Raw genomic sequence first — 709,795 nt, forward strand, 5'->3', positions numbered from 1 at the left:
CCGGTGATTTGTTCCGCCTTCGGAACCGACGTGTGGTGATATCCACAGCCCTCGATGCGCGTGACGGTGTGCGCTCCACTATCGGTAAGTCCTTGGGACGCCTTCCCTCCGACGATTCCCACCTTGATATCAGCTAGGCTGACGGGGCTGGAAAAGTACTTAGCCGTAAGTTCGCCGGTTGGTACCAAGTCTCCGTCCGCGTCCGTCGTTGTTCCGGTGAAATCAATGCTTATCTTTTGTATCCAGGGCTTTTTGTTCGTGTCGGTTTTCATCGTGAATGAATCCTCGACGTCCGCCCCATGGTCGCAAGCGCCGAAGTTGGCGCTAGTCTTTGGCCGATAAGGCATGATGGCCAGTTGTGGCTTGTTGTGAGCAACACTGCTCCAATCTGGATCTGATTGCTGAACGACATGGGTCAATTCATGGGCAATCAAGCGTCGTCCTTCGCGCGTCTCCGGTATGAACCGACCCGTACCGAACACTATGTTCTGACCAACTGTGTAGGCATGGGCGTTCACCTCCAGCGCCGATTGCTCGGCGGCTCCGCCCAAATGCACTCTTACTCGTGAAAAGTCGTGGCCGAAGCGTTGCTCCATGTCCTGCCGTAACGCGGGCTCCAGTGGCCTGCCGGGACTCGCGAGGACTTGATCGACGCTGGCAGGCGCAACCTCCATTTGCCCCGAAGGTCTCCCGGTAAAACGCTGGATACGCAGGGGCGTAGCAGCAGCCGCAGGGTGTACCGGCATCGCCATCACCCGATCGGCGATCCGGTCCGCTTCCAGCTCTAATGGGTCGTTACTCGCACCTACCGAGAGCTTGCGCTGCAACGCGCGTGATTGGCACTCGTCGCACATTTCCCCCAGTGGAGATTTCGAGGAGCCGCAGGCGCATTTGCGCTGGAGCAGTCCGTCGGCGACGGACACGGCCGAAGCTTTGGGCTTGGCGGGTGCGGTTTGAAGGGCTGCGGCGGCGCTCATCGCCCGGTCTCCCGCGCAATACCCCGAGCTAACTGCGCCCCCACTGTCACCGGTTTCGCCTCCGGTTCGATGCGAACTCCGCCTATCTTGAGCCGCGGTAAATTTCCTCGGGCCACGAAATGCGCCGCGGCATTCGGTTCGGCGAGGAGAAGACGGTTCAATTCCTCGCGCAAGCCCTCGGCAATGGCGTGTCGGTCCTCGTGCCGAAATCCTTTCAGCACCAGCCGATCGATATGCACTACGACACGCTTCATACCCACCCCCGCGTTTCCACGTCCGTCAGGGGCCGCTCGCGCTTGGCGGCTTCGTCGTAGGCGGCGCGCAACAGGTGCGGCATGCGTACCGGTTCCGCGGCTTCGGCGGCGAAAAAGGCAGCGTTGAGGGCGATGTTCCGGATGTTGCCGCCGGCGACGTGGAGCCGGGCGAGCTTGGCGGGGTCGAGCCCCTCGGTCGGGGTGGCGGCGGGAAAGATGCCGCGCCAGATGGCTTCGCGCTCCGCGGCGTCCGGGAAGGGAAACTGGACGACGAAGCGCAGCCGGCGCTGGAAGGCCGTGTCCAGGGCCGCCTTCTGGTTGGTGGTCAGGATGGCGAGGCCGCGATAGGCCTCCATGCGCTGGAGGAGATAACTCACCTCGATATTGGCGTAACGGTCGTGGCTGTCCTTGACCTCGCTGCGCTTGCCGAACAGCGCGTCGGCCTCGTCGAACAGGAGGATGGCGCCGCTGTCCTCGGCGGCGTCGAATACCCGCCTGAGATTCTTCTCGGTTTCGCCGATGTACTTGCTGACCACCGAGGACAGGTCGATGCGGTACAGGTCCAGGTGCAGCTCGTTGGCCAGCACTTCGGCGGCCATGGTCTTGCCGGTGCCGCTCTCGCCGGCGAACAGGGCCGAGATGCCTAGCCCGCGCGCGCCCTTGCCGGAAAAGCCCCAGTCCTCGTAGACCTTGAGCCGGTGCCTCACATGGGCGGCCATCTGGCGCAGCGTGGCTTTTTGCGGCTCGGGCAGTATCAGATCGTCCCAGGTGGCGGCGGAGTCCAGCCGCTGTGCCAAATCATCGAGCCGGGTTCGGCCCAGGGTCCGGCAGGCTCGCCAGAGTTCTGCGTCGGGATGGGAGCTCGCGGCCAAGGTCGCGCGCAAGGCCGCGCCGGTGTTCGAAATCGTCTCGGCGCCCAATCGGAACTGGCCGGCAACCCCCTCCAGCGCGCCGTTGAGCCGGGAGGCGGCTGTCCCCAGCGCCGCCTCCCACAGCCGTTTCTGCTCCCTGGCGTCGGGTTTGTTGACAAGGAACCGCAGGTTCGCCCGGTGCACGGCCAAGGGTTCGGGGGCGGAGAGGAACACCAGGCTGCCGAGCCGTTCAGCCAGCCGAACCGCCGTCCCTTGGGCCGTTTCTTCCCGGCCGCAGTCGATCAGCAGCGCGGCTTCCAGCAACACCGCCTCCCGCTGCCACAACACGGCCAGCGAATCCAGTTCGTGGACGGCGGCGGGAATGTCTCCGGCCCGCAGCACGCAAAGCTGCAAGCCCATCGTCGAGGCGACCCGAGCCGCCACGTCCTGCCGTCCCGAGGCGTCATCCCCTGCCAGTTGCACAATCGGCCAGGATTCGCGTCCTTCGAAGGCTTCCAGCACCGCTTCGGCGGCCTTGAGTTGAGATTCAGCCATCGTCCGGGCAGGCGGACGCGGCTGCAACAGCGGTTGCAGCCGAACATCGAGATAATTCACCCCGGCGAGATAGTGCAGGACCCGCTCGTCCATCTTCAGGCGGGCGGCGCTGAGTCCGGCGTTCTCGTCCACCTCGATCAGCCGCCAGCGGCGCAGCGGGCGGGCCGGCGTGAGCGCGCTCCAATGGGCGTCTTCCAGGACGGCGAGCGCCAGGCCGAAAGTGACATGCGTCCTGGAAGGCTGACCCTGGGCAGCCGCGCAACGGGCGGCCAGTTCGCTGTCCATCTCCGCCCCGGCGCAGAGGAGGATCAGGTCGCGCTCGAAGGAACTGAGCCCGAACCTCTCGGCCAGATTGTCGATGGCGGCGGGCGCGGGCATCGCGGCCCTTGCATTATCCAAAGCGGCCGGATCATCGCTCCCGTGCCCGTCGAGCCGCGCCTTCAGGCGGGCGAATTCCGCCGTCAGCAGGCGCTGGTTACCGGCGGTCCAGTCGTGTTCGAACTCCCGGGCGTTCATGTGATGGTAATCCGGCGATCGAGGAACACCGGCGGTTTGACCGCGCGGTCGATGATCGGGCTGTCTATCCCGTCGATCCGGAGCCGTGCCAAATGGGAACCGACCGGTGCATCCTCGATCACGAAATTGAGTGCGGTAACCGGCGGAACGTAAGCCACCGGAGCGAACTCCTGCTGGCCCAGCACCAGAACGGCCCGCTGTCCGGCGCGCAAGGCGGGATGGAAATTCAGCGTGAAACTGGCGGTTCCGTTGCCGTCGCGGACCACGTTCATGGGCAAGCCGGTGATGTCGGGAGCCAGCGTAAGGGCGAGCCGGTTGGTCTCGCGCGGCTCGGTCTCGCCGGGGCGGACCACCCGCGCGCCGACACGCCAGACCCCGACCGGAAAGCTGGCCGCCTGCGCCGCGGGGATGGAAAACCGAATCAGCGCGGCGCCCCCCGTTCCCATGGCAGCGATGCTCTGCTCCACCTCGAAACGATCGTTGCTGAGCAACACCGTGCGCCCGGTGCCGTCGAGATGGTGGCCTTCGAGATCGATGGTCTCGCCCAGCCGCGCCACGGGCTGACCGTCGGACGGCTTGACCGCTTCCAGCATCGGCAGCGGCGGCACCAGGCCGGGTTCCACCACCACGCCGCGGTCGCGTTGGGTGACCGGATCGATCGGGCCGCGGGAGAGTACCGGGAGGGGCGAACGGACGGGCTGGTCCGCCTCGATCAGCACCACGCTCGCCAGATAGGCGGCGGTGGGCCGGTAGTGGCTCTGGATCGCGGTCCAGAGCTTGGACATTTCCTCGGTATTGAGGTACGCGGGGGTGATCTTGATCTGTTCGATCTGGTCCGCGAGGCCCGACTCGGCCAACGCGCGCTGCAGCGGTGTGCCGGGCGGCGGCGAGGGAGTCAGGGCGTTACGGATAGCCTGGCGGGCGAGCACCGGGGTTTCGTGCAGGAATTGCATGGCGTAGCCAAGCAAGATCTCGGCGTGCAAGTCGCCGCTGCTGTAGGCCGAAATGAGATAGTGCAGGTCGAGGGCGAGCGGCGGGTTGGAGAGGCGATGCCGACCCGAGGGGTCGCGCGAGGGCAGGCCCTCGTTGCGCCAGCCGGTGTTGGGCGTGACCTGGTGCAGGAACAGGTTGAGCTGGGAGGCTTCGCTGCCGTTGGGCGGCACCACCCGGTCGGGCGGGCCGACGCTCACCGACACCGAACTGCCGATGACGCCGGCCACGTTCTGATTGATCAGGCCGTCGTTGAGCAGGTCGCGCAACACGGCGGTGACTCCGGCGATGGCGAGCGCGCTGCTCATGGGCGCTCTCCCCGCCGCCGCGCCAGGTATTCTTCCAGGGTCATCGGCTTGGCCGACGGCGGCGTCCGGCGCTTGGACGGAGGCGCTTCGTGCACCGCGGTGACCTCGATCCGGCCTATGGTCACGTGCACCTCGGTGGATTCCCCGGCCCGGCTTGCCGAGGCGGCGCCCCGTGAGGAATCCGGCGGCCGATTCCCCGCATTCCATGCCGGCGAATGCATGGCCCGTTGCGGAGGAAGAAGCGGCTCGACCATGTGTGCCAGGCCATGGACATTGACTCGTCCTTCGCGATCGGCGGAATCGCCCTCGATCATCCTGCGGGACCCGCGAGGCATGAGGTCTGCCACAGATTCAGCAGACGATTCTTCAAGGCTTTCTGCACCCATAAAGCCCGCTTGTCCCGTCTCGGCTGTGAACGGCGGCGGCCCGATGCTCGCTCTCGGTGCTTCCGGAACGACCGCCGCATGGTCGGTAACGCGTGCTTCGAAAGCGGGCTTGTCCGGTACGTTCTCCGGAACATCGAGCCGCCGCACCGGGTCCTCTACGGTCCACTGGCGGGCAGACCGGCTGTCGCCGGGAACCGAGTTCGGCAGAACGGCTTCCGGCAACTCCGGTTCGATCAGGGTGGGCGGCGGCGCATAGGGCAGCCGCGCGGCGGAATGGACGCTTTGCGTAAGGCCCATGGCCCGTCCGACGAGACGCTGCACGAATCCGCTCATGATGCGTCCACCATTTCGAGATAGATCGCGCGCCGCTCGGGCGAGAGCGCCAGAATCTCGGGTTCGGTCCAACCGTAGGCGCGGGCGAGACGATGAACTTCGGTCAGCAGCGCGCGGGCACGGGCCTCGATTTCCTCCCAGAGCAGCGCGCCGATGTCGAGGCCCGCCACCCACCGGTGTCCGCAAGCGTCGCAGGCCAGCTCCAGGGCGATGTCGGCCATCGGGTCCAGCGCTTCCAATCCAGCCTCGACAGTGGCCCGCAGATCCGCGTCTTCGGTCCAGGCCGTATTCCCGCCGTCGACCCGGCAGCGGTCGAGAAACTTCCGGCTCGCCGTCTCCACGTCGTGTTCCCCCGCCACCGCTGCAAGATCGCGGCTCGAAGGCGCGCGAAAACGGAAACCGGCGACCTCCAGCTCGGAACGCCCGTCGCCCTGCCCCGTGCCGGCGAGCAATTGCCGGCTATCGAGCGCGAACTCCAGCCGTTCGCCGCAGCGCTCGCAGTCCAGGTACGCCTCGATGCGGGGCCCGAAGCTGGCCTCGCGTAGGCCCAGCAACGCGGCGTTGATCACACCCAAGGGGAGATCGGGGAGGCGGGAGGACGGAAGGTCCGGACGGGCGAAACCGCCCAGCAACAGCGCCCGATCGATCGGGTGCCGCGTCCGGCCGCGCTCCCACAGCGCCAAGAGTTCCGCTTCGCTCGGAGCCCGCATGAGCTTCAATCCGGTTCGGTGAAGCTAGTCTCGGCGGGCTCGGTCACGTCGTAATCGCGCTCCCAGCCCTCGTTCTCGAGCTTGATGGTCTGGATCGCCACGGCGTTGGCATTGGCGTCGAGATCGGGCAGCGCCTGGTACTCGGACACCCAGCAGCGGAACACCTTGTAGGCCAGCGCGAGTTGCCCGGCCTCGTTGTAGACCTCGATGATGATGTCCTTGCGGAAATCCTTCAGCGAGACCTCGGCGCCCAGGCCGGAGCCGAAGTTCCACACCTTGTTCGCCCATTTCTCGAATTCGGTATCGTGGGTGACGCCCCGTTCGAGCGTGATGGCCTCGAACTTGGTGCGACCGGGAGACTTGCGCGAGGTGGAAGGGTCGCCGCCTTCGCGGTGTTCGACCATCTCGGTGGAGCGCTTGAGAGCGCCCACCTTGGAGATGCCGGCGACGTAGCGGCCGTCCCATTTCACGCGGAATTTGAAGTTCTTGTACGGATCGAAACGCTGAGCGTTCACGGAAAACTGCGCCATCTTGAATTCTCCCCGGTTAAGCCTGAATCTGTCCGGCCAACTGCTGGATGCGGATCACCACGAATTCGGCGGGCTTGAGCGGAGCGAAGCCCACCAGGATGTTCACGATGCCCAAATTGATATCGTTCTGCGTGGTGGTTTCGCGGTCGCACTTGACCAGATACGCTTCCCTGGGACTCTGGCCCTGGAAAGCACCCTGGCGGAACAGGTTCTGCATGAACGCGCCCACGTTGAGCCGGATCTGCGCCCAGAGGGGCTCATCGTTGGGCTCGAACACCACCCACTGGGTGCCGCGGTAAAGACTTTCCTCGAGGAAGAGCGCCATACGCCGCACCGGCAGGTATTTCCATTCCGAAGCGAGCAGATCGGCCCCGACCAGGGTGCGGGCACCCCACACGACCTTGCCGGCGACCGGAAAGCTGCGCAGGCAGTTGAGGCCCAGGGGATTCAAGCGCCCGTTCTCGCCGTCGGTGAGGGTGTAGGTGAACTCCTGGACGCCGGAGAACGACGCTTCCAGGCCGGCCGGCGCTTTCCACACGCCGCGCTGGGCGTCGGTCCGCGCCATGATCCCGGCCACTGCGCCGCACGGGGCGAAGCTGCCTAGGCGATTCTCGTTGAGGGGGTCCGGCATTCGGAGCCGCGGGAAATACATGACCGCGTTGCGGGCGTCGTCGTTGCCGATGGTTCCGCGGACCCCGTTCACCCCGGTCTCGGCCGTGGCGACCGCCGTGCTCGGATTCGCGGTCCAGGCCGCGGGCGGGTCGACGATCAGCATCGCCCGGCGGTCCTGGCAGTAACTTGCCGCGGCGGCCCAGGTCGCGTTGTCGACATCCGGCCACGACGCACCGGTGCCGGCCGGCGGCGTATCCCGCTCCGTTCCCAGAGGCGGAATGCAGAGCAGGTTGAACAGGTCGACCGGCTCCAGGGCATGGATCCCGGTGCGTTGATTCGGATCGCCGGTGATTTGCCCGTCGACCAGCGGGTCTCCGTCGTCGGTGGCGTTGCCCACCGCCGCTTGCGTGGCGTCGGTGGGGCTTTCGCCGTCCGGCGCGGAAGTACGCACCCTCACGAAACTCGATTCCTGGGCGAGAACGGTATCGACGAAGCGCGGATCCGTGACCTTGCCCGACACATTGCGGAAACGCTCGGAGGCGATCACCCGTGTGCCGCCGGGGCGGTCGAGCTGCTCGACGGTCAGGTTGAACAGGGCCGTGTCGCCCGGATCGCGGGTTTCGTGATCCACCGTAGCGCGCAGGGCGCCGCCCCAGGTGCCTGGGCTGGAGGCTTCCAACACCAGGTTGCCGCTTGCCGTGACCAGGGTGATGGTCGCGGTGCTGGCCGCCACGTCGCCGTTGAAGACCCGCACGATGATCGCATCGCTCCCGCCGTGCTGGAAGAAATGACTGACCGCGTAACTCATAGGGCTGGCCTGCCACAGCCCGCCGAAGAGGCGGGTGTACTCGGCGAAGCTCTGGATGCGAACGGCTTGGTTCACGGGGCCTTGCAACGCCCTTCCGATGAAGGCGGTAATGGAGGTGGCCACGCCCGTGATGGTTCGAACGCCGCTGGGCACTTCTTCGATATAGACACCGGGATAGGTAAGAGCAACGGGCATGGCGATCTCTCCGTATCGACTGGTTGGTTAAGAACGGGGACCTGCATCCCCGGCCGTCATATCAAGGCGTGGCATCCCGCGCGACGAGGATCTCGACGCTGGCGGGCTTGTCGGAGCTGCTATTGGTGAATTTCATTTGGCGTGGCGCCACGCCGAACAAGGCGACGCCGCCACCGGAGAAGATTTGGGGACTGTCCAGTGTCAGAGAGGAGGAATCGGTGGTCCCGTCACTGACCTTGAAGCTCAGATGCGTACCGTAAGCGGAAGACTTGATCACCAGAAGGTGAATGGCGCTGCTTCCCCCCGGTTGCAGGTCGATGACCTTATCGCTGTCGCCCGGCTGGATCGAAACCTCGATCCGGTCGGTTGCCTCGATCTCCTGAGGCGGGCGGGAAAGAGTCACCGCCGCGCTGCCACTGACCTGTATCGTGAGCGACCAACTCAGAGTTGCCATGAGCTTTCTCCTTTTTTATTTGAGCGTCATGAGCCTTTCCCGAGCGGTAATACGCCTCTTGAGGACCCTTTGTCAAGGCCGAGAGACATCCGTCGATATCTTGAGACGGAATACGAGATTTACGCAGTCGTAACCATCACGGCAGCCGGACATGGCGTACCGGGTGACGGGAGAACAGGCGGGCCATCAAAGCGCCAAAGCCTGACCGACTTTCCATGCCCCCGTCTTCCAAGCCTCTCGATCGGCTATCGTTCCAGAATGAGCTCGGCTAGCTTCGTACCCAGCACTCTCGATCGAATCTTTCCGAACGCCGTATCGCGGCCGGTCGATGTGTCGTCCTCGAACGGCGAAAAGCCGCAATCATCGGTCGTTCCCAGTTGATCGAGCGAAAGGTATTCTGCGGCCTTCAACACGCGATCGCGCACCGCCTCCGGCGTCTCGACCTCCGGATTGAGCACGTCGATCACGCCGACGAAAATCCTCTGCCCCGGCCGCACATGCCGCCGAAGCGCGGCGAGCGCGCGGTCGGACTGTTTTTCGCTGGCCAGCTGAACGTAAAAATTGTCGGCCTTGAGCTCGAGCAAACTCGGCAAGAGTTCGGCATAGTCCACGTCCGCACTGTGGGTCGAGTCGCGGTCGCCGCCGGGGCAGGTATGGACGCCGATGCGCCGCCGCTCCTCGGGAGTGAAATGATCGAGCACGCGGTTGTTCAAAGCGATGAATTCCCGAAGCAACCGCTTCGAGGGATCGAGCTTGACCGCGAGCCGACCCTCCGTGAAATCGATCTGCACGCGATGGGCTCCCGCCTCGAGACAACCCCGGATATCCCGGGCGGCTTCCCGGACGAGGTCGTCGAGGAAAGCTTCCCGAGGATAACCCTCGATCCCGTCGGGCGGATAGATCAGACTGAGCGCCGAAGCCGAAATGACGGCCTGCTTCACGGGCAATGAGGTCAGGCGTTGGGCAGCCCGGAGGTATTGGTCGGCGTACGTCGCGTAGCGAAACGGCCCCGCCGTCAACCGCGGCAACTGGCGCGTATGGCCATCGGCAAACGTAATGACCGCGCCGTCCGGGGCGATGTTGGGAAGGCCCTGTAGCGGATAAGTGGCAAAGCTCGGCTTGGTTTGCTCGCCATCCGTAACGACTGGCGACCCGGTATCTTCGAAGCGGCGGAGGGTATCGCGCAGAGCCTCCTCGGACACCGTCGCCAGCCGCTCCGAGGAAGCCCGGCCGGCACGAAATTCCCGCAATAACGCTAAAAGCTCCGGAGGACGGGGGATGCTGCCGATCGGTTCAGTTGGAATCGTCATGGTATTCTCCGCAAGGTAACGAGATGGAGGGGTTCACTTTCGGCCGCAAAATATCCGTATCGGGGTTCATGCCGAGCGGCCGTTCTGTCGGATGCTCCCGGACACGGCGCCATAGGTGGCGACAAGAAAAGGCACCGCATACGTCAAAATCGCCTGCGTCAAATTCCAGGGCGACGCGCCCAGGAGAGCCTCGGGTTGGTTGATAAGATTCAAGAGCGTGCCGACGACCAGGGTAACCCGCAGCGAGCGAGGATAAACTCCGCCCGTCAGCGCCAACCGGTGACAGGCCATCACTTTCGTCCTGTAACGGAATAACATGTCAACCCAAAAAGCCTTGTTTGCTCGCATTCCTGAAGCTCATCAATATCTATATTTAATTAAAATTCATTAATATAAAACCAATCTTGGATGGAAACCTTATAACTCGGCTCCATCCGATGCGTCAACAGAATCTTCCGTAAACGTCAAATATAGAGATGTAATGGTTATGCGCCTCCCTCCGCGCGACCAGCGCGACATGCTGAAGATCGGCGAGTTAGCCGAAGACCTGGGAACCACGCCCAGAACTATCCGTCTGTACGAAGAACTGGGCCTGATCGCGCCCGAACGGACCCGTGGCGGGACCCGGCTTTACCGCAAGAAAGACGTCAAACGCATGGCGATCGTCCTCCGGCTTGCCCGCTTGGGGATGGAATTGAGCGATGTGCAGCGGCTCGCTTGCGTTCGCGAGCAATGCGGCTCCGGGGCGGAAGCCGTATCGAAGGTATTGCCGCTCCTGGATGAACTGCGGGGATGGATTGATTCGACCCGGAGCGAGCTGGAATTGGTGGAACGCGATCTTGAACGGGCTGAGATGCTGATTCGCCAATGCAGCCGATGCCCGAATCGGCCCAATCGCCTGGATTGCCCGCAATGTCCCGTCGACCGGGATGTCGATTTGACGGATCTCGCCCGTCTTATTTGGGATCCGACCAGTCCCTGATCCGGAAGGCCTATCCGGCTATGCCGCAGGACCGGCATTGCCCAAGCGGGCGATGCGTTCAATGTCACCGGCCCATCACGGGCTACCCGGATATCGCCGTCGGAAAATTCGAGCAGCAGGCCGCGAGGCCGTAACCCATCGCGCGACCTCGGATCGGTGGGTTACGCGGAGCCTGTCGCGAGCGGAGCCGAGGGGCTATCCCACCATCGATGGGTTTCGCTTCGCTCTACCCATCCTACGATGAATGTCCATTCGAATGTCGAATGGAGTTAGCCGCCACCACGATTCAACGCGGCGACTCGTGCAGAGACGGCCTGGCTTACGGAACCGCGGCTTCCGAGATCGCGGCGTCGGCCGAAGCGGCGGCGGCCAGCGGCAGATACACCACGAACTCGCTGCCCCGTCCCGATCCCTCGCTGTGGACCTCGACCCGGCCGCCGTGCAGCTCGACCAGGCGGCGTACCAGGGCCAGCCCGATTCCCAGCCCCCCTTGAGACCGGTCGAGGGTACGGTCGACCTGGGTGAAAAGATCGAACACGTGGGGCAACATCCCGGCCGAAATACCGACGCCAGTGTCGCGGACGCGGACGACGGCCTCGTTGCCCATGTGCGCCGCCGTGAGATGAATGTGTCCGCCGGCAGGCGTGTACTTGGTGGCATTGTTGAGCAGATTGGCGAAAATCTGGGCAATCCGCACCGGGTCCGCATCGAGAAGCAAGGGTTCCGGCGGGAGGGAAACGCTCAGATCGTGGTCGTTTGCCTGGATGAGCGGCTGATTGGTTTCAACGGCATGACCGATGACAACCGCCAGATCGACTCGTTCCTTCTTGAGCTCGATCTTGCCGCGGGTGATGCGGGACACTTCCAGGAGATCGTCCACCAGCCGGACCAAATGGTTCACCTGGCGCTCCATCATCGTGAGCATGGCACGAGTGCGTTCGTTGGCCACAGCTTCGGCGTCGGATCTTTGCAGCACGTACAGGGCATTGCGGATCGGGGCCAGCGGATTTCTCAGCTCGTGCGCCAGCATCGCCAGGAACTCGTCCTTCTGGCGGTCGGCAGCGCGCAAGGCTTCCTCCATGTGGTGGCGCTCGGTCATGTCGGTTACCAGCGCCACCAGGTGCGCCGGCACATCCGCCGATTCGCGCAGCAGCGAAACGAACTTGCGCACCCAGACCGTTTGGCCGTCCTTGCGCAGGTAGCGGTTTTCCATTTCGAAGTAAGGAAGTTCCTCTTCCCGCAGGCGGCGGAGCGCGGAAAAATTGGCGGCACAGTCGTCGGGATGCACCAGGTCGGGCAAAACCAGGTGGCCGAGTTCCTCCTGGGTATAGCCGAGCAGAGTGCAAAATGCGGGATTGCACTTCAGAACATGTCCCTCTTCGTCGGTGATGGCGATGCCGGTCCCCGCATGCTCGAAGATGGCGCGGAAGCGCTGCTCGCTGGCGCGGAGGGCCTCGTCGGCGCGCTTGCGCTCGGTGATGTCGTTGAAAAGAATCGCCACTTTTCGTTCCTCCGGCGCGCCGATCCGAAAGGCGTAAACATCGTAATAACGGTGGAGCTGCGCCGCGCGGTTCTCGAAACGCATCGGCTCGCCCGTCAAGGCGATCCGGCCGTAAATCTCGAACCAGTGTTCCTCGTGCAGAGGGGCGATTTCCCGCATCCGTCTGCCGGCCGCGTTGGGAATTCCCGTCTGGCGTTCAAATGCCGGATTGACGGTCAGGAACCGGTAATCCACGGGTTTTTCGTTTTCATCGAACAACACTTCGATGGTACAAAACCCCTGGTCTATGGACTCGAACAGGGCTCGGTATTTCTCTTCCGACTCGCGCACCGCGTTCTCGGCCACCTTGCGGTCGGTGATGTCCTCGGTAAAAAGGATTATCCCGCCGATGGCGCCATCCGCCCCGCGCCACGGCCGCACCTCCCAACGCTGCCATTGGACGGTTCCATTGGTTCGGACGAAGTGGTCTTCGTCGGCGGTAACGACTTCGCCGGCCAGTGCGCGGCGATGGGCGTTTCTCCAGCGCTCGGGAATCTCGGGGAAGACGTCGTAATGGGAACGGCCCCGCACCTCGCCTTCGAGACTGTAATCGTCCAGCCAACGGCGGCTGACGGCGAGATAACGCATTTCACGGTCGAACATGGCTACCGCCGCGGGCGCATATTCGATAAACAGCCGTAGCCGCTCCTCGTTCTCGCGTGCCTCCGCCGTACGTTCGAGCACGCGGGCTTCGAGCTCGCCGTAGGCGCGCTCTAAACTGAACAGCGCCTGCCGGTGTTGCCGGGTAAGGGCGGCGACCACGAGCGCCGAGAAGGCGACGATGACCAAGAACATCTGTACCAGCCACTGCCGCTCATCGGGAGCGAAGTCGGGATTTGCGAACAGCCCGAGCCCGCCCGCCGTGTAGCGCACCGCCATGACCGTCAGGATGGCCATGGTCAGCGCCATTCCGAAAATTTCGAAGCGCAGCGTGGCCCACAGCAGGGGCAGCATGATGATGTAGCCGTACGGAAATCGGCCGGTGAAGACGAGGTGGACAATAGCGACGAACACGGCGATCATCGTCCCGGCTTCAACCCAGCGAGCGACTTGGATGTCCCGCCATTTCCATCGAGCCTGAAAGACCTCCAGGACCAGGGGAGCCACGATCAGGACGCCCACGCCGTCGCCGACCCACCAGAGCGGCCAAACCCAGGTGAACGCCTGCCACCCGAGCGCGGCCAAGATCGCGGCACCCAACGTCGCGCTGAGGACGGGGCTCAACAACGCGCCGAAGAGGATCAGCACCAGCACCTCCCGCAACCCGCGCAACTGAAACGGCGCGCCGCACCAGCCGCGCACCAGGCTTGCGCCGACCAGTGCTTCGAGCGTATTGCCCAAATAGATGGAAAGAGCGGCGGAAAGCGGAATGTGGAACAGCCACAGGTCGCCGGCCGCTTCGGCGGGCAATCCGGCCAATATCCACCAAGGCCAATGGCGTTTCTCGCTCAACAACAGCACCGCAAGATAGAGACCGCTCGGCGGCCACAAGGTTACGCCCGATCCGGGCAGCAGCGTCAGCCAATGGCCGAGCCAGGAACCCAGCAGGTAGGCGGCGGGGAATAAGGCAAGGTGAAGGAATTTTGGGCGGGGCGACTCGAACACGGCTTTACCAGGGTCGTAATTACGGGGCAGGCAGGCAGATGGACCGATCGATTTCGGCGGAGTGGAAGACCGATCTTCCCCGCGTCACGCCCTGGATATCCAGGCGTTTGCCAGGCTCAACGGGCGCACCGGCAGGAGTTGTAGTCTCATCCTAATGTACAGAAAGGGTATTCCGTTTGAATCAACGCATTTTCGCATTTGGTTCGAAGCGAAGGAAGGGTCAACGGCTCGCGGTAACGGAACCGACAGGCGAGTGCACGGCCACCCGGCCGGGCAAAGACGTCTTTGGAGGTCGCGGATCGAAGCCTCAAACGCGCCATGGGAGTGCGGCCTCTTTATGGCGTTTCGATTGTTTCGGTTGAGCCGACAAATTACCGGCTGGACGGGGCCGTTTCCTCTTGGCCCAGTCCGCCTAAAAATCCTTGACTCGAAAATTCGGCTTTTGGATCATCGACGAGCTACCGTCCCCAATCTGTTCATACCATTGCGTTTTTCATGCCCGTCAGGGCGGCAAATGCGCGATTGCTGCAATCGGAGGACACGAAGATGCCGCAAGATCCGTCATTGGTCCCGCGCCCCTCGGAGCAGCACGCCGCCTGGCAAAGAGCGCTGCACGGCGGCGATCTTTCGCGATTGGAACAGCTTGCTCTCAACGACGATCCGGCCGCCGCGCTGTTCGAGCTCGAAACCTACGTCAACGGGATCTACCGGGCCAGTCAGCATCCGCTATCCAACCGTCCGCTGCCCGATATCCGCTCCGAAGTGCGTCTGGTACTGCCTTACATCGAGGAGATCCGGACCCGGCTCGGATGGCGCATTCGGGAGTTCGATCTCGGGCTGCTGCGCCTGATTCGCCGATCGAGCGCGCTGTCGCCGGTGTTGGGAGCCGGAGTCTCGATGGGCGCCGGTGCGCCGTCCTGGTCGGATCTGGTGCTCTTGATGCTGGAGGAAACGCTCGACAAGGGCCTGGAATTCCATGAATCCGTGCCCGCCGCCGACAATCCTCCTCAAGCTCCGATCGAATTCCTTCCCGACGGCACCGTGCGCACCGGCGGGAGCGGCACCTGGCGCTTTGAGCAACGGGTCAGCGAAGTGAGGCGCTTTACGCCGGAGCAGGAGCAAATCGCACGAAAGATCTTCGCCGAGGTGAAGGCCAAAGGCCCTTCCACCGATGTCGAGACCCTAATGCAGGGGGCGCAAGTGTGTTACGACCTTTGCGGTCAACATCTGTTTCGCCTGCTCACCAGGATTCTCTATACGCGCGCGAAAGAGCCCGGCGAGACCCACCGGGCCATCGCCGAACTGGCGCATGCGCAGGAGGTGCCGGTGCGCGGTCCCGGCCTGTTTCCGGGCTGGGGCTCGATCATTACCTACAACTTCGATGTCCTCATGTCCGAAGCGCTCGCCGAACAGAAGATCCCGCATGCGGCCTGGGCCATGAAAGGCGATGAGCTTCGAGGCGACCCCGACGAACTGGCCCGCAACAGCCGGTGGCACCAACCGGTCTTTCATCTGCACGGCTACACGCCCAGACGCATTTTTTTGATAACGGACGTCCGCTTTGTCTTTTCGACGTCCCAGTACCTGACGGTGTACAAAGGTCCGCGATCCAGGATTCTGGAGACGGTTTATCGGGGATTTCTGGCCAATCCGGTACATATCGCGCTCTATATCGGTTGTTCGTTCACCGATGACGCGATGAACGACCTGCTTCGGGAAGTCATCGCGGAATACCCGGGCCGCTACCACTACGCGCTCCTGAAGTGGCCGCACGACAGACAGGGGAAGGAACCGGCCCCGGACGAGATCGAGGCGGAATCGGCCAAATACCTCGAATTCGGCGTGCGTCCGGTATGGTTCGACGATTTCAAGGAATTGCCGGGTTTGATCCGGCACTTGCAGTGATGATGGCTTCGGTAACGAGCGTACATGCCGGTGCCGTGTGCGCCCTTGCTGAATGATCATGCGCGCTCGTTGCCGGCGATCAACACACCCAATCGCAGGCGTTTCGGCGCGCATGAAAGCGTGCGGGCATTTCCGATCTTCGCATTCGTGGTCTTCGTCAGGAGGCCGCTTCGCGTTTTTTCCAAGATCATCAATCGCTCAGCTTCGGGCGGGTCGCGCCGACATCAGCCGTTTTCGGAAACAGTGCGCTGCTCGATAAGAGCGCGATCAGCGTCACCGGCAGCTAACTCTCGGCGGGAAATGCGGGTAATAATAAGCCGTCCCGGTCAAGGCCAAAGGTCGTCTTGGTCCATCGACCGGTCGAACCCGACGGAATTGCGTAGAAAGCGATGAATAACGTTACTTCATTGATTCGATTGATCAACAACGGGCTCTCGACCCAAGTGATGCTTAACGACGGCGGCATGATCTCCGGGTTTTGGCCGCACGACATCATCGCGCGGGGAAATGTAGAGGCTGGGGTTGTCGTGGTAAGGGGGATGGTTTGCGTTGACTGTCAGCCGCCGCAGGACCGCGTCATTCCGCTATGCGACATCGGCGGCGTGTTCAGCGAGCGGCCACGACAAACCTTCATGGCTGACCCGGCGTTTTTCCTGCGCAACCCGGTACCGAGGGGATGGACGACGATTCACACCTTGCTTCCGAGTACCGTCGCCGCGCGCTGAGAAGAACCGGATCAGGCCGGCATCTCCCGAACAATCCAGTGGTTTATGTTGAGCTCTCTCTTAGCAGGGAGGGGAGCGACAATGCGCACGGGCACATTAAAGGCAAGATTATGGCTTCGTTAGTAAAACATATCGCTTCGATTGAACTGGCGCCCGCCAAAACTATGGGACTCAACGACCTGGGCGTTCCCATCGACGAGACGACGCAGGTGAAAAAGGGAAAATTGCAGGAGTTCCTGCAAACCCTCGACACCGACGCCGTTGCCCGTCGTTACCAGAATGTCCGTGTCACCGCGGTCAAGACGACCGAAGCGGGCCGCCTGTTTTCCAAGTTATTCATCCAGTTCGAAGTGTTCGGTGACGATTGGAGCAGCCGTGGCGACAACACCGGGGTCGAATACGTGCTCTACCGAGGGGACAAGGTTTTGCACCACATCCATCAGGGGAGGATCTTCCTACCGTATTGCCGCAGCTGGTATGAAAACCAGTACGAGCACACCATTCCCAACGAGGTATTCGACGAAGTCACGCGCATCGAATTTGTCGCCAATGCCGATGAAATGCAGCCTGGCTGACAGGAAAGACGAAGCCCGCGCGCTTGCGGCGGCAGAGAAGCAGGCTCACGCCAACATAACGCGGGCGCCGGGCTCCCTGCCCTGTGCTTAAGGTGCGTCCGAAAACAATGTTCCGATTCGTATATCTGGTGTAGGGTGGGTTAGGCGCGCACTCCCACGAAGCATTCGGCAGTCACGGAACTCTTCGCGCGCCGTAACCCACCGGTTGCGCGGCCTTGGTCGGTGGGCTACGGCGCGCGGAAACACCAAAGGAACTTTGCAGGTGTCGTGCGATACGCGCCTAATTCCATTCGGCATTCGAGTGAACATTACGTAGGGTGGGTTAGCGGAGCGTAACCCACCGATTCGAGGTCGCTCGGTGGGTTACGGCCGCGCGGCCTAACCCACCCTACTACGAAATCGTTTTCGGATAGAACAGAATGTTATCGGCGACCAAGTCCGTAACGATCAACTGCCGTTTCCGGTGTCACCGGAGGCGGTTTACTTTTTCCTCGCGATAGCTTCAGCCAATTGATCCGCCGCGGCGGTGATTGCGGCGGCGCGCCGGTGCATTAGAGCCAGCATCTCGTTCAGCAAGACTTGAGGATCGTCCTCTACCACGCTTTCGCCCACCAGCCAGCAGGCCAGTGCCGGTTCGTCCCGGCCCAAGGCCCGAGCAGTGTCCCGCTGCCAATCGCTGCCGAACAGAAACCGCGCCGCATTGCGAAAAAGGTCCCGTTCGGACGCATCGGGATCGAATACGCGCGTGGCGGAATCGCCCGTCGACGGGTTTGGCGCATCCGCACGTGCGTCGAGTGGCGGCTCCTTTTGAGCGGGCGGAGCAGGCTCTCTGAACTCCTCGTGAGTGGCCTCGGCCAGGCGCGAGATTTCAGGCAACACCGAACGTATCAGCTCGGCGCCGGCCAGGGGCACCTTCCAGTGGCGTTTCTCGGGAACCCATTGCACCTTCGGAACCCAGCGCAGCATCCGGTGCAGCGTGTCGCTATAGCCCGCCTTGATGATGATGCCATCATCGGTAACTTGTACCCACGGGTTCGGCGGTAAGGGGTTGGCCGCCAGGGCGGCGCGCGCTTGGTTTTCGTCAGTCATAAATTCGGTACGGAGACTTGGCCTCGACAATCAAGTGAAGCGAATAAGGTAACGCAGCCTGTCAACCTGGAAACGGCAGTTCAACCTGCTCGAGTGTGCGGCTGGCCAGGTTCTTTTGTTCGAACAAACCCGCCACAAGTGTGGAGAATTGTCGACTAAATTACAAGGTTATTTGTGTGGAAATTCGCTGCGTTGCAGTATTCCGCAGCCATCGGCGAGGCCGGAGCGGCGATAAAATTCGTTCATTCGCCCGCTCGTAGTGCCTTATTTTTCCGTCCCGCAACGGCAAACTCGACTGACCGCTCCCGCCCTAATCACACCGAAAACATCTGCCTCACGCACTCAGACCACGGTTTGGCGCGACAACTGCTTAGTTATTCAAAAAGGCCCGAATCGTCCCGTTTGCCGGAATGTGCTTCGTCCATACGGTGTCGATGTGACGGCCTTCGCAAGGGTATCGATGAGGATTGACAGATTGCGGGGTGTGCGATGATCGAGATTTCTGCGGCCGACGGCCACGTATTTTCCGCTTATCGGACCGAGCCGCCGGACGCGCCCAAGGGTGCGGTGGTGGTGCTTCACGAGGTGTTTGGCGTCAACCGGCACATTCGGACGGTGACCGACGCATTCGCGGCGAAGGGTTATATGGCCATCGCGCCAAGCCTCTTCGATCGGGTAAAAAAAGATGTCGAGTTGAGCTATGACGACGCCGGTGTTGCCGAGGGTCTGGATCTCGCGCGGCAGGTAGGACTGACGAACGCCATCGCCGACATTCAGGCGGCGGTCGATGCCGTCGCCAGTGCCGGCAAGGTGGCTATCGTCGGCTACGATTGGGGCGGCTACCTGGCTTACCACGCGGCCAACATGGTGAAGGGGCTGGCTTGCGCCAGCATCTATTACGCCTGCGGGGTGACCCAGGATTTGTACGGAAAGCGGAAGATTCAGACGCAGCTGCATTTCGGGTCTCTCGATCCGTATATCCCTTTCGAGCTGGTCGTTCAATTCCGTTCCGCCAGACCGGACGTCAGCGTTTACGATTATCCGGCGGGACATAGCTTCAACTGTGAAGAGCGCGATACTTACGACGCTTCGGCGGCCCAGAAGGCATTCGAGCGTACCTTGACGCTGATTTCCCACAACTTGGAAGGCCCGCCTCCCGTCACCCTGAAGAACGCGGGAAGCTACGCCTCGGCGAAAGTCGAGAAGAAGAAAAAGCAGGCTTCGGACGACCTCGGACCGCCGCTGTAACGGGAAAGGTACGAAATCCCGAGCAGTTTCGGCGTCTTGAGTTCGGAGCCCGCCGAGAGTTTGAGAAAGAGTCGGAGTGGTTATGACGGTCATCGAGCGCAATTTCGGGAAGAGAACACGCCAGACGATAAGGCGCTTCGGGGAGCTCTTGTGCCTGGATGCCCTGCATGAAGCCAATATCAAGGCTAATCCGGTGCCTTACCTCGAGCGGGCGAGCGAACGCATCTTTCAATTGGAACGGGCTTTATTCGAAGCCGCCCAGGCCGTCGCGCCACCGGCGGAAGTCTCTCCGTCAGGCGAGTGGGTTCAAGTCGACAAAGCGGAGTACGAACGCCTACTGCGCTGCCGCGACATCGTCGAAAAAGCGCTCGCCGAGCATGCGAGGGATGAGGAGTTTTAATCATCGGGCGCGGCCCGGTGCTCGATTTTTGGAGACTTTTGTTATGGCCATGAATCTTAGATCGTTTTTCAACGGCCCCGAGTGGGCGGAAATCGGCATTCCCGACTGGTTTAAGGGACGAGCGGAGGCTTTGATCGCCCAGCTCGGCGACGACAATCCCGATGTCCAGGTATTCAAGGACATTCTTGCCGCCGGGCGGATCGGGCAGGAGGCCGTGATGCGTGCGGATAAGCTGGCCGGAACGACCAAGAACGCCGATGTCTTTCTCCTCGCCGTCGACATCGCGACCCATGGATTTACCGTATTGCAGGTGATCGCACAGATGGTTCCCCTGCGCCGGAAAGCAGCCTAGGGGCTTTCCGATCACGTACGCCGGAGCCCGGCCGCCCCCGTGCTGCCTGCCGGCAAGCCCACCGGTACGTGCTCATTCCTCCTGTGACTGGGAGTTGCGTACCGCCGGGGTGGCGGGAAACCGGGAGAGGTCGCGCCAAAGCGGTCAGGACATCCCCTGCCCCACGAACTGATCGGCCGGATAAAACAGAATGCAGCCGGGCGCTCAGCCCGAAACCGCGGCCTTGTCCCGAGCGTCGAGTTCCGCGCGGATCTTATCCATGTCCAGCGCCCGGACATGCTCGATCACTTTTTCCAGCGAACTGGCGGGCAATGCGCCGGATTCGCGAACCACCACGATCCTGTCTCGCAACACCATCAGCGTCGGCACCGAGCGGATATCGAATCCTTGCGACAGCTGGCGTTGTTGATCCGTATCGATCTTGCCGAAAAACAAATCGGGGTGTTTTTCGGAGGCGGCTTCGAAAACCGGCGCAAAGGCGCGGCACGGGCCGCACCAGGTTGCCCAGAAATCCAGAACGACGATGGGATGGGTTTCGATCAGCTGCTGAAAGGTGTCGTCGGTGACTTCGATAATGGCCATGACTCAAATATCAGGGTTGTTGGGGTGGAGAAAGAGGTCGGCGCAGGTTCGCTGCACCGATGGCGAAAGCTAGCCGGTGATGTCCACCTGCACCATGCCGTTCTGCAGGCGCATGGGATATTCCTTCATCTGCCATCCGGCAGGTTGCAGAGACTTGCCGCAGCGACCGTCGAACACCCATCCATGCGCGATGCAATAAAGAATTCTGCCGTTGAAATCGCCCTGCCCCAGGGAAACGCCTTCATGCGGACAACGCGCTTCATAGGCTTTCGGCTCTCCGCCGTCCGGCCACATGATGACGATCTCTTTGTCGCCCACCTTGCAGGGCACCAACTCCCCTTCGCCGATCAGGCTTTGTTTGCAAACGTCTTCATAGGCCATAAAGGGTCTCCGGATGATTCAAACCAGGCCGGGGTCGATGGAAATGCGCCATTTTCGGTTCAGACAGGACCATGCCTGCAACGACACCGTAGGAGCGGCCTCTTTGCACGGTATCCAGATTTTTTGTGGCACGTATGTATTGGAAGCGATAAACATGCCATCGGTTTGCAACGGCAATTTCTCAATGATTTCAGGACGATCGTCCCTCGATGCAATGTCCGGAACTGGACAAACCCGACAAACCTGATCGCTGTTTTCCGAAATCGGCAGAGCCTTACGACTATCTTCTTGAATGATGCGGCGCCTTACTCCCGCCTGGCACGCATGCAGGGTGACGAAAAAAGAGGCCGGCAGGACGGTCGGGAGTTTGGCCGAACGATAGGCCTCTCATTCAGAAAGCAGAACAGTGATAAAGTTGGTCGTAGTGCGTAGGCAGGGCTTCGCTCGGAGAATTTCCTGAACTTGGCCTGTCCGCGCGGCCTCCTTGACTGGGCATCAAACCGGCACATCGGTGAATCGAGATGAACGCGAGCGATGTTTTTGGGTTTGCGGACGCATTGGGTCCCGCCAGGATCATTCACGTTTATGAACCCTCCGCAGGGTTGAAAGGCATTCTGGTCGTAGACAATGTTGCGAGGGGTCCGGCCATCGGGGGATTGAGGATGGCGCCCGATGTCAGCGTGGCGGAATGCTTTCGTCTCGCCCGGGCGATGACGTTCAAAAACGCGGCCGCCGGTTTGCCTCATGGCGGCGCCAAGTCCGTCATTTTCGGCGATCCCAAAATGCCGGGACCGGATAAGGAAAGACTCATCCGCGCTTTCGCCTCGAGTTTGAGAAACGAGAGGGATTATATTTTCGCGCCCGACATGGGTACCGATGAAAACTGCATGGCCTGGGTGAAAGACGAAATAGGCCGTGCCGCGGGTTTGCCCAGCGATCTGGGCGGCATTCCGCTGGATGAAGTCGGCGCAACCGGCTGGGGGATTTATCAGGCCACGGAAATTGCGGCGCGCTACTGCAATATGAAGATCGACGGCGCCCGAGTCGTGATCCAGGGGTTTGGCGCCGTCGGCCGGCACTCGGCGCGCTTTCTGGCGCAAGCCGGGGCAGTCTTGGTCGGCGCATCCGATAGTCGGGGCGCCGTTTACAATCCTCGCGGCCTGGATGTCTCGGCTCTGATGGAACTGAAAAAGACGGGAAAGAGCGTTTCCGACGTTACGGCCGGGGAGAAACGGGACCGGGACGCCGTGATCGACATGGAATGCGATATCTGGATTCCCGCCGCACGGCCGGATGTGATCAACGCGGCGAACGCATCGCGTCTCAACACCAAACTGATTGTCGAGGGGGCCAACATCCCCGTCACCCCCGAAGCCGAAAAATTCCTGCACGAGCACGACGTGCTCTGCGTTCCGGATTTCATCGCCAATGCGGGCGGCGTGATATGCGCTGCCCTGGAATATCGCGGCGTCACTCAAGCGATGGTATTTTCGTCGATTGGGGAAAAAGTGCGAAGCAATACGGAGCAGGTCTTGGAGGCCGTCAGTACCAAAGCCATTCTTCCGCGGCACGCCGCTTTGGAGCTCGCCGAGCAACGGGTCAAAAAAGCCATATCTTACCGGCGCTGGTCTTTATTTTCCTCGGCGGATGATAATCCTAGAAGCGGCAGTTGACCGCTTCGATGCACCAGAAACGCCCGATGAATCCTGAACGCTCGGTCTGGTATCAGTCTCACCTGGTGGGTGAAACCGCTACGCACCCGATTGCACGACGGGCGGGCCGCCTGGCGGCGTTGCTCCTTCTAACAGGGGCCGACCCTGCCGCGTCGTCGCGCCTGGCCAGTCGACCCACCCGCCGCACACTCGAGTGCGTCCAACTGCCGTTTCTAGGATAATAGCCGTAGGATGTGGTGAACGAAGTGAACCGCATCGTTCGAGCGACCTCGGATCGGCGGGTTACGCTGCGCTAACCCGCCCTACAATAAATATTCATTTGAATACCGAATGGAATTACTTCACCCAAAGGCGCTTTCCGGCCGCCGCTCAGAACAGCAGCGATGGCCAGGAGCGGGTAGTCCAAGTTTGGTTCGTTTTTCGCTGACCCAGCTTCAGCCCTTGACCCTGGATTTCAAATGCTCCGCAAGGCGCCTCATGGCCGACGAACTGTCATCGGGCGCAAGGCGAACATTGATGATGCTTGGCGTGGCGCGGTCTGCGAGCGATTTGACGAGCGCCTCCTCAAACGCTTCCTCATCGGGCGCATCGTATCCGTTCAGCGGACCGAAAAGCTCGCCCAGCCGGTCGAAACGCCAACAGCCGATGTCGTTGAAAGGCCCGTCGAGGATGAACCGTTCGGTGCTGTAACCGCAATTGTTGAAAACCACCACGATGGGAGCCAGGCCGAAGCGTACGTGCGTCGAAAGCTCGGTGCCGGTCATTTGAAACGCGCCGTCTCCGACCAGGATGAGCGCACGATGATCCGGACGGGCGATTTGCGCGCCGAGCGCGGCGGGCACCGCAAAGCCCATCGTGGTATAGAAAGCGGAGGACAAGAACTCGCTCCGCTCGTAGACCTGTAGGTCGATCGCGGCAAACAGGCAATCGCCCACGTCGCAGACCACGATCATGTCGGAGGTAAGCGCCCGATTCAGCCGTTCGATCAAACGGGCGATCGTCATCGGCCGGTTCGGTTCGGGAAACCCGCTCGCTTCAGGCACGGCGGGCGCCGCCGGGAAGGTTTCGCTCCGAGCTTTCACCGAGCGCGCCAAGGACATGACGAAATCCGACAGGGTGACGCGGGGATAGCGGTGATAGCGGATCACGACTTCGTTTTGAGCCGCGCGCACGATGCGATGGGGATCGAGACGCGCGGTGTAGATGCCGGTATCGATGTCGTTCAAGGTGACGCCCAGCATCAGCAGCAAATCGGATTGTTCCACCATGTAACGCGCGTTCTCCGAACTCATCGCGCCTTCATAGACGCCGAGATAGGCCGGGTGCCGCTCGGCAATCACCGACTTGCCGGTCAAAGTGGCCGCCACCGGCAAGCGTGCCCGTTCGACCAGTTCGACCAGAGCGTCCTGAAGTCCGCGTCGATGCAGTTCGAGGCCCGCCAGAATCGTCGGCGATACCGACTTCGTCATGAGCTCCGCGGTCTCGGCGACCGCTTCCGATAAGGCGGCTCCATCGCTCGAAGGCTCTTCGAGCGGCTCTTCCGGCACCGAATAGCCTTCAGCCATGACCAGATCGCGCGGGAGCTCGATGTAAACCGGTTTGCACGACCGGCGGGCGGTCGCGATGGCGCGGTCGATTTGACGAAAGGCGATGACCGGGTCATCGAGCACGACCGTGGCGCAGGTGATGCGATCGAAAATCTCGCGCTGAAACGTGAAGGGGCCGAAGCGGTGATGAATCAGTGGATCTTCTCGCTGTTCGCGCACGCCCGGAGCACCGCTGATGACGACCACCGGCGAGGACTCCGCATGGGCACCGGCGACCGCGTTGACCGTATTCAGCGCTCCCACGCCGTAAGTCACCGCCAGCGCGCCTATGCCCTGGCAGCGAGCATAGCCGTCCGCGGCAAAGGCGGCGGTGTCCTCCCGCGTGGTGCCGATGTGCTGGATCGGGCTTTTGACCATCAAATCGTAGAAGCCGAGCACATAATCGCCGGGAACGCCGAAGATATGTTTGACACCGGCATCGTATAGACGCTTGAGGAGGTATTGTCCGATAGAATCCGATTTTGCAGTGCTCATGACGATTTCTCCGGTACTTTCAAATTTGACTGTTTTGGCCGCTTCCGATTGCGTATCCGTAAGTCCATCATCGTTTCCGGGCCAGCCTCGGCCGGCCGATCCACCACCGGTTGACTCCCCACAACACGATGCCGACGCCCAGCAGCGCGAGCGAGATCGCGTAGTCGCTGGCCGGCCGTCCGGATAGTACCGGTAGAGCCAGATAGCCGCAGAAAATCGCGCCAAGCACGGGCGTTCCAGGCGGCGCCCGGAAGTGCGCATGCTCGACTTTCTCCCGGCGCAGCACCAGACAGGCGATATTGACCCCGGTGAAAACGCACAGCAAGAGCAGGGCCGTGGTGCCGCCGAGCTTCCTCACGCCATCCTCGCCAGCCGTAACGACCAGCGCGACCGCAATCGCGGTGGTGAACAGGATCGACACCCATGGCGTGCGCCGGGTCGGATGCACGGCGCCGAACACCGGCGGCAGAATCCGTTCGTTCGCCATGCCGTACAGCAGCCGGCTGGCCATCATCATGTTGATCAGGGCCGAGTTGATCACCGCAATCAGGCCGATGCCGGCAAATACCTTCAGCGGAAACGCCGGCGCACCCACGGCGACCACCTTCAAAAGCGCATCGGATCTGGCGGCCGAAAGCGTCTCGGCCGGAATCAGCAGCGAAGCGGTAAGCGCCACCAGCTCATAAATCAGGGCCGCGGCAATCAGCCCCGATAGCAGCGACCGCGGGAAAATCCGCGCGGGGTCCCGGCACTCCTCCGCCATGTTTACCGCGTCCTCGAATCCGACCATGGCAAAGAAGGCCAAGGAAGTGGCCGCCGAAATCGAGAGCAGCAGGTTTCGGTCCTCGGTGTCGAATTCGAGGAGCCGGCTAGGCTCGCCTTGACCGCTCCCCGCCGCGTACACGCCTATGGCGATGACGATCACAAGGCCCGATATTTCGACGCCGGTCAGTACCATATTGATCTTCACCGACTCGGCCACCCCTCGAAAGTTGATCAGCCCGAGAACGAGGAGAAAACCGACCGCCACCGGCAGCACCGGCCAGGGAGCGAACGGCTGGAGGTAGGTAGCGGCGAATGCGCGAGCCGCCGCCCCGGCGGCCGTAATGCCCGAACTCATCACGGCGAAGGCGACCAGGAAGGTCAGGAACGGGATTTTAAACGCCCGCTGGGTGTACAAGGCCGCGCCGGCCGCGCGGGGATATTTGCCGACCAGCTCCAAGTAGCTGAACGCGGTGAGGAACGCGACTCCGAACGCTACGAGAAATGGCAGCCACAGCGCTCCCCCGATCTGGCCGGCCACGCTGCCGACGAGGGCGTAGATGCCGGTGCCGAGCACATCGCCGATCACGAAGAAGAACAGCAGCTTGGGACCTATCGCCCGCTTCAGCGCCGGCCGGCTCTCAACCGTGCGCTCGCCGGTCTCGCTCATCTCGTCGTCTCGCCATAGCGGACCCCGGCACAAAACAGCACCCGAGAATGTGTTTCGGCGATGCTCCGATCGTTCCCTTGCGGCACTGGGTGCTCCGAGGCAGTAATCCGCATTTCTCACGGATAGAGTGTGCATTAAGAACCGAAAACCGGGAAACTTGTTTTACCATGCTCGTTATCAGGTTATTGCTAAAATTCCATTTAACAAAGGCGCAGGTTGAAATGCAGTAAACTTATCCGCCACCTTAAAAACGCAGTCCTCGTGATCCCCTCGACGGTCCAATCGAAGCTCGTTGCCGCACTTCAGCACAAACGAATGATACTGGCTCGCGTGCTGACGCTCGTCGTGATGTTGAGCGTCGGCGGAGTCGGGGAATATATGGTACGGCTGGAACGACAAAACGCCGAACGCGAGCAGCGCAGCCAGGTCATCAGCGAAGTCGGCCAACTCAGAGCCGCGCTGGAAAGCGAGCTTAACGCCACGCTGTTTCTGACGCAGGGCATGATCGCCTATGTCACCACACGCTCGACCCTCGAACCCGAGGTGATCGAACCGATGCTCAAAACGCTCTACGAGTACGGACGGCATGTCCGCAACATCGGACTTGCGCCCGGCAATCGCCTGACCTACATCTATCCGCTCGAGGGTAACGACAAGGCGCTTGGACTCTACTTCCCGGATGTGAAGGAGCAGTGGCCCGCCGTCGAGCGAGCCATCCGCGAACGCAAACCGCGACTCGCCGGCCCAACCCAATTGAAGCAGGGCGGCGTGGGCCTGATCTACCGGATTCCGGTATTCCTCGGCGCCCAGGGAGACTATTGGGGGCTGCTCAGCATGGTGATCGATATCGAAAGCCTGTATGCGCACGTCGGCGTAGCGCCCAATGTACGGGGATTACAGCTTGCCTTGCGAGGCAGGGACGGCACCGGTTCGGAAGGAGAAACCTTCCTGGGCGACGACTCGTTATTCGATACCGATGCCATTATCGCCGAGGTCATTACACCGGGCGGAACCTGGGAACTGGCAGCGCGGCCCGACCGTGGCTGGGGCCGAGGCGGCCACTTCGGCTGGCTGCGCGGCGGCTTCTGGCTAGTCGGAATCCTGTTGGGGGGCGCCTTGCATCAAGTGCTGCTCTTCGCCGTCCGACGCGAACAACTCTCGGAGCAGCTGCGAGAACGTACGATCGAACTCGAACAAAGCCATGCCATGCTCATCGCGGAAGTCGACGAACGCAAGCGTCTCGAAGAAGAACTGCGCCACTTCGCGTTTTATGATGCTTTGACGCGGCTGCCCAATCGCCGTTTGTTGCTGGATCGCCTTCATCAGGCGCAGCTCGCGAGCGCGCGCCAAAGATCCCATGTTGCCGTGATGTTTCTCGACCTGAACAATTTCAAGGAGCTCAACGACAATCACGGCCACGATATCGGCGACCAACTCTTGATGGATGTCGCCCGACGCCTGCAAAGCACTGTCCGGGAAAGCGACACGGTCGCGCGTCTCGGCGGCGATGAATTCATAGTGATGCTGGAGGGACTCGGCCCGGAGGCGGAAAAAGCGCGGAATTACGCCGCCGCCCTTGCCGACGATATCCGCAATGTGCTGGGTCAAGAATACGTCCTGGGCGATATCCGGCACCAATGTTCGGCAAGCATCGGCGTCAAGCTGTTCCTGGGCACTAACGAAGACCCCGACCAGATTCTCAAGGATGCCGATATGGAAATGTACCGAGTCAAACAGCGTTCCGGCAGGGTGGCTTGGGGCTGAATGTAAACGATCGATGACGGTAAGACACACTGTCGGCAAAGGATTGCCGACCTACGCCCCTATGGCGCGGAGGTCGTAGGGTGGGTTAGGCGCACTATACCGCCGATCGATGCCGAACACTGCGCTTCACGTGCGCCGTAACCCACCATAGTAGGTCGGAAATCCCTTTCCGACACACGGTCGGCAAAGGATTGCCGACCTACCATCCTGGAGCAGTTTCCGTTCGTCGCTCAATCGCGGGCTAAAGCCTGCTCCCACAGGCCGTAAACCAATCCGACAACCACCCTATAATCCGGCAGAAACGGCATGGCAGTTGGCACATGGCCTCCCTATCGGCTTATTGGATGATTTCATGGCGAAAGGAAGACGCGTCTTCCAAAGGTTCGATATGGGTCACGATGAGGAGATTCGGAATGACCTCGCGGATATCGGACTCGATGCGCTCCAGGAGTTCGTGTCCCTCCTGGACCGTCATCGCGCCGGGTACGAGCACATGCAGGGTGATCAGCCGCTGGGTGCCGGCGACGCGGGCGCGGAGGTCGTGGAACTGGATGCCTTGCCGCCGGTAGTTGTCGAGAATGCGTTCGATGCGATGGCGTTCCTCGGGAGGTATGGCGGCGCCGAGCAGCCCGGAAAGCGAGCGCAGTATGAGCTGGGTGCCCGAGACCACGATATTGAGGGCCGCCAGAAGCGCGATGGCCGGGTCCAGCCATTGCCACCCGGTCAATGCGATTCCGCCCAGCCCTGCCAGTACGGCGCCGGTGGTCCAGACGTCGGTCATCAAATGCTTGCCGTCGGCCTCGAGCGTGATCGATCCGGACCGGCGTCCCGCCCGCAGCAGCACCCTGGCCACCGCCAGATTGACCAGCGCTGCCGCCACCGAAACCAGCATGCCCAGATTGATCGCCGCCAGCGCCTGAGGATGCATCAGGCGATCCCAGGCCGCCCAGGCAATGCCGGCGGCCGCCACGACAATCAGCGCGCCCTCGAAACCGCTGGAGAAATATTCGGCTTTACCGTGCCCGAACGGATGGTTCTCGTCGGCCGGTCGCGCGGCCAGCGTGAGGACGACCAAGGCCGCCGCGGCTCCGAACAGGTTCACCAGGGATTCGGCCGCATCGGACAGAAGCGCCACGGAACCGGTCACGAGATAGGCGACCGTCTTTAAGGCGATCGTCACGAGGGCCGCGAAGATCGATAGCCAGGCATAGCGGGTGAGCGGGGCCTCCGGCGATCGCGAAGCGGTTACTTCATTCCGACCATCCTCAGCGGCGCGACGAAAATAGCCGGCGAGAAAATTACCCGCCGCCCGGACGAGACGCCTCGCCGCATAGTACAGAACCATGGGGCCGGCGACGGATAACAGCCCGCCGAACATGGCGATCAGCCAGTCGTCCCGGTGTAAGGGTTGCAGACTCAAACGCGCGGCCAGCCAAGGCGTCTGCACCAGAACCAGCGACGATCCGACGGTCGCAACGACCATCAGCCAGGCGGTCTTCGTCCGCAAACGGCTCAGAACGGCAGTGGCCGCCGCACTGGCGCAGGTCAGCGCCACCATCGCCATGGCGCGCGCATGTTCGACACTGCCGCCCGGCAGAAGGCTGCGGTCGTAGGTCCACAAGATCAGCGCAGTGATCAGAGCTCCGATCGTGGCGATCAGGAACCACTCCCCACCCGAGAAAAATCGCGCCTCCCGGCGCTTCGGCACCAGCCGTAGCGGCCCGCGCGCCGGCAGTTCCTGAAACACCAAAAGCGCCGTCGGGTGGATGAGCGTCTCCAGCCAGACAATATGTACGGGCAAGTACAGGATGGGATGCCCGATCAGCGGAATGAAGGTGGCCGTAATGACCAAGGGAATGTGGATCAGCAGCAGATATTGGAAGCTGAGCTGGAGATTGCGGAATAGCTGCCGCCCCTCGGCGATGGCCCGCACGATGGTGCCGAAATTGTCGTTGAGCAGGACGATGGAAGCGATTTCCCGTGCGCTACGGGTACCGCGCTCACCCATGGCGATGCCGATATCGGCAGCCTGAAGCGCCGGAACGTCGTTCACGCCGTCGCCGGTGACGGCCACGATCTCGCCTTCCGCCTTCAATGCCCGCACCAGGGCCAGCTTCTGGGTAGGCAGGGCGCGCGCCACCACGTCGACATCCGGACGAAGAGAGGCACCATCATCGAGACGGCGGACCAGTTCGTCGCCCAGAACGATGCCGCCCTTCATCCCGATCTGCCGCGCCACGCCGCCCGCGGTCGCCGGGTGATCGCCGGTGACCATCACCACGCGGATGCCGGCGGCGCGGCATTCCCGCACCGATTCGATCACGCCGTCCCGGATCGGGTCCTCGAAAGCCAGCAATCCCAGGAACCGGCCGCCGCGGTCCGGTTCGCCGCCGCTCCAGGCGCCATCCAGATGCCAGCATGCGCAAGCGAGCACCTTGTGGCCTTCGGCGGCCAGGCGGTCGACCCGCGACGCCCAATCGGTCCGTTCCACCTCGCTAAGGTTTACCAGCGCCAGCAAGACTTCAGGAGCCCCCTTGCTGGCCACGTGTATCCTGTCGCCGATCCGCACCACCACGGTTTCGCGGCGGCGCTGCTCGGTGTAGGGATAGGTCTCGAGCACGACATCGGCAGCGGCCGAAATCGCACGTTTCTGAACGCGTTCGAGGATCGCCGTATCCATGGGATCGCCGGATTCCGCACGGGACGCAAACGCCGCCCATCGGAGCAGTTCATCTTCGGAAACGTCCGCGCCGGGGGCCAGATGTTCGAGCCGAAGACGGCCCTCGGTAATCGTGCCGGTCTTGTCGGAACAGATGCAGGTGATGCGACCGATGTTCTCCACCGATACGCCGCGCCGGACCAGCGCCTTCCGCCGCGCCAGCCGATACACGCCGACGCCCAGAAACAGGGTGAATACCACCGGAAACTCTTCGGGAAGAGCCGCCACCGCGAGGGTCGCCGCGCTGACCAGGGCGTCCACCCAGCCGTGGCCTTGATGCAGCCGCACGCCGGCCAGAATCAGGCAAAGCACTCCGGCAGCCGCGATCAAGAGCGTCACCAGGTTGGAAATGGCGGTCTGCAACGGCGTGCGCTCCCGTTCGCCGGCGGCCGCGGCACGGACGATCTCGCCGTAAAGCGTTTGCCCGCCCGTATACACTACAGTCATTTCCGCCTGGCCGGTCAACAGGCGGGTACCGGCGAATCCCCAATGCACATCGTCGATCCAGGCTGATTCGTCGAATCGCAGCGGCATTGCTCTGAGAGCGTGCTTCGGCACCGGATACGCTTCTCCGGTCAGAGACGATTCATCCGCCTGCAATTGCTCCCCGACGGAGATCAACCCGTCGGCCGGAAAAGCCTCGCCGGTCTCGATCCGCACCCGGTCGCCGGGAACCAGCTCGGAAGCGGAGATTTCCAATAGCGCACCGTCACGGACGACACGGGCGGTCTGAGCAAGCTGCCGGCCGAGTCCTTCAGTCGATACCTGTGTCCGGCGATGCAGAAAGGCATCCATGCCCAGCAACGGCAGAATGGCCGCCATTAGCGTCATCGCCTCGGCATAACTGCCGAGCACGGCATAAATGAGACCGGTTCCGACCAGGAACCAGATCATGGGGTCCTTGAGCGTATCGCGCGCCAGTTCCAGCCACGGACTGCCGGCGATTTCGAGAATGTCGTTCCGGCCATATCGTTTTCTGCGTTCGGCGATATCGATAGAGGACAGTCCGCGTGGGTCATGCGGAAGATCCTTCATTCGTACAGCGGGAATATCGCGACGCATGGCGGTGACGGTCTCTTTGGAAGGAAGCGGCCGGCCGAACCGGGCATTCTGGATAGTTGGCCCCGTATTATCGGCGTCGATGCCGCCGAATGTCACCGTTGCCGTCGCGACACAAGACCTGGATGGTTCTCCGCGTGCAAATAGCGTCGGAACTTGGCGGTTCGCGGGGAACTCCGCGATGCTGTCCGTTTCCAAATAGAAACATCGGCGTTACTTGATAAGGAATCGAGACATCAGGATGCAAAGAGGAATCACTTTAGTCTCGCCGCGCGAATCCGCATTCGCGGGTGTACAGAATCCACCGCCCTACCAGTCCGAATCGGAGACCTCAAGCTAAGCCGTACGCCATGGAAAGCTCATTCCAACCCGGTGCGGTAGTCGTCAGCAGAGACGGTTTACCGGGTTTTGTCGATCCCGCATTCCTTCCCGTCAACGAACAGGCCGTAGTGCAAGTGCAATTCGAGCGCGGCGAACGGCTGGTGATCCCCGTGAACGTCCTCGATCGGCAGGAAGACGGAACCTATGTTCTGCCCATGACCTTGGCCGAAGCCATGACCACTTGGCGGGACCCGTCGGAAAGCGGCGAAACGCTGACCATTCCCGTAGCGGAGGAACGACTGGTACGGCAAATCCGCAAAATCGAAACCGGGCGGGTGCGCATCACCAAACGCATTTCTACCCGGGTCGAAGAGGTCGATGATCCACTAATCCAGGAAACGCTTCATGTCGAGCGGGTCGCCGTAAACCGTCCTATCGATGAGCCGGTGCCCGCCCGGCATGAAGGCGACACGCTGATCATTCCCGTATTCGAAGAAACCCTGGTAGTGCGGAAGCAGCTGATTCTGAAGGAAGAGCTGCACGTGACCCGACGCAAAACGGAATCGCACCGGCCGCAACAAGTGACCCTGCGGCGCGAGGAAGTGTCGGTCGAGCGGGTTCCTCCGGAGAGACAGACGACGGACCTTGAACAGCCTGGAGTCTCAAACTGAGATGCCTCAATGTTTTTGATCGTATTTTTTAACGTTCGGACGAGGAGAAAGCCATGATTAACACAGTGGTTGGATTACTGGATAACCGATCGGAAGCCGAAAAAGTCGTGCACGACCTCGAGCGTGAAGGCTTCGGCCGAGATCACATTCATGTCATGACCAGCGATGTCGAATACGAGCGCGAGCTAGGCGCAGCCGGTGGAGCCCAGAAGGAATCCGGCCTCCGCTTCGTCCTTTCCAAGCTCGGGCTGCTGGAAGAGCGCCGGCATGAAATCGGGCTTCCTGCGGAGGACATCCGTTATTACTCTGAAGGCGTACGCCGCGGCGGCCTCCTGGTCACCGTCGAAACCGACGAAAGCCACGCCGACCGTGCTGCAGAGATTCTGGAGGAACACGGCGCGGTGAATATCGAGGAGCGCGCGGGTCAATGGCAGCAGACCGACATGACACAACAGCCGACCATGGGCAAAGCGGGCACTACTACAGAACCTATGCGTACCGCCGAGGAAGCGAAAATCCCGGTCGTCGAGGAAGAGCTGAAAGTGGGCAAGCGCGCCGTCAAGCGTGGCGGAGTCCGCGTCTATACCCATGTCAAGGAGCGGCCGGTTGACGAAGACATCACTCTGCGCGAAGAGCACGTCAACGTCGAACGCCACCGGGTCGACCGTCCCGTGTCGGACGCAGACATGGCAGCCTTCAAGGAAGGCACCATCGAGCTCACCGAAACGGGGGAAGAAGCTGTAGCCTCCAAGGAAGCACGGGTGGTTGAAGAAGTCACCGTCAGCAAAGGCGTGACGGAACATATCGAGACCATCCACGATACGCTGCGCCGGACCGAAGTCGACGTGGAAGAATTCGGCAGAGGCGCAGCCGAAACACCGTCCGGCTTCGAGCGTTTCGATGCCGATTTTCGCCAGCACTATTCGACCCATTTCGGCAATCAGGGACAGCCTTATGATCGGTACCTGCCCGCCTACCGCTTCGGCCACGCGCTGGGTAGCGATCCCGCCTACTCCGGCAAGGACTGGGCAGCGCTGGAACCGGATGTCCGGCGTGTGTGGGAGAAAAAACAGCCGAGCAGCAAATGGGACCAGATGAAAAACGCGATCCACTATGCTTGGGAACGCGCGCGGGGTCATCGCTGAATGCATCCGGCTCGCCTAACCCTTTAGGAATTTCCTGAGAAAGCCCTCTCCCCTCTGGATGGCGTCGCGAAAGCGCCTCCTCCACTGGGGAGAGCACAGCTGCCCGGTCAGCCTGGAATCCCTTCCCAATCGCAAACGGTCGCTTTAGTCGCGACCCTTCCAATCGCAAACGGTCGCTTTAGTCGCGACCCTTCCAATCGCAAACGGTCGCTTTAGTCGCGACCCTTCCAATCGCAAACGGTGTCTCCGGGAACACCAAGGCGACGATTTCCGACACAAAGCCCGTCGGCAAAGGGTTACCGACCTACGACTGTAGCACCCTGTAGGTCGGGAATCCTTTCCCGACGCCACGTCCCGGCCGAGCGTCTTCGTCGGCAAAGGATTGCCGACCTACGCTCTCCCCTCCTGGAACGAATCCGTACACCGGGATGGAAAACGCTCTAAGTACATTCAGGGAATGTCTTGCGGCATAGGCAACCTGCAGGACAACCCCGCCAATCAAGCCAATCTGTCGAGATTCCGCAAATATTTGCGGAATGTACTTAGCAACAGGTCGACCATGCTCGGTCAACGACCTGCCCCGGCGGCCGTTAACGAGAATGAGCGCGTGATGATCCGGACGTGGATCCTGCTCGCTATTGGAGCCGGACATCCGCCCGCCGCACCTCGACCAGATTGTCCGAGAACGTCGGCGCATGACCGAAGTTGCAGTAGGCGGCCGAACTGATCACATTGACCGAGCCGTCGCTGCGATTGCGGCTCCGCCAGTATCCGAGAGTCGCGACCACCACGCCCGGCGGGGTATCCTCGGTAACCCGCGCGTCGGCTTCGAATTCGCCGCGGTCGTTGAATACCTTCACATTATCCCCTTCGCGAATGCCGCGCGGTTCGGCGTCGGCCGGGTTGATGAGCACGAATTGCTCGCCCTGGGCGCGAATCTTGTGCTCTTCGTTCGCGTAACAGGAGTTCAAAAAGCCGTGGCTTTTGGGCGAAAGGATATTCAGCGGAAACCGTTTCGCCCGCTCGGGATCGCTCTCCGGCCGCTCGCGGCAGGGCACGTAATCGGGCAAGTCGTCGATCGGTTCCGCGCCTTGGCCGCTTTCGTACATCTGCCGGAAAACGGCGCCGACGAAATTGCCCTGCGCGGCGCCCGAGGCCTTGAACTCGCACTTTCCCGAGGGCGTCGGGAAGTTGCCCTCGGCGTGCGGCGCCGAGGTTTCCGGTTTGCCGCCTCGGATATGGGCGTAACCGCGCCGCTCCAGATAAGCCAGGTCGATGTCCCGAAGCTGCGGCGCATTCCAGTCGACGTAGTGTTCGATCATCTCGCGATCGCTGCGCGTGAACTGTTCGTCGTCGAATCCCATGACTTTTGCCAGGCGCCGGAACAATTCGGTGTTGGGTACGGCTTCGCCCGAGGCCGGGACGGCTTTCTGGTTGAGGGTCAAATAGAGGTGGCCCCAGGACCACATGATGTCGTCCATTTCCCCCGCCATCGCGGCGGGCAGGACCAAATCCGCGTAGGCGGCGGTGTCGGTGATGAAGTGCTCGCTGACCACCGTGAACAAATCCTCGCGCTTCAGGCCCTCGACGATCCTGTTGGTTTCCGGCGCCTGCGACACCGGGTTGGCGTTGTAGACCATCAGGGACTTGACCGGCGGCGCGAGCGGCATGCGCCCTGTCAGCGCGTCGCCCAGCTTCAGGATGTTGATCACGCGGGTCCCCGGCTTGATCCATTCCGGCCGGCACACCCGATCCCAGTGAATCGGAAATTCCCAGACCGGCATCTGCAGCAAGCCGCCGCCCACGTGTCGCCAGGCCCCGGTCAAGGCCGGCAGACAGCACACCGCGCGGATCGTTTGCCCGCCTCCGTGATGACGCTCCAGCGCGACGCCTATGCGAATCGCCGCGGGCTGGGTCGTGGCATATTCGCGGCTCAACTTCCGGATGTCGTCGGCGGGAATGCCGGTGATTTCGGCTGCGTACTCGGGCGTGTAGCGCGCCGCCCTCTCCTTCAGATCCTCGAATCCGATCGTGTATTGGGCGATATAGTCGCGATCCAGCAAATCTTCGGCAATGATCTGATGAATCATCGCCATGGCCAGCGCGCCGTCGGTGCCGGGCTTCGGGGCCAGATGCCAGTCGGCCTGCTTGGCGGTGCGGGATTTGTAGGCGTCGATCACCACCACCTTGGCGCCGTTTTTCTGCGCCTCGTGGACGATATGCCAGTGATGCAGGTTGGTGCTGACCGAATTGCAGGCCCAGATGACGATGTATTTCGACTTGGCGAAGCTTTCCGGATCAACGCCGCCGGTGGGGCCGACCGTGAGCAGCCAGGCGGTGGACGAACCGCTCGCGCAGAACGTTTTTTCCAGCACGCTCGCGCCCAGCTTGTTGAAAAACGCATCGCCGACGGTCAGGCCCTGAAGAGTGCCCTGGTTGCCCAGGTAGTTGTAGGGAAGAATCGCTTCCGCGCCGTACTCGTCGATGATGGCAGTCCAGCGGGTCTTGATCTCGTCCAGCGCCTCGTCCCAGGAAATCCGCTCGAACCGGCGCGAGCCTTTCGGCCCCACGCGGCGCGAGGGATACAGCACGCGCTCCGGATTGTAGTGATGGTCGTGGAAATCCTTGAGCTTGGTGCAAAGGCCGCCCCGCGTTAGCGGATGATCGGGATTGCCGCGCACATTGACCAGCCGGTCGTTTTCGACTTCGTAGAGCATCGCGCAGGTGTCCGGGCAATCGTGCGGACACGCGCCGAATACGGTTTTCTTCTCGCTGGCAGCTGCCATTTCTTCTCCTCCGGTCAATCGTTTTTATACAAATTTCAATCAAGATGACGCATGGGAATCGTCATACTCGATGTCCGTCGCGTACACATCGTAAGCCTTGCTGTATTCCATGACCCGAGCCACCTCCGCGATGAAATCTTCGCCGTACCCGGCCCGGCGCAGCAGGTGAAATCCGACTTCCATGCCCGAACTGATGCCGCCGCCGGTAACGATCCGTCCGGCGTCGACCACCCGCGCCCGGCTGATGCGGCAGGCCGGGGCCAGCTCGGCCAGGCGGTCGATGGGCACTTTGCCCGACGGGGATTGTTCCACGCGATCGGGCTCCTTGCGGTTGGTCGCCGCTTTTCCGTCCAACAGCCCCATCTTGGCGTAAATCCAGGAACCGGTGCATACCGAAACCAGCAGGGTTCTCTCGGGCAAGCCGCGGATGAACTCGTGCAGATGCCCGTTGTTGATTTCCTGCCGCGTGCCGAAACCGCCCGGGATCAGGAAGGCGTCCATGTCGGGCCGGTCCGCAAAGGAATAGTTGGGCAGCACCGTAAAGCCGGCCTGCGCCTGCACCGGACGCAAGGACTCGGCGATGAAGAAAGCCTCCAGCTCGGGATCGAATCGCCGGGCGACCGAGAATACGCCATAGGGCGCTGCGAAGTCGACGATTTCCAGATCCTTGCAGATGTAAATGCCTAATCGGAAACCGGGTTTAAACGTGTAACTCATGGTCGTTTCCTTGTGCTGGTCGAGGAGCAATCCGCCATGTAGACAGATCTGTCTACAGCATTGATGAGACAGACCATTCTGTCAATAATCCCGTAAACGCTTTCAAAACCTCTTATGACTCAAGACGCCACGCCTATTACGTCCTCGGCACGCGACCGCATCCTGGAAACCGCGCAACGGCTGTTCTACCAATACGGCATCCGCGCCGTGGGCGTCGATCGCATCATCGCCGAATCGGGCGTCGCCAAGATGTCGTTCTACCGCCACTTCCCGTCCAAAAAAGACCTGGTGATCGCGTTTCTCGAACGGCGCCATCGATTCTGGATGGATTGGTTTACCCGGCGCGTGCGGGAATTGGCCGAATCCCAAACTTCGCCAGGCCTCGGCATCATCGCGGATGCCCTGAAGGAATGGTTCTCGGATCCCGACTTCCGAGGCTGTGCGTTCATCAATACGGTCGCGGAACTGAGCGAGGATTCGGCGGAAGAACGCCGGATCGCGGCGGATCACAAGCGGGAACTGCGGGATTTCGTCCGAACGATGATCCCGGAGCGGCCGGGACGCTCGGCAAACGACGCGGCGGAACTGGCTCTGCTGATCATCGACGGCGCCATCGTGCGCGCCCAAATGACGGGCAATGCTGAAGTGGCTGAGGAAGCGCGCACCTTGCTCGAATTTTTGGATGGGGAACCGTTCGGATCAACCGCTTAGAACCTACTCGAGCGCCGGAATCGGGTAGGCGACGGCTAGGGAAGAGACACCGCGGAAAACCGAGCGGCGACCGAGGCGTCCAAAGAGACCATTGGTCAGCCCTCCGAGTGCTGGCTTCAAGAGAAGCGCGACGATTGGCGGTATCCTGGTTCAGGCGTCCGAATGCCGTCCACCGCTATGCCAGACCGGAGGATGCAAAGTCCCTCCCTCGGTGGAAAAGGGTTAGTAGGTGCGGAATCGGTTTCCGACATAATCGATCTATCGGCCACGGCTTGTCGACCTATGGCGACATTACAGGTTACAGTTTTGCACGGTATCCCGGTTATCGGCGGCGCAACGATCGCCGTTGACATGAGAGCCGCCGTCGGCGATGTCGTTGCCACCGGCACCGTCCACGACATTCAGCATATCGTCCCCCTCTCCGCCCCGAAGGATATCGTTGCCTGAACCGCCGCTGGCCCGGTCTCGACCGGGGCCGCCCTCGAGCAGGTCATCGCCCGCGCCGCCCCAGAGGATATCGTTGTCCTCGCCGCCACTGAGCTTATCGTTACCCGTGCCCCCACGGAGCGTGTCGTTGCCGTCGCCGCCGCAGATCAGGTCATCGCCGCCGCGGCCGTCGATCACGTCGTGGCCGGCCAGGCCGACGATGACGTCGTTGCCCGGCGTTCCCCGCAAGACATCATTGCCCGCAGTGCCGACAATCGTCGCCGGCATGCCGAAGCACACGGGCGTCGTCGGCCGGCTGACAAAGAGCACGGCCTGACCCTGACCAGGATTGCCGTCCACGCTTTGGTTCCAGGCACCGATCAGGAGGTCGGTTTTGCCGTCGCCGTTGACATCCCCCGCGCTCGCCAGTACCTGACCGAAGTGGGCATCATCCTTGGGCGTCGGATGGTCGAGGGTGTGCAGCAAGATGCCATCGGCCCCGCTGAAGATGAAGGCCTGCCCCTGATGGGCATTGCCGCCCACGGTTTGCCTGGGCGCTCCAACCAGGAGGTCGGATTTGCTATCGCCGTTCACATCGCCCGCGCCGGCCACGGCCGAACCGAAGTGAGCACCTTCCTGAGGCAGGGGAGTATCGAGGGTCTGAAGGAGGGTCCCATCGGCCCCGCTGAAGACAAAGGCCCGTCCCTGGTACTCGTTGCCACCCACGTCTTGCAGGTAAGCTCCCACCAGAAAGTCGGGGGTGCCATCGCCGTTCACATCGCCCGCGCCGGCCACAGCATCACCGAAGTGCGCACTTTCCTGGACTATCGGGTCATCGAGGGTGTGCAGCAGGGTGCCATCGATCCCACTCAGGACAAAGGCCCGGCCTTGGCCGCGATTGCCGGCTACAGTTTGCCCGGACGCTCCCACCAGGAGGTCGGGAACCCCGTCGCCGTTCACATCGCCCGCGCCGGCCACGGCCGAACCGAAGTGAGCACCTTCCTGAGGCAGGGGAGTATCGAGGGTCTGAAGGAGGGTCCCATCGGCCCCGCTGAAGACAAAGGCCCGTCCCTGGCCGAAATTGCCCCCCAAATCTTGCGAGGATGCCCCCACCAGGAGGTCGGAAATCCCATCGCGGTTGACATCCCCCGCACCGGCCACGGCATCGCCAAAGTAGGCGTCGTCCTGAGGCGTCGGGTTATCGAGGGTGTACACCAAGGCCCCATCGGCACCGCTGAAAATATAGGCTTGGCCCTGGTCAGCGTGGCTGCCCACATCCTGGAAGGGCGCCCCCACCAGGAGGTCGGGAATCCCGTCGCGGTTGACATCCCCAGCCCTAGCCATGGCTCGACCAAAATAGGCGACAGCCTGGGGTGTCGGGTTATTGAGAATGTGCAACAGACTGCCGTCGGCCCCGCTGAAGACAAACGCCCGGCCTTGGGCATAGTTGCCATCCGCGTTTTGCCAGGACGCCCCCACCAGGAGATCGGGAATCCCATCGCGGTTGACATCCCCCGCACCGGCCACGGCGTCGCCAAAGTAGGCGTCGTTCTGGGGCGTCGGGTTATCCAGAATAAGGGGCACATAGGGAGACTCGGCGTTAGCCGACGCCAGCCAAAATCCGACCAGGACTCCGAGACCGCGCTTCAGGACCATAAGCTGGATTCGGGCACTCAAGGCCTCGCTTGAGAGCCGCCAACGGGCCGGTCCGTTTTCCACGCTTTTCATACGAGTTACTCCCTATCTCTATGGGTATCATCGAACGAAGGCCGCGGTTTTTTTTGCGTTTTTACCGGGCATCGGTGAGTGTGCGAAATTAATGCCATCCGTGGGCGGTTGGGTCGGATCAATGGAATCCGGATTTGGCCGTCAGGCGAGGAATGCGGAGTTGGATCAATGTCACATTCGGAATGAACTTCTCTGTTCGCCGGATAGTCGCACCGCACTTGTCCTTGCAACTGCTGCCTTCAAGAAGCTTGCTTCGTCACATGCAACGACTTGCGGTTCGCGGAATTCGTATTGACACCATGGCGACCGAGCTGTTAGCGTGAAGCCATGAATCGACGGCAGCCCTCCATCCCTCCTCTTCTGGCTCTTACCCCGAGCCTCGGTCTGCTGCTGCCCCGCGCGGGCAAATAACTCACCTCATTTTTTCCTTCGATCGACTGAACACCCTTCACGGGATAACTGCGTCCGTACGACGCCTTTTCCTGGAGTACGACCATGAACCACCTGACGCCCGCCCTACCCCTGCTTCGACTTCAACCCGGTTGCCTGGCCTTGCGCTCGCGGCAGCCCGGCAGCCTTTCCGTCGCCGCAATGGACACTCATCGCATCCGACGAAAACCCAGGAGTCACCGATCATGTTGAAGCAGCCGAACACCAAATACCGTTCCTTTCCCAAGGTCCGACTCGCGGACCGCACCTGGCCCGACCGGGTCGTCACCCAAGCTCCCATCTGGATGAGCACCGATCTTCGCGACGGCAATCAGGCGCTGTTCGAGCCCATGAACGCCGAGCGCAAGATGCGCCTGTTCAAGAGGCTGGTGGATATAGGCTTCAAGGAAATCGAGGTCGCCTTCCCTTCCGCCTCGCAGACCGAATTCGACTTCGTCAGGACTCTGATCGAAGGCGGACACGTCCCCGCCGACGTCACCATAGAGGTGCTCACTCAGGCCCGCGAACACCTGATCCGTCGCACCATGGAATCGCTCTACGGCGCCCGCCGGGCCATCGTCCACGTCTACAACGCGACCGCCCGGCCGTTCCGGGAAGTCGTTTTCGGCATGAGCCCCGACGAAGTCATCGCGATGGCGGTTTCCAGCGTGAAGCTGGTTCGGGAACTCGCGCAGGCGCATCCGGGCACCGAATGGGTGCTCGAATACAGCCCGGAAGCCTTTACCGGCACCGAACTCGAGTTCGCCCGCGACATCTGCGACGCGGTAGTGGAGGCCTGGGGCGCGACTCCGGAGCGCAAGGTCATCATCAACCTGCCGGCGACGGTGGAGATGGCGACACCCAATGTCTACGCCGACCAGATCGAATGGATGCACCGGAATCTGGCGCGGCGCGAATGCGTCGTTCTGAGCGTCCATCCCCACAACGACCGGGGCACCGCGGTCGCCGCAGCGGAACTTGCGGTCATGGCCGGGGCCGATCGTGTCGAGGGTTGTCTGTTCGGCAACGGCGAGCGGACCGGCAACGTGGACTTGGTGACTTTGGCACTCAATCTGTACACCCAGGGCATCGATCCGGGCCTCGATTTTTCGAACATCAACGAGATCGCGCGGACCGTGGAAGACTGCATCCGCTTGCCGATCCATCCGCGCCACCCTTACGTGGGCGATCTGGTATTCACGGCCTTTTCCGGCTCGCATCAGGATGCGATCAAAAAGGGCCTGGCCCATCAGCGGCCCGATACATTCTGGGAAGTGCCTTACCTCCCCATAGACCCGGCCGATTTGGGCCGTTCCTACGACGCCATCATCCGCGTCAACAGCCAGTCGGGGAAAGGCGGCATCGCCTACCTGCTCGAGTCGGCCTATGGACTGGTGCTGCCTCGCCGGCTACAGGTCGAATTCAGCGGCATGGTGCAACGGCATGCCGACGCCACCGGCGCCGAAGTCATGCCGGACGAGCTTTGGCGAATGTTCTCCGAAGAATATCTGGGACCGGCAACGACCATCCGCTATCTCGAGCATCATCTGTTCGAGCATGGAGCGGTTCAGGGAATTCGCCTGATGCTGGAGACGAACGGCCGGCGGATCACGCTGACCGGCGAAGGCAACGGTCCCATCGATGCCGTGGCTCACGCCTTCGGGGGAATGGTGCGGGTGCAATCCTATGAAGAACGTTCCATGGGACAAGGAGCCGACGCCAGAGCCGCCGCCTTCGTCGAAGTCGCGATCGACGGCATTCCCGGCATCCGCTATGGCGCCGGCATAAACGCCAACATCGTCACGGCGTCGGTGCTGGCGATCGTCAGCGCCCTGAACCGCGGCCTCAACGGCATCGAACCCGAGGCACGGGAAGAGGTTGTCGCCATTTTGGAAAAGTCCGTGCGACAGGTCGCTTGATTCGCCGGGAAGCGGAATGAGATGAACGGCGTTTGTCGGACGAGAGCAAAGTCCAGGGACGGACTTTGCCAAAAAGAGGCTACACGGACGAATCAGCGCGTTGTCTGGCTGGCTCATGCGCTGCGTGCCCGTGTTTCCGTCCATTGGAAGACTTCCATGACGGGACTGCGCTCGGCACGCCAAATTGAAAATCGGTGTACGGACCGATGCGCCATCACTGTTCTTTCAAGCACCGCCGCTTGCATCGCGGCTTGTTGCGATGCCGGATCAACCGAGCCGGACGTAATATCCAGATCTCCTTCCACTCGATCGAGCGCGCTGTCGTCCAGCCTTGACGATGCAATACCCGTTTCTTGCCGGGACGGCTTATCCAAGGCACGAAACTCGGATTGACCATAGGCACTGGTTATGGATGAGAGCACAAGCGATAACAGACCACCCCGTGTGAATGATTTTTTCATCCGGCTCTTCATGATTTTCTGATCGAGGTAAAAAAGCGGGGGAGCGCATGACCGCTCCCCCGCCTGGTTCTCCGGCCCTCATCAGCATTCGATAGGGGCCCGAGGCTTCTCGTTATTTACCGCCAATGCTCTGCTGCGTGACCGACACGATAGTCTGATCGGCGCCGCCCTTACTAAAAAGGGCTAGATTGACCGCAGTTATCGTGGTTACGGCTATGTTCTGGTTAACGTTACCAGCGTTGACCTTACCACCGTTATCTTTCTTAAACGGTATCAAAGTCCCGCCTTCGACGGCAGAGAGTTGCCCTTCGGTCATCGGTTTTAAGCTGGACACCTTGCCCAACGCACGGAAGTCGTTATCTGCCATTGCAGGCCCGGCAACCATAACCGATGACAATACAGCCGCTAATGCATAAGACTTCATAATGGAACTCCTTCTCTCATGATCCAATAATTATGATGACGACGATTTGATCCCAGAGAAATCAAAGTATGCCGATTTTTTACGGAACCCTATCCAACCGGGCTCCGTAACCGAGCTGGCCCGGATTTTACGGACACTAATTCGAACTCCTTTTGCTCATCGTCCAAGTTTTCGATGGCCGCTTGATACGAGAGTTCAACGAAATTCTACGTACGCCGCTTGACGCAGCCGTTGCCCATCCGACTCGCGGCCGTCAGCTTACTGCACGCTTTCAGCCACCTGAGGAAGCTCTGAACAGTGGATTCCGTTCATGCCCCTTCGACAGGCTCAGGAGAGCGTTCGACAAGCCTGTCCTGAGCCGAGCCGAAGGGCCTGTCCTGGGCCCTTCGACAAGCTCAGGACAGGCCTGTCGAAGAACTTAGAGCGTTTTTCATCCCGGTGTACGGCTTCGTGTCGGGCGGGAAGAACGTAGGTCGGCAATCCCTTGCCGACTTATCGGCTCGGCAAAGGATTGCCGACCTACCTATCGGGCGCTCTGACACCGAATCGGAAAATGCGCTCATCAGAGCTTCCCTGACAGGCGTGACTGTAATCCGGCCGCCCCGATCGGAATAAGGCGGCCTTGGCTTTAATAGCGGAACACTGCGGGCTGGAACCGGATGCCGTCATCCGAAGCACCGACGACCGCTCGTCGCAGCGGCGCGTGCTGAAAGGCGTTGTTCGCGGCCAACGGGAAGGATTGTTCGGAGTGCCCTTCTTCGTCTACGGTCCGCACCGCTACTGGGGCAATGACCGTCTCGAGTGGTTGTGGCAATGGCGTATCGCCGATCTTGAACCGTTTGCGCAGCTGAACGCCGATCCGCGGGTGGCGGAAACGTTTCAACGCCCGGCGCTTCCCTCCAACCATCCGCTCCGTGAGCACTGTTTGTATCGCCTGCCCAAAGCGCGATGGGAATGCCCTCCCCGATTTGGAGGAGGGCGCAAAGTGCGCCGGTCTTGCCGATAAAAGCCAGACCTTTTACGGCATGCGGTGGTTTTCACTTGGGGCTCCGACAAATTTACGGATTGCAGTTTTGGAAAGAATTCTTCGAATTGCCCGCGCATAAGTCCCGACCGGCGCCACCGTCGATTCGATCATTGCCCGGACCGCCGAAAATGGCGTCGTTGCCCGCGTCGCCCCGAAGCGTATCGTTGCCGCCGGCACCCGAAATCGCGTCGTTTCCACCACCGCCGCCGACGATATCGTCACCCGCACCGCCACGAAGCCGGTCGTTACCCTCGCCACCACAAATCAGATCATCCCCGCCACGGCCGTCGATCGTGTCGTTGCCGCCCAAGCCGGAAATGACATCGTCGCCCGACGTGCCGCGCAACGCATCGGGGCCATCCGTTCCCTCGATCGCTCCGGCGGGTGGGGAGCCAGCGCACGGGTCCGTTGCCGAGGCTACGGCTATCCCTGACGGCTGGACAATGTGGGGATCGGTAATCGAAGTCAGCAAGACGCCGGTGCGCGCGTCATACACCTTGACATCATTGGCATAGTATTCCGAGACGTACAATTTCCCCTTGTAGGGATGCAGCGCGATCTGATCCCATCCGATCGATGCGAACGTACTGGAAACCGGAATTGAAAACAGATGCTCGGCGCCGAGTACCGCGGTAACTGCGTTATACGCAAAGACGTCGACGAGACCCTCGAAGCCGCTTCTGGCAAAGACCCGGCGTCCTGCGAAATCCACCAGGCCGGAAACGCCCTGTATACCGGATAACGGTCGTGTGTCGACCTGTTTTAGCCCGGGGATCGTGAACGACTTAATTTCAGCAGGAAAGCCATTAAGGACAAGGCCCGACGTGCCACCCGGAGCGCAAAAGACATTGTTGGGTTCATCGGAACCGAGAGACAGGCCCTCGCCCGTATCCCTCAACAGGCCCGCGCCATCGATGGTGAGGCGGCGCACCCTCCTGTCCGTATACGATACGGCCAGCACCGAGCCATCGCTGCAGACTTCGATCGAACTGGTATCAGAGCCCACGAACAAGGTATGGATCTCGGTCTGGCTGGCGATGTCGACGACCGAGATCGGTTGAGGATCAATGGAATCGCACACCAGCAGGAACTTGCCGTCCGGGCTGATCGCGAGCTCCTCGCCATGATTGGAAATGGGAATCGGGTTTGGGCCTTCGGCAAGTCGGGGTGGCAACGCGGTCAAATCGATGACGAAGACCTCGCTGTTGAAATTGGTCACAAAGCCCCGAGTCTGATCCGGCGTAATAACAACGTCACCGATACTGAAACCTGGGATTGTCGTTACCGAGCCCAACACTGTATCGGTGTCGGCATCGAATACCGTAACTGATCGTGTAGCATCATCCGCTACCATGCCGAGAGTCCTCGCGAAGAGCGAGGGGGCCTGTAAGGCCAGGACAAGAATAACGCCATTGAGCACCGTCGCCGGGCCAATCCTTGTCCCGTAATCGCTATCCATACGACTTCATCCCTGCAGGTGTGATTGAAAGGCGGTCTGCAAAATCCATTGAAGAAAAGGTGCATAATCTTGGACACACTCAGGATCGGACCATTCGTATCGGATCCAAGAATTAACGTGAAGCGCCGTATGCGCATCAGTCGGTCGACACGGACCGGACCCATCCAATTTCCACCCTTCGTTCGAGGTACCAAGAACTATGAGTTCGTCCATCACCCGGAGAAAATTTATGCTTGCCGCGTCGTCACTCGGGCCTCTCATCCTGACCAACCCACTTTACGTCTTCGCCAAGACCGGCCGTGGTGACTCGGAAGTATCTCGCCCACGCAATGAGGCAGAGCGACGACCGCGATCGGGTGACGAGCGGAAGCCTCGCATCCTGGTCTTCGACGTCATCAGACGATGCTGGATCTGAATGCGCTTCGGCCGCAATTCGAGCATGCGTTCGGCAACGGCGCCGCGCTGGACGAGTGGTTTTCGCTTCTTTTGCAATACTCGATGGTTGTGTCCCTGACCGACGCGTACTCCGACTTCGGATCGATCGGCAAAGCGACGCTGGACATGCTGGCTGACACCAAGGGAATCAAGCTCTCCGCCGAGGACAAGAAGCGTATTCTGCAAGGCATACTGACGCTCCCGCCCCACCCGGACATGGTCGACAGTTTGGAACGCTTGCGCGCCGCGGGCTTCCGAATGGTCACGCTGACCAATTCGAGCCCAGCGGCCGTCAAGGCACAGCTGGAAAACGCCCGGCTCACCGAGTATTTCGAGGAGTCCATCTCGGTGGACTCCATACACCGTTTCAAGCCCGATTTGCAGGTCTATCGGAGCGCAGCCGAGCATCTCAGTGCCAAGCCGAACAAACTACGGCTCATCGCCGCGCATGCCTGGGACGTGTTCGGCGCGATGCAGGCGGGATGGCACGCCGCGTTTGTCGCGCGACAGGGAATCCCCCTGTTCCCGCTGGCTCAGAAACCGGATATCGTAGCCTCCGACATGAAAGGCGTGACCGACGCGCTCCTGCGGTAAGGTCTTGCTCTACGAGCAGCTGGCACCATCACCGTTGCTCCCCTACCGAACAACCCTATCGAGGACACAGAATGATTACCGGCGGCTGCCTGTGCGGCACGATCAGATATGAAATGGATAACCCGCTTCAGTTCGCGCGTAACTGCCACTGCGCCATGTGCCGAAAATCTACCGGCGCAGCCTTCGCGACCTGGGGCTATGTCGAAGTCCAAAATTTTCGGTGGGTCCAGGGGGAGGAGTTCTTGGGACACTACCCGTCGTCTCCCGAGATCACGCGAACTTTCTGCGAGGTGTGCGGTTCGACCCTGCAGTTTCTTGCCATGCGGGCTTCGGCGGCAGCTTTCGGTTTGGCATTGGGCACGGTCGACAGCGATCCCGGCTGCAAACCCATGCGTCATGTGATGGTCGGTTCCAAGGCGCCATGGTTTGACATCACCGATCATTTGCCGCAATCCATGCTGGCTGCGCCGGATGACTAATTAGCCGGCATTCCGTGCTCCGACCTAAAAAGGACATACCACAGTACGTCCGTTCTAAACCAGGCAGTTCGACGCCCTCAGGAGAATCCAGCTTCATGAACACCTATCTGGTCTTCTCGTCGTCTTATACTTTCTGCTGAGTGTTCATGTCTCCGGGCGTCAGGGGGCTAGCAAAACGCTCATCGGCATGGATGCCGATCCGTCGAGCCCCCTCAACAAGGCCATTCGCGCGCATGGCAATGCCGCGGAGTACGTGCCCCTGTTGATCGTTCTTTTTCTTTACTTCAATACCGTTGGCGCCGGCGCATGGGTCGAGTGGACGGTAGTCGCCCTCACCCTCTGCCGAGTGCTTCATGCGGCGGGCATGCTGATGTCCGCCGATCTCAACCGGCCCCATCCGCTTCGCATCATCGGAGCCTTGGGTACTTACCTCGGCGGTTTCGCCCTCGGAATCGCTCTCTTGCTTAGCACAGCATCGTGAAAGAAATGAAAATAGCCATCATCGGAATCGGCGGGGTGGGCGGGTATTACGGCGGCAAGCTGGCCCGGTTTTACGCGGCTGGAAATGATCCCGAGATCGTGTTCGTCGCCAGGGGCGAGAACTTGAGGGCGATCCAGGCTCACGGCCTTCGTCTGACTACCGAAAACGAAAGCTTTACCTCGCGGCCTCACGTGGCCACCGACGATCCGTCCGAGCTTGGGGTCTTCGATTTAGTCCTGTTTTGCGTCAAGTCCTACGATCTCGAATCCAGCGCGCATTCCCTCAAAGGCAATGTCGACGAACGGACCACGATCATCACGCTGCTCAACGGCGTCGACAACGCCGAACGCTTGAAAGCGATTCTCCCCGAAGCGCGCATTTGCAACGGTTGCGTCTACATCGGCGCCCGCCTCGCTGCCCCAGGCGTAGTCCACCAGGCCGGAGGATCGTGCAAACTGTTTTTCGGCCCGGAGAGCGCAACAGCCGGAGATTTCGAAGCGATCGAAGCGCTCCTGCGGAAAGCGGACATCAAGGCCGAGTACCGGCGGGACATCGACGCCGTGGTCTGGGAAAAATATCTGTTCGTTTCGCCTTTCGCGAGCGCGACGGCCTATTTCGACAAAACTCTCGGCGAACTCATGGACGACGACGAAAGCAAGGCGGTCCTGATCGGACTATACGACGAACTCGAATGCGTCGCCGGGGCGAAAAACGTTCGTCTGCCGCCCGACATCCGGGAGCTCTCGCTGGGCAAGGCCGCATCGTTTCCCCATGGTGCGAAATCGTCCATGCACATGGACTTCGAAAAAGGCGGGCGGACCGAATTGGAAACGATGACGGGAGCCGTGGTCGGAATGGCGCGCCAGTACGGAATTCCCGCGCCGCTCCACGAACAGGTCTATCGCGCCTTGTCGGCGCGTGCGGAACGGTTCGTCCAGAAAAGCGAACCGGCGTGAATGCGCTTCAGCTCATAGGATGCGCTGAGGTACGACAAATCGGCAGGGCGAGGCGCAACGCGACGAGCGGGCAGGCCAGGGACGGGCTGCCCCGGACTCGCGAGCGAAGCGGGACAGCGTAGCGTGGCGAGGCCAATTTGCACGGCGGAGCCGCCCACAGGGTGCCGGATAGGGAGGTCCGGCATGAACCGCATCGATCGCGAACAATGCCTGTCCTGAGCCCAGTCGAAGGGCCTATCCTGAGCGCGGTCGAAGGGGGCTTCCCTTCGTTCAGCGCATCCTGTGAGCTAGTAAATAGGCAGAAATACGTCAGTAACAGCCTCGCCTTCCGACACATCCGGAAAGAACCGGATTCGTTGCAAGAACATCGGAAAATCTCTCGGTTCTTCTCCGCTTTGCGGCAACCATTCGGAATAAAGGTATCGGATGGCATCTCGAAGGGTGTCATCGGAGCCGATGTGCCGCAACACCGCGCATCTGCCTCCGGGAATGGTTTTGCTCACTATTCGGACTTCGTTGTTGGCGAGGTCGTGAACGGTTGCTGCACATATGTCGATACGATAATCCTGAGGGGCGATTTCTGCCGGGTCGTTGTAGAGAATGTTGAATGTGGCACTAACCTTTGGCGAGAGATGATTATGCTTTCGCCATTCGATGAATTTCCGTATTGAGTTACCGATCAGTTGTGGGTCGCCACGATGTTCAAGCGCGGCGACCTTGGTTTCATTGAAGGTGACGATTTTGACCTGCTCGCCGTTCGTTATCGATTTCATGTGATTGCTCCTTAGTTCGCTCAATCGTTGATAGGTCGCGTACCAAGGATTCCACTGCGGCTGACGCCTGAATTCGGAAGGTGACTGCCCGATGCTCTTTTTGAATGCGCGAGAGAACGACTCTGGCCCTTTGTAGCCACTGGCCAAAGCTATGTCGATGACTTGGCGGTGGCTGCGAAATGCTAGCTGATAAGAGGCTCGTTTCAAGCGACAAAGTTGAACATACTCGTATACACCGATCCCGAAGAGTTCAGAGAACTGCCGGTGGAAATGATATTTCGAGAAGGCCGCAACACCGCTGAGTATTTCCACGGAAAGTTCGTCCTCCAGGTGGTTATCAATGTATTCAAGCACCTTCCGGAACCGAGCGTGGACCTTCGCTGTGTTAGTGTTCAAAGAAACGTCTCCTTGGCGTTCAGGAGACTATCGTTCCAAGAACGAAGGGGCATAACAGATCTTGCGGAGCTAACGTTTTTGTTGACACATAATCGGGATAGGGCGATGCCTTACGGCACCGCTCCTCCCACACCACCGGGCATACGGGTCAGGTACCACGGCGGTTCGATGAATAACGGCCATCTCATGCTGCCAGCTCCGGCAGCCCCAGGTTAAGGAAGGTACGGCGCGGTAAGGCCAGCGTCAAAGCGGGCGTCTTGCTAAGCCGCCAGGGGCCATGCGCCGATTTACTGGTGTTCCAGGCTTCCCGGACGCTGACCCCGCATCTTCTCAGTTCGCGGTAACCCGCTCTTCCCCATTGCTTCCACTGATAGTAGCCGTAGGCGAATCCGGTTATCGAGCCGTTGTCGGCAAAGGGTTGCCGACCTACAACATCTGTAATCGCCGATGTCAGTCAGGGGCCGGCAAAAACCGGGGACGACACCTTGGGCAAAGTCACCTTCACCAGCAAGCCGCCGCCCGGTCGGTCGGCCAGGGCAATTTCGCCGCCGTGGCGGCGCACGACCATGCGGGCGATGGTGAGCCCCAGCCCGGTGCCGCCGGTTTTGCGGCTGCGCGAGGCTTCCAGGCGGAAGAACGGGACGAAAACCCGATCCCTCATCGCGTCGGGAATTCCGGGTCCGCGGTCGCCGATGGTGATCTCGATGCAGTCGCCGCTATCGATCAGCACCACGTCCGCTGCTCGCCCGTAGGTCAGGGCATTGTCGATGAGGTTGGCGAAGGCGCGGCGCAGCGACACCGGGCGGCCCGAATATTTCAGATGCAAGGGGCCTTCGCAGGAAACAGGCTTTCCGGCGTCGGCGAAATCGTCGCATAGGCTTTGCAGCAGTACCGACAGATCGAGAACGGTCGGAGGTTCCGCCGCCGAATCGTCGCGGGCGAAGGACAAGCTCGCTGTCAGCATCGATTCCATCTCGTCCAGGTCGGCGGCCGCTTTCCGGCGTTGAGCGGGGTCTACTATCAATTCCGTGCGGAATCTCAGCCGGGTCAGTGCGGTTCTCACATCGTGGGAAATGGCGCCCAGCATTAAAGTACGGTCTTCGATCAGGCGGCGGATGCGGTTTTGCATGTCGTTGAAAGCCGCCGCGGCCTGGCGGATTTCGCTGGGGCCGGTCTCGCTCATGGGCGGGACATCCACATTGGCGCCGAGCCGTTGCGCGGCAAGGGCGAACCGGGCCAGTGGAGCGGTCACCTTGCGCGCGGCCCATAGCCCCAACGCCATGATGCCGAATAATGACACGCCGATTGCCAGCACCAGCCGCAAGGTCGAAAGCGCGCCGACACGCTCGGTTGCCATCGAGAACTGCACCCAGGTGCCATCCGACAGCGCCACCCAAACGTGCAGAGGGCCCGGTGCCGGCATCATCCAGTCCAATGCCGGCCGCTGCGCGCCGGCCGGATACCCGGCCTCGACCCGCTCTAGCCCGTAAGACTCCGAAAGAACGCGGACATCGCGCGCCAGATGGTGGGTCATCGCGTCTTGAGCCATGGCGGGCGGCGTTTCTCCGGGCCGCCAGGCAACCGACAGGCCCGGTTCGCTCAAGGCGGGAATCAAGGCCGGCCGGGAATCGGGGGACACCCGATTCAGCACCGAGGCGACGACGGCGGTACGGTGCAGGTTTCGGAAAGTCTCGTTCCATCCCTTGCCGTGGAACAGATCCAGCATGAAGATCGACAGGCTTGCCAACATGGTGAGAGCAAGCCCAGCGACGAGCAGCCCAACGATCCTGCCGGCGATGCTGTCGGGCCAGAGTCTCATTGGGTCTCACTTCTCGCGAAGGACACGGGGCACGAACAAATAACCGCCGCCGCGCACGGTCTTGATCAGCGTCGGGTCGTTGGGATCGGCCTCGATCTTGCGGCGCAGCCGGCTCAGCTGTACGTCGATGCTGCGGTCGTACGGGCCGGCGACGCGCCCTTTGGTCAAGTCCAGCAATTGGTCGCGGCTCAAGACGCGTTGCGGATGTTCCGCGAAGGCCGCCAAGAGATCGAACTCGCCGCTCGTCAGCGGCATCAGCACGCCCTCCGGTGAATGCAGTTCCCGCTTGGCGAGGTCGAGCCGCCAGCCGTCGAAGACCAATGTCTTGGCTCCGTCGGACGCATGGCTCGGCGCTCCACCGGTACGCCGCAGCACCGCCTTGATGCGGGCCAGGAGTTCGCGCGGGCTGAACGGCTTCACGACATAATCGTCGGCACCCATTTCCAGTCCGACGATGCGGTCGGTCTCCTCGGCGAGCGCGGTGAGCATGATCACCGGCAGATTCGACGTCGCCCGCAGCCGGCGGCAGAGCGCGAGGCCGTCGTCGCCCGGCAACATCAAATCCAGCACCACCAGATCGAAACGCGCGACATCCATGGCTCTCGCCATGGCGTGTCCATCCGCCGCCGCATCCACTCGATAACCATGCCGTGCGAGAAACCCGGACAACAATTGGCGGAGTTCGCGGTCGTCGTCTACGATCAGAATACGCGGAGACTTCGACATGGGCGGATTGTCAGACATCCTTCACAACATTCCAGAAAAACTTTGTAACTTTCGGTAACAGATGGCGCAAATGAAATCGGCCGTTACAAATCTGCCACTCGGCGAAACCGTTCCGTAACCGATCGGGATTATCGTGTTATCCAACTCAAATGGAGAGGTCCCAAGCAATGAACGCCCCGTCTCGACCCGAGAATTCCGCTACCCCAAAACGGCTGCTGAAGCCGACCGCATGGATCGTTTACCTGGTCATCGGTTTCGAAATCCTGTTCATGATCAGTCCGGCCGCCCTCTATTTTTACTCCTTGTACGGGCCGGCCTTGAATGTTCTCAACCGTTGGGAAGCCACGGCCTGGCTGACCCAGTTCTTTCTGCCCCATATTTCGACGACCCGGAGTCCGGTTCTCAACGCGCTGCCCTGGATCGGCGGGGTCTTCGCAGTGATCGGAGCGGCATGGTTCCTGGCCTCGGCGGGCCAGCTCTATTGGAACAAGTTCCGCCAAAAAGGACTGGTCACGACGGGCCTGTATGCCTTCAGCCGCCACCCGCAATATACCGCGCTGGCGCTGCTTGGACTGGGCACCCTGCTGATGTGGCCGCGCTTTCTCGTCTTGATCGCATACGTGGCGATGCTGTTCATGTATCGCTATCTCGCCGCCCTGGAAGAGCGGCGCTGCGAAGCGGAGTTCGGCCAAGCCTACCGGGATTACCAAGCCCGCACCCCGCCGATTCTGCCTTTCATTCCGCATTCCGCGGATCGCGGCGGACATCCCCGGATCGGACTCGGTGCATTGGGCGCCGTCGCGAGCATCATCGCTGCGTTGCTCATCGGATTCGGTTTGCGGGAATATACGCTATCGGAAATCACGGCGGTTTACCCAAACCGCGCCGCCGTGTTGTCGCCTGCTCCGCTCAGCGAGGAGGAACTGCTCGCGGCCTATCGTACCGCACTCAAGAACTCAGAGGTTCCGCAGCTGCTGGCGCGCTTTGGCGCGGATCCGCTGGTGGTCCATGTGGTACCTCGGGATTGGCACCTGGCCGACTTGCCGATCGACCTCGAGCCGGGGCGAGGAGGCCACCACACGCCGGCGAACTTCGACAGACGTTACTACAAGATCCTGTTCAGCCAAGCGCGCATCCATGAGAAGCGCGCGGCCGGGAAGGACATCGTTCGATCGGCCTATGGTGTCGATTCGTTGCTGTTGGTCGAAGTCGACATCGCCGCCGGCAAGGTTACCGCCATCGAAACGCCCCCTGCCCACGTCGTGTGGGGCGATATTCCGACCCCTTTGTTTTAATCACGGAGATTCGTTATGAGGTTGCATCGTCTTGCAAGGTTCGTTGTCACGGCTGCGCTTGCGGCTATCGCGTCCGCTTGCGCCGACAAATCCTTGGTCGGCACGGCAGGAAACGGCGACATTGCGACAGTCAATGTGTCCGGAGCAAGACAAGACATATCGGCCTCACATCCAAGCCTGTTCGACCTCTACGTCTCGGGAGACGGCAATACCGTTCGGGTGCCTTCCGGGAGCGCCATCAGGACATTGTGGGTTAGCGGAGTCAATCACAGGATTACCGTTTTATCCGGTGCGACCGTGCAATCCATCCAGATATCCGGAGTCGGAACGTCCATACGTCTGCCCGAGAACATCCATGTCGCCGTGAGCAGCAGCGGGGTGGCTGGCCGGGTTGTCGATGACACTGATGGTACGGGGCTCGACGATTAGCCTCCGCGCATTTGGAAAGAGGGAGGGGACCGGCAAACATCACGCACGCACTGAAAAAGAACCATTTTGGATAATCTGAACCCATTTCGCGAAGGAGATAGAGATGACCGTTAAACCGATTCCCGACGGCTTTCATACCGTGACGCCTTTTGTAGTCGTGGAAGGCGTCCCCCGGCTGATCGAATTCCTCAAGACCGCATTCGGAGCCATCGAGTGCATCAGAATTCATGACGCCGAGGGGCGCGTCATGCATGCCGAGGTCAAAATCGGAGATTCGATCGTGATGATGGGCGAGGCGATGGAACGACGTCCTTGTATACCGGCACTGCTTCATCTCTATGTACCCGACACGGATGCGACCTATCGCGCGGCACTGGATGCCGGTGCGACGTCGTTCATGGCACCGGGCGATCAGTTCTGGGGCGACCGTATGGCAGGCGTCCAAGACCCGGCCGGCAACCACTGGCTGATAGCGACCCATGTGGAGGATGTCGAGCCATCCGAGATCGCCCGGCGGGCGCTGGCTTTCAAGAAGGAATGAAACGACGACCTACCAAGGCAGTTGCCACTGTGGAATTCATACCTTTGGCGAAGGCACCGACCCCTCGGGCCGCGCCATGGCGGCCATCAATGCCCGCTGTCTCGAAGGCATCGATTGGTCACGAGTTTCGACCAAGCACTTCGACGGGCGCAGCCTCTGACCGTGTCGTCCGGCGAGGAGCGACAGCGATCAGGCAGACCGCTTTTAAAATGCAAGGAACCATTCATGACACGCGACGAGCAATCCATACGCGAATTGATAACGACCTGGCATCGCGCTACCGCATCCGGCCAGGTGTCCGAGATTCTGCCCCTCATGTCGGAAGACGTCGTTTTCCTGGTCGCAGGGCAAGCTCCGATGTGCGGCCGGCAGGCATTCGAACAAGGCTTTCGCAACGTGCTGCAAACCCACCGCCTGCATGTCGAGGGCGAGATTCGGGAGATCGAGATCTCGGAAAATTGGGCTTATTGCTGGAGCTGCCTATCGGTTACCGTGACGCCCCGAAACGGGGGGGTTCCGGTACAGCGGACCGGCGACACGCTAACCATTCTCCGCAAGGGAGCTGATGGGGCTTGGAGGGTTTTTCGCGACGCCAACCTGCTGGCCGTCGCGGCGTCCGAGAAGACCGATGATGCTTAACCCGGCGTGGCTCGGAAAACATGAACGTAAAAGAGCGGCCTTGTCCTTGTGGCGGCGCTCACTCCGGTTCGGCGCGTATTTCTACATCGTGCCCAGTTGGTTCATATGCTCTGTGCCGCAAATCGAGTCCAGATGACCGTAAGCGTGATGAACCCGGCAAAAAATGCGGCAAACCGGACCGGCACGTAATTAAAGCCGATATGGATAACCGCATGGGCATAGCGCGTTGCCACGAAAATCCAGGCCAAAGCAACCTGCACATTGTCGAACTTGCCGGTCGTCAACATGAACAAACAGACAACATAGAAAAGGACGGGGAGTTCCAGGAGGTTCATATACGCTCTGGCAGGACGTTCAATCCATTCGGCGGGCACTGGCGCAGTCGACGCATAAGTCCGGAAGTAACGCTCCGATGCCGTGCCACGGATGAATGCAAGGTTTCTGTATACGACCATCAGTACCGTCACCATGGCTGTAAGGCCGGCAAGCGCAACAACTGGCTTAATCAACATGCCGGGATTCAGGTGGACATCCGCAGTAGCGGGCGTCATCCGAATAGCCGCCACCAGCATCGCAACGAATAGTGCGACGATAATGCCGACCATAATGTATGTTCTAACCAGTGTATCCGTGGGGATTTTCTCAACTGTCCAATCAGTCTGAAGGTGTCCGTGCCGTTTGGAAGGGCTGGTCATAGTGTCTCTCCTTGCTGCGGGTCGGGATAGTTTCGGGGCGCATCGCTCCACGCTTCGAGGCGCCCCAAGCTTAAATACTTGTATTATGCAAGCGCTGTACTTTCGCACATGGCATTGCCTTTGCCAAGTGCCGGCTTGGCTCGGGAGACGGTTCAGGCCAAGTGCTCGGCTTCCCAGCGTTCCAGCTTCTCCAGAACTTTCCTGACAAATTCGTCGCGGTTCCCCTCCAACTGACCGGCGACGTCGGGCGGAATCTTGGCAGTGCCCACATGCTCATCGGACCATTTGACGATTTCGATCATGACATGGATCAGCGCCTTGCCGGATGGCGTCAGGTAGTACAGCTTGCGGGTCTTGCTTTCCGGGTGCGCGACGGATTTGATCAGGCCGGCCTGAACCAGGCGGCGAAGCCGGTCGGCCAGGATATTGGTGGAAATTCCTTCGAAGGAATTGAGGAGATCTTTGTATTCGTGCAGGTTGCGGAACATCAGGTCGCGGACGATCAAGAGCGTCCATCGATCACCGATAAGGTCCAGGGCATGGGCCAGCGGACAGGGCGAGCTGTCGCTATGGCATAACAGTTTGGGCAAGACAAATCTCCAGAACAACGCTTGCGTTACGCAAGCGTTTGCAGTAGTTTCTAAAATGCTTTTGATAAACAAGTATTTTAAGCTTTGGAGGAATTCCATGACGAAAAAGTTTCTGTTGGCCGTGCTGGCTTATGTCGCCCTCTCGTTCGCCATCGGCGCCCCCTGGCACTTCATTCTGTTCAAGGATGTGTACCACGAGTTGGGCATATACAACCGTGCCGAACCGATCATCCCCCTCGGTCTACTTTCGATGTTCGTCCAGGGCGCGATCATCGCCCTGCTGTACCCGTACTTCGGCTGCGAAAAGACACCGATTCGCTCAGGGCTGGCTTTCGGCGGCCTCATGGGCTTGTTCCTGTTCAGCGTGTCGACCTTGGCGAACGCGGCGAAAATTCAGGTCTCTTCCATCGAACTCTGGCTGACGGTTCAGAGCACCTTTCACCTGATCCAATTCGCCGCCGCGGGGGCAGCTATCGGCTGGATATACGGCAGCGACTTCAAACATGCCGGTCGATCCCAAGCTCCGGTGCGAGCCGCCGGTACCGTCCGATAATGCTGAACCGGACTTTTGGAGGAACTGATCATGGCTTGCGATCCGGGCTTGTCGCAGCGCTTGGAGGAAATGCTCGCCGAGCGTGCCGGCTTCCAGGCTAGGAAAATGTTCGGCGGCATTGGCTGGCTGCTGCACGGCAACATGTGTGTCGGCATTTATCGATCATGGCTGATCGTCCGGGTGGGCGAACATACGGCCCGCCGGCTTTTCGAGGAAACCCATGTCAAACCGATGGATATCACCGGAAAGCCCATGAAAGGCTGGGCCATGATCTCCGACGAAGGGCTGGCGGAAGATCGTCAACTTCAGCATTATGTCGACTTGGCTATCGAATTCGTTACCAGCCTGCCCCCAAAAAATCCGTGATGGTGATATGAACCGTCCGCATCGATCCGGAGGACCAATCCCCATGAAACCGTCCGACTACTGCATCTTCGACACCCCGCTCGGTCCTTGCGGAATCGCCTGGCGCAACGGCTGGACCAAAGGCGCCCCGCCGGCAGTGACTTCGTTTCAGCTTCCCGACCACACGGCGCAAGCGACGGAAGCGAGGCTCGCACGGGAATCCGGCGCGCGCCCGGCTAGCGCTCCGCCGCCCGCGATCGCGGCCATTATCGAGCGAATTCGCAGGCACTTCGAGGGAGAGGCCGAGGATTTTCGGGACATCGATGTCGACCTCGACGGCGTGGGACCCTTTGCACGGGAAGTGTATGAAGCCGCTCGTGCCATTCCGGCCGGGCGAACCATGACATACGGCGAGATCGCGGAAGCCCTGGCGCGCCCCGGTGCGGCGAGGGCCGTCGGCCAGGCTCTGGGGAAAAACCCGATCCCCCTGATCATCCCCTGCCACCGGGTACTGGCGGCCGGCGGCAAGCCCGGCGGATTTTCGGCGCCGGGCGGACTGGCGACCAAATCCCGGATGCTGGCCGCCGAAGGAGTCGCTTGGGCTCTGCCGCCGACACTCAAGTCGGCACAAGATCTCCGGCGTGCGGCGGCGCGCCTTAAAGCCCTCGATCCCCGCCTGGTCGATTGCTTGTCCCGGCCCATCGCATTCAAGCCGAATGCCGAACACTCTCCCTATGCGGCGCTGCTAAGCGCGATCGTTTACCAACAACTGACGCCCAAGGCGGCAGCCACCATCCTGAACCGGGTGAAGGGACTTTATCCGGGGACGACGATTCCGGAACCCGGCGAACTCCTGAACACCCCCGACGAGGCTTTGCGGGAGGCGGGCCTGTCGAAAGCGAAAACCGCCGCGCTGAAGGATCTGGCGGCCAAGACTCTGGACGGTACCGTACCGACGGCAAGGGCCATCGTTGCGCTGCACGACGACGAGATCGTGCGACGGCTGATCTCGATTCGAGGCGTGGGGCGGTGGACGGTGGAGATGCTGCTCATCTTCAATCTTGGCCGGACGGACGTCTTTCCGGTCGACGACTACGCGCTCCGAAAAGGTATCGCGAGAGTCTACGGGATGCCGGAAGTCCCCTCCCCCAGCCAGCTCATTTCTCTGGGGGAGCGTTGGCGGCCCTATCGCACGGTGGCCTCGCTTTACCTCTGGAATGTCGTCAATGCCGAAGTCTTTTGAACGAGAGTAAACCTATGATGGATGGCAACCGCCAAGTCACCCTGTTTCATGCCCCCAATACCCGTTCTCTCGGCACCCTAACCCTGCTCGAGGAACTCGGCGCCGATTACCGGCTGCACGTGTTTAACCTGAAAACGGGCGAGCAGCGCAAGCCCGACTATCTCGCCATCAATCCCATGGGCAAGGTACCCGCCCTGCTGCATGGCGATGCCCTGGTCACCGAGCAGGTGGCAATCTTCATCTACCTCGCCGACCTCTATCCGGAGGCGGGACTCGCGCCCGCCGTCGGCGATCCCCTGCGAGGACCTTATCTACGCTGGCTGGTGTTCTACGGTTCCTGTTTCGAACCGGCCATGGTGGACAAAGGCTTGGAGCGTGAGGCCGCTCCGCGGTCGACCTCCCCGTACGGCGATTACGACACTATGTTAAAAACGCTGACCGATCAGCTCGCAAAGGGGCCTTACATTCTGGGCGAGAGGTTCACCGCCGCGGATGTGCTTTGGGGCATCGCCTTCGCCTGGAGTACAGCGTTCAAGCTCGTGCCGGAATCGCCGACGATCAAGACCTACATCGACCGCATCAATACCCGCCCAGCGGTGGCGCGAGCCAGAGCCAAGGATGCCGAGCTCGCCGCGGCTCAGGGTTAGGGCCTCTTTTCGCTTTTGTATCAAAGGGATCCATAAATGATTCGGCTTTCGTTGCAGAGGCGTGGCTTGATGCTTCTGTCGGCTGCCACCGTTCTTTTTTCTTCCGCTGCCCCTGCTCAGGAGAAAAATGAGAGCCCCAAGGAACCGGAGCTCAGTTATGAGACCTTCGACCAGCGCCCTGGCAGCGGCTGGCGCAAAATCGCCGATCAGGGAAAGTATCTGGAAGCCGCCAAGCTGATCGACCGGTACGAAAAAGAAGCCAAGGTCCTTGAGGAGTGGCAGCGCGTGAACCTGCGGTTCCATGCGGGTCAGCTCTATGCAGCGGCCGAAGAGAAAGACGAGGCGCTCGCCCGCTTTAGGGCCGCTTTGTACGAAAATGAACCGGCCGAGTCACCGATCCGGTGGAACGCTTATGTCCGGGCGACAATCGCCTTTCTGGAACGAAACCGCGAGAAACTGGCCGAACTCCGGGAAGAGATCGCCAAAGGGCCAAGACTTCAAGGTGCCGTACCGAACCTCGACGTCGTCGATCGCTTGATCACATGCTTCGACGAGCCTTATTCGGTTGCATATGGCGGAAAAACAAAAGCGTGCAAGTGACCCATCCGCGAAAGCCGACGAAAGGATTCAGCGGGCACACGCTCGCTCATGCCGAACCTTGACCTCACGAAGCGAGTATCTGTACTCGGCTTACTCGTACGTTTGATATAGGGCGGTCCGGCGGCATCGCAGCGCTCTGCGCTGAAGCCACGGTCGCTTCTCTGCGTTTTCGGAAAGCGCCGGAAAAATTTTTCCCGATTTCACGATCAAGTGTCGAATCGGCGCTTCCCCGAACGACTATCCAGCGCCTACAGCCTTTTCATCACGATATGGAGGAAGCCATGAAATACCTGTGCCTGGTTTACAGCGAGGAAGAAAAGCTGCACAGCCTCCCCGAAAGTCCGAAAGATGCCGAATGCCTGGCCTACGCCAATTCGCTCCGCGAGAGCGGGCATCTGCTTGGCGGAGAACCCCTGGAATCGGTTCAGACCGCCACGACCGTACGGGTCCGCGGCGGCAAGGTGTCGGTCACCGATGGCCCATTTGCCGAAACGAAAGAACAACTGGCCGGGTTCTACCTGATCGATGCACGGGATCTCAACGAGGCTATCCAGATCGCCGCGAAGATCCCGCCGGCGCGCGTGGGCAGCATCGAGGTGCGTCCGATCCGGGAGTTGAAGCCGTAGGACGAATACGGTCCATCCCGCCCGTGAAATTCAACAAAAGAGAAAGCCATGAAATATCTGTGTCTGGCGTACGAAGCGGAAGAAAAACTTAACGCTTTGTCCGCAAGCGAGTGGGATGCCCTGCGGCGCGAGACGCTCGCCTATGTCGAGGAGCTTCGCGAAAGCGGCCACCTGATCGTCACTCACGCCCTCAAGAGCGTTCGAACCGCCGCGACGGTACGGGTTCGGAGCGGCGGACTATCGGTGACGGACGGTCCTTTCGCCGAAACCAAGGAGCAACTGGGCGGTTTCTTTCTGATCGAAGCCGCCGATCTGAACGAGGCGGTCCGGATCGCATCGAGGTGGCCGTCGGCGCGCCTTGGCAGCATCGAGGTCCGCCCCATCGAGCCAGTGCTGAACGTGGAAAGCCGCTACGGCGGAGCCCCGTGACGCCGCCCGACGCGAATACCATGCGATCGCAGAGAGAGGTCACCATGAATCACCCTATTTATCTACCGAAAATCGTATCCAAGGCCGAGTGGCTCGCCGCACGCGAGGAACTGCTCATCAAGGAAAAAGAACTCACCCGGGCGCGTGACGCGCTGAATGCCGAACGCCGCCGGCTGCCGATGGTGAAGATCGACAAGGCTTATGTCTTCGAAGGACCGGACGGCCAGTTGAATCTGCCCGATTTGTTCGAGGGCCGCCGCCAGCTCATCGTCTACCATTTCATGTTCGACCCAAATCGGGACGAGGGTTGCGTCGGCTGTTCATGGGTGGTCGACAGCATGGGCCACCCCGCCCATCTTCACGCCCGCGACACCTCGCGGGTCCTCGTCTCCCGCGCGCCGCTGGCCAAGATCGAGCCGTTCAGGAAACGCATGGGCTGGGACGTGCCCTGGTATTCCTCTTTCGGAAGCGACTTCAACCGGGACTTCGGCGTCACCACCGAGCAGGGCGAAACGTTCGGCGTGAGCGTCTTCCTCCGCGAGGGAGGAAACATCTTTCAAACCTACTTCACGGCCGGACGTGGCGCCGAGTACCTCGGCAGTCATTGGAGCTACCTCGACTTGACACCCCTCGGCCGGCAGGAGGATTGGGAAGACTCTCCGGACGGATGGCCGCAAACTCCACCGTATGGATGGTGGCGCCACCATGACAAATACGCTGGGTGAAAGGGAGCTCATGTACCCCCCACTTCGGTGAAGCCCGACTCAACCCATCCATCTACGGGAGAAAAGCCATGAAAACTGAAACGACCGAAACCGAGATCCGAAACCTGGTGGACAGCTGGCTGAAAGCCGTGCTGGACGGAAACATGGACGCAATCGTTTCCCACTACGCCCCGGACATCCTCGCATTCGATGCCGTATCGCAATTGCAATTCAGGGGCGTGGACGCGTACCGAAAGCACTGGGAAGCCTGCCTTGCCCTGTGTCCCGGCCCGATGGTTTTCGAGATTCACGACCCGGAAATCTCGGCAGGCGATGACGCGGCCTTCTGCCACGCCCTCATCCGGTGCGGGGGAGCCGGAGACAACGGCGAGGAAAAAGCCGGATGGATGCGCATGACCGCCTGCTACCGCAGGCTGAACGGACAATGGAAGATCGTGCACGAGCATTTTTCGGCGCCCTTCGACATCGAGAGCGGCCGCGCCTTGCTCGACCTCACGCCGTAACACAGCCATGAGAAAACTGCTCCGGTCGACGGTAACGTCCCTGGACCGCTCCATGGCCGGGCCTAACGGGTGCTGGACTGGCATGCCGAGGGAGAGGACTTCGGTGATGTCGATTTCGCGGTTCTTCATTCGACCACCTAGCGGCAGTTGGGCGTTTTCCATCTGTTCGCCGAAAACCAACCTATAAGGATCCACCACCATGGCAACCGAAACCATCCAAGCCTACGACGAAGCCCAGATTAGACAACTCATCGCCGATCAGATGGATGCCGTCTGCGCCAAGGACGTGGGCCGAATCATGTCCCGCTACGCGCCTGATGTCGTTTTCTACGATTGCAAACCTCCGTTCCAAACCAAAGGCGCAGAGGACTACCGCCGTATTTGGGAAGAGTGCTTGCCGTGCTTCCCGGACTCTTTCGCCATGGAAACGCGGGACCTCGACATCTTCGTAAGTGGAGACCTGGCGCTCGCCCACTGGCTGTTCCGCTTCACCGGGGAAGAAAAGGACCATCCGGCAATGCAAACCTGGATGCGGCTCACGGCCGGCTATGAGCGGAAAAAGGGCAGCTGGCGGATCGTGCACGAGCATTGCTCCCTCCCCTTCGATCCGCCTACCGGCAAAGCCGTATTCACGCTCGACCTTTAGCCCGATCCCATGACGACAGCCGCCCCGTTCGATCTTGGATGACGACTGTTTTTTTCATCAATCGATAAGAGGAGAAAAAATCCATATGACCGATTCCACCCCGACAAGCGCTGCCGACCGTGAAATTGTCAGCTCGCGAGTGTTCGATGCACCGCGCGAGCGCTTGTTGAAGGCGTGGCGCGATCCCACCCAATTGGCCGCGTGGTGGGGGCCTAAGGGTTTTACCAACACTTTTCACGAATTCGACCTGCGGCCGGGCGGCGTCTGGCGTTTCGTCATGCACGGTCCCGACGGGGTCGATTATCCGAACGAGAGCGTCTTTCTCGAGGTCGTCGAGCCCGAGCGCATTGTGTTCCAGCATGTGTCAGGTCCGCGATTTCAGATGACGGTCACCTTCACGGAGGAGGCCGGAGGAACCCGGCTCGAATGGCGGATGCTCTTCGAAAGCGCCGCGGAATGCGACAAGGTCCGGGCGGTGTGCGTCGAAGCGAACGAACAGAATTTCGACCGCCTTCAGGCACAACTGGCGAAGCTGGCCCCGTAGGCGTCTTAATACCTCAACCGAGAAAAGGAGATACCATGCATATCCAACCCTATTTGTTCTTCGAAGGCCGCTGCGAGGAGGCGCTCGATTTCTACCGCCGCGCGCTCGGCGCCGAAGTAATGATGCTGATGCGTTTCAAGGAAAGCCCTGAGCCCCATCAGTGCCCGCTCCCGCCCGGAGCCGAGGAAAAAGTCATGCATTCGAGCTTCCGTATCGGCGAGAGTACGGTGCATGCTTCCGACGGTTTCTGCCAAGGGCAGCCGAACTTCCAGGGCATTTCGCTATCGCTCTCGGCGCCGAACGAAGCGGAGGCCGATCGCCTGTTCGCCGCGCTGGCCGAAGGCGGACAGGTGCAGATGCCGTTGGGCAAAACCTTCTTTTCGCCGTGCTTCGGCATGGTCACCGACCGCTTCGGCGTGGCGTGGATGATCATCGTAGAGAGTGCGGAATAGAGCCAACCCAGGAGCTCGGCTTCCGCCGGTCCGGGCCGTCCGGAAGCCGAGCTCCTTAATCGAAACTGAACAGGACAAACGCCCATGCGATTCATGATCATCGTCAAAGCCACCAAAGACTCCGAGGCGGGCGTCATGCCGACCGAGGACCTCATTGCCGAGATGGCGGCATACCACGAGGAACTGGCAAAAGCCGGCGCACTGATCGATGGCTCCGGGCTCCAGCCGAGCGCGAAGGGTTGGCGCATCGAGTACTCCGGCGAGAAGCGTTCGGTGGTGGACGGACCCTTTGCCGAAACCAAGGAGTTGATCGCCGGCTACACCATTATCCGGGTGAAATCCAAGGAAGAGGCGTTGGAATGGACCAGGCGCTTCCCCAATCCAGCCGGTGACGGCAGGGAAGGCGAGATCGAGGTCCGCCAGTTGTTCGAGCTGGACGACTTCGAACCGGGTGAAGCGATCGAACGCTGTCGCAAACTCGGGATCGGTACGGAGAACTAGCCGCGTATCGTCTCCCGCCGGGTCCCTGACAGTCCCTTCTTGCGTCCGACACCGCACTGGAAAAATCGATGTTCAAGAACATTGCCGTCGTAGCTACCCTTCTGATCGCCGCGGTCCTCATCTATGCCGCGACCAGACCCAACACTTTCCGCGTCCAGCGCTCGACCAGCATCAACGCGCCGCCGGAAAACATCTTCTTGTTTATTAACGACTTGCGCAAGATGAACGAGTGGTCGCCATTCGAAAAAAAGGACCCGGCGATGAAACGGACTTATACCGGCGCGGCCGACGGCAAGGGCGCGGCGTACGAATGGGACGGCAACACGGATATCGGCCAGGGACGCCTCGAGATCACGGAGTCGTTTCCCCCATCCAAGATCACCATGAAACTCGACTTCATCAAGCCTTTCGAAGCCCACAACATCGTCGAGTTCACGCTACAACCGCAGGGCGACGTCACCCGGACCACCTGGTCCATGCAAGGCCCCAGCCCTTACATTTCAAAACTCATAGGACTCTTCATCAGCATGGACAAGATGATCGGCAAGGACTTCGAGGCCGGCCTCGCCAGCTTGAAAGCCATCGCGGAAAAGTAAATGTTGCGCAGAGCCGCCGTCCCGGTTGCTTCGTCGACGCGGCGGAGTACGTCTTGAATAGGAAAACGTGATGAAGTATCTGTGTTTGATTTGTGCCGAAACGGTGATGGAGCAAATGCCCGAAGCCGATGCGGAGAAGCACCTGGAAGAGTACCGCGAGTTTACCGACGGTATCCGGAAGAGCGGTCATTTCGTCGGGTGCAATCGGCTGCTTCCGCCCGCTGCCGCGACCACGATCCGGGTGCGGAACGGCAAAGTCTCGGCGACCGATGGACCCTACGCGGAAACCAAGGAGCAGCTCGGCGGTTACTACGTCATCGAAGCCAAGGATATTGATGAGGCGATCGAGGTCGCCTCGATGATTCCCGGGGCCAAGATCGGATGCGTCGAGATACGGCCCATCGCGGAGGATTCCAAGACGCTGAGCGCGCTTGGCTTTGTCGGGCTGACCACAGGAGACGGTACGGCGTGACGGACTCCCGCCAAGTTCGGCGCCGGTACCACGCCCCTAACGTCGATGGGCGGTGTGCGAGTTTCGTTGTATAGACAACATCAGAGGATGATCACGGTCATTTGGGATACTTGGCTGAAACCCGGTACGGAACGAGAAGGGCTCCGGCTGACGCGCCAAGTGTGGTCGGACATGCGAAGCTTCGACGGTTACATCTCGCATCAGATTTTCATCGATCAGGATGATCCGGGACATATCATCGCTCTCGCCAACTGGCGAAATCGGGCGGATACGGACGCCGTCCGGGAAAAATACAAGGACTCCGAGATGATCCGCCAGCTCACCCCGCTCCTCGCCCGCCCCCGGAAAGATGGATGACTTGCGAAGATCAGGCGTCGTGAACAAAGCCGCCCCTGTACCAGACCGGCAACCGAGCTTGGATTGTCGGGCGGTCCAAGGCGAACACCCGTAAGCACGACTTTTACCCGTGTAATATTGACATTAGTTTTTACCCGGATAAAATTGACTTCGTTATTTTCAAACGAGGTCGCCTTATGAACACTAATCCACAACCGACATGGATCGCGTTTGCAGGAGCCAAACGCATCGCGCTGGGTCCGCCCCGTGACGTGGCCGCGAAGGTGAAGTCTTTCGTCGATACGGATAGCCAAGACATCGTCTTGATCTTCGACGCCGTCACCAGCGCGCCCGTAGAGCTGGACCTCCGCGGCTCCGTGTCCGCGGTTCTCGATCGGCTGTCGCACGCGCAGGGCAACCAGACCGAGCCGGTCGCGGACACCTCGGCGAGCGCACCGCGAACCGCCGGACGACCGAAGCTCGGTGTCACGGCCCGCGAAGTCACCTTGCTGCCCAGGCATTGGGAGTGGCTGACCTCCCAGCCCGGAGGCGCCTCCGTGGCGTTGCGAAAGCTCGTCGAACAGGCCATGCGCGCGAACAGACAGGACGATCAAGTCCGTCAGGCGCGAGAAGCCGCGTATCGATTCATGAATGCGATGGCCGGAAACGAGCCCGGCTTCGAAGAAGCCATACGGGCCTTGTTTGCCGGCGATCAAGACCGATTACATCAGGCTGTCGCGAAGTGGCCCGCCGACGTACGACAACATACGCTCGCCTTGACGGAAACGGCTGCCGTTACGCGTCCCAAGCCTGAGACGGCGCCGGCGGATTGAGTTCGCCCGGCGTCGGCTCGCCACTTTCTAGGCGCGAGATATCCATCAAGCGATATAACAGGCGCTTGGAAACCGATGCCAGCGGTTCGCACGGAGCGCTGGGTCGCCCATGTCGTGAGTGATCTTTTACTTGGAAGGAGCAAGGAGATGACGGTTAAAGCGATCCCCGACGGATACCACAGCGTGACATCGTACCTGGGCATCAAGGGTGCGGCCGAGGCCATCGAATTTTACAAACGGGCATTCGGCGCGGTGGAGCTTTTTCGTCTGGTGGCGCCCGGCGGCGAAATCGGACACGCCGAGATCAGGATCGGCGACTCGACCGTCATGCTGGCCGATTCGTGCGAAGCGAGTCCGTTACGCAGCCCGCAAGCGCTGGGCGGCTCGTCGGTCGGCCTCCATGTGTACGTGGAAGACGTGGATACTCTGTTCGCCCGCGCCGTCGACGCCGGAGCGAAAGCCGTCAGGCCGGTGCAAGACCAATTTTACGGCGACCGCACCGGCACGCTGGAAGATCCTTTTGGGCACGTCTGGTTTCTCGCGACCCGCAAGGAAGAGCTTACCCCAGAGGAAATCAATAGGCGTGCCGAGGCAATGTTCAAGCAAAGCGACGCCTAAAGCGACAGATGTCGTCGTCAAACGAGAACGCTGCTGAACGGGTGCGCGTGACGGTAGACGCCATCTACCGTTCCGATTCGCGCCGCGTGTTCGCTACCCTGGTGCGTTTGCTCGGCGACTTCGATCTCGCCGAAGAAGCGCTGCACGATGCCTTTCGGGCGGCGCTGGAGCAATGGCCGCAGGAAGGCATGCCAGCCAATCCGCGGGCTTGGCTGGTATCCACCGGCCGCTTCAAGGCCATCGACAACCTGCGCCGGCGTGCACGGTTCGTCGACTTGCCGCCGGATGCCGCCGAACGGCTCGGCACCGATGATCCGGAGGGACGGGACCCCGCGGATATCGGGAACGGCGGGGCATCGCTGATGGCGCTCGCCGAACGGGTAGCGGACGGGCTCGGCGATCCGGCGGCATGGGACGACGAGAGCGTCGAAGACGACCGGCTGCGGCTGATTTTCACCTGCTGCCATCCTGCCTTGTCGCCGGACGCGCAGGTCGCGCTCACGCTGCGCGAGGTGTGCGGCCTCACCACCGAAGAAATTGCTCGCGCTTTCCTCACCGCCCCGTCCACACTGGCTCAACGTATCGTGCGCGCCAAGGCGAAAATCCGCGACGCCCGCATTCCCTATCAGGTGCCGACACGCGAAGATCTGCCGGAGCGCTTGGACGCCGTGCTGCGTGTTGTTTATCTGGTGTTCAACGAGGGCTACTCCGCCTCGCTGGGCGGCTCGCTGACAAGACACGATCTCTCGGAGGAAGCGATCCGTCTCGGGCGGTTGCTGATCGAACTGCTGCCCGAACCCGAAGCGCAGGGGCTCCTGGCGCTGATGCTGCTGCACGAATCGCGCCGTGCCGCGCGCACCTCGCCCGGCGGCGAACTGATACTGCTGGACGAGCAGGACCGCGCGCTTTGGAACCGGGACCAGATTGCGCAAGGGCTGGCGCTGGTGGAACGGGCGCTGTCGTCGCGACGGTTCGGCCCGTACACGCTGCAGGCGGCGATCGCGGCCGTGCATGCCGAAGCGCCGAGCGCCGGCGAGACCGACTGGGCGCAGATCGTCGGGCTATATAACGTGCTGTTGCGAATCGAGCCGTCGCCGGTGGTGGAACTGAACCGCGCCGTGGCGGTGGCGATGTACGACGGGCCCGAGGCAGGCCTCACGCTCGTGGACGGCATTCTCGCCCGAGGCGATTTAGAGGACTACCACCTGGCGCATGCGGCTCGCGCCGACCTGTGCCGCCGGCTGGAACGAACGGCGGAAGCCCGCGCCGCTTACGAGCGGGCGCTTAGCCTGACACGGCAGGAACCGGAGCGGCGGTTTCTCGAACGGCGGCTGAACGAGCTTTTGGATTGAAACGGCCGGTACTTATGGAAGAACATCGCGAGTTGCGTAGGAATCGGAAAGAGCCCCTGGCCGTGCCATCATTCGCGTCCTCGATAGCCTCGCTAGGCTTCAATCGCCCCGAGCATTATCATGTTCCTCCGGATCGTTATTAATCAGGCCCGTAAATACCCTCCTGGTATTTCGGGCCGCCGCCCAGGCCGGTACACGCCCGGCCTGGGCTCACGCGGCTTGTCGCCGCGCCGGGGCATCCCTGCCCCGGATTAACCCGGCCTATATTTATAGGCTGGGTTAATAACACATGCCGCTTACAGTCGGTCATGACGGTCCGCAATATCGGCATTCTTTTTCATGAGACGGAAACCATGCTCTACCGCGGTAGTTGCCATTGCGAAGCGGTCCAATTCGAGGTCGAGGCCCCCGAGCGCGTTGTCTGCCAGGACTGCAATTGCTCGATTTGCTCCAAGTCCGGCTTCCTGCACCTCATCGTCCCCAAATCGCAATTCAGGCTGATAAAGGGTGAGGAGAACCTCGTTGTCTACACCTTCAACACTGGCGTCGCCAAGCACCTGTTCTGCAAGACCTGCGGCATAAAGCCCTTCTATATCCCTAGATCGAACCCGGACGGCTACGACGTGAACGTCCGCTGCCTGAGTCCGAAGCCCAAGGAACTGGTCATCGAGCCCTTCGACGGCCAAAACTGGGAATCCCATGCGCACGCGCTGGCGCATCTCAGCCGGGAAGCTTGATCGTCCGCGCCGGTAATGCCGAACGAAGCCGGAGCCGATTCTCCTCTGGGAGGCTGCTCATGAAGGTGCGCCCCGCGGCATCCTCGGATTGTGAACGGCTGATCCGCCTTTTCCGGCAACTGGGCTACGTTATCGACGTCGGCGAACTTCGGGCGAGACTCCTCGCCTATGACGGATCGGATTCTGATCTGGCGCTGGTGGGCGAAATCGGCGCGGAGGTGGTCGGAACGATCGTTCTGCACGTCGTTAGTCCGCTCCACGAAATCGGAAAATGGGGACGCATTTCCGCTCTCGTGGTCGACCAAAGCATGCGACGACGAGGCATAGGCGCCGAATTGCTGCGCGCAGCGGACGACTTCTTCATCGGGCGGGGATGCACCCGGGTCGAGTTGACCAGCAGCGACCTGCGCACAGACGCCCACCGCTTCTACATGGCGAACGGGTACGAAAACCGGTCGAAACACTTCGTAAAACATTATCCGAACGCCTGACCGGCGAGCCGCCCTAACGGGCATGAGCGTTTTTCGGCTCACGACGATGCTTCCGTTGGCGGACTCCATGTCTCTCGATCCCGCAAAAGCTCCGTCCCGCGCGGCAATATTCGGGATCAAGTCGGGCCGAGCGAGCCGATTCCGCCGCCTTCTACATTGTTAAATGACATTGAAGGCATCAGAGGCCGAATGCAGACTTCCGCAGTTACCGATGATCTCGGGATTGTGCACGACTCATGTCGAACAAGGAGGAAAGGGCATGCCAGCTTTCATCTTCAGCTCAACGCTTTGCCAATATCTACGGGTCTTATTGCCGCTAGCTTCCGCCTTGGCGGCCGAATCTGCCGAGGCGACGGTTTTTACCGTAGGCGGAAGCGCCGATAAAAGCACGGCTTGCACTCTGGCCGATGCCATTACGGCGGCGATATTCAATACCCGGACCGGCGGCTGTCCCGCGGGCTCCGAAGACGACACCATCGAACTCACCGGCGACGTCGTCCTGACGGAAGCATTGCCCGTGGTGGCGAGCGACTGCCGTTACTACCCGGATCCCTGTGTTCAAACGCGCATAACGATAGACGGCAACGGCCATTCGATTACACTCTCGGACGCCCCGAATACGCCCGTCTTCGATCTGCTATCGCTCCGTGTGGCATGCGGCGATGGCTTTTATTCGGTACCGCCCAGCGTCATGCTGTACAACGTAACGCTTCAACAGGGCAAAACCGGAATTTCTCCGATAAGCGATACCACGGGCTTGGAGTGTCCGCCAATGCTGGTTCTCACGAATACTCGCGTTTTCGGTAATCGCGGAGACGGCATTTCGGCGCGTTTTGCATCGATGCAGATCGCGAACAGCCCGATCGCCGACGATGGCGGCCGGGGCATCAAGGGCCATGGCGGCGGCATTGACCCCACCCGCCTTCGCGCCACCCTCGGTGAGCGGCACCGTTGAAACGGCCTGGAACACCATGAGTTACCGCTCCGATTATCCTGGAAACGGCAGTTGGGCGTGCTCGAGTGCACGTAGCGGCTTCACCCAAGCGGTGAAATCGGTAGGAGGGACGACGGTCAGAATCCATGAGGCGTTTCTACTCCATCCAAGCGGTCAACTGCCGTTTCTAGGATTATCTCCGCCGAGGCGGGGTTTGCGTGGCATGAAGCGGTGCGCCGGACCGGCTGCAGGAAGACTCCAAGGAATCGTCTTGCGGCACCACGTTGGCCGTGATGATTTCCTGCGCCCTGAGTTCCGCGGAGGCAAGCTCGTCTCTGAAAATATCGGTTTCATACGCCGGAGCGGTAACTTCCGCTAGCGAGGTGTCCAGCGGCCGGCCGGGTTCATCGATATGGATGGACGTCACCGTGGACAATCCGGGGCGGATGGGCCGTTTCAGGATCTCGTCCTTGCGCAGGGCGATGCGCACCGGCACCCGCTGGACGATGTGGATGAAATTGCCGGTCGCATTGTCCGGCGGCAACAGGGCGAACACGCTGCCGGTGCCGGGCACCAGGCCTTCGACCGTGCCGTGATAGACACGGCGCCGTCCGTACAGATCGACGATCACCTCGGCCGACTGGCCGGGCCGCACTTTGCGCAGCTCGGTCTCCCGGAGGTTCGCCTCCACCCAGAGATGGTCCAGCGGCACCACCATGAGCAGCGGATCTCCGGGATGGACCCGATCCCCGACCTGAGCTTTGCGTTTCGCCACATAACCCGAAACGGGCGCCCGGATGCGCTGTCGGACGAAATCGAGGTAAGCGTTGACGAAGCGGTGCTTGGCGGCCTCCACTTCGGGGTGTTCGGTGCGACTGGTTCCCCCGACCCGCGCCTCGATGGACTGGAGTTCCGCGCCGACCTCCCGCAGTTCCGCTTCGAGGGCCGTCATCTGATCCTCGGCGTTTTGCAGGACTTGCTCCGAAACCGAACCGCTGGGAAACGCCTGACGGAAGCGAATGACGTCGTGGCGCACCCGGGCGAGCTGGGCCGAGCGCGCGTCCAGTTTCTGGCAGAGTTGCTGGCGCGTCGCGAACAGCGCGCCGATCCCGCGCACGGTCCGCCCCAGGTCACCCTCGCTTTGCCCCAGGGCGGCATGGGCGCGGTGTTCGTCGAGCCGGACCAGCAGGTCGCCCTTGTTCACGAACTGGGTTTCCTCGGCCAGGACCTGGGTGACGATGCCGGTCGCATCCGCTTCGACCGGAATCAGATTGCCGGCGACGAAGGCATTGTCGGTCTCGACCCGGAAACGGCCATGCACCCACCAGTAGATGGCCGCGGCCAGAGCGCACGCGAGCACGGCCAGCGCCACCAGCAAAAGACGACGGTTGCGCCGCGCGCGGATCGCCTTCGGATGAATCTTCATAGATGCCTGTTCGAGTTTTTGGAATTATTTTGAATCGAGTGGAAGAGACTGTCTTTGGGCTCGACAGAATAGCGCCTAGGCTTGGTCCATGTTTCGGCAGGAGCCCTCTCAATCTGAAATCGGTCGGAGGCGGGTGTCGTCGAGACCGTTGGCGTATCCGCCGCCCAATGCCTCGATGAGATCGGTCATGGCAACGAGCTGATCGGTTTCCAGGGTCTTGAGCGTGAATTCCTGATCCAGAACGGAATGCCGGCGCGCCAGCATCGTCCGGCGATCGTCCAGGCCGCTGCGAAGCCGCTCTTGAGCCAGATCGAGGGCTTCCCGCTGCGAAGCCAGCAGGCGGTTGTGCGCTTCGACGATGGCCCGGGTGTCGCGCCAACTGCTGAGACTGTCGGCGACTTCCTGCACCGCTTGCAGCAGGGTCTTGTTGTAGAGCTCCACGGCTTCGTCGTATTCCGCCCTTTGCACCGACAGCTGGCCGCGCAGCCGCCCGCCTTCGAAGATGGGGAGCCTGAGGCCAGGCGCGACGCCATAGGCGAAGCTGTTACCCGAAAAAAGGATATTGGCGAGGGAGCTCGCACCCTTGGTCATGCGAAGGGCGTTCAAGCCGACGAACGCGGTCAAATCGACCGTCGGGTAAAAACTGGCTCTGGCTACCTTGATCCGTTGCGCCGCCGCCTCGGCCCGGTGCAGTGCGGCAGCGAGGTCCGGACGGTGGGCGAGCAGTTCCAGCGGAAGCTTTGTGGGCAGCGGAATTTTTTCGGGCAGCGTCACGCTGCGATTAAACAGGTGCTGTGTCGCATCAGGACCGCGGCCGATCAAGCGGGCAAGCAAGTTCCGCTGCAAGTCCAGGTAGTCGCGGGTAATGGCTCGGCGCTTGCCGGTCGCTTCCAGCTCGGATTCGGCCTGTTTGACCGGATCCGCGGAGTCCAGCCCCAGCTCGTAACGCGTTTCGGCCAGTTGGAGCAAATTACGCCGCAATTCCACCATGTCATCAGCGAGATCGAGCTGCTGCCGCAGCGCGACCCCTCGGAAGTAACACCTCGCTATCGCGGCGGTCAATTGCAGCCTGACTTCGGCCTGTTCCGCGTCTTCGGCTGCCGCTTCGCCCAGAGCCGCTTCCAATGCCGCCCGATTTTTTCCCCAGAAATCGAATTCGTAGCGGAGGCTCAAGGGATTGATCAACGCCGAGACGGTATGCGCTCCCCTAAGGGCGACATTGAAGCTGTACTCGGAAAACCGCGCCGTTGCGACCTCCGCCTCCGCATCCAGGAACGGCAGCAGTCTCGCCCCCTCCACGCGGGCAAAGCCTTCCGCCTCGCGCAGCCGGGCGGCAGCGACCTTGAGACCTGGGTTATCCTTGAGCGCCATGTCCATCAGGTGGTTCAGCTCGGAGCTGCCGAACTGCCGCCACCAGCTCTCCTGTGGCCACGAATTCCGTACCCCCAGAAGCTCACCGTCGCGGGCTTCGGACAGTTTCTGGGTAATGCCCGGGGCGTCGGCAAATTCGGCACGCTGCCCGCCGGACGGAATCCAGGCGCAGCCTGCGATCAGAAACAGGACGCTAAGACCAGCAATCAGGCGACGATAGGCAGATCGGCGATTCATGGTTGCTCCATCAGTTCCTCGGCCTTGGTTTCCCTCAGGTCCTCCGCCGGACTCGGACGCAGCGGCCTGTGAGTGGGATGGGCCAGCCACACCAGCCCGGCCAGCCCGAGAAAGAGATATCCCGCCATCAAGAAGGCATCGTTGACCGCCAGAATGGCGGCCTGCTGTCTGATGAGGGCCAGAAGCTTGCCCTGTACGATGCCGGGATCGAGGCCGGCAGTCTCCAGACGCGACGAGAGCCGCGGCAGCAAGTCCAGCGACGGAAACCGGCGCCCCCCGAATTGATCGGCCAGATGAAGCTGATGAAAGGGGCTGCGCCGAAACAGCATGACGCCCTGCAAGGTAATGCCGAGCGCACCCGCGGCGATTCTCAGCGCTGCTGCCTCTTCCGCGGCGCGCATCATTTGGCTCGGCGTCAGCCCGTGAAGGGCGATGGCGGTCAGCGGCGTGAAGAACGAACCCAGAAAAAAGCCGAGGAGCAGCATGGGCCAAACGATCTGATCGAACGATCCCGGATCGTCGAAGAGCCCGATCCAGGACAGGGTGAACGCCAAGCCCAGCAGGTTGAGGCAGGCGAACACCCGCGCATCGACGCCCTTGATAAGCTCGTGCATGACGGCGATCGCCGGCGCCGCCAAAAAGATCATCACCAGGAACAAGAGGCCGGCAAGAAATGACGAGTATCCCAGCAGCAATTGGAGCTGGACGATGAACAGCGACAGCAGTCCCTGGATCGCCAAGAAACCTAGGACAAGGCAAATGATGCCAATCGTGAAGTTGCGATGGGTAAACAGCCGGATGTCCATCGCAGGGTGCCGCTCTCCCAGTTCCCAGATGACGAAACAAGGCAGCGCTACGACAACGGCGATCAGTACGCCGCGCAGAAAGGGCGAATCGAACCAGTCGAAATCGTTGCCCATATTCAGAATGGTTTGCACGCCGCCGAAGATCAGAGCCAACAGGATAAAGCCGGCGAAATCGAAACGGGTGTAGCGCCGCTGGAATCCCCGCCCATAAAGTAATGAACCGGTTACGCCGGCAATGGCCAGGGCGACGGGGATGTTGAGATAAAACAGATAACGCCACCCGATTTCGTCGGCCAGCCAGCCGCCGATGGGAAATCCGATCGTAAACGGCATCAGGGTGAACAACCCCCATATCCCAAGCCCCACCGATTTGAGCCGAGCGGGATACTCTTTCAGCAACAGGGCTTGTCCGATTGGCAGCGTAACGCCGCCGGCAAAGCCGAGAACGATGCGCGCCGGCAGGAACAGCCGCAAAGTTTCGCTGATGGCGCAGAAATAAGAGGCCGCTGCATAGATCACAAAGGCCGTAGCGAACAAGCGGTAATCGCCGAAACGCCCGGACAGCCAGCGGGCGATGGGAAACGCCAAGGCCAGGGCGATCATGAAATCGGTCTGGGCCCAGGTGCCGAGGCTCGGCACTACCCCTCCCAGGTCGCCCGCGACATGCGGCATCAGCGCGATATAAGAGCCGGCGTTGAAGAGCACGACCATGTGCCCCAAGCCGAGCGCGATGTTAAACAGAGTGAAGCGCCAGCCGCGAAGGCGTCTGGGGAAGAAAACGGTCACCTAATCGACGCCTTGACCGCAGTCAGCCGGGCGGCGCAGCGGCCATCGGCCGGCGCCGCCTTTTCCAGAGGGCAGGCGATGAGCATGAAGCGCAGCCGCCCTTGTCATTCGGAGCGACTGCTCGCCATAGCCGCCGAAGCGGCTTCGATGCTCTGCTGATCGGACCGGGCTTGCCGCGGCGCCGGCAGCCCCAAGTCGGCCAAGCCGCGGCGAACGAGCTTCGCGCCGACATCGGTCACGAGCTGCTTGAACTTTTCCGCTTCGTGGTCGAGAAGATTGGGTGCCGCTCCGGCCACCGGATACGCATCGGCATCGGCTCTTCCGATGACGTGCCCGGTGGCGGGGTCAATCAGCTTGACCAGCACCTGCAAGGGCGTCTGCGACTCGAAAATCCTGTAGGTCCCGATTCCCACCTCCAGCACGGCATCCACCCGCTCTTTGGCGTGGGACCGATAATCGACGGACGAGGTGTCGCCGTTGTACCACTGCCGGATGGCGTTATGCCAGTAGGCGAGATTTGCGGTGCGGTTGCCGGGGGCGATCGGCAACGGGTAGTACTGCTCGGCGGAAACGGCTTTGAATCCCCCGGCGGTCAACATCTCGGCCGCTTCCCGCGCCAACACCAGCGTGGGGGCCCAGTTCTCCGCCAGCGAGGCGACCGGAGCCAGCTCAGGATTGTCTGCCACGGACGCGATTCGCGGGAGAGACGGTTCCGGCACGATATCATTGTGGCTTACCAGTCCGGCGATCAGTACTCCGCCGGGATTCCGGTAAATCTTCCTTTCCAGAAACAGATCGTAAGGAACGGTATCGTTTTGCCGATAAATGGGCAGCCGGGATTCGATGAGGTCCGGCATTACTTCGAGGGGCGGCGGTTCCACCGGAATCACGAGGATCGACTGCAAGCTGCCCGACCGGTCGGCAGGCGGCTTGATCGGAGGAGCGAGACAAGCGTTCAGTGCAACCAGCAAAAACAGCAACAAGCTATAACGTTTCATATTTGGGAGGTACCCCAGTCCCATGGAATCCAGTGCGAGATAAAGAACCCGGACATCGCTTCGAACAAGCTATTCGTCGCTTTCCGACGTAGACATGTCCGATGCGCCGGGCACCCGTGCCCCATCCTTAGCAACCCTAATGCCACAACGCAGGTGATTGAATTCAAAAAACATTTCAAAGAAACACCGGCCAATGTCGTCATAATGACATCGACTCGACAACAAACAACAACCCGGCCTGACCTTCAACCCTCCAACAAAGCTTCGAATCCATTAATCAGGCCCGTAAATACCCTTCTGGTATTTCGGGCCGCCGCCCAGGCCCGGCACACGCCCGGCCTGGGCTTACGCGGCTTGTCGCCGCGCCTGGGCATCCCTGCCCCGGATTAACCCGGCCTAATTTAGAGGCAGGGTTAATAACCGTGCATTCGGAAATAACGCGCCAATTGCCACAAGAACTCATTGCTGTCACTATGACAGCACTGTGGTTAATTCGACTACGCCTCTATGGGAATGTTCGACTACGAACCTTTGAAATATGAACGAACGCTCGAAGATAAGAACGACCGAGAGCGCGATTCGCGAAGCGGTCTTGAGCCTGACGGCGAATCTTTCGATGAAAGAGCGCCTCGAGGGATTTCTCGAAATTTTCGCCAAAGTCACGGGAAATCACGCTTGCGCCCTGTTGCGCTTCCAAGACGGGGTACTCGTGCCCGTGGCGACGCGGGGCCTTTCGCCCGAGGTCATGGGACGCCAATTCGCCCCGGAGCAACATCCCCGGCTGGCGGCGATCCTCGGTTCGAGAACACCGATCCGATTCGAGGCCGACGACCCTAGGCCCGATCCTTACGATTCGCTATTGCTGAATGATGCCGGAGGCCGATTGCCCGTCCATTCCTGTATCGGCTGTAGCCTTTATAACGAGAACACCCTGCTCGGAGTGCTCTCGGCGGATGCGTTAAAACCCGGCGTATTCGACGGCATAGACGACCACATATTCCAGACCTTTGCCGCCATCGCGACGGTGGCGCTGCGTCACGAATCCTTTATCAGTGCGCTCGAAAGATTGGCTAGACACCGCGAACTGGTGACCAGCGAACTGGTCAACGAGGCCCTACAGCGCCGCGGGCAGATACTCGGCGACAGCCCCGCGCTGCAGGAACTGAGGCGCAACATCGGTATCGTAGCCCGATCCGATCTGACGGTCCTGGTGATGGGAGAAACCGGGGTGGGCAAGGAGGTGGTCGCTCGCGTCATACACGCGCAATCGCTGCGGGCCGACCAACCCCTGGTGTACGTGAACTGCGCCGCGCTGCCGGAGTCCTTGGCCGAAAGCGAACTGTTCGGACATGTCCGCGGCGCGTTCACCGGCGCCCATACCGATCGGGCCGGCAAATTCGAGTTGGCGGAGGGAGGCACTTTGTTTCTGGACGAAGTCGGCGAACTGCCCCTGGCTATCCAAGCGAAGCTGCTGCGTGCCCTGCAATTCGGCGAGATCCAGCGGCTCGGCTCGGACAAGAGCCACCGGGCCGACGTCCGCATCATCGCCGCAACCAATCGGCAGCTCGACGAAGAGGTGAAGGCGGGGCGGTTCCGAGCCGACCTCTATCATCGGCTCAGCGTGTACCCTTTGAACGTACCGCCGCTGCGGGAACGGCTCACGGATATTGCACCGCTGGCCGGATATTTCCTGGATCAGGCGCGGACGCGCCTGGGCTTGGACCGCGCCAACCTGGCGCCCGCGACCATCGAAGCCCTGAGGGCCTATTCATGGCCCGGCAACGTACGGGAACTCGAGCACGTCGTTCTCCGCGCCGCTCTGCGCGCCTCGGCGGACCGGGGACGTTCGTTGACCTTGCAACCCGAAGATTTGGACATCGGCTCTGAAATCCACTGGAGCGTGGATGCCAAGACCGGCTTGGCGTTCGGAACGAACCCGGTATCGCTTGCACGCGCGGTGGACGATTTTCAGCGGCAGTTGATCCTCAAGACGCTGGACGAATGTCGTTTCAATTGGTCGGAAACGGCTCGCCGCCTGGGACTGGACCGGGGCAATCTGCATCGCCTTGCCAGGCGCCTCGGACTAAAGCCGATCAGCCGCATGGCTTGACGCCGCGGCATTTCTTATCGTCGTTTCCGTTGGCGCGTATGGATTGATTGCAGGCGCCTTATTCCAAATCGCTTTCCGAGGAATTCATTCTTGTAGGATGGGTAGAGCGAAGCGAAACCCATCGAGCGACCTTGAATCGGTGGGTTACGCGGAGCCTGTCCCGAGCGGAGCCGAGGGGCCCGTCCTGAGCCTGTCGAAGGGCTAACCCACCCTACGATGAGTGTTCACTCGAATGCCGAATGAAATTATGAGTGGGAGCGGGCTTTAACCCGCGATCGAACGACGAAAAAAGCCGGACAACGTCCGGCTTGAGCTTAGGAAAGCAACCATAGTCTCAGGCGGTTGATCACTACGTTGCCAAAAAGTTTAGCCGGGACCAGGTCGCCGGAGAATCGTGAGGATCGCGACCGGAAATAAGGCCTTGTTCGCCTCGGAGCGGCAGCCACACGACGAACTCGGTGCCTCGTCCTTCGCCCTCGCTGGAAACCTCCACTTTCCCGCCATGCATTTCGATCAAGCGTCGCACCACGGAAAGCCCTATCCCCAGGCCGCCTTGCGTGCGGTCCAATGTCCTCGGCCCTTGAGTAAACAGATCGAAAATGTGGGGCAAAAGCTCGGGAGGTATGCCGATTCCCTCGTCCTTGACGTGCACGGCCGCTTGGCCCGATTCGATCTCCACCGAGAGCCAAATCCGCCCCTCCTCGTTACTGTATTTTGCGGCATTGTTGAGAATATTGGCCAAGGCTTGGGTTAGGCGCACCTCATCACCGTCCAGATCGAGATCGAGCGGCCCCGATTCGACGATGAGCTTGAGCCGACGGGCCTTGATCAGCGGCAAATTGACTTCGATCGCCCGAACGATTATGGCAGCGAGATTGAGCGGGGCCGGGCGAAGCGCAATCGTCCCTCGGGTAATCCTGGATACGTCGAGCAAGTCGTCGATCATTCGGGACAACTGAGCCGCCTGGCGGTCCACCACCTCCCGTGCCCACTCCGCCCTTGGCTCTTGCAAGTCCAAGCGGCGCAACACTTCGACCGCGTTACGGATGGATGCCAACGGATTGCGCAATTCATGAGCCAGCATCGCGAGAAATTCGTCTTTTCGCGACTGAACCGAAATGGCGTCTTCGGCGGATATCGAATCGTCAATGTCCATGAGTTGGACGCTACAATCGGATGGCAACATAACACTCGGTCCATTTTGGTCCTTGAAAACATCTTTGCCGTATCGCGCGGATACCGAGCGACCCGGCAAATCCCATTGCTGCTCTGGATGCGCGAGAGCCTTGCAGAGCAGCACGAATAAATCGGCGAAACCAACCGTATCGCGAGCAAACGGTAGACTCGATCAGGTCTCGTACCGGTTTTCGCAAAAGCGGCGGGCAATTACGCCGAACAGATGCTGGACCAAAGTGCGAGACCTCACTTATCCCGGTCATCGAAATTCGGATATAACCGAGCCTCGTTCTGCTGCTCGCGGTCGTACTCCAGTTGGCAATCGATGCAGCGTACCGCGCGGGGATTGGCCGCAAGGCGCTCCAAAGGAATAGGAGCCTCGCAATCGAGACAAACCACCAGCCCCCGTTCGGGGTCGGTAATTTGTTGTTCGTTCTCGGCCAATGACGCCTTCAGGCGTTGCAACGCTTCGGCTCGCGTACATTCTTCAACGATCTGAGCAATATCGATATAGTCCATGTCGGCAGCCTCCTTAGCATGAGGGAAATTTCCGCCTGGAACCGTATCAGCAAGGCACATCAGGCGACCTAACCCCTTCGAGAAAGTCGCCGCTTATTCAGTTCCCGCTACCGTATTGGTACTTAATGGTGTCGAGTAAGTCGAGCCGACGGTATAGGTTTGTACACCTATGGAAGCATACTTATGTTATGCCGCGAATTGATGCGGGTATCTTCTTGTACGCACAATTTGGTAGCTGATCGGGACTCCGAACGAGACACGAGCGACGGAAACCATCTCAAGGAAGAACCCTATGAAAACCCTCAGCATTGCCGCTGCCGCCGCAGCGGTTTCGATTTTGTCGGGCGTCGTCGCCGCTAAGCCGGCCGTTCCGTCGAGCATCTCGTTCGGTGCAAAGTACCCGACATCCTTTGACGTTGACTCGCATTTTTCCTTCACGGAAACCGACCGCTGCATCGTCAGACAAAGGACATTCGAACAGGGGGAGCCGGTGATAAAGGCCGTTTCGGAATGTGAAAAGCCGATCATTATGGTCTTCTGCATTCTTACGGTGGAGGACGGCTGGTCTTGCTGTTCAAATGCCGAATATCCCGGTCAACCGCTGATGGGCCGCGGTGACTATCATGCCCTCGGCAGCCGCGATCTGGTTGAATCGGAACCTCGTAACAGTTTTGCTGTCGGTTGCGTACCGACCAAGGTCGGCCCTGCCCTACGAACCTTGAATCCGCTAAGCCTGGGGTCCGTCCCGGACGATCCATGCTATTTAGCGATACACGGACTCGATCAAGCCTTGCTTCAAACTCCACAAGGCGACCCACATGAAATCTTGAAGACGCTCGGCTTTACCGCAATGGCCCGGCCGCTTCGGCCATTCACGCTATCGGCAAAACCGTTCGCCTATCTCCGTAAGACTATGCCTGGCAAGACGGGATAGCCAATGCTCCACTTGAAATGAGGGTGCCGCCGAAAGCGACACCCGATGCGACCCGAGGAAAGATCACCTTCTGAGCAGCCGTGAGCCGTTGAAAGCGGCAGGGATAGTTGCGGCGCCCCCGGAGGAATCGGCAATAGCGTCTTCGAGGTGGAAATGACAATGCGCCAGTCCGCATTTACGTAGCCGGCTATTCGACTGGTTCGTTCTGCTCGAACTTCGAAAACTCATCCGGATCCAATTGGCCATCCTGATTCCTGTCCATTTCGCGCCAACGCTCCATTAACTTGCTGTCGGAGCGACCTTCGCTTTCGGAAATCAGGCCGTCGCGGTTCTCGTCCAGCTTTTTGAAACGCTCGCTCTTGATTTCCCGTTCGACCTCGACCTGATGCTTGGTCGCCGGTATGTCCTTTTCGATCTGCTGGCCGGACGGGCGCTGGGCCGGCGGCTCGGCCGGCTGGTTGGTAATGTCCAGGGATCTTTCAGTCGCTTCATCCGGGTTGGGAGTTCCCGGAACTCGCTGTTGCTCAGCCGCTGCCCAGGATGAACCCAGCAGTGCGAGCACGGTGATGATGATTGATGTTTTCATGACAGACCTCCGTATCCACAATGAATATTCAATGCTTTGAAGCAGTAATCGGAGGATTTCCGCTCATAATGATTAGGACCCGCCTATCCCTGCGCGGTTCTGAAACGAAGTCGCCGGTATAAATCGCGATAGCTGAATGGACCCCAAAAAACGCCGGAGCCGGACGCAAACGAGCTCAATGCGCCGCTCCGGAAGTACTTGTGACGGGATGCGTTGGAAAAGCAGTGATCGTCACCACGACGCCGGATGACAATCCAGAGATTTGAGTACAAGGGTGGGACTCTGTTGGCTCTTGCCGACGGCCTTGTCCCGATACATGGCTTGATCGGCTGCCCTCAGCAATTCGGCGGTGGTCGAGCCGTCTTCAGGATAGACGGCGATGCCCACGCTAGCGCCTAAGACCGGCATCAACTTATTGGTTCCATTGACGTCCACGGACGGTTGGAAAAACGCTTTCTTGATTTTCCTGGCCACGGATTCCGCACCGGAACGGTCTCCGATATTCTGCAGAAGCACTACGAATTCGTCTCCTCCCAATCGGCCTACGGTATCCGTTTCCCGAACGGAATGCTGAAAAATGCGGGCGGCGCGTTGCAAGACCTTGTCCCCGGTCTGATGCCCGTAATAGTCGTTGACCTGTTTAAATCCGTCCAAATCGAGGTAAAGCACTGCCACCTTCCGCCTCGACCGGTGAGCTTCGGCCAGCGATTGATCCAACCGATCCATGAATAACTGACGATTGGGCAGTCCGGTCAACGGATCGAAATTGGCCAACAAAAATAGCCTGTTGCCCTCCTCGAGTTTACGTTTTTCATAGCGGTCATAGATTCTGGCAACACTGAAAAACATGAGGAGACATGCCAAGGATCCCACAAAAATCAGGTTCAGCCGGTTCCAATCAAGATTCGCCCACCCCAATTGTTGTTCGATTTCGAGAGATAAGTGTTTCTCCGGCTCTCCGAAAGAGCTGCGAAAAAGCAGCTTGGGAAACAAGCTGGATTCGAGGGGCGTTGCCGGCGAAGCCTGCTTATGAATCAACTTGTCACCCGGATTTGCTCCAGCGTGCACCGACTCGAACAGGGTGAGCGCCAACGCAACGGAATCGGAAGGGAGATGGAAAAGAGCCTTCACCCTGCATATCACTACGGCGAAACTTACGCCGCCTGTTAAACTTACCGGCTCCACGAGCGCATAACCCCAATCGCCGTTATTGAGCAGGAACGAGCGACTGGCGGCAATTTCTCCGGACCTCAGAGCGCGCTGAAAGGCGTTTCCGAGTACCGATACCAAATCGACATCGGTCTCCGACAAGGGTCGCGTCTCATCGGCGTCCGGCGCAATGGAATTCGGAGCATACAAGAACGGTTTGCCCACAGCCGCAACTCGAATCAGGCGATTCCTACGATCGGAAAAAAGATGTACCGAAGAAGCGACACCCTCATGAAGCCTTAAGGCAACGAATTCTTCCAAAGTCTCCTTGTCGAACTTCGGAACGGTGCCCATGAAGTAGATGCCGGCATCCTGGTCCGAGATCAGGCGCGCGTAGGTAGTGATCTTCTCCTGATTTATGGGCTCCTCGGTCTTGAGGAATGCCGCCAGTCCATGTGTCGCATCAACATAGCGACGCGTTTGCGAAACCAATTGCGTTTGAATCAGGGCGGACGTCTCGGAAAACCGCTGGGTTTCCCGCTGAATGTCGAGAAAAACGGCGAACGCCAATCCCGCAGCGGCGATCAATATCCAGCATATCGTCAACAAGGCGTAGAAGGAAAACCGCTTGACGATCAGTTCGATTATCCCCTTTTGCAACAACGCCGCGGCCTGCATAGCCTTTATGCTACTATTCGCTGCCGGCTGCCCGACTTCAAGGATTCCCGGATTGCCACCGGAATGGCGATCCAGCTCGAAGGGGATGTACGATTCTGCATCTCTACGAATCCATGATTGCAAAAGATTTTGGAAGAGGAGATACATGTTTAAACCCAGACTCGACGTATTCCTTGCTTGCCCGATTCATACCAGCGCTCTCATCGCGAACTTTTTGGTTCTGCTGTTCTTGCCCCTGGTACGCCCACCGATCACCCTGTCCATGCTGCTAGTCGCGCTACTGGTCTACCTCTCGATGTTCTTTGGCGCCAAATCGGCGGCTAACGAAACCCAGAGACTCTTGTCGTTGAGTAACGACGATAAACCAAGCGTTCACTGAACGGTCATCCTGCTATCTCGCCGGTCGAAACTGTTCGACGTTCAGCTTACATGCGGACGGCGCGAGATAATGTGATTTAGTACCAACTTCCGGAAAAACCGCTCGTTAATGATTAATGCAAAAACCATGCACAAGCCAAATGTTTCGAGCGCCGCAGTTGATGTTTCATCCGCTGCGACGAACTCCGCATAAGGCGGGGACGCGCGTCGAAGACTCCGATTGAGTCGCCTTTGTGACTCCGAAGCACAACTCACCCGGCTTGCTGCGCCGCCTGGCGGCGCTCGTTTACGACATGGTCGTGCTGGTTGCGGTACTCTTCGCCGCAACGGTCCTCCTGCTGCCGCTTCATCACGGAGAAGCCTTTCAACCGAACCACGGGCTGTATAGCGCATATCTATTGACGGTCAGCTTCGCGTTTGTCGGGTGGTTCTGGACCCATGGCGGACAAACTCTCGGAATGCGTTCCTGGAAAATTCGCCTGTGCACGACAGCCGACACTTCCATCTCCTGGGGCCAGGCTTCGATTCGCTTCTTCTGCGGCTTGATATCCTTCGGCTGCCTAGGCCTCGGCTATCTCTGGGTTTTGTTCGATTCGCAAGGCCGTAGCTGGCACGATCTCGCGTCCCGGAGCAAAATCGTTTGGCAAGATTTAGAGCCTTCAGAGAAAACAGGGATGAATTAAGCGTCTAAGGCAAGAACAATGTCGGATGTCGCGGCGAAATCGGGCATCCAGCTTGCCCCCGCCGCTCATCCCGGCACAACGATCTCGCAAAACGCAGCGGAGATGTCTCATGCAGGACCGCGCCGATGTATTCGAAAACCCCGTGTCACGGGAGGTCTGGAATTGGAAATACCGTCTCACGGACGAAGCGAGCCGCGACTTTGGCGTAAGGGATACCTGGCGGCGTGTAGCGCGAGCCCTGGCCAGCGCCGAGCCCGAAAATTCCGCCCATTGGGAACGCGCTTTTTTTGAAGCCTTGGAAGACTTCCGGTTCTTGCCGGGCGGGCGAATTCTGGCCGGAGCCGGCAGCCGACACGATGTCACGCTGTTCAACTGTTTCGTAATGGGCACTATTGAAGATTCCATGGAAGGCATCTTCTCGGCTCTCAAGGAAGCGGCGCTCACCATGCAGCAAGGAGGCGGCATCGGTTACGACTTTTCCACCCTGCGCCCGTCCGGCATCCCCGCCCACCGCTGCGGTGGCGTCGCCTCCGGCCCGGTATCTTTTATGCGCATTTGGGACAGCATGTGTGCCACGGTTCTTTCGACCGGTGCCCGACGTGGTGCCATGATGGGTACATTGCGCTGCGATCATCCGGACATCGAAACCTTTGTCGGTGCCAAACGAACCCTCGGCGAGCTACGGAATTTCAATCTTTCCGTACTGATCACGGATGATTTCATGGACGCGCTGAAGCGTGATCGGGATTGGCCGCTGGTATTTCCCGTCAATCCCGAGGGAACCCCTGCCGGTACCGGACAGATCGTTCTGAGACGCTGGTCCCATACCGACACCCCTGTTCCCTGCCGCATCGTTCGAGTGATCAGAGCCCGCGACCTGTGGAATGCCATCATGCGGTCCACCTATGAACATGCCGAACCGGGCGTTCTGTTCATCGACCGCATCAATCGGGAAAACAATCTTTGGTATTGCGAACACATATCGGCCACCAATCCTTGCGGCGAAATCCCCTTGCCCCCTTACGGCGCTTGTGATTTGGGCTCCATCAATCTCACCCGCTTCGTATCGCGGCCGTTCGAGGATCACGCCGCTCTGGATTTCGCGGGCATCGAACGGATTACCGCCGTGGCTGTGCGCATGCTGGACAACGTCATCAATGTCAGCCGGTTTCCCTTGCCGCAACAGCGGAATGAAGCGCTCGATAAACGGTGTATCGGTCTGGGAATTACCGGGCTGGCGGACGCCCTGATAATGTTGGGTGTGCGCTACGACGACGAACAGGCGTGTCAGCTTGCCGACAAAATCATGCGAACCGTGTGTCTCGCGGCATATCGGACGTCGATCGAACTGGCGAGCGAAAAGGGTTCTTTCCCCTGTTTGGATCGCGACAAATACCTACAGAGTCCATTTGTTCGGGCCTTGCCGCGCACCATCAGAAAAGGCATTTCCGGACACGGCATTCGGAACAGCCATCTGCTGGCGGTCGCGCCCACCGGCTCCATTAGTCTGCTCGCGAACAACGTGTCCAACGGGCTCGAACCGGCATTTGCCGAGCGCTATCAACGACGCGTCCTAACTCCCGAAGGTCTTCAGAACTACGACATCGAAAACTATGCGGTCCGGTTGTGGAAGCTCGAATGTTCGAAGCACACGCTGCCGCCGGCTTTTGTCACCACCTTCGAATTGTCGCCGCTCGCACATTTACGTATGCAGGTCGCAATCCAACGTTCGGTGGACAACGCCATTTCGAAAACGGTCTACCTGCCCGAGAACTTTCCTTTCTCCGATATGGAGTCACTGTACCGCCAGGCCTACGACATGGGACTAAAGGGTTGTACCACTTATCGGCCCAATCCCATTACCGGAGTCGTGATCAGCCCGACGGAGCCCATGACGGATTCCGCTATCTGCTGCGAACAGAACGATTAGCCCGTGACGCCGCCGGCACATGTCGCTCTGTCACGACACTCGGATATAAAACAGGCGCGGAACTGAGAAAGGGGTTTTGGCGGGAACCGGGACACCGGCGGGGCGTAAGAAGCGATTAAATCTCGTTACGCCCCGGACCGTCGTGTGGTTAAACGATTAGAGGGCGGTGGACGAAATTTTATGGTTCTTGATTTCGCCACGCTGCATGCGGACGTGCTCCTCGAGCTGACGCTTTGCGGCATCGAACGCGTCGCGTAACGCGACGTACACATCCTCATGTGCCTGCTTGTCGTGATGGTCGCGGCTGACCACGATCTGCTTCTGAGGAACGCTCAAATCGATTCTGACTTTATAGAGATTACCCTGGTGCTGATGATGATGCTCCGCCTCGACGGCGACTCTACAGCTGATGATGTGATCACAGAATTGCTCCAGTTTTGCGGCTTTCTCCCGAATGCGGGTTTCAACGGCGTCGGAATGAGGAATGCCTCGAAACGTAATCTCTAGTGGTACTTGCATAGGTCTTTCCCATTAAGTGTCAAGTCTGTAAGTAGTCCAAAAAGTCTCCACCGAAGCCCTGGTCCAGCGCATGCTGTCCGGCTCGTCCAAATTTCCGGCTTCTGCTTGGTGGTTCGGTCCATTGGTTGTTGTGTTGTGACCCTGTAAGGCTTGGGTCGATGGGGCCGAATATGCGCTCAGCCCCTTATTTCCGTGCCGCTCCGGGCACATGATATACAACCCGAAGTCGCCCTGTCGACTTGCGCCCCGCCGCATATTCACGCGAAAGCTTATTCATAAGACTCGTGCGCTCGAAAACGGTTGCCGGCCGATTTGCCACGGGAACCGGTGTTCGATTACGAGGCGTTCGTTCGCCAGAACTCGCGCAGCGCCGTCAAGACCTCGTCTAGGTCCGCCTCGGTATGATCCGCGGAAACCTGAAACCGGATTTCTTCGTCGCCGCGGGGCACTACCGGATAAACGATCCCGGTCGCCAGAATGCCCCGCTCGCGCAGATGAAGGACCATGCTCCGGGTCCTTTCGGTATCCCTGAGCATCAAAGGGACGACCGGATGCGCGCCGGGAAGCGTCTCGAATCCCGAATCCGTTAGAGCTTGCCGGAACTTGGCCGTCAAGTCCCGCAGCCGCGCGAGCCGCTGCTGCCCCTCGGAACCGCTCACGATTTCCACGGCTCTCGCGCCGGCGGCCGCTTCGCCCGGCGTGATCGGGTTCGAATAGATGTAGAGCGGGGCTTTTTCGCGCAAAAAATCGACCAGCAGCGAACTGCCGACGACATACCCCCCGTTGACGCCGAAAGCCTTTCCCAAGGTACCGATCAAAATATCCGCCGGCCCGCACTCCGCATACTCCTCGGTGCCTCGGCCGGTTTGCCCGAAAGCGCCGACGCCATGGGAGTCGTCGACTACGACGAACACCCCTTCGGCAAATTTTTCATCATAGGTCTCGGCCAGCGCAAGCAGTTCCTTTAGGGGGGCATGATCGCCGCGCATGCTGAAGATGCCGTCGGTCACGATGATTCCCCGCCGGCACGACTCGGCCGCCTGCCGTAAAAACGTCTCGGCCTGATCGAGGTTCAAATGCTCGTAAACGAACTTCTCCTTCGGCCGGGCCAGACGGATCGCATTGATGATGCAGTTGTGGTTCAACTCGTCGCTAATCACCGCAGTCTCGAGGCCTATCAGGGTCGGCAAAACGCCCATCACCGCCGCGTAAGCCGAGCTGAACAGCATTGCCGCCTGGCGGCCGTGGAACTCGGCCAGACGCTGTTCCAGCCGCACATGCGGCTCGTAGGTGCCGCTGATGAAGCGCACGGCTCCGGGACCCGCACCGTAATTCCGGACGCCTTCCTCCTCCGCCCTCATCACGTCCGCGTGATGCGCGAGCCCAAGATAGCCGTTGGAGTTCATGCGGAGAAACGGATGGTCTCCCTCTCCTTTCAGCAGATAACGGATGCCGTGCCCGTCCCTCGGCGGCAGAACGCCGGTAATGATCGTTTCCCGGCTCTTGCGCACGCCGGACCGGTCCAGCTGCGCCAGCTCTTGCTTCAACAAAGCCTCCATTCGGTCCATGGCCATAGTTCACCTCGTCGCTCAATAATTGATTCCGGAAACGGCAATCGGACGCGAATCAAAGCCGGGATAGCCGGGCTCCATGGAGCTTTTCCAATCCGTTCAGGCAGTCCGCTGCCGTCCCTATGCAGATACACCCTGCAATTTTGCGCGAATCTTTTCGAGCATGTCGCTCGTCATACGCGTTATGTCGTAATGTGGCGTCCAGCCCCACTCCGTCCGTGCCGCGCTGTCGTCCAGGGATTGGGGCCAGGAGTCGGCAATCGCCTGACGCACCGGGTCCACCTCATAGTCGATCGCAAATTCCGGAATATGTTTCCGAATCTCGGCAGCCAATTCGCCAGGGGTAAAACTCATGGCGGTCACATTGAATGCATTGCGGTGTTTCAGCCCGGCGGCGTCGGCTTCCATCAGCATCATCATGGCTCGAACGGCATCGGGCATGTACATCATGTCGAGACGCGTGTCGGCCCGGAGAAAACAGGTGTAATGACGATAGCGGATCGCTTGGTAGAAGATTTCCACCGCGTAATCGGTGGTTCCGCCGCCGGGCGGAGTCCGATAGGAAATGATCCCCGGCAGGCGCAGGCCTCGGGTATCGACGCCGAACCGGCGAAAATAGTAGTCGCAGAGCAATTCGCCGGTAAGCTTGGTGATGCCGTAAATCGTCGTCGGACGCTGGATGGTGTCTTGAGGCGTGTCTTCGCGCGGCGTGGTCGGTCCGAAAGCGCCGATCGAACTCGGAAAGAATACGGCGCATCGGTACTGGCGGGCGACTTCCAGCATACGATACAAACCGCCCATATTGACGTTCCAGGCCACCTGGGGCCGATCTTCGGCTACGGCGGAAAGAAGTGCCGCCAGATGATAAATGGTCTCGATCCGGTAACGGCGCACCACGTCCTGAATCTGGCGCAACTGGGTACAGTCGAGATGCTCGAACAGGCTATCGCTTTCGCCCGCGCCGGCGGGGGGCATGCGAATATCGGCCGCCACCACGAGGCCGTCTCCGTATCGGGTCCGCAACGCCGGAATCAGCTCCGAACCGATTTGGCCGAGCGCGCCGGTCACCAAAATTCGACCTTGTGTACCCATCGTATTCTCCTTCCCCTCGCGGAGCTCCGGATCAGCAGAAAGCCAGCGGTTTCCGAGAGATCGATAGGCCAAGGTTAAATCTCGCCGATGACCGGGTCAATGCAACGGGGATGACGGCGCTGATGTTACTGCTCAGAACCCGTATGAGCCTTGACAATAGGTTTCGGGAACCACAAGCTGGGTCACTGGTCAGCACTCGTGCCCGGAGGTATTCACCATGACCAAAAAAGAAGAAAAGGCCTATTCCCAGGAAGAAATCGAAGAGCGCCTGAAGCAGGAGCTTCCGCATTGGTATTACGAAAACGGCTGGATACGCCGAAAATTCCGAACCCACAGCTGGAAAGCCACCCTGATGGTGGTGAATACGGTCGGACATCTCGCGGAGGCCGCCTGGCATCATCCCGATCTGACCGTGTCTTATGCGTTCGTCATCGTCAAGCTGATGACTCACACGGCAAAAGGCGTAACGGACAAGGATTTCGCTCTGGCGAAAAAGATCGAGGAGGTCGTGCAATGGCAGCCTGGCGCAAAAACCGGCGGCATCCTGGAAGGCACACCGGACGATCCGCGCTTCAGGTATCTCAAGTACGACTGAGCGACTCGAGCAACTGCTGCGCTTCCTTTTGCAGCTTCGGACGAAGGAACAGCAGTTTCCATCGGCTGCCGCCGCACTTTCGCCACAGCACCACCGAGCGGATACCGGCCAGCAAGAGCGCACGGATTCTGTTGCCATTCTCCGGATCGGACAGATACATCTGCTCGCCCGCCACCATCACCCGCGGCTTCAGTTGGCTGACGGTCTGATGATAGGTTTCGGCAAGCGTTGCGAGCACTTCCTCATCCAGAACACCCCGCTCTTCGGCAATGGCGGCGGCTTTTTCCATGCCTGCACGAATGGCCTCGAGCATGCGGGGCTGCTTCATCAGCTTGCGCTCGAGAAAAATAAGCGTCGAGGCGTAGCGCGCCTGCTCCGGATCCACGACATCGGGACCGCCCAACTGTTTTTCGATTTGCCTGAGCCCCGTCATAACGCAGTGGAGACCGCCGTAAACATCCACCACGTCCCCCGAGTCGATCTTGAGCACGCTGCCGATGCTGGCCGCCATGTCCTCGCGATCGGCCGTTCCCCGCTTGGCGATGTGCTGCACGAGGTAAACCGCCTGGGACAGGCCGGCCAAAGCGATCACTTGATTGCGTAAAGTTTTTGTCATCACAGACTGCAACGAATGGCGAAAAATGACAGACCCATTCTCCGCGAGGGATTATTGGTCGCGCCGATTGTATTTCACCGCGTTTCCCTTGGCCAATTCGACAGGATACTTTTCAGCGTTCTTCCGCATCTTTTCCTGCACGGCCTCCTCCAAATCGATACTCATGAGGTCGGCCAGCCGCAGCAGATAAATCAGAACGTCGGCGATCTCCTCCCGCACTGCGCGATAATCTTCGGGATTTTCGGCCAGACGATGCGATTCATCATCCTTAAGCCATTGAAAACGCTCCAGCAGTTCCGCCGCCTCCACGGAAAGCGCAATCGCGAGATTTTTCGGACTGTGGAATTGGTCCCAGTCTCTGTCACGGGCAAACTCTCGTAGAGCCTGTTGTATCGCTGCAATGTTCATGGAAAGCTCTGTTAGCGTATTTTTTTATTGAGGCGGATTAAGCGAAAATAGTTAACACGAACATGGCAAGAGAATGAATACAACAAGCTCTGGACGAACTCCGTGTGATTTCGTTCAATGTTTGTAAACAATCGCTCGTGAAGGTGTAAAAAAAATGGAAAGTCTTATTCAGAACCTGCAACGCACGATTCGCGCCTTGGAAACCCTGAGCGAAAAAAAGCTGCCCGAAGCCGATCAGGTGGACGAACTGCTTGATCAACTGTTTCAGCAGAAAATCGACCTTGTCAATATCACCATCAGCAGCTCGTCACCGGTCTACCAGCAGGCGGTTCAGGCCATGAACCAAGCGGCGGCTCGGGTCGAAAGAGCCGTCAAGGAGCCGTCCCGCATAGGCGATGCCGTTCCGGTCGTGTACGATGCGGTGGGCAAGCTGGCCAAGCTTTTGAATCATGTGATGCCTTGACGCGAATGCAGCCCACGCCACCGGGCCAGCGCTTTCCCTTTCCGCCGCTGAAGGCGGCCGGAGACGCGGCGCTCGCGTCAGAATCCATTCCCCTCGGCCACCTCCGTTGTCCGCCCATCGATTCAGAGACCTATCGAAGGTTGGAAAGGCGGGTAGGGCGCTGCCACCTCAACCAAAGACTGGGCATAGAGCATGATTTCGAGGCTCGCGTGTTCGGCCAGGGACGCACTTTATTCCATATCGAAAATTGGTATTCCGTTCATGGCTTGATGCGCCATATCCTGCGACTCTTGTGGCTGCACAACCGAGGCCGCGAAAATGCCCGAACCATCCAAATCCGTCATAACGAGATCAAGCTCGAACGGCTCCCGCGGGCGTTCGACGGTTTTACTCTGCTGCACATTACCGATCTTCATCTGGACATCTCGGAGGATATTCCCGACACGCTCATCGACGCCGTAAACCGGGTCGATGGCTACGACATCTGCGTTCTGACCGGCGATTTTCGTGCACAAACCTATGGTCCGTACGAACCGACGCTGACGGCCATGCAAAAGGTTCGTCCGTTTCTGAAGGGGCCGGTCTACGGCGTCCTGGGCAATCATGACACCATCCGCATGTCGCCTGGGCTGGAAAACCTGGGAATCCACATGCTGTTGAACGAGTCTATCGCCCTAACTCGCGGCGATGCGACCATCTATCTCGCCGGCATCGACGACCCTCACTACTACCGCGCCGACAACATCGAGAAAGCCACCGATCAAATTCCACAGGAGTCGGTTTCCATTCTGCTTTCGCACTCGCCGGAGATGTATCGGCACGCGGCCTATGCCAATTTCGACGTGATGCTGAGCGGCCACACGCACGGCGGCCAGATTTGCCTGCCCGGAGGCATTCCCATCATTCTCAACGCAAACGCCCCTAGAGCGTTCTGCAACGGACCATGGCGTTACCACTCCTTGCAGGGTTACACATCAGCCGGCAGCGGTGTCAGCATCGTGGATGTGCGTTTGAACTGCCCGCCCGAGATAACCCTGCATCAGTTGCGCTCGACCTAGTAGGGCTGCTCGCGTATCCGGAGCTGGAAAAGGATACGCGAGACCACGAGTTCCATGAATGTAAAGCCGGCGACGAGACCGGCCACATGGATAAGCTCCAAACCCAGCTCGACACGCACGGCAAGTAAAGGGAACAAAGACTCCGGAATTTGATCCAGTCCTAATGCCATGCCACTGGCCGGAACACCAAGACGCCTCTTGATGAAGCTGGAAAAGAGATCGCCCAGCATCGCCGTGGCGCCGATGCAAAGACCCAGCTCGAAGGGAAATCCTACCCCCGCGGCGGCCAGTCCGGTAACCGGAATCGCAGCAATGAACCCTCTCCAGGTCTTGGACGAGCCAAACAGCGGCCGCCGGTCGACGAAATGCGCGCCGCCGTCTATAGGCCATGCCAAACGCTCGCCCAGTCCCTTGTTGATCAGTATGGGAACGCCGTTAGCGGCCATTAGCAGGAATAGAAGTTTAAGAGTCAGCATTGTCACCGTAATCGGCCGCCCAAAACCGGTACCGCAATTCGAGAATGTCGCCGCTTCAGCTCAAGAGCACTGCCACCAGGCCGGTTATGAAAATGCCGTCGAAAGTGCCGGCGCCTCCGATGGATGCAATCGGAGCCGCCATTCGGCGAATATCCTTCAGGCGCAAGAGATCGGCACCGATCAAGACCCCCAACGATCCCGAGATATAGGCGAGAGGAGCCCGATATTCCTCTCCCAGGAAAATGGCGGCCAGAGCCGCCGCGAGCGGAGCGACCAAGACCGGCATGCCGATGCCGACGCCCGGAATGGGCCGGCTCATGAAGTAGCTGACCGAAGCGACAAAAGCCGTAGCCGCAATAATTTGCAAAGGCGGAACACTGTAGCTGTTGACCAGGTACAGCGAGAACAGCACCGGCACCAAACAGCCGCCCACGTTTACCGCGACTTGAGTGCGGCCGGTAAAAGGCACCGGCGGCCGGCGCAGCAAGCCGTATCCTATTCTTTCAATCGGCGGTGGCGCGGCGGATACCCGCAGCGTAAACAAAGGCAGATTGATGGCGCTGCCGAGCAAGGAGGTAATCAACAGCGTCAGCGCCGATTCCGGATTCAAACCGAGTTTCTGGAAAGTTAGGGTAATCAGCCCCAGCTTGATACTGAAGATAATCCACAGCAGCAAGCCCAAAAAGAACAAAAAGTAGAGAGGTGAAAACGGTGATCGCATCAGCGCTGGTCCAGCCCATAAAAAAGGCCGTGGGGCATGTCCCACGGCCCCTCATGGGTTATTCGACTTTAATGCTTTTACGCTTGGAGGTGGCCACCTTGGGAATGGTCAACTCGAGCACGCCATCTTTGAAATTCGCCTTGACCTTATCCCCTTCCACCGGGCAAGGCAGGCGGATGGTCCGCTGAAATTCGCCCCGACTCAGCTCGCGCCGGTAGAACTGGCCTTTTTCCTCCTCTTCCTCGCGTCGGGTCGTGGCCCGAATGCTGAGTGTATTGTCCTGCAGCGAGACATCGAGGTTTTCCTTGCTGACCCCCGGCAACTCCGCACGGACCAGCAACTCCGGTTCGCGGTCGATCACATCCACTCTAGGCACGCGCCCGCCGAAGACGGACTCTCTTTCCGGCCAGCCCCGTCCAAAAAAGAACGGTTGCATCCAGTTGCGCCGCACCTCGTCGAACCATTGCTCGAGCTCGTCCAAGGGGCTTAGGAATTGCCCCGCTTGCGGCTGCGTCACTTCTTTGCCGGTGGACTTTTTGGTCTGACTCTCTCGCTTGTCGGTCATAGCATTTCCTCCTTTATAAACGCAAACTTGGATTCACATATCAGGCACGCTAGAGAGAACAAAGCCGGACATGCCGGTTTCTGAAATAAGACCGTTAACGACATTTTTCAACGGCTTTGCGACGAGCTGCTGCCTTCCATAGGTCGTGCAACATTCGACAACAACCCATGTCAAAGTGTTGCAAGAGAAAGCCGTATCGGCAACATGGCGTGGGGTTCGCAAGATGTCCCCTTCGGTTTTCTTTTCCCCTTCTTCAACTGTCGGCGCTTCAAAACACCATTTTTGCATCGCCCTTTCTTATTCGCTACTCTAGCTTACCGGATAAACAACCGCTATCTTTTGATGGAAATTCTCATATTGGTCTTTCTTTTTCTGTTGAATGGCGTATTCGCCATGTCGGAAATGGCCATAGTCTCCGCCCGGAAAATCCGCCTGCAACAGTCCGCCCAAGAAGGCCATTTCGGCGCTAAAGCCGCCCTCCAGTTAGCCAACGAACCTTCTCATTTCCTTTCCACGATTCAGGTCGGCATCACCTTGATCGGGATTCTCATGGGCGCTTTCGGTGAAGCCGCCATTTCCGGCGAACTAGCCGAATATCTCGAACAGTTTCCGGAAATTGCGCCTTACAGCCGCGGTCTATCGCTGGCCGTGGTGGTCATCGGGATTACTTACTTTTCTCTGATCATCGGCGAGCTGGTTCCGAAGCGGCTAGCGCTGCAAAAGCCGGAGAAAATCGCCATGGTTATCGCCCGGCCGATGAATTTCATTTCGCTGGTGGCGTATCCTCTGGTCAAGATTCTGAGCCTATCGACCGACTTCATTCTGCGGCTGTTTAGAGCGCGACAGCCCGAGGAGCCGCTGATCACCGAAAAGGAAATCAGGATCATGATCGATCAGGGCACCGCAGCCGGCGTGTTCGATAAATCCGAACAGGAGATGGTTTCGAACGTCCTGCGCCTGGATGTGCTTCGCGTCGGGGCGATCATGACGCCTCGGATGGATATCTATTACCTGGACATCAAGGATTCATTCGAGGAAAACCGCCGAAAGATCATCGACAGCCCCTATTCGAGAATCCCCGTCTGCAAAGACGGGCTCGACAACGTCATAGGATTCGTCCAGGCCAAGGATCTGCTGACCAAAGCCCTCCTCGGCGATTCCATCGACCTGGGCCGACTGATCAAAACGCCACGCTACGTGCCGAAATCCCTCAATCCCATGCAACTGTTGGAGGAGTTCAAGCGCTCGAAAACGCCCATGGCTTTAGTCGTGGACGAATACGGCGAAGTCGCCGGACTGGTCACGCTCAAGGATGTGATGGAAGCCATCGTGGGCGACATTCCTATGGCTGAAGGGGAAGAAGAACCGGAAGCCATTCAGCGAAACGACGGCTCCTGGCTTTTGGACGGAATGCTGAGCACCGCGAAATTCAAGCAGATCTTCGACTTGGAGGAACTACCCGACGAGGCCACGGGCAATTTCCATACGATAGGCGGCTTCGTCATGCTGCAGCTCGGTCACGTTCCGCGCGCGGCCGATCATTTCGAATGGAATCACCTTCGTTTCGAAGTGGTCGACATGGACAAGAATCGAGTGGACAAGCTGTTGGTTTCGCCGATCGATTTCGGCTAACAAGGCTTGAGACGACGGAGAAACTCGACGTAGCCCTAAACTTGGCTTGATCAGCGTGACTCGTTCTTCGTGATGCCGCAGCGTTCGCACCGATAAACGGTAATCAGCTTGCCCTGCTTGACGTCAAAGGGCTTTTCCCGCACCACTATCCATTTGTGAAAACCGCTCCGGCACAATGTCTTGCCGGCGTGCTTTTCCGAGGCCTTCGGCCGCCGGAAATTAACGACATCGCCCATGGATCGAACTCCTCAACTCAGGAAAAAATGGTTCTGAAAGTCAAATTAATGCGTTCGGTCTTAGGCTCCCGCGCTTTCGGCACGGAATGTCGCCACCCATGCTGCAAACGCCCGCCCATGAGCAGCAGGCTGCCGTGGGTCAAGACGATTTCCAAGGTTTCTCCGGTCTTGTTGTGGCGAAGCCTGAACAGCCGTTCGGCGCCAAAACTCAAAGAGGCGATGAACGGGTTCGATCCGAGCTCTTTCTCCTTGTCGGCATGCCAGCCCATCGAGTCCCGGCCGTCTCGATAGAGATTGCCGAGCACGCTGTTGAACCGCCGCCCGCAAAACCTTTCAACGCGGTCCTTCAGCATCGACAAGGTTTCGTTCCAAGGCAGCGGTTCATGGCTCACGCCGGAGTAGCGGTAAGCCGCGCCCGCGTCCCCGTACCAGCACACCAACCGCGGTACCCTCACCCGCCTGCCGAAAACCGTGATGTCTTCTTCCTGCCAAGCCAACTCCCGCCGCAAAAGGATATGAAGCGCATCCGCTTCCGGGCGAGAAACGAAATCTTCGACGAAATACAATTCGCCGTCCCGAGGCGCGAGATTAACCGTGGGCCATTGGGCCGGTGAGCCTGGCTGACGCAAACCGAACAACCCCGTTCAAAGACCCGCGCTATCCATCCGTTCCACCAAACGCTGCAGACCATCGGAAATCAGAACGGTGTACACGGCGCTCTCTTCGATGGCGTTCAGGGCGGGCGGCAATTGCTGCAATTGTCCCCGTAACCGCTCCCGCATGACAGCGAGCGTCTCCTGTGCACCGACGCGCTTGCCTTTGGCCATTACCTGGCGAAGCAGCGGTTCGCCTTCGATCTGAGACTCGCTTTCCTCGGCCATCACATCGTGCAGCATGTGGCCTTCATCGTCGTAACGGCGGTACACCTGCTTGCGCCCAGGCCAATTCTCCTTGCCTTTCGATCGCTTGCGTCTGGGACGCCCCGCATATTCCTGCAACTTGTAAGCGCAGTTCAAGTACGGCATATCCTGGGATGTCGTCAAACGCGTTCCGACTCCGAATCCATCGATAGGAGCGCCTGCCTCGAGCATCCTAAAGAGTTCGTGCTCGTCCAGATCGCCGCTGGCGAAAATGCTGCACTCCGTGAGCCCGCCCTCATCCAGAATCGACCGTACCCCCTTAGCCAGTTCCGCCATATCGCCGCTGTCTAAACGCACCCCTTTTATGGGGATGTTTCTTTCGGCCAGCCTGGGAGCCAAAGTAACCACTTTTCGGGCGGCTTCCAGCGTGTCGTAGGTATCGATCAGAAGCAGCACGTTGCCCGGCAGGCTTTCCGCAAACCGCTCGAATGCTTCGACCTCGTCGTCATGCGCCATGATGTAGGAATGGGCCATGGTGCCGTAAACCGGAATGTCGAATAATTTTCCGGCCAGAACATTCGACGTACCGTCGAAACCGGCCAGATAAGCGGCTCGGGCGGCCATCAGACCGGCCTCGGCGCCGTGGGCGCGGCGCAGTCCGAAATCCACCAAAAGCTTTCCCGGCGCGGCGAGCGCCGATCTAGCCGCTTTCGAAGCGATCATGGTCTGGAGCTGAACGATATTGATCAAACGGGTCTCGATGATCTGGGCCTCGGCAATCGGCGCCGTTACCCGAACGATCGGCTCGTTCTGAAAAAGGACCGTTCCTTCCGGGATGGCATAAACATCCCCGGTGAAGCGAAGCTTGGACAAATGGTCGATAAACTCGGGCGTAAAGTAATCCAAAGTACCGAGCCACTCGCACTCCTCGTCGGAAAACTCGAAGTCTTCCAGGAATTCGACAAGCTGTTCCAGCCCGGCGGCAATCAGAAAATTTCGGTTCGGCGGAATCTTCCGTACGAACAGTTCGAAGGTCGCGGTGCCGGACATGCCCTCCCGATGATAGGCCTGCAGCATGGTAAGCTGATAAAGATCGGTAAGGAGCGCGGCGTGTTGTGTTTTCATGCTGTAATCCGGTCCTGCGATATCAGACGGGCGTCCGAGACAAAGTCGGCGATTATTAACGGCCTTAAAAACTACGCGGAATTTTTTGGCTGTTCGGAGTCACAAATAAATAATGTCTAGCGATATCGAATCATCGAGCGATCGGACATCGGCTGTCAAACGGACTATTGCTTCAAATGCCGTTCGAGCCGGTATTGAATGTCTGGTTCGCTCCAACGCCAAGACTTATAATTCTTGGGCGTCCGGACATGGCATCAAGTTCAAAGCCTGCTTTAGAAGCGGCATTGCCCTGTTTGAACTTCGGCGCAATCCACCGGCTTTTAGTTCAGACGATGTCGCACTGGCGAGATCACAATCGCGGCTGGCCCGCGAATCCGTGTCGAAAATCACAGATTTCACAGATTGAGTATGACCAATGGCTAAAATTGTCTTGAAGGTAACGGGCATGAAGTGCGGCGGCTGCGAAAATCAGGTCCAGGACGCCGTTAAATCCTGTGTCGGCGTTTCATCAGCCAAGGCTTCCCACACGGCCAGCACGGTCGAAATCGATTACGACGAAACAAGAACCGACCTGGCCTCGGTTAAGCAGGCAATCACCGAAAAAGGCTTCACGGTCGGCTGAAAGTTCCGTCACGCGAGCTTTTGCGCCAGGCGGTACTTTCCTCCGTTAGGATGAGCAATCCGTTCGGCTTTGCAGGGACCGTAGCCGCGTCCACAAATCCAGCACACGATAGGAAAAATGTTTGCCGACTCGTAATGGTATTCGGAGCAGTGCCGATGGATAGAATGGAATGGCGAATCGCGCCGTATCCCTGTCTAATGTCTGAGAGGTTTTCAAGTAGGGAGATGCTTATCGGCCTTCGTGCCGCGGCTCGATGCTCAACTATAAAAAGGGTATTCACATGAAAACGCCTGCGCATATCGCCGTTACGGGAGCGGCGGGGCAAATTAGTTATGCATTGCTGTTTCGGCTGATTGCAGGGGACTTGCTGGGCGACGATCAACCCATCGTATTGCATTTGCTCGAGATTCCGGAGGCCATCGTCGGATTGGACGGCGTAAGGATGGAACTCATCGATTGCGCCCCGCCCTTACTCCACGATGTGATCGTATCCGATGATCCTTATGTGGCGTTCGAAAATGCCGATCTCGCCTTCTTGATCGGCGCGAAACCGCGGGGGCCCGGCATGGAGCGCAAGGATCTCTTGAGGGTGAATGCGGACATCTTCGCCATCCAGGGCCGGGCGCTCAATGCCGCCGCCAAACGCAGCGTCAAAACGCTGGTGGTCGGCAATCCCGCCAACACCAATGCCTTGATCACCCAGCACAATGCCCCCGATCTTCCGCCGGAAAATTTTTCCGCCATGACCCGGCTCGACCACAATCGGGCGGTAAGCCAGTTAGCCCTGCATTGCGGTTGCTCGGTGAGCGATATTCGGAAAGTGATCATCTGGGGCAATCATTCGACCACGCAGTACCCGGACTTGCATCATGCACTGGTTCAGGGAAAGCCGGCGCTCGACAGGGTCGAATGGGATTGGTACGAAAAGGAGTTCATTCCGACCGTACAGAACCGTGGCGCGGTGGTGATTCAAACACGCGGAAAATCGAGTGCCGCTTCCGCCGCCAACGCAGCGCTAGACCATATGCGGAATTGGCTGTTCGGCACGCCGACTGGGGACTGGACCAGTATGACTATCCTCAGCGACGGCAGTTACGGTATCGCACCGGGCCTCATGTTTTCCTACCCGGTCGAAATTGGGGACGCACAGTACCGGATCGTACAAAATTTGGAAACCGGCGAGTTCAGCCGGGAGAAACTCAAGATAACCGAAGCCGAGCTGTTGGCCGAACGCGAAGCGGTGCGGCATCTCCTCCGTTGAACGCGGGCGGCGGCGCAGTGTCGGCCGCCGCGTCCCGGATAAAAAGTCAGTTTTTTACCAGCAGCAATTCCAGCAACGCCTTTTGCGAATGCAAGCGGTTCTCGGCCTCGTCCCAGACCACGCTTTGCGGGCCTTCCAGCACTTCGGCGCTGACCTCCTCGCCGCGATGGGCCGGGAGACAATGCATGAATAGCGCCTCCGAAGCCGCCAGTTCCATCAGAGTCGAATCGACTTGGTAGCCTTGGAAGGCATTCCTGCGCTGCGCCTGTTCGGATTCCTGCCCCATGCTTGCCCAAACATCCGTCACCACCAAATCCGCTCCGCGCGCTGCGTCCGACGGATCGCTCAGCAGTTCCACGCGATCGCCGGCCCATTCGATCAATGCCGATTCCGGCTCGTAACCTGCGGGGCAAGCAATCCGGAGCTTGAAATCGAGCAATCCTGCCGCGTGAATATAGGTCTGGCACATATTGTTGCCGTCGCCGATCCAGGCCACCGTCTTGCCGGCAATGTCGCCGCGGTGCTCGAAATAGGTCTGCATGTCGGCGAGCAGCTGACACGGATGGAATCTATCCGTGAGACCGTTGATGACCGGCACCCGCGAATAGGCCGCGAAAGTTTCCACCGTTTCGTGGGCATGGGTACGCAGCATGACCCCATCGACCATGCGCGAAACGACGCGGGCGGAGTCTTCGATGGGTTCGCCCCGTCCCAACTGGGTATCCCGCGGCGACAGAAAGATCGCGGCACCGCCGAACTGCACCATGCCGACCTCGAACGACAATCGGGTGCGGGTGGAGGACTTCTCGAACATCATCCCGAGCACTTTGTTTCTCAGCGGCTCGTATGGGCTCTTCATGTGCTTGAGCTCGATGGCCCGTCGGATGAGCGCGCGGAACTCCTCGCTGCTCAAATCCAAAAGAGTAATCAAATGACGTGGTTTCATACGCGTTCTCCGACCCCATGGGCCGTGTAGTCGGCGACCAGAGCAGAGATCCCTTCGATTAACAGCTTCTCTTCATCGTCGTTCAAAACGAACGGCGGCAACAAGCGTATCGTTCGGTCCGCCGTAACATTGATCAAAAACCCGCGGCTCAGCGCCTGAGCGACCAGATCGATGCAAGGGGTATCGAGCTCGATGCCGATCATCAGCCCTTTCCCGCGGATATCCACGACACGAGGATTGCCGGCCAGCTTGTCGCGAATCCCGATCAACAAACGCTCGCCGAGTTCTCCCGCACGCTCCACCAAGCGGTTTTCGGAGATCGTCCGCAATACGGCCAGTGCGGCGCTACATGCCAGGGGATTGCCGCCGAAGGTGGACGCGTGCTTGCCGGCGTTCAACATGTCCGCCGCAATTCCTCTGGCGAGGCAGGCACCGATCGGTACGCCGTTGCCCAAGGCTTTGGCCAGGGTCATGACATCGGGCATGATGCCGTGGTGCTGGAAGGCGAACCATTTGCCGGTCCGGCCGATACCGGTCTGGACCTCGTCCAGCATCAAGAGCCAACCGCGCTGATCGCAGATGCGGCGAAGGCCGGGCAGGAAATCGTCAGCCGGAACGCGTACGCCGCCCTCGCCCTGCACCGGTTCCACCAGGACCGCCACGACATTGGGGTTGGCCACGGCCTCGACAGCCGCGACGCTGCCGTACGGCACTCGCACGAAGCCTTCGACCAGGGGTTCGAAACCCTCCTGCACCTTGGGATTGCCGGTGGCGCTCAAGGTCGCGAGCGTGCGGCCGTGAAAGCTGCCCTCCATGACGATCACGGCGGGCCGATCGATGCCGCGATGATGCCCGTAACGGCGGGCGATCTTGATGGCCGCTTCGTTCGCCTCGGCGCCGGAATTGCAGAAAAAGGCGTTATCCAGTCCGCTCAGGCGGCACAGTTCGCCGGCGAGCTCTTCTTGCAGCTCGATGCGGTAAATGTTCGAAGTGTGCAGCAATTTGCCCGCCTGTTCGCAGATCGCACGGGAAACGGCTGGATGGGCATGACCCAGGCTGCATACTGCCACCCCTGAAATGGCGTCCAGATAGCGCTTGCCCTCCGTGTCCCAAAGCCATGCACCCTCGCCCCGGTCGAACGTTATCGGCAACCGGGCATAAGTCGGCATTACCTGACTGGTCATCACTCGTCTTCCCCAAAATAAAAAGGCAGTCGCAAGACTGCCCCAAAAAGAAGGGAAACATTATAGTGAAAAAATGCTTAGGTACAAGCACTTGGAGGCTTGAAGGCCGGATACCGGCAACGACTCGGCAGCTTGGCGCCGGTTACCCGAAGTTCTCGGCTTTTTGCAGGATGATCCCTCAATTCCGGCGTCATCTCTTCGATACTGGCTCGACTTTTTTGCAGGATCAGCTGTCTTAACGAATAGCGGGTCAAGACCTGCCAAGCATCGACAGCAAGATGTCCATCACCAGTAAGGAGATTCGGCTATGGGAGATCGACCGTTTTTGACCGACGTCAAAACGTTAAGAGAACGCGCAAGGCAGCACATCGAGCAGGGCGCGGTGACTCCGGGATACAAGGCCGACCGAGAGGTTGTGATCCGACTGCTCAACGAAGCACTGGCCACGGAAATCGTATGCGTGCTCCGTTACAAGCGCCACTATTTCATGGCGACCGGCATCAATGCGCAAAGCGTCGCCCAAGAGTTCCTGGAGCACGCCAACGAGGAACAGATGCACGCGGACAGCATTGCCCAACGCATCGTGCAGTTGGGCGGAGAGCCCGATTTGGCGCCGGAAGGATTGCAATCGAAAAGCCATTCCGAATACGTGGAGGGCGAGTCGCTGATCGATATGATCAAGGAGGATCTGATAGCCGAGCGTATCGCGATCGACAGCTACCGAGAGATCATCGAGTATCTCGGGAATAACGATCCCACCACCCGCAACCTTATGGAAGGCGTCCTGGCCAAAGAAGAGGAACATGCCGAGGATCTGGTCAGCCTCTTACAGGAGCTCGGACAGTAAACCGATGAGTGTCGGCAGGAATTAACGCGCGGCGGATCATCAAACCCTGACTGTTCGAAAATAGGCTCAGACTTCCGCCAGATTGCCCTTTTCCTCGAGCCAAACCTTGCGATCGGCGGCGCGCTTCTTGGCCAGGAGCATATCCAGGCGCTCGTCGGTCGCTTGCTGCTCTTCCAGGGTCAGCTGAACCAGCCGCCGGGTGTCGGGATTCATCGTGGTTTCGCGGAGCTGCGACGGATTCATCTCGCCCAAGCCTTTGAAGCGCTGGACGTTAATCTTGCCCCTGATCTTTTCCGCCTCGATCCGGTCGAGCACGCCCTTTTTTTCCGCTTCGTCCAGGGCGTAATAAACGTTCTTGCCCACGTCGATCCGGTACAAGGGCGGCATGGCGACGAAGACGTGCCCAGCCGAAACTAAAGGTCGGAAATGACGGACGAACAGCGCGCACAGCAAGGTTGCGATGTGGTTGCCGTCGGAATCGGCGTCCGCCAGCACGCAGATCTTGCCGTAACGCAGCCCGCTCAGATCGGCGGAACCCGGCTCTACGCCGATCGCCACGCTGATGTCGTGCACCTCCTGAGACGCGAGCACGCCGCCGGAATCCACTTCCCAAGTGTTGAGAATCTTGCCGCGCAAGGGCATCACCGCCTGGTATTCCTTGTCCCGCGCCTGTTTCGCGGAACCGCCGGCGGAATCGCCCTCCACCAGGAACAACTCGGTCAGCTGCATGTCCTGGGAACTGCAATCGGCGAGTTTGCCAGGAAGAGCAGGCCCCGCCGTGATTTTCTTGCGGGTCACTTGGCGGCTGGCCTTGAGCCGCTTTTGGGCGCTCTCGATCACCAGTTCGGCAATGCGCTCGCCGATGGCGGGATGCTGGTTGAGCCACAGGCTGAACGCATCCTTAACCACCCCGGACACGAACGCCGCGCATTCGCGGGAACTGAGCCGTTCCTTAGTCTGGCCGGAAAACTGAGGCTCCTGCATCTTGACCGAAAGCACGTAATGGCAGCGCTCCCAGACGTCTTCCGGCGCGATCTTGATGCCGCGCGGCAGAAGATTACGGAATTCGCAGAATTCCCGCACCGCCTCGGTCAGTCCGGTACGCAGCCCGTTGACGTGGGTGCCTCCTTGGGGCGTCGGCACCAGATTAACGTAGCTCTCCGTGACCGGCTCGCCTGCTTCGGGCGTCCAGAGCACCGCCCAGTCGGCGGCCTCCTGATGGCCTTCGAGATTGCCGACGAAGGGTTCTTCCGGAACGCACTCGTTCGATCCGATGCGGTCCAGCAGATACTGTGGAAGTCCGTTCTCGTAGTGCCATACTTCCTCTTCGTTGGCCTGTTCGTCCTTGAGAGTGATTTTGAGCCCCGGACACAGCACCGCCTTGGCGCGAAGCAAGGCTTTCAGGCGCGGAACGGCGATGCGCGGCGTATCGAAATAGCGGGCTTCGGGCCAGAACCGGACCGTGCTGCCGGAATCGCGCTTGGCGGTAGTTCCGATTTCGCGCAGCTCGGAGGTTTTTTCACCTTGGGCGAAACTCATCGCATAGATTTTCCCGCCCCGGCGCACTTCGACTTCGAGCCGGTCGGACAATGCATTCACGACCGAAACGCCGACCCCGTGCAGTCCCCCGGAGAAGCGGTAATTCTTGTTCGAAAACTTTCCGCCCGCGTGCAGCTTGGTCAGGATCACCTCCACCCCGGATACGCCGAGTTCCGGGTGAATATCCACCGGCATGCCGCGGCCGTCATCCCGGACCTCCACCCCGCCGTCAGCCAGCAGCCGCACTTCGATGGATTTCGCATAACCCGCCAAGGCTTCGTCGACGCTGTTGTCGACCACTTCCTGGACCAGGTGATTCGGGCGCGCGGTATCGGTGTACATGCCCGGCCGCTTGCGCACCGGGTCTAGTCCCGAAAGAACTTCAATGGATGAGGCGTCGTAAGTTTCGTTCATGGAAAATTAAATTGCCTATTACGATTCTTAAGAGTAACGGCAACGGCCATCAATCTGTGGCAATCAAAATAGAGATGGAGTCCGTTGCCTCAGAGCTGATAGTTGGGATCTTGGGAAAAACGAGATTCATCATCAGCTGAATAAGGACTTGGCGACGAGGGAATCAAACGTTGATTGAAATCTTGGAGAGGGTTTTCAAGCATAGCCAGCAGAAAATCTATCCCGAACTGCAAAAATCGCTCGTATGTTTCCTCGAAGTGGATTCGATAGGAATTATCTTTTCCCTCCAAAATTTGCTTCCAACCTAATATGTCATATCGCGCCAAGGAGCTTCCAAGAAATAGGGTTAACACATCGAGGAGAAACGCTGTCGTGGGCAAGCCGCGATATTTATGGAACCCATGCCACTGACGCACCGCTTTCAGGCGCGTCCCGAACTCGAAGTTCGCGAGTTCATCTAAAGTGATTTTGGTAATTGGCCTTCCCAATTCATTCTTTCCGAAATTCGCCAGCAGTTCTCCCGAGGCCACATGGGCAACCGGTTGGCAAGAATAGGTTACCAAGGGAGAGAAACAGTTTGGCTGTCCCGTAAACAGAAAACAGGTTGTTGAGACTCTCGGAAACAATCCAGCTTTCGCAATAGTGAGCTGAGTATTCCGGACATCACCAGCCCTATGATTACAGGTCAGCCCATGGCTCCGGCTGTCACACTCCCACTCGAGAAACGCTCGACTATACACACCACAGAGATGAGCACAGGAGTAATAAAGCAGGATTGGTTTAATCAGCGGATCAGCACGCTCCCCTATTTCGGCAAAGTTAAGGGCAGCATCGACTCTTAGCGCTTGCTCCTCAGCGAAAGATGCGCTGACAGCCGTGCGAAGCTTTGGTCTTGGTCCTGGAGAGCCAAGTGCCTTGTGACGAGCATAGTAATGTGCAACCTCTTCAGGAAATCGAGTAGCGGGCAACGCCCAGCAGCGACTTCCTGTCGCGCTATGCAATTTAGCCAAACCTGCGGAGAGGACAGCTTGAGCAGAATTCGGCAAACGGAGCAATCTGCGCCGCTTGATGATTAATGGCTTAGCTTTCTGATCGTATAAATGAAGCACTTCTAGAGCGCCACGCCCCTAAGCTCCGCTTACATCGCCTCCAAAATCGCCCGCTTCACCGAATCCAAAGTTGCATCTACCGTCACCGGCTTGGCCGTGCACTGGGAGATGGCCGTGTCGGGGTCCTTGAGGCCGTTGCCGGTGAGGGTGCAGACGATGGTGCTGCCCTCGGGAATGCGGCCGGACTTGATGTCGTGCAGCGCGCCTGCCAGGGAAGTGGCCGAGGCCGGTTCGCAGAAGATGCCTTCCTTTTCCGCCAAAAGTCTCTGCGCCGCCAGGATTTCCTCGTCGGTAAAAGGCGCGAACCAGCCGTCCGATTCCTTCTGCGCTCGCCAGGCGCCGTCCCACGACTGCGGATGACCGATGCGAATGGCGGTAGCAACGGTTTCGGGATGATCCACGAACTCGCCGCTGACGAAGGGCGCGGCGCCCGCGGCCTGATAGCCGCACATGATCGGCCGTTTGTCGGTGACCGGCGCGTGGGTTTCGGTGCCGAGAGCGTATTCGCTGTAGCCCTTCCAATAAGCCGTGATATTGCCGGCGTTGCCGACCGGCAGGCAGTGATAATCCGGAGCGCGGCCGAGAGTATCGACGATTTCGAAAGCAGCCGTTTTCTGCCCTTCGATGCGATACGGATTGATCGAGTTCACGATGGTCACCGGCGCATGGTCCGCGATCTCCTTGACCAACTGCATTCCGGCGTCGAAATTGCCGTTAATCTGAATGACCTCGGCGCCGTAGATCATGGCCTGGGCCAGCTTGCCCATGGCGATCTTGCCTTCGGGGATCAGCACGAAAGCGGTGATGCCGGCACGCGCGGCGTACGCGGCCGCAGCGGCCGAGGTATTGCCGGTGGAGGCGCAGATGATGGCCCGGCTGCCCTCGTGCACGGCCTGGGTCACGGCCATGGTCATGCCGCGGTCCTTGAACGAGCCGGTAGGATTCAAGCCTTCGAACTTGACGTAAATATCCACATCCTTGCCGATCAGCGTCGGGATGTTGACCAACTGGATCAGCGGCGTGTTGCCCTCGCACAGGCTAATGGGCCGGGTGTCCGGGGTTACCGGCAGGCGGTCGCGGTATTTTTCGATAAGACCGGTATAGCGGGTCGAATATGCCATGATGAGTCTCTAAGCGATTTGTTTAAAAACTTGATTATTTTGCTCGATCGCACCAGTAACCGGGCTCGCGATGCAGGTGGGCAATAGCCACAATCAGGATTTCGTGGTCCAAGAGCTGATAAATCATGCCGTAGGGAAAACGCTTCGTCCGATAACGCCGGGTGTTTTCGCTAAAGCGGTGCCAAGCATGAGGAAACCGTTTGACATTCTCGATGGCTTCGCGAATTTCCGACAAAAACTGAATACCTAAGCCGGGCAGTTGCGATTCATAGTATTCCACGGCTTCGTCCAATTCCTTCTGTGCCGGAGCGAGAAACCGGACATTCATTTAACGGAATACTTCGCCATCACATCTTCCATCGAGACGGATTCCATTTTTCCGGAGCGATAGTCTTCCAGACGCCTTTCTGCCTCTTCGGCCCACAATTTATCGATGGCCTCATCCGGCTGGTCAAGACTATTTAAGACTCGTTCGATCAACTCGATTCGTTCGCCGGGGGGCAGAGCCAATGCCTGCTTGATTAAATCGTTTGTCGCTGACATATCATTTTCCTCTGGCGCAGTTGCGATATCGCCTGTCATAGATAGAGAAGCATCACGAAGTTCATAGTTCGTCGATCTGAGGCGAGCAAGAGTATCTTCCGCAATGTTCAGTTTCCCTCGCCTAAATTAGGCTGACATATGCTGCACCCCCCCCCCTACGAGATTTCGGAAAGAAACAGTTCCTTCAATTCTTTAGTCAAAGATGGCTGAACGTTATTTGGTGGCCCGTAAAAATGCTGCTTCTCGGCATCTAAATCAAAATTAGCTGGCGGTTTGCCACCGCGTCGCTCATCCCAACGCTGCCCATAATCATCCCACCCGTACAAATACGTCCATCCTCTTTCATCGTGCGGATATGGATTACCTTCATGTGGCTTCTCGAAAATCTCAAACATCTTGTGTTTCCGTCCGAGGAGATATGCCTCTCGAATTTCCCATTGGGTTGGGTTGGGTTGCGTTTATATCGGAGTGCCATTGGGTAATACCTCGAATTGGAATGTTACCCCAGTGTTTCCAACCGAATCCGCTTCACCGGTCCGTTTATGACGGACAGCGCCTCGATCTCCCGAATGGCGCCGTTCAGCTTCCGCTCCTGAACCTTCTGCGTCAGCATGATGACGGGCAGATGACTTTCGCCGTTCGGCGGCTCTTTCTGGATAATCGCTTCAATACTGATATTGTGGTTGGCCAGAATACGCGTCACGTCGGCCAGAACGCCGGGCTTGTCCTCGGCGCTGAGGCGGAGATAGTATGCCGTTTCGACATCTTCGATGGGCAGAATGGGAATGTCGGAAATCGCCTCGGGCTGAAAGGCCAGATGCGGCACCCGGTTCTCGGGATCGGAGGTCAATGTGCGCACCACATCGATGATGTCCGCCACGACCGACGAGGCCGTGGGCTCGGCCCCGGCGCCCGCGCCGTAGAACAGGGTCGGGCCCACTGCGTCACCCTTGACCAGAACGGCGTTCATGACGCCGTTGACGTTGGCGATCAAGCGCCGCTCGGGAATCAAGGTGGGATGCACCCGCAGCTCGATGCCTTTTTCGGCGCGACGGGCGATGCCGAGCAGTTTGATGCGATATCCCAAGGCTTCCGCGTAGGCCACATCAAGCGCCGTGATGCTGCTGATGCCCTCGGTCCAGACCTTGTCGAACTGGAGAGGAATGCCGAAGGCGATGGAGGCCAGGATCGTCAGCTTGTGGGCGGCATCGATGCCCTCCACGTCGAAGGTCGGATCGGATTCGGCATAACCCAGCGCTTGCGCCTCCTTAAGCACATCCTGAAAATCCCGCCCCTTTTCGCGCATCTCGGTCAGGATGAAATTGCAGGTGCCGTTGATGATCCCGGCCAGCCACTCCACCTTGTTGCCCGAAAGCCCTTCCCGCACCGCCTTGATGATGGGAATCCCACCGGCCACGGCCGCTTCGAAAGCCACCATCAGCCCTTTTTCGCTGGCCTTGGCGAAGATCTCGTTGCCGTGGAGGGCGATGAGCATCTTGTTGGCGGTGACCACGTGCTTGCCGGCGTCCAGCGCTCGCATTACCAGATCTTTCGCCGGGTCGAGACCGCCGATCAGTTCCACGACGATGTCTACCTCGGGATCAGTAACGACTTCGTACGGGTCCGTAGTCAATCGGATGCCGGCAGTGTCGCAAATCCGGGAACGGTTGAGGTCTCGAGCCGCCACGACGCTAATGTGGATTTCCCGGCCGGCTCGGCGCGTAATTTCGCCGGCGTTCCGCTTGAGGACCTTGACCGTGCCGCCCCCGACCGTGCCCAAACCGAGCAAACCGATATTTACGGGTTTCAAGACGCTCTCCTGTGTAGCAACAAAAATGCCGAAATTATACCGAGTTATCCTTGCGCATCATATGTCGTATTCCTCGGATCGCCTGGCGGGTGCGGTGTTCGTTCTCGATCAGGCTGAAGCGGACGTGATCGTCCCCGTACTCGCCGAAACCGACGCCGGGAGACACCGCCACCTGGGCCTCCAGCAGCAGTTTCTTGGCGAACTCGAGGGAACCCAGATGCCGGTACTGCTCCGGAATGGGCACCCAAACGAACATGGTGCCTTTGGGTTTTTGGACCGTCCAGCCGATGTTGTCCAGCCCTGCGCACAAGACGTCGCGGCGTACGCGGTAGGTTTCCCGGATCTCGGCGACGCAGTCCTGAGGCCCCTCCAGGGCGGCGATCGCGGCCACCTGGATCGGTGTGAACGTGCCGTAGTCGAGATAGGACTTGATGCGCCCCAAAGCCGCGACCAGTTCGCGGTTGCCGCACATGAAGCCCACCCGCCAGCCGGGCATGTTGTAGCTCTTGGAGAGCGTGAAGAACTCGACGGCGATGTCGGTGGCTCCGGGCACCTGCAGGATGGAAGGCGCGGCATATCCGTCGAACACCAGGTCCGCGTAGGCGATGTCGTGCACGACCCAGATTTTGTATTCCCGAGCCAGCTCGACGACCTTTTCGAAGAACTCCAATTCCACGCATTGGGTGGTCGGATTGCCGGGGAAGTTCAGAATCAGCATCTTGGGCTTGGGCCACGAGGTCTTGATGGCTTTTTCCAATTCATCGAAGAAATCCACGCCCGGCACCAGCGGCACGTGGCGCACATCAGCCCCCGCCAAAACGCAGCCGTAAGGATGGATGGGATAAGCCGGATTCGGGACCAGCACCGCATCGCCCGGCCCCAGGGTGGCGAACATCAGATGGGCCAGGCCCTCTTTCGAACCGATGGTGACGATCGCCTGGGAGTCGGGATCGAGATCCACGCCGAAACGGCGCCGATACCATCCGCAGATGGCTTTGCGAAGACGGGGAATGCCTTTGGAAACGGAATATCGGTGGGCGGTTCCTTTCTGCGCCACCTCTACCAGTTTGTCGACGATATGCTGCGGCGTGGGCCGGTCGGGATTACCCATGCCGAAGTCGATGATATCGACACCCTGGGCGCGCTCCTTGGCCTTGAGTTCGTTAACGATATTGAAAACGTAGGGGGGCAGGCGCTTGATACGTTGAAATTCTTCCATCCAGGACTCTTTGCGTAGGGGGTATTTTTTAAGCGGAATGCGTAGGCGCGTGGCCAAACAACTTAAAGTACCGATGCGCTTTTAGACTGTCAACGGCGCTTTGGGCCTGACAGGCTAGCCGAATGCGGCCAGCCGTGGGAAACTGCGCCTGCATCGCGATCTAACTTTACGCCATCCATGAAACCCCAGCTCCCCGTTGTCTTGTGCTTGTCGGGACACGACCCCACCGGCGGCGCCGGCATTCAGGCCGATATCGAGACCGTTTCCCGATTCGGCTGTTATCCCTGTTCGGTGCTGACTGCTTTAACCGTTCAAGACACGCATAACGTCCGCAAGATCTTGCCGCAAAGGTCCGGGGAATTTCTGGAGCAAGCGCGCACGGTGCTTCTGGATCTGCCCGTCGATGCCGTCAAGATCGGTCTTCTGGGAAGCGTCGACATCGTTTATGCAGTAGACGAGCTACTCAAGACCGCTGGCGGCATTCCGGTCGTTTTGGACCCGATTCTGGCGGCGGGAGGCGGAACAAACCTGGCAAACGAGGCGCTGATCGAAGCGCTAATAGAGACGCTGATTCCACGAGCGACGGTGCTGACGCCGAATTCGCCCGAGGCCAGAAAATTGACGGGAATGGAGGATCTGGACGATTGCGCCCGCGCGCTCCTCGCACTCGGTTGCCCGAATGTCTTGCTGACGGGGACCCATGAAGGGGATGACGAAGTCATCAATCGCCTTTACCGCAGCTCCGGCAAGACAACTTACCGTTGGCCGCGCTTGCCGGGAAGCTATCACGGCTCGGGCTGCACCCTGGCATCCGCCGTCGCCGCCTTGCTAGCCCGAGGCCGGGACATCGAGTCCGCTGCGTCGGAGGCTCAGGATTTTACTTGGCAAGCTTTGAATAACGGATTTCGGCTGGGCGGCGGACAACTGCTCCCCAATCGGCGTTATTCCGCGCCGTGAGGAGAGTCGTTTCGCACTGCGTCACTCGGTAGGTCGGGAATCCTTTCCCGACGTTAACAGCGCGCTTGTCGGCAAGGGATTGCCGACTTACGACTTTATTAACCCGGCCTATAAATATAGGCCGGGTTAATCCGGGGCAGGGATGCCCCGGCGCGGCGACAAGCCGCGTGAGCCCAGGCCGGGCGTGTACCGGCCTGGGCAGCGGCCCGAAATACCAGGAGGGTATTTACGGGCCTGATTAATAATCACCCCGCGACTTGAATGCGGTCTACCACATCGTGCACGCCGGGGACGTACCACGCGTCGAGCACCGCCAGGCGCCTCTCTTCATCGCTGGCGAGATATCCTTCCAGCGTTACCGTTCCCTGCTCGGCCGTGATATGGATCTGCGGCTGATGAACCAGAGGGTCTTTTTCGAGCACCATGAGCACGGCATCTGCCAGCTCGCCATCGGTTTCCTGCTCGGGAGGGACGACGTGCAGCAAGTTGACGACCGATTCGCAGCCGGCCGCCCACCACGCGAGCACCTCTGCGAAGCGGCGATGAGACAGGCTGAGCACGGTGCCCGACAACGTGACGGTTCCATCCTGCACCTCGATCTCGATGCGCTGCTCGCCCCAGTCGCCTTCGCTGCGATCGGGCCATTCGCTGCGACCGACACGAATCGTGTCGAGCCGGTCGCTTTCGCGCACATAGAGGCCGCATTCCCGGAAAACCGGCTCCTGCTGCAATAGGTTAATGATCTCGTCGCGCAACCCGCCCTCCCTCTCGGAGGGAGGCACGGCGACACGCAATCGATCCACGACCGGTGAATTGTCCGCATGGCGATACGCAGCGGCGTGCGCAATCCGTTTTGCCGCGATGTCGCCGACCATACCCTCCAAGACTATGGCACCGTCCTCGACATCGACACGGATTGGATAGTCGTGCAGATTGACCCGGGTGTCATGTTCCAGGTCGGCCAATATGGCCTTGATTCGATCAGCATGCGGATTGGTCGGCATATCGCCCTCCTTAACTCCGAATTGCGCGGGCGCTGTTCGATGAAACAGACGAATCTTTCCTAACCCACAACATGGTGTTTTCCCTCCACGGCCACCGAACTCGCCTGAGGCCCCTGCTCGCCCATTTCTTCAACGAAACGGACGGTATCGCCGATGCCCAATTTGTCGAAATCGCCTTGCACCACGCTGTTCCGATGGAAATAAATCAGGCGCCCGTCCGGTGTCTCGATCATCCCATAATCGCCCTCCGGGTTGATTTGGGCAATGCTTCCATGCGGCATAACCTCGTGGGCCTTGATGTCCTGCCGAACGCGCCGGGCGTAATCCTCCAATTGCCGGCGGGCGGCGTCGAAGGCATCGCGGATCGCCACGTAAGCATCCTCGTGCGCATGATCTTTGCCGGGATCGCGGCTGACCACCAGTTCATCGCCCGGCACGGTGATATCGATTCTGACATGGTAGGTATTGCCTTGCCGGTGGTGGCGATGAAGTGCTTCGACCATCACCCGGCAGGACATGATATGCTCGAAAAACTGATCCAGTTTCTCGGCGCGGTCGTGAACGGCTTTTTCCATCGCCTCGGATGGCTCCATATTTCGAAAAGAAATTTGTAACGGCAGTTGCATGCTCTCGCTCCTCAATCCGATCCAGAACTGTAGTTATCCACAGATTCGGCGGAAAAGCATGACGTAAAAGCCCGTACCCCTTGCGCCTCCATGAGGCAGCCCGGAAACCGCCGGTCGGCGATACTTCGCCACACCGACAATCGCGGATCGCGGGGACCTCAACGTGACCAATTCACCCGAAGGAGATACTCCTCCTCCTGATAGGAAAAATCGAGATCGCCCTTGTAGGCGTGCTGGACGGCTTGCCCGGCCGCCCTGGCGAGTTGGGGATTGGTGAATGTCACCAGCATGCCGCCGTTCTGTTCCTCGACGGCCATGATGCGTTTCAGCGGGTGTTCGGCCTTCTCCCTTTCCTCCACATTACGGATGAGATGCAGAATCTCATCTTTGTGTTGAGCCAAAAACTCGCCCGCCAAAGTCAGAAATCCGGCCGGACATTTGTCATGGATACGATGACAGGCGGGACAAAGCGACTCGTTCGCGCCAGCAGGCGCGTCCGACCATTGCCACCGGCCGTCGTGATAAACCGCTCGGCATTCCGGACAAACCGTAGGTTCCGGCAATTTTTGCCGTATTTTATAGGTGTCGTGCTCATGCTCACGGATCAGACGATCTTGGCGATCTCCGTGGTATAGGTTGGGTGGTTGAGTCATGACGGAATCTCCCTGCTTGGATATGTCGCCCGCAAACCTGATGCGAAGTATTTCTTCCCACGCTTGAAATCGACGGCGAATCATCGGGCCATTCGGCTTCGATTACAGATTGAAGAATATGCCTCTCGAACAGGCGCAGCAATACTCGATCGGACACGAGTGCGGCATTTAAATTCACAGATCCTATATTTCACGGGCGAAGGCCACGGACATCGTTTTTGCTCGTTCCCGCCGCGATTTCAGGCGAAAATAGCCGCACTACCTTAGACATTTGAATCGCTACAATCGTGAACCTTCGTATCGCTATCGCTCAACTCGACTTTCTGGTCGGCGACCTTCGAGGCAATGCAAGCCGCGTGCTGCACACCGCCAGCGAGGCCCGCGACCGGCTTCGCGCTCATGCCGTGGTTTTCCCCGAACTGGCCCTGGCGGGCTATCCGCCCGAAGACCTGATCCTGCGCCGCGATTTCATGGCGCAGGCCGAGCGCATCCTCGAAGAAATAGCGGGGCAAGTGCACGGCATCGACGTCATCGTGGGTTTTCCGGAGAACCGAACCGGGATGCCTTACAACAGCGCCGCCGTGCTGCGGGACGGCAAGATTCACGCGATCTACCGCAAGCATGCCCTGCCCAATTACGGTGTGTTCGACGAGAAACGTTATTTTCTGCCCGGATCCGAACCCTGCGTGTTCGACTTACAGGGTGTGCCGGTGGGGATTACCATTTGCGAGGATCTTTGGTTGCCCGGTGCGGTGGAGCAAGCCGCGCAAGCCGGCGCCAAGCTGATCCTGAACATCAATGCTTCGCCCTATCACGCCAATAAAATCAAGGAACGAGAGGCAGTCGCCCGCGAGCGCATCGCAGTGACCGATGTCCCTCTGGTTTATGTCAACTTGATCGGCGGGCAGGACGAACTGGTCTTCGACGGCGCGTCATTCGTGATGAACCGGGAAGGAACCGTGACCTTCCGCGCGCCGGAGTTTGAGGAAGCGCTGTTACCCGTCGACTTTGCCTGCGGAGACGCGGTGGAGCCGATTGCCGACGGCGTTACCGAACCGTTGACCGAGATCGAAAGCATCTACAAGGCTCTCGTTACCGGCATCCGCGATTATGTCGGCAAAAACCGTTTCCAAGGCGCGGTGCTCGGATTGTCCGGCGGCATCGACTCGGCCTTGACCTTGGCTCTCGCCACGGACGCTTTGGGAGGCGATAAAGTCGAAAGCGTTTTGATGCCGTCGCGTTACACCGCGGCGATGAGCATCGAGGATGCCCGCTTGGAAGCCGAGGCCCTGGGCTGCCGCTATCACATCATTCCCATCGAACCGGCCTTCGATGCCTTTCTCGGTATGCTCGAGGAGAGCTTTGCCGGCTTGCCGCCCGACACTACCGAGGAAAACATCCAGGCGCGTTGCCGGGGCGTCATTCTCATGGCGTTTTCCAACAAGAAAAGGAAAATCCTCCTCACGACCGGCAACAAAAGCGAAATGAGCGTGGGCTACGCCACGCTGTACGGCGATATGGCCGGCGGATTCGCGCCGTTGAAGGATGTCCCCAAGCTTTTGGTGTACCGCTTGGCGGAATACCGCAACAGCCTCTCGCCGGTCATTCCGCAACGGGTGATCGAGCGTCCGCCCTCCGCCGAACTCAAGCCCGACCAAAGGGACGAGGACTCGCTGCCGCCCTATTCGATTTTGGATCCGATCCTCGAAATGTACGTGGAGCACGACAAATCGGTGGACGAAATCATCGCCGCCGGATTTCCCGAGCACGAAGTCAAGCGGGTGGCGAAGATGGTGGACAGCAACGAATACAAGCGTCGCCAGGCCCCGCCCGGCGTCAAGATCACGCGCCGCGCCTTCGGCCGGGATCGGCGGTATCCGATCACATGCGGATATGGGCGATAGGGAAACAATCGGACGAACGACAGTTACGACCCGAACGACATTTTCGATTGTGCTAAGGCAAAAAAAGAAGGCAGAACAAAGTGCTTGGGGGGGGATGGGGGTGTTCTGCCTTCTGGGGAAGTCTTACAGCGGTCCGGCTTACGGCCCGCTTACCACTTACGGTCGGAGGAAAACTCTCGAACGCTTGCTATCGGCTGACATCGCTGATGTTTTCTTCGGTCCGGAATATTTCCTTGCGCCTATGCCCGGCACGAAGATCCGCCTTGCGTCCTTATAAGTCACCTCCGCGAAAATCACTTACATCAACACGTCTCAATCGGTGCCGTCGTCTCATTCGCGAACTTGGGCTTCTCCCGCCTTCGTCGTTCGCAATCACTCCTCGACAGGCGAAAAAAAAGAAACATCCCTATTTCAACTCGCATCCCATCGATCGACTCCTTTCCACTAGGGCGGATATCACCGTTCCATGACCGCCATTCCAATCAGATTCGGAACATTCCGACTCCGTTCAGAAGGTTCCGAATCACTCACGTCGGACGGAACATCCAATCCCGTCGGGACCACCCTGTCCCTGGCGACATCCTCACTCCTTTCGCCACATCCTAACTTCCTAGCGGAAACTCCTGTCTCCGGCTCGGTGCCGTGTCGTGGTTTTCACCTCCGACGACGGTTGCTCTCGAGTGGTTGCTATTAAACCGTGGTTAACTTTCACCGAGAATACGGATGAATTCGTACGTGATTTCGCACAAAGAGGAAGTTCACTTTCGAAAAGCCACGGCACGACCGATTCGGAAGCCGGTGGATTCCGGCAAAGTGCGCTGCCGCCAGAAAGGCGTCCGCCGCGATATGGCGGCAGCGCGGTTCAAGTGGGCGAATCACTTTGGGTTACGCCGAAGCGGTTCCTAAATGACGTCGACCAATCATGATCAGGCCGGACAAAGCAGACCCCAGTAGCCAGACCGAGGCTGGCACCGGAATCGGCGCGACAGCGCCGCCTGGACTTACGTCAATCCTCAAGCTGCCGAAGTCTTTCTCGATCCAGGCAAAACCGTCCGCAGGCGCATAAGCCGCAAGAATGTCTTTTATCGTCAGCTCGATTTCGACAGCGTCAGCGGCCACAGAGTTACTGGCAGTCAAGTCCCAAGGGCCTCCGTTGGTGCCGTCGTCAGCTCCGAACGCGGAGAATGTCTCGGCCTGTGTATCGCCGATGGATTGATGGGTTTCCGGATCTACAATCCGCAGAGATGAGAAAGCCGATACCCAGGAGCCGTCTCCGGTTACTTGATAAACGCCATTCTGACTCCAGCTCACGTCGGTAATCGTCTGATCAGGTATAACCGGTTTAACCGTGGCTCTGATTGTGAATCCGGCAATTTCGGTATCGACCTGACCAATACCATTGCCATTGCCATTGTCGGCCTGACCAGCACCGACAGATAGCGCGTCGAATGTCAACGGGCCAGGATTGAAGTTAAGACTGACGCCGGTGTCGTCCCGAACGACTTCCGGGTCTCCAAGTGCGCCTAGATCACCCTCCACCAGCGTGAAGTCGATGATATCGCTCGTCCACGTCTGTGCATGGGCAGGCGCCCACGCCAATCCCAGCGACAGCACGGCAGCTGGCGGGATGAATGTCTTTAGCTTAAACATAGTGCCTCCAACACTTTTTTCCCTAAACGCCACCCGATTTGTAAAGCGGACCGCAACGTTTCCGTTACGCCGCCAAACCGGATAACAGCCACTTTCCCTTGGCAACTCTGGACGCCTCGTGTCCGGCAGGAGGGTGACTACCCACCATGACGGCACCGTGGCTTGCCACTCAAGCTCCGAAGGCTATCGACATCATCGCTCAATCCTTTCTCGGCCGAGAGCGAGGAGAGTCGCGCCCGCGGCTATGCGTCACAGAGCAGCTAGGTTGTTGACACAAATCGGCAGGAACCGACTGTGATCCACAAAAAAACGGGCCCTCTCGCCCATAGCGAAGAGAACCCGCTTTCTCAGGATAACGCCCCACCAGAGGTGGGTTTCGCAATCGAAACGACCGGCTGGACCGAATCGATTGCCAACGAAAATCATGATCGCCGAGCTCCGCTTGTTGGCATGCATTTCCGGAATTACCCCTTTTCGGAACTGTCCCACTAACGTTCATGAACGGACCGGTAAGCAGCCAAATAAGCGAATCCAAGAAATTACATTTAAACGCCTATACCCCCTCTCCGAAAATACGCGCAAACTCGTAAGTATCTTGTCACGAGACCGTCACATTATCGAAAAACAAGCAGCCGTCCGCCGAGCCTCAGTCGGGCCTCAGCGTCGCCAGCAACGCGCTCAAAATTTCAGGGTCGACCGGTTTCACCAAGTGATGATCGAAACCCGCGGCCTTCGAACGGGCGCGATCGTCCGCCTGGCCGTAGCCCGTAACGGCGATCATCAGCGCCTTTTGCAATCCCGGTAACCCTCGCATTTGCTTCGCGACTTCATAACCGTCCATTCCCGGCAATCCGATATCGAGCAGCACTGCCTCCGGCTGGAACTCCGCGGCGACCGCGAGAGCGCCAGGGCCATCGAAGGCGGTACGCACGTCGTGTCCGTCCAGGCTAAGCAGCAATGCCATGCTTTCCGCGGAATCGACGTTATCGTCGACCACCAGAACCCGAACGCCAGCCAAACTCGATGCGGATTCGCCGCCTGCCGACCCCGAACCTTCATGAGTCGGCGCAGCCGCCATCCGCGGCAAATGCACAATGAACTCGGCACCGCTGCCGGACCCCGCGCTTTGTGCTAACACTCTCCCCCCGTGCATTTCTATCAGCCGCCGCACCAGTGCCAGCCCGAGCCCAAGCCCGCCCTGGGAACGATCGAGCGAACGGCTGCCCTGGGTAAACAACTCGAATATATTCGGCAAAAGTTCGACGGGAATTCCCATGCCATTGTCGCGCACCCGTACCAACACTTCGTCCGCAGAGCTTTCGACGATCAGATCGATACACCCGCCGGCATCCGTGTACTTGGCCGCGTTATTCAGTAGATTGGCGATCACCTGAACAAGCCGCGTCAGATCGCCTTCGACTTGCACCGGCTCCTGCGGCAAATCAACGGTCAGCTTGTGCCGGCGGGACTTGATCAACGGCAGGCTGGTTTCGACCGCCCGATCGATTACGGCCGAGATTTCGACCGCCGTCTTTTTCAACACGATGGTACCGCGGGTAATGCGGGAAATATCCAGCAGATCGTCGAGCAAACGGCTCATCTGGATCACCTGCCGGCCGATCACGTCACGCGTCCATTTCAGCTCGGGGTCGGTCAGTCCCAATTGGCGCAACACCTGCACGGCATTCCGGATCGGCGCCAGCGGATTCCGTAGTTCATGGGCCAGCATGGCGACGAACTCGTCCTTCAAGCGGTCGGCCTCGCGCAAGGCCTGTTCCGCCTTTCGGTGATCGGTCACGTCGATTGCCATGGAGGCAAGGAATGGCCTTCGATCGGGCAAACGCATGGGAGCCGACCCATAAAACAGCCAGCGCCGCGGCTCGCCTTTCTTGGTCCACACCGTAATCTCCTCGGGCTCCGCAATCGAGCCTTCGGTAAACCGCCGATGTGTTTCCGCCAGAATGCTGTCCACCGCTTCCTCGGGAATCCGTCGCCCCTTCAGAAACCAGGCTCGCGCATCGGGAATGTCCTCATGGGTCCACCCCGTCAATTCGGTGACCGCACAACTGATTTCGAGGATCTGGCCGTCCATGGCGTGGACGAAAATCGGGATCGGCGCCTGTTCGACCACCCGGCGGAAACGCTCTTCGCTCTCGCGAAGAGCTTCTTCGGCCTGCATGCGTTCGGTTATATCGCGCACGATACCCAGTATTGCCGGACGCCGATTGAAATGTATGCGGCGCGCGCAAAGTTCGACGCAGATGCGTCGTCCGTCCCGGTGCAGGAACGCCGCCTCGCGACGCCAGGGAGACTCAAGTCCCTCGGAGCCGCTCTGTATGAATAGTTCGCTCCACGATTCGAAATCTTCGGACGCGATCACCGATCGAAACGACAAGCCGATACAGTCCTCGCCCGTATAACCCAGCAAGGCCGACAACGCGGGATTCGCGAAGACGAAACGGCCGTCGTGAGCCACGAATACGCCGTCATCGAGAGAATCGAGCAGCGTCTTGTATTTCGCCTCGCTTTCCGATAGCGCCTGGGCGGCCTCCCGGCGCACGTTTCTGAGCTCGATATGGGTCGCTACACAGGCCAGTAGCTGGCGCGCGGAGAGGGGCTTGATCAGATAATCGTCCACGCCGGCGTTCAATTCTTCGCTACAGGTTTTTTCCTCCGAGCGCGCCGCGGTCAGAATCACCGGGATGTGGTGAATCTTGGCGTTGCCCTTCAATGCGTGCAAAAGCACGGGACCGTCACGCTGCAGGGTCCTGAGGTCGGCCAACACCAGGTCGGGAGGATCACTCAGAACGGCATCAAGCGCTGCCGTGCCGTTGGTTACGACCAGGACCTCGTAGCGATCGCCCAAAAATCGCTGGAAATAACTGCGCATCTCGGCGCTGCCCTCGACGATGAGCAGACGGGCATGCCGCTTGTGCCGTCCGCCCCTCCGGACAACTGTGGGCACCGAAACGCTGTCCGTGCTTTGCTGGCGAAAACTAGACTTCGGGACTATGGCAGCAGCGCTATTGTTGGATAAGCGCCGCGAAGTGCTGAATGAATCGCGGGAGGGCGGGGTAGGATTGTTCTTACGAAACACCCGGAGGTGGTCGCTGAAGCCCTTGCCCGCAGCGGCCGATCTTCCTGCGGCAATTTGGTCATCCTTCTCCATGCTGGTCATCCTGTCGTGTTTATGAGCTGGCGAACCATACTCGAAACCATAAATTCTACCCGAAACGGTGTCCATTCCAAGGGTTCCGAGCATGCATAATCCTCTTATTCGATTGCTTTTACCGCAATTCGGCTGAGCGAATCAAGCCTCCCCAAAAATCGAGCCGCTTGTTAGCCATCCTCGGCGATATCCGACTTCAACACGTCGAATTCATCGAACGCGATATTCAGACTAAGTGCCAAGTTGAGAATGCTGGCAAGGGTGGTGCTGGCAAAGATGCACAGCATGATGGCAATCTGATATTTCACCGCCAGCCACGGTTCGCTGCCGCCCAGGATCTGGCCGGTCATCATGCCGGGCAGCGATACCAGCCCCAAAGTCGCCATGCTGGCCAGGGTCGGGTTGATCGCCGCTTTGACGGCTTCGCGAAAATAGGGCCGTACCGCCTCCCAGCGGGTGGCGCCGAGCAGCAGATAAGTCTGGTACTCGTTTTCGTTTTTCTTGAGTGCGGTATAGAAGCGCTCCAGTCCGATGACATTTCCCTGCAGGCAATTGCCGAGAATCATGCCTGCGAGGGGAACCAGATAGCGCGCGTCGTAATAGAGCGGCGGCCGTATCACCAAAAACAACAAATACGCCGTGGAAAACAGGACGCTGGCGGTCACCGCCGCGAAAGTGGCGGCGAAGAAGTAACGCCGCTTCAAGCCGGCGCGCTTCAGAATCGACCAATCGGCTACTACCAGCATCACCAGAACCCAAAGGCCGTTCAGCCAGGGATTATTGAGCGTGAACAATGTCTTCAGATAAACGCCCACCAAGGCCAATTGAAGGCTCATGCGGAGGATGCCGGTCGCGATCGCCCCGCTCAAGCCCAGTCCGATCAGTCCGAGCAGCAGCCACGGCAACAGCACGACGCCGTAAAGCACCGTCATTTGCGGCAGGGCGATATCAAGCGTTTCCATCGCGACGCGTACGGATCAGGCGCCCGCCGTCCAGTTCCAAAACCACATCGCAGCGCGTGTCCCAGTCGGGATCATGGGCCACGGAGAGCACGGTGAAACCGGGATCGCCGAATACGTCCAGCACCGTCCGCTTGCTTTCGGCATCCAGGGCGCTGGTCACCTCGTCCAGGAGATAGAGATTTTTCCCCAGCAACAAGGCACGCGCGATGGCGATGCGCTGCTTTTCGCCGCCTGAAACGCGGCGGCATTCCTGCTCCAGAATATCCGGGGACAGGTGAAGACGCGCCAGCGCATCGATCAACCGACGCTCGGACGGTTTATTTTCCCGATGCGTCTCGAATTGAAACGGCAACATCAAGGCTTCGCGTACCGTTTCGGCGCCGAGGATCGGCTCTTGCCCGATATAGGCTGCGCGGCGCCGGATGATTCGCACGGCCGACGGATCGAGCGGCTCATCGTCGAACAGAATTCTTCCCCCGGCCAGCGGATAAAGTCCCAACAAGGTCTTGAGCACCGTGCTCTTGCCCGAGCCCGATCTGCCGCGGAGCACGGCCTTTTCACCCGCGCCCAGCGTGAAGCTGAGATCGGTCAGGATCGGCTTGCCGCGTACCGATACCGAGACCCGGTCGAAGCGGATCAGCGTTGCGTTCGCCGTCCGGCCATCGACCGGTTCATGTACCCGGTTACCGGGCGGCATCGCCCACGAACGGATTGGTGCCGCGCTCGTCGCCGAAGGTGGACGCGGGACCGTGGCCCGGAATGAAAACGATATCGTCGCCCAAGGGAAAAAGCCGCTCGCGGATGGACCGCACCAGCGTGCCGTAATCGCCCCCGGGAAAGTCTGTCCGCCCGATGGAGCCTTTGAACAGCACATCCCCGACAATGGCGAGACGTTCGCCGGAGTGGAAAAAGACCACGTGGCCGGGCGTATGACCGGGGCAATGTATCACTTCGAGGGTTTGATGCCCGAACTCCACCGTATCGCCGTCCTCCAGCCAGCGGTCGGGGGTGAAGGTGGCTGCCGGCGGAAAACCGAACATCTCGCATTGCTTCGGCAAAAGATCGATCCAGAACCGGTCTTCCTTCTGCGGGCCTTCGATCGGAATTCCGAGCTGCCCGGCCAAAGCCGCCGTGCCGCCCACATGGTCCACATGGGCGTGAGTGAGCAAAATCTTGACCAGCGTCACGCCGGCATCTTCGACCGTCTTGAGGATTCGATCGAGATCGCCGCCCGGATCGACCACGGCGCCTTCCATGGTTTCCTCGCACCAGAGGAGCGAGCAGTTTTGCTGAAATGCCGTGACGGGGATGACAGTTGCTTTCATGTCGAAGTCGGGAATTTGAGTTCAAGGGAAGATGATACCGGAAGAAAGCAAACGTACGGACCTGTCATCAGGCGAGAACGGTCGCCGTCCTTCGCCCAGGTTCAGAGTCGTAGGTCGGCGATCCTTTGCCGACGTGCCGGATTTGCCGGGAAAGGGTCGCCGATCTCCAAACTTCGGCCGGGTTCGGCCCCCTGTGTCGGCAAAGGATTGCCGACCTACAAGTTGTCGACGAATCCGTAAGGCTAAGGCTCGATCTCCATCAAGACCTCGTTGGGATTCACCCGGTCGCCTTTCTTGACGTGAATCGCGGCGACCGTGCCGCCGACGGGGGCCTGGATTTCCGCTTCCATCTTCATCGCCTCGGTGACCAGAACGCCCTGCCCCGCGCTCACCTTGTCCCCCGGCTGCACCAGGATATCGACGATATTGCCCGGCATCGCGGTCACCACATCGCCCGGTTTGCCCGGCACGGGACGCCCGCTTGGCGTGACGCTCCGCCGGTAGCCGCTCAGCACCTCGAGATCCACTTCCTGAGGCACGCCGTCCAAGGTGATGTAGAACCTCCGGTGGTGCGGATCGTTGAAATTGGCGCCGGTGATGTGGACATCGTATGCCTCGCCGTGAACGAACACCTTGAACTCGGTGGGCACGTCGCCGCGCTCCGCCGGCTGGGACGGCGCCTCCGGCGGAGCCAAAGGCTCCGGCTGGAGCCGGCCTTCGCGCCGCTCCTGAAGGAATTTCCGGGCGACCTCCGGAAACATCGCATAGATCATCAGATCGGTCTCGCTCTCCGCCAGATCGCCGATCTCCGCGCGCAAGTTGTCCAGTTCCGGCGGCAGAAGGTCCGCGGGGCGGCATTCGACCGGTTGCTCGCGGCCGATGGCGCGGCGCTGGAGGTCCGGATCGACCGGTGCCGGCGGGCGGCCGTAACCGCCCTGGAGATAACGTTTGACCTCGTTGGTAATGGACTTGTAGCGCTCGCCGGTGACCACGTTCAGCACCGCCTGAGTGCCGACGATTTGCGAGGTCGGTGTCACCAGGGGCGGATAGCCGAGGTCGCGGCGCACCCGCGGGATTTCGTCGAAAACGTCGAGGATGCGGTCGAGCGCGCCCTGCTCCTCCAACTGCTTGGCGAGGTTCGACATCATCCCGCCCGGCACCTGGTTGATCTGAACGCGGGTATCGACGCCGGTGAATTCGCTCTCGAACCGGCGGTATTTTTTTCGGATCTCGGCGAAATAGGCGGCGATGTCCTGCAACAGTTCCAGATCCAGGCCGGTGTCGTGGCGGGTGCCGCGCAAGGCGACCACCATACTCTCTGTCGGAGGATGGCTGGTGCCGCCGGCGAAGGACGAAATGGCCGTGTCGATGTGGGTGCAGCCGTGCTCAACCGCCTTGAGTTCGCACATTTCGGCCAGCCCTGAGGTGGCGTGGGAATGGAGATGCAGCGGCACGCTCAGGCTGGCCGAGAGCGCCGAAACCAGCTCCGCCGTGGCCATGGGCGTCAGGAGTCCCGCCATGTCCTTGATGGCGATGCTGTCGGCGCCCATCCGGACCAGGGCCTGGGCCTGCTCCACGTAAAGGTCGACGGTGTGGACCGGGCTCAGGGTATAACAGATGGCGGCCTGGGCGTGCTTGCCCGCCTCCTTCACCGCCCGGATGGCGGTCTCCAGATTGCGGAGGTCGTTGAGCGCGTCGAAGATGCGGAATACGTCGATGCCTTCCTTCGCCGCAAGCCGGACGAACTCCCGCACCACGTCGTCGGAATAATGCCGGTAGCCCAAAAGATTCTGACCGCGCAGCAGCATCTGCAAGCGGGTATGGGGCAAGGCGTGGCGGAGCTTCTTCAGCCGTTCCCACGGATCTTCCTTCAAAAACCGCATGCAGGCGTCGAAGGTGGCGCCGCCCCAGACTTCCAGCGACCAATAGCCGACCCGGTCCAGCTTGTCGCAGATGGGCAGCATGTCCTCGGTGCGAAGGCGCGTCGCGATCAAGGACTGATGGGCGTCGCGCAATACGGTGTCGGTGATGTAGACCTTGCTCATGATGGTTTCAAAGCCCCACGTGGGCGGCGATGGCGGCCGCGACGGCCAAAGCCGCGTCGTCGTGGCTGCGTTTCAGTGAATAATTCAGGAGTTCGGGATGATCCTGCAGAAATCCGGTGTCGAAGCGCCCGGCGATGAAATCGGGATGATCGAGGATTTCCCGGTAGAACGGCATCGTAGTCCTCACCCCGCTGATGGCCATATCGCCGAGCACCCGACGGCCGCGGGCCAGCACTTCAGTCCAGGTGCGGCCGCGCACGATGACCTTGGCGCACAGCGAATCGTAATAGGGTGGGATTTCGTAACCGGTATAAATGGCGGTGTCGATGCGGACGCCGGGACCGCCGGGCGCGTAATAACGCGTGATGCGGCCGTAGCTCGGCAGAAAATCGTTTTTCGGGTCTTCGGCGTTGACTCGGAATTGCATGGCATAGCCGGCGACCTTCACGTCTTCCTGGCGGAAAGGCAAAGGTTCGCCGCTGGCGATGCGGATTTGCTTCTGCACGATATCGAAACCGGTGATTTCCTCGGTAATGGTGTGCTCCACCTGCACTCGCGTGTTCATCTCCATGAAATAAAATTCGCCCTGCTCTGTGAGCAAAAATTCCACCGTCCCGGCGTTCCGGTAATTCGCGGCGCGGGCGGCGCGCACCCCGAGCTGGCCCACGTACTCCCGCTGTTCCGGCGTGAGCTGGGGCGAGGGCGCGATTTCGATGAGCTTCTGATTGCGGCGCTGAATCGAGCAGTCGCGCTCGTACAGATGGACCACGTTGCCGTGGTGATCGCCCAGCACCTGCACCTCGATATGGCGGGGCCGCTCGATGCACTTTTCCAGAAACACTTCGGCGTTGCCGAACGCCTTGGTGGCCTCGGAAATGACCCTTTCGTAATTCTGGCGGAGCTCTTGGGGCGTATCGCAGCGCCGGATGCCGCGCCCGCCGCCGCCCGAAGTCGCCTTGAGCATGACCGGATAACCGATGCGTTCGGCTTCCTTCAGCGCCCGATCGAGACTGTCGACGTTGCCCTCGCTGCCCGGCGTTACCGGCACGCCGGCGCGGATCATGGTCTCGCGGGCCACGGTTTTGTCGCCCATGCGCCGGATGGTGTCGGCGTCCGGACCGATGAAAACAATGCCGCGCGCCGCGCAGGCGGCGGCCAGTTCCGGGTTTTCCGACAGAAAGCCGTAGCCCGGATGCACGGCGTCGCAGCCGGTTTCCACGGCCAGGTTGACGATGCGGTGGGGATTCAGATAGCCGGCCAGTTCTTCCGAACCGATGCAGTAGGCTTCGTCCGCTTTTTTCACGTGGAGCGCGAAACGGTCGGCCTCGGAAAAAATGGCCACCGAGCGAATATCCATTTCGGCGCAGGCGCGAATGATGCGCACCGCGATTTCGCCGCGGTTGGCGATGAGAATTTTCCGAATCATGTGGTTTCTCGTAGATCGGAACCGATTTATCCGAATGGAGAAATCCTATTCTACAGAAACCGAATGCCAAGACCAGCTGGGCAATGCCTTGTTTTTATTATGGAAATCATAAGAATTTCGAATGCACGAGCGGGGAAGAAGATTTCCGAGACTCGTTCGAGCGGATACGGAAAACCATCGCCCCGCACCGCAAGCCGACCACCGCCGTCGATTCAGCCAACATTCCTTAAAGTGCCATCCGGCCGTATCGGGAGAGAATCGGCCGGCATCATTTGCATGGTCGGTTGCCGCCGCCCGGATCGCCCATGAGCAGGTACAGCACCCGGTCGTCGCCGCGGCGGCCGGCGCTGTAGTCCGCCAGAGCGGTCTCCAATTCCCCGTTGGGTCCCGCCGAAACGAGCCGTGCATTGCCCGGCAGCCACACATCACCGCTGTCGCCGCAGACGCCGTTGCGGTTCAGATCGTCGCAGGGGATCTGGAGCAGGATCGGATTTCTGCAATAGCGCTCGGCGTCCGAATTCGTGCATTCGGGCGCATGGCGTCCGAATCCGTCGAGAACGCCCGTGTCGCCGTTGGCCAAACCGTTGATGAAACGGCTGCTGTCGCAGCTCGCGTCGGAGAAGCTGCAATGGGCCTTGCGGACGTCGATCCGTACGCCATCCGTCAGGTACGGGCCGCGCCAGCCGCGCCCGCTCGCAGGATCGAAGGTCCGAAGATGCGGCGGCAATGACGCCGGGTCGAACAGGTCGCGGATCGAGCGCGGGATCTCGCCGACGTCGGCACGGTATCCCCCAAGGCCGGCCCGTCCGCCCAGAATCGCCGTGCGGATGGCGCCCAGGCTGGCGTCGGTGACAGCGCATTCGGCCGCGAAATCGTCGCCGCGCACGAGCGACATCACCACGCCTATCGATACCGAGACGATGACCAGTACGGCCGCGCGCTCGGCCAGAGTCATCCGGCGGCGCGCCTTGAAAAAGCGGTGTAGCGGTTGGTTCGACGCGATCATGTGCGGTTTACTTGGTTGGTCGGATCAGCACCGGCGAGACTTTGATAACAGAAAGCGTGCCATTGGTTTAAACGATTGATTTGCCGCACTCGGTTTGATGAGCACGGCGAGTCCGGTTCGTGCGCCCTGGACAAAACGCCCGGTGGCACACGGGAAATAGCACAGAGCACCGGGGCGAATGGCGCACATCTCGCGCGCAGGGTACGAAAGTAGATCGGAAATCGCTTTCAAACGCAAACGGCTGCCGCCGTCGCAACGCTTCCGGGTACTACGGTTTCGTCGGCAAATGATACCAATCTGCGACAGCTGACTCGCGTCTATATTTTTTCGGCGCAGGAACCCGCCATGAAGGCTGCTTTCCAACCCATGCAGAACACCCCTGCTGCGACAAACGCTTCAGCGCTTCGTCAACGCTCTGGCGAATCGCCGACCGACCGCGGTATTTGCCACATCCGCCCCCGTGCCGGCCGCAAGATTTGGTTCTGGGCTGCATCGCCTTAGCCGTAACTCGTGGCGGAAATTCAAGCATCTACCAAATCTTGCCTTCCTTAAGTCGCCAAAAGTGAGCGATATCCCTCACAAAAGCGAGGCATTTACCACACACTACAGCGCCAAAATTGGGGAAATAATCCTTAAACATTTGATAATACGATAATGTTTTAATGTGGTGCAGTCTTTGCCATAACGCTCCGCGTCGGCGCCCGCCGTCCGATTCTCTTGTGTGTACTTAGATGAGGTTATGCGTGAAAAAGACTGTGTTTAACGAACGATTGACGAAGGCGCTGACCGGCGCCCTGTCATTTTCCTGCGCGATCTCGGCATTCGCCGCCGACAAGACGGAAAGCCAAAGCGGCGATGCCGTGCGACTCGAAAAAATTCTCGTGACCGAATCGTGGACACCGAATTTCAAGTCGCTGAACACCAGCGAACTGACCGGCAAGACCATAGCCAGGAAGCAGTCTTACACCAGCGATACCGCTGCGCTTTTCGACGACGTGCCGGGATTCAGCCGCTATGGTTCGGGCGGATTATCCAGTCTCCCGGTGATTCACGGCCTCAACGACGACCGGGTCAAGGTACAGATCAACGGCATGTCAATCACCTCCGCCTGTGCCAACCACATGAATCCGCCCCTGTCCTATATCGATTTGCGCAACGTGGAACAGGCGACGGTCGTGGCGGGCATCACGCCGGTCAGTCTCGGCGGCGACAGCCTCGGCGGAACCATCATCCTCGATTCCATCACTCCCCGTTTCGCCACGGCCGAGGAAGGGGCGATATTCGGGGGCAGTATTTCCTCGTTCTATCGCACCAACGGCGAAGCCTTCGGCGGCAGCGTGACGCTCAACGCGGCGGGCGAGCACATGGCCTTGTCCTATACCGGTTCCCACACCGAGAGCGACAACTACAAGGCGGGCGGCGGCTTCGAGGTCAAATCCAGCCAGTACGAGGCTCAGAACCACTCGATGACCCTGGCGCTCGGCAACGACGATCATCTGCTCGTCGTCAACGCCGGGCAGCAGAACATTCCGCGCCAGGGCTTTCCCAATGCCCGCATGGACATGGTCGACAACGACAGCACCTTCGGCAATGTCCGGTACAAGGGGAAATTCGGCTGGGGCGATCTGGAAACCCGGTTTTACTACGAGCACACCGAGCACGAGATGAACTTCCTGGAGGACAAAAGGCCCGGCGACATGCCCATGAAGACGAAAGGCAACAATCTCGGTTACCAGATCAAGGCGGAAATACCGCTATCGGATCGAGATACCCTGCGCATCGGCAACGAATATCATAGCAACGAACTGGACGACTGGTGGCCGCCGGTCGCCGGCAGCATGATGATGGAACCCGACATCTTCTGGAACGTCCGCAACGGCGAACGCGACCGCATCGGCACATTTGCCGAATGGGACGCCCGCTGGAGCGAGGAATGGAGTTCGCTGCTCGGACTGCGCCACGATCACGTGAGCATGAATGCCGACACCGTGCAGCCTTACTCCTCGACGTCGATGATGCAGCGCGCCGACCAGCGGGCGGCCGGCACCTTCAACGCCAGAAGCCGCGACCGTACCGACGACAACTTCGACGTGACCGCCCTGGTGCGCTACACGCCGAACGACACCAGCCATTTCGAAGCGGGCTACGCGCGCAAGAATCGCTCCCCTAACCTTTATGAACGTTATGCCTGGGGTTTGGGCAGCATGGCCATGTACATGAACGGCTGGTTCGGCGACGGCAACGGCTATGTCGGCGACCCGGATCTGGAGCCGGAAGTAGCGCATACCATAAGCGCCACGTTCGGTTGGCATGACGCGCAGCAACAGGAATGGGACGTCAGGATCACGCCTTATTACACCTATGTCGAAGATTACATCGACGCGGACCGCTGTCCGGTGACCGCCGGCACGCCGTGCACGGCGGCCAATCTGGCGGCGACCGACGGCTTCGTGTTCCTCAAGTTCGCCAACCATGACGCTCAACTCTACGGCGTCGATTTCTCCGGCAAGGCGCTCCTGGGCGACACTCGCTTCGGACGGTTCACCGGCAGGGGGGTGCTGGGCTATGTCCGCGGCGAAAATTTGGACACCGGCGACAACCTCTATCACATGATGCCGGTCAACGGCAAACTGACCGTCGACCACCAGTGGGGCGGCTGGAACAACGCCGTCGAACTCCAATTGGTGGCGTCCAAAACCGATGTGGCGGACGTCAGGAACGAACTCAAGACGGGCGGCTACGCTTTGGTCAACCTGCGCACCGGCTACGAATGGAAGCATGTCCGCATCGACGCCGGCCTCGACAACCTGCTCGACAAGAACTACGACTTGCCTCTGGGCGGCGCCTATCTCGGTGCGCGCCCGTTTGTCTATGGCACCGCCCTGCCCGGCATGGGGCGCTCGGCTTACGTGGGGGTGACCCTGACGTTCTGACGAGCGCGTCCCGGAGCGGCTTCCAAGGCCGGCGGAATTTCGTGCGATGCCTTGAGCGTTTTTCACCACAGTATAGCGGGGTGAAACGGGAACTCGGCACACACACCCCCGGAATGCAGGCCAAAATAAGCTGGTAGGTCGGCCATCCTTTGCCGACAATGATGTCGGGAAGGGATTCCCGACCTACTGGGCGGCGCTACGCCAGACCGAACAATGTCCTAAAACGAAATTCTGACGCCGGCCTCGACGATATGACTGGACACGGCCTGCTGGCCTAATCGCGTCTCATAGCGCAGAAAAGCGGCGTTGCCGCCGGGCAAGGTGGCGGCCAATGATCCGCCCAGATTGAAATAATCGCGGTCCGGAGCCGAGTTGGAGATGGAGAAGCTGCCGGTGCCGGGGGCCGCGTCCGCGAAACGGACGCGGAGGTCGCGCGAACCGTTCTGGTACTGGTGTTCCCACTCGAAGCGAATCGACGGCGTCAGCACCGCCCAAGGCAGGCTGAACGACCGGCCTATCTGCGCGCCCAGATCCGTGGTCAGGGAATGATCGTCCTGGCTGCCGAAGGCCAGGCCCAGGCCGCCGCCGCCTTTTTCCTGGTAGGCGTCGATCTGGAGCTTGGCATACTCCATGCGGAGGTACGGGTTCAGGTTCCATTCGCTGATCGCGAAATCCTTGCCGAAACTGACGGCGAAGCCGTACTGATTGCCTTCCGGATTGCTGCGCGCCCGCGACGAGAATCCGGTATAGCGGATATTGCGCTTCATGTCGTAATCGTGGCGGGTGAAATTTCCTATCCAATCCACGTAGAAATCCGCCGGCAGGTAATAACTGCCGTAGAAGGAGCCGTGGTAGGAATCGGTGTCCATCGCGCCGGAATCCTGGCTGAAGACGGCGGAGGTGCCGTCGTAGCCGAACGCGAGGCCCAGGATCAGCTGATCGGTCAGCCGGTAATCGGCACCCAGGGTAAGGCCGCCGGTCGTGAACCGGTAGCCCCGCTCCTCGCCGGTAGAGTCCCTGTCGCCGCCGTTGAACCGGCCCTGCACGAAAAACCCGAAGGGACTGTCCCGCAACGGATCGTCCGGTCCGTCGCCCGCCGCACCGCCCGATTCCTTCCCGAGCGCACGCGCGAGCTGGGCGTAAGAAATGTTTCGGCCGTCGATATTCATGGCCAGGTCGAGACCGCCGCCGCCGTGCCGCAGCATGGTCAAACGCTGCTTCAGGTTGGCCATGCGCCCGGTGCCTATGCGCAGCGGCATGCTGGTTTGGGAAGCCACCTGCTCGGGGGTGATCTGGCTCAAGGCGGCGATCTTCTCGGCGTCGGTCAATCCGGAGCCCAACAGATCCGAACAGCGCAGCGCCAGTTCGCCGGTGGCTCCGTCACAGGCCCCTACCAGGGCATTGGCCACGGAGCGCTGGTTTTCGGTGAGTCCGGGAAGCTCGCTGAGCGGCGTTGGGGTCGGTGCCGGAGTGGGCGTGGTTGGCACAGGCGTGATGGTGATGGTGACGGAACTGGTCGGAAACTGGGCTGCGGCGCAGGGGCCTTCCGACGAACTGTCGTTACAAGTCAAGCTGAGTGTGAATGTCCGCTCGGAAGCCAGACTCGGGTTGTTCGCGATGGGAATCGTGATGGTCTGGGTTTGCGTCAATGGTCCTTGTTCGCGATCGAAGCTCGTCTGCCCGCTCACCCCGGTATAGTCCGCCGGAGCCGTCGCGGTACCGTCGATCGTTATCCAGGTTACATCAAGAGTACCGAATACGTCAGTCTCACTCGGACCTCGCGAATAGGTGAGCGTGATGTCCACCGACCCGGCGTCCGCGGGCACCGAAGGCGCCGTTGGACTGACCGTGACGGTATCGGCCAGTGCCAGGTGTTGGTATCCGCCCAGGGCAATCGCGAGCGCCGCCATCGACCATCGTAAAGGGGTGATGAAAAAAAGAAGGAACCGTGTAAAACATGATTCTTCCCCACGGGAGCCCCCACCCCGATATTCGCCTGCGGACAGGCCATGGATAACCCTATTCATGAGATGCACCTGGTGATGAGTTCGAACAATCGATTTGCCCGAATTATTTATTGTTCGTAATCCGCCGCCCCCGGAAGCCCACTTCGGGCATGCAGATAATACCGCAACGGATCGGCGTGGGCGCACATGAGTGTGCTTCAGCGTCCCCTGCGCTTTACTCAGGCCTCTGCGCCCCCCTGGGCGATCGCGTCCGATTCCTGCGAGGCGTCCAGCTTGTAGCCGTAACCCCGAACCGTCTTGAGAAGCTTATGGTCGTAATTCTCATCGATCTTGCGCCGCAACTGGCGGACGTACACGTCGACCACATTGGTCATGGGATCGGCGCTGTAACCCCAAACCTGCTCCAGAATCCGCGTTCGGCTCAAAACCTTGCCGGGAGCCTTCATGAAACTCTCGAGCAGCGCGAACTCCTTGGGCGTCAGATCGATCACCTGATTGCCGCGCCGAACCTCATGGGTCTCCTGGTTCAGCACCAGATCGGCGATGCGGAGTTCCCTGGCCTCGCTCTTGATCCCTACTCCGCGCCGCCGCATCAGCGCTTCGATGCGTGCGAGCAATTCTTCGAACGAGAAGGGCTTGGTCATATAGTCGTCCGCTCCGGAGCGGAGGCCGGTCACCTTGTCCTGCACCGTATCCATGGCCGTCAGCATGAGTATGGGCGTGTCGACGTGATCGGCGCGCAGGCGCTCGCACACTTCGAGACCGGTAAGATCGGGCAGCTTTCGATCCAGGATGATCAACCGATAGGCCGTCGTGTTTCCCAGCGCGATGCCGTCCCGTCCGGTACGGGCGACATCCACCGCATACCCCTCGGCCTTCAACCCTCGTCTGACGAATTCGACGATACGCTCGTCGTCTTCCACCAGCAGAATATCCAAGGTCTTGTTACCTCTCCCAAAAAAAACGTTTTATTAGACATTTTGCGCATTCCGTTGGAGCAGGCTCTAGCCCGCGATTCCGAACGGCTGCCCATCGCGGGCTAGGTAGGATGGGCAAAGCGTAGCGTGCCCATCGAAACGTCTTCGTCGGCAAAGGATTGCCGACCTACTAGCCTCGGGCGCTACATCGCGACGAAATCAGCTCTAAAGCCCGTTCCCACAAAACGCCGGCCTTCGAGCTATGCGGCCGATTCTCGGACGTAGTCGAAATCGTCGGCGCTCGCATCGACAGCGCTGTCTTTCAAATCAACTTGCGGCAATGTTACTGCAAATGTCGTTCCCGCTTCTTCGCTGCTGTCCGCCGAAATCTCCCCGCCGTGCGCGGCCACGATGGCTTTTGCGACCGGAAGCCCGAGGCCGGTGCCGTCGTCGCTGGAACGGCGGGCGTTCGTGCTGCGGTAGTAACGGTCGAAGATCATCTTGAGGTCCTGGGCGGGAATGCCTATGCCGTGATCGATGACGCGCAGAAGCGCTTCCGTTCCGTCGCCCTCCAGATCGATGATGATCCGGCCGCCGGCATGCGAATACCGGCAAGCATTGTCCCCGAGAACGAAAATGATCTGTCGAAGCCGCTGTTTGTCGCCGCGGACCCACACCGGCGTATCCGTTACGTTCAGCGTCACCTCGATCGATTTCTCCTGCGCCAGCACACGTATATCCTCGGCCGCATTGACGACCAGTTCGACGAGATCGAGGGTTTCCCACTCGAACTGTAGGTTCGCGGTTTCGGCCCTGGCGAGGAACAACAGATCGTTGACCAGCTTACCCAATTGCAGCGACAGTTCGAGAATGCGCTGCAAGGATTCCTTGTACTCCTCGGCATCCTTGTTCCTCCCCCGAAGCGTCACTTCGGCCTCGCCGCGGATCACCGTAATCGGGGTGCGCAGTTCGTGACTGATATCGGCGAAGAACTGCCTCCGCGCATGATCCATGCGTTGCAGCTCGCCGTTGAGGTGGTTCAGCTCGAGCGTCCGCTCCGCCACCTTTTGTTCCAGCACAGTGCGCGCCTCGCCGAGCTTCCGCTGCTGGACTTCCAGCTCTTGCGCCATTTGATTGAAGTGCTTGGCGAGATAACCGAATTCGTCCCGGCTATCGATGGGAATGCGATAAGGGAGATTGCCGGCCGCGATTTCGTCGGTGCCTCGCATCAGGGCCTCGATCGGCCTTCGGATGCTTCTGAAAAGCATGGCGCCCGCGGCGATGCTGAAAACCACCGAGACGATGGCCGTGCTGATGGAAATCCAGCTGGAAAGCCCGATCAGCCCCATCAATCGCTCTCTCGCCACCAGGGCCCGCTCACGCTCGCGATTGATCGCATCATCGATCAGCGGGTCGAATTTGCGGTCGATGTCTTCCTCCAGAACTTCCGACAGCAGCAATAACGCCGCTTCGCGCCGACCCTCCTGCCGCAGGCGGTCGACCTGGTCGAACCGATTCATGCCGGCTTCGAGCGAGGCGCTCAGACGGGCGATGCTGTCCAGTTCGCTCTGACGGGTCTGCCAGACCTCGATATCGCTGGCGGCGTCCAGGTCGGTTGCCGCGGCTTTCCGCAGGCGTTCTACCGCATCGTGCAGACGCTGGCGGGACATCTCGACATCAGCCGCCGTGCCTTGCTGATCGACCAGGAGCAGATCCATGCGTTGCTTAAAATAGCGATAAGCTTCCCGGTAGAGCTGCTGATAGCGGTCGAACGCCTCGTAAGCCGACTGGCTGCGGGACGAATACAGGGCGATTTTGTGAGACCCCCAGTACAGCGTAAAGCCGAGCACGAAGACAAAACACAGAGAGATGGCGACAACCATCGCCAATCTGATACGCAACATGAGCTATCCCACCGAAGGATGAGGCCGATCGAATCCGGATTTCGTTTCGCCCGTTTTCATCAGCCAATAAGCGACAACAGCCGTTTTATTTGTCGGGGGATAGTAATACGAAAAGCGCCGAATGCCGAATTCGGGCGCATTTGTCGGAAAAGAATTGCCGACCAGCGAATGGATTCCTTTCCACAATACAAGTGCAGAATTCCGCCTCGTGTTCGAGGCTTATTCCTGTGGCAGTTCCTTGAATTTGTCGAGGGGCTTGTAATCCGGGGTCGCCACCAGCCCGGAGCTGGTGGCCGATGATGCTGTCCTTCACAGCCTCGAGATTGCCGCCGGCGACACCGGAATTCCGGGCCAGGTCGCGCAAACGAGGGTGAGGAGATCGAATTCCGGCAGGAGGTCCGCGTCGGCGGAACCGGGCGAGGGAATCCAGTAGGCCAGCCGGGCGTCGGCGCCGTGGGCGCTGTCCGCCATTTCGACCGATGGCCCGACCACCTTGTCGATCAGCGCCAGCAGCCGGCTCACAGCACCACCTGGAAGGGCTTTCGCGTGGGCTAGCCGGCATTGCACCGAAACGGCATATAGAGCCTACATATAGCGACAGCAGCAATAGGATGGGCTGAGCTTGCGAAGCCCATCGATCGCGAACGATGCCTGTCCTGAGCCCGGTCGAAGGGCCTGTCCTGAGCGAGTCGAAGGGCGCTTCCCGATGGTCAGCGCATCCTATGGACCTGCGCCCTGCCGGGGTCGTTCAGTGAAACGAAAAGAGCCGAAGCCGAACAATAAACCTTGACCCGGAAACGTGATTGACATTTCGCTCGACCCAGCGATATCGTCTTTTTGAAGAAAAACGACGTTTCAAGTTTCTATTCGCCTCTACTGACGGGATGCCGCGGCGATATACTGCGGCCAACCGGCACCCCATGCCTGGGGCGATAGCTGTTCTAAGTCTCGCGGGCTTCCGCACTCCCAAGGAAGGGAAAACCATGAAAATACTGTCTCCGACTGGCACGATGGCGCTCATCCTCCTTTGCGCAACCGTTATGAGTGCCGTAGTAACTCCCGCCAGAGCGCAACCACTGGCAGGTAAGGATACATGTGGCGCCGATGTGAATACCCCTCCATCCACCATCGACCTTGCAACTCAAGGTCACCGAATACGTAATGCCATCCTTTGCCTTATTAATGCCGAACGCACCAGCCGCGGGCTGGCGGCGTTGTCCGCGAACTCAAAATTGGCGAGCGCCGCCGATGGACACGTGCAACGGGCCGTGACCCTGAAATGGTGGGGTGAGAGCGATCCGCACGTCGACCCGCAGGTTGATGTCGTACCGGGGACCAATCCTCCAATTCCACTGGGACGCAACGAAGCGATCGCGGCACGCATAAACCGCGCGGGATACTGTCCGGAAGGCGCTACCTTCGTGAGCGAGATCGCCAAAGATGGCGCGGGCACCAACGTGACCGAATGTCCGCCTGGCGCCTGCTCGACGCCACTCTTTGCCGTCCACTGGTGGATGAATATAAGCACGGCCGGTCACAGGGAGGCAATTCTAAATCCGGCGATCAAGGAGATTGGCGTCGGCGTCCGTGGGGACGTGGCGAATAAGGATCCGGCGCAGAACGCGCAGAGTGAAAAAGGGGCCTATGTCGTGAATTTCGGAGCGTGTCCCTACATAGTGCAGCCTCCACCTCCACCCCCGCCTGACGGGCAAACGAGAGTTGAAGTTACCTTTACAAAAATGCACGTCAATGACTGCCCGGAAGCTGGCATATGCGATTGGAAACTTACCTGTCGACTTGGTAACCAGCAGGAAACAGAATTCTTTACCATGGTGGAGATCAATACCGGTAAAGATAGAGACATTAAACGCATGCTAGCTCAGGATGGAGTTCTGCCGGTTTCTGTTACATGTACAGTTAAGGAGCGCGATGGTCCGTTCCTTTTCTTCGATGACCCCGTATGGGAACACGTCGGCACTAGCACTGCTTCTATTCAGGTATCTGGAAAACATGACATTCGGATAAATCAAAATAGCGATGAAGGCGATGTCACGGTGCATTTGGATGTGAAACAGCTCGGCTCGACAGCGGGTGGTTTGACACAGCAACCCTCCCCGCCGCCAGTTCCAATAGGCTGTCATATCCCAGAGGGTAGCGCTCCGACCTGTGGCTATATGAGCATTGTATGCAATGCCCCATTACCCATGGCCGATGAGATGGTTGTTATGGCAGGTAGCGGTTTTACAACAGAGGTGTATCGAGTCGTCTCTGACATTGGCCTCATCAACGCCGAGTATGGGGGCGAAGGAAATGCCGTGCTGGCAGTATGTGCGAAAAACAGCAGAGGGATGAGTTGCGGTGAGGGTTTCTTTGCCACGCTGGGACCTACAATCTGTCCCTATTCGCCGCCACCCCCAACCTGTCCGCACGGACAGTTTATATGCCCTTCCCGCGGCGGAGTCTGCAAACCGATCACCGACTGCCCCCCTCTTTTATAACATTCACAGGGGGTACACACGACGGGCAAGGCTTTTCGCTCTTTTCGGTTACACGGGAGCGGAACCGGCTGAGCTCGGACGAAGATCGGCGGCGCGAAAGCACTGGAGGCCTTGAAGAGAAGATTGACCGAGGAAACCGATCCTGACGTCAAGGCGACCATTTCCAAGGCACTTCCCTGAAGCCACAAAACCAGCCATCGAGAGCATAGGGAAAGGGGCCAAGCTCGATTAATGGCAGTGATGCCTAAACTCGGCGCTGGAGAGGGACGCCGCAAAAAACGCGCGTCCCACAGCTTGAGTCGTCAGCCATAACGAGCAAAACGGGTCAGCCCGCGTAGGGCGCATTAGCATTAGCGTAATGCGCCGAATACAATACCTCCTACGGCGGAATACGCGAGTACGCTATTCCGCTCTACAGTCCTTAGGCTGGCCGCCTCGCGCGGCATCCGGTTACTTACATCGTTAGCCATCATTGACTCGTGATCGAACCTGTCCAGTCCTGCGTTTACTGTGGTGTCGCCGTGAGCGTCACAGCCGATCACGTCCCACCCAAGGCCTTCTTCCCACGGCCGCGGCCCAGCAACCTGAAAACAGTGCCCGCTTGTTTTGCCTGCAACAACGCAGCGGGCCGCGACGAAGAGTACTTCTTGGCAGCACTTATGTTCTCGGACGCGGGCGTAACGGAACCGGGAAAGAAACTTTGGAACCAGAAGCTCCAGCGCATGTACGCAAAGAACTTGGGCCTTCGTAGACATATCGGTAGCGCCCTTCAAGCTGTACAACTCACAACGCCTGCGGGCATTCATTTGGGTCGTCGGATGGCGCTCAGCATTCAAGAACCACGCCTCGAAGCTGTAGCCACCAAGATTGTGCGAGGACTGCACTTCCTCGAAACAGGCTCAGCCGCCCCAGCCGACTGGGACGTCATGTGCCTCTTCGTCCGAGAACGTCGTCATGTGGAGGCGGTCGCCCAGTACAACCATATGCTGAATCCCGGCGTGCATTCGTGGCCACAGATCTTTCAGTATCGTCGCGGAGCTGTCCCTGGTCAGCCGTTGAAGTCGATGTGGCTTCTGTGGTTCTGGCGCACCCATATCTTCTGGATCACAACCCAGCCAGGTTCTTCGGATGCATCGAATGACGGCTAACCCTCCCGTCGAGCGGATGGCTTCTGGCAAACTGGCGCTCATGTCGAAAGTTGGACGTCATAATGAGGACCGTAGGCTGGGTTGTAGCGATAGCGAAAACCCAGCGAATCCACATGTCAAAGAGCTGGGTTTCGTTCCTCAACCCAGCCTACGGCACTCCCCGCCGAGGAGCGGGCAAGCTGCACGGCATGTCCGACCTGTTTGCTACCTGCTGAGCCTCAAGGCCTGCACCGCATCCATAGCTTTAGAAGACTGCAATCAACGCAATTTCAGGATCAGATTAGTTGCCACTATCCGGCGGATTGGGCTGGACCGATAGAGCCGGACGTTACCATGGGGGAGCGAGATTAAACTTACAGGGCAACACGGCTACCGACTACCCGCTGTACGAGGGCTAATTGTCCCGTCATTAGCCCTCTGTTACGCCTTATTGAAGCAGGTTCTGAAGATCCCTGACAGCCTCACCATAGCGCGTATTGTGACCTTTAACTATCGCCTTCGCCAGCAGGTCTAAGTCAACGTCTGCCATTCTACGTGGCGAGGAAGCGCCCGGCGCATGCTCATAGTTAAAGACAATCACGTCTATAAACACCGGTCGCCGGAGCTGCTTGCCTCCAAGCATCTTAATCAGCGCTCCGGTAATTGCGGGATAAGGTGTAAAGCTGGGGTTGCTAAGCCAATCCCTTAGATCCGCTTCCGGGACGCTGAAATCGACCCCAGCCAAGCGCAATGCATGCATAGCGTCGATTTTTATGGGTACTGCCTGCAGCTGCTCTGCAGATAATGGTTGTTGGATAACGCCCAGCGGTTCGATAGTGAAGTTTATTGTGACCTTGCCTTCAGAATTATCCATTTGCATTGTTCCTGGCCCCGCCGCGCCAAAAGTCCTGGTCACGGTACCTACAACTTCCCAAACATCGGGATCAAAAATGCCGCGATCGAACTCGCGGACCTGGCAAGTGACAGTCACGGGCAGTCCGCTCTCGTGGATAAGTGTGCGGTTTACGTCGATAGTCCCACCTGTATCCTTCTCCACCATTCCCACTAACTCTGTATCCGCCTCATTGCCAATGCCACAGTGAAGCTTCCAATCACAGGCGCCGCCTTCGCGACAGTCATCGATCTTCATATTGTTGACGGTGACGTGGACCTTGCGCGTGACTATGCCTTCGGATGGGAAGGGCATACCTTCTTGCCGCAGACTCCACTGCTGCACATTTAGACCCTCACACTTCGAGAGCATCATCTCAAAGAAGAATTCGAAAGTAGGTAAACAAAATCCGCCGCCTCCCACTTCTGGAAATTCGCAGCCGGGGTCAACGACTGCAACGTCTAAACCCCAGCCCGTCGGCGGCTTGCCAACGCGCGTAGCGTGGGTCAGGCATTTATTGGGGTCCACTCCGACAGGCCGTAAGCGGCTATCAAACGGGAAAGCCCATTTCTGTGCTGCGTTGTCATTGCAGACGCTTACAGAGACGCCCATGCCGGTTCGAACAGGGCCATTCAAATCGAAACACAACTGCGGAGCCGAGCGGTGCATCACAAGACGCGACGTGCCGGGGTCGAACCGAAAATCCTGCGCAGCAGAGCTGTTGCAATCCATCAACGATAACAATCCTCCCTGAATCGATCCCTCAACGCACTTACCCGGAAAGGCCGGGGAGGTGATCGGCTCAGCCCAGGCAACCCGCGCGCCGACCGTCATTATCGCGCTGAGTAGCGACATCGCTATGGATCGACTCAACATCGGCAAATTGTGTCGCGATAGATTGATTTCGACTGCGAGACACCGAGTCGTGCTTGTCCTAGATACTTTGTGCACCATAACAACCTCCCCTGTCCACTGTTGAGTTCCCATGATGGGCGTGAGCGGTATTAGGTGTCAACGGCGCCGCCCGCCCGCCTGCCAGGCACTTCTCCCCGCCTGGAAGGAAAAACGGGTCATTTAAAAAACGGGGCAGGCTTTGGCTTTTTGATATTTAGCGTGGCGGATACGGTCACTTACGGAAAGCGTAGCGCTCCCGATTGGGGGAATCGAAACTGGGCGATCCGCAGGGGCGAGTTAAAAGAAGGCTTTGAGGACCAGCGAGAGGACCCCGGCCAGCAGTACGCCCATCATCCACTTGAGCACGGCCAAATCAGTGCGAATGGGGGCCAGGGCGGTTTCCAGATCGGTCTTGGTAACCGATTGGGTGTGGGTGTCGGCGGTTATAGTGGTCATTCAACTCAAGAGATGTCTGACCTGAGAAATATTCCTGCCGGACTTGCGGCGGCTGCGCGAGAGTAGCCTCGGAACCGAAATGGCGTCAATGCCGCGCTTTACTTTCCCACGATGGCATATACCGCCGACCGGCTCAGGCCGTACCGGGCCATCAGCTCTTTCACATTCCGCCCGTTCCATTCGGTCAGGATGCGGGCGTTTCCTTCCTCCCGCGTGAGCGGTGCCTCGGCCGGCTTGTGGGTCAGCCTCGATTCGACGGTCGCGGCGGATCTCAACGGCTTTGTGCACGTCGACGGAGAAGGCGACGGCGGCGATGATCTCGGTGCGGAGTTCCTTGGGCGAGAGCATGGGCTACTCCGGGATGTAGGGCCGTAGGCTGGGTTGCAGCGATAGCAAAAACCCAGCGAATCCACATGTCAAAGAGCTGGGTTTCGTTCCTCAACCCAGCCTACGGCACTGGCTGGAGAAGTGGACTTAGAGCCTATCCCAGTAGGTGCCCAAAACCCTTCGACAGGCCTGTCCTGAGCGGAGTCGAAGGGCTCAGGGCGAACGGCCTACTGGGATAGGCTCGTAGCCGGGGCCCGGCGCGCGGATGAGTTTTTGCACATCGCCTTTTTCGATTCTCCTTCGAACGGTTGATATAGCTCACCGACAGGCGCGGCAATGCGCCGATCATCTCTCTGATGGGTTATAGTCTACGGATCACGGTGGTCGACGGCCAGCCGGTGCCGGAATGCGACTGACCGGCGCTACCGAACTCCGCCCTCAAAGGGGTGAGGAGCCAAAACACAAGCGGGCATCGCGCTACTTCGGTTCCATCGGCACCATCCGCGAAACCGCCGCATCCCAGATCCGGTCCGGCATCAAGCCGTGCAGCAGGGACATCAGCTTGGAAGGCGCGCCGACGTGATAGCGGGTGTCCGGCTTCGGGCTTGTCGCCGCCTCGACGATGACCTCGGCAACCTCCCGGGCCGTCAGCACCCCCGTCCTGCCGAACCTGAGCATTTCCCGCGTGGTCTCGGCAAGGTTCTGTTTGAACACTCGGTAGGGACTGTCCGCTCCCGTGTCGGGAATGGTGCTGATCGCCGCTTCGGCGAACCGGGTCGCGACGGGTCCTGGCTGGACGTCCACCACATCGATGCCGAAGGTGCTCGCCTCCATGCGCAGGGTTTCGTTGATCGCCTCCACCGCGTGTTTTGTCGCATGGTAGAAACCGGCACCCGGCTGGGTGATTTCGCCGGCGACGGAGCTGACATTGATGATGCGGCCCCTGCCCGCGCGGCGCATTCCCGGCAGTACCAGCTGGCACATACGGACGAGGCCGAAAACATTGACCTCGAATTGCCGCCGCACGGCATCCATGGGCACCTCTTCGACAGGCCCGTACTGCCCGTATCCCGCATTGTTCACCAGTACATCGAGGCGTCCGTGAGCGCTCTCGACGGTTTTTACGGCATTTTGCATCGAAGCTTCGTCGGTCACGTCGAGCTGAACCGTGTCGCAGCCCTTCGCTTTCAACTCCTCGATATCGGCGACCCGGCGCGCGGTCGCGACGGTCATGAATCCGGCTGCCTTAAGAGCCAGGGCGGCCGCCCGCCCGATGCCCGAGGACGTGCCGGTTATCAAGGCGACGGATTGATTTTCCGAGGCGGGATTGATTGGTGTATCGGCCATGACGCGTTCCTCCTGGCTAACCCGAAACGATAAGAGGTTTCGAGATTAGACAGAATTGATCTTCGGGCTTCCCCCGGATTTCGTCGAAACCTTCGCCGCGATGGCCTGGACGGTCGTCGTCGTGAACCGTTCCACAGAGTCTCAAGCCAGCACCGGCAGCCACACCGAGAACTCGCTCCCCTTCCCCGGTCCTTCGCTGTAGGCCTCGATTCGCCCCTGGTGCAACTCCACCAGGTTCTTGACGATGGCCAGACCTAGCCCCAGCCCGCCCTGAGCGCGATCGAGGGTTCTCTCGGACTGAGTGAAGATATCGAAAACATGGGATAACAGCGATTCCGCCATGCCTTCCCCGTTATCCTTTACTCGGATTAGAGCTTCTTCGCGCTCCCGAGTCACAGTCAGCCAAATGGTCCCTCCCGTGGGCGTGTATTTGGCGGCGTTGTTCAGCAGATTGGAGATCAGTTGCGCCAGACGCGCTCCGTCCCCCATGAGCCGAATGGGAACATTCGGGACCGAAACGATCAATTCGTGCTGACGCGACTGAATCAAGGGCCGGGTGCTTTCCAAGGCCTGATCGACTACCGCTGCGAGCTCGATCGGTTCCTTCCGGATGGTGATCTTGCCCTGCTCGATCCGAGAGATATCGAGGAGATCCTCTACCAGGCGAGCCAAATGCCCGGTCTGACGGTCGATAACCTGCTGAACCGTTTGAAGCTTCGGATCCGATACGTTCATTTTTTTCATGATTTGCGCAGCATTCTTGATCGGCGCCAGCGGATTCCGAAGTTCATGGCCGAGCATGGCCAGGAATTCGTTCTTGCGCCTGTCGGCTGCCTTCAGCGCATTCTCGATCCGCTTCCGTTCGGCGAGCGCAACTTCCAGCTCGCGCACGCGTTTCGCCAGTTCCTGCTTCTGCCGGTAGAGCTGCATGAAGACGGCGACTTTGCTCGACAGGATGTGCGGGTCCAGCGGCTTGAACAGGAAATCCACGGCCCCCGAGTCGTAACCCTTGAATACGCGGGCATGGTCGTGAATGCCGGCGGTGACGAAAATGATGGGGACCTCGCGGGTGCGCTCGGTTCCTCGCATCAATTCGGCCAGCTCGAACCCGTCCATTCCCGGCATCTGCACATCGACGAGCGCCAGCGCCACCTCGTGCACGAGCAGAAGATCCAATGCCTCCTCGCCGGAACGCGCGCATAGCAGATCGGCCTCATGCCCGCTTAAAAGGCCCGCCAGCGCCACGAGATTCTCCTCGCGATCATCGACCAACAGGATTTTCGGTTTAGCGGTCATGATTTTCCTTACGCTCGGTTGCTTCACCGCACCCCGCCGACCGGAGCAGATATGCGCGAATGCCCGCGGCCGGCAGCACGCGGGCATGCTTGCACAGGGCAATGGCGGCGTTCGGCATGACCGGAATCGAGGCGTCTTCCGGAGCCTGGACGATGGCGAGCCCGCCTGCGTCCTCGATGGCCTTGAGACCGCTCGCACCGTCGGCATTGGCGCCGGAGAGCAGGACTCCGATCAGCCGCGCGCCGAAGACATCGGCCGCGGATTCGAACAGAACATCGATGGAGGGTAAACTGAAATTTACCGGCTCGTCTACCGAGAAGGCAAAAACCACCTCCCGATCGATCAGCAGGTGGTAGTCGGCCGGAGCAACATAGATCATCGAACCTGAGACCGGTTCCTTGTCCAGTGGTTCCCGTACCGGGCGGCCGGCCTTGGCCGCGACAACTTCGGGCAGCACGCTGGGCTTGTGCCGCGGCAAATGCAGAACGATAACGATGGGTACGGTGAAATCGTCGGGCAAATCGGCGAGCAGAGTCGAGAGCGCTTCCAGCGCCCCGGCGGAACCGCCCACCACGATCGCCTCCGCTGTGGCCGGCATCGTCCATGATTCCATATCGTGTTTCATTCCTTCTGATAGATTCTTTCGGCGCCCGCGAACTCGCTGAATTCCGCAGCGTGATCCGAGAACCGCAGCGTCTCCTTGGCCCCCAGGGCCAAAAATCCCTTCCGGCACAGCGAATCCCGAAACAGCCCTATCGCCCGGTCCTGCAACGCGCGGTCGAAGTAGATGAGGACGTTGCGGCAGGTGACGAGCTGAACCTCGGCGAAAACATTATCGGTCGCGAGGCTGTGGTCGGAAAACAAGATGTTCCTGCGCAGAGCCTTGTCGAACACGGCCGAACCGTAGGCCGCGGTGTAATAATCGGAGAGCGACGTACGTCCGCCCGCAGCCTGGTAGGCTTCGCTGAACCCGGCAACCCGATCCAGATCGTAGATGCCCGCCTTGGCCTTCCGCAGCGCTTCCGGATTGATGTCCGTCGCATAAATCAGGCTTCGATCGAGCAGATCCTCCTCTTTCAGCAGGATGGCGAGGGAATAAACCTCTTCGCCGGTGCTGCAACCCGCGACCCAAATCTTCAGGGACGGATAAGTTTGCAGAAAAGGGACCACTTTTTCGCGCAGAGCCAGATAAAACGCGGGATCGCGAAACATCTCGCTCACTATGATGGTGAGAAACGACAAAAGCTCCGGAAAGACGCCGGGTTCGTGCAGGATTCGCTCCTGCAGCCCCGACAGCGATCGACAGCCGAACCGCTGCATCGCCTGGAAAAGCCGGCGCTTCAGCGAAGCCGGCGAATAATGGCGAAAGTCATAGTGAAACCTGAGGTAAATCGCCTCGAGGATTAACTTGAGCTCCGTGTCGAAAGTGTCGTCGTGCAAAGCATCCTCTACTTGGGGATCCAGACCTTGATGAGCGAAACCAGCTTATCGATATCGATGGGCTTCGCGATGTAATCGTTGGCGCCCGCTTGAAGGCATATCGCGCGGTCGTCGGGCATCGCCTTTGCGGTGAGCGCGATGATCGGGAGATTTTTCCATTCCGGGCGCTTGCGGATCTCCCGCGTCGCGGTGAGGCCGTCCATCTCGGGCATCATGATGTCCATGAGAACCAGATCCACCGCGGCATCGGGCTCCTGCACGGAACGCTCGAGGACCTCGAGCGCTTCCTTGCCGTTGCGGGCGATGCGCACCTTGGCGCCTTTCGGCTCGAGCACGCTGGAAATCGCGAAGATATTGCGCACGTCGTCCTCCACCACCAGGATGTTGCGGCCTTCGAGCGCTTCCTCGCGGTTGCGCAGCTCGCGCAGAATCTCCTGATGCTCGCGGGGAAGCTGGGCTTCGACCTGGTGGAGAAAGAGCGTCACCTCGTCCAGCAAGCGCTCGGGCGATCGCGCGCCCTTGACGATGATGGTGCTGGCATAGCGGCGCAGCCGGCTTTCCTCATCCCGCGTCAGCGTCCGCCCGGTGTAAACGATGACCGGAGGGAACGAGAAGGCCTCGCCGGAAGCCATTTTGTCGAGCAGATCGTAACCCGAGATATCCGGCAGGCTGAGGTCGAGGACCACGCAGTCGAAGGTGGAGTCCTTCAGCTGGCTCAGCGCCTCGCTGCCGGTCCCGACCGAAACGACCTCGACCCCCTCGGTGCGGAGGAGCCGCTCTATGCTCTCGCGCTGGGCCACGACGTCCTCGACCACCAAAACGCGGCGGACGTTCTGTTCCAGCTTCCGCTCCAGCTTGCGGAAAGCGCTCACCAGCTGCTCGCGCATGACCGGCTTGAGCGCGTACCCGACCGCGCCCATTTCGAGGGCTTGCTGGGTATAGTCGGAAATCGAGATGACGTGCACCGGGATATGGCGGGTCGCGGCATGGCCCTTGAGGCTCTCGAGCACGCTGAGCCCCGAATGGTCCGGAAGGTGGATATCGAGAATGATCGCGCTGGGCAGGAATTGCTCCGCGAGCGCGAGGCCCTCGCCGGCACTCGCCGCGATCAGGCACTGGAAACGCATTTCGTGCGCGAGATCGCGCAAGATGCCGGCAAACGCCCGGTCGTCCTCGATGATCAGAATGCTCCGATCGCCCGGCGCGAGACGCTCGCGGTCGTCCTGCGCCGGCTCTCCGGTCGGGTCCGCGGAGACTCTTTCCACGCTCGGTGCGGAACGCTCGGCCGCCGGACGGGCCTTAGCCAGGAAAATTACCTCCGCTTCGGGAGGCCGTTCCTCGCCGGCTTGCTGTGCGAATTCGGTAGGCAGCACGAGCGTAAAGGTGCTCCCTTTACCGGGAACGCTCTCCACCGAGATTTCGCCGCCCAATCGGTGTGCGAGTTCCCTTGAAATCGTCAAACCCAACCCGGTGCCCCCGTGCCTGCGCTGGGTACTCCCGTCGGCTTGGCGGAATGCCTCGAATATGGCGTCCTGGTGCTCGGAGGGAATGCCGATGCCGGTGTCGCGGACGGCAAAGCTGATCCGGTCAGGTCCGACCTGCGCCACGCGCAGGCCGACCTCGCCCGCCTCGGTGAACTTGCAGGCGTTAGAGAGCAGGTTTCTCAGAATCTGCTGGAGGCGGAGCGGATCGCTGATGATCACCCTTGCCGTCCCGGGCTCTATGCGAGCTTCGAATGCGAGCATCTTCTGCGAAGCCACCGGTTGAAAGCTTCGCTGGAGCGTCTCTACCAAGGTCTCGAGCTGAACCGGCTCCGGCCGTATCTCCATGCGGCCCGCCTCGATCCGGGAGAGATCGAGAATATCGTTGATCAGGTCGAGCAGGTCGTTGCCCGACGAGTAGATGATCGATGCGTACTTGACCTGCTCCGGGGTCAGATTGCCGTCCCTGTTGTCGGCGAGGAGCTTGGCCAGAATGAGCGCGCTGTTGAGCGGGGTGCGCAGCTCATGGCTCATGTTCGCCAGGAATTCCGACTTGTATTGGTTGGCTCGGGCGAGATCCTCCGAACGCTTCATCAGCTCCGCCCGAGCTCGCGACAGGTCGTCGCGCTGTTCCTCGAGTCGGGTGTTGATCTCGGTCAGCTCCTCGTTCTGCGCTTCCAGGCGAGCCTCCGACTCGGACAGCGCCTTGCTCTGGCTCTCGAGCTCCTCGTTGGCCACTTTCAGCTCTTCCTTTTGCCTCTGCAGTTCGTCGGCCTGCCGCTGCGTTTTCCGGAGGAGGTCCTCGAGCCGGGTGCGGTACAGGGATGAGCGAATCGCGCTGGCCATCGACTCGGTCATCGTGCTGAGGAGATCCATGTCCGAGATGCCCACCGGATGGATGAAACCGAGCTCGACCACCGCCTTGACCTTGCCGTCGATGACCGCCGGCATCACCACGAGATGCCCGGGGTCTGCTCCCCCTAGCGCCGACGAAACCCGGAGATACCCGTCGGGCAGGTCGTCGAAACGCAAAACCCGCTGGTCCTTGACCGCCTGGCCGACCAGTCCTTCACCCGGCGCGATGCGTTCGGGACAGCTCAAGTCCGCTCCGACGGCGTACGTCGCCATGCGACGAAACTCGCCGCCGCTCTGCTCGGCCGCGTAGAGAACGCCGACCGGCACATCGAGGTACTCGCAGAGAAAACGCAGAATATTGTCGCAGAGAACCGGCAGTGTCTGCTCTCCCTGCATGCGGATGCCCAAATCCCGCTGACCGGAACGAATCCAATCATCCTCCCTGAGCCTGAGTTTTATGAGAATACTTTGTCGGGCGATCACCGCCACCACCCAGATCGCCAGTGTACCGAGGGTTCTGTTCAACCACGGTATGGTCGGCAAGGGATCTATGGAAGGCGGGGAGAGAAACCGGCCGGCGACGATCAAGACCGTTGCGACGACGGCTACGACGATCGGCATCCGCGGACGCCAGACATAGAGGCTGAAAGCAAGCGGGAGAAAGTAGACGGCCCATGCAGCGATGCCGAGCGGGGTCATGATATCGGTCACGAAGCCGAATGCGACACCGAGCACGATGGCGGCATCGGCCACCGGGGTGCGCTGCTTCTCGAACCGTATCATCGCGCGGCTCTCGGCTTTCGAGAAACGACGCGCTGAATCTTGCCGATGGCAAACATGGAAATTTCGAGCGACACGGTAGTGTTTCCGGAGACGAATGGGAAATTTGATCGGTGCGACACCTTTCACCGAAAGGGTGCGTTTCAGCTAAGACGCTGTCAAGCGAATAAAAATCCGACATGCAGATGAAGAAGCCGAAAACGAAGGGATTCGACCGCCCAAACGGACGAGAGGCAGATCTACGGCGTAGTCTCGGAATGGGCATTTCCGTCCAAGACCGACCGGCGCGGCAGATGTCGACTCGAACTCGATCCGTCGCTATTCGATGACTTCCGCTTCTCGTCCGATCGAGCCCCGGAACCTTGTTTCCGGACCGCGTCAATCATCCGAAAACCGAGCAACAAGGCCAAGATCGCGGCATCGATCGCGGGCCTCGAAATATCTTTCTTGACCAGCCACCAGAAATGAACGACGCCGAGAATGGCGATCAGATAAACCAGGCGGTGCAGCACTCGCCAGCGCTTCCCGCCGAGACGGCGGATCATTCCGTCGGTCGAGGTGACGGCGAGAGGAATGAGCAGCAGGAAGGCAGTGAATCCCACGGTGACATAAGGCCGCTTGGCGATGTCCTTGACGATGCCGGGCCAGTCGAAGAACTGGTCCAGAACCAGGTAGGTGAGGAAATGAAGGCATCCGTAGAAAAAAGCGAACAGCCCCAGCATCCGCCGGAAACGCCCCAGCCAGGACAACCCGGAAAGCCGCCGGAGCGGCGTCACGGCCAAGGTGGCCAGCAGCAGGGTCAAGGTCCAGTACCCCGTGGTCCGGGTGATTTTCTCGATCGGATTCGCCCCCAACTGATCGAGCACGCCGTCGGCGATCAGCTTGAACAGGGGGATCGATAAGATCAGGAAGAGTCCTCGCTTGAGGGCGGCTATCGTCTTGGGATGGGGATTTCGAATATTCATGACGTCCAATTAAGAAAACCTGAGAAGCTTGGGTAGGTCGGGAATCCCTTCCAATCGCAAACGGTCGCTTTAGCCGCGACCCTTCCAATCGCAAACCGTCGCTTTAATCGCGACCCTTCCCGACGCCTTTGTCGGCAAAGAGCGATGTAGGGCGGGTTAGCGTACTCGCGTAACCCGCCTTACGAGGTTCATCGAACTTACGTAACGGACGTCGAAAAAAGCGGAGCATTGCGTACTTTTTCAACCAGTGGGGGGACAAACATTCCATCCCAAACCCAACATACCTTAAGGATGCTCTGATTAAGTCCTTCGACAGGCTCAGGACGAACGGTAACGTATTGATTCCATTCGTGGCGAGCCCTTCGGCTTCACTCAGGACAGGCCCTTCGACTGGGCTCAGGACAGGCTTGTCGAACGCTCTCCTGAGCCTGCCCTGAGCCTGTCGAAGGGCATGAACGGAATCCACGGGTTCAGAGCTTCCTTAAAAAAACTTACGCAAATCCATCCCCGCATATAACTGCGCCACCTGATCGCCATAACCGTTGAAAGGCAAGGTGGGACGCTTGAAGAATTCGCCGATGCGGCGTTCCTTGGCCTGGCTCCAGCGGGGGTGGTCGACCTCCGGATTCACGTTGGCGTAAAAGCCGTATTCCCTCGCGCCCGCCTTCATCCAGGTGGAGACCGGCTGCTTTTCCACGAAGCGGATGCGCACGATGGACTTGGCACTCTTGAAGCCATACTTCCAGGGCACCACCAGCCGTATCGGCGCGCCGTTCTGGTTGGGCAGGACCTCACCGTAAAGCCCCACCGCAAGGAGGGTCAAGGGGTGCATGGCCTCGTCCATGCGCAGCCCCTCGACATACGGCCAGTCCAGCACTGCCGAGCGCTGGCCGGGCATCTGCGCGGGGTCCAGCAAGGTCGTGAACTCCACGAATTTGGCGTTGCCGGTGGGTTCCACGCGCCTGATCAGTTCCGCCAGGGGAAAGCCCACCCAGGGCACCACCATGGACCAGGCTTCGACGCAGCGCAGCCGGTAGACGCGCTCTTCCAGCGGGGCCAGTTTCAGCAGCTCGTCGATATCGTAAGTCTTGGGCTTGCGGACTTCGCCCTCCACCGCCACCGTCCAGGGACGGGTTTTCAGGCTCCCGGCCAGTTTCGCGGGGGACTCCTTGTCGGTGCCGAATTCGTAGAAATTGTTGTAGCGGGTGATGTCCTCGTAAGGCGTTGTCTTGTCCGGGAGCACGTAATCGCTCTTTCGGACGTCGGGCAGCTTCTCACCGGCGGCGAGACCCGGCGGCAGTAGAGCCAGGGCCGAGGCTCCGGCCGCGAGTTGCAGGAACCGCCGCCGGCCGTAAAACAGCTCGCGCGGGGTGATTTCCGAGGGCCTGATATCGGAGGGTTTCTTGATCAGCATCGCGATTGACCTCTTGAACGGAATGGGCCTGAAAAAGCGCGTCCAGGCGTTTTTCGAGCTCCGGGATTATTTGATGAGAGCGGACGTTGACCTCGTAATCCAGCTCGCGCGTAACGGTTCATGTTTCCCCTCCCGATTCGGTCCGCGATTTCGTAGGGCGGGTTAGGCGCACACCGGAACCGGCTGACCACCGATCACTACGCTTCGCGTGCGCCGTAACCCGCCAAAGCAGAGCTACGTTCGGGGGCTTTCCAGGGAAAGCCGCATCAAAAGTCATCATATGCAACTGTCAGCCTCCGTCCTCGAAACCGGGGTACAGCGTCATGCCGCCGTCCACGTACAGGGTGGCGCCGGTAATATAGTCCGACTCGTCGGACGCCAGCCAGACCGCCGCCTTGGCGATGTCGCGGGTGTGTCCGACCCGTCCGTAGGGAATCAGCTCCAGCAGCCTGGCTTCCCGTTCCGGGGTCATCCAGGCGTCGTAGTTGATGCAGGTCTTGATGGCGCCCGGCGAAATGCCGTTGACCCGGATCTTGTGGACCGCCAGTTCCTGAGCCAGGGTTTTCATCAGCATCGCGACACCCCCTTTGGAGGCCGCGTAGTTGACGTGGCCGGCCCAGGGAATCACATCATGCACCGAGGACATGCAGATGATCTTGCCGGCCGAAACCGAGAGCTCCGGATTCACGCCCCGGCGGATAAACTCTCGCGCCGCCTCCCTCGCGCACAGAAACTGCCCGGTCAGGTTGACGCGGATCACCGTTTCCCAGTCGTCCAGGCTCATTTCGGTCAAGGGCGCGTCCCTCTGCAAGCCGGCGTTGTTCACCAGGATGTCCACGCCCCCGAAAGCTTCCAGAGCGGCGCCGAACATGGCCCGCACCTGTTCCTCTCGGCTCACGTCGGCCTCGACCGCGACGGCTTCGCCGCCGTTATCTCGGATGCGTTGCACCAGTGCCTCGGCCTTGTCCGGTTCGGTCACATAATCCACCACCACCCTGGCTCCGGCTTCGGCCAAACCCTCGACTATGGCCGCTCCGATGCCCGTGTTGCCGCCGGTGACGATGGCGCGCTGGCCTTCCAGCAGGCGCTTTTTCGTGTTCGCAGTCGAATTCATGGTTTTTCTCCCTATCAACGAACGTCTAGCTATTCGACAGCGTTACGGAACATCAGTCGCGGCGCGGCTCAGCGGAATAATGGCACCTAAAGTGGAAGAAACGACAGATGCGGAATTTTTCATGATCCTTAATAAAGGGTTTAAAAGTGCTTTCTGCGCGACACCGACTCGCGACATGTTTTTATAGCAACCCTCGCGCCATCGATAGCTCAGGACAAAAAAGGGTTAAATAACAAACTGTTATCGATGCCATGCGAGCAATGGCGAGAAACTGGCGAGCATTGGGGCCACTAATAGTTGCGGGCGGCCGCGGGTATTTGTGGGAGGGAGGTTGTAAGGCAATGCCATTTAGTGAAGATGGCTGACGTCACCCCGGCAAGGAAGGGTGGCTTCGGTGCTCCAATCGCAAACGGCCTGGCCGGGAGCGCCGGCCACGCCCTTCCCGAAGACACCGTTTGCGACTGGAATGCCGGGGTCCAGAAGCCATGGACGGCAGAAGCCTGTCACATCCGTGTGCTCTGGATTCAATGCTGGCTTGGCCTGTCCTGCCCGGCACCCTTCGGCCAGTTTCGTAGGGCGGGTTAGCGCAGCGTAACCCGCCTTTCGCGAAACCGAGACATCGGCCACACTTTCCCTATGCCCAACTACATCCGCGCCCATGTCCCCGGCGGTTCATACTTCTTTACCGTAGCGTTGCTGGAACGTCGCCGTCGCTTGCTGACCGACAACATCGACGCGTTACGCGAAGCCTTTCGTACCGTGCAAACTCAACGGCCGTTCCGGATCGAGGCCATCGTCATACTCCCCGATCATTTACATTGCCTTTGGACCTTGCCGCCGGACGATGTGGATTTTTCGACTCGCTGGCGCTTGATCAAATCGGCTTTCGCGCGCGCCATTGCGCCGGGGGAACGGCTATCGACCCGAAGGGAGATGAAACGCGAACGCGGCGTCTGGCAGCGGCGGTTTTGGGAACATGCCATCCGGGATCAAAGCGATTTCGACGCCCATCTCGACTACATCCACTACAACCCGGTCAAGCACGGCTGGGTACCGCGCGCCGCCGATTGGCCGCATTCGAGCTTTCACCGATTCGTTCGGTTGGGGCAGTATTCCTTGGACTGGGCGGCGCCGGTCGACATTCGGGCTTGGGATTTGGAATAAGGATCGAGTCTCGGAAGGCGGGTTACGCGAGTACGCTAACCCGCCCTACAAAACTTTATGTTTACTTATGTTCAGGAAAGCCACAAGGACGGGTTAGCGCAGCGTAACCCGCCTTCCGTACCCCCCGCTCAAACCTGCTTCGGCCGCCTTATCCCCAGCTTTTGCATCCGATAACGGAGCGTGCTGGGCGTAAGGCCCAATTTCGCGGCGGCGCCGGTCCTGCCTTCGATGATCCAGCGTGACTCCTCCAGGACCTTCAGCAGGTGGCCGCGCTCGACGGCCTCCAGCAGCAGTTCCGAAGCTTCCGTCTGCGGCGGGTCTGGAGAGGAATCGTCCAGCTTGAGGTCGATGTCGACCAGCGGCGTTTTCGCGAGCACGGCTGCCCGCTCGATGATGTTTTGCAGTTCCCGGACGTTGCCGGGCCAGGTATAGCGTTCCAGCGTCCGCAACGATTCCGGTGCGATGCCGGCAAGAGGCTTGCCGAGCTTGCGGGCGAATTGGCGGAGGAAATGATCAGCGAGGACCGCAATGTCCTCGCTCCGCTCCCGGAGCGGCGGTACCCGCAGGGGGAATACGTCCAGCCGGTAGTAAAGGTCGGCGCGGAATTCGCCGGCTTTGACCGCGTCCGCCAGATTGCGGTTGGTGGCGGCGATGACCCGGACGTCGACCCGTATCGTCTGTCCGCCGCCGACCCGCTCGAACTCCCGTTCCTGAAGCACCCGAAGCAATTTGGCCTGGGCCGGCAGACTCAGCTCGCCAACCTCGTCCAGGAACAGCGTGCCCCGGTCGGCCATTTCGAACCGCCCCTTGCGCTGCGCGGTCGCGCCGGTGAACGCGCCTTTCTCGTGGCCGAACAGCTCGCTTTCGATCAATTCGGCGGGCAACGCGGCGCAATTGAGCTTGACCAGAAGCCGGTCCTTGCGCGGGCTGAGATTGTGGATGGCATGGGCGATCCGCTCCTTGCCGGTGCCGGTTTCGCCTATGATGAGCACCGTGGAATCGGTGCCGGCCACCTGTTCGACATCGGAAAACAGGCTGCGCATCGCCGGCGATCCGCCGATCATTTCCTCGAAGCGGTACGGCGCGCTGATTTCTTCTTGCAGAAAAACGTTTTCGGTTTGCAGGCGATGGAGTTCCGCTTCGATCTTCCGGCGCTCGTCGACGTCCCGAAGTATGAAGGTGTAGTACCGCTTGCCGCCCAGTTCCAGGGGGGACAGGGTGGCCTCGATGGGAAACTCCTCCCGATTGGCGCGCAACGCGGTCAATCCCTCCGGCGCCCACACCGGTTGCGGTTTCGCGCTCTCTCCCGTGCTCTCCCGAAGATGGCGTTCCAGGAGGTTCCGGAAACCCTTGGACAGGAAACGGTCGAACGGCTGGCCCTGCGCCCAGCTCTTCGAGCATCCGAAAATCCGCTCGGCGGCGTTGTTGAACAAAGTGATGCGGCGGCTCTCATCGATGGTGACGATGGCGTCCATGGCCGAGGCCAGGATGGAACCCAGCCGCTCCTCGCTGCGCCTGAGCAGTTCTTCCGCCCGCATGCGCTCCAGCTCCGCCCCGGCCCGTGCGGCGAAGATTCTTAACACGGAAAGCTCGGACGGGTCTCCGCTCATGGGTTTGACGTCGATCAGGGCCAGATGGCCCATCACCTCGCCCGCCCTGTCCGCGAGCGGAATCGCGAGATAACTCTCGGCGCCGATGGCGGCCAGTTCCTCCCGGTGAGACGGAAAAAGATCCTGGACGCCCGCCTTGTAAAGGCGCATTTCTCCGGCCAAGACCGCTTCGCAGGGCGTGCCCGGCAGATCGTATTCGAAGTTTTCGAGAAACTCGCCGTCGGCCCAGAACGCGAGCGTTCCGACGCGGGTTTTCACCTCCGTAAACTCGGCCACGAACGCGTACTTGACGTCCAGGGCTTCGGCCAGATGGCGCACCAGCGAGCGCATGAAATCGTCGCCGGTAACCTCGGCGGTGCCTTCCGCGATGATCCTGAGGAGCTGATCGATATGCAGGTCGGTAGAGGTTCTGGACATGGATGGGAGCTGTTCGGCCTCCAGCCCGGTTTGGTTGAAATCACGTTTTCCAGAATACGCGGAATCTTCGTCCGAGCAAAAGCCTTCGAAGCCTGACCGTACATACCGGATCGAGAAGGCCCGGACGAACTTACGATATAGCGTGCATTGACGACATTTCGTAAAACACGTCGACGAACTCCTGCCGGACCCGAACTGAAACGTCATCCAATTCAATTACTTGCACACGCAGACCTTATTGGCATCGCTCTTGCGCCTAGTCTGCCGACCGCGCATCGACACGCTAGTTCGAGGAGCAGACCAAGACGGCAGAACGTGGAGACGGTCGTCCCACCGAGAGGCGTCTGTCGTTAAGCGGACTAGCAATTCATAAACACAAAAAGGAACAATGACAATGAACATTCAAACGCAACGCGCATTCTTTCTGCACGCCCTTAGCCTACTGGGCATGCTGGCGGCACTGTTCTCTCCGCTGCGGGCCACGGCGGCGGCATCTTACTCGCCAGGCATCTATGTCTTCGAATTGAACGGCAAGCCAGTCGCTTATCTCTCTTCGTTCGAAGGGAGCGAAGCCAGCGGACAGGTCATCTCGCAACCCGCCGGGCCGGCTCAGTTTCCGAACAAAGTCCTGGGAGAAACCCGGTACAAGGATTGGACGGTAAAGCTGGATATGGCTCCGGAAGGCGAGTTGCTCAACTGGGTCCAGGCCAGTCTGCATTCGAACTTCTATGCCGCTCATGCGGGGATCGTCATCCTCGATCTCCACGGAAACGAAATGCGGCGAGCCACCTTATTCAATGCCGTGATTTCGGAGATAAGCATTCCGGCGCTGGACAGGACCTCGCGGGAGAAGTTGCAACTCACGCTCAAGCTACGGCCCTCGTATGTCAAATGGCAAAAAGGCGGAGCGCGCTATGCGGGACTGGAGCGCGCCGTCAATCAGTCAAGAATGCTGAAGTCCAACTTCCGGTTGGAAATCGATGGGCTGGATATGTCCAGAGCCATCGGCGTCGGTGCTTTGACCGTCAAGAGAAAGCTCCAGGAGAGAGGCGAGTTTCGCGAGTATGAGTACGATTTTGCCGGCCGGGAAGTGTCGAACCTGAGCGTTGCCATGCCGGAAGCGGCTTCGGGCGGACTGATCGAGTGGCACCAGGACTTCGTCCTGAGCGGCAACTCGTCCGATTCGAAGGAACGCAAAGGAAGCATCACCTTGCTCGCTCCGGACCTGAGAACTCCCCTTCTGACCATCGGTCTCGACCATCTCGGCATCTATTCCCTCGATTACGGTCTTGGCGGGTCGGGCGGCGACTCGCGCCCGACGTTCAAGGCCGGGCTTTATGTCGAGGGGATTTCGTTCGACGGCGCCAAGCCCTGATCAACCGACGCCGCTCCGCCCTACCGAGCAGAAAGGAAAAAGAAATGATCGAATGTCGATATCTTGGCGATCCGGCGGTGGTCGAGGCCTTCGGGTTCATCGCAAGCAAACCGGCCCAACCCGCTTTCGCTTCCCGTTCCGAACCGGTCTTGGGGATCGAGGAACCGTTGCGGAGACCTGCCGGATCTATGGAGCACGAGCCGACTCGCGGAGTTCCCGATGGACCATCCCGGAATCCGGCCGGAACGGCGGACGAGCTTGAAACGCGTGCTCGCCTCCGGAAGACCGCGGGATTCGCGCACGCACATTGCAGGAACGAGTACGAAAGCTTCTTCGAATTCGGCTTGCCCGGAATGGTGATTCTCAGTCCTGCCCAAGGATGGGTGAAGGTCAATCGGGCGTTCTGCGAAATGCTCGGCTACTCCGAGGCAATGCTGAACGGCACGAGCTGGGTGGAAATCACCCATATCGATGACTTAGGCGATGACTTCGCGCATTTCGAACGTCTCTGGAACGGGGAAATCGACGCCGTCCGCTTCAAGAAACGGTTCGTCCACCGCAATGGACAGCTCGTTTATACCGACACCTCGGTGCGAGCCTTGCGGAACCCGCAGGGCGGCCTGCTGCGCTTCCTGGTCACGGTCTCGGACATCACGCAGGAGGTGGAACGCCGGCAGAACCTGGAACGCCTGGCTTATTACGATTATCTGACCCAATTGCCCAATCGCGCCCTGTTCGCGGACAGGCTTCGCATGAGCAGAACCCAGCGTTCCAAGCGCCAGCTCGCCGTTTGTTATCTCGATCTCGACGACTTCAAGATCATAAACGACACCTTCGGGCACGAAACCGGCGATCGACTGCTGGTGGAAGTCGCGCGGCGGCTCCGCGAGGAGCTGCGCGAAGGCGATACCGTGGCCCGGCTGGGCGGCGATGAATTCGCCCTGCTGCTGAACGACATCGGCGGCCCGGCGGATTGCCGCGAAACCGTGGCCCGCATCTTCGCCGCGCTGGCGAAGCCTTTCCCCGTTGTCGACGATGTCGTTCCAATTTCCGCGAGCATCGGGGTGACCCTGTTCGCCGGCGCGGGGGATGACGATGATGGCTTGCTGCGGCAGGCCGACCAAGCGCTTTACCTCGCGAAACGGGCGGGCCGGAATCAATGCTGGCTGTTCGACGGCGATTCGGCGGAGCGGCTCGATGTTTCCGGCGAAAGGGCAAGGAGGGAGTAAGGCAATGCTCTTAGAGCGGCTGTCGGATTGGTTTACGGCTCGTGGGAGCGGGCTTTAGCCCGCGATCGAGCGATTATCGCGGGCTAAAGCCCGCTCCCACACTAAGCGAGTAGGTCGGGAATCCCTTCCCGACAAAGGCCCTTACCAAGCCAACGTGTCGGCAAAGCATTGCCGACCTACGACCACAATGATTTTGGCCTGCATCAGTGTTGTAGGTCGGGAATCCCTTCCCGACAAAGGTTCTTACCAAGCCGACGTGTCGGCAAAGGATTGCCGACCTACGCCCGCAATGATTTCGGCCTGCATCAGGCCGTGGTCGAGTGCCGCGTGATGCCGAGCCGTTCCATCCGGGAACGGAGCGTGGTCGAAGGCATACCCAGGATCACGGCCGCGCCCTTTTCGCCGCTGATCCGCCAGCCTGTGGCCTCCAGCACCTTGAGGATATGCGCCCGCTCCACTTCTTCCAGGGTGGCAAGCCCGCCGCTCCGCGTTTCCGCGGCAGAACGCTCGACACAATCGATGGGAGCCAGTTCGCCGCCTTCGGACAGAATCACGGCTCTTTCGATGACGTGCTGCAGCTCGCGGATGTTGCCGGGCCAGGGATAGGCACAAAGCGCCGACAGTATCGGCTGCGGCACGGTCTCGATCCGCTTGCCGAGCAGGGCGGCGTACTTTTGGACGAAATGCCGGACCAGCAAGGGAATGTCGTCCGTCCTTTCCCGAAGCGGGGGCAGATGGATGGGAAACACGTTGAGCCGGTAATAAAGATCCGCCCGAAACTGATTCTCGCGGGACATCCGGCCGAGATCGCGGTTGGTGGCCGCGATGACGCGGACGTTGACCTTGATCGTCTGCGTGCCGCCCACCCGCTCGAATTCGCCCTCCTGCAACACCCGCAGCAGCTTGGCCTGAAGATCCAGGGGCAATTCCCCGATTTCGTCCAGGAACAGGGTGCCCCCGTCGGCCAGTTCGAAGCGCCCCTGCTTGCGCGACAGGGCTCCTGTAAAGGCCCCTTTCTCATGGCCGAACAACTCGCTCTCCGCAAGATTGGCCGGAATGGCCGCACAGTTCAGTTTGACCAGCACATTGGCTTTGCGGCTGCTGAGATTGTGGATCGCACGGGCGATGAGCTCCTTGCCGGTGCCGGTTTCGCCGGTGACCAGCACCGTGGAATCGGTCTCGGCCACCTGGTTGATGAGCGTCACAACCTGCTTCAGCGCCGCCGACCCGCCGATCAGTTCGCCCAGATTGTGGGCGGCCTTGATTTCTTCTTCCAGGTAAAGCTTGATGCCCTTGAGCTGCCGGCATTCCGCCTCCGCTTGCATGCGCCGCTGCCGCTCGCCGGAGTCGCGCAGAATCACGGTGAAAAGCTTTTCGTCGCCGGCTTCCACCCGCGATATCGAACCTTCGATCGGCACCTCCGCGCCGTCGCCCCGCAGAATGCCGACGCCTTCCGGCAGCCAGATCGCCTGGTCCGACGAGTGGTCCATGCAGTGGCCGAGATGCTCCTTGAGCGCGGGCGTCAGGAATCGCTCCAGGACTCCCCCCACCGCTTCGCTCTCCCGGCATTTCAACAGTTTTTCGGCCGCAGCATTGAAAAGGACGATCCGGCCTTCCGCATCCACCGTGATGATGGCGTCGAGCGCATAGGTCACGATCCGGGAAAGCCGTTCCCGGCTGGCCTGCAGCTCGCTTCGGAGCCGCGCCAGCGTCAAATGGGTATTGACCCGCGCCAGGACCTCCTCGTGCTGAAAGGGCTTGGTGATGTAATCGACGGCTCCGAGCCGCAAGCCCTGCAGCTTGTCGGCGGTATCGTCGAGGGCGGTCATGAACAGTACCGGGATGGATTCCGTCTTCGGAGATTCCTTGAGCTTGGCACAGGCGGCGAATCCGCTCATGCCCGGCATGAGCACGTCGAGCAGGATGAGATCGGGAACCACGCGCTCGGCCTGGAGGATGGCGCCGGCCCCGCTTTCCGCGATCGATACCTCGTATTGTGCCTCCGTCAGCAAATCGTACAACTCGGCGAGGTTCACCGGATTGTCGTCCACCATGAGAACCAGGGGTTTTCGTTCCGTGTTGCGGGTCATATCCGACAATTCCAACAGTTAAACGACAGGGCTGTAAGCATTTCGAGCCTCAGGCCGGCGGGTCCGGCTCGTCCAGGAACCGCTTCAAGGCGGGGAGCAGCCGGCCCATTTCGGATTTCAATACCTGAAAATCCGCCTTCGCATTCCCGAACTCGGCGGTGCGGCCGGCATTCTCGAGCCGTTGGGCGATCTCCGACACGGTGGCTGCGCAAAAACTCGCCGCCGAGCTCTTGAGCGTATGAGCGGCCCTCTCCAGGGTGGGTCCGTCGGCGCTTTCGATGGCCGCCTCGCATTGGTCCAGCAGATCATCGGATTGTCCGATGAAGATTTCGGCCATACTGCGCAGCAGAGGCCGCCGGTTGCGGACCCGGGCCAAGGCTTCGGAGAGATCGAACGGGGGTTGGTCGGACGACATGGCGGATGCCCTTTGAGTGTCGGAAGATGCCGGCTCCTCGTTCCAGCGTTCGACGGCCGCCAGCAATTCCGCCTCGCGTATGGGTTTGGATACATAAGCGTCCATGCCGGCCGCGAGGCAACGTTCCTTGTCGCCTTTGAGCGCGTGAGCCGTCATCGCCACGATGTAGGCATGGCGGCCGGTGTCCCGTTCCCGCTCCCGAATCGCGGCCGTGGCCTGCAAGCCGTCCATCACCGGCATTTGCACGTCCATCAGCACCGCGTCGAAGGATTCCCGCTCGAGCAAGCGCAAGGCTTCCTCGCCGTTGCCCGCCATCAGCACGGAATGCCCGCGGTCTTCCAGCAAGGCCTGCACCAGCCTCTGGTTGACCGGATTGTCCTCGGCCACCAGGATGCGCAGCCCGCGCTGCACGGCACGGAACGGCGATGCCGGCAACACTTCGGGCGTAACGGGCGCGGCTTCCGACTCGTCCAGGGCAGCCTGGATCGCCTCCATCAGCTCCGAATACTTGACCGGCTTTCGAAGGAAACGCGAAATGCCCAAGCGGCGGGAAAGTTCGAAGTCGCCGCCGCGGTCCGCCGAGGACAGCAGCATGATGGTGGTCAGGGCCGTGCTGGGCGTCGCCTTGATGTGGGCGGCCACCTCGAAACCGTCCATCTCGGGCATCATGGCGTCCAGCAGGATCAACCGGAACGGCGCCCCTTGCTCGTTGGCCCGCTGGATCTCCTGCAGCGCGGCTTTACCGGAATCGGCCTGTACCGGGCTCATTCCCCACTGCGTCAGCATCTCCATGAAAATGTAGCGGTTGACCGGATGATCATCCACCACCAGGACTTTGACCCCGTGCAGATCGAAGGACCTTTGCCGGGGGCCCGGCGCCGTTTCCGACGGTACTTTTAACGGAACCGTGAAATAAAAGGTGCTGCCGCGGCCTACTTCGCTTTCGAGGCCCATGTCCCCCCGCATCAGATTCACCAGGCGCGAGGAAATCGCCAATCCCAGCCCGGTTCCGCCGAACATGCGGGTGGAAGAGGCATCCGCCTGGGTAAACGCGTCGAAGATCACCGTTTGCTTGTCCGCTGGGATTCCGACACCGGTATCGCTCACCGAGAAGCGGGGACAGATGCTGTCGGCACAGCGGTCGCATCCGGACTCGACCCGCACCACGATCTCGCCCTGCGGCGTGAACTTGATGGCATTGCTCACCAGATTGATGAGAATCTGCCGCAAACGGCCGACGTCTCCGGAAACGATGTCGGGTATCTGGGGATCGATGAGATAAGTCAGCTCCAGGCCTTTGGCATGAGCCTGGGGCGCCAGCAGCTTCAGTGTGTCGCCCACGGCGTCGCGCAAATCGAACTGGATGCACTCGAGCTCCAGCTTTCGTGCCTCGATCTTCGAAAAATCGAGTATGTCGTTCAGCAGGCGCAGCAGGGATTCGGCGGATGAACTGGCCATGGTGAGATAGTCTTTCTGCTGCGGCGTGAGTTCGGTGCGCAAGGCCAGTTCCAGCATGCCGATGACGCCGTTCATGGGCGTGCGGATTTCATGGCTCATGTTGGCCAGGAATTCGCTTTTCGTCAGCGCCGCCTGAAGGGCCGCGTCGCGCGCATGAATGAGGCCCTGCCGCATCCGTTCGAGATTCTCCGCCAAGGCGGCCACCTCGGCGATTCCGGAACGGGTGCCGAACTCGGTGCCGTGGTCGCCGGCCGTGATCTGATCCGCCTCCCGCCGAAGAATTTCCAGCGGCCGAACCAGGCGCCTTCCCAACAAGGCCACGACGATCAGGGTCAGGCCCAGATAGGACGCCACCAGATAAATGCCGCGGCGGTAAAGGGACATGAGTTCCTGCCGGACCGGGGTTTCGTCGTAACCCAGACGCAAGACCGGCTGTCCGCCGGCATCGCCTTCGGTCAAAGGCACCGCGATGAAATAAATGCCGTCCTCATGCTGTCCGAAGAAGAAATCCTCGTTGAAAGGTTCTTGTGTGGCCAGCGGGATATTGGGCGGTATTATCCGGTCGCCCATCTGCACCTCGGCAAAAATCAGCCGGCCGTTCAACAGAAACTCGCCCATGAGCGCCGCGATTTCCGCCGTATCCCCCGTCGTCAGCCGAGAACCGATCAAATTGCCGAAAAGCAATGCATCTGAGCGCACTTGATTGACGAATTGCCGCTCGACACCGGGCTTGGCGATCAAATAAACCCCGAACAGCAACAGGGGCACCAGCATGATATGAACACCTACGATGGACAGCAGCAGGCGCCCGTTGAAGCTATGGAAGAAACGTTTCAATCGGCAGACCCCGCCCAAAGAGTGTTGATAGGTTTCAGCCCTCTGTACTGATCCAAATCCTTGGCCCACATGAACGTCACCGAATCCGGATGTTCCAGCAAGGCGGCGTTCAGGGTCTGTCTATCGTGAAAAGCCTGGGGCCTCTGGCCGCCGAGGCGGAATACGATCGCCAGGACCTGTTTCTCGTAGGCGTCGGAGGACATGAAGGTAACCTTCTGCAAAAATACTTCGAACAGCAGGGACTCGCTGACATTCAGCAGAGGTTTGATGGTCTTGCCGTTCTTCTCGACCGGTACGCCTAGATAAAGCTTCCGGGTCTCCTGCAGCGAAAGCTTGGGAATGTTCGACTGGGAACTTGCGGCGAGAACGAGTTCGCGCAAGCCGTCGGCCTCAATGGCCAGCGCGCTGGACGCGAGCGATAACAACAGGATCAGGAACGACAGCTTGGACATGGCTAGGGGAACACCGCGCTCCATTGGAGCCCCACCTGCCCGAAGGCGTCATCCCTCGTGTGCTCGCGCGAAAGCTCGAGTTTCAGAGCCATCTTGTAGGGCAGTTCGTAGCGTACGCCGCCCATGTATCGATCACGCACGAAGTTTCGAAAATGATCGAAGTACAAGTCGCCGTTATCGTTGAACGTGCCTTCAATCCGGCTGTACAAGGTCAGATCGTCGGCCACCCGCCATTCCGCCTGCCCGTAAAGGTTCAGCACGTCGGATTCGGGTTCCGAAGCGCCGCCCGTGAAATCGTTATGGATGTAAAAGGCCTCGCCCAGGAAGCCGAGATTCTCCGATCGCCAATTGGCAAAGACGCCCGCCACGATCTGATTGATTCGATCCACGCCGATCTGGCGGCCGGATATTTCGGTATAGCTGAAGGAAAAACCGATCTCGTCGGAACCGAAGCTCACCGGCTGATATCCGAGGCGCAAAGTCACGGCCGGGAGCCGCGTACCTTCCGGGTCCAGAACGTCGAACGCGTCCAGCCGCTTCTTCTCGAGGTCCGGACCCACGCCGGCATTCAGAACGTAATAGAGACTGGAATCCCCGAGTTCCCGAACCCCTTCGACGTAAAGCCCGGTGACATGCATCGGCAGCGGGCCGCCTGACGTTTCGTAAGTCATCACACCGGGGCGGGTGATGCTGGTCATCATGTAAGCCCCGTGATGAAAATGGATGTTCCAGTAACCGATGGGATTGTGAAACCGGCCCACCCAAAACGTGGTGTCCTGCCAGCGCCAGCCGAGCTGCAACCTCTGGACCTCCTGCGCGGAGCGGTCCACCAGCCACTCCAGCAGGAAACGGAACCGGCCTTGATCCAAGCCGTAGAAGAGATTCAGCCCCGGATTGATCCAATAGTTCTTCAGGCTGGAACCGTCTTGAAGATCGAAGCGATGGAGACTGGTGAGCTCGGGAAAGAGCAGCAGATCGCCGGGAAAGGCATCGGCAGAGGCCGTCTGCGGAGCCAAAACGCCGGATAGCACCCCGGCAAGAATCACTCGCCGAGAGCAAGCGTTGCCGTCAAAAGCTGAAAGAAAAGCTTTCCGAAAGAGTGTTCTGGTCCGACTCCGGATGCTGTGACGAACTGCCATCAGTGCCGTATTGCCTTTTAATTGTTCTTTTCCGACTGCGCGCCCGTGAAGGCAAGCCATGGACCTGCTACTCCGGACGTTTTCCCCCTAACAGTCTAAGAAGCCGTCTTCAAACTACTGCGGGCCAGGCTAACGGCCGTTTCGTCCGCGGGTCCCGCGGCTTCGGGTCGCCCTTTCGCGCCTTGTCCTGACATCGCTCGTGACGTTTGAAGACCGCTTCTTGCAGCAACCGGCCGTCACATGGACAAACACGGAAACGGGCGGTTGACCCGCCCGATTTTTGACCGCTCGACTTGGACCACTTGACAGTGGCAAAAGCGATAACTTTTCTTATCAACTGTATATGGTCGTATACACGGACACCCAAGGTCAATGATCGGCGGAATCCATATCCAAACAACTGCTTCCTGAAAGCTGCGCCGGAAAAACCGGGTCGATAAGACCTAACCCGTTCCACTCTACGAAGCTTAAACCCGCGCCCAGGGATTAATCCCCTCCGAACGGCACTGCCTAACCAACAAGAAAAGGTATATCGCGTCGAACACGATGAATCCCGCATACAAAAACGGCAGGAGAATCGACTCGGGGGCTTGGACATACTGCGCGGGAATCAGAACAATCGAACCGAACATCCGCGTCAGGACGATATAAACCGACTGGCCGCGCGTGCTTTCGCGGCGGGCCAACAGATACAGGTAGGTTATGGAAATCAGCAACTGATCTCCCCATCCCGTGTAGTTCCCATGAAAGTCCTTGAATTCCAGGGTAATCGCGATGACCCCGAAAAACGCCGTCACCAGCCCCAGGACGAAAGCCGGGATAAACCATTGCCTTGGAAACACAGCAGGAAACTCTTCCCGCCCGAACCGCAGATATTGATACACGATGGCCAGATCGATGAAAAACCAAGCGATATTCGCGTAATTCACCGGTGGCATATCCGGATAAACGAAACCGAAAATGAATTCGTAGGAGACGTTCACGCACATCGGTGCGAACGGCATGCCATACGTTTGATCCTTGAAGCCGCGGCGGATGATGAGGATATAGGCGGCAATCCATAGGGTCATCGATGCCGTGGCTGAAATCTGGAAAGTGAGTTCTTGTTGTGGCGTCATGGCTGGGTACCTTTGGAAGTGTCGGAGCCGTCGTTCACAGGCCTAGGGCCAACCCGCCCAAGACCAGGGGCAGCCACAGGAGGAATTCGGCATCCATCGCCGCATCGCCGGGATTGCCGTCGGCGGCTACCAGCTTTTGGCCATGATCGACGATTGCCCGGACATAGAGGTGAACCGGCGCCAATGCCAGCATCCAGGCCGGAATCCACTGCAGATGGACGGACACTGCCAATACCATGAGCGCAATGCCGTTCACCGCTTGAATAAGCTTGCTCGTCCTCGCCACGCCCAGCAGCAGGGGCAGGGTCTTGACGCCTTCCACCCGATCACGCGCCAGGTCTTTGAAATCGCAAAAGACGGTATTCACGAAGTCGGAAAGCATCATGTAAACGAAGAAAAACACGGTTTGGCGCAAATCCTGAGCATCGACGAAGCGGGAAGCGTAGAGCATCAAAAGGCCCCAGAAGAATGCCGTGTAAAAGGCCTTGATGCCTGGAATGTCTTTCAGTCGCCGATAGGGTAGAAGTTTGCCGGCCAGTGTCCCGAACAGTGAGGTTCCGTACAGGGCCACCGCCAAAGGAAAACAGAGGAGCAATAAAAACGCTTCCAGGCCGGAGAAAACCAAGGCTATGCCCGCGGCGGCTACGAATGCGGCCACGCCGAAGGCGGTAAACAGCGATTTTCTCGAAAGGGTCTTGGTGCGCGTCGACTCCAGGTTTCCATCCAGCCTGCCGACATCGGCGAGATGATCGATCAAATAACTGGAATACACACAGAGAAATGCGGACGAGACGAGAGGCAGCGAAATCTCGCCGGTATGGGCCAGGGACACCACCGACGTGACGCTGGCCGCGCCGAACGGCAGAACGAGGCCGAGATTGGCGGTATTTTCAAGAAACCTTCGGAAGCTGAACAACGGCTCCGGGTTCTCGGCAAATTTGGAGACTTGGTAAATCGACATAAATCCTCCCGAGTATTTTCATTTTTCGAAACGCCTGGCGTGTTGGGCTCGATGCGATCCGTGTGACCGTGAGCCCGGTGCCGAATACAAGGGAGGAATCATGCCAGCACGAATATTGTTCTATTTTTCAGTCACTTATCTGGCATATACAGCTATGGAAAGAAACCGGCACCGTTTGCCCAGCCGAACGGCATTTCCGGAAAAATGCCGTATCTCATTAAAAATCAAGGATTGTTAATGTGTTGGCCTCGACCAACACCCTGTTGGGGCGACTGCGCGGTAAAAGTCGGAGGACCGTCTTTCCGGGTCTCGGCATTCCAGATTCCGATGACATGCGGATCGATTTGTTCGCCTGCCCGCCTACCGCGCATCCGAATCTCTAGAGCGTTTTTCACCGCAGTTTAGCGGTGAGAATCGGGAACTTGGTAGGTCGGCAATCCTTTGCCGACAAAGCCCCTCACCGCCCCAATGTGTCGGCAACGGATTGCCGACCTTATATCTCGATTCTGGATTCCACAAGAGGCAGAATCTCCGACTGATCATCGGACCCAGACGCTGGGCAAGACGTTGCCGACCTTGGGCCTGAAGCCCGCGCCGTAGATCGTCCCCCAGCGTCCCTTCCTCGCCATAGAGTTCGAACGGTATCGTAGGGCTGCCTTGGGCAACACCCTGGATGGATAAGGCTGAACCCGGCAGGAGCGGTTTCGATCGGTCAGCACTTTGCCCCATCGTCAACGCAGACCAAGGAGACCCTATGACGTTCATCCCCATCGGTATCGACATCGCCAAAGCCAAGTTCGACGCCGCCGCGCTCCGCAATGGCAAGTACAAAACCAAGGTCTTCCAGAACACGCCCGAAGGGTTTAGGGCGTTCCTGGCCTGGCTGCAAGCCTTCCCAACGCCCCACGTATGCCTGGAGGCCACCGGCCGCTATGGTGAGGGCTTGGCCCTGTTTCTGGTCGACCACGGCCTCGCCGTCAGCGTGGTCAACCCCGCCCAAATCCACGCCTTCGGCCACGCCGAACTGAGCCGCACCAAGACCGATAAAAGCGATGCCAAGCGCATCGCCCGCTTCTGTCTCAGCCAACGGCCTCCGCTTTTTCAGCCGCCTCCGCCGGCCGTGCGCCCATTACAAGCCTTAGTGCGTCGGCTCGAGAGCCTCCTCGAGATGCGGCAGATGGAAAAAAACCGCCTGGACGGGGCCGACCCCACCGTACGCCCCTCCATCGAAGCCGTGCTCGCCACCCTCGACGCCGAGATCGCCGCTACCCAACAACGCATCCGCGAGCACATCGACCACGATCCGGACCTCCGCCAACGGCGTGACCTGCTCGACACCATCCCCGGTTTGGGCGACGCCACCATCCCGGTGCTGCTGGCCGCCCTGGGCGACGTTCACCGCTTCGAAAACGCGCGCAGCGTCGCCGCCTTTGCCGGCCTCTCGCCCAAAGAGCACCAGTCCGGGAAGTGGAAAGGCCACACCCGCCTGTCCAAGACCGGCGATGCCTTGCTCCGCAAGGCCCTTTACCTGCCGGCCATCGTCGCCCGGCGCCATAACCCACTGATCCGGGCCTTCTGCGAGCGCCTTAAAGCCCAAGGCAAGAACGGCAAACTCATCGTCGGTGCCGCCATGCGCAAGCTCCTCGTCCTGGCCTACGGCGTCCTTAAGTCCGGCCGACCGTTCGATCCCAATCATGGGCTTGCATCGTGATTTCTAAGACGGTATCTACTGCACCTTCGGGGCGCTACGCCAAACCAGAAAACGCTCTAGCTCCACGCTCTAGTGTTCACCCTTTCAATCCACTCGTGGCGATGCCCTGAATGAAAAGGCGCTGGAAGACCAGGAATATGATTAGTGTCGGAAGGGCGATGAGCACGGCGCCCGCCATCAGCATGGTCCATTCGACCCTGAATTCGTAGCGGAACATGGCGAGGCCGACCGGAAGGGTGAACCGGTCGCTGGTGGTGGTCACGACCAGCGGCCACAGGAATTCGTTCCAATTGCTCTGGAAGGTATAGATGCCCAGCGCCGCCAGCGCGGGCCGGGACGCCGGCAGTACCACCCGCCAAAACACTTGGAATCGGTTGCAGCCGTCGATGCGGGCCGCCTCTTCCAGCTGCTTGGGGATGGACTCGAAAAACTGCTTCATCAGGAAAATGCCGACCACCTGAACCATGGCCGGCGCGACCAGCGCGGTATAGGTATTGACCAGACCCAGGGCATTCAAGAGCATGAATTTGGGCACCAGGGTTACATGAGCGGGCACCATCAGCGTCGCCAGCAACAGGGCGAATAGGACGTTCCGCCCCGGAAAGCGCAAGCGGGCGAAGGCATAGCCCGCGAGGGCGTCGAAGAAAAGGTTCGCCAGCGTCACCGCCAACGCGACGCCGCCGCTGTTGAGCAGCCACCGGGCGAACGGAATTTCGGTCCAGAGCCGCCGATAATTCTGCAAGGTGAACTCGTCAGGAATGAGCTCGATCGGCCAACTGAAAACATCTCCCGGCGGTTGAAACGAGATGGACAGGGACCAAATAAAGGGGAGCGTGAAAATGCCGGTGGCCGCAAGCAAGAGCGCAAGGACGGCCGACCTCCGGATTGCGTTTCGAACGGTCCGAGATCTGTTCACGGCGCTTCCGGACGGACGATCTTCCGCTGCATCCGGGTGACGAGCAGTATGATCGCGAACAACACCACGGCGGCCGCCGCGGCATAGCCGAAGCGGAAATACCGGAAGGCGCTGTTATAGATGAAATAGCTGAGCGTGGTGGTGGCATTGACCGGCCCGCCCGCGCTCATCATGTAGATTTGATCGAACACCTGAAAGCTGCCGATGATCCCGAGGGTCACCACGAAAAACAGCGTGGGCTTGAGGCCCGGCACCGTGATGTGCCGGAAGCGCGCCCAGGGACTCGCGCCGTCGATCCGGGCGGCTTCATAGAGCGAAGCCGGGATACTCTGTAGCCCGGCCAGAAACGCCACCATGAAATACCCCGAGGTCGACCATACGTTGAGCGCCATGATTGCGCCGAGCGCATATTTGGGCGATCCGATCCAGTCCGGCCCGACGATTCCGAACCGCGACAGGACGTAATTGAGCAAACCCGGCTTCGAGTAGATCCACAGAAAGATGATGGACGTCACTACCGAGGAAGTGATGGCCGGGATGTAAAACGCCGCGCGAAAAAATCCACGGGCCGGAATGTTCTGGTTGACGGCGAGCGCCAGCAACAAGGCCAAGAGAGTCTGGGCCGGCACCACGCCCAGGACATAGACCGTGGTGTTGCGCAGAGCGGTGAAAAACAGCTCGTCGCCCGTCAATTCGACGAAATTCGCGACACCGAGGAAATGCTGTTCGGGCCGAAAAAGATTCCAGTCGAAAAATGCGACGACGAAGATGAAAACCAGGGGGCCGAACACGAACAGCGAAAGAACGACGAGTCCCGGCGACAGAAAGAAAAATGCGGCCCAAGCCTCGCGATGACGCTCGGGCATGTCAGCGGGGCGGCCCGGACCGGTTTTGCGCCTCATGGCCTCGGACATCGGCGTGAAACCGCCCTCCCCGTTCCACCCGGCGCTTCAAATCGTCCAGCGTCGGTTGAACGGCTGCGCCGGTGAGAAAGATGGCTTGCAGCGCGCTCTGAGTTTCGTCCAGGACTCGCTGATTCACCCGGAATTGCCAGATCCTCGCATGGTCTAGGCTTTGCAGAAAAACCCGCTTCAAGGGATCGCGCTCGATCTTCGATTCCAGCGCAATCGAGCGCCGGGCCGGCAGGCCGACATCGGATTTGACCCAGATGCGCCCGCCTTCGCGGCCGGTGAGATAACGAAGCAGCTGCCATGCTCGATCCGGGTTTCGGGTCCGCTTGGGGACGGCATAACCGGCCACGAACGCGACCGAAGCCGCCTTCTTTCCGGCGGGCAGCAAAGCCGCCCGATATGGGGTGCCTGCATGGGTCTCGTTCAGGAAATTCGCCGCCCAGAATCCCGAGATCGCCATGGCGACGCGGCGGCGGCCGAAAGCGTCCATGTTCCAGGCCGCTCCGACGTCGGAAGGCATGACGGCGATGCCGTCGGTCTTCATCCGCTGAAGGAAACCCAGCGCTTCCGCGAAGGCGGGTTCGCCGAAAGCGGCGCGGCCTTGCGCGTCGAGATATTCGCCCCGGTTCTGCCAGACGAAGGGCAGCGAATATTCGAGGTCCTCGGCATGGCTGTATCCGTACTGGTCGACGCTGCCGTCGCCGTCGGTATCGCGGGTGAGCCGCCGGGCGTACTCGGCGAATTCTTCCCAAGTCCTCGGAGGTTCCGCGAGCCCGGCTTCGTCGAACATCGCCGGGTTGAAATAAAGCGCCAGGGTCGAATAATCCTTGGGCAATCCGTACAACGCGCCGTTGGAACGAAACGCATCGAGCAGCATCGGCTCGAAGTCGTCCGGAAAAAAGCCGGGGTCACGGACAAGGAAACCGTCGAGCGGCAGCAAAACGTCATACTCGACCAGCAGCGGAATCCAGAAAGCCTCGATCATCACCACATCCGGCGCGGTCCCGGTGGCTAGCATGAGCAGCAGCTTGTCCATGTAATTGGCCGTGATCGGCTCGTACCGGACCGGAAGGCCGGGATGCCGTTGCTCGAAAGTGTCGATGAACGTCCGCGTCAGATTTTCTTCGATCGGCGATGCGATCCAGCCGGTCAGACGGATCGAATCGGAATCCGGCCGCCCGCAGCCGAAGAGAAATGCCGCGATGAATACAAGAGTCGCTCGTAAAGGCATGATGCGGCTCATCGACTCGACCCACCTCCCTTGCGAGTTGCAACATGGCCAGCACCCACATAGCTCTCTGACACAAGAATTCCGACAGCCGATAAATTTACGACCGCCGCCCGAATGTGAAGTTTTGCCCGGAGAAAAACTAATCGGCCCGGTCGGCCTGGGTAATCACCATGATCGGCCAATAGGTGTCGGTCGGATAACAATGCCAGAGCTGGGATTCTTCCACGAATTTGGCGAAGAGATTTCTTTCCGCATAAAGCGCCCCGTCGGCGACCCAAAAGCGAACAAACGGCCCGAACGATTCCGACGGATCGCCGGCAATATCCTCGAAATGGATCGATGCGCTATCCAGACAATCGTAGCGCGTGAAGTGCCGCTCCTGAACTTCCCAGAAATGGTTCCGGTATCTCGCCACGACGGATTTTTCCGGTCCTTGCCGGATGAAATTACCACCGACCCGGAATAAAGGCGCTGGGCCAAGCGTTATGGCGTATCCCGGGTCACTGCTTTCGAATACGAGTCGAATCATGCTCCTGCTCCCGAATGGACTTTACTTATAGGCATCCGAGGCTGGACAAAGTTGTCGCCGTACTTGCCGGCCCGCCGTGACAGTCAACCCGAAAGGCTTTCGGATTTGTTCACGGCTTCCCTAAACAGCGAATCGGTCTCGAGAGCCGGCGCTAAAGCCGGTAGATATACGATAAATTCGCTTCCCCTGCCGGGACCTTCGCTTTTGGCTTCGACCCAGCCGCCATGCAATTCGACGATTTTCTGCACGATGGTCAGGCCCAGCCCCAGGCCTCCTTGCGCGCGGTCCAAGGTGCGTTCGGCTTGCGTGAAAAGCTTGAAGAGCTTGGGCAACAAGTTTTTCGGAATACCTTCGCCGGTGTCGCGCACCGAAATAATCGCTTCGCCGTTTTTCCGAGCGGCCGTCACCCAGATCGTCCCGCCATCCGGCGTATACTTCGCGGCGTTGTTGAGCAGATTGCCCACGACTTGCGCCAGGCGTATGGCATCCCCGTCCAGCCGCAGAGGGGCCTCGGGCAGCGTGAGCTTGAGTTCGTGATGGCGGGCCTCGATCAGCGGGCGGGCGGTTTCGAGCGCCAGCTCGATCACTTTATCCACTTCGACCGTAGTCTTATGCAAGGTGATTTTGCCCTGGACGATGCGGGAAACATCGAGAAGATCGTCCACCAAGTGCGCCAGTTGGTTGACTTGCCGGTCGATGACGTCGCTCGCCCAGGCTAGCTTGGGATGGGGCAGACCGACCTTCTTCATCACCTTTACGGCGTTTCGAATCGGCGCCAAGGGATTCCGGAGCTCGTGCCCCAACATGGCCAGAAATTCGTCCTTGCGGCGGTCCGACTCGCGCAGCGCTTCTTCCGCTTGCTTGCGCTCCGTGATGTCCAGGAAGGCCCCGATACATTGGCGGACCGTCCCATCGGCATCCCGCGAAAAAACCGCATCGCGCGACAAGCACCATATCCAACGGCCGTCCGCGGTCTTGAAGCGGTATTCGATTTCCGAAACGTCGCCATCCGCGATGCGCGTAAGATTCTCCAGATGGGCGACGACTCGCGCCTGGTCGTCCGGGTGAAACAAGGCGAAAAACGCCGGCCCGGGCAGGGCCTTGAGATCATCGAGCGTATAGCCGGTGAGCCTCGTATACTGGGCGTTGATGAAGGTATCGGTACCGGTCTTTATGTCGTAGATGTAAAGACCGTTCAGGGAAGACATCAGCACCTTGCGGGCAAAGGTTTCGCCATCCTTCAGCTTTTGCTCGGTCTCCCAATGGTCGACGATTTCTCGCTTCAGCTCCTTCTCGCGATCGATCACCGCTTCGCGCGCCCGGGCCTCCGATTTTTTCAAGCGATCGAGCACCAGGCTGAGCAGCATTCCGACGCTGAACAGCAGGAGCAAACGCAGTCTTTCGGCGGTTTCAGCGATATCCAGCGAATAACTGGGCTCGACCAAGAAGTACATGCCGACAAAAGTACTCAGGGCAGTGGCAAGAAGCCCCGGACCGAGCCCCCCGCGCCAAGCCGCCGGCAGTACCGCAACCAAAAACAGCAGCAGCGGCGGAGATCCGGCGAAAACCGGATTGAAAAACGCCAGAATGAGCGATACGGCCAAGGTGCCGAGTACCGCTATGACGTAGCTGTTCAACAAAAACCGTTTGATTTGAGTGCGCTCCCTGTTGAAAGCACTCCTTGCCGGTAAGTAGAGTTACCTAAATTGACGAACCTCGATAAGACCCCAAAGTTAAAGTAGAAGTTTCATCACTCGGGCCGATTTGCCCCCTTCTGACCGAAGTAATTGCACCGTTCCCGAAAATCCCGGCGGCGAGGTCGGCATTGCGCCACCCATTCGGCAGCTAATCGCCGCTCGCAATCTGCCTGATCATGTAATGGACCGCATCTCGAACGGCGTCGTCGCTTAAATCGGAATGGGCGCCTTTTTCCGGCATGCCCAAAAAACCTTTGGTCGCATGATCCGTCAGCAGCGACGGCAATTCCAGGGTCCGCGATTCCCAGGCTTCGGAATCGTCCAGCATGGGGGCCCCGTCTCGGCCGGAATCATGGCACTCGGCACAGAAGGCGCTATACACATACTTGCCGCGGGCGTAATCCGAGGGGCGGGATGCCGTCTGCATAGACGTTTTCGTCTCGGATTCCGCGCAGCTTGCCAAGATCAGGGCGAAAAAGACGACAGTAATCGGGCGTTTTAATACCATGCGCATAAGAAATCAACCAAGGTAAGGCTAAGTTAAGAAAGCTCTGAACAAATCCGCGCGCCGAGCATAACGCGCCTGTCGGGGAACGGCTCCGCCTGATCGCGACCTACGAGAGCCACATCGCTACAACGAAAAGGCCAGCATCCCTTGGAGCCGGGCGAACCGGACGCACCAAGCGAAGTTTGCCCGCTCAGCGAACCTGTAAATTCACCATGGTGATGTCGTCCGCGAACTCGTTCTCCCCGCTGAAGGTCCGCAGCTCGCTCATCAGTTTTCGAATGGTCGCTTCCGGCGATTCCGAGCGGTCGGCGGCGAAGATGTTGCACAATCGCGAAATGCCGAAGAATTCTCCCTGTTCGTTCTGCGCCTCGATCACGCCGTCGGTGTAGAGCAGCAATCGGTCGCCCGCCTCCAGAATGAGGCTTTTTTCCTCGAAAAACACGTCCCGCTTGACGCCGAGGATCAGTCCTTCCGCGTCCAGTTCGCTAACGGTCCAATCCCGCTGCCTCCGCAACAAGGCGCGGTTGTGTCCGGCGTTGGCATAGCGCAGCAGGCGTTCTCCGAGATCGTATTTCAGATAGAACATCGTGATGAAAAGCTCGGCCGCACTCAAATCCTCGTAAAGGAGATGGTTGAGTGCCCGCAACACCTCGGCGGCGCTCTGCGGAGCCGGATTGTCCGGCGTCCTTCGGGTCTCGGCTTTCAAGGTGCTGCGCATTTCGGTCATGATGAGAGCGGCACCGACGCTATGGCCCGATACGTCGGCCACGACGATATCGGCATTTCCATCGTAATGGAAGTAATCGAAATAATCGCCGCCGACGTGGCTCGCCGGGACGCAGACCCCGGCGATCTCGGCCATCGGAAGCCGCAGCGGTCTTTTCGGCAGCAGCGAGAGCTGAATGTGCTTGGCGATTTCGAGTTCGTGCCGTTCCTCTTCCGCCCGCCGGCGCTCGGTCACATCGGTCTGAATGCCGATGTAGTGGGTGACGACACCCTGTCCATCCCGCACCGGCGACAGCAGCAGCTCATTCCAGAAGGGAGTTCCGTTCTTCCGGTAATTTCGCAACACGACCTCGCAACTGGTTCCTTGCCTCAATGCTTGGCGAATCGTCTCTTTAGCGGCTTCTTCGGTTTCCGGACCCTGCAATATCTTGAGGTTTCGTCCCAGCAACTCCTCGCGCGAATAGCCGGTAATCCGGCTCAACGCCGGGTTGACGTAAATATTCGGGTAATGCGGCTGCCGGGCGTCGGCGATCACGATACCGACACTCGCCGCTTCGATGGCTCGCTCGCGCAAGCGCAGGGTATCCTCGGCTCGCTTGCGCGCCGTAATATCCAGATCCATGCCGCGCCATTTGACGACCTGGCCCTCGTCGTCGAATATCGGGGCGCCGGTGGATTCGGTGAAAACCTCGTGTCCGTCCCGGTGGCGGTAATGATTGATGAGCCTGTAAAAACCCTCGTGAACGCGCTCGGTCGGCGGCAAGGTCTCGGCCCAGTGTTGCCGATCCTCGGGAGTCAGGAGATCCAGGTAGCGCTTGCCGATGATTTCTTCGGGCTTCAAGCCGAGGATGGTATAGACCGAGCCGCTGCTGTAAACGTAACGGCCTTCCGGGTCCTGCTCCCACAACCACTCGCCGACCATCTCCGCGACTTGCCGAAAGCGCTCTTCGCTCTCCTGCAACGCTTCCTTGGCGCGCTTCTGCTCGGTGATGTCCCGCTGGGTCGCAAGATAACGGGTGACCTTGCCGGAAGCATCGCGGATCGGGGTGATCGTTTCGAGCGCCCAATACAGTTCGCCCGATTTTTTCCGGTCTTGAATCTCTCCCTGCCACTCTTTGCCGGCCCGAATCGTTTCCCACAGCCGCCGGTAAACCCCCTGCGGCGTCTGGCCCGACTGCAACAGCCGCGGGTTCAGACCGATGACTTCGTCGGCGCTGTATCCGGTCAGGCGGCAAAAGGCCCGGTTCACAAAGGTGATGCGACCTTCGAGATCGGCAATCATGATCGCGTTCGGGCTTTGCTCCACCGCACCGGACAGAATCGACAGGTATTCCTCGTTCTTTTTTCGCCGAGTCAAATCGTGGGTGATGCCGACGAATAAGCGGCGATTCCCTTGCCGAAGCTCGCCGATGGAAAGATACATCGGGAAAACGCTGCCGTCCTTGCGCTGACCGGCGACTTCGCGGCCGGTACCGATAATCTTCTTGATGCCGGTCTTGCGGTAATTGGCGAGATAGCCGTCGTGCTCCTCGTGATAAGGCGAGGGCATGAGCCGGTTGACGTTCTCCCCGATCAGTTCCTCCCGTTTGTATCCGAACAATCGCTCGGCGGCCGGGTTGAGCAATTGAATAATCCCGACATCGTTAATGACGATGACGCCGTCGCTGATGGTGTCGAGTATCGCCCTGAGATTGGACTCCGTATCGAATACGCCGTCGCGCTTCTCGCACGGACCGATGCAGGTCAGGTGAAGAAGGTTCAGACGAACGCCGTCTTCCTTTAGAGGCGTGAGTCTATACCGGACACCAAATACCGTTCCGTCCTTGCGGCGGAACCGAGTCTCATTGGTATTGAAGAAACGCTCCTGCGCAACCGTCGTAGGCTTGCGATCCCAGCGGAGCGGCGTTGATTCCGCCGGCACTTCCAGTTCCGAAAACACGGATCGTCCCCGAAGCTCTTCTTCGGAATAGCCGAACAACTCCTCCGCTGCCCGATTCATGAAAACGACGTTGCCTGCCTCGTCGAGCATGCACACCGCGTCGTCGAAGCCGTCCAGCAAGGTTCGGGTAAACCGGTCTATCGACTTGAATCCGGACATCCCATCCGGAAACATCGATGCTGGATTGCTCTTTTTTTCCTTTGGCATATACCAACCTATTCAGACAAAACCATCTGTCCGTCCTGGATCTGAAATATAGCTAGCGATCAAATGACGCCAATCAGTGAATTCCCGCGTTCCATGTTGTCGGCGGCGATTTCGATGATTCGGAAAACCGCTCGAATTCCAGGCTGATAAGATAATTAGACCGGTCAACGCGGCTGATTGTGCTTTACCTACTTGGACCTATTATGACCGGTATGATTTCGAATCGAGAATTATCAATGACGGGATCGACTCCGCCTTAAATCGGCCGGAGACAACGCTGGGGACGGACATGAGGGCTGGGGTGAGTCGGCGCTCCATGCCGGGAGAACCTCGGTCACCCCTTCTTGCTTCGAGAAAGGCGGACCTTGACCAACGGTCCGCCGCGCTCCGACTTAATCTTTCAACTGAAAGACGGGACCATACTGCGTTTCGACGCCGAAGTCTTGCCACACGAAGGTAGGTTTCGTGATCGGTTGCGTAGGCAAGGGAAAGGTAATGACATCGACGAGGCCGGACGCGATACGGCCTAGAGTGTGCAACCCGCCTTTCAGAAACCCGCCGGAGAGCCCAAAAATGACGTTGGTTTCGTTCGTGGTATTGATCATGTTCTTGGGGAACTCGACCCATCCCATGGCCAGATTGCTCAGCCCCGAACCCAATTTCATGCCCACGTCATGACCGTAATTGTCCGAAGCCATCGACGCGGACGACATGACCAGCGCCGCCGTCGCCGAAAGGAAAATGGTTCTTATTGATCTCGACATGAGTGGCCCCTTGCTGGCAAACAGTGATTTTCACGACCATAGCAACGAGAAAGTTCTTTCACCTCGAAGCTTCGCTTCGATCTTCCCGTGTTCCATGAAGCGTAGGCAAAGGTCCGTGTTTTTTCAAATGACACGCTTGCCGTCTTTCTTCACCAGGGAAGTTCGCGCCCGCGAAAATCCAGGAACCGACCCGAGTCGCGGAGAGCGAAACCTTCGATCGTCCGCCGCATGCCTGCGACGCTTTCGGCCGGCGACGTCGGCGCGTTTGAACCGCCCATGTCGGTCTTCACCCAGCCGGGATGCAGAATCATCACACCTACCCCGCGGGGCTTGAGATCGATCGCAAGGCTCTTCATGGCGGCATTCAGCGCGGCCTTACTGGTGCGGTACATGATTGCGCCGCCGCTCGAGTTATCGGCCATGCTGCCCATGAGGCTGGTTATGGCGACCACCAACTTGCGCTCACTGCGCGAAACATGGGGAAGAAACGCCTCGGTCATCTTGACCGGCGCCTCCGCATTGATCTTCAGAACCCGCGCCCAAAGCTCGTAATCAAGCGCCCCAAGGACATTCCGGCCGGAGTCGCCGTAGATTCCGGCGTTATTGATCAACACGTCGATCGTTTCGGACGCCTGGGCGTGCGCCAGCGCATCGATCTGGTCGAAATTTCCGAGGTCCAACTGATGAATGGAAACCGACGGATGATGGATGGCCAAACCCTGCAAATCCGACGCTTGCTCGGGACGGCGGCAACACGCCAGAACTTTCCAGCCCGCATCAGCGTATTGCCTGCAAAATTCGAGACCGATGCCACGATTGGAACCGGTTACCAGTACAGTAGCCATGCTGATTTCTCCTTTAGAACCATTTCATTGATTGCCCTGGCGCACGACAGCGGCGCCGTCCGTCGGACCTTGTAAAATGTTTGACAAATCCTTAACTTCAGCATCATTCAACATATTCCACGCGGAGACCCTGATGCACACCGAAGAACGACGTCTGCTGACCGATTTCCTCGACCAGCTCAAGCAAATTAAAGTATCCAGCAAAGATCCGGAAGCCGACACTCTCATCAATCAGGCCACGGCACAACAACCCGATGCCGTTTATCTGCTCGTACAGAAAGCGCTGTTGCAGGAACGAGCGCTGAATGCCGCCAAGGCCCAAATCGAGCAACTGCAAAATCAGATCAATCAATTGCAGGTTAAAAGCTCCCAAGCGAGCGGTTTTCTGGGTGCGGACCCTTGGGGCACATCCCCCAACCGGCCAGCGTCCATGCCGCCTGCCGGTGGACCGCCGGCATCGCCCCATGCTACGAATATGGCCGGACAAAGCTCCGCCATGAGTTTCTTAGGTACGGCGGCAGCGACTGCGGCCGGAATCGCGGGCGGCGCGTTTCTGTTCCACGGCATCGAAAACCTTTTGCACCACGGTTCCGGCGGCGGATTCCTCGATTCGGCATCGACTTCTCCTGAAAACGTCGAAAACATCACCATCAACGAGTACTACAACGCTGACGAACCGGCTTCCGATTCCGGCTTCGACGACTCCGGCGATGGATTCGACGAATATGACGACGATGAATCGTTGGACGTGTAGCGCTCCCGGTTGAACGCACACAAGCGGACATCCTTGCACCGCCGATGATCGAACCGGTCGCGCTCGACGATTTCTTCGTTAACGTCTTCTCGGCCGCTACGATCATCCTCGCTGGCGCCTCTTATGCCGCGCTTTTAGCCTGGGGCAAGCTGACGCGCCGTCCCGGATTCTTGATTTTGGCCTATGTCAGCTACGGCGTTCTGGCCGTCTCGGTTTGGCTGTTGGCGGAAACATCCCATTTCGAAGGCTTTTGGCGCATCATCGCCGGCCTCATGCTGATCGGCTACTTCGCCGCGCCTCAGGCGATCTGGCGGCTATGCACGGTCACTCATGCCGGCGAACACTCCGAACACGATCGTCCGATCATCAACCAACAACAAGAGGGGGAACAATCGTGAACACCACGCCTCTATGGGCATCCGAAACGTTTTGGAAGAAAACCGCCATCTGGGTGACGGCGGTTTCGTTTCTGCTGCTGATCGTCCTGACCTTCGACTCGATGGCCAAGGTGTCGGCCGGCAGCACCGCGCGCGTACCCGCCTACAGCGTCATCAACAAGAAGATCGATTACCGTCTCAACGCCAAGCTGAACCGCTACGTACCGGTTGTCGAAAGCGATGCGCCTCTGTTCGGCAAGACCTTGAGCGACGAAGAGGCGGAAAAGCTCGTGACCCTCGGCAAGAAGACCTTTCAGGCGAAGAACTGCATCAACTGCCATACGATTCTGGGGAACGGCGCCTACTACGCGCCCGACCTGACCAAGTCCTGGCTGGATCCGAATTGGGTGGACGAAACCAACCGCGAGACGCTGATGCTGGCTTTCCTCCAGGACCCGGCCGGCAACGCCAGGTCGTACGGCACCGGGCGCAGGATGCCCGACCTCGGCATCACCGAAGACGAGGCCAGGGGACTGATCGCTTTTCTCAAATGGACCGCGGCCATCGACACCAACGGCTTTCCTCATAACTTCAAGACCCTATACGCACAGGAGAACCAATAATGAGCGTCGGAGTCCTTGACAGTCGAAATCTCAATGGCGGACAAAAGCTCGCGGTGAAATATTTTATTGTCGCGATGGTTCTTTTCGTGGCGCAAATCCTGTTCGGCCTGCTCGCCGCCGTTCAGTTCCTCGCTCCCGGCTTTCTGTTCGAAACCCTGGATTTCAGCGTGAACCGCATGCTCCACATCAACGCGATGATCGTGTGGATGCTGTACGGGTTCATCGGGGCCGTCTACTGGTTTCTCGAAGAAGAGAGCGGAGTCGAGATCGTCGGGCTCAAGCTCGGGGAGATCGCCTTCTGGGTGCTGACGGCCGCGGTCGGCGTCGTCGTGCTGGTGTATCTGTTCCTGCAAATCGGCGCGGGCGACGATACCACCCGGTGGCTGATCAACGAAGGGCGCGAATACATCGAGGCACCTCGGTGGGCGGATATCGGCATCGTCGCCGTCATGCTGGTGTTCTTCTACAACGTCGCGGGCACCTTTTCCAAGGGCCGCTGGTCCGGCGTCTCCGGCGTGCTCACACTCGATCTGGTCGCCCTGGTCGGTCTCTATCTGGCGGGGATGTTCTACACCACCAACGTGACCGTGGATCACTATTGGTGGTGGTGGGTGGTCCATCTCTGGGTGGAAGCGACCTGGGAGGTGCTGGTCGGCTGCATCATGGCCTGGAGCCTGATGAAGCTCCTGGGCGCCCGGCGCAAGATCGTCCAGACCTGGCTGTACATCGAGGTGGCGCTGATGTTCGGTTCGGGCATCCTGGGGCTGGGCCATCACTATTTCTGGATCGGCACCCCCGAGTACTGGTTCCCCATCGGCGGCTTCTTCTCCGCCCTGGAGCCGATTCCGCTGGTCGCCATGGTGGTGCACTCCATCTATGACGCCGGCGTCCACAAGTTCAAGAGCACCAATCATCCCGCGCTGGGCTGGGTGATCGCGCACACTTTCGGCAACTTCTTCGGCGCCGGCGTCTGGGGCTTCATGCACACCCTGCCGCAAATCAATCTCTACACCCACGGCACTCAATGGACGGCTTCCCACGGCCATTTGTCGTTCTTCGGGGCTTACGCCACGATCAATATCGCCTTCTTCTATCTCGCGGTACAACAGTGGCGCGGCAATGTGTGGATGGGCGCCAATCTCGCCGACAACGGCTGGAAGTGGAAATGGTCGATGGTCCTCTTGAATCTCGGCGTGGTCGGCATGACCGTGGCCCTGCTCATCGCCGGCTACGAGCAATCGTTCATCGAACGTGCTATCGAAGGCTCGACCTGGAGCGGTTATTTCGCCGCCCAGACCCACCCCTGGTTCACGCAGGCCATGTTTTGGCGGCTGATTTTCGGAATCGTCACCGCCGTCGGCCTGGTTCTGCTGATCTGGGATCTGGCGACCATCGGCGCTCGCGAAACCCGGCCCGCGCTGGTCATCGAACGGCCCGAAGAGCCGGGAATCAAGGCGGCTGTTGTGGAAACGGCGTAATTCCCGAGGGCATTCAAATGAACGTTCGCTGTAGGGCGGGTTAGCCCTTCGACAGGCTCAGGACAGGCCCTTCGACGAAACTCAGGACAGGCTCCGCGTAACCCGCCGGTGTGGGGTTCTTCGGTGGGTTACGGCCTTCCGGCCTAACCCGCCCTACGAGGCCCGCGAGACCGCCCGCTCGATCAAAGCCGCATCGGCCTCGCCGAACCCGCCGTCGATGAGACGCAGCATCGCTTTCTCGGCGGCCGGCGAAAACGCCCAGCAACGGCTCAGGGTTTGCAGCAGTTCGGCTAACTCGTCCCCGGCTGCGGACGACAGCGTTTCATGCGGCGCCTTCCCTTCCCGGCGCAAGATGCACTCGATCAGAATCGCGCCCAGGAAGCGCAGGCTGTGAATCACGTGGGTATTCATGTCGCTGATCAGGTAATCGAACTTCTCCGCAAAAACCTTATCGCCCAGATAGGGACTGAATAAACCCTGCCGAACCGTCTCCCGAAGCAACCCGAAAAATTTCCTCTGTCCGTCGTGGACATTGGGGTCGTGGAAGAACTTGAAGGCATGTTCGAGGTCGTGCACGAAAAAAGCGAAACCGTTCGGCTTCTTGAGAACCGGCCGCAAGAGCCGCGGATAATCGGCCACGACCGTGACCGGCCGCCGGCCCGTCGCCTGCATCTCAAGGACTTCTCCGGGCGGCGGAATCCGCTCGGTCAGCAGTAGGGGCCATTCGCCGCGCAACCACGCCGAGAGCGCCACCGAAGCATTCGGGATAAGACCGAAAAAGTGATAACGCTCGATCCGATCGACCAGCACCCGCTCCAATTCGCTTCCGGCCGATCGGTCGAAATCCGCCAGCCAACTTGATGCGTCCGGCCTCGGATCGCTCTTGACCTTGCGCGACGCGAAACGCGGTCCGTGCATCCCGATCTGCCAGATAAAGAAATACAGCGCCGCATAGGCGGCATCGCTCAAGCCCCCGGAACGCCAACGTGCGGTCAGTTCGGGAATTCGGACCAATCGGTCGGAGAAATTCTGCACTCGCGGTCTCGTGATATGCCAATTTGACCTTATTGTCGGCCAGACGCCTTTTTCGACAAAGGATTGTCAACCCACGCTTCTTGGATCAGCTCAGGGGAGAGCCGTGGCGAGACGAAAAACATATCGAAATGTCCGTGCTGAGCTTTCTGCCAAAAAGAGTAAGAAACATGGAAAAAACGAAAACAACTAAAACTAAGACATATTATGCCCTGGTGCATGGTAGCCCTGTTCGGCCGGGCCGAAGCGGCAAGGAGGAAAAGCCGCCTCCTCGCCCGCGATATCGCTCGCCGCCGCGACATCGAAGAAAGTCGCGCTGCGACTCGTGGGGCTGCACTCCACCAACGGCACCTTCGCCATCAAGGACAGCGCCGGAAACCTTAAATCCGTCACGATCTATGTTCAGGACGGGCGCGCCCTGCCGACCCCGAAAACCGTCACCAGCGTGGACATCTCTCCCGGTCAGCGCTTCGACGTGTTGACGACACTCCCCACCACCAGCGGAACCTGGTATCCGCAAGTCACTTACAAACGGCTGCGGGACAATTCTCCCTATGCCACCGTCTACGGGAAGATAACGTTTTAACAAATCTTCCTTCTCCGATTTATTCCAAATCGCTTTCAATAAGGAGCTCATTTTTGTAGGGTGGGTTAGGCCGTGAGGCCGTAACCCACCGAGCGACCTCGAATCGGTGGGTTACGCTGCGCTAACCCACCCTACGATTAAAGTTCTGGGGGAAACCGAGAGCCAATCGTCCGGGTCGTTGAGCCGAGAAACGCGCTATCCGTTACTGCAATAAAGCCACACTCTCGAAATAACGGCGCTTGATCGCCTGGGCGAGCTGATGCACGGCCATGGCGTAGTGGGTGCTGTGGTTGTAGCGGGTGATCACGTAGAAGTTTTGGTGACCAAGCCAGTATTCGTCGCCGGAGTCGGCGCTGAGGCGGAGCAAGCGCACCGTGGAATCGCGGCCTAAGGCGGCGACGGGTTGAATGCCGTAGCTCGTCAAAGCGGCCAGGGAATAGCGGGTATCGAACCCCGATTCGAGATTTCTGGCCATGGCGCTGCCCCGGGCGGCGGTCACCACCGGTTCGCCCGGCCGCCAGCCGTGGGCTGCGAAATAATTGGCGATGCTGCCGATTGCATCTACCGGATTCCACAAATCGCGGTGACCATCACCGTCGAAATCCACCGCCCATTGCAGAAAACTGCTGGGCATGAATTGGCCCAGACCCATCGCGCCGGCATAAGAGCCTACCGGATAGAACGGATCGACCCGTTCGTCCCGTGCCATCAACAGGAACTTTTCCAGTTCGGTCTTGAAATAGTCTCCCCGGCGCGGGTAATCGAACGATAACGTGGTCAGCGCATCGATCACCCGATGGTTGCCCACATTGGCGCCGTAAATCGTCTCCACTCCCATGATCCCGAGAATGTACTCGGGCGGCACGCCGTACAGCGCGCCGGCACGCTCCAACGCCGAAGCATGACGGCGCCAGAAGGCGGCCCCGCTGGAGATGTGCTTCTCGGTAAGAAACTTGGAGCGGTAGCGCGACCAGGCTCCGGGGCGCGGCTGTCCAACCGCATCGGCCTGTTTACCCAGGTAATCGAGCGTCCACTGTTTACGCTTGGCTTGCGAAAACACGCCGCTCAGATACTCGCGGGAAAATCCGTGCCGGCTGACCATGTATTCGATGAACTGTTGAAGCGCCGGGTAGCCGGCGTAATCCCCGGTGATCCGGAATGCCCGGTAATGACTGCCTCCGGATGAACTGCGGATCGAAGGGTAGGATGATTCGGGCCTACGCCGCGCAGCCGCGGAGGCTTGTGCGGACGAGTTCCGGGATAGCCGGGTCGGAGGAGAGACATTGGCCTTACCGATTTTTTTCGGCGACTTCGCGGGCGGCCGGCTAGCACAGCCGGCTACCAGAAGTGCCGCCAATAGCAATAGGACCAAGGGTTTCAGCTTTACGGTCATGGGCGTTTCGGAACGGGGAGGAGCACGGGTTGGAGGCTACATATCACACGTAGGATTACCTATTTGTCAACGGCCATGCACAAACAGTCTCTCGGCTTATTCTTGGCCGTGCTCCTCCCCGGCCGCCGAAGCGCAGCTTTCGCCGCTCGGAAACAAGGAAGCTCTGATTAAGTTTTTCGATGGGCTCAGGACAAGCCCTTCGACTCGGCTCAGGACAGGCTTGTCGAGTGCTCTCGTGAGCCTGTCGAAGGGACATGAACGGAATTCACTTATTCAGAGCTTCCTTAACTGTAGACGTTTGCGCTCTTCCCTCCGGGTGGATTGCGCTGGCCACTGCGCTCCCTGATTAGGCGACAAAAAAGCCGTTAATCGAAAACGATTAACGGCCTCGTAAAATGATTTGGATCGACGAACTGCCGATCCGTTATTTATTATTAACCCGGCCTATAAATATAGGCCGGGTTAATCCGGGGCAGGGATGCCCCGGCGCGGCGACAAGCCGCGTGAGCCCAGGCCGGGCGTGTACCGGGCCTGGGCGCCGGCCCGAAATACCAGGAGGGTATTTACGGGCCTGATTAATAATACCTAAACGCCGAAATTCTTCTCGACGAAATCCCAGTTGACCAGGTTCCAGAATGACTCGACGTATTTCGGACGGGCGTTGCGATAGTCGATGTAGTAGGCATGCTCCCAAACGTCGCAGGTGAGCAGCGGCGTTTGATTGCTCGTCATTGGGTTGCCGGCGTTGCTGGTGCTGACGATCGCGAGACTGCCGTCTGCGTTCTTCACCAGCCAAGCCCAGCCCGAACCGAATGTGCCGATGGCGCACTTGGTGAATTCTTCTTTGAACTTTTCGAACGAGCCGAACGATTGATTGATCGCGCCGGCCAATGCTCCGGCGGGTTCTCCGCCGCCGTTAGGTTTCAGGCAATTCCAATAGAACGTGTGATTCCAGACTTGAGCGGCGTTGTTGAAAATACCGCCCGAGGATTTCTTGATGATGTCTTCCAGGGACAGATTCTCGAATTCGGTCCCGCCGATCAGGTTATTGAGGTTGGTGACATACGTCTGATGATGTTTACCGTAATGGTATTCGAGAGTTTCTGCAGAGATATGCGGCTCCAACGCATTCTTGGCATAAGGTAACGGGGGAAGTTCATGAGTCATCAGATTCTCCTTTTGTCTATTGATAAAATCAGCACACCCAATCGTGTCGACGGGTGAAATTCCAACTTAAATAGTAGGGAATATAGTCTAACATCCGAAAGGCAACGCAAAAAGCATGTGAAGCATCGATCGACATGTCCGTCCTCTTTTCCTTTGACAAAAAAAAGAGCTTCCCATGAAGCTCTTTTTCGGAATACCTGATTCTCAGGTCGATTTCGGACCATCGCTGTTTTTACCTCTCAACAGGTGGATTGGCCATTCTCTTTAGACTTTAAATCTTGTGGTTACCGGTCCATTGCTGGACTTGCGCCTTCCAGCTTCCGTCCGCTTGACGTTTCAATACACTGTAAAGTACCCCGTCGTAGCGATACTTCATCACTTGCGACGGACCTTGCAGCGTCTTGATGTCGGACAACTTCGTCGTTGCGACGATGGTATCGTCCTTCTCGCCGCGCACATCGACGACATCCATCGCATAAACGCCTTTCTGAATCAGTGTTTGCCAAAACGCGCGGATTTCGCCGACACTTTTCGATACTGAACCGTTAGGCTGTACCAGCATTGCATTATCGGCATACAAAGACAGAATCTCGTCGACTTTGCCTTTGGCGAAAGCGGCATTCCACTTTGCAATACTGGACTCCGCAATTTGTCTAACATCTTCGGCTGCCTGGGACGCTCCCGTTCCCGAGGCGGCGAATAATGCGACTATCAGTCCTAAGCTACGTCTCATGTGACCACCTCCTGAGGCTAAAACTTTTTGCCCACGACTGTAGACTATAGAGCAACAAAGTTGGTTTACAATATCTAATAACCTTTACGAATTGTTTCCATAATTAAAATTATCAACTCGGATCACCATGGATAAATTGACTAGCATGTTGGTATTCACCAAGGTCGCGAAAGCCGGGAGTTTCGCTTCGGCTGCCAAAGAACTCGGACTGTCCCGAGCCATGGCGACCAAGCACGTGATGCAATTGGAAAACGGCCTCGGAATCAGGCTGTTGAACCGCACGACCCGAAACCTCAGCCTCACCGAGGTTGGAATGGTTTATCTGGAACGCTGCCTGCAGATTCTCGACGAAATGGAAGAAATGGAAATCGCCGTCACCCGGTTGCAAACGGAACCCCGCGGAACTCTCAAGGTGAATGCGACGCCGTTCTTCGGCGCGTACCATTTGGCACCGGCGATAGCCGCCTACATGGAGGCGTTTCCGGAGGTGAACGTCGAGCTGGTGCTGCAGGCGGGCTATATCGATTTGATCGAGGAAGGATTCGACCTTGCGATTCATCTCGACGAAATGCGCGATTCCAGTCTGATCGCCCGCAAGCTGGGCAGCTCTCAGCGTATCGTTTGCGGCTCGCCCCAGTACTTCAATAAGCACGGAATACCCAAGACGCCGGACGATCTCCGTAAGCACAACTGCTTGACCAACTCCAGCTTGCCGCCGCGCGACCAATGGCAGTTCAGCATACCCGGCGGCGAAACCACCGTGGTCAAGGTCACCGGCAACATGGAAGCAAATGTCGCAGATGCCTTGCGCATGGCCGCGATCAACGGTCTGGGCTTGGTGTTGCTGCCGACTTATATGGTCGGCCAGGACATCCGCAAAGGCAGACTGAACCCGGTGCTCACCGATTACGTACCGGCGCCCTTGGAGATTCATGCGGTTTACCCGCATCGCAAGCACTTGTCGGCCAAAGTTAGAACCTTCGTCGATTTCTTGAGCGAACGGTTTCATCCGAAACCCTACTGGGAAGACTGGGCGGATGCACAGGAATAAGCGCTGCATTCGGATCGCGGCTCTCGACCGAGACCGCATCACCTTCTTCCACGGCAGATATCGACGATGGCGCTTGAAATCGAACGTAAATTTTTGGTCCTAAACGACAGTTGGCGCAATTCGGTCAGGGATTCCGCCTATTTTCGTCAGGGGTATCTCAATAACGAAATCCATTGCTCGGTCCGGGTGAGGGTTTGCGGCGACCGGGCTTGGCTCAACATCAAGAGCGTTACCATAGGTACCCAGCGGCAGGAGTTCGAATACGAAATTCCGGCAAACGACGCTCACACCATGTTGAGCACCTTGAGCCGCAGGCCCCTAATCGAAAAAACCCGGTACTTCGTCGACGTGGGGCCCCATACATGGGAAATCGACGTTTTCGAGGGCGACAACACCGGCCTCGTGGTCGCGGAAATCGAACTGGGAAATCCGGACGAAACGTTCGAGAAACCCGGCTGGTTGGGTGAAGAAGTGACTTACGATCCGCGTTATTACAACACGAGTTTGTCGACGAACCCCTATAATAGCTGGCAAGATTAAGTCCAGCGGAGGAGCGTTCCTCCGTCGTTCTTCCGGACTCTCAACGGAAATTTGGCTTCCTGGCCGCCGGGGTCGGCAATATGACGACTTTTTTCTTCATCGTGCTGCTATTCGCCGTCTTGATCTTGGCGGCGACGTTCGTCGGGAGAAAATTGCCGAAAACCCATGTGGCCGCCAGCCGGATCCGCCTTAGCGCCCCGCCGAATAAGGTTTGGGACATCATCAATGATTTCGAATCTTACGCGACGTGGCGGCCGGGATTGCACCGTACCGAGCGCGGTCCCGATATCGACGGGCTGCCCAGCTGGTACGAAATCTGTTCCCAGCATAGCCGAGTACATTTTCGAGTAGTCGAACGTAAACTGCCTTCACGCCTCGTCACCAAAATCGTCGGCGACGACCTTCCCTTGAGCGGTACTTGGATTTACGAACTCGAAGAAGACGGCGACGGTACCGTTTTGACCATCACCGAGCAGGAAAACATCCATAATCCGCTACTTCGATTCTTCGACCGTTTTGTAATCTGTTATTACGGCGTCATGGATGTCTATCTGATTGCCCTGGCGATTAAGCTAGGCGACTCGGCCAGACCGCAACACCTCAGCCTCAAAATCGACGATTCGAGCATGACCGCCTGATCCGTCGGCATAAAGACGCGCCACGTGATTCGGAGACGGCTGTCGTGAGCGGATATCGATCACGCCGGCGACCTCATCGCTCGCCCAAAATAATCGAAGCGCCCTAGTTGACAGGACTTACAAGCCGGGCATAAAGTATTGACCCGATACCAAAAGCAGCGGCCGGGCGTTCCCGCATGCCCTGCTGCAGCCTGAAAAGTATCGATAGGGCCCCGTTTTCCGGGTTCCAAAACGGGCTTCTTCGTATTCTAAACGCAGAAACCGCAATGACCTTATACCTTTTATCGGCATCTGCGGCAACTCTGGCTTCTAACAACCCCTGGCCATTGAAGGCCAGCTTATAACCGGATTAGGGTGAAAAAAATGAATGTCGAGAACCAAGCAGTAAAGAAAGATTATTTCTGGATTTATGTCGCTCTCGCAACGATCGCGCTGGTCGGCGTCATCGCGATGGTGAAGTTGAGTGAAAACGACAAATACGACCCGATTCGCCAGCAACTGTCCGAAGAGGCGGCCCAAATGAATATCCGAGTTTTGAACTAATCGTCGCCTCGTATTACGAGACCACCATCAAGAGGTCACCTTCATGAGAACAAGAGCGTTAAGTTCCAAATTACTTTGCGTGTTGGCCGCCGTCTTCTTTTCCTGCGGCACGGCGTTTGCGGCCGAATATATAGAGCGAACCCTCATGGGAAATACGATACCGGCGCAAAAATGTGCCGTAAAGGACGAAGCCTCGCAAAAAGCTACCGATAAGTACACCATCGACAAATTCACAAGACGGTTCTGCGAAACGCAAGGCTACGGATGGTATGTTTCCGAAGCTAAAGACCAAGGGAAGCTGGTTTGCGAGGAATGCAGCGGCGATGCCTCCGGAGCAGGTAAATACAGATGCCACGTGGAGGATATCGTCGTAGCCTGTAAGCGCCTCAAACCGGGCTCGGTAGGGCTGTTTCCCGGAGAAGGTTAAAAAAGGTTAAAACCGATCGCCCCCGCTGAACTCGGCAGTCAAGCGAAAGCTGCCATCGGTTCAGCGGTTTCCGGCGATATGCCGCAATAATATCGCCAATATCGCCTGACGTTTGCCTTTACCCCCTCGTCGACGGCGATGACAAACACCTAGAATACTCGGGCAAAGGCTTCAAGCCGAGTTCCCAAGCCCATGCCCAAGCCCCTGGTCTGCCAGACAAAGCAAACTCTCCTTCTAACAAAAGCGAGACGAGAATGGCGCCAGGCGCGATCAACCGACCTGTTCGACGAACGTCCGACAACGGTTCGGCGCGTATCAGCCGAGAATTGACCGCTTTCCAGGGCGGATATTCTTCCATCACATCAACCCTTTACGCGTATTCGACGCATCACAGCGCAAGTTTTAATCTGTGGTGCCATTTTCCGTTAGAATTACGCGCCCATCGCTTCACCAATTTGCCTTAGTGTGCTGCCGCCCATGAATATCGTGCTGCTCGGCATCGTCGCCTACATCCTGGTCCAGCTGCTGATCGGCATGCTGGTGTCCAGACATATATCCAGCGAGGACGATTATCTTTTAGCCGGCCGTAGGCTTGGGCTTAAGCTAGGCACTTTCACGGTTTTCGCCACCTGGTTCGGGGCGGAAACCTGCATCGGGGCCGCCGGATCGATCTACCAGTCAGGACTTTCCGGCGGGTCTGCCGATCCTTTCGGCTATGCCGCTTGTCTCCTTCTGATGGGACTCTTTTTCGCGGTGCCCCTTTGGCGCAGAAAACTCACGACTTTGGCGGATTTGTTCCGAATCCGTTATTCCCCCAAAGTCGAGCGGCTGGCGGTGCTCATGCTCGCCCCGACGTCCATCATGTGGGCCGCGGCACAGATTCGTGCGTTCGGACAAGTCATTTCGGCCTCTTCCGATTTCGAGGTCGAAATCGCCATCACGATAGCGGCGACGGTGGTCATTATTTATACGGTTTACGGCGGTTTGTTCGCCGATGTCATCACCGACCTGATCCAGGGCATCGCGCTCATCGTCGGCCTTGCCGTTCTTTTTTACGCCGTAACCAAGGCCAACGGCGGCTTAGCAGAAAGTTTCGGTGCGATCGAGCCATCTCGACTCAGGCTGTTCGGCGGCGGCGAGAAACCACCGCTGGAAGTGATTGAAACTTGGGCGATACCGATCACCGGCTCATTGTTCGCTCAGGAGCTGTGCGCACGCATCCTGGCGAGCCGCTCCCATCATGTCGCCCGAGCGAGCTGTCTGGCGGGAGGCGGACTGTATCTGCTGGCCGGATCGATTCCGGTCTTTATCGGACTGCTCGGCGTTCACCTGCTGCCGGAACTCGAAAATCCGGAGCAGATCCTGCCGAGACTCGCGCAAGAGCACCTCTCCACTTTTGCCTACGTGCTGTTCGCCGGAGCCCTGATTTCCGCGATTCTCTCGACCGTGGACAGCGCCCTCCTCGCCGCCTCGGCTCTGGTTTCCCACAACCTCGTGATCCCTTTGGCGGGAAACGTATCCGAATCCGGCAAGGTCCGCATTGCCCGCACCGGCGTGTTGATCTTCGGTATCGTGGCCTATGTGTTGGCGCTCTACGCCGAAGGCGTGTATGCGCTTGTGGAAGAGGCGTCAGCCTTCGGCGGCGCACCGATTTTCGTCGTCATCCTGCTCGGCTTGTTCACTCGCATCGGCCAAGCCAAAAGCGCTGCCGCAGCGCTGGTCGTCGGCATGACCGTGTGGCTGATCGGCAGTTATGCGCTGGAGCTGGCGACCCCTTATCTGGCATCTCTGGCGGCCAGCTTAATAGCCTATCTTTCCGTGGCCGTTTGGGAAAATCGTACCTTGAATACGGCTGCTGAAGCCTCCACATGATGTGAAACCATGTTAGACCAACAACCCCCCACTCGATATAACCAATTCCTGAAGATCGCCACCTGGTTCGAAGGCGGCCTGATTCTCCTTGCCTACGTGATAGGCTGGGCGGTTTCGATCAATCCGTTGGCGCATATCGGATTCAGCCCGATGGCCTTGGTTTGGGGCATCGTGGGCACATTGCCCCTCTATTTGCTGTTTGCCCTGTCCTATAACCTGCCTTGGAGCGGCATGCGTGCGGTAAAGAACTTCTTGGTAGAAAAACTAGGGCCTTTTCTGAGCCGCTATCGCTGGCAAGAATTGCTGTACCTGGGCTTTTTGGCCGGCATTTCCGAAGAAATCCTGTTTCGCGGCCTGCTTCAGCCCTGGTTCGAACAAAACTGGGGATGGATAGGCGGCATCGCCTTCAGCAACTTGGTATTTGCCCTGGTGCATTGGGTCACGCCTCTTTATGCACTGCTTGCCGGACTTACCGGCGTTTATCTCGGGATCGCGCTCGATTTCGGCGGCGAACGCAATCTGGTCATCCCCATTCTCATCCATGCCATCTACGACTTCCTGGCTTTCATCGCCGTGGCACAGACCTACCGTCGGGAAAAAAGCCGGTCGTTCTGATCCGCTGGTTACTCGGGCCCATGTGTCGGCAAAGAATTGCCGACCTACGTCTGGCCGAGAATTCCCGCGCCGGCGTATCGCGGAAAGCGCACTAGGCCCGGCTATCGTGTATCGGCGCTTCGCGGTACTTGAGGGGTGCCCCCGAACGGTCGGACGAGACGGCCAGGATTTCGGCGATGATGGACAAGGCTACCTGTTCCGGCGTTTCCGCGCCGATGTCCAGGCCGACGGGACCGTGGAGGCGACCTAGTCGAGCTTCATCTAAGCTCAAACCGTCTTGGGCCAATTCTTCGAGCATCTTTTGAGTGCGCTTACGCGGACCGAGCATGCCGATATAAGACACTGGCGAATGCAACAAATGGGCGAGAATGGCCCGGTCGTGATGATAATTGTGATTCATTACCACCGCCGCGCCGGCTCCTTCGAGCGAAATCTCGTTCGCCACGGCGTCGGCCCGGCACAAACGCACCTCGTCCGCCATCGGAAAGCGCTCCCGTGCGGCATACGCGGGGCGGCCATCGACTACCGTGACATCCCAGCCTAGCCGTTTGGCCAGATCCGCCAAGGGAATCGCGTCATGGCCGGCACCGAAGATGATCAAAGCCAACGGCGGCCGGATCGCCTCGACGAAAATCTCGAGCTCGCCCGAACCGCTGCCGTAAGTTTTTAGTTCCGATCGGCCGCTGCTCAACACCATCCGTGCATCGTCGACGATTCGCTCGGCATACGGGCTTTGTCCAAGTTCTCCGCCGATGGCGTTATCCGCGCCGATCCATAGACGCTCACCCGATCGGTGACGAAGATCGCCTCCGCAGCCGACGACCACGGCCACCGCTAGCGATCGGCGTGATCCGAGACTATTTTCGACGGCCTGAAGATAGGCAGGAATCTCCCCTTGCAACAGCGGCTCGACCAGGACGCGGATCACGCCGTTGCAACCCAGCGCCAGCCCAAACACCAAATCCGCATCGGAGGTATGGTCGTAAGTAACAATGGCCGGCCGACCGGCCGCGGCAATGTCTTCGGAGCGGGCGCAGATATCGGCTTCCAGGCAGCCGCCGCTGATGCCGCCGACCATCGAGCCGTCTTCCAGAATCAGCAGGCGCGCGCCGGCACGCCGATAGGTGGAGCCTCTAGCTTCGATCACCGTTGCGAGGGCGCGCGGCTTCGTGCCGTCCTTGAGTGCGGACAGGATGTCCTGCAATTCCTTGCTTTGCGACATGGGGATTTCCCTTAAGCGGTTTTGAGATCGTGCTTGGACAAAGGCAGCGAGCGGACGCGTTTGCCCGTCGCGGCGAACAGCGCGTTGGCAACGGCCGGCGCCAGCGGCGGCACCCCGGGTTCGCCCACGCCGGACGGCGGCTCCCGGCTAGGTACGATGTGCACCTCGACCGCCGGCATCTCGTCGATCCGCAAGATCGGATAGTCGGTGAAATTGCTCTGCTCCACTTCGCCCTTGTTCAGAGTGATTTCCCCGTAGAGCGCCGCGGAAAGCGCCCAGACGATGCCGCTTTCCATTTGCGCCGCGATGGTGTCCGGGTTGACCACTTGGCCGCAATCGATGACACAGACGACCCGATGCACTCTGGGTTGTCCGCCCTCCACCGAAACCTCGGCGACTTGCGCCACATAGCTGCCGAACGAGGAATGCACGGCGATGCCGCGCCCGCGGCCTTTCGCGAGGGCCGAGCCCCAGCCGGCTTTCTTCGCCGCCAGTTCGAGGACGCCCCGATGCCGGGGATGCTTCGTCAGCAGTTCATACCGCAACCGGTACGGGTCCTTGCCGACGGCATGCGCGACTTCGTCGATGAAGCTTTCGACCACGAATGCGGTATGCGAATGACCCACCGAACGCCACCACAGCACCGGAATGTCGAGCTTGGGACTGTGCAGATCGACGCGGATGTTCGGAATCGCATAGGGCAGATCGGCCGCTCCTTCGACGGATGACACATCGACTCCGTCCCGCACCATTGCACCTTCGAACGGCGTCCCGATGGCGATGGATTGGCCGACGATGGTATGGGTCCAGGCGACCAGCCTGCCTTTCGCATCGAGGCCTGCGGTCAGCCGGTCGTGGAAGGCCGGGCGATAGTAGCCGCCCTTGATGTCGTCCTCGCGGGTCCAAACCACCTTGACCGGTTTCTTCACCGCCTTCGCGACGTGTACGGCCTCGCTGACGAAATCGGACTGCGGGTTTCCCCGCCGACCGAAACCGCCCCCGAGGAAAGTGGTGTGAAGCTCGACCTGTTCCGGCTTGAGCCCTGCGATGGTAGCCGCCCGGTTGCGGTCGGCTGTCTGGAACTGGGTGCCGGTCCAAATCTCGCAGCGGTCCTCGCGAAGATCCACCGTGCAGTTCAAGGGCTCCATGGGAGCGTGGGCCAGATAAGGCACTTCGTACTCGGCGCTGAACGGTTTGGCGATTTTGGCGAGAATGCCGGTTGCATCGCCTCTTTCCTTGGCCGGAAGCCCCGACATCCTGGCCAATCGGGCGAAATCCTCGCGAAGCTTCGCGGAAGAGAGATCGGCATTCGCCCCGCGATCCCACACGATCTCCAGAGCATCGCGTCCCTTCTTGGCCGACCAGAAATCCTTAGCCACCACGGCGATACCGGACGGAACCTGAACCACGTCCACCACGCCGGCAACGGCCTTGGATTTGGCGGCATCGAAGCTCTTCACTTCGGCGCCGAACACCGGCGGCCGCGCAATCAGGGCGGTCAACAGCCCCGGCAACTGCACGTCAATCCCGAATTGGGCCGTGCCGTTGGTCTTGGCCGGCGTATCGAGACGGCGGGTCGGCTTGCCGATCAGCTTGAACTGCTTGGGATCTTTAAGTTTAACTTGGGCCGGCATCGGCAGCTCGGCGGCCTTGGCGCTCAATGCACCGTAGGACAGGCGCCGCCGGGTCGGCGTATGGATGACATAGCCGTTCTCGGCACGACAGGAGTCCGGCTTGACCTTCCAGGTATCGGCGGCGGCCTGAATCAAAAGCGTCCGCCCGGCCGCACCCACCTTGCGGAGCTGCTCCCAGGAGGTCGCGACGCTCGTGCTGCCGCCCGTAGCCTGTATGTTCCAGACGGTATGGTTGTAAACCGGCGCAACCGGAGCGGCTTCGACCCTGACCTTGCTCCAGTAGGCCTCCAGCTCGTCGGCCACCAGCATCGCGAGGGAGGTGTAAACGCCCTGTCCCATTTCGGACTTGTTGATCAGGATCGTGACGGTTTCATCCTCGCCGATGCGGATGAAGGCATTGGGCGGATAAGTTTTGGCCGGATCTTCCGCCGCCATGGCGAACTTCATGGTGCGCGGCAGATAAAAGGCAATGACCAGGCTGCCTCCGAGCGCCGCGGACGATTTGAGGAATTGCCGGCGTCCCGGATTGGCGGGTTCGATGCTCATGGCTAAGCTCCTTTTGCCATATCCGCGGCCCGGCGTATCGCCTTGCGGATGCGTTGATAGGTTCCGCAGCGGCACAACATGCCGGACATCGCAGTGTCGATATCGGCATCGCCGGGATTGGGATTTTTTGCGAGCAGCGCAGCGGCCGCCATGATCTGGCCCGACTGGCAGTAGCCGCATTGCGGCACGTCCACTTCGATCCAGGCTTTCTGTACCGGATGATCGCCCTGTGCGGACAAGCCTTCGATGGTCGTCACCTGTTTGCCGTTCACGCTGGACACCGGGGTGATGCAGGCGCGAGCCTGTTCGCCGTCGACATGTACGGTACACGCGCCGCACACGGCCACGCCGCAGCCGTACTTGGTGCCGGTGAGCCCGAGATGATCCCGCAGAACCCAGAGCAAGGGGGTGTCTCCGGAAACGTCCACTTGATAACTTTTGCCGTTGACGTTCAGCGCGATCATGTGTTCCCTCCTCTGGCTATAATGGAAACCGCACTGGACATGCGGTTTAAGATGTCTATTCGGCAAAATGCCCGAGGCGCCCAACGATGTCAACCAACCCGAACCAGCCGGAAATCGGCCTGGTGCTGCTTGCCGCAGGAGGCTCCCGGCGTCTCGGCAAGCCCAAACAGCTGCTGCACCATCGCGGAGAAAGCCTCCTGCGCCGGGCGGCGAAGTCGGCCCTGGCCTCACGATGCTCGAAAATCGCAGTCATTCTTGGCGCTGACGCCGAGGCATGCGCCCACGAACTCGAAGAGCTTCAGCTGCTGACCGTTATCAATCCGGAATGGGAAGAAGGCATCGGCAGCTCGATCCGGATGGGAGTGACGGCGCTCAACAGCGCGGCGCCGGAGCTGGACGCGGTGCTTCTGGCTTTGTGCGATCAGGCTTTGATCGATTACCGCCATTTGAACGGCCTGGTCGAGGCTTTCTGCACATCCCGCCCGACTGTGGTCGCCTCCCGGTATGGCGATGCCTTCGGCGCACCGGCGGTGTTTCACCGTTCGCTTTTCGGCGATTTGGCTGGTCTTGCGGGCGATGAAGGCGCAAAGAAAATCATCGTGCGGCATCTTCGATCCACCCTATTCGTCGACTTGCCGGAAGCCGGCATTGATGTCGATACGGTCGAGGATTACGCACGCCTGACAGGTTCGCCGAGAAGCGGCTGAACGTTGCGCGCGCCTTGAACAGCGGACGGCGGCGAGTTGGAACGCCGGCGCAATCGGGCCCGAACGACTTCAGGACCTCTCCGGCTTGTAACCGATGTCCACGATCACGCATCGCAGCGGTCCCGTGGGCGCATTGACGATCACTTCGTCGTCGATGGCTTTCTTGAGCAGGGCTCTAGCCATGGGCGAATCGACGCTGATCCAGCCTTTCTGCGGATCGAATTCGTCGGGACCCACGATACGATACGTGGATTCCTCGCCATCGGCGTTCTCGAGTGTGACCCAGGCACCGAAAAAGACGCGCTCCCGGTCCGAGGGCAATTGGGCGACGACTTTAAGCTCCGGCAGCCGTTTCTGCAGGTAGCGGATGCGCCGGTCGATCTCTCTTAGTTCTTTTTTCCGGTAGATGTATTCGGCATTCTCCGACCGGTCACCTTCGGCGGCAGCGGCCGAAAGATGCTTGGTCACATCGGCGCGGCGCTCCCAAAGCCCCTTGAGTTCGGCCCGAAGCTTCTCCGCGCCTTCCGCAGTGATGTAAGGTGAGGATTTGGAGGATGGAGGCCGCCAGCGCGCCATGTCGATATACAGTGACTCTTTTTGTTTTGGCGGAGAAGTATATCAAGGCCGCTCGTCGATCACGTTCCGGATGAATTTTTCCTGTGCCTCGACGCTTTCCGCCAAACGGAACTGGACCAGAGCCCGCTGCAAGTTCTGCCCCGGCTGCTCGACCTTGAAATAGCGGTCGCCTTCCAAGTGGTCGGTCAGGAAACGTAAACCGAGCTCCAAGGGAAGCAGCCGAATCGCGTCGTACAAATAGTAGCGCTCGATGTCCGTCAAAAAAGCCCCGGTTTCGGCGAAATAAGTCCGGAGAATGGCACGGCAGACGTCGAGATCGAACGTCACTTTCGCGGAATCGTCCGCCGCTTCGCCCGATCGATTGCAGCAGGAGCGGAGGCAATCCCCCAAGTCGTAATGAACGAGTCCCGGCTTCACCGTGTCGAGATCGATCAGACTGGCGGCGCGTCCGCTCTGCGCGTCGAACAGCACGTTATTGAGCTTGGGATCGCCGTGGATGACTCTGAGGGGTAGCTTGGCCTCTTCCAGAACGGCAAAAACAGAGCGGCGGGCGTTCACGAAATCCAGGGCGAAACGAAGCTCCGCATTTTCCGAGGCCCCTACGCCATTGGCGACGACTCGATCGAAACGGGCGAGGTACCGGGGTGCGATGTGAAATCCAGGCAAGGTGTCGTGCAGCAAACAGGCATCGAGATCGCTGGTCAAGGCATGGAACCGACCCAGGGCATAACCCACATTTTCCGCCTGGGCGGAATCCTGCAAGGTGTTTTGGCTCCGTGTATCCGGAATGAAGCTGAGGGCGCGCCAAAAGTCGCCCTCATCGTCGACCCAGAAGCTTAAGCCGGCGCGGGTGGGCCGAATTTCGGGAAATCTCAGATCGCGGACGGCGTCGGTGCCGGCTTGACGTTCCGTAATATGGCTCAACAGAACCCGCAGGTTCTCCATGATCAACCGGGGCTCCGGGAAAACCCGACGGTTGATGCGTTGAAGAACGAATCGCCCCCCGCCAGGCGGTTCGGCGACAACCAGAAAAGTATCGTTGATCAGCCCTTCGCCCAAAGGCTCGACGCTCAGATGGCCGTCTTCGTCCACGAAATGGCGAGCAATGCGGTTTCCGATTTCGCTCAAGTCCATGATCGTTCGAACTTCTCCAAATGGCAAACGGTCCATTCCGCGGGCGCCTATGCTCTGCTCTGATCGTTATACACAAATACTCGCGAGACTCGAATCACGCCCTCAGACTCGTCATTCCGGCAGGGATGCCGGAATCTAGGGCCAGGGATGGTAGTTGGCCAGTCACCAAAAACTTCTCACGAACTGGCAGTCAAATTCGTCCACAAATCCCGCCACTCCGGATTACTCTGCTCGATTAAGCCCAGCTTTGCAACGCGGGGCCATCTCTTGATTTGCTTTTCCCGCAAGATGGCGCTTTCCATCTGCTCGTGGAGTTCGTACCAAACCAGATGGTGAACCTCGTATCGCTTCGTAAATCCCTCGATAAATCCATTCCGATGTTGGAAAACCCGTTTGATCAAATCCGAGGTCACTCCAACATAGAGTGTCCCGTTCCGCCGACTGGCGAGAATGTACACACAAGGTTGTTTATCGAGAGAGGTTCACGAGTTCATCGATAAATTTGTGGAGATCGGGGAGCTACCCTCCTTGGCACTGGATTCCGGCATCCCTGCCGGAATGACGGATTCGGAGGCATTATTCGAATCACGCAGACACTTGCGTATAAAGCTGAGAGCTCCGCTTGGGCGCTATGCCCGAGAAGCTCCGGCTTCTCGCAGCCGCATGCGAATCGAGACGCAGGAGCGTCTCGAAATAGGTTCCCAAACGGGAGTTTGGGAACCAGCGTAAAGCGGGATGCGGAAGTAGTAGATCGGGAATCCCTTCTCGACGCATCTGCTGCGACGGTCAGGGTACGGGTTTGCCCGAGGACAACCCCAGGCGTTCGCGGGTTTTTTCCTTCTGTTTCTCGCTCTTGCGGAGCAGCAGATACACCGCGCCGGCGCCGCCGTGCCACTTCTGCGCGCTGTGAAAAGCCATAATCTCGGGAAACATCGGCAGCCAACGCGTCAGATAGCTCTTCAGCAAGGGCTTCTGCTCCTTGTTACCGCGTCCCTTGCCGTGGCTGATCAGAGCCGATCGCACGTCGTGGCGCACGCAGTCACGGATGAATCGATAGACTTCGTGGCGCGCCTGCTCCACCGTCAGACCGTGCAAGTCCAACATGGCTTCGATCATGTAGCCACCCTGCTGCAGCTTGCGAAAGACGCCGTTTTGAATGCCGTCGCGTTTGAAACTGATGATGGCCTCGGGATGAACGAATTCGACGAACGCCGTCGGAAGCTGGTTTTCATCGAAGGCGGTACCGCGCTGGGCCGATTCGCGCCTGTAAAGCTGGCCGGGCGTGGGCGCCTCGCGATGGGTCAGAATGGCTCGGCCGGATTGATCGATGGGCCGCACATCGGCCATTTCTTGCTGAAATAATTTTAGGTCGTCGTCGGTCATATCTTTTACCTCGATCTAATGTCGAGTTCGTGCGACGGGTTTGACGATCGTTGTCATGATCGATGTTCGTTTCGATCCGAACTCGGTCCGCGCCGCCGGGTGAAATCCGCCGACGGGCAGCAGCCGTCGAAAGGCTTACGCTTAGAGCATAACAAACTTTACCGGTAGACACGGAAGATTCCCGATGCTATCGGCTGAAACCAAAGCCGGATTATGTCGACGGAAAACGGGATGATCTATGAACCGCAGTCGCCGAAAGTTTCTCTTACGCTACGGGATTGCCGGCCCGGGCCTGCTCGCCGCCCGCGAACCGTTTCGACAACTCTACGGGAAAGAGGTTTCTCCCATGGAACAGACTCCCCACAGAACCAAGCTTTTTTTGTGCGGCGACGTGATGACCGGACGGGGCATAGACCAGATCCTGCCGCAGCCCAGCGATCCCCAGCTCTACGAGCCCTATGTCAGGAACGCCAAGATTTACGTCAAGCTGGCGGAACGGCTCAATGGCCCCATCTCTCAACCCGCCGATTTCTCCTACGTTTGGGGCGATGCCCTCGCTGAACTCGAGCGTGCCGGACCGGATGTTCGCGTGATCAACCTCGAGACGGCGATCACTGCCAGCGACGAGTACTGGCCCGACAAAGGCATCAACTACCGGATGCATCCGGCCAACACCCCCTGCCTCACCGCTGCCCGGATCGATTGCTGCGTACTGGCCAACAATCATGTGCTCGACTGGGGCTATCAAGGGCTGGCCGACACTTTGGACACCTTGAAACAAGCCTCGCTGAAAACCGCGGGTGCCGGCCGAAACAGCCGGGAAGCGGAAGCCCCGGCGGTTCTGAATCTGGCCGGCAAGGGGCGTGTCCTGGTTTTCGGCTTCGGCTGCGATTCGAGCGGAATCCCGCCCGAATGGGGGGCGACGGACGACAAGCCCGGCGTGAATTGGCTGCCCGACCTGTCGTTGGGAAACGTGCAACGGCTTGCCGATCGAATAAGACGCATCAAACAGGAGCGGGACATCGTCGTGGCATCCATACACTGGGGCGGCAATTGGGGCTACGCGATTCCCGACGAGCAGCGACGTTTCGCGCATGCATTGATCGACGAAGCCGGCGTCGACGTGATCCACGGCCATTCGTCCCACCATCCCAAGGCCGTGGAGGTTTACCGGGACAAGCTCATCCTCTACGGCTGCGGCGATTTCATCAACGATTACGAGGGCATCGAAGGCTACGAATCCTTCCGGGGCGATTTGGCGCTGATGTATTTCCCGACCGTGAATCCCGCCGACGGAACACTGTCGGATCTCGAAATGGTCCCGCTGCACATGAGGCAGTTTCGCTTGAACCGACCTTCCGCGGATGACTTCCGCTGGATTCGGGACCGGCTCGACCGGGAAACCGACAAGTTCGGCGGAGCCGTGGAAACGCTCGATGAGCGGCGTTTGGTCCTGCGCTGGCGCTGATCGAGTAGTTTGAATCCGACTTGTCAATCTCATTGCCGCTAAGGTAACAGGCGTCGGTGCGGCGTCGCGCGCCGCACGAATCGAATCGCGGCAAAAACGTGGCCGACCGCGCGTCGTGGCTTCGCCTAAAATTGTTATGGCCGTTCGGATCGCCCGCTCTTTTCGGAACCTAGGATATTTATATATAGGCCATGTAAGATACGTCGCCGTAAGCGCGCATCGGAAAACAAATAGAAAAAAATGTTATTCAACTCGGTCGAATTCCTGTTTTTCTTTCTACCCGTCCTGCTGTTCGCTTTTTTCCGATTGGGGCGCCACAGTCGGCGACTCGCCGCCCTTTGGCTGACCGCCGGATCCCTGCTCTTCTATGGCTGGTGGAACCCGGCATATCTCGGCCTTCTGCTCGCCTCCATCGTTTTCAACTATCTGGTCGGCTACGCGATCGCACGCGGCAACGACATCGGCTCTATCCGCCGCAAGCGGTTTCTAACACTAGGGATAACGGTGGATCTCGCGTTGCTCGGGTACTACAAGTACGCGAATTTTTTCATCGATAGCGTCAATGCCGTCTTCGGCACTAGCCATGGCATTGCTGAAATCGTCCTACCTCTCGGCATTTCGTTTTTCACCTTCACCCAGATTGCCTTCCTCGTGGATGCCGCTCGAGGCGAAGCCAAGGAATTCGATTTCGTCCACTATAGTTTGTTCGTGACTTATTTCCCGCATCTGATCGCTGGTCCGGTATTGCATCATAAGGAAATGATGCCCCAGTTCGGCCAGGCATCGACGTATCGTTTCAGCCACGAGCACCTGACGGTCGGGCTGACGGTTTTTGCCATGGGCTTGTTCAAGAAAGTCGGCCTGGCCGATGGTGTCGCTCCCTATGTCTCGGCGGTATTCGACGCCGCCGAGAGAGGGGAGGTTCTCGGCCTCTTTCAAGCCTGGGGCGGTACGTTGGCGTACAGCTTACAGCTCTATTTCGATTTCTCGGGTTACTCCGATATGGCGATCGGGCTCTCATATATGATCGGCGTACGTCTGCCGATCAATTTCAATTCGCCCTATAAAGCGGTCAACATCGCCGACTTCTGGCGCCGCTGGCACATGACTCTGTCTCGGTTCCTGCGCGACTATCTCTACATTCCATTGGGCGGCAACAGAAAGGGACCGGTCCGCCGCTATGTCAATCTGATGACCACTATGTTACTGGGCGGACTTTGGCACGGCGCGGGCTGGACATTCGTCTTGTGGGGCGGTCTGCACGGCCTGTATCTGATTATTCATCAAGTTTGGCAGGCGCTCCGCGCTCGCTTGGGCCACGATCCCGCCCGCACCTCGATCGGCGGACGCATCCTGGGCGTGACCCTGACATTCCTGGCCGTTCTGTTGGGCTGGGTTTTCTTTCGTGCGCCGACTGTAGCCGGCGCGCTATCTATTCTGCACAGCATGGCCGGGTTGAACGGCGTCACTCTACCGGACGCCGTTGCGTTGCGCATTGGCCCGGTGGCGGCATGGCTCGGTGAATTGGGAATAGTGTTCACGCCCGGTGGAGGCCACGAGTTCCTCATGAATTTCGTTTGGCTCGCCGTACTCCTGCCAATCGTATTCCTGGCGCCCAATACCCAGCAGATCATGCAGCGTTTCAGGCCATTTTTGGACTATCACTCGAAGGCCGACGGTTCGCGCCTCGCTTGGTCGGCCGAATGGCGATGGGCGCTGGCGATGGCTTTTGTGCTGGCCTCCGGCTTATTGTCGCTGACCCGACCGAGCGAATTTCTTTATTTCCAGTTCTGAAAGTCTCGAACCGTTCATGAAGCGCTACCTCCAGTTTTGGCTGATCTTGACCGGGACGATGTTGTTGGCGGTGGCGGCATGCAACCTCGTGGCGGACCCCTATGGCTTGTTCCGATTGGTGGACGAACCTGGATTCAACCGCATTAAGCCCAGTGCAGGCGCTCATGGAACCATGGCCAAGGCTTACCAGGTCTTGCGTGTGCAGCCACGTGGCTTGATTCTCGGCAATTCGCGCGCGGAAGTCGGCTTCGATCCCGAATACGAGGCTTGGCCGGCGGACTCGCGTCCCGTATTCAATCTGGCTTTGCCGGGCACCGGTACCGAGACCACCATACGCTTTCTGCAACACGTTCTAGCCAATGACAATGCCGGCTCCAAAGTCGTACCCAAGGTAGTCGTTTGGGGTATCGACTTCATGGACTTTCTAATCGACGCCCGTACATCGCGCCGCATCGCCGTGACGAGCAAGGAAGGAAACCGCCTTCTGACCAACCTCGATGGCTCCCCGAATCCCACGCGAGCGCTACAGCAGGCACGTGATTATCTCGAGTCTACGCTTACGCTGGGCGCCTTCATCGACGCGATAGAGACGCTTGGCCACCAAGGAGATCCGTATGCGGTAGATTTGACTCCGCTGGGGTTCAACCCCATGCGCGACTACCTCAAGATTACAGCCGACGAGGGGTACTGGGCGGTATTCAGGCAACGAGATCTGGAGAACGTCAAGGCGTACCTGCGCCGCCCAAAAGACATTTTCGATGCCGACGGACATTCGTCACCTCGGCTGGACGATCTAAGACGGGTCCTTAGCCTGTGCCGACAACACGGCATCGCTCTACATCTGATCATTTACCCTTATCACTCTCATCTGATGGAAATCATCCGTATTACCGGGCATTGGCCGGCTTTCGAAGACTGGAAACGAGCGATTACGCATATCGTCGGGACGGAAGCAGGCAGGCGCGGCGAGCCGCCCGTTTTGCTTTGGGATTTCAGTGGGTTCGATGAACTGACCACGGAAGCCGTCCCCGGCAAGAATGACCGGCAAGCTAGGATGCACTGGTATTGGGAAGCAGGACACTTCAAACGAGAACTGGGCAATCTGATTTTGGATCGCATATTCACGCTCGCGGACGCCGGCGATCAATTCGGCACATTACTCCGGCCGGAAAATGTGGAGGCGCAAATTGCCTTGCTACGGATGCAGGAAGCGGAATACCGCAAAAGCCACCCACGGGATGTGGCGGAACTGGAGAGTATCGCCGAACAGATCAAATCCCGGCGACGAGACCTTAGAAATCATTAATGCTCCGGAAGTCCTCAGCCCTTCGTCGCGCCGGCAGCTAACCGGCGGGGGCGAGGCGGCTGCGGACCCGACGCCGTGTAAAACCAGGATTGAATCCGCCCCGCTCAGGTCCTCACGCCGCCTCCGCGCGGGAGGAACATCACGATGGAGACGCGCCGGTTTCTTGCCCTGCCCTCCGGCGTATCGTTGGCCTCACGCGGCCGGGTGTCGGCCAGGCCGACGGCACGCAAGCGCTCGGGCGAAATGCCGTGTGCGATCAAATAGCGGGTGACGGTGCTGGCCCGAGCTGTCGACAGCTCCCAATTGGACCGGAACTTCGCCGTGGCGATGGGACGGTCGTCGGTATGCCCCTCGACCTCGATCGTGCCGCCTTGAGCACCAAGCACGCTGGCCAGACGGTCCAGCACGCTCGCACCTTCGGGTTTAAGCTCGGCGCTGGCCGGGTCGAACAATATCGCGTCGTTAATCTCCAGGCGAACTTCCCCGCTGGCCGCCGAAATCTCGACCGAACCGCCGAGATCCGCGTCCGAGAACGCTTTGTCGAGGGATGCTGCCGCATTTAGCGCCATGTCGCCGGCTTCGGCTATCCAGCCTTTTTCGGGAGCCGCCGCAACCGGCTTGCTGGAAGGTCCGGCCACGTTTGACGTTTCCTCGGCCTTTTGCGCCGGAGGGGTTGCCTCGACAATCGCATCCTTATATTCGGGCTCGCGTCGGGATAACGCGGATACAGTCCGCGCCGCATCCGGATAAGCGGGGTAAACCTTGATCTCGGCTTCCGCTATAGGGTTCCTATCCTGGGCCGTCCGGATAGGCGGAGACGCTGGGGCCCGGTTCGTCGAAATGGTCTTCGATGCCTTGATGACCGCGGGAGAAACCGGAATCGAAGCCGCAACTTGTGTCGATTGCGTCGCTGTTTCGGGATGGGCGGTTTTCGCCTCCACCGTCAGCGCCTTTTGATAGGCGAACAGGAATACGAAAAACGAAAACAGCAAGGTCATCACGTCGAGATAGCTCAACAGCCAGCCGCTCTGCTCGGACGGCCGTTCGGCCGCCGCCGCTCGCCAAGGATCGGCCGTGGCGTCCCGCCGAGTCTCCGGACGCCGGGACTGGGTCATCGCCGATGCGTGATTCGATGACATTGGGACAACCCGCCGCTACGATTTGGCCACGCTGAGCGGGAGCGAATCAATCGGTTCGCTCGCCTCCGGGTGGTCGAAGAAGGCCTGCCAATAATCCCGGAACATCGCCGCATGACACCGGTCATGCAACATGAGCACCGATTCCATCTGCACGTATGCCCAAGCCAGGTTCTCGTTGGCGCGCCGTTCCAAGCGCGTTGCCAGGGGTTTCAACACCAGATTGGCCAATACCAGCCCGTACACCGTGGTCAGCATGGCGAAGCCCATGGACTCTCCGATCTGCTCCATGCGATTCGCGTCCAAACCGTACATCATCCCGATGAGGCCGAGCAGCGTTCCCAGCATGCCGAAGGCAGGCGCGAAAGCGCCCATGGTCCGGACGATCTGGATTTCGGCCTGATCGCGCTCTCGCTGCGCGCCGATTTTCCACTGGAGCATGCGCGTCAGGTCGGCCTGCGGCGTGCGATTGATCACCAACTCCGCGCCGGTTCGAAGCAGAGATTCCTGCAGCCGCCGGGCCGCCTGCTCGGCCGCGCGGACACTGCCGCGGCGATGCGCTTCCACGAGGTGCAAGAACACTTCCAAGTCTTCGCTGTCCATCGACGCCTTATTTGTTAGCTTGCTCCGCAGCCGGCGCAACAAATCGGTCACGCCGCGAAACGAATGGGCAAGCACCGTGGCGGCGAACGTTCCGACGACTACCAGAAAAAGGCCCGAAAGATTGAAATACCGGCCCGACGGGTCGGCCCACAAGAGAAGAACGAACAGGCCGAACAACCCCGACCCGATCAATACTTTTACGATAACGGCTTTCATGACGCTTCCGCTCGATTTTGGTTGTATCGGAAGCGTTTATGCAGGTTCCGTTCCTATCGGATATTCATTTTTAAATCAATAACATGATGAAATTTTCCGCCATTTCGTCGGATTTTTGACGCGCCAAAGAGGCGCCGGCTTGCCGGAACCGGCAATAGTTGCCGGCGACTTGATGACAGGATCGATTTGCAGCCTTACTCGACATTCGTAGTGAACGAAGCGCCGCCCGTCAAAGTCGAATCGCGTAAGGTGGCCGAAAAATGGAAACAGACGAATCAACCGCTCAAATCATCCCGTTTCCCGACCCGAAACGGTGGCCGGCGATTGCCCGAATTTATATCGATTACCTGACGCTGGGCGATCCCCGCGCGGCGTTTTTCTATCTGGAATACCAGTTGACCGCGATGAGCCTGCGGGAAATTCCGACCGCGCTCAAAAGCGAAATCGAACGCGAGTACAAAAGACGCGGCTTTCGGGGCCCGGTGTATTTCGGCAAGCCGTGGTAAATTCCGGGCTAGTCCTCTCGGGCCAGGCCCTTGATGATGTAACCCCCTGATTTTTCATCGTATTCCAACTTTAACAGCTTCCGCTCCTGGGCTTCTTCCAGCAGTTTTCCGAAGGTGCGGAAACCGTGATAGCTTTCGTTGAAACCGGGTTTTCGCCGTTTCAGCGCCTGCTTGACCATGGACCCCCACACCTTTTCTTCTTCCCCGCGCTCTTCCAGAAGATCCTCGACCGTCTCGAGCACCCAATCGACCGCTTGTTGCTTCTTGTCTTCCTCGGCTTTCTTTTCGCCTTCCGGACCCGGCTGGCGCGCCGTCTTGGCGGGCGCGCGCCTGGCCTTGGGCCTCGGCTTCGCGGCCTCGCGCACCAAATCGTCGTAAAAGATGAATTCGTCGCAATTGGCGATCAGCAAATCGGAGGTGGATTTCTTCACCCCGACGCCGATCACGACCTTGTTGTTCTCCCGCAACTTGCTGACCAGGGGTGAAAAATCGGAGTCGCCGCTGATGATCACGAAGGTGTCGACGTGCGACTTGGTGTAGCACAGGTCTAGCGCATCGACGACCATGCGGATGTCGGCGGAATTCTTGCCCGATTGGCGCACGTGCGGAATTTCGATCAGCTCGAAGGCCGCCTCGTGCATGCCGCCCTTGAATTCCTTGTAGCGGTCCCAGTCGCAATAGGCCTTCTTGACCACGATATTGCCCTTGAGAAGCAGCCGCTCCAGCACTTTCTGGACGTCGAAGGCAGCGTATTTGGCGTCGCGCACGCCGAGGGCTATGTTCTCGAAGTCGCAGAACAAGGCCATGATTTGAGTCTTAGGTGTGTGGGTCATAGATTGGTTTATGTAAATGGCCGGATTCGGGGACCTTGTTCAAAACGTCGGCCCAGCCGAGATTGTCCACGATGCGCCGAAAAGAATCATCCAGGGGCGCTTCCAAACGGAGCCTCTCGCCCGTATCGGGATGAGTGAATGCCAGACCGGTCGCGCACAGCAGCAATCGATGGCAGCCGAAATGACTCCTGAAAAAATTGTTGTGGCGCCCGTCGCCATGGCTGGTATCGCCTACAACCGGGTGAAAAATATGCTTCATGTGGCGCCGGATCTGGTGTTTCCGCCCGGTTTTAGGCGATACCCGCAGCAGCGAGTAGCGGGCCGTCGGGTAACGGCCGACCGCGAAAGGGAGTTCCGCAATCCCTAGCCTGCGGTAGCACGTTACCGCCGGCTGAGCCGGTTTATCCCGTTGCGCATTGGCGTCGGTGATCCGGTCTAGCTGTTCTTCCAGCGCATAATCGATAATGCCGGTTTCGTCCGCATAGCCGCGGACTACGGCGAGATAGGTCTTGTCGACGCCGCCGCCGGAGAATAATTCCGTCATCCGCCGGGCGGTATCCGCATCGAGCGCGAACACCAGTATGCCCGAGGTCGGCTTGTCCAGGCGATGGACCGGATACACCCGGCGGCCGAGCCGGTCGCGAACGATCTGCATGGCGTACCGGGTTTCGTGGCGATCGATCGCGCTCCGGTGGACGAGCAGGCCGGCGGGTTTGTTCACCGCCACGAGAGAGTCGTCTTGATAGAGGATTTCCATGCTTCGGCCGAGTCGCCTTAAAGGCCGCGGTTCACAAAGCGCGACACAAGGTCTGCCAAAGCGCTCAACGCAACGGCTCCGCCGTATAGCGCACCCGGAGACGGTGCGTCCCGCCCGGCTCGATCGTCACCACATCGTCCGCCGCGTTGGCGCTTTCCACGCACACCATGCGGAGATAACCGTCCTCGTCGAAATCGCCCAGCGCCTCGGCCCTCTCGGCCCAAGGATTCCACACCACCGTGGAGCGGCTGCCCCGGTTGGCGATGCGGATGCGGCGATTCAAGCCCGGATCCTCGATCACGCAATCAGCCGTGGATTCGAGATAAATCCGGTCGGTTTCCCCGGAAAAGGTCACGGGGCCCGACTGCTGTTTGCGTCGTCCCTCGTCCGTTTTGTCGATATAGGAACAGCCATCGAGGCCGTGTATCGAGATCCGACGAATGTCGCTGACCTGAAAATATGTGTGCAGAGCCTCGCCGATAGTGATCGGCGCAGGCCCGTCGTTATGCGTCACCAGTTCCATCTCCAGCGCCGTGCCTATGGTCATATAGAGTTCCAGCGGTGTCGAATGCGGCCATAGTGCGTAGGTCTCGTCGCTCCGGATGAGGCGAAAACCCAAGCGATTCGAACCGTCCTCCAGCGCCAGCACTTCGATCACTTCCCACGGCTGGGTGCGCGCGAAACCGTGAGCGGGAAAAGAGGATTCGCCGGGATGCGGCCCGAACCAAGGCCAACAGACCGGCACGCCGCCGCGGATCGATTCGCCCGGCCCGAACTTCGCCTTCGGCGACAGCCAAATGACCAGTTCCTCCTGATGCGGCGCCCAACTCATCAAATGAGCTCCCTGCAAGGCGATGCTCGCCATGGCGAGACCGTTGCTGATCTCCACCACACCCTGCCCGTTCGGACCTTCCTTGAAAACAACCTCGCCGGTGATGCCAAAGCGCTGGTCTAAGACGGAAATATCGTTCGGGTCCATAAATCCTCCTGTCAGGGTTGGGGTTGATTAAAGAGACTTAGCCATTAGACAAGTCGACGAGTTGGTGCGATGGGCGCCGGCTCACCGGGGGCAAACTTTATTGCAAAAGCGTGTCGCTGTTGCAACAGATGTCACATTTTTTCGCGAAGAATGGGGAGATGTAGGATGGGCAAAGGCCGACAAAAGGCTGTGCCTTTCAAGCTAAAATGAGCCTTCCGAATCAACCCACCCCATCGCCGACCCCATGAAAACACCCTTCTGGCGCGAAAAATCACTGGCCGAAATGAGCGAACAGGAATGGGAATCGCTGTGCGACGGATGCGGAAAATGCTGTCTGCACAAGATCGAGGACGAAGACACCGGCGAATTGTTCTTCACCAGCGTGGCGTGCCGGCTGCTCGACATCGGGGCTTGCCGCTGTACTCATTACCAAGAGCGCACGGTCTTGGTTCCGGAATGTCTGGACCTGCGCGCCGGCTTCACGCAATACCATTGGCTTCCGTCCACCTGCGCCTACCGGCTGCTGGCGGAAGGCAAAGACCTGCCTGCTTGGCATCACCTGGTTTGCGGCGACCGCGAAGCCGTGCACGACGCCGGGGTTTCCATACGCCGCTATGCAATACCGGAAGCCGAAGTAGAGTCCGTGGAAGATCACGTGATCGAATGGATGGATTGAAACCGGACTCCTCATCGAATCGTCACCCGTGAAAACGTTCACCCGCTATGAATCCGTCGACGAGGTGCTGCGCTGGCTGGACCGGCAGGTTTCCGCGTTGCCGCCGGAATCGGTCGCGGTGTCCGAAGCCTGCGGGCGCGTTCTCGCCGAAGCGGTGCAGTCGCCCATCGATGTACCTCCGTTCAACCGCGCCGCCATAGACGGTTATGCCGTACGCGGATTCGAAACCATCGGTGCGGGCGCCTACAGCCCGGTGATGCTGAAATTGCACGATACAGCAGTCGCCCTACAACCCGGAACGGCAGCGAGAGTCGTGGCAGGCGCGCCACTGCCGGACGGCGCGGATACGATCGTTCCGTTCCCGCTCGCCGAGGAGGCCGGCGGTTTCGTGAATATCGCGGCGGCGGTTGCGCCGGGCGAACACATCGTCCGCCGAGGCAAGGACATCGCCTGCGGCAGCCCGCTGCTGCCCGAAGGCAGGCTTTTGCGCGCCCAGGATCTGGCCTTGTTGGCCGCCTGCGGATCGGATCGGATAATCGTCGTTCGACGACCCAGGATAAGGCTCGTGACCACCGGCGACGATTTGGCGGTTCCGGAACAGCCTCCCAGTGCTCATCAGCATTTCGAGGCCGGCTCGTCGATGTTGAAAGCGCTCGTGGCGCGGGACGGGGGCGAAATCGCAGCTTGGATGCATGTAACCGACGATGCGATCGGGGAGGCGTTGCGCACGGATGAAATCGACGCGGTGCTGATCGCGGGAAGCAGCGGCGAAGGCTGGAACGACCGTGCCGCCGAAGCGCTGGAAACGGCCGGAGAGCTGGCCTGGCACGGCATCGCCCTGGAGCCGGGGCGCTCGACCGGCATCGGACGGATCGGAAACACCTTGGTGCTTCTTCTGCCGGGAGAACCGGTAGCCAGCTTCTGCGCCTATGATCTTTTCGCGGGCCGCGCCATACGGCGCCTGGGCGGCCGAAGCACGGCCTGGCCTTATCCGGCACGGCGGGTCGTCTTGACCAAGAAAATCAGCTCGGAACTCGGCAGCACCGACTATTGCCGGGTACGGCTGACGCCGAACGGCGCCGAACCCGTCGCCGTGGGCGGCAATACCCGCCTCTCGGCCCTTGCCGCTGCCGACGGATTTCTGCTGGTGCCCGAAGACTGCGAAGGCTATCCGGCGGGCACCGAAGTGACCGTATACCTTTATGACTCCCTCGATTCGGAACCAAACCATGTCCGATAACGACGACCTGCGGCGCGCGGCCCGCCAGGAGCAATTTCTGGACGTCATCGACCGCACGGAAGCGGCGGCGCGGTTTCATGCCCATCTCCGGCTGGAGCCGTCCAGCCGTGAAACCGTTCCGCTCGCCGATGCCTTGGGCCGGGTGCTGGCGCGCACCGTGAGCGCGCCCGTGGACGTGCCGGCCTTCGATCGCGCCAGCGTGGACGGCTTCGCGGTCCGGTCCGGGGATACTTACGGCGCGAGCGACGAAGTTCCGGCGGCGTTGTCCCTGAACCCGGAGGTGCTCGCGCCCGGCGTCGAACCGTCGATGGCCGTCACGTCCGGGACCGCCACCCCCATCGCGACAGGCGGCATGCTGCCGAGGGGCGCCGATGCGGTGGTGATGATCGAGCACACCGAATTGCTGGAAGATCGCCAGCCGCTCCGCATCGAAATCCGCAAACCCGCCCTGCCCGGCCAGTTCGTCGCTTTCGCCGGCACCGACGTCGCCAAAGGCGAAACCGTGATACGCGCCGGGCAATGGCTCACGTCGCGGGAGCTCGGGGTGTTGGCCGCCATCGGTCTGGACCGGGTGGACGTTTATCTCCGCCCGCGCGTCGCAATCATCTCCACCGGCAACGAAATCGTTCCGCCCGGCGAGCCGCTGCGCCCCGGCAAGGTCTACGACTCCAACGGCACGATACTCGCGGCGGCCGTGCGCGAACTCGGCGGCGAACCGGTGAGCCTCGGCGTGGTGCCGGATGACGAGTCGGCACTCGATAGCGCGTTGAGGCGGGGCTTGGAATGCGACATGGTGCTGCTCTCGGGCGGCACTTCGAAAGGCGCGGGCGACCTGTCCTACCGCGCCGTCAGCGCCTTGAAGAACCCCGGCATCGTGGCGCACGGGGTGGCGCTCAAACCCGGCAAGCCGATTTGCCTGGCCGTGACCGACGGCAAGCCTGTGGTGGTGCTGCCCGGCTTTCCCACCTCGGCGATCTTCAACTTCCACGAGTTCGTCGCTCCGGTATTGAGGCGCCTGGCGGGACTGCCCGCCGCGAGAACACGGTCGGTCGAAGCCACGCTGCCCATGCGGGTTACATCGGAGCGGGGACGCACCGAATACCTTTTGGTCAGCCTGATGCCGACCGACGACGGACTCGCGGCCTACCCAATGGGAAAAGGCTCCGGCGCGGTGACCGCTTTCAGCTTCGCGGACGGGTTCATCGCCATCGACCAGCGCACCGAACAGGTTCCGGCGGGCAGCGCAGTCTCGGTGCAACTGCTCGGCCAGGCGCTGGAACCCGCCGAACTGGTGTTCGTGGGCAGCCAGTGCGCGGGGCTGGATTATCTGTTGACGCTATTGCAGCAGCGGGCCTTAAGCGTCAAAGCCTTCTACGTCGGCAGCATGGGCGGCGCGGCGGCGGCCAAGCGGGGCGAATGCGACATCGCCGGGGTGCATCTCATGGACCCCGCGACCGGCGAATACAACCGCCACCTGCTGACGGCGGAACTCGAACTCGTCCCCGGCTACCGCCGCATGCAGGGCATCGTGTTCCGCAAGGACGACCCGCGGTTTGCCGGAAAACCGCTCGAAGCGGCGCTGGCCGCTGCGCGCGAGGATGCGAGCTGCCTCATGATCAACCGCAATGCCGGCAGCGGAACCCGCATCCTGATCGACCGCTTGCTCGAAGGCGGGCAGCCGCCCGGCTACCCCGTGCAACCCAAGTCGCACAACGCGGTGGCCGCCGCCGTGGCGCAAAGCCGCGCCGACTGGGGCGTCGCCATCGAAACGGTCGCCACCCAATACGGTCTCGGGTTCATACCCGTTCAGGACGAACATTACGATTTTCTGGTGCCGAAAAGCCATTTGGAAAAACCCGGTGTTCGCCGTTTTCGGGAGTTTCTCGGGGATGATCGGGTGAGGCAGGCGCTAGTCGATATGGGCTTTCGTTTATAGCCATAGCCCTTGGGTTACAATCCCTTTGGTTTATGCAGGTACAGTCCTGAATTTCTTACTCCAAGAAACGATTGAGACCCAATCATGGTAAAGGACGAATCGGATACGCAGAACATGATGACGGTTCCGGAAGTCGCGCGTTATCTGCGTCTCAAAGAACGCAAGATTTACGATCTGCTTGCCCAGAAACGCATTCCCTGCACGCGGGTCACGGGCAAGTGGCTGTTCCCGAAGGAGCAGATCGACATCTGGCTCAAGCAGAACAGCGAGTTCCAGGTACAGCCGGGCGCGGAAGTCCGCCCGCTGCCGCAGGTGGTGGTCGGCAGTCACGATCCGCTGCTGGAATGGGCACTGGGAGAGACCGGCTACCCCTTGGCCATGCAGATGAACGGCAGCACCGAGGGTTTGGAGCGGTTCGCCGCCGACGAAGGGGTGCTGTGCGGCATTCACCTGCTCGACCCGGCAAGCGACGAATACAACTTGCCGGCGGTCAAGGAACATCTGAAAGGCGCGGAAATCGTGGTTCTGCACTGGGCCTGGCGGGAGCAGGGACTGGTGCTCCCGGCCGGCAATCCGCTCGGCATCCGTGCCCTCTCCGATTTGGCCCGGACCCGCGCGCGGATCATCGAAAGACAGGAAGGCGCCGGCAGCCGTCTGCTCTTCCGGCACTTGCTCAAGCAGTCGGGGCTTTCGATCGAGAGTTTGAATCTCCTGCCCCAGCCGGCCCGCGGCCACGTCGACATCGGGCTTGCGGTCTGCAGCGGCCAGGCGGACGCCGGCATCGCGGTGCAGTCCGTGGCCCGGCAAATGAAACTGGAATTCCTGCCTCTGGCGCGGGAACGCTTCGACCTCGTCATCCGCCGGCGCGATTATTTCGAGCCGCCGTTCCAAACCCTGCTGAAATTCACCCGCGCCCCGGAATTCGCGGAAAAGGCCCAAAGCCTAGGCGGCTACGATATCGGGGCGCTGGGCGAAGTGCTGTACAACAGCCCGTGAACTGGCGGCTATCGCCCTATCCTGCGTAGCATGTTGCTCGTTTCCCGAGTCGTTCTACGGCTTCGGTCATTCGACAAAAAATCTAGCGAATGTCGGGAAGGGATTCGCGGCCTACAGGGTGCACGGTCGTAGGTCGGCAATCCCTTGCCGACGAAGACGCTCGGTAGGACCGTAACGTCGGGAAAGGATTCCCGACCTACAGGGTGCTCAGTCGTAGGTCGGCAATCCTTTGCCGACGAATCCGTTGGCCGGACGGCGGCGCCGGGAAAGAATTTCCGAGCCGCGGGCCCACGATCCGGAAAATTCGCGGATCGAATACGCCGCCATTATTCACACATACTCTTCATTTGAGCGAGCGATTGCGCCATCTGCTGCTCGCAGGTTTGGCGGGCCGCTCCCGTCGCGCCGGCGCACGCAATCTTCGGGTCCATCTGGAACATCTGCGCTTTCATCGCCTTGCAGGCTTCGCTGTTCTTGTCGAAGCTGATGGCCGGCTGCCCGCCGTTTCCCTTGCAGGGCCCTTCGTAGGTGTAGCGTGATGTCATGGCGAAAGAGCCTTCTGGGCTCTTCCCGGCGGCTTCGATCAAGAACGAACGCGGCCCCTCACGGGTTATGGTGCTGCGGTAGACGCCGCTTTCGCACGTGGCCTCGTAAACGGCGCGATTATCCTTGTTTTCGAGGATCTTGCCGCGGCATGTGCTCGGCCCCTGCTGCTGCTCACTCTTCTTGGCCATGTCCATGATGCTGTCCATGCACATCGACATGCTTTTGGGCATGGCGCTCACAGCCTCTCCGTCGCCTTCGCCGCCGTCGAACTTGAGAATCTCCATGCGCCATTGGCCTTTCTGGGCCGGCGCATCGCGAAATACTTTGGGCACTTCTTCCGCCGAGGCGGCGGATGCGCCGCCCGCAATCACCAGAATCCCCACCACACCGAACTTGCCGATCTTGTTCACAGACATCTCCAATTAGGGGTAATACTCAGGACACCGGCAGGCAACGGTGCCCGTTCCGGCGCCATGGAAGCTTAGCCGAGTTCTCGCCCGACTGCCGTGATCCGCCGATCGCTTTTGTTGGAAAACCGACATTCTTCCTGTTCGAAACCTGACATTCCTTTCGCCACCATAGCTATCCGACGCTCGCCGGCCGAACTACTTGTATCGATATTTATTAACGTATATAACGAAGCACAAACCGAACGATTAAGCCCAAGCGAAAACGCGTTTCCGCCGAATATTCAACAGCATAGGCACTAGGCCTCCGGCAGTTGCGGGACGCCAGCCGTTGCCGACCAATTCCCTCTCGTCGAGATGTTCGCCCCATTATTGGCCCTGTTTTTGCTCGATTATCGTTATAACTTTAAATAAATAACGAATTAACGTTCAAAGGGTTTTTCGGCTACGCAATGACGTGGACCGGAAGGGGGGAAACACCAATCAAAGAACCAGCCATCGCGATCGGAGACGGCTTGCAATGAGGCGTCGCAGCTTAACGGCCAAACAAATTGGGGAAACTTCTCATGACTATAAGAAAAAAAACAGCGCTCGCCGTCGCTTGTCACGGCTTACTCTTTAGCTCGCCTCACGGCGTGTCTGCGGCGACCATGGAAGAACGCATGCAGGCGATGGAACGGCGCCTCGTGGAAATGGAAACCCGCCTGGAACAATCGGAGAATGAAAACACGCAGCTTCGTAAACAAATCGCCGCAAAAACGCAGGAAACGAATCCGAAAAATCTCCCCGTTGCCACATCTGACGGCGAGGTAAAAGCGCTGAACGACAAAGTCGCCACGCTCGAGAAAAAAATCGAGCAGGATCGCAAGGTGACGGCGGAAGCGGCAAAGAATGCGCCCAAGGTCGAGATCGGCAACAAGGGCCTGGTCGTCAAATCCGCCGACGAGAACTATCGCCTGAGCCTCCGCGCCTATGCCCAGGCCGACGGCAATTTTTTCATGGACGATTCGACGGGCGATGCGATTCCGGACAAGTTTTCCATCCGCCGCGCCCGTCTGACCATCGACGGCACCTTCTTCAAATGGGCGGATTTCCGTTTCTCGCCGGATTTCGGCCAAGGCAATCTGCGCCTGTTCGACGCCTTCGCCGATTTGCACTATTTTCCGTACGCCAGCCTGATGGCGGGCAAATTCAGACCGCCCATCAACGGCCTGGAACGTCAGCAAGGCGCGCCCAATATCGCGTTCGTCGAGCGAGCACTGACCCAGAACCTCACGCCGGCACGCGATATCGGCGTAATGCTGCACGGCCAGATCCCCTACCCCGGCTATAAAACGCAGTACACGATCTTGCCGGTGTTCAAGGAGTTCTTCGGCTACGAACTCGGCGTCTTCAACGGCGCCCGCGACGGGGGTAACGTAGACAGCGAGCGGGACGACAACAAGGAGTTCGCCGGCCGTCTCATTTCGCATCCTTTCATGCACAGCGGCATCCCGGCTTTGGAAGGCCTGGGTATCAATCTTGCTGGCAGTTGGGGGCAACCGAGAGGACACAGCTTGAACCGGCTGACCTCGGCCGGACAGCAGGCTTTCCTGAATTACAACCCGAACGTCACCGCTTTCGGAGACGCCTACCGCATCACGCCCGGGGCTTATTGGTACTGGGGGTCGTTCGGGCTGCTGACCGAGTACGTGATTTCATCCCAGCGCCTCACCGACGGTACGAGAACCCGAACCGCGCGCCAGGACAACACCGCCTGGCAAGTGCAGACCTCGTATGTGCTGACCGGCGAAAGGAACTCGTTCTTCGGGATCAAGCCGGCCCGAAACTTCGATCCCTTCGCCGGCACCTGGGGCGCTTTCCAGATCGCCGCGCGATGGGGCGAGTTGGACGTGGACGACGACACTTTCAAGTACAACGGCGCTTTCGCCAACCCGTCCACCTCGGCCAGCAAAGCCACCGAGTGGGCGCTGGGCCTCAACTGGTATCTCAACCCCAATATCAAGTTGATGGCCGATTACGCCCAGACCTATTTCGACGGCGGCGCCGCGCGAGGCCGGGATCGTCCGACGGAAAAAGCCTTCCTGACCCGGTTTCAGTATCAGTTCTGATACAAGAGCCGAAAACCCGGATTTCTCGAAAAACCCGATCTGTTCAAACTGTGGAGAACTCAGCCATGCATCGCTTCTTATTGATCTTTTTGCTCCATCTGATAACCATAGGCCACACCGCTCAGGGCGCCGAGACAGGCAAGCTCACCATCGCCGCCGCGGCGGATCTCAAGTATGCAATGGACGAAATCGTGACATCCTTCAAAGACCGCCACCCGGAGGCGACGGTGGATCTCGTCACCGGTTCGTCCGGCAAGTTTTACGAACAAATCGTGCACGAAGCGCCTTTCGACATCTTCTTTTCGGCCGACATCAAGTTTCCGGAAAAGCTTAAAGAGCAGGGGCTGACGGCTTCCGAGGTCAGGATGTACGCCCGCGGCCGCATCGTGCTGTGGAGTGCACGGACCGACGCCAGCAAGATGACACTTAAGAACTTGGACAGTCCCCAAATCACCAGGATCGCCATCGCCAATCCCAAGCATGCCCCCTACGGCATGCGTGCGGAGGAGGCACTGAAGAAAGCCGGTCTGTGGTCGAAAGTGGAAAAGAAATTGGTGTTCGGCGAAAACGTGGCGCAGACCGCCCAGTTCGCCGAGACCGGCGCCGCCGATGTCGGCATCATCGCCCTGTCGCTGGCCGTGAGTCCCGCGCTGAAGGAGAAAGGCGGGTATTCGCTGGTTCCGGAGAATCTGCATTCCCCTCTGGATCAGGCCTACGTCGTCGTCAAGCGGGCCGAGAACAATCCATTGGCCGAGACGTTCGCCGAATTCGTCGCCGCCGAACCGGCGCGGGCGATCTTCCGTCGCTACGGCTTTGTTCTGCCGGGCGAAGCGGCGCCCGCGCTATGAGTCGGCACGCCGATCCGAATCTCACTGCGCCCGCGACGACGCGGCGCGGGGTATCCGCCTTCGGCGGCGGGGCGCTAATCGTTACCCTGGGCGGCCTGATCGGACTGGGAGGCGCGGAATTCCGCTTGCCGCTGCTCATCGGGACATTTCAATTCCCGGCCCTGGAAGCGGTCATCGTCAACAAGTTCGTCAGTCTGGCGTTGTCGGTGATCAAGATGTGGCGCGCTGGATAATCGCCATGTTCTCGCTTACCGTCGCGATGTTCGGCGGACACGGCGCTACCGAATCGGCTATCGGTGAACGTGTTTTTGTTTGACGATATTCAAAGGTCCTATGATGAAACACCCGTTCTTCGTACTTTCCATTTGCCTTTTGGCCACAGCGCCGCCGCTCGCGGCGCGGGACACTCTGACGGTGGCCGCCGCGGCGGGCATTCAGGCCAACTTTCCGGAACTGAAACAGGCTTTCGAGCAGGAATCCGGCATCGAGATCGAGCCGGTGTTCACGTCCTCGGGCAAGATCGCCGCCCAGGTCGAACAGGGCGCGCCCTTCGATGTCTTCGTTTCGGCGGATGTCAGTTATCCCGAGCATCTGTACAAATCCGGTTTGGCCGTCACGCCGCCCAGGGTCTACGTCTACGGGGCGCTGGTGGCGTGGACCCTCGGCGACGTCGCCTTCGACAAGGGCTTGACCGCGGTGCTCAAGGCGCCTGGCATCCGCAAAATCGCTCTCGCCAATCCGAAGGGCGCGCCTTATGGCCGGGCGGCCATGGAGGCTCTGCGCCACTATCGGTTGCTGTCCGCTCTCCAAGAGAAAATCGTTTACGGCGAGACCGTTCCCCAGGTCAACCAGTTCGTGCTGTCACAGGCGGCCGAGATCGGCTTGACCGCGAAGTCCACGGTGTTGACGGCGGCGCTGAAGGACCGGGGACACTGGATGGAAATTCCCGAGGAAGCCTATCGACCCATCGCCCAGGCCGCCGTCATTCTGAAGCACGGGGAGGAACATCGGCCCGCGGCGGCGAAACGCTTTTTCGACTTCCTGTTTTCTCGGACCGCACGGGACATCTTCGCCCGGCAAGGGTATCGGCTGCCGTGAACCGATTGCCGGGAATCATCGTTGCCGTCGCCAGCGAAGGGGATATTTCGCTGGTCGATGTCGCCGTGGGAGAAAACACGCTGACCGCGATGCTGGTGGAAACGGCGGAATCCGCTCCCTATCTCGAAGCGGGCAACGCCGTATCGGTCCTGTTCAAGGAAACGGAAGTTTCGCTCGGCAAAGACTTGAGCGGTCGCCTGAGCCTGCGCAACCGGCTACAGGGCGAAATCGCCGACATCCGCAAGGGCAAGCTATTGGCCGAGGTGACGCTCGATTGCGGAGGCCACCGCCTGGTGTCCGTTATCACTCGCCGGGCCGCCGAGCGGCTGGAATTGGCCGTGGGCGATCGCGTCGAGGCCTTGGTCAAGGCCAACGAGGTCATGCTGGGGGAACGCGCCGATGACCTATGATTGGCAACCCCTGATCCTCACTCTGAAGCTCGCCACGGTCACGACGGCGATATTGTTCCTCATCGGCGTGCCCCTGGCTTACTGGCTGGCTTTCGGCCGCTTTCGCCTGAAGGCGGCGGTGGAAGCCCTGGTCGCCATGCCCTTGGTCTTGCCGCCCTCGGTGCTCGGCTTTTATCTGCTCCTGGCTTTCAGCCCCAAAAACGCCTTCGGCCGTTTTCTGGACGAGACCTTCGGGCTGCGGCTCGTGTTCAGTTTCGAAGGACTAGTCGTCGCGTCCGTATTGTTCAGCCTGCCGTTCATGGTCCACCCGGTGCAGTCGGGTTTTCAGAACCTGCCGCGCAGCCTCACGGAGGCGGCCTACACGCTCGGCTTGTCGCGCTGGAAAACCCTGACGCGGATTCTGCTGCCCAACATCAAGCCCTCCCTGCTTGCCGGAGCCGTGATCAGTTTCGCCCATACCATCGGCGAATTCGGCGTGGTGCTGATGATGGGCGGCAGCATTCCGGGCGTGACCCGAGTGGCTTCCATCGCCATTTACGATGAGGTGGAATCGCTCAACTACGATGCGGCCAATTTTTATGCGTTCGTCTTGTTCGCCCTGAGCTTCTCCATACTGCTTGCGGTATTTTTCATCAACAAACGCGCATTGGGACCCCATTGATGCTGGAACTATCGCTGCGAAAAAACCTGCACACCGCGGAAGGGAACGTGACCCTGGACATCGAGCTCGAAGCCGAGACCGGACAGTTTCTCACCTTGTTCGGACGGTCGGGCGTCGGAAAAACCACTTGCCTTCGCTGCATCGCCGGGCTGACCGAGCCCGATCACGGCAGAATCGCCGTAGGCGGCGAGATCTGGTTCGACCGGACCAAGGGCATCGACATCCCGCCCCAGAAGCGCCGAGTCGGTTTCGTATTCCAGGACTATGCCCTTTTTCCGAATCTGAGCGTACGCGAGAATCTCCGCATCGCGCTGGGGGATCCCAAGGACGAACGCTATCTGGACGAACTCCTGGAGCTGATGGACATACGGGAACTGGAGCGGCGCCTCCCGACCACCCTGTCCGGGGGACAACAACAGCGGGTGGCGCTGGCCCGCGCCTTGGCCCGGAGACCCCGGCTCTTGCTGCTGGACGAGCCGCTTTCCGCCCTGGACGGTGAAACCCGCCAACGCCTTCAAAACGAAATTCTGCGGATACAGCGGCATTTCAGGATGACCACCCTGATGGTCAGCCACGACCTCGGCGAAGTTTACAGGCTGTCCGATCGGGTCATCGTCATCGAGGGCGGCCGAACGGTCGCCCGCGGACGCCCCGCCGAGGTTTTCAGCAATCGCCGGATCAGCGGAAAATTTCAGTTCACCGGCGAAGTGCTCGCGGTCGAGCCCAACGACGTCGTGTTCACGCTCTCGATCCTGATCGGCAACCGGGTGGTGCAAGTGATCGCCACGGCACAGGAAATGCAGGACATCCAAGTCGGCGACACGGTCATGCTGGTTTCCAAAGCCTTCAATCCGCTCGTGATGAAAGTGGATCGGAATCCCGGCCGCCTCTCCCCATCCCGTTCATGAAGAGCCAACAATCGATGACGAATCCGAATCACAAGATCGATCCGCCCGCCTTGGTCGAGGGCGAACTCCGACTGATCGGCGGCCTCAACGAACGTCTCTTTCGATTGCTCGCCGCCATCGGAAAAACAGGTTCCATCAACCGGGCAGCAAAAGATGTGGGCCTAAGTTACAAAGGCGCCTGGGAAATGGTGGAGCGGGCCAACAACCTGTCGCCGGAGCTTCTGGTTTCCACCGCCGTGGGCGGCCGCCACGGAGGGGGCACCAAGCTCACCGCCGTCGGCCGGGAGTTATTGGCGCTTTTTACCGGATTACAGGAAGAACACCGCCGCTTCCTGGATGCGAAAAACCGGCAACTGGCGGACAACCCGAACCTCATTTTCTTATTCAGGAGATTGAACGTGAAAGCAAGCGCGCGCAACCAGCTCTTCGGCAAAGTGACCGACATCCGTACCGGCGCGGTCACCGTGGAAGTATGCATAGGACTCAAGGGCGGAGAAACGATCGTGTCGGCCATCACCAAGGAATCGGCGGAATCGCTGGGCGTCAGGAACGGCGACGACGCGATGGCGCTGATCAAGGCCCCGCTGGTCATGATCGTCAAGGATTTCGGCGGATACCGCCTATCGGCGCGCAATCAGTTGAAAGGGACGGTCAAGCGCATTCAAAAGGGCGCGGTGAATTCCGAAGTGGTGATCGAACTGGCGGGCGGCGATTCGATCGCCGCCACCATCACCAACGAGAGCGTGGACTCGATGGGGCTGCGCGAGGGCGATGCGGCCCATGCCGTGTTCAAGGCCGGGTCGGTCATACTGGGAGTCGCGGACTGAGCCCGCGTAGGCCGGGATAAGCTTGTCCTGAGCCGAGACGAACGGCTCGATCCGGCCTAGTTCTTTTTCTACGGGTTCCCAAGCTTTCGGGCTTGGGAACCCGGTCTTGCAAGCTCTTGCTTGCTGTCGTTCGGGAAGCGGGGGCTTCCAGGGTAGCGTTCCCAATCCGGAGATTGGGGACGAGAGAAAATTCCGCTTGCAATTATTTTATATTTCTATAATCTTTGAACCATGGAAATCAAATCAGTCGTCACCGCCCTCGCAGCGCTCGCCCAGGAATCCCGCCTGGCCGTCTTCCGCCTGTTGGTGCAAACCGGGCCGGAAGGCTTGTCCGCCGGGAAGATCAGCGAGACGCTGGGCATTCCGCCCTCTTCGCTCTCCTTCCACATGAAGGAACTCGCCCACGCCGATCTCGTTTCGTCCCGGCAGGAAAGCCGCTACGTCATCTATTCGGCCAATTTCCGGACCATGAACGAGCTGCTCGGCTTTCTGACCGAAAACTGCTGCAGCGGCAAGCCCTGCAAGCCGACCGCCACATCCGATTGCGCCGGCATCGAGGAAACCCAGGCATGACCGACAAAACCTTTACCGTACTTTTCCTGTGCACCGGCAACTCGGCGCGCAGCATCATGGCGGAAGCCTTATTGAACCAAATTGGCCAGGGCCGTTTCCGCGCCTTCAGCGCGGGCAGTCACCCGGCGGGAACGGTCAACCCGTTTGCCCTGGAAAGGCTGGCAAAAGAAGGAATTCCCGCCACTGGCGCACGGAGCAAGCACTGGAACGAATTCGCGCAAGCCGACGCACCGGATTTGGATTTCGTCATCACCGTTTGCGATAACGCAGCGGGCGAAGTTTGCCCGGCCTGGCCCGGACAGCCGATCACGGCCCATTGGGGCGTGCCCGATCCCGCGGCGGTCACCGGTTCCGATGACGAAAAGCGCCTGGCTTTCGCGAAAGCCTTCGCCGTTCTTCATCGGCGCGTCACCTTGTTCGCGAGCCTTAATCCCGCGAGTTTGGAACGGCTCGCGCTGGAGCAAAAAGTCCGCGAGATCGGACGTGTCGATATACCGCAACATGGCGAATAGCCTTTTCACTTCCCACCTCATCACTTGCATAAGAGGAAATCCCATGAAAAAGCTCGAAATCTACGATCCCGCTCTATGCTGCAGCACGGGCGTGTGCGGGGTTGAGGTCGACCCCGTTCTCGCGCAATTCGCCGCCGATGTGCAGTGGCTGTCGGAACAAGGCGTCGAGGTCGCCCGCCATAACCTTTCCCAGGCCCCGCAAGCGTTCGCGGCGAATCCGGTCGTGAAGGCCTGGCTGGAGAAGGAAGGTAACGAATGCCTGCCTTTGCTTCTGGTGGACGGCCAAATCGGCAGCAAGGGCAGATATCCGGCCCGAGCGGAACTGGCGTCCCTGGCAGGACTGAACATCGAAACGCCTGCGCCCAACATTTATACGGACGCCGTCGCCGAACTCGTTGCGATCGGGGCCGCGATTGCCGCCAACTGCGAGCCCTGTTTCAAATATCACTTTCAGCAGGCGAAGAAGCTGGGGGTCTCGCGCGATGACATGATGCTCGCCGTGAAGACCGCCCAGAGCGTGAAGGAGACGCCCGCAAAGGCGATGTTGCAACTGGCGCACCGTTTTCTCGAAGAAGACCCGGTCGAGCTTCCAGTTGTGCAGAGTTGCTGCGGCTAAGGTGCCGCGATGACGAACGTGCGGTTCTTCGAACTGCTCCCGCGCTCCTGTTCTCATCGGCAAGGGCGACGCGGGCAAGACTATCCTCGCCGTCGGTGCAACAACGGGCACTGGCCGAGATGTCGGCAGAACCGCCGTTACGTGAAGTTGAATCCGCAAGAATGATGTCCGCGAAACCTGAGTAACCTATCGGAGCATTTGCCATGAAAAGATTCCATGTCCATATCGCCGTCGACGATCTCGAAAAGAACATCCGTTTCTACAGCGCCTTGTTCCAGACCGAGCCCAGCGTCCTGAAAGACGACTACGCCAAGTGGATGCTGGACGATCCCCGCATCAACTTCGCCATTTCCGCGCGGGGAAGCCGGCTCGGCCTGGATCACCTGGGGCTCCAGGTCGAATCCGGCGAGGAGCTGGAAGAGGTCAACCGCGGCCTGAGCGAAGCGGCCCTGCCGGTCGAGGCGCAAAAACAAGCCGCCTGCTGCTACGCCCAGTCCGACAAATACTGGACCGTCGATCCCCAAGGCATCGCCTGGGAGGCCTTTCACTCGCTGAGCAGCATACCGACCTTCGGCAAAGACACGGCCATACAGATCAAATCCGCCTCGAGCTGCTGCAGCCCTTCAAAATAAGGAATCCATCCGTGAACCCGCGTCCGCTGAACGTTCTCGTACTCTGCACCGGCAATTCCTGCCGCAGCATCCTGGGCGAAGCCCTGATCAACCGGCTGGGCGCGGGACGTTTTCGCGCTTTCAGCGCCGGCAGCCATCCGACCGGCCGGGTCAACCCGAACGCCCTGGCGACGCTGGCCCGCCACGGACTCCCGACCGAAGGCTATGCCAGCAAGTCCTGGGACGCACTCGAAGACACGCCGATCGACATCCTGATCACGGTCTGCGATTCGGCGGCGGGGGAAGCCTGCCCGGTTTACCTGGGATCGGCCGTTCGCGGGCACTGGGGCTTGCCGGACCCGGCCCACGTCACCGGCAGTCCCGAGACCATCGAAGCCGCTTTCGAAGCGACCTACACGGCCCTCGAAAAACGTATCCGCCGACTGCTGGCGCTGCCGGTGGAAAGGATCTCCCGGTCGGAACTGGCCGAGGCGCTCAACCGCATCGGAACGGAAACTCTTTGACCCGCTTGCGAAAGCTACCGCCATGAACAAACAGAAATTCCGAAATACAACCCGAAGCGTCCGTCCCTCTGATCGCGGGCCGGGCGAAAAAGCCAAAGGCATGAGCCTGTTCGACCGCTATCTGACGGTCTGGGTATTCCTCTGCATCGTCGCCGGCATAGGGCTGGGGCAACTTTTCCCCGCAGCGTTCCAAACCGTGGGACGGCTGGAAATGGCGAAGATCAATTTGCCGGTTGCGGTGCTGATCTGGCTGATGATCATCCCCATGCTGGTCAAGGTGGACCTCAAGGCGCTGAAAGGAGTCGTGAAGCACTGGCGCGGGGTGGGCGTGACCCTGTTCGTCAACTGGGGCGTGAAACCGTTTTCCATGGCGCTCCTGGGCTGGCTTTTCATTGGTCAGTTGTTCCGGCCCTGGCTGCCGGCGGATCAGATCGATTCCTACATCGCCGGGCTGATCCTCCTGGCCGCAGCGCCGTGCACGGCCATGGTGTTCGTCTGGAGTCATTTGTCGCGCGGCGAGCCCCATTACACCCTGTCCCAGGTGGCGCTCAACGACATCATCATGATTTTCGCCTTCGCGCCCATCGTCGGCTTGCTGTTGGGGCTGTCGGCGATCACCGTGCCCTGGGACACGCTGCTCCTGTCGGTGCTGCTGTACATCGTCGTACCCCTGATCCTGGCCAACCTCTTGCGTATGGCGGTTCTGCGCCACGGGGACGGATACGCCCGTCTGGACCGGCTGCTGAAAGTACTGCACCCTGTCTCGCTGACGGCGCTATTGGCCACCCTGGTGCTGCTGTTCGGTTTCCAGGGCGAGCAGATCCTGACTCAACCGATTGTGATCCTGCTCCTGGCCGTACCCATCCTGATCCAGGTGTTTTTCAACTCGGGACTGGCTTACCTCCTGAACCGGGCCGTACGCTCGCCCCATTGCGTGGCGGGTCCTTCGGCGCTGATCGGCGCCAGCAACTTCTTCGAGCTGGCCGTGGCCACCGCCATCGCCCTGTTCGGCTTCGAATCCGGCGCGGCACTCGCAACAGTGGTCGGCGTCTTGATCGAAGTGCCGGTGATGCTGCTCGCCGTCGGCGTGGTCAACCGCAGCCGCGCCTGGTACGAACGCCGCACGGGCGTGCCGGGCTACGAAGAATGCTGTCCGGCGCATCTGAAAACCGGGCATTGACGAATTGACTGGAGATCGTGTCATGCAAGGCCGTAATCGAAGACTTTGGGCATTTGCCGGGATCGTTCTCGCTCTTGGATTACCCACAGTGGTGCCGGCACAGACGGCAAGTCCGGAACGCGTGGAGGAAATCTCGAAACGCGGGGCCGAGGTCATGCCCTTCGACCTCAAGCAAACCCAGCACGTTTTTACCAAGACCGAAACGGGAGGGGTGCAGCAAGTCGTCGTCCGGGCCCCGGCCAATGCCGGGCAGATCAAACTCATCCGGCAGCACCTGACGAAGATTTCCGAGGAATTCGCCCGCGGCGATTTTTCCGATCCGGCGCGTATCCATGGTGAAAACATGCCGGGCCTCGCCGAGCTGAAAAACGCCCAACCGGGAACATTGCACGTGGAATACCGCGAACTCCCGAATGGAGCGGAGATCGTTTATTCATCCGGCGATCCCGCTCTGATCGCCGCCGTACACCGACGGTTCGACGCCCAGCTCGCCGAGCACGGCCCGGATGCCATGCCGGGACATCCTCACGGCACCATGCATCCCATGCATCCCATGCATGATAACTAGCGGGATTGCTGGGATTCCTTCGTCATCCCAGCCTACTTTCGATACATGGCATTTGTAGGTCGGCAATCCTTTGCCGACGATGCCATGCGCCGCCCTGGGATGTTCGGCAAGGCCTCCTGACCACATTGGCACCCCCTGTTCGCAGCATTCATAGGTCGGCAATCCTTTGCCGACAACTACGCTCGCAAGCCTGCTACGTCGGGAAAGGATTCCCGACCTACTTGGCGGCACAGGTTGGTATGTCGGCAACCCCTTGCCGACGATTCCACGTGCCGACTCCTTGTGTTCGGCAAGGATTACTGACCTACTCGGTGACGCCAGTTCGTAGATCGAGCGCCGGAACTGGCTATCGCCTTGTTCCGGCCTACCCAGCCACGCGTCACTATCTCGGACCAAGGGTGTTCTAACGGTGTTGCCGCCCCGTCGCGAGCGCTACAATCGGCCGTCCTGGCTCGGACATTAGCCCGTGAATACCTAACGCAACTCGCTGACTGGAGATTCGATCTCATGAACGCCACGAAAAAACGCATCCTCATCGTCGGCGGCGTGGCCGGCGGCGCCACTTGTGCGGCTCGGGCGCGCCGGCTGTGCGAAACCTGCGAGATCCTCGTGTTCGAACGCGGACCGCACGTGTCCTTCGCCAACTGCGGCCTGCCTTATTTCGTGGGCGACGTGATCGAATCGGAAGCCAAATTGCTGGTGGCAAGTCCGGAGCTCTTCAAGCACCGCTTCAACATCGACGTGCACACCGAAACCGAGGTCACCCGCATCGATAGGCAAGCCAAAACGATCGAGGTGCGCGATCTCAAGACGGGCGCGACGCGACAAGAACCTTACGACGCGCTGGTCCTCGCGACCGGCGCCAAGCCCGTCCGTCCGCCTCTGCCCGGCATCGACCTGCCCGGCATCCACGTGTTGCGCAATATTCCGGACAGCCGGAAGATCAAGGCAGCAACGGCCAGGGCCTCCCGCGCGCTGATCGTGGGCGGCGGATTCATAGGCCTCGAAATGGCCGAGAATCTGGTCGGACTGGGGCTCGAGGTCACCTTGCTGGAACTGGCCGACCAGGTGTTGCCGCCGCTCGACCCTGAAATGGCGGCCTATGCCGCCGAACGGCTGAAATCCCGCGGCGTCAGCCTCAGACTGGGCGAAGGCGTCGCGGCCTTCGACCAGCACCCGGAGCGCGGTTTGAACGTGCTTACATCCAAGGGCGACACCATCTCCGCCGATCTGGTCGTCCTCGGCATCGGCGTGCGCCCGGAATCGGGACTAGCGGCCGACGCCGGCTTGGAACTGGGCGCCCTGGGCGGCATCCGGGTCGATGAATACATGCGTACCAGCGATGCCGCCATCTGGGCCGTGGGCGATGTGATCGAAGTGAAAAACCGCGTCACCGGAGAATGGCAGCTCGTCCCGCTGGCCGGCCCCGCCAACCGGCAGGGGCGCGTGGCGGCCACCGCCATTCTTCATCATTTCGATCGCAGCAACAGTGCACCGCCTCCCCTGAGATTCGACGGCGTTCTCGGAACCGCCGTGTGCGAAGTGTTCGGACTCACCATCGCGTGTACCGGCGCCAACGAAAAGCTGCTTAGGCGAGCCGGCATGAATTACCAAAAGATCTACCTGCATCCCGGCCACCATGCGAGCTATTTTCCGGGCGCCAAGCCGATTCACATGAAACTGCTGTTCTCCGAGACCGACGGCAGGATTCTGGGCGCGCAAGCCGTGGGCGAGCTCGATGTGGCGCGGCGCATCGATGTCATCGCCACGGCCATGATGGAAGGAGCTTCGGTATTCGACCTGGAGGACCTGGAGCTCTGCTACGCCCCCCAGTTCGGCGCCGCCAAGGACCCCGTCAATCTGGCCGGCATGATCGCCGCCAACCATCTGCGCGGGGATTTCCCCCTGGCGGATTGGGAGGAACTGGCGACCACCTCTGCCCTGCTGGTGGACGTTCGAAGCGAAACCGAGTTTGCCGGAGGCCACATCCCGAACGCACGAAACCTGCCGCTCGAGACCCTGCGCGACAGGCTTCACGAACTGCCGCAGGACCGCGAAATCTGGCTGATCTGCGGCGTCGGACAACGCGCTTATTACGCCTTTCGGCTATTGGCGCAGAACCGCCTTCAGGTCAAGGTGCTTTCGGGTGGGATGCAGACCTACCGGGCTCGGATGCGGGCCGGTGATCGGTGGTAGTTGAGCACAGCCGTCCGCAAAGGCCAACCAAGGTCTCTTTTCAGATCGTAAGCATTCGATGAGAGCCCCGTATAGGCGCTTCATCGGCTTTTGGGTATCGCGGGGCCTGGGCGTGCAAAGTTATCCGCGTTTATCCGCCACTGGCAGCCCCCGACATACTTGGTGGACGGTGTTGGCGAAGAGGCCGCCATATTCAGCACCTCGGCGATGATTTCGGCCTGAAAATCCGTCAGGCCTGCCGGCGTTCGCGGGCGAGCAGCGCCGCCAGCAGCGGAGGCGCGATTCTTGGTATTTGTTGTCGATGGCCCGGGCAAGGCAAGCAGCGGTTTGGAGCGAGTTCCTAATTCTGCGCCAGGGACCGGATGATCGGACAAGGGGGTGGTCTCGCTCCTTCATCGCATTGATGCACCAGTTCTTTCAGGACATCGCGCATGGCGCGCAGATCAGCGAGCTTACGCTCGATCAGGGCTAGCTTACGCACGGCCAGTTCCCGCGTTTCAGAGCAGGCGCAGGCTTCATCGAGCCGAAGCAATACGGCGATTTCTTCCAGAGTGAATCCCAGCGCCTGCGCCCGCTTGATGAACCGGATCCGTTCGACCGCAGTCACGGGGTAGCGACGCGCTCCGTCCAGCGGTTTGTCGGGCTGATCCAACAACCCTCGCCGCTGATAATAGCGGACGGTTTCCACGTTCACTCCGGCTTGCTTGGCCAGGCGTCCAATGGTGAATGTCGGCGCCATCATGATCGCGGCCCCCACAGGATGATGGCCGCACCCACGAGACAAACAGTCGCCCCAATGATGTCCCAGTGATCGGGCCGATTGCCTTCGACCCACCAAAGCCACACGAGCGAAGCGGCGATGTACACGCCGCCATAGACCGCATAGGCTCGGCCCGCCGCATCGACTTCGACACGGGTCAACAACCAGGCGAACAGGCATAGGCTGACGATGCCGGCATTGAGCCACGGCCAAGGCTTGCCCAACCTCCAGACACTCCAGAAAGCAAAGCAGCCAGCGATTTCGAAGAAGGCAGCCAGGGTAAAAAACAGAGAAGTGGTCATCTCGTCAAAAAACCGCTTGATTCCGTACCATGGTACGGCATTTAGACTGAAGCCAACACTACCGGTTTGGAGATGCAAAATGTCCTCACTGAACGCAAAAAGCTCGCTGATGGTTGGTGCGCTGGCCGCAATCGGCGCCTCGCTGTGTTGTCTCGGCCCCTTGATCCTGCTCTCCTTGGGCATCGGCGGCGCCTGGATCAGCGGCTTAACCGCCTTGCAGCCTTTCCGCCCCCTTTTTGTGGCGGCTGCGCTGCTGTTCATCGCTCTGGCATTCCGCAAGCTTTACCTCACGCCTCAGGTCTGCGAACCCACCTCAGCCTGCCACGCCGCCTCGATCATCAAGCAACAGCGTCTGACCTTCTGGGTAGTCAGCTTGTTATCGCTCGGGCTCATGGCCGGACCATGGATCGCACCACTTTTCTACTGACTGAATAGGAGGACACAACGATGCGCCAGATCATCACGCTCGCGATCGCGTGGCTGCCACTGGTAACGTTTTCCGGGGAACCACACACTGTCGTGCTCGATGTGCAAAACATGAGTTGTGCGGTCTGCCCGATTACCGTCAGCAAGGCGTTGGAACAGGTACCGGGCGTAACAGACGCCAAAATCGATTTCGACCGGAAAACAGCTACGGTCACTTACGATCCGGATCGGACCGGCCCGGCCGCACTTACCAAGGCGACTACGGACGCCCGCTACCCATCGACTCTTCACCCCTAGGACGACCATGAGCACAGTCATTCTCGAATCCCTTCTCACATGTCCCGCATGCGGTTTTGCTAGGCTGGAAACCATGCCGACGGATGCTTGCCAGTTCTATTACGAATGCACCAACTGCAAGACGCTGCTGCGTCCCGAAGCCGGGGATTGCTGCGTGTTCTGTTCCTACGGATCGGTAAAATGCCCGCCGGTACAGGAACACCGCAAGCATGGGGGATGTTGCGGCTGAAGGAACATTTCGAGGGTCGTCATGCGGAGACTTAGAGCCTATCCCGGTAGATCCTCGAAACCCTTCGATAAGCTCAGGACGAGCGACGTACCGGGATAGGCTCTAAGCCAGGCTGATATATCAAGGAGCCCGAGACGGTTGCGGCTGCAACTTTCCTAGTATTGACTACCCGACATCCGGAGCGCACGCTCAGCGTTCTGAGAGTTAGCCCTCGGCGAATACTGTGGAAACGGGATTGCCAGTACCCAAGCGGGAGCCTTGGGAACCAGCAAACCAGCCCGCGGTGCCGATATGCGTTTTGGAGAAAAATAATGAACATATCGAACACGCTAATGCTATCCATCGCCTTGGCCGTTTGCGGTTTCGGCACGACGGCGGCAGACGAAGGAAAGGACGAGTCTGGAAAGGGAAACGACAGACATTACCTGGAGAACGACTGGAAGGAAAAACAATCACGGGAAGGCGGGAAGGACCGGCAGAAGGGAACGGACGGGTATTACTCGGAAAAGGAATGGAAGGAGAAACAACATCGGGGCTACAGGAAAGATTGGAGGGATGATAGGCATGACCCTTACTTCCACGAACACGGCTACACCCGCCTCGATATCCCGCCGGGGCATTATCCCCCTCCGGGCGAATGCCGCGTCTGGTATCCGGGCCGACCTGCCGGGCACCAGCCTCCTCCCGGCCAGTGCCATCGGTTGCGCGTCAAGGTTCCGCCGGGCGCCTGGCTCATCCGGCATCCGAGGGATAGGGCCGACCACGTCCACGTGATCGTCTATGACGACTATCACCCCGGCACCATCCGGGTCATCGGGGAGTTCGATATCGGTACGGGCATATTCGTGGACCTCGTCGTGGATAGATGAAGCCCGAAAGGGTGTTTCAGCGGACCGGCCGCAACGTCGCTAGACTCCGCTTGCGTGCGTCCGCCGAACATCAGTGCCGGAATGTTGAAAAATCCTTGGATCGAAAACTCAGCCTATGCACATTCAACGGATTAAACGTCCCAAAATGCTCGAAGCGATTTTTTTCACTTCGTCGGATAGCAATTCAACCGAGGAGCAAGCATGGCGTTTCTGATCGGAGCGGTTCTGGCCATTGTGATCGGCCTGTCGGCGACCTTGTTCGGCCTGGATCGTGATCGTGCGTTTTATCCCACGGTGATGATCGTCATCGCGTCGTACTATGTCCTCTTTGCGGTCGTGGGCGGTTCCATGAACGCATTGATTATTGAGCTCATCGTTGCCGCGGTGTTTTTTGGCGCCTCTATCGCCGGATTCAAGTACACCTTGTGGCTTATCGTTGCCGCCCTGCTCGCACACGGCATCTTTGATTTCGTCCATGGCCGGTTCATCGCAAACCCCGGAGTGCCGGCCTGGTGGCCTGCCTTCTGCCTCACGTATGACGTCGCTGCCGCGGCTTACCTCGGATGGCTGCTCACGCGTAAGCGAGTTCGGGCCGATGCCATCCCAGGAAGCGCATCGCAAATTTCAAATAACTAGGTTTTTGATCCGCCGACCCGGCAGCTTATCGGGCTGGCGAGTCAATCGACAGGGCGCTCGGGATAGAACTCTTGACCGGCTATTTGATCTCGCCGAGGAGTTCGAGATCAAAACCACAGGTACGGTCGCCCAATCCGCCGATGCAGCTTACCTCCACGGCTTGCGTGCGTCTTCGCGTTACGTGCTCCACGACCCCGGCGATCAGCCCTCCCTCAAAATGGCAGAGTGTACGCCCCACGGGTTGGAGACCGCTGCACGTGACGCATTCGTAGACATCGACATGAATCTTGTCCTCGGTCAGCAAGGGGACTTCGATGATTCCGATCTTGAGGGCCGCGCAGAGCCCGAGAAAGTCTTCGAGCTTGCCGATTCCAAGACCCATGCCCAGTTTTTTGCCGGCGTAATAGGCCATCGCCGAGGCACCCCTGCCGAGGATATCTTCGATCGCCACCAGTCTCAGCAGTCTGAAGAGCGCCACACCGGCATCATCCCCGAGGCTGGGACGCACGATGTTCAAGGCGTTGGCAATATCGACCGTGGGGTACCCGGCTTCAAGCACTTTCGCCGAGCCGGTAAATGGGGTTGTCGAATGCATGAATGATGGTCCTCTTCTACTTGATCGTTGCGTCAGAAGTGCAATAAAAACCGTAGAGACATAAGGCTCATTTACCCTCGCCCTGTGTCATGATCGGCCGCCCGGCGCCCCCGACCTCAGTGGTTTAGCTCAAGCATAGATGAAAATGCGAAATGCAAGGTCTAACGCCGTCCAGCCAGGAGAACACCCTATTGACGAAATTTGACATCAAGAGCTAGTTTGACCTAGCTTCATGATGCTGATGCTCGAGCCGATGGCGGTGCCAGCGGGCCTCGCCTGACAGACAACCGGATTGAGATGTTCGTCCGCCGGGAGACCGCCTTCATTTCGGAAGCCTCTACCGCCCCTCTCTTTGCTTCTCCAGGATCGGATGATTCGTCAATCCGTTCCCGAAAGCTCGGCTTCCATATAACCGTGACACCTCTATTCGTTTATAAGGAAACGCGATGAAAGTTGACGTTGGAAAATGGGCCGTTATTGTTCTTGTGATCGCCCTGGCCGCCGGTTGCTCGAGCATACGGGCGAGGACCGAGATACTCGAAAACGAGTGGGCGGTTTACCCCGGCGTTCGGCAAGACGCGAAAGAGATCGGCGAAATTTTCGGCGGCGAGCGTTCGGCATCCGCATGGCTCAACGGACTGGTGGCATCCGTCCTTATTTTCGATCTGCCTTTTTCGGCCGTCTTCGATACGTTTGTGCTTCCATACGACTGGCATCGCGTTCGCAACCCGGGCGCTTCCGAAGAAACCCGCGACTCGTCGACAGAATCACCGGCTCCCGAATCCGGGGAAATCGAAGAAGCGCGTTGATCTGAAATTCATGTTGTAAGGGATCTACTCATGATGACCGCATCTTGCATGGGAAGCTACGGAATGGCACCCGTGAGCGAGCAATATCGCTTGAATATTGCCCTGGTGGCCGAGGAAGGTGCGGGGCTCCGCGCCTTGAAGGCGCTAGACGAAAGCGGACACCGGGTTGCGATGGTGCTCACGTCGCCTCCGGACACGCGCAAATCGGCCTTGTGGTCGTACGCCGAAAGGCGCGGACATTGTCTCTTGCCCGCCTCGGCCGTCAAGGACGCCGCTCTCGCCGACATTTTCCGCAAAGAGAATGTGGACCTCCTGCTCAACGTCCACTCGCTGCACGTCGTAAATGGCTCGATCCTGGAGGCCCCCCGGATCGGCGCGTTCAACGTGCACCCGGGCCCCCTGCCCCGTTATGCCGGTCTCTACGCGCCGGGCTGGGCCATCCTCCGCAGCGAACACCGGTACGGCGTCACCGTTCATCGCATGTTCGCCGGCATCGATACCGGACCCATCGCCTATCAGACGCTCTTCGACCTGACCGAAAGCGACACCGCATTTTCGGTGGGCCTGCGCTGCGTGGAAGAGGGTCTCTCTCTCCTCTCCACTCTGGTCGCCGCGGCCGCCCTCGACCCGGCCTCCATTCCCCACATCGAGCAAGATCTCACGATGCGCGAATACTTCGGCAGGGTAATCCCCGAGGGCGGCACGCTGTCTTGGGATCGCCCCGCCGCCGACGTCGACCGCTTCGTCCGCGCCTTTTGCTATTTCCCCTTCCCGTCTCCGTGGGGAGCACCGAAGACGCGGGCCGGCACTCGGGAGATCGGGATCGTGAAAACCTCGCCCACCGGAGAGCCGAGCTCTGCGCCGCCGGGGACGATCGAGACGATGCCCGGAGGTGAAGTGTGGGCCGCGTGCGCGGACGCGTGGCTTCGGCTCGAGGTGATCACGGTCGACGGCCGGCGCGTCCCGCCGGCCACGGCGCTCTCCGCCGGCGATCGCCTGGGCGCCTGACGCCGGGGACGGCGAGGCTGTGCCCGTGAATTCCGATGCGCGCCCGGCGGCTTCGGTGCGGCGCCGAGGCCGACGTGACCCGATCGAATGGCGAGCGGCTTCGCGACACGGGATTCGAGCTGACAAAGAGCCCGCCCGACGCACCCGTTCCGATACCTTCTGTAGCCTGAAGGTTTACAATGGCGCGCCATAAAAACATTACGGGGCGAACGGCAGCTTGGGGAAAGCCTATGACATCCGGGCTTCCCTGACTGCGCGAAGCCCGGTTTAACGAGTGGCGGAAGCCAACGAGATCAAGCCTAGGGGGAATTCATGTCGGTCGACATTCTGCTGACCGTGGTCGCCACGGCCACCGTGCAGTCCATTTTCGGCGCAGGCGTCTTGCTGTTCGGCACGCCGATCCTGTTGCTGCTCGGTTACGAATTCGTGGACGTGCTTATCGTGCTGCTGCCGATTTCGATCGCCATCAATCTGTTGCAGATCGCGAAGCACCATGCCCACATCGATTTTACCTTTTACCGGAACGTGCTGTTTCTGACGCTGCCGCCCATCGCGCTCTTTCTGTTCCTGGTGACTCATACCCGGATCAACATCGGCGTGTTGATCGGATCGTTTCTGCTGCTCATCGCCTTGAAGGAATATTCGCCGACCGTGACCCGCGCCATCGACGCCCTGATGAAGTACGAAAAGGCTTACTTCGCGACCATGGGCGTTATACACGGGCTCAGCAATCTGGGCGGCTCGCTCCTCACGGCGCTGGTGCACCACAAGGACTATGCAAAGGATGTGGCCCGCGTCACCGTTGCGGCTTCCTACGCCACCTTTGCCGTGGCGCAAATCCTCACCTTGTGGCTGTTCAGCCGGTCGCAGATCGATGTGCCTTTTGCCGAAAATGCAATCTATCTGGTAGTCGGCGCTCTGGTTTTTCTGCTGACCGACGAAATGCTTTACACGCACATCGAGCAAGCCAGGTACCGCCGCATCTTCGCGGGTTTTCTGGCCATCGCCGGAATAGTGTTGATGATTCGAGCTTTGAGTTAGATATGATGAGCCAACTCTTCGCCATCGCCTTGGGCGGATCGCTCGGAGCCGTGACGCGTTACCTGGTCGCCACCGGCATCTACGCCTGGCTGGGTCGAGGCTTTCCTCACGGCACCCTGTTCGTGAACGTATCGGGCTCGTTTCTGATGGGATTCCTCACCGAACTGATGCTGCAACGATTTTCGCTGGCCGTCGAATACCGGGCGGCGATTCTGGTAGGGTTCCTGGGCGCCTACACGACCTTCTCGACCTTTGCCATCGAAACCTTGTACCTGTTCGAAGAAGGCAATCTCGCCAAAGCCGGATTGAATATTTTCTTGAGCGCCGTGTTGTGTCTCGCGGCAGTCTGGATCGGACTGGTACTGGGCCGGCAGATATTTGCCTCCGATCTCTATCCCTGGCTCGGGCACGGGTTTCCGTACGGCGGCCTGGCGCTCGCCCTGACGATCGCCTTTACCCTGGCCGCAGCGGCCGAATTCGTTTTTCTTTACTTCGATCTGTCTACCCTGTACCGGGCGATTGTCTTGATCAGTCTGCTCGGTGTGATGACCCTGGCGGCGACCTTGTGGCTCGCATTCCAATTGCCCGAAATTCGGGCGGAGTTTCAGGGTCTATTGAGCATCTTCGCCGTGAATGCCCTGCTCGGCGTTACGGCGGTCTGGTTGGGCACACTCACGGGAAACTGGTTATGGCACATCAGCAAGTCACCATAGCGCGGATTTATCTTAGGGAAGGCGAACATATCCTGTCCAAGCTCATGAAGTTCCTGCACGAAGAGGAACGGGTGGCCGGCGTCACCGTACTGCGGGGCATGACAGGATTCAGTCGAAACGGAAAAATCCGTACGGCCTCACTGGTCGACCTGTCCCTGGATTTGCCCCTGGTGATCGAGTTTTACGACGAACCGGATAGGGTGGAAACCGTGATCCAGGAACTGCTGCGGCGGATGGATTTATCCCATGTGGTCACATGGTCCGGAGTCCGCCACATGAAAGAGGAATAATCGGCCACTTCGGTCGTCAAGCATATTGGCGATCGGAGACTTAGAGTGTTTTTCAACCCGGTGTACGGATTCGTGTCGGGCGGGAAGAACGTAGGTCGGCAATCCCTTGCCGACTTATCGGCTCGGCAAAGGACTTTGTCGGAAGGGGCGTCCTGGCGCTCCCAGGACGGCCTTTTGCGATTGGAAGGGGGACTTTGGTGCTCCCAAAGTTCCCGTTTGCGATTGGAAGGGTCGCGACTAAAGCGACCGTTTGCGACTGGGAAGGGATTGCCGACCTACATATCGGGCTCCCTGATACCGGATCGGAAAATGCTCTAATTCGGTCTGTCCGGCCATAATGCCGGCGTCATGATGCTCGGCCTGGCTCGGATGGACGAATTATCGGTACGCGATGATTGTCCAAAAAAACGGGACCATTCAAAAAGGAGCGAACGATGAAACACCTGATAAGCATGCTGTTGCTAGCTAGCGCCGTCCTCTGGGTATCGCCGAGCATCCAAGCGGGCGAAGAGTTCTACGGCACCATTGAAAAGCGTCCCGAAGGCAAGGTCGGCACCTGGATGATAGGCGGTCGCGAGGTCGTGGTGACGGAAAAAACCAAGTTGGAGGAAGACGACGGCCCTCTGGTGGTTGGAGCGTGCGTGGAGGTCGAGTACGAGGGAGGCTCGGTCGAGGAGATTGAAACCGAAAAGCCGGGGAAGTGCCGAAAGTAACGGAACCCCTTTCATATGCCAATGGACTTGGAGAAACCTGAAGCCGGCCCTGCGAGAATTGGCCTTGAGCCGGGTTATGATCGGCCAGGGCGCGGCTTCAGTAGTTCCGACATTGGCAACGAGTCCCTGCCGAATCCGGCCACGCGGGATATAACCGCGCCCTAGCCGACCGGAAAGCTCGGCACTACCGCGTCGTTCAAGCTAGAGCATTTTCATACCTACGGGGACTCGCGAGTAGGTCGGGAATCCATTCCCGACGCAACGGGTTCGTCGGCAAAGGATTGCCGACCTACGAATGCTTGAAGTAATTCACCCGAGCCGAAGGCGCCAACGACTCCTGCCAGGCCTGTTTTGCCCTACGAGCGAGATGAAAACGCTCTAGCTCCTCATGGCTTGCCTGCGGAGGAATCCACTTTCGTTTCGGCCCTCGCCTTTTCGCGGGCCACGCGCGCGAGGGTCACGTATTTGCTGCGCAGTATCGCCAATTCCTCTTCTTCCAGCTCTTCCAAATCCAACAGCGTGTCATCGGCTTTTTCGATGGCACGGATGAGTTCGTCCAGTTTCACTTGGAGGGCTTCGGTATCCCGGTTCTGGGTGTGCTGAATCAGGAATACCATCAGGAACGTCACGATGGTGGTCGCCGTATTGATCACCAGCTGCCAGGTATCGCTGAATCCGAAGATCGGTCCGCTGACGACCCATACCAGGATCACGATCATTGCGATGTTGAAAGCCAAGGGCCGCCCCGACAAGCGAGAGAACAGTCTCGCGAACCGGTCGAACTTGGCGTTCCAGTAAGCGGTATTCTCGAGGTTCTTCTTAGCCCAGGCGGCGCATTTGACTAGAAAAGCAAGCATACGGATATACCAAGACATCGCGGCATTCCTCCAGATTTCGGATCTTTGTAGCTCATTGTTTTTAGATCGATCGGACCAAGCTTGAACACGACCGAGCGGCCCACTAGCCAGTGTAGGGTTTTGCCGCGTGGACAGCCAGAGGCGTTTTGAAAGAAATCAATCTCGGCGGCCGGCTTTGGTAAATCGGCCTGGATCCGGCAATAGAAGAAGAGAATTCGACTGAAACTACGCCGGCCGCCAGTCGGCGTTGATTTTGCCGTCGACAAGGCCGATGCGCCGGTCGGCGGCCGAAGCGAATTCAGCGTCGTGGGTCACGGCGACCACCGTCTTGCCCATTTGGTGAGCCAGATCGTGGAGAATCTGCCGCACCGTGGCACTCGATACCGAGTCGAGATTGCCGGTCGGCTCGTCGGCCAGAACGACCAGGGGATCGTTGGCCAGCGCGCGGGCGATGGCGACGCGCTGACGCTGCCCCCCCGAGAGCTGGTGCGGATGTTTCGCGCTCTGCTCGGCGACGCCCAGCCGAGCCAACAATTCCATGCCGCGCGAACGGATCGCGGCATCGCCGTGCTTGCCGAGCCGCCGCATCGGCAGCGTAACGTTGTCGAGCACCGAAAACTCGGCGAGCAGGAAATGGAACTGGAACACGAATCCCAGTTTCTCCAGCCGACGATTCGCCAACTCGTTCTCGCCGTACGCCGAAGTATCCTCGCCGTCCAGCCACACCCGCCCCGAGGTGGGAACGTCGAGCAGACCGAGCAGATAGAGCAGCGAGGACTTGCCGGAACCGGAAGGCCCCATGATGCAGACGAACTCGCCCCGCTCGATATCGAGGTTGATGTCCTCCACCAGGGTCACCGGAACTTCCCCGGCCAGCGTGCGCCCGAGATGCTCGGCTCGCAGGACCGCCGTCATGCTGCGCCCCGCAGAATCTCCACCGGATGCACGCGGCCCGCGCGGCGTGCCGGCAGATAGGCGGCGAGAATGCACGAGACGAGGGCGAAAGCGGTGGCGATGGCGAATTGTTCCGGTCCCCACCAGATCGGCATCTGCACTTTTTCCGTGATGCCGGGCGGCCTGAACTCGATGGTCGACAGCAGCTTCATGAGTCCGGCCCCCAGAACCAGGCCGAATATGCTGCCCACCACGCCGATGATGATCCCTTCGAGCAAAAAGATGAGGCGTACATCGCGGGCGTGAAAGCCGATGGATTTCAGGATCGCGATATCGCGGGTCTTTTCCATCACGATGGTCGACAGGGTGTTGTATATCCCGAAGGACGCCACGATGAGGATCGCCGACACCACGCTGTACATGATGATGTTGCGTACGATCAGCACGCTCAAGATGTCTTCGGAGGCTTCGATCCAGGACACCGATTTGTAGCCGGCGACCGCTTCGATGCGCTGGGCGGCATCGCGGGCCTCGTAGGGGTCGTCGAGCTGGATGATCAAGCGGTTAACCCGATTGGGCCGGTCGAACATCACTTGGGCGCGCTTCAGCAAGGTGAACGTCTGGGTCTCGTCGTAGTTCGCGTTGCCGGTGCGGAAGATGCCGACCACCTTCATCGGACGGCTGGCGCCGTTCGCGGCGACCACGTTCACGTTGCGGCCCAGGCCGAGATTGAATTTCTGCGCCAGCCCCGTGCCGACGACGATTCCGTTCGGATTGGCCGCGAGCGCGTCGATCGAGCCTTCGATCATCTTCTCCTCGAGCGTCGACACCGTCTTCATCTTGTCCGGCACCACGCCCGAGAGGGTGACGCTTTCCTCCCGGCCGGCGAATACGAGCACGGCCGAACCGACCAGTACCGGCGCGACCTTCAGCCCGGGCATGGACTCCACGAATTCGAGTTTTTCGCGATAACCGCGGATGCCGCGCGTTTCCGTCTGCGGCTTGACGTTGCTGATCCGGATCGCGCCGCCCGCCCAGCGCAGCTCCGCCGGCTGCGTCCGGGGCAAGCGGTATTCGTCGTAGACCGTGATGTGCGGGCTGTTGTCGATGAGACGCTTGATGAAGTCCTTCTCGGAACCGCGCATCAGGGACGACACCGCCAGGAAGAAGGCGACGCCGAGTATGACTCCGGTAAGCGAAACAAAAGTCTGGCGTGTGCGACCCGTAAGATGCGTGAGCGCCACCTGGAGCTGGATGCGCATCAGGACACCGGCACGGGAGATGACGAACGGATACGGGCGGCGCGTCCGTCGCGAAGGTTTTCCGAAGGCGTCTCGACGACTTGGGCCTCCGGAGACAGTCCCTCGACGATTTCGGTACGAACGGCGCCGGTTACGCCGGTCCGCACCGGCTGCTGGTGTAGCCTCCCGTCCTCAACCACCCAAATGGTGCCGTTCTGGACCGCGGTGGACGGTACCAGCAGGGCATTTTCCCGTTCGGAAACGATCAGGTTGGCGTCGACCGTCATGCCCACCTGCAACTTCTCCGGGTCGGCGAGCCGGATGCGAACCCGGTAGCTGCGTGCGATCGGGTCGCCCTTGGGCGTGATTTCGCTGACTTCGCCGTCGAGCACTTCGTCCGGCAGCGCGTCGGCGCGCAACACCGCCTTCTGCCCCACATGCACCCGCAAAATGTCTTCTTCGTCCACCTCGGCCGTGACCCGCAAAGGCGCGCAACAAGAGAGATAGAACAGGGCCTGTCCGGCGGGAATGAACTGGCCGATCTCGCCGTCGCGCCGGATGATCAGGCCGTCCGCGGGCGCCGTGAGAGTCATGAAATCACGCTGAGCCCGCGCGCGCTCCAGCGCCGCCTCGGCCGCTTCCAGATCGGAGCGCGCCCGGTCCAGTTCGACTTTGGCAATGACATTGCGGCGCACCAGTTCCTGCAAGCGCTGATACTGCGTGCGCGCGAACCGCACGCGGGCGGCCAGTTCCTCGACCGTGTTCCTCAAATCCGCGTCGTCGAGCCGAGCGAGTACCTGTCCCTTACGCACTTGACTCCCTTCATCGACGTTGAGTTCAACCAAATGGCCTGCCTGCCGCGCCGCGATCGGCAGCATGACCGTCGGTTCCACGGTGCCGGTCGCGTAAATCGCCTCCACCGCGGGCCCGCGAGTCGGCGTCACGACGGTGACCGTGACAGGACCTTCGCGCCACCAATAAATTCCGCCGGCGGCAGCGAGCACGCCGATGGCAAGAATCCAGATCCACTTTCTTTGCATTGTTCGGAAGGGGAGAATGACGGTCGTCGATGGTGGGTCTATTGCTGGTTAATTGTTATAGCAAGAAAGGCGGCCCGGTTCCGGGCCCTGTCGAGACTGCCAGACTCGCCCGCATCGGGTTCTTGTAGAGGAAACATGCTCCCATTTTAAACGACATCGAGATGACGAAGCGCGGTCGGCTTGTCGATGCTCCCGACGATCACCCGTGCCGCTTCGAGAACTTTCTGCGACTTCATCGGATTGCCGCATGAACCGACGAAACCTCGGCAGTCTAATCGAAATGAAAGCATTATGCGGATGAGCCAAGATATGATCAGTCTGATCTTCGAATCCGAGCAGCTAGCGAAAACCACCAAGCTTGCACCGGCGCCTTTCTTCCGAATCACCGGCAATTTCATCAGCCAAGGGCCCAACGGGACAGTGGTCGCCAAATTCAGCAATCACTTCTGGGATATGCAAGGCCAGCAGCACTTCACCCAGTACGCCTGCCATGACCGGACGTCGATCCATTTTGAGGATGCGCTGGCAAACACCTCGGAAAGCTTCGGCCCGTTCGATGAAATCTCCGTTGCCGATGGAGTGGTCTACGCCAATGGCCAACTCTTCGCCCGGTTCACCGAGGAAACACAACTCTGGCATTGTTACAAGACCGATACCTATTGGTTGAGCATGATCATCGCGTCGCCGCCCTCGCTGTAGATTGAGTCTTCCTGCAAGGGATTCGACGCCACTATTTCGCTGGGTCCGTTCCCTAACTTAAAGCTCTTTCCCGGGCACTCCATTCCTGAAACGAGGCATAGGCTATGGCGAGCAAGGTCGGACCCAGAAATATGCCGAGGAAGCCAAAGGCCATCACCCCGCCCAAAGTTCCGAGAAACACCAGGATGAATGGCAGATGACTCCCTTTGCCGATGAAATAGGGCTTAAGAAAATTATCGACGAGCCCCACCACTAGAAGTCCCCAGAGCACGAGAAAGACGGCCCACCCCGTCGAACCCTTTCCGAACAGCCAGATGGCCGCGGGTAACCAGATTAATGCGGGACCGACGGGAATCAAGGACAGAACGCACGCCAGCACGCCGAGCAACAGGACGCGGGGGATGCCCGCGATCCACAACCCGATACCAACCAAAATCCCCTGAATCAACGCGGTACCGATAACGCCGTAAACGACGCCTTTGATGGTGTCCCCCGCCACATGGAGTAATGCCGGCGCCCGTTGGCCGCCGACCCGGGTGAATAAGGGGGCCAGCCTTGTGGATAACGCGGCACCGTCCCGATACAAAAAGAACGCGATGAACACGCTGAGGCTTAAGTACAGGAGACTTTCTCCGAAGTTTGCCGCACTGCGCAACGCCCAATCTCGCAGGGGCATGAGGTACTTCAGCAACGCCTCGGTCAAGCGGGCGCCGCTCCCCGCCATCTCTTGCCAGTGGTCGTGCAGACGCGAACCCACAACCGGCAGCTTGGCTACCCACGCGGGTGGGGTCGGCGGTCCCTCACTGAGGAGTTGCCGTGCCATCTCCACGAGCGCGGTCACGTCTTCCGCCAAACTGGTGCCGAGGAGCGCCAAGGGGACAATCAAGACGGCTGCCACTATCAGGACCATCAGTCCACTGGCCAATCCTTTCCGGCCCGCGACGGCCGATTCGATCCTTTGATAAACCGGCCACGTGGAAAAGGCCAGGATGACCGACCACAGGATCGCCGAAAGGAACGGACGCAGCACGACGAAACAGCCCAGGATCAATACGAGGACTACGGCGAAGCCGGCCCACTGGTCGACACGGTTTTCGCTCAGCACGTCGTTTTCTCAGATCGACTGGAAATGCCCAATCACCACCCGCTTACTGTTCGTAACGAAAGTCAAACCACATCGTCACCCCGGCATGGAAGGGGCCGACTAAAGGCCCGTTTGCGATTGGGACTGCCGGGATCCAGGTTACAAGGATGTAGAGGGCCGGCCATCCTTGGCCTCTGGATTCCGGCACTCCCTGCCGGAATGACGGGTAATACTGGCATTGCTTTCTTCACTCACTGTAAAAGATAAGGAAAGGTCGAGCCCTGTCGTTCTCCAAAGCCCTTGGTAGTCTAAGAGGGTGTTTAGAAAGCGTCACGCGCGGCCCGAAGGCAAGCCTGTCCTGAGCTCCGTCGAAGGGTCCGTCCTGAGCTTGTCGAGGGGCTGCCCTCAGGCCGTGCAGTAGCTTCTCGCACACACGCTAAGCTAACCCACGACCTCTTTGGCTTCGGCATATCAAACTCAATCGTTATCACTCCAAGCGCTCGCATATCCGCGCGTTTCGCGTCAAGCCAAGGACTCGAACGCTGTCCAGGCTAGAGCATTTTCATACCGACTGTACGGGCATTCGCGAGTAGGTCGGCAATTCCTTCCCAATCGCAAACGGCGTCTTCGGGAAGGGGCTGGCCGGCGCTCCCGGCCAGGCCGTTTGCGATTGGAAGGGTCATCCCAGCGCTTCTGGGATGACCGTTTGCGATTGGAGCGTCGAAGCCGCACTTCCCGACAGTGCAGTTGGGCCAACGGCTTCGTCGGCAAAGGATTGCCGACCTACGAAGGCTTGAATCAATTTACCGTCGCCGAAGGCGCCAACGACTCCTGCCAGGCCTGTTTTGCCGTACGAGCGAGATGAAAACGGCCTAGGCTCTTGGGAGCGTATATCGGCGCAGTAGTCGGGCGAAGTCGCCCAAGGCCTCGATGCCGGTGTCTTCCGCCTGCCGGCACCAGTTCTCGAGCAATTGCACGCGGGCTTCATAATGGCTGGCGGATCGGATCCAGAGCTGTTTCAGGTCGTGTTTGGAACGGTAGATCGTCTCGAGCGTCCGGCTCAAGTTCAGCGCCTGTTTTAAGGTTTGGCAGGCCGCTTCATCGAGTTCGACGCCCTCCCGGACCAGAAGCGTTTTTACCTTATGCAGCAAAGGCCGGTGGGCGGAAGGAGCGGCCTTCCACTCGTGCCGCAGTACCGGGAGCACGACGCGACGCCCGTACAAAGCCAGGACATGATGGCGGTTGCGCATTACGGCCTGGACCGTGGCCGGGTTGATCGGTTTGGGAGCGCGCTCGAGGCGGATTCGAGGCGCCGTGCGGCGGATCTCGGCCAGCCGAAACCTTTGCAGCAGGCGGATGTAGACCCAGCCGATGTCCAATTCCCACCAGCGATGGGCGAGACGGGCCGAGGCCGGATACGCGTGGTGATTGTTATGCAATTCCTCGCCGCCGATGAGGAGCCCTAAGGGAAACAGGTTCGTGGAGGCGTCCGGGGTTTCGAAATTGCGATAGCCCCGGTAGTGGCCCAGGCCGTTGATCACGCCCGCCGCCCAAAAGGGAATCCAGAGCATTTGCACCGCCCACACCGTGATGCCATACAGGCCGAATAGCACGACATCGATGACGAACAGCAGGGCAACACCCCCGCCTCGATAGCGGCTGTAAAGGTTCCGTTCGATCCAGTCATTCGGGGTGCCATAGCCATAGTGGTCCAGCGTTTCGACGTGGCGGGCTTCGGCCCGGTATAACTCGGCGCCTTCCCACAGCACTTTCCGAATGCCGAAGACGCGGGGGCTGTGAGGGTCTTGCGGGCTTTCGCAATGGGCGTGGTGTTTGCGATGAATCGACACCCATTCCTTGGTGACTATACCGGTGGTCAGCCACAGCCAGAATCTGAAGAAATGGCTGACGACAGGATGGAGATTCAGAGCGCGATGCGCTTGGTGACGATGCAGGAAAATGGTCACACTGGCAATGGTGACGTGGGTCAGGCCCAGGGTAATGGCAATGAGTCCCCATCCGGGAATGTTGAGCAATCCATCAATCATCTATCCCTATCCTAAAAACGGGGGGAATAACATGTTTAGTCCTTCATCGAATTAGAGCGAGTACGACCGGGAAGGTTTTGCACCGTGTCGCCAGCGTGCGCAGGCGACTTTTTGACGTTGCCGGCACCTAATCCTTTCTGATCAGACGCAACAGAAGCAAGAAGGCTACGGCGCCAACCGTCGCGATAATCAAGCTCCCAAGCCTGCCGCCCCCGGCGGACAAACCCAGCACATCGAACAGAACACCGCCCAACACGGCACCGAACACCCCGACAATAATGTCTCCGATGGCGCCAAACCCGCCGCCTTTGACCAATTGCCCGCCAGCCAACCGGCCGCCAGGCCAATCAATACATACCACATCACTTCCATAGAGCCTCCCGTTTACCCGGGTCAATCGAGTTATTGATTTCCAGTCTGAACGTCCGTGGGGCCGAATGCTTTTTTAAGAACCAGATAGGTCGCCGACAATCCCAGGAGGATAGCTCCAATGCCTATGAGTAGGCCGGGCTCTGCATGTTTTAGGTCCAGGGTGATGAGTTTGTTGCCTAACGCGATGATGGCAACTTCCACCACGAAGGCCGGGTTGATGGAGCCCTGCACGAGATAGCTTTTGATGGACTTGAGGAGCTCCAAGCCGATGACCAGGATGAGAAAAAGGCTGAATGATTCGAATAAGCGATCGATCTCAACCAAGTAAAAAGAAGACTGGATAATGTTCTTGATGACGACCCGGCCGAGCTCGAGGGTTCCCAAAATCACGGAAATCAGCAGCAAGAAAACCAGCATGTAGACGATGTATTTTTCGGCACTATCAATGGTTCTTAGCACTCTCACGAGGTTTCCTCAGCGTCGTTCACCTTCTTCCGCCGTGGGTAGGCCGCCATCAATGCTTTGAGCTGGTCGAGGTCGACCGGCTTGACCAGGTGCCTATCGAATCCGGCGGCCCCGGATCGGTCGCGGTCTTCCTCCTGTCCATAGCCGGTCATCGCCACCAGCAGCGACTCCTCCAGTTCGGGCCGGACCCGCAGACGACGGGCTACCTCGTAGCCATCCAGCCCCGGCAAACCGATATCAAGCAGGACAATCTGCGGGAGAAACGTCTTCGCGGCTTCGAGAGCAGCGGGACCGTCGCATGCCACCTGCGTCTCGTGGCCCTCCAGCTGCAGCAGTAGAGCCGTACTCTCCGCCGTATCCACGTTGTCATCAACGACCAGAATACGGTAGCGCCCGAGGTGCGGTCCCTCGGTCGCTACCGTTTCCTCCGTATCGGCGGGGATGGCCGTATCCGGCAAAGCCGGCAGGCGCACCGTGAACTCGCTTCCCTTGCCGGTCCCTGCACTGCGTACGCTTATATGCCCCCCGTGCAATTCGACCAGGCGACGAACCAGCGTGAGCCCGATGCCGAGGCCGCCCTGGGTACGATCCAGGGATTTGTCGGCCTGCACGAAGAGGTTGAAAATCAAAGGCAGGAGTTCCTGGCTGATGCCGATGCCGGTGTCGGCGACCCTGAGCACCGCTTCCCGCCCTTCGAGTGTCAGGGTCAGGGTGATATGACCGCCGGACGGCGTGTATTTGACGGCGTTGCTCAGAAGATTCGAGACGATCTGCTGCAGTCGGGCCGGATCGCCTTCGACCGACAGGCCGTGCTCAGGCAGCGACGACTCGAGCCGGTGCTGACGCGCGTCGAGCTGAGCGCTCGCATCTTCGACCGCCAGCGCCACCAGGCGCGTCAGATCGACCGGCTGTTTCTGAAGAGCGATCACCCCACGGGTGATGCGGGACAGATCGAGCAGATCGTCGAGCAGCCTCGCCTCCAGGCGGAGCTGGCGATCCAGCACGGCCTGGGCTTTCTTCTCCGCCGCTTTGCCGGCGTCGCCGCGCCGCCAAATCTCGAGGGCGTTGCGGATGGGCGCCAGAGGATTGCGCAACTCGTGGGCGAGCATGGCCAGGAACTCGTCCTTGCGCCGATCGACCGTTTTGAGCGCATCCAGCGCCGCCCGTTGCTCGGTGATATCCTCGATCGCCAGGAGGATGCGCTCCTGATCGCTCCAGCGCAACACCTGCGCGTTGAGGCGCATGGTCCGCGGTCCGAGCTCGGGAAAGGTCTGGGTGACCTCCTTATCCTGGAAAGCGGCCTGGGCGGGCAAGACCTCTTCGAGAAGCCGGCGCAAGACGGGAATGTCCCATTGCCCATGGCCCAATTCGTAAAGCCGGACCTGCTCGGTCGCTTCGCGCGTGGCTTTGAAGTTCCGGTAGAAGGCGCAGTTCGCCTGCTGAATACGGAGATCGCCGTCGAGCACGAGTAGCGGCTGACGCATGGTTTCGACGACAGCCTGCGCGAAATCGCGCGCCTGCCGCATCTCGTCGTTCAGCACGTTGAGTTCGCGGTTGCGGGCGCGCAGTTCGTCGTTGCTCGATTGCAGCTCTTCCTGGGCGGTCTCGAGTTCCTCGTTGGTACTCTGGAACTCCTCGTTACTCGATAGCAGTTCCTCTTCCGTTGCCTTGAGTTCTTCCACCGTCGTCTCGTGTGCATCCAGCATGGCCCGAATGTAATCGCGGGCCGCTTCGAGATCCTGCGTAAGCCTCTGGATCTGGCGATCCTTTTCGCTTTCCGGCCGGAAACTTTCCGCGCGTTTCCCCGGACGCATTCGGCTCCGCAACGAACTCCAAAATTCCCCGACAATGGTTGCGCCTTGGTCCACTACCAGTGAGGCTTGCGCTTCAAAAAAAATCAGAAACCACGGGTTTTCCGCCCCGGCGATCCGAATCGGCATGACCTCGATATTTACCGACTCCGTATCGTTTGACCCCTCCACGCGCACGCCCTCCCGCCGTGTCGGAGCCCATTCCTTGCGCGCCTGCTCGATGGCGCTGCTGAGGTCGACGAGGAGGCCCGGCCGGGCCAGCTTCTGCAGCTTGAAAGTCGGAGGGCCGCTCGGATTCGCCAGATACGGACCGGTCTCGCCCCGGAACTGAAGCACGTTCATCTCCGAATCGCACAGGACGCCCGGCGGAACGTAGTGGGCCATGGCCAAGCGATCGGCTTCCCGTTGCAGGCGCTCCGCCTCCACGGGTTCGCTGGACAGAGCCAACTGTTTCGGGCGGGACCGGTCCGGCAACGCGGGATACTCCTCCAGCAACGCCAAGTGATTCTTCTGTCCGGGCAGGATCGCCTTGGAATAGATCTTGAGCCGCTTGTCGACGGAACTGAACAGCTCGGAGAAGGGGCCTATGGTTTCGGAGGGTCCCAGCACGAGGAATCCGCCCGGATTCAAGGCGTAATGGAACAGCGGAATCACCCGCTTCTGCAAAGCCGGCTCGAGATAGATCAACACGTTGCGGCAACTCACCAGATCCAGCCGCGAGAACGGAGGATCGCGGGCCACGTCGTGGCGGGCGAATACGCATAAATCGCGGATCGTGCGGGTGATTTGATAGTGGCCGCCGACCTTGACGAAGTAGCGCCGGAGCCGCTCGGCGGAGACGTGGCGGGCGATATTTTCCAGGTAAAGTCCGGTACGCGCCTTCTCGATGGCGGACTCGCTGAGATCGGTGCCGAAAATCTGAATCGGGGTTTGGGTCAGGCGCTCGCCCAAAAATTCCAGAAGGCAGATGGCGATGGAATAGACCTCCTCGCCGCTGGCGCAACCCGGGACCCAGATCCGCAGCGGAGCTTGAGATGGACGGCGTTCGAACAAGCGCGGAAAGACGGTTCGGCTCAACTCTTCGAACAACTCGGGATCGCGGAAGAAATCGGTCACCTGGACCAGCAGGTCCTGAAAGAGGGCCTGGGTTTCCGCCGTGTCGCTTTCCAACAAATTCAGGTACTCCGGCAGCGTATCCAGCCCGTGCAGGGCGAGGCGGCGCGCGAGTCGCCGCTGCACGGTACCGCGCTTATAGTGCGTGAAGTCCACGCCGGAGACGTTGCGGAGGCGACGAAAGAGCCGGTTGAGCGTTTCCTCGTCCGTGGGCGGAGGTTCGCCGGCGGAGGCGGTACTGTCTACCTTCAGGTATGGATGGCCGCCGAGGCGAGCGAGTTCGCGGGCAATCTCGCGCGGGGGCAGCACCCGATCGACCACGCCGAGATCTACCGCCGCCTTCGGCATGCCGTTGAATCTGGCCGAGCCTTGGTCCTGGGCATAGGTGATACCGCCGGAACCCTTGATCGCCTGCATCCCCAGCGCGCCGTCCGAGCCCGTGCCCGAGAGAATGACCCCGACCGCATTGGCCCCCTGCTCTTGCGCGAGGGAATAAAACAAGCGGTCGACGGGCATGGGCGGCACGGGAAGCCCGTTGCGGGCAGCGAGAGCCAGATGGCCCTGGACCAGGGTCATGACGGCATTGGGCGGGATGATATAGATGTGGTCGGGTTCGACCGCGAGCCCCTCCGTCGCCTCCTGGACCGGCAAGGCCGTTCTGGTCGAGAGGATCTGCGTCAGGACGCTTTCGTGGTGGGGGTCGAGGTGTTGGACCAACAGAAAAGCCATACCGCTGGTGGCGGGAAGGTCGGCCAGAAATTCCGACAATGCTTCCAGTCCGCCGGCGGAAGCTCCGATGCCTACAATGGGAAACGCCATCAAGCTGCATACTCCTGAGTAAGAAATTCTGTCTCGATATTCGACATTATCCGGTACGGCGATGTCCAAGTCCGATTAAAACAAAGGTCCACCTTGAGTGGCGAGCGAGGGCGTCCGCACGCCTGCCCGAATCTTTAATCTTTAACAGTACACTACATGGATTGGTCTGCACCTGCTTGAATTGCCGGCCGCTCAATTCCGGAATTTTTGCGTCACGATCAAGCCGTGAATGCCGCCGTCCATGATGCCGATACCAACACGCCCGAATTGCGGCCGTAAGATATTCGCGCGGTGGCCGGGCGAGTTCATCAAGCCGGCGTGCGCGATGTGAACGCTGGGGGCGAGAGCCAGGTTTTCGCCGGCGATCAGAAAACCGACATTCGATTCGCGCATTCGGTCGAACGGGCTTTTGCCTTCCGGAGTGTAATGAGAAAAATAACCGCGGGCGAACATGTCGGACGAATGTCTTCGCGCCACTTCGGTCAAGGCGGGATCGATCTTCAGCGGCGAAAGCCCTTCCGTGGCGCGCTCGCGGTTGACGAGTCCAAGCATTTGCTCCTCGAGCGCCGGTCTCGGCTGCGGGGCTCCGACCCTGAACGGCAACGAAATATGCTCGTCGGATTCCGGGTAAACCGGAAGCCGGCGGTTCAGCCCGTGGGTAAGCGCATCTTCGAAAATCGGCATCAGAGCCGTGGTCAGCCGTTCCACCAGAACCGCGAAGCGGTTCGCCGTCCCGCTTTCGCGGGCATCCTCGCGTAGATCGCCCGGCAGCGGGACCACGAACAACAAGGCGGCGGCGATGGCTGCCGTTATCAGCCCGTTGGCCAATCCCGGAAGCGTGCCGAACAGGTGATTGAAGAGCCGTCGGTGAATGCCATGCGGCAAGCGTTTGAGCAGCGCATTCCCGAGCAGCCCGATGGCCAAGCTGGTGAGCAGAACGATGAGAAGAAACGCGGCAGGCTGCTGCCACGTACTCGACAAACCGGTTTTCGAACCCAGTAAATCCGCCACCGGTCGATAAAAGAACCAGGCCGCAAGCAAGCTGCCCAGCCAGCGCAGAAGATTGAGAAAACCCAGGATGAAACCGCGCCGCCATCCACCCCAGACGGCGAACAGAATCAGCAGAAGAAGGAAGACGTCGATGACGTTGAAGGCCATGTCGATAATCCCGTTACCGGCCGATGCACTTTATTAGATGGCCGTGGTTGCGCATTTGCTTGTCGATGCGGTTCCTATCCCTGAATCGATCGAGCAGCCCCCGCCGCGGTTTGTCCGGCCGTTCTTCTCCGGGAAGGAACCCCGGTTCGCCCGGAAGGTCATTTTTCATAAGGGGCGAACTGCCGTTTCGCAGGGAAGTAGAGCGGAACGGCGAGCAATTCGGGAAAGGATCGCACGGAAGCCGGACAGCCGGCGGGAGATAGCAATGCGTACGAACAGCAACGGCAGTTTCGATGCACTGATTTCCGGGACGATCGTCGGTATTGCCACAACGCTCGCGGCGGCAGCGTGCGGCAAGGCCGAGCGTTCCGGCGCCGTGGCGCCTTTGAACGCCGTGAGTCACGTCACTTGGGGCGACCGGGCCGCCCGGCAGAACGATGTCAGTCTCAAATACACGGGCACCGGATTCGTGCTCAATCACGCCGCGGCCGTTCTGTGGGCGAGTCTCTACGAACGCTGGTTCGGACGAGCCGCCGAGTCGGGCGATGTCGCCAGAGCATTGACGGGCGGAGCGATAGTCGCTGGCCTTGCCTATCTGACGGATTATCATCTGGTCCCCGAGCGCCTGACGCCCGGATACGAGAAGCGCTTGTCGGGCAAGTCGCTGGCGACGGTTTTCGGCGCGTTGGCTTTGAGCCTGCCGCTGCGCGGATTGGTTCAGCATTTGAGACGCTAACCCTCGCTTCGAGAGAGCTTTTCGCCGCCTTGCCGGACGGAGCCGTTCACGGCGATGACCGTCATTCCGCTTCGACGTAGCCGGTCTGGATTCTCTGTTGCACATGCATTCCGTTCTTGGGCGGTTACCGATCCCTTATAATGCACGCCCCAACTATTTTTGAGCGGAATCATGTCCACAATCCCAGCTTGCCCCCAGTGCACTTTAGAAAACACCTACCCGGACGGCGACAATTATGTGTGCGCCGACTGCGGCTACGAATGGCCGATCGAGGAAACTACGGCCTCCGACGACGACGCGGATGCGGTCGTTAGAGACGCCAACGGCAATGTTCTGTCCGACGGCGACACGGTCGTGCTGATCAAGGATCTGAAAGTCAAAGGCTCGTCCATCACGCTCAAAATGGGCACCAAGGTGAAAAGCATCCGTTTGGTCGGCGGCGACCACGAAGTGGACTGCAAGCTGGACAACGGCAATTTCATGCTGAAGGCCTGCTTTTTGAAGAAGGTCTGATCAGTCGCTTTTGACCGATAGCGCTCTGATTCCAGATCCCTTTCAATCAGGCGTTCATTTTCGTAGGGTGGGTTAGGCGCACATCAGCACCAACCGACCGCCGATCACTGCGCTTCGCGTGCGCCGTAACCCGCCGAGCGACCTTCCATCGGCGGGTTACGCGGAGCCTGTCCTGAGCCTGTCGAAGGGCCTGTCCCGAGCGGAGACTAGGGGCTAACCCGCCATCGATGGGTTTCGCTTCGCTCTACCCATCCTACGATGAATGTTCACTCGAATGCCGAATGGAATTACGCTTTGGGTATGGTTTAGAGCGGTTGTCAGATTGATTTAGAGCGTTTTCCATCCCGGTGTACGGATTCGTTCCGGGAGGGGAGAACGTAGCTCGGCAATCCCTTGCCGACAAAGCCCTTCGCCGAGCCGATACGTCGGCAAGGGATTGCCGACCTACATATCCGAATCCCTTACACCGATTCGGAAAACGCTCTAAGACCTGTGGGAGCGGGCTTTAGCCCGCGATCGAGCGATTATCGCGGGCTAAAGCCCGCTCCCACACTAAGTACATTCCGTAAACTTTTACGGAATCTCGACAGATTAGTTTGATTGGCGGGTTTCTCCTGTAGTGGTGCGTATGCCGCAAGACTTCCCTGAATGTACTTAGAGCGTTTTCATCGCGCTCGTACGGCAAAACAGGCCTGCTGGAGTCGTTGGCGCCTTCGGCTCGGGTAGATCGACTCAAGCTTTCGTAGGTCGGCAATCCTTTGCCGACGAAGACGCTCGGCGGGACGTGTCGTCGGGAAAGGATTCCCGACCTACTCGCGAGTGCCCGTACAGTAGGTATGAAAATGCTCTAAGGCTTTCTGCAATCAATCCTTACATACGAATGGAAACCGCTGTATTTGTAGGCTGGGTCGAGGAACGAGACCCAGCTTTTTGATGGCCGCAAAATACTGGATTGCGCTGGGATTCCGCAAAGCTTCATCCTAGCCATTGGACTTCGGTCGTCATTCCGGCATGGAATACCGGAATCCAGAGGCCATGGATGGCATTGGCCTCGAATCGGCGGGTTACGCTCCGCTAACCCGCCCTACCTAATCTTCGCTCGAATGCCGAATGGAATGGCGCCGGGATTTCGCAAAGCTTCCACCCCGGCCTCCGTCCGAGCTCTATTGATTCCGGCTCTCGCTTACCGCAGCGGCGTTACTCGTCCAGTCGCCCGGAATTCCCGGTAGTCCTCGAGCACCTGGGCATGGTCGAAGACCAGAGGCTGCGGCAGTTCATCCGGCATGACCACGCTGCAATGCTTGGCATCGTCTGCGGCTATCGGTTCGCCGCTGGCCTCCGCGACGTACACGACGGTCACGGTATGGCCTCGAGGATCTCGCTTGGGGTCCGAATAAATCCCCAGCAGGGCAATCAGGCGAACCTCCAGCCCGGTTTCCTCTTGGGCTTCGCGCCTGGCAGCCTGTTCCACGGTTTCGCCGATATCGACGAAGCCGCCCGGAATAGCCCAGCCTTGAGGCGGAAAGGCACGTTCGATCAAGACAATGGGCCGGCCGGGCCGGTCGGTCAATTCGATGATAGCGTCGGCGGCAAGGGCGGGAGTCATCGGTCGCGGCATGGCGTTTTCCTGTCGTTCAAGCCTGATCCGATAGACACTTTATCAAATCCAAGTTCTGAGAAAAGTCGGGCGTGGCTTGGATGGTCCCCTTGGACAAGGTCAGTCCGGCGCGAACAGGTCCAACGTCACCGGACGCTGCGCGTTTTCCAGGACTGAAAAGCTGACGCCCAACAGGCGGACCTTGCGCCGGCCGGCTTCGGTGCGATTTAGGAGTTCCGCAAGGTGGGGCCGGACATCGCGGATGTCGCGAAAGGGCCGATCCAGGGTTCGGGCGCGGGTGACCAATTCGAAGTCGTCGTATTTGACTTTGACGGTGAGGCCACGAGCTTGTAGGCCGTGCCGGGCCAGTTTCTTCAGAACGCCTTCGGCGAGTCTGGCGAGGTGCTGGCACATTTCGGCCCGGTCCGAGAGGTCGGCGGGAAAGGTGGTTTCCGCGCCCCAGGATTTCCGCGGGCGGTTGGGGACGACCGGCCGCTCGTCGATGCCGCGGGCGATCCGGTAGTAGTGCTCGCCGGCCTTGCCGAACTGCCGTGTCAACGTGGCCAGCGCCAGGCGTTCGAGATCCCGGCCGCAACGAATGCCCAGCGCGAGCATTTTCGCTTCGGTGGCTTTGCCTATGCCGTGGAAGGCGCCGATGGGGAGCTCCGCGATAACGACCCTCCCCTGTTCCGGCGGAATCAGGCAAAGCCCGTCGGGCTTGTGGCGGTCGGAGGCGATCTTGGCGAGGAACTTGTTGTAGGAAACTCCCGCGGAGGCGGTGAGCTGGGTCGCTTCCCGGATGCGCCGCTTGATTTCCCCGGCTATTCGCGTGGCGGAACCTTGGAGAATCGGACTTGCCGTGACATCCAGATAGGCTTCGTCCAGGGAGATGGCTTCGACCAGGTTCGTGAAGTCGAGGAAGATGGCACGAATTTCCGCCGAGACCGCCCGGTACACGTCGAACCTCGGCCGAATGAACACTGCCTCGGGACACAGCCGGTAAGCCTTGGCCGCAGGCATGGCCGAGCGGATACCGAACACCCTCGCCTCGTAGCTGCACGTCGCCACCACTCCTCGCGAGTTCGGGGCGCCGCCGACCACCACGGGTTTGCCGCGCAATTCGGGAAAGTCCCGCTGCTCCACCGCCGCGTAGAAGGCATCCATGTCGATGTGGATGATCTTTCGTGGGCGTTGGGGCGGCGGAACTTGATCAGAGCCGTTCAAATAGGGTCACCGGGTCTCATTAGGGCTGCTGTCGGACTGCAATCTCGAACCGGCTGTCGCGGGCTAAGTACATTCATGAAACTTTTGCGGCATAGGAACCGATAATCGAGAGCACCAGCTGTGGAGAGCGGTTGTGACGGTCGAAGAACTCGCGGGCGGCTTGGAGCAAGGCGGCCACCGTCTCGAAGAGTTCGCAATGGGTCACTTCGCGGCGGAAATGGCGCCACAGCATCTCGATCGGGTTGAGCCAAGGGCTATAGGTCGGCAAGTACAGCAGGACCAGTCGCCCGGCGGCTCCGCGCACGACCGCTTCGATCTCGTCGTCTTGATGCGTGTCGGCATTGTCCCACGCGACGTAAATCGTCCCCGTGGGATGCTGGTCCACTATGGCTTGCAGCAGTTCGGCCACCTCCCGACGGCGCTTGTGTCGTTTGAATAAGACCACGGTTTCACCGGTATGGTAATTCACCGCTCCCAACCCATAGCGCTTCTTAGGCTGACCTGGGGTCGGAATCATAATTTGCTGGCCTACCGGGCTCCACAACGCCGTCAAGGTAGGCAGCCAACTGAGGTTAAACTCGTCGGCGTAGTAAAACACATCGCCCGGTTTCAAGTGATCACGGGTGTCTTCGACCGCTTTTTTTTCACCGCATAGTCTGGATCAGGGCTGCTGATCTTATGCTGCGGACGACTGAGCACAATCCCTTCGCGCTTCAAGGTTTGGCGCAGGGTTTCCAGAGCGATGCGAATCCCGGTTTGCTCGGCCAGGTAATCCACCAGCCGTTGCAGGGTCCATATGGAAAACGGCAGGTCCAAACTGCGCGGACGGCGCCGTACCGCCGCCACCAGGGCGGCCCGATACGCCGCCGTCACTTTGGCTTGCCGTCCCGCTCGCGGCGCATCTTTCAGCCCGTCCACGCCTTCGCTCTGATACCGTTTCAGCCACCGCACCACGGTGTCCTCGCTCTCCCGCACGATCCCCGCGATCTCCAGCGCTTTGAGACCCCGCTCGGCCGAGAGCAAGACCATCTGGGCACGAGTTCGGAGTCGTGGGTCCTTGGTCTTTCGATACAGGGTGTCTAACTCACTCTGTTGCGCTTTGCCCAACGGGGGGATCAGGATGGCTTTCATGCCACCAGTGTACGCCCTTTCCGCAGAACTTTATGGGATGTACTTAGAGCGTTTTTCATCCCGGTGTACGGATTCGTGTTCGGGCGGGAAGAACGTAGGTCGGCAATCCCTTGCCGACTTATCGGCTCGGCAAAGGACTTTGTGGGAAGGGGCGTCCTGGCGCTCCAATCGCAAACGGTCTGGCCGGGAGCGCCGGCCAGACCCTTCCCAGGACGGCCGTTTGCGATTGGAAGGGGGACTTTGGTGCTCCCAAAGTTCCCGTTTGCGATTGGAAGGTCGCGACTAAAGCGACGTTTGCGATTGGAAGGGTCGCGACTAAAGCGACCGTTTGCGATTGGGAAGGAATTGCCGACCTACTTACCCCCGAATTTCGACATGCTGCCTAGGCTCCAACTTCGACACGAATGTCCGAAAACTTGTCGTCGTAAAAGGCGATCCGGTCTTTCAGTTCACGATGCTCTTCGTAGGGGTCTTCGTAGGTCCAGACCGAATCCTCGAGTTTCGTTTCGCCGAGCTTCAGATCGAAGTAATGAGCGGTCCCCTTGAACGGGCACTCTGTCGTGGTATCCGAGCGTTCGAGCCGATCCAGCCTGACGTCGGAACGCGGGAAATAATAACGCGCAGGATGTCGGTCTTCGTCGACTTCGATCACGTCGCGCGAGTCGGCAATCACTTCGTTGTCGATTTTGACTTGCACTCTTTGACCGAGATGCTTTTCTTGCACTTTATGCTCTGGCCATTTTTGGTGTCCTGGCGATTTTTTCATGCTGACCTCCTGGCTTCTTGGCCATGATCGATGTCAAAGGCAGTCTCTACGGCCTGCATGCCTATCGGCCGCTGCCGTAGGGACGGGTGATGATCTCCAGAAGATGACCGTCCGGGTCTTCGAAATACACGCCGCGGCCGCCGTCGTTGCGATTGATCTGGCCCGGACGGTGCTGGCCGGGGTCGGCCCAGTATTCCAGCCCTCGCTCGCGGATGAGGCCGAAGATCCGATCGAAGTCGTCTTCGCCGATCAGAAAAGCGTAGTGCTGCCAGGCGATCTCGCCGTCGGTCTCGTAGAAATCGAGCGAAACGCCGTTGCTGAGCTCAACGACGAGGAAAGGTCCGAACGGTTTCGGCGCCGGCAGGCCGAGAATTTCGGTGAAGAACGTCGCCGACTTCCGCTTGTCCCGGCACGGGACGATGGTGTGATTGAGCTGTACGCTCATCTGCGATGCTCCCTGACGCCAAGTCTGTTAGCTTTGTGACCGAACGCAAGGTCAAGCAGTTCAACCCGGCTTCGCCGAATCACCGATCTCGCTGATCGGCAGTCGGACAACGAATTCGCTACCCTTTCCCCGGCCCTCGCTAAATGCTTGTATGGTGCCGCCGTGCATCGCCACCAGACTTTCGACCAGCGATAGGCCGATCCCCAAGCCCCCTTCGGTGCGGTCGAGAGTCCGGTCCACCTGATAAAAGAGATCGAACAGATGACACAACGCCGCCGGATCGATGCCGCGCCCGTTATCGCGGACCCGGATGGCGACCTCGTCGCCTTCGCGTTCGACGCTCAGCCGGATTTGCCCTCCCTCATCGGTGTACTTGGCGGCATTGTTGAGCAGATTCGAGACCACCTGCGCCAGCCGCACGAAGTCGCCTTCGACGTGGATAGTTTCCGAAGGCAGTTGCACGCGGAGTTCGTGCCGGCGCGCGTCGATCAGGGGACGGCTGGTTTCTACCGCGCGCTGCACGATATCGGCCACTACCAGCAATTCCCTGCGCAGTTCGATCTTGCCGCGGGTGATGCGGGATACGTCCAAGAGATCGTCCACCAGCCGGGCCAAATGCTCGACCTGCCGATCGATAACATCCCGCGTCCACTGAAGCTTGGGATCCTCCGTTCCCAATTTGCGCATGATTTGAACGGCGTTGCGGATCGGCGCCAGAGGGTTGCGGAGCTCGTGGGCCAGCATGGCGAGGAACTCGTCCTTCCGGCGGTCGGCCTCGCGTAACGCTTCCTCCGCGCGTTTGATCTCGGTAATGTCCTGGAGGATGCCGCGCAGAATGATGCCGCGGCCTTGGGAGCGCGGGTAAGCCGCGCCCCGGAAGTGTAAAGTTACGAAAATTCCGTCGGCACGAGTGCCCTGCAGTTCCAGGTCAAAAGCCGAATCGGCGGATGCGGTGTGCAGCACGTCGAGCACAGCTGCATGATCCTGAGGGTCGATGAACTGCAGCAATCCCTCAAGATTGCACGGAAAGTCGCTTAAGGGATCCACGGCAAAAATGCGGCGGATGTTTCCGTCGCACAAGAGCTTCTGATCCACCGGGTCCCACTGCCAGACGCAAATGGCGGCTAGCGCTTGGAGATCCCGAAGTTGCTCCTCGGACAGTTGCAACGCGACTCGCTGGCGGAATCGACGAATCAGGAACCAGGCATGATCCGCGATCGCCTGGAGGGATGCGAGATCCTCGTTATCGTAGTCGACTGTTTTGTTGCCGACACCGACCAGCAGCACCACGCGATCATCGTATACGACCGGCACCCCCAAATGGCGCACCAGATGGACATGACCTTCCGGATAGCCCTGCTTGCGACTGAGCCCCTGGTAATCGTTGTGAACGTAGGGCCTGCGATGGCGGGCGCAGTCGGCCCAAATACCGGCGGTGCTTATCGGGTAATGGCGTTGATATACCGCTTGGCACTGGCGAAGGGTTGCGGCCGACCAGGTTCCCAGTTCGATAGTCACCTGGTCTTCATTGACCAGATGGAAGTAGCCGACTTCACTGTCCGTCACTGCGACCGCCGCCTCGATAGCCGCGGAGTACAATCTAGGTTCGTCTGCGTCGAGAGCGTGGCGATATAAGTCCAGTAACGCGGATTTTGCCTTGTCGGGGATTGGGGCTAAGGGCGTATTAATCATTGATACGAAATCATGTCACAGTGAAACAAGGCAGGCTTGTAGCCTTTCTCACCATTCTGGCCCGATGGCAAGAACGAGAGGGATTAGGGGCGCATGACGCTCAACTTCACAGACGTAAACAAAACTTCGATTTAGGCCCGCGTGTAAACCTTATCACGCGATCGCGAAGAGGTCCCAAGGGTCGGTTGTATCGCGCTTTCGCCGCCCGGAAGGTTTATCGTGTTCCTTTAATCTGGAATCGAAACCGAACGCATCGGTATTTATTGATAACTGAATGGCAAGAACCCGCAAGTTCGACCATTTTTTTCGGACAATGTTTTCTTTTTTTCCTGCCCGTCAGAACTCGAAAGCCCAGCTTTCCCGGTCCAACTGGCGCTGCAGCACGATCCGGCGCGGCGGCTGGATCAATAAGGTCCAGGTTTGCTGATTGTTGCGGTACGGCTCCTTTACCGATTTGAAGGGTTGGGGATTCAGCACGGCCAGGCAGAAGCCACCGGGCGCGCGCACCGATTCGTAACGAATCAGGCCGATCCCGGCTTCCCGTGCCTGTTCCGCCAGCAGCTGCGTGCCGGCGTAATCGGAAGGATGCGTCCAGGTCTCCCGCTGGGACACCAGGGGCGGCTTCGAAAGATCGATAGCTTTATCGGCGGCGGCATGAAATTCGAACAGGGTCAGCTCGACGCTCGCCGGACGGCCTGACAGGCCTTCGCTGTCCAGCCAGAACCGCAACCGCCAGTAGCCGCATTCGGCTGTGGCCGTTCGGCGATCCTCGGCGCCGTAAAAAACGCCGGGGGCGGTGCGCCGGCGAAATCGCGAACCGCCCGGCAGCGGCCAATAGCGGAACGGCGTCGCCAGCAGCCAGTGCAAGCCTTGGACGTCAGCGGGCAGGCGCGGCTTGGCCTCGTCGAGGATGTCTTCCAGCAATGTCTGATCGTCCAGATTGCCCGAAGCGAGGTGCATGGTGGCGACCCGATGCTGCGCCTCGACTGCCCGCCAGCCGCTGCCCCGCCAGGGGCGTGGTTTAAACACGAGCACGGTGAGAATCCAAGTACTCACAGGCATGAATCAGGCCGTCGACCCGCTTGATGACCTCCAACGGCCGCTGTCCGTCGAAAGCGCGGTTGGCCGATTTCAGCCAGCTTCGGGCCAGTTCGTCGTCGCCGCCGACCAGCGATGACAGGGAACGATACAGGCGCACGAAATGGGCGGCCAGCTCCCAGGGTTTGCCGCCTTCCGGAAGAGCGTATCGGCCGTTCAACAGCCGGGACGCGGTCGGTTGGCTGGCGCCGATAATGCTTTTCAGATCGCTGGGCCCCAATCCCAGGCGGCGAGCGGCCTCGATCACTGCTCCGGTGAGGACGCGCGAGCGGTCTGTGGCGGGGGCTGAAGCTGGGTGTGTCATGGGGTCTTTCCTCGCTTGCTTGCCAACGTGTTTATTCTACTGAATAACCCTATCATAAAACACACCGTGTGAATATCCGTTAACAGCCGGATGCACGCCAGATCTACCGAGACGATTATTTCGTCGATCCATCACTCCTGATCCACTTTCTCGATGCGAAAAATATTCGGTTGGCGGACAATCCTAAGCTCGGCTCTCCGTTCCGAAGGTCGAACATGAAAGCAAGCGTGCGTAATCGGCCGGAAGGTGTGGTCAAACCTATACGAAAGGGCTTGATGAGTTTCGAAGTCGCGATCCAGCCGACGAGGACGTGAAAAAGACCGACCGCCCCAAACCGACATGAAGAAAAACACCCTCCTAGCTCAAGAAGGCCGGCATCCCGATGACTCGCTAGCCGCGTTCTTCGAACGGCAAACCCGGCGTCACGGATCTCGGGAAGCTGTTCGCTATAGGCCAAGATACCGCACCATTCGCTGGAGTTACGACATGCTCGGCGAGCGCGTGTTCGGATTGGCACAAACGCTGGCCGCACACGGCATCGGAACGGGCGATCGGGTCGCTCTCTGCGCGGAAAATTCGCCACACTGGGTTGCGGCCTTCTTCGCCATCCTGGCCCGCGGCGGCGTGGTGGTGCCTCTGAATCCGAAAAGCACTCCGGATCAGATCGACCGGATCAGCAAATCCGCCGAGCCTAAGCTGGCCCTGCTATCCCCCTCGCTCGCCTGGCCCGACGAGGCCGTGCCGTGCTTGCCGACGGCCGACTCGTCCTACTCGGCGAACGAAGCCGCGGCCATGCGGGACAAAGCCGTCTTCGAGAACTCCGGCGGGCTCGCCGAAATCATCTACACCTCGGGAACGACCGGCGATCCGAAAGGCGTCATGCTCTCTCACGGAAATCTCCTGGCCGATCTCGACGCCGTGATGAAAGCGGTGCCCTTGACGCCCGACGATCATATCCTCACCTTGCTCCCCTTGTTTCACGTGTTCGGTCAAATGACGAGCCTCCTGTGCTCGCTGTACAGCGGATGCTCGGTCACCTATATCGCCGCCCCGACGACCCGCGCCATTCGGGAAGCATTGACCTACACGCCGGCGACTCATCTGGTCGTGGTGCCCGAAGTGCTCAAGACCATGATGGATCGTCTGGAAAGCCGGCTGGGCCGAATCCCCGGTTTCCTCCGGCGCGCGCTGCGCGACCGCATCCGTTCCCGCATCTCCCGGACACTCCGGACCATCGTTTGCGGCGGCGCTCCGCTCGATCCGACGATCGAGGACAAATGGTGGAACCTGGGCTTCGAAGTCTTGCAGGGTTACGGACTCACCGAGACGAGCCCGGTCGTCAGTACCAACACCTCCACCGCCCATCGCGCGGGATCGGTCGGAAAGCCTCTGGACGGGGTCGAGGTCAGGTTGGCTCCGGACAACGAAATCCTGGTCCGAGGCCCGATCGTGATGCAGGGGTACTATCGGGATGCTCAACGCACCGAGGCCGTTCTGGACCACGGCTGGTTCAAGACCGACGATGCCGGACGCTTCGACGAGGACGGATTCCTGTACGTCTTCGGACGCAAGAAATACATGATCCTGGGGCCGAGCGGCGAAAACGTCTTTCCCGAGGATCTGGAAGCCGAACTGAGCCGGGTTCCCGGCGTCATCGACAGCGCCGTAGTGGGCTTGCCGAGGAACGGCCGGACCGTCGTTCATGCCGCGCTGCTCTGTGAGCCGAACCGAGCCGCCGGCGCCGTGGCCGAAGCCAACCGGCATTTGGCGCCGCACCAGCAAATCACGAGCTGGTCTGTTTGGCCCGAGCCCGATTTCCCGCGTTCGGTCACGCGCAAGGTTAAAAAAGAGGAAGTCATCAAAAGACTCGGCAGCGAACCGGCCGGCCGGCCGTCTCAAGGCGGGCGGATCACGCCGCTCAAGCGGCTCTTGGTCGAGGTGACGCAAACGGAGATCGGAGAAATCGACGATTCGACGCGGATCGTAGCCGACCTGAACCTGGATTCTCTGCTGCGAATCGAGCTGGTCTCGCGGATCGAGGACGAATTCGGGGTTTATATCGAGGAAATGCAGATCACGCCGGAACTCACGGTCGCCGATTTGGACGCGCTTGTGCAAGGCCAAAAGGGACGAATGCCCCAGTTGGGGCGTTATCCACGCTGGTCGAACTCGGCTTGGGCCGGCCGATTGCGGCCCGCGGTAAATCAGGTTGTCTTCCGCTGGTGGCTTTCGATCTTCTGCCGCTTGCGCATAAGCGGCGAGGAAAACCTGACGAATCTTCAGGGACCGGTGCTGTTCATGGCGAATCACCGCAGTTTTCTCGATCCGGTCATCGCGACCTGGACGATTCCAGAAGTTATTCGCTCGCGCCTCGGCATCGCGGCCGGCACCGAGGTTCTCTACGGCAAATACCCTTGGTTCGCGCCGCTGGCGGAACTCGCGTTCAATGCCTTCCCGTTTCCCACCGGAACCCACGAAAACATCCGGCCGGGGCTCGATTATATCGGCCGCATGCTCGACGACGGCTGGAACGTTCTGATTTTCCCCGAGGGAGGGCTGAATCGGTCCGAACGGCCGCTGCTCGATTTGAAGGGCGGCACCGGCGTGGTCGCCGTCGAAATGGGCGTCCCCGTCGTACCGCTCGTCATTCAAGGCACCGAGAAAATCCTCCCTCCCGACACCCTCGTGCCGAAGAGGCGGGATCAAGTGAGCGTCCGCTTCGGAAAGCCCTTGAATTTGGCAGGACAGGAATACGCCGACGCGACTGCGAGTATCGAATCGCATCTGCGACATTTACTTGAAGATCGGGAAAACCGCGAATCAGCTCGTCGTAGGCCGGAATAAGCGCAACGTTTCCGGCACCGGCTCCCGGCGATGAGTCCTTGTCCCCGACATCGTTTGACCCAAACCAAGATGTCGGGAAAGGATTCCCGACCTACCAGACGGCCCAGGCTCGTAGGTCGGCAATCCCTTGCCGACAAACCCGCTGGATCGCGGAAAGGCTCGCGAATAAAGCAGCCGTTTGCGAGCGGGCGCTACCGCAGACCAAAAATGCTCTATCCGAAGCACTGTCAGGTCTTTTTCTTGTGCCTGATCAGGCGCCGACGCTTTCGAACCTGGCGGGCGGAAAGAATGTTGCGTTTGCCCTTGAACGGATTCTCGCTGCTCCGGAACTCGAGCTTGATCGGCGTTCCCTGTATGTCCAAGGTATCCCGGAAGACGTTGATCAGGTAGCGTTTGTACGCCCCCGGCACTTCTTCCGTTTGATTGCCGTGGATCACGATGACCGGCGGATTCTGACCGCCCTGATGGGCGTATTTGAGCTTGATGCGCCGGCCGCGGACCAAGGGCGGCTGGTGCGCGACCAGGGCGTCCTGAAGGATTTTGGTTAGCCGCGAAGCGGACAAATCCCGCGTCGAAGCCTCGTAAATGGCTTCCACCGTATCCAGCAGATTGCCCACGCCCGTGCCGTGCAGTGCTGAGATGTAATGCTTTTCCGCGAAATCAAGGAACGGCAGTTTCAAATCGATCTGGCGCCGCACGTTGTCTTTCTGGTCCGGACTGAGCCCATCCCACTTGTTCAGGCCGATGATGAGCCCGCGGCCGATTTCCAGAACCATGCCCAGGAGATTGGCGTCCTGATCGGTCACGCCTTCGCGCGCATCGATCAGGAAAATCACGACATGGGCCGTTTCGATCGCTTGCAGGGCCTTGATGACGCTGAACTTTTCGATGGTTTCCGAGACCCGCCCGCGGCGGCGGATGCCGGCGGTATCGATCAGGGTATAGGCTTTGCCGTGACGCTCGAAGGGAATGTAGACGCTGTCCCGCGTCGTTCCGGGCTGATCGTAGACGACTACCCGCTCCTCTCCCAGAATGCGATTCACCAAGGTCGATTTGCCGACATTGGGACGCCCCACCACGGCGATGCGAATGCCGGGCGATTCTTCAGTCATTTCCGGCTCTTCCGGAGCCGGCAACTTGGCTTCCAGCTCGTCCAGCAGCGTATCGATTCCGATCGCATGGGACGCCGAGATGGGGTGGGGCTCACCGAGGCCGAGAGCGTAGAACTCGCCCGCCACGACCGCCAAATCCGCCCGGTCGATCTTGTTCACCACCAGAAGAACGGGCTTTCCGGTCTTGCGCAAGCGTTCGGCAATGGCTTCGTCGCCGGCATTGAGGCCGTGACGGGCGTCGACCAGCAGCAGGATCAGGTCCGCTTCCTCCAGCGCATAACTAACCTGGCGCATAGCCTGTTCGTCGATGCCGAGTTCGGTCTCGACGATACCGCCGGTGTCGACCACGAAATAGTCCTTTTGACCGCGCCTTACCCGGCCGTATTGCCGGTCTCGGGTCAAGCCAGGGAAATCCGCCACGAGCGCGTCGCGGGTCCGGGTCAGATAATTGAATAGGGTGGACTTGCCTACATTAGGGCGGCCCACCAGGGCGACCACGGGCAACATAAACTACTCCAATCGCAAACGGTCATCCGGGGAGCGCCCGGATGCCCCTTCCAATCGCAAACGGTCATCCGGGGAGCGCCCGGATGCCCCTTCCAATCGCAAACGGTCATCCGGGGAGTTCCCGGATGACCCTTCCACCGCGATGGCGGCCAAGGTGCCGCCGCTGGTATAAACGTAGATGACGTCGTCGAACACGACTGGCGTCGCCGCGATTGGGCTCTTGTCCACCCTGACCCGGCCCACCAAGCTGCCATCCTCCTGGGAAAGCAGATGGAGATAGCCCTCGAAATCACCGACCACGACATAGTCCTTGACCAAAGCTGGCGCCGTCAAACGCCGGAAGTGCAACTCGTCCTGTTTCCACAGATCAGCGCCGTTGCGCACGTCCAATTGCCAAACATCGCTGCTGGCGTCGGTTACGAACAGCGAGCGGCGGGCCGCCGCCATGCCGGTGTAAGAAGATAGTTCGGCCTGGCGCCAGAGCACGTCGCCGTCTTTTAACGATACGGCGGCCACGCCGCCTTGATAACCCGTCACGTAGATGGTGTCTCCTTTCACGATCGGATCGGAATCCATATCGACCAAACGCTCTATTTCGGAGCGACCGTGGGGCAACGCAATCGTCGCCTCCCATTCCGGTTTGCCGTCAGTCAAATTCAGGGCAATCAGCTTGCCGCTGCCATAACCGTCCAGCACGAAATCGTCTGCAATCGTCGGCGAACCACGGCTGCGAATCGAAAGTGCCGGTATCGTCCGGTCATGGTACCAGCGCGTCCCACCGGTATTTTCGTCGAGCGCGGTAATGCGCCCGTCGCTGCTCCGTATCACCACCGTGTCGCCTTCGACGCGCGGCAAGGCGAGAATCTCGCTGGACACGTTGGTTTTCCAAAGCACCGAACCGTCGCCGTCATTCAGCGCCACGATCTCGGCGTTGCTGGTGCCGAGTATGAGCTTGCCCTCACCCGCCACGGGTCCGGCGGAAACGGCCAGCTCAATATCCACGGACCACAGCTTGTCGCCGTTGAGACGGCTGCGCGCCTGAACTTCGCCCTTGCGGTCGGCCGCGAAAATCTTGTCTTCGGTGACGGCGGGAACCAGGTTCACATATTGCTCGGCATAACCTTTGCCGATATTGACATCCCAAAGCACCGTCATTTTGACCGCGGGCTCGAAATCTTTGAGCTCCGCGGGCGGGTCGGCATTATCCGAAGCTCCGAAGTACTCTCCTATACCGGAGGCTGCTTCTTTCAGTGGACCAAGTGCACTACAGCCGGTCAGCAGCAGACCGCACAAAAACAAGACCAGAAAACGGCGCATCAGGACCCGGCTGGTTTCGGCGCGGCCGGTAGATCGTTAAGCTTCAGCTCCAGCAGCGGGGAAGCTTCGCCGAATTCTTTCGCGGCTTCGTAAGCTCTACGGGCTTCGTCGGGCCGGTTGGCGGCCGCGTACAGATCGCCTTTGAGCTCTTGGTAAAGACCCGCAAACTTGCCCATCTGTTCCGCGGTCAACGGCTCCAAAAGGCTCAGTGCCGGACCGGTTTCTCCCGAAGCCAGCATCACCTGGGCGAGACGGAGCCTTGCGATATGCTTGAAGTTTTCGTCCTTGGTTTTTGCAAGCGTCTCTTCCAGAACGGCCTTCGCGCCAGGCAAATCATTGGAATCGACCTTGAGCTTGGCGAGCAGCAACCGGGCGTAATCGGCATAGGCGCTCGACGGGTACGTGGCGATGACCCGCTCGCCCAATTTGATCGCGGGTTCCGTTTGCTTGGTTTCCGACGCCTTCAGCATTTGCAGATAAAGATTGGAAGCCTGCTCGTTTTGGCTGCGCACATTGCCCTGCCACATGTTCCAGCCGATGATGAGCGCGACGCCCAGAAGAACACCGAGAATCAGCGATTGCCGATTTTCTTTCCACCACCGCTGGAGCGCTTCTAAACGCTCTTCTTCTGTCAAATACGTTTCCACTCGAACCTCGTCGCGTTAAATGAGTGCTTGCAAAAAGGGGATCAGCTCGGATTGCGAAAGGGTCGTCTGGCCGGCCTCGGTGCGTAAGTATTTGATGCCGATCAGCTGATCTCGCGCCTCATCTTCACCCATGATCAGCGCCAGTATTGCGCCGCTTTTGTCCGCCCGTTTGAATTGGCTCTTGAAACTGCCGCCGCCGCAATTCACCACCAGCCTCAAGTTCGGCAGGGCATCGCGCAAAGCCTCGGCCAGCACGGCGCCCTTGCGTTCGGCGTGTTCGCCCACGCGGATCAGATAAGCATGGGGCAGCGCCGCGGCATCCAGTTTTTCCGGGGATTCCAGGAGCTCGATCAGGCGTTCCATGCCGAGAGCGAATCCGGTTGCGGCGGAACCTTTTCCGCCCAATTGTTCGATCAGGCCGTCGTAACGTCCGCCGGCGCAAACCGTCCCCTGAGCGCCCAGTTCGTGGGTGACCCACTCGAAAACGGTGCGGCAATAATAATCGAGGCCGCGCACCAGCGTGGGATTCACGGAATAAGCAATACCGGCTTCGTCGAGAAGCTCCCTCAATCGCTGGAAATGAGCTTTGGATTCCCCGCCCAGTTCGTCCGTTAAAACCGGCGCCGCCTGGATCAGCTCGCGCATATCCGGATTCTTGCTGTCCAGAATGCGCAAGGGATTGGATTCCAGGCGCCTCTGGCTGTCTTCGTCGAGCTTCCCATAGTGCGCACGGAAGTAATCCACCAGCTTGGCGCGATAACCGTGCCGCTCTTCGGCCGTTCCCAGGGTATTGATTTGCAGTTCGAGCTTGTGCGCGATGCCGAGTTCCCGCCACAGCCTGGAGCTCAGCAAAATCAGCTCGGCATCGATGTCGGGGCTCGCCATGCCGTAAGCCTCGACACCCACTTGGTGGAACTGGCGATAGCGGCCCTTCTGCGGACGCTCGTGGCGGAACATGGGTCCCGCATACCACAGCCGGTTGATCTGATTGTGCAGCAGGCCGTGCTCCATGCACGCCCGCAGGCAGCCAGCGGTACCTTCCGGACGCAGCGTCAGGGAATCGCCGTTGCGATCCTCGAAGGTATACATTTCTTTCTCGACGATATCGGTGACTTCGCCGATCGAGCGCTTGAACAGTTCGGTCCTTTCCACCAACGGCAGACGGATTTCCTCATAGCCGTAGCTCGCCATGACACGGCGCACCACCGACTCGACATGCTGCCAGCGCGGCGTGCGATCGGGCAGTATGTCGTGCATGCCGCGAATCGCCTGAATCTTTTCCATAGTCGAAAGGGTTGTCGTGGGGTTATTTAAGAAGCGGGAGTCAGTCTACCGAAATGTAGCGCTTGGCCTGCACGGCTTCCTTGGTATTTGGAAATTTCGACCGCAGGGTTTTCGCATAGTCTCTGGCTGCATGGAAATTGCCGAGACCGGCTTCGGTCTCGACGCCGATCCAAAGCGATCTCGGATCCGGTTCCGCCACGGCGTGATAGCGCTCCAAAAACGCGCGCGCAGACATGCCCTGACCGGTTTCGCGGCTCAGCTCGGCCATCTCGATCAACGCCGGCGCAAAGCGGGGATCGTATTCCAGCGCCTGACGCAGATACTGCTCGGCTTCCCCATTTTGACCTGCCGACCGGGCGCAAATCCCGGCATTGGTGAGCGCGATCCAGGGCGAGTTATAGAGCTTCGAACCGATGACTTCCCGGAACTGGCTCATGGCTTCGGCGTACCGGCCCTGCCCGCACAAAAACCGGCCGTAGTTGTTGCGGACGCCGAAGTTTTCGGAATTCGCCGACAAGGCCTTCTTGAACTCGCGCTCGGCGTCGGCCGGCTGATCCAGCCGCTGATAGAGCACCGCCAGCGCGTTGTAGGCCTCGCTGTTTCGTCCGTCCAGTTCGGCGGCCTTGGTCAGATCCTGTAGGGCCACCTCGTAGTTGCCCGCTTCCATGTATTGGATGCCCTTTCGAACATAAATGTCGGATTGGCTGAGCGAGCCGTAGGGATCGTTAGGACGGGTATTGTGCGTCTTCGACGATCCACAGGCCGCGAGCGCCACACACACTATCGGACCGATCAAAACCCGGAATTTCATGACTGTACAACCTGTAAGCGGTGGTGCCTGCGCGTCCGGTCGTTCACCCGCCCCACCAGCTGGCCGCAGGCCGCGTCGATGTCGTCGCCGCGCGTTTTGCGGGTCGTGGCGATCAATCCGGCGGCGTGCAGCATGTCGCTGAACCGGCGTATGGTTTCCGGACCGGAGCACCGGTAATTGGAACCCGGAAACGGGTTGAACGGAATCAGGTTGACCTTGGATGGCACGTGACTCAAGAGGCGAATCAAGGCCCTGGCGTGCGCGGGCGTATCGTTGACGCCGTCAAGCATCACGTATTCGAAGGTCACTTTGCGGCGATTTTCCCGCCCGACATAGCGCTTGCAGGCTGCCAGAAGCTCCTTGATCGGGTACTTGCGGTTGATCGGCACCAATTCGTTGCGCAATTCGTCGTCCGGCGCGTGCAGGGAGACGGCGAGCGCGATATCGGACACTTCGGCCAGCCTGTCCAGAGCCGGAACGATGCCTGAGGTGCTGAGCGTCACCCGGCGCTTGGAGAGCCCGTAGGCGAAATCGTCCAGCATCAGGCTGGTGGCGGCGACAACATTGTTGAAGTTGAGGAGCGGCTCGCCCATGCCCATGAGGACCACGTTGGTCACCCGGCCTTCACCGAGTTCGCGCCGCGCCACCCAGAGCTGGCTGATGATCTCGGCGGCGCTCAGGTTGCGATTGAACCCCTGCCGCGCCGTGGAACAGAACGAGCATTCCAGAGCGCAACCCACTTGGGACGATACGCACAAGGTGCCGCGCCCGTCTTCGGGAATGAAGACGGTCTCGATGCGGTTTTGGTCATCCAGTTGCAGCAACCATTTGCAGGTGCCGTCCGATGATTTCTGCGCATAGGCGATCTCCGGCACGCGGATTTCGCAACGTTCGGCCAGCCGCGTCCGCAGCGACTTGCTCAAATTGGTCATCGCCGAGAAATCGGCGACGCCGCGCTGATGTATCCATTGCAGCAACTGCGTCGCACGAAAAGGTTTTTCCCCGATCTCGACGAAGTAGGCTTCCATCGCCTTCCGGTCTAGGCCGAGGAGATTCAGCTTTTCGCCGGAATTAACGGGTGCGGGGGCAGAGCTCATTCTCTTTGAAGAAAAATGCGATTTCCTGTGCCGCCGTATCCGGTCCGTCGGAACCATGCACCGCGTTTTCGTCGATGCTGACGGCAAAATCGGCACGGATGGTGCCGGGTGCGGCTTCCTTGGGATTGGTGGCGCCCATGATTTCGCGGTTCTTGGCGATGGCATTCTCGCCTTCCAGAACCTGCACCATCACGGGACCGGTGATCATGAAATTTACCAGATCGTTGAAGAACGGCCTTGCCTTGTGGACCGCATAAAATCCCTCCGCTTGCTCGCGGGAAAGATGCAGCATTTTAGCCGCGACGATTTTGAGCCCCGCTTTCTCGAAGCGGCTGTAAATTTCGCCGATCACGTTCTTGGCTACAGCGTCGGGTTTGATGATGGACAAGGTGCGTTCGACCGCCATTGGATCTCCTTGATTCGGATTCGCCGGTGTTGTGTAGTGAATGAAAACCGAGCGTTCTCGGCTTTCGGAAAAACGTTCGCCGCCCAGATACGGGCAGATAAAACATTGGGATTTTACTGGAAAATTGAGCCGATGATAAGAAATACCGGCCCTTGAACCCGTTTTCAAACGCCATGAGCAGCATCATGGCGTCGCACGGCAGATTGAAGCCGGCCTTTAGACCGCGAAACCTTCCCCGCAACCGCAGGTCGCCTTGACGTCGGGATTGTCGAAGCGAAACGCTCCGTTGATCCCCTCCCGGCGATAATCCACCCGAAGTTGAAGACTCAACTCGCCGGGCCAGAACTCCGGCCACCCTGGAAACTTATCATTATCATTCCCAAATCGACAGGAGAAAGGCGCAGGCTTTCGTTGTTTGACTTCCATGACCGCGCCAACGGAGTATCAACGGCGCGGGTGGGTTAGCAGAGCATAACCCGCTTTCAGAGATTCACCGACGCCCCCCGGCGCGATACGCGTCGCTGCTTCCCGCAGGGAGGTGGACTGATTCAAAATTAAAAGCAAATAACCAAAGTCTGACCCCTTCGCTCGTTCAGCGCATCATATGGCTCTGGATAAAAATCTAATTTAACGATCACCCTTTAACTGCTCAGACTTGCATTGTGCCTTGCCGCCTCTTCATCCGCGGGATCAACATAGTAATCGTCACAGGAGCGATAAGTCCTATTTCGGTTATCTTTAACGCGTCCGCCGAGCTGCGTGGCAATTTCAATCATCCATTTTAAAGTCTTCTCGTCGGAATTCTTTGTCATCAAATGACTTTTTGATAAAAATAGTTTTCCTGGAATATCCCCCATAGGGTCAAATACCAAAGTGCCTTTCTCCGCCCTGCTGCCTGTGTCACTTTCCTTGAGAGCAATATCGTTACGCGCTTTGGCTAACGCCTTTAGCTGGGCAAGCGATGGCGGTAAATAATAGAAAAGTTTCTTTCTGCCGAGTCACCACGGGCCATATCGTGTTTTTAGGCCCAGGACTATGAAAAATAAACCTTTCTTTACCGCCATTGCTTTATAAGGGGTGGTTATTTGAACGATTTTATGACACCTGCACCACTGTAAAGTCTATTGACATTGGTCAAGCCCTTACCACGCTCATATAACAGAGGAATTCCAAGACCATAATCAGCGCTATAATCCCTAACATGATTAGCCCATTGCCCTTTAGTCGTTAGGTCTGCCCAAAGCGCGGTAGGGCGCAATAGCGTACTCGCGTATTGCGCCGAATAGAGGCCGAATTCATGCGGCGGAATACGGGAGTACCCTATTCCGCCCTACGCAAGCTGGACGAGGAAGTCCAAAACTACCTATCCGCCCGCGCCGATTCCAAGGGAATCGCCTTATCGGAATTAATCAACAGTCTGCTGCGCAAGGATATCGAGTTGATCGAAACGGCTAAACAAGGACGGAATGAAAACGCCCGCGACAGCGGGCGTTTTTGGGCACCAGTGCAGTAGATGACCCTGCGGTGCCTGATGGCTAACGGGTCTCGCGAGGGTGTAAAAAGAACTGTGTAACTGGTTTATATAATCTGACAAAAAGGAAAATAAGAGATGACCAGTAACACAACCAAACAAGATGCCTTATTGGACGAATTGCTCAAAGGCTATACGAATCCGAAAGACATTCTGGGGGAACACGGCTTGCTCAAACAGCTGACCCAGCGTCTGGTGGAACGAGCGTTGGAAGCCGAAATGACGGCCCCTTTGGGGTATGCGCCGCATGCCCTGGAAGGGCGCGGCAGTGGCAACTCCCGCAACGGCAAGTCTGTGAAAACAATTCAGACCGAAACCGGGTCCTTGGCGATTGAGGTCCCGCGCGATCGCAACGGAGACTTCGAGCCGCAACTGGTTTCCAAGCGCCAACGCCGGCTCGAAGGATTTGATGAGAAGGTTCTGGCCCTCTATGCCCGGGGATTGTCGACCCGTGATATTCAGGGCCATCTGGAAGAACTGTATGGCGTGGAAGTCTCGCCGACGCTCATCTCCAATCGCAAACGGTCGCTTTAGTCGCGACCCTTCCAACGTCACCGAATCGGTGTTGGCGGACGTGAAGGCATGGCAGAGCCGGCCCTCGGCCTCGGTCTACCCGATCCTGTATTTCGATGCCCTGATCGTCAAATCGCGCGAAGCGGGACCGGTCAAGAACAAGGCGGTATATCTGGCCTTGGGCGTCAATCTGCAGGGCGAAAAGGAGTTGCTGGGCCTGTGGATTGCGGACACGGAAGGCGCCAAGTTCTGGCTGGCCGTCTTCACCGAGTTGAAAAACCGGGGGGTTCAGGATGGCTTTATCGCCTGTGTGGACGGGCTCAAGGGACTGCCGGAAGCCATCGAAGCAGTGTTTCCCAACACCCAGGTCCAACTGTGTATCGTCCATAAGGTGCGCCATAGCCTGCAGTATGTCACCTGGGAGGAGCGCAAGGCGGTCGCGAAAGATCTGCGGGCGATTTATGGGGCGGCGACCCTGACCGAGGCCGAAGCCGCCCTGGCGCGGTTTAGCGAAACCTGGGACGCGAAATACCCGGCCATCAGCCAAAGCTGGCGGGCGGATTGGGCGCGCTTGACCGTGTTCTTCGATTATCCCCCGGAGATCCGCAAAGTGCTGTACACCACCAACGCCGTCGAATCGCTCAACTTCAGCCTGCGTAAGCTGCTCAAGACCCGCGGCGCGTTTCCGAACGATGAAGCGATTCTGAAAGTCCTGTATCTGGGACTGCAGCGGATCGAGAAGAAATGGACCATGCCGATCCAGGATTGGAAACGGGCGTTGAACCACTTCGTGATCCTCTTTGGTGATCGAGTTACCCTATGAACTAACCCCAGTTACACAGTTAATTTGACACCCCGGTCTCGCACCCCCCTTCTTCATAGTTCCAGCGTCCGCCAGCATCTAGGCAGCCATCAATTTGCAACTGCTTCCGCAACCAAATGCCACCGGCTATCAACAGGATCAGAACTACAGCCAGGATGAGGATTTTCCTGAGTGGCATCACGACTCCATCAATAGTTCGCAGGTAACCCGTTAGGACGGAAAGGACTACAAACCAGGTCGCAGGACAGCGGTGAACTATTTCCTCCCGAACGGCCAGCCGTATTAGCTATCTGATCGGCTGCCGAGGCGCTTGCCGGATCCCCCTTGATATTCTGATCAAACCATTCACGGGTATCCGATATGGTGCAAGCTGTAGCCTCTCCGTACTTACCTCGACGTGTCGCTTCACAGTTTGCCTTGCAATGGAAGTACTTGTCCCCTCCGATCGTATTGGCATCGCGCATATCGCGATAGTTTCGAAGAAAATCGGAGGTCGCTTCCGGAGGCTGGAGCAACTTATCAACGAGTCGACCAATATCTTGAGCAATGCCTTACAAGCCCAAGGGGTCTACGTAGAGTAGCGGGTTATTCCCCACATAGGCATAGGTATTTAGACCACCCACGAGCCCGATCGGATCGCTCTCCAGATACCGCCCGAGGCTCGGATCGTAATCGCGGAAGACGTTGTAATGCAGCCCCGACTCGCCGTCGTAGTACTGGCCCGGGAAGCGCAGGTTGAGTGTGAGGGGCTGTTGATCGCCATCCGGGTCTTCCTCGGGGCGACCGACACCGAACGGGTCGGAGTCCCAAAACCAGCGCGGTAGGTATCAAGTCCCGGCTGTTTATAAACCTTTTTACGGAAAAGATGGGGATGGGATGTTTGCCAATTTTTCAGCCCGCGTAGGATGTGCCGACGAAGGAGGCGCATCGATCACAAACTCGAACGATGCGGTTCCTGCGTCACCGCATCCTACGCGAGCTTTGCTTATCCAGCTTATTGAGGGCAAACTGTCTTTATGGGTAGGCCATCTTTGTAAGCATAGTATTCGACGCAAGCTTTCTGATTTCTAATAACCTCGCGCTTACCAATATCACTACCATATATGACCTCGGCAATTGAGGTTGTCCCGTCTTGATTCCAGTCCATTTCTCGCCACGAGTATCCGTGCCTATAACTGGAAGATGCACGAGAAATAAGATATATGAGTAGAAATATAAAAACCACGCCAACAATTTTTGTCATGAGCTTTATCATCACCTTGCCCATGGAGCACTAGTCCCATCGCTTGATCGAGTAGCAGGATAATTCGTCGTTCCATTGGCCGCTTCGGAAGAAAGTAATCCATTACCAAGATCTACTGGTAAGACGTGGTTTCCATTTATGCCCAAAGTTGTTTCTCCATGTTTAAAAAAGTCATTTAACCCCGCTTCTCGAAGACATCGCTGCACAGGGGATGCACAGTTATTGGTTAGCGCATTATATCCACCTTGCGATCTCCGAAGGCACGCCTCAAATACTGCCTCCTTCTCAGGCGGCAACTTTAAATTTACTCGCGTGCCATCTCGAAAACCATTTTTGTCTACATACTCGGATGTAGGAAGATTGGTCATCCCGCTCGGACCAAAAGAATAAGTGGTGCCGTTAACATCGGCAGATGCATGACCGAACGACGAGCTGCCCCATCCAACCGGCTGCCAGATCGTTACACCGGCTTCTAATCCAAATGGATCAATCCAATTGACCGGATTATTCCCGACATAGGCATAGGTATTTAGACCACCCACGAGCCCGATCGGATCGCTCTCCAGATACCGCCCGAGGCTCGGATCGTAATCGCGGAAGTAGTTGTAGTGTAGCCCCGACTCGCCGTCGTAGTACTGGCCCGGGAAGCGCAGGTTGAGTGTGAGGGGCTGTTGATCGCCATCCGGGTCTTCCTCGGGGCGACCGCCCCCGAAAGGATCGGAGTCCCAAAACCAGGCTACGGTCTGATTTTGATCGGTCAGAAGCCTCGGCGCAGCAAGGTGGTCGGCCTGAACGAAATAGACGGCGGGTTCGCTTTGTGGTGGGGCGCCGCCGACACAGGTCGGGTAATCGCAACGCAAGACCAGCCGGCGCGCGTCGAGGACGGTAATCCAATGGTCGCGGTCGAGGTCGCGGGGGTCGCCGAGGCCAACCGGCTGGTTGCGGGCTTGAAGTAGGATGTCCACATCGCTCCGGTCGATGACCCCGTCGCGGTTGAAGTCCTGCTCGCGACCCTCGGGAGAGCGGATGAAGGCCAGCGGCAGATCGTCGAGATAGACAAATTCCCGCAGGGGCTGGCCTGCTTCGCCGCTTTCGGCAATGAGGTGCCCGGCCGCATCGTAGTGGTAGCCCGTAGTCTGGAAGGTGGTTTTTTGTACGCGCTGTCCCAAACCATTGTATCGGTAGGCGGCCCGGGGCAGGCTCTCCTGGTTGACCGTTGTGAGTCGGCCGTCCTCACGATAGCCGAATTGGTAGCTGCCCGCGCCGACCATGCGACCGGCTTCGTCATAAGCAAAGCTGCGGTTGTCCAGCCCCTCGGCCGCGAGCAGCCGATGAGTATCCAGGGCATAGCGGTATGCCGTCTGACCCGCGCTGCGGGTTTCGAGGAGGCGGTTGCCGACCTCGTCGTAACTCCAACCGCGACTGCCGTAGCGCCCATTGGCGCCGATCAGTCGGTCCAGGGCATCGTAGGTAAAATTCTGGTTGCGGCCCATGTCCAGCCAGTCCGTGATACCGACGATATTGTCTGCTTCGTCCAACGCGTAAGCGTGATGCTGCACCGTACCCACGGTTTGCTCGGTCAGGCGCCCGTCGGCATCGAAGCTGCGCGTCAGGATCAAACCGTTGCCGAAGGTGAGCTCCGCCAGAGGACCAAACGGCCGATAGCTGAGGCCGGTCGCTACCACCTCGGTCTGCCCCTGACTGGTACTCCGGACCTCCGTGATCCGTCCCGTGTTGTCCCGCGGATAACCGATCACCCGCCCAGACGGGTAGGTCAGGCTCACCAAACGGTCCGCGTCGTCGTAGCCGTAACGGGTGGTATACGACAGTCCATCGATCGTTACGGTTTGGGTCGTCAGCCGGCCACGAACGTCGTACTGGTAGGCGGTATCGCCAGCGCCGTCGGTCAGGCCGGTCAACCGGCCTAGCCCATGGGGTCCCTGGTCATAGCTATAGCTTACATCCGAGACCGTACCGGGATAGTCGATGCCCAAGAGCCGGTTGAGGGCATCGTAGCTGGAGATCGCCGTGGCACCGGTGGCATCTTGTCGGGTGAGCCGGTTGCCGGCGCTGTCGTAGCTATAGAGAACTGTGCCGGTGTTGGGGCTCGCTTCCTGGAGGAGATCGCCAAAGCCGTCATAGGTGTAGGTGGTGGTGAGATTCGAGGGATCGGTGACCGCGAGAAGATGATCCAAGGCATCGTAGCTGTACCCGGTGCTGCCGGCTAAGGGGTCAGTCTCTGAGACCCGGCGGTTCAAGGCATCGTAGGTGTAGTGAGTCACCCGGTTGAGGGGGTCGGTGACGCTGGTCCGGTTGCCGTTGGCGTCATAGGCGTAGGTGGTGGTCTGACCGGCGGCGCCGATGGATTGAGTAAGCTGCGAGAGGGTATCGTAGACCCACTGGTGTTGCCGGACCAGGGTGTTGGACGGATCGAATACCTCTTCTTTCGTCTTGTTGCCGGCGAGGTCGTAGGTGGTGTGGATGTTATTGCCTAAGGCGTCGGTGATATCGGTCCGCCGGTGGGCGGCGTCGTAGGTGTACTCAAGAAACGCGCCGTTAGGCGGCGTGACTTTGGTCAACTGGCCGACGCCGTCATACTCGAACGTCGTGCTCTTGCCGCCCACGGCGCGGTTGATCAGCCGGCCTCGAACGTCGTAGGCCAGATCGATGATGAGCCCATTGGGATCGGTGATGCGACCGACCCGGCCGTGGGCGTCGTAGGCGCCGTAGGTGGTGACGTGCCCCAGGGCATTGGTGACCGAAGTCAGGTTGCCCTGAACATCGTAGGTCAAGGTCGTCACGTCGCCGACATCGGTGCGGGGACCGTCGACGCTGGTGACTTGACCGAAGTCGTTATAAGTGTAGGTCCAGGTGCGGCTTTGGCCGCCCGCGGTAATGGTCTTGGTGAGGCGGTTGCCGTGGGCATCGTAGGCGAAAGTCGTGGTCCGCCCCGGCTCGGTGATCCGGGTCGGCAGCCGGAAAGCCGGGTGCCACTCGGTGGTGATCGTCCGGGCTTCGGGCGTCCCCACGGCTTCGGTGCGGCTGGTCTCGAGGTTGCGGGTCAGGTCGTATTGATAAGTGGTAGTGACTCCCTTGAAGTCGGTGCGGCTGACGACGTTGCCGTTGGCGTCATAGCTGGCCGAACTGGCTTGCTGACCGCAGCCGCTGCCGCAAGGCTGGGTCACACCGGTGCTGCGGGCGACGTTCAGAATGGTTTGGAACCCGTAGGTCCGGGCTGTTCCGAGCGGATCGGTCACGGTGCTGGAGCCGTCGGCCTGATAGGTCAGGGTCATTCTATCCGCGCCGCCGGCGTGTTCGGTGAGGATACCGCGGCCTTGTTCGTCGTAGGCGAAGGTCGCGAAACGTTCGCCGTTTTCGTCGATAATCCCGGTCAAGGCATAGGGGAACCGGATATCTTCGTAGGTGTACAACCGCTTCGGGTTGTCCGACAGGGTCTCGGGGGTGCTGTCCGGATACAGAACCGTACCGAGGCGTCCGAGCACATCATACTGATAGGTGTAGACGTTGCCGGCCGGGTCGGTCACGGTGCTCAGCCGATTTTGCGCGTCATACGCCAACAGCAATTGGCGGCCCGAAAGGCGATCGGTCACATGGGAAAGCCGCCCCAGGCCGTCGTAGGCCAAATCCTGGGCCAGCCCTTCTCGGCTGACGATCGCGGTCAATCGGCCGGTGACATCGTAGTATTCCGAAGTCTCGTCCTCGCCGAAGGAATAGCGCCAGCCCGTGATCGTGCCGGCCTCGCTGAGCGGGGCAAGGGTATCGGTGACACGGCGTCGGGCCGCCATTCGCTGCCGACCTTGGCAAAGCGATAGGCGCGGCCGGCCGAGAGCAGGCGGTGAACGGCTAGCCTCACGAGATCACCGGGATGCCGATGTATCGGTTCTTCCGATTGAAGAGAGAATCTTAGACGGCGAAACTTTCCCCGCAGCCGCAGGTCGCCTTGACGTTGGGATTGTCGAATCGAAACGCTTCGTTGATTCCTTCCCGGCGATAATCCACCTGAACGCCCGAGAGATAAGCCAGATCGCTGTCTCTCACGACGACTTTCACGCCGTGCTGTTCGAATACGGCATCGCCCTGCTCCACCGCATCGGCGTAATCGACTACATAGGCGAAACCGGTGCAGCCGGACTTTTTCACGCTCAGACGAAGCCCTACCCCTTTGCCGCGTTTTTGCAATTGCTTGGCGATTTGCTCCGCCGCTTTTTCAGTTAAGGTAATGGACATAATACGTAATCTCTGTCGGATCGCTGATTCAAAAAGCTTATAAACGCTCGGGGCATAATCTTTAAATGACCGGCATCACCGGTATCGCTCCCCGGCTCTCAGACGTGGGTATGCCCACGAGGTTTTTCAAGACCTCCAGAAAACGGTCGACTTCCGCCTCGGTGTTGCTCTTGCCGAAGCTTGCGCGTATCGCGCTCTTGGCAACTTCCGGCTCAACGCCCATGGCGATGAGCACGGGGCTCGGCTCGCCGGCGCCGCTGGCGCAAGCTGAACCGCTGGACACCGCGATGCCCTGCCGATCGAGGTTCATGACCAGGGCTTCGCCGTCGTAACCGTCGATGCCGAACTGCAAAGTATTGGGCAGCCGCTCCGCATGTTTGGCGAACAAGATCGCTCCGGGAATCGTCTCCAAACCGACCTCCAGCCGTTTGCGCAGACCGAGCAGCTGAGCGCGTCGTCCCTCCAATTCGGACAAAGCCAACTCCGCCGCTTTGCCGAAACCGACGATGGCCGCCACGTTTTCGGTGCCGCCGCGTAGGCCTTGCTCCTGTCCGCCACCATGCAGCAGGGGTTCTAGCATGACGGTTTTGTCGAGAATCAGCGCGCCCACGCCTTTGGGACCGTAAATCTTGTGCCCGGAAAGGGACATCAGATGAGCGCCTGAGGCTTTGAAATCGAGCGGAATCTTGCCCGCCGCCTGCACTGCGTCACAATGAAAAACGATGCCGCGCTCGCGGAACCAATTGGCGATGGACGCGATATTCTGAATCACGCCGGTTTCGTTGTTGGCCATCATGAGGGTGGCGAATCGAAGCTCGCCGGCCGGCAAAGATTCGATATACGACGCATCGGCCATACCATTCCCGTCCACAGGAATGGTTGCGACCCGCCAGCCTCTGGTCTTCAGGAACTCCAAAGGCTCCGAAACCGATGGATGCTCGGTAGCGCCCGCAGCGATCACGCCCGACTCGCGAGAAAAGGCCAAGCCTTTTAGCGCCAAATTATTCGCTTCGGTCCCGCCGCTGGTAAACACGACCTCGGACGGATGCGCGCCCACCAGGGCAGCGACCTGCTCCCTGGCCGTATCGACCGCGCCGCGGCAGACCCGCCCCATCCGGTAAAGACTCGACGGATTGCCGTAAAAGGCGCCCAGATAGGGCACCATCGCATCCAAGACCCGCTCATCCAGCGGGGTGGTCGCATTGTGATCGAAGTAGATCATTTCGTCAGAACGCTAAATATGCGTTTCCCGACGCAACAGCATATCGATGCCCTGAACGCCGGACGCCTGCTTGTCCTGACGCTCTGCTACCAAGCGCACGTTCTTGCGCTGCAAGACGTCTTGCAAGCTGATGGAGGCCAAATAGTCGCGAATCTGCTCGCTCAATCCCAGCCAAAGATCATGGGTGAGACAGGGCTGATTGTTCTGGCAGTTGGCTTTGCCGCCGCAGCGCGTCGAGTCGATGGTTTCGTCGACCGCGATAATGATTTCGGAGATATTGATCTGGCTGGCGTCGCGGCTCAATTGATAGCCGCCGCCCGGCCCTCGCACTCCTTCGACCATTCCGGCCCGACGCAAACGCGCGAACAACTGCTCCAGGTAGGACAACGAGATGTGCTGTCGTTTGGCGATATCGGTCAATGTCACCGGCCTTTTTTCGCTATGATAGGCCAGATCCAGCATGGCGGTGACGGCGTAGCGGCCTTTCGTCGTTAAGCGCACGGAATGACTCCCGGAAATTCACACTAAATACGTGGGAATTCAGGTTCACATATCCTAGAAAAATAGTCAATTATTAAGGCACCACAGGGTTTTTGCTGTCAAGATAACCGGCATCATGCATTCGCAATCCTGGCAATTTTGGATCGATCGCGGCGGAACCTTCACCGACATCGTCGCCCGCCGGTCGGACGGCCTCCTGTTGACCCACAAGCTCCTTTCGGAAAATCCGGACCGCTACCGCGACGCCGCCCTGCAAGGCATCCGCGACATTCTGGATCTGGCTCCCGATGCGACCCTGAAACAGGCCAACATCCAGGCCGTGCGGATGGGCACCACGGTGGGGACGAATGCGCTGCTGGAAAGGAAGGGCGAACCGACGGTCCTGGCGATCACGCGGGGCTTCGCCGACGCCCTCCGCATCGGCTATCAGAACCGGCCGGATATCTTCGCCCTGAATATCCGCCGCCCCGAACCGCTTTACCAAAAGGTCGCCGAAATCACCGGGCGTCACGACTCCCGCGGCTCGGAGCTGGAGCCGCTGGATCTCGGCGAAGCGGAACAACAATTGACCGGGGCCTACCGGGAAGGTTTCCGATCGATCGCCATCGTGCTCATGCACGCCTGGCGGACGCCCGATCACGAACTCGTACTGGAAAAGCTGGCCAAGGCAATCGGCTACACCCAGATTTCCCTCTCCCACCGCGTGAGTCCCGCCATGAAATTGATCGGGCGGGGCGACATCACGGTGGTGGATGCTTATCTGTCGCCGGTATTACGCCGTTATGTCGATCAAGTCGCCGCCGGCTTGGGCATCGGCCCAGCCCATGAAGTGCAACAAGATCACAAGCTCAAGTTGCTTTTCATGCAGTCCAACGGCGGACTGGCGGATGCCCACCGGTTCCAGGGCAAGGACAGCATTCTGTCGGGGCCCGCCGGCGGCATCGTCGGTGCGGTGGCGGTCTCCCGTCTCGCCGGCTTCGATCGTATCGTCACCTTCGACATGGGCGGCACGTCCACCGACGTGGCCCATTACGCCGGCGAATTCGAACGCAGCCAGGAAACCGAGATCGCCGGCATCCGGCTGCGGGCGCCCATCCTCAATATTCACACCGTCGCAGCGGGCGGCGGCTCGATCCTGCGTTTCGACGGACTTCGCTTCCGGGCCGGCCCCGATTCGGCCGGTGCCAATCCGGGCCCCGCCTGCTACCGGCGCGGCGGACCTCTGTGCGTGACCGACGCCAATGTGATGGTAGGAAAGATACGCCCGGAATTCTTTCCGAAAGTGTTCGGACCGACCGGCGATCAGCCTCTGGATACGGAAATCGTGCGGCGCAAATTCCGGGAACTGGCGGAAACCGTCCGGTCCGGCTCCGGGCAAACGCTCTCGCCCGAAGAAGTGGCGGAAGGCTTCATCGACGTGGCGGTGGAAAACATGGCCGCCGCGATCAAGAAGATCTCTGTGCAGCGCGGCCACGATCTGGCCGATTACGTCCTGTGCTGCTTCGGCGCGGCCGGCGGCCAGCACGCCTGCAAGGTCGCGGAACGGCTCGGCATCGCCAAGATTTTTCTGCATCCTCTGGCCGGCGTGTTGTCGGCTTACGGCATGGGCGTCGCCGATTACCGTGTCATCAAGGAACGCGCGATCGTGACCCTGTTGAACGATGCCGCCGCCACGGAACTTCGGACGGTGCTCGACGCCCTGGAAACCGAAGGACGCGCGGAGCTCTCCGCCCAGGACGTTCCGCCGGAACGGATCGTCGCGGCTCGCCTCGCCATGCTCCGGTACGAGGGCACCGATACCCTGTTTGCCGTCCCGTTCGGCGATTCGGCGGAAATGCGGGCGAGGTTCGAGGAACGGCACCGCCAGCGCTTCGGCTTCGTTTACCCCGACAAGGCTTTGCTGGTGGACACCGCGACCGTTGAGCTGGCCGGCTTGAACGAAACGGTCGAGGAACCGGTGTGCCCCTTGGAGCCCGACGCTTCTCTGGAACCGGTCGCGAAGGTCCGGATATATTCCGGCCGAAACCATCACGATACGCCGGTTTACCGGCGCGAGGACCTGAAGCCGGGCGTCCGGTTGCAGGGGCCCGCGATTCTGGTCGAACCCAATTCGACCACGATCATCGAACCCGGCTGGCAGGGCGAGATTACCGCCCGCAACCATCTCGTACTCAGAGCTGATGAACTAACCTACTGCGCGGCCCGAGACCGCACCTGCGATGCTCAACGTACCCCCTTGTACGCCTGCGCTTCTCGGCGCGGTCTCGAGCCGCTCGCGACGGTTATTTCACCAGCTCGCAACGCCACTTTATCCCCGCTAGAGGCGGACCAAACGGAACAGCGCGTCGATCCGGCGCGCCTCGAAATCTTCAACCGGCTGTTCATGTCGGTAGCCGAGGACATGGGCTATACGCTGCAAAACACCGCCCATTCGGTGAACATCAAGGAGCGCCTCGATTTCTCCTGTGCGCTGTTCGACGGAAAGGGCGGACTCGTCGCCAATGCGCCGCACATTCCGGTACATCTGGGTTCCATGGACGAGAGCGTCAAGGCGCTGATCGCGGGTCACGGGGACGAACTGCGACCGGGCGACGTTTGGCTCATCAATTCCCCCTATCACGGCGGTACGCATCTGCCGGACATTACGGTAATCACGCCCTTGTTCGACGACACGGGCGAATCGGTCCTTTTCTATCTCGCCTCGCGCGGTCATCACGCCGACGTGGGCGGCATCACGCCCGGTTCGATGCCGCCCCGCAGTACGTCCATCGATCAGGAAGGCGTTCTGAGCTCGGGTCTGAAGATCGTCGAAAACGGACACATACGCGAATCGGCCATCCGCGACTGGCTCAATGCAAAGCCTTATCCGGCCCGCGATCCCGACCGGAATCTGGCGGATCTCCGCGCCCAGATCGCCGCCAACGTGAAAGGCATGCAGGCGCTCCGCGGCATGCTCGAACGTTATTCGCTGGCGACGGTCCGGCGCTACATGGGGCATGTGCAGGACAACGCGGAAGAAGCGGTGCGGCGGGTCATCGCACGGCTTTCCGACGGCGAATTCGCGGTGACGATGGACTCGGGCGCGGTCATCCGCGTGGCGATCCGGGTCGATTCCGAAAACCGGCGGGCCTTCATCGATTTCACCGGGACCTCGCCGCAGCAGCCGGACAATCTGAACGCCCCTGCCGCCGTGTGCAAGGCGGCCGTCCTGTATGTGTTCCGCACCCTGGTGGACGACGATATTCCGCTGAACGCCGGCTGTCTGCGCCCGCTCGAAATCCGGATTCCCGAAGGCTCCCTGCTCAACCCCCATTATCCCGCGGCGGTCGCGGCCGGCAACGTGGAAACCTCGCAGCACATCGTCGATGCCTTGTACGGCGCGCTGGGCGTGCTGGCCGCTTCGCAGGGCACGATGAACAACTTCACCTTCGGCAACACGCGCTACCAATACTACGAAACCATCTGCGGCGGGGCCGGCGCCGGAGCCGGTTTCGACGGCGCGGACGCCGTGCACACCCATATGACCAATTCCCGCATCACCGATCCCGAAGTACTGGAGTGGCGGCTTCCGGTGCTGCTGGAAACCTTCGCCATCCGCCGGGGCAGCGGCGGCGAGGGCTTGCATAAGGGCGGCGACGGCGTGATCCGAAAGATCCGGTTTCTGCAACCGATGACCGCAGGAATCGTCTCCAGCCGCCGCCTGCAGCCGCCGTTCGGCCTCAACGGCGGAAACCCTGGCGCATGCGGACGAAACCTCGTGATCCGCGCCAATGGAGAGCAGGAAATTCTCGGGTCGCAGGCCGAAACCGACATGGACGCGGGCGACACGTTCGTCATCGAGACGCCCGGCGGCGGCGGATATGGAAGTTAGATTGTTCCGAATCCCATAGCCTCCTGGCCTCGGACAGCTGCTCGTTGACGGCCGTTTTCACGACTGTTTTGGACATCGAGGTGATCACTTGAAGAGCATTTGCGTATTCTGCGGTTCCAACCCCGGCAAGCGCCCCGAATACCGGATCGCTGCCGAAACCTTGGGCCGGCTGCTGGCCGAAAAAGGTTTGGAACTGGTGTATGGCGGCGGGACCGTGGGTCTCATGGGCATTCTGTCGAGTGCCTGCCTTGCGGCCGGAGGACGGGTGATCGGCATCATCCCGAAAGCTTTGATCGGCCGCGAGGTGGCAGGACGAATGGTGGAACACACCAGCCTTACCCGGCTGGAAGTGGTCGATTCGATGCACACCCGCAAAGCCCGCATGGCAGAAATCGCGGATGGCTTCATCGCGCTGCCCGGAGGTTTCGGAACCTTCGAGGAGCTGTTCGAAATCCTCACCTGGGCCCAACTTGGATTTCATCGTAAGCCGATCGGACTTCTCGATGCGGAAGGCTACTACGAACCTCTCCTGAGCTTGTGCGATCGGGCGCTTACGGAGGGCTTCATGAAACCCGAGAGCAGAAGGCGGCTGCTGGCCCATACCGACCCGGAGATGCTCCTTGAGGCCCTGGCCGCATACAGGTCCGAACCGGTCATCCCGTGGATTCGGGACGAGAGGCAGCTGTAATTCCATTCGGCATTCGAGTGAACATTCATCGTAGGATGGGTAGAGCGAAGCGAAACCCATCGATGGTGGGTTAGCCCCTAGTCTCCGCTCGGGACAGGCCCTTCGACAGGCCTGTCCTGAGCATCGTCGAAGGGCTCAGGACAGGCTCAGCGTAACCCACCGATTCGAGGTTGCCACACCTGAATTCAATTGAAAGCTACGCGCTGAGAAGCTCCAGAGCGTAATGGCTGCCCCGGTTCGTGGCGAGCCTCAGCCCTCAAGTGAAAGGCGCATGAAAGTGAAAGGGACAGGCAGTCAAGCGGCGACTTGCTCGTAAGAAAAGCTCGGGATATCCGCCCTCTCCTTCGCATGCTCGATGGTAATCCCACAAATATTCCCGTGCTGGTCTAAATCAAGCAGCGTGTTTTCGTCCAAGTCCCGCGTCTCCGAAACCTCGGCCGGCTTCAACTCGATATAAAGGGTGTCCGTGTCCTGAAAGTACGTAATCTTCATGGCTTGAACGTCCTATCGAAAAAAGCATTGTGCACGGTTTCCCCGTCCTCCAGCAAAATCACTCGCAAAAAGCGGCCGCCCATCTCCGAAATTGGCGCCCACCGGCGAACTCTGCCATCCTCCTGGATTACCTCTCTGACCGGATTTTCAATCACGTATTCAATCCATTCCAGCCGAATGGTACTTCGATCCGGGCGCTGGCGCATGGCTTGAAAATACTGGGTAAACTTCATTCAGCTACTCACAGCGATTCCTATACAAGATGAAGCTCGGTCGGAAACGATCACGCGGGCCATGGGGTATTAGCACAATAACCAAAGCCTGACACCTTCTATGGCGCGGATGGGGGTATTCCAGCGGAACCATGCCGTCTTCATCTGGCTCAGGATTGAGCAAGATCGACAACTCCTCCTTAAACTCCTCTATGTCCATCATCGGTAGGTCGCGAGTCTATAGGGCTAACGCGTCACATCAGCCGAACGAAAACCGCGCAGTGGTTTTTGGGTCGGCTGGATGTGATTGTTAGCAGGTTTCACACTACGCTCCTGAGGCTATTGTCATCAACTTCAAATTCCCGCAAAAACCGTGGGAGTGCTTCTGCATTTACAACAAATACAGTGCTTTCTTTTGCACTAGAAATCTCTCGATAGCCGCCAACAGCATAATGCTCGGGAACTTCATAATGTGACGCCAATTGTTTTCTAAAACGCAAATACGGAACCTCTTTGAAATTAGCATCTTGAATTTTCCCATCTGTGATGGATATTCTGGCCGGGTTAAACGAACAAACCTTCAACTTGGCTGTTGTTACGATTACGCCAAAATACATTCGAAATGCCTCCCTATCTTTCAGATGAAGTTCTTTTTCCTCATATGCAAATCCTTCAACCGATGAGACAACGTCAGCACCAACTCTTTCAAGCATTGGTTTGCTTTTTGGATCTTGACCGTCGACAACACAGTATTGTGATTGAGGTGTCGTTGGCTCTAAAGTTAGTTCCTTTAATCCAAAATATGTAAACCTATTATCGAAGTAGCGCAGCAGCCAAGACTTTGCATGGCGCCTTTGTAATTGCCTTTCATCTTCTATTAGGAAGATCCAAGATGTTTCCAAGACTCTTTTGGATTCAATTATTAATACTGAAGTGCCGTATTGATCTTCTAGAACTAAGTCAATAAAACCTGAACAACCATCTGTGGTATTTTTCCATGAGTGTTCAGAAAATATTACTTTCCACCCATGCGACCCACGTGTTTCGTTAATCAGGTGTTCTAATCCGATTTGTAGTGGGAATCCTGATCTGTTTACGGCCTCAGATAATTTATCGTCGTTCATGACTTATTACTGCTAACTAAAAGTCGACCTCAAATTCGATATCTAATCCGGAAATGGAAAATATCCAACGTCTTGCTTTGCGTCAAATGCGATATCTTATCCGAAAGGCCAAATAATCCGAATCTGGAGAAGGGATCGAGCTTTCGTTATTTTGCTTACGCCACGCACACGGCGTTCGTTTCCCACCGCGTTTTCATTTCGCCCAACAGTACGGTAGATCAAGAATCCCTTCCCGACACGGCTGCCGGCAAAGGATGGCTGACCTACGACTTTGCCGGAAACGCAGAGCCTGTCCTGAGCGAAGCCGAAGGGCTTATTCCGGCCTAGACATTTTCCGATTCGGTGTCAGAGAGCCCGATAGGTAGGTCGGCAATCCCTTCCCAATCGCAAACGGTCGCTTTAGTCGCGACCCTTCCGACAAACTCCTTTGCCGACCTACGTTCTTCCCGCCCGACACGAAGCCGTACATTGGGATGAAAAACGCTCTATGAGTCATATCGGCCTGTATTTTGACTTGTGAGGGGCAGTTTCCCATGGCGCGCCGCTATATAGCAGTGAAAAATGCTTAATTGCTCCGGCAGCTTAGTGGAATCATGCCAATGATAGCTGGTATGGGATGGGCTGAGCCTGCGCAGCCCATCGATCGCGAACGATGCCTGTCCTGAGCCCAGTCGAAGGGCCTGTCCTGAGCGAGTCGAAGGGCGCTTCCCGATGGTCGGCACATCCTACGGACTGCATTTGTCGAAAATCGCTCTTTGTGCCATAGCAATAACAGCCGTGTCTTGAGCGCGGCTGTCGCCGGAGCCCAGGCGGGCGAATTGATCCATGAATACGTCTTGGCAATGTGCAAGAATCTGAAGGTATCCGATCTCGCCGGGACCATACACATCTACCCGACCCTGGCGCAAATCAACCCCCGCCTGGCCGAGCAACGTCTCAAGGCTGGCCTGACCCCGACGGCAAAACGCTGGCTTAAATGCCTGTTTGGCTTGCGCGGCAACTAGTAGTACAGCCGCAGCTGTTCCCGCCGGTGGCGCCGATAATGGCAATCTCGAGCGCGGACTTCAGGCAGCAAAAACCCTACTCACTTCAGCGTCAGCACGAGCGTAACCCATTGAATCTACGATGATGAAAAAATCAAATCTGCGCGGATTCGAGCTGATAAGCTGGTTTAGATGATTTTTTCAACACAATCGGCCAAAAGCCGCCAGTCGCCAAATCTCCGTGGACGGTCGGTTCCTTTGGAAAAATCGGCCATTTTGCGGCAGCGACGTGAAGTGCGACGCATCCCCAGCATATCCGCAGAGTTACTGATTCGGTAACTAGGGCTAGATCATGGCGTCCGAGAAGGATGACCACACGTCCAGCGAAACAGCGGAGTGATGAGGCGCTAACCGATTCGTCCAAACTTTCGTTTTTCTGCTCTCCCGCTAAGCGGCCGTTCAATTTCAAATGGCGTTTCTGTGTACGGCCTGTTACAAGCATGTCAGGATTTTTTACAGAGCCCCAAAGATACAGAGGGAACCGCTGGGCGCGAGGCACTCTAAAGAGTTTTATTTCAAGGTCTTACGGTTAGTATTGGAGGCGATGGCCTAAATCCTGCTTGGCACTTCGAAGGTGCTAGGGGGTCGTTCCGAGGCGGTAGCGACGGTTTACCATCATGCTCACTCGTGAGCGCAGAATTAGGGAAAGTGAGACCAATGAAAACTCTGTGGATAATCGTTTGCCTAGTCGCTTCGTGCCTTGCCTGGGGAAGCGCGCATGCTCTACCGACGCTGCAGGTGACTAACGGCATATTGACCGGGGCCACCGGCGTCGAAGTCACCGTCAACAACGTGACCACGCTATACGATGTCACATTTCAGGGTGGGACCTGTGCCGGGTTGTTCAGCGGGTGCGATTCCAGCAACGATTTCGTGTTTAAGACGGAAGGGGAGGCATTGGCCGCCTCGCAAGCCTTATTGGACCAGGTCTTTTTGGACGGGGCCTTTGGCGCCTTCGATTCCGCCCCGGATACAACCGCGGGGTGCTCAGATTTCGTTCTTTGCATGGTGCTGACGCCCTATGATTTTGGGCTCACCGTAGGCGGGTTGGCCGATGTGGGTTTTGCACAAAATCTGTTTGGCCCGTTGGACGACGTTTCTGGTCTCCTGATTGTTTCCCCCTCGGACGACCTAACTTCCGAAAGCTTCATCTATGCCGTGTGGTCCCGCGTACCGACCAACAACGTCCCGGAGGCGCCGTCACTGGCGCTGGTGGGGGCGGGCATGATGGCCTATGCCGTTTTCCGCCGCCGGAGTTCGAGTCAGCGCAACCGCGCTCGGTAAGGTTCGACCAACAAGCTTCACACGCGCTGCGAGTCATCTGCGCGCGATATCCGAACCCCTGGCTGGGGCCGGGCGAGACAAGCGGGGAAGGTCGCGATTAAAGCGACGTTTGCGATTGATTCGACCAGTGCGCCGACCGCCGGGACTCGTCGCCACGATAGGTTCTTTTGGATGACCGGGATGCCATACAAGGGTTTCGTAAAAAAATCCGCCGCAACGCTGGATTTTTTGAACCTTTCTCGCTCGGAGGGAGAAATACCGATACGACGCGTCAGTGGGAGGTGCGGCGGGCGGTGTCATGGCTGGGCCGGATAGACCGGCAAGCGCTTCGAGATCAGGGCCATGAAAGGGATGATCGGCCATGGCTCCGTTCAGGTTCTTGTGAATGTACCGCCGGAGTTAGTCCGAGCGAAATCGGGAGGCGGGCCGAAACGATGATCCGGCACCGCATTTTGAGCCGAATCCCGATAAGAAGTTTCGGATGGAGCCGGATTAGGACGGGGCGTTCAATCCTTAACCCTAGTCCACCGAAATTTCATACGGCGTTATCGAGTGATCATCAAAAATAATTAAGGAGAAAACCATGGGTATGTCCAACCTCGGCCGGAAACAGCCGGTACCCGCACCAGAAGTGCTTGCATTGGATCAGCTACCGTTCCGAGCCCCCTCGGAGAGCGGTCTGTCGACCGAAGATGTCCGACCGCTCGCTCTTACCGCAAGCGCAGACATCACCACCCAGACGGTCACCGGAACGTTCACACCTTCCACCGGGGTTCTGACGGCACTCGGTGATGCATTCGACAACACGATCGAATTCAGCCGCAATGCGGCCGGAACCATTCTCATCAATGGCGGCGCCGTTCCGGTCGGGGGCGGTACCGCGACCGTCGCCAACACGAGCCTGATTCAGGGATTTGGGCTGGGCGGAAACGACACCATCACGCTCGACGAAACAAACGGTGCTTTGCCCCGCGCCAACCTTTTCGGCGGCACGGGAAACGACACGCTGACCGGCGGCTCGGGCGGCGACCAGCTCTTCGGGCAGGCGGGCGACGACGTCCTCTTCGGCAAAGGCGGCGTCGACTTTCTGTTCGGCGGTTCTGAAAACGATACGCTGACCGGCGGCGACGGCGATGACCAGATGTTCGGCGAGGCCGGCAACGACCGTATGATCTGGAATCCGGGCGATGACAGCGATCTGATGGAGGGCGGAACCGGCATCGACACCGCGGAAGTGAACGGCGGCAACGGCGCCGAGGTGTTTACGGCAACCGCCAACGGATCGCGCGTCCGTTTCGACCGCCTCGACCCGGCCCCTTTCGCACTCGATATCGGCACGACCGAGAATCTCGTCGTCAACATGAACGGCGGTAACGATACGTTTTCCGCAACCGGCAATCTAGCGAGCCTCATCCAGATCACTGTCGACGGCGGCGCCGGCGACGACACGATCCTGGGCAGCAACGGCGCCGACGTTCTCCTGGGCGGCGACGGCGACGACTTCATCGACGGCCAGCAGGGCAACGACGTCGCCTTCCTCGGCGCCGGCAACGACGTATTCCAGTGGGATCCGGGCGACGGCAGCGACACCGTCGAAGGCCAGGCCGGCTTCGACACGATGCTGTTCAACGGCAGCAACGTGGCCGAGAACATCGACGTTGCCGCCAACGGCGGCCGCGTGCGCTTCTTCCGCAACGTCGGCAGCATCACCATGGACCTGGACGACGTCGAGCGGATCGATTTCAGGGCGCTGGGCGGCGCGGACAACGTCGTGGTCAACGATCTGTCCGGCACGGACGTGACCGAAGTCAACATCGATCTCGCCGGAACGCTCGGCGGAGCGGCGGGCGATGGGCAGGCCGATACGGTGGTCACGAACGGCACGGGCGGCAACGACATCATCGACGTGTTCGGCGCCGGGACATCGGCGTCGGTGGTCGGACTGGCGGCGCAGGTTAACATCGCCAACAGCGAAGGCGCCAACGATTCGCTCGTCATCAACGGCGGGGCAGGCGACGACGGGATCACTGCGACCACCCTCCCGGCGGGCGTGATCAAGCTCGTGATCGACGGCGGCGCCGGCAACGACACGATCCTGGGCAGCCAGGGCGCCGACGTCCTCCTGGGTGGCGACGGTGACGACTTCATCGACGGCCAGCAGGGCAACGACGTCGCCTTGCTCGGCGCCGGCAACGACGTGTTCCAGTGGGATCCGGGCGACGGGAGCGACACCGTCGAAGGCCAGGCCGGCTTCGACACGATGCTGTTCAACGGCAGCAACGCGGCCGAGAACATCGACATCGCCGCCAACGGCGGCCGCGTGCACTTCTTCCGCAACGTCGGCAGCGTCACCATGGACCTGAACGACGTCGAACAGATCGATTTCAACGCGCTGGGCGGTGCCGACAACATCGTGATCGGCGATCTCAGCGGGACGGACGTCACTCAGATCAACATCGACCTGAGAGGCACCGGCGGGGGCGGCGACGGCGCGGCGGACACGGTCACGGTGAACGCCACGAATGGCGCCGACGTGTTCGGCGTCGCGGGCGATGCCGGCGGAATTACCGTCTTCGGTCTGCCGAGCCAGGTGAACATTTCCGGCCAGGAGGTTGCGAACGATCGGTTGACGCTCAATGGTCTTGGCGGGGATGACGTCATCGATGCTACCGGTCTGGAGGCTGGCGCAGTCCAACTGACGATGAACGGCGGCCTCGGCGCCGACGTTCTACTCGGCAGCGAAGGGGACGATCTGTTCAACGGCGGAGACGGCAACGACCTCGCAATCATGGGCGCGGGCGACGACACCTTCGTCTGGAATCCGGGCGACGACAACGACATCCTCGAAGGCCAGGCCGGCTTCGACACCATGCTGTTCAACGGCGCGAACGTCAGCGAAAACATCGATATCTCCGCCAACGGCGGCCGCGCGCGCTTCTTCCGCGACGTCGCCAACGTCACCATGGACCTGGACGACGTCGAGCGGATCGATTTCAGGGCGCTGGGCGGCGCCGACAACATCGTGGTCAACGATCTGTCCGGCACGGACGTGACCGAAGTCAACATCGATCTCGGCGCTTTCGGCGGCGGTAGCGACGGCCAGGCGGACACCATCTTCGTCAATGCGACCCAGGGGGACGACGTCATAATCGTCGTGGGCGATGGCAACGGAGTCTCCGTGCTGGGTCTTGCGGCCCGGATCAACATCACGAATTTCGACCCGACAATGGACCGCCTCGTGATCAACGGCCTCGCCGGCGATGACGTGATCGAGGCGTCGGGGTTGACGGTGGGCAGCATCCAGCTCACAGCCAATGGCGGCGATGACGACGACGTGCTGATCGGCGGTGACGGCAATGACGTGCTGCTCGGCGGCGCCGGCGACGACGTGCTGCTGGGTGGCGCCGGACTCGATGTGCTCGACGGCGGCACCGGGGACAACGTTGTGATCCAGAGCCTGGTGAGCGGTTCGACCACGGAGGGTGCCGGGATTGCCCCTCTGGGTATTCCGGAGATCAGCCTGGTGGGCGTAGGCGCGGAGCTGCAACAGAACGAGTTTCTGATCTAGCGGGTCTCCTCTGATCCGATATGGCGGTTCGCCTGCGAAAGCCCGGTTGCCCTGCCTTGCCGCCGAAGGCGCCGGGCAGGCGCAGCCGGCCTGATTCCGGTCAGAACACGAGCGCTCATGTTTCGGGAAGGAACGAATGCCCGATCCGCAAGGCCCGGCTTGAAGGCTGCCCGCTCTAATTTCATGCGGAGCGTTGAGGGTATCCGTTCAGCCTCTACTTAGGAATTCGAATGGGTACCCACCAACCGCAACCACAACACCAGGGTACATGGGTCCGGTCGGATCTGCGCCGGGCGCTGCAAACTTGCCGGACCTCCTTCTGGTCGGTAGGGTTCTTCAGTTTCTTCATCAACTTGCTGCTTCTGGTGCCGTCGATCTACATGCTGCAGGTCTACGATCGCGTGCTGAGCAGCGGCAGCGAGTCGACGCTCCTGATGCTGACGCTCATCGCGGTGTTCCTCTTCATCGTGATGGGCGGGCTGGAGTGGGTCCGTACCCAGATTCTGATCGTTACCAGCGCGCGTCTGGACAGTCTCCTGGGCGGGCGGGTTTTCGATGCGGTGTTCGCCCAGTCCCTCGCTTCCGGGGGCAGGATATCGTCCGCGCAGCCTTTGACCGACCTGCTACAAATCCGGCAGTTCCTAACCGGGCCGGGCCTCTTCGCGTTTTTTGACGCCCCCTGGTTTCCGGTTTATCTGGGGATGATGTTCCTGTTCCATCCGGTTTTCGGGGCAGTCGGCCTGATTTCGGCGTTCGTGCTGGCGGGCCTTGCTGTCTGGAACGAAGCGGCTACCCGCAAACACCTGCAGGAAGCCAACCGGCACGCCGTGGAGTCCAACCAGTTCACCCAGCGCAATCTGCGCAACGCGGAAGTGATCGAGGCCATGGGCATGCTGCCCCGGATGCGGACCCGCTGGCAGGACAAGCAGACCCTGTTGCTCGAGCTGCAAAGCCAGGCCAGTGCCAAGGGCGGCCTGATCGCCGCGCTGTCGAAGACTTACCGGCTGACCATCCAGTCGCTGATCCTTGGTCTCGGCGCCTATCTGGCCATCCACAGGGAGATCACACCGGGTTTGGTGATCGCGGGTTCCATACTGCTGGGCCGCGCCTTGGCGCCTCTGGACCTGATGATCAGCACCTGGCGGGGTTTTTCGCAGGCGCGGGCCGCTTACCAGCGGCTCGACGAACTGCTCAGCGCCGCCCCATACCGCGAACCGCCGATGCCGCTGCCCGCCCCGAGGGGTGAAATCCTCCTGGAAAGCGCCGTCGTCCAGCCGCCGGGCGCGTCCGCCCCGGTGCTCAAGGGCATCAGCCTTCGGATCGAACCGGGCACCGCACTGGGTGTGATCGGAGCCAGCGCCTCCGGCAAATCCACCCTGCTCCGCGCGATCCTGGGGCTTTATCCCGTAAGCCACGGGGCCATCCGGCTTGATGGCGCCGAAACCACCCAATGGGACCGGGAGGCGCTGGGCAACTACATCGGCTATCTGCCTCAGGACGTCGAACTTCTCGACGGCAGCATCGGCGAAAACATCGCGCGATTCGGCACCGTCGACCCCGACAGGGTAGTGGCGGCCGCCCGCGCCGCCGGTATCCACGACATGATCTTGCGGCTGCCGGAAGGCTACGACACCAAAATCCTCGGCCACGGCAATATCCTCTCCGCCGGACAGCAGCAGCGGCTGGGACTGGCCCGCGCCTTGTTCGGCGACCCGAAGCTGGTGATCCTGGACGAGCCCAATTCCAACCTGGATCAGGAGGGTGAAAATGCCTTGGTCGCCGCCCTGGCCGAACTGAAGCGCAAAGGGTGCACCGTGATCGTGGTCACCCATCGCAAGAGCCTCCTGAGCCAGGTGGACAAGATCGTTCTGCTGGCGGAAGGTCTGGTGGCCGTGTCGGGACCGCGCGACCAGGTTCTGGCGAGCTTGCAGAATTCGACGCCGCGGCCGGCCGGCGGCCTCCGCCCCGTCGCGGCCGCTCCCGTCCACAATCCGTCTTGATGGCCGTGACGACCTCAGCCCAGCCATCGCTGCTGACCGACGACCGCCGTTTCCGCCGGCTCGGGTTCCTCGTCGTTTTCGCCGTCTTCGGCGGCCTCGGCACCTGGGCGGCCGTCGCTCCCCTCAGCAGCGCAGCGCTGGCCCCGGGCGTCATCACCGTGGAAAACTACCGCAAGACGGTCCAGCATCTGGAAGGCGGCATCATCAAGACCATCCGGGTCCGCGACGGCGATTCGGTCGAAAAGGACCAGGTCTTGGCCACCCTCGACGACACCCAGCCGCGAGCCCAGCTCGAAGTCCTGCGCGGGCAGTATTACATCGCCGCGGCACGGGAAGCCCGCCTGATCGCGCAACGCGATGGCCTGAATGAGGTCCGCTATCCTCCCAATTTGCTCGTCCATGCAGACGATCCCCGGATCGATGACGCCATCCGCATACAGAACCACACTTTCACCGTCCGCAAGACGGCCCACGACGGCGAGATTTCCCTGTACCGGCGGCAGATCGAACAGCTCCGCGCCAAGCTCAAGGGTTTGCAGGCCCAAATCACCAGCCGTGATCGCCTGGTGAAGTCATTTCGGCACGAACTGGAGGATTTCGAGGCCCTTCTCAAGGAAGGCTACACCGAGAAGCAGAAAGTGCGGGAACTGGAGCGCAATCTGGCACAAAGCGAGGGCCAGCGCGGGGAATTGGCGTCTGAACTGGCAGCCACCGAACTACAGATCAGCGAGACCGAACTCAAGATCCTCCAGCTCCAGAAGGAGCTGCAGCGGGAGGTCGCGAAGGAACTGGGCGAGGTCCAGGCGGCCCTGTTCGAGTTGCGAGAAAAGATTCAGTCCCTGGAAAGCACAGTGGCGCGCACGGTCGTCAAGGCACCGGAGCCCGGCATGGTCCTGGGTCTGTCCGTGCACACCCTGGGGGGCGTCATCCAGCCGGGGGGAAAGATCCTGGACATTGTTCCGCAGGATGAGCGCTTGGTCGTGGAAGCCCGGCTGTCGCCTCAGGACATCGACCGTATCCAGCTCGGCCAGATGGCGGAAGTGCGGTTTACCGCCTTCAAATCCCGCGATACCCCAAAAATCGAGGGCAAGCTGATGGTTGTTTCCGCCGACCGTCTGGTGGACGAACAAACCCAGACTTCCTATTACCTGGCGCGGGTGGAAATCACGCCGGAAGGGCTTCAGGACCTGGCCCGCCAGAAACTGGACCTGGTGCCGGGCATGCCGGCCGAGGTCTTGATAAATACGGGCGAGCGCACCCTGTTCGAGTATCTGACCGACCCTTTCGTGAACACCGTCACCCGCTCCTTTATCGAAGATTGATCCATGACATTAGCCGGTTTCGGAAAGGGCCTCCTGTGCCTGGCGGTACTTGCTCTGCCTTCGGCCTCTTGCGCCGAGTCCCTGCTGGAGCTGTACCAGCGCACCCTGGAAACCAACCCCGTGCTGAAAAGCCGCGAATACTCGGTGGATCGAGCCAACGCCCAGAAAGACCAGGCATTCAGCAAATTGCTGCCGCAGATTTTCGCGGTCGGGAATTACTCTTACAACGATCTGCATCAACAGGCCGGACAAAGCTCGCTGAGCCTGAGCAGCTTGCCCGCAATCGATCAGCAATACAGCGGCCTGCGCGGAACGGTGCAGTTGCGCCAGGCCTTGTTTGACCTGGCCTCTTTCTATCGCTGGCAGAGCGCCGAAAATGTCATTTTGCAGTCGGAGCAGGAACTCGAGGCGGCGCGTATCGCTGTCGCGGGGGACCTGGTGGACCGGTATCTCAGGGCAGTCGAGGCTACCGACAACATCGCCTACGTGGCATCGGAAACAAAAGCCGTGGAAAGCCAGCTGAAAGGCCTGCAGCGGATGCACGAGCGGCAGATGGTGAAGGTGACCGATCTGTACGAGGTCGAGGCCTATTACCAAACGTTGGCCACCCGCGGGATCGAGGCGCGAAATGCCAAGGATGTGGCGCTGGAGAAACTGCGCGAGCTGGCCGGGGGTTCGGTGCGGGATGTCAACCCGGTCGGCCGGGAGCACTTTCCCCCCGTCCCGCGCGCTCCGGATGAATGGGTGCAGGAAGCGACCCGTAACAACCCGGCCCTGACCGCGCTACAACACGGCATCGACGCCACAGACAAACTGGTGACCAGCAGCCGGGCCGAGCATGCTCCGCTGCTTACCCTGCAGGTCTCCGAGACCTATGCGGACACCGGATTCGATAACCGTTCCCAGCCCCCTTACAACGTGTTCACCGCCGGCGTGCAGCTCACCGTCCCGATCTTCGAGGGCGGCCGGGTTCAGGCGGGGGTGAGGGATGCACAAGCCAGGCATCGGATCGCCCGGGAGCAGTTCGAGCAGAAGCGCCGAGAAATCGAACAGGAAACACGAACGGCATACCTGGATGCCATGGCCAGCTACTCGCGGATCGACTCCACCCGCCAGGAAGTGCGCGCGCAGGAGAAAGCCGCCGAGGCCCAGGAACGCGGCTATGAGCTCGGCGCTTCGACGATCGTCGACCTGCTCGAGGCCCGGCGCCGGCTGCTGAAGGCACGCGTCGAGCAGGCCAAGGCCCGCTACGACTACATCCGCGGGCTTGTTGGATTACAGGTCAGGGCCGGCAGTCTGTCCACGCCGTTCATGGAGGAGATCAACGGCTGGATGGCCGGGAAGTGATTCAGCGAGCGGGGCACGCGTTTGAAGAGCAGCGTCCAAAGGTGGCCTCCATTACCGCCAGTGGCGCCGTTGGCGGTTGTAGAAGATCTCGATCCATTCCGTGATGTCCGCGATGGTTTGTTGTCGCGTAGCAAACCGCCGGTGACGGACCCGTTCGTTCTTCAGCGTGCCCCAAAAGCTCTCCATAGGAGCATTTGGAGGCTTGAAACCGAACTGCTCCAGCAACGCCCGATAGGCATGGGCACAACACTGGCTCCCCTGACCGGAATGGTGAATCAGGCCTGGAGCGGCAATGCCGTTAAGTTAAGACGAATAACGTCACCCCGGCAGGGAAGGGGCCGACTAAAGGCCCGTTTGCGATTGGAATGCCGGGGTCCAGAAGCCATGGACGGCAGAGGCCTATCACTTCCTTGTGCACTGGATTCATGCCGCACAGTCCCTGTGCGGCACCCTACGGGCGCTTCGCGTGCAAATCGGCCTCGCCGCGCTACGCCGTCCCGCTTCGCTCGCGAGTCCTGGGCAGTCCTTCCCTGGCCTGCCCGCTCGCCGCATTGCGCCTCGCCCTGCCGATTTGTCCGGCACAAATTTGCCAGGAGCAAATTTGGACGTGCGGAGCACGGTCCGTAGGACGAACCCCAGGGATGGGGTGAGCAATCCCTGCCGGAATGACGGCTTAACTTATTAGTCAGGCCCGTAAATACCCTCCTGGTATTTCGGGCCGCCGCCCAGGCCGGTACACGCCCGGCCTGGGCTCACGCGGCTTGTCGCCGCGCCGGGGCATCCTTGCCCCGGATTAACCCGGCCTATATTTATAGGCCGGGTTAATAGTCAGGCCCGTAAATACCCTCCTGGTATTTCGGGCCGCCGCCCAGGCCGGTATACGCCCGGCCTGGGCTCACGCGGCTTGTCGCCGCGCCGGGGCATCCCTGCCCCGGATTAACCCGGCCTATATTTATAGGCCGGGTTAATAATGGCATTGCCTGGAGCGGGCCGCTTTGCCGACACCTCCCGCCACAAAGACTGGCTGACCAAGGCCGTCGTCATGCGTTCCCCGCGAGCGTAGCCCACGATCTCGCCGGTAAACAGGTCCTTGTGGCTGGCCCGGCACAGCCAGCCTTCCCCGGTCGGGGCCTGTAACGCCCGCTGCCGCAGGCGTTACACAAAATGGAATTAGGCCAATAGTCCGCCGATCAGATCTTTGTGAACTTCGGACTGCCGCCCCGTCTTGAGCCGGCTGGCGACCACGACGCTGCGCAGCTCGGCGAGAGCCCGATCGAAGTCGTCGTTCACGATGAGATAGTCGTACTCGCTGTAATGCGACATCTCCGAGATGGCATCGCGCATGCGGCGGGCGATGGTGTCAGGATCGTCCTGGCCGCGCGCCTTGAGCCGTTCTTCCAGGGTGCGGCGCGAGGGCGGCAGAATGAAGATGGAGATGCAGTTGGGCATCAAGTTCCGGATTTGCCGAGCGCCCTGCCAGTCGATTTCGAGCAGCACGTCCTGTCCTTCGGATAGGGCTTTTTCCACGGTTGCCCGAGCCGTGCCGTAATAGTTGTCGAACACCCTGGCGTGCTCCAGAAACCCGCCCGATTCGATCATCCCTTCGAATTCGGCATGATTCACGAAGAAATAATCCCGGCCGTGGACTTCTCCGGGACGCTGCGCTCGCGTGGTATGCGACACCGAAACCGTGAACCCCTCGAGGTTTTCCCGCAGTGCCCTGACCAAACTGGTTTTTCCCGCCCCGGACGGGGCTGAAACGATGAACAGCGTGCCGATACTCATGTGCCTTGAAATGATCCGGAGTGGTCTTAACGGTTGTCCGACGAATGGCGGTTTCCGACCCATGCCGCAGCAGGGGCCGAAAACCGTTAGCTTAGCATGTCATACCGTAGAGGTCGTGAGAATCAGCCGTCTACCGCAGCGTATAGAGAAAGCTGGCAAGATGGCGGGCATCCGCTTCGGTAACACCCGTGTTCGGCATGGCGGTCAGGGGATCGATAGCGGGCGGATCTTGAATCCAGCGCATCAGATTTTCCGGCGTGTTGGTCAGCACGCCGGCGATGTAGACGCGGCTCGCGATTCCGCTCAAAGGCGGCCCCACCAGACCGTTTGCGCCTTCGATTCCGGGGATGACATGGCAGGACCCGCAGCCGTACCGTGAAATGGCTTCCCTCCCCTGTGCGGGATCGCCGCCGGCTACCGATACCGCTGCGGGGTCCTCCTGGCGATCGCAGGCATTCAGAAGAAGAACTGCCGCAATCGCACAGGCTAATGCCGAGAGCTTATGACCGATTTCCATCCTGACCGTCCGTTTCGGCTGGAAAGGCGGGTTCCGATCCGGGGCACGCCATACTCGTCGAGTATGGCTTCGATCTCCTTGCTCCTGCGCTCGATGATGCGTTCCAGTTCTGTGCGTAACCGTTTATCGCCGTGCCTCACTCCCATCGCGATATCGAACACGAAGGGAAGAGACCGGTCGGCCGGCGGCGAGACGGGCACGACGGCGAGCGGAACCGCTTGGTTCTTGGCAAAGTAGCCCGCCAAAGGTCCCCATACGACGGCGATATCGATGTCGCCCGCCACTACCGCATCGATGATCCTGGCCGGCGGATTCTCCTTGGAGTAATCGCCGTAAACGGTGTAACCGACCACGTTATCGATGATCTTTCGGCTGGTCAGGGCATGGGCCGGCGGGGTGTTGGCGAAGTCGTCCCCGACCATCTGCACGCCGATCCTGACGTCGTGCAGCGTAGGATCGTTGAAGGAGCGGATGTTCAGCCCCGAGTCCAGGCGGTAAACGAACACGTAGCTGGACCGATAATACGGCGTCGTCGTCAGTGCGGGCCCGAAGTTGCTCGGGACGCCGAGAACCAGGTCGCAGCGATGGGATTTGAGCGTATTGCGGATAAAGCCGCGCCGCTGCGCCCACCAGGTGTACTCGACTTCGGCATTCAATTCGTGGGCGATGAGATCGCCGATCTTGTTTTCGAAGCCTTCCTGCCTCTGGTTGGAGAAGGGCAGATTATTGGGATCCGAGCAGATGCGGAGAGTACGCTTTGGAGAATGATCATCCACGACGGCTGACGCCATGCCCGGCCAAAACGCCGCAAGCAAGGCAAGCATCGAGAAGAACCCGGATCTACGGCAATGCGAAGACATACAGCATCCCACCCCGCGTCGTATACTCCGGTAAATCGGTCATCGCATTGATGAATCCCAACGCTCCGGTACCGTCACGAGAATCGAGCTCGCCGGCAACGATAGCCCCGGACCAACCGCCGACGCCGGACAGAGTCGCCACGTATTGCTTGCCGTCGGGCCCCCGGTAAGTCATTGGCTGGCTGATGATTCCGGAGCCGCACTTGAATTGCCACAATAACTCGCCGGTCCGGGCATTCACCGCCTTGAACCAGCCTTCCATGGTGCCGTAGAACGCCACGTCGCCCGCCGTCGCCAAAGCGCCGCTCCAGACCGGGAACTTCTCCCTGATCTTCCAGACCGCCTTGGCCGCAACGGGGTCCCAGGCGGTGAACTCGCCCCGGTGTCCGCCGGGACCCGCGTGCATCCGCACGTTGGCGCCGACATAGGGCGTGCCTGCGATATAGTTGGCTTCGACGCCCTCTTCGTCCATGCAGATATTCTGATGAGGAATGTAAAGCCAGCCGGTTTTCGGGGAATAGGCCGAGGGCTGCCAATCCTTCCCTCCTGGCGCTGCGGGACAAATATCGTGCACGACGGTGTTGAACCGGGGCCTTTTCTCATGCACTTCGATGGGGCGTCCGGTTTTCAAATCGACGCCCCTGGTCGTCGTGATATGCACGAAAGGCGTGGCCGACAGCACCTCGCCGGTGGTTCGGTCAAGGACGTACACGTAACCGTTCCGCTCGGGATGGACCAGAACTTTCCGGATCTGCCCGTTAATGGACAAGTCCAGCAGGACGTTTTCGTTAACGCCGTCGTAGTCGTACAGGTCGTGGGGACTCCACTGGTAAAACCAGCGCGCTTCGCCGGTGTCGGGATCGCGTGCGAAGACCCCAGCCGTCCACTTGTTGTCGCCTGGGCGCTGTTCCGGATTCCACGGCCCGGGATTGGCGGTACCGTGATAGATCAGATTCAAGGCAGGATCGTAGGAAATGAAGCCCCACACGGTGCCGCCGCCGATTTTCCAAGCCTCGGGCGGCCAGGTCGCAACGCCCAGATCCTCGCCACGGTCTTGGGGGTAAAACGGCTTGAACCTGGGGCCGATCAGCACGTCCTTGTCGGGGCCGGTGGAGTACGCTTTCCAGACCACGCGGCCGTTGCCGGCATCGAGCGCCGTAAGCCAGCCGCGCACGCCGAACTCGCCGCCGCTGTTGCCCACCAGCACTTTGTTCTTCACGATCAGCGGCGCCATCGTAATGGATTCGCCCAGATTGATATTGCCGATCCGCGCTTTCCAGATTTCGTTGCCGGTCTTGGCATCGACCGCCACGGTCTGCCCGTCGAGCGTGTTGAAGAAAATTCGTCCCTTCGAGTACGCCGCTCCTCGATTCACGACATCGCAGCAGGCCAACCCTTGAGCCGCGGACAGCGGCTTCGGCTCGTACTTCCATTTGAGAGGCGCGCCCGGACGGGTCAAATCCAGTGCGTAAAGAGTGTTCGGATAAGGGGTCACGATGTACATCGTGTTGTCGGCCACGATAGGCGCGGCTTCGTGGCCGCGTGACAGACCGGTCGAGAAGGTGAAGTTCAACCGCAGATCGTGGACGTTTTCGGCTTTGATCTGGTCGAGCGCGCTGAAACGGGTATTGGCGTAATCCTTGGCCGAAATAAGCCATTGCCCGTCTTCGTCGGACGCTTTTTGCAAAGCAGTGACCGGAGGCTCGGCTCTTTGGGTGTATGCCGCTCCGCCGAAAGGCAGAGACAACGGTAACGCGAAAAGAATTATCGGCAGGGGGAATCGGTAGGCGTACCGTTCATGAAAAGATGGTGAACATAGCCTCCGTGACGTTCGCATCAAGCCTCCTGCTGAGATAGCTTCTCCTTCTGCTCATGGGAGGTGGAGTCTTATCTTGAGACATACCTGATCGGCGAGCGTTCCAAAACTGAAACCTGGCTTACAAAAGCCAAGGCTTTCAGCTCGGCTCCGAACCGGAGCGGTTCAACCCGGCTCGTCTACGAAATGCCGCTTCGCTCTCTCCCTGTGCTCTCTTGACATCCAAGTCGGGAAAGCAACCCGCTTGGCGGGATATGATTCGCCGTAACCCGCTGCTGTCGTAAATCAACCGGATGATCCGCATCGGCGGAGCGCGGTCATTTTGCCCCTGTCGGGCGGCAATTGAGGGTTCAAGTCGGTTCATTTCCGTTGCTCCAACAGCGTTAAACGACACCACCGTAAATTCCGACAGCTTTCAATCGAATCTCCCACATCGATTCCATCTTGGCTTCGCATTCACTGTCTGTTTGATCGCGAAACAACCCGCCAGGTTTCCAAACGTCCCTTTACGGGGAAATCGCTCCTGCGGCATACCGGTACCGAACAGCGTCCAACATAAGAAGCCGAGGGTAAACCGCGCTACATAAACGCCTGGCCGATCGATTCGCCACGGTTCGTAATACTAAACCCTCAAGAATCTCCGCCCAATACCGCAATCACCCCAAGTTGACTACGGTTGCCAAAGCGGTTTGGACATCACTCGTCAGCGTCGTGAAACCGTTACGGAGCACCGAAACGAGAGGCCACCCGATAAGCTACTTTGGAATAGCGTTTAATGGATTCAAGCCTTTTTCGTAAGATGTAAGACCATCGGTGTCCTTAACTATTCCTATAAGCCGGAACAGCCGGAATCGGAAGCTGTAAAAACCCGGCTGAGATAATGCCCGGCCGGGTTATATCGCTATCCGTTCCGGATTGGTTGGTTATTTATTCTTGCCTTTGCCTCATGCCTCGCCCGCCCCTTCCCGCGCCGGCATCCTCGGTCAAACCCCGCAGTCCTTTTCTTTCTTCGCGCAATTCCCGGTACTGGTCTTGATATCGCTCACGCTCCTCCGGCATCATCAGCGGCTCACGCCTGCCTTCCATCTCGCCCGGACGCACACCCTCCCGCCCGACGCCCCTGTCCCGCGCACGTTCTTGAACCTCGCCTTGAAATTCTTGCTGAAAACTTTTTCGCTCCTGCCGAAGATCTTGATACCGCTCCCGATATTGCCCACCCGATGGTCTATCGAGCTTCCGTCCATTGCCGCCCCCTCTCTCCGCCCAGGCCTGGTTCACCGCTAACGTGGAAAATCCGATCAACAGCGCCAAAATAGCGTTCTTATGTTTCGTCATTCGCTTCCCCTACTGATAATCCTAGAAACGGCGGTTGGACGCGGCCAAGTGTGCGGCTGGCGGGCCGGCTGGCAAGGCGCGACGCCGCCGTGGGGCCGTCCCCCACAAGAAGGAGCAACGCCGCCAGGCGGCTCGCCCGCCGTGCAATCGGGTGCGTAGCGACTTCACCCGAGTGGTGAAATCGGTAGAAGGTAGGACGGTCAGAATTCATAGGGCTTTTCTACTCCATCTAAGCGGTCAACTGCCGTTTCTAGGATAATTGATCAATGACGGACATTCCGGATCGTCTTGTCGCTCGCTTCGATACGTTCGGCTACTATTGCTTGTGGCTCGCTTGCCCTAGCCCGCTCGCCAAGACCCAAGCCGACGTAGCGGCGGCAGAACCAGTTTAGCACTGCCCATCCGTGACGCTGATGACAATGAGGACGTGGCGGAAACATCGAAGCAAGGCGCACAGATTGCCTGCCGTCCGAGAACCGAATCCCGGCCATGCCGTCTTGAGATGGATGTCGATCCTTTGTTTGGCGCTGGACCTGTACCGTCCGGCCGCGGCTCAAATTCCCGGCGTTGCCGAGGAATCGGCTGGCCAAATCGGCGGAGTTCCCGTCTCGGTCTGGACCTATCCTAGCGATGGCCTGAAGGTCAAAGGCTTGCTGTTCCTGCCCTGCGCCAAAGACAAACTGCCGCTGATTCTCTTCAACCATGACGGCGTTTCGGGCATTTCCGTGGAACACATGCGGGCCAGTGCGCGTCTGGCGCAGGCGGGGTATGCCGTGTTCACCCCGTCCTATCGAGGCGAGGACGGATCGGAAGGAGACATCGAAGTAGCCGCCGGCGAAGTGCGGGATGTGCTGAATGCTCTGCCGCTGCTGGCCCAAGTACCCGGCGTCGACGGCCGGAAAGTGGCCATGGTCGGGGTCTCGCACGGCGCTCTGATCAGCGTGCTGGCAGCCGCGCGGCAGTCTGAGGTCGATGCCGTGGTCACGGCCGACGGGGTGATGGACATCTACGCCTGGTGGCGCCATCTTCAACAAAATGGAATCTCGGGCCGCGACGAACTGACCCGGCGAATCTACGGCGACGGCCCGGAGGACAAACCGCTGGCTTTCTCGACCCGCCACGCCCTGGCTCAAATCCCGAACTTGAAGGCGCCGGTGCTGATCCTCCAGGGCGGCCGGGACGACATCGTACCCGCCCAGCAGGCGATTACATTCAAGGCGAAATTGGACAGAGCCCGGCATCCGGCCAAATTGAAAATTTATCCCCGCTGCCGGCATGGCTTTCTGGTTTACACACCTCACCTGAAGAACGGCGCGGCACCGGCTGAACGCATCGAGACCGAGAAGGCGTGGCAAGATCTCTTGGGATTTCTCGAAAAGCATCTCAAGTCTTGAAATCCTCTTCGGAATTGCCGAAATAGCTCCGTAAACTGGGTTGGTAAACTCAGCTGTCAGAGCAGTTTCCGTTCGTATGTAAGGATTGATTGTAAATGGCCTTATTCCATTCGGCATTCGAGTGAACATTAATCGTAGGGTGGGTTAGCGAAGCGTAACCCACCGATTCGGGATCGCTCGGTGGGCTACGGCCTCGCGGCCTAACCCACCTACAAAAATTAATGCCTTATTGAAAGCGATTTGGAATTAGTGTGGGAGCGGGCTTTAGCCCGCGATAATCGCTCAATCGCGGGCTAAAGCCTGCTCCCACAAGCCCTAAACCAACTTGAAGTACGCAAAAAAATGCGGCTATTTATGGAGGAATTTTCGCCAAGTGAACGCCGGATTTCCCGACATCGGCTTGAGGTGTAGAAAAAAGAAACCCGGCCGAGGCCGGGCACTCAAGACTGCTTCTTGGTGATTCTTAGCGGAATCTTCCCCCAATTCCGTGCAGTCCCCTCCAGCTTAGCCGAAAATCGACTGTGTGCAAGACCTTCCCGCGTCCCCAATGCGGGAACATCCCGATACGTCATTCAATATTCTGCGTCTGTTCTCTCATTTGTTCGATCAGCACTTTCATCTCGACCGAGGCCTTGGTCGTTTCAGCATCGGCGGATTTCGAGCCTAGCGTGTTGGCTTCGCGGTTCATTTCCTGAAGCAGGAAATCGAGACGGCGGCCCACCGGCTCTTTCTGGCGCAAGGCCCGCAGCACTTCATCGACATGGGCATCGAGCCTATCCAGTTCCTCGTCGACATCCAATTTCTGTGCGAGGTAGACCATTTCCTGCTCCAGCCGCTCGGAATCCGGATTGGCGCAGACTTCGGCCAGCCGTGCCATGATCTTCTGCCGAATGGATTGGAGTACTTCCGGCATACGCGCCCGCACCGACGATACGTGTTCCCGCAGTTTGACGCAGCGTTCTTTCAACAAAGCCGCCAATTGGCGCCCCTCGTTTTCCCGTACGACTATGGCTTGCTTCAGCACGTCGGTCAAAAGGTCGAGAATTTCGGCGGCAAGTTGCTCTCGGTCGGCCTCGGGCTCGTGCAAGGCGCCCGGCCATTTCAAGACGTCCAGGGCACTGAAGCCGGCCAAGGGCCTATCGCTCAGATCGTCCACCTCCCGGGCGGTCGCCAACAGCTTGGTGACCAACTCACGGTTCATGCGGATGTCGGCGCCGCCTTCGACGCTTTTCTTATAGGACAAAATGCAATCCAAGCGCCCTCGGTTGATGAGCGCACCGACGCGGCTGCGGGCAGCAGGCTCCAAAAAGCGGAATGCATCCGGCAAACGCAGGGAAAGATCGAGGTAGCGGTGATTGACCGAGCGTACCTCCCAGGTGAAAAGCCAGTCCCGAATTTCTCGTTCGCCGCTGGCGAAAGCGGTCATGCTGCGGATCATGGAAAATCTTGCTTTATACTGAGTAAATTGAATCACGCATTTAAGTCTTCTGGCCTGTCCCGAATTTTGTCGGTTCGCCCTTTTTTCCGGAGGGGAGAGAACTGAAGTCGGTCCTGCGTAAAACCCTAATGCGAAAGAACGGAATATTAAGCTGAATCCTCCCATGCGGAAACTCTGGCCAGACTCTTCGGACAAGCCTCCGAAAGAGTTTTACTTTTTGAAGTCCGGAACGATCGTCGATCAATACATGATCGAGCGCCCTTTGGCCGGGGGCGGATTCAGTTCCGTCTACCTGGCGCGCCAGCTGGCCGACCAGCACCAGGTAGCCATCAAAGAGTACCTGCCGCGCCGCCTGGCGCATCGCACGCCGGAAAATCACGTGGTGCCGAACAGCGAAGAAACTCGCTCGATGTTCCTGCGCGGCCGGCGACTGTTTCTTGAAGAAGCCAAAGTTCTCACCAGGTTCAAACATCGCAACATCGTCGAGGTCTTGAACTTCTTTCAGGCCAACTCGACGGTCTACCTGGTAATGACCTTCGAATATGGAAAAATCCTGGGCGATTATCTGCTGAAAGAAAAGAAAAACGGTGTGAGCGATCAGTTCCTGCGCATGGTGTTTCCGGCGCTCCTCGATGGCCTCAGGACGATCCACCAAAACGGGCTGCTGCACCTCGACATCAAACCGCAGAACATTCTGATCCGTTCGGGCGGCGATCCTTTGCTGCTGGACTTCGGAGCCTCGCAGCCTTATCCGTACGAGGAAAACACGCGAATCGGCAAAGTCCTGACCAACGGCTTCTCTCCCATCGAACAATATCAGGACGACGGCGCCTTAGGCCCGTGGAGCGACATCTACGCCATAGGCGCAACCATGCGGATGTGCTTGGACGGCCTCCCGCCTCCCGCGGCTCCGATTCGCGCCGAACGCGATAGCCTCATCCCGGCGGTCAAAGCGTTCAAACGCCGCTATCCGCAAAATCTGCTGCAAGCCATCGATTTGGCCATGATCGTAGATCCCGCGCAACGTCCGCAGTCGATAGAAGAATTCTCGCGGCTCCTCTCCGCGGACAGCCGACCGGCCGAAAGTTGAACGGCCGGAGATCGACTCCGGGTCTCCATCGCTCCACCGTAAGATTCCCCCCCCTTCTTGGCCGCGCCTAAAGGTATTTAACTTTGCGGCAAAGGATTGTTCCTCTGCGGAAGATGGCATAATGTATGCCCGCCTTTCTGGAAAAGAAAAATCAGGAACAGTCATGATGAGTGCGAGCATCAACGAACGCAGGCAAAACACGAATCACATGATCGAGGAGCTTCTGGAGGAGAGGCGGCAAGTTTGGTCGCTGTACTGCACAATTGCGGGAATGAAGCCCTTTACGGTCGAGCAGCCCCTTCGGACGAAAGTCCAGGAGTTCTGCCAATTGCTCATCGATTACATATCGCTGGGGCATTTCGGGATTTACCAACGCATCATCGACGGAACCGAACGAAGGCGGAAAGTACTTGAACTGGCGGAAAACATTTACCCTCGCATCGCCGAAACCACCGATGCGGCGGTGGAGTTCAACGACAAGTACGAAACGCTGATCGGAGACGGGCTCAAAACCCATCTCGAGGATGATTTGTCCAAGCTCGGCGAGGAATTGGCGATGCGCATCGAACTTGAGGATCAACTGATTTCGAGCATGATCGCCTGATCAATGCACCGCAACGGGCGGAAGCACTCGTGAACTGGTCGCGACAGTGCCGCCCAAGCCTGAGGCACCATACGGCCGATGAACTATTGCACACACTGCGGAACATCGCTTCGAACGGGCATTCCCGAAGGCGATGACCGTCCGCGCCACATCTGCGACTCCTGCGGGACCATCCATTATCAGAACCCCAAGCTGATCGCCGGATGCATTCCTGTGTGGCAGGACCGGATACTGCTGTGCAAGCGCGCCATCGAACCGCGTCTCGGCTATTGGACACTGCCCGCGGGCTTCATGGAACTCGGCGAAACCTTGCCGGACGCCGCCCGCCGCGAAGCTCGCGAGGAAGCGAATATCGAGGTGGAGCTCGACTCGGTGTACACCATTTTCAGCCTTCCCCATATTTCGCAGGTGTACGTGTTCTTTCGTGCCCACATGCTGGAAGAACGCTACTCGGCCGGCTCGGAAACCTTGGAAGCGCGCCTGTTCAGGGAGGACGAGATCCCCTGGACCGAAATCTCCTTCGAAACGGTTTATCGCTCGCTGCGTCTATTTTTCGCCGATCGCAAGCAAGGCAGCTATGCATTCAGGCTGGAGACCATCACGCCGGATCAGCGCAGAATGCGGGGAGGTTAGAGCGTTTTCCGGTTTGACGCCGCGCCCCAAGGTACGGTAGGTCGACATTCCTTTCCCAATCGCAAACGGTCGCTTTAGAGCGTTTTTCATGCCGGTGTACGGCTTCGTATCGGGCGGGAAGAACGTAGGTCGGCAATCCTTTGCCGACGAAGTCCTTTGCCGAGCCGATAAGTCGGCGAGGGATTGCCGACCTACGCATTTCCCGATCCTCACCGCTAAACGGCGGAGAAAAACGCTCTAACCTCCCCGTTCGTCAACTCAGCGGCGAACGTAGGCCGGGATGACGAAGGAATCCCGGCAACCCCGCGACAATGCCGGGTTTCGTTCCTCACCCCAGCCTACATGCTGGGCGCCCTGAAACCGGAGAAGCCTTTTCAGGGCTTCCCTAACAGTGCACTCATCCGTTGCCCCATATCCGTAGGCGTATCGACGACGTCCACGCCCGCAGCCCGCAGGGCCGCCACTTTGCTCGTTCCCGTCCCTTTGCCGCCGGTGATGATCGCACCGGCATGACCCATGCGTTTTCCGGGCGGCGCAGTGAGACCGGCGATGTAACCGACTACCGGCTTCGTGACATGCGCCTTGATGTATTCGGCCGCTTCTTCCTCGGCGCTGCCGCCGATTTCGCCGACCAGAATGATGCCCTTGGTCTGATCGTCATTCTGAAACAAAGCCAAAAGATCGATGAAATCCAAGCCCTTGATGGGATCTCCGCCGATCCCGACGCAGGTGCTCTGACCGAGTCCCGCTTTGGTGGTTTGATGCACGGCTTCGTAAGTCAGGGTCCCGGATCGGGACACGATGCCCACCGAACCCTTTCGATGAATAAAACCGGGCATGATGCCGATCTTGCACTCGCCCGGCGTAATCACGCCGGGGCAGTTGGGGCCGATCAATGCGGTGTCGTAATGGGCCAGGGCCGCTTTGACCCGGAGCATGTGCAGCACGGGAATGCCCTCGGTGATGCAGACGATCACTTTTATACCCGCGTCGGCCGCTTCCAGGATGGCATCCGCCGCGAACGGCGGCGGCACGTAAATCATGCTGGCCGTGGCGCCCGTTTCGCGCACCGCCTGCTTGACCGTGTCGAACACCGGCAAATTCAAATGGGTTTGCCCGCCGCGCCCCGGTGTCACGCCGCCGACCAGCCGGGTGCCGTATTCCAGACACTGCTGAGAGTGGAAAGTGGCCTGCTTGCCGGTAAATCCCTGGCAAATGACCTTGGTGTTCTTGTCGACGAGTATGCTCATTGCGCAGCCTCCACAGCCTTTTTCGCCGCCTCGTCCAAATCCGACGCGGTTATCAGCGCCAAACCGGACTGCTCGAGCAAGCGCCGGCCCTCCTCGGCATTGGTTCCTTCGAGCCGAACGATCACCGGCACCTGAACGTGCACCTCTTTGACGGCCGAGATAATGCCTTCGGCGATCAGATTGCAGCGTACGATGCCGCCGAAAATATTCACCAAAACAGCTTTCACCTTCGCGTCGGACAAAATCAGTTTAAACGCCTCGGCGACTTTCTCCGCCGTGGTTCCGCCGCCCACATCCAGGAAATTGGCCGGCTCTCCCCCGTAAAGCTTGATGACGTCCAGCGTCGCCATCGCGAGTCCCGCCCCGTTCACCATACAACCGATATTCCCGTCCAACGTGACATAGCTAAGTCCATGCTGGCGGGCCGCAGACTCCTTGGGATCCTCTTGGGCCGGATCGCGGAGCTCAGCCAGATCGGTATGGGCGAACAAGGCGTTGTCGTCGATGTTGATCTTGGCGTCCAGCACCAGTAACGCACCGTCTTCCGTCACCACCAAGGGATTAATCTCGATTTGGCTCAAATCCTTGTCCAAAAACAGCCGATACATTCCGTTCATGATCTTGGTCAACGCGTTGACCTGGTCGCCCCGAAGCCCCAGGGCAAAGCCGATTTCCCGGCACTGGTAGGCCTGAAGTCCGGCGGCAGGATCGACCGTCAGACTCAGAATTTTCTCGGGGTGCTGCGCAGCCACCTCTTCGATATCCATTCCGCCGGCGCTGGATGCCAAAAACAGCACCCTGGCGCTGGATCTGTCCACCACCGCGCTCAGGTAAAGCTCCCGCGCAATCGGGCGGACTTCCTCGATCAGCACGGCATTCACGGGCAATCCGGCGCTGCCCGTCTGAGCGGTAACCAGACGCGACCCCAGCAATTGACCCGCCGAGGCCCCGACCGCATCGACGCTGCCGACCAGCTTGACGCCGCCCGCCTTGCCTCGCCCGCCGGCATGCACCTGGGCCTTCACCACCCACTGCCCGCCGCCCAAGGCGGTCGCAGCTTCGACCGCCTCTCGCTCCGAAAATGCCGGGGTGCCGCGGGGGACCGGCAAGCCGTAGGACGAAAACAAATGCTTCGCCTGATATTCATGTAGGTTCATTGGATACTCCGTTTAGCTCTCGCGCCGGGCATCAATCCTCAAATCGATGCTACTCTTAATGTCTACGGCTATTCTAATAGACCCGCTCCGAAACCGCACCGCAGCCATGTCGCAATGCCACGCACCGACCCCGAACTCGGGCGAGTCTCCGCTCCCCGTGAAACGATCGAGCGCAAGGTACCTGCAAACGGTTTTGCGGTGAACGACCCGGCACGAGGCTCTACGGCGCTCAACAGCTGCTACGGACAATGGACTTCGACAACAAGCAAATATCGCCCTGTCCGTTCTCCAAACATTACCGCATTCCTGAAAACCAAGCCTGGCAGTCGCTAACGGTTTATCTTCTATACCGTCTGACGCTGGGTAGCGTTTTGGTGTTCCTGTTTTTTCTGGGTGCGCTGCCGTCGTCGCTGGGTAAACACGACCCCGTGCTTTATGCAGCAGCCAGCAGCATCTATCTAGGATCTATTTTTTTCTCGGCTATTCCTCTGCTCCTGCGCCGCCCCGCCTTCCCGCTTCAAGCACAGCTGCACGTGCTCGCCGATCTAGTCTTGATCCCCAGTATCATGCACGCTTCGGGAGGCGTGGAGACCGGCGTCGGCGTATTGCTGGCTTTGTCGGTAGCGGCTGGCGGCATCCTGACCGGCGGTCGCTGCGCTTTGCTGCTGGCGGCGCTGGCCAGCGTGGCAGTCCTGGGAGAAGAAGTTTACGCCGATCTCTCCGGAGCGTTCGAAGCGGCCTACACTTACGCCGGCATGCTCGGGGCCTCGTTCTTCGGCATCGCGATTCTCGCCCTGGTGCTGGCGAGACGCGCGGAGCAGAGCGAAGCGATCGCGGCGCAACGCGGCGTCGACCTGGCCAATCTTCAGCAGCTCAACGAATTCATCATCCGCCACCTGCAGTCGGGCATTCTCGTCATCGATGAGCAGCATCGTATTTGGATGATGAACGATTCGGCCGCTCGGCTTCTCGGCATCTCTTCGACCGCCCGGTCCTTGGAAACCGCCTGTCCGGAGTTGGCCGAGCTGTTTTGGGATTGGCTGGACGATCCGATCCCCGGCACGGTGGGTCTCGGCTCTCGGGCAGGACAACCCTTGCAAGTTCGCTTCACCCGCTTAGGGCCTACATGGCCTCCGATTTACATGGCATTCCTGGAAGACAATGCCCTGTACAATCAGCGGGTACAGCAAAGCAAGCTGGCTTCGCTCGGCCGCCTCACCGCCAGCATCGCCCACGAGATTCGCAACCCCTTGACCGCCATCAGCCATGCCGCTCAGCTTCTGGCCGAGTGCTCGTCGCTGCAATCTCAAGACCGGCGCCTGATACAAATCGTTCTCGACCATACCGCGCGGGTTAACATCGTCATCGAGAATGTGCTTCAAATCTCGCGGCGAGGCCAATCGAAGCGAGAAATACTTCCCTTGGCGTCTAGTTTGAAAAAGTTTCTGCGCGACTACCGAATGGCGCAGGGAATACATGAAAAAGCCTTTCAACTCGATATCAAGATCGGCGATGCGCTGGTCACGGTCGACCCCAGCCATCTCAAACAGATTCTTGAAAATCTTTTTTCGAACGCGCTGAAATACGGCGAGCCGCAACGCGGGGCCATCCGGGTGCGCGTAAGGCGCCAACGGGGCGAACCATGCGTCGAAATCATCGATCATGCAGCGCCCATCGATAGTCAGACCGTTCAGCAAATGTTCGAGCCATTCTTCACCACCTCCGCCAGCGGCACCGGACTCGGGCTTTATATCGCGCGCGAGCTGGCGGAACTCAACCAGGCTAAACTGGAATATGAACCTGTCGCCGGCGGCGGTTGCTTCCGGCTCCGTTTGGCCGACGCAGAAAAAACCACAATCGAATTATGAACAGACCGTCCGCCCTGGTCGTCGATGACGAGCCCGCCATACGCGAATTGCTGGAGATCACGCTCGAGCGCATGGATATCGACGTGCAATCGGCCGGCGCATTGCGGCAGGCTCGAGAGCTCCTGCAAAACCGGCATTTCGATCTTTGCCTGACCGACATGCGTCTGCCCGACGGCGACGGCTTGGACCTGGTGGAATACATCCAGCTCAACCTTCCGGCACTGCCGGTGGCGGTCATCACCGCGCATGGCAATATGGAGTCGGCCATTCGCGCCTTGAAGAACGGCGCCTTCGACTTCGTCTCCAAGCCGCTGGATCTGCACATTCTTAGGAACCTCGTGAACACGGCGCTCAAGCTCGGTCAGCAAGAAGGCAGGGACCGCCGCTCCCGCCATATATTGCTCGGCGATTCGCAAGCGATGCGCGAAATCCGCTCCAAAATCACTAAGCTGGCACGCAATCAGGCGCCTATATTCATCAGCGGCGAATCGGGGACGGGTAAGGAATTGGTTGCGAGACTGATCCATGCCATGAGTCCGCGGTCCGAAAAGCCGTTCGTCGCGGTGAACTGCGGTGCGATACCGCACGACCTGATGGAAAGCGAATTTTTCGGCCACAGAAAAGGCAGCTTTACAGGAGCGGTCGGGGACAAGCAGGGCTTATTTCAAGCGGCTCACGGCGGCACGCTGTTTCTGGACGAAGTCGCCGACCTGCCGCTGTCGTTGCAGGTCAAATTGCTGCGCGCGATTCAGGAAAAATCGATTCGACCGCTGGGCGAACCTCGGGAAATTCCGGTAGACGTACGTATCGTCAGCGCAACTCACAAGAATCTCGCGGAGATGGTCCGAAACGGCGATTTCCGGCAGGATCTTTTTTACCGCATCAACGTGATCGAGATGCATGTTCCGCCCTTGCGCGAGCGCCGCAGCGATATTCCGGCCTTGATCGACCACATACTCGCAAAACTCACCTCCCCCGGAGATACCAAGGCCGAACTGAGCGCCGAAGCCTTGACCGCACTTATGAGCTATCCGTTTCCGGGCAACGTACGGGAGCTCGAAAATATTCTGGAACGGGCCGTCGCACTCTGCGACGGGCATCGCATTCTGGTCGAGGACTTGAACCTTCCGGAAGGGTCATCCGGGTGCTCCCCGGATGATCGTTTGCGATTGGAAGGGTCATCCGGGCGCTCCCCGGATGACCGTTTGCGATTGGAAGGGTCATCCGGGCGCTCCCTGGATGACCGTTTGCGATTGGAGATGATCGAAACGGCTTTTCCGACTGCGTCGGAGGAGAACCCCGTGAGGGAACACGGTCTGTCGCTGGAAAGCTATATGGACGAGATCGAAAAGCAGGCGATCATCAAGGCTCTCGAAAAAAACCGTTGGAACCGGACCGCGGCGGCGAAGCAGTTGGGCATCACGTTCCGCGCACTGCGCTATAAGTTGAAAAAGCTGGGACTGGACTGAGCAAATGCGGAAAACCGGTGAGGATGGACGGCCGAGATACACAACGGAGGCGAGTCAGCCGTCGCCCTGAACTAAAAAAATCTAAAGGGCTTACTCCATCGCCCAACGCCGTCAAGCCCGATATTTATCCAGAGTCTTGAGCTTATCCAGAGCGTCCTTGATCTTCCCGGCAACCGCGTCGTTCAGCTCCGTAGGCTTATAGACTCGATCCAGCAATCCTTCCGCGACCAGGGCTTCTTTGACCCATTTCTTGGCGAAACGATAATTTGTCGGCACTGGAGAGACTTCGCCCGTAGCCGGATTGCGCAACTGTCCGCCGCGCTCGGTTTGCGCGGCCTCTTCCTCGGCGGGCGCGGCCGTTTCGGCGACAGCAGGCGCGCCGGCGGCTTCCTCGGCTTTCGTTTCGGGCGCCGCTACCGGGGTTGGCGTGCTATCCGCGCGAGACACGGTCTTGAATACCTCGTAGATCACAAATACGACGAAGATCACCGTCAGACCGACCAGCAATTGCATCATGATCTTTCTCCTCCTCTTCTTGTAGTTTCTATCGACTCGCCAGCCGCCGCCTGAAGTTCCGAGCGTCACCGCGGTTGCGTGCGAGCCGACACACCATAGGCCGAAACGAATAAAACCGCAATATCTCTCTTGACTTTAGTCAACAATTTGCGCAAGAAATCCCCGAAACTCGCATTTTTTGTAAACGCCGATTTTGCCGCTAGCCGGTTCGTCCCGAACTTCTCGAAGGGCCTCGAGGGCTTGCCGGGACAGCTTCTAAGGCATCGCGTGAACGTGGGGGACAGGCCTGAGCGCCTTGTGCTCGAACTGCAAGCGATGAAGCTCCGCGTAATAGGATTGTCCGCGCAGCAATTGTTCGTGAGTGCCGCTTTCGATGATACGACCGTCCCGCATGACATAGATCCGGTCCGCATTCTGGATGGTGGACAGACGATGAGCGATGACCAAGGTGGTCCGGCCTTTCATCAATACCTCCAGCGCCTCCTGGACGTGCCGCTCGGACTCCGCATCCAGCGCGGAAGTCGCTTCATCGAGTATCAGGATGGGAGCATTCTTGAGGACGGCGCGCGCGATGGCGATACGCTGCCGTTGTCCGCCCGAGAGCACGATACCTTGCTGGCCGACGACGGTGTCGAAGCCTTGCGGCAGGTTTTCTATGAATTCCAGCGCATGGGCGGTCCTCGCCGCCTGCCGAATCTCCTCGAAACTCACCGACTCCCGGCAACCGTAAGCGATATTGCTGGCAACGCTGTCGTTGAACAAGGTAACTTCCTGCCCCACGTAAGCAATATGCCGGCGCAGACTCTCCAGGGTGAACTCCCGTATGTCCCGCCCGTCGAGGCGGATTTCGCCTTGAGTGGGCTCGTAAAGGCGAGGCAGCAAGCGTATCAGCGAGGTTTTGCCGCTGCCCGACTGTCCGACCAACGCAATGGTTTCGCCCGGCTTTACCGTCAACTCGATATTCTTCAGCGCGTAATCTCCGTCATCGTGATACGCAAGACCGACTTTCCGGAATTCGATATGTCCCTTTACCGCGTCGAGTTCTCGCGTACCGGTATCGTGTTCGCGCTCCTTGTCCAATAGCTCGAAGATGCTGTCCCCGGCGGCGATCCCCTTCTGCATGATGTTGAGGACCTGGGTGGCACGCTTGATCGGGCTCAGCATCATGGCCATCGCCGCAATGAAGGCGATCAGACTGCCGGGCGTGATGGTGTGGCGCACCGAATCCAGGGAGACCACGTACAAGATCGCCGCGAACCCGCTGACATAGATGAGCTGTATGAGCGAGCCGCTAACCGCGTCGGTGACGATCAGCTTCATTTGCCGCCGCTGGTTGCGTTCGTTTTCCTTGGCGAACTTTTCGGTTTCGTAGCCTTTCCCGTTGAACACCTTGACGATGCGCTGCGCATCGATCACTTCCTGCGCCACGTGGCCGACATTGCCCATGGACTCCTGAATACGCATGCTGATCTTGCGAAAACGCTTGCTGACCAGGCGAATGCTGATGCCGAGCACCGGGCCGACCACCATGAAGACCAGGGACAACAAGGCATTTTCGTAAACCATCAACAAAGTGAGACCGACGATGGTCAATCCGTCCTTGAACACCGCGACCACGCCCTTGGTCAAGGAATTCGCCACCTGCTCGGTGTTGTACAGCAGTTTGGCGAGCAACTGCCCCGACGAGGCGTGATCGTAATAGGCACAGGGAAGATTCAATAGCTGATCGAACAAATCCCGGCGGAGATCGGCGATCACCCGCCGTCCGACCCATCCGGAACAGTAATCCCCGGCGAACCCGGCGATACCACGGGCGATCGACAAACCCAGCAATATGAAAGGCGCTTGACGCAGAATCTCGGGGTCATTCTCGATGAAACTGCCGTCGATGAGCGGCTGAATCAGCTTGGCGAAAGCGGGTCCCAGCGAGGCATAGGCAATCATGGCCACTATTGAAGCCAGGAACATCTTCCAGTAGGGCAAAGCGTATTTGAGCAGCCGCCGATAGATGATCATTCCATCGGTGAGTGGCTTTCGGTCGGAGTGTTTTTCGCTCATGAGGTCGTGCAGGCTTAATAAAAGGCCGTCCTGATTTCTCAAGCGGCCTGTTCGACTTTGCTAAAATCGTGGTTTTTTCACACGGATAGAAATCATCCAATGGTCGCTGGAGTCATCGCTCCCCCGGTCCAGTATGCCAATTATACCGGCGTCACGGCTGCCTTGGCTTTCGCCTTTTTTGCCTGGCTGAGTCCGGCCGGCACCAATATCGCGTTAGCCGCGTTTTCGCTGGCATTTCTGTTGAATCCGTCGGCATGGCCGGTGTTTCGCCGCGATCCGATGTTCGGACTGTTTGCCGCTTTCGCGATTTATGTGGCCATCGGGGCTTATTTCGCGATCGACGAATTTCCCGAAACGCGCAAACTTCAGATCCGAGACGCCTCGAATTGGCTCAAATTGTTCGCCTTTCTGCCGCTGGCCTGGTGGCTGCGCGGCGACCTGCGGCGCATCCACTGGACGCTGATCCTGGCCACCGGGGGGCTCCTGATCGGCATGCTTTGGAAAGCCGATTGGTCGAACTTGTATCACATGACCGTCGCCGAAAGAACCGGATTCAAACTCCGAATCATCTTCAGCGGTCTGGTGTCGGCATCGGCAATTCTGGGACTCTTGATCTATACCCCGCGAATCTGGAGCACCCGCACGAGTCCCCTGAATGACCTATTTCGCCTCGCCTGTTGGCTGGCCGCCCTATATCTATCCAGTTTCATGCTGATTTCTTCCAAATCCCGCGGCGCCTGGCTTGCCGCACTCATAGCCGTTCCCAGCGCATTGGGTATCCATTATTTTTGGAAGACAAAAAGAACCGACCTTCAGCTCGGAAAGTCGGTTCCTTTCATGCTCCTCGCGCTGGGCGTGGTTGTGGGTCTGTTTGCCCTGAACCACGGCGAGATCCGGACCCGGATCGATCAGGAAAACGCGGTCGTTTCGTCGATTTTGCAGGGAGAAAACCAGCACTTGCCGCGCACGTCGATCGGCTATCGCCACGATATTCAGAAATTCGGATTGCAAAAATATTTGGAGCGGCCCTGGTTCGGCTGGGGCCCCGGCTCTACCGAGCATCTCGTCGAAATCAGCGGTCAACCCGAGCTGATCCATCCACAGGCGAAAGGAGCGGACTGGATGGACCACTTTCATAACACTTATCTGGAAATCCTGGTCCGCTTCGGCCTTTTGGGCGCACTGGTCTTGGCCGCAACGGTTCTTCTGGTGATGGCCAACGTATGGCGCAGCTATAAGACCGGGATTCTGCCGAAAGACCATTTCGCGTTTCTGGCCGGCTGCTTCATTCTCTTGGCCGTGTGGAGCCTGTTCGACTTCCGCATTCTGCACGGCGACTGCCGGGCCTATTGGATTTTACTGGCCGGGATCGCCTATAGCTTTGCCTGGCATCCCGATGCGGCCCGCCATGACTAGGCTACCCGTCGTTTATCTGGGCCGAAGCCGCCTGCAACGAAATCGCGCCAATCTGATCCAGACCCTGCAGATGATGGAGGCATTCCGCCAAGCGGGCGTCGACGCTACGCTGTATTTGCCGCCGTGGCCGGGTTCGCTGGACCTGGAAAGCCGGCTGCGCGATTTCGGCATCGAATCGTCCTTGGACATCCGTTCCAGCTGGCTGCTGAATCGGCGCTGGAACGCCCGCCCGTTCGTTCGGCTTTATGGCAGGCGACTTCGGAAGGCTCTTGGCGTTTACACCCGCTCCGTGCAAATCAGCGCCACATTGGCCGCTGCCGGAATACCGCATCAACTGGAAATCCACGAGGCGGAGCGCGAACTGATCGGCAAAGGGTATTTGGCCGGCATCGTGAAGCATCATCGGCAGGGACTCATCGGATGGCTCGTCCCCATCAGCCATGCCGCGGCAGACGTATTGATCCGGGCCGGGGCCGTCGCGGAGCGCGTGCTCGTCAGTCCGAGCGGGACCAAACTTTCCGCATTCGACCGGATTCCGGCCTTCGATCCCGACCGTCTCTCCGCCCCTCGCATCGTGTACCTCGGGCGCCTCAGCCGCGACCGAGGCCTCGACGTCTTCCAGGAAATCGCTGCAACGGAAATCGCCGACGTCACCTTGGTGGGCGAACAGGAAGATACGGTCCAAGCCTCGGGCAAGCTGCACGTCGTGCCTTTCGTGCCGCACCGGGACGTGCCGACCTGGTGGGAGCGCTCCGATTTGGTCCTGCTGCCCTACCAGCGAAGCCTTCCCCATGCCGATTCGATCAGCCCCATCAAGCTGTTCGAGGCGATGGCGGCGGGACGTCCGATCATCGTGAGCGATCTGCCCGCGATTCGGGAAATCGTCGATCACGAGAAAACCGCTCTGTTGGTCGAGCCGGCGGACACCGGAGGATGGATCGCGGCGATCAGGCGGCTGCAAAACGATCCGCAACTCGCCTGCCGTCTCGCGCAAGCGGCGAAGCAAAAGGCCCGAGAGTACAGCTGGGAGAAGCGCGCCGAGCGGATTGCCAAAGCGTGTGGCTGGATCTGACGACTTGACTGGCGCGTTTTCACTGCGGACGAAGGCGTCGGCAAAGGATTGCCGACCTACGCCAAATCGGAAAATCCTCTAGCCGCGTTCAGCAACCGTTTCCGTAACCTGCCGGTAAACCCGGTAATTGCCCTCCACCATGGCTTCGACCGAGAACCGTTCGAGAACCAAACGCCGCCCGGCCTGGCCCAGTTCACGGCGCCGCGTCGGATCGTCCAGCAGTTCGACGATAGCGGAAGCCAATGCGGCGCTGTCGCCGGGCTCGATCAGGCGGCCGTTGATGCCGTCCTTCACGATTTCGGGAATGCCGCCAGCCCGTGTTGCCACGATCGGAACCCCAGAGGCCGCAGCCTCCAGCAGCGAGACGCCGAGCCCCTCCATCCAGGCGGGATGGACCACCAGATCGAGACAAGGTATGACCCGCGCCATATCGGTTCGATAGCCGGCGAAAATTACGGTGTCATCGAGTCCGCGGGCACGAGCCGATGTCCGAAGTTCGGCCTCCACGGGGCCCTGCCCGAACAGCAAAACCCGCGTTTGGGGGTGACGAGCCAGGACCACGGGCAAGGCGTCGAATAACACCTCATGCCCCTTGCGGCCGATCAGCTGGGCGATCATGCCGATCGCCGTCTCGCCCTCCGCGAGGCCGAATTCCGAGCGAAACCAAGCCTTATCGCATTCCGGACGGTAGCGCTCGGTGTCGACCGCGCTCGGAACGCAGACCACCCGCTCGGCCGGCACGCCAGCTTCGATGAGCACCTCGCGTATGCCTTCCGATATGGTGACGATGGTCTCGAACAGCGGAAACTTGATGCGGGTGTCGACCCAGCGCGGCGGATTGTCCACTCGCCGGCTATGGATCATCGGAATGTTTTCCAGCCGTCCGGCCAAAGCGGCGAGAAGATCGCCGCGGCGGCTGTGGATGTGCAGCACGTCCGGTTTTTCGTTTCGAATCAGCCGCCGCAGCCGGCCGATAAAGCCGAGATCCGAGTCGCCCCGGAACGGAAGCGGTCGAATCTCGACGGCGGGATTTTGGATAGCCCCGACGATCTCGGCGCCCTCGCTGCATACCAGCACATGCTCTCCTGGAAACCGGCTCAGGCCATTGAGAAGGTAGGCCACCTGCCGGGCACCGCCGTATAGGTGCCGCCCCATTTCCACGTGCAGCACTTTCATGATCTTTTTTCCAGAAGCTCGATGGCAGCGCCGAACACCTTGTCCACGGTATGGAGACGCATGCAATCGAACGTCCCTCCGCAGGTCGGACGACGGCGGCAGGGCGAACATTCGAAGCGCTCGTAAAGCACTCTCGCCGTGGCCCGGCCCGTGTCCAAATAGGGCCGGGTGGAACCGAAGATCGCCACGGTCGGAGCGCCCAGAGCGATGCCGAGATGAGTCAATCCGGTATCGACGCCGATCGACAGCCTCGCTTTCTCGATGATCGCCGCGCACTGTCCCAGGCTCGTCCGGCCGGCCAAATTAATGAGGCCCGGCGTCTGCCTGGCGATGATTTCGGCACGCGCCTTGTCCGCCGGACCGCCCAGCATAACGACGGCGAGCCGGCGTTCGCCGGCCAGGCGGACCGACAGCTCCGCCCAGCGTTCGTCGAACCAATGCTTTTGAGGACGGGTAGTGAACGGGCAGATGACGGCATATGCTCCGGTCACGCCTGCCGATTCCAGCAGTTCTCTTGCCCCTTTTCGATCGTCTTCCGAAACGGCGATATCGAGTTCAAAAGTATCGGTCTGGCCGGTCAAGGTCTCGGCGAGCATCCTGTATTCCTTGCCGATGCGGAGATCATCCACGCGCCGGTCGATAACCTCCGTCATCAGAAACTGGCTGCCCTCGCGCGAACCGAGGCCGATGCGCCGCCGTCCGCCCGAAAGCCAAGCCCAGACGCCGCTCTTGAGCAAACCCTGGAGATCGATCACCCAGTCGAAGCGTTCGACTCGAAGCGATCGGATCAAATCGAAAGCTTCCCTGGCGAACGCACGGTAGCGGCGCTCCCGGCGCAACTGCCGCCAACGGCCCCTCGGCCACAAATAAACCTGGTCCAGATGCGGGTTATGGCGCAGGAGATCGGCGTTGGCGGATTCCGTCAGCCAGGCGATGCGGGCGTTCGGATACGCCTTGCGCAGCGCAGGAATCAGTCCCGAAGCCATGATGACATCGCCGATGGCGCTGAGCCGGATGATCAGGATGCGTTGCGGCGGAGAATCGATTTCCGGCATCAGTGTCAGTCGCCTCTGTCCGCCATGAGTCGCTGATAAAGCTCGAGGTACGCGCCGACCACCGCCTCGCGGCTGTACCGGCTTTGCAGAAATGCATGACCGGCTTCGCCGAGCATGTTTCTTTCGGTATCGGAAAGCGCGAGCGCCGCCCGGATTTGCGCCGCCAGTTCCGAGGGGTCGCCGCACGGCGCCAGGAGACCGGTTCTCCCCTCGTCGATCAGCTCCAGAGCGCCGTCGGTCGCCGTGCTGACCACCGGCAGGCGGTAATTCCAGGCTTCCAGGATGACGTTGCCCAAGGGCTCGTGGCGCGAGGGGCAGACGAACAGATCGGCGAAGGCGTAGAACGGGTCGGGTTGTTGCCAGCCCAACCAGCGGACGCGAGGGGTTAATCCGAGGCTATCGCTCAGCGTCTTCAGCCGATCGGCCGCGGGGCCGTTGCCGGCAACGAGCAGGATCAGCGGGCGTCCGTTCGCTTCGGCCGGAAGTTCGGCGAAGGCATGCAGCAAATCGTCGAAGCCCTTCTTGTCGATCAGGCGCCCCAAGGCGAATAACACGAGCGCGTCGCTTGGGATATTGTGTTTGTCGCGCAGCTCTTCGAGGTGTTGGCTCGAAAAAACGAAGGGCTCCGGTACGAAATTGCCGATGTGGAACACCCGTTCCGCGGGAAGACCGGACTTGACCAAATAGTCGCAGATGCCTCGCGTATTACCCACCCAGGCATGGGCGTGGCGATAATAGCCGTCGATCTTGTAGAAACCGCCCAGGCGGGCGATATGCACGGCCTTCGCCTTGGCAGGCAAACGGGTCAGGCGCGTCGCGCGCCCCATGTAGGTCTGGACGATGCACGGCTGTCGCCGGGCCACCAACTCGCGAATCCGCCAGACCGACCAGAGATCCCATTGATTGGCGAGCGGCAGGTGTACCTGCTCGATGGCGCTAGTCTTCAGGGCTTCTGCCACCGGACTGCCGGACCGGTTGACGGCGATCACCCGCTGCCCGGCTTCGTGCAGCGCGCCCAGCAAGCGCACGTAGAACTGGTCCGCACCGCCGAACTGTCGGCTGCCGAGAATATGCAGCGACGGATACATCTCAGCCGGTCAGATTGGAGGCCAGCGGCTCGTCGAACCGATAGCCGAACCGCTCGATGTCGGGCCGGTAATGATCCGCCACGAGTTGGGCCGTCACGTCGTTATAGTAATCCCGATAGTCCTTCCGGCGGTCGGTCGCCTTGCGGCTGTGGGGCAGTTTCGGGGTCTTGATGCCGATCCGCTTGCAGGCCGTTTCGAAGTCCTCGGCCAGGAATTCGTAGCGTCCGAGAAAATCGACGACGGTGTTGCCGTGCAAATCGATCACATAGTCGCTTTGCAGCTCCGTCGACATGTCGGCGTGATACTGCGGCGGGCGGGCCGGATCGAGCTTCCAGCGGAGAAACGCCTCGAAGCTGTCGATGTGGGTAATCAGCTGCGGCCGCTCGCGGCGGATGTGATGATAGGAACTCACCTGCAAATCCCAAGGGTTACGCACGAAGGCGAACTTGAACAAGCTCTCGAAGACCTCTCGCGGGAGCATTTCCTTGGCGGCGATGATCTTGGCGTGGCGCGGGAACTTGGCTCCGATCTTATGGCCGGTCATCCCGCTCAGCTTGCTGCAGAGAAACTGCGGAATCCGGTACGGATCGGTCCACTTTTGCCGCCAAAGCGAGTCGCGAATGCTGGTGCCGCCGGTTTTGGCGATGTGGACGAACAGGAAGTTGTATTTGAGGGAGAGCAACATGGATTCAAAAGAGTTGTGTCAAACCGGATGCAAAACCTTAGCGGAGCCGGAAGGCGTAAATCCCAGCACCTCCAGATAGCGAGCCGCGCTACGCTCCACCGTATACTCCGACGCTGCCTCGCGAAGCAACCGGTTCTCAAGCGGAAACTGCAAGGTGTTCAACATCGCATCGGCCAAGCGCTCCACGTCGCCTACCGGCACCAGCGGACCATAAAGGCCGTCCCGCAGAATCTCCCGCGGACCGCTGGGGCAGTCGGTGGACACCACCGGCGTTCCCAGGGCCAAGGCCTCGGTCAGCACATTGGGCGAACCTTCCCAGGCGGACGACAGCACGAACAGCGAACTCCGCGCCATGTAGGCATACGGATTCGCGACATGGCCGAGCAGCGCGACGGCATCGGCGATCCCCAGATCGGCAGCCAGCTTTTCCAGACTGGGGCGCAGCCGGCCTTCGCCGAGGATCACCAGCCGCGAATCGATGAAGGCCCGCACGCGGGCAAAAGCGCGGATCAAGGTCGAAAAGTCCTTTTGCCGCGTCAAGCGTCCGGCTCCCAGAATGACGGGAACGTCCGACGACGCGAACCAGGGGTGATCCACCGGCATGCGGCTCTTTTCCATCATCTCCGGGGTAATGACCGGGTTTCGGATCACCACGATCTTTTCCGGCGGCAATTTCGCGATCCGCCGCGTGTCCTCCGCGACGCCTTCGGACACGGCGACAATACGGTCCACCGCCGAGTACATTTCGCGCATCGGCCATTGGCGTGCCCAGCGGATCAGTGCCGGTTTGTTCGCCATGGCGGCCGAAAGATGAGTCCCGAGGCGGCCCACCAGACGAGTATCCGCTCGGCTCACGCGCTTGGCGAGCACCGCGGCGCGAATGGCTCTGTCTTTGGCGGCCAACAGGGCAAGCGGCCTTTCGGTCTTGAGATAGCGGACCAGTCCCGGCACCGCCAAGGCGGTGTGTCCAACGCCCAAGTCCAGAACCCGCAACCCCGAACCGTTCAGCCTTATGAGTTCGGGCGCGGGCTTGCGCAAGATGGCCAGGAGATCCACCGCCAACCCCTCCTGCGAGAACGCGGGCAACAGATTCATCACCATGCGCTCCACGCCGCCGGTGCCGGAAAACGAAATCAGTACCGCCAGACGCTGTGCACGACCCATTACCCCTCTCCTCTCAGCAGACCCAGAGCATTCAGATATTGCCGCGCGCTGTTGGTAACGGTGTAGGGCATCGTCGCCTCGTGCAACGCTTCGGGCGAGGTCGGACTATCCAGCATGTCGGCGATTTTCGCCGCGAGGGCCGATGAATCGCCGACCGGAACCAGCGGACCATAACGACCGTCTCCGAGCACTTCTTTGGGACCGCTCGGGCAGTCGGTCGATACCACCGATGTGCCGCAGGCCATGGCTTCGATCAATACGACCGGCATGCCTTCGCAAATCGACGTGAGAGCGAAAACCTTGGCCCGGCGCATGTAGGCATAAGGATTGACCAGGAATCCCGGCAGGTCGACATCGTCCGACACGCCCAGATGACGGGCGAGTTGCTGGAGCTTGTCGCGCTGCCGCCCCTCGCCGCCGATGATCAGACGGCAAGGACGGTCACGCCGCAGCTCCGCGAAAGCTTTCAGCAGGGTGGCGAAATCCTTGCGCGCGCACAATTCGCCGATGCCGAGTATCACCGGCGGCTCGCCCGGCGCGAACCAGGGATGATCCACCGTCGCTTCGGCCATCGCATCGAAACGGTCCGTGAGCACCGGGCTGGGCACCACGGTCACCGCCTTGAGCGGCAGCCCCGCTATCCTGGCCAGATCTTCCGCCGCGCCTTCGGAAGGCGTCAGGATGCAGTCGGCGTGGCGGTAGAACAGTCGGATCGAAGCCAACTGGCCATTTCGCGCCCACCAGCCGCGGCGCTCGAGATTCTTGGAGACCGTCGTGCCTATCCGCACCGCCACGCGGGTATCGACGCGAGCCAGCGCCCGTGCCGTCAAGGCGGTGCGGTTCACCTTGTCCTTGTCGCTCAATAGCACTTCGGGCCGGCTGCGGCGCAAATAACGGACTAACGCCGACAAAGCGGTGTTGACATGGGAAACGCCCAAGTCGATCGTCCGGACATTGTGCGGCAGATCGTCCCAATGAGGACCATGGCCTTTCACTCTAAGGAGATCGATCCGCAGACCCCATCGGGCAAACTCCGGGACCAGATTGCGCATGATCCGATCGACCCCGCTATGACCGGAAGTCGCCAGAAATAAAGCCAGATCTGTACGGCTCGAACTCATGGGCGGCTCAGCCCGAAAGATTCCAAATAGGCGCGACTGCTGTTTTCCAGAGTGTACGGCCGTACCGCCTCGCGCAAGAGCTCGGAAGGCGGTGGATTTTCCAGGGTCGCGGCCATCGCCTCCGCGAGAGCTTCGGCATCGCCCGGCGCGACGATCCGCCCGTAACGACCTTCAGCCAGAATCTCCCTAGGCCCGCTAGGACAATCCGTGGCCACAGCAGGTGTACCGACCGCCAGAGCCTCGATGAGCACGTTCGGACAACCCTCCCACAGCGACGACAGAACGAACAGCGATGCCCTGGCGAGAAAAGCGTAAGGATTGTCCACGAAGCCCGGCAGGTCGAAATCATCCTGAACGCCGAGCTCGGCCGCCAGGCTTTTCAGCTTTTCCGCTTGCCGGCCCTGCCCCAGGATCATCAAGCGGCAAACCCGATCTCGACGCAGCCGGGCGAACGCCTTCAGCAAGGTCGGGAAATCCTTGGCGCGCCCTAGCCGCCCCGCTCCCATGACGACCGGTGGACTGCCCGGCTTCAGCCAGGGATGATCCACCGGTTTATGGACAAAGTTCAGCAGATCCGGCGCTACAGTGGGATTGGGAAGCACGCTGATGCGTTCGAGCGGAATGTTCAGGAAAGCCGACAAATCGGCCGCCGCGTCGCGGGAATTGGCGATGATGCCGTCGCTTTGCGAGAACAGGCGCTGCTGTCTGCGCCGGAACAGCCACCGCGACCACCAAAACCGATGCTTGAGTTCGGTCCGGGCACCCAGCGAAGTACCGACGCGCAAGAAAAACCGTATGCCGGAATCCCGCAACTTTTTCTTGACCTTCAATGCGATGCGGTCGTCCCGCCCTTGGCCGGTCATGACGACAGCCGGCCTATTGGTCCGCAGGAACGCGAGCAGATCTTTTTCGAGCGCCAGGTCGCTCTGGCCATGGAGGGCCACCTGCTCGACTTCGGGGTTCAACCGGTCGGCGAAGACGGTATCGGCTTGGTTGACGATCAAAGCCGTTGGTACGCCGTGGGCGGAAAAACCATTGGCAAGGTGAACGAAGGTGCGCCCAACGCCGCCATTGCCGAAGCTGGGGATGAAAAGACAAACTCGAGGAGGCGTCACGAATCTAAGGACGTCAATTGAACCGTTCGAAATTTTTCATGAAGTCCCTAGTCTAGTGTAGAGCGAGCGGCATGCGGCCATCGGGCGAAACATTCCGCGCAGCCGATCACGCATCCTTATCGGCCAAAAAAGACAACTCGGTGTTCTTGGCGCATACGAGTCGGTGGAGCCGTTTCAACGCATAGCCCAAAATCACCGACGAAGCCAATGCCAAGGCGATGTATTCGGCGGCCTTGGCAAAATCGGTCTGGAGTAAGCCGGCGCCTATCAGACAGGCGGTAATCCCCATAGGCAAAAACCCGATAAAGCTTCCTATGAGAAAATCCAGATGACCGACATCCGTCATCCCCAAAAGTACATTATTGTAGAAGCCGTTCAGTGGAAGCTGTCGAATCAGCACCACGGCCAATACGCCGTTTTGCTTGATCTGCCGTGCCAATCGCTCAAACTGACGAACCTTCTTCAGTCCGTAGCCTACGCCGAATCGGCGGATGAGCAGAAGCGTCACGTATGAACCCAACACCGTCGCCAGTTGGCTCCACACCAGTCCCCAAGCAAAGCCGAACGCCAATCCGCCAAGAGAGCACAAAATCAGGCGAGGCGCCCCGATTGCTGTGAGCGCTACGCCGGCCGAGGTAAAAACCAAGGGCGCCGCCAAACCGTAACTCGCCAACTCGGCTTTGAGCATCAAGCCTTGATCCAGCCAGCTTTTCAGCGGGGTAAAATAAAACGTAACGCCCAAAGCCAGTACGGCCGCAACAGATGCGCCGCGGAGAACACCGCCCGTTCGCGTGGCACCCATCAAGCGCTTTGCATCGACCATCAAAAACCTATCAAGGGAAATCATCCATTCGACTGATCGTATTATATGTAACTAATACGTACAAAAACCATGACCAATTGTCCCGCTCGGGGCTGAAAAGGATTAATCGTGTATATCAGATGCGCCGCCTATCGCAACGGCCAGCGAATCGGAGACGTCAGCGTCGAAAACATCAGTGAACTGCTTGCGGAACCGGATACCTTCGTATGGGTTGGCTTGACCGAACCCGATCCGAACGAGTTGCTGCAACTCCAGGAAGAATTCGGCCTGCACGAACTCGCGGTGGAAGATGCCCGCTCCGCACATCAACGGCCGAAATTGGAAGAATACAAAGGATCATTGTTCGTGGTCTTGCACACTGTAGAGCTCCAGGACGGCAAGGTTCATTTCGGCGAAACGCATCTGTTCGTCGGCAAGCAATTTTTGATATCGATCCGTCACCAATCGTCGCTAGGCTACGGCCGTGCCCGAGTCCGTTGCGAGAGCATGCCGCAACTCCTGGCCAAAGGCTCCGGATTCGCGCTTTATGCAGTCCTCGACCTCATCGTCGATAACTTCATGCCGGTCGTCGAACATTACCAATCGCTGCTCGAAAAACTAGAAGAAGACATCTTTGAAAACCGCTTGCATCGCGATGCGATGGAACGCCTGTACGATCTCAAACGGTGCCTGCTGCGGCTGCGCAATGCCGCGATGCCTTTGCTGGACGTCTGCAATGCACTGATGCGGCTTCACCCCGATGTTGTCTCCAAGGAATTGCGCGTTTATTTCCGCGACGTACACGACCACGTGCACCGCATCATCCGCGCCACCGACACCATGCGTGAAACCCTGTCGGATGCCATGCAAGCAAACCTGGCGCTGATCACGGTCCGGCAGAATGAAGTCGTCAAACGCCTGGCCGGATGGGGCGCCATTTTGGCGTTGCCGACCATGGTGTTCAGCATGTACGGCATGAACTTCAAGTTCATGCCCGAGCTCGATTTCCGATTCGGCTATCCCGCCACTTTGGCGGGAACCTTGATCGGCTGCGTTTGGCTGTATAGACGCCTGAAACGCGCGGAGTGGCTGTAAGAGGGTGTGTGAGAAGCTACTGCGCGGCTCGATGGCCGCGTTGCGAAGGTGTAGCCGTAGGTCGGAAATCCTTTTCCGACGCCTTGGTCGGCAAGGGATTGCCGACCTACGACTTCTCACACCTCTTAAGAGCGCCCGCATCAGTTGCGCGTTTCTTTCCGATTCGGCTTGTATCCCTTTTTGAAGCGCAGCCGGTAGAGATCCACCAGCCAGCGGCCGAATCCGGCAGGCACCAGCGCCAGCCATAAGGGATCATAGCGGGTCAGCCTTCCCTGCTTGAGAAGACCGGCACCGGCATGAAAGGAAAAACGGATGAAATCGACCATGCTGCGCCGCCGTTGGCGGCGGCTGAGCCATGCCCGGTGCTCGGTTACGTCTTCCAGATAGTAAAGCTGGAATCCGCGCGGGTTGCGCATGCGCAGACGAAAACGGTCGGAAGACAGACCATCGGCCAGGTACTCCACCTGCTGGAAGGGTTCGTTGACACAACGAAAGACATAATGGTGCGAAATCCGTTTCCAGGTCAGCGAGGGCCGGATATGCCTTTCGCCGGCAAAGACCGGATACGGAAACCGGCGCGCGACATCGGTCCGAATCGCATGTTTTTTGTCGCCGCCCACGCCCAGGCGATAGCGCACGTCCAGAAAGCTTGCATCCAGCGGATTATGGGGATAAGGAATGGTCAGCGACCGCTTCCCGTCCATACTCTCCACCAGACCTTCGACACCGGCGAAACGTCCACGCTCACTTTCGGGGATGGACTCCCAATGACGCCGGATACGCTCCAAGGTATCGGGTAAGAGACGGTCGTCCGAGTCGAGATTGAAAAAAAGCCGCCCCCTGGCCAATTCCACGCCTTTGTTGTGAGCGGCGTGCTTGCCCTGATTGCTCTGTTTGACATAAATGACTGGGAATTCGACGCCCGCTTTCCAACGAGCCACGACGGCAGCAGTGTCATCGGTCGATCCGTCGTCGACGATGACGACCTCGAAGTTCCGATAGGTCTGGGCCTCGATGCTGGACAAAGCCCTAGTCAACAAGCCCGCGCGATTATAGGTGGGAATAAAGACGGTAAACATCGGCCTGTCCCTAACCATAGGGTCTCCGTAATTTCACGAACACGTTAATAATCAAGCCTTCAGGCCAAAACTCCGCTCGACGGCGTCGACGATACGCCAAAAATCCAGGACTTGGTGCTTCCGGATTTCGGCTCGTACTCGAAGCGCTTCCGGAAGGCGGCGCAGTGCGGCAAAAAAGCCTCTGACGTATACCAGATCGAGTCTTAGCAAGCGTCCGATCAACTGGAACAGATAGCCCGGCAAGAGATAGAGCATCAAGTCCTTCCCCGGCATATGTGTCCATTCGAGCAAGAATCGATTGCACACCCGCGTCTTTCTGACTCGATCGGCGGCCACGTTTTCCGAAATCGAACCTTTTTTTTCATGCACCACCCGACTCGCCGGCTCCAAGAGCGTTCGCCACCCGCGTTTCCAGGCGCGCAAACCCAAGTCGAAGTCTTCGGAATAGAACGGCTTGTAAAGCGGCAAATAGCCGCCCAGCGCCACAAACATCGATTTCCGCAGAGCGACGGAGCCTCCGGAGGCAAATAAGCTCTCCGTCGGCGCAGCGGACTTCAGGTCGTCGAAGCGCCAGCGCACCGACCTAAGCCGGCCCCGTTTTATTCGGAAACACCGCCACGAAACCGGGCTCACCCGTCCGTCCTCGTCCAGAACCAGGGGCGATACGGAGAAGACCTCGGCCTTTTCCAGATGCCGGATCAACGGCGCCATGAAGTCCTCCTGCGGCCGCACATCGGAATTCAGAAAAATCAGGAATTCCGCGTCGGCGGCATCGACCCCCGAATGGATCGCTTCGGCGAAACCGCGATTGGCTTCATGGACGACGACACGAACCGAAGGGAACTCGGTCCGGAGCATCTCGGCACTTCCGTCCACCGATCCGTCATCCACCACGATGATCGAGCAGGTGCCGGGATAAGCTGCGGCGGCCCGTATCACGGACGGCAGATTGCGGCGCAATAAATGCACTCCGTTGAAATTGGGAATAATCACGCCCACCGGCGGAAAATCAGGCTGAGCCATGAGAAGCTTTAAAAAAACGAAAACCGCCCCCCACAATCAAGCTCAACGGATAGAGCGTCGATCGGGAGAAAAAAGGCAGCGTAAGAAAGGCATGCGCAAAATGGACCGTCGTCACGACAATCAAAAGGACGCCTATCTGCCTGCGTGTATCATTATTGGCAGTCGCCGTATGCACCCAGAGCTTCGCGAAAAATAGCCCATAGCCGGCGATTACAACAATAAGCCCAATCAATCCGTGACTATACAGCAGTTCCAGCAAGAAATTGTGCGGAAAGGAGAAATCGACCACCGAATGAAAGCTGGAAACCCCCTGATAATCGCGGTAGAACTGCCCGAATCCATGCCCGAAAATCCATTCTCGAACCGAACTCGCCGACTGCATTTCGGCAGTCTCCGTCCAAATGGCCACCCGCTCTTCCTTGCGCAAATCACCGAAGAAATCGTCCATCCTGTCGTCGAATCCATAAATTCCCGATGCGTACAGCAAGCCGGGAATAATCAGCACCGCCGCGAACGTCATCCACCGGTACCTGACCGCCACGAACGGGACGATCGCCAGCGAGCCGGCCAGCAAAGCCAGAAAACCCGGCCTAGACTGGGTCTTCAACAGCAACAGCGCATCGCCGAGCAACGCCAAGATGAACAGCCACCGTTGTCCTCCGCCGTTCGCGATCGAAAAATAGAACAGGATCGGCAGCGTCAGCAAGCAGTACAGCGCCAAGAAATGAGGATTGGCGAACAGCCCGAACTTATCGGGAAAAATCGCAAAGCCGATCCACTGGGCGACAACGTAGAACGCAGCCAGCACGGCGATAATCGGCTTATGGGTCAATTGCCAGCGACTGCCGAATCGCTCGGGCAGCATCACCACACCGGCAACCGCCGCCACCGGCCAGGATAGATGCTCCAAAAAGCGAAAGTCGGTCTCGTTGGCGGACGCCATGAGATAGCCTTGTCCGGTCAGCAAAACAACGAGGGACAGCAAAGCGGCCATCGGCCGATCGATTGGGAAGCCGCTGCGGGACAACAGCGCCAGACAGATGACGACAGCGGCGCACAAGTACAGAAAAATCTTATGGATACCGAACCCGAGCAGGAGGGAGATTCCGAAGCCGTAAATCGAGGCGCTCAGAAGGCCGGCGAGAAAACTCGTGCCGACGCCTGGAAAACTTCTATTGCTTAAAGCCGTCGTCTCCATCACGACGGCCTACTTTTCCGTTAGGAGACGAGAGAGGGTTCCGTTGGGCAATTGTCCGGAGAGGACCTCGGGTTCGGAAAACCGGAAGCGGCTGATTGCCGCGAAGGGCACTGCATCCTGCATGGGAGTTCCGCGCATAAAAGTGGAAATGGAAGGCGATCGTATTACAAAGCTCCGACGCACGTCAAAGCGGCTTTTAAGGCTGGAACTTCACTACAATGCCTTCCTATAGAGGATCGATAACGAGCGACTGCATCGCCGGCTTCGCTTGAAAAGCGGGTACGGCACCCCAATCTATTGAGTCATCTCGATTAAGCAACATAAAGGCATTTTTCCAATGCGAATGGACAAACTGACCAGTAAATTCCAAGCAGCCCTGGCCGAAGCGCAGAGCCTGGCTTTGGGGCACGACCATCAGTTCATCGAGCCGATTCACGTCATGGCGGCGCTGCTCGATCAGGAAGGCGGCACCGTGCGGCCCCTGGTCTCGCAATGCGGCGTCAACGTCAATCAGCTCCGTACCTCTCTGGAAGAAGCGCTCCACCGCATCCCCCGCGTAGAAGGTATCGGCGGAGACGTACAGATCTCGAACGAACTGGGCCGGTTGTTGAACCTCACCGATAAGCTGGCGCAAAAACGCGGCGACACGTTCATCACCAGCGAAATCTTCGTGCTGGCGGCCATCGAAGACCGTGGCCAGCTCAGCGATTTGCTCAGGAAAGCGGGACTGGACCGGAACAAACTGGAGCAAGCCATCGAACAGATCCGGGGCGGCCAGAAGGCAGACGACGCCAACGTGGAAGAGCAACGCCAGGCGCTTCAGAAATTCACCATCGATCTGACCGCGCGCGCCGAACAGGGCAAGCTCGATCCGGTGATCGGGCGCGATGATGAAATCCGCCGCACCATCCAGGTTCTGCAGCGCCGCACCAAGAATAATCCGGTCTTGATCGGCGAGCCCGGCGTCGGCAAAACCGCCATTGTCGAAGGCCTGGCGCAGCGCATCGTCAACGGCGAAGTGCCGGAAGGCGTCAAAGGCAAGCGCCTGCTGGCTTTGGACATGGCCGCCCTGATCGCCGGCACCAAGTTCCGCGGCGAATTCGAGGAGCGGATGAAGGCGCTGCTGAACGATATCGCGAAACAGGAAGGCAGGATCATCCTCTTCATCGACGAGCTGCACACTCTGGTCGGCGCGGGGCGGGCTGAAGGTGCCATCGACGCCGGCAATATGCTGAAGCCCGCTTTGGCTCGGGGCGAGCTGCATTGCATAGGCGCCACGACCTTGGACGAATACCGTCAGTACATCGAAAAGGACGCGGCCTTGGAACGGAGGTTCCAGAAAGTGCTGGTGGACGAGCCCAGCGTCGAGGACACTATCGCGATTCTGCGCGGGCTCAAGGAAAAATACGAGGTACATCATGGCGTCACCATCACCGACCCCGCGATCGTGGCGGCGGCGACCCTGTCGCATCGCTATATCACCGACCGCAATCTGCCGGACAAGGCCATCGACCTGGTGGACGAGGCCGCCAGCCGCATCCGCATGGAAATCGATTCCAAACCGGAAGAAATGGACCGTCTGGATCGCCGCCTGATCCAGCTCAAGATCGAGCGCGAGGCCTTGAAGAAGGAAACCGACGAAGCCTCGCGAAAACGGCTGGAAACCCTGCAAGACCACATCTCCGAACTGGAACGGGAATACGCTGAACTGGAAGAGATCTGGAAATCCGAAAAGGCCGCGCTGCAAGGCACGGCCGCCATCAAGGAAAAGCTGGAACGGGCTCGGCTGGACCTGGACGCGGCACGGCGCAACGGCGATCTCGCCCGCATGTCGGAGCTGCAATACGGCGAGATTCCCAAGCTGCAAAAGGAGCTGGATCTCGCCACACAGGCCGAGATGCAGGAAACCAAGCTGATGCGCAACAAGGTCACCGACGAGGAAATCGCCGAAGTGGTCTCCAAGTGGACCGGCATTCCGGTATCGAAAATGCTCGAGGGTGAGCGGGAAAAGCTGCTCCACATGGAGGAAAACCTGGCCCGGCGAGTCGTGGGCCAACAGGAGGCCATCAAAGCGGTGTCGGATGCCATCCGCCGCTCACGCGCCGGTCTCGCCGATCCGCGCCGCCCCAACGGCTCCTTCCTGTTCCTGGGCCCGACCGGCGTGGGCAAAACCGAGCTGTGCAAAGCCTTGGCCGAGTTTCTGTTCGACACCGAGGAAGCCATGGTCCGGATCGACATGTCGGAATTCATGGAGAAGCACTCGGTGGCCCGCCTGATCGGGGCGCCGCCGGGTTATGTCGGTTACGAGGAAGGCGGCTATCTGACCGAGGCGGTGCGCCGCAGACCCTACTCGGTGATCCTGCTGGACGAGGTGGAAAAGGCCCACCCCGAGGTGTTCAACATACTGTTGCAAGTGCTCGACGACGGACGGCTCACCGACGGCCACGGCCGCACCGTGGACTTCCGCAACACCGTTATCGTGATGACCTCGAACCTGGGCTCCGACCGTATTCAGGAGCTGGCCGGCGAGGAGAATTATCAGCGGATGAAGGCGGCGGTCATGGAAGTGGTTACCCACTACTTCAGGCCGGAATTCATCAACCGTATCGATGAAGTGGTGGTCTTCCACCCGCTGATCAAAGAGCAGATCCGCGCCATCAGCCGCATCCAGATCGGCTACCTGCAAAACCGCCTGGCCGACCGCGATATCGCGCTCGAAGTCAGCGAAGCCGCGCTGGACAAACTCGGAGAGGCCGGGTTCGATCCGGTCTACGGCGCACGCCCGCTGAAGCGCGCCATTCAGCACCAACTCGAGAACCCCTTGGCGCAGGATATCCTGGCCGGCAAGATCGCCGCCGGCGATACCGTCAGCGCGGACGTGGAGGACGGAGAGATCGTCTTCCGCAAAGCGGCCTGAGCTGACTGCCCTCTAACTTCGGCACAGGGAAGTGCCGTCGCTTGCTCCGCTCGCATGATCGAGAACGGCGCTATCCGTCGTCGGGTTCTTGCGCCGGCTCATGTAGCCTGAGATTATATGATGCCGACCGGTGGGTTTTTAGGCCGCGGCCTCGATCCGCTCCTTGAAGCCATCGTAATCACCGCAACCCTATACAACAACCGGTGACAGGCATCCGACTTATGGATTCCAAGAATCCAACATCCTCGGCAGTTCCTAGACTTGTGAACCAGGAAGGACAACATATGGATATGCGCAAGGTACTGTGCTTCAATTTTTCGGCCGCTCGGAACGAATCGCTCGATCCCCTGCGGTCTCTCGAATGGACTATCTTTTCCACTGGCGATCTGAACGAGGCCAAGAATCTCATCGATCATCATCGTTTCAAGGTTGGAATGGTTTTCTTCGGTTCCGACCTGCCAAACGACTTATCCTCGATCAAGAATCTTTTCACCGCACGCCGCTCCATGGAATGGATCGGCTTGCTGGCGGCTGAGACCTTGAACAGACCGGACCTATGCGAGCTGATTTCTCGCTACTTTTACGATTATCACACCCTGCCTTTGGATACCGGGCGCCTGCAATTGACGCTCGGCCATGCTCTGGGCATGGCGGATATCTTGGAACGCACCGCAGCCTCCTCGATCCATAGAAATCGCGAGGAGCTGATCGGATGCAGCCCGGCAAGCCTCAGGCTGTTCCGAACCATCAAGAAAGTCGCCGCCATCGAGGCGCCGGTATTGATCATCGGCGAGAGCGGCACCGGAAAAGAATCGACCGCTCTCGCCATACATCGAGCCTCTACTCGATGCGACAACCCCTTTGTCAAGGTGAGCTGCGATGGATTGCCGCCGGAAGTCATTCGATCGGAGCTGTTCGGGCACGACAAAGAACGGCATGACCGCATCCACGAACCGGGCAAGAGCCGTCTGGAAGCTGCGGCGGGAGGCACGCTGCTCTTGGATGAAGTCGGCAATCTGACCGAAGACCTTCAAACCGAATTGCTCAACTTTCTCCGGGAAGGGACCACCCCGTCAGGTAGCGACACCGCGAAAACGCCGATCGACGTCCGGATCATCGCCACCGCTCAAACCGACCTGGAACAAACGGTAATGGACGGTCGCTTCCGGGACGATCTCTACCGGCGGCTCAAGGCTTTGACCGTAAACGTTCCGCCGCTGCGCGAGCGTCAGGACGATATCGAACTTCTCGCCAAGCACTATCTTCGCGTGTTCGCCAACGGCGACGGCGATTCCGCCCAAGGCTTTGAGCCCGAAGCATTGAAAGCGATGCGTCGTTACGAGTGGCCCGGCAATATTCGCGAGTTGATCAACCGGATCAAACGGGCCAAGGTCATGTGCGAAGGTCCTTTGATCAACTCGGCGGACCTGGGCTTGAACGACTTCCATCCGAGCTTTGGCAGAGTATTCGACCATCCTATGACCCTGGAAGAAGCCAAAGACCAAACCGAAAAGGAAATTATCCAGCTTACGCTGCAAGCCACGGAAAACAATATTTCTCGTGCGGCGCGGCAATTGGCGGTGTCGCGCATGACACTCTATCGTTTGATGTACAAACATCAGATCAGAAGCCATTGGGTCGGGGAAAATTTGGGAATCGCGGTCCAGGAATGAGCGTCCCACGATCCGCTTCATAGTGCAGCCCATATCGATTGGCCGATCGGATTCGGCCGATTCTATATCTCATCCAATTTGAGCCGGATCAGAGCGACGCCTCCACCAAGGGGCGTCGCGAAATCGATCGTAGCGTGCCCGAAACGCGCACTTGCGAACCGCCCATGAGAGTTGACGCGATGTTCAAGGTTGAGATCACTTGCATGACGCGGCAAGTTCAACATATCTCGACCACTCGCCAGATTTGACGGGATAAATGGGGGCTAATCCCCCACCGGTGAAATGCTGAACTCAAGAAGGTCGGTTTCTTGCCGTAGCCTATCGGCAAGCCGGCTGAAATGGACCAGATCGTAAGTGCGGATGACCATGCAGTACTCGAAGGCTTTGCCGCTGTCGACAAGACGGTAGCTCATGCCCGCGATGCGCGCCTTGTATTGAACGATCAACGCACAGACGGACGATTCATCGGGCGCCGAATCCCTCGAATACCGCAGCCTCAGCTGGGCGTATTGTTGGCTCGGTATCCAGTACTCGATCAATCGGAACAGAGCCAGAGTACCCAAGACCGCACCCGTAACCAGAATCGCGGGGTAATAGAAGCCTATGCCGTAAAGAATGCCGAGGGCGGCAGTCATCCAGATGGATGCGGCCGTGGTCAGGCCGCGGATGGTGAGCCTTTCCTTGAAGATCACCCCGGCCCCCAGAAAGCCGATGCCCGTCATGATGCCTTGGGCCATGCGCGTCGGATCGGTCTGAATCGTGTCCAGCGGAACACCCTTCAACCACAGCCTCTGGTAGCCGGTCAGCAACATCAGTAGCGCTGAAGCCAGACAGACCAGAGCATGCGTGCGAAATCCGGCCGGACGACCGTGAAAGGTACGTTCGAGTCCGATAAGGGCGCCGGCCGTCCATGCGCTCCCTAAACGGATCGCGATTTCGAGGTATTCGTCGCTCATAACGTCCTCCCTAGCGCAGCAATGCCGTTAAGTTAAGCCGTCATGCCGGCATCCAGGACACAAGGATGTGATTCAGCCCAATGCCCTCCGTGGCTTCTAGATTCCGACGAAGAATGACGAAGCAGGACCTGACTTAACGGCATTGCCCGGTGCAGGCCGGATTATTCGGGAATCAGCGTCAAATGATGTTTGGCCGCACCCGGCAGGAAAGGCAAAGCAACGCCTTTGAGCCAGGCTTGCTGCTGGTCGCGGTAATGCACCGAGAACGGGTGCCCGGATTGGCCGCCCGGCATATGGAGAATGCCGTCCTCGGGATGATTCGGCGACACCGCCATGCGCTCGCTGGCGCCGTGGCCGTCAAACAGCACTCGCACGCAGAAGCTGCCGCAGCCGCTCGCGGGCTCCTCGGGCATATCCAGAACCCAGCCGGCGAGTGTGAACGTCTGGCTGAACGGATGGCTCAAATGGACCCGGTTGATCTCACCCCATGCCAAATTCTCCAATCGGTCGACGCCGTTCCGCTGCTTGGCCTCTTCGGCACTGCGGCGGAGCGTCTCGATCAAAAAACTGCGCCAATCGGCATATTGCCGATCCGGCAGCGTTTCCGGAACCTGTTCCGTGAGCAGCGTACGAAGCGGCGTTTCCTGCTCGCGCCAGGCATAGGCGAAATTCGGATCGGCCGCCGCGCACCGACTCACCAGAGGAGCGAACACGGCTTTTGCGAGATTTCGCCGCCACTCGACCAATAGCCCTATACCGATGCTATCGGCATCGAGCCGGCCGTTCCAGCGTTCGATCGAGCGCTTCGCCTCCGCCAGAATTGCGTCTTCTGGCTCACCGTTCAGCACGGACAAGGCCAGGCGGCGATAGAACTCGTAAAACTCGCTGACCGTATCGAGCTGCAAGGCCAGCATATCCTGTTCCGAAACCCGAGGCATCCCCTTAAGCTTCTCGGCGATTCGGTAGGCACGGTAGCTGAAGGAGAAATTGTGGCCGATCACGTAAGGATATTCCTTGCCCAAAGTACGATTGTTGGCGGTTGCGAGAAACCCTTCGGCGGGATCGACGACCCGCGGCAGTTCTTCGGGCGGAATGAATCCGTCCCAGCGGGCGCTACCGTTTGCCCAGGAAACGCTGACGCTCCCGTCGAAGCCCACCCGCCTCGGGAAAAAGCCCATGTAAGTCCAGGCGATGTGCCCCGCATCGTCCGCCAGAACGACATTCTGGGGCGGCGCGCCGGCGCGGTTCACGACTGCCATGGCCTCATTCAGGGTTTTGACGCGGTCCATCCCCAGTAATCCCAGATTCACGGCTCGCGGGTCCAGCGCAGTCCAACGGACCGCCACAGGCTGGCCGAGCAGCGGCTCCGGTGCGAGCGGCCCCCAAACCGTGCTCTTCAGCTCGAGGGGCTCGGCACTGCCATCCTTAACGACTATGGTCTCGGTCCGGGTCTCGAACCGACGCCAGCCTTCCGGCGTCCGGTATCGGCCGGGATCGGCGGGATCCAGTTCGACCCGCACCAAATCCAGCAAATCGGCGTCTACATTGGTAAATCCCCAAACCACATGACGGTTGCTGCCGACTACGACCAGCGGCACTCCCGGCAGAGTGACACCCGACAAATCCACGTCTCCGTAGAGCAGCCGGGCACGATACCAAATATTCGGCACCGAAAGTCCCAAGTGCATGTCGTTGGCCACAATGGCGCGCCCGTCCTTGGTTTTGGTTCCGCCCACCGCCCAGTTGTTCGAACCGATGCTGGGCGCTTCCGGCTCGATGACGCTGCCGAGCTTCTGGTCTCCGACCTCCTCGATCAAGCTCGCGATCGATTTCACCGGAACCGGGCGCGCCGGCCGGTGCGAATCGCCACCGCCCAAGAGAACGGTAACGTAGGGATCGGTGTCGGGAGTCAGGAAAGCGGTCACCTCGGCAGGAAGGAGACGATCCATCAGCGTAAGGGTTCGCTCGTCCTTGTCATGTCCGTTCAACGTTTGAAACATACCCAGCGCGACCAGCATGCTGTCCTCCAGCCGCCAGGCATCGGGATGATAAGCCAGGACGCGGAACTCGAACGGCAAGGCCTTAGCCCGGGAGATGAACGCATTCACGCCATCCGTGTAGGCTTGCAAAACCTTGCGTTGATCCGCCGGCATCCGGTTCACAGCATCCTCGGCCGCGCGCTGAAACTGGTAAGCTCTTTGCCGTTTATCGAGGAGCAACGCTTTCGCGCCGAAAACTTCCGCCAATCGTCCGGCCGTCTTGCGCCTCATCAGGTCCATTTGGAAAAGCCGGTCGCGCGCATGGAGATACCCCAACACGCGGAATGCATCCTCCCGCGTTTCCACCCGCACCGACGGAATTCCGAACTCATCCGCTTCCACCTCGGCCTTTTCGGAGAGTCCTGGCAGCCCCGCCTCGCCGTCCATGACCGGCAGCGACTGGGCAATCCTGTCGATCTGATAAGCGGCGGGCGCAATGACGAACAACAACGCGAAACCGAACAAATATAAGAACCGTTTAGCATTCATGAGCGATTATCGTGACTTCTGTTATGGATCGCCGGTAAAAAGCGAGGGCAGTTGAATTCGGGTATACTGCCCCGATTTTCGAAGAGCGAGCAATACCATGAGACCGAGCGGACGCCAGCCGGATGAACTGCGAGAGATCGCATTGACCTGCAATTATACGAAACACGCGGAAGGCTCGGTGCTCGTCGAATTCGGCGATACCCGCGTGATCTGCACGGCCAGCATCGAAGAAAAAGTACCACCTTTCCTCAAAGGTAAGGGCAGCGGGTGGATTACAGCGGAATACGGCATGTTGCCGCGCTCCACGCATGAGCGGATGGGAAGGGAGGCAGCCAGAGGCAAACAGGGCGGCCGCACCATGGAAATCCAGCGGCTCATCGGACGTTCCCTGCGGGCGGCGCTGAACCTGGAAGCCCTTGGCGAGCGGACCATCACCATCGACTGCGACGTGATCCAAGCGGACGGCGGTACCCGAACGGCCTCGATTACCGGGGGCTATGTGGCCTTGTCCCTGGCCGTAGGCAATCTGATGAAACAAAGAAAGCTCCGGATCAATCCTATCCACGGCCAAATCGCTTCGGTGTCGGTCGGCATCTACAAGGGCGTGCCGGTGCTGGACTTGGACTACCGCGAGGACTGCGAGGCAGAGACCGACATGAACGTGGTCATGAACGAGGCCGGCGCCTATGTGGAGGTCCAAGGCACGGCGGAAGGTCATGCCTTCCGACGCGATGAACTCAACACCATGCTCGATTTGGCCGGCAAAGGAATCGCAGAATTATTGGCTCATCAGCGAGCCGCGCTCGAAAATTGCAAAGCCGGCTGAAGCCGGCTTTGCCTCAGACCATCCCGGAACGCCTTATAGCGGACGTCCAGCGGCCATGGCCGCCGGCACCTCCACCAGCTTGCCCGATCTTACGTCGTAGATGAAACCGTAGATCGGAATGTTCTTCGGCACCAGGGTGTGATTACGGATGCGTCTCACGTCCTCGGCAACGCTCTGTTCCTGATTCTTGATGGTCAGCCAGTTGATGTATTTGCCGTCGGTACACCCCGGCCCTTTACCCACATCGTGCCAACCGCTGGCGTCGATGGTCGCGGTTTCGAGGCTATTGCTCAGAAGATCGCCCATGATCTCATTGGTGAACAGTTCCATACCGCAATCGGTATGGTGAATCACGAACCATTCGCGGGTGCCGAGCAGCTTGTAGGAGATCACCAGGGAACGGATGGCGTCGTCGCTGGCCCGTCCGCCGGCATTGCGGATCACGTGGGCGTCGCCCTCGGTAAGACCGGCGTACTTGGCAGGATCGAGGCGCGCGTCCATACAGGTCAGGATCGCGAAATGCCGCCCCGGCGGCAAGGGAAGATGGCCCTTGTTGAAACTCGCCGCGTACGCTTGATTAGCGCTGAGCACTTCGTTCAAGATTTGGCTCATATCTTTTTCTCCTCTGAGATTGTTATTGTTTATGACGCCGCCTGCTCAAGCAGCAGCCGACGCACCGGCTGATACGCCCCCTTCCCGGAAAGCGATTCGGCCCGCCATCGTGAGACAAGCCGACGATGAAAAAAATCCTGCTCGCCAGCAATAACCCCGGAAAGGTCCGCGAAATCCAGGCCATATTAGCAAACGATGACATAGAGATCGTACCGCAATCCGCTTTCGGAGTCCCGGATATCGAGGAGGTCGGATTGACCTTTGTCGAGAATGCGATTCTGAAAGCTCGGCACGCCAGCCAGCTTTCCGGCCTGCCCGCCATAGCCGATGATTCGGGACTGGAAGTCAACGCCTTGGGCGGCGCGCCCGGCGTTTTCTCGGCCCGATATGCCGGCCCCGGCGCGAACGATGCCGAAAATAACGCCAAGCTGCTCCGCGAACTGGAGAATATTCCGGACGCCGAGCGGACCGCCCGATTTCGCTGCGTCATGGTTTTTCTGCGCCACGCGCAGGACCCGAGCCCATTGATCGGACAAGGCGTATGGGAAGGCATCATTCTGCGCGAACCGCGCGGCAAAGGAGGCTTCGGTTACGACCCGCTGTTTTTCGTGCTGGAAAAAAACTGCACCTCGGCCGAATTGTCCCCGGACGAAAAAAATCGCCTAAGCCACCGCGGCAAAGCTCTGCGGGAACTCGTGGCGCAAATGCGCGATTCAGCTAAATGAGCGTTCGGCCGATATTCCTACGGGACGATGGCGGGGCATTTCGATGAAACGGCCTCGGGGGAATGATCTTTATGAAATTCCTCGGTATAGGCATGCGCCGAAAAGATCAGCAGCACGCCGGCACTGATCATGGCGATTTGTTGAAATGCGGCACTGGCATTGGTGCGGTGGTGCAAACTGGGAATCAGGTCCGCAACCGCTACATAAATGAAACTCGATGCCGCCAAGGCGAGGAAATAAGGCAGCGCCTCGCGCAGATTTTCCAAGCTGTAATACGCCAGGACACCGCCCAGCAGAGTCGCCAAGCTGGACAGCAGATTGTAGAGCAAGGCCTTGGGACGGCTATAACCGCTTTTCAAAAGGATCGCGAAATCGCCCACTTCCTGGGGAATCTCATGGGCGAACACCGCCAGGCTCGTGACTATCCCCAAATGTACATCGGTAAGAAAAGCCGCGGCGATCAGCACGCCATCCACGAAATTGTGGATACCGTCGCCCAATACGATGAGAGTGCCGGCCGGCTGGTGAAAGTGGTCGTCCGTATGCGTCTCGCAGTCGCCGGCGTGGCAATGCCGCCAAAGCAGCAGTTTTTCCAACAAAAATAGCGCCAAGATTCCGAGAAGAACGGCGGCGAAGACGCTCTCCGACTGCTCCGTGCCGACCGTTTCGACAGCATGGGGCAAAAGATCCAGAAACGCCACGCTCAATAACGCGCCCAAGGCGAAGCTGATGCCGTGAGGGAGCACGCGGGGATGATGATGGTCGGGAATCATCAGGAACAGCGATGCCGCAAGGACGCTCAAAACGCCGCCGATCAAGGTAAAAATAATTATCCAGAGGAGAAGGTTCATGTCTTATTTAAACCTAGAAGCGGCGGTTGGACGTGCCCGAGTGTGCGGCAGGCGGACCGGATAGCAAGGCGCGACGACGCGGCGGGGTATTCTCCCGCGAGGAGGAGCAACGCCGCCAGCCGGTCCGCCTGCCGTGCAATCGGGTACGTAGCGGCGTCACCCAAACGGTGACGTAGGTAGAAGGTAGGGCAATAAGGATTCATGGAACTTTTCTAGTTATTTAAGCGGTCAACCGCTGTTTCTAGGTTTATTTATTCGCGCCAGATCAACGTAGCCATGCGGCCCGTCACGCGGTCGCGGCGATAGGAAAAAAAATCGTCGGCATTACCGAAAGTGCAAAAGCCCCCGCCGTAGATTGCCGAAATTCCGACATCGTTCAGTACGATACGTGCGAGGTGATAAAGATCCGCCAGCCATTTTGCGTTCTCCGTTTGGCAAAACGCGGCGGCGAATGCCGCTCTCTTGCGGACGAAGGTCTCCCGGACCTCATGACCTACCTCGAACGCGTCCGGACCGATTGCAGGCCCGAGCCACGCCAACAAATCATCGCCTTCAAGCGCTTCGACGGCGGCTTCGATGACGCCCGCCGCAAGCCCTTTCCAGCCGGCGTGCACCGCCGCGACCCGATCGCCTTCCTTCGAACACAGCAAAACGGGCAGGCAATCCGCCGTCATGACCGTGCAAACGATGCCGGTTTGGCATGTGAATGCGGCATCCGCGCTTCGATAGGTCGATACGTCGGCCCGAATGACGTGTTTTCCGTGCACTTGATTCAGCCACACGGGTTCCGCGGGCAGGCTCAAGGCCTCCCGCAGCCGATGCCGGTTTTCCGAGACCCGACTCGGCTCGTCCCCGACGTGAGCGCCGAGGTTGAGGCTCCGATATGGGCCTATGCTCACCCCGCCCCGGCGCAACGTGCTCGCCGCCCGGACGCCGGGCGGCACGGGCCACTCGGGTTCGATCCAGAATCGGCTCATGCCTGTTCTCTCAATGCCGCAAGCAGACCGGAGAAATCCGCAGGGAGTGGCGACTGCCACTCCGTGTACTCACCGGTTGCGGGGTGAATGATCCCGAGCTTTTCGGCATGCAAGGCCTGTCTTTTGAAATTTCGGATGACTGTGATCAGCTCTTCGCTCGCGCCGGCCGGTATCTTGAGCCGACCGCCGTACACCGGATCGCCGACCAGCGGATGATGGATATGGGCCATATGGACGCGAATCTGATGGGTACGCCCGGTTTCGAGCTTTACCCGAAGCAGGGTGTGGTGGGGGAAGCGCTCGGCGATGCGGTAATGAGTGACGGCAGGCTTGCCTTCCTCGCGGACGGCGAAGCGCTTCCGATCGGTGCGATGCCGGCCGATCGGCTCGTCCACTGTTCCGCCGGCGGTGATGGCACCCTGCACCAAGGCCAGGTATTCCCGATGCACGGTCCGAGTCTGGAGCTGCTCCACCAGCGATTTGTGCGCGGACAAGGTCTTGGCGGCCATCAACAATCCGCTGGTATCCTTGTCCAGCCTGTGAACGATACCGCAACGCGGAATACCGGCCAGCCCAGGGGCATGATGCAGCAAAGCATTTTGCAGAGTTCCGTCACGATGGCCGGCCGCCGGGTGCACGACCAGACCCGCGGGCTTGTCGATGATCAGGACCGCGTCGTCCTCGTAAAGGATCGCAAGTGGGATATCCTGGCTCTCGACGGCCGTGGTCTCCTCGACTTCAGCATGCAGGACCACCCGTTCGCCGCCCAGAATCCGGTGCTTCGGAGACAAAACGGCCCCATCGACTCGGGCAGCCCCGTTTTTGATCCAGCTTTGCAGACGATTTCTGGAAAAATCCGGAAACAGTTCGCTTAGAGCTTGATCCAGGCGACGGCCGGCTAGCGATGGAGGAATTTCGGCGGTAAGAACGCGGGTGGAATTCACTTCTATGGGATAGATAATTCAATGTATACTGCGAGCGTTAAGACTGCCGCTCCTATCATGTCGTCTTTTTTCACTTTTTTTCGGCCTGTGCGCTTCGTTCTTTGGCCGCTCGCCTTTGCCATACTGCTATTCGGCTGTTCTACCACTCGCGAAGAAAGGGATGAATACGCCGACTGGACCGCGGAGCAGTTTTACACCGAGGCCAAAAAGGCGCTGACGGAAAAACGTTACGAAAAAGCGGTGAAATTATACGAGAAACTGGAAGCTCGTTATCCGTTCGGCAAATATGCGACTCAGGCGCAACTCGACATCGCCTACGCTTACTACAAAAACGACGAGCCCGATTCCGCTCTTGCCGCCACCGACCGCTTCATCAAGCTCAATCCGACTCACCCGAACGTCGATTACGCCTATTACCTCAGGGGCTTGGTCAATTATAACCGAGGCATAAGCTTTGTTGATCGTTTTCTGCCGACGGACTCGTCGCAGCGTGACCCTGGATCGGCTCGCGATGCCTACAGAGAATTCGAAGAACTGATTGCCAAGTTCCCCAAGAGCCGCTATGTGGACGACGCCAAGCAACGTATGGTGTCGTTAAGAAACAATCTGGCCATGTACGAGGTTCACGTTGCCGACTTTTACATGCGACGTGGGGCCTATCTTGCGGCGGCCAGGCGCTGCGCCGAAATCATTCGCAACTATCAGCGTACTCCGGCCGTGCCCGTGGCTTTGCAGATCATGGAACAGGCCTACCGCAAGCTGGATATGAAGGAATTGGCCGACGATGCGGCTCGCGTCTACGCATTCAATTATGCCCAAGGCGTTCCCGGCCAGGCTAAAGATCTGGTTTACGAGCCGTCTGCCATGGAGCGCTTGTGGAACTTTCTCGGTTTGGAAAAATAGGCTTCCGCTTCGTTCGGTGGATAGGATGAGCTTCACAAGGATGAACACACCCTCCCCTAAAATTGAAAGCCAAAATATTCACGTATTGTGCGTTGGACACGCATCGTACGACCTCATCTTTTCCGTACCGCACCATCCTGAAGCGGACGAAAAAATCTTCGCCGAATCCCTGATGTCCTGCGGCGGCGGTCCGGCCGCGAACGCGGCCGTAACCGTAGCGCGTCTCGGCTATAACGCGGCTTTTGCCGGTTATTTGGGAAACGACCCCTATGGACAAATCCATTTCGAGGAATTGCAACGGGAGAACGTGTCTACCGATCTCATCGTCCGCGGCGCGTCGCCCACGCCATTGTCCGCAATCCTGATAAAACCGGACGGCAAGCGGGCTCTGGTCAATTACAAGGGCGCCAGGGCGCCTTTGCCGGCGGACAGCATCGATTTTTCGGACGTTACGCCGAAAGTCATCTTGTTTGACGGGCACGAGCCCGCCCTCTCCGAACCATTGTGTGCCTGGGCGAAGTCCAGAAACATTCCCACGGTCCTGGACGCCGGCTCTTTGCACAAGGGAACCGACGCGCTGATGTTCTCGGTGGACTTCCTGGTGTGCTCGGAAAAATTCGCGCGGCAATGGCTGGATGATGACGATCCGGCGCAGGCTTTGAATCGTTTGGCCGAACGCTCACCCGCAGTCGTCATAACCTTGGGCGAAAATGGGCTGATCTGGAAGAAGGGCGTCGAGTCGGGAAACCTCCCTGCATTTCCGGTAAAGGCCGTGGATACTACCGGAGCCGGCGATGCGTTTCACGGAGCATTCGCCGCCGCCCTTGCAAGCGGCCAAAATTGGCAGGATATCTTGCACTACGCCAGCGCCGCCGGCGCCCTTTGCTGTACCAAGGAGGGCGCGCGACCAGGCATTCCCGATCGGGAAACGGTCGAACTGTTCTTGAAAAATCAGAAACAATCACCGAGTTATTGACATCGGACAACTTCCCTTTGAAGCTTATGGAATCTCGGGATACGTTCAGCCTTTCTCCATTACCGGGTATGAATGGGTGTATAGGCCGCCAATTTGGCTCCGTAGAGGGAGTCGATCATCAGTTCTTGATCTTAGTGCCATTCGTTAAGCAGCTGATGTATTTAATAAGGAAATGGCACGAAGTGATGAACAGGTGTTTTCGATGAATATCTACGTCGGCAATTTGTCCTATCAAGTCACCAGCGAGGAATTGCGTGAAGCATTCGAACGCTTTGGCGAGGTTACCAGCGCGAACGTCGTGATGGATAAACTTACAGGTCGCTCCAAGGGCTTCGGCTTTGTAGAAATGTCGGATCGGGCTAGCGCTGAAGAGGCTATCAAGCAGCTAGATGGCGCCGATCTCAAGGGGCGTAATATCCGGGTAAACGAGGCACGCCCTCGCTCCGAAAGCCAGTCGAATTTTCCGCCTCGGCGCGCCCGGCACATTTGACGGCTAAAAACGCGCCGTCTCCACATTCCAACTCTTTGGAACACGAGACGGCGTTTTAGCCCCGTTGCGGGCCGATCGTCCTGCGCCGCTAAATGTGCCCAGGAATCAATTTATTATCAAACGCGCATGAGCTGCGCGGCTTCACGGATATTCAGTTAAGCCGCTCTACGAATCCGGCGTCGACTCTGCAACCACCCAGGTCCGGATAGTCGCGCAAATTCTGCAAATGATCGCGATAGACCGGATGCTGGAAAGCAATGCGTTTGACCTTTCCGCCGTCAAACTCGAACTCCAGGGCTCCGCCTTTAGCCAAAGGACTCCCGATTCTTGTCGCAAAAAGCATAATCGCCAAGTTTTTGAGCGGTCGCCCCTGCTCGAATGCAGGTCGGGCGCAGCTCAAGGCATCAATCTGAAGTGCCGAAAAAACCTGAGCCAATTGCGCCGAGGTTGCTACAATCCCGGCCCCCGGCACGGCCGGAACATTCAATATCTGTTCGAGACCGAAATCCGCGAGATGGTTTTGTAGCAATACGGTGCCCGTCCCCTTTTCGTCGGACGCAATTAAAGGAAACAATTGACGCTCGGCCACCGCAGGGTCGGAGTTCGTCATCGCCGCGGTGAGTTGGCGCTCCAGGGAGCGAATGGCAGCGAAATAACTTTCTTTCTCTTGGGTCTGTTGCAAGATTCCTCGCCAATCCTCCTCGGAATTGACCGACAACCCCATTTTTTTCATCGTCTCATAGTCTTCCGAGGCCAAGCATCCGCCGAAGCCCTTAGCCCGGTACTGCTGTAACTGGCTATTGGGAACAGTTCCGCTGAGAACTTGTTGCCCCGGCACGTTGTAGTTCCTCCAATCGGCGCTCTTATCCAAGAAGTAGTAAAGCACGGCATTGCGGTCGAATTTATTGAAGCCGAGATCTTTCATCACGACCTTGAGCTTCCGACAACTGCTCTCGACGTCCTTATAACTGTCCCAGTTCGGCTGAAGATTCGGGCGATCGGGATGATCCGCCTCGGCGATGTATTTCAACACGGTCCCATTCGCTGATCCCCCCTGCATTTTCGAGCGCCAAAGCTCTTCGAGAGAGAGATCTCTCGCATCCGGCAATCCGTCCGGATTGATCTTCATCAGGAGGGACGAGCGCAAGGCGCCATGGACCCTGACCTCGCCCAAAGCCTTTGCATCGGTGCCCAGGATTGCGACGGGACTGTCCGAAATCTCACGGATGACAAATCGGGTTTTATTGACGATGCCTCCCTGGTTGTTCAGCGTAATGGCCGCTGGGAGCGAATGTGTCTCACGCCTGCTTTGACTCCCTGAAGCATCTGCCTGCGTCATTTCCGCAGACCGATTCTCGTTATTCAGCATCCACCCCGAGGCAAGCTGCCCCACGAGGGCCACACCGGCTCCCGCTCCGGTGAGGGCCAGCACGCCACTCGCCGTGCCGACATCGCTCGCCAGCTTGGCGAAATCGACGTCGCTGTTCAAACTATTGACGAAACTGAAGTCGATTTGGGTGTCTTCGGCGGTATCGAGCCTCATCCAAGGCGTCAGATAAACTTTCTTGGCATTGAAGGTAAAGCTGCACTCTCCGGCCGCCGTCTGATAAACGAGCGCGGGCACTTCCTGGTAAAGCTTGAGCTTATCGTTTCTGATTTGGAATAAAAGTGCGGCCGAGGTACCGCCCTTCTGATAGCTTCTGCCGAAGTCCTGGCATGGCTGTCCGCGGCTTGCATCGCGCTCGAATTCGAATTCGGAAATCAGTTGAACATAGAAATCATCGCCCTGCACCGCAGACATGCCCGGCAAGGCGCGCAGTTCTGCCGATTCCGTCTCCGGATAATCGATGGAAACCTCCCGCGTTCCGGCACACCCCGAGAGGATTAACACTCCCGCGGCGGCGAATCGAGTCAAACTGGAACGGAGGAGCACAAGACGTCGCAAAGCGATCAGCCTTCGTTCGAATACGAAGGTTCGTGGAATTGTCGATTTTGGCATCTGTGTATATTGGCGCACACTACCGGCTTCGGTTAACGCCACCGGCCGAAAAACCGTAGTAATACGGGCGCGATCGCTAAAAGAAGATGAGGGTTAAGGCATGCGCTGCTTTAGAAAGAGTTGCGCTTCAGCATAGGACTATACCGTGTCATTGCCGGCATATCCAGCCGACGGCGGTCTATCGCAATGGGCGAGCCATCATGGACTTTGGTGCCTGACGTCTTTTCCCTTAATCTGAAAAACGACATACTCGGCAAGATTCTGCGCATGGGCGCCGACACGCTCCAAGGCCTTGACGGCCAACACCGTGTTGATCGCGAAACCGATGTTTCGGGAATCCTCCATGATATAAGTCATCAACCGCCTTAAGCTCGCCTCGAACTCATCCTCGAACGCGCGGTGATGGGCGATGATGTCTCGGGCCGCGTCTTCATCGGACCGGTCGAACGCATCCAAAGCTTTTTCCAGCGCATCGACCGCCATTTGCCCCATGACGTGCACATCGCGCAGCAGATGCTCGTTCGGGTCGCTGGTATCGTTTCCATAGATTTGCAGGGCGATGTTCGCAACCCTCATCGCTTCGTCGCCGATACGTTCCAAATCGGTAACGCCCTTCGACACCGCCATGATCATCCGAAGATCCCCGCCAACGGGGCAGCGGCGCGCAAGAACCTCCACAATAGTCCCATCGGTCTCCACTTCGAGAAGATCGAGCTCGTTCTCGCGCTGACCGATCTTGCTGGCCAACGCCATGTCTTTGGTCTTGATCGCCCGCAATGCATCCTTGAGCTGAGACAATGCCAACCCGCCCATTTCGACGATGCGGTAATGAAGCTGGCTCAACTCGCCGTCAAAGCGTTTGACGATGTGCCCTTCACCCTGAGTTGTCATCGCGTCTCCCATCTCGGTTCATGGCCGGATTCCGTTTCATCAACCGAAACGTCCGGTGATGTAATCCTCGGTCAACTGATGGCGGGGATTCGTAAAAATCTGCGCCGTTTCGCCCACTTCGATCAGCCGGCCGAGATGAAAATAGGCCGTCCGCTGCGAAACGCGCGCCGCCTGCTGCATGGAGTGCGTTACGATCGCGATCGTGTAATGCGAGCGAAGCTCGTCAATCAGTTGCTCGATCTTGGCCGTCGCGATCGGATCTAGCGCCGAGCACGGCTCATCCATCAGAATCACCTCGGGGTTGACCGCGATCGCCCTCGCGATGCAGAGCCTTTGCTGCTGTCCGCCCGACAGGCTGGTCCCCGGCTGATGCAAATAATCCTTGACCTCGTCCCAAAGGCCCGCGCGCCTCAAGGACGTCTCCACCACTTCTTCGAGCTCCGCCTTCGAGGAAACCAAACCATGAATCCGCGGTCCGTAGGCCACGTTCTCGAAAATAGACTTCGGAAACGGATTGGGTTTTTGGAACACCATGCCGACTTGAGCGCGTAACGGCACCACATCGAGCGAGCCGTCATAGATATCCTGACCGTCGAGTACGATTTGCCCCGTGACTCGGCACCCCGGGATGGTGTCGTTCATTCGGTTGAGACATCGGATAAAGGTCGACTTGCCGCATCCGGACGGCCCGATAAGCGCAATCACTTCATTGCGGCCGATATCGAGACCAACATCTTGAATGGCGTGCTTTTCACCGTAATAGACGTTTACGTTGCGGCATACGATGCGTGAATTCGGTGAAGTAATTTCACCGACCGTGTGTGAATATTCCCGGTTGAAGGAAGCTTCCGAAATTCTTTCGCGGACTTTCATTCGTGGCGGCTCTCTGTGCGATACCGACGTCTTAAATTCCATAAATGAATTCATACCTCGACCTATTATCTTTCCGACCGTTTGGTGAAAGCGCGTTCTTAGTGATTACCAGCGTCGCTCAAAGCGCTTGCGGATATAAACCGCCAAGCCGTTCATAAAAATCAAAAACACCAGCAAAACCATGATGGCCGCCGATGTACGCTCGACAAAGGCACGCTCCGGACTATCGGCCCAAAGATAGATTTGCACCGGAAGAACCGTCGAAGGCTCCATGATGCTTTGGGGGACGTCGACAATGAACGCCACCATACCGATCATGAGGAGCGGAGCGCTTTCACCCAGCGCACGCGCCATGCCGATAATAGCCCCCGTCATCATCCCGGGAACAGCCAATGGAAGAACGTGATGGAACACCATCTGCATCGGGGAAGCACCCACGCCCAGCGCAGCTTCCCGCACCGACGGCGGAACGGCCTTCAAAGCGGACCGTCCGGCAATGATGATAACGGGCAGGGTCATCAAGGTCAGCACCAAGCCGCCGACCAACGGCGACGATCGCGGCAGCCCGAAGAAGTTGATGAATACCGCAAGCCCGAGCAAACCGAATACGATCGATGGAACCGCCGCCAGATTATTGATATTGACCTCGATGAGATCGGTCCAACGATTCCGCGGCGCGAACTCTTCCAAATAAATCGCCGCGGCCATGCCGATCGGTAGCGAGAGACTGAGGGTTACCAAGAGCGTAAACAAAGACCCCATCACGGCGCCCCATATCCCCGCCAACTCCGGCTCCCGCGAGTCGCCCGACGTAAAGAAGGCCGTGTTGAACGATTTCTTGATACGGCCATCAGCCTCGAGCTTATCAATCCAGGCGATTTGATTATCTTTGATGCGTCGCTCGCCCTCCGCTCCGGTCCGTCCCAACTGCCCTTTCACAAGCATGTCGGTATCGTCGTCGGCGGAAATCCACACCTTCTGAGTCTTGCCGATGAGCTCCGGGTTGGCCAAAACAAGGTCGCGGAGATCGTAGGAAGCGCCTGCACTCAAGAGGCTATAAAGCGCTCTCTTTGCCTGGCGCTCCTTCACGTCGAGGAACATCGAGCTCAGAGCGTTTTTCAAAAGCCGGTCATAATCCGCTTCCATGAGAGCGGACGGGTCGCGTCTACCGTCAGGATCGATGAGTTGGGGATCGAAATAGACGTCCAGCGCGATCGACGTTTGTTGAAAAGCCGTATACCCCCTGGCGATGATGCTTCCGAATAGAAGGACCAAGAAACACAAACCGGCAACAATGGACAAGAGCCCATAAAGTCGGAAACGTTTCTCCGCCTGTCGCCGTTTTACCAGGCTAGCATGGACGACATCGATAGTCCGGTCGGAAGAAGAGCCCCCCGAAATCTCACAGATCTCATTCATACTGTTCCCGATACTTGCGCACGATATGCAGAGCGATGATGTTCAGCGCCAAGGTTGCCAAAAAGAGCACCAGTCCGAGAGCGAAAGCCGCCAAGGTTTTTGGACTGTCGAATTCCTGATCGCCAACCAGCAGGGTTACGATTTGGGTCGTGACGGTGGTGACAGCCGCCAGAGGATTAGCCGTGAGATTGGCCGTGAGCCCTGCCGCCATAACCACGATCATGGTTTCGCCAATGGCGCGTGACACCGCCAACAGAACACCACCCACTATGCCTGGAAGCGCCGCCGGTATGATCACCTGCCTAATCGTCTCGGATTGGGTCGCACCTAATGCATAAGCGCCGTCGCGAAGCGATTGAGGCACGGCGTTGATGAAGTCATCGGAAAGCGACGACACGAACGGAATAATCATGATGCCCATGACCAACCCCGCAGCCAGCGCGCTTTCAGACGATACGTCCAGACCGATCCGCGCACCCAAATCGCGAACGAACGGGGCAACCACCAGCGCCGCGAAGAAGCCATAAACAACGGTAGGTATACCGGCAAGAATTTCCAGAAGCGGCTTGGCCGTGGCACGGAACCTGGAACTAGCGTATTCCGATAGATAAATGGCCGACAGCAAACCGATCGGAACCGCCACCAGCATTGCAATCAAGGAGATCAACAGAGTGCCTACGAACAGAGGCACGGCGCCGAAAGCCCCGGAAGAACCGACTTGATCCTCCCGGATAGCCATCTGCGGGCTCCAATCCAAGCCGAACAAAAATTCGGTAATGGGTACTTCTTTAAAAAAGCGGATCGATTCGAAAAGAACCGATAAAACGATGCCGATCGTCGTAAAAACGGCAAGGGTCGAGCAAACGATCAGAAAAACCGTTATCGATTTTTCCACGTGGTTCCGGGCTCGATGTTCTTTGCTGATTCGTTGGCGAGCGTAGGCGGCTCCGGTGATAGCCACGAAAGTGGCCAATACGCTCAGTAAACGATTACTCGTATCCTTGAGCCTAAGATAGTGATTTGCCGCAGCCTCGACGGCTGGCTCGATCTCCCCTGCAACGGCGCCGCTTGCAACATTCCGAATATCGTTGACCAATAAGCCGATCCGATCCGGTGGGGCCGAGCTCAATTCTTCCGGGAGTGCCGAAACAACCAGTTGGATTACGATCGAATTTTCAAAGGCGGTCCATAAAAACAAGACCAATAACGCCGGAATTCCACACCAAAGCGCAGCATAATAGCCGTAATAACTCGGTAACGAGTGAAGACTCCTGACCGTTCCACCGGCCACTTGTAGAGACCGCCGGCGACCGATGTGGTAGGCGGCCGCACTTAGCAATACAAGCAGGAACAGAAGTGTGGATTTCTGCATTCTAAGGCAAGCCCTCGAAAAACAAGCGACCGGGATTGCAACCCGGTCGCTGAAATATCGCTTCTCGAATGACTTTCGTCACATCGAGTAGTTCTTCAAACTCTTTGCATTCTGTGCAACCTCCTTGCGCTCGCTATTAGGCAAAGGAATCAGACCTTTATCCGTCAGATAGCCTTCCTCCCCCATGGCTTTCTCGCTCGTAAACTCCGCGACATAAGCTTCGATTCCCGGAATCACGCCGACGTGGGCCTTTTTAACATAAAAGAACATCGGCCGGGAAACAGGATATTGTTGGGCCGAGATCGTGTCGTAATCCGGTGCGATTCCATCCATGGGAATGGCTGAAATTTTGTCGCCATTTTGGTCCAAGAAACTGAAACCGAATATACCTAAAGCTTTGGGGTTGGCATTCAGCTTTTGAACGATCAAATTGTCGTTTTCGCCCGCCTCGATGTACGCGCCGTCCTCCCTGACCGTTTGGCAAATTCCTTTATACTGTGCTTCGTCCTTTTCTTTCCAAGCCTTAATCCATTTGAAGGTCTGACAGCCGCCTTCCAGCGCCAACTCGGCAAAGGCGTCTCGTGTACCGGAAGTCGGCGGCGGCCCCAGCACTTCGATCTTGACATTCGGCAAAGCCGGATTGATTTGGTTCCAAGTCTTGTACGGATTATCTACCAGTTTGTCGCATTCTTGGCAGGATGGATCGGGCACTTTCTTGGCGAGCGCCAGAAACACTTCGCGGCGCGTCAACTCCATCGCCTCCGCTGACTTGGCGTGGGCCAACACAATCCCGTCATAACCGATTTTCACCTCGGTAATTTCTTTTACGCCGGCTTTCTGACAGGCGGCCAACTCGGCCTTTTTCATCGGACGTGACGCATTGGCGATATCGGGGTATTGAACGCCAACACCGCTGCAGAAAAGCTTAATGCCGCCGCCGGTTCCGGTCGACTCGATTTTTGGAGTCTTGAATTTGCCGCCTCTCCCGAATTGTTCCGCGACTACCGTCGCAAACGGATAAACAGTCGAAGAACCCACAATACTGATGTAATCGCGGGCTGCTTCGGCGTGTGCCTTAGCGCCGAACAGCGCCATCGAGATGACCGCTGCGAACCCCAAGAATTTATTTTTCACTAGATCCCCCATCGTAAACTGAATATCAACCACGGCTAGATTCCGGAAATCGCCTCACAGCAGGACATTTTTAACAAAGAATTGTTACCGTAATATTTCAATCCGCCATGGGTCCGAACGCCGTATTTAGATCTCATCAACCTACAAAAGTGTGCCCCAATCAACTCGAGGCCGAAAAACTATGGATTTGAAGTGGCCAGGTTTTGTGCCAGCTCGACTCGGTCCTCTACAGAAAGCGGTATTTCAGCCATACGTTCGACTTGGCGCAAACGAGGCAGAATGCCGATTTTATTGGCGAGCTGAATGCTCAAGCCCGGTCTAGCGTTAATTTCAAGCATCAATGGACCAAAATTCTTATCCAAAACAATATCGACACCGATAAACCCCAACTTGACCAAATCGTGACAGCGCGCCGTCAGCGCAAGAATTTCACTCCAATACGGAATTTCCAATCCGGCTAGCTTGCCTCCCGTATCCGGATGCTGATCAATGGGCGTTTCGCGCCAGACACCGGAAAACGTTCGCCCACTCGCCAAATCTATCCCGACCCCAATGGCACCCTGATGGAGATTCGCCTTGCCGTCGGATAATCGCGTCGGCAGCCGCATCATGGCCAACACCGGCACCCCTCGGAACACGATTGTTCGGATGTCCGGCACGCCCTGATAGCTGATCTGATCGAATATCGGGTCGAATTTGACCCGATATTCGATCAACGCCGAATCGGGCAACCCGCCCAGACTGTACATACCGCTCAAGATATTGGAAATGTGATGCCCCACTTCATCATCATTGGCCAAAGCGCCACTGGCTTTTCGATGGCGTCCGTTTTGGCGGCCGACGATGATCAGGATTCCCTCGCCACCGCTGCCGTGCGCCGGCTTGATGACGAAATCCTCATACGGCTCGACCATCTCCCTTAACTTCTCGATTTGATGTTCGATCTCGACGATTCCGTACAGTTTCGGCACGGCAATGCCAGCGCTCAAAGCAAGCGCTTTGGTTTTGGACTTGTCATCGACCAAGGGAAAATAGCGGCGGGGATTATACGGGAGAATGAAATCAGCATTGCGTTCGTTCATTCCCATAATTCCCTGGCCGCGCAGGCGCTCCCAAGGAAATCGAATGCTCCAAAATCCCATATGCCTATCGTCTCAGCGCCGCTCTGAAACGCCATAGCTCGGTCAGGCGATAACCGGTATAGCGTCCGAGCAACAAGGTCATAGCGAGTACCACCAAGAGGATTTCCGGGAACACAAACACGAGATGTCCGAGGGTTTTACTGCTCATAATGAGATAGGCAAGCGAAGCAACCAGCAGACTTCCCAGTCCTTGTTTCAGGGCTTCGGCAGGACCCGACTCTTCCCAAACCAGAGACATTCGTTCTATGGTCATCGCTAAAATCACCATCGGGAACAGGGCTATCGAAAGACCACGATCTATACCCAATTTGTGGCTAAATAAGCTGACCGTCGCCATCAGCAAGATAACGATGATCAGCACCGACGCCAAACGGGGAACCAATAGAAGCTTTAGATATTCCAGATAGAAGCGGATGAGGAGTCCCGACGCCACGAGTACGCAAAAAAGCATCACGCCCCATAAGAGTTCGGTCTCTCGAAAAGCCAACGCGATCAAAACCGGCATAAAGGTACCGAACGTTTTGATGCCGATGACATTGCGCAAGAACACGATAAAAAACGCGCCTACCGGCACCAAGAGCAGCACGCGATAGACGTTTTGAGTTTGTACCGGAAGGCTGAACAGAGAAAACTCCATGATGCGCGAACCCATCTGCCGCGCTCGCTGCTCGGCTACTAGGGTCATGTCCTGAGTATGTTTTCTCACCGAATATTCGACTTTGGCATGCTTGCCGCCCGTTACCTCGAGCACCGGAGAATCTCCCAAATGCCACACGACGGCTTCTTTGGGAAATCCGGTTTCACCCGTTTCCGGACCGAACGGCAGCCAACCGACACCGTCGAAGATTTCCAGCCAAGGCGTCAAGGCGCCGTGACTGATACCGTCCCTGAGAATCAGGACATGTGTCATTCGCGCCGGAACATCCGCGGCAGCCAGCAAATTTATGACTCGGCGAACCCAGTCTTCGGAACCCTGGATGTCCTGCCTGAGCAAAACGACGTTAGGATCGGGAGTCGGCGCATTAAGGCGCAACAACAGCTCACGGGCAAACGTAGCGGCATCGGCGGATTTGCTGCGCACCTCGTCCAGCAAGGCCCATGCGGCCGAACGCATCAACTCCGGAAACTCGGATGCCTGTACACTGGGTACCGAAGAGATTGCGGAAGGCAAGGTCGCCATCGGATCGCGGGCCAGATTAATGCGGTAATAAAGCACCTGATAACCTTTTACCCGCCGCACTGCCCATTCAGCGAAGCGCCGTGTCCCGTCATCCTCGGTCGTCAGGCCATAATTGCTGGATACGAAGTTCTCGTCGACGACCGTGTAACCAACAGGGGCGCGGGGAATGGAGAAATGCACCTTTACCGGCGTATCCCGCTTCGCCTTGAATTCGATGCGCGCCTCGACGGTCCACACTTCCGCCTGCTCTGTAGGCAGCAAAGGCAAACCGAGCCGGGTTACCTTGTACCAGCACAGCGAAACACCGATGGCCACCAAAACCAATGCCAGTATCTTAACGTGCAGGTTCCGCAAGAATTTATCCTACGTTAAGGGTGACAGTCGAACCGTGCGTCTATTTGCTTTTGTTTTGGTCAGACTCGCTAGACACACAAGGGTCGCTATCCGCTTTATACAAAAAGGTGTCCCCCGAGTCGACCAGCGCTACGTCTTTGAGAAAACTTCGGCCTAAAAGCACCGGGTAATTGAAATTGCTCCGATCGACAAGAGTGAACTCGGTTTCGTAATTTCTGCCATTCTTGCACAGCACCAGCTTCACGACGTCACGCTTGGTCGCGCGTGTCTTACGCTCCTTGATATAAACAGTCCGGACTAGAGGACGCTCAACCGTGATGGATTTATCGTCGTCGGTTCCGGTCAGCGTGAAACGTACCCATTCCTCACTATTTTTCGTAAAGTGCTCGATGTTGTCGGCATGCAAAGACGACGTTTTGGCGCCGGTATCCAGCTTCGCCGTTATGCGGATGTTCCATGGCTTGAGAAACACGGATTCCAGCCAGCCCATGACGGCTTTTTCGCGGACGGCCGACTGCGCCTCGGCAGCCAAAATCGCGATTGAGAGTGTCAACAAGAAGATCAAGGTGCCGAATCGCATCACGAAGCTATAGATTTGGAGCACTCGTCTACGCTAACGGGAATCGACGAGCGGCGGAACACGATTAAGGACGTGAGGCTGGTGGCGTCGGATAGCTGCCAACGGCGTAGAATGGCACGACCGCAGATACTCTTCACATTCACCACGCGGGGAACGACTTGCCGAAGCTGACTTCTCCGGCAAGTACAAGAAAGCAAAACTAATTTAGAATCGATCCAAACCGGGGAGTTGGATCAAGACTAATCTTCGACTATCGTCAAACCTTTTTTCTGGCTCGCGTAATAAGCGGAGATATCCTTCATATCTTCCTCTGACAGCCCTTCGGCGATGCCATTCATGATCGGATTTTTCCGGGCCCCGGATTTGTAATCCTGCAAAGATTTAATGAGATAGCTCTCATGCTGTCCGGCAAGACGCGGAAAGTTCGGATCGGTCGTATTGCCGTCTTCTCCATGGCATCCCCCACAGCTTTCCGCTTTCCCTTGCCCGACTGCCGGATTGCCGGTAACGGGCAATTTGACGTTTATTGCACGGAACCGCGATATATAAGCGGCGATGTCCTCTATATCTCGATCGCTCATGTTCGCCGCGTTTCCAAGCATGCTTCCGTGCTTACGCTGTCCGGAACGGTAAGCCTTAAGCGCTGAAACGACATAATCGGCGTGCTGCCCCCCGACGCGCGGCACATGATAGGTGGGATAGGCATTCGTGTACCCAGCCACCCCGTGACACCCTTCGCAAGTATAAAACTTCGTTTTTCCCGCTTCGGGATCTCCGGCCGCATTGACGCCCGGAACGATTAACGCACCAGCCAAACCTGCAGCCATCAGGCCCCACAAATTATTTGTTTTCATTCAATGTGCTCCAAGAATCTACGGACTTATCAAACTAGCGAAACAGGCGCCGCGATGAATTGCTCCCCCGCATAGACAGCAAAAACCCGGATTGAACCGGGCAGCATGTCGGGGACAACGAGGACCCCAAAGTTAAACGAATTATATTACCGATAAATCACTGTTTGACAATCGCTCGACAAAAAACGGCAAGCCGATTTTGAGAGATCGGCCCGCCGTTTGGATGCCGTCCTACATGCTCAGCGCTTGTTTCAAGGCTTCTTCTACGTCACCCGCATCGATCGTTGCTGCCGCTTCGACTTCCTCGCCCTCCGCGAGCTTCGCCCGGCGTTTGCGATCGAGATGGTAGGCCAATCCCGTTCCGGCGGGAATCAAGCGACCAACGATAACGTTTTCCTTCAGCCCGAGGAGCTTGTCGCTCAAACCGCGAATCGCGGCTTCCGTCAGCACACGAGTAGTCTCTTGGAAAGAGGCGGCGGAAATAAACGACTCGGTAGACAACGAGGCTTTTGTAATACCCAAGAGAACCGGCTCGTAGCACGCCGGAATCTTGCCTTCGGCCTCGGCCTTATCGTTCTCCTCCAGCACCCGCGCACGATCGGCTTGCTCACCCTTGAGGAAAATGGTGTCGCCGGGGTCCGTAATTTCAACCTTTCTCAGCATCTGGCGAATGATAACCTCGATGTGCTTATCGTTGATCTTCACGCCTTGCAGCCGGTAGACGTCCTGGATTTCCTTCACCAAATAAGATGCCAATTCGGCCACCCCACGAAGCCGGAGGATGTCGTGAGGCGTCAGATCGCCCTCGGCTATCGTTTCACCTTGTTCCACATGCTCGCCCTCGAACACCGTGATGTGACGCCATTTCGGGATGAGCACTTCATGCTGGTGGCCGTGGGCATCGGTAATAATGATGCGACGCTTGCCTTTCGTCTCCTTGCCGAAGCTGACGGTGCCGGTAGCCTCCGCCAAAATTGCCGGATCTTTCGTCTTACGGGCTTCGAAAAGATCGGCAACTCGAGGTAGACCACCGGTAATGTCGCGAGTCTTACTGGACTCTTGAGGAATCCTCGCCAAGACGTCACCGACCTGCACCAAATCGCCGTCGTGAATACCGATGATGGCACCGGCCGGCAGAAAATATTGGGCCGCGATTTCCGTAGAGGGAATCCGAATGTCGTTCCCTTGCTCATCGACCAGCTTGACCATCGGCCGCAAATCCTTGCCCGCGCCACCTCTCTGCTTGGGATCGATGACCACCATGGAGCTCAAGCCCGTCACTTCGTCCGATTGCTCGCGAACCGTGACGCCCTCAATGAAATCGACCAGCTTGGCGTAACCCTTAACTTCGGTAACAACCGGGTGGGTATGCGGATCCCAGTTCACCACGACCTGACCGGCCCTGACCGGACTGCCCTCGCGTACCGACAAAACGGCACCGTAAGGGATCTTGTAGCGCTCACGCTCACGGCCGTGTTCGTCGATCACGCTGACTTCACCCGACCGCGAGACGGCGACCAGGTTGCCGTCCTTGTTGACGACCGTCTTCAGATTAGTCAGCTTAATCGTACCCGCGGATTTCACTTCCACGTTGCTAATGGCTGCCGACCGGGATGCCGCACCGCCGATGTGGAAGGTGCGCATGGTCAGCTGGGTGCCGGGTTCGCCGATCGACTGAGCCGCGATAACCCCAATCGCCTCGCCGCTATTGACCTTGTGGCCACGCCCCAGATCGCGTCCGTAACACGTAGCGCAAACGCCGTAGCGGGTTCTGCAGCTGATGACCGACCGTACGCGCACGTTGTCGACGCTATGGGCTTCCAGCACATTCACGGCGTGTTCATCCAGGATCGAGCCGGCGGTCAGGATCAACTCCTGAGTGGACGGATCTCTGACGTCCTCGGCCAATGCCCGTCCGAGCACCCGCTCAGCCAGAGGCTCGACCACATCGCCGCCCTCGATCAAGGGCGCCATGAGCAAACCGTCATTGGTGCCGCAATCGTCTTCGGTGATGACCAAATCCTGGGCCACATCCACAAGCCGGCGCGTGAGATAACCCGAGTTCGCGGTCTTGAGCGCGGTATCAGCGAGACCTTTACGAGCGCCGTGAGTCGAGATGAAGTATTGAAGAACGTCCAATCCTTCCCGGAAGTTGGCGGTAATGGGCGTTTCGATGATCGACCCGTCCGGTTTCGCCATAAGGCCGCGCATACCGGACAACTGGCGAATCTGCGCCGCGGAACCACGGGCACCGGAATCGGCCATCATAAAGATCGAGTTGAAGGACTTCTGCTCGGCGGTTTGTCCATCGGGCATCTCGACTTTTTCCGTACCCAGTCCTTCCATCATAACCTTAGCGACTTGGTCGTTCGCATGCGACCAGATATCGACGACTTTGTTGTAGCGCTCGCCGTCGGTCACCAAACCCGAAGCATACTGATTCTGGATCTCCTTAACTTCCAGTTCTGCGGCCCGGATAATTTCTTCCTTCCGAGTCGGGATAGCCATGTCGTCGACACCGAAAGACATGCCGGCGCGGGTCGCGTGAGAAAAGCCCAGATACATCAACTGATCGGCAAAGACAACCGTGGCTTTGATGCCCAAAGTGCGATAGCAGTAGTTGATCAGTCTGGAGATCGCCTTCTTGGTCATATCCTGGTTGATCATCTCGAACGGGATTCCCTCCGGCACGATGGTCCAAATCAGCGCGCGCCCCACAATGGTTTCAACCCGCTTAAACGCGGTCGTTCTTTCGCCGTTCTCCCCGACAATGGTTTCATGGATCCGAACATGCACGCGGGCATGGAGATCGACTGACTTGGTTTGAAACGCTCGCTGAACTTCGGCCACGTCCGCGAAAAACATGCCGGTTCCCTTGGCATCGATTCTTTCGCGGCTCATGTAATAGAGCCCTAACACCACGTCCTGGGTAGGATTGATGATCGGCTCGCCGTTGGCCGGCGACAGAATGTTGTTCGTCGCCATCATCAGCGTGCGAGCTTCCAACTGCGCCTCCAGAGAAAGCGGAACGTGAACCGCCATCTGGTCGCCGTCGAAGTCGGCATTGAAGGCCGTGCAGACCAAGGGGTGCAACTGGATCGCCTTACCCTCGATCAGGATCGGCTCGAAAGCCTGGATGCCGAGCCTGTGCAGCGTAGGCGCACGGTTCAGCAAGACCGGATGCTCGCGGATCACCTCGTCGAGAATATCCCAAACTTCCGCGCTTTCTTTTTCCACCATTTTCTTGGCGGCCTTGATCGTGGTCGCAAGCCCGCGGAACTGAAGTTTGCTGAAGATGAACGGCTTGAACAATTCGAGAGCCATCTTCTTCGGCAAGCCGCACTGGTGCAACTTCAAGGTAGGACCGACAACGATCACCGAACGGCCGGAATAGTCCACGCGCTTTCCGAGCAGGTTCTGACGGAATCGCCCCTGCTTGCCTTTGATCATATCGGCTAGCGATTTGAGCGGCCGCTTGTTCGAGCCGGTTATGGCGCGTCCGCGACGGCCGTTATCGAGCAAGGCGTCGACAGCTTCCTGCAGCATGCGTTTTTCATTGCGCACGATGATGTCCGGCGCATTGAGATCCAACAGCCGCTTCAGGCGATTGTTGCGATTGATCACGCGGCGGTATAGGTCGTTCAAGTCCGAGGTGGCGAAACGGCCGCCATCGAGCGGAACCAGAGGACGCAATTCCGGCGGCAATACCGGCAAAACGGTCAGAATCATCCACTCGGGACGATTGTTGGACGAAATCAGCGATTCGATCGCCTTGAGGCGCTTGGTGTGTTTCTTGATCTTCGTTTCGGAATTGGTCGAATCGATCTCTTCCCGCAGCGTGGCTACTTCCGCGTTGAGATCCATGGTCTTCAGCATCTCATAGATCGCTTCGGCACCCATTTTCGCGACGAATTCATCGCCGTGCGTCTGTACCGCCTGCTGATATTCCTCTTCGGTCAAGAGCTGGCCGCGCGTGAGCGGGGTCATGCCATGATCGATAACGACATACGATTCGAAATAGAGCACCCGCTCGATTTCGCGCAGGGTCATGTCGAGCAGCAACGCGATTCGAGACGGCAGCGATTTGAGAAACCAGATATGCGCGACAGGGCTGGCCAGTTCGATATGGCCCATGCGCTCCCGACGGACTTTGGACAGAGTCACTTCGACGCCGCATTTTTCGCAAATGACGCCGCGATGCTTCAGGCGTTTGTATTTGCCGCAAAGACATTCGTAGTCGCTGACCGGGCCGAAAATTTTTGCGCAGAACAAACCGTCGCGTTCCGGCTTAAAAGTACGGTAGTTGATCGTTTCGGGCTTCTTCACTTCTCCGTAAGACCAGGACCGAATCATATCGGGCGAAGCAAGACTGATGCGGATGCTATCGAATTCTTCCGCCTGGTTTTGACGCTTTAAGAAGTTAATGAGATCTTTCACAGACGTTCTCCTAAATTCGGTTCTGCCGATCCGGACCTTTAGACGGTCCGGATCATGCGTCTAGCGTATTAGTCCTGTTCCAACTCGATGTTGATGCCCAGGGATCGAATCTCTTTGATCAACACGTTGAACGACTCGGGCATGGCCGCCTCCATGCGATGGTCACCATCGACTATGTTCTTGTAGATCTTGGTACGCCCGGTGACGTCGTCCGATTTGACCGTGAGCATTTCCTGAAGGGTATAGGCTGCGCCATAAGCTTCCAGCGCCCAGACTTCCATCTCCCCGAAGCGCTGACCGCCGAACTGGGCCTTGCCACCCAAAGGTTGCTGCGTAACCAGACTGTACGGTCCGGTGGAACGGGCATGCATCTTATCGTCGACCAGATGGTTAAGCTTGAGCATGTACATATAGCCGACGGTGACGGCCCGATCGAAGATTTCGCCGGTACGCCCGTCCGTTAGCCGCGTTTGACCGCTTTCCGGTAGATCCGCCAAGCGCAACATGGTCTTGATATCGTCCTCGGTGGCGCCGTCGAAAACCGGCGTAGCCATGGGCACCCCTCCCCTGAGGTTGGAGGCGAGTTCAAGAATCTCGTTATCGGACAACAGGTCTAAATCTTCGTTCTTGCCACTGCAGTTATAGACTTCCTTCAAGAACTGGCGCGTTTCCTCGATCTTGGCCTTGGCTTCCAGCATCTTGCCGATCTTGAGCCCCAACCCTTTGGCAGCCCAGCCAAGATGGGTTTCCAATACCTGACCGACATTCATACGCGAAGGCACGCCTAGCGGGTTGAGCACGATGTCAACTGGAGTTCCGTCCGCAAGATAAGGCATATCCTCGACGGGGACGATCTGAGAAATAACACCCTTGTTACCGTGGCGTCCCGCCATCTTGTCACCCGGCTGGATGCGACGCTTGACGGCCAGATAGACCTTGACCATCTTCAAGACCCCGGGCGGCAAATCATCGCCCATGGCGATCTTTTTCTTTTTTTCCTCCAGCCGCTTGTTCATTTCCTCGCGCTGCTGAGCGATCTGCTCGGCGATGGCTTCGAGTTGAACGTTCAAGTCTTCGTCTTGTAGGCGAATCTCCAGCCACTGGGACTGTTTGAGTCCCTCCAGATACTCGCGGGTGATTACCTCTCCGGAGCGCAGCCTGTTCGGGCCCGATTCGGCCAGCTTGCCCAGCAGCATCTGCTCCACACGCTGGTAAAAGTCCTTTTCGATGATCCGCAACTGGTCGTTCAGGTCCTTCTTGACCCGGTCGATTTCCGCCTGCTCGATCTGCTTCGCCCGATCGTCCTTTTTGACGCCGTCACGAGTGAACACTTGGACGTCAATGACAGTGCCGTCCATGCCGGAGGGCACGCGCAGAGATGTGTCTTTCACATCCGACGCCTTCTCGCCGAATATGGCCCGGAGCAGTTTTTCTTCAGGGGTCAGCTGGGTTTCGCCTTTGGGCGTGACCTTCCCCACCAGAATATCGCCCGCCTTTACCTCGGCCCCGATATAAACGATCCCGGACTCATCCAGCTTGGCCAGCGCGGCTTCGCCGACATTCGGAATATCGGCAGTGATTTCTTCCGGTCCGAGTTTAGTATCGCGAGCGACGCAAGTTTTTTCCTCGATATGGATGGTCGTGAAGCGGTCGTCCTGCACCACTCGTTCGGAAATCAGGATAGAGTCCTCGAAATTGCATCCATTCCAGGGCATGAACGCCACCAGAAGGTTCTGACCCAAGGCTAGTTCACCCATGTCGGTGGACGGTCCGTCTGCGAGGATGTCGCCCTTCGCGACGCTGTCACCCAGTTTTACTAGGGGCTTTTGATTGATACAGGTGTTCTGGTTCGACCGCGTGTACTTGGTCAGGTTGTAGATATCGACGCCCGGTACGCCTGCTTCGGTTTCGTCGTCGTTCACACGCACGACGATACGTCCGGCGTCCACGAACTCCACCGTCCCGCCACGCTTGGCGATAACCGTTACCCCGGAATCTCTGGCTACGATGCGCTCCATGCCCGTGCCGACCAAGGGCTTCTCGGTCCGCAGTGTCGGTACGGCCTGGCGCTGCATGTTGGATCCCATCAATGCCCGGTTGGCGTCGTCATGCTCCAGGAACGGGATCAGCGATGCCGCGACCGACACGATCTGGCGTGACGACACGTCCATGTAATTGATTTGATCGGCCGATGCAAGGGTAAACTCGTCTTTGTGCCGGCAAGAAACCAGGTCATCGATCAGTCGACCATTTTCATCCACCTTGGCGCTGGCCTGAGCAATGAAATACTTGCCCTCTTCAATCGCGGAAAGATATTCGATTTCGTCGGTGACGATGCCGTCGATCACCTTACGGTATGGCGTTTCGAGAAATCCGTATTCATTGGTACGCGCATAAACCGCCAATGAATTGATCAGACCGATATTGGGTCCTTCCGGCGTTTCGATGGGACAAACGCGCCCGTAGTGGGTCGTATGGACGTCTCGCACCTCGAAACCCGCACGCTCCCTAGCGAGGCCGCCCGGTCCCAAGGCCGAAACACGGCGCTTGTGGGTCACCTCGGACAACGGATTGTTCTGGTCCATGAACTGAGATAACTGGCTCGAGCCGAAGAACTCCTTGATCGATGCCGCGACCGGTTTGGCATTGATGATTTCCTGCGGCATCAGGTTCTCGGCATCCGCCAGGGACAGGCGCTCCTTGACGGCGCGCTCGACGCGGACCAGACCCAGCCGGAACTGATTCTCCACCATTTCGCCAACGGACCGTACACGGCGGTTGCCCAGATGGTCGATATCGTCGACCGTGCCTATGCCGTTACGAATATTGATGAGTTCCCTGAGGACATCAATTATGTCTTCTTTCGTCAGTACGCCCGGTCCGGTAATCTCCGAACGCCCGAGGCGGCGATTGAACTTCATCCGACCGACCGCCGACAGATCATAGCGGTCCGGGGAGAAGAAAAGATTGTCGAACAGCGTCTGCGCGGCTTCTTTGGCTGGCGGCTCACCGGGCCGCATCATGCGGTAGATTTCCACCAGCGCATCGAGCTGAGTCTCGGTCGTGTCGATCCGCATGGCGTTCGCCATGTACGGGCCGCGGTCGAGGTCGTTGATGTAAAGCGTGTCGATGGCCTCGATGCCGGCCGCAATGATGCGGCTCAATAGGTCCTCCGTGATCTCGTCGTTCACCTTGGCCACCAACTCTCCTGTACTCGGGACGATCACATTATGAGCGAGAATTTTGCCATAGAGGTAATCCCGCGGCACGTCCAATTGCTTCAGCCCCGCTTTATCCATCTGCCGGATGTGCCGAGCCGTGATCCGATGCCCCTTTTCTACAATCATCTGACCATCGGCCTTGATGTCGAAACTGGCGATGTCGCCACGCAAACGTTCGGGAATCAAATCAAGCAGAATGCCTTCTTTGATAAACGAGAAGCGATTGGTCTCGAAAAACAGTTTTATGATCTGCTCGTTATCGTAACCTAGGGCCCGCAAAAGAACTGTGGCGGGCAGCTTTCGCCGACGGTCTATTCGTACGTAGACACAGTCCTTGTGATCGAACTCGAAGTCCAGCCAGGATCCCCGATAGGGAATGATCCGCGCATTGAACAGAAGCTTCCCGGATGAGTGGGTTTTTCCGCGATCATGATCGAAGAACACGCCGGGCGAACGATGCAGCTGCGAGACAATCACGCGCTCCGTTCCATTGACAACGAAAGTCCCCGTGTCCGTCATCAGCGGGATTTCGCCCATGTAAATTTCCTGCTCTTTGATATCCTTCACGACCTTGGCACTGGCAGGCGCCTCACGGTCATAGATCACCAAACGCACCAGCACACGCAAGGGGGCCGCGTAATTCGCGCCCCGCTGCTGACATTCTTTGACATCGAACGTGGGCTCGCCCAAGGAGTAATTTACGTATTCGAGAATGGCATGCCCAGTATGGCTCTCGATCGGAAAAACTGATCTTAACGCGGCATGCAGACCCTCATCGACACGCTTGCTGGGAAGAACGTCAGCCTGCAGAAATCTCTTGTATGAATCGACTTGGGTTGCTAAAAGATAAGGGACTTCAAGTACGTCACGACGCTTGCCAAAGCTGTTACGAATGCGTTTTTTTTCGGTGAAAGAATAGGCCATAGTGGTTCCTTACCTTAAATGTTCAAACGAAATTACCACGATGTCTAAAAGGAAATTAGAAGACTCGGATGACCACTTGCGGATTAGAATTAGACATAGGACAGTAGAAGTAATTCGGCCGGGGACTCGATTGCACTGTACGCCTCAACTGCTCTCCGCTAGGACGAGCCATACACGTTTACGAAAGATCGTCGCAAGCGCCGAAAGGCCGGCAGCCATCAGCTGCCAGCCTTATAAAGGTCGACTTAGGTCAGACGGAGCAACAATTATTTAATTTCAACCGCAGCGCCGGCTTCGACCAATTGTTTCTTGATATCTTCGGCCTCTTGCTTGCTCACGCCTTCCTTGACCGTCGAAGGAACACCTTCGACCAGATCCTTAGCCTCCTTCAGACCCAAACCGGTGATCGCGCGAATCACTTTGATGACGTTCACTTTGTTATCGCCGAAGCCGGTCATAACAACATCGAACTCGGTCTTTTCTTCAGCCGCCGGTGCAGCCGATGCTGCCGGTGCCGCTACAGCTACCGCAGCCGCGGCGGAAACGCCGAATTTCTCTTCCATGGCGGAAATCAAATCCACTACTTCCATCACCGTCATGTTGGCAATGGTTTCTAAAATATCTTCTTTAGATACAGCCATCGAAATACTCCAAAATAAATCTTCTAACCTTGCTTACGCTGCCTGCTTTTGATCGCGCACCGCTGCCACCGTCCGAACCAGCTTGGCATGAGGCTCCGCCAGGGTTCTGACGAACTTCTCGATCGGCGCTTTCATTACGCCCATCAACATGGCCAAAGCTTGTTCTTTGTTCGGTAGCTTGGATAGCCGTTCGATCTCCGAGGCGCCATACAGCTTTCCACCCACAGCAACCAACTTCACTGCCAGTTTTTCATGCTGCTTCGAAAAGTCGTAGACCACGCGAGCCGCGGAACCTGGATCTTCAATCGAAAATGCCAAGATCAACGGCCCGACCAACCCTTCTTGCATGCACGCAAACTCGGTGCCTTCCACGGCCCGACGGGCGAGGGTGTTTTTGATAACCCTCAGATACACACCCGATTCGCGCGCAACCTTACGAAGGTTGGTCAGTTCAGAAACGGTTAACCCGCGATACTCTGCAGCTACTGCAGAGTGCGCTTGAGCGGCAATAGCAGCGACTTCTGCGACGACGGCTTTCTTGTCATCCAGTCTTAGCGCCACCTTTTACCTCCAATAGTAGTCTGAACAGTTGGGAACCATTCAGAGCCAAAAAACATCCAGAATCAGGATGCCCCTAAAAACGGCTCCTTTCACCGATCACGGATTCAGTACACCGTCTGCGCAGGCTTTATCGATTAAGCGCACCAGGCGCGCCTGCGGTCTTTGACGGTTACCGGCGGTGCCGGCAACCCAAAGTCTGTCTTACTTATGCCGCCAGACTACCATGATCGACCTGCAATCCAGGCCCCATGGTGGATGACACGGTAATTTTCTTCAGATAGACGCCCTTCGATGTGGAGGGCTTCGCCTTCTTAAGGTCGGATAGCAGCGCCTCGAGATTCTCCTTCAGCGCCACCGCCTCAAAGTTCACTTTGCCGATGGTGCAATGAATAATGCCTTTCTTGTCGGTTCGATAACGAACTTGTCCCGCCTTGGCGTTCTTGACCGCCCCTGCCACATCCGGAGTTACCGTGCCGACTTTGGGGTTGGGCATCAGGCCGCGCGGACCGAGAATCTGACCTAACTGCCCCACCACGCGCATTGCGTCCGGCGAAGCAATGACAACATCGAAATTGAGTTCACCTGCCTTGACTTGAGCGGCGAGGTCGTCCATACCGACGATATCCGCACCAGCCTCTCTCGCCGCGTCGGCGTTAGCGCCTTGCGCAAACACGGCGACACGAACGGATTTTCCGGTACCATGGGGCAGCACGGTCGCACCACGAACCGCCTGATCCGACTTTCTCGGGTCAACACCGAGATTTACGCTTACATCGACCGCCTCGACAAACTTGACTGTCGAAAGCTCTTTCAAGACAGCGAAGGCCTCGTCGGCAGCGTATATTTTTCCAGGCTGGAGCTTTTCTTTGATCGATTTAGCGCGCTTACTCAACCTCGCCATTACACACCCTCCACATTCAGGCCCATGCTACGCGCACTGCCCGCTATAGTACGGATCGCTGCATCCATATCGGCCGCAGTCAGGTCAGGCGATTTCAAGGTGGCGATTTCCGCCAACTGCTCGCGAGTAACGGTTCCCACTTTGTTTGTATTCGGGTTGCTGCTACCCTTAGCCAAACCGATCGCTTTTTTCAGCAAAACCGAGGCCGGAGGCGTTTTCGTGATGAATGTAAAGCTACGATCGCTATATACCGTGATAACAACGGGCAGAGGCAATCCCTTTTCGACACCTTGCGTGTGAGCATTGAATGCCTTGCAAAACTCCATGATATTTACACCGCGCTGGCCGAGCGCCGGCCCGACGGGAGGACTGGGATTTGCTTCACCGGCCTTGACCTGAAGCTTAATATATGCGGTTATTTTCTTTGCCATTATTTACTCCTGATGGGTGATAACGCTTTAAAGCTCCCCATGCCCGCAACATACTGCCTACGCTCGCCGCGGGAAATTATGAACAACAGTAGGATTATGCTTTTTCGACCTGACCGAAATCGAGCTCAACCGGCGTTGAACGCCCGAAAATCAAAACCGACACACGGAGTTTGTTTTTCTCGTAATTGACTTCTTCCACCACGCCATTGAAGTCCTTAAAAGGACCCTCAACTACTCGGACAACCTCACCAACCTCGAAAAGCACCTTTGGCTTTGGTTTCGTTGCGCCTTCTTCGACCCGACTCAAGATGGCCTCGGCCTCCCGATCCGAGATCGGCGCCGGCCGATCCGATGTTCCGCCGATAAAACCAAGAACTCGCGGAACCTCTTTAACGAGATGCCAGGTTTCGTCGTTTAGCTCCATCTGAACCAGAACGTATCCCGGAAAAAACTTGCGCTCGCTTTTCCTTTGCTGCCCCATACGCATCTCAACAACCTCTTCTGTAGGGACAAGAATCTTCCCAAAGAAGCGTTCCAAGCCCGACCGCTTAATTCGCTCTTCCAGAGAACGCTTTACTTGATTCTCGAAATTGGAGTACGCATGCACTACGTACCAACGCAATGCCATGCTATGCCCCCTGCCCGGTCAGTTGGCTAATTACCCAGAACAGGAACATATCTAGCAGCCACAGCATTAAGCCGACAAGGAAAACCAAGGCCATAACGATTAATGTTGCCTGCACCGTTTCTTGGCGCGTCGGCCACACCACCTTTCTAACCTCAACCCTCGCCTCTTTCAGAAAACCCCAAAAGCTCTTTCCGAGCGAGGTCGTTAAAATCATTGCAACCGAGGCTATCGACAAGCCGACGACACCGAGCACTCGGTACAATAAAGACTGCTGAGAGAAGTAGTAAAAACCGACTACTCCAGCAATCAACAAACCGATTGCGAGCACGAGCTTCGCCGTGTCGATGACCGAAGAACCTGACTCTGCTCGAGCAGCCATGAACACCCTAACCAAAATTAAAAGCGATTACTTTGCAGCAGAGATGGCAGGCCAGGAGGGACTCGAACCCCCAACCTGCGGTTTTGGAGACCGCTGCTCTGCCAATTGAGCTACTGACCTATATACCCTGCCGACTTGACAAGTCGCCCGCGCGGTAACGCGCAGAACCCGCGACTTCTACTCCAACACCTTGGACACGACACCGGCCCCGACGGTCCGGCCGCCTTCGCGTACCGCAAAGCGCAAGCCTTCCTCCATCGCGATCGGCGCGATCAATTTCACCGTGATCTTGACGTTGTCCCCCGGCATGACCATCTCCACCCCTTCCGGCAACTCCACCGCCCCCGTCACATCCGTCGTCCGGAAGTAGAACTGCGGCCGATAGCCATTGAAGAACGGGGTATGACGCCCACCCTCTTCCTTGGACAACACGTAAATCTCCGCTTCAAAATGGGTGTGCGGGGTAATCGTGTTCGGCGCCGCCAACACTTGACCACGCTCCACATCTTCCCGCTTGGTGCCGCGCAGCAACACCCCAACGTTATCGCCCGCCACCCCTTCGTCCAGGAGCTTCCGGAACATCTCGACACCGGTGCAGGTAGTCTTGGTGGTCTCACGCAGACCAACAATGGAAATCTCGTCCCCAACCTTGACCTTGCCGCGCTCGATCCGCCCCGTCACCACCGTGCCGCGCCCCGAAATCGAGAACACGTCTTCGATCGGCATCAGGAACGGCTTCTCAATGTCGCGCTTCGGCTCCGGAATATACGCATCGAGCGCATCCACCAGCTTCAAAATCGCCGGCACACCGATCTCGCCCTGATCCCCTTCCAGCGCCTTCAGCGCCGAGCCACGCACGATCGGAGTGTCGTCTCCGGGGAAATCGTACTTGGACAGCAGCTCGCGCACTTCCATCTCGACCAATTCGAGCAGCTCGGGATCATCCACCATATCGGCCTTGTTCAGAAAGACCACGATATAGGGCACCCCAACCTGACGCGCCAACAGGATGTGCTCACGGGTCTGCGGCATCGGACCATCCGCGGCCGAGCACACTAGAATGGCACCATCCATCTGCGCCGCACCGGTAATCATGTTCTTGACGTAGTCGGCGTGACCGGGGCAGTCGACGTGCGCATAGTGTCGCGTGGGGGATTCATATTCCACGTGCGCCGTCGCGATCGTAATGCCGCGCGCCCGCTCTTCCGGCGCCGCATCGATCTGATCGTATGCCTTGAATTCGCCACCAAAGCGCTCCGCACCCACCTTGGTCAGAGCCGCCGTCAGGGTCGTCTTGCCATGGTCAACGTGACCAATCGTCCCGACGTTCACATGCGGCTTTGTGCGCGTAAACTTTTCTTTGGACATCCGCCAATACCCCTTAATCTGATAACCGATACATTCAAACTGGAGCCCATAACCGGACTTGAACCGGTGACCTCTTCCTTACCAAGGAAGTGCTCTACCGACTGAGCTATATGGGCAAGAAACCTGACGCCCTTTTTTGCTGGAGCGGGTGATGGGAATCGAACCCACGCCATCAGCTTGGAAGGCTGAGGTTCTACCATTGAACTACACCCGCGCGCAAAATCCTAAATCTAATGGTGGAGGGGGAAGGATTCGAACCTTCGAAGGCAGAGCCGTCAGATTTACAGTCTGATCCCTTTGACCGCTCGGGAACCCCTCCAAGGGTTAAGATGTGAATTATTCGGCATTCGATTGTCGGTGTCAATATTCAAGACGCGCCAATTCTTGAATCGTTATGCAGACAGCTTGTTACAGCGCCGAGATCCCCCTGCAAGATCGCGGGAAACAGCTCGATCACTCGAGAAATTGCGCGATCTATTGATTCGCGCTCGTCACTACCCGGCTTGCCGAGCACATAAGGTACGACATCGTCGCGATTACCGGGGTGACCGATGCCAATGCGTATACGACAAAACCCAGCCGCCCCCAACTTATCGATTAGATCCCTCAAACCGTTATGCCCCCCGTGCCCACCGCCGCATTTCAGTCGAGCGACACCGGGAGCAAAATCGAGCTCATCGTGAGCCACCAATATCTGCTCGACACCGATCTTATAATATCGAGCCAGCGCCGCGACCGATTGCCCACTACGGTTCATGAACGTCATCGGCTTTAGGAGCAGAACGCTTTCGTCTTCGAGTTCCGGCGTCGCGACCAATCCCTCGAAACGCCGATCCTCCCTAAACGGAACGCCATACGAAGATGCGAGCTCATCCACAAACCAAAACCCGGCGTTATGCCGGGTTTTTTCATATTTGGTCGTCGGATTCCCTAAACCGACAACCAGCCGGAATCGAATAGACAAAAGCCCCTCCCGGCCATTTTGTCAGCAATGAACCAGCCTATTCAGCCGGACTCTCCGACGATTCAGCAACCTTCCCGGACTGAATCGCCGCGACCGGCAAATCGTGCTCCGGTCCATGAGCGAGAGCGAGAATTTCAACTCCTTCAGGCACCTTCAAATCCGAGAGATGGACCGACTGCCCCACATCAACATGCGCCAGATCAACCTCTATGTATTCGGGTAGCTGGTCCGGTGTACAAGCGACCTCCACGTCGACCAAGTTGTGGGTTACTACCCCGCCCTTTTTCACGCCAACCGAGATATCCTGATTGACGAAATGCAAAGGCACATGAACGCGAATCTTCTCTCCCCGGCTTACACGCTGAAAATCCATATGCATGATAATCGGCTTACTCGGATGCCTCTGCAAACCCTTCAGGATCGCCCGCTCCTCTCGGCCACCGACCTTAACAGTCAGAACATGGGAATAAACGGCCTCGCTCTCCAGACTCTTCACGACCTTATTGTGCTCCAGCACCAAGCCAATCGGGTCGGCGTTACCGCCGTACAAAACCGCCGGAACCTTGCCAGCCCGACGCAGCCGCCGCGCATCACCTTTACCGGTATTCGTTCTCAATTCAGCATCAAAGACAAAACTGCCTACCATCTTTCTCTCCAAAATACTCTTAGCAGTGAGTTAAAAAATTGGATCAATCTACATAAAGCGAACTGACCGACTCGCCGACCGCGATACGGCGTATCGTCTCCGCCAACATCTCAGCGACGCTCAACTGCCGGATCTTTTTACATTGCTGAGCATCCCGACGCAGCGGAATCGTATCCGTCACAACCAACTCATCGAGCACCGAATCTTCGATATTTTCTATCGCCCGCCCGGACAACACAGGGTGAGTACAATACGCCACTACTCGCCGCGCACCATGGTCCTTTAATGCGCCGGCCGCCCGGCACAAGGTTCCGGCCGTGTCCACCAGGTCATCGACCATGATACAGGTGCGCCCTTCGACATCGCCGATGATATTCATCACTTTAGCCTCATTCGGCCTCGGACGACGCTTGTCGATGATCGCCAAATCGGCATCGTCGAGACGTTTGGCCAATGCCCGCGCCCTTACCACCCCACCCACATCGGGGGAAACAACAATCAGATTCTGATATTTCTGCCGCCAAACATCGCCCAATAAAATTGGCGACGCGTAGACGTTATCCACAGGAACATCAAAAAAACCTTGAATCTGATCGGCATGGAGATCCACGGTCAACACCCGATCCGCTCCGGCCGCACAAATCATCTTGGCAACCAGCTTTGCCGTGATAGGAACGCGGGCCGACCTGATCCGTCGGTCTTGGCGCGCATAGCCGTAGTAAGGAATCACTGCCGTAATCACGGACGCCGACGACCGACGAAAAGCGTCGATCATGACTAGCAATTCCATGATATTTTCATTGATTGGCGCGCAGGTGGGCTGAATCAGAAAAACCTCCCGCCCACGGACATTTTCCTCGATCTCGACTGCTATTTCGCCGTCAATGAATCTTCCAATGGTTGCCATCCCCAAGCGCATGTTCAGCTTGCGTACAATGCCTTCGGCCAAGGCAGGATTGGCATTCCCGGAAAACACCATAAACGAGGCGTCTGTCATTCAAGACACTCCAAAGTCGAGACGTCGAGTCGAAATTACTATGGCTGGGGCGCCAGGATTCGAACCTGGGAATGCCGGGATCAAAACCCGGTGCCTTACCGCTTGGCTACGCCCCAATAATGTTGTTGACGGCCCTATTCAGACCAGCTTCAGCGCCTGATGGAGAGCCGACCGATTCCGTCCTCGCGCGACAAACACCGACCACTCGCTCTCTAATGTCATGGCCGCCGCCCGCGCATCAGCTTCATCAGAAAATGCGGCAAACACGCAGGCCCCGGTACCGGTAAGTCTGGCGGGCGCAAAACGCCCCAAACTGCTCAAGGCAACTCCAACTTCCGGGTAGAATTCCGAAACCACAGGCAAACAATGGTTTTCCTGCTGCCCCGCAAGAAAGTCCGCTATTTTGATCGGTTTGTTATTTCGTGTCAAACCGGGCGCCGAAAAAATTTGCGCGGTCGCCACATGGCAGCTAGGCACCACGACGACATACCAAGGCTCCGGCAGCTCCAATGGAGTCAACACCTCCCCAACCCCCTCGGCCCAGGTCGAACAACCATTGACAAAAACCGGAACGTCAGCGCCCAACTGCAGACCCAACACCATCAGATCCTGCAAAGACAAGCCTGTCCGCCATAAGGCATTCAACCCAAGCAGCGCTGTTGCGGCATCCGAGCTTCCGCCCCCAAGCCCACCTCCCATGGGCAGATTTTTCTCAATTTCAATCTCGACTCCGTATTCAACATCGGTTACGCGACGCAGGAGTTGCGCAGCCCTTACCGTGAGATCCTGCTCTTCCGGCACACCGGGGAGCGGGCTCAACAGCCGAATGCGGCCATCGGAGCGACGGCGCAGCGTAATCCAGTCGCAACGATCGATGAATTGAAATACGGTTTGGAGCAAGTGGTAACCATCGTCTCGCCGGCCCACTATTCTCAGCATTAGATTAAGCTTGGCCGGTGCTGGCAGACGAAGCACTTCCGCGTCCATCATGCACTACCCCTTAACACGCCAGCTATCCGCTATTAGTTTGAGCCTAACATCTGGCCCTTGAATCGCGATCTTCTGCGGCATAACCCGGCCCCCCACATTCATATAATTTTGGAACTGGAGCGTCCAACCCGATTGCCTAAACCCCAGCAAGGAACCGGACTCCCCATAAACAGGGGTATGCGTTTCGTTCGGATCGGGCAACCCCACAATCCAGTACCGCAAGCTCGACAATGGCACGGCAAACCCCAGCCGGTCCTTTAACATGGCATCGGGATCGCGGGACAACTCCGTAACCCCATCGCCTTCGTTAACGTAAATCAGGTCTTTTTGCAGAATGATAGAAACCATGCCCTGGCTAAAAGGCCCCGACACTCGCAAGCGATCCTGCTCCGCATCGTGCTCCCAGAACAGATTAGCCTGCCAGGCATCGTTCGCGGTTTGCACGCCAATCCGCCCCTCCAGCTGCCAGACTTTTAAGTCATAATTTTTCTCTTCGGCCTTTGGGGCTAGAGCAGGACGAGGCGGCTCCTTTTTGAAAACAGCGCAACCGGTCAGCGACGCGACCAACACAAAAACAAGGAATCTAAACAAAATTAGGCCTTTCTAACACCCGCTATTTGAAGGCTTCCCGATACTTGATCTTAATTTTTTTCATGTCCTCATGGCCTGGATCCTTCTTGAGCGCCTCTTTCCATATCTTTTTGGCTTCTTGATGTCGACCGGACTCCCACAACACCTCCCCCAAATGTGCCGCTATCTCAGGATCACTGACCGACTCATAAGCGCGCCGCAGATAATCGAGTGCCGAATCGTAGTTTCCCAAACGGTATTGCAGCCAACCGTAACTATCCAGGATAGCCGGATCATCTGGCTTCAGCTCTATTGCCCGATCGAGATACCGCTTTGCTTCATCCAATCGGTCGCCGCGATCGGCCAGGGTGTAACCCAAGGCATTAAGCGCGTTGGCATCGTCTGGATTCTTTTCCAATACTGCACGCAGGTCCGCCTCTAACACCTCGACACGGTCTAGCTGTTCGGCAACCAAAGCGCGGGAGTAAAGCAACTCCATCTGGCCCGGCATTTCTTCCAACGCCTCCGTCAGCAAATCAAACGCTGCCTCATAGTCCTTAGTTTTGGACAAGAGCTCTGCCTCCAGCAGGTAGAGCCGCAACGCCTCATTCGGAAATTCTTTGCGCACGTCAACTAAACGCTGCCGAGCGTCGGCCATACGGCCGAGATTAATCAACGCGGTAATTGAATTAACCTTAGCGTCGAATTCCAATGGCCCGGACCCAACTTTGTCGAACCGCTCCAGCGCATTTTGCAGGCGATTCTGGCGCGCTTCGATCAACCCCAAATAGAAATAGGCCTGTCCCCGCCACTTGGGTACGGTCGTTAGATCGGAAAACTCTTTCCTCGCCTTCTCGTCTTGCCCCGCCTCCATCAACAATGTCGCAAGGCCGAAACGCGCATCATGGTTATCCGGATCCTTCTCCAAAATACGAGTCAGCTCTTTCTCCGCCCCTCGAAAATCTCCAGCTTTCGCCAAAAATTGGGAATAGATCAGGCGCAAACGGACATTATTGGGATCGCTCCTCAGCGCCTTCTGAACCGTAGCCCTCGCCGCCTCGGAGTCACCCATCTGAGACATGACTTGGGCCTGCAATAGGCGAGCCCTATTCCAATCAGGGTGCAGAGCCAGCGCTTTTTCTGCTTCCTGCAGGGCTAACTGATACTCACCCCGGCTGCTGGCCAAAAGCGCATACGCGAAGTGAATCTCGGCCATACTCGGAAATTCTGTGACCAAGCGCTGCATTACTTTCGCCCCATCTTCCTTCGGAACCTCCGAATCCAGCCACTTGACCAATTCGATCAATGCATTTTCCAGGTCTACGTCGGGCAGGGTCAGTAGCGCCCTCAATTGATCCAGAGCCTTATCAGTTTGCCCGGCTTTCAGAAGCAACAAAGCCGCAACACGACGCGCCGAGGCATTTCCCGGATCTCGTTCGCTCCACAATGTAGCCGCTGTTAGAGCTTTTTCTGTATTCTTAAGATAGAGCCCGATTTGTGTTGCTCGCTCTGCAACCTGAGCATCTTGGGTAAGCTTGGCTGCTTCCAAATAATTGTTCAGAGCAATCTCGTACTGCCCGCGCTGGCCGGCCAATTCTGCCGACAATAACAAGTAGACGACTTCCGAATGCTGATTAAGCTCTTGGACATCTGCTTGACGGACCCCTTCCAAGGACTCGTCAGTATGAGGCCGCGATGGATTAATACCCGCGCATCCCGATAGCCCAATAGCACCGACACACGCCAAACAGACCAATCGTTTCAACACTGACGAAATTCCTAAGCCGAAGTTAATAAAAGAACCTTGGATAGTATTGACAACGCTTTTCTCCCTTCATCCGAAGCAGCATCGCGAAAATGTCCCGAGCTTTCGATTAAAGCGGGGTAGACTGACTTATAAGCCGGCGAGATTGTACGCTGTCCGTAACATGCAACAATAGACCCGAACCAACGGTATTTGGCTGCATTTGAGGTTTTTCTTAGAATTATATTTGGAAAGTCTCAGAAATTTGAGCTCATGAGCATTTTAACCTTAGGGTTGAATCACAACACAGCACCGATTTTGATCAGAGAACGCCTGGTCTTTCCGGCCGAACGAATCAAATGTGCCTTGCAGGATCTGATTCAATTACCCCAAATTGGCGAAGCCGCGATTCTATCCACGTGCAACCGAACGGAATTGTACTGTGGCGTCGAAACCGATGATCAAAACATTCTGATCGACTGGATCGCTCAAGAGCAGAGTCTTCAACGGGAAGATTTTCAACCGTATCTCTATGTCCACACCGACGGTGAGACGATCCGTCACATGTTTCGCGTCGCCTGCGGGTTGGATTCGATGATACTGGGAGAGCCGCAGATTCTCGGACAGATGAAATCGGCCTACCAAGCCGCAGCCGAAGCCGGAACTCTCGGCAAAACCTTGAGCAAACTGTTTCAGCACACCTTCACCGCCGCCAAGAAGGTACGAACCGACACCGCGATAGGTTCCAGCCCGGTTTCGGTTGCCTTTGCCGCGGTGCGCCTAGCACAACGAATTTTCGACGATCTTTCCGAACAGGCTGCCATACTGATCGGCGCCGGAGAAACGATCGAACTGACAGCCCGCCATCTGGCCGAAAGCAAAATCGGCCATCTGATAATCGCCAACCGCACCTACGACAAAGCACACACTTTGGCCACCCAGTTCAACGGGTTTGCCATCTCATTGGCCGAATTGCCGAAGCATTTGGCCAAGGCCGACATCGTCGTTTCATCCACCGCCAGCCAATTGCCGATTTTGGGTAAAGGCGGCGTCGAGAGCGCCCTCAAAGCCCGCAAGCATAAGCCGATGTTCATGGTGGATTTGGCCGTGCCTCGCGACATCGAACCGGAAGTCGCCCAACTGAGGGACGTTTATCTCTATACCGTCGACGACCTGCGGAACACCATCGAAGAAAACCTGAAATCGCGCCAGGAAGCAGCCAAGAAGGCCGAAGAAATTATCGACACCGAAGTGGAGCATTTTTTGGGCTGGTTGCGCGCTCAGGGTGCGACCTCCACCATCCGCGACTTCCGCAGCCACGCCGAAACGATCCGAGCCGAAGCCTTACATCGAGCAAAACAGGCATTACGATGCGGTAAATCTCCCGAAGAGGCGCTGGATCTTTTGGCGAATCTGCTCACCAATAAATTGATTCACATACCCAGCGTCCAAATCAAGCAAGCGGGCATCCATGAACGGCACGATCTGATTGCCGCCGCCCGAGAACTTTTTCAACTCAAAAACAGCTCTTCTTAATACGTGAAACCATCCATTCGCCAAAAACTCGATCATCTTGCCCAGCGATTCGAAGAAATTACCGCCCTCCTTGCCGAACCGTCGATTCAGAACGATCAAGACCGCTTCCGTGCCCTGAGCCGCGAGTACGCTCAACTCAATCCGTTGGTCGGCTGTTTCAACAAGTATCTCGGTGCAATCGAAGATCTTTCCTACGCGCAGAGTCTGCTCGACGACAGAGACCCGCAGGTGCGTAGCCTCGCCAAGGAAGAACTGGCCGATGCCGAGGGCAGAAAGGAAGCCTTGGAAAAGGAGCTGCAAATCCTTTTGCTGCCCAGGGATCCAAACGACGAACGCAATATCTTTCTGGAAATCCGGGCCGGCACCGGTGGTGCCGAGGCCGCACTGTTCTCCGGCGATTTATACCGCATGTACAGCCGCTATGCCGAGCAAAAGGGATGGAAGGCGGAGGTGATCAGCGAAAGCGAGGGCGAACACGGTGGCTACAAAGAAATCATCGTCCGCATCAGCGGTCAGGACGTTTATTCACGCCTCAAATTCGAGGCCGGCACCCATCGTGTACAACGCGTGCCGGAAACAGAGGCCCAGGGCCGTATTCACACTTCGGCCTGCACGGTCGCGGTACTGGCCGAGGCCGACGAAATCGACGTCGACATCAGCCCGGCCGATCTTAGAGTCGATACCTACCGCGCATCGGGCGCCGGCGGCCAGCACGTCAACCGGACCGATTCGGCGGTGCGCATTACCCATATACCCACCGGGATTGTCGTGGAATGCCAGGACGAGCGCTCTCAACACAAGAACCGCGCTCGCGCCATGTCTTTGCTGAAATCGCGCATCCTCTCCGCCGAACAGGAAAAACAGAGCGCCGAAATCGCCGCCTCACGTAAACTGCAAGTCGGCAGCGGCGACCGTTCGGAACGCATACGTACGTACAACTTTCCCCAGGGCCGACTCACCGACCATCGCATCAACCTGACTCTTTATCGGCTCGAAGCCATCATGGAGGGCGATCTCGACCCGGTAATCGATCCCTTGATCAATGAGCACCAAGCCGAATTGCTGGCGCAACTGGCCCAGGACTAATGCAATGAGTACTCCTCTTGCCTCACCGAGATCCAGCGGCATCACCATAGCGGCCGCGCTTCAGACCGCCAGAAGTCGCCTCGAAGGTTTGAGCGAAACGGCGCGGCTCGATGCGGAAATTTTGTTAGCCCGCGCATTAAACCGAGATCGATCGTATCTTCGCGCATGGCCGGAGCGAAAGCTTTCGCCCGATGTAGAAGACCGTTTTCACCATCTGATCGAGCGACGACAGTCCGGAACTCCGGTCGCGTACCTATTCGGCGAAAAGGAGTTCTGGTCTCGTACGTTTAGGGTTAGCCCCGACGTGCTCATCCCACGCCCCGAAACCGAGTTGCTGGTCGAATTGGCGCTGGCGGCCACTCCGGCATCCCAGACGGCCGATATTCTGGATCTGGGGACCGGCAGCGGCGCCATTGCCGTGACTCTCGCCGCAGAGCGCCCGGCAGCCCGCGTCACCGCAACGGATCTTAGCCCCGGCGCTTTGAACCTCGCGCAGGAAAATGCGGTTCTGCACGGCGTCCGCAACGTTCGCTTTCGACTGGGCGATTGGTTCGATGCGGTAGCAAGCGACGAGCAGTTCGATTTGATTGTCAGCAATCCGCCTTATGTCGCAGACGATGATCCGCATTTAAACCGAGGCGATGTGCGCTTCGAACCGAGTTTGGCACTAACAGGCGGACTACACGGACTGGATGCTTTCCGGATCATTGCTCGGGAAGCCTGCGATTACTTAAAACCGCATGGACAACTCATACTGGAACACGGTTTCGATCAGGCGGATTCTCTGGCTGACCTTCTGAACGAATTCGGTTACGCCGAAATCAGCCGCCATTCCGACCTTCAAGGTCACTTCCGCGTCACAACCGCACGGTGGGAACCGAGCAGCCGATCCTTTTCGGAATAAAAGCATGCACGATAAAGAAATTCATATCCCCCGCCCCTTAGTCAACCAACTGTTGCACTATGCCCAAACATCGCCGGAAGTTGAAGTCTGTGGTCTGATCGGAGCGAAAGACGGCACCCCAAGCCACTGTTATCCGGTCAAGAATGCGTCGACTACGCCCGACTGCCGGTTCCAGATGGAACCTCAGGACCAAATCGATGCCATGCGTAAAATGCGGGAGCGAGGAGAGGAACTGTTCGCGATCTTTCATTCGCATCCGGCCGCCCCAGCCGAGCCTTCCGCCATCGATCTCGAACAAGCGGCCTATCCCGATGCGGTATATATCATTATCTCCCTGAACACAAAGGGAGTTCTTGAAATGCGAGGTTTCCGGATCAATCAAGCGCGCCAAATCGAAGAAATCGCGTTGCTCCTGTAACGCTCACGGCGCAAAGTCGGCTAACGGGGCAGGCCTAGAGTTTCTTGCGATTTCGGAAAATCAGACCCCACGCTCATGACGAAACTCGTCACCTCCGAGATATCGAGAGCGGATTTGACTACCTTCGACTCGTGCACGATGACGGTGAACCCATTGGTCGGATTCGGCGAAGTGGGCACGTATAGAACATATCTGTCGCCCTCTCGGTTCGTGACGTAAGCCGGCAGCCACATCCCTTCCCTAGGATATTCCACATAAACGATTTCCCGCTTTTGCTCATCGGGCCTGCTGCGAAACATATCGACAATCTTTTTGGTCACCCGGTAAACCGTGTTTAGGAACGGAACTCGCTCTATCGCGAGATCGACTAGGGAAAGAACCAGGGAATGGCGCCGTTTGTTGACGGTGTGCCCGATGTAAGTCAGCAGGCCGAAAACGCCGGCGAACGCGAGAAAAGTTATGCCGTAATTGCCGACCGCCTCTTGCACGCCGAATACCGTACTCAGAATCAAATGGGCGAGAAATATGACGATCTGCGCCACTACGATGATTGGCAGTACCGCCAGAGTACCGATCAAGAAATTGTTCAAGACGATCTTGGCGAGGTGCTTGGCCTCAGCGAAATTACTCGGCGCCATGAGTTTTCTCCCTGAATGTCTAATTTGCCTTGTTAGACAATACGCCGCGCAACAATGATCACCAGGCCTCCTCATGCCTGAAGCGGCGGCTCCTTCACTGACTTGGCCCGACTTCGGTCCGGCTGTCGAACCACCCGCGCCGAATCATCCACTTCGCTGCTTCCAACACCGGGAGTATCGTGGCCGACGCGCCCAGCACTACCGCCCACTCGATTCGCGACAGGCCGAAAGTGCCGAATGCCTCCTGAAAGAACGGCACATAGATGATAGCGAGGAGCAACATCGCCTCCCAAGCGATCGCCAGATTCAGCCATTTGTTCGCGAACGGCCGACGAAACACGGAAAAACGGTCGGATCGAAAATTGTAGGCCTTGAAGAACTCGATCGAGACCAGCGTCGCGAAAGTCACCGTCATCGCCTTGGAAAGCTCGTTGCCGTTGTGTAACGCCCAGACAAAGACACTGAGATTGACCAGAGTCGACCAAATACCGCCGACCAGCATCAGCGAAACGACGGGAAAACTGAAAATCCCCTGCTTCGGGTCGCGCGGCTTCTGTTGCATCAAGGCTTTGTCCATCGGATCGACCGCCAACGCCAGAGCGGGAAGTCCATCGGTAGCCAAATTCACGTAAAGAATTTGCACCGCGCTTAAAGGCAGCGGCAACCCTGCCAGCGTAGCGCCCGCCATCAGGCCGATTTCACCGATGTTGGAAGACAACAGATACATCAGGTATTTCTTGATGTTGCTGAAAATCCCCCGCCCTTCCTCTACGGCGGCGACGATGGAGGCGAAATTGTCGTCGGTGAGCATCATTGCAGCGGCCTCCTTGGATACATCGGTGCCGGTGATGCCCATAGCCACTCCGATGTCGGCCTGTTTGAGAGCCGGAGCGTCGTTCACGCCGTCTCCGGTCATGGCGACGATGCGGCCTTGTTCTTGCAGAGTCCGGACGATGCGAATCTTATGCTCGGGAGCGACACGGGCGAAGACCTCGATTCGCCTGACCGCCTGCGCGAATTCTTCATCGCTCATCGCGTCCAGTTCGACGCCCGTAATCACTCGTCCGTGGTTCAAAATGCCCAGCTCGCGGGCAACCGCTCGGGCGGTGGCAGGATGGTCCCCCGTAATCATGATGACCTTAATGCCGGCCTTTTCGCAGGTGGCGATGGCGGACTTGGACTCGGAGCGAGGCGGGTCGATCATCCCGACCAGCCCCAGGAAACACATGTCTTTTTCAGCCGTTTCCAGAGACGTGTCTTCCTTTTGCGCCACTGCCAGAACACGAAGCGCCTCGCCGGCCAAGCGCTCGGCTTCGGCCTGTATCACGCCGCGGGCCGCATCGTCCAAAGGAGCCTCCCCCTCTGCGCTCAGCCAGCGATCGCTGGCGCTAAGAATGACCTCCAAGGCACCTTTGGAATAAGCTATCCGCCCGCCCTCGGCATTCTCATGGAGCGTCGTCATCCGCTTGGATTCCGAGGTAAAAGGAATCTCGCCCACGCGCGGAAACCGGCGGTCCAATTCGGAGGGTTTTAACCCGGCCTTGGCGGCAGCGACCACCAACGCGCCTTCCGTGGGATCGCCTTTAACCTGCCAGCGGCCCTCTTCAGTTCGATGCACGCCCGCATCGCTCGCCAGTGCCGCCGCTTGAAGCAGATTCAACACTGGAGGGGTAGGAGCGACTTCCCGAGCCTTGTGGAGAAACCGGCCCACCGGTTCGTAACCGGCACCGGTAACGCTGAACAAGTCTCCGCCGGTCCAAATCTTGCGGACGGTCATCTCGTCCTTGGTCAAGGTCCCGGTCTTGTCCGAACAAATAACGGACGTGCTGCCCAGGGTCTCGACGGCCGGCAGACGCCGGATGAGCGCGTGACGCCGGACCATCCGGCGAGCGCCGATGGCCAGAGAAATCGTCACCACGGCAGGCAGGGCTTCGGGCACCACGGCAACGGCCAGGGCAATGCCGAAGATCAGCATGTGCTCGAAGGATTCGCCGCGCCAAATACCGAGAGAAACGATAACAGCGACGATGAAAATGGCGGCGACGGCGAGCACGTTCCCGACTTTGTCCAGGCTCTTCTGCAGCGGCGTCTCGCGCTGTTCAGCCCCGCGCAAGAGCCCCACGATACGCCCGAATTCGGTTTCCATCCCGGTCGCGACGACAATGCCCTGGCCCCGCCCATAGGTCACGGCAGTGCCGGCAAACCCCATATTTTGGCGATCACCGATGGCTAGCCCAGGATCGTTCAGCGGCGCGGTACGCTTTTCCACCGGCGCCGATTCACCTGTTAGGGGCGCCTCGTCGATTTGAAGGTTTACGGCTTCGATCAGACGCAGATCGGCGGGAATGCGGTTGCCGGTCAGCAAACGGACAACGTCTCCGGGAACCAGATAGCGTGCGGGTATCTCCACGAACTTGCCGTCGCGCATCACGCTAGCCATCGGTGCCGCCATCTGCTGCAGGGCTTCCATCGCGCGTTCGGCGCGGTACTCCTGGAAAAATCCGAGCAATACGGCGAATAAAACGATCACCGCGATGACGATGGATTCGACGGTATGCCCCAAATAAGCCGAAAAGCCGATGGCGACCAGCAGAATAACGACCAGAACGCTTTTGAACTGCGACAGAAAAAGTCTGAACGCCGGGGCCCCCTTGCCCTGCTCGATCTCATTGAATCCATGCTTGGCGAGACGGTGATCCGCCTCCTCTTCGGTCAATCCGCTTGGACCGGATCTAACGGCCTCATAAATCTGTTCAACCGTCCTGGCATGCCAGGACGGTTGCTGCTCCGTTACATCGGCCAGATCGGGTTTTATCAGCTCGATCCGATTCAGACTATTCCACACGAACCGCCAATGGAAACCGATGCCGGCCAACACAGCAACATGGAACAACTCGTGGGGGCCTAACACCCCGCCGACGATAACCGGCCATCGCAAAAAGTCGAGAAGCGCTCCCGAGGTGTAAGCCAATGCGCTGAACAGCAGCGTTTTGACGAATGAAAAACCGTAACGGCGCCAAACAGCTATCCCGGACGCCAGCCCCAGCCAGCCTAACCCTAAATACAGCGTCAAACCGAGCGCTTCCGGGATGTCCTGGAAAAAGATGACCTTGAGGGTCAACCCCGTAATAGCCAATCCCCAAATCAAAAGCAAAAAGCCCCAGCGCCAAAGACCGGAGAAAAGAATGCAGTGGACAGGGGTGAAACTCCCGGCGATCAACAAAAAGATCGCGGCATGATCCAGCCGCTGCAATACCGCACGTCCTGCCCCGCCGACGGACAGCAGATGGAACACGCCGCTCATGGAGAGGAGAAAAATGCAGGTAAAAACGAACACCCCGACAGCCACTATGTGGCCGACGTTGCCCCTGGCCCGGCGAATCAAGAAAAACCCCAGAACGGCAAACACGCCTGCGGCCAGCAAATGCATGAGAGAGCTTACGGGATCGGCAAAACCAGGAATCGAATAAGTCTCCATAGCGGGATAGGGCGTCAAAACGGCCAATTGAAAGGGGCAGGGATCTTGCGCCGGCGATGGAGTGCGGCCAAGAAACGGGGCTTGGGCCGGCAAACGCGCGAACGGTCCCACCGCGCCGAAACATCTCGCTTCGGGCGGCACTTAGATTCGGGAAGTGATCGATGGGACCTTAAGGGCTTGCTGATCGCCGCGGTATGACGCAAGGCTACTGCAATTTTTTCTTTAGCAAATCGTTCAACTGCTGCGGATTGGCCTTGCCTTGGGTCGCCTTCATAGCCTGGCCGACGAAAAATCCGAACAGCTTGTCTTTACCGGCCTTGTACTGTGCCAACTGCTCCGGATTCGCCGCAATGATTTCATCGATGATTTTCTCGATCGCTCCGGTATCGGTGATTTGTTTCAGCCCCTGTTTTTCGATAATGGCGTCGGCGGTCTCGCCGGATTCCCAAAGCGCTTCGAAGACCTGCTTAGCCAGTTTTCCTGAGATCGTACTATCGGCGATGCGCCTGATGAGACCCGCGAGGCGAGGCGCTTCGATCGGACATTTCTCGATCTCTAGACCGGCCTTGTTGAGTGCACCGGACAAGTCGCCCATGACCCAGTTGGCACATAACTTGGGATCGCTGCCCGCCGACTCCCTGACCACGGCTTCGTAATAATCGGCAAGCTCCCGCGTGGCCGTCAGCACGGTCGCGTCGTAATCGTTCAGACCGTACTGGGACTTGAAACGGTCGCGCTTTTCGTCCGGCAACTCGGGCAACCCCTTGCGCACGTCTTCGACAAAATTGCTCGATATTTCCAAAGGCAGCAGATCGGGATCGGGAAAATAGCGGTAGTCGTTCGCTTCTTCCTTGCTGCGCATGGAGCGGGTTTCGTCCTTGTTGGCATCGTACAAACGGGTTTCCTGTACGACTTGTCCGCCGTTTTCGAGAATTTCGATCTGCCGCTCGATTTCGTAGTTGATGGCACGCTCCACGAAGCGGAACGAGTTCAGGTTCTTGATTTCGGCACGGGTACCGAATTTTTCCTGACCTTTAGGGCGAACCGACACGTTGGCGTCGCAACGGAACGATCCCTCCTGCATGTTGCCGTCGCAGATCTCCAAATATCGAACCAGGGCATGCAGCTTTTTCATGTAAACCACCGCCTCCTTCGCCGAGCGAAGATCCGGCTCGGACACGATTTCCAGCAGCGGCGTGCCGGCCCGGTTCAAGTCGATTCCGGTAAAGCCGTGAAAATCTTCATGCAAGGACTTGCCGGCGTCTTCTTCCAAATGGGCGCGCGTGATCCCAATGATTTTCTCGATGCCGTCCACGGAAATGTTCAAATGCCCCTGGCTTACGACCGGAAGATCGTATTGGCTGATTTGATAGCCCTTCGGCAAGTCGGGGTAGAAGTAGTTCTTGCGCGCGAATACCGAAAAAGGAGCCACGCGGGCGCCGATGGCGAGACCGAATTTGACCGCCATGCGCACCGCCTCGCCGTTCAAAACGGGCAATACGCCGGGCAAACCCAAATCCACCGTACAGGCCTGGGTGTTGGGCTCGGCGCCATAGGCCGTAGCCGCACCCGAAAAAATCTTGGATTTAGTAGCGAGCTGGGCGTGAATTTCCAACCCGATGACCGTTTCCCATTCCATACAAACCTCTTAAACGAAATCTTTCGGAGCCCGCCGGTGCCAATCGGTCGCTCGCTGATACCGATGCGCGACATTGAGCAAACGCTCCTCGGAAAAGTAATTGCCGATGATCTGCATGCCGACCGGCAAATTCTTGGAAAATCCGACCGGAACCGACATGCCGGGGAGACCGGCCAAATTTACGGCGATCGTATAGATGTCCGACAGGTACATCGCGATAGGGTCGGCGGTCTTCTCGCCGAAGCGGAATGCAGCGGACGGCGAGGTAGGCCCCATGATCACGTCGACATCCTCAAAGGCCCGTTTGAAATCGTCGCTGATCAAGCGTCGGACTTTTTGGGCTTTAAGGTAATAGGCATCGTAGTAACCCGCGGACAGCGCATAAGTGCCGATGAGAATGCGCCGCTTCACTTCCGCACCGAAACCTTCACCGCGAGAGCGCATGTACAGATCGTGCAAGTCTTTCGGATCCTTACAGCGATACCCGAAACGGACGCCGTCATAGCGGGCCAGGTTGGACGAACATTCGGCGGGTGCCACAACGTAATAAGCCGGTACCGACAACTTCATGTTGGGCAACGAAATCTCTTTCACGGTCGCGCCCAGCTTCCGATATTCGTCAATAGCGTCGTCAATCAGGCGCGCGATGTCCGAATCCAAGGCCTCATCGAAAAACTCTTTGGGCAGGCCGATCCTGAGCCCTTCCAAGCTGTTGTTGAGAGAGGCGGAATAATTCGGCACCGGCCTATCTACGCTAGTCGAGTCCTTTTCGTCGAACCCGGCCATGACTTGGAGCATGAGCGCGCAGTCTTCCGCGGTTCGGGCCATGGGACCACCTTGGTCGAGGCTGGACGCGAATGCGATCATTCCCCAGCGGGAAACCAAACCATAGGTGGGTTTCAAGCCAGTGATGCCGCAAAAAGACGCAGGCTGGCGAATCGATCCGCCAGTATCGGTACCGGTGGCCCCCGGAGTCAGACGGGCCGCCACCGATGCCGCCGAGCCGCCGGACGAACCGCCCGGAACCGCATCGGTGTCCCACGGATTTTTTACCGGTCCGAAATAGCTCGTTTCGTTGGATGACCCCATGGCAAACTCATCCATGTTGAGTTTGCCCAGCATGACCGTTCCGGCCTGCTTGAATCGCTCAACGACCGTGGCATCGTACGGGGCGATAAAATTATCGAGCATCTTCGAACCGCAACTCGTCTTCACGCCTTTGGTGCAGAAGATATCTTTCTGAGCGATGGGGACGCCGGTCAAGACACCGGCAGAACCCTGTGATATCGCCGCATCCGCCGCTGCAGACTGCGCTAGCGCCTGCTCTTCAGTGACGGTCACAAAGCAATTGAGTTGCGGATCGTAGAGCCGGATGCGTGCCAGAAAAGTCTGTGTCAATTCGATGCTGCTGAATTCTTTTTTTCTGAGTCCGTCAGCTAATTCGGCAATGGTTTTGTCGTGCATGAGATAGTTCCGAAATCCAGAATACGCGCGAAACGGCGGTAGCCCTCCGGCTTCGGCCGTTCCTATCGATCACTCGATAACCTTGGGCACCAGATAAAGCCCCGCTTCCACCAAGGGTGCATGGGCCTGGAATAACTCCCGCTGGTCGGTCTCGCTCACCGTATCCGGCCTCAAGCGCTGAGCCTGATCCAAAGGGTGAGCCATCGGAGTGACCTCCGAGGTATCCACGGTGCTCATTTCCTCGACAAAATCCAATATGCCTGTAAGATCTCGAGCATAAGCGGCCGCTTTTTCCGCATCAATGGCAAGCCGGGCAAGCCAAGCAATTTTGTAAACTTGGTCAATATTTAAGGACATATTTGCATCCGATGTTTCTTTCGGTCATATAATACCTGATATATGGCTTTTGTCGCTCCGGGCTATCCGTTGTAAAATCACGGCATTCACAAGGACTATATGCCTATGTTCTTCAGACACCTCCGAGGATTTTTCTCGAACGACTTGTCCATCGACCTTGGCACCGCAAACACCTTGATCTACATCCGTGGCCAAGGCATCGTGGTGAACGAGCCGTCAGTGGTGGCTATCCGCGAGGATCGCACCCGCGGACAGAAATCCATCGCGGCAGTCGGTTCGGCTGCAAAGTCGATGTTGGGGCGAACCCCCGGCAACATCACTGCCATCCGGCCTCTCAAGGACGGAGTGATCGCCGACTTCACCGTCACGGAGAAGATGCTCCAGTACTTCATCCACAAGGTACACAGGAACAAGCTTTTTCGGCCTAGCCCCAGGGTTTTGATCTGCGTACCGTGCGGTTCTACCCAAGTAGAACGACGGGCGATCAAGGAATCGGCGGCCGGAGCTGGGGCACGGGAGGTCTATCTCATCGAAGAGCCCATGGCGGCAGCCATCGGTGCCGGACTGCCGGTGCATGAAGCGCGCGGATCGATGGTCCTGGACATTGGCGGCGGAACATCCGAAGTAGCGGTAATCTCGCTGAACGGTATCGTCTACTCCGCCTCGGTGCGTATCGGTGGCGACCGCATGGACGAAGCCATTATGAATTACGTACGCCGGAACTATGGGACACTGATCGGAGAGTCCACCGCCGAACGGATCAAGTACGAAATCGGTACTGCCTATCCGGGTAGCGAGATCAAGGAAATTGAAGTCAAGGGACGCAACCTGGCGGAAGGCGTCCCGCGCAGCTTTGTCTTGAACAGCAACGAAATCCTCGAAGCGCTTCAGGAACCTTTACAGGGGATTATCGGAGCGGTAAAAGTGGCGCTGGAACAGACACCGCCCGAACTGGGTGCTGATGTCGCGGATCGGGGCATCGTTTTGACCGGCGGGGGCGCGTTGCTTAAGGACATGGACCGCCTGATCGCCGAAGAAACCGGACTTCCCGTTTTTATCGCGGAAGATCCGATGACCTGCGTTGCTCGCGGAGGTGGGCGAGTACTGGAACTGCTGGACGAAATTGGCGCGGCAGCATTCTCACTTGAATGAAGTCGGCCGGCTGCCGGCTCGCGTCGTTTTAAGAGGATTGGGATATCAAACGGCTGTTCACGCGAGGCTATTCACTCAATATCCGTCTATTGCTGTGTTTGGCGGCTGCCTTGGTCTTGCTCGCCGCCGAGCAACACGGCGTCTTTCATGCCGCGCGAACGCCTTTCGCGTCCGCGACCTACCCTTTACAGCAAATCGTTAGCTCGCCCGTACGTTTTGGACAGCACATTATAGAATCCGTATCTACATACGCGGGGCTGGTGGCGGAAAACCAAAAATTAAGGGAGGAGCAGCTCGTCCTCAAGACGAAGCTGTTGAAATTCGCCGCCTTGGAGCAGGAGAATATCCGGCTTCGCGGGCTTTTGGACACCTCTTATAAAGTTGGCGAGCAGGTATCGATAGCCGAGCTACTGTCCGTCAACCTCGTCCCCTACGAGCATATCGTCGTGGTAAACAAAGGTGCCCGATTCGGCGTTCATGCCGGCCAACCTGTGTTCGACGCGAACGGAGTCGTGGGGCAGGTGCTGCGAGTTGGGCCCTACAGCGCCGAAGTGATGCTGATTACTGACCCGAATCATGCCATTCCGGTACAGGTAAATCGGAACGGCCTTCGTACTCTTGCTTTGGGCACCGGACAAACCGATCGCCTGGCACTACCCTATCTTTCCAGCAATGCCGATATTCAGGTAGGCGACCTCCTCGTGACCTCGGGACTCGGAGGCGTTTTTCCCCATGGTTATCCCGTGGCGACGGTAACAGACGTCGCACCGCAAAAAACATCCTTTGCAAAAATCTCTGCCGCGCCGGTAGCCCAGCTCGACCGAAACCGCGAGCTGTTGTTGGTCTGGAGCGACTCGCGATCCATCCCGCGCATCCCTGCCGGTCAAGAGCAGCATTCAAACACTTTACCCCCTAATGGCGACCGTTAAATCGTCCTCGGCCGGACTGATGGTGGTACCGCTAAGCCTGGTATTTGCCATGACTTTGCGCATTCTGCCTTTACCTCACGAGCTATTCGTACTCAACCCTGATTGGACCGCTTTGTTCCTGATTTACTGGACGATTGCGATACCGGACCGTGTAGGGGTAGGCACGGCCTGGCTCACCGGACTTTTCGTCGACACCCTAACCGGCCGCATGTTAGGTCAGCATGCCCTGGCTTACTCCGTCATTGCCTATGTCAGTCTGCGATTGTATCGCCGACTGCGCCTTTACCCGCTCCCCCAGCAATCCCTCTGGATACTCCTGCTCCTGCTGATCAGCCAATTTCTGATCCTCTGGACGCAAAACATCAAAAACATGAGTGTCCTAAATTGGACATATTGGCTACCATCATTCACCGGCGCACTCGCCTGGCCGGCGGTTTTGATGACGCTACGGCGAATCAGGCGCCATTTCAGCATCTTCTAACGTTCGGCTATGCGGTAAGTGATCGCTATGAGCCGCCCCTTCGACCTCAAAGGCAAGTTTTACGAGAACCGACTGTTTCTCAACCGCATCGCCGCCAGCGTGCTATTCATGCTGCTGGCTACCGCGGGACTTGTAATTCGCCTGATTTATCTCCAGGTGATGGGGCACGAGCACTACACGACCTTATCGCGAGACAATCAGGTCAAGATATCTCCATTAGCGCCGTCCCGCGGCTTGATTCTCGACCGTAATGGCGAAGTTCTGGCAGACAATACGGCCACTTATAGTTTGGAAATCATTCCCGAGCAGGTTCCGGATCTGAACGCCACCTTAGCCGAACTCAAGAACCTGCTCAATCTGAGCGACGAAGATATAAGCCGATTCAAAGCTCAAAAAAGCCAACGAAAAAGTTTCGAAAGCGTACCCTTGCGCCTGGAATTGACAGAGGAAGAAATTGCCCGCTTCGCTGTCAAGATGCCTTATTTCCCCGGCGTCGAAATCCGAACTCGGTTCATGCGCAGTTACCCTTACGGCCATTTGACATCCCATGTCGTAGGCTACGTAGCTCGCATTAACGAAGCTGAGCTCCGATCACTGGATCCGGCACAATACCGCGGAACCTACCATATCGGAAAGAGCGGCATCGAAAAGGCCTACGAATCCGTTTTGCATGGCAAGACTGGCTACGAGGAATACGAGACCAACGTCCAGGGCCGCGCTATCCAGGTGCTGAACACCACTGATCCCGTAGCGGGAGCCGATCTTTATCTTTCGCTGGACATCCGATTGCAGAAAACCGCGTTCGATGCGCTCGGCGAGTATGACGGATCGGTGGTCGCCCTAGATCCTGCTACCGGCAGAGTATTGGTATTAGTTAGTAAACCAGGCTTCGATCCTAATCCGTTTATCCACGGCATCCGCAAAGAAGACTACGATATCCTTCAGAATGCACCGGAGCGGCCGCTATACGACCGGGCACTGCGGGGCGCGTATCCCCCGGGCTCGACGATTAAGCCGTTCGTGAGCTTGGCGGGTTTAAAAATCCTGGACATAAGTCCGGCAAGACGAGTGCTTTGCCCCGGTTATTACCGCCTTCCCAACGCGGACCACAAGTACCGGGACTGGCGCAAGCAAGGACACGGCTCAGTGGATCTCAAATCGGCCATCACCCAATCCTGCGACGTTTTCTTCTACGACCTCGCCCACCATATCGGCATCGACCAGCTACATGATTTCATGCAGCTATTCGGCTTCGGGGAGCGAACCGGAATCGATCTCGTCGGCGAAAAATCAGGCCTCTTTCCTTCGAAGGAATGGAAGAAAAAAAAGCGCAAGCAAGTATGGTATCCCGGCGAGACGGTCATCGCGGGCATTGGACAGGGCTATGTCCAAGTTACGCCTGTCCAACTAGCCAGAGCCACGGCGGTACTCGCCAGTCGAGGGCGAAACGTGGAACCTCGGGTCGTGGACACCATGAAAGCTCCGTACGAGATCCAAAACCCCTACCCTAAGAGCGGTGACGAATTTGTCGCCGATCTCAGACCCGAGCACTGGCGTACGGTGATTGATGCTATGGTCGATGTGGTCCATAGTCAACGGGGTACAGCCAAAGGAATAGCCCACGGGCTTTCATATACCGTCGCCGGCAAAACCGGGACCGCACAGGTGTTCACCGTGAGGCAAGACCAAGAATACAAGAACTTGAAGATTACCAAGGCTATGCGCGATCACGCCTGGTTCATAGCCTTCGCGCCGGCGGAAGCGCCTCGCATCGCGATCGCCGTACTTGCCGAAAACGGTGGGCATGGCGGGTCCGTCGCTGCCCCGATCGCCCGCGCCATCATGGATCAGTATCTACTGGAAAACCCATGAACATAGACCCCGTTCTCGCTCAACTCCGGATCACGCCGCCTCAGCACGTTTCGCCGCTGCAAAAGTTCCATATCGACGTGCCGCTGTTGGCCGGACTGGGAGGATTGTGCACTCTCGCCTTCATCATCCTTTATAGCTCCGGCGGCCAAGATATAAACGTACTCTTACGTCAGTCGGCGCGCCTCGGGCTGGCGATGGCCATCATGATCGCCATCGCGCAAATTCACCCGCGTCACTTCAAGTTTTATAGTCCGGTTCTTTATCTGCTCGGAGCACTGCTTCTGACAGCCGTTCTGGTGATGGGCAAGATAAGCATGGGCGCCCAACGCTGGCTAGACCTCGGAATCATTCGCTTTCAACCATCCGAACTGACCAAGTTGTCCACCCCCATGATGATCGCCTGGTATTTGTCCGGAAATACATCTCCGCTACGATTGAAGCAATTGGTTCTTGCCGGTGTATTGGTTCTGATTCCCACGGCGCTGATCGCCAAGCAGCCGGACCTCGGCACGGCTGTATTGGTAGCCAGCGCCGGCTCGGCCGTGGTGTTCCTCGCGGGAATCCCGTGGCGCTACATACTGGCCCTTGCAATTTTGGGTGGAAGCTTGCTACCTGTAGGCTGGCACTTTATGCACGGCTATCAGCGGGATCGGGTTTTGACATTCCTGAACCCGGAAGGGGACCCTTTAGGACGCGGTTATCACATTATTCAATCCAAAATCGCGATCGGTTCCGGCGGCATCTACGGCAAAGGATGGCTACACGGCACGCAGGCGCACCTGGAATTTCTGCCGGAGCGCTCCACCGATTTCATTTTTGCGGTGTTCGCCGAGGAGTTCGGATTGGTCGGCTGCTTGGGCCTTTTGGGGCTTTATTTGTTTGTTCTCGGGCGTTGTTTTTACATCGTGGTCCAGGCGCAGGACAACTATAGCCGACTCCTGGCCGGGGCGCTGACCGTGACTTTCTTTGTATATGTATTCGTCAACATCGGCATGGTGATCGGCATTCTCCCTGTGGTGGGAGTACCCCTGCCCTTGATCAGCTACGGCGGCACGTCAATGGTGACCCTGCTCGCCGGGTTCGGTATGCTAATGTCCGTCCAGACCCATCGTAAACTCCTGCCGAACGGATGATTATGAGATCCCTCAGTCTCATTTTGCTCATTGCTTCTCTTTATGGCTTTTCTTCACTCGGGAAGGCTGCGGAAAGTCTGCCGCAGCGACCGGACGTCCGAACTTTCATTCGGGATATGAGCCGCAAACATCACTTCAGCGCCTCAGAACTCAACAAGATATTCCAGGACGTGACCATCCAGGAAAAGATTCTCGAAGCCATGGCCAAACCATATGAAGCCAAGCCTTGGCATGTCTACCGCAAGCTGTTTCTCACCGAGAAACGCATACAAAGCGGGGTCGACTTCTGGGGCAAGAACGCTGCCGCTTTGAAGGCCACGGCCAGTAAATACGGCGTTCCCGCCGAGGTGATCGTCGCCATTATCGGAATCGAAACCAGCTACGGCCAGTCGCCGGGCAAGTACCGGGTGATCGACGCACTTTCAACTCTGGCCTTTGCCTATCCGAAACGGGCCGAGTTTTTCCGGCGCGAGTTAGAAGAGTTCCTGGTGTTATGCCGGGAAGAACACATGAATCCCGGCAGTCCCACGGGATCCTACGCGGGCGCGATGGGTATGCCGCAGTTCATGCCGAGCAGCTATCGGAGATATGCCGCCGATGGCGACGGCGATCAACGACGCGACATCTGGAACAATCCGGCCGACGCCATTGCCAGTGTCGCCCGTTATTTCTCCGTTCATGGATGGCAGTCGGGCGAGCCGGTAGCCTTCCCCGCTTCGGTGAACGGCGCTGTACACGAGCGGCTGGCAAACGGCAACCTAAAACCGAGCCGAACCTTGCAGGAATGGCTTTCGCTTGGCGTCATCGATTCCAGCGCGTCCTTGCCCGCCAACGTCAAGGCTGCTCTGGTCAAACTCGATGAAGAAACGGGGCCTGTCTATTGGCTGGGGCTTCACAATTTTTACGTCATCACCCGCTACAACCATAGCCCGCTATACGCGATGGCCGCCTACGAACTGAGTCGTGAATTGGTTTCTCGCCGTAGCGCCGGTAGTTCGTCCTGACCCAAAGACTCCAATGCCTTATCCGGCGGCCCCGGAACGCCGCATGCCCGTGTTACAATGCGGCGCCGATTTTTAACCTGACCGAAAGCAGAAAGCCGTGAAAATAAAATTACCCAGCTTGCTTTTCCTTTTCGCCTTGCTCGGATTTTACCGTCTCAGCCTCGCCGATCAGGTTTTGATCCCGGCGCCCCCCGAAATCGGCGCCAAGGCTTATATTCTGGCGGATTTCAACAGCGGACGCGTGCTCGCCGAGAGCAATGCGGATGAACGCCTCGAGCCTGCCAGCCTGACCAAGATCATGACCGCCTACGTGGTATTCCGGGAATTGGCCGCAGGCCATCTAAAACTGGATGACATGGTCATGGTGAGTGAAAAAGCCTGGCGCACCGAAGGATCGCGCATGTTCGCCCAGGTCGGCGCCCAGATTCCGGTCGAAATGCTGCTCAAGGGCATGATCGTTCAGTCCGGAAATGACGCTAGCGTGGCCTTGGCCGAACATATTGCCGGCGACGAAGCCGTGTTCGCTCAGATGATGAACCAACAGGCCGAACGGCTGGGTATGAAGAACACCCATTACAAGAACAGCATGGGCTTGCCGGATCCCGAGCATTATACGACCGCTCGCGATTTGGTTATTCTCACTCGTGCCATGATCGACGAATTCCCCGAGTTCTATAAATGGCACGCCATCAAGGAATTTGAATTCAACGGCATCAAGCAGCATAACCGCAACCGCCTATTATGGCGCGACCCGACCGTTGACGGCGTGAAAACCGGACATACCGAGGGCGCGGGATTCTGTTTGGTGACATCCGCGGTAAGAGAAGACATGAGACTGATCTCCGTAGTCTTGGGCACCAAAAGCGATAATGATCGAGCCAATGCCAACCAGGCTCTGCTCAATTACGGCTACCGTTTCTTCGAAACTCGGCCGATCTACAAAGCCAACGAAAAATTATCCGAAACCCGAGTGTGGAAGGGCGAAGACACCGAACTGGCTTTGGGTCTCAACCGTGATTTCTACGTCACGTTCCCGCGCGGCCAGTACCAAAATCTCAAAGCTGGCATAGAAGTCAACGGCATGGTCGTCGCTCCGGTGAAACAAGGCGACAAACTCGGCATGGTAAAAGTGACATTCAATGATCAGACCGTCGGCCAACAGGATCTGGTGGCCCTGAAAGTCGTCAACCAAGGCGGATTTTTCCGTCGAACGTTCGACCAAGCCCGATTGTTCTTCAAATAATTACGGGGAGCCGGCTTAAATGGCACAAAACGACTGCCTCGTCTATTTGAACGGGGACTATTTACCACCGAACAACGCCAAGGTATCCGTTTTGGACCGCGGCTTTCTATTCGGCGACGGCGTTTACGAAGTCATTCCCGTCTACGGGGGACGTCCGTTCCGGCTGGACGAACATTTGCGCCGGCTAGATAACAGCCTGCGCGGCATTCGGATGACGAATCCCCTTTCGGATAGTCAATGGGCGGACATATTCGACCGTCTTATTGCCGGGGCGCATGATCAATATCTCTATCTACAAGTCACGCGCGGAGTCGCGCCAAAACGGGACCATGCCATCCCGGCGGACGTCAATCCGACCGTATTCGTCATGTGCTCGCCTATCGCGCCTATTCCCACCAGCGGGGTATGCGCCGTCACCATGGACGATATCCGCTGGCAGTGGTGCCATATCAAAGCCATCACGCTGCTCGCTAATGTGCTGTTGCGGCAAGAGGCCGTGGATCGCGGCGCAGCGGAAGCCATCCTGGTCCGTGACGGATGGGTCACCGAAGGCGCCGCGAGCAATGTATTCGCGGTTGTCGACGGTATCCTGGTGACCCCCCCCAAGGGCAACGACCTCTTGCCTGGGATCACCCGCGATCTGGTGTTGGAACTGGCACTGGAAAACAACGTGCCTGCGGTCGAACAGCGCATCCGTTTGGATGATTTGAAGCGTGCTTCAGAAATTTGGCTGACCAGTTCGACCCGGGAGATTCTCCCCGTCATCGAACTCGATGGCGTACCCGTCGGCGGCGGTGAACCAGGGCCCCTTTGGTCGCGAATGCAAGCCATTTACCAAGCATATAAACAGAGGTTACGCACGGCATGAATACCGAAACTCCCGCTGCGCTGCTCCAGTTCCCTTGCGACTTTCCGATCAAGGCGTTCGGCCACAGCCGACCGGACTTCGACGGGTTGATTGCCGAAATTGTGCGCCGTCACGCTCCGAACCTAACCGAAGACGCCGTGACCGCTCGTCCCAGCCAAGGAGGGAGGTTCACGGCAGTCACCGTGACTATCCGGGCCGAAAGCAAAGCGCAACTGGATGCCATTTATCAGGATCTGACCCATTGCACCGAGGTCATCATGGCTCTGTGAGATGTAAAGCTACTACGCAACAGCCCGATGGCTGCGTTGCGCGGTGCTCGGACAGTCCGGGCAAGAGCCTGCCGCAACCTAATATTTAATATTTGAGAGGAATCTCGCCTTATGCAATAACCGATCTGCTCGACTTCGCCCACCTCGCATTGTCCTTCCGAACCCGCTTAGCAGCACCGACCGAGCGTTTCATGGCCGAACCGAATACCACTCCTCCCGAAGAAACACTCAAGCATCATCTGGAAGAGGTCATCACGCTCCTAAACAAACAGAAGCTCGAGGAGACCATTCTCCAACAGCGCGCGATGCCCCGCCACGACTTGGTGGAAACCCTGCTGCACAAGCGCCATCAGGCGGCACTGAAACAAAAGCTAGACCAACTCCATGCAGCAGACATCGCCTACATTCTTGAAGCGCTGCCTCTGGAACAGCGGCTGTTGGTCTGGAACCTGGTCAAGTCCGAACTCGACGGACAGATCCTGCTCGACGTGTCCGACGCCGTGCGCGAAACGCTCATTTCCGATATGGACACGGATGAGCTGTTATCCGCCACGGGACAGCTTGAAACGGACGAAATCGCCGATCTTGCACCGGACTTGCCGGAAGAAGTCTTGCAGGAACTTCTGGAGAAACTGAACGATCAGAACCGAAAACGTCTGCAATCGGTGCTGTCGCACGAAGAGGACACCGTGGCAGCCCTAATGGATTTCGGCATGGTCACGATACGGGAAGATATCAGCCTGGGCGTGGTGTTGCGCTATCTCAGACGTCGCGGCGATCTGCCCGAACACACCGACAAGCTGTTCGTGGTCGATGAGCACAATGTATTGAAGGGTGTGCTGCCTCTGAAACGCCTGCTCACCACCTCTCCCGAAAAGCCGGTCTCGGAAATCATGAGCAAGGACGTGGTGTCCTTTCATCTCGATGACGACGCCGAAGAGGCGGCCCGAGCCTTCGAGCGCTACGATCTCCTGTCGGCACCGGTGGTGGATCGCGAGGGAAAGCTGCAGGGGCGTATCGGCGTAGACGCCATCGTCGATTATATTCGCCGAAAATCGGACGAAGAGATGCTGTCCCAGGCCGGCCTGTTGGAAGAAGAGGACATTTTCTCCGGCGTCTGGAAAAGCGCACAAAACCGTTGGTTCTGGCTGGCAATCAATCTCGTCACGGCTTTCATCAGCACCCGGGTAATCGGCCTTTTCGAGGACACTATCGTCAAGGTGGTCGCTTTGGCTTCGCTCATGCCCATCGTCGCCGGCATCGGGGGCAACACAGGCAATCAAACCAGCATGATGATCGTCCGCTCCATCGCCCTCGGGGTGATCAATCCCTCGAATGTGAAGCGGCTGGTTTTCAAGGAACTGGCCATCGGTTTCCTCAACGGAGCAGTATGGGGTTCCGTGCTGGGCTTGATCGCCTATCTGCTTTACCGTGACGTCGAGCTCGGACTGGTCATGATGGGCGCCACCTTGCTAAATCTATTGGTGGCGGCGATCATGGGGATCGCCGTGCCTCTGGTGCGCGACCGGTTGGGGCTCGATCCCGCGGTCGGCACCAGCGTACTGCTGACTGCCATGACGGACGGCATGGGCTTTTTCATCTTTCTGGGTCTCGCGACACTGGTTCTCCTGTAACACCTCTCCCATGAGCGACACAACCGAAGTCCTGCACCTGCGCAATCTGGGCCTTACAGAGTACGAAACCACTTGGCGCGCCATGCAAGACTTCACCGAGCAGCGCGACGAGGACACGCCGGATGAGCTGTGGCTATTGGAACATCATCCGGTCTATACCCTAGGGCTGAATGGAGATGTCCGGCACATGATTCGAACGACGGACATTCCCGTAGTGAAAACCGACCGCGGCGGGCAGATCACCTACCACGGCCCCGGCCAACTGATCGCTTATGTGCTGGTCGATCTTCGACGGAAAAACCTGGGAATTAGGCGCTTGGTCAGCACCCTGGAAAACGCGGTGATCGGCCTGCTCAAGCAGTATGGCATCACGGCCGAGGCGCGGCGAGACGCACCCGGCGTCTACGTCGACGGACGTAAAATTGCGTCGCTAGGTCTGCGCGTGCGCAAAGGTTGTAGCTATCATGGTCTAAGTCTTAACGTGAGTTCGGATCTGTCGCCGTTTTCGGCCATCAACCCATGCGGCTATGCAGGTCTCGAAGTCACCAGTCTGACCGCGCTCGATGTGGCGATTCAACCCCACGAGGCGGCCGCTCCATTGACTGTGGAAATCATGCAAACTTTGAATTACGAGCGAGTGGTCCCTATCCGTGGCTGACAAAGATTCCTATTTGGCCCCCTCCAGGCTGAGCCCCGACACCCATCAACGCAAAGCCGACAAGCTGAAGCGTATCCCGATCAAGGTGATTCCAAACGAGTCCCCTTTGCGCAAGCCTGCCTGGATACGCGTCAAGGCGGCGAGCGGCGAGAGCGTGAATCGGATCAAGCAGATCCTGCGCGAACAGAATCTCCATACGGTCTGCGAAGAAGCCGCTTGCCCGAATCTGTCGGAGTGCTTTGGCCACGGCACGGCCACGTTCATGATCCTGGGCGATATCTGTACCCGCCGCTGCCCATTCTGCGACGTGGCCCATGGCCGTCCTTCGGAGCCGGACCCCAACGAACCCGAACACCTCGCGGAGGTCGTTCGGCAGCTAAGGCTCCGATACGTCGTCATCACCTCTGTAGACCGGGACGACCTTCGCGACGGCGGCGCCGGTCATTTCGCCGCCTGCATCCAAGCCGTCCGCCATCGGAATAAGGACATCAAAATCGAGATACTGGTGCCGGACTTTCGCGGCCGGATCGATGCCGCGCTCGATCGATTGGCAGCGACGCCCCCCGATGTCTTCAACCACAATCTCGAAACCGTACCACGCCTCTACCGACAAGCACGCCCCGGCGCGGATTACCATGTATCTCTCAACTTGCTGGCCCGCTTCAAGCAGATTCATCCGGAAGTGCCCACCAAGTCGGGATTGATGCTGGGCTTGGGCGAAACGCTCGATGAAGTGAAACAAGTCATGGCGGACTTGCGCGAACACGGCTGCGATATGCTGACCGTCGGCCAATACCTGCAACCGAGCCGCGACCACTTGCCGGTAGCCCGCTACGCGACGCCCGAGGAATTCGAACACCTCGCCGAAACCGGCCGAAATCTCGGCTTCTCCGCGGTCGCCAGCGCGCCGATGGTGCGCTCGTCCTATCATGCCGATCTGCAGGCATCTACTGTGCTGGAAGATTATTAAGCCGTAACCCGCTTCTTCCCGCAGCACCTTGGATATCGAGCGCCTCAAAAATGCCCTGCCGGAAACCCCGGCCTTCGTCTACGACGAAGCGCGGGTCATTCAAATGCTTGACCTCCTGGATCGAGTACGCGAAACCTCCGGCTTACGTGTCTTGTACTCGATCAAGGCATTTCCTTTCGCCGGGGCACTGCGCCTGATTCAGCCCAGAATCGACGGTTTTTCGGTCAGCTCTCTGTTCGAAGCCCGCCTGGCCTCCGGGATTGTCGAAACGAGCGGTCATCCGCCTCAGAAGCGCTCTCTGCACATCACCACGCCGGGCCTCAGAACAAACGAAATCGAGGAGGTCGCCGCACATTGCGATTTCATCAGCTTCAATTCTCTGGAACAGTTCGAACGGCTCGGACCGCACGTGGCCGGGCGGGCGAGCATCGGGCTGCGTGTCAATCCGCAGCTTTCGTTCCTCGCCGATGGCCGCTACGATCCTTGCCGGCCGTATTCGAAATTGGGCATTCCTGTCGATAATCTCGCCAGCATTCTGGATCGGAATCCGTCTTTAATGAGCGGTATTGCCGGACTCCATTTTCATACTTCGTTCGAATCGCGTTCCTTCGCTCCCCTGAAGGCGACTCTCGACCGGATCGAAGTCGCACTCGGCGGGCTTATGAACAGGCTCGAATGGATCAATCTGGGCGGCGGCTATCTCTTCGAAAATGGCGGTGATCTGGACGAATTATCCGAGTTGGTTACCGCTGTGAAACGGCGACGCGACGTCGAGATCTATTTCGAACCGGGCAAGGCCGTCGTCGGTCGCGCCGGTTATCTCGTCGCGAGCGTTGTCGACCGATTCGAGCGGGGCGGCAAATTCATTGCCGTCCTGGATACGGGCGTAAACCACCTTCCGGAGATCTTCGAATATCAGAAGGTCCCTCCGGTTGCTGAACATCGGCCGGATGGGGCATTCGAATGCCTGCTCGTCGGCAGCACCTGCCTCGCCGGCGATGTCTTCGGCGAATATCGATTTCGCGAACCCTTGAGAGTCGGCGACCGTGTGGTCTTTCCCGATGTCGGAGCTTACAGCCTGATCAAGGCCAACCGCTTCAACGGTTACGATTTGCCCGCGATTTTCGCATCCGATCGTTATGGCCGAGTCAAGGCAATGAAGCGTTTCGGGTACGAAGACTACCGAACCCAATGGATGGCCTCCGAACCCGATCTTGCCGCCAATCGCAGCCGAGACTAAATTTAAGGCAACTTCGCCAGCCCGAATCAAACACCCGGAGCCAACACATGGAGTCGGCTATCTATCAACTTTTCCGCAAACCCGTCATTTCGCAACTGCTCGCACTAGCCGCCGTCTCGGTTCTGCTCGCTGGATGCGCCGGGACACGGGAAGTCAAGCGGACGGTCCATTTTCCCGCTTCGAACGAAGTGGCACGTTACGCCCTCAGCTTGCAAGGAGCACCCTATCGCTACGGTGCCGAATCGCCGCGGGAAGGATTCGATTGCAGCGGCTTCGTCAAATACGTCTATGAAAAATACGGCGTTCGCCTGCCGCGAACCGCTTATCAAATGGCTGCTGCGACCCCGCGTGTCGACAGCAGGAACCGACAGCCCGGCGACTTGGTCTTCTTCAATACGACCGGACAGCCATTCTCCCATGTCGGGATTTATATCGGTAACGATACATTCGTACATTCCAGCAGCGTGAAAGGGAAAGTGATCGTCTCCAGTCTTGAACGTCCTTATTGGTTGGAGCGCTTTTTGGGCGTACGCAGACCTTACCGCCCGAACGGTGCGTCAGTCGCCGCTAGTGCCGAGAGACACGAACTTAATCATCACAGGGTAGGAAAGCCATGAAAGCGATCTTGATGACGCAACCGGGACTGCCGGATTTGCTCGAACTGCGGGATATCGAAGAACCAAGTATCACCGAGCCCAGCCAGATCAAAGTCCGGCTCAGGGCGGCCGGTGTCAATCCGGTCGACACCAAAATACGGCGAAATGGTCTTTTTTACCCAAATCCCTTACCGGCGGTGCTCGGCTGCGACGGTGCCGGAGAAGTGGTCGAAATCGGCGGAGCCGTGAGCCGATTCAACATCGGCGACTCGGTATGGTTTTGCCATGGCGGACTGGGCGGCGACCAGGGCAATTATGCCGAGTACACCGTGTTGGACGAGCGCTGGGCCGCTCCCATGCCGCAATCGCTCGATTTCGAACACGCCGCCGCAGCGCCCTTGGTATTGATTACCGCTTGGGGCGCCCTTTACGACCGCGGACGGCTACAAGCCGGCCAAACCGTTCTGATTCACGCCGCAGCGGGCGGCGTCGGTCATGTGGCGGTCCAACTGGCAAAACTCCGCGATGCGCGGGTGCTCGCCACCGTCGGTTCGGCGGAGAAAGCAGAGCTCGCCAAGAACTGGGGCGCGGATGCGGCGATCGATTACCGACAGGAAGACTTCGCACAGCGCGTAAACGAGCTGACCGACGGACAGGGCGCGGATCTGGTGATCGACACGGTCGGACCCGATGTGTTCAGACATAGCATCGACTGCACCGCCCATTTCGGCGATCTGGTCACGCTGCTGGACCCGGGCAACATCTCTTTGCAAGAAGCGCGGATGCGCAATCTCCGGATAGGCTTCGAGCTGATGCTGACCCCGATGCTGCGCAACCTGCATGAAGCCCGCGATCACCACGTGGAAATTCTGCAGCAATGCGGCGAATGGATAGACCAAGGCGTGTTGGACATTCATGTCAGCCAGGTATTGCCGCTGGAAAAAGCCGCCGCCGCTCACGCCCTGATCGAGACGGGGCATGCCACCGGGAAAATTGTCTTGAAGATATCGTAGGGCGGGTTAGCCCTGAGCGTAGCAGTAGCGAAGGCGAAGGGCGTAACCCGCCAAGACAAGATGGCTAATCCAGCTTTCTGACGCCGCTTTCGCTGCCGAGAAGAACGATGTCCGCGCCGCGCAAAGCGAAAAGGCCGACGGTCACGACACCGGGGATGTTGTTGATCTCCCGCTCCATCTCCACCGGATTCAGGATGTTCAGATTGTGCACATCGAGAATCTGGTTGCCGTTATCGGTGATATAGTTCTCGCGCCACTGCGGCTGCCCACCCAACTTTACGAGCTGACGGGCCACATAGCTCCGGGCCATAGGGATGACTTCCACGGGCAGCGGAAACTTGCCCAGGACATCCACACATTTGCTCTCGTCCACGATACAGACGAATTTACGACTGGCCGCCGCGATGATTTTTTCCCGGGTCAAGGCTCCGCCGCCGCCCTTGACCATCTGTTTGTGAGGATTGACCTCGTCGGCTCCATCGACGTACACCTCCAATGAGCCCACGGCATTTAAATCCAGAACCGGTATGCCGATTTTCTTGAGCTTAACGGTGCTCGTCTCCGAGCTCGATACGGCACCTTCGATATCCTGTTTGAAATCGGCCAGCAAATCGATGAAATGATTGACCGTCGATCCTGTGCCGATGCCTAGCACCGACACGCCCTTTACATAGTCTAGGGCGGCTTCCGCCACTTTCTTCTTAAGCTCGTCTTGGGTCATTTTCGTCGCTCCATCATGTGGTTACTTGAAAATTGCGGGATAATAGCGTGATCATGCCGGCGCTGTCATGCTTCATAGCGGTCCCGGCCGCGTTTCTCACTTGTATCTTTTAAGACTAAAAAATGATTCATAAGTATATCGAGCGCATCTTGCGCGCCCGAGTTTACGATGTTGCTTCGGAAACTCCCCTAGACTTCGCGCCGGGGCTGACGCGCCGCTTCGACAACTCGGTTTACATCAAGCGCGAAGACCTTCAGCCGGTCTTTTCCTTTAAACTTCGAGGCGCTTACAACAAGATCGTTTCACTGGATGATGCAGCAAAACGGGCCGGCGTAATCGCAGCCTCGGCCGGCAATCATGCTCAGGGCGTTGCGCTCTCGGCCCAGCGACTGGGCATCCGGGCGGTCATCGTGATGCCCTGCACCACGCCGGCCATCAAAGTGCGGGCGGTGCAGAATTTCGGGGCGGAAACCGTTTTGTTCGGCGATTCGTACGACGAAGCGTACGAGCACGCTATGAGTCTTGCCGAAGAGCAAAAATTGAGCTTCGTCCACCCCTATGACGATCCCGAGGTTATTGCCGGCCAAGGCACCATCGGCATGGAAATTCTGAGGCAGCACACGGGCGACATTCACGCCATCTTCATCCCGGTGGGGGGCGGCGGATTGATCGCGGGCGTGGCGACTTACGTGAAGTTTGTTCGCCCGGATATCAAGATCATCGGCGTCGAACCGGACGATGCGGATTGCTTGAATCGGGCGTTGAAGGCAAAACGCCGGGTCATCCTGAGACAAGTCGGACTGTTCGCCGATGGCGTCGCCGTGCGGCAAATCGGCAAGGAACCGTTCCACGTCGCACATCAATACGTGGATGACGTCGTTACGGTCGATACGGATGAGATCTGCGCGGCCATCAAAGATATCTTCGACGATACCCGATCGGTTGCCGAACCCGCGGGCGCTTTGGGTGTTGCGGGTTTGAAGAAATACGCATCGATGACCGGGGTGCGGAATCAGTGCCTGATCGCCATCGAAAGCGGGGCCAATATCAATTTCGACCGGCTGCGCCATGTGGCGGAGCGTGCCCAGGTTGGCGAACACCAGGAAATGCTCTTGGCGGTAACGATTCCGGAAAAGCCCGGCAGCTTTCTCGAATTTTGCCGCGTTCTAGGTCGGCGCAGCATTACCGAATTCAACTACCGCTATTTCGACGACAATGCCGCCCATATCTTCGCGGGCGTCGCGATCGCCAACGGCAGCCGGGACAGCGAGGAACTGATCGCACAACTGCGCGAACACGGCTTCACGGTTACCAATATGACCGGCAACGAATTGGCAGTGGAGCACATCCGCTACATGGTGGGAGGCCATGCACCGCGCCTGTTGGACGAAACCGTATACAGCTTCGAGTTTCCTGAACGCCCCGGCGCGCTTTTGAAATTTTTATCTTTTATGGGCGGACGTTGGAACATCAGCCTGTTCCATTACCGGAACCACGGTGCTGCATTCGGGCGGGTGCTGATGGGAATTCAGGTACCGAAGACGGAACGGCGAGCCTTCAAGGAATTTCTCGACGCCATCGGCTTCGCCTATCGGGAGGAGACGGACAACCCGGCGTATCGACTGTTCGCAGGCGGAAACGCGACCTCTTGATTTCCTTTGCTCCACCGCAACATGGTGGCAAGATCGAAAAGATAGCCCGAACGCTCCGTCATTTGTTCAGCTTTCGCGTCTTCACAGCAAAAGAAAGTTACATTAAACAGCTCTGCTCGCTGGGATTGGACAACCGTGTATTCGTACCCGAGCTTGAGAGCGTTGCGCGAACTGGTGCCGTTTCCCCAGAGTGCCTTCGCTTGGGTCGACGGAAATCTCAATTCGGTCGATTTCTATGTCGAATGGGAACTACCGGGCCGGGAGGTACCGGAAAAAATCTATTACTCCGAATTTCTTCACACCGACCGCATCGTCGAGGTATTTCACGATCCGGCGGATGTTCGGGGCTGCAGCCGGCCATTCGGCAGGAACGGGCGATCAGGCTTTCCAGAGCGATTACCTCAAGCACGATTTCTACCACCTGATTTCCCGTCCTGTCCAGACACAACAATGCTTTCGGGTACGGCTGAAGGAAGACGGCAAGCCGTGTCATATCCCGGCACAAAGGCTCCCGTGGGAGTATCTATTCCAGCGACAAAATATACGTCCACTGCGCCTCGGTAACCGGCATGACGGACAGCCGGTTGCCGCGGCGAACGAGCGCCAGACCGTCGAGTTCCGGCCGGTCTTTTAGTTCGCTTAACGTGATAGTGCGTTTGAGCTTGCGGACGAACTGCACATCCACCATAAACCACCGGGGATCATCCGGCTTGCTGCCGGGATCGTAATGCTTGTTATCAGCGTCAAAAGCGGTGAAATCCGGATAGGCTTCACGCGAAATTTTCGCGATGCCGACGATGCCCGGCGTATCGCAATTTGAATGGTAAAAAAACACCAGGTCCCCAACTTTCATTTCATTGCGCATCATATTTCGCGCCTGATAATTGCGCACGCCGTCCCAGTGCTCGATCTGATGAGGCCGTTTCTCCAGGTCGTCGATGCTGAACTCCGAAGGTTCGGATTTCATCAACCAGTAACGCATCTGTCTTCCCCCCGCGAAAAGTAATTTCTCAATAACGTTATTAACTACAGCATGTTAGCGGAAGTGGCCGTCTTAAAACATCCTGACGCGGCAGCAAAAACCCCATTGTTCACGCGAAAAAGAGATCTGTGGAAAATGGCTGCTGTAGTCCGCCAGCATGGTCCGACGCTGCTCGAATTTCCGTCCCAGCGGCCCGTCGAACATTGGGAGGCCGATACAGCGGGGACTCAACTGTTGGTCGAGCCGGTGGATAATGACTATGTTTGACGTAAAGAACGGAGGTAACTGATGTCCGCCGTAATTCAGGAATCGAGCCCGTATGAGCGCTTGCTGGCGCTGCCGGAAAATCTGGTCGGAGAAATCATCGGCCGAGAACTGTACACCCAGCCCGGCCGAGCCGGGCCTCATGCTTCAGTCGCCCCTGTGCTCGGGATCGATATCGGTTCAGCCTATCATCGCGGCCGGGGCGGTCCGGGCGGTTGGTGGATCATCGATGAGCCGGAATTCCATTTCGTCCGCGATACCGAAGTGCTGGTCCCCGATATCGCCGGTTGGCGCCGCGAGCGCATGTCGAGCTTGCCGGAAGACCATCGCTTCGAGGTGGTTCCGGACTGGGTGTGCGAAATCCTTTCGCCGACGCCCCAGAAAAAGGATAGGGTCACAAAAACGAGAGCTTACGCGCGCTACGGCGTAGCGTTTTTGTGGCTTGTTGATCCCCTGGCGCGGATTTCGGAAACCTATGCCTTGGCCGACGGGCAGTGGACCGTAACCGGCTTATACCAGGACCACGACGAAGTTTCCGCTGCACCCTTCGAGGCCGTCACGATCGCCCTCAGCGACCTGTGGGCCGGTTCCTGACCACCTCTTTTCGTCCCGCCTCCAGCGCGTCAGCCGCTGCCACATTGCACTTTATCTTAACGACAGAGGTCGTCGAACAGGTAATAAGCCTCTTCGGTAATCACGCCATTCAGCGGCACATCCCAAGGCTGCGCCGGTATTTGGTCCCATTTCTGGCATTCGAACGCCAGGCCGATGAGAATCGGCGTGCGCGGTTGATTTGCATTCTTAAGATAAGCGAACGTACGGTCGTAATAGCCGCCGCCCATACCGATGCGGTTACCGAAAAGATCGAAAGCCACCAGGGGAACGAACGCCATATCCAGCATCCACGGCTCAGTAATCGTATCTTCCCCGATAGACGGCTCGGGAATCCGAAATTTATTCGGAGTCAACGCCGTGCCCGGCCCGTAATGCCCGAACCATAGCGAACGCCGAGGCGACGAACGGAGAATCGGTAGGTAACACGCTTTGCCACATGCCCACAAGCTCTTGATAATAGCCTGGGTTTCGACCTCGCCGTCGTTATTGAGATAAGCCGCGACATGCTGGCCGCGTTCGGCAATCGGCGATGTAATGAAGCGTTCCGCGATGCGGAGACTTTTCTTACTAGCCAGTACGAACGGCATGCTTTGTCGAAGAGCTCGACTCTGGCGCCGGATATCCGCCGGAAGATTCATTCAGATAGATCGGATGAGACTGGCAAGTGCATATTCGCACATCCAGCAAGGGGAGTTCCTCTGGAACGAAGAGAAGTATTCCCCGCCTGCGCCGTAAACCGCTTTCGCCCTTGAACCGGAAGGTTCAGGTGGGAGCGTAGGAACGGCGAATTAGGCTTTCCGCTCGGAGCGGACTTGCGCACATCGCTCGTTCGATGGTTCCCGGGGTTTTAGATTAGGCTCAAGAAGTAACCCAGCTGCTTTCGCACGCCGCAGGGAATACGTGAATCAAATTCTACTAGGTCGACAAATTGATGCAATACGTATCAGCGCCGAAACAGCTTTAATCCGTATCCAAGGCTGCGTCTAGCCTTTCGTGCAGCGACGAAAAGCGATCCCGCAAATCCTGCGATAACAATTTGTTCTGCTGTTGCGCTTGTAATAGCTCATGCGCGATATTCAGCGCTGCCATCACGGCAATGCGTTCGGTGCCGATCACGCGGCCGGTACCGCGTATTTGACGCATTTTTTCATCCAAATAACGTGCTGCAATCAAAAGATCGTGCTGTTGGTCTTCAGGGCAGGAAATAGGATATTCCTTGCCGAGGATCTGAACTTTAATCGGCGGATTCATTTCGCTCATCATTCGTGTCCTATGGATTTCAGGCGGGAAATCATCGCTTCAACGCGACTCTTCGCCATCTCGGTTTTATCGGATAGTTGCACCCGCTCTCGCATCCATTCGTCTAACGTGGACTTCAGCACCTGATTTTCATCACGTAGCCTTTCGCACATGGCGGCCAGTGAATCGATCTTATTTTCCAATCGTACTAGCTCGGCATCCAAATCAAACATATCGGCTATCATGATTTTGGAGCCTTAAAGATGGGGTTAAACTTCGGTGCTAGCTTTCGATCCGGCTATTCGAAGTGTTAGCATAAAGAATTAGGGCAGGGTCGACAAGGCTGGAATGAGCAACGATTTATCCTATCAGAATGTCCAGGACGTCGTCCTGAACAACGACTCGGCGGCTAGCGCAGCCGAAGTGCATGGGGTGCTATCGGGATTGCTGTGCCTGAACAGCCAGACCGATTGCGATCAGTGGCTGGAAGCCGTTTTCGGCGAAAGCAGGACCAACCTTAACCCGGCGGAACATGCCTTGCTTTCGGCGCTGTGCGAGACGACTCGGCACCAATTGGACGATTTCGACTTTTCGTTCGAGTTGCTGCTGCCGGATGACACGCTCCCCCTGAGTGAGCGCGCCAATGCTTTGGGAGAATGGTGCCAAGGCTTCTTATACGGCCTCGGTTATCGATCGGATGGTGCCGACTGGCCGGGAGAAAGCACCGAAGTCCTCCACGACCTTCTGGAAATCTCCCGCCTGAGTCCGGATTCCGCCGGAGAGTCGGACGAAGTGGCTTATGCCGAGATCACGGAATATGTCCGCATCGGCGTACAGTTGATCCGTACCGAATTGCAACAGCAACCGCCCTCGCGACTTCACTGATATTGCAAACCTCATGCTTCAACCGAGCGAATTCAAACAGCGCCGCAAACAGCTAGCGCGCCGTATCAAGAAGAAAAGCGTAGCTCTGATCGCGAGTGCGTCTGCGAGCGTACGCAACCGGGATGTGGAATATCCGTATCGTCAAGACAGCGATTTTCATTATCTGACCGGATTCGACGAACCCGAAGCGGTGGCCGTCTTCGCCCCCGGCCGAAAACAAGGGGAGTACATTCTTTTTTGTCGCGAATTCGATCGTGAAAAAGCGATCTGGACCGGAAGGCATGCCGGGCTCGAGGGCGCTCGCAACGCATTCGGAGCGGACGAAGCATTCCCCATCGATGAACTGGACAAGATTTTGCCAAGCCTTCTGGAAAATCGCGAGAGGGTTTATTTCCCCGTCGGGCACGATCCGAAGATCGATCGTCTGGTGTTTTCCGCGGTAAACAACGTGCGGGCGAGAGTCCGTACCGGTGTACGTGCGCCGTTCGAATTCGTATCTCTGGAGCATCTGCTTCATGAGCAGCGCCTGATCAAAACGTCGCATGAAATCCAATTGATGCAGAAGGCCGCCGAGGTTTCGGTACGCGCTCATAAACGCGCGATGTCAGTCTGTAAACCGGGAAAGTACGAATATGAAATCGAAGCCGAGTTGCTCTACGAATTCACCCGGCATGGCATGCGAGCGCCTGCCTATCCTTGCATCGTCGCAGGAGGACACAACGCTTGCGTACTCCATTACACCGAAAACAAGGACGTACTGAAGGACGGCGACCTTCTTCTGATCGATGCCGGGGCAGAGTATGAAAACTATGCCGCTGACATCACCCGTACTTTTCCCATCAATGGAAGATTCAGCGAAAGTCAGCGACTCCTTTACGACTTGGTTCTGGAGGCCCAACTCGACGCTATCGAGCGGGTGCGTGTGGGCAACCGCTGGAATGAGCCGCATGACGCCGCCGTTCACACCTTGACCAAAGGGCTGGTCAAGCTGGGCTTGTTGGAAGGGCGTGTTTCGAAGCTGACCAAGGACGAAGCCTACAAGAAGTTCTATATGCATCGAACCGGCCACTGGCTGGGCATGGACGTGCATGATGTCGGGGAATACCGGAGCGATGGCGAATGGCGTTCGCTGGAGCCCGGAATGGTATTGACGGTGGAACCCGGCCTTTATGTCGCGCCGGACTGCCATGACGTAGATCCCAAATGGCGCGGCATCGGCATCCGAATCGAAGACGATGTTTTGGTCACCAAAGACGGTTGTGAAATCCTCACGGCCGGACTGCCCAAAACGGTAGCGGAAATCGAAGCATTCATGGCGAATCCCGAATGAACCACGATTTCGATCTATTGATCGTGGGCGGCGGACTGGTCGGAGGTAGTCTCGCTCTGGCCCTGCGGGACGCGCCGCTTCGCGTGGGAATCGTCGAAGCGCTGACGGAAACCCAACGACAGGCCCTGACGGCCGGCGATCGCGCCTTGGCCCTAGCGCGAGGCACGATCCAAATTCTCGACCGGCTCGGCGTATGGCAAGACGTGGCGCCCAAAGCCATGCCCATCCGTCATATCCATGTCTCCGATCGCGGCCGTTTCGGAAAAACGCGGCTGCATGCTCTTGAAAAAGGAGTCGACGCGCTGGGCCATGTCATCGTCGCCCGAACGCTGGAGGATCGCATTGCTCGGGAACTGCGCGGACTCGATGCGGAGCTGATATGCCCGGCGCGGGTCATCGGTCTCAAAGCAGGCCCGAATGGCGTGTGCGTCACCCTCAAGAAAGGCGAGGAGTGCCTCAATCTCACGGCCGCTCTAGTGGTTGCCGCCGACGGCGGAAATTCCACAGTGAGAAGGCTCCTGGGAATAGAACAAAACGTCCGGGACTATGGACAGACGGCGATCGTGACTGAAGTCAGCACGGAGGCAGATGTGAACTTCACGGCTTACGAGCGTTTCACGACCGCCGGCCCGTTGGCCCTGCTGCCCTTGGAGCGCAAAAAATGCTCGGTGGTCTGGACGATGAAGGATCAGGAGGCCGACGAACTCTTGAGTGAATCCGACGCGAACTTCACCGCAAACTTGCAGTCGGCATTCGGTTATTGGCTAGGGAAAATTCAACTGGCATCGCGACGGCAAGGTTTTCCGCTCAAGCTGATCCGGGCAGAGAAGATGGCGGACGACCGTGTCCTCTTGATCGGCAACGCGATGCATCAGGTTCACCCCGTTGCCGGTCAAGGCTTCAACTTAGGTCTCCGTGATGCGGCATCCCTGGCGGAGCGATTGCTCACCAAACTGGCGTTCAACGAAGATATCGGCGAAAAAGCGTTCCTCGATCGTTACGCCCGAGCCCGGCAGAGAGATCTGGCCAATACGATCCATTTTACCGACGGCCTGATACGGGCGTTCTGCACCGATTTTCCACCCTTCGCCTTGGCGCGTAATGCCGCCATGATCGCCCTGGATTGCTTCCCGCCGGCGAAGCGCTTGCTGGCTCGTCACGCGATGGGATATGGCTTTAGATTTTGAACGCTTGAATCACGCTATTCGAATTTTGGAAAAGAGCTATCCAATAGCCACTGCTTTTTTTCGACGTCAAAATGCCATTTTTGCTCGTCGGTCAGACTTTTTTCCACGAGCCGCTCATTATCGATATAGCGAATCTCGACGGTTTGCAGCACGATTGTCCCCTCGTTCTGCACCTTCCGGAATACTGAATCGTAGCCGGTAACTTTTATATTTTTGAGCGCCTTGAAATCAGGCGCCCGTTTCTGTTTGTCGGTCTGAAAATCCCAGGCTTTTTGGAAAGCTCCCCATCGAATAGCTGAACCATAGCTGTTCAGTGCCTCCTCCATTTTCATCACCCTCATGTCGTGGGCGCATGCTACAAGCGCAAAACTTAAACCGATCCATATTGTCCTGAAAACGCGATCTCGAGCCATAGAAGTACCCCAAATTAATAAATGATAAAAAGGCGCGAGGCAGGACTTTGACTTCGGCGTGACGCTGCGAGAGCTTTTGACATCAATGTTGCAGCGAGATTATATAATGTTCGCCCCCAATACTTTCGGAGATAAACAATGAAAATACTAGCCGGTCTTTTTCTGGCATTGCTTGCCGTCATTTACTTTCTGCCCGCGTTTATGTCGCGGTCCGACGAAATCAACGGGACCTCGCGGGAAGCGGTCTATAAATCGGCAATCCAAGTCAAACGCTACCTCAATACGGACGAACGCGTTTTGTTCGATACCGCCTTGGGAATTTTAGACAAAATCAAATCGGAAGAAGGACCGGATACCTTCGTCAACACCGTGGACGGAAAGACACCCGACGAAGTCATCGAAACGGCGAAGCAAGAGGTCAACACCAAGATCGCAGCCGGCCATCCCGATTTCAAGCAATACACCTCGTGGGACGATATGATTCAGAAGCTGACCAATGGTAATAGAAGGAAGCCGTCCGCGCGTCCCAATGCCTCTTCCGATCACTCCTTACGCGACTCCGAGCGTCCGGATCGTCCTCAATAAATCGGCTCAAAGATCGACCTCCACTCACAGTTTCGCTAGACACGGCTAGTCAATCGGTCTTACGCCACTCTTCAGTCAATCGGAGCGCCGTCCGGTAAACCGTTTCCCGACGCGCTCCGGTGATCTTTACGGTCAAGGACACTGCCGTCTTGACCGAACAGTCCTCGAGCAGAATCCGCAATACTCGTTCCTCATCCACGGTAAGCCCTTCCGTCCTGCCAAGATCGGGCGCGCCTTCCAGCACCAGGACGAATTCCCCTTTTTCCATATTCGGATCGCTTTCGAGGAGCGAGAGCGCCTCGCCGACCCGTGTATCCACTATCGTTTCGAATAGCTTGGTCAACTCTCGGGCAATGACCAATCGCCGATCAGACGGAAAAATCGCCGTGATGTCCGCTACACTTTCGAACACGCGATGACTGGATTCGTAAAAAATCAGCGTTCTCGAATCATTCCGCAGGGCCTCCAAACTAGCCTTGCGCGCCGACGATTTTCGCGGCAGAAATCCCTCGAAGGCAAAACGGTCGGCGGGAAGGCCGGACGCCGAAAGGGCTGCGATGAGAGCACACGGCCCCGGAATCGGAACGACGCGAATACCTGCGGCCCGAACCGCCCGCACCAGGGGAAATCCGGGATCGCTGATCAGCGGCGTTCCGGCATCCGAGATGAGGGCAATGGACTCGCCCCGCTGCAAGCGTTCGGCCAGCCGCACCGAAGCGACATCCTCGTTATGCTCGTGGAATGCCGCGGTCGGCGTGGAAATCCCGTAGTGGTCCAGAAGCGGCCGGCTGTGCCGGGTGTCTTCGCAAGCGATGAGATCGACTTGCTGCAGAACGTCGATGGCGCGGAACGTAATATCCCTTAGATTGCCGATGGGTGTCGCTACTAGGTATAGTATGCCGGGTTCTGTTTGCCTCACTATCAAACTCCTCGCTTTCTCGAACGGAATCCCGCCTATGTCTCTATTGATCCGCCTCTGTCTCGCTCTCCTCATACTGATGGCAGCCGCTTGCGCCCGCGACACCACCAGACGCGGAGCCATGGATGCGCGCGCCGCGCAGGCCGAAAGCCTGCTCCAGAGCGGCGACTCTGCAGGAGCGATGAGATTATTTCAGCAGCTCGCGGAAACGTCGGGCGATCCCGATTACTACCGGCTTCGAGCCGCCGATTCGGCTCTCCGGGCGGGCGATGGAAGAACGGCGAAACGGCTGGCCGATGCCGTCGCTCCCGACGAACTGGAGACCGTGGACCGGTACGATTACACGCTTCTGCAAAGCAGACTGGATCTCAACGTGGGCCGAGCACGGGAGGCCTTGGCCAAGCTCGATAACCTGCCCTCAGGGCGGCTGGAGCCGTCGCAAAAGGTGCATTATCACACACTGCGCGCTTCGGCTTATAACCAACTGGGCAACATGCTGGAAAGCGCCAGGGAGCGTGTCAGGCTCGGCCAACTTCTCACGCGTCCCGACGCTGTGCAGAAAAATAATGAGGCCATTTATGACGCGCTGAGCCGGATTCCCGAAAAAGTCCTGACCGCCATGCAACCTCCCCCGCCCGATATATTGGGCGGCTGGATGAATTTGACCCAGATCGTCAAGTCCACGCCTCCGGCCGGATTGAACACGGAATTGGCCAAGTGGCGGATTCGCTTTCCCGGACATCCCGCCGACGGGGCATTCCTGCAAGGGCTATTGAGCCAACGTCAAAGCCCGCCTCCGGGCCAGGCTCAAACGGGAACGACACCGCCTACGGCAGCCGCGCCCGGCTCCGGAGCGTTCATTGGCGTAATGCTGCCTCTGTCAGGTTCCTATGCTCCCGCTGCCCAGGCCCTGCGCACGGGCATGCTTGCCGCCTACTATGCGGATACCAATACCGCAAAGCCGCCTTTGCGGTTCGTCGACACCCAGTCGGGAGACATCTATCAGCTCTATCGGAAATTCGCCGATGGGGGCGCGAAAGTGATCGTCGGCCCCTTGATCAAGGACGACGTGGCCGTCTTGGCCAAAGCTGGGGATTTGCCCGTCCCCGTCCTAGGACTCAACCAAACGCCGGAGGTCAGCAATGACCGGGTCTATCAGTTCGGCCTCACCCCGGAGCACGAGGTCGAGCAAGCAGCCGGGAGCGCCTGGTTCGACGGTCGTCAGAGTGCACTGGTGCTGGCGCCGGCGAATCAGTTCGGCCAGCGCATGATCAAGCACTTTGCGGCCTATTGGAACCAGCTCGGGGGGAACATTCGTGCGATCAAGACCTATCCGTATCACGGCGAGGATTTCACCGCCTCGGTAAGAGAACTGATTTCCGCGGCACCTTCTGCCACGCATGCCCAGCTTTCCTTCCCGACCGTTCCGTCGGTCACCAAACAAGGCGCGGATTTCATCTTTCTCATCAGCGACGCCCGCGATGCTCATCTGATTCTGCCTCAAATCGCCTTTCACAATGGCGAGCATCTCCCGGTCTACGCTACTTCTCACGTGTACGGCGGCAGGGCCGACTCAGAAGCCGATCGAGATTTGAACGGACTGATTTTCTGCGACATTCCGTGGTTACTCGATCCGGCCGAAAGTGGTCCACTGTCCCATCAAGCGCTGAGCAAGCAGATTCAACAAACGCCGTCGGATTACGTGAGACTTGTCGCGCTGGGGATCGATGCTTACCGTTTGCTTCCGGAACTCGAACGATTCAAGACAGAACCGCAGTTTCGGTACACCGGCGCGACCGGCACGCTCTCGCTGGGCACCGGCAACCGCATTCAGCGCCAGCTCCATTGCGCCCAATTTGAAGACGGAGTTCCGCAACCACGGGGAATCGCACCGCTTCTGAAACCGGGCGATAGTGCTCCGGGGCTCCGGTAAAGGCGCTGAAATGACCACCCTTGGCCAGGCCAAAGGGCGTATCGCCGAGGAAGAAGCGCTGACTTTTTTGCAGACCCATGGCCTGCGGCTGATAGAGCGCAATTACCGCTGCCGATACGGTGAAATCGATCTGATTATGGAAGACGGGTGCGCCATCGTGTTTGTGGAGGTCCGCTATAGGGGAAGTATCCAGTTCGGCGGTGCACTGGAGAGCGTGGATCGGCGCAAGCAAGCAAAGCTGTTGGCAAGCGCCGCCCACTTTCTTCGGGAAAAGCGGATAGATCGGCCGGCTCGTTTCGATGTGGCGGCGCTGGCCCCCGCAAACGGCGGGCTTGCTGTAAAATGGGTGAAAGATGCTTTTCAGGCGACTTAACCGATTTTAAGGTTTTCGCTACGCAACCTTGATAGCAGGGCATGAATTTACAAGAACGAGTCTTTCGTCAATTCGAGACCAGCGTTGAAGCAAGCCGCGAATCGCTGGCCAGGCTCGGAGAGATCATCGAAATTGCCGGAGTCAGGCTGGCTCAGTGTTTACTCAGCGACGGCAAAATTCTTTGTTGCGGCAACGGCGGATCGGCAGCGCAAGCGCAGCATTTTTCTTCCGAGATGCTGAATCGCTTCGAGCGGGAGCGCCCCGGCCTGCCCGCTATCGCGCTCACTTGCGACACATCGACCTTGACCTCGATTGCCAACGATTATCGGTTCGACGACGTTTTCGCCAAGCAAATCAGAGCCTTGGGCCACAGCAACGATCTTCTCGTCGTCTACACCACCAGCGGCAATTCCTCCAGTATTTTGAGCGCGGTTACTGCCGCCCATGATCGGGACATGTCGGTGCTGGCCCTGAGCGGCCGGGACGGCGGAGCGCTGTCGCCCTTGCTGCTGGAAACCGATATCGAGATCCGCGTACCCTCGGAGACGACGGCCCGAATACAGGAAGTCCACCTGCTGATCACGCACTGCCTGTGCGATTTGATAGACCACCAATTGTTCGGGGACTGATTTCTTGGCTTTACCCAGCGCCTTTTTGAACCGGTTGGCGCAAATTTTCCCACCCGGCTCGCTTTACACGGACCCCGCCGATTGCTGGGCTTACGGCTACGACAACAGCCGCCGTCAAGCTCTGGCGGAAGCGGTCGTTTTCCCGACCAGCCACACCCAGACGGTCGAACTGGCCCGCTTGTGCAACGAGCATCGGGTGCCTTTGACCGCGCGCGGCCGCGGCACCGGCACGACCGGCGCGACAGTGCCTTTACGGGGTGGAGTTGTGGCTTCGTTCGAGCGGATGAACCAGATTGTGGAATTCTCGCCGGGCAACCGCTACATCGTCGTCGAACCGGGCCTGACCAATCAGGCGCTACAGGACTTTCTCAAACCGCACGGCTTCTTCTGGCCGCCCGACCCGACCAGCGCCGCCTTTTGCAGTGTAGGCGGGAATCTCGCCTACAATTCCGCCGGCCCACGCGCGGTGAAATACGGCACTCCCCGCGAAAACACCCTCGCCTTGCGAGCTGTGACCGGTTTGGGGACGGAGATCCGTACGGGCGTCTTCACCACCAAGGGCGTCGTCGGGTACGATCTGACCCGGCTGCTATTGGGCTCGGAGGGAACGCTTGCGCTGATTACCGAGGCGACGCTCAAGCTGACGCCGTTGCCCGAAGCCAAACGCACCATGCGGGCGATCTATGCCGATTTGGACCATGCTACGGAAGCCATCACCCGAATCATGGCTCAACCTGCGGTTCCTTGCGCCCTCGAATTCATCGATGGAAACGCAATCGAACTGATTCGCCGTTACTCTCGCGCCGACTTGCCGGAGCGCGCCGGTGCTTTACTAATGGTCGAAGTGGACGGATTTGCCGAGGGAATGGCGGTACAGATCGAGAGCGTGCGGCGCGCTGCTCAAAACGAGGGGCTTCTGGAGTTTCGCGTTGCGGCGACCGCCGATGAAGTCGAAGCCTTATGGCAAACGCGCAAGGCACTGTCGCCGGCGCTGCGGAAGGTCGCGCCGAAGAAAATCAACGAAGACGTGGTAGTGCCCGTCACCGAGTTGCCTTTGCTGATCGCCGGACTAAACGAGCTGTCGCAACGGTATGACTTGGCGATCGTCAACTTCGGCCATGCGGGAAACGGGAACATTCACGTCAACCTGCTGTTCGATCCCGCCAAACCCGGCGAAACCGAAAAGGCCCACGAATGCCTGGGGGAGATCTTTTCGCTGGTGCTGCGGCTGCGCGGTACCTTGTCCGGCGAGCACGGCGTCGGTCTCGAAAAGAGGGATTACGTTGACCGGGAAATCGACACCGGCGCCCTGGAATTGATGCGCGCCGTCAAACGTCAATTTGATCCGAACGGCATTTTGAATCCCGACAAAACCTTGCCTTTGGCCGACTGACTCGCAGAGCTCAGGCGGTAATCGAGATCCGCATCGACAAATCGGTTGCTCGAACATTCTTGGTCAGGGCACCGACCGAAATATAATCCACCCCGGTCTCGGCGATCTGCCGGATGGTATCCAGGGTCACGTTGCCGGATACCTCGAGCTTGGCACGACTTGCGGTTGTGGTAACCGCTTCCCGCATCATCGCAATCGTGAAATTATCCAGAAGAATCCGCTCGGCGCCGACCGCCAAGGCTTGCTTCAATTCATCGAGATTTTCCACTTCGACTTCGATCGGCACGTTAGCGCCCAGGGCTTTCGCGGCGTGCACGGCTTTTTCGATGGACCCGCAAGCCAGGATATGGTTTTCCTTGATCAAAATGCCGTCGTAGAGTCCCATCCGATGGTTATCACAGCCGCCGCAGCGGACGGCGTATTTCTGTGCCTTCCTGAGGCCGGGAATGGTCTTGCGAGTGTCGAGGACCTTCGCCTTGGTGCCGTCCACGGCTTTGGCATAAGCACGCGCCAAGGTCGCGGTGCCCGACAGAGTCTGTAGAAGATTGAGCGCCGAGCGTTCGCCGGTCAGGAGCGCTCGGGCGGGGCCGCGCATCGCGCACAGCTCGGCGCCCGCCTCGACTTGTTCGCCCTCCGTCACCAGCCAATCGATTTGAACCGAACCGCCGAGCCGGGCGAAAACGGCGGCGAACCAGGCCTGCCCGCACAGCACCATGGACTCGCGGGTGATCACGCGCGCTCTCGCCGTTGCGTGCTTCGGAACAATCGAAGCGGTCAAGTCGCCTGAACCGACATCCTCTTCCAAGAAACGGTCGATTTCGCTTAAATCCAACGGATACATCGTCACTTCCACCGCGTCGCGGTTATCGCCACAAGCCCTCACGCTTCAGCGCTTCGCGCAAGCGCTCGACCCGCCGGCGGTTGACGCCCAAATCCCAATAGCCGACCCGCGACGCGGAGCGAACGTGCATGAGGTGCTCCTCCGGAATAAGCTGGAATTCCACGTCGTCCACGAATCGGAAAAGACGGCTCGTGGCCTCGGCGCGGAGATACCATCGCTCGTTGTCCTCCTCGACAACCCGGGTGCGGGGTTCCGCCCCCAATACGCGCTTCAGGGCCGCCCAAACTTCGTCAGGCGCTATGTCCACGCGAAAGGGACTCGCGTAATGATCCTGATCCCGAGAGAGACTGGACACACAATTGGGACTATCCGGACAATCTGAAATTCTCGACGAAGCCATGGAACCTCCTCGACCCAGTGCTAACGCCGTCAAGGCGAACAGCACGACCTTAGCGAGCCACGCGCTGCGCATCCGGCAAGCTTCGGCTTGCGGCGACCGTGTCGATCGGTGCCGACATCGGCTTTCGCTTCTTCACATCTGCTGCGTAGAGTTTACGTTCTTCCGCGGACATCGGGACCAATCCCAGCTGAGCAAGATAGCCTTTCTCGCCCCACGCTTTGTCATTCGTAAACTCGGCGAGATATTGTTGCAGCCCCTTCACTTTGCCGACATGATCCGCCTTGAAATAGAGGAACAAGGGTCTGGCGATGGGGTAACGGTTTGCCGCAATGCTCTCGACACTCGGGACGGCTCCGTCGATACGAGCGGCATTCAGCCGATCGGTATTGCCCGCATATTGTTTGTACGACACAAACCCCAACAGCCCGGGGTTCTTGGCCAACATGGCCGCTATCGCATTTCCGCTTTCTTCGATATAGGCGCCATCGCTGCGGGCGGTGAAGCAGACTTCCTTATACTTGGCCTTCTGCGTTTCCTTCCAAGCGGCAATGAAGGGAAAACTCTCGCACCCAGCCTTCGAGACGGCCTCTTCGAACAATTCACGTATGCCGGAACCGATCGGCGGAGCGACGACTTCGATCTTCGTATCGGGCAGCGACGGATTGATGTCTTTCCAGGTCTTATAGGGATTCGGGACCAGCGTGTCGCAATTCTTGCATTTAGGATCAGGCACCTTTTTTCCTAAAGCCAAAAACAACTCTTTCCGGGTGATATCCAGCGCCGGCACCTTCTTGGAGTGCGCGAGCACTAGGCCGCTATATCCGATCTTTACCTCGACGATGTTCTTTATGCCGGATGCCTGACAGGCTTCGAATTCCGATTTTTTCATCGGCCTCGAAGCATTGACGATATCGGGAGATTCGCCGGTTTCGGGCTCGCAAAACAACTGAATTCCACCGCCGGTACTGTTCGACTCGACCCATGGCCGTTTGATCTTGCCGGACTTGCTGATTCGGTCGGCCACTGCATCGGCAAACGGCCTAACAACATTCGAGCCGTTAATATGCACAAAGCCGCGCATTTCGGCAGCGGATGCAGCCTGCATCATCAGAGGCGCTGCAAACAATGCAGCGAAAAAATTAACACGCTTATTCACAATTTACCTGCGGACGGGTTGCACGAGGAACGAACCAGCACAATAGCCTAGTTCCACGACATTTTAGTATTAAAACGAGCAGAAAAAACCCGCTCCGGGGAGCGGGTTTTTGATTGACGGCGGTTGCTATTAGGCAACCATGCCGCTTGATATTGCGGTGTATTTATTCACCCATAAAGACCAGCTGAACGCGGCGGTTCTGCTCGCGACCGGCTTCCGTGCTGTTGTCGGCGATCGGATAGTCCTCGCCGTAACCTTTCGCATACAGTCGGTTCTTCAAGCCTGCGGACTTCAGGTAATCTGCCACCGATTGAGCACGGCGCTGCGAAAGCTTCAGATTGTACTGAGAGCTTCCTTCGCTGCTGGCGTGTCCCTGGACTTCGATATCGCGCATTTCGTTTGAAGCAACGAGCTGCTCAACAACACCGTCCAGAATGCTTTTCGCGTTCTCGGTGAGCTCGTCCGAGTTATATTTGAAGTTGACGCCCTTAAGCTCGATTCTGATCGGACAGCCTTGGTCGTCGACTTTCGAGTCAGCCATGGTGCCGGGGCACTTGTCGTCGCAATCGTTCACGCCGTCACGGTCAGAGTCGCGGGCAGCACAATCGTCTGCGGGCGCGGGAGTAGGTTCTGCTTCTGCCACGGCTCTCGGTTTCTCGCCGAAGGGAACAACAAAGCCGAGATTGACGACCATGTCGTGGAAATCGTCTTCGTTCCGGTATACGCCGCCATTTCCTTCGTAGACGTAGCGATAACGGACATCGCCGCGGAGCAGGAAGTTGTCGTGCAACTCATAAGTCGCACCGACGCCAGCCTCGCCGATGAACGATGCGCCGCTTCTGCCGGCTGCGCTGGTATTCATGCCACCGGCGCCGATAACCGCATACGGCGAGAACACATCGCGCATGAAGTAATACTGCAGGTCCACGGTGCCGCCGGTAAGATCGCCGTTATAGCCCTTGCCATTCAGGTGTTGCCAAAAACCTCTGACCTCGGCATTGAAATATTCGTTGATGATCTTACCGATTCCCAAGCCAGCGCCCCAATCGTCTTTCGCATTACGGTCGCCGCCCGGATTGAAGTATGTGCCGAACGGGGCGACATACCACCGATCATCCATAAAATGCTCCTCGGCCTGCACTGCTGTCGCCGCGACGCTTGCTATGCCCAAAGCAATTAGAATTTTTTTCAACATATCCATCTCCCTGTAGTTGGAATACCAACAAGATTTGAAAACTTACAACAGGCACAATCTTAGTCGCGGATCAGCCGCGGCGCAACTGAATTGAAGGAAAATGCTCAATTCAATAGTTCGGCCCAACCTCAGGGTTGCCCTGTGCCAATCAATTTCTGTTCCTTTTTTGCAACATCCGGGGTAACCGGGATGTATCCGTAGCGGCTGGCAATTTGCTGACCTTCCGCCGACAGCACAAATCGGACGAAGTCCGCTTGCACACCCGCTAGCGGTCTATTCGGGCTCTTATTGACATATATATGGAGAAACCGCGTCAGCGGGTAAGCACCGCTAACGGCATTGCGCTCGCTCGGCGCAACAAAAGGCATATTCGCGTCTACCGCCAGCGGTACTGGCTTCACGGATACAGTTGTCGAGTCGCCTCGGCCGTAACCGATGGCATTCAAGGATTCACTCACGGCACCGGCGACCGATCCGGAATCGGGCCGCACCTGAACGAATTCACCCAGTGCGCCTCCGCACAGGACTTGCTCGCTAAAATAATCGTACACATCGTCGGCGGATCCGATCGCAAATACCTGTAACGGCCGGGTTCGCCATTCCCCGATCAAGCCCAACGCTCCCCAGGTCGCCAGGTACTGAGCACCTCGACACATCGGCGAACGCGAGAAAACTGAGCCGGCCTGGGCCAGCGTCATGCCTCGGATCGGATTATCCCGGTGTACGAAAATCGTTACCGCATCGAGAGCGACTCGAATCGGGGTTGGCTTGTAACCGAGTTTTCGCGAAAAACCATCGATTGCCTCGCGGTTCAGCCGATAGCCGACGTAAATCGCATCGCCGCGCGCCTCGTCGAATGCGCCCGGTGAAGCGAGCGAGCGGGCCGGGCGCAAGCGAAGCGTAGCCCCGGCATGATCTCGCTGAAACGCGCTGGTCCAATCCCGGATCAGCCTGCCGAGGTCACTCGCCCCGAGCTCGTCGCTGCCGGCATCCCCGCTGATGGTCTCCGCCCCTTCGGATGATCCGTAGACGGCACCGGCGCCTCCAGCCAAAAGCACCGCAGCGAGAAAGAGGTGAATTCCCTGCCGTATCAAACCCGAAAACCGACGGCTCGGCTGCCCACGCGAGCCGAGACGGACGGAACCGGCAACTCGTCTATCCGCTCTGGATATCACATTCTTTGCGCGAGCTTGGCATCGGTGCGGGAGTCGACCCGCACGATTCGATCTTCGGGGAAACTACAGCTGAAGCAACTGCCCCGCCCGAGCGTGCTCGCAATTTTGAGCTCTCCGCCGTGCCGGGACAGCGCATGCTTGACGATAGCCAATCCAAGCCCGGACCCGCCTTTATTCTTACATCCGTCAACGGCAACCCGGTAAAACCGTTCGGTAAGCCGCGGCAGATGGTGTTGCGCGATGCCCGGCCCGGTGTCCTCGACGTCCAGCCTAGCTCCCTTGCCCTCGCAGCGCCAACGCACGGTAACCCGGCCCGTGGCTGGCGTATATTTCACCGCATTGACGATCAGGTTTGAAAACGCGCTGCGCAATTCCTGCTCGGCGCCCAGCAAATGGGCGTCGGTTTCGAGGACCAGCTCGATGGCGGGGTGTTCGTCGGCCAAGAGCTTGACCTCGTCGCAAATGTCTTGCAGCATCGCCGGAACGTTTATCCGCTTTTGCACCGTCTGATGCGCCGCCGACTCCAATCGCGTCAGTGCAAGAAGGCCGTCGACCAAGCTTTCCATCCGGGCCGTCTGTTCCTCCATGCGCTGAAACACTTTCAGATGCGATTCCGGCAGAGATCCATCCACCTGGCCCAAGGTTTCAAGATAACCTTTCAAGACCGTCAGCGGCGTGCGCAGTTCGTGGGACACGTTCGCCACGAAATCGCTGCGCACGCGCTCCATAAATCGCAGTTGAGTCACATCCTGCGCGACCAGAAGGCGCAAATCTTCTCCATAAGGCACGATGCGAATTTCAAGCTGCATGTTTTCGGTGAGGGGCGATGGAATGCTGACCGTAGCACGATAATCGGCAGTCTGGAGGTATTGGCTGAGCTTCGGATGGCGCAGCAGATTGCCGATCTGCTGGCCGATATCGCCACGGCGCAGCCCCAGCAGGCGCTCGGCCGCTTCGTTGAACCAATCGATTTCATCCCGAGGCCCCAGCACCACGGTTGCATCCGGTAATGCCGCCGTCGCCGTGCGGAAACGCTCGAGCATCCGGATGAGCTGCTTTTTGCGACGCTTGTTGCGTCGCCTCAAGCGATAGATGAGGTAATAGATTTCTTCCCAGACGCCGTTGCCCTGAGGCGGCTGGCCGGATCTGCCGCTGCGCAGCCAAACCAGCAGCCGATTTGCATAAAAAAGCTGTCTCGCCAGATAGGCCAGCAGACAAAACCAGAGCACGACGGCGAAACTGTTCAGGACCTTACCGAGGAAAGTGCCAACTAACAGTGTTAAAAAGAGAAAGGAAAATTCCGATCGCCAGGGGCTCGACATGAATCAGGTTTGGTCAGGGGTTGTAAAAAAACCGTCGCGAGCGGTTCGAGTCCGCGCCGACAAATCGGCAGGAATGCCGATTTGCACGGCAGTTGCCGCCCACAGGGTGCCGGACACGGAGGTCCGGCGTGAAAAGCGCAGGCGTACAAAGGGGTACGTTGAGCATCGCAGGTGCGGACTCGAACCGCGCAGTAGGTTTTTCACAAGTTCTCAGAAAAACGGTATCCGAAACCGCGCACCGTCTGGATAACCTCCTCGCGGTCATGTTCGGCCAGGATCTTGCGCAGGCGGCGGATGTGGACATCGACGGTGCGTTCCTCGATGAATGAACTTCGTCCCCAAACCTGGTCGAGTAACTGGCTACGGCTGTAGACCTTGTCGGGATGGGTGAGGAAGAATTCCAATAATCGGTACTCAGTCGGACTCAGAATAACGTGGCTGTCGGCAATGCTAACCCTATGTTCGTCGACATCCAACGCGATCCCGCCAATCTCGATTCTTCCGCCCTTGCCGTACTTGTTGCTACGCCGAAGAACCGCCTTGATCCGCGCTATCAATTCGCGCGGCGAGAACGGTTTGGTGACATAATCGTCGGCCCCGACATCCAACCCCCGGATTTTATCTTCTTCCTCGCCGCGAGCGGTGATCATGATGATGGGAATTTCGCTATATTGTTTGTCTTTCTTGAGACGGCGAGCCCATTCGACGCCGCTCAAGCCGGGCAACATCCAGTCCAATAAAATCAGATCGGGAACCGACTCATTCAAGGCCGATTGCGCCTGGTGGGTATCCGCAACGGCCCTGACGGCGAACTCGGCCTGTTCCAGGACCAAACCAAGCATTTCACGAATCGCATCTTCATCTTCGACAACGAGCACGTTTATCACGGACATTCTCGATACTCACTCCTTCGGATAATCGTTCAATGTACGTTGCAAATGTGACCTTTCCGTGACATGTGTATCGGCAAAGCCACAACTGTCGAATCTCGCCATCATTATCTAATGATGCCTTAATGCTTCGCGTTAACGCCTTCAGCGAAACGGCAGTTCGCTCTTAGTCGAAAAATATCGTTGATCTCCACGCACAGCCGAACTGTTCCAGAATTGGGTAAGGCTGAGCAGCGCCAAGATGAAGAAGCTGATCAACACCCAGGCGGGCATACTGAGCCCGAGCAGCGTCCAATCGACTTTGGCGCAGTCTCCGGTCCCGTTCAGCATCGCCTTGAGGGTCTCGGTCAAGGGAAAATACTGGAACATGTATTCCAATCCCGGACCGCAGGCCGGCACTTCCTCCGGCGGCAAATGCTGCAGCCAGACATGCCGGGCCGAAACCGTTCCGCCCAGCACGGCCATGACGAACCCAAGAATCGCGTAGACCTTGACCCCAGTCCTCTTCGGATTATGCAGAACCGCAACCAGCATCACCAATGCGACGGCGAAAACCATGATGCGCTGGGACACACATAGCGGACAGGGCTCCAGCCCGCCGGAAAATTGGAAATAAAGAGCGGCCGCGAGCAGCCCCATGCAAAACAGAAAACCAACGAGAAAATAGAATCTGGGCTTGAAAACCATGTGAATTCCCGAAAATTAGAAAGCCTTCGACCACGAAGGGCGATTTTGGACGTCCATACGAATGTAGCGGTTGACTCAGTCTTCGAGCCGAAATCCGACCTTCAAGACCACTTGATAATGGGCGATTTTGCCGTTGGCAATCTGACCCCGCGTTTCGACAACTTGGAACCAGTCCAGGTTCTTGACCGTTTTCGATGCTTTTTCTATGGCATTTCGGGTGGCCTCGTCCGTTCCGTGCGGCGAAGTCCCGACGATTTCGATCAGTTTATAGACACGGTCCGTCATAGCCATCACTCCTTCAGGTAAGAAAATAAAGAGACATCACGAGGCGATGTGGCTCGTCTCCGGAAGGGGCGGCCTGTCGGGAACCGAAGAGCCGGATTCGTCCGCGGCGAGTTGCTCGCACCACAAATCATGATGCTGAATCGCCCAGCTCTTGTCGACTCTTCCGCGCACCATGCCTTCGAGTGCTCCTTCCGTCCCGATCGTGCCTATATAGATGTGTCCCAAGGCCCCCGCCATCAGAACCAAAGCGAAAACGACATGAATCAGATGCGACAGTTGCAATAGCCAACGTTCCTGGCCGAAATTGGGAAAATCCAGCAGCAAACCGCTTGCGCTCACCGCCAGCCCGCCGCTCGCCAAAAGCCAGAACCACATTTTTTCGCCGGCATTCATGCGTCCGGCGGACGGATGGCGATCGCCGACCATGCCTCCGAAGGCCCTGAGCCAGTCGATATCGATCCGGCTCGGAAGATTGTCCCTGACCCACGCGACAAACATGAGCAACAAACCGACGATGAACAAGGGGCCGATGAAGTTGTGCAGCAGCTTGGCAATCTCGGCGTAGACGGAAAAGGCCTTATGCCCCACGAGCGGAATCAGCAGCGCTCGACCATAGAGCAAACTCAAACCGGTAATCGCCAGAAAAATGAACAGCAGCGCCGCGTACCAATGCAGAACCCGCTCGGCGAGCGTCCAGCGCACCAGGGTTTCTCCGGATCGGGGCTGGCTGAGCTTTACCTGTCCGCGCCAGAGATAAAACGCTCCGAGCGCGAAAACCACAACTCCCAAGAGAACGCCGCCGTAGCTCGCTATGGGGCCGTTCCGGAGCCGCCGCCAATTCTGGCCGCCGCCCTGGATCAGAACGTTCGTCTCCTGTCCCTTGACCGCGGTGTAGCCCTGAACGCCTTCCCGCACCTGCCGCCAATAGTCGGATCTGGGATTCACCACCGATTCAGCCTTGTGCAGTTCGTGTCTCTCGCCTTCATGGGCTCGCAGCGTTCCAGAGATCGCCAGCAGAACCAGCATGAGCGCGAAAGCCGACAAAATCCGCCAAAACGACGCTTTTTGAACTTGAGTCATCATGCTAGCGGTCGCTCTGTACGGTCTTGAAGCGCAATCTCAACTGTTCCCGCCGGTAGCCCGCATCGCCCATGTGGCGGTCTTCCTTGCCTTTATATTCATGAGCCCGGTGCAGAGTCACGTCCGGATCTTCGTAACAGCCTTGCAGGATTGGAATGATCAGCAAGAACAGGCCAAGCCGTCTCATGCTGCCTACCCTTCCTTGTAAGCGGTCTCCCAGCCCCAGGGCTTGCCCTGCGGCTGGCGCTGCAAATCCGGATTGTCGTTGCCGGCGCGGCGAACCACCCGTTCGCGGAAGATGTCTGCCACCATGTCGGCGTCGCCCGCGAGCAGCGCCTTGGTGGAACACATTTCGGCGCAGAGGGGAAGCTTGCCCTCGGCTAGACGATTCCGGCCGTATTTCTTGAACTCTTCCTCGGAATGATCCTGTTCCGGACCGCCGGCGCAAAACGTGCACTTGTCCATCTTGCCGCGCGCGCCGAAAGCGCCGTCCTGCGGGTATTGCGGAGCACCGAACGGACAGGCGTAGAAGCAGTAGCCGCAACCGATGCACAGGTCCTTGTCGTGCAGCACGACGCCGTCCTCGGTGGTGTAAAAACAGTCCACCGGACAGACCGCCTGGCAAGGCGCATCGGAACAATGCATGCACGCGACGGAAATGGTTTTCTCTCCAGGCAATCCGTCGTCCAGCGTGATCACCCGCCGACGATTGACGCCCCAAGGGACTTCGTGCTCATTTTTACACGCGGTGACGCAGGCGTTGCATTCGATGCAGCGCTCTTCGTCGCAAAGAAACTTCATTCGGGCCATGGTTCAAATACGTTTGGAACAATTAAATCCGACAGTTCAAATGACCTTGAATCGCCCCTATCCTGGCAATGTGGTTAAGCCGTCAGCCGGCAGGGAATATCGGAATGACAGGCTTAGAATTCGGCCGCCAATAACATCCTGTTCTACTTGAAAACGATTGTAGGGTGAGTTAGGCGCGCTGCCACGAACCATTCCATGACAACGGGACTCTCTGCGCGCCGTAACCCACCGGTTCCGAGGCCTTGCGTGGTGGGTTACGGCGCGCGAAAGCACCACAGGAACTTTACTGGTTCCGTGCGATGCGCGCCTAACCCACCTTACAACACGAATCGGAACATTGTTTTCAGCCATACCCGCAACTTAAAGGCATTGACCTTTTACTTTACCCCTTCAAAACCCGTCCCGTCGGAGTCCTCACGTCCATAGCTCCGCCAACGAAAAAGTGATGGCGTCAAACGGCCGCATCGATACAGGGTCTTCGTCTTTCAGCGTAGCCAGCAGCACCCAAAAGCCCTCGCGCAACTCGAACGCTTCCAGGGTCCGCTCGAGCGGGTCGACCAGCCAGGCATGAGCCACGCCGTAGCGGGCGTACAAAGGCAGCTTGATGGCGCGATCTTTTTTCTCGGTGCCGGGCGAGAGGATTTCGCACACCCAATCGGGCACCACTTCGAAGCGATGGTCTCTCGGAATCTCCGGCATCCGCTCGCGCCGCCAGCCGGCCAGATCGGGCACGGCGACCTCGGTATCTCGGACGAAGTGGACCTCGGGTTCCGGAAGAATCTGCCAACGACCGGAGCCGCTTCGAGTTTTGCAAAAAGGAGGGACGAGTGAGCAGAGCAATCCACCCTTCACCAGATGCTGTGGGCCTGTGGGGCGGGTTTCGGTATACAACCGAGCGCCGAGCACTTCCCCGACCAGATTTTCCGGCAAGGCGAGCAGACATTCATACGACGTCGGCACAGCAGCGCTGTGACCCTGAGTCATGTCAATCTACTTCTGGTTTGGTCGGACGCTCCGAACGCTTGGCAATCTCGATTAAGAGGCGCAACGCTTCGTTTACGGCATCGGCATTTGGGAACGCCTCCGCTACATCAGGTTCCAAGCGAACCACGTCACCAAACGCTTTTCGTTTCGGCCCGAACCGTCTTACTCGTAAACTCTTCAGGTCGTACTCCGACCGAAGTTCATCGTTCAGTTCCGTATCCACCTTGCTCATACGCTTTTCGCTCCGCTTTGGTTGCCTCTCTCGCACTAATCAAGCGAATACTATCCTCTCGTTCCGTATAGGACACCAATAACAAACGCCCGTTTTGAGTTTCCCCCACGAGGATATAACGATGTTCGTCTTCGGAATGGTCTGGATCGTAAAAGTCGATAAATAAAGGATCGCTGAAAGCCGTGCAGGCTTCTTCAAATGAGACACCGTGCTTCGCTTTATTGGTGGCAGCTTTCTCTTCATCCCATTCAAACTTCATTTCTCAGTCACTAAATCCGGCTCTATCCGGCACAGCGAAACCTTGGTCTCCTGCATCGCCGTTACCGAATCGTAGCCGTAGGTGAACACGATGTTGCAGGATTCGCCCAGCACATACGGCGCGCTGCCTTCCGGGTATTTCGGCCGCAAGTCCTGCCCCTCGTAGTGCCCGCCGAAATGGAAAGGCATGAAGACGACGCCCGGTCGGACCCGCTCGGTGACGAAAGCCATGACTCTAATCCTTCCGCCTTCGGGGCCGGCGACCCACACCTGTTCGCCGTGCCGCACCCCGGCATTGTTGGCGTCGCGCGGGTTGATTTCGACAAACATCTCCTGCTGCAACTCTGCCAGCCAGGGATTGGAGCGGGTTTCGTCGCCGCCGCCCTCGTATTCGACCAAGCGTCCCGAAGTCATGATCAACGGAAAATCCTTGCTGAAATCCTGCTGCTGGATCGAGACGTAACGGGTGGGCAGACGCCAGTAGCGCTTGCGGTCCTGGTAGGTCGGGTATTTCTCCGCCAGATCGCGGCGCGGCGTGTACAAAGGCTCGCGATGGATCGGCACCGGATCGGGGAAGTTCCACACGATGCAGCGGGCCTTGGCATTGCCGTAAGGCGCACAGCCGTACTTGATCGCGACCCGGATGATGCCGCCTGAAGGATCGGTCTTCCAGTTCTTGCCCTCGGCCAGTTTCTTTTCCTGCTCGGTCAAATCCTTCCACCAGCCCAGTTTCTTCAGCAGCTCGGCGCTGAATTCGGGATAGCCGTCCCGGATATCCGCTCCCTTGTTCGAGGAGCCTTCCGCCAAAAGGTTCTTGCCCTGGTATTCCGTGCCGAAACGGGCGCGGAACGGCGAACCGCCCTCCGCCACCGTCTTGCTGGTGTCGTAGAGGATATGCGAACCGGGATGCTTCATTTCCGGCGTACCCCAGCACGGCCAGGGCAGGCCGTAATACTCGCCGTCACAAGGGCCGCCCTGCCCCTTCAAGGTCGTGGTGTGGAAAGTGTGCCAGTTCTCCTGATGGGCCTTGAGCCGCTCCGGGCTTTGGCCGGTATAACCCGCCGCCCAGGCGCCCCGGTTGATCTCCCGCAGGATGTCCTCGATCAGCGGCGTGTCGTTCTCGACTTGGATGTTCCTGGTCAACTCCTTTTCGAACCCGAACTTGCGGGCGAACTGGTACATGACCATGTGGTCCGGCCGCGACTCGAACAAGGGCTCGATGATCTGGCTGCGCCATTGAATCGACCGGTTGGACGAGGTCAAGGAACCGTAAGTCTCGAACTGGGTGCAGGCCGGAAGCAGGTAGACGTTGTCCGTGCGGTCGTGCATCACGGCGGTGACCGTCGGATACGGATCGATCACGGCCAAAACGTCCAGTTTTTCCATCGCGGCTTTCATCTCGGGGCCGCGCACCTGGCTGTTGGGCGCATGGCCCCAGAACACCATGGCCTTGATGGGATTCCGCTGCGAGATGTTCTCGCCCGCTTCCAATACGCCGTCGATCCAGCGGGAAACCGGGATGCCGTTGTTGAACATCGGTTTGATCTTCTTCCCCGCACCGTCGTCATACTCGCTTTGGTCGAAGCGGGCGGCGAGCCAGTCGAAATCGATGTCCCACACTTTCGCCCAGTGCCGCCAGGCATCCTCGCTCAAACCGTAATAAGCCGGCAGACTGTCGGCGTTCGGGCCTACGTCAGTCGCCCCTTGCACGTTATCGTGCCCGCGAAACACGTTGGTGCCGCCGCCTTCTAGCCCCATGTTGCCGAGCGCGAGCTGAAAGATGCAGTACGCGCGGGTATTGTTGTTGCCGATCGTGTGCTGCGTCCCGCCCATGCACCAGATGAAGGTGCCGGGCCGGTTTTGCGCCATGATCCGCGCGGCCTTATGAGCGAGTTCTTCCGGCACTCCGGTAACCCGCTCGACTTCTGCCGGCGTCCATTTCGCCACTTCCTTGCGGATTTCGTCCATCCCGAACACCCGCTGCTCGATGAACGTCTTGTCCTCCCAACCGTTTTGGAAAATGTGCCACAACAGGCCCCAAATGAACGGCACGTCGGTTCCGGGCCGAATGCGGATGTGCAAGTCGGCATGGGCGGCGGTGCGGGTGAAGCGCGGATCGACCACGATCAGCGGCGCGCCGCGCTCCTTGGCGCGGAAGATATGCTGCATCGACACCGGATGCGCCTCCGCCGGATTGCCGCCGATGATGAAAATCGACTTGGCGTTGTGGATGTCGTTGTAGGAATTGGTCATCGCCCCGTAGCCCCAGGTATTGGCGACGCCGGCGACCGTGGTCGAGTGGCAGATGCGGGCCTGGTGGTCGATATTGTTGGAGCCCCACAAGGCGGCGAATTTCCGAAAGAGATAAGCCTGCTCGTTGTTGTGCTTGGACGATCCGAGCCAATAGACGGAATCGGGACCGTATTGCTCGCGGATGGCAAGAAGTTTGTCGCCCAGCTCGTCTATGGCCCGATCCCAGCCGATGCGCTGCCACTTGCCGTCGACCAGCTTCATCGGATATTTGAGCCGTCGCTCGCCATGGCCGTGCTCCCGCACCGACGCCCCTTTCGCACAATGCGCCCCCAGGTTGAACGGATGGTCGAAAGCCGGCTCCTGGCCGATCCACACGCCGTTCCGCACCTCGGCAATGACCCCGCAGCCCACCGAGCAATGGGTGCAGACGCTTTTGACCTTCTTGATTTCCCCTGACGGCTGCGCGGGAGCGCCCGTCGCATCGACCTTTTTCATCATCGATAGAGGCACGGCTCCCACCAAAGCCGCGCCGCCCACGGAAAGTCCCGAGCGGCGCAGAAACTCGCGGCGGTCAATGCCGTGCCCCGAGGTTTGCGACTTGGAAGACGAATCGTTTTCGGAAGCGGGCCGCTTGAACAGTTTCATGATCGAATTTTAATTCTTAGAGGAAATTGGACGAAGCAAACCGGGCTCAAAACCGCGCTGCATCATAATAGGCGCGGACGTGCTCGGTCTCCCGATAGCCTTTTTTGGCGGAGTCGACCGCCGGTTTCCCAGGAGCCTCAATCTCCCCGCCGCAAGCGCTGCGCTGCGACACAAACGCACCAAACAGCCCCCCGACCAAAGCCGTCATTCTCCGAATGAAACTTCGCCGCGGTTTCGATGCGGGAATAGGGTTCGAATCGCTCATGAACAAGCCTCAAGGAAAGCTGTAAACAATTGTGCCAATTAAACAATCTGCGGCACACCGGGTCAAATTCCGAGCGTGCTTGTCAAGTATTTTCGCCGCTGTTGCAGACCGAATCCCGATTGATCTCGGTTCGACGAGGGCGATGTGAGGTTTCCGTCCAGCCTGCCGAAAAACGAATACAAGTTCCTCCCCCGTCCATTACCCTACGGTGGAAGATGAAAGTTTGCCGCCGACGAGTACGGACGTTCTGACATAACGCGATTCAATGTGTATCGTAATTTTAAGGAGTCTCGGAAAAAGCCCCTCCCTCAGGGAGCAACACCGTTAGGCTAAAGTCGTCATGCCGGCAGGGAAAGGTGGCTCCGGCGCTCCCGGAGACGCCGTTTGCGATTGGGCTGCCGGCATCCAGTGACAGGGATGTTAGCTCGCATGCCCTCCATGGTTTCTAGGTTCCGGCATTCCCTGCCGGAACGACGAAACGAAGCTTAAAGGTTGTAATTATTCTATACCTGCGGTACATGCCTGATTTATATCGCCATAAGGATCTCCCATGTCCAAGACTGCCAAAATTTTCATGAGTGGCAGAAGCCAGGCTGATCGCCTGCCGCTGGAGTTCCGCTTCGACTGCAAGGAGGTTTATATCGAGAAGCAGGGTGATAGCGTGATCCTACGCCCCAAACCGGATACTTTGGCCGATCAATGGCACGATTTCTTCGAGAGTAGCGAACCATTCCCCGATGATTTTCTTGCCGACCGCATGGATACGCCACCTCAAGAAAGAAAGTGGTTCGACGATGTGGATGCTTGATACGAATATTTGCAGCTACGTGCTGCGCAAGCACCCGGCATCGGTCTTGGAACGGTTTTATGCCACCAAGCTCGACGAGTTGTCGGTTTTGGCGGTGTAGCCGCGGAACTCCGTTACGGTGCGGCATGTTTAGGATCGGCAACGTTTGCCGCTCTGCTCGAACAGTGGCTGGACCTTTTGTCCATTGAGCCATGGCCGGAGGACGCTTCCAAAATTTACGCTCGCATCCGTCACGAATTGGAACGTCAGGGTACTCCGATAGGCAATATGGACTTGCTCATCGCTGCCCATGTACTGGCGACGGATGCCATACTGATAACCAATAATGGCCGGGAATTCGACCGCGTTCCAGGATTGAAATTAGAGAATTGGACTTAGGCTGATCGGGCCTGATTCCCGCTCTAAGAATCCGTCGCCGTGCCGAGGCCGTGGTAGGTCGGCTATCCTTTGCCGAGGCATCCGTTGAGTCGGGAAGGGAATTCTGAGTCGTACTTTCCTTCGATCGCTATACCATTTAGCATCGCTTATCTTACATAACAATAATCATGCGATTTAGAATATGTTTTAATGTATCGTTGTGTCATTGACACTTTTATACCATCCACCTCAAGGCATGAGTAAATTTATTGACCATTATGCCACCAATAATCAAAGCCGATCACGATCTTATTGAAAAGATAATTGGCATAAAGAATGTTATAAAAGAAGAGTACCGCGCTCAACATAGCCGACCTTGGATTATTGGCTTCTCGGGCGGTAAGGATTCCACACTCGTTTTACAACTAGTAGTAGAAAGTTTGCTTGAAATCCCCCGCTCAGAACGGAAGCGACCTTTGCATGTGATTGCGAACGATACTTTAGTCGAATCCCCAATCGTACAATCCTATGTTGATTCAATTCTTGAAATGTTAAAGCAGACTCTTTCGCAGCTGAGTCTTCCAATTGATATCGTCAAGACAACGCCAGATTTGGATCAAACATTTTGGGTAAATCTTATTGGCCGTGGATATCCAGCTCCCACGAGGTTGTTTCGTTGGTGTACTGATCGAATGAAAATTCGTCCGACAACTAACTATATTAAACAACAAGTTTCAGAGAGCGGAGAGGTAATCCTTCTGCTAGGCGTCCGACGGTCTGAATCGGCTGCCCGTGCAGCATCGGCAAAAAAGTATGACAACGGGGATCGATTAAATCGCCATAATGACATTCCTGGATGTTTAGTATTTCGACCTATTCTTGAACTTACTACCGATGAAGTTTGGGAGTATTTGGCGGAAACGGCGCCTCCTTGGGGAGGTGTACACCAAGCACTTATTGAGCTTTATCGAAATGCCGCTGGGGGGGACTGCCCAATCGTTATTGATCCAGACGCACAACCATCGTGTGGAAGTACTTCGATCCGCTTCGGCTGCTGGACTTGCACAGTCGTTGATAAAGACAAATCCTTTCGGAACTCCATGGAAAAAGGTTTTGAGAAACTTGAACCCATGGCTGACTTTCGTGATTGGCTTAAAGATTTTTGCTACAAGGATGACGCCAATCGTATGAAGCAACGCCGTAATGGGCAGGATGGTATTGGACCTCTAACTTTTCAAGCTCGAAAAACGATTCTAAACAAATTGATCGAATTACAGAAACAGGTTGGAGTACTATTGATTTCAAGTGGAGAAATCAAACGTATCAAGGAAATTTGGCGAACAGATACATCACAACAAGTCTTAAATCAGGCGAATCGATTACTGAAACTGCTGGGGGAAACCAATGGCAAATAGGAGATCACTACCACTATTAGATGATCTTAAAGCAAAGGCAATTCTTAAGCAGATATGCCAAGAACATGGAATTAGCCTTGATTTACTTAGAAACCTCATAGAGGTCCAGAGGGATAATCTCGGACGAGGTAGGCAATTTGGTATCTCTCAGGAATTTAGCGCCGTAATCAGCGACTTTATCGAGCAGCAAGAAGAGGCGGAAGATGCATCTTAAGGAAATACATGTGCGTAATTGGCGCAGTTACCGAAATGCTACTTTTTTATTCCCAAATCCGAATTCTCATCAGAACATTATTCTTGTTGGTGCACAAAATGGAACCGGCAAGACTTCATTATTAATGGCGCTATATTTAGGGCTTTTTGGGCGCGAAGCAATGAACCTTATCGAAGGAATCCGTCTACGTAGTGCTGATGACGAAAAAAGCCTGACATATAAGACCTTAATGGAACAGATCATACATCGTCCAGCGTTACGTCTAGATGAGCCTCACTGTTCCGTAGCAATTCGATTTGAGTCCTCGAATGGCGATTCAATCCTGGTACAACGGCGGTGGAATTTTAGCCGAGGCGGTAAGATACGTGATCTGAGTAGCCCTGATGGAGAAGAGGTACTTGCTGAGATTTATGGAAAACGGAAAGTATATCGCACGTGGCAGGATGCAAATGTAGAGCTTGGAGAACTAATTTTTCCTGTAAATGTAATGGGATGTTTCTTTTTCGATGGAGAACAGGCCCAGGAACGAGTTGAAGCAGCAGGCGGTAGTGCGTTGTTACATGCAGTTAATACTCTCTATGGTACTGGCATTCTGGATAAGCTTAGTGAGAGTCTTCTGACATTTATAAATAACTCGAGAGATCAATTACGTCGGGAAACTGGAAGCGTAAAAATAGACGAGCTCGATCAAAAGCGCGAAGAGCTTGATCAAGCTAAAGAGCTACTCAAGGAAATTGAAAATGAGCTTACCGCCAAGCAAAAAGAAAGAGAATCTGTGGATCTGGAACACCAAAGCTTGTTATCCGACTTACAGCAGTTGGTAGGCGATTCTGCTGCCGACATAGAAGAGTATGCTCGAGTACGCGGGGCGCTTGAGAGTGAATCTCTGGAAATCAAACAAGAGCTGATAAGGGGGTTATCCGCGATTGCTCTACCACTTGCGATGACGCGTTATGTCGAAAAAGTACGTTCAATTTTACGGGCAGAACAAATACGCGATCGATGGTTATTGCTAAAAGAAGAGGCAAGCGGTAAAGCAGCCCGAATTATCGATAGTGTTCTTCCTGAGAAGGGGGTAATTAGTGTCGAGCCACCTCTGGAGCAAGGCCAAATAAATCAGCTTCGTACTAAGCTAGAGAAGGCATTAGAAGCCCTCTGGAGTCCACCTCCTGATGGTTGTGCTGAAGCCTATACGTTTCATTTTTTAAAGGACGCAGACAGGGCGGCGGTACTTAGCAAGTTGAGTCGCTACCAAGTAGTCGGGGGGACTGGTCTTGTCGAAGCTGCCATCCGATTAGACAACGTTACCACTCGTCTGCGCGAAGTCCAACGCAAGCACGATAGAGTTAAAGAGATTGAGCCGCGACTTGCCTCCCTGAAAAAAGAAGTAACGAACACGCTAGATCATCTGCGTCAAATCGGAGATCAAATCACGGGCCTTGAACATCGTGAGAAGGGATTGCAGGAGCATATAAAAAATCTCAAGGCTGCTATCGGACAAATGGAGAAACGACGCGCAGTTGAGCGACCAGTTCTAGAAAAACTAGACATTGCTCATCGTGTACGCATCACAGTAGACGAGGCGAAGGAGGCACTTATTCCCCTATGTAAGGAATCGTTAGAACAACGGTGTACTGAGCATTTCCGGAATATGATTTCTGATGAATATCAAAATTTTGTAGTTCGCTTTGACTCTGAAAGTCAGCCAAAACTGGAGGGACCAGGAGGCTCAGTCATTTTTGTCTCAAGCTTATCAGGTGCGCAAAAACGTGCTTTCGGCCTTGCTTTTACGCTTGCTGTTGCGGATGTCTCCGGCCAGCAGGCCCCAATAGTCATAGATACTCCGGTCGGAAATATGGATTCCCAATATCGTGAGCGGGTTTTACGTTACGTAGCTCAAGCAGCTCCAGGGCAAGTAATTTTCTTGTCACATGACGAGGAAATATCTCCTTTTTATCGACAGCGATTAGAGCAAAAAATACTTAAGACATTTCTAGTTAATTTTGAGAAAGCTGAAGAAGGCAGCGGAGTTTCTACGTTAATAGAAAATACTTATTTTTGAGAATGAGTTTATGAGTGAATTTACACTAACGCGAATTGACCGTCTCCGCTATCGCCCCACCAGGGAGGCTGAAGAGTTTCTTGGTGATCTTCGTTCCTCTTTGATTCCTGGCGACAAAGCAACCGTGGCTAGACTCGCCATCGGGAGAAGTTTGGCCGAATTCGAGACTGGTGAAAACATTCAAATTCCAGATGGAACCGAAATGGGAAACGCTATTGAAGGCATCCATTTATTTGGCGATGACGCGGATATATGGGCCTGCCTTATAGCAGCGGCGGCAGAAATCTCACCGAAAGAACCAGCAGCATTTCGCTCTCTGGTCGAGGCACACTGGAATCGTGGAGCATTATTGCTAAAAACCGACTATGAAGATGTAAAAAAATCCGATATGGATTTCGTAATTAGGCTTGCTGGAATGCTGCCGGCAGGTGGAACTATTCCAGGAGACTTGAAAGTTCTAAAGGAAAAAGAGGGGCCGGTCTTGATTAAATTTGGCTCCGAGAGCATAGACCCAGTATCCGGCGAAGCTGTATTTTTTACCATTAATGCCCCCGGTATTTCGCCACACGTCGCCATACTTGGTAAGACACGATCCGGAAAAACGCGAACCGGTTTAGAAATCGGTAGACAGATAGTTGGATCGGCTGATCTACCCGTCTTATTGCTTGACCCAAAGGGTGAATTTGTAAAGAACGGTGAACTTGTATCCAGAACCGAATGGGGTGGTCAAACACTAGAGGCATTCTTCCCAGGCATTCGTCCCTTGGATGTGCCTAGAATGCCCGTGCCACTCGATTTCTTGTGGCGCCCCCCTGAAGTTAATGAAACTGAACTAGCGCAGCTTGCCATTGCCTTTCAAGATTCTTTTCAAAAGTGTATTCGCGTTAAGGGAGATATAAAGCTAGATTTGCTCAGACAAACTGTTTTGACATTATTACAAGGCCAGCGCATCTTAGACAATATTGAGAGTCTTAGAAGACCTATTACACTGGAAGCGATTCTCCATGGTTTCACAGAATTATCTGAACAAAATGGTCAATCTGTTGGAAGTATTGGTGCGAAATTAGGGGCTATAACCTCCCTTAATATGTTTGAGCCAAAAATGTCACCAGGAGAATTTTTCTCTGGGCGTTGGGTTGTCGGATTTGGAGCAGCAACTGATGAGCCAAAGCGTTTAGCAATATTTCTGATATTGGATGCACTCAATTCTTACTTTATGTCTCTTGGAGATAGCCGCTTGGACCAACATGGTAATCGTACGCTGCGACACATGCTAATTATCGATGAAGCAGTAGAGATCCTACGTTATCGTCACGGCGCATTAAGTTCTTTAGTACGAAAGTCAGCGTCGAAAGGAGGTATTGTCATGTTACTTTCTCAAAGTGCTGATGATTTCGATCAAGAGTCAGATGACTTTCTTGAACAAATGGGAACTGTTGGAGTGTTTGCCCTCAGCTCATCCACCGTAAAATGTTTGGACGGTGCATTTGGGCGTAAAATGCGAATCGAGGATTTTTCGGATAGAGTTCTCTCTGCGGGAACAGCGTTAGTTAAACGGCCAGGAGCAACCGCACAAAAGATATTAGCTTGGAAATAGATTTAACGAAGCAGTCTGTTGTTGGTCCAGTTTTATACTTTTTCTATAAATCTTTATGCCACCGCCAAAAAGTCATATCGCAGATATGATATGCGTGATTTATCTGAGATAATGTGCGATTTTGTAAGTTACCAACTAAATCTTTTGTTATGCGCGGTCGCCATCAATGGCGTTGGTTAATTAACAGCCGCTAAAGGGGAAGAGATGAGGCTGTCAGGATACCCTAATAGTAGTGTAGATTCGCTAAAACCTGAAAATGAAGCATTGCGGACAACGCTTTATTATGCGTTTGTCGTATTGATTTTTGGAGGGGGTGCCGGAGTCTGGTTACCTTGGGCAATGCCCGGCAAAACACTTGGGATGGATGTTCTGACTACTTATGTCATGGCTACGCTCTCGCCGATAGTCGCAGATCTCCTTTTAGACGTTGAGATCTACGGGAAAAACTTTTCCAAAATGGTAAGAATGCGGCTTGTTGCGCTTTGCGCGTTTGCGGCGATGCTTGCTATTATTGCGCTATTTCATGAAGCTGATGGTTATGGTCTAAAGCTAGGCATAGGCGCTGTTGTAATATCTATCCTCGTATGGTTTGAAGTTGCCACTAAATCTGAGCGATTCCGTCCAACAGGTATCCATGTGGGCTCTATAGGAGGAATTACGGCTGCTTTTGATCAGCTTGGTGGTGAAGGAATTCCAGATTAAGGAGGTTATACTAATGTCTTCTCCGTTAGTCTGTCCTGCAATTCGGGTGAAACAGCCGCTTGGAGAATTTTATGCTTTTTCTTTGAGCGCTCAGACGCTCAATAAAATTACCTATTCCCAACCGGCATCGTTTCGCAGTCAAATGGAACGCGAGGCATCAGAACACAAGGGCTATTCAATTTTCGGCACTCAGCGTCAGGAAAGCCGCAAACGCCTTGATGAGATAGCAGCATTTATTCAGACCTCAGAAGCAACATTTCCTAATGCTATCATTCTTGCAGCAAACTATGATGAGGACGGGAAATATGTTAATGACGAGAATCAACGTTGGCATATCGAGCTAGATAACGGTCATTGTCTATTGCATATACCAGCTCTAGATAGGCCATCCGCTTCGATTATTGATGGACAGCATCGTTTGCATGCATTTCAAATTCTTTCGGACGATGCGCTACACAGGGATATGGAATTGTTGTGTGTCGTCTATTTAGAACTACCGACGCCATTTCATGCCTATATATTCGCAACTATAAACTTTAATCAAAAAAAGGTGGATCGAAGCCTGGCATATGAGTTGTTTGGTTTTGATTTAGACGAAAGACCACCGGAAATGTGGCCACCTGAGACTTTAGCGGTTTATTTGGCACGAGTACTTAACACCGATAAGAGCTCCCCTTTGTACCGCTGCATCACTCCTGTTGCAGATTCTTCAGAGATCTTTGGTAAGGATTTAGATAACTCAATGCCACAGGTTCGTGTATCTATGGCTAGCATAGTCGATGGAATTCTTAGTTTAATATCTGGTAATCCAAAAGAAGATCGGTATCGAGTGCGCCATAGAGATAATAAAGATTTTGGCCGTTCATGTTTGCAGCCTAGTGGCAGTCATCCCCTAAGGGATTGGTATATTAAAGGAAATGATCGGGGCATATATGAGGTAATCACAAATTACTTTTCGGCTGTAAGTGGGACTGTCTGGCGAACGGTTGAGAAGGACTCCTACTTGCTAAAAACGGTTGGTGTTCAAGCCCTCTTTGATGTTCTAAGAATATTACTTACTAGACTTCCTTTAACACGTTCAACTTTTTCGAAAGAAAATCTTAAAGAACGTTTAAGGAGTTGCGAACATCTTGGTTCGAAGGAAGTTGCTTATCAAGCGTCTGGTATCGGTCGCAGTGCGATTCGTGATGACATATTGAAATTAATCGATTTTTCGTAAGATGTGTGTAGCTTCGCAAACATGCTCATGCTCCAAAGAAAGATCTGATTAACTCTCCATTCGGAAGAGTTGCCACTAAAGTGTGCTTTTGCCATTGGAAACCGGCGTCTATAGCACAAGGACGTGATCTAGTCCCGATGCCATCCGTGGCTTCTGGGTTCCGGGATTCCCTACCGGAACGACGATACGAAGCTTAACTCAAAGGCATTGAAGGTCGACTAACCCTCGGCCTAGTTGGGCATACTCCCATGGAATAGCACGCAGAGCCGCGCTACGAATCTGCCACTTCATCATTCAAAAACCCGCGGCACTCTCCTCGCTCCAACTAATCTCATTTCATACGCTTCCCCGGTCGGACGCTCCGAATAGCTGACATGCACCGGTTTATCCGGGCCGTAGTAGTACAGCCGGTCGTACGGAAGGATTGCCATGACCCACCGGGCGACTTCCGCCATATCCTCATCCCTTACCAGAAAATCCGCTGCCGCACCGAGCCGAGGGCAGATCGGCCTGCCTTTCCGGTTCAGTTCGTGGGCGGCGTGCTGGTCCAGTTCCGGGGCGATGCGGGCGGGGATTTGTTTTGCAAGCTCCGACGAGCAGAAGCCGTAGGTGAGTTCGATCATCCCGAAGTAGTCGATCACCGGGTCCAGAATGTTGACGGCGAGATCGTACAGCGCGGAATAGCTGTCGGGTTCCTTGGGACGATTGGGTAAACCGGTGCGGGCCAGGGTCTCGCCGCACTCAATCAATTGGCGGTAGGTGAAATAACGCCCGCAAGGGGCCTCCAAATCGGGAATGCTGCGGCTGCGGACGAGGCGCAAACCGTCGACGGTCCAGCGGGCGGCGTCCAGGCGAGCATGAAATTCCGCGGGGCTGAGACCGTAGCCGCTGAAGTCGACTACTCCCAGGTTTTCCAGCGCTTCGTCGAAAGCCAGCTGCTCGGCGTAATTGGGGAACTCTTCGTTGATGAAGCGTGATTTCCGATAGAGATAAGGCGGTTCGTACGGCTCGCCGTAATCGAAGATGTCGAGCTCCTGGGTGCGAAGGTTGATCTTCACCCGTTGCAGCATTCGCGGCAGCGGTTTGCCGGAAAAATCGTCGAAGCTCATCAGGGTGAGCTTGCCGGAACGGATATGAATCTTGATGAGATCGGCGCTGCTCACGTCGCCGTAGAGGAGAACGCCGCAACCGACATAGGCGCGCAGGATGGCGGGCAGTTGCACCACCAGCCGCGTGGGAAGTTGCAGCGATTCGCCTTCCTCCAGCCAGCCGATGCCTTGCTCGGCGGCTTCCCGGCAGGCTTGTTCGATGGTCTCCGGGCTGGCCGAGGCGAACAGGAGTTCCCGTCCGGACTCGAGAGCGGCCCGGTAGTCTCCGAAAAAGGCTTTGATGTCCTTTTGCAAGCGGGTTTCGAGATGGCGGTAGGGTTTCCGCTTTTCGAACTGCCACAAGGCAAAGTAGACGCGAAGGTCGTCGATGCGGGATCGCCGGGCCTGTTCCAGGATGGCATCGGCGTTTTCCTTGCGGGACTTGACGAAGCGCAAGGCCGCCGGCAGCGAGCCGAACTGGGCGGCGACGGCGCCCGAATGTGGAAACTCGCTGCGATCGGGGTCGCGGCCGAGCTTCAGGCAGCTTTCCCACAGCGAATCCAGGAGCTCGCGATGTTCTTCATACTTGGCTTCCGCCTTGCCGATTTTTGCCGGCTTTGCCGGGCGGGAGAGATGGGAGAGTCGCAGGATGTTCCGCCGATTCTCCAGCCGTCCGACCATGAAACGCTGCTCGGCGTCCTTGTCCTTGAAGACGTAAAAGATGCCGGGGCCGACCGGCAAAGGCTCTTCGTCCAATACTTCGGCGATGAAGGCGCGGAGTTCGCACTGGGTATAGTATTTCTGAAAGGTATTTCGCGAAGTCAGAATGCCGTCGCCGTAAGACGTGCCGCGCACGGCGTCCGGGTTGGCCAGCATGGCCGAAACCACCAGCAGTTCCTCCGCCAGCCGATAGGCGCCTTGCAGGGCTTCGACGCGCTCGCCCATGTCCTCGATGACGTTGATCACGAACCCCAGGTTGACGATATGGGCGTTCCGCCGGGTTTCCTCGGGCGCGTAATAGGGGTCCCAACCGGCGGCTTCGATGCCGTTTTCCCTGAGTCCGCGCACGTCATCCCCCCGTCCGCAGCCGTAGTCGAACACTGTTTTCGAACCGTCCAGAAAGCCGAACCGGGCGAGGGTTTGGATCGGCGCGGAGAATCCGTAGCGGGTGAGCGCAGTGAGGTGGCGGGCGATGCCGCCAATCCCCCCTAGCCCCCCTTTTCCAAAGGGGGGAATAGAGGTAAGGAGACCAGGGGAATCCGATTCGTCGTTGCCGATAGGTACCAGATCATGTCCGGCCACCCGATAACCGCGCTGCGCCAGCAGCATTTCCCAAGCTTGCTTGAAACCGATACGGCAGGGATCGTCGAACAGGCCGATTTGCTCGGCCGCTTCGGTCAAGGCTTCAAAGGTTTTCCGCTGCGGGTGATCCTTGGGCAGCAGCAGTTCCTTGCGATGCAGTATCGGCGGGTTGAGGGAGTTCTGGTAGGTGCGGAAGCGGACGGTGTGCTTTTCGAGGTCGATCGTCCAGTAGCGGCGGAGAACCGGAAAACCTTGCTCGAAAAATTCCGGATAATCGAGCAGCGAAACGCCGTTCTGCTCCCGGTTCAGCTTGACGACGTTGTAGTCCTCGCCCGGATGGATCTGAGCAACGTGGCCTGCGGCGTGAACCGCGTCGCGCGATTCCGGCTCCAATGTGTCCAGCAGGCTTACGTGGAAATAAACGTTCCGGGCGACGGATTTGCCGAACAGCGGCATGAAGCGAACTCCCAAGAAATAACGTGGCCCAATGCGGTTGGGCTGGAAAACGACCTATTCAGAACCAAGGCTACGGTGGTAATGTTCACGGTTCCAGCTTCTTGCGCTCGTCGCAAGGAACAAACACATGTCTCCATCGCCAGTCGCGAAAACCGAATTAATCCCAGTTGCCGAAATGCAGGAACATGATTCTTTCTTCAAGCGTTGGGCCAGAAACAAGCTGAGCGCTAAAGAGCATAACGAACCGGCCGAGCCACCGAAAGTCGTTCAAGATGGGCTGGCGGCGGGGTCGGAGAGCGAATTGTTCGACCTACAGGCCCTGCGCGAATTGTTTCGACGGCCGGAATTTGCCGTGCGCGACGGGCTGGACGACTACGACGGCGACTACACCGTTTTCGAGCCCCGCGGCGAACTCATGACCTCCGACATGCGATGGGCCCTGGAACGCGCCCAAGCGACCACGTCCGATACTGCCCGCTCCCCGGAATCGTCCCCTGCAACGGCAATGGCGGACAACGCTCCGAACAGCACCGACCAGGCGGAATCTTCAAGCTGATTTTTCTTCCCGAATGCCCCAATCACCCGACAGTTGCCGGCCGAATCCGCGGCAAGCATCCAAACAAGCAGCATCCGCTTACGAGACCGAACCGACTACATGGGTATCGTACCGGTCGAACGGACGCCTGCTGATCATCGGGGACAGCGATGCCGTTGTCCCGGTAACGGAACGCCTTCCGGCCATGCTGCGCCGCTTTGTCCTGTTTACCGATAGTCCGCCAGAGCCGCTGGCCGAGTCGTTGAAAAGCCGGGAAATTCCCTATTTGGAGCCGTGTGCGGACATAAACATCGAAGGCCATTTGGGGGCTTTTCGGGTGGAAACACGCTGTGGCGGGATACGCATCGATGCCCGAGTTGCGCTGCTGCCGCCGGAAACCGCTTTCGATCTGATCCTGGATCTGCAAAACCCACCGGCTATCGATCTGCCCGTCCCGCCGATCGGCTATTTCGCACCGGGCAGAGACGCGGAAAAGCGGGAACAGGCCCTGAATGCGCTGGCCGAAATGGTCGGCGAGTTCGACAAGCCCAAGTTTTTCGAATATAGGCCCGAACTCTGCGCTCACGGCGCGAGCCGCATCGAGGGCTGCAGATCATGTCTTGATGCCTGCGGAACCGGGGCTATCGAATCCCGCGGCGATCGCGTCTCGGTCGATCCCTATCGCTGCCAGGGCTGCGGCGAGTGCGCCACGGTTTGTCCCTCGGGAGCGATGAATTACCTGTATCCGCGCCGGATAGACAGTTTGAAGTGCTTGCGGCTGATGCTGGACGCTTTTTTCGAGGCGGGCGGCGACCGACCCGAACTCTTGTTGCACGACAGCAGCGCGGGCGCGACCTGGATAGCCGAGCACGAATCCGAACTGCCGGAGAATGTTCTGCCCTATGAGTTGGAAGCTCTGGGAGCGAGCGGCATGGACTTTTGGCTGTCCGCCTTGGCTTACGGCTTCGAGCGCGTGACTTTATTGGCGGCCGGAAAACTGACCGAGCCGACCCGGCGAGTTCTGGCCGAGCAAATCGGTTACGCCGGCGAAATCCTGTCCGGCATGGGTTATCCGTCCGATTCGATACGCCTGATTTGCGCGGAGGATTGGCCGAGTGCTCTTGAACCGCTCCCTGCTTCGCCATGCCGGACACACGCCCGTTTCGCCGCGGACGATGACAAGCGCACCGTCATCCGCCTCGCGATCGAGCATCTATACCGGCAAGCGCCGTCGCAGCCGGAATCGACAGTCCTGTCCGCCGGAGCGCCGTTCGGCGAGATTCGGGTGGATAAGGAAAAATGCACGCTGTGCCTCGCCTGCGTCTCGGTCTGCCCGGAACGCGCCTTGGCCGACGGACACGACGTCCCGCAACTCAAGTTTATCGAAGCCAATTGCGTCCAATGTGGATTGTGCGAGAAAGCCTGCCCGGAACACGCCATCTCGCTGGCGCCGCGTTATCTCTTCGATCAGCAGGAGGCGCGGCGTGTGCGCCTGCTGCATGAGGAGGCGGTATTCCGCTGCGTCGAGTGCGGAAAGCCCTTCGCGACCGCCGCCATGATCAAGACCATCACCCAGCGCTTGCAGCACCACCCGATGTTTCAGGGGCCGAATCTCCGTCGGCTTCTGATGTGCGACGACTGCCGGGTCAAGCCCCATTTCGAACACCTGTCGCAAAAACCATGAACGACACCACGCTCTCGCCCCTTCCGGAAGAGGATCTGTGGCGGGCGGAAACCTACGGCCTGCTGGCCCGGCTTCTGGCTGCCGCACCGGATAGGGAACTGCTGGAACGGATCGCCGCCATTCCATGCGAGGAGAGTCCCAACGACCCGCCGCTGGCGCGAGCCTGGAAACGGCTGGCGGCTGCCGCTCGCGATGCCGGCGAAATCGAGCTCGCCGAGGAATATCAAACGCTTTTCATAGGCCCGACCCGCGGCGAGTTGCTGCCCTATGCTTCCTGGTATCTCACCGGCTTTCTCATGGAAAAGCCTCTGGCCGCCTTGCGCGACGAGCTTCGGAGCTTAGGTTTAGAACGGCAGGCATCGGCGAAAGAACCCGAGGATCATGTCGCCGCGCTGTGCGAAGCGATGAGCCTTCTGATTATCGAGGCAGACGGACGCGAGGCGGATTTTTTCGCTAAACACTTGGCGCCTTGGATCATGCGCTTCTTCAGCGATCTGAAAGAGGCCCGGTCCGCTCGTTTCTATCGAGCCGTAGGCGAACTGGGAACGGCTTTTCTGAACATCGAACAACAGTATTTAGAGATGGCGCAGCCCAAAAAACCGATATGACACGACTCGTCCTTAGCCTGATTTTGACCGCTGGTTTGGTACTGCCCGTCTTCGCCCGCGAAGCTCCAACAGCCCGATGCCCTTCCGCCGACACCATCAGGCGCGAAATCCTCGAGGAACTAAAAGCCGTTCGTGCCAAGCCGAGATACTGCGGCCGGAAGCGATTTCGACCCGCCAAGCCGCTGCGGTGGAATCAAAAGCTGTTCGAAGCGGCGAAAAAACACGCCGAGGAGATGAGCCGCAACGACCGACTCTCGCACAGAGGCCGGGATGGACGAAAGGCGGGGGACCGCATTACCCGAGCCGGCTATGACTGGGAGGTTTATGGCGAAAACATCGCCCAGGGGCAGCGCACGGTGGGGGAAGTCATGCGGAGTTGGCTCGACAGCACCGGGCATTGTTCCGCCATCATGGAGGCTGATTTCGACGAAGTCGGTGTCGCCTGTGCGAGCAGCGGCGGCGGAGGCTCGCCTTATTGGGCGATGGTCTTGGCCGCTCCGCTGTCGAATTCCGGCCGGTAGAGCGTTTTCCGATTCAGTGTAAGGGATCCGGATATGTAGGTCGGCAATCCCTTGCCGACGTTTCGGCTCGGCAAAAGGAATGCCGACCTACGATCCGCGCATCCGGCGGAACTCGTCAATAGCCGCTGGTATTCTTTTCCACCCAGCGCTCGCCTTCGTCCAGGGTTTCCTTTTTCCAAAACGGCGCGCGGCTTTTCAGCTCTTCCATGATGTAGCGGCAGGCGTCGAAGGCCGCGCCGCGATGGGAGGACCACACCGCGACCAGCACGATGGGCCGATCGGGAAGTATCTCGCCTACACGGTGAATGACGAGCGCATCCAAAAAACGCCAGCGGGTCTGGGCTTCTTCGACGATTTTCTCGAGCTGCCGCTCGGTCATGCCGGGATAATGGTCGAGAAACATGTGCCGGACTGTCTCATTTTCGTTGAAGTCGCGCATGGTGCCGACGAATGAGCAGGTCGCACCGTATTTTCCGGTGTGGCCCAGTGTTTCCGTTTGATAGCGCTGTAGTTCCGCGTAAGGGTCGAATCCGGTCGGGCGCAGCTCGATCAGCACTTCAGCCCCCGGTCACCGGCGGGAAAAAAGCCACTTCGTCGCCGTCCTTGACCGGCGCGTCCGGATCGGCATAGTCCATATTCACCGCACAGAGGATACGATCCGGCAGATATTGGCCTTCGCTCACCGCTTTCCACACGTCGCTTACCGTATCGATGTCTTCCGCGGCAAGACTGTCGTCCACTCGCCCCATTTTTTCCCGGAGGCTTCCGAAATAACGCACTCTAATCGACATGCGATTTAATCTCTGTCTTCACCAAAAACCATCCAAGAGCCGCCATCGTGTTGCTGAGCGTAAAGAAAGTAGATCCCTAACAAAACACGCCGGTCTACGGCCGTTCGGCACATTCCGGCTGTTCCGCGTGCACGCTTTCCACGGGCATTCATTTTTACTTCGATCAAACGCGGAACTTTTTTATCCGGCGGAGCGATTAACGCGCGTAAAGACACGGTATGGCTCTCGCAGACCTGCCCGCACGCGCGGGTGATCTTGCCGGTGACCGAGCCAGACTGCGAACGCGGCCTTGGCGGAAAAGCGCTCGAAAGCGGCGTCGACCACGCCTTGCGCGACAAGTCCGCCGTACGAAGTATCGTCTGAAAAGATCGCCACCGATTTGACCAGGAGCAAATTCGCGGCATTCAAACGTCCGGCCAGCCAAGCCGCGAGGCTGTCCGAAGTGACCTCCCAAGATGCGGGAATGCCCGGATCGTTCATCAGGGACAAACCGGGCAGCCAAATCGTGGAGCGGCCGGATTCCACCAAAGTTCGAAGCGCAGGGACATCGCTCGCGATTCCGAGCTTCGGGCACAATCCGCTCAACATCAAACCGTATTGCCCCATGGCCAAGAGCGCCATGGCGTGAGCCGCCTCGTCGCCGAACGACCAGCGTTGCTGCGCCGACCGGACCTGGTCGGCGAAAGGCCCGCCTCCCGGCACGATGACGAGGTTCGCATCGGCCAAAGCATCCAGCCAGAACGGGAGAGTATCCGAGTCGGCCAGGCTGCCGCCCAGCTTAACGACCCATGTGATCGGCACCGGTCCTCTGGACTTGGAATTGCTCGAGCAGATGCAAGAGGGCGGTAGCTTTGTCGTAGCACTCCTGGTACTCCTGGTCCAGGACCGAATCGGCCACGATACCGCCGCCGGCCCAGAAGCGGATCGTACCGTCCGAGTGCACCAAGGTACGGATGGCGATGTTGCTGTCCATGTTGCCGTCGAAGCCGACATAGCCGATCGAGCCGCAATAGACGCCCCGCCGATGCGGTTCGAGCTCCTCGATAATTTCCATGGAACGAATCTTCGGCGCTCCCGTAATGGAACCACCGGGGAAACAGCCGCGCAAGAGATCCACGGCGCTATGTCCTTCGGACAATCGACCGCGGACTGTGCTCACCAAATGATGCACGGTAGCGTAGCTTTCGATCTCGAACAGACTAGGCACATGGACAGAGCCCGGCTCGCAGTTCTTGCCGATGTCGTTGCGCAGCAGATCCACGATCATCAGGTTTTCCGCGCGGTCCTTGACGCTGTCCCGAAGTTCCTGCGCCTTGGCGGCGTCCGCGTGCGGGTCCTGCGACCGAGGGCGGGTGCCCTTGATCGGCTTGGTTTCAACGATGCCGTTGGTCACTTTGAGAAAGCGCTCCGGCGAGGAACTCAGCACCTGAACCTGCGGGAAGTTGAGATAGGCGCTGAACGGCGCGGGATTGTAAGGCCGCAAAAGTTGGTAGGCCGCCCAGGGATGTCCTATGCAATAGGCCGAAAAGCGCTGCGCCAGATTGACCTGATAGCAGTCGCCCTCGCGAATGTAATGCTGAATGCGTCCGAAAGCCTTTGCATAATAGGCTCGGCTCATATTCGAGACGACGTCGCTGAGCAGATAGAAGTCGGCCTGCTGCCATCCGATGGTCTGGATTTGGCTGAAGGCCTGAACCAAGTGGGGCCAGCGTACCGCGAGGGCGGGATCGCGCCCTTGTGCGACCAGCCAGGTACGGCGCGCCCAGTGATCCACGACGACCGCCCAATCGTAGATGCCGACGACCATTTCCGGGATGTTCTCCGCATCCAGGGCCTTGTCGGGCAGTTTCTCCAGCCTCCTCGCCAGATCGTAGCCGAAGTATCCGATAGCGCCGCCGCAGAAAGGCAGGCCCGGAAGCTGCGGAGCCTTTTCGCCGAGATATTGCTTGACCAGGGTAAACGGGTCATCCGGCGACAGTGTGATAGAGCCCTGCGATCGAATCTCGGTGAGCGGCCCGCGCGTGACCAGCGTCGCGACGGGATCCGCCGCGATGATGTCGTAACGTCCCTGTCGGCTATGCGGAAACCCGCTATCCAGAAAAACCGCCCAGCGCCGCTCCGCCCAAGGCAGAAACAAAGCGGCGCTGTCCTCGAAATAAGGCAGCTCTTCGATTCTCGGCGTCATGTCCGCCCCACCTCCCGCAATGCCAGACAAGCTACGGCTGCGGCTGGGGCGCAATCCGAAGCGTGAAAATCGTTTTGCGACGTCAACATTGAAAACAGTTCGCTGAAGTCCTTATAAGGAAAACCCGATCGTGCCGCCAATTCTCGCACCAGAAATCGTCCCACGCCAGCACCGATCAAAGGCGCATCGTCGCCGATCAAGCCGCGCGAAAGCTGGCGATCCAGAGCCGAACGAAGCTTCGCGAGTTGCCGCTCGCGGAAGAACCGGGCCGCCTGCCGCCATTGCTTCAACGATGCCGACTCCGCATCCCGCCCGAACAAGCGAGCTAGACGCCGGGCGCTTCCCTGGACGGTTTTTTCGCCGCTATCGGCCGCCGGCATCTGATCGGCGTGCTCGGGCAATTCTCCGCACATCCGGTAGACGTCGGCAGTGGTCGCGAAATGTTCGGCCATGAGACCGATCCACTCGCCCTCGAAGGGCGCCCGATCAGCAAGTGCCATCGCCGGGGTACGGACTATCCCGGTATAAATCAGCTCATCGTAACGCATTCGTTCATAATCGGTATAGCCTCGGGTTTCGACCCGGTGGCCGCAAATCAACGCAATATCGGTGGTCGTGCTCCCGATATCCACGAACATGGCATCGCGCAGATTTTCCGCCACCCAGAGCGCGCTCGCCAGCCAGTTGGCCGAAGCGATTTTTGGAACACTTTCCGGGGTGATGGCATTGGCATCGAGAAACCCGTCGTGTCCGGCAAACACCTGCACCGAATTCTGCCGACAGCGCTGAATCATCGCTTCGACCAAGGCAATCACGCCTTGCTCCCGGTTTTCGAAAAAATCCACCAACTCGCCGGTCATGGTCATCGCATGGCGGCAGCCCGGTCTCGGCGAAATGGCTTCCAGGATTCGGCTCATGGCGCCATGCAGTCGATCCAAGCCCAGCCACAAGGGACAGGGCTCCTGAATGACCGCGACGATTTCGCCGGCGCCGTTCAACGCCGCCGCTTTGAGATGGGCTCCACCGATGTCCCAGCCGATCATTTCAATGCTCATTTCACGTCTCCAAACCAATCTCGACGGGCTTTGCCGATTCCGCGTCGAATTCGGGCAAGATTCCGCTCCGCCACAATTCCAGAACCAGCGCGGCCGGATTAATGCCTAAGGATTGCCGCAGCCCGGCGTAGGACGTGGTCAGTCGCGGATTGATCTCGAGCACCCTCGGCCCCTGTTCGCACTGCATCAAATCGACCCCGGCATAGCCCCATAACTCCGGCACGGCCTCCGCGATCCAATCAGCCAAGGCTCGATACGCGGCAAGACCCGACCGGATGGCGCCGACCTCGCAGCCGCGCAAGGCAAAACCGCCCCGCGACCTGACGATCCGTTGCCGGTTACAGCTCAGCAGCCGCGCTTTCCCGTGAGCAAACAGTGCGGACAGGCTAAGCGATTCGCCTTCGATCAAAGGCTGAACGACATACCGGGCAAGGTCGTCGGTTTCGGCCGCCCAAGTCTTCCAGACCCCCTCGGTTTCGATGATGCGGGCGCCTTCGCAACCAACGCCGTCGTCCGGTTTCACGACCCAAGGGAATGGCAGATGATTCGATTCGCTCAGAGCGTAGGTCGAAACGGCAGGCACGCCTTTATTTTCCAGGCGATTCACGGTTGCCAGCTTGCTCGCGGAAAGGCTGACGGCGTCGGACGGACTGGTCAACAGCGTCTTGCCGGCCACCTCGACCCGGCGGCAAAGATGTTCCAGAATTCCGCCTGTTTCAGGGGCAATCGGCCATACCGCGTCGCAACGCTCGATCTGATCCACAAGGTGGCACTCAAGCTCGTCTTTCCGATCGACAAAGACCCACGAGGCTCCGGAAAACTTCCGGCCCGAAAGGGGGAGCCGTGCATCCCTGAGCACGACCGTCCGGACATCCGGCAAGTCGGACAAATCCCTGAGGAGCGCCGTAAGCATCAACTCCCCTTCCTGCGCCAACGAGCGTGGAATCGCTTCGCCGAGCATCCCGCCGCCGGTAATATATTCGAAAACCAGTATCTTCATTCCTGCATCAAATGGACATCATCCCCGTCGTCGACATCATGGGCGGTGTCGCCGTGCACGCCAGGGAAGGCCGGCGCGAGCAATACCGTCCGCTGCAAAGCATGTTGTGTTCGACTCCCAAACCGGAGGCCGTCATACGCGGTTTGCTCAGCTTGTATCCGTTCAAAAGGGTCTATATCGCCGATCTCGATGCGCTCATGGGCAAAGACCCCCAAACTGATTTGGCGGTCGAGCTGGAGCACTGCTTTCCGAATGTCGAATTCTGGATGGATCGAGGACTGCCACGCCTCAGCGAATTGGAGTCTTTTCCAGTTAAAAAGCACGCCCGATCGGTCGTCGGCAGCGAATCGCTTTCCGAGGAATCTTTGCCGCTTCTGGCCCGTTCATATCCGGACTTCATCTTGTCGCTGGACTTTCTCAGCGACCGCTTGTTAGGGGCTGAGCAACTGCTGTACAGCCCGGAACTTTGGCCGGAAACCGTGATCTTGATGAGTCTCTCCCATGTGGGCAGTACGGCGGGTCCCGACTTCGACCGTTTGGCGTCGTTCAGACGCAAACATCCCCACCGACGCTTCATCGTAGCCGGCGGCGTGCGGGACGAACAAGATCTGATACGGCTTAAATCCATGGAAACGGCCGGCGTGTTGCTAGCCAGCGCCCTGCATTCCGGCACTATTGACTCGCGGCTGATCGGGCGTGTGATCGAGGATTCGGAGGAGGCGGTGACTTGAGGAAAGTCCGAGAATTCGTGACTTACGGACGAAAAAAAAACGTTGCCCCGGTGCCGGGGCAACGTTTTTTCGACAAGCGCGATTATTTGTGCGCTGCGAAGGGGTGCTCGATCTGACCCTTCTGAGCCACAACTTCGGCTGCCTTCGGCTCGCCGGCAACGGCGCGCTTGATCGCCAGCTTGGTGGCTTCGTAGTTGTAGTCCTGGATTTTCGCGTCGTCTTCAGCCAGCCAGTGGATGAATACGCCTACGCAGACGAAAATGTCGTCGGCTTCGTCGGCAGGAATGGTGCCGTCTTCGACGCAATCGGCCACAGCCATGGCAACGCCGCGCTGTGCAGGCCCGAACATCTGGGTAGCCTGCTTGCCGTTCTTGATGGTGACTTTGTTGAACATGACGGTATTCGGCTTGGCCATCAGGTTCGGCGCGACTACGGCCAACAAGCTGCTGAATCCGTCTTTGTTATTGGTGATGCAGTTGGCGAAAGCCGTCTCTGCGGCGCTGCCGCGCGGACCCATGATCAGGTCGATGTGGGCGATTTCGTTGCCGCCGCCGCACAGAGCCTCACCCACCAACATCTTATTGATTTTCCCCATTGCTAACTCCTCTTTGGTAAAAGAAAAAACTTTCGAAGTAACGACACTGCCATATCCTCCTCCCCAAGCGAAGCATAAAAAATCCCTGTTGTTGTGCCGACGTGCCTCTACGCTTCCAGAAAACAGCCCGTCTTTCGCTTGCGCTGGCCCAGCAACGCTTCCAGGCGCACGGCCAGCAAACACGCTACTGTGAGATCGGCCGTCGTACCCGGATTGATTCCGCCGGACTTGAACTCCGCATCCACTGCTCGGAGGAGCGGCATGACTTGTTCCGGTCTATCGGAAACGGATAACGCCTTATCGATCTGCGCCATTCGGCTGGCAACTATCCCTGTATATCGAGCGCCGAACTTACGCTCGATGTGGCTGTCGGGAATATGCTTGAGTAAGCCTACGAACACCGCCACTGCCGACCATTCTTTATCGCCCCACTGGGACAATTTCCTATGATAACGTGGAATCGCGAAATCAAAAACATCTGCAAAAGAATTAGTGTATTGATAAGCGATGCGATCACGATGTTCCGCAAAACGCATGGCTTCGAGCAAAGTTACCTCCGGCGCGTCGCGAACATCCTGATCCGGAGACTCGCCGAGGCCGCCCGGCTGCGCCAGCCGTATGGCCTTGTAAGTCCAGTCCGCGTCGGCTTGCGTCGTCGCACCGAGAACCCGCCGGAGCGCATCCCTGAGCGTTTCGCCTTCGCGAATCTCCTGAACCGCCTGAAACAGGGGCGCGGCCAGCAGGATGATGCCGAGATTGGTATTGCAGGGGACGACCTCGCGAGTCGCCCGAGTCGCGTGATAGATCTTCTCGCCCAGGGAAAGATCGGAGTCGCACAAGAAAGGCCCGCTGGCCGCGGCGCTACGCCGGAAGTCCTCCACGGTCATATCGTGCGCCTCGGAATAAATGCTGACGTTCCCCGGCTTGAAGGCGCGAAGCTCCGTCTCGCAGGCATCGAGGTAAGCGGACAATAAAGCGTCCCGTTGAACAGGCATCGGAACCGACGTCACCGAACCCGGATTTCCCCGTGAGGCTCGGGGTGACAAAGCGACAGGAAGTCGTCGACCAACAAATCGGCGATCGATACTTTACTGACGCTCTGCAAGCCCTTCCACGCCGGAATGCTGTTGACCTCGAGCACGCTGTACCGACCGTGGTGATCGCGGATGATGTCCACCCCCGCGTAGCCCATGTCCAAAACCTTTACCGCATCCTCCGCCAATCGGCACAGCAGCAGATCGTCGAGACGCACCGGCTCGCAGCGGGCGCCCTGAGCGACGTTGTTCAGCCAGCTCACACCGCATCGCCGCATGGCGGCCACCGCCTTGCCCCTGATGACGAATACGCGGAAGTCGTGGGGCTGTTCACCGCAACTCACGAAACGTTGTAGGTAGAAAACGCCGCTGCTATCGCTCAGCCCCGCCAGGTCCTCCGGCTTTTCATATCGCTGCAAGCCCTGTCCCTGGGAGCCGAACAAAGGTTTGGACACGAGCTGATGGCCCGCGCGCAACTCCCGCTCGGCCAGATCGAGTGCCTCTTCGCGGCTGCCCAGCACCCAGGTGGGCGGCGTCGGTATGCCGGCGCACTGCAACATGAAACTGGTCATGGCCTTGTCCACGGTGCGCTCGACCGCCCGACCGTCGTTGTATACCGGAATCCCGAGCAGCTTCAATGCGTGCAGCACGTCGAGGTAGAAAACGACCTGATCCAGCGACCCGCCCGGCACGCCACGCACGAAAACGCCGTCGGGAAGGCCGTCCTCGAAGCTCGGCAGGAGCACCGGCAAACCGCCGGACTCGAGATTCAGCCGGCAGGCAGTCAAGGACACATAGGAATAGCCATACCCTTTCGCTGCCAATGCCTCGCGAAGTCGTGCGCCGTGCCAGCCCGGATCGTCGGTGATGATCGCGATGCGGCCCAAATTATTCTCCGAAGGACCGTTCCAGGAGCGCTTCGTCGAGCTTGCCGGCATGGAAGCTGCGGCCGGACTCGACTGCCGTGACAATGACGCTGGCTGGGCTGAACAGCATCGGATCGACCTTGAAAAAATCGTACTTGTAATCCTTGAACACCTCGGCAAACGGCCTGCCGTAATCGCGGGAAACCGAACTCGGCAGTTCGTTGGCCAGCATTTCGGCCGCTTCGTCGCTGCCCTTCACGAACAGATGCACGGTACCGCCGAACAGAATGGCGTCGTTGGTGCGCCCCATGGCTTTGACGAAATTGGGATGAGGCGGCGGAACCGGAGCGGTTCCGGTGCCGTCGATGATGTTTCCCAGAGGAAAATGAAGCGAATGGGCCTTGTGCAGGGCGACCTCCAGTACGCGGCCGACGACCTGCATGCCGCCGGCGAGGCTGGAAGTGGGCGTCAGAATGACGTTGACCCCGCTCGTATCCACTTTGCAGGCCTTGGCGATTTTCTCGATCACCTCGACCGGAGGAACCTTGTCGACCTCCATCACGATGGCCGTCTCCTTGCCGTGGTCGCGATAGCCCAGTTCCTTATAAAGCTCTTCGACGGGCTCTTCGTTGCCGTCCTTGACCTTGGTCGCCATCGCACGCGCCGGGCCCGAACCGAGCGCGTAAAAGGCGCTTTTGCCCTCTCCGTGGGACAGGCTCCAGCCGGCATACTGGCTGCCCAGGCAGGAAATTACCGGATTCGTGGAATGGACGTTCACGGTCAGAGGCCAGCGACTGAAGGTTGAAGAGTGAGTAAGCGTGACGGTCCCAAGTCCACCCATGCAGATTTCCGCGATCAAGCGCCCCGCCTCCAGACCGCCCACCGCCTCGATACCGGCGTCGATGATGGTGCAGCCGTTTCCCAGCTTGTCGATCTTGAGCCGCAGCTTGTCGGCATTCGCGATCATGTACTTGACGATGGGAAGCGCGTGCGCGTTAACGCTGACAGTGTGTTGCATGGTTACCCTCTTGCCCGGTTCATTGAAGAAAAGGTGATTGTACTAGCCGTACAGTCGTTCGTGCAGCTCGGTTGTCCGCAGCTCGATCAAACGTTCAACGTCGGGACAGTCGGCCCCCTCCGCGCGAACGGTGCACACCGGTTGACCAACGTCGATCAGCGTGCGCGGCACCGGCGTATCCGTACACCAGTCCGGCCAACACATGGTTTCGGACACGTCGAGCTCCCGCGATGCGAAAAAAACCTTGAAGGCCCGGGTGACGCCGCCGGTGTCCGCAGCACCCGGAATTCCCCCTCGGCACGCCCGAATATGTTCGGCCAATAACCCGCGTGAAAAATCCTCATCGTACAAGGCCATGGTGGCACTCGGCCTAGGGTTGATTTCCAGAACCCGGCACACCTCGCCATCGAGCATGAAATCCAGGCTGTTCAGCCCCTTGAGCGGAACCGCTCGGATCAGGCGAGCGACGTACGCCTGCACCTGCTGCCGCTGCTCTAACGCAAGTTCCGCTCGATTGATGGCGCCGGCAAACAAAAACGGCTGATCGACATGACAATCAGCCGTCCACAGCGTGTTGAAACCGATGATCCGCGCATTTTCGCCGTTCGCCAGAAACAGGGCGGACATGGCCTTGCCGGGAAGCCTGCGCTGGTAATAGCCGCTCGAATCCGGTTCCGCTCGGGCACAAAAACGCACACCCTTGCCGCCTTCGCTACGAGCGGACTTCAACAGCCAGTTCTCCGGATCGGGCGGCCACGTTCGGCTGGATTCCGGGTAAGGAATATCGAGCTGCCGGAGCAGATCGAAGAAGGCATCTGGCGTTTTCAATAAACGGAGAATTTCCGGCGAATTGCCGTAGAGCGTCCGCCCTTGCGCAAGTCCTTCCAAAATGCCGGGATCGGCATCCAAACCGCTACTGTAAACCAGAGCGTATCCGAGCTCCGCCGGAGCAAGCCGCTCGGCGGCTCGCAAGACGCTTTCCCGCTCGAAACCTATGTCGGCGCCGTTGACGGCTTCGCAGCGCTCGGAACAGGCGCGTGTTTCCCGATCGGCGAAAAGATCGATCGAGACCGGCCGAATTCCGGCACGCGCCGCCGATTGCGCCAGCATTCTCGCCGAGCAGCCGATCAGCAGCAGGCGTTCCGATAGGTCGCGCAAACTTTCCAATGATCGCTCAATGGCTTCGCCGCCGACGCGCCGCGGCTATAAACGCAACGTCTTTTCGCGCGACGCATCCGTTCGCTCCAACATAACATCCGCGCCTTTGTTGCGGGGGGTGGCCAGCAGAAACCGGAGACCCGCCGTACCGGCGAACTGCCGCCGCGCCGCGGTGACCAGCGTTTCCCCGCGCGTCGTGTTCTCAACCAGGCAAAAACCGGTCGGCCCCCAGGAGCTCTGACCGATGCCGACGGCGCCCTGAGCTTCGAGAAAAGCCAAGGCCTTGGCGACGCCGGCGCTGGTGAAGCGTCCGCCCTGAGCAGGTGCGAAATAATCGCCCACCGAACGTTGCAACTCCGCGATCACCTCGCCGAAACCTCGGATGTCGCGCTCGACTAATGCGGGCAAGCCTTTCATGAGCAGCAAATGACAGAGATGCGCGGCTTCCTTGGCGGGAAAAACCGGCAAGGCGCGGAAAGCCTCGATCTCGTCCTTGCCGTGCAAGCCCAGATCCCGCTCGTCCAACACCAGAATGAGACGCCAGTCCGCGGGAAATTCCAGGCGAGCGACGACCGGCGGGATGACCGTGTTTTCGCCGCGCCCGCCGTCGACCACCAGGCCGCCCTGCTCGAATACGGCGATACCGATGCCGGAGCGTGCGCCCCGCTCGACAATGGGAGCGAGATTGCGCACCGACAGGTCGAGACCGTAAAGCCGGGACAGAGCCATACCTACGGCCAGTTCGAGCTGCGTGCCGGAGCCGAGTCCGATGTGCCCCGGTATGGCGTCCTCGATCCGAATCTCGACCGCGAAATCCTGCTCCAGCGCGGAGACGAACTTGCTGACGGCAGCGATGGCCCGATCCGCGCCGGGTCCGTGCGCGGTCAGCCGATCCGACGGCATCATGGATAGTCTTGTCGCGATTTCGTTGACACCGACGCCGATACTGCCGAAACGCCGCCCCAGGGACCCGCCCAGATCGAGAAAGCCCATGTGCAAACGCGCCGGAGCGATAACTCGCGCACGAAGCTTGTGGTGGGATGAGGAATTGACTGACATTGGCTAGAACGACTTCCGGAGAGCCGCGGATATTTCCGCTCGAGAAGTAACTGCAAAGGGACATGCTATTGCATGGTCTCCGGTTTGTCGACCTTGGAGCTTATGGAACCAGATCGATCACGCATGAACAGTGCGGGATTAACGCCGACATACGACAGCAATGCCTTTGATAACGGAATGGCATGGATTCTCACATAGAGTTCATAGAGGCGGCTGATTCAGCTCGGACGGAAGGGCGCTGCCGCCGGACAAGATAGGCCGGAAATTGCAGCTATACTTCCGGCTACTGAAAAAAGCAACTCTTCAGGAATAAGAACAACTTGCGGTGAGGACTTCGCTTGTACCGCGCCGCAGCTAGCGCACCTTTCACGAAGGTTAGCCATCGACCATCACTTCGGGGGAAAAGGAATGAGCCTATTTTTGAAAGGTCTGGGACTTGTCTCGGGTTTATTGGCTTGCGCCGCCTGCATCGCGGCTGATCCGCGGCCGGATGGCAATGAGACGACGAGCGGCAGGGCCGTCGAATCCGCGGCATCGTCGCACCAGGGTCTCGATTCCGGCCTGATTCTGAGAAGCTACGGAAAGTTGCCCATGGCCTTCGAGAAGAACCATGGCCAAGCCGACGATGCGGTCGACTTCGTCGCGCGGGGAGCCGGCTACCGAGTGTTATTGATGCATTCGGAAGCGGTCGTCGATTTGGCAGGTAGCCCACTCGAACCTGCACTCGACACACTCCGCATGCGCTTTGTCGGAGCACGCCGGGATGCCGCGGTAGCAGGCATCGACCCACTCCCCGGCAAGACCAGCTATTTCAGGGGCTCCGACTCTTCCAGGCATCTCAGCGGCATCGAAAGTTTTGCCCAGGTCCGCTATGCCGCAATCTATCCCGGCATCGACCTCATTTATTACGGTAACCAGCGGCACCTGGAATACGACCTGGTGGTCTCGCCGGGCGGCGATCCGGCACAGATCAGGATCGCTTTTGAAGGTCCCGAGCGTATCGAGATCGATGACGACGGAAATCTGGTGCTTCACACCGGAAGCAGGCAATTGACCTTTCAACGGCCGTTCGTCTACCAGCTTGCAGAAGGAGAGAAACGAGCGGTCGAAGGACAGTACGTCCGTATGGCAGAAAACCAAGTTGGCTTTAGTGTCGCCGCCTACGATACGCGAATGCCTCTGGTCATTGACCCGGTGCTGAGCTATTCGACCTACATCGGAGGAAGCTCGGACGACGCCGGCACTGCCATTGCCGTTGATGTAGCAGGCAACGCCTACGTTGCAGGGTATACGTATTCTTCCAACTTTCCGCTCAAGAATCCTTACGACCGGTCGTTGGGCAACAGCGATAGGGATGTCTTCGTTACCAAGATCGACCCGACGGGATCGGCCCTGGTGTATTCCACCTATCTGGGGGGACGAAACACCTTGGATTGGGCGACGGGTATCGCCGTCGACGAAGCCGGAAACGCTTACGTCACCGGCCGGACCACCGGCAGCGATTATCCCGTGACAAGCGGCGCCTACCAATCGGGCGTGACGGGCGGAGGCGCATTCGTCACCAAATTGAACGCAAGCGGCACCGGACTCGCGTATTCGACCTACGTTCTTGGTGCAACCGGCACCCGCATCGCCGTCGACGCCGCTGGCGCCGCTTACCTCACCGGCAGCGCCAAACCGGATTTCACGACGACTCCGGACGCCTTTCAGCCGACCAGCGACAACACGGGCGGCACCGACGCCTTTGTCGCCAAGCTCAATCCGAACGGCACCGGGATGGTTTACGCGACCTTTCTCGGCGGCAACGGCACCGATGCGGGCAAAGGCATCGCCGTCGACGTTAGCGGCGATGCTTATGTCGCGGGCTCGACGACGTCGGATAACTTTCCTACCGCGAATGCTTTGCAGGCAACGCGTCAGGGTAGACAGGACGGTTTCGTAACCAAGCTGAATGCCTCAGGCACGGCGCTCGCTTTCTCCACCTACCTCGGCGGTTCCATGGACGACTCGGCGAACGCCATCGCGGTCGATACCCAAGGCAGCGCCTACGTAGCGGGAGAAACCTACTCCAGCAACTTCCCCGTCAAGAACGCCTTTCAGCCCACCAAGTCCGGGTACCTTCTCACCAACTCGAGCCTGGGTAACGCGTTCGTCGCAAAGCTCTTGCCGGGGGGAGACGGATTCGCCTATGCGTCGTTTCTCGGGGGCGAAATCTGTACCCGCTATTGCTATTCGGTATTCAACGCCTTCCAGATACGCGGAGACGTCGCCTATGGCATAGCCATTGATGATGTGGGGCATGCGTATGTGACGGGACTTGCCAGCACGTACACATTTCCGCTGATCGATTCGCTTCAGCCCGGCAAACAACAGGACAGTGAAGATTCTCTTTTCGTATCGAAAATCGGCTTGGCCGGGAATGTCCTTCTTTACTCCGCGTTCGTCAGAACCGGCCCCACACCGGGAGGCGATGTGGATGACGGCCTGCCCTCCGGAGCCGGTAACGCGATTGCCGTCGACAGCACTGGCAACGCCTACGTAGCGACGGAAGACGCTGGCGGTTTTGAGACGACTACCGGCGCTTTTCAAACGGCGAACAAAGGTGGTGAGGATGCGGTCGTGTTCAAGCTCAGTGCGCCCTCGGTTGGGATGACTCTCAGCTCATCGGCGAACCCGGCAAGTTCGCGAACATCGACGACACTGACCGCGACTGTTTCCGACCCGAACCTGACCGGCAATGTCTTTTTCATGGACGGCTCGTCGCAATTGGGTAGCGCCCCTCTGAACGGCGGCTCCGCGACTCTCACGACGACGCTGTCGGCCGGGATCCACCGGCTCACCGCCGTGTTCCGCAGCAACCCAATCACCGCAGACTCGGCCTTGCTTCACCTGGTCGTCAATACGGGCCTCGTCTGCAACTGAAGCGATTGAACAGGAACGGGAGAAACCATGTCTCGCCTCATCTATCGTATGGTGTTCTGGCTCGCCGCTGCGGTGCCCCTGACGGCGGTCGCCGGCAAAAACATCGCCCCCACTGTCAGCCTCACCGCACCGCTCAATAGCGCGAGCTTCACTGCCCCGGCCACGATCACACTGTCGGCCACCGCCACCGACACCGACGGCAGCATTGCCAAGGTGGAGTTCTACCGCGGCGGTACCACCCTGATCGGCACGGCCACGGCCATCCCTTATACCGTGACCTGGTCCAACGCGCCGGCGGGAAGCTATTCGCTCACCGCCAAGGCCACCGATTCACGCGGCGCCTCGACAACCTCCGCGGCGGTGAGCATCACGGTAACTACCGCGCCGCCCAATCTCCCGCCCACGGCGAACCTCACCACTCCAGCCACCGGCGAGACTTTCACTGCCCCGGCCACTATCAACCTCAGCGCCAGCGTCACCGATGTTGACGGCAGCATCGCCAAGGTCGACTTCTACCAGGGGACGACGCTGATCGGCACGGCTACCGGCACGCCGTACACATACACGTGGTCCAATGTACCCGCAGCCAACTATACGCTTAGTGCCATAGCCACCGATAACCTGGGTGCTTCCGCTATCTCCGAGCCGGTCGTCATCACTGTCAACCGGCCGCCACTAGTGGCGCTTACTGCGCCGGCCAACTGCGGCGCATTCGACACCTCGACCGGCCTCGACCTGAACGCCGACGCCGTAGACCCCGACGGCCACGTGGTCCGGGTCGACTACTATGCGGATGACGTCCTCGTGGGCTCGGTCGACAACCCCTCATCTTATCTGGAGGCCGGCAACGCCTACTGGTTTCATTGGGCCGGCATGTCCGCCGGCACTTATACCCTCACTGCCCGTGCCATAGACAACCGCGGCGCGGTCGCGACCTCCGAACCGGTCATCCTCACCATCGCCCCGGCCAATCAGCCGCCATCGGTATACCTCACTGCCCCGGCGAATGGCGCGGTTTTCGGGACCACCGAACCAATCTCCGTCTCGGCGGAAGCCCAGGACAGCGACGGCAGTATCGCCAAGGTCGAGTTCTACCGTGGTACAACGCTCATCGGCACCGACACCGCGCCACCTTACGCTGCCATCTGGAGCGGCGCCAAATCGGCCGGGCAATATGCATTGTCGGCCCGCGCTACCGATAACCGCGGGGCGCTGACCGTATCGGCGGTCGTGTCCATTACCATCAGCGCCAACGTGCCGCCTACCGTAAGCCTCGCTTCCCCAGCCAACGGCGCGAGTTTCACCGCACCAGCCACGATTAATCTCGCAGCCAACGCCGCCGACTCCGACGGCAGCATTGCACAGGTCGAGTTTTTCAGCGGCTCGACCTGGCTTGCCACGGTCACCACTGCACCCTATGCCTACACTTGGTCCGATGTGCCTGCCGGGAGCTACTCCCTGACAGCAAAAGCCACGGACAACCTCGGCGCGACGGCTACTTCCGCGGCGGCAAGCATCACGGTAGCCGCCCCACCGCCCAACACCCCGCCCACGGTGAGCCTCACCAGCCCGGCGGCGGGCGCCAGCTTCCAGGCACCGGCGACGATCACTCTCAACGCCAGCGCCGCCGATGTTGACGGCAACATCGCCAAGGTCGACTTCTACCAGGGTACGACGATCCTAAGCACAGCCACCAGTGCACCTTACACGTTCAACTGGACCAATGTCGCTGCGGGCAGCTATACCCTTACCGCCGTGGCCACCGACAACCTGGGCGCAAGCACGACCTCGGCACCGGTGAGCATACTGGTGAATGCGCTCGGGCTCACTATCATGAGCCCCGCCGACGGCGCCACTGTTGCGGGAGATCACGTGACGGTGAGCGGCCGATTCCTCGCGCCCCTCCATTCCGGCATCAGCGTCAATGGCGTAGTAGCCACCCTTGTGGACGGTGATTTCTACGCCTATGACGTGCCGATTGCCACGGAGACTCAAACCCTCACCGCGACGTTAACGACGCTCGACGGACAGACGGTCAGCCAGTCGATCTCGGTCGCCGGCGCACCGGCGCCGGGCGTACTGATACATGCCGAGCCGCAGAGCGGCCTGTCGCCGCTCAAGGTGGATTTCAGCGTGACGAACAACACGGCGAGCCCGGTGCAGAAGGTGGAGGTCGATTGGGATGGAAACGGCACCATCGATTTCACCGCGAGCGTGAACTTCAACCTTACATATTCGACGCCGTGGACCTATCGGACGGCCGTCAAAGTGACATTGGAGGATGGTTCGGTCTTCACCCAGAGCTTCCCGATCGTGGTGCAGGATCCGGAGCAAATGGATCAAATGTTCCAGTCCCTGTGGACCGGCATGAACAGCGCCCTGATCGCCGGGGACAAGATAACGGCGCTGAACTATCTGAGTCCTCCGGCGCGAGCGAAGTACGGGCCGGTGTTCGATACGCTGGCACCAGACTTGCCGCAAATTTTCGCATCGTGCTCTATCCCGCGATCCGCCGTCATTTCTCCGGAGATGGGCGAGTACGTCATCAATCGCACCATCGACGGGGTCAACCAGGTGTTCTTCATCTATTTCCTGCGGGGAGAGGATGGCGTCTGGCGTTTGGATTCCATGTGAGGACTGGCCATGAAAAATTTCGTGCTTCCCATCTTGACTGTGCTGCTGTTGCCCCTGCAGGCCTGCGCGACGAAATACTCGGCGGAGCCTATTCAGGCGCGGGTGGTCGACGCCGAAACGAAACAGCCGCTAGAAGACGTGAACGTGGTGGCGAACTGGCAACTGGAAGGGGGCCTTGAAGGCGGCACCAACCTGGGACAGATGATGGTGATGGAAACCGTCACGGACAGTGCCGGGCAATTCAGTTTCCCGGCCTGGGGGCCGAAGGCGATACCGAGCGGATATCCGTTGGAGTACCAGAACGCCCGGTTGAAAGATATGGATCCCCAATTGCTGTTGTTCAAAAGCGGCTATAAGTATCTAGCCCTCTATAACCGCAAGACAGCGGAGCAAATGCGCGGCAAAGGGCCTTCTGTCAGAACATCCGACTGGAACGGTAAGACCATCGAGATGCGGAGGTTTACGGGGTTTAAATGGAATCTTGAGCAGTATGCGGGAGATCTTATCCATCTAAATGGCTTCTTGGAAGTAGTCGCAATTCTTAATCCCGTAGAGCTTCCTCGTGACCACTGCAAATGGAAAAAAATTCCGTTGATGATTTTAGCCACCTACAAGCAAAACGAAATTTTTAAGGCTGCAAATATTACCGTCCCATATTGGGGATTACCTTTGGAATTATATGACAGGCTGCTTTCAGACGAAAAATACTATGCCGAGCAAGGATGCGGGTCGGTAAAAGGATTTTTGGGGGGTATGAGAAATGGAGCTCAAATGGCGAATTTTTTTCGAACCGGCACACTAATGGCCTACATATCCTGGATGGGACTTTATGAAACTTGGGCTTGCTGCCCCTACGGGCAAGATTTCCTCGATGAATGAGATAGCAAAATGAGCAAGTTCCGATTCCTGTTACTGGCGTTCGTGCTGATTTCTTTGCTGGGCTGCGGCGCGCCTTTCTACATCGCCGACCCGATCGAGGCGCGGGTGGTGGATGCCGAGACGAATCAGCCACTGGAAGGCGCGAACGTGGTAGCGAACTGGCAATTGGTGGTCGGCAGCCTCGATGGTGAGCGTGATAGAGGCCAGCTCGAAGTAAAGGAAACCGTCACGGACCAGGCCGGCCGCTTCCACTTCGAAGGCTTCACTAAGCTCAATCCGATGCTGTACGAACTGCGCGATCAAGACCCTCGAATCATCATCTTCAAGCCGGGCTACGAGTGGAAGATGATCACAAACAACTATCCAGGGGCTGGGACGAAAACGCCAGGCATTCATCGCAAATCGTGGGTGAGCGGGCGAACTATAAAGTTAGCGAAAGCGGATCCCGTTGTTACTCACACAATGATCAAGATTTTCTACGGTGGATTGTATTCATATTTGGTAGATATTGTGGAAGATTGCGAGTGGAAAAAAATACCGCTCATGATCTTGGCCATGGATGCTGAAAAAAAACGCCTCAAGGCAATTGATCCACAGGCCGATATTGAAGTTTGGTCAATTGGTCTCCTTGATCAATATAAAGGAAGATGCGGATCGGCGGATGAGTTTTTCAAGGAGTATGCCAAATGACAATAAAATCGTTCTTCTTTATATTTATAGCCGCTATATTGGCATGGGTGATTCCGGCCTGTGGATACGAAGTAGGGACGCATACGACAATGGCAGCTTATGCGGCACAAGATTCAATTCTAAGCAAACTTTCGACGCTAAAACAGCTTGGGCTGAAAGGCGTAGACCTCTACGATGAGAGCCAAAAATTCCCTAATTCAGACACGTTGTTAGGCTTTGGCGTTAGCAACCTGATGACCATTAGCGCACTGATACAGCATGGTGCCGCTTTCGAAGACAATCGCCGCGATATCCAGGCGCTCTATCACTTTTTTAATCCAGTAAATGGGCAAGGCTTGACGGTGGACGGCTGGATGCCGGGTGCGCCCTCTCCGAATTGGGCGTTGGAGGATATCCAGGATTTCAGCACGGACCAGCCGTTTTCTTACAAGAAAGGGCGGCAGTATTTTTATGACGCGCTGACCAAGCCTGACAAGGCGGAGCGGGACAAGAACTGGGGCTTGACCTTCCAGACGCTGGGGCACGTTATCCACCATTTACAGGACATGGCCCAACCCCAGCATGTGCGCAACGAACCGCATTGCGATGGACTGATTTGCGCATTTCCCGGCTATTTCCTGGGCCTGTGGAATCCAAGCCTCTACGAGAAGTGGACGCTGAGAAATCCCCCGGCCAATATGTGGTTCACCACTTATGCTCCGGTATATTCCGCCGACGATACCGGCAATTTCACCACGCCGCGCCAGTTCTGGACAACTACTGAAGGAAACGGCACCGGGGGAAACGGCATCGCCGAATACACTAATCGAGGATTTTTTTCCTCCGGGACGCTTTTCAGCTCGGAGGCACTTCCTTCTCCGACATTGTCTTCCTTGATGAAGGGACAGCCCCTTGATGTCGTAACTGTGTGCGCAGAGGCCGAGGCGCAAGGGCGGCCTCCTTGCCCTCCCGCCATCTCGGGTGAGATTACCTTCTTTGCAAACACCGTCACAGATAGTCTCCGGCCCAGCGAAACCAGGGACAATCCACGGGCAGCGAGCTATTCGCTATTCGATCCAGAACTAGAAAAGAAAGGAGTGGCTCCTGTCTTTGCGCTGAACCGCTTTGACTTGGATTCTGCCCACGAGTTCCTCATCCCCCGCGCTGTCGCCTACTCCGCCGGCCTCATCAATTACTTCTTCCGGGGTAAGATGGAAATCTCCCTGCCCGACGAGGGCGTCTACGGCGTCGTGGATCACTCGGTCGAGAAAGCGAAGAACACGGACGGCTTCCGCAAGATCAAGCTTAAGTTGAGAAACGTCACGCCCGCCGTCACTGGAGTGGAACCCATGGGAGCGCCGGGCAAGCTCCAGGCCGTGGCCAAGTTTCACCGCAACAGCTGCTATCAGCCGGACCTGTCGGGGGAATACGGCGCCGAGGATGAAAATAATGCCAGGATTAACGACTGGAAACAGTGCCGCTCGAAGCAGGAAGATATCGTCGTCTCGGAGGAGACCGACGTGCCCGCCGGCATCAATGCCGACGCGCAGCCGGTTACGTTCCTCTTCCCGACTCCCATCCCCATCAACGCCACGGACCTCTACCTGCAAGTCGTCTATCGCGGCCCGTTAGGGCAGGAGGAAGACGCGGTGGCGGTCGCCACCAAGGACATCGCCGAACCCGACTTCCAAATCGGCAGTTACAATACCATGGAGCAATATTTATGGGGAGGGTTGCCTTTTGGGTTATACCCTTTCAAGCAGTACTATTGTGACCAGATCCTCAAGGTCGATTATGATACCTGCAAGTACCGGTATCGATTCTCCGCTTACTTTCGTTTTGTACCCCCGACGAATTTCGATCCCGCCAACCCGGTTGAGACGTATGCCGCGACGGCAGCGATCGAAGGCGTTCTGGTGAGCCGGTATGGACGGCTCGCGGTGCTGACCGACCCAGGGTCTTTTTCCGCCTATTGGATGAAAATCTTTCCGGAAGGGTATCCGGCAGGGTCCACTCCGGATCTCAGTTCAGAACCCTCTCTTCATACGTATACATACACTGCGACAATCAACCAACTCGATCCGGAAACCAATACTATGGATTCCACCCCGTACCGCGAGAAACGGGGAATCTATGGCGCTCAGGCTATATACGAAACATTAAGCGACACTAACCTCTCCGAACCCCCACCGCTAATAAACCCGCTCGATCCCGTGCCTGCGCGGGTAAATTATTGATCCATGCGGGATCCCATTCATGAAACCCGGACTCGAGCCGCCCCTGATTACCCTGGTGCTCGCGCTACTCCCGCTATTCCACGACGCTGCCGGACGTGAAAATCGCAAATCCGGAAAAGCATTTTGCCGAGAAAAGCAGGTCGAGAAGGAGTTCGAGGCGAAGCGGAAAGCCCTGTATACAATCCAGAATGCCCTGCAAACCCTCAAGAACACCCAGCCCAACCAATACGTTGCCGATTATCAAAATTATCTGAAGAGCTTGGAGCGGCTCGCGCACGGAAAACGGGGCCAAAAAGATAAAGGGGGCAGACCCCTTTGTAAATTCGCGCGCGAGTACTTCTACCAGGCGCTCACCTCGCCGCCGTTGCCGGACCGGGAGGACAACTGAAGCAAGCTGTTTCAGACTTCGGGCGGCATCCGGCAGCCCGCTTCCGTGTGAAGGAGCGCCCATGGAACTACCCGGCATCATTTTGTACTTATATCTTCTTCTCACCGCACTATCGCTGCCGGCGTGCGCCAAGACCTATTCGGCCAAGCCGATTACCGCGACCGTGGTCGACGCCGAGACCTGGGAGCCCTTGGAGGGCGTCAACGTGGTGGCGGACTGGGTACTGTACGACCCTGCGTGGCGAAGTACCGGAGAGTTGGAAATAATAGAAGCGGTCACGGACGAGCAAGGTCAGTTCCATATCCCCGGCTGGGGACCGAAAGCGGTTCCCAGCCACTTGCCGTATGGCACGAGACTGGGAAACGAGGATCCAGCGCTGCAATTCTTCAAGGGTGGCTATCGGATTCGCGTCTTGGTCAATAGTCGGCAGCCGGAACGGCTCCGGCCCGAGAACGACATCCCCGTGCGCTATTCCGACTGGGACGGCAAGGTCATCAAGCTGGAAAAGTTCAAGGGCACTTTGGAGGATTACGGGAAATATATTCATGACCCAATGCAATATATGGGTAGTGGAATTCCCTGCCCAAGGAAAAAAATGCCGCGTTGATCAAGGAACGAGAACGTCTCGATAGCTTGGGTATCCATAACACCAATCTTCCTTCCCTACAGGCCATGGAAAACTACTTCAGCTTTGAAAATTGTGGTTCCGCCAGGGAATTCTTCCGGGAGTACCTGCAATGAGCAGACTAACTTCCAAGCTGTTGGGCGTGGCGTCGGCAACTATGGCGGGCGCATCGGCTTTCGCCTATGAAATGCCGACTCACCGTGTGCTATCTGAGCAGGCGGCAGCAAAGTCCAGACTGAGCCAACCCGATGTCCTGGCTGATCTGGGGCTCACCAAACCCATCACTGATCCCACCCAAACCTTTCCGATCGATTACGGCTCGTGCCGCCGAAAATAGCAGACGATTACGGGGCCCAAGTATTAGCTGGCCCGAAGTTGAAAGTTGAGGCCGAAAGACCTATTCTTGCGCGATTTGGTGCAACACCTGCGCCTGTCCGCATATGATCCTTTACCTCTTCGGCGGCTACGCCACCCGACGTCTTGATATCTCTTGAGAGAAATGGCATGACCGAAAGTACCCAAACCCGCGTTTTCGAAAACGTTCCCAGCCCGTTTTGCGGCATAGCCTCGGACGACCTGAAAATCGAAGTCGAGGGCCAGCGGGTCAGAATCCTCGAGAACGGTGACGCCGTAACGATTCCCGGCTTCGAGCAAGCGATCGCCGATACCGTTCCACGCATCGCCGGAAAGCCGGCTACGCTGGACCAGGCCGTCGCGCGCGCCTCGGAAATATTGAAAAGCACTCGCCTCCCGGTATTCAGCGGCTTCGGCACCGATGTCGACGAAACCCGCGCGGCGCTTTCCTTGATCGACCGTTGCCGAGGCGTGTTCGATCAAATGCGTGCCGAAGGCGGCTTGCGCAACCTCTTGGTGCTGGCCGATTCCGGCTGGATGGCGACGACCTTGGGCGAACTCAAGAATCGGGTGGAGGTTCTGGTCTCGTTCGGTACCGATATCGAACTCAATTTTCCGCGCTTCTTCGAACGCTTCGTCTGGAACAAGGAAACGCTGTTCAACGGTGACACCGGCAAGCGCGAAATCATCTTCATCGGCCGCGCCCCGACCGGCCAGGCGGCCACCGCCCCCGACGGCCGCCCGCCGAAGGTCATCCCCTGTGCCCAGGAGAGCCTGCCGGATGTGGCGGCGGCGCTTTCGGCTCTGGCCAAGGGCGCGAAACTTCAAGCGGAACAGGTCGCCGGCATCCCCGTCTCGGAGCTGCAATCGGTCGTGGATCGGCTGCGCCAAGCCCATTACAGCGTCGTGACCTGGGCCGCGGGACAACTCGCCTTTCCTAACGCCGAACTGACCGTACAGCAGCTGTGCCAGATGGTGGCGACGCTGAATAAAGACACCCGCGCCGCCGTATTGCCACTGGGCGGACAGGACGGCGATCGCACCGCGAGCCAGGTGTGCGCATGGATCAGCGGTTATCCTACGCGCGTCAGCTATGCTCGAGGTTACCCAGAATACGACCCCTACCACAACGGCGCGGCACGACTCCTCGCGAACAGCGAAGCGGATGCCCTGTTCTGGATTTCGAGCCTGAGCTCGACGCCGCCTCCGGCGAGTGACGTACCCACGGTCGTGATCGGCCGCTCGGGAATGCGCTTCGAATCCGAACCCGACGTGTTCATTCCCGTGGGCGTGCCCGGCATCGACTTTGCCGGCCACATGTACCGTTGCGACAATGTCGTCGCCATGCCGCTGTACCAACTCCGCAAGTCCGAGCTATTCAAAGCATCCGATGTGCTTCGAGCGATCGAGCAAGCACTCGGCTCTACCACGTAGCAACAGTCTCCGATAGTTCCTATTCCCTCCCGGCTTGCCCCGCCGCATTCCAGAGCAAACTGGGAGGACAGGCACAGAATCGGCCCGTTCAAACCGCTGTTTGCACCCCGCCCCATACTCTGGCGATACCCTTTTCCGTCCGAACCGATGCCGTCGAGTTGAAAAGTTAAACCGGGTTGCTTATTCTTCCGGGCTATACCAAGCCTACGGAAGAGGCATTGTGTCAGATTGATTCGAGTTTATTGGCCGTCCCTTCCAGAAAATCCTGGGACCGCGTGTTTTTGCATAACTTTGTGAATACGCGGGTCCAACGATGAGAAGTGGCGAATGCTTTGCTGGGACTTGGACATATTTAGCCTCTTCCGGCTAGGAATGGCTCCATAAAGACATTTACATCAGTTCGATGCCAGTACCGCCTTTTCATCCCACCCATCGATCTCCAGCGTCATTGCATGACGACTGCGGCGGCAAGACCGATCCGCTGAGATTGGTGTTTCTGACGACGACCCCGAGGTGCGACCGCCCGGACTGGGTCGGATTCCGGATATAACCGGACCAGCGGTATCACCTTGCGGTAACGATCCACAGGAGAGCTTGTTTCATGCTGATTAAACTCACGGGCGGCACTGTCTACGATCCCGCGCACAACATCGATGGCCAGGTGCTGGACATTTACATCCGCGACGGCCGGATCGTTCCTCACTCCGATATTCAAGGCATGGCGCCCGATCAGGAATACGATTGCCGCGGCAAAGTGATCATGGCCGGAGCCATCGACATGCACACGCATATCGGCGGCGGCAAAGTGACGATCGCCCGCAACCTCCTGCCGGAGGATCACCGCGCCGATCCATCGCCCCGTTCGGGATTAAAACGCGCCGGCTGCGGCCATGCCGCGCCCTCCACGCTGACCACCGGTTATCGCTATGCGGAAATGGGCTATACCGCCGGCTTCGAACCGGCGGTGCTCCCCATCAACGCCCGCCAAGCGCACATGGAAATGGCCGACGTACCGCTGATGGACGTAGGCGGCTATGCCATGCTCGGCAGCGATGATTTCTATCTGCGCCTACTCTCGTCCGGCGCCGACCAGCAGGTCATCAACGATTACGTGGCCTGGACTCTGCACTCCAGCCAATGCATCGGCATCAAGGTGGTCAATCCCGGCGGAATCAGCGCGTTCAAATTCAACCAGCGCAAGCTGGATCTGGACGATCAGCATAGCTATTACGGCGTCACGCCGCGCCAGGTTTTGCAGAAACTGGCCAGGGCGGTACACGAATTGGGCGTACCTCACCCTCTGCACGTGCACGGCTGCAATCTAGGGGTGCCGGGCAATCTGGAAACGACGCTGAACACGATCACCGGCATCGAAGGCTTGCCGATGCATCTAACTCATATCCAGTTCCATAGTTATGGCACCGAGGGCGACCGCAAGTTTTCTTCGGGCGCGGCACAGATCGCGGAGGCCATCAACAAGAACCGCAACATCACGGCGGATGTAGGGCAAATTCTGTTCGGCCAGACCGTCACCGCGTCGGGCGACTCCATGCGCCAGTTCGTCAATTCCCATCATGCCCATCCGAACAAATGGGTGTGCATGGACATCGAATGCGACGCCGGCTGCGGGGTGGTACCGTTCAAGTACAGGGACCAGAATTTCGTCAATGCCCTGCAATGGTGTATCGGGCTCGAAATCTTCCTGCTGGTGGACGATCCCTGGCGCATTTTCCTCACCACCGATCACCCCAACGGTGCGCCATTCACCACCTATCCCCATTTGATCCGGCTGCTGATGGACAAGAGCTTCCGCAACGACATGCTCTCGACCATCAACGCCGATGCCGCCGCGCTGAGCACGCTCGGCTCCATCGACCGCGAGTACAGTTTGTACGAGATCGCGATCATGACCCGCGCCGGAGCCGCCAGGCTTCTCGGCCTCAGCGACCGCGGCCATTTGGGCGCGGGAGCCGCCGGGGACATTACCGTATACACCGAACAGGAGGACAAGGAGGCGATGTTCACCAAGCCCGATTATGTCTTCAAGGACGGTGAACTGGTCGTCCGCAACGGCGAAGTGGTCAAAGTCGTCTGGGGCAATGTGCACACCGTCAAGCCGGAGTTCGAGCGCGCGGGTATCGAAGGGCGACTGCGGGACTATTTCGATCGCTACCACACCATGAAGATGGACAACTTCATCATCCGCGACTGGGAAATCGAGAACGATGGACGCAGCAAGATTCTCGTTCATCCCTGCCAAGGTCAGGCCTAACAAGAATGGCGCGAGCATTCTCCCCCGTTGAGACGCAAAGCACCCGAATTCTGCAAATAAAACAAAAGAGCCGTGAGGAACTGCATGAACATTAACGGCGTCCAGATCGATGCGACTTTCGCCGAAGCCTTTCCGATGAGGGCCACACGGGTCATCATCACCGCTCAAAATCTCAAATGGGCTTATCATGCGGCTCAGGCCATGACAGGCTTCGCCACTTCGGTAATCGCGTGTGGCTGCGAAGCAGGCATAGAGCGAGAACTCGATCCGAGTGAAACGCCGGACGGACGACCGGGCATCTCCGCGCTGATTTTCGCCATGGGCGGCAAAACCTTGGCCAAGCAAGTGGAAACCCGCGCAGGCCAGTGCGTGCTGACCTCGCCCACCTCGGCACTGTTCGCCGGCATTCACGAAGGCGACAAGATTCCCTTGGGCAAGAATCTCCGCTTCTTCGGGGACGGATTCCAGATCTCCAAGCGCATCAACGGCAAACGGTATTGGCGCGTCCCGGTCATGGACGGCGAGTTCCTCTGCGAAGATACCACCTGCACCGTCAAGGCCGTAGGCGGCGGCAACTTCCTGATCCTGGCGGAAAGCCAGCCGCAGGCCTTGGCCGCTTGCGAGGCCGCCATCGAAGCCATGAAAAAGATCCCGAACGTCATCATGCCTTTCCCCGGCGGCGTGGTGCGCTCGGGCTCGAAGGTCGGCTCCAAGTACAAAGCCTTGTCGGCGTCGACCAACGACGCGTTCTGCCCCACGCTCAAAGGTCAAACCAGGACGGATTTGAGCCCCGAAATCGAATCGGTCATGGAGATCGTCATCGACGGCTTGACCGATGACGACATCAAGAAAGCCATGCGGGTCGGCATCGAGGCGGCTTGCAGCCTGGGCGCCGAAAACGGCATACGCCGCATCAGCGCGGGCAATTACGGCGGCAAATTGGGTCCTTTCCTATTCCATCTTCAGGAGATCATGGCATGACGGCGCTCACCTTCACCCTGAAGGCCGAACTCGAACAACGGATCGACGTGTCCCCATTGACGCCGGATCGGCTCGCCGACAAATCCGCGAGTGAAATCGGCGCCGAATTGCTGCAATACGGCAACCGGCAAATACGTGCCGATGAACTGTTTTCGATCGAAGGGCAAGGTTCCGACCGCCTTATCTTCCGCGGCAGCCGTAAGCTCGACTATATCGGGAAGGGCATGAGCCAGGGGGAAATCCGCGTCGAGGGCGATGCCGGCAGTTATTTGGGCATGCACCTCAAGGGCGGACGCATCATCGTAAGCGGCAACGTCGACGCTTACGCCGCTTGCGAAATGAAAAAAGGCGAAATTTTGATTCGCGGCAACGCCGGAGATTTCCTCGGCGCAGCCCTTCCCGGCAATAAAAAGGGCATGGCCGGCGGCGTGGTCATCGTCAAAGGAAACGTCGGCGACCGCGTGGGCGACCATCTGCGGCGCGGCGCCATTCTTATCGAGGGCAACGCCGGAAATTATCTGGGTTCGCGCATGACGGCCGGCACCATCGCCGTCCTCGGCGAAGTCGGCGCACACCTCGGCTATGCCATGAACCGGGGCACCGTGCTGCTTGCCCGGACACCGGCATCCATTCCGGCTACCTTCAATGATTGCGGCACCCATACGCTCGGCTTCATACCGTTGCTTCTGAAAGGCTTCCAGGGATTGGAGACCCGGTTCTCCGAAATGTCCGACACCCTCAAGCGGGTACGGCGCTATGCCGGAGACATGTGCGGACTGGGCAAGGGCGAAATACTCGTTGCCCTCTGACGGCGTCACGCCGGTTGCGATTCGCAACTCGGCAGGCAAAAAACTCAGCTGGTTGACGGATTTAGGCATACACGGTTATCATTCCGTGTTTAAAAGAATTTTCTGCGTTGGAGCCAACAAAAATGTACGCGGTTATACAAACAGGCGGCAAGCAATATCGGGTGAAACAGGGCGACGTGGTCAAGGTCGAAACCCTGAGCGCCGAAGCCGGCCAGCAAATCGAGTTCGACAAGGTGCTAATGGTTCAAACGGATTCCGGCTTGAAAGTAGGCAAACCCTTCATTGATGGCGGCAAAGTAACCGCAACCATCAAGGCTCATGGCCGGCACCCGAAAATTAAAATCGTCAAGTTCCGCCGGCGTAAGCATTACATGAAGCAGGCGGGCCACCGGCAGAATTACACCGAAATTCAGATCACCGGTATCTCTGCCTAATCGAAGAGCGAGGAATCACGATGGCACACAAGAAAGCAGGCGGCAGCTCGCGCAACGGCCGCGATTCAGAATCCAAACGACTCGGCGTGAAACGCTTCGGCGGTCAGTTCGTGCAAGCGGGCAGCATTATCGTGCGGCAGCGCGGCACCAAATTCCACGCCGGTGAGAATGTAGGCTGCGGAAGAGACTATACGCTTTTCGCATTGGCCGACGGACAGGTCCAGTTCAAGGTGAAAGGCCCGCTCAAGCGCAAATACGTCAGTATCGTTCAAAGCGAAGCCTAAGGATCAAAGCGGCTTTACGGGCCGCCCTTTTAAATAGGAAGAAGCCTCGTCCGTGACGGGGCTTTTTTGTCATTACCATGAAGTTTGTTGACGAAGCGGAAATTCGGGTGGAAGCGGGCGACGGCGGCAACGGCTGCGTCAGCTTTCGGCGCGAAAAATATGTTCCTTTCGGCGGCCCCGACGGGGGCGACGGCGGTGACGGCGGCAGCGTTTTTCTGGTCGCCTCCACCAATCTCAACACGCTGGTCGACTTCCGCTTTCACTCGCGATTTCGCGCCGAACGCGGACAAAACGGGTCGGGCGGCAACTGCACCGGCCATTCGGGCGCCGACTGCATCGTCCACGTACCTACCGGCACCGAGGTGTTCGACGCCGAAACCGGCGAAAAGCTCGGCGACCTGGTCAAGGAAGGCGAAAAATTATTGGTAGCCCAAGGCGGCTTTCACGGCCTCGGCAATACCCGATTCAAGAGCAGCGTCAATCGCGCGCCGCGCAAGGCCACCAGCGGAACGCCGGGCGAACGGCGCACCCTGCGCCTGGAGCTGAAGCTCATCGCGGACGTCGGCTTGCTGGGCATGCCCAATGCCGGAAAATCCAGCTTGATTCGCAGCGTGTCCGCCGCACGTCCCAAGGTTGCGGATTACCCTTTCACCACCTTGTATCCGAATCTTGGCGTCGTGCGCGTCGACGATCAGCGCAGCTTCGTCATGGCCGATATTCCCGGCCTCATCGAGGGCGCATCGCATGGAGCGGGACTGGGAGTGCAGTTCTTGAAGCATCTTGCCCGTACCAAGCTGCTGCTCCACGTAGTGGATGTCGAACCCTACGAAAGCCTGGAAGACCCGATTACGGCGGCACAAAAAGTGATCGCCGAGCTTCAACAGTGGGACCAGGGCCTGGACCAGAAGCCGCGCTGGCTGGTATTGAACAAGATCGATCGGCTGGCCGACGACGCAGCCCAACAGCGCTGCCGCGAAATCATAGAAGGTCTCGAATGGGCCGGCCCCGTCTTTAGGGTCTCCGCCGTTCGAGGCGACGGCCTCAAAGACTTGGTCTACAGCGTTATGGCGTTCCTGGAGCAGGACCAAACAAAAGATGCAGAACAGGACTGAATTTGCCCACGCCCGCCGCATCATCGTCAAGATCGGCAGTGCCTTGCTGACCGGGGGCGGGCGCGGACTGGACATGCCCGCAATCACCGATTGGGTGGCTCAAATTGCCGTCTTGCGCCACCAAGATATAGAAATTCTTCTCGTTTCTTCCGGCTCGGTCGCCGAAGGCATGTGCCGGCTGGGCTGGAAAACCCGCCCACGCTCCCTGCACGAACTCCAGGCGGCCGCCGCCGTGGGACAGATGGGCCTGATTCAGACTTATGAATCCCTCTTTCAAGGGCACGGTCTTCATACCGCGCAAATCCTGCTGACCCACGACGACCTATCGGATCGGCAGCGCTATCTTAACGCCCGAAGCACCCTACTCACCCTGCTCGAACTGGGGGTGGTGCCGGTCATCAACGAAAACGATACGGTAGCGAACGAGGAAATCCGCTTCGGAGACAACGACACGCTCGCCGCTTTGGTGGCGAATCTCCTGGAAGCGGATCTCTTGATCATTTTGACCGACCAAAAGGGACTTTACGAACGCGATCCGACCCTGGACCCCACCGCCCAACTCGTCTACCAGGCCAGCATCAATGATGCGCGCCTCGGCGAGATGGTGGGCGAGAGTCGCAGCGGACTCGGCCGGGGCGGCATGATCACCAAACTGCGCGCCGCTCGGCTGGCCTCCCGGTCCGGGACGGCAACGGTTATCGCCAGCGGGCGGGAGCAAAATGTCATGGCAAGGGTGGTTGCGGGCGAGGAATTGGGTACCTTTCTGATTCCCGATGTATCCCCGATGCTGGCCAGGAAGCGTTGGCTGGCCGGACAGCTCAAACTCAAGGGTAAGTTGCACTTGGATGAAGGTGCTGCGCGCGTCTTGAAAGAAGACGGCAAAAGCCTCTTGCCCATCGGCGTAACCGCCGTGGACGGCGACTTCCACAGGGGCGACCTAGTCGCTTGCGTGGATATGGAGGGAAAAGAGGTGGCTCGCGGGCTGGTGAATTACGGCGCTGACGAAACGCGCGTCATCATGCGACAACCGAGCTCGCAAATCGAATGCCTGCTTGGATATGTCGATGAACCGGAACTGATTCACCGCGATAATCTGGTACTGGCTTGAGAGAGGCAGGCGGGCCAGCCCGCCTCGCCTTTCCGCCAGAAACTTAGGCGGATGCGCTCAGAACCAGCGCTTTGACTCGGGCGTTGAGACGGCTCTTGCTGCGAGCGGCCTTGTTCTTGTGGATCAAGCCCTTGTTAACCGACGAGTCGATAACGGGAACTGCGGCGCGAAATGCGGCCTGCGCTTGCTCCAAGTCGCCGGATTCTACCGCCAGAATGACCTTCTTGATGAAGGTCCGCAACCGGCTGCGCTGAGCCGCGTTGTGGGCGCGATGTTTTTCCGATTGTATGGCGCGTTTTTTTGCTGAAGCAATATTAGCCAAGGTGAAAACCTCTAATCCTAATCGTTTTAAGCGAATTCGTTATTTTCGTCACAAGTAATTCAAGAGTCAAGAGCGCAATTTTCACAAAATTATCGGGCCAGACGTTTTCGCAGGTTATAGGCCATTTTCGGATAGCTTTTCGCAGCGTATCTCTAACAGTGCCTTGATCGCCCAAATTCCTTATACTACGGCCTTTTCTTCAACGAAAGCACTGGTTTTAGGCTCTGAGCAAGCATCTACTGAAATCCACGGCGGCCGTCGGCGGCATGACCTTCGTCTCCCGCCTTTTAGGGTTCGTTCGAGATGTCGTCATCGCCCGTTATTTCGGTGCCGATCCCGGCACCGACGCGTTCTTCGTCGCGTTTAGAATTCCCAACTTCCTGCGCCGCCTCTTTGCGGAAGGCGCCTTCTCGCAGGCCTTCGTGCCGGTTCTGTCAGATTACAAGGAGCGCCACGACCCGACCCAGCTCAGGCCCTTCTTGGATCGTACGGCCGGCAGCCTGTCGCTGGCCTTGTTGCTTGTCACCTTCGCCGGCATTATCGCTGCGCCGGTCTTGATCATGCTGTTTGCGCCCGGTTTCTATCGAAATGCGGAGCAATTCGAGCTCAGCGTCGAGATGCTGCGCATCACCTTGCCGTATCTTTTCTTCATTTCCCTCACGGCATTCGCCGGGGCCATTCTGAACACCTGGGGACGTTTCGCCATACCGGCCTTCACGCCGGTCTTTCTGAATCTTCTGATGATCGCTGCGGCGATTTGGTTCGCCCCTTACCTGTCCGAACCGATTACCGCCTTGGCCTGGGGTGTGCTGATCGCCGGCGTCGTCCAGCTCGCATTTCAAGTGCCTGCGCTCCTCCGGGAGGGCTTGCTGCCGAAACCCCGCCTTGGGTTTCACGATGCCGGCGTTCGCCGCATCATCAAGATGATAGGACCGGCGATTTTCGGGGTTTCGGTAACCCAGGTGAATCTCCTGGTCGACACGGTGATTGCCTCCTTTTTAGTGTCCGGCAGCGTCTCCTGGCTTTACTACTCCGATCGGCTGGTGGAATTCCCTTTGGGCATTTTCGGCGTCGCTATCGGCACTGTAATGTTGCCTCATTTGTCGAAAAATCATGCAAACCGTGATCGCGACGGGTTTTCCCGTTCGCTGGACTGGGCTCTCCGCTGGGTCATCCTGATCGGCTTGCCGGCGACCTTGGGCCTAGCGCTACTCGCCGAACCGATGATTTCCACCCTTTTTCAGTACGATCGGTTTTCTTCGCATGACGCCGAGATGGCCAGCCGGAGCCTAACGACTTACTCCATCGGATTGATGGGCTTCATCGCAATCAAGGTGCTGGTTCCGGGCTTCAGCTCGAGACAGGATCTCCGCACCCCGGTCAGGTATGGCGTCTACGCCATTATCGCCAACCTCGCGTTGAACCTGGCTCTGATTTTTCAACTCGCGCCGATCGGCTGGGGTCACGCGGGTCTCGCTCTGTCGACGGCGTTGGCGGCGCTCCTTAACGCCGGACTGCTCCTGGCCAAACTTTTGAAGGAGCAGATTTACAAACCGGAACCGGGATGGCCGATCTTCCTGCTGCGTGTAGCGCTCGCCAGTGGCGTGATGGTCCCGATCCTGGTCTATGCGTCCAATGCTTATCCGTGGCAGATCTGGTCGCTCGCCGACCGAATTTCGCATCTGGCTTTGTGGATTCTGCTGGGCCTCGCGACTTATCTGTCGTGTCTTACCCTGACAGGGCTCCGTCCCAGGCACATGCTGGTTCCGGAAGGTACCTGAGGACCGTCGCATGCGCTTGATTCGAGGACTCGCCGAACTGAAACTTCCCGAACGGGGCTGCGTCGCCACGATCGGCAACTTCGACGGCGTCCATATTGGTCACTGCCAAGTGATCGAAAGGCTGGCGGAAGCAGGACGGAGGCTGGATTTGCCGGTTGTGGTCGTCCTGTTCGAACCGCAGCCACGGGAATATTTTTTCCCGAACGAAGCACCGGCCCGTTTGACCCGGCTCCGTGAAAAGCTGGCCCGCTTGGCTGAATTGCCGATCGATCAGGTGCTGCTGCTGCGCTTCAACCGGCAGCTCGCCATGTTGCCGGCGGAAAGCTTCATTCAAGACATCCTGCTCGAAGGACTGCGCATCAAGTATCTGGTGATCGGAGACGATTTCAGATTCGGCAGAAACCGGCTCGGCAACTTTGCCTTGTTGCGGCAGGCCGGGAAAGAATTCGGCTTCGAAGTGGTCGACACGCCGTCGGTATTGGTCGATGGACGACGCGTCAGCAGCACTTCGATCCGCAAAGCCCTCGCGGCAGGCGATTTAGCTCGCGCAGCGCGACTCCTGGGGCGTCCTTATTCAGTCTGCGGACGCGTCATCCATGGGGCGAAGCGCGGCCGAACGCTCGGCTTTCCCACGGCCAACATCTTGATGAGACGGAAAAACACTCCTGTACAGGGTGTATTTGCCGTTACAATGTCCGGAATAGGCGAACATCCGCTGCCGGGGGTCGCGAACGTAGGCATACGCCCGACTGTCGCGGGAGGACGTACGGTGCTCCTCGAAACCTATTTGCTGGACTTCTCCGGAGACCTCTACGGAAAACAGGTGGAAATCGTTTTTCGCCACAAGCTCCGGGACGAAAAGCGCTTCGACGGCTTAGCCGAACTGCAGGCCCAGATCGAACGGGACGTCATGACTGCAAGAGGCTATTTCGCCATCTCAAATTCAACATCATCCTCTGCATCATGAGCACGGATTACAAATCGACACTGAATTTACCCAGCACCGATTTTCCGATGAAGGCCAATCTGCCGCAGCGCGAGCCCGAGCAGCTCGAGCGCTGGCGCAGCATGGATCTTTACCGGAAGATTCGCGAAACGTTCCGTGGGCGCCCGAAGTTCATTCTTCATGACGGCCCCCCCTACGCCAACGGCGAAATCCACATCGGCCATGCCGTAAACAAGGTGTTGAAGGACATCATCGTCAAGAGCAAGGGATTGAACGGTTTCGACGCGCCCTATGTGCCCGGCTGGGATTGCCACGGCCTGCCCATCGAATTGATGGTGGAGAAGAAGATCGGCAAAGCCGGCGTGCAGGTCAACGCTTCCGATTTCCGCAAGGCCTGCCGCGCCTATGCGACCGAGCAAGTGGATATCCAGCGGCGCGAGTTCATCCGGCTCGGCGTTTTCGGCGACTGGGAAAATCCGTACCTGAGCATGGACTTTCGCTTCGAGGCCGACATCCTGCGCGCTTTGGGCCGAATCTCCGCGCGCGGCCATCTGATGAAAGGGGCAAAGCCGGTGCATTGGTGCACCGATTGCGGCTCCGCGCTGGCCGAAGCCGAGGTCGAATACGAAAACAAGCGCTCGATCGCCATCGACGTGCGGTTCAGGGTTCTCGACGAAACCGCGCTGGTCCAGCGTTGTCACTCGGTTCCGGGCCATCCGGGCGAAGGCCCGCTGTCGGTGGTCATCTGGACGACGACACCCTGGACCCTGCCGGCCAACCAGGGCGTGGCGCTCAACCCGGATCTCGATTACGCCGTGGTGCAATGCCGGGAACCGATGGAGCGGTTGGTCGTGGCCGAAGCCCTGATGAAACATGTCATGATGCGTTGCGGCGTCGACGATTACCGCGTCGTGGCGTATTGCAGGGGCTCGGATCTCGAGGGATTGATGCTGCACCATCCGTTTTACGAGCGCGAGGTGCCTATCGTTCTCGGCGAGCACGTGACGCTCGACGCCGGTACCGGCGCGGTGCATACGGCGCCCGGCCATGGCCAGGAAGACTACGTCGTCGGTCAGCGCTATGGGCTGCCGGTCGAAAATCCGGTGGCGGACGACGGCAAGTTCCTGCCGAGCACGCCGCTGTTCGCCGGCGAACACGTCATGAACGCCAACGGCCATGTGGTCGAGGTGCTCAAGGAACGCGGCACACTGCTGCACGAAGCGCGCATCGAGCACAGCTATCCGCACTGCTGGCGGCACAAGACGCCGGTCATCTTCAGAGCGACGCCCCAGTGGTTCATCGCCATGGACAAGAACGATCTTCGCCGCCAGGCCCTGGAAGAAATCAAGAAAGTGGAATGGATACCCGACTGGGGGCAGGCGAGAATCGAAGGCATGGTCGCGAACCGGCCCGACTGGTGCGTCTCCCGGCAGCGGAACTGGGGCGTGCCGATCGCCTTGTTCGTCCACCGCGAGACCGGCGCCCTGCATCCCCGCACCGAGGACCTGATCGAAGCGGTCGCGCAACGGGTCGAGGAACGCGGAATCGATGCGTGGTTCGATCTCGACCCCGCGGAATTGTTGGGCGAAGAGGCTGCGCAGTACCAGAAGATCAACGACACGCTGGATGTCTGGTTCGATTCGGGCGTCAGCCACTTCTGCGTGCTGGATCGGCGGGAGGACCTGCATTCGCCGGCCGATCTGTACCTCGAAGGCTCGGACCAGCATCGCGGCTGGTTCCAATCGTCCTTGCTCGCTTCCGTGGCGATCCGCGACGCCGCGCCGTATCGGCAGGTGCTGACCCACGGCTTCACCGTGGATGCGGAAGGCAAGAAAATGTCGAAATCCAAGGGCAATGTCGTGGCTCCGCAGAAAGTGATGCAGAACCTCGGGGCGGATATCCTGAGGCTTTGGGTCGCGGCAACCGACTACCGGGCCGAGATGAGCGTTTCCGACGAGATTCTGAAACGCACGGCGGACGTTTACCGGCGGCTGCGGAATACCGCCCGCTATCTGCTCGCGAACATGAGCGGCTTCGACCCGGAGCGGCATTCGGTCGAACCCGAAAAGATGCTGGCGCTCGACCGCTGGGCGGTGGACCGGGCTTTCCGTCTCCAGCAGGAAATCGTCGAAGCCTACGAGACCTACCAGTTCAACCTGGTCTATCAAAAGGTCCACAACTTCTGTTCCATCGACCTGGGCAGCTTCTATCTCGACGTGCTGAAGGACCGCCAGTACACCTGCCGCGAGGACAGCCTGCCGCGGCGATCCGCACAAACCGCGATGTACCACATCGCCGAGGCACTAACCCGCTGGCTGGCGCCCATCCTGAGCTTCACGGCCGATGAAATCTGGCGTCATTTGCCCGGCAAGCGGAGCGAATCGGTGTTTCTGGAGACCTGGTACGAGGGACTGTTCCCGCTGGACGAATCCTCTCCGTTCAACCGCGAGTTCTGGGATTTCCTGCTCAAAGTCCGCGAGGCGGTGAGCAAGGAACTGGAAGTACTGCGGGTGCGCGGCGAGATCGGCTCGTCCCTGGACGCCGAAGTCGAGCTTTACGGCAGCCAACCGATTCTCGAACGGCTTGCGCCTATCGAAAGCGAGCTTCGATTCTTGTTCATCACTTCGTATGCGAGCCTTCGGCCCGAAGGGGACAGCGGCACGCTTCCGACGGGGATCGAGGGACTGGAGCTGAAAGTTCGGGCTTCCGATAAACCCAAATGCGTACGCTGCTGGCATCACCGCGAGGACGTCGGCAAGCACCCCGACCACCCCGAGCTTTGCGGCCGCTGCGTGGAGAACGTGGCAGGACAGGGCGAAACCCGTCTTTACGCCTGATCTCATGTTGAATTGGCTTTGGCTTTCCGCGCTGGTCGTCGGCCTGGACCAGCTCACCAAGCAACTGGTCGATCGCTCGATGGAACTTTACGAGTCGGTCGGCCTGCTGCCTTTTTTTCAGCTCACTTACCTACGCAACCAGGGCGCCGCGTTCAGCTTTCTGAGCCAAGCCGGAGGATGGCAGCGGTGGTTCTTCATCGGCCTGGCCGTCATCGCCAGCGGCGCTATCTGCTATTGGCTGAGCCGGCTCGGCAAGGGCCAACGTTGGGAAGCCGCGGCCTGGGCGCTGGTTCTGGGCGGCGCGCTGGGCAATCTCATCGATCGCATCATTTACGGATACGTTATCGATTTTCTCGACGTGTTTTATGGAGAATGGCACTGGCCGGCCTTCAACGTGGCCGATTCCGCGATCACCATAGGCGTAGCGATGCTGCTGATCGACTCCGTGAGACCGCGACAGTCGACGGCCAGCCTGGTGTAGACCTATTTGCCGGCAAGGGATTGCCGGCCTATAAACGATAGCCAAGTAGGTCGGGAATCCTTTCCCGACACAACGGACGGGCAATCGGCTTTGCATGCAAAAGATTTCCGACCTGCTGGATCATAGACCGGAACAAGCCCAGCATTCCCGGAGTAAGGCGCATTTACCGGGAACGGCTATCGCCTCATCCCCGCCTACGACGGTTTCACCTCAGACGAGAATGCCTCTGCCTCCGGTCGGCTGAAAACCTCTTGCGGACAGCAAGCGGTAAAGCCTTTCCCAATCGAAACTCGGGCCCGGATCGGTTTTGCGTCCCGGAGCGATGTCGCTGTGACCGACGATCCGGTCCGGTGACAAGCCCGGATAATTCGCCAGCAAGGCGGAGAGCAAATCGGCCAGGTGCTCGTATTGCCGGTCGGTATAGGGAATATCGTCGGCCCCTTCCAACTCGATGCCGATCGAGAAATCATTGCAGCGCTCCCGCCCCTCATAGTTCGAAATCCCGGCATGCCAAGCGCGCCGGTGGAACGGAACGTATTGAACGATCTCGCCGTCGCGGCGAATGAGCGCATGGGCCGATACCCGAAAGCCGTGTATGCGCTCGAAATAAGGGTGGGCAGTCGGTTCCAAGGTATTGGTAAACAAACAGTCGATCCAGTTGCCGCCAAACTCGCCCGGAGGCAAACTGATGCCATGTATCACCACCAGCGAAATATCCCCTGAATCGGGCCTGTCGTCGCAATTGCAACTCTCTAGCCGCCTCGCGTTTGCCAGCCAGTTATCGATTATCTTCATTTTCCAAACCGAGTTGTAAATCGTCGAGAATTCGTCCTGTCCGCCGAGTATATCTACAAGACAATCTGTCCGCTTTCGGTTTTGTGGGTCGAGTCACGATATAAAAAAGACTTTCCCTTTAAAGTAAGTCCCGCGACGAATATAAAGCGCATTGTAAGAACCGAGTATAGAGTTATCGCAATGTGCGACACCGAAAATCATCATCGATTGCTACCGGTCCGGCAACGCATAGACTGAAACGGATTCAGTAAAGCTACAACACATTCGATATACCTTAAGCCGCGATTTTTCGAGGTACAGGTCGAAACCTTTCCGATTCGAAATCGGCCGGCAAAAATAATAATCCCGGCAGAAATGTTTCGACTTGAAAACAGAGCTCTTAAAGATAACAAGAACCGTGTCGGCCATGATAAAAAAGAAGCTGTTTCTTTCCATGGTACGCTGCATACCGAATATACGACTCCGTATCCCGCGAAATAGCAAAACAGTACGGGCAAAGGCAATCCCGGCACGCCGCATACATTATATTACCCGTTTTCGATGCATTAAGACGGCTGAAATCGAACTTAACTTCCCGGGCAATTCACGACAGTTTTTTCATCCATGACCATCAAGGGAGTGCTTCAAGCATGAGAGATTTCCGATTATGGAGCAGGCTGGCTCTAGCGCTAGCGGGGGTATTTTTCAATCCCATGGCCGTCGGAGAAACCCCGCCGTTGTCAGGGCTGCCTAGCAATGAGGAAAGCAAATCTGCTTTCGCCACGCTGAAGGCCGGCGAAGGCGGCTATGCACCGGCCCGTGCCGCCCGTGAGTACTGGGACGCGGCCCGCCGGCGCGTGGCACAGGATCCTCGCTGGACGGCTTGGTTGCAGGAGCGAACCGACTGGATCGATCACTGGATGACCACGCCCCGCGAGAGCGCGGACTGGGTCGCCGGCTGGATCCACGACTACGTCGATCCGAACACGGGCGTTCTCCTCCACTGGACCCCCGATCAGCCGATACCGCCCGACCAGCCCGGCCACGAAAAGCTGCGCGCCGCCTGGATCGCCCATAATCGGATCTACAACATCGACCGCGTGCTGGACGCCGCCCGACTGTTCCGCCTGACCGGCGATACGCGCTACTTGGATTGGGCGGCTTCGCAGCTCGATTTCTACGCCGACGCCTACCGCGGCTTCCCGTTGCAGACCTGGAACGGCCGAGCCCAGCTGATGAATCAGAGTCTGGACGAAGCGACCCGCGCCCTGGTGTTGATCGAAGCGGTCCGGCTGCTGAAACCCCATGTCCCGGCGGCCCGCGCCGACCACTGGCGCGAGGGGCTGTTCCTGCCGTTGGCGGCCAATGTGATGGCGTCGTCGCGCGAGGTCCACAACATCGCCGTCTGGCATGCCGCGGCCGTGACGCTGATCGGACTCGAGTTCGAACAACCCGAGTTGATCGGCTTCGGCAAGCATTCGGCCTTAGGTCTTCCGTCGCTCCTCGCGACCGGCGTCTCGCCGGACTGGTTCTGGTACGAGCACTCCCTGTCCTATCAGGAGTATACGGTCCAGGCCTTGGTGGAGCTGCTGGTCGGCGCGTCCCTGCGCGGGCGGCTGGCCGAGTTCGCCCGGGAACTCTGGATCGCGCAGAACCTGATGATTTCTCCGGTGACCGTGCGCTTTGCCAATGAAGACGCCCCGACCCTCAACGATTCGCCGCCTAATCGCAAGGCGCCGAACCGCAAGTTGTGGGCGGCCTCCCGCCGGGTGTTGCCGACCTGGCTCGGGCTGGACGAAGCGAAGGGCCAGCTGAGCTGGGACACCCTGCTCGATCCGCCCAAGCCGGTCGATTCGATGCCGGTACTGCCCGACCTGGCGTCGGGACCGGTGCCGGGTCTCGATGCGGTTCAGCTCGTGAAGAACGGCTGGCATGCCCTGTTGCGCTATGGCCAGAAAGCCCGGTTTCATGCCCAGCAGGAAGCCCTCACTTATGAACTGCAATACGGCGACACCTGGCTTCTCAAAGACGCCGGCACGGTCGGCTACGGCTCGCCGCTGCACAAGGGCTATTTCAGCCGGGCACCGGCGCACAACGTGCCGCTGGTCGACGGCGACGGGCAAAATCCCTGGCCGTCCGAGGGACAGCTCGATGAGGTCGCGCCGGACGGCTCGTTCGCGGCGGTGTCCCATCCGAGCTATCGTCCGGGCGTAACCGCAACCCGGCGGCTCGCCATCGGCGCCGGCGACTTTATCGATCAGGTGCGGGTGACCACCGGCTCGGACACGCCGCACGCGATCGGTGTCGTCATGAACACACCCTGTGCCGTGACCTCCGACCGGCCGTCTGTCGCGGAAGGGGCATCGCTGCCGAATGCGACGGCCTTCCGCCACTGGAAGGACTGGACCGCCTATGCGGCGGCGGGCACTTGGAGCGGCACGCTCGACTGCGCCGGCCGCCGGTTTGCCCTGGCGATCGCCGGCGCCGAGCTGCAGCGGGTGTTTGTGGGCACCGTCCCCGATTCCGCCGCGCCGTACACCCGCCGGGGCATCTACCTCGAAGCCATGGCAACGGAGACGCAGTTCTACCTGGTATTCCGCCCGCTCGATTCGCCGTAGGCGTATGCTGAAATACGGCGCGTAGCGGCATGAAGACAGCCAAGGCGTTGTTGTTCCACGACCGCTCGGCCTTTCTCGCTCTGTGGCCGAACCTTACCCGATTCGGCTCAGATCGTGCCGACGCTCCTCCGGCTCGGGCATTAGGGTCTGTCCATGCAATTTCGCCAAAGTGGCGGCGAGATTTGCCCCCAAGGCTTCGACGGCGGCGTGTTGTTTGGGATCGGTCAGCGTGCCCTCGGGCTGGAACGCTTCGTGAGCCTTGGCCACCGCCAATTGGTCGGGCAGGACGATGACACCGATGTTGCCCAGGATCGCCCGCAAGTGAACCAGGCCGCGGAGACCGCCGAAGCCTCCGGGCGAAGCCGACAGCAGGGTGGCGACCTTGTTCCGGAAAGGCGCCAGGCCATCCTCGCCGCCGACCGGCCGGGATATCCAGTCGATGGTGTTCTTGAGGAGCGGCGTAATCGAGCTGTTGTACTCGGGCGAAGCGATCAAAAGCCCCTGATGCGCCATCATCAGATGTCTGAATTTCAGGGCGTTGGCGGGAATGCCATCGCGGCTCTCCAAGTCACCGTCATAGATCGGCATCGGAAAATCGCGCAGGTCTGCCATCGTCACCTCGGCGCCGGCCCGACGGGCGCCTGCCGTGGCGATCCGCACCAGCATTTTGTTGTAGGAGCGTTCTCGCGCACTGCCGGCAAAAGCGAGAATTTTCGGTTTGGCTTCCATGGATATCTCCTCGAAATTCAACAGCGTACTTTGTTCGAAGTTCGTTTCAAAGTCGGGATCGCATCGACGGCTTTTGCTCGTCCCACGCTCGGGGATCGAAAACGGCCCCTCCCTTGACCACGCGGAAAATGCGGCGCAAATGAGTGACATCGGCCAGCGGATCGGCGTCGAGCAGCACGAAATCGGCGATTTTGCCCTGCTCCACGGTCCCCAATTCGGCGCTTCGCCCCATGACGCGAGCTCCGCCTTGCGTCGCGGCAGTCAGAATCTCGTGGGGCGACAAGCCGGCCTCGGCCATCAGCTCGAACTCCCGGTGCAGCGCCGGCCCGTGCAAGGTGCCGATATTGCCGGCATCGGTCCCGGCGGCGACCGTCACGCCGCTCTGCTGCAAACGCTTCAGATTCCAGAATGCGATATCCCGGCTGAACCAGTGGAAAGCCCAGGGCCTTTTCCAAACGGGCAGGCTAGCCAGCTCGTCGAACGTCGCGATCGCCCCGGGATCGCCGAGGCGGCGTTCGATGTCGGTCAGCCGAACCTTCCGTCCCAGCACCTCCTGATAACCCTCGTTGACGACGAGGGTGGTCACGTACACCACGTTCCGATCCTTCAGTAGCTTGATGAAGGCCTCGTCGACCCGGCGGTCCTCCACGCTGTGGGCGAGAATGTCCGCACCCGCCTGCACCGCCGCCCGTGCGGTCTCCAGTTCGGTCGCGTGCACCACGACCCGAGTGCCGGCGGCATGGCTCGCCTCGATCGCGGCCTGCACTATGGCGGTCTGAAACGCAAGACTCCGGCCCGGCAAGGGAATGAACCAGATTTTGATGAGGTCCGGCTTGCGCGCCAAAATCTCTCGCACCGTGGCGCGGCTTTCCTCGGCAGAATCGACCTTGATCAGCGCCGGATCCTCGGCCTTGAGTTCCTGCGGAAAATAAGTCGCGATCAAGGGTCCAGCCACCGCGACGCGCGGCGCCCGTTCGGTCCGCCTCGCGAGATCCCGCACCTCGAAGGTCCAGAACGGACCGCCGACATCCACCACCGAAGTCACGCCGCTCGCCACGTATCGAGCCAAGGTGTCGGGGACGCGCTGCCTGATCCCGGTGATCTCGTCCGCATAAGGGCGAACATCCCGCAGATCGATCACATCCGGACGGGTATAAAGACCGCCCGATTGAAAGAAATGTATGTGCGCATCGATCAAGCCGGGAACGATCCATTTCCCGCTCGCGTCGATCACCCGCGCTTCGGGAGGAATCGGTAACTCGCCCCGGTTCCCCACCGCCGCAATCCGCTCGCCCTCCACCACGATTACGGCATCGGCGCGTGGCGCGCCGCCGGTTCCATCGATCAGGGTACCGCCGACAAAAGCCTTCATATCCGCTCTACTCCCGCTGGCGAACACCAGGAGCGACAAAAAGATTGCCAATAACCCGTGCATGCACGGCGATCCGTATCGCCTCATCTTCCCATTCAAGAACACGCGAACTATTTCTTTCGACCGCGGCACGGGCCGTTCATTGCAGCGCAGCGAACGGGATTCACGCGTCTTGTGCCTTCCGCACCGGGGAAAAGAGCCTGGGAGATTTTTCGGTTTGGTGTGGCTCCCTCCTGTTGTAGGTCGGGAATACTTTCCCGACACTAACGGGCCGGCAAGCAGGTTTGTCGGCAAAGGATTGCCGACCTACAACGATTCGGGAATCTCCCGATACGGACTTAAGGCAGCAGCCACGTCAGCGGGACAAGGGCAACCAGGATCGAAACGGCCGCGGCGAACAACGGCACATAGCGCTTCGGCCTTGCCAGTTCGTTGGCTCGCAAGGCAAATACGCCGTGGAGCGTATCCATGAGTTGATCGATCAGAGCGATATTGGCCTCGATTGCCCGGGTCGCCTCGGCAAAATAGGGCTTGAGCTTGAGCTCGATGCGGCTCGGCTGAATGATGCGTTCATTGAGGAGATTCACGAATTTTCGGGTCGATTCGCGGCTGGTTGCCAAACCCGCTTGCAGATCCAGCCCAGTCGGTGGAGAAAGGTCCCGCAGCGCCGTCTGGATCTCGTTCAGGAGGCCGTCGATGCGATGGGCCAAAAAACCGAGTTTGATCCGGAACACCGGCGGGCATTTTCCGGACGCGATCACCCCCGCCCCGAGGCCGCGTCCCTGCCCGATCTGCTCGATCAGTTCGGGAAGCCGGCGTACCAGAATCGCCGCCATGCACCGATTGGACGGATCGGGATCGAACATTATCCCGGAGCCATCCGCCGCCTCCTCCATGAGGCACAGGACTTCCCTGATGATCCGCGTATGGGCGGCGAAACTCTCCGCGGGAGAGAGGTCGAAGAGCCCGCGTTTCAGTTCCTGCCAGGAATCGTGAATGGCTCGCCAGCGGGACAACTGCCCGGCATGCGCATCGGCACCTTCGTCGGCGAGAGGCATTGTCGCCCGCAACTGCTCTTCGATGTTCTTCTGAACGGACGGCAGACGCGCCCGGAAAGCCGTATCTCCGTTCAGACAGGAATTGGCCATGCCCCGGTGTTGCTGAAGACTGATCATCAATTCCGTGGTTCGGCGCAAATGGAGGATACCGGCCGCTTTACGGTCGAGCAGCGCTCTCTCGAATCGCTGCTCGACGGCAACGAGGAGCACCAGAAAAGCCAGTAACAGGGTCAGGCCGGTCAGAATCGGAAACATGAGAATCTCCTCTACGGATGCGGAATCAAATCTGGAAGTGGTGAACCATCGTCTTGAGGTTCGCTGCCAGTTGTTCGAGATGCCGGGCAATGGCGGACGTTTCCTGGGCAACCGTCGTGCTTTCGTCGGCCTTCCCGGCAATTTGCTCGACGTGCTGCGCGATATCCTGGCTGACGACGCTTTGCTCCTGAGTGGCAGCCGCAATGGTCGTGATGCTCTGCACGGTCTGCAACGCGCCTTCATGGATGGATGCGAGGGAGCTCGCCGCCTCGGTCGCCAGTGAAACCCCGGCCGAGACCTGTTCGCTGCCGGTCCGCATCGCGCTCACGGCCCGGTCGATGCTGTCCTGGATGGACACGATGGTTTGCCTGATTTCGTCCGTCGCATGGCGGGTACGGGCGGCGAGCTGCCGGACCTCGTCGGCGACGACGGCAAAACCGCGCCCCTGCTCGCCGGCGCGGGCCGCCTCGATAGCGGCATTGAGAGCGAGCAGATTGGTCTGATCCGCGATTTCGGCGATGACCTTGACGATCGCGCTGATTTCGTTGGAGCGCGCGCCGAGCGCCGTGATCATCCCGGAGGATTGATGGACCGAGTCGGCGAGCTTTTCCATTTCACCGGCGGTGCGGCGGACGACGATCTCGCCTTGCGCGGACAATTCCCTGGCCCGGCTGGAAATCCGCTCCGCTTCGCCGGCGTGGCGGGCGACCTCGCCGATGCTGACCGTCATCTCCTCCATGGCAGCCGCCGTACTTCCGGCTGCGTCGGACTGAAGATTCGCGCTGTAGGCGACCCGCTCGGTGGCGCCGGAGAGTTCGCTCGCGGCATTGCTCAATTCCTCGGCCGATGCGACTACGCCGGCAATAAAGCGGCTGAACTCGCGGGCGACGCCGTTGAAGCCGTCCGCCACCTGCACCAGCTCATCCCGCGAGTTTATGTGCGTTTTCGCGGTCAGATCGCCGGCGGCCAGACGCCGGCCGCTGCTGACCAGAGTGTGGACCGTCTGCCGTACCGACAGATAAAAGGCGGCAAATAGATAGACGGACACCAAAGCCGTGGTGACGGCGATCACGACGACCAGACGGTTTTTGGCGTCAAAGGCGGCGATACGCTCCTCCAGCAAGCGATCCAGCGTGGGCAGAACCGCATCGTAGAGGGCGAACTGGGCGTCTATGGCGCGGGTTCCGGCGGCAAAATAGTCGGAAGGCGCCATCACGATGGAATTTTTGGAGATCAGCTCGTTCCACTGTAAATCCAGGAAAGTCTTGAGACGAACGAGACTCTGTTCGAGACCGGCAGCCAACGCGGGCTTGACCGACGAGTTGGTCTGGAAAACGACGTCCATGCCTCGCTCGATGGCGCGCTGCTTTTCCAGGATAAGCGTGTTCAGCATGATCAGGCGGGATTTCTCGTCCGGGTCGTTCGCCTGGCGAGCGGCCATTCCGGTGCCCAAGCCCCGCGCCTGCCCCAGGTTCTCCATCAGGGCCGGAAGTTTGAGGATTGCGGCATCGGCGAGGTAGGCGCTATCGAGAACGGGATCCAGGACGAGATTGGAGGTCTCTCCGATGTGGCCGATCAGCCCCTGCAAGCCGGCGATCAGGGACGTGTGGGCGGCAAAATTTTCCTTCGCATCCGCGCCCGCGGATTGATTCGCAAGACGATTCCACGCTTGTTTCACGGCATTCCATCGGGTTGCGGTGTGCAACGTGGAATCCAGCCGACTGTCGATCTCGTTCACCGCGGCTTTAGCTTCCTCGATGCGGGCTCGCAAGGCCCGAATATCGTCATCGAAAGACCGGTCGCCGTTGAGTGCGGCGTAAACCATCCCACGGTGTTTCGGAAAATCCTGCAGCAAAGGCTGCAAAGCCTTCAGGTATTCCACACCGGACCGCTCTTCGCGGGCGAATGCGCTGCCGGCGTTCATTTCGACGATCAGCAGGTACAGGTAAACGGCAAGCGGCAGGACGAAGATCAAGCCGATGAACAGAAATTTATAAGGAAAGCGAAGATGGCTCAGCAAAACGATGGCTGGCCGAAGCACGTTGTACATGGATGTTCCCTTGCAATTAGGAGCTGTTTGCAGCCTGAGCGATCGTCGGGCAAAAAAAAGCGTCCAGCGGGGTCGTAATGACCGCCGATGGACGCCGTTGTCCGTTGATTCGTGCCCCGTTTAGCACTCCATGACGAGAATACATAATGCATGCCATGCGTAAGCGCAGAGAACCGGTCGACGCGATTACCCGGAATCGGGCCGATTGCGGGGAATATCTTGTATACCAAGGACATGCGGCGGCACATCGATCCGGCGCACAAAGATAGGGGGCGCGCACCATAACGGGACACTCCCGAAAGCGATCGCTCTCTCGGCTGCGGAAACTCACTCTGCGCACACGGGTTTCGCATGTTCCTTTCGAAGTTGGTCATCGGGCCGTTTTTGAAGGATTGGCCTCGGCGTGCAACTCCTTTTCCAAGGACAAGTCTCATTAACCAAACAAGCGCAGCAAGGAGCGGATTCCGCGCATCGAAAAACCGCGGCCATCGCTCGATCGCAACAGCAGGGATGAAGTCACATGAACAGCGATTACAGGAAAAGGACCGGCCTGGCAGCGATTCTCATGGGTGCCATCTTGGTCCCGGCCTTACAGGCGCCTTCGGCGTCCGCAAGGGCTCTCGGCATGGTGGCGGACAACACCACGGCTTCGGTCACGATATTCGATGCCGATACCGACACCGTACTGGGATCGGTGACCATAGCGACCGCCGGCCTGGCGATCGGTGACGTTCTCATCACGCCGGATCAGACCCGGGGATTCGTGACGAATTTCAACAGCGAAGTCTTCGTCATCGACCTGACCGCGTCGCCTCCCCGCCTCGCCGAAGGCACGAATCCGATTCCCATCGCCAACAATGGCGAGGATCTCTCGATCAGCCCCGACGGGAAGTTCCTGCTGGTGTCCGATGGCCTCTTCACTCAGCCGATCTCGGTCATCGACATCGCCAAACAGGCCGAGATCAGCACCTTGTCCGTGGGTACCGATACCAATTCGGTCGAGGTTTGCAGCGACGGCTCGGTACTGGCCACCTCGTCCGCCGATGCAACGGTGCGCCGGCTCACGCTCAGCGACACCGGGACCTTGAGAGATACCGGCGAGATGCTGTCTCTCGGTTTCGCCGAACCCAATAATGTCTTCTGCGCTCCGGACGGCGGATCGGGCCTCGTCATCGCCCGTGGCGCTCCCGAAATAACGTCGTTTGCGATTCCGGGACTGGAACGGGTCAACATGCGCGCATTATCCGGCACGTCCTCCGGGATTTCCGGTTTGGTCGACTTTGCAGTAGACCGGGCCTTTGCCCGGAGTAACGGCGAATCCCCGGGAGATGCGGGTTTCCTGGACGTCTATCGTTATGACGCCAAGAACGCGACCTTCAGCAACGAACCGCTGTTTTCGGTTCCGATTTCCAACGCTCCCGAATTCTACGGAATGGATCAGATGGCGCTGCATCCGAAGAAAGCGAAATTGTACGTCTCGCAACCCGATGCCTTGAGGGTGTACGACGCGAACACCGGGACCCTGCTGACGTCCATCACCGATCCCGGCATCGTGCAACCGACCGGCGTGACCGTGGCTAAGGATTTCTGCGAAGATCCTCCGCCTGGCGGGATGACTACGGAAGCCGACGCTCCGCAATGCGCCATGAAAAGCACCGGCTCTGCCGATCACCCGATCGACGGCGGCGATCAGGTCAAATAGTATCCCTGTGCGGTCAATCGTGAGCGACAGGTTTGCTTCTCGGCATGGCTCGTCCGATGGTGGGCGGAAGGATTGAACGAAATAAAAAGCCCGATTCTTGGAGCGATAGTGCTCGGCGAGCCCGCTACAGCCGCCCGCTCTTTTTCAACCGGCGGATTACCATTTTGTGATAGAGACGAGCCAGCAGCGGGCGGATCACCGGCAGTCCGATAAGCCAGGCCAAGGGTCTTAGAAACGCGACTCTCTCCAGCAATAGGATGTAAGCATCCAGCTCGGACGCGATCCGCCCGTTTTCGTCGCGGACATGCAGTTCGGTCAGGGCCTTGCGGGGATCGATGCCGATCTCGCGGAGTCTGTCCTCCCGTCCCGTGATATCGAACCAACAGACCCGCTCGCCGCTTTTTCCCGCCAGCCGCTCGTAGCGGCGGCGCTCCCGGACACAGCGCGGGCAGGCGCCATCGTAATAGACGGTGATCTTTCCCTGGTCTTCGTTCATGGATTCTGCCTCTTATTCCCAATCGCCTTCAATCAGGCATTCATGTTTGTAGGGTGGGTTAGCGAAGCGTAACCCACCGATTCAAGGTCGCCCGGTGGGTTACGCTTCGCTAACCCACCCTACGCAATGTTCACTCGGATGCCGAATGGAGTTAAAACCTGGTGGCCGACGGCAACGGGCGAGGCGACCCACAAGATCCGCCGGCACCCCCATCCCGTAGATTTCACCGTGGTTCCCCGGTAACCTTTCCTGAAACGCGCGGCAGTCGGTGCGTACTTAAGATAGGCGCATCCTCACCCGGATTCTGAGGAGGACTTCACCATGACGGAACCCGCTCCCATACGCGGACTTTGGTGTGCAACGCTGACGCCGCTCGGCCGGGACGGCGGCGTGGATCATGCGAGACTCGCCGCACTGGTGCGGGAATTGCTCGCGAAAGGCGTGGCCGGTATCGTGCCGTTCGGCACGACCGGCGAAGGTCCCTCCTTCTCGGTGGCCGAGCGCTGCGAGGGGCTTGACGCGCTGCTGGCTGCCGGCATCGCGCCGGGCCGCCTGCTCGCCGCCACCGGATGCGCCGCACTCTCCGACACCCTGGCGCTGACCCGGCACGCGCTGAAAACCGGCTGCCCGCGCTGCCTGATCCTTCCGCCGTTCTTCTGGAAAAATTTGACCGACGAGGCTGTGTTCCGTTACTACTCGATGCTGATCGATACGGTGGGCGATACGCGTCTGCGCGTTTATCTGTATCACATCCCGCAACTCTCGGCCGTGCCGATCCGGCCGGAAGTCGTCGCCCGGCTGGCGGCCGCCTATCCCGGCATCATTGCGGGGGTGAAGGACAGCGGCGGCGATTTCGAACATACCGCCGGGCTGTTGAGACGCGTGCCTCAGCTTTCGATCCTGCTCGGCCACGAATCGCATCTGCCGCGTCTGATGCGCGCCGGCGGAGCCGGAACCATCTGCGGCATCGCGAACCTCTTTCCGGCCCTTATCGCGGCGCTACTCAAGCCGGACGTGCCGCCGGACGACGAAACTCGAGTCCGTATGTTCCTGGACATCGTCCTGCGCTACCCCTTCGTTCCCGCATTCAAGGCGATTCGCGCCGCGCAGACGGGCGATCCCGCCTGGCTTGCGCCCCGGCCGCCGCTATTGCCGCTATCGGAGACCGAAAGGGCGATGCTGGTCGCGGCTCTTCACAACGCCGGCTTCGGCATCGCGCCCGAGACCGGCCGATGGTGATCTAAGGCTTGCTTTCGCTGGCTCCCAAGTTCCTACTTCGGAGCCTCTCGCTTTGGGTTCCCAAACGGGAGTTTGGGAACCAATCTAAACTTCAAGCGCTTGGAAAAAGCGATTTTTACAGCGCCCGCATGAACGCCGCCAGGTCCGACTTTTCCTGCGTGTTCAATTTGAGCCCCAGCACCAGGTTGAAAAACTCCACCGTGTCCTCCAGGGTCAGGCAACGCCCGTCGTGCATGTAGGGCGGGCTGTCCTTGATGCCGCGCAAGGTGAACGTCTTCATCGGCCCCAGCGGCGCCTCGTTGACGAAGCGTTCTAGGTGGAGGTCGTGCATCTGGTGGTCGAGGTAGGTCGGAGGCATATGGCACGCGGCGCATTTACCCTTGCCGAAGAACACTTCTTCGCCGCGGCGCTCGGCTTCGGTGGCCTTGGAGGGGTCGAGCCGAGCGGTGGCAACGTCGAGCTTGGGCGCCGGCGGGAAGTCGAACATGTTCTGCATCTGCGCCATGTGCGAAACCTGCACCCGATCGAACTGGGTAAAACCTTTCTTCATGGCGTGGATGGGATCGCCGTTGAAATAGGCGGTACGAAATTCGAATTCGGTGAAGTCCTCGACCGAGCGGAGACTCCGCTTGGAACCGTGCAGTTGTTGATTGAACACGCCGCGCAGGCTGACCGTGTCGAGGCGGAGGCGCCGCTCTTGCGGCCGGTTGTCCGGATTGAGGTGGAATTGTCCGGTCGTATGACCGTTGATATGGCAATCGAGGCAGGTGACGCCTAGGCTCGGCTGTTCGCTTTTCCGGTCGTCGGTGGGATTGAATTCTTCCTGGGGAAACGGCGTGAGCAGCAGGCGCAGGCCGTCGAGCTGAACGGGCGTCAGCAGGTCCTTGAAAAGCGCATAGTAATTGTTGATCGAGACGACCTCGCCCCGGGATACGTCACCCAGTTCCGGCCGGTTTTGCAGGAACATGGCGGGCGGGAACTCCGGCAGAAAGGCGTCCGGCAGATCGAATTCCACATCGAAGCGCTCCAGCCGCGGGAACATCTCGATCTGCATTTTCGGGAAGACCTGGCCGCCGGTGGCTTGCTTCGGATGCGGCAGGGCGGGATAAGGGAAGAGTCCCTTTTCGCGAATCTCCTCGGGCGTCATCGCGGCCAGCGTGTCCCAGGTCATGCCGTTGCGCAGCCGCGCGGTGGGACCTACCGGAATGGGTTTACCCCGCGACATTTTCGCCTCTCGATGGAGTCTTGGGGTCAGATCATAGCGGCTTTCCAGCAGTTTTCGCTGATCGGCGGTGATCTTGGGCTTGGCCGCCTTGTCCTCCTGCATGATCTCCTCGAAAGTCTGCATGGGCCTCTTGGCATTGAGGGGATCGCGGTAGAAATCGAAGCCCAGCACCTTGCCCTGATCGGGCTGGCCGCCAAAGGCGTTCGAGGAAGGCTGGGCATGGGGGGCGCGGAAAGCGCCAGAGCGATCATGCTCGGATTTCTGCGACTCCGGCCGGGAAGAGGGAGCGGCTCTCGGCGTTTGCGCCTCGGCAACGGCATCCAACGGCTTGCCGTTGGTCTGAGCGGCCGCTACGGCCACGGGAAAAACAAAGCCGCCGAGGAACCAACGGGCAGCGCTGCTTGAAATCGCCTTGTTCCGGAATCGCATAACACCTCCTTGCGAGCCATCTATCGGAGATAAATCGGATCGGGGTAGTTCTAGATTTGAATTGCCGATCAATCCATTGGTTCCGGATACCTACTGCTCTTTCGGCGGTTGACGGAAACCGGAATGTCGTAGGGCGGGTTAGGCGCACGCCGGCATCCGCTGGCCGCTGATCACCATGCTTTCCGTGCGCCGTAACCCGCCGGACCAATGCTCGATGGTCGTGCCGCTCGCGTCGGTGGGTGGCCGCCAGCCTCGCTGGGTGATGTGCGGGTAGTGCGGGGCGCACCTGATGCCCCGCCCGCCATCAAGACCGCGATGGCATTGCGGCCAAGGGCTGCAAGCTTTCCGTGACGAGCCGGTCGGCCAGGTCGAGGTCTACGTCGTCTACCCGGTTTATGGATTCCGACAAACGCTCGATGATGCCGGCCTGGACGTCGCCGCGTTCTTTGGCGACGGCATAGGGAATGCGGTGAAACATGACCATGGCGTAGCGCGGGATGAATCTCGCCGGGTGGCGCTCTTCGAGCAGCCATTCGATGTGCTTCCGCAAGTGAAACTTGGGGTCACGGACGGAATCGCGCATCTCGATGTAGTTTTCCAGCGCCATGTCGGCGATGGCCTCGGCATTCGGCTTTCTCTGGGCCTCGAAGTTTCGGTAAAGGCTTTCGAAGTTATCGTGTTCATCGAGCAACCGGTCGAGAACGACGCAATCCTCGAAGGCGCAGTTCATCCCTTGCCCGTGAAAGGGAACCACCGCGTGGGCGGCATCGCCCAGAATCAGCGCCTGATCGCCGACATGCCAGGGAAAGCAGCGAATCGTGCCCAAGGTCCCGGTGGGATGGTTCAGAAAATCGTGAACCGGGTCGGACATCAGGGGAAGCACGTCGGGAAACTCGGTTTCGAAGAAATGCAGGATGGCGCCCTCGTCGCTGAGCGTCCGGAAACTCTCGAGGCCCGAATGGGGCAGGAACAAGGTGGCGGTAAAACTGCCGTCCCGATTGGGCAGGGCGATCAGCATGAAGCCGCCGCGCGGCCAGATGTGCAGGGCGTTCTTTTCCAGCCTGAAAGCGCCTTCGGGTCCTGGCGGGATGGCCAGCTCCTTGTAGCCGTGCGGCAGGTGCTCGTCTCGGCAGTCGATGCCTTTCTGTACGATCATGGCCTGGCGCACCGCGGAACCCGCGCCGTCGGTGCCGATCAGCGTATCGAAAGGCAGAATGCGCGGGTTATCGTCGTCTTCACGCCGGAGCAGCAGATGCCGGTTTTCGAAATCCATTCCTTCGCACTTTTCGCCGAAAAAAAGCTCGGCCCCGGCGGCTTCGGCCCCATCGAGCAGGATCTTGTTGAGCGCGGCCCTTTCCACCGAATAATGAACGGCGGATTCGTCCCTGCCATAGGGTTGATAGAGCAGTTTTCCGTCCCTGTCGTGGATCATGCGGCCGGGCATGGCGACCAGATGTTTTTCGATATTCCGGTATAGCCCGACTTCCTTCAGGGCATGGATGCCGCGGGTGGACAGCGAGAGGTTGATCGACCGCCCCGCCGGAATTTGGTGTTTGCGCATGTCCGGCAAGCGCTCGAAGACCCGGACGGAAAACCGCCGGCGGGCCAGGAACATGGCGAGGAGGCATCCGGCGAGCCCTCCGCCGATCAGGGTGATAACTTTAGTCCGCATGTTCGATCACTCCCTTGAGCCGCTCCACGAAATCGAAGATTTCGATGTAGCGGTTGTAAAACGGGACCGGCGCCACGCGGATCACGTCAGGCTCCCGCCAGTCGCAAACGATCCCGGAAGCGCTCAGCTTTTCGAACACCCGCTTGCCGTCCTTCAATCTGAGCGAAAGCTGGCAACCCCGTTCGGCGGGGGCGGGCGGCGTGAGGATGGCGATCTCGTCGTCGAACCGTTCCTTGAGCAGGCGTTCCAGATAACCGGTCAATGATTCCGACTTGGTCCGCAGCGCCGTCATTCCGGCTCGATCGAACAGATCCAGGGACGCAAGCAGGGGCGCCAGGGAGAGAACGGGCGGATTGCTGAGCTGCCAGCCTTCGGCCCCGGGCAAAGGACTGAACCTCGGCGGCATGACGAACCGGGTGGATTTGTCATGCCCCCACCAGCCGGCGAAGCGGGGAAGATCGAAGCGTTCGGCGTGCCGCTCGTGGACGAAACAGCCCGCGACGGCTCCGGGTCCCGCGTTCAAATATTTGTAGGAACACCAAACGGCGAAATCCGCGTTCCAGTCGTGCAGTTTCAAGACCAGATTGCCGACGGCGTGGGCCAGGTCGAACCCGACCACGCAGCCTTTCCTGTGCCCCGCTCCGGCGATTTCGTCCATGGCAAAGGTTTGGCCCGTGTAGAACTGCACGCCCGGCCACAGGATCAGCGCGATGCCGTCTCCTTCCCGTTCGATGAGCTCTAATAGATCCTCCACACGAAGAATCGCTTCACCCGGACGGGATCTGGCTTCGATCAGCGACTCTTCCGGGTCGAAGCCGTGAAAGGCGATTTGGGAAGCCATGGTGTAGCGGTCCGACGGGAAAGCGTGTTCCTCGATCAGGATCTTATGGCGCTCCGGCGTCGGACGGTAAAAGCTCACCATCAGGAGATGAAGGTTGACCGTCAGGGAGTTCATCGCCGCCACTTCGACGGGCAGGGCTCCGACCAACCGGGACAGTTTCTCCGTCGCGAACTCGTGATAAGGCAGCCAGGGATGATCTCCCTCGAAGTGTCCCCGCACTCCCATCCGCGCCCACGCGGCCAGCACCTCCTCCACGTAGCGCCGCGCCGATTTCGGCTGAAGTCCCAGAGAATTGCCGCAAAAATAAATCTCTTCCGAGCCATCTTCCCGCTTCGGGATGTGAAAGTCGCTTCGGTACGAACCAAGAATATCCGCTCGGTCCAGCGCCTCGGCGAGAGATCGGTGCGCTTCGAACCTCATGGAACCTCCACGGGAAAGATCAGCGGCCGGCTGGGTGCCGCATCGCCGCGGAAAGGCGCGATTTGAAGATTGAGCAGGTAATAACCGTCCCGAATGTCGTCGCCCACGAAGATGAGTTCGGTAATCGTTCGAAAAGGCGCTTTGCAGCGATTCAAATCGTGGGCGTCGGGCGGCAGCTCCCAGAAAAGGCGGTGATTCGACAGCCTGCCCTCGTCTTCCATGCGGTCGACGGACGGCATATCCACCAAAAGATGCTTGACGCCGCGTCGGACGATTTCCGCCATCGCCTCATTGGAAAAATAAGGCGTCGCCAAGTACTGCCGTGTTCTCTTGGACGGTGAATTGGGCAGCGAGCGGATGACGAGCACTTGGTGAAAATCCTCGTCATCCAGCGTTCTTAACTTTTCGACTAGCGCCCTCCGGGTAATGAGCGCATCGCCTTCCGCTTTGCCGGGGATATAACTTTCCGGGCAATCCATGCCTTTTTCCGGCTTCACGGAAATCAGGGTGGCAGGAATCCAGGCATCCTTCAGAAATGCCGTTACCGATACGTCCTGATCCACGATATGGCCCACGCATTCGGTATGGGTGCCGTGGCAATGGGGGATGAAACGGTATTCCCTCACATTGCAGCTGCCGCCGCGCCGGGTGTCGCCGACGAACCAGGCGTTTTCCACCGTTTGCACGCCGGCGGGCGGTACCCCGAAGGCGCTGAGTCCTCGGACATCAAAATCGACAGGGATGGACAGGTCGAAATGGTTTGCCGAGTCGATACGGAAGGTCCGTGGTCCGATATGGACATCAACGGCGGTCATACGAAGGATTCCGCTGTGAGACCGAGCCATTCCAAGGCAGTGCCGTGAAACAACCGCGCCTTGGTCGATTGCGGCAGCGCCATCTCGGCTATCATCCTGCCGGGCCGGTTTTCGCCCAGCGGAAACGGATAGTCGGAGCCGAGGGCGATCGAGTTCGCGCCCAAAAGATCGATCAGGCAACTCAGGAGGCGTGGATCGTTAACGCATGAATCCACATAGAAGCGCCCCAGGTATTCGGCAGGCTCCACGGCATTGTCCACGGCGCAAAGATCGGGGCGCACCTCGAATCCGTGCTGAACACGGCCGAAAGTACCCGGGAACGCCCCGCCGCCGTGGGCAAACGCAACACGAAGCCGGGGAAACCGCTCGAAGACGCCGCCGAAAATCATCGAGCAGATGGCCAGGGCGGTCTCCGCAGGCATGCCGACCAGCCAGCTCAGCCAGTATTTCTTCATGCGCTCGTTGGCGAGAACGTCCCAAGGGTGGACGAAGAGGGCCGCTCCCAAATCTTCCGCTGCCTCGTAGACAGGGAAGAAAAGCGTCTCGTTCAGGTTGAAGCCGTTGACGTGGGTGCCGATTTCGACGCCCGCCAGCTTCAGATCGCGGACGCAACGCTCCAGCTCCCCGACCGCGAGTTTCGGCGCCTGCATGGGCAGAGTGCCCAGCCCGACAAAGCGCTTGGGGAACTCGGCGACGACGCCGGCGATGTGATCGTTCAGCAGTTTAGAGAGATCGAGTGTGTGCTCCGGTTTCGCCCAGTAAGAGAACATGACCGGCACGGTGGAAAGCACCTGAACCTGCACGCCGAATTCATCGTAGTCCTTGAGCCGGGTCCCGGCATCCCAGCAGTTGCTCCTGATTTCCCGGAAGCATTCGCCGTTCCTGAGCATGCGGGCGCAGCCCGGCCGGTGATGATCGAGCTGAATAAACCCGCCATAGCCATACCGCTCCCGAAGATCGGGCCAGTTCTTCGGCAGGATGTGGGTATGGATGTCGATTTTGAGCATGTTTGTTTTCCATGTGCCTAATAATGAGCCGTTCTCAAGCCCCTTCCTTTTTACGAAGTACCGGTCTTTCTCCCTCTCCCTCCGGGAGAGGGATGGGGTGAGGGGATCGAACAACTATGGCAATCGGAATTGCCTCTAACACTGCCTCAAGATCGCCGAGCACTTCATGATTCCAAAACCGCAACACCCGATAACCCAAAGCCTGTAAGTATCGGGTTCGCTGATTGTCCTGTTCCTGTTGCTCGGAATGCTGTCCACCATCGAGTTCAATGATCAGCTTCGGTTCTAGGCTGAGGAAATCTGCGATGTAGGGGCCAATGGGTTGTTGCCGACGGAACTTGCAACCTTCCAGCTGGCGGTTTCTCAACCAGCTCCACAATAATTTCTCCGCGTTGGTCTGTTGTTTTCGTAGCGTTCGGGCCAGTTGTTTCATCGGAAGAAAACCTAGTTTCGATCCCCTCACCCTAACCCTCTCCCGGAGGGAGAGGGAACTGAGGGCCGAAGTAATGGGCACAGACTACCACCGGCCTTTGCCCATCCTACCGTGTGCCGCGAGTGTGTATTCAAGGCGCCTCCATCACCGTCCCGCACTTCTTGCACGTCCGGTTTTCCTCGCTGGAATAGAACCGCTCGAAAACCGGCGGCAAGTCCTTCTCGATGTTTTCGAGGTGGAAATATTCCTCGTAGAGCAAATTCGAACAGTTGTCGCAGTACCATAGGAGACCGTCGTTTTCCGCCGGTCCTCGCTTTCGCTCTATGACCAGCCCCACCGTGTCGGCGAAGCGCTGAGGGGAATGGGGGATGCGCGGCGGAAGCAGAAAGATATCGCCTTCCCGGATGCGGATGTCCTTGGGGTTTCCGTCCTCCATGATCTTGAGAACCATGTCGCCCTCGACCTGGTAGAAGAACTCCTCGCCTTCGTCGTAGTGATAATCCTTGCGGCGGTTGGGGCCGCCCACCGCCATGACGATGAATTCCGCGTCCTCGAACACCTGTTTGTTGCAGACCGGGGGCTTGAGCAGATGGCGGTGTTGGTCTATCCACTCGCGGAAGTTGAAAGGCTTGAGTTCTCTCACGGCGATTCTCCGTTCTCATTCGATGGTCGCGATGCACTTCAGCTCGATCGCGATCGGGGTCGGCAGCCGCGACACTTCGACGGTCGTCCGGCAGGGCTGATTGGTCCTGAAGTATTCCGCGTAGAGCCGGTTGTAAGCCGGAAAATCCTTTTCCATATTCGTCAGGAAGACGGTGACGTCCACCAGCTTGTCCCAACGGGAGCCCGCTTCCTCGAGGATCAGGCGGACGTTTTCGAAGACCGAGCGGCATTGCGCCTCGATTTCGTAGGCAACGATATTCCCGTCCTCGTCCAGCTCGACGCCCGGAATAATCTTGCTTCCGCGTTTTCTCGGCCCGACCCCTGACAGGAACAAGAGATTCCCCACCCGCCTGGCGTGGGGATAGAGGCCCACGGGTTCCGGTGCTTTTTCCGAGTCGATACGCTGACCCGCCATACGCGCTATCCTCCGAGATAAACGCAGACGTTCTTGGCTTCGGTGAAAAACTTGAGCGCCTCGAAGCCGCCTTCCCGGCCCACGCCCGATTGCTTCATGCCGCCGAAAGGCGTCCGGAGGTCGCGGAGCAGCCAGCAGTTGATCCAGATCACCCCGGAATGGATCCGGTTCGCCAGGCGATGGCAGCGCTTGAGGCTTTCGCTCCAGACTGTGGCGGAAAGCCCGTACATCGTGCTGTTGGCATACTCGACCGCTTGGTCTTCGCCATCGAAAGGCATCAGGGTGACCACGGGGCCGAAGATTTCCTCCTGATTGACCCGGCAGTCCGGGGAGAGACCTTCGATGATGGTCGGCTCGACGAAGAATCCGTTTTCGCAGCGGCCCTCAAGACGCACCTGCCTGCCGCCGGTCAGGATCCGCCCGCCCTCGGTCTGCGCCAGATCGATGTAGGACAGCACCTTGCGGAGGTGGCTTTCCGAAATGAGCGCGCCGACGTCGCAGTCTCCGCTCAGTGGATCGGCCACGCGCAGCGCCTGGGTCCGTCGCAGGAATTCGTCCCTGAACGTTTCGTAGATCGGCCGTTCGACGAAGATCCGCGACCCCGACAGACAGATTTCGCCCTGATTGAAAAAGGACGAGCGGACCGTGGTGCTCACGGCGCGTTCGAAATCGCAATCGGCAAAGATGATGTTCGGATTCTTGCCGCCGAGTTCCAGGGAGAGCTTTTTGAACTTGGGAGCCGCGGTTTGGGCGATCCGGGCTCCGGTTTGGGTGCCGCCGGTGAAGGAGATGGCTTCGACGTTCGGATGCTCGACCAGGCGTTGCCCGGCCTTGGCGCCGGTGCCGTGGACGATGTTCAGAACCCCCGGCGGAAGCCCCGCTTCCCGGCAGATTTCCGAGAGATAAAACGCCGTCATCGGCGTCAGTTCCGAGGGCTTGGCCACGACAGTGTTCCCCGCGGCCAGCGCGGGCGCGACTTTCCAGGTAAAGAGATAAAGCGGGAGGTTCCACGGCGAAATACAGCCGACGACGCCGAGCGGCACGCGGAGCGTGTAATTCAGCGCTTGGCTTCCCATGGCATGGGATTCGGAGAAGAAATGCTGGATGGCTGAGCTGAAGAATTGGAAATTGGCGGCGGCTCTCGGGATGTCGACCTGGCGCGCCGCGCTCAGAGGCTTTCCGGCATCGACCGATTCGGCGCGGGCGAGCGCGTCCGCCTTGGCTTCGATGAGATCCGCGATCCGGCGCAGCAGCCTGGATCGCTCTTCCAGCGGAGCCTCGGCCCAGGCGGGAAACGCCGTCCTTGCGGCGGCTGCGGCGCGGTCGATATCGGCGGAATCGGAGTCCGGCACTTCCGAAAACAAACGGCCGGTGGCCGGTTCGATGTTTTCGAGATAGCGGCCGGAGACGGGCGGAACGAGTTCGCCGGCAATGTAATTCGCGATTCGTTGCATATTTACAAGCTCATCGTACGTCCCCCGTCGACGGGCAGATTGATCCCGGTGATATACGAAGCCAAATCGGACGCGAGAAAACCCGCCGCGTAGGCGATTTCTTCGGGCTTTCCGAACCGTCCCAGGGGAATCGAGCGTTTAGTCTGTTCGACCACGTCATCGATGGATTTGTTCGAGCTTCGGGCTTTGGCCTCCATGATAGCCCGGAGCCTCGCCGTCTCGGTCGCTCCCGGAAGGATGTTGTTCACGGTGATGCCGAAGGGCGCGAGTTCGCCCGCCAAGGTCTTGGCCCAGTTGGCCATGGCGCCGCGCACCGCGTTGGAGACGCCGAGTCCCGGAATCGGCTGCTTGACCGAAGTCGAAACGATATTGATGATCCGGCCGAAGCTCTCGCTCCTCATGCCGGGGAGCAGGGCTTGGACCAGGATATGGCTGCAAATGAGGTGCTGGGTGAAGGCTCTAGTGAATTCCTCGATCCCGGCTTCATACAGAAGCCCGCCCGGCGGTCCGCCTGTGTTGTTGACCAGGATGTGAATGGGAAGAAGCGCCGGCAGGCGTTCTTCCAGGATCTGCTTCAAGCGATCGGGACAGCCGAAATCGGCCACCAAGTAGCTGTGCTTCTGCCGATGTGCGGAACTGAGCCCTCCACAGACGAGCTTCAACGCCGACTCGTTGCGGGCAAGGAGAACGACCTCGGCGCCTTGATCCGCGAAAAGCATGGCGATGGCCCGGCCGATCCCTTGACTGCTGCCGCACACCAGCGCCCTTTTACCATCCAGTAATCCCATCGAGATCGCTCCCATCGGTTTTCTGCAAACCTTACAACGAATGATCAGCGTGTGCCATAAACCCGTTTCGCCGGGTTGATCCATGTCGTAGGGTGGGTTAGGTGCGCCTACATACCGCCTGTACGCGGCCCACCGAGTCAGGCGCGCACCGTAACCCACCACACCGCGCGTTGGTGGGTTACGGCGCACGCAAAGCACAGTGATTGACATCGGAGTATGCTGGAGTGCGCCTAACCCACCCTACGAAATCCCGGTTTTCCGTCAGACCTCGACATGGAAGGCTCTAACCTCCGATTCTATCCCCGGTCTAAGCAGTTAACGAGCCCACCCGTCATGACATCCGAACCGCTATCAAAACTCTCGGTTTTAAGCCGAGCGCTTGAAGGGGAGCTTTTGACCGACCGGCTCTCGCGTCTGCTTTACGCCACGGACGCCTCGCCCCACCAGAAGATGCCTCTGGCCGTGGCGCGGCCCAAGCACCGGGACGATTGCGTGACGCTGATGAGATTCGCCGCGCAGGAACGGCTGCCGCTGATTCCCCGCGCAGCCGGAACCAGCCTGGCGGGGCAGTGCGTCGGCGACGGTCTGGTAATCGATTTCACCCGCCACATGAACCGGATCGTCTCGATCGACCCGGAGCGGAGGCGGGCACGGGTCCAGCCGGGCGTGATCCGCGACGATCTCAACGATGCGCTGAGCCCGTTCGGGCTGATGTTCGCCCCCGATCCCTCCACCTCCAACCGCTGCACGATAGGCGGCATGTTCGGCAACAACGCCTGGGGCAGCCATGCCTTGCGCTATGGCACGACCCGCGATCACAGTCTGTCCGCCGAGGCGGTCTTGAGCGACGGCAGCATCGCCCGGTTCGAATCACTTGGAGGCGAACAGCTTCGGGAAAAATTAGCGCTGGACAATCTGGAGGGGCGGATTTACCGCGCCGTGTATCAGGCGATCGACCGTCGCCGGGCGCTGATTCTCGATCGCTTCCCCCGCCCCGACGGCATTCCCCGCAACGCCGGCTATCCCCTGGACGTGCTGGCGCGCGGGCAGCCTTGGGAATCTCGGGGGCCGCCTTTCAATCTGGCCCGATTGCTGTGCGGCAGCGAGGGAACCCTGGCTCTGGTCGGCGAAATCGAAGTTGGGCTCGTGCCGCTGCCTGCCCGGCGCCGCTTGGTCTGCGTCCAGTTCGACAGCCTGCCGCAAGCGCTTTCGGCGGTGGCCGTGACGCTGAACCATAAGCCGTCGGCATTGGAATTGGTCGACCGGCATATCCTGGAGCTCACCAAGACCAATCTGGAACAGCAACGTAACCGGTTCTGGATCGAAGGCGATCCGGCCGCCGTGCTGCTGATCGATTTCGTGAACGAAACCGGCGGTGAAGTCGACGCCACGGTCTCAAATCTGATGGCCGAATTGCGCTCGCGGAATTTGGGTTATGCCCGGAAAGTGCTCGAATCGCCGCTCCGGGAGCGGGCGCTGGGCCTGCGCGCGGCGGGATTGGGCCTGCTCATGGGCATGCCGGGTCCGGTCAAAGCCGTCACCGGCATCGAAGACACGGCAGTGTCAGTCAAGGATCTGCCCGCTTATGCCGAGGCGATTTTCTCGATCATGGCCCGCCATGGTGTAGATTGCGTCGTCTTCGGTCCGGCCGGATGGGGCGTGTTGCATTTCCGCCCCTTGCTCGATCTGCGCAGCCGGGAAGGCCGGCGTCTTTACGAGCGCATCGTCGAAGAAGTGTTCGAACGGGCGATCCGTTTCGGCGGGACGATCAGCGCCAAGCATGGCGACGGCCGCCTGAGATCGCCTTATTTGGAAGGTCTTTTGGGTGGGGAACTTTATGGGCTCCTGCACGGGATCAAGGCCGCCTTCGATCCTCACGATCTTTTGAACCCGCACAAGATTTTCGATCCTCCGCCGTTGGTTTCGGATCTGAGAGCCCATGATAACGGGAAACCGGTTGCCGCCTACTTCGACTGGAGCCGCGAAGCGGGCTTAAGAATCGCCGCGTCGAAGTGCAACGGCGCCGGGGTCTGCCTGAAAAGCGCCGGGCGCGGCACGATGTGCCCCTCCTATATGGCGACACGGGAGGAAAAACACGGCACCCGCGGCCGCGCCAACATCTTCCGGCAGGTCATGGACAGTTCCGAACCCTGGACGGCGATGAATCGCGAGCTGCTGCGGGATGTCCTCGACCTGTGCCTGGCCTGCAAGGGCTGCAAATCGGAATGCCCGGCCAACGTGGACTTGGCCCGCATGAAGGCGGAATTCCTGCAGCAGCACTACGACCGGGCCGGAGTGCCGTGGCGGGCGCGTATCGTGGGGAACTTCGACCGGCTCAGCCGGATCGCGAGCTTCGCGCCCACCCTGTCCAACGCCGTGCTGGCGCAGATCTGGGTCAAATCCCGGCTGGGCTTTCATCCGGAGCGTCCCTTGCCGCCTCTCGCGAGCGAGCCTTTCAGCCGATGGCTGAAGCGGCGGCGTCCGGCCGAACCGGCTGGCCAGAAGGGCGAGGTCCTGCTGTTCAACGATCCCTTCACCGAATTCTACGAACCCCGGTTGGCGATCGCGGCCTTCGAGGTCTTGGAGCGGTTCGGGTTTCGCATGGCGGCAACGCCCTGTCTCGAATCCGGGCGGATACAGATCAGCCAAGGTCTTTTGAGCGCCGCCCGGAAACGGCTGAGCCGGGCCGTCGAGCGGCTATACCCTTCCGCGGTGACCGGCCGCTGGATCATCGGGCTCGAACCTTCGGAAATCCTGACCTTCCGTGACGAAGCGGCGGATTTACTGGAGGGCGAGGAGCTCAGAAAAAAGGCGCGTATCGTGGCGGATCGCACCCTGACCTTCGAGGAATTCATCGTTCATGAGAGCGGTCGGCTCGGCAAAAATCCCTTCGGCGACGCGCTAGCGGGCAAGACACTGCTGGTGCACGGCCACTGTCATCAGAAGGCGCTGCTCGGAATGCAGCCGCTTTTAAAGGCGCTGTCGCTGATTCCCGGCGTCGAAGTTCGACCCATTCCCTCCGGCTGCTGCGGCATGGCGGGCGTTTTCGGTTATGAGGAGGAGCACCACGCCGTGTCGCTGGACATTGCCGAACTGGTCCTGTTTCCCGCCATTCGCGAGGCTGGAACCGATGCGCTGATCGTGGCCCCCGGCACCAGCTGCCGCCGCCAAATCGCCGACGGGCTCGGGGTGCGGGCCTATCACCCTGTCGAGGTGATGCTTATGGCGATGGGATTACCATGAAAATACAAGCTTGTGGGAGGGGCTCTCTCGACTGAGCTCAGCTCGTAGGACGCGTCGTGCCTCCGCATATCCTGTGGACCTAATTCATAGTGCCGAAATTTACTTTGGCCGGAGCTTCCCTTATTTCAAATCGCTTTCAATCAGGCATTCATTTTCGTAGGGTGGGTTAGGCGCACATCAGCACTGACCGACCGTCGATCACTGCGCTTCGCGTGCGCCGTAACCCACCGAACGGCCTCTGTCCTGAGCCAAGTCGAAGGGTCGGCGGGTTACGCGGAGCCTGTCCTGAGCCTGTCGAAGGGCCTGTCCCGAGCTGAGACTAGGGGCCAACCCGCCATCGATGGGTTTCGCTTCGCTCTACCCATCCTACGATGAATGTTCACTCGAATGCCAAATGGAATTAGGAGTCGCAGCGGTTTTCCGGCACGGCTTCCAAAAGCGGTTGCTGAACCAAGAAGCCCGGTACGGTCAAAGAGATTAAACCACCGAATTTGTATCTGTGAGTCGGCGGGGCGGTATCACTCTGAGCTGAATAAGACGTCCCTGCGCGTGTGCCCATGGTGAGGAAGGTTAATCCCATGAAAGAACTGGTGGAAGGCTTTCACAGGTTTCAGCAGAGCCTCTCGAAGTCAGAGAGAGAGTCATTCAAAAAGCTGGCGGGCGGGCAGAATCCACTTGCCCTTTTCATTACCTGCTCAGATTCGCGTATCGACCCGAACTGGATCACGCAGTCGAAACCGGGCGACCTGTTCATCCTGCGGAATGCGGGGAATATCATTCCTCCTTATGGGGCTAGCGGCGGCGGGGAAGCGGCCACCATCGAGTACGCCGTCGCCAATCTGGGAGTGAAGGAAATCATCGTTTGCGGCCATACCTATTGCGGGGCCATGCAGGCGCTGCTGAGCGGCCCGGAAAGCGTGGCCGACCTCCCGGCCGCTCGCGCTTGGCTCGGCCATGCCGAGGCGACCCGCCGGATCACTCGGGAAAATTACGCTCATCTGGAAGGCAATTCCCTCTTGACGGCCGCCGTGCAAGAGAATGTTTTAGTTCAATTGGAAAACCTGCGTACGCACCCCGTGGTTGCCGCGGGACTCGTCCGAGGGACTATCAAGCTCTATGGCTGGGTTTACAAGATCGATAAGGCCGAAGTTTTCGCCTATGTCCCTGGACGCGGCCAGTTTCTCGCTCTGCCGGAGCACCCGTCCGTACCCATCCCCTCCGCCATGCAGCTTGCCGTCAAACGAATCATCTAATGCCTTGAAGCTCATATCGCTCTCCTGCATCAGGATCGCCCGCCGGGCTTGCGGCTCGAGGAATCCGTTCTCGGGTGCGCCATTTCGTCCGCCTATACCGGAGATGTACACTTGCCCACAGATAGGCTGCCGATAAGCAGTTGCCGCTAAGATTGTCGCCGCCTGAAATGTGGCAAGAGAGATCGAACCATGAAACCGCTGATCTACGGTCTTCACTTCAATAATCTTCGCGGCGACATCTACGGCGGCCTCGTTGCCACGGTCGTGGCCCTTCCTTTGGCGCTTGCCTTCGGCGTAACCTCCGGGGCAGGGGCCATCGCCGGACTCTATGGAGCCATCTTCGTGGGTTTTTTCGCCGCCTTGTTCGGCGGAACGCCCGCTCAGGTCTCCGGCCCCACGGGTCCGATGACCGTGGTCATAGCCGAAGTCCTCCTGCTCTATGTCCATCAACCCACCCTCGCCTTCACTGTCGTGATGATGGGCGGCGTCATCCAGATTCTCATCGGCCTCCTCAAATGGGGGCGCTACATTCGGCTGGTCCCGTTTCCGGTGATTTCCGGCTTTATGAGCGGGATCGGCTGCATCATTCTCATTCTGCAAATTCCCGCCCTGCTGGGGCACTCCCCCAAACCGGAAGGGGTACTGGCCACGCTGCGGGCGATCCCGGAGTTCTGGGACAGCCTCAATCCCCAGGCGGTCGGACTCACCCTCCTCTCACTGGGGATCGTGTCGCTGACTCCCGTCCGTATTGGCCAGTGGGTTCCGCCGCCGGTCCTGGCCCTGGTAATCGGCACGCTCACCGCCTATTTCTGGCTACCGGCCGCGCCGGTTATCGGCGAGGTGCCGGAAGGCTTTCCCACCCTCATCATCCCGACTTTTCAGGCCGATCTCTTGCTGGTGATGCTGGAATCGGCGGCGATCCTGGCCCTTTTGGGAACCATCGACAGCCTGCTAACCTCGCTGATTTGCGACAATCTCACCCGGACCCAGCACGATTCGAATCGGGAGTGTATCGGCCAGGGCATCGGCAACATAGTCGCCGGGTTCTTCGGCGGATTACCCGGAGCCGGGGCCACCATGCGCTCGGTGGTCAACGTCCGCACCGGTGGACGCACGCCCCTTTCGGGCATGCTCCACGCAGTGTTCCTCCTGGCCATACTATTGGGGCTGGGCCCATTAGCCGAAAAGATCCCGCTTGCCGTACTCGCCGGCATCCTGCTCAAGGTGGGCATCGATATCATCGACTGGTGGTTCGTGCGGCATGTCGTTCATGCGCCACGGGCCGACGTGCTGATCATGCTGGTGGTGCTGAGCCTGACAGTATTCGTGGATCTCATCCAGGCGGTGGGCGTTGGCGTGGTACTGGCGAACCTCCTGTTCGTAAAGCGCATGGGGGAATTCGAAGAATCGAGACTGCGCATCATCACCCACGAGGCTCCGGAACCGCCCCTGATCTCCGAGGAGGCGGCCATCCTGGCCCGCAACAACGGCCAGATCATACTTATCCATATCGATGGGCCCATGAGTTTCGGCTCGGCCAACAACATGGTCCGCCGCCTGGAGCGGGTACGGCAATTCAGCACCTTCAAGAGCGTGGTCCTTGACCTGTCCGATGTACCTTTCATCGACACTTCGGCAGCCAAGGCGGTGGAAGACATGATCCGCATGACTCGGGAGCACAAACAACACCTCTTCTTCGTGGGGATGCAGCCGCAACTGGTCAAGGTATTGAGGGGTCTGGACGTGTTGAGCTTGATTCATCGGGACCATCACTACGCCAAACGCCTGGATGCCCTGCGCCATGCGGCTCTCATGGCGGGCTCCCGCCATCCGGAGGATAGACCGCTGTCACGTGGGGAAAAGGAAAACCTATCCTCCACTTCCTTATAACCGGATTACAGCGGTTTAGAGCCATGGGGTGCGTTGAGGGACGAAGCGCATCGTTCGCGTTGGGTAAAGCGGGTTAGCAATTGGCCGTATTCGAGTTTTCATTACTTTGTCGAACGGGGAATCTATCCAGCCACATGGGGAAATTCGACCTTGATGCGGGTGAATGACTCGAACGATGCGCTTCCGTCGTCAGCGCATCCTACACCCTCGCATCCAGGCGATTCACCTCATCGGTAATACCGCCCGAACCGGTTCTCCAAAAAATCCTCGAGCCGAAAGCTCTCCTGCGTCACGAAACCTTGGTAGAGCTCGGTCCGGTTCAACACCTGATCGACGACTGCGCACACGGCGGCGGCGGTGGTCACCTGGATGGCCGACCACAGCTTCCCGTAGATCGTCTGCGGATAAATTTTTTTCACGTAGTTCTCTTCGTACAGTTCGCCGCGCTGCTTGCCGCTGACCGAGACATAAACCAACACCACGTCCTGCACGGTCTTGGGGATGGCGTTTTCGAGGATGCGTTTGAGGGTTTCCCGATCTTTGTTGAGCTTGAGGTCCCGCATCAGGAAGTGAATCTTCTCGCAGTGGCCGGGATAGCGCAGGGTTTTGTAGTTCAGCGTCTTGACCCTGCCGCTGTAGGTATCGGCCAGGGTGCCGAGGCCGCCCGAGGTGTTGAAGGCTTCGTAGAGCAGCCCGTCGATTTCGATGGTTTCATAGCCTTCCAGCGGCATCAGGACGACTTTGTGGCCGTCCTCGAGCCCATAGCAGAAATTGCCGTATTCGTTGATCAATCCGTCGGTGGACCAGGTGAGCGAGTATTTCAGGACGTTGCTGGGATGTACCGGCAGCGCGCCGACCCGCAGCTTCACGGTGTCCAGCTCGTCGAAATGTCCCATCAGATCGTTCGCCACGATGTTGATGAAACCGGGCGCCAGGCCGCACTGCGGAACGAAAGCGGTCTCCGCGCCTTGACTGAGGTTCTGGACGTAACGGGTAACGGTCACGTCCTCGGTCAGATCGAAATAATGCAGGCCCGATTCGATGGCGTACTCGGCCACCAGCGGGTTGCAGTAGTACGGCAGCGCGGAGATGATTGCTCCGAAAGGATAATCCGACAGGCAATGTCGGAGCCCGCTGCCGTGGATCGCATCCACGGCGAGGGTCGTCAGGTTTTGCCGATCGATGTCCTCGGCAGCCCGCTTCAGGGCGTTTTCATCGTGATCGACCAGATGAACGGTATAGTCGCCCGCCCGGGAAAGCAGGCCGGCAATCAGGGAACCGATGGTGCCGGCGCCCAGGACGCAGACGTTCCGCATGACATGGTCTCCTCGCTAGGCGGCGGTCTGGACCGAGGTACGAATGACATGGGCCGCCTGTTCCGGCAGGAAATAGTTGTAGATCGGGGCGGAATGGAGCGGATTGTCCCGCTCGTAAGGAATGTCGTACAGCGCGAAGAATCGCTCGGCCAGTTCCGGGCTCGTTTCCCGGCGCGACAGAAGTTCCAGGAGCTTGGCGTTTTCGATGACGGTTTCCAGCTCCGCACCGTGAGTCCTCAAGACCTCCCGGATCCGTTCCGGAACTTCCCGGTTCCGCTCGGGCCGGGTGAATACCTGTAGCAGCAGCCGATCGGTGTAGTCACCCGTCGGGGTCATGATGGCTATGCCTTCCGCCTCCATGGTATGCATCAGCTTCGACAAACCGACCGCGACGCGCCGGCCTTCCTCGAACCGCGTGGCCCGGATCGCCAGATGATGGGCGGTGTAGCCGTAAACGTGATTCCAATGCTGGATGATCTGGGTGGGATTATCGGCATCCGACTGATCGATGAACAGCCGCAGCACCTGGCCGTTTTCCAGGATTTTGTAGAGCAGGTAGGCGTTCCAGCCGTCCTCGAACTGATAGAAATCTTCGCCTTCGACTTGCGAGGGCACATAGCCGTGATGGCGGCGCAGGTTTTCCACGACCCGTTCGGCATCCCTGTGGGCCGACGAGCCGCAGCGGATCGCGAGATGATCGAAATGGACGGTCCAGCCCAGGCGCGGCGCGATCTTCAGCAAGGTCAGATCGGCCTGGCTGTACAGCAGCGATTCGATGGCCTTGACCGCCACGTAGACATCGAGCCGGCCGACCCAGTCGCCGATCAGCTTCGCCTCGGCATCGGTCAGAAAACGCCGGGCACGGGCCAGCACGCCGTCGAGAAACTCGCGGGCATAAGGGTCCACGTGTTCCAAGGCTTCCGGCAGATCCTCTTCGAACGGTTTCGACTGCCGAGCTTCCCGATAAGCCGTCAGCAGTTTATCCACGGATCTGATTCCGTGAAAATAATGGCCGGCGGTCATCGGCTGGGGTTCCGCTTCGAAAGGCGTGAGATCGATGCCGGCCATCCGGCCGTCGGGGCGCGGTACCAGCAGCTTGGCAGGACGATCGGGATGGGCGCGAAGGGTGGTGGGACCCGCGAGCACCTCGCGGACCAGGCTGTGGGCAAAGTCATCATGTGGGCTGGACATTGCAAGACCTCTCTGCCTCTGTGAAAAGCGTACGATAGGGCGGGATTAAGGCAAACCCTCGTCCCAAACCGTTCTCCCAAAAGGAAGGTCGCGACTTAGCGACCATTGGCGATTGGGAAAGGGTCCCCGATCTACTCGAGGCGATTGACAGATTTCGTAGGTCGGCAATCCCTTGCCGACGAACCCGCTTGTCGACCCCGGTGTCGGCAAGGGATTGCCGACCTACGATAGATTAGACAGCCGAAGTCTCGGAAGGTTGATGATCTCGGCTATCCGAACCTCTCCCTGCCGCCCCGAATCTAACTGGCACAAGGCTCTATGCCTCAAACCGGAAAATACTTATGCACACTCACGACAACGCCTTCAAGGATCGACTGTTCGAGACTTTGCATCTTCTGGACGTCAACGTCGGCAGCTATGCCGCCTACGAAGGATGGCTGGAGGCTCGCGATGCTCCGCGGCTAAGCTCCTGCAATCCGGCTACCGGCGAGATTATCGCCGAAGTCACGCTGTGCTCGGAAGCGCAGTACGAAACCGTGCTGGAAGAGGCCCGGAAAGCCTACGAGGAGTGGCGCCTGGTCCCGGCGCCCGAGCGGGGCGAGCTGGTCCGCCGGATCGGCGATGCCTTGCGCGAACACAAGGATGCGTTGGGCAGCCTGGTGGCGCTCGAAACGGGAAAGATCAAGGCGGAAGGGGATGGCGAGGTGCAGGAGATGATCGACATGGCCGACTATGCCGTCGGGCTGTCGCGCATGTTGTACGGGATCACGATGCCTTCCGAGCGCCCCGAACACCGGCTCTACGAGCAATGGCATCCCTTGGGGCCGATAGGCGTCATCACGGGCTTCAATTTCCCGGTGGCGGTTTGGTCCTGGAATGCGTTCGTCGCGGCGGTGTGCGGCGATACCGTGGTCTGGAAGCCATCCCCCAAGACGCCTCTTTGCGCCATGGCGGTCCAGCACCTGTGCGACCGAGCCGTGGCGGAGATGGGGTATCCGGGTATCTTTTCCACCTTCTTGCCGGAAAATCCGGAATTGCTGGACCGTTTCGTCCGCGATGCGCGGCTGCCCTTGATCTCCTTCACCGGTTCCACGGCCGTGGGCCGCCAGGTGGCGGTGAAAGTCGCCGAACGCTTGGGGCGGAGCCTTCTGGAGCTGTCCGGCAACAATGCCGTCATCGTCGACGAGACCGCCGACCTGAACCTCGCGCTCCAGGCCATCGTGTTCGGTGCGGTGGGAACGGCCGGCCAGCGCTGCACCAGCATTCGGCGGCTGATCGTCCACGAGGACGTCCATGACGAACTGGTCGAGAGGCTGATCCGGGCTTACGGCCAAGTGCGGATCGGCGATCCCCTGGACCCTTCGACCCTCATGGGCCCCCTCATCGACCCGGCGGCCGTCGAGGCGTACCGTAACGCCGTGCATGCAGCACGGCGCCAGGGCGGCGAGGTGCTCTACGGCGGCCGGGTGCTCGATCGGCCCGGCTGCTTTGTCGAGCCGACCTTGATCCGGGCGGAAAACCACTGGGACATCGTGCAACGCGAAACCTTCGCGCCTATCGTCTACGTGATGACGTTCCGCCGTCTGGAAGAGGCGATCGCCCTGCAGAACAGCGCATCGCAAGGACTGTCCTCGTCGCTGTTCACGCTGAATCTCAGATCGGCCGAGCGGTTCCTGTCGGCTTCGGGCAGCGACTGCGGTATCGCCAATGTCAATGTCGGCACGTCGGGCGCCGAAATCGGCGGAGCCTTCGGCGGCGAGAAAGATACCGGAGGCGGTCGCGAAGCGGGTTCCGATGCCTGGAAGATGTACATGCGGCGGCAGACCAATACCATCAATTGGGGAGAGGCTCTTCCGCTGGCGCAGGGGATATCGTTTTTCGCAGCGGATGCCGGGCAGGACCGGAAGTCATGAACCGGGAAACGACAGGTCGTAGGTCGGCAACCCTTTGCCGACCAAGCCCGTTGTCGACCCGGTGCGTCGGCAAAGGATTGCCGACCTACTTCACTTTAGCCCGCTCCCACAAGCCGTAAATTAGTCCCGCAACCGCCTTATCGATTCTTTCCAGGCACCCACGCGATAATCCGGAGAGGCGCGCCGCTGCCGCCCTCGATCTTCATCGGCAGGGCCACCACCATGGCGCCCGTCGTGGGCAGTTCGCCGAGCCGGGCGACGTTTTCGAAAATCGGAATGCGCTTTTCCGAGAGAATTCTATGGGCCTCGAAATGCGATGACTGCCCATAGTCGATGCTCGCCGTATCCAATCCGACGGCTTTGATGCGGCGCCGTTCGGCCAACCAGCGCGCGGCTTCGGGGGCCAGGCCGGGAAAGTGGAGTTTCGCCACCGCCGCCTCGCCCCGCTCGGCGGTACCCAAATACTTGACCGGGTCCGGCCAAAACCGGCCATAGCCCGTATGCAGCAATACGATCGCCTCTTCGGGTATCGGTCCGTGGCTCTTTTCCCAAGCGGCAAAATCGTCTTGGCCCACCCTGTAATCGGGATTTTTCGCGGCTTTGGACGATACGTCGATCACGACGGCTGGACCGATCAGCCGGTCGAGCGGAATCCGGTCGACCGCGAGACCGTGAGCGGAAAAATGATTCGAGGCATCCAGATGAGTGCCGCCATGTTCCGCCGCTTGGAACTGATAGGCCTCGTAATGAAAGCCCTTTTCGGTCGTCCCGACAAACACCGGTTCCAGACGGAAGGGCGTCGCAGTGGGCCAGTACACGGTCTCGGCAGAAAAAGAATGGGTGAGGTCCACCCACCGGCCGGACGACCCCAAATCCGGCTGCGAAGCGCAACCCGCCAGCGCGGCCAGCAGAGCCGCCGGCACGCTCGGTTTAAATCGGGATCGAACGGTAACACGCATGGCTCGGCACCTCGATGATCGTTTCGGATCGCCTCTTGACGACATTTTGTCCAAATCCCATTATTTCATGATCAGGGACGCCAAGGCTTCTACACTGACGTTCTTTACGTTTTCTGCGAAGGGATTCCATGAACGAGTCATCACGCATTTCCGGCCCCGAGCCGATCCTGTCGAACCGAGAGCAAACAAGATTCCTCTCTCCTCCCGACGATGTGATCAGGTTTCCAATCGAGCCCGATAGGGTTCGAGAGCGCTCCACTCCTCCAAACATGAAAGGACTGCGCAAACCCTTGTCCCGCGCGGGACGCTCGGAGGCGGGTATTGAAACGGCACTCGACGGGCAGGAATGACTGGTTGAACCGAACTGCCCGAGCCGCGCGCGGCGTCTCTCGGCCGAGTATATTTCCGTTCGGGGATGCGCGCCTAGGTTCGGTCACCGTCATCGACACGATCGAAGGCATCGAACACCATCGCGAGGCTCTCGAAGACCTGGCGGAAAAAGCGGCGCACCCCAATCCTTTCTACGAACCGTGGTATTTTCTGCCGCTGCTCAAGGCCTCGAAAAGCAAGCGACGCCTGCGTTTTCTGCTCGTTCACGGGACCGACGACAGCGGTTCGGAAGCGCCCGAAACGCTGATCGGATTCTTTCCGTTCGAGCAGACACTGCTTCACCCGCTGTGCCCGGTTCGCTGTCTGCGTCCGTGGCAGGACGCCTATCGTTGGACGCTGCGCCGCACGCCGCTGCTCCGCTACGGGGCGGTCGGCAACAGCCTGGCGGCATTGGGCCGATGGCTGCTCGCCCGGCAGCACCCGCCGACTATCATCCTGTTCAAGGACCTGCCCGGCGACAGCGAGATCCTCCGCGCGGCCGAGTGCTGGCTTACCGAGGACCATCGATTGTGCCATGTACATGATGTCCGCGAATCGCACCTGTACCGCCGCCAAACGGATGCCGAGACCTATTTCGCACGCGTACTGTCGGGCAAACGGCGCCGACATCTCAGGCGCTTGCGCCGCCTGCTCGAGGATCTAGGACCGGTACGGGTCGCCGATCTCGACAGATCCGACGACGTCGACCGTCTTTTCGACGAATTCATCTCCCTGGAATTCAGCCAATGGAAGGGAAAGATCGGCACCTCCATGGCATCCATGCCCGATGGCGCTGCGATCGCCAAGGACATTCTCAAAGAGGCGCACCGCCGTAAGCGCCTCTCGCTGCTTACTTTGCGGGTCGGCGACAGGCTGGTCGCGGCGCGCAGCGCCTTCCTCGCGCCTCCGGGATGCTTCGGGTTCAAGATGGCCTACGACGAGAGTCCGCCCTATGCCCGATGCGGTCCGGGTTTTCTGCTGGATTTGGAGGGCATTCACCGCCTCCATGACGATGCGGACCTCCTAGGCACCGGAATCGAATGGCTGGACAGCTGCGCCGTCAAGACGGCCGCGCTGCCGCTGAGCATGAGGACGGAAGCCTTGCCGCTCCACCGCTACATGGTGACTGCGCGCGGCGGTATCGGCGAGGTCGTGACGCGCCGGTTTCCCAAGGTCATGCAGGCGCTTCCATGGAGAATACGCCGGCTGTCCGCGTTTTAGAGCGTTTTCATCTCGCTCTACGGCAAAACAGGCCTGGCCGGAGTCGTTGGCGCCTTCGGCCAGGGTAGATCGACTCAAGCTTTCGTAGGTCGGCAATCCTTTGCCGACGAACCCGCTGGCCCAACTGCACCGTCGGGAAGGGCGGCTTCGGCGTCGGGAAGGGATTCCCGACCTACGCAGAATGCCCGTACAGTAGGTATAAAAATGCTCTAGCGGTTGTCGGCAAGGGAGTATCGACCTACAACCCGTAAGGGGCGGGGCTCCATCCTGACAGACACAGTTTGTCGGCAATGGATTGCCGACCTACGACTCACGAGGGGCGTTGCCCCGTAGCGCGATCACCCTATTAATCAGGCCCGTAAATACCCTCCTGGTATTTCGGGCCGCCGCCCAGGCCGGTACACGCCCGGCCTGGGCTCACGCGGCTTGTCGCCGCGCCGGGGCATCCTTGCCCCGGATTAACCCGGCCTATATTTATAGGCCGGGTTAATAGTCAGGCCCGTAAATACCCTCCTGGTATTTCGGGCCGCCGCCCAGGCCGGTACACGCTTAGGCCTTAGCTCACTCGCTTGTCGCCGCGCTAAGGAAACCCTGCCCCGGATTAACCCGGCCTATATTCATAGGCCGGGTTAATAGTTTGAGCTCGTTTTAGACACCGATATCTTCTCCCCACAGCTCGGGGTGAGTCTCGATGAAGCGCGACATGAGGCGAATACAGTCGGGGTCGTTGCGTACCTCGACGGAAATGCCGCGCGACCGCAGCAGTTCCTCTTCACCGAGGAATGTCCGGTTCTCGCCGATCACGACCCTGGGAATTTGGTACAGCAAAATCGCTCCCGTGCACATGGCGCAGGGCGATAGCGTCGTATAAAGCGTGCTCTCGCGATAAACCGATGCGGGCTGACGTCCGGCATTCGCCAAGGCGTCCATTTCCGCATGCAAAATGGGGCTCCCCTGCTGTACGCGCCGGTTGTGGCCGCGACCGATGATGCGATCCCGATGCATCAGCACCGATCCGATCGGTATTCCCCCGGTCTGCAATCCCTTCTCGGCTTCTTCGAACGCAGCCTGCATGAATGTATCCATGCCCTTTGCTCCATCGGTCGATGATAAAGAGTCGGTGCTAAAGCAATTCTTGCCACGGCCGGTCTTGAGCCGAGACCGGACGACGGCGATGTCGCAATGATTCTCGATGTCGGCCCCCAAGGCAACCACTTTCACGCCGCCGTGATCTAGCGCTTTCAGCCGTTCGGCGTTGGTCGCGAATCCGGCTCGGGCGATAAGTCTTTTTTGATCAGATACAAAATGCTGGCAAACACCTGCAGCAATACGCCGCCGATCGACAGCGCGAACCAGGCGAAAACGACGAAGCCGTAGTGCAGGGGCGCTACGAACACTTCTTCCATGAACCAGAAGGTGTGACCCCATTCGTTGTAACCGACGTTCGGCAAAAGCGTGAACGGGCCGACCACGGAAAACAGGTAGGGCACGGAAAATCCCTTGGCGAAGTATGGCAGGCGCGTCTTCGCGTACAGAAAGGCACCCCAGCCGGTAATGATGTAAACGGGGTAGCTCATGTAGAACACGATGATGTGATTGGGGGTAAAGTCGGTGTCGCGCACGACCGTTTGATGCCAGGTCGCATCCTGCTCCGTGAAGAAGCTGGTTCCCCAATAGAAAGCCCACGCATAAGCGGCCAGCCAGATCAGGTGGGTCATGTTCCGGCGCAGCTCCTCGCGCGGGGTCAATGTCACGACATCGCGATCACGCGTTTTCCATAACAGTTCGCGCAAGGCTTCGCCTTTCGCTCTGGACAGCGCCGTCTCGGTGTCGATGAAGTGCGCCCAGTACCTCTCCAAATTGCGATCCCGGCTCCGCCATAGCCAGCCCCAAAGAAGAGCGGCCACGATCGTTTCCACCAAGATTTCGGCGTAAAAGAGATTCATCCAGTAGGTCTCGAACTCCGGCGCAAAAGCGTCGAGCCCGGTCGACCACGCGTAAGTCCCCTCATACCAGCGAGCCGTCAGGTAGAGCGCCGCATAGCTCGCCAGTACCAGCACCAGACGCTTCAGACTGAACAAGGGCGGTTCTTTCGCGGCAATATCCGAAGCTCCGGTCCGAATCGGCGTGGACACAAGCCACCTCTTTGATAAGTCGAAAATCCAATCATTGGACCCCCGGCATTCGAAAAACGCTCCTCGGCTTAAAGTGCTTTCAGCACCACGAGAGAAATGTCGTCATCGAAGGACCGGCTTTGACAAAACACGCCGAGCTCGTCGACGATAATCTGGATCAGCTCTTGAGGGGATGCCTGAGCATGCGCGATAACGAGCTCGCAGAGACGGGACTCGCCGAAAAACTCCCCTTGTTTATTGCGCGCCTCGGTAATCCCATCGGTATAGAGAAGCACCATATCGCCCTCGTTCAAGGCGAGTGCTTTCTCTTCGAAGATCACTCCTTTCTTTACCCCCAAAATGAGCCCCTCGGCATCCAGTTCCGTGCAGTTCCGCTCGCCTTTACGCAGCAACAGCGGACGGTTGTGCCCCGCATTGGCGTAGCTGATCCGCCGGGTATCCGAACGGTAGCTCAGGTAGAACATGGAGATGAAAAAGCTGGCCTGGTTCAAATCCTCGAACAGGAGATCATTCAAGACCGACAGAGTCCTTTTTGCGCCGTTGCGGAGCCTCGCCTGTCCTTTCGCCATCCAGTCGGTTCCCATTTTCAGCGTGCTGCGGGTTTCGGCCATGATCAGAGCGGCGCCCACCGAGTGCCCGGACACGTCGGCGATCACGATATCGACCCCCTCTTCGGTGGCGAAATAGTCGAAATAATCGCCGCCGACATGGACCGCCGGCAGGCAATACCCTGCCACCTGAGCGCCTTCCATCCGCAACGGAACGCTCGGCAAGAGGGACAACTGGATCTGCCTTGCGATTTCCATTTCGTGACGCTCTTCCTCGATGCGCCGCAATGCCGTGACGTCGGTCTGGGTGCCGATAAAATGGGTCACCCGGCCGTTTTCGTCCCTCACCGGAGAAATGAACAGCTCGTTCCAAAACGGCGTGCCGTCCTTGCGGTAATTTTTCAGCGTCAGATGGCAATCACGCTCTTCCCATACGGCTTTCCGAATCTCCTCGATCGCCTTCGGATCGGTTTCCGGACCTTGCAGAAAGCGGGGATTCCACCCGACCACCTCGTCCCGGCTGCGGCCCGTCATCTGGATGAAGGCGGGATTGGCGTAGATGATGGGATTCCCCGGCTGATGGGGATCGGTGATGATGATACCCACGCTGGACGCGGCGATGGCCCGGTCCCTAAGCCTTAGGGCGTCCACGAAGCGTTTGCGTTCGGTAACGTCGTTATCCACCCCGCGCCACCTCAGCAAGTGGCCCCGGCTGTCGGAGAGCGGGATGCCGGTCGATTCGGTAAACACTTCGCGGCCGTCCTTATGCTGATACCGGTTGATCAGGCGAACAAAGGACTCTTCGCGAGCGATCAGTTCCGGTGCCAGCACCGCAGAGCGTTCTCTGTCTTCCGGGAAGAAGAGCTCGTAATAGGGTTTTCCGATGATTTCCTCGGCGTCATAACCGAGAATACTTTTAACCGCGGTGCTGGAATAGGTGTAGCGGCCTTCCGCATCCTGTTCCCAGATCCACTCGCAAGTCATATCGACGATCTGACGGAACCGGGCCTCGCTTTCCCGCAAAGACTCCTCGGCGACCTTGCTTTCGGTGATGTCCTCGACCATATCGATGGCGAATTGCAGTTCGCCCCTGAACCCGTAGGTTCCGGAAACGATCTTGCGGACCCAGACCACCGTGCCGTTTTTCCGGATAAAGCGCTTTTCCAGGCTATAGTGCTTGTATTTCCCCTCGACCAAGCCCTTGAACCGCTGAATGCTGACTTCGAGATCGTCCGGGTAGCTCAGGTCGAAAATGACCCGGCCGTGCAGCTCCTCGGCACTAAAGCCCAGCATCTCCTGCAGGGCGAAATTGCATTCCCTGATCCTTCCGTTCTTGTCCAAGAGTGCGATGCCGATGCCGGCCCGCTCGAAAATCGCCCGGAACCGGGCTTCGCTTTCCCTGAGAGCGATTTCGGTGAGCTTGCGTTCGGCGATCTCCGCATGCAGGGTCGCTTTGGCCGTTGTAAGCTCCATGCTCTGCGTCTTCGCCTGCTTTTCCAGCTCGAGGTGACACATGCGCAAGGCTTCCTCGCTTTGGCTCAATTCGGCGATGGCTTGTTCCTTGTCGCGGTAGATCTCGGTCAGGCGCTTATTGGTCCTTTCCAAACTCTCGTTGAGCAGGCGCATTCGGGTCATGGCGTCATCATGGCTGCGCGACGTCCTTTCGAAAGGCGCGAGCGTCTCTCGAAAAAATACCTCCGCCTGCAATTCAACATCGACGCCTTCGGAAGGAGCGATGGCTCGAGCCGAAAGGCCCGCCAGCGCTTTATGATGAATCGCGGCCACCGCCGAGAGGCTCAAATTCTCCGCCACGGCCTGGCGTCCCAGCCGATAGGCCCGCAGTAAAGGATTTCCTTCCACGCCGGCCAAATAGTCGCGCAATGCTGCCGTGTATTGGGCCGCGAGTTCACTCTCGACCGTTTCGTCATTCATTGCATGTCTCCAAGACACGGCGGTACGGCATCTGGCCGGAAAAACGCTGCATTTTCACGGGGCAAAATAACGACTTGCTCGGCTATTGGACTCCCGGACCGCCGCTCAATTCAATCCGCCGGAAGTCGGCCTGCGGCGCTTCACCCATAGACCGCTGGACCGCAACCTACCGCACCCATTTCTTCATCGTCACGGTCGTCCCTTTCCCGACGTCGGACACGACCTCGAACTCGTCCATCAGCCGCTTGGCACCCGCCAGACCCAGCCCGGCTCCCCCGCTCGTCGAATATCCCTCCTGCATGGCCAATTCGACATCGGGAATACCCGGCCCATCGTCGCGGGCCACGACGACGATGCCCTGGCTGCCGTTCTTTTGAGCCTTGCTCAGAATGACTTCGCCTTTTCCGGCGTACTGAAGGATGTTGAGGGCCACCTCCGAGATGGCCATGGCGATAAAGCTTTGTTCGACCGACCAGAAGCCCAGCTCCGCCGCCAACAATCGGGCCTGCTGCCGAGCGATTAGAATTTGCGACTCCGAATCGATGGGTACGCGTATTCCGTCGATCATGAACGCGCCTCTCCGTTCGCTGCATCATTCATGTTTATGGCGTGAAGCGCTCCTACGGTTCTCTCTCCGATTCCGGCAAACGAATAACTTTTTGCCTGACGATCCGGATTATCGTCCGCTATTCCGCTCGGCCACGCCAGCACCGCCGGAGCCTCCAACAAAATGGCAATGGCCGTCGCCGAAAAAGGAAAGAGTACGATATCCGGGCGGTTCATTCGAATATCCGCCGCGGGCGCGGAATCTTGCACCCCGAAGCGGATTTCCGATGCGACACGGGCTCTTCCCGCAAAACCACGAATTGTCGTTCGCGCATCCGAACCGGGCCGGTCCGTTTCGGCGGGCCATGCGCCGGATAGAAAGACTCGTATCGACACGGATCCGGCAGACAGACGTACTATCCGCGGGCGATCAGAGCCGCCAATACGAGTCCCGCAATGACATTCCCGCCGATGCTCACGAACAGCTCCCGCGTGAAAAAGGCCTGCGGTTGCATCTTGCCGAGCTTGGGATTCTTGTGCTTGGCGGTAATCTCGATGGTTCCGGCGGAGATGTTCCGTGCAATGGCCCGGACCCGATCGATGACCTCCGCCTCGGTATGCAGGGCGGGGTGATATTTGATCAGAAAGGTCCCCGTAGTGATGTTCGGTTCGGCATGGTAGATCCCCCTCGCCTGAGCGTCCCCGAGCAGGCTTTGCTTGAGCAGCTCGGCCATAGTCCGCTTATTTCTGATCAGAGGCACCCGGATGCGGATTCGGGCCGGGACCTTATTGTGAACGATCACAATCGTTTCGGGCATTGCGTGCCTCTCGAGCCGGAGTGAAAAAGCCGATGGCTTTTTTCAAAGTGATTTGATCATTCAGACATGAAAATGCGTGAAGAATGCCGCAAAACGCTCTTCGGTCTTTCGGCAGGGTCACGCTTGTCTGATCAGAGGCGCCCGGATGCGGATTATGGATAATTTCTTGCGGGAGCGGGCCTTTCGACACAGCTCAAGACAGGCTTCAGCCCGCGATCGAAGGCGATTGGCGGGCATTCGTCATTCGAGCCGCCGGGTTCTTGTTCGACATAAAAAAGCCGGGGCTTCCAAACCCCGGCTTTTTATGCGCGTATGGCGCGAACGCTTGCTCATTGTTTGTCCTTATCGTCCATCCGGTCGTAATTCTTCAGGCAGAACCCGATGGACCCGCCGGTGGTGCCGAAAAATACCAATGCCAAGAATATTTCAACGCTCGTCATAGTGATTTCCCCTTGCTGATGTACATCCAGTTAGTATCAGTATCGTCACGATTGTTCCTTTTGTTTAATAACGATTTCTTATGGATTAGATCAGATAGTTTAATTAAACATCATAAAAGTCTTTTTATTTACGATAATGTTTCCATTTTTGAAATAATCCAGACATGAAAAACCAACGGCCGTTGGCTTTACCAAGGAGAGCAGGCACTAGCCTGGATATTTCATGAAAGGAGGGGTGGCGGAATCGAAAAGCCCTTAAAATTCAACTGCTGACATCGAATTTGTGAGGAGATTCCGCCGTGACACATTGTACCGGACAAATCGAGCTGTTTGCGCCCGTGGCACGCCGCCGCATCGATGTGGCCTTCGACGGGGGCGCTGTGACCAGCGATGCCGGAGTGCTGCTGTTGCGGCAGGTCGATCGCAAGCTGGGTTTGCTGGACAGCGTGGCCCAACGCTTGAAGGACCCGCGTGATCCCAGCCGGTGTGCCCACGCCGTGCTCCACCTGCTGCGACAGCGGGTTTATGGCCTGTGCCAAGGCTATGAAGACCTCAACGATCACGACACCTGGCGCCATGACCTGGCGTTGCAGACGGCCTGTGAACGGCTGTCGCCCGGTGCCTCCAGCCCCACCTTGTGCCGCTTGGAAAACCGGATGGATCGGGCGGCGGCCCTGGCGATCCATGAGGTGTTTGTCGAGCAGTTCATCGCTTCATTTCCGACGCCGCCGGATCAGCTCATCCTGGATTTCGACGCGACCGATGATCCGGTCCATGGGCATCAGGAAGGCCGGTTCTTCCATGGCTACTATGACCACTATTGCTTCCTGCCGCTTTACGTCTTTTGCGGCGATCAGTTGTTGGTCAGCTATCTCAGGCCCTCGAAGATCGACGCGGCCAAGCACGCCGGGGCGATCCTGAAAGCTCTGGTGCAACGGCTGCGTGCCGTCTGGCCCGAGGTGAAAATCATCTTCCGGGCCGATTCGGGCTTCTGCCGACGGCGGATTCTGGCCTGGTGCGAACGCCACGGCGTCGGTTATCTCGTGGGCCTGGCCAAGAACAACCGCCTTTTGAAGCTTGCGGCGCCTTGGCGCCAGGCAGCGCAAACCCAATTTGCCGCCACCTCGGAAAAACAGCGGGTCTTCGGTGAGTTTGCCTATACCGCCGGCACCTGGAAACACCCCCGCCAGGTGATCCTCAAAGCCGAGCATGGACCCCAAGGCGAAAATCCAAGGTTCCTGGTCACCAACCTGGCGGGCGACTCCCAAGCGCTGTACGAAGACGTCTATTGTGCGCGGGGCGACATGGAAAACCGGATCAAGGAACAGCAACTCGGCTTGTTCGCGGACCGCACCAGTTGTCACGTCTGGTGGGCCAACCAATTCCGGCTGCTGCTCGCCTCGCTCGGCTACCTCTTGTTGGAAGCCCTTCGTCGCCTCGGCCTCGCCGGTACCGAACTCGCTCGGGCGCAGTGTTCCACTCTCAGGGGCAAGCTCCTCAAAATCGGTGGCGTGATCCTTCGAAATACCCGTCGCATTCGCTTCCTGTTGCCGAATGCTTACCCCTGGCAGGCGCTGTTCTGGCACATCGCCGAGCGCTTTGCCCCCGGCTGAGCCGGGCCGAGTGGGTTCCCCGGCACGTTGATTCTCTGGGGGTAAGGGGGACGTTTGCCTGAAATTCAGACTTTCACCCCAAACGAGCACTCAACACGCCTTTTTCTGGTCCCGAACCCAGAACGCGACCGGCCTCCTACCTTCACTGAGGTCCTGATGAAATATTCAGGCTAGACCGTTTCCGAAAACGCTAGGAAAAAATGCGAGTCGCGAAATCAGCGTCCGGCGGCGTCTGTGGGCGTGGGCAGGAAAACTTGCTCCCTCTTCCCGACTCCAACCGGTGATGAATACCAGTCGCAACGAATCCCGACATCTCAACCGGATGATCGATGGGCTGCTCGACGCGGACTCGGATACGGCCGAGCTGATCGCTGCGGCCAAGCAGGCAGGTCCGGCAGCGCTAGCCGAACGCATCCGGCAGCGCAGCGCGCGGCAGGTGCGCCTACAACCCGCGCGGGCGCAAACGATCCTGCAAATCCGCGATCGCCTGATTTGGCTGGTTTATGCGAGCCCGCTTCCCCCGGAAGGATTTTCAGCCTGGTGCGACGGCTCGAGCGTCCGCACGGCTTCGGGCGCAGCGAACGGAATCGGGGCGATCGTGACCGATGCTCATGGAGAAGTCGTGGCGAAGAGCGCCGGGCGGGTGCCGTCCGTTCTCCCACCCTTCGAAACCGAGATCGGGGCGTTGGAACGGGCTTTGGAGCTGGCATTGGAGTCCCGCGGGACCGTTCTCCGAGTACACACCGACTGCCCCGCTCTGGTTCAGCTCTGGCAGCGGCACCCGCACGATCATCGATTCGCCGCAATCCGCCGTTTGGCCCGTCGGTTCGAGCGGCTCGACCTGTGCGCAGTGCCGCGAGAGCACAATCAAGCTGCCCATCGCTTGGCGAAAGCCGCCGCGAGCGCTATATGACTCCGGTTCCGAGGAGCGGTCGGCATCGCACGAGCCGGGCGCATTTCTTACCAGGGGATCTCGGTGCCGTCATAGCGAAAGAAACGGCCGGTATCCGCCAGCGTGAACTTGTCGATGAGCTTTCGCATGCCGCGCACGCTTTCTTCCGGCGTCAAAGGCGCGCCGGTGCCGCCCATCCGAGTCCCCACCCAGCCGGGGTGAAATAGAAGCACGCCGATGTTCAACGGCTTGAGTTCCAGCGAGAGTCCCTTCATCACCGCGTTCAGCGCGGCCTTGCTGGATCGGTAGAAGTAACTGCCGGGGCTGTCGATCTCGGCAATGGAGCCCATATGACTGGTGATCGCCACCACCAACCGCTTTTCGCTGCGCGCCAGAGATTCGACGAATGCCTTGGTGATGCGGAGCGGACCCATGGTGTTGACCTGAAACGTGTATGCCCAGTCATCGTAATTGAGGGGCGCGTTCAAGGGCAGGTATTTCTCGGTATAAACCCCGGCATTGTTGAGCAGGAGATCGATGGGCGTTTCCCGCAGTTCCTCGGCTAAGGCAACGATCCGGCCGGCGTTCGTCACGTCCAGCTGGTGGATGCGCACGGCTCTGTAACGGTCCGCCAACCGCGCCAATTCATCCGCCTCGTCGGGGTATCGGCAGGTAGCGAAGACCTGCCATCCGGCCTGGGCGTATTGGCGGCACCATTCCAGCCCCAATCCGCGGTTGCTCCCCGTGATGAGAACGCTTGTCATGACGCTCGAAACTCCAGTTGCCGTAAGAATTCCACGATAGGACTTCCTCAACTGAGACCGCCGGATTCCCATGCGAGTTCGCGGCCGGCGCCGTCATAAGACTCACCGGCCAGACCAAACTCGTCGGCCCTGAGCCGGTCTAATTTTATCCGGCGTTCGAGTGAACATTCATCGTAGGATGGGTAGAGCGAAGCGAAACCCATCGATGGCGGGTTAGCCCTTCGACAGGCTCAGGACAGGCTCCGCGTAGCCCACCGACCCTTCGACTTGGCTCAGGACAGGTCCGAGGCCGCTCGGCGGGTTACGGCCTCGCGGCCTAACCCACCCTACAAACATGAATTCCTTCTCGAAAACGGTTTGGAATAAGTTCGACCAAGGTCGGCTTGTTCCCATTCGAACATCGGTCCGAACGGCAGAGGACAGGGCTATGGCCAGAGGAAGTAAAGAAAAGTACACCGAGAAGCAGAAACGGCAGGCTCGGCACATCGAGGAAGGTTACGAATCGCGCGGCGTCCCCGAAGAGGAGGCCGAGCGGCGCGCGTGGGCCACGGTGAACAAAATTCACGGCGGCGGGAAAAAGCGGGGCGGCAGCGGTCACGGAAAAGAAGAGGATCGCGAGCCGACGCGCAAGGGCGGACATAAAGGCGGCAAACATTAACCCGGGCTGGCGTTTATCGATCCAAGCTCAGGTTCGCAGGTCGGCAATCCTTGGCCGACGGACCCGTCCGTAGGATGTGCTGAACGAAGTTAGTAGGTCGGCAATCCTTTGCCGACAAGCCTGCGTGCCGACCCGTTAACGTCGGGAAAGGATTCCCGACTTACTTGTTGGGCGCTCAGCGGTTTCGGCCGGCTCTTTCAATCCTCCATCAACGCGCTGACGGAACCGCCGGCATGGATCTGCCGGACGGCTTCCGCGAACAGCGGCGCGATCGGGATGACCGTCAGCTTCCCCTGAGCCGTTTCCGGAGGAAGCCTGAAAAGCGGAACGCTGTCGGTGACGGCCAGGCTGTCCAGGACGGGATCGGCCACGACGCTCGCGGCCTCGCCGACGAACAGCCCGTGGGTTGAGGCGACGTGGACGGCTAAGGCGCCTTGTTCGCGGCAAACCTGGGCGGCGCGCGCTACGGTGCCGCCGGTGCTGATCATGTCATCGACGATGAGGGCCGTTTTGCCGCGCACATTTCCCGCCAGAATCGCACCGCGTACCGTGTCATCGCTGCGGTACTTTTCCATGAGGGCGCTGCCGACAGTCGCGCCGAGCCGCCGGGACAACTTGCGGCGGAAGCTCTCTGCCCGTTTGAGCCCACCTGCGTCGGGCGAGACCACGGCCACGTCTCCGTGGAGTTTCGCCGCGAAATGCTCGATCAGCAGCTTCCCGGCTTCCAAATGGTCGGTCCGGCAGCGGAAGGCATTCTGAAAACCCGCCAGATCGTGGACGTCGAGGGTGATAACCCGGTCCGCGCCCGCGGCCTCGAACAGCTGCGCCACATAACGCAGCGTGACCGGTTCGCGCGGCCGGGTTTTCCGGTCGGCCCGAGCATAGGCCAAATACGGCACGACCGCAGTCACCGAGGCGGCGGACGCATCCTTGAGCGCACCGACAAAAAACCACAGGCGGCACAGTTTGTCGTTGACGGTCTTGCCGGGCTCGTCGTACAGCGATTGCACCACGAATACGTCGGAGTCCCGCACGTTCTCGGCCGGATACGCCTTGTGCTCGCCGTCGTCGAAATCTTTTTCCTCGACTAAGGACAAGTCAGAACCCAATGCGCGGGCGATGTTTTCTCCCAATGTCCGGCTTTCGCTCAGCGCGAACAGGCGAAGCGGGCCGCGGTTCATCGACGCAGATACTTCAGGAACCAGTCGCGGGCGAGTTCTTCCACCTTTTCCAGCGTGCCGGGTTCCTCGAACAGATGGGTCGCGCCGGGGACTATCTCCAGCCGGTTCACGGCATTCATGCGCTCCGCCGCCAGGCGGTTGAGCTCGATGACCACATCGTCGTAACCGCCGACGATCAGGAGCGTGGGTGCCAGAACCTCGGGCAATCGCTCCTCCGCGAGATCCGGCCGTCCGCCCCGCGATACCACGGCCGCCACCGATTCCGGACGCTCGGCCGCGGCCCGGAGCGCCGCCGCCGCACCGGTGCTGGCGCCGAACAATCCGAAGGAAAGGTCGGTGGTCAATTCGTATTGCGTGGCCCAGTCGATCGCGCCCACCAGGCGGTCGGTCAAAAGGCCGATGTCGAAACGGAATTGACGGGTGTACTGGTCGACCTCGTGTTCCTCCGCGGTGAGAAGATCGAACAGCAGCGTAGCGAGGTCGGCGCGGTTGAGGAAATCGGCGACGGCGCGGTTGCGCGGGCTGAACCGGCTGCTGCCGCTGCCGTGGGCGAAGATCACGAGTCCTTGAGGCTGGTCCGGAATGAACAGCGAGCCGGACAGCGTCACGCCCGCCGGACCTACCGGAAATTCAATGGAATCCGAGGGTGCGGCTTGATTCATCTCTTCATCTCCCTGCCGAACAAAAAGCTTGTTTAATCCGATGTCTCGCCCCAGGCTCGGGTAAGAATCTCCCGAACCTCGTCATCGGTGGTCTGGGAAAAGTCCCGGTATCCTTGACCCACTGCAAAAAACGGCTCGGGAGTCATCAAGCAGACCACCTCGTCGACTTCGGCGCGCAAACGCTCCACCGTATCCACCGGCGCCAGCGGCACGGCGACCACGATGCAAGCCGGGTTTCGCTGGCGCAGGGCGGCGAGGCCGGCGCGCATGGTCGCTCCCGTGGCGATGCCGTCGTCCACCACGATGATGCAGCGGTTCTCGATATCGGGGTACGGACGATCACCCCGGTAAAGCCGCTCGCGGCGCTCCAGTTCCTGGCGCTCTTTCGCGGCGGCGTTCTCGATAACTTCGTCGCTGATCCGGTAGATCGATACCACATCGCGGTTCAGCACGGATGCGCCTCCGCTGGCGATCGCGCCCATGGCCAGCTCCGGATTGCCGGGTGTTCCCAGCTTGCGCACGATCAAGAGGTCCAACGGCGCTTTCAGGGCACGGGCGACTTCGTAAGCCACGGGCACCCCGCCGCGGGGCAGGGCGAGCACGATCAGGTCGGAACGGCCGGCGTAAGCGCCCAAAGCCTGCGCCAGCTGGCGTCCGGCATCCGTGCGGTTTTCGAAAAGTGTATCCATAGGATTTACGAGCACTGCTGAAGACACCGGGTTTCATCGCTAGCCCCGGTTGCGTTTAAGGTATTTCCAAGCGTCCGCCGCCGCGCCACTCGCTCAGCTGTTCCGCGCCGATCCGCAGTTTTTCCCTTAGCGCCTCGATCCGCTCCTTTTGCTCGAGCCGGGTCGCTGGCCACGCTTCCAGCCGGTCGAGTTCGGCTTGCCATTCCTCCATTTGCATTTGGAGTTCCCGCAAGCGGGCTTGTTCGGTATTCATGGCTGTTCCGGTAATTCTTCCGTATCAACGAGAAGCCCTGTTTTTCAGGAGCTTCATGAATTCCCGCATGAACGCCGGGAGATCCGCGGGTTGTCTCGACGTTACCAGATTGCCGTCCACGACGACCTCCCGGTCTTCATAATGGGCTCCGGCTTGCCTCATTTCGTCCGCGACGGCCCGATAACAAGTGGCGTGCCGATTTTTCAGCACACCGGCCGAAATCAGGATCTGCGGCCCGTGGCAAACGGCCGCTACCGGCCGATCGTTCTGCATGAAAGCCTTGGCGATCGCCAAGGCCGAGGGTTCCTCCCGCAATGCGGCCGGCGCTTTGCCGCCGGGGAGCAGAAGAACGTCGTAATCTTGCGGAACGATTTCCGAAAGCTTCTTGTCGACCGCCACTTCGTAGCCGTGCTTGCCGATGATCGTCCCGGTTTTGTCGGAAGCGATCTCGACCGGAATTCCCTCCTCTTTCAGCCGGTAGTACGGCACGAGGAGTTCGGCATCCTCGAAATAGTCTGAACTGAGTATGAGGACTTTCATCCTTCGTCTCTCTTCTTAATGGAGCGCTTCCTCCCGTTCGGACGGGGGAGGCTGCTGGGTCGTCTCGGGTGCGGGGCGAGGCGATTGAATTGCCTCGGGACGGTAGCCCTCGGCGACGCTCGGTCCGCCCGTGAGCGGTTTGTTGGTCAGTGCCCGCAGGATCAGGGTGGAACCCGCCAAACCCAAAACGGCCGTGAGCGGACTCGCATGCCGCAGGGCATTGACCGCCAGGGTGGTTCCGGTTGCGCCGGCGATCAGCCGGGTGGCCGGCGCCCAGTTCTCCTGCAAGATGTCCGGGCGTATCCGGCGGCGCGGAACTCCGCCCTGAAGTTCGGGGATCTGCTCCGCGGTCTCATGTACTTCCAGCCGATCGTCCACACCCCTGACTCCGCGTACCGAGGCCACACACCGGTAGAGCGGCTTGTGCTCATGCGCCAGTACCGGACCGGAGAGCGTCACAAAACCGTCCTGCACCTTGACGTCGATGACTTTGGGATGGGAGACCACCCGTCCGATATTGGACCGTACCCTATCAACCAGCAAGTCGTCGGGGACAGGCCCCGCCGTCAGCCACCCGTTGAGCTCCGCGACCATGCCGACCGCGCGATTGCGAAGGTCGCGCAGGGCCACCTGAAACGCGTCATCGAATCGGTTCATGCTGCTCGTCGTCTTGTCGCGGAGAACGGCCCGGCGATATCGCCCGCGATCCGGGTCGAGCAAATACATCAACGCGGCCCCCACGGCCGCCCCGTACAGTGTTGAGTTCCGCTTCATGGCATTCTCCTCGGAGTGTTCCGTACTGCGCTCGCCTGACTAATCAGACTCGTCTCCCGAAAGGGAGTTGCACGCGAGTGTTACCGAAATGAAAAAGGCGGCCGAACGGATTGCGGGTGATTCGGAAATTCCGTCGGCTATTCGCCGATCACCGTGCGAAGTGGCGCGATCGAGCACGCCGCGCGACCGACAGGAGCATACGGATGAGGCCGGCGTCTAAACAAAGAAGACGATCCGAAAGGAAGTGTGATGTCCGAACCGAAAGCCATTGCGGCAACGATCGAAACCGTGGTGCCCGGGGTGTGGCGCTGGTCCGTGCAGGATGATCGTATCGGTTACGAGAGTGATGCGCACGCCATCGCGTCGGGTGACCGCATGGTCCTTATCGATCCCTTGAGGGTCGAGACAGCGGTCCTCGAACGCTTAGGGCCGGTGGAGGCGATTTGCCTCACCGCCGCCTGCCATCAGCGGGCCGCCTGGCATTACCGCCGTCGTTTGGGCGTGAAGGTGTATGCGCCCGACGGCACGCGGCCCATGGACGAGGAACCGGACCTGCGCTACCGGGCAGGCGATGTTCTGCCGGGGGGCCTTCGGGCGATCCACACGCCGGGACCCGAAACCGCGCATTACGCCTTCTTCTTGCCGAAGCGTCCCGGCATCCTGTTTTGCCCGGATCTTCTGTCGCACGGAGCCGGCGAGGCCTTGGCCTTTGTTCCGGCCGAGTATCACGAGAACCCGGCGCTAACCCGGCAGAGCGTGCGGAATTTGCTGGACCTGGACTTCGCGGTGCTCTGCTTCGACCATGGCCGCCCCCTTCTCGACGAGCCCAAGGCCGCGCTGCGGGCCCTCCTCGCCGAGAAGCCGGGGACCTCGCACAGCTGACTTCCGCGCAGCAGCTATCGATAAGGTATGGCACCCGGAGAGGCATCATCCCGGCACTGGAATCACCGCTACGCGGTAGTCAACGGAATACGCCTGCACTGGGTGGAAGCCGGAACCGGGCCTCTTGTCGTGTTGCTGCACGGATTTCCGGAATTCTGGTACTCATGGCGTCACCAAATCCCGGCGCTGGCGGGAGCGGGCTTTCGCGTAGTCGCCCCGGATCTCCGCGGCTACAACGAGTCCGAAAAACCCGCTGGAATCAGGCCTTATCGCCTGGAAACCCTGGCGGACGACGTGCTCGCGATCATTCACGCGCTGGGCCAAGAGCGATGCGCGGTGGTCGGACATGATTGGGGCGGTGCCATCGCCTGGTTTCTGGCCATGCGCCATCCGCAGGCGGTAGAGAATTTGATCGTCCTGAATGCCCCGCATCCGGAGCGTTTCTTTCAGGAACTCAGGACGCCGGCGCAGTTGCGGAAGTCCTGGTACGTATTCTTCTTCCAGCTCCCGTGGCTGCCCGAAAGGCTGATTCGAGCGGATGATTATGCCGGATTAGGCCGGATATTGCGGACCGATCCGGTGCGGCCCGATGCGTTCACCGAAGCCGACATTCAGTGCTACAAGCAAGCCCTGGCGCAGCCGGGCGCGCTGACTGCGGCGATTCATTATTACCGTGCCCTGTTCCGCCGCAACCTTCTCCGATTCCGGCGGCAGATCCGCCCCATTCATGCGCCGACACTTTTGATCTGGGGTGCGCAGGATCGCTATCTCGGTATCGGGCTGACCCAGGGTTTGGAACGATGGGTTCCGAATATCCGGGTCGAACGCATCCCCGAGGCGAGTCACTGGGTTCAGGCGGACGCGCCCGAGCGTGTCAACTCGTTGATCATTGGCTTTCTTCGAAAACAAGGGCATGGCATGGGGCGAAGTTGACGTCTTCACCGGTATTCCGTGCGCAGTGGATGTGCCGAGGATTCGGCTATCTCTTTCTGCACGAAACTGTGGCGCAAGAATACCTCGAGCCGCCTGCCGCGGAAGGGTGAAGCCAGCAGTCGGATCAGCGCTGCAATGGTGTTAATCTTCTGAGCCAACTCACTACACCCGACTGCGGAGTGCGCATGAATGTCCCCTACAAAGGCCGATGGACGGTGACTGCCAGCGGCGGCGATCCCCGAGCCGCCATCGACGACTCCTACTCGACGCGATGGGTCTCCGAACCGTCGGTGGCCCCCTGGCTCGAGATCGATTTCGGCCGGATCGCGATCCTCGGAGGACTCGAGGTTTACTGGGGCAGGCATGCGCCCAAGGTATATTCCTTCGGGTCCTCGCTCGACGGCGAAGCGTGGACGCCTCTTTGTGCCACCCGCCACGGCGAGGGCGGTCAAGACGTCTTCGCGTTTCCGCCGACGGAGGCTCGATTCGTGCGCTGGACTTGCGCCGATCCGGAGCCGGAGCGGGGCCTCGAAATCGTCGAAATCAACCTGTACGGTCCGGGCGAGGCCGCGTCGGTGCAAGAGCCGGGGCGAATCGCGGCGTTGGGCCGTGGGCCGGTCAAGATTCCTCCAGGCGAGAGCATTACCGTCGATTTCGGGTATACGCGATCGCCGCTCGGCGTGCTGGTCCAATGGGGAGAGACTTACGGAACCGACTTTTCGGTCGAGCTTTCCGACGACGGCGAGAACTTTCGGGAGGTCGGCCGCATCATCCTCGGCAACGGCGACTACGACAGCTTTTATTGGCGATCCACCACGAGCCGCTATCTTAGCTTCACGGTTCACGAGGCAAGCAGTCCGGAAGGGGCTGTCGTCGACGAACTCAAGCTCCGCATCCTGAACAAGGACAGAATGCCGATCGGCCAACTGGAGCGCGCGGCGCAAGTGGCGCGCAGCGATCTTTATCCGCAGGCTCTTCTGGAGCGGCAGGTCTATTGGACCGTGCTCGGGGAGATCGATCGGTCCGAGGATGCCCTTTTCGACGAATACGGCAATCTCGAGCCCCGCCCCGGTTCCGGCCAACTCATGCCGTTGTTTCGACTGGACGGAACGCTTCACGGCGCGCCCGGCGCTTCCGCGATCACTCAAACGCTGGCCGACGGCGCGCTGCCCATTCCTTCCGTCGCGTGGTCGGCGCGGGAGGTGGAACTTAGGGCGACCGCCCTCGCCGATGCAGGGCAAGCGATAGTCGAGTACCGCATCACGAACCGCGCCGGCGTGCCGCAGCAAGGGGCGCTCGTCCTCGCGCTGCGCCCCGCCCAAATCAACCCGTATTGGCAACACGGCGGACACGCGATCATCAACTCGATAGCCATCGACGGAAAGGAGGTTCGGGTCAACGATGGGTGGTATGCCGGTTTTTCGAGTGCCCCCGATGTCGCGACGATCGCCGAATTTCACGACGGAGACGTGGTGAAACTGATCGAGAACCAGCCGCAGCACACCGAACGCTGCTTGCATTCCGATTCCGGTCTCCTGAGTGCCGCATGCGAGTTCGACTTTTCCCTGGATCCGGGCGAGACCGCTTCCTTCGTCGTATCGGCTCCGCTCAGGGACGGTATCGCACCCGACACGGAGGTCGACTTCGCCAGCATTCGCGAGAAGGTCGCTCGAGTTTGGCGCGAGAAGATCGGCCCGCGCAGAATCACGGTGGGAGACCGCGAAGTCAGCGATACGGTCGAGGCACAGACGGGACTCATCCTGGTGAACGCCACCCGCTATGCCTTCAAGCCCGGTCCGCGCAATTACGACCGAACCTGGATACGCGACGGCTCCTCGCAAGCCCTCGCCCTGCTCTACGCCGGTTTGATCGAAGAGGCCGAGCGCTACGTGCTGTGGTACTCGAAACGCATCTACGACAACGGCATGGTCCCGCCTATCCTCAATCCCGACGGCAGCGTGAACCGCGGCTACGGCAGCGACATCGAATTCGACGCCCAGGGCCAGTTCGTGGCGATCGCAGCCGACACCTATCGCTTCAGCCGGGATCGCGCCTTTCTCGAAGCCATTTTCGAACCCGTCGTCCGGGCCACCCGATTCATCGAGGAACTCTGCGCGCGAACCAATGCGCTGCACGGGCCCGAAACGCGGTTCCATGGGCTTTTGGCGCCATCCATCAGCCACGAGGGTTACAACAAGCCGACCTACAGCTACTGGGACAACTTTTTCGCGTTGCGGGCGTGGCGCGACTGCGCCTATCTGGCCGCCGAGATCGGCGATGCGGAAATCGCGAACCTGGCCGAAACCAAGGAACAGGAGTTCGCCGCAAACCTGGCCCGCTCATTGCGAATGACGACCGAAGAGCTCGGTTCGGGGCTGGTCCATGCCTCCGCCGATCGCGAGGATGTCGATCCCACGTCGACCTCCATCGCTTTCGAACCCTGCCGTGTGGAGGATGTGCTTCCGGCCGAGTATCTCCAGGCGACTTATGACCTTTATCGCGATCATCTCGAGGTAATCCGGGCGCCCGGTTTCGAAGGGGGCTTTACGCCGTACGAGATTCGCAATCTGAACGCGCTCGTGGCGCTGGGTCGAACCGAGGAGGCCTTCCGGCTCCTCGGGGATGCGCTCACCTGGCGAAGACCCGCCGGTTGGCGTCATTGGGCCGAGGTCGTCTGGGCCGACCCGCGCGTGCCGGACTATATCGGCGATATGCCTCACACCTGGATCGGCGCCGAATTCGCCACCGCGATCCGCCGCATGTTGGTTAGGGAAAACGGCGGCACGCTCGAACTTTTTCGAGCCGTCCCCGATGCCTGGTGGGAAGGCGAAGGCATTACGCTGAACGAGCTACCGACCTGCTTCGGAACAGTCAGTCTCAAAGCCCGCCGCAACGAATCGCGGGTAACGGTCGATCTGAGCGTGACCGGAACCGCGCCGAAACGGATCGTCCTTCGCTATCCCGGCGCGCGGCAAGCCCACGCCGACGGCAAACCGTGCGAGATCGACGGCGATCTCATCAAGGCACCGAATCTGAACCGGCTCGTGATCGATCTGTAGACTTGTAGGGTGGGTTAGCGAAGCGTAACCCACCGACCCTTCGACTTGGTTCAGGACAGGTCCGAGGCCGCTCGGTGGGTTACGGCCTCGCGGCCTAACCCACCCTACAAAAATCAATTCCTGATTGAAAGCGATTTGGAATTAGGCCGGGCCCGCGCGGAACTGGTAGAGCCAGGTTTCGGTCAGCGCATCGCCGTTGCCGCGGATGTAGAGCCGGAGCTCGACAGGATCGCTGCCGGTCGGGACGAGGTCGAAGATAGCCCTCCAGCGGCGCGTGCCCGGCACCGGCTCGATGAAGGCGCCGGAGACGGTTCCGCCGGACGCGGAGACGACCGGTTCGGCCTTGACCGAATCGCCCCACAGCGGATCCAGCGCCGAGCCCGCGAATTCGACGCATATCTTGTACACGCCCTTCGGCCGAGGTTTTCCCGGCTGACCGCCACGCCCGATCCGGGTCGCCACGCAGCGGGCCACCTGCGCCGGGTAGGGCTCGTCCCCCAGCCAGTGCAGCCGATAGCGCAGCCGGTAGGAGTTGCCGGCACGCGCCGGTCCGTCCGGCCGCCAGTAAGCCACGATGTTGTCGTGGATTTCGTCGTCCGTAGGCAGTTCCACCAATTGGACGGCGCCGGGGCCCCAGTCGTCCAGCGGCTCCACCCACAGGCTGGGCCGCCGTTCGTAGTTGACGCCGTCGAGATAGTTTTCGTACACCCGGTCGCGCTGCATCAGGCCGAAACCTTTCGGCCCCTTGTCGGCGAAGCTGGAGGTCACGGCGAAGGGCTGATTGATCAACGGACGCCAGAGCCGTTCGCCGTTGCCGTTCCAGATCGCGAGACCGTCGGAATCGTGGACTTCCGGGCGCCAGTCCTCGCGTTGGCGTTTCTCCTTTTCGCTGAACCAATACATGGAGGTCAATGGGGCCAGTCCCAACCGGGTGATGTCCTTGCGCAGGAAAAGAACCACCTCGACGTCCTGTATCACGCCCTCGGTACGCCGGATCGAAAAATGATAAGCACCGGTAAGGCTGGGGCTATTCAGCAGAGCGTAAACCGAGACCGGCTGGTCCTCTTTCCGAGCGCCCTCGATGAAAAATTCGGTGAAATCCGGAAATTCTTCAGGCGTGGGTTCGGCGGAGTCCACGATAACGCCGCGGGCGGACAGTCCGTACTGGCCCAAGGCGCCGATAGCCCGAAAATATGAGGCGCCGAGAAAGGCTATCCAGTCTTGGGTTCGCCAGTCCTTGCGCTTCCGAGATTCCTGCAGGCGAAAACCTGCAAAGCCCGTATCTTCAGGCAGCTTGCGGGCGATGCTGTCCTTGGGCATCGAAAAATACTTGGGTCTGTACAAGATTTCCCGCGCCACTCCGTGCTCCAGAACGTGCATCTTGACCGACTTCTGGAAGAACTGGCCCACGTGAAAAAAAGTAGCCGGATAGAGGGACGGCCCATTCGCGAACAAAGCATAATCGGGACGGTAACGGATATTCCCCCAAGCATCGTAATCGATCTGCTGAACGACTTTGGGCAGGGGTTTGGGTGGTGATTCATAGGGCGCCTTGGCCATGGCAGCAGCCCGCTCGATCAGCGCCTCAAAGGAAAAGAGCTGACCAGGGCCCAAACGAAGCCCTTCGGACGCAGGCGGGACAGCCCGAGCCACGTTGAAAAGCGTTCCCCCTAAGGCTACTAAGGAAGCGGATTTCAAGAATCCGCGCCGACTCAACTTCTGATTCATTGGATTGTAATTCTGTAACTGGTACTAATGACTTAGCGTTTCAATAACGAACGCCGATGAAATCGTATGAAACCGGCATTGTCTTGGCAATTCCGAGAAGTGCCCGGCTCTTGCCCCGAACGCGATTCCTAATTCCATTCGGCATTCGAGTGAACATGAAACGTAGGGTGGGTTAGCGGAGCGTAACCCACCGATTCGAGGTCGCTCGGCGGGTTACGGCCTTGGTTCCGAGGTAACGCCGCGGCCCCGATAGGCCAGAGTACGCTTGGAGGCAGCGCGGTAGGTCAATCGCCGGGGGAGCGGTTTGATATCGATCACGGTGGAGGGCGATGGCTGACATCTCGATTGCTTTCTGTTTTGAAATAAATATGCCACTCATTATTGACGCAAAATTTACACCATCTTTAGATCCGAAAGCCTAGAGTGAACGGCGCAGACCCGTCGGAACAGTACCTCGGCTACGCATGCTTCGAGAGAGCTTTAGCAAGGATATCGGCACACTAGGATTAGTCCAAAGACGCGATTGAGGCCGGCCGAAGTCACGAATACGGCGAGTTCGCCTCGGTCAATTCCGGCCTTTTAGAGCAGCCAACGCGCATGGTATCCGCCACGAGCACCTCATCCCACGCCCCTACTTCCTTGCATAGGCCCTACCGCCGAGCGGTTGGATATTTCTGGGGGTTGGCGGCTCCCACGCTTTGCACGTTGATCAATTGGCCGCTGCGCGGTCAGATCAGCCCAGCGAACATCCTGATGATTTACTTGCTGGGCGTGTTTTTCGTGGCTATCCGGTTCGGACGCGGCCCCTCCATCCTGGCCTCTCTTCAGAGCGCCGGGACTTTCGCCTTTTTCGTTGCCCCTCCGATTTTTTCCTTCGCCGTCTCCGATACGGAGCATCTGATCGGCCTTGCCGTCATGCTGATCGTTGCGGTCGTGACCAGCAGCCTGATGGATGCGCTTCGATCGCAGGCCGCCGTGGCGGCGCAGGGGGAACAGCGCGCCTCGACGCTGTACCGGCTGAGCAAGGAACTGGCCGGTACGCGCCAGGAGGCGGACGTGATCGCAGCCGGCATCAAACATATCTACTCCGAATTTGGGCTCCCGAACGCCCTGCTCGTTCCGGACGGCCAAGCCCGGCTGCACTGTCCGGAAGGCGATCTTTGGCCGCCAGGCATGCCGGATCTGGATCTTGCCCTTGCACAACAGACTTTTGACCAGGGGCAACCGCAGCCGCCCGGTGGCGGCACCGACGCAAATTCCGCAGAGACCTCGCTCTACTGGCCCTTGGTCGGCTCCGAAGGCGTCCTCGGCGTATGGGTTATGGCACTCCCGGCCCACCGAAGGCTTTCGCCGGAAGAACGGACGCTCCTGGATCTCTTTCTCCATCAAATCGTTCAATCTCTGGAGCGGGTTCGGGCTGCCGAACAAGCTCGCTGCACGGCCATCCGAATAGAGGCGGAAACCCTGAGGAATTCGCTGTTGAGCGCCATTTCCCACGATCTCCGCACCCCGCTTTCGACGATCGTCGGCGCGTCGGGAACGCTGGTCGAAGGCGACGAACACCTGGATGCCGAGCACCGCCAAAAGCTGATCCGAGCGATCCATGAGGACGCGAAGCGGATGTCCGATCTCACGCATAAGATCCTGGACATGGCCCGGCTCGAAGCCGGGAAGGTTGCGCTGAATCGACAGTGGTACGCCCTTGAGGAAATCATCGGCAGCGCCCTGCGCCGGATGCGAAAACAGCTTGAAAACCGGCCGGTCACGGTGGATCTGGATAACGGATTGACGCTGGTCCATGTCGACGCGGTCTTGATGCAGCAAGTCTTGGTCAACCTTCTCGAGAATGCCGTCAAATATACGCCGGAAGCGAGCCCCATCGAGATTACCGCAGAACTGTCCCCGAAATTGCTGACCCTCTTCATAGCCGACCGGGGTCCCGGAATTCCGGAAAAATTCGAGCACCAGATCTTCGACAAGTTCTTCCGCATTTACCCGGAAGCGCCTCAGGGCGGCGCCGGACTCGGCTTGGCCATCTGCCGGGCCATCATCAGCGCACACGGCGGCGACATTCGCGTCGAGCCCCGGGCCGGCGGAGGATCCGTCTTCCGCTTGGAACTGCCGCTCACGGAAACGCCGCCGGACATCGAGCTGGAAAACGAGGCTTTATCGCGGTCATGACGGAAACCCGCCCCGTCATATTGGTCATCGAGGACGATCCGCACTTGCGGATGTTCTTGAGCACCTGTCTGAGCGGCCAGGACGGTTGGTCGGTGATCACGGCCGAGACCGGGACCGAGGGTTTGGCTTCGGCGCGAAGCGCCAAACCGGCACTCGTGATCCTCGATCTTGGACTGCCGGACATGGATGGCGTGGAGGTGGTGGATCGGTTACGGAAACGCACTGGAGTCCCTCTGATCATCCTGTCGGCCCGAAATCACGAAAACGACATCACCCAGGCCCTCGATGCCGGCGCGGACGATTACCTGACCAAACCCTTCAGTACGGCGGAACTCGTGGCGCGTATCCGGGCATTGCTGCGGCGTGCCTCGCAGCGTTCGTGGGGACCGCCGCGCGATGTGTTTCAAGTCGGCGACCTAAAGGTCGAACTGACCCGGCGGAAAGTTTCTCTCGAAGACCGCGAGATCCATCTCACGCCGATCGAGTATCGCCTACTGACCGCCCTGATCAGTCATGCGGGAAGTGTCGTCACCCACAGACAGCTGCTGAACGAGGTCTGGGGTCCGGGCCATACCGAGCACAGCCATTACGTCCGGATTTACATGGGCCAGTTGCGACACAAGATCGAGGCCGATCCCGCCAGACCCCGCTATCTCCTGACGGAACCCGGTGTGGGATACCGTCTGTGCGACGACGAATGATCGAAGACCCACGAGCGCGTGCATTGATGCAGCCAAGCAATGACCGGCGGCGCTCGCCTTTGCATGATCAGGTCTGCATTGCCTTTTCGTTCAACATTAAACAGCGGAATGCCATCCATGCTTCACGTCTTAATAACGAGACAAGCGGGCAGCCGTCATCAGCGGCTGATCGGTCAAGAAACACGGCTACATCGTACTCACCAACAAGCCGATCAATCATGAATAAGAAATGGCTGATGATCGTGCTTGCCGCCTTACCGGTCCCGGCCCTGAGCGCCGAGGGCAGCCTACCGCCGCCGCTGGATCTGACCCATCATGCCGTCGGCTATCTGGCCGTCGCGATCTTCCTCGGAGCTTATGCGCTGGCCATGATCGAGGAGGTCACGGAACTCAGGAAATCGAAGCCGATGGTTCTTGCCGCCAGCCTCATCTGGGTCTTGATTGCTGCCGTATACGTCCGGGACGGCCTTGGCGAGCAGGCCGAGCAAGCATTCCGCACTGGGTTGGAGGGGTACGCGGAGCTATTCCTGTTCATACTGGTTTCGATGACCTACCTCAACGCCATGGAAGATCGGGGGGTGTTCGAATCCCTGCGTATCTGGCTGCTGCGCAAGGGCTTCAGCTATCGGCAGCTGTTTTGGATCACCGGATGCCTGTCCTTCTTGCTGTCCTCGGTGTGCAACAATCTCACCACCGCCCTTTTGATGGGCACCGTGATCATGGCGATGGGGCGGGATAACCGCCGCTTCATCGGCGTGGCCTGCGTCAACGTGGTGGTTGCCACCAATGCCGGCGGCTCCTTCAGTCCGTTCGGCGATATCACGACCCTCCTGGTCTGGCAAAAAGGGGTCGTGCCGTTCATCGAGTTCTATTCGTTGCTGGTCCCCTCCATCGTCAATTTTGTCCTGCCGGCAGCCATCATGTACTTCTGGGTTCCCAAGGAAAAGCCGGCACCCGCTCTGGAGGCTTTCGCCCTGCGGCGCGGGGCGAAAACGATTATTCTGTTGTTTCTGTTGACCATCGTCACCGCCGTCTGTTTCGAGAACTTCCTGAGTCTCCCGCCGGCCGCCGGCATGTTGGCGGGGCTCACCTATCTGAAATTCTTCAGCTATTACCTGCAGAAGACTGCGGCGCCACGCGGCAATTCGGGCGAAGTCGCCGATACCGATGCCATGGAAATCCCCTACGACCTGGAGGAACGGCATCATTTCGACGTATTCCACAACGTCTCGCGATTGGAATGGGACACGCTGCTGTTCTTCTACGGCGTCATGGTCAGCGTCGGGGGTTTGAGCTTCATCGGCTATTTGAACTACGCCTCGCAGTTCCTTTATACCGATCTCGACCCCACCATCGCCAACGTGCTGGTGGGCATCATCTCCGCCTTCATCGATAACGGCACCATCATGTTCGCCGTGCTGACGATGATGCCCGATATCTCACAGGGGCAATGGTTATTGGTGACGCTGACGGCGGGTGTCGGGGGAAGCCTGCTCGCCATCGGCTCGGCGGCGGGTGTGGGACTTCTCGGTCAAGCCAAAGGCTTCTATACCTTCAGCACACACCTGAAATGGGTTCCGGCCATTGCGCTCGGGTATGCCGGCAGCATAGTCGCGCATTTCGTGATCAATGCCCGGTATTTTTAGCGCGCAGGGTAAGTTCTGGAATGGCTATCGTCTCAAAGAAAATGGGATAGTGATCGCTTACGGACGGAAATTCCGATGCCTTTTATTCTGCGCATACAGAAATCTTATTAATCAGGCCCGTAAATACCCTCCTGGTATTTCGGGCCGCCGCCCAGGCCGGTACACGCCCGGCCTGGGCTCACGCGGCTTGTCGCCGCGCCGGGGCATCCCTGCCCCGGATTAACCCGGCCTATATTTATAGGCCGGGTTAATAAGAACAAAAAAGCATTTCAGCATGATTCAATTTCTGTCACTGGCCCGGGTTTTCGGGCTGATGCTAATGGTCTTCAGCATGACCTACATCTTGCCTATTTTGACGTCGCTCATTTATCGGGATGGGACGGAACTGCTTTTCATCGAGGACATGCTGCTCACCTTGGGTGCGGGTTTGCTACTTTGGATACTGACCCGCCAATTCGATAGGGAGTTGAAGGCCAAACAGGGCTTTATGCTGGTGGTGCTCGCCTGGACGGGAATGGCCGCCTTTGCAACTTTTCCACTCATGTCGTATCTGAAGAACCTGTCGTTTACCGACGCCTACTTCGAAACGATGTCCGGACTTTCGACTACCGGCGCCACGACTCTGACCGGATTGGATCGGCTGCCGCCCGCCATCAATTTATGGCGGCATGAACTCAACTGGTTGGGCGGCATGGGAATCATCGTCTTGGCGGTGGCGATTCTCCCGGTGCTCGGTGTCGGTGGCCGCCAGCTGTTTATGGCCGAAACGCCCGGCCCCATGAAAGACAGCCAGCTCACGCCGCGCATTACCGAGACGGCCAAGAATCTCTGGCTGGTTTACGGCAGCATCACCGTGGCCTGCATTTTTGCCTTGAAATGGGCAGGGATGACGTGGCTGGACGCTGTCTGCCATGCATTTGCAACCTTGTCGCTCGGCGGGTTCTCCACCTACGACGCCGGTGTCGGCCACTTCAATTCGCCCGCAATCGAGGCGGTTTTGATCGTTTTCATGCTGCTGGCGGGGATGAACTTCGCCACGCATTTTCTGGCGCTCCGCGGCAGGAGCCTGATGCCGTACAAGCATGATGTCGAGTTGCTACCTTATCTGGTGCTTGTGGTGGGCAGTTGCGTGGCAATTGGGCTTTATCTGTGGCTTCAGGGCACTTATGCGGATTTTCCGACCGCCCTTCGCCACGCGAGCTTCAGCTTGGTGTCCATCGGCACCGACTGCGGGTTTGTCACCGCCGATTTCAACGAGTGGCCGATTTTTGCGCCGCTGTGGATGTTCTTCGTGAGTTGCGTTGCCGTCTGCACCGGATCCACCGGCGGCGGCATCAAGATGATGCGGACCCTGATTCTCGTCAAACAAAGCCAGCTCCAGATGTTCCTGCTGACTCACCCCACTTCGGTCAACCCGCTCAAACTCGGCAATATGGTCATTCAGTCACCGATCGTCCTGTCGGTGCTCGGATTTATTTTTGTCTATTTCATGAGCGTCGTGGTCCTTACCTTATTGCTCGTAATCAGTGGACTCGATTTCCTGTCATCGTTCTCCGCCGTGCTCGCCAGCATCAACAATGCGGGTCCCGGATTGGGGGAAGTGGGACCCGCCACGAACTACGGCGGATTGACCGACTTTCAAACGTGGATCTGCACCTTGGCCATGTTTCTTGGCCGCATCGAGGTGTTCACGGCGCTGATCCTGTTCACGCCGGCCTACTGGCGCAAATGAGCGTCACTCCAGAGGTTTGACGCGCTGGATGCAGCGCGATGTGGCCGCGGCACGAAAAGCGCTCCGGCAACTGCTCAAGGAACCGATTCGGTGTATTCCGGTGGAACGGAAAGGCAAGAAAGTATTGCGGGCGGAAGGACAAACGACCGTCGGGACCTTGCTGTCCCAAGGTTATATAAACTTGGCGTCCCCAAGGGGGTTCGAACCCCTGTTGCCGCCGTGAGAGGGCGGAGTCCTGGGCCGCTAGACGATGGGGACGTAGCGGAAGGCCTAATAGATTAGCGCGAGACGTCCGATTGATCAAATCCAATTTTTCCTATTCGCGCCTTGGCGAACAAGGTCCGTCTGCGTTTGGCCCCATGTAAGTCGGTCATGGGGCCAATCTTGAGATACTGTGTGGGCTGCCTGGCAGCAGAAAACTTCTACGAGAACGGTGCTTTCCGATCAGCCTTGCTCGATGAGCTCGCGGATTATGGCATCGGCCATATGTTGCGTTCCGTAGGGCGAATTCGCGTTTAGGTCGGGCGTCACGATTCTGCCGTCGCGGATGACCTTACGGACGGCTTGTTCGATTTTCCGGGCAGCGTCGAGCTCCCCGATATGTTCGAGCATCATGGCGCCCGCCAGGATCATGGCCGTCGGATTGGCAATGCCCTTGTCGGCAATATCCGGCGCGCTGCCGTGCACGGCCTCGAATAAAGCGGCATCGGTGCCGATGTTCGCGCCTGCGGTCAATCCCAACCCGCCGATGAGACCTGCCGCCAAGTCGGACAGAATATCCCCGAATAAGTTGGTGGTAACGATCACATCGAACACTTCCGGCCTCATGACCAGTTGCATCGAGCAGGCGTCGACGATCTTGTCTTCGAACTCGATCTCCGGATAAGCCTTGGCGACTTCCCGACCGATTTCCAAAAACAGCCCGGAGGTACACTTCAAAATGTTGGCTTTGTGCACCAGCGTCACTTTTTTGCGCTGGGTTTTGCGCGCATATTGAAAGGCGTATTCGATGATCCGTTCGGAGCCTTTCTTGGTAACGATCGCGATGCTTTCTGCTCCCAGTTTTTCCGCATCGACCTTGATGAAATGCTCGATACCGGCGTAGAGGCCTTCCGTATTCTCGCGAACCGTCACCAGGTTTACATTTTGAAACGGTGTGCTGGTGCCTTCGAAAGAAATGGCCGGACGAACATTCGCATACAAGTTGAATGTCTGTCGCAAGGTTACGTTGACGCTTCGGTAACCCCCGCCGACCGGCGTGGTCAGCGGGCCTTTGAAGCAAATTCGATTGTTCCGGATTGATTCGATGGTCGCATCGGGCAATGGATCGGCATGTTTTTCGACAGCCGCCATGCCGGCTAATTGCCGATCCCAGTGGATTCTTACGCCGGTCGCTTCGATCACGCTGACCGCGGCATCGACGATGGAAGGTCCGATACCGTCACCGGGAATGAGGGTAATCTGATGCATGCAGAGAATTCCTTATTTATTTTGAGTGATGAAATTGTCGCTTTAGCGGATTATCCAACAGTAAACGACAAAGTTTAAGCATCAGAGTCGGCCTTCCGAGCGCCGATCATTTCTGATAGATTCACTAAGGTATTTTATCCACTTTAATTTGAGACAGCCGGTATGGACGTTACAGAACGCATCAAGAAACAACTCGCCGAGAATCAGGTGATCCTTTACATGAAGGGGTCTCCCGATTTTCCTCAGTGCGGCTTTTCGGGACGGGCAGTGCAAATTTTGGAACGCTGCGGCGTCGAGTACGCTTACGTGAACATCTTCGAAGATCCCGAGCTGAGAGAGGGGCTGAAGGTATTTTCTCAATGGCCGACGTTTCCGCAGCTTTACATTAACGGCGAGCTGGTCGGCGGAAGCGATATCATGTTGGAGCTGTTCGAAAGCGGCGAGTTGCAGAAGCGGCTGAGCGAAGCGGCTCCTACTTCGGTGGATTCATCCGAGTAAATCCTCCGGGCTGCCTTTTTCAATCGTTACCAGGTCTTTCCAGCGATTTACGATCGTACAGAACAGGCGAGCGGTTTGCTCGGCGTCATAAATCGCGGAATGCGCTTGGTCGTTGTTCCACTCGAATCCCGCCGCTTGCACCGCCTTCGCCAGCACGGTTTGGCCGTAAACCAGACCGCTTAAAGTAGCGGTATCGAAAGTGCTGAAAGGGTGAAAAGGATTCCGCTTGATCCCGCACCGCGCCACTGCCGCGTTCAAAAAACCGATGTCGAAGGCGGGATTGTGCCCGACCAGGATCGCCCGAGTACACTCGGTGCGCCGGACGGCGGCGCGAATGGGCTGGAAGATCTTCGAGAGCGCTTCCTTCTCATCCACCGCGAATCGAAACGGGTGATAAGGATCGATCTTGTTGAAACTCAAGGCAGCCGGATCCATGCGAGCACCTGGAAACGGCTTGATATGAGTGGAATGGGTCTCACAGATCTGGAGATGGCCGTTGCCGTTCATCTCGGGAATAACCACGGCAATTTCCAGCAAAGCATGTTCCGAAGGGCTTAGACCCGAGGTTTCGACGTCGACGACGACAGGCAAATAGCCGCGGAAGCGGCGCGCCAAACTGGCGAGATGATGATCAGGCATTATTCGATCGCATTTTTTTCTCGACTAGGTTCGCTAAGCTCATTATATTTTCCCGTCAACTCGAATTTAAGTTCGCGGTAGCTCGAAGCTTCGCCCTGGATATGCTAATTTTAGAGAAAGCCTGATCGACTTCGGGAAAGGAACAAAAAAAATGAAAACAACTCGCCAGTTACGCCCTTCATTGCCGGTCTTCGGACTCGCGCTTATCGTGAGTCTTGCCGGCTGCGCGACCGCCACCAAGCATGATCCACGCGACCCTTGGGAAGGGTGGAACCGCGGCGTTCAGAAATTTAACGATACTCTGGACGATTATGTCATGAAGCCCGTCAGTCAGGGCTATCAATATATCACGCCGTCGTTCGTCGATAAGGGTATCACCAACTTCTTCAGCAATGTGGACGACATTGGCGTAATCGCCAACGACCTGTTGCAATTCAAGCTTCTCCAAACCGGGCAAGACACCGGCCGATTCCTGGTCAATACGGTTCTGGGTGTGGGCGGATTCATCGATGTCGCCTCCAAGCTCGATCTACCGAAACACAACGAAGATACTGATCAGACCTTGGGCGCCTGGGGCATTCCGTCGGGTCCCTATCTGGTTCTGCCGTTCATCGGACCGAGCACGCCCCGCGGCGCCCTCGGCTTGGCCGGAGACACCGCCGCCAACCCCATTAACTGGATCACTCCGGCCGCGATTCCCTATGGAACGGGCACTCTGAAAACGGTCGACATGCGCGCCGACCTGTTGAGCGCCACCAAAATCGTTGACGAGGCCTCGGTCGACCGTTACGAGTTTATTCGTAACGCTTACTTTCAGCAGCGCAATTACCTGATCCATGACGGCAACCCTCCTCTGGAGGATGAGTTCGAGCAGGAAATGGACCTTGAATTGGAAGGCTTGAGCCCAAGCAACGGAGATACCGAAAAGAAGGAAAAACCGGAAAACGAACAGCTTTAGCCCGTTTTCCGAATCGGTGTAAGGGATTCGGATATGTAGGTCGGCAATCCCTTGCCGACGTATCGGCTCGGCGAAGGGCTTTGTCGGCAAGGGATTGCCGACCTACGTTCTCCCCTCCTGGCACGAATCCGTACACCGGGATGGAAAACGCTCTAAGCGCTACGTCAGAAGACGCATAAACCGGCACCGGACGTTCCCGTGCCGGTTTTTTTCTTTGCACGCCTACCTTCGAATCCATTCGCATCGTGACAGACAAAGCTTCGACTCTTCGGGTCGAAGTGCGATCTCCGAGGCCGCATCTAACCGAGTCTCCGCATAACCCGAGCCTACTCGTACGCAGCCTTCCCGCCTAAGCCGCCGCCACGATAAGCGGGACGAACATCTCCTCCGGGCTCATGCCGCCGTGGACACCGATCTGCCGATATGGGCGTTCGCCGGGGAGCCAATCCTTGATCACGTAATTCTCCTTCATGATCAGCATGTAATCGCCTATGCGTTCGGTCAACCGGGGGTGAGGCGTGCCTGAACCGAAACAGCCGGAAGCGAGAAGATCCCGACTGAGATGCAATTCGAGGTAAGCGGCCAAGTTATCTTGTACATAACGTTCGAAGCGTTGCGTCTCGCCCGATTTCACATAGCAATATGCAGCCCGTCTTTCACCGCATAAAGGTAATATCAGGCATTCATTCAGCTCCGAATGATCGTCCAGCTCGATGACACGCTCGGGGCTGGTATCGATTTGACCGTGGTCCGCCGCGACGATGAGCAGCGTATCGCTTCCCGCAATGTTTCCGAAAAACGCCTCGAAGGCGCTGTCCAGTTCAGCCAGATGCTGTTCCGCCTCCGGGCTTGCCGATCCATTCTCATGGCCGATATGGTCGAGCTCAGACCAGTAGGCATAAATGAATTTGCGATGAACATCCTTCCGGAGAGTCCGAACGATCACGCCGAAAAATTCCTCGATCGTATCGAAATCTCGCAATTCGGCTCTGCCTTGATGCGCCAAATTGAAGTCCGAATGGGCTATACGGCGCGGGGAAACGATATAGCAAGGCAGCGGAATGCGATTGAAGATCGGCACATGGCCGAAAAATTTTTCGGCTTCGATGCCGCATTTCCCCAGCGGTATCCCGCCGTATCGAGGCACACCAGGCAATACCGACAGTACGGCACCCAATTCCTTGAAATACATGTGCCATCCGGTCAAACCGTGCTGTTGCGGCGCCAGTCCGGTCAAGAAGCTCGTTATGGCCGTCGCGGTAGTGGACGGAAAGACCGATGTCATGCGTCCGCGGAGATGTTGCCGCAAGAAACTGCCGCGGTCCTGCCTGATCAAGTATTCATAACCGAGTCCGTCGACTACGATCAGAACAACATTGCGGTAAGCGCCCACCTCCGCCGATGACAGGCCGTTGAGGGGCGCATAGCCGTTCGGCTCGCCACCGAGCCCGGTAATGAGCGAGCTGAGCAGATTTACGATGCCGGCGCCTTGATAGTCCGGTAATTGCATGCGCGTTTTATTCCCTGGCAAGCATCATTGCCGGTATGGGCTACGCAACCTTAAGGCGCGTTGCGCAGAACCGACTAATCGCTCTTCAAGTGCTAACCAATACCATCGCGATCAGACCTAGTACGATCCCGATCGCTTGCTTGAGAGTAACCGACTCGTTCAAGAAAAAATAGGCCAGAACCACGGCGACGGTCGGATACAAGGCCGTAGCCGTGGAGACCAACACAACCGGGCCTTTGGTCATGGCATAAAGATAAGCGAAAGCTCCCATGGCCCCGAGGATCCCGGTGCTCAACGCCAACACCATGCCGCGCGGCTCCGTGGCCGGCTTGAAGACGAAAAGGGCCAGAACAACCAGCGCTACGACGAGCCCGCCGGCAGCCTCGTAAATAATGGCGCTTTTGGGATCGATATAGCGCGTGGTGAGTTTCGGCAGAAATGCCCAAATTCCCCAGCAGATGAATGCCGTCGTCGCGGGCAAAAGCCAATGAGTCACCGAAGTTCCGGTATGTTGTCGATTGCGCGAACATCCTCCGGATCGAGGTGGACGTGCAAGGCGCGCATGCTGTCCGCGATGCTGGTCGGCTTGCTGGCTCCCGGAATGGGAATGATATGCTCGCCTTTGGCCAGCAGCCAGGCCAAGGCGATGCCGTAACGGGACGATCGGTACTTTTCGGCCAGACGTTCGAACAATTCGCTGTGACCGAGACGAACGTGACCGTAGTGTCCGCCTACCGGACTATGAGGGATATAGGTGATGCCTTTCAAACCGCAATAGTCGATCACGCCGTTGGCGAAATCCTGCTTTTCGAACGGATTGCAACGGTTCTGGACGGAAACGATAGGCGCGTGATCGAGAGTGGCCTGGAGAATGTCCAGGCTAGTGATATTGGATAGCCCGATATGCCTGATTTTGCCTTCGTCCCGGAGCTTTATCAGCTCTTCCAGAGAAGGCAGCAAGCCGATATTGGGATCAACGGCATGAAGCTGATATAACTCGATGCAATCCGTCTTCAGGTCTTTGAGGCTTCGTTCGCAGGACTCCCGCAAAAATTTCGGGTCCCCGTCGATCACCCACTCGCCGCCCGGGCGCCTGAGACCGCCTTTGGTTGCGATGACAACCTGATCCCGTTTGCCGAGTTGGTCCAGAACTTTGGCGATGAGGCGTTCATTGTGCCCGATGTCGGAATCGTCCAGACAATAAACGTTTGCCGTATCGATAAAATTGCCGCCCTCGGCGAGAAAGGTCTCGATGACTTGAAACGCTTGTTCTTCGCTGGGCCTGCCTTGGATGGACAACGGCATGGCACCTAGCCCGACGGGCACAACCCTAATGCCGGTACCATCTATCTCTCTTTGGCTCATGAAGTTTCCCTCCTGGCTACGCGCGACGCAGCAAACTGGCGATCGTTTCGAAGATCATAGCATCGTTGGCGCGTGCCCTGCTCGCTCGATGGAACCTCAGTCGGGAAATTCGCTTTTCGCGGCTTGCGTTTACGCAAATTTTAAGGGAGTGATAGAATGCGCCCATCGCAAATTCCGCCGATGAGCCCCGCCCAATCAGGATGCCCGTCAAGTCTAACGAACAGTCGGCCCGGTCCGTTTCGCTCGAAATCAAATCGGGTTCCATTACGCTGCCGATCCTGAAGCTTTCGAACAGCGACAACGCGCTTGTCGCCCAACAGCTCAGAGACAAGATCCGGCAAGCACCGGAATTTTTCCGTAATGCCCCGGTGGTGATCGATCTCAGCGACCTGCCCAACAACGCCTATGTCGATTTCTTCGATTTGATCGACATCCTGCACGATCATCATTTGGTTCCGGTCGGCACCCGCGGCGGAAGTTCAAGGCTGCAAGCGGCGGCGCAAGACGCGAAACTGGCCATATTTCCGGAACACAAGCACGAAACCGTCGCCGGACCAGCGCCTGCGCCTTCCGCTTCGAAATCCTCATCGCGCGCGACGGCCAAGCTGCCGAGCGGAAGCAAACTGATCGAGCAGCCGGTCCGTTCCGGGCAGCGGATTTACGCCTCCGGCGCCGACCTGATCGTTCTGTCCCAAGTCAGTCCCGGGGCGGAGGTCATGGCGGACGGAAATATCCATATTTACGGCTCACTCCGCGGACGTGCATTGGCGGGGGTACAGGGAAACCTGGATGCGCGGATTTTCTGCGCGGACCTGCAAGCAGAACTGATTGCCATCGGCGGACACTACAAGATCAGCGAAAATTTGGACGAATCCATGCGCGGCAAGCCGGTGCAAATTTATCTGCGCGACAGTTCGTTAATCATCGAAAACCTGTAAACAAAGCTTTTTGAATCTGGAGAGCACGAGTGGCGAGAATTATCGTTGTGACTTCCGGAAAGGGGGGTGTTGGCAAAACGACCACCAGCGCCGCCGTTTCCATGGGATTGGCGTTGAAAGGCCACCGCACCGCTGTCATCGATTTCGACATCGGGCTGCGCAACCTGGATCTCATCATGGGGTGCGAGAGACGCGTGGTCTATGACTTCGTGAACGTCATCAATCAGGAAGCCACCTTGAATCAGGCCCTGATCCGAGACAAACGCTGCGAGAACCTTTACATTCTGCCCGCTTCGCAAACCCGCGATAAGGACGCGCTCACCCTGGATGGTGTCGAGCGAGTTCTGAACGAGTTGTCCGAAACCTTCGAATACATCGTCTGCGACTCCCCCGCCGGCATCGAACGCGGCGCGAATCTGGCGATGTATTTTGCCGACGACGCGATTGTCGTCACCAACCCGGAAGTTTCTTCGGTCCGCGACTCGGATCGCATGCTGGGCATACTCGCCAGCAAGTCCCGCCGCGCCGAACAGGGACTCGAACCGATCAAGGAATATCTCCTCTTGACCCGCTATTCCCCGCAACGGGTCAAACTGGGCGAAATGCTCAGCGTGGACGACGTACAGGAGATTCTCTCCTTGCATCTGCTCGGCGTAATACCGGAATCGAAAGCCGTGCTCAGTGCATCCAACGCGGGAACGCCGGTCATTCTCGACGACAAGAGCGATGCCGGCCAGGCATATGCCGATGTGATACGCCGGTACTTAGGCGAAAATGTCCCCCATCGCTTCCTCGAAGAGGAAAGGAAAGGCTTGTTCGGTCGGCTGTTCGGGGGTTAATTATGGGACTCTTGGATTATTTTCGAAGTTCTCGGCCGTCGAGTGCGGCTATCGCCAAAGAGCGTCTTCAGATCCTGGTGGCGCACGAACGCTCGCAGCGCTCTCAACCCGAATATCTCGCCGCCATGCAAAAGGATTTGCTGGAAGTGATCCGCAAATACGTGAACATAGACCAAAACGCCATCACGGTTTCCATGGAACAGGATGAAAACCGCGAGATTTTGGAACTCAATATCGTCCTGCCCGAAGATAACGAGCGCAAGCGAAGTCCACGGCGCTGAATGACACGCCATAATGACCCTCAGCCAAGCGTCGACGCCGCTGCCGACGAAAGCTGAATGCGCCCCGACGCGCAGCCGGGAAACCGACCTAGATAGGTACAATGTCCAGCAGACGCTCGGCTGGCTGGCGCGATAAGCCAATCGTGTAACATAAGGTAAGAAATATCCCCCTTGGCAACCGATCTAAGGGTTCGGCGAGCGAATCGGCGTCCGCAGCAGGATGGGCATCTCTGTCGCTCCCAGAGATGCCGTTAGCGATTGGAAGGGTCGTCCGGGTGCTCCCCGGATGACCGTTTGCGATTGGAGGGTGTGAGGAATGCGGGTTAGGATAGCGGCGTTCAGGCAGCCCGCCACACAACCGCGCTCGTCGAATTCCGTCGCGGCGATCGACACGGATTTTGAGCGTTTCCTCCAATAGCGAATCATTCGACGATGATACTTGAAACTCTGAGTGCAATGCGTGATCTCGGGCGATTGCACGACATCGCGTCCATCCTGATCCGCTATGGTTTCGGCGACATGGTCAAGCGCCTGGGACTCGAGCGGCTGCTGGAAAAGGCCGGGCGGGCGCTCAACTGGACCCGCTTCGAGGAGCTGCTTCGCCTCGATCCGCCGCAACGCGTGCGCAAGGCCATGGAAGAGATGGGGCCGACCTTCATCAAGTTCGGCCAAATCCTTGCCACTCGCGTGGACTTGTTTCCACCGGACTGGATCACGGAATTCGAAAAACTGCACGACCGGGTGCCGCCGCTTCCTTTCGAGAAACTGCGATCGCAGATCGAGGAAGATTTGAGCGGGTCGGTCAGCGAAGTGTTTGTCGAGTTCGACGAAACGCCTTTGGCCGCCGCCTCCATCGCACAGGTCCATCGAGCCCGTCTTCCCGACGGCCAACAGGTGATCGTCAAGATTCGCCGCCCCGGTATCCGCCCGACCATCGAAGCGGATTTACGCCTGCTCGAGCGTCTGGTTGGAATCGTCGAGCACGAATTCCCCGACGTCAGTCGATTCCATCCGCAAGAAGTACTGCGGCAATTCAAGATCTCCCTGCGCAACGAGCTCGATCTGCTGACCGAGGGACGGAACACCGAGCGGGCCGCCGATAATTTCGCGGGCGACCCCACGATCGTGATCCCCAAAGTTTACTGGGAATACTGCGGCGAGCGGATCAATGTTCAGCAATATATCGAAGGGATAGCCGGACGGGATCTCAAGGCGCTCGACGCCACGGGACTCGATCGCAAGATTCTGGCTCAACGCGGCGCGGACGCCGTGCTCAAGATGGTATTGATCGACGGCTTTTTCCATGCCGACCCACACCCCGGCAACTTTATTTTTCTACCCGAAAACAGGCTGGCTTTCATCGATTTCGGCATGGTCGGCTCGCTGTCGGAATCGCGGCGGGACCAAGTGGTGGACATGCTCAATGCCATCGTGGTCCGGGATGCCGCCACGGTGGTGGACGTATTGCTGGATTGGGCAGGCGAAGCCGCGCCCAGCACCGAGCGACTGGTCGCCGAAGTGGGCATGTTCATCGATAAATATCACGGCGTCGCGCTCAAACAGCTCCGTCTGGGCGACATGCTCACAGAAATGACGAGTCTGATGCGGGACCACCAGCTTACCCTGCCGCCAGATTTGACCATGCTGTTCAAGGCGCTGATCACACTCGAGGGTACCGGACGCCAGCTCGATCCCGATTTCGACATCGTCGCGCAAGCGACTCCGCTATTGCAGCAAGCCAGCGTGCTTCGGTACCACCCGGACACACTGCTTCGAAAAGGCCGGCGCAATCTGGCCAGCCTGATGTCGGTCCTGAGTGCCCTGCCGCAAGACATCCGAAGGCTAATGAGGCTCCTCCGGAGCGGAGCCGTCAACGTTCACGTGGACCTCAGCCAGTTGGACCGTTTCGGGATGCTCATGGACCGGGCCGCCAGCCGATTAACCGTAGGCATGGTGACCGCTTCGCTCATCATCGGATCGTCCATCGTCATGACCGTCAGCGGCGGCCCCACCCTGTTCGGCCTGCCCGCCCTCGGCGTTTTGGGGTTTACCGCCGCCGGCATCGGCGGATTATGGGTGCTGATCTCGATTTGGAAAACCTCGCGCAGAGGGGAAAGATAGCCTCGAATCGGTTCTTAGCGCAGATTTTCGTCGCGCCGCCGGAGACCGCCCGCGGCGGAATCGCCGTCGCGATCCGCTCGATCCCTGCAGGCGGGTCTTCGTTCTCCGAGGCTTATTGGTGGTGTACCGGACGCGGCGCGCTGGGAGCGGTGGTCGCGGCTACATCGTTCTCGATGATGGTGCGGTCGTCGATCTTCAGAAGGGTGATGCCCTGATCCATGACGTAACGGCATTCGGCGCGTTTCGCCGAGCCGACGTTGTTCCAGATCAAGGTGACGTATTTAACGTGATCGCTGTCGGATTCGGACGGGCTGTAGGGATGAGTGCCGATTTCACTCTTTACCGCCTCGGTGCATTTGTCCAAAGCCAAACTGCTGAGCAGGTTCGATGTTTGCAGGAAGGCGCCTTGCATTTTTTCCTGCTGAGTTTCGCGCGTCGTGCCGACGATGATAAAACCGACGATCATGACGATGGCGAACCCGATTGCGCCTTTGACGACGTTCGATTCCATGATTTCCTCTCTTTTCTTATGGTTGGAAACGCAGGCGACTATAGCAAAAATCACGATACATTAGGTCACCTGCCGTCAACTCAACCGCCGCCTCGATAAAATTTTTCTGCGCGGCACGGCACTGCTATGGGGCATCAGAGAGGGGACAGCCTGCAACCGCGTATTGCGACCGCAGGCGAGCGTCACCACGATATGAGCAAGATTCCATTCGGCAACGGTCACGCCTTACGGTAAATCTCCGCCCCGCTCTTCACGAATTCCTCCGCCTTCTCCTCCATGCCCGCCGTCAAGGCCTCGTTTTCCTTGAGTCCATGGGTTTGCGCGTAATCGCGCACGTCCTGGGTAATCCGCATCGAGCAGAAGTGCGGGCCGCACATGGAGCAGAAATGGGCCAGCTTGGCGCCTTCCTGGGGCAGTGTTTCGTCGTGGAATTCCAGGGCCTTTTCCGGGTCCAGGCTGAGATTGAACTGGTCCGCCCAGCGGAATTCGAAACGAGCCTTGGACAAGGCGTTGTCGCGAACCTGAGCACCCGGATGGCCCTTGGCGAGATCGGCGGCGTGGGCGGCGATCTTGTAGGCGATGATGCCGTCGCGGACATCCTGCTTGTTGGGCAGTCCCAAGTGCTCCTTGGGCGTGACGTAGCAGAGCATGGCGGTTCCGAACCAGCCGATCATGGCGGCGCCGATGGCCGAGGTGATGTGATCGTAGCCCGGCGCGATGTCGGTGGTGAGCGGCCCCAGGGTGTAGAAGGGCGCTTCCCGGCAAAGTTCCAATTGCTTTTCAACGTTTTCCTTGATCATGTGCATGGGCACGTGGCCGGGGCCTTCGATCATGGTCTGCACGTCATGTTTCCAGGCGATTTCCGTCAGCTCGCCCAAGGTCTTGAGTTCGGCGAACTGCGCCTCGTCGTTGGCGTCGGCGATGGAACCGGGCCGGAGGCCGTCACCGAGACTGAAGCTAACGTCGTAGGCTTTCATGATCTCGCAGATTTCCTCGAAATGCGTGTAGAGGAAATTCTCCTTGTGATGGGCCAGGCACCACTTGGCCAGGATCGAGCCGCCGCGCGACACGATGCCGGTCACGCGTTTCGCGGTCAGCGGGATATACCCGAGGCGCACGCCGGCATGGATGGTGAAATAATCCACGCCCTGCTCGGCCTGCTCGATCAGGGTATCGCGGAAGATCTCCCAGGTCAGTTCCTCGGCTTTGCCGTCCACTTTTTCCAAGGCCTGATAAATGGGTACCGTACCGATCGGCACCGGCGAATTGCGGATGATCCACTCGCGGGTCTCGTGGATGTTTTTGCCGGTGGACAAATCCATCACCGTGTCCCCGCCCCAGCGGATCGACCACAGCATTTTTTCCACCTCTTCCTCGATCGAGGAGGTGACGGCCGAGTTGCCCAGGTTGCAGTTGATCTTCACCAGGAAATTGCGGCCGATGATCATCGGCTCGGATTCCGGATGATTGATATTGGCCGGGATGATGGCGCGGCCGCGGGCGACTTCGTCCCGGACGAACTCCGGGGTGATGACCTTGGGGATGGACGCGCCGTAGGATTCGCCCGGATGCTGGAGCTTGTACATCTCGCTGACCGCTTCCAGGCGCTGATTTTCGCGGATGGCGATGAATTCCATTTCCGGCGTGACGATGCCTTTCCTCGCGTAATGCATCTGAGTCACGTTAGCCCCGGTTTTGGCCCGGCGCGGCCGGCGGATATGCTCGAAGCGGAAATGGGCGAGAGAGGGGTCGGCCTGGCGCTTCCGTCCATACTCGGAACTCGGCCCGGAAAGCTCCTCGGTATCGCCGCGCTCCCCGATCCAGGCTTCGCGCAAAGGCGGCAAGCCCAGACGCAGATTAATACTTACTTGCGGATCGGTATAAGGCCCGGATGTGTCATAGACATAAATCGGCGGGTTCTTTTCGGCGCCGAAACTGGCCGGAGTGTCGGATTGAACGACCTGGCGCATGGGCACGCGGACATCGGGACGGCTGCCCTGGACATAAATCTTTTCTGAAGCGGCGAACGGCCGTATGGAAGCTCGTTTGGCGGTTACTGCTTCATGCAGGAATTCTTCGGGAAATGCGCTCATCGCTTTCTCCTGGTTCAAAAACGGAAAAAGGGGGCGCAGGCAAGACGGGTCCATCGCCAGGCTCAGGACAGGCTTTCCTACGCCGGTGTTAACCGGATCAGGTTCGAAGGGTGTTTCTCAGCCCTGCGGGACACGGTCGTCGGTGAGCCGGTTCGCAAATGATCGACCACGCCGAGAACGGCAGCAGGGCACCCCCAGCCTTACGGATATGGGGCTAAGCTAAAGCATGAAAGGGGATTTGGCAAGGCAGGGGGCCGCCGAGTGCGAGGCGATCGGAGCGTTTCGATTCTTCCGCCCATCGAGCGGATTTATCTGCCGAAATGAATGGCGTACGCAGATTGCCAAGGAGGTACCGATGGAAACGGTAATCAAAAATGTCATTCGCATGTTTAACGGATATGGCTATGCCGTTGCGGGCGTCGTGATCGGCTTTTTCGACGATCCCGCCCAGGCACAGGCATGTGCCTTTCAGATCATTAATCTGACCCATTACGAAGTCGACGTTTTCGGAAGTCAACTGATCATGGTGCTTTGAGCGTGGAGACAGGGTGCTACGCAGCCCCTACCAGCTCTGAATGGCGGCTTGCGACCGTCTCGGCCGTCCGAGCGCAAACTGTCGGTATATGAACCAGAATCGCCACACGGATTCCGGAATTTCCGGCAGAGTGTGATGCCGCAGTCCGGGATCGAATAGCGCTCGCGGCTCGAACGCATCGTACGACCGCAGATCGTCAGCCGTGAGCCGGCCGGCGCGAAACGTGTCGGGAGATACCGGGGCAATGAGCAAGCGCCCATGTTTGAGCTCCGGTTCCGTCAGCGCCAGCAGCAGTTTCCCATTGACCGCATCGGCACCCTCGATCAGGCGCCCCTCCGCATCGCACCAATACCCGCCGGTCTCGAGGGGAATATCGGTGGAACCTTCGAAACGCAAGCGAAACGTATAAATCTCCAGGTCCGACGCCCTTTCATTATGCGGATTTGTCTTCATCGGCCGGGCCCCTCCAACGTTTCGTAGATGCCTTAGGCTAGGACGAAGCAAACGATAATTCCGTGACGTATTTCCCAATTTCACTCCGTATAATGTAGCCGGCTCCGGGAACTAGCCCGCATTTCTCACACCTTTTCGTAGCGAGGGCCTCGAGACGCCGCCGTGGCGCGCCGCACGGACTGAGCGACGGCGAAGGCGTAGCCGACACTACGTCGAGATCGCGAACGATGCCCGTCCTGAGCTTAGTCGAAGGGCGGTTCGTTCCTCACGGCATCCTACTGCCTCTGTTTGCGATTGGAAGGGTCATTCGGGTGCTCCAATCGCAAACGACCTGGCCGGGAGCGCCGGCCAGCCCCTTCCCCGGATGACCGTTTGCGATTGGAGGGTGTGAGAAATGCGGGCTAGTGCCGGCGGGACCGTGGACTGTTCTGGACAGCTCCCCCCAACCGGCGAAGGATTCTTGCGATCAGGACGGATTCCTTTCAGGATTTGTTGTAGTGACATCAGCCAATGACCGTTCCCCTCGTCAAAGTGCGAATCACGGGACTCGAAACACCTTATGAGCATTCGTATCCGCCTGGTACTTGAGGGCCTTCGGCGCGTCCGAGCGCCGCTTCTGATCGCGCTCAGCGGTTTAATGCTCGGCGTCGTACCCGCACTGACACAACTCGAACAGGAATTCGATCTCGGCCTGCTTTACCGTCTGAGAGGCGCAGAAAAACCTCCCGAGGATATCGTGATCGTCGGCATTGATCACGAGTCCGCGTTGCGCCTGCAGACGCCGAACGATCCGCAGTCATGGCCTCGCCGGCTCAATGCGCAGGTCATTCGGAACATTCAAGCATCCGATGCCGAACTGCTCGCGTTCAATGTGTTTTTTTTCAGTCCGGCGTCCGATCCGGACGACGACCGGGACATGGCCGACGCCATGCGCCGGATGGGGCGCGTCGTACTGACCGATTACGTCAAGCCGCGCCAGGTTTCCGAGGGCGTATACCTGGAATCGGTGGTACATTCCACGGACCGATTGGCCGATGCGGCTCTGGCGACCGCGCCGTTTCTGCTGCCGAGGGAGGACAATGGGATAAACCGCTTTCTCACCTTCTTCGGAGAAGAAGGTCAGGCGACCTTGCCCACCCGGCTGTTGTTGGCCCATGCCTTGCTTAAGGCCCGTGACGATTTGTTACGCGTTTTCGGGGACGCTGCACCGGGCGCCGCAGACTTCCTCAAAAATCAGCCGACCGAGCGGGAGCAATTCGATACCTTGCAGAGGGAACTCACCGCACTGCTCCAATCGCGGTCCGATCTGCTTTCAATTCTCGAAAAGACCCTACAGCAAAGACTCATACCGGAAAAAACGCGCCTGATGCTGCGCGCCCTGTTCCGTGTTCATGAAAACGGGCGGTCGCGTTATTTCAATCACTACGGACCCACTCGCACCTTTCCGACCATTCCCTATTACAAACTTGCCGAGTCGTCATCCGAAGAACTCTTGAAGTCGCTCGGGGGCAAGATCGTCCTGATCGGGTATCTCGAGGATTTTCAACCCGAATATACCGAAGGTCTGTTCAATTCACCGTACTCCACGGTCAGTTCGGTGGAGCTGGCGGCGACGGCGCTGGCCAACCTGCTCGAAGACAAATCGGTGCTGCCGGCGCTTACACCGCTGAAGGAACTCATTTGGCTATTCCTTTGGGGACTTGCGCTCGGTTCATGCGCTCAACTGCTCTCGATTCAAAGGGCTATGGTCTTTATCGCGGCGCTGAGCGGCGGGTATTTGTTGACGGCATGGGCGCTATTCCGCGCCGACGGCTTGTGGCTGCCCCTGTTCATCCCGCTGATTTGGCAGGCACCGGCAGCCGTAATGAGCAGTGTGCTCATTAGCCATCTGCGGCGGGTTCGGCGCGAGGAAAAAATGCAGTCGGTGATCGAGCGCTTCATTCCGGTCGACGTGTTCAGCCAGCTCACCCGCGATGAGGACATAAAGGCATTGCCGTCGTACGGGCGTTTGACCCACGGCATCTGCCTCGCCACCGACGCGGGGCGCTACTCATCCTTGGCCGAGACCATGGAGCCGATGGCTCTCGCCGATCTTATGAACGATTATTACCGGGTCATCTTTCAGCCCGTGGCGCGGCACGGGGGTTGGATCTCCGACGTAATCGGGGATGCCATGCTGGCGATTTGGATCACCGAGGGAGACGATTCGGAAACGAGGCGCAACGTGCTGCAGGCCGCCTTGGAAATCCAGCAAGCGGTCCGCCGGTTCGAACAAACTCATGGGCTCGATTTTCCGGTGCGGATCGGGATTCACTGCGGCGAGCTCCGCATCGGTTATATCGGCACCGACAGCCGCGGCGAAATCCGGGCGGTCGGCGATACGGTCAACATCGCCGCGCGACTGGAAGCCTTGAACAAGATACTCGGCACCGAAATCCTGGTGTCGGAAGCGGTGCTGGCGGACATTGCCGAGATCCGGGCCAGACACTTGGGACAATTTCTCCTGGCCGGAAAAACCAGGCCGGTATCCGTAGCGCAGTTGATTTCTCCCTCGGAACCGGAAATGTCCCGCTGGCAAGAACTCAATGCCCGGTTTCAGATTGCCCTGGGGCATTTCGAGGCAGAACGGTGGCCCGAAGCCTATGCCGCTTTCAATCAGCTTGTCCTACAATTACCCGATGACGGACCGGCCCGGTTTTATCTCAAGACATGCGAGACGCGTCTCGGGGGAGCGCATCCGGCTGGCGGCCGGCCGCTCGGCATTCGCATCGAGAAATCGGACTCGGCCCGTCCGTTGACCAAATGACGCGGTAGCGACGCAATGGGTTTTTAATCCACCAGGCAGGCAACGGCGTTTAGACGTAGGTCGGCAATCCCTTGCCGACGAAGTCCGCGGGCTGACTCGTTACGTCGGGAAGGGATTCCCGACCTACAGGGAGGCACGATCGTAGGTCGGCAATCCTTTGCCGACGAAGCCGTGGGCCGGGCCGTTACGTCGGGAAGGGATTCCCGACCTACAAAGCGGCACGGTCGTAGGTCGGCAATCCTTTGCCGACAAAGTCCGCGGGCTGACTCGTTACGTCGGGAAAGGATTCCCGACCTACAAAGCGGCACGATCGTAGGTCGGCAATCCTTTGCCGACAAGTCGCCGTTTACGATTGGAATGGGGGGCATCCAGAGCACAAGGATGTGATTCAAGGCCAATGTCATCCCTGGCTTCTGGATTCATGCCGGAATGACGAGGTCGGGCTTAATTAACGACATTGGAGCTTACCTGGGGGACCGGAGCACATGCGTAAGTCCATTAACAATAACTCAAAAATACTTTTCGCAGCTCGATGCACATATCTGCCAAATTGTTCCTGACGATCGCTGCCGCACTCGTCGCAAGCAATCCCGGTATCGCCGCCACATGCGAACAATGGGCCGCCCGCCTGGTGTCGGCGCAGGGCCAGGTCGAGATCCAGTCCTCGGGAAAGCCGTCATGGGCGCCGGTGGAGACCGAACAGGTCTTCTGTCCCGGCGACAAAATCCGAACCATGATTCGCAGCCGTGCATCGCTGCTACTGCCGAATCAAACTTATATTTCGCTTGATCAGGACACCACCGTGGTGTTTTCCAAGGTGAAGGCGGAAGAGCCGTCCTGGCTCGAGCTGCTTACCGGCGCCTTGTACGCCCGCAGCCGAACGCCCAAGCCCCTCGATATCCGGACCCCGTTCATCAACGCCGCCATCAAGGGCACCGAGTTCCTCATCAAGGCAGGACCGCAGGGAGGCCAGGTCACGGTATTCGAAGGAGAGGTGGAAACCTCGAACGCCGAAGGACGGGTCGTGCTCAAGGACGGCCAGACCGCCGTCGCCGCGCGCGACGAGGCGCCGCGCCTGGCGTTGCACGTGCGTCCGGAAGACGGCGTTCAGTGGGCGCTTTATTTCCCGCCGCTGGTGGATTACGCCGCCCTGCAGGCCCGAGTCCGCGATCCGGACATCGCCGAAGGCATTCGCCTCTACGCCGACGGGAACATCGCCGGAGCCCTGGCTGCGCTGGATCGCGTGCCGGAAGCCAGCCGCGACGCCGATTTCGCCGCCCTATACGCGGGCCTGCTGCTGAGCGTGGGACGGGTGGACGAAGCGGAACCGCTGTTGGCCGTGTATATGGGCGAGAAAACGCCCGCGCCCATCGATGCCTTGCGCTCGGTCATCGCTCTGGCCCGCAACCAGAAACCCGAAGCGCTCCGATTGGCGAATGCCGCGGTTCAAACCGATCCCGCTTCGGCTCCGGGCTGGATGGCGCTATCCTACGCGCGCCAGGCCGATTTCGATCTCGAAGGCGCGCTCGAAAGCATCGACCGCGCGGCGCGCCTGGACAACAACGATGCCCTGGTCCAGGCACGTCGGGCCGAACTGCTGGCAGGGTTAGGCCGCTGGTCGGATGCGAGGAAAGCGGCCGAAAACGCGGTCCGGATCAACCCGCGAAATCCGCGCGCCCATGTCGTCTTAGGCTTTGTCGAACTCATGGACGGGGACACGTCCGAGGCGCTGGCGAGCTTCCGCAAGGGAGCCGAGCTGGATTCGGCCGATCCCCTGGCCCGCTTCGGCTCGGGGATGGCCCTGGTCCGGCGGGGCGAGCTGAAAGAGGGCACGGCGGCCATCGAAACCGCCGCCAGCCTCGACCCCAGCGACGCCCTGATCCGCAGCTATCTCGGCAAGGCGTATTACGAGCAGAAGCGCAACGCGGTCGCCGAAAAGCAGTTCGATCTCGCCAAGACCTTCGATCCCAAGGACCCCACGCCCTGGTTCTACGAAGCCATCAAGAAGCAGACCGAAAACCGCCCGGTGGAAGCATTCAAGGATCTGCAACACGCGATCGAGCTGAACGACAACCGCGCGGTCTACCGCTCCAAGCTGGCCCTGGACGACGATCTGGCCGCCCGCAGCGCCGCCCTGGGTCGTATCTATACCGACCTCGGCTTCGGCCAGCGGGCCGTGGTGGAAGGCTGGCGCTCGCTCGGCATCGAGCCGGCCAATTATTCGGCGCACCGGCTCCTGGCGGATACCTACTCCTCGCTGCCGCGGCACGAAATCGCCCGCGCCAGCGAAGTGCTGCAATCCCAGTTGCTGCAACCGATCAACACCACCCCGATACAACCCCATTTGGCCGAGGCGCGGCTGCTGATCCCGGACGGGGCGGGACCTTCGCGGCTCTCGTTCAACGAGTTCAATCCCATGTTCACCCGCGACCGCTTCAGCTTCCAGGCTTCCGGCATCGCCGGCAGCAACGACACCTTCGGGGAAGAACTGGTCCATTCAGGACTATGGGATAACTTCTCCTACAGCCTAGGCCAGTTCCATTACGAAACCAACGGCTTCCGCAAGAACAACGACCTGCGCCAGGACATCTACAACGTCTTCGCCCAGGGCATGATCAGTCCCGGCCTCAGCCTCCAGGCCGAATACCGCCACCGGCATCTGGAGCACGGCGATTTGTTTTTCAACGGCGACCTGGAAGCTTTCGACGACACCTTCAAGGGTGAAGTGACCACCGACAGCGTGCGGACCGGCCTCCGTTATTCGCCCACCGCCAACTTCGACCTTATTTTTTCGGCAATGTATCTGGATACTTTGCGGAATTACGCTCAGCAAGCTCCCTCTTTCGGGGCGCCGATCGATATCTCGGTGACCGCCAGCCAGCGCGGCTTCATGGGCGAAGCCCAGTACATCTACCGGCGCGACCCTTTCGATCTGATCCTGGGCGGCGGCAGCCGCGACATTTCCGCCGATGTATCTAACAATCTCGGCTTTTTCGCACAGCGAATTGCTTACGACATCCGCCACAGCAATGCTTACCTCTATTCCCATATCCGGTTTCCGAGCGCCATGACCTGGACGCTGGGGGTCAGCTACGACTCGTCCCGCAATCAGTGGGTCGGCGATTTCGACCAGGTCAACCCGAAGCTGGGGCTGATGTGGGAACTCACGCCCGACACCGTCCTGCGTCTCGCCGCATTCCGCACATTCGATCGCGGCATCGAGGAAGACGTGACCATAGAGCCGACCCAGATTGCCGGGTTCAACCAGTTCTTCGACGGCTACCCAGCCACGGATGCCAGGCGTTACGGCGTGGGCCTGGATCACAAGTTTTCGCCCGGTCTCATGGCCGGCCTGGAAGCTTCGCTGCGCGACGTAATCGTTCCTCTGCCTCTCGCCACGGCTTTAGATGCTCCTAGCTTTATCTCGAAACGGGAAGAAATGCTGTACCGCGCCTACGGCTATTGGGCAATCAGCGATGATTTCGCCGCCAGCCTGGAGTATCAGTTCGATATCTTTACAGATGCGACTCACCACGAAACGGTCTATCAGAACCATATCGTTCCGCTCAGTCTGAGCTATTTCCATACCTCGGGCCTGTCGAGCTCCGTCACGGTCACCTATGTCAATCAGGAAGCCCGCGAGCGCAAGAACGAATTCTTGAAGGGGCACGACGACAACCAATTCGCACTGCTCGATTTTTCATTGAAATATCGTTTACCCTATCGCTATGGCACGGCAGGGTTCTTCGTCAAGAACCTGCTGGATCAAAGATTCGATTTCCTGGGGCAGAACTCCCTCGGGATTCGGACGAGGCGTCTGGAGGAAACGCCTTTGTTTATTCCGGAAAGGACGATGTTTTTTCAACTCACGCTGGCATTCTGAGGAATCCATGGCGATGTTCTAGAATGCACGCCAAATTGGGAGGGACGTATGAGTAATCAGGCACCAGAACAACAAAAAGGCAACGCGGCTTGGGAATTCGTCAAACGATATAAAAAGCCGCTGATAGCGGGCGGCGCTGGCGGCGGGGGGCTGCTCTATGCGGCAGCGCAGTGCAGTTTCATTTGCCCGGCGGGGTACTGGTTTTACTTTGGAACCGGAAGCTGCATACCGTGCTGAACTGACCGGGAGGGTGCGCCACGCGCACCCTCCGTCTTGCCGCCGAATCCGCCCGCCGCTCCCCGCACCGCAAACCGCCCGCCCCGGCTTCTTCCACCCGCTCTCCAAACTCCCCCGATTTTTGTAGGTCGGCAATCCTTTGCCGACGCCACGGCCCGGCCAACGCCTTCGTCGGCAAGGGATTGCCGACCTACGACTGTGCCTCCCTGTAGGTCGGGAATCCTTTCCCGACGTCACGGCCCGGCCCACGGCTTCGTCGGCAAGGGATTGCCGACCTACGACCGTGTCACCCTGTAGGTCGGGAATCCTTTCCCGACGTAACGGGTCCGCCCGCAGCCTTGTCGGCAAGGGATTGCCGACCTACGACCGAGCTACCCGGTAGGTCGCGAATCCCTTCGCGACATTACCCCACTCGGCCTGCCGACCTACGACTACTGTCATTACACCGAAAACGCTTCGCTCCCTCGACCTCCGAGCGCACTGCACCAAAAAGGGGAATATTTCACAGAATTCCGTTCTCCGGGCGCGTAAGTTGAGTCTAGTTCCCGCAAGAACATCGGCTCATTCCGAAGGGACGATATGCGCGGTTCCGTTCCGCGTCTTCGGACGAGCATTTTGAAAATATCCGACACGATCAGCCTGGGCGATCAACTCAAACGAATAGGCTTATGACATACATGGTTCAAAGAGGCTTTCCCGGACGCCCTACCAGGCTTCTCTATATCGGCGTGTCGGTGATAACGACGATCTTTGCCTTCATATTGGCCCTGGTGCTGTTCGTCTTTCTGCCGCGGGATGGCTTCGAAACCTCGGCGCGTGCGAAAGAACGTTCATCCTCCGGAGTAGTCGTGAACGCCACCGGTATCGATAATCCGGCGAAAGCCGCACTCCCCGAAAAACCGGAATCGGAAAATGAATGAATTCGCTAAGAGCCTATCCCGGTAGGCGGAGCTAAACGTACAGGCAGTCCAACCGTCCTCCGCCTTAGATAATCCGATTACGCCTCCGAGGCGACTCTTCGGGACCGAAATTCAGCGCCGGTCCCCTTTTTTTGAGGCCAATGGATCGAATATAAACTAACATTTAGATCTATCGCCCGTCGCACCGTACCTCGAAACTCGAAAAACGACGGGAGAGATCGAGTGTTTTCGTTTTCTTCAGTTGAACGCGATTGTGTCGAAAGAAACGCTTCAGGGGTTAAAAAGCGTCCCCTATTTTTCCGAAGTGCCCGACACCGCTCTGGCGGAACTGGCTTCCTGCGCGGCCATAAAAAGCTATCCCAAGAATTCGATTATCATTCGCGAGGGCGAAGAAGGCGGAGCGCTGTTCATTATTTTGTCCGGCAAGGTGCAGGCTTATCTGAGCAGCGCAAACGGGCGCATGGTGATTCTTTCGACTCAGGGTGCGGGCTCGTTTTTCGGGGAGCTGTCCTTGCTGGACGGCGAACCCCGTTCGGCTTCGATAGCCGCCCTGGAGCCAACAGTGTGCAGCCTGATTCCGCGGCTCGCATTGAAGACTTGGCTGAAAAGCCATCCGGACGCCGCATCCAGCATCATCCGGAGCCTCACTCAGCGGATCCGCAGTTTGACCGAGAACGTTCGAGGGCTCGCGCTGTCGGATGTGTACGGGCGATTGGTTAAAACCCTTTACGACATGGCCGTCGAGAACGAAAACGAATGGATCATCCGGGAAAAGCCGACCCATCAGGATCTGGCCAACATCATCGGCTGCTCGCGGGAGATGGTCAGCCGGATCATGAAAGATTTGGAACGCGGCGGCTATCTTTCCGTAGAACGCAAATTCATTCTCATCCGGCGCAAGTTGCCGGCATCCTGGTAACGGAATCGGCGGCCTTCGGCGGTTATGTCGGCAAAGGATTGCCGACCTACGAACCGGTGCCGCGAAGTAGGTCGGGAATCCTTTCCCGACGCCACGGCTGGCCAGCGGCTTCGTCGGCAAGGGATTGCCGACCTACGAACCGGTGCCGCGAGTAGGTCGGGAATCCTTGCCCGACGGAGCTGTCTTCAATCGTGCCCATCCAATCGCAAACGTCGCTTTAGCCGCGACCTTCCCTGCCGGAATGTTGGCCCGAGGTTTTGTGTAGATATCCCGGCTCCGGGGAGCCGGGGCATAAAACACATGCTCGGACTCGGAAGCGGCAAATGCTACCATTCTCTACTGAAACACTAAGAATTGTTTGACGCCGCGCTGTTGGCCAGACGCGGCGTGGTTTTTCGCACCGGAAGAAAAAAGGTTCTCGAATGGTTTTGAAGCAGAAGATTTTACTGGCGTTTTTTTTGGCGATCTTTCCGCTCGCTGCCCTGGCCATCCCGGCTGAAGGTCAAGCTTTGGATCTGACCGGGCATTTTGTCGGCTATCTGGCGATCGCCGCGTTCGTGCTGGCTTATATCTTCGTCGTCTTGGAAGAAGTCACGGAACTCAAAAAATCCAAACCCATGATGCTGGCGGCGGCGATCATCTGGGCCGCGATCGCCGTCGTCTACAACCTGCAAGGCCAGCCGCAGCTCGCCGAAGACGCGGTGCGGACCTTGGTGCTGGATTACGGCGAACTGCTCCTGTTCCTGATCGTGTCGATCACGTACGTCAATGCGCTCGAGGAACGGCAAGTATTCGAGGCTGTCAGGGCCTGGCTGGTCAGCAAGGGTCTCGGTTATCGCTCATTGTTTTGGATCACCGGGATTCTGGCCTTTTTCATCTCCTCCATCTCGAACAATATGACCACGGCGATGTTGATGACCGCCGTCGTAATGGCCGTCGGCAAGGATAACCCGCGCTTCGTCGCGTTATCCTGCGTCAACACCGTGGTCGCCGTGAATGCCGGCGGCGCATTCTGCCCTTTCGGCGACATCACGACGCTGATGGTTTGGCAACAGCATAAAGTTACTTTCTGGGGCTTTTTCGTGCTGTTCGTTCCGGCGGTCATCAATTTCGTGCTGCCCGCCGCCATCATGCATTTCGCGATACCGGACGCGCGCCCGGCCGAAATCAAGGATGTCACCAAAATGAAGCGGGGCGCCAAACGGATCGTCGCCTTGTTCCTGCTCACCATCGCGACTGCCGTCGTGTTCTCCAATATCCTGCATTTGCCCGCCGCGGTGGGAATGATGGCAGGTTTGACGTATATCCAGTTCTTCGGCTATTACCTGCACATCACCCATCGAGAAGAACCCGAGGTGCCGACCGAGCTATTGGAAAGGCACGAGGAGGAAGAAGAGGCAGAAGCCCTACCTGGCGAAGAGCGGTTCGATATCTTCCAGAAATTGGCACAGCTGGAGTGGGACACGCTGCTTTTTTTCTACGGCGTGGTGCTGTGCGTGGGCGGACTCGATTTTCTGGGCTATTTGGGGCACGTCTCGCAGTATCTCTACGGCGAATTGGGAGCGACTCCGGCGAACATTCTGGTAGGCATCGCCTCGGCCTTCGTCGACAACATCCCGGTCATGTTCGCGATCTTGTCGATGAACCCGGATCTCTCTATGGGACAATGGCTTTTGGTAACCCTGACCGCCGGAGTCGGCGGCAGCTTGCTGTCGGTCGGCTCGGCGGCGGGCGTCGCGCTCATGGGGCAGACGCGAGGCGCCTACACGTTTTTGAGTCATTTGAAGTGGATGCCGGCAATCGCGCTCGGCTATGCGGGCAGCATCGTCGCCCACTTCTGGCTCAATGCCGCGCTGTTCTGAATGGCGTTAAGCCTACTAGTTTGCGTCGGGAAAGGATTCCCGACCTACAAAGCGGCACAATCGTAGGTCGGCAATCCCTTGCCGACAAATCCGTCTAAAAAGACGTCTCGAACGGCTTCCGGCCCTTTTTCATCATGATCCCGTAACGGAACAGCACCGCGCAGATCGCTCCGGCCAGAATCGCCGTGACATCCATGCCGATTCCCAGCCAAAAGCCGTGTGTATGAAACGACTCGCCCAGTAGCGAGCGGAGCACGACTTGCATCCAAAACAGGAAACCGCCGTAATAAACGATGACCCCGGCTATGGCCCAAGCCAATGCGGGCAGATTCAACCGTTGAGCGGTTTGATAGAACCAAACCGCGATCGCCAAGATGACGATCATCGATAATGCCGCAATCATAGTTGTAGTTGCCTCCCGTTCGATTTTTTCGGCACTCTATCAAACCGGACAGCGGGCGTGAAGAAATGGAGGCGACCACCAGAGCACCCTGTGCAAAAATTTTGTGCAATCGTGTGCAGCCCTTATGTCATCGGGTCTGGAAGAAATTGTTCTAGGCTTTTGCAGAACTTTATCCACAGATTTTGTGAATAAGTGTTTCATTAGAGTGACAGCCATCGTTGCCTCTAAAGGAATTTTTCAGAATGCTCGAACTGCCTGAAGCATCGATGACCGCGTTACTGGCCGACCTGCCGGAGGACTTGCCCGAGGAAAAATTCGAAGTTCTGCTGGAAACGCCGGCTTTCCGGCTGGAGCGGATTCTTTCCAAGGGACATGCCACACCGGAAGGACAATGGTACGATCAGGACTGGGACGAATGGGTGCTGCTGCTTCAAGGTCAGGCAAGACTCGCGATCGAAGGGCGGAATGGCGAAACGTTTTTGCACCCCGGCGATGCCCTTTTGCTTCCGGCCCATTGCCGTCATCGCGTAAACTGGACTCTGCCGGATACGATCACCGTATGGCTGGCTTTGCACTATGGCCGAGGCTCTACCTCGAAACCGATCACCAAATGAATAGGAGAGTACGAGATGAGCGATATCCGTATCGAAAAACAAGTCGGCGAAGACCGGCTCAAATCGCTGGGCGTACGGCAATGGCCGGTGTGGAGCAAGGAACCGTCCGAATTTCCGTGGACTTACGACGAGACCGAAACCTGCTATCTCTTGGAGGGCCGCGTGATCGTGACGCCTGAAGGCGGCGACCCCGTGGAATTCGGCAAGGGCGATCTGGTGACCTTCCGGACCGGCCTGCAGTGCACCTGGAAAATCCTCGAAACCGTGCGCAAGCACTACAACTTTTCTTGAGACCGGCTCGGGAACCGATCCTGTTCGGAGCGGTCTGAAGGGCGAGCCGGTATCCGGCGAAGACATTCAAACGAGAGCAACACCATGAGCAAGAAAACCAAGCGACCTCAGATCCCCCAGACCAATCCCGTCGCCAAATATGCCGGGAAGTTCAACCGAGCCGCCACGTTCCGCGACGGCCGCACCTATACCCGCAAGCTCAAACACAAAGGCCAGGAGCCTTTTCCGATCCGCGCCGCCTGATCGGAAAAGGCTCTTGGATGGAGAAACAGCACGTCGGGAATCCCTTCCCGACCGACCGGCTGACACGGCCGTAGGTCGGCAATCCCTTGCCGACAAAGCCGCTGGCCCGGCCATGGCGTCGGGAAAGAATTCCCGACCTACCGAGTAACACCGATCGATCGGTCGAGCGGCAAGGCGACCGAACGTTGCCATGGTGGGTTACGGCGCACGCGAAGCATAGTGTTCTACGGCCAGCCTATACCGGAGTGCGCCTAACCCACCCTACGAAATCCCGGTTTCCGTCGTTACACCAAAGCGAAAAATGACCCGTGGTAGGGCGGGTTAGGTGCGCCGTCACGCAACCTGCGTGTAGCCCAGCGAGTCTGGCGCGCACCGTAACCCGCCAAACGAGCGGCAAGGCCACCAAGGAAAAAAGCGCATGGAACATTACTCGCGCTCCCGTCCCTGTGGAAACTTTTCCTCTCATCCGGTTGTTTCCAGCAACTGGGCCAGATCTAGCAAGCTAGGAAAGCTGAGCGCCGCCCACTTCGACAGTTTCCGGCGGATTTCGTGGCGCCGTTGAATCAGAACCGGAACAGTTCCCGCCGCACGGGCCGCTTCCAAGCCGGTTTCCGAGTCCTCCAGCACCAGGCATAGGTCCGGCGGAACATTCAAACGTCTCGCCGCATCGAGAAAGAGGTCGGGCGCCGGTTTCCCCCGTTCGACCTGGTCGCGGGTCACGACAACCTGAAAGGTCTTTTCCATACCCGACAGCCGCAGGCACTCCCATGCATACGGACCGTCGCTGTTGGTAGCCAGCGCATAGGGAATCGCCCGGTGTCGCAGAATAGCGAGCAGCTCTTTCAGGCCCGACATCGGCCCTATGCCGTGTTCGTCGAGATAGCGCCGCCAGTGGCGTTCGGCGGATTCATGAAACGACCTGCGATCGAACGCATCGCCAAGTGCAGTCTTAAGCGCCCGTTCCACGTCATCGGCATGGCGGCCGAACAACCCAAGGCAGAATTCTTCGCTCAGATCGAAGCCCAGATCGGCCGCCGCCGAACGCCAGGCGTGGCAATAAGTCGATTCGGTGTCTAGGGCCAGACCGTCCATGTCAAGAATGACCGCCCGGAAATCGGGAAGCGCCGACCGCGCACGGGCAAAAGTCATCGGGCCTGCTTGAGCATGACCAGGTTGCGAAACAGCGCAGCGCCCAAAGCGCCGAGCAGGGCGCCCGACACCTCCATCATGATGCCGGCGGTCGCGCTGTAATACGTGAATGACCCGCCCAGCAAAGGCTTGAGGATGGCGTACATCCAGATCGCCTTGATTCCGTAGTAGACGATCAAAGCGCCGACGATCCATTGCAGCACGTTGAGGTTGAGACGCAGCGCCGTGCGATAAAACCATATGCAAACCAGCACCGAAATGACGCCACCGATCATAATTTTCTCCTCCGAGTTCGTGAAAAACCCCCGTGCGACGGTTCTTTCGCGATCTCTATATATCGATAATTGGTTTAAGGATGCAGGGGCGGAAATGTAACAAACGCAATGACGTTTGCCTATTCGGATTCAGGGCGTTCGCCGCTCGGACACCACCTTGATATACTCCCCCGCAGCTTCTCGGCTGGAGCCCACTACGATGCGCCGCTGCCCCGAGTGCGATTCTTCCAGCAGACCCGAAATCTCGACGGTTTCTCCGGTCAGGGCCTGGCCCGCATAGGTGTGGGTAAAACTGACCGCTTCCGTGAGCTCGGGATGCGTCAATCGGTACACGGCCGGATAGTCGAACGCGTATGCCGCATCCGCTATTTGGGCCCGAAGCAGGATCGGCCCCAACTTGCGGACGGGGCCCGATGCTTTGGACGGTAGTTCGTCCACCAATGTGATATCGAACTTCGTCCCGTCGATCAGCGCCTTGTTCAACTTGCGCCGCTCGTGCCAGAGAAATTCCTCGAACGTGAGCGCACAACCGCGCCGGTCATAGGCGTCGCGCCATGCCGCATCGTCCAGGTCTTGCAGTTCTCCGGCCTCGATCAAGCGTCCGACGATCTCGCGAGCCTCGAAAAACGCTTCACGTCCGTAGATGACGAAATCGAGATCGGACGTCGGCGTTTGCGCGCCGATCAACAAAGAGCCGGTCAAACCGACCCGGCCCAAGTCCAGCCCGCAGGCACCGAATTTTTGCAGCAATCGAATCGCTTTCCGCTCGATTTCGTCTCGTGGCACCGAGTTCAGCAAATCTTGCACGCGATCCCGCGGGCGGTGATGGCGGCGTATGTTTTCCTGCGGCACGGCATGAAGTCGTGCGTCCAGCCGCTTCGACGAAAACAGATACCGGGGCGCCCGAGCTTGCAGGTAAGCATTGGCTTCGTCAGTGCCCATTTTGGCGAGCTTTCCTCCGATCGGCGCGTATCGGAGAAAACAGAGCACGCGATCATCCTCGAGCATCCCGTCCACGACGGCGAAAATCAGCCCTTCGTGGGTTTCGATGAAATCGCGGGGCTGATAAATGTCGGCAGGTTTTGGATTCATTGCCACGCTACATTCAACCGGAATTTCGGCTTTCCAAAAATTGCCGCGGACACGACGTCACGGCGTCGATCCGCTGCCGGCGCAGCTCTCGGCCCAGACTCTCTCCTTTGAATCCTTTCTCCAACAGCGGTTGAACCGGAATCGCCAGAGCTGTTTCCCGCGCCGTCCGCAGCCATTCGGCTTGCGGATAAGGCCGATTCTCGAAACCGGGGCGGCCCTTGGCATCGGCTTCACAGGCGAGAAGAAAACCCTCCAGGGAGGCGTGGGCTCGGAGCGCATCGAGCCGCTGCAACAAATCCACCACGGTCGCGGGGCGCAGTTCGAGCGCCCGGTGACAATGGCCGTGGTAGCGCATCACTTTTTCAGCCAGCTTGCGGTAGGCATTGGGCACCTTCAGCCGCAGGCAAAGGTTCTCCAATGCGCCAAGCCCGAGTTTTTCGTGGCCGTGGTGCTTCGGCCACAATTCCTTGGGCGTCAGTCCTTTGCCCAAGTCGTGAGTCAGGGCGGCGAAACGCACTACCGGGTCGGGACTCAGCCGGACCGCCTGGTCGAGGACCAGCAAGGTATGAATACCGGTGTCGACCTCCGGATGATGCTCGGCGGGCTGCGGGACACCGAACAGCCGGTCGATTTCCGGGCACAGCCTGGCCAATGCGCCGCACTCCCGCAGGACCTCGAAAAAAGCTCTGGGAGTCGGCTCGGACAGGGCACGGGCGAGTTCCGCCCAAACCCTCTCCGGCACCAGAGCGTCCACTTCGCCGGCGGCCACCATGCTCCGCATCAGATCGGACGTTTCCGCCGCCACCCGAAAACCGAGCTGCGCGAAACGGGCAGCGAAGCGGGCCACTCGGAGGATGCGCACCGGGTCTTCGCCGAATGCCGGCGAAACATGGCGCAGAATCCGGTCCTTGAGATCCCGTGCGCCGCCATAGGGATCGACGAGCCGGCCTTCCTCGTCCAAGGCCATGGCGTTGATGGTCAGGTCGCGGCGGAGCAGATCCTGTTCCAGCGTCACGTCCGGCTCGGCATGAACGACGAAGCCTCGGTAGCCCGGCGCGGTTTTCCGCTCCGTGCGGGCGAGCGCGTATTCATCACGGGTCTCTGGATGCAAGAACACGGGAAAGTCCTTGCCGACCGGTTTAAAACCTCGGGCAATCATGCTTTCCGGCGTTTCGCCCACGACCACCCAGTCACGTTCCTCCACCGGTCGCCCGAGCAGGCTATCCCTTACGGCGCCGCCGACAAGATAAGTTTTCATGGGTTTTTAGCTTGGACCCCGATTCCTGTTAGCATACGGCCCCTATTTTAAACGCGGATGAGCAGCGCATGTGGGAAGAACTGGGACTGTACCTGGCTTTCGGCAGCCTGGCCGGCGTGTTGTCCGGCTTGTTCGGGATCGGCGGAGGGGTCGTGATCGTGCCGTTTCTGGTCTGGTTTTTTTCAATACGGGGCTTTCCACCGAATTCCGTCATGATCATGGCGGTGGCGACTTCGCTTGCTACCATCGTGGTCACGTCCATTTCAGCGGTTTATGCGCATCATCGCCTCGGTGCGGTACGCTGGCGTACGGTGTTCCGGCTGGCACCCGGCGTACTGATCGGCTCCATCCTCGGTTCGATCATCGCCGACCGATTGCCGGCACATTGGTTTAAACTGATTTTCGCGCTTTTTCTGCTTTATGTTGCCGCTCGTCTTCTAATCGATGTGAAGACTAAAAGCGATCAAAGTCGAACACCAAGCGGGTGGCTATATTCAGCCGCCGGCTTAGGGATAGGCGCGGTTTCTTCCATCCTCGGGATAGGTGGCGGGACACTGAGCGTGCCCTTTCTCGTCAAATGCCGTTTTCCGATCCGAAACGCCGTCGCCATCTCCAGCGCCTGCGGTTTTCCCATAGCGGTCGCAGGCTCCCTGACCTATATTGCCCTGGGTTGGGAAAAACCAGTGTTGCCGGCTTGGAGTCTAGGCTATGTTTACCTGCCCGCCTTTGCCGGCATCGTGGCGACCAGTATTCCGTTCGCGCCGCTCGGCGCTGAACTCGCGCATCGGCTACCGACGCGGAAACTCAGGCGAATGTTCGCGATCGTCGTACTGATCGTGGGAGTCAAACTGTTTTGGCAGGCCATTCAACCCTGAATCTGAATTTAAGTGCCGTAGGTCGGCCATCCTTTGCCGACAAATCCGCTGCGTCGGGAAGGGATTTCCGACCTACAAAGAGAGAGAAACTATGACCGCAAAACCCCGCATCGAGATCGAATACTGCACTCAATGCCGCTGGCTGCTGCGCGCAGCCTGGCTGGCGCAGGAACTTCTGACCACGTTCGAGGAGGAGATCGGCGAAGTGGCGCTGATTCCCGGCACGGGCGGAGTATTCGAAGTGCGCCACGGGAACACGGTGCTATGGTCCCGAAAGGAAGAGGGACGCTTCCCCGAAGCGAAAGAGCTTAAACAGCGGGTAAGGGATGAAATCGTGCCGGGAAAAGACCTCGGCCATTCGGATAGGGAGAACAGATAGGCACCCGTAACTACCCCGCAAACGATACCTAACCGGAAACACGAGAAACTACGTCTAATGTTTCGCTCCAAATATTTCCGGGACTGAAAGCGCCGGCAAGATTTTCAGCAATGTCTCCTAAAAGGCTCTTGTTCAAGTATGCAAAGGGAGACATGGCTGGACAAACATAACAAAGTCACAAAGTACACTACACTTCTTCAAGAAATCACAATTGTGTGACAGCCGTCATACAACGTTCGATCCGGACGCACTAGATTTAGGCGTATCCGGAGCTCGGAGCTCCACTCCCTTTTCTCGATAAAGTCGCAGGCTATCGCTACGACAGCTCCCAGGGTGATCGGCGCTGCCGACGGATGGATTTTCAAGACACGGGAATAGTTTCCAAAGGTGCTTCAAATGATGGTGTGGAGCAAGCATCGGCCACTCCAGGCTGCCGGAAAATCACGGGGGGTCACATTGATCGAACTGCTGGTGACGGTGTCGGTCCTGGCTATTCTGTCGTCTATCGCTGTGCCCAGTCTCCAGAATTTCACGAATACTAGCCGTGCCGTCGCCCTAACCAACGAACTTGTGGCAGCGCTCAACTTCGCCCGTTCCGAGGCGATCAAGCGCGGCGTCGCCGTAACGATCTGCAAGACCGCCAATCCCGATAATGCAAGCCCCACCTGCACGACCGCAGAAGGTTGGCAGAGCGGTTGGCTGACGTTTACCGACCCCACCGATCGAGGCACTGTGAATGACGGCGAAACCCGCCTACGGATCAAGCAGCCGACTAGCGGTACCGGCACCATCGATGGCGGCACCGAATTCGGCAACTACATCACCTATTTTCCCGGTGGGGATTATGTGGGCAGTGGCGGAACGAACGGAACGCTGACCGTGTGTGTAGGCGGCGTCAAACGCGATATTGCCGTGAAAAACACTGGCCAGATCCACATCGAAAAAGGAACTTGCTAATGAAGCGCAGAAACGTTTCGAAAGGCCGATTCGGCCTAAAGGCGGGGCAAAAAGGCGTTAGCATGATCGAAGTGCTGGTGACTATGGTTGTCATCGCATTGGGCCTTTTGGGACACGGCAGACTGCTCGCCACCACTCTCAATCACAACAACTCGGCTTATATGCGAAGCCTTGCGACCATGCTGGCTTATGACATAGCCGAGAGCATGCGCGCCAACCGCGCCGCCGCGATAGGCGGCAGCTATAACGTTGCGGTCGGCAGCAGCCCCAGCGGCGGCACCGTGGCGGGCGACGATCTGGTCTCATGGAAAAACCGGCTATCCGAGTTGCTTCCCGCTGGAGACGGCTCCGTCACCGTCGACATTCAGGGCAACACTACCATCGTCATCCAATGGGACCAAAAAGAGGATCGCGACGGCGACGGCAATAACGATCTGATATCCCTGACAACCCAGACCGATCTTTAGCCATGCGCACTCCCATTTTCGCGATGACGGTACCGCCGAACTCCTGCCGAGGCGTGACCCTGATCGAGCTGATGATATCCCTGACAATCGGCTTATTGCTGACCGCCGTTCTCGGCTACGCATTTCTGGGCAGCCGACAGGCTTTTCGTACCACGGACACGCTGTCCCGCATGCAGGAGAGCGCCCGCTACGCTTTCGAACGCATCTCCTCCGACATCCGCATGGCGGGATTCACGGGTTGTTCGTTCTCCACGATGGCCAATGTGCTCAACACCGCAACGGATTGGGACAAAGATCTGTTCGGCTTCCCGCTGGTGGGTTATGAGGACACGGCAAATCCCACCTACCCGAACGGTGTCTCCGGCAACGTATTGAGAGGTGACGCGCTGACGGTATTGCGGGCAGACAATTCTCGCGAGTGGGTCGTAGTCCATCCCCCCGGGCATAACGCAAGCGCCGCGACCATTCCGGTAGCCCCCACCCATAACATCCAACCGGGAGAAATCCTGGTCATTACCGACTGCCGGCATGCCGCCGTTTTTCAGATGACCGGCCCGGCCAACATCGGCAACAACTCGAATCAAATCAACCATACTACCGGGAATTCCACCGCCCCCGGCAACTTCACGAAGTGCTTTGGTATCGGAACACCATCAGATCCGATGTGCGGCAGCGCCAACAGCCAACTTTATACCTACGCCCCTGGATCGAGGATTCTGCGCCTCAGTGCCGCGACCTATTACATCCGTACCAACGATGCGGGTGAACCCGCGCTCTACCGCCAAAGACTCATAGCCAGCGGCGGCAATGCCGCCACCACGGCGGAGGAAATGGTGGAAGGCGTGCAGGACATGCAAATTCAGTATGGAGAGAATACCGATGGAGCTCCCGGCGTCGATACCTACGTCACGGCCGATGGGGTTACCAACTGGACGAATGTTCTGAGCATACGCATCAGCTTGCTGATGGTCAGCCTTTCGGATGAAAGCATCACTACCGCCCCCCAGGCGTATACCTACAACGGCGCCACGATCACACCGACCGACCGGCTTTTGCGCAAGGCTTTCACCACCACCATCTCCGTAAGGAACCGACTATGACCAGGCGGTTTGAGAATGGCGCCGGCTTGCCTAGAAGGCAACGAGGCATCTCGCTCGTGATGGCGTTGATCTTTCTGACCATTCTGATGCTGTTGGGCACCAGCGCTACGCTGAACACCAATCTTCAGGAACGCATGGCGGGTAACACCCGCAATCGCGATTTGGCTTTTCAGGCCGCCGAAGCCGCCCTGAAGGACGCCGAAAGCACCCTGACGGCTTGGCGCACCTTGGCGTTCGACGGCAGCGTCGACGGCCTTATTACTTATGACGCCACCCATGGTAACGACGCCGACTACTGGGGCAGCACCGTCAATCTGGACAGCTTGGTCGACGCCGACTATCCCAATTGGTCGAGCTCTCGCAGTCCCGCCCAGAGTCTGAGCCAGGTTGCCGAACAGCCGAGATACATCGTCGAAAGAATGCCCAATGTCGCGGCCACGGAGTATTACCGTGTCACCGCGCGCGGCGTCGGCGGCGATCTTAACGCGGTAGTGATTTTGCAAGCTCTTTATACGTATACGCCACCTTGAAACGGAGAGGCAACATGCATCAATCCGCCAAAGCCATCCGCCTGACTTCGTTGTCTTTGGGGCTGCTCGCTTCAGGCTGCCTGGATTTGTCTGCGTACGCGGCGCCTTTGACGCTGTCCGATCAGCCGCTTTTTCTAACCGTTCCGGTCGCGCCGAATCTGGTCGTCACACTAGACGATTCACTCAGTATGCCGTCCGCGGCCGTGCCGGACAGTATCGAGGCAAATCAGGCGACCAATCGTTTCAAGTCGGCCTATTTCAATGCCCTTTATTACAACCCGGCCATTACCTATCCGCCGCCGCCGAAGTACAACGGAACCAGCAATGACTGCACGCTCAGCAGCGCCCCAGCAGCCATGTGCTACCCCAATATTTCGTTTACCGCCGCTCCGATTAACGGTTTCGACACGTCACGCGGAACGGTGAACCTTGCAACCAATTATTGGGCAACGAGACAGTACTCGCCACAGAACACGAACCAGACTAACGCCGGCTCTCCGAATGGGAGCAGCGACCGCGGATACTACGGTTCAAACACAAGCATTACCTACAACTATGGACCTTCCACCTGCCAGGTGGATTTCGACAACAACAGCAGCAACGACCGGATACATATCGATTCCGGATGCTCGGGTATCTTCGCTAATCTTGCATCGGGGGCATCGCTTACGGTTACCGGTTCTTCCCGGGATGGGACCTATACGGTCACCAGCGTCAACAGTTCACAGCAGTACATTTACGTCGGCAATCGCTGGTCCAATGATCTCAACAACCAAACGGGCGTAAGCCTTTCCTGGACGCTCGACACTACGGCAAACACTTACCCGGCCTATTACTACCTTTTTTATACGCAAGCCGGCGTCCCCAGACCAGCCGCTTGCACTCCTACCGCCTCCGGCCAGAAGGACGATGATGATTGCTACGTGAAAGTGACTGTCGGTTCGGCGTCGGACACCTTTGCGGGCACAGCGGAACAAAAGGAACAGAACTTCGCCAACTGGTACTCCTATTACCGCACCCGGAACCTGGCTACGGTGTCCGGCGCAATGCGCGCTTTTGCAGGCCTGGATGGCGAGGTGCGCGTGGCATGGCAAGATCTAAATAACTTGGGCATTACGTGCAATACGTTCGGGACAAATTGCGAGGGGTGGGATGGCAGCACCACAGACAATCGAATTCGACGATTGAACGCTACGCTCCCGAATGGGAAGACTCATAAGCAGGAGCTTTACGACTGGCTTGCCCGTTTTCCGGTTGCTGGAAGCACTTATTTGCGTACAGCCGCCGTCCGTGCCGGTGATTACTTTACGGGAGCCATCAACATCAACCATCCTTTGGCAGACGACCCGCAAATCCGGGACAAGCCTCTCAATCCTGACGGAACGGTAAGAGGTTATGATGCCTGCCGTCGAAACGTCCATCTGTTGATGACCGATGGAGGGTGGTGCGGAGATTCGGTAACCGTCGGCGACTTGAACAGCTCCGGGGTTACCTTGCCCGAACCCATGCCGACCTCGGGCGGTGGAACCACTTCGAGCTGGACCCCGGGCCCCCCTTACAGGGATTACCAAAGCAACAATCTGGCGGATATCGCGTTCAAGTATTGGGTTACCGATCTTCAGTCAGGTCTAGATAATAATGTCCCCGCGAGTTTCAAAGATCTTTCCGGCGATGCGGCGGCTCAGTGGCTCAACCCCAAGAATGATCCGGCGACTTGGCAGCACCTGAATACCTTCATCATTGGACTCGGCTTGGGTACGACGATGAGCGGCACCCCGGTATCCGGCACGGGAACGTACCCGATATGGGGCGGCAGCACCTTCGCTGGGGACTATTCCAAATTGGCCGAGGGTGCTAGCTGCCCCAATCCTCCAACGAGCTCGAGTTCCGGCTCACCCTATTGTTGGCCTTACACTCAGACCAGCGAATCTTGTCCTCCGAGCGACCTGAATCAGCAGCGCAAAGTATACGATTTGTGGCATGCCGCCATTAGCAGTCGGGGAGAGTTCTTCAGCGCGGAGAACGCTCAGGATGTCGTGGATGCATTCAATTCGGTCGTGAATGCCGTTACAGCAGCAAATCCTTCTTTCGCGGCACTGGCCGCAAATTCCACCAGCATTCAAAGCGGTGCCGTACTTTTCCAAGCCCGCTTCGACACTAGGGATTGGCATGGCCAGCTCATCGCCTATCCGGTACAGGGCGACGGCAGTGTCGGTTCGCCCTATTGGGATGCCGCCACAATTCCCGCTCCGGGTTCCCGGAACATCTTCACCTGGACCGGTGCTTCAGGCCAAAGCTTCAGCGACTGTACCAACCTTAGCGCCTCACAGAAGGCGGTTCTGGATACTGACTCCAGCGGGGTGGTGGACAATCTCTGTAGCGATCGGCTTAATTGGCTGCGGGGCAGCCATAGCGACGAGCAACGGAATGGCGGTGCCTTTCGGAATCGGGTAGCAAGCATTGTCGATATCGCCGATTCGGACGGGGACGGCAATCGGAGCGAATCGGTCAATGTCGAATGGTGGCTGGGCGACATCATCGATTCCGATCCGGCTTTCGTAAAAGCAGAGGACTACGGTTATAGCGAAGGCACATCGGCGTTGGCGGAACCGGAAAGATCCTCATATTCAGCATTTGTAAGCGGTAAATCGTCGCGCACCCCGGCCGTATACGTAGGTGCAAACGACGGCATGCTGCACGCTTTCCGAGCTGATGTCGGGAGCGCCGATTCCGGCAAGGAACTATTCGCTTATGTTCCAGCGGGAGTTTACGACAATCTCAGCAAGCTCACTAACCCGGCCTATACACATAAATATTTTGTAGACGGTTCGCCTCAGGTAAGTGATGCTTACTTGTCAGGCGATTGGAAAACCGTATTGGTTGGAGGACTTGGCGCTGGGGGTAAATCGATCTACGCTCTGGATATCAGCGATCCTGACGGCTTTAACGCCAGTAACGTGCTGTGGGAATACTCGGATGCGACCGATTTGGGTTATACCTTCAGTCAGCCACAGATCGCCAGACTAAATAACGGTCAATGGGCGGCTATTTTCGGCAACGGTTACAACAGCGCCTCGGACAAGGCCTTTCTGTACGTGGTGAATCTGAGTAATGGGTCTCAGATCGCAAAGATTGCCGCAGGCGACAGCACCAGCAACGGTCTCTCCACCCCGGTTTTGTACGATGCCAACAACGACAAAATCATCGATTATGCCTACGCCGGCGATTTGCAGGGCAACCTCTGGAAATTCGACCTGAGCGCTTTAACGCTGGCCAACGGCGGAAATCCTCTGTTCACCGCGACTAATGCAAACGGCGAGGTTCAACCGATTACGGTTCAGCCCGTAATCGGCAACCACCCGAACGGCGGTGTGCTGATCTACTTCGGAACAGGGCGCTATCTCACAGCCACCGACCCGTCCAATATCGAAGTGCAAAGCTTTTATGCCATTTGGGACAAACCCAATGAGATTGGAACAGTGCCCCGGGATAACGATCATATACAAGCTCAAACAATCACCACCGAAACAACGGAATTCGGCTTCGGCCAAAGAGAAACCAGCAACAACACAGTAGATTGGGGCAGCAAGCGCGGCTGGTATCTCGATCTGGTGCCGCCTAGCGGCGCCGCCGGCGAGCGCGTGATTTCACGAGCTTTGCTGAAGCACGATCGCATCATCTTCGTTACCGTCATCCCGTCCTCTGATCCCTGCGTTTCCGGGGGAGACAGTTGGCTCATGGAACTCGACGCGGTCACCGGTGGGCGCACCAGTATTTCTAACTTCGACTTCAATGCAGACAATGTTTTTGATGACGCGGATAAACTGGCTAGCGGCAATGTTTCGTCGGGGATAAAGTCGACGGTAGGCATTGCCGAAACCCCGACATGGCTACAGAGCGAGACTCCCGGCGTGGCATATAAGGAATTATCAGGCACCACGGGCAATATCATGAGCATCAAGAATCGGGGGCCTTCAGATGACGAAGGTGGCGGCAGCGGGAGCATAGAACGGAAATATTGGATGCAAATCCAATAGGAGTAACGCGAGATGAACTCCCAGACGACGCCAAGAGGGTTCACGCTGATCGAACTGATGATCACCGTGGCTATAGTGGGTATCTTGGCAGCCATCGCTCTGCCAGGCTATCAAGAATATGTCAAACGTGCGGCCCGATCCGAAGCAAAGTCTGACTTGCTGGAAGATGCGCAGTTTCTCGAACGTCTGTTCACGGAAGCGAATTGCTACAATTCCGGTACTGATCGAATTTGCGGCGATGCGAACGACGGAAACCCGATGTTGCCGGTAATTCAATCTCCACGGAATGGAACTGCGAAATACAACATCACCGTTGCTGCTGGTGCAACAACATTTACTTTGACAGCAGCTCCGGCAAGCGGCAGCACCATGGACGGTGACGCATGCGGTTCGTTCACGCTGAATCAGCTTGGACAGAAGGGACTTACGGGCGCATCGAAAACTGTCAGCGAATGTTGGAATTAACCCTGAACAGGCAGCTCTCTGAAGGTTTCACTACCGCCTCTTTCCAATTGTGAGCAATTTGCCGACGAAATTCTCGCCCAAATATTCTTCATCCTGATTTCCGCTCAAGGGAGCATCGGAGGCGTAATGTCGAGGAGAGGATAAGTTCTCGCAGCGCCTTGGCATTGGATGCGGTAAACGACTTGACGAGCATCCGGCGCAAGTTTCCAGCCGCGGGAAGACAGGGTTGCTGACCCGCTCCGTCGAGTGACTGGGGTCATTTGTGTCACCGGATCATGGTGCCCGGTCGTAGTCATCGAGGTCGTGGTAACCGCGGTACTGACGGTAGAGCCGTCGTGCGATCAGTCTGATCGTACGCAACGTTAGAGCGCTTTCATCTCGCTCGTACGGCAAAACAGGCTTGGCGGAAGTCGTTGGCGCCTTCGGCTCGGGTGAATGGATTCAAGCATTCGTAGGTCGGCAATCCTTTGCCGACGAAGACGCTCGGCGGGACGTGTCGTCGGGAAAGGATTCCCGACCTACTCGCGAGTGCCCGTACACTAGCTATGAAAATGCTCTAGACGCATTCGTCACAACCTTAAATAAAACGATGCGCCCAGCGTCCGTCGCGCCGACAGTAGAATTTGGCACTGGGGTGTAGCCGCCCGCAAAATCTGTTTCGTAACCTGATTTACGGTAGTTCAATGGCTATGTAAACCTTTGCTTAGTGGGTATCGGGGCTAGGAAATAGCCGGATTACCGGCTAACCCGCCTTACGAATTACGGAAACATCGTCAGCAGTAAAGTTACCAGCAGTCGTTGACAGTTCCGCTTCCGCTTTCCGTCTTGGTTCCTAAGTTATTCAATGTCAGATTGTCACAAACAGTGTCACTCGTCTGGCTGCCTTGAGGCGCCGCCTGGAGCGTGAAAGCGGTCGCACTCGATGCCGTTATGCTGATCTGATAATACCCTTCCGCGGAACTCGCTGGATTCGCCGAATAACCCAGCGCAGTCATAGTGTTGGCATAAGTTTTATTGTCCAGATAGTACTGTTCCTGCTTGGCGGCGGCGCTCATCAAAGCGGCTTTGCCGTCCGAGCGTCGGGTTTTTATGACCTGGCTTTGATAGCTCGGAAAAGCGACCGCCGCCAGTATTCCTACCACGGCAACCGCGATCATCAATTCCATCAGGGTAAAACCCCGAATTTTTCGAATACCTTGCATCGTCATGATCGATCTCTCATTCCTTCTCATACCAGAATGTTTTCCAAATCGCCCTGCTTTCCAAGGGATGCCTGAACTCTTCTTCCGGTGGGATATTCCCTGGAGTAATAAATTGTTTTCCGCCCAATGACATGTAGATCGGATCGCTGGGGATGCCCGATCCGGTATCGACAGAACGCTCCTTCGTTTCACCGTTGGAATCATTGCTGGTGTCGAAGTCGTAAACGCCAGCCGCAGTAAACAGATTTACGACATAAGTATAGGCTTTGCCCTCCGCCGGTCCGCACGTCAGGTTGTCGTCTTCCCCAGAATCCCCCACGGGCACATAAGTGCTGAAGAATATTTTTCCGAAGAACGTCAACGGTGAAGCCAGAGACTTTTCGCCACCGTCCGCGCCAAGTCCAAGATTGATATACCACCCACAGTTACACGCATTGCTCGCTGTAGCCGCCGTGTCGGTCAAATTGTCGAGATTGCTCACCTGTTTTGTGGTAGACGGAGGATTTCCAGTGAGCGTGTTACGGTCCTTGAACATGTAAAACTGATTCTGAATATTTGTGTCCAGCGGATGTTCGCGGTCTCCGGAACCAATGATTACAGCGTCAAAGGTTCCGGTATTGTCTTTTGCCTGAACGAAATCTGGTCTGTGGAAGAACCGGCGGTCGGCTTGCCCTGCATGCCGTCCAACGGAAAGAATGGGTGATATCGTCCATTCCGCACGCTTATCGAGGTAAACCGGTGGATCGACTTCAGGATCCGGAGGGGGGGGAGCAATCAAATCCGCACGCCATATCACACCGCCGGTATCGCCAACCAGGATTCTATCGGTCAGCCCGTCGCTGTCTGTATCTACGGCGGTTACGCTGGAGGGTATGCTGTCCAGAAGATCGGCGTGCGCTCTGCATTGGGTCGCCGGAATGCTTCCGCACGTTTTGGCCGCTTTCCACACCAGAGCCCCGGTTTCGGCATCGACGATATAGATCGCGTTGCCCTCGCTATCGTTGGTGCCGGTTGCGGCATTATTGGAATCGGCGCCGCTTCGGGTGTCTTTATTGGCGTCGTACCCGCCCGCGAAGATCACGACGGGCTTCTCGCCGCTTCCCCAGTTCAAGCTGCCTACAACCGGATCGGAGAAGGTCCATCCCAAGTCGTCGAAATTACCGCCGCTGGTTTTGGAAATCGACCACAGCATTTTGGGATCGTCCGGGTCGCTGATGTCCAAAGCGTAATAAGCCTTGCCGCCGCGCCGCATACCTATGTAGGCCCAGACCTTTTCTCCCGATTCGATCGTACCGTCGCCGTCGGTGTCCTTCATATAGACGGCGGCCTTACCATCTAGCCCATACACATGCGGCGTAGCATCTGCATTCTCCGCTAAAAGTTTGAGGTTGCCGATCAGAGACCTCGGCATAAAAGCCCAATCCTCCACGCCGCTCGGCACTTCGGGCGAACTGCCGGAGGTCGAGTTGCGGAACATATGCAGATAGCCGTCGTTGCCCGCCAAGAGAATACGCACATCCTGCACCGTGTTCGAATAGCCCGCCGCCGTTCGCGCGCCGTAATTGATGGGTGTCGGCTTCGAATGCAAGGGATCGGCCATCAGCCAGGGCTTTTGGAGGCTCTGGCCGCTCGGCGTAGCGCTCGGCGTAGCCCATGGATGCACGTCCGAGATGCTCCCGTCGGCGTCCAGGTCGAACGGGTCGAGTCCGCGGGCGAACTTGAGAAGATCGATCGCCATGGTTTGATCCGTCGCGGAGGCGGTCGCGTAGCTGGCGGCGGTGGTCCAGCAATCCGTCGAAGGAGAACAGGATGTCGACTTGTTCGCGCCCCTAAGTTTAAGCTTGTCCCAGATTACGGAGACGCCAGCCGTCGTCGCATCATCCGCGTTCAGCGCGCGGAATGCGGTGGGCGTTCCGTTTGTATAGCTGTCCGGCTCGGTAAAAAGCTTTCGGGCGCCGGATGTATTGCTAGTGCCTGGACTGCCGCCCAGAAAACCGGGAATTTTTTGTCCGGCGCCACCACGCGAGACGCTACGGCCATCCTTGCCTGAAACTTCACCAATCTCCGTATCGGCCGCTACGACGTCCGCGCCACCGGCACTGGTCCAAAAGGTCAGAGCTTCGTTCTTGATCCGACCGTCGGTCGCCGAAATGGCCTCGTTGTCGTTCTGATCGAGAACCAGCAAATTTCCGGTGCTCTCGTCAACCGCCAGTTTCAGACGTTTGAGATTGCCGTTCCAGCGGGGGGTACCTTCCGGCTGGAACAAGGCATAAAACACATTTTCGAGCGTTTCGGTACGGTTGAAGACATTGACCGGAACGGCGGCGGATACGAAGGTCGTGCTGATGCTCAAAATTTGCTCAAAAACATCTTTAAACTGCTTGACCAGATCATCGGGATTGCTGCTCAAAGGCAGCGCCGCATTCGTACCGCCGGCCGACGCATAACCGTTGGTAGTTGTGTTGACCTTGGTCTGATCGACGAAGAAAAAGGAAGTGACATTTTGGACGTCTTCCAGATCCGGATTGTGTTGTCCCCAAGTTCCATCCGCCAAATCGGCATCGCGCATAAAGCGGATCACGGTCGAGAAGTTGTTGTTAGTGCCGGTGATGTTCAGCTGGTTCATGCCGCCGTTGGCCTTGGTCTCCCTGATCGCCAGATCCGAATCGGAATCCTGCTGGGACACCTGGAACATGATGTTGATGACGAAAATCTTACTGCATTGGGTCCCGGACAAAGGGCTAGTGTAGCGGTTTCCCGTTTCTATGGAGGTATCCCAACTGATGTCGGGATTATCAACGGGCAAGTTTTGCTGGTTGTTCGTGTCGTAATCGGTCCAGCCATTATGGCCGTTATAGATATCCTGGCCCGTCAAATAGCGGAACAGCTCGAAATAAAGCTCCTTTCCCTGAAACGAATGGGCAAGATTGCCTTGCGGCACCGGGATTTGAGCAAGCTTGTTGTGCAGACGGCTTGTGCCGGTATCGAAACCCAGCATCATATAGCCGCCGTTACTGCAACCGGTTCTGTTGGGGCCTTCGCAATTGTTGTTGTTGTTATGGTTGATCATGAGTCCGAACTTCACGCCGGTGAGCTGCGGCGCCAGATCGTCCGTCACTTTTCTCAAGACAGCCCGCAACAGCTCGAAAAAACTGACGGTGCCGCTAGCGGGAAGATAAGTCGTTCCCGTGCTTGGCGATACGGCCGAGCGGAGACTGTTGCACTCGCTGCCCTGACAAACAGTCGACCCCAAATTCGAGCGGTAATCTAGAGCAAACATCACCATGGGACTTCCGCCCTCGGTGTTTGCCGAGTTCAGATAAATATCGGTATCCTCGCCATGCGCGGGTTGCAGACTCAAAATGGCAATCAGAGAGGAGACCAAGACTGTTGCGAGTTTCATGGATGCACTCCGCGAGTTCTTTTTCATTTGGGTATGATCCGCATCAGTCCGGCGCCCAAACCGGCCGCGCCGCGTCCGACGCCTGTAGCATCGTATTGGCTTTCCCCCAGGTAATAAGCCGATGCGAACATGGCCGAGCTGGTAGCCAAAAGGCGGGGCGGCAAACCGGTACCAGGATTCTGGCGAGTAAGTCGTAATCTGCTGGTACCCGTGGCGCTGTCGTCGAATGGCGGAGCAGGAAGATCGATGTTGGTTTGGTCGCAAGCCGTTCCGTCCGCCTTGGTTTGGTTTGCCGTACAGAGGGCATAACCGACATTGCCGATGACCGGGAGCAGATCCGGATTATTGACGAGGTAATCGATAGCCGCTTGTGCTTGTTGAAATGCCGTCTCTTTATCTTCGGCATTACTGGCCATACGCAGCTCTTGAGTGCTCGTCCGCATCCCGGCCAATCCGACGATCGTCACCACCAGGAGAATCAGCAGCGACACCACTAAAGCGGCGCCCCTCTGAATGTGAAGATTACTGAAGTGCTTCATGAGGCGGTCGCTCCTTGCAGAAGGAGTTGGTATTGGGTATTTCGTAGTTGCACAGTGGTTGTGTACATCCGGCGGTAATAGTGATCGTTGAAGGCATTGCCGCCGTTAAGAATCCCATTGACACTCACATCGACACCTGAGTCGTATGCGCCGTCTCCATCCGCATCTACGAGCAAATAGGTCTTGTCGTCGGCGGGAGAGGAAAAATCCTGGTCTGAGCTGCGGACCAGCAAAGAGATGCGTGCGCTAACCGCGGTTTGCAGCTGCGTAGCGGAAGGGTTGGACAGATACCGATTCGGAATGCCGTCGCCGTCGGTATCGATACCGAATTCGACGTAGAGAAACTCGATGCCTTCTACCAATTCCCCTTCGCCTTGCTCGCTCATGGCACCATTTACAAGATGCTTCCGGCGCAGCCATGGAACTCCCGTGGTATCGTCGGTGGCGATGTAATACATATGGGATTGATATTCCCAGTCCTGCATTCCCGCGGGGGTTTGGGTAACGCCGTCCCGTGTCGCCAGAGTGCCGCCGGCTCCCACCGTGCTGACGTAGACGCCTGCAGGAGGTGTGCTGGGGTTCTGATAATTGACTCCGGAGACATGCTTGACGGCGAGAATATTAGTATTGGATTTATAGCTTGACCCGCTTGGGACACTGAACCAAGCGAATCTAGAAGTAGGAGCGGGCGCCGCTACGGAAGGTACGAAATAATCGATCGTCGATGCCAAGTTATAGGCCCAGGCGGCCCCGGTTCCCGCGGTCGAGGGCCCTGAGCTATCGATATCACTGCCGGAACCGACCACCCCTCCCCAGAAGCCCGCCATCGACAAATCGCGCGCCAGAAGCTGTAGGGCATAGCGGGCGTTTTCCTGCATCCGGGCATTTCGCTCGTCCTGGTTATAACTTCCCTTGTTCTGGACGAACATGCTGGTGACGCCGGCGGTGACGAACAAGCCCAAGACCAGCGCCACCATGAGCTCGACCAAGCCGACACCGGATTGCCTGAATGTGGTGGTATGTATCAATCTGCTCATGGTCCGATCCAGGTGGTGATGGATAAGATGCGGCGATAGCCGTTCGTGCCGCTCGGTCCGTCGTAACTTCCCTGGCCACAGGTGCTGGCGTTGACACCTTGATTGCTCCACGCTAAATCGGCCTGACCGCGCCACGCGATGGTGACCGTGTAAGTACCGGGCGAGCCGTCCGCCGGGCCGCTGATACACGTAGTTGGATTGACCAAGCCGCCGGTTTGATTGCCGTTCCGGGTTTCGCTGGCGCCATTCAAGGCATCCCAAAAATTCCGCAAGTCCAAGGCGGCAATTTGAGTAGAAGTGCAGCCGGCCGAGCAGTCCGGAGCGGCTGCGGGCGGAGTGGACGAATTGAATGTCTGTGTGCCGTTGGCCGTGACGTAATTGATCAAAGACGTGCCCGACGAATTCAACCTCATCCTTTCCAGCAGCTCGGTGGCCAAGGACGTGGCCAAAGTCCGCTGTACGGCCTCGTAGCCCGACTGTTTGGCCTTGAGCTGAAGCGCGGCGATGCCGAGGACGCCTATGGAAAAAACCAGAACGCTGATTAATATTTCGAGCAGCGAAAAACCAATTTGGAGGCGCTTTGCTGAACCATCTTTCATGACGAGTTCGGTTAAACGCTTCATGAGCATGTCACCTTGCTTACCGTGGGTCTGCCTGTGGCACTGATCACGATGGAGCGTCCAGTGGCGCCGGAAGTACCGGGACAGAGCGTGAATGTTCCGGCTTGAATGCCACCGCCGATCAACTGCGTAAAGCCGGAGGAAATATAGGAAACATAATTGGCAACGTTCGTGTTTCCGCTCAGCGTCGAAGAGCCGAGACTGGAATAAACTTTCAGGATCGAACCGGTTCCGTCGTCGGCGGTAGCGTTGTTATTCCCGTCCACAAACACTATCCAGCCTTGATCCCAATTTCCGCCGTTGGTGCAATTACTGCCATCTGGGCTTTTGCATAGCGTCGTTCGCGTTCCACGTTTTATGGCTTCGCTCCTCGCCAGGGCGAGCGCCGCGACAAATTCGTTGGCCTGAGTCGCCATCCGATTGGTCTGAATCGTCTCTCGAAAGCTGGGTACCCCGATGGTGAGTGTCACGGCAAGCACCGCTACCGCGACCATCAGCTCGATTAATGTAAAACCGTTTTCATGATCTGTTTTCATGCCGATAGTTATAGCAGCGCTTTTTCGCTGCATCGGCAGAAGCCGACAATCGGTAGGATTTATCCGACGAACGGCCGTGATGGAGCGGCGCGTTCAAAACAGCCGCAAGAAGAGGATAGGGCGGATTGTTGCCCTCCGATGATCAAAGGGATGCGCTCGAATTACCGAATTCAAGCGGATCTCTTGTTTTCGATGGGCTTTCGTGTGTGCCGAGGGAACTGAAGAAGAAAAGGTCGGGCAGGTGTTATTTCACGTGGAACGGCCTTCGAGACACCTTGAAAGGAAACAATCGGCAAATGGCGCGCGACAGCCAATTGCGCTTGGCAAGGCGTTGTTCGCGCGAGCGTTCGAATTCCGCATTGAAGAAGGCTTTGGTGAGCTGTCCCGGCGTGGGAGTGTAACCGTGACGCGCCAGCCATGCGTCTCGGGCTTCCGCCAGAAGACGATAAAAGGCGATATCGTAAGCTGTATTAGCCTCGTAACTGAGTGGCTCGTCGTCGAAATGGATTCTCAGTTCATCCAGCCGCCGGCGGAACCACGCAGTCAGTTCATTCAAGGTGTACTCGTCGGATACCGGCATCTTTGTGAACCCGTTTCGTCTGTCAGTGTAATCACTAAGATTTCGTTACGGCCGATGAAGTTCAGCCGGCGCCCCGTCCCGGTGCGCACCTAACTCACCCAGCAAACCTCGGAGTACCGGGGAAAAACGTGGATTGCCGCGGGCTGGAGCCAGTCCTTAAGCCACTTAGCGGAGAAACGACGTCGACTGCGTCCAATTGTCGCTTCTAGGTTAAAGTTTGCCCGAGAACTTTCTCATTCAACTTTATAAGTTCGCTCAGCCATGAACACAGAAGAAATATTCAAACGATTGCGTATCGGCTTGTCGCTGGTAGTTGGATTTTTTACCGGCAAGTTTCTCGCGACCACCATGCAGCATCATGCGTCGGAGTTTTTTATCGGCGGTTTCGGGGTAGGCGTCGTTTTGACGCAGTTGGTTTACTGGAGCATCGAATCTCTTTGGGGCGGCGAACGTTCCGAGTGATTGCATCGCGCCCGGAATCGCTCTACAGTAGAACTCAAGCCACGGATGACGGACCTTTAAACGATTCATTCATTAGAGGAGACATATGCCATGTTTCTCAAACTGAAAAAGAATGGACATCTGGTCGAGGTTCTCGGTCTCAACGATCTGGTCAATCCGATACACAAAAACATAGTCGGGCGCTTGCATTGGGGCGAAGAGATGCAGGACCCGGAAAAATTCCCGAAGACCGAATTGGTATTTCCGTCAGGCGAAGAGCTTCCGGTTTGCTGGACGGATGTCCACTATAGGGACAAGGAACTCCCCGCAAGTAAACCGTAAGAGCATCGCGGAGCTACCAGAATTTCGCGTTCGTTATCCCGAAGCGAGGCGGTGTGCATGCCGCGTCGTTTCGGGCAAGCGGTAACGCCCGGTGCAGCGCATTACCCATTCGACGGCCGTCTGCAAAGCGACACGGTGGCCGGGCGAGATGTAAACCGGTTTGACGCCCTGCCTCGTCCTTAACACGGCTCCGATGGTCTCCCCTTTGTCCAAAAGGGGAACCCAGGCGCCGCGCCGGTCTGGAACGCCGCCATGAACACCCAAGAGCCGTGTCTTTCCGACGCCTATCGTCGGGATATCGGTCAGTACCCCCAAATGACAGGCTATGCCCAAGCGGCGAGGATGCGCATAGCCTTGACCATCGACCAGCATCAAATCCGGCAGATCTCGCAAAGCTTGCAAGGCATCCAAGATGGCTGGAATTTCCCGGAAGGATAGAAGGCCCGGAATATAAGGAAACGAAGTCGGCCGCCTCGCGACGGCGCTATCGATCAACTCCAGCTCGGGGAAACTCAACTTCGCCACGGCAGCTCGCGTGACAGTGCCCCCTTCTTCGAAACCGACGTCCACCCCGGCTACGCATCGGACCGTTTCCGGTAATTCGTCCTGCAAACTGACGAGGTTTCGCAGCCGTTTCTGAATGGCGATGGCTTCTTGCGGTGTGACATCCCAGGGGTGTTCGTGTCGTAGCTTCAACTTCAACGTCCATTTTGGTGGATTAAACCTTTCGGCTTCGTCAGCGGGTTTGTCGGCAAAGGATTGCCGACCTACGTCCAAGGTGTAGACCCGAACAAATTCGTAGGATGTGCTGAACGAAGGGAAGCGCCCTTCGACTGAGCTCAGGACAGGCATCGTTCGCGATTGATGCGGTTCGGTTCATGCCGGGCTATCCTGCCCGGCTCCCTCCGGGCGGCTCTCCGTGCAAATCGGCGATCTTGCCGATTTGTCGTACCTCAGCGCATCCTACATGCCTAATCTGACAAACTTCGTTTTGCCTCATCCCACAAGGCGTCCATCTCGGCCAGTGTGGACTCAGTCAAGGATTTTCCCCGTGCCGACAATTGCTTTTCGATATAGCGAAAGCGGTTGATGAACTTTCGGTTGCCGCTCCGAAGCGCCGTCTCGGCATCGACCTCGAGGTGCCGGGCGAGATTGACGACGACGAACAGCAAATCGCCGATTTCTTCCCGGATATGGCTTTGGTCGCCCGTTGCGCAGGCGGCCTCGAGCTCGTCCAATTCTTCCCTGACTTTGGCGAAAACTGGCCCTATGTCGGGCCAATCGAAGCCGTGCCGCGCGGCCCGCTTCTGCAATTTCTGCGCGGCTACGAGCGCCGGCAAATTCGCCGCGATGCCGCTCAAAGCGCTTTCGTCCTGCTCCGTTTTGCCTTTTTCCCGGCGCTCGGCGACTTTCGATGATTCCCAATACTCATGCCTTTCGGCATCGGTCTCGAACATGGTCTCGCCGAAAACATGGGGATGACGGCGTATCAGCTTTTCGCTGATCGCGCCGGCCACGTCTTCGAAAGTGAACAAGCCGCGGTCCTCGGCGATCCGCGAATGGAAAACGACCTGCAAAAGCAAATCGCCCAATTCTTCGCGTAAATCCTCGATATCCCCGCGCTCCGCCGCATCGGCGACTTCGTACGCTTCTTCCAGTGTGTAAGGCACGAGACTCGCGAAATCCTGCTGCAAGTCCCAGGGACACCCCGTCTCGGGATGGCGCAAGCGCGCCATGATGTCCAACAGCCGCTGGATATTCGTCATATCCGATCGGGCAGCTCGCAGCCGAAGCTTTCCCGATAGCGCTCCTTGAACGCATGCAGGGTGAAGCTGTGATTCTGGGTGCCGAAGGTCTCGACCTTGATGGCTCCCATCAACGAGGCGATACGGCCTATGGTGGGCCAGTCGAATTCTTCCAGAAGGCCGTAGATCAGCCCGGCGCGGTAGGCGTCACCGCAACCGGTCGGATCGAGCACTGCCGTCGGCTTTGCCGGCGGTATTTCGTGGCGGATTCCGTTGGCATAGATCAACGATCCTTGCGCTCCCTTAGTGACGATCAGCGCTTCGACGCGCTGCGCGAGTTCTTCCGGCGCGAGACCGGTGCGATCCTGCATGAGCTGGGCTTCGTAATCGTTCAAGGTCACCCAGGTCGCCAGTCCGACGAAACTCAAGAGTTCCTGTCCGTCGAACATCGGCATGCCCTGGCCGGGATCGAAGATGAACGGGATGCCGGCTTCGGCGAATTGGGCGGCATGCTGAACCATGCCGTCCTTGCCGTCCGGCGCCACGATGCCGATGCGGACGCCGCAATCCGTTGGTACCCGGTTCAGATGGGAAAACGACATCGCGCCAGGGTGGAAAGCCGTGATCTGGTTGTCGTCCATGTCCGTGGTGATATAAGCCTGTGCCGTATAGCTGTCGCCCAGGACCTTGATAAAATCCTGATTAATGCCGCAGTAGCCCAGCCACTGCGCGTAGGGTGTGAAATCCTTGCCCACAGTGGCCATGGGCAGAGGATCGGCGCCCAAGAGCTTGAGGTTATAAGCAATATTGCCGGCGCAGCCGCCATATTCGCGGCGGAGTTCCGGAACCAGAAAGGAGACGTTCAGGATATGGACCTGCTCCGGCAGGATGTGATTCTTGAATCGATCCTGAAACACCATGATAGTGTCGTAGGCCACCGAGCCGCAGATTAACGCTGTCATTCTTTTTTACCTTTTTATCGAATCAAAATCAGTAACCAGACCGCACCGGCGAGGACCAGCGAGAAAAACACGGCCGCCGATCCAATATCCTTGGCGCGGCCGGACAATTCGTGCCGTTCGAAACCGATACGGTCGACGGTCGCTTCGACGGCGCTGTTCAACAATTCGACGATCAAGACGTTCAGCAGCACGCCGATCAAAAGCGCGCGTTCGATGCCGTTCTGGCCGATCCACAGCCCCAAGGGAACGCCGGCGAGGACCAGCAGACACTCCTGCCGAAACGCCTCCTCATTCAGCCAGGCGGCCCGGATACCCGAAATGGAATTGGTAAATGCCGCGTAAAAACGGGCAATGCCCGTGAGCGTTTGTCCTGCCATAGAGGGGTTCTTATTCTGATTTATAGGCGAGATCGGGGTGCCGCGCCGCCCGGACTTCATCCAAACGGCGCACCGGCAGCGAATGGGGTGCGCTCTTAAGCCGATCCGGGTCGGTCTCTGCTTCTTTCAGAATCTCGGCCATTATCCGGACAAACGCATCCAGGGCTTCCTTGCTTTCCGTCTCGGTCGGCTCGATGAGAAAACACTCGGGAATCAAGAGCGGAAAATATACCGTCGGCGCATGGACGCCATAATCCAACAGGCGTTTAGCGAAGTCCAGCGCCGTAACATGATGTTCTTTGGCCAGCCGCTTCAGCGTAATGATGAACTCGTGGGCGGCGCGGCGCTGCGGAAAAGCGGGTTCGAATCCGGCTTCGACCAGTTTCTTGAGCAGATAATTGGCGTTCAGGGTCGAGAATTCCGCCACCCGCTCGAGGCCTTCATGGCCTAGCATTCGGATGTAGACATAAGCGCGCAGGAGAACGCCGACATTTCCCGCGAACGTGACCAGATGCCCGATGCTGTGCGGCCGCTCGGTTTCGGTCAGCATGCGATAGCGCGACCCGTCTTTCACGATGACGGGCAGAGGCAGGAAGGGCAGCAGCTTGTCACCCACGCCCACCGGGCCCGCACCCGGACCGCCGCCGCCGTGGGGCGTCGAAAACGTCTTGTGGAGATTGAGATGAATGACGTCGAAGCCCATGTCGCCGGGGCGCACTTTGCCGGCGATGGCGTTGAGATTGGCGCCGTCGTAATAGAGCAGCCCGCCGGCCCGGTGCACGATATCGGCGATGGCTCGAATGTGCTGGTCGAACACTCCCAAAGTCGAGGGATTGGTGAGCATGATGCCGGCGGTTTGCGGACCTACGGCCAGCTCCAGTGCAGTTAGATCCACGTTGCCGTCGGCATTGGTGGCGACTTCCCGTACCCGAAAGCCGCCCATGGACGCGGAAGCGGGATTGGTGCCGTGCGCGGCATCGGGCACCAGCATTTCGGTGCGTCCTGAATCGCCCCGCAACGCATGGTAAGCGCGGATCATGGCGACGCCGGCGAATTCGCCCTGAGCCCCGGCCGCGCAGGCCAGCGAAACCCCGGCCATGCCGGTGATTTCCGCGAGCATCTCCTGGAGCTCGTACAGACAGGCCAAAGTCCCTTGCCCGGTCCGCTCCAGCCCCAGGGGATGGGTATTCAGAAATCCGGGCAGACTTGCGAGGTCATGGCAAACCTTGGGGTTGTACTTCATGGTGCAAGAGCCCAGGGGATAAAAGTGAGTGTCTATAGAGAAATTTTGCTGGGACAGCCGGGTGTAATGGCGAACGGCGTCCAGCTCGGAGACTTCGGGCAAGGCCGGACGAGTCTTGCGCAACAAATAATCGGGAATGGCCGGCGATTCACCGAATTCCGGGAGCAACTGGGCATGCGCGGCGCGCCCTCGGCGCGAACGATCGAAAATCAGCATTATGTCGGCTCCGACCTCTTCAGCCATAATTAAGCAGCGACGCTATTTGGCGTGCGTACGATTCGATATCCTCCTGAGTACGCGTTTCCGTGACACAAACCAGAATGGCTTCGCCGAGTTCCGGATAATCCCTTGCGAGTTCATGTCCTCCAAGAATCCCCCGTTCCGCCAAGCCGTCCATGATCTCGCTGGCGGGCCTCCGCGTGCGGAAAACCGCTTCATGAAAGAAAGGCCCCGAGAAAACCCGCTCGGCGCCGTCGACGGCAGTCAAGCTACTCATCAGGCTGAGCGTGTTTTGATGGCTCTGCAAAGCGACTCGCCGCAATCCTTCCGGCCCTAAGAGCGCCATGTAAATGGTCGCCGCCGTGACCATCAAGCCCTGGTTGGTGCAGATATTGGAGGTAGCCCGGCCGCGGCGGATATGTTGCTCGCGTGCCTGAAGCGTAAGCGTGAAACCGGGCTTGCCGTCCATATCCACGGTCCGGCCGACCAGACGTCCGGGCAGTTGATGGACGTGCGCCTTGCGGCAGCACATAAATCCGAAATACGGTCCACCGCCCGACAAGGGTATGCCCAAAGGCTGGCCGTCCCCGCAAGCGATATCGGCGCCCTCTTGCCCCCATTCGCCAGGCGGCTTGAGGAGAGCCAGTGCCATGGGATTGACCAGCGCGATGGCGATGGCGCCGTTTGCGGCGGCCCAAACGGTCAGTTCGTCTACGGCCTCGAGCACGCCGAAGAAATTGATCTGGGGAATCACCAAGGCGGCGATGTCCGTGCCCGAGTGGATTTCCAGAGACGCCGGATCGACGCGCCCGGTTTCGACGTCATAGGGCAGCTCGATCAGTTCCAGCGCCTGGCTCCCGACGATGGTCCGGACCACCCGCCGGTAAAACGGATGTACGGTCTTCGGCATCAGGATGCGGCGCGAATGCGATTTTCGGTTCGTCCGCACCGCCATCAACACCGCTTCCGCGAGGCTGGTCGCGCCGTCGTAGAGCGAAGCGTTCGATACGTCCATGGCGGTGAGGCTCGCCATCATGCTCTGATATTCGTAGAGCACCTGCAGCGTGCCTTGACTCGCTTCCGCCTGGTAGGGCGTGTACGCGCTGTAATATTCGCCCCGGCTGGTTACGGCCCAAACCGCGGCCGGTATGTGGTGCTCGTAAGCCCCGGCGCCGGCAAAGCATAGAAGCGGACGGTTCTGGCCGGCGCGTGCGCGCATCAAACGAGTAACTTCCATTTCTTTCAAAGCGGGCGGGAGATCGAGCGCGCCGCAACGCAACTCCGCCGGTATTTCGTCGAAGAGCGTTTCTGTCGATGGCACGCCGAGGGCCGCAAGCATCTCGCGGATATCGTCTTCGGTATGAGGAATGAAAGGCATGGCTAAGGGATTGCTTTCTTAACTATTTCTAGCCCCTCCGCCGGGCCAGAATGCTATGGGCTCAAGACATTCGATCTGGGCCTGGACAAGGCATGGGCGCTCCTGGCAAACACCGGACAAATCGGCATGTATCATCTGCCGGAGAATTTATGCCGATTGGCACGCGCGACGCGTATAACCCAAAGACATGCGAAACGCCGGTGCCTGTTCCGGCCGCTACACTCGATTCGCTAGCATCGCTACCGGAGGAGAACAAGCGATAAAACAAACGAACCGTTTAGTCGGCCTCAGCGTCTGCTTTATAAGCTTCGGCATCCAAAAGGGTGTTTAGTTCTGAAAGATCATCCGCCTTGACGCAGAACAACCACGCGGCATAGGAGTCTTGGTTGATCGCTTCGGGAGCATCCGACAATGACCCGTTGACCTCGACGATTTCGCCGGATACCGGGCTATAGATGTCCGAGGCGGCTTTCACCGATTCGACCACGGCGCATGCTTCGCCCGCCTTAACCCGCCGGCCGATTTCCGGCAGCTCGACATATACCACGTCGCCCAATTGCTCTTGAGCGTAGTCGGAGATGCCCACGCGTACATTCCCGCTCTCCTCCGGTTTCGCCCATTCATGGGTTTTCGCATACTTCAAATCGTCCGGCAGTCTGCTCATCGTTCTATCCTATTCACCCTAAATAACCGACACTCCGGTCAAATTACGGGAAAACCACGCGATGGTAAAGGGCACCCTATACGCCCGCCATGATTGAACGAAAAATTCCGGGATTGCCATGGCGCAAAGCCAAGGGCTCGCAGTCACGTGGTTAACGTCGGTAGCGATTATGTGGCCGAGGATTACGAAATGGCACACCGGAACCATAAGGCCGCCGTTCCCAGTGACGGAAAGGCTTATTGAACCGATGAGGCTGTCTGTCACGGTACTGAAAAGGTTTATCGAATCGATCGGGCCGTTTGTCGCGGTACTGGAACGGTTTATCGTAGCGATAAGGCCGTCTGTCCCAGTAGTAGGGGCGATGATAACGATCGAACCCATAAAAACGCCGGTCATAGCCATAGGGTCGCCGGTACGTGTAAGGGTAGGCGCCGTATCCGTGGAAATAGCTATAAGGATAATAATCGTACCGGTAGTAAGGACTCGGATATCCCGCGCCGATGCCCGCCCGATAATGAACACCTGCGCCGCAGCCGCTCACGAGCGCACCGATGAACGCGAACAGCAGGATCCGAAGTAATCGACAGGGCTCTTTGAAGCAGACATCCATAAGCAGCGCACGCCTATGAGCAGTCAGTGTCACAGTTTTGATATCGACCTATTAGACTCCTCTCGCACCAAAAAATCATGGGTGCAAGGATTATTTCCTTCGTGATCGGGTCGTACTTTAAACGTCAGAGCTGAAAAGATTTGGCACAGTGAATGCTTAAAGAACAGCGATGCCAGCTACGACAAACTACCGGTATACCGGGGAACAAAACCATTACCGCCGATCGGATAAGCCGGTATCATTTTGCTGTTTGTTCTGGACTCCGAACCCCGAGAAATCAGCATGCCGCCCGAAAAATTCGGAACGCTCGCTGAATGTCTTTTTTATATTTTGTTTTATGAGCTAGCCGATGACTTTTCAATTTACCTCAACAGGCAAAGCCCTCCTGGCTTTGTGCTCGATTTTTCTTGGGTTCCTCCCGGTTGTGACCGGTGCTGAAGCCCTGCTTCCACCCCAGCAAGTCATTCAGAAAACGTCCGATGAGGTAAAGCAAGCCTTACGGGAATACGACTATAAGCTCGACGTTCCCAGAGCGACGCGCATCGTCAAGGAGATCCTGGAGCCCCATGTCGACGTCGATCGCGCGGCCCTGCTCATTCTAGGCAAGCACTGGCGAACCGCCACTCCACAGCAGCGGGAACGTTTCAAAAACGAATTCCGTATGCTGCTCATTCGCACTTACACCGCGGCATTCACCGAATATAAGGACTGGGACATCCGCTATCTGCCGCTTCAGACACCGCTAGCCGACAAGAAAGCCGTCATCAAGACCGAGATTCTCCAGCCCGGCGCAAAACCGGTCGCCGTGGACTATCGCATGGTCGACACCAATGGCGCATGGAAAGTCTATGACGTGCTGATAGAAGGCATCAGTCTGGTGCAAAACTATCGCACGACGTTTAGCGAGGACATTGCCCGGACCGGCTCTTTGGACAGTGTCATCGACGAACTGAGCAAGCGCAACGCTGAAGGATCAAAAGCCTCGATAAACGGCGCTGCCCGTTCCCCGGCCACCTAGAACTGCTTTCCCGCTTACGCGGGTGTCGCGTTGCGCGATGCCCCCTTGTCGCCCAGGAGAGACATCTCTGCCGGGCGACTTCGATCTTAAGTCAGCCGATCGGGGTGGCTTGCGACAGCAAGGCGAAGGTAATCTCCCGCCAAGGACGGACCGCCATCGATCCTGATACCTGAGCGCCAGCACGCTTTGTAAGCCTGGCTCTTGGGTAATTTCTCACAGAATCACATCTCGATTCTTTCTATCGTCTCGATCTGGCTTGGGGAAACGGTCGCACGCGTATTTTTTCCGTCGGACTCACTGGAAAAAAAGCGATCTCAAGCCCCTCCCTAAGTTTCTTTCGAGTGTTCCCCATTATGAATACTTACGACGTTTATCTTTATCTCGATGGCCGTACCGAGGTTATCAAGATAAAGGCACCAACCAGCCTTGAAGCCAAGGCGATAGCGGAAACCCGATTGGGAATCGCCGAGAGAGGATTCGACCAAAACAGGCATGTGTTTGCTGTAAGCGAGAGAGAAAATCAGAATTTTGGCCGGGAATAGTCTCTCCCATTCGATCTCTTCCCTAGAAATATTATCGAGTCGATCATATTATCGCTTCGGGCGCCGATCCGTGTTCGGCACCTTAACCAATCGCTAATATAAAGGAGATCTCTCGATGAAAACGATAAGATTGATGACCCTGTTCGGTTCCGTGGCATCGATGATCCTCGTGTCCTCCCCAAGTTGGGCCGAAACACCGAACTATCTGAAAGTGAAACAAGCGGAAGTCGAATGGGAAAACAAGAGCAAAGGGAAGGTTCTTGACGTGGAAATTGAAACATCGGCCGCCGTGCCTATGGACGGCAAGGCAGGCGCATTCGGTTATGGCGCCCTGACCGACGGCACCAACAACGTCCTGGTCCTGGTTACTCATTTGCCCATACAGGACAGCACGCACGTAGATCCCAAGAGCGGGTTTCACGCCCACGTGCTCGACCTGAAGAAACCCACAGCGGCCTGCGACGGAGCCACGCTCGAGGTGGATCTTGAGAATTCCGGAAACAATACCGGCTTCGACGCCAATTACACCTGGTCGATCAAAGGCACCAAGATCAAGATAGAGGGTGTTCCGGTAACCGATCTCGGCGATGCAGGTGTGGAAAATCTGGTGAGCTTTTCCATCAAGCCAGTACTAGACGCGCAGCAAAATCCGACCAATCTCTGCGTAACCGTAGCCGAACAGATCTAAATCAATCGTGTACAGCCGGCGGCGCTCAAATGTGCCGTCGGCGGTTTGAAATCAGCCTGTCAACCTCGATATGGTCGATAAGAAGGCTCGTTCAAAAGAAAGCCCCGGTAGACCGAGGCTGTTAAAGGTGAGGTTAAGAGGAGAGTCGATTATTACGCTGTAAAGGATTTTAACCTACCTATCTTATTACATACAAGACTATACATTGGTATCGTTATTCTATTTAAGAATAACAAAACTCTCCCTTTCTGACGCTCTCTAATTCGATCGGCCTCAGATGAGGCAAAGCCGACCTCCTGCACAACACGGTACCATGCTTTCCCAGTCCTAAAGAGCTCAACGCTTCGTTCCCCCGGCTCATCGGAAAATGCTCGGCCTGCGGGGCTATTCCATGCAGTGCGGCAAAATCCAGCATCATATTGTTGATCATCCCCGTGAGCCGGCAGGCGAGCCGGACACGCTTTTTTGCCCCGGGATCAGGCTCGTCTTGATTACTTGAATCGGCTCCAAAACGGCGCCCAGGCGCGAATTGCGTTCAGGCTTCCTTCCACGAAATCGTTAACGAGGATGACCTCCCGAATGACGGGCAACAAGAACTCTGATGCTGAATCAAACCGTCCGAATCATTTACTTTTTGCCGAACTGCACCGGCTTAAGTTTCAGACAAATTGAGACTTCGCATCCGGGGAAAGCTTGTGATGTGGCATCCACATGCACGCGTTATAGGGCTATCCTTGAGCTGTTCCATATCGCTAGAGTTTGCCGGACTACGGCTTAGAGCCTATCCCAGTAGGAACAAAAGCGTGATGAGCGACCTCTAATGCCGAAATTTCGAGTCAAGAGGGGCTCTTATGGGACTGGTGACGAAAGATGATGGCTGGCGCATTCCGGATGAGCTGTGGGAACGGATGGAACCGCTCTTGCCGCCGCGTAAACCGCATCCGCTCGGGTGCCATAACCCGCGGGTGCCGGACCGACAGGCGATGAATGCGATCTTGTTTGTGCTCCGGACCGGGTGTCAGTGGAATGCGCTGAACGCCACCGGGATTTGCTCCAGCAGTTCGGCCCATCGCCGCTTTGTCGAGTGGACCGAAGCCGGGGTGTTCCAGGCGTTCTGGCGCGAAGGACTGCTGGCTTATGATGCGTTGAAGGGCTTGGACTGGTCGTGGTTGGCCATGGATGGGGCCATGACGAAAGCGCCGTTGGCGGGTTCAAAAAAACGGGACCGAATCCGACCGACCGGGGCAAACAAGGTGCGAAGCGAAGCCTGTTAACCGATGGCGCGGGCCTGCCGCTGAGTGTGGTGATTGCCGGCGCCAATCGGCACGACCTGAAGCTGGCGCGGTCCACCTTGGCGGCCATCGGCGTCCCGCGCCCTGTACCCACGCCGGAGCAGCCGCAAGGCTTGTGCCTGGACAAAGGCTATGACTATGACGAGGTGAGGGACTTGGCCAAGGCCTTTCAGTTTACCGCTCACATTCGAGCGCGCGGTGAGGAGGCCGAAGCGATCAAGAAGGAAGCCGGTTTCAAGGCGCGGCGCTGGGTGGTCGAACGGACCCACAGCTGGCTCAACCGATTCCGCCGGATTTTGATCCGCTGGGAAAAACGAACCGACACCTATCTTGCCATGCTGCACTTGGCCTGCGGCATCATTACTTGGCGGGCAACGGGTCTACTGGGATAGGCTCTTAATATGTTTTTCAAAGGAAGAACTTCGTGAGTAACGTAAAACCTTTGTTCGGACGTTTTTCCGGCCCGCCACCCATCTCCCTGCCGCGAATCCTCCTGATTCTATTGCTCATCGTCTTGGCATGGACCTCGTACTACACAATACCGGCGGAATCGGAAGGCATTGTGCTCCGGTTCGGAAAATACATTCTTAAAGTGCCGCCCGGCCTGCATTTCAAACTTCCGTTCGGCATCGACAACGTGATCGAGGTGCCGACCCAGCGGCAACTCAAGCTGGAATTCGGTTTGGTCACACCCGGCTACACCCACCCGGATCAGGTGGGCAAGGAGCCGGAAAAGGAAAAATCCATGGTGACCGGAGACTTGAATGCGGCGCTCGTCGAGTGGGTCGTGCAATACCGCATCACCGAACCCGAGACTTACCTCTTCGCGGTACGCAATCCGGGACTGACCCTGCGGGACCTCTCCGAATCGGTCATGCGGGAAGTCGTAGGAGACCGGACAGTCGACGAAATCATTACTATAGGCCGCCAGGAAATCGAGGAATCGGTCCTCGATCGGCTGCGGGAATTGGCGGGCCGCTATCGCGTCGGCGTTTCCGTCAATCAGGTGCAGTTGAAAAACGTCAATCCGCCGGAACCCGTGCAACCCTCGTTCAACGAAGTGAATCGGGCGCAGCAGGACCGGGAGAATGCCATCAATCTGGCCAACGGCGAATACAACAAAGCCGTGCCCCGCGCCCGCGGCGAGGCGGATCAGAAAATCCGCGCAGCCGAAGGCTACCGGTTCAAGCGGATCAACGAGGCGGAGGGCGATGCCGCCGCGTTCAGCGCCGTTCTCGAGCAATACATCAAGGCGCCGGAGATCACCCGGGCGCGTCTTTACCTCGAAACGCTGGGCGACGTACTTCCCGAGGCCAAGCAATCGATCATCGTGGACGAATCGGTACAGCAGATCCTGCCGATGCTTCCCTTACCCGCACGGCTGCCGGAGGAAAAATAAATGAGCTTGGCTAAGACTCTCGCGATTCTTCTCGCGCTCTTGGCGGCCGCATTGGTACTGCTGTCCGCATTCACGGTCAACGAAACCGAGCAAGCAATCGTTACCCAGTTCGGCAGGCCGGTCCGCGACCCCATTACCGACCCCGGTCTACATTTCAAACTGCCTCTCATCCAGCAGGTCACCCGTTTCGACAAACGTTATCTGGCTTGGGACGGACCCATGGTGGAAATGTCGACCAAGGACAAGACCTATATTCAGGTGGATACCTTCGCGCGCTGGCGCATCACCGATCCCATGCAGTATTACCTTCGCCTGCGGGACGAGCGGAGTGCCCAGTCGCGTCTGGAAGATATCTTGGGCAGCGAGACGCGCACGGCGATTGCCAGGCACGAACTGATCGAGGTGGTTCGCACCGACAAAACGCGTCGACCGCTGCAGGATGAAAGCGTCGCAGGCGCGCTATCGGCAGTAGGCGGGCTTGGCGTTTTACGTCCGATCCAATACGGTCGACTGGAAATCGAAAAAGGCATCTTCAACGCCGCCGCTCCGAAACTGGCCGAGTTCGGCATCGAGCTTCTGGACATCCGGCTCAAGCGGATCAATTACAATCCGGGCGTTCTCGAACGCATCCACCAACGCATGATCAGCGAGCGGCTACAGATTGCCCAGCGGTTCCGATCCGAAGGCGAGGGTGAAGCCGCGCGCATTTCCGGCAACAAGGACCGCGACATCAACGAAATCGAATCGGCCGCCTACAAACGGGTTCAGGAAATTCGCGGCGAGGCGGATGCCAAAGCGACGGAGATCTATGCCAGGGCATACACGCAGCGCCCCGAAGCGGCCGACTTCTACCGTTTCTTGAAGAGCCTCGAAACCTATCGCAAGGTCATCAACGGCGAATCTACGGTCGTTCTTTCGACCAACAGCGATCTTTTTGCCTTGCTCAAGCGCATCGAGCAAAAAGGGCACCGTGACCAATAGCGCCACTGCGTGGCCAGGCCGTTCGGCACGGCTCGTCGGAAGCTCTCGACCGGAACCAGCCGAATCTTTCGTCGATTTCGGCGTCAAATCGGGGGTATCCGGCGCTATGTCGAGGCAAAGTCACTTGGTGAATCGCTTCCTGGCTACTCTTCTTGCCATCCAGCTTTCTGTCGGAATCGCCGGCTGTGCGACCAATCCCATCACCGGCCGCAGTCAGATCATGTTGGTCAGCGACAACAAGGCCGCCCGGTACTCCGCACAGGCTTACGACCAATTGCTGCTGAATGCAGAAAAACAGCAGGTCCTAGACGAAGATCCCGCCACGGTCAATCGGGTTCGATCCATAGCACAGCCGTTAATTGCACAAGCCGCAGCGCTGCGTCCGGAGACCCGCCACTGGCAATGGGAGGTGCACGTTCTGAAAAGCGATCAAGTAAATGCCTGGTGCATGGCCGGCGGCAAGATCGCCGTATACACGGGACTGCTTCAGAAAATCCGTCCCACGGACGACGAACTGGCTCAGGTTCTGGGACACGAAATCGCTCACGCCTTGCTCTCGCACCAGGCCGAGAAAATGTCGCGCCTTCAGGTTCAAAAGCTTGGCTTGGGCCTAGGCGTTCTGGCCGGGGCAATCGCTGGCTATAACTTGGGCGGCGTGGCCGGCCTCGCCGATACCGTCGCCACCGTCAGCTTGCAGTTGCCCAACAGCCGCAAGGCCGAGAGCGAGGCGGACGCGGTCGGCATCGAGCTCGCCGCCAAAGCGGGATATGATCCTTTTGCCGCTATTTCCCTCTGGGAGAAAATGATCAAAGTCGGAGGCAGCGGCGGTCCGGACTGGCTCAGCACTCACCCCAATCCCGAACAACGCCTACAGAGCATGCGGGTAAAGGCTCAGCAGTTGATGCCTGTTTATGAAGCCAATCGCCGCGCGCCCTGAACCGGTTGTCGGATCGCTTGCGTAGCGGCTTTTAAATCGGCATGCTCGCTGCGAACGGAAGAACGGCAACCCGCCTTTGCACAATTCTTTTCCCATGTCACTCTTGATCGAGCTTAAGCAACGCGCCCGCCGCCTCAAAGCGGAGGCTTTCGCGCTGTATCTGGCCGCCCGTCATCCAAGAACGCCCTGGTATGCAAAGCTTCTCGCGGCCGCGATCGTGGCTTATGCGTTCAGCCCGGTCGATCTCATCCCGGATTTCATCCCCGTGCTGGGATATCTCGACGATCTAGTCTTGATTCCGCTGGGACTGGCCTTGGTGATTCGATTGATTCCATCCGCGGTACTCGCCGAATGCCGATCCGCGGCTGCAGACGCATTCACGCCCGGCAACAAACCGGTGAGTTATGCGGCCGGAGCCTTTATCGTCATGATTTGGTTGACGCTGGCCGCTCTAGGGATGATCTGGCTTTACGGTGTGTTCGCGGATGCGCCGGTCTCGCCTTGAAGACGGACAAAGTTCCACCTGGTACTATCGGCGACCCGATTTGCCGGCATCCGACATGACCGAGTTCCTCCGCTGCCCGACCCATCGTTACGACGACCCGCTCGCGCTGGTGTGGATTGCCTGCGCCGAACGCGTGGGCTTTCGCATCGAACGCACCCCGCACGCCTACGCCTCGACCGATGGGCGCGGCACGATCTTCATCGGCACCGACGACATCCTCGACCCTGACGATTCGCTCGCCCAGATGATTCTTCACGAGCTATGTCATGCCCTGGTCGAAGGGGAAGCCGGCGAAAGACAGGTAGACTGGGGGCTAGTCGGCAGCGGCGGCCGAAATCCATGGCGCGAGCATGCTTGTCTGCGGCTGCAAGCCTATCTGGCCGATAGCGTGGGCCTGCGGGATTTCTTCGCGCCGACCACCGATTTCCGCGTAAGCTTTTGGGAGTCGCTGCCCGCCGATCCATTCACGGCGTCGCCGAAAGAGGGAGGGCGCCGCGAGCGTAGCTGTGTCGCCGCACGCCTTGCCGCTTGGCGGGCATCGCAGCACCGTTGGGCGCCGCACCTCGACGAGGCGCTCGCCGCCAGCGCGGCCATTGCGGCTTTAGTTCCCCGTGTGAAGCACAACGCTAATGCTGGCCCAGACGCCTGCGGCGAAAGCGCGATGCCTTCGCTGTGGACGAAGGCCGCCGAACCACCCGCCCGGCATCCGGCGGGGCACGCGCCCATCGCGGCGTATCATAGCGGCCGCGGCTGTACCGGCTGTGCCTGGGCGTTCATCGAGCGCCGGGGATTGCGCTGCCGGCATGCGCCCGGCGTCCGGCTGCCAAGCGATGCGCCGGCGTGCTCGCGTTTCGAACCGGCCGACGAGCTCGATTGCCTTACCTGCGGCGCGTGTTGCCGCGAGGCTTATGATTCGGTCGAGATCTCCAAGCGCGAGCCGGTGATCAAGCGCCATCCGACCCTCGTCATCATTCACGATGCCCGCAGCAAGCTGCGGCGACACGGCTCGCGCTGTGCTGCGCTGTCCGGAGGCGGCACTTCCACCGAGAGCTACGCATGCGTGATCTACGACGACCGTCCAAGAACCTGCCGCGACTTTACCCGCGGCAGCGGAAACTGCCTCGATGCGCGCCGCAGGGTCGGTCTTTCGCTATGAATGACCGGTCCCTGCAATAAGCCGATCTGAAACCTGCCCAGCGGCATGAAGTCTTAATTTAAACGGGGCTAACCGCTGGCGAGAAGCTCATCGTAATGGTGCCGCGCTCGGTTTCAAGCGGGATACGGGAATCATTATTCAGGAGGAAACCTGTTATGGCTTATCACGATACGCCCATAGACACTGCGACACGGGGATTGTTCGGTTTTGTCGCGGGCTTTTTCGCCACACTGATTTTCCACCAGCTCACATTGGCGCTGCTTTGGGCCGTCGGTCTGGCGCCTTTCGCACCGTTCTCATTGGCGCCAACCTCGCCGTTCGGCATCCCGGCCGTGTTCTCGTTGGCCTTCTGGGGCGGCGTCTGGGGTTTTTTGTTTGCGCTGGTAGAACCCCGGTTTCCGCCGCCTCCCGGCTACTGGGTGACAGCGTTCCTGTTCGGCGCCATTCTGCCGTCGCTGGTGGCGCTCTTGGTGGTATTTCCGCTCAAGGGCCGGCCCTTGGGAGGCGGCTGGCACCCTCCTTTGCTCGCGACGGCGTTCCTGATCAATGGCGCCTGGGGACTCGGCACCGGCTTGATCTTCAAATTACTCGCCACCCGCTGGCGTGGATTACGTGCCAGCCCAGCGGACCACCATCCGTAGTTCGGAACGTCAGTTCTGAGGACTGATAGTCACGCGATCCGGCTCACTCGACAGTGACGGATTTCGCCAAGTTGCGCGGCTGATCGACGTCGGTACCTTTGATCAATGCGACGTGATAGGCGAGCATCTGCAAGGGCACCGTGTAGACGATAGGCGCAACGATCTCTTCGGTCTCCGCGACGCGTAACAAATTGACGCCCGGCGCGCTCTCCATGGGCACGCGCACGTCGGCGAAGACGTAGAGTTCGCCGCCCCGGGCCTGAACCTCCTGAAGATTCGATTTGAGCTTTTCCAGAAGTTCGTTGTTCGGAGCAACCGCCACTACCGGCATCTCGGCGTCGATGAGCGCGAGAGGGCCGTGCTTGAGCTCGCCAGACGGATACGCTTCGGCGTGAATATAGGAGATTTCCTTCAGTTTGAGCGCACCCTCCATCGCGACCGGATAATGGGCACCACGTCCCAGATAGAGCGCGTGACGCTTGTCGCCGAAACGTTCCGCCCATTGCTGAATTTCGTCCTCCAGAAGTAAAACTCGCTCGATTTGCTCCGGCAGACTTTCCAGCTCCTTGACGATCCGCGCTTCCTGCTCCGGCGGAAGCCCGTTGCGCTTGCCCAGAGCGGCGACCAGAAGGAGCAGGGCGGTCAGCTGGGTGGTGAACGCCTTGGTGGAGGCGACGCCGACTTCGGGACCGGCTCGAGTCATCAGGGTCGATTCGGATTCCCGAACGATCGAGCTTTCCGGCACGTTGCAGATCGCGAGGGTGTGCGCATAGCCGAGCTTCTTGGCCTCCTTCAGCGCCGCCAAGGTATCGGCGGTTTCGCCGGACTGCGAAATGCTGACGAACAGGGTCCCGGGCGGAACCACATTCTTGCGGTAACGGAATTCGCTGGCCACTTCCACGCTGCACGGAAGTCCCGCGATCGATTCCATCCAGTAGCGCGCCACCATGCCGGCATGATAGCTGGTACCGCAGGCGACGATCTGAACCGATTTGATGTGGTCGAACGCTTTCTCGGCATACGGCCCGAAAGCGGCATCGAGCACTTTTCCGGCTCGTATCCGCCCGTCGAGGGTTTTTTCGATTGCCACCGGCTGCTCATGAATTTCCTTTTGCATGTAGTGGCGGTATTCGCCGCGCTCCACGGCGTCGGCCGCCAATTTCGTTTCATGGACGGGCCGCTGTACCGGATTTCCGTGTCTATCGTAAATATCGACCGCCTCCGTGGACAAATCGGCGATGTCGCCGTCGTCGAGGAAAATAAAACGCTGCGTTTCACCGACTAGCGCGAAGACATCGGAGGCGATGAAGTTTTCGCTCTCGCCCAACCCCACCACTAATGGACTGCCGTGGCGCGCGGCGATCAGCCGCTTCGGTTCGTTGATGCTGATCACGCCGATGGCATAAGCCCCTTCGAGCACCTTGCAGGTTTCCTTGACGGCCTCGAAAAGACTCAGACCTTCCTCCAAAAATCCGTGGATCTGATGGACGATGACTTCGGTGTCCGTTTCCGATTCGAAATCGTATCCCTTTTGCCGGAGTTCCTTTCTAAGATCGTCATGATTCTCGATGATGCCGTTGTGGACCACGGCCACGGACTCGCGGCAGATATGAGGATGGGCGTTGCGTTCGGAGGGAACGCCATGTGTCGCCCAACGGGTATGAGCTATGCCGACTTTGCCGTCGACTAAGGAAGTTTCCAAAGCCTTTTCCAGCTCCCTGATCTTCCCTTTTCTGCGTACACGCTGAAGCTGAGCGGAATCGTCCAATACCGCCAGCCCCGCCGAGTCGTAGCCGCGATATTCCAGACGGCGAAGTCCTTCCAGCAGGACGGGGGTAACGACTCTGTGTGCGATGGCACCAACAATACCACACATGACTCAACTCCTTTTCTTGGTGGGTCGCTGCCAACCCTCGATGGTAACTTGGTTCGCTCGGCTGAGGGTCAGGGCATTTTCGGGCGCATCCTTGGTAACCGTTGCTCCGGCACCGATGGTTGCATTCTTGCCGACTCTGACCGGCGCGACCAACTGGGTATCCGAACCGATGAACGCGCCGTCTTCTATGACGGTTTGATGTTTATTGGCGCCGTCATAGTTGCAGGTGATCGTGCCGGCACCGACGTTCACGTCGCGGCCGATGATCGTGTCTCCGATATAGCTGAGGTGATTGACCTTGGAACGACTGGCTATCGCCGACTTCTTGACTTCCACAAAGTTGCCGATGTGGACGTGATCTTCGATCCGCGTTTCCGGACGGATGCGTGCAAACGGGCCGATGCGGCAGCCCTGGCCGATCACGGCATCTTCGATGACGCAGTTCGGAAGAATTTCCACGTCGTTGGCGATCTGGCTGTCCTTGATCACGCAATTGGCACCGATGCGGACGTTATCGCCGAGTTTGATCCGGCCCTCCAAAATGACATTGATGTCGATTTCCACGTCGCGCCCGATGGATTCGATTTCTCCCCGCACATCGAAACGCGACGGATCGCGCAAGGTGACACCGTTCCGCATCAAATCTTCCGCCACTCGTCTTTGGAAAACCCGTTCCAGGTGAGCCAACTGTTCGCGGTTGTTCACGCCCAGCACTTCGTCCGGATCGTGCGGCTGTACCGTTTCCACCCGAACGTCATCGGCAACCGCCATGGCGATCACATCGGTAAGGTAATACTCCCGCTGGGCATTATTGTTTTCCAACCGGCTCAGCCAGGTTTTGAGGTGTCTGCCTTTTATGGCCAAAATTCCCGTATTGACTTCGCTGATCTTACGCTCCTCCGGCGTGGCATCTTTTTCTTCCACGATCCTGACCACTCGACCGCTGCTATCCCGGACGATGCGGCCATAGCCGTAAGGGTCGGCAAGATCGACCGTCAACAGCCCCATCTGATCCGCCTCTGCCAGCGGAATCAGCTTTTCGACCGTCTCGTCGCCGAGCAAGGGCACATCGCCATAAAGAATCAGAACCGTGCGCGCTTCGTCGATGTCGTCCGCAACTTGCATGACTGCATGGCCGGTGCCGAGCTGTTCCTTCTGCTCGACCCAGATGACCTTCAGGTGCTCGAGGCTCTTGAGAACTGTCTCGCCACCATGTCCGTAGATCACGGTGATCTTGTCGGGGCACAACCGGGTGGCCAATGCATATACATGCTCGAGTAGCGTACGGTCGCCGATTTTATGGAGTATCTTGGGAAGGGACGAACGCATACGCGTTCCCTGGCCCGCGGCCAGGATGACGATTTCCAAAGGCATCTTCCGTTTTTCCTTGTTGAAGAAGCGGAAAATAAGGACTGGTTCGACCCGATCGAAAACAGCGACCGGATACTCGTATTTATATTAACGTGAAAAACTAAAAAACCCAGCAAAATACAGGAGCGGCGTGCCCGGTATTTTGCTGGGTCTCGAAAACGGCTGAACTTACGCGCGGCCTTTCCGATATTTCTCCAAGGTTCGAAGCTGCATGACAGCCTCGGCGAGCTGTGCCTGTGCCAGAGCGTAATCGATCTTGCCGGACTTGTCCGACAGCATCTCTTCCGCACGTCTCTTGGCTTCCAGCGCTGCCGCCTCGTCGATGTCTTTGGCGCGAACGGCGGTGTCGGCGAGTATGGTCACGACATGGGGCTGAACCTCGAGCATGCCGCCCGAAATGAAAAACGGATGGACTTCCTGATCGTTAACCTTTACCCGCACCTCGCCCGGCTTCAGCCGGGTGAGGAATGGTGCGTGCCGTGCGGCAATACCCACTTCGCCCATTTCGGCCGGAGCAACCACCAATTCCGCGAGCCCGGAATAAATCTCCGCCTCCGCACTCACGATATCAACGTGGATCGTCATAGCCATAGTGCTTTTTCTCTTTGAATTATGCGGCGCCCCGGTTGGCTTTCTCCAGGGCTTCGTCGATGCTGCCGACCATGTAGAACGCCTGCTCGGGAATATCGTCGTATTCCCCTTCGACGATCCCTTTGAATCCTGAGATCGTATCCTTCAGGGATACGTATTTGCCCGGCGAGCCGGTGAATACTTCGGCGACGAAGAACGGCTGCGACAAGAACCGCTGCACTTTCCGCGCACGGGAAACGGTCAGCTTGTCTTCTTCCGAAAGTTCGTCCATGCCGAGGATCGCGATGATATCGCGAAGCTCTTTGTAGCGCTGCAGGGTGCTCTGCACTTTGCGGGCAACCTGATAATGCTCCTGGCCGACGACGAGCGGATCCAATTGGCGACTAGTCGAATCGAGAGGATCTACCGCCGGGTAGATACCCAGCTCGGCGATCTGACGGGACAAAACCACGGTCGCGTCCAAGTGGGCGAAGGTGGTTGCCGGAGACGGGTCGGTCAAGTCGTCGGCGGGGACGTACACGGCCTGAATCGAGGTGATGGACCCCACCTTCGTCGAAGTAATCCGTTCCTGGAGCACACCCATTTCTTCCGCCAGGTTGGGCTGGTATCCAACCGCGGAAGGCATACGGCCAAGCAACGCGGATACTTCGGTACCCGCCAGCGTGTAGCGGTAAATGTTGTCGATGAACAGCAGCACGTCGCGGCCTTCGTCTCGGAAATACTCTGCCATGGTCAAGCCGGTCAGCGCCACGCGCAGACGGTTGCCCGGCGGCTCGTTCATCTGGCCGTATACCAGCGACACTTTATCGAGAACGTTGCTTTCGCTCATTTCGTGATAAAAGTCGTTCCCCTCGCGCGTCCGTTCGCCGACGCCTGCAAACACCGAATAGCCGCTGTGTTCGATCGCGATGTTGCGGATCAGCTCCATCATGTTTACGGTCTTGCCGACCCCGGCGCCGCCGAACAGGCCGACTTTACCGCCCTTGGCGAAGGGGCAGACCAAGTCGATAACCTTGATGCCGGTTTCCAGCAGCTCATTGGCCGCCGCTTGATCTTGGAAGCTCGGGGCTTTCCGATGAATAGCCCAGCGCTCCTTCTCGCCGATCGCGCCCTTCTCGTCGATCGGATCGCCCAAGACGTTCATGATTCGACCCAAGGTTTCCTTACCGACGGGTACGGAAATCGGAGCTCCCGTATTCGTTACCTTCAACCCGCGCATCAAACCGTCGGTGCTGCCCATGGCGATCGTTCTGACAATACCGTCACCGAGCTGCTGCTGAACTTCGAGCACCAGGTCTTTATCATCCACCTTTAGTGCGTCGTAAACTTTGGGAAGGGTCTCCCGTGGGAACTCCACGTCGACCACGGCGCCGATAATCTGTACGATTTTGCCCGAACTCATGACTGTCCTCGTAAAAACTCTTGCGTTTATTCTGTAACGATTCGCTTAGACCGCAGCCGCGCCGCCGACGATTTCCGCGATCTCCTGGGTAATGGCCGCCTGCCTCGCTTTGTTGTAGATCAGCTGCAACTCTTTGATGAGTTTTCCGGCGTTGTCGGATGCGCTTTTCATTGCGACCATTCGCGCCGCCTGCTCGCAGGCGTTGTTCTCCACCAGACCTTGGAAAACGATCGACTCCACGTACCGGATCAACAGCTGATCGAGCACTTCCTTCGCGTCAGGCTCGTAAATGTAATCCCACTGGCCTTTCTGTTCTTCACCGATGTCCTCCGGTCGGATGGGAAGCAGCTGGACGAGCCGCGGCTTCTGAGTCATCGTATTGAGAAACTCGTTGTAAAGAACGTACAACTCGTCGATCTTGCCCTCGGAATATTCGTCGACCATGGTCTTTATGACGCCGATGATATCCTGCAGATGGGGACGGTCGCCGAGCTTGGTCGCCTGAGAAACCACGTTTGCACCGATCGAACTGAAGAACGCGGTACCCTTTTGGCCAATCGTGCTTAGGGTGACGGCCTTGTCTTCCGCGTTCCATCCGCGCATTCTGCGCAGAGCCAATCTGAATAAATTGGCGTTGAGCCCTCCGCACAGTCCCCGATCGGACGAAATCAGAATGACCCCGACCCGGCTTACCGGTCTCTCGATCGTGAATGGGTGTTTGTATTCCGGGTTCGCGTGAGCCAGATGCTTGATGATCTGCGCGATCTTCCGGGAATACGGCCGCGTAGCCTGCATTCGTTCCTGGGTTCTGCGCATCTTGCTGGCTGCCACCATTTCCATGGCCCGCGTGATCTTCTGAGTATTTTTGATACTCGTGATCTTCAGACGGATTTCTTTTCCGACGGCCATCGATCAATCCCTACCAAGTGTGGGTTTCTTTGTACTTCGTAACCGCAGCGTGCAATGCCGATTGAATCTCGTCATTGTAGTCGCCGGTCGCATTGATCTTTTCCATGAGATCGGCATGTTCCGACTTCATGTAATTTTGCAGACCGTCTTCGAAATCCTTCACCTGATTGACTTGGAGATCGTCCAAAAAGCCTTCGTTGGCGGCGAACAGAGATACGGCCATTTGCGCCACGCTAAGCGGGGAGTATTGGCTTTGCTTCATGATTTCGGTAACGCGCTGGCCGCGCTCGATCTGCTTCCGCGTAGCCTCGTCCAGATCCGAGGCGAACTGCGCGAATGCTGCCAACTCACGGAACTGGGCCAAATCGAGACGAATACCGCCACCCAATTTCCTGATGATCTTGGTCTGAGCGGCACCACCCACACGGGATACGGAAAGACCGGCGTTCACGGCCGGACGGACGCCCGCGTTGAACAAATTGGTCTCAAGGTAAATCTGACCGTCGGTGATCGAAATCACGTTCGTCGGAACGAAAGCCGATACGTCTCCCGCCTGTGTCTCGATGATCGGCAACGCGGTCAGTGAGCCGGTTTTGCCCTTGACCTTGCCGCCGGTCAATTTTTCGACTTCGGCCGCGTTGATTCGGGAGGCACGCTCCAAAAGACGCGAGTGCAGATAGAAAACGTCGCCCGGATAAGCTTCGCGACCCGGCGGGCGGCGGAGCAGCAGTGAAATTTGGCGGTATGCCCAAGCCTGCTTGGTCAAATCGTCATAGATGATCAATGCATCCTCGCCGCGATCCCGGAAGAACTCGCCCATGGCGCATCCGGCATAGGGTGCGATGAACTGCAGCGCCGCGGATTCGGAAGCGGAAGCGGCTACGATGATGGTGTGAGCCATCGCGCCGTGTTCCTCGAGTTTCCGGACCACGTTGGCTATCGAGGACTGCTTCTGGCCGATGGCGACGTAAATACATTTAACGCCCGTGCCTTTCTGATTGATGATGGTATCGACGGCGATGGCCGATTTCCCGGTCTGGCGGTCGCCGATGATCAGCTCGCGCTGGCCTCGGCCGATCGGAATCATTGAGTCAATCGCCTTCAGGCCGGTTTGTAGCGGCTGGCTGACCGACTGTCTAGCAATAACGCCGGGAGCAATTTTTTCGATGGGTGAACGTTCCTTGGTCTCAATGGGACCTTTGCCGTCTATGGGCCGGCCCAGAGCGTCCACAACACGCCCGAGCAATGCCTCGCCGACCGGAACATCAAGAATGCGCCCGGTGCATTTCGCGGTATCGCCTTCAGCCAGATGCTCATAGGCACCGAGCACTACCGCACCAACCGAGTCGCGCTCCAAGTTCAGGGCCATACCAAAGGTATTTTCCTTGAATTCGATCATTTCGCCCTGCATCACTTCGGTCAAGCCGTGGATGCGGACGATGCCGTCGGTCACGCTAACGATCGTGCCCTCGGTGCGGGCCTCGGCACCTATATCGAACTGCTCGATTCGCTTCTTAATGAGTTCACTGATTTCAGATGGGTTCAGCTGCATGATTCTTCTCGCTCTAAGTCCAGAGTCTCTTTGCTAATCTTTCAACCTGGCCGCGGATGGATGCGTCTATCACCCGGTCACCCGCCTTGATGTAAACGCCGCCGATCAAAGTTGGATCGACATCGACGCGCAAACGTGCTTTTTTCTCCAGAACACGCTCCAGCACGGAAGACAACCGCGTTTGTTCAGCGTCTTTCAACGGAAAAGCCGTGCTGACGTCTACCTCGATGTATCCTTCATCCTCGGCCTTATATTGGTTAAATAGCTCGGCGATATATTTAACCAGGTCAAGCCGGCGATTCCGGATCAGCAGCCGGACAAAATTTTGTGCCTCAGTGTCCAGGTGATCTTTGCAGAGACCGAGAAAAGCCTCCGAAAACTGCTCGCGGTTAGCCTTGGGATTGGCCGCGGCTTTAGCTAACTGCTCGTCTTGCATGAGCAGAGTGACGAAAGCGAGCGCGTCGCTCCACTTATCAGCCGTTCCCGTTTCTTTGGCCCTCTTGTAAACCGCAACGGCATAAGGCCTCGCCAACGTCGTTAACTCGCTCATTATGCTTGACCCAACTGCTTACCGAGGTTGTCGATAATTTCCCGATGCTTCTTTTGATCCACTTCTTTCTGCAGGATTTGCTCGGCCGCAGAAATGGCCAGCACCGCTACCTGTTGACGCAAACCTTCTTTCGCCTGCTGCAATTCGCGCTCGATCTCGGCTTTCGCCGCAGCAACGATCCGCTCGCCTTCATCCTTCGCCGATTGCTTCGATTCCTCGACCACCTCGTTGGCGCGCTTTTGCGCTAGATTTACGATGTCTGCGGCCTGATCCTTAGCTTCCCGCAACAAAGCGGTCGCGCGCTTCTCGGCCAACTCCATCTCATGCTTGCCTTTTTCAGCCGAAGCGAGACCGTCGGCAATCTTCTTTTTGCGCTCCTCGAGCGCTTGCATCAAAGGCGGCCACACGTACTTCATGGTGAACCACACCAGAAGCGCAAATGTGATCATTTGGCCGATCAGAGTGGCGTTAATACTCACAGCGCTTTCCTCTTTGGTTGTTTGCCATTAAAGCGTCGCAATCGCGGCTTTTTTAGCCCTTGAGTGCGGACAGGAACGGATTGGCGAAAGTGAAGAACAGAGCGAGACCCACGCCGATCATGGTTACGGCGTCGAGCAGACCGGCGACGATGAACATTTTGACCTGCAGCATCGGAACCATCTCCGGCTGACGCGCGGCGCCTTCCAGGAATTTGCCGCCCAACAGGCCGAAACCGATAGCGGTTCCCATGGCGCCCAGGCCCAGGATGATGCCCACGGCGATTGCGGTCATGCCAGATACAGATGCGATTTCCATTGTTCCTCCGAATTATCGAACGTTAAGGTTGATTGAAAGAGATTAATGATCTTCGTGGGCTAGACTCAGATATACGATGGTCAGAACCATGAAGATGAAAGCTTGCAAAGTGATGATCAGAATATGAAAGACCGCCCAGGGGAAACTCAGCAAGGGCTGCACGTACCAAGGCAGCAGCGCGATCAATATGAAAATCAGCTCGCCGGCATACATGTTTCCGAAAAGACGAAGGCCGAGAGATACCGGTTTCGCCAATTCCTCGACAAGCTTCAGAATCAGGTTGAACGGGATCATCCATACACTGTGAAAAGGGGTCAGAATCATTTCTTTCCCAAAACCAATCGGCCCCTTCACTTTGAAGCTGTAGAACAGAATCAGGAAGAACACCGAAATCGACATCGCAAAGGTCGCGTTCAAATCCGTACTGGGAACCACGCGAAGATAGTCGAGCCCGATGGCCTTGCCGATATCGGGCAACAGGTCGACCGGAATAAGGTCCATCGAGTTCATCAAGAATACCCAGACGAAGATGCTCAACGCCAAGGGTGCGATTAACGCGCTACGCCCATGAAAACTATCCTTGACCTGAGCGTCAACGAATTCGACGATCATCTCCACAAAATTTTGCAGGGGGCCGGGTACGCCGGAAGTCGCCTTTTCAGCCGCCTTGCGGAAAATGATGACGAATAAGCCGCCTAAGAAAACAGAGAAAAACAGGGTATCCAGATGAAATGTCCAGAATCCTTCGCCGGTCGATAAGGGGGTCAAGTGGTGAACGATATATCCAGTTGCCCCGCCAGAGCCGTGTTCTTCTGTCGCCATATTCTCTCTCGTTAGCGTTCGATATCGCGCATCAAAAGCGCACACCAAAATACCATCAATACCGATACGAAACCGGCAAATAATGGCAGGAATAAAATGTTAGGCAGTTGGAAAATTAAAATAAATAAACCGGCGGTTATGATTATTTTTATGCTTTCGCCGATATAAAACGATCTCACGATGTCTTTTGCCGTTCTTGTTTTATCGGAAAATCCGAATTTTGCGGCGAAATAGACGTTCGGCAAAAAGGCTATCAACCCGCCGAGCAACGCTGACCTAGCTGCCAGCCAACCGAAGAAGGCCAACGTGAAACCGCCGATCAGTGCAATCGCAAGAAGCTGCATCAACAGAACCCGCTTGACGGCGAAAAACAACTTTTTCGCACCCATTGAGGGCCCCCAAACAAATGCTTCGGAATGATAACAACCAAAATGCGGAAGATCAATGTTGCATGTTTATTTCAAGCGATCGAGCACACCTTCCAGTTGATCCAGGCTGTCGTAATGGATGACGAGTTGTCCGGCGCCTTTTTTTCCGTGTTTGATCAGCACGGGAGCGCCGATTCGCGTGGCGATTCGCTCTTCGAGGCGGCGAATGTCGGGATCCTTCATCTCCGGTTTTCGCGCCTTTTGCCCATCCCGGAGCTTTTGGATAAGCAACTCCGTAGCACGAACGCTCAACTTTGCCGAAGCGACTTTACGGGCAATTTCAGCCTGAAGCTGAAATTCCAGCGCGAGTATCGCCCGAGCGTGTCCCATTTCTATGGCACCGGTAAGCAGAAGATGCTTAGCATCCGGATGAAGTTCGTTCAAGCGCAGCAAGTTGCTGACGGTAGCCCGGGATTTGCCGACGGCATCCGCGACCTGCTGGTGGGTCATCTCGAACTCTTCGAGCAGGCGCTTCAGGGCTTCCGCCTCCTCGAGAGGATTCAAGTCTTCTCGCTGGATATTTTCGATAAGGGCGATCGCTAAGGCGGTCTGATCCGTAACCTCGCGCACGACCACCGGCAAATCGTGCAATCCTGCCAGTTGGGCCGCCCGCCACCGTCTCTCGCCGGCGATGATTTCGTACTGGCTGTCACCCATAGGTCTGACCACCACGGGCTGGACCACGCCCTGCGCACTGATCGAATCGGCCAATTCTTGAAGTCGCGCCGGGTCGATATCCTTGCGCGGCTGGAAACGGCTCGGCCTGAGTTGATCTATGGAAAGCGTTCTGAGCTTCTCGGTCTCGTTTTCGAGTTTCGCGCCGCCCAACAGGACATCGAGGCCGCGGCCGAGTCCTCGTCTTTTTGCCGTCATGACTTGAATTTATTGAAGAATTGAAGGAATTTTTCGCGATTTTTGATTGCGTCGCACGATTTCGCCCGCCAAGGCCAGATAAGCGACGGCTCCTCGAGAAGACTTATCGTACTTTATCGCTGGCAAACCGTGGCTCGGCGCCTCGGCAAGCCGAATGTTGCGCGGGATGATGGTGCGGAAGACCTTATCGCTGAAATGGGCGATCAATTGCGCGGAAACGTCATTGGCGAGCCGGCTGCGTGGATCGTACATCGTGCGAAGCAAACCCTCGATACGAAGTTCCGGATTGACCGAGTCGCGGATATTCCCCAGCGTATCCATTAAATCCGAAAGTCCTTCCAAGGCGTAATATTCGCACTGCATGGGAATCAACACGCTGTCCGCAGCGACCAAGGCGTTGAGCGTCAGCACGTTAAGCGACGGTGGGCAGTCGACGAGGATGAACTGGTAATCGTCGCGGCAACTCTTGAGCGCCTCGGCAAGCGCGCGCTCTTTGCCTGCCTGTTTCATCAGTTCGACCTGAGCGGCAGTCAGATCGGCATTACCCGGCAGAAGATCGAAGCCGATCTCGGTCAAAGATTTGACGGCCTCGCGTACCGTGGCGTGACGCGTCAATACGTCGTAAGACGAATTTTTGAGACTTTTCTTGTCAACGCCGCATCCCATAGTCGTGTTGCCTTGCGGATCCAGATCCACAAGCAAAACGCGATGCTTGATCGCCGCAAGCGACGCAGCCAAGTTAATGCTGGTGGTCGTTTTACCCACGCCCCCCTTTTGGTTGGCTACCGCAATAATTTTGCCCATGGTTTCCTCAGCCGATAGCTATTTCGATCAAATGACGTTCGACGTCCAGACCCGGAATCTTTAAACGATGACTCTTAACCGGCGAGTCTTTAAGGGTCTGTATTTCGCCCTCCGGCAACTGCCCTTTCTGAGCCAATATCACGCCGTGGGGAGCCAGCATTCTGCGCGTTGTCTCCATTATTTCCGCAAGGCTCGCATAAGCCCGCGCCAATATCGTGTCGAATCCGTGGTCCGGATGGTAGTCTTCCACCCGCGAGGTGACGACCTCCACGTTCGCGAGACCCAATTCGATCACGGCCTGCTGAACAAAACGGGTCTTCTTCGCGTTGCTGTCCAACAGAACGAAATGCCTGCTCTCGCTCATGACAGCCAAGGGAATACCCGGCAAACCGGCCCCGGTTCCCACGTCCAGTATCCTTTCGCCCCGGAGATACGGCCAAATGGTAAGACTGTCGAGCAGATGCAAATCCACTCCCGTCCGCAAGTCGCGGATGGCCGTCAAGTTGTAAACCCGGTTCCATTTCTGGATTAAGCGCAGAAAGGCCAAAAGCTTTTCGTGTTGCTCCGGCGTAAACGGTATGTTTAACGCGGTTATTCCGTCCGCTAGACGTCTACCGATTTCGTCCACTTAAGATCAGGCGCTCTTCTTTTTAAGATGGACCAACAGCAGCGAAATCGCCGCCGGTGTGACGCCCGGAATCCGCGCTGCTTGCCCGACAGTTTCGGGACGTTGTTGTTTGAGCTTTTCCCGGACCTCGTTGGACAACCCGATGACGTTCTGATAATCGAGACTTTCCGGCAAACGCCAATGGTCGTAGCGGCGAGAGCGCTCGATCTCCGCCTGCTGGCGATCGATGTAGCCTTGGTACTTCGCCTGAATTTCGACTTGATCGAGAACTTGCTCGTTTTCTTCTTCAGTTAACCGAGCGGATATCGCTTGGAGGTGTTCGATGCGGATCTCCGGTCGCCGCAGCAGTTCGAGTAGGGTGGATTCCCGCAACAGCGGCGCACTCAGGAACCGGCTTATGGTTTCGGCTTCGGCAGTATTCGGTCTGACATACGTTTTTGCCAGGCCGGTCTGTATCTCCGCAATGGCCTGCTGCTTCGCTTCGAATGCACGCCAGCGCTCGTCGTCCACCAATCCGAGTTCGCGGCCTTTCCCGGTCAGCCGAAGATCGGCGTTGTCCTCTCGTAGCAGCAACCGGTATTCCGCCCGGCTGGTGAACATGCGATAGGGTTCGCTCGTGCCCCGAGTGATCAGATCGTCGATCAGAACCCCCATGTAAGCCTCGTCGCGCATAGGCGACCAGGGTTCCAGATCCTTGGCCTTGCGCGCGGCGTTGACGCCCGCGATCAGGCCTTGCGCGGCGGCTTCCTCGTATCCCGTCGTGCCGTTGATCTGTCCGGCGAAGAACAGGTTCTCGAGGTGCTTGGTTTCGAGCGAGGACTTCAGGTCGCGCGGATCGAAGAAATCGTATTCGATGGCGTAGCCCGGCCGTGTGATATGAGCGTTTTCGAAACCGCGTATCGACCTCACAAGCTCGTACTGCACGTCGAAGGGCAGACTGGTCGAAATGCCGTTCGGATAGATTTCGTAAGTATCGAGACCTTCGGGTTCAACAAAAATCTGGTGCGAATCCCTTTCCGCGAAACGCACGACCTTGTCTTCGATAGAGGGACAATAGCGCGGCCCGACCCCTTCGATAACGCCCGCATACATCGGCGAGCGGTCGAGACCGCAGCGGATGATATCGTGAGTCCGTTCGTTGGTACGGGTGATGTAGCAAGGCACTTGGCGAGGATGTTCCTCCCGCCGGCCGAGGAATGAGAACACGGGAACCGGCTCGTCGCCGGGCTGCTCCAGCATGACCGCATAATCGATGCTTCGCCCGTCGATCCGAGGAGGCGTTCCGGTCTTGAGCCGGCCGACCCGAAACGGCAGTTCGCGCAAACGCGCCGCCAAAGCGTTAGAGGGCGGATCGCCCGCCCGGCCGCCTTCGTAGTTTTCGAGACCGATATGAATCCGGCCGGCCAGGAAGGTGCCTACAGTGAGGACCACCGTACGAGCCCTGAATTTGAGCCCCATCTGCGTGATCACGCCGGCTGCGCGGTAATTTTCCACGATCAGATCGGATACGGCCTGCTGGAATAAGGTCAAATTCGGCTGAGTTTCCAGCACCCGACGCACGGCTTTCTTATAAAGCACGCGATCGGCTTGGGCCCGAGTCGCCCGCACCGCCGGGCCTTTGCTGGCATTGAGCACACGGAACTGAATGCCGGCTCGGTCCGCAGCATGCGCCATCAAGCCGCCCAGAGCATCGATCTCCTTGACCAAATGCCCTTTGCCGATCCCCCCGATAGCGGGATTGCAGCTCATCTGGCCGAGGGTTTCGATGTTCTGGGTAAGCAGCAGCGTCTTAGAGCCAGTCCGCGCAGCCGCCAAAGCCGCTTCCGTACCAGCGTGTCCGCCACCGACCACGATGACGTCGAATTCGGTGGAAAAATGCATGAGAGTTGAAATTTCAGGCAGATAGACCGGTTTTGCACTCCCCTGAAGTGCGCGCATAGCTTACTACATCGAACGCCAAAATTGGCATTGCGTTTAAGCCAAGACACGCCCGTACGCTCTGTGATGCAAAGCCACGCAATCTTTTTACCTATACACTATTGTTCAACACATTCTACACCTAGCGTTAACAAATCGAACAACACGGCTCCGCCAGTCCTTATCGAAACTCCGATGACTACATTACTTTGGCTACAAACCGGTGCCTGTGGCGGCGATACGATGTCGATCCTGTGCGCCGACAGTCCGTCGCTGGAAGAACTCCTGGATCAATACGGCATCGACATCCTCTGGCAACCGTCCTTGTCCTCAGAGCCCAAAGGGAAGCTGGACGCCCTGATCGAGGCCATTCTCAGGGACGAGCAAAGACTCGATATCTTGTGCATCGAAGGCAGCATCATGACCGGACCCAATGGATCCGGCCTGTACGATCCGTATCGCGGTCGTTCCAAGATGAGTTTGGTCAGGGAGCTGGCGGAAAAATGCCGTTATCTGGTTGCCATGGGTACTTGTGCGGCCTTCGGCGGCGTCCACGCCGCACCCCCCAATCCGACCGACTGCACAGGCATCCAGTTCGACAAGAAACTTCCCGGCGGCTTGCTGCCTGCCGAATGGCGGTCGCGAGCGGGAGCGCCGGTCATCAATGTCTCCGGCTGTCCGGCACATCCCAACGCCATGACCAAGACGCTGGCTATGCTGGCTTCCGGGCTTCCGTTGGAACTCGACCATCTCAACCGCCCTAAGGATTTTTTCAATTCCCTGGTGCATCAAGGCTGCACGCGGAACGAGTATCACGAGTACGACGTCGAGGACAGCGCCTTCGGCGAAAAGGGCTGTTTGTTCTTCAACCTGGGCTGCCAGGGACCGACCACGCATGCCATTTGCAATACCGAGCTTTGGAACGGCCGCAGCAGTAAAACCCGCGCGGGAGTACCCTGTTTCGGCTGTACGTCCCCGGACTTCCCGCTGGACCAGGATCTGTTTCGCACCGAGAAAATCGGCGCCGTTCCGATAAACCTGCCCTTGGGGGTGGAACGCGCCAATTATATGGCGTACAAGAGCCTGGCCCACGAGGCCGCGCCTGAACGGGTCCTGAATAAAGAAATGGATCCCTGATGGCTAGACGAACTATCCAGATCGATCTTAATCGGGTCGAAGGCGACCTGGAATTCCAGTTGGAGCTGGAAGGTCGCGAAGTGGTAGATGCCCGCTGCATCGGTTCGCTCTATCGGGGATTCGAGCAAATCCTCATAGGCCGAAGACCTAAGGACGCATTGGTCATTACGCCCCGAATCTGCGGCATTTGCGGCACCGCCCATCTCTATTCGGCCGTTCTGGCCCTGGAGCAAATCGGTCGTATTGCCGTGCCCCCCAATGCTTCCCGCATCCGCAATCTATGCCTGATGGCCGAGACGGTGCAAAGCGATCTGCGGCAATCGTTTCTATTCTTTACCGCCGATTTTTGCCATCCCAAATATGCCGGCCGGCCGCTTTACGAAAAAACACTGGGGGCCTTCCTGCCCTTCAAAGGCTGGGCCCATCGCGGCACCCTGGAGCATTCGCGCCATGTTCCCGGGATCGTTGCCATCTTCGGAGGCCAGTGGCCCCATTCCTCCTACATGGTGCCGGGCGGGGTGACGGCTCCTCCCACCAGTCGCCGCATCCTGGACAGCCTGTCCATCATCAACAATCTGACCCGATGGTTCGAGCAGGCAGTCATCGGAACCGATCTGGGTCCCTGGCTGGAGCTCGAATCCGCCGACCAGCTCTTCGCCTGGCTCGAAGCCGCGGACACTCACGCGAATAGCGCCATCGGCCTGATGACGAGGATGAGCCGCGACATCGGCCTGCACCGTTCCGGTTTCGGAACTTCCCATATGCTGAGCTGCGGCGCTTACTGCGATTCGGCCGGCGGGCAGATGTTCAAATCGGGCTTCCTCGATGGCGACACGGGGAAGATCGAACCTTTCGATCAGGCCGAAATCGCCGAGCACGTGCGCTATTCCTGGTTCGAGCCGTATGAAGGCGGCCGCCATCCGTTCCGCGGTGAGACCATTCCGGATTTTCAACCCCACTCCGATCGCTATTCCTGGAGCAAGGCGCCCCGCTATCGGAACGAGGTGGTACAAACGGGTCCCCTGGCCGAATTGCTGATCGACGGCGATCCGCTGATCGGCTCGCTGTATCGGGCGGAGGGCGGAAACACCTGGTTGCGCCAGTTCGCCCGCCTGCGCCGCACGGCTTTGCTGCTCCAGAAAATGCGGGAGATCCTGCACGAGCTGGCCGCCCATCTGGACGATCCCCACTTTACTTCGCCTGCCGAGGAGGAAATCCCGGACGGGGAGGGATTCGGACTGATAACGGCGGCACGGGGTGCCTTGGGCCACTGGGTGCAAGTCACCGACGGAGCCATTTCCCGGTACCAGGTCATCACGCCGACCGCCTGGAATGCATCGCCCAAGGACAGCGAAGGCCGGCACGGACATTGGGAGAGTAGTTTGATCGGCCTTACCGTCGACGATCCGGACGATCCGGTGGAGATCGGCCATATTATCCGCTCCCACGATCCCTGCCTGGTTTGCACCGTGCACCTGTTGGATACGGGCAAGCGGATGACGGTCTGGCCCTGATCATGGACGGTCGTCACATCGTCTGTTTCGGCAACGAATTGCACGGCGACGACGGCTTCGGCGTCCGCGTGTATCAGCAGCTCCGCCGGCTAGCTTGGCCGAAGGACGTCAAGCTGTTCAACGCGGGCATAGCCGGACTGAGTGCACTGGAATTCTTGACCGATTGCCGTCAGGCGATTCTGGTTGACGCATTGGCCGATACGGGGAATGCCGGCGCTGTTTGCGTATTCAAACCCGACGATACGGTCGGACGCTGGGAAACCCCCATCGGTCATGGCTTGGGTATTCCGTACTTGTTGAAGGCCCTCGAAATCGTCTGCGAGTCGCCACCGGACATCATCATCGTGGGGGCCGAGGTCGAGAAAAGGGCCATCAAGCCTTTCTCTCCCGGTCTGTCCGGCAAGTCGGAACGCGCCGTCGAAAAGGCGGTCCGTACCATCCAGCGTCTGGTGTCGGTGTGAAACCCCTAAACCCGCCGAGCCGCCGTATCGCCGTCGAATCGGTGACTCTCGTCGAAACGGCCTGTCCGCCCCGTTGGATGGGGCGCATTCTTTTTCCGGGCGAACGCCGATTCACGGACATCCTCATTTTCAGCAGGGATGGCCAATTCTGGGCGATTCCCGCCCATTGTCCGCATGAGGGTCACGATTTGACGGACTGTCCCTTGTTCGACGGCGGAAAGTTGATCTGTCCGGTGCACGGCCAGCGTATCGAACTGAATTCGGCAGCACTGAAGGTCGAAGTGGACAACGGCCGATTCAACATCCCCTTGCCGGAGAAGGGACCCTATTGGATTTGCAACACCGATCACGAACCAAGTCGCGGGGAAGAGGATTCCGAAGCCCTCCGCCAAATGAGGGAAGAAACCGAAAAACTGAGGCTGGCGAATCTGAAACAGGAAAAACGCATCCTGGCCATCACCCGAAGCATGGATGCCATGCTCAAGGAATCGGAGCAACAGAAGGCGAAACTCAAGGAAGCCATGGGACGCCAGCAGGCTCTCAGCCGCTTCATCCAGCGTGTGCTGGACACCATGGATGATGTTCTGGTCGTCGTCGATGCGGAGGGCCGCATCCGTCAGGTCAACGGAGCGGCGGAACGCCAGCTCGGGCTCTCCGAGGAAGCGTGGTCCGGTTCCCCTGTCGACGAACTGCTGTCTCCGGAAGACAGACGGTTTCTCGCCGCGCAATTGCCGTCTTTGCCCTGGCCGGCGAAATCGGCACTGCTGGAGACCATCCGTTTGCACAAATCTTATAGCGGCGAGCACCGTCTGTCCGTTCCGCCCCGCCAGCGCCCGGGCCCGATTTACTGGCTGAAGGGCAACCTGCTGCACTCGGAGCAGGGCAAGCTGGAAGGCGCCGTCATCACGGCGACGAACATCACCGAAATCAAAGCAAGGGAAACCCAACTGCGGCTGAACGCCAAAGTATTCGAGAACACCAGCGAGGCGATTTTCATCACCGATCTCGAGGGAACGATTCTGGACGTGAACGACGCATTTTGTGATATCAGCGGCTATCGGCGATCGGAGGTGGTGGGTCAAAGCACCCGTTTGCTCAAATCGGGTCTGCAAGACCAGGCATTTTACGTCCGTATGTGGAAAACCCTTTTAAGCAAAGGCTATTGGAAGGGCGAAATCTGGGATCGGCGGAAGAGCGGCGAGTGCTTCCCGATGCTGCTGACCATCAATGCCGTCGCCGACGAGCGGGACAGGCTCACCCATTACGTGGCCGTCGCCCTGGATATCAGCAGCTTGAAACATGCCGAGAGAAAATTGGAACAATTGGCCTACTACGATTCTCTGACGGGCCTGCCCAACCGCTTTCTCTTCAAGGAACGGTTCGAGCACGAAAGCGCTCTGGCGCTACGCAACGGAACCAGGTTGGCCGTATGTTTCATCGATCTGGACAATTTCAAGGATGTCAATGACACGCTGGGGCACTGGGCCGGCGATTACCTGCTGAAGGAAGTCGCGTCGCGTATCCGGAACTGCCTGCGCAAAACCGATACCGTGGCGCGGTTCGGCGGAGACGAGTTCACCATCATTCTGTCGAACGTCGCCGATGCCGCGGAACCCGCCGATGTTGCCCAGAAACTTATCGATACGGTGGGGAAGCCGATCCACATTCAGAACCATCAGATCTTCGTGGGCGCCAGCATCGGCATAGCTTTATTCCCCGACGACGGTCGGGATTTCACCACCTTGACCAAACACGCCGATGCCGCCATGTATGTGTCCAAGGCAAAGGGACGCCGGACATTCCGCTATTTCGAAGACCACATGAAAGAGGAGCCGCGCCAGCGCATGGTGATGGAAACCCAGTTGCGCCAGGCGATCGAGCGGGAGGAGTTCTTACTCTACTATCAGCCCAAGGTCGACTGCGTTTCGAACCGGATCACCGGCGCTGAAGCGCTGATCCGCTGGCGGCACCCCGAGCAGGGCATCGTATCGCCCGGCCGCTTCATCACCATTGCCGAAGAAACGGCCCTGATCATTCCGCTCGGTCAATGGATTCTCAGGACAGCCTGTTTAAGAACCAGCGCTTGGCAGCACAAACTGCCGGAATTCCGAATCGCTATCAACCTTTCGGCCAAACAACTTTTAGCGGACGATTTCATCGACTTGCTGGATCGGGTGCTGGCCGAAACAGGAACCGATCCCGGGGCCGTCGAATTGGAAATCACCGAGACCTTGGTAATGCACGACATCGAAAAAGCGTCCGAGCGGCTGAGCCGTATCCGGGATCGCGGCATCCATATCGCCATGGACGATTTCGGCACCGGCTATTCGTCCTTGTCTTATCTGCAAAAATTGCCCGTCCAGACCATCAAGATCGACCGCTCCTTCATCCATGCCTACACCGGCGACCCGACTTCGGAGCAAGCGGCGCTGATCAAGACCATCGTGACTTTGGGGCAAATCCTCAATTTAAAGGTCGTGGCCGAAGGCGTCGAAACTCGGGAGCAACTGGAACTTTTAAAATTCTATGGCTGCCACGAAATTCAGGGTTACTACGTTTCTCCCCCTCTGCCGGAGGACGAGTTCGAAAAACACTTTATCGAGCAGCGGGACTCTTGAATCCAATGCCGCTCCGAGCATTTCTTTGAGCGTTTTTTCAGCATGCACGCGCAGCCCCCGAGTTCCAAGCATTCAGCCATAGAGCGGAGATACGAATTCGCCTAGATCGATTGTTCGGGGAGACTGTCCCAGCCGTTCAGTCCGTCCGTTTTCAGGCTAATCTCCAGTAGCAATTCGACCTCTATCCAGAACGGCCGTGCGTGCCGATGCAGTCCCGGGCATGCAGTTCCTTGTACTAGCGCCGGACATCCAATGCATCAAGGGTTTGCGCATCGGCTCGGAAAGCCCTGGTTCGAGCTTAGAGCATTTTCATATCTACCGTACGGGCACTCGCGAGTAGGTCGGGAATCCCTCCCCAATCGCAAACGACCTGGCCGGGAGCGCCGAAGCCGCCCTTCCCGACGCCGCCGTTGGGCCAACGGGTTCGTCGGCAAAGGATTGCCGACCTACAAATACTTGAGTCGATTTACCCTAGCCGAAAGCGCCAACGACTTCCGCCAAGTCCGTTATGCCGTATGAGCGAGATGAACACTTCGCTGTCATTTCGGCGGGCGGTCAGAATCGCGGGCTTAAGATGCCTAGAAACCCATCGGGGCGTCGTTTTAGGTTATATCCCAAAAACATACCGGATTTTGGGATATAACCGATTCAGATGCTTTCGAATTGATACGGAAGCCCGCGTCCGGTCTCTGCGCCGTCGCGTCTTCCGACAAAGCTATACTTCGTTGCGAAAACGACTTCTCAGGTTCTCCATGCGCAACGCCCTAAACCGACTCTTCCATACCGCCAACACCGTCATCCTCGGCAAGCCGCGTCAGATCCGTCTCGCGATCTGTTGCCTGCTGGCGCGGGGGCATTTACTCATCGAGGATGTACCCGGCGTCGGCAAAACGACCTTGGCGCACACTTTCGCCAACCTTTTGGGCCTCAAATACCAACGCATTCAGTTCACCAGCGATCTTTTGCCGGCCGATATCGTCGGCTCGTCGATCTTCGACGGGAACAACCATGCGTTTCATTTTCAACCCGGTCCGATCTTCCACCAAATGATCTTGGCTGACGAGATCAACCGCTCGACCCCGAAAGCCCAGAGCGCGCTGCTCGAAGCGATGGAAGAACACCAAGTTACGGTCGAGGGAGAAACCCGTTCGCTGCCGGAACCGTTTTTCGTCATCGCTACTCAAAATCCTGTGTGCCAGATCGGAACGTTTCCTTTGCCCGAGTCTCAATTGGACCGGTTCCTGATGCGCATTAGCTTGGGTTATCCGGATAGCCGGTCGGAGCGTGCCTTGCTCAAAGGCGAGGACCGCTTCGTTTTGCTCGAAAAACTCCCGGTCTGCCTTCAGACGGACGAATTAGTGGCGATCCAGGACCAGGTCAGGACCATACACGTCTCCGATGCGCTGTTGGATTATCTCCAGGCGCTGATCAGATTCAGCCGCGAATCCGGTCATTACGAATGCGGATTATCGCCGCGCGCGGGCCTCGCCCTGTTGAACGCCGCCCGCGCCTGGACCTTCATCGAAGGCCGTGAAGCGGTCCTGCCCGAGGACGTGCAGGCGGTATTGGCTCCGGTTTGCGGGCATAGGCTGCGCCCCGTATCGAGCGGCGCTACGAACGCCGACGTCATTGTGGCGCCGATGCTGGAACAGGTTGCGGCGGTTTGAGATGACTGCGCTCCCGCTTCGGGAACGGCTGGACCTTCGGCGCTTCCTCCGAGGCGAAAAAGCGATCGATGGGCCGGTCATGTTGTCTCACCGGCGAATCTTCATTCTGCCCAGCCGATCCGGCTTGGCCCTTGCGCTGCTCCTGTTGATTCAGTGGCTCACCGCCATCAACTATGGCAACAATCTGGCGTTCATCCTCACTTTCCTATTGGCGGCGGCTGCCATGTCCTCGTTGTTCTACAGCTACCGCAACCTTTCCGGACTGAGCGTCGGCGCCGGAAAAATGAGCCCCGTCTTCGCCGGCGACCTGGCATCTTTCGAGTTGCGGCTGACCAACTCCGCGGCTTTGCCGCGCTATGGCATCGAGTTGAGGCTGAAAGACGCCGAGGCGTTACGGATGGACATACCTCCCGAGGGTACTGTTTCGGCAATCCTTCGGGTCCCAGCGGAAAAGCGGGGCTGGCTCGAGCTCGACACCGTAACCATCAGCACCGCGTTTCCTTTGGGAATCTTCTACGCCTGGTCGCCGATCAATCTGAAATATAAGGTTCTGGTCTACCCGAGACCCACCCAGGAACGATTGCCTTTCCCACGTTCCGAGGACGATCATGTCGGTGCCCGACCACGAAATGCTTCCGATGATTTCCACGGGTTTCGGGCTTATCAACCGGGCGATCCGTTCAAGCACATTCATTGGAAAAGTCTGGCCAAAGGACGCGATCCGGTAATCAAGCAATACGCGGGGGACGAAACGGAAGTCCTTCATTTGAACTGGACGGATACCAAGGGATTGGATACGGAGGCGCGCTTGAGCCGGCTTTGCCGCTGGGTGTTGGATGCCGAGCAGGCTGGGATGCGATATGCCCTCAGCTTGCCAGGAACGACCATAGCCGAAGGTCACGGCGCATCGCACTGCCGGAAGTGTCTCGAGTCGCTGGCTCTGTTCGATCTATGAAGAAGCCCGCAGCAACGTCGTTCGTGCCGGATCGGACGCAGGAAAATCTGCTTCTATTCAGTGTTTTCTTCGTTGCCGCACCGCATCTTCTCAATCTCGGCTGGGCAATCGTTCTTTATTTTTCCTTGATGGCGGCCTGGCGATTCGCGTCAGGGTATCGGCCCGCCTTGCTGCCCGGCCGTCTGCTGTTGTTTCTTCTGACCTTGTCCGGCGCAGCTTTGGTTTACGTCGATTACCATCGCTTTTACGGACGCGAAGCCGGATCCAGCCTCTTTCTCGTCGGCCTGGGACTGAAACTGATGGAAATGCGGAACCGGCGCGACGTATACCTGGTGGTCTATCTCGCGTTCTTCGTGGCTCTGACTCAGTACCTGTTCTCCCAGAGCATCGCCCTGGCCGTCTATACGCTGGCTGCCGTTGCCTTGCTGATTTCCGTATTGATCGGCCTGAACGCGGGTCCTGTCCTGTCGCTCAAAACCCAGTTCAGAATGGCGGCGTCATTGGTGGCGCAAGCCATGCCGATCATGGTAGTCCTGTTCATATTCTTCCCGCGTATCGCGGGGCCTTTGTGGAAGCTTCCGGACGATCCGAGCAGCGCAAAGACCGGGCTCAGCGATATCATAGAGCCCGGCAGCGTCAGCCGCCTCGCCTTGTCGCGGGAGCCGGCTTTTCGCGCCGATTTCGAAGGTCCCTTGCCGCTGCCCGCCGAGCGCTACTGGCGAGGCCCGGTGTTCTGGCATACCGATGGAAGACGCTGGACCCTGCCGCCGGAACAAGGCCGGAACACCGTTCAGGCACCGGCATTCTCCGGACCGGCTTACCGTTACACGATCACTCTTGAGCCGCATCAAAAACGCTGGGTTTTCGCTTTGGATCTACCCAAAGTTTTTCCCGAGAACCTCGCTCAGACGCCCGAATATTTGCTGCTGACGCCGCAAAACGTCGGCGAACGCCGGCAATACACGATCAGCTCCTATCCGAATTACCGAACCGGCGAACTCAGCCCCGCCGAGCGGGAACAGGGTCTCCAGCTGCCGGATAGACCTTCGGCACGCATGCTCCGGCTGGTCGAACGCTGGCGCCAGTCGTCGTCGGACCCAAAAGACATCGTGAACAAGGCGCTGCTCCATTTTCGCGAGGAGCCGTTCGTATACACGCTCAACCCGCCGGTCATACGCGACAAGCCGGTGGACACCTTTCTTTTCGAGACCCGCAAGGGCTTTTGCGAGCATTACGCCACGGCGTTCGTTTATCTGATGCGGGTGGCGGGAATTCCGGCGAGGGTGGTAACCGGTTATCAGGGAGGGCAATGGAACCCGGTTGGAAAATTCCTGGAAGTACGCCAAGCCGATGCTCACGCCTGGGCCGAGGTGTGGTTATCCGAACAAGGCTGGACGCGCGTCGACCCCACTGCCGCCGTGGCGCCGCACCGGATCGAGCAGGGGATAGACCTGGATCGGCAAATGGCCGATCACGAGGTCAGTTTCAGTCCTGTCGGACGGGCACTGGCCGATGCCGCTTTCGATCTCCACGACTGGTACGATCAGGCACGTCTCATCTGGGCCAGCGTCGATCACGCTTGGAACCAGCGGGTGTTGAGCTATAACCCGGAAAACCAGAAGCGTTTTTGGGAAGCTTTGGGTATCGTAGACTGGCGGGGATTGATCACCTGGCTGACTGCGCTGTTAATCCTCTGCGGCGTGCTGGTCGGACTTTGGCTGCGCCCTCGCCGAAAGCCCAAGGCGGCCGATCCCGCCATGGCGGCTTACAATCGATTCCTCAAAAAAATGGCAAAAAACGGGCTGGTCAAACAGACCGGCGAAGGACCCCGTGATTTCGCTTTACGCGCCGCCTCCGAACGGCCCGAGGCCAAAGAGGCCATCGGCGCCATCACCACGCTGTTTCTGCGGATCCGATACGGACGACAGGCAGATCCGCGCGATATCGACCAGCTGAGGCGACGCGTGAGAGCGTTCAGGGTTTAAACGCGCGCGATTCACGCAGCCTTTTCGACCTTCAGAACAACGCCTTCGGCGGCCACGACGCGAACCTTGCTTCCCGGCTCGCAGTCCTCCCCTTGCACCTTCCATGTGGAATCGTCCACGCGGATCCGCCCCTGACCGTTGACGATCGGATATTCGAGCGTGAACAGTCGTCCTATATATTGCGCGGCTCGCTGGTTCAGCAAAGGCTGATCGGTCTCGATGGGATGTCTTTTGAGGAACAGCCGGAACACTGCGATGCTGACGATCGACAGTACCGAGAACAATATCAGCTGATACTCCCAGCTCAGCGCCGGCACGATCAGCTTGATCACGCCGACGACGAACGCCGATTCGGCCATCCATAGAAAGTACATTCCCGGCGCGAGGAGTTCGACGATCAGAAGAAATACGCCGAACGCCCACCAGTGCCAAAAAACGATCTCGAATCCCATTTAGCTTGCCTTCTTGGAAAACGTTTCTTTGGTGATTTCGCCGATGCCGCTTAGAGCGCCGATAACGCTGGAGGCTTCCAAGGGCATGAGAATAACCTTGCTGTTTTCGGCCGCGGCGAGGGTTTGCAACGCTTCGACGTATTTTTGCGCAACGAAGTAGTTGATCGCCTGAACATCCCCTTTGCCGATGGCCTCGGAGACCATCAGGGTAGCCCGCGCCTCGGCCTGGGCCAGACGCTCGCGGGCTTCGGCCTCGCGGAATGCGGCTTCCTTGCGCCCCTCGGCTTCGAGAATCGCCGCTTGTTTTTCGCCATCGGCGCGGAGAATCGCTGCCTGTTTCAAGCCTTCCGCCTCGAGTACGGCAGCGCGCTTGTCCCGTTCCGCCTTCATCTGGCGAGCCATGGAATCGACCAGATCTTGCGGCGGCGTAATGTCCTTGATCTCGATCCGCGTCACCTTGACACCCCAGGGCGTAGTGGCATCGTCCACCACTGAAAGCAGACGGGCATTGATTTCGTCTCGCTTCGACAACAGCTCGTCCAAGTCCATGGAACCCATCACGGTACGGATATTGGTCATCGTCAGCTGCATGATGGCAAGCTGCAGGTTGCTGACCTCGTAGGCCGCTTTGGCGGCATCCACCACTTGAAAAAACACGACGCCATCCACTTTGACCATGGCATTGTCTTTCGTGATGACCTCCTGCGAAGGAACGTCCAAGACCTGTTCCATCATGTTGATCCGTGCGCCGATCTGATCGATCACCGGCATGATCACATTGAGGCCGGGCTTGAGTGTCGCGGTGTATTTTCCGAACCGCTGTACCGTGAATTCGGAACCTTGAGGCACGAACTTGACACTCAGTACGACCAAGATAACGGACAGTACCAAGAGAAATAATACGAAAACGCCAAACGCGGTCATCTCTCCCCCCTTATCGATTTTTTGAATATGTAACGTTCTAGAAACTTTTTTCTTTTGCAACTCAGCCGCTTTTTCGCAAACAGGAATCGATATTCTCGTTTTTCGCGACCTGTTAAAGCTTAGCCGCTTATCTAGACTCGGACCCGATTGGCCACATTACCAAATGTAAACAAGTCAAAAAATCTTTCCTTTAGTTACAAAGCCGGAAGAAGTCTGTTGACGCTCACTATTTTTCTTTTTTAAACAATGCATTAAGAAATATATAAAGGTGTGTTAAAAACAGTGTACGCCTGTGGCTGAGTTGTGGATAATTTTTTGCCGAGCTCTTTCGTGCTCGTTCAGCACACGCTGTCCACAAACTTTAGCAAGGGTTTTCCAGCGGGGGATGGAAAGTATGTGCTTGGCGTCTTCGGAAAGGGGGAGATCGCTTTACGGCCGTACCGGAATGTATGGCAGATATGCGAAACCTCGTCGAGCGTACTCATAGAGATGGTAAGGTGTTGCCTAAGGAGAAAAAATGTACAGGCTATCGAACAATGACTCCGCAAATGCGACGGATAACGTGCAAGCGTATTCGTCTCGAGGCAAACATCGCCGCTCGTCGTCCAAGACGAGGTTGATTTTTCTTTTATCCATTGTGTTGGTCGTAGAAACCACGGCGCTTTTGGTCTTGTTTATCCAGTTGACTCTAAGTGAACAGGAAAATCTGGATTTGACCGTATTGGAGAAGAAACAGGCGCTGGAGCTTCAAGCCCTGAAACCGGAAGTCGAAAAACTGCGGGCCGACATCGCTGCACTAACGACGTCTCGCTTGCCGAACTTGACCAAGCTCGAGTTCGATAAAGTGATTCCGCTCGATCTAGGCTATGTGAAAAACATCGTTTTCACCGTCGCCGGCAAGAACTCGGATAAACATTACGAGTATAAGATCGTTATGCACAATACCGACTTGACGCTCATCCATCCCGAGGTGGATGTCCTTTTTTTCGACCGGGTCGGCGTTCAAGTCGGCGTGTCCAAAATCGGTTTTCACCAAGACGGCACGCCGAATTTGGATATGCTGGAGCGGGGCGAGGTTCGTTCTTTCTCGTCAATGGTCGATTTGACCGGTGATGCCGATCCCGAATATTTCCGGGTCAAAATTCACAAATAAGAGCGAACCGCCGGATCAAACATACAGGGCACTGGAGAGACGGCCGCGATACTCCCGGGTCAGTTCATGATCATCGCCGAGAAACTTGAAAATGGCCAGGCAGGCTTTTCTGGCGCCATCGCCGTCATAATGACGCGCGGCTTTGACCACCTCGATAAAGGTCGATAAGGCCTGCTCGAAGTCGGCATTCTTCAAATACTCGATCGCTGATAAATAGGCAGGCTTCAGGGGAGCTTCCGGCAGCATTTCCGGGTTTTCGGCGTAACCGAACAACCGGGAAAAAGTGCGAATACTTTCCGCCATCGGATGAGAATCCGAATCGGGGCCGATTCGTTCCACGACTGCCATGGCTCGCCTGTGATCCGACGGAAGGAGCAAGCGAGCCAACATGATGGCGGCGACATCGTTATCCGGTTCTGCGGCAAGCACTTCTTCCAGGATTGCCGCGGCCTTGTCGGGACGACCGGCGAAGACCTCGGTTTCCGCTTGTTTGATTCTGTTCCTCAGTGGGCTGGGCAGAACACGGTTCAGCCACTGCTCGATCATGGCCTCCGGCAACGCGCCGCTGAACTCATCGACGACCTGTCCGTCAACGAAAAGCTTGACGTTGGGAATGCTGCGCACCTGATAACGGGCGCTGACGTCCGGCAATTCCTCGGTGTTGATCTTCACGAGCACGAAGCGGTCCGAATTTCTTTGTGCGAGCCGTTCCAAGAGCGGGCCCAAAGCGCGGCAGGGCGCGCACCAAGGCGCCCAGAAATCGACTAGAACCGGTATGGTGTGGCTGCGTTGAAGCACATCGGCATCAAAGTCTGGGATAGCGTCGGACATGATCGTTTCCATCTGAATGAGGTTTTGTTTATCTCGAATCTATTTTCGTAAAGCTGAACTATTCTTTCACTGAATCACGGCCAATCGGGCCAAGCGAGCGGAGAGTTCAAATCTTCGTTCCTGCCGGGTGAGCCACCCGACTTGTCGAGTGTGTGTCTCAGTCTTCGCTAAACTTTTCATGACTCATTACCTATCCGACGCTATCGTCGGTGAATCGGGCATAAATCGTAGCGCAGTAACCAGTCTGCAACATGCCAAACCGATTCAAACCTCAGACACAGGGCTCGATCATCGTGAGGAACGATTTTCTCATCGGACGGCAACAAATCTTTGACCGCGACTTGCGCATTTTTGCCTATGAATTGTTATTCCGCGACATAAACGGAGATACCGTTGAGACGTTCGGACCAACCGCCGCCAGCAATCAAATCGTCGTGGACAGCTTGCTTGAATACGGGTTGGATCAAATCGTCGGAGCACAACTGGCTTTCATTAATTTCACTCGGGAGAACTTGCTTTCCGAAACCCCTTTGCTGCTCCCCAAAGATAAGGTGGTTATCGAGGTACTGGAAGACGTCCACATCGACGAGGCTTTGATTCAAGCCGTGCGAGGCCTGGTTCAACAGGGTTATAAGATCGCGCTTGACGACTTTGTATTTGAAGAGCGTTGGCAGCCTTTGATCGAAATGGCCCATTTCATCAAGTTCGACATCCAAATGGTCACTCCGTCTGCGAGCGGATGTGTGATGGAACGACTGAAGAAGCTGCCGGTCCGCTTCCTGGCCGAAAAGGTGGAAACGCAGGAGCAATATCTGGAGTATCGGGAGCTGGGCTGCCAGTATTTTCAGGGATTCTTTTTCAGCCGGCCGAACATGGTGCGGGGAAAACGGTTGGAAACCAGTCAACACGCCGTTTTACAGCTGTTGGCAAAAATCAATCGGCCGAACATCTCGATACCCGAACTCGCGCGCACGATTTCGATGGACGTGGGACTCAGCTACAAACTGCTCCGCTACATCAACTCCGCATTTTACGCGCTGCCGAAACAGATCGATTCGCTGAAATTCGCGATTACCTATTTGGGTATCCGCGAAGTCCAGCGCTGGGCATCCTTGATCAGCCTGGCGAATTTTCCCGACCGGCCGAGAGAGATTGTCAAAATCGCTTTGATTCGAGCAAAAATGTGCGAATCTCTCGCCGCGTTCCTCAAGTTGCCGAACAGCGAGCAATTCTTCCTGGTAGGCCTGATGTCCACCATCGACCAGCTGCTGGAGACTTCCTTGGATGACGCGGTTGGCGGCCTGCCGCTATCGAGCGAGGTGAAAGATGCCTTAGTGCATCGCGCGGGATTGGCTGGAGAGGCCCTGAGTTGCGCCATCAACTACGAATGTTGGAAGCTGGACGAGGTGCGTTTCGAGAACCTGGACTTATCCCGAATAGGCAAGATTCATCTCGAAAGTGTCGGATGGGCGAACAAGATTTTTCAAGTACTGGAAAAATAGCGGCATCGCCACTCCCGATAGCCGTGGGGCTGAATTTCTTTATTTTTCCTCGCCCGTTTTCAGCTCGCAATGCTCCAGTTCGGGCAATGGCGCTTCCGAAACGCCGATACCCTGCTGTTTGAGGGCGCGCTTTAGCGCCTCGATCTGCTCGTCCAGCGCTTGTATGTGATCGAGCATGTGATTGATCGCGTGAGCCACCGGATCGGGCATGTCGGGCGTCAAACCATAAGCGTCGAAACGCAGTTTGCTGGCGATAGCCTGACGGCGCGCTTCCTGGGCCTGGCGGTCGGTACTCACCACATGACCGGGGATGCCCACCACCGTGGCGCCGGCAGGGACACTCTTCAGTACTACCGAATTGGAGCCGATACGGGCGCCGTCGGCAATGGTTATCGGACCGAGTATTTTGGCGCCGGCGCCGACCACCACTCCATTGCCCAAGGTCGGGTGCCGCTTTCCCTTTTTCCAGGACGTGCCGCCCAACGTCACGCCGTGATATAGCGTGCAGTCGTCGCCGATCACCGCCGTTTCACCTATGACCACTCCCATGCCGTGATCGATGAAGAACCGCTTTCCGATCCGCGCTCCGGGGTGGATTTCGATACCCGTCCACCAGCGGGCCAAGGTCGAGATGAATCGAGCCGGCCATTTGAGCCCCAAATTCCACAATCGATGGCTGAATCGATGAGCCAAAATGGCGTGCACCCCCGGATAGGTGGTGAAAATTTCGAAATAGGATTGGGCCGCCGGGTCACGGTCGAAAATACAGCTGAATTCTTCTTTCAATCGTTGCCACATAAGGGTTCACGCCGGGGGTCGTATTCGAAGCTGAACGGCCGTCAAGATACCGCGCAAAAGATGAATTTCCTTCTTCTCCAGCATGGCTCGGTTAAAGATTCGCCTGAGCCTGCGCATCACCGAAGGTCCAGGCTTTCTTTCGTGGAGAAATCGGAGATTGTACAAGGTGCGTTCCAAGTGTCCGTAAAAGGATTCCATTTCAGCCGCCGTAGCCAGGGCTGGACCGTTATTGTCGGTGTGAGCGTGTTTCTGAGTTGAGAGAAAAAGCTCGTAAGCCACGATCTGAACCGCCGCGGCGACATTCAGTGAACTGAAATCGGGATCGCAGGGAATATGCAGCAAGTAGTGACATCGCTCCAATTCCTCATTGGTCAGACCCGAATGTTCCCGCCCGAATAAAATCGCAGTCTTCGTATTACCCGCAGTGACCTGTTTCGCGCATTCCCGCGGATCGAGCTGCGGCCAGGAAATGGTGCGGAGCCGTGCGCTGGCCCCGACAATCAAAGCACAATCGTCGATGGCTTCCTGCAAGTCACGGCAAACCCGCGCCTCGGACAGAATATCGTCGGCACCGGATGCTCGCGCCGTCGCTTCTCCGCTGGGAAAGACCTTGGGCGCGACCAGAGCCAAATCGCGCAGCCCCATGTTCTTCATGGCGCGCGCCGCCGCACCGATGTTGCCGGGATGCGTGGTTCCAACCAGCACGATCCTGACATGGGACAAGCGATTCATGCTTCAGCGAGAGCTATAACCAAAAAAGGTAAAATACTATCAGAAATTTGATACCCTAAACCGCTTTTTAACCAGCGCCGATTCCAATATGGATCCCATGCTCACTATCGCGGTTCGCGCGGCTCGGACGGCGGGCGATATTATCGTTCGCTCGATGGACCGGGTGAACCTTCTTACGATCACGCCCAAGGGACGCAACGACTTCGTCAGCGAAGTGGACCGCCAGGCGGAACGTGAAATTATCCACACTTTGCAGAAAGCTTATCCCACTCACGCTTTTCTAGGGGAAGAAAGTGGTCGGCAAGGCCCGGCCAAGACCGATTTCGTCTGGGTCATCGATCCCCTGGATGGAACCACCAATTTCCTGCACGGGTTTCCTCAATTCTGCGTATCCATCGCTCTGCTCCACCGCGGGCGCATCGAAAAGGGCGTGATCTACGACCCATTGCGCCAGGAGCTGTTTACGGCGGCCCGAGGCGCCGGCGCGTCGCTCAACAATCGGCGTATCCGGGTAAGCAAGCAAAACGGCCTGAAGGGGGCGTTGCTGGGTACGGGTTTCCCGTTCAAGGATCAGCGTCACGTCGAGGCCTATTTGGGCATGATGCGCGATCTCATGAAAGATACGGCCGGAATCCGGCGCGCGGGCTCGGCGGCTCTGGATCTCGCTTACGTGGCAGCAGGGCGGTTGGACGGTTTCTGGGAAATCGGCCTGAAAAAATGGGACATGGCTGCCGGCCTTCTGCTGATTCAGGAAGCAGGCGGCATCGTTACCGATTTGGAAGGGAAAGACAAATACTTCGAATCCGGTAACGTGCTGACGGCAAATCCCAAGCTGCATCAAATCATGGCAAGCATCATCGACCCCCACTTGACCGAAGCGCTCCGCTATTCGGACAATCCGGCGGGCGATCAGTCGGAGTGATCCGGGTTCAATTCCCTGGCGGTGTTTTTTCCTCGCGCACCGTCAGGATCTGCTGCAACTGCTCGCCGTTAAGATTCAGGTTCAAATTCCGAGGCGGGAACGGAATCGGGATTCCTTCCTTGCGGAATATTTCGTCGATTTCGAAACAAAGATCGCTGGTCACTGAATCGACCTTTCCGGCATCGTGGAGAAGCGCGATCAGTTCGAAGTTTCGGGTACTTTCCGCGAACCCTTTGAACAAAACGACCGGCGGCGGGATGCGGCGGATTTCCGGGTGATCTAGCGCGATCTTCAGCAGAAGGTCCCGTACTCGCTTGGCATCCGTGTCATGAGACAGGCCGAGCGGCAGCACGACGCGCCCCACCGCTTTGTCGGCGTAGGTTCGGTTCGTTAGCGCGCCCGAAATCAGCGTGGAGTTCGGGATATACACCGAAGCGCGGTCTAAGGTCGTGATTTCGGTCGCGCGCACGCTGATCTTCTTCACATAACCCTGGTGATCGCCCACCACGACCCAATCGCCGGCCTTGATCGGGCGTTCGATGAGCAGAATCAGCCCGGACACGAAATTGTTGACGATATTCTGCAGGCCGAAACCGATACCTACGGATAGTGCGCCGGCGATGATGGCCAGATTGGACAGGTCAATACCTAAGGTCGAGATCGCCAGCATCGCCGCGACGGTAAATCCGACGTAGCCGGTTCCGGAACGGATCGAATGCCGGATGCCGACATCCAGTCGCGTCCGCGGAAAGATACGCTGGTCCAGCGCTTTCTGAATCATCCGGGTGGCTGCGAGTAGCCCTGCAAAAAGCGCCAAGGCCAGCAGCATGTCGGCAAGGGATAGGGTGATGTTGCCGACCTTGAAGCCGAAAAACACGCTGTGAAGCCAGGCGGTGAGATCTTTGCCTGCGGCTCCCCACAATACCAACAGCAGGACCACGCCCATGGCCAGGATTAAGAGGCCAACGGTTCCGCTCAGCCAGAACTTGAGCATCTCGGCGCCGTCGTCGCTCAGGGCGAGGCTGCTGCGGAGCTTGGCCCCCAAGGGCGATGTTTTGCTCAAGACGTCGTCGATGAGTTCGTAGCTGATCTTGCGCAACAGGAGCACGGACAGATAAAGCCCGGCAGTCAACACCAGCTGTGTGGCCAGCAAACGGGACAAGGCCACGTAACCGAGCAAGCCCGATACCGGAATCGCATAAACGAGGACCTTCAACACGAAGCGAAGACGCTGCCAGGTCGGGCTGAGCGGGGGTCTGTCGGGCGAGAACCATATACTGCGACGCAGCAGACTCAGCAGCAAAGCTGCAATGAGCAAGCCGAACAGGAATTTTTGCAAAAGCGTCGATTCGACCGAGGCATTGAACTGGGTCCCGATTTCGCTCAATACCCGGTCGAGAGCGAATACGAAAGCCAAGCCGTTCACAGTGCGGCTGATAGCCCGGGCTCCCTCGTCATGGATTTGAACCAAGCGCCACTCCGGCTCGAACGGGGCCAGCGCCGCACGGGAAAAGCCTGCCACGAAAAACAGCGAAATCAGAGAGAGCAAAGCGGTCCGAGCCACGGCCAGCAGCGGCTCGGTCAACAATCCGGTATAAGACAGGCTCAGGAAAAGCGCCAAAACGGCCGCGGACGGTAACAGAGCCCGAATAAAGCCAGTGAACAAAGCCGTTCTCAAACGCTGGCCATAAGTCGGTTCGGCCTCGACTTCGATATAGCCGAATCTTCGAATCAAAGCCCTGCGCAAGGGAAACGCCAACAGGATCGCGACGCCTACGCCTAAGGCCAGACGCCAACCGATGGCCCGGGCATCTCGCGCAAAGGTATCGCTGGACCGCCACTGCTGAAGGTTTTGCGCGATGACGCTAAATCCGGTACTCAACTCGGACCAAGCTTTTCGCCAAACTGCCGGCGTCAGCGGCGAGATACCCCGCTTCAAGACGTGTTCGGTAAAACGGATGCGCCGCAAGGTCTTGACCTCGCCTGCGAGTCGCCCGGCTCGAGCGATGATGAGCTCCGCCTCTTTGATTGCGCCTTCCGCCGCAGCGAGGCGTTCGTTCATGGCTTTGCGCTTGGCCGCCACGGTCGGCGCTTCGGGCGGCGCTCCCTCGGCCGGCGGCGGCCCCAAGGCAGCAAGTTCGTCCCGAATCACTTGTACTTCCGGCAGGGCTTCGTCCGATGCCCTGCGGGCATCGAGCTGCATGGTCGTCAGCTCTTCGCGCAGAGCCGCAAGCCGGCGGTCCGGGACGTCGGGTTTAGCCAAATCCTTTTCGGCCTGGTCCAGGACTTTCTGCCAATCCTTCACCAACTCGTTCAACGGGCGCGCCTGTTCAACCTCGGCCGACTGGCTGAGCCCGAGGGGGGATACCAGCATTAAAAGAAGAATTACCGGCCAAAGAAAACGCGGCATCGAAAAATACTTAGTCATTTTGAAATATAGAGAGATAGCGGCGGCACCGATTGCGTGACCGTTTACATTCCGCTTAGAGGCCTCGCTTAAATGCCCAGGCTATCCCAAAGCTGATCAATTTTTGACCGAACGGCCTCCGTCATCGCGATGGGTTGGCCCCATTCGCGAACCGTTTCGCCGGGCCACTTATTGGTCGCGTCGAACCCGACTTTTGAACCCAGACCCGAAACCGGCGAGGCAAAATCCAGATAGTCGATCGGCGTGTTTTCGATCAACGCGATATCGCGCGCAGGATCCATGCGAGTCGTCATCGCCCAGATCACATCCTGCCAATTCCGCGCATCGATATCCTCATCCACAACGATCACGAACTTGGTGTACATGAACTGCCGCAGGAACGACCATACGCCGAACATCACCCGTTTTGCATGGCCAGGGTACTGTTTCTTCATGCTGACCACGGCAAGCCGGTAAGAACAGCCTTCCGGCGGCAGATAGAAATCGACGATTTCCGGAAACTGCTTTTGCAGGATAGGCACGAAGACTTCGTTCAGGGCAACGCCCAGAATGGCCGGCTCATCCGGAGGACGTCCCGTATACGTGCTGTGGTAGATCGGGCTTTCCCGTTGCGTGATGCGCTCGATGGTGAAAACGGGGAATTCCTCGACCTCGTTGTAATAGCCGGTGTGATCTCCGAACGGGCCCTCCGGCGCCGTTTCGCCGGGATAGATGAAACCTTCCAAGACGATTTCGGCCGTCGCGGGCACTTGCAAATCGCTCAGAAGACAATTGGCCACTTCCGTTTTGGCGCCACGCAAGAGCCCCGCGAAGGCGTATTCCGAAAGCGAATCCGGCACCGGCGTCACGGCACCGAGAATGGTGGCGGGATCCGCGCCCAATGCGACGGCAACCGGAAACGGCTGGCCGGGGCGGGCCTCCTGCCAGTCCTTGAAATCCAGCGCGCCGCCCCGATGCGCGAGCCAGCGCATGATGACCTTGTTTTTGCCGATGACCTGTTGCCGGTAAATTCCCAAATTCTGCCTTTCCTTATGCAGACCTCGGGTAATGACCAAGGCCCAGGTGATCAATGGTCCCGCATCTCCCGGCCAGCACGTTTGAATGGGATAACGGCCGAGGTCGACATCCGATCCGGCATAAACGATCTCCTGGCATGGCGCGTTCTTCACTTCCTTGGCCGGCATGTTCAGCACCTGCCTGAACATTGGCAGCTTATCGAACATGTCGCGCATGCCTTTCGGCGGTTCCGGTTCCTTGAGAAAAGCCAGAAGCTTTCCAACTTCACGAAGCGCTTCGACCGATTCCTGCCCCATCCCCAAAGCGACCCTGCGGGGCGTCCCGAACAGATTGGCCAGCACCCTGACATGCGATCCGGTCGGCCGTTCGAACAGTAGTGCCGGACCGCCAGCCTTGAGAGTCCGGTCGCATATTTCGGTCATCTCGAGGTTCGGGTCGATTTCCACGGTTATGCGTTTAAGCTCGTCGATCGACTCCAAATGGAGAATAAATTCACGAAGATCGCGATATTTCATGGAATGATGATTCGGACAATAGTAAGGCTGGCTATTGTACCGGTCGCAGAAGATTCGTTTTAGGCCGGATTTGCCAAAAACAGTTCATGTAAACCTCTCTTCGACAGTCCGCCCGCGAGCCGAAAAAACGCCATTCGTGCCTGCCAGGATGTCGATTCCAGCTCTGTGCAAATTCTTCTGCCGACTCCTCCGGAACCTCGAGCCGGCATGTGCAGAATATATCCAAAACCCTGTTAGCAAACTGTTCCGAGCCGAGAGAGCAACGGTTCATCTACATTTGTCCACAGTTCTTACCCGTGTGTACGATGATTTTTATCCACAATAAGGGGTTTCGTAGCTTATTGTTTTTTAATTAGAAATAACATCATTTCAACAAATGCACCGTGCTTACATTTAATTCAGAAAGAAATTTCTACTTATTTGCAATAAGTGTCGTTAATACCGCTGCGACATTCTCGATCCCGATTAAACTTTGTAAGAACCCGTTTCAGTCCACCTTTCTTTGGAAGGCAAGCCCGTCACGCCGCGACAGACACGACTATGAACAACCTCAAATCAGATGATCCGCAATACTGGAAAGCGAAACACACAACGCTGGCCGATGAATCGACGGGATCCCGGCAGAAAACGGACGAGCGCGAGAAATTACTGTGCCGCACCATTATTCGCCTGACCCTGGCGACCAGCGGGCTGGATCCCGCGATCGATCCTCACCTCCTTTATATCCGCGACCTGTTGAGGAAAGGTATTTCGAATGAAAAGCGCCTGGCCGAGTTGAACGACATATCGGAAACGCTGTTGCGGGACGTAAAGGATAGGGGCGGAAACAACAAGCCTGTTAAGCAGGAAAGCGGAATTCTGTTTCGCTTTGCAAAGCAACTTGCAATAAGCGACGAAGAAACAAAAGCGATTACATTGCTCGAACAAAAAGTCGGCCGGGGCGAAATAGCGGACTGGAAATGGTTGCTTTCCGAATTACGGGAGATTTTGCGTCACGACACACCGATTTCGGTTTCTGACAAAGCGGCAAAACCGGGATTTTTTGGCAGATTGCTTCAAACGAACAAAAAGTCGGAGGGAGAAACGGTCGAAATCGGTCCGGTCCGCGATCGTTTGCTACTGCTGCTGGATGTCATAGATCTTCCTTTGAACTTTAGGCAGCAGGCAGAACAGATCAAAACGCGTTTGAAATCGGAATCGGATACGGAAGTACTCGAAAGCCTGCTCGGCGAGGCTATCGGTTTTTTAAGCGACGTAAAAACGTTCATTCAAAAAGAGCAACTGGAAATCGAGTATTTTCTGGCCGGCTTATCCGGCCGCTTGACTGAATTGGGACATGATGCGATCGGAGTGGATGCCAGCACTAAGGCCTTCGTTCGCGATCGTGAGGCAGAACACTCCTCTTTCTCGCTGCAGTTTGAGAACTTGCGCTCGAAGATGGAAGTGATCACCGAAGTGGATCAGCTTAAGGTGCTAGTGAACAACGGATTGAGCGGGCTGCTGCAACAATTGCATACCAATCGTGATCGCGAATTGGGCCTTTTGCGGGACTCCACCGGAAGACTCGGCGAGTTGACTCGCAGGCTTCAGGAATTGGAGCTCGAGGCGGCTGAATTGCGTTCCAAGTTGAGGTTGGCGCATGACATGGCACTTAGGGATTCCTTGACGAACTTGCCTAATCGTATGGCTTATCAGGATCGTATTGCCCAAGAGATTGCCCGATCGCAGCGTTTTCAACAGCCTTTGTCGCTACTGCTGTGGGATGTCGATCATTTCAAGGGTATCAATGATCGTTTTGGACATTCGGCCGGGGACAAAGTGTTGGTGACGGTCGCCCAAGAGTTGGATAAATCCATCCGGCAGACGGATTTCGTAGCGCGCCTAGGCGGTGAAGAGTTCGCGATGATTTTATGCGGCGCCGATGGAGACGCCGCACTCCGGATTGCCGATCAGATTCGGCAAAAAATTGCCCACTGCGGTTTCAATTCGCAAGGACGGCCGGTTCAGGTTACCGTGTCTTGCGGAATGAGCCAGGTTCGGAACGGCGACACGTCGGAATCTCTCTTCGAACGGGCGGACAAGGCGCTTTATGAAGCGAAGAAAACCGGACGCGATCGATGTGTACTGAGTTAATTAGCAGATTCGAGCCCGCATTTCGCACAACCCCCTGCTGCTGACGCTATCCAATCGCAGACGGTCGGCCTGGGAGCGCCAGGGCGACCCTTCCAATCGCAAATGTCCCGTTAATGCGCGCTGGCGGATCAGAAACATTCTTGTGAATTTGACAGTCGAAGGGTATGGCGGTCAATAACAATGATGAGGTGTGCCATGATCCCCAGAAGACTGATTGCCGTGATATCGGTAGCATTTTCGCTGTTCGCGGGCGGTCTCGTTGCGGCTGAGCTTGACCGGCTTAACACGGAACTGGATCAAAAGTTTCGACCCGGACTCATCTACCTCAATAAGGCGTTCAATAATGCGATCTATAGCTATTTAGTTCCCGAAAGCATAGTCTTCGAAGTGAAGAATCCGCAAATCGTTTACGTGAATAAGGCTTATGGACAATCGATATATAGCTATCCGAGAGTCGGACCGGATACGGTAACGGCTTTCAACGTGCAATACGTGAGCCCGGCCTATGGTCAGGCCGTCTATAGCTATCCGGGTAACTATAATCTGTCGGGGCGATTGACGTTGTCTTCATGGGTCGACTGAGCCCGATCTTTCGAATAAAGAAACCGCCTCTCGTTCGCTTGCCCGGTCTCTTTTATGGCGCTTAGGGCGATCCATGCTCGTATTTTCACGCATAGACTGAAGATTTTTCGAAGGTCAATACTGGCGCTGCTTTGCGTGTAAATTTAAGGCTCATGTCGGCCGGTCCGAAAGTCGATATCAGGGGAACCGCCGACAGCTGGATTGACGGCGTCGTCGATCGGTATACACGGACATGCAGCCCCCGATCAAGGAGTTGCTTCGAATCACGACTCTAGGGAAAAGGGTTCACGATGAGAAGATCTACGGAAGAGTTCAACTATTCGGACTATTTACGGCTCGATATCCTTCTAAACGCCCAGTGTCCTGAAAGCGGGCGGGATGATCGAGAGGTCCATGACGAGACCTTATTCATTATCGCTCATCAGGTTCACGAACTTTGGCTCAAGGAAGTCCTCTACGAGCTGAAATCAGTGCTTGAATTGTTCTCGGCGATTCCCTTGGACGGACAGAAAGTCGGCTTGATCGCTGCCCGCCTCGGTCGCCTAGTGGCGATCCAGAAGATTATCAATCGTCAGATCGAGGTGCTCGAAACGATTTCTCCGCTCGATTTTCTCGATTTCCGCGATCATCTGTTTTCGGGCTCGGTATTCGAGAGCGGCCAGCTCCGAGAAATCGAGCTTCGTCTTGGTTTGGCCACGGAGCTTACTCCGGACTCGTTCGATCGATTTCGGTCTGAAGAGCGCGAGGCTCTCCTGAAAGCGCGTGAAGAAAAGACCTTGTTCGAGGCAGTCGATAATTGGCTTGCCAATATGCCTTTTCGGAATCCGGAAGGGGGCGAGTTTTGGCCGCATTACCGCCGCCTGGTGCATGACATGCTGCAACAGGATTATCAATGGGTACAGAACAACCGCTCACTGTCCGGTTGGGATCGTCGGGGGCAGCTCAGCAAGCTGGAAAACGGCCGTTACCGGTTCGACGCATTGTTTAAGCCGGAGGAATACGAATTGCTGCGGGATGAGGGGGTATTCCAATTCCGCCAAGCAGCCGTCCTATCCGCCTTGTTTCTCCTTCTTTACCGGGATGAACCGCTTTTGCAGGTCCCTTTTCGAGTGCTTAAACGGTTGATGGATATTGATGACCAATTGATCGGTTGGCGCATCAATCGTTCATTATTCGAGCAACACATGTTGGGAAATAAAGTCGGACCGGGAGGTAGCGTTCGCCACGATTATGTTCGCGAAATGATGGAAGAGAAAAGAATTTTTAGAGATTTGTTTGTTCTCACGACTTTTCTGGTACCGCGTTCGTCTCTGCCGGAGTTGCCGCAAAAACTCAAACGAAGCCTTGATGTCCACTTCAGCCACAGTTCGGGCGGATAATGACCGTCGGCCATCACGTGCGGGACCGGGTCCCATGATGAGATCCGGCGTTTCGGCTCTTGCTATGAGCTTTGGCTGCGGCTTTAACGACGCACCGCCGTTAAGCGAAATAATTCCGCACGGCAGCTTCGATCAGATTCCACGGAACGATAAACGGCTTCTTAGAAATCCGAATAGAAAGCGTGTCGCCGCTGATATGGTAATGGCCCTCGATTCCATTACCGGCAAACTGTCCTCTTTCTTCGTCGCCGATCAAATGAATGCCCTTGTCGCGCGCCGCTTCCCTCGCTTTGGCGACGATTTCCTCCGCTGATTGGTTAAGCTTGACTTGTACCACTTTGCTCATGATCGAATTGCCCAACGCTGCGTTCTTAAACGGCTATATTAAATGAACTCAATAGCTCCGGGGTGGCGGTTCATGCAATAAACGTCCAATTACTGCCCGCACCAGAACTCAATCGGATTCCCATGTCCTTAGTTAACCTTTATTATCAATACTGATGTGGAAGATGATGCTGAAGTTTCAGCCGTGTGTTTATTGGGTGGGATGCCAAGCAAAAATTTTCTCGAAAAACAACAAGAAGTCTCGTCAATAACGCTACCGGACGGGAGGAGAGGACAACACAATGCAATTGGAATACATCCTAAAATCATACGCACGCTATGCGCCAGTATATGATCAGACTTTTGGCTGGATGCTGAGTTTTCGCGGCCGTTCGATGGCGGCGGGCGTTACCAACAAGCGGCCTGGCAAGGTACTCGAAGTTGGGGTGGGCACGGGTATTAGCCTTTCTTACTATCGTAAGGAGCACGAAGTGCACGGCATCGATATTTCTCCCGACATGCTGGAAAGAGCCCAGCAACGGGTAGCGAGAGGAAAGTTGAGCCATGTTTCCAGCCTTCGCATCATGGATGCCCGTGAACTGGAATTTTCCGACGATTCTTTCGATGCCGTGGTCGCAGCATACGTGATGTCGGTGGTTCCGGACCCGGAGAAAGTGATCCGGGAAATCGAGCGGGTGTGCAAGCCCGGAGGCGATGTGATCATCGTGAATCACTTTGCCGCAGAAAAGGGTTTTAGGCGGGATATCGAAAAATTCTTGGCTCCGCTTTCGAACAAGCTGGGTTGGCGTCCGGACATGCCTGTTCAGGAGATTCTGGGAAATACGTCCCTGCGCGAAGTTAAACGGCATACCTTGCCGCCGCTCGGCATGTTTACGATGTTGCATCTTCGGAAGGACCACGAGACCGCCCTGCAATAGGATCTAGAAGCCATCGGCCTCGGTGAGCGGAAGTCGGATACAAAAAAGGTGACTTTGCGTCACCTTTTTTAGTGCGTGGGGTCGAGTCTGCTCGAAGCTCAGGTGTCGACCAGGGAGTTTCGCAGCTTTTTCATAGCGGTATTCTCCAACTGGCGAATACGCTCGGCAGAAACCTGATAGCGTGTGGCCAGATCGTGCAAGGTCAGTTTTTCTTCGCTCAGCCACCGGCTCGTAACGATGTCCCGGCTGCGCTCGTCCAGTTGCTCGATGGCGGCAACCAGCCGTTGCTGCTTATGCTGTCCCCAGTCGTTATCTTCGAGCAAATCCGCGGGATCGGCATTTTCTTGCTGAAGGTAATGCACCGGAGCCGGTGCTTCTCTATCGTCGCCGTCGTTATCGCTGGGTTCGAAGGCGACATCCTGATTGTTCAGGCGATTTTCCATTTCATAGACAGTCGCGACATCCACACCTAATTCGTTGGCTAGAACGTGAGCCTCGTCGTGGCTCAGCCATCCCAAGCGGTTCTTGAACTTGCGCAAATTGAAGAACAATTTCCGCTGAGCTTTGGTGGTGGCGACTTTAACTATGCGCCAATTCTGAATGATGAATTCGTGGATTTCCGCCCTGATCCAATGAACGGCAAACGAAACCAGCCGGACGCCGACGGCAGGGTCGTAACGCTTCACGGCTTTCATGAGGCCGATGTTTCCTTCCTGGATCAAATCGGGCAGCGGCAAACCGTAGCCCAGGTATCCCCTGGCAATATGGACGACGAAGCGCAAATTGCCGAGCACTAACTGCCGTGCAGCCTCCAAATCGTTATGCTCGCGAAAGCGTACAGCCAGTGCGCGCTCTTCATCGGCGCTATAACGCGGCATCGAGTTTACGGCAGAGACATATTCTTCGATGGAGCCGAGCGAGAGATTAACCGGAAGAGTTAATGCGTTGCTCATAAGTGTCCTCAGTCTTAATTCCTGTTTTAGCTTAGCACTCAACAATGACGAGTGCTAATAGTATGTCTATAAAACCTCGTCAATCAAGTAGGATCAAGTTCCCGTAAATGATAAGAGACGACTATCCATGCCCCGATTATTCCCAATAAGACCGATGCTCCAATCAGGAGTTCTGTTTCCGATAGGCTCAGAAAGGAAAGCGCGTAAGGGCTGCCGTAGAGTTCCGCCAAGTGTCGGGAGGGGCCACGCAGGAACAACAGGAAGAAGCTGACCAACAACCAGGCAAGAGTTCCGCCGAGGAAGCCGTACCAAAAGCCGGCATACAAGAAAGGGCGGCGGATAAAACGGTCGGTGGCCCCGATCAGTTTCGCGACGACGATTTCCTCGCGGCGGTTTTGCAGTTCGAGACGGATGGTGTTGCCTACGATGAACAATACGCCAAGACTAAGTAGCACGCTGAACACGACTACGCTGCGTTGGGCGATCGTTAATATGGCGTGCAGCTTGTGCATCCACTCGGTATCGAGCTGGACGAAATCGGTTTCCGGCAGCGCTCGGAGCTCGCCGAGCAGTTTTTCCACTTCATCGGGACGAGTGAGGGAGTCCTTCGGTTTGATGCCGACGACCGCCGGCAAGGGATTGAAATCCAAAGCCTGTAAGGCATCGCCAAAACCGCTGTAGCTCTTGAGTTGCTGTAACCCCGCTTCTTTCGTAACCAGCTCGGCCACCGCGATTTGCGGGTGCTTATTGAGTGTTTCCGCGACCTTGCCGCCGGCTTCGTTGGTCAGTTCGGGTTTCAGGAACAGCGATATTTGGTTCGTCGCTTCGAGGGTCGAACTGGCCTGCTGAGCGTTCTTGATGAAAACATGGAAACTAGCCGGTATGGTCAATGCGATGGCGATCACCAGCACCGTCATGATGCTGGCGACAGGAGTTCGCCGAAGACGTACAAAACTGGATTTAAGCGTTTCGACGTGCAAGTCGACGTAGGCTCGCAGCCAGTTCGCCGGCCCATTGCCGGTTCGCCGGGCATGCGCCGCATTAGTATCGCGCCTCCTTCGAGGTTTCTGCATTCTTGCAATCGGCACGTCTCAGCCGCCTTCGACCAATTGGCCTTGCTGTAACTTGAGGGTTCGGCAGGCGAACCGCGAAATCAGGTCGAGGTTGTGACTCGCGATCAAGAGCGTTACGCCGACCTGGTTGAATTCCTTAAATAAATCCATGATCTCTGCCGAGAGGCCCGGATCCAAATTGCCGGTCGGCTCGTCGGCCAGAATCAGGGAGGGTTTGTGTACGATCGCTCGAGCGATGCCGACCCGCTGCTGCTCGCCTCCGGACAGCGCAAGAGGAAACCGCTTTTCCTTGCGGAGTAAACCGACCTTATCGAGGGCGGCCCGAACCCGTCGGGCGGTTTCTTGCTGGCTGAAGCCGGCGATGAGCAGGGGCAGGGCTACGTTGTCGAATACGGTTCTATCGTGCAGTAAGCGGTAATCCTGGAAGATCAATCCCAATTGGCGGCGAAGATAAGGCACTTGCCGTTTGGATATACGGTTGATGGGCTTTCCTTCGAAGAGGATCTGCCCCCGATTGGGCCGTTCGATGACCGGAATCAGCTTGAGCAAGGTGCTTTTCCCGGCCCCCGAGTGGCCGGTCAGGAAAGCCATTTCGCCCTTTTCGAGCTGAAAACAGACGTTGGACAATACTTCTCCGCTATCCGAATAGCGTTTGCTGACGTTGATAAATTGCAGCATGGGAAGCGGACAGATTAAGAAAAGGAGCTCTTACGAAAAGAAAGACGAAGGCGTGCGCTCAAGATCGCAGCGCCCCGCCGCAACTGCTGCCGGCGCCCAGTGGCAAATCGAGCATCTGGTTGAAATCGCGGTCGTATACATGACCTTGCCAGTCTACGCTGATCAAGCTGCGGCACATTACGTCTTCCGGATTTTTCGAATTGTGGCTGTTCCTCAACAAAGTCATGTATTCGTCGAACCTCCCCTGACTGATGGGGGTGCTGCCGAAACGCCGGATCGGCATATTGGCAAGGGTGTACAATCGGTTGAAAACGATCCCGTAGCGGCTTTCCAGCTCGCGCTCATAGGCGTTTTCCAATTCGATTTGCGGCGGCAGCAGCGCCGCCCCCTGTGGATTGTAGACCAGATTTAGAATCAGGCCCGAATCGGAGCCGCCGTAGCCGAAGCGATTCAGCTGGTGTAAAGCCCTAAGACTCCTATCGAATACCCCCTTGCCGCGCTGAGCGTCCACGTCCTGCTCAAGATAACACGGCAGAGAGGCAACGATCTCGACGCGATGTTCCGCAAGGAACCTAGCCAGATCTTCATACCCCGGTTCCTCCAAAATCCTCAGATTGCAGCGATAGCCCAGATTGACCTGAAGAGTCTCCAGCCGTTTCCGCGTGATACGGGGGAAATCGGTGCCGGGCAGCAAAGCTAAAGGATCACGCATGGTTCGAAGTACGTTCTGCCATCAGCTTATACCCATCGACCCTTATGGAGAGTAACGCTTCCTATCCAGGTTTTGCAAAGGCCGATAAGCATCGCTTCGGATTATGTCAAATTCGTTTAACGGACTTACGACAGGGATTGTCTTAGGCTTAAAATCGGTCGGACAGCAAAATTTAACAACGATACGGGAGGTTATGATGAACAAATTTGGATTGATGGCCGCAGGCGCGGCGATCATCTTCGGATCCGCGGTTTATGCCGAAGAGATCAGAGTGGAGATGAACAAGATCGACGAAACCGGAATTGCGGAGTCCATCGGTTCCGTCGTCGCCGCGGATACGGCCGCTGGATTGAAGCTGACCCCGGATCTCAGAGGTCTGCCGCCCGGGCCGCACGGCTTTCATGTTCATGAGTTCCCCGACTGCGGCGCCAAAGAAAAAGACGGAAAACCCGTGGCGGGATTGGCGGCAGGCAATCACTTCGATCCGAAGAAAACCGGAAAGCATGCGGGCCCCGTCGGCGACGGTCACGCCGGAGATCTGCCGGTTTTGAATGTGGCCTCCGACGGTACGGCTCAGGAAGCGGTCACCGCCAAGCGTTTGCGCGTAGCCGATCTCAAGGGACGTTCATTGATGATTCATGCGGAAGACGACAACTATGCCGATAAGCCGGGCGGAGCCCGTATTGCATGCGGTGTGGTGAAATAGGGTTTCGGTCGCTGCCTTATCGGCGGTTTGGCTAGAGCTCGAAAACCGCCCGGCCATCCACAAACGTACGAGTCACCCGGCCCTTGACGGTTTGTCCCCAGTAGGGAGTGTTCCGGCCGGTGCTTCGCCAAGTCGAGCTATCAACCGTCCAGGTGCACTCGGGGTCGAAGATGCAGATATCGGCCGGCGAGCCGACGCTGAGGGTGCCCGTCTCCGTGCCCATTACGGCGGCCGGGCCTTGTGTGAGGAGGGCGATCGCCTGACTTAGGGAAAGGACGTCCTCGTCGACCAGCTTCAGCGTCAGAGGAAGCACCATTTCCAGCGAAGCCATGCCGGGCTCGGTGGACGGAAAGACGTCCAGCTTGGCGTCCGGCTCGTGGGGTTGGTGGTCCGAACAAATCGCCGTTATCACGCCGTTCCTGAGCGCCTCGCGCAGAGCATCCCTATCGGCCACGCTTCGTAGCGGGGGTCTAACGTGGCACATGGCGTTGAATCCGTCGATGTCCGTTTCGGTCATATGCAACTGATGAGCCGCTACGTCGGCGCTGACCGGCGTGCCTTTTTCCCGTGCTCTGGCAATCATCCGGGCGGCCCGCGCGCAGCTCAACTGCGCGAAATGAACCCGTGCCTCGGTGTGCTCGACCAGCGCCAGGACTTGGGCAATGGCTACGGTCTCAGCCGCGTCCGGAATCCCTGGCAAACCCAATCGAGTCGCGGTCGGCCCTTCGTGGACACAGCCTTGGTCGGCAAGCCATGGGTCTTCCGGACGGATGACGACCAGAAGGTCGTGACTCGCGGCATATTCGAGCGCCCGGCGCAGCACCAGCGTATTCGCCATCGGCGCGTGGGCATTGCTGAGCGCAACACAGCCGGCGCGCTTCAACGCACTCATTTCGCTCAAATCCCTACCTTTAAGGCCGCGCGTCAAAGCGCCTATGGGTAGTACCCTTATCTTACCGATCTGTTGCGCCCTTTCCCGGATCAGGTTGACCACGGCGGGTGTATCGATGACCGGATCGGTATCGGGCGGACAGCAGAGCGTGGTAATCCCGCTCGCGCTAGCGGCCTCGCTTTCGCTGGCGATCGCCGCCTTGTGCTCGTAACCAGGCTCGCGCAAACGCGCGCAAAGATCTATAAAACCGGGACATACGATCTGCCCTTCCGCTGAAATCGTTCGATCCGCCATGTAACCGTCCGGCGCGGTCCCGAGCGACACCACACGTCCCTCGGCCAAGTAGAGATCGAGCGTTTCTTCGATGCCGTTCGACGGATCGACGACATGGCCACCGCGGATGGCGATGCGTTCGGTCATGCTATTCGGTCTCCAGGCGAACTTTCGAGATCGGGGCGCATCGCCATGGACAGAATCGCCATGCGAACGGCGATCCCGTGGTCGACCTGCTGAAGTATGACGGAGTGGGGACCATCGGCGACTTGGGAATCGATTTCAACGCCTCGATTGATGGGCCCCGGATGCATCACGATGACATCCGGTTTGGCGCGCGCCAGGCGTTTTTCGGTCAGCCCGAAGCAGGCGAAGTATTCGTGCTCGGTCGGAATGAAGGCCCCGCTCATGCGCTCCTTTTGCAGGCGCAGCATGATCACGACATCAACGTTTTCCAGGCCTTCCTCCAGATCATGGAATGTGGTGACGCCCAAGGTCTCGACCGCAGCCGGCAGCAGCGTTTTGGGACCAATCACGCGCACTTCGGCGGCACCCAGGGTGTTCAGGGCATGAATCTCGGACCGGGCTACGCGGGAATGAAGGATATCGCCGACGATCGCTACTTTCAGATTCGAGAAATCGCCCTTGTATTTGCGGATAGTGAACACGTCCAGCATCGCTTGGGTCGGGTGGGCATGCCGTCCGTCTCCGCCGTTGATGACGCTGATATGGGGTGCCACGTGGCGGGCGATGAAGTGGGCCGCGCCGCTTTCCGCGTGCCGGACGACGAACATGTCGACGTGCATCGCTTCCAGATTGCGGATGGTATCCAGCAGGCTTTCCCCCTTGGATGTGGCGGAAGTGGCGATGTTCAGATTGATTACGTCGGCGGACAGCCGCTTCGCGGCCAATTCGAAGGTGGTGCGCGTGCGCGTGCTGTTCTCGAAAAACAGGTTGACCACGGTCTTGCCGCGCAGCAGCGGCACTTTCTTGACGGTCTGCTCGGTGACGCTGGCGAACGATTCCGCCGTGTCCATGATCTTGACCAGCAAGTCTCGGCTCAAGCCCTCGACGGTCAGAAAGTGTTTCAATCGTCCGCTGGAATCTAATTGAAGATTGTCGGCCTGAATCGGATTCATGATTGCGGAGAAACCGAATGGATGCGAAGTTCGAGCGGGCTCGGCCCGCTGAGGGTAATGCGCTGATCGGCGGCAAGCGTAATTTTGTGCCCTATGCAATCGGGGCGAATCGGAATCTGCCGCCCGTTTCGCTCGATCAGCACGCCCAGCAAAACCTGGGCAGGGCGTCCGTAATCGAAGATCTCGTTCAGCGCGGCACGAACAGTCCGTCCGGTATAGAACACGTCGTCGATCAGCAATATGTTCCGGCCTTCGACGCGAAACGGCAGCACGCTTGGTTTGACTTGAGGGTGAATACCGGTCTGTGAAAAATCGTCCCGGTAAAACGAGATGTTCAAGAGTCCCAAAGGCTCGGCCAGACCGAGTCGGGCATGTAAGCGGTCGGCGATCCAGGCTCCGCCGGTGTGAATGCCGATCATGGCCGGGTCGGAAAACTCGCGCCGCGCCATTTCTTCGCGCAAAGAAGCTTCCAGCCGGTCGAGCAACAGGTCCACCCGCAATGCCGTATCAAACATTCCCGACATCCTTTTCCTTCGTATGGGCCAACCAGGTTTGCAGAATCAATTGGGCGGCGAGTTCGTCTTTGACATCGGCGAAATGCGTCGACCGTTTGGAGCGCCTGCGATAAAAAATCTCGCGGGATTCGCTGGTCGACAAGGTTTCGTCCATCGTGTGGACCGGCAGGTGATAACGGCTTTCCAATTGACGGCAGAAGCGCAAAATGGGCTCGATGATAGGGTTTTCTTCACCTTCCGGGTTATAAGGGAAGCCGACCACGAACGCCGACGGCCGCCATGTCTGAACCAGGCGGGATATGGCGTCCCACAGGGCCTTGCGGCTGGTTACGCGTATCGTTTCAAGAGCTGTCGCGGTACCGGTTACCCGCTGTCCGACGGCCACGCCGATGTTTTTTTCTCCGAAATCAAAGCCGAGATAAGTGGGCTCGTTGGTCTCGTGCCGCACTGGATCGACGAAATCCATGAATTAGCCGTGCCCCGCTTGAGAGGACAGAAGTGAAATATCCACGCCCATCAGTTCGGCGGCGGCCTTCCAGCGATGGGCCGGCGCATAATCGAACAGAATGGCGTCGTCGGCGGGCGCACTCAGCCAGGAGTTCTCGACGATTTCCCGTTCCAGCTGTCCCTTTCCCCAGCCGGCGTATCCCAGCGCCACCAGGACCTTTTGGGGTCCCTTGCCAATGCTCATGGCTTCCAAGATGTCGCGGGAGGTGGTGAGGGAAATGGAGTCCGATACCTTCAGGGTGGAATTCCAGTTACCGCCCGGCTCGTGAAGGACGAAGCCGCGTTCGGCCTGCACCGGCCCGCCGAAGTAAACGGGAATTTGGCCTATGGCGGATTCCTGGATATCGATCTCCATTTGCTGCATCACATCGCCCAAGGTCAGCTCGGACGGGCGATTGATAATGATACCCAATGCGCCTTCCGGACTGTGTTGGCACAGATAAGTGACGGTGCGGGCGAAAAAGGGGTCCGTCATCCCGGGCATGGCGATCAGAAAGTTGTTGGTGAGGTTCGCGATCGCTTCAATCATGGTCATAGTATCGGGGTAGACCGACGAGGCTGCAAGTCAGTTCACGGAAAGGCTGAAATTTCTTGTGGTACTCCAATCGCGCTCAAAGCGCGGAGCATAATCCTATGCGTGAAGCGAGGATCGTCAGCTTGGTGGATACGGGAACAGCGGCGATGTGCGAAAAGCTTCGCAGTCGAGCGCAGAGGCTCCCGGTATTTTGATCGGGTGATCTCGTGCTCAGGTCACAAAGGTGTCCATGAGATCGATCATGAATTCCATCTCTTCGTCGTCGACCCGTTCCCAGCGGGGGATCTTCAGCGCTGCGAGAGCACTCTTGCCCTTGTCGTTTTCGGACATGGCCAGCAGCGCGCCGAGCAGGCGGTCTCGGTGATCCGCGAGCCTAGGGCTTATCATCAGCGCGTGATGGACCACCTGGATCTGGCTGTTGACCAATGCCCGCAGTTGCTTGCGTATGACCGAAGAGAGATCGTTGAACGCCTCGGCGAGAAAAACGCCGGCATCGCAGTAGCCTTTGAGCAATTCCTTGGCGACCAGCACATAGGAGTCGCAGACTTTTAGTTCGACCGATGCGGCATCGAGGTCGGCTGGCTCCAGCATGATCATGCCCATCATGTGGACATCGGGGTCTTCGGTGGTCGCCAGCTTGATCGAGCCGGGCAAATCTTCGACCTGAAGGTAAGGGCGTTCGGTACTCACCGCGATAACCGCCTCGTCCGCCTTGCCTTCCGGCTTGACCAAGGGTTTGAAGCCTTTTTCCCGCACCAGCATGGCGGCATCGTAAGGGTTGGCGTAGATCAGATCGATTCGGTCGGACTTGATGGCGTCCCGCTGACTGTGGAAGTCGTCATACAATTGCAAATGAAATGCCTCGCCCAAGGCCTTTTGCAACCAAGTATTGAAAATGAACCAGCCGGACAGGTGCTCGGGCGTAAAATCCGGGCTTACGGTGAAAACGTGGGGCATGGCATAGTCCTCGCGGAGTCGAGACGCTCAAAACAAGGTGGGATAGAGTTTCATGCATTCGGCGACTTTCTGTCGGGACGGCTTGCGCCGGACCGAGGTATAGCCGATGACCTGGGCGTTTCGAATGTTCGGGATGACCGTGGCCTTGACCCAGTAGAAACCGCCGTCCTTGCGCAAATTCTTGACATAGCCCTGCCATTTTTCGCCGCGCCGCAAGGTTTCCCAAAGATCCCGGAAAGCTGCCGGCGGCATATCGGGATGCCGCAGAATGTAGTGTGGCGCGCCGATCAGTTCTTCCTTGGAATATCCCGACATGTCGACGAAGGATTGGTTGACATGGGTGATGATGCCGGCCGGATCGGTGCGAGAAACGATCAAGCGTCCGTCCGGATAAGGCGACTCGATGTCGGTTACCAGCACTTTCCGGCGAGTCCCGTCGAAATGGACGAGCGTATGTTCTCGGTAGGCCCCGACGATGTCTTCGGGCTTCATGTCTTGCATGGCGGCCTCTTGGAACTACGGTTGTCGGGCTGTGCGCCGGTCAAATCAGGCCGGCTATGCTTTCGGCCGCCCGTTTTACGTCCAGAAAGATCAGACCCAACTTGGCATTGGGCTTGGCCATCACGGTCAGCACCGCTTCCTTGCCGGCATAAGTCATCAGCACGTATCCCCTGTCGCCTTTGATGAGCACCTGCTCGAGCGTACCCCGCGACAGTTCCTGGGCGGTCCTGTCGCCCAGGGACAGCATGGCGGCGCTCATGGCACCCACCCGATCCTCGTCCAGGTTTTGAGGCAATACGGCCGCCATCATCAAGCCGTCCGTCGAAATGACGCCGGAAGCTTCGATGTCGGCCGATGTGCCGTTCAACTCACTCAAAATGGAAGTCAACATTTCTGCACGCATAACTGAACCTCGCTCGCACTCGGATGATTCGGGAAAATTCGTTCTTGATTTATTTGCATCAGCTGCCGACGCCGGCATAGCGGCGACTCAATATCCAGACCAGGGTAACGAAATCCGGCTGGTTGAACCTCGGCATTCCGGCGGCGACCAGCACGAATCGCTCTTTCCCCAGGTATAGCGGCCAAAATCCCACTTTGCTGTTGCCCGCCGAGTCCACTACGGACCAGGCGCTCGAATTGAGCCCCAGGTTGTTGAGCAAGAGACCCGAGCGACGCTCATGCAGATTGGCCAAATCGGCGCTGAGCGCCGACAGCTCCTCGGCGACTTCGTGGGGAAAACCGTGGGTCGCAAGATAGAACCCTTGGCTGTCGGCCAACAGAACCTTGGCTTGGCTGCTGAGCTGGCTCAGCAGTTCGGGCAGGATTTCGGAAAGAGGCTGATTCGGGCATTTCAGCGGCGCCTTCAACCCTTGCAGCCATTTCGCTTCTTGTGCATGGTGGAGCATGGCATAGGCCCTTTCGGCGTCCTCGATAGCCGACCAGTCTTTCAGGCCGGCCAGGGTGAGCGCTGGGCTGGACTCCATCTGCAGCAAGTTTCTGATGAGCTGTTTGGCTGGGGTGTGCGCCTTGGTCGTGACCGCATGGTAGGCGCCGCCTGGCGTCGGATGAAGATAAAGGTGCTCCGCCAGCGCGTAGTCCTTCATTGATCCTCCAGCCCCGGATCGATGGAGTAGAGCAGCGCCTGTACCAGCAGAGAAACGTCTTTCTTGCGCCGGGCGTCGACCTCGAAAATCGGCGGATTCAGACCGGTCGCTTCCAACTGGCGATGGTAGTCCGATACCAGAGGCGTCGCACGGACGTCCATTTGGGTGACGCCTATGACCAGGCTCGTGGCCTCGATGAAGCTGCCGAATTTGTTCAAGAAAAAGCGCAGATCCTGGAAGGGATCGGCGCGGGTGTTGTCGAGCAGCAGCACCAGGCCGATGCCTCCGGTGGTCAGAATGTCCCACATGAAGTCGAACCGCTCCTGTCCCGGCGTTCCGTACAGATGAATCTTTTCCCCGCCGGGCAAAGTCATCATCCCGTAGTCGAGCGCGACCGTGGTCGAAGCTTTCCGGCTTTTGGTCATATCGCTGGCGACTTGGTCCGTTTTGACCGGCGGAACATCACTGAGGGAGGTGATGGCGGTCGTTTTCCCAGCGCCCACGGGTCCGGTGAAAATGATTTTGTTGTACTGAATCACGATTCGATTCCGCTCCCGTCAAGACATTTTCAAGTGTTTCAAAATCTTCCCGAGAAAGGACGTGCGCTCCGGCTCCGGTCTGGCGGTCGACGCCTGAATTTCCGCGCGGGCCGTCTGCTGTTTCGGCCGTTGCTCTATCAGTCGCAAGGCATGAGCGGCGCTGATGAAGGCAAACACATACTGCTGCCGTATGCCTAAAATCTGCGCCGCCTCGCATACGGTATGGGGGCTGTGATACAACAGTGCTGCGATTCGCATGGTATGAGGGATCAGCAGGAAGCGGGTCAGATTGGGCCAGTGTTTGAGGGCTACCTCGTGTTCGAACGAGATGTCCACAGGGATCTTGCCTTTTGACGTCCAGATCGCCATCTTCCATAAGAAGGCATCCAGCGAAATCATCCGGCTCGGATCGAGCTCGGCCTGGCCGGCGTCGATCGGCGTAACTTTCAGATCCTTGGCGGTTTGCGCGCGGGGTCCGCTGATATCCATATGCGCAAGATTGTTAATGCGAATCGCGCAGGCGGCGCGCAATTGAGCTTCGTCTGCGTTGATCCATATCCGTCGAATCTGTGGAAAGACGACCAGCGGCTTCCATGGCGTTTCCACCCGCAAAGCCTGTTGATGCGAAATGGCGAGCGCGCAGGCCGATTCGAAGCTCCCCTGCAGAAAATCCTTGGGATCGTAGCGGACCGCCGCAGCCTGTTCGGGAACGGTCGGATCGATGTCGTCGCGGACGCCCAGAAAGCTCATGAAGCTTTGCTCATCCATTAGGGCGGCCACTTTGGATACGGATCCATCCGATTTTTCCGGCGCAACGACCGCCCGTAACGGAGTCGGGCGGGTTTCCGGCTCCGGCTTTCCGGCTTGCCGCGGTTGGCGGCCTTGGAGAATTTGCCGGACGCGCCGGATCGCCTGCAGCATGCTCTCGGCTTGGACCGGTTTCTTCAAAAAAACGGTCTCGGGCGAAGACGCACGGTCGTTCAGGGAAAGCAGGATAAGGACCCGGTCGGGATGGGTTTGCCGTTCCCGATCCAGCAATTCGGCCGCCCTCTGCGCGTCCATGTCGATCATACAGGCTTCCGCTTCTTCTCCGTCGCCGACGATCTCGGCCTGGTTTCGGCAAGGGCCGTGCAGGAACATCTTGAACAGTTTCGCAGTCCGCTCGTCCATCCCTAGAACCGCCAACCTTAATGGCGCGATGGCAAAATCGGTCATGGGGTATGTTCCTTTCGCAGATATCGTTCGCACTCGTCCCAAATCGCCGGCAAGGGGTCCATGATCGCCCGAAGCTTTTCACGCGTGTGCAAGAAATTGTCGAGATCACCGGTCGCCCGATACAGCAGCAGTAGTTCCTCAAGTAAATCGGTTCGCTCAGGCAGTCGGAACAATGCGCCTTCCAGTACCGCTCTCGCTTGGTCGATCTGGCTGTATTCGATGTGTTCCCGCGCTTCCACCAGCGGGTCGCGTTCTTCGTCCGAGGCATCGATCGACACCTGGACCAAATTCAGCGAACCGATGACGCCGGGGGCAAGAACCGATTGCCCGGCCGGCGGCAGCTCGGCCCAATCGGGCGTGTTTCCGCATTCAAGCCATCGATCGAGACGCGCATAGCAATCCTTCGTCAACCGATCCCGCGCCCCTGTCAGCAATCGCTTGCGGAGAGAGGGTCCCCTGTGTTCCAGGGCAATGAAAAGGTCCAACAAAGCGGCGTACAGGCCGTCTCGGTCGTTTTGATGGTAGTGGTGCAACACCCGCTGAGTGTGTCGCAGCAAGTTGTCGGGAACCGCAGACACGGAATGGGCCAGATAATCTGCGACGTCGTTTTCTGTGCCTAGGCAGAGCGGATTCGGTTGGAGCGAGTCCTCGATCAGAAAGGCCGGTTCGGCAAAATTCCCTGGACCAACGTCGGGCCCTGCCTCACCGCATCGCGGCAAGGCCGGTCGCTGAGCTTGGGAGAGATAATCGACCATCGGTGTTCTTAATGAGGAAACGGCTAGGCAATTAACAGGGATAAGGTGGACGGCTCTCTACAGGGTCGGCGGACATCGTTCTAAAGGGAAGATTCAGTCAGCGGACCCAGGCGTCCTGGCCGGACACATCAAGAATAGTCGGTTTTTGGGGGAAGGCTAGGCGGTGGAAGGCTGCCTGGACAGGCGCTCGGACGTTATGGCGGAGAGTCCGAGCTTGCAGGGAAAGCTGGGGTGAATCAGGGGCCGGTTTGGAGACGGTGATCGTTCTCGAACCGCCAGGTGCGGGTGATGATCAAAACATCCGCTTCCTGTTTCAGCTCTTGGGGAAAAGGTGCGAAGGGAGCGGCAAGCTGCACGATATTCGTTGCGGCGTCGTCCAGAACTTGATGGCCGGAAGAATGCCGGACCTGTATGCTGTACACGGTTCCGTCCGGCTTGATGCCGACGCTCAGAAGCAGGCTTCCGGAAAGATTCCGGCGGCGGGCTTCGTCGGGATAATTAAGATTGCCGATACGCTCGATTTTGTCCTGCCAGGCCTTCTCGTAGGCAGCGGCCTTGTATTTGTGGGCGTTCACCGAGTTGATGTAAACCAGCTTGGGACGGCGGGCATAGTCTTCCCGCGATTTGTTCAGTTCGGCGCTCAATTCGGCAATCTGCTGGCTGAGCGCCGCGGCGGTGAGCTTTACGGGCTGCGGTTCCGGCAGTATCTCCGTGCCTTGATCCGTGACGATCTTCTTTTCGGATTTTTCCTGTCTCAGCACGCGTTTGAGTTTGGCTTCCTGAACATGCGCGGGATTGGGCGCGTTTTCGGTTTGCTGGCCCTGTCCTTCCTGCGGTGTGGGCTGGTTCCTCGGAATCGCCTTTTCGGTATGGGTTCCGCTGCCTATCTGGTTGTCCGGAGCGAGAAAGTCGGCCTTTTCCGGAGCCTTCTGCGAAGCATTTCGCACCAGAGCGATGGTCAAGGATTTCTTGATTTCCGGGTGCTTGGGCATTTCGAAGCTGACGCCCAGGATGAGAACGGCGTGTGCGATGCCGGCAAAAACCAGGGATAGAAGAAAGCGGTCGGAAAAAACCTTTTCGGTATTCATGAGTCGACGTTATTAAGCCCGCACAACGGACTCGATATGATTCATCAGCAAGGCACTGATATTCAAGCCGAACAGTGCATCCAGCTCCTGCACGCAGGTCGGGCTGGTCACGTTCACTTCGGTGAGATAGTTTCCGATCACGTCCAGTCCCACGAATACGAGTCCTCTTTCGCGAAGGGTCGGACCTACTTGCTCGGCGATCCAGCGATCCCGCGGGGTCAGTTCGCGTCCCTCCGCGCGTCCTCCGGCGGCGAGGTTCCCGCGGCTTTCTCCCAGCGCGGGGATACGGGCGAGAGCATAAGGAACCGCCTCGCCGTTCACTAGCAGGATGCGCTTGTCGCCGTCGACGATTTCCGGCAGATAGCGTTGAGCCATGACGAAGCGCGAGTTGTGCCGGGTCATGGTTTCCAGGATGACGCTCAGATTGGGGTCTTTTTCCGCGATGCGGAAAATCGAGGCGCCGCCCATGCCGTCCAGGGGCTTCAGGATGATTTCGCCCTGTTCGTGCAGAAATTCGCGGATCTTGTGCCCTTCCCTGGCCACCAGGGTCGGCGGGCAGCACTGCGGAAACCAGGCGGTAAAGAGCTTTTCGTTCGCATCGCGCAGCGAGCGTGGTTTATTGACCACGTAAAGCCCCTGGTTTTCGGCGCATTCCAAGAGATAGGTGGCGTAGATGTATTCCTGGTCGAAAGGCGGGTCCTTGCGCATCAACACCACGTCCAGGGAATCCAGCGGCGCGACCGTCTCGCCGAGGAAACTGAACCAGGACTGCTGGTTGCGCTCCACGCTCAGGCGGCGCATCCGCGCGTAGGTGCGTCCGTCGCGCAAATAAAGATCGTTGAGCTCCATGTAATGGAGCTCGTAACCCCGCGACTGGGCCTCCAGCAGCATGGCGAAGCTGGTGTCTTTGTGGATTTTGATTTTTCCGATGGGATCCATGACGATCCCGAGCTTTAGACTCATAGCGATTTTTCCGTAATAGGAGGAGCGCGGCTTGACTTAAAAACCTTGAATCATATATAAAGCCTGATTTCCGTTCCAGCTAGGCGAGTTAGAGGTCAACCATGTCCAGAGTATGCCAGGTGACGGGCAAGCGCCGTATTGTAGGCAATAACGTCTCGCACGCTAACAATAAGACGAAGCGCCTGTTCAATCCGAATCTGCACCAGCACCGTTTTTGGGTCGAAAGCGAAAACCGTTGGGTAAGCCTTCGCGTTTCCAGCCAGGGAATGCGCATCATCGACAAGAAGGGTATCGATGCCGTTTTGGCGGATATCCGCAAGCGCGGCGAAAAAGTCTAATCGAGGTCTGAACCATGCGCGACAAAATCAAATTGGTATCGAGCGCCGGCACCGGCCATTTTTACACGACCACCAAGAACAAGCGGAACATGCCGGAAAAGATGGAGATCAAGAAATTCGATCCCGTCGTCCGCAAGCATGTCCTGTACAAGGAAGCGAAAATCAAATAATCCGTGATTTGTCCGGGTCGCGGACCCAAATGACCTCCGTGATCCGGCTTATCGCCCGGCCGTTCCATTAGCCGAGGCGGCCAGCCCGCCTTTTTTCGGCTCGATTCAAGATTAGTTCATTCGCTCGGCTGCGTAATCTGAGACCGGGCGCCGTCCTCACCGGAAACCCGCCTCGCTCCAAGCAGTTCGAAAAATCATTCGAGTTTAGTAGGTCGGCAATCCCTTGCCGACACACGCGGTCGGCGAGGAGCTTTGTCGGCAAGGGATTGCCGACCTACGAATTTTTCGGTCCTCACTGAAAAGCCGCGGCGAAAAGCTCTTTAGCGGCACAGGAAACTTCGCGCTGCCTAGAGTGGTTCGAAAAAAGCGCCAAGCTCCGCCAACAACGCCCGCTCCTCCTCGAGCCGTTCCGGATAATCGGAATGGCCGGCTTTGAGCACGAACAAGCGTTTCGGTCCCGCCAGGGCATTATAGATGGCGAACTGGCCGGGCGGTGCGACGAACGGATCGGACAAGGCCGCCGCGACATGAACGGGAATGCGAATGTGCCGCGCGGCGCAGGCGGCGTCGTAATAGCGTAAGGTTTCCAGCACGGACCCGTGCCGGCGCTCGTATCTTCGGACGGCTTCCCCGCTTCCCAGGGTCGGCAGCGCAAGACGCAAAGGATGATGGCCGAAGGTCGGAACGTTCAGATGGGCCAAGCGAATGCGCGGCTCCCAAGGCAGCGCCAAAGCGCCGATGCCGCCGCCGAAGCTGATCCCCGAGTAGCCGATATGCCCTTCGGTTTGCGGAAAGACGTTCAGCAGCGCCGAGACCGCCAGCCACAAATCCTCGACGCAGCCGCCCAGGATGTAACGATCGCGCTGGCCGATGCCGTGCAGGACATGACGGGCGGGGTTGTCCGGCAGGCGCGGGTCGCGGCTCAAGGAAAGCCCGCGGAAGCAGGGAAACAACACCGCCGCTTCGCCGACCGGAAGATCGAAATCCGGACCCTCCCGGCCGCCGTAACCGTGCCCCACCACCAGCCCCCGCCGAATCGGCCCGTGTTTGGGGCTCAGCAGCCAGCCGCCGATCATATAATCGTCCGTCGATCGATAACGGACATCGTAAACATCGAAGTCCGGATGAACGTCTTTGCCGCGAGACAGCTCGGGGTTCGGGTAAACGCTCAGCGCGCGCCGGTAACGGGTTTCCCAGAACTCGGCGAAATCGCCGGGTTCCTCCGGGCAGTCGACCCGAAGCAGCGACTCCAGGGTGTAGCCGTAGGTGGGATCGAAAGGGGGTTTGGCGGAAATCACGATTTGTCGCGAATGACTCTAAGAAGCTCTGAATCCGCCCTCGCTCGGAGGGTATAGGTATCTTACAAGTCTCGTGACCATCAGTGTGAAGCCCTTTGCCAGATACTCCCGCAAACGCTCCGTGGCCCAGCGGCGGAACTGCGTGCCGCGCACCGAGCGTACTCGGTAGCCCACGGCGAGGATGGCGTCCAGGTTGTAATGATCGATGTTGCGGCTGACCTTGCGGTTGCCTTCCTGGCGAACTATCCGGAATTTCCGGATAGTTGCCTCCGGGTCAAGCTCCTGTTCCTCGTAGATGTTCTGCAGGTGTTCATTGATCGTACGAACATCCTTCTGAAACAACTCCGCCATCAGAGCTTGAGTCAACCATAACGTGTCGTCGGCGAAGCGGCATTCGACGCGGGTACGGCCATCCTCGGTTTCGTAGAGGAGGAATTCGGCGATGCTTCTTTCTGGCTGACTCACGACACCAATCTCGCGAGTTGAGGATCGTTGCGAAACAGTACACACCACTTAGCCACTGCGGAAAGTTCGGCGTCTCGTTCCGTCATGGCCTTGATTTCGCGAAGACAGTCGCGCACCTTTTGTTTGGCAGCCGGATTACCGCCTGTGCCACATCGGGATTTAGCCGTTCTGTATTGCTCGATCGTCCGCGTCATTCGTTGCCATATCTTCTTGCGTTCTTCGGTTAGGGCTTCGTGCTCGTTTAACTTCAGGCGCTTGATCGTTTCATCGACCCGATGTTCCTCCCAGGTAGTAGCTCCAGGAGCGGCTATGGCTTTTCCTTCCTCATCGAAGGCGAGAAGGTTGACATCGTCATTGTCTATGGGATCGAGCAGGTAAGGCGCTTCGGATTCTTCGCATCGGTTTTCATAGGTCGAGCAGAGTGATCCCTCCAGCAGTGGGAACCATCCGCCTTTCTTGCGGTTGCCGACGTTTCCGCAGGCCCGAAAGTTCATGTAGTCGAAGGCCAGCCACCAGTAACCGTCACGCACGGTACCATCGAAAGTTTTCGCTTCCTTTTTGGGGCGGAAGTGTTCGACGTCCATATGCGAATAGATTTCTTTTGCCTCGGAAAACCAGCACTTCCCGGCTGAAAGAGCCAGAAGCCATGGCTTCAACTTGCCCCAGTGGTCGCCGTGCTTATCGATCAGTTCGTTTCGAGCTTTGATATCGCCCGCACGCTGCAATTTCTCCAACTCGTTAATGAGCCGTGCAGACTCGTTAAGCCAGTTCTGCCACTGCGCTTCGGTCCAGGGTGTCCATTTAGGAATGTCGGTATCGGTAGGCCGACGGTTTTCGAGATCGATCCAGATCATTCCTCACCCTCTTCGCGCAGAATCTCATCGATGATCTCGTCGGCTATCGCGTCCTGCGCTTTCTGCTCCTCAGGCGTCAGCGTTCGTTTGTGAAAGCGTGTATGCATGGCCATCTTGCGTACAAACATGGCGTAGTACGGGTCCTTGAAGTCGGAGTTAGAGAAACCCAGATCGGCAAGCTCGGCGCTCAGACGGGTGAGCTCCGCGTCCTCTTCTGCTGTACGTTTATCGTCCAATGCAAATAGGTAGTTGCGTCGATGCAGACGACGCTCGGTTTCCGAATCCAGCGTGGAGGCCAATCCGAACAACTCGCTTTTCAATAGCCCGGTTACACCCATGCCTTGCGGATTGGTGTCGGGAATATCCACAACCGATTTCTCGCCTTCTTTGCGCAGTATGCGTACCTGTTCTCGCTTGAGGCTGCCGATCATCATCGGATCGTGCGTCGTGATGATGATCTGCGATTCGCCTTGCACCACAGCTCCTTCGCGGGGTTTCAGCACGCTTTCGATATCGTCGAAATAACGCAGCTTCCAGATCGGGTTCAGATGCGTATCGGGCTCGTCGAGCAGGAAAAGACAGTGATCTTCGCTGGTGATGCGCATCAAGCCCAGCACGGTGAGCATTTGCAGCTCGCCTTCGGACAGCTGGGTGAAGCTGACATTGCCCCCATTCTCTTCGTGCTTCTTGATCGTGATGCGGACTTCTTCCAGCAGGTCGCCGATGTACGCGCCTTCGGCGTAGCGAAAGAATCTGTCCGGCGTTCCTACCATTTCACCCAGCTCGTTCAGCTTCTTTCGATTGGGCACGTACAGGTATAAGCGTTTCTGCTTCTCCGGGCGGCGCCGGAAGTCGATTTGCACATCCTTGGTTTCTTCGATCGGCGCCCAGGCGACTTGCCAAAGCTTGTCGAGCAGGTCGCTGACCACCGTCCCGCGCGCATACCAGAACCGAGGGTCGCCTTCGAGAATATCCTTGTCCTTGGGATCGCGCAGCGTATGCGGCTGCTTGAGCACGAACAGGGCCGATTCCAGGGCCTCGATGTTCAGGTTCTCCAGCAACTTTGCAAAGACAGGATCGTCCGACAACAGGCAGGCCAGCAGTACGAGTTGGCTGTGTCCGCCGCGGCAATAGAAAAGACGCCGGATCAGGTCGTCGCCATCGCGACGCAGCAGGTTCTTGAAGCGCTCCTGGTGGGCTTGGAACAAGGCCTCCAGCCGCTCGTTCTTGCCCGAGTAGTAGGCGAAGACATGCGAGGGCAGGTATTCCCTGGCGTGTTCGCTGAGATGGCTTTGCGACGACGCCTTGCCGTCTATCGTGACCAGCGGGCGATTGCCGATGCGGCGATTCGCCTTAAGCGTGATTTCGTGCCCCCTGATCTTGTAATCGAGCTCATAGTCGAAGCTGGCATCGTTGTTTAAATCCACATCCCGAAAAATGGTGATGATGGCTTCGATCAGGTTCGACTTGCCCGTGCCGTTCTGGCCGATCACGGCGTGGCTCCGGATGGGCTTGGCCTCTTGAGGGGCGCTGTCACCCCCGGCATGGTCGAAATATTCGCTGAAGTGAATCTCGAAGTCTTTCAGGTTCTTGAAGTCCCGAATGCTTATTCGCTGCAAATGCATGATTGGCGTGTTTTTTACTTCTTCACTTGGTCTTGGGTTTGCAAGGACTTGGGGGCATCATCGCCCACCGCGATCGGGATGTTGTGATGCCAGAAAACGGCGTATTGCCCCAAGCGCTTCTTGCGCTCCAAAGTTTGAGCAACGGCCTGTCGCAGGCTTTCCAGCATGGCCTGAGTTTCAGAACTAGGCGTGGGCGTGGCGCTCATGGGTGAGCCTCCTTTTGCAAGAGATCGAAAAACTCCGGGTGAAAAACATTGCGAGTATGGCCAGTCTGCTCAAACACCAGTTCCGGCACTGGCTCGCTGTTGAAGAAGCAGCGCGTGCGATGATCCGGCAAATGGGCATCAATCCGCCTCCGCTACCCGCATCTCGGCTACGGCAGGCTCCCGGATCCAGCCCTTGCTCACTTCGAGCTTGAGCTGGGCATAGAAGGCATCGATCTCGCCGCCGAAGCGCTGCCACAAATCCTTGGCGTTCATTTCGCCGTTGTGGCGAGCCAGGATAGAAGCGAGCGGGGCCTGGGCTTTGGTGTCAGGTGTTTGGCCCAAACGCAGTGGGGCGCTCAGTTCGGTTTGGGGGGCTTTCATGGGTACGTCTTCTTCTTGTTCGATGGCAATTCCTGTCAAGGACGCGATGGTGGCGTTAGCCAGAAGCGAGCCAAGCTCTTCCTTTCTCTGCAACAGGTTCCGCCACGCCATACAGCGTTCTGTCAGGCTACTTAGTTTTCCAAGAATGGCCCGCTGTTCTTCCAGGGGCGGAATAGGCAACGGAAAGCTACGAAGCTGCGTCATATTGATCGACGCCAAATTCGTGGTCTGTTTAGATGCACCGGCAAAATAGTCGCGGCCTACGCCCGAATTGAACACTAACTCCACCCATTCGTTGAGTAGCAATTCGCTTGGTATCCGTGCCTTGAACACATGGTTTTGATGAAGGCAGCTCTCAACGCCGCCGCGCCATATTGCCGTTCGGCCCACCTTATCCCAGTCGCCACCTTCAGTGATTAGCAAGTCGCCCTCTGCGACGACGTACTTTTCCAGCTCGTCCCGCGCGATCTGAATCATCTTCAAGTCTTGAAGCCTGAAGAAACCTCGCTGAACGTTTGCCACCGCAAGGTAAGGACAGGTGATGACATCTCGGTTGCGGAGGTCGCGCCCCTTCGTCACTCCCCCAATTACGATGGCCACTTCATCAAACGGGGTGATGGCCCAGTGCTCCGGATAACTGACATCGGAGTTCGCGGCGCCGATGATTTTCTGCCGTCGCATCAGGCCAGACTCAATATAGCTAGCACGGAGCTTATCGCAGCTTTCCTTGATTTCATTAATGGCGGGAGGTGACAACGAAGGCAGTTCAAGCAAACCGCGCACTGCCAAATTCTTCATCTCGGCTATGAAGTCATCCACATCCTCCGGTGCCTGAAAGATCTGTCCGAAATTCTCGTCGAGGCGCGCCCAGGTGGTTTGCAGTTCGTGCGGGCTGGTGGCGGCGGCGACGGCTTGCAAAGTGGACTGGCGCAGGGCGTTTTGCAGTTTGCGGCGGTCTTGCTGCTGCGCTTCCAGCTCGTCGCACAAGGCCATCAGTTCATCGACTTTGGCGACGATGCGGATTTGCTCATCTATAGGGGGAAGAGCGACTGGTAACGCGAGTAACTGATCCTGTTTAATGCCTGAAACGGTTGTACCCTTGCCTTTAATGTTCCGAGTCCGATACAGAATGTAGAAATAATCAACACTGACTTCGCTTGGCAGCTCAAGTGCTTTCAAGTCTTGATTGATGGCAATCGCAACTTGATTGATTACAAGCTTGCCCAGTCCCATGCGGGTACAGACGATGACCCTGCCAGGCGGAATTAGATTAGATGAGCTGTTTTTCAGTCCATCTTCTGTAATTCGGTCTTCAGTGCTCGTTATGTATTTGTGATCCTTAATGTCCTTGACACTTGCCCAAGGGATTTCACCTCCCCAATAGGCTGAACTACTTTTTGACGGTGTGCCGCCACCAGTAATTGTCAAGACGAGATCGCCCAGGCGACACGGAGCCCAGTGGGCAGGTGCCCGAATATCGCCGGGCCTTAATGGTTCTTGGGGTTGAACCACCCTCTTCTGATCTTTGTGCGAACGTTTCTTCTCTACTATCGACTCAAGAAGTGGGCGCGCATCTTGTGGTGTATCGTTTACAAGTAAGTCGCCTGAAACCGCTAGAGAAAGGATCATCTCCCGCAGCCGCTGTACCCCTCCCAGCGCATTCGCAATATGCCCAAACTCCGCCAAAAACCGCTGCGCATCCATCAGGCATCTTCACCGGCAAAGTGATGTGCGAGGGCCGCGGCAAGCTCACTCTTCAGCAGATTTTGCGTCTCTTCGATTTCGCCGAGCAGTTTCTTGTATTTCTCCAGCAGTACGTCGGGATCGTGGCTTTCTTCTTCCGGCGCGTTGGGGTTCTTGAGGTCGAGGTTGTAGATGGGCCAGTAGAGGCGGTCACCCGCCGCCTGGGCGTCGCGAGCCTGCCGGCGCAAGGATTCGGCCTGTTCGCGCAGTTCGGCAATCCGGGTTTCCGCCTGTTTGCGATTCTGGGCATCCGTAACTCCGTTGATGGAGTTGCGCAGGTCGCGAGCGCGGTTCTCCAGTTGCGCGGCCTGGTTGTTCAGTTCTTCGGCCTTGTCCAAATGCGGCTTGGCGGCGGCTACCGCCTCCTGCTTCTTGGTCTTGAAGTCGAGCTTCCAGGCGAATTCGTTCTCCACCCTGTCGGCGAAGTCATTGCCTTCCGAGCCCCACCAGGCGATTTCTGCGTGGAATTCTTCGAAGCGTATCGGTTTGGTCTTGGAATAGCTCTTGTACCCCGCGGGGTAAGGGTGCTCGTAAAACCAGATGGTTTCGGTGGGCTTGCCCTTGGTGAAAAACAGCAAATTGGTCTTGATGCCGGTGTAGGGCGCGAACACGCCCTTGGGCAGGCGGACGACGGTGTGGAGGTTGCACTCTTCGAGCAGCATTTCTTTCAACCGGGCCTTGATGCCGTCGCCGAACATGAAGCCGTCGGGTAATACCACCGCCGCGCGGCCTCCTTCCTTCAAAAGACGTTTGACGATGAGGAGCATGAACATGTCGGCTGTTTCCCTGCTCTGGATCAGGTAATCCTGGCCGGCGTTGTCGTCCTCGTATCCGCCGAACGGCGGATTGGTGAGCAGGCAATCGACCCGTTCATCGGCCCGCCAATCGTTCCACGGCCGGCCCAGCGTATTGCGGTGCTCGATCTGGCTGGGCACGTCGATGCCGTGCAGCAGCATATTGGTGGTGCACAGCAGATGGGGAAGCTGCTTCTTTTCGATGCCGCGAATCAGTTCTTCGATGGCGCGTTTGTCTTCGGCGCTGGATTTTTCATTGAGCTGATGCCGGAAGTGGTCGATGGCGGCAGTCAAGAAGCCGCCGGTTCCGCAAGCGGGGTCGAGCACCTTTTCGCGTTTCGCGAGATTCGGGTTGACCCTATCCACCATGAACTGGGTGATGGCGCGCGGGGTATAGAACTCTCCCGCGTTGCCGGCACTGCGCAGGTCGTTGAGGATTTGCTCGTAGACGTCTCCCAGTTGGGCGCGGGCTTTGAAGTCGTGGAAGTTGATGGCTTCTTCCAGCTTCTCGATCACGGCCAGCATCAGCGGTCCGGACTTCATGTAGTTGTTGGAATCCTCGAAGACCTGCCTGATGACCTTGGCCATCGGGCCGTCAGAGGCGTCGATCTCTTTCAGTGCCGGGAACAGGTCGTTGTTGACGAAAGGGATCAGCGCGCTGCCTTGGGTCTGCGGCTTTTTCTTGCCGTCGGCGTCGGCTTCATAAGCTGCCCAGTTTCGCCAGCGGAATCTTTCCTTAATGGGCGATTTGTACTTGGGATCGTCCTCTTCCCACTCTTCCTCGCGTTGGTCGAAGACCTTAAGGAAAAGCATCCAGGTAAGTTGACCAATGCGCTGGGCGTCGCCATCGACGCCATCGTCCTTGCGCATGATGTCCTGGATGGATTTGATGGTACTGCTGAGATTCATCGTCGGTTGTCGTTATCGTGGTTAGGTCGTCTGTCGTTGGGTAAATTAGAGCATCTTTCACCCCGGTTTAGCGGTAGGGGTCGGGAAGCTAGTAGGTCGGCAATCCCTTGCCGACACACGACATCGGCAAGGGGCTTTGTCGGCAAGGGATTGCCGACCTACGCCTTGGGCTCCGCTACACTGAATCGGAAAATGCACTAGGCGCGCACGGCGGTTCCGGCCGCTTACTCGTGGCTTCGGCGCGCGTCGTAACCTACCGGATCGCGGAACGGATTGCGACGGGGTCAGGCACGTTTTTCATCGTAAAGCGCTTGTTCGAGTTCGGTTATCGCTTGGGCGTATTGGTCGGCTCCGCCGAAAATGCCCCTGCGGATTTCGGTTTTCGTGCCGTACTGATCGAAGGGCGGCAACTCCAGGATCTTGGGGTCTTCGATGTCCTGAACACCGTGGTCGGCGAATTTTTCCAGCAGAGCTTCGAGTACGGCCCGTGCCTGTTCGCCGTATCTGCCGAAAACGTCCCGCTTCTTTACTTCGTTCGCACGCTCGCGGCGGGTCAGTGGCTTCCGGTCGAAAGCGACGTGTGCGACCAGGTCGAAGGCATCGATGTCTTCGCCGTTGGGCACGGCTTGTTGCAGGACTTCCAGCGGCACGCCGCGATTCCCGAGTTCATCCAGGATCGCTTGCTTGCGCTCGGCTTCCGACCAGCGACGCAAGAAGTCGGTCAGCGAGCCGAACTGCGATCGCAGCGACTTCCGGATGTCCTCCTCGAGGAGGACTCGGTAATCCTCGGTGATGAGCTTGCCGTCCGCATCGAGATATTGGGAGCGCTCGACAGCCACCTGCACCTCAACGTCGTCCAGGACGTATTTGACGCGGCCCTCGCCACCGCTGGGGCTCTCGTCGCCGTTTTCGCCGGACGTGGGGCCGTAGGGTTGTGGTGCGGGTTCGCTGGTGGTCGTGGGAGATTCTTGCTCGTCCGGGGGCACGACCGGTTCGTCCGGCTTGGGCTCGTAAATGACGACCGGTTCGCCGTCGAAATCGGGATCCGCGAAGAGGCGCGTGGCTCCCTTGAAGTCCATGATGGTGAAGTAGAGCTTGTGGTAGTCCTCTCGCAGGCGCGTCCCGCGGCCGATGATCTGCTTGAACTCGGTCATCGAGTTGATCGTCTGGTCCAGTACGATGAGCTTGCACGTCTTCGCATCGACGCCGGTGGTCAGGAGCTTGGAGGTTGTGGCGATGACAGGATAGGGCTCGTCGTTGTCGATGAAATAGGAGAGCTGCGCCTTGCCCTCATTATCGTCGCCGGTGATGCGCATCACGTAGCGGCGATTGGCGGCTGCGGCGGGAATCAGCTTGACCAGTTCCTGGCGCATGCGCTCGGCGTGGTCCTGATCGTCGCAAAACACGATGGTCTTGGCCATCGGATCGGTGCCTTTGAGGTATTCCCACACCTTGGCGGCTACCAGCTTGGTGCGCTTCTCAAGCACCAGATTGCGGTCGAAGTCCCTGGTGTTGTACTGGCGTTGTTCGACGGTTCGGCCGTGCTTGTCGAGCTTGCCTTTTTCCGGCGTGTAACCCAAAGCGTCGGCGTCCGTGACGATTCGGATCACCTTATACGGGGCGAGGAAGCCGTCTTCGATGCCTTGCCTGAGAGAGTAGGTGTAGACCGGTTCGCCAAAGTAGGTGATGTTGCTGACCTCTTTGGTTTCCCTGGGTGTTGCGGTCAATCCTAGGTGAGTGGCTGTGGAGAAGTAGTCCAGCACCTCTCGCCAGACCGAGTCGTCGGCTGCGCTACCGCGGTGACATTCATCGACGACCACCAGATCGAAGAAGTCGGCGGGGAACTGGCGGTAAATCTGCTTCCACTCTTCTTTGCCCGTCACCGCCTGGTAAAGGGCAAGGTAAACCTCATAGTTCTTCTTGACCTCTCGGTTGGTGATCTTGTGCATGACTTCGCCGAATGGCGCAAAGTCCTGCTGCATGGTCTGATCGACGAGGATGTTGCGGTCCGCCAGGAAGAGAATGCGTTTCTTGGTCTTGGCTTTCCACAACCGCCAAATGATTTGGAAGGCGGTGTATGTTTTTCCGGTGCCCGTCGCCATGACGAGCAATATGCGCTGCTGGCCTTTGGCAATGGCCTCGATCGCCCGGTTGATCGCCACGCGCTGATAGTAACGGGGCTCGCGACCGCTGCCGTCGCTGTAGTAAGGCTGCTCGACGAGTTTGACGGCGTCGGGCTCCGTCAGCCCTTTCCACTGCTGATACAGTGGCCACAATGTCGCCGGTGAAGGGAATTCGCTGAGCGACAATTCGCGCTCGACCGGTTGGGTCAGGCCAGTGCGGTCGTGCAGAAGAAATCCGTTGCCGTTGCTGCTGATGGCGAAAGGGGCATCCAGGAGTTCAGCATAGATCAGTGCCTGCGGCATTCCATGCCCCACCGGGTATTTGTTCTGCTTGGCTTCGATGACGGCAATGGGAACATTCGGGCGAGCGTAGAGGACATAATCCGCACGCTTTGGTCCGCCCTTCGCATCCGGATTCTTGATGCGTGCGGCCAACTTGCCTCGCACCATGACTCGACCATCGGTGAGTTGCACTTCCTCGCGGAACTCGTGCTGCTGCCACCCGGCTTGTTGAATCGCCGGTGTGATGAACTTTGTGCAGATGTCGCGCTCGCTGAGCAGTAACTTGTCCAATTACTTCTCCCCGTCTATTTAACGAAACATCGCGGTAATTCGATGAACGTAAGGACAGCTCGGCCGAAGGTTTGGCGCTTGCGTCGTCGCGTGAAGCGCGAAGCGGTGAATTGATGCTTGAAAATAGCAGCCCCGGTGAGGACGCTGAGCAGCGGGGTCATATCGCGTTTGCGGTTTTTGTCGACAGGCCGGTTAGTTCTTCTTGTGAGCGCCACATTAAATTATTGTCATGTATACATTGCAATAAACCAATAAGAATGAAGTTTCATGCGAAATATGGATCTTTTTGAATGGAGTGAGCGGGCAAGGACGAGGCTCGACATGATAGTCACGGCGGTTACTCTACTCCCTTCCAACTAAAGAGCTTAGTCGTAGGTCGGCAATCCTTTGCCGACGCATCCCTTATGTCGGGAAGGGATTCCCGACCTACCATGCTGATTTGCACCTGTTTGCCGGGAACGGCTGCCGCCCCTTCGACTTCGCTCAGGACGGGCTTATTCCGGCTCGCGGAATTCCGTAATAGTCCTCTATCGCGCTGTGCTGGTGTCCGGCGAGCTTGCGCATGCTGTCCAGGATGGCGAAGCCGTGGGTGTCGTTGCCGCCCCAGTCGTTCAGGTATTCGAGCGCAGGCTTAGGGAATGCGTCCTCCCCCAGCCGCTCGCGCAGCCCGAACAACTCGTCCTCCAGCGCTTCGGCCAGGTCCGACTGCGCCATCGTCCGCACATTGGGCGCGACGAACACGCGATGCAGAAAACTCGCCACCAGCGGCGCGTGATCCGAGCGCAGCAAGCGCCAGGCCGGGTGGTTCTGGCGGAGGAGGTCGAGGGTGACGTAGTCGAGGCTCATGCGGGATGCAATCGCTTGTCTGTGCTTATTTGGCCGGCTTCTCCGCGTTCAACGCGCTCCGGTGATCGTGACGGTTTTCTGCGTCCGGCAGGTGTCGCGGATGCTCTCGCAGCGGGTAAAGGCGTGGGTGTCGCGGTCGAAACAAACGATGACTTCGTCGAGGGTCTGGGCGCTGCTCCTTTGGCCGTTCGCACCGCAGGACAGCACGATTTCGTCGTCATCGAGCCCTGGATTCTTTTCCATGAACAGCCGCTCGATCTCCTCCGCTTCGGCGGTTTCGGCGAGGCCGGGCAAATTCAGTTTTCGGTAAAGCGCTTCGGTCAGCTCGAAATAGCCGCTGCGGGACAGCGCGGTGCAGGTTCCGTGGGCCTTCCATTCGTGACGGATCAGATAGTCCGACGGCATGAAGGCGTGAATCCTGCGTTTATCGACCCGATCCGGGCGTCCGCCGTCTTGGCAATCGCGCGGAGCGTCGTTTTCGCACTGAGGCCAAAGTCCGTGGACAATGAATCGACGGTTTTCCCGGCACTGCGGCTCGTCCCGGAGACCGGGATGGGAACGGCAGAACTCCGGCGACCAGGACAGGGCCAGGGCGTAATACTTGAATTTGCCGGCCACATTATCACTGCACGCGTATTCGTCTTCCGCGCTCCAGTCCGCATATGCCGGAAGAGCTGAAAAGGCCAGTGCGAATAAGACGATTCTCTTCAGGATGTTCACGGTCTTCCCCCAAGAAGCGGTGTGGCTGAAGCGACCGTTTGCGATGGGTTTAGGATCACGGTTTTCTTATGCGTTTTCGAGATGAATAGCTCGTGTCTTTTCGGGATTATCCTAGAAACGGCAGTTGGACGTGCTCGAGTGTGCGGCGGGCGGGTCGGCTGGCAAGGCGCGACGCCGCCGCGGGGTGGTCTCCCGCAAGAAGGAGCAACGCCGCCAGGTGGCCGGCCCGCCGTGCAATCGGATGCGTAGCGGCTTCACCCAAGCGGTGAAATCGGTACAAGGTCGGACACTTACGATTCATTGGACTTCTCTAATGCATCGAAGCGGTCAACTGCCGTTTCTAGGATTATTGTACTCGGGCATCTCTGCGGAATGCTCATGCGTCTCGGCGGCAAAATGTGAAGGCGGAATTTACCGGCGATTCGAGTTCAGGTCACCGGCAAATCTCGTTATCTCGGCTGTAGAACGAGTATCTTCGCAAACGATCGAAGGTTCACCACTTCTTCCAGCATCATCCCGCACCGGTCGAACAGACTCCGCCATTCATCGAGAGTCCTCTCTCTTCCTCGGGTGGCCATGAACATTTGCATGTCGAGAGCAGCGCCGGCAAGGTCGGCCCGCAATTCGGCCACGACCAGCTCCATCAGGGCGATGCGGGCGCCCGTTCCGGTGCAAGCGCCGGCAAGATTGGTGAGAGCTTTGGCGCAGGTCTCGTCGTCGAAGCCGTGCAGTACGGCGCTGAGCAGGTAGATGTCCTTGTCGCTCGTCGCCGTCGGGACCGCTTCGAGTAAATCGCCGGCCTGAAAGCTCAGGCGGGCGAGCAGCTCCGGAGCTTCGCGTCCAATCCAATATCGTTCGGCATCCCGGATAACCTGAGCGCGATCGACCACCACGGCTTTCAGATGCGGATGCCGTTTCAGAATGGCAAGGGACTTACTGCCCCTCGATCCGCCGACATCAATCACGCGCTCGAAACGTCCCCAATCGAAGTCGCGGGCGAAGCTGTCTCCGGTCAAGGCTTCAACGCTGTCCATCGCCCGCGAGAACAGTGCGTCGAATTCGGGGTGGCTGTCCATATAAGCAAACAGGTCCTGCCCATGAGCGAGCCCGAAAGGAACTTCCCCTCTCTTGACGCCGTTTTCCAATTGTTCATACCAGGGGCGACTCATCTCCTCCGAGTTGTGCATCAGAATCATCGCGCGCACGCTTTTCGGGTGGTCCTTCCGCAGATAGGCGGAAACGCGGTTATTACCGAACACACGTGGCGACACTTCCTGGAAAACGCCCATGGCAGCGAGCATCCGAAGCAGCCGGTGGACCCCATCGGGCTGCGCGGAGACCTGCGCGGCGATCTTTTCGGCCGTGAGCTGTTGGTCTCCCAGCACCGTCGCGATGTCGAGTCGGGCGGCGACGTAAAGCGCCCGCGATTGCCAGAAAGCCGAGCCGATCTGCATTAGGCGAAACGGCGGCGGCGTCAGCTTGTCCGGGATGGTCTGGAGCCAGCCGGCGAATTTCATCAATCGGGAAAACAGCCGAACGGCTCCGGTAGCTTTTTGTAATGGCATCGCGGCTCCAGCTATTCGTGCGGGGCCGGTGCCAGGCCCCCTGTAAAGAGTCGGCCGTTGAACTCGGCCAGGTTTTCGATGAACGCTGCATCCATCGCATGCCCCATCTGTTCCTCGAAGATGTCTTTCAGCAGCATCGGCATCATGGCCAGGCTGACGAAAGTCATTCTCAGGATGTCGGGGTCTACCGATGGGGCGATCTGTCCATGGCTTTTCAAGTCGGCCACGGTCCGCGCGCCGCGTGTGCGTCCCCGTTCCAGCAATTGCTGAATGAAGCGTCGGCCCGGGCCTTGGTTCAGCGCCAGCACTTTCAGGATCAGCCTGGGAAATTCCGGCCGTTTGGACATCGTGTCGTAGTAGAGACGGAGGAAATCCGTAAAGCCTTCCACCGACGACAGCATCGGGCCGTCCAGCACATCCAGCAACGGGCTCAACGTATCCCGGATCATCTCCTCGTACAGACCTTCCTTGCTGCCGAAGTAGTAACGGATCATCGAAATATTGGCGTCGGCCTTTTCGGCAATCCGTCGGGTCGTGACCTTGTGGTATTCGTCGGCGAGAAAGCATTCGAGAGCCGCCCTGAGCAGCCGGGACCGGACGGGGGCTGGAGCTTGTTCGGCGGCGACAGCCATGGTCTTCTCCTATAGCGGATGACGGAAACCAGAGTAGCATCCGCCTGTTGCCATCGATAGCGGTTTCGCCAATCAAAACGCGTCCTTTGATTGATTCATGGCTCGGCGCGCAGGGCTATTAGCTCTATCGCGTATTCGGCAAAACTTGTTGCGTTGCCGCCAAATCATAACGGATTAATGCTTGCGTTCGGCCATCAGGCGGGGCACACTCCACGACTGTTGAGGCACGGCTAATTTGTCAAGGGGACAAATATGGATATCAAAAATGAAGAAGAACGTTTTGATCCCTCGAAATTCACGCCGATCGGCACTTGGACACTGCTTTGCCTGATCGTCGCCGGAATGGTGATCGCCTGGCTTTTCCTTTACTTCGGCGTGTTTCTGCCGCGCGGCGGCGTGCAGTGAGGTGAGCCATGCATATCCACCCGCTCGAGAGAAGATGGATTTATGTCGTTCTGGCGGTCATCGGCATCTTTCTGCTGGCCATTTTCTACACCGCCATCGCACGAAACATCCATCCGCCCAGTCACATCGAAACCATCGATTCCGCCAGTCTCCATCTGAGCGAGGAATTCGCCGAGGATAAACTCGGCGTTTGGACCCAGCCCGACGGCACGATCAAAGTGACTCTGGTCGCCGCCCGCTACGGGTTCTATCCCCGCGAGATCCAGCTTCCCGCCGGAACCCAAGTGACGTTCCGCATCGCCAGTGCCGACGTCCTGCACGGCATCCATATCCCGATGACCAACATGGGCACGATGGTCGTGCCGGGCTACGTCTCCGAGATCACCACGACCTTTCCGAAGCCTGGCGAATATCCCATGCTCTGCAACGAATACTGCGGGCTCGGGCACGATCACATGTGGAGCAAGGTGACCGTAGTGGCCAAGGAAAGCTGGCCCGCGGCACCCAATGCGCAACCGGTAAGGAGATAAGCGTATGCTCGCAATCGAAATCAGAAAACTGGCGCTGAGCCATTTCGCGGTCGCTTTCGGTGCCTTCGCCTTGGCGGCGGTTATGGGGTTTTACCAGGTGCTGGAGCGCAGCGACCTGATCCCGGCCCTGCAGTCGCCCGGCGTGTACTTCGCTTCCGTCAGCACTCATGGGGTGTTGATGGCTTATGTGCTGACCACCTTTTTCATCATGGGGTTCGGCTACGTCACGGCCGTGTCCAGCCTGAAGATGCCGCTATGGAATCTGAAATGGGCCTGGATCGGTTTCTGGATCAGCACGGTCGGGACGGGATTGGCCGCGCTTCCCTTGCTGCTCGGCCGGGCCTCGGTGCTCTACACCTTTTATCCGCCGGTGCAGGCCCATGCGCTGTTTTACATCGGCGCAACGCTGCTGGTGGTGGGCTCGTGGTTCTGGTGCGTGATCATGATCGCCATGCACAGGCAATGGAAGGAGGCTCATCCGGGCGAGCCGGTGCCCCTGCCGATGTTTGCTACTACCGCCAACGCGATTCTGTGGCTTTGGACCAGCGCGGGCGTGGCGGCGGAGGTTTTGTTCCAGCTTGTTCCCTGGTCCTTGGGATTGAAGGATACGGTTGACGCGGGGCTAGCGAGAACGCTATTCGCCTGGACTCTGCATCCTATCGTCTATTTCTGGCTGATTCCGGCCTATATCGCGCTTTACAGCTTCGTTCCCAAGGCGGCGGGCGGGAAACTGTTCAGCCACGAACTGGGACGTGCGGCTTTCGTCATGCTCTTGGTGCTCAGTCTGCCGATCGGTTTTCACCATCTTTATATGGACCCCGAACAGAGTGCCGGCTTCAAGCTGTCTCACGGTGCGCTGACCTTTCTTGTGGCCGTGCCGACCTTGCTTACCGCCTTCACGGTGACCGCCTCGCTGGAGATGGCCGGCCGATCCAAGGGAGGCACGGGCTTGTTCGGCTGGATCGGGGCCTTGCCCTGGCGCAACTCCATGGTGCTCGCGGGCATTCTTGCGGCTGCGATGCTGGTCCTGGGCGGTTTCGGCGGCCTGGTCAACGCGAGTTATGCGATGAACGCCATGGTCCACAATACGGCCTGGGTGGCCGGGCATTTCCATCTGATCTTCGGCGGGACCACCATCATCATGTACATGGCCACGGCCTATTACCTTTGGCCACACGTGACCGGCAAGCCGCTTGTTTCGTCCACGTTGCCTCTCGTGCAACTGTGGTCGTGGTTTTGGGGGTTCGTCATTCTGACGACGGCCTGGCATATTCTCGGGTTGCTCGGCCAGCCGCGCCGCATCTCGACCGTGACCTACAACAGTCCCCTCACCTTCGCGTGGGATCCCTATATATTGACCATGGTCGTCGGGGGAACCGTGCTGACGTTTTCGGCCGGGCTGTTCGTCTACATCCTCGCGAAATCGTACCGACAGCCGGAAACGGCGCCGATTCAGGCGGACGAAATCGAATACGCGGAATCGCTGGACCCGGTGACCCGGGTGCATCCGCTGTTGAACGGTTTTAGAGTGTGGAATATAGCGATAGCGGTGCTCATGCTGGTGAACTTCGGCTATCCGATCGCCCAGTTTTTCCTGATCAAGACCTTTGGCTCGGTCGCGTGGGGGTACTGACATGAAAAAGGGCTATGTTTTCGCATGGATCGTGCTCGTTGCGGCGAACGGTCAAATCTCGGCGGAGCCTTCGACCCAGGTGGCGTGGACCCCGGAAACCCTGAGGTTCGTCAAGAACGGCGATGCCGAGAGGGGTAAGGAACTCGCGCAAGCTTGCGAAGCCTGCCATGCCGCGACGCCGGAAAACGCCGAAAGCGAATTCCCGTATCTTCAAGGGCAATCGGCGACCTATCTCTATAAGCAGCTTCACGATTACAAGAGCGGCAGCCGCTCGAACGAGATCATGGTGGGCATAAGCGCCGGCCTGTCGGATCAGGACATGGCGGACGTCTCGGCCTGGTACAGCCGCCAGCCCCTGCCTCCCGCAAAGAAGGCAGATGAGGTTCCGGACACGATCCGCAAACTCGTCGACCGCGGCGACGGAACGCGCATCGTAGCGCCCTGCGCCGTCTGTCACGGTTCCGCCGGGCAAGGCCAGACCATGGATACGCCGGTCCTTGCCGCCCAAAAGGCCGCCTATCTCGAACAAACGATGCTGGCGTACAAATCCGAGGCGCGACGCAACGATATCTACCGGCGCATGCGCCTGATCGTGCAGCAGCTCAACGACGAGGAGATCCGGCAGTTGGCGAGGTATTACGCGGGTTTGGAACGCTGATCGATTTTCCCTCTCATTTTTTCGCGTAACCGGAATAAGCGTTAGCCGGTCTGCCGGGAACGGCTAATTCCATTCGGCATGCGTGTGGACATTCATCGTAGGGTGGATTTAGCGGAGCGTAATCCACCGATTGAAGGTCGCTCGGTGGGTTATGGCCTCGCGGCCTAACCCACCCTACAAACATGAATTCCAGATTGAAAGCGACTTGGAATAACGCCTCTTCGACGCCGCTCGGAAAGGCTCATCCTTCTACATGGCTAATGCGTTTTGGTGCCCTCGGGTTTTACCGTACCTTCCGGCGTGACTTCCACGATCGGCAATGGCGTGTCTTTGGTGTGAGGCGGCAGGTGGGTCAATTCGATTTTGGGTTGATCACCGGTCAAGGTTCTCAAAAAGGTGGTGACCGAGTCGATTTCCGGATCGGTCAGCTTGGCACCCAGTTGCGCCGTGCCCATGATGGCCACGGCCTGCCGGAGATCCCACACCTGGCCGGAGTGGAAATAAGGAGGCGTCAGCACGATATTCCTCAATGAGGGCACTTTGAAGACGTATTCGTCGCTGGCGGTATTGGTGACGGTGAATCGTCCCTTGTCCTTCAGCGGCAGGATTTCCGCACCGGGTTTTTCCACGACGCCGAAAGGAAAATAGCCGTTGCCGCCGATGTTGATGCCGTTGTGGCAGTTCGAGCAGCCCTTGTCCATGAACAGCGCCAGGCCTTGTTTTTCCGCATCGTTGAGCGCTTTGTCGTCGCCTTTGAGATAGCGGTCGAACTTGGAATTCGGGGTAATCAGGGTCGCTTCGAAGGCCTCGATGGCCTTTGCCAGATTATCGAAGCTCACCGGGTTGGGTTCGTTCGGGAAAGCTTGCTTGAAGCGTTCGACATAGCCGGGGATGGTGTTCAGGGTTTTTTCGAGCCGCTCGGGGGTATTGTTCATCTCCACGCTGGCCTGCAAGGGACCCTTGGCTTGCGTTTGAAGATCGGCCGCCCGCCCGTCCCAGAACTGGGCGATATTGAACACGGAATTCAGCACCGTGGGTGCATTGCGGGGCCCTTTCTGCCATCCGTGTCCGATCGAAGTCTGCTCGAGATCGACGCCGCCCAGCGCCAGGTTGTGGCAGCTATTGCAGCTGATCATCCAACTCCTCGAAAGACGCGGATCGAAGTAGAGCATCTTGCCCAACTCGATCCTTTCCGGCGTAACGACAGTGTTCCGGATGGGCGGCGGTTCGGTGGGAATGGGTTTGAACAGGGCCTGCGCCCTTTGCATAAGCTCCTCGGCTGCCCATGCGTTTCCCACCACCATAAGCGGCAAGCACAAGATTAGTCTTTTCACCTTTCCTCTCCTCGTGAAAACCGAGTACCAGAACCGGCAAGCCCTGGCGAGTGATTATCCTAGAAACGGCAGTTGACCGCTTCGATGCATTAGAGAAGTCCAATGAATCGTAAGTGTCCGACCTTGTACCGATCTCACCTTCTGGGTGAAGCCGCTACGCACCCGATTGCACGGTGGACCGGCCGCCTGGCGGCGTTGCTCCTTCTTGTGGGGGACGGCCCCACGGCGGCGTCGCGCCCCTTCGACGGGGCTCAGGACAGGCTTGCCATCCGGCCGGTCCACCGCACACTCGCGCGCGTCCGACGGCCGTTTCTAGGATTATCGGATCGCATTTCGGCCACTCAAATGCGATTTATCAACTACAAGATTAGAGAATCGTGGAAACGGCCGTCGGACGCGTCCTGGCGCACGGCTGGCGGACCGACTATGGAATTCGAGTGTGGCGTGCGGCGTACGGTTCCGGATACCGGCCGAGAAACGCCTCGAATTCGCCGGCATCGATGGGTTTTTGGAGATAGTATCCTTGGCCGAACCTGCAATAGATGCGCTGCAGGAACGCCAATTGGTCCGCGGTTTCGATACCTTCGGCCACGGCATCCAAATCGAGGTGCTGAGCCAGGTTGACTATGGCTTCCACGATGGCGGCATCTTGTTGATTGTGCCCGATGCTGCGGATGAAGCTGCGGTCGATTTTCAGCTCGTCGAGCGGCAGTTGTTTGAGATAGGCCAGGGAAGAATATCCGGTCCCGAAATCGTCCAAGGATAAACGCACACCAGCCTCTTTCAGCTGCCGCATCTTCTTCAGCGAGCCTTTGAGATCCTCCATCACGACGTTCTCGGTCAGTTCGAGCGCGATCAGGCGAGGATCGACTCCCTGCTGGGCCAAGATCCGCAAGATCGTCTCCACGAGCTGCGGATGGCGGAACTGCACCGGGCTGAGGTTGACCGACACGGTGCGGATGTCGGCGAGCAGGCCCGTTTGTTCCCAGCAGCGCAGATATGCGGCCGTTTGCCCGACGATCCACTCGCCGATGGGCAGTATCAGGCGGGATTCCTCGGCGAGGGAAATCAAGTCCGATGGGCCGATGAGCCCCCTTTCCGGATGCAGCCAGCGCATCAGCACTTCCGCGCCCGAAGGCCGGCCGCTGTGCAAATCGAATTGCGGCTGGAAGTGCAGGCGCAATTCGAGTCGGTCGATTGCATCTCGGAGCTCCTGCTCGAGCGCAAGTCTTTGCTGAGCGTTTTTGTGCATCTGAGGATTGTAGAACCGGATGGCGTTTCGGCCGTCGTGTTTCGATCGGTACATCGCCATGTCCGCATGCTTGAGCAGATCTTCGCCGTTCCCGTCCGCATCGGGAAAAAGGGCGATGCCTATGCTCGAGGTCACATGATAAGAATGATCCCCCAGCCGATAAGGCTCCTCCAGCGAGGCAAGCACTTTCTCGGCTATTTTCCAGCACTTGTCACGGGCGTTCTCGGGTCTATCCGCCAGCTCGCAGAGCAATATCACGAACTCGTCGCCGCCGTACCGCGCTACGGTGTCCTCGCTGCGAACCAGCGAGACCAGGCGATGGGCTATCTGCTGCAATAGCGTGTCTCCCGCCGAATGGCCCAGCGAGTCATTGATGTTCTTGAAGTTGTCGAGATCCAGAAAGAGCAGCGCGCCGTGCCAGCCGTGCCTTCTCGACGCGGCCAATGCTTGCTCGATCCGAACCTGGACGGAGCGGCGATTCTCCAGCCCGGTAAGCTCATCGAAGAGCGCCAGTCGCTCGGCCTTGGCTTCGGCCGCCATGCGAATCTCGACTTCGTTTTCCGCCTGCCGATAGGTGGAATACATGTTGATCATAAGACCGGTCAGTACACAAACGTAGCTGGCGCATTTGAGCACATGGGCCAGATTGAATTCGAGGTCGAACAGGCCACTCGACAAGGGCATGAAGACGGCTTGGGATTCGAAGCTCACGATCAACGACAGTATCATCCAATGCTCGAAACTGTCGGTCTTCCATCGGCCTTTTCTCAGATAACCGATCAAGGCGAGCAGAAAGAGGATTGCCGGAAAGAATTCCTGAGGGCGAAAAAACGGACTCAACAACACAAAATGATGAGACGGCGGGAGCGGTACGAACGCGAAGAAAAGAAAACTCAGCAACGCGGCCCCGGCAGCCGTCGAATAAACGGTTTTTTCGTCGAATCGGCCGGCTGCGCCGAGTTTCGCCTCGCGGCGCCAAATCCACCCGCTCAACAGCAGCGCCGCAGACAGAAAGAAACGGGATGCCATCCAGCTCCACGGTATCAACGACGATAACGCCGAGGGCAAGCGCTGACTCAGCCACTCCGAGGTCACCAGGGCGTGGTGCCCGTCGAGGAGGCCGGTGCCGAGGAAACCGGTGCCGATAACCAGAAAGGTATTGCTCTTGCGGCTGTAGTAGCGGACCAGGGCCATGGCTCCGACGACGAACGCCAGCAGCGTCGCGACCGTTTCCATAATGGTGTGCAGATGCGCCGAGCCGGTCCACGAATGGCCGCGCAACGCGAGGTAGCCGGCGACGAGAAGCAAGGCCACGAGCCCGTAGCTGAACAGACGGGGCCTGACCGGAATATCGGAGTGGATATTGTTCAAGGCAAAGGACGGTTTAAATTGATTAACTTTAGTCAACTATCGTCGACATGATGGTTCGCCTTGGAGCAACAATCCGGATCGTGGGTTTGTACCGGCGGGCACGGTACGCTGCCGTAGGAGCAGAAGACGCAGCAATCCCCCTGCTTGGGCCTCAGCATCCGTCCGCAGCCGGCGCATTCGTAGAACCACTGGCAGGCATCGACGGGCATTTGTTCCTCCCGCGAAAATCCGCACGCCGGGCAGGTGATGATCGATAAGGTTTTCGGTGGCGTTGTCATAAGTTTTTTCCGCTGGAAACCGGCGACCGGGCGAATCAAGCCGATTTTCTCGGGCGGCTTTTCGGAGTGCCGGCGCCTCTCGATTTTCCACGTGGAGGGTTCGGGCGACGCGTGGGCCGCGTGGCGTCGGATCGCGGACGCAACGCGTAAGCCAGGATCGCCGCAGTCGCCGACACGTTGAGGGATTGTACCTGGCCGGAGCCCGGCAGGGTCACGACGGCTTCGCAAGCCGCCAGCGTCGCCGTCGGTAGCCCATCTTCCTCGTTGCCGAGAACGACGGCAGCGGGGCGCGGGTCTTGCGTCAGCGTTTCCATGGAAACGCCGCGCCCCAGGGCCGTGCCCACGACGCGGTAATCGCGTCTCAAGCGCTTCAGTGCCTCGGGCAAAGACGTGGCCTTGCGGATTTGCAGGTATTCGAGCCCGCCCTCTGCCACCCGATAGGCCGATTCGGAGAGTCCGGCTTGAGCCGGGTGATCGGAAATCACCAGATTCTGAAATCCGAAAAAAGCCAGCGTGCGGGCGATGGCGCCGAGATTATGAGAATTGCTGACGCCGTCCAGGATGAACAGGGGCTGCCCGCTTTGAGCCCACTGATGGGCTTCCCCGAGATCGAGGGGTGGAATCTGGCGCGGCTCGGCAACCGCGACGATACCGCCGTGCAGCATGGTGCCGGCGATGCGTGCCAACTCCTCGGTGTCGACCATGCGGTAGGGACGACGGAAGCGTGCCATATAGGCGCAGAACTCGCCGACCAGGGGCACCATGTGCTCTTCATAAAAAAACCGCAGTACCCGGTCGGGATCGCGCTTGAATAAGGCGGTAACCGCGGGCAGCCCGGCGATTCTGATCGTCCGCTCGGGCGGGTGGGCCATCGGTTTCTCCGGCTGCGGGCGTTTAGGCGTGCGTGATTGGCGGGGTGAGCGGTCCGAGGGACGCGGCGTTTTCGGTTTGGACACGGAAGGAATTGCATAGTAGTTTCTACGGTTTTCCATTCTACCCATTCCGCACCGTCCGCGGTGAGCCAAGACCCGTGTCCCGCCTGATACTTTTCAATAAGCCCTACGACGTTCTGTCTCAGTTTACCGACCGCGCTCACGACCGCGCGACGCTCGCCGATTACATTCCGCTCAAGAACGTGTACCCCGCCGGTCGGCTGGACCGGGACAGCGAAGGACTTCTCCTGCTGACCGACGACGGCCGCTTGCAGGCGCGCATCGCCGATCCGCGTCATAAGTTGCCTAAGGTTTATTGGGCGCAGGTGGAAGGGGTTCCGGACCAGGCGGCGTTGGAGCGGCTGCGGCGCGGGGTGCTGTTGAAGGACGGTCCGACTCGGCCGGCCAAGGCGCGCGTCATGGAGGAGCCTCCGGGTCTTTGGCCGCGCGATCCTCCGATTCGCTATCGTGCCGCCATTCCGACTTCGTGGATCGAACTGACTTTGCGGGAAGGACGCAATCGTCAGGTACGGCGCATGACCGCGGCGGTTGGATTTCCCACTTTGCGTCTCATTCGCTGGGCAATCGGGCCTTGGACGCTGGGCGACCTCAAGCCGGGAGAATGGCGCGAGGCTGAACCGCCCCGATGAACACCGACCTCGCTTCGATCTTCCCGATCGGCGAGGTGAACCCGAAAGACGAACAAATGTCTACAAGATTATGGCTCCGGAAACGGGCCTGAAGGATTCAATGGAAGATCAACGGTATGGATACGAAGCGCGCATCATTTGGCGCTTTGCTGCTTGTAATAGTGCTATGGCTGGCCGATCCGCTGCAAGCGAAATCCATGACTGTAACTGCCACCGCTTACAATTCCGTCGTTGAGCAAACCGACAGCACACCTCATATCGGCGCCTGCAACAAACCCATTGAATCCAAACGCAACGTCATTGCTGTCTCACGCGATCTTTTCGAGATGGGGCTCAATTGCGGAACGAAGGTTAAAGTCCATGGCATGGGTGAATTCGTCGTGCTGGACCGTATGCACGACAGATGGGAACGGCGAATCGATATTCACATGGGCAAGAAGTTGGGGAAAGCGGTAGCTTGGGGCGAGAGAAAAGTCAGAATCTCGTGGTAGGCTCCGATACCGATCCACGCAAACGAATCCGACCTTCGGCTTTTGCCGTGGAACTTAAGGGATGTTTCTATATGGAGATTTTCGATGGAAACGATTCTACTGATTGTTCTGATCCTGCTGATTTTCGGGCTCCTTCCCACGTGGCCGTACAGTAGAGGATGGGGTTATTACCCGAGCGGCATCGTGGGCATCATTCTGATCATCATCGTATTGATGATTTTGTTGTAATCATCGGACCTTCGGCGAAAAGCGGTACTTGAATCGGGCTTCGGCCGAGCGAGACTCTAAACTGCGGCTCACAACGGTCCTCCCCTGAGCCGCAGCAGGTCGAAAAACTCCCGCCTCGTCTTCGGTCCGTAGCTGGCGAAACTGGGCTCTGGGTGTTCCAGGTACACTTGCTTGATGCCGGCGACGCGGTCGGAAGCGGTGCGCCTTTTTATTTCCTCCGTCGAGATGCCGTAGGGCTTGGCGGCATTCAAGCCGAACACTTTGGTCCGCAATTCCGCAGTAATCTCCGGATAGCCGTGGCGTTCTCTAAGGGGTTCGCCGATCTGGAACGCACGGAAAGCCTGAATCTGGTCTTGGGGGCTGCCGTACCAGATCGAATCGGTTCCCCACAGCACGTTGTTTTCGCCCACGTATTTGAACAGCTTGCCGAGCACATGGGCGGCCTGGCCGGGGTCTCGCATCAGCAGCTTCCAGGTGCTGCCGAGTTCCGCGTAAACATTGCTGTTCGGCGGAATGCCGTTGTCCTGGACGCTCTTGATGAGCGAATCCACACCTGCCGAAGCGTTATTGGGATCGTAGCGCCCTTCCTTGCGTTTCGGCTCGTAGCCGGAGTGATAGACGATAAAGGCGACGTCCGGAAAGCGTTTGGCCACCACGCCGATGTCGCGGCAGGTGGAATGCGTATAGTCGAGGCCGAACAGGGGAAGCCCTTTGTGTATGCAAATCACTTTCACGCCCAGACTGCGCGCTTTTTCGATGAAGGGAATCCCGACGTTGGGATCGTCCAGCCAATACCCTTTTCCCGAGGGTCCCCACTGGGTATAGGTTTTCCAGGCGGCGACGCCGTATTTTTCCTTTTGCATGGACATCGCATCGATTTCGCCCGGCAGGTTGGGACGGACCAAACCGTGGATCAGCAGCCGGTGTGAGCCTTTCAGGGCGTCCACCGTGGCCCGCGTGGCGGCGGCGTCTTCTATGGTCAAGGGATCGTCGCCCGGGGCTGCCGGAACGGCCGAGAGGACCGCCATGGTGGTGTCGCTGTCCAGGAATACTTCGCGGATGAAATGCTCCGCCGAGAAGCACTCGATGGCGCCGTCGCCGCAATCGGATTGCGGAAAGAACCGGAGGCTATACGTCCAGCGATTGGTCGGTCTTCGCCACGGCCCCTTGGGATTCACGTGGTGTCCCTGAATGTCAAAGATGAACTCCTTTCCGCCCAAAGCCGCTTGGGCCAGCTCCGGTTCGTAAGCCGCTTCTACCGGAATTTCGTATCGTCCTCCGGTTCGGCCGAAAGCGGCGAACGCCTGGTTCATGGCCAGCAGCGTCGTCGCTGCGCCCGACACCGATTTAAGAAATGTCCGTCGGCTCATGCCGAGCCGCCGCGACACCGTCGAAACCTGGTCGTGCGCTAATCGCTTCGCCATGAATACCGGTTCGGTCAGCGGCATCGGCAGGTATTCGCCATTGGTGGCGGTATCCAGTTTGACGGGCAAACGTCTACCCTCCGGATCGATAGGCGCCATGAGGTTCTCCTTGCTCGATTCAATTCACCGTTTCGAAATCTATTTATGAGACTTGCGATCAAAATGCTTTGTTTCACCTGAAGGCGATTTCTGCCGTTCGCCCTAAGCTTTGCTTTATCATGCAGAGACAAGTCGAAGATCCATAACGTCCGGGAGAAACTTTCATGCCCATCAGATTCACCCTCGCTATCGTCGCGTTGATTCTGCTGCTATTCGGCTGCAGCCGCGACGAGCTTGAATTGAAGTTACAGCTCGACGCGCCGGGCGGTTTGCAGCCGGGAGACGCTGTTGTCATTCGGAACCAGAGCGTGGGCAGGGTCACGGACGTGGAAGCAACAGGGCAAAGCGGTTACGTGGCAAAGCTCGCCATCGAGCCCGGGTTTGCTGCGGAGGTCACTCAGAGCGCCCGTTTCGTAGTGGACGAAGACCCTGATAATTCCGAACGGCGTCGTGTCGAAATTCAGCCGGCGAACGCGGGTGACGCGCCTTTGGCGGATGGTGCCACGGTTCGGGGTTCTGTCAGACAGACGCCGCTTTTTCCTCTGGGGGAAATCTTGCGCAGCTTCACCGAGGGGCTCGGTATTCTTCGCGAGCAGGTGGAGCGCTTCGAGTCCGATATGCGGCGGGTGCCGGAATCGGAGGAGGCACAAAAGCTGCGGGACGAATGGGCACGGTTATTGGGCGAGATACAAAGAGCGCAGGCTGCTACCGAAGAGTCCATCAAGAAGGATTTGTTGCCCAAGCTTCAACAGGAACTACAGCAGCTGGAAGACCAACTGCGGTCTCTTGAAGCAACGCCCGGAAAGAAGCCGCAGACGATATGAGGCCGGAGTCACGGGTTTTTAGGGCATTTCCGGAGCGAAGCGACGCAAAAAACGTCTTCGGAATTTCGTTTCTTGCTCCGACTCATGTCTAGCTTTCGTACATACGAAGGCGTACGTATTTGTCTTGGAGCTATATGCGGGTTTAATGAAGCCACCTGAAACCGGGAGCGCAGGGTTTCGGTTTCAGGTCCGGAACAGTGGACGTTCCGGTAGGGATTAGGATGTTGCGAAGGGACTTAGGGATGTCGCGAGGAACAGGATGTTCCGAACGGAATAAGGATATTCCGTGCAGGATTTGGAACGCGAACGGACTTAAGGATATCGCAGTAGGAAAGGGATGTTCCGAACGGACTCGGGATGTTTCGAAGGGAGTCGGGGCATTCTGATCCGGAATTCTTCAGCGGACCAAACTTATTTCTTAGTGACAGCGGATGTCGACCCTGAACAGGGATGTTCCCCCTATGGCTGTCTCGTCGGAAGCGCGCTGGTTTTCCATAAAACGCCGATGCGACTGAGATGTCGCCTATTGTTGGGTTCCTGAGACAACTATAACTGCCGGTCCACCGTATCCCGCGCCGGAGCCGAAGGCCGCTGGTCCGCGGGGATTGTTTTTTCGATCCGACAGTCGACCGACGCTGCTCGGCCTGCGTGGTAAGCCGCAAAAGGCTTGGTACGGTCAAGCTTCGATATTTGCTTGATGGCCTAGGGCGACCGACAAGCGAAAACAATGGTACGCAAGCCCGAAACTGTTTCTGAACCGTTTTAGCGGTCGGCAGAAAGCAGTTCGGGCCAGCGTTGCAGAGCAGGCCGCATCGAAACAACCTGCTCTTGAAGATGTTTCTCGGCTACCGGTTAGTAACCGCGACGCTGACCGCCGAAGCCACCACCGCCACCACCACCGCCGCGACGTTGAGTAGAACCGCCACGGTTGTTTTCGCGGGGACGCGCTTCATTGACGGTAATGGAACGGCCGCCGAATTCGGTCTGATTTAATTTATCAATAGCTTCCTGCCCCCCCCGGCTGTCCATCACGACAAAGCCGAAGCCCTTGGATTGTCCGGTAAAGCGATCGGTGATCAGATTAACCGATTGAACCTCGCCATACTGGGAGAACAGCCCACGAAGCTCGTCTTCCGTGGTCTGGAATGATAAGTTGCCTACATAAATATTCTTCATTTGAAAATAACTCCCGCTCCGACACGCGCCGGAACATCAACAAACAAAACCGGCCTCCAAGGCCGAGGACAAACCTACGAGTTACTTCTTGAGGTATGAGGCGAGGACTTCGGGAACAGAGCGAGAACGACGCCGGATCCAGGAAGGAATTACCAAATGCCGCTGAAGGAACGTGTCAGGTTCCCGAACTCTAGCATGAGGATATGGCTTTGCCTATGGTTATTTCTACGAATCCCGCATCGGGCAAAAGTATGTCTGTGCCGGTTATGATTTGATTCGATCCGAGGGAAAATCCGGACGACGATGGTGGATTTGCAATCCGTCCCGTTATCGGGAAACATTCGCCCAAGCCCTCAAAACTCTTCATAAAACAGATCCACTCTTGATTTCCAACCATCCCCATCGAACCGCCTGTTGCGCGGAAGGCGGCCGTATGTGGCAAGGACGAATGCGCGGACTGGCCTACATGGTCATTGCCGCTTTCCTGTTTTCGGTGATGGGAGTAGGTGTGTACGGCGCGGCCCTAACCGTCCCTCCGGTTGCTGCGCCTATGGTTAGTTTCATTCGGGTGACGGTGAATCTCGTCATCCTCGTGGCGCCGGCGCTGTGGTTCAAGCAGGGATGGGCCTTATTCGGCGACCGGCGGGCTTCGCTGTGGTTGCGCGGTCTATTCGGTGCGGTCTCGCTGATGCTCTCGTTCGCGGCTATTCAGCGGATCGGGCCCGGCGAGAGCGCGTTTTTGTCGGCGAGCAGCGGCGTGTTCGTGGCTCTGTTGGGGCCCGCCGTTTTATCGCAGCGAAACCCGCTGTCCGTCTGGCTGGCCATATTCGGCTCGCTCGCAGGCCTTTTTCTGCTATTTCAGCCGAGGCTCGGCCCTTCGGACTTTCTCGGGCGGGCTATGGCGCTGGGGTCCGGATTTCTGGCCGCTCTGGCGTACTTGATGGTTGCCCGCGCCGGCCGGAGTAATCCGCCGCAGGCCGTGGTTTTCTATTTCTGCCTGGTCGCCGTGGCGATTCATCTGGTTTATTTCGGAATTTATGGCGTCCTTTGGCCGTCCACGCAGAATGCTTGGGGCTGGGTGATGCTCGCGGGGATTTCCGGCAGCGGTGCCCAGTTGTACATGACGCGAGCCTATCAAATGGCCCCGGCCGCCTTGGTCAGCTCCGTGGGCTACATCGGTCCGGTTATGAGCGTGATTTGGGGCGTGTTGCTGTTCGCGAAGATCCCCGATCAGAAAGCCCTGGCCGGTTGCACGCTGGTCTTGCTTTGCGGAGTCTTCCTGCCGTTCTCGGCCGTCCGTTCACGTGCCGAGAAATGAGAGGTCGACTGCGTTGGCGGGCACCGGGCGGGGGGCGAAACTGAACTCGGAAGACGGAACCGACTTGCCGAATAAATAACCCTGGCCCAGTTGACACCCTTCTGCGGCGAGAAACGCGTGTTGCGCCGCCGTTTCCACACCCTCTGCGATCAACTCCAGGCGGAGCGAGCGAGCCATTGCCGCAATCGCCCGAATGATCGCATCGTTATTCTCGTGCGGCACATCCATGACGAAGGATTGGTCGATCTTCAGGCGATGCACGGGCAATTGTTTCAGATAACCCAGGCTGGAATAGCCGGTGCCGAAATCGTCGACCGCAAGATTCACGCCGAGTGTGCGCAAGTCTTCGAGAATGCGCAGCGTTTTCTCGGTCTGCTGCATGACGACGGTTTCGGTAATCTCGACCTCCAGATATCGCGCGTCGAGGCCGGTTTCCGCGAGTGTGTGGGAGACGAGTTCGACCAGATCCGAATCGTGTAATTGCTGACTGGAGACATTGACGGCGATTTGCTGGAAGGAAAACCCGTGATCGAGCCAGCTCTTGGCCTGGCGGCACGCTTCGCGAAGCACGAATTCGCCGATTTGGCAGATGATTCCGCTTTCCTCGGCGAGCGGGATGAATTTGGTGGGCGATACCAGACCGATTTCCGGATGGCGCCACCGTACTAGCGCTTCGGCTCCCGATACGGTGCCGTCGAGCAAATTGATTTGGGGTTGATAAAAGACTTCAAGCTCGCCCCGTTTGAGCGCCTGGCGTAATTGGGTTTCCAGCCGCACTTTTTCCAGGACCTCCTGGGTCAGCGATTTGCTGTAGAACTGGAAGCGATTCCGTCCCAGCCGCTTGGCGTGATACATCGCCGCATCGGCATGCCGAATCAGGTCGTCGGTACCTTTCGCATCGTCCGGATAAATGCTGATGCCGATGCTGGGGGTGATGAACAAATCGTGTTCGTCGACACGGACCGGCTCGCTGAGCGCGTTGACCAGCACTTCGGCGAGTATCGCCGCGCACGCCGGGGTCTTGATGTGCTCCTGGGCGATGGCGAATTCGTCGCCCCCCAGTCTGGCTACGGTATCGTTCTCGTGGACGGCGGAAGTGAGTCGCGACGCAATCTCGCACAGCAACTGATCACCCACGGCATGGCCCAGGCTGTCGTTGATGTTCTTGAAACGGTCCAGGTCTATGAATAGGACGGCCACCCGATGTCCTTCGCGATGGGCGTGGGATAAGGCGTGATCCACCCGATCCGTGAACAGCAGGCGGTTGGGCAATTGGGTGAGGACATCGTGGTGCGCGAGTTGGAACAATTGCTTCTCGAATTGCTTGACGCCGCTGATATCCGAAACCACGGCGACATAGTTCAGAATCTGGCCGTCCCGATCGCGAATCGCGCTGACGTTCTCGAGGGCAGGAAAGATTTCGCCGTTCTTGCGCCGGTTCCAGAGCTCGCCGCGCCACTGCCCGGTTGTCCGGATCGCGGCCCAAAGCTCTTTGTAAACAGCGCCGTTGTGTCGCTTGGACTGCCAAAGACGCGGCGTCTTGCCGAGCAAATCGGATTCGGAATAGTCGGTAATCGCGGTAAACGCCCGGTTGACGGCAACGATTCGAGTTTCGGCATCGGTAATGACGATCCCTTCGGTGGTATTTTCGAATGCCGCTTGGGCGAGACGGAGCTCGGTTTCGATCCGTTTTTCCGCGGTTATGTCGCGGGTGATGCCGTCAAGGCGAGTGCGTTCTCCGGCCGCATCGGTAACGGGATAACCCATATCGTGGACCCAACGGATCTCTCCGTCGGCGCGAACGATCCGGTACACGGCATCGAAGTTGGCGCCTTGGAGGAGATCGGCGAATCCGGCATGAACGAACGGGCGGTCGTCCGGGTGAACAACATTCAGCCAGAGTTCCGGATCGGCATAGAATTCCTCCGGTTTATGGCCGTAAATATTTTCGACGACTTTGTTGACGAACAGCACTTTTTCGCCATCCGGAGAGACGCTCCACACGGCATCCCGCATGTTGATCAGAATGCTCTCCAGATGTTCGCGCTCTTGCTCGAGCTGCCGCGTCGATTCCACGACCCGTTGCTCGAGAAGCTCTCCGCGGTTGCGCAGCATGGACTGCGTGGACTTTTGCTCGGCCACCAACGCCGACATGACGTACGTGGTGCCGCCGACGATGAGTATGAAGGCGTCGAGCAGCAGAAAAGAGGCGTTCGTCGGGTACTGGGAAAATGGCCCGATTCCGTTCGCCGTGCTCGCCGCCGCGATCAGAACGTTGAGGGCCAAGGTCGAAGCGATGGCGAGCGGGCCGAAGCGGAAAGCCGCCCAAATGAGAGTGGGAATGGTGAGAAAGACCAACGGATAGTGAGCGGTATCCGGGTGCAGCCATCCGCCGAAGGCATAAAGCCCGGTCAATACTGTCAGCACTGTATGGAGTGCCTGTTCCAAGCTTAAAGCTTCAAGCTTAGAGCGCGCGGCCAACGCCAGAAAAAGCGGGGCCACCACAAGCGCTCCGCTGGCATTGCCCAGCCACCAGGTCCACCATAGATCGCAAATCGGGCGGGATGCATTTGGTTCCAACAGCATCACGCTCAAGCTTCCGATGCCGGCGCTGATAAGAGGAGCAGCCAGCACGCCGAACGTCAAAAAGCGAAATACGTTCCGAACCGTACAAAATATCCGGTCCGAGGGCACGGCGCGGGCGATCCATGCGGCTCCGGCGACGGCCTCGAGCGTGTTGCCGACGGCGATGGGGAATGCGGAAAGCCACGCACCGGTCGTGAGATTGACTGCCAGGGCGCCGAGAAAAACGCCAGGCCACCAGCGTCGGCCGAAGGCGAGACACACAGCCAGGGCGAGGCCGGTCGGAGGCCAGATGGGAGTGACTTTGACGTGGACTGTCGCCAGCAACAGAGCGGATTTCGCCGTCAGAAAATAGGACGCGGCGAAAATGACCAAGCTGAGCGGATAAGTGAGCCGCCCGCTCGTAAGCTTGGGTCGGGAGACGGATGCCATCGTTTTTGAGTGTCAGATGCTAAACGAGCCGCGAGGCGGAGTTATCGGCCGAAGACTTTAAACATAACCTGCGATAAATGAAAGCTCGTTTCGCCCGGAAACCAGATTTGGACTTGCCGGGGACTCAGGGGTGTCGTCGTTTACCGGAACGGCGTTTCGGTTTAATGCTGTTCCCCTTGGCGGCAGGCGGTGTTTCGACGATGCGGTGCGGGAAACGATCCATTGTGCGCAAATCGGGAAAGCCGTACATCCAAACTATGGCGACGGCCAGTGTGACCGCTCCCCCGACGATAATGGCGGGAGTGAGGCCGAACCAAGCGGCGGTCAGGCCGGATTCGAATTCGCCCAGTTCGTTCGAAGCGCCGATGAAGACCGAATTGACGGCGCTCACTCGCCCGCGAATCGTGTCGGGCGTTTCGAGCTGGACCAGCATATGGCGGATGTAAACGCTGACCATGTCACCGGCGCCCAGCAAGAAAAGCGCGGCGAGCGACAAGGGAAAACTCGTCGACAGGCCTAGCACGATGATAGCCGCCCCGAACACAGCGACGCCGCCGAACATCCAGCGTCCGACGTGTCGGGAGATGGGCGCGAAGGCGAGCAACATGGCAGTCAGGGCGGCGCCGGCTCCGGGTGCGGTGCGAAGCAGGCCCAACCCGGTCGGGCCTACGTGCAGAATATCGCTGGCATAGGCCGGCAGTAGCGCCGTGGCGCCGCCGAACAGAACGGCGAACAAATCGAGCGAAATGGCGCCGAATACGGTGGGCCGCGAACGTACGAAGTGCAAGCCGTCCAGAACGGTATGCCAGCTCATGGGTTCGCGGCCGTTGGTCCGCCAGGGAAGGCTGCGCATCGACAGAATCAGGATTGCCGAGAGTCCGAGCAGCACCGACACCGTCGTGTAGACAGTCATGGGCCCCGCAAGATATAGGACGCCGCCGAGTGCCGGACCCGTAATCACCGCCAGTTGAAAGCTCGATGAACTGAGCGCTACGGCATTGCTGAAGCTTTCGGCGGGGACCAGATTGATTACGATCGCCTGGCTGGACGGCATCATGAACGCCCGCGCCGATCCGTAGAGCGCCATGACGGCAAATACCGGCCACACGACTTTTAGGCCAGTTAGGGTGAACCCGATCAGCAATAGGCCGCATAGCATTTCCACGGCATAACAGAGCATGATGATGCGGCGCCGGTCGAAGCGGTCCGCCAGTTGGCCGGCTATCAGCACGAGCGGCACGAAAGGCGCGAACTGGGCGAGTCCTACAAGTCCGAGATCGAGCGCGTCGCCGGTAAGCGCGTAGACTTGCCAACCCACGGCCACGCTTTGCATTTGCACCGCAACGGCGCCGAGAAATCGGGCGCACAGGTAAAGCACGAAATTGCGATGGCGGAGTGCGGACGTTTTGGTCGTGGATAATGACATGTATTCCGGAGAAAGTTGTCAGCGCGCTTGGATGGTTGGGGTCGAGCTTGCGCCGCGGTGGGCGAGCGGAACGCCTTCCGGAGGTTCGGAGCGCGAACTCGACGGCCCGCTACTTGCCAATGCAAAAACTGGCGAAAATCCGGCCTAAAAGGTCTTCGTTCGTGAATTCGCCGGTGATTTCCGATAAGGCGTTTTGAGCTTCGCGAAGGTCTTCGGCGAGGAGTTCGGCGGCGCGGATTTGGAGTTGCGTTTCGGCGTTCTCGATGAGGCTTTCGGCACGGCTTAGCGCATCGAGATGGCGGCGGCGGGCGATGAAAACATCGTTCGCCTCACTGTCGTAGCCCATCGAGGCTTTGAGGTGTTTACGAAGATGTTCGAGGCCTTCGCCGGTCTTGGCGGATAGATACACGGCGGGACCTTTCCGTTCTTCGATGAAACCGGCCGGTTTTCCGGTGAGATCGATCTTGTTGTAGACGCGGGTGAGCGGGATGTCTGCGGGCAGGCTCTGGAGCAGGGCTTCCCCTTCTTCCGGAGTGCGATCATCGATCAACAGCAATATCCGGTCGGCCTTGTGAATTTCGTCTCGGGCCCGCCTTATGCCTTCGCGTTCGACAATATCCTCGCTCTCCCGCAGACCGGCGGTGTCCACCACGTGCAGGGGCATGCCGTCGATCTGGATATGTTCTCGCAAGGTATCGCGGGTGGTACCTGCGATTTCGGTGACGATGGCGGCTTCACGTCCCGCCAATCGGTTGAGTAGGCTGGATTTTCCGGCATTGGGGCGGCCGGCGATGACAACGGTCATGCCTTCGCGCATTAGACAGCCCTGTTGGGCGGAATGGCGGATATGCCGGAGCGTCGCCGAGAGGTCTGCGAGCTTTTCGGCAATACGGCCTTCGGACAGGAAATCGATGTCTTCGTCGACGAAGTCGATGGACGCTTCCACGTACTGCCTCAGTTCGATCAGGGCTTCGACGAGTTGGTGGATGCGGATCGAGAACTCGCCCTGAAGAGAGCGCTGCGCGGACCGGGCGGCCTGCTCTGTGGTGCTTTCGATCAAATCGGCGATGGCCTCCGCCTGGGCAAGGTCGATCCTGTCGTTGAGGAACGCCCGTTCGGTGAATTCTCCCGGGCGCGCCAGCCGAACGCCTGAGGCCAGGACGCGACGTAGCAGCAAATCGAGGACGACCGAACCGCCGTGCGCGTGCAACTCGAGGACGTCTTCGCCAGTAAAAGAATGGGGTGACGGAAAGTACAGGGCTAATCCGGTATCGAGGACCGAACCATCCAAATCATAGAAATGACCGTAGTGGGCGTAGCGCGGCTCAAGTTCTTTGCGTAGCAGCGCGCGCATCAGTGTGGGGACAGCGTTGCCGGAGATGCGGATTACGCCGATGCCGCCCCGGCCGGGAGGCGTGGCAATGGCGCCTATGGTGTCGCGAGATAATGTGTTCATAGAGTGGATTCCGGAACAAGCATTCGTTCCGGATCAAAGCAGAGAAGCCGGCGTATCGCATCGTCGCAAGGCGAAAGGTGCGCGGCAGGGGTGCGGAGCCAGCCCTGCCGCGCGAGAGATCGCGCTAGGCGTGTACGTTCCTTTCGATCTGCCGGGTGATATGCCACTGCTGGAGGATGGACAGGATGTTGTTGACCACCCAGTAGAGCACGAGTCCGGACGGGAAAAAGGCGAAGAAGCCGGTGAATATGACCGGGAAGAACTGCATCACCTTGGCCTGTACCGGATCGGCCGGTGGCGGATTGAGCTTCTGCTGGATGAACATGGAGACGCCCATGATCAGCGGAAGAATGAAATAGGGGTCCTTGGCGGACAGGTCGTTCAGCCAAAGGGCGAACGGCGCCTGACGCATTTCCACGCTTTCGATGAGAACCCAATACAGGGCGATGAACACGGGGATCTGGACCAGGATCGGCAAACAGCCGCCCAGCGGGTTGACCTTTTCCTTCCGATACAGCTCCATCATCGCCATGTTGAACTTCTGCTTGTCGTCGGCATGACGCTCCTTCAGCTGTTGAAGCTTCGGCTGGAGCTTCCGCATTCTGGCCATGGAGCGATAGCTGGCTTGCGACAGCTTATAGAACAGGGCCTTGAGCGTGATGGTGACGAACACGATTGCCCATCCCCAATTGTTGAAAATTTTGTGGAACTGTTCCAGGAGCCAGAAAATGGGTTTGGCGACAATGGTCAGCCCGCCGTAATCCACCGTCAGGTCCAGGCCCGGTGCCGTTTGCTCCAACACTCGCTGGAGTTTGGGGCCGGCGAACAAATTAGCCTTGAAGACTTTCTCTTCGCCCGGTTTGACCTCGAGCATGGGCGAATAGGTTCCGATGACGAAATGATTGTCGGAGAGGGCTTTGGTGTAAAAACTATGCTCTTCGCCGGCCAGCGGAATCCACGCCGCCAGGAAGTAATGCTGAATCATGGCGATCCAGCCGTCTTTGGCTTTCCGATTCAGGTTCGAATCCGCCATGTCGTCGAACGTGATCTTTTCGTACTTTTCTTCCGGAGTGTATAGTACGCCGCCGGTATAGGTCCGGACGAAAGCGTCCTGATCCTTGCTTTCAGGATTCTTCCGCTGCAACTGAACGTATTGACGCCCTTTCCATTCGGCTCCGGATTGATTGTTGACCTGCTGCTCCAGTTCGATCAGATAGCTGCCTTTGGTGAAGACCAAGGTCTTGATAATCTTGATTCCTTTGTCATTGCTCCACGTGAAAGGTATGCGGAGGGTGTCTTGGCCTTCCGCCAGCGTGTAGATATTGGCTTCAGCTTGCCATGTGCTGTGATGGGTGGGCGACAGGGCCTGTTCTCCCAGGAATCCGCTCTGCGCGATGAAAAAGTTGTTCTCATCGTTGAGCAGCCGTACTGGCTGGTCGGGCTGGTCCTTGCTCTGGGGATACTCGAGCAGATCGAGTATGCGCAGGTCGCCGCCCTTGGTGTCGATCTCTGCTCGTATGACATCCGTGGTGACGGTGACGCGCTGACGCTCGACGCTCGGAGCAGCGGACGGTTCAGGCGTCTTGGCGACGTCGTCGACGTCGCGAGCTGACTCGGGTACGTCACCTGCGACGTCCGGCGTAGTCGACCCGGATTGCGCCGTGGGCTCGGGCTTAGGCCCGTAATCCAGCTGCCATTGCTGCCACAGCATGAAGCTGAGAAATATAAAGAAGACGAAGAGAACGAACCTTAAATTATCCATTCTTATTTTCCGAATTGTTCTGGGACGGGATCAATACCGCCTTTGTGCCAAGGGTGGCATCTCAGCAGTCGCCTTGCGGCAAGATAGGAGCCCCGCAGAGATCCGAACCGCTGGATGGCGGTCAGGGCATAGCTGGAGCATGTCGGGTGGAAACGGCAATGCTGCCCCACCCAAGGGCTAATCAGGTACTGATAGAGTTTGATGAGGAAGACCAAGATGGCTTGCATCGCCTCACCAGGTTTTCCCAGTGCTTATGCAATGAGCTTCGGATTGTGTCATGGTCTGCCTGAATTGCGGCGCTGCGCGCCATTACCACAAAATCGACTCCGCCGAGCAGCGACTGCTGCAGGCGGAAGCTTTCGCGGATGAGGCGCTTGATGCGGTTGCGATCGGCGGCGTTACGGATTTGTCGTCTGGCGATAGCCAACCCGAGGCGCGGATAATCCCTACCGTTGGTTCGCGCGAGCACGGTTAAGTATTGGTCTGCGGACTTGCAGGGCTGCTCGAAAACGCGCTGGAAATCGGCGGCGGTACTTAAGCGGCGCGTTCGGGGGAAGCCGTAGCTAGGCGACGCCAAACGTCAGACGGTAAGCCGTTTACGACCTTTCGCGCGGCGCGCACTCAAAACCAAACGTCCGCCACGGGTTTTCATGCGCGCACGAAAGCCGTGGGTCCGGACACGCTTTATCTTGCTGGGCTGATAGGTTCTTTTCATGGTGTACCTGTTGAATTCCGCAAAGAAAATACAAAGCTGTGCATGCTAATTCACAGGCGATACGGTGTCAATGCTGTGGATAAGTCGGCTGTTGCGGTATGATACTGAATTCCGTTAAAGCGCTCACGCATTTATCGCCTATGCCTTATGTCCTATTCCTCGAGCACAATAAGGGAGCTGCACA

661 protein-coding genes, 6 tRNA genes, 1 other RNA gene, 6 pseudogenes and 1 riboswitch (1 of these 675 only partly in view) are annotated in these 709,795 nt (G+C 58.5%); of the genes and pseudogenes, 288 read left to right on the plus strand and 386 right to left on the minus strand.

Going from position 1 to position 709,795, the window contains the following annotated elements; translation table 11 throughout:
- The 11 genes from ACWJJK_RS19800 to nrtS all read right to left on the minus strand — a co-directional run.
- On the minus strand, positions 1-977 hold the 5' portion of the coding sequence (locus tag ACWJJK_RS19800; protein WP_454128410.1) for an eCIS core domain-containing protein. It extends 319 nt beyond the left edge of the window; only the first 977 of its 1,296 coding nucleotides appear in the window; the start codon lies at positions 975-977; the stop codon falls past the left edge of the window.
- A complete protein-coding gene (locus ACWJJK_RS19805) occupies positions 974-1,231 on the minus strand; it encodes a hypothetical protein (RefSeq protein WP_133718781.1) in 258 nt (85 codons plus the stop codon). The genes ACWJJK_RS19800 and ACWJJK_RS19805 overlap by 4 nt, the downstream gene beginning before the upstream one ends.
- Entirely contained in the window at positions 1,228-3,153 is a 1,926-nt protein-coding gene (locus ACWJJK_RS19810) for an AAA family ATPase (protein ID WP_156880496.1), read from the minus strand. The genes ACWJJK_RS19805 and ACWJJK_RS19810 overlap by 4 nt, the downstream gene beginning before the upstream one ends.
- Positions 3,150-4,451, minus strand: a complete 1,302-nt coding sequence (locus ACWJJK_RS19815) for a DUF4255 domain-containing protein (RefSeq protein ID WP_156880498.1) — start codon at positions 4,449-4,451, stop codon at positions 3,150-3,152. The genes ACWJJK_RS19810 and ACWJJK_RS19815 overlap by 4 nt, the downstream gene beginning before the upstream one ends.
- Positions 4,448-5,170: a hypothetical protein gene (locus ACWJJK_RS19820; protein ID WP_156880500.1), complete on the minus strand. Its 723-nt coding sequence runs from the start codon at positions 5,168-5,170 to the stop codon at positions 4,448-4,450. Before ACWJJK_RS19820 ends, ACWJJK_RS19815 begins: the two co-directional genes overlap by 4 nt.
- Entirely contained in the window at positions 5,167-5,880 is a 714-nt protein-coding gene (locus ACWJJK_RS19825) for a hypothetical protein (RefSeq protein WP_156880502.1), read from the minus strand. The genes ACWJJK_RS19820 and ACWJJK_RS19825 overlap by 4 nt, the downstream gene beginning before the upstream one ends.
- Positions 5,881-5,885: 5 nt before the next feature.
- Positions 5,886-6,410, minus strand: coding sequence for a phage tail protein (locus tag ACWJJK_RS19830; RefSeq protein ID WP_077729977.1), 525 nt, complete (start codon positions 6,408-6,410; stop codon positions 5,886-5,888).
- 16 nt (positions 6,411-6,426) lie between these two features.
- On the minus strand, positions 6,427-8,025 hold the full coding sequence (locus ACWJJK_RS19835; protein WP_156880504.1) for a phage tail sheath C-terminal domain-containing protein: 1,599 nt from the start codon (positions 8,023-8,025) through the stop codon (positions 6,427-6,429).
- Positions 8,026-8,086: 61 nt separating this feature from the next.
- Complete coding sequence (locus ACWJJK_RS19840; RefSeq protein WP_077729975.1) at positions 8,087-8,479, minus strand: hypothetical protein; 393 nt, start codon at positions 8,477-8,479, stop codon at positions 8,087-8,089.
- A gap of 245 nt (positions 8,480-8,724) precedes the next feature.
- The gene (locus ACWJJK_RS19845) at positions 8,725-9,789 is read right to left on the minus strand and encodes a cobalamin-independent methionine synthase II family protein (protein WP_156880506.1); all 1,065 of its coding nucleotides are present in this window, start codon (positions 9,787-9,789) and stop codon (positions 8,725-8,727) included.
- A 66-nt stretch (positions 9,790-9,855) separates the two neighbouring features.
- Positions 9,856-10,080, minus strand: a complete 225-nt coding sequence (gene nrtS, locus ACWJJK_RS19850) for a nitrate/nitrite transporter NrtS (RefSeq protein WP_205780742.1) — start codon at positions 10,078-10,080, stop codon at positions 9,856-9,858.
- 196 nt (positions 10,081-10,276) lie between these two features.
- On the opposite strand from nrtS, the gene ACWJJK_RS19855 reads away from it, so the two are divergent.
- The gene (locus ACWJJK_RS19855; protein WP_168175393.1) at positions 10,277-10,771 is read left to right on the plus strand and encodes a MerR family transcriptional regulator; all 495 of its coding nucleotides are present in this window, start codon (positions 10,277-10,279) and stop codon (positions 10,769-10,771) included.
- 319 nt (positions 10,772-11,090) lie between these two features.
- Here the strand turns inward: ACWJJK_RS19855 and ACWJJK_RS19860 are convergent, their stop codons facing one another.
- Positions 11,091-13,916, minus strand: a complete 2,826-nt coding sequence (locus ACWJJK_RS19860; RefSeq protein ID WP_156880508.1) for a PAS domain S-box protein — start codon at positions 13,914-13,916, stop codon at positions 11,091-11,093.
- A 546-nt stretch (positions 13,917-14,462) separates the two neighbouring features.
- Between ACWJJK_RS19860 and ACWJJK_RS19865 the strand changes: the two genes are divergently transcribed.
- The 3 genes from ACWJJK_RS19865 (at position 14,463) to ACWJJK_RS19875 (ending at position 17,121) form a co-directional block, all read left to right on the plus strand.
- On the plus strand, positions 14,463-15,821 hold the full coding sequence (locus tag ACWJJK_RS19865) for an SIR2 family NAD-dependent protein deacylase (protein ID WP_454128411.1): 1,359 nt from the start codon (positions 14,463-14,465) through the stop codon (positions 15,819-15,821).
- A 389-nt stretch (positions 15,822-16,210) separates the two neighbouring features.
- The gene (locus ACWJJK_RS19870) at positions 16,211-16,546 is read left to right on the plus strand and encodes a hypothetical protein (RefSeq protein ID WP_156880512.1); all 336 of its coding nucleotides are present in this window, start codon (positions 16,211-16,213) and stop codon (positions 16,544-16,546) included.
- Complete coding sequence (locus ACWJJK_RS19875) at positions 16,498-17,121, plus strand: hypothetical protein (protein WP_156880514.1); 624 nt, start codon at positions 16,498-16,500, stop codon at positions 17,119-17,121. Before ACWJJK_RS19870 ends, ACWJJK_RS19875 begins: the two co-directional genes overlap by 49 nt.
- 480 nt (positions 17,122-17,601) lie before the next feature.
- Here the strand turns inward: ACWJJK_RS19875 and ACWJJK_RS19880 are convergent, their stop codons facing one another.
- The gene (locus ACWJJK_RS19880) at positions 17,602-18,210 is read right to left on the minus strand and encodes a hypothetical protein (RefSeq protein ID WP_156880516.1); all 609 of its coding nucleotides are present in this window, start codon (positions 18,208-18,210) and stop codon (positions 17,602-17,604) included.
- Positions 18,211-18,699: 489 nt separating this feature from the next.
- Between ACWJJK_RS19880 and ACWJJK_RS19885 the strand changes: the two genes are divergently transcribed.
- The 3 genes from ACWJJK_RS19885 to ACWJJK_RS19895 all read left to right on the plus strand — a co-directional run bounded on the left by ACWJJK_RS19885 (position 18,700) and on the right by ACWJJK_RS19895 (position 20,210).
- Positions 18,700-19,458, plus strand: coding sequence for a dienelactone hydrolase family protein (locus ACWJJK_RS19885; RefSeq protein WP_156880518.1), 759 nt, complete (start codon positions 18,700-18,702; stop codon positions 19,456-19,458).
- Between the two features lie 82 nt (positions 19,459-19,540).
- Positions 19,541-19,858 carry a hypothetical protein gene (locus ACWJJK_RS19890; protein ID WP_086134049.1) on the plus strand — a complete coding sequence of 106 codons (318 nt, stop codon included), beginning with the start codon at positions 19,541-19,543 and terminating at the stop codon, positions 19,856-19,858.
- Between the two features lie 43 nt (positions 19,859-19,901).
- Positions 19,902-20,210: a hypothetical protein gene (locus ACWJJK_RS19895; RefSeq protein WP_077729965.1), complete on the plus strand. Its 309-nt coding sequence runs from the start codon at positions 19,902-19,904 to the stop codon at positions 20,208-20,210.
- Between the two features lie 204 nt (positions 20,211-20,414).
- Here ACWJJK_RS19895 and ACWJJK_RS19900 read toward each other — a convergent pair whose 3' ends face one another.
- Complete coding sequence (locus ACWJJK_RS19900) at positions 20,415-20,792, minus strand: thioredoxin family protein (protein ID WP_156880520.1); 378 nt, start codon at positions 20,790-20,792, stop codon at positions 20,415-20,417.
- A gap of 69 nt (positions 20,793-20,861) precedes the next feature.
- Complete coding sequence (locus tag ACWJJK_RS19905; protein WP_077729963.1) at positions 20,862-21,173, minus strand: Rieske (2Fe-2S) protein; 312 nt, start codon at positions 21,171-21,173, stop codon at positions 20,862-20,864.
- Between the two features lie 521 nt (positions 21,174-21,694).
- Here ACWJJK_RS19905 and ACWJJK_RS19910 point away from each other — a divergent pair.
- On the plus strand, positions 21,695-22,846 hold the full coding sequence (locus tag ACWJJK_RS19910) for a Glu/Leu/Phe/Val family dehydrogenase (protein WP_156880522.1): 1,152 nt from the start codon (positions 21,695-21,697) through the stop codon (positions 22,844-22,846).
- 434 nt (positions 22,847-23,280) lie between these two features.
- Here ACWJJK_RS19910 and ACWJJK_RS19915 read toward each other — a convergent pair whose 3' ends face one another.
- Positions 23,281-24,927 (minus strand): thiamine pyrophosphate-binding protein, encoded by a 1,647-nt coding sequence (locus tag ACWJJK_RS19915; protein ID WP_156880524.1) that lies wholly within the window; start codon positions 24,925-24,927, stop codon positions 23,281-23,283.
- Between the two features lie 67 nt (positions 24,928-24,994).
- On the minus strand, positions 24,995-26,359 hold the full coding sequence (locus tag ACWJJK_RS19920) for an APC family permease (protein ID WP_347258734.1): 1,365 nt from the start codon (positions 26,357-26,359) through the stop codon (positions 24,995-24,997).
- A 315-nt stretch (positions 26,360-26,674) separates the two neighbouring features.
- Here ACWJJK_RS19920 and ACWJJK_RS19925 point away from each other — a divergent pair, with 315 nt between their 5' ends.
- A complete protein-coding gene (locus ACWJJK_RS19925; RefSeq protein ID WP_156880528.1) occupies positions 26,675-28,123 on the plus strand; it encodes a sensor domain-containing diguanylate cyclase in 1,449 nt (482 codons plus the stop codon).
- A 337-nt stretch (positions 28,124-28,460) separates the two neighbouring features.
- Here the strand turns inward: ACWJJK_RS19925 and ACWJJK_RS19930 are convergent, their stop codons facing one another.
- Entirely contained in the window at positions 28,461-31,904 is a 3,444-nt protein-coding gene (locus tag ACWJJK_RS19930) for an HAD-IC family P-type ATPase (protein ID WP_434131865.1), read from the minus strand.
- Between the two features lie 347 nt (positions 31,905-32,251).
- On the opposite strand from ACWJJK_RS19930, the gene ACWJJK_RS19935 reads away from it, so the two are divergent.
- Positions 32,252-32,893 (plus strand): YsnF/AvaK domain-containing protein, encoded by a 642-nt coding sequence (locus ACWJJK_RS19935; protein WP_454128412.1) that lies wholly within the window; start codon positions 32,252-32,254, stop codon positions 32,891-32,893.
- Positions 32,894-32,946: 53 nt separating this feature from the next.
- Entirely contained in the window at positions 32,947-34,038 is a 1,092-nt protein-coding gene (locus ACWJJK_RS19940; protein WP_086134043.1) for a DUF2382 domain-containing protein, read from the plus strand.
- A gap of 635 nt (positions 34,039-34,673) precedes the next feature.
- Here ACWJJK_RS19940 and ACWJJK_RS19945 read toward each other — a convergent pair.
- Both ACWJJK_RS19945 and ACWJJK_RS19950 read right to left on the minus strand, forming a co-directional pair.
- Positions 34,674-36,824 carry a molybdopterin oxidoreductase family protein gene (locus ACWJJK_RS19945; RefSeq protein ID WP_156880532.1) on the minus strand — a complete coding sequence of 717 codons (2,151 nt, stop codon included), beginning with the start codon at positions 36,822-36,824 and terminating at the stop codon, positions 34,674-34,676.
- Positions 36,825-36,863: 39 nt separating this feature from the next.
- On the minus strand, positions 36,864-37,541 hold the full coding sequence (locus ACWJJK_RS19950; RefSeq protein WP_086134041.1) for a DJ-1/PfpI family protein: 678 nt from the start codon (positions 37,539-37,541) through the stop codon (positions 36,864-36,866).
- Positions 37,542-37,655: 114 nt separating this feature from the next.
- Between ACWJJK_RS19950 and ACWJJK_RS19955 the strand changes: the two genes are divergently transcribed.
- Entirely contained in the window at positions 37,656-38,252 is a 597-nt protein-coding gene (locus tag ACWJJK_RS19955; protein ID WP_086134040.1) for a TetR/AcrR family transcriptional regulator, read from the plus strand.
- A gap of 291 nt (positions 38,253-38,543) precedes the next feature.
- On the opposite strand, the gene ACWJJK_RS19960 is transcribed toward ACWJJK_RS19955, so the two are convergent.
- A complete protein-coding gene (locus ACWJJK_RS19960) occupies positions 38,544-40,406 on the minus strand; it encodes an FG-GAP-like repeat-containing protein (protein WP_454128413.1) in 1,863 nt (620 codons plus the stop codon).
- Between the two features lie 635 nt (positions 40,407-41,041).
- On the opposite strand from ACWJJK_RS19960, the gene leuA reads away from it, so the two are divergent.
- Positions 41,042-42,754, plus strand: coding sequence for a 2-isopropylmalate synthase (gene leuA / locus ACWJJK_RS19965; protein WP_454128414.1), 1,713 nt, complete (start codon positions 41,042-41,044; stop codon positions 42,752-42,754).
- 113 nt (positions 42,755-42,867) lie between these two features.
- Here the strand turns inward: leuA and ACWJJK_RS19970 are convergent, their stop codons facing one another.
- Positions 42,868-43,215 carry a hypothetical protein gene (locus ACWJJK_RS19970; protein WP_454128415.1) on the minus strand — a complete coding sequence of 116 codons (348 nt, stop codon included), beginning with the start codon at positions 43,213-43,215 and terminating at the stop codon, positions 42,868-42,870.
- A gap of 112 nt (positions 43,216-43,327) precedes the next feature.
- Entirely contained in the window at positions 43,328-43,639 is a 312-nt protein-coding gene (locus ACWJJK_RS19975) for a hypothetical protein (protein WP_077728724.1), read from the minus strand.
- Positions 43,640-44,261: 622 nt separating this feature from the next.
- Here ACWJJK_RS19975 and ACWJJK_RS19980 point away from each other — a divergent pair.
- The gene (locus tag ACWJJK_RS19980) at positions 44,262-44,645 is read left to right on the plus strand and encodes a thioredoxin domain-containing protein (RefSeq protein ID WP_086134038.1); all 384 of its coding nucleotides are present in this window, start codon (positions 44,262-44,264) and stop codon (positions 44,643-44,645) included.
- A gap of 52 nt (positions 44,646-44,697) precedes the next feature.
- On the opposite strand, the gene ACWJJK_RS19985 is transcribed toward ACWJJK_RS19980, so the two are convergent.
- Positions 44,698-46,125, minus strand: a complete 1,428-nt coding sequence (locus ACWJJK_RS19985; RefSeq protein ID WP_156880542.1) for a hypothetical protein — start codon at positions 46,123-46,125, stop codon at positions 44,698-44,700.
- Between the two features lie 402 nt (positions 46,126-46,527).
- Between ACWJJK_RS19985 and ACWJJK_RS19990 the strand changes: the two genes are divergently transcribed.
- The 4 genes from ACWJJK_RS19990 (at position 46,528) to ACWJJK_RS20005 (ending at position 49,070) form a co-directional block, all read left to right on the plus strand.
- Positions 46,528-47,154: a haloacid dehalogenase type II gene (locus ACWJJK_RS19990; RefSeq protein ID WP_156880544.1), complete on the plus strand. Its 627-nt coding sequence runs from the start codon at positions 46,528-46,530 to the stop codon at positions 47,152-47,154.
- A 71-nt stretch (positions 47,155-47,225) separates the two neighbouring features.
- A complete protein-coding gene (locus ACWJJK_RS19995; RefSeq protein ID WP_086134036.1) occupies positions 47,226-47,633 on the plus strand; it encodes a GFA family protein in 408 nt (135 codons plus the stop codon).
- A gap of 85 nt (positions 47,634-47,718) precedes the next feature.
- A complete protein-coding gene (locus ACWJJK_RS20000) occupies positions 47,719-48,114 on the plus strand; it encodes an MAPEG family protein (protein ID WP_077728719.1) in 396 nt (131 codons plus the stop codon).
- 5 nt (positions 48,115-48,119) lie between these two features.
- The gene (locus ACWJJK_RS20005; RefSeq protein ID WP_454129058.1) at positions 48,120-49,070 is read left to right on the plus strand and encodes a ketopantoate reductase family protein; all 951 of its coding nucleotides are present in this window, start codon (positions 48,120-48,122) and stop codon (positions 49,068-49,070) included.
- 287 nt (positions 49,071-49,357) lie between these two features.
- Here ACWJJK_RS20005 and ACWJJK_RS20010 read toward each other — a convergent pair whose 3' ends face one another.
- From ACWJJK_RS20010 to ACWJJK_RS20020, 3 genes are all read right to left on the minus strand, one after another.
- Positions 49,358-50,239 (minus strand): AraC family transcriptional regulator, encoded by an 882-nt coding sequence (locus ACWJJK_RS20010; protein ID WP_156880550.1) that lies wholly within the window; start codon positions 50,237-50,239, stop codon positions 49,358-49,360.
- 454 nt (positions 50,240-50,693) lie between these two features.
- Entirely contained in the window at positions 50,694-52,058 is a 1,365-nt protein-coding gene (locus tag ACWJJK_RS20015) for an ATP-binding protein (RefSeq protein ID WP_205781039.1), read from the minus strand.
- Positions 52,059-52,064: 6 nt separating this feature from the next.
- The gene (locus ACWJJK_RS20020; protein WP_454128416.1) at positions 52,065-52,802 is read right to left on the minus strand and encodes a response regulator; all 738 of its coding nucleotides are present in this window, start codon (positions 52,800-52,802) and stop codon (positions 52,065-52,067) included.
- 149 nt (positions 52,803-52,951) lie between these two features.
- Between ACWJJK_RS20020 and ACWJJK_RS20025 the strand changes: the two genes are divergently transcribed.
- From ACWJJK_RS20025 to ACWJJK_RS20040, 4 genes are all read left to right on the plus strand, one after another.
- A complete protein-coding gene (locus tag ACWJJK_RS20025) occupies positions 52,952-54,079 on the plus strand; it encodes a methyltransferase family protein (RefSeq protein ID WP_454128417.1) in 1,128 nt (375 codons plus the stop codon).
- A gap of 15 nt (positions 54,080-54,094) precedes the next feature.
- Positions 54,095-54,508 carry a hypothetical protein gene (locus ACWJJK_RS20030; protein ID WP_454128418.1) on the plus strand — a complete coding sequence of 138 codons (414 nt, stop codon included), beginning with the start codon at positions 54,095-54,097 and terminating at the stop codon, positions 54,506-54,508.
- A gap of 103 nt (positions 54,509-54,611) precedes the next feature.
- On the plus strand, positions 54,612-55,049 hold the full coding sequence (locus ACWJJK_RS20035; RefSeq protein ID WP_077728705.1) for a VOC family protein: 438 nt from the start codon (positions 54,612-54,614) through the stop codon (positions 55,047-55,049).
- A gap of 225 nt (positions 55,050-55,274) precedes the next feature.
- Positions 55,275-55,688 (plus strand): YybH family protein, encoded by a 414-nt coding sequence (locus tag ACWJJK_RS20040; protein WP_077728703.1) that lies wholly within the window; start codon positions 55,275-55,277, stop codon positions 55,686-55,688.
- A gap of 101 nt (positions 55,689-55,789) precedes the next feature.
- On the opposite strand, the gene ACWJJK_RS20045 is transcribed toward ACWJJK_RS20040, so the two are convergent.
- Both ACWJJK_RS20045 and ACWJJK_RS20050 read right to left on the minus strand, forming a co-directional pair.
- On the minus strand, positions 55,790-56,383 hold the full coding sequence (locus ACWJJK_RS20045; RefSeq protein WP_077728702.1) for an MAPEG family protein: 594 nt from the start codon (positions 56,381-56,383) through the stop codon (positions 55,790-55,792).
- Between the two features lie 152 nt (positions 56,384-56,535).
- Positions 56,536-56,973, minus strand: coding sequence for a winged helix-turn-helix transcriptional regulator (locus ACWJJK_RS20050; protein WP_168183797.1), 438 nt, complete (start codon positions 56,971-56,973; stop codon positions 56,536-56,538).
- 97 nt (positions 56,974-57,070) lie between these two features.
- Between ACWJJK_RS20050 and ACWJJK_RS20055 the strand changes: the two genes are divergently transcribed.
- The 22 genes from ACWJJK_RS20055 (at position 57,071) to ACWJJK_RS20160 (ending at position 71,177) form a co-directional block, all read left to right on the plus strand.
- Complete coding sequence (locus ACWJJK_RS20055) at positions 57,071-57,526, plus strand: hypothetical protein (protein WP_205780664.1); 456 nt, start codon at positions 57,071-57,073, stop codon at positions 57,524-57,526.
- A gap of 30 nt (positions 57,527-57,556) precedes the next feature.
- Entirely contained in the window at positions 57,557-57,892 is a 336-nt protein-coding gene (locus tag ACWJJK_RS20060; RefSeq protein ID WP_454128419.1) for a TfoX/Sxy family protein, read from the plus strand.
- Positions 57,893-57,935: 43 nt separating this feature from the next.
- On the plus strand, positions 57,936-59,114 hold the full coding sequence (locus ACWJJK_RS20065; RefSeq protein WP_156880556.1) for a methylated-DNA--[protein]-cysteine S-methyltransferase: 1,179 nt from the start codon (positions 57,936-57,938) through the stop codon (positions 59,112-59,114).
- Between the two features lie 14 nt (positions 59,115-59,128).
- The gene (locus ACWJJK_RS20070) at positions 59,129-59,761 is read left to right on the plus strand and encodes a glutathione S-transferase N-terminal domain-containing protein (RefSeq protein WP_434148650.1); all 633 of its coding nucleotides are present in this window, start codon (positions 59,129-59,131) and stop codon (positions 59,759-59,761) included.
- 36 nt (positions 59,762-59,797) lie between these two features.
- Positions 59,798-60,361 carry a hypothetical protein gene (locus ACWJJK_RS20075; RefSeq protein ID WP_156880558.1) on the plus strand — a complete coding sequence of 188 codons (564 nt, stop codon included), beginning with the start codon at positions 59,798-59,800 and terminating at the stop codon, positions 60,359-60,361.
- Between the two features lie 281 nt (positions 60,362-60,642).
- On the plus strand, positions 60,643-60,987 hold the full coding sequence (locus ACWJJK_RS20080; RefSeq protein WP_077728697.1) for a YciI family protein: 345 nt from the start codon (positions 60,643-60,645) through the stop codon (positions 60,985-60,987).
- A gap of 48 nt (positions 60,988-61,035) precedes the next feature.
- Positions 61,036-61,416 (plus strand): YciI family protein, encoded by a 381-nt coding sequence (locus ACWJJK_RS20085; RefSeq protein ID WP_077728696.1) that lies wholly within the window; start codon positions 61,036-61,038, stop codon positions 61,414-61,416.
- A gap of 44 nt (positions 61,417-61,460) precedes the next feature.
- Positions 61,461-62,141 (plus strand): DUF899 domain-containing protein, encoded by a 681-nt coding sequence (locus tag ACWJJK_RS20090; RefSeq protein ID WP_133718817.1) that lies wholly within the window; start codon positions 61,461-61,463, stop codon positions 62,139-62,141.
- A gap of 68 nt (positions 62,142-62,209) precedes the next feature.
- Positions 62,210-62,644 carry a nuclear transport factor 2 family protein gene (locus ACWJJK_RS20095; protein ID WP_133718816.1) on the plus strand — a complete coding sequence of 145 codons (435 nt, stop codon included), beginning with the start codon at positions 62,210-62,212 and terminating at the stop codon, positions 62,642-62,644.
- 199 nt (positions 62,645-62,843) lie between these two features.
- Positions 62,844-63,290 (plus strand): nuclear transport factor 2 family protein, encoded by a 447-nt coding sequence (locus ACWJJK_RS20100; protein WP_133718815.1) that lies wholly within the window; start codon positions 62,844-62,846, stop codon positions 63,288-63,290.
- A gap of 85 nt (positions 63,291-63,375) precedes the next feature.
- Positions 63,376-63,834, plus strand: a complete 459-nt coding sequence (locus ACWJJK_RS20105) for an SRPBCC family protein (RefSeq protein ID WP_133718814.1) — start codon at positions 63,376-63,378, stop codon at positions 63,832-63,834.
- A 35-nt stretch (positions 63,835-63,869) separates the two neighbouring features.
- Positions 63,870-64,286 (plus strand): VOC family protein, encoded by a 417-nt coding sequence (locus ACWJJK_RS20110; RefSeq protein WP_086134027.1) that lies wholly within the window; start codon positions 63,870-63,872, stop codon positions 64,284-64,286.
- A gap of 84 nt (positions 64,287-64,370) precedes the next feature.
- Positions 64,371-64,787: a YciI family protein gene (locus tag ACWJJK_RS20115; RefSeq protein WP_133718813.1), complete on the plus strand. Its 417-nt coding sequence runs from the start codon at positions 64,371-64,373 to the stop codon at positions 64,785-64,787.
- Positions 64,788-64,855: 68 nt separating this feature from the next.
- The gene (locus ACWJJK_RS20120) at positions 64,856-65,383 is read left to right on the plus strand and encodes an SRPBCC family protein (protein ID WP_133718812.1); all 528 of its coding nucleotides are present in this window, start codon (positions 64,856-64,858) and stop codon (positions 65,381-65,383) included.
- Between the two features lie 70 nt (positions 65,384-65,453).
- Positions 65,454-65,855, plus strand: coding sequence for a YciI family protein (locus tag ACWJJK_RS20125; RefSeq protein ID WP_133718811.1), 402 nt, complete (start codon positions 65,454-65,456; stop codon positions 65,853-65,855).
- Between the two features lie 87 nt (positions 65,856-65,942).
- Complete coding sequence (locus ACWJJK_RS20130; RefSeq protein WP_434101768.1) at positions 65,943-66,212, plus strand: antibiotic biosynthesis monooxygenase; 270 nt, start codon at positions 65,943-65,945, stop codon at positions 66,210-66,212.
- A 176-nt stretch (positions 66,213-66,388) separates the two neighbouring features.
- Positions 66,389-67,024: a DUF2239 family protein gene (locus ACWJJK_RS20135; RefSeq protein WP_133718810.1), complete on the plus strand. Its 636-nt coding sequence runs from the start codon at positions 66,389-66,391 to the stop codon at positions 67,022-67,024.
- A gap of 147 nt (positions 67,025-67,171) precedes the next feature.
- On the plus strand, positions 67,172-67,642 hold the full coding sequence (locus ACWJJK_RS20140) for a VOC family protein (protein ID WP_133718809.1): 471 nt from the start codon (positions 67,172-67,174) through the stop codon (positions 67,640-67,642).
- 8 nt (positions 67,643-67,650) lie between these two features.
- Positions 67,651-68,994: an RNA polymerase sigma factor gene (locus tag ACWJJK_RS20145; protein WP_454128420.1), complete on the plus strand. Its 1,344-nt coding sequence runs from the start codon at positions 67,651-67,653 to the stop codon at positions 68,992-68,994.
- Positions 68,995-69,302: 308 nt separating this feature from the next.
- Positions 69,303-69,731, plus strand: a complete 429-nt coding sequence (locus ACWJJK_RS20150; protein WP_240502398.1) for a GFA family protein — start codon at positions 69,303-69,305, stop codon at positions 69,729-69,731.
- 59 nt (positions 69,732-69,790) lie between these two features.
- The gene (locus tag ACWJJK_RS20155; RefSeq protein ID WP_086134020.1) at positions 69,791-70,222 is read left to right on the plus strand and encodes a GNAT family N-acetyltransferase; all 432 of its coding nucleotides are present in this window, start codon (positions 69,791-69,793) and stop codon (positions 70,220-70,222) included.
- Positions 70,223-70,481: 259 nt separating this feature from the next.
- On the plus strand, positions 70,482-71,177 hold the full coding sequence (locus ACWJJK_RS20160) for a hypothetical protein (protein WP_133718806.1): 696 nt from the start codon (positions 70,482-70,484) through the stop codon (positions 71,175-71,177).
- Positions 71,178-71,349: 172 nt separating this feature from the next.
- On the opposite strand, the gene ACWJJK_RS20165 is transcribed toward ACWJJK_RS20160, so the two are convergent.
- From ACWJJK_RS20165 to ACWJJK_RS20180, 4 genes are all read right to left on the minus strand, one after another.
- Complete coding sequence (locus tag ACWJJK_RS20165; RefSeq protein ID WP_077728682.1) at positions 71,350-72,582, minus strand: HlyD family efflux transporter periplasmic adaptor subunit; 1,233 nt, start codon at positions 72,580-72,582, stop codon at positions 71,350-71,352.
- Positions 72,583-72,690: 108 nt separating this feature from the next.
- Positions 72,691-74,190: an efflux transporter outer membrane subunit gene (locus ACWJJK_RS20170; protein ID WP_077728681.1), complete on the minus strand. Its 1,500-nt coding sequence runs from the start codon at positions 74,188-74,190 to the stop codon at positions 72,691-72,693.
- Positions 74,187-75,782, minus strand: coding sequence for a DHA2 family efflux MFS transporter permease subunit (locus ACWJJK_RS20175; RefSeq protein WP_434111221.1), 1,596 nt, complete (start codon positions 75,780-75,782; stop codon positions 74,187-74,189). The genes ACWJJK_RS20170 and ACWJJK_RS20175 overlap by 4 nt, the downstream gene beginning before the upstream one ends.
- A 104-nt stretch (positions 75,783-75,886) precedes the next feature.
- The gene (locus tag ACWJJK_RS20180; protein ID WP_086134019.1) at positions 75,887-76,780 is read right to left on the minus strand and encodes a hypothetical protein; all 894 of its coding nucleotides are present in this window, start codon (positions 76,778-76,780) and stop codon (positions 75,887-75,889) included.
- Between the two features lie 538 nt (positions 76,781-77,318).
- On the opposite strand from ACWJJK_RS20180, the gene norR reads away from it, so the two are divergent.
- Positions 77,319-78,890 carry a nitric oxide reductase transcriptional regulator NorR gene (gene norR, locus ACWJJK_RS20185; RefSeq protein ID WP_086134018.1) on the plus strand — a complete coding sequence of 524 codons (1,572 nt, stop codon included), beginning with the start codon at positions 77,319-77,321 and terminating at the stop codon, positions 78,888-78,890.
- A 349-nt stretch (positions 78,891-79,239) separates the two neighbouring features.
- On the opposite strand, the gene ACWJJK_RS20190 is transcribed toward norR, so the two are convergent.
- The gene (locus tag ACWJJK_RS20190; protein ID WP_168183796.1) at positions 79,240-80,046 is read right to left on the minus strand and encodes a sensor histidine kinase; all 807 of its coding nucleotides are present in this window, start codon (positions 80,044-80,046) and stop codon (positions 79,240-79,242) included.
- Between the two features lie 266 nt (positions 80,047-80,312).
- Complete coding sequence (locus ACWJJK_RS20195) at positions 80,313-80,585, minus strand: TraR/DksA C4-type zinc finger protein (protein WP_166642682.1); 273 nt, start codon at positions 80,583-80,585, stop codon at positions 80,313-80,315.
- Positions 80,586-80,877: 292 nt separating this feature from the next.
- On the opposite strand from ACWJJK_RS20195, the gene ACWJJK_RS20200 reads away from it, so the two are divergent.
- Positions 80,878-81,519: a hypothetical protein gene (locus tag ACWJJK_RS20200; protein ID WP_434111218.1), complete on the plus strand. Its 642-nt coding sequence runs from the start codon at positions 80,878-80,880 to the stop codon at positions 81,517-81,519.
- A 187-nt stretch (positions 81,520-81,706) separates the two neighbouring features.
- Here ACWJJK_RS20200 and ACWJJK_RS20205 read toward each other — a convergent pair whose 3' ends face one another.
- Together ACWJJK_RS20205 and ACWJJK_RS20210 are read right to left on the minus strand one after the other, a co-directional pair.
- The gene (locus ACWJJK_RS20205) at positions 81,707-82,105 is read right to left on the minus strand and encodes an EF-hand domain-containing protein (RefSeq protein WP_347257294.1); all 399 of its coding nucleotides are present in this window, start codon (positions 82,103-82,105) and stop codon (positions 81,707-81,709) included.
- A 231-nt stretch (positions 82,106-82,336) separates the two neighbouring features.
- A complete protein-coding gene (locus ACWJJK_RS20210) occupies positions 82,337-83,932 on the minus strand; it encodes a GGDEF domain-containing protein (RefSeq protein WP_168175340.1) in 1,596 nt (531 codons plus the stop codon).
- Positions 83,933-84,077: 145 nt separating this feature from the next.
- Here ACWJJK_RS20210 and ACWJJK_RS20215 point away from each other — a divergent pair, with 145 nt between their 5' ends.
- The 3 genes from ACWJJK_RS20215 to ACWJJK_RS20225 all read left to right on the plus strand — a co-directional run bounded on the left by ACWJJK_RS20215 (position 84,078) and on the right by ACWJJK_RS20225 (position 86,923).
- Entirely contained in the window at positions 84,078-84,311 is a 234-nt protein-coding gene (locus ACWJJK_RS20215) for a hypothetical protein (RefSeq protein WP_077728672.1), read from the plus strand.
- A 232-nt stretch (positions 84,312-84,543) separates the two neighbouring features.
- Positions 84,544-84,993, plus strand: a complete 450-nt coding sequence (locus ACWJJK_RS20220) for an RDD family protein (RefSeq protein ID WP_240502397.1) — start codon at positions 84,544-84,546, stop codon at positions 84,991-84,993.
- A gap of 109 nt (positions 84,994-85,102) precedes the next feature.
- Positions 85,103-86,923 (plus strand): adenosylcobalamin-dependent ribonucleoside-diphosphate reductase, encoded by a 1,821-nt coding sequence (locus ACWJJK_RS20225; protein WP_454128423.1) that lies wholly within the window; start codon positions 85,103-85,105, stop codon positions 86,921-86,923.
- Positions 86,924-87,079: 156 nt separating this feature from the next.
- On the opposite strand, the gene ACWJJK_RS20230 is transcribed toward ACWJJK_RS20225, so the two are convergent.
- The 3 genes from ACWJJK_RS20230 to ACWJJK_RS20240 form a co-directional block, all read right to left on the minus strand.
- Complete coding sequence (locus tag ACWJJK_RS20230; RefSeq protein ID WP_077728670.1) at positions 87,080-87,442, minus strand: HPF/RaiA family ribosome-associated protein; 363 nt, start codon at positions 87,440-87,442, stop codon at positions 87,080-87,082.
- A gap of 335 nt (positions 87,443-87,777) precedes the next feature.
- Positions 87,778-89,016: an aminotransferase class I/II-fold pyridoxal phosphate-dependent enzyme gene (locus tag ACWJJK_RS20235; protein ID WP_454128424.1), complete on the minus strand. Its 1,239-nt coding sequence runs from the start codon at positions 89,014-89,016 to the stop codon at positions 87,778-87,780.
- A 117-nt stretch (positions 89,017-89,133) separates the two neighbouring features.
- Positions 89,134-90,105, minus strand: coding sequence for an L-threonine 3-dehydrogenase (locus tag ACWJJK_RS20240; protein ID WP_347257290.1), 972 nt, complete (start codon positions 90,103-90,105; stop codon positions 89,134-89,136).
- Between the two features lie 217 nt (positions 90,106-90,322).
- On the opposite strand from ACWJJK_RS20240, the gene ACWJJK_RS20245 reads away from it, so the two are divergent.
- Positions 90,323-90,700, plus strand: coding sequence for a 4a-hydroxytetrahydrobiopterin dehydratase (locus tag ACWJJK_RS20245; protein WP_454128425.1), 378 nt, complete (start codon positions 90,323-90,325; stop codon positions 90,698-90,700).
- Here the strand turns inward: ACWJJK_RS20245 and hflD are convergent.
- Together hflD and ACWJJK_RS20255 are read right to left on the minus strand one after the other, a co-directional pair.
- Positions 90,687-91,316 (minus strand): high frequency lysogenization protein HflD, encoded by a 630-nt coding sequence (gene hflD / locus ACWJJK_RS20250; RefSeq protein ID WP_156880572.1) that lies wholly within the window; start codon positions 91,314-91,316, stop codon positions 90,687-90,689. The two genes, ACWJJK_RS20245 and hflD, sit on opposite strands and share 14 nt — an antisense overlap.
- Positions 91,317-91,367: 51 nt before the next feature.
- Positions 91,368-91,724 carry a nucleotide pyrophosphohydrolase gene (locus ACWJJK_RS20255; RefSeq protein ID WP_086134010.1) on the minus strand — a complete coding sequence of 119 codons (357 nt, stop codon included), beginning with the start codon at positions 91,722-91,724 and terminating at the stop codon, positions 91,368-91,370.
- Between the two features lie 154 nt (positions 91,725-91,878).
- Here ACWJJK_RS20255 and ACWJJK_RS20260 point away from each other — a divergent pair, with 154 nt between their 5' ends.
- Together ACWJJK_RS20260 and ACWJJK_RS20265 are read left to right on the plus strand one after the other, a co-directional pair.
- A complete protein-coding gene (locus ACWJJK_RS20260) occupies positions 91,879-92,187 on the plus strand; it encodes a hypothetical protein (RefSeq protein WP_077728665.1) in 309 nt (102 codons plus the stop codon).
- Positions 92,188-92,192: 5 nt separating this feature from the next.
- Positions 92,193-93,245 (plus strand): metallophosphoesterase, encoded by a 1,053-nt coding sequence (locus ACWJJK_RS20265; RefSeq protein ID WP_133718759.1) that lies wholly within the window; start codon positions 92,193-92,195, stop codon positions 93,243-93,245.
- Here the strand turns inward: ACWJJK_RS20265 and ACWJJK_RS20270 are convergent.
- The 4 genes from ACWJJK_RS20270 to ACWJJK_RS20285 are packed head-to-tail and all read right to left on the minus strand — an operon-like array spanning position 93,242 to position 95,295.
- Positions 93,242-93,721: a CDP-archaeol synthase gene (locus ACWJJK_RS20270; RefSeq protein WP_434111211.1), complete on the minus strand. Its 480-nt coding sequence runs from the start codon at positions 93,719-93,721 to the stop codon at positions 93,242-93,244. The genes ACWJJK_RS20265 and ACWJJK_RS20270 overlap by 4 nt on opposite strands.
- A 55-nt stretch (positions 93,722-93,776) precedes the next feature.
- Positions 93,777-94,442 carry a DUF1614 domain-containing protein gene (locus tag ACWJJK_RS20275; protein WP_077728663.1) on the minus strand — a complete coding sequence of 222 codons (666 nt, stop codon included), beginning with the start codon at positions 94,440-94,442 and terminating at the stop codon, positions 93,777-93,779.
- Between the two features lie 58 nt (positions 94,443-94,500).
- The gene (locus tag ACWJJK_RS20280; RefSeq protein WP_086134008.1) at positions 94,501-95,007 is read right to left on the minus strand and encodes an Hsp20/alpha crystallin family protein; all 507 of its coding nucleotides are present in this window, start codon (positions 95,005-95,007) and stop codon (positions 94,501-94,503) included.
- A 33-nt stretch (positions 95,008-95,040) separates the two neighbouring features.
- A complete protein-coding gene (locus ACWJJK_RS20285) occupies positions 95,041-95,295 on the minus strand; it encodes a hypothetical protein (protein WP_139841055.1) in 255 nt (84 codons plus the stop codon).
- A gap of 54 nt (positions 95,296-95,349) precedes the next feature.
- Between ACWJJK_RS20285 and ACWJJK_RS20290 the strand changes: the two genes are divergently transcribed.
- Positions 95,350-96,639: a hemolysin family protein gene (locus ACWJJK_RS20290; protein WP_240502395.1), complete on the plus strand. Its 1,290-nt coding sequence runs from the start codon at positions 95,350-95,352 to the stop codon at positions 96,637-96,639.
- Between the two features lie 50 nt (positions 96,640-96,689).
- Here the strand turns inward: ACWJJK_RS20290 and ACWJJK_RS20295 are convergent, their stop codons facing one another.
- Genes ACWJJK_RS20295 through ACWJJK_RS20305 form a run of 3 tightly spaced genes read right to left on the minus strand, consistent with a single transcriptional unit; the run spans position 96,690 to position 98,860 of the window.
- Positions 96,690-96,875: a hypothetical protein gene (locus tag ACWJJK_RS20295; RefSeq protein WP_077728661.1), complete on the minus strand. Its 186-nt coding sequence runs from the start codon at positions 96,873-96,875 to the stop codon at positions 96,690-96,692.
- 17 nt (positions 96,876-96,892) lie between these two features.
- On the minus strand, positions 96,893-97,504 hold the full coding sequence (locus tag ACWJJK_RS20300; protein WP_086134076.1) for an alpha-ketoglutarate-dependent dioxygenase AlkB family protein: 612 nt from the start codon (positions 97,502-97,504) through the stop codon (positions 96,893-96,895).
- Positions 97,505-97,519: 15 nt separating this feature from the next.
- A complete protein-coding gene (locus tag ACWJJK_RS20305; RefSeq protein ID WP_156880574.1) occupies positions 97,520-98,860 on the minus strand; it encodes a nicotinate phosphoribosyltransferase in 1,341 nt (446 codons plus the stop codon).
- Between the two features lie 112 nt (positions 98,861-98,972).
- Between ACWJJK_RS20305 and ACWJJK_RS20310 the strand changes: the two genes are divergently transcribed.
- The 3 genes from ACWJJK_RS20310 (at position 98,973) to ACWJJK_RS20320 (ending at position 100,743) form a co-directional block, all read left to right on the plus strand.
- Entirely contained in the window at positions 98,973-99,266 is a 294-nt protein-coding gene (locus ACWJJK_RS20310; protein ID WP_133718730.1) for a hypothetical protein, read from the plus strand.
- A 9-nt stretch (positions 99,267-99,275) separates the two neighbouring features.
- Complete coding sequence (locus tag ACWJJK_RS20315) at positions 99,276-99,482, plus strand: heavy-metal-associated domain-containing protein (RefSeq protein WP_077728659.1); 207 nt, start codon at positions 99,276-99,278, stop codon at positions 99,480-99,482.
- A gap of 280 nt (positions 99,483-99,762) precedes the next feature.
- Positions 99,763-100,743 (plus strand): malate dehydrogenase, encoded by a 981-nt coding sequence (locus tag ACWJJK_RS20320; protein WP_077728743.1) that lies wholly within the window; start codon positions 99,763-99,765, stop codon positions 100,741-100,743.
- A 46-nt stretch (positions 100,744-100,789) separates the two neighbouring features.
- Here the strand turns inward: ACWJJK_RS20320 and argF are convergent, their stop codons facing one another.
- Positions 100,790-101,689, minus strand: a complete 900-nt coding sequence (gene argF / locus ACWJJK_RS20325) for an ornithine carbamoyltransferase (RefSeq protein ID WP_077728658.1) — start codon at positions 101,687-101,689, stop codon at positions 100,790-100,792.
- Entirely contained in the window at positions 101,686-102,873 is a 1,188-nt protein-coding gene (locus ACWJJK_RS20330) for an acetylornithine transaminase (protein WP_454128426.1), read from the minus strand. Before ACWJJK_RS20330 ends, argF begins: the two co-directional genes overlap by 4 nt.
- A 307-nt stretch (positions 102,874-103,180) precedes the next feature.
- On the opposite strand from ACWJJK_RS20330, the gene ACWJJK_RS20335 reads away from it, so the two are divergent.
- On the plus strand, positions 103,181-103,720 hold the full coding sequence (locus ACWJJK_RS20335; RefSeq protein WP_077728656.1) for a ferritin-like domain-containing protein: 540 nt from the start codon (positions 103,181-103,183) through the stop codon (positions 103,718-103,720).
- A 66-nt stretch (positions 103,721-103,786) separates the two neighbouring features.
- Here the strand turns inward: ACWJJK_RS20335 and parE are convergent, their stop codons facing one another.
- The 8 genes from parE to alaC all read right to left on the minus strand — a co-directional run bounded on the left by parE (position 103,787) and on the right by alaC (position 111,475).
- A complete protein-coding gene (parE, locus tag ACWJJK_RS20340; RefSeq protein ID WP_086134003.1) occupies positions 103,787-105,673 on the minus strand; it encodes a DNA topoisomerase IV subunit B in 1,887 nt (628 codons plus the stop codon).
- Positions 105,674-105,762: 89 nt separating this feature from the next.
- Positions 105,763-106,782: a YaaC family protein gene (locus ACWJJK_RS20345; RefSeq protein ID WP_156880588.1), complete on the minus strand. Its 1,020-nt coding sequence runs from the start codon at positions 106,780-106,782 to the stop codon at positions 105,763-105,765.
- 29 nt (positions 106,783-106,811) lie between these two features.
- On the minus strand, positions 106,812-107,903 hold the full coding sequence (thrC, locus tag ACWJJK_RS20350) for a threonine synthase (RefSeq protein ID WP_454128427.1): 1,092 nt from the start codon (positions 107,901-107,903) through the stop codon (positions 106,812-106,814).
- A gap of 34 nt (positions 107,904-107,937) precedes the next feature.
- A complete protein-coding gene (locus ACWJJK_RS20355) occupies positions 107,938-108,231 on the minus strand; it encodes a type II toxin-antitoxin system RelE/ParE family toxin (protein ID WP_454128428.1) in 294 nt (97 codons plus the stop codon).
- Positions 108,228-108,446 (minus strand): addiction module protein, encoded by a 219-nt coding sequence (locus tag ACWJJK_RS20360; RefSeq protein ID WP_133718760.1) that lies wholly within the window; start codon positions 108,444-108,446, stop codon positions 108,228-108,230. Before ACWJJK_RS20360 ends, ACWJJK_RS20355 begins: the two co-directional genes overlap by 4 nt.
- A gap of 155 nt (positions 108,447-108,601) precedes the next feature.
- Complete coding sequence (locus tag ACWJJK_RS20365; RefSeq protein ID WP_454128429.1) at positions 108,602-108,841, minus strand: hypothetical protein; 240 nt, start codon at positions 108,839-108,841, stop codon at positions 108,602-108,604.
- Positions 108,842-108,945: 104 nt separating this feature from the next.
- A complete protein-coding gene (locus tag ACWJJK_RS20370; RefSeq protein WP_133718738.1) occupies positions 108,946-110,256 on the minus strand; it encodes a homoserine dehydrogenase in 1,311 nt (436 codons plus the stop codon).
- A gap of 34 nt (positions 110,257-110,290) precedes the next feature.
- Positions 110,291-111,475, minus strand: coding sequence for an alanine transaminase (gene alaC, locus ACWJJK_RS20375; RefSeq protein ID WP_077728648.1), 1,185 nt, complete (start codon positions 111,473-111,475; stop codon positions 110,291-110,293).
- A gap of 177 nt (positions 111,476-111,652) precedes the next feature.
- Here alaC and thiD point away from each other — a divergent pair, with 177 nt between their 5' ends.
- Positions 111,653-112,432, plus strand: a complete 780-nt coding sequence (gene thiD / locus ACWJJK_RS20380; RefSeq protein WP_133718739.1) for a bifunctional hydroxymethylpyrimidine kinase/phosphomethylpyrimidine kinase — start codon at positions 111,653-111,655, stop codon at positions 112,430-112,432.
- A gap of 245 nt (positions 112,433-112,677) precedes the next feature.
- Here thiD and ACWJJK_RS20385 read toward each other — a convergent pair whose 3' ends face one another.
- The 3 genes from ACWJJK_RS20385 to ACWJJK_RS20395 form a co-directional block, all read right to left on the minus strand.
- On the minus strand, positions 112,678-113,436 hold the full coding sequence (locus ACWJJK_RS20385) for a BON domain-containing protein (RefSeq protein ID WP_077728646.1): 759 nt from the start codon (positions 113,434-113,436) through the stop codon (positions 112,678-112,680).
- A gap of 59 nt (positions 113,437-113,495) precedes the next feature.
- Positions 113,496-114,062 carry an HPF/RaiA family ribosome-associated protein gene (locus ACWJJK_RS20390; protein WP_077728645.1) on the minus strand — a complete coding sequence of 189 codons (567 nt, stop codon included), beginning with the start codon at positions 114,060-114,062 and terminating at the stop codon, positions 113,496-113,498.
- 158 nt (positions 114,063-114,220) lie between these two features.
- A complete protein-coding gene (locus tag ACWJJK_RS20395) occupies positions 114,221-114,715 on the minus strand; it encodes a BCAM0308 family protein (RefSeq protein ID WP_077728644.1) in 495 nt (164 codons plus the stop codon).
- Positions 114,716-115,002: 287 nt separating this feature from the next.
- Here ACWJJK_RS20395 and ACWJJK_RS20400 point away from each other — a divergent pair, with 287 nt between their 5' ends.
- A complete protein-coding gene (locus ACWJJK_RS20400) occupies positions 115,003-116,619 on the plus strand; it encodes an NAD+ synthase (protein ID WP_454128430.1) in 1,617 nt (538 codons plus the stop codon).
- 885 nt (positions 116,620-117,504) lie between these two features.
- Here ACWJJK_RS20400 and ACWJJK_RS20405 read toward each other — a convergent pair.
- From ACWJJK_RS20405 to ACWJJK_RS20440, 8 genes are all read right to left on the minus strand, one after another.
- Positions 117,505-118,269 (minus strand): VPLPA-CTERM sorting domain-containing protein, encoded by a 765-nt coding sequence (locus ACWJJK_RS20405; RefSeq protein ID WP_133718743.1) that lies wholly within the window; start codon positions 118,267-118,269, stop codon positions 117,505-117,507.
- A 646-nt stretch (positions 118,270-118,915) separates the two neighbouring features.
- Complete coding sequence (locus tag ACWJJK_RS20410) at positions 118,916-121,438, minus strand: hybrid sensor histidine kinase/response regulator (protein WP_454128431.1); 2,523 nt, start codon at positions 121,436-121,438, stop codon at positions 118,916-118,918.
- Positions 121,439-121,608: 170 nt separating this feature from the next.
- Entirely contained in the window at positions 121,609-122,400 is a 792-nt protein-coding gene (locus ACWJJK_RS20415; RefSeq protein ID WP_077728637.1) for an ABC transporter permease, read from the minus strand.
- The gene (locus tag ACWJJK_RS20420; RefSeq protein WP_077728636.1) at positions 122,387-123,097 is read right to left on the minus strand and encodes an ABC transporter ATP-binding protein; all 711 of its coding nucleotides are present in this window, start codon (positions 123,095-123,097) and stop codon (positions 122,387-122,389) included. The genes ACWJJK_RS20415 and ACWJJK_RS20420 overlap by 14 nt, the downstream gene beginning before the upstream one ends.
- Positions 123,084-123,725, minus strand: a complete 642-nt coding sequence (locus ACWJJK_RS20425) for an MBL fold metallo-hydrolase (protein WP_077728635.1) — start codon at positions 123,723-123,725, stop codon at positions 123,084-123,086. Before ACWJJK_RS20425 ends, ACWJJK_RS20420 begins: the two co-directional genes overlap by 14 nt.
- A gap of 242 nt (positions 123,726-123,967) precedes the next feature.
- Entirely contained in the window at positions 123,968-125,770 is a 1,803-nt protein-coding gene (gene oadA / locus ACWJJK_RS20430; protein WP_454128432.1) for a sodium-extruding oxaloacetate decarboxylase subunit alpha, read from the minus strand.
- 7 nt (positions 125,771-125,777) lie between these two features.
- Positions 125,778-127,196 (minus strand): acetyl-CoA carboxylase biotin carboxylase subunit, encoded by a 1,419-nt coding sequence (locus ACWJJK_RS20435; protein WP_434131818.1) that lies wholly within the window; start codon positions 127,194-127,196, stop codon positions 125,778-125,780.
- A 268-nt stretch (positions 127,197-127,464) separates the two neighbouring features.
- Positions 127,465-128,202: a hypothetical protein gene (locus ACWJJK_RS20440; protein WP_454128433.1), complete on the minus strand. Its 738-nt coding sequence runs from the start codon at positions 128,200-128,202 to the stop codon at positions 127,465-127,467.
- 743 nt (positions 128,203-128,945) lie between these two features.
- Between ACWJJK_RS20440 and ACWJJK_RS20445 the strand changes: the two genes are divergently transcribed.
- On the plus strand, positions 128,946-131,135 hold the full coding sequence (locus ACWJJK_RS20445) for a TonB-dependent receptor plug domain-containing protein (protein ID WP_347258055.1): 2,190 nt from the start codon (positions 128,946-128,948) through the stop codon (positions 131,133-131,135).
- 218 nt (positions 131,136-131,353) lie between these two features.
- Here ACWJJK_RS20445 and ACWJJK_RS20450 read toward each other — a convergent pair whose 3' ends face one another.
- From ACWJJK_RS20450 to ACWJJK_RS20465, 4 genes are all read right to left on the minus strand, one after another.
- Entirely contained in the window at positions 131,354-133,045 is a 1,692-nt protein-coding gene (locus ACWJJK_RS20450; protein ID WP_454128434.1) for an autotransporter domain-containing protein, read from the minus strand.
- A gap of 275 nt (positions 133,046-133,320) precedes the next feature.
- Positions 133,321-134,040 carry a response regulator transcription factor gene (locus ACWJJK_RS20455; protein ID WP_454128435.1) on the minus strand — a complete coding sequence of 240 codons (720 nt, stop codon included), beginning with the start codon at positions 134,038-134,040 and terminating at the stop codon, positions 133,321-133,323.
- A 239-nt stretch (positions 134,041-134,279) separates the two neighbouring features.
- The gene (locus tag ACWJJK_RS20460; protein ID WP_077728628.1) at positions 134,280-135,923 is read right to left on the minus strand and encodes a sensor histidine kinase; all 1,644 of its coding nucleotides are present in this window, start codon (positions 135,921-135,923) and stop codon (positions 134,280-134,282) included.
- Positions 135,924-136,232: 309 nt separating this feature from the next.
- Positions 136,233-136,445, minus strand: coding sequence for a hypothetical protein (locus ACWJJK_RS20465; protein WP_086133981.1), 213 nt, complete (start codon positions 136,443-136,445; stop codon positions 136,233-136,235).
- Positions 136,446-136,906: 461 nt separating this feature from the next.
- Here ACWJJK_RS20465 and ACWJJK_RS20470 point away from each other — a divergent pair, with 461 nt between their 5' ends.
- Positions 136,907-138,421, plus strand: a complete 1,515-nt coding sequence (locus ACWJJK_RS20470; RefSeq protein ID WP_454128436.1) for a CAP domain-containing protein — start codon at positions 136,907-136,909, stop codon at positions 138,419-138,421.
- A 521-nt stretch (positions 138,422-138,942) separates the two neighbouring features.
- Complete coding sequence (locus ACWJJK_RS20475; protein ID WP_156880613.1) at positions 138,943-139,569, plus strand: hypothetical protein; 627 nt, start codon at positions 138,943-138,945, stop codon at positions 139,567-139,569.
- A 427-nt stretch (positions 139,570-139,996) separates the two neighbouring features.
- On the opposite strand, the gene ACWJJK_RS20480 is transcribed toward ACWJJK_RS20475, so the two are convergent.
- The 11 genes from ACWJJK_RS20480 to ACWJJK_RS20530 form a co-directional block, all read right to left on the minus strand.
- Positions 139,997-141,316, minus strand: coding sequence for an RICIN domain-containing protein (locus ACWJJK_RS20480; RefSeq protein WP_077728623.1), 1,320 nt, complete (start codon positions 141,314-141,316; stop codon positions 139,997-139,999).
- Positions 141,317-141,631: 315 nt separating this feature from the next.
- On the minus strand, positions 141,632-141,790 hold the full coding sequence (locus tag ACWJJK_RS20485; RefSeq protein ID WP_208110268.1) for a hypothetical protein: 159 nt from the start codon (positions 141,788-141,790) through the stop codon (positions 141,632-141,634).
- A gap of 98 nt (positions 141,791-141,888) precedes the next feature.
- Entirely contained in the window at positions 141,889-142,065 is a 177-nt protein-coding gene (locus ACWJJK_RS20490; protein WP_434131800.1) for a Mor transcription activator family protein, read from the minus strand.
- A 529-nt stretch (positions 142,066-142,594) separates the two neighbouring features.
- Positions 142,595-143,464, minus strand: a complete 870-nt coding sequence (locus ACWJJK_RS20495) for an SDR family NAD(P)-dependent oxidoreductase (RefSeq protein ID WP_156880615.1) — start codon at positions 143,462-143,464, stop codon at positions 142,595-142,597.
- 141 nt (positions 143,465-143,605) lie between these two features.
- Positions 143,606-144,760, minus strand: a complete 1,155-nt coding sequence (locus tag ACWJJK_RS20500) for a sensor histidine kinase (protein WP_454128437.1) — start codon at positions 144,758-144,760, stop codon at positions 143,606-143,608.
- Positions 144,750-145,358, minus strand: a complete 609-nt coding sequence (locus ACWJJK_RS20505) for a chemotaxis protein CheB (RefSeq protein ID WP_086134940.1) — start codon at positions 145,356-145,358, stop codon at positions 144,750-144,752. The genes ACWJJK_RS20500 and ACWJJK_RS20505 overlap by 11 nt, the downstream gene beginning before the upstream one ends.
- Before the next feature lie 23 nt (positions 145,359-145,381).
- Entirely contained in the window at positions 145,382-146,200 is an 819-nt protein-coding gene (locus ACWJJK_RS20510) for a CheR family methyltransferase (protein WP_454128438.1), read from the minus strand.
- Positions 146,201-146,208: 8 nt separating this feature from the next.
- Complete coding sequence (locus tag ACWJJK_RS20515) at positions 146,209-149,319, minus strand: response regulator (RefSeq protein ID WP_454128439.1); 3,111 nt, start codon at positions 149,317-149,319, stop codon at positions 146,209-146,211.
- A 236-nt stretch (positions 149,320-149,555) separates the two neighbouring features.
- Positions 149,556-150,281 (minus strand): sulfite oxidase heme-binding subunit YedZ, encoded by a 726-nt coding sequence (locus ACWJJK_RS20520; RefSeq protein ID WP_454128440.1) that lies wholly within the window; start codon positions 150,279-150,281, stop codon positions 149,556-149,558.
- Positions 150,282-150,762: 481 nt separating this feature from the next.
- Positions 150,763-151,695, minus strand: coding sequence for a protein-methionine-sulfoxide reductase catalytic subunit MsrP (gene msrP / locus ACWJJK_RS20525; RefSeq protein WP_434131794.1), 933 nt, complete (start codon positions 151,693-151,695; stop codon positions 150,763-150,765).
- Between the two features lie 289 nt (positions 151,696-151,984).
- The gene (locus tag ACWJJK_RS20530; RefSeq protein WP_454128441.1) at positions 151,985-152,809 is read right to left on the minus strand and encodes an SDR family oxidoreductase; all 825 of its coding nucleotides are present in this window, start codon (positions 152,807-152,809) and stop codon (positions 151,985-151,987) included.
- Positions 152,810-153,445: 636 nt separating this feature from the next.
- On the opposite strand from ACWJJK_RS20530, the gene ACWJJK_RS20535 reads away from it, so the two are divergent.
- Positions 153,446-153,973 carry an REP-associated tyrosine transposase gene (locus tag ACWJJK_RS20535; protein WP_454128442.1) on the plus strand — a complete coding sequence of 176 codons (528 nt, stop codon included), beginning with the start codon at positions 153,446-153,448 and terminating at the stop codon, positions 153,971-153,973.
- A 128-nt stretch (positions 153,974-154,101) separates the two neighbouring features.
- Here the strand turns inward: ACWJJK_RS20535 and ACWJJK_RS20540 are convergent, their stop codons facing one another.
- Positions 154,102-156,000: a sigma 54-interacting transcriptional regulator gene (locus ACWJJK_RS20540; protein WP_156880623.1), complete on the minus strand. Its 1,899-nt coding sequence runs from the start codon at positions 155,998-156,000 to the stop codon at positions 154,102-154,104.
- A 394-nt stretch (positions 156,001-156,394) separates the two neighbouring features.
- Here ACWJJK_RS20540 and ACWJJK_RS20545 point away from each other — a divergent pair, with 394 nt between their 5' ends.
- Positions 156,395-157,375 (plus strand): phage tail protein, encoded by a 981-nt coding sequence (locus tag ACWJJK_RS20545; RefSeq protein ID WP_454128443.1) that lies wholly within the window; start codon positions 156,395-156,397, stop codon positions 157,373-157,375.
- A gap of 44 nt (positions 157,376-157,419) precedes the next feature.
- Entirely contained in the window at positions 157,420-158,604 is a 1,185-nt protein-coding gene (locus tag ACWJJK_RS20550; protein ID WP_156880625.1) for a sensor domain-containing diguanylate cyclase, read from the plus strand.
- A 305-nt stretch (positions 158,605-158,909) separates the two neighbouring features.
- Here ACWJJK_RS20550 and ACWJJK_RS20555 read toward each other — a convergent pair whose 3' ends face one another.
- The 6 genes from ACWJJK_RS20555 to ACWJJK_RS20580 form a co-directional block, all read right to left on the minus strand.
- Positions 158,910-160,694: a sigma 54-interacting transcriptional regulator gene (locus ACWJJK_RS20555; RefSeq protein WP_454128444.1), complete on the minus strand. Its 1,785-nt coding sequence runs from the start codon at positions 160,692-160,694 to the stop codon at positions 158,910-158,912.
- Positions 160,695-160,743: 49 nt separating this feature from the next.
- On the minus strand, positions 160,744-163,404 hold the full coding sequence (locus ACWJJK_RS20560; RefSeq protein WP_454128445.1) for a response regulator: 2,661 nt from the start codon (positions 163,402-163,404) through the stop codon (positions 160,744-160,746).
- Positions 163,401-163,856, minus strand: a complete 456-nt coding sequence (locus tag ACWJJK_RS20565; RefSeq protein ID WP_077728609.1) for a hypothetical protein — start codon at positions 163,854-163,856, stop codon at positions 163,401-163,403. Before ACWJJK_RS20565 ends, ACWJJK_RS20560 begins: the two co-directional genes overlap by 4 nt.
- 2 nt (positions 163,857-163,858) lie before the next feature.
- A complete protein-coding gene (locus ACWJJK_RS20570) occupies positions 163,859-164,902 on the minus strand; it encodes a hypothetical protein (protein ID WP_454128446.1) in 1,044 nt (347 codons plus the stop codon).
- A gap of 560 nt (positions 164,903-165,462) precedes the next feature.
- Positions 165,463-166,113: a transmembrane-type terpene cyclase gene (locus ACWJJK_RS20575; protein WP_156880629.1), complete on the minus strand. Its 651-nt coding sequence runs from the start codon at positions 166,111-166,113 to the stop codon at positions 165,463-165,465.
- A 34-nt stretch (positions 166,114-166,147) separates the two neighbouring features.
- Positions 166,148-167,074, minus strand: coding sequence for a UbiA family prenyltransferase (locus tag ACWJJK_RS20580; RefSeq protein ID WP_156880630.1), 927 nt, complete (start codon positions 167,072-167,074; stop codon positions 166,148-166,150).
- Between the two features lie 754 nt (positions 167,075-167,828).
- Here ACWJJK_RS20580 and ACWJJK_RS20585 point away from each other — a divergent pair.
- Positions 167,829-168,785: an IS110 family transposase gene (locus ACWJJK_RS20585; RefSeq protein ID WP_454128447.1), complete on the plus strand. Its 957-nt coding sequence runs from the start codon at positions 167,829-167,831 to the stop codon at positions 168,783-168,785.
- Between the two features lie 76 nt (positions 168,786-168,861).
- On the opposite strand, the gene ACWJJK_RS20590 is transcribed toward ACWJJK_RS20585, so the two are convergent.
- The 9 genes from ACWJJK_RS20590 to ACWJJK_RS20630 form a co-directional block, all read right to left on the minus strand.
- On the minus strand, positions 168,862-169,701 hold the full coding sequence (locus ACWJJK_RS20590) for a carbohydrate ABC transporter permease (RefSeq protein WP_205781118.1): 840 nt from the start codon (positions 169,699-169,701) through the stop codon (positions 168,862-168,864).
- The gene (locus ACWJJK_RS20595) at positions 169,698-170,603 is read right to left on the minus strand and encodes a carbohydrate ABC transporter permease (RefSeq protein WP_454128448.1); all 906 of its coding nucleotides are present in this window, start codon (positions 170,601-170,603) and stop codon (positions 169,698-169,700) included. Before ACWJJK_RS20595 ends, ACWJJK_RS20590 begins: the two co-directional genes overlap by 4 nt.
- Positions 170,569-171,843, minus strand: coding sequence for an ABC transporter substrate-binding protein (locus tag ACWJJK_RS20600; RefSeq protein WP_454128449.1), 1,275 nt, complete (start codon positions 171,841-171,843; stop codon positions 170,569-170,571). The genes ACWJJK_RS20595 and ACWJJK_RS20600 overlap by 35 nt, the downstream gene beginning before the upstream one ends.
- A gap of 139 nt (positions 171,844-171,982) precedes the next feature.
- A complete protein-coding gene (locus tag ACWJJK_RS20605; RefSeq protein WP_077728604.1) occupies positions 171,983-172,372 on the minus strand; it encodes a hypothetical protein in 390 nt (129 codons plus the stop codon).
- A gap of 83 nt (positions 172,373-172,455) precedes the next feature.
- Positions 172,456-174,012 (minus strand): sensor histidine kinase, encoded by a 1,557-nt coding sequence (locus ACWJJK_RS20610; RefSeq protein ID WP_077728603.1) that lies wholly within the window; start codon positions 174,010-174,012, stop codon positions 172,456-172,458.
- A 205-nt stretch (positions 174,013-174,217) separates the two neighbouring features.
- Positions 174,218-174,496, minus strand: coding sequence for a c-type cytochrome (locus ACWJJK_RS20615; protein ID WP_166642648.1), 279 nt, complete (start codon positions 174,494-174,496; stop codon positions 174,218-174,220).
- A gap of 271 nt (positions 174,497-174,767) precedes the next feature.
- A complete protein-coding gene (locus ACWJJK_RS20620) occupies positions 174,768-177,449 on the minus strand; it encodes a PAS domain S-box protein (protein WP_454128450.1) in 2,682 nt (893 codons plus the stop codon).
- A 392-nt stretch (positions 177,450-177,841) separates the two neighbouring features.
- Complete coding sequence (locus ACWJJK_RS20625; protein WP_077728601.1) at positions 177,842-178,213, minus strand: exosortase system-associated protein, TIGR04073 family; 372 nt, start codon at positions 178,211-178,213, stop codon at positions 177,842-177,844.
- Positions 178,214-178,362: 149 nt separating this feature from the next.
- Positions 178,363-179,058 carry an SDR family NAD(P)-dependent oxidoreductase gene (locus ACWJJK_RS20630; RefSeq protein WP_133718342.1) on the minus strand — a complete coding sequence of 232 codons (696 nt, stop codon included), beginning with the start codon at positions 179,056-179,058 and terminating at the stop codon, positions 178,363-178,365.
- A gap of 133 nt (positions 179,059-179,191) precedes the next feature.
- Between ACWJJK_RS20630 and ACWJJK_RS20635 the strand changes: the two genes are divergently transcribed.
- The 4 genes from ACWJJK_RS20635 to ACWJJK_RS20650 are packed head-to-tail and all read left to right on the plus strand — an operon-like array spanning position 179,192 to position 182,290.
- Complete coding sequence (locus ACWJJK_RS20635; protein WP_133718343.1) at positions 179,192-179,812, plus strand: DUF2076 domain-containing protein; 621 nt, start codon at positions 179,192-179,194, stop codon at positions 179,810-179,812.
- 44 nt (positions 179,813-179,856) lie between these two features.
- Positions 179,857-180,210: a hypothetical protein gene (locus ACWJJK_RS20640; RefSeq protein WP_077728598.1), complete on the plus strand. Its 354-nt coding sequence runs from the start codon at positions 179,857-179,859 to the stop codon at positions 180,208-180,210.
- The gene (locus ACWJJK_RS20645; RefSeq protein WP_240502393.1) at positions 180,207-180,812 is read left to right on the plus strand and encodes a c-type cytochrome; all 606 of its coding nucleotides are present in this window, start codon (positions 180,207-180,209) and stop codon (positions 180,810-180,812) included. The genes ACWJJK_RS20640 and ACWJJK_RS20645 overlap by 4 nt, the downstream gene beginning before the upstream one ends.
- Positions 180,812-182,290 carry a cbb3-type cytochrome c oxidase subunit I gene (locus ACWJJK_RS20650; protein ID WP_077728596.1) on the plus strand — a complete coding sequence of 493 codons (1,479 nt, stop codon included), beginning with the start codon at positions 180,812-180,814 and terminating at the stop codon, positions 182,288-182,290. Before ACWJJK_RS20645 ends, ACWJJK_RS20650 begins: the two co-directional genes overlap by 1 nt.
- A gap of 153 nt (positions 182,291-182,443) precedes the next feature.
- Here ACWJJK_RS20650 and ACWJJK_RS20655 read toward each other — a convergent pair whose 3' ends face one another.
- Positions 182,444-183,325, minus strand: a complete 882-nt coding sequence (locus tag ACWJJK_RS20655) for a hypothetical protein (protein ID WP_434111101.1) — start codon at positions 183,323-183,325, stop codon at positions 182,444-182,446.
- A gap of 277 nt (positions 183,326-183,602) precedes the next feature.
- On the opposite strand from ACWJJK_RS20655, the gene ACWJJK_RS20660 reads away from it, so the two are divergent.
- A complete protein-coding gene (locus tag ACWJJK_RS20660) occupies positions 183,603-183,908 on the plus strand; it encodes a hypothetical protein (protein ID WP_139841128.1) in 306 nt (101 codons plus the stop codon).
- Positions 183,909-184,110: 202 nt separating this feature from the next.
- Here the strand turns inward: ACWJJK_RS20660 and mltB (ACWJJK_RS20665) are convergent, their stop codons facing one another.
- From mltB (ACWJJK_RS20665) to ACWJJK_RS20675, 3 genes are all read right to left on the minus strand, one after another.
- Entirely contained in the window at positions 184,111-185,301 is a 1,191-nt protein-coding gene (gene mltB / locus ACWJJK_RS20665; protein WP_077728593.1) for a lytic murein transglycosylase B, read from the minus strand.
- A gap of 585 nt (positions 185,302-185,886) precedes the next feature.
- Complete coding sequence (gene sodB / locus ACWJJK_RS20670; RefSeq protein ID WP_077728592.1) at positions 185,887-186,468, minus strand: superoxide dismutase [Fe]; 582 nt, start codon at positions 186,466-186,468, stop codon at positions 185,887-185,889.
- A 271-nt stretch (positions 186,469-186,739) separates the two neighbouring features.
- Positions 186,740-187,201, minus strand: a complete 462-nt coding sequence (locus tag ACWJJK_RS20675) for a YybH family protein (RefSeq protein WP_086134892.1) — start codon at positions 187,199-187,201, stop codon at positions 186,740-186,742.
- Between the two features lie 127 nt (positions 187,202-187,328).
- Here ACWJJK_RS20675 and ACWJJK_RS20680 point away from each other — a divergent pair, with 127 nt between their 5' ends.
- From ACWJJK_RS20680 to ACWJJK_RS20710, 7 genes are all read left to right on the plus strand, one after another.
- Positions 187,329-188,252: a LysR family transcriptional regulator gene (locus tag ACWJJK_RS20680; RefSeq protein ID WP_077728590.1), complete on the plus strand. Its 924-nt coding sequence runs from the start codon at positions 187,329-187,331 to the stop codon at positions 188,250-188,252.
- A gap of 66 nt (positions 188,253-188,318) precedes the next feature.
- Positions 188,319-188,792, plus strand: coding sequence for a CYTH domain-containing protein (locus ACWJJK_RS20685; protein WP_077728589.1), 474 nt, complete (start codon positions 188,319-188,321; stop codon positions 188,790-188,792).
- 80 nt (positions 188,793-188,872) lie between these two features.
- Positions 188,873-189,430, plus strand: a complete 558-nt coding sequence (locus ACWJJK_RS20690) for an SRPBCC family protein (protein WP_077728588.1) — start codon at positions 188,873-188,875, stop codon at positions 189,428-189,430.
- 363 nt (positions 189,431-189,793) lie between these two features.
- The gene (locus ACWJJK_RS20695; protein WP_077728587.1) at positions 189,794-189,973 is read left to right on the plus strand and encodes a hypothetical protein; all 180 of its coding nucleotides are present in this window, start codon (positions 189,794-189,796) and stop codon (positions 189,971-189,973) included.
- A 43-nt stretch (positions 189,974-190,016) separates the two neighbouring features.
- A complete protein-coding gene (locus ACWJJK_RS20700) occupies positions 190,017-190,400 on the plus strand; it encodes a hypothetical protein (protein ID WP_240507080.1) in 384 nt (127 codons plus the stop codon).
- Between the two features lie 477 nt (positions 190,401-190,877).
- A complete protein-coding gene (locus ACWJJK_RS20705) occupies positions 190,878-192,272 on the plus strand; it encodes a sodium:solute symporter family protein (RefSeq protein ID WP_454128451.1) in 1,395 nt (464 codons plus the stop codon).
- Positions 192,273-192,281: 9 nt separating this feature from the next.
- Positions 192,282-192,887 (plus strand): CPBP family intramembrane glutamic endopeptidase, encoded by a 606-nt coding sequence (locus tag ACWJJK_RS20710; RefSeq protein ID WP_077728585.1) that lies wholly within the window; start codon positions 192,282-192,284, stop codon positions 192,885-192,887.
- Positions 192,888-192,978: 91 nt separating this feature from the next.
- Here ACWJJK_RS20710 and ACWJJK_RS20715 read toward each other — a convergent pair whose 3' ends face one another.
- The 3 genes from ACWJJK_RS20715 to ACWJJK_RS20725 are packed head-to-tail and all read right to left on the minus strand — an operon-like array spanning position 192,979 to position 196,753.
- A complete protein-coding gene (locus ACWJJK_RS20715) occupies positions 192,979-194,109 on the minus strand; it encodes an XdhC family protein (RefSeq protein ID WP_077728584.1) in 1,131 nt (376 codons plus the stop codon).
- Between the two features lie 11 nt (positions 194,110-194,120).
- Complete coding sequence (locus ACWJJK_RS20720; RefSeq protein ID WP_156881107.1) at positions 194,121-196,289, minus strand: xanthine dehydrogenase family protein molybdopterin-binding subunit; 2,169 nt, start codon at positions 196,287-196,289, stop codon at positions 194,121-194,123.
- A 2-nt stretch (positions 196,290-196,291) separates the two neighbouring features.
- Positions 196,292-196,753 carry a (2Fe-2S)-binding protein gene (locus ACWJJK_RS20725; protein ID WP_156881106.1) on the minus strand — a complete coding sequence of 154 codons (462 nt, stop codon included), beginning with the start codon at positions 196,751-196,753 and terminating at the stop codon, positions 196,292-196,294.
- 86 nt (positions 196,754-196,839) lie between these two features.
- Here ACWJJK_RS20725 and ACWJJK_RS20730 point away from each other — a divergent pair, with 86 nt between their 5' ends.
- Complete coding sequence (locus tag ACWJJK_RS20730; RefSeq protein WP_077728581.1) at positions 196,840-197,460, plus strand: nucleotidyltransferase family protein; 621 nt, start codon at positions 196,840-196,842, stop codon at positions 197,458-197,460.
- A 69-nt stretch (positions 197,461-197,529) separates the two neighbouring features.
- Here ACWJJK_RS20730 and greB read toward each other — a convergent pair whose 3' ends face one another.
- From greB to smrA, 4 genes are all read right to left on the minus strand, one after another.
- A complete protein-coding gene (gene greB, locus ACWJJK_RS20735; RefSeq protein WP_077728580.1) occupies positions 197,530-198,036 on the minus strand; it encodes a transcription elongation factor GreB in 507 nt (168 codons plus the stop codon).
- Between the two features lie 42 nt (positions 198,037-198,078).
- The gene (locus ACWJJK_RS20740) at positions 198,079-199,170 is read right to left on the minus strand and encodes a phosphotransferase enzyme family protein (RefSeq protein WP_077728579.1); all 1,092 of its coding nucleotides are present in this window, start codon (positions 199,168-199,170) and stop codon (positions 198,079-198,081) included.
- Positions 199,171-199,346: 176 nt separating this feature from the next.
- Positions 199,347-199,628, minus strand: a complete 282-nt coding sequence (locus ACWJJK_RS20745) for a GIY-YIG nuclease family protein (RefSeq protein ID WP_086134898.1) — start codon at positions 199,626-199,628, stop codon at positions 199,347-199,349.
- Positions 199,629-199,956: 328 nt separating this feature from the next.
- Positions 199,957-200,553, minus strand: coding sequence for a DNA endonuclease SmrA (gene smrA, locus ACWJJK_RS20750; protein ID WP_156881105.1), 597 nt, complete (start codon positions 200,551-200,553; stop codon positions 199,957-199,959).
- A gap of 238 nt (positions 200,554-200,791) precedes the next feature.
- On the opposite strand from smrA, the gene ACWJJK_RS20755 reads away from it, so the two are divergent.
- From ACWJJK_RS20755 to ACWJJK_RS20765, 3 genes are all read left to right on the plus strand, one after another.
- Complete coding sequence (locus ACWJJK_RS20755; protein WP_434131768.1) at positions 200,792-202,021, plus strand: CapA family protein; 1,230 nt, start codon at positions 200,792-200,794, stop codon at positions 202,019-202,021.
- A 240-nt stretch (positions 202,022-202,261) separates the two neighbouring features.
- Positions 202,262-203,815 (plus strand): MBOAT family O-acyltransferase, encoded by a 1,554-nt coding sequence (locus tag ACWJJK_RS20760; protein WP_133718354.1) that lies wholly within the window; start codon positions 202,262-202,264, stop codon positions 203,813-203,815.
- Positions 203,816-203,831: 16 nt separating this feature from the next.
- The gene (locus tag ACWJJK_RS20765; protein ID WP_156881104.1) at positions 203,832-205,121 is read left to right on the plus strand and encodes a hypothetical protein; all 1,290 of its coding nucleotides are present in this window, start codon (positions 203,832-203,834) and stop codon (positions 205,119-205,121) included.
- A 104-nt stretch (positions 205,122-205,225) separates the two neighbouring features.
- On the opposite strand, the gene ACWJJK_RS20770 is transcribed toward ACWJJK_RS20765, so the two are convergent.
- A complete protein-coding gene (locus tag ACWJJK_RS20770) occupies positions 205,226-206,260 on the minus strand; it encodes an OmpA family protein (RefSeq protein WP_156881103.1) in 1,035 nt (344 codons plus the stop codon).
- A 15-nt stretch (positions 206,261-206,275) separates the two neighbouring features.
- Entirely contained in the window at positions 206,276-207,076 is an 801-nt protein-coding gene (locus tag ACWJJK_RS20775) for a motility protein A (protein ID WP_077728572.1), read from the minus strand.
- A gap of 260 nt (positions 207,077-207,336) precedes the next feature.
- Here ACWJJK_RS20775 and ACWJJK_RS20780 point away from each other — a divergent pair, with 260 nt between their 5' ends.
- On the plus strand, positions 207,337-207,582 hold the full coding sequence (locus tag ACWJJK_RS20780) for a hypothetical protein (protein WP_077728571.1): 246 nt from the start codon (positions 207,337-207,339) through the stop codon (positions 207,580-207,582).
- Positions 207,583-207,590: 8 nt separating this feature from the next.
- On the opposite strand, the gene ACWJJK_RS20785 is transcribed toward ACWJJK_RS20780, so the two are convergent.
- The 3 genes from ACWJJK_RS20785 to ACWJJK_RS20795 form a co-directional block, all read right to left on the minus strand.
- Positions 207,591-208,415, minus strand: coding sequence for an NYN domain-containing protein (locus ACWJJK_RS20785; protein WP_077728570.1), 825 nt, complete (start codon positions 208,413-208,415; stop codon positions 207,591-207,593).
- Positions 208,399-209,172 (minus strand): tRNA pseudouridine(65) synthase TruC, encoded by a 774-nt coding sequence (gene truC, locus ACWJJK_RS20790; protein ID WP_086134902.1) that lies wholly within the window; start codon positions 209,170-209,172, stop codon positions 208,399-208,401. The genes ACWJJK_RS20785 and truC overlap by 17 nt, the downstream gene beginning before the upstream one ends.
- Positions 209,173-209,236: 64 nt before the next feature.
- Positions 209,237-210,151, minus strand: a complete 915-nt coding sequence (locus ACWJJK_RS20795; RefSeq protein ID WP_086134903.1) for a D-hexose-6-phosphate mutarotase — start codon at positions 210,149-210,151, stop codon at positions 209,237-209,239.
- A gap of 244 nt (positions 210,152-210,395) precedes the next feature.
- On the opposite strand from ACWJJK_RS20795, the gene ACWJJK_RS20800 reads away from it, so the two are divergent.
- The 4 genes from ACWJJK_RS20800 (at position 210,396) to ACWJJK_RS20815 (ending at position 214,999) form a co-directional block, all read left to right on the plus strand.
- The gene (locus ACWJJK_RS20800; RefSeq protein WP_077728567.1) at positions 210,396-210,827 is read left to right on the plus strand and encodes a YcgN family cysteine cluster protein; all 432 of its coding nucleotides are present in this window, start codon (positions 210,396-210,398) and stop codon (positions 210,825-210,827) included.
- Positions 210,828-210,855: 28 nt separating this feature from the next.
- Positions 210,856-212,067 carry a molybdopterin molybdotransferase MoeA gene (locus ACWJJK_RS20805; protein WP_156881102.1) on the plus strand — a complete coding sequence of 404 codons (1,212 nt, stop codon included), beginning with the start codon at positions 210,856-210,858 and terminating at the stop codon, positions 212,065-212,067.
- On the plus strand, positions 212,057-214,003 hold the full coding sequence (locus tag ACWJJK_RS20810; RefSeq protein WP_156881101.1) for a molybdopterin biosynthesis protein: 1,947 nt from the start codon (positions 212,057-212,059) through the stop codon (positions 214,001-214,003). Before ACWJJK_RS20805 ends, ACWJJK_RS20810 begins: the two co-directional genes overlap by 11 nt.
- 84 nt (positions 214,004-214,087) lie before the next feature.
- Entirely contained in the window at positions 214,088-214,999 is a 912-nt protein-coding gene (locus ACWJJK_RS20815; RefSeq protein ID WP_240502391.1) for a helix-turn-helix transcriptional regulator, read from the plus strand.
- Positions 215,000-215,325: 326 nt separating this feature from the next.
- On the opposite strand, the gene ACWJJK_RS20820 is transcribed toward ACWJJK_RS20815, so the two are convergent.
- A complete protein-coding gene (locus tag ACWJJK_RS20820) occupies positions 215,326-215,955 on the minus strand; it encodes a hypothetical protein (RefSeq protein ID WP_077728564.1) in 630 nt (209 codons plus the stop codon).
- A gap of 563 nt (positions 215,956-216,518) precedes the next feature.
- Between ACWJJK_RS20820 and ACWJJK_RS20825 the strand changes: the two genes are divergently transcribed.
- The 16 genes from ACWJJK_RS20825 to ACWJJK_RS20900 all read left to right on the plus strand — a co-directional run bounded on the left by ACWJJK_RS20825 (position 216,519) and on the right by ACWJJK_RS20900 (position 229,595).
- Positions 216,519-218,063 (plus strand): porin, encoded by a 1,545-nt coding sequence (locus ACWJJK_RS20825; protein WP_454128452.1) that lies wholly within the window; start codon positions 216,519-216,521, stop codon positions 218,061-218,063.
- A 65-nt stretch (positions 218,064-218,128) separates the two neighbouring features.
- The gene (modA, locus tag ACWJJK_RS20830) at positions 218,129-218,911 is read left to right on the plus strand and encodes a molybdate ABC transporter substrate-binding protein (protein ID WP_347258638.1); all 783 of its coding nucleotides are present in this window, start codon (positions 218,129-218,131) and stop codon (positions 218,909-218,911) included.
- The gene (locus ACWJJK_RS20835; RefSeq protein ID WP_434111071.1) at positions 218,908-219,144 is read left to right on the plus strand and encodes a hypothetical protein; all 237 of its coding nucleotides are present in this window, start codon (positions 218,908-218,910) and stop codon (positions 219,142-219,144) included. Before modA (ACWJJK_RS20830) ends, ACWJJK_RS20835 begins: the two co-directional genes overlap by 4 nt.
- A 100-nt stretch (positions 219,145-219,244) precedes the next feature.
- Positions 219,245-220,009: a molybdate ABC transporter substrate-binding protein gene (modA, locus tag ACWJJK_RS20840; protein WP_454128453.1), complete on the plus strand. Its 765-nt coding sequence runs from the start codon at positions 219,245-219,247 to the stop codon at positions 220,007-220,009.
- Complete coding sequence (locus tag ACWJJK_RS20845; RefSeq protein WP_208110183.1) at positions 220,006-220,419, plus strand: TOBE domain-containing protein; 414 nt, start codon at positions 220,006-220,008, stop codon at positions 220,417-220,419. Before modA (ACWJJK_RS20840) ends, ACWJJK_RS20845 begins: the two co-directional genes overlap by 4 nt.
- Positions 220,409-221,080: a molybdate ABC transporter permease subunit gene (modB, locus tag ACWJJK_RS20850; protein WP_133718365.1), complete on the plus strand. Its 672-nt coding sequence runs from the start codon at positions 220,409-220,411 to the stop codon at positions 221,078-221,080. Before ACWJJK_RS20845 ends, modB begins: the two co-directional genes overlap by 11 nt.
- Positions 221,080-221,988: an ATP-binding cassette domain-containing protein gene (locus tag ACWJJK_RS20855; RefSeq protein WP_077728560.1), complete on the plus strand. Its 909-nt coding sequence runs from the start codon at positions 221,080-221,082 to the stop codon at positions 221,986-221,988. Before modB ends, ACWJJK_RS20855 begins: the two co-directional genes overlap by 1 nt.
- Positions 221,989-222,002: 14 nt before the next feature.
- The gene (locus ACWJJK_RS20860; RefSeq protein ID WP_168175332.1) at positions 222,003-222,815 is read left to right on the plus strand and encodes a TOBE domain-containing protein; all 813 of its coding nucleotides are present in this window, start codon (positions 222,003-222,005) and stop codon (positions 222,813-222,815) included.
- A gap of 231 nt (positions 222,816-223,046) precedes the next feature.
- Positions 223,047-223,388, plus strand: a complete 342-nt coding sequence (locus ACWJJK_RS20865; protein ID WP_086134908.1) for an ArsR/SmtB family transcription factor — start codon at positions 223,047-223,049, stop codon at positions 223,386-223,388.
- Positions 223,385-223,900 carry an arsenate reductase ArsC gene (locus ACWJJK_RS20870; protein ID WP_454128454.1) on the plus strand — a complete coding sequence of 172 codons (516 nt, stop codon included), beginning with the start codon at positions 223,385-223,387 and terminating at the stop codon, positions 223,898-223,900. The genes ACWJJK_RS20865 and ACWJJK_RS20870 overlap by 4 nt, the downstream gene beginning before the upstream one ends.
- A gap of 43 nt (positions 223,901-223,943) precedes the next feature.
- Positions 223,944-224,516: an arsenite efflux transporter metallochaperone ArsD gene (gene arsD, locus ACWJJK_RS20875; RefSeq protein ID WP_454128455.1), complete on the plus strand. Its 573-nt coding sequence runs from the start codon at positions 223,944-223,946 to the stop codon at positions 224,514-224,516.
- Positions 224,517-224,719: 203 nt separating this feature from the next.
- Positions 224,720-225,148: an ArsI/CadI family heavy metal resistance metalloenzyme gene (locus ACWJJK_RS20880; RefSeq protein ID WP_156881096.1), complete on the plus strand. Its 429-nt coding sequence runs from the start codon at positions 224,720-224,722 to the stop codon at positions 225,146-225,148.
- Positions 225,149-225,159: 11 nt separating this feature from the next.
- The gene (locus ACWJJK_RS20885; protein WP_434131747.1) at positions 225,160-225,651 is read left to right on the plus strand and encodes an arsenate reductase/protein-tyrosine-phosphatase family protein; all 492 of its coding nucleotides are present in this window, start codon (positions 225,160-225,162) and stop codon (positions 225,649-225,651) included.
- Between the two features lie 22 nt (positions 225,652-225,673).
- Positions 225,674-226,831: an ACR3 family arsenite efflux transporter gene (arsB, locus tag ACWJJK_RS20890; RefSeq protein ID WP_454128456.1), complete on the plus strand. Its 1,158-nt coding sequence runs from the start codon at positions 225,674-225,676 to the stop codon at positions 226,829-226,831.
- A 22-nt stretch (positions 226,832-226,853) separates the two neighbouring features.
- Entirely contained in the window at positions 226,854-227,399 is a 546-nt protein-coding gene (locus ACWJJK_RS20895; RefSeq protein ID WP_156881095.1) for an aspartate carbamoyltransferase, read from the plus strand.
- A 507-nt stretch (positions 227,400-227,906) separates the two neighbouring features.
- On the plus strand, positions 227,907-229,595 hold the full coding sequence (locus ACWJJK_RS20900) for an FAD-dependent oxidoreductase (RefSeq protein WP_156881094.1): 1,689 nt from the start codon (positions 227,907-227,909) through the stop codon (positions 229,593-229,595).
- A 340-nt stretch (positions 229,596-229,935) separates the two neighbouring features.
- On the opposite strand, the gene merR is transcribed toward ACWJJK_RS20900, so the two are convergent.
- Together merR and ACWJJK_RS20910 are read right to left on the minus strand one after the other, a co-directional pair.
- Positions 229,936-230,337, minus strand: coding sequence for an Hg(II)-responsive transcriptional regulator (merR, locus tag ACWJJK_RS20905; RefSeq protein WP_454128457.1), 402 nt, complete (start codon positions 230,335-230,337; stop codon positions 229,936-229,938).
- Positions 230,334-230,657, minus strand: a complete 324-nt coding sequence (locus ACWJJK_RS20910) for a YnfA family protein (protein ID WP_156881093.1) — start codon at positions 230,655-230,657, stop codon at positions 230,334-230,336. The genes merR and ACWJJK_RS20910 overlap by 4 nt, the downstream gene beginning before the upstream one ends.
- A gap of 79 nt (positions 230,658-230,736) precedes the next feature.
- On the opposite strand from ACWJJK_RS20910, the gene ACWJJK_RS20915 reads away from it, so the two are divergent.
- The 5 genes from ACWJJK_RS20915 to ACWJJK_RS20935 all read left to right on the plus strand — a co-directional run bounded on the left by ACWJJK_RS20915 (position 230,737) and on the right by ACWJJK_RS20935 (position 233,114).
- Positions 230,737-231,084: a mercuric transporter MerT family protein gene (locus ACWJJK_RS20915; protein WP_156881092.1), complete on the plus strand. Its 348-nt coding sequence runs from the start codon at positions 230,737-230,739 to the stop codon at positions 231,082-231,084.
- Positions 231,085-231,104: 20 nt separating this feature from the next.
- Entirely contained in the window at positions 231,105-231,380 is a 276-nt protein-coding gene (gene merP, locus ACWJJK_RS20920; RefSeq protein ID WP_156881091.1) for a mercury resistance system periplasmic binding protein MerP, read from the plus strand.
- 7 nt (positions 231,381-231,387) lie between these two features.
- The gene (locus ACWJJK_RS20925; RefSeq protein ID WP_077728551.1) at positions 231,388-231,609 is read left to right on the plus strand and encodes a GDCCVxC domain-containing (seleno)protein; all 222 of its coding nucleotides are present in this window, start codon (positions 231,388-231,390) and stop codon (positions 231,607-231,609) included.
- A 311-nt stretch (positions 231,610-231,920) separates the two neighbouring features.
- Complete coding sequence (locus ACWJJK_RS20930) at positions 231,921-232,478, plus strand: hypothetical protein (RefSeq protein WP_156881090.1); 558 nt, start codon at positions 231,921-231,923, stop codon at positions 232,476-232,478.
- Between the two features lie 201 nt (positions 232,479-232,679).
- Positions 232,680-233,114 carry a hypothetical protein gene (locus ACWJJK_RS20935; RefSeq protein WP_156881089.1) on the plus strand — a complete coding sequence of 145 codons (435 nt, stop codon included), beginning with the start codon at positions 232,680-232,682 and terminating at the stop codon, positions 233,112-233,114.
- Between the two features lie 79 nt (positions 233,115-233,193).
- On the opposite strand, the gene ACWJJK_RS20940 is transcribed toward ACWJJK_RS20935, so the two are convergent.
- Positions 233,194-233,709 carry a V4R domain-containing protein gene (locus ACWJJK_RS20940; protein ID WP_077728548.1) on the minus strand — a complete coding sequence of 172 codons (516 nt, stop codon included), beginning with the start codon at positions 233,707-233,709 and terminating at the stop codon, positions 233,194-233,196.
- A gap of 446 nt (positions 233,710-234,155) precedes the next feature.
- On the opposite strand from ACWJJK_RS20940, the gene ACWJJK_RS20945 reads away from it, so the two are divergent.
- From ACWJJK_RS20945 to ACWJJK_RS20970, 6 genes are all read left to right on the plus strand, one after another.
- Positions 234,156-234,518, plus strand: a complete 363-nt coding sequence (locus ACWJJK_RS20945) for a YceK/YidQ family lipoprotein (RefSeq protein ID WP_156881088.1) — start codon at positions 234,156-234,158, stop codon at positions 234,516-234,518.
- A 30-nt stretch (positions 234,519-234,548) separates the two neighbouring features.
- Complete coding sequence (locus ACWJJK_RS20950; RefSeq protein WP_086134920.1) at positions 234,549-235,526, plus strand: methionyl-tRNA formyltransferase; 978 nt, start codon at positions 234,549-234,551, stop codon at positions 235,524-235,526.
- A 312-nt stretch (positions 235,527-235,838) separates the two neighbouring features.
- Entirely contained in the window at positions 235,839-236,567 is a 729-nt protein-coding gene (locus ACWJJK_RS20955) for a TSUP family transporter (RefSeq protein WP_077728545.1), read from the plus strand.
- A gap of 2 nt (positions 236,568-236,569) precedes the next feature.
- Positions 236,570-237,280, plus strand: coding sequence for a fluoride efflux transporter CrcB (crcB, locus tag ACWJJK_RS20960; protein ID WP_205780654.1), 711 nt, complete (start codon positions 236,570-236,572; stop codon positions 237,278-237,280).
- Entirely contained in the window at positions 237,256-237,570 is a 315-nt protein-coding gene (locus tag ACWJJK_RS20965) for a DUF190 domain-containing protein (protein WP_077728544.1), read from the plus strand. The genes crcB and ACWJJK_RS20965 overlap by 25 nt, the downstream gene beginning before the upstream one ends.
- 434 nt (positions 237,571-238,004) lie before the next feature.
- Complete coding sequence (locus tag ACWJJK_RS20970) at positions 238,005-238,283, plus strand: DUF5666 domain-containing protein (RefSeq protein WP_086134922.1); 279 nt, start codon at positions 238,005-238,007, stop codon at positions 238,281-238,283.
- Positions 238,284-238,669: 386 nt separating this feature from the next.
- Here the strand turns inward: ACWJJK_RS20970 and ACWJJK_RS20975 are convergent, their stop codons facing one another.
- The 5 genes and pseudogenes from ACWJJK_RS20975 to ACWJJK_RS20995 form a co-directional block, all read right to left on the minus strand.
- The gene (locus ACWJJK_RS20975) at positions 238,670-239,158 is read right to left on the minus strand and encodes a low affinity iron permease family protein (protein ID WP_434111046.1); all 489 of its coding nucleotides are present in this window, start codon (positions 239,156-239,158) and stop codon (positions 238,670-238,672) included.
- Positions 239,159-239,365: 207 nt separating this feature from the next.
- A complete protein-coding gene (locus ACWJJK_RS20980; protein WP_077731491.1) occupies positions 239,366-240,055 on the minus strand; it encodes an ABC transporter ATP-binding protein in 690 nt (229 codons plus the stop codon).
- The gene (locus ACWJJK_RS20985) at positions 240,052-240,456 is read right to left on the minus strand and encodes an ABC transporter permease (RefSeq protein ID WP_454129059.1); all 405 of its coding nucleotides are present in this window, start codon (positions 240,454-240,456) and stop codon (positions 240,052-240,054) included. Before ACWJJK_RS20985 ends, ACWJJK_RS20980 begins: the two co-directional genes overlap by 4 nt.
- 90 nt (positions 240,457-240,546) lie before the next feature.
- A pseudogene (locus ACWJJK_RS20990) lies at positions 240,547-241,296 on the minus strand (ABC transporter permease); the annotation flags it as partial.
- Positions 241,296-242,315 (minus strand): efflux RND transporter periplasmic adaptor subunit, encoded by a 1,020-nt coding sequence (locus ACWJJK_RS20995; protein WP_077731493.1) that lies wholly within the window; start codon positions 242,313-242,315, stop codon positions 241,296-241,298. The pseudogene ACWJJK_RS20990 and the gene ACWJJK_RS20995, both read right to left, overlap by 1 nt.
- A gap of 297 nt (positions 242,316-242,612) precedes the next feature.
- On the opposite strand from ACWJJK_RS20995, the gene ACWJJK_RS21000 reads away from it, so the two are divergent.
- A complete protein-coding gene (locus ACWJJK_RS21000) occupies positions 242,613-243,014 on the plus strand; it encodes a hypothetical protein (protein WP_133718698.1) in 402 nt (133 codons plus the stop codon).
- A 52-nt stretch (positions 243,015-243,066) separates the two neighbouring features.
- Here ACWJJK_RS21000 and ACWJJK_RS21005 read toward each other — a convergent pair whose 3' ends face one another.
- The 6 genes from ACWJJK_RS21005 to ACWJJK_RS21030 form a co-directional block, all read right to left on the minus strand.
- A complete protein-coding gene (locus ACWJJK_RS21005; RefSeq protein ID WP_077731495.1) occupies positions 243,067-244,119 on the minus strand; it encodes an AI-2E family transporter in 1,053 nt (350 codons plus the stop codon).
- Positions 244,120-244,970: 851 nt separating this feature from the next.
- A complete protein-coding gene (locus tag ACWJJK_RS21010; RefSeq protein ID WP_077731496.1) occupies positions 244,971-246,146 on the minus strand; it encodes a DesA family fatty acid desaturase in 1,176 nt (391 codons plus the stop codon).
- Positions 246,147-246,273: 127 nt separating this feature from the next.
- A complete protein-coding gene (locus ACWJJK_RS21015; protein WP_210023924.1) occupies positions 246,274-246,507 on the minus strand; it encodes a GlsB/YeaQ/YmgE family stress response membrane protein in 234 nt (77 codons plus the stop codon).
- Positions 246,508-246,548: 41 nt separating this feature from the next.
- Positions 246,549-246,977 (minus strand): phosphate-starvation-inducible PsiE family protein, encoded by a 429-nt coding sequence (locus ACWJJK_RS21020; protein ID WP_434131733.1) that lies wholly within the window; start codon positions 246,975-246,977, stop codon positions 246,549-246,551.
- Between the two features lie 2 nt (positions 246,978-246,979).
- Positions 246,980-250,726 carry a chemotaxis protein CheB gene (locus ACWJJK_RS21025; RefSeq protein ID WP_454128458.1) on the minus strand — a complete coding sequence of 1,249 codons (3,747 nt, stop codon included), beginning with the start codon at positions 250,724-250,726 and terminating at the stop codon, positions 246,980-246,982.
- 192 nt (positions 250,727-250,918) lie between these two features.
- Positions 250,919-251,884 (minus strand): CvpA family protein, encoded by a 966-nt coding sequence (locus ACWJJK_RS21030; RefSeq protein WP_347259287.1) that lies wholly within the window; start codon positions 251,882-251,884, stop codon positions 250,919-250,921.
- Positions 251,885-252,149: 265 nt separating this feature from the next.
- Here ACWJJK_RS21030 and ACWJJK_RS21035 point away from each other — a divergent pair, with 265 nt between their 5' ends.
- Together ACWJJK_RS21035 and ACWJJK_RS21040 are read left to right on the plus strand one after the other, a co-directional pair.
- Entirely contained in the window at positions 252,150-252,620 is a 471-nt protein-coding gene (locus tag ACWJJK_RS21035; RefSeq protein WP_133718704.1) for a hypothetical protein, read from the plus strand.
- A gap of 171 nt (positions 252,621-252,791) precedes the next feature.
- Positions 252,792-253,133 (plus strand): zinc ribbon domain-containing protein YjdM, encoded by a 342-nt coding sequence (locus ACWJJK_RS21040; RefSeq protein WP_156881080.1) that lies wholly within the window; start codon positions 252,792-252,794, stop codon positions 253,131-253,133.
- A gap of 1,183 nt (positions 253,134-254,316) precedes the next feature.
- On the opposite strand, the gene ACWJJK_RS21045 is transcribed toward ACWJJK_RS21040, so the two are convergent.
- From ACWJJK_RS21045 to ACWJJK_RS21085, 9 genes are all read right to left on the minus strand, one after another.
- Entirely contained in the window at positions 254,317-254,751 is a 435-nt protein-coding gene (locus tag ACWJJK_RS21045; protein WP_156881079.1) for an NUDIX hydrolase, read from the minus strand.
- 99 nt (positions 254,752-254,850) lie between these two features.
- Positions 254,851-255,954: a DNA polymerase IV gene (gene dinB / locus ACWJJK_RS21050; protein WP_454128459.1), complete on the minus strand. Its 1,104-nt coding sequence runs from the start codon at positions 255,952-255,954 to the stop codon at positions 254,851-254,853.
- 73 nt (positions 255,955-256,027) lie between these two features.
- Positions 256,028-256,567, minus strand: a complete 540-nt coding sequence (locus tag ACWJJK_RS21055) for an IS630 family transposase (RefSeq protein WP_434111136.1) — start codon at positions 256,565-256,567, stop codon at positions 256,028-256,030.
- Positions 256,564-257,085, minus strand: coding sequence for a helix-turn-helix domain-containing protein (locus tag ACWJJK_RS21060; RefSeq protein ID WP_156882070.1), 522 nt, complete (start codon positions 257,083-257,085; stop codon positions 256,564-256,566). Before ACWJJK_RS21060 ends, ACWJJK_RS21055 begins: the two co-directional genes overlap by 4 nt.
- A 382-nt stretch (positions 257,086-257,467) precedes the next feature.
- The gene (locus tag ACWJJK_RS21065; protein ID WP_086134932.1) at positions 257,468-257,851 is read right to left on the minus strand and encodes a DUF427 domain-containing protein; all 384 of its coding nucleotides are present in this window, start codon (positions 257,849-257,851) and stop codon (positions 257,468-257,470) included.
- A gap of 61 nt (positions 257,852-257,912) precedes the next feature.
- On the minus strand, positions 257,913-258,296 hold the full coding sequence (locus tag ACWJJK_RS21070; RefSeq protein ID WP_454128460.1) for a VOC family protein: 384 nt from the start codon (positions 258,294-258,296) through the stop codon (positions 257,913-257,915).
- Positions 258,297-258,356: 60 nt separating this feature from the next.
- Complete coding sequence (locus ACWJJK_RS21075) at positions 258,357-259,988, minus strand: sensor histidine kinase (RefSeq protein WP_156881076.1); 1,632 nt, start codon at positions 259,986-259,988, stop codon at positions 258,357-258,359.
- Positions 259,989-260,324: 336 nt separating this feature from the next.
- A complete protein-coding gene (locus ACWJJK_RS21080; RefSeq protein WP_454128461.1) occupies positions 260,325-261,044 on the minus strand; it encodes an RES family NAD+ phosphorylase in 720 nt (239 codons plus the stop codon).
- The gene (locus ACWJJK_RS21085; RefSeq protein WP_086134934.1) at positions 261,010-261,390 is read right to left on the minus strand and encodes an antitoxin Xre/MbcA/ParS toxin-binding domain-containing protein; all 381 of its coding nucleotides are present in this window, start codon (positions 261,388-261,390) and stop codon (positions 261,010-261,012) included. The genes ACWJJK_RS21080 and ACWJJK_RS21085 overlap by 35 nt, the downstream gene beginning before the upstream one ends.
- A 339-nt stretch (positions 261,391-261,729) precedes the next feature.
- Between ACWJJK_RS21085 and ACWJJK_RS21090 the strand changes: the two genes are divergently transcribed.
- On the plus strand, positions 261,730-264,234 hold the full coding sequence (locus tag ACWJJK_RS21090) for an AMP-binding protein (RefSeq protein ID WP_077731508.1): 2,505 nt from the start codon (positions 261,730-261,732) through the stop codon (positions 264,232-264,234).
- A 227-nt stretch (positions 264,235-264,461) separates the two neighbouring features.
- Here the strand turns inward: ACWJJK_RS21090 and der are convergent, their stop codons facing one another.
- From der to ACWJJK_RS21130, 8 genes are all read right to left on the minus strand, one after another.
- Positions 264,462-265,853, minus strand: a complete 1,392-nt coding sequence (der, locus tag ACWJJK_RS21095; protein ID WP_077731509.1) for a ribosome biogenesis GTPase Der — start codon at positions 265,851-265,853, stop codon at positions 264,462-264,464.
- 3 nt (positions 265,854-265,856) lie between these two features.
- Complete coding sequence (gene bamB, locus ACWJJK_RS21100) at positions 265,857-267,170, minus strand: outer membrane protein assembly factor BamB (protein WP_156881074.1); 1,314 nt, start codon at positions 267,168-267,170, stop codon at positions 265,857-265,859.
- On the minus strand, positions 267,170-267,817 hold the full coding sequence (locus tag ACWJJK_RS21105) for a YfgM family protein (RefSeq protein ID WP_077731511.1): 648 nt from the start codon (positions 267,815-267,817) through the stop codon (positions 267,170-267,172). Before ACWJJK_RS21105 ends, bamB begins: the two co-directional genes overlap by 1 nt.
- 15 nt (positions 267,818-267,832) lie before the next feature.
- Positions 267,833-269,101 carry a histidine--tRNA ligase gene (gene hisS, locus ACWJJK_RS21110; protein WP_434131721.1) on the minus strand — a complete coding sequence of 423 codons (1,269 nt, stop codon included), beginning with the start codon at positions 269,099-269,101 and terminating at the stop codon, positions 267,833-267,835.
- 40 nt (positions 269,102-269,141) lie between these two features.
- A complete protein-coding gene (gene pilW, locus ACWJJK_RS21115) occupies positions 269,142-269,912 on the minus strand; it encodes a type IV pilus biogenesis/stability protein PilW (protein WP_077731513.1) in 771 nt (256 codons plus the stop codon).
- Complete coding sequence (gene rlmN / locus ACWJJK_RS21120; RefSeq protein WP_156881073.1) at positions 269,909-271,009, minus strand: 23S rRNA (adenine(2503)-C(2))-methyltransferase RlmN; 1,101 nt, start codon at positions 271,007-271,009, stop codon at positions 269,909-269,911. Before rlmN ends, pilW begins: the two co-directional genes overlap by 4 nt.
- Positions 270,984-271,415, minus strand: a complete 432-nt coding sequence (gene ndk, locus ACWJJK_RS21125; protein ID WP_077731515.1) for a nucleoside-diphosphate kinase — start codon at positions 271,413-271,415, stop codon at positions 270,984-270,986. Before ndk ends, rlmN begins: the two co-directional genes overlap by 26 nt.
- 641 nt (positions 271,416-272,056) lie before the next feature.
- A complete protein-coding gene (locus ACWJJK_RS21130; RefSeq protein WP_454128462.1) occupies positions 272,057-272,272 on the minus strand; it encodes a hypothetical protein in 216 nt (71 codons plus the stop codon).
- A gap of 440 nt (positions 272,273-272,712) precedes the next feature.
- Here ACWJJK_RS21130 and ACWJJK_RS21135 point away from each other — a divergent pair, with 440 nt between their 5' ends.
- Both ACWJJK_RS21135 and ACWJJK_RS21140 read left to right on the plus strand, forming a co-directional pair.
- Positions 272,713-272,928 (plus strand): hypothetical protein, encoded by a 216-nt coding sequence (locus tag ACWJJK_RS21135; protein ID WP_156881071.1) that lies wholly within the window; start codon positions 272,713-272,715, stop codon positions 272,926-272,928.
- A 96-nt stretch (positions 272,929-273,024) separates the two neighbouring features.
- Positions 273,025-274,282, plus strand: a pseudogene (locus ACWJJK_RS21140) (IS256 family transposase).
- A gap of 188 nt (positions 274,283-274,470) precedes the next feature.
- Here ACWJJK_RS21140 and ACWJJK_RS21145 read toward each other — a convergent pair.
- From ACWJJK_RS21145 to iscR, 6 genes and pseudogenes are all read right to left on the minus strand, one after another.
- Complete coding sequence (locus tag ACWJJK_RS21145; protein ID WP_434131716.1) at positions 274,471-274,797, minus strand: hypothetical protein; 327 nt, start codon at positions 274,795-274,797, stop codon at positions 274,471-274,473.
- 36 nt (positions 274,798-274,833) lie between these two features.
- Positions 274,834-275,067: pseudogene (locus ACWJJK_RS21150) on the minus strand (RHS repeat-associated core domain-containing protein); the annotation flags it as partial.
- A gap of 469 nt (positions 275,068-275,536) precedes the next feature.
- A complete protein-coding gene (locus ACWJJK_RS21155; RefSeq protein ID WP_156881069.1) occupies positions 275,537-279,331 on the minus strand; it encodes an RHS repeat-associated core domain-containing protein in 3,795 nt (1,264 codons plus the stop codon).
- A 118-nt stretch (positions 279,332-279,449) separates the two neighbouring features.
- Positions 279,450-279,773 carry a HesB/IscA family protein gene (locus tag ACWJJK_RS21160; RefSeq protein ID WP_077731521.1) on the minus strand — a complete coding sequence of 108 codons (324 nt, stop codon included), beginning with the start codon at positions 279,771-279,773 and terminating at the stop codon, positions 279,450-279,452.
- Between the two features lie 61 nt (positions 279,774-279,834).
- The gene (locus ACWJJK_RS21165; RefSeq protein WP_086133839.1) at positions 279,835-280,995 is read right to left on the minus strand and encodes a cysteine desulfurase family protein; all 1,161 of its coding nucleotides are present in this window, start codon (positions 280,993-280,995) and stop codon (positions 279,835-279,837) included.
- Positions 280,996-281,007: 12 nt separating this feature from the next.
- Entirely contained in the window at positions 281,008-281,496 is a 489-nt protein-coding gene (iscR, locus tag ACWJJK_RS21170; RefSeq protein ID WP_077731523.1) for a Fe-S cluster assembly transcriptional regulator IscR, read from the minus strand.
- Positions 281,497-281,611: 115 nt separating this feature from the next.
- Between iscR and ACWJJK_RS21175 the strand changes: the two genes are divergently transcribed.
- Both ACWJJK_RS21175 and ACWJJK_RS21180 read left to right on the plus strand, forming a co-directional pair.
- Entirely contained in the window at positions 281,612-285,367 is a 3,756-nt protein-coding gene (locus tag ACWJJK_RS21175) for a hydantoinase B/oxoprolinase family protein (protein ID WP_454128463.1), read from the plus strand.
- Between the two features lie 88 nt (positions 285,368-285,455).
- Positions 285,456-286,055: a TIGR00730 family Rossman fold protein gene (locus ACWJJK_RS21180; protein WP_156881067.1), complete on the plus strand. Its 600-nt coding sequence runs from the start codon at positions 285,456-285,458 to the stop codon at positions 286,053-286,055.
- Positions 286,056-286,349: 294 nt separating this feature from the next.
- On the opposite strand, the gene ACWJJK_RS21185 is transcribed toward ACWJJK_RS21180, so the two are convergent.
- Together ACWJJK_RS21185 and ACWJJK_RS21190 are read right to left on the minus strand one after the other, a co-directional pair.
- On the minus strand, positions 286,350-286,547 hold the full coding sequence (locus ACWJJK_RS21185; protein ID WP_156881066.1) for a DUF2283 domain-containing protein: 198 nt from the start codon (positions 286,545-286,547) through the stop codon (positions 286,350-286,352).
- Positions 286,548-287,079: 532 nt separating this feature from the next.
- Positions 287,080-287,883, minus strand: coding sequence for a hypothetical protein (locus ACWJJK_RS21190; protein WP_139841044.1), 804 nt, complete (start codon positions 287,881-287,883; stop codon positions 287,080-287,082).
- A 755-nt stretch (positions 287,884-288,638) separates the two neighbouring features.
- Between ACWJJK_RS21190 and ACWJJK_RS21195 the strand changes: the two genes are divergently transcribed.
- The 6 genes from ACWJJK_RS21195 to ACWJJK_RS21220 all read left to right on the plus strand — a co-directional run bounded on the left by ACWJJK_RS21195 (position 288,639) and on the right by ACWJJK_RS21220 (position 298,447).
- Positions 288,639-288,887 carry a hypothetical protein gene (locus ACWJJK_RS21195; RefSeq protein ID WP_156881065.1) on the plus strand — a complete coding sequence of 83 codons (249 nt, stop codon included), beginning with the start codon at positions 288,639-288,641 and terminating at the stop codon, positions 288,885-288,887.
- Between the two features lie 696 nt (positions 288,888-289,583).
- Positions 289,584-290,210: a PEP-CTERM sorting domain-containing protein gene (locus tag ACWJJK_RS21200; protein ID WP_086133844.1), complete on the plus strand. Its 627-nt coding sequence runs from the start codon at positions 289,584-289,586 to the stop codon at positions 290,208-290,210.
- Positions 290,211-290,793: 583 nt separating this feature from the next.
- Positions 290,794-293,778 (plus strand): beta strand repeat-containing protein, encoded by a 2,985-nt coding sequence (locus ACWJJK_RS21205; RefSeq protein WP_454128464.1) that lies wholly within the window; start codon positions 290,794-290,796, stop codon positions 293,776-293,778.
- Positions 293,779-294,008: 230 nt separating this feature from the next.
- Positions 294,009-295,778, plus strand: coding sequence for a type I secretion system permease/ATPase (locus ACWJJK_RS21210; protein WP_156881063.1), 1,770 nt, complete (start codon positions 294,009-294,011; stop codon positions 295,776-295,778).
- Complete coding sequence (locus ACWJJK_RS21215) at positions 295,778-297,100, plus strand: HlyD family type I secretion periplasmic adaptor subunit (RefSeq protein WP_156881062.1); 1,323 nt, start codon at positions 295,778-295,780, stop codon at positions 297,098-297,100. The genes ACWJJK_RS21210 and ACWJJK_RS21215 overlap by 1 nt, the downstream gene beginning before the upstream one ends.
- A gap of 3 nt (positions 297,101-297,103) precedes the next feature.
- Positions 297,104-298,447: a TolC family outer membrane protein gene (locus ACWJJK_RS21220; RefSeq protein WP_156881061.1), complete on the plus strand. Its 1,344-nt coding sequence runs from the start codon at positions 297,104-297,106 to the stop codon at positions 298,445-298,447.
- 51 nt (positions 298,448-298,498) lie between these two features.
- On the opposite strand, the pseudogene ACWJJK_RS21225 reads toward ACWJJK_RS21220, so the two are convergent.
- The 7 genes and pseudogenes from ACWJJK_RS21225 to ACWJJK_RS21255 all read right to left on the minus strand — a co-directional run.
- Positions 298,499-298,729 (minus strand): annotated as a pseudogene (locus tag ACWJJK_RS21225) (IS3 family transposase); the annotation flags it as partial.
- Between the two features lie 696 nt (positions 298,730-299,425).
- Positions 299,426-299,572 (minus strand): annotated as a pseudogene (locus tag ACWJJK_RS21230) (IS3 family transposase); the annotation flags it as partial.
- 45 nt (positions 299,573-299,617) lie between these two features.
- Entirely contained in the window at positions 299,618-300,232 is a 615-nt protein-coding gene (gene gmk, locus ACWJJK_RS21235; RefSeq protein WP_156881060.1) for a guanylate kinase, read from the minus strand.
- Positions 300,233-300,362: 130 nt separating this feature from the next.
- A complete protein-coding gene (locus ACWJJK_RS21240; protein ID WP_077731539.1) occupies positions 300,363-300,749 on the minus strand; it encodes a c-type cytochrome in 387 nt (128 codons plus the stop codon).
- Entirely contained in the window at positions 300,719-301,573 is an 855-nt protein-coding gene (locus tag ACWJJK_RS21245) for a quinoprotein dehydrogenase-associated putative ABC transporter substrate-binding protein (protein WP_156881115.1), read from the minus strand. The genes ACWJJK_RS21240 and ACWJJK_RS21245 overlap by 31 nt, the downstream gene beginning before the upstream one ends.
- A 16-nt stretch (positions 301,574-301,589) precedes the next feature.
- Positions 301,590-303,296 carry a methanol/ethanol family PQQ-dependent dehydrogenase gene (locus ACWJJK_RS21250; protein WP_454128465.1) on the minus strand — a complete coding sequence of 569 codons (1,707 nt, stop codon included), beginning with the start codon at positions 303,294-303,296 and terminating at the stop codon, positions 301,590-301,592.
- A gap of 1,056 nt (positions 303,297-304,352) precedes the next feature.
- Positions 304,353-304,760, minus strand: coding sequence for a hypothetical protein (locus ACWJJK_RS21255; RefSeq protein ID WP_077731542.1), 408 nt, complete (start codon positions 304,758-304,760; stop codon positions 304,353-304,355).
- Between the two features lie 506 nt (positions 304,761-305,266).
- Here ACWJJK_RS21255 and ACWJJK_RS21260 point away from each other — a divergent pair.
- Positions 305,267-306,154: an alpha/beta hydrolase family protein gene (locus tag ACWJJK_RS21260; protein ID WP_454128466.1), complete on the plus strand. Its 888-nt coding sequence runs from the start codon at positions 305,267-305,269 to the stop codon at positions 306,152-306,154.
- 568 nt (positions 306,155-306,722) lie between these two features.
- Here the strand turns inward: ACWJJK_RS21260 and ACWJJK_RS21265 are convergent.
- A complete protein-coding gene (locus tag ACWJJK_RS21265) occupies positions 306,723-307,592 on the minus strand; it encodes a YicC/YloC family endoribonuclease (protein WP_077731902.1) in 870 nt (289 codons plus the stop codon).
- A 163-nt stretch (positions 307,593-307,755) separates the two neighbouring features.
- Between ACWJJK_RS21265 and ACWJJK_RS21270 the strand changes: the two genes are divergently transcribed.
- The 3 genes from ACWJJK_RS21270 to ACWJJK_RS21280 all read left to right on the plus strand — a co-directional run bounded on the left by ACWJJK_RS21270 (position 307,756) and on the right by ACWJJK_RS21280 (position 309,919).
- Positions 307,756-308,682, plus strand: coding sequence for a serine/threonine protein kinase (locus ACWJJK_RS21270; protein WP_077731903.1), 927 nt, complete (start codon positions 307,756-307,758; stop codon positions 308,680-308,682).
- 163 nt (positions 308,683-308,845) lie between these two features.
- Complete coding sequence (locus ACWJJK_RS21275) at positions 308,846-309,286, plus strand: sigma D regulator (RefSeq protein ID WP_077731904.1); 441 nt, start codon at positions 308,846-308,848, stop codon at positions 309,284-309,286.
- Positions 309,287-309,364: 78 nt separating this feature from the next.
- On the plus strand, positions 309,365-309,919 hold the full coding sequence (locus tag ACWJJK_RS21280) for an NUDIX hydrolase (RefSeq protein ID WP_077731905.1): 555 nt from the start codon (positions 309,365-309,367) through the stop codon (positions 309,917-309,919).
- 374 nt (positions 309,920-310,293) lie between these two features.
- On the opposite strand, the gene sucD is transcribed toward ACWJJK_RS21280, so the two are convergent.
- Entirely contained in the window at positions 310,294-311,169 is an 876-nt protein-coding gene (gene sucD, locus ACWJJK_RS21285) for a succinate--CoA ligase subunit alpha (RefSeq protein ID WP_133718617.1), read from the minus strand.
- Complete coding sequence (sucC, locus tag ACWJJK_RS21290; RefSeq protein WP_086134855.1) at positions 311,166-312,326, minus strand: ADP-forming succinate--CoA ligase subunit beta; 1,161 nt, start codon at positions 312,324-312,326, stop codon at positions 311,166-311,168. Before sucC ends, sucD begins: the two co-directional genes overlap by 4 nt.
- A 248-nt stretch (positions 312,327-312,574) precedes the next feature.
- Between sucC and ACWJJK_RS21295 the strand changes: the two genes are divergently transcribed.
- The gene (locus tag ACWJJK_RS21295; RefSeq protein ID WP_086134856.1) at positions 312,575-314,194 is read left to right on the plus strand and encodes a sensor histidine kinase; all 1,620 of its coding nucleotides are present in this window, start codon (positions 312,575-312,577) and stop codon (positions 314,192-314,194) included.
- Positions 314,191-315,663: a sigma-54-dependent transcriptional regulator gene (locus ACWJJK_RS21300; protein ID WP_454128467.1), complete on the plus strand. Its 1,473-nt coding sequence runs from the start codon at positions 314,191-314,193 to the stop codon at positions 315,661-315,663. Before ACWJJK_RS21295 ends, ACWJJK_RS21300 begins: the two co-directional genes overlap by 4 nt.
- Positions 315,664-315,774: 111 nt before the next feature.
- Here the strand turns inward: ACWJJK_RS21300 and ACWJJK_RS21305 are convergent, their stop codons facing one another.
- Entirely contained in the window at positions 315,775-316,179 is a 405-nt protein-coding gene (locus ACWJJK_RS21305; RefSeq protein ID WP_077731910.1) for a hypothetical protein, read from the minus strand.
- 255 nt (positions 316,180-316,434) lie between these two features.
- Positions 316,435-318,237: a lipid A export permease/ATP-binding protein MsbA gene (gene msbA, locus ACWJJK_RS21310; protein WP_086134869.1), complete on the minus strand. Its 1,803-nt coding sequence runs from the start codon at positions 318,235-318,237 to the stop codon at positions 316,435-316,437.
- A 99-nt stretch (positions 318,238-318,336) separates the two neighbouring features.
- Between msbA and ACWJJK_RS21315 the strand changes: the two genes are divergently transcribed.
- Positions 318,337-319,653: an O-antigen ligase family protein gene (locus ACWJJK_RS21315; protein WP_086134858.1), complete on the plus strand. Its 1,317-nt coding sequence runs from the start codon at positions 318,337-318,339 to the stop codon at positions 319,651-319,653.
- A complete protein-coding gene (locus tag ACWJJK_RS21320) occupies positions 319,646-320,725 on the plus strand; it encodes a glycosyltransferase family 4 protein (RefSeq protein ID WP_086134870.1) in 1,080 nt (359 codons plus the stop codon). The genes ACWJJK_RS21315 and ACWJJK_RS21320 overlap by 8 nt, the downstream gene beginning before the upstream one ends.
- 78 nt (positions 320,726-320,803) lie before the next feature.
- Here the strand turns inward: ACWJJK_RS21320 and ACWJJK_RS21325 are convergent, their stop codons facing one another.
- The 8 genes from ACWJJK_RS21325 to ACWJJK_RS21360 all read right to left on the minus strand — a co-directional run bounded on the left by ACWJJK_RS21325 (position 320,804) and on the right by ACWJJK_RS21360 (position 328,952).
- Entirely contained in the window at positions 320,804-321,901 is a 1,098-nt protein-coding gene (locus ACWJJK_RS21325) for a glycosyltransferase (RefSeq protein WP_086134859.1), read from the minus strand.
- A complete protein-coding gene (locus ACWJJK_RS21330; RefSeq protein WP_086134860.1) occupies positions 321,898-322,956 on the minus strand; it encodes a glycosyltransferase family 9 protein in 1,059 nt (352 codons plus the stop codon). Before ACWJJK_RS21330 ends, ACWJJK_RS21325 begins: the two co-directional genes overlap by 4 nt.
- A gap of 5 nt (positions 322,957-322,961) precedes the next feature.
- Positions 322,962-324,044 carry a glycosyltransferase gene (locus ACWJJK_RS21335; protein ID WP_156881449.1) on the minus strand — a complete coding sequence of 361 codons (1,083 nt, stop codon included), beginning with the start codon at positions 324,042-324,044 and terminating at the stop codon, positions 322,962-322,964.
- A gap of 1 nt (position 324,045) precedes the next feature.
- Positions 324,046-324,729 carry a sulfotransferase family 2 domain-containing protein gene (locus ACWJJK_RS21340; protein ID WP_077731915.1) on the minus strand — a complete coding sequence of 228 codons (684 nt, stop codon included), beginning with the start codon at positions 324,727-324,729 and terminating at the stop codon, positions 324,046-324,048.
- Positions 324,730-324,747: 18 nt separating this feature from the next.
- On the minus strand, positions 324,748-325,893 hold the full coding sequence (locus ACWJJK_RS21345; protein WP_156881450.1) for a glycosyltransferase: 1,146 nt from the start codon (positions 325,891-325,893) through the stop codon (positions 324,748-324,750).
- Entirely contained in the window at positions 325,893-327,014 is a 1,122-nt protein-coding gene (locus ACWJJK_RS21350; protein ID WP_156881451.1) for a glycosyltransferase, read from the minus strand. The genes ACWJJK_RS21345 and ACWJJK_RS21350 overlap by 1 nt, the downstream gene beginning before the upstream one ends.
- Positions 327,011-328,129: a glycosyltransferase gene (locus ACWJJK_RS21355; protein ID WP_205781114.1), complete on the minus strand. Its 1,119-nt coding sequence runs from the start codon at positions 328,127-328,129 to the stop codon at positions 327,011-327,013. Before ACWJJK_RS21355 ends, ACWJJK_RS21350 begins: the two co-directional genes overlap by 4 nt.
- A gap of 106 nt (positions 328,130-328,235) precedes the next feature.
- The gene (locus tag ACWJJK_RS21360) at positions 328,236-328,952 is read right to left on the minus strand and encodes a TVP38/TMEM64 family protein (protein WP_166642674.1); all 717 of its coding nucleotides are present in this window, start codon (positions 328,950-328,952) and stop codon (positions 328,236-328,238) included.
- A gap of 108 nt (positions 328,953-329,060) precedes the next feature.
- Here ACWJJK_RS21360 and corA point away from each other — a divergent pair, with 108 nt between their 5' ends.
- On the plus strand, positions 329,061-330,026 hold the full coding sequence (gene corA, locus ACWJJK_RS21365) for a magnesium/cobalt transporter CorA (protein ID WP_347257757.1): 966 nt from the start codon (positions 329,061-329,063) through the stop codon (positions 330,024-330,026).
- A gap of 140 nt (positions 330,027-330,166) precedes the next feature.
- Here corA and ACWJJK_RS21370 read toward each other — a convergent pair whose 3' ends face one another.
- From ACWJJK_RS21370 to ACWJJK_RS21380, 3 genes are read right to left on the minus strand one after another with little or no spacing between them, the layout of a single operon-like run.
- Positions 330,167-331,105: a glycosyltransferase family A protein gene (locus ACWJJK_RS21370; RefSeq protein WP_347257758.1), complete on the minus strand. Its 939-nt coding sequence runs from the start codon at positions 331,103-331,105 to the stop codon at positions 330,167-330,169.
- A gap of 51 nt (positions 331,106-331,156) precedes the next feature.
- A complete protein-coding gene (locus ACWJJK_RS21375) occupies positions 331,157-332,128 on the minus strand; it encodes a glycosyltransferase (RefSeq protein ID WP_156881453.1) in 972 nt (323 codons plus the stop codon).
- Complete coding sequence (locus tag ACWJJK_RS21380) at positions 332,115-333,326, minus strand: O-antigen ligase family protein (RefSeq protein WP_454129060.1); 1,212 nt, start codon at positions 333,324-333,326, stop codon at positions 332,115-332,117. The genes ACWJJK_RS21375 and ACWJJK_RS21380 overlap by 14 nt, the downstream gene beginning before the upstream one ends.
- Positions 333,327-333,663: 337 nt before the next feature.
- On the opposite strand from ACWJJK_RS21380, the gene clpB reads away from it, so the two are divergent.
- Both clpB and ACWJJK_RS21390 read left to right on the plus strand, forming a co-directional pair.
- Positions 333,664-336,243, plus strand: a complete 2,580-nt coding sequence (gene clpB / locus ACWJJK_RS21385; protein WP_077731924.1) for an ATP-dependent chaperone ClpB — start codon at positions 333,664-333,666, stop codon at positions 336,241-336,243.
- A gap of 284 nt (positions 336,244-336,527) precedes the next feature.
- Positions 336,528-337,916, plus strand: a complete 1,389-nt coding sequence (locus ACWJJK_RS21390) for a sigma-54-dependent transcriptional regulator (RefSeq protein ID WP_168183860.1) — start codon at positions 336,528-336,530, stop codon at positions 337,914-337,916.
- Positions 337,917-338,179: 263 nt separating this feature from the next.
- Here ACWJJK_RS21390 and ACWJJK_RS21395 read toward each other — a convergent pair whose 3' ends face one another.
- Together ACWJJK_RS21395 and ACWJJK_RS21400 are read right to left on the minus strand one after the other, a co-directional pair.
- Complete coding sequence (locus tag ACWJJK_RS21395) at positions 338,180-338,872, minus strand: MgtC/SapB family protein (protein WP_077731927.1); 693 nt, start codon at positions 338,870-338,872, stop codon at positions 338,180-338,182.
- 161 nt (positions 338,873-339,033) lie between these two features.
- On the minus strand, positions 339,034-341,400 hold the full coding sequence (locus tag ACWJJK_RS21400) for a penicillin acylase family protein (RefSeq protein WP_156881456.1): 2,367 nt from the start codon (positions 341,398-341,400) through the stop codon (positions 339,034-339,036).
- Between the two features lie 97 nt (positions 341,401-341,497).
- Between ACWJJK_RS21400 and rph the strand changes: the two genes are divergently transcribed.
- Positions 341,498-342,226: a ribonuclease PH gene (gene rph, locus ACWJJK_RS21405; protein WP_077731929.1), complete on the plus strand. Its 729-nt coding sequence runs from the start codon at positions 341,498-341,500 to the stop codon at positions 342,224-342,226.
- 33 nt (positions 342,227-342,259) lie between these two features.
- On the opposite strand, the gene ACWJJK_RS21410 is transcribed toward rph, so the two are convergent.
- Complete coding sequence (locus ACWJJK_RS21410) at positions 342,260-342,838, minus strand: beta-class carbonic anhydrase (RefSeq protein ID WP_156881457.1); 579 nt, start codon at positions 342,836-342,838, stop codon at positions 342,260-342,262.
- A 125-nt stretch (positions 342,839-342,963) separates the two neighbouring features.
- Between ACWJJK_RS21410 and ACWJJK_RS21415 the strand changes: the two genes are divergently transcribed.
- The gene (locus tag ACWJJK_RS21415; protein ID WP_077731931.1) at positions 342,964-343,563 is read left to right on the plus strand and encodes an XTP/dITP diphosphatase; all 600 of its coding nucleotides are present in this window, start codon (positions 342,964-342,966) and stop codon (positions 343,561-343,563) included.
- Positions 343,564-343,580: 17 nt separating this feature from the next.
- Here the strand turns inward: ACWJJK_RS21415 and ACWJJK_RS21420 are convergent, their stop codons facing one another.
- The 3 genes from ACWJJK_RS21420 to rluD all read right to left on the minus strand — a co-directional run bounded on the left by ACWJJK_RS21420 (position 343,581) and on the right by rluD (position 346,335).
- Entirely contained in the window at positions 343,581-344,414 is an 834-nt protein-coding gene (locus tag ACWJJK_RS21420) for a ZIP family metal transporter (protein WP_077731932.1), read from the minus strand.
- 251 nt (positions 344,415-344,665) lie between these two features.
- Positions 344,666-345,391, minus strand: coding sequence for a peptidoglycan editing factor PgeF (pgeF, locus tag ACWJJK_RS21425; RefSeq protein WP_077731933.1), 726 nt, complete (start codon positions 345,389-345,391; stop codon positions 344,666-344,668).
- Positions 345,388-346,335 (minus strand): 23S rRNA pseudouridine(1911/1915/1917) synthase RluD, encoded by a 948-nt coding sequence (gene rluD, locus ACWJJK_RS21430; protein ID WP_205780852.1) that lies wholly within the window; start codon positions 346,333-346,335, stop codon positions 345,388-345,390. The genes pgeF and rluD overlap by 4 nt, the downstream gene beginning before the upstream one ends.
- Positions 346,336-346,392: 57 nt before the next feature.
- On the opposite strand from rluD, the gene ACWJJK_RS21435 reads away from it, so the two are divergent.
- The 3 genes from ACWJJK_RS21435 to ACWJJK_RS21445 all read left to right on the plus strand — a co-directional run bounded on the left by ACWJJK_RS21435 (position 346,393) and on the right by ACWJJK_RS21445 (position 348,704).
- On the plus strand, positions 346,393-347,238 hold the full coding sequence (locus tag ACWJJK_RS21435) for an outer membrane protein assembly factor BamD (protein WP_077731955.1): 846 nt from the start codon (positions 346,393-346,395) through the stop codon (positions 347,236-347,238).
- 40 nt (positions 347,239-347,278) lie between these two features.
- The gene (locus ACWJJK_RS21440) at positions 347,279-348,214 is read left to right on the plus strand and encodes a carbohydrate kinase family protein (RefSeq protein ID WP_086133769.1); all 936 of its coding nucleotides are present in this window, start codon (positions 347,279-347,281) and stop codon (positions 348,212-348,214) included.
- A gap of 202 nt (positions 348,215-348,416) precedes the next feature.
- A complete protein-coding gene (locus ACWJJK_RS21445; protein WP_077731935.1) occupies positions 348,417-348,704 on the plus strand; it encodes an RNA recognition motif domain-containing protein in 288 nt (95 codons plus the stop codon).
- Positions 348,705-348,855: 151 nt separating this feature from the next.
- Here the strand turns inward: ACWJJK_RS21445 and ACWJJK_RS21450 are convergent, their stop codons facing one another.
- From ACWJJK_RS21450 to ACWJJK_RS21595, 30 genes are all read right to left on the minus strand, one after another.
- Entirely contained in the window at positions 348,856-350,703 is a 1,848-nt protein-coding gene (locus tag ACWJJK_RS21450; protein ID WP_454128468.1) for a hypothetical protein, read from the minus strand.
- Positions 350,704-350,901: 198 nt separating this feature from the next.
- On the minus strand, positions 350,902-351,594 hold the full coding sequence (phoU, locus tag ACWJJK_RS21455) for a phosphate signaling complex protein PhoU (RefSeq protein ID WP_166642721.1): 693 nt from the start codon (positions 351,592-351,594) through the stop codon (positions 350,902-350,904).
- Between the two features lie 39 nt (positions 351,595-351,633).
- The gene (gene pstB / locus ACWJJK_RS21460; protein WP_077731937.1) at positions 351,634-352,467 is read right to left on the minus strand and encodes a phosphate ABC transporter ATP-binding protein PstB; all 834 of its coding nucleotides are present in this window, start codon (positions 352,465-352,467) and stop codon (positions 351,634-351,636) included.
- Positions 352,468-352,572: 105 nt separating this feature from the next.
- Complete coding sequence (gene pstA / locus ACWJJK_RS21465; RefSeq protein ID WP_077731938.1) at positions 352,573-353,886, minus strand: phosphate ABC transporter permease PstA; 1,314 nt, start codon at positions 353,884-353,886, stop codon at positions 352,573-352,575.
- Positions 353,879-355,258, minus strand: a complete 1,380-nt coding sequence (gene pstC, locus ACWJJK_RS21470; protein WP_077731939.1) for a phosphate ABC transporter permease subunit PstC — start codon at positions 355,256-355,258, stop codon at positions 353,879-353,881. The genes pstA and pstC overlap by 8 nt, the downstream gene beginning before the upstream one ends.
- A gap of 78 nt (positions 355,259-355,336) precedes the next feature.
- Positions 355,337-356,425, minus strand: coding sequence for a PstS family phosphate ABC transporter substrate-binding protein (locus tag ACWJJK_RS21475; RefSeq protein WP_240502616.1), 1,089 nt, complete (start codon positions 356,423-356,425; stop codon positions 355,337-355,339).
- A 146-nt stretch (positions 356,426-356,571) separates the two neighbouring features.
- Complete coding sequence (locus ACWJJK_RS21480; RefSeq protein ID WP_086133750.1) at positions 356,572-357,534, minus strand: alpha-L-glutamate ligase-like protein; 963 nt, start codon at positions 357,532-357,534, stop codon at positions 356,572-356,574.
- 4 nt (positions 357,535-357,538) lie between these two features.
- The gene (locus ACWJJK_RS21485) at positions 357,539-359,068 is read right to left on the minus strand and encodes an inactive transglutaminase family protein (RefSeq protein WP_086133751.1); all 1,530 of its coding nucleotides are present in this window, start codon (positions 359,066-359,068) and stop codon (positions 357,539-357,541) included.
- Between the two features lie 40 nt (positions 359,069-359,108).
- Entirely contained in the window at positions 359,109-359,672 is a 564-nt protein-coding gene (locus tag ACWJJK_RS21490) for an ATP-dependent zinc protease family protein (RefSeq protein ID WP_348529981.1), read from the minus strand.
- A 215-nt stretch (positions 359,673-359,887) separates the two neighbouring features.
- The gene (locus ACWJJK_RS21495) at positions 359,888-360,487 is read right to left on the minus strand and encodes a c-type cytochrome (protein WP_240506866.1); all 600 of its coding nucleotides are present in this window, start codon (positions 360,485-360,487) and stop codon (positions 359,888-359,890) included.
- Positions 360,488-360,733: 246 nt separating this feature from the next.
- The gene (gene rpoC / locus ACWJJK_RS21500; protein ID WP_086133772.1) at positions 360,734-364,927 is read right to left on the minus strand and encodes a DNA-directed RNA polymerase subunit beta'; all 4,194 of its coding nucleotides are present in this window, start codon (positions 364,925-364,927) and stop codon (positions 360,734-360,736) included.
- An 80-nt stretch (positions 364,928-365,007) separates the two neighbouring features.
- A complete protein-coding gene (gene rpoB, locus ACWJJK_RS21505; RefSeq protein WP_434131680.1) occupies positions 365,008-369,084 on the minus strand; it encodes a DNA-directed RNA polymerase subunit beta in 4,077 nt (1,358 codons plus the stop codon).
- 266 nt (positions 369,085-369,350) lie between these two features.
- On the minus strand, positions 369,351-369,725 hold the full coding sequence (rplL, locus tag ACWJJK_RS21510; protein WP_077731946.1) for a 50S ribosomal protein L7/L12: 375 nt from the start codon (positions 369,723-369,725) through the stop codon (positions 369,351-369,353).
- Between the two features lie 33 nt (positions 369,726-369,758).
- On the minus strand, positions 369,759-370,286 hold the full coding sequence (gene rplJ / locus ACWJJK_RS21515; RefSeq protein ID WP_077731947.1) for a 50S ribosomal protein L10: 528 nt from the start codon (positions 370,284-370,286) through the stop codon (positions 369,759-369,761).
- 205 nt (positions 370,287-370,491) lie between these two features.
- Positions 370,492-371,187: a 50S ribosomal protein L1 gene (rplA, locus tag ACWJJK_RS21520; protein WP_086133753.1), complete on the minus strand. Its 696-nt coding sequence runs from the start codon at positions 371,185-371,187 to the stop codon at positions 370,492-370,494.
- Positions 371,187-371,618 carry a 50S ribosomal protein L11 gene (gene rplK, locus ACWJJK_RS21525; protein ID WP_077731949.1) on the minus strand — a complete coding sequence of 144 codons (432 nt, stop codon included), beginning with the start codon at positions 371,616-371,618 and terminating at the stop codon, positions 371,187-371,189. The genes rplA and rplK overlap by 1 nt, the downstream gene beginning before the upstream one ends.
- 94 nt (positions 371,619-371,712) lie before the next feature.
- Positions 371,713-372,246 (minus strand): transcription termination/antitermination protein NusG, encoded by a 534-nt coding sequence (gene nusG, locus ACWJJK_RS21530; RefSeq protein ID WP_077731950.1) that lies wholly within the window; start codon positions 372,244-372,246, stop codon positions 371,713-371,715.
- 1 nt (position 372,247) lies between these two features.
- Entirely contained in the window at positions 372,248-372,625 is a 378-nt protein-coding gene (gene secE / locus ACWJJK_RS21535) for a preprotein translocase subunit SecE (protein WP_077731951.1), read from the minus strand.
- A gap of 44 nt (positions 372,626-372,669) precedes the next feature.
- Positions 372,670-372,745: transfer RNA gene (locus tag ACWJJK_RS21540), tRNA-Trp, on the minus strand.
- A gap of 57 nt (positions 372,746-372,802) precedes the next feature.
- Positions 372,803-373,993, minus strand: coding sequence for an elongation factor Tu (gene tuf, locus ACWJJK_RS21545; RefSeq protein WP_434110961.1), 1,191 nt, complete (start codon positions 373,991-373,993; stop codon positions 372,803-372,805).
- Between the two features lie 40 nt (positions 373,994-374,033).
- Positions 374,034-374,109, minus strand: a tRNA-Thr gene (locus tag ACWJJK_RS21550).
- Between the two features lie 24 nt (positions 374,110-374,133).
- A tRNA-Gly gene (locus ACWJJK_RS21555) sits at positions 374,134-374,207 on the minus strand.
- Positions 374,208-374,227: 20 nt separating this feature from the next.
- A tRNA-Tyr gene (locus ACWJJK_RS21560) sits at positions 374,228-374,312 on the minus strand.
- A gap of 48 nt (positions 374,313-374,360) precedes the next feature.
- Complete coding sequence (pth, locus tag ACWJJK_RS21565) at positions 374,361-374,957, minus strand: aminoacyl-tRNA hydrolase (RefSeq protein WP_156881173.1); 597 nt, start codon at positions 374,955-374,957, stop codon at positions 374,361-374,363.
- 37 nt (positions 374,958-374,994) lie between these two features.
- Positions 374,995-375,603 carry a 50S ribosomal protein L25/general stress protein Ctc gene (locus ACWJJK_RS21570; RefSeq protein ID WP_454128469.1) on the minus strand — a complete coding sequence of 203 codons (609 nt, stop codon included), beginning with the start codon at positions 375,601-375,603 and terminating at the stop codon, positions 374,995-374,997.
- A gap of 43 nt (positions 375,604-375,646) precedes the next feature.
- Positions 375,647-376,600 (minus strand): ribose-phosphate diphosphokinase, encoded by a 954-nt coding sequence (locus tag ACWJJK_RS21575; protein WP_077732582.1) that lies wholly within the window; start codon positions 376,598-376,600, stop codon positions 375,647-375,649.
- Positions 376,601-376,641: 41 nt separating this feature from the next.
- A tRNA-Gln gene (locus ACWJJK_RS21580) sits at positions 376,642-376,716 on the minus strand.
- A 22-nt stretch (positions 376,717-376,738) separates the two neighbouring features.
- Positions 376,739-377,590 carry a 4-(cytidine 5'-diphospho)-2-C-methyl-D-erythritol kinase gene (gene ispE, locus ACWJJK_RS21585; RefSeq protein ID WP_434110958.1) on the minus strand — a complete coding sequence of 284 codons (852 nt, stop codon included), beginning with the start codon at positions 377,588-377,590 and terminating at the stop codon, positions 376,739-376,741.
- A gap of 3 nt (positions 377,591-377,593) precedes the next feature.
- Positions 377,594-378,181: a lipoprotein insertase outer membrane protein LolB gene (lolB, locus tag ACWJJK_RS21590; RefSeq protein ID WP_168175540.1), complete on the minus strand. Its 588-nt coding sequence runs from the start codon at positions 378,179-378,181 to the stop codon at positions 377,594-377,596.
- Between the two features lie 22 nt (positions 378,182-378,203).
- Positions 378,204-379,928, minus strand: a complete 1,725-nt coding sequence (locus ACWJJK_RS21595) for a tetratricopeptide repeat protein (protein WP_240502656.1) — start codon at positions 379,926-379,928, stop codon at positions 378,204-378,206.
- A 249-nt stretch (positions 379,929-380,177) separates the two neighbouring features.
- Here ACWJJK_RS21595 and hemA point away from each other — a divergent pair, with 249 nt between their 5' ends.
- The 4 genes from hemA to ACWJJK_RS21615 are packed head-to-tail and all read left to right on the plus strand — an operon-like array spanning position 380,178 to position 383,848.
- Positions 380,178-381,440 carry a glutamyl-tRNA reductase gene (gene hemA, locus ACWJJK_RS21600; protein ID WP_086133756.1) on the plus strand — a complete coding sequence of 421 codons (1,263 nt, stop codon included), beginning with the start codon at positions 380,178-380,180 and terminating at the stop codon, positions 381,438-381,440.
- Positions 381,441-381,443: 3 nt separating this feature from the next.
- Positions 381,444-382,526 (plus strand): peptide chain release factor 1, encoded by a 1,083-nt coding sequence (gene prfA / locus ACWJJK_RS21605; RefSeq protein WP_347257452.1) that lies wholly within the window; start codon positions 381,444-381,446, stop codon positions 382,524-382,526.
- Between the two features lie 4 nt (positions 382,527-382,530).
- Positions 382,531-383,430 (plus strand): peptide chain release factor N(5)-glutamine methyltransferase, encoded by a 900-nt coding sequence (prmC, locus tag ACWJJK_RS21610; protein WP_077732586.1) that lies wholly within the window; start codon positions 382,531-382,533, stop codon positions 383,428-383,430.
- Positions 383,431-383,434: 4 nt separating this feature from the next.
- Positions 383,435-383,848, plus strand: coding sequence for a Mov34/MPN/PAD-1 family protein (locus ACWJJK_RS21615; protein ID WP_156881169.1), 414 nt, complete (start codon positions 383,435-383,437; stop codon positions 383,846-383,848).
- Between the two features lie 20 nt (positions 383,849-383,868).
- Here the strand turns inward: ACWJJK_RS21615 and ACWJJK_RS21620 are convergent, their stop codons facing one another.
- The 5 genes from ACWJJK_RS21620 to gatC all read right to left on the minus strand — a co-directional run bounded on the left by ACWJJK_RS21620 (position 383,869) and on the right by gatC (position 391,424).
- Positions 383,869-384,486, minus strand: a complete 618-nt coding sequence (locus ACWJJK_RS21620; protein ID WP_086133758.1) for a DUF502 domain-containing protein — start codon at positions 384,484-384,486, stop codon at positions 383,869-383,871.
- 94 nt (positions 384,487-384,580) lie between these two features.
- Positions 384,581-388,105 carry a PAQR family membrane homeostasis protein TrhA gene (gene trhA / locus ACWJJK_RS21625; protein ID WP_156881168.1) on the minus strand — a complete coding sequence of 1,175 codons (3,525 nt, stop codon included), beginning with the start codon at positions 388,103-388,105 and terminating at the stop codon, positions 384,581-384,583.
- A gap of 64 nt (positions 388,106-388,169) precedes the next feature.
- Positions 388,170-389,603, minus strand: coding sequence for an Asp-tRNA(Asn)/Glu-tRNA(Gln) amidotransferase subunit GatB (gatB, locus tag ACWJJK_RS21630; protein ID WP_077732590.1), 1,434 nt, complete (start codon positions 389,601-389,603; stop codon positions 388,170-388,172).
- Between the two features lie 9 nt (positions 389,604-389,612).
- Complete coding sequence (gene gatA, locus ACWJJK_RS21635) at positions 389,613-391,067, minus strand: Asp-tRNA(Asn)/Glu-tRNA(Gln) amidotransferase subunit GatA (protein ID WP_086133760.1); 1,455 nt, start codon at positions 391,065-391,067, stop codon at positions 389,613-389,615.
- Between the two features lie 69 nt (positions 391,068-391,136).
- Positions 391,137-391,424, minus strand: a complete 288-nt coding sequence (gatC, locus tag ACWJJK_RS21640) for an Asp-tRNA(Asn)/Glu-tRNA(Gln) amidotransferase subunit GatC (RefSeq protein WP_077732592.1) — start codon at positions 391,422-391,424, stop codon at positions 391,137-391,139.
- A 105-nt stretch (positions 391,425-391,529) separates the two neighbouring features.
- Between gatC and ACWJJK_RS21645 the strand changes: the two genes are divergently transcribed.
- The 15 genes from ACWJJK_RS21645 to ACWJJK_RS21715 all read left to right on the plus strand — a co-directional run bounded on the left by ACWJJK_RS21645 (position 391,530) and on the right by ACWJJK_RS21715 (position 406,486).
- Positions 391,530-392,576 (plus strand): rod shape-determining protein, encoded by a 1,047-nt coding sequence (locus tag ACWJJK_RS21645; protein ID WP_077732593.1) that lies wholly within the window; start codon positions 391,530-391,532, stop codon positions 392,574-392,576.
- 53 nt (positions 392,577-392,629) lie between these two features.
- Positions 392,630-393,505: a rod shape-determining protein MreC gene (gene mreC, locus ACWJJK_RS21650; protein ID WP_156881167.1), complete on the plus strand. Its 876-nt coding sequence runs from the start codon at positions 392,630-392,632 to the stop codon at positions 393,503-393,505.
- Between the two features lie 19 nt (positions 393,506-393,524).
- On the plus strand, positions 393,525-393,986 hold the full coding sequence (gene mreD / locus ACWJJK_RS21655; RefSeq protein ID WP_276205426.1) for a rod shape-determining protein MreD: 462 nt from the start codon (positions 393,525-393,527) through the stop codon (positions 393,984-393,986).
- 27 nt (positions 393,987-394,013) lie between these two features.
- Positions 394,014-395,858, plus strand: coding sequence for a penicillin-binding protein 2 (gene mrdA / locus ACWJJK_RS21660; RefSeq protein WP_077732596.1), 1,845 nt, complete (start codon positions 394,014-394,016; stop codon positions 395,856-395,858).
- Positions 395,855-396,991, plus strand: coding sequence for a rod shape-determining protein RodA (rodA, locus tag ACWJJK_RS21665; RefSeq protein WP_077732597.1), 1,137 nt, complete (start codon positions 395,855-395,857; stop codon positions 396,989-396,991). The genes mrdA and rodA overlap by 4 nt, the downstream gene beginning before the upstream one ends.
- A gap of 2 nt (positions 396,992-396,993) precedes the next feature.
- Positions 396,994-397,995, plus strand: a complete 1,002-nt coding sequence (mltB, locus tag ACWJJK_RS21670; protein WP_077732598.1) for a lytic murein transglycosylase B — start codon at positions 396,994-396,996, stop codon at positions 397,993-397,995.
- A 97-nt stretch (positions 397,996-398,092) separates the two neighbouring features.
- Complete coding sequence (locus ACWJJK_RS21675; protein WP_077732599.1) at positions 398,093-399,238, plus strand: serine hydrolase; 1,146 nt, start codon at positions 398,093-398,095, stop codon at positions 399,236-399,238.
- 19 nt (positions 399,239-399,257) lie between these two features.
- A complete protein-coding gene (locus ACWJJK_RS21680; protein WP_077732600.1) occupies positions 399,258-400,106 on the plus strand; it encodes an aminotransferase class IV in 849 nt (282 codons plus the stop codon).
- The gene (locus tag ACWJJK_RS21685) at positions 400,103-400,375 is read left to right on the plus strand and encodes a YbeD family protein (RefSeq protein WP_077732601.1); all 273 of its coding nucleotides are present in this window, start codon (positions 400,103-400,105) and stop codon (positions 400,373-400,375) included. The genes ACWJJK_RS21680 and ACWJJK_RS21685 overlap by 4 nt, the downstream gene beginning before the upstream one ends.
- 191 nt (positions 400,376-400,566) lie before the next feature.
- Positions 400,567-402,009 (plus strand): magnesium transporter, encoded by a 1,443-nt coding sequence (mgtE, locus tag ACWJJK_RS21690; protein ID WP_077732602.1) that lies wholly within the window; start codon positions 400,567-400,569, stop codon positions 402,007-402,009.
- 10 nt (positions 402,010-402,019) lie between these two features.
- Complete coding sequence (gene lipB, locus ACWJJK_RS21695) at positions 402,020-402,667, plus strand: lipoyl(octanoyl) transferase LipB (RefSeq protein ID WP_077732603.1); 648 nt, start codon at positions 402,020-402,022, stop codon at positions 402,665-402,667.
- A complete protein-coding gene (gene lipA / locus ACWJJK_RS21700; protein ID WP_168175541.1) occupies positions 402,660-403,637 on the plus strand; it encodes a lipoyl synthase in 978 nt (325 codons plus the stop codon). The genes lipB and lipA overlap by 8 nt, the downstream gene beginning before the upstream one ends.
- Positions 403,638-403,665: 28 nt before the next feature.
- Positions 403,666-404,877: a type III PLP-dependent enzyme domain-containing protein gene (locus ACWJJK_RS21705; RefSeq protein ID WP_086133763.1), complete on the plus strand. Its 1,212-nt coding sequence runs from the start codon at positions 403,666-403,668 to the stop codon at positions 404,875-404,877.
- Between the two features lie 47 nt (positions 404,878-404,924).
- Complete coding sequence (locus ACWJJK_RS21710; RefSeq protein ID WP_454128470.1) at positions 404,925-405,494, plus strand: C40 family peptidase; 570 nt, start codon at positions 404,925-404,927, stop codon at positions 405,492-405,494.
- A complete protein-coding gene (locus ACWJJK_RS21715) occupies positions 405,491-406,486 on the plus strand; it encodes a zinc-dependent alcohol dehydrogenase family protein (RefSeq protein WP_454128471.1) in 996 nt (331 codons plus the stop codon). The genes ACWJJK_RS21710 and ACWJJK_RS21715 overlap by 4 nt, the downstream gene beginning before the upstream one ends.
- A 64-nt stretch (positions 406,487-406,550) precedes the next feature.
- Here ACWJJK_RS21715 and rpiA read toward each other — a convergent pair whose 3' ends face one another.
- The gene (gene rpiA, locus ACWJJK_RS21720) at positions 406,551-407,207 is read right to left on the minus strand and encodes a ribose-5-phosphate isomerase RpiA (protein WP_077732606.1); all 657 of its coding nucleotides are present in this window, start codon (positions 407,205-407,207) and stop codon (positions 406,551-406,553) included.
- Between the two features lie 122 nt (positions 407,208-407,329).
- On the opposite strand from rpiA, the gene ilvA reads away from it, so the two are divergent.
- Complete coding sequence (ilvA, locus tag ACWJJK_RS21725; protein ID WP_454128472.1) at positions 407,330-408,859, plus strand: threonine ammonia-lyase, biosynthetic; 1,530 nt, start codon at positions 407,330-407,332, stop codon at positions 408,857-408,859.
- A 523-nt stretch (positions 408,860-409,382) separates the two neighbouring features.
- Here ilvA and ACWJJK_RS21730 read toward each other — a convergent pair.
- Positions 409,383-409,841: an EVE domain-containing protein gene (locus tag ACWJJK_RS21730; protein ID WP_454128473.1), complete on the minus strand. Its 459-nt coding sequence runs from the start codon at positions 409,839-409,841 to the stop codon at positions 409,383-409,385.
- A 135-nt stretch (positions 409,842-409,976) separates the two neighbouring features.
- Here ACWJJK_RS21730 and ACWJJK_RS21735 point away from each other — a divergent pair, with 135 nt between their 5' ends.
- Positions 409,977-410,108: a hypothetical protein gene (locus ACWJJK_RS21735; protein ID WP_276205425.1), complete on the plus strand. Its 132-nt coding sequence runs from the start codon at positions 409,977-409,979 to the stop codon at positions 410,106-410,108.
- A gap of 21 nt (positions 410,109-410,129) precedes the next feature.
- Entirely contained in the window at positions 410,130-410,699 is a 570-nt protein-coding gene (locus ACWJJK_RS21740; protein ID WP_077732610.1) for a Uma2 family endonuclease, read from the plus strand.
- 56 nt (positions 410,700-410,755) lie between these two features.
- Here ACWJJK_RS21740 and ACWJJK_RS21745 read toward each other — a convergent pair whose 3' ends face one another.
- The 4 genes from ACWJJK_RS21745 to ACWJJK_RS21760 all read right to left on the minus strand — a co-directional run bounded on the left by ACWJJK_RS21745 (position 410,756) and on the right by ACWJJK_RS21760 (position 412,192).
- Positions 410,756-411,358: a 5-formyltetrahydrofolate cyclo-ligase gene (locus tag ACWJJK_RS21745; protein ID WP_454128474.1), complete on the minus strand. Its 603-nt coding sequence runs from the start codon at positions 411,356-411,358 to the stop codon at positions 410,756-410,758.
- Positions 411,359-411,433: 75 nt separating this feature from the next.
- A non-coding RNA gene (gene ssrS / locus ACWJJK_RS21750) (6S RNA) lies at positions 411,434-411,619 on the minus strand.
- Positions 411,620-411,680: 61 nt separating this feature from the next.
- Positions 411,681-411,983: a cell division protein ZapA gene (locus ACWJJK_RS21755; RefSeq protein ID WP_240502661.1), complete on the minus strand. Its 303-nt coding sequence runs from the start codon at positions 411,981-411,983 to the stop codon at positions 411,681-411,683.
- Positions 411,980-412,192 carry a TIGR02449 family protein gene (locus ACWJJK_RS21760; RefSeq protein WP_205780892.1) on the minus strand — a complete coding sequence of 71 codons (213 nt, stop codon included), beginning with the start codon at positions 412,190-412,192 and terminating at the stop codon, positions 411,980-411,982. Before ACWJJK_RS21760 ends, ACWJJK_RS21755 begins: the two co-directional genes overlap by 4 nt.
- Before the next feature lie 115 nt (positions 412,193-412,307).
- On the opposite strand from ACWJJK_RS21760, the gene ACWJJK_RS21765 reads away from it, so the two are divergent.
- Genes ACWJJK_RS21765 through ubiH form a run of 3 tightly spaced genes read left to right on the plus strand, consistent with a single transcriptional unit; the run spans position 412,308 to position 415,361 of the window.
- Positions 412,308-412,844 carry a UPF0149 family protein gene (locus ACWJJK_RS21765; protein ID WP_454128475.1) on the plus strand — a complete coding sequence of 179 codons (537 nt, stop codon included), beginning with the start codon at positions 412,308-412,310 and terminating at the stop codon, positions 412,842-412,844.
- Positions 412,845-412,857: 13 nt separating this feature from the next.
- Entirely contained in the window at positions 412,858-414,174 is a 1,317-nt protein-coding gene (pepP, locus tag ACWJJK_RS21770; RefSeq protein WP_454128476.1) for a Xaa-Pro aminopeptidase, read from the plus strand.
- Entirely contained in the window at positions 414,171-415,361 is a 1,191-nt protein-coding gene (gene ubiH / locus ACWJJK_RS21775) for a 2-octaprenyl-6-methoxyphenyl hydroxylase (RefSeq protein WP_454128477.1), read from the plus strand. Before pepP ends, ubiH begins: the two co-directional genes overlap by 4 nt.
- Positions 415,362-415,375: 14 nt before the next feature.
- Here the strand turns inward: ubiH and ACWJJK_RS21780 are convergent, their stop codons facing one another.
- Positions 415,376-415,774 (minus strand): hypothetical protein, encoded by a 399-nt coding sequence (locus ACWJJK_RS21780; RefSeq protein WP_139841035.1) that lies wholly within the window; start codon positions 415,772-415,774, stop codon positions 415,376-415,378.
- Between the two features lie 138 nt (positions 415,775-415,912).
- On the opposite strand from ACWJJK_RS21780, the gene ACWJJK_RS21785 reads away from it, so the two are divergent.
- Positions 415,913-416,359, plus strand: coding sequence for a hypothetical protein (locus tag ACWJJK_RS21785; RefSeq protein WP_156881164.1), 447 nt, complete (start codon positions 415,913-415,915; stop codon positions 416,357-416,359).
- A 49-nt stretch (positions 416,360-416,408) separates the two neighbouring features.
- Here the strand turns inward: ACWJJK_RS21785 and rsmI are convergent, their stop codons facing one another.
- On the minus strand, positions 416,409-417,278 hold the full coding sequence (gene rsmI / locus ACWJJK_RS21790) for a 16S rRNA (cytidine(1402)-2'-O)-methyltransferase (RefSeq protein WP_434148897.1): 870 nt from the start codon (positions 417,276-417,278) through the stop codon (positions 416,409-416,411).
- Between the two features lie 37 nt (positions 417,279-417,315).
- Here rsmI and ACWJJK_RS21795 point away from each other — a divergent pair, with 37 nt between their 5' ends.
- The 4 genes from ACWJJK_RS21795 to ACWJJK_RS21810 are packed head-to-tail and all read left to right on the plus strand — an operon-like array spanning position 417,316 to position 421,606.
- A complete protein-coding gene (locus ACWJJK_RS21795) occupies positions 417,316-419,211 on the plus strand; it encodes a penicillin-binding protein activator (RefSeq protein ID WP_168183766.1) in 1,896 nt (631 codons plus the stop codon).
- A gap of 10 nt (positions 419,212-419,221) precedes the next feature.
- Entirely contained in the window at positions 419,222-419,584 is a 363-nt protein-coding gene (locus tag ACWJJK_RS21800; protein ID WP_086133674.1) for a YraN family protein, read from the plus strand.
- A 41-nt stretch (positions 419,585-419,625) separates the two neighbouring features.
- Positions 419,626-420,213, plus strand: coding sequence for a phosphoheptose isomerase (locus tag ACWJJK_RS21805; RefSeq protein WP_077732015.1), 588 nt, complete (start codon positions 419,626-419,628; stop codon positions 420,211-420,213).
- Between the two features lie 4 nt (positions 420,214-420,217).
- Positions 420,218-421,606, plus strand: a complete 1,389-nt coding sequence (locus ACWJJK_RS21810; protein WP_086133675.1) for an FAD-binding oxidoreductase — start codon at positions 420,218-420,220, stop codon at positions 421,604-421,606.
- Positions 421,607-421,616: 10 nt separating this feature from the next.
- On the opposite strand, the gene nadC is transcribed toward ACWJJK_RS21810, so the two are convergent.
- From nadC to ACWJJK_RS21890, 16 genes are all read right to left on the minus strand, one after another.
- Complete coding sequence (nadC, locus tag ACWJJK_RS21815; RefSeq protein WP_156881162.1) at positions 421,617-422,447, minus strand: carboxylating nicotinate-nucleotide diphosphorylase; 831 nt, start codon at positions 422,445-422,447, stop codon at positions 421,617-421,619.
- Positions 422,448-422,469: 22 nt separating this feature from the next.
- Positions 422,470-422,847 carry a DUF1499 domain-containing protein gene (locus tag ACWJJK_RS21820; protein WP_168183767.1) on the minus strand — a complete coding sequence of 126 codons (378 nt, stop codon included), beginning with the start codon at positions 422,845-422,847 and terminating at the stop codon, positions 422,470-422,472.
- A gap of 49 nt (positions 422,848-422,896) precedes the next feature.
- Entirely contained in the window at positions 422,897-424,003 is a 1,107-nt protein-coding gene (locus ACWJJK_RS21825) for a substrate-binding domain-containing protein (RefSeq protein WP_240502622.1), read from the minus strand.
- A 163-nt stretch (positions 424,004-424,166) separates the two neighbouring features.
- Entirely contained in the window at positions 424,167-425,198 is a 1,032-nt protein-coding gene (locus ACWJJK_RS21830) for an OmpA family protein (protein ID WP_077732019.1), read from the minus strand.
- Positions 425,199-425,326: 128 nt separating this feature from the next.
- Positions 425,327-426,292, minus strand: a complete 966-nt coding sequence (locus tag ACWJJK_RS21835; RefSeq protein ID WP_156881161.1) for a PstS family phosphate ABC transporter substrate-binding protein — start codon at positions 426,290-426,292, stop codon at positions 425,327-425,329.
- A 77-nt stretch (positions 426,293-426,369) separates the two neighbouring features.
- Positions 426,370-427,695, minus strand: coding sequence for a phosphate regulon sensor histidine kinase PhoR (phoR, locus tag ACWJJK_RS21840; RefSeq protein ID WP_086133679.1), 1,326 nt, complete (start codon positions 427,693-427,695; stop codon positions 426,370-426,372).
- Positions 427,696-427,895: 200 nt separating this feature from the next.
- Positions 427,896-428,588, minus strand: coding sequence for a phosphate regulon transcriptional regulator PhoB (gene phoB, locus ACWJJK_RS21845; protein WP_077732022.1), 693 nt, complete (start codon positions 428,586-428,588; stop codon positions 427,896-427,898).
- Positions 428,589-428,729: 141 nt separating this feature from the next.
- Positions 428,730-429,272: a disulfide bond formation protein B gene (locus ACWJJK_RS21850; protein ID WP_077732023.1), complete on the minus strand. Its 543-nt coding sequence runs from the start codon at positions 429,270-429,272 to the stop codon at positions 428,730-428,732.
- Positions 429,273-429,347: 75 nt separating this feature from the next.
- Complete coding sequence (locus ACWJJK_RS21855; protein ID WP_077732024.1) at positions 429,348-429,557, minus strand: dodecin; 210 nt, start codon at positions 429,555-429,557, stop codon at positions 429,348-429,350.
- Positions 429,558-429,593: 36 nt separating this feature from the next.
- Positions 429,594-430,640 carry a formate dehydrogenase subunit gamma gene (locus tag ACWJJK_RS21860; protein ID WP_454128478.1) on the minus strand — a complete coding sequence of 349 codons (1,047 nt, stop codon included), beginning with the start codon at positions 430,638-430,640 and terminating at the stop codon, positions 429,594-429,596.
- A gap of 1 nt (position 430,641) precedes the next feature.
- On the minus strand, positions 430,642-430,824 hold the full coding sequence (locus ACWJJK_RS21865; RefSeq protein WP_086133682.1) for a hypothetical protein: 183 nt from the start codon (positions 430,822-430,824) through the stop codon (positions 430,642-430,644).
- Positions 430,825-430,829: 5 nt separating this feature from the next.
- The gene (fdh3B, locus tag ACWJJK_RS21870) at positions 430,830-431,438 is read right to left on the minus strand and encodes a formate dehydrogenase FDH3 subunit beta (protein WP_240502623.1); all 609 of its coding nucleotides are present in this window, start codon (positions 431,436-431,438) and stop codon (positions 430,830-430,832) included.
- A 423-nt stretch (positions 431,439-431,861) separates the two neighbouring features.
- Positions 431,862-432,431, minus strand: coding sequence for a Uma2 family endonuclease (locus ACWJJK_RS21875; RefSeq protein WP_077732028.1), 570 nt, complete (start codon positions 432,429-432,431; stop codon positions 431,862-431,864).
- A gap of 1 nt (position 432,432) precedes the next feature.
- Positions 432,433-432,663: a hypothetical protein gene (locus ACWJJK_RS21880; protein ID WP_077732029.1), complete on the minus strand. Its 231-nt coding sequence runs from the start codon at positions 432,661-432,663 to the stop codon at positions 432,433-432,435.
- Complete coding sequence (locus ACWJJK_RS21885) at positions 432,632-432,922, minus strand: BrnT family toxin (RefSeq protein ID WP_077732030.1); 291 nt, start codon at positions 432,920-432,922, stop codon at positions 432,632-432,634. The genes ACWJJK_RS21880 and ACWJJK_RS21885 overlap by 32 nt, the downstream gene beginning before the upstream one ends.
- Positions 432,919-435,819, minus strand: coding sequence for a formate dehydrogenase subunit alpha (locus tag ACWJJK_RS21890; RefSeq protein ID WP_454128479.1), 2,901 nt, complete (start codon positions 435,817-435,819; stop codon positions 432,919-432,921). The genes ACWJJK_RS21885 and ACWJJK_RS21890 overlap by 4 nt, the downstream gene beginning before the upstream one ends.
- An 815-nt stretch (positions 435,820-436,634) precedes the next feature.
- Between ACWJJK_RS21890 and ACWJJK_RS21895 the strand changes: the two genes are divergently transcribed.
- The 8 genes from ACWJJK_RS21895 to ACWJJK_RS21930 all read left to right on the plus strand — a co-directional run bounded on the left by ACWJJK_RS21895 (position 436,635) and on the right by ACWJJK_RS21930 (position 444,458).
- On the plus strand, positions 436,635-436,892 hold the full coding sequence (locus ACWJJK_RS21895; protein WP_454128480.1) for an antitoxin: 258 nt from the start codon (positions 436,635-436,637) through the stop codon (positions 436,890-436,892).
- 153 nt (positions 436,893-437,045) lie between these two features.
- Positions 437,046-437,270 (plus strand): PIN domain-containing protein, encoded by a 225-nt coding sequence (locus ACWJJK_RS21900; protein WP_454129061.1) that lies wholly within the window; start codon positions 437,046-437,048, stop codon positions 437,268-437,270.
- A 257-nt stretch (positions 437,271-437,527) separates the two neighbouring features.
- Positions 437,528-438,664: a DNA phosphorothioation system sulfurtransferase DndC gene (gene dndC, locus ACWJJK_RS21905; protein ID WP_454129062.1), complete on the plus strand. Its 1,137-nt coding sequence runs from the start codon at positions 437,528-437,530 to the stop codon at positions 438,662-438,664.
- Positions 438,654-438,878 (plus strand): DNA modification system-associated small protein, encoded by a 225-nt coding sequence (locus ACWJJK_RS21910; RefSeq protein ID WP_454128481.1) that lies wholly within the window; start codon positions 438,654-438,656, stop codon positions 438,876-438,878. The genes dndC and ACWJJK_RS21910 overlap by 11 nt, the downstream gene beginning before the upstream one ends.
- A gap of 10 nt (positions 438,879-438,888) precedes the next feature.
- Positions 438,889-440,940 (plus strand): AAA family ATPase, encoded by a 2,052-nt coding sequence (locus tag ACWJJK_RS21915; RefSeq protein ID WP_454128482.1) that lies wholly within the window; start codon positions 438,889-438,891, stop codon positions 440,938-440,940.
- Positions 440,941-440,950: 10 nt separating this feature from the next.
- Complete coding sequence (locus tag ACWJJK_RS21920) at positions 440,951-442,537, plus strand: helicase HerA domain-containing protein (protein ID WP_454128483.1); 1,587 nt, start codon at positions 440,951-440,953, stop codon at positions 442,535-442,537.
- 204 nt (positions 442,538-442,741) lie between these two features.
- A complete protein-coding gene (locus tag ACWJJK_RS21925) occupies positions 442,742-443,239 on the plus strand; it encodes a hypothetical protein (protein ID WP_454128484.1) in 498 nt (165 codons plus the stop codon).
- A gap of 13 nt (positions 443,240-443,252) precedes the next feature.
- Positions 443,253-444,458, plus strand: coding sequence for a DNA phosphorothioation-associated DGQHR protein 1 (locus tag ACWJJK_RS21930; protein WP_454128485.1), 1,206 nt, complete (start codon positions 443,253-443,255; stop codon positions 444,456-444,458).
- Between the two features lie 290 nt (positions 444,459-444,748).
- Here the strand turns inward: ACWJJK_RS21930 and ACWJJK_RS21935 are convergent, their stop codons facing one another.
- Positions 444,749-447,304, minus strand: a complete 2,556-nt coding sequence (locus tag ACWJJK_RS21935) for a DNA phosphorothioation-associated putative methyltransferase (protein WP_454128486.1) — start codon at positions 447,302-447,304, stop codon at positions 444,749-444,751.
- Between the two features lie 127 nt (positions 447,305-447,431).
- Here ACWJJK_RS21935 and ACWJJK_RS21940 point away from each other — a divergent pair, with 127 nt between their 5' ends.
- The 4 genes from ACWJJK_RS21940 to ACWJJK_RS21955 are packed head-to-tail and all read left to right on the plus strand — an operon-like array spanning position 447,432 to position 450,652.
- Positions 447,432-447,860, plus strand: coding sequence for a DUF3306 domain-containing protein (locus ACWJJK_RS21940; RefSeq protein WP_454128487.1), 429 nt, complete (start codon positions 447,432-447,434; stop codon positions 447,858-447,860).
- A gap of 13 nt (positions 447,861-447,873) precedes the next feature.
- A complete protein-coding gene (locus ACWJJK_RS21945) occupies positions 447,874-449,523 on the plus strand; it encodes a 4Fe-4S binding protein (RefSeq protein WP_454128488.1) in 1,650 nt (549 codons plus the stop codon).
- Positions 449,520-450,131, plus strand: coding sequence for a molecular chaperone TorD family protein (locus ACWJJK_RS21950; protein WP_156881144.1), 612 nt, complete (start codon positions 449,520-449,522; stop codon positions 450,129-450,131). Before ACWJJK_RS21945 ends, ACWJJK_RS21950 begins: the two co-directional genes overlap by 4 nt.
- Positions 450,128-450,652, plus strand: coding sequence for a CAP domain-containing protein (locus tag ACWJJK_RS21955; RefSeq protein WP_434110912.1), 525 nt, complete (start codon positions 450,128-450,130; stop codon positions 450,650-450,652). Before ACWJJK_RS21950 ends, ACWJJK_RS21955 begins: the two co-directional genes overlap by 4 nt.
- 115 nt (positions 450,653-450,767) lie before the next feature.
- Here ACWJJK_RS21955 and ACWJJK_RS21960 read toward each other — a convergent pair whose 3' ends face one another.
- The 6 genes from ACWJJK_RS21960 to ACWJJK_RS21985 form a co-directional block, all read right to left on the minus strand.
- Positions 450,768-451,208, minus strand: coding sequence for a molybdenum cofactor biosynthesis protein MoaE (locus tag ACWJJK_RS21960; RefSeq protein ID WP_454128489.1), 441 nt, complete (start codon positions 451,206-451,208; stop codon positions 450,768-450,770).
- A 1-nt stretch (position 451,209) separates the two neighbouring features.
- Positions 451,210-451,443, minus strand: coding sequence for a molybdopterin converting factor subunit 1 (gene moaD, locus ACWJJK_RS21965; protein WP_077732044.1), 234 nt, complete (start codon positions 451,441-451,443; stop codon positions 451,210-451,212).
- A gap of 180 nt (positions 451,444-451,623) precedes the next feature.
- Positions 451,624-452,244 (minus strand): amino acid kinase family protein, encoded by a 621-nt coding sequence (locus ACWJJK_RS21970; protein WP_454128490.1) that lies wholly within the window; start codon positions 452,242-452,244, stop codon positions 451,624-451,626.
- Positions 452,222-453,628 carry an aminodeoxychorismate synthase component I gene (gene pabB / locus ACWJJK_RS21975; RefSeq protein WP_077732045.1) on the minus strand — a complete coding sequence of 469 codons (1,407 nt, stop codon included), beginning with the start codon at positions 453,626-453,628 and terminating at the stop codon, positions 452,222-452,224. The genes ACWJJK_RS21970 and pabB overlap by 23 nt, the downstream gene beginning before the upstream one ends.
- The gene (locus ACWJJK_RS21980; RefSeq protein ID WP_077732046.1) at positions 453,625-454,683 is read right to left on the minus strand and encodes a hydantoinase/oxoprolinase family protein; all 1,059 of its coding nucleotides are present in this window, start codon (positions 454,681-454,683) and stop codon (positions 453,625-453,627) included. The genes pabB and ACWJJK_RS21980 overlap by 4 nt, the downstream gene beginning before the upstream one ends.
- Position 454,684: 1 nt before the next feature.
- On the minus strand, positions 454,685-455,683 hold the full coding sequence (locus ACWJJK_RS21985) for an ATP-grasp domain-containing protein (RefSeq protein ID WP_077732047.1): 999 nt from the start codon (positions 455,681-455,683) through the stop codon (positions 454,685-454,687).
- A gap of 11 nt (positions 455,684-455,694) precedes the next feature.
- Here ACWJJK_RS21985 and ACWJJK_RS21990 point away from each other — a divergent pair, with 11 nt between their 5' ends.
- On the plus strand, positions 455,695-456,414 hold the full coding sequence (locus ACWJJK_RS21990; RefSeq protein WP_454128491.1) for a HisA/HisF-related TIM barrel protein: 720 nt from the start codon (positions 455,695-455,697) through the stop codon (positions 456,412-456,414).
- 82 nt (positions 456,415-456,496) lie between these two features.
- Here the strand turns inward: ACWJJK_RS21990 and fae are convergent, their stop codons facing one another.
- The 6 genes from fae to ACWJJK_RS22020 all read right to left on the minus strand — a co-directional run bounded on the left by fae (position 456,497) and on the right by ACWJJK_RS22020 (position 462,144).
- Positions 456,497-457,009 (minus strand): formaldehyde-activating enzyme, encoded by a 513-nt coding sequence (gene fae, locus ACWJJK_RS21995; RefSeq protein WP_077732049.1) that lies wholly within the window; start codon positions 457,007-457,009, stop codon positions 456,497-456,499.
- Between the two features lie 107 nt (positions 457,010-457,116).
- Positions 457,117-458,004, minus strand: coding sequence for a triphosphoribosyl-dephospho-CoA synthase (locus tag ACWJJK_RS22000; protein ID WP_454128492.1), 888 nt, complete (start codon positions 458,002-458,004; stop codon positions 457,117-457,119).
- An 11-nt stretch (positions 458,005-458,015) separates the two neighbouring features.
- Complete coding sequence (locus ACWJJK_RS22005; protein WP_240502624.1) at positions 458,016-458,930, minus strand: ATP-grasp domain-containing protein; 915 nt, start codon at positions 458,928-458,930, stop codon at positions 458,016-458,018.
- 1 nt (position 458,931) lies between these two features.
- Positions 458,932-459,927, minus strand: coding sequence for a methenyltetrahydromethanopterin cyclohydrolase (mch, locus tag ACWJJK_RS22010; RefSeq protein ID WP_133717975.1), 996 nt, complete (start codon positions 459,925-459,927; stop codon positions 458,932-458,934).
- A gap of 42 nt (positions 459,928-459,969) precedes the next feature.
- The gene (locus tag ACWJJK_RS22015) at positions 459,970-461,085 is read right to left on the minus strand and encodes an ATP-grasp domain-containing protein (RefSeq protein ID WP_139841036.1); all 1,116 of its coding nucleotides are present in this window, start codon (positions 461,083-461,085) and stop codon (positions 459,970-459,972) included.
- Positions 461,086-461,130: 45 nt separating this feature from the next.
- Complete coding sequence (locus tag ACWJJK_RS22020; protein ID WP_156881137.1) at positions 461,131-462,144, minus strand: beta-ribofuranosylaminobenzene 5'-phosphate synthase family protein; 1,014 nt, start codon at positions 462,142-462,144, stop codon at positions 461,131-461,133.
- Positions 462,145-462,552: 408 nt separating this feature from the next.
- Here ACWJJK_RS22020 and ACWJJK_RS22025 point away from each other — a divergent pair, with 408 nt between their 5' ends.
- From ACWJJK_RS22025 to proB, 16 genes are all read left to right on the plus strand, one after another.
- Positions 462,553-465,066, plus strand: coding sequence for a DUF7948 domain-containing protein (locus ACWJJK_RS22025; RefSeq protein WP_156881136.1), 2,514 nt, complete (start codon positions 462,553-462,555; stop codon positions 465,064-465,066).
- 27 nt (positions 465,067-465,093) lie between these two features.
- Positions 465,094-467,700: an Ig-like domain-containing protein gene (locus ACWJJK_RS22030; RefSeq protein WP_156881135.1), complete on the plus strand. Its 2,607-nt coding sequence runs from the start codon at positions 465,094-465,096 to the stop codon at positions 467,698-467,700.
- A gap of 9 nt (positions 467,701-467,709) precedes the next feature.
- Positions 467,710-468,579, plus strand: coding sequence for a peptidase associated/transthyretin-like domain-containing protein (locus ACWJJK_RS22035; RefSeq protein ID WP_156881134.1), 870 nt, complete (start codon positions 467,710-467,712; stop codon positions 468,577-468,579).
- Between the two features lie 9 nt (positions 468,580-468,588).
- The gene (locus ACWJJK_RS22040) at positions 468,589-469,269 is read left to right on the plus strand and encodes a carboxypeptidase-like regulatory domain-containing protein (protein WP_086133699.1); all 681 of its coding nucleotides are present in this window, start codon (positions 468,589-468,591) and stop codon (positions 469,267-469,269) included.
- Positions 469,266-471,485 carry a phospholipase C/P1 nuclease family protein gene (locus tag ACWJJK_RS22045; protein ID WP_086133700.1) on the plus strand — a complete coding sequence of 740 codons (2,220 nt, stop codon included), beginning with the start codon at positions 469,266-469,268 and terminating at the stop codon, positions 471,483-471,485. The genes ACWJJK_RS22040 and ACWJJK_RS22045 overlap by 4 nt, the downstream gene beginning before the upstream one ends.
- 19 nt (positions 471,486-471,504) lie before the next feature.
- Complete coding sequence (locus ACWJJK_RS22050) at positions 471,505-471,873, plus strand: hypothetical protein (protein ID WP_077732064.1); 369 nt, start codon at positions 471,505-471,507, stop codon at positions 471,871-471,873.
- Positions 471,874-471,934: 61 nt separating this feature from the next.
- Positions 471,935-472,480, plus strand: a complete 546-nt coding sequence (locus ACWJJK_RS22055; RefSeq protein ID WP_156881133.1) for a peptidase associated/transthyretin-like domain-containing protein — start codon at positions 471,935-471,937, stop codon at positions 472,478-472,480.
- A gap of 130 nt (positions 472,481-472,610) precedes the next feature.
- Positions 472,611-472,835, plus strand: a complete 225-nt coding sequence (locus ACWJJK_RS22060; protein ID WP_156881132.1) for a hypothetical protein — start codon at positions 472,611-472,613, stop codon at positions 472,833-472,835.
- A gap of 167 nt (positions 472,836-473,002) precedes the next feature.
- Complete coding sequence (locus ACWJJK_RS22065) at positions 473,003-474,286, plus strand: formylmethanofuran dehydrogenase subunit B (protein WP_086133703.1); 1,284 nt, start codon at positions 473,003-473,005, stop codon at positions 474,284-474,286.
- Between the two features lie 601 nt (positions 474,287-474,887).
- On the plus strand, positions 474,888-476,558 hold the full coding sequence (locus ACWJJK_RS22070) for a formylmethanofuran dehydrogenase subunit A (RefSeq protein ID WP_133717962.1): 1,671 nt from the start codon (positions 474,888-474,890) through the stop codon (positions 476,556-476,558).
- An 84-nt stretch (positions 476,559-476,642) separates the two neighbouring features.
- Positions 476,643-477,539: a formylmethanofuran--tetrahydromethanopterin N-formyltransferase gene (fhcD, locus tag ACWJJK_RS22075; RefSeq protein ID WP_077732069.1), complete on the plus strand. Its 897-nt coding sequence runs from the start codon at positions 476,643-476,645 to the stop codon at positions 477,537-477,539.
- Positions 477,536-478,348: a formylmethanofuran dehydrogenase subunit C gene (locus tag ACWJJK_RS22080; protein ID WP_077732070.1), complete on the plus strand. Its 813-nt coding sequence runs from the start codon at positions 477,536-477,538 to the stop codon at positions 478,346-478,348. The genes fhcD and ACWJJK_RS22080 overlap by 4 nt, the downstream gene beginning before the upstream one ends.
- Positions 478,349-478,470: 122 nt before the next feature.
- Positions 478,471-478,782, plus strand: a complete 312-nt coding sequence (rplU, locus tag ACWJJK_RS22085; protein ID WP_077732071.1) for a 50S ribosomal protein L21 — start codon at positions 478,471-478,473, stop codon at positions 478,780-478,782.
- Positions 478,783-478,802: 20 nt separating this feature from the next.
- Complete coding sequence (rpmA, locus tag ACWJJK_RS22090) at positions 478,803-479,066, plus strand: 50S ribosomal protein L27 (protein ID WP_077732072.1); 264 nt, start codon at positions 478,803-478,805, stop codon at positions 479,064-479,066.
- A gap of 77 nt (positions 479,067-479,143) precedes the next feature.
- Positions 479,144-480,178 (plus strand): Obg family GTPase CgtA, encoded by a 1,035-nt coding sequence (gene cgtA, locus ACWJJK_RS22095; RefSeq protein WP_347258491.1) that lies wholly within the window; start codon positions 479,144-479,146, stop codon positions 480,176-480,178.
- Positions 480,162-481,286, plus strand: coding sequence for a glutamate 5-kinase (gene proB, locus ACWJJK_RS22100; protein ID WP_077732074.1), 1,125 nt, complete (start codon positions 480,162-480,164; stop codon positions 481,284-481,286). The genes cgtA and proB overlap by 17 nt, the downstream gene beginning before the upstream one ends.
- Positions 481,287-481,329: 43 nt before the next feature.
- Here proB and rpsT read toward each other — a convergent pair whose 3' ends face one another.
- Positions 481,330-481,608 carry a 30S ribosomal protein S20 gene (gene rpsT, locus ACWJJK_RS22105; RefSeq protein WP_077732075.1) on the minus strand — a complete coding sequence of 93 codons (279 nt, stop codon included), beginning with the start codon at positions 481,606-481,608 and terminating at the stop codon, positions 481,330-481,332.
- Positions 481,609-481,847: 239 nt separating this feature from the next.
- Here rpsT and murJ point away from each other — a divergent pair, with 239 nt between their 5' ends.
- The 4 genes from murJ to lspA are packed head-to-tail and all read left to right on the plus strand — an operon-like array spanning position 481,848 to position 487,653.
- A complete protein-coding gene (murJ, locus tag ACWJJK_RS22110) occupies positions 481,848-483,389 on the plus strand; it encodes a murein biosynthesis integral membrane protein MurJ (RefSeq protein ID WP_346425854.1) in 1,542 nt (513 codons plus the stop codon).
- 10 nt (positions 483,390-483,399) lie between these two features.
- The gene (gene ribF, locus ACWJJK_RS22115; RefSeq protein WP_077732077.1) at positions 483,400-484,356 is read left to right on the plus strand and encodes a bifunctional riboflavin kinase/FAD synthetase; all 957 of its coding nucleotides are present in this window, start codon (positions 483,400-483,402) and stop codon (positions 484,354-484,356) included.
- The gene (gene ileS, locus ACWJJK_RS22120; protein ID WP_454128493.1) at positions 484,353-487,172 is read left to right on the plus strand and encodes an isoleucine--tRNA ligase; all 2,820 of its coding nucleotides are present in this window, start codon (positions 484,353-484,355) and stop codon (positions 487,170-487,172) included. The genes ribF and ileS overlap by 4 nt, the downstream gene beginning before the upstream one ends.
- A 4-nt stretch (positions 487,173-487,176) precedes the next feature.
- Positions 487,177-487,653 (plus strand): signal peptidase II, encoded by a 477-nt coding sequence (gene lspA, locus ACWJJK_RS22125; RefSeq protein WP_133717956.1) that lies wholly within the window; start codon positions 487,177-487,179, stop codon positions 487,651-487,653.
- A 210-nt stretch (positions 487,654-487,863) separates the two neighbouring features.
- On the opposite strand, the gene ampD is transcribed toward lspA, so the two are convergent.
- Positions 487,864-488,448: a 1,6-anhydro-N-acetylmuramyl-L-alanine amidase AmpD gene (gene ampD, locus ACWJJK_RS22130; RefSeq protein ID WP_156881127.1), complete on the minus strand. Its 585-nt coding sequence runs from the start codon at positions 488,446-488,448 to the stop codon at positions 487,864-487,866.
- Positions 488,449-489,077: 629 nt separating this feature from the next.
- Between ampD and ACWJJK_RS22135 the strand changes: the two genes are divergently transcribed.
- Complete coding sequence (locus ACWJJK_RS22135; RefSeq protein WP_454128494.1) at positions 489,078-491,045, plus strand: heparinase II/III domain-containing protein; 1,968 nt, start codon at positions 489,078-489,080, stop codon at positions 491,043-491,045.
- Between the two features lie 93 nt (positions 491,046-491,138).
- Here the strand turns inward: ACWJJK_RS22135 and ACWJJK_RS22140 are convergent, their stop codons facing one another.
- The 4 genes from ACWJJK_RS22140 to ACWJJK_RS22155 all read right to left on the minus strand — a co-directional run bounded on the left by ACWJJK_RS22140 (position 491,139) and on the right by ACWJJK_RS22155 (position 496,509).
- Positions 491,139-491,774: an NAD(P)H-dependent oxidoreductase gene (locus ACWJJK_RS22140; RefSeq protein WP_156881818.1), complete on the minus strand. Its 636-nt coding sequence runs from the start codon at positions 491,772-491,774 to the stop codon at positions 491,139-491,141.
- Positions 491,775-491,820: 46 nt separating this feature from the next.
- A complete protein-coding gene (locus tag ACWJJK_RS22145) occupies positions 491,821-493,146 on the minus strand; it encodes an amidohydrolase family protein (protein WP_454128495.1) in 1,326 nt (441 codons plus the stop codon).
- Between the two features lie 338 nt (positions 493,147-493,484).
- Positions 493,485-494,459 (minus strand): nitrate- and nitrite sensing domain-containing protein, encoded by a 975-nt coding sequence (locus ACWJJK_RS22150; RefSeq protein ID WP_156881820.1) that lies wholly within the window; start codon positions 494,457-494,459, stop codon positions 493,485-493,487.
- Between the two features lie 25 nt (positions 494,460-494,484).
- The gene (locus tag ACWJJK_RS22155) at positions 494,485-496,509 is read right to left on the minus strand and encodes a methyl-accepting chemotaxis protein (RefSeq protein ID WP_156881821.1); all 2,025 of its coding nucleotides are present in this window, start codon (positions 496,507-496,509) and stop codon (positions 494,485-494,487) included.
- A gap of 520 nt (positions 496,510-497,029) precedes the next feature.
- Here ACWJJK_RS22155 and ACWJJK_RS22160 point away from each other — a divergent pair.
- Positions 497,030-498,211, plus strand: a complete 1,182-nt coding sequence (locus ACWJJK_RS22160) for a hypothetical protein (protein WP_434110872.1) — start codon at positions 497,030-497,032, stop codon at positions 498,209-498,211.
- Between the two features lie 124 nt (positions 498,212-498,335).
- Here ACWJJK_RS22160 and ACWJJK_RS22165 read toward each other — a convergent pair whose 3' ends face one another.
- Positions 498,336-498,707 carry a thiol-disulfide oxidoreductase DCC family protein gene (locus tag ACWJJK_RS22165; RefSeq protein ID WP_156881823.1) on the minus strand — a complete coding sequence of 124 codons (372 nt, stop codon included), beginning with the start codon at positions 498,705-498,707 and terminating at the stop codon, positions 498,336-498,338.
- A 321-nt stretch (positions 498,708-499,028) separates the two neighbouring features.
- Between ACWJJK_RS22165 and ACWJJK_RS22170 the strand changes: the two genes are divergently transcribed.
- Positions 499,029-499,946, plus strand: coding sequence for a dihydrodipicolinate synthase family protein (locus ACWJJK_RS22170; RefSeq protein ID WP_156881824.1), 918 nt, complete (start codon positions 499,029-499,031; stop codon positions 499,944-499,946).
- A gap of 115 nt (positions 499,947-500,061) precedes the next feature.
- On the opposite strand, the gene ACWJJK_RS22175 is transcribed toward ACWJJK_RS22170, so the two are convergent.
- From ACWJJK_RS22175 to ACWJJK_RS22220, 10 genes are all read right to left on the minus strand, one after another.
- Complete coding sequence (locus tag ACWJJK_RS22175; RefSeq protein ID WP_454128496.1) at positions 500,062-501,600, minus strand: cytochrome B6; 1,539 nt, start codon at positions 501,598-501,600, stop codon at positions 500,062-500,064.
- 304 nt (positions 501,601-501,904) lie between these two features.
- A complete protein-coding gene (locus ACWJJK_RS22180) occupies positions 501,905-503,272 on the minus strand; it encodes an FAD-dependent oxidoreductase (RefSeq protein WP_086133718.1) in 1,368 nt (455 codons plus the stop codon).
- Entirely contained in the window at positions 503,262-504,533 is a 1,272-nt protein-coding gene (gene kynU, locus ACWJJK_RS22185; RefSeq protein WP_086133719.1) for a kynureninase, read from the minus strand. The genes ACWJJK_RS22180 and kynU overlap by 11 nt, the downstream gene beginning before the upstream one ends.
- Positions 504,530-505,348, minus strand: coding sequence for a cyclase family protein (locus ACWJJK_RS22190; RefSeq protein WP_434110860.1), 819 nt, complete (start codon positions 505,346-505,348; stop codon positions 504,530-504,532). The genes kynU and ACWJJK_RS22190 overlap by 4 nt, the downstream gene beginning before the upstream one ends.
- Complete coding sequence (locus tag ACWJJK_RS22195; RefSeq protein ID WP_454128497.1) at positions 505,345-506,355, minus strand: amidohydrolase family protein; 1,011 nt, start codon at positions 506,353-506,355, stop codon at positions 505,345-505,347. The genes ACWJJK_RS22190 and ACWJJK_RS22195 overlap by 4 nt, the downstream gene beginning before the upstream one ends.
- A 34-nt stretch (positions 506,356-506,389) precedes the next feature.
- Positions 506,390-506,788, minus strand: coding sequence for an endonuclease domain-containing protein (locus ACWJJK_RS22200; protein WP_086133722.1), 399 nt, complete (start codon positions 506,786-506,788; stop codon positions 506,390-506,392).
- Positions 506,789-506,918: 130 nt separating this feature from the next.
- The gene (locus ACWJJK_RS22205; RefSeq protein ID WP_086133723.1) at positions 506,919-507,431 is read right to left on the minus strand and encodes a 3-hydroxyanthranilate 3,4-dioxygenase; all 513 of its coding nucleotides are present in this window, start codon (positions 507,429-507,431) and stop codon (positions 506,919-506,921) included.
- A 15-nt stretch (positions 507,432-507,446) separates the two neighbouring features.
- A complete protein-coding gene (locus ACWJJK_RS22210) occupies positions 507,447-507,866 on the minus strand; it encodes a RidA family protein (RefSeq protein WP_434110854.1) in 420 nt (139 codons plus the stop codon).
- Between the two features lie 5 nt (positions 507,867-507,871).
- A complete protein-coding gene (locus ACWJJK_RS22215) occupies positions 507,872-509,320 on the minus strand; it encodes an aldehyde dehydrogenase (RefSeq protein ID WP_156881828.1) in 1,449 nt (482 codons plus the stop codon).
- Positions 509,321-509,322: 2 nt separating this feature from the next.
- Positions 509,323-510,123 (minus strand): SDR family oxidoreductase, encoded by an 801-nt coding sequence (locus tag ACWJJK_RS22220; RefSeq protein WP_454128498.1) that lies wholly within the window; start codon positions 510,121-510,123, stop codon positions 509,323-509,325.
- A 318-nt stretch (positions 510,124-510,441) separates the two neighbouring features.
- On the opposite strand from ACWJJK_RS22220, the gene ACWJJK_RS22225 reads away from it, so the two are divergent.
- The 3 genes from ACWJJK_RS22225 to ACWJJK_RS22235 all read left to right on the plus strand — a co-directional run bounded on the left by ACWJJK_RS22225 (position 510,442) and on the right by ACWJJK_RS22235 (position 516,494).
- Positions 510,442-513,351, plus strand: coding sequence for an FAD-binding and (Fe-S)-binding domain-containing protein (locus ACWJJK_RS22225; protein WP_454128499.1), 2,910 nt, complete (start codon positions 510,442-510,444; stop codon positions 513,349-513,351).
- 578 nt (positions 513,352-513,929) lie between these two features.
- The gene (locus tag ACWJJK_RS22230) at positions 513,930-514,604 is read left to right on the plus strand and encodes a carbonic anhydrase (RefSeq protein ID WP_077730921.1); all 675 of its coding nucleotides are present in this window, start codon (positions 513,930-513,932) and stop codon (positions 514,602-514,604) included.
- Positions 514,605-514,793: 189 nt separating this feature from the next.
- Positions 514,794-516,494, plus strand: a complete 1,701-nt coding sequence (locus ACWJJK_RS22235) for a SulP family inorganic anion transporter (protein ID WP_454128500.1) — start codon at positions 514,794-514,796, stop codon at positions 516,492-516,494.
- Between the two features lie 227 nt (positions 516,495-516,721).
- On the opposite strand, the gene ACWJJK_RS22240 is transcribed toward ACWJJK_RS22235, so the two are convergent.
- Positions 516,722-517,810: a saccharopine dehydrogenase C-terminal domain-containing protein gene (locus tag ACWJJK_RS22240; protein WP_156881830.1), complete on the minus strand. Its 1,089-nt coding sequence runs from the start codon at positions 517,808-517,810 to the stop codon at positions 516,722-516,724.
- Between the two features lie 15 nt (positions 517,811-517,825).
- Positions 517,826-519,001, minus strand: a complete 1,176-nt coding sequence (locus ACWJJK_RS22245; RefSeq protein ID WP_156881831.1) for a hypothetical protein — start codon at positions 518,999-519,001, stop codon at positions 517,826-517,828.
- Between the two features lie 341 nt (positions 519,002-519,342).
- On the opposite strand from ACWJJK_RS22245, the gene amaB reads away from it, so the two are divergent.
- On the plus strand, positions 519,343-520,914 hold the full coding sequence (gene amaB / locus ACWJJK_RS22250; RefSeq protein ID WP_156881832.1) for an L-piperidine-6-carboxylate dehydrogenase: 1,572 nt from the start codon (positions 519,343-519,345) through the stop codon (positions 520,912-520,914).
- Positions 520,915-521,051: 137 nt separating this feature from the next.
- Here the strand turns inward: amaB and ACWJJK_RS22255 are convergent, their stop codons facing one another.
- A complete protein-coding gene (locus tag ACWJJK_RS22255) occupies positions 521,052-521,873 on the minus strand; it encodes a cyclase family protein (RefSeq protein WP_156881833.1) in 822 nt (273 codons plus the stop codon).
- 354 nt (positions 521,874-522,227) lie between these two features.
- Between ACWJJK_RS22255 and ACWJJK_RS22260 the strand changes: the two genes are divergently transcribed.
- Positions 522,228-523,463 carry a GNAT family N-acetyltransferase gene (locus ACWJJK_RS22260; RefSeq protein ID WP_454128501.1) on the plus strand — a complete coding sequence of 412 codons (1,236 nt, stop codon included), beginning with the start codon at positions 522,228-522,230 and terminating at the stop codon, positions 523,461-523,463.
- 648 nt (positions 523,464-524,111) lie between these two features.
- Here the strand turns inward: ACWJJK_RS22260 and ACWJJK_RS22265 are convergent.
- The 6 genes from ACWJJK_RS22265 to ACWJJK_RS22290 all read right to left on the minus strand — a co-directional run bounded on the left by ACWJJK_RS22265 (position 524,112) and on the right by ACWJJK_RS22290 (position 529,442).
- A complete protein-coding gene (locus tag ACWJJK_RS22265) occupies positions 524,112-524,549 on the minus strand; it encodes a nucleoside deaminase (protein ID WP_086134849.1) in 438 nt (145 codons plus the stop codon).
- A 155-nt stretch (positions 524,550-524,704) separates the two neighbouring features.
- Complete coding sequence (locus ACWJJK_RS22270) at positions 524,705-525,598, minus strand: methane monooxygenase/ammonia monooxygenase subunit C (protein WP_240502553.1); 894 nt, start codon at positions 525,596-525,598, stop codon at positions 524,705-524,707.
- Between the two features lie 68 nt (positions 525,599-525,666).
- Positions 525,667-528,078, minus strand: coding sequence for a PAS domain S-box protein (locus ACWJJK_RS22275; protein ID WP_156881835.1), 2,412 nt, complete (start codon positions 528,076-528,078; stop codon positions 525,667-525,669).
- A gap of 166 nt (positions 528,079-528,244) precedes the next feature.
- On the minus strand, positions 528,245-528,646 hold the full coding sequence (locus ACWJJK_RS22280) for an ATP-binding protein (protein WP_077730929.1): 402 nt from the start codon (positions 528,644-528,646) through the stop codon (positions 528,245-528,247).
- Positions 528,643-528,861: a hypothetical protein gene (locus ACWJJK_RS22285; protein ID WP_077730930.1), complete on the minus strand. Its 219-nt coding sequence runs from the start codon at positions 528,859-528,861 to the stop codon at positions 528,643-528,645. The genes ACWJJK_RS22280 and ACWJJK_RS22285 overlap by 4 nt, the downstream gene beginning before the upstream one ends.
- Before the next feature lie 179 nt (positions 528,862-529,040).
- Positions 529,041-529,442: a hypothetical protein gene (locus ACWJJK_RS22290; RefSeq protein WP_077730931.1), complete on the minus strand. Its 402-nt coding sequence runs from the start codon at positions 529,440-529,442 to the stop codon at positions 529,041-529,043.
- Between the two features lie 739 nt (positions 529,443-530,181).
- Between ACWJJK_RS22290 and ACWJJK_RS22295 the strand changes: the two genes are divergently transcribed.
- Both ACWJJK_RS22295 and ACWJJK_RS22300 read left to right on the plus strand, forming a co-directional pair.
- Positions 530,182-531,495 (plus strand): IS1380 family transposase, encoded by a 1,314-nt coding sequence (locus tag ACWJJK_RS22295; protein WP_133719256.1) that lies wholly within the window; start codon positions 530,182-530,184, stop codon positions 531,493-531,495.
- Between the two features lie 283 nt (positions 531,496-531,778).
- The gene (locus tag ACWJJK_RS22300; RefSeq protein WP_168175448.1) at positions 531,779-532,408 is read left to right on the plus strand and encodes a ribonuclease H family protein; all 630 of its coding nucleotides are present in this window, start codon (positions 531,779-531,781) and stop codon (positions 532,406-532,408) included.
- 47 nt (positions 532,409-532,455) lie between these two features.
- Here the strand turns inward: ACWJJK_RS22300 and ACWJJK_RS22305 are convergent, their stop codons facing one another.
- Positions 532,456-533,151 carry an SDR family oxidoreductase gene (locus ACWJJK_RS22305; protein ID WP_077730933.1) on the minus strand — a complete coding sequence of 232 codons (696 nt, stop codon included), beginning with the start codon at positions 533,149-533,151 and terminating at the stop codon, positions 532,456-532,458.
- A gap of 427 nt (positions 533,152-533,578) precedes the next feature.
- Between ACWJJK_RS22305 and ACWJJK_RS22310 the strand changes: the two genes are divergently transcribed.
- Positions 533,579-533,809 (plus strand): hypothetical protein, encoded by a 231-nt coding sequence (locus tag ACWJJK_RS22310; protein ID WP_205780798.1) that lies wholly within the window; start codon positions 533,579-533,581, stop codon positions 533,807-533,809.
- Positions 533,810-534,006: 197 nt separating this feature from the next.
- On the opposite strand, the gene ACWJJK_RS22315 is transcribed toward ACWJJK_RS22310, so the two are convergent.
- The 6 genes from ACWJJK_RS22315 to ACWJJK_RS22340 are packed head-to-tail and all read right to left on the minus strand — an operon-like array spanning position 534,007 to position 537,908.
- Complete coding sequence (locus ACWJJK_RS22315) at positions 534,007-534,990, minus strand: ribose-phosphate diphosphokinase (RefSeq protein ID WP_156879868.1); 984 nt, start codon at positions 534,988-534,990, stop codon at positions 534,007-534,009.
- On the minus strand, positions 534,987-535,652 hold the full coding sequence (locus ACWJJK_RS22320) for a dienelactone hydrolase family protein (RefSeq protein WP_077730935.1): 666 nt from the start codon (positions 535,650-535,652) through the stop codon (positions 534,987-534,989). Before ACWJJK_RS22320 ends, ACWJJK_RS22315 begins: the two co-directional genes overlap by 4 nt.
- A gap of 32 nt (positions 535,653-535,684) precedes the next feature.
- The gene (locus ACWJJK_RS22325) at positions 535,685-536,341 is read right to left on the minus strand and encodes a phosphoribosyltransferase (RefSeq protein ID WP_156879869.1); all 657 of its coding nucleotides are present in this window, start codon (positions 536,339-536,341) and stop codon (positions 535,685-535,687) included.
- Between the two features lie 55 nt (positions 536,342-536,396).
- On the minus strand, positions 536,397-536,594 hold the full coding sequence (locus tag ACWJJK_RS22330) for a hypothetical protein (protein ID WP_133716281.1): 198 nt from the start codon (positions 536,592-536,594) through the stop codon (positions 536,397-536,399).
- Between the two features lie 24 nt (positions 536,595-536,618).
- Positions 536,619-537,134 carry a type 1 glutamine amidotransferase domain-containing protein gene (locus tag ACWJJK_RS22335; protein ID WP_077730938.1) on the minus strand — a complete coding sequence of 172 codons (516 nt, stop codon included), beginning with the start codon at positions 537,132-537,134 and terminating at the stop codon, positions 536,619-536,621.
- A 15-nt stretch (positions 537,135-537,149) separates the two neighbouring features.
- Positions 537,150-537,908 carry a BON domain-containing protein gene (locus ACWJJK_RS22340; protein WP_077730939.1) on the minus strand — a complete coding sequence of 253 codons (759 nt, stop codon included), beginning with the start codon at positions 537,906-537,908 and terminating at the stop codon, positions 537,150-537,152.
- 249 nt (positions 537,909-538,157) lie between these two features.
- Here ACWJJK_RS22340 and ACWJJK_RS22345 point away from each other — a divergent pair, with 249 nt between their 5' ends.
- The 3 genes from ACWJJK_RS22345 (at position 538,158) to ACWJJK_RS22355 (ending at position 542,782) form a co-directional block, all read left to right on the plus strand.
- Complete coding sequence (locus tag ACWJJK_RS22345; RefSeq protein ID WP_156879870.1) at positions 538,158-538,790, plus strand: MBL fold metallo-hydrolase; 633 nt, start codon at positions 538,158-538,160, stop codon at positions 538,788-538,790.
- A gap of 27 nt (positions 538,791-538,817) precedes the next feature.
- Complete coding sequence (locus ACWJJK_RS22350; protein ID WP_156879871.1) at positions 538,818-539,723, plus strand: alpha/beta hydrolase; 906 nt, start codon at positions 538,818-538,820, stop codon at positions 539,721-539,723.
- Positions 539,724-539,908: 185 nt separating this feature from the next.
- Positions 539,909-542,782: a discoidin domain-containing protein gene (locus tag ACWJJK_RS22355; protein WP_156879872.1), complete on the plus strand. Its 2,874-nt coding sequence runs from the start codon at positions 539,909-539,911 to the stop codon at positions 542,780-542,782.
- A 141-nt stretch (positions 542,783-542,923) separates the two neighbouring features.
- On the opposite strand, the gene ACWJJK_RS22360 is transcribed toward ACWJJK_RS22355, so the two are convergent.
- Entirely contained in the window at positions 542,924-544,510 is a 1,587-nt protein-coding gene (locus ACWJJK_RS22360) for a glucan biosynthesis protein (RefSeq protein WP_086134838.1), read from the minus strand.
- 597 nt (positions 544,511-545,107) lie between these two features.
- Here ACWJJK_RS22360 and ACWJJK_RS22365 point away from each other — a divergent pair.
- From ACWJJK_RS22365 to ACWJJK_RS22385, 5 genes are all read left to right on the plus strand, one after another.
- Positions 545,108-546,691 (plus strand): DUF4118 domain-containing protein, encoded by a 1,584-nt coding sequence (locus tag ACWJJK_RS22365; RefSeq protein ID WP_156879873.1) that lies wholly within the window; start codon positions 545,108-545,110, stop codon positions 546,689-546,691.
- Positions 546,688-547,392: a response regulator gene (locus ACWJJK_RS22370; protein ID WP_086134836.1), complete on the plus strand. Its 705-nt coding sequence runs from the start codon at positions 546,688-546,690 to the stop codon at positions 547,390-547,392. Before ACWJJK_RS22365 ends, ACWJJK_RS22370 begins: the two co-directional genes overlap by 4 nt.
- 218 nt (positions 547,393-547,610) lie before the next feature.
- Complete coding sequence (gene nhaD, locus ACWJJK_RS22375) at positions 547,611-549,038, plus strand: sodium:proton antiporter NhaD (RefSeq protein WP_077730945.1); 1,428 nt, start codon at positions 547,611-547,613, stop codon at positions 549,036-549,038.
- Positions 549,039-549,312: 274 nt separating this feature from the next.
- Positions 549,313-550,770 (plus strand): TrkH family potassium uptake protein, encoded by a 1,458-nt coding sequence (locus ACWJJK_RS22380; protein ID WP_077730946.1) that lies wholly within the window; start codon positions 549,313-549,315, stop codon positions 550,768-550,770.
- Positions 550,771-550,786: 16 nt separating this feature from the next.
- The gene (locus ACWJJK_RS22385) at positions 550,787-550,993 is read left to right on the plus strand and encodes a hypothetical protein (RefSeq protein ID WP_434114249.1); all 207 of its coding nucleotides are present in this window, start codon (positions 550,787-550,789) and stop codon (positions 550,991-550,993) included.
- Here ACWJJK_RS22385 and ACWJJK_RS22390 read toward each other — a convergent pair.
- Together ACWJJK_RS22390 and ACWJJK_RS22395 are read right to left on the minus strand one after the other, a co-directional pair.
- A tRNA-Glu gene (locus ACWJJK_RS22390) sits at positions 550,953-551,028 on the minus strand. The two genes, ACWJJK_RS22385 and ACWJJK_RS22390, sit on opposite strands and share 41 nt — an antisense overlap.
- A gap of 186 nt (positions 551,029-551,214) precedes the next feature.
- Positions 551,215-552,240, minus strand: coding sequence for an isocitrate/isopropylmalate dehydrogenase family protein (locus ACWJJK_RS22395; protein WP_077730947.1), 1,026 nt, complete (start codon positions 552,238-552,240; stop codon positions 551,215-551,217).
- 162 nt (positions 552,241-552,402) lie between these two features.
- Here ACWJJK_RS22395 and grxD point away from each other — a divergent pair, with 162 nt between their 5' ends.
- Complete coding sequence (gene grxD, locus ACWJJK_RS22400) at positions 552,403-552,738, plus strand: Grx4 family monothiol glutaredoxin (RefSeq protein WP_454128502.1); 336 nt, start codon at positions 552,403-552,405, stop codon at positions 552,736-552,738.
- On the opposite strand, the gene rnt is transcribed toward grxD, so the two are convergent.
- On the minus strand, positions 552,727-553,377 hold the full coding sequence (rnt, locus tag ACWJJK_RS22405; RefSeq protein WP_077730949.1) for a ribonuclease T: 651 nt from the start codon (positions 553,375-553,377) through the stop codon (positions 552,727-552,729). The two genes, grxD and rnt, sit on opposite strands and share 12 nt — an antisense overlap.
- Positions 553,378-553,528: 151 nt before the next feature.
- Between rnt and ACWJJK_RS22410 the strand changes: the two genes are divergently transcribed.
- Positions 553,529-554,335 carry an MlaA family lipoprotein gene (locus ACWJJK_RS22410; RefSeq protein ID WP_077730950.1) on the plus strand — a complete coding sequence of 269 codons (807 nt, stop codon included), beginning with the start codon at positions 553,529-553,531 and terminating at the stop codon, positions 554,333-554,335.
- Positions 554,336-554,684: 349 nt separating this feature from the next.
- On the opposite strand, the gene ACWJJK_RS22415 is transcribed toward ACWJJK_RS22410, so the two are convergent.
- From ACWJJK_RS22415 to ACWJJK_RS22425, 3 genes are all read right to left on the minus strand, one after another.
- The gene (locus tag ACWJJK_RS22415; RefSeq protein ID WP_086133007.1) at positions 554,685-555,845 is read right to left on the minus strand and encodes an alkaline phosphatase family protein; all 1,161 of its coding nucleotides are present in this window, start codon (positions 555,843-555,845) and stop codon (positions 554,685-554,687) included.
- A gap of 85 nt (positions 555,846-555,930) precedes the next feature.
- Positions 555,931-556,341: an EamA family transporter gene (locus ACWJJK_RS22420; protein ID WP_077730952.1), complete on the minus strand. Its 411-nt coding sequence runs from the start codon at positions 556,339-556,341 to the stop codon at positions 555,931-555,933.
- Positions 556,338-557,210, minus strand: a complete 873-nt coding sequence (locus ACWJJK_RS22425) for an aldo/keto reductase (RefSeq protein WP_156879874.1) — start codon at positions 557,208-557,210, stop codon at positions 556,338-556,340. Before ACWJJK_RS22425 ends, ACWJJK_RS22420 begins: the two co-directional genes overlap by 4 nt.
- 200 nt (positions 557,211-557,410) lie before the next feature.
- Here ACWJJK_RS22425 and minC point away from each other — a divergent pair, with 200 nt between their 5' ends.
- The 4 genes from minC to ACWJJK_RS22445 all read left to right on the plus strand — a co-directional run bounded on the left by minC (position 557,411) and on the right by ACWJJK_RS22445 (position 561,389).
- Complete coding sequence (gene minC / locus ACWJJK_RS22430; RefSeq protein ID WP_086133009.1) at positions 557,411-558,148, plus strand: septum site-determining protein MinC; 738 nt, start codon at positions 557,411-557,413, stop codon at positions 558,146-558,148.
- A gap of 29 nt (positions 558,149-558,177) precedes the next feature.
- A complete protein-coding gene (gene minD / locus ACWJJK_RS22435) occupies positions 558,178-558,987 on the plus strand; it encodes a septum site-determining protein MinD (RefSeq protein ID WP_077730955.1) in 810 nt (269 codons plus the stop codon).
- Between the two features lie 2 nt (positions 558,988-558,989).
- Complete coding sequence (gene minE / locus ACWJJK_RS22440) at positions 558,990-559,268, plus strand: cell division topological specificity factor MinE (protein WP_077730956.1); 279 nt, start codon at positions 558,990-558,992, stop codon at positions 559,266-559,268.
- Positions 559,269-559,700: 432 nt separating this feature from the next.
- On the plus strand, positions 559,701-561,389 hold the full coding sequence (locus tag ACWJJK_RS22445; protein ID WP_077730957.1) for an ABC1 kinase family protein: 1,689 nt from the start codon (positions 559,701-559,703) through the stop codon (positions 561,387-561,389).
- A gap of 112 nt (positions 561,390-561,501) precedes the next feature.
- Here ACWJJK_RS22445 and ACWJJK_RS22450 read toward each other — a convergent pair whose 3' ends face one another.
- Both ACWJJK_RS22450 and thiC read right to left on the minus strand, forming a co-directional pair.
- Positions 561,502-561,900: a hypothetical protein gene (locus tag ACWJJK_RS22450; RefSeq protein WP_077730958.1), complete on the minus strand. Its 399-nt coding sequence runs from the start codon at positions 561,898-561,900 to the stop codon at positions 561,502-561,504.
- A gap of 218 nt (positions 561,901-562,118) precedes the next feature.
- Complete coding sequence (thiC, locus tag ACWJJK_RS22455) at positions 562,119-563,993, minus strand: phosphomethylpyrimidine synthase ThiC (RefSeq protein WP_156879875.1); 1,875 nt, start codon at positions 563,991-563,993, stop codon at positions 562,119-562,121.
- A gap of 57 nt (positions 563,994-564,050) precedes the next feature.
- Positions 564,051-564,199: riboswitch (TPP riboswitch) on the minus strand.
- A gap of 149 nt (positions 564,200-564,348) precedes the next feature.
- On the opposite strand from thiC, the gene ACWJJK_RS22460 reads away from it, so the two are divergent.
- Entirely contained in the window at positions 564,349-564,528 is a 180-nt protein-coding gene (locus ACWJJK_RS22460) for a hypothetical protein (RefSeq protein WP_133716295.1), read from the plus strand.
- A gap of 27 nt (positions 564,529-564,555) precedes the next feature.
- Here ACWJJK_RS22460 and ACWJJK_RS22465 read toward each other — a convergent pair whose 3' ends face one another.
- Positions 564,556-564,981, minus strand: coding sequence for a hypothetical protein (locus tag ACWJJK_RS22465; protein WP_133716296.1), 426 nt, complete (start codon positions 564,979-564,981; stop codon positions 564,556-564,558).
- A 559-nt stretch (positions 564,982-565,540) separates the two neighbouring features.
- Between ACWJJK_RS22465 and ACWJJK_RS22470 the strand changes: the two genes are divergently transcribed.
- From ACWJJK_RS22470 to nhaD (ACWJJK_RS22490), 5 genes are all read left to right on the plus strand, one after another.
- On the plus strand, positions 565,541-567,787 hold the full coding sequence (locus tag ACWJJK_RS22470; RefSeq protein WP_156879876.1) for a CHASE2 domain-containing protein: 2,247 nt from the start codon (positions 565,541-565,543) through the stop codon (positions 567,785-567,787).
- 532 nt (positions 567,788-568,319) lie between these two features.
- Positions 568,320-571,670 (plus strand): TonB-dependent receptor domain-containing protein, encoded by a 3,351-nt coding sequence (locus ACWJJK_RS22475; RefSeq protein WP_454128503.1) that lies wholly within the window; start codon positions 568,320-568,322, stop codon positions 571,668-571,670.
- A 905-nt stretch (positions 571,671-572,575) separates the two neighbouring features.
- A complete protein-coding gene (locus tag ACWJJK_RS22480) occupies positions 572,576-572,827 on the plus strand; it encodes a hypothetical protein (protein ID WP_077730966.1) in 252 nt (83 codons plus the stop codon).
- 253 nt (positions 572,828-573,080) lie between these two features.
- Positions 573,081-573,746: a Crp/Fnr family transcriptional regulator gene (locus tag ACWJJK_RS22485; RefSeq protein WP_133716301.1), complete on the plus strand. Its 666-nt coding sequence runs from the start codon at positions 573,081-573,083 to the stop codon at positions 573,744-573,746.
- Positions 573,747-574,168: 422 nt separating this feature from the next.
- On the plus strand, positions 574,169-575,608 hold the full coding sequence (gene nhaD / locus ACWJJK_RS22490) for a sodium:proton antiporter NhaD (protein WP_086133019.1): 1,440 nt from the start codon (positions 574,169-574,171) through the stop codon (positions 575,606-575,608).
- A 94-nt stretch (positions 575,609-575,702) separates the two neighbouring features.
- Here nhaD (ACWJJK_RS22490) and ACWJJK_RS22495 read toward each other — a convergent pair whose 3' ends face one another.
- Positions 575,703-576,011: a hypothetical protein gene (locus ACWJJK_RS22495; RefSeq protein ID WP_240506761.1), complete on the minus strand. Its 309-nt coding sequence runs from the start codon at positions 576,009-576,011 to the stop codon at positions 575,703-575,705.
- A 242-nt stretch (positions 576,012-576,253) separates the two neighbouring features.
- Between ACWJJK_RS22495 and ACWJJK_RS22500 the strand changes: the two genes are divergently transcribed.
- The 3 genes from ACWJJK_RS22500 (at position 576,254) to ACWJJK_RS22510 (ending at position 577,159) form a co-directional block, all read left to right on the plus strand.
- Positions 576,254-576,625 (plus strand): cupin domain-containing protein, encoded by a 372-nt coding sequence (locus ACWJJK_RS22500; protein WP_245245478.1) that lies wholly within the window; start codon positions 576,254-576,256, stop codon positions 576,623-576,625.
- Between the two features lie 15 nt (positions 576,626-576,640).
- On the plus strand, positions 576,641-576,916 hold the full coding sequence (locus ACWJJK_RS22505) for a cupin domain-containing protein (RefSeq protein ID WP_086133021.1): 276 nt from the start codon (positions 576,641-576,643) through the stop codon (positions 576,914-576,916).
- Between the two features lie 84 nt (positions 576,917-577,000).
- Complete coding sequence (locus ACWJJK_RS22510; RefSeq protein ID WP_166642451.1) at positions 577,001-577,159, plus strand: DUF7230 family protein; 159 nt, start codon at positions 577,001-577,003, stop codon at positions 577,157-577,159.
- A 462-nt stretch (positions 577,160-577,621) separates the two neighbouring features.
- Here ACWJJK_RS22510 and ACWJJK_RS22515 read toward each other — a convergent pair whose 3' ends face one another.
- The 4 genes from ACWJJK_RS22515 to ACWJJK_RS22530 all read right to left on the minus strand — a co-directional run bounded on the left by ACWJJK_RS22515 (position 577,622) and on the right by ACWJJK_RS22530 (position 580,933).
- Positions 577,622-578,308: an HAD family hydrolase gene (locus ACWJJK_RS22515; protein WP_156879879.1), complete on the minus strand. Its 687-nt coding sequence runs from the start codon at positions 578,306-578,308 to the stop codon at positions 577,622-577,624.
- Positions 578,305-578,583 (minus strand): hypothetical protein, encoded by a 279-nt coding sequence (locus tag ACWJJK_RS22520; protein WP_077730970.1) that lies wholly within the window; start codon positions 578,581-578,583, stop codon positions 578,305-578,307. The genes ACWJJK_RS22515 and ACWJJK_RS22520 overlap by 4 nt, the downstream gene beginning before the upstream one ends.
- 129 nt (positions 578,584-578,712) lie before the next feature.
- On the minus strand, positions 578,713-579,675 hold the full coding sequence (locus tag ACWJJK_RS22525) for a nucleotidyltransferase domain-containing protein (RefSeq protein ID WP_156879880.1): 963 nt from the start codon (positions 579,673-579,675) through the stop codon (positions 578,713-578,715).
- 13 nt (positions 579,676-579,688) lie between these two features.
- Positions 579,689-580,933, minus strand: coding sequence for a multifunctional CCA addition/repair protein (locus tag ACWJJK_RS22530; RefSeq protein WP_156879881.1), 1,245 nt, complete (start codon positions 580,931-580,933; stop codon positions 579,689-579,691).
- Between the two features lie 68 nt (positions 580,934-581,001).
- Between ACWJJK_RS22530 and ACWJJK_RS22535 the strand changes: the two genes are divergently transcribed.
- From ACWJJK_RS22535 to ACWJJK_RS22570, 8 genes are all read left to right on the plus strand, one after another.
- Complete coding sequence (locus tag ACWJJK_RS22535; RefSeq protein WP_156879882.1) at positions 581,002-581,808, plus strand: sulfite exporter TauE/SafE family protein; 807 nt, start codon at positions 581,002-581,004, stop codon at positions 581,806-581,808.
- A 91-nt stretch (positions 581,809-581,899) separates the two neighbouring features.
- Complete coding sequence (locus ACWJJK_RS22540) at positions 581,900-582,187, plus strand: SelT/SelW/SelH family protein (RefSeq protein WP_156879883.1); 288 nt, start codon at positions 581,900-581,902, stop codon at positions 582,185-582,187.
- A 396-nt stretch (positions 582,188-582,583) separates the two neighbouring features.
- Positions 582,584-583,144, plus strand: a complete 561-nt coding sequence (locus ACWJJK_RS22545) for a GspH/FimT family pseudopilin (RefSeq protein WP_156879956.1) — start codon at positions 582,584-582,586, stop codon at positions 583,142-583,144.
- On the plus strand, positions 583,144-583,611 hold the full coding sequence (gene pilV, locus ACWJJK_RS22550; RefSeq protein ID WP_077730976.1) for a type IV pilus modification protein PilV: 468 nt from the start codon (positions 583,144-583,146) through the stop codon (positions 583,609-583,611). The genes ACWJJK_RS22545 and pilV (ACWJJK_RS22550) overlap by 1 nt, the downstream gene beginning before the upstream one ends.
- A 2-nt stretch (positions 583,612-583,613) precedes the next feature.
- Positions 583,614-584,711 carry a PilW family protein gene (locus tag ACWJJK_RS22555; RefSeq protein ID WP_086133043.1) on the plus strand — a complete coding sequence of 366 codons (1,098 nt, stop codon included), beginning with the start codon at positions 583,614-583,616 and terminating at the stop codon, positions 584,709-584,711.
- Positions 584,708-585,241 carry a PilX N-terminal domain-containing pilus assembly protein gene (locus ACWJJK_RS22560; RefSeq protein ID WP_133716307.1) on the plus strand — a complete coding sequence of 178 codons (534 nt, stop codon included), beginning with the start codon at positions 584,708-584,710 and terminating at the stop codon, positions 585,239-585,241. The genes ACWJJK_RS22555 and ACWJJK_RS22560 overlap by 4 nt, the downstream gene beginning before the upstream one ends.
- A gap of 14 nt (positions 585,242-585,255) precedes the next feature.
- On the plus strand, positions 585,256-589,278 hold the full coding sequence (locus tag ACWJJK_RS22565) for a PilC/PilY family type IV pilus protein (protein ID WP_156879884.1): 4,023 nt from the start codon (positions 585,256-585,258) through the stop codon (positions 589,276-589,278).
- Positions 589,279-589,290: 12 nt separating this feature from the next.
- Positions 589,291-589,743, plus strand: a complete 453-nt coding sequence (locus tag ACWJJK_RS22570; RefSeq protein WP_077730979.1) for a type IV pilin protein — start codon at positions 589,291-589,293, stop codon at positions 589,741-589,743.
- A 785-nt stretch (positions 589,744-590,528) separates the two neighbouring features.
- Here ACWJJK_RS22570 and ACWJJK_RS22575 read toward each other — a convergent pair.
- The 7 genes from ACWJJK_RS22575 to ACWJJK_RS22605 form a co-directional block, all read right to left on the minus strand.
- Positions 590,529-590,951 carry a type IV pilin protein gene (locus ACWJJK_RS22575; RefSeq protein WP_454128504.1) on the minus strand — a complete coding sequence of 141 codons (423 nt, stop codon included), beginning with the start codon at positions 590,949-590,951 and terminating at the stop codon, positions 590,529-590,531.
- A gap of 10 nt (positions 590,952-590,961) precedes the next feature.
- Positions 590,962-594,348: a PilC/PilY family type IV pilus protein gene (locus ACWJJK_RS22580; RefSeq protein ID WP_156879885.1), complete on the minus strand. Its 3,387-nt coding sequence runs from the start codon at positions 594,346-594,348 to the stop codon at positions 590,962-590,964.
- 23 nt (positions 594,349-594,371) lie between these two features.
- Positions 594,372-594,887 carry a pilus assembly PilX family protein gene (locus tag ACWJJK_RS22585; RefSeq protein ID WP_077728340.1) on the minus strand — a complete coding sequence of 172 codons (516 nt, stop codon included), beginning with the start codon at positions 594,885-594,887 and terminating at the stop codon, positions 594,372-594,374.
- Positions 594,884-595,924, minus strand: coding sequence for a PilW family protein (locus ACWJJK_RS22590; protein ID WP_156879886.1), 1,041 nt, complete (start codon positions 595,922-595,924; stop codon positions 594,884-594,886). The genes ACWJJK_RS22585 and ACWJJK_RS22590 overlap by 4 nt, the downstream gene beginning before the upstream one ends.
- On the minus strand, positions 595,921-596,547 hold the full coding sequence (gene pilV / locus ACWJJK_RS22595) for a type IV pilus modification protein PilV (RefSeq protein ID WP_454128505.1): 627 nt from the start codon (positions 596,545-596,547) through the stop codon (positions 595,921-595,923). Before pilV (ACWJJK_RS22595) ends, ACWJJK_RS22590 begins: the two co-directional genes overlap by 4 nt.
- Positions 596,544-597,113, minus strand: a complete 570-nt coding sequence (locus tag ACWJJK_RS22600; protein WP_454128506.1) for a GspH/FimT family pseudopilin — start codon at positions 597,111-597,113, stop codon at positions 596,544-596,546. Before ACWJJK_RS22600 ends, pilV (ACWJJK_RS22595) begins: the two co-directional genes overlap by 4 nt.
- 211 nt (positions 597,114-597,324) lie before the next feature.
- Entirely contained in the window at positions 597,325-597,636 is a 312-nt protein-coding gene (locus ACWJJK_RS22605; protein ID WP_133716313.1) for a hypothetical protein, read from the minus strand.
- A 285-nt stretch (positions 597,637-597,921) separates the two neighbouring features.
- Between ACWJJK_RS22605 and ACWJJK_RS22610 the strand changes: the two genes are divergently transcribed.
- Positions 597,922-598,122, plus strand: coding sequence for a hypothetical protein (locus ACWJJK_RS22610; protein ID WP_454128507.1), 201 nt, complete (start codon positions 597,922-597,924; stop codon positions 598,120-598,122).
- Between the two features lie 90 nt (positions 598,123-598,212).
- A complete protein-coding gene (locus ACWJJK_RS22615) occupies positions 598,213-598,443 on the plus strand; it encodes an acetyltransferase (RefSeq protein ID WP_086133032.1) in 231 nt (76 codons plus the stop codon).
- A gap of 33 nt (positions 598,444-598,476) precedes the next feature.
- Here the strand turns inward: ACWJJK_RS22615 and nfi are convergent, their stop codons facing one another.
- The 7 genes from nfi to gcvH all read right to left on the minus strand — a co-directional run bounded on the left by nfi (position 598,477) and on the right by gcvH (position 605,031).
- Positions 598,477-599,139, minus strand: a complete 663-nt coding sequence (gene nfi, locus ACWJJK_RS22620; protein ID WP_454128508.1) for a deoxyribonuclease V — start codon at positions 599,137-599,139, stop codon at positions 598,477-598,479.
- A 275-nt stretch (positions 599,140-599,414) separates the two neighbouring features.
- A complete protein-coding gene (gene mazG / locus ACWJJK_RS22625) occupies positions 599,415-600,209 on the minus strand; it encodes a nucleoside triphosphate pyrophosphohydrolase (protein ID WP_347257825.1) in 795 nt (264 codons plus the stop codon).
- On the minus strand, positions 600,206-601,150 hold the full coding sequence (locus ACWJJK_RS22630) for a carbohydrate kinase family protein (RefSeq protein ID WP_454128509.1): 945 nt from the start codon (positions 601,148-601,150) through the stop codon (positions 600,206-600,208). Before ACWJJK_RS22630 ends, mazG begins: the two co-directional genes overlap by 4 nt.
- 14 nt (positions 601,151-601,164) lie before the next feature.
- The gene (locus tag ACWJJK_RS22635) at positions 601,165-601,527 is read right to left on the minus strand and encodes a diacylglycerol kinase (RefSeq protein ID WP_077728331.1); all 363 of its coding nucleotides are present in this window, start codon (positions 601,525-601,527) and stop codon (positions 601,165-601,167) included.
- 10 nt (positions 601,528-601,537) lie between these two features.
- Positions 601,538-602,986, minus strand: a complete 1,449-nt coding sequence (gene gcvPB / locus ACWJJK_RS22640; RefSeq protein WP_454128510.1) for an aminomethyl-transferring glycine dehydrogenase subunit GcvPB — start codon at positions 602,984-602,986, stop codon at positions 601,538-601,540.
- Positions 602,987-603,005: 19 nt separating this feature from the next.
- Positions 603,006-604,367, minus strand: coding sequence for an aminomethyl-transferring glycine dehydrogenase subunit GcvPA (gene gcvPA, locus ACWJJK_RS22645; protein WP_454128511.1), 1,362 nt, complete (start codon positions 604,365-604,367; stop codon positions 603,006-603,008).
- A gap of 277 nt (positions 604,368-604,644) precedes the next feature.
- Positions 604,645-605,031: a glycine cleavage system protein GcvH gene (gene gcvH, locus ACWJJK_RS22650; protein WP_086133035.1), complete on the minus strand. Its 387-nt coding sequence runs from the start codon at positions 605,029-605,031 to the stop codon at positions 604,645-604,647.
- A gap of 118 nt (positions 605,032-605,149) precedes the next feature.
- On the opposite strand from gcvH, the gene ACWJJK_RS22655 reads away from it, so the two are divergent.
- The 11 genes and pseudogenes from ACWJJK_RS22655 (at position 605,150) to ACWJJK_RS22705 (ending at position 614,800) form a co-directional block, all read left to right on the plus strand.
- A complete protein-coding gene (locus ACWJJK_RS22655) occupies positions 605,150-605,611 on the plus strand; it encodes a hypothetical protein (RefSeq protein ID WP_086133036.1) in 462 nt (153 codons plus the stop codon).
- Positions 605,612-605,990: 379 nt separating this feature from the next.
- Positions 605,991-606,659 carry an ABC transporter substrate-binding protein gene (locus tag ACWJJK_RS22660; RefSeq protein WP_133716318.1) on the plus strand — a complete coding sequence of 223 codons (669 nt, stop codon included), beginning with the start codon at positions 605,991-605,993 and terminating at the stop codon, positions 606,657-606,659.
- A gap of 353 nt (positions 606,660-607,012) precedes the next feature.
- Positions 607,013-607,201 (plus strand): hypothetical protein, encoded by a 189-nt coding sequence (locus ACWJJK_RS22665; RefSeq protein ID WP_077728326.1) that lies wholly within the window; start codon positions 607,013-607,015, stop codon positions 607,199-607,201.
- Positions 607,202-607,316: 115 nt separating this feature from the next.
- A complete protein-coding gene (locus tag ACWJJK_RS22670; protein WP_347257436.1) occupies positions 607,317-607,889 on the plus strand; it encodes a hypothetical protein in 573 nt (190 codons plus the stop codon).
- Between the two features lie 908 nt (positions 607,890-608,797).
- Positions 608,798-609,573 (plus strand): annotated as a pseudogene (locus ACWJJK_RS22675) (IS5 family transposase).
- A 32-nt stretch (positions 609,574-609,605) separates the two neighbouring features.
- The gene (gene hflK / locus ACWJJK_RS22680; protein WP_454128512.1) at positions 609,606-610,580 is read left to right on the plus strand and encodes an FtsH protease activity modulator HflK; all 975 of its coding nucleotides are present in this window, start codon (positions 609,606-609,608) and stop codon (positions 610,578-610,580) included.
- On the plus strand, positions 610,581-611,561 hold the full coding sequence (gene hflC / locus ACWJJK_RS22685) for a protease modulator HflC (protein WP_077728323.1): 981 nt from the start codon (positions 610,581-610,583) through the stop codon (positions 611,559-611,561).
- A gap of 127 nt (positions 611,562-611,688) precedes the next feature.
- Complete coding sequence (locus ACWJJK_RS22690) at positions 611,689-612,498, plus strand: M48 family metallopeptidase (RefSeq protein ID WP_240506764.1); 810 nt, start codon at positions 611,689-611,691, stop codon at positions 612,496-612,498.
- A 94-nt stretch (positions 612,499-612,592) separates the two neighbouring features.
- Positions 612,593-613,003 carry a YkvA family protein gene (locus ACWJJK_RS22695; RefSeq protein ID WP_454128513.1) on the plus strand — a complete coding sequence of 137 codons (411 nt, stop codon included), beginning with the start codon at positions 612,593-612,595 and terminating at the stop codon, positions 613,001-613,003.
- Between the two features lie 55 nt (positions 613,004-613,058).
- Entirely contained in the window at positions 613,059-614,159 is a 1,101-nt protein-coding gene (locus tag ACWJJK_RS22700) for a YkgJ family cysteine cluster protein (protein WP_347257438.1), read from the plus strand.
- Between the two features lie 155 nt (positions 614,160-614,314).
- Positions 614,315-614,800: a hypothetical protein gene (locus ACWJJK_RS22705; protein ID WP_077728320.1), complete on the plus strand. Its 486-nt coding sequence runs from the start codon at positions 614,315-614,317 to the stop codon at positions 614,798-614,800.
- A 43-nt stretch (positions 614,801-614,843) separates the two neighbouring features.
- On the opposite strand, the gene glmS is transcribed toward ACWJJK_RS22705, so the two are convergent.
- The 15 genes from glmS to mnmG form a co-directional block, all read right to left on the minus strand.
- On the minus strand, positions 614,844-616,676 hold the full coding sequence (gene glmS / locus ACWJJK_RS22710; protein WP_133716327.1) for a glutamine--fructose-6-phosphate transaminase (isomerizing): 1,833 nt from the start codon (positions 616,674-616,676) through the stop codon (positions 614,844-614,846).
- Between the two features lie 3 nt (positions 616,677-616,679).
- Positions 616,680-618,050, minus strand: a complete 1,371-nt coding sequence (gene glmU / locus ACWJJK_RS22715; protein ID WP_077728318.1) for a bifunctional UDP-N-acetylglucosamine diphosphorylase/glucosamine-1-phosphate N-acetyltransferase GlmU — start codon at positions 618,048-618,050, stop codon at positions 616,680-616,682.
- 165 nt (positions 618,051-618,215) lie between these two features.
- The gene (locus tag ACWJJK_RS22720) at positions 618,216-618,638 is read right to left on the minus strand and encodes a F0F1 ATP synthase subunit epsilon (protein WP_077728317.1); all 423 of its coding nucleotides are present in this window, start codon (positions 618,636-618,638) and stop codon (positions 618,216-618,218) included.
- A gap of 19 nt (positions 618,639-618,657) precedes the next feature.
- Positions 618,658-620,040: a F0F1 ATP synthase subunit beta gene (atpD, locus tag ACWJJK_RS22725; protein ID WP_077728316.1), complete on the minus strand. Its 1,383-nt coding sequence runs from the start codon at positions 620,038-620,040 to the stop codon at positions 618,658-618,660.
- 45 nt (positions 620,041-620,085) lie between these two features.
- Positions 620,086-620,949 (minus strand): F0F1 ATP synthase subunit gamma, encoded by an 864-nt coding sequence (atpG, locus tag ACWJJK_RS22730; protein WP_133716329.1) that lies wholly within the window; start codon positions 620,947-620,949, stop codon positions 620,086-620,088.
- Between the two features lie 10 nt (positions 620,950-620,959).
- Positions 620,960-622,501, minus strand: coding sequence for a F0F1 ATP synthase subunit alpha (atpA, locus tag ACWJJK_RS22735; RefSeq protein WP_077728314.1), 1,542 nt, complete (start codon positions 622,499-622,501; stop codon positions 620,960-620,962).
- A 13-nt stretch (positions 622,502-622,514) separates the two neighbouring features.
- Positions 622,515-623,051, minus strand: a complete 537-nt coding sequence (locus ACWJJK_RS22740) for a F0F1 ATP synthase subunit delta (RefSeq protein WP_077728313.1) — start codon at positions 623,049-623,051, stop codon at positions 622,515-622,517.
- Positions 623,051-623,530 carry a F0F1 ATP synthase subunit B gene (locus ACWJJK_RS22745; protein ID WP_133716331.1) on the minus strand — a complete coding sequence of 160 codons (480 nt, stop codon included), beginning with the start codon at positions 623,528-623,530 and terminating at the stop codon, positions 623,051-623,053. Before ACWJJK_RS22745 ends, ACWJJK_RS22740 begins: the two co-directional genes overlap by 1 nt.
- Before the next feature lie 52 nt (positions 623,531-623,582).
- Positions 623,583-623,846 carry a F0F1 ATP synthase subunit C gene (gene atpE, locus ACWJJK_RS22750; RefSeq protein WP_026611179.1) on the minus strand — a complete coding sequence of 88 codons (264 nt, stop codon included), beginning with the start codon at positions 623,844-623,846 and terminating at the stop codon, positions 623,583-623,585.
- A gap of 42 nt (positions 623,847-623,888) precedes the next feature.
- Entirely contained in the window at positions 623,889-624,668 is a 780-nt protein-coding gene (gene atpB, locus ACWJJK_RS22755) for a F0F1 ATP synthase subunit A (RefSeq protein WP_077728311.1), read from the minus strand.
- Positions 624,669-624,679: 11 nt separating this feature from the next.
- Positions 624,680-625,057, minus strand: a complete 378-nt coding sequence (locus tag ACWJJK_RS22760; RefSeq protein WP_077728310.1) for an ATP synthase subunit I — start codon at positions 625,055-625,057, stop codon at positions 624,680-624,682.
- A gap of 66 nt (positions 625,058-625,123) precedes the next feature.
- Complete coding sequence (locus tag ACWJJK_RS22765) at positions 625,124-625,969, minus strand: ParB/RepB/Spo0J family partition protein (RefSeq protein WP_077728309.1); 846 nt, start codon at positions 625,967-625,969, stop codon at positions 625,124-625,126.
- Between the two features lie 9 nt (positions 625,970-625,978).
- Positions 625,979-626,773, minus strand: coding sequence for a ParA family protein (locus tag ACWJJK_RS22770; RefSeq protein ID WP_086133830.1), 795 nt, complete (start codon positions 626,771-626,773; stop codon positions 625,979-625,981).
- 7 nt (positions 626,774-626,780) lie between these two features.
- The gene (gene rsmG / locus ACWJJK_RS22775) at positions 626,781-627,401 is read right to left on the minus strand and encodes a 16S rRNA (guanine(527)-N(7))-methyltransferase RsmG (protein ID WP_086133829.1); all 621 of its coding nucleotides are present in this window, start codon (positions 627,399-627,401) and stop codon (positions 626,781-626,783) included.
- Positions 627,402-627,407: 6 nt separating this feature from the next.
- A complete protein-coding gene (gene mnmG / locus ACWJJK_RS22780) occupies positions 627,408-629,282 on the minus strand; it encodes a tRNA uridine-5-carboxymethylaminomethyl(34) synthesis enzyme MnmG (protein ID WP_077728306.1) in 1,875 nt (624 codons plus the stop codon).
- Between the two features lie 231 nt (positions 629,283-629,513).
- Between mnmG and ACWJJK_RS22785 the strand changes: the two genes are divergently transcribed.
- From ACWJJK_RS22785 to ACWJJK_RS22815, 7 genes are all read left to right on the plus strand, one after another.
- The gene (locus ACWJJK_RS22785) at positions 629,514-630,455 is read left to right on the plus strand and encodes an NADH-quinone oxidoreductase subunit B family protein (protein ID WP_077728305.1); all 942 of its coding nucleotides are present in this window, start codon (positions 629,514-629,516) and stop codon (positions 630,453-630,455) included.
- Positions 630,455-631,969, plus strand: a complete 1,515-nt coding sequence (locus ACWJJK_RS22790; RefSeq protein WP_454128514.1) for a nickel-dependent hydrogenase large subunit — start codon at positions 630,455-630,457, stop codon at positions 631,967-631,969. The genes ACWJJK_RS22785 and ACWJJK_RS22790 overlap by 1 nt, the downstream gene beginning before the upstream one ends.
- Before the next feature lie 2 nt (positions 631,970-631,971).
- Complete coding sequence (locus ACWJJK_RS22795) at positions 631,972-632,430, plus strand: hydrogenase maturation protease (protein WP_156879900.1); 459 nt, start codon at positions 631,972-631,974, stop codon at positions 632,428-632,430.
- Positions 632,427-635,048: an EAL domain-containing protein gene (locus tag ACWJJK_RS22800; RefSeq protein ID WP_240506885.1), complete on the plus strand. Its 2,622-nt coding sequence runs from the start codon at positions 632,427-632,429 to the stop codon at positions 635,046-635,048. The genes ACWJJK_RS22795 and ACWJJK_RS22800 overlap by 4 nt, the downstream gene beginning before the upstream one ends.
- Before the next feature lie 752 nt (positions 635,049-635,800).
- Entirely contained in the window at positions 635,801-636,715 is a 915-nt protein-coding gene (locus ACWJJK_RS22805; protein WP_156879901.1) for an AAA family ATPase, read from the plus strand.
- 1 nt (position 636,716) lies between these two features.
- A complete protein-coding gene (locus tag ACWJJK_RS22810; protein WP_086133824.1) occupies positions 636,717-637,670 on the plus strand; it encodes a DUF58 domain-containing protein in 954 nt (317 codons plus the stop codon).
- The gene (locus tag ACWJJK_RS22815; protein ID WP_156879902.1) at positions 637,667-639,655 is read left to right on the plus strand and encodes a DUF3488 and transglutaminase-like domain-containing protein; all 1,989 of its coding nucleotides are present in this window, start codon (positions 637,667-637,669) and stop codon (positions 639,653-639,655) included. The genes ACWJJK_RS22810 and ACWJJK_RS22815 overlap by 4 nt, the downstream gene beginning before the upstream one ends.
- 11 nt (positions 639,656-639,666) lie before the next feature.
- Here the strand turns inward: ACWJJK_RS22815 and ACWJJK_RS22820 are convergent, their stop codons facing one another.
- Both ACWJJK_RS22820 and ACWJJK_RS22825 read right to left on the minus strand, forming a co-directional pair.
- Positions 639,667-640,107: an NfeD family protein gene (locus ACWJJK_RS22820; protein ID WP_156879903.1), complete on the minus strand. Its 441-nt coding sequence runs from the start codon at positions 640,105-640,107 to the stop codon at positions 639,667-639,669.
- On the minus strand, positions 640,108-641,031 hold the full coding sequence (locus ACWJJK_RS22825; RefSeq protein WP_156879904.1) for an SPFH domain-containing protein: 924 nt from the start codon (positions 641,029-641,031) through the stop codon (positions 640,108-640,110).
- 517 nt (positions 641,032-641,548) lie between these two features.
- On the opposite strand from ACWJJK_RS22825, the gene ACWJJK_RS22830 reads away from it, so the two are divergent.
- Complete coding sequence (locus ACWJJK_RS22830) at positions 641,549-642,184, plus strand: hypothetical protein (protein WP_077728296.1); 636 nt, start codon at positions 641,549-641,551, stop codon at positions 642,182-642,184.
- 15 nt (positions 642,185-642,199) lie between these two features.
- On the opposite strand, the gene ACWJJK_RS22835 is transcribed toward ACWJJK_RS22830, so the two are convergent.
- Positions 642,200-643,015: a tetratricopeptide repeat protein gene (locus ACWJJK_RS22835; RefSeq protein WP_156879905.1), complete on the minus strand. Its 816-nt coding sequence runs from the start codon at positions 643,013-643,015 to the stop codon at positions 642,200-642,202.
- 251 nt (positions 643,016-643,266) lie between these two features.
- Here ACWJJK_RS22835 and ACWJJK_RS22840 point away from each other — a divergent pair, with 251 nt between their 5' ends.
- Positions 643,267-644,517: an EAL and HDOD domain-containing protein gene (locus ACWJJK_RS22840; protein WP_086133822.1), complete on the plus strand. Its 1,251-nt coding sequence runs from the start codon at positions 643,267-643,269 to the stop codon at positions 644,515-644,517.
- 39 nt (positions 644,518-644,556) lie between these two features.
- Here the strand turns inward: ACWJJK_RS22840 and cysE are convergent, their stop codons facing one another.
- Together cysE and ACWJJK_RS22850 are read right to left on the minus strand one after the other, a co-directional pair.
- On the minus strand, positions 644,557-645,315 hold the full coding sequence (gene cysE / locus ACWJJK_RS22845; protein ID WP_156879906.1) for a serine O-acetyltransferase: 759 nt from the start codon (positions 645,313-645,315) through the stop codon (positions 644,557-644,559).
- A 6-nt stretch (positions 645,316-645,321) separates the two neighbouring features.
- Complete coding sequence (locus ACWJJK_RS22850) at positions 645,322-646,047, minus strand: RNA methyltransferase (protein WP_077728293.1); 726 nt, start codon at positions 646,045-646,047, stop codon at positions 645,322-645,324.
- Between the two features lie 88 nt (positions 646,048-646,135).
- Between ACWJJK_RS22850 and ACWJJK_RS22855 the strand changes: the two genes are divergently transcribed.
- A complete protein-coding gene (locus tag ACWJJK_RS22855) occupies positions 646,136-646,969 on the plus strand; it encodes an inositol monophosphatase family protein (RefSeq protein WP_077728292.1) in 834 nt (277 codons plus the stop codon).
- A gap of 7 nt (positions 646,970-646,976) precedes the next feature.
- On the opposite strand, the gene ACWJJK_RS22860 is transcribed toward ACWJJK_RS22855, so the two are convergent.
- Together ACWJJK_RS22860 and ubiD are read right to left on the minus strand one after the other, a co-directional pair.
- The gene (locus ACWJJK_RS22860) at positions 646,977-649,343 is read right to left on the minus strand and encodes a DUF3772 domain-containing protein (protein ID WP_454128515.1); all 2,367 of its coding nucleotides are present in this window, start codon (positions 649,341-649,343) and stop codon (positions 646,977-646,979) included.
- Between the two features lie 122 nt (positions 649,344-649,465).
- Positions 649,466-650,929 carry a 4-hydroxy-3-polyprenylbenzoate decarboxylase gene (gene ubiD / locus ACWJJK_RS22865; RefSeq protein WP_156879908.1) on the minus strand — a complete coding sequence of 488 codons (1,464 nt, stop codon included), beginning with the start codon at positions 650,927-650,929 and terminating at the stop codon, positions 649,466-649,468.
- A gap of 429 nt (positions 650,930-651,358) precedes the next feature.
- Between ubiD and ACWJJK_RS22870 the strand changes: the two genes are divergently transcribed.
- The 3 genes from ACWJJK_RS22870 to ACWJJK_RS22880 all read left to right on the plus strand — a co-directional run bounded on the left by ACWJJK_RS22870 (position 651,359) and on the right by ACWJJK_RS22880 (position 655,023).
- A complete protein-coding gene (locus tag ACWJJK_RS22870; RefSeq protein ID WP_454128516.1) occupies positions 651,359-653,062 on the plus strand; it encodes a GGDEF domain-containing protein in 1,704 nt (567 codons plus the stop codon).
- 195 nt (positions 653,063-653,257) lie between these two features.
- Positions 653,258-653,644 carry a hypothetical protein gene (locus tag ACWJJK_RS22875; RefSeq protein ID WP_156879909.1) on the plus strand — a complete coding sequence of 129 codons (387 nt, stop codon included), beginning with the start codon at positions 653,258-653,260 and terminating at the stop codon, positions 653,642-653,644.
- A 290-nt stretch (positions 653,645-653,934) separates the two neighbouring features.
- On the plus strand, positions 653,935-655,023 hold the full coding sequence (locus ACWJJK_RS22880; protein ID WP_077728287.1) for a tryptophan 2,3-dioxygenase family protein: 1,089 nt from the start codon (positions 653,935-653,937) through the stop codon (positions 655,021-655,023).
- Positions 655,024-655,123: 100 nt separating this feature from the next.
- Here ACWJJK_RS22880 and ACWJJK_RS22885 read toward each other — a convergent pair whose 3' ends face one another.
- Positions 655,124-655,369 carry a hypothetical protein gene (locus tag ACWJJK_RS22885; protein WP_077728286.1) on the minus strand — a complete coding sequence of 82 codons (246 nt, stop codon included), beginning with the start codon at positions 655,367-655,369 and terminating at the stop codon, positions 655,124-655,126.
- A 349-nt stretch (positions 655,370-655,718) separates the two neighbouring features.
- On the opposite strand from ACWJJK_RS22885, the gene ACWJJK_RS22890 reads away from it, so the two are divergent.
- Positions 655,719-656,285: a class I SAM-dependent methyltransferase gene (locus tag ACWJJK_RS22890; protein WP_240502376.1), complete on the plus strand. Its 567-nt coding sequence runs from the start codon at positions 655,719-655,721 to the stop codon at positions 656,283-656,285.
- Positions 656,286-656,383: 98 nt separating this feature from the next.
- Here ACWJJK_RS22890 and rpoH read toward each other — a convergent pair whose 3' ends face one another.
- The 4 genes from rpoH to ACWJJK_RS22910 all read right to left on the minus strand — a co-directional run bounded on the left by rpoH (position 656,384) and on the right by ACWJJK_RS22910 (position 659,701).
- Entirely contained in the window at positions 656,384-657,238 is an 855-nt protein-coding gene (gene rpoH / locus ACWJJK_RS22895; protein ID WP_077728284.1) for an RNA polymerase sigma factor RpoH, read from the minus strand.
- A gap of 83 nt (positions 657,239-657,321) precedes the next feature.
- On the minus strand, positions 657,322-658,311 hold the full coding sequence (gene ftsX, locus ACWJJK_RS22900) for a permease-like cell division protein FtsX (protein ID WP_086133814.1): 990 nt from the start codon (positions 658,309-658,311) through the stop codon (positions 657,322-657,324).
- An 18-nt stretch (positions 658,312-658,329) separates the two neighbouring features.
- Positions 658,330-658,989, minus strand: coding sequence for a cell division ATP-binding protein FtsE (gene ftsE, locus ACWJJK_RS22905; RefSeq protein ID WP_077728282.1), 660 nt, complete (start codon positions 658,987-658,989; stop codon positions 658,330-658,332).
- Positions 658,990-659,047: 58 nt separating this feature from the next.
- A complete protein-coding gene (locus ACWJJK_RS22910; RefSeq protein WP_454128517.1) occupies positions 659,048-659,701 on the minus strand; it encodes a DUF3641 domain-containing protein in 654 nt (217 codons plus the stop codon).
- Positions 659,702-659,894: 193 nt separating this feature from the next.
- Here ACWJJK_RS22910 and sodC point away from each other — a divergent pair, with 193 nt between their 5' ends.
- Complete coding sequence (gene sodC / locus ACWJJK_RS22915; RefSeq protein ID WP_434131544.1) at positions 659,895-660,407, plus strand: superoxide dismutase [Cu-Zn] SodC; 513 nt, start codon at positions 659,895-659,897, stop codon at positions 660,405-660,407.
- A gap of 31 nt (positions 660,408-660,438) precedes the next feature.
- On the opposite strand, the gene ACWJJK_RS22920 is transcribed toward sodC, so the two are convergent.
- From ACWJJK_RS22920 to gshB, 14 genes are all read right to left on the minus strand, one after another.
- Complete coding sequence (locus ACWJJK_RS22920) at positions 660,439-661,719, minus strand: dihydroorotase (protein WP_156879910.1); 1,281 nt, start codon at positions 661,717-661,719, stop codon at positions 660,439-660,441.
- Positions 661,716-662,711, minus strand: coding sequence for an aspartate carbamoyltransferase catalytic subunit (locus ACWJJK_RS22925; protein ID WP_077728278.1), 996 nt, complete (start codon positions 662,709-662,711; stop codon positions 661,716-661,718). Before ACWJJK_RS22925 ends, ACWJJK_RS22920 begins: the two co-directional genes overlap by 4 nt.
- Positions 662,708-663,226: a bifunctional pyr operon transcriptional regulator/uracil phosphoribosyltransferase PyrR gene (pyrR, locus tag ACWJJK_RS22930; protein ID WP_077728277.1), complete on the minus strand. Its 519-nt coding sequence runs from the start codon at positions 663,224-663,226 to the stop codon at positions 662,708-662,710. The genes ACWJJK_RS22925 and pyrR overlap by 4 nt, the downstream gene beginning before the upstream one ends.
- Positions 663,219-663,692: a Holliday junction resolvase RuvX gene (ruvX, locus tag ACWJJK_RS22935; RefSeq protein ID WP_077728276.1), complete on the minus strand. Its 474-nt coding sequence runs from the start codon at positions 663,690-663,692 to the stop codon at positions 663,219-663,221. The genes pyrR and ruvX overlap by 8 nt, the downstream gene beginning before the upstream one ends.
- A 3-nt stretch (positions 663,693-663,695) precedes the next feature.
- Entirely contained in the window at positions 663,696-664,262 is a 567-nt protein-coding gene (locus ACWJJK_RS22940) for a YqgE/AlgH family protein (protein WP_077728275.1), read from the minus strand.
- Between the two features lie 216 nt (positions 664,263-664,478).
- Positions 664,479-665,225 (minus strand): phosphate/phosphite/phosphonate ABC transporter substrate-binding protein, encoded by a 747-nt coding sequence (locus ACWJJK_RS22945; RefSeq protein WP_086133813.1) that lies wholly within the window; start codon positions 665,223-665,225, stop codon positions 664,479-664,481.
- Between the two features lie 27 nt (positions 665,226-665,252).
- Positions 665,253-665,726, minus strand: coding sequence for a PAS domain-containing protein (locus tag ACWJJK_RS22950; protein WP_086133812.1), 474 nt, complete (start codon positions 665,724-665,726; stop codon positions 665,253-665,255).
- A gap of 40 nt (positions 665,727-665,766) precedes the next feature.
- Positions 665,767-666,129 (minus strand): roadblock/LC7 domain-containing protein, encoded by a 363-nt coding sequence (locus ACWJJK_RS22955; protein ID WP_077728272.1) that lies wholly within the window; start codon positions 666,127-666,129, stop codon positions 665,767-665,769.
- Positions 666,130-666,187: 58 nt separating this feature from the next.
- Complete coding sequence (locus tag ACWJJK_RS22960; protein WP_077728271.1) at positions 666,188-666,832, minus strand: hypothetical protein; 645 nt, start codon at positions 666,830-666,832, stop codon at positions 666,188-666,190.
- Complete coding sequence (locus ACWJJK_RS22965) at positions 666,829-667,371, minus strand: GTP-binding protein (protein WP_077728270.1); 543 nt, start codon at positions 667,369-667,371, stop codon at positions 666,829-666,831. Before ACWJJK_RS22965 ends, ACWJJK_RS22960 begins: the two co-directional genes overlap by 4 nt.
- 18 nt (positions 667,372-667,389) lie before the next feature.
- On the minus strand, positions 667,390-668,586 hold the full coding sequence (locus tag ACWJJK_RS22970; protein WP_077728269.1) for a hypothetical protein: 1,197 nt from the start codon (positions 668,584-668,586) through the stop codon (positions 667,390-667,392).
- Positions 668,583-669,341 (minus strand): hypothetical protein, encoded by a 759-nt coding sequence (locus tag ACWJJK_RS22975; protein WP_156879911.1) that lies wholly within the window; start codon positions 669,339-669,341, stop codon positions 668,583-668,585. The genes ACWJJK_RS22970 and ACWJJK_RS22975 overlap by 4 nt, the downstream gene beginning before the upstream one ends.
- 236 nt (positions 669,342-669,577) lie before the next feature.
- Positions 669,578-670,429 carry an energy transducer TonB gene (locus ACWJJK_RS22980; RefSeq protein WP_077728267.1) on the minus strand — a complete coding sequence of 284 codons (852 nt, stop codon included), beginning with the start codon at positions 670,427-670,429 and terminating at the stop codon, positions 669,578-669,580.
- A gap of 12 nt (positions 670,430-670,441) precedes the next feature.
- Complete coding sequence (gene gshB / locus ACWJJK_RS22985) at positions 670,442-671,392, minus strand: glutathione synthase (protein ID WP_086133810.1); 951 nt, start codon at positions 671,390-671,392, stop codon at positions 670,442-670,444.
- Between the two features lie 101 nt (positions 671,393-671,493).
- Here gshB and rpmB point away from each other — a divergent pair, with 101 nt between their 5' ends.
- Together rpmB and rpmG are read left to right on the plus strand one after the other, a co-directional pair.
- Positions 671,494-671,730, plus strand: a complete 237-nt coding sequence (rpmB, locus tag ACWJJK_RS22990) for a 50S ribosomal protein L28 (RefSeq protein WP_077728265.1) — start codon at positions 671,494-671,496, stop codon at positions 671,728-671,730.
- Positions 671,731-671,744: 14 nt separating this feature from the next.
- A complete protein-coding gene (rpmG, locus tag ACWJJK_RS22995) occupies positions 671,745-671,900 on the plus strand; it encodes a 50S ribosomal protein L33 (RefSeq protein ID WP_077728264.1) in 156 nt (51 codons plus the stop codon).
- A 347-nt stretch (positions 671,901-672,247) separates the two neighbouring features.
- On the opposite strand, the gene ACWJJK_RS23000 is transcribed toward rpmG, so the two are convergent.
- The 12 genes from ACWJJK_RS23000 to ACWJJK_RS23055 form a co-directional block, all read right to left on the minus strand.
- A complete protein-coding gene (locus ACWJJK_RS23000) occupies positions 672,248-673,198 on the minus strand; it encodes an acetylxylan esterase (protein ID WP_454128518.1) in 951 nt (316 codons plus the stop codon).
- Positions 673,199-673,216: 18 nt separating this feature from the next.
- On the minus strand, positions 673,217-673,663 hold the full coding sequence (locus tag ACWJJK_RS23005; protein WP_434101806.1) for a virulence RhuM family protein: 447 nt from the start codon (positions 673,661-673,663) through the stop codon (positions 673,217-673,219).
- A complete protein-coding gene (locus tag ACWJJK_RS23010) occupies positions 673,660-674,517 on the minus strand; it encodes an HNH endonuclease family protein (RefSeq protein ID WP_077728263.1) in 858 nt (285 codons plus the stop codon). The genes ACWJJK_RS23005 and ACWJJK_RS23010 overlap by 4 nt, the downstream gene beginning before the upstream one ends.
- Positions 674,514-676,142 (minus strand): ATP-binding protein, encoded by a 1,629-nt coding sequence (locus ACWJJK_RS23015; protein WP_156879912.1) that lies wholly within the window; start codon positions 676,140-676,142, stop codon positions 674,514-674,516. Before ACWJJK_RS23015 ends, ACWJJK_RS23010 begins: the two co-directional genes overlap by 4 nt.
- Positions 676,143-676,156: 14 nt before the next feature.
- Positions 676,157-676,348, minus strand: coding sequence for a hypothetical protein (locus ACWJJK_RS23020; protein WP_077728261.1), 192 nt, complete (start codon positions 676,346-676,348; stop codon positions 676,157-676,159).
- Positions 676,349-676,486: 138 nt separating this feature from the next.
- On the minus strand, positions 676,487-678,433 hold the full coding sequence (locus ACWJJK_RS23025) for a restriction endonuclease subunit S (protein ID WP_156879913.1): 1,947 nt from the start codon (positions 678,431-678,433) through the stop codon (positions 676,487-676,489).
- Positions 678,433-680,175, minus strand: coding sequence for an N-6 DNA methylase (locus ACWJJK_RS23030; protein WP_156879914.1), 1,743 nt, complete (start codon positions 680,173-680,175; stop codon positions 678,433-678,435). Before ACWJJK_RS23030 ends, ACWJJK_RS23025 begins: the two co-directional genes overlap by 1 nt.
- Positions 680,176-680,459: 284 nt before the next feature.
- A complete protein-coding gene (gene hsdR, locus ACWJJK_RS23035; RefSeq protein WP_454128519.1) occupies positions 680,460-682,871 on the minus strand; it encodes an EcoAI/FtnUII family type I restriction enzme subunit R in 2,412 nt (803 codons plus the stop codon).
- 483 nt (positions 682,872-683,354) lie between these two features.
- Positions 683,355-683,717: a DUF3375 family protein gene (locus tag ACWJJK_RS23040; RefSeq protein ID WP_205780640.1), complete on the minus strand. Its 363-nt coding sequence runs from the start codon at positions 683,715-683,717 to the stop codon at positions 683,355-683,357.
- A 48-nt stretch (positions 683,718-683,765) separates the two neighbouring features.
- A complete protein-coding gene (locus tag ACWJJK_RS23045; RefSeq protein WP_156879916.1) occupies positions 683,766-684,437 on the minus strand; it encodes a ribonuclease T2 family protein in 672 nt (223 codons plus the stop codon).
- Between the two features lie 449 nt (positions 684,438-684,886).
- Positions 684,887-686,002, minus strand: coding sequence for a methyltransferase (locus ACWJJK_RS23050; protein ID WP_156879917.1), 1,116 nt, complete (start codon positions 686,000-686,002; stop codon positions 684,887-684,889).
- A gap of 11 nt (positions 686,003-686,013) precedes the next feature.
- Complete coding sequence (locus tag ACWJJK_RS23055; RefSeq protein ID WP_156879918.1) at positions 686,014-686,634, minus strand: TetR/AcrR family transcriptional regulator; 621 nt, start codon at positions 686,632-686,634, stop codon at positions 686,014-686,016.
- Positions 686,635-686,886: 252 nt separating this feature from the next.
- Here ACWJJK_RS23055 and ACWJJK_RS23060 point away from each other — a divergent pair, with 252 nt between their 5' ends.
- The 4 genes from ACWJJK_RS23060 to ACWJJK_RS23075 are packed head-to-tail and all read left to right on the plus strand — an operon-like array spanning position 686,887 to position 689,860.
- The gene (locus ACWJJK_RS23060; protein WP_166642458.1) at positions 686,887-687,039 is read left to right on the plus strand and encodes a hypothetical protein; all 153 of its coding nucleotides are present in this window, start codon (positions 686,887-686,889) and stop codon (positions 687,037-687,039) included.
- Positions 687,040-687,047: 8 nt separating this feature from the next.
- Positions 687,048-687,569 (plus strand): cupredoxin domain-containing protein, encoded by a 522-nt coding sequence (locus ACWJJK_RS23065; RefSeq protein ID WP_077728254.1) that lies wholly within the window; start codon positions 687,048-687,050, stop codon positions 687,567-687,569.
- Positions 687,570-687,573: 4 nt separating this feature from the next.
- The gene (locus ACWJJK_RS23070) at positions 687,574-689,202 is read left to right on the plus strand and encodes a b(o/a)3-type cytochrome-c oxidase subunit 1 (RefSeq protein ID WP_156879919.1); all 1,629 of its coding nucleotides are present in this window, start codon (positions 687,574-687,576) and stop codon (positions 689,200-689,202) included.
- Between the two features lies 1 nt (position 689,203).
- Positions 689,204-689,860: a c-type cytochrome gene (locus ACWJJK_RS23075; protein ID WP_077728252.1), complete on the plus strand. Its 657-nt coding sequence runs from the start codon at positions 689,204-689,206 to the stop codon at positions 689,858-689,860.
- 257 nt (positions 689,861-690,117) lie between these two features.
- Here the strand turns inward: ACWJJK_RS23075 and ACWJJK_RS23080 are convergent, their stop codons facing one another.
- The 4 genes from ACWJJK_RS23080 to ACWJJK_RS23095 form a co-directional block, all read right to left on the minus strand.
- Positions 690,118-691,194 carry a cytochrome-c peroxidase gene (locus ACWJJK_RS23080; protein WP_168183836.1) on the minus strand — a complete coding sequence of 359 codons (1,077 nt, stop codon included), beginning with the start codon at positions 691,192-691,194 and terminating at the stop codon, positions 690,118-690,120.
- A gap of 424 nt (positions 691,195-691,618) precedes the next feature.
- The gene (locus tag ACWJJK_RS23085) at positions 691,619-693,853 is read right to left on the minus strand and encodes an EAL domain-containing protein (RefSeq protein ID WP_156879920.1); all 2,235 of its coding nucleotides are present in this window, start codon (positions 693,851-693,853) and stop codon (positions 691,619-691,621) included.
- Positions 693,850-694,095 (minus strand): GDCCVxC domain-containing (seleno)protein, encoded by a 246-nt coding sequence (locus ACWJJK_RS23090; protein ID WP_086134458.1) that lies wholly within the window; start codon positions 694,093-694,095, stop codon positions 693,850-693,852. The genes ACWJJK_RS23085 and ACWJJK_RS23090 overlap by 4 nt, the downstream gene beginning before the upstream one ends.
- Positions 694,096-694,130: 35 nt before the next feature.
- Positions 694,131-694,967 carry a TrmH family RNA methyltransferase gene (locus tag ACWJJK_RS23095; RefSeq protein ID WP_156879921.1) on the minus strand — a complete coding sequence of 279 codons (837 nt, stop codon included), beginning with the start codon at positions 694,965-694,967 and terminating at the stop codon, positions 694,131-694,133.
- A 158-nt stretch (positions 694,968-695,125) separates the two neighbouring features.
- Here ACWJJK_RS23095 and ACWJJK_RS23100 point away from each other — a divergent pair, with 158 nt between their 5' ends.
- The 3 genes from ACWJJK_RS23100 to ACWJJK_RS23110 all read left to right on the plus strand — a co-directional run bounded on the left by ACWJJK_RS23100 (position 695,126) and on the right by ACWJJK_RS23110 (position 696,396).
- On the plus strand, positions 695,126-695,677 hold the full coding sequence (locus ACWJJK_RS23100; RefSeq protein ID WP_086134446.1) for an rRNA large subunit pseudouridine synthase E: 552 nt from the start codon (positions 695,126-695,128) through the stop codon (positions 695,675-695,677).
- A gap of 116 nt (positions 695,678-695,793) precedes the next feature.
- Positions 695,794-696,168, plus strand: a complete 375-nt coding sequence (locus tag ACWJJK_RS23105) for an RlpA-like double-psi beta-barrel domain-containing protein (protein ID WP_086134445.1) — start codon at positions 695,794-695,796, stop codon at positions 696,166-696,168.
- An 84-nt stretch (positions 696,169-696,252) separates the two neighbouring features.
- The gene (locus ACWJJK_RS23110; protein ID WP_077728224.1) at positions 696,253-696,396 is read left to right on the plus strand and encodes a DUF3309 family protein; all 144 of its coding nucleotides are present in this window, start codon (positions 696,253-696,255) and stop codon (positions 696,394-696,396) included.
- A gap of 68 nt (positions 696,397-696,464) precedes the next feature.
- Here ACWJJK_RS23110 and ACWJJK_RS23115 read toward each other — a convergent pair whose 3' ends face one another.
- Positions 696,465-697,919 (minus strand): amidohydrolase family protein, encoded by a 1,455-nt coding sequence (locus ACWJJK_RS23115; protein ID WP_086134444.1) that lies wholly within the window; start codon positions 697,917-697,919, stop codon positions 696,465-696,467.
- A 164-nt stretch (positions 697,920-698,083) separates the two neighbouring features.
- Here ACWJJK_RS23115 and ACWJJK_RS23120 point away from each other — a divergent pair, with 164 nt between their 5' ends.
- On the plus strand, positions 698,084-698,743 hold the full coding sequence (locus ACWJJK_RS23120; RefSeq protein WP_156879923.1) for an MlaD family protein: 660 nt from the start codon (positions 698,084-698,086) through the stop codon (positions 698,741-698,743).
- A gap of 852 nt (positions 698,744-699,595) precedes the next feature.
- On the opposite strand, the gene ACWJJK_RS23125 is transcribed toward ACWJJK_RS23120, so the two are convergent.
- On the minus strand, positions 699,596-699,919 hold the full coding sequence (locus ACWJJK_RS23125) for an RNA recognition motif domain-containing protein (RefSeq protein WP_077728221.1): 324 nt from the start codon (positions 699,917-699,919) through the stop codon (positions 699,596-699,598).
- A gap of 433 nt (positions 699,920-700,352) precedes the next feature.
- On the opposite strand from ACWJJK_RS23125, the gene ACWJJK_RS23130 reads away from it, so the two are divergent.
- Positions 700,353-701,237: a DMT family transporter gene (locus tag ACWJJK_RS23130; protein WP_077728220.1), complete on the plus strand. Its 885-nt coding sequence runs from the start codon at positions 700,353-700,355 to the stop codon at positions 701,235-701,237.
- Here ACWJJK_RS23130 and ACWJJK_RS23135 read toward each other — a convergent pair.
- The 7 genes from ACWJJK_RS23135 to rpmH form a co-directional block, all read right to left on the minus strand.
- Positions 701,220-704,252, minus strand: a complete 3,033-nt coding sequence (locus ACWJJK_RS23135; protein ID WP_156879924.1) for an EAL domain-containing protein — start codon at positions 704,250-704,252, stop codon at positions 701,220-701,222. The genes ACWJJK_RS23130 and ACWJJK_RS23135 overlap by 18 nt on opposite strands.
- Positions 704,253-704,376: 124 nt before the next feature.
- Complete coding sequence (locus tag ACWJJK_RS23140) at positions 704,377-705,678, minus strand: MFS transporter (protein ID WP_454128520.1); 1,302 nt, start codon at positions 705,676-705,678, stop codon at positions 704,377-704,379.
- A 109-nt stretch (positions 705,679-705,787) separates the two neighbouring features.
- Positions 705,788-707,134, minus strand: a complete 1,347-nt coding sequence (gene mnmE / locus ACWJJK_RS23145; RefSeq protein WP_454128521.1) for a tRNA uridine-5-carboxymethylaminomethyl(34) synthesis GTPase MnmE — start codon at positions 707,132-707,134, stop codon at positions 705,788-705,790.
- A 124-nt stretch (positions 707,135-707,258) separates the two neighbouring features.
- On the minus strand, positions 707,259-708,896 hold the full coding sequence (gene yidC, locus ACWJJK_RS23150; RefSeq protein WP_434131512.1) for a membrane protein insertase YidC: 1,638 nt from the start codon (positions 708,894-708,896) through the stop codon (positions 707,259-707,261).
- A 2-nt stretch (positions 708,897-708,898) separates the two neighbouring features.
- Positions 708,899-709,123, minus strand: a complete 225-nt coding sequence (yidD, locus tag ACWJJK_RS23155; protein ID WP_077728215.1) for a membrane protein insertion efficiency factor YidD — start codon at positions 709,121-709,123, stop codon at positions 708,899-708,901.
- Entirely contained in the window at positions 709,078-709,473 is a 396-nt protein-coding gene (gene rnpA, locus ACWJJK_RS23160; protein ID WP_077728214.1) for a ribonuclease P protein component, read from the minus strand. The genes yidD and rnpA overlap by 46 nt, the downstream gene beginning before the upstream one ends.
- A 3-nt stretch (positions 709,474-709,476) precedes the next feature.
- Positions 709,477-709,611 (minus strand): 50S ribosomal protein L34, encoded by a 135-nt coding sequence (rpmH, locus tag ACWJJK_RS23165; protein WP_077728213.1) that lies wholly within the window; start codon positions 709,609-709,611, stop codon positions 709,477-709,479.
- Between the last annotated feature and the right edge of the window lie 184 nt (positions 709,612-709,795).

It is taken from the genome of Methylocaldum gracile (genome assembly GCF_053646815.1).

Excerpts from the sequence above, each read along its gene's own strand:
- ACWJJK_RS19805 (WP_133718781.1), bottom strand. The coding sequence starts at position 1,231 with ATGAAGCGTGTCGTAGTGCATATCGATCGGCTGGTGCTGAAAGGATTT.
- ACWJJK_RS19810 (WP_156880496.1), bottom strand. The coding sequence starts at position 3,153 with ATGAACGCCCGGGAGTTCGAACACGACTGGACCGCCGGTAACCAGCGC.
- ACWJJK_RS19815 (WP_156880498.1), bottom strand. The coding sequence starts at position 4,451 with ATGAGCAGCGCGCTCGCCATCGCCGGAGTCACCGCCGTGTTGCGCGAC.
- ACWJJK_RS19820 (WP_156880500.1), bottom strand. The coding sequence starts at position 5,170 with ATGAGCGGATTCGTGCAGCGTCTCGTCGGACGGGCCATGGGCCTTACG.
- ACWJJK_RS19825 (WP_156880502.1), bottom strand. The coding sequence starts at position 5,880 with ATGCGGGCTCCGAGCGAAGCGGAACTCTTGGCGCTGTGGGAGCGCGGC.
- ACWJJK_RS19830 (WP_077729977.1), bottom strand. The coding sequence starts at position 6,410 with ATGGCGCAGTTTTCCGTGAACGCTCAGCGTTTCGATCCGTACAAGAAC.
- ACWJJK_RS19835 (WP_156880504.1), bottom strand. The coding sequence starts at position 8,025 with ATGCCCGTTGCTCTTACCTATCCCGGTGTCTATATCGAAGAAGTGCCC.
- ACWJJK_RS19840 (WP_077729975.1), bottom strand. The coding sequence starts at position 8,479 with ATGGCAACTCTGAGTTGGTCGCTCACGATACAGGTCAGTGGCAGCGCG.
- ACWJJK_RS19845 (WP_156880506.1), bottom strand. The coding sequence starts at position 9,789 with ATGACGATTCCAACTGAACCGATCGGCAGCATCCCCCGTCCTCCGGAG.
- nrtS (WP_205780742.1), bottom strand. The coding sequence starts at position 10,080 with ATGGCCTGTCACCGGTTGGCGCTGACGGGCGGAGTTTATCCTCGCTCG.
- ACWJJK_RS19855 (WP_168175393.1), top strand. The coding sequence starts at position 10,277 with ATGCGCCTCCCTCCGCGCGACCAGCGCGACATGCTGAAGATCGGCGAG.
- ACWJJK_RS19865 (WP_454128411.1), top strand. The coding sequence starts at position 14,463 with ATGCCGCAAGATCCGTCATTGGTCCCGCGCCCCTCGGAGCAGCACGCC.
- ACWJJK_RS19870 (WP_156880512.1), top strand. The coding sequence starts at position 16,211 with ATGAATAACGTTACTTCATTGATTCGATTGATCAACAACGGGCTCTCG.
- ACWJJK_RS19875 (WP_156880514.1), top strand. The coding sequence starts at position 16,498 with ATGGACGACGATTCACACCTTGCTTCCGAGTACCGTCGCCGCGCGCTG.
- ACWJJK_RS19880 (WP_156880516.1), bottom strand. The coding sequence starts at position 18,210 with ATGACTGACGAAAACCAAGCGCGCGCCGCCCTGGCGGCCAACCCCTTA.
- ACWJJK_RS19885 (WP_156880518.1), top strand. The coding sequence starts at position 18,700 with ATGATCGAGATTTCTGCGGCCGACGGCCACGTATTTTCCGCTTATCGG.
- ACWJJK_RS19890 (WP_086134049.1), top strand. The coding sequence starts at position 19,541 with ATGACGGTCATCGAGCGCAATTTCGGGAAGAGAACACGCCAGACGATA.
- ACWJJK_RS19895 (WP_077729965.1), top strand. The coding sequence starts at position 19,902 with ATGGCCATGAATCTTAGATCGTTTTTCAACGGCCCCGAGTGGGCGGAA.
- ACWJJK_RS19900 (WP_156880520.1), bottom strand. The coding sequence starts at position 20,792 with ATGGCCATTATCGAAGTCACCGACGACACCTTTCAGCAGCTGATCGAA.
- ACWJJK_RS19905 (WP_077729963.1), bottom strand. The coding sequence starts at position 21,173 with ATGGCCTATGAAGACGTTTGCAAACAAAGCCTGATCGGCGAAGGGGAG.
- ACWJJK_RS19910 (WP_156880522.1), top strand. The coding sequence starts at position 21,695 with ATGAACGCGAGCGATGTTTTTGGGTTTGCGGACGCATTGGGTCCCGCC.
- ACWJJK_RS19915 (WP_156880524.1), bottom strand. The coding sequence starts at position 24,927 with ATGAGCACTGCAAAATCGGATTCTATCGGACAATACCTCCTCAAGCGT.
- ACWJJK_RS19920 (WP_347258734.1), bottom strand. The coding sequence starts at position 26,359 with ATGAGCGAGACCGGCGAGCGCACGGTTGAGAGCCGGCCGGCGCTGAAG.
- ACWJJK_RS19925 (WP_156880528.1), top strand. The coding sequence starts at position 26,675 with ATGATACTGGCTCGCGTGCTGACGCTCGTCGTGATGTTGAGCGTCGGC.
- ACWJJK_RS19930 (WP_434131865.1), bottom strand. The coding sequence starts at position 31,904 with ATGCGTCGCGATATTCCCGCTGTACGAATGAAGGATCTTCCGCATGAC.
- ACWJJK_RS19935 (WP_454128412.1), top strand. The coding sequence starts at position 32,252 with ATGGAAAGCTCATTCCAACCCGGTGCGGTAGTCGTCAGCAGAGACGGT.
- ACWJJK_RS19940 (WP_086134043.1), top strand. The coding sequence starts at position 32,947 with ATGATTAACACAGTGGTTGGATTACTGGATAACCGATCGGAAGCCGAA.
- ACWJJK_RS19945 (WP_156880532.1), bottom strand. The coding sequence starts at position 36,824 with ATGGCAGCTGCCAGCGAGAAGAAAACCGTATTCGGCGCGTGTCCGCAC.
- ACWJJK_RS19950 (WP_086134041.1), bottom strand. The coding sequence starts at position 37,541 with ATGAGTTACACGTTTAAACCCGGTTTCCGATTAGGCATTTACATCTGC.
- ACWJJK_RS19955 (WP_086134040.1), top strand. The coding sequence starts at position 37,656 with ATGACTCAAGACGCCACGCCTATTACGTCCTCGGCACGCGACCGCATC.
- ACWJJK_RS19960 (WP_454128413.1), bottom strand. The coding sequence starts at position 40,406 with ATGAAAAGCGTGGAAAACGGACCGGCCCGTTGGCGGCTCTCAAGCGAG.
- leuA (WP_454128414.1), top strand. The coding sequence starts at position 41,042 with ATGTTGAAGCAGCCGAACACCAAATACCGTTCCTTTCCCAAGGTCCGA.
- ACWJJK_RS19970 (WP_454128415.1), bottom strand. The coding sequence starts at position 43,215 with ATGAAAAAATCATTCACACGGGGTGGTCTGTTATCGCTTGTGCTCTCA.
- ACWJJK_RS19975 (WP_077728724.1), bottom strand. The coding sequence starts at position 43,639 with ATGAAGTCTTATGCATTAGCGGCTGTATTGTCATCGGTTATGGTTGCC.
- ACWJJK_RS19985 (WP_156880542.1), bottom strand. The coding sequence starts at position 46,125 with ATGGATAGCGATTACGGGACAAGGATTGGCCCGGCGACGGTGCTCAAT.
- ACWJJK_RS19990 (WP_156880544.1), top strand. The coding sequence starts at position 46,528 with ATGCTGGATCTGAATGCGCTTCGGCCGCAATTCGAGCATGCGTTCGGC.
- ACWJJK_RS19995 (WP_086134036.1), top strand. The coding sequence starts at position 47,226 with ATGATTACCGGCGGCTGCCTGTGCGGCACGATCAGATATGAAATGGAT.
- ACWJJK_RS20005 (WP_454129058.1), top strand. The coding sequence starts at position 48,120 with ATGAAAATAGCCATCATCGGAATCGGCGGGGTGGGCGGGTATTACGGC.
- ACWJJK_RS20015 (WP_205781039.1), bottom strand. The coding sequence starts at position 52,058 with ATGAGACTCTGGCCCGACAGCATCGCCGGCAGGATCGTTGGGCTGCTC.
- ACWJJK_RS20020 (WP_454128416.1), bottom strand. The coding sequence starts at position 52,802 with ATGTCTGACAATCCGCCCATGTCGAAGTCTCCGCGTATTCTGATCGTA.
- ACWJJK_RS20025 (WP_454128417.1), top strand. The coding sequence starts at position 52,952 with ATGAACGCCCCGTCTCGACCCGAGAATTCCGCTACCCCAAAACGGCTG.
- ACWJJK_RS20030 (WP_454128418.1), top strand. The coding sequence starts at position 54,095 with ATGAGGTTGCATCGTCTTGCAAGGTTCGTTGTCACGGCTGCGCTTGCG.
- ACWJJK_RS20035 (WP_077728705.1), top strand. The coding sequence starts at position 54,612 with ATGACCGTTAAACCGATTCCCGACGGCTTTCATACCGTGACGCCTTTT.
- ACWJJK_RS20040 (WP_077728703.1), top strand. The coding sequence starts at position 55,275 with ATGACACGCGACGAGCAATCCATACGCGAATTGATAACGACCTGGCAT.
- ACWJJK_RS20045 (WP_077728702.1), bottom strand. The coding sequence starts at position 56,383 with ATGACCAGCCCTTCCAAACGGCACGGACACCTTCAGACTGATTGGACA.
- ACWJJK_RS20055 (WP_205780664.1), top strand. The coding sequence starts at position 57,071 with ATGACGAAAAAGTTTCTGTTGGCCGTGCTGGCTTATGTCGCCCTCTCG.
- ACWJJK_RS20060 (WP_454128419.1), top strand. The coding sequence starts at position 57,557 with ATGGCTTGCGATCCGGGCTTGTCGCAGCGCTTGGAGGAAATGCTCGCC.
- ACWJJK_RS20065 (WP_156880556.1), top strand. The coding sequence starts at position 57,936 with ATGAAACCGTCCGACTACTGCATCTTCGACACCCCGCTCGGTCCTTGC.
- ACWJJK_RS20070 (WP_434148650.1), top strand. The coding sequence starts at position 59,129 with ATGATGGATGGCAACCGCCAAGTCACCCTGTTTCATGCCCCCAATACC.
- ACWJJK_RS20075 (WP_156880558.1), top strand. The coding sequence starts at position 59,798 with ATGATTCGGCTTTCGTTGCAGAGGCGTGGCTTGATGCTTCTGTCGGCT.
- ACWJJK_RS20080 (WP_077728697.1), top strand. The coding sequence starts at position 60,643 with ATGAAATACCTGTGCCTGGTTTACAGCGAGGAAGAAAAGCTGCACAGC.
- ACWJJK_RS20085 (WP_077728696.1), top strand. The coding sequence starts at position 61,036 with ATGAAATATCTGTGTCTGGCGTACGAAGCGGAAGAAAAACTTAACGCT.
- ACWJJK_RS20090 (WP_133718817.1), top strand. The coding sequence starts at position 61,461 with ATGAATCACCCTATTTATCTACCGAAAATCGTATCCAAGGCCGAGTGG.
- ACWJJK_RS20095 (WP_133718816.1), top strand. The coding sequence starts at position 62,210 with ATGAAAACTGAAACGACCGAAACCGAGATCCGAAACCTGGTGGACAGC.
- ACWJJK_RS20100 (WP_133718815.1), top strand. The coding sequence starts at position 62,844 with ATGGCAACCGAAACCATCCAAGCCTACGACGAAGCCCAGATTAGACAA.
- ACWJJK_RS20105 (WP_133718814.1), top strand. The coding sequence starts at position 63,376 with ATGACCGATTCCACCCCGACAAGCGCTGCCGACCGTGAAATTGTCAGC.
- ACWJJK_RS20110 (WP_086134027.1), top strand. The coding sequence starts at position 63,870 with ATGCATATCCAACCCTATTTGTTCTTCGAAGGCCGCTGCGAGGAGGCG.
- ACWJJK_RS20115 (WP_133718813.1), top strand. The coding sequence starts at position 64,371 with ATGCGATTCATGATCATCGTCAAAGCCACCAAAGACTCCGAGGCGGGC.
- ACWJJK_RS20120 (WP_133718812.1), top strand. The coding sequence starts at position 64,856 with ATGTTCAAGAACATTGCCGTCGTAGCTACCCTTCTGATCGCCGCGGTC.
- ACWJJK_RS20125 (WP_133718811.1), top strand. The coding sequence starts at position 65,454 with ATGAAGTATCTGTGTTTGATTTGTGCCGAAACGGTGATGGAGCAAATG.
- ACWJJK_RS20130 (WP_434101768.1), top strand. The coding sequence starts at position 65,943 with ATGATCACGGTCATTTGGGATACTTGGCTGAAACCCGGTACGGAACGA.
- ACWJJK_RS20135 (WP_133718810.1), top strand. The coding sequence starts at position 66,389 with ATGAACACTAATCCACAACCGACATGGATCGCGTTTGCAGGAGCCAAA.
- ACWJJK_RS20140 (WP_133718809.1), top strand. The coding sequence starts at position 67,172 with ATGACGGTTAAAGCGATCCCCGACGGATACCACAGCGTGACATCGTAC.
- ACWJJK_RS20145 (WP_454128420.1), top strand. The coding sequence starts at position 67,651 with ATGTCGTCGTCAAACGAGAACGCTGCTGAACGGGTGCGCGTGACGGTA.
- ACWJJK_RS20150 (WP_240502398.1), top strand. The coding sequence starts at position 69,303 with ATGACGGTCCGCAATATCGGCATTCTTTTTCATGAGACGGAAACCATG.
- ACWJJK_RS20155 (WP_086134020.1), top strand. The coding sequence starts at position 69,791 with ATGAAGGTGCGCCCCGCGGCATCCTCGGATTGTGAACGGCTGATCCGC.
- ACWJJK_RS20160 (WP_133718806.1), top strand. The coding sequence starts at position 70,482 with ATGCCAGCTTTCATCTTCAGCTCAACGCTTTGCCAATATCTACGGGTC.
- ACWJJK_RS20165 (WP_077728682.1), bottom strand. The coding sequence starts at position 72,582 with ATGAAGATTCATCCGAAGGCGATCCGCGCGCGGCGCAACCGTCGTCTT.
- ACWJJK_RS20170 (WP_077728681.1), bottom strand. The coding sequence starts at position 74,190 with ATGAATCGCCGATCTGCCTATCGTCGCCTGATTGCTGGTCTTAGCGTC.
- ACWJJK_RS20180 (WP_086134019.1), bottom strand. The coding sequence starts at position 76,780 with ATGAAACGTTATAGCTTGTTGCTGTTTTTGCTGGTTGCACTGAACGCT.
- norR (WP_086134018.1), top strand. The coding sequence starts at position 77,319 with ATGAACGAACGCTCGAAGATAAGAACGACCGAGAGCGCGATTCGCGAA.
- ACWJJK_RS20190 (WP_168183796.1), bottom strand. The coding sequence starts at position 80,046 with ATGGACATTGACGATTCGATATCCGCCGAAGACGCCATTTCGGTTCAG.
- ACWJJK_RS20195 (WP_166642682.1), bottom strand. The coding sequence starts at position 80,585 with ATGGACTATATCGATATTGCTCAGATCGTTGAAGAATGTACGCGAGCC.
- ACWJJK_RS20200 (WP_434111218.1), top strand. The coding sequence starts at position 80,878 with ATGAAAACCCTCAGCATTGCCGCTGCCGCCGCAGCGGTTTCGATTTTG.
- ACWJJK_RS20205 (WP_347257294.1), bottom strand. The coding sequence starts at position 82,105 with ATGAAAACATCAATCATCATCACCGTGCTCGCACTGCTGGGTTCATCC.
- ACWJJK_RS20210 (WP_168175340.1), bottom strand. The coding sequence starts at position 83,932 with ATGCAGGCCGCGGCGTTGTTGCAAAAGGGGATAATCGAACTGATCGTC.
- ACWJJK_RS20215 (WP_077728672.1), top strand. The coding sequence starts at position 84,078 with ATGTTTAAACCCAGACTCGACGTATTCCTTGCTTGCCCGATTCATACC.
- ACWJJK_RS20225 (WP_454128423.1), top strand. The coding sequence starts at position 85,103 with ATGCAGGACCGCGCCGATGTATTCGAAAACCCCGTGTCACGGGAGGTC.
- ACWJJK_RS20230 (WP_077728670.1), bottom strand. The coding sequence starts at position 87,442 with ATGCAAGTACCACTAGAGATTACGTTTCGAGGCATTCCTCATTCCGAC.
- ACWJJK_RS20235 (WP_454128424.1), bottom strand. The coding sequence starts at position 89,016 with ATGGCCATGGACCGAATGGAGGCTTTGTTGAAGCAAGAGCTGGCGCAG.
- ACWJJK_RS20240 (WP_347257290.1), bottom strand. The coding sequence starts at position 90,105 with ATGGGTACACAAGGTCGAATTTTGGTGACCGGCGCGCTCGGCCAAATC.
- ACWJJK_RS20245 (WP_454128425.1), top strand. The coding sequence starts at position 90,323 with ATGACCAAAAAAGAAGAAAAGGCCTATTCCCAGGAAGAAATCGAAGAG.
- hflD (WP_156880572.1), bottom strand. The coding sequence starts at position 91,316 with ATGACAAAAACTTTACGCAATCAAGTGATCGCTTTGGCCGGCCTGTCC.
- ACWJJK_RS20255 (WP_086134010.1), bottom strand. The coding sequence starts at position 91,724 with ATGAACATTGCAGCGATACAACAGGCTCTACGAGAGTTTGCCCGTGAC.
- ACWJJK_RS20260 (WP_077728665.1), top strand. The coding sequence starts at position 91,879 with ATGGAAAGTCTTATTCAGAACCTGCAACGCACGATTCGCGCCTTGGAA.
- ACWJJK_RS20265 (WP_133718759.1), top strand. The coding sequence starts at position 92,193 with ATGCAGCCCACGCCACCGGGCCAGCGCTTTCCCTTTCCGCCGCTGAAG.
- ACWJJK_RS20270 (WP_434111211.1), bottom strand. The coding sequence starts at position 93,721 with ATGCTGACTCTTAAACTTCTATTCCTGCTAATGGCCGCTAACGGCGTT.
- ACWJJK_RS20275 (WP_077728663.1), bottom strand. The coding sequence starts at position 94,442 with ATGCGATCACCGTTTTCACCTCTCTACTTTTTGTTCTTTTTGGGCTTG.
- ACWJJK_RS20280 (WP_086134008.1), bottom strand. The coding sequence starts at position 95,007 with ATGACCGACAAGCGAGAGAGTCAGACCAAAAAGTCCACCGGCAAAGAA.
- ACWJJK_RS20285 (WP_139841055.1), bottom strand. The coding sequence starts at position 95,295 with ATGCAAAAATGGTGTTTTGAAGCGCCGACAGTTGAAGAAGGGGAAAAG.
- ACWJJK_RS20290 (WP_240502395.1), top strand. The coding sequence starts at position 95,350 with ATGGAAATTCTCATATTGGTCTTTCTTTTTCTGTTGAATGGCGTATTC.
- ACWJJK_RS20295 (WP_077728661.1), bottom strand. The coding sequence starts at position 96,875 with ATGGGCGATGTCGTTAATTTCCGGCGGCCGAAGGCCTCGGAAAAGCAC.
- ACWJJK_RS20305 (WP_156880574.1), bottom strand. The coding sequence starts at position 98,860 with ATGAAAACACAACACGCCGCGCTCCTTACCGATCTTTATCAGCTTACC.
- ACWJJK_RS20310 (WP_133718730.1), top strand. The coding sequence starts at position 98,973 with ATGTCTAGCGATATCGAATCATCGAGCGATCGGACATCGGCTGTCAAA.
- ACWJJK_RS20315 (WP_077728659.1), top strand. The coding sequence starts at position 99,276 with ATGGCTAAAATTGTCTTGAAGGTAACGGGCATGAAGTGCGGCGGCTGC.
- ACWJJK_RS20320 (WP_077728743.1), top strand. The coding sequence starts at position 99,763 with ATGAAAACGCCTGCGCATATCGCCGTTACGGGAGCGGCGGGGCAAATT.
- argF (WP_077728658.1), bottom strand. The coding sequence starts at position 101,689 with ATGAAACCACGTCATTTGATTACTCTTTTGGATTTGAGCAGCGAGGAG.
- ACWJJK_RS20330 (WP_454128426.1), bottom strand. The coding sequence starts at position 102,873 with ATGACCAGTCAGGTAATGCCGACTTATGCCCGGTTGCCGATAACGTTC.
- ACWJJK_RS20335 (WP_077728656.1), top strand. The coding sequence starts at position 103,181 with ATGGGAGATCGACCGTTTTTGACCGACGTCAAAACGTTAAGAGAACGC.
- parE (WP_086134003.1), bottom strand. The coding sequence starts at position 105,673 with ATGAACGAAACTTACGACGCCTCATCCATTGAAGTTCTTTCGGGACTA.
- thrC (WP_454128427.1), bottom strand. The coding sequence starts at position 107,903 with ATGGCATATTCGACCCGCTATACCGGTCTTATCGAAAAATACCGCGAC.
- ACWJJK_RS20355 (WP_454128428.1), bottom strand. The coding sequence starts at position 108,231 with ATGAATGTCCGGTTTCTCGCTCCGGCACAGAAGGAATTGGACGAAGCC.
- ACWJJK_RS20360 (WP_133718760.1), bottom strand. The coding sequence starts at position 108,446 with ATGTCAGCGACAAACGATTTAATCAAGCAGGCATTGGCTCTGCCCCCC.
- ACWJJK_RS20365 (WP_454128429.1), bottom strand. The coding sequence starts at position 108,841 with ATGTTTGAGATTTTCGAGAAGCCACATGAAGGTAATCCATATCCGCAC.
- alaC (WP_077728648.1), bottom strand. The coding sequence starts at position 111,475 with ATGGAAGAATTTCAACGTATCAAGCGCCTGCCCCCCTACGTTTTCAAT.
- thiD (WP_133718739.1), top strand. The coding sequence starts at position 111,653 with ATGAAACCCCAGCTCCCCGTTGTCTTGTGCTTGTCGGGACACGACCCC.
- ACWJJK_RS20385 (WP_077728646.1), bottom strand. The coding sequence starts at position 113,436 with ATGCCGACCAATCCGCATGCTGATCGAATCAAGGCCATATTGGCCGAC.
- ACWJJK_RS20390 (WP_077728645.1), bottom strand. The coding sequence starts at position 114,062 with ATGCAACTGCCGTTACAAATTTCTTTTCGAAATATGGAGCCATCCGAG.
- ACWJJK_RS20395 (WP_077728644.1), bottom strand. The coding sequence starts at position 114,715 with ATGACTCAACCACCCAACCTATACCACGGAGATCGCCAAGATCGTCTG.
- ACWJJK_RS20405 (WP_133718743.1), bottom strand. The coding sequence starts at position 118,269 with ATGTTTAAGCTAAAGACATTCATCCCGCCAGCTGCCGTGCTGTCGCTG.
- ACWJJK_RS20410 (WP_454128431.1), bottom strand. The coding sequence starts at position 121,438 with ATGGAGAAGGATGACCAAATTGCCGCAGGAAGATCGGCCGCTGCGGGC.
- ACWJJK_RS20415 (WP_077728637.1), bottom strand. The coding sequence starts at position 122,400 with ATGGAAACGCTTGATATCGCCCTGCCGCAAATGACGGTGCTTTACGGC.
- ACWJJK_RS20420 (WP_077728636.1), bottom strand. The coding sequence starts at position 123,097 with ATGCCGCCCGGTAACCGGGTACATGAACCGGTCGATGGCCGGACGGCG.
- ACWJJK_RS20425 (WP_077728635.1), bottom strand. The coding sequence starts at position 123,725 with ATGAAAGCAACTGTCATCCCCGTCACGGCATTTCAGCAAAACTGCTCG.
- oadA (WP_454128432.1), bottom strand. The coding sequence starts at position 125,770 with ATGAGCAAGGTCTACATCACCGACACCGTATTGCGCGACGCCCATCAG.
- ACWJJK_RS20435 (WP_434131818.1), bottom strand. The coding sequence starts at position 127,196 with ATGATTCGGAAAATTCTCATCGCCAACCGCGGCGAAATCGCGGTGCGC.
- ACWJJK_RS20440 (WP_454128433.1), bottom strand. The coding sequence starts at position 128,202 with ATGATCGCGTCGAACCAACCGCTACACCGCTTTTTCAAGGCGCGCCGC.
- ACWJJK_RS20450 (WP_454128434.1), bottom strand. The coding sequence starts at position 133,045 with ATGGCGGCGCTCGCGATTGCCCTGGGCGGATACCAACACCTGGCACTG.
- ACWJJK_RS20460 (WP_077728628.1), bottom strand. The coding sequence starts at position 135,923 with ATGTTGCGTATCAGATTGGCGATGGTTGTCGCCATCTCTCTGTGTTTT.
- ACWJJK_RS20470 (WP_454128436.1), top strand. The coding sequence starts at position 136,907 with ATGAAAATACTGTCTCCGACTGGCACGATGGCGCTCATCCTCCTTTGC.
- ACWJJK_RS20480 (WP_077728623.1), bottom strand. The coding sequence starts at position 141,316 with ATGTTGAGTCGATCCATAGCGATGTCGCTACTCAGCGCGATAATGACG.
- ACWJJK_RS20485 (WP_208110268.1), bottom strand. The coding sequence starts at position 141,790 with ATGACCACTATAACCGCCGACACCCACACCCAATCGGTTACCAAGACC.
- ACWJJK_RS20495 (WP_156880615.1), bottom strand. The coding sequence starts at position 143,464 with ATGGCCGATACACCAATCAATCCCGCCTCGGAAAATCAATCCGTCGCC.
- ACWJJK_RS20500 (WP_454128437.1), bottom strand. The coding sequence starts at position 144,760 with ATGACCGCTAAACCGAAAATCCTGTTGGTCGATGATCGCGAGGAGAAT.
- ACWJJK_RS20505 (WP_086134940.1), bottom strand. The coding sequence starts at position 145,358 with ATGCCGGCCACAGCGGAGGCGATCGTGGTGGGCGGTTCCGCCGGGGCG.
- ACWJJK_RS20515 (WP_454128439.1), bottom strand. The coding sequence starts at position 149,319 with ATGATACGGTTCGAGAAGCAGCGCACCCCGGTGGCCGATGCCGCCATC.
- ACWJJK_RS20520 (WP_454128440.1), bottom strand. The coding sequence starts at position 150,281 with ATGAATATTCGAAATCCCCATCCCAAGACGATAGCCGCCCTCAAGCGA.
- msrP (WP_434131794.1), bottom strand. The coding sequence starts at position 151,695 with ATGCTGATCAAGAAACCCTCCGATATCAGGCCCTCGGAAATCACCCCG.
- ACWJJK_RS20530 (WP_454128441.1), bottom strand. The coding sequence starts at position 152,809 with ATGAATTCGACTGCGAACACGAAAAAGCGCCTGCTGGAAGGCCAGCGC.
- ACWJJK_RS20535 (WP_454128442.1), top strand. The coding sequence starts at position 153,446 with ATGCCCAACTACATCCGCGCCCATGTCCCCGGCGGTTCATACTTCTTT.
- ACWJJK_RS20540 (WP_156880623.1), bottom strand. The coding sequence starts at position 156,000 with ATGTCCAGAACCTCTACCGACCTGCATATCGATCAGCTCCTCAGGATC.
- ACWJJK_RS20545 (WP_454128443.1), top strand. The coding sequence starts at position 156,395 with ATGAACATTCAAACGCAACGCGCATTCTTTCTGCACGCCCTTAGCCTA.
- ACWJJK_RS20550 (WP_156880625.1), top strand. The coding sequence starts at position 157,420 with ATGATCGAATGTCGATATCTTGGCGATCCGGCGGTGGTCGAGGCCTTC.
- ACWJJK_RS20555 (WP_454128444.1), bottom strand. The coding sequence starts at position 160,694 with ATGACCCGCAACACGGAACGAAAACCCCTGGTTCTCATGGTGGACGAC.
- ACWJJK_RS20565 (WP_077728609.1), bottom strand. The coding sequence starts at position 163,856 with ATGTCCAAGCTGTCGTTCCTGATCCTGTTGTTATCGCTCGCGTCCAGC.
- ACWJJK_RS20575 (WP_156880629.1), bottom strand. The coding sequence starts at position 166,113 with ATGACGCCACAACAAGAACTCACTTTCCAGATTTCAGCCACGGCATCG.
- ACWJJK_RS20580 (WP_156880630.1), bottom strand. The coding sequence starts at position 167,074 with ATGTCGATTTACCAAGTCTCCAAATTTGCCGAGAACCCGGAGCCGTTG.
- ACWJJK_RS20585 (WP_454128447.1), top strand. The coding sequence starts at position 167,829 with ATGACGTTCATCCCCATCGGTATCGACATCGCCAAAGCCAAGTTCGAC.
- ACWJJK_RS20595 (WP_454128448.1), bottom strand. The coding sequence starts at position 170,603 with ATGAGGCGCAAAACCGGTCCGGGCCGCCCCGCTGACATGCCCGAGCGT.
- ACWJJK_RS20600 (WP_454128449.1), bottom strand. The coding sequence starts at position 171,843 with ATGCCTTTACGAGCGACTCTTGTATTCATCGCGGCATTTCTCTTCGGC.
- ACWJJK_RS20605 (WP_077728604.1), bottom strand. The coding sequence starts at position 172,372 with ATGATTCGACTCGTATTCGAAAGCAGTGACCCGGGATACGCCATAACG.
- ACWJJK_RS20615 (WP_166642648.1), bottom strand. The coding sequence starts at position 174,496 with ATGCAGACGGCATCCCGCCCCTCGGATTACGCCCGCGGCAAGTATGTG.
- ACWJJK_RS20620 (WP_454128450.1), bottom strand. The coding sequence starts at position 177,449 with ATGCCAAAGGAAAAAAAGAGCAATCCAGCATCGATGTTTCCGGATGGG.
- ACWJJK_RS20625 (WP_077728601.1), bottom strand. The coding sequence starts at position 178,213 with ATGTCGAGATCAATAAGAACCATTTTCCTTTCGGCGACGGCGGCGCTG.
- ACWJJK_RS20630 (WP_133718342.1), bottom strand. The coding sequence starts at position 179,058 with ATGGCTACTGTACTGGTAACCGGTTCCAATCGTGGCATCGGTCTCGAA.
- ACWJJK_RS20635 (WP_133718343.1), top strand. The coding sequence starts at position 179,192 with ATGCACACCGAAGAACGACGTCTGCTGACCGATTTCCTCGACCAGCTC.
- ACWJJK_RS20640 (WP_077728598.1), top strand. The coding sequence starts at position 179,857 with ATGATCGAACCGGTCGCGCTCGACGATTTCTTCGTTAACGTCTTCTCG.
- ACWJJK_RS20650 (WP_077728596.1), top strand. The coding sequence starts at position 180,812 with ATGAGCGTCGGAGTCCTTGACAGTCGAAATCTCAATGGCGGACAAAAG.
- mltB (WP_077728593.1), bottom strand. The coding sequence starts at position 185,301 with ATGACCGTAAAGCTGAAACCCTTGGTCCTATTGCTATTGGCGGCACTT.
- sodB (WP_077728592.1), bottom strand. The coding sequence starts at position 186,468 with ATGACTCATGAACTTCCCCCGTTACCTTATGCCAAGAATGCGTTGGAG.
- ACWJJK_RS20675 (WP_086134892.1), bottom strand. The coding sequence starts at position 187,201 with ATGAGACGTAGCTTAGGACTGATAGTCGCATTATTCGCCGCCTCGGGA.
- ACWJJK_RS20680 (WP_077728590.1), top strand. The coding sequence starts at position 187,329 with ATGGATAAATTGACTAGCATGTTGGTATTCACCAAGGTCGCGAAAGCC.
- ACWJJK_RS20685 (WP_077728589.1), top strand. The coding sequence starts at position 188,319 with ATGGCGCTTGAAATCGAACGTAAATTTTTGGTCCTAAACGACAGTTGG.
- ACWJJK_RS20690 (WP_077728588.1), top strand. The coding sequence starts at position 188,873 with ATGACGACTTTTTTCTTCATCGTGCTGCTATTCGCCGTCTTGATCTTG.
- ACWJJK_RS20695 (WP_077728587.1), top strand. The coding sequence starts at position 189,794 with ATGAATGTCGAGAACCAAGCAGTAAAGAAAGATTATTTCTGGATTTAT.
- ACWJJK_RS20700 (WP_240507080.1), top strand. The coding sequence starts at position 190,017 with ATGAGAACAAGAGCGTTAAGTTCCAAATTACTTTGCGTGTTGGCCGCC.
- ACWJJK_RS20705 (WP_454128451.1), top strand. The coding sequence starts at position 190,878 with ATGAATATCGTGCTGCTCGGCATCGTCGCCTACATCCTGGTCCAGCTG.
- ACWJJK_RS20710 (WP_077728585.1), top strand. The coding sequence starts at position 192,282 with ATGTTAGACCAACAACCCCCCACTCGATATAACCAATTCCTGAAGATC.
- ACWJJK_RS20715 (WP_077728584.1), bottom strand. The coding sequence starts at position 194,109 with ATGTCGCAAAGCAAGGAATTGCAGGACATCCTGTCCGCACTCAAGGAC.
- ACWJJK_RS20720 (WP_156881107.1), bottom strand. The coding sequence starts at position 196,289 with ATGAGCATCGAACCCGCCAATCCGGGACGCCGGCAATTCCTCAAATCG.
- ACWJJK_RS20725 (WP_156881106.1), bottom strand. The coding sequence starts at position 196,753 with ATGATCGCGCTGAACGTCAACGGCAAAAGTTATCAAGTGGACGTTTCC.
- ACWJJK_RS20730 (WP_077728581.1), top strand. The coding sequence starts at position 196,840 with ATGTCAACCAACCCGAACCAGCCGGAAATCGGCCTGGTGCTGCTTGCC.
- greB (WP_077728580.1), bottom strand. The coding sequence starts at position 198,036 with ATGGCGCGCTGGCGGCCTCCATCCTCCAAATCCTCACCTTACATCACT.
- ACWJJK_RS20740 (WP_077728579.1), bottom strand. The coding sequence starts at position 199,170 with ATGGACTTGAGCGAAATCGGAAACCGCATTGCTCGCCATTTCGTGGAC.
- smrA (WP_156881105.1), bottom strand. The coding sequence starts at position 200,553 with ATGACCGACGACGACCTAAAATTATTTCAGCAAGAAATGGCCGATGTG.
- ACWJJK_RS20755 (WP_434131768.1), top strand. The coding sequence starts at position 200,792 with ATGAACCGCAGTCGCCGAAAGTTTCTCTTACGCTACGGGATTGCCGGC.
- ACWJJK_RS20760 (WP_133718354.1), top strand. The coding sequence starts at position 202,262 with ATGTTATTCAACTCGGTCGAATTCCTGTTTTTCTTTCTACCCGTCCTG.
- ACWJJK_RS20765 (WP_156881104.1), top strand. The coding sequence starts at position 203,832 with ATGAAGCGCTACCTCCAGTTTTGGCTGATCTTGACCGGGACGATGTTG.
- ACWJJK_RS20770 (WP_156881103.1), bottom strand. The coding sequence starts at position 206,260 with ATGTCATCGAATCACGCATCGGCGATGACCCAGTCCCGGCGTCCGGAG.
- ACWJJK_RS20775 (WP_077728572.1), bottom strand. The coding sequence starts at position 207,076 with ATGAAAGCCGTTATCGTAAAAGTATTGATCGGGTCGGGGTTGTTCGGC.
- ACWJJK_RS20780 (WP_077728571.1), top strand. The coding sequence starts at position 207,337 with ATGGAAACAGACGAATCAACCGCTCAAATCATCCCGTTTCCCGACCCG.
- ACWJJK_RS20785 (WP_077728570.1), bottom strand. The coding sequence starts at position 208,415 with ATGACCCACACACCTAAGACTCAAATCATGGCCTTGTTCTGCGACTTC.
- truC (WP_086134902.1), bottom strand. The coding sequence starts at position 209,172 with ATGGAAATCCTCTATCAAGACGACTCTCTCGTGGCGGTGAACAAACCC.
- ACWJJK_RS20795 (WP_086134903.1), bottom strand. The coding sequence starts at position 210,151 with ATGGACCCGAACGATATTTCCGTCTTAGACCAGCGCTTTGGCATCACC.
- ACWJJK_RS20800 (WP_077728567.1), top strand. The coding sequence starts at position 210,396 with ATGAAAACACCCTTCTGGCGCGAAAAATCACTGGCCGAAATGAGCGAA.
- ACWJJK_RS20810 (WP_156881101.1), top strand. The coding sequence starts at position 212,057 with ATGTCCGATAACGACGACCTGCGGCGCGCGGCCCGCCAGGAGCAATTT.
- ACWJJK_RS20815 (WP_240502391.1), top strand. The coding sequence starts at position 214,088 with ATGGTAAAGGACGAATCGGATACGCAGAACATGATGACGGTTCCGGAA.
- ACWJJK_RS20825 (WP_454128452.1), top strand. The coding sequence starts at position 216,519 with ATGACTATAAGAAAAAAAACAGCGCTCGCCGTCGCTTGTCACGGCTTA.
- modA (WP_347258638.1), top strand. The coding sequence starts at position 218,129 with ATGCATCGCTTCTTATTGATCTTTTTGCTCCATCTGATAACCATAGGC.
- ACWJJK_RS20835 (WP_434111071.1), top strand. The coding sequence starts at position 218,908 with ATGAGTCGGCACGCCGATCCGAATCTCACTGCGCCCGCGACGACGCGG.
- modA (WP_454128453.1), top strand. The coding sequence starts at position 219,245 with ATGATGAAACACCCGTTCTTCGTACTTTCCATTTGCCTTTTGGCCACA.
- modB (WP_133718365.1), top strand. The coding sequence starts at position 220,409 with ATGACCTATGATTGGCAACCCCTGATCCTCACTCTGAAGCTCGCCACG.
- ACWJJK_RS20855 (WP_077728560.1), top strand. The coding sequence starts at position 221,080 with ATGCTGGAACTATCGCTGCGAAAAAACCTGCACACCGCGGAAGGGAAC.
- ACWJJK_RS20860 (WP_168175332.1), top strand. The coding sequence starts at position 222,003 with ATGACGAATCCGAATCACAAGATCGATCCGCCCGCCTTGGTCGAGGGC.
- ACWJJK_RS20865 (WP_086134908.1), top strand. The coding sequence starts at position 223,047 with ATGGAAATCAAATCAGTCGTCACCGCCCTCGCAGCGCTCGCCCAGGAA.
- ACWJJK_RS20870 (WP_454128454.1), top strand. The coding sequence starts at position 223,385 with ATGACCGACAAAACCTTTACCGTACTTTTCCTGTGCACCGGCAACTCG.
- arsD (WP_454128455.1), top strand. The coding sequence starts at position 223,944 with ATGAAAAAGCTCGAAATCTACGATCCCGCTCTATGCTGCAGCACGGGC.
- ACWJJK_RS20880 (WP_156881096.1), top strand. The coding sequence starts at position 224,720 with ATGAAAAGATTCCATGTCCATATCGCCGTCGACGATCTCGAAAAGAAC.
- arsB (WP_454128456.1), top strand. The coding sequence starts at position 225,674 with ATGAACAAACAGAAATTCCGAAATACAACCCGAAGCGTCCGTCCCTCT.
- ACWJJK_RS20895 (WP_156881095.1), top strand. The coding sequence starts at position 226,854 with ATGCAAGGCCGTAATCGAAGACTTTGGGCATTTGCCGGGATCGTTCTC.
- ACWJJK_RS20900 (WP_156881094.1), top strand. The coding sequence starts at position 227,907 with ATGAACGCCACGAAAAAACGCATCCTCATCGTCGGCGGCGTGGCCGGC.
- merR (WP_454128457.1), bottom strand. The coding sequence starts at position 230,337 with ATGATGGCGCCGACATTCACCATTGGACGCCTGGCCAAGCAAGCCGGA.
- ACWJJK_RS20910 (WP_156881093.1), bottom strand. The coding sequence starts at position 230,657 with ATGACCACTTCTCTGTTTTTTACCCTGGCTGCCTTCTTCGAAATCGCT.
- ACWJJK_RS20915 (WP_156881092.1), top strand. The coding sequence starts at position 230,737 with ATGTCCTCACTGAACGCAAAAAGCTCGCTGATGGTTGGTGCGCTGGCC.
- merP (WP_156881091.1), top strand. The coding sequence starts at position 231,105 with ATGCGCCAGATCATCACGCTCGCGATCGCGTGGCTGCCACTGGTAACG.
- ACWJJK_RS20925 (WP_077728551.1), top strand. The coding sequence starts at position 231,388 with ATGAGCACAGTCATTCTCGAATCCCTTCTCACATGTCCCGCATGCGGT.
- ACWJJK_RS20930 (WP_156881090.1), top strand. The coding sequence starts at position 231,921 with ATGAACATATCGAACACGCTAATGCTATCCATCGCCTTGGCCGTTTGC.
- ACWJJK_RS20935 (WP_156881089.1), top strand. The coding sequence starts at position 232,680 with ATGGCGTTTCTGATCGGAGCGGTTCTGGCCATTGTGATCGGCCTGTCG.
- ACWJJK_RS20940 (WP_077728548.1), bottom strand. The coding sequence starts at position 233,709 with ATGCATTCGACAACCCCATTTACCGGCTCGGCGAAAGTGCTTGAAGCC.
- ACWJJK_RS20945 (WP_156881088.1), top strand. The coding sequence starts at position 234,156 with ATGAAAGTTGACGTTGGAAAATGGGCCGTTATTGTTCTTGTGATCGCC.
- ACWJJK_RS20950 (WP_086134920.1), top strand. The coding sequence starts at position 234,549 with ATGATGACCGCATCTTGCATGGGAAGCTACGGAATGGCACCCGTGAGC.
- ACWJJK_RS20955 (WP_077728545.1), top strand. The coding sequence starts at position 235,839 with ATGTCGGTCGACATTCTGCTGACCGTGGTCGCCACGGCCACCGTGCAG.
- crcB (WP_205780654.1), top strand. The coding sequence starts at position 236,570 with ATGATGAGCCAACTCTTCGCCATCGCCTTGGGCGGATCGCTCGGAGCC.
- ACWJJK_RS20965 (WP_077728544.1), top strand. The coding sequence starts at position 237,256 with ATGGCACATCAGCAAGTCACCATAGCGCGGATTTATCTTAGGGAAGGC.
- ACWJJK_RS20970 (WP_086134922.1), top strand. The coding sequence starts at position 238,005 with ATGAAACACCTGATAAGCATGCTGTTGCTAGCTAGCGCCGTCCTCTGG.
- ACWJJK_RS20975 (WP_434111046.1), bottom strand. The coding sequence starts at position 239,158 with ATGTCTTGGTATATCCGTATGCTTGCTTTTCTAGTCAAATGCGCCGCC.
- ACWJJK_RS20980 (WP_077731491.1), bottom strand. The coding sequence starts at position 240,055 with ATGACGGCGGTCCTGCGAGCCGAGCATCTCGGGCGCACGCTGGCCGGG.
- ACWJJK_RS20985 (WP_454129059.1), bottom strand. The coding sequence starts at position 240,456 with ATGTACAGCGTGGTGTCGGCGATCCTCATCGTGGCGTCCTTCGGGATA.
- ACWJJK_RS20995 (WP_077731493.1), bottom strand. The coding sequence starts at position 242,315 with ATGCAAAGAAAGTGGATCTGGATTCTTGCCATCGGCGTGCTCGCTGCC.
- ACWJJK_RS21000 (WP_133718698.1), top strand. The coding sequence starts at position 242,613 with ATGAGCCAAGATATGATCAGTCTGATCTTCGAATCCGAGCAGCTAGCG.
- ACWJJK_RS21010 (WP_077731496.1), bottom strand. The coding sequence starts at position 246,146 with ATGATTGATGGATTGCTCAACATTCCCGGATGGGGACTCATTGCCATT.
- ACWJJK_RS21025 (WP_454128458.1), bottom strand. The coding sequence starts at position 250,726 with ATGGCGTTTCCCATTGTAGGCATCGGAGCTTCCGCCGGCGGACTGGAA.
- ACWJJK_RS21030 (WP_347259287.1), bottom strand. The coding sequence starts at position 251,884 with ATGGCCTTCAACGTCATCGACGTCTTCCTTCTTCTGCTGATTCTGTTC.
- ACWJJK_RS21035 (WP_133718704.1), top strand. The coding sequence starts at position 252,150 with ATGCGTACGAACAGCAACGGCAGTTTCGATGCACTGATTTCCGGGACG.
- ACWJJK_RS21040 (WP_156881080.1), top strand. The coding sequence starts at position 252,792 with ATGTCCACAATCCCAGCTTGCCCCCAGTGCACTTTAGAAAACACCTAC.
- ACWJJK_RS21045 (WP_156881079.1), bottom strand. The coding sequence starts at position 254,751 with ATGCCGCGACCGATGACTCCCGCCCTTGCCGCCGACGCTATCATCGAA.
- ACWJJK_RS21060 (WP_156882070.1), bottom strand. The coding sequence starts at position 257,085 with ATGAAAGCCATCCTGATCCCCCCGTTGGGCAAAGCGCAACAGAGTGAG.
- ACWJJK_RS21065 (WP_086134932.1), bottom strand. The coding sequence starts at position 257,851 with ATGAAAAAATCGCCAGGACACCAAAAATGGCCAGAGCATAAAGTGCAA.
- ACWJJK_RS21070 (WP_454128460.1), bottom strand. The coding sequence starts at position 258,296 with ATGAGCGTACAGCTCAATCACACCATCGTCCCGTGCCGGGACAAGCGG.
- ACWJJK_RS21075 (WP_156881076.1), bottom strand. The coding sequence starts at position 259,988 with ATGATTAATACGCCCTTAGCCCCAATCCCCGACAAGGCAAAATCCGCG.
- ACWJJK_RS21085 (WP_086134934.1), bottom strand. The coding sequence starts at position 261,390 with ATGACACACCCAGCTTCAGCCCCCGCCACAGACCGCTCGCGCGTCCTC.
- ACWJJK_RS21090 (WP_077731508.1), top strand. The coding sequence starts at position 261,730 with ATGAAGAAAAACACCCTCCTAGCTCAAGAAGGCCGGCATCCCGATGAC.
- der (WP_077731509.1), bottom strand. The coding sequence starts at position 265,853 with ATGTTGCCCGTGGTCGCCCTGGTGGGCCGCCCTAATGTAGGCAAGTCC.
- bamB (WP_156881074.1), bottom strand. The coding sequence starts at position 267,170 with ATGCGCCGTTTTCTGGTCTTGTTTTTGTGCGGTCTGCTGCTGACCGGC.
- hisS (WP_434131721.1), bottom strand. The coding sequence starts at position 269,101 with ATGGAAAAGATTCAGGCGATTCGCGGCATGCACGACATACTGCCCGAT.
- pilW (WP_077731513.1), bottom strand. The coding sequence starts at position 269,912 with ATGAAATTCCGGGTTTTGATCGGTCCGATAGTGTGTGTGGCGCTCGCG.
- rlmN (WP_156881073.1), bottom strand. The coding sequence starts at position 271,009 with ATGAGCTCTGCCCCCGCACCCGTTAATTCCGGCGAAAAGCTGAATCTC.
- ndk (WP_077731515.1), bottom strand. The coding sequence starts at position 271,415 with ATGGCGGTCGAACGCACCTTGTCCATCATCAAACCCGACGCTGTAGCC.
- ACWJJK_RS21130 (WP_454128462.1), bottom strand. The coding sequence starts at position 272,272 with ATGGGGGATATTCCAGGAAAACTATTTTTATCAAAAAGTCATTTGATG.
- ACWJJK_RS21135 (WP_156881071.1), top strand. The coding sequence starts at position 272,713 with ATGCGGCGGAATACGGGAGTACCCTATTCCGCCCTACGCAAGCTGGAC.
- ACWJJK_RS21155 (WP_156881069.1), bottom strand. The coding sequence starts at position 279,331 with ATGGCGGCCCGACGCCGTGTCACCGATACCCTTGCCCCGCTCAGCGAG.
- ACWJJK_RS21160 (WP_077731521.1), bottom strand. The coding sequence starts at position 279,773 with ATGTCCATTACCTTAACTGAAAAAGCGGCGGAGCAAATCGCCAAGCAA.
- ACWJJK_RS21165 (WP_086133839.1), bottom strand. The coding sequence starts at position 280,995 with ATGATCTACTTCGATCACAATGCGACCACCCCGCTGGATGAGCGGGTC.
- ACWJJK_RS21175 (WP_454128463.1), top strand. The coding sequence starts at position 281,612 with ATGCATTCGCAATCCTGGCAATTTTGGATCGATCGCGGCGGAACCTTC.
- ACWJJK_RS21185 (WP_156881066.1), bottom strand. The coding sequence starts at position 286,547 with ATGAAGATTACGTACTTTCAGGACACGGACACCCTTTATATCGAGTTG.
- ACWJJK_RS21190 (WP_139841044.1), bottom strand. The coding sequence starts at position 287,883 with ATGAACGACGATAAATTATCTGAGGCCGTAAACAGATCAGGATTCCCA.
- ACWJJK_RS21200 (WP_086133844.1), top strand. The coding sequence starts at position 289,584 with ATGAAAACTCTGTGGATAATCGTTTGCCTAGTCGCTTCGTGCCTTGCC.
- ACWJJK_RS21205 (WP_454128464.1), top strand. The coding sequence starts at position 290,794 with ATGGGTATGTCCAACCTCGGCCGGAAACAGCCGGTACCCGCACCAGAA.
- ACWJJK_RS21210 (WP_156881063.1), top strand. The coding sequence starts at position 294,009 with ATGGGTACCCACCAACCGCAACCACAACACCAGGGTACATGGGTCCGG.
- ACWJJK_RS21215 (WP_156881062.1), top strand. The coding sequence starts at position 295,778 with ATGGCCGTGACGACCTCAGCCCAGCCATCGCTGCTGACCGACGACCGC.
- ACWJJK_RS21220 (WP_156881061.1), top strand. The coding sequence starts at position 297,104 with ATGACATTAGCCGGTTTCGGAAAGGGCCTCCTGTGCCTGGCGGTACTT.
- gmk (WP_156881060.1), bottom strand. The coding sequence starts at position 300,232 with ATGAGTATCGGCACGCTGTTCATCGTTTCAGCCCCGTCCGGGGCGGGA.
- ACWJJK_RS21240 (WP_077731539.1), bottom strand. The coding sequence starts at position 300,749 with ATGGAAATCGGTCATAAGCTCTCGGCATTAGCCTGTGCGATTGCGGCA.
- ACWJJK_RS21245 (WP_156881115.1), bottom strand. The coding sequence starts at position 301,573 with ATGCTTGCCTTGCTTGCGGCGTTTTGGCCGGGCATGGCGTCAGCCGTC.
- ACWJJK_RS21255 (WP_077731542.1), bottom strand. The coding sequence starts at position 304,760 with ATGACGAAACATAAGAACGCTATTTTGGCGCTGTTGATCGGATTTTCC.
- ACWJJK_RS21260 (WP_454128466.1), top strand. The coding sequence starts at position 305,267 with ATGTCGATCCTTTGTTTGGCGCTGGACCTGTACCGTCCGGCCGCGGCT.
- ACWJJK_RS21265 (WP_077731902.1), bottom strand. The coding sequence starts at position 307,592 with ATGATCCGCAGCATGACCGCTTTCGCCAGCGGCGAACGAGAAATTCGG.
- ACWJJK_RS21270 (WP_077731903.1), top strand. The coding sequence starts at position 307,756 with ATGCGGAAACTCTGGCCAGACTCTTCGGACAAGCCTCCGAAAGAGTTT.
- ACWJJK_RS21275 (WP_077731904.1), top strand. The coding sequence starts at position 308,846 with ATGATGAGTGCGAGCATCAACGAACGCAGGCAAAACACGAATCACATG.
- ACWJJK_RS21280 (WP_077731905.1), top strand. The coding sequence starts at position 309,365 with ATGAACTATTGCACACACTGCGGAACATCGCTTCGAACGGGCATTCCC.
- sucD (WP_133718617.1), bottom strand. The coding sequence starts at position 311,169 with ATGAGCATACTCGTCGACAAGAACACCAAGGTCATTTGCCAGGGATTT.
- sucC (WP_086134855.1), bottom strand. The coding sequence starts at position 312,326 with ATGAACCTACATGAATATCAGGCGAAGCATTTGTTTTCGTCCTACGGC.
- ACWJJK_RS21295 (WP_086134856.1), top strand. The coding sequence starts at position 312,575 with ATGGACTTCGACAACAAGCAAATATCGCCCTGTCCGTTCTCCAAACAT.
- ACWJJK_RS21300 (WP_454128467.1), top strand. The coding sequence starts at position 314,191 with ATGAACAGACCGTCCGCCCTGGTCGTCGATGACGAGCCCGCCATACGC.
- ACWJJK_RS21305 (WP_077731910.1), bottom strand. The coding sequence starts at position 316,179 with ATGATGCAATTGCTGGTCGGTCTGACGGTGATCTTCGTCGTATTTGTG.
- msbA (WP_086134869.1), bottom strand. The coding sequence starts at position 318,237 with ATGAGCGAAAAACACTCCGACCGAAAGCCACTCACCGATGGAATGATC.
- ACWJJK_RS21315 (WP_086134858.1), top strand. The coding sequence starts at position 318,337 with ATGGTCGCTGGAGTCATCGCTCCCCCGGTCCAGTATGCCAATTATACC.
- ACWJJK_RS21320 (WP_086134870.1), top strand. The coding sequence starts at position 319,646 with ATGACTAGGCTACCCGTCGTTTATCTGGGCCGAAGCCGCCTGCAACGA.
- ACWJJK_RS21325 (WP_086134859.1), bottom strand. The coding sequence starts at position 321,901 with ATGAAAGTGCTGCACGTGGAAATGGGGCGGCACCTATACGGCGGTGCC.
- ACWJJK_RS21330 (WP_086134860.1), bottom strand. The coding sequence starts at position 322,956 with ATGCCGGAAATCGATTCTCCGCCGCAACGCATCCTGATCATCCGGCTC.
- ACWJJK_RS21335 (WP_156881449.1), bottom strand. The coding sequence starts at position 324,044 with ATGTATCCGTCGCTGCATATTCTCGGCAGCCGACAGTTCGGCGGTGCG.
- ACWJJK_RS21340 (WP_077731915.1), bottom strand. The coding sequence starts at position 324,729 with ATGTTGCTCTCCCTCAAATACAACTTCCTGTTCGTCCACATCGCCAAA.
- ACWJJK_RS21345 (WP_156881450.1), bottom strand. The coding sequence starts at position 325,893 with ATGGGTCGTGCACAGCGTCTGGCGGTACTGATTTCGTTTTCCGGCACC.
- ACWJJK_RS21350 (WP_156881451.1), bottom strand. The coding sequence starts at position 327,014 with ATGAGTTCGAGCCGTACAGATCTGGCTTTATTTCTGGCGACTTCCGGT.
- ACWJJK_RS21360 (WP_166642674.1), bottom strand. The coding sequence starts at position 328,952 with ATGGTCGATGCAAAGCGCTTGATGGGTGCCACGCGAACGGGCGGTGTT.
- ACWJJK_RS21370 (WP_347257758.1), bottom strand. The coding sequence starts at position 331,105 with ATGTTTACCGTCTTTATTCCCACCTATAATCGCGCGGGCTTGTTGACT.
- ACWJJK_RS21375 (WP_156881453.1), bottom strand. The coding sequence starts at position 332,128 with ATGGCTCAGCCTGATTTTCCGCCGGTGGGCGTGATTATTCCCAATTTC.
- ACWJJK_RS21380 (WP_454129060.1), bottom strand. The coding sequence starts at position 333,326 with ATGGAGACGACGGCTTTAAGCAATAGAAGTTTTCCAGGCGTCGGCACG.
- clpB (WP_077731924.1), top strand. The coding sequence starts at position 333,664 with ATGCGAATGGACAAACTGACCAGTAAATTCCAAGCAGCCCTGGCCGAA.
- ACWJJK_RS21390 (WP_168183860.1), top strand. The coding sequence starts at position 336,528 with ATGGATATGCGCAAGGTACTGTGCTTCAATTTTTCGGCCGCTCGGAAC.
- ACWJJK_RS21395 (WP_077731927.1), bottom strand. The coding sequence starts at position 338,872 with ATGAGCGACGAATACCTCGAAATCGCGATCCGTTTAGGGAGCGCATGG.
- ACWJJK_RS21400 (WP_156881456.1), bottom strand. The coding sequence starts at position 341,400 with ATGAATGCTAAACGGTTCTTATATTTGTTCGGTTTCGCGTTGTTGTTC.
- rph (WP_077731929.1), top strand. The coding sequence starts at position 341,498 with ATGAGACCGAGCGGACGCCAGCCGGATGAACTGCGAGAGATCGCATTG.
- ACWJJK_RS21410 (WP_156881457.1), bottom strand. The coding sequence starts at position 342,838 with ATGAGCCAAATCTTGAACGAAGTGCTCAGCGCTAATCAAGCGTACGCG.
- ACWJJK_RS21415 (WP_077731931.1), top strand. The coding sequence starts at position 342,964 with ATGAAAAAAATCCTGCTCGCCAGCAATAACCCCGGAAAGGTCCGCGAA.
- ACWJJK_RS21420 (WP_077731932.1), bottom strand. The coding sequence starts at position 344,414 with ATGAACCTTCTCCTCTGGATAATTATTTTTACCTTGATCGGCGGCGTT.
- pgeF (WP_077731933.1), bottom strand. The coding sequence starts at position 345,391 with ATGAGCCGATTCTGGATCGAACCCGAGTGGCCCGTGCCGCCCGGCGTC.
- ACWJJK_RS21435 (WP_077731955.1), top strand. The coding sequence starts at position 346,393 with ATGTCGTCTTTTTTCACTTTTTTTCGGCCTGTGCGCTTCGTTCTTTGG.
- ACWJJK_RS21440 (WP_086133769.1), top strand. The coding sequence starts at position 347,279 with ATGAACACACCCTCCCCTAAAATTGAAAGCCAAAATATTCACGTATTG.
- ACWJJK_RS21445 (WP_077731935.1), top strand. The coding sequence starts at position 348,417 with ATGAATATCTACGTCGGCAATTTGTCCTATCAAGTCACCAGCGAGGAA.
- ACWJJK_RS21450 (WP_454128468.1), bottom strand. The coding sequence starts at position 350,703 with ATGCCAAAATCGACAATTCCACGAACCTTCGTATTCGAACGAAGGCTG.
- phoU (WP_166642721.1), bottom strand. The coding sequence starts at position 351,594 with ATGACAACTCAGGGTGAAGGGCACATCGTCAAACGCTTTGACGGCGAG.
- pstB (WP_077731937.1), bottom strand. The coding sequence starts at position 352,467 with ATGAAAGTCCGCGAAAGAATTTCGGAAGCTTCCTTCAACCGGGAATAT.
- pstA (WP_077731938.1), bottom strand. The coding sequence starts at position 353,886 with ATGAATGAGATCTGTGAGATTTCGGGGGGCTCTTCTTCCGACCGGACT.
- pstC (WP_077731939.1), bottom strand. The coding sequence starts at position 355,258 with ATGCAGAAATCCACACTTCTGTTCCTGCTTGTATTGCTAAGTGCGGCC.
- ACWJJK_RS21480 (WP_086133750.1), bottom strand. The coding sequence starts at position 357,534 with ATGGGATTTTGGAGCATTCGATTTCCTTGGGAGCGCCTGCGCGGCCAG.
- rpoB (WP_434131680.1), bottom strand. The coding sequence starts at position 369,084 with ATGGCCTATTCTTTCACCGAAAAAAAACGCATTCGTAACAGCTTTGGC.
- rplL (WP_077731946.1), bottom strand. The coding sequence starts at position 369,725 with ATGGCTGTATCTAAAGAAGATATTTTAGAAACCATTGCCAACATGACG.
- rplA (WP_086133753.1), bottom strand. The coding sequence starts at position 371,187 with ATGGCGAGGTTGAGTAAGCGCGCTAAATCGATCAAAGAAAAGCTCCAG.
- rplK (WP_077731949.1), bottom strand. The coding sequence starts at position 371,618 with ATGGCAAAGAAAATAACCGCATATATTAAGCTTCAGGTCAAGGCCGGT.
- nusG (WP_077731950.1), bottom strand. The coding sequence starts at position 372,246 with ATGGCATTGCGTTGGTACGTAGTGCATGCGTACTCCAATTTCGAGAAT.
- secE (WP_077731951.1), bottom strand. The coding sequence starts at position 372,625 with ATGGCTGCTCGAGCAGAGTCAGGTTCTTCGGTCATCGACACGGCGAAG.
- tuf (WP_434110961.1), bottom strand. The coding sequence starts at position 373,993 with ATGTCCAAAGAAAAGTTTACGCGCACAAAGCCGCATGTGAACGTCGGG.
- ACWJJK_RS21570 (WP_454128469.1), bottom strand. The coding sequence starts at position 375,603 with ATGGTAGGCAGTTTTGTCTTTGATGCTGAATTGAGAACGAATACCGGT.
- ACWJJK_RS21575 (WP_077732582.1), bottom strand. The coding sequence starts at position 376,600 with ATGACAGACGCCTCGTTTATGGTGTTTTCCGGGAATGCCAATCCTGCC.
- ispE (WP_434110958.1), bottom strand. The coding sequence starts at position 377,590 with ATGATGGACGCGGAAGTGCTTCGTCTGCCAGCACCGGCCAAGCTTAAT.
- hemA (WP_086133756.1), top strand. The coding sequence starts at position 380,178 with ATGAGCATTTTAACCTTAGGGTTGAATCACAACACAGCACCGATTTTG.
- prmC (WP_077732586.1), top strand. The coding sequence starts at position 382,531 with ATGAGTACTCCTCTTGCCTCACCGAGATCCAGCGGCATCACCATAGCG.
- ACWJJK_RS21615 (WP_156881169.1), top strand. The coding sequence starts at position 383,435 with ATGCACGATAAAGAAATTCATATCCCCCGCCCCTTAGTCAACCAACTG.
- ACWJJK_RS21620 (WP_086133758.1), bottom strand. The coding sequence starts at position 384,486 with ATGGCGCCGAGTAATTTCGCTGAGGCCAAGCACCTCGCCAAGATCGTC.
- gatB (WP_077732590.1), bottom strand. The coding sequence starts at position 389,603 with ATGGAATGGGAAACGGTCATCGGGTTGGAAATTCACGCCCAGCTCGCT.
- gatA (WP_086133760.1), bottom strand. The coding sequence starts at position 391,067 with ATGCACGACAAAACCATTGCCGAATTAGCTGACGGACTCAGAAAAAAA.
- gatC (WP_077732592.1), bottom strand. The coding sequence starts at position 391,424 with ATGTCCTTAAATATTGACCAAGTTTACAAAATTGCTTGGCTTGCCCGG.
- ACWJJK_RS21645 (WP_077732593.1), top strand. The coding sequence starts at position 391,530 with ATGTTCTTCAGACACCTCCGAGGATTTTTCTCGAACGACTTGTCCATC.
- mreD (WP_276205426.1), top strand. The coding sequence starts at position 393,525 with ATGGTGGTACCGCTAAGCCTGGTATTTGCCATGACTTTGCGCATTCTG.
- mrdA (WP_077732596.1), top strand. The coding sequence starts at position 394,014 with ATGAGCCGCCCCTTCGACCTCAAAGGCAAGTTTTACGAGAACCGACTG.
- rodA (WP_077732597.1), top strand. The coding sequence starts at position 395,855 with ATGAACATAGACCCCGTTCTCGCTCAACTCCGGATCACGCCGCCTCAG.
- mltB (WP_077732598.1), top strand. The coding sequence starts at position 396,994 with ATGAGATCCCTCAGTCTCATTTTGCTCATTGCTTCTCTTTATGGCTTT.
- ACWJJK_RS21680 (WP_077732600.1), top strand. The coding sequence starts at position 399,258 with ATGGCACAAAACGACTGCCTCGTCTATTTGAACGGGGACTATTTACCA.
- ACWJJK_RS21685 (WP_077732601.1), top strand. The coding sequence starts at position 400,103 with ATGAATACCGAAACTCCCGCTGCGCTGCTCCAGTTCCCTTGCGACTTT.
- mgtE (WP_077732602.1), top strand. The coding sequence starts at position 400,567 with ATGGCCGAACCGAATACCACTCCTCCCGAAGAAACACTCAAGCATCAT.
- lipB (WP_077732603.1), top strand. The coding sequence starts at position 402,020 with ATGAGCGACACAACCGAAGTCCTGCACCTGCGCAATCTGGGCCTTACA.
- ACWJJK_RS21710 (WP_454128470.1), top strand. The coding sequence starts at position 404,925 with ATGGAGTCGGCTATCTATCAACTTTTCCGCAAACCCGTCATTTCGCAA.
- ACWJJK_RS21715 (WP_454128471.1), top strand. The coding sequence starts at position 405,491 with ATGAAAGCGATCTTGATGACGCAACCGGGACTGCCGGATTTGCTCGAA.
- rpiA (WP_077732606.1), bottom strand. The coding sequence starts at position 407,207 with ATGACCCAAGACGAGCTTAAGAAGAAAGTGGCGGAAGCCGCCCTAGAC.
- ilvA (WP_454128472.1), top strand. The coding sequence starts at position 407,330 with ATGATTCATAAGTATATCGAGCGCATCTTGCGCGCCCGAGTTTACGAT.
- ACWJJK_RS21730 (WP_454128473.1), bottom strand. The coding sequence starts at position 409,841 with ATGCGTTACTGGTTGATGAAATCCGAACCTTCGGAGTTCAGCATCGAC.
- ACWJJK_RS21735 (WP_276205425.1), top strand. The coding sequence starts at position 409,977 with ATGGCTGCTGTAGTCCGCCAGCATGGTCCGACGCTGCTCGAATTTCCG.
- ACWJJK_RS21740 (WP_077732610.1), top strand. The coding sequence starts at position 410,130 with ATGTCCGCCGTAATTCAGGAATCGAGCCCGTATGAGCGCTTGCTGGCG.
- ACWJJK_RS21745 (WP_454128474.1), bottom strand. The coding sequence starts at position 411,358 with ATGAATCTTCCGGCGGATATCCGGCGCCAGAGTCGAGCTCTTCGACAA.
- ACWJJK_RS21755 (WP_240502661.1), bottom strand. The coding sequence starts at position 411,983 with ATGATGAGCGAAATGAATCCGCCGATTAAAGTTCAGATCCTCGGCAAG.
- ACWJJK_RS21760 (WP_205780892.1), bottom strand. The coding sequence starts at position 412,192 with ATGTTTGATTTGGATGCCGAGCTAGTACGATTGGAAAATAAGATCGAT.
- ACWJJK_RS21765 (WP_454128475.1), top strand. The coding sequence starts at position 412,308 with ATGAGCAACGATTTATCCTATCAGAATGTCCAGGACGTCGTCCTGAAC.
- pepP (WP_454128476.1), top strand. The coding sequence starts at position 412,858 with ATGCTTCAACCGAGCGAATTCAAACAGCGCCGCAAACAGCTAGCGCGC.
- ubiH (WP_454128477.1), top strand. The coding sequence starts at position 414,171 with ATGAACCACGATTTCGATCTATTGATCGTGGGCGGCGGACTGGTCGGA.
- ACWJJK_RS21780 (WP_139841035.1), bottom strand. The coding sequence starts at position 415,774 with ATGGCTCGAGATCGCGTTTTCAGGACAATATGGATCGGTTTAAGTTTT.
- ACWJJK_RS21785 (WP_156881164.1), top strand. The coding sequence starts at position 415,913 with ATGAAAATACTAGCCGGTCTTTTTCTGGCATTGCTTGCCGTCATTTAC.
- ACWJJK_RS21795 (WP_168183766.1), top strand. The coding sequence starts at position 417,316 with ATGTCTCTATTGATCCGCCTCTGTCTCGCTCTCCTCATACTGATGGCA.
- ACWJJK_RS21800 (WP_086133674.1), top strand. The coding sequence starts at position 419,222 with ATGACCACCCTTGGCCAGGCCAAAGGGCGTATCGCCGAGGAAGAAGCG.
- ACWJJK_RS21805 (WP_077732015.1), top strand. The coding sequence starts at position 419,626 with ATGAATTTACAAGAACGAGTCTTTCGTCAATTCGAGACCAGCGTTGAA.
- nadC (WP_156881162.1), bottom strand. The coding sequence starts at position 422,447 with ATGTATCCGTTGGATTTAAGCGAAATCGACCGTTTCTTGGAAGAGGAT.
- ACWJJK_RS21820 (WP_168183767.1), bottom strand. The coding sequence starts at position 422,847 with ATGGCTTCGTCGAGAATTTCAGATTGTCCGGATAGTCCCAATTGTGTG.
- ACWJJK_RS21830 (WP_077732019.1), bottom strand. The coding sequence starts at position 425,198 with ATGTTGAAAAAAATTCTAATTGCTTTGGGCATAGCAAGCGTCGCGGCG.
- phoR (WP_086133679.1), bottom strand. The coding sequence starts at position 427,695 with ATGTCGAGCCCCTGGCGATCGGAATTTTCCTTTCTCTTTTTAACACTG.
- phoB (WP_077732022.1), bottom strand. The coding sequence starts at position 428,588 with ATGTCCGTGATAAACGTGCTCGTTGTCGAAGATGAAGATGCGATTCGT.
- ACWJJK_RS21850 (WP_077732023.1), bottom strand. The coding sequence starts at position 429,272 with ATGGTTTTCAAGCCCAGATTCTATTTTCTCGTTGGTTTTCTGTTTTGC.
- ACWJJK_RS21855 (WP_077732024.1), bottom strand. The coding sequence starts at position 429,557 with ATGACGGACCGTGTCTATAAACTGATCGAAATCGTCGGGACTTCGCCG.
- ACWJJK_RS21860 (WP_454128478.1), bottom strand. The coding sequence starts at position 430,640 with ATGATGACTCAAGTTCAAAAAGCGTCGTTTTGGCGGATTTTGTCGGCT.
- ACWJJK_RS21865 (WP_086133682.1), bottom strand. The coding sequence starts at position 430,824 with ATGAGACGGCTTGGCCTGTTCTTGCTGATCATTCCAATCCTGCAAGGC.
- fdh3B (WP_240502623.1), bottom strand. The coding sequence starts at position 431,438 with ATGAAGTTTCTTTGCGACGAAGAGCGCTGCATCGAATGCAACGCCTGC.
- ACWJJK_RS21875 (WP_077732028.1), bottom strand. The coding sequence starts at position 432,431 with ATGACTCAGGGTCACAGCGCTGCTGTGCCGACGTCGTATGAATGTCTG.
- ACWJJK_RS21880 (WP_077732029.1), bottom strand. The coding sequence starts at position 432,663 with ATGAGCAAGGTGGATACGGAACTGAACGATGAACTTCGGTCGGAGTAC.
- ACWJJK_RS21885 (WP_077732030.1), bottom strand. The coding sequence starts at position 432,922 with ATGAAGTTTGAATGGGATGAAGAGAAAGCTGCCACCAATAAAGCGAAG.
- ACWJJK_RS21890 (WP_454128479.1), bottom strand. The coding sequence starts at position 435,819 with ATGAAACTGTTCAAGCGGCCCGCTTCCGAAAACGATTCGTCTTCCAAG.
- ACWJJK_RS21895 (WP_454128480.1), top strand. The coding sequence starts at position 436,635 with ATGTCCAAGACTGCCAAAATTTTCATGAGTGGCAGAAGCCAGGCTGAT.
- dndC (WP_454129062.1), top strand. The coding sequence starts at position 437,528 with ATGCCACCAATAATCAAAGCCGATCACGATCTTATTGAAAAGATAATT.
- ACWJJK_RS21910 (WP_454128481.1), top strand. The coding sequence starts at position 438,654 with ATGGCAAATAGGAGATCACTACCACTATTAGATGATCTTAAAGCAAAG.
- ACWJJK_RS21920 (WP_454128483.1), top strand. The coding sequence starts at position 440,951 with ATGAGTGAATTTACACTAACGCGAATTGACCGTCTCCGCTATCGCCCC.
- ACWJJK_RS21925 (WP_454128484.1), top strand. The coding sequence starts at position 442,742 with ATGAGGCTGTCAGGATACCCTAATAGTAGTGTAGATTCGCTAAAACCT.
- ACWJJK_RS21930 (WP_454128485.1), top strand. The coding sequence starts at position 443,253 with ATGTCTTCTCCGTTAGTCTGTCCTGCAATTCGGGTGAAACAGCCGCTT.
- ACWJJK_RS21935 (WP_454128486.1), bottom strand. The coding sequence starts at position 447,304 with ATGCCGCTGTTCGGCAAATCCGTCGCCCGGAACGTTTATTTCCACGTA.
- ACWJJK_RS21940 (WP_454128487.1), top strand. The coding sequence starts at position 447,432 with ATGTCTCCATCGCCAGTCGCGAAAACCGAATTAATCCCAGTTGCCGAA.
- ACWJJK_RS21945 (WP_454128488.1), top strand. The coding sequence starts at position 447,874 with ATGCCCCAATCACCCGACAGTTGCCGGCCGAATCCGCGGCAAGCATCC.
- ACWJJK_RS21950 (WP_156881144.1), top strand. The coding sequence starts at position 449,520 with ATGAACGACACCACGCTCTCGCCCCTTCCGGAAGAGGATCTGTGGCGG.
- ACWJJK_RS21955 (WP_434110912.1), top strand. The coding sequence starts at position 450,128 with ATGACACGACTCGTCCTTAGCCTGATTTTGACCGCTGGTTTGGTACTG.
- moaD (WP_077732044.1), bottom strand. The coding sequence starts at position 451,443 with ATGTCGATTAGAGTGCGTTATTTCGGAAGCCTCCGGGAAAAAATGGGG.
- pabB (WP_077732045.1), bottom strand. The coding sequence starts at position 453,628 with ATGACGCCGAGAATCGAAGAGCTGCCTTATTTCGAGGACAGCGCCGCT.
- ACWJJK_RS21980 (WP_077732046.1), bottom strand. The coding sequence starts at position 454,683 with ATGAGCATTGAAATGATCGGCTGGGACATCGGTGGAGCCCATCTCAAA.
- ACWJJK_RS21985 (WP_077732047.1), bottom strand. The coding sequence starts at position 455,683 with ATGAAGATACTGGTTTTCGAATATATTACCGGCGGCGGGATGCTCGGC.
- ACWJJK_RS21990 (WP_454128491.1), top strand. The coding sequence starts at position 455,695 with ATGGACATCATCCCCGTCGTCGACATCATGGGCGGTGTCGCCGTGCAC.
- fae (WP_077732049.1), bottom strand. The coding sequence starts at position 457,009 with ATGGGGAAAATCAATAAGATGTTGGTGGGTGAGGCTCTGTGCGGCGGC.
- ACWJJK_RS22000 (WP_454128492.1), bottom strand. The coding sequence starts at position 458,004 with ATGCCTGTTCAACGGGACGCTTTATTGTCCGCTTACCTCGATGCCTGC.
- mch (WP_133717975.1), bottom strand. The coding sequence starts at position 459,927 with ATGCAACACACTGTCAGCGTTAACGCGCACGCGCTTCCCATCGTCAAG.
- ACWJJK_RS22020 (WP_156881137.1), bottom strand. The coding sequence starts at position 462,144 with ATGTCAGTCAATTCCTCATCCCACCACAAGCTTCGTGCGCGAGTTATC.
- ACWJJK_RS22025 (WP_156881136.1), top strand. The coding sequence starts at position 462,553 with ATGAGCCTATTTTTGAAAGGTCTGGGACTTGTCTCGGGTTTATTGGCT.
- ACWJJK_RS22030 (WP_156881135.1), top strand. The coding sequence starts at position 465,094 with ATGTCTCGCCTCATCTATCGTATGGTGTTCTGGCTCGCCGCTGCGGTG.
- ACWJJK_RS22035 (WP_156881134.1), top strand. The coding sequence starts at position 467,710 with ATGAAAAATTTCGTGCTTCCCATCTTGACTGTGCTGCTGTTGCCCCTG.
- ACWJJK_RS22040 (WP_086133699.1), top strand. The coding sequence starts at position 468,589 with ATGAGCAAGTTCCGATTCCTGTTACTGGCGTTCGTGCTGATTTCTTTG.
- ACWJJK_RS22045 (WP_086133700.1), top strand. The coding sequence starts at position 469,266 with ATGACAATAAAATCGTTCTTCTTTATATTTATAGCCGCTATATTGGCA.
- ACWJJK_RS22050 (WP_077732064.1), top strand. The coding sequence starts at position 471,505 with ATGAAACCCGGACTCGAGCCGCCCCTGATTACCCTGGTGCTCGCGCTA.
- ACWJJK_RS22055 (WP_156881133.1), top strand. The coding sequence starts at position 471,935 with ATGGAACTACCCGGCATCATTTTGTACTTATATCTTCTTCTCACCGCA.
- ACWJJK_RS22060 (WP_156881132.1), top strand. The coding sequence starts at position 472,611 with ATGAGCAGACTAACTTCCAAGCTGTTGGGCGTGGCGTCGGCAACTATG.
- ACWJJK_RS22065 (WP_086133703.1), top strand. The coding sequence starts at position 473,003 with ATGACCGAAAGTACCCAAACCCGCGTTTTCGAAAACGTTCCCAGCCCG.
- ACWJJK_RS22070 (WP_133717962.1), top strand. The coding sequence starts at position 474,888 with ATGCTGATTAAACTCACGGGCGGCACTGTCTACGATCCCGCGCACAAC.
- fhcD (WP_077732069.1), top strand. The coding sequence starts at position 476,643 with ATGAACATTAACGGCGTCCAGATCGATGCGACTTTCGCCGAAGCCTTT.
- ACWJJK_RS22080 (WP_077732070.1), top strand. The coding sequence starts at position 477,536 with ATGACGGCGCTCACCTTCACCCTGAAGGCCGAACTCGAACAACGGATC.
- rplU (WP_077732071.1), top strand. The coding sequence starts at position 478,471 with ATGTACGCGGTTATACAAACAGGCGGCAAGCAATATCGGGTGAAACAG.
- rpmA (WP_077732072.1), top strand. The coding sequence starts at position 478,803 with ATGGCACACAAGAAAGCAGGCGGCAGCTCGCGCAACGGCCGCGATTCA.
- cgtA (WP_347258491.1), top strand. The coding sequence starts at position 479,144 with ATGAAGTTTGTTGACGAAGCGGAAATTCGGGTGGAAGCGGGCGACGGC.
- proB (WP_077732074.1), top strand. The coding sequence starts at position 480,162 with ATGCAGAACAGGACTGAATTTGCCCACGCCCGCCGCATCATCGTCAAG.
- ribF (WP_077732077.1), top strand. The coding sequence starts at position 483,400 with ATGCGCTTGATTCGAGGACTCGCCGAACTGAAACTTCCCGAACGGGGC.
- ileS (WP_454128493.1), top strand. The coding sequence starts at position 484,353 with ATGAGCACGGATTACAAATCGACACTGAATTTACCCAGCACCGATTTT.
- lspA (WP_133717956.1), top strand. The coding sequence starts at position 487,177 with ATGTTGAATTGGCTTTGGCTTTCCGCGCTGGTCGTCGGCCTGGACCAG.
- ampD (WP_156881127.1), bottom strand. The coding sequence starts at position 488,448 with ATGAAGATAATCGATAACTGGCTGGCAAACGCGAGGCGGCTAGAGAGT.
- ACWJJK_RS22135 (WP_454128494.1), top strand. The coding sequence starts at position 489,078 with ATGAGAGATTTCCGATTATGGAGCAGGCTGGCTCTAGCGCTAGCGGGG.
- ACWJJK_RS22140 (WP_156881818.1), bottom strand. The coding sequence starts at position 491,774 with ATGGAAGCCAAACCGAAAATTCTCGCTTTTGCCGGCAGTGCGCGAGAA.
- ACWJJK_RS22145 (WP_454128495.1), bottom strand. The coding sequence starts at position 493,146 with ATGAAGGCTTTTGTCGGCGGTACCCTGATCGATGGAACCGGCGGCGCG.
- ACWJJK_RS22150 (WP_156881820.1), bottom strand. The coding sequence starts at position 494,459 with ATGTTTCCGATTCTGACCGGCCTGACCCTGTTACTGGCTTTTCTGGTG.
- ACWJJK_RS22155 (WP_156881821.1), bottom strand. The coding sequence starts at position 496,509 with ATGTACAACGTGCTTCGGCCAGCCATCGTTTTGCTGAGCCATCTTCGC.
- ACWJJK_RS22160 (WP_434110872.1), top strand. The coding sequence starts at position 497,030 with ATGAACAGCGATTACAGGAAAAGGACCGGCCTGGCAGCGATTCTCATG.
- ACWJJK_RS22165 (WP_156881823.1), bottom strand. The coding sequence starts at position 498,707 with ATGAACGAAGACCAGGGAAAGATCACCGTCTATTACGATGGCGCCTGC.
- ACWJJK_RS22170 (WP_156881824.1), top strand. The coding sequence starts at position 499,029 with ATGACGGAACCCGCTCCCATACGCGGACTTTGGTGTGCAACGCTGACG.
- ACWJJK_RS22175 (WP_454128496.1), bottom strand. The coding sequence starts at position 501,600 with ATGCGATTCCGGAACAAGGCGATTTCAAGCAGCGCTGCCCGTTGGTTC.
- ACWJJK_RS22180 (WP_086133718.1), bottom strand. The coding sequence starts at position 503,272 with ATGCGGACTAAAGTTATCACCCTGATCGGCGGAGGGCTCGCCGGATGC.
- kynU (WP_086133719.1), bottom strand. The coding sequence starts at position 504,533 with ATGAGGTTCGAAGCGCACCGATCTCTCGCCGAGGCGCTGGACCGAGCG.
- ACWJJK_RS22190 (WP_434110860.1), bottom strand. The coding sequence starts at position 505,348 with ATGACCGCCGTTGATGTCCATATCGGACCACGGACCTTCCGTATCGAC.
- ACWJJK_RS22195 (WP_454128497.1), bottom strand. The coding sequence starts at position 506,355 with ATGCTCAAAATCGACATCCATACCCACATCCTGCCGAAGAACTGGCCC.
- ACWJJK_RS22200 (WP_086133722.1), bottom strand. The coding sequence starts at position 506,788 with ATGAAACAACTGGCCCGAACGCTACGAAAACAACAGACCAACGCGGAG.
- ACWJJK_RS22210 (WP_434110854.1), bottom strand. The coding sequence starts at position 507,866 with ATGGCGGGTCAGCGTATCGACTCGGAAAAAGCACCGGAACCCGTGGGC.
- ACWJJK_RS22215 (WP_156881828.1), bottom strand. The coding sequence starts at position 509,320 with ATGCAACGAATCGCGAATTACATTGCCGGCGAACTCGTTCCGCCCGTC.
- ACWJJK_RS22220 (WP_454128498.1), bottom strand. The coding sequence starts at position 510,123 with ATGGGAGCGATCTCGATGGGATTACTGGATGGTAAAAGGGCGCTGGTG.
- ACWJJK_RS22225 (WP_454128499.1), top strand. The coding sequence starts at position 510,442 with ATGACATCCGAACCGCTATCAAAACTCTCGGTTTTAAGCCGAGCGCTT.
- ACWJJK_RS22230 (WP_077730921.1), top strand. The coding sequence starts at position 513,930 with ATGAAAGAACTGGTGGAAGGCTTTCACAGGTTTCAGCAGAGCCTCTCG.
- ACWJJK_RS22235 (WP_454128500.1), top strand. The coding sequence starts at position 514,794 with ATGAAACCGCTGATCTACGGTCTTCACTTCAATAATCTTCGCGGCGAC.
- ACWJJK_RS22240 (WP_156881830.1), bottom strand. The coding sequence starts at position 517,810 with ATGCGGAACGTCTGCGTCCTGGGCGCCGGCACCATCGGTTCCCTGATT.
- ACWJJK_RS22245 (WP_156881831.1), bottom strand. The coding sequence starts at position 519,001 with ATGTCCAGCCCACATGATGACTTTGCCCACAGCCTGGTCCGCGAGGTG.
- amaB (WP_156881832.1), top strand. The coding sequence starts at position 519,343 with ATGCACACTCACGACAACGCCTTCAAGGATCGACTGTTCGAGACTTTG.
- ACWJJK_RS22255 (WP_156881833.1), bottom strand. The coding sequence starts at position 521,873 with ATGCGTGTTACCGTTCGATCCCGATTTAAACCGAGCGTGCCGGCGGCT.
- ACWJJK_RS22265 (WP_086134849.1), bottom strand. The coding sequence starts at position 524,549 with ATGGATACATTCATGCAGGCTGCGTTCGAAGAAGCCGAGAAGGGATTG.
- ACWJJK_RS22275 (WP_156881835.1), bottom strand. The coding sequence starts at position 528,078 with ATGAATGACGAAACGGTCGAGAGTGAACTCGCGGCCCAATACACGGCA.
- ACWJJK_RS22280 (WP_077730929.1), bottom strand. The coding sequence starts at position 528,646 with ATGATCGACGGAATACGCGTACCCATCGATTCGGAGTCGCAAATTCTA.
- ACWJJK_RS22285 (WP_077730930.1), bottom strand. The coding sequence starts at position 528,861 with ATGAACCGCCCGGATATCGTACTCTTTCCTTTTTCGGCGACGGCCATT.
- ACWJJK_RS22290 (WP_077730931.1), bottom strand. The coding sequence starts at position 529,442 with ATGCCCGAAACGATTGTGATCGTTCACAATAAGGTCCCGGCCCGAATC.
- ACWJJK_RS22300 (WP_168175448.1), top strand. The coding sequence starts at position 531,779 with ATGAATACCAGTCGCAACGAATCCCGACATCTCAACCGGATGATCGAT.
- ACWJJK_RS22305 (WP_077730933.1), bottom strand. The coding sequence starts at position 533,151 with ATGACAAGCGTTCTCATCACGGGGAGCAACCGCGGATTGGGGCTGGAA.
- ACWJJK_RS22310 (WP_205780798.1), top strand. The coding sequence starts at position 533,579 with ATGGCCAGAGGAAGTAAAGAAAAGTACACCGAGAAGCAGAAACGGCAG.
- ACWJJK_RS22315 (WP_156879868.1), bottom strand. The coding sequence starts at position 534,990 with ATGAACCGCGGCCCGCTTCGCCTGTTCGCGCTGAGCGAAAGCCGGACA.
- ACWJJK_RS22320 (WP_077730935.1), bottom strand. The coding sequence starts at position 535,652 with ATGAATCAAGCCGCACCCTCGGATTCCATTGAATTTCCGGTAGGTCCG.
- ACWJJK_RS22325 (WP_156879869.1), bottom strand. The coding sequence starts at position 536,341 with ATGGATACACTTTTCGAAAACCGCACGGATGCCGGACGCCAGCTGGCG.
- ACWJJK_RS22330 (WP_133716281.1), bottom strand. The coding sequence starts at position 536,594 with ATGAATACCGAACAAGCCCGCTTGCGGGAACTCCAAATGCAAATGGAG.
- ACWJJK_RS22335 (WP_077730938.1), bottom strand. The coding sequence starts at position 537,134 with ATGAAAGTCCTCATACTCAGTTCAGACTATTTCGAGGATGCCGAACTC.
- ACWJJK_RS22340 (WP_077730939.1), bottom strand. The coding sequence starts at position 537,908 with ATGAAGCGGAACTCAACACTGTACGGGGCGGCCGTGGGGGCCGCGTTG.
- ACWJJK_RS22345 (WP_156879870.1), top strand. The coding sequence starts at position 538,158 with ATGTCCGAACCGAAAGCCATTGCGGCAACGATCGAAACCGTGGTGCCC.
- ACWJJK_RS22350 (WP_156879871.1), top strand. The coding sequence starts at position 538,818 with ATGGCACCCGGAGAGGCATCATCCCGGCACTGGAATCACCGCTACGCG.
- ACWJJK_RS22355 (WP_156879872.1), top strand. The coding sequence starts at position 539,909 with ATGAATGTCCCCTACAAAGGCCGATGGACGGTGACTGCCAGCGGCGGC.
- ACWJJK_RS22360 (WP_086134838.1), bottom strand. The coding sequence starts at position 544,510 with ATGAATCAGAAGTTGAGTCGGCGCGGATTCTTGAAATCCGCTTCCTTA.
- ACWJJK_RS22365 (WP_156879873.1), top strand. The coding sequence starts at position 545,108 with ATGGTATCCGCCACGAGCACCTCATCCCACGCCCCTACTTCCTTGCAT.
- ACWJJK_RS22370 (WP_086134836.1), top strand. The coding sequence starts at position 546,688 with ATGACGGAAACCCGCCCCGTCATATTGGTCATCGAGGACGATCCGCAC.
- nhaD (WP_077730945.1), top strand. The coding sequence starts at position 547,611 with ATGAATAAGAAATGGCTGATGATCGTGCTTGCCGCCTTACCGGTCCCG.
- ACWJJK_RS22380 (WP_077730946.1), top strand. The coding sequence starts at position 549,313 with ATGATTCAATTTCTGTCACTGGCCCGGGTTTTCGGGCTGATGCTAATG.
- ACWJJK_RS22395 (WP_077730947.1), bottom strand. The coding sequence starts at position 552,240 with ATGCATCAGATTACCCTCATTCCCGGTGACGGTATCGGACCTTCCATC.
- grxD (WP_454128502.1), top strand. The coding sequence starts at position 552,403 with ATGGACGTTACAGAACGCATCAAGAAACAACTCGCCGAGAATCAGGTG.
- rnt (WP_077730949.1), bottom strand. The coding sequence starts at position 553,377 with ATGCCTGATCATCATCTCGCCAGTTTGGCGCGCCGCTTCCGCGGCTAT.
- ACWJJK_RS22410 (WP_077730950.1), top strand. The coding sequence starts at position 553,529 with ATGAAAACAACTCGCCAGTTACGCCCTTCATTGCCGGTCTTCGGACTC.
- ACWJJK_RS22415 (WP_086133007.1), bottom strand. The coding sequence starts at position 555,845 with ATGCAATTACCGGACTATCAAGGCGCCGGCATCGTAAATCTGCTCAGC.
- ACWJJK_RS22425 (WP_156879874.1), bottom strand. The coding sequence starts at position 557,210 with ATGAGCCAAAGAGAGATAGATGGTACCGGCATTAGGGTTGTGCCCGTC.
- minC (WP_086133009.1), top strand. The coding sequence starts at position 557,411 with ATGCCCGTCAAGTCTAACGAACAGTCGGCCCGGTCCGTTTCGCTCGAA.
- minE (WP_077730956.1), top strand. The coding sequence starts at position 558,990 with ATGGGACTCTTGGATTATTTTCGAAGTTCTCGGCCGTCGAGTGCGGCT.
- ACWJJK_RS22445 (WP_077730957.1), top strand. The coding sequence starts at position 559,701 with ATGATACTTGAAACTCTGAGTGCAATGCGTGATCTCGGGCGATTGCAC.
- ACWJJK_RS22450 (WP_077730958.1), bottom strand. The coding sequence starts at position 561,900 with ATGGAATCGAACGTCGTCAAAGGCGCAATCGGGTTCGCCATCGTCATG.
- thiC (WP_156879875.1), bottom strand. The coding sequence starts at position 563,993 with ATGAGCGCATTTCCCGAAGAATTCCTGCATGAAGCAGTAACCGCCAAA.
- ACWJJK_RS22460 (WP_133716295.1), top strand. The coding sequence starts at position 564,349 with ATGGAAACGGTAATCAAAAATGTCATTCGCATGTTTAACGGATATGGC.
- ACWJJK_RS22465 (WP_133716296.1), bottom strand. The coding sequence starts at position 564,981 with ATGAAGACAAATCCGCATAATGAAAGGGCGTCGGACCTGGAGATTTAT.
- ACWJJK_RS22470 (WP_156879876.1), top strand. The coding sequence starts at position 565,541 with ATGAGCATTCGTATCCGCCTGGTACTTGAGGGCCTTCGGCGCGTCCGA.
- ACWJJK_RS22475 (WP_454128503.1), top strand. The coding sequence starts at position 568,320 with ATGCACATATCTGCCAAATTGTTCCTGACGATCGCTGCCGCACTCGTC.
- ACWJJK_RS22480 (WP_077730966.1), top strand. The coding sequence starts at position 572,576 with ATGACATACATGGTTCAAAGAGGCTTTCCCGGACGCCCTACCAGGCTT.
- nhaD (WP_086133019.1), top strand. The coding sequence starts at position 574,169 with ATGGTTTTGAAGCAGAAGATTTTACTGGCGTTTTTTTTGGCGATCTTT.
- ACWJJK_RS22495 (WP_240506761.1), bottom strand. The coding sequence starts at position 576,011 with ATGATTGCGGCATTATCGATGATCGTCATCTTGGCGATCGCGGTTTGG.
- ACWJJK_RS22500 (WP_245245478.1), top strand. The coding sequence starts at position 576,254 with ATGCTCGAACTGCCTGAAGCATCGATGACCGCGTTACTGGCCGACCTG.
- ACWJJK_RS22505 (WP_086133021.1), top strand. The coding sequence starts at position 576,641 with ATGAGCGATATCCGTATCGAAAAACAAGTCGGCGAAGACCGGCTCAAA.
- ACWJJK_RS22510 (WP_166642451.1), top strand. The coding sequence starts at position 577,001 with ATGAGCAAGAAAACCAAGCGACCTCAGATCCCCCAGACCAATCCCGTC.
- ACWJJK_RS22515 (WP_156879879.1), bottom strand. The coding sequence starts at position 578,308 with ATGACTTTTGCCCGTGCGCGGTCGGCGCTTCCCGATTTCCGGGCGGTC.
- ACWJJK_RS22520 (WP_077730970.1), bottom strand. The coding sequence starts at position 578,583 with ATGATCGGTGGCGTCATTTCGGTGCTGGTTTGCATATGGTTTTATCGC.
- ACWJJK_RS22525 (WP_156879880.1), bottom strand. The coding sequence starts at position 579,675 with ATGAATCCAAAACCTGCCGACATTTATCAGCCCCGCGATTTCATCGAA.
- ACWJJK_RS22530 (WP_156879881.1), bottom strand. The coding sequence starts at position 580,933 with ATGAAAACTTATCTTGTCGGCGGCGCCGTAAGGGATAGCCTGCTCGGG.
- ACWJJK_RS22535 (WP_156879882.1), top strand. The coding sequence starts at position 581,002 with ATGTGGGAAGAACTGGGACTGTACCTGGCTTTCGGCAGCCTGGCCGGC.
- ACWJJK_RS22540 (WP_156879883.1), top strand. The coding sequence starts at position 581,900 with ATGACCGCAAAACCCCGCATCGAGATCGAATACTGCACTCAATGCCGC.
- ACWJJK_RS22545 (WP_156879956.1), top strand. The coding sequence starts at position 582,584 with ATGATGGTGTGGAGCAAGCATCGGCCACTCCAGGCTGCCGGAAAATCA.
- pilV (WP_077730976.1), top strand. The coding sequence starts at position 583,144 with ATGAAGCGCAGAAACGTTTCGAAAGGCCGATTCGGCCTAAAGGCGGGG.
- ACWJJK_RS22555 (WP_086133043.1), top strand. The coding sequence starts at position 583,614 with ATGCGCACTCCCATTTTCGCGATGACGGTACCGCCGAACTCCTGCCGA.
- ACWJJK_RS22560 (WP_133716307.1), top strand. The coding sequence starts at position 584,708 with ATGACCAGGCGGTTTGAGAATGGCGCCGGCTTGCCTAGAAGGCAACGA.
- ACWJJK_RS22565 (WP_156879884.1), top strand. The coding sequence starts at position 585,256 with ATGCATCAATCCGCCAAAGCCATCCGCCTGACTTCGTTGTCTTTGGGG.
- ACWJJK_RS22570 (WP_077730979.1), top strand. The coding sequence starts at position 589,291 with ATGAACTCCCAGACGACGCCAAGAGGGTTCACGCTGATCGAACTGATG.
- ACWJJK_RS22575 (WP_454128504.1), bottom strand. The coding sequence starts at position 590,951 with ATGACGATGCAAGGTATTCGAAAAATTCGGGGTTTTACCCTGATGGAA.
- ACWJJK_RS22580 (WP_156879885.1), bottom strand. The coding sequence starts at position 594,348 with ATGAAACTCGCAACAGTCTTGGTCTCCTCTCTGATTGCCATTTTGAGT.
- ACWJJK_RS22585 (WP_077728340.1), bottom strand. The coding sequence starts at position 594,887 with ATGAAGCACTTCAGTAATCTTCACATTCAGAGGGGCGCCGCTTTAGTG.
- ACWJJK_RS22590 (WP_156879886.1), bottom strand. The coding sequence starts at position 595,924 with ATGAGCAGATTGATACATACCACCACATTCAGGCAATCCGGTGTCGGC.
- pilV (WP_454128505.1), bottom strand. The coding sequence starts at position 596,547 with ATGAAGCGTTTAACCGAACTCGTCATGAAAGATGGTTCAGCAAAGCGC.
- ACWJJK_RS22600 (WP_454128506.1), bottom strand. The coding sequence starts at position 597,113 with ATGCAGCGAAAAAGCGCTGCTATAACTATCGGCATGAAAACAGATCAT.
- ACWJJK_RS22610 (WP_454128507.1), top strand. The coding sequence starts at position 597,922 with ATGAACACAGAAGAAATATTCAAACGATTGCGTATCGGCTTGTCGCTG.
- ACWJJK_RS22615 (WP_086133032.1), top strand. The coding sequence starts at position 598,213 with ATGTTTCTCAAACTGAAAAAGAATGGACATCTGGTCGAGGTTCTCGGT.
- mazG (WP_347257825.1), bottom strand. The coding sequence starts at position 600,209 with ATGACGAATATCCAGCGGCTGTTGGACATCATGGCGCGCTTGCGCCAT.
- ACWJJK_RS22630 (WP_454128509.1), bottom strand. The coding sequence starts at position 601,150 with ATGACAGCGTTAATCTGCGGCTCGGTGGCCTACGACACTATCATGGTG.
- ACWJJK_RS22635 (WP_077728331.1), bottom strand. The coding sequence starts at position 601,527 with ATGGCAGGACAAACGCTCACGGGCATTGCCCGTTTTTACGCGGCATTT.
- gcvPB (WP_454128510.1), bottom strand. The coding sequence starts at position 602,986 with ATGCTGATTTTCGATCGTTCGCGCCGAGGGCGCGCCGCGCATGCCCAG.
- gcvPA (WP_454128511.1), bottom strand. The coding sequence starts at position 604,367 with ATGCCTTTCATTCCTCATACCGAAGACGATATCCGCGAGATGCTTGCG.
- gcvH (WP_086133035.1), bottom strand. The coding sequence starts at position 605,031 with ATGAGCAGACTGCCGGACGATTTGAAGTATGCGAAAACCCATGAATGG.
- ACWJJK_RS22655 (WP_086133036.1), top strand. The coding sequence starts at position 605,150 with ATGGCGCAAAGCCAAGGGCTCGCAGTCACGTGGTTAACGTCGGTAGCG.
- ACWJJK_RS22660 (WP_133716318.1), top strand. The coding sequence starts at position 605,991 with ATGACTTTTCAATTTACCTCAACAGGCAAAGCCCTCCTGGCTTTGTGC.
- ACWJJK_RS22665 (WP_077728326.1), top strand. The coding sequence starts at position 607,013 with ATGAATACTTACGACGTTTATCTTTATCTCGATGGCCGTACCGAGGTT.
- ACWJJK_RS22670 (WP_347257436.1), top strand. The coding sequence starts at position 607,317 with ATGAAAACGATAAGATTGATGACCCTGTTCGGTTCCGTGGCATCGATG.
- hflC (WP_077728323.1), top strand. The coding sequence starts at position 610,581 with ATGAGCTTGGCTAAGACTCTCGCGATTCTTCTCGCGCTCTTGGCGGCC.
- ACWJJK_RS22695 (WP_454128513.1), top strand. The coding sequence starts at position 612,593 with ATGTCACTCTTGATCGAGCTTAAGCAACGCGCCCGCCGCCTCAAAGCG.
- ACWJJK_RS22700 (WP_347257438.1), top strand. The coding sequence starts at position 613,059 with ATGACCGAGTTCCTCCGCTGCCCGACCCATCGTTACGACGACCCGCTC.
- ACWJJK_RS22705 (WP_077728320.1), top strand. The coding sequence starts at position 614,315 with ATGGCTTATCACGATACGCCCATAGACACTGCGACACGGGGATTGTTC.
- glmS (WP_133716327.1), bottom strand. The coding sequence starts at position 616,676 with ATGTGTGGTATTGTTGGTGCCATCGCACACAGAGTCGTTACCCCCGTC.
- glmU (WP_077728318.1), bottom strand. The coding sequence starts at position 618,050 with ATGCCTTTGGAAATCGTCATCCTGGCCGCGGGCCAGGGAACGCGTATG.
- ACWJJK_RS22720 (WP_077728317.1), bottom strand. The coding sequence starts at position 618,638 with ATGGCTATGACGATCCACGTTGATATCGTGAGTGCGGAGGCGGAGATT.
- atpD (WP_077728316.1), bottom strand. The coding sequence starts at position 620,040 with ATGAGTTCGGGCAAAATCGTACAGATTATCGGCGCCGTGGTCGACGTG.
- atpG (WP_133716329.1), bottom strand. The coding sequence starts at position 620,949 with ATGGCCGTCGGAAAAGAAATCCGTCTGAAGATCACGAGTATCAAAAAT.
- atpA (WP_077728314.1), bottom strand. The coding sequence starts at position 622,501 with ATGCAGCTGAACCCATCTGAAATCAGTGAACTCATTAAGAAGCGAATC.
- ACWJJK_RS22740 (WP_077728313.1), bottom strand. The coding sequence starts at position 623,051 with ATGAGCGAGTTAACGACGTTGGCGAGGCCTTATGCCGTTGCGGTTTAC.
- atpE (WP_026611179.1), bottom strand. The coding sequence starts at position 623,846 with ATGGAAATCGCATCTGTATCTGGCATGACCGCAATCGCCGTGGGCATC.
- atpB (WP_077728311.1), bottom strand. The coding sequence starts at position 624,668 with ATGGCGACAGAAGAACACGGCTCTGGCGGGGCAACTGGATATATCGTT.
- ACWJJK_RS22760 (WP_077728310.1), bottom strand. The coding sequence starts at position 625,057 with ATGGGTGCGAAAAAGTTGTTTTTCGCCGTCAAGCGGGTTCTGTTGATG.
- ACWJJK_RS22765 (WP_077728309.1), bottom strand. The coding sequence starts at position 625,969 with ATGACGGCAAAAAGACGAGGACTCGGCCGCGGCCTCGATGTCCTGTTG.
- ACWJJK_RS22770 (WP_086133830.1), bottom strand. The coding sequence starts at position 626,773 with ATGGGCAAAATTATTGCGGTAGCCAACCAAAAGGGGGGCGTGGGTAAA.
- mnmG (WP_077728306.1), bottom strand. The coding sequence starts at position 629,282 with ATGCATTTTTCCACCGAATTCGACGTCATCGTGGTCGGTGGCGGACAC.
- ACWJJK_RS22785 (WP_077728305.1), top strand. The coding sequence starts at position 629,514 with ATGACTACATTACTTTGGCTACAAACCGGTGCCTGTGGCGGCGATACG.
- ACWJJK_RS22790 (WP_454128514.1), top strand. The coding sequence starts at position 630,455 with ATGGCTAGACGAACTATCCAGATCGATCTTAATCGGGTCGAAGGCGAC.
- ACWJJK_RS22795 (WP_156879900.1), top strand. The coding sequence starts at position 631,972 with ATGGACGGTCGTCACATCGTCTGTTTCGGCAACGAATTGCACGGCGAC.
- ACWJJK_RS22805 (WP_156879901.1), top strand. The coding sequence starts at position 635,801 with ATGCGCAACGCCCTAAACCGACTCTTCCATACCGCCAACACCGTCATC.
- ACWJJK_RS22810 (WP_086133824.1), top strand. The coding sequence starts at position 636,717 with ATGACTGCGCTCCCGCTTCGGGAACGGCTGGACCTTCGGCGCTTCCTC.
- ACWJJK_RS22815 (WP_156879902.1), top strand. The coding sequence starts at position 637,667 with ATGAAGAAGCCCGCAGCAACGTCGTTCGTGCCGGATCGGACGCAGGAA.
- ACWJJK_RS22820 (WP_156879903.1), bottom strand. The coding sequence starts at position 640,107 with ATGGGATTCGAGATCGTTTTTTGGCACTGGTGGGCGTTCGGCGTATTT.
- ACWJJK_RS22825 (WP_156879904.1), bottom strand. The coding sequence starts at position 641,031 with ATGACCGCGTTTGGCGTTTTCGTATTATTTCTCTTGGTACTGTCCGTT.
- ACWJJK_RS22830 (WP_077728296.1), top strand. The coding sequence starts at position 641,549 with ATGTACAGGCTATCGAACAATGACTCCGCAAATGCGACGGATAACGTG.
- ACWJJK_RS22835 (WP_156879905.1), bottom strand. The coding sequence starts at position 643,015 with ATGTCCGACGCTATCCCAGACTTTGATGCCGATGTGCTTCAACGCAGC.
- ACWJJK_RS22840 (WP_086133822.1), top strand. The coding sequence starts at position 643,267 with ATGCCAAACCGATTCAAACCTCAGACACAGGGCTCGATCATCGTGAGG.
- cysE (WP_156879906.1), bottom strand. The coding sequence starts at position 645,315 with ATGTGGCAACGATTGAAAGAAGAATTCAGCTGTATTTTCGACCGTGAC.
- ACWJJK_RS22850 (WP_077728293.1), bottom strand. The coding sequence starts at position 646,047 with ATGAATCGCTTGTCCCATGTCAGGATCGTGCTGGTTGGAACCACGCAT.
- ACWJJK_RS22855 (WP_077728292.1), top strand. The coding sequence starts at position 646,136 with ATGGATCCCATGCTCACTATCGCGGTTCGCGCGGCTCGGACGGCGGGC.
- ACWJJK_RS22860 (WP_454128515.1), bottom strand. The coding sequence starts at position 649,343 with ATGCTGGTATCCCCCCTCGGGCTCAGCCAGTCGGCCGAGGTTGAACAG.
- ubiD (WP_156879908.1), bottom strand. The coding sequence starts at position 650,929 with ATGAAATATCGCGATCTTCGTGAATTTATTCTCCATTTGGAGTCGATC.
- ACWJJK_RS22875 (WP_156879909.1), top strand. The coding sequence starts at position 653,258 with ATGATCCCCAGAAGACTGATTGCCGTGATATCGGTAGCATTTTCGCTG.
- ACWJJK_RS22880 (WP_077728287.1), top strand. The coding sequence starts at position 653,935 with ATGAGAAGATCTACGGAAGAGTTCAACTATTCGGACTATTTACGGCTC.
- ACWJJK_RS22885 (WP_077728286.1), bottom strand. The coding sequence starts at position 655,369 with ATGAGCAAAGTGGTACAAGTCAAGCTTAACCAATCAGCGGAGGAAATC.
- ACWJJK_RS22890 (WP_240502376.1), top strand. The coding sequence starts at position 655,719 with ATGCTGAGTTTTCGCGGCCGTTCGATGGCGGCGGGCGTTACCAACAAG.
- rpoH (WP_077728284.1), bottom strand. The coding sequence starts at position 657,238 with ATGAGCAACGCATTAACTCTTCCGGTTAATCTCTCGCTCGGCTCCATC.
- ftsX (WP_086133814.1), bottom strand. The coding sequence starts at position 658,311 with ATGCAGAAACCTCGAAGGAGGCGCGATACTAATGCGGCGCATGCCCGG.
- ftsE (WP_077728282.1), bottom strand. The coding sequence starts at position 658,989 with ATGCTGCAATTTATCAACGTCAGCAAACGCTATTCGGATAGCGGAGAA.
- ACWJJK_RS22910 (WP_454128517.1), bottom strand. The coding sequence starts at position 659,701 with ATGCGTGATCCTTTAGCTTTGCTGCCCGGCACCGATTTCCCCCGTATC.
- sodC (WP_434131544.1), top strand. The coding sequence starts at position 659,895 with ATGATGAACAAATTTGGATTGATGGCCGCAGGCGCGGCGATCATCTTC.
- ACWJJK_RS22920 (WP_156879910.1), bottom strand. The coding sequence starts at position 661,719 with ATGACCGAACGCATCGCCATCCGCGGTGGCCATGTCGTCGATCCGTCG.
- ACWJJK_RS22925 (WP_077728278.1), bottom strand. The coding sequence starts at position 662,711 with ATGAATCCGATTCAGGCCGACAATCTTCAATTAGATTCCAGCGGACGA.
- pyrR (WP_077728277.1), bottom strand. The coding sequence starts at position 663,226 with ATGTTTGATACGGCATTGCGGGTGGACCTGTTGCTCGACCGGCTGGAA.
- ruvX (WP_077728276.1), bottom strand. The coding sequence starts at position 663,692 with ATGGATTTCGTCGATCCAGTGCGGCACGAGACCAACGAGCCCACTTAT.
- ACWJJK_RS22940 (WP_077728275.1), bottom strand. The coding sequence starts at position 664,262 with ATGATTGAAGCGATCGCGAACCTCACCAACAACTTTCTGATCGCCATG.
- ACWJJK_RS22945 (WP_086133813.1), bottom strand. The coding sequence starts at position 665,225 with ATGCCCCACGTTTTCACCGTAAGCCCGGATTTTACGCCCGAGCACCTG.
- ACWJJK_RS22950 (WP_086133812.1), bottom strand. The coding sequence starts at position 665,726 with ATGCAAGACATGAAGCCCGAAGACATCGTCGGGGCCTACCGAGAACAT.
- ACWJJK_RS22955 (WP_077728272.1), bottom strand. The coding sequence starts at position 666,129 with ATGCGTGCAGAAATGTTGACTTCCATTTTGAGTGAGTTGAACGGCACA.
- ACWJJK_RS22960 (WP_077728271.1), bottom strand. The coding sequence starts at position 666,832 with ATGAAGGACTACGCGCTGGCGGAGCACCTTTATCTTCATCCGACGCCA.
- ACWJJK_RS22970 (WP_077728269.1), bottom strand. The coding sequence starts at position 668,586 with ATGACCGATTTTGCCATCGCGCCATTAAGGTTGGCGGTTCTAGGGATG.
- ACWJJK_RS22975 (WP_156879911.1), bottom strand. The coding sequence starts at position 669,341 with ATGGTCGATTATCTCTCCCAAGCTCAGCGACCGGCCTTGCCGCGATGC.
- ACWJJK_RS22980 (WP_077728267.1), bottom strand. The coding sequence starts at position 670,429 with ATGAATACCGAAAAGGTTTTTTCCGACCGCTTTCTTCTATCCCTGGTT.
- gshB (WP_086133810.1), bottom strand. The coding sequence starts at position 671,392 with ATGAGTCTAAAGCTCGGGATCGTCATGGATCCCATCGGAAAAATCAAA.
- rpmB (WP_077728265.1), top strand. The coding sequence starts at position 671,494 with ATGTCCAGAGTATGCCAGGTGACGGGCAAGCGCCGTATTGTAGGCAAT.
- rpmG (WP_077728264.1), top strand. The coding sequence starts at position 671,745 with ATGCGCGACAAAATCAAATTGGTATCGAGCGCCGGCACCGGCCATTTT.
- ACWJJK_RS23010 (WP_077728263.1), bottom strand. The coding sequence starts at position 674,517 with ATGATCTGGATCGATCTCGAAAACCGTCGGCCTACCGATACCGACATT.
- ACWJJK_RS23015 (WP_156879912.1), bottom strand. The coding sequence starts at position 676,142 with ATGCATTTGCAGCGAATAAGCATTCGGGACTTCAAGAACCTGAAAGAC.
- ACWJJK_RS23020 (WP_077728261.1), bottom strand. The coding sequence starts at position 676,348 with ATGAGCGCCACGCCCACGCCTAGTTCTGAAACTCAGGCCATGCTGGAA.
- ACWJJK_RS23025 (WP_156879913.1), bottom strand. The coding sequence starts at position 678,433 with ATGGATGCGCAGCGGTTTTTGGCGGAGTTTGGGCATATTGCGAATGCG.
- ACWJJK_RS23030 (WP_156879914.1), bottom strand. The coding sequence starts at position 680,175 with ATGAATCTCAGCAGTACCATCAAATCCATCCAGGACATCATGCGCAAG.
- ACWJJK_RS23040 (WP_205780640.1), bottom strand. The coding sequence starts at position 683,717 with ATGAGCCTCGACTACGTCACCCTCGACCTCCTCCGCCAGAACCACCCG.
- ACWJJK_RS23050 (WP_156879917.1), bottom strand. The coding sequence starts at position 686,002 with ATGCCATTACAAAAAGCTACCGGAGCCGTTCGGCTGTTTTCCCGATTG.
- ACWJJK_RS23055 (WP_156879918.1), bottom strand. The coding sequence starts at position 686,634 with ATGGCTGTCGCCGCCGAACAAGCTCCAGCCCCCGTCCGGTCCCGGCTG.
- ACWJJK_RS23060 (WP_166642458.1), top strand. The coding sequence starts at position 686,887 with ATGGATATCAAAAATGAAGAAGAACGTTTTGATCCCTCGAAATTCACG.
- ACWJJK_RS23065 (WP_077728254.1), top strand. The coding sequence starts at position 687,048 with ATGCATATCCACCCGCTCGAGAGAAGATGGATTTATGTCGTTCTGGCG.
- ACWJJK_RS23070 (WP_156879919.1), top strand. The coding sequence starts at position 687,574 with ATGCTCGCAATCGAAATCAGAAAACTGGCGCTGAGCCATTTCGCGGTC.
- ACWJJK_RS23075 (WP_077728252.1), top strand. The coding sequence starts at position 689,204 with ATGAAAAAGGGCTATGTTTTCGCATGGATCGTGCTCGTTGCGGCGAAC.
- ACWJJK_RS23090 (WP_086134458.1), bottom strand. The coding sequence starts at position 694,095 with ATGACAACGCCACCGAAAACCTTATCGATCATCACCTGCCCGGCGTGC.
- ACWJJK_RS23095 (WP_156879921.1), bottom strand. The coding sequence starts at position 694,967 with ATGGCCCACCCGCCCGAGCGGACGATCAGAATCGCCGGGCTGCCCGCG.
- ACWJJK_RS23105 (WP_086134445.1), top strand. The coding sequence starts at position 695,794 with ATGGATACGAAGCGCGCATCATTTGGCGCTTTGCTGCTTGTAATAGTG.
- ACWJJK_RS23110 (WP_077728224.1), top strand. The coding sequence starts at position 696,253 with ATGGAAACGATTCTACTGATTGTTCTGATCCTGCTGATTTTCGGGCTC.
- ACWJJK_RS23115 (WP_086134444.1), bottom strand. The coding sequence starts at position 697,919 with ATGGCGCCTATCGATCCGGAGGGTAGACGTTTGCCCGTCAAACTGGAT.
- ACWJJK_RS23120 (WP_156879923.1), top strand. The coding sequence starts at position 698,084 with ATGCCCATCAGATTCACCCTCGCTATCGTCGCGTTGATTCTGCTGCTA.
- ACWJJK_RS23125 (WP_077728221.1), bottom strand. The coding sequence starts at position 699,919 with ATGAAGAATATTTATGTAGGCAACTTATCATTCCAGACCACGGAAGAC.
- ACWJJK_RS23130 (WP_077728220.1), top strand. The coding sequence starts at position 700,353 with ATGTGGCAAGGACGAATGCGCGGACTGGCCTACATGGTCATTGCCGCT.
- ACWJJK_RS23135 (WP_156879924.1), bottom strand. The coding sequence starts at position 704,252 with ATGGCATCCGTCTCCCGACCCAAGCTTACGAGCGGGCGGCTCACTTAT.
- ACWJJK_RS23140 (WP_454128520.1), bottom strand. The coding sequence starts at position 705,678 with ATGTCATTATCCACGACCAAAACGTCCGCACTCCGCCATCGCAATTTC.
- mnmE (WP_454128521.1), bottom strand. The coding sequence starts at position 707,134 with ATGAACACATTATCTCGCGACACCATAGGCGCCATTGCCACGCCTCCC.
- yidC (WP_434131512.1), bottom strand. The coding sequence starts at position 708,896 with ATGGATAATTTAAGGTTCGTTCTCTTCGTCTTCTTTATATTTCTCAGC.
- yidD (WP_077728215.1), bottom strand. The coding sequence starts at position 709,123 with ATGCAAGCCATCTTGGTCTTCCTCATCAAACTCTATCAGTACCTGATT.
- rpmH (WP_077728213.1), bottom strand. The coding sequence starts at position 709,611 with ATGAAAAGAACCTATCAGCCCAGCAAGATAAAGCGTGTCCGGACCCAC.